General features: G+C 72.0%; 821 protein-coding genes, 10 tRNA genes, 18 pseudogenes and 1 riboswitch (2 of these 850 only partly in view). Of the genes and pseudogenes, 485 read left to right on the plus strand and 364 right to left on the minus strand.

Translation table 11 applies throughout. From position 1 onward, the window contains the following. The 3 genes and pseudogenes from MICAU_RS06050 to MICAU_RS32360 all read left to right on the plus strand — a co-directional run. On the plus strand, positions 1-2,776 hold the end of the coding sequence (locus MICAU_RS06050) for a polymorphic toxin-type HINT domain-containing protein (protein WP_013284408.1). 3,971 nt of this gene lie to the left of the window's left edge; 2,776 of the gene's 6,747 nt are visible here — the last part of the coding sequence; the start codon falls outside the window, past its left edge; its stop codon occupies positions 2,774-2,776. Between the two features lie 601 nt (positions 2,777-3,377). Next, positions 3,378-3,850 (plus strand): annotated as a pseudogene (locus tag MICAU_RS06055) (FtsK/SpoIIIE domain-containing protein); the annotation flags it as partial. Positions 3,851-3,924: 74 nt separating this feature from the next. Further along, positions 3,925-4,374, plus strand: a complete 450-nt coding sequence (locus MICAU_RS32360; RefSeq protein ID WP_167545735.1) for a hypothetical protein — start codon at positions 3,925-3,927, stop codon at positions 4,372-4,374. 158 nt (positions 4,375-4,532) lie between these two features. On the opposite strand, the gene MICAU_RS06060 is transcribed toward MICAU_RS32360, so the two are convergent. Both MICAU_RS06060 and MICAU_RS31440 read right to left on the minus strand, forming a co-directional pair. Beyond that, the gene (locus tag MICAU_RS06060; protein WP_013284410.1) at positions 4,533-5,042 is read right to left on the minus strand and encodes an SRPBCC family protein; all 510 of its coding nucleotides are present in this window, start codon (positions 5,040-5,042) and stop codon (positions 4,533-4,535) included. Then, on the minus strand, positions 5,032-5,766 hold the full coding sequence (locus tag MICAU_RS31440; RefSeq protein ID WP_013284411.1) for a class I SAM-dependent methyltransferase: 735 nt from the start codon (positions 5,764-5,766) through the stop codon (positions 5,032-5,034). The genes MICAU_RS06060 and MICAU_RS31440 overlap by 11 nt, the downstream gene beginning before the upstream one ends. A gap of 77 nt (positions 5,767-5,843) precedes the next feature. Between MICAU_RS31440 and MICAU_RS33380 the strand changes: the two genes are divergently transcribed. The 6 genes from MICAU_RS33380 to MICAU_RS06095 all read left to right on the plus strand — a co-directional run bounded on the left by MICAU_RS33380 (position 5,844) and on the right by MICAU_RS06095 (position 12,169). Beyond that, positions 5,844-8,912: a VWD domain-containing protein gene (locus MICAU_RS33380; RefSeq protein WP_013284412.1), complete on the plus strand. Its 3,069-nt coding sequence runs from the start codon at positions 5,844-5,846 to the stop codon at positions 8,910-8,912. Positions 8,913-8,975: 63 nt separating this feature from the next. Continuing rightward, positions 8,976-9,051 (plus strand) — tRNA-Lys (locus MICAU_RS06075). 535 nt (positions 9,052-9,586) lie between these two features. Next, a complete protein-coding gene (locus MICAU_RS32365; RefSeq protein WP_157547398.1) occupies positions 9,587-9,760 on the plus strand; it encodes a hypothetical protein in 174 nt (57 codons plus the stop codon). 27 nt (positions 9,761-9,787) lie between these two features. Further along, positions 9,788-10,267 carry a recombinase family protein gene (locus MICAU_RS31705; RefSeq protein ID WP_083791304.1) on the plus strand — a complete coding sequence of 160 codons (480 nt, stop codon included), beginning with the start codon at positions 9,788-9,790 and terminating at the stop codon, positions 10,265-10,267. A gap of 470 nt (positions 10,268-10,737) precedes the next feature. Beyond that, positions 10,738-11,370 (plus strand): hypothetical protein, encoded by a 633-nt coding sequence (locus tag MICAU_RS06090; RefSeq protein ID WP_013284414.1) that lies wholly within the window; start codon positions 10,738-10,740, stop codon positions 11,368-11,370. Between the two features lie 124 nt (positions 11,371-11,494). Next, positions 11,495-12,169 carry a YdcF family protein gene (locus MICAU_RS06095; protein WP_013284415.1) on the plus strand — a complete coding sequence of 225 codons (675 nt, stop codon included), beginning with the start codon at positions 11,495-11,497 and terminating at the stop codon, positions 12,167-12,169. A 6-nt stretch (positions 12,170-12,175) separates the two neighbouring features. On the opposite strand, the gene MICAU_RS06100 is transcribed toward MICAU_RS06095, so the two are convergent. Continuing rightward, a complete protein-coding gene (locus MICAU_RS06100; protein ID WP_174361699.1) occupies positions 12,176-13,402 on the minus strand; it encodes a helix-turn-helix domain-containing protein in 1,227 nt (408 codons plus the stop codon). A 368-nt stretch (positions 13,403-13,770) separates the two neighbouring features. Here MICAU_RS06100 and amcA (MICAU_RS32630) point away from each other — a divergent pair, with 368 nt between their 5' ends. From amcA (MICAU_RS32630) to MICAU_RS06130, 7 genes are all read left to right on the plus strand, one after another. After that, positions 13,771-13,935 (plus strand): multiple cyclophane-containing RiPP AmcA, encoded by a 165-nt coding sequence (gene amcA / locus MICAU_RS32630; RefSeq protein WP_013284417.1) that lies wholly within the window; start codon positions 13,771-13,773, stop codon positions 13,933-13,935. Next, positions 13,932-14,279, plus strand: coding sequence for a hypothetical protein (locus MICAU_RS06105; protein ID WP_013284418.1), 348 nt, complete (start codon positions 13,932-13,934; stop codon positions 14,277-14,279). The genes amcA (MICAU_RS32630) and MICAU_RS06105 overlap by 4 nt, the downstream gene beginning before the upstream one ends. Then, a complete protein-coding gene (gene amcB / locus MICAU_RS06110) occupies positions 14,276-15,412 on the plus strand; it encodes a cyclophane-forming radical SAM peptide maturase AmcB (RefSeq protein ID WP_013284419.1) in 1,137 nt (378 codons plus the stop codon). Before MICAU_RS06105 ends, amcB begins: the two co-directional genes overlap by 4 nt. Next, positions 15,409-15,591 (plus strand): multiple cyclophane-containing RiPP AmcA, encoded by a 183-nt coding sequence (gene amcA / locus MICAU_RS06115; RefSeq protein WP_013284420.1) that lies wholly within the window; start codon positions 15,409-15,411, stop codon positions 15,589-15,591. Before amcB ends, amcA (MICAU_RS06115) begins: the two co-directional genes overlap by 4 nt. 62 nt (positions 15,592-15,653) lie before the next feature. After that, positions 15,654-16,316: a pentapeptide repeat-containing protein gene (locus tag MICAU_RS06120; protein WP_013284421.1), complete on the plus strand. Its 663-nt coding sequence runs from the start codon at positions 15,654-15,656 to the stop codon at positions 16,314-16,316. A gap of 138 nt (positions 16,317-16,454) precedes the next feature. Beyond that, positions 16,455-17,783 (plus strand): MFS transporter, encoded by a 1,329-nt coding sequence (locus MICAU_RS06125; RefSeq protein ID WP_013284422.1) that lies wholly within the window; start codon positions 16,455-16,457, stop codon positions 17,781-17,783. Then, on the plus strand, positions 17,780-19,537 hold the full coding sequence (locus MICAU_RS06130; protein WP_013284423.1) for a glycoside hydrolase family 2 protein: 1,758 nt from the start codon (positions 17,780-17,782) through the stop codon (positions 19,535-19,537). Before MICAU_RS06125 ends, MICAU_RS06130 begins: the two co-directional genes overlap by 4 nt. Here MICAU_RS06130 and MICAU_RS06135 read toward each other — a convergent pair. Both MICAU_RS06135 and MICAU_RS06140 read right to left on the minus strand, forming a co-directional pair. Further along, positions 19,522-20,502 carry a DUF2804 domain-containing protein gene (locus tag MICAU_RS06135; RefSeq protein ID WP_013284424.1) on the minus strand — a complete coding sequence of 327 codons (981 nt, stop codon included), beginning with the start codon at positions 20,500-20,502 and terminating at the stop codon, positions 19,522-19,524. The two genes, MICAU_RS06130 and MICAU_RS06135, sit on opposite strands and share 16 nt — an antisense overlap. Before the next feature lie 45 nt (positions 20,503-20,547). Further along, positions 20,548-22,056 carry a sigma-70 family RNA polymerase sigma factor gene (locus tag MICAU_RS06140; RefSeq protein ID WP_013284425.1) on the minus strand — a complete coding sequence of 503 codons (1,509 nt, stop codon included), beginning with the start codon at positions 22,054-22,056 and terminating at the stop codon, positions 20,548-20,550. 106 nt (positions 22,057-22,162) lie between these two features. Here MICAU_RS06140 and MICAU_RS06145 point away from each other — a divergent pair, with 106 nt between their 5' ends. Together MICAU_RS06145 and MICAU_RS06150 are read left to right on the plus strand one after the other, a co-directional pair. Continuing rightward, the gene (locus MICAU_RS06145) at positions 22,163-22,471 is read left to right on the plus strand and encodes a hypothetical protein (RefSeq protein WP_225319728.1); all 309 of its coding nucleotides are present in this window, start codon (positions 22,163-22,165) and stop codon (positions 22,469-22,471) included. Next, a complete protein-coding gene (locus tag MICAU_RS06150) occupies positions 22,472-25,126 on the plus strand; it encodes a DUF4132 domain-containing protein (RefSeq protein ID WP_244879730.1) in 2,655 nt (884 codons plus the stop codon). A 27-nt stretch (positions 25,127-25,153) separates the two neighbouring features. Here MICAU_RS06150 and MICAU_RS06155 read toward each other — a convergent pair whose 3' ends face one another. Beyond that, positions 25,154-26,866, minus strand: a complete 1,713-nt coding sequence (locus MICAU_RS06155) for a Na+/H+ antiporter (protein ID WP_013284428.1) — start codon at positions 26,864-26,866, stop codon at positions 25,154-25,156. A gap of 65 nt (positions 26,867-26,931) precedes the next feature. On the opposite strand from MICAU_RS06155, the gene MICAU_RS06160 reads away from it, so the two are divergent. After that, the gene (locus tag MICAU_RS06160) at positions 26,932-27,669 is read left to right on the plus strand and encodes a Clp protease N-terminal domain-containing protein (protein WP_013284429.1); all 738 of its coding nucleotides are present in this window, start codon (positions 26,932-26,934) and stop codon (positions 27,667-27,669) included. Between the two features lie 48 nt (positions 27,670-27,717). On the opposite strand, the gene MICAU_RS06165 is transcribed toward MICAU_RS06160, so the two are convergent. Beyond that, entirely contained in the window at positions 27,718-28,236 is a 519-nt protein-coding gene (locus tag MICAU_RS06165) for a hypothetical protein (protein WP_013284430.1), read from the minus strand. A gap of 108 nt (positions 28,237-28,344) precedes the next feature. Next, the gene (locus MICAU_RS06170) at positions 28,345-28,530 is read right to left on the minus strand and encodes a hypothetical protein (protein ID WP_013284431.1); all 186 of its coding nucleotides are present in this window, start codon (positions 28,528-28,530) and stop codon (positions 28,345-28,347) included. A gap of 229 nt (positions 28,531-28,759) precedes the next feature. Here MICAU_RS06170 and MICAU_RS06175 point away from each other — a divergent pair, with 229 nt between their 5' ends. Next, the gene (locus tag MICAU_RS06175) at positions 28,760-29,425 is read left to right on the plus strand and encodes a GNAT family N-acetyltransferase (protein WP_174361700.1); all 666 of its coding nucleotides are present in this window, start codon (positions 28,760-28,762) and stop codon (positions 29,423-29,425) included. Between the two features lie 183 nt (positions 29,426-29,608). Here MICAU_RS06175 and MICAU_RS06180 read toward each other — a convergent pair whose 3' ends face one another. The 4 genes from MICAU_RS06180 to MICAU_RS06195 form a co-directional block, all read right to left on the minus strand. After that, positions 29,609-30,310, minus strand: coding sequence for a TetR family transcriptional regulator (locus MICAU_RS06180; protein ID WP_013284433.1), 702 nt, complete (start codon positions 30,308-30,310; stop codon positions 29,609-29,611). After that, the gene (locus tag MICAU_RS06185) at positions 30,249-30,731 is read right to left on the minus strand and encodes a thiol-disulfide oxidoreductase DCC family protein (RefSeq protein ID WP_013284434.1); all 483 of its coding nucleotides are present in this window, start codon (positions 30,729-30,731) and stop codon (positions 30,249-30,251) included. Before MICAU_RS06185 ends, MICAU_RS06180 begins: the two co-directional genes overlap by 62 nt. Further along, positions 30,728-31,162 carry a hypothetical protein gene (locus tag MICAU_RS06190; protein WP_013284435.1) on the minus strand — a complete coding sequence of 145 codons (435 nt, stop codon included), beginning with the start codon at positions 31,160-31,162 and terminating at the stop codon, positions 30,728-30,730. Before MICAU_RS06190 ends, MICAU_RS06185 begins: the two co-directional genes overlap by 4 nt. Positions 31,163-31,284: 122 nt before the next feature. Beyond that, positions 31,285-32,739: a glycoside hydrolase family 3 protein gene (locus MICAU_RS06195; RefSeq protein ID WP_013284436.1), complete on the minus strand. Its 1,455-nt coding sequence runs from the start codon at positions 32,737-32,739 to the stop codon at positions 31,285-31,287. A 124-nt stretch (positions 32,740-32,863) separates the two neighbouring features. Here MICAU_RS06195 and MICAU_RS06200 point away from each other — a divergent pair, with 124 nt between their 5' ends. Beyond that, positions 32,864-34,069, plus strand: a complete 1,206-nt coding sequence (locus MICAU_RS06200; protein WP_013284437.1) for an ROK family transcriptional regulator — start codon at positions 32,864-32,866, stop codon at positions 34,067-34,069. 85 nt (positions 34,070-34,154) lie between these two features. On the opposite strand, the gene MICAU_RS06205 is transcribed toward MICAU_RS06200, so the two are convergent. Both MICAU_RS06205 and MICAU_RS06210 read right to left on the minus strand, forming a co-directional pair. Further along, a complete protein-coding gene (locus MICAU_RS06205; RefSeq protein WP_013284438.1) occupies positions 34,155-35,165 on the minus strand; it encodes an ABC transporter permease subunit in 1,011 nt (336 codons plus the stop codon). Continuing rightward, a complete protein-coding gene (locus tag MICAU_RS06210; RefSeq protein WP_013284439.1) occupies positions 35,162-36,166 on the minus strand; it encodes an ABC transporter ATP-binding protein in 1,005 nt (334 codons plus the stop codon). Before MICAU_RS06210 ends, MICAU_RS06205 begins: the two co-directional genes overlap by 4 nt. A 132-nt stretch (positions 36,167-36,298) precedes the next feature. On the opposite strand from MICAU_RS06210, the gene MICAU_RS06215 reads away from it, so the two are divergent. Together MICAU_RS06215 and MICAU_RS06220 are read left to right on the plus strand one after the other, a co-directional pair. Continuing rightward, positions 36,299-37,138: an ABC transporter ATP-binding protein gene (locus MICAU_RS06215; protein WP_013284440.1), complete on the plus strand. Its 840-nt coding sequence runs from the start codon at positions 36,299-36,301 to the stop codon at positions 37,136-37,138. Between the two features lie 16 nt (positions 37,139-37,154). Beyond that, positions 37,155-38,051 carry a ribokinase gene (locus tag MICAU_RS06220; protein ID WP_013284441.1) on the plus strand — a complete coding sequence of 299 codons (897 nt, stop codon included), beginning with the start codon at positions 37,155-37,157 and terminating at the stop codon, positions 38,049-38,051. Positions 38,052-38,096: 45 nt separating this feature from the next. Here the strand turns inward: MICAU_RS06220 and MICAU_RS06225 are convergent, their stop codons facing one another. Then, complete coding sequence (locus MICAU_RS06225; protein ID WP_013284442.1) at positions 38,097-38,861, minus strand: hypothetical protein; 765 nt, start codon at positions 38,859-38,861, stop codon at positions 38,097-38,099. A gap of 94 nt (positions 38,862-38,955) precedes the next feature. On the opposite strand from MICAU_RS06225, the gene MICAU_RS06230 reads away from it, so the two are divergent. Continuing rightward, the gene (locus MICAU_RS06230) at positions 38,956-40,437 is read left to right on the plus strand and encodes an alpha/beta hydrolase (protein ID WP_013284443.1); all 1,482 of its coding nucleotides are present in this window, start codon (positions 38,956-38,958) and stop codon (positions 40,435-40,437) included. 9 nt (positions 40,438-40,446) lie between these two features. Here MICAU_RS06230 and MICAU_RS06235 read toward each other — a convergent pair whose 3' ends face one another. Then, positions 40,447-40,929, minus strand: coding sequence for a DUF6232 family protein (locus MICAU_RS06235; RefSeq protein WP_013284444.1), 483 nt, complete (start codon positions 40,927-40,929; stop codon positions 40,447-40,449). A 58-nt stretch (positions 40,930-40,987) separates the two neighbouring features. Between MICAU_RS06235 and MICAU_RS06240 the strand changes: the two genes are divergently transcribed. Then, the gene (locus tag MICAU_RS06240) at positions 40,988-41,419 is read left to right on the plus strand and encodes a nuclear transport factor 2 family protein (protein ID WP_013284445.1); all 432 of its coding nucleotides are present in this window, start codon (positions 40,988-40,990) and stop codon (positions 41,417-41,419) included. Here MICAU_RS06240 and MICAU_RS06245 read toward each other — a convergent pair. Continuing rightward, positions 41,365-41,973 carry a DUF6232 family protein gene (locus tag MICAU_RS06245; protein ID WP_013284446.1) on the minus strand — a complete coding sequence of 203 codons (609 nt, stop codon included), beginning with the start codon at positions 41,971-41,973 and terminating at the stop codon, positions 41,365-41,367. The two genes, MICAU_RS06240 and MICAU_RS06245, sit on opposite strands and share 55 nt — an antisense overlap. A gap of 131 nt (positions 41,974-42,104) precedes the next feature. On the opposite strand from MICAU_RS06245, the gene MICAU_RS06250 reads away from it, so the two are divergent. After that, positions 42,105-42,878 carry an enoyl-CoA hydratase/isomerase family protein gene (locus MICAU_RS06250; RefSeq protein WP_013284447.1) on the plus strand — a complete coding sequence of 258 codons (774 nt, stop codon included), beginning with the start codon at positions 42,105-42,107 and terminating at the stop codon, positions 42,876-42,878. Positions 42,879-42,948: 70 nt separating this feature from the next. Then, a complete protein-coding gene (locus MICAU_RS06255) occupies positions 42,949-44,571 on the plus strand; it encodes an acetolactate synthase (protein WP_013284448.1) in 1,623 nt (540 codons plus the stop codon). A gap of 55 nt (positions 44,572-44,626) precedes the next feature. Here MICAU_RS06255 and MICAU_RS06260 read toward each other — a convergent pair whose 3' ends face one another. The 3 genes from MICAU_RS06260 to MICAU_RS06270 are packed head-to-tail and all read right to left on the minus strand — an operon-like array spanning position 44,627 to position 45,734. Next, complete coding sequence (locus MICAU_RS06260; RefSeq protein WP_013284449.1) at positions 44,627-45,025, minus strand: PLD nuclease N-terminal domain-containing protein; 399 nt, start codon at positions 45,023-45,025, stop codon at positions 44,627-44,629. Positions 45,026-45,051: 26 nt separating this feature from the next. Continuing rightward, entirely contained in the window at positions 45,052-45,351 is a 300-nt protein-coding gene (locus MICAU_RS06265; protein WP_013284450.1) for a DUF202 domain-containing protein, read from the minus strand. Continuing rightward, positions 45,348-45,734, minus strand: coding sequence for a YidH family protein (locus MICAU_RS06270; RefSeq protein ID WP_013284451.1), 387 nt, complete (start codon positions 45,732-45,734; stop codon positions 45,348-45,350). The genes MICAU_RS06265 and MICAU_RS06270 overlap by 4 nt, the downstream gene beginning before the upstream one ends. Positions 45,735-45,775: 41 nt before the next feature. Between MICAU_RS06270 and MICAU_RS06275 the strand changes: the two genes are divergently transcribed. The 4 genes from MICAU_RS06275 to MICAU_RS06290 all read left to right on the plus strand — a co-directional run bounded on the left by MICAU_RS06275 (position 45,776) and on the right by MICAU_RS06290 (position 48,908). Then, positions 45,776-46,573 (plus strand): GNAT family N-acetyltransferase, encoded by a 798-nt coding sequence (locus MICAU_RS06275; protein ID WP_013284452.1) that lies wholly within the window; start codon positions 45,776-45,778, stop codon positions 46,571-46,573. Positions 46,574-46,575: 2 nt separating this feature from the next. Next, on the plus strand, positions 46,576-46,980 hold the full coding sequence (locus MICAU_RS06280; protein WP_013284453.1) for a hypothetical protein: 405 nt from the start codon (positions 46,576-46,578) through the stop codon (positions 46,978-46,980). A gap of 176 nt (positions 46,981-47,156) precedes the next feature. Beyond that, on the plus strand, positions 47,157-47,936 hold the full coding sequence (locus MICAU_RS06285) for an electron transfer flavoprotein subunit beta/FixA family protein (RefSeq protein WP_013284454.1): 780 nt from the start codon (positions 47,157-47,159) through the stop codon (positions 47,934-47,936). Between the two features lie 12 nt (positions 47,937-47,948). After that, positions 47,949-48,908 carry an electron transfer flavoprotein subunit alpha/FixB family protein gene (locus MICAU_RS06290; RefSeq protein ID WP_013284455.1) on the plus strand — a complete coding sequence of 320 codons (960 nt, stop codon included), beginning with the start codon at positions 47,949-47,951 and terminating at the stop codon, positions 48,906-48,908. 97 nt (positions 48,909-49,005) lie between these two features. Here MICAU_RS06290 and MICAU_RS06295 read toward each other — a convergent pair whose 3' ends face one another. Together MICAU_RS06295 and MICAU_RS06300 are read right to left on the minus strand one after the other, a co-directional pair. Then, on the minus strand, positions 49,006-49,776 hold the full coding sequence (locus MICAU_RS06295) for an anti-sigma factor (RefSeq protein WP_013284456.1): 771 nt from the start codon (positions 49,774-49,776) through the stop codon (positions 49,006-49,008). Continuing rightward, entirely contained in the window at positions 49,730-50,335 is a 606-nt protein-coding gene (locus MICAU_RS06300; RefSeq protein WP_013284457.1) for an RNA polymerase sigma factor, read from the minus strand. Before MICAU_RS06300 ends, MICAU_RS06295 begins: the two co-directional genes overlap by 47 nt. Positions 50,336-50,575: 240 nt before the next feature. Between MICAU_RS06300 and MICAU_RS06305 the strand changes: the two genes are divergently transcribed. The 7 genes from MICAU_RS06305 to MICAU_RS06335 all read left to right on the plus strand — a co-directional run bounded on the left by MICAU_RS06305 (position 50,576) and on the right by MICAU_RS06335 (position 57,010). After that, positions 50,576-51,409, plus strand: a complete 834-nt coding sequence (locus MICAU_RS06305) for a DUF4397 domain-containing protein (RefSeq protein WP_013284458.1) — start codon at positions 50,576-50,578, stop codon at positions 51,407-51,409. Continuing rightward, a complete protein-coding gene (locus MICAU_RS06310; RefSeq protein ID WP_013284459.1) occupies positions 51,406-52,077 on the plus strand; it encodes a class F sortase in 672 nt (223 codons plus the stop codon). The genes MICAU_RS06305 and MICAU_RS06310 overlap by 4 nt, the downstream gene beginning before the upstream one ends. Before the next feature lie 108 nt (positions 52,078-52,185). Continuing rightward, positions 52,186-53,361: a cysteine desulfurase family protein gene (locus MICAU_RS06315; protein ID WP_013284460.1), complete on the plus strand. Its 1,176-nt coding sequence runs from the start codon at positions 52,186-52,188 to the stop codon at positions 53,359-53,361. A 37-nt stretch (positions 53,362-53,398) separates the two neighbouring features. Next, a complete protein-coding gene (mnmA, locus tag MICAU_RS06320; RefSeq protein ID WP_013284461.1) occupies positions 53,399-54,475 on the plus strand; it encodes a tRNA 2-thiouridine(34) synthase MnmA in 1,077 nt (358 codons plus the stop codon). 30 nt (positions 54,476-54,505) lie between these two features. Beyond that, a complete protein-coding gene (locus tag MICAU_RS06325; protein ID WP_013284462.1) occupies positions 54,506-55,510 on the plus strand; it encodes a methionine synthase in 1,005 nt (334 codons plus the stop codon). A 37-nt stretch (positions 55,511-55,547) separates the two neighbouring features. Then, on the plus strand, positions 55,548-55,916 hold the full coding sequence (locus MICAU_RS06330) for a VOC family protein (RefSeq protein WP_030270144.1): 369 nt from the start codon (positions 55,548-55,550) through the stop codon (positions 55,914-55,916). A 26-nt stretch (positions 55,917-55,942) separates the two neighbouring features. Further along, positions 55,943-57,010, plus strand: coding sequence for an ADP-ribosylglycohydrolase family protein (locus tag MICAU_RS06335; protein ID WP_013284464.1), 1,068 nt, complete (start codon positions 55,943-55,945; stop codon positions 57,008-57,010). A gap of 38 nt (positions 57,011-57,048) precedes the next feature. Here MICAU_RS06335 and MICAU_RS06340 read toward each other — a convergent pair whose 3' ends face one another. Beyond that, the gene (locus MICAU_RS06340; RefSeq protein WP_013284465.1) at positions 57,049-57,678 is read right to left on the minus strand and encodes a type II toxin-antitoxin system PemK/MazF family toxin; all 630 of its coding nucleotides are present in this window, start codon (positions 57,676-57,678) and stop codon (positions 57,049-57,051) included. A gap of 182 nt (positions 57,679-57,860) precedes the next feature. On the opposite strand from MICAU_RS06340, the gene ligA reads away from it, so the two are divergent. The 7 genes from ligA (at position 57,861) to MICAU_RS06375 (ending at position 70,088) form a co-directional block, all read left to right on the plus strand. After that, complete coding sequence (gene ligA / locus MICAU_RS06345; RefSeq protein ID WP_013284466.1) at positions 57,861-60,014, plus strand: NAD-dependent DNA ligase LigA; 2,154 nt, start codon at positions 57,861-57,863, stop codon at positions 60,012-60,014. Positions 60,015-60,165: 151 nt separating this feature from the next. Then, positions 60,166-62,706, plus strand: a complete 2,541-nt coding sequence (locus MICAU_RS06350; RefSeq protein ID WP_013284467.1) for a putative bifunctional diguanylate cyclase/phosphodiesterase — start codon at positions 60,166-60,168, stop codon at positions 62,704-62,706. A gap of 105 nt (positions 62,707-62,811) precedes the next feature. Beyond that, positions 62,812-63,117, plus strand: coding sequence for an Asp-tRNA(Asn)/Glu-tRNA(Gln) amidotransferase subunit GatC (gatC, locus tag MICAU_RS06355; protein ID WP_013284468.1), 306 nt, complete (start codon positions 62,812-62,814; stop codon positions 63,115-63,117). Next, positions 63,114-64,589, plus strand: a complete 1,476-nt coding sequence (gene gatA, locus MICAU_RS06360; RefSeq protein WP_013284469.1) for an Asp-tRNA(Asn)/Glu-tRNA(Gln) amidotransferase subunit GatA — start codon at positions 63,114-63,116, stop codon at positions 64,587-64,589. Before gatC ends, gatA begins: the two co-directional genes overlap by 4 nt. A 254-nt stretch (positions 64,590-64,843) precedes the next feature. After that, a complete protein-coding gene (locus tag MICAU_RS06365) occupies positions 64,844-65,995 on the plus strand; it encodes a putative Ig domain-containing protein (RefSeq protein ID WP_244879732.1) in 1,152 nt (383 codons plus the stop codon). A 124-nt stretch (positions 65,996-66,119) separates the two neighbouring features. Then, entirely contained in the window at positions 66,120-67,613 is a 1,494-nt protein-coding gene (gatB, locus tag MICAU_RS06370; protein ID WP_013284471.1) for an Asp-tRNA(Asn)/Glu-tRNA(Gln) amidotransferase subunit GatB, read from the plus strand. Between the two features lie 117 nt (positions 67,614-67,730). Then, a complete protein-coding gene (locus MICAU_RS06375; protein WP_013284472.1) occupies positions 67,731-70,088 on the plus strand; it encodes a thiamine pyrophosphate-binding protein in 2,358 nt (785 codons plus the stop codon). A gap of 545 nt (positions 70,089-70,633) precedes the next feature. Here MICAU_RS06375 and MICAU_RS06380 read toward each other — a convergent pair. The 3 genes from MICAU_RS06380 to MICAU_RS06390 form a co-directional block, all read right to left on the minus strand. Continuing rightward, the gene (locus MICAU_RS06380; protein ID WP_013284473.1) at positions 70,634-72,247 is read right to left on the minus strand and encodes a metallophosphoesterase family protein; all 1,614 of its coding nucleotides are present in this window, start codon (positions 72,245-72,247) and stop codon (positions 70,634-70,636) included. A gap of 53 nt (positions 72,248-72,300) precedes the next feature. Then, complete coding sequence (locus MICAU_RS06385; protein WP_013284474.1) at positions 72,301-73,476, minus strand: PQQ-dependent sugar dehydrogenase; 1,176 nt, start codon at positions 73,474-73,476, stop codon at positions 72,301-72,303. A gap of 85 nt (positions 73,477-73,561) precedes the next feature. After that, on the minus strand, positions 73,562-75,367 hold the full coding sequence (locus tag MICAU_RS06390; RefSeq protein WP_013284475.1) for a SpoIIE family protein phosphatase: 1,806 nt from the start codon (positions 75,365-75,367) through the stop codon (positions 73,562-73,564). Positions 75,368-75,510: 143 nt separating this feature from the next. Here MICAU_RS06390 and MICAU_RS06395 point away from each other — a divergent pair, with 143 nt between their 5' ends. Next, positions 75,511-76,437, plus strand: coding sequence for a 2-hydroxyacid dehydrogenase (locus tag MICAU_RS06395; RefSeq protein WP_013284476.1), 927 nt, complete (start codon positions 75,511-75,513; stop codon positions 76,435-76,437). Between the two features lie 11 nt (positions 76,438-76,448). Here MICAU_RS06395 and MICAU_RS06400 read toward each other — a convergent pair whose 3' ends face one another. Beyond that, entirely contained in the window at positions 76,449-76,832 is a 384-nt protein-coding gene (locus MICAU_RS06400) for a PH domain-containing protein (protein WP_030270122.1), read from the minus strand. A gap of 430 nt (positions 76,833-77,262) precedes the next feature. Between MICAU_RS06400 and MICAU_RS33385 the strand changes: the two genes are divergently transcribed. Further along, positions 77,263-79,644: a bifunctional diguanylate cyclase/phosphodiesterase gene (locus MICAU_RS33385; protein WP_013284478.1), complete on the plus strand. Its 2,382-nt coding sequence runs from the start codon at positions 77,263-77,265 to the stop codon at positions 79,642-79,644. Between the two features lie 11 nt (positions 79,645-79,655). On the opposite strand, the gene MICAU_RS06410 is transcribed toward MICAU_RS33385, so the two are convergent. Further along, a complete protein-coding gene (locus MICAU_RS06410) occupies positions 79,656-80,681 on the minus strand; it encodes a LacI family DNA-binding transcriptional regulator (protein WP_013284479.1) in 1,026 nt (341 codons plus the stop codon). A gap of 350 nt (positions 80,682-81,031) precedes the next feature. Here MICAU_RS06410 and MICAU_RS06415 point away from each other — a divergent pair, with 350 nt between their 5' ends. The 6 genes from MICAU_RS06415 to MICAU_RS06440 all read left to right on the plus strand — a co-directional run bounded on the left by MICAU_RS06415 (position 81,032) and on the right by MICAU_RS06440 (position 88,805). Next, positions 81,032-82,315: an ABC transporter substrate-binding protein gene (locus MICAU_RS06415; protein WP_013284480.1), complete on the plus strand. Its 1,284-nt coding sequence runs from the start codon at positions 81,032-81,034 to the stop codon at positions 82,313-82,315. 70 nt (positions 82,316-82,385) lie between these two features. Beyond that, a complete protein-coding gene (locus tag MICAU_RS06420; protein ID WP_013284481.1) occupies positions 82,386-83,399 on the plus strand; it encodes a carbohydrate ABC transporter permease in 1,014 nt (337 codons plus the stop codon). Beyond that, complete coding sequence (locus MICAU_RS06425; RefSeq protein ID WP_013284482.1) at positions 83,396-84,256, plus strand: carbohydrate ABC transporter permease; 861 nt, start codon at positions 83,396-83,398, stop codon at positions 84,254-84,256. Before MICAU_RS06420 ends, MICAU_RS06425 begins: the two co-directional genes overlap by 4 nt. Then, entirely contained in the window at positions 84,253-86,700 is a 2,448-nt protein-coding gene (locus MICAU_RS06430) for a glycoside hydrolase family 2 protein (RefSeq protein WP_013284483.1), read from the plus strand. The genes MICAU_RS06425 and MICAU_RS06430 overlap by 4 nt, the downstream gene beginning before the upstream one ends. A gap of 78 nt (positions 86,701-86,778) precedes the next feature. Continuing rightward, positions 86,779-87,117 (plus strand): ArsR/SmtB family transcription factor, encoded by a 339-nt coding sequence (locus MICAU_RS06435; protein ID WP_013284484.1) that lies wholly within the window; start codon positions 86,779-86,781, stop codon positions 87,115-87,117. Then, complete coding sequence (locus MICAU_RS06440) at positions 87,114-88,805, plus strand: SulP family inorganic anion transporter (RefSeq protein WP_013284485.1); 1,692 nt, start codon at positions 87,114-87,116, stop codon at positions 88,803-88,805. Before MICAU_RS06435 ends, MICAU_RS06440 begins: the two co-directional genes overlap by 4 nt. Here MICAU_RS06440 and MICAU_RS06445 read toward each other — a convergent pair. Continuing rightward, on the minus strand, positions 88,802-89,476 hold the full coding sequence (locus MICAU_RS06445) for a DUF4386 domain-containing protein (protein WP_013284486.1): 675 nt from the start codon (positions 89,474-89,476) through the stop codon (positions 88,802-88,804). The two genes, MICAU_RS06440 and MICAU_RS06445, sit on opposite strands and share 4 nt — an antisense overlap. Positions 89,477-89,562: 86 nt before the next feature. Between MICAU_RS06445 and MICAU_RS06450 the strand changes: the two genes are divergently transcribed. The 3 genes from MICAU_RS06450 to MICAU_RS32635 all read left to right on the plus strand — a co-directional run bounded on the left by MICAU_RS06450 (position 89,563) and on the right by MICAU_RS32635 (position 92,144). Beyond that, positions 89,563-90,267 (plus strand): TetR/AcrR family transcriptional regulator C-terminal domain-containing protein, encoded by a 705-nt coding sequence (locus MICAU_RS06450; protein ID WP_013284487.1) that lies wholly within the window; start codon positions 89,563-89,565, stop codon positions 90,265-90,267. A 219-nt stretch (positions 90,268-90,486) separates the two neighbouring features. Continuing rightward, entirely contained in the window at positions 90,487-91,881 is a 1,395-nt protein-coding gene (locus MICAU_RS06455) for a hypothetical protein (RefSeq protein ID WP_013284488.1), read from the plus strand. Between the two features lie 89 nt (positions 91,882-91,970). Then, a complete protein-coding gene (locus MICAU_RS32635; protein ID WP_013284489.1) occupies positions 91,971-92,144 on the plus strand; it encodes a hypothetical protein in 174 nt (57 codons plus the stop codon). 77 nt (positions 92,145-92,221) lie between these two features. On the opposite strand, the gene MICAU_RS06460 is transcribed toward MICAU_RS32635, so the two are convergent. After that, entirely contained in the window at positions 92,222-92,944 is a 723-nt protein-coding gene (locus MICAU_RS06460) for a hypothetical protein (protein ID WP_244879733.1), read from the minus strand. A gap of 185 nt (positions 92,945-93,129) precedes the next feature. Between MICAU_RS06460 and MICAU_RS06465 the strand changes: the two genes are divergently transcribed. From MICAU_RS06465 to MICAU_RS06505, 9 genes are all read left to right on the plus strand, one after another. Next, positions 93,130-95,148: a DUF2075 domain-containing protein gene (locus MICAU_RS06465; RefSeq protein WP_013284491.1), complete on the plus strand. Its 2,019-nt coding sequence runs from the start codon at positions 93,130-93,132 to the stop codon at positions 95,146-95,148. 120 nt (positions 95,149-95,268) lie between these two features. Next, positions 95,269-99,378, plus strand: coding sequence for a BREX system serine/threonine kinase PglW (gene pglW / locus MICAU_RS06470; RefSeq protein WP_013284492.1), 4,110 nt, complete (start codon positions 95,269-95,271; stop codon positions 99,376-99,378). After that, positions 99,375-102,899 carry a BREX-2 system adenine-specific DNA-methyltransferase PglX gene (pglX, locus tag MICAU_RS06475; RefSeq protein WP_013284493.1) on the plus strand — a complete coding sequence of 1,175 codons (3,525 nt, stop codon included), beginning with the start codon at positions 99,375-99,377 and terminating at the stop codon, positions 102,897-102,899. The genes pglW and pglX overlap by 4 nt, the downstream gene beginning before the upstream one ends. Positions 102,900-102,911: 12 nt before the next feature. Further along, complete coding sequence (locus tag MICAU_RS06480; protein WP_013284494.1) at positions 102,912-104,177, plus strand: PIN-like domain-containing protein; 1,266 nt, start codon at positions 102,912-102,914, stop codon at positions 104,175-104,177. A gap of 2 nt (positions 104,178-104,179) precedes the next feature. Beyond that, positions 104,180-105,670 carry an HNH endonuclease gene (locus MICAU_RS32930; RefSeq protein WP_013284495.1) on the plus strand — a complete coding sequence of 497 codons (1,491 nt, stop codon included), beginning with the start codon at positions 104,180-104,182 and terminating at the stop codon, positions 105,668-105,670. Between the two features lie 96 nt (positions 105,671-105,766). Further along, positions 105,767-109,705, plus strand: a complete 3,939-nt coding sequence (locus MICAU_RS06490) for a DUF6079 family protein (RefSeq protein ID WP_244879734.1) — start codon at positions 105,767-105,769, stop codon at positions 109,703-109,705. Beyond that, positions 109,702-112,434 carry a BREX-2 system phosphatase PglZ gene (gene pglZ, locus MICAU_RS06495; RefSeq protein WP_013284497.1) on the plus strand — a complete coding sequence of 911 codons (2,733 nt, stop codon included), beginning with the start codon at positions 109,702-109,704 and terminating at the stop codon, positions 112,432-112,434. Before MICAU_RS06490 ends, pglZ begins: the two co-directional genes overlap by 4 nt. Continuing rightward, positions 112,431-113,732: a BREX system ATP-binding protein BrxD gene (gene brxD / locus MICAU_RS06500; RefSeq protein WP_013284498.1), complete on the plus strand. Its 1,302-nt coding sequence runs from the start codon at positions 112,431-112,433 to the stop codon at positions 113,730-113,732. The genes pglZ and brxD overlap by 4 nt, the downstream gene beginning before the upstream one ends. 38 nt (positions 113,733-113,770) lie before the next feature. Beyond that, positions 113,771-115,849, plus strand: coding sequence for a DEAD/DEAH box helicase (locus tag MICAU_RS06505; protein ID WP_244879736.1), 2,079 nt, complete (start codon positions 113,771-113,773; stop codon positions 115,847-115,849). Between the two features lie 50 nt (positions 115,850-115,899). Here the strand turns inward: MICAU_RS06505 and ilvD are convergent, their stop codons facing one another. Further along, positions 115,900-117,747, minus strand: a complete 1,848-nt coding sequence (ilvD, locus tag MICAU_RS06510; RefSeq protein ID WP_013284500.1) for a dihydroxy-acid dehydratase — start codon at positions 117,745-117,747, stop codon at positions 115,900-115,902. A 110-nt stretch (positions 117,748-117,857) separates the two neighbouring features. Here ilvD and MICAU_RS06515 point away from each other — a divergent pair, with 110 nt between their 5' ends. The 5 genes from MICAU_RS06515 to serA all read left to right on the plus strand — a co-directional run bounded on the left by MICAU_RS06515 (position 117,858) and on the right by serA (position 125,993). After that, a complete protein-coding gene (locus MICAU_RS06515; RefSeq protein ID WP_013284501.1) occupies positions 117,858-120,293 on the plus strand; it encodes a putative bifunctional diguanylate cyclase/phosphodiesterase in 2,436 nt (811 codons plus the stop codon). Between the two features lie 179 nt (positions 120,294-120,472). Continuing rightward, positions 120,473-122,368, plus strand: a complete 1,896-nt coding sequence (locus tag MICAU_RS06520; RefSeq protein WP_013284502.1) for an acetolactate synthase large subunit — start codon at positions 120,473-120,475, stop codon at positions 122,366-122,368. Between the two features lie 121 nt (positions 122,369-122,489). Further along, positions 122,490-123,005, plus strand: a complete 516-nt coding sequence (gene ilvN / locus MICAU_RS06525) for an acetolactate synthase small subunit (RefSeq protein ID WP_013284504.1) — start codon at positions 122,490-122,492, stop codon at positions 123,003-123,005. A 58-nt stretch (positions 123,006-123,063) separates the two neighbouring features. Then, complete coding sequence (ilvC, locus tag MICAU_RS06530) at positions 123,064-124,077, plus strand: ketol-acid reductoisomerase (protein ID WP_013284505.1); 1,014 nt, start codon at positions 123,064-123,066, stop codon at positions 124,075-124,077. Between the two features lie 317 nt (positions 124,078-124,394). Continuing rightward, positions 124,395-125,993 carry a phosphoglycerate dehydrogenase gene (gene serA / locus MICAU_RS06535; protein ID WP_013284506.1) on the plus strand — a complete coding sequence of 533 codons (1,599 nt, stop codon included), beginning with the start codon at positions 124,395-124,397 and terminating at the stop codon, positions 125,991-125,993. Positions 125,994-126,053: 60 nt separating this feature from the next. Here the strand turns inward: serA and MICAU_RS06540 are convergent, their stop codons facing one another. Continuing rightward, the gene (locus MICAU_RS06540) at positions 126,054-126,407 is read right to left on the minus strand and encodes a hypothetical protein (protein WP_030270079.1); all 354 of its coding nucleotides are present in this window, start codon (positions 126,405-126,407) and stop codon (positions 126,054-126,056) included. 324 nt (positions 126,408-126,731) lie between these two features. Next, positions 126,732-127,604, minus strand: a complete 873-nt coding sequence (locus MICAU_RS06545; protein WP_013284508.1) for an FAD:protein FMN transferase — start codon at positions 127,602-127,604, stop codon at positions 126,732-126,734. Between the two features lie 218 nt (positions 127,605-127,822). Here MICAU_RS06545 and MICAU_RS06550 point away from each other — a divergent pair, with 218 nt between their 5' ends. Then, positions 127,823-128,854 (plus strand): 3-isopropylmalate dehydrogenase, encoded by a 1,032-nt coding sequence (locus MICAU_RS06550; RefSeq protein ID WP_013284509.1) that lies wholly within the window; start codon positions 127,823-127,825, stop codon positions 128,852-128,854. Positions 128,855-129,042: 188 nt separating this feature from the next. After that, on the plus strand, positions 129,043-130,137 hold the full coding sequence (locus tag MICAU_RS06555; protein WP_013284510.1) for a branched-chain amino acid aminotransferase: 1,095 nt from the start codon (positions 129,043-129,045) through the stop codon (positions 130,135-130,137). A 52-nt stretch (positions 130,138-130,189) separates the two neighbouring features. On the opposite strand, the gene MICAU_RS06560 is transcribed toward MICAU_RS06555, so the two are convergent. The 4 genes from MICAU_RS06560 to MICAU_RS06575 form a co-directional block, all read right to left on the minus strand. Continuing rightward, the gene (locus MICAU_RS06560) at positions 130,190-130,930 is read right to left on the minus strand and encodes a tyrosine-protein phosphatase (protein WP_013284511.1); all 741 of its coding nucleotides are present in this window, start codon (positions 130,928-130,930) and stop codon (positions 130,190-130,192) included. Between the two features lie 51 nt (positions 130,931-130,981). Next, on the minus strand, positions 130,982-131,446 hold the full coding sequence (locus tag MICAU_RS06565; RefSeq protein WP_013284512.1) for a hypothetical protein: 465 nt from the start codon (positions 131,444-131,446) through the stop codon (positions 130,982-130,984). 193 nt (positions 131,447-131,639) lie between these two features. After that, positions 131,640-132,170: an alkylhydroperoxidase, AhpD family gene (ahpD, locus tag MICAU_RS06570; protein WP_013284513.1), complete on the minus strand. Its 531-nt coding sequence runs from the start codon at positions 132,168-132,170 to the stop codon at positions 131,640-131,642. Positions 132,171-132,172: 2 nt separating this feature from the next. Further along, positions 132,173-132,733, minus strand: a complete 561-nt coding sequence (locus MICAU_RS06575; protein ID WP_013284514.1) for a peroxiredoxin — start codon at positions 132,731-132,733, stop codon at positions 132,173-132,175. 315 nt (positions 132,734-133,048) lie between these two features. Here MICAU_RS06575 and cimA point away from each other — a divergent pair, with 315 nt between their 5' ends. Continuing rightward, on the plus strand, positions 133,049-134,647 hold the full coding sequence (cimA, locus tag MICAU_RS06580; protein WP_013284515.1) for a citramalate synthase: 1,599 nt from the start codon (positions 133,049-133,051) through the stop codon (positions 134,645-134,647). A 1-nt stretch (position 134,648) separates the two neighbouring features. Here the strand turns inward: cimA and MICAU_RS06585 are convergent, their stop codons facing one another. Then, positions 134,649-135,632, minus strand: a complete 984-nt coding sequence (locus MICAU_RS06585; protein ID WP_013284516.1) for an endonuclease/exonuclease/phosphatase family protein — start codon at positions 135,630-135,632, stop codon at positions 134,649-134,651. A gap of 289 nt (positions 135,633-135,921) precedes the next feature. Here MICAU_RS06585 and MICAU_RS06590 point away from each other — a divergent pair, with 289 nt between their 5' ends. The 9 genes from MICAU_RS06590 to MICAU_RS06630 all read left to right on the plus strand — a co-directional run bounded on the left by MICAU_RS06590 (position 135,922) and on the right by MICAU_RS06630 (position 143,327). Beyond that, the gene (locus MICAU_RS06590) at positions 135,922-136,443 is read left to right on the plus strand and encodes a hypothetical protein (protein ID WP_013284517.1); all 522 of its coding nucleotides are present in this window, start codon (positions 135,922-135,924) and stop codon (positions 136,441-136,443) included. A gap of 192 nt (positions 136,444-136,635) precedes the next feature. Beyond that, positions 136,636-137,685: an AAA family ATPase gene (locus MICAU_RS06595; RefSeq protein WP_013284518.1), complete on the plus strand. Its 1,050-nt coding sequence runs from the start codon at positions 136,636-136,638 to the stop codon at positions 137,683-137,685. After that, positions 137,682-138,698 (plus strand): DUF58 domain-containing protein, encoded by a 1,017-nt coding sequence (locus MICAU_RS06600; protein WP_013284519.1) that lies wholly within the window; start codon positions 137,682-137,684, stop codon positions 138,696-138,698. Before MICAU_RS06595 ends, MICAU_RS06600 begins: the two co-directional genes overlap by 4 nt. Continuing rightward, positions 138,695-139,654, plus strand: a complete 960-nt coding sequence (locus tag MICAU_RS06605) for a VWA domain-containing protein (protein WP_013284520.1) — start codon at positions 138,695-138,697, stop codon at positions 139,652-139,654. The genes MICAU_RS06600 and MICAU_RS06605 overlap by 4 nt, the downstream gene beginning before the upstream one ends. Before the next feature lie 39 nt (positions 139,655-139,693). Continuing rightward, a complete protein-coding gene (locus MICAU_RS06610; RefSeq protein ID WP_013284521.1) occupies positions 139,694-140,554 on the plus strand; it encodes a S1C family serine protease in 861 nt (286 codons plus the stop codon). A gap of 174 nt (positions 140,555-140,728) precedes the next feature. Continuing rightward, positions 140,729-141,025: a hypothetical protein gene (locus tag MICAU_RS06615; RefSeq protein WP_013284522.1), complete on the plus strand. Its 297-nt coding sequence runs from the start codon at positions 140,729-140,731 to the stop codon at positions 141,023-141,025. Positions 141,026-141,034: 9 nt separating this feature from the next. Continuing rightward, positions 141,035-141,460 (plus strand): alternative ribosome rescue aminoacyl-tRNA hydrolase ArfB, encoded by a 426-nt coding sequence (gene arfB, locus MICAU_RS06620; protein WP_013284523.1) that lies wholly within the window; start codon positions 141,035-141,037, stop codon positions 141,458-141,460. Between the two features lie 49 nt (positions 141,461-141,509). After that, positions 141,510-142,082, plus strand: coding sequence for a GNAT family N-acetyltransferase (locus MICAU_RS06625; protein ID WP_013284524.1), 573 nt, complete (start codon positions 141,510-141,512; stop codon positions 142,080-142,082). 87 nt (positions 142,083-142,169) lie between these two features. Next, positions 142,170-143,327: a cellulose binding domain-containing protein gene (locus MICAU_RS06630; protein ID WP_013284525.1), complete on the plus strand. Its 1,158-nt coding sequence runs from the start codon at positions 142,170-142,172 to the stop codon at positions 143,325-143,327. A gap of 24 nt (positions 143,328-143,351) precedes the next feature. Here the strand turns inward: MICAU_RS06630 and MICAU_RS06635 are convergent, their stop codons facing one another. Together MICAU_RS06635 and MICAU_RS06640 are read right to left on the minus strand one after the other, a co-directional pair. Then, positions 143,352-144,236 (minus strand): hypothetical protein, encoded by an 885-nt coding sequence (locus tag MICAU_RS06635; RefSeq protein WP_013284526.1) that lies wholly within the window; start codon positions 144,234-144,236, stop codon positions 143,352-143,354. Between the two features lie 34 nt (positions 144,237-144,270). Beyond that, positions 144,271-145,812 (minus strand): hypothetical protein, encoded by a 1,542-nt coding sequence (locus tag MICAU_RS06640; protein WP_013284527.1) that lies wholly within the window; start codon positions 145,810-145,812, stop codon positions 144,271-144,273. 216 nt (positions 145,813-146,028) lie between these two features. On the opposite strand from MICAU_RS06640, the gene MICAU_RS06645 reads away from it, so the two are divergent. The 4 genes from MICAU_RS06645 (at position 146,029) to MICAU_RS06660 (ending at position 147,383) form a co-directional block, all read left to right on the plus strand. Continuing rightward, a complete protein-coding gene (locus tag MICAU_RS06645) occupies positions 146,029-146,832 on the plus strand; it encodes a fumarylacetoacetate hydrolase family protein (protein WP_013284528.1) in 804 nt (267 codons plus the stop codon). Between the two features lie 107 nt (positions 146,833-146,939). Then, positions 146,940-147,011 (plus strand) — tRNA-Gln (locus MICAU_RS06650). A gap of 76 nt (positions 147,012-147,087) precedes the next feature. Further along, a tRNA-Glu gene (locus MICAU_RS06655) sits at positions 147,088-147,160 on the plus strand. 150 nt (positions 147,161-147,310) lie between these two features. Continuing rightward, positions 147,311-147,383, plus strand: a tRNA-Glu gene (locus tag MICAU_RS06660). Between the two features lie 223 nt (positions 147,384-147,606). Here the strand turns inward: MICAU_RS06660 and MICAU_RS06665 are convergent. Continuing rightward, the gene (locus tag MICAU_RS06665) at positions 147,607-148,293 is read right to left on the minus strand and encodes an IclR family transcriptional regulator (RefSeq protein WP_013284529.1); all 687 of its coding nucleotides are present in this window, start codon (positions 148,291-148,293) and stop codon (positions 147,607-147,609) included. Positions 148,294-148,342: 49 nt separating this feature from the next. Between MICAU_RS06665 and leuC the strand changes: the two genes are divergently transcribed. From leuC to MICAU_RS06685, 4 genes are all read left to right on the plus strand, one after another. Then, a complete protein-coding gene (gene leuC / locus MICAU_RS06670) occupies positions 148,343-149,785 on the plus strand; it encodes a 3-isopropylmalate dehydratase large subunit (protein ID WP_013284530.1) in 1,443 nt (480 codons plus the stop codon). 13 nt (positions 149,786-149,798) lie between these two features. Then, on the plus strand, positions 149,799-150,386 hold the full coding sequence (gene leuD, locus MICAU_RS06675) for a 3-isopropylmalate dehydratase small subunit (RefSeq protein WP_013284531.1): 588 nt from the start codon (positions 149,799-149,801) through the stop codon (positions 150,384-150,386). Between the two features lie 159 nt (positions 150,387-150,545). After that, positions 150,546-151,157, plus strand: coding sequence for an HU family DNA-binding protein (locus MICAU_RS06680; RefSeq protein WP_013284532.1), 612 nt, complete (start codon positions 150,546-150,548; stop codon positions 151,155-151,157). A 135-nt stretch (positions 151,158-151,292) separates the two neighbouring features. After that, entirely contained in the window at positions 151,293-153,320 is a 2,028-nt protein-coding gene (locus MICAU_RS06685) for an endonuclease/exonuclease/phosphatase family protein (protein WP_013284533.1), read from the plus strand. 42 nt (positions 153,321-153,362) lie between these two features. Here MICAU_RS06685 and MICAU_RS06690 read toward each other — a convergent pair whose 3' ends face one another. The 3 genes and pseudogenes from MICAU_RS06690 to cofC form a co-directional block, all read right to left on the minus strand. Further along, positions 153,363-154,280 carry an NUDIX hydrolase gene (locus MICAU_RS06690; protein ID WP_013284534.1) on the minus strand — a complete coding sequence of 306 codons (918 nt, stop codon included), beginning with the start codon at positions 154,278-154,280 and terminating at the stop codon, positions 153,363-153,365. A 7-nt stretch (positions 154,281-154,287) separates the two neighbouring features. Next, on the minus strand, positions 154,288-156,594 hold the full coding sequence (locus MICAU_RS06695; protein ID WP_030270023.1) for an RNA degradosome polyphosphate kinase: 2,307 nt from the start codon (positions 156,592-156,594) through the stop codon (positions 154,288-154,290). Between the two features lie 276 nt (positions 156,595-156,870). Further along, a pseudogene (gene cofC, locus MICAU_RS33040) lies at positions 156,871-157,494 on the minus strand (2-phospho-L-lactate guanylyltransferase); the annotation flags it as partial. A 95-nt stretch (positions 157,495-157,589) separates the two neighbouring features. On the opposite strand from cofC, the gene MICAU_RS06705 reads away from it, so the two are divergent. The 5 genes from MICAU_RS06705 (at position 157,590) to MICAU_RS06725 (ending at position 162,549) form a co-directional block, all read left to right on the plus strand. Continuing rightward, a complete protein-coding gene (locus tag MICAU_RS06705; RefSeq protein WP_013284537.1) occupies positions 157,590-158,315 on the plus strand; it encodes a lysophospholipid acyltransferase family protein in 726 nt (241 codons plus the stop codon). Then, complete coding sequence (locus MICAU_RS06710; RefSeq protein ID WP_013284538.1) at positions 158,312-159,319, plus strand: NAD(P)H-dependent glycerol-3-phosphate dehydrogenase; 1,008 nt, start codon at positions 158,312-158,314, stop codon at positions 159,317-159,319. Before MICAU_RS06705 ends, MICAU_RS06710 begins: the two co-directional genes overlap by 4 nt. Positions 159,320-159,330: 11 nt before the next feature. Then, a complete protein-coding gene (locus MICAU_RS06715) occupies positions 159,331-160,449 on the plus strand; it encodes a cystathionine gamma-lyase (RefSeq protein ID WP_013284539.1) in 1,119 nt (372 codons plus the stop codon). Positions 160,450-160,621: 172 nt separating this feature from the next. Beyond that, the gene (locus MICAU_RS06720; protein WP_013284540.1) at positions 160,622-161,413 is read left to right on the plus strand and encodes a putative protein N(5)-glutamine methyltransferase; all 792 of its coding nucleotides are present in this window, start codon (positions 160,622-160,624) and stop codon (positions 161,411-161,413) included. An 86-nt stretch (positions 161,414-161,499) separates the two neighbouring features. Then, positions 161,500-162,549, plus strand: coding sequence for an ROK family protein (locus MICAU_RS06725; protein WP_013284541.1), 1,050 nt, complete (start codon positions 161,500-161,502; stop codon positions 162,547-162,549). 29 nt (positions 162,550-162,578) lie between these two features. On the opposite strand, the gene MICAU_RS06730 is transcribed toward MICAU_RS06725, so the two are convergent. Both MICAU_RS06730 and MICAU_RS06735 read right to left on the minus strand, forming a co-directional pair. Continuing rightward, a complete protein-coding gene (locus tag MICAU_RS06730) occupies positions 162,579-162,779 on the minus strand; it encodes a DUF397 domain-containing protein (protein ID WP_013284542.1) in 201 nt (66 codons plus the stop codon). Between the two features lie 4 nt (positions 162,780-162,783). After that, positions 162,784-163,629, minus strand: a complete 846-nt coding sequence (locus tag MICAU_RS06735) for a helix-turn-helix domain-containing protein (RefSeq protein WP_013284543.1) — start codon at positions 163,627-163,629, stop codon at positions 162,784-162,786. 234 nt (positions 163,630-163,863) lie between these two features. Here MICAU_RS06735 and MICAU_RS06740 point away from each other — a divergent pair, with 234 nt between their 5' ends. Further along, entirely contained in the window at positions 163,864-164,088 is a 225-nt protein-coding gene (locus tag MICAU_RS06740; protein ID WP_013284544.1) for a hypothetical protein, read from the plus strand. A 166-nt stretch (positions 164,089-164,254) separates the two neighbouring features. Continuing rightward, positions 164,255-165,358, plus strand: a complete 1,104-nt coding sequence (locus tag MICAU_RS06745) for a D-alanine--D-alanine ligase family protein (protein WP_013284545.1) — start codon at positions 164,255-164,257, stop codon at positions 165,356-165,358. A gap of 40 nt (positions 165,359-165,398) precedes the next feature. Here the strand turns inward: MICAU_RS06745 and MICAU_RS06750 are convergent, their stop codons facing one another. Next, complete coding sequence (locus tag MICAU_RS06750; protein ID WP_013284546.1) at positions 165,399-165,986, minus strand: DUF3515 family protein; 588 nt, start codon at positions 165,984-165,986, stop codon at positions 165,399-165,401. Beyond that, complete coding sequence (locus MICAU_RS06755) at positions 165,987-166,220, minus strand: Lrp/AsnC ligand binding domain-containing protein (RefSeq protein ID WP_013284547.1); 234 nt, start codon at positions 166,218-166,220, stop codon at positions 165,987-165,989. A gap of 163 nt (positions 166,221-166,383) precedes the next feature. Here MICAU_RS06755 and MICAU_RS06760 point away from each other — a divergent pair, with 163 nt between their 5' ends. Both MICAU_RS06760 and MICAU_RS06765 read left to right on the plus strand, forming a co-directional pair. Continuing rightward, positions 166,384-167,334: a thiamine-phosphate kinase gene (locus MICAU_RS06760; RefSeq protein ID WP_013284548.1), complete on the plus strand. Its 951-nt coding sequence runs from the start codon at positions 166,384-166,386 to the stop codon at positions 167,332-167,334. A gap of 133 nt (positions 167,335-167,467) precedes the next feature. After that, the gene (locus MICAU_RS06765; RefSeq protein ID WP_013284549.1) at positions 167,468-167,935 is read left to right on the plus strand and encodes a GNAT family N-acetyltransferase; all 468 of its coding nucleotides are present in this window, start codon (positions 167,468-167,470) and stop codon (positions 167,933-167,935) included. On the opposite strand, the gene MICAU_RS06770 is transcribed toward MICAU_RS06765, so the two are convergent. Both MICAU_RS06770 and rpmB read right to left on the minus strand, forming a co-directional pair. Next, positions 167,932-169,188 carry an ATP-grasp domain-containing protein gene (locus MICAU_RS06770; RefSeq protein WP_013284550.1) on the minus strand — a complete coding sequence of 419 codons (1,257 nt, stop codon included), beginning with the start codon at positions 169,186-169,188 and terminating at the stop codon, positions 167,932-167,934. The genes MICAU_RS06765 and MICAU_RS06770 overlap by 4 nt on opposite strands. A 209-nt stretch (positions 169,189-169,397) precedes the next feature. Then, positions 169,398-169,589 (minus strand): 50S ribosomal protein L28, encoded by a 192-nt coding sequence (rpmB, locus tag MICAU_RS06775; protein WP_013284551.1) that lies wholly within the window; start codon positions 169,587-169,589, stop codon positions 169,398-169,400. A 210-nt stretch (positions 169,590-169,799) separates the two neighbouring features. Between rpmB and MICAU_RS06780 the strand changes: the two genes are divergently transcribed. From MICAU_RS06780 to MICAU_RS06835, 12 genes are all read left to right on the plus strand, one after another. Beyond that, complete coding sequence (locus MICAU_RS06780) at positions 169,800-171,413, plus strand: DAK2 domain-containing protein (protein WP_013284552.1); 1,614 nt, start codon at positions 169,800-169,802, stop codon at positions 171,411-171,413. After that, complete coding sequence (gene recG, locus MICAU_RS06785) at positions 171,410-173,611, plus strand: ATP-dependent DNA helicase RecG (RefSeq protein ID WP_013284553.1); 2,202 nt, start codon at positions 171,410-171,412, stop codon at positions 173,609-173,611. The genes MICAU_RS06780 and recG overlap by 4 nt, the downstream gene beginning before the upstream one ends. Positions 173,612-173,686: 75 nt before the next feature. Continuing rightward, the gene (locus MICAU_RS06790; protein ID WP_013284554.1) at positions 173,687-174,631 is read left to right on the plus strand and encodes a serine hydrolase domain-containing protein; all 945 of its coding nucleotides are present in this window, start codon (positions 173,687-173,689) and stop codon (positions 174,629-174,631) included. Between the two features lie 85 nt (positions 174,632-174,716). After that, entirely contained in the window at positions 174,717-175,280 is a 564-nt protein-coding gene (gene rsmD / locus MICAU_RS06795; protein ID WP_013284555.1) for a 16S rRNA (guanine(966)-N(2))-methyltransferase RsmD, read from the plus strand. Then, a complete protein-coding gene (gene coaD / locus MICAU_RS06800; protein WP_013284556.1) occupies positions 175,277-175,753 on the plus strand; it encodes a pantetheine-phosphate adenylyltransferase in 477 nt (158 codons plus the stop codon). Before rsmD ends, coaD begins: the two co-directional genes overlap by 4 nt. A 241-nt stretch (positions 175,754-175,994) precedes the next feature. Continuing rightward, positions 175,995-176,492, plus strand: a complete 498-nt coding sequence (locus MICAU_RS06805; protein WP_013284557.1) for an SPFH domain-containing protein — start codon at positions 175,995-175,997, stop codon at positions 176,490-176,492. 123 nt (positions 176,493-176,615) lie between these two features. Further along, positions 176,616-177,179, plus strand: coding sequence for a YceD family protein (locus MICAU_RS06810; protein ID WP_013284558.1), 564 nt, complete (start codon positions 176,616-176,618; stop codon positions 177,177-177,179). Between the two features lie 5 nt (positions 177,180-177,184). After that, positions 177,185-177,358: a 50S ribosomal protein L32 gene (rpmF, locus tag MICAU_RS06815; protein WP_013284559.1), complete on the plus strand. Its 174-nt coding sequence runs from the start codon at positions 177,185-177,187 to the stop codon at positions 177,356-177,358. A gap of 132 nt (positions 177,359-177,490) precedes the next feature. After that, positions 177,491-178,450, plus strand: a complete 960-nt coding sequence (locus MICAU_RS06820; RefSeq protein WP_030269999.1) for a fatty acid synthesis plsX protein — start codon at positions 177,491-177,493, stop codon at positions 178,448-178,450. Then, the gene (rnc, locus tag MICAU_RS06825) at positions 178,447-179,250 is read left to right on the plus strand and encodes a ribonuclease III (RefSeq protein ID WP_013284561.1); all 804 of its coding nucleotides are present in this window, start codon (positions 178,447-178,449) and stop codon (positions 179,248-179,250) included. Before MICAU_RS06820 ends, rnc begins: the two co-directional genes overlap by 4 nt. Beyond that, positions 179,243-180,100 carry a bifunctional DNA-formamidopyrimidine glycosylase/DNA-(apurinic or apyrimidinic site) lyase gene (gene mutM, locus MICAU_RS06830; RefSeq protein ID WP_013284562.1) on the plus strand — a complete coding sequence of 286 codons (858 nt, stop codon included), beginning with the start codon at positions 179,243-179,245 and terminating at the stop codon, positions 180,098-180,100. Before rnc ends, mutM begins: the two co-directional genes overlap by 8 nt. A 239-nt stretch (positions 180,101-180,339) precedes the next feature. After that, positions 180,340-182,553: an MMPL family transporter gene (locus MICAU_RS06835; protein ID WP_013284563.1), complete on the plus strand. Its 2,214-nt coding sequence runs from the start codon at positions 180,340-180,342 to the stop codon at positions 182,551-182,553. Positions 182,554-182,802: 249 nt separating this feature from the next. On the opposite strand, the gene MICAU_RS06840 is transcribed toward MICAU_RS06835, so the two are convergent. Together MICAU_RS06840 and MICAU_RS06845 are read right to left on the minus strand one after the other, a co-directional pair. Then, positions 182,803-183,672, minus strand: a complete 870-nt coding sequence (locus tag MICAU_RS06840; RefSeq protein ID WP_013284564.1) for an endo alpha-1,4 polygalactosaminidase — start codon at positions 183,670-183,672, stop codon at positions 182,803-182,805. A 77-nt stretch (positions 183,673-183,749) separates the two neighbouring features. Continuing rightward, a complete protein-coding gene (locus MICAU_RS06845) occupies positions 183,750-184,952 on the minus strand; it encodes a CAP domain-containing protein (protein WP_013284565.1) in 1,203 nt (400 codons plus the stop codon). A 372-nt stretch (positions 184,953-185,324) separates the two neighbouring features. Between MICAU_RS06845 and MICAU_RS06850 the strand changes: the two genes are divergently transcribed. The 3 genes from MICAU_RS06850 (at position 185,325) to MICAU_RS06860 (ending at position 190,051) form a co-directional block, all read left to right on the plus strand. Beyond that, a complete protein-coding gene (locus MICAU_RS06850; protein ID WP_013284566.1) occupies positions 185,325-185,519 on the plus strand; it encodes a hypothetical protein in 195 nt (64 codons plus the stop codon). Positions 185,520-185,834: 315 nt separating this feature from the next. Continuing rightward, positions 185,835-189,434, plus strand: coding sequence for a chromosome segregation protein SMC (smc, locus tag MICAU_RS06855; protein WP_013284567.1), 3,600 nt, complete (start codon positions 185,835-185,837; stop codon positions 189,432-189,434). Then, a complete protein-coding gene (locus MICAU_RS06860; RefSeq protein WP_013284568.1) occupies positions 189,431-190,051 on the plus strand; it encodes an HAD-IA family hydrolase in 621 nt (206 codons plus the stop codon). Before smc ends, MICAU_RS06860 begins: the two co-directional genes overlap by 4 nt. A gap of 39 nt (positions 190,052-190,090) precedes the next feature. On the opposite strand, the gene MICAU_RS06865 is transcribed toward MICAU_RS06860, so the two are convergent. Next, the gene (locus MICAU_RS06865; RefSeq protein WP_013284569.1) at positions 190,091-191,026 is read right to left on the minus strand and encodes an SMP-30/gluconolactonase/LRE family protein; all 936 of its coding nucleotides are present in this window, start codon (positions 191,024-191,026) and stop codon (positions 190,091-190,093) included. Positions 191,027-191,103: 77 nt separating this feature from the next. Between MICAU_RS06865 and MICAU_RS06870 the strand changes: the two genes are divergently transcribed. After that, complete coding sequence (locus MICAU_RS06870) at positions 191,104-192,093, plus strand: helix-turn-helix domain-containing protein (protein WP_013284570.1); 990 nt, start codon at positions 191,104-191,106, stop codon at positions 192,091-192,093. Here MICAU_RS06870 and MICAU_RS31720 read toward each other — a convergent pair. The 5 genes and pseudogenes from MICAU_RS31720 to MICAU_RS06895 form a co-directional block, all read right to left on the minus strand. Continuing rightward, positions 192,080-192,477 (minus strand): annotated as a pseudogene (locus MICAU_RS31720) (mycothiol transferase). The gene MICAU_RS06870 and the pseudogene MICAU_RS31720 overlap by 14 nt on opposite strands. A gap of 68 nt (positions 192,478-192,545) precedes the next feature. Further along, positions 192,546-193,034 (minus strand): universal stress protein, encoded by a 489-nt coding sequence (locus MICAU_RS06880; protein ID WP_013284571.1) that lies wholly within the window; start codon positions 193,032-193,034, stop codon positions 192,546-192,548. 2 nt (positions 193,035-193,036) lie between these two features. Next, complete coding sequence (locus MICAU_RS06885; protein WP_013284572.1) at positions 193,037-194,626, minus strand: MDR family MFS transporter; 1,590 nt, start codon at positions 194,624-194,626, stop codon at positions 193,037-193,039. A 110-nt stretch (positions 194,627-194,736) separates the two neighbouring features. Next, positions 194,737-195,162, minus strand: coding sequence for a MarR family winged helix-turn-helix transcriptional regulator (locus MICAU_RS06890; protein ID WP_013284573.1), 426 nt, complete (start codon positions 195,160-195,162; stop codon positions 194,737-194,739). Between the two features lie 13 nt (positions 195,163-195,175). Beyond that, positions 195,176-196,888 carry an alkaline phosphatase D family protein gene (locus MICAU_RS06895; protein WP_013284574.1) on the minus strand — a complete coding sequence of 571 codons (1,713 nt, stop codon included), beginning with the start codon at positions 196,886-196,888 and terminating at the stop codon, positions 195,176-195,178. Positions 196,889-197,034: 146 nt separating this feature from the next. Between MICAU_RS06895 and ftsY the strand changes: the two genes are divergently transcribed. The 8 genes from ftsY to MICAU_RS06935 all read left to right on the plus strand — a co-directional run bounded on the left by ftsY (position 197,035) and on the right by MICAU_RS06935 (position 206,680). Continuing rightward, positions 197,035-198,225 (plus strand): signal recognition particle-docking protein FtsY, encoded by a 1,191-nt coding sequence (gene ftsY / locus MICAU_RS06900; RefSeq protein WP_013284575.1) that lies wholly within the window; start codon positions 197,035-197,037, stop codon positions 198,223-198,225. A gap of 8 nt (positions 198,226-198,233) precedes the next feature. Continuing rightward, positions 198,234-199,097 (plus strand): phosphotransferase, encoded by an 864-nt coding sequence (locus MICAU_RS06905; protein WP_174361701.1) that lies wholly within the window; start codon positions 198,234-198,236, stop codon positions 199,095-199,097. Between the two features lie 166 nt (positions 199,098-199,263). After that, positions 199,264-200,619, plus strand: coding sequence for an ammonium transporter (locus MICAU_RS06910; protein ID WP_013284577.1), 1,356 nt, complete (start codon positions 199,264-199,266; stop codon positions 200,617-200,619). A gap of 25 nt (positions 200,620-200,644) precedes the next feature. Then, on the plus strand, positions 200,645-200,983 hold the full coding sequence (locus MICAU_RS06915) for a P-II family nitrogen regulator (RefSeq protein ID WP_013284578.1): 339 nt from the start codon (positions 200,645-200,647) through the stop codon (positions 200,981-200,983). Positions 200,984-201,000: 17 nt separating this feature from the next. Beyond that, a complete protein-coding gene (locus MICAU_RS06920) occupies positions 201,001-203,265 on the plus strand; it encodes a [protein-PII] uridylyltransferase (protein ID WP_013284579.1) in 2,265 nt (754 codons plus the stop codon). Between the two features lie 114 nt (positions 203,266-203,379). Then, a complete protein-coding gene (ffh, locus tag MICAU_RS06925) occupies positions 203,380-204,933 on the plus strand; it encodes a signal recognition particle protein (protein WP_013284580.1) in 1,554 nt (517 codons plus the stop codon). A gap of 67 nt (positions 204,934-205,000) precedes the next feature. Beyond that, the gene (locus MICAU_RS06930; RefSeq protein WP_013284581.1) at positions 205,001-205,582 is read left to right on the plus strand and encodes a Uma2 family endonuclease; all 582 of its coding nucleotides are present in this window, start codon (positions 205,001-205,003) and stop codon (positions 205,580-205,582) included. Between the two features lie 18 nt (positions 205,583-205,600). After that, positions 205,601-206,680, plus strand: coding sequence for an amidohydrolase family protein (locus MICAU_RS06935; protein WP_013284582.1), 1,080 nt, complete (start codon positions 205,601-205,603; stop codon positions 206,678-206,680). Between the two features lie 19 nt (positions 206,681-206,699). Here MICAU_RS06935 and MICAU_RS06940 read toward each other — a convergent pair whose 3' ends face one another. Next, entirely contained in the window at positions 206,700-207,293 is a 594-nt protein-coding gene (locus MICAU_RS06940; RefSeq protein ID WP_013284583.1) for a TetR/AcrR family transcriptional regulator, read from the minus strand. Between the two features lie 199 nt (positions 207,294-207,492). Between MICAU_RS06940 and proS the strand changes: the two genes are divergently transcribed. The 12 genes from proS to MICAU_RS07000 all read left to right on the plus strand — a co-directional run bounded on the left by proS (position 207,493) and on the right by MICAU_RS07000 (position 215,829). Beyond that, on the plus strand, positions 207,493-208,899 hold the full coding sequence (gene proS, locus MICAU_RS06945) for a proline--tRNA ligase (protein WP_013284585.1): 1,407 nt from the start codon (positions 207,493-207,495) through the stop codon (positions 208,897-208,899). Positions 208,900-208,975: 76 nt separating this feature from the next. After that, positions 208,976-209,623: a ribonuclease FAU-1 family protein gene (locus MICAU_RS06950; RefSeq protein WP_013284586.1), complete on the plus strand. Its 648-nt coding sequence runs from the start codon at positions 208,976-208,978 to the stop codon at positions 209,621-209,623. Positions 209,624-209,865: 242 nt separating this feature from the next. Then, positions 209,866-210,321, plus strand: coding sequence for a 30S ribosomal protein S16 (gene rpsP, locus MICAU_RS06955; protein WP_013284587.1), 456 nt, complete (start codon positions 209,866-209,868; stop codon positions 210,319-210,321). Next, positions 210,296-210,556: an RNA-binding protein gene (locus MICAU_RS06960; RefSeq protein ID WP_026268109.1), complete on the plus strand. Its 261-nt coding sequence runs from the start codon at positions 210,296-210,298 to the stop codon at positions 210,554-210,556. The genes rpsP and MICAU_RS06960 overlap by 26 nt, the downstream gene beginning before the upstream one ends. Further along, a complete protein-coding gene (gene rimM / locus MICAU_RS06965; protein ID WP_013284589.1) occupies positions 210,556-211,095 on the plus strand; it encodes a ribosome maturation factor RimM in 540 nt (179 codons plus the stop codon). Before MICAU_RS06960 ends, rimM begins: the two co-directional genes overlap by 1 nt. A gap of 14 nt (positions 211,096-211,109) precedes the next feature. Beyond that, positions 211,110-211,898, plus strand: a complete 789-nt coding sequence (gene trmD / locus MICAU_RS06970) for a tRNA (guanosine(37)-N1)-methyltransferase TrmD (RefSeq protein ID WP_013284590.1) — start codon at positions 211,110-211,112, stop codon at positions 211,896-211,898. A 143-nt stretch (positions 211,899-212,041) separates the two neighbouring features. After that, entirely contained in the window at positions 212,042-212,401 is a 360-nt protein-coding gene (rplS, locus tag MICAU_RS06975; RefSeq protein ID WP_013284591.1) for a 50S ribosomal protein L19, read from the plus strand. A gap of 168 nt (positions 212,402-212,569) precedes the next feature. Next, positions 212,570-213,454, plus strand: a complete 885-nt coding sequence (gene lepB, locus MICAU_RS06980) for a signal peptidase I (RefSeq protein WP_013284592.1) — start codon at positions 212,570-212,572, stop codon at positions 213,452-213,454. Then, positions 213,451-214,083, plus strand: a complete 633-nt coding sequence (gene lepB / locus MICAU_RS06985; protein ID WP_013284593.1) for a signal peptidase I — start codon at positions 213,451-213,453, stop codon at positions 214,081-214,083. Before lepB (MICAU_RS06980) ends, lepB (MICAU_RS06985) begins: the two co-directional genes overlap by 4 nt. A gap of 89 nt (positions 214,084-214,172) precedes the next feature. After that, positions 214,173-214,640 (plus strand): NUDIX hydrolase, encoded by a 468-nt coding sequence (locus MICAU_RS06990; protein ID WP_013284594.1) that lies wholly within the window; start codon positions 214,173-214,175, stop codon positions 214,638-214,640. Next, on the plus strand, positions 214,634-215,509 hold the full coding sequence (locus MICAU_RS06995; RefSeq protein ID WP_013284595.1) for a ribonuclease HII: 876 nt from the start codon (positions 214,634-214,636) through the stop codon (positions 215,507-215,509). The genes MICAU_RS06990 and MICAU_RS06995 overlap by 7 nt, the downstream gene beginning before the upstream one ends. Beyond that, positions 215,506-215,829 carry a DUF2469 domain-containing protein gene (locus tag MICAU_RS07000; RefSeq protein ID WP_011905215.1) on the plus strand — a complete coding sequence of 108 codons (324 nt, stop codon included), beginning with the start codon at positions 215,506-215,508 and terminating at the stop codon, positions 215,827-215,829. Before MICAU_RS06995 ends, MICAU_RS07000 begins: the two co-directional genes overlap by 4 nt. Positions 215,830-215,854: 25 nt before the next feature. Here MICAU_RS07000 and MICAU_RS07005 read toward each other — a convergent pair whose 3' ends face one another. Together MICAU_RS07005 and MICAU_RS07010 are read right to left on the minus strand one after the other, a co-directional pair. Beyond that, positions 215,855-216,961: a sulfite oxidase gene (locus MICAU_RS07005; RefSeq protein ID WP_013284596.1), complete on the minus strand. Its 1,107-nt coding sequence runs from the start codon at positions 216,959-216,961 to the stop codon at positions 215,855-215,857. Beyond that, positions 216,958-217,617: a class I SAM-dependent methyltransferase gene (locus tag MICAU_RS07010; RefSeq protein ID WP_013284597.1), complete on the minus strand. Its 660-nt coding sequence runs from the start codon at positions 217,615-217,617 to the stop codon at positions 216,958-216,960. The genes MICAU_RS07005 and MICAU_RS07010 overlap by 4 nt, the downstream gene beginning before the upstream one ends. 210 nt (positions 217,618-217,827) lie before the next feature. Here MICAU_RS07010 and MICAU_RS07015 point away from each other — a divergent pair, with 210 nt between their 5' ends. Beyond that, the gene (locus MICAU_RS07015) at positions 217,828-218,439 is read left to right on the plus strand and encodes a M23 family metallopeptidase (RefSeq protein WP_030269948.1); all 612 of its coding nucleotides are present in this window, start codon (positions 217,828-217,830) and stop codon (positions 218,437-218,439) included. A 13-nt stretch (positions 218,440-218,452) separates the two neighbouring features. Here the strand turns inward: MICAU_RS07015 and MICAU_RS07020 are convergent, their stop codons facing one another. Then, the gene (locus MICAU_RS07020) at positions 218,453-219,634 is read right to left on the minus strand and encodes an aminotransferase class V-fold PLP-dependent enzyme (protein ID WP_013284598.1); all 1,182 of its coding nucleotides are present in this window, start codon (positions 219,632-219,634) and stop codon (positions 218,453-218,455) included. Between the two features lie 89 nt (positions 219,635-219,723). Further along, on the minus strand, positions 219,724-220,728 hold the full coding sequence (locus MICAU_RS07025) for a tyrosine recombinase XerC (protein WP_049794866.1): 1,005 nt from the start codon (positions 220,726-220,728) through the stop codon (positions 219,724-219,726). A gap of 501 nt (positions 220,729-221,229) precedes the next feature. On the opposite strand from MICAU_RS07025, the gene MICAU_RS07030 reads away from it, so the two are divergent. Then, positions 221,230-221,571, plus strand: a complete 342-nt coding sequence (locus MICAU_RS07030) for a hypothetical protein (protein WP_013284600.1) — start codon at positions 221,230-221,232, stop codon at positions 221,569-221,571. A 5-nt stretch (positions 221,572-221,576) separates the two neighbouring features. On the opposite strand, the gene MICAU_RS07035 is transcribed toward MICAU_RS07030, so the two are convergent. From MICAU_RS07035 to MICAU_RS07045, 3 genes are read right to left on the minus strand one after another with little or no spacing between them, the layout of a single operon-like run. Next, positions 221,577-222,845, minus strand: a complete 1,269-nt coding sequence (locus tag MICAU_RS07035; protein ID WP_049794867.1) for a DNA-processing protein DprA — start codon at positions 222,843-222,845, stop codon at positions 221,577-221,579. Further along, complete coding sequence (locus tag MICAU_RS07040) at positions 222,755-224,275, minus strand: YifB family Mg chelatase-like AAA ATPase (RefSeq protein ID WP_013284602.1); 1,521 nt, start codon at positions 224,273-224,275, stop codon at positions 222,755-222,757. The genes MICAU_RS07035 and MICAU_RS07040 overlap by 91 nt, the downstream gene beginning before the upstream one ends. A gap of 1 nt (position 224,276) precedes the next feature. After that, positions 224,277-224,636, minus strand: coding sequence for a YraN family protein (locus MICAU_RS07045; protein WP_030269908.1), 360 nt, complete (start codon positions 224,634-224,636; stop codon positions 224,277-224,279). 304 nt (positions 224,637-224,940) lie between these two features. On the opposite strand from MICAU_RS07045, the gene MICAU_RS07050 reads away from it, so the two are divergent. From MICAU_RS07050 to MICAU_RS07085, 8 genes are all read left to right on the plus strand, one after another. Beyond that, positions 224,941-226,005 carry a hypothetical protein gene (locus MICAU_RS07050; RefSeq protein WP_013284604.1) on the plus strand — a complete coding sequence of 355 codons (1,065 nt, stop codon included), beginning with the start codon at positions 224,941-224,943 and terminating at the stop codon, positions 226,003-226,005. 353 nt (positions 226,006-226,358) lie between these two features. Next, positions 226,359-227,228 (plus strand): 30S ribosomal protein S2, encoded by an 870-nt coding sequence (gene rpsB, locus MICAU_RS07055; protein ID WP_013284605.1) that lies wholly within the window; start codon positions 226,359-226,361, stop codon positions 227,226-227,228. A gap of 128 nt (positions 227,229-227,356) precedes the next feature. Next, entirely contained in the window at positions 227,357-228,184 is an 828-nt protein-coding gene (gene tsf / locus MICAU_RS07060) for a translation elongation factor Ts (protein ID WP_013284606.1), read from the plus strand. 157 nt (positions 228,185-228,341) lie between these two features. Then, the gene (gene pyrH, locus MICAU_RS07065; RefSeq protein ID WP_013284607.1) at positions 228,342-229,109 is read left to right on the plus strand and encodes a UMP kinase; all 768 of its coding nucleotides are present in this window, start codon (positions 228,342-228,344) and stop codon (positions 229,107-229,109) included. 85 nt (positions 229,110-229,194) lie between these two features. Continuing rightward, the gene (gene frr, locus MICAU_RS07070) at positions 229,195-229,752 is read left to right on the plus strand and encodes a ribosome recycling factor (protein ID WP_013284608.1); all 558 of its coding nucleotides are present in this window, start codon (positions 229,195-229,197) and stop codon (positions 229,750-229,752) included. A 254-nt stretch (positions 229,753-230,006) separates the two neighbouring features. Then, a complete protein-coding gene (locus MICAU_RS07075; protein WP_013284609.1) occupies positions 230,007-231,350 on the plus strand; it encodes a phosphatidate cytidylyltransferase in 1,344 nt (447 codons plus the stop codon). A gap of 104 nt (positions 231,351-231,454) precedes the next feature. After that, positions 231,455-232,600, plus strand: coding sequence for a dual-specificity RNA methyltransferase RlmN (rlmN, locus tag MICAU_RS07080; protein ID WP_013284610.1), 1,146 nt, complete (start codon positions 231,455-231,457; stop codon positions 232,598-232,600). A 22-nt stretch (positions 232,601-232,622) separates the two neighbouring features. Then, entirely contained in the window at positions 232,623-233,882 is a 1,260-nt protein-coding gene (locus MICAU_RS07085; RefSeq protein ID WP_013284611.1) for a DivIVA domain-containing protein, read from the plus strand. A 79-nt stretch (positions 233,883-233,961) separates the two neighbouring features. Here the strand turns inward: MICAU_RS07085 and MICAU_RS07090 are convergent, their stop codons facing one another. After that, positions 233,962-234,186 carry a hypothetical protein gene (locus MICAU_RS07090; RefSeq protein WP_013284612.1) on the minus strand — a complete coding sequence of 75 codons (225 nt, stop codon included), beginning with the start codon at positions 234,184-234,186 and terminating at the stop codon, positions 233,962-233,964. 249 nt (positions 234,187-234,435) lie between these two features. Here MICAU_RS07090 and MICAU_RS07095 point away from each other — a divergent pair, with 249 nt between their 5' ends. Next, positions 234,436-236,016 carry a Rieske 2Fe-2S domain-containing protein gene (locus MICAU_RS07095; protein ID WP_013284613.1) on the plus strand — a complete coding sequence of 527 codons (1,581 nt, stop codon included), beginning with the start codon at positions 234,436-234,438 and terminating at the stop codon, positions 236,014-236,016. 108 nt (positions 236,017-236,124) lie between these two features. Further along, positions 236,125-236,763, plus strand: a complete 639-nt coding sequence (locus MICAU_RS07100; protein WP_049794868.1) for a TMEM175 family protein — start codon at positions 236,125-236,127, stop codon at positions 236,761-236,763. Positions 236,764-236,831: 68 nt separating this feature from the next. Here the strand turns inward: MICAU_RS07100 and MICAU_RS07105 are convergent, their stop codons facing one another. After that, complete coding sequence (locus MICAU_RS07105; RefSeq protein WP_041798852.1) at positions 236,832-238,427, minus strand: phytoene desaturase family protein; 1,596 nt, start codon at positions 238,425-238,427, stop codon at positions 236,832-236,834. A gap of 124 nt (positions 238,428-238,551) precedes the next feature. On the opposite strand from MICAU_RS07105, the gene MICAU_RS07110 reads away from it, so the two are divergent. Both MICAU_RS07110 and MICAU_RS07115 read left to right on the plus strand, forming a co-directional pair. Then, positions 238,552-238,971 carry a 50S ribosomal protein L7/L12 gene (locus MICAU_RS07110; protein WP_013284616.1) on the plus strand — a complete coding sequence of 140 codons (420 nt, stop codon included), beginning with the start codon at positions 238,552-238,554 and terminating at the stop codon, positions 238,969-238,971. Between the two features lie 105 nt (positions 238,972-239,076). Further along, positions 239,077-240,246 (plus strand): alkaline phosphatase PhoX, encoded by a 1,170-nt coding sequence (locus tag MICAU_RS07115; protein ID WP_013284617.1) that lies wholly within the window; start codon positions 239,077-239,079, stop codon positions 240,244-240,246. A 10-nt stretch (positions 240,247-240,256) separates the two neighbouring features. Here MICAU_RS07115 and MICAU_RS07120 read toward each other — a convergent pair whose 3' ends face one another. Next, positions 240,257-241,099, minus strand: a complete 843-nt coding sequence (locus MICAU_RS07120; protein WP_013284618.1) for a YhjD/YihY/BrkB family envelope integrity protein — start codon at positions 241,097-241,099, stop codon at positions 240,257-240,259. Positions 241,100-241,150: 51 nt separating this feature from the next. Here MICAU_RS07120 and MICAU_RS07125 point away from each other — a divergent pair, with 51 nt between their 5' ends. The 5 genes from MICAU_RS07125 to ispG all read left to right on the plus strand — a co-directional run bounded on the left by MICAU_RS07125 (position 241,151) and on the right by ispG (position 245,849). Next, positions 241,151-241,696 carry a GNAT family N-acetyltransferase gene (locus MICAU_RS07125; RefSeq protein WP_013284619.1) on the plus strand — a complete coding sequence of 182 codons (546 nt, stop codon included), beginning with the start codon at positions 241,151-241,153 and terminating at the stop codon, positions 241,694-241,696. Between the two features lie 188 nt (positions 241,697-241,884). Further along, positions 241,885-242,076 (plus strand): hypothetical protein, encoded by a 192-nt coding sequence (locus MICAU_RS07130; protein WP_013284620.1) that lies wholly within the window; start codon positions 241,885-241,887, stop codon positions 242,074-242,076. A gap of 129 nt (positions 242,077-242,205) precedes the next feature. Further along, positions 242,206-243,420 carry a 1-deoxy-D-xylulose-5-phosphate reductoisomerase gene (gene dxr / locus MICAU_RS07135; RefSeq protein ID WP_013284621.1) on the plus strand — a complete coding sequence of 405 codons (1,215 nt, stop codon included), beginning with the start codon at positions 242,206-242,208 and terminating at the stop codon, positions 243,418-243,420. After that, positions 243,417-244,664: a M50 family metallopeptidase gene (locus MICAU_RS07140; RefSeq protein ID WP_013284622.1), complete on the plus strand. Its 1,248-nt coding sequence runs from the start codon at positions 243,417-243,419 to the stop codon at positions 244,662-244,664. The genes dxr and MICAU_RS07140 overlap by 4 nt, the downstream gene beginning before the upstream one ends. A 9-nt stretch (positions 244,665-244,673) precedes the next feature. Next, on the plus strand, positions 244,674-245,849 hold the full coding sequence (ispG, locus tag MICAU_RS07145; RefSeq protein WP_013284623.1) for a flavodoxin-dependent (E)-4-hydroxy-3-methylbut-2-enyl-diphosphate synthase: 1,176 nt from the start codon (positions 244,674-244,676) through the stop codon (positions 245,847-245,849). Positions 245,850-245,907: 58 nt separating this feature from the next. Here the strand turns inward: ispG and MICAU_RS07150 are convergent, their stop codons facing one another. Beyond that, positions 245,908-246,582, minus strand: a complete 675-nt coding sequence (locus MICAU_RS07150) for a winged helix-turn-helix transcriptional regulator (RefSeq protein WP_013284624.1) — start codon at positions 246,580-246,582, stop codon at positions 245,908-245,910. A gap of 129 nt (positions 246,583-246,711) precedes the next feature. Here MICAU_RS07150 and MICAU_RS07155 point away from each other — a divergent pair, with 129 nt between their 5' ends. After that, positions 246,712-247,530: a class I SAM-dependent methyltransferase gene (locus MICAU_RS07155; RefSeq protein WP_013284625.1), complete on the plus strand. Its 819-nt coding sequence runs from the start codon at positions 246,712-246,714 to the stop codon at positions 247,528-247,530. A 48-nt stretch (positions 247,531-247,578) separates the two neighbouring features. On the opposite strand, the gene MICAU_RS07160 is transcribed toward MICAU_RS07155, so the two are convergent. After that, positions 247,579-248,172 carry a PadR family transcriptional regulator gene (locus MICAU_RS07160; RefSeq protein ID WP_013284626.1) on the minus strand — a complete coding sequence of 198 codons (594 nt, stop codon included), beginning with the start codon at positions 248,170-248,172 and terminating at the stop codon, positions 247,579-247,581. A gap of 121 nt (positions 248,173-248,293) precedes the next feature. Between MICAU_RS07160 and MICAU_RS07165 the strand changes: the two genes are divergently transcribed. The 6 genes from MICAU_RS07165 to MICAU_RS07190 all read left to right on the plus strand — a co-directional run bounded on the left by MICAU_RS07165 (position 248,294) and on the right by MICAU_RS07190 (position 257,542). Further along, complete coding sequence (locus MICAU_RS07165; RefSeq protein ID WP_013284627.1) at positions 248,294-249,520, plus strand: MFS transporter; 1,227 nt, start codon at positions 248,294-248,296, stop codon at positions 249,518-249,520. A 64-nt stretch (positions 249,521-249,584) separates the two neighbouring features. Continuing rightward, entirely contained in the window at positions 249,585-250,424 is an 840-nt protein-coding gene (locus MICAU_RS07170; protein ID WP_030269880.1) for a GNAT family N-acetyltransferase, read from the plus strand. A 93-nt stretch (positions 250,425-250,517) separates the two neighbouring features. Next, the gene (locus MICAU_RS07175) at positions 250,518-251,216 is read left to right on the plus strand and encodes an ATP-binding cassette domain-containing protein (protein ID WP_013284629.1); all 699 of its coding nucleotides are present in this window, start codon (positions 250,518-250,520) and stop codon (positions 251,214-251,216) included. Further along, the gene (locus MICAU_RS07180; RefSeq protein ID WP_013284630.1) at positions 251,213-253,363 is read left to right on the plus strand and encodes a YhgE/Pip family protein; all 2,151 of its coding nucleotides are present in this window, start codon (positions 251,213-251,215) and stop codon (positions 253,361-253,363) included. The genes MICAU_RS07175 and MICAU_RS07180 overlap by 4 nt, the downstream gene beginning before the upstream one ends. Positions 253,364-253,373: 10 nt before the next feature. Next, positions 253,374-253,967 carry a TetR/AcrR family transcriptional regulator gene (locus tag MICAU_RS07185; protein WP_013284631.1) on the plus strand — a complete coding sequence of 198 codons (594 nt, stop codon included), beginning with the start codon at positions 253,374-253,376 and terminating at the stop codon, positions 253,965-253,967. Between the two features lie 89 nt (positions 253,968-254,056). Further along, positions 254,057-257,542, plus strand: coding sequence for an ATP-binding cassette domain-containing protein (locus tag MICAU_RS07190; protein WP_013284632.1), 3,486 nt, complete (start codon positions 254,057-254,059; stop codon positions 257,540-257,542). A gap of 34 nt (positions 257,543-257,576) precedes the next feature. On the opposite strand, the gene MICAU_RS07195 is transcribed toward MICAU_RS07190, so the two are convergent. From MICAU_RS07195 to MICAU_RS07210, 4 genes are all read right to left on the minus strand, one after another. Beyond that, positions 257,577-258,644 (minus strand): NADH:flavin oxidoreductase/NADH oxidase, encoded by a 1,068-nt coding sequence (locus MICAU_RS07195; protein ID WP_013284633.1) that lies wholly within the window; start codon positions 258,642-258,644, stop codon positions 257,577-257,579. Between the two features lie 68 nt (positions 258,645-258,712). Next, positions 258,713-259,993 (minus strand): dicarboxylate/amino acid:cation symporter, encoded by a 1,281-nt coding sequence (locus tag MICAU_RS07200; protein WP_174361771.1) that lies wholly within the window; start codon positions 259,991-259,993, stop codon positions 258,713-258,715. A gap of 137 nt (positions 259,994-260,130) precedes the next feature. After that, positions 260,131-260,799 (minus strand): DUF998 domain-containing protein, encoded by a 669-nt coding sequence (locus MICAU_RS07205; RefSeq protein WP_013284635.1) that lies wholly within the window; start codon positions 260,797-260,799, stop codon positions 260,131-260,133. Further along, positions 260,792-261,757 (minus strand): glutathione S-transferase family protein, encoded by a 966-nt coding sequence (locus MICAU_RS07210; protein ID WP_013284636.1) that lies wholly within the window; start codon positions 261,755-261,757, stop codon positions 260,792-260,794. The genes MICAU_RS07205 and MICAU_RS07210 overlap by 8 nt, the downstream gene beginning before the upstream one ends. Before the next feature lie 98 nt (positions 261,758-261,855). Between MICAU_RS07210 and pcaF the strand changes: the two genes are divergently transcribed. The 7 genes from pcaF to MICAU_RS07245 all read left to right on the plus strand — a co-directional run bounded on the left by pcaF (position 261,856) and on the right by MICAU_RS07245 (position 269,778). Next, the gene (pcaF, locus tag MICAU_RS07215; protein ID WP_013284637.1) at positions 261,856-263,061 is read left to right on the plus strand and encodes a 3-oxoadipyl-CoA thiolase; all 1,206 of its coding nucleotides are present in this window, start codon (positions 261,856-261,858) and stop codon (positions 263,059-263,061) included. Positions 263,062-263,177: 116 nt separating this feature from the next. Then, on the plus strand, positions 263,178-263,996 hold the full coding sequence (locus MICAU_RS07220; protein ID WP_013284638.1) for an SAM-dependent methyltransferase: 819 nt from the start codon (positions 263,178-263,180) through the stop codon (positions 263,994-263,996). 5 nt (positions 263,997-264,001) lie between these two features. Continuing rightward, a complete protein-coding gene (locus MICAU_RS07225) occupies positions 264,002-266,152 on the plus strand; it encodes a putative bifunctional diguanylate cyclase/phosphodiesterase (RefSeq protein WP_013284639.1) in 2,151 nt (716 codons plus the stop codon). An 88-nt stretch (positions 266,153-266,240) separates the two neighbouring features. Then, complete coding sequence (locus tag MICAU_RS07230) at positions 266,241-266,741, plus strand: DUF456 domain-containing protein (RefSeq protein ID WP_013284640.1); 501 nt, start codon at positions 266,241-266,243, stop codon at positions 266,739-266,741. 47 nt (positions 266,742-266,788) lie between these two features. Continuing rightward, positions 266,789-267,535 (plus strand): MBL fold metallo-hydrolase, encoded by a 747-nt coding sequence (locus MICAU_RS07235; RefSeq protein WP_013284641.1) that lies wholly within the window; start codon positions 266,789-266,791, stop codon positions 267,533-267,535. Positions 267,536-267,796: 261 nt separating this feature from the next. Next, positions 267,797-269,371, plus strand: a complete 1,575-nt coding sequence (locus tag MICAU_RS07240; protein WP_013284642.1) for an amino acid permease — start codon at positions 267,797-267,799, stop codon at positions 269,369-269,371. A 29-nt stretch (positions 269,372-269,400) separates the two neighbouring features. Next, positions 269,401-269,778 carry a nuclear transport factor 2 family protein gene (locus tag MICAU_RS07245; protein ID WP_013284643.1) on the plus strand — a complete coding sequence of 126 codons (378 nt, stop codon included), beginning with the start codon at positions 269,401-269,403 and terminating at the stop codon, positions 269,776-269,778. A 27-nt stretch (positions 269,779-269,805) separates the two neighbouring features. Here MICAU_RS07245 and MICAU_RS07250 read toward each other — a convergent pair whose 3' ends face one another. Next, entirely contained in the window at positions 269,806-270,984 is a 1,179-nt protein-coding gene (locus MICAU_RS07250; protein WP_013284644.1) for a PQQ-dependent sugar dehydrogenase, read from the minus strand. An 86-nt stretch (positions 270,985-271,070) separates the two neighbouring features. Here MICAU_RS07250 and MICAU_RS07255 point away from each other — a divergent pair, with 86 nt between their 5' ends. From MICAU_RS07255 to MICAU_RS07275, 5 genes are all read left to right on the plus strand, one after another. Then, on the plus strand, positions 271,071-272,435 hold the full coding sequence (locus tag MICAU_RS07255; RefSeq protein WP_013284645.1) for a glutamine synthetase family protein: 1,365 nt from the start codon (positions 271,071-271,073) through the stop codon (positions 272,433-272,435). A gap of 146 nt (positions 272,436-272,581) precedes the next feature. Then, on the plus strand, positions 272,582-273,937 hold the full coding sequence (locus MICAU_RS07260; RefSeq protein WP_013284646.1) for an aldehyde dehydrogenase family protein: 1,356 nt from the start codon (positions 272,582-272,584) through the stop codon (positions 273,935-273,937). A 5-nt stretch (positions 273,938-273,942) separates the two neighbouring features. Further along, positions 273,943-274,710, plus strand: a complete 768-nt coding sequence (locus MICAU_RS07265) for a 3-oxoacyl-ACP reductase (protein WP_013284647.1) — start codon at positions 273,943-273,945, stop codon at positions 274,708-274,710. Positions 274,711-274,884: 174 nt separating this feature from the next. Further along, positions 274,885-275,604 (plus strand): gamma-glutamyl-gamma-aminobutyrate hydrolase family protein, encoded by a 720-nt coding sequence (locus MICAU_RS07270; protein ID WP_041798856.1) that lies wholly within the window; start codon positions 274,885-274,887, stop codon positions 275,602-275,604. 204 nt (positions 275,605-275,808) lie between these two features. Further along, on the plus strand, positions 275,809-279,492 hold the full coding sequence (locus tag MICAU_RS07275; RefSeq protein ID WP_013284649.1) for a SpoIIE family protein phosphatase: 3,684 nt from the start codon (positions 275,809-275,811) through the stop codon (positions 279,490-279,492). Between the two features lie 9 nt (positions 279,493-279,501). On the opposite strand, the gene MICAU_RS07280 is transcribed toward MICAU_RS07275, so the two are convergent. Together MICAU_RS07280 and MICAU_RS07285 are read right to left on the minus strand one after the other, a co-directional pair. After that, complete coding sequence (locus tag MICAU_RS07280; protein WP_013474428.1) at positions 279,502-280,068, minus strand: GNAT family N-acetyltransferase; 567 nt, start codon at positions 280,066-280,068, stop codon at positions 279,502-279,504. Positions 280,069-280,144: 76 nt separating this feature from the next. Beyond that, positions 280,145-280,456: an STAS domain-containing protein gene (locus MICAU_RS07285; RefSeq protein WP_225319649.1), complete on the minus strand. Its 312-nt coding sequence runs from the start codon at positions 280,454-280,456 to the stop codon at positions 280,145-280,147. A 94-nt stretch (positions 280,457-280,550) separates the two neighbouring features. Here MICAU_RS07285 and map point away from each other — a divergent pair, with 94 nt between their 5' ends. Together map and MICAU_RS07295 are read left to right on the plus strand one after the other, a co-directional pair. Beyond that, positions 280,551-281,408, plus strand: coding sequence for a type I methionyl aminopeptidase (gene map, locus MICAU_RS07290; protein WP_013284652.1), 858 nt, complete (start codon positions 280,551-280,553; stop codon positions 281,406-281,408). After that, positions 281,405-282,121, plus strand: coding sequence for a VIT1/CCC1 transporter family protein (locus MICAU_RS07295; RefSeq protein WP_013284653.1), 717 nt, complete (start codon positions 281,405-281,407; stop codon positions 282,119-282,121). Before map ends, MICAU_RS07295 begins: the two co-directional genes overlap by 4 nt. Positions 282,122-282,142: 21 nt before the next feature. Here the strand turns inward: MICAU_RS07295 and MICAU_RS07300 are convergent, their stop codons facing one another. Genes MICAU_RS07300 through MICAU_RS07310 form a run of 3 tightly spaced genes read right to left on the minus strand, consistent with a single transcriptional unit; the run spans position 282,143 to position 284,651 of the window. Next, positions 282,143-282,871, minus strand: a complete 729-nt coding sequence (locus tag MICAU_RS07300) for a hypothetical protein (protein ID WP_013284654.1) — start codon at positions 282,869-282,871, stop codon at positions 282,143-282,145. Then, positions 282,856-283,440 carry a GNAT family N-acetyltransferase gene (locus MICAU_RS07305; protein ID WP_049794807.1) on the minus strand — a complete coding sequence of 195 codons (585 nt, stop codon included), beginning with the start codon at positions 283,438-283,440 and terminating at the stop codon, positions 282,856-282,858. The genes MICAU_RS07300 and MICAU_RS07305 overlap by 16 nt, the downstream gene beginning before the upstream one ends. Continuing rightward, positions 283,437-284,651, minus strand: coding sequence for a helix-turn-helix domain-containing protein (locus MICAU_RS07310; RefSeq protein WP_013284655.1), 1,215 nt, complete (start codon positions 284,649-284,651; stop codon positions 283,437-283,439). Before MICAU_RS07310 ends, MICAU_RS07305 begins: the two co-directional genes overlap by 4 nt. A gap of 215 nt (positions 284,652-284,866) precedes the next feature. Here MICAU_RS07310 and MICAU_RS07315 point away from each other — a divergent pair, with 215 nt between their 5' ends. Beyond that, positions 284,867-285,181, plus strand: a complete 315-nt coding sequence (locus tag MICAU_RS07315; protein ID WP_013284656.1) for a DivIVA domain-containing protein — start codon at positions 284,867-284,869, stop codon at positions 285,179-285,181. Next, positions 285,178-285,432 (plus strand): hypothetical protein, encoded by a 255-nt coding sequence (locus MICAU_RS07320; RefSeq protein WP_013284657.1) that lies wholly within the window; start codon positions 285,178-285,180, stop codon positions 285,430-285,432. Before MICAU_RS07315 ends, MICAU_RS07320 begins: the two co-directional genes overlap by 4 nt. An 8-nt stretch (positions 285,433-285,440) precedes the next feature. On the opposite strand, the gene MICAU_RS07325 is transcribed toward MICAU_RS07320, so the two are convergent. The 6 genes from MICAU_RS07325 to MICAU_RS07350 form a co-directional block, all read right to left on the minus strand. Further along, positions 285,441-285,908, minus strand: coding sequence for a nitroreductase family deazaflavin-dependent oxidoreductase (locus tag MICAU_RS07325; protein ID WP_013284658.1), 468 nt, complete (start codon positions 285,906-285,908; stop codon positions 285,441-285,443). Positions 285,909-286,076: 168 nt separating this feature from the next. After that, on the minus strand, positions 286,077-288,758 hold the full coding sequence (locus MICAU_RS07330) for an ABC transporter permease (protein WP_013284659.1): 2,682 nt from the start codon (positions 288,756-288,758) through the stop codon (positions 286,077-286,079). Continuing rightward, positions 288,755-289,486: an ABC transporter ATP-binding protein gene (locus MICAU_RS07335; protein WP_013284660.1), complete on the minus strand. Its 732-nt coding sequence runs from the start codon at positions 289,484-289,486 to the stop codon at positions 288,755-288,757. Before MICAU_RS07335 ends, MICAU_RS07330 begins: the two co-directional genes overlap by 4 nt. Positions 289,487-289,505: 19 nt before the next feature. Beyond that, the gene (locus MICAU_RS07340) at positions 289,506-290,087 is read right to left on the minus strand and encodes a PadR family transcriptional regulator (protein ID WP_013284661.1); all 582 of its coding nucleotides are present in this window, start codon (positions 290,085-290,087) and stop codon (positions 289,506-289,508) included. Positions 290,088-290,156: 69 nt separating this feature from the next. After that, on the minus strand, positions 290,157-290,600 hold the full coding sequence (locus MICAU_RS07345) for a ferritin-like domain-containing protein (protein ID WP_013284662.1): 444 nt from the start codon (positions 290,598-290,600) through the stop codon (positions 290,157-290,159). Then, positions 290,597-291,043 (minus strand): hypothetical protein, encoded by a 447-nt coding sequence (locus MICAU_RS07350; RefSeq protein ID WP_030269842.1) that lies wholly within the window; start codon positions 291,041-291,043, stop codon positions 290,597-290,599. The genes MICAU_RS07345 and MICAU_RS07350 overlap by 4 nt, the downstream gene beginning before the upstream one ends. A 263-nt stretch (positions 291,044-291,306) precedes the next feature. On the opposite strand from MICAU_RS07350, the gene rimP reads away from it, so the two are divergent. The 11 genes and pseudogenes from rimP (at position 291,307) to MICAU_RS07400 (ending at position 302,306) form a co-directional block, all read left to right on the plus strand. Beyond that, complete coding sequence (gene rimP / locus MICAU_RS07355; protein WP_013284664.1) at positions 291,307-291,957, plus strand: ribosome maturation factor RimP; 651 nt, start codon at positions 291,307-291,309, stop codon at positions 291,955-291,957. Further along, a complete protein-coding gene (nusA, locus tag MICAU_RS07360; protein ID WP_013284665.1) occupies positions 291,954-292,997 on the plus strand; it encodes a transcription termination factor NusA in 1,044 nt (347 codons plus the stop codon). The genes rimP and nusA overlap by 4 nt, the downstream gene beginning before the upstream one ends. 15 nt (positions 292,998-293,012) lie before the next feature. Further along, a pseudogene (locus MICAU_RS31725) lies at positions 293,013-293,349 on the plus strand (YlxR family protein). A gap of 93 nt (positions 293,350-293,442) precedes the next feature. Next, positions 293,443-296,457, plus strand: a complete 3,015-nt coding sequence (infB, locus tag MICAU_RS07365; RefSeq protein WP_030269840.1) for a translation initiation factor IF-2 — start codon at positions 293,443-293,445, stop codon at positions 296,455-296,457. Between the two features lie 82 nt (positions 296,458-296,539). Further along, positions 296,540-297,583: a TRM11 family SAM-dependent methyltransferase gene (locus MICAU_RS07370; protein WP_013284667.1), complete on the plus strand. Its 1,044-nt coding sequence runs from the start codon at positions 296,540-296,542 to the stop codon at positions 297,581-297,583. Between the two features lie 41 nt (positions 297,584-297,624). After that, positions 297,625-297,918, plus strand: coding sequence for a DUF503 domain-containing protein (locus tag MICAU_RS07375; RefSeq protein ID WP_013284668.1), 294 nt, complete (start codon positions 297,625-297,627; stop codon positions 297,916-297,918). Positions 297,919-298,099: 181 nt separating this feature from the next. Next, the gene (gene rbfA / locus MICAU_RS07380; RefSeq protein WP_013284669.1) at positions 298,100-298,585 is read left to right on the plus strand and encodes a 30S ribosome-binding factor RbfA; all 486 of its coding nucleotides are present in this window, start codon (positions 298,100-298,102) and stop codon (positions 298,583-298,585) included. Beyond that, a complete protein-coding gene (locus tag MICAU_RS07385; protein WP_013284670.1) occupies positions 298,582-299,628 on the plus strand; it encodes a DHH family phosphoesterase in 1,047 nt (348 codons plus the stop codon). The genes rbfA and MICAU_RS07385 overlap by 4 nt, the downstream gene beginning before the upstream one ends. A 145-nt stretch (positions 299,629-299,773) precedes the next feature. Beyond that, positions 299,774-300,181: a hypothetical protein gene (locus MICAU_RS07390; protein WP_013284671.1), complete on the plus strand. Its 408-nt coding sequence runs from the start codon at positions 299,774-299,776 to the stop codon at positions 300,179-300,181. After that, positions 300,181-300,390: a DUF6186 family protein gene (locus MICAU_RS07395; RefSeq protein WP_030269837.1), complete on the plus strand. Its 210-nt coding sequence runs from the start codon at positions 300,181-300,183 to the stop codon at positions 300,388-300,390. The genes MICAU_RS07390 and MICAU_RS07395 overlap by 1 nt, the downstream gene beginning before the upstream one ends. A gap of 596 nt (positions 300,391-300,986) precedes the next feature. Beyond that, entirely contained in the window at positions 300,987-302,306 is a 1,320-nt protein-coding gene (locus MICAU_RS07400) for an MATE family efflux transporter (RefSeq protein WP_013284674.1), read from the plus strand. 6 nt (positions 302,307-302,312) lie between these two features. Here the strand turns inward: MICAU_RS07400 and MICAU_RS07405 are convergent, their stop codons facing one another. After that, positions 302,313-303,308 carry a hypothetical protein gene (locus tag MICAU_RS07405; RefSeq protein ID WP_013284675.1) on the minus strand — a complete coding sequence of 332 codons (996 nt, stop codon included), beginning with the start codon at positions 303,306-303,308 and terminating at the stop codon, positions 302,313-302,315. Between the two features lie 108 nt (positions 303,309-303,416). On the opposite strand from MICAU_RS07405, the gene truB reads away from it, so the two are divergent. From truB to MICAU_RS07440, 7 genes are all read left to right on the plus strand, one after another. Further along, positions 303,417-304,301, plus strand: a complete 885-nt coding sequence (truB, locus tag MICAU_RS07410; protein WP_013284676.1) for a tRNA pseudouridine(55) synthase TruB — start codon at positions 303,417-303,419, stop codon at positions 304,299-304,301. A gap of 32 nt (positions 304,302-304,333) precedes the next feature. Then, positions 304,334-305,260, plus strand: coding sequence for a bifunctional riboflavin kinase/FAD synthetase (locus MICAU_RS07415; RefSeq protein ID WP_013284677.1), 927 nt, complete (start codon positions 304,334-304,336; stop codon positions 305,258-305,260). 182 nt (positions 305,261-305,442) lie between these two features. Continuing rightward, a complete protein-coding gene (gene rpsO / locus MICAU_RS07420) occupies positions 305,443-305,712 on the plus strand; it encodes a 30S ribosomal protein S15 (protein WP_013284678.1) in 270 nt (89 codons plus the stop codon). A 220-nt stretch (positions 305,713-305,932) separates the two neighbouring features. After that, complete coding sequence (locus MICAU_RS07425) at positions 305,933-308,323, plus strand: polyribonucleotide nucleotidyltransferase (protein ID WP_013284679.1); 2,391 nt, start codon at positions 305,933-305,935, stop codon at positions 308,321-308,323. 121 nt (positions 308,324-308,444) lie between these two features. Next, positions 308,445-309,812, plus strand: coding sequence for a M16 family metallopeptidase (locus MICAU_RS07430; protein ID WP_013284680.1), 1,368 nt, complete (start codon positions 308,445-308,447; stop codon positions 309,810-309,812). Between the two features lie 72 nt (positions 309,813-309,884). After that, the gene (dapB, locus tag MICAU_RS07435) at positions 309,885-310,646 is read left to right on the plus strand and encodes a 4-hydroxy-tetrahydrodipicolinate reductase (RefSeq protein ID WP_013284681.1); all 762 of its coding nucleotides are present in this window, start codon (positions 309,885-309,887) and stop codon (positions 310,644-310,646) included. A gap of 76 nt (positions 310,647-310,722) precedes the next feature. Further along, positions 310,723-311,190, plus strand: a complete 468-nt coding sequence (locus tag MICAU_RS07440) for a GNAT family N-acetyltransferase (RefSeq protein WP_013284682.1) — start codon at positions 310,723-310,725, stop codon at positions 311,188-311,190. A 203-nt stretch (positions 311,191-311,393) separates the two neighbouring features. Here the strand turns inward: MICAU_RS07440 and MICAU_RS07445 are convergent, their stop codons facing one another. Next, positions 311,394-311,978: a GNAT family N-acetyltransferase gene (locus MICAU_RS07445; RefSeq protein ID WP_013284683.1), complete on the minus strand. Its 585-nt coding sequence runs from the start codon at positions 311,976-311,978 to the stop codon at positions 311,394-311,396. A 35-nt stretch (positions 311,979-312,013) separates the two neighbouring features. Between MICAU_RS07445 and MICAU_RS07450 the strand changes: the two genes are divergently transcribed. After that, complete coding sequence (locus MICAU_RS07450) at positions 312,014-313,318, plus strand: glycosyltransferase family 87 protein (protein ID WP_013284684.1); 1,305 nt, start codon at positions 312,014-312,016, stop codon at positions 313,316-313,318. Here the strand turns inward: MICAU_RS07450 and MICAU_RS07455 are convergent. Then, positions 313,223-313,768, minus strand: coding sequence for a GNAT family N-acetyltransferase (locus tag MICAU_RS07455; protein WP_013284685.1), 546 nt, complete (start codon positions 313,766-313,768; stop codon positions 313,223-313,225). The genes MICAU_RS07450 and MICAU_RS07455 overlap by 96 nt on opposite strands. 79 nt (positions 313,769-313,847) lie before the next feature. Between MICAU_RS07455 and MICAU_RS07460 the strand changes: the two genes are divergently transcribed. The 6 genes from MICAU_RS07460 to MICAU_RS07485 all read left to right on the plus strand — a co-directional run bounded on the left by MICAU_RS07460 (position 313,848) and on the right by MICAU_RS07485 (position 321,237). Continuing rightward, positions 313,848-315,077, plus strand: coding sequence for a winged helix-turn-helix domain-containing protein (locus MICAU_RS07460; protein ID WP_013284686.1), 1,230 nt, complete (start codon positions 313,848-313,850; stop codon positions 315,075-315,077). Positions 315,078-315,258: 181 nt separating this feature from the next. Then, positions 315,259-315,810 carry a DUF2752 domain-containing protein gene (locus MICAU_RS07465; protein ID WP_047893768.1) on the plus strand — a complete coding sequence of 184 codons (552 nt, stop codon included), beginning with the start codon at positions 315,259-315,261 and terminating at the stop codon, positions 315,808-315,810. Between the two features lie 245 nt (positions 315,811-316,055). Further along, positions 316,056-316,793 (plus strand): FAD-dependent thymidylate synthase, encoded by a 738-nt coding sequence (gene thyX, locus MICAU_RS07470; protein WP_013284688.1) that lies wholly within the window; start codon positions 316,056-316,058, stop codon positions 316,791-316,793. A 52-nt stretch (positions 316,794-316,845) separates the two neighbouring features. Next, complete coding sequence (gene dapA / locus MICAU_RS07475; protein ID WP_013284689.1) at positions 316,846-317,772, plus strand: 4-hydroxy-tetrahydrodipicolinate synthase; 927 nt, start codon at positions 316,846-316,848, stop codon at positions 317,770-317,772. 51 nt (positions 317,773-317,823) lie between these two features. Then, positions 317,824-319,512, plus strand: a complete 1,689-nt coding sequence (locus MICAU_RS07480; RefSeq protein WP_013284690.1) for a ribonuclease J — start codon at positions 317,824-317,826, stop codon at positions 319,510-319,512. Positions 319,513-319,686: 174 nt separating this feature from the next. Next, positions 319,687-321,237 carry a S1 family peptidase gene (locus MICAU_RS07485; protein ID WP_013284691.1) on the plus strand — a complete coding sequence of 517 codons (1,551 nt, stop codon included), beginning with the start codon at positions 319,687-319,689 and terminating at the stop codon, positions 321,235-321,237. Positions 321,238-321,324: 87 nt separating this feature from the next. Here the strand turns inward: MICAU_RS07485 and MICAU_RS07490 are convergent, their stop codons facing one another. Together MICAU_RS07490 and MICAU_RS07495 are read right to left on the minus strand one after the other, a co-directional pair. Continuing rightward, positions 321,325-322,974 (minus strand): type III secretion system chaperone family protein, encoded by a 1,650-nt coding sequence (locus MICAU_RS07490; protein ID WP_013284692.1) that lies wholly within the window; start codon positions 322,972-322,974, stop codon positions 321,325-321,327. After that, complete coding sequence (locus MICAU_RS07495; protein WP_013284693.1) at positions 322,971-323,450, minus strand: type III secretion system chaperone family protein; 480 nt, start codon at positions 323,448-323,450, stop codon at positions 322,971-322,973. The genes MICAU_RS07490 and MICAU_RS07495 overlap by 4 nt, the downstream gene beginning before the upstream one ends. Positions 323,451-323,563: 113 nt before the next feature. Between MICAU_RS07495 and MICAU_RS07500 the strand changes: the two genes are divergently transcribed. Next, positions 323,564-326,020, plus strand: coding sequence for an FtsK/SpoIIIE family DNA translocase (locus MICAU_RS07500; protein ID WP_013284694.1), 2,457 nt, complete (start codon positions 323,564-323,566; stop codon positions 326,018-326,020). Positions 326,021-326,080: 60 nt separating this feature from the next. Here MICAU_RS07500 and MICAU_RS07505 read toward each other — a convergent pair whose 3' ends face one another. Further along, positions 326,081-326,326 (minus strand): hypothetical protein, encoded by a 246-nt coding sequence (locus MICAU_RS07505; RefSeq protein ID WP_013284695.1) that lies wholly within the window; start codon positions 326,324-326,326, stop codon positions 326,081-326,083. Between the two features lie 87 nt (positions 326,327-326,413). Continuing rightward, positions 326,414-326,728: a DMT family transporter gene (locus MICAU_RS07510; protein ID WP_013284696.1), complete on the minus strand. Its 315-nt coding sequence runs from the start codon at positions 326,726-326,728 to the stop codon at positions 326,414-326,416. A 59-nt stretch (positions 326,729-326,787) separates the two neighbouring features. After that, a riboswitch (guanidine-III (ykkC-III) riboswitch) is annotated at positions 326,788-326,853 on the minus strand. A 96-nt stretch (positions 326,854-326,949) separates the two neighbouring features. On the opposite strand from MICAU_RS07510, the gene MICAU_RS07515 reads away from it, so the two are divergent. The 7 genes from MICAU_RS07515 (at position 326,950) to pspM (ending at position 333,131) form a co-directional block, all read left to right on the plus strand. Beyond that, positions 326,950-327,873, plus strand: a complete 924-nt coding sequence (locus MICAU_RS07515) for an ornithine cyclodeaminase family protein (RefSeq protein ID WP_030269818.1) — start codon at positions 326,950-326,952, stop codon at positions 327,871-327,873. 50 nt (positions 327,874-327,923) lie between these two features. Next, a complete protein-coding gene (rimO, locus tag MICAU_RS07520; RefSeq protein WP_013284698.1) occupies positions 327,924-329,426 on the plus strand; it encodes a 30S ribosomal protein S12 methylthiotransferase RimO in 1,503 nt (500 codons plus the stop codon). Positions 329,427-329,473: 47 nt separating this feature from the next. Then, positions 329,474-330,055 (plus strand): CDP-diacylglycerol--glycerol-3-phosphate 3-phosphatidyltransferase, encoded by a 582-nt coding sequence (gene pgsA / locus MICAU_RS07525; RefSeq protein WP_030269816.1) that lies wholly within the window; start codon positions 329,474-329,476, stop codon positions 330,053-330,055. A gap of 113 nt (positions 330,056-330,168) precedes the next feature. Then, positions 330,169-330,714, plus strand: a complete 546-nt coding sequence (locus MICAU_RS07530) for a CinA family protein (RefSeq protein ID WP_085985938.1) — start codon at positions 330,169-330,171, stop codon at positions 330,712-330,714. A gap of 210 nt (positions 330,715-330,924) precedes the next feature. Then, entirely contained in the window at positions 330,925-331,374 is a 450-nt protein-coding gene (locus MICAU_RS07535; RefSeq protein ID WP_013284701.1) for a helix-turn-helix domain-containing protein, read from the plus strand. 127 nt (positions 331,375-331,501) lie between these two features. Beyond that, a complete protein-coding gene (locus tag MICAU_RS07540) occupies positions 331,502-332,353 on the plus strand; it encodes a PspA/IM30 family protein (RefSeq protein WP_013284702.1) in 852 nt (283 codons plus the stop codon). A 16-nt stretch (positions 332,354-332,369) separates the two neighbouring features. After that, complete coding sequence (gene pspM, locus MICAU_RS07545; RefSeq protein ID WP_013284703.1) at positions 332,370-333,131, plus strand: phage shock envelope stress response protein PspM; 762 nt, start codon at positions 332,370-332,372, stop codon at positions 333,129-333,131. Positions 333,132-333,601: 470 nt separating this feature from the next. Here pspM and MICAU_RS07550 read toward each other — a convergent pair whose 3' ends face one another. Further along, a complete protein-coding gene (locus tag MICAU_RS07550) occupies positions 333,602-337,261 on the minus strand; it encodes a fibronectin type III domain-containing protein (RefSeq protein WP_013284704.1) in 3,660 nt (1,219 codons plus the stop codon). A 130-nt stretch (positions 337,262-337,391) separates the two neighbouring features. Beyond that, positions 337,392-338,213, minus strand: a complete 822-nt coding sequence (locus tag MICAU_RS07555) for a DNA-formamidopyrimidine glycosylase family protein (RefSeq protein WP_013284705.1) — start codon at positions 338,211-338,213, stop codon at positions 337,392-337,394. A 109-nt stretch (positions 338,214-338,322) separates the two neighbouring features. Between MICAU_RS07555 and MICAU_RS07560 the strand changes: the two genes are divergently transcribed. Continuing rightward, the gene (locus tag MICAU_RS07560) at positions 338,323-339,573 is read left to right on the plus strand and encodes a DUF8814 domain-containing protein (RefSeq protein ID WP_013284706.1); all 1,251 of its coding nucleotides are present in this window, start codon (positions 338,323-338,325) and stop codon (positions 339,571-339,573) included. Between the two features lie 83 nt (positions 339,574-339,656). Here MICAU_RS07560 and MICAU_RS07565 read toward each other — a convergent pair whose 3' ends face one another. From MICAU_RS07565 to MICAU_RS07570, 3 genes are read right to left on the minus strand one after another with little or no spacing between them, the layout of a single operon-like run. After that, positions 339,657-340,475 (minus strand): SAM hydrolase/SAM-dependent halogenase family protein, encoded by an 819-nt coding sequence (locus tag MICAU_RS07565; RefSeq protein WP_013284707.1) that lies wholly within the window; start codon positions 340,473-340,475, stop codon positions 339,657-339,659. Beyond that, entirely contained in the window at positions 340,472-340,615 is a 144-nt protein-coding gene (locus MICAU_RS32640; RefSeq protein ID WP_013284708.1) for a hypothetical protein, read from the minus strand. The genes MICAU_RS07565 and MICAU_RS32640 overlap by 4 nt, the downstream gene beginning before the upstream one ends. Before the next feature lie 40 nt (positions 340,616-340,655). Continuing rightward, positions 340,656-345,278, minus strand: a complete 4,623-nt coding sequence (locus MICAU_RS07570; protein WP_041798860.1) for an Lhr family helicase — start codon at positions 345,276-345,278, stop codon at positions 340,656-340,658. A 252-nt stretch (positions 345,279-345,530) separates the two neighbouring features. Here MICAU_RS07570 and MICAU_RS07575 point away from each other — a divergent pair, with 252 nt between their 5' ends. The 10 genes from MICAU_RS07575 (at position 345,531) to MICAU_RS07620 (ending at position 355,880) form a co-directional block, all read left to right on the plus strand. Then, positions 345,531-345,854, plus strand: coding sequence for a hypothetical protein (locus MICAU_RS07575; RefSeq protein ID WP_013284710.1), 324 nt, complete (start codon positions 345,531-345,533; stop codon positions 345,852-345,854). A gap of 245 nt (positions 345,855-346,099) precedes the next feature. Further along, a complete protein-coding gene (locus MICAU_RS07580) occupies positions 346,100-348,934 on the plus strand; it encodes a Na+/H+ antiporter subunit A (RefSeq protein WP_013284711.1) in 2,835 nt (944 codons plus the stop codon). Further along, positions 348,931-349,413 carry a Na(+)/H(+) antiporter subunit C gene (locus MICAU_RS07585; RefSeq protein WP_013284712.1) on the plus strand — a complete coding sequence of 161 codons (483 nt, stop codon included), beginning with the start codon at positions 348,931-348,933 and terminating at the stop codon, positions 349,411-349,413. The genes MICAU_RS07580 and MICAU_RS07585 overlap by 4 nt, the downstream gene beginning before the upstream one ends. Continuing rightward, the gene (locus MICAU_RS07590; protein ID WP_013284713.1) at positions 349,410-350,915 is read left to right on the plus strand and encodes a Na+/H+ antiporter subunit D; all 1,506 of its coding nucleotides are present in this window, start codon (positions 349,410-349,412) and stop codon (positions 350,913-350,915) included. The genes MICAU_RS07585 and MICAU_RS07590 overlap by 4 nt, the downstream gene beginning before the upstream one ends. After that, complete coding sequence (locus MICAU_RS07595) at positions 350,912-351,562, plus strand: Na+/H+ antiporter subunit E (protein ID WP_013284714.1); 651 nt, start codon at positions 350,912-350,914, stop codon at positions 351,560-351,562. Before MICAU_RS07590 ends, MICAU_RS07595 begins: the two co-directional genes overlap by 4 nt. Beyond that, positions 351,559-351,822 carry an MrpF/PhaF family protein gene (locus MICAU_RS07600; protein ID WP_013284715.1) on the plus strand — a complete coding sequence of 88 codons (264 nt, stop codon included), beginning with the start codon at positions 351,559-351,561 and terminating at the stop codon, positions 351,820-351,822. The genes MICAU_RS07595 and MICAU_RS07600 overlap by 4 nt, the downstream gene beginning before the upstream one ends. 58 nt (positions 351,823-351,880) lie before the next feature. Continuing rightward, positions 351,881-352,210, plus strand: a complete 330-nt coding sequence (gene mnhG, locus MICAU_RS07605; RefSeq protein ID WP_013284716.1) for a monovalent cation/H(+) antiporter subunit G — start codon at positions 351,881-351,883, stop codon at positions 352,208-352,210. Between the two features lie 163 nt (positions 352,211-352,373). Next, positions 352,374-353,729 (plus strand): hemolysin family protein, encoded by a 1,356-nt coding sequence (locus MICAU_RS07610; RefSeq protein WP_013284717.1) that lies wholly within the window; start codon positions 352,374-352,376, stop codon positions 353,727-353,729. Further along, positions 353,726-354,790 carry a hemolysin family protein gene (locus tag MICAU_RS07615; protein WP_013284718.1) on the plus strand — a complete coding sequence of 355 codons (1,065 nt, stop codon included), beginning with the start codon at positions 353,726-353,728 and terminating at the stop codon, positions 354,788-354,790. Before MICAU_RS07610 ends, MICAU_RS07615 begins: the two co-directional genes overlap by 4 nt. A gap of 160 nt (positions 354,791-354,950) precedes the next feature. Next, on the plus strand, positions 354,951-355,880 hold the full coding sequence (locus MICAU_RS07620) for a sporulation protein (protein WP_013284719.1): 930 nt from the start codon (positions 354,951-354,953) through the stop codon (positions 355,878-355,880). Between the two features lie 98 nt (positions 355,881-355,978). Here MICAU_RS07620 and leuE read toward each other — a convergent pair whose 3' ends face one another. Both leuE and MICAU_RS07630 read right to left on the minus strand, forming a co-directional pair. Next, positions 355,979-356,641: a leucine efflux protein LeuE gene (gene leuE, locus MICAU_RS07625; protein WP_013284720.1), complete on the minus strand. Its 663-nt coding sequence runs from the start codon at positions 356,639-356,641 to the stop codon at positions 355,979-355,981. Further along, positions 356,638-357,885, minus strand: a complete 1,248-nt coding sequence (locus tag MICAU_RS07630) for a bifunctional pyridoxamine 5'-phosphate oxidase family protein/GNAT family N-acetyltransferase (RefSeq protein WP_013284721.1) — start codon at positions 357,883-357,885, stop codon at positions 356,638-356,640. Before MICAU_RS07630 ends, leuE begins: the two co-directional genes overlap by 4 nt. A 38-nt stretch (positions 357,886-357,923) precedes the next feature. On the opposite strand from MICAU_RS07630, the gene MICAU_RS07635 reads away from it, so the two are divergent. Next, entirely contained in the window at positions 357,924-359,261 is a 1,338-nt protein-coding gene (locus MICAU_RS07635) for an aminotransferase class I/II-fold pyridoxal phosphate-dependent enzyme (RefSeq protein ID WP_013284722.1), read from the plus strand. Positions 359,262-359,341: 80 nt separating this feature from the next. Beyond that, complete coding sequence (locus MICAU_RS07640) at positions 359,342-360,043, plus strand: UdgX family uracil-DNA binding protein (RefSeq protein WP_013284723.1); 702 nt, start codon at positions 359,342-359,344, stop codon at positions 360,041-360,043. Here the strand turns inward: MICAU_RS07640 and MICAU_RS07645 are convergent. Then, positions 360,033-360,380 carry a nuclear transport factor 2 family protein gene (locus MICAU_RS07645; RefSeq protein WP_225319783.1) on the minus strand — a complete coding sequence of 116 codons (348 nt, stop codon included), beginning with the start codon at positions 360,378-360,380 and terminating at the stop codon, positions 360,033-360,035. The two genes, MICAU_RS07640 and MICAU_RS07645, sit on opposite strands and share 11 nt — an antisense overlap. Positions 360,381-360,426: 46 nt before the next feature. Next, the gene (locus MICAU_RS07650; RefSeq protein ID WP_013284725.1) at positions 360,427-361,083 is read right to left on the minus strand and encodes a 4a-hydroxytetrahydrobiopterin dehydratase; all 657 of its coding nucleotides are present in this window, start codon (positions 361,081-361,083) and stop codon (positions 360,427-360,429) included. A gap of 89 nt (positions 361,084-361,172) precedes the next feature. On the opposite strand from MICAU_RS07650, the gene MICAU_RS07655 reads away from it, so the two are divergent. The 7 genes and pseudogenes from MICAU_RS07655 to rny all read left to right on the plus strand — a co-directional run bounded on the left by MICAU_RS07655 (position 361,173) and on the right by rny (position 369,226). Beyond that, positions 361,173-362,315, plus strand: coding sequence for an acyl-CoA dehydrogenase family protein (locus MICAU_RS07655; protein ID WP_013284726.1), 1,143 nt, complete (start codon positions 361,173-361,175; stop codon positions 362,313-362,315). Between the two features lie 69 nt (positions 362,316-362,384). Further along, positions 362,385-363,697 (plus strand): annotated as a pseudogene (locus tag MICAU_RS07660) (MFS transporter). Further along, on the plus strand, positions 363,688-363,888 hold the full coding sequence (locus MICAU_RS07665; RefSeq protein WP_013284728.1) for a DUF3046 domain-containing protein: 201 nt from the start codon (positions 363,688-363,690) through the stop codon (positions 363,886-363,888). The pseudogene MICAU_RS07660 and the gene MICAU_RS07665 overlap by 10 nt, the downstream one beginning before the upstream one ends. Before the next feature lie 185 nt (positions 363,889-364,073). Further along, entirely contained in the window at positions 364,074-365,123 is a 1,050-nt protein-coding gene (recA, locus tag MICAU_RS07670; protein ID WP_013284729.1) for a recombinase RecA, read from the plus strand. A gap of 11 nt (positions 365,124-365,134) precedes the next feature. Then, positions 365,135-365,827, plus strand: a complete 693-nt coding sequence (locus MICAU_RS07675) for a regulatory protein RecX (protein WP_013284730.1) — start codon at positions 365,135-365,137, stop codon at positions 365,825-365,827. A 49-nt stretch (positions 365,828-365,876) separates the two neighbouring features. Further along, a complete protein-coding gene (locus MICAU_RS07680; RefSeq protein WP_013284731.1) occupies positions 365,877-366,581 on the plus strand; it encodes a 3-keto-5-aminohexanoate cleavage protein in 705 nt (234 codons plus the stop codon). Between the two features lie 878 nt (positions 366,582-367,459). After that, entirely contained in the window at positions 367,460-369,226 is a 1,767-nt protein-coding gene (gene rny / locus MICAU_RS07690; protein WP_013284733.1) for a ribonuclease Y, read from the plus strand. Between the two features lie 74 nt (positions 369,227-369,300). Here rny and MICAU_RS07695 read toward each other — a convergent pair whose 3' ends face one another. The 4 genes from MICAU_RS07695 to MICAU_RS07710 form a co-directional block, all read right to left on the minus strand. After that, positions 369,301-370,176, minus strand: a complete 876-nt coding sequence (locus MICAU_RS07695; RefSeq protein ID WP_013284734.1) for an amino acid ABC transporter permease — start codon at positions 370,174-370,176, stop codon at positions 369,301-369,303. After that, entirely contained in the window at positions 370,173-370,829 is a 657-nt protein-coding gene (locus MICAU_RS07700; protein WP_013284735.1) for an amino acid ABC transporter permease, read from the minus strand. Before MICAU_RS07700 ends, MICAU_RS07695 begins: the two co-directional genes overlap by 4 nt. A 78-nt stretch (positions 370,830-370,907) precedes the next feature. After that, a complete protein-coding gene (locus tag MICAU_RS07705) occupies positions 370,908-371,843 on the minus strand; it encodes a glutamate ABC transporter substrate-binding protein (protein WP_013284736.1) in 936 nt (311 codons plus the stop codon). 50 nt (positions 371,844-371,893) lie between these two features. Further along, entirely contained in the window at positions 371,894-372,649 is a 756-nt protein-coding gene (locus MICAU_RS07710; RefSeq protein ID WP_030269781.1) for an amino acid ABC transporter ATP-binding protein, read from the minus strand. 199 nt (positions 372,650-372,848) lie between these two features. On the opposite strand from MICAU_RS07710, the gene selD reads away from it, so the two are divergent. Then, entirely contained in the window at positions 372,849-373,838 is a 990-nt protein-coding gene (selD, locus tag MICAU_RS07715) for a selenide, water dikinase SelD (RefSeq protein WP_013284738.1), read from the plus strand. A gap of 214 nt (positions 373,839-374,052) precedes the next feature. Then, positions 374,053-374,532: a hypothetical protein gene (locus tag MICAU_RS07720; protein WP_013284739.1), complete on the plus strand. Its 480-nt coding sequence runs from the start codon at positions 374,053-374,055 to the stop codon at positions 374,530-374,532. Positions 374,533-374,610: 78 nt separating this feature from the next. On the opposite strand, the gene MICAU_RS07725 is transcribed toward MICAU_RS07720, so the two are convergent. Further along, a complete protein-coding gene (locus MICAU_RS07725) occupies positions 374,611-374,838 on the minus strand; it encodes a DUF2277 family protein (protein ID WP_013284740.1) in 228 nt (75 codons plus the stop codon). Between the two features lie 52 nt (positions 374,839-374,890). Between MICAU_RS07725 and miaB the strand changes: the two genes are divergently transcribed. Continuing rightward, positions 374,891-376,390: a tRNA (N6-isopentenyl adenosine(37)-C2)-methylthiotransferase MiaB gene (gene miaB, locus MICAU_RS07730; RefSeq protein WP_013284741.1), complete on the plus strand. Its 1,500-nt coding sequence runs from the start codon at positions 374,891-374,893 to the stop codon at positions 376,388-376,390. Positions 376,391-376,481: 91 nt separating this feature from the next. Here the strand turns inward: miaB and MICAU_RS07735 are convergent, their stop codons facing one another. Together MICAU_RS07735 and MICAU_RS07740 are read right to left on the minus strand one after the other, a co-directional pair. Further along, a complete protein-coding gene (locus tag MICAU_RS07735) occupies positions 376,482-378,104 on the minus strand; it encodes a cellulase family glycosylhydrolase (protein ID WP_013284742.1) in 1,623 nt (540 codons plus the stop codon). A gap of 331 nt (positions 378,105-378,435) precedes the next feature. Beyond that, positions 378,436-379,631: pseudogene (locus MICAU_RS07740) on the minus strand (DUF349 domain-containing protein). Between the two features lie 204 nt (positions 379,632-379,835). On the opposite strand from MICAU_RS07740, the gene MICAU_RS32370 reads away from it, so the two are divergent. Genes MICAU_RS32370 through dapF form a run of 3 tightly spaced genes read left to right on the plus strand, consistent with a single transcriptional unit; the run spans position 379,836 to position 382,310 of the window. After that, entirely contained in the window at positions 379,836-380,555 is a 720-nt protein-coding gene (locus MICAU_RS32370; protein ID WP_013284744.1) for a class III extradiol ring-cleavage dioxygenase family protein, read from the plus strand. Next, positions 380,552-381,457 (plus strand): tRNA (adenosine(37)-N6)-dimethylallyltransferase MiaA, encoded by a 906-nt coding sequence (gene miaA, locus MICAU_RS07750; RefSeq protein WP_013284745.1) that lies wholly within the window; start codon positions 380,552-380,554, stop codon positions 381,455-381,457. The genes MICAU_RS32370 and miaA overlap by 4 nt, the downstream gene beginning before the upstream one ends. A 7-nt stretch (positions 381,458-381,464) precedes the next feature. Next, positions 381,465-382,310: a diaminopimelate epimerase gene (dapF, locus tag MICAU_RS07755; protein ID WP_013284746.1), complete on the plus strand. Its 846-nt coding sequence runs from the start codon at positions 381,465-381,467 to the stop codon at positions 382,308-382,310. Between the two features lie 338 nt (positions 382,311-382,648). Here dapF and MICAU_RS07760 read toward each other — a convergent pair whose 3' ends face one another. After that, the gene (locus MICAU_RS07760) at positions 382,649-384,121 is read right to left on the minus strand and encodes an NAD-dependent malic enzyme (protein ID WP_013284747.1); all 1,473 of its coding nucleotides are present in this window, start codon (positions 384,119-384,121) and stop codon (positions 382,649-382,651) included. 195 nt (positions 384,122-384,316) lie between these two features. On the opposite strand from MICAU_RS07760, the gene hflX reads away from it, so the two are divergent. Further along, positions 384,317-385,780 (plus strand): GTPase HflX, encoded by a 1,464-nt coding sequence (gene hflX, locus MICAU_RS07765; RefSeq protein WP_013284748.1) that lies wholly within the window; start codon positions 384,317-384,319, stop codon positions 385,778-385,780. A gap of 50 nt (positions 385,781-385,830) precedes the next feature. Beyond that, on the plus strand, positions 385,831-387,585 hold the full coding sequence (locus MICAU_RS32645) for a hypothetical protein (RefSeq protein WP_013284749.1): 1,755 nt from the start codon (positions 385,831-385,833) through the stop codon (positions 387,583-387,585). A gap of 53 nt (positions 387,586-387,638) precedes the next feature. Here the strand turns inward: MICAU_RS32645 and lexA are convergent, their stop codons facing one another. Continuing rightward, the gene (gene lexA / locus MICAU_RS07775; RefSeq protein WP_013284750.1) at positions 387,639-388,421 is read right to left on the minus strand and encodes a transcriptional repressor LexA; all 783 of its coding nucleotides are present in this window, start codon (positions 388,419-388,421) and stop codon (positions 387,639-387,641) included. 489 nt (positions 388,422-388,910) lie between these two features. Here lexA and nrdR point away from each other — a divergent pair, with 489 nt between their 5' ends. From nrdR to MICAU_RS33630, 3 genes are all read left to right on the plus strand, one after another. Beyond that, positions 388,911-389,411 (plus strand): transcriptional regulator NrdR, encoded by a 501-nt coding sequence (gene nrdR / locus MICAU_RS07780; protein ID WP_013284751.1) that lies wholly within the window; start codon positions 388,911-388,913, stop codon positions 389,409-389,411. A gap of 38 nt (positions 389,412-389,449) precedes the next feature. Then, entirely contained in the window at positions 389,450-392,344 is a 2,895-nt protein-coding gene (locus MICAU_RS07785; RefSeq protein WP_013284752.1) for a vitamin B12-dependent ribonucleotide reductase, read from the plus strand. Between the two features lie 139 nt (positions 392,345-392,483). Beyond that, the gene (locus MICAU_RS33630; protein WP_013284753.1) at positions 392,484-392,720 is read left to right on the plus strand and encodes a DUF2188 domain-containing protein; all 237 of its coding nucleotides are present in this window, start codon (positions 392,484-392,486) and stop codon (positions 392,718-392,720) included. Positions 392,721-392,827: 107 nt separating this feature from the next. On the opposite strand, the gene MICAU_RS31735 is transcribed toward MICAU_RS33630, so the two are convergent. Together MICAU_RS31735 and MICAU_RS07790 are read right to left on the minus strand one after the other, a co-directional pair. Beyond that, positions 392,828-393,016, minus strand: coding sequence for a DUF397 domain-containing protein (locus MICAU_RS31735; RefSeq protein WP_013284754.1), 189 nt, complete (start codon positions 393,014-393,016; stop codon positions 392,828-392,830). 17 nt (positions 393,017-393,033) lie between these two features. Beyond that, positions 393,034-393,924 carry a DUF5753 domain-containing protein gene (locus MICAU_RS07790; RefSeq protein ID WP_145754706.1) on the minus strand — a complete coding sequence of 297 codons (891 nt, stop codon included), beginning with the start codon at positions 393,922-393,924 and terminating at the stop codon, positions 393,034-393,036. Positions 393,925-394,005: 81 nt separating this feature from the next. Between MICAU_RS07790 and MICAU_RS07795 the strand changes: the two genes are divergently transcribed. From MICAU_RS07795 to MICAU_RS07830, 8 genes are all read left to right on the plus strand, one after another. After that, positions 394,006-394,194 carry a hypothetical protein gene (locus tag MICAU_RS07795; RefSeq protein ID WP_013284756.1) on the plus strand — a complete coding sequence of 63 codons (189 nt, stop codon included), beginning with the start codon at positions 394,006-394,008 and terminating at the stop codon, positions 394,192-394,194. Beyond that, entirely contained in the window at positions 394,191-394,370 is a 180-nt protein-coding gene (locus MICAU_RS07800; RefSeq protein ID WP_013284757.1) for a hypothetical protein, read from the plus strand. Before MICAU_RS07795 ends, MICAU_RS07800 begins: the two co-directional genes overlap by 4 nt. A gap of 211 nt (positions 394,371-394,581) precedes the next feature. Further along, on the plus strand, positions 394,582-394,761 hold the full coding sequence (locus tag MICAU_RS31740) for a hypothetical protein (RefSeq protein WP_013284758.1): 180 nt from the start codon (positions 394,582-394,584) through the stop codon (positions 394,759-394,761). Positions 394,762-394,809: 48 nt separating this feature from the next. Continuing rightward, positions 394,810-395,745, plus strand: a complete 936-nt coding sequence (locus tag MICAU_RS07810; RefSeq protein ID WP_013284759.1) for a DUF2332 domain-containing protein — start codon at positions 394,810-394,812, stop codon at positions 395,743-395,745. A 153-nt stretch (positions 395,746-395,898) separates the two neighbouring features. After that, positions 395,899-396,540, plus strand: a complete 642-nt coding sequence (locus MICAU_RS07815) for a class I SAM-dependent DNA methyltransferase (protein ID WP_013284760.1) — start codon at positions 395,899-395,901, stop codon at positions 396,538-396,540. 109 nt (positions 396,541-396,649) lie between these two features. Beyond that, positions 396,650-398,092: an alpha/beta hydrolase gene (locus MICAU_RS07820; protein ID WP_013284761.1), complete on the plus strand. Its 1,443-nt coding sequence runs from the start codon at positions 396,650-396,652 to the stop codon at positions 398,090-398,092. Between the two features lie 29 nt (positions 398,093-398,121). Then, positions 398,122-398,355: a DUF5522 domain-containing protein gene (locus tag MICAU_RS07825; RefSeq protein ID WP_013284762.1), complete on the plus strand. Its 234-nt coding sequence runs from the start codon at positions 398,122-398,124 to the stop codon at positions 398,353-398,355. 87 nt (positions 398,356-398,442) lie between these two features. Next, on the plus strand, positions 398,443-398,991 hold the full coding sequence (locus MICAU_RS07830; protein WP_013284763.1) for a hypothetical protein: 549 nt from the start codon (positions 398,443-398,445) through the stop codon (positions 398,989-398,991). Positions 398,992-399,031: 40 nt separating this feature from the next. Here the strand turns inward: MICAU_RS07830 and MICAU_RS07835 are convergent, their stop codons facing one another. Further along, positions 399,032-399,718, minus strand: a complete 687-nt coding sequence (locus tag MICAU_RS07835; RefSeq protein ID WP_013284764.1) for an iron-dependent transcriptional repressor DtxR — start codon at positions 399,716-399,718, stop codon at positions 399,032-399,034. A 97-nt stretch (positions 399,719-399,815) separates the two neighbouring features. Here MICAU_RS07835 and MICAU_RS07840 point away from each other — a divergent pair, with 97 nt between their 5' ends. Genes MICAU_RS07840 through MICAU_RS07850 form a run of 3 tightly spaced genes read left to right on the plus strand, consistent with a single transcriptional unit; the run spans position 399,816 to position 404,483 of the window. Continuing rightward, positions 399,816-400,673: a sulfurtransferase gene (locus tag MICAU_RS07840; RefSeq protein ID WP_013284765.1), complete on the plus strand. Its 858-nt coding sequence runs from the start codon at positions 399,816-399,818 to the stop codon at positions 400,671-400,673. A gap of 47 nt (positions 400,674-400,720) precedes the next feature. Continuing rightward, positions 400,721-401,902 carry an acetoin utilization protein AcuC gene (locus MICAU_RS07845; RefSeq protein ID WP_013284766.1) on the plus strand — a complete coding sequence of 394 codons (1,182 nt, stop codon included), beginning with the start codon at positions 400,721-400,723 and terminating at the stop codon, positions 401,900-401,902. A gap of 25 nt (positions 401,903-401,927) precedes the next feature. Continuing rightward, a complete protein-coding gene (locus MICAU_RS07850; protein ID WP_013284767.1) occupies positions 401,928-404,483 on the plus strand; it encodes a bifunctional acetate--CoA ligase family protein/GNAT family N-acetyltransferase in 2,556 nt (851 codons plus the stop codon). Positions 404,484-404,538: 55 nt separating this feature from the next. Here MICAU_RS07850 and MICAU_RS07855 read toward each other — a convergent pair whose 3' ends face one another. The 4 genes from MICAU_RS07855 to sigB form a co-directional block, all read right to left on the minus strand. Then, entirely contained in the window at positions 404,539-404,946 is a 408-nt protein-coding gene (locus tag MICAU_RS07855) for a VOC family protein (protein ID WP_013284768.1), read from the minus strand. Further along, complete coding sequence (locus tag MICAU_RS07860; protein ID WP_013284769.1) at positions 404,943-405,434, minus strand: SRPBCC family protein; 492 nt, start codon at positions 405,432-405,434, stop codon at positions 404,943-404,945. Before MICAU_RS07860 ends, MICAU_RS07855 begins: the two co-directional genes overlap by 4 nt. Then, entirely contained in the window at positions 405,431-405,772 is a 342-nt protein-coding gene (locus MICAU_RS07865; protein ID WP_198039690.1) for an ArsR/SmtB family transcription factor, read from the minus strand. Before MICAU_RS07865 ends, MICAU_RS07860 begins: the two co-directional genes overlap by 4 nt. Positions 405,773-405,875: 103 nt before the next feature. After that, on the minus strand, positions 405,876-406,862 hold the full coding sequence (gene sigB, locus MICAU_RS07870) for an RNA polymerase sigma factor SigB (protein ID WP_013284771.1): 987 nt from the start codon (positions 406,860-406,862) through the stop codon (positions 405,876-405,878). A 220-nt stretch (positions 406,863-407,082) separates the two neighbouring features. On the opposite strand from sigB, the gene MICAU_RS07875 reads away from it, so the two are divergent. After that, positions 407,083-407,871: a sporulation protein gene (locus tag MICAU_RS07875; protein WP_013284772.1), complete on the plus strand. Its 789-nt coding sequence runs from the start codon at positions 407,083-407,085 to the stop codon at positions 407,869-407,871. 3 nt (positions 407,872-407,874) lie between these two features. Here the strand turns inward: MICAU_RS07875 and dtd are convergent, their stop codons facing one another. Both dtd and MICAU_RS07885 read right to left on the minus strand, forming a co-directional pair. Then, entirely contained in the window at positions 407,875-408,297 is a 423-nt protein-coding gene (gene dtd / locus MICAU_RS07880) for a D-aminoacyl-tRNA deacylase (protein ID WP_013284773.1), read from the minus strand. Next, on the minus strand, positions 408,297-409,781 hold the full coding sequence (locus tag MICAU_RS07885; protein WP_041798865.1) for a DUF7782 domain-containing protein: 1,485 nt from the start codon (positions 409,779-409,781) through the stop codon (positions 408,297-408,299). The genes dtd and MICAU_RS07885 overlap by 1 nt, the downstream gene beginning before the upstream one ends. 179 nt (positions 409,782-409,960) lie before the next feature. Between MICAU_RS07885 and MICAU_RS07890 the strand changes: the two genes are divergently transcribed. The 3 genes from MICAU_RS07890 to MICAU_RS07900 all read left to right on the plus strand — a co-directional run bounded on the left by MICAU_RS07890 (position 409,961) and on the right by MICAU_RS07900 (position 413,189). Continuing rightward, positions 409,961-411,181, plus strand: a complete 1,221-nt coding sequence (locus tag MICAU_RS07890; RefSeq protein WP_013284775.1) for a S8 family peptidase — start codon at positions 409,961-409,963, stop codon at positions 411,179-411,181. Positions 411,182-411,299: 118 nt separating this feature from the next. Continuing rightward, complete coding sequence (locus MICAU_RS07895) at positions 411,300-411,884, plus strand: HhH-GPD-type base excision DNA repair protein (RefSeq protein ID WP_013284776.1); 585 nt, start codon at positions 411,300-411,302, stop codon at positions 411,882-411,884. A 72-nt stretch (positions 411,885-411,956) separates the two neighbouring features. Further along, the gene (locus MICAU_RS07900; RefSeq protein ID WP_013284777.1) at positions 411,957-413,189 is read left to right on the plus strand and encodes a low temperature requirement protein A; all 1,233 of its coding nucleotides are present in this window, start codon (positions 411,957-411,959) and stop codon (positions 413,187-413,189) included. A gap of 4 nt (positions 413,190-413,193) precedes the next feature. Here MICAU_RS07900 and MICAU_RS07905 read toward each other — a convergent pair whose 3' ends face one another. Both MICAU_RS07905 and MICAU_RS07910 read right to left on the minus strand, forming a co-directional pair. After that, positions 413,194-413,505 (minus strand): hypothetical protein, encoded by a 312-nt coding sequence (locus tag MICAU_RS07905; RefSeq protein ID WP_013284778.1) that lies wholly within the window; start codon positions 413,503-413,505, stop codon positions 413,194-413,196. Continuing rightward, positions 413,495-413,806 carry a hypothetical protein gene (locus MICAU_RS07910; protein WP_225319724.1) on the minus strand — a complete coding sequence of 104 codons (312 nt, stop codon included), beginning with the start codon at positions 413,804-413,806 and terminating at the stop codon, positions 413,495-413,497. Before MICAU_RS07910 ends, MICAU_RS07905 begins: the two co-directional genes overlap by 11 nt. 106 nt (positions 413,807-413,912) lie before the next feature. Here MICAU_RS07910 and MICAU_RS07915 point away from each other — a divergent pair, with 106 nt between their 5' ends. Further along, entirely contained in the window at positions 413,913-414,269 is a 357-nt protein-coding gene (locus tag MICAU_RS07915; protein WP_013284780.1) for a DUF3099 domain-containing protein, read from the plus strand. A gap of 39 nt (positions 414,270-414,308) precedes the next feature. Here the strand turns inward: MICAU_RS07915 and MICAU_RS07920 are convergent, their stop codons facing one another. Continuing rightward, positions 414,309-415,205 carry a carbohydrate kinase family protein gene (locus MICAU_RS07920; protein ID WP_013284781.1) on the minus strand — a complete coding sequence of 299 codons (897 nt, stop codon included), beginning with the start codon at positions 415,203-415,205 and terminating at the stop codon, positions 414,309-414,311. Continuing rightward, the gene (locus tag MICAU_RS07925; protein ID WP_013284782.1) at positions 415,202-416,134 is read right to left on the minus strand and encodes a pseudouridine-5'-phosphate glycosidase; all 933 of its coding nucleotides are present in this window, start codon (positions 416,132-416,134) and stop codon (positions 415,202-415,204) included. The genes MICAU_RS07920 and MICAU_RS07925 overlap by 4 nt, the downstream gene beginning before the upstream one ends. Positions 416,135-416,222: 88 nt before the next feature. On the opposite strand from MICAU_RS07925, the gene MICAU_RS07930 reads away from it, so the two are divergent. The 3 genes from MICAU_RS07930 (at position 416,223) to MICAU_RS07940 (ending at position 419,044) form a co-directional block, all read left to right on the plus strand. After that, a complete protein-coding gene (locus MICAU_RS07930) occupies positions 416,223-416,441 on the plus strand; it encodes a DUF3039 domain-containing protein (RefSeq protein ID WP_013284783.1) in 219 nt (72 codons plus the stop codon). 40 nt (positions 416,442-416,481) lie between these two features. Next, the gene (locus tag MICAU_RS07935) at positions 416,482-417,132 is read left to right on the plus strand and encodes a trimeric intracellular cation channel family protein (protein ID WP_013284784.1); all 651 of its coding nucleotides are present in this window, start codon (positions 416,482-416,484) and stop codon (positions 417,130-417,132) included. Positions 417,133-417,322: 190 nt separating this feature from the next. Beyond that, entirely contained in the window at positions 417,323-419,044 is a 1,722-nt protein-coding gene (locus MICAU_RS07940; RefSeq protein ID WP_030274567.1) for a DEAD/DEAH box helicase, read from the plus strand. A gap of 152 nt (positions 419,045-419,196) precedes the next feature. Here MICAU_RS07940 and MICAU_RS07945 read toward each other — a convergent pair whose 3' ends face one another. Beyond that, positions 419,197-419,430 (minus strand): DUF7455 domain-containing protein, encoded by a 234-nt coding sequence (locus MICAU_RS07945; protein WP_013284786.1) that lies wholly within the window; start codon positions 419,428-419,430, stop codon positions 419,197-419,199. Between the two features lie 244 nt (positions 419,431-419,674). Further along, the gene (locus tag MICAU_RS07950; protein ID WP_041799187.1) at positions 419,675-421,276 is read right to left on the minus strand and encodes an RNA polymerase sigma factor; all 1,602 of its coding nucleotides are present in this window, start codon (positions 421,274-421,276) and stop codon (positions 419,675-419,677) included. A gap of 286 nt (positions 421,277-421,562) precedes the next feature. On the opposite strand from MICAU_RS07950, the gene MICAU_RS07955 reads away from it, so the two are divergent. Then, on the plus strand, positions 421,563-422,384 hold the full coding sequence (locus tag MICAU_RS07955; RefSeq protein WP_013284788.1) for an inositol monophosphatase family protein: 822 nt from the start codon (positions 421,563-421,565) through the stop codon (positions 422,382-422,384). A gap of 69 nt (positions 422,385-422,453) precedes the next feature. Here the strand turns inward: MICAU_RS07955 and MICAU_RS07960 are convergent, their stop codons facing one another. Beyond that, positions 422,454-422,969, minus strand: a complete 516-nt coding sequence (locus tag MICAU_RS07960) for a LytR C-terminal domain-containing protein (RefSeq protein ID WP_030274563.1) — start codon at positions 422,967-422,969, stop codon at positions 422,454-422,456. 439 nt (positions 422,970-423,408) lie between these two features. Between MICAU_RS07960 and MICAU_RS07965 the strand changes: the two genes are divergently transcribed. Both MICAU_RS07965 and MICAU_RS07970 read left to right on the plus strand, forming a co-directional pair. Beyond that, positions 423,409-423,705 (plus strand): DUF4193 domain-containing protein, encoded by a 297-nt coding sequence (locus MICAU_RS07965; protein WP_013284790.1) that lies wholly within the window; start codon positions 423,409-423,411, stop codon positions 423,703-423,705. A gap of 216 nt (positions 423,706-423,921) precedes the next feature. Further along, positions 423,922-424,650: a hypothetical protein gene (locus tag MICAU_RS07970; protein WP_174361773.1), complete on the plus strand. Its 729-nt coding sequence runs from the start codon at positions 423,922-423,924 to the stop codon at positions 424,648-424,650. A gap of 74 nt (positions 424,651-424,724) precedes the next feature. On the opposite strand, the gene MICAU_RS07975 is transcribed toward MICAU_RS07970, so the two are convergent. Then, positions 424,725-425,216 carry a DUF3093 domain-containing protein gene (locus MICAU_RS07975; protein ID WP_013284792.1) on the minus strand — a complete coding sequence of 164 codons (492 nt, stop codon included), beginning with the start codon at positions 425,214-425,216 and terminating at the stop codon, positions 424,725-424,727. A gap of 85 nt (positions 425,217-425,301) precedes the next feature. Between MICAU_RS07975 and dut the strand changes: the two genes are divergently transcribed. The 4 genes from dut to MICAU_RS07995 all read left to right on the plus strand — a co-directional run bounded on the left by dut (position 425,302) and on the right by MICAU_RS07995 (position 427,672). After that, positions 425,302-425,799: a dUTP diphosphatase gene (gene dut, locus MICAU_RS07980; protein ID WP_030274559.1), complete on the plus strand. Its 498-nt coding sequence runs from the start codon at positions 425,302-425,304 to the stop codon at positions 425,797-425,799. Between the two features lie 25 nt (positions 425,800-425,824). Beyond that, on the plus strand, positions 425,825-426,445 hold the full coding sequence (locus MICAU_RS07985; protein WP_013284794.1) for a DUF3710 domain-containing protein: 621 nt from the start codon (positions 425,825-425,827) through the stop codon (positions 426,443-426,445). Between the two features lie 169 nt (positions 426,446-426,614). Continuing rightward, on the plus strand, positions 426,615-426,995 hold the full coding sequence (locus MICAU_RS07990) for an OB-fold nucleic acid binding domain-containing protein (protein WP_013284795.1): 381 nt from the start codon (positions 426,615-426,617) through the stop codon (positions 426,993-426,995). Continuing rightward, a complete protein-coding gene (locus tag MICAU_RS07995) occupies positions 426,992-427,672 on the plus strand; it encodes a DUF3159 domain-containing protein (RefSeq protein WP_013284796.1) in 681 nt (226 codons plus the stop codon). The genes MICAU_RS07990 and MICAU_RS07995 overlap by 4 nt, the downstream gene beginning before the upstream one ends. A gap of 10 nt (positions 427,673-427,682) precedes the next feature. Here MICAU_RS07995 and MICAU_RS08000 read toward each other — a convergent pair whose 3' ends face one another. Together MICAU_RS08000 and MICAU_RS08005 are read right to left on the minus strand one after the other, a co-directional pair. After that, on the minus strand, positions 427,683-428,372 hold the full coding sequence (locus tag MICAU_RS08000) for a potassium channel family protein (protein ID WP_013284797.1): 690 nt from the start codon (positions 428,370-428,372) through the stop codon (positions 427,683-427,685). A 3-nt stretch (positions 428,373-428,375) separates the two neighbouring features. After that, complete coding sequence (locus MICAU_RS08005) at positions 428,376-429,041, minus strand: potassium channel family protein (RefSeq protein ID WP_013284798.1); 666 nt, start codon at positions 429,039-429,041, stop codon at positions 428,376-428,378. Between the two features lie 158 nt (positions 429,042-429,199). Between MICAU_RS08005 and MICAU_RS08010 the strand changes: the two genes are divergently transcribed. From MICAU_RS08010 to dxs, 4 genes are all read left to right on the plus strand, one after another. Next, positions 429,200-431,251: an APC family permease gene (locus tag MICAU_RS08010; protein ID WP_030274552.1), complete on the plus strand. Its 2,052-nt coding sequence runs from the start codon at positions 429,200-429,202 to the stop codon at positions 431,249-431,251. Continuing rightward, positions 431,248-432,510 carry a class I SAM-dependent RNA methyltransferase gene (locus MICAU_RS08015; protein ID WP_013284800.1) on the plus strand — a complete coding sequence of 421 codons (1,263 nt, stop codon included), beginning with the start codon at positions 431,248-431,250 and terminating at the stop codon, positions 432,508-432,510. Before MICAU_RS08010 ends, MICAU_RS08015 begins: the two co-directional genes overlap by 4 nt. 88 nt (positions 432,511-432,598) lie before the next feature. Continuing rightward, positions 432,599-433,759, plus strand: a complete 1,161-nt coding sequence (locus tag MICAU_RS08020) for an anhydro-N-acetylmuramic acid kinase (protein ID WP_013284801.1) — start codon at positions 432,599-432,601, stop codon at positions 433,757-433,759. Between the two features lie 58 nt (positions 433,760-433,817). Continuing rightward, entirely contained in the window at positions 433,818-435,761 is a 1,944-nt protein-coding gene (gene dxs / locus MICAU_RS08025) for a 1-deoxy-D-xylulose-5-phosphate synthase (RefSeq protein ID WP_013284802.1), read from the plus strand. Positions 435,762-436,514: 753 nt separating this feature from the next. Here the strand turns inward: dxs and MICAU_RS08030 are convergent. Continuing rightward, positions 436,515-437,705: a hypothetical protein gene (locus MICAU_RS08030; RefSeq protein WP_013284803.1), complete on the minus strand. Its 1,191-nt coding sequence runs from the start codon at positions 437,703-437,705 to the stop codon at positions 436,515-436,517. A gap of 367 nt (positions 437,706-438,072) precedes the next feature. On the opposite strand from MICAU_RS08030, the gene MICAU_RS08035 reads away from it, so the two are divergent. Both MICAU_RS08035 and MICAU_RS08040 read left to right on the plus strand, forming a co-directional pair. Further along, positions 438,073-439,782, plus strand: a complete 1,710-nt coding sequence (locus tag MICAU_RS08035) for a DUF6311 domain-containing protein (protein WP_425311440.1) — start codon at positions 438,073-438,075, stop codon at positions 439,780-439,782. Then, positions 439,740-441,524 (plus strand): DUF6311 domain-containing protein, encoded by a 1,785-nt coding sequence (locus tag MICAU_RS08040; protein ID WP_013284804.1) that lies wholly within the window; start codon positions 439,740-439,742, stop codon positions 441,522-441,524. Before MICAU_RS08035 ends, MICAU_RS08040 begins: the two co-directional genes overlap by 43 nt. A gap of 13 nt (positions 441,525-441,537) precedes the next feature. On the opposite strand, the gene MICAU_RS08045 is transcribed toward MICAU_RS08040, so the two are convergent. Further along, on the minus strand, positions 441,538-443,406 hold the full coding sequence (locus MICAU_RS08045; protein ID WP_041799190.1) for a DUF6311 domain-containing protein: 1,869 nt from the start codon (positions 443,404-443,406) through the stop codon (positions 441,538-441,540). 84 nt (positions 443,407-443,490) lie between these two features. On the opposite strand from MICAU_RS08045, the gene MICAU_RS08050 reads away from it, so the two are divergent. Together MICAU_RS08050 and MICAU_RS08055 are read left to right on the plus strand one after the other, a co-directional pair. Beyond that, entirely contained in the window at positions 443,491-444,759 is a 1,269-nt protein-coding gene (locus tag MICAU_RS08050; protein WP_244879737.1) for an outer membrane protein assembly factor BamB family protein, read from the plus strand. Then, positions 444,756-446,048 (plus strand): outer membrane protein assembly factor BamB family protein, encoded by a 1,293-nt coding sequence (locus MICAU_RS08055; protein WP_013284807.1) that lies wholly within the window; start codon positions 444,756-444,758, stop codon positions 446,046-446,048. The genes MICAU_RS08050 and MICAU_RS08055 overlap by 4 nt, the downstream gene beginning before the upstream one ends. Here the strand turns inward: MICAU_RS08055 and MICAU_RS08060 are convergent, their stop codons facing one another. After that, entirely contained in the window at positions 446,049-447,368 is a 1,320-nt protein-coding gene (locus tag MICAU_RS08060; RefSeq protein ID WP_013284808.1) for a C39 family peptidase, read from the minus strand. Positions 447,369-447,816: 448 nt separating this feature from the next. Between MICAU_RS08060 and MICAU_RS08065 the strand changes: the two genes are divergently transcribed. From MICAU_RS08065 to MICAU_RS08080, 4 genes are all read left to right on the plus strand, one after another. Beyond that, positions 447,817-448,485, plus strand: a complete 669-nt coding sequence (locus MICAU_RS08065) for a response regulator transcription factor (protein WP_013284809.1) — start codon at positions 447,817-447,819, stop codon at positions 448,483-448,485. After that, positions 448,482-449,648 carry a sensor histidine kinase gene (locus tag MICAU_RS08070; RefSeq protein ID WP_369752115.1) on the plus strand — a complete coding sequence of 389 codons (1,167 nt, stop codon included), beginning with the start codon at positions 448,482-448,484 and terminating at the stop codon, positions 449,646-449,648. The genes MICAU_RS08065 and MICAU_RS08070 overlap by 4 nt, the downstream gene beginning before the upstream one ends. A 205-nt stretch (positions 449,649-449,853) precedes the next feature. Then, positions 449,854-452,403, plus strand: coding sequence for a malectin domain-containing carbohydrate-binding protein (locus MICAU_RS08075; protein WP_013284811.1), 2,550 nt, complete (start codon positions 449,854-449,856; stop codon positions 452,401-452,403). Between the two features lie 245 nt (positions 452,404-452,648). Beyond that, positions 452,649-453,035 (plus strand): VOC family protein, encoded by a 387-nt coding sequence (locus MICAU_RS08080; protein ID WP_013284812.1) that lies wholly within the window; start codon positions 452,649-452,651, stop codon positions 453,033-453,035. Between the two features lie 57 nt (positions 453,036-453,092). Here MICAU_RS08080 and MICAU_RS08085 read toward each other — a convergent pair whose 3' ends face one another. The 4 genes from MICAU_RS08085 to MICAU_RS08100 form a co-directional block, all read right to left on the minus strand. Beyond that, positions 453,093-453,866, minus strand: a complete 774-nt coding sequence (locus tag MICAU_RS08085) for a hypothetical protein (RefSeq protein ID WP_013284813.1) — start codon at positions 453,864-453,866, stop codon at positions 453,093-453,095. A gap of 188 nt (positions 453,867-454,054) precedes the next feature. Continuing rightward, positions 454,055-456,118, minus strand: coding sequence for a 3-hydroxyacyl-CoA dehydrogenase NAD-binding domain-containing protein (locus tag MICAU_RS08090; RefSeq protein WP_013284814.1), 2,064 nt, complete (start codon positions 456,116-456,118; stop codon positions 454,055-454,057). Next, entirely contained in the window at positions 456,115-457,311 is a 1,197-nt protein-coding gene (locus MICAU_RS08095) for a thiolase family protein (protein ID WP_013284815.1), read from the minus strand. The genes MICAU_RS08090 and MICAU_RS08095 overlap by 4 nt, the downstream gene beginning before the upstream one ends. A gap of 103 nt (positions 457,312-457,414) precedes the next feature. Further along, positions 457,415-458,734: a ribonuclease D gene (locus MICAU_RS08100; protein WP_013284816.1), complete on the minus strand. Its 1,320-nt coding sequence runs from the start codon at positions 458,732-458,734 to the stop codon at positions 457,415-457,417. A gap of 232 nt (positions 458,735-458,966) precedes the next feature. Between MICAU_RS08100 and MICAU_RS08105 the strand changes: the two genes are divergently transcribed. Next, on the plus strand, positions 458,967-460,526 hold the full coding sequence (locus MICAU_RS08105) for a S1C family serine protease (protein WP_013284817.1): 1,560 nt from the start codon (positions 458,967-458,969) through the stop codon (positions 460,524-460,526). A gap of 87 nt (positions 460,527-460,613) precedes the next feature. After that, entirely contained in the window at positions 460,614-461,429 is an 816-nt protein-coding gene (locus MICAU_RS08110; RefSeq protein ID WP_013284818.1) for a hypothetical protein, read from the plus strand. 69 nt (positions 461,430-461,498) lie between these two features. Here the strand turns inward: MICAU_RS08110 and MICAU_RS08115 are convergent, their stop codons facing one another. Beyond that, positions 461,499-462,071, minus strand: a complete 573-nt coding sequence (locus tag MICAU_RS08115; protein WP_013284819.1) for a DUF3000 domain-containing protein — start codon at positions 462,069-462,071, stop codon at positions 461,499-461,501. Between the two features lie 173 nt (positions 462,072-462,244). Here MICAU_RS08115 and hemE point away from each other — a divergent pair, with 173 nt between their 5' ends. Genes hemE through hemQ form a run of 3 tightly spaced genes read left to right on the plus strand, consistent with a single transcriptional unit; the run spans position 462,245 to position 465,453 of the window. Next, the gene (gene hemE, locus MICAU_RS08120; protein WP_174361702.1) at positions 462,245-463,336 is read left to right on the plus strand and encodes a uroporphyrinogen decarboxylase; all 1,092 of its coding nucleotides are present in this window, start codon (positions 462,245-462,247) and stop codon (positions 463,334-463,336) included. Between the two features lie 9 nt (positions 463,337-463,345). After that, entirely contained in the window at positions 463,346-464,755 is a 1,410-nt protein-coding gene (gene hemG, locus MICAU_RS08125) for a protoporphyrinogen oxidase (protein WP_013284821.1), read from the plus strand. After that, entirely contained in the window at positions 464,752-465,453 is a 702-nt protein-coding gene (hemQ, locus tag MICAU_RS08130; protein WP_013284822.1) for a hydrogen peroxide-dependent heme synthase, read from the plus strand. The genes hemG and hemQ overlap by 4 nt, the downstream gene beginning before the upstream one ends. A gap of 95 nt (positions 465,454-465,548) precedes the next feature. On the opposite strand, the gene MICAU_RS08135 is transcribed toward hemQ, so the two are convergent. The 4 genes from MICAU_RS08135 to MICAU_RS08150 all read right to left on the minus strand — a co-directional run bounded on the left by MICAU_RS08135 (position 465,549) and on the right by MICAU_RS08150 (position 468,325). Beyond that, positions 465,549-466,649 (minus strand): lytic polysaccharide monooxygenase, encoded by a 1,101-nt coding sequence (locus MICAU_RS08135; RefSeq protein WP_013284823.1) that lies wholly within the window; start codon positions 466,647-466,649, stop codon positions 465,549-465,551. A gap of 104 nt (positions 466,650-466,753) precedes the next feature. Continuing rightward, positions 466,754-467,197, minus strand: coding sequence for a GNAT family N-acetyltransferase (locus MICAU_RS08140; protein ID WP_013284824.1), 444 nt, complete (start codon positions 467,195-467,197; stop codon positions 466,754-466,756). Between the two features lie 137 nt (positions 467,198-467,334). Continuing rightward, the gene (locus MICAU_RS08145) at positions 467,335-468,012 is read right to left on the minus strand and encodes a hypothetical protein (RefSeq protein WP_013284825.1); all 678 of its coding nucleotides are present in this window, start codon (positions 468,010-468,012) and stop codon (positions 467,335-467,337) included. 52 nt (positions 468,013-468,064) lie between these two features. Then, entirely contained in the window at positions 468,065-468,325 is a 261-nt protein-coding gene (locus tag MICAU_RS08150; protein WP_013284826.1) for a hypothetical protein, read from the minus strand. Between the two features lie 155 nt (positions 468,326-468,480). Here MICAU_RS08150 and MICAU_RS08155 point away from each other — a divergent pair, with 155 nt between their 5' ends. Beyond that, complete coding sequence (locus tag MICAU_RS08155) at positions 468,481-468,756, plus strand: isoamylase early set domain-containing protein (protein WP_013284827.1); 276 nt, start codon at positions 468,481-468,483, stop codon at positions 468,754-468,756. Positions 468,757-468,764: 8 nt separating this feature from the next. Here the strand turns inward: MICAU_RS08155 and msrB are convergent, their stop codons facing one another. Then, positions 468,765-469,175: a peptide-methionine (R)-S-oxide reductase MsrB gene (gene msrB / locus MICAU_RS08160; RefSeq protein ID WP_013284828.1), complete on the minus strand. Its 411-nt coding sequence runs from the start codon at positions 469,173-469,175 to the stop codon at positions 468,765-468,767. Between the two features lie 47 nt (positions 469,176-469,222). On the opposite strand from msrB, the gene ligD reads away from it, so the two are divergent. Further along, positions 469,223-470,248, plus strand: coding sequence for a non-homologous end-joining DNA ligase (gene ligD, locus MICAU_RS08165; protein WP_013284829.1), 1,026 nt, complete (start codon positions 469,223-469,225; stop codon positions 470,246-470,248). Positions 470,249-470,394: 146 nt separating this feature from the next. On the opposite strand, the gene MICAU_RS08170 is transcribed toward ligD, so the two are convergent. Continuing rightward, positions 470,395-471,240: an endonuclease domain-containing protein gene (locus MICAU_RS08170; RefSeq protein ID WP_013284830.1), complete on the minus strand. Its 846-nt coding sequence runs from the start codon at positions 471,238-471,240 to the stop codon at positions 470,395-470,397. Between the two features lie 303 nt (positions 471,241-471,543). Here MICAU_RS08170 and MICAU_RS08175 point away from each other — a divergent pair, with 303 nt between their 5' ends. The 4 genes from MICAU_RS08175 to MICAU_RS08190 are packed head-to-tail and all read left to right on the plus strand — an operon-like array spanning position 471,544 to position 479,216. Next, complete coding sequence (locus MICAU_RS08175; RefSeq protein ID WP_013284831.1) at positions 471,544-474,729, plus strand: FtsX-like permease family protein; 3,186 nt, start codon at positions 471,544-471,546, stop codon at positions 474,727-474,729. Next, positions 474,726-477,455: an FtsX-like permease family protein gene (locus MICAU_RS08180; protein ID WP_013284832.1), complete on the plus strand. Its 2,730-nt coding sequence runs from the start codon at positions 474,726-474,728 to the stop codon at positions 477,453-477,455. Before MICAU_RS08175 ends, MICAU_RS08180 begins: the two co-directional genes overlap by 4 nt. Before the next feature lies 1 nt (position 477,456). Continuing rightward, the gene (locus MICAU_RS08185) at positions 477,457-478,491 is read left to right on the plus strand and encodes an ABC transporter ATP-binding protein (RefSeq protein WP_013284833.1); all 1,035 of its coding nucleotides are present in this window, start codon (positions 477,457-477,459) and stop codon (positions 478,489-478,491) included. Beyond that, positions 478,491-479,216 carry an ABC transporter ATP-binding protein gene (locus MICAU_RS08190; RefSeq protein ID WP_013284834.1) on the plus strand — a complete coding sequence of 242 codons (726 nt, stop codon included), beginning with the start codon at positions 478,491-478,493 and terminating at the stop codon, positions 479,214-479,216. Before MICAU_RS08185 ends, MICAU_RS08190 begins: the two co-directional genes overlap by 1 nt. A 46-nt stretch (positions 479,217-479,262) precedes the next feature. On the opposite strand, the gene MICAU_RS08195 is transcribed toward MICAU_RS08190, so the two are convergent. Both MICAU_RS08195 and MICAU_RS08200 read right to left on the minus strand, forming a co-directional pair. Beyond that, positions 479,263-479,715, minus strand: a complete 453-nt coding sequence (locus tag MICAU_RS08195) for a GNAT family N-acetyltransferase (protein ID WP_013284835.1) — start codon at positions 479,713-479,715, stop codon at positions 479,263-479,265. Positions 479,716-479,762: 47 nt separating this feature from the next. Further along, positions 479,763-480,911: an RsbRD N-terminal domain-containing protein gene (locus MICAU_RS08200; RefSeq protein WP_013284836.1), complete on the minus strand. Its 1,149-nt coding sequence runs from the start codon at positions 480,909-480,911 to the stop codon at positions 479,763-479,765. Positions 480,912-481,083: 172 nt separating this feature from the next. On the opposite strand from MICAU_RS08200, the gene MICAU_RS08205 reads away from it, so the two are divergent. Further along, a complete protein-coding gene (locus MICAU_RS08205) occupies positions 481,084-482,361 on the plus strand; it encodes a YncE family protein (protein ID WP_013284837.1) in 1,278 nt (425 codons plus the stop codon). 45 nt (positions 482,362-482,406) lie between these two features. Here MICAU_RS08205 and MICAU_RS08210 read toward each other — a convergent pair whose 3' ends face one another. Both MICAU_RS08210 and MICAU_RS08215 read right to left on the minus strand, forming a co-directional pair. Further along, positions 482,407-484,011 (minus strand): alpha/beta hydrolase, encoded by a 1,605-nt coding sequence (locus tag MICAU_RS08210; RefSeq protein WP_030274700.1) that lies wholly within the window; start codon positions 484,009-484,011, stop codon positions 482,407-482,409. Positions 484,012-484,030: 19 nt separating this feature from the next. Then, positions 484,031-485,143 carry an ATP-dependent DNA ligase gene (locus MICAU_RS08215; protein WP_013284839.1) on the minus strand — a complete coding sequence of 371 codons (1,113 nt, stop codon included), beginning with the start codon at positions 485,141-485,143 and terminating at the stop codon, positions 484,031-484,033. A 136-nt stretch (positions 485,144-485,279) separates the two neighbouring features. Here MICAU_RS08215 and MICAU_RS08220 point away from each other — a divergent pair, with 136 nt between their 5' ends. Then, a complete protein-coding gene (locus MICAU_RS08220) occupies positions 485,280-485,492 on the plus strand; it encodes a hypothetical protein (protein WP_013284840.1) in 213 nt (70 codons plus the stop codon). Between the two features lie 253 nt (positions 485,493-485,745). Next, positions 485,746-486,168, plus strand: coding sequence for an SRPBCC family protein (locus tag MICAU_RS08225; RefSeq protein ID WP_013284841.1), 423 nt, complete (start codon positions 485,746-485,748; stop codon positions 486,166-486,168). A 60-nt stretch (positions 486,169-486,228) separates the two neighbouring features. On the opposite strand, the gene MICAU_RS08230 is transcribed toward MICAU_RS08225, so the two are convergent. Next, positions 486,229-486,717: a GNAT family N-acetyltransferase gene (locus MICAU_RS08230; RefSeq protein ID WP_013284842.1), complete on the minus strand. Its 489-nt coding sequence runs from the start codon at positions 486,715-486,717 to the stop codon at positions 486,229-486,231. A 55-nt stretch (positions 486,718-486,772) separates the two neighbouring features. Here MICAU_RS08230 and MICAU_RS08235 point away from each other — a divergent pair, with 55 nt between their 5' ends. After that, positions 486,773-487,294, plus strand: coding sequence for a DUF1990 domain-containing protein (locus tag MICAU_RS08235; RefSeq protein ID WP_013284843.1), 522 nt, complete (start codon positions 486,773-486,775; stop codon positions 487,292-487,294). Between the two features lie 4 nt (positions 487,295-487,298). On the opposite strand, the gene MICAU_RS08240 is transcribed toward MICAU_RS08235, so the two are convergent. The 11 genes and pseudogenes from MICAU_RS08240 to MICAU_RS32390 form a co-directional block, all read right to left on the minus strand. After that, the gene (locus MICAU_RS08240) at positions 487,299-488,213 is read right to left on the minus strand and encodes a DNA-3-methyladenine glycosylase family protein (RefSeq protein ID WP_013284844.1); all 915 of its coding nucleotides are present in this window, start codon (positions 488,211-488,213) and stop codon (positions 487,299-487,301) included. Positions 488,214-488,361: 148 nt separating this feature from the next. Continuing rightward, positions 488,362-489,021 carry a COG4315 family predicted lipoprotein gene (locus tag MICAU_RS08245; RefSeq protein WP_013284845.1) on the minus strand — a complete coding sequence of 220 codons (660 nt, stop codon included), beginning with the start codon at positions 489,019-489,021 and terminating at the stop codon, positions 488,362-488,364. A 205-nt stretch (positions 489,022-489,226) separates the two neighbouring features. Beyond that, a complete protein-coding gene (locus MICAU_RS08250; RefSeq protein ID WP_013284846.1) occupies positions 489,227-490,006 on the minus strand; it encodes an anti-sigma factor family protein in 780 nt (259 codons plus the stop codon). Then, positions 490,003-490,701 carry a sigma-70 family RNA polymerase sigma factor gene (locus MICAU_RS08255; protein WP_013284847.1) on the minus strand — a complete coding sequence of 233 codons (699 nt, stop codon included), beginning with the start codon at positions 490,699-490,701 and terminating at the stop codon, positions 490,003-490,005. The genes MICAU_RS08250 and MICAU_RS08255 overlap by 4 nt, the downstream gene beginning before the upstream one ends. Positions 490,702-490,783: 82 nt before the next feature. Further along, on the minus strand, positions 490,784-491,641 hold the full coding sequence (locus MICAU_RS08260; protein ID WP_013284848.1) for a spermidine synthase: 858 nt from the start codon (positions 491,639-491,641) through the stop codon (positions 490,784-490,786). After that, a complete protein-coding gene (locus MICAU_RS08265) occupies positions 491,641-492,612 on the minus strand; it encodes a hypothetical protein (protein WP_013284849.1) in 972 nt (323 codons plus the stop codon). Before MICAU_RS08265 ends, MICAU_RS08260 begins: the two co-directional genes overlap by 1 nt. Positions 492,613-492,637: 25 nt before the next feature. Next, on the minus strand, positions 492,638-495,112 hold the full coding sequence (locus tag MICAU_RS08270) for an AAA family ATPase (protein WP_013284850.1): 2,475 nt from the start codon (positions 495,110-495,112) through the stop codon (positions 492,638-492,640). Beyond that, entirely contained in the window at positions 495,112-496,260 is a 1,149-nt protein-coding gene (locus MICAU_RS08275) for an exonuclease SbcCD subunit D (protein WP_013284851.1), read from the minus strand. Before MICAU_RS08275 ends, MICAU_RS08270 begins: the two co-directional genes overlap by 1 nt. 11 nt (positions 496,261-496,271) lie before the next feature. Beyond that, positions 496,272-498,020, minus strand: coding sequence for an ATP-binding protein (locus MICAU_RS08280; protein ID WP_013284852.1), 1,749 nt, complete (start codon positions 498,018-498,020; stop codon positions 496,272-496,274). Positions 498,021-498,839: 819 nt separating this feature from the next. Continuing rightward, positions 498,840-499,142: pseudogene (locus MICAU_RS32385) on the minus strand (dihydrofolate reductase family protein); the annotation flags it as partial. Positions 499,143-499,394: 252 nt separating this feature from the next. Continuing rightward, positions 499,395-499,916 (minus strand): annotated as a pseudogene (locus MICAU_RS32390) (dihydrofolate reductase family protein); the annotation flags it as partial. 150 nt (positions 499,917-500,066) lie between these two features. On the opposite strand from MICAU_RS32390, the gene MICAU_RS08290 reads away from it, so the two are divergent. The 6 genes from MICAU_RS08290 to MICAU_RS08315 all read left to right on the plus strand — a co-directional run bounded on the left by MICAU_RS08290 (position 500,067) and on the right by MICAU_RS08315 (position 506,985). Beyond that, a complete protein-coding gene (locus MICAU_RS08290; RefSeq protein WP_041798869.1) occupies positions 500,067-500,612 on the plus strand; it encodes a plasmid pRiA4b ORF-3 family protein in 546 nt (181 codons plus the stop codon). Between the two features lie 488 nt (positions 500,613-501,100). After that, positions 501,101-502,420: an ABC transporter substrate-binding protein gene (locus MICAU_RS08295; protein ID WP_013284855.1), complete on the plus strand. Its 1,320-nt coding sequence runs from the start codon at positions 501,101-501,103 to the stop codon at positions 502,418-502,420. Between the two features lie 119 nt (positions 502,421-502,539). After that, positions 502,540-503,520, plus strand: a complete 981-nt coding sequence (locus MICAU_RS08300) for a carbohydrate ABC transporter permease (RefSeq protein WP_013284856.1) — start codon at positions 502,540-502,542, stop codon at positions 503,518-503,520. Between the two features lie 105 nt (positions 503,521-503,625). Then, complete coding sequence (locus tag MICAU_RS08305; RefSeq protein ID WP_030274682.1) at positions 503,626-504,426, plus strand: carbohydrate ABC transporter permease; 801 nt, start codon at positions 503,626-503,628, stop codon at positions 504,424-504,426. Further along, a complete protein-coding gene (locus MICAU_RS08310) occupies positions 504,423-505,856 on the plus strand; it encodes a GH1 family beta-glucosidase (protein ID WP_013284858.1) in 1,434 nt (477 codons plus the stop codon). The genes MICAU_RS08305 and MICAU_RS08310 overlap by 4 nt, the downstream gene beginning before the upstream one ends. A gap of 82 nt (positions 505,857-505,938) precedes the next feature. Then, on the plus strand, positions 505,939-506,985 hold the full coding sequence (locus MICAU_RS08315) for a LacI family DNA-binding transcriptional regulator (RefSeq protein WP_013284859.1): 1,047 nt from the start codon (positions 505,939-505,941) through the stop codon (positions 506,983-506,985). A gap of 25 nt (positions 506,986-507,010) precedes the next feature. On the opposite strand, the gene MICAU_RS08320 is transcribed toward MICAU_RS08315, so the two are convergent. Together MICAU_RS08320 and MICAU_RS08325 are read right to left on the minus strand one after the other, a co-directional pair. Continuing rightward, entirely contained in the window at positions 507,011-508,222 is a 1,212-nt protein-coding gene (locus MICAU_RS08320) for an acyl-CoA dehydrogenase family protein (protein WP_013284860.1), read from the minus strand. Beyond that, on the minus strand, positions 508,223-509,296 hold the full coding sequence (locus MICAU_RS08325) for a phosphotransferase family protein (RefSeq protein WP_013284861.1): 1,074 nt from the start codon (positions 509,294-509,296) through the stop codon (positions 508,223-508,225). A gap of 150 nt (positions 509,297-509,446) precedes the next feature. On the opposite strand from MICAU_RS08325, the gene MICAU_RS08330 reads away from it, so the two are divergent. Further along, the gene (locus MICAU_RS08330; RefSeq protein ID WP_013284862.1) at positions 509,447-510,151 is read left to right on the plus strand and encodes an ACT domain-containing protein; all 705 of its coding nucleotides are present in this window, start codon (positions 509,447-509,449) and stop codon (positions 510,149-510,151) included. A gap of 80 nt (positions 510,152-510,231) precedes the next feature. Then, positions 510,232-511,320: a GNAT family N-acetyltransferase gene (locus MICAU_RS08335; protein WP_013284863.1), complete on the plus strand. Its 1,089-nt coding sequence runs from the start codon at positions 510,232-510,234 to the stop codon at positions 511,318-511,320. Positions 511,321-511,495: 175 nt separating this feature from the next. Here the strand turns inward: MICAU_RS08335 and MICAU_RS08340 are convergent, their stop codons facing one another. Continuing rightward, entirely contained in the window at positions 511,496-513,061 is a 1,566-nt protein-coding gene (locus MICAU_RS08340) for an aldehyde dehydrogenase family protein (protein ID WP_013284864.1), read from the minus strand. 429 nt (positions 513,062-513,490) lie between these two features. Here MICAU_RS08340 and MICAU_RS08345 point away from each other — a divergent pair, with 429 nt between their 5' ends. From MICAU_RS08345 to MICAU_RS08355, 3 genes are all read left to right on the plus strand, one after another. Continuing rightward, a complete protein-coding gene (locus tag MICAU_RS08345; protein WP_013284865.1) occupies positions 513,491-516,364 on the plus strand; it encodes a glycoside hydrolase family 9 protein in 2,874 nt (957 codons plus the stop codon). 214 nt (positions 516,365-516,578) lie between these two features. Then, positions 516,579-519,002, plus strand: coding sequence for a non-reducing end alpha-L-arabinofuranosidase family hydrolase (locus MICAU_RS08350; RefSeq protein ID WP_013284866.1), 2,424 nt, complete (start codon positions 516,579-516,581; stop codon positions 519,000-519,002). 23 nt (positions 519,003-519,025) lie between these two features. After that, on the plus strand, positions 519,026-519,649 hold the full coding sequence (locus MICAU_RS08355; protein ID WP_013284867.1) for a DUF488 domain-containing protein: 624 nt from the start codon (positions 519,026-519,028) through the stop codon (positions 519,647-519,649). 1 nt (position 519,650) lies between these two features. Here the strand turns inward: MICAU_RS08355 and MICAU_RS08360 are convergent, their stop codons facing one another. Genes MICAU_RS08360 through bioB form a run of 3 tightly spaced genes read right to left on the minus strand, consistent with a single transcriptional unit; the run spans position 519,651 to position 521,379 of the window. Then, a complete protein-coding gene (locus MICAU_RS08360; protein ID WP_013284868.1) occupies positions 519,651-520,157 on the minus strand; it encodes a GNAT family N-acetyltransferase in 507 nt (168 codons plus the stop codon). Between the two features lie 3 nt (positions 520,158-520,160). After that, the gene (gene bsaP / locus MICAU_RS08365) at positions 520,161-520,376 is read right to left on the minus strand and encodes a biotin synthase auxiliary protein BsaP (protein WP_013284869.1); all 216 of its coding nucleotides are present in this window, start codon (positions 520,374-520,376) and stop codon (positions 520,161-520,163) included. 7 nt (positions 520,377-520,383) lie between these two features. Beyond that, entirely contained in the window at positions 520,384-521,379 is a 996-nt protein-coding gene (bioB, locus tag MICAU_RS08370; protein WP_013284870.1) for a biotin synthase BioB, read from the minus strand. A 160-nt stretch (positions 521,380-521,539) separates the two neighbouring features. On the opposite strand from bioB, the gene MICAU_RS08375 reads away from it, so the two are divergent. Further along, positions 521,540-522,676, plus strand: a complete 1,137-nt coding sequence (locus MICAU_RS08375) for an 8-amino-7-oxononanoate synthase (protein ID WP_013284871.1) — start codon at positions 521,540-521,542, stop codon at positions 522,674-522,676. After that, positions 522,673-523,401, plus strand: coding sequence for a dethiobiotin synthase (gene bioD, locus MICAU_RS08380; protein ID WP_013284872.1), 729 nt, complete (start codon positions 522,673-522,675; stop codon positions 523,399-523,401). The genes MICAU_RS08375 and bioD overlap by 4 nt, the downstream gene beginning before the upstream one ends. Positions 523,402-523,462: 61 nt before the next feature. Here the strand turns inward: bioD and MICAU_RS08385 are convergent, their stop codons facing one another. Next, positions 523,463-524,626 carry a cytochrome P450 gene (locus MICAU_RS08385; protein ID WP_013284873.1) on the minus strand — a complete coding sequence of 388 codons (1,164 nt, stop codon included), beginning with the start codon at positions 524,624-524,626 and terminating at the stop codon, positions 523,463-523,465. Positions 524,627-524,635: 9 nt separating this feature from the next. After that, positions 524,636-525,304 (minus strand): class I SAM-dependent methyltransferase, encoded by a 669-nt coding sequence (locus MICAU_RS08390; RefSeq protein WP_013284874.1) that lies wholly within the window; start codon positions 525,302-525,304, stop codon positions 524,636-524,638. 189 nt (positions 525,305-525,493) lie between these two features. On the opposite strand from MICAU_RS08390, the gene MICAU_RS08395 reads away from it, so the two are divergent. After that, positions 525,494-526,327: a hypothetical protein gene (locus MICAU_RS08395; RefSeq protein WP_013284875.1), complete on the plus strand. Its 834-nt coding sequence runs from the start codon at positions 525,494-525,496 to the stop codon at positions 526,325-526,327. A 17-nt stretch (positions 526,328-526,344) separates the two neighbouring features. Here MICAU_RS08395 and MICAU_RS08400 read toward each other — a convergent pair whose 3' ends face one another. Then, the gene (locus MICAU_RS08400) at positions 526,345-526,947 is read right to left on the minus strand and encodes a TetR/AcrR family transcriptional regulator (RefSeq protein ID WP_030275337.1); all 603 of its coding nucleotides are present in this window, start codon (positions 526,945-526,947) and stop codon (positions 526,345-526,347) included. 274 nt (positions 526,948-527,221) lie between these two features. On the opposite strand from MICAU_RS08400, the gene MICAU_RS08405 reads away from it, so the two are divergent. The 4 genes from MICAU_RS08405 (at position 527,222) to MICAU_RS08420 (ending at position 528,417) form a co-directional block, all read left to right on the plus strand. After that, positions 527,222-527,294: transfer RNA gene (locus MICAU_RS08405), tRNA-Gly, on the plus strand. Between the two features lie 34 nt (positions 527,295-527,328). After that, a tRNA-Cys gene (locus MICAU_RS08410) sits at positions 527,329-527,399 on the plus strand. 12 nt (positions 527,400-527,411) lie between these two features. Further along, positions 527,412-527,486: transfer RNA gene (locus tag MICAU_RS08415), tRNA-Val, on the plus strand. A 112-nt stretch (positions 527,487-527,598) separates the two neighbouring features. Further along, the gene (locus MICAU_RS08420; protein WP_013284877.1) at positions 527,599-528,417 is read left to right on the plus strand and encodes an isocitrate lyase/PEP mutase family protein; all 819 of its coding nucleotides are present in this window, start codon (positions 527,599-527,601) and stop codon (positions 528,415-528,417) included. Between the two features lie 122 nt (positions 528,418-528,539). Here MICAU_RS08420 and MICAU_RS08425 read toward each other — a convergent pair whose 3' ends face one another. Beyond that, positions 528,540-528,785: a DUF6458 family protein gene (locus tag MICAU_RS08425; RefSeq protein ID WP_013284878.1), complete on the minus strand. Its 246-nt coding sequence runs from the start codon at positions 528,783-528,785 to the stop codon at positions 528,540-528,542. Positions 528,786-528,943: 158 nt separating this feature from the next. Between MICAU_RS08425 and MICAU_RS08430 the strand changes: the two genes are divergently transcribed. Continuing rightward, positions 528,944-529,016: transfer RNA gene (locus MICAU_RS08430), tRNA-Gly, on the plus strand. 11 nt (positions 529,017-529,027) lie between these two features. Then, a tRNA-Val gene (locus MICAU_RS08435) sits at positions 529,028-529,099 on the plus strand. A 7-nt stretch (positions 529,100-529,106) separates the two neighbouring features. Here MICAU_RS08435 and MICAU_RS33390 read toward each other — a convergent pair. Next, entirely contained in the window at positions 529,107-529,241 is a 135-nt protein-coding gene (locus MICAU_RS33390) for a hypothetical protein (RefSeq protein ID WP_280512924.1), read from the minus strand. 79 nt (positions 529,242-529,320) lie between these two features. On the opposite strand from MICAU_RS33390, the gene MICAU_RS08440 reads away from it, so the two are divergent. Continuing rightward, on the plus strand, positions 529,321-530,967 hold the full coding sequence (locus MICAU_RS08440; protein ID WP_013284879.1) for a PKD domain-containing protein: 1,647 nt from the start codon (positions 529,321-529,323) through the stop codon (positions 530,965-530,967). Between the two features lie 67 nt (positions 530,968-531,034). Here MICAU_RS08440 and MICAU_RS08445 read toward each other — a convergent pair whose 3' ends face one another. Then, complete coding sequence (locus MICAU_RS08445; RefSeq protein ID WP_013284880.1) at positions 531,035-531,607, minus strand: hypothetical protein; 573 nt, start codon at positions 531,605-531,607, stop codon at positions 531,035-531,037. Between the two features lie 1,039 nt (positions 531,608-532,646). Here MICAU_RS08445 and MICAU_RS08450 point away from each other — a divergent pair. Continuing rightward, a complete protein-coding gene (locus MICAU_RS08450; protein ID WP_013284882.1) occupies positions 532,647-533,648 on the plus strand; it encodes an NAD-dependent epimerase/dehydratase family protein in 1,002 nt (333 codons plus the stop codon). 50 nt (positions 533,649-533,698) lie between these two features. Here MICAU_RS08450 and MICAU_RS08455 read toward each other — a convergent pair whose 3' ends face one another. Further along, positions 533,699-534,673 (minus strand): Acg family FMN-binding oxidoreductase, encoded by a 975-nt coding sequence (locus tag MICAU_RS08455; RefSeq protein WP_013284883.1) that lies wholly within the window; start codon positions 534,671-534,673, stop codon positions 533,699-533,701. A 187-nt stretch (positions 534,674-534,860) separates the two neighbouring features. On the opposite strand from MICAU_RS08455, the gene MICAU_RS08460 reads away from it, so the two are divergent. Then, complete coding sequence (locus MICAU_RS08460) at positions 534,861-535,499, plus strand: response regulator (RefSeq protein WP_013284884.1); 639 nt, start codon at positions 534,861-534,863, stop codon at positions 535,497-535,499. 6 nt (positions 535,500-535,505) lie between these two features. Here the strand turns inward: MICAU_RS08460 and MICAU_RS08465 are convergent, their stop codons facing one another. Together MICAU_RS08465 and MICAU_RS08470 are read right to left on the minus strand one after the other, a co-directional pair. Beyond that, on the minus strand, positions 535,506-537,173 hold the full coding sequence (locus MICAU_RS08465) for a sensor histidine kinase (RefSeq protein ID WP_174361775.1): 1,668 nt from the start codon (positions 537,171-537,173) through the stop codon (positions 535,506-535,508). A gap of 93 nt (positions 537,174-537,266) precedes the next feature. Beyond that, positions 537,267-538,277: an Acg family FMN-binding oxidoreductase gene (locus tag MICAU_RS08470; protein ID WP_013284886.1), complete on the minus strand. Its 1,011-nt coding sequence runs from the start codon at positions 538,275-538,277 to the stop codon at positions 537,267-537,269. Between the two features lie 166 nt (positions 538,278-538,443). On the opposite strand from MICAU_RS08470, the gene MICAU_RS08475 reads away from it, so the two are divergent. Further along, positions 538,444-540,792: a heavy metal translocating P-type ATPase gene (locus MICAU_RS08475; RefSeq protein WP_013284887.1), complete on the plus strand. Its 2,349-nt coding sequence runs from the start codon at positions 538,444-538,446 to the stop codon at positions 540,790-540,792. Between the two features lies 1 nt (position 540,793). Here MICAU_RS08475 and MICAU_RS08480 read toward each other — a convergent pair whose 3' ends face one another. The 4 genes from MICAU_RS08480 to MICAU_RS08495 all read right to left on the minus strand — a co-directional run bounded on the left by MICAU_RS08480 (position 540,794) and on the right by MICAU_RS08495 (position 545,901). Continuing rightward, the gene (locus MICAU_RS08480) at positions 540,794-541,660 is read right to left on the minus strand and encodes a universal stress protein (protein ID WP_013284888.1); all 867 of its coding nucleotides are present in this window, start codon (positions 541,658-541,660) and stop codon (positions 540,794-540,796) included. After that, complete coding sequence (locus MICAU_RS08485; RefSeq protein ID WP_013284889.1) at positions 541,657-544,059, minus strand: phosphoketolase family protein; 2,403 nt, start codon at positions 544,057-544,059, stop codon at positions 541,657-541,659. The genes MICAU_RS08480 and MICAU_RS08485 overlap by 4 nt, the downstream gene beginning before the upstream one ends. 127 nt (positions 544,060-544,186) lie before the next feature. Beyond that, positions 544,187-545,017, minus strand: a complete 831-nt coding sequence (locus MICAU_RS08490; RefSeq protein WP_013284890.1) for a universal stress protein — start codon at positions 545,015-545,017, stop codon at positions 544,187-544,189. Between the two features lie 83 nt (positions 545,018-545,100). Then, entirely contained in the window at positions 545,101-545,901 is an 801-nt protein-coding gene (locus tag MICAU_RS08495; protein WP_013284891.1) for a PP2C family protein-serine/threonine phosphatase, read from the minus strand. A 97-nt stretch (positions 545,902-545,998) separates the two neighbouring features. On the opposite strand from MICAU_RS08495, the gene MICAU_RS08500 reads away from it, so the two are divergent. The 7 genes and pseudogenes from MICAU_RS08500 (at position 545,999) to MICAU_RS08525 (ending at position 551,272) form a co-directional block, all read left to right on the plus strand. After that, positions 545,999-546,235, plus strand: coding sequence for an HTH domain-containing protein (locus tag MICAU_RS08500; RefSeq protein WP_030275209.1), 237 nt, complete (start codon positions 545,999-546,001; stop codon positions 546,233-546,235). After that, positions 546,235-546,435: pseudogene (locus MICAU_RS33745) on the plus strand (Clp protease N-terminal domain-containing protein); the annotation flags it as partial. The gene MICAU_RS08500 and the pseudogene MICAU_RS33745, both read left to right, overlap by 1 nt. 156 nt (positions 546,436-546,591) lie before the next feature. Then, a pseudogene (locus tag MICAU_RS33750) lies at positions 546,592-546,810 on the plus strand (Clp protease N-terminal domain-containing protein); the annotation flags it as partial. A gap of 90 nt (positions 546,811-546,900) precedes the next feature. Continuing rightward, complete coding sequence (locus tag MICAU_RS08510) at positions 546,901-547,908, plus strand: diacylglycerol/lipid kinase family protein (RefSeq protein ID WP_013284894.1); 1,008 nt, start codon at positions 546,901-546,903, stop codon at positions 547,906-547,908. Next, positions 547,901-548,902 (plus strand): YihY/virulence factor BrkB family protein, encoded by a 1,002-nt coding sequence (locus tag MICAU_RS08515; RefSeq protein WP_013284895.1) that lies wholly within the window; start codon positions 547,901-547,903, stop codon positions 548,900-548,902. Before MICAU_RS08510 ends, MICAU_RS08515 begins: the two co-directional genes overlap by 8 nt. Before the next feature lie 77 nt (positions 548,903-548,979). Next, entirely contained in the window at positions 548,980-550,470 is a 1,491-nt protein-coding gene (locus MICAU_RS08520) for a phosphatase PAP2 family protein (RefSeq protein WP_013284896.1), read from the plus strand. Positions 550,471-550,474: 4 nt separating this feature from the next. Continuing rightward, positions 550,475-551,272: an endonuclease/exonuclease/phosphatase family protein gene (locus MICAU_RS08525; protein WP_013284897.1), complete on the plus strand. Its 798-nt coding sequence runs from the start codon at positions 550,475-550,477 to the stop codon at positions 551,270-551,272. On the opposite strand, the gene MICAU_RS08530 is transcribed toward MICAU_RS08525, so the two are convergent. After that, entirely contained in the window at positions 551,259-551,912 is a 654-nt protein-coding gene (locus MICAU_RS08530) for a GAP family protein (RefSeq protein ID WP_013284898.1), read from the minus strand. The two genes, MICAU_RS08525 and MICAU_RS08530, sit on opposite strands and share 14 nt — an antisense overlap. 200 nt (positions 551,913-552,112) lie before the next feature. After that, positions 552,113-553,075 (minus strand): TIGR03557 family F420-dependent LLM class oxidoreductase, encoded by a 963-nt coding sequence (locus MICAU_RS08535; RefSeq protein ID WP_013284900.1) that lies wholly within the window; start codon positions 553,073-553,075, stop codon positions 552,113-552,115. A 307-nt stretch (positions 553,076-553,382) separates the two neighbouring features. On the opposite strand from MICAU_RS08535, the gene MICAU_RS08540 reads away from it, so the two are divergent. From MICAU_RS08540 to MICAU_RS08550, 3 genes are all read left to right on the plus strand, one after another. Beyond that, complete coding sequence (locus MICAU_RS08540) at positions 553,383-554,771, plus strand: cellulase family glycosylhydrolase (protein WP_013284901.1); 1,389 nt, start codon at positions 553,383-553,385, stop codon at positions 554,769-554,771. A gap of 145 nt (positions 554,772-554,916) precedes the next feature. Then, positions 554,917-555,483 (plus strand): hypothetical protein, encoded by a 567-nt coding sequence (locus MICAU_RS08545; protein ID WP_013284902.1) that lies wholly within the window; start codon positions 554,917-554,919, stop codon positions 555,481-555,483. Positions 555,484-555,597: 114 nt separating this feature from the next. Continuing rightward, positions 555,598-556,131 carry a hypothetical protein gene (locus tag MICAU_RS08550; protein WP_013284903.1) on the plus strand — a complete coding sequence of 178 codons (534 nt, stop codon included), beginning with the start codon at positions 555,598-555,600 and terminating at the stop codon, positions 556,129-556,131. A gap of 66 nt (positions 556,132-556,197) precedes the next feature. Here MICAU_RS08550 and MICAU_RS08555 read toward each other — a convergent pair whose 3' ends face one another. From MICAU_RS08555 to MICAU_RS08570, 4 genes are read right to left on the minus strand one after another with little or no spacing between them, the layout of a single operon-like run. Next, the gene (locus MICAU_RS08555) at positions 556,198-558,411 is read right to left on the minus strand and encodes an alpha-galactosidase (RefSeq protein ID WP_013284904.1); all 2,214 of its coding nucleotides are present in this window, start codon (positions 558,409-558,411) and stop codon (positions 556,198-556,200) included. Beyond that, positions 558,408-559,289 (minus strand): carbohydrate ABC transporter permease, encoded by an 882-nt coding sequence (locus tag MICAU_RS08560; RefSeq protein ID WP_013284905.1) that lies wholly within the window; start codon positions 559,287-559,289, stop codon positions 558,408-558,410. Before MICAU_RS08560 ends, MICAU_RS08555 begins: the two co-directional genes overlap by 4 nt. Further along, positions 559,286-560,242 carry a carbohydrate ABC transporter permease gene (locus MICAU_RS08565; RefSeq protein ID WP_013284906.1) on the minus strand — a complete coding sequence of 319 codons (957 nt, stop codon included), beginning with the start codon at positions 560,240-560,242 and terminating at the stop codon, positions 559,286-559,288. Before MICAU_RS08565 ends, MICAU_RS08560 begins: the two co-directional genes overlap by 4 nt. 22 nt (positions 560,243-560,264) lie before the next feature. Next, positions 560,265-561,632, minus strand: a complete 1,368-nt coding sequence (locus MICAU_RS08570; RefSeq protein ID WP_225319818.1) for an ABC transporter substrate-binding protein — start codon at positions 561,630-561,632, stop codon at positions 560,265-560,267. 243 nt (positions 561,633-561,875) lie between these two features. On the opposite strand from MICAU_RS08570, the gene MICAU_RS08575 reads away from it, so the two are divergent. The 3 genes from MICAU_RS08575 (at position 561,876) to MICAU_RS08585 (ending at position 565,780) form a co-directional block, all read left to right on the plus strand. Continuing rightward, positions 561,876-563,885, plus strand: a complete 2,010-nt coding sequence (locus MICAU_RS08575) for a beta-galactosidase (protein ID WP_013284908.1) — start codon at positions 561,876-561,878, stop codon at positions 563,883-563,885. A gap of 34 nt (positions 563,886-563,919) precedes the next feature. Then, entirely contained in the window at positions 563,920-564,696 is a 777-nt protein-coding gene (locus tag MICAU_RS08580) for a DeoR/GlpR family DNA-binding transcription regulator (protein ID WP_013284909.1), read from the plus strand. A 103-nt stretch (positions 564,697-564,799) separates the two neighbouring features. Next, on the plus strand, positions 564,800-565,780 hold the full coding sequence (locus MICAU_RS08585) for a sporulation protein (protein ID WP_013284910.1): 981 nt from the start codon (positions 564,800-564,802) through the stop codon (positions 565,778-565,780). A gap of 61 nt (positions 565,781-565,841) precedes the next feature. On the opposite strand, the gene MICAU_RS08590 is transcribed toward MICAU_RS08585, so the two are convergent. Further along, positions 565,842-566,216 carry a hypothetical protein gene (locus MICAU_RS08590; protein ID WP_013284911.1) on the minus strand — a complete coding sequence of 125 codons (375 nt, stop codon included), beginning with the start codon at positions 566,214-566,216 and terminating at the stop codon, positions 565,842-565,844. A 285-nt stretch (positions 566,217-566,501) separates the two neighbouring features. Between MICAU_RS08590 and MICAU_RS08595 the strand changes: the two genes are divergently transcribed. After that, positions 566,502-566,924: a hypothetical protein gene (locus MICAU_RS08595; RefSeq protein ID WP_041784166.1), complete on the plus strand. Its 423-nt coding sequence runs from the start codon at positions 566,502-566,504 to the stop codon at positions 566,922-566,924. A 744-nt stretch (positions 566,925-567,668) separates the two neighbouring features. Here the strand turns inward: MICAU_RS08595 and MICAU_RS08600 are convergent. Both MICAU_RS08600 and MICAU_RS08605 read right to left on the minus strand, forming a co-directional pair. Then, positions 567,669-569,963, minus strand: a complete 2,295-nt coding sequence (locus tag MICAU_RS08600) for a HelD family protein (RefSeq protein ID WP_013284913.1) — start codon at positions 569,961-569,963, stop codon at positions 567,669-567,671. Between the two features lie 166 nt (positions 569,964-570,129). After that, positions 570,130-571,239, minus strand: a complete 1,110-nt coding sequence (locus tag MICAU_RS08605; protein ID WP_013284914.1) for a LolA family protein — start codon at positions 571,237-571,239, stop codon at positions 570,130-570,132. A gap of 95 nt (positions 571,240-571,334) precedes the next feature. Here MICAU_RS08605 and MICAU_RS08610 point away from each other — a divergent pair, with 95 nt between their 5' ends. Next, entirely contained in the window at positions 571,335-571,991 is a 657-nt protein-coding gene (locus MICAU_RS08610) for a response regulator transcription factor (RefSeq protein WP_013284915.1), read from the plus strand. Further along, positions 571,988-573,391, plus strand: a complete 1,404-nt coding sequence (locus tag MICAU_RS08615; protein ID WP_013284916.1) for a sensor histidine kinase — start codon at positions 571,988-571,990, stop codon at positions 573,389-573,391. The genes MICAU_RS08610 and MICAU_RS08615 overlap by 4 nt, the downstream gene beginning before the upstream one ends. A 4-nt stretch (positions 573,392-573,395) precedes the next feature. Here the strand turns inward: MICAU_RS08615 and MICAU_RS08620 are convergent, their stop codons facing one another. Both MICAU_RS08620 and MICAU_RS08625 read right to left on the minus strand, forming a co-directional pair. Continuing rightward, the gene (locus MICAU_RS08620) at positions 573,396-574,958 is read right to left on the minus strand and encodes a tetratricopeptide repeat protein (protein WP_013284917.1); all 1,563 of its coding nucleotides are present in this window, start codon (positions 574,956-574,958) and stop codon (positions 573,396-573,398) included. A 48-nt stretch (positions 574,959-575,006) separates the two neighbouring features. After that, on the minus strand, positions 575,007-575,477 hold the full coding sequence (locus MICAU_RS08625; RefSeq protein ID WP_013284918.1) for a MarR family winged helix-turn-helix transcriptional regulator: 471 nt from the start codon (positions 575,475-575,477) through the stop codon (positions 575,007-575,009). Between the two features lie 50 nt (positions 575,478-575,527). On the opposite strand from MICAU_RS08625, the gene MICAU_RS08630 reads away from it, so the two are divergent. Then, a complete protein-coding gene (locus tag MICAU_RS08630; protein WP_013284919.1) occupies positions 575,528-576,049 on the plus strand; it encodes a VOC family protein in 522 nt (173 codons plus the stop codon). A 48-nt stretch (positions 576,050-576,097) separates the two neighbouring features. Then, on the plus strand, positions 576,098-577,000 hold the full coding sequence (locus tag MICAU_RS08635) for a hypothetical protein (RefSeq protein ID WP_013284920.1): 903 nt from the start codon (positions 576,098-576,100) through the stop codon (positions 576,998-577,000). Here the strand turns inward: MICAU_RS08635 and MICAU_RS08640 are convergent. Continuing rightward, a complete protein-coding gene (locus MICAU_RS08640; protein ID WP_013284921.1) occupies positions 576,966-577,484 on the minus strand; it encodes a potassium channel family protein in 519 nt (172 codons plus the stop codon). The two genes, MICAU_RS08635 and MICAU_RS08640, sit on opposite strands and share 35 nt — an antisense overlap. Before the next feature lie 112 nt (positions 577,485-577,596). Further along, on the minus strand, positions 577,597-577,776 hold the full coding sequence (locus MICAU_RS08645) for a DUF4236 domain-containing protein (RefSeq protein ID WP_013284922.1): 180 nt from the start codon (positions 577,774-577,776) through the stop codon (positions 577,597-577,599). Positions 577,777-578,149: 373 nt separating this feature from the next. Here MICAU_RS08645 and MICAU_RS08650 point away from each other — a divergent pair, with 373 nt between their 5' ends. Both MICAU_RS08650 and MICAU_RS08655 read left to right on the plus strand, forming a co-directional pair. Further along, positions 578,150-578,713: a flavin reductase family protein gene (locus tag MICAU_RS08650; protein ID WP_013284923.1), complete on the plus strand. Its 564-nt coding sequence runs from the start codon at positions 578,150-578,152 to the stop codon at positions 578,711-578,713. Next, positions 578,710-579,321: a malonic semialdehyde reductase gene (locus MICAU_RS08655; protein WP_013284924.1), complete on the plus strand. Its 612-nt coding sequence runs from the start codon at positions 578,710-578,712 to the stop codon at positions 579,319-579,321. Before MICAU_RS08650 ends, MICAU_RS08655 begins: the two co-directional genes overlap by 4 nt. 1 nt (position 579,322) lies before the next feature. On the opposite strand, the gene MICAU_RS08660 is transcribed toward MICAU_RS08655, so the two are convergent. Next, complete coding sequence (locus tag MICAU_RS08660; RefSeq protein ID WP_013284925.1) at positions 579,323-579,778, minus strand: RrF2 family transcriptional regulator; 456 nt, start codon at positions 579,776-579,778, stop codon at positions 579,323-579,325. Between the two features lie 7 nt (positions 579,779-579,785). After that, the gene (locus tag MICAU_RS08665) at positions 579,786-580,703 is read right to left on the minus strand and encodes a helix-turn-helix transcriptional regulator (protein WP_013284926.1); all 918 of its coding nucleotides are present in this window, start codon (positions 580,701-580,703) and stop codon (positions 579,786-579,788) included. Between the two features lie 187 nt (positions 580,704-580,890). Between MICAU_RS08665 and MICAU_RS08670 the strand changes: the two genes are divergently transcribed. Continuing rightward, on the plus strand, positions 580,891-581,667 hold the full coding sequence (locus MICAU_RS08670; protein ID WP_013284927.1) for a glucose 1-dehydrogenase: 777 nt from the start codon (positions 580,891-580,893) through the stop codon (positions 581,665-581,667). A 76-nt stretch (positions 581,668-581,743) separates the two neighbouring features. Here the strand turns inward: MICAU_RS08670 and MICAU_RS08675 are convergent, their stop codons facing one another. Next, complete coding sequence (locus MICAU_RS08675) at positions 581,744-582,175, minus strand: SsgA family sporulation/cell division regulator (protein WP_007457244.1); 432 nt, start codon at positions 582,173-582,175, stop codon at positions 581,744-581,746. A 273-nt stretch (positions 582,176-582,448) separates the two neighbouring features. Between MICAU_RS08675 and MICAU_RS08680 the strand changes: the two genes are divergently transcribed. Further along, the gene (locus MICAU_RS08680) at positions 582,449-582,988 is read left to right on the plus strand and encodes a TIGR02611 family protein (RefSeq protein WP_174361703.1); all 540 of its coding nucleotides are present in this window, start codon (positions 582,449-582,451) and stop codon (positions 582,986-582,988) included. A 50-nt stretch (positions 582,989-583,038) separates the two neighbouring features. After that, a tRNA-Val gene (locus MICAU_RS08685) sits at positions 583,039-583,113 on the plus strand. 412 nt (positions 583,114-583,525) lie between these two features. Here MICAU_RS08685 and MICAU_RS08690 read toward each other — a convergent pair. The 5 genes from MICAU_RS08690 to MICAU_RS08710 form a co-directional block, all read right to left on the minus strand. Then, positions 583,526-584,833, minus strand: coding sequence for a restriction endonuclease (locus tag MICAU_RS08690; protein WP_205413695.1), 1,308 nt, complete (start codon positions 584,831-584,833; stop codon positions 583,526-583,528). A gap of 232 nt (positions 584,834-585,065) precedes the next feature. After that, positions 585,066-586,922: a DUF1998 domain-containing protein gene (drmB, locus tag MICAU_RS08695; RefSeq protein WP_013284930.1), complete on the minus strand. Its 1,857-nt coding sequence runs from the start codon at positions 586,920-586,922 to the stop codon at positions 585,066-585,068. Beyond that, on the minus strand, positions 586,903-590,070 hold the full coding sequence (locus MICAU_RS08700; RefSeq protein ID WP_013284931.1) for a helicase-related protein: 3,168 nt from the start codon (positions 590,068-590,070) through the stop codon (positions 586,903-586,905). Before MICAU_RS08700 ends, drmB begins: the two co-directional genes overlap by 20 nt. Next, positions 590,067-591,587 (minus strand): nuclease-related domain-containing DEAD/DEAH box helicase, encoded by a 1,521-nt coding sequence (locus MICAU_RS08705; RefSeq protein ID WP_013284932.1) that lies wholly within the window; start codon positions 591,585-591,587, stop codon positions 590,067-590,069. Before MICAU_RS08705 ends, MICAU_RS08700 begins: the two co-directional genes overlap by 4 nt. Further along, the gene (locus MICAU_RS08710; protein WP_013284933.1) at positions 591,584-596,290 is read right to left on the minus strand and encodes a DEAD/DEAH box helicase; all 4,707 of its coding nucleotides are present in this window, start codon (positions 596,288-596,290) and stop codon (positions 591,584-591,586) included. The genes MICAU_RS08705 and MICAU_RS08710 overlap by 4 nt, the downstream gene beginning before the upstream one ends. A 933-nt stretch (positions 596,291-597,223) precedes the next feature. On the opposite strand from MICAU_RS08710, the gene MICAU_RS08715 reads away from it, so the two are divergent. From MICAU_RS08715 to MICAU_RS08735, 4 genes are all read left to right on the plus strand, one after another. Beyond that, positions 597,224-598,468 (plus strand): IS256 family transposase, encoded by a 1,245-nt coding sequence (locus MICAU_RS08715; RefSeq protein ID WP_013284934.1) that lies wholly within the window; start codon positions 597,224-597,226, stop codon positions 598,466-598,468. 156 nt (positions 598,469-598,624) lie between these two features. Continuing rightward, positions 598,625-599,116 (plus strand): transposase, encoded by a 492-nt coding sequence (locus tag MICAU_RS08720; protein ID WP_049794809.1) that lies wholly within the window; start codon positions 598,625-598,627, stop codon positions 599,114-599,116. Positions 599,117-599,393: 277 nt separating this feature from the next. Then, positions 599,394-600,202, plus strand: a protein-coding gene (locus MICAU_RS31765) for an IS5 family transposase (RefSeq protein ID WP_240322485.1) whose coding sequence is annotated in 2 segments (ribosomal slippage) — positions 599,394-599,729 and positions 599,732-600,202 — 807 coding nt in all. Because the reading frame shifts where the segments join, the coding sequence is not laid out codon by codon here. 21 nt (positions 600,203-600,223) lie between these two features. Further along, entirely contained in the window at positions 600,224-601,264 is a 1,041-nt protein-coding gene (locus MICAU_RS08735) for a NaeI family type II restriction endonuclease (protein WP_162881511.1), read from the plus strand. Between the two features lie 298 nt (positions 601,265-601,562). Here the strand turns inward: MICAU_RS08735 and MICAU_RS08740 are convergent, their stop codons facing one another. After that, on the minus strand, positions 601,563-602,000 hold the full coding sequence (locus MICAU_RS08740; RefSeq protein WP_013284936.1) for a very short patch repair endonuclease: 438 nt from the start codon (positions 601,998-602,000) through the stop codon (positions 601,563-601,565). Between the two features lie 53 nt (positions 602,001-602,053). On the opposite strand from MICAU_RS08740, the gene MICAU_RS08745 reads away from it, so the two are divergent. From MICAU_RS08745 to MICAU_RS08760, 4 genes are all read left to right on the plus strand, one after another. Beyond that, positions 602,054-603,160, plus strand: coding sequence for a DNA cytosine methyltransferase (locus MICAU_RS08745; RefSeq protein ID WP_013284937.1), 1,107 nt, complete (start codon positions 602,054-602,056; stop codon positions 603,158-603,160). 73 nt (positions 603,161-603,233) lie between these two features. Then, positions 603,234-604,325 carry a NaeI family type II restriction endonuclease gene (locus MICAU_RS08750; protein WP_049794810.1) on the plus strand — a complete coding sequence of 364 codons (1,092 nt, stop codon included), beginning with the start codon at positions 603,234-603,236 and terminating at the stop codon, positions 604,323-604,325. Positions 604,326-604,729: 404 nt separating this feature from the next. Beyond that, positions 604,730-605,866, plus strand: a complete 1,137-nt coding sequence (locus MICAU_RS08755) for a PDDEXK-like family protein (protein ID WP_145755703.1) — start codon at positions 604,730-604,732, stop codon at positions 605,864-605,866. Positions 605,867-606,484: 618 nt separating this feature from the next. After that, the gene (locus tag MICAU_RS08760; protein ID WP_013284941.1) at positions 606,485-606,880 is read left to right on the plus strand and encodes a hypothetical protein; all 396 of its coding nucleotides are present in this window, start codon (positions 606,485-606,487) and stop codon (positions 606,878-606,880) included. A gap of 1,187 nt (positions 606,881-608,067) precedes the next feature. Here the strand turns inward: MICAU_RS08760 and MICAU_RS33395 are convergent. Beyond that, complete coding sequence (locus tag MICAU_RS33395) at positions 608,068-609,369, minus strand: SAVED domain-containing protein (protein ID WP_275896025.1); 1,302 nt, start codon at positions 609,367-609,369, stop codon at positions 608,068-608,070. Between the two features lie 12 nt (positions 609,370-609,381). Between MICAU_RS33395 and MICAU_RS32650 the strand changes: the two genes are divergently transcribed. Next, positions 609,382-610,482, plus strand: coding sequence for a nucleotidyltransferase domain-containing protein (locus tag MICAU_RS32650; protein WP_013284943.1), 1,101 nt, complete (start codon positions 609,382-609,384; stop codon positions 610,480-610,482). After that, the gene (locus MICAU_RS31780) at positions 610,479-612,023 is read left to right on the plus strand and encodes a ThiF family adenylyltransferase (RefSeq protein WP_013284944.1); all 1,545 of its coding nucleotides are present in this window, start codon (positions 610,479-610,481) and stop codon (positions 612,021-612,023) included. Before MICAU_RS32650 ends, MICAU_RS31780 begins: the two co-directional genes overlap by 4 nt. A gap of 371 nt (positions 612,024-612,394) precedes the next feature. Here MICAU_RS31780 and MICAU_RS08780 read toward each other — a convergent pair whose 3' ends face one another. Then, complete coding sequence (locus tag MICAU_RS08780) at positions 612,395-612,652, minus strand: hypothetical protein (protein ID WP_013284945.1); 258 nt, start codon at positions 612,650-612,652, stop codon at positions 612,395-612,397. Between the two features lie 64 nt (positions 612,653-612,716). Here MICAU_RS08780 and MICAU_RS08785 point away from each other — a divergent pair, with 64 nt between their 5' ends. Then, positions 612,717-613,349, plus strand: a complete 633-nt coding sequence (locus MICAU_RS08785; protein ID WP_240322307.1) for a hypothetical protein — start codon at positions 612,717-612,719, stop codon at positions 613,347-613,349. A gap of 109 nt (positions 613,350-613,458) precedes the next feature. Here the strand turns inward: MICAU_RS08785 and MICAU_RS08790 are convergent, their stop codons facing one another. The 11 genes from MICAU_RS08790 to MICAU_RS08845 form a co-directional block, all read right to left on the minus strand. Continuing rightward, a complete protein-coding gene (locus MICAU_RS08790; protein ID WP_013284947.1) occupies positions 613,459-614,214 on the minus strand; it encodes a hypothetical protein in 756 nt (251 codons plus the stop codon). A gap of 12 nt (positions 614,215-614,226) precedes the next feature. Continuing rightward, positions 614,227-614,544 (minus strand): hypothetical protein, encoded by a 318-nt coding sequence (locus tag MICAU_RS08795; protein ID WP_013284948.1) that lies wholly within the window; start codon positions 614,542-614,544, stop codon positions 614,227-614,229. Next, on the minus strand, positions 614,541-615,167 hold the full coding sequence (locus MICAU_RS08800) for a hypothetical protein (protein ID WP_244879738.1): 627 nt from the start codon (positions 615,165-615,167) through the stop codon (positions 614,541-614,543). Before MICAU_RS08800 ends, MICAU_RS08795 begins: the two co-directional genes overlap by 4 nt. Positions 615,168-616,432: 1,265 nt before the next feature. Continuing rightward, positions 616,433-617,710 (minus strand): methyltransferase, FxLD system, encoded by a 1,278-nt coding sequence (gene fxlM / locus MICAU_RS08810; protein ID WP_013284950.1) that lies wholly within the window; start codon positions 617,708-617,710, stop codon positions 616,433-616,435. A 103-nt stretch (positions 617,711-617,813) separates the two neighbouring features. Then, positions 617,814-618,635 (minus strand): protein kinase family protein, encoded by an 822-nt coding sequence (locus MICAU_RS08815; protein WP_013284951.1) that lies wholly within the window; start codon positions 618,633-618,635, stop codon positions 617,814-617,816. Positions 618,636-618,647: 12 nt separating this feature from the next. Continuing rightward, on the minus strand, positions 618,648-619,136 hold the full coding sequence (locus MICAU_RS08820; protein WP_013284952.1) for a glycine-rich domain-containing protein: 489 nt from the start codon (positions 619,134-619,136) through the stop codon (positions 618,648-618,650). Positions 619,137-619,286: 150 nt separating this feature from the next. Further along, positions 619,287-619,619 (minus strand): hypothetical protein, encoded by a 333-nt coding sequence (locus MICAU_RS08825; protein ID WP_013284953.1) that lies wholly within the window; start codon positions 619,617-619,619, stop codon positions 619,287-619,289. A gap of 241 nt (positions 619,620-619,860) precedes the next feature. Then, positions 619,861-620,541: a hypothetical protein gene (locus tag MICAU_RS31450; protein ID WP_013284954.1), complete on the minus strand. Its 681-nt coding sequence runs from the start codon at positions 620,539-620,541 to the stop codon at positions 619,861-619,863. 28 nt (positions 620,542-620,569) lie between these two features. Continuing rightward, positions 620,570-621,244: a GOLPH3/VPS74 family protein gene (locus tag MICAU_RS08835; RefSeq protein ID WP_013284955.1), complete on the minus strand. Its 675-nt coding sequence runs from the start codon at positions 621,242-621,244 to the stop codon at positions 620,570-620,572. Next, on the minus strand, positions 621,241-622,257 hold the full coding sequence (locus MICAU_RS08840) for an acetamidase/formamidase family protein (RefSeq protein WP_041799197.1): 1,017 nt from the start codon (positions 622,255-622,257) through the stop codon (positions 621,241-621,243). Before MICAU_RS08840 ends, MICAU_RS08835 begins: the two co-directional genes overlap by 4 nt. A gap of 5 nt (positions 622,258-622,262) precedes the next feature. Beyond that, positions 622,263-623,669 (minus strand): APC family permease, encoded by a 1,407-nt coding sequence (locus tag MICAU_RS08845; RefSeq protein ID WP_013284957.1) that lies wholly within the window; start codon positions 623,667-623,669, stop codon positions 622,263-622,265. 504 nt (positions 623,670-624,173) lie between these two features. On the opposite strand from MICAU_RS08845, the gene MICAU_RS32405 reads away from it, so the two are divergent. Beyond that, positions 624,174-625,445: a helix-turn-helix domain-containing protein gene (locus MICAU_RS32405; protein WP_013284958.1), complete on the plus strand. Its 1,272-nt coding sequence runs from the start codon at positions 624,174-624,176 to the stop codon at positions 625,443-625,445. On the opposite strand, the gene MICAU_RS08860 is transcribed toward MICAU_RS32405, so the two are convergent. Further along, positions 625,442-626,176 (minus strand): HAD family hydrolase, encoded by a 735-nt coding sequence (locus MICAU_RS08860; RefSeq protein WP_041798884.1) that lies wholly within the window; start codon positions 626,174-626,176, stop codon positions 625,442-625,444. The genes MICAU_RS32405 and MICAU_RS08860 overlap by 4 nt on opposite strands. 295 nt (positions 626,177-626,471) lie before the next feature. Beyond that, positions 626,472-626,885, minus strand: coding sequence for a contact-dependent growth inhibition system immunity protein (locus MICAU_RS08865; RefSeq protein WP_041798886.1), 414 nt, complete (start codon positions 626,883-626,885; stop codon positions 626,472-626,474). Positions 626,886-627,139: 254 nt separating this feature from the next. On the opposite strand from MICAU_RS08865, the gene MICAU_RS08870 reads away from it, so the two are divergent. Continuing rightward, on the plus strand, positions 627,140-627,505 hold the full coding sequence (locus MICAU_RS08870; RefSeq protein ID WP_013284961.1) for a hypothetical protein: 366 nt from the start codon (positions 627,140-627,142) through the stop codon (positions 627,503-627,505). A gap of 299 nt (positions 627,506-627,804) precedes the next feature. Further along, the gene (locus MICAU_RS08875) at positions 627,805-628,479 is read left to right on the plus strand and encodes an HNH endonuclease family protein (protein ID WP_013284962.1); all 675 of its coding nucleotides are present in this window, start codon (positions 627,805-627,807) and stop codon (positions 628,477-628,479) included. A 190-nt stretch (positions 628,480-628,669) separates the two neighbouring features. Here the strand turns inward: MICAU_RS08875 and MICAU_RS08880 are convergent, their stop codons facing one another. Beyond that, positions 628,670-629,425, minus strand: a complete 756-nt coding sequence (locus tag MICAU_RS08880) for a DUF6745 domain-containing protein (RefSeq protein ID WP_013284963.1) — start codon at positions 629,423-629,425, stop codon at positions 628,670-628,672. Between the two features lie 399 nt (positions 629,426-629,824). Here MICAU_RS08880 and MICAU_RS33400 point away from each other — a divergent pair, with 399 nt between their 5' ends. Beyond that, positions 629,825-631,669, plus strand: coding sequence for an Hsp70 family protein (locus MICAU_RS33400; RefSeq protein ID WP_013284964.1), 1,845 nt, complete (start codon positions 629,825-629,827; stop codon positions 631,667-631,669). A gap of 46 nt (positions 631,670-631,715) precedes the next feature. After that, complete coding sequence (locus MICAU_RS08890) at positions 631,716-633,647, plus strand: AfsR/SARP family transcriptional regulator (protein ID WP_145823785.1); 1,932 nt, start codon at positions 631,716-631,718, stop codon at positions 633,645-633,647. A 623-nt stretch (positions 633,648-634,270) separates the two neighbouring features. On the opposite strand, the gene MICAU_RS08895 is transcribed toward MICAU_RS08890, so the two are convergent. From MICAU_RS08895 to MICAU_RS08925, 7 genes and pseudogenes are all read right to left on the minus strand, one after another. Then, positions 634,271-636,136 (minus strand): WD40 repeat domain-containing protein, encoded by a 1,866-nt coding sequence (locus tag MICAU_RS08895; protein ID WP_162881513.1) that lies wholly within the window; start codon positions 636,134-636,136, stop codon positions 634,271-634,273. Further along, positions 636,126-636,521 carry a glutaredoxin family protein gene (locus tag MICAU_RS31460; protein ID WP_013284967.1) on the minus strand — a complete coding sequence of 132 codons (396 nt, stop codon included), beginning with the start codon at positions 636,519-636,521 and terminating at the stop codon, positions 636,126-636,128. The genes MICAU_RS08895 and MICAU_RS31460 overlap by 11 nt, the downstream gene beginning before the upstream one ends. Before the next feature lie 991 nt (positions 636,522-637,512). Continuing rightward, positions 637,513-638,346, minus strand: a pseudogene (gene folP / locus MICAU_RS33635) (dihydropteroate synthase); the annotation flags it as partial. Between the two features lie 57 nt (positions 638,347-638,403). Further along, a complete protein-coding gene (locus tag MICAU_RS08910; RefSeq protein ID WP_013284969.1) occupies positions 638,404-638,925 on the minus strand; it encodes a dCTP deaminase domain-containing protein in 522 nt (173 codons plus the stop codon). A 73-nt stretch (positions 638,926-638,998) separates the two neighbouring features. Further along, on the minus strand, positions 638,999-639,325 hold the full coding sequence (locus MICAU_RS31800; protein WP_013284970.1) for a nucleoside triphosphate pyrophosphohydrolase family protein: 327 nt from the start codon (positions 639,323-639,325) through the stop codon (positions 638,999-639,001). A gap of 3 nt (positions 639,326-639,328) precedes the next feature. Continuing rightward, complete coding sequence (locus tag MICAU_RS08920; RefSeq protein WP_013284971.1) at positions 639,329-642,151, minus strand: caspase family protein; 2,823 nt, start codon at positions 642,149-642,151, stop codon at positions 639,329-639,331. A 9-nt stretch (positions 642,152-642,160) separates the two neighbouring features. After that, positions 642,161-642,538 carry a hypothetical protein gene (locus MICAU_RS08925; protein ID WP_013284972.1) on the minus strand — a complete coding sequence of 126 codons (378 nt, stop codon included), beginning with the start codon at positions 642,536-642,538 and terminating at the stop codon, positions 642,161-642,163. Positions 642,539-643,929: 1,391 nt separating this feature from the next. Between MICAU_RS08925 and MICAU_RS08930 the strand changes: the two genes are divergently transcribed. After that, positions 643,930-647,088 (plus strand): BTAD domain-containing putative transcriptional regulator, encoded by a 3,159-nt coding sequence (locus MICAU_RS08930; RefSeq protein WP_145755698.1) that lies wholly within the window; start codon positions 643,930-643,932, stop codon positions 647,086-647,088. Continuing rightward, positions 647,085-648,098 (plus strand): DUF2637 domain-containing protein, encoded by a 1,014-nt coding sequence (locus MICAU_RS31805; RefSeq protein WP_013284974.1) that lies wholly within the window; start codon positions 647,085-647,087, stop codon positions 648,096-648,098. The genes MICAU_RS08930 and MICAU_RS31805 overlap by 4 nt, the downstream gene beginning before the upstream one ends. 181 nt (positions 648,099-648,279) lie before the next feature. Here MICAU_RS31805 and MICAU_RS31810 read toward each other — a convergent pair. After that, a protein-coding gene (locus tag MICAU_RS31810; protein WP_240322485.1) for an IS5 family transposase occupies positions 648,280-649,088 on the minus strand; the annotation gives its coding sequence in 2 pieces (ribosomal slippage) (positions 648,280-648,750 and positions 648,753-649,088; 807 coding nt in all). Between the two features lie 84 nt (positions 649,089-649,172). Between MICAU_RS31810 and MICAU_RS08950 the strand changes: the two genes are divergently transcribed. Next, the gene (locus MICAU_RS08950) at positions 649,173-649,922 is read left to right on the plus strand and encodes a hypothetical protein (RefSeq protein WP_013284975.1); all 750 of its coding nucleotides are present in this window, start codon (positions 649,173-649,175) and stop codon (positions 649,920-649,922) included. 341 nt (positions 649,923-650,263) lie between these two features. Here the strand turns inward: MICAU_RS08950 and MICAU_RS08955 are convergent, their stop codons facing one another. From MICAU_RS08955 to MICAU_RS31470, 12 genes are all read right to left on the minus strand, one after another. Beyond that, the gene (locus MICAU_RS08955) at positions 650,264-650,725 is read right to left on the minus strand and encodes a DUF4262 domain-containing protein (protein ID WP_013284976.1); all 462 of its coding nucleotides are present in this window, start codon (positions 650,723-650,725) and stop codon (positions 650,264-650,266) included. Continuing rightward, a complete protein-coding gene (locus MICAU_RS08960) occupies positions 650,718-651,116 on the minus strand; it encodes a hypothetical protein (protein WP_013284977.1) in 399 nt (132 codons plus the stop codon). The genes MICAU_RS08955 and MICAU_RS08960 overlap by 8 nt, the downstream gene beginning before the upstream one ends. Positions 651,117-651,154: 38 nt before the next feature. Beyond that, the gene (locus MICAU_RS08965; RefSeq protein ID WP_013284978.1) at positions 651,155-651,763 is read right to left on the minus strand and encodes an HAD domain-containing protein; all 609 of its coding nucleotides are present in this window, start codon (positions 651,761-651,763) and stop codon (positions 651,155-651,157) included. Further along, a complete protein-coding gene (locus tag MICAU_RS08970) occupies positions 651,760-652,371 on the minus strand; it encodes a hypothetical protein (RefSeq protein ID WP_013284979.1) in 612 nt (203 codons plus the stop codon). The genes MICAU_RS08965 and MICAU_RS08970 overlap by 4 nt, the downstream gene beginning before the upstream one ends. 280 nt (positions 652,372-652,651) lie before the next feature. After that, positions 652,652-654,289, minus strand: coding sequence for a VWA domain-containing protein (locus MICAU_RS08975; protein ID WP_013284980.1), 1,638 nt, complete (start codon positions 654,287-654,289; stop codon positions 652,652-652,654). Between the two features lie 30 nt (positions 654,290-654,319). Next, on the minus strand, positions 654,320-655,489 hold the full coding sequence (locus tag MICAU_RS08980; protein WP_013284981.1) for an AAA family ATPase: 1,170 nt from the start codon (positions 655,487-655,489) through the stop codon (positions 654,320-654,322). Between the two features lie 338 nt (positions 655,490-655,827). Next, a complete protein-coding gene (locus tag MICAU_RS32855) occupies positions 655,828-656,310 on the minus strand; it encodes a hypothetical protein (protein ID WP_013284982.1) in 483 nt (160 codons plus the stop codon). Between the two features lie 56 nt (positions 656,311-656,366). Further along, entirely contained in the window at positions 656,367-657,548 is a 1,182-nt protein-coding gene (locus MICAU_RS08990) for a DUF4314 domain-containing protein (RefSeq protein WP_013284983.1), read from the minus strand. Then, positions 657,545-658,216 carry a hypothetical protein gene (locus MICAU_RS08995; protein WP_013284984.1) on the minus strand — a complete coding sequence of 224 codons (672 nt, stop codon included), beginning with the start codon at positions 658,214-658,216 and terminating at the stop codon, positions 657,545-657,547. The genes MICAU_RS08990 and MICAU_RS08995 overlap by 4 nt, the downstream gene beginning before the upstream one ends. Before the next feature lie 118 nt (positions 658,217-658,334). Beyond that, positions 658,335-659,405, minus strand: a complete 1,071-nt coding sequence (locus MICAU_RS09000; RefSeq protein WP_013284985.1) for a M23 family metallopeptidase — start codon at positions 659,403-659,405, stop codon at positions 658,335-658,337. A 111-nt stretch (positions 659,406-659,516) separates the two neighbouring features. Then, complete coding sequence (locus MICAU_RS09005) at positions 659,517-660,554, minus strand: hypothetical protein (RefSeq protein ID WP_013284986.1); 1,038 nt, start codon at positions 660,552-660,554, stop codon at positions 659,517-659,519. Positions 660,555-660,576: 22 nt separating this feature from the next. Then, a complete protein-coding gene (locus MICAU_RS31470; protein ID WP_049794816.1) occupies positions 660,577-661,011 on the minus strand; it encodes a hypothetical protein in 435 nt (144 codons plus the stop codon). Between the two features lie 657 nt (positions 661,012-661,668). Between MICAU_RS31470 and MICAU_RS09015 the strand changes: the two genes are divergently transcribed. Continuing rightward, positions 661,669-662,217, plus strand: a complete 549-nt coding sequence (locus MICAU_RS09015) for an aspartyl/asparaginyl beta-hydroxylase domain-containing protein (protein ID WP_013284987.1) — start codon at positions 661,669-661,671, stop codon at positions 662,215-662,217. Between the two features lie 172 nt (positions 662,218-662,389). Beyond that, entirely contained in the window at positions 662,390-662,908 is a 519-nt protein-coding gene (locus tag MICAU_RS09020) for a hypothetical protein (protein WP_013284988.1), read from the plus strand. 51 nt (positions 662,909-662,959) lie between these two features. Here the strand turns inward: MICAU_RS09020 and MICAU_RS09025 are convergent, their stop codons facing one another. From MICAU_RS09025 to MICAU_RS09095, 15 genes are all read right to left on the minus strand, one after another. After that, on the minus strand, positions 662,960-663,469 hold the full coding sequence (locus MICAU_RS09025; protein ID WP_114919799.1) for an immunity 21 family protein: 510 nt from the start codon (positions 663,467-663,469) through the stop codon (positions 662,960-662,962). A 123-nt stretch (positions 663,470-663,592) separates the two neighbouring features. Continuing rightward, on the minus strand, positions 663,593-664,240 hold the full coding sequence (locus MICAU_RS09030) for a GGDEF domain-containing protein (RefSeq protein WP_013284990.1): 648 nt from the start codon (positions 664,238-664,240) through the stop codon (positions 663,593-663,595). Positions 664,241-664,335: 95 nt separating this feature from the next. Then, positions 664,336-665,334, minus strand: a complete 999-nt coding sequence (locus MICAU_RS09035; RefSeq protein ID WP_013284991.1) for a hypothetical protein — start codon at positions 665,332-665,334, stop codon at positions 664,336-664,338. Between the two features lie 177 nt (positions 665,335-665,511). Further along, positions 665,512-665,862, minus strand: coding sequence for a histone-like nucleoid-structuring protein Lsr2 (locus tag MICAU_RS09040; RefSeq protein WP_013284992.1), 351 nt, complete (start codon positions 665,860-665,862; stop codon positions 665,512-665,514). 32 nt (positions 665,863-665,894) lie between these two features. After that, positions 665,895-667,046, minus strand: a complete 1,152-nt coding sequence (locus tag MICAU_RS09045) for an FAD-dependent monooxygenase (RefSeq protein ID WP_013284993.1) — start codon at positions 667,044-667,046, stop codon at positions 665,895-665,897. Between the two features lie 259 nt (positions 667,047-667,305). Beyond that, positions 667,306-667,623, minus strand: coding sequence for a hypothetical protein (locus MICAU_RS09050; RefSeq protein WP_013284994.1), 318 nt, complete (start codon positions 667,621-667,623; stop codon positions 667,306-667,308). After that, complete coding sequence (locus MICAU_RS09055; protein WP_013284995.1) at positions 667,620-668,456, minus strand: hypothetical protein; 837 nt, start codon at positions 668,454-668,456, stop codon at positions 667,620-667,622. Before MICAU_RS09055 ends, MICAU_RS09050 begins: the two co-directional genes overlap by 4 nt. A 423-nt stretch (positions 668,457-668,879) precedes the next feature. Next, complete coding sequence (locus tag MICAU_RS09060; RefSeq protein WP_013284996.1) at positions 668,880-669,692, minus strand: hypothetical protein; 813 nt, start codon at positions 669,690-669,692, stop codon at positions 668,880-668,882. Between the two features lie 478 nt (positions 669,693-670,170). After that, the gene (locus MICAU_RS09065; protein ID WP_013284997.1) at positions 670,171-671,010 is read right to left on the minus strand and encodes a replication-relaxation family protein; all 840 of its coding nucleotides are present in this window, start codon (positions 671,008-671,010) and stop codon (positions 670,171-670,173) included. Positions 671,011-671,384: 374 nt separating this feature from the next. Further along, positions 671,385-673,895 carry a helicase HerA domain-containing protein gene (locus MICAU_RS09070; protein ID WP_013284998.1) on the minus strand — a complete coding sequence of 837 codons (2,511 nt, stop codon included), beginning with the start codon at positions 673,893-673,895 and terminating at the stop codon, positions 671,385-671,387. Next, a complete protein-coding gene (locus MICAU_RS09075; protein ID WP_013284999.1) occupies positions 673,892-675,715 on the minus strand; it encodes a VirB4 family type IV secretion system protein in 1,824 nt (607 codons plus the stop codon). Before MICAU_RS09075 ends, MICAU_RS09070 begins: the two co-directional genes overlap by 4 nt. Then, a complete protein-coding gene (locus MICAU_RS09080) occupies positions 675,712-676,674 on the minus strand; it encodes a PrgI family protein (protein WP_013285000.1) in 963 nt (320 codons plus the stop codon). Before MICAU_RS09080 ends, MICAU_RS09075 begins: the two co-directional genes overlap by 4 nt. Next, positions 676,671-677,585, minus strand: a complete 915-nt coding sequence (locus MICAU_RS09085) for a TrbL/VirB6 family protein (RefSeq protein WP_013285001.1) — start codon at positions 677,583-677,585, stop codon at positions 676,671-676,673. Before MICAU_RS09085 ends, MICAU_RS09080 begins: the two co-directional genes overlap by 4 nt. A 2-nt stretch (positions 677,586-677,587) precedes the next feature. Then, on the minus strand, positions 677,588-677,980 hold the full coding sequence (locus tag MICAU_RS09090) for a pilin (RefSeq protein WP_013285002.1): 393 nt from the start codon (positions 677,978-677,980) through the stop codon (positions 677,588-677,590). Positions 677,981-678,613: 633 nt separating this feature from the next. Next, on the minus strand, positions 678,614-679,498 hold the full coding sequence (locus MICAU_RS09095; RefSeq protein ID WP_013285003.1) for a hypothetical protein: 885 nt from the start codon (positions 679,496-679,498) through the stop codon (positions 678,614-678,616). An 836-nt stretch (positions 679,499-680,334) separates the two neighbouring features. Between MICAU_RS09095 and MICAU_RS09100 the strand changes: the two genes are divergently transcribed. Further along, entirely contained in the window at positions 680,335-681,261 is a 927-nt protein-coding gene (locus tag MICAU_RS09100; RefSeq protein WP_013285004.1) for a hypothetical protein, read from the plus strand. 61 nt (positions 681,262-681,322) lie between these two features. Then, complete coding sequence (locus MICAU_RS09105; protein ID WP_244879772.1) at positions 681,323-682,246, plus strand: TRM11 family SAM-dependent methyltransferase; 924 nt, start codon at positions 681,323-681,325, stop codon at positions 682,244-682,246. A 220-nt stretch (positions 682,247-682,466) separates the two neighbouring features. Here the strand turns inward: MICAU_RS09105 and MICAU_RS09110 are convergent, their stop codons facing one another. Next, the gene (locus MICAU_RS09110) at positions 682,467-683,009 is read right to left on the minus strand and encodes an IS1096 element passenger TnpR family protein (RefSeq protein WP_013285006.1); all 543 of its coding nucleotides are present in this window, start codon (positions 683,007-683,009) and stop codon (positions 682,467-682,469) included. Between the two features lie 933 nt (positions 683,010-683,942). On the opposite strand from MICAU_RS09110, the gene MICAU_RS31825 reads away from it, so the two are divergent. From MICAU_RS31825 to MICAU_RS31475, 5 genes are all read left to right on the plus strand, one after another. After that, positions 683,943-684,245 (plus strand): helix-turn-helix domain-containing protein, encoded by a 303-nt coding sequence (locus MICAU_RS31825; RefSeq protein WP_013285007.1) that lies wholly within the window; start codon positions 683,943-683,945, stop codon positions 684,243-684,245. A gap of 63 nt (positions 684,246-684,308) precedes the next feature. Further along, positions 684,309-685,445: a tyrosine-type recombinase/integrase gene (locus tag MICAU_RS09115; protein ID WP_013285008.1), complete on the plus strand. Its 1,137-nt coding sequence runs from the start codon at positions 684,309-684,311 to the stop codon at positions 685,443-685,445. 455 nt (positions 685,446-685,900) lie between these two features. Further along, on the plus strand, positions 685,901-686,122 hold the full coding sequence (locus MICAU_RS09125; protein WP_041798892.1) for a hypothetical protein: 222 nt from the start codon (positions 685,901-685,903) through the stop codon (positions 686,120-686,122). Beyond that, positions 686,106-686,357, plus strand: a complete 252-nt coding sequence (locus tag MICAU_RS09130; RefSeq protein ID WP_013285009.1) for a hypothetical protein — start codon at positions 686,106-686,108, stop codon at positions 686,355-686,357. The genes MICAU_RS09125 and MICAU_RS09130 overlap by 17 nt, the downstream gene beginning before the upstream one ends. A gap of 168 nt (positions 686,358-686,525) precedes the next feature. Continuing rightward, positions 686,526-687,134: a hypothetical protein gene (locus MICAU_RS31475; RefSeq protein WP_013285010.1), complete on the plus strand. Its 609-nt coding sequence runs from the start codon at positions 686,526-686,528 to the stop codon at positions 687,132-687,134. A 293-nt stretch (positions 687,135-687,427) separates the two neighbouring features. Here MICAU_RS31475 and MICAU_RS09140 read toward each other — a convergent pair whose 3' ends face one another. Next, the gene (locus tag MICAU_RS09140; RefSeq protein WP_013285011.1) at positions 687,428-687,808 is read right to left on the minus strand and encodes a hypothetical protein; all 381 of its coding nucleotides are present in this window, start codon (positions 687,806-687,808) and stop codon (positions 687,428-687,430) included. 372 nt (positions 687,809-688,180) lie between these two features. On the opposite strand from MICAU_RS09140, the gene MICAU_RS09145 reads away from it, so the two are divergent. Further along, on the plus strand, positions 688,181-688,633 hold the full coding sequence (locus tag MICAU_RS09145; RefSeq protein ID WP_013285012.1) for a hypothetical protein: 453 nt from the start codon (positions 688,181-688,183) through the stop codon (positions 688,631-688,633). A 189-nt stretch (positions 688,634-688,822) separates the two neighbouring features. On the opposite strand, the gene MICAU_RS09150 is transcribed toward MICAU_RS09145, so the two are convergent. Beyond that, positions 688,823-689,404, minus strand: coding sequence for a hypothetical protein (locus tag MICAU_RS09150; RefSeq protein WP_013285013.1), 582 nt, complete (start codon positions 689,402-689,404; stop codon positions 688,823-688,825). 135 nt (positions 689,405-689,539) lie between these two features. Here MICAU_RS09150 and MICAU_RS09155 point away from each other — a divergent pair, with 135 nt between their 5' ends. Further along, positions 689,540-690,322 carry an IS5-like element ISMau1 family transposase gene (locus MICAU_RS09155; protein ID WP_013285014.1) on the plus strand — a complete coding sequence of 261 codons (783 nt, stop codon included), beginning with the start codon at positions 689,540-689,542 and terminating at the stop codon, positions 690,320-690,322. Positions 690,323-690,328: 6 nt separating this feature from the next. Here the strand turns inward: MICAU_RS09155 and MICAU_RS33405 are convergent, their stop codons facing one another. Further along, a complete protein-coding gene (locus tag MICAU_RS33405; RefSeq protein ID WP_275896027.1) occupies positions 690,329-690,463 on the minus strand; it encodes a hypothetical protein in 135 nt (44 codons plus the stop codon). 50 nt (positions 690,464-690,513) lie between these two features. Here MICAU_RS33405 and MICAU_RS33640 point away from each other — a divergent pair, with 50 nt between their 5' ends. Further along, positions 690,514-691,290, plus strand: a complete 777-nt coding sequence (locus tag MICAU_RS33640; protein ID WP_013285015.1) for an integrase core domain-containing protein — start codon at positions 690,514-690,516, stop codon at positions 691,288-691,290. Positions 691,291-691,293: 3 nt separating this feature from the next. Here the strand turns inward: MICAU_RS33640 and gntD are convergent, their stop codons facing one another. Genes gntD through MICAU_RS32415 form a run of 4 tightly spaced genes read right to left on the minus strand, consistent with a single transcriptional unit; the run spans position 691,294 to position 694,742 of the window. Next, complete coding sequence (gntD, locus tag MICAU_RS09165) at positions 691,294-692,316, minus strand: guanitoxin biosynthesis L-enduracididine beta-hydroxylase GntD (protein WP_013285016.1); 1,023 nt, start codon at positions 692,314-692,316, stop codon at positions 691,294-691,296. Between the two features lie 36 nt (positions 692,317-692,352). Then, complete coding sequence (locus tag MICAU_RS09170; protein WP_083791314.1) at positions 692,353-693,207, minus strand: thioesterase II family protein; 855 nt, start codon at positions 693,205-693,207, stop codon at positions 692,353-692,355. A gap of 18 nt (positions 693,208-693,225) precedes the next feature. Further along, positions 693,226-694,476 (minus strand): ATP-grasp domain-containing protein, encoded by a 1,251-nt coding sequence (locus MICAU_RS31480; protein WP_013285018.1) that lies wholly within the window; start codon positions 694,474-694,476, stop codon positions 693,226-693,228. Further along, positions 694,473-694,742, minus strand: a complete 270-nt coding sequence (locus tag MICAU_RS32415) for a hypothetical protein (protein ID WP_145755681.1) — start codon at positions 694,740-694,742, stop codon at positions 694,473-694,475. The genes MICAU_RS31480 and MICAU_RS32415 overlap by 4 nt, the downstream gene beginning before the upstream one ends. Positions 694,743-695,745: 1,003 nt before the next feature. On the opposite strand from MICAU_RS32415, the gene MICAU_RS09180 reads away from it, so the two are divergent. The 4 genes from MICAU_RS09180 (at position 695,746) to MICAU_RS09195 (ending at position 701,140) form a co-directional block, all read left to right on the plus strand. After that, entirely contained in the window at positions 695,746-697,083 is a 1,338-nt protein-coding gene (locus tag MICAU_RS09180) for an MFS transporter (protein WP_013285019.1), read from the plus strand. A gap of 152 nt (positions 697,084-697,235) precedes the next feature. Continuing rightward, the gene (locus MICAU_RS09185) at positions 697,236-697,958 is read left to right on the plus strand and encodes a hypothetical protein (protein ID WP_013285020.1); all 723 of its coding nucleotides are present in this window, start codon (positions 697,236-697,238) and stop codon (positions 697,956-697,958) included. Beyond that, positions 697,948-699,933, plus strand: a complete 1,986-nt coding sequence (locus MICAU_RS09190) for a non-ribosomal peptide synthetase (RefSeq protein WP_013285021.1) — start codon at positions 697,948-697,950, stop codon at positions 699,931-699,933. The genes MICAU_RS09185 and MICAU_RS09190 overlap by 11 nt, the downstream gene beginning before the upstream one ends. A gap of 52 nt (positions 699,934-699,985) precedes the next feature. Beyond that, positions 699,986-701,140, plus strand: coding sequence for a cytochrome P450 (locus MICAU_RS09195; protein ID WP_114919807.1), 1,155 nt, complete (start codon positions 699,986-699,988; stop codon positions 701,138-701,140). Here MICAU_RS09195 and MICAU_RS33070 read toward each other — a convergent pair. The 3 genes and pseudogenes from MICAU_RS33070 to MICAU_RS09205 form a co-directional block, all read right to left on the minus strand. Then, positions 701,106-701,459: pseudogene (locus MICAU_RS33070) on the minus strand (IS701 family transposase); the annotation flags it as partial. The gene MICAU_RS09195 and the pseudogene MICAU_RS33070 sit on opposite strands and share 35 nt — an antisense overlap. Positions 701,460-701,526: 67 nt before the next feature. Further along, positions 701,527-702,290: pseudogene (locus MICAU_RS09200) on the minus strand (transposase family protein). 94 nt (positions 702,291-702,384) lie between these two features. Next, a complete protein-coding gene (locus MICAU_RS09205) occupies positions 702,385-703,167 on the minus strand; it encodes an IS5/IS1182 family transposase (protein ID WP_013285023.1) in 783 nt (260 codons plus the stop codon). A gap of 428 nt (positions 703,168-703,595) precedes the next feature. On the opposite strand from MICAU_RS09205, the gene MICAU_RS09210 reads away from it, so the two are divergent. The 10 genes from MICAU_RS09210 to MICAU_RS33645 all read left to right on the plus strand — a co-directional run bounded on the left by MICAU_RS09210 (position 703,596) and on the right by MICAU_RS33645 (position 713,094). Then, complete coding sequence (locus tag MICAU_RS09210; RefSeq protein ID WP_013285024.1) at positions 703,596-704,300, plus strand: RraA family protein; 705 nt, start codon at positions 703,596-703,598, stop codon at positions 704,298-704,300. Continuing rightward, on the plus strand, positions 704,297-705,415 hold the full coding sequence (locus tag MICAU_RS09215) for a DUF2332 domain-containing protein (protein ID WP_013285025.1): 1,119 nt from the start codon (positions 704,297-704,299) through the stop codon (positions 705,413-705,415). The genes MICAU_RS09210 and MICAU_RS09215 overlap by 4 nt, the downstream gene beginning before the upstream one ends. After that, on the plus strand, positions 705,412-706,284 hold the full coding sequence (locus tag MICAU_RS09220; RefSeq protein WP_013285026.1) for a nucleotidyltransferase family protein: 873 nt from the start codon (positions 705,412-705,414) through the stop codon (positions 706,282-706,284). Before MICAU_RS09215 ends, MICAU_RS09220 begins: the two co-directional genes overlap by 4 nt. Continuing rightward, entirely contained in the window at positions 706,265-707,176 is a 912-nt protein-coding gene (locus tag MICAU_RS09225) for a radical SAM protein (protein WP_013285027.1), read from the plus strand. The genes MICAU_RS09220 and MICAU_RS09225 overlap by 20 nt, the downstream gene beginning before the upstream one ends. A gap of 351 nt (positions 707,177-707,527) precedes the next feature. Next, on the plus strand, positions 707,528-709,138 hold the full coding sequence (locus tag MICAU_RS09230; protein WP_162881515.1) for a condensation domain-containing protein: 1,611 nt from the start codon (positions 707,528-707,530) through the stop codon (positions 709,136-709,138). Next, entirely contained in the window at positions 709,125-709,781 is a 657-nt protein-coding gene (locus MICAU_RS09235) for an HAD family hydrolase (RefSeq protein WP_041798899.1), read from the plus strand. The genes MICAU_RS09230 and MICAU_RS09235 overlap by 14 nt, the downstream gene beginning before the upstream one ends. Further along, positions 709,781-710,854: a phosphotransferase enzyme family protein gene (locus tag MICAU_RS09240; protein ID WP_013285030.1), complete on the plus strand. Its 1,074-nt coding sequence runs from the start codon at positions 709,781-709,783 to the stop codon at positions 710,852-710,854. Before MICAU_RS09235 ends, MICAU_RS09240 begins: the two co-directional genes overlap by 1 nt. Before the next feature lie 33 nt (positions 710,855-710,887). Continuing rightward, the gene (asnB, locus tag MICAU_RS09245; RefSeq protein ID WP_275896029.1) at positions 710,888-712,792 is read left to right on the plus strand and encodes an asparagine synthase (glutamine-hydrolyzing); all 1,905 of its coding nucleotides are present in this window, start codon (positions 710,888-710,890) and stop codon (positions 712,790-712,792) included. 30 nt (positions 712,793-712,822) lie between these two features. Next, complete coding sequence (locus tag MICAU_RS33410; protein ID WP_275896030.1) at positions 712,823-712,945, plus strand: hypothetical protein; 123 nt, start codon at positions 712,823-712,825, stop codon at positions 712,943-712,945. Further along, a complete protein-coding gene (locus MICAU_RS33645) occupies positions 712,942-713,094 on the plus strand; it encodes a hypothetical protein (protein ID WP_377648423.1) in 153 nt (50 codons plus the stop codon). Before MICAU_RS33410 ends, MICAU_RS33645 begins: the two co-directional genes overlap by 4 nt. Positions 713,095-713,361: 267 nt before the next feature. On the opposite strand, the gene MICAU_RS31485 is transcribed toward MICAU_RS33645, so the two are convergent. From MICAU_RS31485 to MICAU_RS09275, 9 genes are all read right to left on the minus strand, one after another. Beyond that, entirely contained in the window at positions 713,362-713,856 is a 495-nt protein-coding gene (locus tag MICAU_RS31485) for a hypothetical protein (protein ID WP_049794823.1), read from the minus strand. A gap of 143 nt (positions 713,857-713,999) precedes the next feature. Continuing rightward, on the minus strand, positions 714,000-714,245 hold the full coding sequence (locus MICAU_RS31490; protein WP_013285033.1) for a hypothetical protein: 246 nt from the start codon (positions 714,243-714,245) through the stop codon (positions 714,000-714,002). Next, positions 714,221-714,568: a major facilitator superfamily protein gene (locus MICAU_RS31495; RefSeq protein ID WP_013285034.1), complete on the minus strand. Its 348-nt coding sequence runs from the start codon at positions 714,566-714,568 to the stop codon at positions 714,221-714,223. The genes MICAU_RS31490 and MICAU_RS31495 overlap by 25 nt, the downstream gene beginning before the upstream one ends. Next, positions 714,565-715,539 (minus strand): UDP-glucose 4-epimerase GalE, encoded by a 975-nt coding sequence (gene galE / locus MICAU_RS09260; RefSeq protein WP_041799221.1) that lies wholly within the window; start codon positions 715,537-715,539, stop codon positions 714,565-714,567. Before galE ends, MICAU_RS31495 begins: the two co-directional genes overlap by 4 nt. Positions 715,540-715,875: 336 nt before the next feature. After that, positions 715,876-716,211 carry a nucleoside triphosphate pyrophosphohydrolase family protein gene (locus MICAU_RS31835; RefSeq protein WP_114919813.1) on the minus strand — a complete coding sequence of 112 codons (336 nt, stop codon included), beginning with the start codon at positions 716,209-716,211 and terminating at the stop codon, positions 715,876-715,878. Between the two features lie 258 nt (positions 716,212-716,469). Further along, positions 716,470-717,474: an IS3 family transposase gene (locus tag MICAU_RS09265; RefSeq protein ID WP_145755722.1), complete on the minus strand. Its 1,005-nt coding sequence runs from the start codon at positions 717,472-717,474 to the stop codon at positions 716,470-716,472. After that, entirely contained in the window at positions 717,471-717,884 is a 414-nt protein-coding gene (locus MICAU_RS09270; RefSeq protein WP_013285038.1) for a transposase, read from the minus strand. The genes MICAU_RS09265 and MICAU_RS09270 overlap by 4 nt, the downstream gene beginning before the upstream one ends. Positions 717,885-717,913: 29 nt before the next feature. Continuing rightward, the gene (locus MICAU_RS32420) at positions 717,914-718,486 is read right to left on the minus strand and encodes a peptide-N4-asparagine amidase (protein WP_157547438.1); all 573 of its coding nucleotides are present in this window, start codon (positions 718,484-718,486) and stop codon (positions 717,914-717,916) included. Positions 718,487-718,615: 129 nt separating this feature from the next. Beyond that, entirely contained in the window at positions 718,616-719,398 is a 783-nt protein-coding gene (locus tag MICAU_RS09275; RefSeq protein ID WP_013285023.1) for an IS5/IS1182 family transposase, read from the minus strand. A 1,183-nt stretch (positions 719,399-720,581) separates the two neighbouring features. Between MICAU_RS09275 and MICAU_RS09280 the strand changes: the two genes are divergently transcribed. Continuing rightward, complete coding sequence (locus MICAU_RS09280) at positions 720,582-721,802, plus strand: hypothetical protein (protein ID WP_157547400.1); 1,221 nt, start codon at positions 720,582-720,584, stop codon at positions 721,800-721,802. Between the two features lie 229 nt (positions 721,803-722,031). Here MICAU_RS09280 and MICAU_RS32425 read toward each other — a convergent pair whose 3' ends face one another. Next, positions 722,032-722,298 (minus strand): hypothetical protein, encoded by a 267-nt coding sequence (locus MICAU_RS32425; protein WP_157547401.1) that lies wholly within the window; start codon positions 722,296-722,298, stop codon positions 722,032-722,034. A gap of 590 nt (positions 722,299-722,888) precedes the next feature. Continuing rightward, positions 722,889-723,263 (minus strand): hypothetical protein, encoded by a 375-nt coding sequence (locus tag MICAU_RS09290; RefSeq protein ID WP_218917879.1) that lies wholly within the window; start codon positions 723,261-723,263, stop codon positions 722,889-722,891. 335 nt (positions 723,264-723,598) lie between these two features. On the opposite strand from MICAU_RS09290, the gene MICAU_RS32430 reads away from it, so the two are divergent. Continuing rightward, positions 723,599-724,066: a nuclear transport factor 2 family protein gene (locus MICAU_RS32430; RefSeq protein ID WP_157547402.1), complete on the plus strand. Its 468-nt coding sequence runs from the start codon at positions 723,599-723,601 to the stop codon at positions 724,064-724,066. A 504-nt stretch (positions 724,067-724,570) separates the two neighbouring features. Here the strand turns inward: MICAU_RS32430 and MICAU_RS09300 are convergent. Further along, positions 724,571-725,197 (minus strand): adenylate kinase family protein, encoded by a 627-nt coding sequence (locus MICAU_RS09300; protein WP_013285043.1) that lies wholly within the window; start codon positions 725,195-725,197, stop codon positions 724,571-724,573. Positions 725,198-725,390: 193 nt separating this feature from the next. On the opposite strand from MICAU_RS09300, the gene MICAU_RS09305 reads away from it, so the two are divergent. From MICAU_RS09305 to MICAU_RS33655, 8 genes and pseudogenes are all read left to right on the plus strand, one after another. Next, positions 725,391-726,809, plus strand: a complete 1,419-nt coding sequence (locus MICAU_RS09305) for a hypothetical protein (RefSeq protein WP_041798911.1) — start codon at positions 725,391-725,393, stop codon at positions 726,807-726,809. Next, on the plus strand, positions 726,784-729,537 hold the full coding sequence (locus MICAU_RS09310) for a phospholipase D-like domain-containing protein (protein WP_013285045.1): 2,754 nt from the start codon (positions 726,784-726,786) through the stop codon (positions 729,535-729,537). Before MICAU_RS09305 ends, MICAU_RS09310 begins: the two co-directional genes overlap by 26 nt. 185 nt (positions 729,538-729,722) lie before the next feature. Further along, positions 729,723-730,388 (plus strand): DUF6615 family protein, encoded by a 666-nt coding sequence (locus MICAU_RS09315; RefSeq protein WP_013285046.1) that lies wholly within the window; start codon positions 729,723-729,725, stop codon positions 730,386-730,388. Positions 730,389-730,469: 81 nt separating this feature from the next. Next, positions 730,470-731,852 (plus strand): IS1380 family transposase, encoded by a 1,383-nt coding sequence (locus MICAU_RS09320; protein WP_013285047.1) that lies wholly within the window; start codon positions 730,470-730,472, stop codon positions 731,850-731,852. 753 nt (positions 731,853-732,605) lie between these two features. Then, entirely contained in the window at positions 732,606-733,787 is a 1,182-nt protein-coding gene (locus MICAU_RS09325) for a hypothetical protein (RefSeq protein WP_013285048.1), read from the plus strand. A 114-nt stretch (positions 733,788-733,901) separates the two neighbouring features. Next, a complete protein-coding gene (locus MICAU_RS09330; protein WP_013285049.1) occupies positions 733,902-737,825 on the plus strand; it encodes a hypothetical protein in 3,924 nt (1,307 codons plus the stop codon). Positions 737,826-738,085: 260 nt separating this feature from the next. Beyond that, a pseudogene (locus tag MICAU_RS33650) lies at positions 738,086-738,421 on the plus strand (adenylate kinase family protein); the annotation flags it as partial. A gap of 34 nt (positions 738,422-738,455) precedes the next feature. Continuing rightward, complete coding sequence (locus tag MICAU_RS33655; protein ID WP_425311445.1) at positions 738,456-738,719, plus strand: adenylate kinase family protein; 264 nt, start codon at positions 738,456-738,458, stop codon at positions 738,717-738,719. 503 nt (positions 738,720-739,222) lie between these two features. Here MICAU_RS33655 and MICAU_RS09335 read toward each other — a convergent pair. From MICAU_RS09335 to MICAU_RS09355, 7 genes are all read right to left on the minus strand, one after another. Further along, entirely contained in the window at positions 739,223-740,410 is a 1,188-nt protein-coding gene (locus tag MICAU_RS09335) for an McrC family protein (protein WP_083791358.1), read from the minus strand. 68 nt (positions 740,411-740,478) lie between these two features. After that, positions 740,479-742,707, minus strand: coding sequence for an McrB family protein (locus MICAU_RS09340; RefSeq protein WP_145755800.1), 2,229 nt, complete (start codon positions 742,705-742,707; stop codon positions 740,479-740,481). 341 nt (positions 742,708-743,048) lie between these two features. Beyond that, a complete protein-coding gene (locus MICAU_RS09345; protein WP_145755799.1) occupies positions 743,049-743,813 on the minus strand; it encodes a hypothetical protein in 765 nt (254 codons plus the stop codon). 146 nt (positions 743,814-743,959) lie between these two features. After that, positions 743,960-744,211, minus strand: coding sequence for a hypothetical protein (locus MICAU_RS32435; protein WP_145755798.1), 252 nt, complete (start codon positions 744,209-744,211; stop codon positions 743,960-743,962). A 203-nt stretch (positions 744,212-744,414) separates the two neighbouring features. Continuing rightward, on the minus strand, positions 744,415-744,762 hold the full coding sequence (locus MICAU_RS09350; protein WP_013285054.1) for an immunity 8 family protein: 348 nt from the start codon (positions 744,760-744,762) through the stop codon (positions 744,415-744,417). Between the two features lie 255 nt (positions 744,763-745,017). Further along, positions 745,018-745,170 (minus strand): hypothetical protein, encoded by a 153-nt coding sequence (locus tag MICAU_RS32440; RefSeq protein ID WP_013285055.1) that lies wholly within the window; start codon positions 745,168-745,170, stop codon positions 745,018-745,020. Positions 745,171-745,200: 30 nt separating this feature from the next. Beyond that, positions 745,201-745,731 (minus strand): hypothetical protein, encoded by a 531-nt coding sequence (locus MICAU_RS09355; protein ID WP_013285056.1) that lies wholly within the window; start codon positions 745,729-745,731, stop codon positions 745,201-745,203. Between the two features lie 356 nt (positions 745,732-746,087). Here MICAU_RS09355 and MICAU_RS09360 point away from each other — a divergent pair, with 356 nt between their 5' ends. Beyond that, positions 746,088-746,456 carry a cyclic-phosphate processing receiver domain-containing protein gene (locus MICAU_RS09360; protein WP_041799227.1) on the plus strand — a complete coding sequence of 123 codons (369 nt, stop codon included), beginning with the start codon at positions 746,088-746,090 and terminating at the stop codon, positions 746,454-746,456. 78 nt (positions 746,457-746,534) lie between these two features. Here the strand turns inward: MICAU_RS09360 and MICAU_RS09365 are convergent, their stop codons facing one another. After that, positions 746,535-746,738, minus strand: coding sequence for a hypothetical protein (locus tag MICAU_RS09365; protein ID WP_013285058.1), 204 nt, complete (start codon positions 746,736-746,738; stop codon positions 746,535-746,537). A gap of 1,039 nt (positions 746,739-747,777) precedes the next feature. On the opposite strand from MICAU_RS09365, the gene MICAU_RS09370 reads away from it, so the two are divergent. The 5 genes from MICAU_RS09370 to MICAU_RS09390 all read left to right on the plus strand — a co-directional run bounded on the left by MICAU_RS09370 (position 747,778) and on the right by MICAU_RS09390 (position 756,670). Then, positions 747,778-748,077 carry a hypothetical protein gene (locus tag MICAU_RS09370; protein ID WP_013285059.1) on the plus strand — a complete coding sequence of 100 codons (300 nt, stop codon included), beginning with the start codon at positions 747,778-747,780 and terminating at the stop codon, positions 748,075-748,077. A 448-nt stretch (positions 748,078-748,525) separates the two neighbouring features. Continuing rightward, the gene (locus tag MICAU_RS09375; RefSeq protein ID WP_244879739.1) at positions 748,526-750,040 is read left to right on the plus strand and encodes a DUF2397 domain-containing protein; all 1,515 of its coding nucleotides are present in this window, start codon (positions 748,526-748,528) and stop codon (positions 750,038-750,040) included. Next, the gene (locus MICAU_RS09380) at positions 750,040-751,200 is read left to right on the plus strand and encodes a TIGR02678 family protein (protein ID WP_013285061.1); all 1,161 of its coding nucleotides are present in this window, start codon (positions 750,040-750,042) and stop codon (positions 751,198-751,200) included. Before MICAU_RS09375 ends, MICAU_RS09380 begins: the two co-directional genes overlap by 1 nt. Further along, on the plus strand, positions 751,197-755,531 hold the full coding sequence (locus MICAU_RS09385) for an SbcC/MukB-like Walker B domain-containing protein (RefSeq protein WP_013285062.1): 4,335 nt from the start codon (positions 751,197-751,199) through the stop codon (positions 755,529-755,531). Before MICAU_RS09380 ends, MICAU_RS09385 begins: the two co-directional genes overlap by 4 nt. After that, positions 755,528-756,670 carry a TIGR02679 domain-containing protein gene (locus tag MICAU_RS09390; RefSeq protein ID WP_013285063.1) on the plus strand — a complete coding sequence of 381 codons (1,143 nt, stop codon included), beginning with the start codon at positions 755,528-755,530 and terminating at the stop codon, positions 756,668-756,670. The genes MICAU_RS09385 and MICAU_RS09390 overlap by 4 nt, the downstream gene beginning before the upstream one ends. Positions 756,671-756,886: 216 nt before the next feature. Here MICAU_RS09390 and MICAU_RS09395 read toward each other — a convergent pair whose 3' ends face one another. From MICAU_RS09395 to MICAU_RS09405, 4 genes and pseudogenes are all read right to left on the minus strand, one after another. Continuing rightward, on the minus strand, positions 756,887-758,137 hold the full coding sequence (locus MICAU_RS09395; RefSeq protein ID WP_157547404.1) for a zinc-ribbon domain-containing protein: 1,251 nt from the start codon (positions 758,135-758,137) through the stop codon (positions 756,887-756,889). A gap of 6 nt (positions 758,138-758,143) precedes the next feature. Continuing rightward, positions 758,144-759,415: a zinc-ribbon domain-containing protein gene (locus MICAU_RS31850; RefSeq protein WP_083791321.1), complete on the minus strand. Its 1,272-nt coding sequence runs from the start codon at positions 759,413-759,415 to the stop codon at positions 758,144-758,146. 66 nt (positions 759,416-759,481) lie between these two features. Next, positions 759,482-759,682: pseudogene (locus tag MICAU_RS33660) on the minus strand (zinc-ribbon domain-containing protein); the annotation flags it as partial. Positions 759,683-760,455: 773 nt separating this feature from the next. Beyond that, entirely contained in the window at positions 760,456-761,838 is a 1,383-nt protein-coding gene (locus MICAU_RS09405) for an IS1380 family transposase (RefSeq protein WP_013285047.1), read from the minus strand. 627 nt (positions 761,839-762,465) lie between these two features. Between MICAU_RS09405 and MICAU_RS09410 the strand changes: the two genes are divergently transcribed. After that, positions 762,466-763,509, plus strand: a complete 1,044-nt coding sequence (locus tag MICAU_RS09410) for an IS110 family RNA-guided transposase (protein ID WP_013285064.1) — start codon at positions 762,466-762,468, stop codon at positions 763,507-763,509. A gap of 126 nt (positions 763,510-763,635) precedes the next feature. On the opposite strand, the pseudogene MICAU_RS33550 reads toward MICAU_RS09410, so the two are convergent. Together MICAU_RS33550 and MICAU_RS09415 are read right to left on the minus strand one after the other, a co-directional pair. Continuing rightward, a pseudogene (locus tag MICAU_RS33550) lies at positions 763,636-764,042 on the minus strand (tyrosine-type recombinase/integrase); the annotation flags it as partial. Between the two features lie 249 nt (positions 764,043-764,291). Next, on the minus strand, positions 764,292-764,609 hold the full coding sequence (locus MICAU_RS09415; RefSeq protein ID WP_013285066.1) for a hypothetical protein: 318 nt from the start codon (positions 764,607-764,609) through the stop codon (positions 764,292-764,294). Between the two features lie 902 nt (positions 764,610-765,511). Here MICAU_RS09415 and MICAU_RS09430 point away from each other — a divergent pair. The 7 genes from MICAU_RS09430 to MICAU_RS09460 all read left to right on the plus strand — a co-directional run bounded on the left by MICAU_RS09430 (position 765,512) and on the right by MICAU_RS09460 (position 772,111). Next, on the plus strand, positions 765,512-765,751 hold the full coding sequence (locus MICAU_RS09430) for a hypothetical protein (RefSeq protein ID WP_030270966.1): 240 nt from the start codon (positions 765,512-765,514) through the stop codon (positions 765,749-765,751). 1,510 nt (positions 765,752-767,261) lie between these two features. After that, on the plus strand, positions 767,262-767,933 hold the full coding sequence (locus MICAU_RS09435; protein ID WP_013285067.1) for an HNH endonuclease family protein: 672 nt from the start codon (positions 767,262-767,264) through the stop codon (positions 767,931-767,933). A gap of 197 nt (positions 767,934-768,130) precedes the next feature. Next, positions 768,131-768,304 carry a hypothetical protein gene (locus MICAU_RS32660; protein ID WP_013285068.1) on the plus strand — a complete coding sequence of 58 codons (174 nt, stop codon included), beginning with the start codon at positions 768,131-768,133 and terminating at the stop codon, positions 768,302-768,304. 423 nt (positions 768,305-768,727) lie between these two features. After that, positions 768,728-769,771: an IS110 family RNA-guided transposase gene (locus tag MICAU_RS09445; RefSeq protein ID WP_013285064.1), complete on the plus strand. Its 1,044-nt coding sequence runs from the start codon at positions 768,728-768,730 to the stop codon at positions 769,769-769,771. A 169-nt stretch (positions 769,772-769,940) separates the two neighbouring features. Further along, positions 769,941-771,137, plus strand: a complete 1,197-nt coding sequence (locus MICAU_RS31870) for a helix-turn-helix domain-containing protein (protein ID WP_013285069.1) — start codon at positions 769,941-769,943, stop codon at positions 771,135-771,137. A 294-nt stretch (positions 771,138-771,431) separates the two neighbouring features. Beyond that, entirely contained in the window at positions 771,432-771,806 is a 375-nt protein-coding gene (locus tag MICAU_RS33560; RefSeq protein WP_083791322.1) for a hypothetical protein, read from the plus strand. Further along, a complete protein-coding gene (locus MICAU_RS09460) occupies positions 771,803-772,111 on the plus strand; it encodes a hypothetical protein (protein ID WP_013285072.1) in 309 nt (102 codons plus the stop codon). Before MICAU_RS33560 ends, MICAU_RS09460 begins: the two co-directional genes overlap by 4 nt. 572 nt (positions 772,112-772,683) lie before the next feature. Here MICAU_RS09460 and MICAU_RS09465 read toward each other — a convergent pair. From MICAU_RS09465 to MICAU_RS09475, 3 genes are all read right to left on the minus strand, one after another. After that, positions 772,684-773,610, minus strand: coding sequence for an IS3 family transposase (locus MICAU_RS09465; RefSeq protein WP_013283498.1), 927 nt, complete (start codon positions 773,608-773,610; stop codon positions 772,684-772,686). Continuing rightward, on the minus strand, positions 773,607-773,966 hold the full coding sequence (locus MICAU_RS09470) for a transposase (protein WP_083791297.1): 360 nt from the start codon (positions 773,964-773,966) through the stop codon (positions 773,607-773,609). The genes MICAU_RS09465 and MICAU_RS09470 overlap by 4 nt, the downstream gene beginning before the upstream one ends. 341 nt (positions 773,967-774,307) lie before the next feature. Further along, on the minus strand, positions 774,308-774,598 hold the full coding sequence (locus MICAU_RS09475) for a barstar family protein (RefSeq protein ID WP_013285073.1): 291 nt from the start codon (positions 774,596-774,598) through the stop codon (positions 774,308-774,310). Positions 774,599-775,339: 741 nt separating this feature from the next. On the opposite strand from MICAU_RS09475, the gene MICAU_RS09485 reads away from it, so the two are divergent. The 4 genes from MICAU_RS09485 (at position 775,340) to MICAU_RS09500 (ending at position 778,304) form a co-directional block, all read left to right on the plus strand. After that, positions 775,340-776,551: a helix-turn-helix domain-containing protein gene (locus tag MICAU_RS09485; protein WP_013285074.1), complete on the plus strand. Its 1,212-nt coding sequence runs from the start codon at positions 775,340-775,342 to the stop codon at positions 776,549-776,551. A gap of 307 nt (positions 776,552-776,858) precedes the next feature. Further along, on the plus strand, positions 776,859-777,038 hold the full coding sequence (locus MICAU_RS09490; RefSeq protein ID WP_013285075.1) for a hypothetical protein: 180 nt from the start codon (positions 776,859-776,861) through the stop codon (positions 777,036-777,038). Beyond that, a complete protein-coding gene (locus tag MICAU_RS09495; RefSeq protein WP_041799229.1) occupies positions 777,035-777,343 on the plus strand; it encodes a hypothetical protein in 309 nt (102 codons plus the stop codon). The genes MICAU_RS09490 and MICAU_RS09495 overlap by 4 nt, the downstream gene beginning before the upstream one ends. A gap of 451 nt (positions 777,344-777,794) precedes the next feature. After that, positions 777,795-778,304 (plus strand): DinB family protein, encoded by a 510-nt coding sequence (locus MICAU_RS09500; RefSeq protein WP_013285077.1) that lies wholly within the window; start codon positions 777,795-777,797, stop codon positions 778,302-778,304. Positions 778,305-778,332: 28 nt separating this feature from the next. On the opposite strand, the gene wrbA is transcribed toward MICAU_RS09500, so the two are convergent. Together wrbA and MICAU_RS09510 are read right to left on the minus strand one after the other, a co-directional pair. Beyond that, positions 778,333-778,974 (minus strand): NAD(P)H:quinone oxidoreductase, encoded by a 642-nt coding sequence (wrbA, locus tag MICAU_RS09505; RefSeq protein WP_013285078.1) that lies wholly within the window; start codon positions 778,972-778,974, stop codon positions 778,333-778,335. Positions 778,975-779,023: 49 nt separating this feature from the next. Further along, positions 779,024-782,299: an AfsR/SARP family transcriptional regulator gene (locus MICAU_RS09510; protein ID WP_244879740.1), complete on the minus strand. Its 3,276-nt coding sequence runs from the start codon at positions 782,297-782,299 to the stop codon at positions 779,024-779,026. A gap of 224 nt (positions 782,300-782,523) precedes the next feature. Between MICAU_RS09510 and MICAU_RS09515 the strand changes: the two genes are divergently transcribed. Then, entirely contained in the window at positions 782,524-783,687 is a 1,164-nt protein-coding gene (locus MICAU_RS09515; protein WP_236619389.1) for an MFS transporter, read from the plus strand. A gap of 131 nt (positions 783,688-783,818) precedes the next feature. Here MICAU_RS09515 and MICAU_RS09520 read toward each other — a convergent pair whose 3' ends face one another. Next, the gene (locus MICAU_RS09520) at positions 783,819-784,907 is read right to left on the minus strand and encodes an epoxide hydrolase family protein (protein WP_013285081.1); all 1,089 of its coding nucleotides are present in this window, start codon (positions 784,905-784,907) and stop codon (positions 783,819-783,821) included. Positions 784,908-785,169: 262 nt separating this feature from the next. Here MICAU_RS09520 and ygiD point away from each other — a divergent pair, with 262 nt between their 5' ends. Then, a complete protein-coding gene (gene ygiD / locus MICAU_RS09525; RefSeq protein ID WP_013285082.1) occupies positions 785,170-786,015 on the plus strand; it encodes a 4,5-DOPA-extradiol-dioxygenase in 846 nt (281 codons plus the stop codon). Positions 786,016-786,042: 27 nt separating this feature from the next. Continuing rightward, the gene (locus MICAU_RS09530; protein WP_030270936.1) at positions 786,043-786,798 is read left to right on the plus strand and encodes an ABC transporter permease; all 756 of its coding nucleotides are present in this window, start codon (positions 786,043-786,045) and stop codon (positions 786,796-786,798) included. A gap of 108 nt (positions 786,799-786,906) precedes the next feature. Here MICAU_RS09530 and MICAU_RS09535 read toward each other — a convergent pair whose 3' ends face one another. Next, positions 786,907-787,650 (minus strand): alpha/beta fold hydrolase, encoded by a 744-nt coding sequence (locus tag MICAU_RS09535; RefSeq protein ID WP_013285084.1) that lies wholly within the window; start codon positions 787,648-787,650, stop codon positions 786,907-786,909. 58 nt (positions 787,651-787,708) lie between these two features. Between MICAU_RS09535 and MICAU_RS09540 the strand changes: the two genes are divergently transcribed. After that, positions 787,709-788,665: a helix-turn-helix transcriptional regulator gene (locus MICAU_RS09540; RefSeq protein ID WP_013285085.1), complete on the plus strand. Its 957-nt coding sequence runs from the start codon at positions 787,709-787,711 to the stop codon at positions 788,663-788,665. 58 nt (positions 788,666-788,723) lie between these two features. On the opposite strand, the gene MICAU_RS09545 is transcribed toward MICAU_RS09540, so the two are convergent. Together MICAU_RS09545 and MICAU_RS09550 are read right to left on the minus strand one after the other, a co-directional pair. After that, positions 788,724-789,290: a hypothetical protein gene (locus tag MICAU_RS09545; protein ID WP_041798930.1), complete on the minus strand. Its 567-nt coding sequence runs from the start codon at positions 789,288-789,290 to the stop codon at positions 788,724-788,726. Positions 789,291-789,557: 267 nt separating this feature from the next. After that, positions 789,558-789,959 (minus strand): nuclear transport factor 2 family protein, encoded by a 402-nt coding sequence (locus MICAU_RS09550; RefSeq protein ID WP_041798932.1) that lies wholly within the window; start codon positions 789,957-789,959, stop codon positions 789,558-789,560. A gap of 80 nt (positions 789,960-790,039) precedes the next feature. Here MICAU_RS09550 and MICAU_RS09555 point away from each other — a divergent pair, with 80 nt between their 5' ends. After that, positions 790,040-790,807 (plus strand): helix-turn-helix domain-containing protein, encoded by a 768-nt coding sequence (locus tag MICAU_RS09555; protein WP_013285088.1) that lies wholly within the window; start codon positions 790,040-790,042, stop codon positions 790,805-790,807. A gap of 166 nt (positions 790,808-790,973) precedes the next feature. Next, positions 790,974-791,930, plus strand: a complete 957-nt coding sequence (locus MICAU_RS09560) for a LysR family transcriptional regulator (protein ID WP_013285089.1) — start codon at positions 790,974-790,976, stop codon at positions 791,928-791,930. On the opposite strand, the gene MICAU_RS09565 is transcribed toward MICAU_RS09560, so the two are convergent. Genes MICAU_RS09565 through MICAU_RS09600 form a run of 8 tightly spaced genes read right to left on the minus strand, consistent with a single transcriptional unit; the run spans position 791,855 to position 800,030 of the window. Continuing rightward, positions 791,855-793,090 carry a vWA domain-containing protein gene (locus MICAU_RS09565; RefSeq protein WP_013285090.1) on the minus strand — a complete coding sequence of 412 codons (1,236 nt, stop codon included), beginning with the start codon at positions 793,088-793,090 and terminating at the stop codon, positions 791,855-791,857. The genes MICAU_RS09560 and MICAU_RS09565 overlap by 76 nt on opposite strands. Further along, positions 793,087-793,896: an SRPBCC family protein gene (locus MICAU_RS09570; RefSeq protein WP_013285091.1), complete on the minus strand. Its 810-nt coding sequence runs from the start codon at positions 793,894-793,896 to the stop codon at positions 793,087-793,089. Before MICAU_RS09570 ends, MICAU_RS09565 begins: the two co-directional genes overlap by 4 nt. Continuing rightward, the gene (locus tag MICAU_RS09575) at positions 793,893-794,762 is read right to left on the minus strand and encodes an AAA family ATPase (RefSeq protein WP_013285092.1); all 870 of its coding nucleotides are present in this window, start codon (positions 794,760-794,762) and stop codon (positions 793,893-793,895) included. The genes MICAU_RS09570 and MICAU_RS09575 overlap by 4 nt, the downstream gene beginning before the upstream one ends. After that, the gene (locus MICAU_RS09580; RefSeq protein WP_013285093.1) at positions 794,759-795,337 is read right to left on the minus strand and encodes a nucleotidyltransferase family protein; all 579 of its coding nucleotides are present in this window, start codon (positions 795,335-795,337) and stop codon (positions 794,759-794,761) included. The genes MICAU_RS09575 and MICAU_RS09580 overlap by 4 nt, the downstream gene beginning before the upstream one ends. A 2-nt stretch (positions 795,338-795,339) precedes the next feature. Beyond that, entirely contained in the window at positions 795,340-796,206 is an 867-nt protein-coding gene (locus tag MICAU_RS09585) for an XdhC family protein (protein WP_013285094.1), read from the minus strand. A 13-nt stretch (positions 796,207-796,219) separates the two neighbouring features. Further along, positions 796,220-798,610: an aerobic carbon-monoxide dehydrogenase large subunit gene (locus tag MICAU_RS09590; protein ID WP_013285095.1), complete on the minus strand. Its 2,391-nt coding sequence runs from the start codon at positions 798,608-798,610 to the stop codon at positions 796,220-796,222. Then, positions 798,607-799,155 (minus strand): (2Fe-2S)-binding protein, encoded by a 549-nt coding sequence (locus MICAU_RS09595; protein WP_013285096.1) that lies wholly within the window; start codon positions 799,153-799,155, stop codon positions 798,607-798,609. The genes MICAU_RS09590 and MICAU_RS09595 overlap by 4 nt, the downstream gene beginning before the upstream one ends. A gap of 2 nt (positions 799,156-799,157) precedes the next feature. Beyond that, the gene (locus tag MICAU_RS09600) at positions 799,158-800,030 is read right to left on the minus strand and encodes an FAD binding domain-containing protein (RefSeq protein ID WP_013285097.1); all 873 of its coding nucleotides are present in this window, start codon (positions 800,028-800,030) and stop codon (positions 799,158-799,160) included. 116 nt (positions 800,031-800,146) lie between these two features. Here MICAU_RS09600 and MICAU_RS09605 point away from each other — a divergent pair, with 116 nt between their 5' ends. Further along, positions 800,147-801,220: an XdhC family protein gene (locus tag MICAU_RS09605; protein ID WP_013285098.1), complete on the plus strand. Its 1,074-nt coding sequence runs from the start codon at positions 800,147-800,149 to the stop codon at positions 801,218-801,220. 20 nt (positions 801,221-801,240) lie between these two features. Here MICAU_RS09605 and MICAU_RS09610 read toward each other — a convergent pair whose 3' ends face one another. Continuing rightward, complete coding sequence (locus tag MICAU_RS09610; RefSeq protein WP_013285099.1) at positions 801,241-802,344, minus strand: FUSC family protein; 1,104 nt, start codon at positions 802,342-802,344, stop codon at positions 801,241-801,243. Between the two features lie 270 nt (positions 802,345-802,614). Here MICAU_RS09610 and MICAU_RS09615 point away from each other — a divergent pair, with 270 nt between their 5' ends. The 3 genes from MICAU_RS09615 to MICAU_RS09625 all read left to right on the plus strand — a co-directional run bounded on the left by MICAU_RS09615 (position 802,615) and on the right by MICAU_RS09625 (position 806,915). Further along, the gene (locus MICAU_RS09615; protein WP_013285100.1) at positions 802,615-803,376 is read left to right on the plus strand and encodes an ABC transporter ATP-binding protein; all 762 of its coding nucleotides are present in this window, start codon (positions 802,615-802,617) and stop codon (positions 803,374-803,376) included. Next, a complete protein-coding gene (locus MICAU_RS09620) occupies positions 803,373-805,844 on the plus strand; it encodes an ABC transporter permease (protein ID WP_013285101.1) in 2,472 nt (823 codons plus the stop codon). The genes MICAU_RS09615 and MICAU_RS09620 overlap by 4 nt, the downstream gene beginning before the upstream one ends. 93 nt (positions 805,845-805,937) lie before the next feature. Then, complete coding sequence (locus MICAU_RS09625) at positions 805,938-806,915, plus strand: phosphotransferase family protein (protein WP_013285102.1); 978 nt, start codon at positions 805,938-805,940, stop codon at positions 806,913-806,915. Positions 806,916-806,953: 38 nt separating this feature from the next. On the opposite strand, the gene MICAU_RS09630 is transcribed toward MICAU_RS09625, so the two are convergent. Then, on the minus strand, positions 806,954-807,367 hold the full coding sequence (locus tag MICAU_RS09630) for a nuclear transport factor 2 family protein (protein ID WP_013285103.1): 414 nt from the start codon (positions 807,365-807,367) through the stop codon (positions 806,954-806,956). 96 nt (positions 807,368-807,463) lie between these two features. Between MICAU_RS09630 and MICAU_RS09635 the strand changes: the two genes are divergently transcribed. After that, complete coding sequence (locus tag MICAU_RS09635; protein WP_013285104.1) at positions 807,464-808,318, plus strand: aldo/keto reductase; 855 nt, start codon at positions 807,464-807,466, stop codon at positions 808,316-808,318. 109 nt (positions 808,319-808,427) lie between these two features. Here the strand turns inward: MICAU_RS09635 and MICAU_RS09640 are convergent, their stop codons facing one another. Genes MICAU_RS09640 through MICAU_RS09650 form a run of 3 tightly spaced genes read right to left on the minus strand, consistent with a single transcriptional unit; the run spans position 808,428 to position 809,779 of the window. Then, positions 808,428-809,234 (minus strand): aminoglycoside adenylyltransferase domain-containing protein, encoded by an 807-nt coding sequence (locus MICAU_RS09640; RefSeq protein WP_013285105.1) that lies wholly within the window; start codon positions 809,232-809,234, stop codon positions 808,428-808,430. Then, entirely contained in the window at positions 809,221-809,556 is a 336-nt protein-coding gene (locus MICAU_RS09645; RefSeq protein WP_041798935.1) for a hypothetical protein, read from the minus strand. The genes MICAU_RS09640 and MICAU_RS09645 overlap by 14 nt, the downstream gene beginning before the upstream one ends. 13 nt (positions 809,557-809,569) lie before the next feature. After that, on the minus strand, positions 809,570-809,779 hold the full coding sequence (locus tag MICAU_RS09650; RefSeq protein WP_013285106.1) for a hypothetical protein: 210 nt from the start codon (positions 809,777-809,779) through the stop codon (positions 809,570-809,572). Positions 809,780-809,897: 118 nt separating this feature from the next. On the opposite strand from MICAU_RS09650, the gene mraY reads away from it, so the two are divergent. Beyond that, entirely contained in the window at positions 809,898-811,001 is a 1,104-nt protein-coding gene (gene mraY, locus MICAU_RS09655; protein ID WP_013285107.1) for a phospho-N-acetylmuramoyl-pentapeptide-transferase, read from the plus strand. Between the two features lie 17 nt (positions 811,002-811,018). Here the strand turns inward: mraY and MICAU_RS09660 are convergent, their stop codons facing one another. Both MICAU_RS09660 and MICAU_RS09665 read right to left on the minus strand, forming a co-directional pair. Next, complete coding sequence (locus MICAU_RS09660) at positions 811,019-811,507, minus strand: MarR family transcriptional regulator (RefSeq protein ID WP_225319448.1); 489 nt, start codon at positions 811,505-811,507, stop codon at positions 811,019-811,021. 8 nt (positions 811,508-811,515) lie between these two features. Beyond that, positions 811,516-812,763, minus strand: a complete 1,248-nt coding sequence (locus MICAU_RS09665; protein WP_013285109.1) for an FAD-dependent oxidoreductase — start codon at positions 812,761-812,763, stop codon at positions 811,516-811,518. A 91-nt stretch (positions 812,764-812,854) separates the two neighbouring features. Here MICAU_RS09665 and MICAU_RS09670 point away from each other — a divergent pair, with 91 nt between their 5' ends. The 3 genes from MICAU_RS09670 to MICAU_RS33080 are packed head-to-tail and all read left to right on the plus strand — an operon-like array spanning position 812,855 to position 814,130. After that, complete coding sequence (locus tag MICAU_RS09670) at positions 812,855-813,238, plus strand: PadR family transcriptional regulator (RefSeq protein WP_013285110.1); 384 nt, start codon at positions 812,855-812,857, stop codon at positions 813,236-813,238. Next, a complete protein-coding gene (locus tag MICAU_RS09675; protein ID WP_013285111.1) occupies positions 813,235-813,906 on the plus strand; it encodes a hypothetical protein in 672 nt (223 codons plus the stop codon). Before MICAU_RS09670 ends, MICAU_RS09675 begins: the two co-directional genes overlap by 4 nt. Next, positions 813,900-814,130 carry a hypothetical protein gene (locus tag MICAU_RS33080; RefSeq protein WP_013285112.1) on the plus strand — a complete coding sequence of 77 codons (231 nt, stop codon included), beginning with the start codon at positions 813,900-813,902 and terminating at the stop codon, positions 814,128-814,130. The genes MICAU_RS09675 and MICAU_RS33080 overlap by 7 nt, the downstream gene beginning before the upstream one ends. Positions 814,131-814,216: 86 nt before the next feature. On the opposite strand, the gene MICAU_RS09680 is transcribed toward MICAU_RS33080, so the two are convergent. The 3 genes from MICAU_RS09680 to MICAU_RS09690 form a co-directional block, all read right to left on the minus strand. Further along, positions 814,217-814,546, minus strand: a complete 330-nt coding sequence (locus MICAU_RS09680; protein ID WP_013285113.1) for a cupin domain-containing protein — start codon at positions 814,544-814,546, stop codon at positions 814,217-814,219. Positions 814,547-814,644: 98 nt separating this feature from the next. After that, complete coding sequence (gene fmdA, locus MICAU_RS09685) at positions 814,645-815,898, minus strand: formamidase (protein ID WP_013285114.1); 1,254 nt, start codon at positions 815,896-815,898, stop codon at positions 814,645-814,647. 21 nt (positions 815,899-815,919) lie between these two features. Beyond that, the gene (locus tag MICAU_RS09690) at positions 815,920-816,198 is read right to left on the minus strand and encodes an FmdB family zinc ribbon protein (RefSeq protein ID WP_013285115.1); all 279 of its coding nucleotides are present in this window, start codon (positions 816,196-816,198) and stop codon (positions 815,920-815,922) included. A gap of 210 nt (positions 816,199-816,408) precedes the next feature. Between MICAU_RS09690 and MICAU_RS09695 the strand changes: the two genes are divergently transcribed. Continuing rightward, positions 816,409-817,584: a cellulose binding domain-containing protein gene (locus tag MICAU_RS09695; RefSeq protein WP_013285116.1), complete on the plus strand. Its 1,176-nt coding sequence runs from the start codon at positions 816,409-816,411 to the stop codon at positions 817,582-817,584. A gap of 11 nt (positions 817,585-817,595) precedes the next feature. Next, positions 817,596-818,720: a glycoside hydrolase family 53 protein gene (locus MICAU_RS09700; RefSeq protein ID WP_013285117.1), complete on the plus strand. Its 1,125-nt coding sequence runs from the start codon at positions 817,596-817,598 to the stop codon at positions 818,718-818,720. A gap of 24 nt (positions 818,721-818,744) precedes the next feature. Here MICAU_RS09700 and MICAU_RS09705 read toward each other — a convergent pair whose 3' ends face one another. Together MICAU_RS09705 and MICAU_RS09710 are read right to left on the minus strand one after the other, a co-directional pair. Next, positions 818,745-819,149 carry a DoxX family protein gene (locus MICAU_RS09705; RefSeq protein WP_013285118.1) on the minus strand — a complete coding sequence of 135 codons (405 nt, stop codon included), beginning with the start codon at positions 819,147-819,149 and terminating at the stop codon, positions 818,745-818,747. A 113-nt stretch (positions 819,150-819,262) separates the two neighbouring features. Then, on the minus strand, positions 819,263-819,835 hold the full coding sequence (locus tag MICAU_RS09710) for a hypothetical protein (protein ID WP_013285119.1): 573 nt from the start codon (positions 819,833-819,835) through the stop codon (positions 819,263-819,265). Between the two features lie 140 nt (positions 819,836-819,975). Here MICAU_RS09710 and MICAU_RS09715 point away from each other — a divergent pair, with 140 nt between their 5' ends. From MICAU_RS09715 to MICAU_RS09730, 4 genes are all read left to right on the plus strand, one after another. Continuing rightward, positions 819,976-821,157, plus strand: coding sequence for a zinc metalloprotease (locus tag MICAU_RS09715; protein WP_013285120.1), 1,182 nt, complete (start codon positions 819,976-819,978; stop codon positions 821,155-821,157). Between the two features lie 189 nt (positions 821,158-821,346). After that, on the plus strand, positions 821,347-823,206 hold the full coding sequence (locus tag MICAU_RS09720) for an AfsR/SARP family transcriptional regulator (protein ID WP_013285121.1): 1,860 nt from the start codon (positions 821,347-821,349) through the stop codon (positions 823,204-823,206). Between the two features lie 161 nt (positions 823,207-823,367). Beyond that, a complete protein-coding gene (locus MICAU_RS09725; protein WP_244879742.1) occupies positions 823,368-825,677 on the plus strand; it encodes a fibronectin type III domain-containing protein in 2,310 nt (769 codons plus the stop codon). 16 nt (positions 825,678-825,693) lie between these two features. Further along, entirely contained in the window at positions 825,694-826,386 is a 693-nt protein-coding gene (locus tag MICAU_RS09730) for a hypothetical protein (RefSeq protein WP_013285123.1), read from the plus strand. 46 nt (positions 826,387-826,432) lie between these two features. Here MICAU_RS09730 and MICAU_RS09735 read toward each other — a convergent pair whose 3' ends face one another. Continuing rightward, entirely contained in the window at positions 826,433-826,894 is a 462-nt protein-coding gene (locus MICAU_RS09735; RefSeq protein WP_013285124.1) for an SRPBCC family protein, read from the minus strand. 152 nt (positions 826,895-827,046) lie between these two features. Here MICAU_RS09735 and MICAU_RS09740 point away from each other — a divergent pair, with 152 nt between their 5' ends. Together MICAU_RS09740 and MICAU_RS09745 are read left to right on the plus strand one after the other, a co-directional pair. Continuing rightward, positions 827,047-827,910, plus strand: coding sequence for a DUF6745 domain-containing protein (locus tag MICAU_RS09740; RefSeq protein WP_013285125.1), 864 nt, complete (start codon positions 827,047-827,049; stop codon positions 827,908-827,910). A gap of 241 nt (positions 827,911-828,151) precedes the next feature. Beyond that, entirely contained in the window at positions 828,152-829,402 is a 1,251-nt protein-coding gene (locus MICAU_RS09745) for a cellulose-binding domain-containing protein (RefSeq protein ID WP_013285126.1), read from the plus strand. Between the two features lie 74 nt (positions 829,403-829,476). Here MICAU_RS09745 and MICAU_RS09750 read toward each other — a convergent pair whose 3' ends face one another. Further along, positions 829,477-830,328, minus strand: coding sequence for a helix-turn-helix transcriptional regulator (locus tag MICAU_RS09750; RefSeq protein ID WP_013285127.1), 852 nt, complete (start codon positions 830,326-830,328; stop codon positions 829,477-829,479). Positions 830,329-830,416: 88 nt separating this feature from the next. Between MICAU_RS09750 and MICAU_RS09755 the strand changes: the two genes are divergently transcribed. After that, positions 830,417-831,214 carry an SDR family NAD(P)-dependent oxidoreductase gene (locus tag MICAU_RS09755; protein ID WP_013285128.1) on the plus strand — a complete coding sequence of 266 codons (798 nt, stop codon included), beginning with the start codon at positions 830,417-830,419 and terminating at the stop codon, positions 831,212-831,214. 6 nt (positions 831,215-831,220) lie between these two features. On the opposite strand, the gene MICAU_RS09760 is transcribed toward MICAU_RS09755, so the two are convergent. From MICAU_RS09760 to MICAU_RS09815, 12 genes and pseudogenes are all read right to left on the minus strand, one after another. After that, positions 831,221-831,919, minus strand: coding sequence for a DUF4386 domain-containing protein (locus MICAU_RS09760; protein WP_013285129.1), 699 nt, complete (start codon positions 831,917-831,919; stop codon positions 831,221-831,223). Positions 831,920-832,066: 147 nt separating this feature from the next. Further along, positions 832,067-833,155 carry a TFIIB-type zinc ribbon-containing protein gene (locus tag MICAU_RS09765; RefSeq protein ID WP_013285130.1) on the minus strand — a complete coding sequence of 363 codons (1,089 nt, stop codon included), beginning with the start codon at positions 833,153-833,155 and terminating at the stop codon, positions 832,067-832,069. After that, positions 833,152-834,282: an SPFH domain-containing protein gene (locus tag MICAU_RS09770; protein WP_013285131.1), complete on the minus strand. Its 1,131-nt coding sequence runs from the start codon at positions 834,280-834,282 to the stop codon at positions 833,152-833,154. The genes MICAU_RS09765 and MICAU_RS09770 overlap by 4 nt, the downstream gene beginning before the upstream one ends. Positions 834,283-834,396: 114 nt before the next feature. Beyond that, positions 834,397-835,431: a glycosyltransferase family 2 protein gene (locus MICAU_RS09775; protein WP_013285132.1), complete on the minus strand. Its 1,035-nt coding sequence runs from the start codon at positions 835,429-835,431 to the stop codon at positions 834,397-834,399. Positions 835,432-835,446: 15 nt separating this feature from the next. After that, positions 835,447-837,258, minus strand: coding sequence for a hypothetical protein (locus MICAU_RS09780; RefSeq protein WP_013285133.1), 1,812 nt, complete (start codon positions 837,256-837,258; stop codon positions 835,447-835,449). Positions 837,259-837,346: 88 nt separating this feature from the next. Further along, a complete protein-coding gene (locus MICAU_RS09785; protein ID WP_013285134.1) occupies positions 837,347-837,937 on the minus strand; it encodes a DinB family protein in 591 nt (196 codons plus the stop codon). A 43-nt stretch (positions 837,938-837,980) separates the two neighbouring features. Continuing rightward, positions 837,981-838,397: a PPOX class F420-dependent oxidoreductase gene (locus MICAU_RS09790; RefSeq protein ID WP_013285135.1), complete on the minus strand. Its 417-nt coding sequence runs from the start codon at positions 838,395-838,397 to the stop codon at positions 837,981-837,983. Between the two features lie 104 nt (positions 838,398-838,501). Then, positions 838,502-839,626, minus strand: a pseudogene (locus tag MICAU_RS09795) (RICIN domain-containing protein). 11 nt (positions 839,627-839,637) lie between these two features. Next, entirely contained in the window at positions 839,638-841,362 is a 1,725-nt protein-coding gene (locus MICAU_RS09800; protein WP_013285138.1) for a family 43 glycosylhydrolase, read from the minus strand. A 124-nt stretch (positions 841,363-841,486) separates the two neighbouring features. Next, positions 841,487-843,916, minus strand: a complete 2,430-nt coding sequence (locus tag MICAU_RS09805) for a ricin-type beta-trefoil lectin domain protein (protein WP_013285139.1) — start codon at positions 843,914-843,916, stop codon at positions 841,487-841,489. 285 nt (positions 843,917-844,201) lie between these two features. Continuing rightward, positions 844,202-845,509, minus strand: a complete 1,308-nt coding sequence (locus MICAU_RS09810) for a cellulose binding domain-containing protein (protein WP_013285140.1) — start codon at positions 845,507-845,509, stop codon at positions 844,202-844,204. Between the two features lie 356 nt (positions 845,510-845,865). Next, positions 845,866-847,053 carry an ROK family transcriptional regulator gene (locus MICAU_RS09815; protein WP_013285141.1) on the minus strand — a complete coding sequence of 396 codons (1,188 nt, stop codon included), beginning with the start codon at positions 847,051-847,053 and terminating at the stop codon, positions 845,866-845,868. 369 nt (positions 847,054-847,422) lie between these two features. Between MICAU_RS09815 and MICAU_RS09820 the strand changes: the two genes are divergently transcribed. The 19 genes from MICAU_RS09820 (at position 847,423) to MICAU_RS09910 (ending at position 870,035) form a co-directional block, all read left to right on the plus strand. After that, a complete protein-coding gene (locus MICAU_RS09820) occupies positions 847,423-848,538 on the plus strand; it encodes a substrate-binding domain-containing protein (protein WP_013285142.1) in 1,116 nt (371 codons plus the stop codon). Between the two features lie 109 nt (positions 848,539-848,647). Continuing rightward, on the plus strand, positions 848,648-849,640 hold the full coding sequence (locus MICAU_RS09825) for a phosphotriesterase family protein (RefSeq protein WP_013285143.1): 993 nt from the start codon (positions 848,648-848,650) through the stop codon (positions 849,638-849,640). Further along, the gene (locus tag MICAU_RS09830; RefSeq protein ID WP_013285144.1) at positions 849,640-850,617 is read left to right on the plus strand and encodes an ROK family protein; all 978 of its coding nucleotides are present in this window, start codon (positions 849,640-849,642) and stop codon (positions 850,615-850,617) included. Before MICAU_RS09825 ends, MICAU_RS09830 begins: the two co-directional genes overlap by 1 nt. Further along, positions 850,618-851,598 (plus strand): ABC transporter permease, encoded by a 981-nt coding sequence (locus tag MICAU_RS09835; protein WP_013285145.1) that lies wholly within the window; start codon positions 850,618-850,620, stop codon positions 851,596-851,598. A 19-nt stretch (positions 851,599-851,617) separates the two neighbouring features. Next, the gene (locus MICAU_RS09840; protein ID WP_013285146.1) at positions 851,618-852,880 is read left to right on the plus strand and encodes an alanine racemase; all 1,263 of its coding nucleotides are present in this window, start codon (positions 851,618-851,620) and stop codon (positions 852,878-852,880) included. After that, a complete protein-coding gene (locus MICAU_RS09845) occupies positions 852,880-853,668 on the plus strand; it encodes an ATP-binding cassette domain-containing protein (protein WP_013285147.1) in 789 nt (262 codons plus the stop codon). The genes MICAU_RS09840 and MICAU_RS09845 overlap by 1 nt, the downstream gene beginning before the upstream one ends. Positions 853,669-853,946: 278 nt before the next feature. Beyond that, the gene (locus MICAU_RS09850; RefSeq protein ID WP_013285148.1) at positions 853,947-855,602 is read left to right on the plus strand and encodes an ABC transporter substrate-binding protein; all 1,656 of its coding nucleotides are present in this window, start codon (positions 853,947-853,949) and stop codon (positions 855,600-855,602) included. 15 nt (positions 855,603-855,617) lie between these two features. Then, positions 855,618-856,628, plus strand: coding sequence for an ABC transporter permease (locus tag MICAU_RS09855; RefSeq protein ID WP_013285149.1), 1,011 nt, complete (start codon positions 855,618-855,620; stop codon positions 856,626-856,628). Then, positions 856,628-857,512 (plus strand): ABC transporter permease, encoded by an 885-nt coding sequence (locus MICAU_RS09860; RefSeq protein WP_013285150.1) that lies wholly within the window; start codon positions 856,628-856,630, stop codon positions 857,510-857,512. Before MICAU_RS09855 ends, MICAU_RS09860 begins: the two co-directional genes overlap by 1 nt. 2 nt (positions 857,513-857,514) lie before the next feature. After that, complete coding sequence (locus MICAU_RS09865; RefSeq protein ID WP_013285151.1) at positions 857,515-859,548, plus strand: ABC transporter ATP-binding protein; 2,034 nt, start codon at positions 857,515-857,517, stop codon at positions 859,546-859,548. Then, on the plus strand, positions 859,545-861,596 hold the full coding sequence (locus tag MICAU_RS09870; protein WP_013285152.1) for a hydantoinase/oxoprolinase family protein: 2,052 nt from the start codon (positions 859,545-859,547) through the stop codon (positions 861,594-861,596). The genes MICAU_RS09865 and MICAU_RS09870 overlap by 4 nt, the downstream gene beginning before the upstream one ends. After that, positions 861,593-863,281 carry a hydantoinase B/oxoprolinase family protein gene (locus MICAU_RS09875; protein WP_013285153.1) on the plus strand — a complete coding sequence of 563 codons (1,689 nt, stop codon included), beginning with the start codon at positions 861,593-861,595 and terminating at the stop codon, positions 863,279-863,281. Before MICAU_RS09870 ends, MICAU_RS09875 begins: the two co-directional genes overlap by 4 nt. Then, entirely contained in the window at positions 863,274-864,944 is a 1,671-nt protein-coding gene (locus MICAU_RS09880) for a hydantoinase B/oxoprolinase family protein (RefSeq protein WP_013285154.1), read from the plus strand. The genes MICAU_RS09875 and MICAU_RS09880 overlap by 8 nt, the downstream gene beginning before the upstream one ends. Next, positions 864,941-866,206, plus strand: coding sequence for an amidohydrolase family protein (locus MICAU_RS09885; protein ID WP_013285155.1), 1,266 nt, complete (start codon positions 864,941-864,943; stop codon positions 866,204-866,206). The genes MICAU_RS09880 and MICAU_RS09885 overlap by 4 nt, the downstream gene beginning before the upstream one ends. After that, positions 866,203-866,616: a nuclear transport factor 2 family protein gene (locus MICAU_RS09890; protein WP_013285156.1), complete on the plus strand. Its 414-nt coding sequence runs from the start codon at positions 866,203-866,205 to the stop codon at positions 866,614-866,616. The genes MICAU_RS09885 and MICAU_RS09890 overlap by 4 nt, the downstream gene beginning before the upstream one ends. Beyond that, the gene (locus MICAU_RS09895) at positions 866,613-867,617 is read left to right on the plus strand and encodes a zinc-binding dehydrogenase (protein WP_013285157.1); all 1,005 of its coding nucleotides are present in this window, start codon (positions 866,613-866,615) and stop codon (positions 867,615-867,617) included. The genes MICAU_RS09890 and MICAU_RS09895 overlap by 4 nt, the downstream gene beginning before the upstream one ends. After that, positions 867,614-867,943, plus strand: a complete 330-nt coding sequence (locus MICAU_RS09900) for a TIGR04076 family protein (RefSeq protein ID WP_013285158.1) — start codon at positions 867,614-867,616, stop codon at positions 867,941-867,943. The genes MICAU_RS09895 and MICAU_RS09900 overlap by 4 nt, the downstream gene beginning before the upstream one ends. Continuing rightward, positions 867,940-868,938 (plus strand): LLM class flavin-dependent oxidoreductase, encoded by a 999-nt coding sequence (locus MICAU_RS09905; protein ID WP_013285159.1) that lies wholly within the window; start codon positions 867,940-867,942, stop codon positions 868,936-868,938. Before MICAU_RS09900 ends, MICAU_RS09905 begins: the two co-directional genes overlap by 4 nt. A gap of 5 nt (positions 868,939-868,943) precedes the next feature. Beyond that, positions 868,944-870,035 carry an alpha/beta hydrolase gene (locus MICAU_RS09910; RefSeq protein ID WP_244879744.1) on the plus strand — a complete coding sequence of 364 codons (1,092 nt, stop codon included), beginning with the start codon at positions 868,944-868,946 and terminating at the stop codon, positions 870,033-870,035. A 74-nt stretch (positions 870,036-870,109) separates the two neighbouring features. Here MICAU_RS09910 and MICAU_RS09915 read toward each other — a convergent pair whose 3' ends face one another. Both MICAU_RS09915 and MICAU_RS09920 read right to left on the minus strand, forming a co-directional pair. After that, positions 870,110-870,745, minus strand: coding sequence for a helix-turn-helix domain-containing protein (locus tag MICAU_RS09915; protein ID WP_221488115.1), 636 nt, complete (start codon positions 870,743-870,745; stop codon positions 870,110-870,112). 143 nt (positions 870,746-870,888) lie between these two features. Further along, positions 870,889-871,866, minus strand: coding sequence for a hypothetical protein (locus MICAU_RS09920; RefSeq protein ID WP_013285162.1), 978 nt, complete (start codon positions 871,864-871,866; stop codon positions 870,889-870,891). A gap of 141 nt (positions 871,867-872,007) precedes the next feature. Between MICAU_RS09920 and MICAU_RS09925 the strand changes: the two genes are divergently transcribed. From MICAU_RS09925 to MICAU_RS09940, 4 genes are read left to right on the plus strand one after another with little or no spacing between them, the layout of a single operon-like run. Beyond that, a complete protein-coding gene (locus MICAU_RS09925) occupies positions 872,008-872,346 on the plus strand; it encodes a PadR family transcriptional regulator (RefSeq protein WP_013285163.1) in 339 nt (112 codons plus the stop codon). Next, on the plus strand, positions 872,343-873,164 hold the full coding sequence (locus MICAU_RS09930) for an ATP-binding cassette domain-containing protein (protein ID WP_013285164.1): 822 nt from the start codon (positions 872,343-872,345) through the stop codon (positions 873,162-873,164). The genes MICAU_RS09925 and MICAU_RS09930 overlap by 4 nt, the downstream gene beginning before the upstream one ends. Beyond that, positions 873,161-873,847, plus strand: a complete 687-nt coding sequence (locus tag MICAU_RS09935) for an ABC transporter permease (RefSeq protein WP_013285165.1) — start codon at positions 873,161-873,163, stop codon at positions 873,845-873,847. Before MICAU_RS09930 ends, MICAU_RS09935 begins: the two co-directional genes overlap by 4 nt. Before the next feature lie 52 nt (positions 873,848-873,899). Continuing rightward, positions 873,900-877,037 (plus strand): ATP-binding protein, encoded by a 3,138-nt coding sequence (locus MICAU_RS09940; RefSeq protein WP_013285166.1) that lies wholly within the window; start codon positions 873,900-873,902, stop codon positions 877,035-877,037. Here MICAU_RS09940 and MICAU_RS09945 read toward each other — a convergent pair. Then, a complete protein-coding gene (locus tag MICAU_RS09945; RefSeq protein WP_013285167.1) occupies positions 877,021-877,767 on the minus strand; it encodes an ABC transporter permease in 747 nt (248 codons plus the stop codon). The genes MICAU_RS09940 and MICAU_RS09945 overlap by 17 nt on opposite strands. After that, a complete protein-coding gene (locus tag MICAU_RS09950; RefSeq protein WP_013285168.1) occupies positions 877,764-878,705 on the minus strand; it encodes a daunorubicin resistance protein DrrA family ABC transporter ATP-binding protein in 942 nt (313 codons plus the stop codon). The genes MICAU_RS09945 and MICAU_RS09950 overlap by 4 nt, the downstream gene beginning before the upstream one ends. A gap of 93 nt (positions 878,706-878,798) precedes the next feature. Between MICAU_RS09950 and MICAU_RS09955 the strand changes: the two genes are divergently transcribed. From MICAU_RS09955 to MICAU_RS09965, 3 genes are all read left to right on the plus strand, one after another. Further along, a complete protein-coding gene (locus MICAU_RS09955) occupies positions 878,799-879,368 on the plus strand; it encodes a DUF4240 domain-containing protein (RefSeq protein ID WP_013285169.1) in 570 nt (189 codons plus the stop codon). Positions 879,369-879,445: 77 nt separating this feature from the next. Then, the gene (locus MICAU_RS09960; RefSeq protein WP_013285170.1) at positions 879,446-880,525 is read left to right on the plus strand and encodes a DUF3800 domain-containing protein; all 1,080 of its coding nucleotides are present in this window, start codon (positions 879,446-879,448) and stop codon (positions 880,523-880,525) included. Continuing rightward, positions 880,522-881,511 (plus strand): BtrH N-terminal domain-containing protein, encoded by a 990-nt coding sequence (locus MICAU_RS09965; RefSeq protein WP_013285171.1) that lies wholly within the window; start codon positions 880,522-880,524, stop codon positions 881,509-881,511. Before MICAU_RS09960 ends, MICAU_RS09965 begins: the two co-directional genes overlap by 4 nt. 3 nt (positions 881,512-881,514) lie before the next feature. Here the strand turns inward: MICAU_RS09965 and MICAU_RS09970 are convergent, their stop codons facing one another. Both MICAU_RS09970 and MICAU_RS09975 read right to left on the minus strand, forming a co-directional pair. Beyond that, a complete protein-coding gene (locus MICAU_RS09970; RefSeq protein WP_013285172.1) occupies positions 881,515-881,940 on the minus strand; it encodes a VOC family protein in 426 nt (141 codons plus the stop codon). Positions 881,941-881,985: 45 nt separating this feature from the next. Further along, entirely contained in the window at positions 881,986-885,258 is a 3,273-nt protein-coding gene (locus tag MICAU_RS09975) for a hypothetical protein (protein ID WP_013285173.1), read from the minus strand. Positions 885,259-885,501: 243 nt separating this feature from the next. On the opposite strand from MICAU_RS09975, the gene MICAU_RS09980 reads away from it, so the two are divergent. The 3 genes from MICAU_RS09980 to MICAU_RS09990 all read left to right on the plus strand — a co-directional run bounded on the left by MICAU_RS09980 (position 885,502) and on the right by MICAU_RS09990 (position 887,719). Further along, positions 885,502-886,395, plus strand: a complete 894-nt coding sequence (locus tag MICAU_RS09980; protein WP_013285174.1) for a sulfotransferase domain-containing protein — start codon at positions 885,502-885,504, stop codon at positions 886,393-886,395. A gap of 27 nt (positions 886,396-886,422) precedes the next feature. Beyond that, complete coding sequence (locus MICAU_RS09985) at positions 886,423-886,935, plus strand: hypothetical protein (protein WP_244879746.1); 513 nt, start codon at positions 886,423-886,425, stop codon at positions 886,933-886,935. Positions 886,936-887,008: 73 nt separating this feature from the next. After that, positions 887,009-887,719: a helix-turn-helix domain-containing protein gene (locus tag MICAU_RS09990; protein WP_013285176.1), complete on the plus strand. Its 711-nt coding sequence runs from the start codon at positions 887,009-887,011 to the stop codon at positions 887,717-887,719. Here MICAU_RS09990 and MICAU_RS09995 read toward each other — a convergent pair. Next, the gene (locus MICAU_RS09995) at positions 887,701-888,279 is read right to left on the minus strand and encodes a dihydrofolate reductase family protein (protein WP_013285177.1); all 579 of its coding nucleotides are present in this window, start codon (positions 888,277-888,279) and stop codon (positions 887,701-887,703) included. The genes MICAU_RS09990 and MICAU_RS09995 overlap by 19 nt on opposite strands. 54 nt (positions 888,280-888,333) lie before the next feature. Beyond that, on the minus strand, positions 888,334-888,798 hold the full coding sequence (locus tag MICAU_RS10000) for a rhodanese-like domain-containing protein (RefSeq protein ID WP_013285178.1): 465 nt from the start codon (positions 888,796-888,798) through the stop codon (positions 888,334-888,336). 62 nt (positions 888,799-888,860) lie between these two features. Here MICAU_RS10000 and ftrA point away from each other — a divergent pair, with 62 nt between their 5' ends. After that, positions 888,861-889,862, plus strand: coding sequence for a transcriptional regulator FtrA (gene ftrA / locus MICAU_RS10005; RefSeq protein ID WP_013285179.1), 1,002 nt, complete (start codon positions 888,861-888,863; stop codon positions 889,860-889,862). On the opposite strand, the gene MICAU_RS10010 is transcribed toward ftrA, so the two are convergent. Genes MICAU_RS10010 through MICAU_RS10020 form a run of 3 tightly spaced genes read right to left on the minus strand, consistent with a single transcriptional unit; the run spans position 889,829 to position 890,980 of the window. Then, positions 889,829-890,197, minus strand: coding sequence for a nuclear transport factor 2 family protein (locus MICAU_RS10010; RefSeq protein WP_013285180.1), 369 nt, complete (start codon positions 890,195-890,197; stop codon positions 889,829-889,831). The genes ftrA and MICAU_RS10010 overlap by 34 nt on opposite strands. Continuing rightward, positions 890,175-890,651, minus strand: a complete 477-nt coding sequence (locus MICAU_RS10015; RefSeq protein ID WP_013285181.1) for an SRPBCC family protein — start codon at positions 890,649-890,651, stop codon at positions 890,175-890,177. The genes MICAU_RS10010 and MICAU_RS10015 overlap by 23 nt, the downstream gene beginning before the upstream one ends. Next, positions 890,648-890,980, minus strand: a complete 333-nt coding sequence (locus MICAU_RS10020; protein ID WP_013285182.1) for an ArsR/SmtB family transcription factor — start codon at positions 890,978-890,980, stop codon at positions 890,648-890,650. Before MICAU_RS10020 ends, MICAU_RS10015 begins: the two co-directional genes overlap by 4 nt. Before the next feature lie 205 nt (positions 890,981-891,185). Here MICAU_RS10020 and MICAU_RS10025 point away from each other — a divergent pair, with 205 nt between their 5' ends. Both MICAU_RS10025 and MICAU_RS10030 read left to right on the plus strand, forming a co-directional pair. Next, entirely contained in the window at positions 891,186-891,902 is a 717-nt protein-coding gene (locus tag MICAU_RS10025) for a hypothetical protein (RefSeq protein ID WP_013285183.1), read from the plus strand. Between the two features lie 70 nt (positions 891,903-891,972). Beyond that, positions 891,973-892,563: an FAD-dependent oxidoreductase gene (locus MICAU_RS10030; protein ID WP_041798944.1), complete on the plus strand. Its 591-nt coding sequence runs from the start codon at positions 891,973-891,975 to the stop codon at positions 892,561-892,563. A gap of 25 nt (positions 892,564-892,588) precedes the next feature. Here the strand turns inward: MICAU_RS10030 and MICAU_RS10035 are convergent, their stop codons facing one another. Beyond that, positions 892,589-893,014 (minus strand): iron chaperone, encoded by a 426-nt coding sequence (locus tag MICAU_RS10035; RefSeq protein WP_013285184.1) that lies wholly within the window; start codon positions 893,012-893,014, stop codon positions 892,589-892,591. A 144-nt stretch (positions 893,015-893,158) separates the two neighbouring features. On the opposite strand from MICAU_RS10035, the gene MICAU_RS10040 reads away from it, so the two are divergent. Continuing rightward, positions 893,159-893,896 (plus strand): VOC family protein, encoded by a 738-nt coding sequence (locus tag MICAU_RS10040; protein WP_013285185.1) that lies wholly within the window; start codon positions 893,159-893,161, stop codon positions 893,894-893,896. Positions 893,897-893,944: 48 nt separating this feature from the next. Here the strand turns inward: MICAU_RS10040 and MICAU_RS10045 are convergent, their stop codons facing one another. Further along, complete coding sequence (locus MICAU_RS10045) at positions 893,945-894,307, minus strand: hypothetical protein (RefSeq protein WP_013285186.1); 363 nt, start codon at positions 894,305-894,307, stop codon at positions 893,945-893,947. Positions 894,308-894,466: 159 nt separating this feature from the next. Between MICAU_RS10045 and MICAU_RS10050 the strand changes: the two genes are divergently transcribed. Then, a complete protein-coding gene (locus MICAU_RS10050) occupies positions 894,467-895,081 on the plus strand; it encodes a dihydrofolate reductase family protein (protein ID WP_013285187.1) in 615 nt (204 codons plus the stop codon). A gap of 48 nt (positions 895,082-895,129) precedes the next feature. After that, the gene (locus MICAU_RS10055) at positions 895,130-896,029 is read left to right on the plus strand and encodes a hypothetical protein (protein WP_013285188.1); all 900 of its coding nucleotides are present in this window, start codon (positions 895,130-895,132) and stop codon (positions 896,027-896,029) included. Positions 896,030-896,031: 2 nt separating this feature from the next. Here MICAU_RS10055 and MICAU_RS10060 read toward each other — a convergent pair whose 3' ends face one another. Genes MICAU_RS10060 through MICAU_RS10085 form a run of 6 tightly spaced genes read right to left on the minus strand, consistent with a single transcriptional unit; the run spans position 896,032 to position 898,864 of the window. Further along, positions 896,032-896,568 (minus strand): SUKH-4 family immunity protein, encoded by a 537-nt coding sequence (locus MICAU_RS10060; protein ID WP_013285189.1) that lies wholly within the window; start codon positions 896,566-896,568, stop codon positions 896,032-896,034. Beyond that, positions 896,565-897,110 (minus strand): SUKH-4 family immunity protein, encoded by a 546-nt coding sequence (locus MICAU_RS10065; RefSeq protein ID WP_013285190.1) that lies wholly within the window; start codon positions 897,108-897,110, stop codon positions 896,565-896,567. Before MICAU_RS10065 ends, MICAU_RS10060 begins: the two co-directional genes overlap by 4 nt. After that, positions 897,107-897,634 carry a hypothetical protein gene (locus tag MICAU_RS10070; protein ID WP_013285191.1) on the minus strand — a complete coding sequence of 176 codons (528 nt, stop codon included), beginning with the start codon at positions 897,632-897,634 and terminating at the stop codon, positions 897,107-897,109. Before MICAU_RS10070 ends, MICAU_RS10065 begins: the two co-directional genes overlap by 4 nt. Next, the gene (locus MICAU_RS10075) at positions 897,627-898,121 is read right to left on the minus strand and encodes a WXG100-like domain-containing protein (protein ID WP_013285192.1); all 495 of its coding nucleotides are present in this window, start codon (positions 898,119-898,121) and stop codon (positions 897,627-897,629) included. The genes MICAU_RS10070 and MICAU_RS10075 overlap by 8 nt, the downstream gene beginning before the upstream one ends. 3 nt (positions 898,122-898,124) lie before the next feature. Next, positions 898,125-898,454 carry a hypothetical protein gene (locus tag MICAU_RS10080; protein WP_013285193.1) on the minus strand — a complete coding sequence of 110 codons (330 nt, stop codon included), beginning with the start codon at positions 898,452-898,454 and terminating at the stop codon, positions 898,125-898,127. Continuing rightward, positions 898,451-898,864: a YbaB/EbfC family nucleoid-associated protein gene (locus tag MICAU_RS10085; protein WP_013285194.1), complete on the minus strand. Its 414-nt coding sequence runs from the start codon at positions 898,862-898,864 to the stop codon at positions 898,451-898,453. The genes MICAU_RS10080 and MICAU_RS10085 overlap by 4 nt, the downstream gene beginning before the upstream one ends. A 178-nt stretch (positions 898,865-899,042) precedes the next feature. Between MICAU_RS10085 and MICAU_RS10090 the strand changes: the two genes are divergently transcribed. The 4 genes from MICAU_RS10090 (at position 899,043) to MICAU_RS10105 (ending at position 902,128) form a co-directional block, all read left to right on the plus strand. After that, the gene (locus tag MICAU_RS10090; protein ID WP_013285195.1) at positions 899,043-899,657 is read left to right on the plus strand and encodes an RNA polymerase sigma factor; all 615 of its coding nucleotides are present in this window, start codon (positions 899,043-899,045) and stop codon (positions 899,655-899,657) included. Next, positions 899,650-900,564, plus strand: coding sequence for a CU044_5270 family protein (locus tag MICAU_RS10095; protein ID WP_013285196.1), 915 nt, complete (start codon positions 899,650-899,652; stop codon positions 900,562-900,564). The genes MICAU_RS10090 and MICAU_RS10095 overlap by 8 nt, the downstream gene beginning before the upstream one ends. Before the next feature lie 70 nt (positions 900,565-900,634). Next, positions 900,635-901,588: an FAD-dependent oxidoreductase gene (locus MICAU_RS10100; protein ID WP_013285197.1), complete on the plus strand. Its 954-nt coding sequence runs from the start codon at positions 900,635-900,637 to the stop codon at positions 901,586-901,588. 57 nt (positions 901,589-901,645) lie between these two features. Further along, positions 901,646-902,128 carry a hypothetical protein gene (locus MICAU_RS10105; RefSeq protein WP_013285198.1) on the plus strand — a complete coding sequence of 161 codons (483 nt, stop codon included), beginning with the start codon at positions 901,646-901,648 and terminating at the stop codon, positions 902,126-902,128. Between the two features lie 9 nt (positions 902,129-902,137). Here MICAU_RS10105 and MICAU_RS10110 read toward each other — a convergent pair whose 3' ends face one another. Further along, a complete protein-coding gene (locus MICAU_RS10110) occupies positions 902,138-902,842 on the minus strand; it encodes a hypothetical protein (protein WP_013285199.1) in 705 nt (234 codons plus the stop codon). A 204-nt stretch (positions 902,843-903,046) separates the two neighbouring features. Here MICAU_RS10110 and MICAU_RS10115 point away from each other — a divergent pair, with 204 nt between their 5' ends. From MICAU_RS10115 to surE, 3 genes are read left to right on the plus strand one after another with little or no spacing between them, the layout of a single operon-like run. Next, the gene (locus MICAU_RS10115; RefSeq protein WP_013285200.1) at positions 903,047-903,259 is read left to right on the plus strand and encodes a hypothetical protein; all 213 of its coding nucleotides are present in this window, start codon (positions 903,047-903,049) and stop codon (positions 903,257-903,259) included. Between the two features lie 42 nt (positions 903,260-903,301). Next, the gene (locus tag MICAU_RS10120; protein WP_240322327.1) at positions 903,302-904,243 is read left to right on the plus strand and encodes a 1-phosphofructokinase family hexose kinase; all 942 of its coding nucleotides are present in this window, start codon (positions 903,302-903,304) and stop codon (positions 904,241-904,243) included. Continuing rightward, positions 904,233-905,063 (plus strand): 5'/3'-nucleotidase SurE, encoded by an 831-nt coding sequence (surE, locus tag MICAU_RS10125; protein WP_013285202.1) that lies wholly within the window; start codon positions 904,233-904,235, stop codon positions 905,061-905,063. Before MICAU_RS10120 ends, surE begins: the two co-directional genes overlap by 11 nt. A 48-nt stretch (positions 905,064-905,111) precedes the next feature. Here the strand turns inward: surE and MICAU_RS10130 are convergent, their stop codons facing one another. Continuing rightward, positions 905,112-905,339 carry a hypothetical protein gene (locus MICAU_RS10130; RefSeq protein ID WP_013285203.1) on the minus strand — a complete coding sequence of 76 codons (228 nt, stop codon included), beginning with the start codon at positions 905,337-905,339 and terminating at the stop codon, positions 905,112-905,114. A gap of 68 nt (positions 905,340-905,407) precedes the next feature. After that, positions 905,408-906,235, minus strand: coding sequence for an alpha/beta fold hydrolase (locus MICAU_RS10135; protein WP_013285204.1), 828 nt, complete (start codon positions 906,233-906,235; stop codon positions 905,408-905,410). 96 nt (positions 906,236-906,331) lie between these two features. Here MICAU_RS10135 and MICAU_RS10140 point away from each other — a divergent pair, with 96 nt between their 5' ends. Next, positions 906,332-907,366, plus strand: a complete 1,035-nt coding sequence (locus MICAU_RS10140; protein ID WP_013285205.1) for a sigma-70 family RNA polymerase sigma factor — start codon at positions 906,332-906,334, stop codon at positions 907,364-907,366. Between the two features lie 15 nt (positions 907,367-907,381). On the opposite strand, the pseudogene MICAU_RS33565 reads toward MICAU_RS10140, so the two are convergent. Further along, positions 907,382-907,903: pseudogene (locus MICAU_RS33565) on the minus strand (hypothetical protein); the annotation flags it as partial. On the opposite strand from MICAU_RS33565, the gene MICAU_RS10145 reads away from it, so the two are divergent. Continuing rightward, a complete protein-coding gene (locus MICAU_RS10145) occupies positions 907,872-908,363 on the plus strand; it encodes a winged helix-turn-helix domain-containing protein (RefSeq protein WP_013285206.1) in 492 nt (163 codons plus the stop codon). The pseudogene MICAU_RS33565 and the gene MICAU_RS10145 sit on opposite strands and share 32 nt — an antisense overlap. A 160-nt stretch (positions 908,364-908,523) precedes the next feature. On the opposite strand, the gene MICAU_RS10150 is transcribed toward MICAU_RS10145, so the two are convergent. Continuing rightward, positions 908,524-912,921: a S8 family serine peptidase gene (locus tag MICAU_RS10150; RefSeq protein ID WP_013285207.1), complete on the minus strand. Its 4,398-nt coding sequence runs from the start codon at positions 912,919-912,921 to the stop codon at positions 908,524-908,526. Positions 912,922-913,180: 259 nt separating this feature from the next. On the opposite strand from MICAU_RS10150, the gene MICAU_RS10155 reads away from it, so the two are divergent. Continuing rightward, a complete protein-coding gene (locus MICAU_RS10155; RefSeq protein WP_013285208.1) occupies positions 913,181-913,750 on the plus strand; it encodes a winged helix-turn-helix domain-containing protein in 570 nt (189 codons plus the stop codon). Positions 913,751-914,005: 255 nt separating this feature from the next. Further along, positions 914,006-917,236 (plus strand): Ig-like domain-containing protein, encoded by a 3,231-nt coding sequence (locus tag MICAU_RS10160; RefSeq protein ID WP_013285209.1) that lies wholly within the window; start codon positions 914,006-914,008, stop codon positions 917,234-917,236. Positions 917,237-917,299: 63 nt separating this feature from the next. On the opposite strand, the gene MICAU_RS10165 is transcribed toward MICAU_RS10160, so the two are convergent. The 3 genes from MICAU_RS10165 to MICAU_RS10175 all read right to left on the minus strand — a co-directional run bounded on the left by MICAU_RS10165 (position 917,300) and on the right by MICAU_RS10175 (position 919,966). Further along, positions 917,300-918,346 carry a zinc-dependent alcohol dehydrogenase family protein gene (locus MICAU_RS10165; protein WP_013285210.1) on the minus strand — a complete coding sequence of 349 codons (1,047 nt, stop codon included), beginning with the start codon at positions 918,344-918,346 and terminating at the stop codon, positions 917,300-917,302. A 391-nt stretch (positions 918,347-918,737) separates the two neighbouring features. Continuing rightward, complete coding sequence (locus MICAU_RS10170; RefSeq protein WP_244879773.1) at positions 918,738-919,457, minus strand: hypothetical protein; 720 nt, start codon at positions 919,455-919,457, stop codon at positions 918,738-918,740. A gap of 5 nt (positions 919,458-919,462) precedes the next feature. Further along, complete coding sequence (locus MICAU_RS10175; protein WP_013285212.1) at positions 919,463-919,966, minus strand: SigE family RNA polymerase sigma factor; 504 nt, start codon at positions 919,964-919,966, stop codon at positions 919,463-919,465. 136 nt (positions 919,967-920,102) lie between these two features. Between MICAU_RS10175 and MICAU_RS10180 the strand changes: the two genes are divergently transcribed. Next, positions 920,103-920,897, plus strand: coding sequence for a DUF3152 domain-containing protein (locus MICAU_RS10180; RefSeq protein ID WP_013285213.1), 795 nt, complete (start codon positions 920,103-920,105; stop codon positions 920,895-920,897). A 28-nt stretch (positions 920,898-920,925) separates the two neighbouring features. On the opposite strand, the gene MICAU_RS10185 is transcribed toward MICAU_RS10180, so the two are convergent. From MICAU_RS10185 to MICAU_RS10195, 4 genes are all read right to left on the minus strand, one after another. Then, on the minus strand, positions 920,926-921,777 hold the full coding sequence (locus MICAU_RS10185) for a DUF72 domain-containing protein (RefSeq protein ID WP_013285214.1): 852 nt from the start codon (positions 921,775-921,777) through the stop codon (positions 920,926-920,928). A 5-nt stretch (positions 921,778-921,782) separates the two neighbouring features. Further along, the gene (locus MICAU_RS32665) at positions 921,783-921,950 is read right to left on the minus strand and encodes a hypothetical protein (protein WP_013285215.1); all 168 of its coding nucleotides are present in this window, start codon (positions 921,948-921,950) and stop codon (positions 921,783-921,785) included. Between the two features lie 182 nt (positions 921,951-922,132). Beyond that, positions 922,133-922,738 carry a peptide chain release factor H gene (gene prfH / locus MICAU_RS10190; protein WP_013285217.1) on the minus strand — a complete coding sequence of 202 codons (606 nt, stop codon included), beginning with the start codon at positions 922,736-922,738 and terminating at the stop codon, positions 922,133-922,135. Then, a protein-coding gene (locus MICAU_RS10195; protein ID WP_013285218.1) for an RNA ligase RtcB family protein crosses the window boundary here: on the minus strand, positions 922,735-922,746 show its 3' end. 1,143 nt of this gene lie beyond the right edge of the window; the window shows 12 of its 1,155 coding nt (coding positions 1,144-1,155); its start codon lies beyond the right edge, outside the window; it ends in the stop codon at positions 922,735-922,737. The genes prfH and MICAU_RS10195 overlap by 4 nt, the downstream gene beginning before the upstream one ends.

The raw sequence follows: 922,746 nt of genomic DNA on the forward strand, positions 1-922,746 counted from the left end.
GATCAGCACGAAGTACGACGAGATCGGCCGCAAGATCGCCGTCTACAAGGGGGCCGCCGACACCGGGGAGCTGCTGAGCAGCTGGACGTACGACCTGGAGATGCTCGGTGAGCTCTCCTCGACGAGCCGCTGGATCGAGGGACACGAGTACGCCACGTACTTCTCGATCTACGACGAGTTCTACCGGCCGCACGCCACCTACTACTCCGTGCCCGAGCACGCCGGTGCCGAACTGGCCGGCTTCTACACCTTCGGCACGGAGTACAACCGGGACGGCAGCATCCAGTCGGTGAGCATGTCGGACGGCGGTGGGCTGCCGTTCGAGACGATCGCCTACACCTACGACGATCTTGAGCGCCTGACCGCGACGACCGGTGACGCCCCTTACCTGACCGACGTCGAGTACGCCGGCACCGGCGAGGTACTGCAGACCGAGGCTCGGGTGGGCACCCGGAAGGTCTGGTCGACCTACGAGTACGAGCAGGGCTCCAAGCGGCTCACCCGGCAACGGCTGGACCGCGAGTCGGCCCCGGTCGTGGACATCGACGCCCGCTACACGTACGACCAGTCCGGCAACATCCTGCGGATCGCCAACAACCCGTCCGGGACGCAGGACACGCAGTGCTTCACGTACGACTACCTGCGCCGGATGGAGCGGGCCTGGACGTCGGCGAGCACCGCGACCGACCCGTGCGCCGGTGGGCCCTCGGTCACCGGGGTGGGCGGCGTGGCCCCTTACCACCACGCCTACACCTTCGACGTCACGGGCAACCGCAAGACCGAGGTCCAGTACGGGACCAACGGCACTCCGCTCATCGAGCGCAGCTACACCTATCCGGCCGCCGGCCAGGCGCAGCCGCACACGCTGAGCCAGATGACGGAGAAGACTCCGCAGGGCGACCGGCTGTACTCGTACGAGTACGACGCGGCCGGCAACACGAAGAAGCGGACGAGGGCCGGCGAGGACCAGACCCTGGTCTGGGACGCCGAGGGCAACCTCGAGTCGGTCACCGAAGCCGGCAAGAAGACCAGCTTCCTCTATGACGTCGACGGCTCCCGGATGCTCCGCAAGGAGCCGGCCTCGACCACGCTCTACCTGCCGGGCATGGAGATCCGGCTGAACCACCAGACCCGGTCCACCGACGCCACCCGGTACTACGCGCTTCCGGGCGGGGCGAGCCTGGTCCGCAAGGTGGACGGCCTCCGGTACGTCGCGAACGACCACCACGGCACCGGCCAGGCAGTCGTGGACCAGAGCGGCGCTGTCACGCATCGGCGGATGACCCCGTACGGCGAGAACCGGGGCGCTTCGCCAGGTCAGTGGCCGACAGAGAAGGGCTTCGTCAACGGGAACATCGATTCCACGACAGGCCTGGTCAACATCGGCGCGCGGGAGTACGACACGATCACCGGCCGGTTCATCTCGGTCGACCCGATCATCGACGTCAACGACCCGCAGCAGATGAACGGGTACGCGTACGCCAACAACAACCCGATCTCGTTCTCCGACCCGGACGGTCTCAAGGCCTGCTCCGACGACGCCTGCGGGCCGGGCGCCGACTACGAGGACATGTACGGCAACTACCACAAGGTCAAGGGCCACAACGACGGTTGCGGTGGTTGCTCGGGCGCGTACGACCCGGACGAGCCCACGATCAACGTCCACAACAACCCGCGGGCATCAGCGGAGGAGCGGGCCGCGGCCGCGCGGGCGGCGGCGGAGAAGGAGAGGCAGCGGCGGATCGCCGCGGCCAAGGCGAAGATGCTCAACGCCGCCAAGGCCCTGGCGAAGATCCTGATGGACGAGTTGGGCATCACCGATGCCCTGGACTGCTTCCTCAAGGGCGACATGGGCGGCTGCCTGGCCACGGCAGTCAACGTCGCGGGTGCGGCGATCGGTGGTGCGCTGGGCAAACTCGCAGTCAGATACGGCGCTCCATGGAAGTGGAAGAAACTCGCCAACCTGACCAGTCGGGTCAAGGGCCTGCTCATCGACCTGGTCGACAACGCCAAGGCGTTCATCAAGTGCAAGAACAGCTTCGTGCCCGGCACGTTGGTGGTGATGGCCGACGGGTCGCGCAAGCCGATCGAGGACGTCAAGACCGGCGACATCGTGTTGGTGACCGATCCGGTGACCGGCAAGACGACGATCAAGCCGGTGGTGGCGACCATCATCGGTCAGGGCAGCAAGAACCTGGTCGAAGTCACCATCGATCCCGACGGTGACAGCGGCGACGCCACGGAGCGCGTGGTCGCCACCGACAACCACCCGTTCTGGGTACCCGGCCTCGACGAGTGGGTCGATGCCGCCGATCTGCGGGCCGGTCAGTGGCTGCGCACCTCGGCCGGCACCCACGTGCAGATCAGCGCGACCCGGCGGTGGACGGAGCCGGCACAGGTCCACAACCTCACGATCGACGACATCCACACGTACTATGTGGTCGCCGGCAACACCCCGGTGCTCGTGCACAACTGCGGGACCTCAGTTGATGATCTTCGCAATGCTAAGCCGATTGAGGGGCACGGCATTGATCCAGATAAGGCTGCGGACATGCAAACCTGGAGTGACGACGACCTCTTGGCGTCGTTCAATACCCCTCGTGATGGTGGAGTAGCGCGAATCAATGAGAGCGGAACAATCGTGAACGGGCACCACCGGATCAATGAGATCATTCGACGAGCGGACGATCCCAACAACAAGAGGATTACGGGAAGTACTAAGGTTCGGATCGAAGAATACCGCCGGGATCTCAGCGATTTCTGGGACCTTGACTGATGCCGGGCGACTCGGCGTACCGGCAGGAGTCCAAGATCGGTCCACGTGACGCTGATTTCGGCGTTCGCATGGCCAGCCTCGAAGACTTGGTCCGCATCAATGAAGAGAACCGACACCGCGGGTGGTCAGCTCGCTGGAGTTCACACGACGCACTTCGGAGCGAGGTTGCGGCGGGATCGACTGCGATTCTGTGTCCGCTCTTTCGTAACGGCGGACTAATCACCGAGCCCCAGTCATACCGATGCCACATCTTCTTTGCAAGCAGTAGCGAGAACAGAGGATTGGTATCGCTGATCGACGTTGGAGAGGGCACATTTGAGAACTTGCGCGAGGCGAACTCGATTGAGAATCTGACTCGTGTGGTCAGGCTACTCATGGACAGCTACGAGTTGACGCCCCTCGGTTGACAACACGACTACCGCGGCGCCCGATCGGGCGCCGCGGTAGTCGTGTTGTCACGCCGTGCGTGGACGTGCGCTGTAGTTCATGGCGGTTGCTGTCACGGCTGCTGTCAGATACTCGCAACACATGCCGATATATCGATAAGAGTAGGTAGATGGTTCGGCTGGCCGACCTGGCTTGCCGGCGGGGTCTCGGCGTGGTCGACGCCTCGACGGTCGACCGGCTCGGCCTGGCCGAGTTCCAGAACGCCGCCGGGCATCTCACCGGCGCATGGCGCGTGCCCCAGGTACGGGTAGAACAAGTCCGTCCCGGCTTGGTCCGGCTGCGGGCGCTGCTGGTCGACCCGCTCACCCAACCGACGCCCCGGACGGGCTGACCACGACCGCCGACCACGCGCGGACATGGTCAGCGGGTGTTGACGCTGATGGCCAGCCGGTCACCATTCGTTCCTGGGGCGTGTCGGGGTGGTGGTCGCGGGGCTGGCCGGCTTCGGCAAGACCTCACTGCTGAACGCCCGGTTCTGTCAGCTCGCGGCGAGTCCGGCGGTGCAGTTCGCGTTGATCGATGGCAAGGGCGGCCCGGACTACGACGGGCTGTTCCGTCGGGTGTGGTGTCGGCGAACGACGATCCGGAGCAGTCCGTGATCATCTGGCGCGGGTGCATGAGCTGATAACGGGATGGCCATGGGTATTCAGCTGTCCAACTCCTTTTCACGCTTCTAGGCTGCGATCATTCTGGGGGCAAGCGTGTTGGAAGTCCTGCCTGGGGTCGGCCTTGATCGTGCCCGGTTCGGGGAGAGCCGTTCCAGTCACCGCGAGCGGCTCGGAAGCTACAAGGCCTTCGAGCGAGTGCCGGGCACGGGGGTGACCGACATCTATGAAGATGGAATGGTCATGCTGTCCTACGACGAGCTGGACCGCCTCGCCTTCATAGAGATCGGAGGCGAAACAGCCGTGTCACTTGGTGGAACTCAATTAACGGGAAGGCCTCTCGCGGCCGTGCTTGAGGAGCTAGCTCAGGGCGGTCTCACGGTTGATTTCGACGGCGACTCGTCGTACGCAATCTCGTCAACCGGAGTTGAACTCTTCACCAGCTCTCCGGATGACGTTGATGAACCAGCTGGGGGAGTTTCGATAGCGCGAACCGGGCGAGAACGAAGTGCGGAGTTGCGCGCACCGGTTGCTGGCAGCTGCTGAGCAGGGTGCAGATGCGGTGCCCACGCCGATCCACCACAGCAACGGGCCGATGGCCGTCATCAGGGTAAGGAGAGCCACTGACCAGCCCGGCCATCGGCGTAGCGTAGGTCGAGAACCTCTGCCGGTCGTGAACGTATCCGGGGGTCTAGCCACGACGGTCAGCGAGCCGACCCATCGCCGGACTCGGCGAGCCGCTTGAGGTTCAGCAACTGCCGGCGGGCCATCACCAGGTCGCCGAGGCAGCCACCGAGGGCGATCACCGGGTTCGTCCGCATCACCACCTTGAGCAGCAGGCGGGTGGTGTTCCCGGCGTCGGGCACCAGGACGTACGACAGCACCGCGCCCATGATCTCGCCGGTGAGGTGGTGCCCCGGCTCGACCGCGAGGATCCGGCCCCGCCGCCGCCCGCCGGCAGTCGTGAACGCCTCGCCCACCACCGGCTCGGGAAGGTTCACCAACCGTTGCGGTGAACGGCGGCCGAGGTTGTCGATCCAGTCGTACGAGTACGGCGCGAGCCGGATCTGGGCGACCCACCGCCACACGGCGGAAGGTGGCGCGTCCACGCTCACCCCGCGCCACGCCCGCAACGTGGGCGCGGGGACGAAGTGGTCGCACGGGTACCGGCGACGTGTCTCGTCGTCGGAGACACCCCACCGGTCACCGAGCATCGGCCCGGCCCAGCACCAGCGTGGTCCGCAGGTCGAGCACGACGGTGCCGCCGAAGTCGTCGACCAGCCGGTCCAGCGCGGCGATCCCGCGTCGTTGCTGGTCCGGGGTGCGGGACAGGTACGGCCCGAACGTGCGCATCAGCGCCAGGTACCGCTCCTTGTCCAGCGGCAGTTCCCGCCGGAACACCTCGCGGCGTACGTCGTCGAACTGTCCGCTGTCGAGGACGTCCCGGTGGAACCAGTCGACGGGCCGCTCCCGGACGGTGGGGTCGACGGATCGCAGTGCGGCCCGGACGGCGGCCTGCTGGGCGGCGTCGGCGTAGTCGTAGCGGTGCCCGAAGACGGCGAGGGTGCCGCCGGGCGCCAGGGCGCGGCGGGCAAGGGCGTTGCGGGTGGCCGGGTCCAGCCAGTGCCAGACCATCGCGCAGGCGAGCACGTCCACCCCACCGGCGGGCGGCGACCACCGCTCGAACGTCGTTGCCTCGATGCGCGCTTCCGGGAACCGCTCGGCCAGCCGGGCCGCCATTCGCGCGTCGGGCTCCACGCAGGTCAGGGGCGCACCGAGGCGGGCCAGCACCTCGGTGCCCTTCCCGGTGCCCGCGCCGACCTCGGCCACCGACGCCGGTGCGCCGCCGTGGTAGGCGAGTATCGACCCGGCGATCTCCGGCGGATATCCCGGCCGGGCGCGCTCGTAAAGGTCGGCGACCGTGCCGAAGACATTCATCACCAGCAGGATACGGCTCCGACCGGTCCCCGACAGACCGCGCGGAAACCGGCCCACCCGCTTCTACAGTCCGCACCATGAGGTGGACCCTGCGGCTGGCGGCGGCGCTCGGCGTACTCGCGACCGCTCTGGCGACCGGGTCGGCGAGCGGCGCCGCGGCGCCCGCCGACGGCGGCCTCGGCCTGGCCCTGCGGCCCGGCCAGGCCGACTACCAGGCCGGGGACCAGGTCCGCCTCGACCTCACCGTCACGAACACGACCGGGTCGGCGTGCGCGCTCGCCACCGGGCCCGTCGGCACCGTGCAGGTCACGGGGGTACGCCGGGACGGGCGCGACGTCGAGCCGACGCTGGCCCGCAGCTTCTTCGAGGACGGGATCGGCGCCGCCGCCACCGCCGGGCTCACCACAGTGGAGCCGGGAGCGACCGCCGTCGTGGCGTCGACCGGGGTACGGCTGCGCGACGGCGAGGTCGTGCTCCGCTCGGTGGCCGCCACCCCGGACGGCGGTGGGCTGGACACGCTCTGGCCGGTCGGCGCACCCGGCCGGTACGAGGTGACCGCCGGCTACGTGACGCTGCCGGTGACCGGCGCGACGAACCCGTGTGCGGGCGCGACAGCGCTGCGGACCGCCACGTTCACCGTGTCCGACGACGGCGGGACCGGCCGGCGCTGGCTCTGGCTCGTCGGCGGGGGAGCACTCGCGCTGCTCGTCGTCGCGCTGGTCGTGCTGCTGCTGGTATGCCGACGACGCCGGCCGACAGCCGCCGCCGTGGCCCTGGTGCTGCTGGTGGCCGTCGGCGCGTACGTCGGCGGTGGTGCCCGGCCGGCGCGGGCCGACTACGGCGTCGACCCGACCGCCGGGGTGCCGGTCAGCGGCGTCGACTTCCAGGCGGCTGTCGACGGCTGCCTGGCCGGGTTCGCGTTACCCGGCGGCGACCCGTCCGGCCTGCTGCCCCGGCTGCGCGACAAGAAGAGTCCCCGCGTGCGGATCATCCCGACCACAGGTGGATCGGGCGCGTTCGAGACGCCGGACAGCGCCGACGGCAAGGGCTCCTCGACCGTCACGTGGAACCCGACCTCCACCGACCCGTACGGCGACGGGGTGGCCCGCGACCCGTGCGCCGCGCTCTACCACGAGCTGAACCACGCCGACGACATCTCCCGGAACGCGGTGCCGCAGGGCGAGTGCGGCGGCACCGGCATCCGTACCGCCGAGGTGAAGGCGACGCTCGCGGAGAACCGCTACCGGGCGGCGAAAGGGCTGCCGCCGCGCACCGAGTACGACGGGAAGCCGCTGCCGAAGAACCTCGACGAGTGCAAGAAACCGGCCAAGAAGACACCGCCGCCGAAAGGCCCGGTGAAGCTCTGCGAGGACGGCGCTGATTGCGGCGGCAGCAACGGCGACCCGCACCTGGTCACGTTCGACCGGGTCGCCTACGACTTCCAGGCCGTCGGCGAGTTCACGCTGGTCGCGTCCACCGGCGGCGACCCGCTGGAGGTGCAGGTCCGGCAGGCCCCGATGGCCGGCACGCGTACCGCCTCGGTCAACTCGGCTGTCGCGTTCCGGATCGGCGCGCACCGCATAGCGCTCACCCTCACCGACGGCGGCACCCGGGTGCACGTCGACGGCGCGTCACCGGCCGCGCTGCCGGACCGCACCGACCTGGTCGGCGGCGGCATCCTCACCCGCCGTCCGTCGGACACCGGCCCCACCGACGGGTACGACGTGACGTGGCCGGACGGGTCCGCGGCGGCGGTGGACCAGATCGGCCGGTACGGCTACCGCGTGCTGGTCCGGCTCGCCGAAACCAGGGCCGGGAAGGTACGCGGACTGCTCGGCGACTTCGACGGCGACCCGGACGACGACATCGCGCCCGCCTCCGGGGCGGCGCTGGCCCAGCCGGTGCCGTTCGGGAAGCTCTATCCCGCGTACGCGGACAGCTGGCGGATCACCCCGGAACGCTCGCTGCTGCACTACGACGACGGGCAGGACACCGGCACCTTCACCGACCGCGCGTTCCCGGAACGGGAGGTCACCGTCGGCGACCTCGACCCGGCCCGGCGCGCGGCGGCCGAACAGGTCTGCCGCTGGGCCGGCGTGACCGCGCCCGCCCAGCTCGCCGAATGCGTCTTCGACGTCGCGGTCAGCGGCCGACCCGAGTTCGCCGTGGCCGGCGCCACCACCGAACGGGTCGCCCCGCCGGCCGCCACCCCGATCACCGCCGTACCCGTCGCCACCGCCACGCTCACCCCCGGCGGAGAGCCGCTGACGTTCGCCGCCCGCGCCGGGGACGCCGTCTTCGTCGACGCCACCGCGCCGGGAATCGGCGACCGCTGCTCGCCGTACGTGCTCACCGAGCCGGGCGGACGGGAGATCGCCAGCGGATGCAACATCAAGGGCGCCGGGTACGTCGACCGCGTCGACCTCACCGCCACCGGCACGTACGCGCTGCGGGTCGTCGCCGCACCCGGCGACACCGGCCGCGCCGCCGTGCGGGTGTACTCGGCCCGGGACAGCGACGGCACGGTGCAGCCGAACGGCCCGGCGGTCACCGCCACCGTCGCGCAACCCGGCGCGTGGGCGCGTTACCGGTTCACCGGGCGCGCGGGGGAGCGCGTCTACGTGGAGGTGCCGACGAGCACGCTCACCGACCAGTGCTCGCCGTTGGAGCTGCGGGACGCCGAGGGACGGCTGCTGAGCAGCGGTTGCGTGATCAACGGCGCCGGCGAGATCGACGGCACGCTGCTGCCCGCCGACGGGACGTACACCGTGGTGGTCGACCCGACCGAACGCGGCACCGGCACGACCACGCTGCGGCTGATCGCCAGCCGGGACCGGGAGGCGACGATCTCGGTCGGCGGACCGCCTGTCGTCGCCGTCGTGGACCGGCCCGGCGCGATCACCGGCTACCGGTTCACCGTCACGGCCAGCGCGTCCGTGACGGTGAGCGCGACCGCCTCCGACCTGCCGGACCAGTGCGGCGTGCTGGCCCTGCACGCGCCCGACGGCAGCACCGTCGGCACGGGCTGCGTGATCAACGGGGCCGGCGAAATCGGGCCAACCGTGTTGCCGGCCTCCGGGGCGTACACCCTGGTGGTGGACCCGTCCGGGGCCGCGACAGGGCAGGTCACGCTGGCGCTGCGGTGAGGCCGACCCTGCGTTTCCGGGGTGGTGTGCGGGCGTGCTAACGTCTCGTCCCGTTGTCAGCGAGCGCCGCTAGCTCAACTGGCAGAGCAGCGGACTCTTAATCCGCGGGTTCGGGGTTCGAGTCCCTGGCGGCGCACCAACGATCAAGGCCCTGACCAGGTGGTTCACACCGGGTCGGGGCCTTTTTCGTGTACGTGGTTGCCGGGCGGTTGCTCGGCGACTGCTCGGGAGCCGGTGGACCGGGCCAGCGTGGCCGAGACGATGCGGCTACGTCGAGCCGTCGGCGGTCGGCGGGAGCGTGGCTGCAGGACCCTGTAGGCCAGTTATGTCGGTTCTGTTTGCTCTTGGGCACAAGGAAGATGCGATCGTTTAGTGGGAACGGACCATCGCCCGGCGAATCTGTATTCGGTCGTCCACGTCGGTCTCCCTCTCTTCTTTCACGACGAGAGGGAGGGCAATATGATCTTGGGGGACCTGCCGGGTGGCTCCCTGCTAGCTATCGCCTTGGGTGTCTTCCTGGCGCTGGCCGCCTTGGCAGCCGCGGTGGCTGTGCTGCACCCGCAGCGGCAGCGACGCAACGATGCCTTCCGAGTACTTGCGTTGCTGGTCAGCCTGTTCCGACGTGCGGGTGGTGCACCGTGACGTCAACGCGGGGGAGCGCGTACCGTGGTCCGATGCGCCGAACGGTGCCGGTTCTTGCTTACGTACGCTCTTTGCCGGAGGAGTCCGCTGCGGTCTTGAGCGCGCAGGCGGCAGCGATCCGCCGGGCAGTCGTCGCCCGCCAGCTTCCCGTGCCGTACGAACTCGTGTGGACGATCCGCGATGAGGCGGCCGAACGCCCCGTGTGACTACCGGAAGCCTTGAGACGATTGGAGATGGGCGCCGCTCAAGCACTGTTCGTCACGCGGTGGGACCGGCTCGGCCCAACCAACTTCATCGCAGGAGGGCTCAGACGTCACGCCATCGAGTTCGGCTGGGCGCTGGAAATCCTTGATGACATGCTCGACGATCAGGCCGATAACGTGGGCAGCAGTGGCCTGCGCTCTGCACGAACCATAGAAGGCCTCGCCGAGGCCCGTTCCATCGGCATACGGCTCGGACGCCCCAGGCGCTGTAAGGACGACGTGCTTCGGGCAGTGGTCGAGAAGTCCCTGCTGGGCGTCCGCCAAGTCGATATCGCAGAGCAATTGAATGAGAAAGGGGCGCCAACCCCGGGTGGCGGTGAACGCTGGTATCCCTCGCACGTCTCACGTCTGCTGCGCACGCAGGATGCTCGGCAGTATCGGCGGTTTCTCCTAGATTGTTTGAATGATCAAAGCTGTGCATCTATCGAGAGATCCGCGGAAGAGGCTTAAAGGCGTGGCGTCGGTGGGGACGCGGCGGGGTCCGGGCCAGCGAGGTCCCCGGCTGGCCGTGGTCATCGGTCCTTTGGCGTCGGAGACGGCCCGGTTTTGCCTGAAGGCGGAATGCCGGTTCTGCGGCTTCCATCATCAGCTTTTCAGATGAATCCATGAACAGTGATCATGGAAAACGTCTCACAAACCCCGTTTTGAGGGTGTGGAAGCTCCATCGTGGAGCCACCGGCTTCGATCGGGATGGCCGGCCGTTGATGGGTAGGGGATCATCGGTGGGCGGCCGAGGGTGTGCAGGTGACGCCTCGGCGGTGGCCAATCCTGTCGCTCCTGGCGTTGCACGGTGTGGCTACGACGGATGACGTCGCGGTGGTGCTGGGGGTGCCTCGGTTAACCGCGCACCGGAACCTGACGTGGCCGCACGCTGCGGGGCTGGTGGGCCGGGAGCGGTCGGCGGAGGACCGGGCGCACGCGTGGGGTACCGGATCACCAAGCAGGGCACCGAGCTGCTCGCCCGCGACCTCGCAGTCTCCGGGCGGTTGGTGCCGCTGCACTTGGGTCAGCGACAGTGGGGTGCTGTGCATTACCTATTGTTCCTGGCGTTGCTGGCGGTGTCTCGGCAGGATCCAGGCCGGTGCGGGTTGTTCCAGTGGTCGGCGACGTTGGACACGTCGGTGTGGTTGCGGGAGCGGGATATGGCGCATCTACGTGCTGACGGGTATGGAGTGTGGCTCGAAGACGGCCGGTGCGTGCGGTACTTGGCGCACGTCGATCCAGGTCCGGTCGGTGATGCCATCGCCGAGCGCGAGCAGTCCACCGCAGGCCTCGGCGGGGTCCTGGCCGGTTACCGGCGCACCGACCCCGTCGTGCCGGTCTGTGCGGTGCTGGTCATCGCCCGCGACGCGGCCCGGGAGGCCAACCTGCTGGCGGATCTGATGAGCCGGCCGTTGCGGGCGCCGGTGGCGGTCACGACGGTCGACCTTCTGCACCAGCACTGGCCCCACGAGCAGGTGTGGCGCACCCCGAGGATGGGCGACACGCGTCATCGGTTGATCGACCTACCTGAGGCGGCTGCCGATGGCGCTGATGGCGTCGGCTCTGTCTGAATATCCCTCGGTGGGCGGAGAAGCTAGAGCTGATTCGGACCGACCGGAGCCTGGCCTACGCTGACGCCATGAGGGAACGGGGCGTGGAGCAGACTCTGGTGACGGCCCTACCTGGCGGGCGCTGATGGACCAGCAGGCGGCGGTGCCGACTCACGTGCTCCCGGAGGAGGTCCGGGCTGACGTGGAGACGTTGTGGCGCTACCACGACATGCGTCACAAGTTGCGCCCGTGCGACGTGGGGATCGGGTTGGGCAGCCATGACCTCGGAGTGGCTGTCATCGCGACGCGCTTGTTTCACGAGGGCCTGTTCCCAAGGATCGTGTTCACCGGCGCGAACGCCCCGACCACTGTCGAACGTTTCCCGCGTGGAGAGGCGGTGCACTACCGCGAGTACGCCGTTGAGCAGGGTGTGCCCCCGGAAGCGGTCCTCGTGGAGCCGCGTGCCACGAACACCGCCGAGAACCTCGAATTCTCCCGTGCGCTCCTGGCCGAACGCCAGATCCCGGTGCGGTCGGTGCTGATCATGTCGCGGCCCTACCAGCAGCGTCGGGCCTACGCCACCTGCAGGCTTATGTGGCCGGAGGTTGATGTGGTGTGCGCGTCGAATCCACTCGAACTGGACGACTACGTGAGTAGCATCGGCGACCCGCGGCGGGTGGTGGACATGCTGGTCGGCGACACACAGCGGATCGAGGTGTACGCCGAGCGCGGGTTCGCGATCCCGCAGGAGATGCCGGACGAGGTACGGGAGGCCTTCCAGCGCCTGGTGGCCGCTGGCTACACGAGCCGGCTGATCTGAGCCCAGCTACCAGCGCGGCCCTCCCGACCGAACGCCCATCCGGTCGCTGAGTTCGACGGCCAGTCGAGGTGGCCGGGGGCGGGTGAGGATGTCCCGGACGAGATCGCGGGAGAGCGAGTGGTAGCGCACCTGGTCGGGGCCGATGACCTCGGCGTCCAGAAGCGCCGCGAGCGCGTCGTCGATGCGGTTCCACCGGGCAAGGGCTCGGGCGGTCTCGATGGCATGCCGAACCTGCCGCTCGACGGGCACGGTGCTGGTGTCGAGTGGGGCGCCGATGGCGATGGCGCGTTGCACGTCGCCGAGTTCCATTGCCACGGTCGTCTTGTGGATCGACACGTTGGTCGGGCCGAATGCGGTCCACACGTGGTTGCCATCGGCACCGAGTCGCCGTGCGGCGGCATCGGCTTCGGCGATGTGGGTGTCGGCGGAGGCGCGGTCGTCGTCCCGGGCGGCGGCCAGCGCGCAGACCAGGTGCAGGCTGCCGTAGACCGACAGCAGTTGCGGAGTCGGCTTGGCGAGCCGTGGTCCCAGGAACTGCGCCGCCGTGGCGGCGAGGCCCCGGGCTTGGGCATATTCACCGATGGACGCCAGCGAGTGCGCGGCGGAGCGGCTGAGTGAGCCGATGACGACGTGATCGTGGCTGGCGTTCGCGGCGGCCAGCCCTCGGCTGGCGGCGGTCCACGCGAGGTCACCTTCGCCGAGCTTGGTGAGGAACAACGCGGCGAGTTGGTGGGCGTAGGCGGTCATCGCATGTGCGCGCCGGCCGTCGTCTCCGTCGTACGCCTCGGTGGCGGTGAGGCAGTCGTGGATGAGGTAGGGCAGCCGGCGGGCGAGGGTGCCATAACGGGAGTGCTGGTAGGCGGTCCAGATCTCGGCGACATCGATCTCGATCTCGCGTAGGGTGAGGGCCTCGACATCGCCCGTGCGGGCCAGCGTTGGCGCGAGGTGACGATAGTCGTGGAGAGCGGCCCGCAGGGCGGGGATAGTTTCGCGTCCCGAGTCGTCCGACCACTCGAACAGGCTCGGTGCACCGATCAGGTCGCCGAGGGACACGTCGAGGGCCTTGGCGATCGCGCGTATGACCGACAGCCGGTCCAGGTCGGCCCGGTTCGTTTCGACCTTGCGTAACCACTCCTGCGTCTTGCCGACCAGACCGGCCAGCACCTCCTGGGAGAGCCCTCGCCGACGCCGGTAGAAGGCGACGCGCTGGCCGATCGTCATGTCGTCCGTCATCCCTCGCACACCATCACCCTGCCCGCTGAAGGCTGCTGGACCCGGTACGGATTTTCCCGGTCCTCCGAAGGGGTCGCCCCTACGTTCAGTTCACCTCGGATCAACGGCACGTGTCGATGCCGGTGTCGGGATGACTGACAGGAGCTGCAGATGGAGGGATCGATGAGCGGCGCTCCACACCACGGTCTGGGCCGCTGGCTCGGCCCGTCCGGGAGCGAACTGTCTCGAGGCTTTCCCCGCCTGCGTACCGCCATGAGGGCTGCGTGGGTGGGTGATCGGCGGTCCGCTCCCAGCCGCCGTGGTGCGGCGGCGGGCTCGCCGATCCCCCGGCGAGCCCGCCGCTCATCGTCCCTGGTGGGGGTGGCGGCATGACGGTGTACGTCTCGCGTAACGCCATGGCCGGCCAGTCCCGGCTTCCCGAGCCGAGGTGGACGGCCTCGCCGGGACGGGTGTGGCCGGCTGATCTGCCGCTTCTCACCTTCGTGTGGCGTCGGCTGTTCGAGCAGCAAGCCCGCGAGGGCGGTCGCCGGTGACCGGGCCACAGCGCCGTCTCGCGGCGAACCGGCTCGCGCCAGCCGAGGTGGAACATCTGCCGATGCGCCCGCTGTGGCGGTGTCGCCGGTGCGGTCAGCCGTGGCCCTGCGGCGCGGCGAAGCTCGCGCTTCTGGCCGAGTACCGAGAAGTGCCGGTGAGCCTGTTCCTCTACCTGGCCGGCTGCCTGCACGACGCGATAGATGACCTGCACCGGCTGAACCCGAGCGTCACGGGCAGCGCCGCCGACATGTTCGACCGGTTCCTCGGCTGGCCCGCCCGCCACACCCACGCCTACCGCGTCAGTACCACCACGGCCGTCAGCATCGAGGAGGCCACCTCGTGAACGGTATCGGACTCATCGACTCCACCGGCCAGCCGGCGGTCGCTGGCAGCTTCCACACCCTGGTCGTGCAGCCGACGAGCTTCTGCAACCTAGACTGCACCTACTGCTACCTGCCCGACCGGAGATCCCTGCGTCTGATGAGCGGCGCGGTCGCGCAGGCTTGCGCCGAGTCGATCGCCCAGCAGAACAGCGGTCATCCGGTGAGTGTCGTGTGGCACGGGGGCGAACCCACCGCCACACCCATCGGGCTGTTCCGGGATCTGCTGGCCCCGTTCGAGGAGCTGCGGCGCGCGGGGCTGGTGTGTCACGAGATCCAGACGAACGCGACGCTGATCAACCGCCAGTGGTGCGAGCTGTTCACCACCTACGGGTTCGAGGTCGGGGTCAGCATCGACGGACCGGGCGCGTTGAACCGCAACCGCCTCGACCGGGCCGGCAACCCGACGGACGCCCGCACCCTGCGCGGCATGCACATGCTGGCCGGCACGGGGCTGAGGTACTCGGTGATCTGTGTGGTCACCCCGGAAACCATCGAACACGCGGACGCACTCGTCGACTTCTTCACCGGCCTGCCGGGCTGCGAGTCTGTGGGTTTCAACATCGAAGAGCAGGAGGGCGCCGACCGCGCACCGGTCGCGGAGGATGACGCGTACCGGTTCTGGCAGCAGCTCATCGCACGGCGCGTCGGCGGCAGCACGCTGCGGATCCGCGACGTGGACCGCCTGGCCGACTATATTGCCGCCACCCGCTCCGGCCACGTCGATCACGCGCCCTACGAGCCGATCCCGACCGTCTCCTGGGATGGGCAGGTGGTGCTGCTGTCACCGGAGCTGCTCGGCATCACCGAGCCGCGATACGGCGATTTCATTGCCGGCAACGTCCTCCAACAGCCGATCACCGCCATGCTTGCCGGCGCCGGCGACCTGGACTACGTCGCCGAGTTCCTTACGGCCCTCAACGACTGCGCCGACCACTGCGCCTTCTACGACTTCTGCCGGGGCGCGCAGGCCGGCAACCGCTACTTCGAGCACGCGACGTTCACCGCCCGAGAAACGACCTACTGCCGAACCACCCGACAGGCCCTCGTCCGCGCCGCCGCGGACCACCTCACCCCGCAAGGAGAAGCACCATGACCAAGGCCCTTGCAGTCCTCATCAACGCCGCACCCGAGCACCTCGCCCGCCTCGGCGTCGACCCGCAGCGGTCGGTAGCGTCGATCGACGCGGCGAAGTTCGACAACCGCCCCACCTGGGACAACAAGGGTAAGTTCGACAGCCGACCCGGCTGGGACAACTGGAACAAGAAGAAGTAGCCCTCCGCGACGGGACGCGCGGGGTGGCGTGCCCACCCCGCGCCCACACAGGTTGAGGACACATGCGCACCACCACGATCGGCGACCTGAAGATCCTGCTGCCGGACCTCGATCCGGACGACCTCGACACCACCACGGACCTCGCCGACGGCCTCACCGAGGCACTCGTCAACGGCGCGGCGTGGCGCGGCTCGCACCTCGAGGACGCCAGTATCCGCAGCAGCCTGATCGCTGGCGCGGACCTGAGCGAGAGCACCTGGGAAGCCGGCAGCCTCTACGGCTGCGAGATCACCCGCACCGACTTCTCCGGAGCGACCCTGACCGGCATCACCGTCGAACGCTGCGCGATCACCGGCTCCCGGTTCACCGGCGCGAGACTCACTGACGTACGCCTCAAGGACGTCCTGTTCGACGGCTGCCGCTTCGACTACGCCAGCCTCCAGCGCGTCGCCGCCGCCGGCTCGGTCGCGTTCACCGACTGCACTCTCACGAACGGCGCGTGGTCTTCCTGCCGACTACCTCGCCTGGTGTTGCGGTCGTGTGACCTCGCCGGTCTGGAACTGGACTCCTGTCACCTCGACGGGACCGATCTGCGGGGCAGCCGCCTCCACGGTCTCAAGACGTCGCTGGACAACCTGCGCGGTGTCACGCTCGGCGAGGACCAACTTCCTGACCTCACCCAGCTGACCGTCGCCGCCCTCAACCTCGCCGTCCGCAAAGACTGATGACGAAGGCCATGGTCCGGCTACTCCGTACCAGGGCCTTTTCGTCGTGCCCGCTCTCCAGCGGCGGCGTGGCCGACCCCGGACCCATCGACGGCCGGACGGGACGGATCATATTCTGATCCGTCGAAGGAGGCCGTCGTGTCCGCCACCCGGAGCGTGCTCACCCCGGCCACGTCGGCCGGTCCAGCCGGCCTGCGGCCCCGCACCTGGACCGCGCTGATCGTCCTCGGACTCGTCGGGCAGATGGCCTGGACCATCGAGAACATCTACCTGAACCTGTTCGTGTACGACACGATCACCGACGATCCGAACGCGATCGCCACGATGGTCGCCGCCAGCGCCGTGACCGCCACCGTCGCCACCCTGCTGCTCGGCGCCCTCTCCGACCGGACCGGCCGGCGCAGGTCGTTCATCGCCGGCGGCTACCTGCTGTGGGGCGTCTCCACAGCCGCCTTCGGCTTCCTGACAGTGGGTTTCGTGGAGGACATCGCGCCCGTGGCGAACGTCGTGCTGGTCACGGCGATCGCGGTCATCACGCTGGACTGCCTGATGTCCTTCCTCGGCTCCGGGGCCAACGACGCGGCGTTCCAGGCGTGGGTCACCGACGTGACGGTGCCGGCGAACCGCGGCCGGGTCGAGTCGGTGCTCGCCATCATGCCGCTGGTCTCGATGCTGGTGATCTTCGGCGGGTTCGACGGGCTGGCCCGCGCCGGGAACTGGCAGCTGTTCTTCGTGGTCATCGGCGCGATCATGGCGGTGGCCGGGGTGCTGGCCTGGTTCCTGGTCGAGGACAGCCCGTCAGTCGTTCGGCACGAGGGCGGCTACCTGCGGGCTGTCGTCCATGGTCTGCGCCCGGCTGCCATGCGGGCCAACCCGGGGCTCTACCTCGCGCTGGCGGCCTGGTCGATCTGGGGGATCTCCACGCAGGTGTTCCTGCCGTATCTGATCATCTACCTGCAGCGGTACCTGAGAATCGAGGGGTACGCCGTCGTCCTGGCCGTCGTCCTCGTCACGGCGTCGGCGGTGAGCGTGGTCGGCGGTAGGCTCATCGACCGCGTCGGCAAGGTGCGTTTCCTGCTGCCGGCGGTCGTGGTCTACGGCACCGGCCTGGCGCTCATGTTCCTCGCCCGCGGCATGGTTCCCGTGATCGCCGCCGGGATCGTGATGATGTCGGGCTTCATGCTCGTCCTCGCCCCGATCGGCGCCCTCGTCCGCGACTACTCACCACCGGGCCGGGCCGGCCATGTCCAAGGGCTGCGGATGGTCTTCGCCATCCTCATTCCGATGCTCGTCGGCCCGTACCTCGGCGCCGCCGTGATCACCGGCGCCGGCGAGGTCTACGAGGATCTCGGCGTGGTGAAGCAGGTCCCGACGCCGGGCATCTTCCTCATGGCACTGGCCGTGCTGGTCCTCATCGCGGTGCCGGCCGTGGCCCTGCGGCGGCGGGAGCAGGGGGCCCCGGCATGACGCTGCTGACCCCGTGGGGTGCCACGCTCGACGCGGAGCGTGTCCTGCCCGACTATCCCCGTCCCCAGTTCGCCCGGGACAGCTGTCTCAACCTCAACGGCCGGTGGGAGTACGCGATCACCGGCTCGCCCACCGAGCCCGAACGCTACGACGGCCATATCCTCGTGCCGTTCTCGCCGGAGTCCGCGCTCTCCGGCGTCGGGCGGCAGCTCCAGCCGGGCGAGACGCTCTGGTACCGCCGTCCGCTGACCCTCCCGGCGGGCTTCCACGCCGCCGGCTCGCGCCTGTTGCTGCACTTCGGCGCGGTCGACCAGACCTGCCGGGTCTACCTGAACGACGTCCCGGTCGGCGGCCACACCGGCGGGTATCTGCCGTTCACCTGCGACATCACCGACGCGCTCCGCGAGGACGCCAACGTCCTGGTCGTGGCGGTCCAGGACGACAGCGACACCGGCCACCACTCCCGGGGCAAGCAGCGGCTGCGCCGTGGCGGCATCTGGTACACCGCCCAGTCCGGGATCTGGCAGACGGTGTGGGCCGAGAGCGTGCCCGCCGTACACCTGCGGCACCTCACCCTGACGCCGCTCCTCGACGAGCGGTGCGTCGAGGTGACGGCGCACGCGACGGCGGATGCCGGCGACGCCGGCATCCGGATCCTGGCCGACGGGATCGCGGTGGCCGAGGCCACCGCGCCGGTCGGCGTGGCGGTGCGCATCCCGATCCCCGAGGTACGGCAGTGGAGCCCGGAGGATCCGTTCCTCTACGACGTGACCGTCGAGCTGGGCGCGGATCGGGTCCGCAGCTATTTCGGCATGCGCTCGTTCGGTGTCGGACCGGACGGGGACGGCGTGCCCCGCCTGCTGCTCAACGGCCGGCCGTACTTCCACGCCGGGATCCTCGACCAGGGCTACTGGTCGGACGGCATGTACACGGCGCCCTCCGACGAGGCGATGATCGCCGACATCGCCACGATGAAGCGGCTCGGGTTCACCATGCTGCGCAAGCACATCAAGATCGAGCCGCTGCGCTGGTATTACCACTGCGACCGGCTGGGGATGCTGGTCTGGCAGGACATGGTCAACGGCGGCAGCGGTTACCACCCGCTGGTCGTCACCGCGCCGGCGGTGACGCCGCTGCGGCTGCCCGACCGGGGCCCGTGGCGGCGCTGGTTCGGCCGCGCCGACGCCGGGGGACGGGCCCGGTTCCGGACCGAGATGCGCGACACCGTCGAGCACCTGCGCAACGTGGTGAGCCTCGCCGTGTGGGTGCCCTTCAACGAGGGCTGGGGGCAGTTCGACGCGGCCCGGATCGCCCGCGACGTCGCCGAACTCGACCCCACCCGTACTGTCGACCACGCCAGCGGATGGCACGACCAGCGCGGGGGCGACCTGCGCAGCCTGCACGTGTACTTCCGCCGCTTCCGGGTGCCGCGGCGACGCGGTGACCGCCGGGTGCTGGTGCTGTCCGAGTACGGCGGCTACAACCTGCGCGTCGACGGGCACGCGTTCAGCCGCAAGGATTTCGGCTACCGGCGGTGCCGGAGCACCGAGGAACTGGCGGAGGCGTTCACGCGGCTGCACACCGAGCAGATCGTGCCCGCGATCCGGGCTGGTCTGAGCGCGACCGTCTACACCCAGCTGTCCGACGTGGAGGACGAGCTCAACGGCCTGCTCACGTACGACCGGCGCGTGGTCAAGCTTCCCGAGGAAGTGGTGCGGCAGGTCAACGCACAGCTGCGTCACCAGCGGTTCTGAGCTTCCTCCGCCCAGCCGACCAGGCCGTCCAGAGCCACCCGTTCGCCGTCGTCCGCCTGGGCCCAGCCGGAGAAGTGCCCGAAGCACTGGTGGGTCTCGCTGGCCACGACGCCGAGGTTGGTGCGCGAGATCTTCTCGTGGAACGGGTGGAACTCCACCTCGACCCGATCACCGCTGATCCGCCACGGCCGCAGCCAGTCGTGGCGGTCGTAGCTCCAGTGCAGTTCGGCGCCGAGCTTGTGCAGCCGGCCGCCGACGAACAGCGCGTTCTCGGTCGAGCCGGTGCCGTCGGTCCACTTGCCGCCGAGTTGGATCGACACGTCCGGTCCGCTGCCCGCCGCCCAGTTCCACGTGATCGCGTACGGCCACTTGCCCCGGCCGTGGTCGAGCACGGCGAACGAGTCCCGTTCGGGCACGACGTGCGTCGTGCCGTTCACCCGCAGCGAGCCCCGCACCGGGCGGCCGACGTCCTTGACCGTGTACTGGAACCGGCGGGTGCTCCACGGGACCACGACGCCGAGCGACTCGTGGCCGGGCGGGAGCGGCACCACGAGGTCGATCTCGATGCCCGGTGCGGTGGCACGGATCGTGCTGCCCTCGGTGGTCTGGTCGATGTCGATCGACAGGCCGCCGCCGCGCGCGTGCACGGTGCCCACGCCGCTGACCGGCGGCAGCACGGCGCCACGGGCGAAGGGGACCACGACGTCCTTGCCGGTCTCGACCTTCGTGGCGCGGTCGAGCACGTAGACGCCGTGCACCCCGGCGTAGTCCAGCGACGACGCGACGAGGCCGACGATGTGGGTGGGCGTCACGATCCCCCAGTACTCCCACCGCTTGGCCCTTCCCCAGCCGCGCAGGTTCGCCCGGTGCAGCGGCCGGCGGGTCCAGCCGACCGCGGCGGGGTTGAGCCGCCCGTCCGGCATGCACAGGTCGACCGGCTCGACGATCTCCTTCTCGTGCGTCATCAGGGGAGCGTAGCGACAGTCGGCGACGGTGATCCGGGTCCGCTCTCAGTAGTCGATGTTGATGGCGGCGACCTGGCGGCTGCCGTTGGAGACGATGGCCGGGCCGGCGAAGCGGGAACCGGTGTACGTCAGCGCCGTCTTGTGGCCGGGACTGTTGAACCACGCCTCGATCATCTGCTCCGGCGTGGCGGTGCCGGACGACGCGAACAGCACCTCGTGCCCGCAGTGCTTCAGCCCGCTGCCGGCGTTCAGGTTCTGCCGTACGCAGGCCTCCGCGTCGCGGTGCTGCGCCGCGCCGAGCTTGACCTCGGTCAGCCCGAGCGCGCGACGCCGCTCGTTGAGCAGCACCAGCAGCCGCCGTTCCGCGGCGGAGACACCCGTCGACGTGCCGGCCGACCGGGACGGCGACGGAGTCGGCTTCGGTGACGGCTTCACCGACCTGGCGGGACTCGGGCGCGCCGTGGTGGGGGACGGTTTCACCGTGGTCGCTGAAGGCTCCACCGGGGTCGGGGAGGGCGTGAGCGCCGGTGTGGCGGTCGCGGCCGAGGGCTGCGCGGCTGCCGCGCTCGCCGCCTGCCGGCCCGGCTCCTCCGGGTAGTTGGCGAGAACGAGCCCGCCCCCGCCGAGCACGGCGACGGCGGCGACGACGCCGACCAGGGTCTTGGACAGGGAGAGCGTCGACCGCGCCCCGGCGGTCACGATCTGCGTGCCGGCCGGGACGACGTGCGACGGCGAGGCGACGGTGCGCAGGTGGTGCGTGACGTCCGAGGCGAGCCCGGCCGGGATCGGGGTGAGCGCCAGGCCGGCCAGCAGCCGCTCGGCGGGGACCAGGTCGTTCGTCGCGTCCGGGCAGTGCGGGCAGTCCCGGATGTGCCGGGCGAACCGCTTGCGCCACACCGGCGCGGGCCGGCGGTCCCAGCCGGAGGCCGTGTCGGCCAGGCCGGCGCACCCGGGCCGGGCGGTGAGGGCCCGTACGACCAGCCGGGCGGTGTCCAGCTGCGCCTTCATCCGGGAGACGCGCACTGTCACGTGGTGCGGGGCCAGCTTCAGGGCGTCGACCAGGTCGGCGCGGCTGAGGTGACCGGCCTCGACCAGCCACCACAGCGACAGCAGGTGGCGGTGGTCGTCGTCCAGCCAGCGCGTGGCCAGGACGACCTCCCGGCGCTGGTCGGCGAGGCGGAGCTGGGTCAGGGTCAGGTCCTCGAAGTCCGCGCGCGGGTCGATCACGTTGTCGATGTCCTCCGGCGGCGCCGGTGTGGTGTGCCGGCGCTGCGTGTGGGTGCGGATCTCGTTCATGGTGACGGCGACGAGCCACGAGCGGAAAAGCTGCGGCTCGCGTACGCCCGGCAGCCCGCGGACCACGCTCAGCATCGTGTTCTGCACCACGTCGTCGACGTCCGCCGACCGGTTCAGGGCCCGGCCCACGATGTTGTAGACCAGCGGCAGACAGTGCGAGACCAGCTCGTCCACCGCCGCCCGGTCGCCGCGGCGTGCCGCGTCCACCACCGTCGACATGTCGGCCCTGCCCGGGTACGCGTGAGAGGACACGCTCATAACCTCGCCTTCACCGAACGATCTCGTACACGGTGGAGACTGTCCGGTACGCGGTCAGGTCACACAAATGTGTGCGGTGTCGGTGGGAGGCGTTACCTTCTCCGCCATGCCATTGATCACAGTCACCGACGAGGTCGTCGGTGCTCCGAGCGGGCCCACGTGGACCATCGAGGTCTTCGAGGAGGAGGTACGCCTCGACGAGCTGATCCGGCGGCGGGTTTCGCTGGAGATCGCCGAGTCCGGTGTGGACGCCGATGCGGGGGAGCGCACCCGTCTGACGCTCGACGCGTTCCGCCGCAACGCCTTCGTGGTGCTCGTCGACGACCGCCAGGTGACCGACCTGGGCGAGAAGATCCACCTGCACGCCGGATCCCGGGTCACCTTCCTCAAACTCGTCCCACTGGTGGGTGGCTGAGTGGACACGCAGGACGTGCAGGCGGCACTGCGCGAGGTGGTCGACGCCGCCAGTGGCTGGCGCGAGAGCGACGACCAGACCTTCAACGAGCATCACCTGCGGCACTTCCTCGACGGTGTGGTGGCCGTGTTCGGCTGGGCGCCGGCCGGTTCGGTTCCGGCGCTGCTCGCCGCGCTCAACGACACGCGCCGGTCCGGTGATCCCGCTCCGCCGCAGGAGGAGCTGCTGTCGGAGGCCGTGCGGAAGGCCGAGTCGGTTGCCGCCGCCGTGACCGACCTGGCCGGCGACGACGCGGATCATGACCGCCGTGCCGCCGCCGCGCTGACAATGGTCGGCCACCTGCCAGGGCGGCCGCACCAGGACGTGAGCGTGTGGGACCGGGCCCGGGGCGAGGCGTGGCGCCGGACGGAAGAACTTCTGGCCGCGCAACCGGCGCCGGTGCGCCAGGTGGTCTTCGACGCGCTGACGGTGCCGGGGGAGAGCGGTGACAAGCAGACCAGACTGATCCGTGTCGTGCGCTCCGGCGGCGGCCTCGACGGCTCGGCCTGGCTCGGCCGGCTGGGCACTCAGGCCTGGCTGGGATTCAATTACTGGAGTTGGCACCTCAATCGGTTCACCTGGGAGGCCATCCAGGCGGAGGCGTCGGCCGGGCGGGTGAACCCGGCGGCGCTGGCGACCTGGCGCCGGACCCGGCTCGAACGTTCGCTGAGCGACATCAGCGACGAGGCCGAACGGATGTGGCCGATCCCCAACGTCGGTGAGCAGTGGGCCGACCGCGCGATCGCGGACGTCGAGGCGATGCCGGCGGATCGCCGGTCCGCGTGGGAGGCGCTGCTGGCGCACTGTCCGGTCGAGGTGGACAAGGCGAAGCCGACGGCCGGTTGGCGCAAGCAGGCCCGGTCGCTGCTCGACGCGGTGGGCGTCGACGATTTCACCGCCCGGCTCGACGACTGGCTCCCGCTCGTCGGGCAGGCGCGCAGCCTGCCGCTGCGCATGACCGCGTGCTGCCCCGGCCACATCGAGGACATGCCACCACGGATGATCGACCGCTACAACGTCGGGCTGCTGTGGGGACTGATCTGGATGCGGACGATGTGCCAGCCGTCCGAGCAGACACTGCGCAGCCTCGGCCAGATCGCGGAACGGGCCGCCCGCAAGATCTCCGGCCACGGCCCGGCGAGCCCGAAACTGGCGAACGTCGCTGTGGCGGCGCTCGTCGACACCGATCACCCCGCCGCCCTCGCCCAACTGGCCCGGCTGTCCTCGCGGCTGACCTACAAGAGCACGCTGCGCCTGGTGGAGAAGGGGCTGACCCGGCACGCCGAGGCGCGCGGTGTCAGCCGGGAGGACGTCGAGGAGATGGCCCTGCCCGGCTTCGGGCTGCCGCTCGCGGACAAGCTGGGCGACTGCTCGTACGAGCTGGAGGTGCGCGGTGTCGACGCCGTAGTGGTGTGGCGCAACGCGGACGGCAAGGTGGTCAAGACGCCTCCGGCCCAGGTGCGCAGGGACCACGGCGACGAGGTGAAGGAGCTGAAGGCGACTGTCGCCGACGTCGCCGCGACGCTCGTCGCCACCCGCGACCGGCTGGAAGGCCTGCTGCGACGCGACCGTTCGTGGACCGTCGAGCAGTGGCGCGAGCGGTTCCTGGACCATCCGCTGGCCCGTACGCTGGCCCGGCGTCTCATCTGGACCGTCGACGGCGTGGCCTGCTGCTGGGCCGGTGAGGCGCTGCGAACAGTGGACGACACAATGGTCGAGCCGGCCGACGAGGCGACGGTCCGGTTGTGGCATCCGGTGCTCGACCCCGACGCGGTGGGGCCGTGGCGGGACTTCCTGACCCGGCACGGGATCACCCAGCCGTTCAAGCAGGCGCACCGGGAGCAGTACCTGCTCACCGACGCGGAGCGGGCCACGGGCATGTACTCCAACCGGTTCGCCGCGCACATCGTGCGCCAGCACCGGCTCAACGCGCTGCTGTCCCGGCGTGGCTGGTCGTACGTCCAGCACCGCAACGACGGGGCCTCGTACGACCTGCCCTGGCTGGCCCTCCCGGACTGGGGGCTGCGCGCCGAACTGGGTGTCGCCGGGATCGAGGACCGGGGCGACGACCTCGTGTTCGACACGATGGGGACCGACCAGCTGTTCTTCATCCGGGGAGAGCGCCTGCCGGTTCCGCTGGCGGAGGTGCCGCCGGTCGTGCTGAGCGAGGTGATGCGCGACGTCGACCTGTTCGTGGCCGCGGCCGGGGTGGGCGCCGACCCGAACTGGTACGACGGTGGGCCGCAGGGCCGGTATCGCGACTACTGGGCGCAGAGCAGCTTCGGCGAGCTGACCCCGACCGGCCGAACGCGCCGGGACGTGCTGGCGGACCTGATCCCCCGGCTGGCCATCGCCGACCGGTGCACGCTCACCGACAGGTTCCTGGAGGTACGCGGCGACCTGCACACGTACCGCATCCACTGCGGCTCCGGGAACATCCTGATCGCACCGGACGAGCGGTACCTGTGCATCATCCCGGACTCGGCGAAGGCGAAGGAGCCGGAGATGTACCTGCCCTTCGAGGGTGACAGCCGGCTCGCCGAGATCATCAGCAAGGCGTTGCTGCTGGCCGCCGACAAGAAGATCAAGGATCCGGTGATCCTGCGCCAGCTGTGAGGCGGTCGGCGGGCGCCGGGTCCGGAGTCAGCCCGGCGCCCGCTTCGGCAGCAGCAGCTCCTCGTGGTCGAGTTCGCGTTCCAGCACGCGTAGTTCCTCGTCCGGCAGCCGCCCGGAGTCGCGCCACCGCAGCAACTCCTCGCGCTGCGCTTCGAGGACGGTCCTGCGGACCCGCAGCGCCGTCTCGTACTCCGGTGAGGTGGGCAGCTCCGACGATCCGCTCTGCTGGAGCAGGTCGAGCCGCCCCCGGTAGCGGGCCAGCCGGGTCTGCAACTGTGCCCGCGTGGTGTCGACGGCGACCCTGCTGTCCGGCTCCTCGGCGGCGACGAGGTCGAGGCGGGCCAGCGCGGCCTCCACCGCGGCCGAGCGGGCCTCGTTGCGTACCCGGGCCTGGTCGGCCTCGTTGGCGCGCAGGCCGAGCATGCGCACGAGCGGCGCGAACGTCAGGCCCTGCCCGACCAGCGTCACCAGGACGACCACGAAGGTGCAGAACAGCAGCAGGTCACGATCGGGGAAGGGATCTCCGCTACGGGTGGTCAGCGGCAGCGTGAAGATCGCGGCCAGGCTGATCACGCCCCGCGTACCGGACCAGCTCAGGGCCACCACCTCGCGGGAGGTCAGCCCGCGGGCGTTGCGGTCGACGCCGCCGAGCCGGCGTGCGGCATCAGGGTCGTCGGTGTCGTCCTGTTCGGCGACGCCACCGAGCCGGGTGTGCAGCGACCGGGGGAGCCACTGGGTCAGGATCAGCCAGGCCGGGCGCAGAAGCAGCACCACGCCGACCGACACGGCGACGGCGATGACGATTGTCGACGTCTCGTACTGGCGCAGGCCCCGCATGACGGCGGGGAGCTGCTGGCCGATCAGCAGGAAGACGAAGCCTTCGAGGAGGAAGTCGACGAGCCGCCACACGGCGTTGGTCTGGAGGCGGGCGGCCCCGGAGCCGAACTGTGGCGTCTGGTGGCCGACGATCAGGCCGGCGACCACCACTGCCAGCACGCCGGAGACGTGCAGCGCCTCGCCGAGCAGGTACGCCACGAACGGCGTCGCGAGCGAGATCGCGTTCGACAGCAGCGGGTCCGCGGTGAGCGGCCGGACCAGCCGTTTCGCCCGTGCGACGACCACGCCCACCGCGATGCCGCCGGCCGCCGCCAGCACGAACTGCCCGATCGCGGCGGGGAACGAGAATGTGCCGCCCACGGCGGCGGCCACAGCGACGCTGAGCATGGTCAGCGCGGTGGCGTCGTTCAGCAGCCCTTCGCCCTGGATGATCGTGACCATCTTCGGCGGCAGGTTGACCCGGCGGCCCACGGCCAGGGCGGCGACCGGGTCGGGCGGCGCGATCGCGGCACCGACAGCGATGCCTGCCGCCAGCGTCGCGCCGGCCACGAACAGGTGGAACCCGATGCCCACGAGCAGTCCGGTGAGGAGCACCAGCACCACGGAGAGGCTGACCACGATCCGCAGGTTGCGGCGGATGTCCAGCAGGGAGGAGTCCAGCGCGGCGCTGTAGAGCAGCGGCGGCAGCACGACCATGAGCACGAGGTCGGGGTCGAGGCTGACGTTGGGGCCGGGGAGCAGCGCGTACGCGATGCCGATGAGTGGCAGCAGCGCGGCTGCCGGCAGGCCGGTCCGGGAGGCCACCCACCGCACTGCGATGACGACCGCGACGGCGGCGAGCACGAACAGCAGTGTCGAATGGGTGCTCACCTCGACCGACAGTACCCGCGTCGAGATCATCATGCGACGCGGACGGTGCCGTCAACCGAGGGTTGACGGTCGGGGGATCGTCAACCTATGGTTGACGCATGGAGGAGACCGAACCGCTCAAGATGACCCAGCCGGTACGACTCGACGACCTCATCGACGGCATCAAGAAGGCGCACACCGACGCGCTCGATCAGCTGGCCGGCGCCGTTCTCGTCGCCGACCACCTGGGCGACGTGGCCGACCACCTGATCGGGCACTTCGTCGACCAGGCGCGCCGCTCCGGCGCCTCGTGGACGGAGATCGGCCGCAGCATGGGCGTGACGAAGCAGGCCGCCCAGAAGCGTTCCGCCGCCAAGGCGGAGACCGCCGCCGCGCTCGACCCGAACTCCGGGTTCGGCCGGTTCACCCCACGCGCCCGCAACGTGGTGCTGGCCTCGCAGGAGGAGGCGCGGGCCGCGGGCAACGCCGAGATCACCCCGGGGCACGTCGCGCTCGGACTGCTCGCCGAGCCGGAAGGGCTGGCCGCCGCGGCGATCGTGGCTCGGGGCGTACCCCTGGAGCGGCTGCGGGAGGTCGTCACCGCGACGCTGCCGGCGAAGGCCGACCCGGTCCCGGACCTGATCCCCTACGACGCGCGGGCCAAGAAGGTCCTGGAGCTGACCTTCCGGGAGGCGCTGCGGATGGGGCACAACTACATCGGTACGGAGCACATCCTGCTCGCCCTGCTGGAGGAGGAGGGTGACGACGGCGTGCTGCGCGGCCTCGGCCTGGAGAAGTCCGCGCTGGAGTCGGCGTTCGAGGCGGCGCTCGCCGAGATCACCCGGAAAGGGGCCTGACACCGCGCCGGGCACGCGTCACGGGGGCGCGTGCCCGGCGTCCGGGTGTCAGCCGGCGGTGGGGAAGCCGTACCGGGCGGCGTGCTCCGGGTCGGCGGGGTCGACCTGGCGGATGCCGGCGTCGGCCAGCCGCTTGTTCACCTCGTCGAGGTGCTCCCGGACCAGCCGGGCCTCCTCCTCGGTGACCCGGCCGCGGTGCGGGCGCCCGGCGTGCTCGATGGTGCCGTAGTCGATCTTCTCGGTGGCGCGGCGGGCCTTCGGCGGCTTGACCCGCTCGGCGGTACGCAGCAGTTGCGCCATCGGCACGTCGGTCGCCATCGCGTCGAACTCGCTGGCGGTCAGCACCACCCGGCGCGGCTCACCGTGGCCGTGCCGGTCGTGGATCTCCACCACCGCGACGTCGAGCGCCGCGTCGTCGATGCTCTCCACCTCGACCGCGGTGGCGTCCAGCTGCACGGGGCCGGCGACCAGGTCCGGGTGCTCCAGGACGACGACCTTGACCACCTCGTCGTCGGGGCTGAGCACCTGACCGGTGAAGTCGGAGACGTGGATCGTCTTCTTGCCCATGCGCGGAGCTTCTCCTGTCGTAGGCCGGAAATCGGACCACAAGACGCTACCGCACAGGTGTGCGAAGGCCGGTACGCCCGCCCGGCCGGTGTGTCGCCGCCCGCCCTCTCAGAGGGGCGTGAGGCCACGCCAGGCGGCGGTGCCGGCCGGCTGCGCGTTCAGCTCGGCCCAGGAGAGCGCTCGGTCGCGGGCCTCGCGGTACGCCGGCTGCGCCGGGAACCGCCCGGCGTCTGCGGCGGCCCGCCAGCCGCGCTCCGCGTCCTGCTGGAATCGGTCATTCGGTTCGTGAGGCATGACCACTACCGTCCCAGAGAAACTTGTCCATGTATGGAAATGAATATGACGCAGGGGCGATGCCTTCGGTTCCGCGAAGCGCCGGGGTTCCTGCGGCCGGTGGCGGAACCAGGAATCGGCGCCCGTCGCTGGCGTGCCGACCCTCTACCCGCCTGCCGCGCGTCTCAACCGCGCCGCGATCGGCGAATTCCGCAGGCACGGGCGCGGCGTCCCGGCGTACCATGATCACGTGCTCGACCGGCGGGTCTTCCTTCATCTGGCGACCTGGTTGGGGCAGTGGCCGGCGGGCCCCGGGCTGCACGTGGTCCGGTCCTACCGCCGCGCCCGCCCGGCTTGGGACGGGCGGCTGCGCCCGGCCGTCGCGGTGACAGCGGGCGGCAGCACCGTCCTCTCGGTGGCCGCCGACCGGGTCGAGGCGGTCCGGACGCTGGTGCGGGACCGGCCGCTCGGGGAGTGGCTGCCCGACCTGCCGGGCGCGGTCGGCATGCCCGAGTTCATCGCGCACACCTCGGTCTTCCGGTGGTGCACCGACCCGGCGCCGCTGCCCGAGGTGGGGGAGTGGGTGCCGCCCACGCTGGCCGGGTTGCCGCCGTGGCTGCGGCTGTTCGACCGGGAGGTGCTCGTGGTCCGGGGCGCCGACGGCGCGTACCGGGCCGGCGTGGGGATCAAGCGGCACGACGCGTACGGCCACGAGCTGGCGGTGGGCACGGTGCCGACGGCGCGCGGGCGCGGCCTGGCCCGGCGGCTGGTCGCGCAGGCGGCCCGCCGGGTGCTCGACGAGGGGGCGATCCCCACCTACCTGCACGACCCGGGCAACGCGGCGTCCGGCCGGGTGGCCGAGGCGGCCGGGTTCCCGGATCGCGGCCTCACCGCGTTCGGCGTCTTCCCCCGCTGAGCCGGCCTGGATCCCCGGCCTGGCGCGGACCGTGGATCCCGGGCCGGATCCACGGTCCGCTGCTCTCCCCCAGGCCCCGACATCGGTAACGCTATGTGTTAGTGCCGGTGGTCAACAAGGGGTGTGCCACTGTCCGGTTACGGACTCTCACCTGCGCAATCGCTGGCAGGCGCGGCGGCGAAGTCAGTGACGCAGCGTGTGGATCAGGGCGAGCGCCTGACGGGTGACCGGCCGCAGCACGCGCAGCCGGGACAGCCCCACCAGCCGGTCCACGAGCGGCACCACGCCGTCGATGAGCTGCCGGGTCTTGACCTGCCCCTCCGAGCGGTCGTGCACCCAGTAGAGCACCACCCCCATGTAGCCGAGCCAGAGCAGCTCGGGCAGCGCCTCGCGCAGCTCGTCGTCGAGCTTGACGGTGGACCCGGTGAGTGCCTCGCGGAACAGCGCGATCGACATGTCCCGGGGCGCCGACGACTCGGCGGAGAACGGGCTGAGCGGCGAGGTCGGCTCGGCCGCCGTCTTGAAGAAGGCGCCCGCGAACGCGTGGTACGGGCTCAGCACGTCGACGCCCGCGTGCAGCACCCCGGCCAGTCGCGGGCCGAAGTCCCGCTCCCGGGCGAGCACCGGCGCGGCCGCCTCCCGGTGCTCGCGCTGGGTGCCCGCGTAGAACTCCTGGACCAGGTGCTCCTTGGAGCCGAAGTAGTAGTAGGCGTTGCCCACCGCCACGCCTGCCTCCTGGGCGACCGCGCGCATCGTCGTCCGCGCGTATCCGCGCTCGCGGAACAGCCGCATCGCCGTGTCCAGGATCAGCTGACGGGTCTGCTCACCCCGGGCCGTCGACCCCTGTCCACCCGCAGCGGTCGTCGGCGCACTCTGCTCGGTCATCGTCGTCACCGTATCCCGGTTCCCGGATCCGTTCGCGGACCGCTGAGGCCGCCGCCACCACCCGCCGGGCCAGCGGCAGCAGGTGCGGCCGGGCCAGCCGCTCGGCCGTACCGCGATGCTCGGCGAGCGCCCAGAGACAGGCGAACCAGGCGCCGTCGCCGCGGTAGACGGCGCCGGTGTCGGCCACCACCGTCAGGTCGCGCAGCGCGGCGTCGTGGTCCAGGCCGGGGAAGCGCCGCCGGGCCTCGGCGGACCCGGCCGGCACGAACTCCAGCGGTACGAGCTGGGCGCGCGAGGCGAGCCACCGCCGGGCGGCCCGGCACATCGGGCAGTCCGCGTCGAACAGGACGGTGAACCCGCGGATCCCACCGGCCCCGTGCCCGGTGGGATCCTGCCGGCGCCCGCCCGGGGCGGACGTCACCGGGCCGGCGGGTTCGGACCCGCCGGTACCGGTCCGCCCTGCGGCGGGAGCATTCCGACCGGCGGCAGCGGCGGGTGGGTGGCCTGCTGCCGCAGGCGGCCGCGGCGGTAGCGGCCGAGCGCGAAGACGTTGAAGAAGTGCAGCGCGCCGAGCACCAGCAGGACCAGCCCCACCTTCAGCGAGAGCTGCTCCAGCGCCTGGCTGGCGTCGCCGACCGGACCGGACTCCTTCATCGCCACCGTGACGTAGCCGAGGTTGAGCAGGTAGAAGCCGACCACCAGCAGGCTGTTGACCGCCTCGGCCAGCCGGCTGTCGGCGAACACGTCCTGCAGGAACACCAGCCCGTTGCGGGACAGCGCCCGCGCCACCCAGATGGTGAGGCCGATGCTCACCGTCAGGTAGGCCAGATACATCCAGACCTTCACGTCCATCCCTGTCGCCTCTCTTGAACGTGTTCAAATCTCGGGCACCGTGAGCGTACGACAGAACTTGAACGCGTTCAAGAGAGCGGCCCGCCGCCCTTCAGGGCAGCGGGCCGGGTGGGGCGCGTGGGTCAGGCGGTCAGGCCGAGCGCGTCGGCGGCGGCACGGCCGTTGGCGTGACTGGCGCCGTGGGTGGCGACGAACGCGCGCGCGCCCGCCGGCCGCCACGCGCCCGGCCAGCCCATCTCGACCACAGTCACCTGATGCGTGGCGGCCAGCGCCTCGACCAGCTCGCGCGCGCCGGGCAGCCGGTGCAGGTGCCGGCCGACCAGCACGACCGGCCGGTCCCCGGCGAGCCGCCGCAACTGGTCCGGGTCGGTGTCGCCCGCCACCGCGCGGGCCTGCTCGACCCCGGCGGCCAGGTGCGGGCCGAGCCCCCAGGGCACCCGCCCCTCGGCGATGGTGGAGGTGGCGTGCACCTGCACCACGAGCGGTGCGGTGTCGCGGGTGAGGTCGCCCTCGACGCGTACCGCCCGCAGCGCGGCGGCGTAGCCGAGGCCGTCGGCGGCCGGCGGCGGGGCGTCGGCGGGGCCGGTGGCGGCGGCGAGCGCGGCGGTCCGGCCGGCGGCCTCCTCGACCCGCTCCCGAGCCAGCCGGCCGTCGGTGATCGCCGCGACGATCTCGGCGGCGACCGACTCGACCAGCTCGGCGTCCACCCGGGCGCCGATGCACAGCAGGTCCGCGCCGGCGGCCAGGGCCCGCACCGCGCCCGCACCGACCCCGCCGGCGGCGAGCACGGCGCCCTTCATCTCCAGCGCGTCGGTGATGATCGCGCCGGTGAAGCCGTACTCGACGCGCAGCAGGTCGTGCAGGACCGCGCGGCTGAACGTGGCCGGGCCGTCGCCGGTCAGCGCCGGCACCCGGATGTGCGCGGTCATCACCGCGCGGACGCCCGCGTCGACGACGGCGGCGAACGGCGGCAGGTCGCGTTCCCGCAGGACCGCCGGGGGCACGTCGACTGTGGGCAGCTCGTGGTGGGAGTCGGCGACGGTGGCACCGTGCCCGGGGAAGTGCTTGGCGCAGGCGGCCACGCCGGTCGACTGGAGACCGGCGACGGCGGCGGCCGAGTGGACAGCGACCCGCTTCGGGTCCGCCCCGAACGAGCGGGTGCCGATCACCGGGTTCTCGTCGGCGGTGTTCACGTCGACGGTGGGGGCGAGGTCGACTGTGATACCGAGCGCTGCCAGCTCCGCGCCGATCGCCGCGTACACCTGGCGGGTGAGGTCGGGGTCGTCCACCGCGCCGAGCGCGGCGTTGCCCGGGTACGGGCTGCCGGTGGCGTGCGCCAGCCGGGTGACGTCGCCGCCCTCCTCGTCGATCGCCACGATCACGTCGGGGCGGCCGGCGCGCAGCGCTGCCGTGGACGCCGCCACCTGGGCCGGGTCGTGGATGTTGGTGCCGAACAGGGTGTGCCCGGCGAGCCCGTCGGCGAGCAGGTCGACCGCCCAGTCCGGCGGGACCGGTCCCGGGTACGCGGCCAGCAGCGTGCCCAGCGCGAGCCGGCGCAGTCCTGGATCCAGACCCACGAGTATCCCCTTTCCCTGCCGGGTCGTCCGACCTCTGCGGATGGGGGTGGCCGATACGCTAACGGGCACCCCTTGGCAGGCGTTTTGTGGTTAGAAAACTTTACTGAAAATTGAGGACGTTGGCATGAGTGCGACCCGGCTGCCCGGCACCCCCCGACTCCTGCGGGCGCTCAACGATCGTGCGGCCCTGGAGCTGCTGCTCGAACGCGGTCCGCTGACCCGGGCCCGGATCGGTGAGCTGACCGGGCTGTCCAAGGTCACCGCGTCCCAGCTCGTCGAGCGGCTGGAGGAGCGCGGCCTGGTCGCCCGGGTCGGCGAGCAGGCCGGCGGGCGGGGCCCGAACGCGCAGCTCTACGCCGTCCGGCCGAGCAGCGCGTACGTGGTGGGCGTCGAGGTGGGCGCGGAGCGGGTGGTGGCGGCCTGCGCCGACATCACCGGTACGGTGGCCGGCCGGGTCGAGCAGTCCACGAAGGACACCGACGACCCGGTCGGCGTGGTGCACAACGCCGTGGTCCAGGCGGCGAGCAGCGCCGGGGCGGAGCTGTCCGCCGTCCGGCGCGTCGTGCTCGGCACCCCCGGCCTGGTCGACCCGCAGACCGGCGACATCACGTTCGCGTTCAACCTGCCGCGCTGGCACAGCGGCCTGCTCGCCGCGCTGCGCGAGGACCTGGACACCCCGGTCGTGTTCGAGAACGACGTGAACCTCGCGGCGGTGGCCGAGGCGCAGTCCGGCGCGGCCCGTGGCACCGCCGACTTCGTGCTGGTCTGGGTGGACGCGGGCGTCGGCCTGGCCATCATGCTGGGCGGCCGGCTGCACCACGGCAGCAGCGGCGCGGCCGGCGAGATCGGCTACCTGCCGGTGCCCGGCGCGCCCATCCCGCGCGACGTGTCCAAGCGGGCCAAGCCGGCGTTCCAGCAGCTCGTCGGCGCCGACGCGGTGCGCGCGGTGGCCGCCGAGCACGGTTTCGCCAGCCCGGAGGCGGCGGAGCAGGGCGTCGCGGCGGCCCGGGCCGCCGAGGTGGTACGCGCGGCCATCGCCGCCGGCACCGCCGGTGGTCCGATGCTCGACGAGCTGGCCCGGCGGCTGGCGCTCGGTGTGGCGAGCACCTGCGTGGTGCTGGACCCGCCGCTCGTGGTGCTCGCCGGGGCGGTCGGGCAGGCGGGCGGGGCGGCGCTGGCCGAGCGCGTGCAGCACGAGGTCGCCGCGATCACGCTGGTCCGGCCCCGGGTGGTGACCACCGGGCTGACCGAGGAACCGATCCTGCGCGGCGCGCTGCGTACCGCGCTGGACGCCGTACGCGACGAGGTGTTCGGCTCGACGGTCGGCTGACCGCGTCGTGCACCCTGGCGCCATGTGAAGGAATCCTTCATCATGGCGTCAGGGTTCGCAAGGAGTTGCCGAGGTGCGGCTCCGGTCAGATCAGGTCGCGGCGGCGGAACACCGTGAACGCGGCGGCCACCAGCGTGCCGGTGAGCCCGAGCAGCACCACCAGCCCCGACGTCCAGGTGAGCGTGTAGGAGCCGTCGCAGTAGCCGGAGATCCCGGGGCCGCAGGCGTTGTTGTCCCAGAGCCGCACCTCACCGGACAGCCAGGCCGCCAGATAGCTGGACAGCATGTACCGGTCCGGCCGGCCGACCTCCAGGATCTGGAACACCAGCCGCGCCCCCAGCTCCCACACCACCACGTACGCGGCCACCGTGCCGAGCGCCGCCGACGTGTGCCGGCCCAGCGTGGCGACGGCGAACCCGAGCGCCGCGGCGAGCAGCACCAGCATCAGCCCGCGTACCCAGATCGCTGCGAGCGACGGCCAGAAGTCGCCGCCGGTCCGCCCGACCAGTCCGGACGCCTGGCCGATCAACCAGAAGGACCCCAGGTACGCCGCCGACGCCAGCACCGACAGGCCGAGCAGCCCGCCCAGCAGCGTGCCGAGCTTCGTGGCGAGCACCGTCGGCCGCCGGGGCCGCCACAGCAGCAGGTTGACCACCCCGCCCGAGTTCAGGTCGGCCCCGATGTAGGAGGCGCCGACCAGGAACCCGAACAGCGTCAGGAACGCGATCAGGAAGTAGAGCAGCGGCTCGGCCTCCTTGGCGAAGACGAACACACCGCTGAGGTAGTCGGCCGTGGTCGGCAACTCCTCGATCTGGGCCGGGTCGATCTGGGCGCAGTCGCGCGGCAGGTAGTCGTTCTCGCCCGGCGGGATCGTGCCCTCGCGGATCCGCAGGCAGCGGTCGTACGTCATCTCCATCTGGCGCACGCTCTCCGCCGCCTGCGCCTGCGCCCGGCTCAGCTCCGCCGGGCCGGGCCGGTGCGAACCGGCGAGCGTGGTCACCACGGTCACCGCGAAGGCGGCAGCCAGCAGCACCACCATGAGCTGCACGAAGCGCCGGGCGGCCAGCCGCTCCAGTTCGGCACGGACCAGGTTCACGCGTCCACCTCCCGGATCTCCCGGACGTCGAGGTCGATCACTCCGTCGCTCGGCGGCGCGCCGTCGACCTGCCGCGGCACCGCCACGTGCTCGTTGCCGCCGGTCAGCTCCAGGAAGACGCTCTCCAGGTCCGGCCGCAGCGGGACCAGCTCGCGTACCCACATGCCCTGCTCGCCGAGCGTCCGGCTGATCGTCTCCGGATCCTGCACACCGGTCACCACCAGGTGGTCCGGCGCTACCGCCACCGACAGGCCGGCGCGGCCCAGCACCTGCCCGGCCTGCTCCGGATCGGCCACCCGGACCCGCCACTGGTGCTGGTCGAAGCCGGCCAGCACCTCCTCCACCGGCCCGTACGCGACCCGCTGCCCCCGGCTCACGATCGTCACGTGGTCGCAGATCAACTGGATCTCGGCGAGGATGTGGCTGGACAGCAGCACCGTCACCCCGGCCTCGGCCAGCGACCGGGTCAGGTCGCGCATCTCCCGGATGCCGGCCGGGTCCAGCCCGTTCGCCGGTTCGTCCAGGATCAGCAGCTCCGGGTTCTTCAGCAGGGCCGACGCGACCGCCAGCCGCTGCTTCATGCCCAGCGAGTAGCCCTTGACCCGCTCGTCGCCCCGGTCGCGCAGCCCGACCTGCTCCAGCACCTCGTCCACCCGGGCGGTCGGCACACCCCCGGCCAGGGCCAGCAGCCGCAGCGTCCGGTGCGCGGTGAAGTTGGCGAAGAACTGCGGGCTCTCCACGATCGCGCCGACCCGGCCGGCCACATCCGGCAGGTGCTCGGGGGACTCGGCACCCAGCACGCGCATCCGCCCGGCGTCCGGCCGGACCAGCCCGAGCAGCGCGCGCAGCGTGGTGGTCTTCCCGGACCCGTTCGGCCCCAGGAAGCCGTGCACCTGGCCCGCCTCGACCAGCATGTCGAAGCCGTCGACGGCGACCCGGCGCCCCTGGCGCAGCGTGTGGAACGTCTTGCGGAGGCCGGCGATCTCGATGACCGCGCTCATCCGCGCGCCTCCCGGCAGCGGTCGGGCATGGGTGTCCTTCCGGAAGCGGTGACCAACGACACGGCGCCCCACCCTATGGCGGCGGCGCCGCCCGTGGGGGGCGCCGGGCCGGGTGCGTGATTGGATGGAGCGGTGACTGGTGACCTGATCCCCGGCGCCCCGGGCGCCCTCGCCCCCTCGACCGTGGACGCGGATCTGGTGGTCAGCCTCGACGGGGTCGGCGTCAAGCGTTCCGGCACGGCGCTGGTGCACGACGTCGACTGGCGGGTCGAGCTGGACGAACGGTGGGTGGTGCTCGGGCCGAACGGCGCGGGCAAGACCACGCTGCTCAACCTGGCCGCCGGCCGGCTGCACCCGACCAGCGGCGTCGCGCACGTGCTCGGCGAGCGCATCGGCCGTACCGACGTCAACGAGCTGCGTACCCGCATCGGCCTGTCCACAGCGACGCTCGCCGAGCGGATCCCCGCCGAGGAGCGCGTCGTCGACGTGGTGGTGACCGCCGCCTGGTCGGTGGTCGGCCGCTGGCGGGAGAGCTACGACCGCACCGACGAGGTCCGCGCCGCCGCGCTGCTGCGCCAGCTCGGCGTCGGCCACCTCACCGACCGCACGTACGGCACGCTGTCCGAGGGCGAGCGCAAGCGGGTCCAGATCGCCCGCGCCCTGATGACCGACCCGGAGCTGCTGCTGCTCGACGAGCCCGCCGCCGGGCTCGACCTGGGTGGGCGCGAGGACCTGGTGGCCCGGCTGGCCGAGCTGGCGTACGACCCGGACGCGCCCGCGATGGTGCTGGTCACGCACTACGTCGAGGAGATCCCGCCGGGCTTCACTCACGCGCTGCTGCTGCGCGAGGGCGCCGTGGTGGCGCAGGGCCTGCTCGCCGACGTGCTCACCGCCGACAACCTGTCGAAGACGTTCGGCCTTCCGCTGGTGGTCACGCGGTCCGGCGACCGCTGGGCCGCCCGCGCCGCCTGAGCGACGGGACGACACAGTGCCGCAGACCCGGATCGCCGTCGTCGGCAGTGCCAACATGGACCTGGTCGGCATCGGCGCCGCGCTGCCCCGGCCCGGCGAGACGGTGCTGGGCGACGACTTCGTCATGCTGCCCGGCGGCAAGGGCGCCAACCAGGCGGTCGCCGCGGTACGCGCCGGCGCGTCCTGTGTCTTCCTGGGCGCGATCGGCTCGGACTCGTTCGGCGTGACGCTACGGGCCCGCATGACGGCGGCCGGCGTGGACACCGACCACCTGCGGGTGGTCTACGGCCCGTCCGGCGTCGCGCTGGTGATGGTCGGCGGCGCGGGGGAGAACGCCATCCTGGTCACCCCCGGGGCGAACGCTGCGTTCACGTCGCTGACCGCCGGCGAGCTTTCCGCCGTACGCGATGCGGACGTGCTGGTCGCGCAGCTGGAGGTGCCGGTCGAGACGGTGACCGAGGCGGCGCTGGCGGCCCGGTCCGCGGGCACCCGGGTGGTGCTCAACGCCGCGCCGGCCCGATCGGTGCCGGCCGAGCTGCTGGCGGCCACCGACCTGCTCGTGGTGAACGAGCCGGAGGCGCAGGCGCTGACCGGTCGCGGCCGGGACGAGCCGGCGGCGCTGCTCGACCTGGTGCCCCGGGCGGTGCTCACGCTCGGCGGCGACGGCGCCTGGTACGTCGACCGGGACCGCCCGCCGACGCACGTGCCGGCCGTGCCGGTGGACGTGGTCGACTCGACCACCGCCGGGGACGCGTTCACCGCCGCGCTCGCGGTGGCCTGGGGCGAGGGGCGGGACTTGGCCGACGCGGTCCGCTGGGCGGCGGCCGCCGGTGCGGCGTGCGTGCGCAAGCTCGGCGCCTCGGTGGCGCTGCCGCACCGCGCGGAGATCGACGAGCTGTTCCCCGGCGGTTAAGAAGGGGCCCTTCCTCTACCGGAGGCGTTAAGAAGGGGCCCTTCCTTACACCTCGTCGGTGAGGCGCTCGCCGCGCCGGCGCAGCATGCCGAGCCCGGGGATGCCGGCGACCGCGAGCTTGAGATCGCGTGTGACGTCCAGCAGGTCGTGCAGGTCCGGGCCGACCCGGTCCAGCGTGGCCAGGATCGGCAGCACGTCCGAGGTGAGATGGTCCTTGAGCTTCGGCAACTCGTCCACCAGCCGGATCGCGGCGGTCACCTCCTCCGGGCTGAGCTGCTCCACGAAACGGGCCGCCATCGGCGCGGCCCGGCGCAGCGTCGCCTCGTACGCGGTCAGCAGCTCGGTCGCGACGCCCGTCGCCTTCTCGGCGGTCGCCAGCGTGCCCGCCGCCCGCGCGGTCACCGTCTCCGCCTCGGTCACCACACCGGCCGCCGTCCGGGCCACCCGGTCGGCCTGGCCGACCACCGTGGCCGCCGCCTCGGAGACCCGCTGCGCCTCGCCGACCACCACCGTCGCCGCGGCGGCCACCTCGGTCGCCGTGTCGATCGCCGCGGTGGCGGCGGTGCTGATCACCGCCACCTCGCGGACCGCCGTCTCGGCGTCGGTGAGCACCCGGTCGGTGCGGTCGAGCGTGCCCTCGATCCGGTCCACCACCCCGTCGATCCGCCGGACCAGCGCCTCCACCTGATCGAGGACGGCGAAGGCGCGAGCGGGTACCGAGGCCACCGTGGCGGCCGAGCCGAGCGCCTGGTCCAGGGCGGTACGGGTGAGGCCGAGTACGGCGCCGGGCCGGGGAAGAGGGATCGCCATGACATCCAGTGTGCGGCGTCGCTGCCAGTGCCGCCCGACGGCAGCCGGGCGGCGAAGGTCACGCCGGGCCGCCGACGCGGCGTAAGGTGCCGGCATGCCCACCCCCGGCCCGGCGTCGCGGCGACTGCTCGCCTGCGGCGTGGTCGCGCTGCTCGCCGTCGTCCTGGGAGCCCTGCTCCTGGCCCGCGCCGACGCCCGTCTGAGCACCCGGCGGGCGACCGTGGCGGGAGTCCCGCTGACCGAGGTCCGGGCGGACGGCGTGAGCGGCGACCTGCGGCCCGGGGTGGTGGTCGCGCACGGTTTCGCCGGGTCGGCCCGGCTGATGCGGCCGCTCGCCGACTCGGTGGCCCGCCGGGGCGGGATCGCGGTGCTGCTCGACTTCGCCGGCCACGGCGCCAGCCACGCCCGGCTACCCGGCGCGGGCCGGGACGAGGAACGCAGCCGGGCGCTGCTGCGGCACGACCTGGACGTGGCGGTCGCCTGGCTGCGCGGGCGTCCCGGCGTCGACCCGGACCGGATCGTCCTGGTCGGGCACTCGATGGGCGCGGGCGCGGTCACCCGGTACGCGGTGGCGCATCCGGAGATCGACCGGACCGTGGCGATCTCGCTGCCCGACGGCGGTGACGTGCCGGCCGGCTGGCCCGGGAGGCTGACGCTCGTGGTGGGCGGGCTGGAGTTCGCCGGCTTCCGCCAGGCGGTCGACGAGGCGACGTGGGACGCGCCACCGGGCACCCGCACGCGGGTGGTGGCACCGGGCACCGAGCACGTGTCGGTGCTGTTCGCGCCGCGTACCCACGCCGCGGTGCTCGACGCGCTCCCGGACCGTACCGGCGGGCCGCCGCCGGCCCCGCTGACCCGGCCGGGCGGCGCCGGGCTGCTGCTGGCAGGGCTCGCGCTGGGCTTCGTGCCGCTGGCGGCGCTGCTATCGCGCCGGGCGGGGGCGGGCACCGGCGGTCCGCGTACGGGTGCGGGCCGGTGGCTCGCCGCGACGGTGGCGGCGGCCGGGCTGGGCGCCGCGCTCGCCGCACTGCTGCCGACCGCCCGGCTGCCGCTCGCCGTGGGCGGGTACGTGGCAGTGTTCCTGCTGTTCACGGGCGTGCTGCTGGCCGCCGCGGCACGCCTCGCGCAACCCCGCCGGCCACCGGTGACCGAGGGCGGCGTCCGGTCCGCTGCCGTCGCCGTCGCGCTCCTCGGGTACGCCGCGCTCGCCGTCGCGCTGCCGCTGCGCCTCGGCCTCACCTCGACCGTGCCGGTCGGGGCCCGGTGGTGGCTGCTGCCCCTGGTGACGTTCTGCTGCCTGGTCTTCCTGCTCGGCGCCGAACGGCTCGCGGACGGCCACGGCATCCGTTACGCGGCCACCGGCGGGATCGCCGTGCTGGTGCTCGCCGTCGCGGCGGTGCTCGGCCTGGCACCTGGGTTCGTGCTGCTGGTGGTGCCGCTGTTCGCGGCGCTGGTGGCCTGGCAGGCGGCCTGGGCCGGAGTGCTGCGCCGCCGGGCCGCGCCGTGGTGGCTGGCGCCGTCGGTCGGGGCGGTGGTGCTCGCCTGGCCGATCGCGACCACGCTGCCGCTGGCCTGACCGTCGCCGCTATCGGCTGTCGGTCTGCTGCTCCACGGCGCGTTGCACGGCCCGGTAGATCTGCCCGAACCGCAGCGCGTCGGGCGTACGGACCAGCATCGTCTCCCGGCCGTGGTGCTGCACCCACAGCTCGTGCACCCGGTTGCCGCGCTCGTAGGAGCGGTCCAGCCACCCGAGCGGCACCTCCAGGAACGGGGTGAGCGCCAGTCCCGCCACCACGAACGCGGCCAGGATGATCAGGGCCAGTTTCCACTCGCCCCGGTCCTGCGCGGACCAGGCCAGCGAGAGCACGCAGACCACAGCGACGAGGGGCGGCAGCGACAGCAGCAGGACCAGCACCCCGCGGCCCAGCACCCGTCCCCGGACGGCGAGCGTGGTGGTGCCGCGTGCGTGCCAGACGTACGTGACGTCGGCGAGCGCAACGACCTGCCCGCCCGCGTGGATCGCCTCCGAGGTGACCTGTACGGCGTCGTCCCGGTAATAGAGGACCATGAATCAGCCTAACCGCGTGTGTCGACAGCGGACGGTCGAGCGTCGGTAGGATGACGGCATGACCGACCGGAACGGGGCCGGAACCGGCGGTGACGAGCAGGCGCGCAACGTCGAGGTGGTCAGGCGCTACCTGCGCACCTTCGTCACGAAGGACCTGGCCGAACTGGCCGAGGTGGTCGACGAGGACGTGGAGATCTACGGCTCCGGCACCGCGGTGCGCGGCAGGCGCTACCCCGAGGCCGCCGTCTCCTCACCCGGCCTGACGGTGATCGACCAGGAGATCCGGGAGATCTTCGCGGCCGGGGACCGGGTGGTGGTGTCGCTGGCGCAGACGTACCGGCGGGACGCGACCGGTGCGACCACGGTGCAGAGCGCCTGCAAGATGTACCGCCTGGCCGGCGGCCGGATCGTGCAGTTCTGGGGCGAGCAGGACACCTACGGTCTGTTGCGCGGGCTCGGCCTGCTGCCGGACGAGCCGATCACGTTCTGACCCGTCGCGGCAGGACCGGTCGCGGGACGACCGGCCGCGGGACGACCGGCCGCGGGACGACCGGGTGCGGTACGGCCCGGCCCGGGGCGACCCGGTGCGGACGGCAGGCTCTCCATGGCGCGCTGCACCGCCCGGTAGACCTGCCCGAAGCGCATCGCGTCGCGGGTGTGCAGCAGCCGCACCGGGCGGCCCCGCCATTCGGCCCACATCTCCATCTCCCGGCTGCCCCGGGCGTACGAGCGGTCCAGGTGTTCGAAGAGGAAGTCCGCGAGCGGGCCGACGGCGAGGCCGACCAGCACCGAGACGCCGACGACGGCGACGGTGACCGCCGCCGAGCGCTGCAGCCACACGGCCAGCGCGATGCCCAGCACGGCGGCCACCAGCGGCCCGGCGAGCGCGGCCCCGATCGCGCCGCGCCCGGCGAGCACCCGCCAGGAGCGGTCGCCCCGCCGGTGCCACACGGTGGTCAGTTCGGCCAGCGGGTAGCTGCGCCCGTCCACCCGTACCGCTGTGGAGGTGACCTGGACGGAGCGGTCGTCGTAGTAGGTGATCATGGCCTCACTCCCGGTGGCGGGGCTGCGGCGACTCCGGCGGCGACCTGGGGAGTCGCCGACACCACACTGTCTACCCCAACGAGGCGAGTCGTAAGGTTGGCACGCGACTTCGACGAGGAAGTGAGGGCAGCGTGGGCGAGTTCGTCAGGCTGGAAGTGAAGGACGGCATCGGCACCATCCGGCTGGAGCGGCCGCCGATGAACGCGCTCAACACCCAGGTGCAGGAGGAGTTGCGCGCCGCCGCGTCGGCGGCCACCGGCGACGCCGAGGTTCGCGCCGTGATCGTGTACGGCGGCGAGAAGGTCTTCGCGGCCGGTGCGGACATCAAGGAGATGGCCGACATGTCCTACGTGGACATGGCGGAGCGCGCTGCCGACCTGTCCAGCGCGCTCGGCGCGATCGCCCGCATCCCCAAGCCGGTCGTCGCCGCGATCACCGGGTACGCGCTCGGCGGCGGTTGCGAGCTGGCGCTGGCCTGCGACTGGCGGATCGTGGCCGAGGACGCCAAGCTCGGCCAGCCGGAGATCAAGCTGGGCATCATCCCGGGCGCCGGCGGCACCCAGCGGCTGGCCCGCCTGGTCGGCCCGGCCCGCGCGAAGGACCTGATCATGACCGGGCGGATGGTCGACGCCGCCGAGGCGCTGCGGATCGGCCTGGCCGACCGGGTGGTCCCGGCCGCCGAGGTCTACGACGCCGCTGTGGCGTACGTGAAGCCGTTCCTGACCGGGCCGGTGCAGGCGCTGCGCGCGGCGAAGGCGGCTGTCGACGGCGGTCTGGACATGGACCTCACGTCGGGCCTGGCCTGGGAGAGCCAGCTCTTCGCGGCGCTGTTCGCCACCGACGACCGGCGCGAGGGCATGGCCGCGTTCGTGGAGAAGCGCAAGCCGGGCTTCACCGGTCGCTGACGCGAGAGCTGTTCACATCCGCGATACCGGCCAGTAGCGTGACCCCGGTCGGTCGACGAAGGGGAATGGCATGACGGAGCGGATCGAGGGCCACGGGGGCGATCTGGCACTCGCGGCACTACGCGCGCACGGCGTACGGGAGATGTTCACGCTGTCCGGCGGGCACGTCTTCCCGCTCTACGACGCCGCGCACAGGGCGGGTTTCCCCCTCTACGACGTGCGGCACGAGCAGTCCGCCGTGTTCGCCGCCGAGGCGGTCGCCAAGCTCCAGCGCCGCCCCGGCCTGGCCGTGCTCACCGCCGGCCCCGGCGTCACCAACGGGGTCTCCGGCCTGACCAGCGCGTTCTTCAACGCCTCGCCGGTGCTGGTGCTCGGTGGGCGGGCGCCGCAGTTCCGCTGGGGCTCGGGCAGCCTCCAGGAGATGGACCACCTGCCGCTCGTCGCGCCGGTGACCAAGCACGCCGAGACGGTGTTCAGCGCCGACGACATCCCGCGCGCGGTGTCGGCGGCGCTGACCACCGCGCTCACCCCGCACCGCGGCCCGGTGTTCCTGGACTTCCCGCTGGAGGCGGTCTTCTCGGTCGGTGACGCCGACCTGCCGGCGGTCACGCCGCCGGCGCCGATCGAGCCGGACCCGGACGAGGTGGCGAAGGCGGCCCGCCTGATCGCCGGCGCGTCGCGGCCGGTCGTCATCGCCGGGTCCGACGTGTACGCGGGCGACGCCGTCGAGGCGCTGCGCGCCGCCGCCGAGTCGCTTCGGGTGCCGGTGTTCACGAACGGGATGGGCCGGGGCGCGCTGCCGCCGGAGCACCCGCTCGCCTTCGCCAAGGCCCGCCGGGTCGCGCTCAAGGGCGCCGACGTGGTCGTGGTGATCGGCACCCCGCTGGACTTCCGGCTCTCCTTCGGCGACTTCGGCGACGCCCAGGTGGTGCACGTCGTGGACGCGCCCAGCCAGCGGGCCGGGCACGTGCAGCCGGCCGCCGCGCCGGCCGGTGACCTGCGGCTGATCCTGGGCGCGTTCGCCGACCACACCGGTGACCGGGCCGACCACGCCGACTGGATCGCCGAGCTGCGGACCGCCGAGGACGCGGCGAAGGCCCGCGATGCGGAGGAGATGGCCGCCGAGACCGACCCGATCCGCCCGGCCCGGATCTACGGCGAGCTGCGCAGGGCGCTCGCGCCGGATGCCATCACCATCGGCGACGGCGGCGACTTCGTGTCGTACGCCGGCCGCTATCTGGAGCCGGCCCAGCCCGGCACCTGGCTCGACCCCGGCCCGTACGGGTGCCTCGGCACCGGCATGGGCTACGCGATGGGCGCCCGGGTCAGCCACCCGGACCGGCAGATCTGCGTGCTGATGGGCGACGGCGCGGCCGGCTTCTCGCTGATGGACGTGGAGTCGCTGGTCCGGCAGAAGCTGCCGGTGGTGATCGTGGTCGGCAACAACGGCATCTGGGGGCTGGAGAAGCACCCGATGCGGGCGATGTACGGCTACGACGTGGCCGCCGACCTCCAGCCCGGCCTGCGCTACGACAAGGTGGTCGAGGCGCTCGGCGGCGCGGGCGAGACGGTGGAGAAGGCCGCCGACCTCGGGCCCGCGTTGGGGCGCGCGTTCGACTCGGGCGTGCCGTACCTGGTGAACGTGCTGACCGACCCCGCGGACGCGTACCCCCGTTCGTCGAACCTGGCCTGACCACGGCGCGTGCGGGCCGTCCACCGGGTGACCGGCGGGCGGCCCGCTGCGCGTGTCAGACCTCGGGGCGGTCCCTGTCGTCCGGGCGGCCGCGCAGCTCCTCCTCGCGGCGGCGCAGGTCCTCCTCCCACAGCCGCAGCCGTTCCTGGTCCTCGCGGCGGGACCGCTCGTCCAGCGAGGCGAGGAACTCCGGGTCGTCGTCCGGTGCGAGCGGGCGGCGGGCCGGGGCGGCGGGCCGGGCCGTGCCGGTGACGCCGGCGGTCCCGGCCGGGCGCTCGCGGCCCACCAGGAACCAGGCGATCGAGCCGACCAGCGGGAAGAAGAGAATGATCAGCACCCAGATCATCCGGGGCAGCGCCTTGACCTTCTCCTCGTCGGCGGAGAGACAGCTGATCAGCGCGCACACGGCGAGGACGATCTGGACCAGGAAGAGCAGCACGTAGAGGCGGGCCATGACTCATGATGGCTCACCGCCGCTCGTCAGCGCACCCCGCCGAGCACGTGCGCCACGCCGAGCACCGCAAGTCCGGCCGCGCCGAGCGCGGTCAGCGGCACCGACCATCTGTCGAACCGGCGCGGTCCGGTGCCGGTGGCCCGGTGCCACGTCACCACGAGCACGGCGAGCCAGACCACCACCGCGAGCCCGGCCGGCGCCGCGTCCGCGGCCCGGCCGCCGAACGCCGGCCGGAGCTGGAGCAGCAGCACCGCAGTGAGCGTGAGCAGCGTCCGCCGCCACGCCAGCCGGGTGCGCTCGGGTTGCAGGCCGGGGTCACGGGTCACCGCGCGCCGCCCACCAGCACGGCGGCCACCAGCAGCAGCGCGCCGACCGCGACGACGAGTGCGAGGACGGCCGGGAAGCGGGACGCGGGCAACTCCTCGTTCAGCCGCATGGCGCGTTCGGTGCGCGCCCAGTGGTCGACCGCCCGGATCGAGACGGTGGCGCCGAGCAGCAGCAGCGCGACCGCGAGCGTCTCGCGCAGGTGGGCCAGGCGCAGCGGCGGCAGGAACTGCGCGGCGGCCAGCCCGCCCGCCACCAGCGCGAGACCTGTTCGCAGCCAGGCCAGGAACGTCCGTTCGTTCGCCAGCGAGAAGCGGTAGTCCGGCGGGGTGCCGACCGAACGCAGCTCACGCGGGTCGAACCAGCTCTTGATCGACTCCCACACGCTGCCGATTATCCGCTTTGCCCCGCGCCTAGCCTGGGGGGATGACCGATCTTGACGCGCGCGAGCTGCGCGACGCCTACGACAGCCAGATCCGACCGGAGCTGCCGGACCCGCTGCCGGCCGGGGTGACGGTCGAGCGCGACGGCCCGCTGTTCCGCGTGCTCGGGCTCGACCACCGAGGCTTCCTGACGTACCGGACGCTCGACGGTCTGGCCGGCGCCGAGCTGGACGCGCTCATCGCCCGGCAGGTCGAGGTCTTCCGGGACCGGGGCGAGCCGGTCGAGTGGAAGCTCGCCGGTCACGACGAGCCGGCCGACCTGGGCGACCGGCTGCGCGCCGCCGGATTCGTGCCGGAGGACCAGGAGACAGTCGTGGTCGGCCCGGTCGCGCCGCTCGCCGCCGCCGTCCCGGTGCTCCCCGAGGGGGTACGCCTGCGCGAGGTCACCAGCCGGGCGGACCTGGAGCGGATCGCCGCGATGGAGGAGGAGGTCTGGCACTCCGACCGCAGCCACCTGGTGTACGGGCTGGTCCGGGAGATCGAGGCCGATCCGCAGTCGATCACGATCGTGGTGGCGGAGGCGGGCGAGACCGTGATCAGCGCCGGCTGGATCCGTTACCAGCGGGGCACCGGCTTCGCCAGCCTCTGGGGCGGCTCGACGCTGCCGCAGTGGCGCAGGAAGGGCGTCTACCGGGCGCTTGTGGCCCACCGGGCGCGGCTGGCGCAGCAGCGCGGCAAGACGCTGCTCCAGGTGGACTGCTCGCCGGACAGCCGCCCCATCCTGGAGCGGCTCGGGCTCGTTGCGGTCACCACCTCCACGCCGTACGTCTACACTCCGTGATCATGGAACGGTTGACGGCGGACGAGCGGCTCACCCTGAAGACCGGTGCGTTCGGTGCCGTCTTCCTGGTCTCCAACGCCGTACCCGGGGTGCTGGCCATGGTGCGGGAGAGCTTCGCCGCCTCCGGCGCGCTCGCCGAGGTGGGGGGCGTGGTCAAGGAGGCGCTGACCACCGGGCCGCTGCCGCAGCTCCCCCGGGACTCGGTCCTGGAGGTCGAGTCGGTGGTGCTGCCCGCGCTGGGCCGGTCGGTGGAGATCCTGCGCGCCAAGTCGCCGGGCGACGTCGAGACGTACCGGTCGGTGGTGCTGGCCGCGGCGGAGCGGGTGGCCCAGGCGCACCGGGGGATCGAGCCGGCCGAGGCGGCGGCGATCGAGAAGATCCGGCAGGCGCTGGCCGAGCCGGCGTGACGGTGGTGAGTTGCGTCACTCCGGGCCGCCGGGGTGGCCATGCTACTTGCGGGTAACATTGCTCCGTGGGGAAGTGCACAGCAGCCCGCGGTTGACCCACGTTGCGTCACGCGGGAGGCTGCGCCCGTGACCGGGCGAGTGATCGCTACACCAAACAGGAGGGTCGTCGAAGCGCGATGAACATCGTCGTACTCGTCAAGCAGGTGCCCGATTCGGGCGCGGACCGCAACCTGCGTTCTGACGACAACACCGTCGACCGCGGTTCGGCGAACAACGTCATCAACGAGATGGACGAGTACGCCATCGAAGAGGCGTTGAAGATCAAGGAGGCGCACGGCGGCGAGGTCACCATCCTGACCATGGGTCCGGACCGGGCTACCGAGTCGATCCGCAAGGCGCTCTCCATGGGCCCGGACAAGGCCGTCCACGTGGTGGACGACGCCCTGCACGGCTCCTGCGCGGTGGCCACCTCGAAGGTGCTCGCCGCCGCCCTCGGGCAGCTCAACGCCGACCTGGTCATCTGCGGCGCCGAGTCGACCGACGGCCGGGTCCAGGTCATGCCGCACATGATCGCCGAGCGGCTGGGCGTGGCCGCCCTGACCGGCGCCCGCAAGCTCACCGTCGACGGGTCGAACCTGACCGTCGAGCGGCAGACCGAGGAGGGCTACGAGGTGGTCACCGCCTCGACCCCGGCCGTGGTCTCCGTCTGGGACACCATCAACGAGCCGCGCTACCCGTCCTTCAAGGGCATCATGGCGGCCAAGAAGAAGCCGGTGCAGACGCTCTCCCTGGGCGACCTGGGCGTGGCCCCGGCCGAGGTGGGCTTCGACGGCGCCACCAGCGCCGTGGTGGAGCACTCCAAGCGCCCGCCGCGCTCCGGCGGCGAGAAGATCACCGACGAGGGCGAGGGCGGCGTGAAGCTGGTCGAGTTCCTCGCCACCGAGAAGTTCGTGTGAGAGGTCACTGACATGTCTGAGGTTCTCGTCGTCGTCGAAGCCACGAAGGAATTCGGCGTCAAGAAGGTCACCCTGGAGATGCTCACCCTCGCCCGCGAGCTGGGCACCCCGAGCGCCGTCGTCCTCGGTGGCGCCGGCGCCGCCGAGGCGCTGAGCGCCAAGCTCGGCGAGTACGGCGCGGAGAAGATCTACGCCGCCGAGGGCGAGGAGATCGACGGCTACCTGGTGGCCCCCAAGGCCACGGTGGTCGCCGAGCTGGTCAAGCGCGTCCAGCCGGCCGCCGTGCTGCTCGCCTCGTCGCAGGAGGGCAAGGAGATCGCCGCCCGCCTCGCGGTCAAGCTGGACAACGGCATCCTGACCGACGTGGTCGGCCTGGCCGCCGACGGCACCGCCACCCAGGTCGCGTTCGCCGGCTCCACCATCGTCAAGTCCAAGGTCACCAAGGGCCTGCCGCTGGTCACCGTCCGGCCGAACTCGCTCAACCCGGCCCCGGCCGCTGCCACCCCGGCGGCCGAGCAGCTCACCGTGTCGGTCACCGACGCGGACAAGCTCGCCAAGGTCGTCGAGCGGGTCGCCGAGCAGAAGGGCTCCCGCCCCGAGCTGACCGAGGCGTCGGTGGTCGTCTCCGGCGGTCGCGGTGTCGGCAACGCCGACAACTTCAAGCTGGTCGAGGAGATGGCCGACCTGCTCGGCGGCGCGGTCGGCGCGTCCCGCGCGGCAGTCGACTCCGGCTACTACCCGCACCAGTTCCAGGTGGGCCAGACCGGCAAGACCGTCTCCCCGCAGCTCTACGTCGCGCTGGGCATCTCCGGTGCGATCCAGCACCGGGCCGGCATGCAGACCTCGAAGACCATCGTCGCGGTGAACAAGGACGCCGAGGCGCCGATCTTCGAGCTGGCCGACTACGGCGTGGTCGGCGACCTGTTCAAGGTCGTCCCGCAGGCCGCCGAGGAGATCCGCAAGCGCAAGTGAGCGTCGCGTGAAAGAAGGCCGCCGCCCGGTGCACCGGGCGGCGGCCTTTCTCGTAGGGAGCTGATCGGCGGGCCGGGGAGCTGAGCCGGCCCGCCGATCAGCCCGTCAGGGTGCCCCTCAGCAGGCTGTCGCCGGAGTGGCCGGGCTTGTTGTCGTACTGCTCCGCGCTGACGTCGACCACGGTGTAGGTATGCAGGTCGACGTTCGGGGGGATCGGCAGGAGCGCGTCCCCTGATCCGTTGCTCAGCGTACCCACGGAGAACATATCCATCGTGTTCGGATCGATCAGCCAGACCTCGTAGTACCCCGGAACGGTCGGGAGATTCGCCACGTGCAGATGCAATCGGTGGTCACCGAGCACCCGGGCGTCGCCGGAGGCGTCCTTCGGCGTCGAACCGAACGCGGCGAGCGGCGCGCTGGCCAGCACCGGCGGCCGGGGATCGGTCTCCTCGCCGCCGCCGCCGAGCACCGCGGCGGTTCCGGCCACGCCGATCACCGCGGCGGCTGTGGCGGTGACCGCCGTGGTCGCCCAACCCGGCCAGCGCCGGCTCCGCCGCGGACGACGTGCCACGACGGGTACGGCGGCCGGCTCCACCGGGTCGGCCGAACGCGGCAGGCGCCTGTCGGTCAGCGCCGGCAGCTGCTCGGCGGCCCGGACCTCGGCCATGATGCCCTGCCAGATGTGCTCCGGCGGGTCGGGCAGCTCGGCCAGGCCCTGGGTGCCCGCGCCGAGCCCGGCGACGTGCTGGAGCGTCTCCACCTCGCCCCGGCAGTGGTCGCAGGTGTCCAGATGGGTGGCCTCGCCGTCAGCCGCCTCGCTCTCACCGAGCGCCAGAAAGACCAGCCGGTCGTGGTCCAGGTGCTGCACCGTCCACCTCCCATCTGCGTTTCAGGCTCTGCATGCCGCGTCTGATGTGACTCTTGACGGTGCCGAGCGGCACTCCGGTCACCGCCGCGATCTGCTGGTGTGTCAGGTCGTCGTAGAACGCCAGCTCCAGCATCCGGCGCTGCTCGTCCGGAAGCCGGGCCAGCTCGTCGGCGACCACCAGGCGGTCGACCACGGTGTCCGGGTCGGGGCCGGTGGAGACCGGCTCCGGCAGTTGCTTCACCGTCTCGACCACCCGGGTCTCCCGGGCCGAGGCCCGGATCCGGTCGACCACCTTGCGCCGCCCGATTCCGAGCAGCCAGCCGACCAGTGAGCCTTTCGCCGGGTCGAACGTCTCCCGGCCGAGCCAGGCGGCGACGAACGTCGCCTGGGTCACGTCCTCGGCGTCGCTGCGGTTCACGAGCGTCGTGGTGGCCAGGTGCAGCACCGCTCGCCCGTACCTGTCGTACGCCTCTCGCAGGGCCGCCTCGTCGCCGTCGCGGAACCGGGTGGCGAGGTCGTCCTCGCCCGGCGGTTCGGGGCCCTGCCTCGCCGCCGTCACCGGGCGGCTCGCCTTCCGTGGGGCATGCCCGACTGTAACTCCCACAGCCTTCGCCCCACTCTCCCGGTGTGTCGGTCACGACCCTCGTCACCTCTCCTTCGTCGCCGGAGGGTCCGGCGGATGCGCCCGGAGACGGGAAAAAGAAATCGGATCCGGGCGTATCCGGGGGCGACGGAGCCGGCGTAACCCGTTCTGCAAGCCAGGCCTGACGAATCAGCACCAACCACCAGGAGGCAGACAATGCAGTACGCGATGTTCCGTCGGGTCGCCGCGGGCGGCGCAGTGGCCGCCCTCACCTTCGCCGGCGTCGGCGCCGCCACCATGAGCCCGGCCTACGCCGCCTCGTCGAAGGTCTCCGTGGTCCACGGCATTCCGGACACCCCGGTCGACGTGTACGTCAACGGCGAGAAGACGCTGAACAACTTCAAGCCCGGCGACGTCGCCGGCCCGCTCACCCTGCCCGAGGGGCAGTACGACATCGCCCTGACCAAGCCGGGTGAGGCGATCGACAAGGCGATCCTGAAGGTGGACGACGCCGCGGTGCCGGGCGGGGCGAACATCAGCCTCGCCGCCCACCTGAGCGCCGCCGGCGAGCCGCAGATCACCCCGTTCGTCAACGACGTGTCCAAGGTGGGCGCCGGCAAGGCCCGGCTGATCGTCCGGCACACCGCCGCCGCTCCGGCCGTCGACGTGCGGGCCGGCGGCAAGCCGGTCTTCGAGGGCCTGACCAACCCGAAGGAGGCGAAGGCGGACGTGGCCGCCGGCTCGGTCGAGGCGGACGTGGTACTCGCCGGCACCGACACCGTCGCCATCGGCCCGGCCGACCTGAACCTGAAGGAGGGCACCGCCACCATCGTCTACGCGATCGGCTCGGCCGAGGCGAAGAACCTGAGCGTGGTCGCCCAGACCATCAACGGCCTGCACTCGGCGCCGGGCGGCGTGCCCAGCGGCACCGGCGGCCAGGCCGGCACCGGCGTGGACACCTGGTGGTACGTGCTGGCCGGGGCCGGCGTGCTGCTCCTGGTCGGCGGCGGGGCGCGGGTGGCGGCAACCGCCCGGGCCGGTCGCCGGTGACGGTGCGCAACCGCGGGGCGCTGGCGGCGATGGCCGCCGGCGCCGCCGCGCTCACCCTGGCGGGTGTGGTGGCGTGCGGGTCCGAGCCCGCCGAGGACGTCGGCGGCGACGAGGTGACCGCCCTGGCCGGCGCCACACCCACGCCCACACCGGCGGCGACGGCGACCGGCGGCGGTTCGGTACCGGTCAACCCGGGGACGCTGCCGGCCGACAGCGAGATCGTGCCGCCGGTGAAGCTGAGCATCCCGCCGATCCGGGTCACCGCCACCGTCAACCCGGTGGGCGTCAACGAGCGCACCGACGAGTTCGAGGTGCCGCCCAGCGTGGACCAGGTCGGCTGGTACCGCTACGGCCCGGGCCTGGAGGCCGGCGCCGGCTCGGTGGTGATCGCCGGGCACGTGGACAGCGCCGAGCAGGGCAAGGGTGCGTTCTTCCGGCTGCGTGAGCTGGGCCAGGGGGACGAGCTCACCGCCACCGGCTCGGACGGCCGCGAGCGCTCCTACCGGGTGGTGGCCCGGGAGGAGTACCGGAAGTCGAAGATCCCGCTGGAGCGGTACTTCGCGCGCGACGGTGAACCCCGCCTCACGCTGATCACCTGCGGCGGGCCGTTCGACTCGAAGACCCGCAGCTACCGGGACAACATCGTGATCACTGCCGTTCCCGCGTGATCACGGCCGTTCCCGCGTGAGCGCGCGAGAGCGGGCCGGACCGCCCCGGGTGGGACGGGGCGGTCCGGCCCCCGGTGCCTGGTACGCAGGCCGTTAGGCTGAACCGTGATGGCATACCTTGATCACGCGGCGACGACCCCGATGCTGGACGAGGCACTCGAGGCGTACGTCGCTGCCGCCCGCGAGGTCGGCAACGCCTCGTCGCTGCACGCGGCGGGCCGCCGGGCCCGGCGGCGGGTGGAGGAGTCCCGCGAGCGGGCGGCCGCCGCGCTCGGCGCCCGCCCCTCCGAGGTGATCTTCACCGGCGGCGGCACGGAGAGCGACAACCTCGCCGTGAAGGGCGTCTTCTGGGCTCGTCGCGCCGCCCGGGCCGACCGGGTCCGGGTGGTCTCCAGCGCGGTCGAGCACCACGCCGTCCTCGACGCGGTGGACTGGCTGGTCGAGCACGAGGGCGCGCAGGCCGGCTGGCTGCCGGTCGACGCGGCCGGGCGGATCGATCCGGAGCGACTGCGCGCCGAGCTGGCCGAGCACGGCGAGCGTGTCGCGGTGGTCACCGCCATGTGGGCCAACAACGAGGTGGGCACCGTCCAGCCGGTGGCCGAGCTGGCCGCCGTCGCCGCCGAACACGGGGTGCCGTTCCACACCGACGCCATCCAGGCGGTCGGGCAGGTCCCCGTCGACTTCGCCGCCAGCGGCGTGTCGGCGCTCACCGTGACCGGGCACAAGCTCGGCGGCCCGGCCGGTGTGGGCGCGCTGCTGCTGGCCCGCGACGTGGCGGCCACCCCGCTGCTGCACGGCGGCGGCCAGGAGCGCGACGTACGCTCCGGGACGCTGGACACCGCCGGCATCGTCGCGTTCGCGGTCGCCGTCGAGGCCGCGGTCAAGGGCCAGCAGGAGTACGCCGCCCGCGTCGCCGCGCTCCGCGACGAGCTGGTCGAGCGGGTCCGGCAGGCCGTCCCCGAGGTGATCTTCAACGGCGACCCGGCCGACCGGCTCCCGGGCAACGCGCACTTCTCCTTCCCCGGCTGCGAGGGAGACGCGCTGCTGCTGCTCCTGGACGCCCAGGGCATCGCCTGCTCGACCGGGTCGGCCTGCTCCGCCGGGGTGGCCCAGCCCTCGCACGTGCTGCTGGCGATGGGCGCCGACGACGACCGGGCCCGGTCCTCGCTGCGCTTCACGCTCGGCCACACGAGCACCGGCGCGGACGTGGACGCGCTGATCGCCGCGCTGCCCGCAGCGGTGGAGCGGGCCCGCCGCGCGGCCGCCCTCCGTACTCCCCGCTGACCCGGATACCCTCGGTGAGGACGAGGGGAGTGGGCCGGTGAGGGTTCTGGCGGCGATGTCGGGCGGGGTGGACTCCGCCGTCGCGGCGGCACGGGCGGTGGAGGCCGGGCACGACGTGACGGGCGTGCACCTGGCCCTGGCCCGTAACCCGCAGACGTACCGCACCGGCGCCCGGGGCTGCTGCACGCTGGAGGACTCCCGGGACGCCCGGCGCGCCGCCGACGTGCTCGGCATCCCGTTCTACGTGTGGGACATGGCCGACCGGTTCCACGACGACGTGGTGGACGACTTCGTGGCCGAGTACGCCGCGGGGCGTACCCCGAATCCCTGCCTGCGCTGCAACGAGAAGATCAAGTTCGCGGCGGTGCTGGACCGGGCCGTGGCCCTGGGCTTCGACGCGGTGGTGACCGGCCACCACGCCCGGCTCGGCGCGGACGGCCTGCTGCGGCGCAGCGTGGACGCGGCCAAGGACCAGTCGTACGTGCTGGCGGTGCTGACCCGCGCGCAGCTCGACCGGTCGATCTTCCCGCTCGGTGACTCGACGAAGGCCGAGGTACGCGCGGAGGCCGCCCGGCGCGGCCTCGCCGTGGCCGACAAGCCGGACTCGCACGACATCTGCTTCATCGCCGACGGCGACACCCGCGGCTTCCTGGCCGAGCGGCTCGGCGAGGCGCCGGGCCAGGTGGTGGACGCGCTCACCGGCGCGGTGGTGGGCAGCCACAGCGGCGCCTACCAGTACACCGTCGGACAGCGGCGCGGCCTGCACCTGGACCGCCCGGCGCCGGACGGCCGGCCCCGCTACGTGCTGTCCATCACCCCGACCACGAACACGGTGACGGTAGGCCCGGCCGAGGCGCTGGAGGTCTCCGACGTACGCGCCACCCGCCCGGTGTGGACCGGCGGGCCGCGCCCGGACGGGCCGGTCGAGTGCGAGGTGCAGCTCCGGGCGCACGGCGACGTGGTGCCGGCCGCCGTCGAGGTCGACGCCGACGGACTGCGCGCGTCGCTGCGCCGCCCGGTCCGGGGTGTGGCAGCCGGCCAGGCGATAGTGGCCTACCGGCCGGACCCGGCCGGCGACGTGGTCCTCGGCTCCGCCACCATCACCGCCGCCTGACCGGCGACGGGCAGCGGATAGGCTGCGGCCGTGACTGAGCAGGCGTGGCCCTGGCCCACCGGCGCGGCGACCGGCATCGGGTCGCTGCCCGGCACCGACATCGCCGAGGCGCAGCGGATCGTGCTCGGCGAGCTGCCCGCACTGCCGCACCTGCCCGAGCTGCCCGCCCGGGGGCCGGGCGCGGACATCGTCGGCCGCACCGCCGGCCTGCTCGTCGAACTGCCGGTCGAGCTGTACGCGGCCCGCTGGCGGATCGCCCCGCGCCCCGGCCGGGACGTGCGCCGTGCCCGCGACCTGATGGAACGCGACCTCGACCAGCTCGCCGAGCAGGCCGAGGAGTACGCCGGACCGGTCAAGGTCCAGGCCGCCGGCCCGTTCACCCTCGCCGCCGCGCTGGAGCTGCCGATCGGCGGCCGGATGCTGCGCGACCCGGGCGCGGTACGCGACCTCGCCGGCTCGCTCGGCAAAGGGCTGCGCGGGCACGTCGAGGCGGTGACCCGGCGGCTGCCCCGTGCCTCGGTGCTGCTCCAGCTCGACGAGCCGTCCCTGCCGGCGGTGCTGGCCGGCCGGGTGCCCACCGAGAGCGGATTCGGCACCCACCGTCCGGTGGAGACCGAGGTGGCGCGGGCGCTGCTGCACGACGTGATCGAGGCGGCCGGTGTTCCGGCGCTCGTGCACTGCTGCGCGCCGGACGCGCCGCTGGAGCTGATCCGGTCCGCCGGCGCGGTGGGCGTCGCGCTCGACCTGTCGCTGGTCACCGACCTCGACCCGCTCGGCGAGGCGATCGACGCCGGGCTCGGGCTGCTGGCCGGCGCCGCGCCGACGCTGCCGCCGCCGTCCGGCCGGGCACCGACGTCGGCCGAGGTCGCCGACCGGGTCCGGCGGGTCTGGGACCAGCTCGGCTTCCCCCGCCGCCGGCTGGCCGAGCAGGTGGTGATCACCCCCGCGTGCGGCCTGGCCGGCGCCACCCCGGGGTACGCCCGCGCGGTGCTCACCGCCTGCCGCGACGCGGGCCGGCGGCTCGCCGAGGACTGACGTTTTTCCGTCGTACCCGCCGGGCACGATGACCGGCATGATTGGACGACTGCGTTCCACAGTGATCGACTGCCCCGATCCGCGCGCGCTCGCCGCCTTCTACTCCGAGCTGCTCGGCCTGCCCGTGGTGGAGGAGAACTCCGACGGCGACGAGTGGGTGGTGCTCGGCGGCCCACCCGGGCACCAGCCGCGGGTGGCCTTGCAGCGGGCACCGGGCCTGCGCACCCCCGACTGGCCCGACCCGGCCCGGCCGCAGCAGTTCCACCTCGACGTGAGCGTCGACGACATCGAGGCGGCCGAGAAGGCGGTGCTGGCGCTCGGCGCACGGCGGCTCCCCGGTGAGGGGGAGGGCTTCCGGGTCTACGCCGACCCGGTCGGCCACCCGTTTTGCCTCTGCTGGGACTGATCTTCCGCCACTTGCGCGGCGGGGGCATGATCGCCACCGTGACCGCCTCCACCGCCACCGGCCGCGCCGCCGGTTCGCTGTTCGGCCTGGCCTACGGCGATGCCCTGGGCAAGCCGACCGAGTTCCTCACCGTCACCGAGATCGTCCGGCGCTACGGTCCGGGCGGTCCGCGCGAGCTGACCGGCGACCCGGCCCTGGTCACCGACGACACGCAGATGGCGCTGGCCGTGGCGTGGGCGCTGCACGACGCGCCCGCGTACACGGCCGAGGTGGTGGAGCCGCTGCTGCGGCAGCGCTTCGTCGACTGGTCGGTGAGCCCGGAGAACAACCGCGCCCCGGGCATGACCTGCCTGCGGGCCTGCGCCGAGCTGGCCCGGGGCTCCCGCTGGCAGGAGGCCACAGTCGCCGGCTCCAAGGGCTGCGGCGCGAACATGCGCGTCACCCCGGTCGGGCTGCTCGACGTCGACCTGGACACGATGGCCGGGCTGGCCCAGCTCCAGGCCGGTCTGACCCACGGCCACCCGACCGGGCTGGCGGCGAGCGAGCTGACCGCGTACGCGGTCCGGCTGCTGCGCGACGGCGCGGCGCTGCCGGAACTGCCCGGCCTGCTTACCGAGCGGGCCCGGGAGCAGCGCACCGTCTACCGGGAAGACTGGCTCGGTGACCTGTGGCAGCGGCCCGGCGAGAGCAGCGCGGCCGAGTTCGTCGCCCAGGGCTGGGACGACTGCCTGCGCGTGCTCGGCCGGCTGGAGGCGGCGCTGGCCCGCCCGGACGACGGCGGCGACCCGTGCCGGTTCACCGGTGAGGGATGGATCGCCGAGGAGGCGCTGGCCACCGCGCTGCTCTGCGCGCTGCGCCACACCGACGACCCGGTCGGCGCGCTGGCCCGGGGCGCCACCACGGCCGGTGACTCGGACTCCATCGCCGCGCTGGCCGGCGCGTTCGTCGGGGCCGCGTACGGCACGGCCGCCTGGCCCGCCGGGTGGGCGGGGCGGATCGAGTACGCCGGCCAGCTCACCGCGCTCGCCGACGCGTTCGACGGGGAGGCGCCCGGCGCCGGCTCACCCCGTGACGGCCGGGGCCCGGCGGCGTGACCCCGCCTTCCGGGTGAGGCCGGGGCGAGGCGGCTCGCTCAGCCGGTGAGGTGGCTCAGCCGGCGGACGCCCCGCCACAGGTCCGGGTCGCAGGTGCCGGCCCGGTCGGCGAACGCGTCCAGCGGCACCGGGATCGGCTCGCTGACGTCGAGGTAGCTGTCGTGGTCGGCGTCCGGATCCCAGTCCCGGGTCGGGATCGGCAGGTGGTCGTCCCGGTCCGACTTGTCCTGGCTGGTGATCTTCAGGACCTCGGCGTCCCGGCCGTCGACGCGCAGCACCAGACAGGGACGCACCTTCGAACCGGTCCCGTCGGCGTAGGGCACGTCGGCCCACCAGATATCCCCGGGCCGGGGCTCGTCCCGGCTCGTCCGTCCGGCGCCCCGCGGCCTCGGCGGCGTCGCGGTGCGGTCACCCCGTGGCCCGGTGCCGGCCCGGTCACCGCGGCGTCCACCGCCGGTCCGCTCCGTGCCGCGGCGTTCGCCGTCCGGTCCGCCGGTGCGGCTGCCACGCCCGGTGCCCGGCCGCCGTCCGTCGGCCCGGTCGCGCTTCCCGTCGGCCCGGTCGCGCGTCCCGGCGCGTTCGGCCGCCCGGCGGCGCCAGTCGTTCCACAGCCAGCCGGCTGCGACGCAGGCCGCGATCACCAGCGCCCAGATCACCCCGTCGCGCATCCGTCGTCCGCCTTCCGACCGTTGTGGCCCACTACCGCCGACCGATCGTCGCACGGCCCGGCCCCACCCGCCCGGGTGGCGCGGTGGGCGTCCGTTCGCCCTGCTCGGCGCGGGTGGCCGGACGACTGTCACAGCCGACCGCTACGGTTCTCGGGTAGCACGAACACGGGAGGTCGACAGCGGTGTCCGAAGGCGGCGGCGTGTCCGAAGAAGCGGTTCCCCCAGCGGTCGACGCGGCCCAGGACGCGGCGGCGGGTGCCGAGCCGACCCCGGCGGCCCGGGAGCGGCACGCCACGCTCAGCCAGGAGCTGACCGAGCACCAGTACCGCTACTACGTGCTAGACGCGCCGACGGTCACCGACGCGGAGTTCGACAAGCAGCTGCGGGAACTGGAGGCGCTGGAGGCCGAATACCCGGCGTTGCGCACCCCCGACTCGCCCACCCAGCGGGTCGGCGGCACCTTCTCCACCGACTTCACGCCGGTCACGCACGCCGAGCGGATGCTCTCGCTCGACAACGCCTTCGCCGACGAGGAACTGGCCGCCTGGTCGGAGCGGGTCGAGCGCGACGCCGGCGGCCCGGTGCCCTACCTGTGCGAGCTGAAGGTCGACGGGCTCGCCATCAACCTCACCTACGAGAAGGGCCGGCTGGTGCGCGCGGCCACCCGGGGCGACGGCCGCACCGGCGAGGACGTCACCGCCAACGTGCGCAGCATCAAGGGCGTGCCGGCCCGGCTGACCCCGGCCGGCGACTTCCCCGACGTGCCCGACCTGATCGAGGTGCGCGGCGAGATCTACTTCCCGGTGGCCGCGTTCGCCGACCTGAACGCGAGCCTGGTCGAGCAGGGCAAGGCGCCGTTCGCCAACCCGCGCAACGCCGCCGCCGGCAGCCTGCGGCAGAAGGACCCCCGGGTGACCGCCTCCCGCCCGCTGCGCCTGGTGGTGCACGGCGTCGGCGCGCGCACCGGGTTCCGGCCGGCCGCGCAGTCCGAGTCGTACGCCGCGCTCAAGGCCTGGGGGCTGCCCACCAGCGACCGGTGGCGGGTGGTGGACGACCTGGCCGGCGTCGCGGAATACATCGCCTACTACGGCAGGCACCGGCACGACGTCGAGCACGAGATCGACGGCGTGGTGGTCAAGGTCGACCCGGTCTCCATCCAGGGCCGCCTCGGCTCGACCAGCCGCGCGCCCCGCTGGGCGATCGCCTTCAAATACCCGCCGGAGGAGGTCAACACCAAGCTGCTCGACATCGAGGTGGAGGTCGGGCGCACCGGCCGGGTCACCCCGCGCGCCGTGCTCCAGCCGGTGCGGGTGGCCGGCTCCACCGTCGCCTACGCCACCCTGCACAACGCCCGCGAGGTCGAACGCAAGGGTGTGCTCATCGGCGACACGGTGGTGCTGCGCAAAGCCGGAGACGTGATCCCCGAGGTGCTCGGCCCGGTGGTCGAGCTGCGCCCGGCCGACGCCCGCCCGTTCGTCATGCCTACCACCTGCCCGGCCTGCGGCACACCGCTCGCGCCGGCCAAGGAGAGCGACGTCGACATCCGCTGCCCCAACGGGCGGGCCTGCCCCGGTCAGATCCGCGAGCGGGTCTTCTACCTGGCCAGCCGCAAGGTGCTCGACATCGAGGTGCTCGGCGAGAAGGGCGCGGCGGCGCTGCTGGACGCCCAGATCATCACCAACGAGGGCGACCTGTTCCAGCTCGACGCCGAGCAGTTGAGCCGGTCGCCGTTCTTCGTCAACAAGGACGGCAGCCTGGGCAGCAACGCCACCAAGCTGCTCGACAACCTCGCCGAGGCCAAGGAACGCGACCTGTGGCGGGTGCTGGTGGCGCTGTCCATCCGGCACGTCGGCCCGACCGCCGCCCAGGCGCTCGCCCGGCACTTCCGCTCGGTCGCCGCGATCGAGGCCGCCGGTGAGGAGGAGCTGTCCTCGGTGGACGGCGTCGGCCCGACCATCGCGGCGAGCGTCAAGGAGTGGTTCGCCGTCGACTGGCACCGCGACGTGGTGCGCAAGTGGGCCGAGGCGGGCGTACGGATGGCCGAGGAGGCCGCCGACGAGGGGCCGCGACCGCTCGACGGGATCACGGTGGTGGTCACCGGCACGCTGAGCGGGTTCAGCCGCGACCAGGCGGCCGAGGCGATCCAGGTCCGGGGCGGCAAGGTGACCGGCTCGGTCTCCAAGAAGACCGGTTTCGTGGTGGTCGGCGACAATCCCGGATCCAAGGCCGACAAGGCCGCCACCCTGAAACTGCCGATCCTCGACGAGGACGGATTCCGGGTGCTGCTCGACTCCGGCCCGGAGGCGGCCCGCGAGGTGGCCCGGGTGGAGGACTGACAGGCTGGTCACAGCGATCGTCCGGCGGATACCAAGTTAATTACGACTACGACCGATTCGTGACTGTCGTGTCGGGGAAATCGCCTCGGAGGGCGTTTCATTGGCGTACGACGCGTGACGGCGCGCGCCAGGACGTTCCCCGGGAGGTGCGATGGAGACCGGCGACCCGCGTAACTCCGTCCCGCCCGGGCGGAGCGGGCCGTTCTTCGGCTTCGTCGGCGCGATCGGCGTGGTCGCCCTGGCGGTCTCGGCCGGGCCGCTCATCGCGCTCGCCGACAGATGGAGTGAACTGCCGGCCGCGTTCTGGACGATGGCGGCGCTCGCCGTCGCCTGCGACGCCCGCCCGTTCGTCCCGCCCGGCCGGCGGCAGACCTCGGCGGTGTTCCCGTCGACCTGCTTCACCTTCGCCATTCTGCTCGGCTGGGGCTTCGGTCCGGCCGTCGCGGTGCAGGCCGTGGCGGTCGCGGTCAGCGGCTGGCGGCTCGGGTACGCCCCCTGGCGTACCGGCTTCAACGCCGCGCAGTACGCGTGCGCACTCGCCGCCGCGTACGCGGTCACCCGGCTGGGCCCGGGTGAGCTGTTCGACGGCGGCCGTCTGCACTGGACCGACGTGGCGGCGGTGGGCGGCGCGACGGTCGCCTGGTTCGTGGTCAACTACGGGCTGGTCAGCTCCGCGGTCCGGTTGCGCTTCGGCGACAGGTGGTGGCCGAGCGTTCGTAGCGGCCTGGCCTACGAACTGCTCGCCACCGGTTCGCTGCTGCTGCTCGCGCCGGTGCTGGTGGCCGCCGCCCGGGCCAGCGCGGCGCTGATCCCGCTGGTGCTGGTGCCGCTGTTCGCCGTCTACCGGATGGCCCGGCTCTCCGCCGAACGGGAACAGCTCGCCGACGTGGACCCGCTCACCGGGCTGCCCAACCGCAAGGCGCTGCTCACCGAGGTGGCCGAGCAGGTGCACCTGCACGGCGACCGGGCCGCCCGGGGCGCGCCGGACGCGCACCTGGCGCTGCTGCTGCTCGACCTCGACCGGTTCAAGCACGTCAACGACGCGCTCGGGCACGCGGTAGGGGACCGCCTGCTGGTCGAGGTGAGCGCCCGGCTGACGGGCGCTGTGGGCGCCGGTGACATGGTGGCGCGGCTCGGCGGCGACGAGTTCGCCATCGTCGTACCCCGGCTCACCGACATCGACCAGGCTCGCGAGCGGGCCGACCGGGTGGTCGCCGCGCTCGCCGAACCGGTGCCGCTGGACGGGCTGCCGCTGGACGTGGGCGGCGCCATCGGCATCGCGCTCTACCCCGACCACGGCGAGGACTTCGCCACCCTGATGCGCCACGCCGACGTGGCCATGTACGACGCGAAGCACCGCAACGACACGGTGGCGGTCTACGCGCCGGAGTCCGACCACAACTCGGCCGAGCGCCTGAGCCTGCTGGCCGACCTGCGCCGGGTGCTGGAGTCCGGCCCGTCCGCGCAGGGCGGGGAGACTGTGGGCGTACGCGGGGGTGACGGCGCGGCCCTGACCCCGGCGCTGCCGGTGCGGGCCGACCGCCCGGCCCGCAACCAGCGGCCGGCGCGCGACGGCGGCCGGCGGTCCGGCGACGGGGCGAACCGCTGGCTGCGACGGCGCCGCGAGCGCGTCGAGGAGCGGCACGACGACCTGATCGAGCGGATCCTCACCGGCGCCGACCCGACCCGCCGCCGGGCCGCCCGGGCCGGCGCCGGACCGGTCGCGGGTCCGCTCGTGGTAGGTGACGCGGAGTTCGCGCCGGGGACGGAGACGGAGACCGCCGACGCCGACGTCACCCAGGACGCGGAGGCCGCCGTGAGCACCGGTGCGCCGGGCGTCATCGGGCCGACCGCCGACGGGAGCACGGTGGCCGGGCCGGACGAGCAGGCCGGGCACCCGGGCGAGATCACCATGTACTACCAGCCGCAAATCGCCATCGCGACAGGCGAGGTGGTGGGCGTCGAGGCGCTGCTGCGCTGGCGGCACCCGCGCCGGGGCATGGTCGACCCGGGCGAGCTGATCCAGGTCGCCGAGCAGAGCGCCGTGATGCGGCTGCTCACCCGCCGGGTGGTGGACGACGTGGTGGAGCAGCTCGCCAAGTGGTCGGCGGCCGGCCTCACGCTGCGGGCCGCGCTCAACGTCAGCGTCCGTGACCTGCACACCGGTGAGATCGCCGACCAGATCGCCGACCGGCTGACCCGGTACGGCGTGCCGCCGGAGCGCCTCCAGGTGGAGATCACCGAGGGCGCGCTGATGGCCGACCCGCGGCGGGTGCTCGCCAGCATCACCCAGTTGCACCGGATCGGCGTCGGCATCGCGCTCGACGACTTCGGCACCGGCTACTCGTCGCTTCAACACCTGCGCCGGCTCCCGCTGTCCGAGGTGAAGGTGGACCGGTCGTTCGTCCTGGGAATGGCCGACGACCCGGACGACGCGGCGATCGTCCGCTCGACGATCGAGCTGGCCGGCGCGCTCGGGCTGCGGGTGGTGGCCGAGGGGGTGGAGGACGAGCGCACCTGGCGGATGCTGCACGCCGCCGGGTGCGACGTGGCGCAGGGCTGGTTCCACGCCCGGCCGATGCCCGCCGAGGACCTGGTGGCCTGGCTGTCCCGCTACCGTCCGGTGCGCCCGGCGGAGGCGGGGAGCCGCAGCGGTCCGGCGCCGGAGGGGGAGTCGAAGGCGTCGTCGTGACGGCGGGACAATAGACTCGCTCCGGTCACCGCGCGTCATCGAGCACGCCCGTACGCGCGGTCGGCCCACCGCAGACGTCTCAGGACAGCCACGAAGGGGGCACTGATGGCCGCCATCTCCCGCGAGGAGGTCGCGCACCTCGCGCGACTGTCGCGGCTCGCCGTCACGGAGGAGGAACTGGACACCTTCGCCGGCCAGCTGGATGTGATCCTCCAGTCGGTCGCGCAGGTCGGCGAGGTCGCCGCGGCGGACATCCCGCCGACGTCCCACTCCGTGCCGCTGACGAACGTGCTCCGCGAGGACGTGGTGCGGCCCGGCCTGACCCCGCAGGAGGCGCTGTCGGGCGCCCCCGACGCCGAGGAACAGCGGTTCCGCGTACCGCGGATCCTGGACGAGGATGTGGCCTCATGAGCGACCTTACGAAGCTCAGTGCTGTCGAGATCGCCGGACTGGTGGCGAGCGGCGAGACCTCCGCTGTCGAGGTCACCCGGGCCCACCTGGACCGCATCGGTGCCGTCGACGACCGGGTGCACGCGTTCCTGCACGTCGACACCGAGGGGGCCCTCGCGGCCGCGCGCGTCGTGGACGAGCGCCGCGCCGCCGGTGCGGAGCTGGGCCCGCTCGCCGGTGTGCCGGTCGCGGTGAAGGACGTCCTGACCACCAAGGGTGTGCCGACCACTGTCGGTTCGAAGATCCTGGAGGGCTGGCGCCCGCCGTACGACTCGACGATCGTCGAGCGGCTGCGCGACGCCGGCACGGTGATGCTCGGCAAGACCAACATGGACGAGTTCGCGATGGGCTCCTCCACCGAATACTCGGCGTACGGGCCGACCCGTAACCCGTGGGACACCGACCGGATCCCGGGCGGCTCCGGTGGTGGCAGCGCGGCGGCGCTGGCCGCGTACGAGGCGCCGCTGTCGATCGGCTCGGACACCGGCGGCTCGATCCGCCAGCCCGGTGCGGTCACCGGCACGGTCGGCGCGAAGCCCACCTACGGCGGCACCTCCCGCTACGGCCTGGTCGCGTTCTCCTCGTCGCTGGACACACCCGGCCCGTGCGCGCGTACCGTGCTCGACGCCGCGTTGCTCCACCAGGTGATCGGCGGTCACGACCCGCGCGACTCCACCTCGATCCCGGTTCCGGTGCCGGACGTGGTGGCCGCGGCGCGGCTCGGCGCCACCGGCGACCTGACCGGCGTGAAGCTCGGCGTGGTCACCGAGTTCACCGGTGAGGGCGCGGAGCCCGGCGTGATGGCCGCGTTCCGCGACGCCGCCGAGGCGCTGGCGAAGCTGGGCGCCGAGATCGTCGAGGTCTCGTGCCCGAACTTCAAGTACGCGCTGCCGGCGTACTACCTGATCGCGCCGAGCGAGTGCTCCTCCAACCTGGCCCGGTTCGACGGCGTCCGGTTCGGCCTGCGGGTCGGCGACGACGGCAACCGGTCGCTGGAGGAGGTCATGTCGCTGACCCGCGAGGCCGGCTTCGGCCCCGAGGTCAAGCGCCGCATCATGCTCGGCACGTACGCCCTCTCCTCGGGCTACTACGACGCCTACTACGGCCAGGCGCAGAAGGTCCGCACGCTCATCACGCGGGACTTCACCAGTGCGTTCGAGCAGGTCGACGCGCTGATCTCGCCGACCACGCCGTTCGTGGCGTTCCCGATCGGGTCGCGTACCGCCGACCCGTACCAGATGTACCTGGCAGACCTGTTCACCATCCCGACGAACCTGTACGGCGGCCCGGCCATCTCGGTGCCGTGCGGCCTGTCCGACGGGCTCCCGGTCGGCTTCCAGATCATGGCGCCGACCATGGCCGACGACCGGATGTACCGGGTCGCCGCCGCGCTGGAGAACGCCGTCGGCACGCTCACCCCGCCGGCGCTCTGAACCAAGGGGTACGGAGGCGGGCCGCCCGCCTCCGTACCGGACGACGTCCCGCGCCCGGTGCGGTCACCACGACCGCGCCGGGCGCGGCTGTCGTCGCGGCGACACGGTGATCACCGATCAGTGGATTGCCCGGGGTCACTGGCACTGGTCGAATAAACTCCGGGTCTGCTGGATCGACTGGACTGTGGCCCGCTGGCGGACGCGAGCGGTTCCGACCGAGAGCTGGATGTGCGATGGGGACACTTCGCCCGGTCATGGCCCTGACGATGGTCGCGGCGTTGCTGCTGGGCGCCGCGCAGCCCGCCACCGCGCAACCGGCCACCGCCGTCACGGAGACCGTCACCATCACCTCGGGCAAGCCCCGGCCGGTCATGGTCATCGGGCAGGTCTACGCGATCCACACCGTGGAGGCCGCAGGTGGCACCGAGCCGTACCGGTTGTCGGTGACGTCGGGCGGTCTGCCGCCGGGGATGCTCGTGGTGGGGACGTCGCTCGGTGGTGCGCCGACGACGCCCGGCACGTACACGTTCACGTTGCGGATGACCGACCAGAACGACCTCTTCGACGAGCAGACGGCGACCATCGAGGTACGCGAGCCGACTGTCGTCATCACGTCCGGCAAGCCGCGGTCGCCCATGTACCTCGGGCGGGTGTACGCGATCCACACCGTCGAGGCCACAGGCGGCACCGAGCCGTACCGGCTGTCGGTGACGTCGGGCGGTCTGCCGCCGGGGATGCTCGTGGTCGGGACGTCGCTCGGTGGTGCGCCGACGACGCCCGGCACGTACACGTTCACGTTGCGGATGACCGACAAGAACGACCGCTTCGACGAGCAGAACGCCACAGTCGTCGTCGCCGAGGCGAAGACGGCGTTCACCTCCGGCGAACCGCCCGCCGCCACTGCCGGTAAGCCCTACTCGTTCCGGTTCACCGCCGACGGTGACTCGGACATCGCGTTCGCCCTGGCCGCCGGGGCCCTGCCGGGCGGTCTCACCCTCGACGAGGAGGGCCGGCTCCGCGGCACCCCGGGCAGCGCCGGCACGTTCACCTTCACCGTCTCGGCGAAGGGATACAGCACCAGCGCCACGACTGAGGTGTCCCTGACCGTCGCCGCCCCGGCCCCGGCCACCCCCACGGCGACCCCGACCGGCTCGACGCCCACCCCGGCCGCCCCGACTGCGACGCCGACGCCGAGCGATCCGGCCGCCACGCCGTCGGCGAGCAGCAGCACCGTGGCGCCCCAGCCGACGCCCTCGCCGTCGAAGGTGAGTGGCGCGTGGCTGCCGATCACCGGGCCGGGTTCGCCGCTCGTACTGCTGCTGTTGAGCGTCGTGGCCTTCTCCGTCGGCGGCATCCTGCTCGTGCTGGCCTACAACCGCCGGCGGAGCTTCACCGCACCCGAGTGACGCCCGGCCCGGGCCAGGTCGTCGTGGCGGGCCGCCGTGCGGTGATCTCGAAGCCCGGCATCGGGGTGGCCGGGCCAGCCGATTAGGCTGGAACGGTTCTGTCCGGATCGCGCCTGGAGCTCAGATGACGACGACACTGCCCGCGTACGACGAGGTCGTCGCGCGCTTCGAACCGGTGATCGGCCTGGAGACCCACGTCGAGCTGGGCACGAACACCAAGATGTGGTGCGGCTGCCCGACCGACTTCGGCGGCGAGCCGAACACCCGGGTCTGCCCGGTCTGCCTCGGCCTGCCCGGCTCGCTGCCGGTGGCGAACAAGGCCGCCATCGAGGCGACCATCCGGATCGGGCTGGCGTTGAACTGCTCGATCGCCGAGTGGTGCCGGTTCGCCCGGAAGAACTACTTCTACCCGGACATGCCGAAGAACTTCCAGATCAGCCAGTACGACGAGCCGCTGTGCTTCGACGGCTACCTGGACGTCGAGGTGAACGGCGAGCTGGTGCGCATCGGCATCGAGCGGGTGCACCTGGAGGAGGACACCGGCAAGACGCTGCACGTCGGCGGCGCCACCGGTCGCATCCACGGCGCCACCGAATCGCTCGTCGACTACAACCGGGCCGGCATCCCGCTCGTCGAGATCGTCACCAAGCCCATCCCGGGCACCGGCGCGCTCGCGCCCGAGGTCGCCCGCGCGTACGTCACCGAGCTGCGTGACGTGATCCGCTCGCTCGGCGTCTCCGACGTGCGGATGGAGGAGGGCTCGCTGCGCTGCGACGTCAACACGTCGCTGAACCGGCCGGGCGAGGAGTGGGGCACCCGCACCGAGACCAAGAACGTCAACTCGCTGCGTTCGGTCGAGCGGGCGGTGCGCTCGGAGATGCTGCGCCAGGCGTCGGTGCTGGAGGCCGGCGGCCGGATCACGCAGGAGACCCGGCACTTCCACGAGGACACCGGCGACACCACGTCGGGCCGGTCCAAGGAGACCGCCACCGACTACCGGTACTTCCCGGAGCCGGACCTGGTGCCGCTCGCCCCGGACACCGCGTGGGTGGCCGAGCTGAAGGCCGCCCTGCCGGAGCTGCCGCGGCTGCGCCGCAAGCGGATCCAGCAGGACTGGGGCCTGTCCGACCTCGACATGCAGTCGGTGGTCAACGCCGGCGCGGTCGAGCTGATCGAGGCGACGGTGGCCGCCGGCGCCCCCCCCGCCGCGGCCCGCAAGTGGTGGCTGGGCGAGCTGTCCCGCCGCGCCAACGAGACTGGCGTGGAGCTGGCCGACGTCGGTGCCACCCCGGCCCAGGTCGCCGAGCTGCAGGGCCTCGTCGACGCCGGCAAGCTCAACGACAAGCTGGCCCGTACCGTGCTGGAGGGCGTGGTGGCCGGCGAGGGCTCGCCGACCGAGATCATGACCAACCGCAACCTGGAGGTCGTCTCGGACACCGGCGCGCTCACCGCCGCCGTGGACGAGGCGATCGCCGCCAACCCGGACGTCGCCGACAAGATCCGCAGCGGCAAGGTCGCGGCGGCCGGCGCGCTGGTCGGTGCGGTCATGAAGACGACCCGCGGCCAGGCGGACGCGAAGACCGTCCGCGAGCTGATCCTGGCGCGCCTCGGCGCCTGAGGTGTTGTAAGGAAGGGCCCCTTCTTAACGCCTGGTGCATGGGAAGGGGCCCTTCCTAACGCCTCGCCACCCCCTCCCCGGACAGGGCGTCAACGGCGACGCCCGGATGGAGTCACCGTGAACCAGCACGACCTCGACGTCCTCGGCGAGATCCAGCGCCGGGTGCTCTGGCTCGCCACCCGCATCGTCGACGCGGCCAACCACGACCGCGACACCGGTGACGGGGTAAAGGTCGGCGGCCACCAGGCGTCAAGCGCCTCCCTGGTCACCGCGATGACAGCGCTCTGGTTCCACCACTTGGACGCCGAGGACCGGGTGGCGGTGAAGCCGCACGCCTCGCCGGTGTTCCACGCGATCCAGTACCTGCTCGGCAACCTCGACAGGTCGTACCTGCCGAAGCTGCGGGCACGCGGTGGGCTCCAGTCGTACCCGTCACGCACCAAGGACCCGGACGAGGTGGACTTCTCCACCGGCTCGGTCGGCCTGGGCGCCGCCGCGCCGCTGTTCGCCGCCGTCACCCGCCGCTACGTAGACGCGCACTTCGGCGCGCGCCCGCACTCCCGGTTCGTCGCCATCATCGGTGACGCCGAGCTGGACGAGGGCAACATCTGGGAGGCGGTCGCCGACCCGGCAACCACCGGGCTCGGCAACGTGATGTGGCTCGTCGACTTCAACCGCCAGTCGCTGGACCGGGTCGTACCCGGCATCCGGATCAACCAGTGGCGCGGCCAGTTCGAGGCGGCCGGCTGGCACGTCGTGGAGGTCAAGTACGGCCGCAAGCTGGCCGAGGCGTACGCCCGGCCCGGCGGCGCGGCGCTGCGCGACTGGATCGACCGGATGCCCAACGAGCAGTACCAGTCGCTGTTCGGGCTGGCCGGGCCGGCGCTGCGCAAGCAGTTCCTGGACGGCGCGCCAGCCGAGGTGGCCGCGTTCGTCGCCGACATCGGCGACGACGAGCTGGGCCCGCTCGTCACCGACCTGGGCGGGCACGACGCGCAGGCCATGCTCGACGCCTACGCCCAGTGCGACGCCGTCACCGACCGGCCCAGCGTCGTCTTCGCGTACACGGTCAAGGGCTGGGGCCTGCCGATCGCCGGCAACCCACGCAACCACTCGGCGCTGCTCACCACCGAGCAGGTCGACACGTTGCGCGCCGCGCACGGCCTGACCCCGGAGACCGAGTGGGACCGTCTCGACCCGGCGACACCGGCCGGCATCCGGGCCGGCGAGCGCCGGGAGGCGCTGTCCCGCGCGCCGCGCGAGCGGGCGCTGGGCGTCACCGTTCCGGAGACCACGAGGGTACGCGCGAACAAGCCCGTCTCCACCCAGGAGGTCTTCGGCCGGGTGCTGGTCGACCTGGCCCGCGATCCGCAGGTTGCGCCCTACCTGGTGACGACCGCGCCGGACGTGGCCACCTCGACCAACCTGGCCGGGTTCATCAACAAGACGGGCGTCTTCGCACCGACCGAGCAGCGTTCCTGGACCGAGGACCGGATGCTGCGCTGGACCGAGAGCCCCGCCGGGCAGCACATCGAGCTGGGCATCTCGGAGATGAACCTGTTCCTGCTTCTCGGCCAGCTCGGCCTGTCGTGGGACCTGTCCGGCCAGCCGCTGCTGCCGGTGGGCACCGTCTACGACCCGTTCGTGCTGCGCGGTCTCGACGCGTTCCTGTACGGCACGTACTCCGGTTCCCGGTTCGTGGTGGCAGGCACCCCGTCCGGCATCACGCTGGCTCCGGAGGGCGGCGCGCACCAGTCCACCATCACCGCGTCGGTCGGCCTGGAGCTGCCGGGGGTGACGTTCCTGGAGCCCGCGTACGCCGGCAGCCTCGACTGGCTGCTCTGCGACGCGCTCGGGCAGATCGCCGGTGGCTCCGCTCCGGCCGCGACAGCCGCGCCGGCCGAGGACGGGGCCTACTACTTCCGGCTCAGCACCCGGCCGATCGACCAGGCGCCGTTCGAGGCGGCCCGGGCGCGGCTCGGGGACGCCGTGCTGCGGCGGCAGGTGGTGGCCGGCGCGTACCGGCTCGTCGACGCGCACCAGGCGTACCCCGATCTGGCTGACGCCCCGGTCGTGCAGCTCGCCGCCTCCGGCGCGGTGCTGCCGGAGGTGCTCGCGGCCGCCGCGGAGCTGGCGGAGGAGGGCGTGGCCGCGCACGTGGTCGACGTGACCAGCCTGGACCGCCTCTACCGGGCGTGGCAGCGGACGCTGCGACAGGGTGTGCGGACCGCAACCGTGCCGAGCGTGCCAGGCGCGCTGCGGTCGGCGTTCGCCGACCGGGTGCCGGTGGTCACCGTGCACGACGCGGCCTCGCACGCGATGGCCTGGCTCGGCTCGGCGGTCGGTGCTCCGGCGGTGCCGCTCGGGGTGGACGAGTTCGGCCAGTCCGGCAGTGTCCGGGAGCTGTACGAGCTGCACGACCTGCTGCCCGGCAGCATCGTCAACGCAGCGCTGGCCGCGATCGCGCTGCGCTGAGGCGCGCGTCCGTTGCGCTGACCGCACGCCGCCACGGGGCCGGCCGGACATCCGGGCGGCCCCGGGCCCTCGCGGTGGGGGTCCGGCCTCCGTGCGGCGGCCCCGGGTCCTCGCGGTGAGGTCCGGCCTCCGGGTGGGCCTCAGTCTCCCGGCTCGCCGGCCTTCCGGCTCTCCCGGATCGACTCCGGCCCGGCGGGCCGCGTCCTGGCCGATTCGGGTGGCGCGGTGGACGGCATTCCTCACAGAACGTGACGGCCGGGACGGCTGCGGAGAGTAACCGCCTCTGGCGACCTGGGGGATCGCCTCTCGGCCCCTTTGCTCTGCAGCCATATCCGCATCACCGCCCTGAGCTGCGATGGCGCGGAACACCCGCCGCTCTGCACCCACCCAGGCGGTGACTCTCGGTGCCTGCTGCGCCGATGGGTGCAGAGCAAAGTCGGCGGCGGGACATCCCCGGGCCGGACGGGCTTCGTGACGCCGAGTGACCGGGTGTCAGTGCGGCAGGGCGCCGGGCTGACCGCGAGAAAGGCGAGAAAGCGGGGCGGTCAGCTCGTGGGGGTGGGGCTCAGCGTGGTCGTGCCCGGCGACGGCGACTCCGACGGGCCGCGGGTCGGGGTCGGGGTGACCGGCACCTGGTCGCCCTTCGCCGGGTCGCGGATGACGTGCCGCTCCAGGTTGACCTGCGACTGCCCGGTGCCGCCCACAGTGATCTCGTCGTACGCCTGGAGCAGCTTCTGCTGGTCGAAGTAGAGCACAGTCATGGTCAGCGGAGTCGGCTTCTCGCCCTCCAGGCCGCGCAGCCCGGCCCCACCGGTGGAGCCCTGCACCATCAGCGTGGTCGGCTGCTTGCCCTCCACCTGCGGCAGCTTCGACACCTGCCGGGAGTGGGTGTGCCCGGAGAGCACGAGCGGGCAGTCGCCGGAGAGCGGGCCGGCCGAGGCGGGGTCGTGGATGAGCGCGATGTCGACCTTGCGCGGCGACTTGTCGATCGTGGCGGCGAGCTGTTCGCCGGCGCCGATCACCTGGTCGGCGACGGCCGAGGTGAGGCCGCTGCCGGCCGGTGAGGTCTCCTTGTCGGGGGTGAAGCGGGGGTCGCCGATGCCCGCGATGGTCAGCCCACCCACTGTGGTGACCGAGTTGTTCAGCACGATCGCGTTCGGCTGCTGCGCCACCGCGGCGGCGGTGCGCGGCGAGTCGTGGTTGCCGCGGATGAACACGTACGGCTTCTTGAGCAGGCCGATCGACCCGACGAACGACGCCTCCGGCTCGCTGCCCCAGTCGGTCATGTCGCCGGTGTCGACCACCACGTCGATGCCGAACTGCTCGACCACGGTACGGATCAGCTGCCAGCCGGTCGGGTTGAGGTGGATGTCCGACACGTGCAGCACCCGTGTGGTGCCGGGCGACGGCTGCACCACGGGCAGGGCGGAGACCGTGGTGTAGAGCTTGCTGACGTTGCCGACCAGCCGTTGGAGCTGCTCGGCGTACTTGGTGTAGTCGTTCGCGATCCGCCGCGCGTCACCGACGATCGCCGGCGCGTTGACCAGCAGGCCCTCGTACCGCGGCTCCTCGATCGCCTGCGGACGCAGCGTGCTCGCGGCCATCCCGAGGCTGCCGGCGGTCACGACCAGCGCCAGGCCGCCGGCCCACGCGGTGCGCCGGACGTCCCGGAAGACGAGCGCGGCCAGCAGCAGCGTTGCGAGCACGACCGAGGCGAGCGTACGCAGCCCGAGCCGCATCACGCCGTCGCGGACGTCCTGGACGGCGGACTGGCTGGCCCGGCTGATGCTGGCCGGGTCGTCGATGAGCGCCTCGGTGCGCCCCTGGTCCAGCGAGCCCACCTCGACTGTGAGGTACGCCGGGCCGTCGTGGCTGTCCAGCAGCAGCGCGCCCAGCGGCGGGATGTCGACGGTGGTGCCGCCGGACAGCGACGGGCTGAGTTTCAGTTCGGCCCGGAACGGGCCGATGTCGGTGCCGACGTGGCCGCCCGCGTACGTGCCGATCACGATGCCGCCGAGCGTGACCGCGAGCAGAGCCAGCACGACACCCAGCCGGCGCAGCCGGTGACCGGGCCGCCACGCCGTCAGGCGGCGGGCGCGCCCGCGCTCCGGAGACGTCTCGTCCCCGGAGCGGTGCTGTTCGTTCTCGTGGCCGTCCATGCTGAGATTCTGACCTGCCCCTTGCGCGATCTTGACAAACCCGGTGGGCCGGATCAGCTCCGGCCGGCGCCCCCGTCGGCGAAGACGAGCCGCAGGAGGCGGTCGTCCTCGGCGGTGGGCGTACCCCGCCCGTCCCGGTTCGACGTGCTCACCCAGAGCGAGCCGTCCGGCGCCGCCGCGACGGCCCGTAGCCGACCGTGCCGGCCGTTGAGCAGGTCGCGCGGCTGACCGAGGACTGTGCCGTTGCCGGCCAGCTCCACCAGCCAGAGTCGCTGGCCGCGCAGGCAGGCGGCGACGAGCAGACGGTCCGCCGCCGCCAGGCCGGAACAGGAGGCGTCACCGGTGGGCCACTGTGTGATCGGGTTCATGTAGCGCTTGTCGTCGCCGCGCCCCTCGACCCGGGGCCAGCCGTAGTTCCCGCCCTTGTTGATCTGGTTGATCTCGTCCCAGGTGTTCTGGCCGAACTCCACCGCGTACATCTTCTTGTCCGGCGTCCAGGCGAAGCCCTGGACGTTGCGGTGGCCCGTCGACCAGACCGGCGACCCGGCGGTGGGGTTGCCCGGCGCAGGCTTGCCGTCCGGCGTGATCCGGAGGATCTTGCCGCCGAGGCTCTTGGCGTCCTGGGCGTTCTCGGTGCGCCCCGCGTCGCCGGTGCTCGCGTAGAGGTGGCCGTCCGGGCCGAAGCCGAGCCCGCCGCCGTTGTGCGTGCCGGACTTCGGGATGCCGGTCAGGATCGGCTTCGGCGCCTGCCCGAGCTGCATCTTCGCGATCCGGTTGTCGTCCTCGGCCGTGTAGTAGACGAAGACCGTGCGGTCCTTGGCGTACGCGGGGGAGACCGCGATGCCCAGCAGGCCGCCCTCGCCGCCGGCGGCCACATCCGGCACGGTCTGGACCGGCCGGACGGCCAGCCCGTCTGGGCCGGACTCCGGGCCGACCTGGAGGATCCGTCCCTTGTCCCGCTCGGTGACAAGCGCCCCGCCGTCGGGCAGGAACGCGATGCCCCACGGCACCTCCAGCCCCTTGGCCAGCACGGTGGCGACAACCTGCTGACCGGCCCCGCCGGGGCTCGCGGTGCCGGACGGTGTGGGCAGGTTGGGCGGTGCGCCGGCCGGGTCCGGCTCGGGCTCGCCGAGGGCGCAGCCGGCGGCGCCCAGGAGCAGCGCCGCGCAGGACGCCGCCAGCGCCGTCCGGAGGCGGCTGACACGGGGGTACGCAAGACGCGGGCTCACCCGGCCCAGCCTAGCCGGGCGGACCGGCGAACCAGGCACGTCGCGCGCACCCCTGCCCGCGTCCGGCCGTTCGGAGGAGTACCGGTCAGCCGGCCCGCAGCGCGAGCAGGGCGACGTCGTCCTCGCGCCGGTGCGCGGCGGCGAGCAGCCGGTCGCAGAGCAGGTCCAGCGGTACGCCCGGCCCGCCGGCCTCGAGGTGGGCGAGCAACTCGGCCTGTCCCTCGTCGATCGGCTGGTCCCGGCGCTCGATCAACCCGTCGGTGTGCAGCAGCAGCGTGTCGCCCGGTGCCAGGGTCAGCGTCCGGCCGGTACGCCGGGGCGGCCGGGCCAGCCCGAGCAGCGGCCCGCGACCCTCCGCCACGGAGACCGTGCCGTCGGCGCGGACCAGCAACGGCGGCGGGTGCCCCGCGTTGCACCAGGAGACCCTCAGCCCGTCGTCGGCCGGGCGGACCCGGGCCAGCACGGCGGTGGCGACGGTGGGCACCCGCAGCCCGCCCATGGCCTGGTCGAGGTGGGCAACCAGATCCTCCACCGGGTCGTTACGCCCGTACGCGTTGCCCCGCACCAGGTTGCGCAACTGGCCCATGGTGGCCGCCGCCTCGATGTCGTGCCCGGCGACGTCGCCGATCGCGGCGATCAGCTCGCCGTCGGGCTGGACGAACGCGTCGTACCAGTCGCCGCCCACCTCCACCCGGTCGGCGGCCGGCAGGTAGCGGGCGGCCAGCTCGATTCCGGGCACGGCCGGCAGGCTCGGCAGCATGCTGTGCTGGAGCACCTCGGCGACGTGCCGCTGCTCCCCGTAGAGGCGGCTGTTGCCGACCGCCTGTCCGGCGCGTACCCCGATGTCCTGCGCGGTGCGCAGGTCGCTGGCGTCGAAACCACGCCGCCCCTGACGGTTGACGAGCGTGACGGCGCCGATCACCCGGTCCCCGGCGGCGGTGATCGGCACGGTCAGGTGGGAACCGATGCCGAGACGGTCGGCGAGCGGCACCAGCTCCGGGCGCGTCGTGCCGCGCGCCACGTCGTCCAGGTCGGCCACTGCGCGCACCACCGGCCGCCCGGTACGCAGCACCGACCGGATCTGCGACTCCGCGCTGAGCCCGGTGGTCAGCAACTCGGCGAAGCGGGTCAGGTCGGCCTCGCGCTCGGCGTCCCGGTGCACGCCGGTGACGGTGCGCGGCCGGCCCGCCGGGTCGACGAGCGTGATCAGGCACCAGTCGGCGAGCAGCGGCACCATCGCGTGCCCGAGCCGGTCCACGGCGGTGGCCACGTCGAGCGTGCCGCCGAGCATCTCGCTCATCCCGGCCAGCATGGCGAGCCGGTCGTGCGCCTCCTCGGCGCGGCGGCGGGCCTGCTCGGCGCCGCGGACCGCGATACGCAGTCGCAGCTCCGAGGAGCACGCGGCAGCCAGGTCGGCGAGCGTCCGCAGCTGCTCCTTCGTCCAGGCCCGGGGCTTGCTGTCGATCGCGCAGAGCGAGCCGAGCACCCGCCCCTCCAGGTCGGTCAGCGGCATGCCCGCGTACGCCACCACGCCCAGATCCTCGATGGCCAGGTTGAGGCGTACGCGCGGGTAGAGACGGGCGTCGGGCAGCACCAGCGGCATCTCGATGTCGACGACGTGCTGGCAGAACGAGTGGCTCAGCGGCGTCTCCCGGCGGGCCGCCCACGGCTCCGGCAGGCCGGTCGCGCCGGGAAAGAACTGGCGCTCGGCGTCCACCAGGGAGACGAGTGCGACAGGCACGTCCAGCAGGTCGCCGACCAGACGCGCGAACCTGTCGAACGCCTCGTCCGGTACGGCGTCGAGCCGGGTCTCGTCGAGTGAACGCAACCGGTCGGGGTCGGCGAGCGCCGGAATCGGCACGGACACCCGTCCCCGGCCGTCCTCGCTCATCGCCACCGCCCTCAGCAAGCGGAACACCCGACCGGCATCCCGCTCTCGGTTATACCCCGCCGGGCCGCCACTCCATTCCCGGCGCGGTGTTCGTTACGGGTCACGCCGCGCCGGCCGGTCCGGGGCCGATATCGTCGGCGGTCGTGAAGGTATGGATCCCGCACCCGGAGGGCCGCCGGCTGCTCGGCGAGCTGCCGCCCGGCGTCACCGTGGAGCTGCTGGACGATCCGCGGCGGCTTCCGTCGTCCCCGTCCGGGGTGCGGTTCTGGGTGCCACCGTTCCTGTCCGGCCCGGACGCCGGGGCGCTCCTCGCCGAGCTGCCCGACGTCGAGGTGGTGCAACTGCTCTCCGCCGGGGCGGACGCCTGGGTGGGGCGGATCCCCGACGGCGTGACGCTCTGCGACGCCCGGGGCGTGCACGACTCACCCACCGCCGAATGGGTGGTCGCCGCGATCCTCTCCTCGCTGCGCGGATTCGCGCCGCTGGCCCGTGCGCAGGCCCGGCGCGAGTGGGCGTACGACGAGGTGGCGCCCACCGACGAACTGGCCGGTAAGCGGGTGCTGATCGTCGGCGCGGGCTCGATCGGCACCGCGGTACGCGACCGGCTCGCCCCGTTCGAGGTGAGCTTCACGCTCGTGGCCCGTACGCCGCGACCCGACCAGGGCGTGCACGGGGTGGACGAGTTGCCCGCGCTGCTGCCCGAGGCGGACGTGGTGGTTCTCCTGGTGCCGCTGACCGAGCAGACCCGGGGCATGGTCGACGAGCGCTTCCTCGCCGCGATGCCTGACGGCGCGCTGCTCGTCAACGCCGCCCGCGGTCCGGTGGCACGTACCTCGGCGCTTGTGGCCGAGCTGACCTCGGGCCGCCTGCGCGCGGCGATGGACGTCACCGACCCGGAGCCGCTGCCCGCCGACCATCCCCTGTGGGAGCTGCCGAACGTGTTGCTCACCCCGCACGTCGCCGGCTCGGTACGCGGGCTGCTGCCCCGCGCGTACCGCCTCGTGGGCGAGCAGTTGCGCCGGTACGTGGCCGGGGAGGAGCTGACGAACCGGGTGGTCGACGGCTACTGATCGCGGGTGGCTCAATGATCGCTGCCGGTGTCCGGCAGCTCCTGCCCCGTGACGGCGATCAGCCGGGGCAGTTCGGTGGCGCGTACCGCCGGCAGCATCACCACTTCGCCGTCGTCGAGCCGGGCCACCGCCCGGCCGCGGGGGTCACCGGCGAGTTCGGCGACCTGGTTCCACGGCACCCGGCGCTGCCCGACGAGCGCCCGCAGCCGCAGCTCCCGGGCATCGGCGTCGGTGCCGGCCCGCCACGCCCAGACCGCGACGGCGAGCGGCACGAGCAGCACCCAGAGCAGCCACCAGCGGGCGGAGGCCAGCGGCAGCGCGCCGATGAAGGCGACGATCGCGGCGACCAGGATGGCCTGGTTGTGACGGAAACGGACGGTATCGGCGCGGCTCACCCCCCGATGATCCCACCCGGCCAGTCCACCCCACCCCGCGGGCGTCCCCACCCTCCCTGCGTCCCTCCCCGCACCCGCCGACGATCTTGGTACGGTTCCGCCCCGCGAGGGGCGGAACCGTACCAAGATCTCGCTCGAGTTGGAGATCTTGGAAGCGTTGGGCCCCTCCGCGGGCCGTTTCCTTCCAAGATCTCGCCCGGGAGACCGACGCGGGACCGACGCGTCGATCTTGGGCGTGATCCGGGCCGGTGACCGCCGTTGATGTGACGGATGTCACTGTGGCGGTGACGTCACCGGGCGCTTCCGGGATCGTTTCTAGGCGTGGCCGCAGCGGTCCCCGCCGATGCGTTCCCGTACCGCCCCGACCCCGCACGTCGTACCGCGTACCGCAACCGCACCGCCCCCGTGCCCCCTCACGAAGGCGACCGCCGTGCCCGTCCCCCCTCCCGCCGTTCCCCGTCGGCGATCAGTCCTGCCCGATGTCGCCGTCTCACTCGTCGGCACGGCCTTCCTCCTCGCCGGCGTCGCCGGCGCCCTTCCCGGCCCCGCAGCCGCCGCGCTCGCCGTCGCCGGAGGCTTCGCCCTCGCCTGCGTCCGGCTCGCCTGGCTGGCCGGAGCCGCCACACCGCCCGACGGCCCCGCGCCGCCCGACCGTCCCGCACCGACCGACCGTCCCGCGCCGAACGGCCACCGCGCGCCGACAGGCCGTCCCGTGCCGACGGGCGAAGCTCCGGACCTCGCCGTGACGCACGGCGCGACGGCACTCGGCCCGAGGACCGGGCGACGGGCTCGCCGGGCTGCGCTGTCCCGCCGGGTCGCCGCCATCCTGGACAGCGCCGTCCTGGTCGCCGGGCTCACCGTCGCGGTGCTGCCGCTGAGCGACGCCGCCCACCGGCTGCCGATCGCGCTGGCCGGGCTGTGCCTCACCGGGGCGCTGCACGTGACGGCCCTGCTGCGCCTGCCCGGCCGATCGCGGCTGTCCGGCCCGGAACTGGTGCGCCGTACCGTCGACGTGCTGGCGCTCGGCGTCAGCCTGGTCTTCGCGGGCTGGATGCTGCTGCCGGGCGGCCCGGTCCCGGCCGTGGCCGGAATGGTGGCGGCGGGCGGCGCGGTGGTGCTCGCCGTGCTCGCGGTGGCGGCCGTCGCCGAACGCCGCCGCCGGCCGGGCGCCGCGCGCTGCCACGCCGGGGCCGCCCTGACGCTCGGCGGGCTGACGCTACTGGTGGTGCTGCTGGCTTACGGCGCGCCGGACCGGGCGCTGCCGCTCGTCGCGGCGCCCCTGGTGGCCGGGGCGCTGCTCACGGCCGCAGGCGCCCGGCGTACCTCGGGCGGTGAGCGGCCGGGCCGGGACGCGGCGCCGGCTGCCTGGCCCCGCCTCACCGCGCCGGCCGGGATCGCCGCGCTGGCCGCCGGGATCCACCTGATGACGGCGGGGGAGTTCAGTACCGCCGCGATGGCCCTGGGCCTGGCCGTCATTCCGCCGATCATGGTGGGTGAGCTGCTCGCCGCCGCCGACCAGCGCCGCCGGGTGCAACGGCTCGCGGCCCGCGAGGCGTGGTTGCGGCGCCGGCTCGGACCGGACTCCCGGCCGGTGGAGCCCGTGCCACTGACCCGCGTGGATCTGGTCCGGGCGATGGCGGAACGCAGTGGCGGCGGGCTACTCGTCGTCGACCTGCACGGGGTGGGTGGCGCCGTGCCGGAGGGGCCGGTGCTCAGCGAGGCCGCGCGCCGGCTGCGGGCAAGCTCCGAGACGCACGATCTGGTGGCCCGGCTCGGCGACACCGAGTACGCCGTCCTCACCGATCTCGGGCCGGTGCTCGCGTACGCGCTCGGCCTGCGGCTGCTGGCGGCGCTGGCCGAGCCGTACCCCCGGCCCGGAGGCGTCGCCCGGCTCGGGGTGAGCGTCGGGCTGGCCGAGACCAGCGGCGGCGATCCGGAGGACGTGCTGCGCCAGGCGGACCTGGCCCGCCGCCGGGCGGTGCAGCTCGGCCGGGACCGGGTCGAGTGGTACGACGCCTACCTGGAGGAGCAGCTGGTCCGCCGCCTGGATCTGGAGCGGGAGCTGCCCGGCGCGGTGGCGCGCGGTGAGCTGGACCTGGTCTACCAGCCGGTGGTGGCGCTCGCCGATCGGATGCCGGTGGGTACGGAGGCGTTGCTGCGGTGGCGCAGCCCGGCGCTGGGCACAGTGCTCCCGGCGGAGCTGCTGCCGGTGGCGGCCGACCTGGACCTGACCGGCGAGATCGGGCGGTGGGTGCTGGACCGGGCCTGCCGCCAGCTCGCCGCGTGGTCGGAGGGCGGTCGCGAGCTGTGGATGGCGGTGAACGTGACGCCGCGCGAGCTGGCCGCGCCGGACTTCGTGGCGCGTACCGCTACCGCGCTGGCCGCGTACGACGTGGCACCGGAACGGCTGGTGGTGGAGGTGGCCGAGCCGGTGGTGGGACTGGAGCTGTCCACAGTGGTGGCCCGGCTGGCCGGCCTGCGGTCGATCGGTGTACGGATCGCGCTCGACGACTTCCGGGCCGAGCACGCCTCGCTCGCGCAGCTCCGCCGACTGCCGATCGACCTGCTCAAGGTGGGTCCGCACCTGGTCGGCCCGGGTGGGGACGGTCAGCGCCCGCTGATCGACGTGGTGGCGAACCTGGCCGACCGGCTCGGCGTGGAGCTGGTGGTCGAGGAGCTGGAGTCGGAGGGGCAGGTGGCCGGTGCGCGGCGGGCCGGCTGCCGGTACGGCCAGGGCTTCGCGCTGGCCCGGCCGGCGACCGCCGAGCGGGTCGAGGCGTGGTTCGAGGAGTATCCGTCCACCGCCCGGTGAGCTGAACCGGTTCAGCGGGTCGTCGTACGAGGTGGGGCGGTGCTGCCGCGCGGCGTCAGGTGCGCCGTCTCGTCCTGCACGACAGCTGCCGGCTCGCCCGCGATCACGGCCAGGAGCTGCCGGGCGGCGTGCGCGCCGTACGCCGGGATGTCCCGGCCCAGCGCGGTGAGCGGCGGGTGCACCAGCCGGCAGAGCGGCGAGTCGTCCCAGGCCACGATGGACAGGTCGCCGGGCACGGTGAGGCCCATCTCCTGGGCCACCGAGAGCCCGGCGATCGCCATCACGTCGTTGTCGTAGATCACCGCGGTGGGGCGGCCGGCGGAGCTGAGCAGCCGGCGGGTGGCGCGCGCGCCCTCCTCACCGGTGTAGTCGGACCAGACGGTGGTCGCCTCGTCCAGCCCGAGCCGCCGGCACACGCCGGTGAACGCCTCGGTGCGGATCTCGGTGTGCAGCAGCGTGGGCAGCCCGCCGACCCGGGCGATGCGCCGGTGGCCGAGCGCGACCAGGTACTCCACCGTCTCGACGAGGGCCGCCGCGTCGTCGGCCCAGACGCTCGCCAGGCCGCCGGTGTGCCCGGGTCCGCCGATCACCACCGCCGGCAGTTGCAGTTCCTCCAGTGCCGGCACCCGCCGGTCGTCGGTGCGCAGGTCGCAGACGAGCACACCGTCCACCCGGCGTTCGGCCCACCACCGCCGGTAGACGGCGATCTCGGCCTCCTGGTCGCTGACCACCTGGAGCGTGAGCGCGTACGAGCGGGCCGACAGTTCGGCCTCGACGCCGCTGATCAGCTCCATGAAGAACGGCTCGATGCCGAGTATCCGGGCGGGGCGGCACAGCGCCAGCCCGACCGCCTTGGCGGTGGCGCCGGACAGTGCGCGGGCGGCGCTGCTCGGACGGAACCCGATCTCGGCGGCGATGGCGAGGATCCGCTGCCGGGTCGCCTCGGAGACACCGGGCTGGCCGTTGAGCGCGTACGACACCGCGCCCTTGGAGACCCCGGCGCGCCGGGCGACGTCGGCGATGGTCGGCCGCTTCACCGAAGCGTTCCTCCACTGTGTCCGGCCCTCGCGGGCGTTCTCGGTCGCCGGGTCGCCGGCGTCTGGTGACGCTACTGCACGCCGCGCCGGTCCCGGGTGCCACCGGCGGGTGGCGGTGGACGGGTTCCGGCGGCCGTCGCTTGTGCGGTTCAGCTTAGAGCGCCGATCGCCCGGCACCTGCCCTGGACGGCCGTGAACGGCAGTCGTGAGCGGCGGCGAGGTTACCGGACGGGCACATCGGTAACCGCCCGTTGACAGCCCTGAAGGTGAACCGTACGGTGGCCTCACTTATCCGGTTCAGTCAACGTTCCTCGATATCGGGAGCGTTCCCATTCGGCGCGGAGGATGACATGAAACGGTCCTGGACGCACCTGGCGCGCGTGGCCGCCGTCGGTGCCGTCAGCCTGGTCATGATCGCCGCCTGTAGCGGCAGGAGCACCACCGGCGGCTCGGACTCGGCCGGTGGTCAGGTCACGCTGAAAATCAACTTCTGGGGCGACTTCGGGCTCCAGGATCTGAAGGCCAAGTACGAGGCCGAACACCCGAACGTCAAGATCCAGCTCAACTCGGGCGAGTACAACGCCCAGCACGAGGACCTGCAGAAGAAGCTCGTCGCCGGCAACGGGGCGCCGGACATCGCGGCGATCGACGAGGGCTTCATGGTCCAGTTCCGCAGCCAGTCCGACAAGTTCGTCAACCTGCTCGACAAGGGCGCCGGCTCGTACGAGAGCAAGTACCTGCCCTGGAAGTGGAAGCAGTCGCTGTCGGCCGACGGCAAGACGCAGATCGGCCTCGGCACCGACGTCGGCGGACTGGCCATGTGCTACCGCACCGACCTGTTCAAGGCCGCCGGCCTGCCCACCGAACGCGACCAGGTGTCAGCGCTCTGGCCCACGTGGGACAAGTTCATCGAGGTCGGCCAGCAGTACACCGCCACGACGAAGAAGAAGTTCATCGACGCCGGCACCAACCTCTTCAACCCGATCCTCGGCCAGCAGCCGGTCGGCTTCTACGACGAGCAGGACCAGCTCCGGATGGAGCAGGGCCCGAAGGTGGCGTTCGACTACACGGTCAAGGCCGTGGGCGCCGGGCTGTCGGCCAACCTGGTCAGCTTCCAGGCCGACTGGGACAAGGGCTTCACCAGCGGCGCGTTCGCGGTGCTCGCCTGCCCGGCCTGGATGCTCGGCCACATCAAGGACACCGCGCCGGGCACCGAGGGCAAGTGGGACATCGCCGCGGTACCGGGTGGCGGCGGCAACTGGGGTGGCTCCTTCCTGACGCTGCCGAAGCAGGGCAAGAACGTCGACGAGGCGTACAAGCTGCTGACCTGGCTGGTCGCGCCGGAGCAGCAGATCGAGATCTTCAAGAAGGTCGGCAACCTGCCGTCGCAGCCGGCGCTCTACACCGACCCGGCGATCGCCGACTTCAAGAACCCGTTCTTCAACGACGCCCCGGTCGGCCAGATCTTCCCGAAGATGGCGCAGGGCCTCACCCCGCAGTACCTGGGCCGGAAGAACGGCCCGACCCGGGTGGCGGTGGAGAACGTGATCCGGCGGGTGGAGAACAAGTCGCTCAAGTCCGACGCCGCCTGGTCCGAGGCGGTCAAGGAGGCCGAGAAGGCCGCCAAGTCCTGACGTGTCAGCGGTGACGGGGCGGCCCGGTCCGCCCCGTCACCGTCCGATCTCCCGGCCCTGGAGTGAACCGATGTCCAGCACCCGTGCCGCGCCCGCGCCGCCTGGCCGCCCACCCGCGCGCAAGCGCGGCCGTACCGGCGCCGGCGACCGGCGGATGACCTGGCGCGACCGGCTGTACCGCTTCGACATGCGGTACATGCCGTACCTGATGATCGCGCCGTTCTTCCTGCTCTTCCTCGTGTTCGGGCTGTTCCCGCTGCTGTTCAACGCGGTCGTGTCGCTGCGCAACTACCGGCTGGACGACCCGACGCTGCCGTACTGGGCCGGCGCCGAGAACTTCAGCCGCCTGTTCGCCGACGAGGACTTCTGGAACGCCCTCTACAACACGTTCGGCATCTTCCTGCTCTCCACCGTGCCGCAACTGCTGCTCGCGCTGCTCGTCGCGTCACTGCTCAACCGCAAGCTGCGGGCGCAGACGTGGTGGCGGGTGGGCGTGCTGCTGCCGTACGTGACACCGATCGTGGCCTCGACGATGGTGTTCAGCGTCTTCTTCTCCCGCGACTTCGGCATGGCGAACTGGGCGCTCGGCCTGCTCGGCATCGGCGGCCCGGACGACCCGATCGACTGGCGGGCGGACAAGCTGCACGCCTGGATCGCCATCGCCACCATGGTCAACTGGAAGTGGATCGGCTACAACGCGCTGCTCTACCTGGCCGCCATGCAGTCCATCCCGCGCGACGTCTACGAGGCCGCGGCGATCGACGGCGCCGGGCCGTGGAAGCAGCTCTGGCGGATCACCGTCCCGATGATCCAGCCGGTGGTCCTGTTCACGGTCATCCTGTCCACCATCGGCGGGTTGCAGCTGTTCACCGAGCCGATGCTGTTCGACCCGAACGCCCAGGCCGCGACCGGCGGGCCGGACGGCGAGTGGCAGACCATCGCCCAGCTCATCTACAAGGTCGGCTGGAAGGACCTCAACCTCGGGTACGCCGCCGCGATGTCCTGGGCGCTGTTCCTGATCATCCTGGTGGTCGCAGGCGTCAACTACCTCCTGACCAACCGACTCTCCGGAGGCCGCCGGTGACGACGCGACGCGTGGTGGCCCGGGCGCCACAGGACACCCCGGCCGGGCTCTGGACCTACCTGCTCCTCGCGGTGAGCATGCTGTTCGCCGCGTTCCCGCTCTACTGGATGTTCGTCATCGCCACCAGCGACGACGAGGCGCTGGCGAAGCTGCCACCGGCTGTCGTACCGGGCGACCGCTTCCTCACCAACGTCGACGAGGTCTTCTCCCTCCAGGACGTCTACTTCGCCGTATCACTGGTCAACAGCGTCATCGTCTCGGTGGTGGTGACCGCCTCGGTGCTGTTCTTCTGCTCACTGGCCGGCTTCGCCTTCGCCAAGCTGCGCTTCAAGGGCAGCCGCGCGCTCATGCTGTTCGTGGTGCTCACGCTCACCGTGCCCAACCAGCTCGGCATCGTCGCGCTCTACATCGTGATGGGCGAGCTCGGCTGGAACGGCACGCTGCTCGCCGTCATCGCGCCCGGCCTGGTCACCGCGTTCGGCGTGTTCTACATGCGGCAGTTCATCGTGAACACCGTCCCGGACGAGCTGATCGAGTCGGCTCGGGTCGACGGCGCCACGACCATGCGGGTGTACGCGACGATCGTGCTCCCGGCCATCCGCCCGGCCCTGGCGGTGCTCGGCCTGCTCACGTTCGTGGCCACCTGGAACGACTTCCAGTGGCCGCTGATCACGCTCAGCGGCACCGACTACCCGACGTCGATGGTGGCGGTCTCCGACCTGGCCAGCGGCAACTACGTGATCTACCGGCGGGTGCTCGCGGGCGCGTTCATCGCCACCGTTCCCCTGCTGGTCATGCTGTTCATCGGTGGACGTCAGATCGTCCGCGGAATCATGGAAGGCGCGGTGAAGTCGTGAGCCGTCGAACGCTGCTGCACGAGGGGTGGACGCTGCGGGCCGAGCCCGGGCCGGCGGTGCCGCCGGAGATCGCCGGGACGGCGGTGCCGGCGTCGGTCCCCGGTTGCGTCCACACCGACCTGCTCGCGGCCGGCCTCATCCCCGACCCGTACCTGGACGACAACGAGAACGGCCTCACCTGGATCGGCCGCACCGACTGGGTCTACGAGACCACGTTCGCCGGGCAGCCCGGTGACGACGAGCGGGTCGACCTGGTCTGCGCCGGCCTCGACACGGTCGCCACCGTCACGCTCAACGGCGTCGAGGTCGGCCGCACCGAGAACCAGCACCGCTCGTACCGCTTCGACGTCCGCTCGCTGCTGCGCCCGGACGGCAACACCCTCGCCGTACGCTTCGACTCCCCGTACCGGTACGCCGAGGCGCACCGGGACCGGCTCGGTGACCGGCCCAACGCGTACCCGGAGCCGTTCCACTTCATCCGCAAGACCGCCTGCAACTTCGGCTGGGACTGGGGGCCGACGCTCGTCACCGCCGGCATCTGGCGCGACATCGGCCTGCACGCCTGGTCCACCGCCCGGCTCGCGTCGGTCCGGCCGATTGTCACGGTGGCCGACGACGTCGGCCGGGTCGAGCTGCACGTGCAGGTCGAGCGGGCCGGCGACGAGCCGCTGACCGTCCGCGCCGCCGTCGCCGGGGTCACCGCCGACGTCGCCGTACCGGCGGGGGAGCGGACCGCCGTCGTGACGCTCACCGTCGCGGACCCCGCGCTGTGGTGGCCGATCGGGTACGGCGACCAGCCCCGGTACGACCTCGACGTCACCCTGTACGCCGACGACGGCCGGGAGCTGGACGCCGCCGCCCGCCGGATCGGGTTCCGTTCGGTCCGGCTGGACACCACGCCCGACGCCCACGGCACCCCGTTCACGCTGCACGTCAACGACGTGCCGGTGTTCGTCAAAGGCGTCAACTGGATCCCCGACGACGCGTTCCCCAACCGGGTCACCCGGGAGCGCCTCGCGGAGCGGTTCGGCCAGGCGGCCGACGCGAACGTCAACCTGCTGCGCGTCTGGGGCGGCGGCCGGTACGAGTCGGACGACTTCTACGACCTCGCCGACGAGATGGGGTTGCTGGTGCAGCAGGACTTCCTGTTCGCCTGCGCCGCGTACCCGGAGGAGGAGCCGTTCCGCACCGAGGTCGAGGCGGAGGCGCGGGAGCAGGTGACCCGCCTCGCCGGGCACCCGTCGCTGGTGCTCTGGACCGGCAACAACGAGAACATCTGGGGCTGGCACGACTGGGACTGGCAGGAGCCCCTGGCCGGACGCACCTGGGGACGCGGCTACTACCTGGACCTGCTCCCCGCGATCGTCGGCGAGCTGGACCCGACGGTCCCGTACTGGCCGGGTAGCCCCTGGTCCGGCAGCGAGGACGTCCACCCCAACGACCCGGCGCACGGCACCACGCACATCTGGGACGTGTGGAACACCGACGACTACACGCGCTACCGGGACTACGTTCCACGCTTCGTGGCCGAGTTCGGCTACCAGGCGCCGCCCGCGTACGCGACGCTGCGCCGGGCCCTCTCCGACGACCCGCTCACGCACGACTCGCCGGGCATGGCACACCACCAGAAGGCTGCGGACGGGGACGGCAAGCTCCGGCGCGGGCTCGACGCCCACCTGCCGCCGCCCGCCGACTTCGACGACTGGCACTACCTCACCCAGCTCAACCAGGCCCGCGCCATCCAGCTCGGGGTGGAGCACTTCCGCTCGCACCGGCCGGTCTGCACCGGCACCGTCGTGTGGCAGCTGAACGACTGCTGGCCGGTCACGTCCTGGTCGGCGATCGACGGCGACGGCCGCCGCAAACCCCTCTGGTACGCGCTGCGCCGCGCCTACGCCGACCGGCTGCTGACGGTGCAGCCGCGCGACGGCGGGCTGGCGCTGGTGGCGGTGAACGAGACCGATCGGGCGTGGAGCGGGCCGGCCACCGTCACCCGGCTGGCGCTCACCGGGGAGCCGAGGGCGAAGACCTCGGTCGACCTCGACGTCCCCGCGTACTCCTCGGTGGTGCTGGCGCTGCCGGCGGAGCTGGCGCGGCCGGACGACGGCCGCGCGGAACTGCTCGTCGCGGACGCCGGGGACACCGCGGAGCGCGCGCTGTGGTTCTTCGCCGAGGACCGCGACGTGCGGTGGCCGGCGGCGCAGTGGGACGCGACTGTCGAGCCGGTCGACGGCGGCCGGCGGGTCCGGGTGACCGCCCGGACCGTGCTGCGCGACCTGACGCTGTTCCCTGATCGCCTCGATCCGGCCGCGCAGGTGGACCGGGCGCTGGTGACGCTGCTGCCGGGGGAGAGCGCGACGTTCACCGTGCACGCGCCCGGCCCGCTCGACGCCGACGCGCTCACCCGCCGCCCGGTGCTGCGCTGCGTCAACGACCTCGTCTGAAGGGCCTTACCCGCATCTCCGTCGATTTGAAGATTTCTGCAAGTGATAAAGTCTTCAGAGTCGTCGGAGAGGTGAGTCATGTCGGTGCCGCTGTACCAGGCCAAGGCGGAGCTGTTCCGCACCCTCGGGCACCCCGTGCGCATCCGGGTGCTCGAACTGCTCCAGGACGGGCCGAAGCCGGTCCGCGACCTGCTGGCCGCCATCGACGTGGAGGCGTCGAACCTCTCCCAGCAGCTCGCCGTGCTGCGCCGCGCCGGCATGGTCACCTCGTACCGGGACGGCCCGCTGGTCATGTACGCGCTCAGCACCCCCGACGTGGCCGATCTGCTCGCCGCCGGACGGCGCATCCTCGGCGCGGTCCTCACCGACCGGGACGCCCTGCTGGACGAGCTGCGGGCCTCCGGGACGGACCGGTGAGCGCGGCTGCCCTTCGCGCCGGTGACGCCGTACGCCGGGCGGGCCGGCTGTTCGCCGGGCTGCTGCCCGGCCGGGCCGACTGGCAGAACGCGCGCCGCTCACCCCGGCGCGACCTGCTCGCCGGGCTCACCGTCGCGGTGGTGGCGCTGCCCCTGGCACTCGCCTTCGGCGTCACCTCCGGGCTCGGCGCGCAGGCCGGCCTGGTCACCGCCGTCGTCGCCGGCGCCGTCGCGGCGATCTTCGGCGGCTCCAACCTCCAGGTCTCCGGTCCCACCGGGGCCATGACAGTCGTGCTGGTGCCCGTGGTGCAGCAGTTCGGTGCCGGTGGCGTGCTGATGGTCGGCGCGCTGGCCGGGCTGATCCTGATCGCGCTCGCAGTGGCCCGCCTCGGCCGGTACGTCCGCTACCTGCCGGCCCCGGTGATCGAGGGCTTCACCGCCGGCATCGCCGTGGTCATCGCGCTGCAACAGGTGCCGGCCGCGCTCGGCGTCACCGCCGCGCACGGCGAGAAGGTGTGGGCGGTGGCTGCCGACGCGGTCGCCCGGTTCGCCGCGCACCCCCGGCCCGCCGCGATCGCTGTGGCGCTCGGCGTGGCGGCGCTGATGCTGCTCGGCGGTCGGTGGCGGCCCGCTGTGCCGTTCTCCCTGGTCGGGGTGGCCGCCGCGACGATCCTCGCCGAGCTGTCCCCGATCGACCTGGCCCGGATCGGCGAGCTGCCGCAGGGGCTGCCCGCGCCGTCGCTGGACTTCGTGGACCTCGGCGCGCTGGGCGTACTGCTGCCGAGCGCCCTCGCCGTGGCCGCGCTCGCCGCCCTGGAGAGCCTGCTCTCCGCCACTGTGGCGGACGGCATGACGGTCGGCGAGCGGCACGACCCGGACCGGGAACTGTTCGGCCAGGGCCTGGCCAACCTCGCCTCCCCGGTCTTCGGCGGCATCCCGGCGACCGCCGCCATCGCCCGTACGGCGGTGAACGTGCGTGCCGGGGCGTCCTCGAAGCTCGCCGCGCTCACCCACGCGGTGGCCCTCGCCGCGATCGTGCTCGCCGCCGCCCCGCTGGTCGGCCGTATCCCGCTGGCCGCCCTGGCCGGGGTGTTGCTCGCCACCACGGTACGGATGGTGGAGGCGGCCTCCCTGCTCGCGCTGATGCGGGCCACTCGCGCCGACGCGGTGGTGCTGGTGCTGACGTTCGCCGTCACGGTGATCTGGGACCTGGTGACAGCAGTGGTCGTCGGGCTCGCGGTCGCGGTCGTCCTGGCGCTGCGCGCGGTGGCCCGCAGCGCCAAGCTGGAACAGGTGCCGCTGGACACCGGCGAGCACAGCGACGAGGAACACGCGCTGCTCGCCGAGCACATCGTGGCGTACCGGCTGGACGGGCCGCTGTTCTTCGCCGCCGCGCACACGTTCCTGCTGGAACTGGCCGAGGTGGCCGACGTGCGGGTGGTGATCCTGCGGATGTCCCGCGTCTCCACGGTCGACGCGACCGGCGCCCAGGTGCTCGGCGACGCCATCGCCCGGCTGCGCGGCCGGGGGATCACGGTGCTGCTCTCCGGCATCACCCCGGGCCACGACCAGGTGCTCAGCACGCTCGGCGTCGCCGACGAGCTGCGCCGCGAGGGCCTGGTGTTCGCGGACACCCCGGCCGCCATCCGGTACGCCCGGGGTGTCGCCCTCGCCGCGAGCCCGGCCTAGGCTTCGGTCCCTTCGAGTGCCCGCCTGCGCACGCCGAAGATGATCAGGTAGCCGAGGATCCAGACCTCGCCCACAGTGGCGGGGATCACCAGCAGGTCGCCGGCGGCGCCGGCGCCGGGGGCGAGGTACGCGACGAACGTCATGAGCACGTAGCCGACACCACCGGCGACGAGGACCCAGCCCAGCGGCCGGGGCAGCCAGCCCGACCGGAGCACGCACCAGCCCATCGGCACCAGCCAGAGGCCGAAGAAGAGCCCGCCCACCTCCCACAGGTTCCCGCTGACCAGGTAGAGCAGCTGGACGGTGTCGGCGTCGCCCGGCCCGCCGGTCGCGACCTGCAAGGCCGTCGCGAGGACGGCGGCGCTGCCGAGGATCGCGACGGCGTTGACGAGCCCGAAGGCGGCGATGCTGCCCGCGGCGGTGCCGTCGACAGTACGGAACAGGCGGTGGAACCAGACCGCGGTGAGCGTCTGGGTGAGGACGACCAGTAGTTCGAGGGCGATGCCGAGGCGGGCCAGCGACTCGTGGGCCACCAGGTTGGCGAGCGTCGTGCCCGCGTCGTCGGCGTCGAAGAGCATGGGACGGACGGTGAGGAACCCCAGGGCGCCGGTGACGGCGAGCCCGAGGTAGAACAGCCCGGTCACCCGGGCGGTACGGATCAGCTGGTGCATGGCGGCTCCTTCGGGGGTGATCGACGTGCCGTGGCCGGGGTCGCCTTACGTCGTAAGGCCAACCATACGTTGTAAGGTCAAGGGAGATGGGAAGCCGCATGGGAGCGAGGAAGCCTCGGGAGCCGCTCAGCCGCGAGCGGGCCCTGGCCAGCGCGATCGCCCTGGTCGACGCCGAGGGGATGGCGGCGCTCACGATGCGCCGGCTCGCCGCCGAACTCGGCGTCGAGGCCATGTCGCTCTACCACCACCTGCCCGGCAAGGCCGGACTGCTCGACGGCCTCGTGGACGCCGTCGCCGCCGAGATCACCGCAGCCGCCGAACGGGCCGAGGCAGACGCGCCCGGCGGTGACTGGCGGACCCGGCTGCGGCTGCGCTTCCTCGCCGCGCGTGCGGTCATGCTGCGGCACCCGTGGGCCCCGGCGCTGCTCAGCTCCCGCCCGACCGTCCCCGCCGGGGTGTACGCCTACTACGACGGCATCCTCGCCACCCTCGTCGAGGGCGGCTTCTCGTACCGGATCGCCCACCGGGCGCTGCACGCCTTCGGCAGCCTTGCGCTCGGCTTCGCGCAGGAGGTGTTCCGGCCGGACGCGGGCGGGGAGGCCGACGCGGCGGCAGCGGAGGCCGAGATGGTGGCGCTGGCCGAGCGGCTGCCGCACCTGGCCGCCATGGTCGCCGCCGAGACGCACGACGTGGCAGATCCGACGCTCGGGTGGTGCGATTCTCAGACCGAGTTCGAATTCACCCTCGACCTGCTCTTCGACGGCCTGGAGCGACACCGCCCGAGCCCTTGACCCGGCCCGTGCCATTCGCAGTCAGGTATCGGACTGAGAAGCCGACGAAAGCCGAACTGATGAGACCGCTTATCCGTCCGGCATTCGCTTTCGGCCGGGATGGATCGCTCGACATCCGACCGGCCAACTCTTTTCGTTCGTACGCGCCAATGGTCGCGCCGCTTTTCGACCGGGCTCGCGAGTAACTTCTCGTACCACCGCATTCACGAGGAGTCACTTATGTCTGAGGAAACCTGGCTCGCGGCACGTCTGATTCCTACTTCGGGTATCAACGGCGCCGAGGAGCAGGAACGCCGGGCGACCTCCGCCCTGCTGGCGGTGATGAGCGCGGTCCGGGAGTTCGGGCGTGTCCTGACCCAGTCCGTCGGCGCGCCGGCCGGAGTCGTGCAGACCTTCATCGAGGTTCCGTTCAAAATCGGAAACCAGCAACTCTTTCCGGACGGCCTCATCCGCGTCACGAGGGGGCAACGCCAGTGGACCGCGCTCGTGGAGGTGAAGACCGGCAGTAACCCGCTGCGATCCGAGCAGTTGGAGGCCTACCTGGACATTGCGCGGGAGCAGGGATTCGACGCCCTCATCACGATCTCGAACGAGATCGCTCCCGTTCCGGGTCAGCATCCGACGACAGTCGATCGCCGGAAACTGCGCAAGGTCGCCCTGTATCACCTGCCCTGGACGGAGATCCTGACCCAGGCCGTGATCCAGAAGGAATACCGCGGCGTCGCAGACCCGGATCAGGCATGGGTTCTGGGCGAGCTGATCCGATACCTCGAACACCCGCGTTCGGGCGCTCTCGAGTTCAGCGACATGGGGCCGGCCTGGGTGCAGGTGCGGGACGGGGTGTCGGCCGGGACATTGCGGGCCGGCGACAGTGCCGCGGCGCAGGTCGCCGGGCGCTTCGACGCCTTGATCCGTTACGCGTGCCTCCGGCTCGGCCGACAGTTGGGCACCGACGTGACTCCCGCGCTGAGCCGCCGCGACCTCGCCGATCCGGCGGCGCGCACCCAGTCGCTCGCCAACCAACTCGCCAGCGCCGGCACCCTGAGCGGCAGCATCCGGATTCCGGGCGCGGTCGGGCACCTGCACGTGACGGCCGATCTGCGGGCCGGGCAGATCGTCTGCCACGTCGATGTCGACGCTCCCCGGTCGGGCCGGCCGACCACCCGGGTGAACTGGCTGGTCCGTCAACTGAAGGACGCGCCGGACACGGTCCGGATCGAGGCATTCGCCATGCACGCCCGAGGAGGTGGCGCCACCGATCTCCTCCGCCAGGTACGCGCCGAGCCCACGACGCTCATCACCGACCCCTCGCGCGAGCTGCGAGCATTCCGTATCGCCCAGAGCACGGCTGCGGGAACCAAGCGTGGCAGTGGTCGGGGCGCCTTTATCGACTCCGTGCTGCACGCCGTCGACGACTTCTACGAGCAGATCATCCAGAACCTCAAGCCGTGGATGCCCGCGCCGCCCCGGTTGCGTACGTCGGAGGACGTGATCCCCGTTCAGCCGGTCGCTTCCAGCCTCGTCTCCACCGCGATCTCCTCCCAGGACAGCCCCGAGTTCGACACCGAGGGAACGCCCGGCGGCTCTGGTTCCTCGGACCGCCCCGGCGAGTGACCCCGCGGTTCCGCCCGTAGCGGGGGGCGTTTCGTCCAGCCCTGACGGACGGGCGGGTTCGGGCGGCGCCCGGCGGGTACCAGGACGGCATGACTGATCCGGTTGAGCTGTCCGAACTGCACGCCGGAGGCGCCGACCCCGACGACGTCACCCCGGAGGACCCGCACGCGGACCTGGACGGCACCGACGAGAACTCGCCGGCGGAGTTCGGCCTGCCCATCGACGGCACCGCACCGGCCGAGGAGGACCCCACCCAGCGGTGAGGGGAACGCCATGGGTGTCAAACGGGTCCGGAGACACCCATGACGTTCCACCCGATGGCGGCGCAGGCCGCGGGCCGTCAGCTGGGGAGGGCGGCGAGGCCGGCCAGCAGTTCCCACCGCTCGGCCTCGGTGAGCACCGCGTACGCAGGCTCGTCGCGGCGGTCGGTGTCCGCCTCGATCGCCGCGCGTTCCGGGCCGTCCGGCAGCGCCCGGATCCCCTCGGCGGTCAGCCCGGCGGCCCGCCACGCGGCCCGGTGCGCGTCGGCGCGGTGGTGGCGCAGCGAGCCCAGCCGGGTGACCAGCAGCAGCGCCGGGGAGGCACCCTCCGGCTCGTACGGCGGGGACATCGCCCGGAACACCGGCCCGCCGGTGGCCTGCGCGTGCGTCAGCACCCGGCCGACCAGGTCGGCGAGGCGGGGCACGATGCGCAGACCGGGCAGCACACCGGGCAGCGTCGACCACAGTTCCTCGGCTGCCTCACCGGTGGCCCGCTGGGCGAACAGCGTCAGCTCGCGGCCGAGGTCGGTGAGGTGCCAGGCGCCGTCGGCGTCCCGGACCACGACGCCCTGCTCCAGTTCCTCGTCCATGCTTCCGGAGGTGTAGATCAGGCCGTCGGCAAGCGCCTCGGCGGGCATCGGCCGGGCCAGCACGCCGGAGAAGAAGCTGTTCTCCGCGCCGAGTGCGCAGCCCCGCTCGGCGTAGAACGCCTCCATCTGGGCGCGGGCTCCCCACCGGGCGCCCACGTACACCCGGTCGATCGCCGGCCGGACCAGTCGCGCGTAGCTCACCGTCGTCTCCACGCCGCCAGACCCTAGCGACCAGGAAGCGTGCCGTGTGACCGAGTGGATGCGGCATCTGGCTGCATGAATGGGTAGCCCCTGTCCGGAGGAGGTCGCTAAAGTGGCGGCGGTTCAGCGGATCGACGGGCTTCCCGTTTGGGACACGCCCCCACCGCACGAGATCTTCGTGCCTGGGGGCCACTCAATTGCTCGCCTTTCAGACCAGTGCCAAGCAGATTCTGGAGCTGACGAGGGAGGCTCAGCTCGTCGAGCAGCTGACGGCTCATCTGACTCGGGTCGGCTTCCGGATTTCGAAAAGTGAGCGTTCGTCCTGGCAGCAGAGCCTTCCAGCGCTGGCGATGGAACTCGTCGGCGCGGGTCTTGGGGAGCTCGACGTGCTCGTGGAGTGTCAATTGCCACGCAGCAGCAAGCGAATCGACGTCATCCTCGCTGGCATGGAGCCACTCACCCGACGCCCGGCGTATCTCGTCGTAGAACTCAAGCAGTGGAGCGTTGCGACCACCTACGACGAAGCCGAGAAGTTGGTACAGGTTCCGGGAATGGCCGAGCCCCAGGTGCATCCTGCGGTGCAGGTCGAGAACTACTGCTCCTACCTGACCGACTTCCTGCCGATCTTCGCCGAATCGCCTGACCGGGTGCACGGTCTGGCATACCTGCACAACGCAGAGCAGGGGCACATACCGGCAATGACCACCAAGGAGGATGACGGCCGGAGTCACCGGCGGATGGTGTTCACCAGAGACCGCACCCGAGAGATGCGCCGCTATCTGAGTAGACGGTTCGCTCCCTGGCGGGACGAGGCAGCCACACAGACGTTGTTGACGGCCGCAGTGAAGCCCAGTCGACAACTCCTCACCTTCAGCGCGGAGGAATTGAACAGCCGAGGGCATCTTGTTTTGCTCGATGAGCAACGCGCGGCATACGAACTGGTCATGCGCGGCGTGCACTGGGCGGACCAAGGCCGGCGGAAGCGGGTGGTGCTCGTCGCGGGCGGGCCTGGGAGCGGCAAGAGCGCCATCGCGTTGACGCTGCTCACCGATCTGGCACGGGAGGGCCGTTCGGTTGCCCACGCGACCGGCTCCAAGGCGTTCCGGGAGAGCCTGCGGCGATACGCCCGGAGCCAGCCGCGCAGCCCTGACCAGCGCATCGCACCGTTGTTCCACTACTTCATGGACTTCATGGATGAGCCCGCAGACAGCCTGGACGTGTTGATCTGCGACGAGGCGCATCGGATCCGCGCCCAGTCCTCTCGCGGGAGCCGCCGAGGACGAAAGCCGCAGGTCCGGGAACTCATCGAAGTGGCGAAGGTGCCCGTCTTCCTGCTCGACGACGACCAGGTGGTGCGACCGAACGAGGTGGGCAGCGTATCGATGATCCGTGACGCGGCGGAGCGGCTGGACCTGGAGGTCGACTTCGTTCATCTCGGGGCCCAGTTTCGATGTGGTGGCAGCCCACGTTACGAACGATGGGTGCACCACCTGCTGGGTCTTGCTGCAGATCGACCCTACCGCTGGAGCGGGGACGAGTCCTTCCGGCTCGCCCTCGCCGACTCACCGGGTCAAATGGAGACGTTGCTGCGCCGTACCCACAACCGGAAGGCGTCGGCGCGCATCTCGGCCGGTTTCTGCTGGCCGTGGACGGAGAAGCCGCGCGGCCGAGATCTCGTCCCGGACATCCGGATCGGCCCTTGGTCGAAGCCGTGGAACGCGGCCGGTATGCGTCCGCCCAGGGGCATTCCGTCGAGTTCCTTCTGGGCCGTCGACCCGGACGGCTTCGAGCAGGTCGGGTGCATCTATACGGCCCAAGGCTTCGAGTACGACTGGTCGGGGGTCATTCTCGGCCCCGATCTGGTGTTCCGGAACGGCAGGCTGATCAGTCAACCGTCGGAGTCACATGACAGTGCCATCTTCGACCAGCGGCGGGGAGTCGTGGCACGGGATGCCGATCGGCTCATCCGTAACACGTACAAGGTCCTGCTCACCCGCGGTATGCGCGGGACGCTGATCTACTCGGCGGACCCGGAGACGCAGCAGTTCCTGGCCTTGCTGGTGCCTCCCGCGCAGGTGCCGCGATCGCTCGTTGCAGACGGTGTGCAGCGGGTGGGTGTCCCAGCCGACGAAACGTCCTCCGTACCGGATCGGTCGTCCGGGCAAAATCTGCGCACCTCGAGTACGGGTACCAGTGGGTCTCACGGCGCAGGATGAGAAAAAGTGTCGGATATTCGACTTTGTCGCTGTTCGACGGCCGGTACCGTGCACCGGATCCAACACAGTTGAATACGTGGGGAGTGGCCGTCATGACTGCGCAGATTCGCTTGGTGCATCATGCGTGAGGACTCACCACGCTGGCAACAAATCAACCCCACTGCTTACCTGCATGAACAGGACGGCCTGCGGGAGCTGGCGTCGTACCTGCCGGACGCCGAGCCTTATCATGTCTGGGCCAACGTGGAGTTCGTGGGCACCGACGGCTCCATCAACGAGATCGACGCCCTGGTACTCACCCGCAGCGGCCTTTACGTGCTCGAACTCAAGCACTGGCAAGGTCGAATCTCTGGCGACGGGCAGCGGTGGCAGCATGGTCGATCGCACGTAGACAGCCCGCTGATCCTGACCAACCGCAAGGCCAAACGGCTGCGCAGCGTCATTCGCCAGTACGCCCCGCCCGCTGCCCGGATCCCCTTCGTGCACGCGGCAGTGTTCCTGCACGCCCGGAACATGCACTGCGAACTGGACGACATCGGGCGTCAGCACGTCTACGGCTTGGACGACAACAACAGCCAGTTGCCGAGCCTCAAGCAGATGCTGCTGGCGCCGCCAGCGGATTCCCGCCATCTCGTCGACGCGGTACGTGCCCGCCAGATCGTCGAGCTGGTGCGCGGCGCCAAGATTCGGCCGTCGGTGGCCGAGCGGCGGGTCAACCAACTCATGCTGCACCAGCGGCCCTTCGCGGAGGGAATCGGCTGGCAGGACTTCCTCGCCGACCATACCGTGGACACCTCGCTGCTGCGGCGGGTGCGGTTCTATCTGACCAGCCGAGCTGCGGAGGAGGACGTGCCGGCCATCCGGCGGGCCGCCGAACGTGAGTTCCGGCTGTTACAGGGCATCCATCATCCGGGTATCGCCCGCGCGCTGGACCTGGTCGACCACCCCTGGGGCCCGGCGGTGGTCTTCGACCACCGGCCCGAGTGGCAGCGACTCGACCAGTGGCTGGCCGAGCGAGACGGCCGGCTCCAACTGGCCCAGCGACTGCAACTGGTGCAGGATCTCGCCGAGATCGTGGGGCACGCCCACTCGCGTCGGCTGTCACACCGCTCGCTGAACCCCCGGGCGGTCTACGTCTGCGACCCGGACAGCGCCCGCCCCACGCTGGTGGTCACCGACTGGCAGACCGGTGGGCGGCTGCCCGGCACCCGGATGACCTCCCTCGGCTCGCCCACGGACCCGGCCTCGCTGGAGCTCTTCTTCGACGACTCGGTCCGGCGCTACCAGGCACCCGAGGCGGCAACCCTGGACGACCTGCCGGGCCATCAGCTCGACATGTTCTCGCTCGGGGCGCTGGCGTACCGCATCTTTACGGCCGTGGAGCCGGCAGCTTCGGCGGAGGAACTTGTCGCGGCAGTGGCCGGCGGTGGCCTGCGGCTGGACGCGGTCGCCGACGGCATGCCGAAGGCGCTCGTTGAAATCGTCTACGACGCCACCCGGGGCGATCCGGGGCCGCGGATGCGGCGGGTCACCGACTTCCTCGCCGGCCTGGAGCTGGTCTGGGAGGAACTGACCGCGCCGGAGCCGGAGCCGGTGGTGGATCCGTTACGCGCCCACCGCGGCGACGTCCTCGACGGCGGGCTGACCGTGCTCGGCCGGCTGGGCAGCGGCTCCACGGCGGTCGCCCTGCTGGTAACCGAAGAGGCCGGATCGGACCGGCGACCGGTGGTGCTGAAGGTCGCCCGGGACGAGCAGTACGCGGACCGCTTCGCCGCCGAGGCCCGCGCCGTGGACAAGCTGCGGGACGCGCGAGTTGCCGCGCTGGTGCGTGGTCCGGTCAAGGTGGGCGGCCGGACCGCGCTACTGCTGGAGAACGCGGGCGAACGTACTCTGGCCGAGGACCTGCGTGGCGGGCGGCTGGCGCTGGACCTGCTGGAACGGTACGGCCGGGACCTGCTGGAGATCGTCGCCTTCCTGGACGGGCAGGGCGTGTGGCACCGGGACATCAAACCGGCGAACCTGGCTTCCCGCCCTCGTCCGAAGGACAAGCAACCACACCTGTGCATCTTCGACTTCTCGCTGGCAGCGGTCCCCGCCGACCAGCTCACCGCCGGCACCACCGCCTACCTGGACCCGTTCCTCGGTCCGCCTCGCCGACTGCGCTACGACGCCGCGGCCGAACGGTTCGCCGCCGCCGTGACGCTCTACGAGATGGCCACCGGGACACTGCCCCGGTGGGGCAACGGCGCCAACCCGGCCGCTGTCAGCGACGAAGTAACCCTCGACCCGGCGGCCTTCGATCCCTCGGTCGCGGACCGCCTGGTCGCCTACTTCGCCAAGGCGTTGGCCCGGGACACGGCGGACCGGTTCGACACGCTCGACGAGATGACCGACGCGTGGCGGGCGGTGTTCCGGGAGATTCCCGAACCGGCGGCCCTCGCCGGCGACACCGGTGGTCTCGCGCCGTTGAGCCGAGCCTCGTCGCTGGAGGCGGCCGAGTTGACCGCCCGCGCGCGGTCGGCGCTGGAACGCCTCGGCATCGGCACCGTCGGCGAGTTGCTGGACGCCGAGCCCTCCGCGTTGACCCGGGCTCGGGGGGTGCCGGACGCCACCCGCAAGGAGATCCTCGCCCGGAGCCGGGAGCTACGTGAGCTCCTCGCCACCGTCGAGCCGCCGGTACCCGGCCGGCCGGACGCACAGCACGTCGAGGCGCTCTGCGCCACCCTGCTGCCTGCGGAGACCGCCCGCACCTCCTGGCACCGCACCGCCATTCAGGTGTTGCTCGGTCAAGCCGCCGACGAGGACGGTCACTACCTGCACTGGCCGTCCCAGGCGGATGTGGCACGGGTGGTCGGCAAACAGCAGCCGCAGATCTCCAACCTGTTGCGCCGGGTCCAAACCCGCGACTGGCTGTCCAACTCGGCGCTCGGCCTGGTCCGCGACGAGGTCGTGGCGCTGCTGGACGCGCGGGGTGGGGTGGCGTCCAGCGAAGAGATCGCTGAGGCGCTGAACGTCACCCGCGGCTCCTACACGGCCGAGCCCAAGCGCACCGCGCAGGCCATCGGCCTGGTCCGCGCCGCGGTGGAGACGGAACTGGCCCGGGGCGGTGACGCACGGCTGGCGATGCAGCGGTTGCGCGGTGGGGACACCGTGCTCATCGGTCGCGAACCGGACGATCCCTCCACCGAGCGCACGGCCGACGATCTGCTCGGATACGTCACCCGCCTGGGTCGCCGGGCGGCGGTGCTGGCCGGCGCGGACCCGCTGCCGAGCCGGAGTCGTGCCGTGGAGGAACTGCGGGCGCTGGAGCGTCCCCCGGCCGGAATGCCACCGTTGAGCGAGGCCCGGCTGCTTCAGCTCGCTGCCGCCGGCAGCGGCGGCGAGGCCGCGGTCAACGCGCAGGGCCAGCTCTACCCGGCCGAGCGGATGGCCGCCGAGCGCGCGCTGCGCCTGGCCGCCGGCGCGCTCGTGGGCCAGAAGCTCGACCCCGAGACGGTACGCGCCAGAGTGCGTGCCCGGTTCCCGCGTGCTCAGGAACTACCGCCACGACCGAAGCTCGACGAACTGGTGCGGGAGATCCCGCTGTTCTGGGATGCGAGCACCGGCCGTTACGTCCCGCCGGACCGCACCTCGTCGCTGACCGGTACCCGCTCGGTCAGTACAGTCGGGCCGATCCTGGCGCCGGGAGCCGCCGCCCGGGCCCGCCGGCGGCTCGCCGAGGTGATCGACCGGCGCGGCTTCCTGGTGGCGCTGACGTCGATCCGGCGGCCGGGCTGCGCCCGCCAGGCCCTGCTGGACCGCTACGACCTCACCGAGGTCGACGTGACCGCGGTCATGCTGGAGCGGCTCCGCGCGCTCGGCTTCCCCTGGGAGACGATCGTCGCCGCTGACACCGGCTCGCCGACCGACGCTGATTTCCGCTCCCTTGTGGAGCTCTTCCAGCACGAGGTGATGCCGGCGATCCGGACCGCGCTGGCCGAGACCGACCGGCCGGTGCTGATCACCGAGGCGGCGCCGTTGGCCCGCTACCAGCAGTTGGGGGTGGTCCAGGAACTGGCCGACCCGACCCGTCCCCGTCCGGCCGCCCGGTTGCTGCTGGTGCCGGTGCGCCGCACCGAGCCGCTGCTGCTCGACGGGCAGCAGCTTCCGCTCACCTCGCTGGCCAACCAGTCGCTGTGGCTGCCGGACGAGTGGGACAGCCCCATCCTGGAGAGGACCGCCCCCCGATGATTCCGCTGAAGGCGCTGCAGACCCAGGTCACCGCCCTCACCGACGACCTGCGTGGGCAGGTCGCCGCGGACTCCGAGCTGGAGTCGTCGCTGCGCAAGGAACACGCCCGGGCGACCGAGGCCCGGCGTACGGGGGGAACGTTCGAGACCTGGCTGGACGACGTCGTAGACCAGGCGGCGGTGGCCTGGGTGCTCGGCTGCGTGTTCGTCCGCTTCTGCGAGGACAACGAACTGGTCGATCCGCTCTGGATCGGCGGCCCGGAGCCGGTCGCGCCGGTTGGCCGGGCCATGCAGCACCGCCAGCAGCACCTGATTGACAACCCCCGGCACAACGACCGGGAATGGCTGCGCGAGGCGTTCACCTACCTGCGTGGGCTGCGCGCCACCGGCAAGATCTTCGACGAGCACAACCCGGTGTGGCGGTTCGACATCTCCGGCGCGGCGGCGGAGAAGCTGTCGGAGTTCTTCCGGCGAGGGCCGGGTCTGGTGTCGCTGCGCGTCGACGACCTGAACACCCGCTTCCTCGGCGACCTCTACCAGGACCTGTCGACGCACGCCAAGAAGACGTACGCCCTGTTGCAGACGCCGGACTTCGTCGAGGAGTTCATCCTCGACCGCACGTTCGAGCCGGCGGTACGCGAATTCGGCCTGCCGGAGACTTCGGTCATCGACCCGACCTGCGGGTCGGGGCACTTCCTGCTGGGCGCGTTCGGCCAGCTGGTGCGCAAGTGGCGGGAGCGCGAGCCCGCCACCGACATCCGGGTGCTGGTGGAGCGGGCGCTCGGCCAGGTGACCGGCGTGGACATAAACCCGTTCGCGGTGGCGATCGCCCGGTTCCGGCTGCTGATCGCCGCGATGAGGGAATGCGGCCTGACGTCGCTGGAACGCACGCCGTCGTGGCCGGTCAGGGTGGCGACGGGCGACTCCCTTTTGCAGTGGGGACGCAAGTCGCGACACCAGGGCGACCTGATCGCGATGTTGGAGGGGCAGAACGCCTTCGCGTACGCGGCTGAGGACGCCGACGTGCTCGCCGACTACCTGCGCGAGGGCCAGTACACGGTGGTGGTCGGTAATCCGCCGTACATCACGGTCGCAGACAAGGCCCGCAACCAGCTCTACCGGGATATCTATCCCGACGTCTGCCACCGCCAATATGCGCTGACCGTGCCGTTCGCGAAGCGCTTCTTCGACCTGGCGAGGCAGTCAGACGAGCACGGCGAGGGAGCGGGCCATGTCGGCCAGATCACCGGCAACGCCTTCATGAAGCGCGAGTTCGGTAAGAAGTTGATCGAGGATTACTTCGCGCATCAAGTCGAGTTGACTGCCATTGTAGATACGTCGGGCGCGTATATTCCAGGTCATGGCACTCCCACTGCAATCTTAGTGGGACGGTCGAGATTCCGCCGCCGCGCGCCGAACATTCGCATAATCCGTGGGATCAGGGGAGAGCCTGAGCGGCCAGGCGATGCTGCAAACGGAGCAGTCTGGACTGCAATCAAAAAGCAATTCGACCTGCCGGGTTCTGATTCTGAGTGGATCAGCGTACAGGACACTCCTCGCAGCGAGATGGCTTGTTTTCCTTGGAGCCTTTCTGGGGGTGGGGCGGTTGAACTCCGGGATTTGATCGAGCAGAGAAGTGTCCCGCTTGGGTCAGCGGTTGATTCCATCGGCCGAACCACCCATACCGGTCAAGATGAGGCCTTTTATCTAAATTCAGCCGCAGTTGCGACTAGAGGTATGAGTAGTGCGGTTGTTCCGGTAGTCGCGGGCGAAGATGTTCGAGATTTCCAGCTCCATCTCGACGCCGTAGCAATGTTCCCCTATGGCACTGACGGGGTGCCTCGGGAAACCTCAATTTCGGAGTCCCGATTTTACTGGATAACTCGCGTTTGGCTGCGTTCAAGAATCGATTTCGGTCGCACAGTGGAGCAGCGCGGATTGAGATGGTTTGACCACAGCATGTTCTTCGCAAAGCGATTTCGTGTCCCGCGCTCAATCGCGTTTCCCTTTGTCGCCACCCATAACCACTTCGTCCTCGACAGGGGCGGCAAGGTGTTCAACAGGACGGCGCCGGCTATAAAGCTGGCGGAGAGGGCTACTGAATACGATCACCTTCGGCTGCTTGGGGTGTTGAACAGTTCCACCGCCTGCTTCTGGCTCAAGCAGGTCAGCTACCCGAAGGGTGGTGACCCGATCGGGGGCGACGGAGCAAGGGTGAGCGCCGAGCCTTGGTCTGACCGCTACGAGTTCACCGGGACGAAGCTCCAAGAGTTTCCGCTGCCAAGGGCGTACCCGGTGGAGCGGGCGCGGCTGCTCGACTCGCTGGCGCAGCGGCTCGCCGGCCTGACCCCGGCGGCGGTCGCGGAGTCCGCGGTGCCGACCCGGGAGCGGCTGGCGACGGCGCACGCCGACTACGACGAGACGCGGGCGCGGATGATCGCCTTGCAGGAGGAGTTGGACTGGGAGGTCTACCGGCTCTACGGGCTGCGCGACGACGACCTGACCTTTGTCGAGCCGCCGCGACTCGCGTTGGGGGAGCGGGCGTTCGAGATCGTGCTGGCGCGCCGGATGGCGGCCGGTGAGGTGGAGACGCAGTGGTTCGCCCGGCACGGGTCGACACCGCTCACGGAGCTGCCGGCGCACTGGCCGGACGACTACCGGGCGTTGGTGCAGCGGCGGATCGAGGTGATCGAGTCGGACCGGAACATCGCGCTGATCGAACGGCCGGAGTGCAAGCGGCGGTGGGCCACCGAGGGCTGGGACGCCATGCAGGCCAAGGCGCTGCGTGACTGGCTGCTCGACCGGCTGGAGGCGCCCGAACTGTGGGGCGACCGGCCGATACCGCAGTCGGTGGCGCAGCTCGCAGACCGGGTACGCCACGACGACGACTTCCGCGCGGTGCTGGAGTTGTGGGCCGGCCGCGACGACTACGACCTGACGAAGACGCTGGCGAAACTAATCGCCGACGAACACGTCCCCTTCCTGCCCGCCTACCGCTACAAGCCGTCCGGCTTACGCAAGCGGGCGCAGTGGGAGCGGACCTGGGCGCAGCAGCGGCTGGAGGACGCGGGCGAAGACGTGGACATCAAGGTGCCGCCGAAGTACACGTCGGCGGACTTCGCCAAGCCGTCGTACTGGAGGGCGCGCGGCAAGCTCGACGTGCCGAAGGAGCGCTTCATCTCGTATCCGAAGGCGGGTCGCGACGGTGACGGTACGGAACTGCTCGGCTGGGCGGGGTGGGACCACCTCGCGCAGGCACAGGCGCTGGCGACCGTCTATCTGGATCGCAAGCTGCAGGCTGCGTGGTCGGCGGAACGACTGCTGCCGTTGCTGGCGGGCATCGCGGAGCTGGAGCCGTGGCTGCACCAGTGGCACACCGACGAGCGTCCCGACTTCCCCGGAGTCCCGGCCCAGTTCTTCACCGACCTCATCGACACCGAACTGTCCCAGCTTGGGGCTGACCGACCAGATCTCCTCGCGCTGCGAGGGCTTGGTGGCCATGCCGACAACCGCGGCGAGTAGCAGGAGTAGAAGATGATCGACCAGGCAAGTCTGGGCGGCCTGTACGACGGCTTCGAGGGCTACCGCAATGTGGAGCGAGCGGATCTCGATCAGGTGCTCCGAACAGGCATCGTCGCACTGGACACCAACCTGCTGCTGGATCTCTACCGCTACTCCAAGAGCGCTCGGAAGCAGGTCTTCTCGGCGCTCGACGCAGTGGCGCCCGCGTTGTTCATGCCGGCTCAAGTGCAGAAGGAGTTCTGGCGCAACCGGGACGACGTGATCCGGCGCGTGATCGCCACCAACTCAGTCGCCGGCCTGCAGGAAGCCAGGAAGAAGGCTCTCGCCGAGGTCGACTCGTGGGCTGCCCGCACGACGCCTGGGGCCGAAGCAGACGAGCAGCGGGCACTGCTCGACAAGGCATTCACCGAGGTGATCGGCTGGGTGAAGCGTGGCGGGAGCGGGCTCAACCTGCGGGCGGCACTTCGTGACGTTGCCGAGGACCCTGTCCTCGGCAAACTCCGCGAACTCTTCGAGCACCGCGTCGGCCGGCCGTTCCCTTCCGAGCGCCTGGCGGAGTTGATCGCCGTCGGGCGACAGCGCTTCGAGCGCCGGATGCCGCCCGGATACATGGACGCGGACAAGCCGGGCCAGCAGGAGGAGGGAACCGGGGACTTCCTCCTCTGGGAGCAGCTCATCCAGCACGCGGCGGTGCAGAGGAAAAACCTGCTCTTCGTCACCCGGGACCGCAAGGAGGACTGGTGGCGGCTCGACGCGGCCAGAGAGCCGATCGGGCCGCGCGTGGAGTTGATCAACGAGATGTCCGAACGGGCGGGCGTGGGCTTCTTCATGGCCGTACCCGAGGACTTCCTGGCGGCGGCGTCCGCCGCCTTCCAGGTCGACGTCAGTGAGAGCACGCTCGATACGACCGAGCGGCTCGCCGAGGAGCCGGAGCAGGACGGACCACGGCCCTGGACCCGGGCTCAGTTCGAGATCCTGCTGGCCCGGCTTGAGGAGTCTGGCTATCCGCTGCGGGCGGCCGTACTTCGGGAGGCGGCCCAGAGTCCGAAGGGCTTTCTGCCGAGACAACGGGTCTACGAACTCGGTGAGTATCCCGAGGGACGTCTGCTGGTCGGCTTCACCCGGCCCGTGATCGGGGCCACGCGAGACCTGGTTGCCACCGGCAGTCTGCCCGAGGGCCTTGAGCCGGCGCTTCGGGCGCACTATGTGCGTAGCGGCAAGGCGGACGGTTTCGTGGTGCCGCGTTCGATCGTCGAGAACCCAGGCGGTGGAGAGTAGCCGTGCCGGACCGTGGACGACTCGACGCCGGAGCGACGCCAGGACACCGGCCGCAACTGGTGTTGCAGTTGCGGGGCGGGGCGAACGTACGCGGCCCGAAGCACTATCAGCACTCCATCATCCGAGGCGTCCGGCTCGCCGAGATTGCGGCGGAACTGGGGCCGGAACTGCCGGTGCTGCGGCGGCTCTATCCGGAAGGTGTGGCGCGACTGTGGGGTTCGACGCCGACTGAGCAAGTGAACAACGACAAGGCGCGTGCGCTCCGTGAACGTAAGGTCGGCGACCACGTTCTCTTCTACGCTGACAAGGTCTTCTACGCCCGCGCCCGCATCCTGCATCTCTTCCGGAATCAGGCCGTCGCGAAGAGGGTGTGGCAGACCGACGATGAGGGCCAGACCTGGGAACACATCATGGCGCTGGGGGCGATCGATCAGTTCACTCATGCCGTCCCGGCCGAGCCCATCCTGCGTCAACTCGGACTCCGTTGTCCGCTGCGGAGTCTCACGCTTGTCAACGCTGACGAGTACGACTCGATCCTGCCGCTCCTCCCGACGTTGCCCAGCATCGGCTCACCGCACGGTCTGCCCACCCGGAAGCGGATGGGCCGTAAGCAGTTCTTCCGCGTGCTGCGGCAGGTGCTCGAAAGGAGCAGTGAGGCATCGCCACCTGACCTGCCGCTGGCGATGCTGTGGGCGATCGGTCGAGCGGCCGCCGCTGCGGAGCCGAGCAGCCGCACCGCAGAGACCACCACGTCCCTAGAGGCGTTCCTCGAACGTCACGGCGGTTCGAACGAGCGATCGCTGCTGCGGCCTCTGGTCGATAGTGGGCTGTGGGACCACGAGCGTGCACTGAACTGGGAGGTAGATCGCTCCGGCTTCCACGGTGGCCGGGCACCGAGCGCTCCGGACGTCGTCAAATCTGACTTGTCGGCAGAGGCCGCCGCGCTGCTGGCCGACGTCGACATGCGGGGTCGCGCCGTGGCGATACTGTCCCGGGCACTGACCTCCGACCTCGACCGGGCAACGGTACTGGCTCAGGTGGGGCTTGCGGGGTACGACTCAGCGGCCGGCACGCTGGAGCCGGATCTCCTCACGCCCACCGGCTCGGGTGATCCGGCGGAGAGAAAGCTCGTGACGGTCGACCGCATCGTCCGCAGCAGCCGGTACGCGAAGGCCGTGAAGCGGCTCTACGACCATCGGTGCCAGATTTGCGGAGTCCGGCTGGCGACCCGGGACGGCTACTACAGCGAAGCGGCGCACATCCGTGGGTTGGGCAAGCCGCACGACGGCACGGACGACCTCAGCAACCTGCTCTGCCTCTGCCCCAATCACCACACCCAGTTCGACTTCTTCGCCCTGTACGTCGATGAGAAGTTCACGGTGCGACGGACGAGCGACGACTCGCCGATCAGCGAGCTACGCCGCCACCCGCAACATCACATCGATCAAAACCATCTGCGGCATCATCGTCGCTTCTGTGGACTTCCAAAATGACGGACAAGGGTGAGGCGACTGTCCGGAATCCGACTCATCTTCACTGTCCTATGCGCCGGTGCCAAGCGAACTGATCTGCGGTTCCTCCCTCGATCGGTGGATGGCAAGCTCAACAGTTTGCGAGGAGTTTTCCCAATCGGTCTGGACGATGTCCAATCAGGGCGCTGCCAACCAATCAGGTCGATGGGTAGCGTGTCGGGCACCCTGGGGAGGCTTGGAGGAGCACCTGTGACGCTGCTGCGCGACCTGATCGACATCCCGACGTCCGTCGGCGAAGGGGACTTCGTGGTGAAGGCGGCCGAGGGTGCCGACCTGCACCGGTACGTCGTCACCGACCAGCTACGCGACAACTTCGCTACGGCGTTGCAGCGGATCGGCCACGCGATCACCACCGGCCGCTCGCAGGCCATGTTCCTGCACGGCTCGTTCGGCTCCGGTAAGTCGCACTTCATGGCGGTGCTGCGGGAGATCCTGGCGCACAACCCCGAGGCCCGGAAGATCAAAGGGCTCGAGGGTCCGGTGGTCGCGGCCGATTCCTGGCTCCCCGGCCGGAAGTTCCTCACCCTGACGCTGCACATGCTCGACGCGCGCTCGGTCGAGCAGGCGATCCTCGAAGGCTATCTGCGCCAGATCACCGCCGCGCATCCGGACGCGCCAGTACCTGCCGTACACCGGTCGGATGCACTGTTGGACAACGCAGCGGGGCTGCGGCGGACGCTGGGCGACGACAAGTTCTTCGCGGCGCTGCGTGGTGGCGCCGCCGCGCCCGGCGCGGGCGGCCTCGGCCTGGCCGCGATGCGGGCCCAGGCCGAGGGGTGGACCCCGCAGCGGTACGCGGAGGCGGCCGCTCAGCCACCCGGCACGAAGGACCGCGACGCGCTCGTCAGTGCGCTCACCCAGACGTTCTTCAGCGGCGCGGTGCACAGCGCCGAATATCTCGACCTGGACAGCGGCCTCGCGGTCATCACCCGGCACGCCAAGTCCCTCGGGTACGACGGGATCGTCCTCTTCCTCGACGAGTTGATCCTCTGGTTGTCCGGCCGCATCGCCGACTACACGTTCGTCAACACCGAGGGAGCGAAGCTCAACAAGCTGGTCGAGTCCGCAGACGCGGCCCGGCCGCTGCCGCTGATCTCCTTCGTCGCCCGGCAGCGCAACCTGGAGGAGTTCCTCGGCCCGCAGGTCGGCGGCACAGAGCGGGAAGCGCTGGCACACGTGATGCGCAGCGTCCAGGGCCGGCTCGGGGAGATCGTCCTCGCCGACACCAACCTGCCGGAGATCACCGAGAAGCGCCTGCTGCACCCCAACGACGAGGCGGCGCGGGCGGTCATCGACAACGCTTTCGCCGCTGTCCGGCACAACCGCGAGGTGTGGGACATCCTGCTGCTCGGCGCACAGTACGGCGACGCCGGCATCGGTTCCGACGCCACCGCCTTCCGCCAGCTCTACCCGTTCTCGCCGGCGCTGGTGGCCACCCTGGTCGCGCTGTCGCAGGCGTTGCAGCGCGAGCGGACCGCGCTGAAGGTGATGACCGAACTGCTGGTCGAGCGGCGGGACACGCTGAAGGTCAATGACCTGATCGGGGTCGCCGCGCTCTTCGACCCGCTGGTTCTGCACGGCGAACTACCGGATCGCCCGAAGCTACGCCAGCAGTTCGACGCCGCCCGCAACCTCTATCTGCGCAAGATGCGCCCGCTACTGCTCACCCTAAACGGCATCGACGACGAGCGGGCAGCAGCACACACCCAGTTCCAGCTCGACGACAAGCTGGTCAAGACCATCCTGCTCGGCGCGCTGGTGCCCGAGGTGCCGGCGCTGCACAACCTGACCGCGGCCAAGTTGCACGCGCTCAACTTCGGCTCGATCGCCTCGCCGATTCCGGGCTACGAGAACACCATGGTGCTCACCCGGCTGCGCAAGATCTCCCAGGACGCGGGAGAACTGCACCTCACCGACGACCATGACCCGGTCGTGTCGCTCAAGCTGCACGCCGTCGACTTCGACAAGCTGCTGGACCTGGTGCCGCACAACGAGACCTCGGCCGGCGTACGGCAGCAACTGCTCCGCGAGCTGATCAGCGCGGAGATGGGGCTGACCGGCACCGAGGGGAGCCACGGTGAGTTGCAGCACCCCCGCGAGTGGCGAGGGCGGCGGCACGTCGTACAGGTCAAGTTCGGCAACGTCCGCGACCCGCTCACGATGCCGGTCGCCGCACTGATCGCTCCTGGCGAATCCTGGCGAGTCATCATCGACTACCCGTTCGATCCGCAGGACTTCCCCCGCAACGCGGACCGGGCCCGGATCGACGAGCTGCCGCGTGGCTCCAACACGGTGTTCTGGCTACCGCTGTACCTGACCGACGACATGATGAGCCGGGTCGCCCAGCTCGCAAAGATCAACTACTTGCTCGGCGTGGGTGGTGCCGGAGAGCGGCTCAACACACTTGCCGCCGACTGGCCCCAGGCCGACCGGCAACAGGGTCGCGTTTACCTGCTGCAGCGTCAGACCCAGCTGCGCGACGGCCTGATCACCGCGCTCAAGCAGGCGTACGGGGCCGCGACTCCGCAGCCCTCCGACGTGCATTCGGACAGCGTCGGCGTGCTGCACACACTGGCCGACGGCCTGCGCGTCGGCGACCCGAGGGGCGGGACGCTCGCCGACGCGTTCCGCAACCTCACCGGTGAGTTGCTGGAGTGGTCGTACCCGGGCACCCCCGCGCTGCCGGTCGACGAGAAGCCGCTCGCCCGGGCCGACCTGCTGAAGGTGTTCGAATACGCCAAGCGCGCCGCCGCCGACCCCACCCACGGCGTCTCCATCGACTCCCCGGCAGACCAGAAGACGCTGCGCCGAATCTGCAACCCGCTGCAGCTCGGTGAGGTGGTCGACCACCGCTACGTTCTCGACATCAGCACCTGCTTCTGGAGCCGGCACCTGCTGCAGGAGGCGGCCCGGCAGGACTACCGGGACCGCTGGCCGGTACACGTGTTGCGCAAGCTGCTCGACCTGCCGAAGGCGCGCGGCTTCGATCGGGAACTGCAAAATCTGATCATCGCGGTCTTCGCGTTCGAGCAGCAGCTCAGCTGGTACGACAACGGTGGCAAGATCAGCGTAGCGGCGGTCAACGGCGTGGAGGACCGCTTCGAGCTGCGCCACCCACCGATGCCGGACGACGAGACCTGGAAGGCGGCGGTGAGCTTCGGCCAACCCTTCTTCGGCGAGGTCCTGCCCCGGTTCCGCAATCCGGCCAACCTGGGCACCCTGGCCGGCACCATGCGCCAGGTCGCGAACCGGTACGCAGGCGACGCCGGCCAACTCGTCGTGAAACTTGATGAGAACGCCGAGCGGCTCGGGCTCGACCCGCACGCCGAGACCGGTCGGCTGGCCACCGCCCGCCGGGTTGCGCAGTTCCTCTCCGAGGTAGCGCAGGAACCCGACGACGTGGTGCTCGTCGCGGTGGTCGCCGAGGGCGAGCCGCGTCTCGGCGGTATGGACGGCCACGCTGCGAGTCAGGTGTTCAAGCAGGCGCGGCAACTCGTTGATGCGCTTGCTGCGGCTCAGTGGTCGGTGATCGACGCCATCACCCGGCGTGCGTGGGCACAGGAGGACGCGCGCGCCCGGCTCATCATCGACCGGCTCCACGCCGCCGGACGGGACGAGCAGCACGGTACGGACCTGGCTGAGGCGCTGCGGCAGGCGGTCGACGCGTCGGTCGAGATGCTCGCCGCACAACGGATCACTCCGCACCCGCTTCCGCCGGCGACACCCATTTCGCCGGATCCGACGCAACGGGTCGTTCCGTCCGGTGGTCCGGCACCAGTGGTCGACCCGGGACGGCCGGACGTCAGGCCGGCGATTCCGAAGCCTCGGGAGAACGGCAGCAGCGCGCTCGCCGACCCGGACCCGATGACTGGGGAGGCGGTCGTGCACGACGCGGCGGCCCTGGAAAAAGTTGTCGGAGAGCTCAGGAAAGAGATCTCCGCAGGTCGCCGGGTCATCATCAGCTGGCGTGCCGAAGCGCCGGAGCGGCAGTCGTGAGCGTTCCGCGTGCTGCCGTCCGCCCTGCGGCGGTCCGACGGAAGGTGGAGTCGTGGCTCGCCGAACAGGACGAGGCAGACGCCATCGTGCTACTCGCCCGGCCGCAGTGGAACGACGAACCGGTGCTCACCGTGGCTGGCAGAACCGTGCGCGTCGTGCCCTGCCCGACGCCGCTCGCAGCACGTGCCGCCCTCGCCGACCGGCCGCCGCACGAGAAGCTCGTCCTCCTGACCGACCTCACAGACAACGAGCTGGGAGACGGTTTACTGGCCCATGTCAGCCTTCAGCAGGGGCGGAGCGTGGACCCCTGGGACCTGGTCAGCCAGACGTTCGGGGGACAGGTACGTCCGGACTCCACGCTGGTGCGTACTGGCCGGTGGGTCGCCGATGCGTTGACTGAGCTTGCGCCGGCCGTGGGCTGGCCGCCGCCGACCGGTACGATCCTGACCCGCGACCACGCCCTGAGACACCTTGCCGGAACGGTGCTCGGACTCGAACCCGACGGGCTGGACGCTGCGGGGCTGCTGCAGTGGAGCACTGACGCTCCGGCACAGATGCGCCTGGGTGACCTGCCGGTCGAATGGATCGACGGAATCGGTACGTTCCTGGTCGACGTCGCCGGTCCGGTCGCGGTACCGGTGCTGGCAGCCGTACGCGCCGGGCACGGGGTCGATGCCATTCCGCTCGGTCTGCTGGCCGGGGTGCTCTGGCCGCGCGACTCCGCGCAGTCCTCGGACGTCGAACTCGCGGTGGCACGGACCCGCCTCGAGCCGCGCTTCGCTGGTACGCGGCTCACCGAGACCCAGGCATGGGCCTACACCGAAGCTGCCGAGGCGTGGATCTACCGCGCCCTCGACGACGAGGCAGTGCGGCACGACGCGCACCGGATCCTGCGTCGAGCCGAGGACATCGCCGAGGAGATCGGTGTCGCCGGCCGGCTTGCCGCCTCGCCCCTGCTCCCGGCCGGCTTCACCCAGCGGATGCGCGCCTTCGGCGCCGCGGTGCGGTTCTCCCTGCCGGTTGCCGGGCCGGCCGTGCCCGCCGGCGACCTGATCGAACGGGCACAGGAGCGGCTGGCCGAGGTGGAAGCCCACCGGTCGGCCGACCGGACGCGGGTGGAGACCGCCCGGATGGCGGTCCGGCTCTTGCGTTGGCTGGCCACCCCCGAGCAGCAGCCGCCCGCCACCATGCTCGATGCGGTTCACCGGCAGATTCGCGAGGACGGCTGGGTCGACCGTGCTCGCCTCGACGTCTTCGACGGTGACGTCGACCAGATGGTCGGCGATGCTTACCGGGTCCTGCACCAGGCAGTCCACGCGCGGCGCTCCCGCCACGACCGCCAGTTTGCTGAGCTGTTTCAGGACGCCACCGGCGCGGAACGGGATCCGGGTGCCCTGTTGCGGGTGGAGGACGTGCTGGACCGGGTGATTCAGCCGATCATCGACAATGGACGGCGCGTCCTGTTGCTGGTCCTGGACGGCATGGGAGCGGCAGCCGGAATCGAGATCGCCGAATCACTGGTGCGCAGCGGCGCCTGGACCGAATTGACCCCGCACGGCGGACAGCGTACGGGGGTGCTCGCCGCGCTGCCGACGGTTACCGCCGTCAACCGGTGCAGTCTCTTGAGCGGCATGATCAGTGTTGGTGACCGCAGCGACGAGCTGAAGGGATTCGCGGCCCGCTTTCCGGACGGGGTGCTCCTGCACAAGGCCGACCTGCGGACGCCTGCTGGGCTGGCTGTCGACCGCGAAGTCGCCGCCGCGATCGAGGATCCGGCGGTGCCCGTGGTCGCCGCTGTCATCAATGCCATCGACGACGCCCTCGACCGGAGCGATCCAGGCACCGTCGAGTGGAGCGCCGATACCGTCAAAGGGCTGCGCGACCTGCTCGCGATCGCACAGGACCGGGTCGTGGTGATGGTCTCCGATCACGGGCATGTCGTCGATCGCGGCTCCGAGGCCGTGGTGGGCAAGTCGGAGAGCAGCGAGAACAGATGGCGTCCCGCTACCGGTGATCCGGCCGACGGCGAACTGCTTTTTCGCGGCACCCGCGTGGCCCTCGCCGACGGCGAGCTCATCCTGCCGTGGCAGGAGGAGCTGCGGTACGGTCCGCGGAAGGCCGGCTATCACGGTGGCGCGAGCCCCGCCGAGGCGGTCATTCCGCTGTTGCTCTTCGCCTCTGGCAACGACGAGACCGTGCCCGGATGGTCGGGAGCTCCGGTCGCCAGCCCGGGCTGGTGGCGGGAACCGCTTCGTCAGACCGCACAGGCGGACCAGCCCGCGGCCGCTGCTCCCCGCACCGTGGCAGCCCGCCCGAGCCGCCGCCCGCGCGCAGTTGTACAGGACGAGAGCCTGTTCGACCTGCCCGCGGCATCGATTCCGCCACCGCTTGCCGGTCCGCCGGCTCCAGTCGATCCGGCATCGGCGCTCGTCGAAGCGCTGCTGGCCAGCCCGGTCTACGCCGATCGGCGGGGAAGCCGGGCACCCATCCCGGACGAGCGCGTGGCCGCGATGATCACCGCTTTGCTGGCAGGCAACGGCCGGGCCACTCTGGAGACGTTGGCCACCCGGGCGGGAGTGCCGGTGCACCGCATTTCCGCCACCTTCACGGCACTCCGGCGGCTCTTGCAGGTCGAGGGCTACCCGGTCCTCAGCCTGGACCCGGACGGGCGGACCGCGAAGCTGGACATCCCGCTGATGATCGAACAGTTCGTGCTGGCGCCCTCATGACGGCCGACGTGAGCGCCCGGCGCCGACGTGACATCGTCGACGCGTTGCGCAGGGGAGTGGTGCCCGCCAACGGCCTGGATGCGCTCGCGGTCGGCCTCGACCGCTTCGTCACCGCGCTCGACGAGGATCTGGATCGCGTGGCCGGCGCGGGCAGTGTGTTCAAGGCCGTCCGGGGCGAGTACGGTGCCGGCAAGACCTTCTTCACCCGGTGGCTCGGCGAGCGGGCGAAGCGGCGCGGATTCGCCGTCGCCGAGGTGCAGATCTCCGAACTCGAGACACCGCTGCACCGGATGGAAACCGTCTACCGGCGCCTCGTCGAGCAGTTGTCCACCGAGCAGTTCCCGCCGAGCGCGCTGCGGCCCGTACTGGACAACTGGATCTTCGCCTTGGAGGAGGATGTCCTCGCGGCCGGCCGGGTGACCGAGGAGGATGCCGAAGCGCTCGACCGAGCGGTGGGCGAACTGCTCGAGACCCGCCTCGCGGACATCTCGCGGAGCACCCCCGCGTTCGCCGCGGCGCTGCGTGGCTACCGTACCGCCCTCGCGGACGGTGACGACGTCACCGCTGGTGGCCTCGCCGCATGGCTGGGCGGGCAGCCGCATGTCGCCGCAGCCACCCGGCGTGCCACCGGAGTCAAGGGGGACCTCGACCACTTCGGCGCGCTCAACTTCCTGCGGGGCCTGCTGACCGTGCTGCGCGACAGCGGCCACCCCGGTCTGCTTCTGGTGCTCGACGAGGTCGAGACCCTGCAGCGGGTTCGTGCGGATGCCCGCGACAAGGCCCTCAACGCCCTACGTCAACTCGTCGACGACATCTACGCCGGCCGCTTCCCTGGGTTGTTCCTGGTGATCACAGGCACGCCGGCGTTCTTCGACGGGCCACAAGGTGTCCAGCGGCTCGCCCCACTGGCCCAACGCCTCGCCACCGACTTCGGCCCGGAGGTCCGCTGGGACAATCCTCGGGCCACCCAGCTTCGGCTGCCCGGATTCACCGAGGAGTCCCTGACTCAACTGGGCGTCCGTGTGCGGGAAATCTACGGCGGCGATCAGGTGGGCCGCCGCGTCGACGACGGTTATCTGGGCGAACTCGCTCGTGCGGTGGCAGGGCGGCTGGGTGGCCAGGTCGGGGTGGCACCGCGGGTCTACCTAAAGAAGCTGGTCGCGGAAGTCCTCGACCGGGTCGACCAGTTCCCCGAGTGGGATCCGCGCCAGCACTACGGGCTGACCTTGCGACCCGCCGAGTTGACCGAGGTGGAGCGGAACGCGTTTGCGGCCGACGACGTCGAGCTGTCGTTATGAGGGACAGTGTCCACTTAGACCCGGTACTGCTGCACCACGTGGTCAACAGCCTCGGTTGGGCGGACTTGCGGCCGCTGCAGCGAGACGCCCTGGCACCTGTGACCCGAGGGGACGACGCGCTACTGCTCGCCGCTACGGCGGGCGGCAAGACCGAAGCGGCGATCTTCCCGCTCCTGACACGCATGGCAGGCGAGCGTTGGGACGGCACCTCACTGATCTATCTGTGCCCGTTGAAGGCACTGCTCAACAACCTGCTACCCCGGCTCGAACGGTACGCCGGATGGCTCGGCCGCTCGGTCGCACTCTGGCACGGCGACGTGAGCACAACGGCTCGCCGACGGACGCTGTGGGAACGCCCAGACATCCTGCTGACCACTCCCGAATCAATCGAGTCGATGCTGGTCAGCGCGAACGTGGACCATCGGATGTTCCTCGCCGGCGTACGAGCCGTCGTGGTGGACGAGGTGCACGCCTTCGCCGGCGACGACCGCGGCTGGCACCTGCTGGCGCTGCTGGAGAGGCTGACCCGGCTGGCCGGACACCCGCTGCAGCGGGTCGGGCTCTCGGCCACCGTGGGGAACCCTGACCAGTTGCTCCGGTGGTTGCAGGGTGCCGGCGCAGACAGCCGACCTGGTGTCGTCGTCGCACCCTCACGTCCCACCGAGGGAGCCCTATCCGCGTCTACGCAGCCACCCGGTCAGGTCGAGCTCGACTATGTAGGCTCCCTGGCCAACGCAGCCGTCGTCATCGCCGCGCTGCATCGAGGAGAGAAGCGGCTGGTCTTCTGTGAGTCCCGGCAGACGGTCGAGGAACTGGCACAGTTGCTCCGCGAACGCGGTGTCACCACCTTCCTCTCCCATGCTTCGCTCTCACTCGACGAGCGGCGCCGGGCAGAGCAGGCGTTCGCCGAGGCCAGAGATTGCGTCATCGTTTCCACCAGCACGCTCGAGCTCGGTATTGACGTGGGGGACCTGGATCGAGTGGTCCAGGTCGACTCACCGTCAACTGTCGCGTCCTTTCTGCAGAGGCTCGGCCGCAGCGGCCGCAGACCGGGCAGTTCGCGCAACTGCCTCTTTCTCTGCCGCAGTGCTATGGAGCTGACCAGGGCAGCCGCTCTGCTGTCATTGTGGGGCGAAGGCTGGGTGGAGCCCGTCCTCCCACCGCCCGAGCCTCGTCACATCGTCGCCCAGCAAATGCTCGCGCTCTGTCTGCAGGAGGGCCGCGTCGGCAGCCGCCTCTGGGCGCAGGCATGGAACGGGCTGGCCCCGTTTGACCACACCGCCCAGCCCGTTGTGCGTCACCTGACGGAGGAGGGCTACCTGGACAGCGACGGCGGGCTGATGTTCATCGGCACGCAGGCGGAACGCCGATTCGGCCGAAGACATTTCATGGAGCTGACGGCGGTGTTCACCGGCCCGCCGGAGTTCACCGTCCTGCACGGGCGCCAGGAAATCGGGCGGATTGACCCGAGCCTGCTCACCGAGGAGGTACGGGGCGACCGCCGGTTGCTGCTCGGCGGCCGGAGTTGGCGGGTCACCTACGTCGACTGGCGCAGACGGCGTTGTTTCGTGGAACCCGCGGACGGCGGGGGCCGAGCACGGTGGACCTCGCAGGGGTGGCTCGGGTCGAGCTTTCCGCTGACCCGAGCGATGCGGGAGGTCCTGCTCGGGAACGACCCGCCGGTGCGGTTGACCACTAGGGCGGCGAGCCGGCTCGCGACGATCCGGGAGGAGCGCTCGTCCCTGGTCCACCCGGGAGGTACCTGCGTCGTGCGTTCCCGCGGCGAGCTTCACTGGTGGACCTGGGCGGGTCTGCGGGGCAACGCTACGCTGGCCGCCACGCTCGGCGAGGTGATCGACCCCTCGCAGCGCTTCGACGACTGTGCCATCCGGCTCCGCCGGGATGTGACAAGGGACCAGTGGCGAGCCGTGGTGACCGGAGCCGGTGAACGGTTGTGCCTTCCCGACATCGACCGGCGTGCTGTCGCCGGCCTCAAGTTCGGCGCAGCCCTGCCCGAGCGGCTTGCCGCCGCGACCCTGGCGGCACGCCTCGCCGACCTCGACGCAGCAGCAGCCGTGCTGGCGGAGCCGGTTCGCTTCGCGAATCTTTGGTGTTAAGAAGGGCCCCCTCCTCTACCGGAGGCGTTAAGAAGGGGCCCTTCCTTACGTCACTCGGGGACGCGACGGTAGGCGCCGTCGCTGGCCGAGGTCGCCATCGACGCGTACGCGCGCAGCGCCGCCGACACCGGACGCTGCCTGTCGACCGGGGTGTACGGACGGTCCCGCTTCTCCTCGGCCACCCGCCGCGCCTCCAGCTCGTCGGCGGGCACGTTCAGCTCGATCGACCGGCCCGGGATGTCGATGACGATCTCGTCGCCGTCGCGGACCAGCGCGATCAGGCCGCCCGAGGCCGCCTCCGGGGAGACGTGCCCGATGGACAGGCCGGAGGTGCCGCCGGAGAACCGGCCGTCGGTCAGCAGCGCGCAGGAGCGGCCCAGCCCACGGCCCTTGAGGAACGAGGTGGGGTAGAGCATCTCCTGCATGCCGGGGCCACCCTTCGGGCCCTCGTAGCGGATCACCACCACGTCCCCGGCGACGATCTCCTTGGCGAGGATCGCGGTCACCGCGTCGTCCTGCGACTCGTAGACCTTGGCCGGGCCGCGGAACGTCAGGCACTCCTCGGGCACACCGGCGGTCTTCACCACGCAGCCGGCCGGCGCGAGGTTGCCGTGCAGGATGGCCAGGCCGCCGTCCGCGCTGTACGCGTTCTCCCGGTCCCTGATGCAGCCGCCGGCCGCGTCGGTGTCCAGCGACGACCAGCGGTTGGTGGTGGAGAACGGCTCGGTGGTGCGCACCCCGCCCGGCGCGGCGTGGAACAGCTCGACCGCCTCCGGCCGGGCCGCGCCGCCGCGCACGTCCCAGTCGGCCAGCCACTTGTCGAGGCTGGGGGAGTGCACCGACCGCACGTCGCGGTGCAGCAGCCCGGCGCGGTCCAGCTCACCGAGGATGGCCGGGATGCCGCCGGCGCGGTGCACGTCCTCCATGTGGTAGTTCGGGGAGTTCGGGGCGACCTTGGCCAGGCACGGCACCCGGCGGGAGATCGCGTCGATGTCGGCCACGCCGAAGTCCAGCTCCGCCTCGCGGGCGGCGGCGAGCAGGTGCAGCACCGTGTTCGTGGATCCGCCCATCGCCACGTCGAGGGCGATCGCGTTCTCGAACGCCTCCCGGCCGGCGATCGAGCGCGGCAGCACCGAGGCGTCGTCGTTCTCGTACCACTGCTTGGCGATCTCGACGACGGTGCGCCCGGCCTCGACGAACAGCGACCGCCGCGCGGCGTGGGTGGCGAGCGTCGACCCGTTGCCCGGCAGGGCCAGGCCGATCGCCTCGGTGAGGCAGTTCATCGAATTGGCGGTGAACATGCCGGAGCAGGAGCCGCAGGTCGGGCACGCGGAGCGCTCGATCTCGCCGAGCTGGTCGTCGGTTACCGCCTCGTTCGAGGAGGCGATCATGGCGTCGATCAGGTCGATCTTGGAGTGCACCACGCCCTCGATCGCCACCGTCTTGCCGGCCTCCATCGGGCCGCCGGAGACGAAGACGGTCGGGATGTTGAGCCGCAGCGCGGCCAGCAGCATGCCCGGGGTGATCTTGTCGCAGTTGGAGATGCAGACCAGGGCGTCCGCGCAGTGCGCGTTGACCATGTACTCCACCGCGTCGGCGATCAGCTCCCGGCTGGGCAGCGAGTAGAGCATGCCGCCGTGGCCCATGGCGATGCCGTCGTCCACGGCGATCGTGTTGAACTCCCGGCCGACGCCGCCGGCCTCGGCCACCGCGTCGGCGACCAGGCCACCGAGGTCCTTGAGGTGGACGTGACCGGGTACGAACTGGGTGAAACTGTTCGCGATGGCGACGATCGGCTTGCCGAAGTCGTCGTCGGTCATCCCGGTGGCCCGCCAGAGGGCCCGGGCGCCGGCCATCGTCCGACCATGGGTGGAGGTCCTCGACCGCAGCTCAGGCATGACAACCAGTCTGACACCATCCGCGCGGCGACTCCGCCGCGCGCACCCTGTGTCCCAACAGTTGCACACCCGGTCCCCCACGGGAGGCGCTCATCCGGCAGAGTTGACGCGTGCAGTCGTCCCCGGGGATGGTCACCGTCGCGGTGTTGAGCGGGATCGCCGCGGCCGGTGCCGCCGTGCTGCTCGTCGCGTCGGTGCGGCGTCGCACCGGCCCCCGCCGGCCGGCTCACCTGCTGCTCGCGGTCGCCGCCGGCGCCGCCCTGTTCAGCCTCCTGGTCGGCCTCGGCGGTCTGCTGGCCGCCGGTGACCACTGGGCGCACCGGCAGGGCCAGCGGACCGGATGGGCGGTCCTCGTCGCCGCCGGTACGACGCTCGCCGCGCTCGGCCTCGGCGCCGCCGTCCTGCGGCTGCCCGGCGCGGCCGCGACCCGGGCCGCCACCGCCCGGCTGCTGCTCGACGGCCTGATCATGGGCAGCGCGCTCTGGTTCGTCGGCTGGGTGGCGTTCAGCGAGCCGACCCGGCTGCTCGGCGACGCCACACCCGTCGCCTGCCTGCCGATCGTGCTGGCCACCGTGAGCGCGGCGCTCACCACGGGGCTCACAGTGATCGTCGTGCTGCGGGTCGCGCCGCCGCGCGGATGGCTCACGCTGCTCGCCGCCGGCGCGATAGCGGTGACGGCCGGCGGGCTGGCCGTGTCCGCCGGGCTCTGCCAGGCCGGCCCGGGCATGGTGCTCACCGGCGCGGTGCTGACCGCCGCCGGTCTGCTGGCCACCGCCGTGGCCGGGCGCCGGGCCGACCTGACGCAGCTCGACGTCGACTTCATCCGCCGCGACGGCGAGTACGCCTTCGTGCCGATGTTCGCCATGGCCGCCTCCGCGATCTACCACCTGGTGCAGGGCGGCGGGTTCGACGGGTACGCCATCGTGGCCGGCACGGTCGAGGGGTTCGCCCTGGTGACCCGGCAGTACCTCGCCCTCAACGACGTCCGCGGCTACGCCATCCGGCTGGCCGAGCGGGAGGCGCACTTCCGCGAGCTGGCGCACACCGACCCGCTGACCGGGCTGGCGAACCGGCGCGGGCTGCTGCGTGCCCTGCACCGCAGTGCCGAGGCGGGCGTGCCGTGCGTGCTGCTCGGGCTCGACCTCGACGGCTTCAAGAACGTCAACGACATGCGCGGGCACGACGTCGGCGACGCGGTGCTGATCGAGGTGGGGCGACGGCTGCGGGGCAACCTGCGCCCGGGTGACCTGGCCGCCCGGCTCGGCGGCGACGAGTTCGCGGTGCTGATGCACGGGTCGGCCGACCCCGGCCCGGTCGCGGACCGCCTGCTCGGGGTGCTCGGCCGCCCGTACGAGCAGGGCGACGGGCCGGTCTTCCTGTCGGTGAGCATCGGCGTGGCCGCCGGGCACGGTGAGCAGGACGTCGAGCTGCTGCTGCGCAACGCCGACCTGGCGCTGCGCTACGCCAAGCAGCGGGGCAAGAACCGGATCGAGCGCTACGACGCCACCTACGACCAGTTGCTGAGCCGGCGTACCCGGATGGAGCACGAGCTGCGCGGCGCGATCGAGCGCGACGAGCTGCGGCTGGTCTTCCAGCCGGTGGCCTCGCTGCCGTCGGTGCGGCCGGTCGGCGCGGAGGCGCTGCTGCGCTGGCGGCACCCGGAGCTGGGCAACGTCCGGCCGGACGAGTTCATCCCGCTCGCCGAGGAGTGCGGGATGATCGCCAAGCTCGGCGCGTGGGTGCTGCACCAGGCCTGCTACCAGCTCTCCCGCTGGCTGGCCGACGGGCACGACGTCTGGGTGTCGGTGAACGTGTCGCCGCGCGAGCTGCACGCCCCCGAGTACGTGGTCCAGGTCGCCGACGCGCTGCGCGCGCACCACGTGCCGCCGCAGCGGCTGGTGCTGGAGGTGACCGAGCACGCGGTCGCCACCGACCTGGACGAGCTGATCCGGCGGCTCACCGCGCTGCGGCTGACCGGCGTCCGGATCGCACTCGACGACTTCGGCGCCGGTTACTCGTCGCTCGGCCAGCTCCGGCGGCTGCCGATCGACATCCTGAAGATCGACCACAGTCTGGTCGCCGAGCACGAGCCGGTCCGGCCGGTCGGGCGGGACGGTCCGGCGTTCGCCCCGATGGTCGACATCGTCATGCGCCTGGGGCACCAGCTGGGGCTGGAGGTGATCGCCGAGGGCGTCACCAACCCGACCGAGCTGGCTGCGGTGGTGGCCGCCGGGTGCCGGTTCGGCCAGGGCGCGCTGTTCGGCTGGGGCGTACCGGCCGAGCACCTGGAGGCGATGCTGGAGGCGGCCACGGCGCCCGGCAACCGGCACACCGCGATGCCGCCGGTGCCGCCGCCCGCGCCGGCGCGCGCCCCGTCGCCGCTGCTGCCCCGGCTGCGCAACAACCCGCCCGCCCCGCGTCCCTCGATGGAGGGATCTTCGCAGGTGGCGCCGGGCGCGGAGGGGGTCGCGGCGACCGACACGCCCACGTCCGTGAACCAAAATGTGGGATCAGTTGACTCATCGCGTGAGATGCGTCAGGCTTAGCCGCATGTCGTCGAACCGGTCGCCGCGAGTACTTACCTGAGCGCACTCTCCCACCGAGAGTGCGCTGGCCCCGTGCATCCTGCACGTGGGCTTTTTTGTTGCCGTCGGACCATCGCCGGGACCTCCCGTCCCATCCTGAGAAGCGCGTCACCCACTCACTTCCGAAGGCTTGAACCGCCATGACGAGACCCACGCCAGAGACCCTCGCCCACTCCGCCCGCCGTGCCCGCTCCGGCACCGGCGCGGCCGGTGACTCCGACCCCGCCGCCCGCCCCGGCCGTACCGTCCCGGCGGCCGCCACCACCGAGACGCCCGTACGGGAGCCCGCCACCGCGGAGGTCTCGGGCGCCGGTTCGCTCGTGCGGTCGCTGGAGGCGCTCGGCGTCGACGTGGTCTTCGGCATTCCGGGCGGCGCGATCCTGCCCGCCTACGACCCGCTCTACGACTCCACGGTCCGGCATATCCTGGTCCGGCACGAGCAGGGCGCCGGGCACGCGGCCACCGGTTACGCGCAGGCCACCGGCCGGGTCGGCGTCTGCATCGCCACCTCCGGTCCGGGCGCGACGAACCTGGTGACGCCGATCGCGGACGCGTACATGGACTCGGTCCCGATGGTGGCGATCACCGGGCAGGTGGCCCGGCCGTCGATCGGCACCGACGCCTTCCAGGAGGCGGACATCCAGGGCATCACGCTGCCCATCACCAAGCACAACTTCCTGGTGCAGACCGCCGACGAGATCCCCCGCGTGCTGGCCGAGGCGTTCCACCTGGCCGCGACCGGCCGGCCCGGCCCGGTGCTCGTCGACATCCCGAAGGACGTGCTCCAGGCGCCGGCGACGTTCTCCTGGCCGCCCACGCTCGACCTGCCCGGCTACCGGCCGACGCTGCACCCGCACGGCAAGCAGATCCGCGAGGCGGCCCGGCTGATGACCGGTGCCCGCCGTCCGGTCCTCTACGTCGGCGGCGGCGTGCTCAAGGCCGGCGCCACCGAGGGGCTGCGCAAGCTGGCCGAGCAGACCGGCATCCCGGTGGTCACCACGCTGATGGCGCTGGGTGCGTTCCCCGACTCGCACCGCCAGCACCTGGGCATGCCCGGCATGCACGGCACCGTCGCCGCGGTCTACGGCCTGCAGAAGGCTGACCTGATCGTGGCGCTGGGCGCCCGCTTCGACGACCGGGTGACCGGCAAGCTGGACTCGTTCGCGCCGGACGCGACAGTCGTGCACGCCGACATCGACCCGGCCGAGATCGGCAAGAACCGGCACGCCGACGTCCCGATCGTGGGTGACGCCCGGCACGTGATCGACGAGCTGATCGCCGCCGTCACCGCCGAGCAGGCCGCGCACCCGCCGGCCGACCTGACCGACTGGTGGGCCCAGCTCGACGACCTGCGCGAGCGGTACCCGCTGGGCTTCGAGGAGCCGGCCGACGGCACGCTCTCCCCGCAGTACGTGATCAAGCGGCTGGGCGAGATCGCCGGCCCGGACGCGGTCTACGTGGCGGGCGTCGGCCAGCACCAGATGTGGGCCAGCCAGTTCATCTCGTACGAGAAGCCGCACACCTGGCTCAACTCCGGCGGCCTGGGCACCATGGGCTACGCCGTTCCGGCCGCGATGGGCGCGAAGGTCGGCAAGCCGGACACCACCGTGTGGGCGGTCGACGGTGACGGCTGCTTCCAGATGACCAACCAGGAGCTGGCCACCTGCGCGCTGGAGGGCATCCCGATCAAGGTCGCCGTGATCAACAACGGCAATCTCGGCATGGTGCGGCAGTGGCAGACCCTGTTCTACGGGGAGCGCTACTCCAACACCGAGCTGGGCACGCACAAGCACCGCATCCCGGACTTCGTCAAGCTCGCCGAGGCGCTCGGCTGCGTCGGGCTGCGCTGCGAGAACGCCGCCGACGTGGACAAGACCATCGAGGCGGCCATGGCGATCAACGACGCGCCGGTGGTCATCGACTTCGTGGTCGGCAAGGACGCGATGGTCTGGCCGATGGTCGCCGCCGGCACCAGCAACGACGAGATCATGTTCGCCAGGGGTGTGCGCCCCGCGTTCGACGAGGACGAGTTGTAGTCATGACCGAATGCACCGAGCGCAGCGAGGGCCATGAGGGCATGACGAGGAAGGTGCCGGTCATGACCGAATGCACCGAGCGCAGCGAGGGCCATGAGGGCATGACGAGGAAGGCACAGCTATGACTATGCACACGCTGTCCGTGCTGGTGGAGAACAAGCCGGGTGTCCTCGCCCGGGTCTCCGGGCTGTTCTCCCGGCGCGGGTTCAACATCGACAGCCTCGCCGTGGGCGAGACCGAGAACCCGGACGTCTCGCGCATCACCATCGTGGTCAACGCCGAGTCCTCGCCGCTGGAGCAGGTGACCAAGCAGCTCAACAAGCTGGTCAACGTACTCAAGATCGTGGAGCTGGATCCGCAGGTGTCGGTGGCGCGGGAACTGCTGCTGGTCAAGGTCCGCGCGGACCGCGCGGCCCGCGCCCAGGTGCTGGAGACGGTCGGCCTGTTTCGCGCCCGGGTGGTCGACGTCGCGCCGGACACGCTGACCATCGAGGCCACCGGCACGCCGGACAAGCTCGACGCGCTGCTGCGCGACCTGGAGCCGTTCGGCATCAAGGAGATGGTCCAGTCCGGCACCGTGGCGATCGGGCGGGGTTCGCGGGCCATCACCGCCGGCCCGGCCCTGCGCGCCGCCTGATCCGTACCCACAAGTTTTTCGACGGGCCGACGGGCACCGCCGTACGAAAGGGAAGTCAATGAGCGTTGAGGTGTTCTACGACGACGACGCCGACCTGGGCCTGATCCAGGGCCGCAAGGTCGCCGTGATCGGGTACGGCAGCCAGGGCCACGCGCACGCGCTGTCGCTGCGCGACTCCGGCGTCGACGTGGTGATCGGCCTGCCCGCCGGCTCGAAGAGCCGGCCGAAGGCCGAGGAGCAGGGCCTGCGGGTGCTCACGCCCGCCGAGGCGGCGGCCGAGGCCGACGTGATCATGATCCTGGCGCCGGACACCGCCCAGCGTGGTCTCTACGCCGAGGCCATCGCGCCGAACCTGGCCGCGGGCAAGGCGCTGTTCTTCGGCCACGGCTTCAACATCCGGTACGGCCTGATCAAGCCCCCGGCCGACGTGGACGTGGCGATGGTCGCCCCGAAGGGCCCCGGTCACCTGGTCCGCCGCCAGTACGTCGACGGCAAGGGCGTGCCCTGCCTGGTCGCGGTCGAGCAGGACCCCAGCGGCAACGCGTTCGGCCTGGCCCTGGCGTACGCCAAGGCGATCGGCGGCACCCGGGCCGGCGCGATCCGGACCACGTTCACCGAGGAGACCGAGACCGACCTGTTCGGCGAGCAGGCGGTGCTGTGCGGTGGCGCGGCGGCGCTGGTGCAGACCGGTTTCGAGGTGCTCACCGAGGCCGGCTACGCGCCCGAGGTGGCCTACTTCGAGTGCCTGCACGAGCTGAAGCTGATCGTCGACCTGATGTACGAGGGCGGCATCGCCCGCATGCGCTACAGCATCTCCGACACCGCCGAGTACGGCGACCTGTCCCGTGGCCCGCGCGTCATCGACTCGCGGGTCAAGGACGAGATGCGCAAGATCCTCGGCGAGATCCAGTCCGGCGAGTTCGCCCGCGAGTGGGTGGCCGAGGACGAGGCCGGCCGGCCGAACTTCGCCAAGTGGCGGGCCGAGGGCGCGGCGCACCCGATCGAGGAGACCGGGCAGAAGCTGCGGGCCATGATGAGCTGGGTCGACCGGCCGATCACCGAGACCGCCTGAGCTTCTCCCTCGTGCGGCCCGCGGCCCGACGCTCTCCCCGGCGTCCGGCCGCGGGCCGCCGTTCGTTCACGTGCTGGGACACGGTGAGTAACGCCTCGTCCCGCACCGCCCCCGGTGAACGGGGGATGACGGGCGTGCGACGGACCTGTGTGAGGGCGCTCACCCCGTAGTCCGCGACCCGGAGAGCGGGCAGGCACCTACCATTCCTTGGTGTGGTGCCCGAGCGCACCCGACGGCCGTGGCACGGATCGGCGCAGGGCGCAGCGCGGCGTCCCGGCGCCCCAGGCCGAACCATTACCGAGCGTCTACGAGGACCGATGAATCCTGTCGTACTGATCGCCGAAGAACTCGCCCCCGCCGCCATCGAGGTGCTCGCGCACGACTTCGACGTGCGCCACGTGGACGGCACCGACCGCCCCGCTCTGCTCTCCGCCCTCTCCGAGGCCGACGCGGTGATCGTACGCAGCGCCACCCAGATCGACGCCGAGGCGATCGCCGCCGCGCCGCGGCTGAAGGTGGTCGCCCGGGCCGGCGTCGGCCTGGACAACGTCGAGGTGCCGGCCGCCACCGCCCGGGGCGTCATGGTCGTCAACGCGCCCACCTCGAACATCGTCTCCGCCGCCGAGCAGGCCGTCGCGCTGCTGCTCGCGGTCGCCCGCAACACCGCCAGCGCCAGCGCCGCGCTCAAGGCGGGGGAGTGGAAGCGGTCCAAGTACACCGGCGTCGAGATCCAGGGCAAGACCGTGGGCGTGGTCGGCCTCGGCCGCATCGGCGTGCTCTTCGCGTCTCGCATCGCCGCGTTCGGCACCCGGCTGATCGCGTACGACCCGTACATCCAGCCGGCCCGCGCGGCGCAGCTCGGCGTCCGCCTGGTCGGGCTGGAGGAGCTGCTGCGGGAGAGCGACTTCATCTCGATCCACCTGCCGAAGACGCCGGAGACGGTCGGCCTGATCGGCGAGAAGGAACTGGCGATCGTCAAGCCGGGCGTCCGGATCGTCAACGCCGCCCGCGGCGGCCTGGTCGACGAGCAGGCGCTCGCCGACGCGATCGCGGAGGGCCGGGTCGCCGGCGCCGGTGTCGACGTGTACGCCAAGGAGCCGTGCACCTCCTCGCCGCTGTTCGCCTTCGACAACGTGGTGGCCACCCCGCACCTGGGCGCCTCCACCAACGAGGCGCAGGACAAGGCCGGTCTCGCGGTGGCCAAGAGCGTCAAGCTCGCGCTCCAGGGCGAGTTCGTCCCGGACGCGGTGAACGTGCAGGCCGGCGGCGTGGTCGCCGAGGACGTCCGCCCGCTGCTGCCGCTGGCCGAGCGGCTGGGCCGGGCGTTTACCGCCCTGGCCGGCGGGGTGGCCGCCAGCGTCACCGTCGAGGTGCGCGGCGAGATCGCCGCCCACGACGTGTCGGTGCTCAAGCTCGCCGCGACCAAGGGGCTGTTCAGCTCCGTGGTGGAGGAGCAGGTCACCTACGTCAACGCGCCGCACCTGGCCGCCGAGCGGGGCGTCGAGGTCACGCTGGCCACGCCGGGCGAGACCGTCGACCACCCGAACCTGGTGACCGTGCGCGGGGCGCTGCCGGACGGGCGCACCGTCCGTGTCTCCGGCACCGTGGCGCACACCGGCACCCGCGACGTGTTCAAGCTGACCGAGGTGGACGGTTTCGACGTGGAGATCGGCGCGGAGGGCATCCTGGTCTTCCTGCGCTACGCGGACCGGCCCGGCGTGGTCGGCACCGTCGGCACGCTGCTCGGCGAGGCCGGCGTCAACATCGCGGCCATGCAGGTGGCCCGCCGCGAGGCCGGTGGCGAGACGCTGATGACGCTGACCGTCGACCAGGCGCTCGGCGCCGACCTGCTCACCTCCGCCGCCGACTCGATCGGCGCGGTCGCGGCCAGCGCGGCCGACCTGCGCGACGTGTAGTCCGGACAGGACATATCGGGGCCCGGCCGGATCGGCCGGGCCCTTCGTCGTCCCGGTGGGTCAGGAACGGACGCGGGCCGGCGGCGGGTAGACCGAGCCGTCCTGCGCGTCGAAGAGCATCAGGTCGTGCTCGCCGGCCAGCCGCTCGACGTCCAGCAGGACCTGATCGGGGCAGGCCGGGTTCAGGTTCATCTCGATGTGGTCGGCCGCCGTGTGCAGCGGCGCCTCCCACGGCGTACCGGGCCGGGCCGGGCGGTCCGGATAGCTCGCCGTGATCGCCCGGTAGAAGGCGACGAGTCGCGGGTCGGGGTGCTGCTCGCCGTGGCGGCCCTCGCGGCACTGCTGCACGGCCGCCCGCACCTGCTCCGGTGTCGCCCCGTTCGGCAGGGCCCACACGCTCAGATCGAAACTCACGGCGGACAGCGTGCCATCCCGGGCCCGGCCCGTCACCTCTGCCCCACCGTGCGTTCACCGCTGATTGCCGACATCGTTCACCCGGCGTCCGCTGTGGAGACTCTTGCGTCGAGTTGCGTCGATTCGCTAGCGTACCGATGCGGTTTCCGCTGAGTCGATCCCCGGCCCGTCTTCGGGTGGCGCGGTCGGGCGCCCGGCCCCTCGGCCCGCACCCCTCGATTGCGCGAGCCACGCGCACTCGTCGCTGACCGGCCCTCACGGTCGTTGCCGAGACCGTGGGGGCCGATCGCGCTCCCGGCCGGTGTCGTGCGGGCCGACGGCGACTCAGCGCCGGTGGTGCGCGAACAGCGGGCGGTAGTCCGTGTCGTGACGGAACCAGGCCAGCCCGGCCGGTCCGGCGGCGTACAGGGCGGTGGCGTAGGCGTCGGCGACTGCGAGGTTCGGGCCGAGCACGGTGGCGGCCACGAGCCGGTCGGTCGGCTCGCCGGTGTGCGGGTCGATGACGTGCCCCCGCCGGCCGGTGACGCCCGAGGTGCCGACCGCGCCCGTCGTCATCTCCAGCACGACAGGTGTCCGGCGGGTGTCGGTGGGGTGGTGCACGGCGACGCGCCACGGGCCGCCGTGGGCGGCGTGCCCGCGTACCGTCAGGTCGGCGCCGCTGAGCACGGCGTAGTCGTGGATGCCGGCGGCGCGCAACCGCGCCGCGGCCCGTTCCACCGCCCAGCCGCCGAGCAGGCCGCCCGGGTCGAAGCCGCCCGGCACGGCCCAGGCGTCGAACCAGCCGTCGGTCGCCGCCCGCATCGCGGCGCAGAGGTCGATCAGGTCGGCCAGCGGGGGGTACGAGTCGGGACTGATCTCGTCGCGGCGCAGCCGGGAGACGAGGCTGTCCGGCCGGTTCGGGCCGTAGGTGAGGTCGACGGCGCGCAGCTCGGCGACGGCGTCGCGTAGCGCCTCGCTGACCGCCCGGTGGCCGAACCACTCCGGCGCGTTGAGGAGCATGGTGTAGTCGGCGGTCGAGGTGGTGACGGTGTGGCGGACGCTGATCCGGCCGGACGCCGCAGCACCGGACCGCTCGACGCGGTGGTTCGTGGCGCCCAGGTGCAGGTCCGGGTGGGTCGGGCGGAACGCGGACTGGTCGACCCAGCGGGTACGTGGCTGCTCGTCCGCCCAGTGGGCCCGCCGGTGCTCGATCCGCATGACACCTGCCCCCTCGGTGGTCGCCGCTACGTCGCGGCGGTGCCGGATTCCGGGCCCCCGTCGACCCGTGAACTCGACCCTAAGCAGTGGAGATGACCGCACCATGAATGTCGGCTGGGAGCCTCCTGTGATTCGCCGTCCCGGATGATGGAAGATTCGTACCGGGGGCCGGGACGGCGACGTACGGTTGCGCCTAACGACGAGACGAGGAGCGCCAGGTGGCACACATCGCGGTGGTGGCCGGCGACGGCATCGGACCCGAGGTGGTCGCGCAGGCCCGCAAGGTCCTCGACGCGGTGGTGCCCGGGATCGAGGCCACCGAGTACGACCTGGGCGCGGCGCGCTATCATCGCACCGGCGAGGTGCTGCCCGACTCCGTCCTCGACGAGCTGGCCGGTCACGACGCCATCCTGCTGGGCGCGGTGGGCGACCCGACCGTGCCGCCGGGTGTGCTGGAGCGCGGTCTGCTGCTGAAGCTCCGGTTCGCCTTCGACCAGTACGTCAACCTGCGCCCGTCCCGGCTCTGGCCCGGCGTGGCCGGTCCGCTCGCGGCGGTCAAGCCCGGCGAGGTCGACCTCGTGGTGGTCCGCGAGGGCACCGAGGGGCTGTACGCGGGCGCCGGCGGCGCGCTGCACCGGGACACCCCGGCCGAGGTGGCCACCGAGGAGAGCCTGAACACCCGGCACGGCGTCGAGCGGGTGATCCGCGACGCGTTCGCCCGCGCCGGCCGCCGGGAGCGGCGCAAGGTCACGCTCGTGCACAAGACGAACGTGCTCACCCACGCCGGGTCGCTCTGGGCGCGCGCCTTCGCCGCGGTGGCCGCCGAGCACCCGGACGTGACCACGGAATACCAGCACATCGACGCCGCAGCGATGTTCCTGGTGACGAACCCGTCCCGGTACGACGTGGTGGTCACCGACAACCTATTCGGCGACATCCTCACCGACATCGCCGCCGCCGTGACCGGTGGCATCGGGCTCGCGGCCAGCGGCTGCATCAACCCCGAGGGGCGCTACCCGTCGATGTTCGAGCCGGTGCACGGCTCGGCGCCGGACATCGCCGGCCAGGGCGTCGCCGACCCGGTCGCCGCGGTGCTGTCCGCCGCGCTGCTGCTGGACCAGCTCGGCCACGCCGACGCCGCCGCCCGGGTCACCGCCGCGGTCGGCACCGAGCTGGCCGGGCGTACGCCGGGGACGCCGCTGCGCACCGAGGAGGTCGGCGACCGGCTCGCCGCGTACGCCGTAGCCTGACCGGGCCGACCCTGCTGGCGGCCCGGTACCGGGCCGCCAGACCCGTCACCGGGCCCACCCGACCGTCCGGCGCGTCGCATCCGCCGGGGCGGAGCTATCCGCTGAACGACCGTTCGGGGTAAGTTTCTGGCACCAGTGACGTCGGCGTGCGATCCCGCATGCCGTGAACCCGCAGGGAGGTCAGCGCGATGAGCGGTGGTGACATGCTCGATTTCGAGATCCGTCCGAATCCCGCGCCGGTATCCGCCGCCGACCGGGCCGCCCTGCTGGCGAACCCGGGCTTCGGCCGGGTCTTCACCGATCACATGGTCACCATCCGCTACGCCGAGGGCAAGGGCTGGTACGACGCCCGCCTGGAGGCGCGCGCGCCGATCCCGATGGACCCGGCCGCGGCGGTGCTGCACTACGCGCAGGAGATCTTCGAAGGGCTGAAGGCGTACCGCACCGGTGACGCGGTGACGATGTTCCGTCCCGAGGCCAACGCGGCCAGGTTCGCCGCGTCGGCGCGCCGGCTGGCCATGCCGGAGCTGCCGGAGGCGACGTTCGTGGAGTCGCTGCGCCGGCTGGTCGAGATCGACCAGGCGTGGATTCCCGAGCACGAGGACGCCAGCCTCTACCTGAGGCCGTTCATGTTCGCCAGCGAGGTCTTCCTCGGTGTGCGCCCGGCCAACGAATACCTCTACTGCGTGATCGCCTCGCCGGCCGGTGCGTACTTCGCCGGTGGCGTGAAGCCGGTGACGGTGTGGGTCTCGCCGGACTACACCCGGGCCGCGCCCGGCGGCACCGGCGCGGCCAAGTGCGGCGGCAACTACGCCGCCTCGCTCGCCGCGCAGGCCGAGGCGATCGAGGCGGGCTGCGACCAGGTGGTGTTCCTGGACGCGGTCGAGCGGCGGTACGTCGACGAGCTGGGCGGCATGAACGTCTTCTTCGTCTACGACGACGGCAGCATCGTCACCCCGCCGCTGGGCGGCACGATCCTGCCGGGCATCACCCGCGACGCGATCCTCACCCTCGCCGCCGAGGCCGGGCACGAGGTGCGGGAGGCGCCGGTCGCCTTCGACGACTGGCGGGCCGACGCGGCGAGCGGCCGGCTGCGCGAGGTGTTCGCCTGCGGCACCGCCGCCGTGATCACCCCGATCGGCGGCGTGCGCTTCCCCGACGGCGAGTTCCTCATCGGCGGCGGCGAGCCGGGCCGGGCCACGATGGCGCTGCGGCAGAAGCTCGTCGACATCCAGCGCGGGCGTGCCGCCGACCCGTACGGCTGGGTCACCCGGGTCCTCTGACGGCGCTTCGCGGTGATCGAGGGGTTCGCTCCTCGATCACCGCGAGGCCGGGTCAGTCCAGGAGGTGGGTGCGGAGGGACTCCACCTGCGCCTCGGTGACGCCGGCGTGGGTCAGGTAGCCCTCGACGGACCCGTAGCCGGTGCGCAGTTCGGCGAGGAACAGCTCCATCGCCTCGGCCGGCGATTCCAGGAACGGCGGCGGCGGTTCCTCCGCGTCCGGCAGCGTGGCCCGGACCCACTCGGTGAAGCGCCGCGACGCGGCGGTGCTGAGCGCGTAGTCGGCTACCACGTCCTCGTCGGGCACCCCGAGCACTGCCAGCGTGAGCGCGCAGACGATGCCGGTGCGGTCCTTGCCGGCGACGCAGTGCACCACCACCGGGGCGTTGGCGCTGTCCGCGATCAGCCCGACCGCCTCGGCGAGCCCGGCGGTTCCGGTACGCGCCAGGTCGGCGTACCGGTCGGCCAGGTAGCGGGCCAGGCTGACGCCGGAGGCGTCGAACCGGTTCGCACCCCAGTCGGCGTGCTCGGGGTGGATGTGCCGGTAGGTCAGCCCGTCGTAGTCGGGCACCCGCCCGTCACGTTCCACCTCGGACGGCCGGCGCAGGTCGATGACGGTACGGATGCCGAGCGCGGTGAACGCGCTCCGGTCGGTCTCGTCGATGCGGTGCAGCGAGTCGGAGCGGTAGAGCCGGCCGCGGCGGACCGTGCGCCCGTCCCGAGCGGCGTATCCGCCGACGTCGCGGAAGTTGAACAGGGCGGGGAAGGGGCTCTGCGCGGCGTCCACATCCGACACGGTAACGGCCGGCGGGGCGTTCGTCCGTCCCCGCCGGCCGTCGCCGGGATGTCAGGCGCGCGGCGGCACGTCCGGCGGCAGCGCCGAGTGGTTCTCGCCGTAGTAGCCGCCCAGCCGGTCCCGGTAGCCCGGTTCGGCGTGGCTGGACTCGTCGTACTCCGGGGCGGCCTTGATCTGGTCCTTCTCCCGGTCGACGTGCACGGTGCGGGCGTCGTGGTCGACGTGGTTCACGGTCCCGGCCGGGAGCATCACCTTCTTGCCGAAGATCCACGGCCCGGTGTCCACGACCAGGTAGCTGTCGTCCACCTCGTGGCTCGCCCGGTCGATCTTGCCGATGGCGCCGTCGGTGGCCTCGACCTTGTAGCCGGTCAGGTCGGCGCTCGCCACACCCGCCTCGTCGCGGTAGCGCCACGGGTCGAAGGCGCCCGCCGGGGCGCCCCCGGCGACCGTGCCCCGGCCGTCGTCGAGGATCGGCTCGGTGCCGCCGTGCGTGGCGCGCGGGTCCAGTCCGTCCATGTGCCGCCTCCCGTCCCCAGGGCCGCGGCCGTCGCGGCGCCGTCGTCAGTCGGGAGGGTTACCCACCCTGTCCGGGCACCAACCCGCCGGCGGCCGGCCCGCCGACGCCGAGGGGCCGGCGCCACGGTGGTGACGCCGGCCCCTCGGGTCGTCGGCCCGTGCGGTGCCGGTCGGGCACGTGCGGGCCGGTCGATCAGGCCAGTGCGGCCTCCGCGTCCAGGGTCACCGCGGCGGCGTGTACGACGGCGGCGATCCGCAGCCCCTCGTGCACCTGCTCACGGCTGAACCCGGCCGCGCGCAGCGTCTTCTCGTGCGACTCCAGGCAGACGCCGCAGCCGGTGATCGCCGAGACGGCGAGGCACCACAGCTCGAAGTCGGTCTTCTCCACACCGGGGCGGGCGATGATCTGCATTCGCAGCCGGGCCGGCAGCGACGCGTACTGCTCGTCGCCGATCAGGTGCTTGGCCCGGTAGTAGACGTTGTTCATCGCCATGACCGCCGCCGCGCCCTTGGCCGCCTCGACCGCCTCGGGCGTGAGGTGACCGGCCGCCTCGGCGGCGATCTCCCGCAGCACCACCGGGTTGCGGGCCGCCACCGCGCAGGCCAGGGCGGTGCCCCACGCCTGCTCCGGCTTCAGCGTCGAGGTGGTGATGGTGGAGCCGAGGTTGAGCCGGATGTCCTTGGCGTACTCGGGCAGGCCCGCCTTGATCGCGTCCAGGCCCATGGTCAGGCCCCGGCGCCGGCGAGGAGCGCCTTGGCGTCGAGCGTCGCGCCGCCGGAGTTCCAGTTGCATGGGCACAGCTCGTCGGTCTGAAGGGCGTCGAGCACCCGCAGCACCTCGGAGACGTTGCGGCCGACCGAACCGGCGGTCACCATGACGAACTGGATCTCGTTGTTCGGGTCCACGATGAAGGTGGCCCGCTGCGCGACACCGTCGGCGCCGAGCACACCGCAGGCGGAGGTCAGCTCACGCTTGATGTCGCTGAGCATCGGGAAGGGCAGCACGCGCAGGTCCGGGTGGTCCTTGCGCCAGGCGTAGTGGACGAACTCGTTGTCGACGGAGACGCCGAGCACCTGGGCGTCGCGGTCGGCGAACTCGCCGTTGAGGCGACCGAACTCGGCGATCTCGGTGGGGCAGACGAAGGTGAAGTCCTTCGGCCAGAAGAACACGACGCGCCACTGGCCCTCGTGGGACTTGTGGTTGATCGTCTCGAACGCCTTGTCGGCGTCGAGCGACACGCAGGCGGTGAGTTCGTACTCGGGGAAGTGGTCACCGACAGTGAGCACGGGTCCTCCTTGAACGTGGCCGGGCGAGGTGGCCGGGCCAGTAACTGGATCAGTTCAAGATTCTTCCGTAGCCCCGTTTGCGCTCGTGGCGGGCGGTGGCCGGGTGTGAAGACGATCACCGCACGCGCGATCGTCCCGGAATATGGGTTTCGCCTCCCAAAACCGGAGCCGGGGTGGCAGAGTACGGGTCGTGACCAGCTTCGTCCTGATCATTAGCAGCTAGCGCGCCGGCCCTTCCCCCGCCGAGCGCGCAGACCTCCCGCATCCGCGGGGGGTCTTTTTGTTTGCTCCCCAGGGCACGAGAAGAGGACTCCGATGACGTTCCAGGTGTACGACACGACGCTGCGCGACGGCGCGCAGCGCGAAGGGCTCACGTACTCGGTGGTCGACAAGCTGGCGGTGGCCCGCCTGCTCGACGACCTCGGAGTCGGCTTCATCGAGGGCGGCTGGCCGGGCGCGGTGCCGAAGGACACCGAGTTCTTCCGCCGCGCCCGCACCGAGCTGGAGCTGCGGCACGCGATCCTGGTCGCCTTCGGGGCCACCCGCAAGGCCGGCCTCGCGGTCGAGGACGACCCGCAGGTGCGCGGCCTGCTCGACGCCCGGACCCCGGCCGTGGCCCTGGTCGCCAAGGCGGACCTGCGGCACGTGGAGCGCGCGCTGCGCACCACCGCCGAGGAGAACCTCGCCATGATCCGCGACACCGTGTCGTACCTGGTGGCGCAGGGGCGGCGCGTCTTCGTCGACGGGGAGCACTGCTTCGACGGGTTCCGGTTCGACCCGGGCTACACCGCCGCCGTGGCGGAGACCGCGCTGGCCGCCGGCGCCGAGCGGTTCGTGCTCTGCGACACCAACGGCGGCATGCTGCCCTCCCAGGTCACCGCCGTGGTCGAGCAACTGGTGGCGCGGACCGGCATCGCGCCGGAACGACTCGGCATGCACGCCCAGAACGACACCGCCTGCGCGGTCGCCAACACCATCGCCGCGGTCGAGGCGGGCGTCCGGCACGTGCAGGGCACCGCCAACGGGTACGGCGAGCGCCCCGGCAACGCCGACATCTTCGCGATCGTCGCGAACCTCCAGCTCAAGCTGGGCATGCCCGTCCTACCGGAGGGCTGCCTGGAACAGATGGTGCGGGTCTCGCACGCCATCTCCGAGATCGCCAACATCGCCCCCGACACCCACCAGGCCTACGTCGGGGCCGCCGCCTTCGCTCACAAGGCGGGGCTGCACGCGAGCGCGATCAAGGTCGACCCGTTGCTCTACAACCACGTGGAACCCGCTGTGGTGGGCAACGACATGCGGATCCTGGTGACCGAGATGGCCGGCCGGGCCAGCATCGAGCTCAAGAGCCGCGAGCTCGGTCTGGACCTGGCCGGCCATCCGGACGCCCTGTCCCGGGTCACCGGGCGGGTCAAGGAGCTGGAGGCCGACGGCTGGTCGTTCGAGGCCGCCGACGCCTCGTTCGAGCTGCTGGTCCGCTCCGAGCTGCCGGATGCCGCGCCGGCCCGGCCGTTCGCGCTGGAGTCGTACCGGGTGATCGTCGAGCACCGCGAGGACGGCGCGGTGGTCTCCGAGGCGACGGTGAAGATCCGGGTACGCGGCGAGCGGGTGATCGCCACCGCCGAGGGCAACGGCCCGGTCAACGCGCTGGACGAGGCGCTGCGTGTCGGCCTGGCCCGGCACTACCCGGAGCTGCGCGAGTTCGAGCTGGCCGACTACAAGGTGCGCATCCTGGAGGGCAGCCACGGCACCGGCGCTGTCACGCGCGTACTCGTGGAGACCGCCGGCGCCGGCCGCGACTGGACCACAGTGGGCGTGCACCCGAACGTGGTCGAGGCGAGCTGGCACGCCCTGGTCGACGCGCTCACCTACGGCCTGGACCGGGCCCGGGTGCCGGGCGGGAGCGCGGCCTGACTCACCCGGCCGGCAGGCGCAGCTCGGCCAGCAGCGCGCGGTGGTCGCTGCCCGGCACCGGGTAGGTGCGGGCGGCGCGCACCGCGATGCGCCGGTCCACGAGGACGTGGTCGATGGTGACCGGCGGGATCGGGTCGCCGTCGTACGGGCCCCAGGTGCCGCCGAACCCCGCCCCGGCCGCGTCCGCCGCGTCGGTGTAGCCGGTGGCGATCAGGTCCCGCAGCGCCGCGTGGTCGAGCGTGGCGTTGAAGTCGCCGGCCAGCACGCTCAGCCCGCCGTCCGGGGTGGCAGGCGGCTGGGCGCGCTGGTCGGTCCACCAGTCCGGCACCACGTGCGGGGCGTACGGCGCGGCCGGGTGCGCCGACTCCACCCGCAGCGGTGGCGCACCCGGGACGGTCACCGTGACGTACGCCTGGGTGAAGAAGAAGCCCTTGTTGCGCCGGTGACCGGTGTCGCGCAGCGGGTGCCGGGCGTACACGCCGGAGCCGGTCGAGCCGACCTCGGGGGTCAGCGACCGGTGCGGCAACAGCTCGGCCAGGCCGAGCCGGTCCAGCTCGGCCGCCAGCGGCGGGGTGAGCTCCTGCACCGTGAGGACGTCGACCCGCCGAGTCCGGACCAGGTCCACGAGCGCCGCCGGGTCGGCCGAGCCGAGGCGCAGGTTGGCGGTGAGCAGCCGCAGCGTCGGCCCGTCGGCGGCGGGCCGGTCGCCGGGGACCGCACGGGGCGCCACCGCGCCGATCAGCGCCAGCGCGGCCAGGACCGCGACCACCGCCGGGGTGCGGCGCCGCAGGGCGAGTGCCGCCACCGCCACGACCGGGGCCACGGCGGCGGCGTACGGCGTGAACGCGACCGCCTGCACCAGCGGACCGTGTTCCAGCCCGGTCAGGCGTACCAGCGCCCACGCGGCGACCGGTGCGACGGCGAGCCAGTATGCGGCGGTGGCCAGGCGGCCGCCCCGGGTGCCGGCCCGGGCTGGTCGCGGCATGGTGATCACGACGGTGAGGCTACCCGGAGCCGGGTCGGCGCGATGCCCTCCGAAACAATTTCGTGAATTGTTCCTCGCAATTTTGCGGCCATCTTTGCCGATCGGTCGGACACGCAATAACGCTATTGACCGCCCACATTTTCCGGTGCTAGGTTCCACCTGGTTGAGACGTCGCGACTCTCTGTAGTAAGGCCAGCTCACGAGCGGTGCGCTCCCGAGCGGATGCCCGATGATCCGCAATTTGACGCGCGCAGTCGCCGTATCACCACGGTCTACAAAGGGAGAACTCATGGCCACATTCTTCAAGCGGAAGGCGACGGTGGTGGCGCTTGCCGCGCTGTCGCTCAGCCTGGCCGGTGGCGGGATCGCCGCTGCCGCCCAGCCGGAGGCGAAGCCGCAGCCCGGCCCGCGGCACTCCACGGCGCAGCCGCCGGTGACCGCCGTCGAGCGGCAGGCCGCCCGGACCGCGATGCGGGCCACCCTGGCCCCGCCGGCCGCCGGCCAGGTCGCCTGGGCCGTCGTGGCGGCCAACGGCACGCTGTTGCAGCACTCCGGCAACGTGGTGTCCTCGTTCCGGTTCACCCCGGGCATCGGGGTGTCGCCGGGGCAGTACCAGGTGCTGCTGGACTACAACGTGTCCGCCAAGGCGTACGTGGCGACCATCGGCACGAACGACACGGCGAACGTGCCGCCGGCCGGTGAGGTGTCGGTCGCGCCCCGCACGCTCACCCCGAACGCCGTCTTCGTGCAGACGCGCAGCTCCTCCGGCAGCGCCTCGGACCGGCCGTTCCACCTGGTCATCGCCAACTGATCCGTCCGGCCCCGCACCGGCCCCCGCTCCGGCGGGGGCCGGTGTCGTGTTCCGTGCCCCTCCGGCCGGTGCCGCGCCGCTTCGTGTCGTTCCCGCCCGGCTGGGGAGAAGCTGCCGGTCCGGCCCGCCGACCACCGCCCAGGGGCCGATAATCCGACGTTTGTCGCCGGTCCTGTCCGGGAAGCAAGCACCGTGACGGACATCTCGGACACCCCGGCCAGCGTGCTCAGCCCGGTCGACGCCGACGCGAGCGGCGTCGAGCTGGAACAGACCCTCGTCGAGGTCAAACGCGTGATCGTCGGGCAGGATCGGCTCGTCGACCGCCTGCTCACCGCCCTGATCGCCGACGGGCACTGCCTGCTGGAGGGCGTACCGGGGGTGGCCAAGACGCTGGCGGCGCAGACACTCGCCACAGTGGTCGGTGGCACGTTCTCCCGGATCCAGTTCACCCCTGACCTGGTCCCCTCCGACATCGTCGGCACGCGCATCTACCGCGCCTCCACCGAACAGTTCGACGTGGAGCTGGGGCCGATCATGGCGAACCTGGTGCTCGCCGACGAGATCAACCGGGCCCCGGCCAAGGTGCAGTCGGCGCTGCTCGAGGCGATGGCCGAGCGGCAGGTCTCCATCGCCGGCCGGAGCTGGCCGGTGCCGGACCCGTTCCTGGTCCTGGCCACCCAGAACCCGATCGAGTCCGAGGGTGTCTACCAGCTCCCGGAGGCACAGCGCGACCGCTTCCTGATGAAGGTGGTGGTCGACTACCCGAGCGACGCCGACGAGCTGGCCATCCTCTACCGGATGAGCACCGACCGGCCCACCGCGCGTACCGTGCTCGACCCGGTCCGGCTGCGCGAACTGCAGCGCCGCGCCACCGACGTCTTCGTCCACCACGCGCTCGCCGAGTACGTGGTCCGCCTCATCCTCGCCACCCGCGACCCGGAGCGCTTCGGCCTGCCCGACGTCGCGCCCCTGCTGGCGTACGGGGCCAGCCCCCGGGCCACGCTCGGCCTGGTGGCCGCCGCCCGCGCCCAGGCGCTCATCCACGGCCGGGACTACGTGCTCCCCGAGGACATCCGGGAACTCGCGGTGGACGTGCTGGCGCACCGGCTCGTGCTCTCCTTCGACGCGATCGCCGACGGGATCTCCGGCGAGGACGTGGTGCGCCGCGTGATCGAGGCGGTGCCGCCGCCCCGGCTGGTGAACGGGCCCACCGAGACGGTGAACGACCTGGCGGCGGCATGACCGGCGAGGCCGGACCCGGGCTCGCCGATCTCGCCCCGGACCAGCGGCTGCGCCGGCTGGAGCTGACGGTGACCCGGCGGCTCGACGGGCTGCTGCACGGCCGGTACCGCGGCCTGCTCCCCGGACCGGGCAGCGAGGCGGCCGGCAGCCGCGAGTACCGCCCCGGCGAGGACGAGGTGCGCCGGATGGACTGGGCGGTCACCGCCCGGACCACCGTTCCGCACGTCCGGGAGGTCGACGCGGACCGGGAACTGACCACCTGGCTGCTCGTCGACGCCAGCCCCAGCATGGAGTACGGCACGTCCACGCTGGACAAACGGGAACTGGCGGTGGCCGCCGTCGCGGCGATCGGCTTCCTCACCGCCGGAGTCGGCAACCGGCTCGGCGCCCAGGTGCTCACCCCGGACGGGCTGCGCCGGTTTCCGGCCCGCAGCGGGCGTACCCATCTGCTCGGGCTGCTCCGCGCGCTGCTCGGCGCTCCGCGTACCGGCGACCTGCCGGACTCCGGCGGTGCGGGCGCGGCCGGCGCGGGCCGGACGGACGCGGTGCCGGGCCTGGCCGACGGGCTGGACGGCCTTCAGCGTGTCGCCACCCGGCGCGGGCTCGTGGTGATCGTCTCCGACTTCCTCGACGAGCTGCCCGACGACCCGGACGCGGCGCCGCCGCCGTGGGCCGCCGCGCTGCGCCGCCTCGCGGTACGGCACCAGGTGCTTGCCGTCGAGGTGACCGACCCGCGCGAGCTGGAACTGCCGGACGTCGGCCTGGTCACGCTCGTCGACCCGGAGAGCGGCCGGCACCGCGAGGTGTGGACCGGTGACCCGGGCCTGCGCGAGCGGTACGCGCATGCCGCCGCCGAGCAGCGCGACCAGGTACGCCGCACGCTGCGCCGGGCCGGCGCGACCCACCTGGCGCTGCGCACCGACCGGGACTGGTGCGCGGACGTCGTCCGGTACGTGCACGAGCAGCGCCGGCTGGCCACCGTGCCGGCCGCGGCCCGCGGAGGTGTCGCATGACCTGGCAGTCACCCGCCCGCCTCTGGCTGCTGCTCGCCGTCGTCGCGCTGGTCGCCGGCTACCTGGTGCTGCAACGGCGGCAGAGCCGGTACGCGGTGCGCTTCACCAACCTGCGCCTGCTCGACCGGGTCGCCCCGCGCCGCCCGGCCTGGCGGCGGCACGTCCCGGCGGGCCTGTTCCTCGCCATGCTGGCGCTGCTCGTGGTCGGGTTCGCCCGGCCCGAGGCGGAGGTGCGGGTGCCCCGGGAGCGGGCCACGGTGATGGTCGCGGTGGACGTCTCCACCTCGATGCTCGCCGGTGACGTGGACCCGGACCGGCTGACAGCGGCCAAGGAGGCGGGCCGGCGGTTCGTCGACGGGCTGCCGGACGAGTTCAACGTCGGCCTCGTCGCGTTCGCCGGCAGCGCGGCGGTGCTGGTGCCGCCGAGCACCGACCGGGAGGCGCTGCACGACGGGATCGGGCGGCTGGCCGAGGGCATCACCGGCGTGCAGGGCACCGCCATCGGCGAGGCGATCAGCACCTCGCTCGGCGCGGTCAAGAGCCTGGACGCCACCGCCGCCAAGGATCCGCCGCCGGCCCGGATCATCATCCTCTCCGACGGCGCGAACACCTCCGGCATGGACCCGATGGAGGCCGCCGACCAGGCGGTCGCCGCGAAGGTGCCGGTGCACACCATCTCCTTCGGCACGCCCGGCGGCTCGGTCGACAGGGGTGGCCGGGCGATCCAGGTGCCGGTGGACGGCCAGACGCTGCGGGCGGTCGCCGAGCAGACCGGCGGGGGCTTCCACGAGGCGTCCACCACCGCCGAGCTGAAGGACGTCTACGAGGACATCGGCACCTCGGTCGGCTACCGCACCGAGCGGCAGGACATCTCGGCCCGCTTCATCGGCCTCGGGCTGGTCCTGGCGATGGGCGCCGCGGCCGGCTCGCTGCGGTGGTTCTCCCGGCTGCCCTGACCCGCACACCACTACCGCACGACATGTGAGGAGCCAGGCATGGCAGTGCAGACCGGACTCGGCGAGCCACGCGGACCGTGGTTCGTCTCGCCGGAGCTGGACCCGGACGGGCGCGGCTACCGGGACGTACCCGGGGGCGGGCCGGAGGCCGGGCGGCGTAGCGTGCGCCACCGGCTGCTGAGCGTGGCGGCGGTGGTGGCGCTCTCCACCGTCTCCGGCGCGGCGGCCGGCACCTGGGCGGCCGACCGGGGCGCGCCGGGACCGGCAGCGGCGTCCGCCGCGCCGGTGCCGGCGGAGCTGATCACCGCCGCCGGCAAGACGGTGCCCGGGGTGGTGTCGGTGATGGTCGGGGGCCGCTCCGGCGCGTCCGCGTCCGGCTCCGGGTTCGCCATCGACAACGAGCAGCACATCGTCACCAACGACCACATCCTGGCCCGGGGCGGTGCCGGCGCGGTGACTGTGGAGACGTCGGACGGACGGCGCTTCCCGGCCGAGGTGGTGGGCCGGGAACCGGCCAGCGACCTGGCCGTGCTGAAGGTGCCCGCGTCGGCCGGGTTGCCGCCGTTGCCGCTGGCAAAGGCGAACTCGACGAGAGTGGGGGAGCCGGTGCTCGCGGTCGGGTCGCCGCTCGGGCTCGCCGGGACGGTCACCGCCGGCATCGTCAGCGCGCTCAACCGGCAGGTACGGATCGGCAACGGCCGGCACACGGCGGTGCAGACCGACGCCTCGATCAACCCGGGCAACTCCGGTGGCCCGCTGGTGAACGCGCGCGGTGAGGTGGTCGGCGTGAACACGGCGATCGCCACCATCGACGGCAACGGCTCCATCGGTATCGGCTTCGCCATCCCGATCGACCAGGTCCAGCAGACCGCCGACACCATCATCGGCCGGGGCGGCTGAGTCGTCTGCGCGGCCACCCGCGCGGGCCCGGCCTGGCGCCCGCGCGGGGTTGCCCTGCCGCCCCTCCCGGCGCTGACCTGCACAAGCGTCGCAAGATCGGTGCGAAGTGTCGGATATCCGGCGTGGGATCATTGGGCCATAGAAATATTACGCTGAGTATGAATACTGGCGGAGGTGGAGCAAGCTGTCATTGCGGCCCTCCTCGTGGTGGGCCTGATCATCGGCGCCGGTGTCGGCGCGTCCTACGCGCGTGCGAAACGCGGCTGGACCGACTACCAGACCATCCGGACCAGCGTCCCCGGCGCCCGGCGCAACGCCTGGCTCGCGATCCGGGGCGTCGTCGTCAAGCTCGCGGTGATCGCCCTGCTGCTCGTCGGCGCGGCCGCGTACGCGGCGTCCGGCGGCGGCGAGGAACGGGCCGGTCCCACGCCGAGCGCCACCCCCACCCCGAGTCACCGCGCCGGGCGCTAGCCTCGGGGAGTGGACGACGGACTGCGGGTCACCGATCGGCTCACGGTGCCCGCCGCCGAGCTGCGGGAACGGTTCTCCCGCTCGTCCGGGCCCGGCGGGCAGGGAGTCAACACCACCGACTCCCGGGTGGAGCTGAGCTTCGACCTGGGCGGCTCGCCGAGCGTGCCGGAGACGCTGCGGGAACGGGCGCTGGCCCGGCTCGCCGGCCGCCTGGTCGGTGGCGTGCTGACGGTCACCGCCAGCGAGCACCGCGCCCAGCTGGCCAACCGGGAGGCGGCCCGCGAGCGGATGGCCGCGCTGCTGCGCGAGGCCGTCGCCCCGCCGCCGAAGACGCGCCGGCCGACCCGCCCCTCCCGTGGCGCCAAGGAGCGTCGCCTGGCCGAGAAGAAGCGTCAGTCGCAGCGCAAACGCGACCGCCGGGTGGACGGCGACTGACCGAAAACCTGTTGAGCCGCCGAGCGCGCCGCCCGGAGAATTCCGCCACGTGATCGACTTCTCCGTCAAGCCCACGCTCACCGGCGAGCGGGTGGTGCTGCGCCCGTTCCACGACGACGACCTGCCGGCGCTCGCCGAGATCCTGGCCGACCCGGAGGTGGCCCGGCTGACCGGCAGCCCGGCCGGCGAGGCGTTCGAGCCGTCCCGCCTGCGGGCCTGGTACGGCACCCGCAACAGCCAGGACGACCGGCTCGACCTCGCGGTGGTGGACCGGGCGAGCGGCACCTGCGTCGGCGAGGTGGTCCTCAACGAGTGGGACCGGGCCAACGCGAGCTGCAACTTCCGCACGCTGATCGGCCCCGGCGGCCGCGACCGCGGCCTCGGCACCGAGGCGGTCCGGCTGATCGTCGGGTACGGCTTCGAGCAGCTCGGCCTGCACCGCATCGGCCTGGAGGTGTTCGCGTTCAACCCGCGTGCCCGGCGCGCCTACGAGAAGGTGGGCTTCGTCGCCGAGGGGACGCTGCGGCAGGTGCTGCGCGACGGCGACGACTGGGTGGACGCCACTGTCATGTCGATCCTCGCCCCGGAGTGGAACCGGCATCGGGGGCACCCGGAGGGTTGAGTCGGAGGCGTCGAAGCGCTTCAATGCGTACGGGAGCTTCAGGGCCGTCACCGACCACCACGTCACAGTGACAGGAGTCCCTTCCGCATGTCCCGTAACCCCCTGCGCGCCGCGCTGACCGCGCTCGCCGCGCTGACCGCGCTCGCCGCGCTGCTACCGGTCCTCGCCCTCGGCCTCGCCCTCACCGCCACCACACCCCCGGCCGCCGCGGCGGCCACCCCGGTCCGCGTCATGCCGCTCGGCGACTCCATCACCGGGTCGCCCGGCTGCTGGCGGGCGCTGCTCTGGAACCGCCTCCAGTCCACCGGCCACACCGACGTCGACTTCGTCGGCACGCTCGGGCCGCAGGGCTGCGGTGTGCCGTACGACGGCGACAACGAGGGGCACGGCGGCTACCTCGCGACGAACGTGGCCAACCAGAACCTGCTGCCCGGCTGGCTGTCCGCCACCCGTCCGGACGTCGTGCTCATGCACTTCGGCACCAACGACGTGTGGAGCAACATCGCGCCCGCCACGATCCTGGCCGCGTACTCGAAGCTGGTGGACCAGATGCGGGCCGCCAACCCGGCCATGACCGTGCTGGTCGCGAAGATCATCCCGATGAACCCGGCGAGCTGTCCCGAGTGCGGCCAGCGGACGGTGGCGCTCAACTCGCTGATCGACGGCTGGGCGGCCGGGAAGACCACAGCCGCGTCGCCGATCGTGGTGGTCGACCAGTGGACCGGGTTCAGCACCGCCACCGACACGTACGACGGCGTGCACCCGAACGCCGCAGGCGACCAGAAGATGTCCGACAGGTGGTACCCGGCGCTGGTCGCCGCGCTGGGCCGCACCACGCCCGGCCCGACCACGTCCCCGACCGTCAGCCCCACGCCGTCGCCCACCGTCAGCCCGTCGCCCACGACCAGCCCGTCGCCCACGGCCAGCCCGACGCCCACGGCCGGCGGCTGCACCGCCACCTGGCGGGTCGCCGGTCAGTGGCCGGGCGGCTTCCAGGGGGAGGTGACGGTCCGCAACGGCGGCGCCGCGCCGATCGCCGGCTGGACCGTGCGCTTCCCGCTCTCCGCCGGCCAGCGGATCAGCCAGGCGTGGAGCGCGGACGTGACACAGAGCGGAACCACAGTGACCGCCCGGAACGCGAGCTGGAACGGCGCCCTGGCCCCTGCCGCCCAGACCACGTTCGGTTTCCTGGCCGACGGTGCCGTCCCGAGCCCGGTGCCGGCAGTGACCTGCGCCGCGAACTGACCCCCGCGCCGGCCGGCCCCGCGCTCAGCGGTGGTCGGCCGGCGCGGCCCGGTCCAGCGCGGCCAGCAGCCGGACCCGCAACCCGGCGGCCCGCTCGGCGAACCCGCGCTGGGCGGTGGCGTACTCGGCCCGGCCCTCCGGCGTCTCCACTCGCACCGGCGGGTAGCCCAGGTCGGCCAGGTCGTACGGGCTGGCCCGCATGTCCAGCGCCCGGATCTCCCGGGCCAGCGCGAAGCAGTCCGCCACCAGCTCGGACGGCACCAGCGGCGACAGCTTGTACGCCCACTTGTAGAGATCCATGTTGGCGTGCAGGCAGCCCGGCTGCTCCAGCGCGTGCTGACCCTCCCGGGTCGGCTGGAGCACGTTCAGCGGCCGGGCCGGAGCGGTGAAGAACCGGAACGCGTCGAAGTGGCTGCACCGCACGCCGCGCTCCTCGACCACAGCCGCCGTCGCCGCCGGGCTCAGCCGCAGCGGCCAGGCGTTGTGCCGTACCTGCTCCTGGGTCTGCCGGTAGACCATCGCCCACTCGTGCATGCCGAAGCACCCGAACTGCGCGGGGCGTCCGGCGGTGGCGGCGAGCAGCGTACGGATCCAGGTGATCGACTCGGCGCGCCGCTCGCGTACCCGATCGGTGTCGAGGGTGAGCCCGGCGGCGCCCGCCGTGTAGTCCGGGCCGAAACCGGCCGGGTCGGCGTCGCGCAGCACCACGCCCGCGCCCGGGTGCCAGCGGCGCAACTGCGCCGGGCGGTGCGAGTAGTAGGTGAACAGGAAGTCCTCCACCGGGTGCTTCACCCCGGTGCGGCGGCGTTCCAGGTGCGGCGTCAGCCAGGCGTCCACCCGCGCCTCGTGGGCGTGCCGGCGCGCCTGCCAGTCGGCCAGGTCGAGCGCGGGGGCGAGGGCGGCGGTCACACACCCCAGGGTACGACCGCCGCCCGTGCCCGGATCACGCCACGTCCACCCGCACGCCTGCCGAGAAGACGCCGCTGCGCAGCTCCAGCCGTTTCGGCGGCTCGTCGCCGCGCATGGTGAACACCAGCGGCAGCAGCACCCGCCGCCCGGCGGCCACCGGCTGGGAGAAGACGTCCCGGCCGAGGTTCGCCACCCGGGTCGCGTCCTCGTCGGCTGCCACCCAGTTGCCGCTGGGCAGGTACGCCCGCTGCAACTGCCCGTGCCAGGTCTGGTCCTCGGTCGTGAGGTTGCGCACCCCGACCGTGGCCAGGCACGGCCTGCCACCGCCGGGCGCCGGTGGCAGGACGTCGGCGCCGCAGCTCAGCCGGTAGACGGTGAACTCGAACGCGGTCTCGCGCAGCGGCTGGCCCAGCGCGCCGGTGACGCTGCTGCCCACCCACGCGCCGCTCGTCGGCTGCTTCGTGGTGTCCATCGCGGCCACCCGCTGCGTGGCCGACCAGGCCGCCGCGCCCACCACACCGGCCAGCACGGCCGCCGCCACGCCGACCACGAGCCAGACCGGCGGCCTTCGGCGGCGGCTCGCGGGCGACGGCACGGCCGTACGCGGGTAGACCGTGCCGCGCTCGGCCGGCCCACCGGTCGCGCCTGGGACCGGCCCGCCTTGGCCCGGTCCGCCTTGTACCGGCGTGCCGTGGCCCGGTCCGCTCTGGCCCGGTCCGGCTCCGCCGGGCACACCGCTTCCGGGGGCGCCGGTGTGCATGGTGCCGCCCGCGGGCGTACCGGTGGGCGTCGCCCCGCCTCCGGGGGCGCCCGTCCCGCCGCGGGCCATGCTGCCCGGTGCGGCGCTTCCCGCCGCGGTGCGCCGGCGGCGGCGCCACACCGCCCACCACACCACACCGGCGGTGACCACCAGCAGCGCCGTGAACGCGGCGAGCAGCACCGGCGGCCGTCGCCAGGCCGGGGCGGCGGTGACCTGCGCCGCCGGGGCCGTCGCGGCGCCCACCCAGGTCGCTGTGGCGCAGTCGAACGGGCGCGTGCCGTCCGAGCCGTAGACGCAGGTGGGTGCCGTCACCGAGCGGCCCGGACCGGGGACCGACAGCGCGGTGTGCAGCGTGGTGGTGCTCTTCGCAGGCAGCCGCAGCCGCCAGGTCACCTCACCGGCGCTCATCCCGGCCGGACGGCTGGTCCGCCCACCGCCGGTCACCGTGGTGGCCCGCGACCCGTTCGGCAGCTCCTGCCGGACCATGGTGTCGACGGGTGCCGTGCCGGCGTTGCGGACCTCGATCCGGTAACCCGGCGCCGGGGTGCCCGCCGCGCCCACCGCCACGCTGACCGGGGGCATCGACGGGCGGACCGGTGCCGGGCCGGTGGTCGGCACCGCCGGGGGCACCGCCGGCACGCCGGTCGGGATCGGGGTGGCCGCGGCACCGGGGATGACAGCCGGTGGTGGGGCCGGATGGGCGGGGGCGGCGGCCGCGCGGGGCGTCGCCGGGGACAGCGCCGGTACGGCGGCGATGACGCCGAGGCAGTTCACGAACACTGCCAGGGCCCTGTGGTGTCGTCTCGATGCAGGCATACCAACGAACCTCCGGACCCGAAGCTATGGTCCGGGGCCCGCCGGGCGGGTACGAAGCCGCCATTCCCGCCCTGTCCGGCGCGATCGCGCGTACCCTGTCCGGCTCCTGGCGGTCCGGTGCCGCCGCCGGCCGGCGAGGGTGTGGTGCGCGACCGCCGGGGCGTGCCGCCTGCCGGTGTCCGCCGGGCGGCCCGCGGGCGGGGATAGATTGGCCGGGTGCGTATCGCTCGTTTCGCTCATGCCAAGGGAATGTCGTTCGGGGTCGTCGAGGGCGAGCCGGAGGCCGGGCCGCAGGGCCTGACCATCGCCGAGATCGAGGGCCACCCGTTCGGGCAGATCCAGTTCTCCGGCGCCCGCTGGGCGCTCTCCGACGTCCGGCTGCTGTCGCCGATCCTGCCCAGCAAGGTGGTGTGTGTCGGCCGTAACTACGCCGAGCACGCCGCCGAGCACGGCAGCGAGGTGCCGAAGGAGCCGCTGCTCTTCCTCAAGCCGTCCACCTCGGTGATCGGCCCGCGCGACGCCATCCGGCTGCCGATCTTCTCCAAGCAGGTCGAGCACGAGGCGGAACTCGCCGTGGTGATCGGCGCCCCGGGCGCCCGCCGGGCCGACCGGGCCGCCGCCGAGCGGGCCATCTTCGGCTACACCTGCGCCAACGACGTGACCGCGCGGGACCTCCAGCGCTCCGACGGGCAGTGGACCCGCGCCAAGGGCTTCGACTCGTTCTGCCCGATCGGGCCGTGGATCACCACCGGGCTCGACGTCAGCGACCTGGAGATCCGGTGTGAGGTGGGCCGCAACCCGGAGGAGATGGAGGTACGCCAGCTCGGCCGGACCAAGGACATGGTGTTCGACGTACCGGGCCTGGTGTCGTACATCTCGCACGTGATGACGCTGCTGCCCGGCGACGTGGTGCTGACCGGCACGCCGGCGGGGGTTAGTCCGCTCACCGAGGGGGATACGGTCACCGTGCGGATCCAGGGGATCGGGGAGCTGAGCAACCCGGTGGTCCCCGTCGCCTGATTCGCTCCGATGCCTCGTTTCCGCTGGTCAGGTGGGTTTCGAGGGGTTGGATTTGGCCTGTCGGCACCGGGAGGGTAAAGTTCATTCCCGGCGCCGCAAGGGGCCAATGGGGTATGGGGTAATTGGCAGCCCGACTGATTCTGGTTCAGTTAGTCTAGGTTCGAGTCCTGGTACCCCAGCGCAACCGAGGGTTCGCGAGAACCCTCGGACGCTGGATTCCGGCAGCTCACGCTGACGGAGTGCAATGAAGGTTCTGGCCCCGTCGTCTAGCGGCCCAGGACGCCGCCCTCTCAAGGCGGTAGCGCCGGTTCGAATCCGGTCGGGGCTACAGCACCGACAGCCCGTCCCGTTTCCGGGGCGGGCTTTCTGCTGTCCGGCCCACGTGCGCAGGGGGTGACCCCCGGCGGTGGTGCCGGACGGGATGCCGCTAGACTACTGCCACACCGCCCGGCAGGGTGGTGAAGCAGGAAAAGTGCCTGGCCCCGTCGTCTAGCGGCCCAGGACGCCGCCCTCTCAAGGCGGTAGCGCCGGTTCGAATCCGGTCGGGGCTACATCCACGAACGGCCCGTCTCGCAACGCGAGGCGGGCCGTTCCGCATCCCCGCGCCCCCTCCCACCCCTCCCGCCCCCCTCTCCCGGCCCCCCACCCCCCGGGCCCTGCCGGGTTGATCATGAAGTTAGCGGCAGTCAGGGAGATCAAAAATGCCGCCAACTTCATGATCAACGCGAGGGGGGCTAGGGGCGAGAGGGTGAGGGGGGTGGGAGGGCGGGGGGGTTAGAGGCCGGAGAGGCGCTGGCCGGCTCGGACGACGGCCATGGCGTGGCGTTCGCCGGGGCGGCGGCCGAGGCGCTCGATCGGGCCGGAGATGCTGATCGCGGCGATCACCCGCCCGGTGCGGTCCCGGATCGGCGCCGAGACGCTCGCCACACCCGCCTCCCGCTCGGCGACGCTCTGCGCCCAGCCGCGCCGCCGCACCTCGGCCAGCGTGCGGCCGGTGAACTTGGAGCGGGGGAGCAGCGGCATGACCGCCTCCGGTGGCTCCCAGGCGAGCAGGATCTGCGCCGCCGAGCCGGCCGTCATCGGCAGCACCGAGCCGACCGGGACGGTGTCCCGCAGGCCGCTGGCGCGCTCGGCGGCGGCCACACAGATCCGCTCGTCGGCGCGGCGCAGGTAGAGCTGGGCGCTTTCGCCGGTGGCGTCCCGTAGCGCGGCGAGCAGCGGCTCGGCGGCGGTCAGGAGCACGTCCGGGGCCGCGTTGGCCAGCTCGCCCAGGCGTGGACCCGGGCGCCAGCGCCCCTGGGTGTCCCGGACGAGCATCCGGTGGATCTCCAGCGCCTGTGCCAGCCGGTGCGCGGTGGCCCGGGGCAGCTTGGTGCGTTCAACGAGTTCGGCCAGGCTGGCGCCGTCGACACAGGCGGCCAGGATGACCACCGCCTTGTCGAGAACGCCGACACCGCTCATACTGTGTCCCACAAGCCGAAATTTACCTCCCAGAATTTAGGATGTCCAGATGGTGGGAGTCACTCAACCGAGGACCCTGGCCGAGAAGGTCTGGGACGCACACGTGGTCCGCTCCGCCGCCGGCGAGCCGGACCTGCTCTTCATCGACCTGCACTTGCTGCACGAGGTGACCAGCCCGCAGGCGTTCGACGGGCTGCGTCTGGCCGGGCGCGGGGTCCGCCGTACCGACCTGACGATCGCGACCGAGGACCACAACACCCCGACCGGGTACGACGACCCGGCGTTCCGTTCCCGGCGCGGCGACCTGCTCACGATCGCGGACCCCACCTCCCGCACACAGATCGAGACGCTGCGCCGCAACTGCGCCGAGTTCGGTGTCCGCCTGCACCCGCTGGGCGACGAGAACCAGGGCATCGTGCACGTCATCGGCCCGCAGCTCGGCCTTACCCAGCCCGGCATGACGATCGTGTGCGGCGACTCGCACACTGCCACCCACGGCGCGTTCGGGGCGCTGGCGTTCGGCATCGGCACCAGTGAGGTCGAACACGTGCTGGCCACGCAGACGCTGCCGCAGGCCCGCCCGAAGACCATGGCCGTGAACGTCGTCGGCGAGCTGGCGCCCGGCGTCACCGCCAAGGACCTGGTGCTCGCGCTCATCGCGCAGGTCGGCACCGGCGGCGGGCGCGGTCACATCGTCGAGTACCGGGGCGAGGCGATCCGCGACCTCTCGATGGAGGGCCGGATGACGATCGCGAACATGTCCATCGAGTGGGGCGCCAAGGCCGGCATGATCGCGCCGGACGAGACCACGTTCGCGTACCTGAAGGGGCGGCCGAACGCGCCCCAGGGCGACGACTGGGACGCGGCGCTGGAGTACTGGCGGACGCTGCCCACCGACGAGGGCGCGACCTTCGACACCGAGGTCACGCTCGACGCGAGCCGGATCACGCCGTTCGTCACCTGGGGCACCAACCCCGGGCAGGGCGTGCCGCTGGGCGCGACCGTGCCGGACCCGGAGGACTTCGTCACCGAGCCGGAGCGGGTCGCCGCCCGCCGCGCGCTGGAGTACATGGACCTCACCCCGGGCACCCCGATGCGCGACCTCGCCGTGGACGTGGTGTTCGTCGGCTCCTGCACCAACGGCCGCCTGGAGGACCTGCGGGCCGCCGCCGAGGTGCTGCGCGGGCATCGGGTCGCCGACGGCGTACGCATGCTCGTGGTCCCCGGCTCCGCCGCGGTCCGCGAGGCGGCCGAGATCGAAGGGCTGGACAAGGTCTTCACCGACGCCGGCGCCGAGTGGCGCTTCGCCGGCTGCTCCATGTGCCTGGGCATGAACCCGGACACGCTGAAGCCGGGCGAGCGCTCCGCCTCGACCTCCAACCGCAACTTCGAGGGCCGCCAGGGCCGGGGCGGGCGTACCCACCTGGTGTCCCCGCCGGTCGCCGCCGCCACCGCCGTGGTCGGCCGGCTGGCCGCCCCCGCCGACCTGTAGAAGGGCAGCCGACATGGACAAGTTCACCACCCACACCGGCACGGCCGTGCCGCTGCGCCGATCCAACGTGGACACCGACCAGATCATCCCCGCCGTGTACCTCAAGCGGGTGACCCGGACCGGATTCGCCGACGGTCTGTTCAACGCGTGGCGGGAGGACCCGTCATTCGTCCTCAACGATCCCGCCCATTCGGGTGCGTCGATTCTGATCGCCGGCCCCGAGTTCGGCACCGGATCCTCCCGGGAGCACGCCGTCTGGGCGCTGCGGGACTGGGGCTTCCGGGCCGTCATCTCGCCTCGCTTCGGCGACATCTTCCGCGGCAACGCGCTCAAGGAAGGTCTCCTTCCGGTCGAGCTGGAATTGAAAGCCGTGGAAGAACTGTGGGATCTCGTGGAATCCGAGCCGACCACGCCGATCACCGTCGACCTCGCCGCCCGTCAGGTCCACGCCGGTGACGCCACCTGGGCGTTCCCGCTGGACGACCACAGCCGTTGGCGGCTGATGGAGGGCTTGGACGACATTGGACTCACCCTCCGGCACGAGGCCGAGATCAGCGCGTACGAGGCCGCCCGGCCGGCGTTCCTGCCCTCGATCGCCTGATCTCCAGCGCTATTCGCCCCCACCGGTGCATCCGGTGGGGGCGAATCCGTTGCGACACAAGGGCTTTTTTCCACCGAATGTTTGTGTCCAGGCAGCACAGGGCATACCGTGCGCGCAGAATGGCTCGCGTCGAGTCAGTTGCACAATCGGGAGGAAGTCGTGAACAAGGCCGAGCTCATCGAGGCGCTCGCCGTTCGCCTGGGGGACCGGAAGACGGCGACGGCCGCGCTCGACGCGGTTCTCGCTGAGGTCCAGGCGGCGGTCACCAAGGGCGAGAAGGTGGCGATCACCGGTTTCGGAGCGTTCGAGAAGCGCGTCCGGGGAGCCCGAACAGCGCGCAATCCGCGGACCGGCGAGGCGGTGAAGGTCAAGAAGACCTCCGTCCCGACGTTCCGGGCGGGCGCGGGCTTCAAGGAGATGGTGGCCAGCGGCAAGGTGCCCAAGGACACCGCCGCCGCGAAGAAGACCACCGGTGCCGCCAAGGCCACCGGAGGCCGGACCACCGCCGCCGCCAAGAAGACCACGGCGGCGAAGGCCACCAAGGCCACCAAGACCACCGCGACCAAGAAGGCCGCGCCGGCGAAGAAGGCCGCCGCGACCAAGACCACGGCGGCGAAGAAGACGACCGCGGCGAAGTCCACCGCGGCGAAGAAGACCACCACCGCCAAGAAGACGACCGCGGCGAAGTCCACCGCGGCGAAGAAGACCACGGCGGCGAAGAAGGCGCCCGCGAAGAAGGCGCCGGCCAAGAAGGCCGCCACCCGGCGCTGACCGGACGGCCCACGAAAGGGCGCCCACCGTTCGCGGTGGGCGCCCTTTCGCATGGGTACGCGTTGACCGCCCGCCGTCGCGCCCCGCAGAATCGCCGTGCCGAAAACCCCCGTCGGTCACGAGAAGAGGCGCCCCGTGCGGCACCGTCACCTCTCCACCCTCACGCTCGCCCTCGGTATCGCGGTCCTGCTGGACGTGTTGCGGGTCTGGCTGCCGTCGGTCATCACCCTGTTCGGCCGGGCCGCCGAGACGCCTGCCGAGTTGCTCGGCGCGTTCGCGCTCGGCTGGTTCCTGCTCGCCCTCGCCGCGCCCACGCTCGTACGCCGCGTCGGCGCCGCCCCGGTCGGACTCGTCGCCGCCGGTGTGCTGGCGGTGGCCCGGCTGGCGCTCACCGCGCAACCCGGCGGCCCGGCCCAGCTCTGGCTGGCCTGCGCCGGACTGTTCGCCGGCCTGGTCTGGCTCGCCGCCGTCGCCGCGTCCGTGTCCCGCCCGGTCGCCGGGCTGGCGCTCGGCCTGGCCGGGAACGCGGTCGGGCACGCCCTGCTCGGCACCGAGGATCTGGTGTGGCGCGGCGGCGTGCTCGCCTGGAGCCTGAGCGCCCTGCTGGTGCTGGCGTTCCTGGTCGCCTCGGCGGCGGTACGGCGGGAGCGGGCCGGCGCCCGGGTACGCGGCGACGCGGCGCGGACGGCCGCCCCGGCGACGGATACGGCGGACGGCCACGCCGGGCGGCGCGTGCCGACCCCGGGCCGCCGGGCCTGGTTGCTGTGCGGGCCGGCGCTGCTGCTGGCCGGTCAGGTGGCGCTCGCCCCGGCACTCTGGAGCGCCGCCGCCGGCACCGGATCGCCCGACTTCCCCGGCCTCGTCCGCCCCGGAAACGGTGCCCTGCCGGGTGCGCTCGCGGTGCTGCTGTTCCTCGCGGCGGCGTTGTTCCGGGCACCGGCGCTCGTGGCGCGGGTGCTGTGGCCGCTCGCGCTGCTCGCCGGGTCGGTGCTGTTCGTGACCGGGCTGCTCGTGCCGGCGTACCTGCTCACCGCCGCCGGTCTCGGCGGCTGCCTGGCCCTCACCGACACGACCGACGACGGGCCCGCGGCTGCCGACGGGCGAGGCGCCGCGGAGCCCCGGGCCGCCGCCACGGACGAGCGAGGCGCCGACGGCGGGCGGGCGGGGGCGCGGCGCGGGCGGGCGGCGGTGCTCGGCATGCTGGTGTTCGCGGTGGCCACGGTGGCCTACTACGCCGCCTACGACCTGGGGTACCCCAACGGCTGGGCTCCGGTCGCCACGGCCGTCCTGGTGGCTCTGGTGGCGGCTACGGCACCTCTCCGCCCCGGGCCGACGCCGTCCGGTGCGGCATCAGCCGGCCCGGCGCTGCCCGCAGCGGTCCGGGTCGCGGCCCTGGCCGGGCTGACCGCGCTGGCCGGGCTCGCCGCCGCGCTGCACGTGCCGCCCGCGCAGGCCCGGGCCACCACGACACCGGCGGCGGTACGTGTGGCCGCGTACAACATCCGGATGGGATTCGGCCTGGACGGGCGGCTGGACGTGGACGCGGTGGCCCGGGAGCTGCGCGGCGCGGACGTGGTGCTGCTCAGCGAGGTCGACCGGGGCTGGTGGCTCAACGGCGGCCACGACACGCTGGCGTTGGTGGCCGGGCGGCTGGGGATGCCGTACGTCTTCGCGCCCGCCGCCGACCCGGTCTGGGGCGACGCGGTGCTCAGCCGTTTCCCGATGCGTTCCGGGCAGACCCGGCGGCTGACCGCACACGGCGCGCCGACCGGGGCGCAGGCACTCGGCGTCACGCTCGACCTCGGCGGGCGGGAACTGGCGGTGGTGGCCACGCACCTGCAACCGCCGCCCGGCCGGGATCCGGTCGAGCAGGCGGGCGAGGTGGCCGCGTTCGCCGGCCGGTACGCGAACGGCCGTCCACTGGTGCTCGGTGGCGACCTGAACACCGAGCCGGACGACCCGGCGTTCGCCGAGTTCACCCGCTCCGGGCTGGTGGACGCGCTGGCCGCGGCCCGGCCGCTGCGGACCAGCCCGGCCGACGATCCGCGCACCCAGATCGACCACGTCTTCGTGTCGCCGGGCCTGACCGCCACCGAGGTACGCGCGCCGCGCACCGAGGCCAGCGACCACCTCCCGGTGACGCTCACCGTCACGCTGCCCTGAGCCGCCGGACAACCGGTACCCGCCGCGCGGCCGCGGCCCGCCTCACAACCGGTCGGGAAGGACCAGCCGGTCACCGGCGAACGGCAGCAGCCAGCCGCCGCCCTTGGCGGTGGTGAAGTCCTCGTCCACGCGGCCGGTGAGCCGTTCCAGCGCGCCCGGGATCACCTTGCCCTGGCTGCACACCGCCACCGTCCCGGCGGCCTGTGCCAGCGCGGTCAGCCGGGCCGCGGCAGCGAGCGCGCACTCCTCGACCTGCTGGCCCGGCGCCGGTTCGTCGAAGTCGCCGCAGACCTCGATCGGCAGGTCCAGCCGGGCCGCCGCCGGGTCCAGCGTCTGCACGCAGCGCCGGGCCGAGGCGGAGAACAGGCGGGCCGGGCGGACCAGCGCGACGAGCGGGACCAGCGCCCGTGCCTGCGCCCACCCCTGTTCGTCGAGTGGGCGGCCGTGGTCCGGGCCGGTCCAGGTGCCGCGCTTGCCGGCGTGCGCGTGCCGGACCAGCAGCACCGTGGCGGTGACCGGCGGCAGCGCCGCGAACGCGGCGATCACCTCGGCGTCGTGCGGGTAGCTGACCCGGCGTACCGCGTCGTCGACCGGGAACCAGGCCACGTCGTCGACCTCGGTGCCGGGCTGGAAACCGCCGGTGCCGGCCGCCCGCATGGACCAGTAGTCGACCGCCTTGGCGAGACCCTCGCTGCGGTAGCGGACGGTGGGCAGGCGTACCTGCGGCACCGCGCGGACGTCGGACTCCTCGGCCACCTCGCGGACGGCCGCCACGAGCGGGTGCTCGCCGCGGTCCAGCTTGCCCTTCGGCAGCGACCAGTCGCCGTACCGGGGGCGGTGCACGAGGCAGACCTCGACGCCGGCCGGACCCGGGCGCCACACCACGCCGCCCGCGGCCCGGATCCGTACCGGTTCGTCGTCGCTCACCCGCTCACCGTATGCCCGCCCGGCACGCGCCACGGCCCGGTCAGTCCGCCCGGCCGCCGACCCGGCGCAGCAACAGATCCTGGAGGTGGGTCAGCCGCACGTCGCCGTCGCCGGTACGCCGGTGCCAGGTGCCGTCCGCGGCCAGCTCGAACGCGTCCACGTCGGGATCGAACGCGGCGGTGAGGACGTGGTCCAGTTCGGCCCGGGCCACCGGGTCGCTCACCTGCACCAGCGCCTCGACCCGGCGGTCCAGGTTGCGGTGCATCAGGTCGGCCGAGCCCATCCAGAACTCGGCGTCGCCGTTGTTGCCGAACCGGAAGATCCGGGAGTGTTCCAGGAACCGGCCGAGGATCGAGCGGACCCGGATGTTCTCCGACAGCCCCGGCACGCCCGGCCGTAGCGTGCACATGCCCCGGATCAGCAGGTCCACGTGCACGCCGGCCCGCGACGCCCGGTAGAGCGCGTCGGTGATCTCCTCGTCCACCAGGGAGTTCACCTTGAACTGCACGAGCCCCGGCATGCCCAGCCGGACGTGCTCGATCTCCCGGTCGATGCGTTCGATCAGGCCGCTGCGGATGCCCTGCGGCGCCACCAGCAGCCGCCGGAAGGCGGTCTGCCGGCTGTAGCCGGTGAGCACGTTGAACAGGTCGGTCAGGTCCGCGCCGATCTCCGGGTCGGCGGTGAGCATGCCGAAGTCCTCGTAGAGCCGGGCGGTCTTCGGGTGGTAGTTGCCGGTGCCGATGTGGCAGTAGCGCCGGATCTGGTTGCCCTCCTGGCGTACCACCAGTGCGGTCTTGCAGTGCGTCTTGAGGCCCACCAGGCCGTAGACCACATGGCAGCCGGCCCGTTCCAGCGTGCGCGCCCAGCCGATGTTCGCCACCTCGTCGAAGCGCGCCTTCAGCTCGACCAGCACCACCACCTGCTTGCCGGCGGCGGCCGCGTCGACCAGCGCGTCCACGATCGGGGAGTCGCCGCTGGTGCGGTAGAGCGTCTGCTTGATGGCGAGCACGTTCGGGTCGGCCGCGGCCTGCTCGACGAAGCGCTGCACGCTCGTCGCGAACGAGTGGTACGGGTGGTGCACCAGCACGTCGCCGTCGCGCAGCGTGGCGAAGACGCTGCGCGGCACCTCACCCTCGGCCAGCCGCGGATGGGTGGCCGGCACGAACGACGGGTCCTTCAGGTCGGGCCGGTCGGCCTCGCCGTACACCTGCCACAGCGCGGACAGGTCGAGCAGGCCGCGGACCCGCAGCACGTCGTGGCCGTCCATGTCCAGCTCGCGGACCAGCAGCTCCAGCATGTGGTCGGAGATGGACGCGGCGACCTCCAGGCGTACCGGCGGGCCGAACCGGCGCCGGGCCAGCTCCCGTTCCAGCGCCTGGAGCAGGTCCTCGTCGCGGTCCTCGTCCACCTCCACCTCGGCGTTGCGGGTCACCCGGAACAGGTGGCACTCGACCACCTGCATGCCGGAGAACAGCTGGCCGAGGTGCACCGAGATGAGGTCCTCGACCGGCAGGAACCGCACGCCCTGCTGGTCGCGGTGCACCCGGACGAACCGGGGCACGTTGTTCGGCACCTTGACCCGGGCGAACAGCTCCGAGCCGCCGTCCGGGTCGCGCACCGACACGGCCAGGTTCAGCGACCGGCCCGAGATGTACGGGAACGGGTGCGCCGGGTCGACCGCCAGCGGGGTGAGCACCGGGAAGATGTGCTCCCGGAACCAGGTGCGCAGCCGCTCCCGCTCGGCGTCGTCCAGGTCGCTCCAGCGCAGGATGCGGATGTCCTCGGCGGCGAGCTTCGGCAGCACGTCGTCGACCAGGCAGGTGGCGTGCCGGGCGACCAGGCCGGCGGCCTTCTCGGTGATCAGGTCGAGCTGGGTGCGCAGCGGCAGCCGGTCGCCGCCGCGTACCGGCAGGCCGGCGGAGAGCCGCCGCTTCAACCCGGCGACCCGGACCATGTAGAACTCGTCCAGGTTGCTGGCGAAGATGGCCAGGAACTTCGCCCGTTCCAGCAGCGGGGTGCGCGGATCCTCGGCGAGCGCCAGCACCCGGGCGTTGAAGTCGAGCCACGACAGCTCCCGGTTGAGGAAGCGGTCCTCCGGCAGCGGCGGCGCGGTCGGCGGACCGGCGTCCGCGGCGGTCTCGCCGGCCGGGCCGGGGCCCTCCACCGGGTCGAGCGGCTCGTCCAGGCCGGTCGCGCCGGCCGCGTCCGGGTCGGCGCCGAGGCGCTCCTCCGGGGGCCGGGTCTGGCGGAACCGCCCGTCCGGGCCGCGGGTGGGGCGGCCGTTGCGGGGCGTGCCGGGGTCGAGGATCGGCGGCGGGCCGTCGGGGTGCTCGCGAGGGGTGCTCACCACCTCATGATTCCCCGATAAGGGTGAACGGAAAATGAACTCGGGCCAGGTTGTTCACGCCATCGTCGGCAAGGTCACCCGGACCACCTCGCCGTCGGCGTCCCGCTCGATCCGGACACGCTGCCCCAATCGGAGCAGCCGTAACCCGGAGGCGTCGAACGCGCGGGCCGGGAACGCCAGCTCGGTGCCGTCGTCGAGCAGCAGCACGCCGCTGCGGGTCGACGCGTCGTAGGTGGCCACCGTCCCCTGCATGCCAGCACCGTACCGGACCGCTCCGGCGACCCGGGCCAGCAGCGCGGCGGTGCGCGGCCCCACGCCCAGCCCGGCGGCGTCGGCCAGGTCCGCCGGGGTGTCCACGTCCCGGCGCAGGCTGGGCCACTCCCCGGCGAGCGGCAGCGCCCCGCTCGCCGCGTGGGCCGTGGCCGAGCCGGGCCCGAACTGCGGCGCCAGCGGCGCACCGGCCGGCGCGGCGAGCAGCACTGTGCCTCCGCCCGGGGCATCAGCCACGAACCCGCGTACCCCCTGGGTGGCCCGCAGCGCGGCGGCCAGGTCGGCCGGTCGCAGCGCGGGCAGGTCGGCGGTCAGGCCGGCCACGGCGGCGCGCGACCCGGCGACCGCCGCGCCGTGCCGGAACGCCGCGTTCAGGCCGCCGCCGGGGTCGGCGGCGACGCGGGCGCCCGCCGCGCCGGCTGCCGCGGCCACCCGCGGGTCGTCGGTGACCACGAGCACCCCGGCCACCGCCGGGCACGCCCGCACCGCGCGCAGCGTGTCGGCCGCCAGGGCCAGTGCCAGCTCCTCATGGGGTACGCCGGGCAGCGCGCCCCGCAGACGGCTCTTCGCCGCCCCCAGGCGCTTCACCGGCATCACCACGGTCCAGCGGGCCTCAGACACGCCGACCATCCTGCCAGCGGGAGCGCCGGTACCCGCACTGGCCGCAGCGGGGGCGAACAGGCATGATTCTGTGCCGGGGCGCGTGGGCGGATCGAGGAGGCACTGTGGCACGGCGGAGGCTGGGGTTCTGGCGACGACTCGCCGTGGTGCTGGTGAAGCCGCTGATGACGGTCTGGACCCGGCGCACCTGGCGGGGCATGGAGCACCTGCGCCGCGACGGCGGCGTCATCCTCGTGCCGAACCACATCTCGCACGCCGACCCGCTCGTGGTCGCGCACTACATCTACGACGCCGGGCGCTGGCCGCGCTTCCTCGGCAAGGCCAGCGTGTTCCGGGTACCGGTGGTCGGCTGGATCCTGCACCGCTGCCAGCAGATCCCGGTCGAGCGGGGCACCGTCGAGGCGGTCAAGTCGCTCGACAAGCTCGTCGCCGCGCTGGCCGAGGGCGGCGCCGTGGTGATCTACCCGGAGGGCACCACCACCCGGGAGCCGGACCTGTGGCCGATGAAGGGCAAGACCGGCGCGGCCCGTCTGGCGCTGGCCACCGGCGCCCCGGTGGTCCCGATCGCCATGGTCGGCCCGGAACGGATGTTCGACCCGCGTACGGCCCGGTTCGGGCTGCGCCCGCGTACCCCGGTGACGGTGATCGCCGGGCCGCCCGTGGACCTGAGCCGCTGGGCCGGCGCCACGCCGACCCGGCCGATCCTGGAGGAGATGACGGACACCATCATGCTGCGCATCCGGGATCTGGTCGCGGAGATCCGCGGCGGCACACCACCGCCGCTCTGGCAGCGGCCCGCCCGCACCGGCACCCGGGAGGTCACCGAATGAGCGGGCACGTCGCCGTGCTGGGCGCCGGTTCCTGGGGGACCGCGTTCGCCAAGATCCTCGCCGACGCCGGGCGGGACGTGACGGTCCTGGCCCGCCGGGCCGCAGTGGCCGAGGCGATCCGGACCGGGCGGCACAACCCGGAGTACCTGCCGGGGATCCGCCTGCCCGAGCGGGTGACCGCCACCGGCGACGCCGCCGAGGCGATCGAGGGGGCCGAGGTGGTGGTGCTCTCGGTGCCCTCGCAGACGCTGCGCGGCAACCTCGCCGACTGGACGCCGTACCTGGCGCCGGACGCCACGCTCGTGTCGCTGATGAAGGGCATCGAGCTGGGCACCACCAAGCGGATGAGCCAGGTGATCACCGAGACCGCCGGGGTGCCCGCCGACCGGGTGGTGGTCGTCTCCGGGCCCAACCTGGCCCCGGAGATCGCCGCCGAGCAGCCGGCCGCCACTGTGGTCGCCGGCACCGACAGCCGCCGGACCGCGCTGGTGCAGGCGTCCATCCGGACGCCGTACTTCCGCCCGTACACGAACGACGACGTGATCGGCTGCGAGCTGGGCGGCGCGGTGAAGAACGTGATCGCGCTGGCGTACGGCATCGCCACCGCGATGGGCTTCGGCGACAACACCCGGGCCATGCTGATGACCCGCGGCCTGGCCGAGACCGCCCGGCTGGGCGTGGCGCTCGGCGCCGACCCGATCACGTTCGCCGGGCTGGCCGGCATGGGTGACCTGGTCGCCTCCTGCTCGTCGCCGATGGCCCGCAACCGCACCTTCGGCGAGCACCTGGGCCGGGGGGAGACGCTGGAGCAGGCCCAGGCGGCCACCCGGCAGACCGCCGAGGGCGTCAAGAGCTGCCTGGCCATCCGCGACCTGGCCCGGGCGCACGGCGTCGAGATGCCGATCACCGAGCAGATCGAGCGGATCTGCCACGAGGGGATGGATCCGCGCCTGGCGGTGGACGCGCTGATGAGCCGTACCGCCAAGCCCGAGTCGTACGAGTGAGCGGAGCCGGGATGACGAACGAGGACTGGGGCGACGGCACGCGCAGCGTGCACGCCGGCCTGCCGGACGCGGCACCCGGCCAGCCGTTCCTGCCCGGCCCGGTCTTCGCCGCGCCGTACCACCTGGACCCCGAGCGCGGCCCGTCGGCGGCGGCGGACGGGTACGGGCGGCCCGACAACCCCACCCGGCGGCTGCTGGAGACGGCGATCGGCGAGCTGGAGGGCGGCGACTGCCGGGTCTTCGCCAGCGGCCAGGCCGCCATCACCGGGCTGCTGCTGACAGTGCTGCGCCCCGGCGACACGGTGCTGCTGCCCGCCGACGGCTACTTCTCGGTGCGCTCGTTCGCCTCGGACACGCTGGAACAGCTCGGCGTACGTGTGGTGCTCGTGCCGACGGCCGGGCCGTACCCGTCGTTCGACGGCGTACGGCTGGTGCTGCTGGAGACCCCGGCGAACCCCGGCCTGGACGTCGCCGACGTTCCGGCGGTGGCCGCCGCCGCACGCGCCGCCGGTGCGCTGGTGGCGGTGGACAACACCACCGCCACGCCGCTCGGGCAGCGCCCGCTGGACCTCGGCGCGGACGTGGTGGTCGCCTCGGGCACCAAGGCGCTGACCGGCCACTCGGACCTGCTGCTGGGCTACCTGGCCACCCGGGACGCCGGGCTGCGCGACGCGGCGACCGCCTGGCGCAACGCCACCGGCGGGGTGCCGGGCGCGTTCGACTGCTGGCTCGCTCACCGCTCGCTGGCCACGCTCGACCTGCGGCTGGCCCGGCAGACCGCGAACGCGCGGGCGCTGGCCGACCTGCTCGCGGCACGCCCGGACGTCACCGGTGTGCGCTGGCCCGGCCGGCCGGACGACCCGGCGTACCCGGTCGCGTCGGTCCAGATGCGGCGCGTACCGGGCGTGCTCTCGTTCGACCTGGGCGACGAGCGCCGGGTGGCCCGGTTCCTCGGCGCCTCCCGGCTGGTGGCCGCCGCCACCTCGTTCGGCGGGCTGCACACCACGGCCGACCGGCGCGCTCAGTGGGGCGACGACACGACGCCGGGCTTCGTGCGGTTCTCCTGCGGCATCGAGGACACCGACGACCTGCTCGCCGACGTGACGGCGGCGCTCGACGCGGCGGGCTGACGGCGTGACGGCCACTGGGCTAAGGTGACGGGCAGCCACGGCCCGTGCGGCCCCGACCCGAGGAGGTGAGTCCGATCCACCAGCAGAGGACCGGCGCTCCCTCCGAGTCCGCGTCGCTTCGGGGCTGAGGCGACGCCGGGGGCGCCGACGAGCGCTTCCCGAAAGGCTTGCCATGGCATCCACCGTGTTCACCCCCGACCGTCAGGCCCTCGTCCGGCGGCTGCGCGCCGCCGGTTGCGTCTTCGCCGAGGACGAGGCGGAACTGCTGATCGCCGCCGCCGACTCCGCGCAGTCGCTGACCCGGCTCGTCGACCGTCGCGTCGCCGGCCTGCCGCTGGAACACCTGCTCGGCTGGGCCGAGTTCTGCGGGAGGCGGATCGCCGTCCACCCGGGCGTCTTCGTGCCGCGCGGTCGTACCGCTCTGCTGGTCGACGCGGCGGCGGCGCTGGCCGGGCCGGCACCGGTGGTGCTCGACCTGTGCTGCGGCTCCGGCGCCGCCGCCGTGGTGCTGCACGAACGGCTGACGCCCCGCTGGCTGGCCGCCGCCGACATCGACCCGGTGGCGGTGGCCTGCGCGCGGCGCAACCTCGAACCGCTCGGCGTTCCGGTCTACCAGGGCGACCTGTTCGACGCGCTGCCGGCCGGCCGCCGCGGAACGCTGGACCTGGTGGTGGCCAACGCGCCGTACGTGCCGACCGCCGCGGTGGCCTCGCTGCCGGCCGAGGCGCGCCTGTACGAGGCGCCGGTCGCACTGGACGGCGGGACGGACGGCCTGGCCGTGCTGCGCCGGGTCGCCTCCGGCGCGGCCGAGTGGCTCGCCCCGGGCGGGCACGTCGTGGTCGAGTCGAGCGTCGCGCAGGCCCCGGAGCTGTGCGCCGCGTTCACCGCCGTCGGGCTGGAGCCGACGGTGGTCCGCGACGAGGAGCGGGAGGCCACAGCGGTCACCGCCCGCCGCCCCGGCTGACCGCGGCGGGGGAGTCCTCGCGGTGACGTGGCGGGTGGGCCGGGCGGGAACTAGCCTCGGGTCAGGCGCGGCGGGAGGCGGTGGCGGTGGGCAGCGCAGGTGTGCCGGTGGTGGTGGGGCTGGACAACGGGGGCACGAGCGACAACGCCACAGTGCTGACCGTGGACGGCCGGTTCCTGGTGGACGGGCTGCTGGAGATCCCGAGCGAGGTCGGCGCCGGGCCGGAGGCGGCCGTGGAGGCGCTCGCGCGGGCGTTCGACGGCGTGCTGGCGCACACCGGCGTACCGCGTGACCTGGTCCGCGCCGTCGGGCTGGACACGCCCGGCCCGGCCAGCGCCACCGGCGTGATCTCGTCCCGCGGCTCGACGAACTTCTCCCAGCCCGCCTGGCGGGGCTTCGACGTGCGCACCGCCCTGGAACGGCGGCTGGGCCTGCCCGTGGTGTACGCCAACGACGGCAACGCCGCCGCCCTCTACGCCCACCACGTGCATTTCGGCACCGAGGCGATGGCCCGGTCGTCGGTGTCCGCGATCGTCGGCACCGGGCTCGGCGGCGGCGTGGTGGAGTCCGGCCGGGTGGTCGGCGGCGCGGCCGGCATGGCCGGCGAGTTCGGGCACGTGCACATCCCGCTGGACGGACTGGTGGAGCCGGACCAGGCGGCGCCGGTCTGCGCCTGCGGCTTCACCGGGGACGCGGAGAGCGTCGCCTCGCTCACCGCGATCCGGCGCAACCTGCTGCCGTACTGGCTGGCCCGGCATCCGGAGCATCCGCTCGCGGCGGAGGAGCCGGACCGGGCGGCGAAGCTGCTGCGCGGCTACGGCGAACGCGGCGACCCGCTGGCCCGCCTGGTGTTCACCCAGCAGGCCAAGGCGCTGGGCCGGCTGTTCACCATCGCGGCGAACTTCACCGACCCGCACGCCTACTTCGTCGGCGGGGGTGTGGTGGAGGCGGCGCCGGAGTTCCGGGACTGGTTCCTCGCCGCGGTCGCCGAGCACACGGTGCTCCGGGAGGAGCAGCGGGCGGTGGCCACCTTCGCGCTGGTGCCGGACCGGGACATGGCCGGCGCGCGCGGGGTGGCCATCGCGGCGCTGGAGGCGGTGCGCGGCATCGTCACCGCCGCCGCCCCGCTCGGCTGACGCCGTCGCCTGACGGGCCGCTCAGCCGGTCAGGCGCGCGGCGGTGCCGCGGTGAACGCGGCCCAGGCGTGCGGCGGGAACACCAGCACCGGGCCGGCCGGGTCCTTCGAGTCGCGGACCGCCACCGCGCCGGTCAGCGGCGCCATCTCCACGCACGCGCCCTCGTCGCCGCTGTGGCTGCTCTTGCGCCAGCGGGCCGGTGTGGGGGTCGTGTGGTTCGTGCCGTTCATCTGGTCACCTCTCGTTCAGCAGGCGGAGGAGCTGGTCCCGACTGGCCGCCGGGCTCAGCGCCACGGTCCGCAGGTGCTCCATGATCTTGGCGCAGGTTCGCAGGTCACCCGGCCGGTCGAGGACCATCTGCCCGGCGACTGTCTCCACCGAGGCGATGATCGGGTCCTCCGGGTCGGCGAACTCCAGGATGTGCAGCGATCCCCGGGTGCCCCGGTGGTAGCCGGCGGCCAGCGGGATCACCTGCACCGTGACGTTCGGCAGCTCGGCCATCTTCAGCAGGTGCTGGAGCTGGCCGGACATGACCGAGCGGTCACCGACCGGGCGCAGCAGCGCGCCCTCGTCGATGATGGCGTCGAGGATCGGCGGCTCGGCGCCGGAGAGCCGCTGCTGGCGGTCCAGCCGTAGCTGGACCCGCTGCTCCACCTGCTCGTCGGTGAGCGTGTGCGGCCCGCCGCGCATCACCCCGCGGATGTAGTCGGCGGTCTGGAGCAGACCGGGCACCACCGACGGTTCGAAGTTCGCGATGCCGGTGGCCTCGGCCTCCAGCGCGATGAAGTCGATGGTGCGCTGGTCCAGCAGGTACGAATAGGACACCCACCAGCCCGGCTTGCGGGCGTCCTTCGCCAGCTGCACCGCCGCCGCGATGTCGGCCGGGTCCACGCCGTAGCTGGTGAGCAGCGCGCGCACGGTGGCGGGACTGACGAGCGTCTGCGCGTTCTCGTAACGGGACAGCGTGCTCCGGGTGCTGTTGATCTCGTCGGCCGCGGCCTCCAGGGTGAGGCCGGCGGCCTCCCGGTGGGTCCGCAGGGCGATGCCGAGCCGTCGGGCCCGGGCGGTCTTCGGCGCCATGCATCGATAGTCGCACATCCCGCGGGAACGTGGGCATGAGAGAAAGTCGATGAGAGTTGCATTCACGCCGGTGAACCTGTCAATGTGTGACGGCGTCCTCACCGCCGGTTGTCGTGGCGACGGTGGCGGTGAGCGACCGGAGGGGATGGGGCGCGCGGTGGTCGGATTTTTCACTCCCCCACGATCCGACCGCCGCGTGCCCCTGCCGGTCCACGAGACGGGAGGGGTTCCGCGGTGACCAGGTTCCTCGTGGTCCTGACCGACGTGCGTCCACCGGACGGTGCCCGCCGTGACGAACGGACCAGCCCGGAACGCCGCCGTCAGGTGGTCGGCGCGAGCAGCCGGGAGGCCGCCGACCGGATCGCCGGCGCGTTCATGGCGCTGGGCATGGTGCGGGCCGGCCGGCAGCGGGTGAAGGTCATCGCGGTGGGCCGCCGGCCCCGGCACCCGGCCTTCTGACGCGCACCGTTCCGTTACTCCCTGTATAGGTCTCCTTGACCGTTTGCCACGCGACTCCGCGTCTCCCCGGGTAACGACCACCGCTTGCGGCAACGCACAGTAAGGTCAGTCGGGTGAGCGCCACCGGCGAGCACGGCCAGCCGCAGTCGCGAACGATGAGGTGACCATGACCACCCCAGGCAAGACCCGTGTGGCGATCGTCTTCGGCGGCCGCAGCCCCGAGCACGGCATCTCCTGCGTCAGCGCCGGCAGCGTGCTGGCCGCGCTCGACCCGGACGAGTTCGAGGTGGTCCCGGTCGGCATCACCCGGCAGGGCCAGTGGGTGCTCGCCAGCGGCGACCCGAGCGGGCTCGCCATCGCCGACCGCAAGCTGCCCGAGATCACCGCCGGCTCCGGCGCCGAGCTGGTGCTGCGCGCCGATCCCGCCGTCGGCGGCCTGATGGTGCTCGACCCGGCCCAGGGGCCGGTCGCGCTGGCCGACGTGGACGTGGTCTTCCCGGTGCTGCACGGCGCGTACGGGGAGGACGGCACGATCCAGGGCATGCTGGAGATGGCCGACATCCCCTACGTCGGCGCGAACGTCTTCGCCTCCGCCGCGGCCATGGACAAGGAGTTCACCAAGAAGCTCTGCGCCGCCGAGGGCATCCCGGTCGGCCCGTACGCGGTGCTGCGCGCCGGGATGTCGCTGAGCGACGAGGACAAGGAGCGCCTCGGGCTGCCCGTCTTCGTCAAGCCGTCCCGGGCCGGCTCCTCGTTCGGCATCACCAAGGTCGACGACTGGGCGGACCTGGACGCCGCGCTCGTCACCGCCCGCGAGATCGACAGCAAGGTGCTCGTCGAAGGCGCCGTGGTCGGCCGCGAGATCGAGTGCGGCGTGCTGGAGGGCGAGGCCGGCGGCGCGCCGGAGGCCTCCGTGCTGGCCGAGGTGCGGATGATCGGCGACCGCGACTGGTACGACTTCGAGGCCAAGTACATCTTCGCCGACGAGGTCTGCGAGTACGACGTACCCGCCGACCTGCCCGAGCCGGTGGCCCGGCAGGTGCGCGACTACGCCACCCGGGCCTTCACCGCGCTCGACTGCTCCGGGCTGGCCCGGGTCGACTTCTTCGTGACCCCGCAGATGGACGTCTACCTCAACGAGATCAACACGATGCCGGGCTTCACCCCGACGTCGATGTTCCCGCGGATGTGGTCGGCCAGCGGGCTGGAGTACCCGAAGCTGGTCAACCGGCTGATCCGTACCGCCCTGCACCGCCGCGCCGGCCGCTGACCGCCCGTAGCGCCCCGCCGGCCGCTGAGCCGGCCGGGCGTCAGGCGGAGCAGCCCGAGGGGGCCTGCTTCGCCGAGGGGACCGAGCTGACGATCGTGTCGGAGATCGAGGTCACCCACTGCAACGGCGGCTCGTACGACTTCGGCACCCGCACCCGGATCGGGGTCTCCCGGTCGACCGTGGTCAGCACAGTGGCGTCGGCCTCCTGCGCCGCGTGCCAGCAGACCTGGTTGACCTTCCACACCTCGTCGGTGGGCGGGAACTGCGCCGGGCTGCCGCCGCAGGCCACCGTCAGCGCCGGGTCGCCGTACGCGGCGTTCTGCTCCGGGCCCGCGGTGACCGGGCGCTGCGTCAGGTCACGCACGCTGTCCGGGAGCTGCGACATCAGGGCCCGGCACAGGACGGTCGGGCGCTCGGCCAGCGCCGGGGCGGGCATCTCGACCGGCGCGCTCGACTGGGCCCGAGGGCTCGCCGACGCGCTCGGCCCGGCGTCCGGCGACTCCGGGGCCAGCTTGGCGAACGTGAACCCGGCGACCGCCACGGTCACCGGCACCGCGACGAGCGTCGCCCAGAGCGCGGCACGGCGGGTGGCGCCGTCCCGGCGGGGGGAGGTGTCCTTCTCGTCCACTTACAGCCGCACCACCGAACACGTGAGGGTGCGGGTGATGCCGGGCACCATCTGCACCTTGCTGACGATGAGTTTGCCGAGCTCGTCGACGGTGTTCGCCTCGGTGAGCACTACTACGTCGTACGGCCCGGTGACGGCGTCGACCCGTACCACGCCGGCCAGGTCCGCGATCAGACCGGCCACGTCACGCGCCCGGCCGACCTCGGTCTGGATGAGGATGTACGCCTGTACCACGACTCGACCTCCGTCCGTCGCCTCCGGGCGACCCGAAGGGTGAAACTACCGTACTGAGCGGCCGTGATCCCTATCGGTTGCCGGTCGGACGCGGTGAGCGAACACACGCCGGTACGGACAGGGGTGGGACGTGCGGAACGACGCAGCGGAGCGAGGGGACGGAATGACGGTCACTGATGTCGGCGAGTTCGGCCTGATCGACCGGGTGACCGCCCGGCTGGCGCAGGGACAGAGCTGCCTGCTCGGCCCCGGCGACGACGGCGCGGTGGTGGCCGCACCGGACCGGCGGGTGGTCGCCTCGACCGACGTGCTGGTGGAGGGGCGGCACTTCCGCCGCGACTGGTCGTCGGCGCGGGACGTGGGACACCGGGCGGCGGCGGCCAACCTCGCCGACATCGCCGCCATGGGCGCCACCCCGACCGCGCTGCTGGTCGCGCTCTGCATGCCGGCCGAGCTGGACCCGGCCTGGGCCGAGGAGCTGGCCGACGGGCTCGGCGCGGAGGCGGCGCTGGTCGGCGCGAGCGTGGTCGGCGGGGACATGTCCGGCAGCCCGACGCTCACCGTCGCGGTGACGGCGCTCGGCGACCTGGCCGGCCGCGACCCGGTGGTGCGCTCCGGCGCCCGCCCCGGCGACGTGGTGGCGCTGGCCGGGCGCACCGGCTGGTCGGCGGCCGGCTACACCGTGCTGTCCCGGGGTTTCCGCACGCCCCGGCTGCTGGTCGAGGCGTTCCGCCGCCCCGAGGTGCCGTACGCCGCCGGACCCGCTGCCGCCGCAGCCGGGGCCACCGCCATGATCGACGTGTCAGACGGGCTGCTGGCCGACCTCGGGCACGTGGCGACCGCCAGCGGCGTGGCGATCGACGTGAGCCGCGACGCGTTCGAGGTGCCCCGGCAGATGCGGGACGCGGCGCAGGCGCTCGGTGTCGACCCGTACACCTGGATCCTGGCCGGCGGCGAGGACCACGCGCTGGCGGCGACGTTCCCGGCGGACGCCGCGCTGCCCGAGGGCTGGCGGCCGGTCGGGCGGGTGGCGGCCGGCACCGGGGTCACCGTCGACGGTGCCGCCTACAGCGGCCCGCGCGGCTGGGACCACTTCCGGCGGACGGCGGAATAGCCGGTACAGCCGCCGGACGGCGGAATAGCCGGCACAGCCGCCGGACGGGGAGACCAGCGGGCCCGGAGTGATCTGCGTCCGACCCCGGGCCGCCGGGCCGGGCCGGGGCCGGCGGCGGTCGTAACCTGGCACGGTGAGCGAGATCGAGATCCGGGAGCGGCGCTTCGACGCGCCCGAGTCGCAGGCGCTGATCCGGGCGGCGCTGGCCGACCTCGGCGCCCGGTACGGCGGCAGCGGCGACGAGACCCCTGTCGACGCGGCCGAGTTCACCCCGCCGGACGGCGCGTTCCTCGTCGCCTACCTGGACGGGCGGCCGGTGGGCTGCGGCGGCTGGCGCAGCCACGGCGAGGACGGCGACACGGCCGAGCTGAAGCGGATGTACACCGACCCGGCGGCCCGGGGCCGGGGCGTGGCCCGCGCGGTGCTCGGCGCGGTCGAGCGGTCCGCCCGCGACCACGGCCGCAAGCGGATCGTGCTGGAGTGCGGCGACAAGCAGCCCGAGGCGATCGCCATGTACACCTCGGGCGGCTACGAGCGGATCCCGAACTTCGGCTTCTACAAGGACGCCCCGGGCTGCCTGTCGTACGGCCGCACGCTCTAGCCGACCGAGATGCGGATCTCGCTCGCGGCGCGGCGGGCGGCGTTCGCGGCCTCGTCCGGGGTGGCGCCCCAGGCCATCAGGTGCCCGCTGCGGTGCGCCGAGGAGAGCAGCTCCGGCACTGTCTGACCGACCTTCGTCTCCACCTGCACGTCGAGCACGCCCGGCACGCGCAGCGCGTCGCGCCTGCCGTCCACGGCGGTGACCCGGCCGGGCGGCGCGATCAGGAACTCGATCGCCGCCGCGCCGGTCGCCCGCGCCGGCAGCGCCGGCCGTTCGCCGCGCAGGATCCGCAGGTACGCCTCGATGACGTCCCGCTCGTAGGCGATCGAGATGAGCGCGGTGATCATGTCGCCGGGCATCCGGGCCGCACACTCCACGAGCGTCGGCACGCCGTCGGCGAGGATCCACTCGCTGTGCAGCATGCCGCTGCGGAAGCTGGCCGCCTCGGCGAGACGTACCGCTGCGGCGCGCAGCGCGTCGTGCGCGTCGGCGGGCAGCGCGGACGGCACGGTGTGGCCGGTCTCCACCGGGTAGCGGCCGCCGGCGATCCGCTTGTCGGTGACGTTGGCGAAGACCACCTCGCCCTCGGCCACGAGCAGCTCCACGCTGTGCTCGGAGCCGACGAGCAGTTCCTCGACCAGCACACCCGTGGGCAGGCCGCGCTCGGTGGCCTCGGCCGGGTCGGGCGGGGCGGCGCTGGCCGCCCAGCGGGCCGGCACCTCGGCCGGGTCGGTGATCAGCTGCACGCCCAGGCTGCCCGAGCGGCGGGTGGGCTTGAGCACGCACCGGCCGCCGTGCGCCAGCGCGAACTCCACCGCCCGCGCCGGGTCGTCGACCAGCTCGTACGCCGGGTTGGCCAGGCCGATCCGGTCGGCGAGCAGCCGCATCCGGTGCTTGTCGGAGAAGACGTCGGCGGCCTCGACCCCGGCACCGGGGAGGCCGAGCCGCTCGGCGAGCCGGGCGGTGGCGCCGACCGCGTACTCCAGGCCGGGCAGGATCAGCCGGGCGTCGGCGAGGCCCGGCTCACGGGCGAGCAGGGCGTCCGGGTCGAAGCCGGTCTGGTACTCGGCCGCGACGAGGCGCCCGATCATCGGCAGCCGCTCGGCGAACCGGGCCAGGTCGCGGCGGGCGATCACGTCCGGCTCCTCGACCAGCACCACGCTGCCGCGCGGCAGTTCCTGGTCGAACCAGCTCAGCGAGCCGAACGACGCGCCCACCACCACCAGTTGCTCGCGACCCAGATCGAGGTCCACCGGTCACCCTCCCCACGGCTCGCGCCGGAACCCGACGGCCGGCGCAGCAGCACCCTAACCGGCTCGTACCAGCGGGTCGCCGTACGGTCGGTCAGGGGTGCGGGGGCGGTCGGTGGATACCGGGCGACGGACCGCCGGGACACGACAGAAGCCGGCGGACCCCGAAGGGATCCGCCGGCGACCGACGATGTTCCGGTGGCGCTACCGCGTCAGGCGCGGGTGACCTTGCCGGCCTTGATGCACGAGGTGCAGACCTGCAACTTCTTGGTGGTGCCACCACCGGCCGGGGTACGCACCGACTGGATGTTCGGGTTCCAGCGGCGGTTGGTCCGCCGGTGCGAGTGGGACACGTTGTGGCCGAAGCCCGGCCCCTTGCCACAGACGTCGCACACGCTAGCCACGGGATACTCCTGGGATTGAAACGTTCATGAGGTCGCCGCCAGGCGCTGCCCGGGCAACCTGGTCAGGTTACCCGATGACAGTCGGTACGCCCAACCGGCCCTTTCGCGAGCCCACCCAGCGTACCGGCGTCCCGGCCGGGCCGTCGGCCGGGGCGGACACGCGGCGGACGACCCCGGCGCGTGTCGGTGCGCGCCAGTAGGCTTCCCGACGTGCTGGAGACCCTCGACGCCGCAGCGGTACGCCGCTGGTGCGCGAGCGGGCTGGCCGCCCTCCGGGCCCACCAGGGCGAGATCGACGACCTGAACGTCTACCCGGTGCCCGACGGCGACACCGGCACCAACCTGGTGCTCACGTTCACCTCGGCCCAGCAGGCCCTGGCCATGGATCTCGGCACCCTTCCCGACGACGGGCACACCCCGCACGGGCACGCCTTGCGGCTGATGGCCCGGGGCGCGCTGCTCGGGGCGCGCGGCAACTCCGGCGTGATCCTCTCGCAGATCCTGCGCGGCCTCGCCGACACGCTCGCCGCCGTGCCCGCGGTGCGCGGGCGGCAGCTCGCCGACGCGCTGGCCGACGCCACCACCGCCGCCTACGCCGCTGTCGCCCGGCCGGTCGAGGGCACGCTGCTGAGCGTGGTCGCCGCCGCGGCCCACGCGGCCCGCCGGGCGGACAGCGACGACCTGCGCGCCGTGGCCCGGGCCGCCGCCGAGGCGGCGGCGCACGCGCTGGCGCGTACCCCCGAGCAGTTGCCGGAGCTGGCCCGCGCGGGCGTGGTCGACGCCGGCGGGCGCGGCCTGTGCCTGCTGCTGGACGCGCTCGTCGAGGTGATCACGGGGGAGAGCCCGGGGCAGCCGGCGTCCGCGCCGCCCGCCCGCCGCGCGCCGGTCACCGCCGTGCGGGAGAGCGGCTCCGACGCGTACGCCTACGAGGTGCAGTACCTGCTCGACGCGACCGACGAGGCGGTGAACCGGCTGCGCGCCGAGCTGAACGCGCTCGGCGACTCCGTGGCGATCGTCGGCGACGGCGCCGGCACCTGGAACGTGCACGTGCACGTCAACGACATCGGGGCGGCGGTCGAGGCGGGCGTGGTCGCCGGCCGCCCGCACCGGATCGGCGTGACCCGCTTCGCCGACCAGACCGCCCCGGCGCCGGGGCCGCAGGTGGCGCTGCCCGACGGGCGGGCCGCCGTGGTGGTGGCCACCGGCGCGGGCATCGCGGAGCTGTTCGCCGCCGAGGGCGCCGTGGTGGTGCCCGCCAACCCGTCCACCGGTGAGCTGCTCGACGCGATCCGGGCCACCGGCGCCGCCCGGGTGGTGGTGCTGCCGAACGACCCGAACACCCAGTCGGTGGCGAGCGCGGCGGCCAAGGAGGCGCACGGCCTCGGCATCAAGGTGAGCGTGGTGCCGACCCGCTCGCCGGTGCAGGCGCTCGCGGCGCTCGCCGTACGCGATCCGAAGCGGCGGTTCGAGGACGACGTCATCGCGATGGCCGAGGCAGCCGGTGCCTGCCGGTACGCCGAGGTCTGCCACGCCGCCCGGGAGGCGCTCACCGTCGCCGGCCCGGCCCGCCCGGGTGACGTGCTGGCCCTGGTCGAGGGCGAGGTGCACCTGATCGGGCAGGATCTGGTCGACACCTGCACCGCAGTGGTGGACCGGATGCTCGGCGGTGGCGGCGAGCTGGTCACGCTGCTCTGCGGCGCCGACGCGCCGGCCGGGCTGGCCGACCGGGTCCGCGCACACGTCGAGGGGGCCTGGCCGTTCGTCGAGGTGCAGGCGTACGAGGGCGGGCAGCCGCACTATCCGCTCCTGGTGGGGGTCGAATGACTGGTGAAGCGGCCACTGTGGACACGCCGCTCAAGAAGCTGGTCGGCGAGCGCACCGCGAAGGCGCTGGCCGGGCATCTCGACCTGCACACCGCGGGCGACCTGATCTACCACTTCCCGCGCCGGTACGACGAGCGCGGCGAGCACACCGACATCCGTTCGCTCGACGTGGGGGAGCAGGTCACAGTGCTCGCCCAGGTGCAGCGCACAGCGGTGCGCCCGATGCGCCAGCGGCGCGGCAACCTGCTGGAGGTCACCGTCGGCGACGGCTCCGGCGGCGTGCTCACCTGCACGTTCTTCGGCAACCAGGCGTGGCGGGAACGGGAGCTGCGGCCCGGCCGGTGGGGGCTGTTCGCCGGCAAGGTGACCGAGTTCCGGGGCAAGCGGCAGCTCAACGGCCCGGAGTACGTCCTGCTCGGCGAGGGCAGCGAGGGCGAGGCGGCCGCAAACGAGGAGGTCGAGGAGTTCGCCGGGGCGCTGATCCCGGTCTACCCGGCCGCGGCGGCGGTCCCGACCTGGGTGATCGCCCGCTGCGTCCGCGTCGTGCTCGACACGTTCACCCCGCCGGAGGACCCGCTGCCGGCCACCGTGCGGGCCACCCGCAACCTGGCCGACATCGGCACCGCGCTGCGCGAGATCCACCGCCCGACCAGCAAGGAGGCGCTCTACCGGGCCCGCCGCCGGCTGAAGTGGGACGAGGCGTTCGCCGTGCAGCTCACGCTGGTGCAGCGCAAGCAGCGGGCGGCGGCGTCCCCGGGGCGGGCCCGGCCGGCGAAGGCGGGCGGCCTGCTCGACGCGTTCGACGCCCGGCTGCCGTACGAGCTGACCTCCGGCCAGCAGGTCGTCGGGCGGGAGATCGCCGCCGACCTGGCCCGGCCGCACCCGATGCACCGGCTGCTCCAGGGCGAGGTGGGCTCCGGCAAGACGGTGGTGGCGCTGCGCGCCATGCTCCAGGTGGTCGACGCCGGTGGGCAGGCCGCACTGCTGGCCCCGACCGAGGTGCTCGCCGCCCAGCACCACAGGGGCATCCTCGACCTGCTCGGCCCGCTCGGCCGGGCCGGTGAGCTGGGCGCCGCCGACGACGCCACGCGGGTGGAGCTGGTCACCGGCTCGCTCGGCGCGGCGGCCCGGCGCCGGGCGCTGGCCGAGGTGGCCGAGGGGCGCGCCGGCATCGTGCTCGGCACGCACGCCCTGCTCTACGAGGGCGTCGACTTCCACGACCTCGGCCTGGTGGTGGTGGACGAGCAGCACCGCTTCGGCGTGGAGCAGCGCGACGCGCTGCGCGCCAAGGCCGAGCAGCCGCCGCACGTGCTGGTGATGACCGCCACCCCGATCCCGCGCACCGTGGCCATGACCGTCTACGGCGACCTGGAGACCTCCACGCTGTCCCAGCTCCCGCAGGGCCGCTCGCCGATCGCCTCGCACGTGGTCCCGGCCGCCGAGAAGCCGGCGTTCCTCGACCGGGCCTGGCGCCGGCTGCGCGAGGAGGTCACGAAGGGCCACCAGGCGTACGTGGTGTGCCCGCGTATCGGTGAGGGGCCGGTGTCGGACGAGGAGCCGCCGCGGGAGGACGACAACGGCCGCCGCCCGCCGCTGGCGGTGACCGAGGTGGCCCCGCTGCTGGCCGAGGGGCCGCTGCACGGGCTGCGGATCGGGGTGCTGCACGGGCGGCTGCCTGCGGACGAGAAGGACGCGGTGATGCGCGCGTACGCCGACGGCGAGCTGGACGTGCTGGTCGCGACCACAGTGGTCGAGGTCGGCGTGAACGTGCCGAACGCAACAGTGATGATCGTGCTGGACGCCGACCGGTTCGGCGTCTCCCAGCTGCACCAGTTGCGCGGCCGGGTGGGCCGGGGCTCGGCCGCCGGTCTCTGCCTGCTGGTCACCGAGGCGGCCGAGGGTTCGTCCGCGCGGGAGCGGCTCGACGCGGTCGCCTCCACCACCGACGGCTTCAAGCTCGCCGAACTCGATCTGGAGCAGCGCCGGGAGGGCGACGTGCTGGGCGCGACCCAGTCCGGCCGGCGTTCGCACCTGCGGCTGCTGTCGCTGCTGCGCGACACCGAGCTGATCCGCGACGCGCGGGCCGAGGCGATCGAACTGGTCGAGGACGACCCGGATCTTTCCCGGCATCCGGCGCTGGCGGCGTCGGTCGCCGCGCTCGTCGACGAGGAGCGCGCCGAATACCTGGAGAAGGGCTGACGCGCGGGCTCGCACGGCGCCCGGTGCGGCTTCGCGGGACTGCGGCACGCGCGTCGCGTGCCTAGGCTCGCGCAGATGTCGACACCATCACTCGAACACGGCGTGCTGCTTCTGACCCGGGGCGACGAACTCGCTGTGGACCGGGTCGCCGGAGTCGCCGACGAGGCGTCCGGCCGGCTGTGCACGGCGGCGACGCGGTTCCAGATCGCGTCGATCAGCAAGCAGATGGCCGCAGCGGCGGTGCTGCTGCTCGCCGAGCGGGGGGCGCTGAGCCTGTCCGATCCGGTGGTACGCCGGCTGCCCGGCACGCCGCCGCCGGAGTGGTCCGGCATCACGCTGCACCACCTGCTCACCCACACCTCCGGCCTGGGCCACTGGGAGGACTACCCGGCGATCGACCTGCACGGGCCGGCCGAGCCGGACGAGCTGCTCGACCGGTTCGCGGCGCTGCCGCCGCTGTTCCGGCCCGGCGCGGGGTGGCACTACAGCAGCCCCGGCTACGTGCTGCTGGCCCGGACCGTCGAGCGCGTGGCCGACCGGCCGTACGCCGAGTTCCTCGCCGACGAGGTCTTCGCGCCGCTGGGCATGACCGGTAGCTTCGCCGGTGCGGGCGACGGACGGCCGGACCTGGCGGTCGGACACGTGGGCGGCCGTCCGGTGCCGTCGTGGGACCTGGCGACCGTCAGCATGGGCGCGGGTGACGTCTGGTGCACCGGCGCGGACCTGGTCACCTGGCTGGACGTACCGCGCCGGGGCCGGCTGCTCGCCCCGGACTCGGTGGCGGCGATGACCGCACCGCACGCGGCCACCGGACGGTCCGGGGAGGCGTACGGCTACGGCTTCTTCGTCGGCCCGCTGGCCGGCCGTCGGGCGCTGCACCACTCCGGGGACAACGGCGGCTACAAGGCGTTCGCCGCCTGGCTGCCCGAATCCGACCAGCGGCTCGTCCTGCTGACGAACCGGGCCGAGGTCGATCCGCGAACGATCACGTCGGCGCTCGACACCCCCGACGCGCGGTGATCCACGCGAGGTCCGGCCGGGCGGGTGGCCGACGCGTCACCGGGCCGGGCGTCGCGTAGCGTCGGGGCATGCGCAGGGAGCGACGGTGACCCGGATCGTGGCCGGCACGCTCGGCGGCCGGCGGATCGCCGCGCCACCAGGCGCCGGCACCCGTCCCACCTCGGACCGGGTCCGTGAGGCGCTGTTCAGCGCCGTGCACTCCCACGTCGACCTGGACGGGGCGCGCTTCGCCGACCTGTACGCCGGTTCCGGTGCGGTCGGTCTGGAGGCGCTGTCCCGGGGCGCGGCCCACGTCCTGCTCGTCGAGTCCGACGCGCGGGCCGCCCGGGTGATCCGGGAGAACATCGCCGCGCTCCGGGCCGCGCCGGCCGCGCGCCTGGTCACCGGCAAGGTCGCCACCGTGCTGGCGGCCGGGCCCACCGACGGGCCGTACGACGTGGTCTTCGCCGATCCGCCGTACGCGGTGCCGGACGCCGAGATCACCGCGATGCTGTCCGCGCTGGTCGACGGCGCCTGGCTCGCCCCGGACGCCCTGGTGGTCGTCGAGCGGTCCAGCCGTACCGGACCGGTCACGTGGGTGGAAGGTGTCACTCCGGAGCGCAGCAGACGTTACGGCGAGACCACTCTTTGGTACGGTCGCCGATCATGAGACGTGCGGTCTGCCCGGGCTCGTTCGACCCGGTCACCAACGGACACCTCGACATCATCGGCCGGGCCAGCCGGTTGTTCGACGAGGTGATCGTCGGAGTGCTGGTCAACCAGTCGAAGCAGGGCCTGTTCACCGTCGAGGAGCGGATCGCCATGCTCCGCGAGGTGACCGCCTCGTACGACAACGTCCGGGTGGAGTCGTTCCGCGGCCTGCTCGTCGACTTCTGCCGCGCCCAGCAGGCGAGTGTGCTGATCAAGGGCCTGCGTGCGGTGAGCGACTTCGACTACGAGCTGCAGATGGCGCAGATGAACATCGGCCTGGCCGGCGTGGAGACACTCTTCATGCCGACCAACCCGCTCTACTCGTTCATCTCGTCCAGCCTGATCAAGGACGTGGCGAAGTGGGGCGGCGACATCTCCGCCCACGTCCCCGACCTGGTCCGAGCCCAGCTCGCCACCCGCCTCCGCCCCTGATCCCCGCCCGCCCTCCCCCCACCCCCGCGATCTTGCACTTTCGGCCCGGACATTCCTCCCGCAAGGGACGAGTGCCGGGCCGCAAGTGCAAGATCGCCGAGTGGAGGGTGGGGGAGGGCGACGCGCCGGGTGGGGCGGGTGGGGTGCTTGTGGCCCGGGCGCGACATGATGTCTGCAGCGCCGAGACGGGGCGTAGGCCGCATGATGGAGGGCGGCCGACGAAGACAGGAGTGAGGTACCGGTGGACCCGCTCGATCGCATCGACGAACTCATCGCCATGGTGGAGCAGGCCCGCTCCGTCCCGATGTCGCGCAACAACTGCATGGTCGACCGGGGCGAGATGATCGCCACGCTCGACGAGCTGCGCGCGGAGCTTCCCGCGGACCTGCGCCGGGCCGCCGCGCTGCTGGAGGAGCGGGACAAGATCATGGAGGCCGGCAAGCGCGAGGCCGACCGGATCATCAGCGAGGGTGAGGCGGAACACGCCCGGCTGGTCTCGGTCAACGAGATCACCGTCTCGGCCGAGCACGAGGGCGCCCGGATCATCGCCGAGGCGCGGGCCGAGGCGCAGCGCCTCCGCGAGGAGGTGGACGACTACGTCGACACCGCGCTGGCGAACTTCGAGCAGTTCCTCACCCGGGCGCTGGCCTCGATAGAGCGCGGCCGGGACAAGATGCACGCGCTGCGCGAGATCGGCACCTTCGCCGGGGACGAGCCGGACCGCCCGCTACCCTTCTGAGCGGCGCGTAGGCCGGTCGCCGACAGCCGGCTGCCGTCGAGCCGGAGGTGAGCCCCGGTTCGACGGTCCGCCCACCTGGCAGGTAACCTTCTTTGTCGGCCTCTCAACGGCCGGAGTCTGACTATGCCCAAACACTCGCCAAGCACACTCGACCCCAGGTCGCCGCTGGTTCTCGACACGAGGGAACTGCCGCGCCGACCTGGCGCGTTGCGTACGCACAAGCGGGTCGTGCCGGCACCGGCGGACCTCGGCGTGGAGTTGATCAGTGTGCCGGAGGGCGCGGACCTCGACCTCGACCTGAGGTTGGAGTCGGTGTCCGAGGGCGTGCTCGTCTCCGGGACCGTCACCGGTCCCGTCAAGGGCGAGTGCGGCCGCTGCCTGCGCGAGATCGACGACTCGTTGGCCGTGACGATCCAGGAGCTGTACGCGTACGAGAACAGCGCCACGGACGACACGACCGACACCGACGAGGTGGGCCGGATGCAGGGCGATCTGATCGACCTGGAGCCGGCGTTGCGGGATGCGGTGGTGCTGGCGCTGCCGACCAACCCGCTCTGCCGGGAGGACTGCCCAGGGCTGTGCCCCGAGTGTGGGGTGCACTGGGACGATCTGCCGGCCGACCACAGCCATCAGCAGGTCGACCCGCGTTGGGCGAGCCTGACGCAACTGACCCGTACAGAGGAGTAAGAACCGTGGCCGTCCCCAAGCGCAAGATGTCGCGCAGCAACACCCGCGCCCGCCGGGCGAACTGGAAGGCCTCGGCGGTGGCGACCGTGGCCTGCCCGCAGTGCAAGTCGGCCAAGCTGCCGCACACCGCCTGCTCCGTCTGCGGCACCTACAACGGCCGTCAGGTCCTCGAGGTCTGACCCGGCCGCCGAGTGACGTCCCCGACCACCGGTCGGGTGACGCGCGCACCAAAGCTCTCGCCCGGTGCCCCGGCTCCCGCCACCGCCGACCGGCTCACGGCCGGCGGACCGTCGGAGCCGGGCACCGCGCGGATCGCCGTCGACCTCCTCGGCGGGGACGATGCTCCCGCCGTCGTGGTTGACGGCGCTCTGCGAGCGGTACGCACGGATCCCGCCCTGCACCTGATGCTCGTCGGCCCGATCGAGGTGGCCGACGAGCTGATCGGTGCGCTCGACCCGGCTCAGCGCGCACGGGTCACGGTCCGCCCGGTGCGGACCGCCGTCGGCATGGCCGACCATCCCACCGCCGCCCGCGGCGAGAGCACGGTACGCACCGCCGTGCAGGCGGTCCGCGACGGGCTCGCCGACGCGGTCGTCTCCGCCGGCTCGACCGGTGCCACAGTCACCGCCGCCGCGCTCGGCCTCGGCCGCTGGACCGGGATTCGCCGCCCGGCGCTCGCCGCCACGCTGCCCGCCGTCGAGGGGCCGGTGGTGCTGCTCGACGTCGGCGGCACGCTCGAACCCGGCCCGGCCACGCTGGCCCGGCACGCCCTCCTCGGCGCCGCCTACGCGTCGGTGGCCCACGCCGTCACCGCACCCCGCGTCGGGCTGCTCTCCGTCGGCCTGGAGACCGGCAAGGGCGACCGGCTGCGCCGCGTAGCCGCGCCCGCGCTCGCCGCCGCGCCGCTGCCCTGCGACGGCCGCTACGTCGGCCTGGTCGAGGGGTACGACATCTCGCTCGGCACCCGCGCCGACGTCGTGGTGACCGACGGTTTCACCGGAAACGTCCTGCTGAAGGCCATCGAGGGCGCGTACGCCATGGCCGGCGGCCCACCGTCACGCGGTGGCGCCCCACGTGCCGCCGCGCTGCTCGGGGTGGGCGGCACCGTGGTGGTGTGCCACGGCGCGGCCGGCTCCGAGGACGTCGCCTCCGGTATCGCGCTCGCGGCCCACCTGTGGCGCCGCGACGCCGCCGGAACGGTCCGCGCCCTGCTCGCCGACATCCCGCACGATCTCGCACCTGACCGACACGACACCGAGGTAGCACCATGACCAACGACAAGCGGCGGCGTGCTCCCGTCGGCCACCTGGAGGCGGCCTTCGGGGTGTCGCTCGACCCGGAACTGCTGGAGCGCGCGCTGACCCACCGCTCGTACGCGTACGAGAACGGCGGCCTGCCCACGAACGAGCGGCTGGAGTTCCTGGGCGACTCGGTCCTCGGCGTGGTGATCACCACAGCGCTGTTCCACAACCACCCCGACCTGCCCGAGGGGCAGCTGGCGAAGCTGCGCGCCAGCGTGGTCAACATGCGGGCGCTCGCCGACGTGGCGCGTGGTCTCGGCCCGGACGGGCTGGGCGCGTACCTGCTGCTCGGCAAGGGCGAGGAGGCCACCGGCGGACGGGACAAGGCGAGCATCCTGGCCGACACGCTGGAGGCGCTGCTGGGCGCGATCTATCTCCAGTACGGCCTGGACACCGCCGCCATCGTCATCCACCGGCTGTTCGACCCGCTGATGGCCGAGTCGGCGGGCCGGGGCGCGGCGCTGGACTGGAAGACCAGCCTCCAGGAGCTGACCGCCGCGCTCGGGCTCGGCGTGCCCGAGTACCGGATCGAGGGCACCGGGCCGGATCACCTGAAGACGTTCACCGCGTGGGTGGTGGTGGCCGGCAACCGCTACGGCGGCGCGGAGGGACGCAGCAAGAAGGAGGCCGAGCAGCGCGCGGCCGAGTCGGCCTGGCGGACGCTCACCGAGCAGGCCGAGGCGGAGGCGGCGGCGCAGGCCCAGGCGGAGACGAGCCCGCAGGTCCAGGACGACGCGACGGACGTCGAGGCGGGCGCGGGCCGTGCCTGAGCTGCCCGAGGTCGAGACCGTCCGGGTGGGACTCGCCCAGTGGGTGATCGGCCGGCGGATCGCCGCCGTCGAGGTACGCCACCCCCGGGCCGTACGCCGGCACGCGCCCGGTGGCGCGCACTTCGCCGACGTGCTCGCCGGCCGGACGGTCACCGGCGTGCAGCGCCGGGGCAAGTACCTCTGGCTGCCGCTGGACAGCGGCGACGCGGTGATCGGCCACCTCGGCATGTCCGGCCAGCTGCTGCTGCAGCCGGTCGGCGCGGCCGACGAACTGCACCTGCGGGTCCGGTTCCGATTCGCCGACGACGGGCCGGAGCTGCGCTTCGTCGACCAGCGCACGTTCGGCGGGCTGTCCGTGTCCGAAGGTGGGGCGGAGCTGCCCGCCGAGATCGCCCACATCGCCCGCGACCCGATGGACCCGGAGTTCTCCGACGAGGCGTTCGTAGCGGCGCTGCGGCGCAAGCGTACGGAGATCAAACGCGCGCTGCTCGACCAGACGCTGATCTCCGGGGTGGGCAACATCTACGCCGACGAGGCACTGTGGCGGGCGAAGCTGCACGGCACCCGCCCGGCCGACGCGCTCACCCGTCCGGCCGCGCTGCGGCTGCTCGGACACGTCCGGGACGTGCTCGCCGAGGCGATCAAGCAGGGTGGCACCAGCTTCGACGAGCTGTACGTCAACGTCAACGGCGAGAGCGGCTACTTCGACCGGTCGCTGAACGCGTACGGCCGGGAGGGGGAGCCCTGCCCGCGCTGCGGCGCGCCGATCCGGCGCGAGGCGTTCATGAACCGGTCCTCCTACAGCTGCCCGCGATGCCAGCCGCGGCCCCGGGGCACCCTCCGGGGATGACCCCGAGCCGGTTCGGGGTTGCGCCGGTGTGCTTCGCCCGACGGTCCCCGGAGACGCGCCGGAGCGTACCCGGAGATGCCCTTTTCCGCCCGGTCCGCGCGGCCGGTTCCGGCCGCGCGGACCTCGTCCGCCGGATCGGGGACGAGCGGGGGCCGTTCCCCGATGTCGGGGCCCCGCCTGCTGCCTAGCGTCATCTGGGGTCGGCACAGGGCCGGCATCAGGAGGGTGGAACCCGGGACATGGGCAGGCGACCGGTGACCGTGCGGCTGGCACGGTGGAGTGCGGAGCATCCGTGGCGCGCGATCGCGTTGTGGGTGGTCTTCGTGGCGGTGTGTTTCGTGGGCGGCAGCGCCGCCGGGCTGAACGAGGCGACCGACGAGGATCAGGCGATCGGCGAGTTCGGACAGGCACAGCTGATCGTCGACAGTGGCGGGTTCGACCGGCCGGCGACCGAGAACGTGCTGATCACCGCCCGCTCGGGCTCGCTCGACCAGGCCGCGGCGAAGGCCGCCGCGCAGGACGCGGCGGACCGGCTGCGGCAGGTCGACGGCGTGGCCTCGATCGGTACGCCGATGCCGTCGCGCGACGGCAGCGCGCTGCTGGTGCCGATCACCATGTCGGGCGACCCGGGCACCGCCGGTGACCGGGTGCAGCCGTTGCGGGACACCACCGCGAAGGTGCAGGACGCGCACCCGCAGCTGCGGGTGGAGCAGGTCGGCGGCCCGTCGATCGACAAGGCGCTCGACGACACGCTCGGCAAGGACTTCAAGCGCGCCGAGCTGCTCAGCCTGCCGGTGACGCTGGCCATCCTGATCATCGCGTTCGGCGCGCTGATCGCCGCCGGGGTGCCGGTGCTGCTGGCGCTCTCCTCGGTGGCCGCAGCGATGGGCCTCTCCACACTCGCCTCGCACCTCGTGCCGGCCACCGACACCACCGCCAGCGTCATCCTGCTGATCGGCATGGCGGTCGGCGTTGACTACTCGCTGTTCTACGTGCGGCGGGAGCGGGAGGAACGGGCCAAGGGCCGATCCGGACTGGACGCGGTGGAGATCGCGGCGGAGACCTCCGGGCACGCCGTGGTGGTCTCCGGCACCGCTGTGATCATCTCGATGGGCGGCCTGCTGCTCGCCCAGGACGCGATCTTCTCCTCGCTGGCGGTCGGCTCGATCCTGGTGGTCGCGGTCGCCGTGATCGGCTCGCTCACAGTGCTGCCGGCGCTGCTGGCGAAGCTGGGCCGCTGGGTGGACCGGCCGCGGGTGCCGCTGCTGTGGCGCCTCACCGCCCCGCGTGACGGGCAGCCGGCCCGGCCCCGGTTCTGGCCGGCGGTGCTCAAGCCGGCGCTGCGCGCGCCGGTGGCCACGCTGCTGATCTCGGTCGCGCTGCTGCTCGCGCTCGCCGCGCCCGCGCTCGGCATGAAGCTGAAGTTCCCCGGCCCGGAGGACGTGCCGCGCACCACCGCCGCCATGCAGGCGTACGACCGGCTCACCGCGGCCTTCCCGAGCAACGGCACCAGCCACACGGTCGCCGTGCGGGCACCCGCCGAGCAGGCCGACCGGGTGCGGGCCGCGCTCACCGACCTGGCCGGCCGTACCGCCGCCGACCCGCTCTTCGCGCCGGCCGAGGGGGACGGCCCGGAGATCCAGGTGTCGGCGGACCGGCGGGTGTCGGTGCTGGAGGTGGCCACGCCGCACGCCAGCCGCTCCGACGAGGCGTCCCGGTCGCTGCACGAGCTGCGCGAGGACCTGGTCCCGGCCACGCTCGGCGGCATCCCGGGCGTGGAGTACGCGGTCGGCGGCGGCGTGGCCGCCAGCGAGGACTACGCCGCCCACATCTGGGCGAAGCTGCCGATCGTCGCGGCGTTCGTGCTGGCGCTGACGTTCCTGGTGATGGCGTGGACGTTCCGGTCGATGGTGGTGGCGCTGACCTCGATCGTGCTGAACCTGCTCTCCGCCGGCGCCGCGTACGGGCTGCTGGTGCTGGTCTTCCAGAGCACCTGGGCGGAGGGGCTGCTCGGCTTCACCTCGATGGACGCGATCGTCACCTGGCTGCCGCTGTTCCTGTTCGTGGTGCTGTTCGGACTGTCGATGGACTACCACGTCTTCGTGGTCAGCCGGATCCGCGAGGCGGTCGACCGGGGGATGCCGACCCGGGAGGCGGTGGCGCACGGGATCACCTCGTCGGCCGGGGTGGTGACCAGTGCGGCGGTGGTGATGGTGGCGGTGTTCTCCATCTTCGCCACGCTCAGCATGATCGACTTCAAGCAGCTCGGCATCGGCCTGGCGGCGGCGATCCTGCTGGACGCCACGATCATCCGCGCGGTCGTGCTGCCCTCGGTGATGACGCTGCTGGGTGACGCGAACTGGTGGGCGCCGAGGTTCATGCGCCGCCGTACGCCCACCCCGGCGGTCGAGCCGCCGCCCGCCCCGGCGCCGGAGCTGGTCGGCGCCCGCTGACCCCGAGCGGACCCGCCCCGGCGCCCAACCGGAAGTGCCGAACAGCTTGACATCAGTTCCGGCTCGTGCCGGCCGCTGAGAAGGCATTCGTGTTCGCGCGGTATACCTGAGAGTCATAAGTATGACTCTCAGGTATACCGCCTTCCGTGCATCTGTTCGCCGCTGAGGGTGACGGAGAGTGTTGGCAGCTTTCGTACCGGATGATCGTCATCGGCGCCCCGCTCCCCGGCGAGCGGGGCGCCGGGGTTGTCACGGCAGGGCGCACGGCTCCCGCCAGGCGTCCAACTGGCGGTCCTTGCGGATCGAGGCGAAGCCGTAGCCGACCGAGGTGACGCAGAAGTCCGCCGGCTCGCCGGTGTACTCGACGTGGAAGACCGGCTTGCCGGCGTCGACGAACGGCAGCAGCTTCGCGCACTCGCGGCGGCGTACGCACTCCTGATTGACCGCGGAGTCGAAGTCGGGGGCCAGCGCGGCCACCTGCGGCACGTCGTCGACCAGGCCGGGGGAGAGGTTCAGCTTGCGGGCCAGCCCGGCCAGCCGGCGGTTGAACAGCAGCTGGTCGTCGAAGTCCAGCGGGAAGCCGGAGCGGTGCCGGTAGCCGTCCGTGTCGGCGAGCGCCACCGCGCCGAAGCCCTTGCCCCGGCACAGCCGGAACCGGTCGGCCAGCACCGGAGCGAGCGCGTCCCAGCCCCGTACGTCCAGGAAACGGCTCCCCGGCCGCCCCGGCACCGCCGCGCCGCGTACGGCGGCGGGGAAGCGGGTGGCGTCCGGGTCGTCGGCGGCGTACGTGCCGACCCGGACGTGGCAGACCAGCCGGCGGCTCTGCTCGCGCAGCTCGGCGGTCTCGGCCGAGGTGGTCGCCACCGGATCGAGGAGGAAGACGTCGGCGTCGGCTGTGACGTCCACCGGGGTGGTGAGCTGCCACTGCCACCGCCAGCGGTCGGCCTGCGCGGCCGGCCAGGGCGTGGGCGCGCCGGGCGGCGTGATCGGCCGGCGGCAGGCCGGCACCGGGGCGAGCAGCAGCGCGGTCAGCGCGAGCGCCACGCCCCGGCGCGGGCCACGTCGGCGGACGTGGGCCGGCCGGGAGCGCGGCACGGCCCACACCGGCCGGATCCGCATCGACAGCTCCCCGGACGCGGGCGGCCCGACGCCGCCCCCGACCGGTCAACGAACGCCGGGCCGGTCACGACGCGCGGTCAGCTCGGGGTGGCGAAGACCTGCGTCCAGTACGGCCCGTTGCTGCGCGCCACGCCCACACCGATCTGGGTGTACGAGCAGTTGAGGATGTTCTTCCGGTGGCCTTCGGAGTTCATCCAGCCCTCCATGACCGCCGCCGGGGTCTGGTAGTTCCAGGCCACGTTCTCGCCCACCATGCGGTACGCGTAGCCGGCGGCCTTGACCCGGTCCCAGGGCTGGCTGCCGTCGCTGCCCGTGTGGTCCATCTTCTTGTGGTCGGCCTGGTCCTGGCTGTGCCGCTGGGCGGCCAGGTTCAGCTTGGCGTTGACCGTGAGCGCCTTGCAGCCGGCCTTCGCCCGCTCCTGGTTCACGATCGTGACGACCTTCTGGAGTTCGGCGCTGAGCCCGGTCGTGGCGGTGGCCTTGGTGCTCGTGGAGCCGCCGCCCGACGTGCCGCCGCTCGGGGCGCTGCTGCGCTCCTGCTGCCGCGACGGGGCGGTGCTGCGGCTCGGCTTCGGGGTGGCCTTCTTCGTCGGGCTCGGCACGACGGTGGTCGGTACGGCGGACGGGCTCGCCGACTCGGGCGCGAGCGCGTCGGCGGGCGCCTCATCGGTCCCGTCGGGCGCCTGCGGCGCGGCGGCCACCGGCGCGTCTGCGGAGGTGCGCTTCGTGCCCTGGTCGTCGCCGGGCAGCAGGACGGCGCCCACGCCGAGGCTCACCACGAGCGTCGCCGCGGCGGCGGCCCCGCCGATCACGAGTGGCCGGGACAGGCGCCGCTTCGGGCGCTGCCGGTCGTCGGCCGGGGTGTCGGTCGCCGGCTGCCAGGTCGCGGTGGGCTGTTCCCAGCCAGCGGCCGGCTGCTCGTGCCCCGGCCAGGCGGTGGGCTGGTCCTGGCCCTGCCACGCCGCGGGCTGCTCGTGGCCCCGCCACGCGGGCTCCTGGCCCTGCCACGCGTCGGTCGGCTGCTCCTCGCCGTTCCACCTGTCCCGGGCCGGCGGGTACGAGCCGGCGGGTCCGTAGGCCGGGGGTGCGCTCTCGGGGCGGAAGCCCCCGGCGGCCGGCTCGACGCCGTGACCGGCGGGCCGCTGCTGCGCTTCGTCCCCGAACAGGTACGACGACCGCGGCTCGGGCCGGTCGCTGAGCCACGCCGGACCCTCGTCGGTCGGCGGCTCGGGACGCCGGCGGGCGCCCTCCGGTTCGATCGGGTCGTTCCAGCGGTACACGCCTGTCCCCTCCACGGGTCGGTTGCGGGCCGGGGTGACGCTACGGGCGCACTCCGAGCTGCGGCAACGTGGCTAAGAAAGAGTTAAGGCGAAGCCGGCGGCAAGGATGAGTCGTTCACACATTTCCGGCGTACAGTAAAGGCGTCCGGACAGAGCGTGTCCGCGCCTTGTGGCAGCCCCCCGGCGAGTGGACCGGCCGACGTGGAGATGATCTACGGCCTTGGTCAACTTGACGAAGGAGGGGGTTTCGGCTCAATATGTAGGTGTCGCCAGTCGCGCCCAGCCATGCCCCGATGCAGTGGGAATGGCAGCCGCGAACATCATGGGCGCGCGTTGGCCGGCCTTTCCGGCAGCGCACATCAAGGAGTCAGCATGGCGAAGGCCCTCTACGGCCACGTAAGTGCAGCGCCCGACCGGCGTCTGCTCGACGAGGTCACCCGACTGCGTGCCAGGGTTCAGGCACTGGAGTTCGAGATCACGCGTCTGCGCGCCGACAACGATCGGCTTGCGGCGGCAGCGGCGGAGGCCGATGACCTCCTCCGTCTGGCCGAGCCCGCACTGACCTGATCTCCAGTTGTCGGAAAACTGAATCGCACCACACCGAAAAGCGCGCCGACACTCAAGTGCCGGCGCGCAGCCATGTGCGGACCCCTTTTCGTCGCCGGCGTCGCAATTCTCGATCTTGCGGAACCGCCCGGAATTGCGCCCGGTAATTGTGATCATGCATTTCTGTTCCGCCCGCGGCCGCCGGGTGGAAAGCGGACAGCCGGTCCGGCGGGTGGGTCGCGTGGCGGCGGCGCCCCGGTCCCGGGTTAGTCTGCGGGTTCACCAGGTCCGCGCAGCCGGCGACGGTACGGCGGCCACCGGACGAGGATCGAGAAGGTGCATCTCAAGAGCCTGACGGTGAAGGGCTTCAAGTCCTTCGCCTCCGCCACGACGTTGAAGCTGGAGCCCGGGATCACCTGCGTGGTGGGCCCGAACGGCTCCGGCAAGTCCAACGTCGTCGACGCCATCGCCTGGGTGCTCGGCGAGCAGGGCGCCAAGGCGCTGCGCGGCGGCAAGATGGAGGACGTCATCTTCGCCGGCACCGCCGGACGGGCGCCGCTGGGCCGGGCCGAGGTCACCCTCACCATCGACAACACCGACGGCGCGCTGCCGATCGAGTACACTGAGGTCTCCATCACCCGCCGGATGTTCCGCTCCGGCGAGAGCGAGTACGAGATCAACGGCGACTCCTGCCGCCTGCTCGACATCCAGGAGCTGCTGTCCGACTCGGGCATCGGCCGCGAGATGCACATCATCGTCGGGCAGGGCCGGCTCGACGGCATGCTGCACGCCAAGCCGGAGGACCGGCGGGCGTTCATCGAGGAGGCGGCGGGCGTCCTCAAGCACCGCAAGCGCAAGGAGAAGGCGCTGCGGAAGCTCGACGCGATGCAGACCAACCTCAACCGCCTGACCGACCTCACCGCCGAGCTGCGCCGCCAGCTCAAGCCGCTGGGCCGGCAGGCCGAGGTGGCCCGCCGCGCCGCCGGCATCCAGGCCAACCTGCGCGACGCCCGGCTGCGGCTGCTCGCCGACGACCTGCACACGCTGCGGACCACACTGGACAAGGAGATCGCCGACGAGACCGCGCTGCGCGAGCGGCGCGAGCTGATCGAGGCCGAGCACGGCGAGGTGCAGGGCCGCCTCGGCGAGCTGGAGGCGGCGCTGGCCGAGGACGCGCCGCTGCTCGCCGCGGCGCAGGACACCTGGTACCGCCTCTCCGCGCTCCAGGAGCGGTTCCGCTCGATCGAGCAACTGGCCCGGGAGCGGCTGCGTCACCTCAGCGCCGCCGGCGACGACGAGCGCCCCGGGCGCGACCCCGAGCAGCTGGAGGCGGAGTCGCGGCGGGTCCGCGAGCAGGAGGAGGAACTGCGCGCGGCGCTCACCGAGGACCAGATCCGGCTGGCCGAGGCGGTCGAGCACCGCCAGGAGCTGGAACGGCAGCTCGCCGCCGCCGAACGGGAACTGGTCGCCGCGGCCAAGGCGATCGCCGACCGGCGGGAGGGGCTGGCCCGCCTGACCGGCCAGGTCAACTCCGCCCGGGCGCGGACCACGAGCGCCGGCGAGGAGATCGAACGGCTCGCCGCCGCGCACACCGACGCGATGGGCCGCGCCGAGAAGGCGCAGGCCGACCTGGACGCGGTCGCCGAGCAGTCGACCGAGGCGGACCGGGACAACGCCGACCTGGACGCCCGGCACGACGAGGCGGTGGCCGTCCACGAGCGGGCCCAGGCGGCGGTGCGCAGCCTGGCCGACGGGGAGCGCGCCGCCGAGAAGGACGCCGCCACCTGGAAGGCCCGCGAGGAGGCGCTCGCCATGGGGCTGCGCCGCAAGGACGGCGCAGGGGAGCTGCTGGCCCGCGCCGACCAGGTGCCAGGGCTGCTCGGCAGCCTCGCCGGGCTGCTCACCGTCGCCCCCGGTGACGAGGCGGCGCTCGCCGCCGCGCTGGGCGGCCTGGCCGACGCGGTGGCGGTCAGCGGTGTGGACGAAGCGGTCGAGGCGATGCGGCTGCTCAAGATCTCCGACGCCGGCCGGGCCGGGCTGCTGGTCGGCAGCCCCGCCGGGCCGGGCATGGACGGGCCCGCCGACGCGTTGCGCCCGAAGCTGCCCGAGGGCGCCCGCTGGGCCCCCGACCTGGTGGAGTGCTCGCCCGCGATCCGCCCGGCCGTGCACCGGGCGTTGCGCGACGTGGCGCTCGTCGACGACCTGGCCGCCGCGTCCGCGCTCGTCGCCGCGAATCCGGAGCTGCGCGCTGTCACGCCCGACGGCGACGTGGTCGGGGCGTACGCGGCGGCGGGCGGGTCGGCCAAGGCGCCCAGCTTCATCGAGGTGCAGGCCGCCGTCGAGGAGGCGCGGGCCAACCGGGCCACCGCCGAACGCACCGCCGCCGAGCTGCGCGAACAGCTCGCCGAGGCGCGCGCCGAGGTGGCCGCCGCCAAGGAGGCGGTGCAGCACGCCGCTGCCGCCAAGCGGGAGGCGGAGAGCCACCGCAACGCCGCCGCGCGCCGCCTCGCCGAACTGGGCGCCGCAGCCCGCTCGGCCAAGGCGGAGACCGACCGGCTCGGCGAGTCCCGGGCACGCGCCGAGGCGGCCCGGGAGCGGGACCTCGCGGCGCTCGCCGAGCTGGAGGAACGGCTGCGGCTGGCCGAGGCCACCCCGCTCGACGCCGAACCCTCCACCGAGGAGCGTGACCAGCTCGCCGCCATGGTGCCGCAGGCACGGCAGAACGAGATGGAGGTACGGCTCGCGGTGCGTACCGCCGAGGAGCGGGTGGCCTCGATCGCCGGGCGGGCCGACTCGCTGGCCCGGCAGGCCACCGCCGAACGGGCGGCGCGGGAGCGCGCGGCGGCCCGGCGCGCGGCCCGCACCCGCGGCGCCCAGATCGCCCGGGCCGTGGTCGGCGGCGCCCGGGAGGCGCTCACCCGGCTCACCGTCTCCATCGCCCGGGCCGAGGAGCACCGCGACGCCGTCGCCCGCGAGCGCGCCGCCCGCGAGGCCGAGCTGTCCGAGGTACGCGGCGCGGCCAAGCGCCTCGCCGCCGAGCTGGAACGGCTCACCAGCCAGGTGCACCGCGACGAGGTGGCCCGCGCCGAGCAGCGGATGCGCATCGAGCAGCTGGAGGCCAAGGCCGCCGAGGACTTCGGGCTGGACGTGCCCACGCTCGTCGCCGAGTACGGCCCGGACCGGCTGGTCCCGCCCACCGACGCGGACGTGGCGCTCGCCGAGAAGGAGGGCCGGCCGGTGCCCGAGCCGGTCCGCTACGAGCGGCCGGTGCAGGAGAAGCGGGCCGCCAAGGCGGAGCGGGAGCTGGCCCTGCTGGGCAAGGTGAACCCGCTCGCGCTGGAGGAGTTCGCGGCGCTGGAGGAGCGCTTCAAGTTCCTCTCCGAGCAGCTGGAGGACCTCAAGGCCACCCGGCGTGACCTGCTCACCGTGGTCAAGGACGTGGACGACCGGATCCTGGAGGTCTTCGCCAGCGCGTTCGAAGACACCGCACGGGAGTTCGAGCAGGTCTTCACCGTGCTGTTCCCCGGCGGCGAGGGCCGGCTCGTGCTCACCGACCCGGAGGACCTGCTCACCACCGGTGTCGAGGTCGAGGCCCGGCCGCCGGGCAAGAAGATCAAGCGGCTCTCGCTGCTCTCCGGCGGGGAGCGGTCGCTGACCGCGGTGGCGATGCTCGTGGCGATCTTCCGCGCCCGGCCCAGCCCGTTCTACATCATGGACGAGGTGGAGGCGGCGCTCGACGACGTGAACCTGGGCCGCCTGATCACACTGCTGGCGCAGTTGCGGGAGAAGAGCCAGCTCATCGTGATCACGCACCAGAAGCGGACCATGGAGATCGCCGATGCGCTCTACGGAGTGACAATGCGCGCCGGTGTGACCCAGGTGATCAGCCAGCGGCTCAACCGGGCCGACGACGAGGAACAGGTGACAGACGAGTGAGTCGGGAACGCGCCACGGCGCTCCTGGTGGACTTCGACGGCGTGCTGCGCCGCTGGGATCCGGCGGTGGCCGCCGGTGTCGAGCGGGAGTACGGGCTGCCCGAGGGCGTCCTCGGTGAGATCGCGATGTCCTGGGGGCTGCTCCAGCCGGTGCTCACCGGCCAGGTCAGCCACGCGAAGTGGATGGCGAGCGTGGCCGACGCGCTGACCCCGACGATCGGCGACCCGGAGCGGGCCCGGGCGGCGGTGGACCAGTGGCAGAGCTACCGCGGCGAGGTCGACCCGGACGTGCTGGCGTTCGTCCGCGAGGTGCGGGCCGCCGGCGTACGGGTGGGGCTGGGCACCAACGCGACCGACCTGCTCGACGCCGACCTGGCCGCGCTGGGCCTGACCGGGGAGCTGGACGTGATCGTCAACTCCTCGGTCGTCGGGGTGCACAAGCCGGCGAAGGAGTACTTCCAGGCCGCCTGCGAGGCGCTGGAGACGCCGCCGGGGCGGGTGCTGTTCGTCGACGACGAGGACCGCGCGGTGGCCGGCGCCCGGGTGGCTGGTCTGTCCGCGCACCGCTGGAGCGGCCCGGCCGACCTGCGGTACCTGCGGGCGGCGCTGGCGTACTGAGCCGGACGGGCCCCGTGTCCCGCCCGGCTCGTGCGCCGCTCACCGCAGGCCCGGCACCTCGGTGACAGTGAACGGCGGGGCGGGCGTGGTCGCGAAGAGCTGGCTGTCCACCCAGAGCAGTCGGCCGGCGTCGCGCGCCACCGAGGTGGGCGACCGCTGGATGCCGACCGGGCGGGACCGGTCGACCACCTGGGCGGTACGTAGTTCCTGGTCGAGCCGGGCCAGGTTCACCAGGAACCGGGTGCCGCCGGCGCCGTCCGGTTCGTTGACCACGCCGTAGAGCCGGTCCCCCTCCAGCAGCAGGCCGTCCGCGCCCATCCGGCCACCGCTCACCTCGACCTCGGTCACGGACCGGTCGGCGAGGTCGACCCGGAACAGGCGCTCGCCGCCCTGCTCCGCGACGAGGGCGACCCGGCCTGACGGGTCGACCACGATGCCGTTGAGGAAGACCGGGACGGCCGGGAAGTCGTCCGGACCCACCCAGGGGACCAGGGCGCCGACGCGCCCGCCGGTGAGCCCGGCCCGCCACACGGTGCCGGTGGCGGAGTCCGTGACGTAGACGGCGTCTTCGGTGACCGCCAGGTCGTTGAGGGCCGCGCCGGGTGCGGCGGCGCGGCGGGCCAGCAGGGTGCCGTCCGGCGCGTACACGAAGAGCGTGCCGGTGGTCCAGCCGGCGACGAGGACGCGGCCCCGGCGGTCCACCCGGACCCCGGCGGCGCTGGTCCGGCCGTCGGCGCCGGGGGCGAGGAACGGGCGCAGCCCGGCCCGGCGGGTGTCGCCCCGGTAGACCGCGCCGGTGGCCGAACTCGTGACGTACATCGTGCCGCTGGCGGTTACCGCGAGCCCTTCGGGCAGCACGCCGGGCGCGCGGGAGACGACGTAGGTGTCGGGATGGACGTCGGTGGGGGCGGGCCGGGGTACGCCGACGGTCACCGCCGTCAGGACCGCGGCGGCCGCCGCGGGGAGTGTCTTCACGCCACGCAGCGTCCGGCGGCGCCGGCCCGCCCGGGAGCCCCTTTCGGCACGGGCCGAAAGGTGGCTACCGTTCGCCGGTGACCACCCTGCGACTCAACGCCGCCGACCTGAGCCGCACCGTCCTGCGGTCCGAACCGGCGGTGCTGGTCGAGCTGGCGATGGCCGCCCAGCGGCTGGTCCTGGCCGACGTGCCGGAGCACCTCGCCGGGTGGCGGACCCGGACCCGGGCGGCGTTGCGCCCCGAGATGCGTTCCTACCTGGACCTGTGCCGGACGCCGTACCTGGTGCCGGACCTGGTGACCCCGCCGGTGTTCGACGGCGGCCTCGACGCCCTGCTGGACCGGGTCGCCGACACCCCGGACGAGGTGCTCGCCGCCGAGCTGGGCCCGCTGGTGGCGTCCGGCGCGCTGCCCGCCCGGGTGGCGCCGCTGGCCGCCGGGGAGCCCGCCGCCCGGGCCCGGCTGCGGGCCGCGATGCGCGCCTTCCACGGCGTGGCGCTCGCGCCCTACTGGTCGGAGATCGAGGGCGCGGTACGGGCCGACCGGGCGGTACGCGGCCACACGCTGGCGGCCGGCGGCCTCGACCGGGTGTTGCGCGATCTCAGCCCGTACCTGGCCTGGGCCGAGACGGGGGAGCACTACGCGCTGTCCTACCGGTGCGCGGTCGCCGACGATGTCGAGGTGGCCGCGGGCGGCCGGGGCCTGACCCTGCTGCCCTGTCATCTCGCCCCGCAGCCCTACCTGCTGGCGGACCCGGGCGGCCCGCTGGTGCTGGTCTACCCGATCCGGCCGGGGCGGCGTGAGCTGGGGGCCGGGGCGCCACTGGCCGACCTGCTCGGGCGGACCCGGGCGGCCGTGCTGGCGGCGACCGCCGACGCTCCCGGCACCTCCCAGCTGGCCCGCCGGGTCGGCGTCTCCGCGGCCACCGCCAGCGAGCACGCGGCGACCCTGCGGGCCGCCGGGTTGATCACCACGCGGCGGGACGGCGCGGGGGTGCGGCACTGCCTCACCCCGCTGGGCGAGCAGGTGCTGCGGGCGGGCGGCCCGGCAGGGGTCAGGCCCCGGTGACGCCGTCGATACGCTCGCGGATCAGGTCGGCGTGGCCGTTGTGCCGGGCGTACTCCTCGATCATGTGCATGTAGACCCAGCGGACGCTCATCGTCCGAGTCTCGGCGGTGCCGTCCCGGCGGGGGCGCCGGAAGGTCTGATCCAGGGAGAGGGTGGCGGCGGCCTGCCGGGCGGCGGCGACCTCGGCGAGGTAGGTGGCGAAGGTCTGCTCCGGGTCGGCGTCGGCGACCGCGTTCAGGTCGGCGTCCGGGTCTTCCTGGTCGTCGTAGAGGCCGGGTGCACCAGGGTGTCGCGGTGGTGGTCGAGCCAGCCTTCGAGCATGGTGCGCTCGTCGGCGACGTAGGGCTCGTGGCGGCGGTCGATCTCGGGTGCGGTCCAGGTCATGGGCGCAGATGTTAAGAGGGGCCCCCTGTACAACGCGAGGCGTTAACAGGGGGCCCTTCCTTACACCCTCAGGGGACCACGACGACCGGCCAGCGGCCGGTGCGCACGAGCCGGGTGGCGACCGAGCCGACCAGCTTGTGCCCGGCCTGCTCCGAGGAGCCGACCACCACCATGTCGGCCCGGTGCTCGTCGGCGGCCCGGCACAGCTCGGTGTAGGCGTCGCCGCGCCGGCACAGGAACGTCACCGGCAGGTCCAGTTCCTCGGCCCCGCGCCGGCACTCGGCACGCAGCTCGTCGGCCAGCTCGTCGTGGGTCTGCTGGACCGCCCCGGCCACCACGCCGGAGAGCATCGCGCTGTACGAGGCCGGCGAGCTGACGAACACCGCCACCAGCGTGGCGCCCTGCCGCCGGGCCAGGCCGGCGGCGTACGCGGCGGCGCGCATCGAGGTGCGGCTGCCGTCCACGCCGACGAGCACGACCCGTGGCCCGTCCGTACCCCGTTCGTAGGGGAGCGGCCGGGTCTGCGGGCCGTACCGCTCGCGCTCCGCGGCGTCCATCGTCAGTCCTTCGTTCCGGCGGGGACCGCCTCGGCCGTCTCCCGCCCGGCGGGGACCGGCTCGGCGTTGGAGCGGCGCAGCGGCACCTCCCGGATGAGGACCACCGCGACGAGGGCGAGCAGCCCGAACGGGGCGGCGGCCAGGAAGATGTCACCCGCGGCGTGCCCGTACGCGGCCTCGACCACTGTGCGGATCGGGCCGGGGAGCGTGTGTACGTCCGGCAGACCGCCGCCGCCCGGCCCGGAGGCCGGGATGCCGAGGCGGCTCAGGCCGTCGGCCATGTAGCCGGTGACCCGGTGGCCGAGCACGGCGCCGAGCGCGCTCACGCCGATCGCGCCGCCGAGGCTGCGGAAGAACGCCACCACCGAGCTGGCCGCGCCGAGCTCGTCCGGGCGGACCGTGTTCTGCACGGCCAGCACCAGGTTCTGCATGGACATGCCGACGCCGAGGCCGATCAGCGCCATGAAGACCGCGAGGTGCCAGTACGGGGTGTCGGCGCGCATGGTGCCCATCAGCGCGAAGCCGGCGGTGAGCAGCACCGAGCCGATGACCAGCCAGCTCTTCCAGCGGCCGGTGCTGGTGATGATCCGGCCGACCACTGTCGAGGAGACCAGCAGGCCGCCGATCATGGGCAGCGTCATCAGGCCGGACATGGTCGGGCTGGCGCCGCGGCTGATCTGGAAGTACTGCCCGAGGAACACCGAGGCGCCGAACATGCCGACGCCGACCGCGATGCTGGCGATCACGGCGAGCGTGATGGTGCGGTTGCGGAACAGGTGCGGCGGGATCATCGGGTCGGCGGCACGCTTCTCGACCCGGGCCGCGAGCGCGCCGAGCAGCGCCGCGCCGGCCACCATCACACCGCTCTGCCAGGAGATCCAGTCGTACCGGTCACCGGCCAGGGTGATCCAGACCAGCAGCAGCGAGACGGCGGCGGTGATGAGCGTGGCGCCCCACCAGTCGATCTTCACCTCGCGCTTGACCACTGGTAGCCGCAGCGTTCGCTGGAGCACGATCAGGGCGAGCACGGCGAACGGCACGCCGACGTAGAAGCACCAGCGCCAGCCGAGCCAGGAGGTGTCCACGATGACGCCGCCGATGAGCGGGCCGCCGATGGTGCCGACGGCCATGACCGCGCCGAGGTAGCCGCTGTACCGGCCGCGCTCGCGCGGCGCGATCATCGTCGCCATGATCACCTGGGCGAGGGCGGTGAGGCCGCCCGCGCCGACGCCCTGCACCACCCGGCAGGCGATCAGCTCGCCGGTGGTCTGGGCCTGCCCGGCGAGCACCGAGCCCAGCACGAAGACCACCAGGGAGAGCTGGACCAGCAGCTTCTTGCTGAACAGGTCGGAGAGCTTGCCCCAGATGGGCGTGGTCGCGGTGGTCGCCAGCAGCGTCGAGGTGACCACCCAGGTGTACGCGGACTGACCGCCGCGCAGGTCGGTGATGATCCGCGGCAGCGCGTTGGAGACGACCGTGGAGGAGAGGATCGCGACGAACATGCCCAGCAGCAGGCCGGAGAGCGCCTCCAGGATCTGCCGGTGGGACATGTCGACGGCGGTCGCCCGTGCGGGCGCAGTCGCCTGAGTCATCGTGGAGTGCCTCCGGAGCGGGGGAGAAAGGTTGCCTCGGGCAACCGTAGAAGCCGTTGCCTTGAGCAACAACTCGGGCCGGGCGCTGATTGTTCCCCCTGCCGGCGGGCTCAGAACGACTCGTTGAAGCGGTGCATCAGCCGGGCGAGGTCCGCCACGTCCTCTTTCGGCCAGCTTTCGAGCGAACGCCTTATCTGTCCGAGTCGCGCCGCCCGGGCCGCGTCGAACCGCCGGGTGCCCTCCTCGGTGAGGCTGAGCTGGGCCGCCCGCCGATCGGTCGGGTCCGGGTCGCGGCGGACCAGACCCAGCGCCTCCAGCCCGCCGATCTGGCGGCTCAGCGTGCCCTTGCCGATCCCCAGCTTCGCGGCCAGGTCGGTGAGCCGGATCGACCCGGAGCGGCGCAGCCAGAGGAGCAGGCCGTACGCGTTGGGCTCCAGGTTCGGGTGGACCTCGCGGGCGATCTCCCAGGACAGCGCCCGGCCGCGGCGCAGCAACGCGGTCAACTCGTGCTCCACGGCGCGCAGCGTCTCGTCCACGCTCAGAGGGTACTCAGTCCTCGTCGCTGAGTTGCTGTCGCGCCACCGGCCGCAGCTCGCCCTCGCTCGTCGTCCCCTCGATCACCACGGCGGCCCTGCGGCCCTGGTGCGTGAGCGTGGCCACCGCGTTCCCGAAGTAGGGCCCGGCCAGCTTCCGCCAGCGCACCGGCGGGCGGCGTACGCCGGCCGAGCGCGCCAGCGCCCGGGTCGCCCCGGCCGGGCCGGGATTCCAGCCCAGCGTCATCAGCGGGCGCATCGCGGCCGGCACCTGGTTGTGGATCGGCGAACACGTGAGCTGGTGCACGGGCGTACGGACGTTACGGTCGGCGAACCGGGCCCGGGCCACGTACGAGTGGTGCACGTCACCGGAGAGCACGCTGATCGACGCCGGTCGCGCGTACGCCGGCCCGGCGCCCACCCGTGCCCCGGTGCGCGGCGCGGTGCCGCTGCCCAGCCGCGCGAACAGCTCGCCCAGCGCCTCGAACGAGCGCCGGAACGCCCCCCAGTGCTCCAGGTCCAGTGCCCGGCGGATCTGCTCGGAGAGCCGGGCCACCCAGGGGCGGCCGGAGTCGGCCAGGCGCTCGTTCCACGCCTCGACGTGGTGGATGCCCGGCGGTAGCAGCCACGGCAGCGAGCTGCCCACCACCAGATGGTCGTAGGTGCCGTGCGCCTGATCGAGGAACCACGACCACTCGCCCGGCGGCAGCATCGCCCGGTTGCCCGGCAGGAGCACCCGGCTGGACCGGTTGTCCAGCATGACCAGGCGGGTGCGGCCCAGGTCCAGCGCGTAGCTCCACTGGTACTGCACGGCCCGCCAGCGCTCGGTGTCGTGCGCCAGGTCGGCCTCCTTGTCGACCCGCTCGCCGAACTCGTGCAGCACGCCGGTGGCGTCCTCGGCGGCGACCACCTTCGCGTACACCGGGTCGGCGGCGATCTCGTCCGGGCTGAGGTTGCCCAGGTGCTGGTAGACCCAGTAGGAGGCGAGGCCGCTGCGGATCCGCTCGGCCCACCACGGCTGCTCGCGCATGTCCGCGCGCCACGACTGCGAGGTGTTCCAGTCGTCGATCACCTCGTGGTCGTCGAAGATCATCACGCTCGGCACGGTGGAGAACAGCCAGCGGATCTCCGGGTCGCGCCACGACTCCAGGTAGAGCTTGGTGTACTCGTCGAAGCTCACCACCTGCGTCGCCGGGGCGTCCTTCGGCCGCCGCCGGCGCCGCTTGAGCAGCCGCCGCACGGTCGGCGAGGTCTCGTCCGCGTACACCTGGTCGCCGAGCAGCACCAGCAGGTCGGGCAGCACGGCCTCGTCGGGCGCGGCCATCACCCGGCGGGCGTACGCGTCCAGCGCGTCAGGCGGCAGCTTCCGCGCGGTGGAGTGCTGGGTGGTCTCCCGGCACGAGCCGAACAGCAGCCGCACCGGCTGGTCGGCGTCGTCGAGCGCGCGGGTGCGGATCACGCTGGGTGGGAACGACGAGTCGGGCAGCGGCCACGCCACCTCGTCGTCGATCAGCACCTCGTACGTCGTGGCGCTGTCCGGGGTGAGCCCGCTCACCACGACGATCGCGTAGTGGTGGTCGTACGCGGAGAAGGTGGGTGCACTGCCGGTGGCGCCGTCCGCAGTGCGGACGGTGACCACGGCGGGCGAACTGGTCTCCACCCAGACGGTCGCCCGCGTGTCGACGACCCGGCGCAGCAACGGGCCGATGAGCAGGCGGGAACCGGGCACGACACACCTCCGACAAGATCGTTTCGGCTGTTCCCTACCCGGCCGGCGGTTGCGGTACGCCTTCCGGTGCGAGCGTACCCGCAGGTTGTTCGCGTGCCGAGGCGGTGAGTGGGACGCGGTCGTCGGCATCTGACAGGATTTCGGGCATGACGGAATACCTCCTCGTCGCTCTCGCCCTGCTCGGCGTGCTGATCATCGGCGGCCTGAGCCTCGTGGTGCCCCGGCTGCGCCGGCGCCCGCAGCCGCCGCTGCCGCGCACGGAGGTCGACACCCGGACGGAGGAGGACCTGGCCGGCCCGCCGGTCGAGGCCCCCGAGGCGGAACTCACCACCGGTGTGGTGGTGGAGGCGCCGCCGGCCCCTCCGGTCGAGGTGCCGCAGGTCGAGGTGCCGGAGCCGACCGCCGGCCGGCTGGTCCGGCTGCGCTCCCGGCTGTCCCGCTCGCAGAACGTCTTCGGCAAGGGCCTGCTCGGCCTGCTCAGCCGCGACCGGCTGGACGAGGACACCTGGGAGGAGATCGAGGACAGCCTGATCACCGCCGACGTCGGCATCGACGCCACCCGGGAGATCGTCGACCGGCTGCGCGAGCGGACCCGGGTGCTCGGCACCCGGACCGGGGAGGAGCTGCGGGCGCTGCTCGCCGCCGAGCTGGTGAACGCGCTCGACCCGGGCCTGGACCGCTCGCTGCGCACCGCGCCGAAGGAGGGCGTCCCGGCGGTGGTGCTCGTGGTCGGCGTCAACGGCGCCGGCAAGACCACCACCTGCGGCAAGATCGCCCGGGTGCTCGTCGCGGACGGCCGCAGCGTGCTGCTCGGCGCGGCCGACACGTTCCGGGCCGCCGCCGCCGACCAGCTGGAGACCTGGGGCGGCCGGGTGGGCGCCGAGACGGTCCGCGGGCCCGAGGCCGCCGACCCGGCCAGCGTCGCGTTCGACGCGGTCAAGCGCGGCATCGACACCGGCGTCGACACCGTGCTCATCGACACCGCCGGCCGGCTCCAGAACAAGATCGGCCTGATGGACGAGCTGGGCAAGGTCAAGCGGGTCGTGGAGAAGCACGGCCCGATCGACGAGACGCTGCTGATCCTCGACGCCACCACCGGCCAGAACGGGCTGGAGCAGGCACGGGTCTTCACCGAGGCGGTCAACGTCACCGGCGTGGTGCTGACCAAGCTCGACGGCACCGCCAAGGGCGGCATCGTGATCGCCGTGCAGCGCAAGCTCGGCATCCCGGTCAAGCTCGTCGGCCTCGGCGAGGGCAAGGACGACCTGGCCCCGTTCGACCCGGCACAGTTCGTCGACGCGTTGCTCGGCACCGAGCCGCTCGCCCGGGACGCGTAGCCTCTCCCGTGACGACTGACGATCGCGCCTACGCGGGGTGGCGCGACCCCAGCCACCCGTCGCCACGCCTCGGGAGACCGTACGTGACTTCGCAGGAGATCCCGCTGCACGGCGGGAACGTGAGCACCGTGGTCCGTGTGGGAGACACGGTCCGGCGCAACGCCGGCCCGTGGACGCCCTCCGTGCACGCGCTGCTGCGCCACCTGGAGTACGTCGGATTCACCGGCGCGCCCCGGGCGCTCGGCATGGACGAGCGCAACCGGGAGGTCCTGTCGTACCTGGAGGGGGAGTGCGGGGAGTACCCGCTGGCCCCGCACTGGGTCACCGACGAGGCCCTGGTCACGGTGGCCACCATGCTGCGGATGTTCCACGACGCGCAGTACGGCTTCACCCCGCCGCCCGGCGCGGTCTGGCGCTCGTTCGGGCCGCCCCCGCCGGACACCGAGGTCATCTGCCACCACGACGCCGCGCCGCACAACGTGATCTGGCGGCCGGACGGCACGCTCGGGCTGATCGACTTCGACCTCGCCTCGCCCGGCGCCCGCATCTACGACGTGGCGTACGCCGCCTGGACCTGGGTGCCGATCTTCTCCGACCGGGACTCGATCACGCTCGGCTGGAAGCACCCGGACCGGCCGCGCCGGCTGCGGCTGTTCGCCGACGCGTACGGGCTGATCCCGCGCGACCGGCACCGGCTCATCCGGACCATCCGCAAGCGCATCGTCGACCACGTCGAGGGCATCCGGCGGATGGCCGCCGCCGGTGAGCCGGCGTTCGTCCGGATCGTCCACAAGGGCCACCTGCGTCGGCCTATGCGTGACCTGCGGCTGCTCGACTACGAGCGGCACCAGCTGGAGTACGCGCTGCGCTGAGCAAGATCGGCGTTCTTCACACGCCGGAAACAACCCGTCACGCGTCGGAAATCGCGCGGTGTCGCTGAAGGAAACAGCCGGCGACAAAGCTTCCGCGCAACCGGCTGACGGGCGATGCTGCCAGGTCTCAGTCGGAGGGAGGAATACGACAACGAGAGGAGGCAGCGTGGAGATCGACACCGGGAACACTGCCTGGTTGCTTGTCTCGACTGCCCTCGTGCTGCTCATGACCCCCGGTCTCGCGCTGTTCTACGGCGGCCTGAACCGGTCCAAGGGCGTTCTGAACATGATGATGATGAGCTTCTCGTCCATCGGGCTCGTCAGCATCCTGTGGCTTTTCTACGGCTTCACCGTCGCCTTCGGCGAGGGCGGCAGGTTCTGGGGTGACCTGGGCCAGTACCTGGGCACCAAGACCTTCGTCGGCGAGAACGACCTGTGGGGCGAGACCGGCATCCCGATCTACGTCTTCATCGCCTTCCAGATGATGTTCGCGATCATCACCGTGGCGCTGATCAGCGGCGCGCTGTCCGACCGGGTGAAGTTCGCCGGCTGGCTGCTGTTCGCGTTCGGCTGGGCGACCCTGGTCTACTTCCCGGTCGCCCACATGGTCTGGGGCGGCGGGCTGATCGGCGGCGACATCGGCGCGCTGGACTTCGCCGGTGGTACCGCTGTGCACATCAACGCCGGTGCGGCGGCGCTCGCGCTGGTGCTGGTGCTCGGCAAGCGGGTCGGCTGGCCGCGCGAGAGCATGAAGCCGCACAACGTCCCGATGGTCGCCCTCGGCGCCGCGCTGCTGTGGTTCGGCTGGTTCGGCTTCAACGCCGGTTCCGAGCTGACCGCCGACGGGGTCACCGCGCTGGCGTTCATCAACACCCAGGTCGCCACCGCCGCCGCGCTGCTCGGCTGGATCGTGGTGGAGTGGCTGCGCGACGGCAAGCCGACCCTGGTCGGCGCCTCGTCCGGCGCCATCGCCGGTCTGGTCGCGATCACCCCGGCCTGTGCGTTCATCACCCCGGCCGCAGCGGTGCTGCTGGGCGTGGTGGCCGGTGCGGTCTGCGCCCTCGCGGTCGGCCTGAAGTACCGGCTCGGCTACGACGACTCGCTCGACGTGGTGGGCGTGCACTTCGTCGGCGGCTGGATCGGCTGCCTCTGGATCGGCCTGTTCGGCACCGCCTCGGTCAGCTCGCTGGTGGAGACCGACGGCCTGTTCGTCGGCGGCGACGCGTCGCTGCTCGGCAAGCAGGCGATCAGCGCGCTGATCGTCAGCGTCTACTCCTTCGTGGTCGCCTTCGCCCTGGGCTTCGTGATCGACAAGACGATCGGCCTGCGGGTCTCCGCCGAGGCCGAGGTCGACGGCATCGACATCGCCGAGCACGCGGAGAGCGGCTACGACCTGTCGCCCACCACGGGCAGCAGCGGTGGCGCGTTCGCGATGGCCGGGATCGGCGCCGGCAAGCCGGCCGCGGAGCCCGCTGTCGAGACCGACGAGTCCGCGCCGGTCAGCGAGAAGGTCGCCGGTTAACGTTCCTGGGATGGAGGGGTTGGACATGAAGCTGGTGACCGCGGTCATCAAGCCGTACCAGCTGGACGCGGTGAAGGAGGCTCTGCACGCGCTCGGCGTGGCCGGGCTGACCGTCAGCGAGGTCCAGGGCTACGGCCGGCAGAAGGGGCACACCGAGGTCTACCGGGGTGCCGAGTACACGGTCGAGTTCCTGCCCAAGATCCGGGTCGAGGTGCTCACCGACGAGATGGACGTCGACAAGATCGTGGACGCGATCGTCGGCGCCGCCCGGACCGGCAAGATCGGCGACGGCAAGGTCTGGGTGACCGGCGTCGAGGAGGTCGTCCGGGTGCGTACCGGCGAGCGCGGGCTCGACGCCCTCTGATCGCCGGACCCGCCGACGTGACCTCGTTGACCACGGCCGCCGCCCCCACCGGGGACGGCGCGCCCGTGGTCAACGAGGTCGCCGGCGTACCCGCAGGGATCGGCGCGGCGGCCCGGTCCGCGCGGGCCGACGCGCTCGACGCCTGGCTGTGCCGGGCCTTCCCGGACCGGGACGGGGTGGCGCTCGTCGCGGTGGGCGGGCTGGGCCGCCGTCAGTGCGCCCCCTACGGCGACCTCGACCTGGTGCTGCTGCACGCCGGGGTGCCCGGCATCGACGAGCTGGCCGCGTCGCTGTGGTATCCGATCTGGGACGCCGGACTGCGGCTGGACCACTCGGTGCGCACCGTCGCCGAGGCGCTGTCGGTCGCCCAGGACGACGTCAAGGTCGCCCTCGGCCTGCTCGACGCCCGGCACGTGGCGGGCGACCCGGCGCTCACCGACCAGCTCTCCCGTACCGCCACCGACCACTGGCGGCGGACCGCGATCCGCCAGCTCCCCGGCCTGCGCGAGATCACCTCCGCCCGCTGGGAGGCGCACGGCGAACTGGCGTTCCTGCTCGAAGGCGACCTCAAGGAGGCGTCCGGCGGGCTGCGCGACGTGGGCATCCTGCGCGCCATCGCCACCGCCGGGGTCACCGACGCGCTCCGCCCCGCCGTGCACGCGGCACACCGGCGGCTGCTGGACACCCGCGACGCGCTGCACCAGCAGGTGGGCCGCCGGGTCGACCGCCTGGTCGCCCAGGAACGCGACGGTGTGGCGCGCCTGCTCGGCGCCGAGGACGGCGACGCGCTGCTGCGGCTGGTGGCCGGCGACGCCCGCACGGTGAGCCACGCCCTCGACGACGCCTGGCGGGCCGCCGACCGGCTCCGCTCCGGCCGGCACCGCGCCGCGCCGGGCCGGCCGCTGCGCCGCCCGGTCGCCCGGGACGTGGTGGAGCAGGACGGCGAGCTGGTGCTCGCCCGTACCGCCATCGGGGCCCGCCCCGACCCGAGCCTGTCGCTGCGCGTGGCCGCCGCTGCCGCCACCACCCGGCTGCCGATCGCGCGGGCCACCTGCGAGTGGCTGGCCGCGTACTGTCCGCCGCTGCCCGCGCCCTGGCCACCGGCGGCCCGCGCCGCGCTGATCACCCTGCTCGGCGCCGGTCCCGGCCTGGTGCCCGCCTGGGAGACCTGCGACAGGTACGGGCTGATCGACCGCTGGCTGCCCGAGTGGACCCGGATGCGCAGCCTGCCCCAGCACAACCCGGTGCACCGGTTCACGCTCGACCGGCACCTGGTGCAGACCGCGTACGAGGCGAGCCGGCACACCCGCGACGTGGAACGACCTGACCTGCTGCTGCTCGGCGCGTTCCTGCACGACATCGGCAAAGGGCTGGACGGTGACCACTCGGTGGTCGGCGCGCCGCCGGCCGAGGCGGTCGCCACCCGGATCGGGCTGCCGCCGGCCGAGGCGGCGCTGATCGGCACGCTGGTCCGGCTGCACCTGCTGCTGCCCGACGTGGCCACCCGGCGCGACCTGTCCGATCCGAAGACCGTCGCCGGGGTCGCCGAGCGCGTCGGCGACACCGGCACGCTGGAACTGCTGCACGCCCTGGTCCGCGCAGACGCCGCCGCCACCGGCCCGGCGGCCTGGTCCGGCTGGAAGGGCCGGCTGATCGCCGAGCTGGTGAGCCGGGTGCGCACCACGCTGGACACCGGCGTGGTGCCCGCCCCGCCGGCCCCCGACCCGGCACTCGTGGCCGGGCCGCTGCCTGTCGTACACCTGGGGGAGGACCGGGTGTCGGTGGCCGCCGCCGACCGGCGCGGACTGCTCGCGACTGTCGCCGGGTGCCTGGCGCTGCACCGCCTGGAGGTGATCTCCGCGGACGCCGCCACCGTCGACGGCCGCGCCCTGGTCGAGTGCCGGGTGCAGCCGCGTTACGGGCTGGCCCCGGACCCGATCGCGCTCAGCGCCGACCTGCGCCGCGCGGTCGGCGGCGACGTCTCGGTCATCCAGCGGCTGCGCGGCCGGGCCCTGGCCGCGCGCAGCCAGGGCGCCGCCCCACGGGTGGTCTGGCACCGGGAGGCGGCCACCGACGCGGTCCTGCTGGAGCTGCGGGCCGCCGACGCGGCCGGACTGCTGTACCGGGTCACCTGCGCGCTGGACGACGCGGGCGCCCAGGTGCGGGCGGCCCGGATCTCGACGCTGGGCGGCGACGTGGTGGACGCGTTCTACCTGGTCGGCGGCTGGCCGTCGGACGAGGAACGGGCCCGGATCGAGGCCGCCGTGCTGGCCGCCGTGTAGTGGAACGGGCCGCCGGGCCGGAGCGGGCGGATGAGCGGCGGGCTACCCTAACGGTGGGCTGGACCACCGGCCCGGCAGCATGTGCCCGCCGAAAACGACAAACGGGATGTTCGCGTGTTTGACACCTTGAGTGACCGCCTGTCCGGGATCTTCACCAAGCTCCGCGGCAAGGGCCGGCTCACCGACGCCGACATCGACGCCACCGCGCGCGAGATCCGGATGGCGTTGCTGGAGGCCGACGTCGCCCTGCCGGTGGTCAAGGGCTTCATCGCGAACGTCAAGGAGCGGGCGCGCGGCGCCGAGGTCTCCCAGGCGCTCAACCCGGCGCAGCAGATCGTCAAGATCGTCAACGAGGAGCTGATCAACATCCTCGGCGGCGAGGGGCGGCGGCTCCAGTTCGCCAAGCACCCGCCGACCGTGATCATGCTGGCCGGCCTTCAGGGTTCCGGCAAGACGACGCTCGCCGGCAAGCTGGCCCGCTGGCTCAAGAGCCAGGGCCACCAGCCGCTGCTCGTCGCCGCCGACCTCCAGCGTCCCAACGCCGTCGGGCAGCTCCAGGTGCTCGGTGGCCGGGCCGGCGTCGAGGTGTACGCCCCGGCGCCCGGCAACGGCGTCGGCGACCCGGTGCAGGTGGCCCGCGACTCGATCGAGCACGCCCGCCGCGCCGCCCGGGACATCGTCATCGTCGACACCGCCGGCCGCCTCGGTATCGACACCGAGATGATGCAGCAGGCCGCGAACATCCGCGACGCGGTCCAGCCCGACGAGGTCATCTTCGTCATCGACGCCATGGTCGGCCAGGACGCGGTGCGCACCGCCGAGGCGTTCCGCGACGGCGTCGGCATCACCGGCGTGGTGCTGTCCAAGCTCGACGGCGACGCCCGCGGTGGCGCCGCGCTCTCCGTCCGCGAGGTGACCGGCCAGCCGATCCTGTTCGCCTCCACCGGCGAGAAGCTGGAGGACTTCGACGTCTTCCACCCGGACCGGATGGCCAGCCGGATCCTCGGCATGGGCGACGTCCTCACTCTGATCGAGCAGGCCGAGGCGGCCTTCGACACCGATCAGAAGGAGAAGATGACCGCCAAGCTGATGGGCGGGGAGACCTTCACGCTGGAGGACTTCCTCGATCAGCTCATCGCGGTCCGGCGGATGGGCCCGATCGCCAACGTGCTGGCCATGATGCCCGGCATGGGGCAGATGAAGGACCAGCTCGCCGAGTTGGACGACAAGCACTTCGACCGGGTCACCGCGATCATCCGGTCGATGACCCCGGCCGAGCGCACCACCCCGAAGATCATCAACGGCTCCCGCCGGGCCCGTATCGCCAGCGGTTCCGGCGTCACCGTCATGGACGTCAACCAGCTGCTCAACCGCTTCGCCGACGCGCAGAAGATGATGAAGCAGATGGGCGGCATGATGGGCCTGCCCGGCGGTGGCCGGCGCAAGGCGACCAAGTCGCCGAAGAACAAGCGCAAGGGCACGAAGGGCGGCGGGCGGCCGCGTACCGGCGCCGGCATGCCGGGCGGCTTCCCGGGCGGGATGCCGCAGCTCCCGCCGGGCCTGGACCCGGGTGACCTGGCCGGTGGGCAGGGCCTGCCGCCGGGCTTCAAGCTGCCGAAGATCGACTTCAACAAGCTCGGCAAGGGCGGCGACAAGGGCCCCCGCTAGCGTGTCGGTGACGGTGGGCGACGTCGCTCTCTCTTAGGGTGATGTCGCCCCCTGGAAGGAGATGTCAATGACCGCGGCCCCGATCCTGCCGGAGCGGCACGAGTGGACGGTCGACGACCTGGGCGAACTGCCCAAGGACCTTCCGTACGAACTGATCAACGGAAGGTTGATCGTGCCGTCACCCACCGCCCTGCACCAGGAGATCTGCGTCGAGTTGCTGCTCGCGCTGCGCGTCAACTGCCCGCCGGAGTTCCTGGTGAGCATCGACCTGTCCATGCGCGTGGACCGCCGCAACGAGCCGCGCCCCGATGTGGTGGTGATCCGGCGCAAGCACGCCGGCCGGTCGCCCGTCCCGGTCGAGGACGCGTTGCTCGCCGTCGAGGTCGTCTCGCCGACGTCGCACTTCCGCGATTTGTACGACAAGGCGAAGGTCTACTCCCGCTCCGGGGTCCGCTCCTACTGGGTGGTGGATCCGCAGCACGAGCGGATCGCACTCACCGAGTACACGCTCGACGGCGCCGCCCGCGAGTACGAGCAACTGGCACACACCGAGGACCTGTTCGTCACCGAGCGGCCGTGGAAGGTCTCGGTCGATCTGCCGGCGCTGACCGCGCGCCGTAACGACCTGCTCGCCGTCGAGGAGGACTGATCGGGTAGGACTGTGCACATGGCTCTGCACGTGCGCGGTGTGTTCCTTCCCGACGACGAGGTCCGGGACGTCTGGCTGGTCGGCGACCGGGTCACCTTCGAACCGGTGCCCGGCGCCGAGACGGTGGCCGACGGCGGCTTCGTGCTGCCCGGCCTGACCGACGCGCACTGCCACATCGGCATCGCCCGCGGCGGCAGCCCGATCACCTCTCTCGACCAGGCGCGGGAACTGGCCCGGATCGACCGGGACGCCGGTGTGCTGGCGATCCGGGACGCCGGGTCGCCGTACCCGTACCCCGAACTGGAGGACGAGCCGGACCTGCCGCGGCTGGCCCGCGCGGGCCGGCACGTCGCACCGCCCAAGCGCTACCTGCGCGACATCGGCGTGGAGGTCGGCGCGGCGGAGGTCGCCGCGACGGTGGCCGCGCAGGCCGCGGCCGGCAACGGCTGGGTCAAGCTGGTCGGCGACTGGATCGACAGGGGCGTCGGCGACCTGGCGCCGGCCTGGGACGCCGACACCATGACCGCGGCGGTCGCCGCCGCGCACGCCGCCGGGGTACGCGCCGCGGTGCACACGTTCTCCGAGTCGGCCGTGGAGATCATGGTGCGGGCCGGTGTCGACTCGGTGGAGCACGGCACCGGGCTGAGCCTCGACCTGATCGACCTGATGGCCCGGCAGGGCACCGCGCTGGTCCCCACGATGATCAACATCCGGACGTTCGGCCACATCGCCGAGCAGGCCCGCCCCAAGTTCCCCGGGTACGCCGACCACATGCTCGCCCTGCGCGACCGCTTCCCCGAGGTGGTGCGCGCCGCGCACGAGGCGGGCGTGCCGATCTACGTCGGCACCGACGCGGGCGGCGGCATCGACCACGGCCTGGCGGCCGAGGAGATGCTGCTGCTGCACGAGCAGGCCGGCATGTCGGCCACGGACGTGCTCGCCGCCGCCTCCTGGCGGGCCCGGGAGTGGCTCGGCTTCCCCGGGCTCGTCGAGGGCGGCCTCGCCGACCTGGTGGTCTACCCCGAGGACCCGCGCCGCGACCTGCGTGTGGTCCGGACGCCCAGCCGGATCGTGCTGCGCGGCCGGGTCGTCCGCTGACCGGCCGACGGCGACGGGTCTAGCGGGCGGTCGCCGCCATCAGGAACAGGCGCACCGCCAGGTCGGCCAGCCGGTCGGCGGTCTCGTCGACCGGGCCCCCGGGCAGCACGATGTGGCTCACCACCAGACGTACGACGCTGTCCGCGGCGAACGCGAGGGCCGCCGGATCGGCGTCCGGCAGGCGCTCGCCGGTCCACTCCAGCAGCGCCGCCGCGGCCTCGGCGAGCACCAGCTCGGACCGGGTGGTCAGGTACGGCAGAAGCTCCTCCGAGCCGCCCCGGGTACTGGTCAGCACCGCCCGGACCAGCGGGTTCTCGGCGGCCGAGGCGAGCGTGCGGTGGATCGCCGCGTACGCTGCCGCGCGGACGTCGGAGTCGTGCTCGTCGAGCGCCGACCGGACCTGGCCGACGAACCGGTCCACCTCGTGCCGGGCCAGCGCCTCGCCCAGGCCCGCCTTGGTGCCGAACTCGTTGTAGACCGTCTGCCGGCTCACCCCTGCGGCGCTGGCGACGGCACCCATCCGGACCCCGGCCCAGCCGGTCGTGACGGTCAGCGAACGGGCGGCGTCGACGATCGTCTCGCGCACCGGAGTGACGTTCCTCGGCTTAGACATGGTGATCGAAGTCTACGGGCGCTGCTCAGCGCACCTCGAGGTCGTACTCCGCCTCGGCCCGGAACCGCCCGCCGTCGTGGCCGGCGAAGGTCAGGTGGTGCGTCCCCGGCGCCGGGGTGGTGGAGAGCATGACGGCAGACGGTAGTGCGGGCGCGCCCGGCTGCGCCCACCCGTGACGGGACGCATAGGATGCGTGGTCATGGCACGCGTGCTCACTCCCCGTGCGGAGGACTTTCCCCGCTGGTACCAGGACCTGATCGCCAAGGCGAAGCTGGCCGACAACGGCCCGGTCCGGGGGACCATGGTGATCCGACCGGCCGGCTACGCCATCTGGGAGCGGATGCAGGCCGAGATGGACGCCCGGATCAAGGCGGCCGGCGCGGAGAACGCGTACTTCCCGCTGTTCATCCCGGAGAGCTACCTCAAGCGGGAGGCCGAGCACGTCGAGGGCTTCTCGCCGGAGCTGGCAGTCGTCACGCACGGTGGCGGCAAGCAGCTCGCCGAGCCGGTGGTGGTGCGCCCCACGAGCGAGACGGTCATCGGCGAGTTCATGGCCAAGTGGATCGACTCGTACCGTGACCTGCCGCTGCTGCTCAACCAGTGGGCGAACGTGGTCCGGTGGGAGCTGCGCCCGCGGATCTTCCTGCGTACCAGCGAGTTCCTCTGGCAGGAGGGGCACACCGCGCACGCGACCCGTGAGGACGCCCGCGCCTACGCGCGGCGAATCCTGCACGAGGCGTACGAGGACCTGATGGTCAACGTGCTCGGCATCCCGGTGGTGGTCGGCCTGAAGACCGCCCGGGAGCGCTTCGCCGGCGCCACCGCCACGTACACGTGCGAAGGCATGATGGGCGACGGCAAGGCACTCCAGCTGGGCACCAGCCACGAGCTGGGCCAGAACTTCGCCAAGGCGTTCGACATCAGCTACTCCTCGGCCGAGGGCGGCCGGGAGCACGCGTGGACCACCTCCTGGGGCACCTCCACCCGGATGCTCGGCGGTCTGATCATGTGCCACGGCGACGACAACGGGCTGCGGGTGCCGCCGAAGCTGGCGCCGGTCCAGGCGTACGTGATGATCGTCAAGGACGGCGAGGGCGTGGCGGAGGCGGCGCGAAAGCTTCACGACGCGCTGCGTGACGCCGGGGTGCGGGTGGCGCTCGACGACCGGACCGACACCGCGTTCGGCCGCCGCGCCGTCGACGCCGAGCTGCGCGGCTACCCGGTACGCGTCGAGGTAGGCCCGCGTGACCTGGCCGCCGGCAACGCGGTGGTGGTCCGGCGTACGGACGGCTCGAAGGCCCCGACGCCGGTGGCCGACGTGGTCGGCGCGGTCCTGGCCGCGCTGGAGGCCGACCAGCAGGCGCTGCACGACCAGGCACTGGAGTTCCGCCGGTCCCGCACCGTCGAGGTGTCGACGCTGGCCGAGGCGATCGAGGCGTCCGCCACCGGCTGGGCCCGGGTGCCGTGGTCGGCGGTCGGCGTCGAGGGCGAGGCCGAGGCGAACGCTCAGGGCGTGACGGTCCGCTGCCTGGTACGCGCCGACGGCTCGGTGCCGGACTCGGAGGACGAGCCCGACCTGGTGGCGATCCTCGCCCGCGCCTACTGAGGGTGTAAGGAAGGGCCCCTTCTTAACGCATTCCGCAGAGGAGGGGCCCCTTGTTGACACGACGGCGGGGGTGAGCGTGCGGTTCGAGCCGGGGCGGCTGATCATGCACCGGAACGTGCGCAACGGCCGGATCGGCTGGGTCCGGTCGGCCCGCGTGGTCTCCGACGACGAGCGCGGCCTGGTGCTCTGGGTGGCGCGCGAGGCGCCCGTCGCGCACGAGGTGAACGCCGCCGGCCTGGGCATGCGGGCGGTGCCGTTCGCCGAGTGGGTGACGTCGTCCTACCGGCTCGCGCAGGGGCTGTGGAACGGCCCGCCGGTGCTGAAGTTCCTGCCCACCGGCGCGGCCCACTCGGTCTGGTGGTTCCGCGACGCCGCCGGCCGCTTCCAGAACTGGTACGTGAACCTGGAGGAGCCCGGCGTCCGCTGGGACGACGGCACGGTGGCCGGGGTCGACATGGTCGACCAGGATCTCGACGTCGTGGTCCACCCGGACCTGAGCTGGGAGTGGAAGGACGAGGACGAGTTCGCCGAGCGGCTGGCGTTCCCGGAGCACTACTGGGTGACCGACGAGAAGGCGGTACGCGCCGAGGGCGAGCGGGTGATCCGGATCGCCGAGGCGGGCGAGTTCCCGTTCGACGGCACCTGGTGCGACTTCACCCCACCCGTGGGATGGGACGTACCGGACGAACTTCCGCCGGGGTGGGACCGCCCGCCGGTGCGCTGAACGAGTGTCCTCGGTCACGGCCCGGCCCGCCCCGGGCGTGGTGTCCGGGTCCGGTGTGAGAGTTCCGGTCCGGATCTGGCAGAATGGTTCGCTGGTATCCGGCACGCGTCCGGCGCCCTCTAACCCGGGCGCGTCGCCAGTTCACCGAGCAGTCTCCGGCCCAAACCCCACTGTGCCGGTCGGCGCTCACCCGCCACACCGCCCGTACGGGCCGGTGAGATCGCAACAGGAGCGAAACAACTGTGGCCGTAAAGATCCGGCTCCTGCGGATGGGCAAGATCCGCAACCCGCAGTACCGCATCGTCATCGCCGACTCGCGTACCAAGCGTGACGGTCGTGCGATCGAGTTCGTCGGTGTGTACCAGCCGAAGGAAGACCCTTCGGTGATCGAGGTCAAGTCGGAGCGGGTCCAGTACTGGCTCTCGGTCGGCGCCCAGCCGAGCGAGGCCGTGCAGCGCCTGCTGGAGCTGACCGGTGACTGGCAGAAGTTCAAGGGCCTGCCCGCGCCGCCGCCGCTGAAGGTCGCCCCCGAGCGGGCCGACCGTAAGGCGGCGTACGAGGCCGAGGCGAAGGCCGCCGCCGGCGTGGCCGACACCCCGGCGAAGCCGGCCAAGAAGGCCGCCGCCAAGGCGGAGGAGCCGAAGGCCGAGGCCAAGGCCGAGGAGCAGACCGGTGCCGAGTCCGGCGAGCAGGCCTGACATGCCGCTGCGTCCCGCTCTGGAGCACCTGGTCAAGGGCATCGTCGACCACCCGGACGACGTCCGGGTGCGCATGGTCGACTCCCGTCGGGGCAAGCGCCTCGAAGTCCGCGTGCACCCCGAGGACCTCGGCACGGTGATCGGGCGGTCCGGCCGGACCGCCAAGGCGCTGCGCCAGGTGATCGGCTCCATCGGCGGGCGTGGGGTACGCGTCGACATCGTCGACTCGTACTGATGCTTCTCGTCGTCGGCCGGATCGGTAAGCCGCACGGCATCCGCGGTGAGGTCACCGTGGAGGTGCGTACCGACGAGCCCGAAGCACGGTTCGCCCCCGGTTCGGTGTTGACCACCGAGCCGGGGGTGGTCCCGTCGGAGCCCGGCGCCTGGCGGGTGCCCCCGACGCTCACCGTCGAGTCGGCCCGCTGGCATCAGGGCCGTCTGCTCGTCGCCTTCGAGGGCGTGCTGGAGCGCGACGTCGCCGAGGCGCTGCGCAACACGCTGCTCGGCGTGGACAGCGCCGACGTCGCCCCGCCGGAGGACCCGGAGGAGTTCCACGACCACCAGCTGGTCGGGCTCACAGTGGTCACCCGCGACGGCGAGCACGTGGGCGAGGTGGCCCGCATCGACCACGCGCCCGCGTCCGAGATGCTGGTGCTGCGGCGCCCCGAAGGGCGTACCGCGCTGGTCCCGTTCGTCAAGGCGATCGTGCCCGAGGTGGATCTGGCCGGCGGTCGCGTCGTCGTCGACCTGCCCGGCGGCCTGCTCGACCTCTAGCTGGAGCCCACCGCATGCGCGTCGACATCGTGTCGATCTTCCCCGAGTACTTCGCCCCGCTGGACCTGTCGCTCATCGGCAAGGCCCGCGCGAACGGCACGCTGCGGCTGGCCGTACACGATCTGCGGACCTGGACCCACGACGTGCACCGCACCGTCGACGACACGCCCTACGGCGGCGGTCCGGGCATGGTCATGCGGCCGGAGCCGTGGGGTGAGGCGCTGGACGCGCTGGCGCCGGGCGAGCTGAGCCCGGACGGGCACACGCTGCCCCGGCTGCTCGTGCCGTCGCCCGCGGGCGTCCCGTTCACCCAGGCCCTGGCGCACGAGCTGGCCGCCGAGTCGCACCTGCTGTTCGCCTGCGGCCGGTACGAGGGCATCGACCAGCGGGTGCTGGACCACGCGGCGACCCGGATGCCGGTGACCGAGGTCTCCCTCGGCGACTACGTGCTGTTCGGCGGCGAGGTGGCCGTGCTGGTGATCCTGGAGGCGGTCACCCGGCTGCTGCCCGGCGTGCTCGGCAACGCCGGGTCGCTGGACGAGGAGTCGCACGCGCACGGGCTGCTGGAGGCCCCGCTCTACACGAAGCCGGCGAGCTGGCGCGGGCTGGACGTGCCCGAGGTGCTGCGCTCCGGCGACCACGCCCGGATCGACCGCTGGCGGCGGGACGAGTCGCTGCTGCGGACGGCGGCCCGGCGCCCCGACATGATCGGCGCGCTGGCACCGGAGACGCTCGACAAGCGGGACCGGGCGACGCTGGACCGGGGCGGATTTTCCCCGCCACCGGGGCATGTGGCAAAGTAGAGGGGTTGCCGCATCCGTCCACGCCGTGGGCGGCTGCGAGGACCCTCGACCGGGGCCGGCCTCGCCGGTCACCACCCGGGGGTCAGAATCACCCATCCGCGCATCGACTGACGATGCGCCGTGAGCCTCACGAGGACGCAGCGATGAACATCCTGGACGCCCTTGACGCCCAGTCGAAGCGTACCGACCTGCCCGACTTCCGTGCCGGTGACACCGTCAAGGTGCACGCGCGGGTCGTCGAGGGCAACCGCTCCCGGGTCCAGATCTTCCAGGGCGTCGTCATCCGCCGCCAGGGTGACGGCCTGCGCGAGACCTTCTCGGTCCGCAAGGTCAGCTTCGGTGTCGGCGTGGAGCGGACCTACCCGCTCAACGGCCCGGGCATCGACCGGATCGAGGTCGTGACCCGCGGTGACGTGCGTCGCGCCAAGCTCTACTACCTGCGTGAGCTGCGCGGCAAGAAGGCCAAGATCAAGGAGCTGCGGGAGAAGCAGCCGGCGAACTGATCCACGTTCGCCACGCCGCCCGGCCTGCGCGGATGTCGTATCGACCAGACCGCATTACCCTGGTCGGTACGGGCGCAGCCGGACGGTGCGAAACGGTCCACTACCGCCCGTGGGGTCTCCGAGGGGACTCCCGGGCGGTAGTGTCGTTTCCGCGGACCGGAGAGTGGCATGGTGCAGATGGTTGACGAGGACGGCGCCGTCGATCCCTGGCGCCGGCGGGCCCGCCGTGGCCGCCGCCAGATGCCGCTCTGGCAGGAGCTGCCGTTGCTGCTGATCGTGGCGTTCTGCCTCGCGGTGCTGATCCGGACGTTCCTGCTCCAGGCGTTCTTCATCCCCTCCGGGTCGATGGAGAACACGCTGCTCGTCGGTGACCGGGTGCTCGTCAACAAGGTCGTCTACGACGTCCGCGACCCGGTCCGCGGCGAGGTGGTGGTGTTCCGGGGCACCGACCGCTGGGTCGCCCAGGAGGCGCCCGCGCCGCCGGCCAACTTCGCCGGCCGGGTCGGCCGTACGCTCGGTGACCTGGTGGGCGTCAGCCGCCCCGGCGAGAAGGACTTCATCAAGCGCGTCATCGGCGTACCTGGCGACAAGGTCTGGTGCTGCGACGACGGCCGGGTGGTGGTCAACGGGGTGCCGCTGGACGAGACGGCGTACGTCTCCGAGGACTCCCCGGTCGAGCTGCCGCCCAATCCGAAGGAGTGCCGGTCCCGGCAGTTCACCGAGGTGGTGGTGCCGCCGGGGCAGATCTTCGTGATGGGCGACCACCGGCTCGTCTCGCAGGACGCCCGATGTCAGGGGCCGGTGCCGATCGAGAACGTGGTCGGCCGCGCCTTCATGATCGTCTGGCCGTCGCAGCGGTGGACCGGTCTGCCCGTACCGGAGACGTTCGCGAGCGTGCCGCGCGCGGACGCCGCGGCGGCGCCCGGGCCGGTGCCGGTGGATCCCGACCCGGTCGGCGGCGTCGTCCTGATCCTCCCGCTCGCGGCGACGCTCACCGTTCTGGCGGGTTCGGGGCGACCGCTCCGTACCCGGCGACGTAGGCTCCTCCCGTGATCGACGAGCAGACCGAGAAGCCCCGCAGCTCCTTCTGGAAGGAGCTGCCCATCCTCCTGGGCGTGGCGATCCTGGTCGCGGTGCTGGTGCGTGCCTTCGTGCTGCAGACCTTCTTCATCCCGTCGCCGTCCATGGAGAACACCCTCAAGATCGACGATCGGGTGCTTGTCAACAAGCTGGTCTACGACTTCCGCTCGCCGCACCGGGGTGAGGTGATCGTCTTCAAGGCGCCCACCGAGTGGAGCGGCAACCCCGACGGTGAGGACTTCATCAAGCGGGTCATCGGCGTCGGCGGCGATCACGTGGTCTGCTGCGACCGCACGGGCGGCCAGGAGCGGCTGATCATCAACGGCAAGCCGATCGACGAGCCGTTCATCTTCCCCGGCAACAAGCCCGCCGACCAGGACTTCGACATCACCGTGCCGAAGGGGCGCCTGTGGGTCATGGGTGACCACCGGGAGGCTTCAGGCGACTCGCTGGAGCACTGGCAGCAGTCGGGCGAGGACATCAACGTCGCCACCATCCCCGAGGGCGAGGTCGTCGGCCGGGCCTTCACCATCTTCTGGCCGGTCAGCCGTGCGACCTGGCTCAGCGTCCCCGAGCAGTTCGACGGGATCCCCAATCCCTGAGCCGGCCCGCGCCACGCCTGCCACGCCTGCCACGCCTCGACGGCGGGAGGGCGTGGTCGTTCGTCGCAGGCGTCTGGCAGGCTGGTGCGGTGACCGTCTACACCCCTCGTCGCGCGGCCCGGGTGCTGCTGGTCGACGCGTCCGACCGGGTGCTGCTCTTCGAGGGCAGTGATCCGGCCCGGCCGGGTCACCGCTACTGGTTCACCCCCGGCGGCGGGCTCGACCCGGGGGAGTCCCCGGCCGACGGCGCCGCCCGGGAGCTGGCCGAGGAGACCGGCCTGCGGCTGGCCCCGGCCGAACTGGGCGCGCCGGTCTGGGCGGAGACCGTCGAGTTCCCGTTCGACGGCGTCTGGTACCGCCAGGAGCAGCAGTTCTACCTGGTCCGGGTGACGGGCTGGGACGTCGACACCGCGGGCTTCAACGACGTCGAACGGGCGAGCGTGCACGGGCACCGCTGGTGGCCGGTCGCCGAGCTGGCCGCCACCGCCGAGCGCTACTACCCGCCGGACCTGCCCGGCCGGCTCGGCGCCGTGCTGGCCGGAGGCGGCGCATGCTGACCCCGCCGCGCACCGTGGTCCGCCGCGACGGCGGCCTCTACGCGCTGGAGCGCGCCCTGCAACGGCGTGGCTTCCGGCACGTGGCGGGCGCCGACGAGGCCGGCCGGGGCGCCTGCGCCGGGCCGCTCGTGGCCGCCGCCGCGATCCTGCCCGAGGGCCGGCGCGGCGAGATCGACGAGCTGGCCGACTCGAAGCTGCTCACCCCCGCCGCACGCGAGCGCGTCCACGACGAGGTGGTGGCGCGGGCCCTGGCGTACGCCGTGGTGGTCATCCCGGCAGAGGAGGTCGACGCCCGCGGGCTGCACGTGTGCAACCTCGCCGCGATGCGCCGGGCGCTCGCCTCGCTCACCACCCGACCCGAGTACGTGCTGACCGACGGCTTCGGCGTCGACGGGCTGGACGTGCCGGGCCTGGCGGTCTGGAAGGGCGACCGGGTGGCCGCGTGTGTGGCGGCGGCGAGCGTGCTCGCGAAGGTCACCCGGGACCGGATCATGGTGGAACTGGACGGGCGGTTCCCCGGCTACGGCTTCGCCGAGCACAAGGGCTACATCACCGCCGAGCACAGCGCCGCCCTGCGCGCGCTCGGGCCCTGCCGGGAACACCGCTTCTCGTACGTGAACGTGGCCGCCGTCTCCGGACGGGACGGCCGGCCTCCCCGCGCCCGCCGACCGGTGGGCACCGACGCGGCGTCGCCCGAGCCCGCGGCCGGGCTGCCGGGTCTCGGGCCCGGAGCGTTCGCCGGCCGCCCGGACGAGCCGATGGGGCACTGCGGCGCGTCAGGGGGTACCGTCGGCGTGGCGTTGGGCGAGCAGCCGCGACCTCCGGCGTCGGTGGGGGAAGATGTGGTCATGGAAGGCGGAGTGCGATGAGCGCGGAAGATCTCGAGAAGTACGAGACCGAGATGGAGCTGCAGCTCTACCGGGAGTACCGGGACATCGTCCGCCAGTTCTCCTACGTGGTGGAGACCGAGCGCCGTTTCTACCTGGCCAACCAGGTCGACCTGCACGTGCGCAACTCCGACGGCGAGGTCTACTTCGAGGTCGAGATGCACGACGCCTGGGTGTGGGACATGTACCGTCCTGCCCGTTTCGTCAAGAATGTTCGAGTGATGACGTTCAAGGACGTCAATGTGGAAGAGCTCGAAAAGCCCGACATCTCGCTTCCCGCAGATTCCGGATTCGGGAGCTGACCACGGGCGGCTGAACGCCCTCGGATCACTCCGCCGGCACGACCACCTCGACCCGCTGCACCAGGTTGTTCGCGAACCCGCCCCGGTTCCACGGCTGCTCGACCGGCTGGGTACGCCCCGACGCGTCGGTCGCCCGGGCGCCGAGCACGTACCGCCCCGGCGTGGCCGTCCAACTGACCGACCATCGGCGCCACGTCCACTCGCCCCCGGCCGGCTCGTCCAGGACCGCCGGTGTCCACGTCTCGCCGCCGTCCACCGTCACCTCGACCGAGGTCACCGGCGCGTGGCCGGACCAGGCCCGGCCGTCCAGAGTGCACGGTCCGGGCCGCAGCACCCGGGTGCGGGACATGAAGTCCGGGAACCCGGGCGGACGCACCAGCGCACGGGGCTCGATCCGGGTCACCGGCACGCCCGGGTCGTCGGCGTCGCGCCGCAGCCGGTAGGCCACCGCGTTCTGGTAGCCGTCGAACGGCTCGGTCGTCACAGTGATGTCGCGCAGCCACTTCACGTGCGCCATGCCGTACCAGCCGGGCACGATCAGGCGCAGCGGCGCGCCGTGCTGCGGCAGCAGGGGAGCGCCGTTCATCTCGTACGCCAGCAGCACCTCCTCGCGCAGCGCGTCGGCCACCGGCAGCGCCCGCTGGTAGTCCTGCTCGACGCCGCGCTCCACCCCGTGGTCCGCGCCGGTGAACACCACGTCCACCGCGTCGTCGGACAGGCCGGCCTCGCGCGGCAGCGGCGCCAGCGGCGTACCGGTCCACTCGGCGTTGCCCACCGCCTCCACCAGCCAGGGCTGGCTCACCGGGCGGGGATGCAGCAGCGCCCGGCCGTTGCCGGCGCACTCCAGCGTCACGCGGTGGGTCACCCGGGGCCGGTCACGCAGCGCCGCCAGGTCCAGCCGCAGTGGACGCTCGACCGCGCCGGAGACGCTCAGCGCGTACGCGGCCGGGTCGACGTCCGGGATGTCGTAGTGGATGAGCAGGTAGTGCAGACCCGCCGGGGTCACGTCGTACCGCAGCGCCTCCAGCGGGATGCCGTGGTTACGCGCGGCGAGCTGAAGCTCCTCGGCGCTGATCGCCTCGTCCGGCCCGGCCACCCGCGAGGGCCGGCTGACGTCGTCCACTGTGGTCATGCCTGCTCCGTCCGCTCCAGCACGTCGTAGCCCACGAACGTGAACATCCGCACGCCTGGCGCCAGCGGGCGGGGCGTGCCGGTGAAGCGGTGCGCGCCGACGCCCACACCGTCGGCCGGGCTGTTCACCGCGACCGGCGCGAAGCCCTCCTCGGCGAACCACTCGCAGATGACCGGCACCAGGTCCGGCTCGCGCCGGTGCCGCGTCCACAGCACCGTGGCGCCGGTGGCGCAGAGCGAGGCGCAGTGCCGCACCGTTTCCCGGATGTCGTCGTCGCTGATGTTGCCGAAGATGCCGCAGACCAGCACCAGATCCGCCGGGGCCAGATCGGCGTAGCGGTCGGTCAGCGAGGCGTCCCCGGTCACCACCTCCACGCCGGTGAGCCCGGCGTCGGCGGCGGCGCGGCGGGCCGGATCGGCGTTGCGCGGATCCAGTTCGACCAGGCGGGCGGTCACGTCGGCGCCCCGGGGATGGGCGGCCAGCACGGGGATCAGGTCGCGGCCCTGACCCGCGCAGAGACTCAGCGCGCGCAGCGGACCGGGCGGCGCCGCATCGAGCGCGTCGGAGACACGCTGCCGCACCTCGGCGAGCCGCCGGGCCAGTGCAGACTCGGGCTGGTCGTAGTCGCTGTGCCAGGCGTACCAGTCCTTCGTCACCCGGCCAGCATAGGCGTCCGGGCCGTAGCAGATCGGCCCCGATTTCGGCGCTCGTCCACAGCCGGAGCGTCGTCCACAGGGCCGGCGGGTGGGGTGCGCGGGAGGGTGCCCGGGGTGGGCAGGGTGGTCGGCGTGCGTTCCTCGATCTCTTACGCCGTGGTGTTGTTCCTCGTCGTCTGCCTGCCGGGCGCCCTCGCGCCGCCCCGGGCCATGGTGCCGTCGTCCTCGGCCGGGCCGTCGCCGTTGTCGTCCCGGGTCGGGGTCTACTCGCTCGCGGTCGGGCCGTCTCCGGCTGCACCCGCGCGTGGGCCGGATGGTTCCGCATCAGCGGGTGCCCCGGCTCCTGGTGCTTCGGCGGCGGGCGGCTCGGCTGCGGGACTTCGGGGTGCGCCTGCGGGGCCGTTCCGGTGGCCGCTGCCGGGCGCGCCCCGGGTGGTGCGGCGCTTCGACCCGCCGCCGCAGCCCTGGCTGTCCGGGCACCGGGGCGTCGACCTCGCGGCCGAGCCGGGTGCGCCGGTGCTGGCGGCCGGCGCCGGGACCGTCCTGTTCGCCGGCACCGTCGCCGGCCGGCCGGTGCTCACTGTCGGCCATTCCGACGGGCTGCGCACCACATACGAACCGGTCCGCTCCCGGCTCACCGCCGGTACCCCTGTGGACGCCGGCACGCCGGTCGGCGACCTGCTCGCCGGGCATCGGGGCTGCGCCGAGGCGGCCTGCCTGCACTGGGGACTGCGACGCGACGCGGAGTACCTCGATCCGCTGGCCCTGCTCGGGCTCGGTCGCGTCCGGTTGCTGCCGCTGCACCCCGTCCCCGCCGGGTGATCGGTTGTGTTGCTCAGCCCTGGGCGAGCAGCGTGGGCAGCCGGACGGCCAGCCGGTCGTACTCGTCGGGGGTGTTGTAGACCTGGCCGCACAACCGCAGGTAGCCGCGCCCGTTCCAGCCGGCGATCGACACCTCGGCGGAGAGCCGGTCCGCGATCCGGGCCCGCAGCTCCCGGGCCGCGTCCAGCGTCGTCGCGACACCGGGCGGCAGCGGCACGAGCCGCATGGCGACCGCCGGTCCGCCGGGCTCCGGCAGCCGCTCGGGCGCCACACCGAGCGCGTCCCCGACGACCCGTTGCCCGTACGCGGCCAGCGCCGCGTTGTGCGCGCGTACCCGGTCCACGCCGAGGCTGCGCAACGTGAACAGGCCCACCGGGGCGGCCAGCCAACCGGTGTAGTCGAGCGTCGCCTGCCACTCGACACGAACCGGGAAGCCGCTGTCCTGCTCCCACGAGACGACGAGCGGCTGGATCTTCTCCCGCCACTGCGGCGCCACCACGAGCACGGCGGTGCCGCGTGGCGCGTACGCCCACTTGTGCAGATTGCCGACCCAGAAGTCGGCGCCGACCGATGCGACGGTGGCCGGCAGCATGCCCGGCGCGTGGGCGGCGTCCACCAGCACCGGCACGCCCTGCTCCCGGGCCACCGCGACGATTGCCGCGGTGGGGAACAGCCGGGCGGTCGGCGAGGTGAGCTGGTCGACGATCAGCAGCCTGGTACGCCCGGGGCGCAGCCCGTTGCGGACGATCTCCACCACCTCCTCGTCGGTGGCGGTCAACGGCACCGGCAGGGTGCGGTGCACCGCCCCGGTGCGGCCGCACTCCCTGGCGATCGACAGCGCCACCGCCCCGTACCCGTGGTCGGTGGTCACGATCTCGTCGCCCGGGCGCAGCGCCAGCGACTGCAACACCACGGCCGCACCAGTGGTGGCGTTGCCGACGAGCGTGGTGCCCTCCGGGTCGGCGCCGAGGAACGTGGCCAGGTGCCGCCGGGCGTGGGCGATCCGGTCGACCAGGCCCTGCGTGAAGAACCGCAGCGGGTTGGCCTCCATCTCGTCGCGCAGGCGCTGCTGGGCGCGTTGCACGGCGATCGGTACGGCGCCGAACGATCCGTGGTTGAGGTGACTGACGGAGGGATCGAGGGAGAAGAGCAGCCGAGCCCCGGGAATCGGCTCGGGTGGCTGCGGCACCGTCATCCGTCGATCCTAGCCCGAGATGGATCATGCGCCGGCCGGATTCCGCCCGCTGACCGGTGCCACCGACGCTGCCTGCGCGCTCTCGGCGGTCAGGCGCGGGGGTGCGCCTGCCGGTACGCGGCGCGGAGCCGCTCGACCGAGACGTGCGTGTAGATCTGGGTGCTGGCGAGCGACGAGTGCCCCAGCAACTCCTGCACGGCGCGCAGGTCCGCGCCCCCTTCGAGCAGGTGCGTCGCTGCCGAGTGGCGCAGCCCGTGCGGCGTCACCCGCGGTACCCCGGCGGCACCGGCCCAGCCGGACACGATCCGTCGCGCGGTGGTCGGGTTGAGCCGCCCACCCCGCGCCCCGAGCAGAAGCGCCCGGCCCGAGCCCGGGGCCAGCAGTGCGGGCCGGCCGTCGCGCAGCCAGGCGTCGAGCGCCCGCTGGGCCGGCACCCCGTAGGGCACCGCCCGCTCCCGCCCGCCCTTGCCCAGCACGCGTACCACCCGGCGAGCCTGGTCGACATCGCTGACGTCCAGGCCGCACGCCTCGCTGATGCGTACCCCGGTGCCGTAGAGCAGTTCCAGCAGCAGCCGGTCGCGCAGCAGCACCGCGTCGGGCGGTCCGTCGCCGGCCGGTTCGGCGGATGCCGGTTCGGCGGCCGTTCCGTGGTCGCGTCCGAGCCCGGTGCCCTCGGGGTGGACCGTCGAGCGGTCGGCCCCGGGCGGGCTCCGGCGCTGCCGCGACGGGGCCTCCACCAGAGCGGCGGCCTGGTCGGCCCGCAGCACGGTGGGCAGTTCCCGCCGGGCCCGAGGGCTGGCCAGCGGCGCGGCCACGTCGTCGGCGAGCAGGCCGGTCCGGTGCGCCCAGGCGCTGAACGTCCGGGCCGCGGCGGCGCGCCGCGCCATCGTCGTCCGGGCCGCGCCCATGGTCCGCTGCTTCGCCAGCCAGCTGCGCACCACGGCGAGGTCCAGCTCCGGCAGTTCGGCGCAGCCCATCCGGACGGCGTGGTCCAGCAGCGACACCAGATCCGTGACGTAGGCCCGGACGGTGTGGACGGAGCGGTTGCGCACCCGCGACAGGTGGTCGGCGAAGTCGTCCACCGCCTCGCGCATCGAGGCGGGCAGTTCCTCGTGCGCCTCCCGGGTGCCACGCTGCCGCTTGCTCACTGCGGCACCCGACCGAGGCGTACGGGGTCGCGGCGGGGGAGGCGGCCGGCGATCACCGCCCCAGCGTAAGGCCGGAGTGCCGCCGTGTGCCGTGCCGCCCGACGCCACACCGCCCTCGCCGTTCAGTCGCCCGGCCGCCCCACCCCGCCGTGGAGTCGCCTGGCCGCCGTGCCGGTCCGGCCGTCGCTTCCGCCATCGGGCGTCTGCCGGTCGACCGTCGTGTGCCATCCGCCACGTCGGCCGGGTCCTTCCGGCGTGGGATAGGTGCCGACGCGCTGAGCGGGGTGGCAGAAGCCGGTCTGGACAGGGGAAACTCATGCTGCGGCACACTCCGGTGCGACGACCGGCGGGCAGCGTGGCCGAGCCGGCCCCGACGGAGGGTCGATCCGGCCGCGATCAAGCGAACGCGTCCCCGTGACGGTGGCGCCGGTACGAGGAGGGCCGAGAGTGGGAGTGGACGCCGTCCTCTACCGGCAGATATCGGCGGGCAACGGTCGTCGGCGGCCCGCGTACGTCTCGATCGAAGTCGTGGCGGACCCGCAGGACGTGCTGCTCGACCTGCTCAAGCGTGTCCGCGGCGGTGGCCGGACCCCGCTGCTGGACCGCGTCGACCCGCTCGGTGAGCTGACCGTGAGCGCCGAGCGGATGCCGCAACTGCTCGCCGAGCTGCGGTGCCTCGCCGAGGTGGCCGGGGCGCCGGCCGAGGTCGACCACGTCCACCGGCTGGCCCGGCTCGTCCGCCGATGTGCGGAGCGCCTTGACGCCGAGATCCGGTTCGAGGGCGACTGACCCGCTCACGAGCGGGCGACCGGTGGTGGCGGTGCGAGCGCGTAGCCGTCGTCGCGGCGTACCACCATCGCCAGTTCCTCCAGCATGGACAGCTTGCGCATGGCGGTGCGCAGGTCCACCCCTGCGCGCGCCGCGACGCTCTCCAGGTCGAGCGTTCGGCGGCGGGGTAGCGCCTCCAGCACCTGGGTGGCCTCCTCGTCGAGCCGGTCCCGAGGACGCTCGGGGGCCCGGGCGGGCGGGGCCAGGTCGTACCCGATCCGCCCCACCTCCTCCAGCACGTGCGCGACGTTCGTGACCAGCCGCGCCTCCGGCCGCTCCCGCAGCACCTCGTGCCCACCGACCGACATCGCTGAGGTCACCGGTCCCGGCACCACCATCGCCGGCCGGCGCAGGCCGAGCGCCCGGTTGAGCGTCTGGGTCGCGCCGCTGCGCGCGGCGGCCTCGACGAGGACCGTGCCGTTCGTCGCCGCCGCGATGACCCGGTTGCGGATGAGGAACCGTGGCCGCAACGGCTCCGCCCCGGGAATCCATTCGCTCACCAGCAGGCCGGTCTCGGCGATCCGGTCGAACAGCGCGGCGTTGCCCATCGGGTACGGGCGGTCCACGCCGCAGGCGAGCACGGCGACGGTGCGGCCGCCCGCTGTCAGCGCCCCGCGATGCGCGGCGGCGTCGATGCCGAACGCCCCACCGGACACGACTGTCCACTCCCGGTCGGCGAGGCCGTAGCCCAGCTCGGTGGCGACGTGCGCCCCGTAGGGGGTGGCCGCCCGCGCGCCGACCACCGCCACCGAGCGCGCCAGCACCTCGCCGAGCGACCACGCTCCGCGCACCCAGAAACAGAGCGGCGGATCGGTCTCCACGTCGACCCGCCGGGTGGCACCGGAGAGCGCCAGCCGGCGCAGGTCGCCGACCTGGGTGGGCCATTCGTCGTCGTCCGGGGTGACCAGCCGGGCGCCGAGCCGTTCGCCGCGGGACAGCGCGTCGGCGGCGACCGTCCGGGCGTCACCGGCGGCGCCGCGCGCCGCGACGGCCGACCGCAGCGTCCGTTCCGGCGCCCCGCCGGACAGCAGCAGGTCGAGTGCGGCGACCGGTCCGAGCCGCTTGACCAGTGCGTACACCGACCGGGTGCCGGGCTCGGCGAGCCAGGTGAGCGCGACCCGCGCCAGCCGGCGGTCGTCGGCGCTCACGCGACCTCCCCGGTCCTGAGCTGGATGGCCTCCGCCACGTCGTCGTGGCCGGGCCGGTCCCGCCCGTCCAGGTCCGCGATGGTCCAGGCGAGACGGAGTACGCGGTCGTAGCCGCGCGCGGACAGCGATCCGGTGTCGAGCCGGCGGCGCAGATCCGTGGTGACCCGGGCCGGCAGGTGCCACGGCGGCCGGCGCAGGTACGGGCCGGGGACGTCGGCGTTCACCCGGTGCCCGGTGGCCGCCCAGCGATCGGTGGCGGCGTGCCGCGCGGCGACGACCCGGGCGGCGACGGTGGCCGAGAACTCCTGCGCGGCGTCGGTGCTCAGCAGCTCCGCCGCGCGTACCGCCGTCAGCCGGACCTGCACGTCCACCCGGTCGAGCAGCGGACCCGACAACCGTCCCAGGTAGCGTCGCCGGGCCAGGGGCGGGCACTCGCAGTCGACGTCGCCGGAGGGCTTCGCGCACGGACAGGGGTTGGCCGCCAGCACCAGTTGGGTGCGGGCCGGGTACTCGGTGGCACCCCGGGTACGCGCCACCCGCACCCGGCCGCTCTCCAGCGGCTGCCGCAACGCCTCCAGCGCGCCCTTGCTGAACTCGGGCGCCTCGTCCAGGAACAGGACCCCACGGTGAGCGAGTGACACCGCGCCGGGCCGGGCCAGCCCGGAACCGCCTCCGACGAGCGCGGGCACCGTGGCGGTGTGGTGCGGCGCCTGGAACGGGGGACGGCGCAGCAGCCCGCCACCGGGTGGCAGCAGGCCGGCGATCGAGTGCAGCGCCGTCACCTCCAGGGCTGCCTCGTCGTCCAGTTGGGGCAGGATCGACGGCAGCCGTTCGGCGAGCATGGTCTTGCCGGCGCCGGGCGGACCGAACAGCGCGAGGTGGTGGCCCCCCGCGGCGGCGATCTCCAGGGCACGCCGTCCGAGCGGCTGCCCGGCCACGTCGACCAGGTCGGGCCCGGCCGGGCCGCAGGCCGGGACGTGGGCGGGTGGGGCGAGCAGCGGACTGCCGTCGCGGACGTGGGCGACGAGCCGGTGCAGCGTGTCGACCGCGTGCACGCGTACGCCCGGGATGACTGCCGCCTCGGCGGCGTTGCCGGCGGGTACGACGACGCGGGTGTGCCCGGCGCGGGCGGCGGCGGCGACCATCGGCAGCGTGCCGCGGACGGGGCGTACCGCGCCGTCGAGGCCGAGTTCGCCGAGCACGACTGTGGCGTCCAGGGCGACCGGTGGCAGTTCGCCCGAGCCGGCCAGGACGGCGAGCGCGATGGCGAGGTCGAACGCCGAGCCGTACTTCGGCAGGGTGGCGGGGAGCAGGTTGAGCGTGATGCGGCGGTTGGGCCACTTCTGGCCGGAGTTGACGATCGCGGCGCGGACCCGGTCGCGTGCCTCGTGCAACGCGGTGTCCGGCAGACCGGAGATGATCACCGCGGGCAGTCCGGGAGCCAGGTCGGCCTCGACCTCGACGAGATGCCCGGCGACTCCGGCCAGGCCGACGCTCAGCACCTTCGCGTACCCCATGTCAGAACGCGCCGCGGAGGTGCTCGACGCGGGCGGGGCCGGTGAGCGGGAGCCGGACGGAGAGCACGTCGAAGCGGACCTCGGCGGCGGTGGTGCCGGTCTCGGCGAGCCAGCGCGCGGCCAGGCCGCGCAGTCGGCGGGCCTTGGCCCGCACGACGGCCTCGGCGGGGGAGCCGAACTGCTCGCTCCGGCGGGTCTTGACCTCGCAGATGGCGAGGACCGGACCCTCCCAGGCGATGATGTCGATCTCTCCCTCGGGGCAGCGCCAGTTTCGGGCGACCGGCCGCAGGCCCGTCTCGATCAGGTGCCGTAGCGCGCACCGCTCGCCGTACGCCCCGACGGCTCGGTTCCGGTTCGTCATGCCGGCCAGGATGCGACCGGAGGCCACTGTCGCGGGGGGCGCGGATCGGTTGCCTGTGGACAGGGGTGGGCTTGTGGACGGAACGACGATCATGGGTCCGATCTGCTACGGAGCCTGGTCGCCGTGCTGAACCGCGAGTGGGTGGTGCCCGCCTTCCCCGACGACTTCCCGTACCCGGACGGCGCGCCGACGTTCACGCCCTACGGCTACTGACCGTGTCCCGTCGGCGACCCGGCGGCATCGGTGCTGACCTGGGCCGATCCCCAGGAGACCCGAATGGCGCGGCTGGTGCCCGTCGCATACCGTGCCGGTCGTGGACGGACGACGGAGCTACTCCGAGGATGAGCAGGGGTCGCGATGGGGCGACCGGGGATACGAGTCGGACTGGCGCGCCGCGGGCGAGCCCCGCTACCGCGACGACGACTACCGCACGCCCGAGCAGCGCGCCGGTGAGAACCGGTACGCCGAGCCGGGCCGGTACTCCGCCGCCGATCCGCTGGTGGACGACACGAGCAGCTGGCGGTCGCAGCGTCCGGACGACCCGGAGGTCTCCGGTGAGCTGCCCGGATCGCGCGCCGGCCGTCGCGCGGCACGCGAGTCGGCGGCCGACCCGCTCGGCGCGGTGTCCCGCAGCGGCGTCGACGCGCTCGGCACCGCCGCGCACGGCAACCCGCTGTCGAGCACGCTCGGTACGCCGGCGACCGCCCCGCTGACCGGCGCGGCCCCGGCGGGCACCGACCCGTACGGCCTCATCGCCCACGGCAGCGACCCGGCCGGTGGCGCCGGCGTCGACGCCCGCAGCGCTGTCGGCGGCGTCGACAAACCCCGGCTCAGCCCGATCGGCGGCTACCCGGTCGTCGAGGCGGCGCCTGGTACCGCGGGCGCGGACGGCGGAGCCGAGGCGACCGCCGCGGCGCGGCTGAACCCCGGTGAGGCCACCCCGCTGCGGATCGGTGAGCGTCCGGGTGGTCCGGCCCAGCCGGCCGCGACCCCGAATCCGCTGGAGATGCCGACCGGCCCGATGCCCGCGGTGCTGCCGCGTCCGGACGGGCCGCCGCCCGGTGACGGCGTCTACCGGACCCGGCGCCCCGCGCTGGCGGTGCTGCTGGCGGTGATGGTGCTGGTGCTGGAGGTGCCGGCGGTACGGGTGTTGCTGCACGGCCTGTTCGGCGACCCGGTGTCGACGTCGCACGTGGTGGTGGGCATCTTCCTGGTGGTCGGCCTGCCGATCTTCGGCACCGGCCTGTACGGGCTGCGCACCGGCGGGCTGGCGCTGGCCGACGGCAGCCGGGGCTGGCTGCGCCCGCCGACGGCGTACCTGACCGTCGGGCTGGTGCTGTTCCTCGCCGCCGCCCTCGCGGCGGGCTGAGACGGCCCGGCCCCGGTACGCCGTAGTGGCGGTGTCACCGACAGGGTGACGCCGCCACTTCGCCGTCGTGGAGTCGATCAAGGCGCTCCTGGAACCGATCAAGGCGCACCTGGAGTCGATCAGGCCGGTCTCCACACCCGGAGGTCGTACAGCGGAGAGGGCGCGTACACTGGTCGACTGGCGACCGCCTCGTGCGGTCGACCTCGCGTGCCCTCTCCACGGTCTCCTCCGTGGGGCGACGGCCTCCCTGGTCCCGGTCTGACGTATCGGGCCCACCCTGGCCGGCGATCGGGCGCCAGGCGTCCGGCCGCCGGCTGGACGGACAACCAGGGACAACGTAGGAGTAACCCACCATGGCCGTCGTGACCATGCGTCAGCTGCTGGAAAGCGGTGTGCACTTCGGGCACCAGACCCGCCGCTGGAACCCGAAGATGAAGCGCTTCATCTTCACCGAGCGCAACGGTATCTACATCATCGACCTGCGCCAGACGCTCGACTACATCGAGAAGGCGTACGAGTTCGTCCGCACCACCGTCGCCGGTGGCGGCAGCATCCTGTTCGTCGGCACCAAGAAGCAGGCCCAGGAGGCCATCGCCGAGCAGGCGACCCGGGTCGGCCAGCCGTACGTCAACCACCGCTGGCTCGGTGGCATGCTGACCAACTTCCAGACCGTGTACAAGCGGCTCCAGCGGATGAAGGAGCTGGAGGCTCTGGGTGACCTGAGCGGCACCGCCGCCGGTTACACCAAGAAGGAGACGCTCCAGCTCTCCCGCGAGAAGATCAAGCTCACCAAGACCCTCGGTGGTCTGCGGGACATGCAGAAGCTCCCGGCCGCGGTGTGGATCGTCGACACCAAGAAGGAGCACATCGCCGTCGATGAGGCCCGCAAGCTGGGCATCCCGGTGATCGCGGTGCTCGACACCAACTGCGACCCGGACGAGGTCGACTTCCCGATCCCGGGCAACGACGACGCCATCCGCTCGGCCGAGCTGCTGACCAAGGTCGTGGCCGCCGCCGTCGCCGACGGTCTGATCGCCCGTTCCGGCCGCAACCGGGGCGCGGACGAGAAGCCCGAGGCCGGCCAGGTCGGCGCCGACGAGCCGCTGGCCGAGTGGGAGCGCGAGCTGCTCGAGGAGCCGAAGAAGGCCGACGAGCAGCCCGCCGCCGCCGCCGAGCCGGCCGCGCCTGCCGCCGAGCAGCCGGCGACCGCCTCCGCGGAGTGATCTCGCCGTCGCGTCCCCACCGTCGGCGATTCCCGGCGGTGGGGGCGTGACGGGTACGCCGGGCAGAACCGGCCCGGAACCGGGTAACCAGCACCCCAGACCACCTCACTGACACCGAAGAGAGAGTCATGTCCAACTTCACCGCCGCGGACGTCAAGAAGCTCCGCGACCTCACCGGCGCCGGCATGATGGACTCCAAGAAGGCGCTGACCGAGGCCGAGGGCGACTTCGACAAGGCCGTCGAGATCCTGCGCGTCAAGGGCGCCAAGGACGTCGGCAAGCGGGCCGGGCGCACCGCCGCCAACGGCCTGATCGCCCACTCCGGCCAGGCGCTGCTCGAGCTCAACTGCGAGACCGACTTCGTCGCCAAGAACGACGCCTTCATCGCGCTGGCCCAGCAGCTGGTCGAGCACGGCGTGGCCAGCGGCGCCACCAACGCCGAGGAGCTGCTCGCCAGCAGCATCGACGGCAAGAGCGTGGCCGACCTGATCCAGGAGCAGTCCGCCAAGATCGGCGAGAAGCTGGTGCTCAACCGCTTCGCCAAGCTGGACGGCACCACTGCGGTCTACATGCACCGCAAGAGCCAGGACCTGCCCCCGGCGGTCGGCGTGCTGGTCGAGTTCACCGGCAAGTCGGACGAGGCGGCGGACGCCGACGCGCGCGCCGTGGCCATGCAGATCGCCGCGATGCGGCCGAAGTACCTCACCCGCGACGAGGTGCCGGCCGAGACCGTCGAGTCCGAGCGGCGCATCGCCGAGCAGACCGCCCGCGAGGAGAACAAGCCCGAGGCGGCGCTGCCGAAGATCGTCGAGGGCCGGGTCAACGCCTTCTTCAAGGACTTCGTCCTGCTGGAGCAGTCGTCGGTCGCCGACAACAAGAAGACCGTCAAGCAGGTGCTGGCCGACGCCGGCATCGAGGTGACCCGCTTCCTGCGGTTCGAGGTCGGCCAGGCCTGAGCCGCCGCACCGGGCCGTCCGGCCCGGGCACAGGGGAGAACGTCGACGAGGAGGCCGCCGGTGTACGCGACAGGCACCGCGGCCTCCTCGTCACATAGGGTCGGCAGGGGCACGTACGCGACGCTCGCGCGATGCGCGGGGAGAAGGGGCGGGGCGGATGACGCAGGTTGTGAGTGACCGGAGCCTGGCGGCGGAGGACCCGACCGCCCCTCCGCCCGGTCGGTCCCGCCGGGTGGTGCTGAAGCTCTCCGGTGAGGTCTTCGGCGGCGGCGCGATCGGCGTCGACCCCGACGTCGTGCAGGGCATCGCCCGCCAGATCGCCACAGTGGTACGCCGCGGCGTGCAGGTGTCGGTGGTGGTCGGCGGCGGCAACTTCTTCCGCGGCGCCGAGCTGCAGAAGCGCGGCATGGACCGCGCCCGCGCCGACTACATGGGCATGCTCGGCACGGTCATGAACTGCCTGGCCCTCCAGGACTTCCTGGAGAAGGAGGGCATCGAGACCCGGGTGCAGAGCGCCATCACGATGGCCCAGGTCGCCGAGCCGTACATCCCGCTGCGCGCGATCCGCCACCTGGAGAAGGGCCGCGTGGTCATCTTCGGCGCCGGCGCCGGCATGCCGTACTTCTCCACCGACACGGTGGCCGCCCAGCGGGCGCTGGAGATCCGCGCGGACGTGGTGCTGATGAGCAAGAACGGCGTGGACGCGGTCTACACCGCCGACCCCCGGATCGACCCGACCGCGAGCAAGCTCGACTCGATCACCTTCTCCGAGGTGCTGCGCCGTAACCTGCGGGTGGCCGACGCCGCCGCGTTCAGCCTCTGCATGGAGAACGGCCTGCCGATGCTGGTCTTCGGCGCCCAGGGCGACGACACCATCGTCCGGGCCGTCGGCGGCGAGAAGATCGGCACCCTGATCACCGCCTGACCGGCCCGCCGGCCGGCAGCGGTCCCTCTGCCACGGCAGCACCCGCACCACACACGACGAGCGACAGAAGGAGGCGAGGAGACCGGTGATCGACGACACCCTCCTCGAGGCGGAGGAGAAGATGGAGCGTGCCATCGAGCACGCCAAGGAGGAGTTCGGCGGCATCCGTACCGGACGCGCCAACGCCGCCATGTTCTCCCGGATCGTCATCGACTACTACGGCAGCCCGACCCCGCTGCCGCAGATGGCGTCCATCGCGGTGCCCGAGCCGCGCATGGTGATCATCAAGCCGTACGACAACTCGCAGCTGGGCGCCATGGAGAAGGCGATCCGCGACTCGGACCTCGGGGCCAACCCGAACAACGAGGGCAACCAGCTCCGCATCGTCCTGCCGCAGATGACCGAGGAGCGGCGCCGCGACATGATCAAGGTCGCCCGGCAGAAGGGCGAGGAGGCCAAGGTCGCCGTCCGCAACATCCGCCGCAAGGCCAAGGAGGAGCTGGACCGCCTGGTCAAGGACGGCGAGGTCGGCGAGGACGAGGGCCGGCGCGCGGAGAAGGAGCTGGACGACCTGACCCAGCGCTTCGTCGCAGGAGTCGACGAGCTGGTCAAGCACAAGGAGAGCGAGCTGCTCGAAGTCTGAGCACCCGCGTACCTCGCACGGCACCGCGCCGCCGTCGCCCGCCCGGGCGGCGGCCCGGTGCCGTCGTCGTGCCCGGCGGCGCACACCCTCGGGGCCGCGGCGGGTGCAGTAGGCTCGGCACGATTCCCGACCACCACGGGGTGAACGGCGGGAATCGCCCGGCCGTCGGTCGGTCAACAGGAAGTCTCACGCCGGTAGGGGATGGTCTTGGTCTTGCGTCATGTGGTGGCTCTCGTACCGGCTGCCGGTGCGTGATGTCCCACCCCGACCCCTACGGCAACACCGAGTCGCGTGGCTGGGACCGCCCGGCCGCCCCGGCCCTGCCCTGGCCGGACACCGATCTGGAGCCCGGCCCCTGGCGCCCCGGCCCGGCCGCGCACACCCACCCCGCCGAGCCGGACACCTACGCGCGTCCCGGAGCAGCCCCGGACCCGTATGCCGGTCCGGACACGTACGCGACGCCGGACACGTACACCGGATCCGACACCTACGCCGGGCCGTACCCGACGACCTCGCGGCACCACGACGGCCCGGGCCGGTACGACGGACCGCCGGCCGGCGACCGTGGGCGGCCCGCCGGGCCGGACCACGACGGCCCGTGGGGTGAGCCCGCCCGCGACGACGAGTACCCGACCGCGCAGATCGCGCCGGTGCGCGACGAGCCCACCGAGCAGATCCCAGCGGTACGCGACGAGCCCGCCTCGGAGCCGCCGGCCGGGCGCCGCGGGCCGGGACGCCGGCGGGCGAGCGCCGAGCGTCCGCCGACCACCGTGCCGAAGACGTCCCGGGCGGGGCGCAACCTGCCGGCCGCGATCGGCGTCGGGGTCGCCCTCGGCGCGGCGGTCGTGGTGCCGCTGTTCTTCTTCATGCCGGCGTTCCTCGCCGTGCTGGCGACCGCTGTGGGGATCGGCATCTGGGAGATGGCCCGCGCGGTACGCCGCAGCGGCGCCCACCCGCCGCTGGCGCCGCTCGTCGCCGGTGGCGTGATCACAGTGGGCCTGGCCTGGTACGCGGGCCCCGACGCGCTCTGCCTCGGCCTGCTGGTCACGGTGCTGGGCACGATGATCTGGCGGCTGGGCGACGGGCCCGGCAACTACCAGCGCGACCTGACCGCGGCCACCCTGATCGCGGTGTACGTGCCGTTCCTCGCCGGATTCGCGGCCATGCTCGCGGCGGCGCCTGGTGACGGGCACCTGCGGGTGCTGGTGACGCTGGCTGCGGTGGTGCTCTCCGACACCGGCGGGTACGCCGCGGGCGTGTCGTTCGGCAAGCACCCGATGGCGCCCACGATCAGCCCGAAGAAGTCCTGGGAGGGCTTCGCCGGCTCGGTGACCGCAGCGGCGGCGGGCAGCGCGGCGCTGCTGTGGGCGTTGTTCGACGTGGCGCCCTGGTGGGGCGCGTTGTTCGGGATGGCGATCTCGGTCTCGGCGGTGCTCGGTGACCTGGCCGAGTCGATGATCAAGCGGGATCTCGGCGTCAAGGACATGAGCAACCTGCTGCCCGGGCACGGCGGCCTGATGGACCGGCTCGACTCGATCCTGTTCGCCGTGCCGGTGGCCTACCTGCTGCTCGCCGTCTTCGTCCCGGTGGTGAACTGAGGCATGCGTCACGGCGGCGACCCGCTGCGGGCCGGGTGGCCGGGGGCGATTCGACACGTACGGACGGGTGCGTCCGGGCGGGAGCGTGTCAGACTGGACGCGCCATGACGAGTCTTCCGCTGATCTCCGTAGACCCCGACGCCCGCGGCCGCCGGCCCTCGATGCCTCCCCGCCACCTCGCCGACCTGGACCTGCCGGGCCGGCAGGCGCTCGTCGCCGAGCTGGGTGAGCCCGCGTTCCGCGCCAAGCAGGTCTCCAACCACTACTTCGGCCGCCTGGTACGCGACCCGGAGCGGATGACCGACCTGCCGGCGGCGACCCGGGAGCGGCTGGCGGGCGAGCTGCTGCCCACGCTGCTGACCCCGGTCCGCGAGCTGGCCTGCGACGACGGCGCGACCCGCAAGGCGCTCTGGCGGCTGCACGACGGCTCGCTGGTGGAGAGCGTGCTGATGGGCTACCCGGACCGGGTGACCGTCTGCATCTCCAGCCAGGCCGGCTGCGGCATGGCCTGCCCGTTCTGCGCCACCGGCCAGGCCGGGCTGACCCGCAACCTGTCCACCGCCGAGATCGTCGACCAGGCGGTCTACCTGGCCGGGGTGGCCGCGTCCGGCGTCGTGGCCGGTTCGCCGCCGCGGCTGTCGCACGTGGTGTTCATGGGCATGGGCGAGCCGCTCGCGAACTACTCGCGGGTGGTGGCGGCGATCCGCCGGCTGGTGGCCCCGGCGCCGGAGGGGCTGGGCCTGTCGCAGCGGCACATCACCGTCTCGACCGTCGGTCTGGTGCCGGCGATCCGCCGACTGGCCAGCGAAGACCTCTCGGTGACCCTTGCGTTGTCGCTGCACGCCCCCGATGATGAGCTGCGCGACGAACTCGTCCCGGTCAACCAGCGCTGGAAGGTGTCCGAGGTGCTGGACGCGGCGTGGGACTACGCGGCCACGACGGGGCGTCGCGTGTCCATCGAATACGCGATGATCAAGGACGTGAACGATCAGCCGTGGAGAGCCGATCTGCTCGGGCGGCTACTGGCCGGCAAGCTGGCCCACGTGAACCTGATCCCGCTCAACCCGACTCCGGGCAGCCGCTGGGACGCCAGCCCGAAGCCGGTCGAGCGGGAGTTCGTCCGGCGGTTGCGCGACGCCGGGGTGTCGACCACGGTGCGCGACACCCGGGGACGCGAGATCGACGGGGCCTGTGGGCAGCTCGCCGCCGCCGGGGACACGGACGGCGACTCACGCGCGGCAACGGCGTAGCGGTACGAGACCAGGAGACATAGTGGCGAGTCAGGGTCAGCGTTTCCGGCGTAAGGCGCTCCGCCGGGGCTACAAGGTCGACGAGGTCGATGCCTTCCTGGACCGGGTCGAGGCGACACTCGACGGCCAGCCGATCGGCGCGCCCGTGGCCTCCCAGGAGGTCCACGACGTCGTCTTCCGGGTCCGGTTCAACGGCTACGACGAGTGGCAGGTCGACCTGCACCTCGACCGGGTCGAGCGCCAGCTCGCCGAGCTGGAGGAGCGCGGTGGCGCACCGGCCGGGCGCGGTGGCGACCCGCGGATGGCCGACCGGCTCGGCCCGCCGATGCGCGACGACCGGGGCATGTCGCCGGTGCCGCAGCCGCCGATGCCGCCCCGGCAGATGCCCGCCCAGCCCGGCCCGCCCGCCGACCGCTACGGCAACCGCTACGACGAGCCGACCGGCGCGTTCGCCGGTGGCTACGACGGCCCGCGCGGTGGCTACGACGGCCCCCGCGGCCCGGGTGGCCCCGGCCCGATGGGCCCGGGCGCGCCGATGGGGCACGGCGGCCCGCCCTCGCGCGGCCTGCCGCCCGGCCCTGGTGGCTACGGTCCGCCGGACAACGGCCCCGGCGGCTACGGTCCGCCGGACAACGGCCCCGGCGGCTACGGTCCGCCGGACAACGGTCCCGGTGGGTACGGCCCGCCGGACAACGGCCCGGGCGGCTACGGTCCGCCGGACAGCGGCCCCGGCGGGTACGGCCAGGAGGAGCGCTTCGACGGGTTCGAGGCCGGCCGGCGTGCCCGTGCCGACATGACCGCCGAGATCCGCATGCCCGAGCGTGAGCTGCGCGGTCGTGGCCCCGGTGGCCCGCCGGCGCTGCCGCAGCAGGGTTACGGCGCACCGGAGCCCGGCTACGGCCCGCCGGACCCGGGTTACGGGCCGCCGGACCAGGGCTACGGCCCGGGCCCCTCGATGACCGGCCCGCCGCTCGTGAGCCCGCCGGTCGCCGGTCCGCCGATGGTGGGGCCGCCGATGGCCGGCCCGCCCGGCAGCGACCTGCACCGGGTCGACCAGATCCGGCGCAGCTTCCAGGTCCGGCGGTTCGGCAGCGGGTACGACCCGGACCAGGTCGATCGGTTCTTCGAGACGCTGCTCGGCGGCATGCAGGGCCGCAACCCGATGCCGGTGAACCCCAAGGAACTCGACACGCTGCGCTTCGGGCTGGTGCCCGGTGGCTACTTCGAGGCCGAGGTCGACGCCGCGCTCAAGGACGTGCAGGACATCCTGCTCGGCCGCTGACCCCGCCTCCCGAGACGACGAAGGGCCCGCCCCCCGGTGAGGGGGCGGGCCCTTCGCGCACTACCGTGGGCGCCGCGCGTCAGGACCGCAGGCCGTTGCGGCGCAGCACGGCGTCGCCGATGACGATGGCGATCAGCAGTCCGGCGATCCCGAACAGCCAGATGTGCTCCACCCGGCCCTCCTCGATCCCGCAGAGCGCCATCAGTACCAAAGCCACCGCCGACAGCACCGCACCGATCCGTCCGGACTTGCGGTGTCCGGGCTTGTGCTGATCTGGCGCGGTTACCGGCTCGTCTCCTGCCACTGTCGGTCCTTCCCTCGCGATCGGATCTCCGATCAGTCTGGCACGGCCCGAACCGGGCCCGGCGCAGGGTCCGACCTCCTGTGCCGGGGATGACCCGGTCGGGCGACAGCGGGCGGGCGGGCACGGCCCGGGTCGTTGGTCCCGTAACGGTGGGGGCGGTTGGCCACTACCGGCGTCGCGGGACGGCGAGCACACTGCCTCCGGTAGCGTCTTGACGTACACCTTGATGCCTTTTTGAGGAGGACTGCGGTGCGAGTGACCGGTACGGGGCATGCCAGCATGCGGATCGACACGGCCGCGGGCAGCATCCTGTGCGACCCGTGGGTCAACCCCGCCTACTTCGCCTCGTGGTTCCCCTTCCCGGACAACTCCCTGCTCGACTGGGCGACCCTCGGCCAGGTCGACTACCTGTACGTGTCGCACCTGCACCGGGACCACTTCGACGCGAAGCACCTGCGTGACTTCGTGTCGAAGGACGCCACCGTCCTGCTGCCCGAGTTCCCCACCTCGGAGATGGAGGACGAGTTCCGGGAGCTGGGCTTCACCAAGTTCCTCAAGGCCCCGAACGAGCAGGTCGTGGAGCTGCCCGGCGGCCTGAAGATCATGATCCAGGCGCTGACCAGCCCGACCGACGGCCCGATCGGCGACTCGTCGCTCTGGGTCGAGTACGACGGCGTCCGGCTGCTCAACCAGAACGACGCCCGCCCGACCGACCTCAGCGTGTTCGCCGAGCTGGGCCACGTGCACGCGCACATGCTCCAGTTCTCCGGCGCGATCTGGTACCCGATGGTCTACGAGCTGCCGCAGGCGGCGAAGACCGCGTTCGGCAAGCAGAAGCGGGACCGGCAGTTCGACCGCACCTGGCGCTACATCGACGACCTGAAGGCCGACCACGTCTTCCCGATCGCCGGCCCGCCGTGCTTCCTCGACGACGAGCTGTGGCAGTTCAACGACATCTTCGGCGACGAGGGCAACATCTTCCCCGACCAGTCGGTGTTCCTCGCCGAGTACGCCAAGGTCGGCGGCACCAACGGCATCGTGTTGCTGCCGGGCAGCGTCTCGGAGATCACCACCGAGGGCGCGACCACCACCCACCCGGTGCCGGTGGAGGAGTTCTTCGCGAACAAGGTCGCCCACCTGGAGGAGATGCGGGAGCGCAAGCGCGGCGTCATCGAGGCCGAGAAGGCGTCCTGGCGGCACCCCGAGGTCGACGTGCTCGGCGAGATGAAGCGCCGGATCGAGCCGCTGCTCGACGAGTCGATCTACCTGGCCAAGGGCGTCGGCGGGCCGGTCCGCTTCGACCTGGTCGGCTACGACGGCGAGAGCGTCGAATCCATCGTCGTGGACTTCCCCGGCAAGGAGGTCCGGCCGTACGCGGACGAGAAGGTCCGCTACCGGTTCCGTACCGAGCGGGCGCTGATCGAGCACCTGCTGCACATCGGCGAGGTGGACTGGGTCAACTCCCTCTTCCTGTCCTGCCGTTTCTCCGCGGCCCGCATCGGCCAGTACAACGAGTTCGTCTACGCCTTCTTCAAGTGCCTGTCCGAGGAGCGCCTCCAGTACGCCGAGGGCTGGTACGACGAGCACGAGCGGGCGGTCGACGCCGAGGACATCACGCTCGACGGCTGGGTGGTGCAGCGGCGCTGCCCGCACCTGAAGGCGGACCTGAGCCGGTTCGGCATCGTCGACGGCGACCAGCTCACCTGCCAGCTGCACGGCTGGAAGTTCGACCTGGCCAGCGGGCGCTGCCTGACCAGCGTCGGGCACAAGATCCGCGCGCACCGCGCCGACGCGGAGACCCCGGCGCCGGCCGGGGAAGCGGCCATCTGACGAGTTCCGCCCCGTCCGCCGTCCCCGGCACGCGACCATCTGTCGTGAGGGGGCGGCGTGACGGGTGCGGACAGGGAACCGGCGTACCGGTTCGGGCGCGGCAACGAGATGGCGCGCGACGCCTCCCGGGTGGAGGCGTTCAGCGACGCGGTGATCGCCATCGTGCTCACCCTGATGGCCGTCGAGCTGCTGTCGTTCGACCCGGACACGCCGCAGGACGACGGGCTGCCGGCCGCCCTGCTGCACGAGTGGCGCGCCTACCTGGCGTACGTGATCACGTTCGCCATCGTCGGCCAGGTCTGGCTGACCCACCACAACATGTGGCGTTACGTCCGCCGGGTCGACCAGATGCTGCTGGTGCTGAACCTGCTGCTGCTGATGTTCGTGGCGGCGATCCCGTTCACCGCGGACCTGCTCGCGGACAACCTGCGCGGCACCGTCGGCGACCAGCGGCTGACCGCCGCGCTGTACGCGGGCGTGGTGCTCGGTGAGGCGCTGTTCTTCAACCTGAGCTGGTGGTGGGCGCGCCGCCGCGGGCTGCTGCAACCGGGCCTGGACCCGAGGCTGGCGCGGGCCGTGGCCCGCCGGTTCCGCCTCGGTCCGCTGCTCTACCTCATCGCGTTCGCGATCGTGTTCGTCGACCCGGTGCTGAGCCTGCTGGCGTACCTGCTGCTGGTCGGCGTCTACCTGGTGCGCGGGCCGGGCGACCTCCCGCCCGCCGGCCAGGAGGCGCCCGAGACGCCGTGAGCGGTTGTTGAGGCGGTTGTTAAGAAGAGGCCCTTCCTCTACCGGAGGCGTTAATAAGGGGCCCTTCCTTACATCTCGGCGAGGATGCGGCGGGCCGCGTTGTGCCCGGCCGCGCCGATCACGCTGCCCGCCGGGTGGCAGCCGGCGCTGCCCGCGTACACGCCGTCCACCCCCGTCGCGTACGGCATCCGGTCGGTGAACGACACCGTGTTGTCGACGTGGTGGATGTGCCCGCCGGTGATGCCGAAGTGCGCCTCGATGCCGGGCGGCGGCAGCGGCACCGCGTCCGCGACCAGGTCACCGGCGCCCGGGGCGTACCGCTCGCAGATCGCGATCAGCCGCTCCACGTAGCCGGGCAGCGCCGCCTCCCAGGTGGTGCCGGCCAGCTCGTAGGGGACCGACTGCACGAACAGGGCCGACGAGTGGTGCCCCGCGTCGTCGGACAGCGACGGGTCGACTGTGGTGTGCAGGTACCACTCGATCGTCGGCTCCTCCGGCAGCCGCCCGGCCCGCACGTCCGCCCACATGCCGCGCAGCGCCGCCATCGGCGACTCGCCGCCGTCGCCGACGAGTGAGGCCGAGCCGGGCAGCAGGTGGATGGTCGACCCGAACGGGCTCGGCGCGTCGTCCGGCAGGCAGGAGAAGCGCGGCAGCCCGGTCAGCGCCAGGTTGAGCTTGAGCGTGGTGCCGGGTCGGCGGACCGCCGCCATCCGCGCGCCCAGTTCCGCCGGGAGCGCGCCGTCGGGCAGCAGCTCCATCAGCCGGTACGGGTCACAGGCGCCGAGCACCACGGAGGCGTCCACCTCCCGCCCGTCGGCGAGCGTCACCCCGGCGGCGGCGCCTCCGGCCAGCCGGATCGCGGTGACCGGCGCGTCGGCCACGATCCGCGCCCCGGCGCGCTCGGCGGCCTCGGCGAACGTGCGGGACACCGTGCCCATGCCGCCCCGGGTGATCATCCAGGTGCCGTCCGCGCCCGGCAGCCGGCACATGTTGTGCACCAGGAAGTTGTGACCCGTTCCGGGATCGTCCGGGCCGGCGTTGAGCCCGGACAGGCCGTCGGTGACCGCGTACATGCTGACCAGCAGTTCGGAGCGGAAGTCGAAGCGGGCCAGGTGGTCGGCCACCGAGCCGCGCACCAGGTCGACGAAGACCTGCCGCAGCGCGGGCCGCACGTAGCGTTCGGCGGTCTCCTCGACCGGCAGCGGCTCGGCCAGCCACGCCGGGGCGAGATCCTCCCGCAGCTGGGCCAGCTCGGCGTGCAGCGCGTCGTCGGCTGCGACGTCGGCGGGGGAGAACATCTCCGCGAGCTGCCGCCGGCTCGCCGCCACGTCGCTGCCGGCCAGCAGGTACGGCGAGCCGAGCCCGCCCGGCGTGGGCAGGAAGTAGTGCGGGTCGCGGCGCAGCACCGGGATGGTCACGTCGAGCGTGGCCAGCAGCTCCGGCGGCATCAGCCCGAGCAGGTACGACCCGGTGGAGTGACGCAGTCCCGGCACCTTCGGGAACGGGTTCTCGGTGCGGGTCGCCCCGCCGATCACCGCTGACGCCTCCAGCACCAGCACGTCCAGGCCGGTGCGGGCCAGCAGGATCGCCGAGACCAGGCCGTTGTGTCCGGCGCCGACCACCACGACGTCGGCGCGGGACGGCAGCTCACTCGCGTCGCTCATAAAGTGCGGGCTGGGCATGCGCTCACGGCCCTCGCTTCGCTCGGTGCGTTCGCTCATGCCGCGGAGCGTAGCGGCGGCCCGTCCCGGACGGGAGGGTTCGCGGCGGGGCGCTACCGTTCCGGGCATGTCCCCGGCTGTTCAGATCGCGCTCGCGGTGGCGCTCGTCGTGGTGGTGCTCCTGCTCCTGCTCGTGCTGCGGCGCGACCGTCCCCGGGACCTGGTCGCCCCTGATCGCCCGGCCGGCGACGGGCAGGCCGAGGTGCTCCGGCTGGCCCGCGCGGGGCGTACGGTCGAGGCGGTCAAGGTGCTGCGCGAGCAGACCGGGCTGTCGCTGCTGGACGCGAAGCGGGCGGTGGACGCGCTGGCGGCCGGCGGATCCTGGCCGCCCGGCCCTCCGGCGCCCGGAAAGGGCGTCGACGAGGCGGTGCGGGCCGAGGCCGCGCGGCTGCTGTACCAGGGCAGGAGGATCCAGGCGATCAAGGTGGTACGGGAGCACACGCACATGTCGCTCGCCGACGCGAAGCGGTACGTCGAGGGCCTCTGACGGCCGGACGGCAGTCACCGGGCGTTCACCCTATAGTGGCAGTTGTCGATGCATTTCCGTCCTACCGTCGACGGGACACCCACCGCCTCCGGGAGGTAATCCCCGATGGATCGTCGTACCGTCCTGCGCGCCACAGCCGCCGGTGGCGCCGCCGCTCTCGCCGGTGGTCTCTGGGCCGCCGCTGCCGCCCCGGCCCAGCCCGCCCAGCCCGGCCCCGGCCCGTACGGCGACCTCCTGGCCGCCGACGCCAACGGCCTCCAGTTGCCGGCCGGCTTCACCGGCCGGGTGATCGCGCGTTCCGGGCAGCGCGTCGCCGGCACCTCGTACACCTGGCACCCGGCACCCGACGGCGGCGCCTGCTTCCCGTCCGGCGACGGCTGGATCTACGTCTCCAACTCGGAGGTGCCGCTCGTCGGTGGCGCCTCGGCGGTGCGGTTCGCCGCCGACGGCGCGATCACCGCCGCGTACCGGATCCTCGGTGGCACGAACGTCAACTGCGCCGGGGGCCCGACCCCGTGGGGGACGTGGCTGTCCTGCGAGGAGGTGCCGCTGGGCCGCGTCTTCGAGACCTGGCCGGAGGGCGGCCGGGCCGGTGAGGAGCGGACCCGGATGGGCCGCTTCAAGCACGAGGCGGCGGCCTGCGACCCGCAGCGGCGGGTGGTCTACCTGACCGAGGACGAGGGGGACGGCTGCTTCTACCGGTTCGTCCCGGACACCTGGGGCGACCTGCGCACCGGCCGGGTGCAGGTGCTCTGCGCCCCGGACGGCCAGGTGACCGGGCCGGTGACCTGGCGGGACCTGCCGGACCGCGACGGGTTCCCGGTGCCCACCCGCTACCAGGTGGGCGCGGCGCAGACGTTCGACGGCGGCGAGGGCTGCTGGTACGCCGACGACACCTGCTGGTTCACCACCAAGGGCGACAACCGGGTGTGGGCGTACGACGCGGTGAACCAGCGGCTCGACCTCGCGTACGACGACTCGCTGGTGCCGGCCGGTGCCGCGCCGCTGACCGGCGTCGACAACATCACCGGCACCGCGGGAGGCGACCTCTACGTGGCCGAGGACGGCGGCAACATGGAGATCAACGTGATCACGCCGGCCGGTGTGGTGACCCCGTTCCTGCGGCTGCTCGGGCAGTCCGGGTCGGAGCTGACCGGGCCGGCATTCTCGCCGGACGGCAGCCGCCTCTACTTCTCCTCGCAGCGCGGCACCAGCGGCGCCCGGGCCGGGACCGGCGGCATCACGTACGAGGTGCGCGGCCCGTTCCGGCGCTGACCCGCAGCCGTCAGGCGCCGGCCGCCACCCGGGCGGCCCGCCACCGGCTCGCCGCCAGCGTCGCGGAGTAGCCGGACAACACGATCACGTGGAACAGGTACAGCCAGAGCAGCACCGCCACGCCGCCGCCGATCTCATCGAACCCGCCGAACGGCACGCCCAGGTCCAGCGGCAGCGAGCAGAACAGCACGAAGCCGTGCACGAAGCCGGACAGGTTCGCCGCCGTGAACGAGCCCAGGGCGACGGTGGCGAGCCAGTCCGGCGAGGCCGGGCCGACCACCCGGAACACCCAGATCAGCACCGGCGTGAGCACCAGCCACACCGCGAAAAACGACAGCACCACGCCGAGCGCGCCGACCCAGCCGCCCTGGCGTACCAGCCGGGTGGTCAGCGGCAGCCCGAGCAGGATCGACAGCAGCAGCGCCGGGGCCGGCGCCAGCAGCGGGAGCAGCAGCAGGCGGCCCCGCCAGCCGACGAGTGCACCGGACTCGGCGCGCGGCTCGGCCACCGAGACGAACGCGCGGCGCAGCCCTTCGCCGTAGAGCGAAGCAGGCAGCAGCGAGGCCAGCGCCAGCAGCGGGGTCAGCCCCAGACCGGCCTCGACGAGCGCGGCCGCCGCCCGGTGCGCGCCGATCTCGGTGGGCAGCGTGTCGATCGCGTACCCGGTCAGCCGCCGTACCCGGTCCGCCCCGGCGAGCAGCCCGGTCAGCCAGATCGCCAGCAGCGCCACCGGCACCACGGCGATCGCGCCGTAGAAGGTGATCGCGGCGGCGTGCAGCGACAGGTCGCGACCGCGGACCGGCCGGAACGCCGCCGCCGTGATCCGCTTGGTCCGTGCCCACCCGTCGCCCATCGCCCTCTCGTTCCCCGTACGCCCCCGCGCCACGCATTACGATCCGGCGGCATGACGATCGCCACGACCGACCGGCTGGTGCTCCGGGACTGGACCGAGTCGCCGGACGACCTGGCCCGGATCTACGACATCTACTCCCGGGACGAGGTGATGCGCTGGCTGGGCGGCGGCAAGGGGCGGATGACCGACCCGTCCGAGGCGCGCGAGCGGGTCCGGATGTGGCATGAACGCTGGACGCCGTACGGCGGCCGGTGGGGCCTGTGGGCGATCGAGCCGCGCGACGGCGGGCCGGTGGCGGGGAGCATCCTGCTCAAACCGCTACCGGGACGCGACGGCGTCACTCTCACCGACGACATCGAGGTCGGCTGGCACCTGCACCCCGACGCCCAGGGCCGCGGCTACGCCACCGAGGCGGCCCGCGCGGTGCTGGAGCGCGAGTTCGCCACCGGCACCCCGAGGGTGTACGCGGTGGTGATGGCCGGGAACGACCCGTCGATGGCGGTGGCCCGGCGCCTCGGCATGACGCACGCGGGTGTGCGCACCGACTGGTACGGCGGCGTCGAACTGGAGACCTTCGCCCTGGAGCGCCCCGCCTGATCGTTCGGCGGAACTGCTCCCGCCCCGTCGATCATGAGGTTGGCGGCGACGAATCGGACCGCCGACGCCGCCAACCTCATGATCAACGGGAGTGGCGGTGGGGATGGACAACGTGTGCGAGCAGGGCGGATCGGGGCAGCGCCGCTAGGTGAGGGGTAGCACGATTACCCGCTGAGGGGGTGAGCCCGATGGCCCAGGCCGCATTCGCGCCCGAGCCGGCACCGCAGCCCGCCGAGCCGTCGTTCGACGTGCTCCGCTGGTACGACGAGCCCTGGACCGCGCAGCTCGCTCTCGATCTCCTACCGGAGACCAACGGCCCGAAGGTCGAGTTCAGCGTCGACCCGGCCGACCTGCTCGACGAGGAGGCGCCGCAGGCGTGATCGACACCGGTTCGCCGAAGTGGTGGCATCGCGGCGACCCTGATGCCGCCACCTCGGCGAAGTGGAGTCGATCATGCCGCCGGGCACTCCGGGACGAACCGGGGTGAGGCGCTGGGGAACAATGGTCCGGTGACCACTCCCCGAGATCTCGTGCTGCTCGGCTCGACCGGCTCGATCGGCACCCAGGCCATCGACATCGTCAAGCGCAACCCGGACCGCTTCCGGGTGGTGGCCCTCGGCGCGGGTGGCGGCAACGTGGAGTTGCTCGCCGCGCAGGCGCTGGAGCTGGGCGTGGAGGCGGTCGGTGTGGCCCGCGCGTCCGCCGCGCAGGATCTTCAGCTCGCGTTCTACGCCGAGGCGAGCCGGCGTGGCTGGGCCACCGGCGACTTCAAGCTGCCCAAGATCGTGGCCGGGCCGGACGCGATGACCGAGCTGGCGCAGTGGCCGTGCGACGTGGTGCTCAACGGCGTGGTCGGCTCGCTGGGCCTGCCGCCGACGCTGGCCGCGCTGCACGCCGGTCGTACCCTCGCGCTCGCCAACAAGGAGTCCCTGGTGGCCGGCGGCCCGCTGGTCAAGGCCGCGGTGACGCACCCGGGGCAGATCGTCCCGGTGGACTCCGAACACTCGGCGCTGGCGCAGTGCCTGCGCGGCGGCGCCCGGGGCGAGGTGCGGCGGCTGGTGGTCACCGCCAGCGGCGGCCCGTTCCGGGGGCGGCGGCGTGACGAGCTGACCGCCGTCACGCCGGAGCAGGCGCTGGCACACCCGACCTGGAACATGGGCCCGGTCGTCACGATCAACTCCGCCACGATGGTCAACAAGGCGCTGGAGGTGATCGAGGCGCACGAGCTGTTCGACGTGCCGTACGCCGACATCGAGGTGATGGTCCACCCGCAGTCGGTGATCCACTCGATGGTCGAGTTCACCGACGGGTCCACGCTCGCCCAGGCCAGCCCGCCGGACATGCGACTGCCCATCGCGCTGGGTATCGGCTGGCCGGACCGCGTACCCGGCGCCGCCGCGGCTGTCGACTGGACCACCGCCCACACGTGGGAGTTCTTCCCGCTCGACGACGAGGCGTTCCCGGCTGTCGCGCTGGCCAAGGCGGCGGGGGAGGCCGGGCGCTGCCGCCCGGCGATCTACAACGCGGCGAACGAGGAGTGCGTGGCCGCGTTCGTCGCGGGCCGGCTGCCGTTCCTCGGCATCGTCGACACCCTCCAGCGGGTGCTGGAGGACGCTCCCGATTTCGACGAACCAGGTACCGTCGAGGACGTGCTCGCCGCCGAGTCGTGGGCACGGGCGCACGCCCAGGAGATCATCGTCGGGTCGGTGGAAGGAGCTCGATGAGCTATCTGCTCGGGGTGGTGCTGTTCGCCCTGGCGATCCTCATCTCGGTGAGCCTGCACGAGGCGGGGCACATGCTCACCGCCAAGGCGTTCGGGATGAAGGTCACCCGCTACTTCGTCGGCTTCGGCCCGACGCTCTGGTCGTTCAAGCGGGGCGAGACCGAGTACGGCATCAAGGGCATCCCGCTCGGCGGCTTCTGCAAGATCGTCGGCATGACACCGCAGGACGACGACGTCGAGCCGGGGGACGAGAAGCGCGCCATGTGGCGCTACCCGGTGTGGAAGCGGACGATCGTGATGTCCGCGGGCTCGATCACCCACTTCGCCCTGGCCCTGATCGCGCTCTGGATCATCGCGGTGTCGGTGGGGCTGCCGAACCCGAAGTTCCCCAGCACCGAGGCCGGCTTCCGGGCCGAGCCGGCGGTGATCGCCATCGCGCCGTGCGTGGTGGTGGAGAACGCGGCCCGCGCCTGCGAGTCCGGCGACCCGGCCAGCCCGGCCGAGAAGGCCCAGCTCAAGGACGGCGACCGGATCACCGCGGTGAACGGCAAGCCGGTCTCCACCTGGGGCGACATGCTCGACGTGGTCCGGGCCACCCCGCCCGGCACGGCCACCGTCGCCTACGTGCGTGACGGCAAGCCGGCCGAGGCGCGGGTCGACCTGGCCTCGGTGCAGCGTCCGCCGCTGGGCGACCCGAAGGGCGCCGCCTCGGCAGTCTCCGCGCTCGGCGTGGCGCTCTCGCCCAGCACCCCGACCCGGGTCGAGTACGGCCCGGTCGCCGCGTTCGGCGCCACCGCCGACTTCACCGGCACCATGGCCGTGCAGACCGCGCACGCCATGCAGCGCATCCCGCAGAAGGTGCCCGCGTTGTGGAACGCGATCACCGGCGGCGAGCGCGACGTGGACACCCCGATCAGCGTGGTCGGCGCCAGCCGGCTCGGCGGCGAGGCCGTGGAGAACAACGCCTGGCTGGTGTTCTTCATGCTGTTCGTGTCGCTGAACTTCTTCATCGGCGTGTTCAACCTGCTGCCGCTGCTCCCGCTGGACGGCGGCCACATCGCCATCGCCTGGTTCGAACGGGCGCGGTCCTGGCTCTACGCACGCATCGGCCGCGCCGATCCGGGCCGCGTCGACTACCTCAAACTCATGCCGTTCACGTACGCGGTGATCCTGATCGGCGGCGCGTTCACGCTGCTCACAGTCACCGCCGATGTCATCAACCCCATCACGCTCTTCTCAAGGTGAGTGCCTGAAGTGACCGCTGTCAGTCTCGGTATGCCCCCCGTACCGCCGCCGCCGCTGGCCCCGCGCCGGGCCAGCCGCCAGATCATGGTCGGTTCGGTGCCGGTCGGTGGTGGCGCGCCGGTCTCGGTGCAGTCCATGACCACCACCCTCACCGCCGACGTCAACGCCACGCTCCAGCAGATCGCCGAGCTGACCGCGTCCGGCTGCCAGATCGTCCGGGTCGCCGTGCCGTCGCAGGACGACGTGGAGGCGCTGCCCGCGATCGCCAAGAAGTCGCAGATCCCGGTGATCGCCGACATCCACTTCCAGCCGAAGTACGTCTTCGCGGCGATCGACGCAGGCTGCGCCGCGGTCCGGGTGAACCCGGGCAACATCCGGCAGTTCGACGACAAGGTCAAGGAGATCGCGCGGGCCGCCGGCGACGCGGGCGTGCCGATCCGGATCGGCGTCAACGCCGGCTCGCTGGACAAGCGCCTGCTGGCCAAGCACGGCAAGGCCACCGCCGAGGCGCTGGTGGAGTCGGCGCTGTGGGAGTGCTCGCTGTTCGAGGAGCACGGCTTCCGGGACATCAAGATCTCGGTGAAGCACAACGATCCGGTGGTGATGATCCGCGCCTACCGGCTGCTGGCCGAGAAGTGCGACTACCCGCTGCACCTCGGCGTCACCGAGGCCGGCCCGGCGTTCCAGGGCACGATCAAGTCGGCGGTGGCGTTCGGCGCGCTGCTGGCCGAGGGGATCGGCGACACCATCCGGGTCTCGCTGTCCGCCCCGCCGGTCGAGGAGATCAAGGTCGGCAACGCGATCCTGGAGTCGCTGGGCCTGCGCGAGCGCGGCCTGGAGATCGTCTCCTGCCCGTCCTGCGGGCGGGCGCAGGTCGATGTCTACAAGCTGGCCGAGGAGGTCACCGCCGGGCTGGAGGGCCTGCCGGTGCCGCTGCGCGTCGCGGTCATGGGCTGCGTGGTGAACGGTCCGGGCGAGGCCCGCGAGGCCGACCTGGGTGTGGCCTCGGGCAACGGCAAGGGCCAGATCTTCGTCAAGGGCAAGGTCGTCAAGACCGTGCCCGAGGCGCAGATCGTGGAGACGCTGATCGAGGAGGCGCTGCGGATCGCCGACGAGATGGGCGCCGAGATCCCCGAGGAGCTGCGTGACCTGGTGCCGGGCGGCGCCACAGTCACAGTGCACTGATCTGCTTTTCGCGTCGCCGTGCGGCCGTCCCCGACAGGGGGCGGCCGCACGCGTCGTCTCAGGGCCGGGGGACGGCGGCGAAGGGGGAGAGGGTGAACCAGCCGGGCGCGGCGCGCCGCAACGCCTCCGGCCCGGTCACCTCCACCGCGCCGCCGCGCAGCGCCGCGGCCCACTCCAGGTCGCCCATCCAGACCTGGACCAGGGCGCGCAGTTCCGCCGTGACGGTCACCGTCACGTCGTGCCCGGGGTCGCTGTCGCAGACGTCGGCCTCGCCCGCGGCGATCACCATCCACCAGTCGCGCTGCGTCGTGGGCACGTCCCGGAAGCGGAACCGCACGACGGTACGCCCCAGCGGAACAGCGTCGTGGTCGACGTGGCGGTGCATGTCCCACAGCAGCAGCTTCGGGTCCAGGTCGGCGTCGCCCAGCTCGCCGATCCAGCGCACGCCCCAGGCGCCGAGTGCCTCCACCACGGGCCGCAGTTCGCGTCCGGCGGCGGTCGGGACGTAGCGCACGTCGGCGCCGTCGACCCGCCGCTCCACCACCCCGGCGCGGACGAGCTGGTGCAGCCGGCGGGACAGCAGCGTGGGCGACATCCGGGGCAGGCCTCGGCGCAGCTCGTTGAAGCGTTCCGAGCCGCTGACCAGCTCCCGGACCACGAGCAGCGTCCACCGCTCGTCGAGCAGTTCCATGGCCTTCGCCACGGGGCAGAACTGGTGGTAGGAGGCCCCCATGGCGGGCACGCTACGCCCGGCCCGCCACCCCGGCCAGCCGCCTGTCGGGAGCGGTACAGATCTCGTACTGGGGGCCGGGTCGTCCGCTGCCTAGCGTCCTGTGCAGGGACGACAGGTGAGGAGCGACCGATGATCGAGGAACGGGAACAGGACGCCGCGGTGAAGGCCCGGCACCGCGCGATGTGGGCGATGGGGGACTACGCCGCCGTGGCCGCGCAGGTGATCCCGGAGCTGGGGGCGACGCTGGTCCGGGCCGCCGGGGTGGCGCCGGGCATGCGGGTGCTGGACGTGGCGGCCGGGACCGGCAACGCGGCTCTGCCCGCGGCCCGGGCCGGTGCGGAGGTGGTGGCCGGCGACCTCACCCCGGAGTTGCTGGCGATCGGGCGGGCGGAGGCCGAGCGGGAGGGCTTGACGCTGACCTGGGAGGAGGCGGACGCGGAGGCGCTGCCGTACGCGGACGGCGCGTTCGACGCGGTGCTGTCGTGTGTGGGCGTGATGTTCGCGCCCCGGCACCGGGCCGCAGCCGACGAGGTGCTGCGGGTGTGCCGGCCGGGCGGGACGATCGGGCTGGTCAACTGGACTCCGGAGGGCTTCGTGGGCCAGTTGTTCGCGGCCATGCGGCCGTACGCGCCGCCACCGCCGCCGGGCGCGCAGCCGCCCCCGCTCTGGGGCGACGAGGAGCACGTCCGGGAGTTGTTCGGCGACCGGGTCGACGCGTTCGCGTCGGCGCGTGACGCCGTGGTGGTGGACCGGTTCGCCACGCCGGGGGACTTCCGGGAGTTCTTCGCGACCCGTTACGGGCCCACTGTGGCGGTCTACCGGGCGAACGCGGGCGACCCGGAGCGTACGGCCGGGCTCGACCGCGCGCTGACCGATCTGGCCGCCCGGCACCTGGACGGTGGCGTGATGCGCTGGGAGTACCTGCTCGTCACCGCGCGCCGCGCCTGACGGCACGCCGGCCGGTCGACGGTCGGCGTGCCGTTCCGGCGGCGGTGCTCACTCGGACTCGGCGAGGATGGCGTAGAGCTTGCGCCGGGTCTCGTCGAGCACCTGGGCGGCACGGGCGCGCTGGTCGTCGGTGCCGGTGGTCATGACCTGCCGCAGCGCCTGCATGGCCTGCGCGCCGGCGTCGCGGATGTCGTGCCAGCTGTTGACGGTCTGCTCGGCGAACTCCGCCCAGGGCGGGGCCTGCGCCGCGCCGGCCGCCTCGGCCTGGCCCGCCTCGGTCAGCGCGAACCGCTTGCGCCCGCCCTCGGAGTCGGCGGCGGTCGCGATGAGCCCCTCGTCCTCCAGCAGTTGCAGTGTCGGGTAGATCGAGCCGGGGCTGGGCCGCCAGGCCCCGCCGGTGCGGGAGTCGATCTCCTGGATCATCTCGTAGCCGTGCATCGGCCGTTCGGTGAGCAGGGCCAGCACGGCCCCGCGCACGTTCGGCCGCCGGCCGCGTCCGCGCCCGCCCCGGCCCCGCCCGTGGCCGTGGCCGTGGGGTCCGGGGGAGAAGGGCGGCGGACCCGGGGGTACGGGCGGGAAGCCGAAGCCGCCACGGCGGCGCATCTCGTCGTGCATGGCGTGCATGCGTCGATGGAAACCCATCAGGGCTCTCCTTCTGTCGTCGTATCACTGATGCATCAACGATATATCGGCAATGCATCGCCGACAAGACGTCACGTAAACCGGGCTGCAAACCGTACGTACGTACTGTTAGGGTGCCGGTGTGCGCCTGCTTCCCGAACCGGGCCCGTCCCGGACCCTCGCCCTCTCCACGCTCGTCAACACCGTCGGGCGGGGCACCTGGCTCACCGCCAGCGCGCTGTTCCTCACCCGGTCGGTCGGGCTCTCGGTGACCCAGGTCGGTGTGGCGCTCACGCTCACCGCGCTGGTCAGCCTGGTGGCGAGCACGCCGATGGGCTACCTCGCCGACCGCCTCGGCCCGCGCGGGCTCCAGATGGCCGCGTTGCTCGCCTCGGCCGGGTGCACGGCCGCGCTGGTCTCCGTGCGTTCGTTCACCGGCTTCCTGGTCGTCGGCGTGCTGATGGCGGTCGCCGACGCGGGCACCCGGGGCGCCCGCGGTGCGCTGATCGCCGGCGCCGTCCCGCCCGACCAGCGGGTCCGTACCCGCGCCTACCTGCGCGCTGTCACCAACGTCGGGATCTCGGTGGGCACGGTGCTGGCCGGGTTCGCGCTCGCCGCCGACACCCGCGGCGCGTACGTCACGCTGATCCTGCTCGACGCCGCCACCTACGTGCTGGCGGCGGCGGTGCTGCTGCGGCTCCCGCCGGTGCCGCCGATGCCCGCCCCGGCGCACGGGCCGCGGCTGATCGCGCTGCGGGACCGCCCGTTCCTCGCCTTCACCGTCCTGGACGGGCTCATGTCCATGCACTTCTCGCTGATCAACATCGCCCTGCCGCTGTGGATCGCCGGGCACACCACAGCGCCGAACTGGCTGATCTCCGTCTGCCTGCTCGTCAACACCGTGGTGGTGATCCTGTTCCAGGTCCGCGCCTCGCGGGGCACCGAGGACCTGACCGGCGCGGGCCGGGCCGCCCGCCGGGCCGGTGTCCTGCTCGCTGCCGCCTGCGCGCTGTTCGCCGCAGGGGGCGGCGTACCGGTCGCGGTGGCGGTGCCGCTGCTGCTGGCCGGAGCGCTGGTGCACGTCGTGGGGGAGTTGTGGCACGCGGCGGCCGGCTGGGGCATCTCCTTCGGCCTGGCCCCGGCGCACGCGCACGGGCAGTACCAGGGCGCGTACGGGATGGGCATGCAACTCGGCTCGATGGTCGCCCCGGTGGTCGTGACCACGCTCGCGATCGGCTGGGGCGTGCCCGGCTGGCTGGTGCTCGGCGTGGTGTTCCTGCTGCTCGGCGCAATGGTGCCGCCTGTGGTGCGATGGGCCGCCCGGACCCGGCCGCCCGCACCCGAACCGGTGCCGGCGCCGGCCGGCTGAGCGCCGTGCGGCAGGTGCCCGGTCGGCCCGCGCACGCCGGGGTGGATCTGGCAGGCTGGTAGCCGTGCTCACCATGCCGGTACGCCAACTGGGGGAGTCGGAGCGCCGCGCGGTCGAGCGGCTGCTCGACCTCGACCCGTACGCCGGCGCGCAGGTCGCCGAGCGGGTGGCGGCGCGCGGGCTGGCCTGGTGGCGGGCCGAGGCGCGGATCCTCGGGTACGGCTCCCGCCGGCACCTGGAGTCGATCTGCTGGCTGGGCGGCAACCTGACCCCGGTGCTCGCGTCCGAGTCGGCGGTGACCGCGTTCGCCGACCAGTTGAGCGCCGAGGAGCGGCTCTGTTCCTCGATCGTCGGCCGCGCCGACGCGGTGCTCGGGCTCTGGGACCGCCTCTCCGCGCACTGGGGGCCGGCTCGGGACGTACGCCCGAACCAGCCGCTGCTGGCGACGGACGCGCTGCCCGCCGTGGCGCCCGACCCGCACGTGCGGCGGGTGCGCGGCAGCGAGGTCGACCTGCTGTTCCCGGCGGCGGTGGCGATGTACACCGAGGAGGTCGGGGTGTCGCCGCTGGCCGAGGACGGCGGGCGCGGCTACCGGCGGCGGGTGACCGAGCTGGTGCGCGCCGGCCGCGCCTACGCCCGTTTCGTCGACGGGCGGGTGGTCTTCAAGGCGGAGCTTGCAGTGGTGACCCGCCGGACCGCGCAGGTGCAGGGCGTCTGGGTGGCGCCCGAGTGGCGTGGCCGGGGCATCGCCGCCGCCGCGATGGCGGCAGTGGTCCGCGACGCGCTGGAACGGGTCGCGCCCACAGTGAGCCTGTACGTCAACGACTTCAACCTGCCCGCCCGCCGGGTCTACGAGCGCTGCGGCTTCCGCCCGGTCGGCACGCTCGCCACAGTGCTGTTCTGAGGATCACTCCCGCCAGACGTCCCGAACCGGACACCCGGCGCTATGCTGGGCATGTTTTTATACTGACTAGTCAGTTCGGAATTCGGGGTCCTGATGAACATCGTCGAGGCCGTCGGCCTGGGTCTGCGCACCCGCCGGGGCTGGGTCTACCGGGACGTCGACCTCACCGCCGCGAGCGGTGAGCTGCACGCCGTCACCGGCCCGCCCGGCAGCGGGCGCACCTCGCTGCTGCTCGCGCTGGCCGGACGCTTCCCGCACAACCACGGCGAACTGCGCCGCCGCGGCCCGGCCGCGCTCGGCCAGGTCGCGGGCGTGCACGAGCCCGACCCGACGCTCACCGTCGCCGAACACATCACCGAACGCCTGCTGCTGCTCGGCCCGGTGCCACGCCGCCGGCGCCGCCTCGTGCCGGTGGCAGCGGTCCGGGCCCGCCGGGCCTACCGCCGCGACGCCTACGCCGCCGCCATCGCCGGCGCCGGACTCACCGACGCGCCCCTCGACCCCGACCGGTACGGCCGCGACCTCACCCCGGTCGAACGGCAGGTGCTCGGGCTCGTGCTCGCCAGCCTCGGCGGCCCCAGCCTGATCGTCGCCGACGACGTGGACGCCGGCGCCGACCGGCCCGAGCGGGAGTGGATGTGGGGCGCGCTGGAACGCCTCGCCGACCAGGGGTACGCGGTGGTCGCCAGCGCCCGCGCCGTCGAACCCGGGGTAACCGCCACCGTGCACCGCATCGGCGACCCGGCCCTGCCCGTCCCCGCCCTGACCGTGCCCACCGAGGTGTCCGCATGAGCGTCCTGCGACTGGCCCTGTTCGAGCTGCGCCGGATGACCCGGGGCCGGCTGCCGCGCGCCGCCCTGGCAGTGCTCACCATCGTCCCGCTGCTCTACGGCGCCCTCTACCTGTACGCGTTCTGGGATCCCTACGGGAAGATGGACCGGATCCCGGTCGCGCTTGTCAACGCCGACCGCCCGGCCACCGCCGGTGACGGCAGCGAGGTGCACGCCGGCCGCGACCTCACCGAGAAGCTGCTCGACCGCAAGGTGTTCGGCTGGACCGTGACCGACCAGGCCGACGCCACCAAAGGGCTGCGCGACGGGCGCTACCACCTGGTCTTCTCCATCCCGGAGGACTTCTCCGCCACGCTCGCCGCCGGCCCGGAACCGGACCGCCCGGCCCGGCAGGGCGAGCTGAAGGTCGTCAACGACGACGCCACCAACTACCTCTCCGGGCTGCTCGCCCGGTCGGCGTTCAGCGAGATCCGGGCCGCCGCCGCGCAGAGCACCGCTGCCACGTACTTCGACAAGATGCTGATCGGCTTCACCGACGCCAAGGCCGAGACCGGCCGCGCCGCCGACGGCGCCGGGAAGATCGCCGACGGGCTCGGCACCTCCCAGCAGGGCGCGGGAAAGATCGCCGACGGGCTCGGTGACGCCGAGGACGGCGCCGGTCAGCTCGCCGGTGGACTCAACCAGTCGGTCCAGGGCGCGGACAAGCTCGCCAAGGGCCTCGACCAGCTGCGGACCGGCGCCGCCCAGCTCGCCGACGGCGCCGGGCGCGCCGCCACCGAGACCAAGGCCGCGGCCGCGACCGTGAACGCCGCCGCCGACAGGTACGAGCCGGTGCTGCGCCGCAACGCCGACAAGATCGAGAAGGCGGCCACGCTCGTCGCCGACGGCGCGCAGCAGCTCGCCGCCGGGCTGGACGCGCTACCCGGCAAGGCCGCCGAGGTGGTCGCGACCGCCGAGGAGGTCAGCGACCGGCTCGACGCGGTCGCGAAGGAACACCCCGAACTGGCCGACGACCCGGACTTCGCCGCCGCCCGCAAGGCCGCCGACCGGGCCGTCACGCAGGCCCGCTCAGTGGTGGCCGCGCTGGACAAGACCGACATGGCCACGTTGCGCAAGCAGATGACCGACGTGGCGAAGACCGCCCGCGAGGTGGCCGCCGCCGCGCCGCACCTGGCCGACGGCGTCGCCTCCGCCCGCGCGAAGGTCAACGAGCTGGCCGGTGGGCTCACCACGCTGGCGCAGGGCAGCGCCAAGCTCCGCGACGGGCTGGGCGACGCGTCGACCGGCGCCGACCAGTTGCGCGGCGGCCTCTACCGGCTCGCCACCGGCGCCCGCCAGCTCGACGGCGGCCTGGCCCAGCTCGGCAGCGGCAGCAACCGCCTGGTCGACGGGCTGACCCGGCTGGAGGGCGGCGCCGGCGACCTCGCCGACGGGCTCGCCGCCGGGGAGCGGAAACTACCCGGGTACGACGACGCGGCCACCCGCGCCGGCGTGCTCGGCGACCCGGTCGGCCTGATCCGCGACTCGCAGAACCCGGCCGGCTCGTACGGCGTGGGCTTCGCCCCGTACTTCCTGTCGCTGGCGCTCTGGGTCGGCGCGATGATCACGTACATGCTGTTGCGGCCGGTCAACCGGCGGCACGTGATGTCCGGCGCGCCCGGCTGGCGGGTCGTGCTCGCCGGGTGGCTCCCGGCCGCGGGCATCGGCCTGGCCCAGGTCACTGTGCTCTACACGGTGGTGACGCTCGGGCTCGGGCTCGACCCGCGGCACGGACCGGCCACGTTCGGTCTGCTCGCCCTCACCTCGCTGGCGTTCACCGCGATCATGCAACTGCTCGGCGTGGCGCTCGGCCCGGCCGGGCGGCTGGCCGCGCTGGCGCTGCTGATGCTCCAGCTCACCTCGTCCGGCGGCACCTACCCGGTGCAGACCTCGCCCGGCTTCTTCCAGGCGATCCACCCCTGGCTGCCGATGACGTACGTGGTGGACGGCCTGCGGCACACCATCAACGGCGGTACGACCGCCCCGGTGGTCACCGCCGCGCTGGTGCTGCTCGCGTTCGGGCTGGGCGCCATGGCGCTCACCGTCGGCGCGGCCCGCCGGTCCCGCCGGCTGACCCCGGCGAAGCTGCACCCCGAACTGACCATGTGAGGATGAGCCGGTGACGGACGGACGGACGCGCCGGCGCGAGGACACCCGCCAGCGCCTCTTCGTGGCGGCGGTGGACCTCATCGCCGAGCAGGGCTTCTCGGCCACCACTGTGGACGACATCGCGGCCCGGGCCGGTGTGGCGAAGGGGACCGTCTACTACAACTTCGAGTCCAAGACCGTCCTGTTCGAGGAGCTGCTGCGGCACGGCATCGGCCTGCTCACCGCCGAGTTCCGGGCCGCCGTCGACGGGCTGCCGCCGCTGGAGGCGCTCGGCGCGCTGGTCCGCGCCCAGCTGGAGTACATCCGCCGCTACCGCGCCTTCGCCCAGCTCCTGCTCTCGGAGATGTGGCGGACCAACAGGGAGTGGCAGCAGACGCTGCGGCTGCTGCGCGGCGAGGCCGTCGCGGTGATCGCCGACACGGTGAAGGCCGGCGTGGACAGCGGCGACCTGCCCGCCGACCTGGACGTGCGTACCGCCAGCTCGGCGCTGTTCGGCGTCGGGCTGGTGGTAGCAGTGGACTGGCTGGTCTTCTCGCCGGAGCGGCCGATCGACGAGGTGCAGGAGTCGCTGCTCGGCATCGTCCGGCGGGTCGCCCGGACCTGACCAGCGGGCGGTAATTCGGTTGATTCCGGGCCGCCGGAAGGGTGAGGGTGAGGGCACCGCCCCACCGATCCGAGTCCGGAGGACCTTCCATGCGCCTGCTCCGAGATCTCTGGGCCACGGCGCCCCGGCGGATGACGGCGGTCCTGCTGCTGATCGTGCTCGGCGCCGCCGGCCAGGCGGCCGCCTCCGCGCTGGCCGGGCCGGTGCTGGTGCACCGCTCGTCCGGGTGGTTCGTCGCGCTCGCGGTGGCGCTCGTCGCCGCTGTCGTCACCGACCTGCTGATCGGCCTGATCATGGCCCGGCTCACCGCCGACTGGTCGGCCGACGTGCGACGGCGGCTCTGCCGGGTCGCGCTCGGCCAGGACCTGCCCACCCTGGAGACCACGCCGGTCGGCGAGCTGCTCGACCGGATCGACAACGACGTCTACCAGGTCGCCGCCGAGATGCGGAACACCGGCGTACGGCTGGTGCAGGGCCTCGCGGTCTGTGTCCTCGCGACGGTGAGCGCGCTGATCGTCTGGTGGCCCGCCGGTGTCGGCATGATCGTGCTCACCTCCCTGCTCGCGGTGACGCTGCGCCGCCCGACCGCCCGGATCGCCCCGGCCCGGATGGCCGAGGAGGAGGCGTGGTCCGACCTCGCCGCAGTGATGGAGGAGGCGGTGCACGGGCAGGACGACGTGCGCACCAGCCTCGCCCGGCCGTACGTGCTGCGCCTCTACGCCCGCCGCGCGGCCGAGGTGATCGCCCGGTGCGGCCGGGTGTTCCGGCTCTCCGCGCGGGTCACCGCGGTCGCCGCCGGCGCGGTCGGGCTCGGCGTCGCGGGCGTGGTGCTGGGCGGCGCGTGGGCGCTGTCCACCGGCCGGGTGGACGCCGCGCGGCTCACCGCGATCTGGCTGCTGGCCGTCGCGTTCGGCGCGACCGTCGAGCAGATCGCCCGCTGGGTGCCGCACCTGCAACAGGCGTTCGGCGCCTGGGGCCGGGTGCAACTGCTCGCCGGATCGCCGCAGGAGCCGGGCGGCGGCGACGCCCCGGTCGACGGCGACCTGACCGTGCGCGGGCTCACCTACCGCTACCCGTCCGGCGGGGACGACCGCGGTCCGGCGCTGCGCGACGTCCACCTCGACTTCGTCCGCGGGCGATCGTACGCGCTCGTCGGGCGGACCGGCTCGGGCAAGTCGACGCTGGCCAAGGTGCTCACCCGGGCGGTGGAGGTACCGCGCGGCACGGTGTTCCTCGGCGGCACCGACCTGGTCGACCTGGACGTGGAGGAACTGCGCCGGTGGATCGCCGTGGTGCCGCAGCGCACCGAGATCCTGGCCGGCACGCTCGCCGAGAACGTGGCGCTGTTCGATCCGGAGCTGCTGGACGCGGCCGAGCGGGCGCTGGCCGAACTGGGCCTGGCCGGCTGGATCGCCGAACTGCCCGACGGCGTGCACACCCGGCTCGGCGACGGCGGCTACGTGCTCTCCGCCGGGCAGGAACAACTCGTCGCGTTCGCCCGCATCCTGGTCCGCGACCCGCACGTGGTGATCCTCGACGAGGCCACCGCGCGGCTCGACCCGGTCACCGAGAACCGCGTACGAGAGGCCACCGAACGGCTGCTCACCGACCGGATCGGCATCGTCATCGCGCACCGGCTCTCCTCGGTGCGCCGCTGCGACGAGGTGGTCGTGATGGCCGACGGCGCGGTGCTGGAGGCCGGCCCGCTGCGCGAGTCGGCCCGCTTCGCCGAGCTGCTCGCCACCAGCCACGCCGGGGCGTACGCCGGGGTGGGCGCCCGGCGCGGCGGTGTGGAACTGCTCGACGCGCCCGCCTGGGACGACGCGCCCGCCACACCGGCCGCGCCCTCGACGCGGCCGGCCGCCGTGCCGCGCACCGACCCGCCACCGGCGCCGCCCTCGCCGCCCGCGCGGACCATGCGGGAGATCTTCCGGCTGGGCACCAACGATCCGCGGTACGGCCTGCTCTCGGTCGGCCTGTTCGTCGTGATGACGGTGCTCGGTCTGGACGGCGCGGTGCTGCCCTGGCTCTGGGCCGACCTGGTCGGCGGCGGCGACCCGTGGCTGCCGGCGCTGGGCATCGTGGCCGCGCTGCTGGTGGTGCTGCCGCTGCCGTACCTGACGAACCTGTGGTTCCCGCAGTGGTGGATCCGGCAGATGCTGCGGATCAGCGCCCGGCTGGTGCACGGGCAGACCGGCGCGCGCCGGGTCAGCGGGCACACCCCGGCCGAGGTGGTGGCCCAGGGCGGCGACACCGACCGGGTGGTGCACCTGGCCGACAACCTGATGGACCAGTTCATCTCGCTGGTCATCGTGGTCGCCATGACGCTGGTGACCGGCAGCTTCGTACCGGCGGTGTTCTTCGTCGGCACGATGGTGGTGTCCGGGCTGGCGGCGACGCTGTTCGCGCCGCGGCTGGAACGCACGGCCGCAGGCACGGTGAAGGCGCGCGCCGCGTTCGCCACCGCGCTGGTGTCCGCGCTGTCCGCCGCCCGTACGGTCAAGCTGGCCGGCGCCACCCGCCCGGTGCTGCGCCACCTCGCCCGGCTGGACGAGGTACGCAGCGAGCGGCAGCGACGCGAGATCGCCATGCAGGTGTGGGCCCGGTCCACCCCGTCGGTCGCCAGCGGCCTGCTGCCGATCGGCGCGTGGGCGCTCTACCTGGCCGGTGAGCTGTCCGCAGGTGCCACGCTGGTGGCCGTGTCCACCCTGGGCGCGGCCCGCTGGTTCGCGTGGACCACCGCGTCGCTGGTGTCGCAGTACCCGTCGGCGCGCGTGTGGACCAAGCGGACGGTGGCGATGACCGGCGAGGCCGTGTACGCGGCGCCGGTGCCCGGCCTCGATCTGGTCGCGGGCACCGCGCCCGCGCCCGAGCCGCCGCCCCGGCACCCGCTGCGCCGCCTGGAGCTGTCCGGCTTCGGCGCGCTGCACTCCGACGGCACGCTCGCCGTCCGCGACGTCGACCTGGTGGTCGAGCGCGGGCAACTGGTGCTGGTCGTCGGCCCGGTCGGGTCCGGCAAGTCGTCGCTGCTGCGCGCGCTCGCCGGGATCGTGCACCACGTCGGCGAGCTGCGCTGGAACGGTGACCCGGTCACCGAGCCGGAGATGTTCCTGCGCCCCAACCAGGTCGGGTACGTGGGCCAGCTACCCCGGGTGCTCTCCGGCACGGTGGCCGACAACATCGCGCTCGGCCACCAGGTGGACGCCGCCGGAGCGGTCTCGACCGCCCAGCTCGAACACGACCTGGCCGCGGCCGGCGGCGGGCTCGGGCTGCTGATCGGGCACAAGGGAACCCGGTTGTCCGGTGGTCAGCTCCAGCGGCTGGCGCTGGCCCGGGCGCTCGCGCCGCGTACCGAGCTGCTGGTGGCCGACGACGTGTCGTCGGCGCTGGACGTCAGCACGGAGCTGGCGCTGTGGGCGGCGCTGCGCGAGCACGGGGTGACTGTGGTCGGCTCGACCGCGAAGCGGGCCGCCCTGGTCCGGGCCGACCACGTGGTGGTGCTGATCGACGGCACAGTGGCGGACCAGGGCACCTGGACCGACCTGGAACCCCGCTGGAACCACCTGGCCGGCTGACCGCCCCCGCCCCACCGGGCGGGGGCGGGGTGGGTCAGAAGGCTCGGGTGTACTGGTCGGGCCAGGCCGGGGCGGCGCCGAGCTTGGCGGCGGCGCGGCGCGGCCAGTACGGGTCGCGCAGCAGTTCCCGCCCCAGCAGCACCAGGTCCGCCTCGCCGCCGGCCACGATCTGCTCGGCCTGCTCGGGCTCGACGATCAGGCCCACGGCGCCGGTCGGCACCCCGGCGTCGCGGCGGATCCGGGCGGCCAGCGGCACCTGGTAGCCGGGGCCGACCGGGATGGACGCCTGGACGGCCGCGCCGCCCGAGGACGTGTCGATCAGGTCGACTCCGGCGGCGGCCAGTTCCCCGGCGAGCACCACGCTGTCGTCGACGGTCCAGCCGTCGTCGGTCCAGTCGGTGGCGGAGATCCGGGTCAGCACCGGCACGGACTCGCCGACGGCGGCGCGTACCGCGCGGGCCACCTCCAGGGTGAGCCGCATCCGGGCGGCCCGGTCACCGCCGTAGCCGTCGGTGCGCCGGTTGGTGAGCGGGGACAGGAACTCGTGCAGCAGGTAGCCGTGCGCGGCGTGGATCTCCACGGCGGCGAACCCGGCGTCCAGCGCCCGCCCGGCGGCGGTGGCGAAGGCGTCCACCACCGCGGCGATGCCCGCCTCGTCCAGCGCGGTCGGCGTGCGGTACTCCGGCACGAACGGCTGGTCGCCGGGGCCGACAGGGGTCCAGCCGCCCTCGGCGTCCGGCACCCCGCCGCGCGCCGGTGCCCACGGCCGGTACGTGGACGCCTTGAACCCGGCGTGCGCGAGCTGCACGGCCGGGACCGCGCCGTGGGCGGCGACGAACGCGGTGATCGGCCGCCACGCGTCGACGTGCGCGTCGGACCAGAGCCCGGTGTCCTGCGGGCTGATCCGGCCCTCGGGCACCACAGCCGTCGCCTCGGTGATCACCAGGCCGGCCCCGCCGACCGCGCGGGAGCCGAGGTGGACGCGGTGCCAGTCGGTGGGCAGGCCGTCCGGCCCGGCGCTGTACTGGCACATGGGCGCCAGCGCGATCCGGTTGGGCAGCGTGACGCCGCGCAGGGCGAGCGGGGTGAACAGGGCGCTCATTCTCGGATCCTCCGGTCGTGGCAACGGGTGCGCCTCCTTCTCAGGACACGCACCCGAAGAGGTGTGGATCAGGCGGGTACGGGTTCGAGCCGCTCGGTTTCGGCCGGCTCGATGAGGTCGCGCTTGCCGGCCGAGTCGTACGCGGCCCGGTCGAGCGTGCCCTCCCGGGCGGCCACGATGGTCGGCACCACGGCCTGCCCGGCCACGTTCGTGGCGGTACGGATCATGTCCAGGATCGGGTCGATGGCCAGCAGCAGGCCGGCCCCGGCCAGCGGCAGGCCCAGCGTGCTCAGGGTCAGCGTCAGCATGACGATCGCGCCGGTCAGGCCGGCGGTCGCAGCCGAGCCCACCACCGAGACGAACGCGATCAGCAGGTAGTCGGTCACACCCAGGTTCACGCCGAACACCTGCGCCACGAAGATCGCGGCGAGCGCCGGGTAGATGGCGGCGCAGCCGTCCATCTTCGTGGTGGCGCCGAACGGCACCGCGAAGGAGGCGTACTCGCGGGGGACGCCCAGGCGCTCGACCGACCGCTGGGTCACCGGCATGGTGCCCACCGACGAGCGGGAGACGAACGCCAGCTCGATGGCGGGCCAGGCGCCGGCGAAGAAGCGCAGCGGGTTGAGCTTGCCGGCCACCGCGAGCAGCACCGGGTAGACCACGAACAGCACCAGCGCGCAGCCGACGTAGACGGCCGTGGTGAACTTCGCGAGCGGGGCCAGCAGGTCCCAACCGTACGAGGCGACGGCGTTGCCGATCAGGCCGAGCGTGCCGATCGGGGCGAGCCGGATGACCCACCAGAGCGCCTTCTGCACGATCGACAGCAGCGAGCGGTTGAGCGACACGAACGGCTCGGCGGCGTCGCCGACCAGCAGCGCGGCGGCGCCCACCACCAGGGCGAGGAAGACGATCTGCAGGACGTTGCCCTCGACGAACGCGCCGACCGGGTTGGTCGGGACGATGCCGGTGAGGAAGTCGATCCAGGAGCCGGTGGTCTTCGGCGCGGTGGCGCCGGCCGGGTCCAGGTTGACGCCCCGGCCGGGGTCGGTGAGCAGGCCGATGCCGATGCCGATGCTCACCGCGATGAGCGCTGTGACGCCGAACCAGAGCAGCGTCTTGACTGCCAGCCGGGCGGCGTTGGCGACGCCGCGCAGGCTCACCACGCTGACCACGATGGCGGTGAAGACCAGCGGCGGCACGGCGAGCTTGAGCAGCTGGACGAAGAGGCCGCCGACGGTGTCGAGCGTGCTGGTCAGCCAGGCGAGGTCGGCGGCGCGGGCGAGGAAACCGAGCGCCACGCCGAGCACGAGGCCGAGCAGGATCTGGACGGAGAAGGGGATTCTGCGCAGGGCGGAAGTCATGAGGACGGATCCAAGGTCTGGAGAGGGAAGGCGGGCGTCGGGGGCGTGGAGCTACGCCGGACAGACGCCGCTGGCCTGCCGTCGCAGATCGACGTACAGGCGCTCGGTGAGGCACCAGACATTGGTCATCGTCGCGACACGTTACTCCCGCCCCGGGCCGTAACGGAAGGACCGTCGCCGGTGAGGCTCCTTACAGCCAGGTAGCCGGAGGTGACCAGTCCCCAGGCGGCGACCACGACCAGCAGCACCCGCTCCGACACCCCGAGCAGCGCGCTGCGCCCGACCAGCAGCAGCGCCGCCGCTACTACGGCGGCCACCGGCAGCGCCACCGCCGCGCCGACCGCGGCGATCCGCCGCAGCCCCTGGTCCGTCGCCGGGGAGAACAGCAGTACGAGCATGGCGAGCACCACCGCGGCGGTCGCCGCGATGCTCGCACCGCCGTGCACCAGGTCGGCCACCGTTGTCGCCTCGAACGGCGGCAGCGGACAGCCTTCGCTGCACGTGACGGCGCCGGAGAGCACCGTGGCGACCGCGCCGACGCCGAGCAGCCCGGCCGCCGCCCGCAACCCCGGTGGCAGCGCCCCGGCGAGCAGCAGCAGCGACGCGGCCACCGAGAAGATCCCCAACCGGTACGCCCCGGCGTACCCGCTGTCGGTGATGCCCGCCTCACTCACGTACGCGATGGGGCCCGGGCCGGGACCGGCGATCACCGCGACAGTCACCGCTGCCGCGCCGGCTGCCAGGCAGACGGCGGCGAACGCGGCGGCGATCCGGCGGCCGGTGTCCTCAGCCACGTCCGTGCGGGGTGGTCCAGCCGGACAGGTCCGGCCCCAGCGGCACGATCCGGGTCGGGTTGATCATGTCGTGGGTGGCGTAGTAGTGCCGCTTGATGTGGTCGAAGTCCACCGTCTCGCCGAAGCCCGGCGTCTGGAACAGGTCCCGCGCGTACGCCCACAGCACCGGCATCTCGGTGAGCTTGCGCTCGTTGCACTTGAAGTGGCCGTGGTACGCCACGTCGAAGCGCACCAGCGTGGTGAACAGGCGCACGTCCGCCTCGGTGATCGCGTCGCCCATCAGGTAGCGCCGCCCGGCCAGCCGCTCGCTCAGCGCGTCGAGGCGGGCGAACAGCGCGGTGAACGCCTCGTCGTACGCCTCCTGGGAGGTGGCGAAGCCGCACCGGTAGACGCCGTTGTTGACGTCCCGGTGGATCTCCGCCATCAGCGCGTCCATCTCCGGGCGCAGCTCGACCGGGTACAGATCCGGCGCGTCCGGCGCGTGGAACCGCCGCCACTCGGTCGAGAAGTCCAGCGTGAGCTGCGGATAGTCGTTCGTCACGACTCGTCCGGTGAGCGTGTCCACGAGCGCCGGCACCGTCACCCGGCCGGTGTAGTCCCTGTCGGTGGACAGATACGCCTCGGACAGGAAGCCGATGCCGAGCACCGGGTCGAAGCCGTCCGGGTCGAGCGCGAACCGCCAGCCCCGCTCGTCCCGGATCGGGTCGACGGTGCCCAGCGAGATCACCTCGTCCAGCCCGAGCAGGCCGCGCACGATCCGGGCCCGGTGCGCCCACGGGCAGGCCCGGCACCAGATCAGCCGGTAGCGGCCCGCCTCCAGCGGCCAGCGTCCCTGCTCGTCCGGCCCGCCCCCCTCGGGTGACGTGGAGTGCGGAGTGACCCGGCCGGTGAACCGGTTGGGCTGGCGGACGAACGCGCCGCCACCGCTGGTCTCTGCGCTGAACTGGGCCCCGGACATGCGGCAAACCTATCCGCTCCGGTCACGGATATCCTGGCGCCGGGTACCCCCGCGACCCGCCGACCGACCCCTTCCCACCCCCGAAGGACGTACGCGCGATGACAGTGGCCTATCTCGTTGCCGGAGTCCGCACCCCGATCGGCCGGTACGCCGGCGCGCTGGCAGGGGTCCGCCCCGACGACCTGGCCGCGCACGTCGTCCGCGAGCTGGTGGCCCGCCACCCCTCGGTCGACTGGGCCCGCACCGACGACGTGATCCTGGGCTGCGCCAACCAGGCCGGCGAGGACAACCGCAACGTGGCCCGGATGGCCGCGCTGCTCGGCGGCCTGCCGGAGGAGGTGCCGGGCAGCACCGTCAACCGGCTCTGCGGCTCCGGCCTGGACGCGCTCGCCTCCGCCGCCCGCGCGATCGTCGCCGGGGAGGCCGACCTGGTGGTGGCCGGCGGCGTGGAGAGCATGAGCCGCGCGCCGTTCGTCATGCCGAAGGCGGCCACGCCGTTCGCCCGCACCGCCGAGGTGTACGACACCACGATCGGCTGGCGGCTGGTGAACCCGCTGATGCGCAAGGGGTGGGGCATCGACTCGATGCCGGAGACGGCGGAGAACGTGGCAGCGGAGTTCGGCGTGGACCGGGCCGCGCAGGACGCCTTCGCGTACCGGTCGCAGCAGCGGGCCGCCAAGGCGCAGGCCGACGGCCGGCTGGCCGAGGAGATCGTCCCGGTGACGGTGCCCGCGGGCAAGCGCGAGACGAAGCTGGTCGAGGCCGACGAGCACCCGCGCGAGACGTCGCTGGAGAAGCTCGCGGCGCTGCCCACCCCGTTCCGCGAGGGCGGCACTGTGACCGCCGGCAACTCCTCCGGCGTCAACGACGGCGCCGTCGCGCTGCTGGTCGCCTCCGCGGCCGCCGTCGAGCGCTACGGCCTCACCCCGCTGGCCCGGGTACGCGGTGCCGCGTCGGCAGGCGTACCGCCGCGGATCATGGGCATCGGTCCGGTTCCGGCGACCCGGAAGCTGCTCGACCGCACGGGCCTGTCGCTCGCCGACGTGGACGTGATCGAGCTGAACGAGGCGTTCGCCGCGCAGTCGGTGGCGGTGCTGCGCGAGCTGGGCCTGCCGGAGGACGCCGAGCACGTCAACCCCGGCGGCGGGGCCATCGCGCTGGGTCACCCGCTCGGCGCCAGCGGTGCCCGGCTGGCGTTGACCGCCGCGCTGGAACTGCGCCGAAGGGGCGGCCGGCGGGCGCTCGCCACCATGTGCATCGGTGTCGGCCAGGGCATCTCGCTGCTGCTGGAGTCGGCCGCCTGAACCGGGCCGCCGGCATCGCCTCCAGTGGATCTCCCGAACCCGGCCGTACCGGCCTAGAGTGGTCTGGACCACATGATCCGCCATCGACGGCGGACGACGACCTGGGGGACCGAGCGATGCAGACGCCGGAGAGCCTGCCCACCGAGATCGACCTGACCCGGCCGAGCGCCGCCCGGGTCTACGACTACTTCCTCGGTGGGGCGCACAACTTCGAGATCGACCGGCAGCTCGCCGAACAGATCGCGGCGATGACGCCGAACCTGGCCGCCACCATGCGCTCCGGGCGGGAGTTCCTGCGCCGGGCCGTACGGGTGCTGCTCGACGCCGGCATCGACCAGTTCCTCGACGTCGGCTCCGGCATCCCCACCGTCGGCAACGTGCACGAGGTCGCCCAGGCCGCCGACCCGGACGCCCGCATCGTGTACGTGGACATCGACCCGGTTGCCGTGGCGCACAGCCACGAACTGCTCGCCGGCAACGACCGGGCCACGGCGATCCTGGCCGACCTGCGCGAGCCGAAGCTGATCCTGGACCACGCCCGCGCCAGCGGCCTGATCGACTTCGACCGGCCGCTGGGCATCCTGCTCGCCGGCGTGGTGCACTTCGTGCCCGACGCCGACCGCCCGGCCGACATCCTGGCCACGCTGCGCGCCGCCGCCGCACCCGGCAGCTACCTGGTCATCTCCCACTCCACGTTCGAGGACCAGCCGCAGGAGATGCTGGACGCGCAGCGGCTGTCGGCGCGTACCGCCACCGAGATCACGCTGCGCTCGCGGGCCGAGATCACCGGCTTCTTCGGCGACTGGACGATCCTCGAACCGGGCGTCGTGCACATGCCGCTGTGGCGGCCCGACTCCCCGTCGGACGTGGACGAGCACCCGGAGCGGTTCGGGGCCTTCGGCGGCGTCGCCCGGCACGACCGCGCCGACGGCTGAGCCCCATGCGCGCCCCGGACAGCGACGGGGGAGACGTCAGCCGGCCCGGCGCCGCCGCGTACGCCGCCGAGTGGGCTCGCGCGGTGCGCCGTATCGGGTTCGTGCCGCTGAGCGCGGCCGAGACCGAGCGCCTGCTGGTGCCGCTCACCGAGCGACTCGGCGAGGCCCTGCTCGCCCCCACCTTCTCCGCCCGCCCGGCGGAGGAGGTGGGGCGTGCCCTGGTCCAGGCGCACCTCACCGAGCCCGGCGTGCTCGACTGGTCGGTGCAGGCGCTCGGCGACCGGTTCCTGCCCTGGGTGCTGCCGTCGCGCACCGAGTCGCCGGAGCTGCGTGAGCGGGTCGCGCTGCTCCAGGGCGCGTTCGCCGCCGGGTTCGCCCGCGCGCTGCGCGACCGGGTCTTCAGCCAGCAGGAGCGGATCGCCCGGTCCGCGTGGCAGGCCCGGGACACCGTCGAGCAGGCGCTGCGGGACAGCGAGGCGCGGTTCCGGGCGGTCTTCACCGGCGCCGCCATCGGCATCGGCATCGCCGGGGTGGACGGGCAGATCATCGAGGTCAACCAGTCGTTCGCGGACATGCTCGGCTACGCCGTCGCGGAGATGCGGCGGATGAACGTCTCGGCGTTGTTCCACCCCGACGACGCGGCCGGGATGTGGGAGCTGTACCAGGAGCTGATCGAGGGCAAGCGGGACAGCGCGCGGGTGGAGAAGCGCTACTACCGCAAGGACGGCAGCGTGGTCTGGACCGACCTCGCGGTCTCGCTCATCCGGCACGACGACGGCCGGCCCCGGTTCACCGTGGCGATGGTGGAGGACATCACCCAGCGGTACGAGTTGCAGCAGCGGCTGCGCTTCCAGGCGCTGCACGACCCGCTGACCGGCCTGCCCAACCGGACGCTGTTCTTCGAGACGCTCGGCGACGTCTTCGACGGCGCCGGTCCGGAGCAGCGCGTCGGGCTGTGCTTCATCGACCTGGACGGCTTCAAGGCGGTGAACGACAGCCTCGGCCACGACCTGGGCGACCGGCTGCTCAAGGTGATCGCCCGCCGGCTCAGCGACTGCGTGGCCGGGCGCGGCCACCTGGTGGCCCGGATGGGTGGCGACGAGTTCGTCATCCTGGTCGACTCCGACGGCGGCATCGACGACGCGGTGGAGGTCGCCGAGCTGGCGCTGGCCGCGGTGTCCGCGCCGGTGCACGTCGGTGACCAGCAGCTCGCCGTGTCGGCGAGCATCGGCATCGTGGAGTGCCCGGCGGCGGAGACGAGCGTCGGCGACCTGATGAAGGCCGCCGACACCACGCTCTACTGGGCCAAGGCGGAGGGCCGGGGCCGCTGGGCGGTGTACGACCCGGAGCGCAGCGCCGCCGACATCGCCCGCTCCGCGCTGGCCGCGAACCTGCCCGCCGCGCTGGACCGGGGCGAGTTCGTGCTGCACTACCAGCCGATCGTGTCGCTGCTGGACGGCACGATGGTGGCGGTCGAGGCGCTGGTGCGCTGGCAGCACCCGGAGCTGGGGCTGATCGGGCCGGACCGGTTCATCGGGCTGGCCGAGGAGACCGGCCTGATCGTCCGGCTCGGCGCCTGGGTGCTGCGTCAGGCGTGCCGCGACGCCGAGTCGTGGCGGCGCGCGTACCCGGACACCACGCCGGTGGTGAGCGTCAACCTGGCCGCCCGGCAGGCCGACGACCCGGCCATCGTGGAGACGGTGGCGGAGGCGTTGCAGCACACCGGCCTGCCGGCCGAGCTGTTGCAGCTGGAGCTGACCGAGAGCGCCGTCATGGGCAGCGCCGGCGAGCCGCTGCGGACGCTGCACCAGCTCGCCGGCCTCGGGCTGCGGCTGGCCATCGACGACTTCGGCACCGGCTACTCGAACCTCGCGTACCTGCGGCGGCTGCCGATCCACTGCGTGAAGCTGGCCGGCCCGTTCGTCGAGGGGATCCGGGGTGACGGCGGGGACGCGGTCGCCGACCATCGGGACGAGCGGATCGTGGACGCGCTGGTCCGGCTGGCGCACGCGCTGGAGCTGTCGGTGACGGCCGAGGCGGTGGAGACCGAGGTGCAGGCCGAACGGCTGCGGGCGCTGCGCTGCGACACCGGGCAGGGCCGGCTGTTCGGGGCCCCGATGCCCGCCGACGGCATCCGCGCCCGCCTGGGCGGGTAAGGAAGGGCCCCCTCTTAACGCCTCCGGTAGAGGAGGGGGCCCCGCTTAACACCTCCCGCGCACGCGGCAGGCGAGGAAGGGAGAACCGGTGAGCCTCACCGATTCGCAGGCCGTGGTGTCGGTGGTCGCCGCGCTGGCGATCGTCGCCGGCCTGGCCGGGGTGGTGGTGCCCGGGTTACCGGCGCTGCCGCTGTGCTGGGGCGGCGTACTGGTGTGGACGCTGTTCGGCGACGCCGGGCCGGGCCGCTGGGCGGTGCTCGCCGCCGCCACGGCGATCGCCGCCGGTGGCACCGTGCTCAAGTACCTCTGGCCGGGGCGCAACCTGAAGCGGACCGGCGTGCCCACCACCTCGCTGCTGGCGGGCGGCCTGCTCGGCGTGGTCGGGTTCTTCGTGATCCCGGTGGTCGGGCTGCCGATCGGCTTCGTCGGCGGGATCTTCGGCGCCGAACGGCTGCGGCTCGGCGACACCCGCCTCGCCTGGCCGGCCACGGTGCAGGCGCTCAAGGCCGCCGGGTTGTCGATGGTCCTGGAGTTCACCGCCGGCCTGATGATCGCCGCGCTGTGGGTCGCGGGGCTGCTGTTCGTCTGACCGTCGCCGGACCACCCGGCGGCTACCCCACCGGTACGGTCGACCGGATGCGGACAACAGTCCTGGGCGGCCTCGGCGCCTTCCCCACCGCCCACCAGGCCTGCGCCGGCTTCCTCGTCGAACACGACGGCTTCCGGCTGCTGATCGACCCCGGCTACGCGACGCTGCAACCGTTGCTGGCGCTCACGAGGGCGGAGCACGTCGACGCCGTCTACGTCAGCCACGGCCACCCCGACCACTGCGCCGACCTGCAACCGCTGGTCCGCGCCCGGGTGCTCGCGAACCGGTCCGGGCCGCCCCTGCCGGTGTACGCCCCCACCGGCAGCCTCGCCGGACTGCTCGCGATCGACGAGCCGGGCCTGCTCGAACCCGGGTACCGGCTGACCGGGTTCACCCCGGGGGAGACGCTGCGTCTCGGGCCGTACGAGGTGCGGACGTTCGCGTTGCCGCACTGGGTGCCGAACGCCGGAGCCCGGTTCTCGGCGGCGGGCCTGGTGCTCGCCTACACCGGGGACACCGGACCCAGCCCGGCGCTGGTGGAGCTGGCCCGCGACGCGGACCTGCTGATCGCGGAGGCGACCTATCCGGACGACATCCCGCAGCGGCACGAGGGGAACCTGTCCAGCGCCGTCGAGGTCGGCCGGTACGCCGCCGAGGCCGGGGTGCGGCGCCTCCTGCTCACCCATTTGTGGCCGGGGACGGAGCCGCGGGAGGCGCTGGCCGCCGTACGGCGCGGGTTCGCCGGCCCGGTGGAGGTGGCTGCGCCCGGGCTGACGGTGACAGTCGGCCGGTAGGGAGCGGCGGCGCGGGGCGTCCGGAGGGTACGGCCGATCGCCGTACTTCAGTGAGAGAGAGGTGGACGCCGCGCGCCGCCGCGGACCGGGCGTTGCCGAGCGCCCGGTGCCGGCCCGTCGGGTCGGGCCTGGTCACGCCCACAATGATGCCCCGGGTGGGATCGGGCGACAACGCAATTACCGGGGTACGTATTGACCGCCTTGATCGGCTGGGAGCACACTGCGAGCACTCGCACGAGCATCGCCTCGAGGAGGTGTGCAGTGGCCACGACGCCCGCGCCGACCGCCGAGCAGCCGATGGACGACGACGCCCGACGACTCGCCGAACTCGGCTACAAACAGGAGTTGCGCCGCAAGTGGAGCGGCTTCTCCAACTTCGCGATCTCGTTCTCCATCATCTCGATCCTGGCCGGCTGCTTCACCACGTTCGGCCAGGCGTGGAACAACGGCGGCCCGGTGGCGATCTCCTGGGGCTGGCCGCTGATCTCGCTGTTCATCCTGATCATCGGCTTCTGCCTGGCCGAGCTGGTGTCGGCGTACCCGACAGCGGGCGGGATCTACTGGTGGGCGGCGACGATGGGCCGGCCGGTGCACGGCTGGTTCACCGGCTGGCTCAACCTGATCGGGCTGGTCGCGGTGACCGCGTCGGTCGACTACGGCTGCGCCACGTTCCTCAACCTGACGCTGTCGGCGCTGTTCGACGGCTGGGCCGGCACCGGGCACCAGACGTTCGGGCTGTTCGTGGTGATCCTCGCGCTGCACGGGCTGATCAACATCTACGGGCACCGGATCATCGACGTACTCCAGAACGTCTCGGTCTGGTGGCACGTCGCCGGCGCGGCCGCCGTGGTGCTGATCCTGGTCCTGGTCCCGGACAACCACCAGAGCTTCCAGTTCGTGTTCACCGAGCGGTTCAACAACTCCGGCTTCGGTGACGGCGACACCGGCGGGCTGGCGTTCTGGTTCTACGTGCTGCCGCTGGGCTTCCTGCTCACGCAGTACACGATCACCGGCTTCGACGCCTGCGCGCACGTCTCCGAGGAGACCCGGGGCGCGTCCAAGGCCGCCGCGCAGGGGCTGTGGCGGTCGATCTTCTACTCGGCGGTGGGCGGCTGGATCCTGCTGCTGGCGTTCCTGTTCGCGGCCACCGACGTGGACGCGATCAACGAGGCGGGCGGCTTCTCCGGGGCGATCTTCGAGAGCGCGCTGACGCCGTTCTTCTTCAAGGCCGTCATCATCATCTCCACCATCGGGCAGTTCTTCTGCGGCATGAGCTGCGTGACGTCGATGTCGCGGATGGCGTACGCGTTCAGCCGGGACCGCGCGGTGCCCGGCTGGAAACTCTGGTCGAAGGTGAACCGCAACGGCACGCCCGTCAACGCCATCATCGGCGCGACGCTGGCCGGGCTGGTGCTCACACTGCCCGCGCTCTACCAGCGCGGCGGCATCCCGGTCGCGTTCTACGCGGTGGTGTCGGTCGCGGTGATCGGGCTGTACCTGTCCTTCATCATCCCGATCTTCCTGCGGCTGCGGATGGGCGACCGGTTCACCCCGGGCCCGTGGACGCTCGGCCGCCGCTACAAGCTGCTCGGCTGGATCGCGGTGGTCGAGATCGCGGTCATCTCGGTCTACTTCGTGCTGCCGATCGTCCCGGCGGGTGTGCCCGGCAACCCCGACTTCAGCTGGACGGCTGTGAACTACGCGCCCATCGCCATCGGTGGCGTGCTGCTCGGCGTCGCGATCTGGTGGTACGCCTCGGCCCGCAAGTGGTTCACCGGCCCGCGCCGCACAGTCGACCAGGCCGAACCCGAGCCCGAGCCTGCCGAGCCGTCGTAGCTGTCGGTGGGTCCTGCCATGATCCGGCAATGGACTCGGAAGCGGTGGTACGCGCGTTGTGGGATCGCATGCAGGCCCGGGACTGGACCGGCGTCGGCGACCTGCTGGCCGACGACGTGGTGGTCGAGTGGCCGGTCAGCGCCGAGCGGATCGTGGGCCGCGACCACTACGTGAAGATCAACGCCGAGTACCCGGAGGGCTGGTCGATCCGGGTACTGCGGGTGGTGGCATCCGGCGACACTGTGGTGTCCGAGGTGGAGGTGCCGCACGAGGAGATGGGCGTGCACCGCGTCGCGTCGTTCTGGACCGTGCGCGACGGGCGGATCGCCGACGGCCGGGAGTACTGGACCAGCCTCGGTGCGGACCCGTCCCCGCAGTGGCGATCCGCCTGGGTCCAGCCCATGTGACGGCGGGCTGTCCGCGTACCGAAGGGGTCAGATCGTGGGGCGGCGGTGGGTGAGCGGGAAGCGGAGGATGCGGTCGTCGCCGGCCGCCGGGGTGCCGCGGCCGTCGCGGTTGCTGGTCGCCACCCAGAGCGCGCCGTCCGGCGCGACCTCGACGGTACGCAGGCGGCCGTACGTGCCGACCAGCTCCGCCACCGGTACGCCGACGCGGCCGGCGGCGTCGACGGGCACCGCCCAGAGCCGGGCGCCGCGCAGCGCGGCGACGTAGAGCGTGCCCCTGGTGAACGCGGCACCGCTCGGGGACGCCTGCGCGGGCGGCCAGACGACGACCGGGTCGCGGAACCGGGGATCACCGGCGACGCCCTCGACGAGCGGCCAGCCGTAGTTGCCGCCGGGCACGATCCGGTTCACCTCGTCCCAGGTGCTCTGGCCGAACTCGGTGGCGAACAGCCGCCCCTGCCGGTCCCAGGCGAGGCCCTGCACGTTGCGGTGGCCGTAGCTGTAGACCAGCGAGCCGGGGAACGGGTTGCCGGCCGGCACGCCGCCGTCCGGGCGGATCCGCAGGATCTTGCCGTTGCGGCTGGTCAGGTCCTGCGCGCGGGCGGACACCCCGGCGTCGCCGATCCCGGCGTAGAGCATGCCGTCGGGGCCGAACGCGATCCGGCCGCCGTCGTGGACCGCGCTGCGGGCGGTGCCGCTCACCAGCACCTGCGGCGGCTGGGACGAGCCGAGGCGGAACCGGACGATCCGGATGTCGGCAGCCGTGGTGTAGGCGGCGTAGACCCACCTGTCCCGGCGGTACCGGGGGGAGACCGCGAGCCCGAGCAGGCCCGCCTCGCCGCCCGCGGCCACGTCGGCGATCCGGGCCACCTGCCGGGCCGGGCGACCCGGGCGTACGCGCAGGATCGTGCCCTGGTCCCGCTGCGCGACCAGGGCGCTGCCGTCGGGCAGGAAGGCCAGCCCCCACGGCGCCTCCAGCCCGGTCGCGACGACGCGGGGACGGGTCAGGTCGTAGCCGGACCAGCCGGCACGCCCGTCGAAGCCGCGCAGGTCCAGCGCGACCGGGCGCTGGTGCGCGTCAGCGGTGACCGGCCGGTCGGGGCCGTCCGCGGCCGGGCGGCCGGTGGGCCGGTTGCCGGCGTGGGCGTCGGTCGCTGCGAGCACGATCGCGAGGACGGCGGCGACGACCGCGACGGTACGACGGCGCATGTGCACTCCCCGGTTTCGCACCCGGCCTCGCCGGGGCATTGACGGTGATCCGGTTTGCCAGTAGACCTTGGTGATGGAGGCCCCTGATGAAACCAACGCCGCTCTCGCTGGAACAGTTGCGGGTCGCCGTCACCGAGGGTGAGATCGACACGGTGGTGCTCGCGCTCACCGACATGCAGGGCCGCCTGCAAGGCAAGCGGTTCCACGCGCCCTACTTCCTCGACCAGGTGGTCACGCACGGCAGCGAGGGCTGCAACTACCTGCTCGCCGTGGACGTCGACATGAACACCGTCGACGGGTACGCGATGTCGAGCTGGGAACGCGGCTACGGCGACTTCGCCATGCGCCCCGACCTGGACACGCTGCGCCGGATGCCCTGGCAACCCGGGTCCGCGCTGCTGCTGGCCGACCTGGAGTGGCTGGACGGCTCCGGCCCGGTGGTCGCCTCGCCCCGGCAGATCCTGCGCAAGCAGCTCGACCGGCTGGCCGCGCACGGGCTGACCGCGTACGCCGGCACCGAACTGGAGTTCGTGCTCTACCGCGACTCGTACGAGGAGGCGTGGCAGCGCGGCTACCGCGACCTGACGCCGGCCAACCAGTACAACGTGGACTACTCACTGCTCGGCACCGCCCGGGTCGAGCCGCTGCTGCGCCGCATCCGCACCGAGATGGCCGGCGCCGGGCTCACCCCGGAGAGCGCGAAGGGCGAGTGCAACCTCGGCCAGCACGAGATCGCCTTCCGGTACGACGAGGCGGTGCGCTGCGCCGACCACCACGTCATCTACAAGAACGGCGCCAAGGAGATCGCCGCCCAGGAGGGCATGGCGATCACGTTCATGGCGAAGCCGAACGAGCGGGAGGGCAACTCCTGCCACATCCACTTCTCGCTGCGCGACGCCTCCGGCTCCTCGGCGATGCTGGGGGACGGGCCCGCGCACCTGAGCGTCACCGGGCAGCGGGTGCTGGCCGGGCTGCTCGCCACCATGCGCGAGTTCAGCCTGTTCTTCGCACCCAACATCAACTCCTACAAGCGCTACCAGCCCGGCTCGTTCGCGCCGACCGCGCTGCGCTGGGGCACCGACAACCGCACCTGCGCGCTGCGGCTGGTCGGGCACGGGCAGGGGATGCGGGTGGAGAACCGGGTGCCGGGGGCCGACGTCAACCCGTACCTGGCGATCGCCGCCCTGGTGGCCGGCGCGGTGCACGGCATCGAGAACGAGCTGGAGCTGGCGGACGAGTGCACCGGCAACGCGTACGACGACCCGGACGCCGAGCGGGTGCCCACCACGCTGCGTGACGCGCTGGACCTGTGGCAGCACTCGGAGGTGGCCCGGGAGGCGTTCGGCGACGAGGTGGCCGCCCACTACGCCAATCAGGCGAAGGTCGAGCTGACCGCCTTCGACGCCGCGGTGACGGACTGGGAGCTGACCCGTGGCTTCGAACGCCTCTGACCTCGCCGCGCTCCCCGCCGCCGCGCCCGCCCTCGCGCCCCGCTCTCGACGTCGATCTTGCACTTGCGGCCCTCGGTGCGGGCGTTATGGGGCTTTCGCCGGGGCAGCAACTGCAAGATCGCGGGGGCGAGGGGAGGGGGGACCGCGTGGGTGAGGTGATCTCGCCTGTTGACGGGGCGGGGATCGGGGTCGTTCCGGGGTGCTCCGTGGAGGACGTGGATGCTGCTGTCTCGCGGGCGGCTGCGGCGTTCGAGACGTGGCGTCATGTGGCGCCGGGGGATCGGGGGCGGCTGCTGCGGCGGTTCGCCGCCCAGGTCGACGCGCACCTGGAGGAGCTGGCTCTCCTGGAGGTGCGCAACGCCGGGCACACCATCGGCAACGCCCGCTGGGAGGCGGGCAACGTCCGCGACGTGCTCGACTACTACGCGGGCGCGCCGGAACGGCTGACCGGCCACCAGATCCCGGTGCCCGGCGGGCTCGACGTCACGTTCCACGAGCCGCTGGGCGTGGTCGGCGTGATCGTGCCGTGGAACTTCCCGATGCCGATCGCCGGCTGGGGGTTCGCCCCGGCGCTCGCCGCCGGCAACACGGTGGTGCTGAAGCCCGCCGAGCTGACCCCGCTGACCGCGCTGCGCCTGGCCGAACTGGCCCGCGACGCCGGCCTGCCCGACGGCGTGTTCACAGTGCTGCCCGGCCGGGGCAGCGTGGTCGGCGAGCGGTTCGTCACCCACCCGGCGGTCCGCAAGATCTGTTTCACCGGCTCGACCGAGGTCGGCACCCGGATCATGGCCGGCTGCGCGGCCCAGGTGAAACGGGTGACGCTGGAGCTGGGCGGCAAGTCGGCGAACATCGTCTTCGCCGACGCGGACCTGGAGAAGGCGGCTGCGACCGCGCCGTACGCCGTCTTCGACAACGCCGGCCAGGACTGCTGCGCCCGCTCCCGGATCCTGGTCCAGCGCCGGGTGTACGACAGGTTCCTGGAACTGCTCGAACCGGCCGTACGGGCGGTGCGGGTGGAGGACCCGGCCCGGGACACGGCCGAGATGGGCCCGCTGATCTCCGCCGCGCACCGGGACCGGGTCGCCGGGTACGTCGACGGCGCGGACGTCGCATTCACCGGCTCGTGCCCCGACGGCCCCGGCTTCTGGTACGCCCCGACTGTGCTGCTCGCCGGCTCCCCGGCGGACCGGCACTGGCGGGAGGAGGTCTTCGGCCCGGTCGTCTCGGTGCTCCCGTTCGACGACGAGGCGGACGCGATCCGGCTCGCCAACGACACCGAGTACGGGCTCTCCGGCTCGATCTGGACCCGGGACGTCGGGCGCGCGGTGCGGGTGGCCCGCGCCGTCGAGTCGGGCAACCTCAGCGTCAACTCGCACTCCTCGGTGCGCTACTGGACCCCGTTCGGCGGGATGAAGCGTTCCGGCCTGGGCCGGGAGCTGGGTCCGGACGCGCTGCACGCCTTCACCGACGTCAAGAACGTGTTCATCGGCACCGAGGAGTGATCACAGTGCAGGGACGGCTTTCCGACCGGGTGGCAGTGGTGACCGGCGCGGGCAGCGGCATCGGGCTCGCCACCGTACGCCGTTTCGCCGCCGAGGGCGCCCGGGTGGTCTGCGTGGACATCGACGCCGACGCCGGCACCCGGGCCGCGCAGGAGGTGGGTGGCGAGTTCGTCGCCGCCGACGTAGCCGACGAGACGGCCGTGCGCGACCTGTTCGACGGGGTGGTGCAGCGGCACGGCCGGGTGGACGTGTCGTTCCACAACGCGGGCATCTCGCCGCCTGAGGACGACTCGATCCTGGAGACCGGCCTGGACGCCTGGGAACGGGTGCTGCGGGTCAACACCACGAGCGTGTACCTGTGCTGCAAGTACGTCATCCCGCACATGCGCCGCCAGGGCAAGGGCTCGATCATCAACACCGCCTCGTTCGTGGCGCTGATGGGCGCTGCCACGTCGCAGATCGCGTACACGGCGAGCAAGGGCGGGGTGCTGGCGATGACCCGGGAGCTGGGCGTGCAGTTCGCCCGCGAGGGCATCCGGGTCAACGCGCTGTGCCCCGGGCCGGTGGCGACGCCGCTGCTGCTGGAGCTGTTCGCCAAGGATCCGGAGCGGGCCGCCCGGCGGCTGGTGCACGTGCCGATGGGCCGGTTCGGCGACCCTGCCGAGATCGCCGCCGCTGTGGCGTTCCTCGCCAGCGACGACGCCTCGTTCATGACCGCCGCGCAGTTCGTCGTCGACGGCGGTATCACCGGCGCGTACGTCACCCCCCTGTGAGCGCGAGGAGTGAGCCGGTCTTGCGAGCCCCGCAGTCGCGAACCAGGTCGGCACTGTGAGCGCGAGGAGTGAGCCGGTCTTGCGAGCCCCGCAGTCGCGAACCAGGTCGGCACTGTGAGCGCGAGGAGTGAGCCGGTCTTGCGAGCCCCGCAGTCGCGAACCCAGGCCGGCACTGTGAGCGCGAGAAGGCCGGTCATCGGCATCACCGCGTACGTCGAGCCGGCCGGCTGGGCGGTGTGGCGGGACGTGCCGGCGACGCTCGTGCCGCACGCGTACGTCCGCTCGGTCACCGCGGCGGGCGGCCGGGCCGTCGTGCTGCCCCCGGACGACGCCGACGCGGACGTGCTGGGGCTGCTGGACGGGCTGCTGCTGGCTGGCGGCGCGGACGTCGGGCCGGAGCGGTACGGCGAGCCGCCGGACCCGCGTACCGAGAGCCGGCCGGAGCGCGACGCGGGGGAGACGACGCTGCTGACCGCCGCGCTCGCCGCCGACCTGCCGGTGCTGGGCGTGTGCCGGGGCATGCAACTGCTGGCGGTGGCGTACGGCGGCCTGCTGCACCAGCACCTGCCGGACGTGGTCGGGCACGACGGGCACCGTCCCGCGCCGGGCGTCTACGGGTCGCATCCGGTGCGCTTCGCCGCCGGCAGCCGGACCGCCGAGGTGATGGCCGGGGTGGACCGGGTCAACTCGTACCACCATCAGGCGGTGGCCGACCCCGGCGGCCTGGCGGTGACCGGCTGGGCCGACGACGGGGTGATCGAGGCGGTGGAGGATCCGGCGCGGCGGTTCGTGCTCGGGGTGCAGTGGCATCCGGAGAACGAGGCCGAGCCGCGGCCGGTGGCCGCGCTGGTCCGGGCCGCGATGTCGGCTAGATCACACACCCGCGTTTCGTAGGTGCGGACAGCCGAATCGGCGGCCCGCCGACCAGGCGAGGACCGCCCGAGTCGCCCCGGAGCGTCGGTTACGCCAGGATGAGGCGGAGGTAAGCAGCGTCGAACGGTGCGGGTGCGTTACGTTGCTCGTCCGTCGGGGTAGTAGGCGGGGACGGTCGGCGGAGAATCGCCGGCCGTCATGATCATGGCCGGAGCGGGAGGCTGCATGAGCTCGGCCCACGGGGGCGGGGAGGACGGTCGTTCGTCCCCGGCGGCCGGCGAGGCGTCCCTACCGCCACTGCTCGCCGCGGCGTTCGCCGCCGGCGGTGAGATGGGCGGCCGGCTGCGCGGCTTCGACTGGTCCACCACCGCCCTCGGCAGCCCGGACCGCTGGCCCGCGGCGCTGTGCCACGCCGTGAGCACGATGCTGTCGTCCCGCGCCCAGATGGTCGTCTTCTGGGGCGAGGAGCACCTGGCCTTCTACAACGACGCCTACCGGCCGACCATCGGCGACAAGCACCCGGCCGTGATCGGGCAGCCCGCCCGGCTGCACTGGGCGGAGACCTGGGACGTGCTCGGCCCGCTGCTGGACGGAGTGCGCCGCACCGGCGTGCCGTACCGGGGCGAGAACCACCCCTTCGTGCTCGACCGCCACGGTTTCCTGGAGGACGTCTACTTCGACGTCTCGTACGACCCGATCCGCAGCGCCGACGGCACCGTCGGCGGTCTGTTCTGCTTCGTCAACGAGACCACCGGCCGGGTGCTCGGCGAGCGCCGGCTGCGCGCCCTCGCCGAGCTGGGCAACGAGCTGGGCGATGTACCCGGCATGCTCGAACTGGGCCAGGCCGTCACCCGGGTGCTCGACGCCCACCGCGCCGACGTGCCGTTCAGCGCGCTGTGGTTCGCCGACGAGCGCGGCACACTCGTGCAGGGCGGCTGCTCCGGCGTGGATCCGGCCACCGTCGCCGATCCGCCGCCCGGCCTGCCCGAGGGCGAGCCGTTCACCGAGCCGCGCCGGATCGCCACCGCCGACCTGCCGGGCGACGTGCCGCCGGACGCCGCCGGCCAGGCGCTCCTGCTGCCGCTGACCGCCACGAACGAGCCGGCCGGCGCGCTGCTGCTCGGGGTGTCGCGCCGGCTGCCGTTCACCGACGACTACCGCGACTTCGTCGACCTGGTCGCCGCACAGGTGTCCCGGGCCGTGGGCAAGCAGCGGGCGTACGAGCAGGAACGCGCCCGCGCCGCCGAGCTGGCCGCGCTGGACCGTGCCAAGACCAACTTCTTCGCCAACGTCAGCCACGAGTTCCGTACCCCGCTCACGCTGGTCCTCGGGCCGATGGAGGAGATGCTCGCCGACCGGGAGCTGCCCGAGCGGTACCTCGACCGGCTCACCGTCATGCACCGCAACGGGCTGCGCCTGCTCAAGCTGGTCAACACGGTGCTCGACTTCTCCCGGCTGGAGTCCGGCCGGCTGGCCGCCCGCTACCAGCCCACCGACCTGTCCGACTACACCTCCCGGCTGGCCAGCACGTTCCGCTCGGCCACCGAGCGGGCCGGGCTGCGCCTGGTGGTGGACTGCCCGCCGCTGCCCGCGCCGGTCTACGTCGACCGGGACATGTGGGAGAAGATCGTCCTCAACCTGCTGTCGAACGCGGTCAAGTTCACGTTCGACGGCGAGATCCGGGTCCGGGTCCGCGCGGACGACGGCGCCGCCGTCCTGGAGGTGACCGACACCGGCGTCGGCATCGCGCCGGAGGAACTGCCGCAGGTCTTCGAGCGGTTCCACCGGGTGGCCGGCGCCCGCTCGCGTACCCACGAGGGCACCGGCATCGGGCTCGCCCTGGTCCGCGAGCTGGTCGAGATGCACGGCGGCACGGTGACCGCGCACAGCGTCGTGGACCGGGGCACCACGTTCACCGTGACCATGCCCTTCGGGTACGCGCACCTGCCCGCCGACCGGGTGGCCGCGCTGTCCCCGGTCCCGCTGACCGAACCGGAGCAGGCCCGCCTGTACGTCGCCGAGACGGCGCTCTGGACCGACGAGGTGGCCCGCCCCACCGGGCTGCCGGAGGCGTCCGGCGCGCCGGGTGGGTCCGGTCGCATCCTGTTCGCCGACGACAACTCCGACCTGCGCGAGCACGTCGTCCGGCTGCTGTCCCCGGCGTACGAGGTGGTGGCCGTGCCGGACGGCGTGGAGGCGCTGCGGCTGGCCGTCGAGACCCCGTTCGACCTGGTGCTGACCGACGTGATGATGCCCCGGCTGGACGGCTTCGGGCTGGTCGCCGCGCTGCGGGCCGAGCCGGCCACCCGGCACGTGCCGATCGTGCTGCTCTCCGCACGGGCCGGCGCCGCCGAGGAGGTCGCGGGTCTGTCCACCGGCGCCGACGACTACCTGACCAAGCCCTTCTCCAGCCAGGAGCTGGTGGCCCGGGTGCGGGCCAACGTCGAGCTGGGCCAGTTGCGCGGGCAGATCATCCGCCGGCTGCGGGCACTCGCCGACGCCGCCGTGGAGATCAACACCGCCCGGTCCACCGCCGAGGTGGTCCGGGTGGCCGCCCGGCACGCGCTGCGCCTGGCCGAGGCCGGACGGGTCCGGGTCACCGCCACCGGGGTCCGCCACGAGGAGGACGCCGGCGGTGACCTGCCCGCCGAGCCGACAGTGGTGCTGCCGCTCACCGGCACCGCCGGCGAGCAGCTCGGCGAGCTGCGGGTGTGGCGCCGCGAGGGCGGCGGCACCGAGGAGGCGGCGCTCACCGAACTGGCCCGGCTGATCGGCGTGCGGCTGGAGAACGCCCAGCTCTACGAGGCCGAGCACCACATCGCGACCACACTCCAGCACAGCCTGCTGCCGCGTACGCTGCCGCAGTTGCCCGGCGCGGTGGTGGCCAGCCGCTACCTGCCAGGCAGCGCCGACGTGGAGGTCGGCGGCGACTGGTACGACGTGATGGCCACCGCCGACGACGACCTGGTGCTGGTCATCGGCGACGTGGTGGGCAAGGGCGTGCGGGCCGCCGCGGCGATGGGCCAGCTCCGCAACGCGCTTCGGGCGTACGTCCTGGAGGGCTACGACCCGGGCGAGGCGCTGACCCGGCTCAACCGGCTGGTCCACTCCGCCGGCAGCGGCTCCTTCGCCACTGTGGTCTGCCTCGGCTTCTCCCCGCGCACGGGCAGGATCCGGTACGCGAGCGCGGGTCATCCGTCACCCCTGCTGATCCGAGGAGACGACGTGGCGTTCCTGCACGATCGGGCTCTCGGACCGCCGATCGGGGCGATCCCCGGCGCCGTCTACCCGGCCGCCGAAGGCGAACTCGCGCCGGGCAACCGGCTCCTGCTCTACACCGACGGCCTGATCGAGGACCGGTCCGCGGGCATCGACGCCGGGCTGGGCCAGTTGCGGGCCGACGCGACGGCGCGCGCCGGGCACGTGGCGGACCTGGTCGACGCCGTCATGGCCCGGGTGGCCGAGCGGTCCCGGCACGACGACGTGGCGGTGCTCGCGCTGGAGGCGGCCGAACTGAACCGGTTCGCGCTGCGCCTGCCCGCCGACCCGACCCGGCTCAGCGTGCTCCGCAAGCGGCTGGAGGACTTCCTCGTCGCCCACCAGGTCGGCGAGACCGACCTGTTCGACCTGACCGTGGCGGTCTCCGAGGCGGCGGCGAACGCGATCGAGCACCCGGTCGACCCGGTGGACCCGACGATCGAGGTCGAGGTGACGATCGCCGACCGGACGGTCACCGCGACCATCCGGGACAGCGGACGCTGGCGGGAGTCGAGCGGGTCGACCTTCCGGGGGCGCGGGCTGGCGCTGATCCAGGCGCTGGGGGAGATGAACGTGACCCGTTCCGCGAACGGCACCGAGCTGACGCTGCGCCGCCGGCTGGCCGACCAGGCGCCGCCCTCGGGACGCTGAGGCGGCCGGTCACAGCGGCGACGGGTCGTCGCGCAGCCGGCTGTAGAGCCACCCGTCGCGCCAGGCGCCGGCCCGGAACTCGCAGGACCGCAGAACTCCCTCCAGTTGGAAGCCGGCCTTCTCCAGCGACCGCTGCTCGGCGGCGTTCTCGGGATGGGTGCCGGCCTGGATGCGCTGCGCCGGGGTGTGGCTGAACAGGTAGTCGCAGAGCAGCGCCTGCGCTCGCCAGCCGAGACCCCGGCCGCGCCACTCGGGCAGCAGCACGATCCCGATCTCCCAGTACGGTGCCCGCCCGCTCTCGCGCTGCAGGTAGCTGAGGTAACCGACCGGCGCGTCCGGGGGCTCGACCTGGACGATCAGGCCACCGCTCCGGTCGCCGAGATAGCCGTCCTCGGCGAAGCGGCGGGCCGGCGCGGCGGCGTCCTGGAAGCCGGCCCAGTCGAGGCCGATCAGCCCGGGTTCGACAGCGAACCGGCGCAGCATCGCGAGATCGTCCTCGGCCACCGGGCGCAGTCGTACGGTCGAGCCGGGCGCCTCGTGCACGACGCCGGCCATCGACGGATGGGAGCTGTCCATCCTTTGCACCGTAGTGACGGGCCGGGCCGCCCGCTGTCCCGCGTCGACGGCGTTCACGCGGGGAGCAGCCCTCGATCTAGCCGGCGAGCCAGTCCTGGTCGCCGAGGCCGGAGATGTCCAGCACACGCCGGACCTGCGGCGACGGCAGCACGGTCAACGCGTCCGGGAACCGCTGGGCGAGCCGGACCACCGCGTGGATGGCGGCCGAGTCGAAGAAGGTGACCGCCCGCAGGTCGAGCGTGAGCCGCTTGGTGGGCTCGCGGAGCGCCGTCTGGAACATGGTGTCGGCGGTCGCCATGTCGACCTCGCCGGTCACCTGGACGCGCAGTTGGTCGCCGTCGGCCTGCGCCGTCACGGAGAAGACGGGCGCCGCGCCCCCTTGATCCACGGAGCAACAATGGCACAGCGTTTGCGGCACGGCAACAACCTGCCCGGCGGGGCTGTGGCGAGGGGCACACCGGTCCCGGCGATAGGCTTGCGTCATGACCGTCCGTGCGCCGCTGACCCCCGGCACGCTCTCCCCGTGGCGAGCGGTCCCCGCCCACATCCCGCGCCCGGAGTACGTGGGTAAGAAGCGCCCCCAGGAGTGGCGCGGATCGCACGTGCAGACGCCGGAGACCATCGAGAAGATGCGCGTCGCGGGGCGTCTCGCCGCCCAGGCCACCCAGCTCGCCGGTGAGCACTGCAAGCCCGGGGTGACCACCGACGAGATCGACAAGGTGGTGCACGAGTTCCTCTGCGACCACGGCGCCTACCCGTCGACGCTCGGCTACCGGGGCTTCCCCAAGTCGTGCTGCACCAGCCTCAACGAGGTGATCTGCCACGGCATCCCGGACACCACGGTGCTCCAGGACGGCGACATCATCAACGTCGACGTCACCGCGTACCTGAACGGCGTGCACGGCGACACCGACGCCACGTTCTGCGTGGGCGAGGTGAGCGAGGAGGCCCGCCTGCTGGTCGAGCGGACCCACACGGCGATGATGCGCGGCATCAAGGCCATCGCGCCGGGGCGGCAGATCAACGTCATCGGCCGGGTGATCGAGTCGTACGCCAAGCGCTTCGGCTACGGCGTGGTCCGCGACTTCACCGGGCACGGCATCGGCGAGGCGTTCCACAGTGGCCTCTACGTGCCGCACTACGACAGCCCGCGCCCCACCGACGTGATGGAGCCCGGCATGACGTTCACCGTCGAGCCGATGATCACGCTCGGCACCTACCAGTACGACATGTGGGACGACGGCTGGACGGTGGTCACCAAGGACCGCCGGTGGACGGCCCAGTTCGAGCACACCATCGTCGTGACCGACGACGGCTACGAGATCCTGACGCTGCCGTGACCGACACCCCTGCGGCACTGCGCGAGGCGCACCACGCGGACGTCTCCGGCGGCTGGCTGCGTCCGGCCGTCTTCGGCGCGATGGACGGGCTGGTCACCAACATCGCGCTGATCGCCGGCGTGGGCGGCGGCGGGGTGTCGCCGCGCAGCGTGGTGCTGACCGGCACGGCCGGCCTGGTGGCCGGCGCCATCTCGATGGGCCTCGGCGAGTACACGAGTGTCCGGTCCGCGAACGAGCAGGTCGCCGCCGAGGTGGCCAAGGAGCGGCGCGAGCTGGAACGCCACCCGGAGGCCGAGGCCCGGGAACTGGCCGACGCCTGGGTCGCCCGTGGACTGCCCCGCGAGCTGGCGACGCAGGTCGCCGAGGCGGTACGCGCCAACCCGGAGGAGGCGCTGCGGGTGCACGTACGGGAGGAGCTGGGCGTCGACCCCGACGACCAGCCCAGCCCGTGGGCCGCCGCGATCTCGTCGTTCATCTGTTTCTCGATCGGCGCGCTGGTGCCGCTGCTGCCGTACCTGCTCGGTTTCACCAGCCTCTGGCTGGCGCTCGGCGTCGGCGGCGTCGGCCTCTTCGTCGCCGGTGCGATCGTGGCCCGGTTCACCAACCGCGCCTGGTGGCGTGCCGGTCTGCGGCAGTTGCTGCTCGGCGCGCTGGCGGCCGGCGCCACCTACCTGATCGGCGCGCTGATCGGCGTCGGCGGCGGCATCGGCTGACGGTCGGCCGTCGGCGGGCCGTCAGCCGGACAGCAGGTCGTCGACGGTGCCGTCGACCGGCCGCCCCCGGGCGGCCAGTTCCTCGGCCTGGCGGGTCAGCGCCGCACCGACCTCGGTCATGTCCGCCCCGGCCAGCCCGGTACGCCGCACCGCGTCACCGGGGTCGCGGAAGTAGGTGCGGCTGAACAGTCCCTGCACTGTGGCGGCGGCCAGCCGCGCCTCGCCGAGCATGAGCAGCGCCTGGTCCGTCTCGTACCACTCGGCCAGCCGCAACGCGCGGGCGTGCGCCGCGCTGCCCCGGTACCACGCCTGCCGCGCGGCGCCGGTGAACTCCGCCGGCCGGGCGCGTGCCAGGCACGCCAGGTGCTCGTCGCGCAGTTTTCGCAGCCAGCCGGTCGGATCGTGCAGGGCGCGGGTGGTGACGTACCGGTCCGCGGCCAGCGGCCAGCGGGACGTGATCGTCGTCGCCCGGCGCAGGTAGTCGTCCGCCCCGGCCACTGTCAGGTCGACGAGCACCCCGTCCACCCGCCGGGTGGCGGGTGGCGGTCCGGCGCCGGGCCGGTAGGTGACGACGAGCAGGCCGACCTCGCGGTCCCCGCCGCCGTCGTCGTCGCCGTGCGCGAGCGGACCGTGTACGGCGACCGCCAGCACCTCGGCCGGGAACCGCCGCAGGACGGCGTCACCGACGCGCTCGGCCACCTGCCACCGCGGGTCGTCCAGACGCCGCTCGGCGTTCACGTCGAGCGCCACGGTCCACCTCCGCCCGAGCGGTCGCCTGCGGCAACCCTAGCCAGATCGCGGACCAGTAGTTCCATCGAAGGACCCCACGGCAGCTCGGAGTGCCCAGCAACTCGCCAGCCGTTGCGGCGATAGATGCCGCTCGCCCGGCTTCGCGGATCGGAGGCGAGGGTCGCCCAGCTCTCCTGGCGCCCCTGAAGAAGCCGACGCATCAACTCCGCGCCGACGCCACGAGATCGATGCCGCGGATGCACGATCCATTCCAGTACGGCGAACTTGTCGCGGTTCCGTACCTCGGCCGGGGGTTCATCCTTCGCCCGAGACCACCAGGTGCCGGCGGCCATGGTCCACCCGTACGCCGCTCCGATCAGTTCCTCGCCTTCCCAAGCCAGGACAAGGTGGAATCCCGGCCGCGCCGCCTCGTCGGGCAGCCCGGTCCGGAACCGGGCGACCTGTGCCGGGCCTTCGAGGTAGGGCGGCTCGGCGTAGACCAGCGCGTACAGGTCGGCGAGAGCGTCGACGACAGACGTCAGCTCGTCCGGACGGCGTCGGTCGAAGGTGACGGACGGCGGAGGCGTCACCGCTGGACTCGGTCCATCAGTTCCCGGTAGAGCGGCCGGTGCCGCTCTCTGTCGGGTACCGCCGCCGTGACCTGCATAGTGACCGCGCGCACCAGTTCGTTGTGTTGTTCCCGTGGCAGGCGGTCGAGCAGATCGGCCGCCGCCGTCAGACCGTCGGTGATGTGACCGGCCCGGACCGTCGCCGCTGCCTGATGCAGTTGTACCTGCGTGCGCAGCCGGACCTGGGTAGCGGGATACAACTCCAGGGCCCGGGCCTGCGCTGCCGCAGCCGCCTTCTGGTCACCGGAATGGGTGTAGACCCAGGACTCCGTGTGTCGCAGACGATGTTCCGGCCAGCCCCAAAGCGATTCGACGTCCCCGACGACGGTGGCCGGGAGTCTCTCGATCTGCTCGCTCAGATGACGCACGGTCGCGACCGCCTCGTCGTGCCGCCCGGCGAGGGAGAGTGCCTGCGCCCGGCCCGCCAGCAGACCGCAAGTGGCTGCCGACGGCCTGCTGGCGAGCGGCAGGACCTCTTCGGAGATCGTGACGACGGTGGCGGGTCGTCGACCGTCGTAGCAGCCGTTGACGATGTCCCAGGCGCGCGTCAGGACTCGTGTGTCGGGATCGCGGGATTCGTCGGCGGCTCTCTGGGCGCTGGCCCACCATCTCCTCGACAGCAGGGCGTGTCCCGACGCGACGAGGCTGAGCGCGACGATCACCGACAGCGCCGCGGCGGCACGTAGCAGCTGTGGGCGGCGCCGATCGTCAACTGCGGCGAGTTGATGCTGAAGGACCGTCAGATCCCGGCCGAGTTGGGTCATCAGCTGATCGTGCGGCTGGCGATAGTAGGCCGTGCCGTAGGAGGAGACGATCTCGGTCCACGCGTCGGAGTCGACGTCGACCGCGGTGTCGAGGCCGTGCCGCAGCGCCTCCCAGCCGACCAGCCGGTCGACTGTGGGGAGAGCAGCGAGCGAAGTCATGGCTTGGAGGACCGACCGTCTCGGCATGTCGATGTCGTCGGCACACCTGCTGTCGTACGCCTTCTTGAGCGATCCGCCCGTCGACAGTGCCCGGTCATAGGCGGCCACGACGGCGGGGTTGACGGGTCGGTCGCCACGCTCGATCTGCCCGAGGTAGCCGAAGTCGTACCTGATGAGGTCGGCGAACTTCCGCAGTGACCAACCGGCGGCTACCCGATGCTGCCTGAGTATGTCCCCGAAACGGTCCATGCCGTCCTCTCCGGCTGTGGGCTTGCGTGTGGGCCCACTGCTCACCGCTGCCGCCTGCTCTCCGTAATCGGGATGCTACCCATGCCGACCTATTCGGCGCGGCCCGTGTGAGCCCTGTCGGCGTACCGCGATCACGCTGCGACGGCAGGCGCCGGGAGCGGGCCGTCATCGGCCCGCTCTCCACGGCCGGATGGCACCGACGAAGGACAGGTTCGATGAGGATCATCCCTTTCCGACGCCGACGCAACCGTCGGCCCGAGCGCCGTGCGACGTGCTATCGCTCTGCGGCGTACCAGACGCTGCGCCCCTGGCAGGTCCGGGAGCGAACGTTCAGATCCACACCACTGGGCCGGCGCGGGCTCGACCCCGAGCAGGTCCGGGAGTTCCTGGATCTGGTGGCGGGCGACCTGGCGACGGTCTACGACGCGCTGGCCGAGAGCCGCCGGGAGACCGGCCGGGTGAAGGACGCCCTGCGGCGCTGGCAGTCCGAGCAGGCCCGTGCGCGGGCCGAGCGGGAGCAGGAGCGATGACCGAGCGGTGGGTCATCCATCTGCCGATGGTCGTCAACGACCTCGTGTCGGCGCAGCGACTTGCCCGTGTGGTGGCACATTGGAGCCACGTCCTCCCGCAGACCGAGCCAGGCGGCACCAGCGTCTCGCCCGAGGACGACCAGAACGTGCGGCACTGGGTCTTCTGCGACCGAAACCTGTCCGAGGGACGACGCTGCCTGCTCCGACCCGATCACGACGGCGACTGCTCGCCGCGATTCCGGCCACGGTGAGCCGTCGCTCAGGCGTTCGGGACCAGCCGGAACACGCGGATCTCGCGGCCACCGGCCCGCTCGACGTACGTGCGGTACGCGGGCCACTCCTGCACCAGCCGCTGGAACAGCCGTTCCCGTTCCTCGCCGGTGACCTGCTCGGCGGTGACCGGGATCCGGCGTCCCTTGACGTCCACCTCGGCGGCCGGGTCGGCCATCAGGTTGAACGTCCAGGACGGCTGGTGCTGCTGCCCCCAGTTCGAGCCGATCACCACGTAGGCGTCGCCGTCCGGGACGTACACCAGGGGGTTGCTGCGGGGCTTGCCGGAGCGGCGGCCGGTGGAGGTGAGCACCAGCGTGGGCACGAGCCCGAAGGCGACCACGCGGCCCTTCGTCATCCGGCCGACCAGCCGGTCGGCCGGGACGAGCAGGCGCATGGTGGCGCCGAACCAACGCTGGTGACCGAGACGGCGGGTGAGGGCTCCCAGGGCTGACATCCGACAAGTGTGCCGTCCGCGGGGTGCCCCGTCATCCCTCGGACGGTCAGTCCGCCCAAGGTCGACTCCATCTCGCCGAAGTGGTGGCATCCACCCCACCGCGATACCGCCACTCCGGCGGAATGGTGTCGATCATGGCCGGAAGTGGTGTCGATCATGGCGGGACAGTCAGTCGAGCCGGCGTTCGATGGGCAGGCGGGACCGGGTGAACAGCGCTGCGCCGCCCATCGCCACGAGCGGCACCACGACCAGCGCGGCGAGCGTCACGCCGGGCACTGTCACCGGGTACGGCGGCTGCACCGGCCAGGACTCCGCGTACCGCTGGTTGAGCGCGGACAGGACGACCACGGCGGAGCCGAGCCCGGCGACGATGCCCAGCGCGGAGCCGAGCACCGCGATGACTCCGGCCTGGCAGAGCGACAGCAGGCGGCGTACCCGGGGATCGGCGCCCACCGCCGCGAGCGTGGACAGGTCCCGGCGGCCCTCGGCCGCGGCGAGGCCGGTGGCGACCGCGGCGGCGCCCAGCGTGATCACCCCGGAGGCCACCGCCAGCAGGAGCAGCATCGAGCGCTGGTCCGACGGGGGCTCGGCGGTGGCCACCTGCGCGGACATGGGCCCGATGTCGAACAGCTCGTCGGTCAGCATCTCGACCTGCCGGTCGGTGGGCGAGCCGGCGGTGTCCAGCAGGTAACCCATCGGCACGGCGGACAGGCCGAGCGCGTCCGCGGCGGCGGGGGAGAGCACCAGCCGGTCGACTGTGAGACCGCCGCGCAGCGCGTACGCGGGCAGGAGACGCCCGGTGGGCGGGCCGCCGGAGTTGTAGTTGACCTCCACGCGGACCTGCCCGTCCACCACCCGCCGGGCGTCGGTGACCACCACGCCCCCGGCGGCGAGCGTCCGGCGCGCGGCGGCCAGCTCGTCGTCCGGCGCGCCGGTGAGCGCGGGCAGCGCGGCGCCGTCGTCCACGAGCGCCGGCAGGTAGACGTCGACGGGCTCCTGGAAGGGGCTCACGCAGCGCGGATCCCGCCGGGCCGAGTCGGGGATGACCGGGTCGGAGGAGCTGTACGGGCACTGCTGCGCCTGCGGCATGAGCGCGTAGGGGCTGCAGTCGTCCTTCTCCCGGACGTCGCCGGCGCAGCCGGGGATCGCGACCGACACCACTGTGGCGTCGGACAGGACCGCGCGGGCCCGGCCGGCCACGACCTGGGCCGACGGTGGGTCCGCCGGGGTCTCACCGGAGTGGGTGAGCAGCACGTTCCCCGGCGGCAGGCCGGGTTGCCAGAGCGCCCGTGAGCGGGTCTCGTCGCTCGCCACGTAGACGCCGAGCGCGACGCTTCCGGCCACCGCCGCCATCACCGCGGAGATGGCGGGCGCGGCCGAGGACCGGTTGCGGCTGGCGTCGCGCAACGCGAGCCGGGGGGTCAGCGGCAGCAGCCGCCCGGCCCGGCCCAGCACGCCGACGAGCGACGGGGTGCAGAACACCAGCCCCAGCTCGCCCAGCGCGACACCGGCCAGCACTCCGGTCTGCGAGGTGCGGCCGGCGGCGAACGCGGCGATCGCGGTCCCGGCGACGGTGAGCGCCACCCCGACCAGCAGCCAGCGGCGGCGTGGCCGGGTCGCGTCGCGCCGGCCTGCCAGGCCGGTCGCCACGTCCTGCCGGGCCGCCGCCCAGGCCGGCGCCATCGCCGCGAGCACCCCGGCCAGCACCGCCGTCGCGGCGATCGCCACCAGCGCGGCCGGGAAGATCCGGTACGCCCCGAGGCGCTCCCCGAGCAGGTACTGCTCGACGATCGGCCGGCCGGCGAACGCCGCCCCGATCCCGAGCAGCATGCCCAGGGCGGCTCCGCCGGCGCCGAGCACCACCCCGTCTGCGAGCACGATCCGGCGCAGGTGGGAGGCGTCGCCACCGGCCACCGCGACGAGTGCGAGGTCCCGCCGCCGGCGCCGGACGCTCACCGCGAAGGCCGGGCCGACCAGCAGCACCACCTCCAGCAGGCCCAGCCCGCCGACGACTCCGACGACGCCCGCCTCGTCGGCGTCCGGTACGGACATGCCGCGGGTGAACTCCTGCCGTCCCGGCAGCGGGCTGCGCGCGACGACCTGGATGCCCTGCGCGTTCAGCCGGTCCACGAGCCCCGGTTCCAGCGGGCCGGGCAGGTCCACCAGCCAGGTGTCGCTGCCGGCCATGCCCTCCGAGGTCACAGCGGGCAGCGTGATCACGTCCCGGAGGTTGTCCGGATACTCCACCACCCCGACCACCCGGTACGTGGCGCCGTCGATCGTGCGTACCGGGTCGCCGATGCGGGTCTCCAGCCGGCGCAGCGCCGTCGGGCTGACCGCGATCTCGTCGGGGCGTACCGGTGGCCGGCCGTCGCGTACCCGGGCCAGCGGCCGGGTGAGCGGGTCGGTCAGGTCGACGGCGCGCGCCTCGAGCGACTCGACGTGCCGGTCCACCCGTGTCGAGAACGTCATCCACCAGCGGGTGCGAGCCAGCCGGCTGCCCTCGGGCAGCAGCGCGCGCACCTCCTCGGCGGTCGCCGGGCGGGTCCGGGACACCCATTCGCCCTGGACCGGCCAGGCCGACTCGCCCCAGGCGTCCTGCGTCACCGGCGCGAGGCTGTCCCAGCGCAGGGCGACGTCGCCGCCGCCGAGCTGGCGCTCGATGCGCTCGGCGCGGGTCAGATCCCCCATGTCGTAGCTGACCGCGGCGAAGCTGAGGCCGAACACCGGCAGCGCGATCATCACCAGCACCAGCAGCGTGCGCCGCCGGGACCGCCGGGCCTCCCGGCGGGCGATCCGCAGCGCGGTCCGCCACGACCCGCCTACGGCGGCGAGGCGGCCGCCGGTCACCGGGTGCTGCCGCTGAGCAGGTGGTCGACGCCGATCAGCGGGGCGGTCGAGTCGACCATCACCCCGTCGCGCAGGAAGACCACCCGGTCCGCCCAGCCGGCGTGCCGGGCCTCGTGGGTGACCAGCACCCCGGCCGCTCCGGCGTCCACCCGGCGGCGCAGCAGATGCAGCACCGCCTCGCCGGTCTGGGAGTCCAGCGCGCCGGTCGGCTCGTCGGCGAGGACCAGGCGGCGTTCGCCGACGAGGGCCCGCGCGATCGCCACCCGCTGCTGCTGGCCACCCGACATCTGGTCCGGGAAGCGGTCGGCCAGGTCCTCTAGGTCGACCTCGCGCAGCGCGGCCAGCGCCAGCTGGCGGGCCGCCCGTACGCCGGTGCCGTCCAGTTCCAGTGGCAGCGCCACGTTCTCCACGGCGGTCAGGCTGCCGAGCAGGTTCAGGTCCTGGAAGACGTACCCGATCCGGCGGCGCCGCAGCCGGGCCAGCTCGCGGGCGGACAGCCCGACCAGGGTCTCGCCCTCGACCACCACCTCGCCGCCGGTGGGCCGGTCCAGGCCGCCGGCGAGCGCCAGCAGCGTGGACTTGCCGGACCCGGAGGGGCCCATCACCGCCACCAGCTCACCGGCCCGCACGGTCAGGCTCACGCCGCGCAGCGCGTGCACGGCGGCCTCACCGGCGCCGTGGGTCCGGCGTACGTCACGCAGTTCCAGCACCCCGTCGATCGGGTCCATCAGCGCCTCCCGTGCCGGGTCACCGGCGGGCTTCGTCGCCGGCCCGGTCCACCGCCTCGGGGTGGTCGACCGCCCGGATCGGCGCCGGGCGGTGCCGGACCAGGCTCGTCTCGCAGTGGTCGAGCCACCGCACCTCGGCCTCGGTCTGGAAGATCATCGCGTCCAGCACCAGCCGCCAGGGTAGATCCTCCGGCTTGTCGCTCGTGTACTTCAACCGGGTGAACTCCTGGAGCGCGCGCATGGTGGCGGTGCGCTGGGTCTGCACCACCGACCGCACGTCGACGCCGGGGGTGGTCAGCGCCAGCGCCAGTTTGATGGACAGCTCGTCGCGCGGCCGGTCGGCGCGGCTGATCGGCGTGGCGAACCACAGCGCCAGGTCCGCCCGTCCGGCGTCGGTGATCTCGTACGGCCGCTGCCCGCTCTCGTTCTCCGGCAGCGGGCGGACCAGGCCGTCACGTTCCAGCCGCGCCAGCGTGGTGTAGACCTGTCCGATGTTCAGCGGCCAGGTCGACCCGGTGGACTCCTCGAACGCGGCACGGAGCTGGTAGCCGTACATCTGGCCGCGTTCGAGCAGGGCGAGCAGGCCGTGACGGATGGACATGACCGCGAGTATGCATACCTGGTATGCGCTACGCAACCGGAGGGTTCCGCCGGGTGACCGGCGTCGCGCTCAGGCCGGGCGGCCCGGGAACGGAACGGTGACCGGCGTCACGCCTGCCGTACGCCGCCAGCGGGTGGCGCGCAACGCGCAGTCGGTGAGCGCGGCGAGCGCGGTGTTCCGGTCCGCGCCGGTGGTGTGCGGCAGCGCGGCCCGCCAGTGCCCGGCCGTCCTCTCCTCGATCTCCACCGCCAGGCGCAGCGCGCTCGCCCGGTCCGTCACCGGGTAGGGCAGCGCGTACCCGGCCCGGTCGGCGGGCACCTGCCCGGAGCCCTCGGCGAGCTGGAGCAGCAGCGCGTCGCGGCGGGACCGGTGGGCCGCCTCGGCGGCACGGGCCGCCGTACGCGCCGCCTCGGTCAGGTGCACACCGATCACCCCGTACGCCCAGATCGCCGCGTACTCGGCGGCGAGCGCGTCGGCGAGCGCCGAGGCCGGGCCGGTCGTCGGGTTGGTCATTTGAGCGCCTCCACGTGTGTGGCCCGCGCGGCGGCGATCGAGCCGAGCAGCGCGGCCCGCTCGGCCGGCGCTGCCGCGCACGCCTTGGCCGCGTTCGTCCGGCCCTCCTGCTCGGCCCGGCGGAGCTCGGTGAGCACGGCGTCGGGCGCGGGCGCGCTCGCCGAGCCGGCGGCCGGTGTGCCGGAGGGCGCCGGCCGGCCGATCACGCGGCGTAGCTCCTCGGCGTGCGCCCGGTGCGCGTCGGCGATCGGGGTGAGCCGCCCGGCCAGCGCCGGGTCGGCGGTGGCGGCGGCCCGGTAGCGAGCCTCCAGCGCGAGCGCCTCGGCGACGAGCGGCTCCAGCGCGTCCGGCTCCGGTGGCTCCTCGTCGCGGTCGAAAAGATCACAACCGGTCAGCGGCGCGGTCGCGCCGCCGAGCGCCACGAGCCCGCCGGCGCGCAGCAGCCAGCGCCGGGAATGCCCCGCTCTGACCTGGTCGGATGGTGTTCTGCCGATCCCCACCTGACAGAGTCAACACCATTCGCGCCGTCTCGTGGGTCAGGGTCTCGGTGCGCCGCCGGGTCCGTCGGCGGTCGTTAGCGTTACGCTCTGCGCAACCACCGGGCGCGGACGCCCCGGTGGCGCGCCGGTATGGCGGGCCGATCGCCCGCACCGGCCAGGGACAACACGGCCCGCGGGTCGTGGCAACAGCAGGAGAGGTGCGCGCAATGACGCAGCGTGGCCGTGCCACCCGGTCGACGGGGCCCTCCGGGCGGCCCCGCCGCTCCGACGGCCCCCGCGGCGCGGACCGGAGCGGCGCACCCCGCGGCGATCTCGCCGCCCGCCGCAACCGGCTGCGCGAGGTGATCGAACCGGTCGTCACGGCGGCCGGTTACGACTTGGAGGACCTCTCCGTCTCCCGCGCCGGCCGGCGGCACGTGGTCCGGGTGATCGTGGACGCCGACGGCGGGATCAACCTGGACGGCGTGGCGGACGTCTCCCGCGCGGTCTCGGCGGCGCTGGACGCGGCCGAGGAGGCCGGCGGCGACATCGTGGCCGGCGAGTACCAGCTGGAGGTGAGCTCGCCCGGCGTGGACCGCCCGCTCACCCTGCCCCGGCACTGGCGGCGCAACGCCGGGCGGCTGGTCAAGGTCACCGTCCGCGGCGACGCGGGGGACCGCCAGCTCACCGGCCGGATCACGGCCGCCGACGACGAGCGCGTGGTGCTGGAGACCGACGCCGGCCCCGCCGAACACCCGTACGCCGAACTCGGGCCCGGCCGGGTCCAGGTGGAGTTCAACCGCCTGGACGACCTGGCCGACGAGGACTTCGGTGACGACACCGACGACGACGAAGATCTGGAGGACGAGGAGAGGTGAACATCGACCTCGCGGCGCTGCGCGCCCTGGAGCGCGAGCGGGAGATCCCGTTCGACACGATCCTCGCGGCGATCGAGACCGCGCTGCTGACCGCCTACCGGCACACCGACGGCGCCGAGCCGCACGCCCGGGTGGAGATCGACCGTAAGAGCGGGGCCGCCTCGGTCTACGCGCAGGAACTGGACGCCGACGGCACTGTGACCCGGGAGTGGGACGACACTCCGCACGACTTCGGGCGGATCGCCGCCATGACCGCCAAGCAGGTGATCCTCCAGCGGCTGCGGGAGGCCACCGACGAGGTGCACTTCGGCGAGTACGTCGGCCGCGACGGTGACCTGGTCACCGGCGTGGTGCAGGCGCACGAGACCCGCCGGGAGAAGGGCATCGTCAGCGTCGACCTGGGCAAGCTGGAGGGCGTCCTGCCGCAGTCCGAGCAGGTCCCCGGCGAGCGGTACGAGCACGGCGAGCGGATCCGCTGCGTGGTCGTGCACGTCGCCAAGGGAATGCGCGGCCCGCAGATCACGCTGTCCCGGTCGCATCCCGCGCTGGTGAAGAAGCTGTTCGCGCTGGAGGTGCCGGAGATCGCCGACGGCACCGTGGAGATCGGCGCGATCGCGCGTGAGGCAGGTCACCGTACGAAGATCGCTGTGCGCTCGACCACGTCCGGCGTCAACGCCAAGGGCGCCTGCATCGGCCCGATGGGCCAGCGGGTCCGGGCCGTGATGAGCGAGCTGCACGGCGAGAAGATCGACATTATCGACTGGTCGGACGACCCGGCCACCTTCGTCGGCAACGCGTTGTCGCCGGCCAAGGCGCTGCGGGTCGAGGTGGTCGACCTGGCCTCCCGTACCGCCCGGGTGACCGTGCCGGACTTCCAGCTCTCGCTCGCGATCGGCCGGGAAGGGCAGAACGCCCGCCTCGCGGCCCGTCTGACCGGTTGGCGCATCGACATCCGGTCCGACGCGGAGACCGCAGCCCCGCAGAGCCGGGGCGGAGCTGATCACGTCCCGGAGCCGGGCGGCGCGATCTCCGGCGGCTAGGGGTAGACTTACTCAGTGGCACGACGCGCGATTCCGGAGCGCACCTGTGTGGGCTGCCGGAAACGAGCGCCGGCCAGCGAGTTGTTGCGGGTCGTCGCGATCGGTGACGAGGCTGGTCACACCAGTCTCCGGCCCGATCCGGCCCGCAGACTGCCGGGTCGGGGAGCGAACATGCACCCTGATCCGGCCTGCTTCGCGCAGGCGGTGCGACGCCGCGCCTTCGGGCGGGCACTGCGCCTCACCGGGGTCCCCGACCACGGTGCGCTTGCGGAGCACGTCGACGCGCAACCCCCGACGACCGGTCAAGCCCGACCGGTCGAGGGTCGCTAGCAAGGTAGGACGACCGACATGAGCACACGATGAAGTCCCTGAAATGACCAGGCTTCAAGTGCAGGAGTGAGGTCGCTGCGGGTGCTGCCCGCACGACCTCGGAGTGAGGAGTGCAGTGGCAGGAAAGGCCCGCGTACACGAGCTTGCCAAGGAGCTCGGGGTCGAAAGCAAGACCGTTCTCGCCAAGCTCAAGGAAATGGGCGAGTTCGTGAAGTCCGCGTCCAGCACCGTCGAGGCGCCTGTCGCCCGGCGGCTGCGTAGCGCGTTCGTAGCCGGTTCGTCGGCGCCTGCCGGCCCGCCGGCTGCCGCGCCCAGTGGCCCGGCACCGACCCCGACGCCCACCCCGACCCCGGGTGCCCCCCGGGTCTCGGCCAAGCCGATGCCGCCCCGGCGTCCGGCCGCGCCGACCCCTGGACCGAAGCCCAAGGGCCCGGTCCCCGGCCCGCCGCAGCCGGCGACTCCGGTCGCCAAGCCGGCGAGCGCGCACGACATCGAAGTGGCGGCCGCCGAGGCGCGTGCCGCCGCGCTCAAGGCTGAGCAGGAGGCCGCGGTCAAGGCCGCCCAGGCCGCCCGTCAGCAGCAGCGCGAGACCGTACGCCGGGAGCCCCCGGCCGAGGGCGGTGCTCGCCCGGGTCCGCGTCCCGGCCCGAACGCCATGCCGCCGCGTCCGGGTTCCCCGGCCGCCGGTCGTCCCGGCGGTCCGGGTCAGGGTCAGGGCCCCGGTGCCCGGCCCGGCGGTCGTCCGCCGGCGCGTGGCGCCGGTAACAACCCGTTCGGCATCCAGGGCGGCCAGCAGCAGCGGCCCCCGGCCGCCGGTGCGGGCGGTCCCCGTCCCAGCCCGGCCGGCATGCCGCCGCGGCCCAGCCCGGCGTCGATGCCGCCGCGGCCGAGCCCGGCCTCGATGCCGAGCCAGCGCCCGACCACCGGCCGCCCCGGCGGCCCCGGTGGCGGTCGTGGCGGACCCGGTGGAGGCGCCGGTCGTCCGGGCGGTCCCGGCGGCGGTGGCGGTGGCTACCGTGGTGGACCCGGTGGCGGCGGCGGTGGCGGTGGCTACCGCGGCGGTCCCGGTGGCGGCGGCGGTGGCGGTGGCTACCGCGGCGGTCCCGGCGGCGGTGGCGGTGCTCCCGGCGGTGGTTTCCGTCCGGGTGGCCCGGTCGGCGGCGGTGGCCGTCCCGGCGGCGGTGGCCGTGGCCGTGGCGGTGGCGCGGCGGGTGCCTTCGGGCGTCCCGGCGGCCGGCCGACCCGCGGTCGCAAGTCCAAGAAGCAGCGCAGACAGGAGTTCGACAACCTGTCGGCCCCGACCATGTCCTCGGGTGCGCCCCGCGGTCAGGGTCAGGTCGTCCGGTTGTCCCGTGGCGCCTCGCTGTCGGACTTCGCCGACAAGATCAACGCCAACCCGGGTTCGCTGGTCCAGGAGATGTTCAACCTGGGCGAGATGGTGACGGCGACCCAGTCGTGCTCCGACGAGACCCTGCAGCTGCTGGGTGAGCACCTCGGCTTCGACGTGCAGATCGTCAGCCCGGAGGACGAGGACCGCGAGCTGCTCGCGCAGTTCAACATCGACCTCGACGCCGAGGTCGCGGCGGACCGCCTGGTCAGCCGTGCGCCGGTGGTGACCGTCATGGGTCACGTCGACCACGGTAAGACCAAGCTGCTCGACGCGATCCGCAAGGCGAACGTGGTGGCCGGCGAGGCGGGTGGCATCACCCAGCACATCGGCGCCTACCAGGTCCACGTCCCGCACGAGGGCGAGGACCGCGCGGTGACGTTCATCGACACCCCGGGTCACGAGGCGTTCACCGCCATGCGTGCCCGTGGTGCCCAGGTCACGGACATCGTGATCCTGGTGGTCGCGGCCGACGACGGCGTCATGCCGCAGACCATCGAGGCGCTCAACCACGCCAAGGCGGCGGACGTGCCGATCGTGGTCGCGGTCAACAAGGTCGACAAGCCCGAGGCGAACCCGGACAAGGTCCGCCAGCAGCTGACCGAGTACGGCCTGGTCGCCGAGGAGTACGGCGGCGACACCATGTTCGTCAACGTGGCGGCCAAGCCCGGTATCGGCATCGAGGAACTGCTCGAGGCCGTGCTGCTGACCGCCGACGCGTCGCTGGAGCTGACCGCTCCGATCGACGGGCCGGCGCAGGGTGTCGCGATCGAGGCGCACCTGGACAAGGGCCGTGGCGCGGTGGCGACCGTGCTGGTGCAGAAGGGCACCCTGCGTGCCGGTGACTCGATCGTCGCCGGTGGGGCGCACGGCCGGGTCCGGGCCATGCTCGACGAGAACGGCAAGCCGGTCGATTCGGCTGGTCCGGCCCGTCCGGTCATGGTGCTGGGTCTGACCACGGTGCCGGGTGCGGGTGACACCTTCCTGGCCGCCGAGGACGACCGCACCGTGCGGCAGATCGCCGAGCAGCGTCAGGCACGGCGGAGGGCGGCGTCGTTCGCCAACTCCCGTGGCCGGGCCACTCTCGAGACGCTCATGGAGCAGCTCAAGGAGGGCGAGAAGACCTCGCTCAACCTGGTGCTCAAGGGCGACGTCTCCGGTTCCGTGGAGGCGCTCGAGGACGCGCTGTTCAACCTCGACATCCCGGAGGAGGTCCAGCTTCGGATCATCCACCGGGGCGTGGGCGCGATCACCGAGAGCGACGTCATGCTCGCGAGCGCCTCGTCCGAGGCGGTCACGATCATCGGCTTCAACGTGCGGGCCTCGAACAAGGTCCGCGAGATGGCCGACCGCGAGGGCGTGGAGATCCGGTACTACACCGTCATCTACCAGGCCATCGAGGAGATCGACGCCGCGCTCAAGGGTCTGCTCAAGCCGGAGTACGAGGAGGTCGAGCTGGGCACCGCGGAGATCCGCGACGTCTTCCGCTCGTCCAAGATCGGCAACATCTCCGGCTGTATCGTCCGGTCCGGCCTCATCCGCCGCAACGCCAAGGCGCGGCTGCTGCGGGACGGGGCGGTCGTGGCGGACAACCTCACGATCAGCTCCTTGAAGCGGTTCAAGGACGACGCGACCGAGGTCCGCGAGGGCTTCGAGTGTGGTCTGACGCTGGGCGGCTACAACAACGTCCAGGTCGGCGACGTCATCGAGACGTTCGAGATGCGCGAGAAGCCGCGCGCCTGACGACCACGCGTAAGACCGGCCGGCGGCCGGGGCCTTCGGGCCCCGGCCGTCGCCGTCTGCTCAGGCTGCGACAATCTGCGGCGTGATCCGGTACGCGCTGCTCCTCGCCCCCTCCGCCAATCGCGTCTACGCCGACGCGGCGGCCCGGCTGGCCCGCGCCGAGCTGGCCGTGTTCGCCGGTTCCGGCGTGCTGGACGTCGTACCGGCCGCCGCAGAGGTGACCGGGATCGGCGGGGTGGAGTACCTGACGTTCACCACCGCCGAACCGGGGCTGGGCGAGCGGGACCTGGCCCACCTGGCGAACCTTTCGGCGGCGTACGCGCTGTTCGAGCGGGTCGGCGACGACCTGCTGCGGCCGGTGCCGCTGCGCCCGCTGGCCCGGTACGACTCCGACCTGATCACCATTCCCAAGTACGCCGGAAAGACCAACGAGCAGTTCACCCGGCTGCTGCTCAACGTCACAGTGCTCGCCTCCGCCGCCGCGCCGCGGATGCTGGACGGGCCGGTGGTGGTGCTGGATCCGCTCTGCGGCCGGGGCACCACGCTCAACCAGGCCCTGATGTACGGCTACGACGGCATCGGCATCGAGCGTGACAGTCAGGACGTGGACGCGTACGCCGCGTTCCTGCGTACCTGGCTGCGCCGCAAGCGGCTCAAGCACACCACCGACTCGACGTCGGTGCGCCGGGACCGCAAGCTGGTGGCCCGCCGGTTCGAGGCGGTGCTCGCGCCGTCGCGGGACGAGCACCGGGCCGGGGCCACCCAGCGCGTCATTGTGCTGCACACCGACACCACCCGGGCCCGCGAGGCGTTGCGCGCCCGCTGTGCGGACGTGATCGTCACCGACGCGCCGTACGGCGTGGCGCACGGCAGCCGTACCGACCACGGGTTGTCCCGCAGTCCGCTGGAGCTGCTCACCGCCGCCGTGCCCGTGTGGCGGGAGCTGCTGCGCCCGGGCGGGGCGCTCGGCCTGTCCTGGAACACGCACGTGGCCCCGCGGGCGCAGGCGGAGGCGGTGCTGGCCGACGCCGGGCTGCGCGTGCTCGACGGCCCGGGCTTCGGTGACTTCGCCCACCGGGTCGACCAGGCGATCGAGCGGGACGTGCTGGTGGCTGTCGCGCCTTAATCGCGTGCCGGGGTGCGCCGCCCGGCGTACCGTTGCTCGCCGTGTATACCGGAACCGCACTGTTCGACCTGTTGCTCCCGGGTGACTCCCGGTCCCTGAAGGCCAAGCGGTCCTACGTCCGGCCGATCGTCGCCGCGCTGCGCAAGTTCGAGGTCTCCGCCGCCGAGGTGGGGGCGCTGGACCTGCACGGCCGGGCCGAGATCGGGGTGGCGGTGGTGGCCGCCGAGCCGGCCCACGTCCGTGAGGTGCTCGACTCCTGCGAGCGGCTGGTCGCCGCCCGCCCGGAGACCGAGCTGCTGTCGGTGCGCCGTCGTCTGCACGGCGCGGACGACTGACGGCGCGTCGCGCGGTACTCCGGCCGTGCCGCGCGACGCCCGGCCGGGCGCGGGTAGTGTTCTTCAGCGTTGGGCGGTCGGACCCGGCGGCGCCCACGCGCCCGCCGTCTCCGGCCGACGGCCCGGATCGCCTGGTGATCCGGCGCCGTCATTGGTACAGGTGATCCCGGAGGTGGGGGACATGACGGATCAGGCAAAGGTTCGCCGGCACGCGGAGCGCATCCGGGAACTTGTCGCGTCGGTGGTGCGCAGCCAGATCAAGGACCCCCGGCTCGGCATGATCACGATCACCGACGCCCGGATCACCGCCGACCTGCGCGACGCCACTGTCTTCTACACGGTGCTCGGCGACGCGGCGGCCCAGGCGAGCACCGCCGCCGCGCTGGAGAGCGCCAAGGGCATGCTGCGCAGCACCGTCGGCAAGGCGCTCGGGCTGCGGCACTCGCCGACGCTCACGTTCGTCCTCGACGACGTGCAGGACCAGGTCAAGCACATCGACGACCTGCTCGCCGCCGCACGTACCGCCGACGCCGAGGTGCAGCGCCTCGCCGCCCAGGCCTCGTACGCGGGTGACGCCCAGCCGTACCGGGACGAGGACGAGGACGACGAGGACGCCCCGGCCGAGGACGAGGGCGACGACGAGCCGCGCGCCGGCGACCGCCGGTGACCGAGGCCGCCGCGGGTGGCGCGCCGGCCGGGCCCACCGAGACCGCATGGGCGGCCGCCGTCGCGGCGGTACGCGATCTCCCCGCCGACGCGCGGGTGCTGCTGATCTGCCACGTGAACCCGGACGGGGACGCGCTGGGCAGCATGCTCGGCTTCGGGCTGGGTCTGCGCCGGCTCGGCGTACGCGATCTACAGGCCACCTTCCCCGGCCCGCCGGAGGTGCCGGAGCCGTTCCGGTGGATGCCCGGCGTGGACCTGCTGGTGCCGCAGGACGACGCGTACCCGGCTCCGGACCTGGTGATCTGCTTCGACGCGGCGAGCGAGTCCCGGCTGGGCGACCTGGCCGACCGGCTGGACACGGCCGGCACGTCGCTCGTTCTCGACCACCACGCCTCGAACAGCGGGTTCGGCCGGATCAGCCTGGTCGACCCGCACGCCGCCGCCACCTCCGTGGTCGCGCTGGAGCTGCTGGACCGGCTCGGCGTGACGCTGGACGCGGATATCGCGACCGGGCTGTACGTCGCGCTGACCACCGACACCGGCTCGTTCCGCTTCGAGGCGACCACACCGGCCGTACACGAGACGGCCGCCCGCCTGATCGCCACGGGCATCAGGCCCGGTGACATCTCCCGGCGGATCTTCGACACCCGCCCGTTCGGCGCCGTCCGCCTCTTCGGCGAGGTGCTGGGCCGGGCCGCGCTGGAACCGGCGGCCGCCGCCGGGCACGGCCTCGTCTGGACGTACGCCACCCGCGACGACCTGGTCCGCCACGACCAGCCCGCCTACGTGCTGGAGGCGCTGATCGACTCGGTGCGCTGCACCGCCGAGGCGGACGTGAGCTGCGTGGTGAAGCAGTCGGGCGAGGCGGAGTGGGCGGTGTCGCTGCGCAGCAAGGGCGCGGTGGACGTGAGCCGGGTGGCGGTGGCGCTCGGCGGCGGCGGGCACCGGTTCGCCGCCGGTTTCACCGGCCGGGGAGCGCTCGACGAGGTGGTCGGACGGATCCGCGCCGAGTTGGCCACCGGCGCGGTGACCCCCGTGGCGTGAGGCGCCCGGCTGGAGCGATATGTCCTTCTGGTCCGGTCGATCCGGTGCGGCGGCGATCGGAACTGTGAGCCGATCGGCGCGTTTTCGGGGGATCACGACGCGTGCCGGGCTTTCCGCGGTGCGTCACGCTGGGGACAATCGGGTGATGGATCATCCCCGTGAGCTCACCGTCGAGGCGCCCCGGGCCTGGGACCGGCCGGTCGTCTCCGTGCCGGTGCTGATCTGCCTCTCTCTGGTCGGCGGCCAGATGCCGTCCTTCTCGACCGCGGCGAACCTCTACATCCTCACCACCGGCGGGGGGTTGATCTGGGTCGGCCTGAGCAACCGGGTGCCCCGGCGTCCGGCGCCGCGCCGGTTGCCGTCGGTCGCGCTCTGGTGGCTGGTCCCGGTGACCGTCTTCGGGGTCTTCGAGGGGGCGACGTTCGTGATGGCGGTGGGTGACGACTTCCCCACCTTCTCCCGGCTGGCCGATCCGCTGCTGGAGGACAACCTGGCCCGCTCGGCGGCCTGGTTCGCGTGGCTGTCCGCGTTCTGGGGACTGGTGCGCCGATGATGCGGGCACTGGCGATCGGCGGGTTTCTGGTCTCGATCGTGCTGTTCGCCGTGGTCGAGTGGGCCGCGCGCCGCGAGGGGTCGCGGATCCCGTCGCTGGCCGACGTCTGCGCGTTCGTGATGCGGTACGAGGTGGGCCCGGTGCCGGTCGGCCGGATCGGGCTGTTCGGCTTCTGGTGGTGGCTGGGCTGGCACTTCCTGGCCCGCTGACCGCCCTCGCCGGACCGGACGACGACGTTGATCTTTCCGCATTTCGGGAACAGCGGGCAGCATCTGGAAAGTGAACGTTAATTTGGGTGCGGGACCGGCGCTTCGCGGCGCTGGTCACGGGCGGTGGTGCCGCACCCGGCTTCGCCTCCCTCCAGGGTCAGACCGACCCGGGCTCCCGCTGCCAGGCGAGCCGCTCCGGTGATCCCGGACCGCTGCCGGGCGCTCAGCCGCCGACGACTTCCGGTCGCGGCGCGATTCGCTGTCGCGCCGATCCGGAGCGCCGGGCGCCCGTAGGACCGCCACGTCCCGGCGGTCCGCACCCTGGAAGGACCTTGAGATGCCGAGCAAGCGCAAGCCGCAGACCGAGACCACCACCGACGAGGCGCGCGAGCAGATGCGCCGCGCGCTGCAGACCTCGATGGACACCCGTCAGTGACATACGCCGTCCGGCGGTGACGCCGGCCGGGCCCGAGGACCACACCCCGGCCCGACGCCGACGTCACCGCCGCTCGGGAACCCGCCCGCTTCCCGGCCGCTGTGGGTAAGTAGTCGCCTGCCTTGCGTGCCTTACTGGGGGCGTGCCAGGATCGGCGGCGATGAGCACCACCGCCACCTCCGTCACCGCCTCGCCGCGGCGGATCGCCGCGCTCGCGCTGCCCGCCCTCGTGGTGCTGGCCGCCGAGCCGCTCTACGTCCTGGTCGACACCGCGGTGGTCGGTCACCTCGGCCGGGTGCCGCTGGCCGCGCTCGCCGTCGGCGGCACGGTCATGACGCTCACCGCCTGGGTCGGGACCGTCGTCGCGTACGGCACAACGGGCCGCTCGGCCCGCCGCTTCGGGGCGGGGGACCGGGCCGCCGCGGTGGCCGAGGGCGTCCAGGCGTCCTGGCTCGCGCTCGCCACCGGAGTGCTGGTGGCGGTCGCCATCGGCATCGGTGGGGGCGCGCTGGCGCGTACCCTCGTCGGCGGCCCCGGCGAGGTGGCCGACGCCGCCGCCGGGTGGCTGCGGATCGCGGCTCTCGGCGCGCCCGGCCTGCTGCTCGCCGCCGCCGGCAACGGCTGGCTGCGCGGCATCCAGGACACCCGCCGCCCGCTGCTGTTCGTGCTCGGCCCGAACCTGCTCTCCGCGGTGCTCTGCCCGCTGCTCGTCTACCCGGCCGGGCTCGGCCTGGTCGGCTCGGCGGTGGCGAACGCGATCGCGCAGACGCTGTCCGGGGTGCTGTTCGCGGCGGCGCTGGTGCGGGAGCGGGTCTCGCTGCGCCCCCGGCCGCGGGTGATCGGTCAGCAGCTCGTGCTCAGCCGGGACCTCCTCGTGCGGGGCGTCGCGTTCCAGGCCAGCTTCCTGTCCGCCACAGCCGTCGCGGCCCGCTTCGGGGCCGCCGCGGTCGGCGCGCACCAGATCGCCGTACAGCTGTGGTTCTTCACCGCGCTGGTGCTCGACGCGCTGGCCATCGCCGCGCAGTCGCTGGTCGGCGCCGCGCTCGGCGGCGGCGACGCGGCGGCCGCGCGGTTCCTGGCCCGCCGCATCGCGCTGCTCGGCGGGCTGTGCGGCGTGGCCTTCGCGGTGCTCATCGCCGCCGGCGCCGGCGTCGTGCCGTCGTGGTTCAGCTCCGATCCGCAGGTACGCGAGCAGGCCATGACGGCCTGGCCGTGGTTCGTGGCGCTCCAGCCGATCGGCGGCGTGGTGTTCGCGCTCGACGGGGTGCTGATCGGCGCGGGCGACGTGCGCTACCTGCGCAACCTCACCATCGTGTGTGCGTTCGGCGGGTTCCTGCCGGCGATCTGGCTGGCCTACGGGTTCGACCTCGGGCTGGGCGGGATCTGGGCCGGACTGACGCTGTTCGTGGTGCTGCGGCTGGCCGGCCTGCTGCTGCGGATGCGCTCGGGTGCGTGGGCGGTGGTCGGCGCGGTGCGCTGACGCCGGTCAGCAGGTGTCCGGCAGATCGACCGTCTTGTCCGGGTCGAAGACCGCGTCCGGGTCCGGGTCGGCCGGCCCGCCGAACGACTGCTTGCCGAGCGCGAGCAGCCCTTTGTCCAGCGCGGCGCAGTCGATGTTGGAGGCGTACGAGTCGGCCCGCTCGATCCACAGCCCGGCGGAGGCAGTGGTCACGTCGGCCGGGTGCGGGATGCTCCATTTCACCGTGTCGTGGACCACCACGACGCCGTCGCCCGGCGTGGGGCTGGTGGTGGGGAACGCGTACGCCCAGACGAAGTTCGTGGTCACCTCCAGGATGCGGATGCCGTCCCGGTCCTTCGTCGCCCGGTAGCTGATCCGGCCCTTGACCCGGGGCTGGTCGGCGGTGAGCCGGGCGCCGGGGGCGAGCCGGGTCGCGTAGGTGCTCGCCTCGCCGGTGGGGAAGTCGTCGCGCACGCCGGCCCGCGCGTCCGGGGCGAACTGGCGCACCAGCCGCTCCGGGTCCTTCGCGGTGAAGAAGGTGCGGTCCAGCCGGGCGGTGACCAGCGCCTTGCGTACCTTGGCCAGCGTGTCGGCCACCTGCTTCTCGGTGAACGGGCCGGTGCGCTTGGCGCGGGGCAGCGCGATTCCCGCCGCGCCCTCCGGGAAGGCCGCCGCCGGGGTGCCGTCGAACGGGCCGGCGGCCGGCGGGGTCGAGGCCGACGAGGACGCCTGCTCACCGACCGGCAGGCTCACCGTGGGGTGTTCGGCGGCCGGTTCCCGCCAGCGCTGGAAGCCCTGGTAGCCGAGGCCCCCGACGAGCCCGAAGAACGCGAGCAGCACCAGCGCGAGTACGCCGCCGAGCAGCTTGCCGGAGTGCCCGCCGAGCGCGATCCGCAGGCGGTCCGCGCGGCCGGGCGGCACCTCGGGCTCGGGCCGGCGCAGCCACTCGGGCACCCGTCCCAACTCGTCCTCCGGCGGGCCGGCGGAGAAGTAGGGGTCGGGGGCGGAGCGGTGATCGGTCATCGGACTTCCCGGGCAGACGGGGCGCTGGCGCACGATCTTGACACCCCGCCGAAGCTGGGCGGTATCCCCCGCAGGGCCGATCACCGACGTCTGGCAGGCTTGGCGGTCGTGAGCACAGACGGTCTGATCGTGGTCGACAAGCCCGGCGGCATGACGTCGCACGACGTCGTGGCCCGCATCCGGCGGCTGGCGCGTACCCGCCGCGTCGGTCACGGCGGCACGCTCGACCCGATGGCCACCGGCGTCCTCGTGATCGGGGTGGGCCGGGCGACCCGGCTGCTCACGTACGTGATCGGCGCCGGCAAGAGCTACGCCGCGACGATCCGGCTGGGACAGGCCACGGTCACCGACGACGCCGAGGGCGAGGTGGTCGCGACCACCCCGGCCGGAGCGGTCACCGACGACGGGGTACGCGCCGCGCTGGCCGCCCTCACCGGCGAGATCGACCAGGTGCCGAGCGCGGTCAGCGCCATCAAGATCGACGGGCAGCGGGCGTACAAGCGGGTCCGCGACGGGGAGGCGGTCGAGCTGCCCGCCCGCCGGGTCACCGTGTCGCGGCTGGACGTGCTGGCGATCCGCCGGGACGTCCCGGACGTGGTGGACGTGGACGTGGACGTGACCTGCTCGTCCGGGACGTACATCAGGGCGCTGGCCCGCGACGCGGGCGCGGCGCTCGGCGTCGGCGGTCACCTCACCGCGCTGCGCCGGACCGCTGTGGGCGGGTTCACGCTCGCCGAGGCGGCCACGCTCGACCAGCTCGAGGAGCGCGCGCCGGACGTGGTGAACCTGCCGCTGGACGCCGCCGCCGCGCGGTTCTTCCCGCGCCGGGACGCCACCGCCGACGAGACCCGGGTGCTGTCCCACGGCGGGCCGCTCGCGCCCGCCGGGATCACCGGGCCGTACGCGGTCTTCGACCCGGCGGGCGGGCTGATCGCTATCGTCAGCGAGCGGGACGGTCGGGCCCGCGCGGAGATCGTGCTGGCCCCGGCCTGAACGGCGCGCGGGCGGACAGGGGGAGGAACGGCATGCAGCGGTGGCGGGGGTACGAGGCGGCGCCCGGCGGCTGGGGACGCTCGGTGGTCACCATCGGCGTCTTCGACGGCGTGCACCGGGGGCACCAGGCCACCATCGGTCACGCCGTGGCGCGCGCCCGGGAGCTGGGCGTCAAGTCGGTGGTGGTGACGTTCGACCCGCACCCGGCCGAGGTGGTACGCCCCGGCTCGCACCCGGCGGTGCTGACCGAGCCGGCCCGCAAGGCCGAGCTGATCGAGGCGCTCGGCGTGGACGTGCTCTGCGTGGTGCCGTTCACCGTCGAGTTCTCCCGGCTGCCACCCGAGGCGTTCGTGCACGACGTCCTGGTCGCGCACCTGCACGCCGCGCTGGTGGTGGTCGGTGACAACTTCCGGTTCGGGCACCGGGCCGCCGGTGACGTGCCGCTGCTGGAGCGGCTGGGCCGCACCTTCGGGTTCGCCGTCGAGGGGGCGCCGCTGGTCGCCGAGGCGGGGACCGTCTTCTCCTCCACGTACATCCGGTCCTGCGTCGACGCGGGGGACGTGGGCGCGGCGGCGGCGGCGCTCGGCCGCCCGCACCGCGTCGAGGGCGTGGTGGTCCGCGGCGACCAGCGCGGACGTGAGCTGGGTTACCCCACCGCCAACCTGCTGACCCACAGGTACGCGGCGGTGCCGGCCGACGGGGTGTACGCGGCCCGCCTGGTGCGCCGCGACGGCGAACCGCTGGCGGCGGCCGTGTCGATCGGCACCAACCCGACGTTCTCCGGCCGGGAGCGGCGGGTGGAGGCGTACGCGCTGGACTTCAGCGGCGACCTGTACGGCGAGCGGCTGGCGCTCGACTTCGTGGCGCACCTGCGTGAGCAGCGGACATACGACGCGATCGAACCGCTGGTGGCCCAGATCGCCGAGGACGTGGAACGCACCCGCCGGGCGGTGCTCTGACCGGCGCGGGGCCACCTTGACCGGCCGTCCGTCCCGAGGGCTGGTAGGCTGACGGAGACGTCGGCTGACCGACGGGGGCCTCGCGTGCCTGCACGACGCCGCGGGTGCGAGGAACCGGTCCGTTGCACCGGTCACCACGACCGCTCCGGACCTCATCGAATGACCCACGAAACAGGGAGAACATGGCGCTCGACCAGGAAGCCAAGGCCAAGATCCGCCAGGAGTACGCGACCGCCGAGGGCGACACCGGCTCGCCCGAGGTGCAGGTCGCGGTCCTGACCAAGCGGATCGCGGAGCTCACCGAGCACCTGAAGGTGCACAAGCACGACCACCACAGCCGCCGTGGGCTGCTGCTGCTGGTCGGCCGGCGCCGCCGGCTGCTGAACTACGTCCAGAAGAAGGACATCAACCGCTACCGGTCGCTCATCGAGCGGCTCGGCCTGCGCCGATGACCTGACGGGGGAGTGGCCGCCTGGCCGCTCCCCCGTTGCAGTACCACCGAAGAACCCGGCCGCGCGACACCCGAAGAGGGAGCCGGTCAGCACCGGTCTCCGGTAGTGGCCCCCGGGAATCCCGGCACGACGCCGGCCACCCCGGGCGCTTCGATCGAAGACCGGCCGCCTGAGCAGTTCCCGTGTCGTCGGCCGACGACGCGAAGGAGCACCACAGCACATGACCGAGACCAACCTCGGCACCGAATCCCGCACCGCGGTGATCGACAACGGGTCCTTCGGCACCCGTGAGATCACCTTCTCCACCGGCCGCCTGGCCCGTCAGGCCGCCGGCTCCGTCGTCGCCCAGCTCGGCGAGACGGTCGTCCTCTCCGCCACCACCGCCGGCAAGCAGCCGCGCGAGTCGTTCGACTTCTTCCCGCTGACGGTGGACGTCGAGGAGCGGATGTACGCCGCGGGCCGCATCCCCGGCTCGTTCTTCCGCCGCGAGGGCCGGCCCAGCGAGGACGCCATCCTCACCTGCCGGCTGATCGACCGGCCGCTGCGCCCGTCGTTCGTCAAGGGCCTGCGCAACGAGGTCCAGGTCGTCGAGACCGTGCTGGCGCTCGACCCGCAGCACCCGTACGACGTGGTGGCCATCAACGCCGCCTCGATGTCGACCAAGCTCTCCGGCCTGCCGTTCTCCGGCCCGATCGGCGCGACCCGGGTCGCGCACGTGGACGGCCAGTGGGTCGCCTTCCCGACCCTGGAGGAGCTGGCCCGGGCCACCTTCGACATGGTCGTGGCCGGCCGCACCCTCGCCGACGGCGAGGTCGCGATCATGATGGTCGAGGCCGAGGCCACCCCGAACGCGGTGGCCCTGATCTCCGACGGCGCCACCGCGCCGACCGAGGAGATCGTGGCCAGCGGCCTGGAGGCCGCCAAGCCGGCCATCCGTGAGCTGTGCCGGGCGCAGAGCGAGCTGGCCGAGGTCGCCGCCAAGCCGGTCAGCGAGTTCCCGGTCTTCCTGGACTACCAGGACGACGTCTACGACGCGGTGGCCGACGTGGCCCGCGCCGACGTCACCGAGGCCCTGAAGATCGCCGGCAAGGCCGACCGCGAGGAGGCCCTGGACCGGATCAAGGCCAAGGTCGCCGAGGAGCTGACCGGCCGGTTCGAGGGCCGCGAGAAGGAGCTGTCCGCCGCGTTCCGCTCGCTGACCAAGTCCGAGGTCCGCAACCGGGTGCTGCGCGAGCAGGTCCGCATCGACGGCCGCGGCCCGCGTGACATCCGTCCGCTGAGCGCCGAGGTCGGCGTGCTGCCGCGGGTGCACGGCTCGGCGCTGTTCGAGCGCGGCGAGACCCAGATCCTGGGCGTCACCACGCTGAACATGCTGCGCATGGAGCAGATGGTGGACACGCTGTCCCCGGAGAACCGCAAGCGCTACATGCACAACTACAACTTCCCGCCGTACTCGACGGGTGAGACCGGCCGGGTCGGCTCGCCGAAGCGTCGCGAGATCGGTCACGGCGCGCTGGCCGAGCGGGCGCTGATCCCGGTGCTGCCGTCGCGCGAGGAGTTCCCGTACGCCATCCGGCAGGTCTCCGAGGCGCTCGGCTCCAACGGCTCCACCTCGATGGGTTCGGTCTGCGCCTCGACGCTGGGCCTGCTCTCGGCCGGTGTGCCGCTGAAGGCGCCGGTCGCCGGCATCGCCATGGGCCTCATCTCCGACGAGGTCGACGGCAAGACCCAGTACGTGACGCTGACCGACATCCTCGGCGCCGAGGACGCGTTCGGCGACATGGACTTCAAGGTCGCCGGCACCCGTGACTTCGTCACCGCGCTGCAGCTCGACACCAAGCTCGACGGCATCCCGTCGGACGTGCTGGCCGCCGCGCTGCAGCAGGCGCACGAGGCCCGGCAGACCATCCTCGACGTGATGCAGCGGGCCATCGAGGCGCCGGCCGAGATGTCGGACTACGCGCCGCGGGTCACCACCGTGAAGATCCCGGTCGACAAGATCGGCATGGTGATCGGCCCGAAGGGCCAGACCATCAACGCGATCCAGGACGAGACCGGCGCCGAGATCTCCATCGAGGACGACGGCACGATCTACGTCGGCGCGACCAACGGCCCGTCGGCCCAGGCCGCTGTTGACCGGATCAACGGCATCGCGAACCCGACCCTGCCGAAGGTGGGCGAGCGGTTCCTCGGCACGGTGGTGAAGACCGCCGCGTTCGGCGCCTTCATCTCGCTCCTGCCGGGCCGTGACGGCCTGCTGCACATCTCCAAGGTGGGCGACGGCAAGCGGGTCGAGAAGGTCGAGGACTTCCTCAACGTCGGCGACAAGGTCGAGGTGGAGATCGCGGACATCGACGCCCGCGGCAAGATCTACCTGGACAAGATCCGTCCGGAGGGCGCTGAGGCGCCGGCCGCCGGTGAGGCGGCCGGTGGCGACCGTCCGTCGGGCCGGGACCGCGGCGGCGACCGTGGCCCGCGTGACCGCGGTGACCGGGGTGGCGAGCGCCGCTCCGAGGGTGGCGAGCGCCGCTCCGAGGGTGGCGAGCGCCGCTCCGAGGGTGGCGAGGGCGGCGGCGAGTCCCGTCCGCGTCGCCGGACCCGGCACAGCTGATCCACCGACCGGCCCGGGTGACGTCCGCGTCGCCCGGGCCGGCCCACGGCTCCAGGTCGCCTGCGCGAGCTGGAGCCGTCGTACGTCCCGCCGTTCCTCGTCATCCGGAGAGCAGGTTCTCGTGAGTTCGTCAGTCGCCTCGACGGGACGGGGGGTGGCGTCGACCGGTTCGGCGGCCCGCGCGGTCACCCGGACGCTCAGCGACGACCCGCTCGGCGGCACCGTCCGCCGTACCGTGCTGCCCAGCGGGCTGCGGGTGCTCACCGAGGCGATCCCGGCGATGCGCAGCGTGTCGTTCGGCATCTGGGTGGCGGTCGGCTCGCGCGACGAGACCGGCTCGCAGGCCGGTGCCGCGCACTTCCTGGAGCACCTGCTGTTCAAGGGCACCAACAAGCGCAGCGCGCTGGAGATCTCGTCGCAGATCGAGGCCGTGGGCGGCGAGACGAACGCCTTCACCACGAAGGAGTACACCTGCTACTACGCGCGGGTGCTGGACGAGGACCTGCCGCTGGCCATCGACGTCATGTGCGACCTGGTCGCCGACTCGGTGCTGACCGCCGCCGACGTGGAGACCGAACGCGGCGTCATCCTCGAAGAGATCGCCATGCACGACGACGAGCCCGGCGACGAGGTGCACGACCTGTTCGCCCGCGCCGTCTACGGCGACCACCCGCTGGGCCGGCTCATCTCCGGCACCGAGGAGACGGTCACGCCGATGACCCGGCGGCAGATCCAGGGCTTCTACCGCCGCCGCTACACCGCGCCGCAGATCGTGATCGCCGCCGCCGGCAACCTCGACCACGCCGCAGTGGTCAAGCTGGTCCGGCAGGCGCTGCGCGGCACCCCGCTGGACACCGACCCGGCGTCGCCGGCGCCGCACCGCGCGGCCACCCCGACGGTACGCACCAAGCCGGCCACCACGCTCGTCGAGCCGAAGGAGACCGAGCAGGCGCACGTCATCCTCGGCTGCCCGGGGATCGACCGCACCGACGACAGGCGGTTCGCGCTCGGCGTGCTCAACAACGTGCTCGGCGGCGGCATGTCCAGCCGGCTGTTCCAGGAGATCCGGGAGCAGCGTGGCCTGGCGTACTCGGTCTACTCCTACGCCAGCCAGTACGCCGACAGCGGCGTGTTCGCCGTCTACGCCGGGTGCGCGCCGGGCAAGGTGGACGAGGTGCTGGACCTGACCCGCGCGGAGCTGGCGCGGGTGGCCGCCGAGGGGATCACCGAGGCGGAACTGGCCCGGGGCAAGGGGATGAGCAAGGGCTCGTTCGTGCTCGGGCTGGAGGACACCGGCTCGCGGATGAGCCGGCTCGCCAAGGGGGAGCTGCTCTACGGCAACCTGATGCCGGTGGACGACCTGCTGGCCCGGGTGGACGCGGTGACGCTCGACGACGTGAACACGCTCGCCGCCGACCTGCTCGGCCGGCCCATGTCGCTTGCCGTGGTGGGTCCGTTCGACTCCGGCAGCTTCACGGCCACGGGCTGAGCGCCCCACCGGTCCTGAGCGCCGCGTCGGTCCGCCGGATCCCGTGCCGGGCGCTGGGATAGGTTGTGGCCCGTGACTGAGCAGCAGAAGACGGCGGCCCGGGTCGGTGTGCTCGGTGCCCGGGGCCGGATGGGCATGGAGGTCTGCAAGGCGGTCGACTCCGCCGCCGACCTGGAGCTGGTTGCGGCCGTCGACCAGGGCGACGACCTGGACGCGGTGGCGCAGGCGGGTGCCGAAGTGGTCGTCGACTTCACCACCCCCGACGCGGTCATGGACAACCTGCGCTGGTGCGTCGAGAACGGCGTGCACGCGGTGGTCGGCACCACCGGCTTCACCGGGCAGCGGCTCGCCGAGGTGCGGGGCTGGCTCGACGACCGGCCCGGCGTAGGCGTGGTGATCGCCCCCAACTTCGGCATCGGCGCGGTGCTGATGATGCAGTTCGCGGCGCGCGCCGCCCGCTACTTCGAGTCGGTCGAGATCGTCGAGCAGCACCACCCGCGCAAGCTGGACGCGCCGAGCGGCACCGCCACCCACACGGCCCGGCTGATCGCCGCCGCCCGCGCCGACGCAGGCCTGGGTCCCGCGCCGGACGCGACCCGCGACGAGGTGGCCGGCGCCCGCGGTGCCGACATCGACGGGGTACGCGTGCACGCGGTACGCGCCACCGGCCTGGTCGCCCACCAGGAGGTGCTGTTCGGCACCACCGGCGAGACGCTCACCATCCGGCACGACTCGTACGACCGGGTGTCGTTCATGCCCGGCGTGCTGCTCGCGGTCCGGGAGGTGGGTCGCCGGCCCGGTCTCACAGTCGGCCTGGACGCCCTGCTCGACTGATCCGTCGCGCGGCGTGCTCCGGCCTGCTGCGGGAAACCGTTTTGCCTGGTCGGCGGCGTGGACCTAGGCTGCTTTCATGATCGATTCCGGACACTCCGACCGCACCGGCCGCCGGGTGACGCTGCGCCCGGTGGACGACGACAACTGGCGGGCCGTGGCGGACGTCGCGCCGCACGACGACCAGCGCGCCTTCGTGGCCGCGCTGGCCGCCCGCTACCTGCTTCTCACCGAGCGCTCGGACGTCTGGAACTCGCTGGCCGTCTACGCCGACGAGACGGTCGTCGGCCACGTCATGTGGGGCGTGGACGACGACGAGTCGCGCTGGATCGGCGGCATGGTGATCGACGCCGCCGAGCAGGGCCGGGGCCTGGGCCGCGCCACAGTGCGGACGCTCGCCGACTGGCTCGCCGAGGCGGGCCGGCCGATCCGCCTGAGCTACCACCCCGACAACAAGCCAGCCGCCGCCCTTTACACGTCCCTGGGTTTCCACCCCACAGGCGCGATGGAGGACGAAGAACTGGTAGCCGAACTCCCCCCAGCCTGACCCCCACCCTCCCCCTCACCCTCACCCCCCCGGCCTGTACCTGGCCGATCATGAGGTTGGCGGCAGTTGGGGAGATCGAAAAGGCCGCCAACTTCATGATCGACTGGATCGGGGCGGGGTGCGGCGGGTGGGGTGGCGGTCCTGCCCCGTGCCGGGACCGCCGGCCCACCCACGCGAGGGTGGACCGGCGAGACGAGCGGAACTCATCGCTGCGGCGGAAGATTTTCCTCCGGGACTGCCACGTGCAGGCGGACCTGGGGGACCAGCATGTCGTCCACGTCCAGCGCGCGGGCCGCTCCGTCCGGCTCCCAGCCGGTCGAGCCGAGGAACTTCCGGGTCGCGGCGTCGGCGTCGAACGCCCACGCCACCGCCCGGGTCAGACCGTCGGCGCGCCAGTGGTCGACGGCCGCGGCGAGCAGCCGGCTGCCGTGCCCGCGCCGCCCCCACCGGGGCTCGACCAGCAGATCCGTGACCGCGGCGACGTCCGAGCCGAGCGCCTCGGCCGGCTCGTCGGGGGCGAGCGCGTCGGCGTCGGCCGGACCGGAGGCGACGAACCCCACCAGATAGGATTGCGCCGCCTGTTCGACGGCGACCAGCACCCGGTGCGCGCCCGAGGGCGGCTCCTGCACCGCCGCACTCCACCGCCGCGCGAGGTACGCCTCGTCGAGGTTGTCGAGCACGTGCCGTGGCAGGATCCGGCGGTACGCGACCCGCCAGGTCGCGAGCTGGATGCGTGCGATCTCGCCGGCGTCCTCGGGACGCGCGGGCCGGACGTAGCCTGCAGCCATGGCACGTGAGCCTACGCAGGGCGAGGAGGGTGACGGTGGCGCAGGGTGCCGGGCGGACGATCACGCAGGTCGTCGCCGTGGTGGCGCTCGCCGCGGCGGTCACCGTGTTCCTCTCCGTGGCGGCCGTGCGGCACGGCTTCTTCGACCTCCAGGTCTACTACGGCGCGCTGACCTACTGGGCGCGTGACGGCGGGGAGATCTACGACTTCCTGCGCCCCGGCACGCAGTACGGCTTCACCTATCCGCCGTTCGCCGCACTGGTGATGCTGCCGATGGCGTACCTGCCGTGGGGCGCGGCGATCGTGGTGAGCGTGACCGCGACGGTGCTGGCGAGCGCCGTGGTGATCTGGCGGCTGCTGGACCCGGTGGCCCGCCGGTCCGGCTGGACCCGCTGGTTCGCGCTCGCTGTGGCGCTCTGCCTGGCGGCCGCGTACGAGCCGATGCGCGAGACGGTCAACTTCGGCCAGGTCAACATGCTGCTGCTGTTCCTGGTGGCGGTGGACCTGCTGTGGCTGCTGCCGGCGCGCAGCCGCTGGGCGGGCGTGGGCATCGGCCTGGCCACCGCGATCAAGCTGACGCCCGGCATCTTCATCGTCTACCTGCTGGTCACCGGCCGCTGGCGGGCCGCGCTGACCACAGTCGGCACGGCCGCCGTCGCCACGCTGGTGGCCGCCGGTCTCTTCCCGGACGCCTCCCGGGAGTTCTGGACCGAGGCGCTGTGGAACACCGACCGGGTCGGCGAGCTGGCGTTCGTCTCCAACCAGTCGCTGCGCGGGGTGGTCGCCCGGCTCGACCCGCAGCACCCGAGCACGATCGCCTGGCTGGTGCTCGTACTCCTGACGCTCGTGGTGTGGGCGTGGCGTTCGCGGGCGGCGGTGGCCGCCGGCGACGAGGCCACCGGCCTGGCCCTCACCGGTGCCGTGATGTGCCTGGTCAGCCCGGTCACCTGGGTGCACCACCTGGTCTGGCTGCTGCCCGGCCTGATCCTGCTCGTCGACAACGGCATGGCGGCGCCCGCGCGCAGCCGCCGGCGCCGTCTGCTGCTGGCCGCCGCGTTGATCGGGTACGCGCTGCTGTGCAGCCGGATCGTCTGGTCCTGGGAGAAGGACTTCACTGGCGTGGACGGCTTCCTCGGCAGCAACACGTACGTGTGGATCAGCCTGGCGCTGCTGCTCGGGCTGCCGGTCCGGCGCTGGCTCACGCCGGCCGGCGGCGGGCGTCCCGGCGACGGCGTCCCGGCCGGGTCAGCCTCCGGTGGTGTACCGCAGCTCGCGGAGCAGGATCGGGGTGCGGCCACCGGACAGCGGCACCGGGTAGGCGGACTCCTCACCGTCCGGTGAGTGCCCGGCCCGCTCGTAGAAGCGGCGGGCCCGGGCGTTGTCGGCGAGCACCCAGAGCCGGTACCCGGTCCAGCCCCGCTCGGCCAGGCCGTCCCGGGCCGCCGCGAGCAGCGTCCGGCCGGCGCCCGAACCCCAGTGCGCCGGTTCCAGGTAGATCGCCAGCAGCTCGCCGTGCGCCGGGTCGAGGTCGCCGCGGTCCTGGTTGTTCCGGTACGGCCCGAACGTGGTGAACCCGACGATCGTGCCGCCGTCCACGGCGACGAGCGTGGTGAACGGGTGCTCCGGGTCGGCGGTGCCGAGGTCGCGGCGGCGCTGCGCCCAGGCGCGCGGGTTCAGCCGGCTCAGCACCTCCTCGGGCATGATCCCGGCGTACCCGGCCTGCCAGCCGTGGACGTGCACCCGGGCGATGGCCTCGGCGTCGTCCGGTTCCTCCCGGCGAATGGTGAGCACCTGTCCGTTCTATGCCCCGACGGGCGATCGGTCCAGCCGCCGCTCCCGATGTCGTACCGCTGGATTAGGGTCGCCGACGATGGCCGTACCGGAATCGCTCTCCCTCGCCCAGGCCCGCCGGATCGCCCTGGCCGCCCAGGGTTTCGCCGACCCGGCGCCTTCAGGCGTGCCCACCCGCCGCCACCTGCGCCGGGTGCTCGACCGGGTCGGGCTGATCCAGATGGACTCGGTGAACGTGCTCCAGCGCGCGCACTACCTGCCGCTCTACAGCCGGCTCGGGCCGTACCCGACCGCCCTGCTGGACACCGCCGCCTACCGCCGCCCGCGTGAGCTGTTCGAATACTGGGCGCACGAGGCGTCGCTGGTCCCGGTGGGGCTGCACCCGGCGTTGCGCTGGCGGATGGCCAAGGCCCGCGACGAGGCGTGGGGCGGCATGCGCCGGATCGCCGAGGAGCAGCCCGAGCTGGTCGCCTGGGTCCGCGACGAGGTGGCCGCCCGGGGGCCGCTGACCGCGGCCGAGATCGAGCACGACGCCCCGCGGGAGACCGGCAACTGGGGCTGGAACTGGTCGGCCGTGAAGCGGGCGCTGGAGTTCCTGTTCTGGGCCGGCGAGGTCACCGCCGCCGACCGCACCAACTCGTTCGCCCGCCGCTACGACCTGCCCGAGCGGGTGCTCCCGGCCGCCGTGCTGGACGCGCCCACCCCGGGCGACGCCGAGGCGCACCGGTCGCTCGTGTCGATCGCCGCCCGCTCGCTCGGCGTCGCCGCCGAGACGGACCTGCGCGACTACTTCCGGCTGCCGGTCGCCGGGGCGCGGCGGGCGGTGGCCGAGCTGGTCGAGGCGGGCGAACTGACCCCGGTCACGGTGCAGGGCTGGCGGCAGCCGGCCTACCTGCACGCCGACGCGCGGCTGCCCCGCTGGGTACGCGGCAACACGCTGGTCAGCCCGTTCGACCCGCTGGTCTGGGAGCGGGCGCGCACCGAGCGGCTGTTCGGCTTCACCTACCGGATCGAGATCTACGTGCCGGCGCCCCAGCGGGTCTACGGCTACTACGTGCTGCCGTTCCGACAGGGCGAGCGCTTCACCGCCCGCGTCGACCTGAAGGCCGACCGGAAGGCCGGGGCGCTGCTGGTGCCGGCCGCCTGGGTCGAGCCGGGCGCCGACCCGGGGGAGACGGCAGTGGCGCTCGCCGCCGAGCTCTACCGGCTGGCCGGCTGGCTCGGCCTGGACGCGGTCGCCCCGCCCGCCGCGGGCGACCTCGCGGGGCCGCTGGCCGCCGCGCTGGTGGGCGTGGCCGGTGTACGGTGAGCGCGTGACGAGCGTTGACCGGCCTGCCACCGCGCCCGACCCGCACCCCCAGCCGCACCCGCACGGGCACGCGCAGCCGGAGTCCGGATCGCCGTCGCACGCGCTCGCCGGCCCATCTCCGGACGCGTACGCCCCGGCACCCGGCGGGCTGTCGTCGGCCGCCGACGCGCACGATCACGCCCTGGCGCCCGCGTTCGCGCACGCCGGAGCGCACACCCCTGCCGGAGCGCCGGGAGCGCCCGGAGCGCCGTGGCCGGGTTACCCGGTGGCGTACCAGCCGGTCGAGGCCGACCGGTTCACCCGGATGGTGCTGCGCCTGCACGCCCGCGCCCCGCGCTGGGCGGTGCCGCTGGCCGCGCTCGGCTGCGTCGGCCTCGGCATCGCGTACGCCCTGATCAGCGACCCGACCCGCAGCGACCCGGACGCCGCACCGACCTGCCTGCTCAAGCTGACCACGGGGCTGGACTGCCCGGGCTGCGGCGGCACCCGCGCGCTCTGGTACGTGCTGCACGGCGACCTGCCCGCCGCCGCCCGGCACCACTTCCTGTTCGTCTTCGCGCTGCCGTTCCTGGCCTGGCTCTTCGTGGCCTGGGCCGGCAACCGGGCGTTCGGCTGGAAGCTGCCCGAGGTCCAGTTCAGCCCCAAGGTCATCGGCGTGTTCCTGGCCGCGTGGGGGGTCTTCTCGGTCGTCCGCAACCTGCCCTGGGCACCCTTCACCTCGCTCTACGTCTAGCCCTCTCCGCCCTCTCCGCCGGAGCGCTCCCGCTATCCGGGTTCGATGTTCCGCAAAGCGGGATCGGAGAAGATCTTGGAAGCGCAGCGCCCCTATGGGGGCCATTTCCTACCAAGATCTTGAGAGCCGGAGCGGCGATATCGGACGCCTCAGGCCGAGACACCTGGGCGGAGCGCCCGCTGGCCGGCCGCGTGCCCGATTTCCACGCCGGGCGCGGGCCAACTACAGTCGCAGGAATGCCGGAGATGGTTCAGCCCCAGGTCAAGTTGATCGCGTGGACCCAGTTCCAGGCGCCCGAAGAGGTGCCCTGGTCCACCGACGCCGACGGTGGGCAGGCGCTCGCCGAGTTCGCCGGCCGGGCCTGCTACCAGAGCTGGAAGAAGCCGAACCCGGCCACCGCCACCAACGCCGGTTACCTGGCGCACATCCTGGAGGTCGGCCACCTGAGCGTGCTGGAGCACGGCTCGGTGAGCTTCTACTTCAGCGGCGTCTCCCGCTCGTTCACCCACGAGCTGATCCGGCACCGGCACTTCTCCTACTCCCAGCTCTCCCAGCGCTACGTGCCCGAGCGGGACGCGGCGATGGTCGAGCCGTCGGTGATCGCCGACGACCCGGAGCTGCACAAGAAGTTCGTCGAGGCCACCGACGCGGCGGTGCGGGCGTACACCGAGTTGCTGGAAGGGCTGGAGGCCCGCTTCACCGACGAGCCCAACCCGACGCTGCGCCGCAAGCAGGCCCGCCAGGCGGCCCGGGCGGTGCTGCCGAACGCCACCGAGACCCGGATCGTGGTGACCGGCAACTACCGGGCCTGGCGGCACTTCGTGAAGATGCGCGCCACCGAGCACGCCGACGTGGAGATCCGCGAGCTGGCGGTGGAGTGCCTGCGCCAGCTCAAGGGTGTCGCGCCGAACGTCTTCGCCGACTTCGTGATCTCCACCCTGCCCGACGGCTCCGAGGTGGCTGCGTCGCCGCACGCGGAGTGACTCGTCGCCCTTCGCCGCCGGGCCACCGGCGGCCGTCCGCTAGGTTGTGAGCATGACGCACGACCACTCCGCCGCCCCGAGCCGGGGCGCGTCGCGCCCGTTCGGGCGAGTGATGACGGCCATGGTGACCCCGTTCACGCCGGACGGCGGCCTGGATCTCGACGGCGCCGCCCGGCTGGCCGAATATCTCGTCGACGAGCAGGGCAACGACGCGCTGGTGCTCAACGGCACCACCGGCGAGTCCCCGACCACCACGGAGGCGGAGAAGGAGTCGCTGATCCGCACCGTGGTCGAGGCGGTCGGCGACCGGGCCCGCATCGTCGCCGGTGTGGGCACCAACGACACCCGGCACACAGTCGAGCTGGCCACGCAGGCCGAGAAGGCCGGTGCGCACGGCCTGCTGGTGGTCACGCCGTACTACAACAAGCCGCCGCAGGCCGGGCTGCTGCGGCACTTCACCACAGTCGCGGACGCCACCGGCCTGCCGGTCATGCTCTACGACATCCCGCACCGCGCGGGCGTGGCGATCGCCACCGAGACGCTCGTCAAGCTGGCCGAGCACGGCCGGATCGTCGCGGTGAAGGACGCCAAGGGCGACCTGTTCGCCACGTCGGAGGTGCTCAGCCGCACCGACCTGGCCTACTACAGCGGCGAGGACGCGCTCACCCTGCCGATGCTGTCGATCGGCGCGGTCGGCGTGGTCGGCACCTCCACCCACTTCACCGGCGCGCTGACCAAGCAGATGATCGAGGCGTTCGAGGCGGGCGACAACGCCGGTGCGCTCGCCCTGCACCGGCGGTTGCTGCCGCTCTACACCGGCATCTTCCGCACCCAGGGCACGATCCTGGTCAAGGCCGGCCTGGGGGCGCAGGGTCGCCCGGCCGGCCCGGTGCGGCCGCCGCTCGTCGACGCCACCGGTGACGAACTGGCCCAGCTGCGCGCCGACTGCGCCGCGGCGGGCCTGCCCCTGCCCGAATGAATCAACGACACGACGGACGCCGCGCGACGGCGTCGCAGAATGAGGTGACGCGTGACCGAGGCGCACATCGAGGGTGAACTGCCCCCGCCGCTGCCCGAGGGCGGCCTGCGGATCATCCCGCTCGGCGGACTCGGCGCCATCGGCCGGAACATGACCGTCTTCGAGTACGACGGCAAGCTGCTGATCGTCGACTGCGGGGTGCTGTTCCCCGACGTCGAGCAGCCGGGCGTGGACCTGATCCTGCCCGACTTCGGCCCGATCCTGGACCGGCTGGCCGACGTGCAGGCGATCGTGCTCACGCACGGCCACGAGGACCACATCGGCGCGGTGCCGTACCTGCTCGCGCACAAGCCGGACATCCCGCTGGTGGGCTCGCAGTTCACGCTCGCGCTCGTCGAGGCGAAGCTGGCCGAGCGGCGGATCCAGCCGTACACGCTGACCGTGCGGGAGGGCGGCCGGGAACGGCTGGGCCCGTTCGAGTGCGAGTTCTTCGCGGTGAACCACTCGATCCCGGACGCGCTGGCGGTGGCCATCCGTACGCCGGCCGGCCTGGTGCTGCACACCGGCGACTTCAAGATGGACCAGCTTCCGCTCGACGGGCGGATCACCGACCTGGCCGGGTTCGCCCGGCTCGGCGCCGAGGGCGTCGACCTGCTGCTGTCCGACTCGACGAACGCGGAGATCCCCGGGTTCGTCACGCCGGAGCGGGAGATCGGCCCGGTCCTCGACTCGATCTTCGCGAAGGCCAAGGGGCGGATCATCGTCGCCTCGTTCGCCTCGCACGTGCACCGGGTGCAGCAGGTCTTCGACTCGGCCGTCGAGCACGGCCGCAAGGTGGCGCTGATCGGCCGGTCCATGGTCCGCAACATGGGCATCGCCCGCGACCTGGGCCTGCTCAACATCCCGCCCGGCCTGGTGGTCGGGATCGAGGAGGCCACGAACCTGCCGCCCGAGCAGATCGTGCTGATGTCCACCGGTTCGCAGGGCGAGCCGATGAGCGCGCTGGGCCGGATGGCCAGCGGCGACCACCGGCACATCACCATCGCCCCTGGCGACACGGTGGTGCTGGCGTCCTCGCTGGTGCCCGGCAACGAGACCTCGGTCTACCGGGTGATCAACCGGCTCGCCCGGGCCGGCGCCGTGGTGGTGCACAAGGACGTCGCGAAGGTGCACGTCTCCGGCCACGCCCCGGCCGGTGAGCTGCTCTACCTGCTCAACGTGGTACGCCCGAGCAACCTGATGCCGGTGCACGGCGAGTGGCGGCACCTGCGGGCGCACGCCCGGCTCGGCATCGAGTCCGGCGTCGCGCCGGACCGGGTCGTGCTCTGCGAGGACGGCGACGTGGTCGACCTGGTCGAGGGCCGCGCCAGCCTGGTCGGGCGGGTCAAGAGCCGGTACGTCTACGTCGACGGTCTCGCCGTCGGCGACGTCAGCGAGTCGCTGCTCACCGAACGCCGGATCCTGGGCGACGGCGGGTTCATCGCCGCGACGGTCGTGGTCGACTCGGTCACCGGCAAGGTGGTCGCCGGCCCGACCGTCTCGGCGAAGGGCTTCTCCGAGGACCCGGAGGCGTTCAACGCGGTGGTCCCGCTGGTCACCGAGGCGCTGAACCGGGCCGCCGCGGACGGCATCACCGACCCGCACCAGCTCCAGCAGATCGTCCGCCGCACGGTGGGCCGCTGGGTCAACGACGCGTACCGCCGTCGGCCCATGATCGTCCCGACCGTCGTCGAGGTCTGACCCGACCGCGCCGCGCGCCGGTCCACCGTCCGCGGTGGGCCGGCGCCGTCGCTTTCCGGGTACGTCCCGACACGCGGTGTCGAAACGTGGTGACCGCACTCATCCGATCGGCGTCCGTCTCCGTACCTCCCGATGGCCGGCGTGCCCCTGCGCCGGTCGGGAGGAGCGTGGCGGATGGACCGCAGACGGATGACAGCCATCGGCGTACTGGTGGCGGCGGCCGGGTTGACGGCGGCGGTGACCGTACCGTCGTTCGCCGGTGAGGAACCCCGGCGGGCCGCGCCGGCGGCCGACGGCGTCGCCCCGGAGGTCCTGGACGCGATGGGCCGCGACCTCGCGCTGACCCGCGACCAGGCGGTGAAGCGGCTGCGGACCGAGCGGTGGGCGGCCGGCACCGTCACCCGGCTGCGCGGCGAACTCGGCGCCGGATACGGCGGAAGCTGGCTCAGCGCGGACGGCGCCACGCTCACCGTGGCGGTGGCCGACCCGGCCGGCGAGGCGCGGGTACGGGCCGCGGGCGCGGTCCCGAAGCGGGTGGCCCGCGGCGTCGCCGAGCTGGACGCGGTGAAGAGCCGGCTGGACGCGGCGGGCGCCGACGCCAGCCCGGACGTCGCGGGCTGGTACGTCGACGTGGCAGACAACGCGGTGGTCGTGATCGCCCGGCCGGGCGCGGAGGCCGACGGCCGACGGCTCGCCGCCGCCGCCGGGTCGAAGGCCGCGATGGTCCGGGTGCGGACCGCCGACGAGGCCCCGCGCCCGCTGTTCGACGTGCGGGGCGGCGACGCCTACCTGATCAACAACGCGGGCCGCTGCTCGGTCGGCTTCTCAGTGGTCGGCGGGTTCGTCACCGCCGGGCACTGCGGCCGGCCGGGGGACCGCACCACCGGATCCAACCGGGTCGCCCAGGGCACGTTCGCCGCGTCCTCGTTCCCGGGTGACGACTGGGCGTTCGTGCGGGTGAACGCCGACTGGACGCCGCAGGGCGTGGTGACCGACTTCAACGGCGGCGGCACGGTGGCGGTGAACGGCTCCACCGAGGCGCCGGTGGGCGCGTCGATCTGCCGGTCCGGCTCCACCACCGGCACCCGCTGCGGCCTGATCCAGGCGAAGAACGCCACAGTCAACTACCCGGAGGGCACCGTCACCGGGCTGACCCGGACGAACGTCTGCGCCGAGCCGGGTGACTCCGGCGGCGCGTGGCTCTCCGGCGACCAGGCGCAGGGCGTCACGTCCGGCGGATCCGGTGACTGCACCCGGGGCGGCACCACGTTCTTCCAGCCGGTCAACGAGATCCTCCAGCGCAACAACCTGACGCTCGTCACCGCCGGCGACCAGCCCGCGCCCACGCAGCCGCCTGCGGGCGGCGGCGAGACCACCCCGCCCGTGACCGCCGAGCCCACCCCGCCGGCGGACGACACCGAGTGCTCCGGCCAGGTGAGCCGGACCGGCCGGATCGCCGCCGGACGGACCCAGGTCCAGCCGGACGGGCGCTTCTACCGGGTGCCCGACGGCACCCAGGAGGCGTGCCTGTCCGCGCCGGACGGCGCCCGGGTGGTGCTGGAGCTGCAACGCTTCACCGGCGGCGCGTTCCGCACCGTGGCCCGCGCGGCCACCGCCGACGGCACGGCCCGCCTGACCGCCGAGACCCAGGCCGGTGCGTACCGGTACCGCGTCGTCGGGTTGTCCGGCTCCGGCGAGTACACGCTGGCGTTCTCCGCCCGCTGACCGCCGCACCCAGACCGCGGCCCCCGATCACCACCGCCCGGTGATCGGGGGCCGCGCCTCGTCTGCGGCACTGTCGGTCGGTGCGGCTCAGGGCAGCGCGGCGACCGCTTCGGCGTACGCGGTGCCGGTGCGGACCGCGGCGGCCACCAGCACCGCGAGCTGCGCCGGGGCCACCCCGCAGGACAGGTCGGTGGAGATGCCCGCGGCCAGCACCAGCGTCCCGTCGCCGGGCTCGTGCACGTACGCGGCGGGCAGCAGCCGGTCGTGGTTCCAGGCGTTGCAGAACGCGTACGCCTCGGCGCGCCGACCGGCCGGCAGCCGCCGCTCCGCCACCACCCGGGCGTGCAGCACGTCGCCGTCTCGGCCGAGCAGGCGGAACTGGATCGTGGCCTCGCCCCACCGTCCGGCGAGCGTGCCGTCCGGCTCAGGCGTGTACGGCTCGCCCCGGGCGTCGAGCGCGGCGGCGAGCAGCGCCGCGTCCAGCGGGGCCGGTTCCTCCGGCCCGGGCAGCAGGGGTTCGGCCGGATCATCGGCGTCCGGCTCCTCGTCGAACTCGCTCTCGGCAGCCAGCGACACCGGCGCGGCGAGCGGCCGTTCGGCCAGCCAGGAGGCGATCCGGCCGGACTGGTGCCCGGTGCCGTTGCGGGCGTCGAAGCTGCCGGCGAGCGCCGTCGCCAGCGCCTGCAACTGCGTACCGAGCGTCGCCACGTCCACCTCGGCCGCCGGCCGGGAACCGTGCCCCGGGCGGTGGATGCGCCGCCCGCCCAGCCCGGCCTCGGCGGCCAGTCCGCACAGCAGCGCGCCCGCCGCGGCGAACTCCATCGCGGCCAGGTCGTCGGAGGGGCGGTCCAGCTCGGGCAGCTGCTCGGTGAGGATCTCCAGCCCACGATGCAGGTAGCCGCCCAGCGCGCAGAAGCGCAGATGTGCGGCGAGCAGCGGGAACGCCGTCTTCTCGCTGCGGTGCCGGCGGTACGCGCGCACGTGCGCCCGGGCCGCCCGCGTCACCGCGCCGGTACGCAGCCACGGCAGCAGCCCCACGGCGAGCGCCCGTTCCGGCTGGTCGGTGCAGGCCGTCGCCCCCGCCGCTGCCGCCTGCCGTTCGCCGCGCCGGGTCGGTACCGACTGCGGCTCGACCCAGCCGGTCAGCGCCGGTGCCAGCGCCGCCAGTGCCGCCTCCGGCTCGCCCCAGCCGGCCAGCAGGTCGGCCCGCCGCGCCGGGGCGCACCCCGCACACCCGCCCACCGGGTCGTTCGCGTCCGCCGCCGACCAGCGCTCGTACGCCCGCCGGGCCGCCGGCTCGTCGCCGAGGTGGTCGGCGAGCCGGCAGCGCAGCTCCGCCACCGGCGCGGCGTCCTCGCCCAGTTCCCCGGCGAGCGCGTCCAACAGGGAGCGGGCCTGGTCCAGACCCACCCGGGGCGTGCCGAACGACGCCTCCACCGCCTGCCGCTGATGCCGGCGCAACCGGGTCAGCTCGTCCGGGCGGGCGTCCAGCAGCCCGGGGTGCCCGTCCAGCGTGGTCCGCATCCGCCGGACCGGCTCCACCGCCCGCCACCGCTCGCCCCGGTGCAGGTACGCCTCGACCAGCGCGAACCGTGCCGACAGGGCGGTACGCGGGTCGCCGGTGGCGTCCGCCCGCGACGCGATCCGCTCCAGCTCGGCGCAGCGCTCCGCGCCGTCGGGCCGGTCCCGGGCGTCGGCGAGCGCGGCGGCCAGCCCCCGGTCGCGTGCCGTGGTCACCGGAGCGTCCCGCCGGCCAGCTCGTCGACGGCGGCGGCGAGCTGGCACCCGGTGGTCACGCCACAGTCGACGAGCCGGTCGAGCTGGTGCGGCGTCACCCCGCGCTCCAGGTCGGTGGTGACCTCGCCGCACACCTGGGCCGACCCGTCGTCGGCGACGTGCACGTACGCCTTGGGCCAGAGCCGGTCGTGGTTCCACGTGTTGCAGAAGGCGTGCAGCTCGGGCACGCGCTCGATGCCGAAGTGGTCCGCGACGACTGTGCGTACCTGGAGCAGCTCACCGGCCACGCCCCGGCGGTGGAACCAGATCAGGTTCCGCTCCCAGCGGCCCACCAGCGCGCCGTCGGGTTCCTCGACCACCGCGTACCCCCGGTGGCCGAGCACGGCGGCGATCAGCTCGCCGGTCAGCGGGCGCAGTTCCTGCGGGTGTCCGGCCAGCGGACCGTCCGGACCGTCCTCGATCTCCGGCGACGCCATCGGGCATCCCTTCTGAGGCGAATAACACAAACGACGGTCCGACCCGTGCTGCGACGCGCGGACACGACCCGGAAAAGCGGCGATCCACCGGGTGCCGCCGTTACCGTGACTCTATGGCGGGCCGTACCTCTCAGGCGAGCCGGCGGCGCGGCGCGTCGCCGCGTGGCACCACGAACAACCGCGCCCGGCAACCGGCGAAGAAGGCGGCGGCGCGGAAACCGGCGCGTCGGCGCCCGGCTCCCGGGCCGAGCCCGGCCGCGTTCGTCGGCCGGGCGGTCGGTGCCGTCTGGATGGGACTTGCGCACACGGTCGGCTGGACGTTCCGGGCGGCCGGGCGGCAGGCCGCGTCCACCCGGGAGCTGGATCCGGAGCACCGCCGCGACGGCGCCGGGCTGCTGCTGTTCGGCCTGGCCATCCTCAGCGCGGTGGGCATCTGGGGCGGCGGCGCCGGGCCGGTGGGCCGGCACCTGGCCGACACCGTACGGCTGTTCATCGGCGCCATCTCGATAATCCTTCCGGTGCTGTTCATGGTCGGCGCGTGGCGGCTGATGCGGACCCCCGCCGACCCCGAGCACCGCGGTCGCGGCCTGGTCGGCTGGGGCTCGATGATGCTGGCGACCGCCGCGATGCTGCACATCGGGCAGAACCCGGTCGACGAGGTCCAGCGTGACTTCGCCGGCGGTCTGATCGGCGCGGGCGTGGGCGACCTGCTGAAGTCCGCGGTGACCGCCTGGGTGGCCATGCCGCTGCTGCTCCTGCTGCTGGTGTTCGGCCTGCTCGTGGTCACCGCGACGCCGATCAACAAGATCCCGGAGCGGCTCGGCCTGCGCGCCGACCCGGCCGGGGCGGACGCCGACGAGGAGTCCGCCGAGGACGAGGCGCCGGCGAAGCCCGCCCGCAAGCGGCCCGCGAAGCGGATGCCGCCGCCGCTGGAGCCGCTGGACCCGGACGACGAGCTGGCAGGCGTCGACCTCCAGGAGACGCTGGTGCTGCCGCGCAAGCCGCCGAAGGTGCCGGCGAACCGCAAGCCGGTCGAGCCGCCGGAGCACTCGCCGCTGCCCACCCGCGCCGAGCAGCTCGCGCTGACCGGGCTCGCCGGCGACTACACGCTGCCGCCGGCGAACCTGCTCGGCAGCGGCGCCAAGCCGAAGAGCCGCAGCAAGGCCAACGACGAGGTGATCGCGGCGCTCACAGGCGTCTTCGAGCAGTTCGACGTGGACGCCGCCGTCACCGGCTTCACCCGCGGCCCGACAGTCACCCGGTACGAGGTGGAGCTGGGCCCGGGCGTCAAGGTCGAGCGGATCACCCAGCTGTCCCGCAACATCGCGTACGCGGTGAAGTCGCCGGACGTCCGCATCCTCAGCCCGATCCCGGGCAAGAGCGCGGTCGGTGTGGAGATCCCGAACACCGACCCGGAGAACGTGTCGCTCGGCGACGTGCTGCGCTCCCGCGAGGCGACGAGCGACCACCACCCGATGGTGGTGGCGCTCGGCAAGGACATCGAGGGCGGCTACGTGGTGGCCAACCTCGCGAAGATGCCTCACATTCTCATTGCGGGAGCCACCGGCGCGGGCAAGTCGTCCTGCCTCAACTCGCTGCTGGTGTCCGTCCTGACCCGGGCCACGCCGGACGAGGTGCGGCTGCTGCTGATCGACCCGAAGCGGGTCGAGATGACCGGCTACGAGGGCATCCCGCACCTGGTCACGCCGATCGTGACCAACCCGAAGAAGGCGGCCGACTCGCTGGAGTGGGTCGTCCGCGAGATGGACATGCGCTACGACGACCTCGCCGCCAACGGGGTCCGGCACATCGACGACTTCAACCGCAAGGTGCGCAACGGCGAGATCAAGGCGCCGCCGGGCAGCGAGCGGGAGATGCGGCCGTACCCGTACCTGCTGGTGATCGTGGACGAGCTGGCCGACCTGATGATGGTCGCGCCGCGCGACGTGGAGGACTCCATCGTCCGGATCACCCAGCTCGCCCGGGCCGCCGGCATCCACCTGGTGCTCGCGACCCAGCGGCCCTCGGTCGACGTGGTCACCGGCCTGATCAAGGCTAACGTGCCGTCCCGGCTCGCGTTCGCCACGTCCTCGCTGGCCGACTCCCGGGTCATCCTGGACCAGCCGGGCGCGGAGAAGCTGCTCGGCCGTGGCGACGGCCTGTTCCTGCCGATGGGCGCGTCGAAGCCGCAGCGCATCCAGGGCGCCTGGGTCACCGAGCGCGAGATCGCCGACGTGGTGAAGTTCTGCAAGGACCAGCGCGAGCCGGAGTTCCGCCCGGACGTGCTCGCCCCGGCGCAGGACAGCAAGAAGAAGATCGACGAGGACATCGGCGACGACCTGGACCTGCTCGTGCAGGCCGTCGAGCTGGTGGTCACCTCGCAGTTCGGGTCGACCTCGATGCTCCAGCGCAAGCTGCGGGTCGGCTTCGCCAAGGCGGGCCGGCTGATGGACCTGATGGAGACCCGGGGCGTGGTCGGCCCGTCCGAGGGCTCCAAGGCCCGCGACGTGCTGGTCAAGCCGGACGAGCTGGAGGAGGTCCTGGCCGGCCTGCGTGGCGGCGAGGACTGACCCGTACACGCGAACGGGCCCGCCGGTCGTCCCGGCGGGCCCGTTCGCGGTTCGGCGGTCTCAGTTGGTGAGGACCACGTAGCTGATGATCATGCCGATCACGGCGCCGGCGACGCTCGCGGCAGCGGCGTACCAGCCCAGCGGCTTGTCACCGAGGACCGCGCCGACGATGCCGAGCACGAGGCCGACCAGGCCGAACAGCGGCGGCAGGATGAAGATCGCGATGGCCGCGAAGACGAACGCGATGATCGTGCAGATCCGGGCGGCGCTGCTGCGCGGACGGGCGGTGGCGTGGATGTCGGCCATGGTTTCCTCCGTGGGTGATCTCGCTACGTGTCGACGGGAGATCGGGTACCCCGGCCGCCGTACCGTCCAAACCGGAGGCGGCATCGATCAGGCGAACAGCTTCAGTCCGATCACACCGGCCACCACCAGCAGCAGGCAGGCCACGCGCGGCAGGTTGACCGGCTCGCCGAGCGCGAGCATGCCGACCAGCGCGGTACCCACGGCGCCGATGCCGACCCACACCGCGTAGCCGGTGCCGACCGGGATGTCGCGCAGCGCGTACGCCAGGCCGGCCATGCTGCCGACCAGGGTGACGGCGAAGACGGCGGAGGGGAGCGGACGGGTGAAGCCGGCGCTGCGGTCCAGCGCGATCGCCCACGCGGTCTCCAGGAGTCCGGAGATCACCAGCACGATCCAGGCCATGGGACATCACCTCTGACGGGCGGGCCCGGCGCGGAGCGGGCCGGGCGACGGTTAGGTCACGCGGGGCGTCTTGGCCTGACCGGGTACGCCCACCACTCGTCCGGGACGGCCCGCGGGCCGTCGTGGCCGACGGTAGCACCGGGCGGGCCGGGTCGGCGGCGGGGTGAGAAAGCCCACCATGAGTGGAGTTGACGTCAACTTCAGGTTGCACGATGGAACGCATGACCGTGCTCTTCTCCGACGACGACGTCGCGGCCGCCGTGGACGCCCCGCTCACCGTCGCGGCCATGCGCGACGCGCTGCTGGCCGCGCACGCCGGGCGGCTCATCGCCCCGCCCCGGGCGTCCGCGCCGCTGGGCGGGGGCCGGATGGTGCTCACCGCCGGGCACCTCACCGGGCAGTGGTACGGCTTCCGCTCGTACGACACGTTCGGCCACCCGGAGAGCGGTCAGCTCGTCGTGCTGCACGACGCGGCCACCGGCGCGGTACGCGCCATCGCCGTCGGCGAGGAACTCGGCTCCCGGCGTACCGGAGGACTCGGTGGCGTGGCGGTGGACGCCCTGGCCCGCGCGGACGCCGCCACGATCGGCGTGGTGGGGTCCGGCCGGCAGGCGTGGACCCAGGTCTGGGCCGCGGCGGCGGTCCGGCCGCTGCGCGAGGTGACGGTGTTCAGCCGCTCGGCGGCCCGGCGGGACGCGTTCGCCGCGCGGGTCCGCGCCGAGCTGGGTGTGCCGGCCCGCGCCGTCGGCTCGGCCGCCGCCGCGGTACGCGACCGCGACGTCGTGGTGCTCGCCACCACCAGCACCGTCCCGGTGCTCGACGCCGCCGACCTGGCCCCCGGCACCCACGTCAACACGGTTGGCTTCAAGCAGGTCGACAGGCACGAGTTCGGCCCCGACCTGCTCGACGCCGCCGACCTGCTGGTCACCGACTCACCCGGGCAGGCAGCCGCGTACGTCCCGCCGATGCTCGCCGCCGTCGAGCCGTACGCCGGGCGGCTGCGCGACCTGGGCGCGGTGCTGGCCGGCGCGGCTCCCGGCCGGACCACCGCGGACCAGATCTCGGTCTTCTGCTCCACCGGCCTGGCCGGCACGGAGGTGTTCCTCCTCGATCGGCTGGCCCGGGTGGCCGTGTCCGCGCGCTGACCCTGGCCGGACGGGTGCGCGGCGCACCGGAACCGGCCCGGTACCCTCGGATGGTGTCTGCCTCCTCCTCCACCCCGCGATCCGACGGGCGCCGCGTCGCCCTGCTGACCCTCGGCTGCGCCCGCAACGAGGTCGACTCGGAGGAGCTGGCCGCCCGGCTAAACGCCGACGGATGGCAGGTCACCACCGACGGCGAGGGCGCCGACGTGGTGGTGGTGAACACGTGCGGGTTCGTCGAGAAGGCCAAGCAGGACTCGATCCAGACGCTGCTGGCCGCCGCCGACACCGGCGCGAAGGTCGTCGCCGCCGGGTGCATGGCCGAGCGGTACGGCCGTGAGCTGGCCGACAGTCTCCCCGAGGCGCAGGCCGTGCTCAGCTTCGACGACTACCCGGACATCGCCGCCCGCCTCGACTCGGTGCTCGCCGGCGAGGCGATCGGCGCCCACACCCCCCGCGACCGGCGGGAACTGCTGCCGCTGACCCCGGTGAAGCGCCGCGACGCGGCGGTGTCGCTACCAGGGCACGGCACCCCGGCCCGGGTCGCACCGGAGACCGACGCGCACACCCCGGCCCACCTGCGGCAGGTGCTGCGGCACCGGCTCGACACCGGCCCGGTGGCCTCGCTGAAGCTCGCCAGCGGCTGCGACCGGCGGTGCGCGTTCTGCGCCATCCCTGCCTTCCGCGGCGCTTTCGTCTCGCGTACCCCGGACGAGCTGCTCGCCGAGGCCGAGTGGCTGGCCAAGACCGGCGTCCGCGAGCTGGTGCTGGTCAGCGAGAACTCCACCTCGTACGGCAAGGACCTGGGCGACCCCCGCGCGCTGGAGAAGCTGCTGCCGCAGCTCGCCGCGATCGACGGGATCGTGCGGGTCCGCGCCAGCTACCTCCAGCCGGCCGAGACCCGGCCCGGCCTGGTCGAGGTGATCGCCACCACGCCGGGCGTGGCCGCGTACTTCGACCTGTCGTTCCAGCACTCCAGTGAGCCGGTGCTGCGCCGGATGCGGCGCTTCGGCTCCACCGACCGGTTCCTGGAACTGCTCGCCTCCGCCCGCGCGCTGGCGCCGGACGCGGGCGCGCGCAGCAACTTCATCGTCGGCTTCCCCGGCGAGACGAAGCAGGACGTGGCCGAGCTGGTCCGGTTCCTGACCGAGGCGCGGCTGGACGCGATCGGCATGTTCGACTACAGCGACGAGGACGGCACCGAGGCCGCCGGCCTGACCGGCAAGGTCTCCGCCGCCACGATCAAGCGGCGGTACGACAAGCTCAGCGCGCTGGCCGACGAACTCTGCTCGCAGCGCGCCGAGGAACGCCTCGGCGCGACGGTGGAGGTGCTCGTGGACTCGACCGCCGACGGGGTGGTGGAGGGGCGGGCCGCCCACCAGGCGCCCGAGGTCGACGGCTCGACCACACTCGTCGCGCCCGTCGGCGGCGGCGTCGATCTGGCCGCGCTGCGCCCCGGTGACCTGGTCCGGGCCACGGTGACGGCGACCGAGGGCGTGGACCTGGTAGCCGTACCGGATGAGATGATCTCGGCGGCGCCCGGCGCGGTACGGTGACGGCGGGCCCTGATGGAGCGGGGAAGCCACGTGGGGCGATGCGGGACATGACGGGAGCGGAGTCGACGGCGGCTGCCCCCGTACCGCTGCTCAACGCGGCGAACCTGCTCACCGGCGCGCGCCTGGTACTGGTGCCGGTCTTCGTGGCCACCGTGATCGCCTCCGGCATGAGCAACGCGGGCTGGCGGACGGCCGCCTGCGTGATCTTCGTGGTGGCCTCCGCGACCGACCTGGTCGACGGCTGGATCGCCCGCCGGTACGAACTGGTCACCTCGCTCGGCAAGGTGGCCGACCCGATCGCCGACAAGGCGCTCACCGGCGCCGCCCTGGTGCTGCTCTCCTTCTACGACCGGCTGCCCTGGTGGGTGACCGTGGTGATCCTGGTCCGCGAGCTGGGCATCACCGGGCTGCGCTTCTGGGTGATCCGGCACGGGGTGATCGCCGCCAGTCGTGGTGGCAAGGTCAAGACCGCGCTGCAGATCCTGGCCATCACCTGGTATCTCTGGCCGATGCCGGAGGCGCTCGCCGCGATCGGACCGTGGATCATGGGGGCGGCCGTCGTGGTCACCGTGGTCACCGGGTTCGACTACATCGCCCAGGCGTTGCGACTGCGCCGCCCGGCCCGTTGAGCCGGTCGGCGGGTCAGTCGGTCCGGGCGGCGGGTCAGTCGGTCCGGGTCGAGGGTCCGTCGGCCCGGACGGCGGACGAGTAAGCCGGCGTGGGGCGGGAAATGGGGGCGGGCATGGACACCGACGCGAGTAACCAGCGGCCCGCCGGCAGCCCGGCGGCCGCCGTGGTGCACCGCCTGCACGAGTGCGGCGAGACGCTGGCCACCGTCGAGTCGCTGACCGGCGGCCTGCTCGCCGCCGCGATCGTGGAGATCGCCGGGGTCAGCTCGATCTACCGGGGCGGCATGGTGGTCTACGCCACCGAACTCAAGGCGACGCTCGCCGGCGTACCGGAGGACCTGCTGGCCGACCGCGGCCCGGTCGACCCGGACGTGGCGGCGGCGCTGGCCGAGGGCGGACGGCAGCGCTGCGGCGCCGACTGGGGCCTGGCCACCACCGGTGTGGCCGGTCCGGAGCCGCAGGGCGACAAGCCCGTCGGCCTGGTCTACGTGGCGGTCGCCGGGCCGGACGGCACCGAGGTGCGCCGGCTCGACCTCGACGGCGGCCGCGACCACATCCGCTCGGCTGCCGTGATCGAGGCGCTGCGGCTGCTCGCCGACCGCATCGAACTCCCCGCCGACACCGACGCCGCCGAGGCGGCGGGGGCGGGCCGCCGGTGAGCCCGCGCGGCGCCGACACGCCCGGCGGCGGGATCGCCGGACCTGTCGATCCGCCCGGATTTTCAGAGGCGGGGTGGGATGTCGTCGTGGCGACCAACGGGTACGGTTGCGGGAAGGCTCCGGCGGTCGCCGTCGGCGCCGGGGCGGTCCGCCGCGTCCGGCGCGACGTGTTCCGGCCGGAGATGGTGGTCCCGTTCAGGGGGAGGTGCGATGGTCCTGCTACGCCGGGTGATCGGTGACGCGCTGCGAGCACGCAGGCAAGGGCAGCACCGCACCCTCCGCGAGGTCTCCTCCGCCGCCAACGTCAGCCTCGGCTACCTCTCCGAGATCGAACGCGGCCAGAAGGAACCCTCCAGCGAGCTGCTGGCCGCGATCTGCGACGCGCTCGGCGCCCGCCTGTCCGAGCTGCTGCGCGAGGTGAGCGACACGGTCGCCCTGGCCGAGCAGATGCCCGGCGTGCTGGTGCCGGTGACCGACGAGCGGGTCGAGCCGGCCCCGGTGGGCCCGTCCGCCGTGCGCAAGGCCACCAACCGCGGTGTCCGGCAGGTCACCTCCGACGGCGGGGTCGCCGTCCAGGTCCGGCAGGACTCGCCGCTCAAGGCCACGCTGCGCAGCACCCGCGTACGCCCCGCCGAGCGGGATGTGGTCTGCGCCGCCTGACCCCGGCTGTCACGTCGTGGGCAGTGCTGGCGTTCGCGTCGTACTGTTGATCAGGAGCGTACGGGTGCCGGAGTGGCGTCCGGCTGGGACGATGTAGGCGCGACGCTACTGAGGGGACGAGGCGGAGATGGCGAACCCGTTCGTCAAGGGTTGGAAGTACCTGATGGCGCTCTTCGGCGCGAAGATCGACGAGCACGCCGATCCGAAGGTGCAGATCCAGCAGGCCGTCGAGGAGGCACAGCGCCAGCACCAGGCGCTGGTGCAGCAGGCGGCAGCGGTGATCGGCAACCAGCGCCAGCTGGAGATGAAGCTGTCCCGGCAGATGACCGAGGTGGAACAGCTCCAGGGCAACGCGCGGCAGGCGCTGGCGGTGGCCGACCAGGCGCGGGGCCGGGGCGACGAGGCCGAGGCCGGGCGCTACGAGCAGACCGCCCAGATGCTGGCCACCCAGCTGGTCTCCGCGGAGCAGGCGCTGGAAGACCTCAAGACGCTGCACGACCAGGCGCTCGGCGCGGCCGCACAGGCCCGCAAGGCGGTCGAGAACAACTCGATGATCCTCCAGCAGAAGCTGGCCGAGCGCACCAAGCTGCTCAGCCAGCTGGAGCAGGCCAAGATGCAGGAGAGCGTGGCCCGCTCGCTGGAGTCGATGTCGTCGCTCACCGCGCCCGCCAACACCCCCTCGCTGGACGAGGTCCGTGACCGGATCGAACGCCGCTACGCCACCGCGATGGGCCGGGCCGAGCTGGCCGGCAACTCGGTCGAGGGCCGGATGCTGGAGATCCAGAAGGCCACGCTCGACTCGGCCGGATCGGCGAGACTGGAGCAGATCCGGTCGAGCATGGCCGGCGAGCAGCTCGGCAGCCGGTCCGAGACCCCCGCCGTGGGGCAGCCGGCCGATCCGGCAGCCGCGGCCCGTCTCGACGAGATCCGGGCCAGCATGAGCCGGGAACGCGGCACCGGGGAGACCACTACCGGCTGACGGAGGGGCGGACACGATGGCGGACGAACGGGCCCGGCACTTCCGCAGGCTGCGCAGGCTACGCAACTCGGCGCGGCGGTGGAGCGTGCTGGCCGGAGGGCTCGGCGGCGCCGCCGCGGTGCTGACCCCGTACGCCGGACTGGGTCTGGCGGACGCGGCCTGGGCCGGCGCCGCGGGCAGCGCGATCGCGGTGGCCGCCTGGCGCTGGGTCGACCACCGTGCGCTGGCCGCCGTGCCGCCACCGCCCGCCCTCGACCCGGCGGAGGCCGCCGCCCGCTCCCGCGCCCGGCTGGTCGCCGCCGTCGAGCGGCTGCCCGTCGGCCCGGGCGTCGTGGCCGAGGTACGCCGGGTCCGCTCCCGCCTCGCGCTGCGCGGCACCGCCGCGGCCGAGCCGTGGGCCCGGCTGGACCGGGCCGCGCTCACCCTGGCCGGGCTGGCCGGACGGCTGACCGGACTGGCCGAGCCGGCGGTCCGGGAGGCGGCCGAAGCCGATCGTTCACTGCGGGAGCTGGCGACCCGGGTGGCGAGCGTGGAACGCGCGGCGAAGCTGACCCCGCAGAGCACGCTGAACGAGGTGCACGCCACGCTGGTGGCCCAGTTGGAGGACGGGGTGGCCGCGTACGAGCGGCTGGTGGTGGCCGCCGCCGGTTACGTGGCCGAGGACGCCCGTCCGAACACGGAGCATCCGGCCGCCGCGCGCCTGACCGAGGCCACCGACCTGCTGCACGGCGTAGCCTCCGCCCTGGCCGAACTCCGCACCCCCTTGCGCGCCCCCTGACAGTTCCCCTCCCCTCCCCGCCCCGCCCCGGTCTCCCCGTTGATCAAGGAGTTTGTGTCCTCCCCGCAGCCGGATCCCGACACAAACCCCTTGATCACCGTCCAAGCGCGCCCGACCAGCGCGATCGATCATGAGGTTGACGGCAGTTTCGATCTCCATTTCGGCCGTCAACTTCATGATCGCCGGGCTCCGGCACTCCGGGGCGGCGTTCCGCCCGGCGCCCCTGCCCTCTCGCGCCCCGGCTTGCCGGCCCGCCCGCCACCCACCCCACCCGCGCCGCTCACTCCGGTGATCAAGGAGTTTGTGTCCTGATGCGCGCCTGATCCGGACACAAACTCCTTGATCACGGGGGAGGGAGGGGGCGGCGGGCGGGCGACCCACGGGCTCGATCATGAAGTTGGCGGTGGTGTTGATCTCTGAAACTGCCGCTAACCTCATGATCAACGCTCGGCAGGCGCATGGGGGCGGGGTCAGGTGGGGGTTGTTGTTCGGGCTGGGGGGGTCCAGGGGGACGTGCCTACGACGTTTGTCGCTCGTACCCGGTAGTGGTAGGTCATGCCTCGGGCCAGGCCGGTGTTGGTGAAGCCTCGGCCGGTCACGTGGAACGTCGCCGGTTCACGGGTGAAGGCGGCGTCGGTGGCGCGCTGCACGACGAAACCGGCGCCCGGTCCGGCCGGCGTCGGCGCCGACCAGGTCACCGTCACGCTGGCGGTGTCCGGCCCGGACACGCTCGCGGTGACGCTCACGCCGGTGGGCGCGACCGGCCGGGCCGGCGTGGTCACGGTGGCCACAGTCGACCAGGGCGAGGCGGCGCCCAGGTACGTCGTGCGTACCCGGTAGTAGTACGTGGTGTCCGGCGCGACGGCCGGGTCCACGTGGGACTCGCCCACGGCGATGGCCGTGGTGCCCGGACCGCTGGTGAACGTCGGGTTCGTGGCCCGCTGCACGTCCACGCCTGTGGCGAAGGAGTGGTTGGCCCAGCGCAGCGCCACCCGCAGCGGCCCGGTCGGCGGCAGCACCGCTGTCACCCGGGTCGGCGCGGACAGGTGCACCGCCGCCGGTACGGCGTTGGACCAGGACGAGCAGCTCACCGCGTTCTCGGCACGGATCCGGTAGTGGTAGGTGACGCCGGGGGTGACTGTGGCGTCGGTGTACCGGGTGGCGGTGGCGGCCACCGTGATCTCGGTCAGTCCGGTGGTGAAGGTGCTGTCGGTGGCGCGTTGCAGCCGGTGGCTGGTGGGTACGGGCCGGCTGCCGTTGCCGGTCCAGGTCAGCGCGATGGCGGGGAGCGCGGTGGCGCTGCCGGGTGCCGGGGTGGCGGTGAGGCCGGTCGGCGCCTTGGGTGCCACGCGCACCACCAGCGGCCGGCTCATGCCCTGGTCGCGGAGTCCGGCCGAGCGGGTCTGCCAGCGGTACTCCCAGCCGAGGTTGACCAGCTGGTTGACCACGACCGCGGGGCGGCCGTCGACCGGGCTGACCGGACCGGCGTCCAGCCGTGCGCCGGCCGGGCGGGTCGGGTCGAGCAGCCGTACGCTGTCGCCGATCTTGAACGGCAGGGCTGGTGGGACGGGACGCAGCGCCACCACGACGTCCTCCCGGGGGTTGACCCGGACGGTGTCCTTCCAGCCCAGCTCGCCCGGGTCGGGCGCGCGGACCGTGCCGTCCCAGCCGACCCGGTTGACGAGCTGTACGTCGCAGCCCTCGATGTGCACCGGATGGGTGCGCGGGGCGTCCCCGACGATCCGCCAGAGCTGCGTGCCGTCGCCGGGCGCGCCGACCGCCACCGCCGGGTCGGTGGCGTGCAGGACCTCGGTGGCCGGGTCGGCCGGTCCCAGCGGTAGCGTGGCCGGGGCGAGTGGTCCGGCGACCGGGTGGCCGACGCCGAGGCGCCCCACGGCGCGGCCGTGCCGGGCCTCGAACACCTGCCCGACCGACTTCACGGCCAGCGGCAACGTGACCGGGGCGGTCGCGCCCGCCGGGGTGAACGTGACCGAGGTGGCCCGCGCGGCGACGAGCGTCGGGCGCGGGGTGGAGGTGCCGATCGCGGTGTCGTACGCGGGTTGCGGCACGATCGGCGGCGGCTGGCTGCGGGCGTACGCCCCGGGTAGCCGCTCGGCGAGCCGCCGGGTGTCGTACGGCTGCGCGGGGGTGCCGGTGACCCGGATCTGGAGCAGGGTACGGGTGTTCGGGCCGTACCCGGGGCGGGTCGGCGGCAGACCACCGGCGGCGGTCCGGTCGGGTGCCCCGGTGTGGTGGTCGTAGCGGGTGTCGAACCGGGGCAGCGGCGCGGGGCAGTCGTTGTAGAGGATGAGCGTGCTGCCGGGCGGCACAGTGGAGAAGTCCACCACCACGTCGGCCCGTTCGCCGGGGGCGAGCAGCAGCGCGTGCCCGTCCACGTTGAGCACCGTCGGGTCCTGCCTGTCGTACCGGTAGTCCACCGGCCGGTTGGTCAGCACCACGGGGGCGGGGAGCAGGCCGCCCTCGTTGCCGATCTGGATCATCTCGGGTCCGGCGGCGGCCGGGTCGGGCACGCCGCCGTCGCGCCCGTCCGCGGGCCAGTACGCGGGCCGTCCGGGGGCGCGTACCGCCTCGACCATCGGCACCTCACCGGCGTCCGGGTCGGCCGGGCTGCCGTCCTCGGCCCACATCGGCGCGTCGGAGGCGGCCCGGTAGAGCTGGAGGTTGAGCGCGCGGTCCGCGCAGGCGTTGAGGATCCGGAACCGGTACGCCCGCGGCGCGACCTCCAGGTACGGGTATGCGACGCCGTTGACGAGCGGAGTGTCGCCGTACGCGTCGGGGACCGCCGACGGGTGCGGCACGCCCGGTACCAGCGGCGGCTCGTCCGGGTCGGTGTCGGGGTCGTGGTGCGGGTTCGGCACCGGGGCGACCCACGGGCTGGCGCCGCCGTCCGGGTCGTGGGTCCACGGTCCGTAGTCCCAGCGCCCGGTCGGGTTGGTGCCGGTGAGCCGGTACGGGTTCTGCCGCGGCTGGTAGACGTGCGGGTGCCACAGGCTGCCCTTGGCGCCCCAGCGGTCCCGGTCCCAGGTGGGGTCCTGGGCGGCGAGCTGCGCGTCGTCGGGTACGAACGTCTTGTCCTCGATCACCAGCGGGAGTTGGTCGGCGGGCAGCACGCCGTCGTCGACGAGCCGTTCCTCGGCCGGGTCGGTGAGCAGGTAGAGCGCGATCTGCCCGGAGTAGACGGTGAGCCGGGACAGGCCGAGCGTGTTGTCGTGCAGCCACATGAGCCGGCCGCTCTGGCCGTTCGGGAAGTACAGCGTGGTGGCGCCCGCGCCGGGCGGCGGCATGTCCGGCACCGGCGTCACACCCACACCCGTCGGGTACGGGGTGATCTCGCCGGCCGGGGTCAACCACTGCCACGGGTTGCCGGCGCTGATCCACCCGGTCTGCGCGCCGGACAGGTGCGGTACGGCGCGGTTCTGCGGGTACGGGGCGGGACCGTCGAGCGGTCCGGCTCCCGCGCCGTCGACCGTCTCGTCCACGGGCAGGAACAGCTCCCCGGCCCGTCCGGTGGGGAGCTGGTTGATGAACTTGATCCGCACCGGGCGGCCCCGCCGGGCCACGATCATCGGGCCGAGGTGCCAGGGGCGGTCGGGCGGGCCGACAGTGTTGTGCCCGGAGGCGTCGGTGCCCAGGTTGAGCTGGCGGTAGCCGCGCAGCCGGGTGGCGGGCAGGTCGCGGTGCAGGCGCTGCGCGTACTCCTGGAGGCCGATCTCGTAGTAGTCGCAGCCCGGCCAGGTGATGGTGTCCGGGACGGCGACGGGCAGGCGGGCGCCGAGCCCGGCGGTGGCCGGCTGCCCGGGGAGCGGCAGCGGGTCGACGAACTTGCGGATGCCGGTGCCGGGTACCGGGCGGCCGTCCGGGTCGAGCGTGGGCAGCGGGCTGGCGGCGGTGTTCGGCACCGGGCCGAACAGGCGCGGGACGGCGGCCGGGTCCAGGCTCGCAGGCGCCGGGCCGCCGCCGGGTTCCTCGTCACTGCCGCGAGCGGCCGGAACGGCGGGCGCGACGGAACCGGCCGGCGTCGGGTCACCGGTGGGCGCGGTCTCCTCGGCGATGGCGACGACGGCGGCGCGGTCCGGGCGTCCGGGCCGGCTGCGGCGGAACAGCACCATGGCTCTCCCCGGGGTCGGGGCGCGCCGGCCGACACCCCGGCGTGGCGGGCGTACGCGCTGCTGACGATCCGTGAGCGGTCCACCGCAGCATGCGACGTCACAGGGGTGAGGCGGAAGTACCCAATCGTCCCTATCTCGGCCGATCTTGGGCGTTTCGTGGAAGTTCCACGCCGGGCTGGCAGGCCGGACACCAGTAGGTGACCCGTTCGCCCAGTTCCTCCTTGCGGATGGCCGTCCCGCAGCGGCGGCACGGCTGCGCCCGCCTGCCGTAGACGTAGCTGGTCCCGCCCCGGTGCAGCACTCCTGTGGTGCTCTGCGTCCAGCGGCCCCGGTTGGCCGCGAGCAGCCGCTGGGCCAGCGCGACGGTGCCGGTCAGGTCCGGCACCGCGCCCACCGGCGTCCACGGCGACACGCCGCGCAGGAACAGCACCTCACACTTGTAGAGGTTGCCCACCCCGGCCAGGTTGCGCTGGTCGAGCAGCGCCTCACCGATTGTGCGGTCCGGGTCGGCCGCGAGCCGGCGGACCGCCTCGTCGGCGTCCCAGTCCGGGCCGAGCAGGTCCGGGCCGAGGTGGCCGACGAGCGACTCCTCCTCGGCCGTCGGCACCAGCGCCAGCTCGTGCAGGTGGTAGCCGACGGCGACGGCGGCGGGGGAGCGCAGCACCACCCGGATCAGGTGCGCGGGCCGTCCGCTCCAGCGCTCACCCGGGGCGTACGCCCGCCAGGCGCCGTCCATCCGCAGATGCGAGTGCAGCGTCCACGGCTCGGCGTCGGTGCGGGTGAGGCGCAGCAGCAGGTGTTTGCCCCGGCTGGCCGACTCGCGCACGGTCCAGCCGGTCAGGTCGGTGGTGGCGAGTTGCGGCACGCGGAAGTCGGACCCGGTGAGCCGGGCCCCGGCGAGCGCGCGTTGCAGGACGCGTGCGGTGTTCCAGACGGTGTCGCCTTCGGGCACCCGGCCATTGTCCCCCGGCCGAGCAGAATTCGCATGTGTCGCTATTTGTACTGAGGTTCCACTTGATCTGCGGAAACGCAACGATCAGGGGGTTCTGAGGAGAATGCTGATGGCACCTTCACGACGTCGTACCGTCGTCGCCCTGACCGCCCTGCTCACCGTGGCCGCCGGACTGCCCGGCACGCCCGCGTCGGCCGCGCCCCCGCCCACCGCCGTACCGTCCCGCGCCGCCGTGCCCGGCCCTGAACGCTGGTCCGTCGACCTCGCCGTCGCCGGCGGCGACGACGTCAACGTCGCCTGGCGGTCCGGCCGCCTGCGGCTCGCCGACCCCCGGCCCAACGCCCGCACCCGCCCGGCCGCCGTCGGCGGACCGGTCGCCGAGGGCATCCTGCTGTCCGCGCCGCGCACCCTGGACCGGCCCGCGACCCGGGTACGCGCGCAGTTCGCCGCCCGCACCGGCGACGGGGGTACGGCGGTGGCACAGGTACGCGGCTGGCGTGGCCGAGGCTGGACCGAGTGGCGCGACGCCACCGAGGCGGTGTTCGACGCACCGGTCAGCCGGGTGCAGGCGCGCGTCGTGCTGACCACAAGCGGCAGCGCGTCGGAGGCCACCGTCACCGGCCTGACCCTGGCCGCCGACAAGGTCGCCACCACGGCGGTCCAGCCGGCCGCCGCGCTCAAGTACCGGGTGTACGCGACCCGGATCGGCCTGGTCGGCGGCATCACCGCCAACGGGCACACGGTGCGTACCCGGGACCACTTCGCGGCGCTGCCCACCCGGCGCGGCCTGTCCCCGCGCAACACCGGCGACTACACCGTCAAGGTCTGCACGACGAACGGCAGCCGCTGCGAGTACGCCCCGGTGTGGGACGTCGGCCCGTGGAACACCCGCGACGACTGGTGGAACCCGGCGTCGATCAGGGAGAACTGGAAGGACCTGCCGCGCGGGCTGCCCGAGGCGCAGGCGGCGTACCAGAACGGCTACAACGGCGGGCGCGACCAGTTCGGCCGTACCGTCCGCAACCCGGCCGGGCTGGACCTGGCCGACGGGACGTTCTGGGACGGGCTGCGGCTCACCGACAACGCCTGGGTGGACGTGACGCTGCTGTGGACCGGCGGCGGGGCGCGGGCGGTGGTCGGCTCCGGGCCGCTGAACCTGCGCGCCGGGGCGAGCACCTCGTACGCGAGCCGGGGCCTGGCCGCCACGTACGCCCACGTGCCGGTGCAGTGCTACGTGACAGGGCAGCGGATCGCCGGCACGTACCGCACGACGACGAGGTGGTACCGCCTGGTGGGCGGCAACTACGTCAGCCACGCGTACCTGTCCTCGATCTACGGCGGCACAGTCCCCCGCTGCTGACGCCCCCGTCCCCGCTCGCCCGCCCGTCCCCCCTCTCCTCCGCGATCTTGCAGTTTCGGCCCTGCCCCGGGGGCATTCGCCCGTTATGCCGGGGCACCAAGTGCAAGATCGCGGGGGAGGCGGGTGATGGTGACCAGGGCGCCTGGGGTGGCTCGGATGGTGTCGGCGGCTCGGCCGGTGTTCACCGCTACCGCGACCTGGGCGGCGGAGTCGACGTAGACCACCAGGGCGCCGGGTTCCGCGTCGCCGAAGGTACGGCCGTGGACCGCCTCGTGGCCGTTCACCAGCACCCGGGACGGCAGGCCGTCGAGCAGCGTGCCCGGCGCGGCGAGCTGGACGTTGCCGAAGTGGTCGACGGTCAGCACCTCGGCGCTGAAGCCGCCGGGCTCGGTGCGTACCACCGGTTCCGGCAGCCGGACCAGCGTGCCCGGGTCCACTGCCGGCCCGGCCTCGGCCGGCGGCGCGCCGAGCGCCAGCCGGGCGGCCACCGGCGCGAACACGTCCCGCCCGTGGAACGTGCGGGAGACGACCGGGCCGAGCCAGTCCGGGTTGGTCAGTTCCACCGCCTCGGTCACTCCGCCGAGCGCCTCCGCGGCCGGGACCAGCAGCCCGTTGTCCGGCCCGACCAGCAGTCCGCCGGGCGCGGCGAGCGCGATCCCGCGTCGCGTCGTGCCGACACCCGGGTCGACCACCGCCACGTGCACGCCCCACGGCAGGTACGGCACCGTCTGCGCGAGTACCGCCGCGCCCCGGCGTACGTCGGCCGCCGGGATCAGGTGCGTCACGTCGATCACCCGGACGGCCGGGGCGAGCCGGGCCAGCACACCGTGGCACGCCGCCACGAACCCGTCGGACAGCCCGTAGTCGGTGGTCAGCGAGACACACCGCGGGGTGCCGTTCACGTGTTGCCCGCCCCGCTGAAGTGCCGCGCCAGGCGCAGCTCGTGGACCACCACGATCGGTCCGCCCCACTCCCGCTCGTGCAGCGCCGTCAGCGCGGCACGGTCCTCGTCGCGCGCCTGACGTACCCGGATCGAGGCCACCGGCCCACCCTACGTGCCCGCTCCCCGGAACTCCGGGCGGTCAGCCGCGCAGACGCAGCCCGCGCGGGGTGGCGCGGAAACCGGCGGCGGTGAGCGCGTCGCGCAGCGGGGACGCGTGCACGGCCTCGCCGTCGGCGCGTTCCACCGAGATCGCGCCGAGCGCACCGGAGTGCACCGCGTCGGCGAGTGCCTTGCCGGCCGCGGCGAGCGTGTCGGTGTCGTCGGTGAACGACAGGATCGTCCGGCCGCCCCGCTCCACGTAGAGCACCAGGTCACCGCCGACGAGCACGACAAGCGCGCCCGCCTTGCGCCCGGCCCGGTGGCCGGTGGCCGGTGCCGCGCCGTCGCCGGAGTCGACCACGCGCTCCGGCCAGGGCAGCGCCGCGCCGTACGGGTTCGCCGGGTCGGTGGCCGCGAGCACGACTGTCGGACCGCCCCGGCCCTGGGTGTCGTCGGCGAGCGCGCGGATGCGGTCCACCGCGCCGGGCACCGCGAACTGCGCCGCGCCGAGCCCTTCGACGAAGTAGCCGCGCCGGGCCGCCCCGCGTTCCTCCATCGCGGACAGCACCGGGTAGACCCCGGCGAAGCCGCCGGTGACCTGCTCGGCCACGACCGCGCCCCGGGTCACCACGCCGTGCCGTTCCAGCAGCAGGTCGGCGAGGGCGGCGGCGCGGCGGGTGGGGTCGAGGTCGCGGTCGGGCAGCCGGGACCAGCGACCGGCCATGGTGGGCGGACCGCCCCGGCTGGGCAGCGCCACCCGGCCCGGACGGCGGTAGCGGGTGCGCGGCGCCGACGGCCGGGACCGGTGTGCCCCGCCCGCGCCGAGCGCGGCGCGCAGCGGCGCGAGCGTGTCGTTGGTGAGGTGACCGGCCCAGACCAGATCCCACACCGCGCCCGACAGCGCGGCGTCGTCTGTGGCGCCGACCCGGTCGGACAGCGAGCGGAAGAACAGCGCCTGCCCGTCGGCGAGCGCGTCGAGCACCGACTCGTGCAGCGGGGTCAGCGTCAGTGCCTCCTCCGGCGGCGGGAGCAGCAGCGGCGCCACGTCGGCGTACGCGAGCGTCACCCACCCGTCGCCGCCGGAGATCGCGCCCGCGCCGGCCCACACCACCTCGCCGCCGGCGCACAGCTCGTCGAGCTGGGCGGGGGAGTAGTCGGCGACCCGGGCCGGGAGCACCAGGCGTTCCAGTGCGGACGCGGGCACGCTCACGCCCTGCAACTGCTCGACGGCGGCGGCGACCGCCTCGACGCCCCGCGCCGACGAGCCGACCTGCTGCCAGCGGGGCAGGAACGCGGCGAGCGCGCGCGGCGGCACCGGCTCGATCTCCCGGCGCAGGGCCGCGAGCGAGCGACGGCGCAGCATGCGCAGCACCTCCGCGTCGCACCACTGGGAGCCCACCGTGTCCGGGGCGAACTCCCCGGAGACCACCCGGCCGCCCGAGGCGAGCCGCCGCAGCGCCTGCTCCACCACGAACACGCCGAGCCCGAACCGGGCCGCGCAGGTGGCGGCCGCGAACGGGCCGTGCGTGCGGGCGTACCGGGCGACCAGGTCGGCGAGCGGATCGGCCACCGGCGCGAGGTACGCCTCGGCGACCCCGACGGGCAGCGCCACCCCGAGCGCGTCACGCAGCCGGGCGGCGTCCTCGACGACCACCCAGCGGTCCTCGCCGGCGATGCGGACCCGCAGCACCCGCCGGGCCGCCGCCAGCTCGTCGGTCCAGGACTCCGGGACTCCCCGCTCGGCCAGCTCGGCGCTGCTCAGGTCACCGACCACGCGCAGCAGCTCGACCACGTCCTCCGGGTCGCGGGGACGCCGCTGCTCGGTGAGCCAGCGCAGTTGGCGCGCGGTCTCGGCGAGCACCTCCGGGTCGAGCAGCTCCCGCAGGTCGACCCGGCCGAGCAGCTCGCCGAGCAGGCCGGAGTCGAGCGCCAGCGCGGCGGCCCGCCGCTCGGCCAGCGGGGCGTCGCCCTCGTAGAGGAACGCGCCGACGTACCCGAACAGCAGCGACCTGGCGAACGGCGACGGGCGTTCGGACTCCACCTCGACCAGGCGTACCTTGCGGGCGGCCAGGTCGCGCATCAGCTCGCCGAGGGCGGGCTGGTCGAAGACGTCCTGGAGGCACTCGCGGGCGGCTTCCAGCGTGACCGGGAAGTCGGCGTACTCGCGGGCCACGTCGAGCAGTTGCGCGGCGCGCTGGCGTTGCTGCCACAGCGGCTGCCGCCGCCGGGGGTCACGCCGGGGCAGCAGCAGCGACCGGGCCGCGCACTCGCGGAACCGGGACGCGAACAGCGCCGACGTGCCCACCGACTCCTCGACGAGCTGGGCGATCTCGTCCGGCTCGAACACGACAACGTCGGCGCCGGGCGGCGTCTCGGCGGTGTCCGGCAGGCGCACCACGATGCCGTCGTCGGAGGGCATGACCTGGGCGTCCACGCCGTACCGCTCGGCCAGCCGGCGGCCGATCGCCAGCGCCCACGGCCCGTTGACGCGCGCGCCGAGCACCGAGTGCACGGCGAGCCGCCAGTCGCCCAGCTCGTCGCGGAACCGTTCGACCACCACCGTCCGGTCGTCCGGCAGCGACCGGGTGGCCGCCTTCTGCTCGCGCAGGTAGTTCATCAGGTTGCCGGCGGCCCAGTCGTCGAGCCCGCCGGCCCGCAGCGCCGCGACCGCGTCGGCGTCGGACTGCCGCAGCAGCGCCCGGACCCGGGCGCCGATCGCCCGCCCCAGCTCGACCGGGCGGCCGAGCTGGTCGCCCTTCCAGAACGGCATCCGGGCCGCCTGACCGGGCGCGGGGGAGACGAGCACCCGGTCGGGGGTGATCTCCTCGATCCGCCAGGACGACGAGCCGAGCAGGAACACGTCGCCCACCCGGGACTCGTAGACCATCTCCTCGTCCAGCTCACCGACCCGCGCGGCCCGCTCCGCGCCGGCAAGGAACACGCCGAACAGGCCCCGGTCGGGGATGGTGCCGCCGCTGGTCACGGCGAGCCGCTGGGCGCCGGGCCGGCCGGTCAGGACGTCGGTGGCGCGGTCCCAGACCAGGCGGGGCCGCAGCTCGGCGAACGCGGTGGACGGATAACGCCCGGAGAGCATGTCGAGCACCGCGTGCAGCGCCGAGTCGGGCAGCTCCGCGAACGGCGCCGCCCGCCGGACCAGCACCGCCAGGTCGCCGAGCCGCCACGGCTCCAGCGCCACCATCGCCACGATCTGCTGGGCCAGCACGTCCAGCGGGTTGCGCGGGTAGTGCAGCTCCTCGATCGCCCCGGCGCCCATCCGCTCGGCCACCACAGTGCAGGAGAGCAGGTCGCCCCGGTGCTTGGGGAAGACGACGCCGCGCGAGACCGCGCCGACCTGGTGCCCGGCCCGGCCGACCCGTTGCAGCCCGGCCGCCACGCTCGGCGGCGCCTCGATCTGCACCACCAGGTCGACAGCGCCCATGTCGATGCCCAGCTCCAGGCTGGACGTGGCGACCACGGCGGGCAGCCGGCCGGACTTGAGCGCCTCCTCGATCTGCTTGCGCTCCTCCCGGGACACGCTGCCGTGGTGCGCCCGCGCGATCACCGCCGGCGCCCCGGCCGCCGCGCCGGACTGCGCCATCACCTCCGCCGGCTGCCGAGGCGCACGCACCGGCCCGGCGCCGTCGCCGGCCGGCGGGCCGTCGGCGCCGGGCAGCAGATCGGATACGCGCACCGGCTCCCCGCCCCGGGCCACGCGGCTGCCCTCCGGGGCGGACGCCGCCTCGACCTCCTCGGCGGCCAGCTCGTTGAGGCGGGCGCAGAGGCGTTCGGCGCTGCGCCGGGAGTTGGTGAACACGATCGTGGACCGGTGCGCACGGATCAGCGCGAACACGCGTTCCTCGACCGCCGGCCAGATCGAGGGGCGGCGGGGCGCGAGGCCGCCCAGGTCGTCCTCCGGCGGCTCCTGCTCGTCGAGGCGCGTCATGTCCTCCACCGGAACCTGGACGCTGACCTCGATGGTCTTGTTCGCCGGCGGCTGCACCACGTCGACCGGGCGCGCGCCGCCGAGGAAGCGGGCGCACACGTCGATCGGCCGGACGGTGGCGGACAGTCCGATCCGTTGCGCGGGCCGCTCCAGCAGCGCGTCGAGCCGTTCCAGGGACAGCGCCAGGTGCGCGCCGCGCTTGGTGCCGGCGACCGCGTGCACCTCGTCCACGATCACCGTGTCGACGCCGCGCAGCGAGTCGCGGGCGGCGGAGGTGAGCAGCAGGAACAGCGACTCGGGTGTGGTGATGAGGATGTCCGGCGGGGTGCGGGCGAAGGCCCGGCGCTCGTCGGCCGGGGTGTCGCCGGTCCGCATGCCGACGGTGACGTCCGGCGGGACCAGGCCGAGCCGGGAGGCGGCCTGGCGGATGCCGGTGAGCGGGGCGCGCAGGTTGCGTTCCACGTCGACGGCGAGTGCCTTGAGCGGGCTGACGTAGAGCACCCGGCAGCGGCGCCGGGGATCGGCCGGCGGCGGCTCCTTGGCGAGCCGGTCGAGCGACCAGAGGAACGCCGCGAGCGTCTTGCCGGAGCCGGTCGGCGCGACGACGAGGGCGTTGCGGGCGGCGGCCACCGAGCGCCAGGCGCCCTCCTGGGCCGGGGTGGGCGCGGCGAAGGCCGCGGTGAACCACTCCCGGGTCGCCGCGCCGAACTCCGCCAGCACCCCGCCTGACCTGCCTGACCCGCCCGACCTGCCCGACCCGCCCGACCCGCCTGACGGGGTCACCTCGTCCGCCACGCTCCCATCCTGCCGCGCGGGTGTGACATCCGGCCCGCCGCCGGACCGTTCCGTCCCGCCCGCAGCAGCCCAAGAATGGAATGGGCGATTATTCCGTTAAGTCTTACTTAACTGCTTGCTTGTGGGCTGCAACATAAAGTAACTTCACTCGCGATGCGGCGTGGGGTGGAGGCGTGGATGACCGTCGAGGAACGAGGCCTGGGCTCCGGAACCGACGTGCTTATCCGCAAGGTCGACAGTCGGCTGGCCGCGCTCCGCGCCGCGCTGCACGGTCCCGATCTGGAGCTGGCCGAGGAGCTGGCCGCGCGGCTGCGCGAGATGATCCTCGCGACCGCCCGGTCGAGTGCCGCCGACCGCGCCCGGGTCCGGGCCGCTGTGCACTACTTCGTCCAGCGCCGGGAGAGCCGGGACGCCCGGCTGCCGCTGCGCTCCCTGGTCGCCGCCCAGCGCGCCGTCGACCGCGCTGCCCGCCAGCTGGCCACCCCCAACGCCACCCCCTGACCCCACCCCTCCCACCGCCCCTCCTCACCCCCGCCACTTTGGTGATCAAGGAGTTTGCGGCGGATGCCGGCGCGTTCCCGGACACGAACTCCTTGATCACCGGGCGACGGGGCGGGCGCACGTCGGGTGGGCCGGTGAGGTGAGGGTGGGTTTTGGGGAAAACCGCCCGGTTCGGTGCCTCTGTGGCGTGTGATCGGTTGTGACACCAGCGTGTTCGCGCGCTGTCACCTCGACCGGGAGTACGCGTGCTCGTCCTGCTGATCGTGCACCTGGTGGCGGCGCTGCTCGCCCCGCTGCTGGTCCGCCGGTGGGGTCCGCGCGCCTGCCTGATGCTGGCGCTCGCCCCGGCCGCCACAGCGGTCTGGGCGGCGGCGCACACAGGGGCGGTACGCGACGGCGGCGCGGTGGTCGAGACGTACCCCTGGATCTCGCAGCTCCAGCTCGACGTGGCGCTGCGCGTCACGACGCTGTCCTGGCTGATGCTGCTGCTCGTCGGCGGCGTCGGCGCGCTGGTGCTGGTCTACTCCGCCCGCTACTTCCCGCCCGGGTCCACCGGGCTGGCCCGCTTCGCCGCCGTCATGGTCGCCTTCGCCGGGGCGATGCTCGGCCTCGTCGTCTCCGACGACCTGCTGCTGCTCTACGTGTTCTGGGAACTGACCACCGTCTTCTCGTACCTGCTCATCGGGCACGGCACCGAGCGCCGGTCCAGCCGGTGGGCCGCCGCGCAGGCGCTGACAGTGACGACGCTGGGCGGGCTGGCAATGCTCGTCGGGTTCCTGCTGCTCGGCCACCACGCCGGGGGCTACCGGTGGTCGGCGGTGGCGGCGGCGCCGCTGCCCGGCGGCGGGTACCTGGTCGTCGCCGTGCTGCTGATCCTCGCCGGGGCGCTGGCGAAGTCCGCGGTGTTCCCGTTCAACGCCTGGCTGCCGGTGGCGATGGCCGCCCCGACGCCGGTGAGCGCGTACCTGCACGCGGCGGCGATGGTGAAGGCCGGCATCTTCCTCATCGGACTGCTCGGCCCGGTGCTCGCCCCGGTCGACGGGTGGCGGCCGGTCACCGTGGTCGCCGGACTGGTCACGCTCGTCATCGGCGGCTGGGCGGCGCTGCGGCAGACCGACCTGAAGCTGCTGCTGGCGTACGGGACGGTCAGCCAGCTCGGCCTGCTCACAGTGGTGTTCGGCGCGGGCACCCCGAAGGCGGCGCTGGCCGGGGTGGCGATGCTGGCGGCACACGCCCTGTTCAAGGCGGCACTGTTCCTGGTCGTCGGCATCCTCGACCACGAGGCCGGCACCCGTGACCTGCGGGAGCTGTCCGGGGTCAGGCGGACCGCGCCGGTGCTGGCCGTCGTCGCCACGCTGGCCGCCGCCTCGATGGCCGGGGTGCCGCCGCTGCTCGGGTTCGTCGGGAAGGAGGCGGCGCTCGCCGCGTTCACCGGTGATCCGCTGGTGCTGACCGTGCTGGTGGTGGGCAGCGCGCTCACCGTCGCGTACAGCATCCGGTTCCTCTGGGGCGCGTTCGGCACCCGGCCCGGCACGCCGGACACCGAGCTGGCCCGCCCACCCGCCGCGATGCTCGTACCCCCGGCGCTGCTCGCCGTGGCCGGGCTCGCCGCCGGTCCGGCGGCCGGGTGGCTGAGCGGCCTGTTCGAGCCGTACGCCGAGCTGTTCGGACCGGTCGAGGAGCACCTGGCGCTCTGGCACGGACCCACGGCGGCGCTCGGCCTGTCCGCCCTCGTGCTGGCCGGCGGTGTGGTGCTGCACCTGGTCCGCGGCCCGCTGGCGCCCGCGCTGGCCCGGCTGCGCTCGCCGGTGGGCGGCAACCAGGGGTACGAGTGGGTGACGCACGCCTTCGACCGGCTCGCCATCGAGGTCACCGGCGCCACCCAGCGCGGCTCGCTGCCGCAGTACCTCGGCACGGTGCTGCTCGTGCTGGTGTTCGTGCCGGGCGGGGCGATGATCGCCACCACGCCGTGGCGGGTCGACCTGGCGCCCTGGGACAACCCGGCCCAGCTCGTGGTCTGCGTGGTGATCGCGGTCGCCGCGCTGCTCGCGGTCGGCGCGCGCCGCCGGCTCACCGCGATGCTGCTCGTCGGCGTGACCGGCTACGGCACCGCGATGATGTTCGTCCTCTACGGCGCGCCGGACGTGGCACTGACCCAGTTCCTGGTGGAGACCGCGACGATCGCCGTGTTCGTGCTGGTGCTGCGGCGGCTGCCGGAGCGGTTCTCGGCGCGGCCGCTGCGCCGCAGCCGCTGGGTCCGGCGCGGCATCGGGATCGCCGCCGGTGTGGTGATGGCCGGTCTGGCGCTGGCCGCGGCCGGGGCACGGCGGGCGCCGTCGATCTCTGCCGACTTCCCGGACCTGGCCTTGATCGAGGGGTACGGCCGCAACGTCGTGAACGTGACGCTCGTCGACATCCGGGCCTGGGACACGATGGGGGAGATCTCGGTGCTCGTGGTGACCGCGACCGGCGTGGCCAGCCTGATCTACGAGCGTTCCCGCACCGGGCCACGGCCCCGCCGTCCCCCACCGGCCGCGTTGCGCGCCGGGGACCGGCGCACGGTGTGGCTGCGCGGCGGGCAGACGCTGCCGGAACGGCGGCGCTCGATCGTGTTCGAGGTGGTCACCCGGCTGATCTTCCACACCGTCCTGATCTTCTCGCTGTTCCTGCTCTTCTCCGGGCACAACGCCCCCGGCGGCGGCTTCTCCGGCGGGCTCGTCGCCGGCCTCGCGCTGGCCCTGCGCTACCTGGCCGGCGGCCGGTACGAGCTGGCCGAGGCGGCGCCGGTCGGGGCCGGCACCGTGCTCGGCGCGGGCCTGGGCATCTCGGTCGGCAGCGGCGTGCTCGGCCTGGCGCTCACCGGTGAGGTGCTCCAGAGCGTCAAGGTCAACCTGTGGCTGCCGGTGGTCGGCGACTTCTACCTGGTCACGTCGCTGTTCTTCGACATCGGCGTGTACCTGGTGGTGGTCGGGCTGGTGCTCGACATCCTGCGGAGCCTGGGCGCCGAGGTGGACCGGCACGTGGAGGCGGCGGGCGAGGCGGGGCGCAGGTTGGTCGTCCAGCGCGAGGGTCAGTCATGACGCGCGGTGCGGCCGGGCCGACGCTGGTGCTGGTGCTGGCGGTCGGGGTGCTCGTCGCCGCCGGTGTCACGCTGCTGCTGGAACGCAGCCTGACCCGGATCCTGCTCGGCATCATCCTGCTCGGCAACGGCGTGAACCTGCTCATCCTGCTCGGCGGGCGGTCCGGCGCCGCCCCGCTCGTCGGTTCCACCTCGCAGGGCGAGATGAGCGACGCGCTGCCGCAGGCCATGGTGCTCACCGCCGTGGTGATCACGTTCGGGCTGACCGCGTTCCTGCTCGCTGTCGCCTACCGGAGCTGGTACACCAGCGGCGACGACGAGGTGCAGGACGACCTGGAGGACCGGCAGATCGTCCGGCTCGCCGAGAGCAACGAGGTGTCCACGGCCGACCTCGGCGGCGAGGGCCCGGACGAGGACCCGGAACAGGTCGACCCGGAGCCGGCGCGCCGCCGGCTGCACCGGGACGGTGAGAAACCATGAGCGCCCTCGTCCCGCTGCCGGTGGTGGTGCCGCTGCTCGGCGCGGCGCTCACCCTCCTGCTGTCCGGCCGCCCCCGCCTGCAGCGGTCGATCAGCGTGCTCTGCCTGTCCAGCGTCCTGGTGGTGGCGGCGGTGCTGCTGGTGCAGGCGTACCGGTTCGGGCCGGTGGTGGTGCAGGTGGGCGGCTGGCCGGCGCCGGTGGGCATCGTGCTGGTGGCGGACCAGCTGGCGGCGCTGATGGTGCTCGTCTCCTCGGCGGTGACGCTGTGCGTGCTGCTCTACTCGATCGGCCAGGGCCGGGGGGAGACCGGGGAGACCGCGCCGGTGAGCATCTTCCACCCCACGTACCTGGTGCTGACCGCGGGCGTGACGAACGCCTTCCTGGCCGGGGACCTGTTCAACCTGTTCGTCGGCTTCGAGATCCTGCTGGCCGCGAGCTTCGTGCTGATCACGCTGGGCGGCACCGAGGTGCGGTTGCGGACCGGATCGACGTACGTGGTGGTCAGCATCCTGTCGTCGCTGCTGTTCCTGTCCGCCGTGGGGCTGGTGTACGCGGCCACCGGCACGCTGAACATGGCGCAGCTCGCCGGCCGGCTGGACGCGCTGCCGTCCGGCGTACGCCTGACCCTGCAACTGACGCTGCTGCTCGCGTTCGGGATCAAGGCGGCGGTGTTCCCGCTGTCGGCGTGGCTGCCGGACAGCTACCCGACCGCGCCCGCCCCGGTCACGGCGGTCTTCGCCGGCCTGCTCACCAAGGTCGGCGTGTACGCGATCATCCGCACGGAGACGCTGCTGTTCCCCGGCGGCCAGGTCGCCACGCTGCTGATGGTGGTGGCCGGGCTGACCATGGTGGTCGGCATCCTCGGCGCGGTGGCCCAGTCGGACCTGAAGCGGCTGCTGTCCTTCACGCTCGTCAGCCACATCGGCTACATGATCTTCGGGGTGGCGCTGAGCAGCGTCGCCGGCCTGTCCGGGGCGATCTTCTACGTGGTGCACCACATCACCATCCAGACCACGCTGTTCCTGGTCGCCGGCCTGGTCGAGGAACGCGCCGGCAGCACCGACCTGCGCCGGATCGGCGGCCTGGCGCGGATCGCCCCGATGCTCGGCGTGCTCTTCTTCGTCCCCGCGATGAACCTCGCCGGCATCCCGCCGTTCTCCGGCTTCCTCGGCAAACTCGGCCTGCTCCAGGCCGGCGTGGCCGCAGGCGGGACGCTGCCCGCCGTGCTGGTCGCGGCCGGCACGCTGACCAGCCTGCTCACGCTCTACGCGGCCTCCCGGGTGTGGAACATCGCGTTCTGGCGGGCGCCCCGGCTGGCCACCACCAACCCGCCGGCCCGGCTGCCCGGAATGATGGTCGGGGCCACCACCGCCCTGGTGGCGCTGGGCGTGCTGTTCACGCTGGCGGCCGGGCCGCTGTTCCAGGTCACCGCGGACGCGGCCACCGACCTGCGCGAGCGCACCCCGTACGTGCGGGCGGTCCTGCCCCGGGACGTGCCGTGACCGACGACCTGCCCCCGGGCGGGGGCGCGACCGGTGATCCCGCCGGCGTACCCCGTGCGGCGCCCGCCCCGGACGCGCCGGTGCCGACCGTCGGGCGGGGCGGGCGGCGGCGGGACCAGGCGGTCGCGCTCGGCTGGCTGGTCGTCGCCTGGATGCTGCTGTGGGGCGACGTGTCCTGGGGCAACCTGGTCGCCGGCCTGGTGATCGGTGTGGCGGTGCTGCTGTTCTTCCCGCTGCCGCCGGTCACGTTCGGTGGCCGGGTACGCCCCCGCGCGCTGCTGGTGTTCGCTGCGACGTTCGTCGCGGAGCTGGTCAGCGCCAGCGTGCACGTGGCAGCCGTGGCGCTGCGCTTCGGCTACCGCCCGCGCGGCGCGATCATCGCGGTGCCGCTGCGCGTACGTACCGATCTCAACCTGGCGCTCACCGCCGAGGTGATCTCGCTGGTGCCGGGCACGCTGATCCTCGACGTCGACCGGGCCGCAGGCGTGCTCTACGTGCACGTGCTCGACGTACGCGGACCCGACGACCTGGCCGAGAGCCGCCAGCGCGTGCTCGCCGTCGAACGGCGCATCGTCCGCGCCATCGGATCTCCCGACGAGGTACGCCGGCTCGACCTCGAACCCGCCGAACGGAGGAACCATCAGTGACAGTCCTGCTCGCCGTCGCGTTGACCGTGCTGCTCTCGGCCACCGCGCTGCTCGCCCTGGCCCGGATCTACCGGGGCCCGTCCCTGCTCGACCGGGTCGTCGGCGCCGACCTGCTGCTGTCGGCGATGCTCGCCGCGGTGGGGGCGGAGGCCGCTGTGAACCGGCACGCCACCACGCTGCCCGTGCTGGTGGTGCTCTCGCTGCTCGGCTTCATCGGTTCGGTGTCGCTGGTGCGCTTCGCGGTCCGGGCTGAAGCGTGAGCGCGAGGAGTGAGCCGGTTCTGCGAGCCCCGCAGTCGCGAACGGAAGGAGGCTCGGCATGAGCGCCGTCGCGGACTGGGTCGGTGGGGTGCTGCTGCTGGTCGGGGCGGTGCTGGCCCTGGTCGCCGGCATCGGGCTGGTGCGCTTCCCGGACGTGCTGGACCGGATGCACGCGGCCACCAAGCCGCAGGTGCTGGGCGTCCTGCTGCTGCTGGCCGGGCTGGCGCTGCGTCTGCGTACCCCCTCGGATCTGGGCATGCTGGTCCTGGTGGCGATCTTCCAGCTCTCCACCGCGCCGGTGGCCGCGCAGATGATCGGACGGGCCGCGTACCGTTCCGGGCGGGTCGACCGGACGCTGCTGGACGCCGACGAGCTGGCCGGACGCTGAACCGGACGTGCGGGAGGCTTCCCGGCACCCTCAGCGAACGTCCAGCGGGTACCGATAAAATGGGCCGCATGATCGACTCTCCTGCCCCGGAGGGCAGCAGTAGCCGGCCGGGTAATACCCGGCGAATTCCCTCCCCGACGACCCCGGGAGCACTGAACCTCCCGTGTTGATCCTCGTCGGTCTCCTTCTCATCACCGTCCTCACCGCCGCCACCGGTTACTTCGTGGCCCAGGAGTTCGGTTACGTCGCCGTGGACCGGGGCAAGCTCAAGCAGCTCGCCGACGGTGGCGACCGTGCCGCGGCCCGGGCCCTGGAGGTGACCGGGCGGCTCTCCTTCATGCTGTCCGGCGCGCAGCTCGGCATCACAGTGACCGCCCTGCTCGTCGGTTACGTCGCCGAGCCGTACCTGGGTGCCGGGCTGGCCGACCTGCTCGGCGTGGCCGGGCTGTCCAGCTCGGTGTCGCTGCCGCTGTCGGTGGCCCTCGCCCTGATCATCGCCACAGTGGTGCAGATGGTCCTCGGCGAGCTGGCCCCGAAGAACCTGGCCATCGCGCGGGCCGAACCGCTCGCCCGGGCGCTGTCCCGGTCCACCCTGATCTACCTGAAGATCGCCGGTCCGCTGATCACGCTGTTCGACCGGGCCGCCGTACGGCTGCTCCGCCGCATCGGCATCGAGCCGATCGAGGAGCTGCCCAGCGGCGCCACCCCGCAGGACCTGGAACAGATCATCGCCGAGTCCCGGGAGGAGGGACACCTCGACGCCGAGATGTCCGACCTGCTGGACCGGGGTCTGGACTTCCGGGAGCTGACCGCCGGGGAGGCGATGGTGCCGCGCGTCGACGTGCACACCATCCGGGCCGACGAGCCGGTCAGCCGGATCGTCGAGCTGCTCGACACCGGCCACTCCCGGTTCCCGGTGAGCGGCGCCGAGGGCGTCGACGACCTGGTCGGCGTGGTCGGCATCGCCGACGTGCTCGGGGTGCCCCCGGCGCAGCGCGCGACCACCCGGGTCGACGCGGTGGCCGTACCCCCGTTGCTGGTGCCCGAGACGCTGCCGCTGCCGACGGTGCTGGACCGCCTGCGGTCCGGGCACCGGCAGCTCGCCTGCGTGGTCGACGAGTACGGCGGCTTCGCCGGCGTGATCACGCTGGAGGACCTGGCCGAGGAACTGGTCGGGCCGATCCGCGACGAGGACGACCCGCCGGACCGGGCCGCGGCCCGGCAGGAGGACGGCTCCTGGGTGGTCCCGGCGCGCTGGCGCATCGACGAGGTCGCCGACAGCACCGGCATCGAACTGCCCGAGGCGCCCGAGTACGACACGCTCTCCGGTCTGGTGATGCGGGAGCTGGGCCGGGTGCCCGAGGTCGGTGACCGGCTGGAGATCCCGGTCGCCACTGACGGCGACGAGCCGGCCGGCGGCCCGCGGGTGCTCGTCGAGGTGCTGGCGGTGGACCGGCACGTGGCCGACTCGGTGCGGCTGCGGCCCGCCGCCTCCGTGTCCGGGGAGGGTTCCGCATGAGCCCCGGATTCGCGTTGTTCTCCTCCGTGGTGCTGCTGGCGCTCAACGGGTTCTTCGTGGCCGCCGAGTTCGCGCTCGTCGCGTCCAAGCGGTACCGGCTGGAGCAGGCGGCGGCCGGTGGCGGCCGGGCGGCCCGCGCGGCGCTGGACGGCGTCCGCGAGCTGAGCCTGATGCTGGCCGGCGCGCAGCTCGGCATCACGCTGTGCACGCTGGGTCTGGGCGCGCTGGCCGAACCGGCCATCGAGCACCTGCTCAGCCCGCTGCTGCACGCGGTCGGCCTGCCCGAGGCGGTCAGCCACGTGGTGGCGCTGGTGTTCGCGCTGTCGCTCGTGACGTTCCTGCACCTGGTGGTCGGCGAGATGGCCCCGAAGTCGTGGGCGATCACCGACGCGGAGCGTTCCGCAATGCTGCTGGCGTTGCCGTTCCGGGCGTTCGCCCGGATCGCCCGGCCGGTGCTGTCCCTGCTCAACGGGCTCGCGAACGCGATGCTGCGCCTGTTCGGGGTGCAGCAGCAGGACCAGCTCGCCCAGGTGCACGGCCCGGACGAGCTGCGCATCCTGCTGGAGCAGTCCCGGGAGCACGGGCTGCTCGGCGCCGAGCAGCACCAGCTGCTGACCAGCATGCTGGAGCTTCAGGGCACCACAGTCGCCCAGGTCATGGAGCCGTTCGACCAGATCGTCACGGTGGGCCGGAGCGAGACCGCCGAGCGGATCGAGCACGTCTCCCGCGACAGCGGCCGGTCCCGGCTCGCCGTGGTCGACACCGGTGGTGAGGTGTGCGGCCTGGTGCACGTACGCGAGGCGGTGCGCGCCGTCACCACCGGCCGCCCGGCGACCGCGGAGGAGCTGATGACCAGCGCCTTCACGCTGCCGGCCGAGGCGTCGGTGACCGAGGCGGTGGCCGCCATGCGGGCGCGGCAGGCGCAGCTCGCGCTGGTGAGCAACGGTGGCGGGCCGACCCGGCCGATCGGGTTCGTCGCGCTGGAGGACCTCCTGGAGGAGGTCATCGGCGAGTTCGACGACGAGACCGACCCGGTGCCGCGAGGCCGCCGGATGCGCTGACCGTCGTGATCCGTACCGGCCCGGCGAGGTGGGACAACCACTTCGCCGGGCCGGCGTCTTTCCGCTTCCCGGCGTCGGCTTCGCCGGCCCGCGTCCGTTGCCGGCGGCCGGCGTCCGTTCCGGCCGGGCATGGCCGGGCGGGCAGCGGGAAAGCTCCGGCATGCGGTTGACCGGCGTGTCGCGGGACTCCGCCTGGACCGGGCTCTCGGTGAGCACCACGCTGCCCAACCCGAGCACCCGGCCGGGCCTGCGCCTGCCGGGCCGGGTGACGCTCGCCGCCGGTGGGTCGGACGTACCGGTCCGGCACATCCGGCTCGGCCTGGTCACCCAGGTCGAACCGGAGGACCCGGAGGCGCCGCGCCGCCTGGTGCAGTTCCAGACGTGGACGATCGCGGGCCGGTTCGTGGTGCCGGCCGGACGGCGGCGGGCCGTCGAGTTCGCCGTGCCGCTGCCGTGGGAGTCGCCGGTGACCACGTACGGCGGGGTGCCGCTGCTGAGCCTGCGTACCGGGCTGCGTACCGAGGTGTCGGTGGACCCTGAGGTGGACCAGGGCGCGATGGTCCCGGTGCTGATCCACCCGCTGCCCTCCCAGGAGCACGTGCTCGCCGCGCTGGACACGCTCGGCTTCGCGATCCGCCAGGCGGGGCTGCGCGAGGGACGGCTGCCGGGGGTGGAGCAGACGCTGCCGTTCCAGCAGTGGTACGGCTTCTGGGCCGCCCCGCTCTACGCCGGCCCGATGACCGAACTCGAAATGATCATGCTGACCGACTCGGCCGGCGTGGAGGTGCTGCTCTGGCTGGACCGGCGGCTCTCCCTGGCCGGGATCACCCACCAGAGCATCAGCCGGTTCCGGGTCTGGCACGCCGGTGCCGATGAGCGCGACTGGGTGGCCACTGTGGACGGCTGGCTGCGGCACGCCATCGACAGGCACGCGGCCGCCGCCGCGCACGCCGACTGGTCGGCCACGATCCGCGAGTCGGCGCACGTCAGCCGCCCGCCGGACCGTCCGGTCGCGCCGGGTTACGGCCTCGGGGGTACGGCCGGCGGCGCGGGCATCGGCGGTGGTGGCGGAGGCGGCGACGGCACGTGAGCGCGTGAGCGTGCACGTGCGTGTGCGCGTGCGTGTGCGTTGTTAAGAAGGGGCCCTTCCTCTACCGGAGGCGTTAAGAAGGGGCCCTTCCTTACACCTCAGCCGGCGGCGAGCTTGAGGCTGAAGCCGAGGAACAGCACCGCGACGGCAGTCGTGCCGCTCGCGGCGAGCCGCCGGCGCTGCCGGAACTGGGCCGCCAGATACGTGCCGGTGAAGATCAGCACGGTCAGGTAGAGCGCGCTCGCGACCTGTGCGATCAGCCCGAGCAGCAGGAACGACAGCGCCGGCCACGCGTACCCGGGGTCGACGAACTGGATGAAGAACGAGACGAAGAACAGGATCGCCTTCGGGTTGAGCAGGCTGATCACCAGCGCCCGGCGGAACGGCTCCCGCTGTTCCGCCGGCTCCACCTCGTCGATCAGGCGCGGCGTGGCCGGGTCGTTGCGGTCGCGCCAGCGCCGCCACGCGCCGCGCAGCATGGCCAGCCCCAGATATCCGAGGTACGCCGCGCCGGCGTACTTGATCACCAGGTAGAGCGGCGGATACGCCTGGAGCAGCGAGGCCACCCCGGCGGCGGAGAGCACCATCAGCACCGCGTCGCCGACGAACACCCCGGCCGCGGCCCGGTAACCGGTGGCCACGCCCCGGCGGGCGGCGGTGGCCAGCACGAAGAGCGAGTTCGGGCCGGGCAGCAGCACGATCGCCACGGTGCCCAGCACGTACGTCCAGATGTCGGTGATCCCCAGCACGCCGGACATCATGACGCCGCGGGTGCCGTCGGGCGAAGCCTTTCCCGCAGGCTGACCTGTGCCTTCGGCCACTCCTGCGCGAGCATCGAGTACTGGACGGTGTCCCGCCAGGAGCCGTCGGCGCGCTGCTTGTGCCGGCGCAGCACGCCCTCCCGGCTCGCGCCGAGCCGTTCGATGGCCCGCTGCGAGCGTTCGTTGCGGATGTCGGTGTGCCAGACCACCCGGACCGCGTCCAGGTCGTCGAAGGCCCGGCCCAGCAGCAGGAGCTTCGCCTCGGTGTTGACGCCGGTACGCCACCACGGGCGGCCCAGCCAGGTGTAACCGATCGCCACCGACCGGCGGACCGGGTCGATCTCGTAGTAGGAGGTCGTGCCGATCACCGCGCCGGTGACGGCGCAACGCTGGGTCCAGCACACCTGCTCGCCGCGTTCCTGTGCGTCCAGGTAGGCGGCGACCACCTGGCGCATCCCGGCGGCGTCGGCGGGCTGCGTACCGCCCAGGTGCCGCCACACCTCCGGGTCGGCGGTGGCGGCGTACAGCTCGTCGGCGTGGGCGAGGTCGAGCGGCTCCAGCACGACGTGCTCGCCGCGCAGCACCGCCGGCTCGTGCCACGGCGAGCGGGCCGCACGCAGGTACGCCGGCACCGGCGCGATCACCCCGGGCGCGGGTTCGGGGCGGCCCGGCGTGAGCCGCAGCGGAACCACACCGGCCCAGTACGGCAGCGCCTCGTCGGCCGGCTCGTCGTTGACGCCGCCGGTGCGCATCCGTACCGACACCTCGCGCAGCGGCAGCGCCAGCACGGCGGTCTCGGCCAGTTCGCGCCGGTTCGGCGGGCGGCTGTCGGCGGACCGACCGGCGGCGACCTTCTCCACGAGCGCGGTCAGCACCGCGGCCTTCTCGCCGCCGTCGTCGACCAGGTGGGCGGTGCCGTGCGCCACCACCGACCGGTAGTTGGCGCTGTGGTGGAACTGGGAGCGGGCGTAGATCAGCCCGTCGAGGTGGGTGACGGCGACGCAGACCCTCAGCCCGGCCTCGCCCCGGGCGGCGAGCAGCGGCCGGCTGCCGGTGGACCCGTGCAGGTAGAGCGTGTCTCCGATGCGCACGTGCAGGGTCGGCAGGACACGCGGCTCACCGTCCACAGCGAACGCCAGCGCGCAGTGGTACGCCTCGTCGAGCAGCGCGTGCGCGGTGGCCCGGTCGTAGTGCATCCGGTCGCGGGTGCGGGTGGCGGTGGTGCGTTCGGTCGGGGCGTACACGTGACATCCCACCTTTGTTCTAGTACAATCTCCGAACTGTGGCAGCACATTATCAGATCGCCGGTTCCACCTCCGCCGCGATTTCGGCCAGCGTCGAATCCGGCATCCGCACCGGCGATCTCGCCCCCGGCGACGCCCTGCCCGCCGTCCGCGCGCTCGCCGCCGAGCTGGACGTCAGCCCGGCCACAGTCGCGAAGGCGTACCAGGAACTGCGCCAACGCGGCCTGGTCGCGACCGCCGGCCGGCACGGCACCCGGGTCCGCCCCCGCCCGCCGGTCGCCGGTCGCCGCGCCGCGTTGCTGCCCCCGCCGCTGCCCGGCGGCCGTGACCTCTCCGCCGGCCAGCCCGACCCCCGGCTGCTGCCCCCGCTCGGCCCGCACCTGGCAGCGCTCGCCGCCGAGATCGGACCCCCCGGCGGGTACGCGACCGACGCCGTGCTGCCCGACCTGGCCGCCCTGGCCCGGGACCGGCTCGCCGCGGACGGGGTGCCCGCAGCCGAGCTCACAGTCACCGGCGGCGCGCTCGACGGCATCGAACGGCTCCTCGCCGCCCACCTGCGCCCCGGCGACGCGGTGGCGGTGGAGGACCCGGGCTGGGCCAACCTGCTCGACCTGATCGCCGCGCTCGGGCTGCGTACCGTCGGGGTGCCGGTGGACGACGAGGGCCCCACAGTCGGCGGCGTCCGGGCGGCGCTCACCGCTGGCGTCCGGGCGCTCGTGGTGACCAGCCGGGCGCAGAACCCGACCGGCGCCGCCGTCTCCGCCGACCGGGCCGGCGCGCTGCGGACGCTGCTCGCCGGCCGGGCCGACCTGCTGCTGATCGAGGACGACCACGCCGCCGAGCTGGCCCGCGTACCCCTGCATCCGCTCGCCGGGGCGACCCCGGCGTGGGCCTTCGTCCGGTCGGTGAGCAAGCCCTACGGGCCCGACCTGCGGCTCGCGGTGCTGACCGGCGACGAGGCCACGGTGGCCCGGGTGGCCGGGCGGGCGCGGGTCGGCGCCGGCTGGGTCTCCACTGTGCTGCAACGGCTGGTCGTGTCGCTCTGGCGCGACCCGGCCACCGCCGGGCTGGTACGGCGCGCGGCGGACAGCTACGACAGGCGGCGCGACGGGCTGGTTGCCGCGCTCGCCGCGCGCGGGGTGACAGCGCACGGGCGTACCGGGATCAACGTCTGGGTGCCGGTGCCCGACGAGACGGTGGCGGTCACGACGCTGCGCGACGCCGGGTGGTCACTCGCCCCCGGCGGCCTGTACCGGATCGCCGCCGCCCCCGCCGTGCGCGTCTCGGTGAGCGCGCTCGACGAGGCGGACGTCCCCGCGCTCGCCGACGCCCTCACCGCGGGAAGGAAGGGCCCCCTCTTAACGCATTCGGTATAGGAAGGGCCCCTTCTTAACACCTCCGGACAGCGCGGCGGGCCGCTCGCGTGCGCGCCGCCCGACGGGGTAGAACGATCGGCATGGCCGAGACCGAGAGCGCACCCGGCGCACAGGAGTTCATCCCGCCGTCGGCGGACACCATCGACGAGCTGCGCGCCGCGGCGGGGGATTGCCGGGGCTGCGAGCTGTACCGGGACGCCACGCAGACCGTGTTCGGCCGCGGTGACGAGCACGCGCGCGTGGTCTTCGTCGGCGAGCAGCCGGGCGACATCGAGGATCAGAAGGGGCTGCCGTTCGTCGGGCCGGCCGGGCGGCTGTTGCGCAAGGCCGTCGACGACGCGGCGCTCGACCCTGCCCAGATCTACCTGACCAACGCCGTGAAGCACTTCCGCTTCGAGCTGCGCGGCAGGCGGCGCATCCACCAGACCCCGGACCGGGTGCACGTCACCGCCTGCCGGCCCTGGCTGGTCGCCGAGTTCGCCCGGCTGCGCCCGGAGATCGTGGTGGTGCTCGGCGCGACAGCCGCCAAGGCGCTGCTCGGCCCGAGCTTCCGGGTGACGAAGCAGCGCGGTGAGCTGCTGCCCTGGCCCGCCGCCGCCCAGCACCCGGAGGACTTCGAGCGGGTGCCGGTGGACCGGGCGGGCGCTGTGGCCGACGCCCCGGCGGCCCGGCTGCTCGCCACCATCCACCCGTCCGCGGTGCTGCGCGCCGACAACCAGGACGTGGCCTACGAGGGCCTGGTCGCCGACCTGAAGGTGGCCGCGAAGGCACTCAAGAAGTGATCTTGCCGAACACGTCCTTGGCGACGATCCGCCCGTCCCGGACCCGGTAGACGTCCAGCCCGCGAAGCACGGTGCCGTCCTCGGCCGGCGGCCAGGCCCACTCGCAGACCGCCCGGTCGCCGGTGGCCCAGACCGCGCCGAGCGCCGGACCGTCGCCCGGACCGAGCTGCCCGGCGAAGACGTCGGCCACCGCCGCCCGCCCCCGTACCGTGCCGGCCGGCCCGTCCCAGGCGTTCGGGCAGTAGGTGACGTCCTCGGCCAGGCAGGCCGACACCGCGGCCAGGTCGCCCCGCAGCCAGGCCGCGTTGAACTCCTCGATCAGCGCGCGTGCGTCCACATCGGGCACGCTATCGCCGGGCCGCGCCCGCCGCTGCCCCGGCTTCTCAGGAGCGCTGCTGCCAGGTGCAGAGGCAGACCCGGTTGCCGTCCGGGTCGGCGAGCACCCAGAAGCTCGGCGCCTCCGCGTCGCTGACGAGCGTCCCGCCGGCCGCCAGCGCCGCCGCTATGCGCGCGTCCACCTCGGCCGGGTCGACCCACACGTCCGGGTGCCACCGCTGCCGCGGCTCGTCCCGGCCGGAGCGCTGGAACCAGACGGTCGGCAGCACGCCGTCCGGGTCGCGTACCTCGTCGTCGTCCGGTCCGCGGCCGTCCGGCGACTGCCAGGCCAGGACCGCCCGCCAGAACGGCAGCACCGCGGCGTGCTCCGGGGTGTCCAGCGCGAGTTCCAGGCGGGCCAGCCCGGCGGCCGACAGGGTCAGCCCGGAATCCGCGGCCAGCCCCGAGATGAACCGGGCCAGCCGCAGGTCACGCTGCGTCACCCCACCCGCGTCGTGCGACCAGAGCCGCACGTCCACGTGGGTGTAGCGCAGGTCCAGATCCGGATGATGGTCGACCCGCTCGGCCTCCGCGCCGACCGCGGCCACCAGCGCCAGTCCGGCCGCGAAATCGGGGGTACGGATGCGCGTCTGCAACGCCCCCAGCAGGTACGTCCACCCGTCCAGCCCGGCCTCGGCCACCTGCTTCCCCGTGAGTGTGCTCATCCGGTCATCCTGGTCCACCGCGCGGCGGCGGGCCACCCCGTCCGGTTCGCCCCTGTCCGGCGGGGGTGAGCGGTGCCAGACTTGCCGCCATGGAGCAGCATCTCTACGAGCCCGTCCACGACGAGTTCCGTGACCTGTGCCGCCGGTTCCTCACCCGGGAGGCGGTGCCGCACCACGAGCGCTGGGAGGCCGACGGGATCGTCGACCGGGAGGTCTGGCGGGCCGCCGGCGCGGCCGGGCTGCTCGGCCCGGACGTGGACCCCGAGTACGGCGGCGGCGGGCAGCGCGACTTCCGCTTCAACGCGGTGCTGGACGAGGAGATCGTCGCGGCCGGGTGCACCGGCCTGGGGTTCGGGCTGCACAACGACGTGGTCGCGCCGTACCTGACCGAGCTGACCACCGGCGACCAGCGCAAGCGGTGGTTGCCCGGCTTCTGCTCCGGCGACCTGGTCACCGCCATCGCGATGAGCGAGCCGGGCGCGGGCAGCGACCTGGCCGGCATCCGCACCAGCGCGGTCCGCGACGGCGACAGCCTGGTCCTCAACGGGCAGAAGACGTTCATCACCAACGGTGAGATGGCCGACCTGGTGGTCGTGGTGGCCAAGACCGCGCCGGACCAGGGCGCGCACGGGGTGAGCCTGGTCGTGGTGGAGAGCGGCACGCCGGGCTTCAGCCGGGGCCGCCGCCTGGCGAAGGTGGGCCTGAAGGCCAACGACACAGCCGAGCTGTTCTTCGACGACTGCCGGGTGCCGGCGGAGAACCTGATCGGCACCGAGAACCACGGCTTCTACCACCTGATGGCCAACCTGCCCCGGGAACGGCTGAGCATCGCCGTCGCCGCCGTGGCGGCCTGCGAGAAGCTGCTCGCGCTCACGATCGAGTACGCCCGCTCCCGGGAGGCGTTCGGCCGGCCGATCGGCCGGTTCCAGCACAACCGGTTCCTGCTGGCCGAGCTGGACACCGAGGTCACCATCGCGCGGACGTTCGTCAACCACTGCGTCACCGAGTTCAACGCGGGCCGCCTCTCGGTGACCGACGCGGCGAAGGCCAAGTGGTGGACCACCGAGTTGCAGACCAAGGTCGCCGACCGGTGCGTGCAGTTGCACGGCGGCTACGGCTTCATGGCGGAGTACCCGGTGGCGAAGGCGTGGCTGGACAGCCGGGTGCAGACCATCTACGGCGGCACCACCGAGATCATGAAGGAGATCATCGGCCGGGGCCTCGGCCTGTAGCGAAACCGGGTGCCGGCCGGGCGGGCCGGTGCGGGAGGATGGGGCACCCATCCCCACCAGGAGCGCCGCATGTCCACCGACCTGACCGCGCCGGCCCCGCCCCGGCCCGACGTCGCCGGCATCCAGCGGCGTACCGTCCGGCTGCTCTTCCTCACCCAGATCATCGGCGGCATCGGCGTCACCATCGGCATCTCGGTCGGCGCGCTGCTCGCCGCCCGGGTCGCCGGCACCGCCCTGGCCGGGCTGGCGCAGAGCGCCGGTGTGGTCGGCGCCGCGCTGCTCGCCATCCCGGTCACCCGGCTCATGACCGCGCGGGGTCGGCGGCCGGGGCTGGTCCTCGCGTACGCGGTCGGCGCCGTCGGCGGCGTGCTGGTGGTGGTCGCCACCGTGACGCGCCTGGTGCCGCTGCTCTTCGTCGGCATGCTGCTGTTCGGCGGCGGCACGGCGGCCAACCTCCAGGCCCGCTACACGGCGGTGGACCTGGCCGAGCCACAACGCCGGGGACGGCAGCTCTCGCTGGTGGTGTGGGCCACCACCATCGGCGCGGTGGCCGCGCCGAACTTCGCCGCGCTCGCCGACGACACCACCCGGGGCTGGGGCCTGCCGGCGCTGGCCGGCCCGTTCGCCTTCAGCGCCGTCGCGTTCACGCTCACCGCCGTCGTACTCCTGGTCCTGCTCCGGCCGGACCCGCTGCTCACCGCGCGCCGGCTGGCGGCGGCCGAGCCGGCACCCGGCGCCGCGCCGGCTGTCACCCGCCGCGGTGGCATGGTCGCCGCATGGCGCACGGTACGCGGGCGGCCGGCCGCACGCCTCGGCATCGCCGCGGTGGCGGTGGGGCATCTGGTGATGGTCGCTGTCATGTCGATGACGCCGGTGCACCTCGGCGAGTGGCACTCCGACGAGGACGTGCTGCCCGTGGTCGGCCTGGTGCTGAGCCTGCACATCGCCGGCATGTACGCGCTGTCGCCGGTGGTGGGGTGGCTCACCGACCGGGTCGGCCGCCGGCCGGTGATCCTCGGCGGCGTGGCGCTGCTGCTGGCCGCGTGCGCGGTCTCCGGCACCGCCGGGCACCACACGGCGCTGCTGTCGGTGGGGCTGACGCTGCTCGGGCTGGGCTGGTCGGGCACGATGGTGGCGGGTTCGACGCTGCTGTCGGAGTCGGTGCCCACCGCCGACCGGCCCGGCGTTCAGGGCCTGTCCGACCTGCTCATGGGGCTGGCCGGGGCGGGCGCGGCGGCGGCGAGCGGGTTCGTCATGCGGGCCGTGGGGTACCCGACGCTCACCCTGCTGGCGGCGATCGCTGTGGTGCCGCTGGTGGCGCTGGCGCTGCGCCGTACCGGCACGCGACCACTCGACGAGGAGGACTGAACACGTGCGGCTGACCGACTTCTGGACGCGGCTGGAGGAGGCGTTCGGGCCCGGGTACGCGACCAGCATCGCCAGGGACCAGGTGCTGTCCCAGCTCGGCGGGCGGACCATCGAGCAGGCGCTCGCGGCCGGTGAGCAAACGCACGTGGTGTGGCGCGCCGTGGTCGCCGCGTATCCGGACCGGGTGCCCGCCCGACTACGCTGAGCAGCCTTTTCGTCGATCCCGCGTGTCGCTTGCTCAGTCGTACACCTGTTCGGCTATTGTCCACAGCGGGGTGCTCGTCCACAGCTCACGGCCCGTCGGCTGGTTTTCTGTCGGACCCAGCGCCTAGCGTGTCCCGCGTGACGCGAAGCTCAGGAAAGACGCCGGCGAAGGCAGGGGTGGCAACGATGGCAGCAGGGCCTGACCGGGAGAAGGCGCTCGACCTTGCTCTCGCTCAGATCGACAAGCAGTTCGGCAAGGGTTCGGTGATGCGGCTGGGGGAGCGGCCCGTCGTGCAGACGGCTGTCATCCCGACCGGCTCCATCGCGCTCGACGTGGCGCTCGGCGTGGGCGGTCTGCCCCGCGGCCGGGTGGTCGAGATCTACGGTCCGGAGTCCAGCGGTAAGACCACCGTCGCGCTGCACGCGGTGGCCAACGCCCAGCGCGCCGGCGGCATCGCCGCGTTCATCGACGCGGAGCACGCGCTCGACCCGGAGTACGCGCGGGCCCTCGGCGTCGACACCGACGCCCTGCTGGTCTCCCAGCCGGACACCGGCGAGCAGGCGCTGGAGATCGCGGACATGCTGGTCCGCTCCGGCGCGATCGACATCATCGTGATCGACTCGGTGGCGGCCCTGGTGCCGCGCGCCGAGATCGAGGGCGAGATGGGCGACAGCCACGTCGGTCTCCAGGCCCGGCTGATGAGCCAGGCGCTGCGGAAGATCACCGGCGTACTCAACAACACCGGCACCACCGCGATCTTCATCAACCAGCTCCGCGAGAAGATCGGCGTGATGTTCGGCAGCCCGGAGACCACCACCGGTGGGCGGGCGCTGAAGTTCTACGCCTCGGTCCGGCTCGACGTGCGCCGCATCGAGAGCCTCAAGGACGGCACCGACGTGGTCGGTAACCGCACCCGGGTCAAGGTCGTGAAGAACAAGGTCGCCGCGCCGTTCAAGCAGGCCGAGTTCGACATCATGTACGGCAAGGGCATCTCCCGCGAGGGCTCGCTGATCGACGTCGGTGTGGAGCAGGCGATCATCCGCAAGTCCGGCGCCTGGTACACCTACGACGGCGACCAGCTCGGCCAGGGCAAGGAGAAGGCCCGCGAGTTCCTCCGCGAGAACCCGGACGTGGCGGCCGAGATCGAGAAGAAGATCCTGGAGAAGCTCGGCGTCGGCACCGGTGGTGCGGGCGACGCCGCCGGTGGCCCGGAACTGCCGCCGGTCGACTTCTGATCCGCTGACCCGTGGCAGGACGACGCGCCCGTACGGGCCGGGGCTGGGATGCCGGTCCACCCCGTACGGGCGACGCCACAGGTACGCCCCGGCCTCGCCGGGGGCGCCGTGATCGCGCGGCGGAGCCCGATGCAGGGGAGGCTCCGGCTCCGCCGCGCGACGAGGCCGAGCTGGCCCGGGAGATCTGCCTGCGGCAGCTCGCGGTCCGCCCGCGGACCCGGGCCGAGCTGGCCGGTGCGCTGGCCCGGCGCGGCATCTCCGAGGAGGTCGCCGAGCAGGTCCTCGACCGGTACGACGAGGTCGGCATCGTCGACGACGCCGCCTTCGCGCGTGCCTGGGTGAGCAGCCGGCACAACGGCCGCGGGCTGGCCCGCCGGGCGCTCGCCAACGAACTGCGCCAGCGCGGCGTCGACGGCGAGGTGGCCGGCGCGGCACTGGACGGGCTGGACGAGGAGACCGAGGCGGAGACCGCCCGCGCCCTGGTGGACCGCAAGCTGCGCAGCACCAGGGGCGAGCCGGACGCGGTGTTCCGGCGTCTGGTCGGCATGCTGGCGCGCAAGGGCTACCCGGCCGGGGTGGCGATCCGGGCGGTGAAGGACGCGCTCGCCGCGCAGAGCGCCGAGGCGGCCGAGTTCGCCGAGCACATCGACGCCGACGCGATGGCCGACGCCGAGCACGACCTCGACTCCCGCCGGCTCGACTGACCGACCGGCCGCCGGTGTCGCGGCCGCCGCCCGAGGGAGGCGCACACCCGTGCTGAAGGCGTGTCTCAACGGCACCCGACGGCTGGACGAGCACCCCGCCGTGCCGCTCACCCCGGCCGAACTGGCCGCCGACGCGGTGCGCTGCGCGACCGCCGGGGTGGCGGCGGTGCATGTGCACCCGCGCGACCACAGCGGCACCGAGTCGCTCGATCCGGCAGTGATCGCGGCGGCGGTCACCGCCATCCGCGACGCCCGTCCCGGCCTGCCGGTCGGCGTGAGCACCGGCGCCTGGATCGTCCCCGACCCGGCCGAGCGGGCCGCCGCCGTCCGCGCCTGGACGGTGCTGCCCGACTTCGCCTCGGTGAACGCCCACGAACCCGGAGCGGCCGAGGTCGCCGCCGCCCTGCACGAGCGCGGCGTGATGGTCGAGGCCGGTCTGTGGACCCCGGCGGCGGTCGACGCCTGGCGTCGCTGGTCCGCACCCACCGGGCGGGTCCTCGTCGAGTGCATGGCCGAGCAGGTCGAGACGGCACTCGCCGACGCGGCGGCGATCCTCGCCGCGCTGCCCGGCGAGCGCCCGCCGGTGCTGCTGCACGGGGAAGGTCCGTCCACCTGGCCGGTGTACGCGGAGGCGGTCCGGCGTGGCCTGCACACCCGGATCGGCCTGGAGGACACGCTGCTGCTGCCCGACGGCACCCCCGCCCCCGACAACGCCACCCTGGTGACCGCAGCCCTCACCGCCGCCGCACGCTGACCCACCCGGCGCCGGCCCGGCGCAGCCCTCGCGCGACCCTCACCCGGCCAGGTCGATCATGAACTTGGCGGCACTTCCCGTCCGCTTTGTCCAGGCCAACCTCATGATCGCGCGCGCCCGGCCGGACCGGCCGGCCCTGCCACCCCCGGCGGCGCGGCCGCGCGGCCGGACGGTGATCAAGGAGGTTGTGTCGTCTGGGCGGTCGCGGGTGGACGTCAAGTCCTCGATCACGGGGGTGGGACGGTGACGGTGGAGCTGATCATGGGGGTGCGAGAGGGGCCTGAGCAGGTCGGAGCGGCCGAGTCGCGGCGCTACCGGGCGGGGTTTGTCCTGGCCTGTCCGGCATCTGATCACCACTGAGTGACGTCGTAACTTCTCTCCGTCCGGGTGGTTTGATCATGACTCCTTGACCGAACGGCCCCTCGCGACCTAGCCTCGCCATACAGGCTCACTTTGCCCGACCAGCGCAGGCTAAGCGCACAACATAGATCTCGTAACAGAACAGCATCACTTTGGCCAGCTACACCGGCCCTTGACGGAAGCTCCGGAACCTTTCGGAGCCTCCGACAACTGCAACCGGCCGCCAGCGGTGCCCCATGAGGGACACCGCCGACGGAAAGCTGCCCACAGCCAGCCGCTCCGGTCGGGCGTCCAGAGCCGCAGGCGCGTGTCCTTCGCGCGTGTCCTGCGGCGCCGACGTTTCAGGGGGAGGCGGCCATGGCAGGGCGGCACAGGTTCACCGGCGGTCTGCCACACGGCCCCGACCCCGCATCGGCGGGCGACAGCCCGGCCACCGAGCCCCGACGGGCCGGCGACGTCGGCCGGGTCGCCGGAGTGCGGCGGGCGAGTGTGCCCGCGTACCGGTGCGGAGCGGCTCGATGAGCGCCTTCGACGTCGTCCTCCTCCTGGTCGTGCTGCTGCTGGTCGTGGTGGTGGTCGGCGCCGTGCTGTTCGGCGTGCGTACCCTCAAGCGGCTCAGCCTGGCGCCCGCGCCGGAGGACCCGGCCTTCATCGCGGAGAAGGACCGGCAGGAGCAGTCCCTCGCGGCGTTGCGGACGGCCGCCGACGAGGTGAACAGCACCATCGACGTGGCGAAGTCCGCGGCCGCGGCGGCGCGTGCCGAGGCGGCCGCCGCCAAGGCGGAGGCGAAGGCGGCCCGGGCCGAGGCGCGGCGGGTGCTCGACGACGCCCGCGCCGAGGCGGACACGGTGCTGGAGCGGGCGCACAAGCAGGCCGAGGCGGACGCCGAGCAGTTACGCGCCACCGCCCGGCGCAGCGGCGAGCGGGAGGTGGCGGTGCTGGCCGCCACCACCCGGGAGCAGGCGGCCGAGGTGGAACGCCGGGCCGCCCGGATGGACGAGCGGGAGCGGCTGCACACCGAGGAGGTGGAGCGGCTGGCCGAGCGGGAGCGGCAGCTCACCGCCGCCACCGCGGCGCTCGCCGCCCGGGAGGCCGCCCTGGCCGAGCGCGAGCGGACGCTGACCGAGGTGGAGGAGCAGCGCCGCCGGGAGCTGGAGCGGGTGGCCGGCCTGACCGCCGACGCGGCCCGCGCCGAGCTGGTCGAGTCGATCGAGGGGCAGGCGAAGCGGGAGGCCGCGCTGCTGGTCCGGGAGATCGAGGCGGACGCCCGGGGCAGCGCCGAGCAGCGCGCCCGCAACATCGTGGTGGACGCCATCCAGCGGGTCGCCAGCGAGCAGACCGCGGAGAGCGTGGTCAGCGTGCTGCACCTGCCCGGCGACGAGATGAAGGGGCGCATCATCGGCCGGGAGGGGCGCAACATCCGCGCCTTCGAGTCGGTCACCGGCGTCAACCTGATCATCGACGACACGCCCGAGGCGGTGCTGCTGTCGTGCTTCGACCCGGTACGCCGGGAGGTCGGCCGGGTCACGCTGGAGAAGCTGGTCCTGGACGGCCGAATCCACCCGCACCGGATCGAGGAGGTCTACGACGTGGCCCGGCAGGAGGTGGAGGAGCTGTGCCTCCGGGCCGCCGAGGACGCGCTGGTCGAGGTCGGCATCACCGAGATCCACCCGGAGCTGGTCACGCTGCTGGGCCGGTTGCGCTACCGCACGTCGTACGGGCAGAACGTGCTCAAGCACCTGGTGGAGACCGCGCACATCGCCGGGGTGATGGCCGCGGAGCTGCGGCTGGACGTGCCGACGATCAAGCGGTGCGCGTTCCTGCACGACATCGGCAAGGCGCTCACCCACGAGGTGGAGGGCAGCCACGCGATCATCGGCGCGGACGTGGCCCGCAAGTACGGCGAGAGCGAGGACGTGGTGCACGCCATCGAGGCGCACCACAACGAGGTGCCGCCGCAGACCATCGAGGCGGTGCTGACCCAGGCGTCGGACGCCTGCTCGGGCGGGCGGCCGGGCGCGCGGCGGGAGAGCCTGGAGGCGTACGTCAAGCGGCTGGAGCGGATCGAGGAGATCGCGGCCGGGAAGCTGGGCGTGGAGAAGGTCTTCGCCATGCAGGCGGGCCGGGAGATCCGGGTGATGGTCAAGCCGGACGACGTGGACGACATCGGCGCGGCGGTGCTGGCCCGGGACGTGGCCAAGCAGATCGAGGAGGAGCTGACCTATCCGGGTCAGATCCGGGTGACAGTGGTGCGCGAGTCCCGGGTCACCGAGATCGCCCGCTAGACCGGCAAGACCGAGAACGGGCGGGTGGGGGAGAACCCCACCCGCCCGTTCCGTGTCCGTCGGACGACGTCAGCTCACAGCGGCGTGGCGCCGGTGCCACCGTCGGTCTGCGTGGCCGCCACCGGCTTGGCCGCGGTGCGCGGCAGCCGGGTCAGCCGCTTCTGCAGCCACCAGGCCAGCACCGACAGCAGGCCGCAGATGCTGATGTAGATGGCCGCGACGATCAGGTACGTCGGCACGTACGGCAGGCCGAACGCCAGCCGGCCGCCGATCTGCTTGCCCACGAAGAGCAACTCCGGGTACGTGATGATGAAGCCGAGCGCGGTGTCCTTGAGCAGGACGACGAGCTGGCTCACGATCGCCGGGAGCATCGACCGGAACGCCTGCGGCAGCAGGATCAGCCGCAGCACCTGGTTCTTGCGCATGCCGATCGCGTACGCGCCCTCGGACTGCCCGTACGGCACGGCGTTGATGCCGGCGCGGAAGATCTCCGCCAGCACCGAGCCGTTGTAGAGCGTCAACCCGATGACCAGCGCCCAGAACTTGTCGATCGGCCAGCCGTACTGGAGCGGCACGTAGTAGCCGAAGAAGATCAGGATCAGCAGCGGGATGGCCCGGAACAGCTCCACCACGAACGTGGCGGGAGCGCGGAACAGCACCTTGTCGCTGAGCCGGGCGCTGGCGAAGAACGCGCCGAACAGCAGTGCCAGCACGGTGGCGACGGCGGCGACCTTCAGCGTGGCCCAGAGGCCGTTCAGCAGCTCCCGCTGCACGGCCGCGTACTGGAACTGCTCCCACTTGCGGGCCTCGAACTGGCCGGTCTGGTTGAACTTGTAGACCACGAACACGATCAGCGCGACGATCGCCGCGATCGAGACGATGCCGAGGATCCGGTTGCGCCTGCGGGCCTTCGGGCCGGGGATGTCGTAGAGGACGCTGCTGCTGCTCACCGGGCCACCGCCCACTTGCGCTCGAGGATCCGCTGGAGCACCACCAGCGGGATGATCAGGATCAGGAAGCCGATCACGATCCAGGTGAGCACGATGAACTGCGGCTCACCCCGTTCCGACATGTACGCCGGGATGGCGCCCGCTTCCAGCACGGAGAAGCCGGCCGCGATCGTGGTGTTCTTCAGCATGGCGATGAGCACGCTCATCATGGGCGGGACCATGGCCCGCAGCGCCTGTGGCAGCACGATCAGCGTCAGCACCTGGGCGAACGTCATGCCCAGCGCGCGGGCCGCCTCGGCCTGGCCGGTGGCGACCGTGTTCACGCCGGAGCGGACCACCTCGCAGATGAACGCCGAGGTGTAGGCGATCAGCGCGATGCAGGCGCTGTTGAAGTAGTCGATGTTGACGTCCAGCTTCGGCACCGCGAAGACGAGGAACGCGAACACCAGCGTCAGGGGAGTGTTGCGGACCAGGTTGACGTAGGTGGCGCCGAACGCCCGCAACGCGGGGACCGGTGACACCCGCATCGCGCCGAGCAGCATGCCGAGGACGAGACTGCCGACGCCGGCGATCAGGAACAGCTTGACGGTGTTGTAGAACCCCTCGCGGAACAGGCTCGCGTTGTCCGTCAGGACGCGGAAGAACTCGCCCATACCTCGCTCTCACTCTCTCCAGACGGGACCGGGCGGGGAGGAGGACCTCCCCGCCCGGTCCGACGTCGGTGCGGACCGTCAGTACCGCTCGAGCTGCGGCGGGGTGGCCGGCGAGCCGGACTTGCCGAGCGTGCCGTCGTAGATCTTCTTCCAGGTGCCGTCGGTGAACGCCGCCTCGATCTGGTCGTTCACGTAGTCACGCAGCGCCTTGTCGTCCTTGGGCAGGCCGATGCCGTACTTCTCGGTGCTGAACGGCTGGCCGACGACCTTGAGCTCGTCCGGGTTCTGCGCGGCGTAGCCCTTGAGGATGGCGTCGTCGGTGGTGACCGCGTCGACCTTCTTGTCGAGCAGCTGCGAGACGCACTCGGAGTAGGTCTTGAACTCGACGATGTTCTCGCCCTCGGTCAGGCCCTCGTCGCGGATCTTCTGGATCGGCGTGGAGCCGGTGGCCGAGCAGACCTTCTTGCCCTTGAGCGTGTCCTTGCCGGTGATCGACGACTCGTCCTTGCGGACCAGCAGGTCCTGGCCGGCGACGAAGTACGGGCCGGCGAAGGAGACGTCGTTCTTGCGCTTGTCGGTGATCGAGTAGGTGCCGACGTAGTAGTCGATCTCGCCGCCCTTGATCGCGGTCTCCCGGTTGGCGGACGCGATCTCCTTGTACTCGATCTTTGCCGGGTCGACGCCGAGCGTGCTGGCGACGTACTGGGCGATCTCGATGTCGAAGCCGCAGCGCTTGCCCTGGGCGTCCTTGTAGCCGAGGTTCGGCTGGTCGAACTTGACGCCGATGACGACCTTGCCGGCCGACTTGATCTTCTCGAAGGCCGGGCTGCCGGCGACGTTGGCGTCCGTCTTGGGGGTGAAGGTGACGCCCGAGCTGCTGCAGTTGTCGCCCTGCGCACCACCGCTGGCGTTGCCGCCGCCGCTGGGAGCGGGGTTCCCCTCCTTGCCGCAGGCGGCCGCGGACAGGGCGAGCGAGGCCATCATGGCCACCGCCGCCACGCGCTTGTAACGCATACTCATCTCCTTCTTCGACGGAGTCGACGGGACGACTCCACTACGGACGCTCAGTGGGTGAGGATCTTGGAGAGGAAGTCCTTGGCCCGCTCGCTGCGCGGGTTCGCGAAGAACTCGGCCGGCGGCGCGTCCTCGACCAGCTTGCCGTCGGCCATGAAGATGACCCGGTTGGCCGCGTGCCGGGCGAAGCCCATCTCGTGGGTCACCACGACCATGGTCATGCCCTCGCTCGCCAGCGACGTCATCACGTCCAGCACCTCGCCGACCATCTCCGGGTCCAGCGCGCTCGTCGGCTCGTCGAACAGCATCGCCTTGGGCTGCATGGCCAGCGCGCGGGCGATCGCCGCCCGCTGCTGCTGACCGCCGGAGAGCTGCGCCGGGTACTTGTCCGCCTGGTTGGCGATGCCGACGCGGTCCAGCAGGGCCAGGCCGCGCTCACGGGCCGCGGCCGGCTTCTCCTTGCGGACCTTGACCGGCCCCAGCGTGACGTTCTCCAGGATGGTCTTGTGCGCGAAGAGGTTGAACGACTGGAACACCATGCCGACCTCGCTGCGCAGCTTGGCCAGGGGCTTGCCCTCGGCCGGCAGCGCCTGCCCGTCGAACGTGATGGTGCCGTTGTCGATCGGCTCCAGCCGGTTGATGGTGCGGCAGAGCGTCGACTTGCCGGAGCCGGACGGGCCGATGACCACGACCACCTCGCCCCGGCCGACGGACAGGGACACGTCGTCGAGCACGTGCAGCGGCCCGAACCACTTGTTCACCCCGTCGAGCACGATCAGCGGGTCGCCCGTCGTCACGTCGTCCACCGTCCCTGTCGTCCATGGCGGAATTCGGGGGTCGGTCGACCCCCGGTTGGGCAACTGTAGGCGGGGTGATGTGGCAGATCGCAACTCAGATGGTCACGGAGCGGTAACACCGGTCACCGGCGTACCGGCCCGTCCGAATTTCGTCACCCGCCGGTGGGGCCGGGTGGCGCCGCCGGGGCAGGCCGGAGATCATAAGGCGGTGACCGACGCGATCCGGCTGACCGACTACGCACGTGGTGGCGGTTGCGCCTGCAAGATCCCACCCGGCGAGCTGGAGGCGATGGTCGCCGGTCTCGGCGCCACCGGCGGCTCGGCCGACCTGCTGGTCGGCCTGGAGAACGGCGACGACGCCGCGGTGGTCCGGCTGGACGAGCGTACGGGCCTGGTGAGCACCGCCGACTTCTTCACCCCGGTGGTCGACGACGCCTACGACTGGGGGCGGATCGCCGCCGCCAACGCGCTCTCCGACGTGTACGCGATGGGCGGCACCCCGCTCGTCGCGCTCAACCTGCTCTGCTGGCCGCGCGGCGTGCTGCCGCCGGAGATGGCCCGCGAGGTGCTGCGCGGCGGTCTGGACGTGGCCCGGGAGGCGAACTGCCACCTGGCCGGCGGGCACAGCGTGGACGACGACGGCCCGAAGTACGGCCTGGCGGTCACCGGCGTGGTCCGGCCGGAGGAGCTGATCACGCTCGACGCGGGGCGGGCCGGGCTGCCGCTGTCGCTGACCAAGCCGCTCGGTGTGGGCGTGCTCAACACCCGGCACAAGCAGACCGGGCAGCGCTTCCCCGAGGCGGTCGAGTCGATGGCCCGGCTCAACCGGGACGCCGCCCGCGCGGCGATCGCCGCGGGCATCCGCTGCGGCACCGACGTGACCGGCTTCGGCCTGCTCGGGCACGCCTCGAAGCTGGCCCGCGCGAGCCGCCTGACGGTGGCGATCGACGCGGCGGCGATGCCGTACCTGCCCGGTGCGCGGGAGGCGCTGCGCGACGGGTACGTCAGCGGCGGCACCCGGCGCAACCTGGAATGGGTCACCCCGTGGACCGACTTCGGCGGCGCGGACGAGGGGGAGCAGCTGCTGCTGGCCGACGCGCAGACCTCCGGTGGCCTGCTGGTCGCCGGTGAGGTGCCGGGCGGCACTGTGATCGGCGAGCTGCTGCCCGCGTCGGAGCACCTGATCCGGGTGCGCTGAGCCGCCGGATCCACGGCGCGGCTGGGCCCTCGCCGCGGCACCGTACCCGATAAACTGTCATCTTCCAGCTACTCCGGGCAACGTCGCCCGAGGGAATTTTGCCCGGAATGGTCACAGACCGGTAACTTGCGCCCGGCTGAGGTCAAATGCACCCCACCATCGTCATTAAGGCCCGATCCGGAGGCCGGTGGAACGAGCGCAGCGAGGAGGCGGCATGACCGAGCTGTGGAACTGGAGAATCGACGGCGGCGAGCCGGTGGAGGTCTACCCGGCACTGGCCGAGGCGCTCGGCCGGGTGGTGATGCCCATGGCCGTCGCCGACCCGATGCGGCTCCCCGCGTACGCGGTGGTCTGCGACGTGTGGGAGGCGCCCGGGCTGTACGGCACCGTGGTCGACTGTTACGGGGTGCCCGAGAGCCTGTCCGAGCTGCCCGCGATCGCGGCGCTGGCCCGGCTGCTGGGCCGCAACTGCCTGATGCGCGACGACACGCTCGACGCCGGCCGGCACCTGCTGGTCGCGCCGGACGGCACCATCCGGCCGGTGCACTTCGACGTGGCCGACACCGACGACGGCGAGGTGCTCAGCCACCACCGGCTCTGCACCGTCGCCGACGCGCGCTGCCGGGGCTGGTCGCAGTGCCACCGCTCCCGCTGGGCCCCCGACACGGTCGCCCCGGCGCTCGCTGCCGCCTGATCGCGGACGCCGGCCGGCACCCGTGACAGGTGCTCGCCGCCGTGTCCCCTCCGGCGGCGAGCGGTGGCGGCCCCGGGCTCAGCCCCGGGCCGCCGGCTGCTGCCCCCGCACCACGAGCTGGTCGAGCAGCGTCGCGGTGGCGGCGGCCACGGCGTCCACAGCGGCGTCGAACGCGGCCGCGTTGTGCGCGGCCGGGGTACGGAATCCGGAGATCTTCCGGACGTACTGCAACGCGGCGGCGCGGATGTCCTCCTCGGTCACCACCGGGACGTACGGCTCACGCAGGGTCTTGATGCTCCGGCACACGGCTCCTCCTCGTTCGATCCGATCGGCTCCACCCGGATACGCTGTCCGGGTCATGACTACCGCAGCCGCGGGCAGCCCGCGCACCTATCAGGTGCGTACGTACGGCTGCCAGATGAACGTGCACGACTCCGAGCGCATCTCCGGCCTCCTCGAGGACGCCGGGTACGTGCGCGCCGCGGAGGCCGACGAGCAGCCCGACGTGGTGGTGTTCAACACCTGCGCGGTCCGGGAGAACGCCGACAACCGGCTCTACGGCAACCTGGGTCATCTGCGCCCCGTGAAGGCGAAGCACCCCGGGATGCAGATCGCCGTCGGCGGCTGCCTGGCCCAGAAGGACCGCGGCGACATCGTCCGCAAGGCGCCCTGGGTGGACGTCGTCTTCGGCACGCACAACATCGGCTCGCTGCCGGCGCTGCTGGACCGGGCACGACACAACGCCGCGGCCGAGGTCGAGATCCTGGAGTCGCTGGAGGTCTTCCCCTCCACGCTGCCGACCCGGCGCGAGTCGACGTACGCCGGGTGGGTCTCGATCTCCGTCGGCTGCAACAACACGTGCACGTTCTGCATCGTGCCCTCCCTGCGCGGCAAGGAGAAGGACCGCCGCCCCGGCGACATCCTCTCCGAGGTCCGCGCGCTGGTCGACTCCGGCGTACTGGAGGTGACGCTGCTCGGGCAGAACGTCAACTCGTACGGCGTCGAGTTCGGCGACCGGTACGCGTTCGGCAAGCTGCTGCGCGCCTGCGGCGACATCGACGGGCTGGAGCGGGTGCGGTTCACCAGCCCGCACCCGAAGGACTTCACCGACGACGTGATCGCCGCGATGGCCGAGACGCCGAACGTCTGCCACTCGCTGCACATGCCGTTGCAGTCCGGCTCGGACGACGTGCTGCGGGCGATGCGCCGCTCGTACCGGTCGGAGCGCTACCTGGGGATCATCGAGAAGGTCCGGGCGGCGATGCCGGACGCGGCGATCACCACCGACATCATCGTCGGCTTCCCCGGCGAGACCGAGGCCGACTTCGCCCGCACGCTCGACGTGGTGCGGGAGGCGCGGTTCTCCTCGGCGTTCACGTTCCAGTACTCCAAGCGTCCCGGCACCCCGGCCGCGACCATGGACGGCCAGTTGCCCAAGCAGGTCGTGCAGGAGCGCTACGAGCGGCTGATCGCCTGCGTCGAGGAGATCACCTGGGCGGAGAACAAGAAGCTCGTCGGCGAGACAGTCGAGGTGCTCGTGGCCGTCGGCGAGGGCCGCAAGGACGAGCGCACCGGCCGGATGTCCGGCCGGGCCCGCGACGGCCGGCTGGTGCACTTCGCCACCGGTGACCTGGCCGGGCGGATCCGCCCCGGCGACATCGTGCACACCACTGTCACGTACGCCGCCCCGCACCACCTCAACGCCGACGGCGCGCCGCTGGCGCACCGGCGTACCCGGGCCGGGGACGCGGCCGAGGCGGGACAGGTTCCGCGTACCCCCGGGGTGCTGCTCGGCCTGCCGACGATCGGCGCCCCGGCCGCCCCACCCGCCCCGGTAGGCGGCTGCGCCGCCCCCTGACCGCATGTAAGGAAGGGCCCCCTTTTAACACTCGGTGTTAAAAGGGGGCCCTTCCTCTACCGGAGGCGTTAAGAAGGGGCCCTTCCTTACGTCAGCAGGCGGTGCCGTTGAGCTTCACGCTGCCGGGGGCCGCGGCGGTGCCGTTGGCGGTGAAGCCGACGGTGACCGACGCGCCCGCCGCCAGCGACGACGCCCAGGCCGGCGCGGCGGCAGTCACAGTGGTGCCGGACTGCGTGACAGTGGCGTTCCAGCCGCTCGCCAGCGTCACCCCGGACGGCCACGTCCAGGTGGCCGACCACGGGTTCACCGCGGCGGTGCCGGTGTTCTTGACCGTCAGCTCCCCCTGGAAGCCACCCGACCAGGAGTTGATCTGCTTGTAGGTGGCGGTGCAGCCACCGGTCACCGGAGGCGGCGGGGTGGTCGGCGCCGGTGAGGTGTTCGGCGTGCCGGTGGGGGACGGGCTGGTGGTGCCGCCACCGCCGGTCGGCGGGATCAGGTACGGCGTGAGGATGTCCTGCTTCGGCTGGTTGATCGTGGTCCAGTCGTCGTTGGCGATGCCGCCCGTGTCACCGGAGTTCGGGTTCCACGACCAGTACGTGAACGACATGCCGTTCACGCCGGTACCGGTGTACGCCATCAGGTTCTGGAGCCAGATCTTGTCCTTGGGGTCCTGGAGCGTGGTGCCGAACTCGCCCATCATGATCGGCGCGATGTTCTGCTTGTAGAGGTAGCCCCAGTACTTGTCCCAAATGGCCGGCATGTTCGCCGGGTAGGTCGGGTCGTCGAACCAGGCCTGGCGGTACACCGACGTGGCGTACTCGTGCGGCGAGTAGACCAGCCGGTTCGCCACGTTCAGCCGGACCGGGAACTGCCCGGCCTTGGACAGGTTGCCGCCCCACCAGCCGCAGTCCTCGTCGTTGCTGGGGTCGTTGTCCCAGACGTTCGACAGGCCGCCGCTCGGGCAGCTCACCCCCTCCACGAAGATCAGCCAGTTGGGCTGCACGCCGAGGATCGCGTTGCCGGCCCGCTCGGCGGCCAGCCGCCAGTCCCGGGCGGTGTCGCCGCAGCCCCAGCAGGCGCCGGTGGCGGCCGGGTTGGTGCCTTCGGCGTGCGGCTCGTTGTGCAGGTCCGCGCCGATCACAGTGGTGTTGCCGGCGTACCGCTGGGCCAGCATCTTCCAGTCGTTGATCCAGGTCGCCTCGGAGACCGTCGAGGTGTACCAGAGCGGCGACTGCCCGGCCGACGTGGGCCGGTGCCGGTCCAGGATGACCCGCATCCCCTTGCTGCCCGCGTAGTCGATGACCTTGTCGAGGATCTGCAGCGGGGAGAGCCCGATCAGGTCCGGGTTGACGAAGTCGTTGATGCCGGTCGCTGTCGCGCCGGCCTTGAGCGCGTCGTTCGAGTACGGGATCCGCAGCGTGTTGTAGCCCAGCCGGGCCATGGTGTCGAGCTGCGAGCGCCACGGGTTGCTCGACCACAGGCCGTGGAACGTCTTGTTGTCGGTCTCCATCCCGAACCAGTTGATGCCGGTCAGGCGGACCGTCGCGCCCGTACTGTCGACGATCTTGCTGCCGCTGGTGTGCAGGTAACCGGTGCCGGTGCCACCGGCCGCCGCGGCGGCCGGTGCGGTGGAGACGGCGGCGGCGACGAGAACGCCGGCTGCCGCGGTGGCGAGCGGCGTCAGGGCGCCGCCGAGGGCGGTGCGTCGGTGCATGGAAGCTCCACTTCGGATGCCCGCGCCGCGCAGGCGCCGCGGGCGGCAGGACCAGGAGGCACGTCCCGCTCGTCATCGAGTACGCGCGCAGCGCGCGCCGGGCCGTGTCGTGTGGACGGCCACCCGCGAGATGTCGCACCGGCGATCGTCGACGGCGCAGATCAGCCGTCGATGCCCTCGTGCCGGTGCCGGAACCTGGCTCCGCCGCTCATTCTGATCAGCCTGCCTCGATGCGTCAACCCGGCCCGGACGCAGGTGAGCCCCCGGCCGACCCGGCCGGGGGCTCACCCGATGTGTCTGTCCGCCGGCCTGCCCGGCCGGGGTGCTCGCGTCAGCCGGCCTGCTCGGCGAGCTGGAGGAACTGCCGCTTCGAGGCGAGCGCCTGCTCGGCCTCCTTGATCCGGCGGCCTGGGCCCGGGCCAGCCGGTCCTCGGCCTCGGCGACCTGGGCGCGCATCTGCGCCAGCAGCGGGTTGTCCTCCTTGGAGGTACGCCGCCACGCCGAGTCCATCACGTCGCGGACCTTGTCGTCCACGGCCCGCAGCCGGCGCTCCAGCCCGGCGGCGGCCTCGCGCGGCACCCGGCCGGCCTCGTGCCACTGCGCCTGGATCTCCCGCAGCTTCGCCTGGGCGCCCTTCGGGTCGCCGTCGACATCCAGCGCCTCGGCCTCGGCCAGCAGCGCCTGCTTACGCTCCAGGTTGGCCCGCTGCTCGTTGTCGCGGGCGGAGAAGACCTCGCTGCGGCGGGTGAAGAACTCGTCCTGCGCGGCGCGGAACCGTTCCCAGAGCTTCTGCTCGGCCTCCTTGGCGGCGCGCGGTGCGGCCTTCCACTGGGCCATCAGGTCCTTGAGCTGACCGGCGGTGACGCCCCAGTCGCTGGAGTCCTTGAGCTTCTCCGCCTCGGCGACCAGCTCCTCCTTGACCGTCTGCGCCTGCTTGCGCTGCTGGTCGAGGGAGGCGAAGTGGGCGCCCCGGCGGCGGGTGAAGCCGTCCCGTGCGGCGGCGAACCGCTTCCACAGCTCACCGTCGGCTTTCTTGTCGACGCCGCGGATGGTCTTCCACTCGTCGAGGATCTCCTTGAGCCGGTCACCGGCGGTCTTCCAGCCGGTCGACTCGGCGGCCAGCTTCTCGGCCTCCTCGACCAGGGCGGTCTTGCGCGCCAGCGCCTCGCCCCGGGCGGCCTCGCGGGCGGCCTTGGCCTCGCCGGCCTTCTCCTCGGCGACGGTGGCCAGCTTGTCCAGGCGGGCGGCAAGGGCGTCGATGTCACCGACGACGTGCGCCTCGGCCAGCGACCCACGGATCCGGCGGATCGTGGTCAGGGAGTGGCCGGCATCAGCCGCGCCCGAGTTGAGCCGCGCCTCGGTCAGGTCGACCTCGGTCACCAGGTCGGCGTAGCGCCGGGCGAAGTGGGCGAGCCCTTCCTCCGGTGCCCCTGCCTGCCAGGATCCGACCACCCGCTCGCCCTCGGCGGTCTTGACGTAGACGGTGCCGTCCTCGTCGACCCGTCCGAAGGCAGTCCAGTCGCTCATGTGCCCATCCTCGTTCTCCCGGCGTCGAGGGGACAGCCCCCTCGTTCGCCGCCACGGCGCAGCAAACTTTCTCCCGGCATTGTCACAGGTCCGCCCCCGTCCGTGTCGAGCGCCTGTCGCCGACCGTGACCATACGGTGTTGTACGCCCCCGATGACCGGATCGGCGCGGGGACGCACCGGGGGATCCCGATAGGTTTGGGGGCGTGTCCCTGGTCGCCGCCGCCGTCTGCCCCCACCCACCGTTGATCGTGCCCGAGCTGGCCGGCGCCGCCGCGCCCGAGCTGGACGACCTGCGCGCCGCCGCCGACGCCGCTGTGGCCCGGCTGCTCGCCGCCGGCCCCGAGGCGATCCTGCTCGTCGGCGGCGGGCCGGAGACCGTCCGGTTCAACGCCGCCGACTGGGGCTCCCTGCGCGGCTTCGGGCTCGACCGGCCGGTGCGGCTGTGGAAGATCTCCTGCTCCGGCGGGGAGCGCCTGCCGCTGAGCCTGACCGTCGGCGCCTGGCTGCTCAACCGCTCCGGCACCGAGCTGCCCCGCCTGGCCCGGTCGGTGGCGCACGACGCCACACCGGCCGAGTGCGCGGAGTTCGGCGCGAGCCTGATCGACGACGACGATCCGCGGGTCGCGCTGCTCGTGCTCGGCGACGGGTCCGCCTGCCGGGGCGTCAAGGCGCCGGGGTACGACGATCCGCGCGCCGAGGCGTACGACGAGGGGGCCGCCGCGGCCCTGGCCGGCGCGGACGCCGATGCGTTGCTCGGCCTGGACCCGGGGCTGTCGGCGGAGCTGAGGGTCGCCGGGCGGGCGCCGTGGCAGGTGCTGGCCGGCGCGGCCCGGGCGGCGGGCGGCGACTGGCGCGGCGAGCTGAGCTACCACCGCGCCCCCTACGGCGTCGCCTACTTCGTGGCGAACTGGGAGCGGGCATGACGGTCGTGGCGGTGGTCGGGCCGACCGCGGCCGGGAAGTCGGCGCTGAGCATCGCACTGGCGCACGCGCTCGACGGCGAGGTGGTGAACGCCGACTCGATGCAGCTCTACCGGGGCATGGACATCGGCACCGCGAAGCTGACGCCGGCCGAACGCGAGGGCGTGCCGCACCACCTGCTGGACATCTGGCCGGTGACCGTGCCGGCCAGCGTCGCCGAGTACCAGACGTTGGCCCGCGCTGCGGTCGACGACATGCTGGCGCGGGGACGGGTGCCGCTGCTGGTGGGCGGCTCCGGGCTGTACGTGCGGGCGGTGCTGGAGAAGTTCGAGTTCCCCGGCACCGACCCGGCGCTGCGGGAGCGGCTGGAGGCGGAACTCGCCGCGGTGGGCCCCCTGCCGCTGCACGCGCGGCTGACCGAGGCCGACCCGGGCGCGGCGGCGAGCATCCTGCCCACCAACGGGCGGCGGATCGTGCGGGCGCTGGAGGTGATCGAGCTGACCGGCGCGCCGTTCACCGCGTCGCTGCCGTCGCCCACGCCGTACTACCCGTCCGTGCAGCTCGGCGTGGACCTGGACACGGCACTGCTGGACGAGCGGATCGCGCTGCGGGTGGACCGGATGTGGGCCGACGGCCTGGTCGACGAGGTGCGGGCGCTGGTCGGCGAAGGGCTGCCCGAGGGGCGGACGGCGAGCCGGGCGCTCGGCTACCAGCAGGTGCTGCGGTTCCTCGCCGGAGAGCTGACCGAGGCGCAGGCGCACGAGGAGACGATCCGCGCCACCCGCCGGTTCGTGCGGCGGCAGCGCTCCTGGTTCCGGCGTGACCCGCGCGTGCACTGGCTGGATTCGGCGTCGCCCGCGTTTCTCGACACTGCCCTGCGGGTGGTCGCCGAGCATCGGCCATGATGGGGGCGTGGAGTTCACCAAGGGTCACGGCACCGGCAACGACTTCGTCATCCTGCCCGACCCGGACGGCACCCTCGACCTGACACCCGGCCTGGTCGCCGCGCTCTGCGACAGGCGGCGCGGCCTCGGCGGCGACGGCGTGCTGCGTGTCGTACGCGCCGCCAAGCACCCCGAGGGCGTCGCGCTCGCCGGTGAGGCCGAGTGGTTCATGGACTACTGGAACTCCGACGGCTCGTTCGCCGAGATGTGCGGCAACGGGGCCCGCGTGTTCGTCCGCTACCTGCTGGACCGTTCGCTCACAGCCCCGTCGGGCGGGACGCTGCCGATCGCGACCCGCGCCGGCCTGGTGCGGGCCCGCGTCGAGGGCGAGGACGTGGCGGTCGAGATGCGCCGCCCCCGGCTGTACGACACGGCCACCGCCACGCTCGGCGGGCTGACGCTGCCCGGCACCGCCGTGGACGTCGGCAACCCGCACCTGGTGTGCGCGCTGCCCGCCGCGCTGGAGCTGACGGCCCTCGACCTGACCCGCGCGCCCGAGGTGGACGCCTCGACGTTCCCGTCCGGGGTGAACGTCGAGTTCACTACGCCGGGCGAGCCGGTCGACGGCACCGACGGGCACGTGCTGATGCGGGTGTACGAGCGCGGCTCGGCCGAGACGCTGTCCTGCGGCACCGGCGCGTGCGCGGTGGCGGCGGTGGCGTTGCGCGACGCCGGCCTGGACACCGGCACGATGACTGTGGACGTGCCAGGCGGGCGTCTGACGGTCACCGTGACAGCCGATTCCTGCTGGCTCTCCGGCCCCGCCGTCCTGGTGGCGACAGGCACCCTGACCCCCGCCGCCCTGCACCCGTAGCCCGCGCCCTGCCCCGGCCCGCCCCGCCCCGGCCCGGCCCGGCCCCGCCCGGTGCCGCCCGCCCTCCCGCCCCCGTGATCAAGGAGTTTGTGGCGGATTCCCGGTGCTTCGGTGACGCGAACTCCTTGGTCAACACGCGCATGGTGAGTGGTGTCGGCGGCCCTGGCAGCCGTGGCCCCCGCTTCCGCCGGCGCACGGTCGCCCAGCGTGATCAACACCAGCTCGGCGAAGTGGTCATATCGCGGAGCCTCTGATGCCGCCACTTCGGGGAACTGGTGTTGATCAAGGGTGATGATGCCGCCACTTCGGGGAAGTGGAGTCGATCAAGCTGCGGTGCGTCAGGGGGTGGCGCTGGCGTTGGCGGCGATCTCGGGGAGGTCGGCCGGGCCCGGGTCGGCCGCCGGGGCCGGCGTCGCGGCCGGGTTCTGCGCGGCGGCCCGTACCGCGGCGGCCACGGCCGGGGCGACCCGGGAGTCGAAGACGCTCGGCACGATCACCGTCGGGTTGATCTTGTCTTCGCCGACCACGTCCGCGATGGCCCGCGCGGCGGCGAGCGCCATCTCCTCGGTGAACTCCTCGGCGTGCGCGTCGAGCATGCCGCGGAACACGCCGGGGAAGGCGAGCACGTTGTTGATCTGGTTCGGCTGGTCCGAGCGGCCGGTGGCGACCACCGCGGCGTACTTGCGCGCCTCCCGCGGGTCCACCTCCGGGTCGGGGTTGGCGAGCGCGAAGACGATCGAGTCCTTCGCCATCGCGGCGACGTCCTCGCCGGTGAGCAGGTTCGGCGCGCTCACGCCGATGAACACGTCCGCGCCGCGTACCGCCCCGGCCAGGTCACCGGAGTAGTTCTCCTTGTTGGTGTTCTCGGCCAGCCACTGCCAGGCCGGGTTGAGGTCCGGCAGTCCGCGGTGCAGGGCGCCCTGGCGGTCGTACGCGATGATGTCGCCCACGCCCTGGCGCAGCAGCAGCTTCATGATCGCGGTGCCGGCCGCGCCGGCGCCGGAGACCACGACCCGGACGTCCGCGAGCTGCTTGCCCACGACGCGCAACGCGTTCGTCAGCGCGGCCAGCACGCAGATCGCGGTGCCGTGCTGGTCGTCGTGGAAGACCGGGATGTCCAGGGCCTCGCGCAGCCGGGCCTCGATCTCGAAGCAGCGCGGCGCGGCGATGTCCTCCAGGTTGATGCCGCCGTACGCGGGCGCGATCGCCTTGACGATCGCCACGATCTCGTCGGTGTCCTGGGTGTCCAGCACGACCGGCCAGGCGTCCACCCCGCCGAAGCGCTTGAACAGCGCCGCCTTGCCCTCCATCACCGGCAGCGACGCGGCCGGCCCGAGGTTGCCCAGGCCGAGCACCGCGGTGCCGTCGCTGACCACGGCGACGGTGTTGCGCTTGATGGTGAGCCGGCGCGCGTCGGCCGGGTTCTCCGCGATCGCCATGCAGACCCGGGCCACGCCCGGGGTGTACGCGCGGGACAGCTCGTCGCGGGTGCGCAGCGCGACCTTCGGGGTGACCTCGATCTTGCCGCCGAGGTGCAGCAGGAAGGTGCGGTCGGAGACCTTGCGGACGTCCACCCCGTCGAGCGCGGTGAGCGCGTCGACGACCTGGTCGGCGTGGCCGGCGTCGGCGGTGTCGCAGGTGAGGTCGACGATCACGTGCGCGGGGTCGGAGTCGACCACGTCCAGCGCGGTGACGATGGCCCCGGCCTCACCGGCGGCGGTGGTGAGCCGGCCGATGGAGGAGGCGTCGGCGGGTACCGCGATCCGGATGGTGATGGAGAATCCGGCACTCGGCAGTCGGGTGTTGGCCACGAGAAACTCCTCCGTCGGCGCTGAGCGGCTCGACTGGCATTTCTACTCGCCCGCCCAGGTCGCCCGGCATCCGCCCCCGCTACCCGTCGGTAGCGTCACGGGCATAACACAGGTGCGTCCGGCGTTGTCACATGTCAGGATTGCTGTCACGCGCCGAAAATTCTCGGCGTTGCCCAAAACGGACAGGAGACGCATTTGCGCGAGCAGGAGACCTTCCATCCCTACACCGACGACGAGTTCGACGCCACCACCGGCGAGTACGAGCTGTCGGAGCGGCAGGCGCTGCGGCGGGTCCCCGGCCTCTCCACCGAACTCACAGACATCACCGAGGTCGAATACCGTCAGCTCCGGCTGGAGCGGGTCGTCCTCGTGGGGGTCTGGACCGAGGGCACCCAGTCCGACGCCGACAACAGCCTCACCGAGCTGGCGGCGCTGGCCGAGACGGCCGGTTCGCAGGTGCTCGAAGGGCTGATCCAGCGTCGTCACCGGCCCGACCCGGCCACGTACATCGGCCGCGGCAAGGTCGACGACCTGGGTGCGGTGGCGCTGTCCACCGGCGCCGACACGATCATCTGCGACGGTGAGCTGTCGCCGTCGCAGCTGCGCAACCTGGAGCAGCGCACCAAGGTCAAGGTGGTCGACCGGACCGCCCTGATCCTCGACATCTTCGCCCAGCACGCCAAGAGCAAGGAGGGCAAGGCGCAGGTCGAGCTGGCCCAGCTCGAATACCTGCTGCCGCGCCTGCGCGGCTGGGGCGAGACGCTGTCCCGGCAGACCGGTGGTAGCGGCCGCGGCGGTGGCGCCGGCGGCGGCGTGGGTCTGCGTGGTCCCGGTGAGACCAAGCTGGAGACCGACCGGCGGCGCATCCGCCACCGCATCGCGCGGCTGCGCCGCGAGATCAAGAGCATGGCGACGGTACGCCAGACCAAGCGCGCCCGGCGTACCCGTAACGCGGTTCCCGCGGTGGCCATCGCCGGCTACACGAACGCCGGCAAGTCCAGCCTGCTCAACCGCCTGACCGGGGCGGGTGTGCTGGTGGAGAACGCGCTGTTCGCCACGCTGGACCCGACCACCCGCCGGGCCACCACGTCCGACGGCCGGCTCTACACGCTGTCCGACACGGTCGGGTTCGTCCGGCACCTGCCGCACCAGATCGTCGAGGCGTTCCGCTCGACGCTGGAGGAGGTCGCCGACGCCGACCTGGTCGTGCACGTGGTCGACGGCACCCACCCGGACCCGGAGGAGCAGGTCCGGGCGGTACGCGAGGTGCTCGCCGAGGTGGGCGCGGACCGGCTGCCGGAACTCCTGGTGGTGAACAAGACCGACGCCACCGACGAGGAGACGATGCTGCGGCTCAAGCGGCTCTGGCCGGACGCGGTCTTCGTCTCCGCCCACAGCGGGCGCGGGATCGACGAGATGCGCGAGGCCGTCGAGCGGCGGCTGCCCCGGCCTGCGGTCGAGGTACGCGCGGTGCTCCCGTACGACCGGGGTGACCTGGTCTCCCGGGTGCACCGGCAGGGTGAGGTGCTCAGCACCGCGCACCTGCCCGAGGGCACGCTGGTGCACGTGCGGGTCAGCGAGGGTCTGGCCGCGGAACTCGCGCCGTACCGGGCGGGTGACCGGCTGACCAGCGACGAGCGGGTGGGCGCCGGGCGGTGAGCCGTCCGGCGTCACCCGCCGGAAACCCGCGCCGTGCGACACTGAGCGTCATGCGGCACGTTGTCTCCTCGGTCACGCTCGCGCTCGGCCTGGTCGGCGCGGTCGTGGCGCCGGCCGGGCCGGCCCCGGCGGCTCCCGCCGCGGCCCCCGTGCTGGCCGCGGCTCCCAAGAAGAAGTGCACTGTCGAGGACAATCGCCTCCGCGAGCTGTCCGGTCTGGTGGCCACCAGCAACGGGTACGTCGTGATCAACGACGGCTCGGACGACCCCAGCCGCAAGCGGGTGTTCTACCTGGACACCAAGTGCAAGGTCGACAAGGAGGTCCGTTACTCCGGTGACGGGCCGCTCGACACCGAGGACCTCGCGCTCAGCCCGGACCGCAAGACCCTCTGGATCGCCGACACGGGCGACAACGTGGAGAAGAAGACGCGCCGGGAGCGGGTAGCGGTCTGGACGATGCCGCTGAGCGGCTCGAAGCAGCCGGTGCTGCACCGGCTCAGCTACCCGGGCAAGGAGCCGCACGACGCGGAGGCCCTGCTCGTCGGCGACGACAACATGCCGCTGGTGATCACCAAGGATCTCTCCGGCAAGTCGGAGATCTTCACCCCGACGGCGAAGCTGAAGGCGAGCGGTGACACCGAGCCGATCCCGATGAAGAAGGTCGGCGAGGTCACGCTACCCCCGACCAGTACCGAGAACAGGTACGGTCGGCCAGGGCGTTTGCTGGTCACCGGCGCCGCCCGCTCGCCCGACGGCAGCAAGGTCGTGCTGCGCACGTACGCCGACGCGTTCGAGTTCGACGTGGCCGGCGGCGACGTCGTCAAGGCGATCACCACCGGCAAGCCCCGGGTCACCCCGCTGGCCGACCCGTTCGGCGAGGCGATCTCCTACACGCCGGACGGCAAGACGTTCGTCACCGTCTCCGACGGCGGCACGCTCGACGAGTCGGATCCGATCGACATCCTCAGCTACACCCCGTCGACCACCGGCGCCGAGGCGCTGCCGAACGGCGGCAAGGCCGAGACCAAGGCGTCCGCCGAGAAGTCCTGGCTCGAAGGGCTCTCGCTCGACGAGATCACGTACCTGATCGCGGCGGTCGGAGTGCTCGGCGCGCTTCTGGTCGGCGCGGGCGTCTTCGGCATCCTGCGGGCACGGCGCAAGCCGGCGCCCCGGGCGCCGGCCGACGAGCCCGAGCACAGCGGCGAGTTCCCGGTGAACAACGGCTTCCCGTCGGGCGAACGGCCGGACGCCCCGCGCGGCGGTGTCTACGGCGGCGGTCAGGGCGGCGTCTACGGCGGCGCGGCCAACGGCGACCGCCCGGCGTCCGGCGGTGTCTACGGCGGTGGCCGGCAAGGCGGCGGCGTGTACGGCGGCGGCCCTCAGGACGGCGGTCGCGGCCAGGGTGGTGGCCGTCCTCCGGGCGCGGGCCGTCCGCAGGGCGGCGGCGTCTACGGCGGCGGCGGAGCCCCGGCCGGCGGCGGAGGGCGCGGAGGCGGCGTCTACGGCGGCGGAGGCCAGGGCGGACCGGGCGCAGGCCAGGGCGGTCCCGGTCGTGGCGGCCCGGGTGGCGGCGGCCAGGGCAGTCCGGGTCGTGGCGGCCCGGGTGGCGGCTACGGCGGCGGCCCGGGCGGGGCCGGATACCGCGGCCAGCCGAACGGCGGCGGGCCGCGCGCGGAGGGCGGCCGGGCCGAGCCGCCGCGCCGCGGACAGGAGCCGCGTGGCGGGCGTCGCGACGGTTACGACGACCAGGGCCGGTACGGCCCGGTGTCCGGCGGTGGCCGGGAGTACCGCGGCGATCGCTACTGAGACGACACGGAAAAGGGGTGACCGGCGACGGTCACCCCTTTCGCTGCTGTCGGTCAGATGCGGCGCAGGACCGCCACCACGCGGCCCATGATGGTGGCGTCGTCACCGGGGATCGGGTCGAAGGCCGGGTTCTGCGGCATCAGCCAGACGTGCCCGTCCCGCCGCCGGTAGGTCTTCACCGTCGCCTCACCGTCGAGCATGGCGGCCACGATGTCGCCGACCTCGGCGTTCGGCTGCTGCCGGACGACCACCCAGTCACCGTCGCAGATCGCCGCGTCGAGCATCGAGTCGCCCTTGACCTGGAGCATGAAGACCTCGCCCTCACCGACCAGCTCGCGGGGGAGGGGGAAGATGTCCTCCACCGCCTGCTCGGCCAGGATCGGCCCACCGGCGGCGATGCGGCCCAGCATCGGCACGTACGCCGGGGCGGGCCGCTGCGCGCGGGCCGCCTCGTCGTCCGCCTCGCCCGGCGCGCGGACGTCGACGGCGCGCGGACGGTTCGGGTCGCGGCGCAGGAAGCCCTTCTTCTCCAGCTCCTTGAGCTGGTAGGCGACGCTGGACGGGGACACCAGCCCGACCGCCTCGCCGATCTCGCGCACGCTCGGCGGGTAGCCGTGGCGCTCGACCCAGTTGCGGATGAACTCCAGGATCCGCCGCTGCCGGGCGGTCAGGTCGACGGTCGCCGGGTCGGGGAAGCTGCTCACCACCGGGGTGACCGGACGCACCGCCGCGGGGGCGGTGCGGCTGCGGGCGGTGCGGGGGCGACGGGTCGCCGGAGGACCCGCCCCGTCGTTCGGCTGCGGGTTCTTCTGCCGGCTGGCCCGGTCCTCGGTCACGTCCGTCCCTCCCTGGTCGGCGCTGGGGTGCCTCGTCGGCTCGTGGTGCGTGTGGTCTGACCGTATAGGTGAGATCGGCCATTTTCAAACATCTGTACGACCTGCTGTCGGCGTGTCGCGCCGAATTCCTGGATTTCCGAACTGGTGTTCTGATAGAAGAGTACGCCGCTCGAACGGATGTTCTATCCCGGCCGCCCGTGACTAGCACGGGAGGCCGTCCGTTGGGCTCCTCGGTGGCGTCGTGCCGGGCGTGATCCTGATGACGCGCCGGACACGCCCGCCAACTTGACCTCGCTTGGGGTTCGGCATACGGTCGACCCCTAGATGTAGTAGTCACACGGGCGTAAGTTGCCTACAGGTTGGGTTCGACTACCGAACGCACTCCCGCACCGCGCACTCGGCGACGGTCATCGGACGATGGCCCCGCCGTGTCGACGCGTGCCCGGGAGCCGGTAGGTGTGCCCGCGATCGACGGAGGAGGTCGGGCGAATGCGGTGTCCGTACTGCCGGCACGCCGACTCCCGGGTGGTCGACTCGCGGGAGGCCGACGACGGCCAGCTCATCCGGCGGCGACGGTCGTGCCCGGAGTGCGGCAAGCGGTTCACCACCGTCGAGGAGGCGGTGCTCGCGGTGGTCAAGCGCAGCGGGGTGACCGAGCCGTTCAGCCGTACGAAGATCATCGGTGGGGTGCGCAAGGCGTGCCAGGGGCGCCCGGTCGACGACGACTCGATCGCGCTGCTGGCACAGAAGGTCGAGGAGACCGTGCGGGCCAAGGGGGCGGCCGAGATCCCCAGCCACGAGGTGGGCCTGGCCATCCTCGGCCCGTTGCGTGACCTCGACGAGGTGGCCTACATGCGGTTCGCCAGCGTCTACCGGTCCTTCGACTCGCTCGCCGACTTCGAGCGCGAGATCGAGACGCTGCGGGCCGCCGCGCGCGCCCGGGAGGGCGCCGGTGCCGGTGCGGCGGACGCCGCCGGCGCGATCAGCTGACATTCACGGGTTTCTGACAGGCACACGAGGCGCGGTGGGTGACCGTTGCCGACGAGGGGGGCGAGGGCGTGACGACCAGCAAGTCACGGAACAAGGCCGGGGCGGGGCTGAAGATCGAGCGCGTCTGGACGACCGAGGGGGTGCATCCCTACGACGAGGTCGCCTGGGAGCGCCGCGACGTCGTCATGACGAACTGGCGGGACGGCTCGATCAACTTCGAGCAGCGCGGGGTGGAGTTCCCCGAGTCCTGGTCGGTGAACGCGGCGAACATCGTGACCACCAAGTACTTCCGGGGCGCGGTGGGGACCCCGGAGCGGGAGTGGTCGCTGCGGCAGCTGATCGACCGGGTGGTCGAGACCTACCGCACCGCCGGTGAGGAGTACGGCTACTTCGCCACCCCGGCCGACGCCGAGGTGTTCGCGCACGAGCTGACCTGGATGCTGCTGCACCAGGTGTTCAGCTTCAACTCGCCGGTGTGGTTCAACGTCGGCACGCCGTCGCCGCAGCAGGTCAGCGCCTGCTTCATCCTCTCCGTCGACGACTCGATGGACTCGATCCTCGACTGGTACAAGGAGGAGGGGCGGATCTTCCAGGGCGGCTCCGGCGCCGGGGTCAACCTCTCCCGGATCCGTTCCTCGAAGGAGCTGCTCTCCTCCGGCGGCACCGCCTCCGGTCCGGTCAGCTTCATGCGCGGCGCGGACGCCTCCGCCGGCACCATCAAGTCCGGTGGCGCCACCCGGCGCGCGGCGAAGATGGTCATCCTCGACGTGGACCACCCGGACATCGAGGAGTTCGTGGCGACCAAGGCGCGCGAGGAGGACAAGATCCGCGCGCTGCGGGACGCCGGGTTCGACATGGACCTGGGCGGCGCCGACATCGTCAGCGTGCAGTACCAGAACGCCAACAACTCGGTCCGCGTCTCCGACGAGTTCATGACCGCGGTGGAGAACGGCGGCGGCTTCGACCTGCGCGGCCGGCTCGACGGGCAGACCATCGAGACGATCGACGCCAAGAAGCTGTTCCACACCATCTCCCAGGCGGCCTGGGAGTGCGCCGACCCGGGCCTGCAGTACGACGACACCATCAACGACTGGCACACCTGTCCGGAGACCGGGCGGATCACCGCGTCGAACCCGTGCTCGGAGTACCTGCACCTGGACAACTCCTCGTGCAACCTGGCCTCGCTGAACCTGATGAAGTTCCTCCGCGCCGACGGCGGCTTCGAGGTGGAGAAGTTCGTCAAGTCGGTCGAGTTCGTCATCACCGCGATGGACATCTCGATCTGCTTCGCCGACTTCCCGACCGAGAAGATCGGTGAGACCACCCGCGCCTACCGGCAGCTCGGCATCGGGTACGCCAACCTGGGCGCGCTGCTGATGGCCTCCGGCCTGCCGTACGACTCGGAGCAGGGCCGGGAGGTGTCCGCCGCGATCACCTCGCTGATGACCGGCACCGCCTACCGCCGTTCCGCCGAGCTGGCCGGCATCGTCGGCCCGTACGACGGCTACGCCCGCAACGCCGAGCCGCACAAGCGGGTCATGCGCAAGCACGCCGCCGCCAACGACGCGATCAAGGCGACCGGCACCGTGGCCACCGCCGTGCAGCGCGAGGCCACCAAGCAGTGGACGCTGGGCAACAAGCTCGGTGACAAGTTCGGCTGGCGCAACTCGCAGGCCAGCGTGCTCGCCCCGACCGGCACCATCGGCCTGATGATGGACTGCGACACCACCGGTGTCGAGCCGGACCTGGCACTGGTGAAGTTCAAGAAGCTGGTCGGCGGCGGCTCGATGCAGATCGTCAACCAGACCGTGCCGCGCGCCCTGCGCAGCCTCGGCTACCCCGAGGAGCAGGTCGAGGCGATCGTCGAGCACATCGCCGACCACGGCCACGTGGTGGACGCCCCGGGCCTGAAGCCGGAGCACTACCCGGTCTTCGACTGCGCCATGGGCGAGCGCTCGATCGCGCCGATGGGTCACGTGCGGATGATGGCGGCCGTCCAGCCGTTCATCTCCGGCGCCATCTCCAAGACGGTGAACATGCCGGAGCAGGCCACCGTCGAGGACGTCGAGAAGATCTACTTCGAGGGCTGGAAGCTCGGCCTCAAGGCGCTGGCGATCTACCGGGACAACTGCAAGGTCGGCCAGCCGCTGTCGGCCGCCAAGCCGAACAAGGCCACCGCCGAGACGCAGGCCCCGGCCGCCGAGGTCGAGAAGGTCGTGGAGAAGGTCGTCGAGTACCGCCCGGTGCGCAAGCGGCTGCCGAAGAAGCGCCCGTCGCAGACGGTCTCCTTCTCGGTCGGCGGCGCGGAGGGCTACCTCACCGCCTCGTCCTACCCGGACGACGGCCTCGGCGAGGTCTTCCTCAAGATGTCGAAGCAGGGCTCGACCCTGGCCGGTGTGATGGACGCCTTCTCGGTGGCCATCTCCATCGGTCTCCAGTACGGCGTCCCGCTGGAGACGTACGTCAGCAAGTTCACCAACATGCGCTTCGAGCCGGCCGGCATGACCGACGACCCGGACGTGCGGATGGCCGCCTCGGTGATGGACTACATCTTCCGTCGCCTGGCGCTGGACTTCCTGCCGTACGACCGCCGCGCCGAGCTGGGCATCTTCACCGCCAAGGAGCGCGCCGCCCAACTCCGGGCCGAGGCGGAGGCGGAGGCGAGCGGTGCGGACCTCACCGCGATGGCCGCCTCCGCCCCGGTCGAGGCGCCCGAGCCGAAGACCGGCCCGATCGCGCAGCCGGCGCAGGAGATGGCCGACGCCGCGGCGGTGAAGCCCGCGCCGTCGGTGGGTTCCAGCACCGAACTGCTGGAGGCCGTGATCGGCAAGGCCGCCGACGCGCCGCTCTGCTTCACCTGCGGCACGAAGATGCGGCCCGCCGGTAGCTGCTACGTCTGCGAGGGCTGCGGCTCCACCAGCGGCTGCAGCTGACGAAAGCAACGAGCCCCGGGCGTTGGCGCGCCCGGGGCTCGTGAGCCGGGATGGAACCCGACCTGTTTCCTTGCAGAGACAGATCTTCGCTCCTCCCGGCTCGGTCAAGCAAGTTAATCGAGTAGGAGTGGAGAAAGTCATGGCTGATAAGGCCAAACCTGTTCATGTCGTCCCTCGCGACGGCGAGTGGGCTGTGGTCCGGGAGGGAAATCAGCGGGCATCGTCGCTGCACCCGACTCAGGCGGAAGCCGAGAGGGCTGGGCGGCCAGTAGCCCGGGCGGACCAGACGGAGTTCTACCTTCACGGCAGAAACGGTCAAATCCGTGAGCGAGACAGCTACGGAAACGATCCGAATCCGCCCCGTGACTCACGCTGACTAGAAGGCCGGGGCGTACGCGAAGGCGTGCGCCCTGCTTGCCCTCATTCGTCCTCGCGGCTGGCTTAAGGGCCAGCGGTGAAGTGTGTGTACCGGCAGGTCCGGGTTCAGGGCAGAGTCCGGAGGAACGCCTGCCATGCCTGACGCCCGAAGCGTAGAACGGGACCGGCCGCATCCTTGCTGTCGCGGATCAGGATGTTCTCGCTGACGGCGGCAACCTCTACGCACGCGCCGCCGTTGTTGTCGCTGCGACTCGACTTGCGCCACTTGAGGCCGAGGCGATCCGGGCTTGTCACGGCCACCTCCAGTTCCGTCAGCGTGCCAGCTCATCCGCCAGTTGCCGGATGAGCTTGCGCGACTCTACCGGCCCGAGCGCGGCGGCACGGAGCCGGTCCCACAGCCGAGTGTAGGCCCGCACCGCGTCCGGTCGGTCGAGGTAATCCGCGTCCGTGAACGTCTCTACGTAGATCACATCCGAGCCGGCGTCGTCGCCGAAGCGCAGGATGATGAAGTTGAAGGACGCCGTTTCGTAGGTCTGCGCGTCGAAGGGGAAGACCTGGAGCGAGACGTTCGGCTGGTTGCTCACCTCCACGAGGTGGCGGAGTTGGTCGCTCATGGTGTCGACGTCACCGATGTTCCGCCGGAGCGCGGATTCGCTCAGGATGAAGCTCAGCTCCGGGCCGCCGTCCTGACGCAAGATCGCCTGCCGCTCAAGTCTGATGGCAACCGTTCGGTCCAGATCCTCGTCGTTGGGGCGCGGGTGGGCGGTGGCGTTCATCGCGCGGATGTAGGGCTCGGTCTGGAGGATGCCGGGAACGACCTCCGGTTGGTACCAGCGGATCTCCGACGCGTCACCCTCAAGGTCGAGGTACTGGCGGAACCAATCGGGTACGGCGTTGCGGTATGTGCTCCACCGCCCTCGCTGGCGCCCGGCACGAGCGAGTTCCCGTAACGGCTCGGCTTCCTCGCCCGTAACGCCGTACAGGTCGAGCAGGAGATGCAGGTCGGTCAGCTTGATGCCCGACTGGCCCAGCTCGATGCGGCTGATCTTGCTCGCTGCGGCATCGATGACTGCTGCCGCCTCGTCCTGCGTCCTGCCGGCGTGCTCCCGAGCCCGCTTGAGCGCGAGTCCGAGCCGCCTGCGCTGGATTGTCGGGTTGACCATCGGCTGATTATCGCCCTCCGCATCGAGATGACGCGACACGCTCGGCAGGGTTCCAAAACAGGAGTCCAACTTTTAGTCTAGTTGGACTTCCAAATTGGAAGTCTAAATTTGGGAGGCGGCATGCGCGCTCGTGTGTCGTACGAGGAGTACGTGGTGGCGGTCGCGCTGACCCTCGCCCGGCGGCACCGTCCGGTGTGGTCCTGGCGGCGGTGGCGGCGGATCTGCCGCTGCGGTGCGGAACTGCCGTGCCGCGTACGCCATCGCATCCCGATCCGTCGCGGCCACTGGCCGGGAGAGGAGCAGACGTGACGGAGTCGCAGGTCCGGCAGATCCTATCGGTGCACGTACCCGGCCTCGACGGCTTCTGCACGGGGTGCCGGGCATGGTGGGCGCGCCTGTCTCCGTACCCCTGTCAGCAGGTCGAATGGGCGGCCCGCCGGCAGGCGCGGACCGCCACCCGGCGCTTCCTGGACGGCCTCCGGTGACCACCCACGGGCCGGTTCTTCCGGTGTGGAGCTGCGGTGGGTGTGGCGCTCCGTGGCCCTGCCCGACGCGGCGTCGTGAGCTGCGGGCCGAGTTCGCCGGAGCGCCGGTGTCGTTGGGCTTGTATATGGGGTCTTATCTGGTGTGGGCGGCGGAGGATCTGACCTGGGTGCCGGCCGGGGTGTTGCATCAGCGCTTCCTCGGGTGGGTGCGATGAGTGTCATTCGGCCGGGCGACGAACGGTTTCATTACTGCGACGGCTCGCACCGGTGGGTGCCGCTCGATCCTGACTTCGACCAGGAGGTCTGGGAGGCCATGGTGCGCGAGCACCAACAGCGGCACCTGGAGGAGATCTCCCGGGGACTTCGTCCCCGTCGGCCGAAACGGCCGTAGTGCCCACTGTCACAGACCATCGTGTACGCGAGCTGGAATGCTCGGGGGATGAGCACGACCGACATCTATCGGGTCTTCGCCGAGCGTGAGACACGCGGCGTGTCCCCGGCGTACGAGCGGTTGTCGCGGGCGGTCGCCGGTGACCCGGAGCTGCTCGCCCTGCTCGACACGCTGCCACCGGCCAAGCGTCAGCCGAACCTGCTGTTCGGGGTGGTGCGGCTGCGCGGCGGGCCGGTGGACGACCCGGCGGCGTTCCGCGCGTACGTGATCGCGCACTGGCCGGACGTCGCGGCGCAGATGCGGGTGCGGGCGACGCAGACGAACGAGGCGGGGCGCTGCGCGGTGCTGCTGCCGGTGCTCGCCGCGTTGCCGCAGCCGCTGGCGTTGCTGGAGGTGGGCGCGTCCGCCGGGCTGTGCCTCTACCCGGACCGGTACGCCTACCGCTACGGCGACCGGCAGGTCGGCGAGGGCGAGCCGGTGCTCGACTGTGACCTGACCGGCACCGATCCGCCGCGGCGGCGCCCGGAAGTGGTGTGGCGGGCCGGGCTGGACGTGAACCCGCTCGACGTCACCGACCCGGCCGACGTGGCCTGGCTGGACGCGCTGATCTGGCCGGAACACCGGCACCGCCGGGAACGGCTGCGCGCCGCGGCTGCCGTCGCGGCGGCCGATCCGCCCCTGCTGGTACGCGGTGACCTGGTCGACGACCTGCCGGCGCTGGCAGCGCAGGCTCCGGCCGGGGCGACGCTCGTGGTGTTCCACAGTTCGGTGCTCTACCAGGTGCCGCCGCCCCGCCGGGACGCGTTCACCGCGCTGGTCCGGACGCTGCCCGGCCACTGGATCGCCAACGAGGACCCGTCAGTCCTGCCCCACGCCGACTTGCCCGAGCCGCCCGCCGAAGGCTTCCACAACGTCCTTGCCCTCGACGGCCGCCCGTTCGCCTGGACGACAGGCCACGGCCAGTCCCTCACCTGGTTCCGCTGACCCACCCGCCCCGCCCGGCCCGCCCTGTCCCGGCGCGCGGCGATCATGAAGTTGGCGGTGCGACACGCCGACGCGACGGCCGCCAACTTCATGGTCAACGAAGGTCGGGCAGGTCGGGCAGGTCGGGCAGGCGGTGAACTAGGGTCGGCGGGCGTGACCGAACCTGCCTGGCTGGTCGAGACGCGTGCCGCCTACGACACGGTCGCCGAGGACTACGCGCGGCTGCTGCCCGATGTGGTGGAGCCGCCGTTGGACCGGGCCCTGCTCGCCGCGTTCGCCGAGACTGTCGGGCCGGGCCGTCCCGTGCTGGAGGTGGGCTGCGGCACCGGTCGCGTCACCGCCCACCTGCACCGGCTCGGCCTCGACATCTGCGGCGTCGATCTGTCGCCCGGCATGGTGGCGGTGGCCCGCCGCGCGTACCCGGACCTGCGCTTCGAGGTCGGCTCGCTCGCCGAGCTGACCGCGCCCGACGGGTCGCTGGCCGGGCTGGTCTCCTGGTACTCGGTCATCCACCTGCCACCGGAGCTGCTGCCCGAGGTGTTCGCCGGTTTCCATCGCGTGCTCGCTCCGGGCGGTCACCTGCTGCTCGCGGTGAAGGCCGGCGACCGGCTCGACCGGCGGACGCAGGCGTACGGCCACCAGGTCGACCTCGACGTGCACTGGTTGCCGCCGGATCGGCTGGCCGCACAGGTCGCGACGGCCGGGTTCGCGGTGTCGGCGACGACGGTCCGCGCGCCGGTCGGCGGCGAGCGGCAGCCCCAGGCGTTCCTGCTCGCGCAGCGTCCGGCCGACTGAACTCTCCGGCAGCACTCAGCCGACACCCGACCTGTACCGCACGTGAGGGTGGGGCAGCGAAGAGTGGTCGCCCTGGCTAGGGTTGACGATCTCGGCGGAGGGAGACGTCATGCGCGCCCGGGTGCTCCTCGCGTCGATGCTGCCGTTGATCTGGGGCGTTGCCGCCGGCTGGTGGACCCCGCGCGGGCCCGGCACGGTGGGCGCGGCACTCGTCTCCGTCGCGGTGAGCCTCGCCGTCGGGCTGGCCGCCGGGTGGCTGAGCCGGTCCCGCTGGTTCATGCTCGTCGCGCCGGTGATCTTCGCGGTGGCCGTCGAGCTGGTCCGGCTGCGGCTGCGCGGGCCGACCGTCGACCGTCCGCGCCTGTCCGGCTTCGGCGTCGTGGCGCTGCTCGCCGGCCGGGGCGTACACGGTCTGCTGAGCTTGTTGCCGCTGCTGGTCGGTGCCGCCTACGGCGCCGGACTGGCTCGCCGCCTCGACGCGGTGCCGCCGCGCCGGCCGGTGCCGCGCCGGCTGGGCCGGATCGGCGTCGGTCTGCTGGCCGCGCTGCTCGCGCTGGTCACCGTCGGCGCGGCCGTGCCGGGCCGCACCGACCCGATCCCCGGCGGCATCGCCCGCTTCGACACCGTCGACTCCTCCGGGCGCGAGCTGGGCCTGCTGATCAGGGGTACGGACCGCAGCGCCCCGGTACTGCTCGTGGTGCCCGGGCCACCGGGCGGCTCGGAGATCGGCGGGGTTCGCCGCCATCTGCCCGAACTGGAGCAGCGCTTCGTGGTGGCCGTGTGGGACCGTGCCGGCGGGCCGCGGTCCTGGTCGGGGTTCCGCGCCCCGTCGGACTGGCGCCTGGACGACGAGGTGGACGACCTGGTCGCGGTGGCCCGGCACCTGCGGGAACGGCTCGGCCGGGATCGGATCCACCTGGTCGCGCACTCCGGCGGCACCATCGCCGGCCTGCTCGCCGTGCGACAGCACCCGGAGCTGTTCGCCGCCTACGTGGGCGTCGGGCAGGTGGTGAGCCTGCGCGAGGCCGATCGCAGCCAGTACGCCGACACCGTGGCCTGGGCCCGCCGCACCGGCCGGACGGCGCTCGCGGACCGGATGACGGCGCAGGGCCCGCCGCCCTACCGCGACGTCTGGGCGTACGAGCCGTTGCTGACCAATGAGGCCGGGGCCTTCCCGGTCGACCGGGAAGGCGCGAGCGAGGACGAGACCGGGACCGTCGGCAACCTGGGCGTGTCCGAATACAGCCTGCTGGAGAAGGTGCACCTGTTCGGGTTCCTGGACGGCTGGGACGTGCTGTACCCCCGGTTGCAGGAGGTCGACTTCCGGCGTGACGTGCGGCAGCTCGCCGTGCCGGCGTACTTCGTGGACGGCGCGCAGGAGGTGCCGGGCCGGCTTCGCCTGTTCGACGAGTGGTACGCGCAGCTTCAAGCACCGCGCAAGGACCATCTGGTGATCCCGCGCGCCGGGCACCGTTCGATGTTCGAGCGGCCCGACGCGTTCGTGCCGTACCTGGAACGCCTCCGGACCGACGGCGGCCCGGGCGGCAACTAGGGCGGGCAGGGCGTCCGTAGACTTCAGCGGTGCGTGACGAGCTGGCGGGACGGCCCCTGACCGAACCCCACCCGTCCCGGTTGTCGCCGGATCACCCCGGGCGGGAACGCATCCTCGTCGCGCACGCGGCCGCGCTCGCCGCCGGGGAGGCCGGCTACCTGGACCCGGAGACCGGGCTGTTCGTGCTCAGCGCCGGGTTCCTGGCCCGGCGCGGCACGTGCTGCGGGCGAGGCTGCCGGCACTGTCCGTACGTGGCCGATTAGGGGGCTTCCGTCCCCGCTGGGGCACGCCGTACGGTGTCCGACGGAACTCCGGCGGGTCGGACCCGCCGCCGACCGCGGAGGTCTCCCGTGCGTGCACGTACCTGGCTGGCCGTTCCGGCCGTCCTGCTCGCCGCCGGCTGCGCCGACGAGGCGCCGACCCAGTCCGGGCCGCCGGCCCCGCCTCCGCCGGTGCCGGTCGCGGCGGCGTCCTCGGGCGGGGCGTGCCGGCTGCTCGACTTCGCGGTGATCGCCGAGCACACCGGCGGCACGTTCGACGTGGCGGCGGCCACGGAGCGGGGCGACACCCACACGTGCGTGGTCCGGGCGGCCGGGGCGGTGCTGCCGGAGCTGACGCTGTCGGTGACCGAGACGTCGATCGACGCGGCCACGTTCGCCCTGGACGTGCAGCCGGGCGGCGCGGCGAAGATCAGCAAGCTGGGCAAGGCCGCCTACCGGCGGACGCTGCCCAAGACCGCGAAGTCCGGCCCGGCCGCCGAGGTCGGCTGGCTGGCCACCGAGGGACGGCTGGCCACCCTGCGCTGGACCGCCCCGGCCGGCACCGCGAAGGCGGAGGCGGACAAGACGGCCGGCAAGCTGGTCACGCTGGCCAAGGTGATCGACACCAGGCAGCTCTGATCGCGGGTCGCACCAAGGCAGCTCTGACCGGAAGCCGGCCTCAGCGGGCCGCGACGAACACCCGGGACGCCACCTCGCGGGGCAGGCGGACCCGGTCACAGGAGCGGTCGATGGAGACGGCGTCGCGTTCCTGCGCCACAGTCACTGTCGCGCCCGGGTCGACGCCGGCGGCGTGCAACTGCCGGAGCACGTCCGAGTCGGTCTGCACGCTCTCGCAGATCCGCCGCACCACGACCGGGCCGGACAGGCCGGGGAAGGCCAGGTTGCGCTCGCCCTCGACGGCGTCGGCAAGCGTCTGGCCGGGGTCACCCAGCTCCGCCAGGCCCGGGATCGGGTTGCCGTACGGCGAGCGGGTCGGGCGGTTGAGCAGGTCGAAGACCCGCTTCTCCACCGCGTCGCTCATCACGTGCTCCCACCGGCAGGCCTCTTCGTGGGCCTCCTCGTAGGGCATCCCGATCACGTTCACCAGCAGCAACTCGGCCAGCCGGTGCTTGCGCATCACCGACACGGCGGTGTTGCGCCCCTGCGGCGTGAGAGTCAGGTGCCGGTCGCCCTCGACTGTGAGCAGGCCGTCGCGCTCCATGCGGGCGACGGTCTGGCTGACGGTCGGACCACTCTGCTTCAGCCGCTCGGCGATGCGGGCACGAAGCGGCGGCACCCCCTCCTCCTCGAGTTCGAGGATGGTGCGCAGGTACATCTCGGTGGTGTCAACAAGGTCGTGCTTCACGTCTGCGGCCTCCTGGGCTCCGATGGTACCCGCTCCCACCGACCGTCGACGCAGGCGAAGCCGGAGGTGGCGGGCCGAATGGTGTTGACTGGGCCGCATGGCCGCCACCACAGACCTGCTGGTCGAGCCCGACCGGCTCGCCGCCGAACTCGATCATGCCGACCCGCCGACCCTGCTCGACGTCCGCTGGCGGCTGACCGGCCCGCCCGGGCGCGACGATCACACCGCCGGTCACCTGCCCGGCGCCGTCTTCGTGGACCTGGACACCGAGCTGTGCGGGCCGCCCGGCGCCGCCGGGCGACACCCGCTTCCGGACCCGGCGGCGTTGCAGGCCGCGCTGCGGGCCGCGGGCGTCCGCGCCGGTCGTCCCGTGGTGGTGTACGACGGCGGCGACGGCATGTCCGCCGCCCGCGCCTGGTGGACGCTGCGCTGGGCCGGGCACCGGCAGGTGCGGGTGCTGCACGGCGGCTTCCCGGCCTGGACGGCAGCCGGCCTGCCGGTCGACACGAGCGTGCCCGCCCCGGTCCCGGGCGACGTGACGGTGGCGCCCGGCGCGTTGCCGGTGCTCGACGCCGCCGCTGCCGCCCGGCTCGCCGCCGCCGGGCCCGGCGTGCTGATCGACGTACGGGCCGCGCCGCGTTACCGGGGCGAGCACGAGCCGGTCGACCCGGTCGCCGGGCACGTGCCGGGCGCTGTGAACCTGCCCGCACCGGAGTACGTCACGCAGGGCCGGTTCCCCGCCGCCGAGGCGCTCCGGGAGCGGTTCGCCGCCGCCGGGGTGGACGCGGACGCGCCGGTCGGTGCGTACTGCGGCTCCGGGGTGACCGCCGCGCAGGCCGTGCTCGCGCTGCACCTGGCCGGTCGCCCGGACGCCGCGTTGTACGTCGGCTCGTGGAGCGAGTGGGTGGCCGACCCGGACCGTCCGGTCGCGACCGGTGGCACGTCCGGCCGGTGAGCGTACGACTGGTGGGCGCGTCCCGGACCACGTGCGACGATGGCCGCATGGCCGACGACACGGTGGTGGTGTGGGACGAGGCTCTCCTCGCCTACGACATGGGCGACCATCCCCTCGACCCGGTCCGGGTCGAGCTGACGATGGCGCTCGCCCGTGAACTGGGTGTGCTGGACCGGCCCGGCGTACGGCTGGTCAAGCCCGAGCCGGCCGACGACGCGCTGCTCACGCGCGTACACGATCCGGCCTACCTGGACGCGGTCCGGTCCGCGCCGCGCGACCCGCTGTTCGCCGGCTTCGGTCTGGGCACGTCGGACAATCCGGTCTTCGACGGGATGCACGAGGCGAGCGCGCTGATCGCCGGCGCCACGACGGCCGCCGCCGAGGCGGTGTGGCGCGGCGACGCCCGGCGCGCGGTGAGCGTGGCCGGCGGGCTGCACCACGCGATGCCCGCCCGGGCCGCCGGGTTCTGCGTCTACAACGACCCGGCCGTGGCCATCGCGCGGCTGCTCGACCTCGGCGCGGAGCGGATCGCGTACGTGGACGTGGACGTGCACCACGGCGACGGCGTGCAGGAGATCTTCTACCGCGACCCGCGGGTGCTCACGATCAGCCTGCACGAGACGCCGCTCGCGCTGTTCCCCGGCACCGGGTTCCCGGACGAGACCGGCGGCCCGGGCGCGGAGGGCACCGCGGTGAACGTGCCGCTGCCCCCGGGGGTGGGCGACGCGGGCTGGCAGCGGGCGTTCCACGCGATCGTGCCGTCGGTGCTGCGCGCGTTCCGGCCGCAGGTGCTCGTCACCCAGTGCGGCGCCGACGGGCACCGCAAGGATCCGCTGGCCGACCTGCACCTGTCGGTGGACGGGCAGCGGGCCACCTACCGCGCGCTGCGGGCGCTCGCCGACGAGCTGTGCGACGGCCGCTGGGTCGCCACCGGCGGCGGCGGGTACGCGCTGGTCGAGGTGGTGCCCCGGGCGTGGACGCACCTGCTGGCGATCGCCACCGGCGAGCCGGTCGACCCGGCCACGCTCACCCCGCCGGGCTGGCGGGACCTGGCCGCGCGGCGGCGACCCGGGCACGAGGTGCCGCTGCGGATGACCGACGACGTGGACCCGTCGTACCAGCCGTGGCAGCCCAGCGGCGAGCCGAACGCGGTGGACCGGGCCGTCGCGGCCACCCGCAAGGCCGTCTTCCCGCTGCTCGGGCTCGATCCGCACGACCCGCGCGACTGAGCCGGCGGCAGGGGAGGACCGACCGGTGACCACCGTCGAGCAACCGCTGGACGTGCTGCTCAGTGACGGCACGACCGTCCAGCTGCGACCGATCCGCCCGGAGGACGCGCCCGAGATCGTGGCCATGCACGGCCGCTTCTCGGAGCGCACCCGATACCTGCGGTACTTCTCGCCGTACCCGCGTATCCCGGAACGCGACCTGAAGCGCTTCGTCAACGTCGACCACCGCGACCGGGAGGCGTTCGTGGTGCTCGCCGGCGAGCGGATCGTCGCCGTCGGCCGGTACGAGCGGCTCGGCCCCGCCTCGCCCGAGGCCGAGGTGGCGTTCGTGGTCGAGGACGCCTACCAGGGCCGGGGCATCGGGTCGGTGCTGCTGGAGCACCTGGCCGACGCGGCCGGACGCAACGGCATCGTGCACTTCGTCGCCGAGGTGCTCCCGGCCAACGGGGCGATGCTGCGGGTCTTCGCCGACTTCGGCTACCAGGTCCAGCGCCAGTACGCCGACGGCGTGGTGCACCTGAGCTTCCCGATCGCGCCCACCGAGGCGACCCTGGAGGTGCAGCGCGGCCGGGAGCACCGCACCGAGGCCCGGTCGATCGCCCGGCTGCTCGCGCCGCGCGGCATCGCCGTCTACGGCGCCAGCACCACCGGCCAGGGCGTCGGCGCGGCGCTGCTCGGGCACCTGCGCGACGGTGGCTTCGCCGGGGCGATCGTGCCGGTGCACCCGAGCGCGTCGACGGTGGCGGGGCTGCCCGCGTACCCGTCGGCGGCCGACGCCGGCCAGGACGTCGACCTCGCCGTGGTGGCTGTCCCGCCGGACGCGGTGACCGACGTGGTGCACGACGCGGCCCGCGCCGGCGCGCACGGCCTGGTGGTGATCTCCGCCGGGTTCGCCGAGTCCGGCCCGGCCGGCGCGGCGGCGCAGCGCGCGCTGGTCCGCGCCGCGCACCTGGCCGGCATGCGGGTGGTCGGCCCGAACTGCCTCGGCGTCGCCAACACCGACCCGGCGGTACGCCTCAACGCCACGCTCGCCCCGGTGCTGCCCGCGGCGGGCCGGGTCGGCGTGTTCAGCCAGTCCGGCGCGTTCGGGGTGGCGCTGCTGGCCGAGGCGTCCCGGCGCGGGCTCGGGCTGTCCAGCTTCGTCTCGGCCGGCAACCGGGCCGACGTGTCCGGCAACGACCTGCTCCAGTACTGGCAGGACGATCCGGCCACCGACGTCATCACGCTCTACCTGGAGACGTTCGGCAACCCGCGCAAGTTCGCCCGGCTGGCCCGGCGCATCGGCCGCCGCAAGCCGGTGGTGGCGCTCGCCTCGCTGGCCCGGCCGCCGGGCGTGGGGGACGCGCCCGCGCTGGACGCGGCTGCGGTGAGCGCGCTGTTCGCCCAGTCCGGGGTGATCCGGGTGGACACCGTGTCCGAACTGCTCGACGTGGGCGTGCTGCTGGCCCACCAGCCGCTGCCGGCCGGGCGGCGGGTGGCGGTGGTGGGCAACTCGTCGGCGCTGACCGGGCTGGCCGCGACCGCCTGCGCGGCCCAGGGACTGACAGTCGCCGACGGCTACCCGCAGGACGTCGGGCCGAGCGCGGGCGCCGCCGCGTACGCCGCCGCGCTCGGCGACGCGGTGGCCGACGAGCGGGTGGACGCCGTGGTGGCGGTGTTCGCGCCGCCGCTGCCGGGCCAGCTCGCCGACCCGGTGGCCGACTTCGCGGCGGCGCTGCCCGACGCGCGGGTCACCGGCAAGCCGGTGGTGGCGACGTTCCTGGCCGGGCTGGTGCCGGCCGGGGTGCCGGCGTACCCGAGCGTGGAGGAGGCGGTACGCGCGCTGGGCCGGGTGACCGCGTACGCGGGCTGGCTGCGCCGGCCCGCCGGTGTGCTGCCGGAACTGGCCGACGTGGACCGGGCGGCCGGGCACGCCGCGCTGCGGCCCGACGGCGCCGACGCGGCGGCGTTGCTGCGCGCGTACGGGATCGACGTGGTGGAGTCGGTGCCGGCCGGCAGCGCCGACGAGGTGCTGGCGGCTGCCGAACGGCTCGGCCGGCCGGTGGCGCTCAAGGCCGCCGCCCCCGGGTTGCGGCACCGCCTCGACCTGGGCGCGGTACGCCTCGACCTGACCGATGCCGCCGCGCTGCGCCGCGCGTACGCCGAGATGGCCCCGGTGTTCGGCGCGGAGGTGCTGGTCCAGCCGATGGTCGCGCCGGGTGTGGCGTGCGTGGTGGAGCTGGTGGAGGATCCGGCGTTCGGGCCGGTGGTCGGGTTCGGGCTCGGTGGCGTGGCGACCGAGCTGCTCGGCGACCGGGCCTGGCGGGCGGTCCCGCTCACCGACCGGGACGCCGCCGAACTGGTCGACGAGCCCCGCGCGGCGCCGCTGCTGCGCGGGCACCGGGGCGCCGCGCCGGTGGACCGGGCGGCCCTTGTCGACCTGCTGGTGCGGGTCGGCCGCCTGGCCGACGAGCAGCCCCGGGTGCGGTCGCTCACGCTCAACCCGGTGCTGGCCCGGCCGGACGGCATCTCGGTGCTGCACGCCACCGTGCGCACCGGCGCGGAGGCCGCCCGCCCGGACACCGGCCCGCGCCGCTTGTAAGGAAGGGCCCCTTCTTAACGCCTCCGGTAGAGAAGGGGCCCCCTTTTAACACCGCTCACCCACGCTCGGAGATCTGCTGCACCGACCACTCGTTGCCGTCCGGGTCGCGGAAGAACACGAAGCCGACGTTGTCCAGCGGATGCGGCACCGGGCGCGGGTTCTGGCCCATCACCTGGATCTCGCTCACCTCGACGCCCCGCTCGACCAGCTCGGCGCGCGCCCGTTCCAGGTCCGGTACGACGAGTTGCACGCCCTTGAGCGAGCCCGGCGGCATCTCCGGTACGACGCCCCGGCCGAGGACGATCGAGCACCCGGAGCCCGGGGGAGTGAGTTGGACGATCCGCCCCGCGCCGCCCAGATCCGTGTCGTGGTCGAGGACGAAGCCGAGCCGCTGCGCGTAGAACTCCTTGGCCCGGTCCACGTCGGAGACCGGCACCACCACCACTTCAAGTGTCCAGTTCATGTCGTCGCTCCTGTCGTCGAATCGGTGTGCAGCACTGCCGCGAGCCGGTCGAACGCCTCGCCCAGGCCGCGGGTCATCGGGTAGCGCAGGACGGTGTCGCGCCCCTGCGCGGTGGCGTACCGCAGGTGGGTGACGACTGTGGTCCGGTCCGCCGAGCCGGTGAAGTCGTGGCGGACCAGCGTCTCGCCCGGATAGGACTGGTCGTCGAAGAGTTCGGTGCAGACCAGCCGCGCCGGCGGGTCGACCTCCCGGTACGTGCCGCCCTGGCCCATCAGATCGCCGTCCGGGCCTCGGGAGACGAACCGCCACCGCCCGCCCACCCGCAGGTCCACCTCGCACTCGACGAGGTGCCAGCCCCGGGCGCCCCACCAGCGGACCAGCAGCTCCGGGCGGGTGAAGGCGGCGAACACGAGGTGGCGCGGAGCGGCGAAGTCGCGGCTGAGCCGGATCTCCCGGTCGCCGGGCAGGGACACGGTCAGGCCGGTCACCGCTGCTCCCCGGCGGTCAGTTCGGCGAGCACCTCGTCCAGTCGCGCATAGCTCTCGGCCCAGTAGTCCCGGTAGTCCGCCAACCACGCGACCGCCTCCCGCAGCGGCCGGGCGTCGAGCCGGCAGGGACGGCGCTGGGCGTCCCGGCCCCGGGTGACCAGGCCGGCGCGTTCGAGCACCTTGAGGTGCTTGGAGACGGCCGGCTGGCTCATCGCGAACGGCTCGGCCAGCTCGGTGACAGTCGCCTCCCCGGCGGCCAGCCGGGCGAGGATGGCACGCCGGGTGGGGTCGGCGAGCGCGGCGAAGGTGGCGTCGAGCAGATCCGCGGGCACTTTCATAACCTCCTGGTTGTGCAACCAGTCGGTTGTATACGGTGGGAGCGCCCGGGTCAAGCGCGACAGGCCCCGGCGAACCGCCGGGGCCTGTCGGGGCTGGGGTGGGTCAGCAGGCGTACGCCTCCAGCCGGTTCGCCCGCTCCGGGTCGCGCAGCTTGAGCAGCGTGACCTTCTCGATCTGCCGGATCCGCTCCCGGGACAGGCCGAACTCGCGGCCGACCTCGTCCAGCGTGCGCTGCCGGCCGTCGTCCAGGCCGAAGCGCAGCCGGATCACCGCCTGCTCCCGCTGGGACAGCGTGGCCAGCACGATGCGGACCTCGTTGCGCAGCTCGCCGTTGGTGGCGGCGTCGCCCGGCTCGGTACGCGGGTCGACGGCGGCGACGAAGTCGCCGAGCGCGCTCTCGCCGTCCTCGCCGACGGCCTGGTCCAGGCTGACCGGCTCCCGGTCGTAGGAGATCAGCTCGATCACCTGGAACTCCGGGATCTCCAGCGCCGTGGCGACCTCGCTGACGGTGGGCTCGCGGCCCAGCGTCACCGACAGCTCGCGGCGCACCCGGACCATCCGGTTGACCTGCTCGACCATGTGCACCGGGATGCGGATGGTGCGGGCCTGGTCGGCCATGGCGCGGGTGATGGCCTGGCGGATCCACCAGGTGGCGTAGGTGGAGAACTTGTAGCCCTTGGTGTAGTCGAACTTCTCGACCGCGCGGATCAGGCCGAGGTTGCCCTCCTGGATGAGGTCGAGGAAGGCCATGCCGCGACCGGTGTAGCGCTTGGCGATGCTCACCACCAGCCGCAGGTTGGCCTCCAGCAGGTGGTCCTTGGCGGCGCGGCCCTCGGCCGCGATCAGCGCCAGGTCCGCGTGCAGCTCGGCGGAGACGGGGGTGCAGGTGGCCAGCTTCTCCTCGGCGAAGAGGCCGGCCTCGATCCGCTTGCTCAGCTCGACCTCCTGCGCTGCGGTGAGCAGCTTGGTGCGGCCGATGCCGTTCAGGTACGCCCGGACCAGATCGGTGGAGACGCCGCGCTCGTCGGTGGCGTCGAGGTCCGTGAGGGTGACGTCCATGTCCTGGTGCTCGATCATCTGCTGGGTCATCTCTGTTCTCCCCGTGTCCGACGTGCCTACCGGTCCCGTGCCGCCCACGCGGTGGTGGCCGATGACAAACAGCTTGGCGGTCGGGGCGTGAGACGGGAGTGAGGCGATCGGAGACCCGACAGGAATCCCGGCCGGAATCCGGCGTTCCCTTGCCCGGCGCGGTTACCGTGCCACCGACCGGCCGTCGGGGCCGGCACGGCACTGACGATCGGAGAACGTGGTGGTCTTCAAGCGGCTCATGCAGGCGATGGGTGTGGGCGGACCGTCGGTGGAGACGGTGCTGGCCAACCCGAACTGCCGCCCCGGCGGCGAGCTGGCGGGCCGGATCCAGGTGGTCGGCGGCGACCACCCGGTGGACGTGAGCTACATCGCACTCGGCCTGGTCACGCGGGTCGAGGTGGAGAGCTCCGACAGCGAGTACGACGTGAACCAGGAGTTCGGCCGGGCCCAGGTGACCGGCGCGTTCCGGCTGGAGCCGGGGCAGCGGCACGACGTGCCGTTCCGCTTCCAGGTGCCCTGGGAGACGCCGCTGACCGACCTTTACGGCCAGCACCTGCACGGCATGACGATGGGTCTGCGTACCGAGCTGGAGGTGGCTCGGGCGATGGACAAGGGCGACCTGGACCCGGTGGCGGTGCACCCGCTGCCGGCCCACGAGCGGCTGCTGGAGGCGCTGCTACGGCTGGGCTTCCGGTTCGCGCGGGCCGACGTCGAGCGTGGACACATCTACGGTCTGCACCAGCAGCTGCCCTTCTACCAGGAGATCGAGTTCTACCCGGCGCCGCAGTACGCGGGCGCGATGAACCAGCTCGAGGTCACCTTCGTGACCGATCCGCGCCAGGTCCACGTGGTGCTGGAGCTGGACAAGCGGGGCGGCCTGTTCACCGAGGGCCGGGACGCGTTCGGCCGGTTCACGGTGGACCACGCGACGGCGGACCGGACGGACTGGGCCGCCCAGCTCGACGGCTGGCTGCGTCAGTCGCTGTCCCGCCGGGGGCTGTTCTTCTAGGCCTCAGAGGTCGAGCACGAGGGTCCGGGGACCGACGTTGACGCTCTCCACCAGCATGTGGGCGCGGAAGCGGCCGGTCTCCACCTTCGCACCCCGGGCGCGCAACTGTTCGACCACGGCGTCCACCAGGGGTTCGGCCACCTCGGCGGGCGCGGCGGCGGTCCAGCTCGGTCGCCGGCCCTTGCGGGCGTCGCCGTAGAGCGTGAACTGGCTGACCACGAGCAGCGGCGCCCCGACGTCGGCGGCGCTGTGCTCGTCGTCGAGGATGCGCAGCTCGTGCAGCTTGCGGGCCATGGTGGCGGCCACCTGCGGGGTGTCGGTGTGGGTGACGCCGAGCAGCACCAGCAGCCCGTCGGCGATCTCACCGGTCACCTCGTCGTCGACAGTCACCCGGGCCCGGCCGACGGTCTGCACCACCGCCCGCATCAGTCGGTCACCGGCTCGACGATGCCGCGCTCGACCAGGTGCGCCACGATCGGTCCGGCCGCCTCGGCCAGCTCGTCCGGGGCCACGTCGTGCGCGGCGGCCAGCAGGGCGAGCTGGTCGCGCAGCGGCAGCCGGCCGTCGGCGCCGCCGACCAGGGCGAGCACCAGCGGGTCGATCTCCTCGGACCAGCGCAGCCCGCGCGGCATGGCCAGGACCTGCCGGTCCACAGCCCAGCCGTCGTCGCCCATGGTGGCCTCCTGCCGCAGCTGGAGCCCGTCGGCGGCGCGGTAGCGGGCGGCGAGCAGGCCCTCGGTGTCCCGGGTGCGCAGCCAGTCCTGCCGGGCGAACCACTCGCCGATCCGCTCGCCCAGCGGCGGCTCGACCCGCTGGCGCAGGTCCTCCACCCGGACGACCGGCTGGTCGTGGCCGGAGCGGCGCAGCGAGACGATGCCGAAGCCGATCGCCTCCACCTTGTGCGCGTCGAACCAGTCCAGCCAGGCCGCCATCCGCTGCGGGTCGGCGCTCTCGCCGACGTCGGTGAGCCACAGGTTCACGTACGCCATCGGGTCGGCCACCTCGCGCTGGATCACCCAGGCGTCCAGGCCGGTGCCGGCGAACCAGCCGGTGACCCGCTCGGCCCAGTCCTCGCCGGTGACGTGCACCCAGTTCGCCAGGTACTGCATGGTGCCGCCCTCGGTGAGCAGGTCCGGCGCGGCCGCGGCCAGCTCCGCGCCGATCGCGTCGCCGACCCGACCGGAGTCCCGGTAGACGTGCGTGGTGGTGCCCGGGCCGACCACGAACGGCGGGTTGCTGACCACCAGGTCGAAGCGGCGCCCGGCCACCGGCGCGACCATGTCCCCGCGCAGCAGCTCCCAGTCCTGACCGTTGAGCGCGGCGGTGGTCGCGGCGAACCGCAGCGCCCGCTCGGAGACGTCGGTGGCGGTGACCCGGCGGGCGTGGGTGCCCAGGTGCAGCGCCTGGACGCCGGAGCCGGTGCCGAGGTCGAGCGCGGTGTCCACGGTCGGGCGGACGGCCGCCGAGATCAGCGTCTGGGTGGCGCCGCCGATGCCCAGCACGTGTTCGGCGTGCAGCGGGCGCCCGGGCCGCGCGCTGGCCGGCACGTCGGCGAGCACCCACCAGTCGTCCCCGTACGGCTCCAGGTCGACCCCGGCGCGCAGGCCGTCGCCGTGCCGCTCCACGATGCCTCCGGCCAGCGCCTCGTCCAGGGCGAGCGGGGCCAGCGCGGCGGCCACCGCCGACTCCGGCTCGGTCTGGTCGCAGATGAAGACGCGGATCAGCGTGGCCAGCCGGTCCCGGTCCTCGGTGGCGCGCAGCGCGGCCCGGTAGTCGTTGCGGGCCACCGCGCCGGTGCCCTGCGGGCCCAGGCGGTCGGCGATCCCGTTGGCGGTGAAGCGGGCGAGCGTGAGCGCGGTGCGCAGCGCGTCGACCCCGGCGGGGGAGAGCAGCATGTCGTGACGGTCCACGTGCTCATCCTGCCTCGGGCGCGGTCCGGCGTGGCGCGCACCCGCCGATCCATAACGTGGACCGTATCTATCGGCAACTATCTCTTTCATGTGTATCGATCTCTGGTTAGCATTCCTGCCAACATCCGTCGATGGGGCGATCCGGCCACAAACCGGGCCGCCCGGTAGGGAGCCAGACGATGCCCGACGTGTCCCTTCCCCGGCGGCGCGCGCTGCGTGCGCTCGCCGTCACGGCCGCCGCCGCGGCCTTCGCCGCCGCCGCCTCCACGCCCGCTCTCGCCGCGCCCACCGGGGAGATCCGGTACGCCGGCGCCGCGGACGCCGTCAGCGGCAGCTACGTGGTCGTGCTCAAGGGCGACGCGGTCGGCACCGCGAACACCCTCGCCGCCCGTACCGCCGTCCCGGACCGGGCCGCCGGCCTGGCCAAGCGCTACGGCGGCAACGTCGGCACGGTGTGGAGCTCCGCTCTCACCGGCTACAGCGCGAAGATGACCCCCGCCCAGGCGCGCCGCCTGGCCGCCGACCCGGCCGTCGCGTACGTCGAGCAGGACCGCGTGATGACCACCCAGGGCACCCAGACCGGCGCCACCTGGGGCCTGGACCGGATCGACCAGCGCAACCTGCCGCTGAACAGCACCTTCACCTACCCGAACACCGCCAGCAACGTGCGCGCCTACATCATCGACACGGGCATCCGCACCACGCACAGCGACTTCGGCGGCCGGGCCACCTGGGGCACCAACACGGTGGACACCAACAACACCGACTGCAACGGCCACGGCACCCACGTCGCCGGCACGGTCGGCGGCACCAGGTACGGCGTGGCCAAGAGCGTGCGCCTGGTGGCCGTCAAGGTGCTCAACTGCTCCGGCAGCGGCACCACCGCCGGCGTGATCAGCGGCGTCAACTGGGTCACCTCGAACGCGGTGAAGCCGGCCGTGGCCAACATGAGCCTCGGCGGCGGCGCCAGCACCACGCTGGACAACGCGGTGGCCAACTCGATCAACTCCGGCATCACGTACGCGCTCGCGGCCGGCAACTCCAGCGCCAACGCGTGCAACTCCTCGCCGGCCCGCGTCGCCTCGGCGATCACCGTCGGCTCGACCACCAGCACCGACGCGCGGTCGTCCTTCTCCAACTACGGCTCCTGCGTGGACATCTTCGCCCCGGGTTCGTCGATCACCTCGGCGTGGCGTACCAGCGACACCGCCACCAACACGATCAGCGGCACCTCGATGGCGTCCCCGCACGTGGCCGGCGCGGCGGCGCTCGTCCTGTCCGCGAACACCTCCTACACCCCGGCTCAGGTGGCCAGCTACCTGACCAGCAACGCCACCACCGGCAAGGTGACCAGCCCGGGCTCGGGCTCGCCGAACCGGCTGCTCTTCGTCGTCAACTGACGGCACGGGTGACCTGACCACTCCGTGGGCCGCGGCCCGGTGGACCTCCCAGGGGTCCGCCGGGCCGCGTCACGTCGTCGGGGAGTCGCCGCCCCCGACCGGCGGCCGGCGCGGCACTATGGTCCCCATGACGCTGTCACTGCCCATCGACCCGCAGGCCAACGAGCTGCTGGCACGCAGCCCGCTGGCCCTGCTCCTCGGCATGGTGCTGGACCAGCAGGTGCCGATGGAGAAGGCGTTCTCCTCCCCGTACGTGCTGGCGCAGCGCCTCGGCCACGAGCCGGACGCCGCGGAACTGGCCGGGTACGACCCGGACGCCCTCGTGGAGATCTTCGCCCGGCCGCCCGCGCTGCACCGCTTCCCCAAGGCGATGGCGGCCCGGGTGCAGGAGGTGTGCCGGGCGCTCGTCGAGCGCTACGACGGCGACCCGGCCCGGCTCTGGTCCGACGTGACCGACGGCCGGGAGCTGCTGCGCCGGGTGGGTGAGCTGCCCGGGTTCGGCCGGCAGAAGGCGCAGATCTTCGTCGCGCTGCTCGGCAAGCGGTTCGGGATCACCCCGGACGGCTGGCGCGAGGCAGCCGGCGACTACGGCGACGCGGACGCCCACCGTTCGGTGGCGGACGTGACCGATCCCGAGTCGCTGCGCCGGGTACGCGAGTTCAAGCAGCGGATGAAGGCGGAGGCGAAGGCCGCGAAGGGCTGATCCGCCGTACGCCGCCGCAACCGGCCCGCCGTCCCTGTCGTTGGTCGCCAGGACGGGGGACAGGGGCGGACGATGACCGAGCAGCGGGGCGGGGCGCTGCTGCGTACCGCGTCCAGCCCCGGGCGAGCCACCTTCCTGGAGCTCTTCTTCGACCTGGTCTTCGTGTTCGCGCTGACCCGGGTCTCCCAGCGGCTGATCAACGGCGTCGACGGCTCCGCCGGTGCGGTGGCCGCCGACGTGGGCAGGACCCTGCTGCTGTTCCTGGTGCTCTGGCAGGTCTGGACGATCACCACCTGGGTCACCAGCCGGTACGAGCCGGAGCGCGCCGTCATCCAGGTCGTGGTGGTCGGCACCATGTTCGGCAGCCTGGTGCTGGGCGTGACGCTGCCCCGCGCCCTGGAGGAGCGGGCGTTGCCGTTCGCGCTCGCGTACGTGGTGGTGATGGTCGGGCGGCCGCTGCTGATCGCGGTGGCGTTGCGTGCCCACCCGCGGCGTCTGGTCCCGCTGCGGCTCGCCGTCTGGGCGGGGGTCAGCGCCCCGCTGTGGATCGCCGGCGCGCTGATGCCCGGTCCGCGCCTGGCGCTGTGGGTCGTCGCGCTGGCGGTGGACCATCTCGGCACGTTCCTGGGCTGGCCGCTGCCGTGGATCGGGGCGTCGCGCATCCGGCAGTGGCTCGTCGCCGGGGAGCACCTGGCAGAGCGCTACCAGCAGATCTTCCTCATCGCGCTCGGCGAGTCGATCCTGGTGATCGGCGTGACCTACAGCGGGAAGGAGTTCTCCGGCGACGCGGCGGTGGCGTTCACGATCTCGTTCGTGATCACGGCGTTGCTCTGGCGCATCTACTTCTACCGGGCCGGTCACCTGCTGGCGGAGGCGCTGCGGATGGCCGGCACGCCGGGGCGGCTGGCCGAGTCGGCGGCGCAGACCCACCTGTTCATGGTGCTCGGGGTGCTCAGCGCCGCGGTCGGTTACGAGCTGGTGATCGCCCACCCGTACGACACGGCCCGGCCGAACTGGCTGGTCTTCGTGGTGGGCGGCCCGGCGCTGTTCCTGGCCGCCCGCTCCCGGTTCGAGTACGAGATCTTCGGCCGGGTGTCCCGCCCCCGGCTGGCCGGGCTGCTGGCCCTGGTGCTGCTCCTGCCCGCGCTGGCGACCGTGCCCGCGATGTTCGCGCTCGGCGCGGTGGCCCTCGTGCTGGCGCTCGTCGCGTTCGCCGACGCCCGCCGGGCCTGGCACCGGCCGCCGGAGCGCTCCGCCTCGCCGATCGGGCGGGAGGCGCTCGGCGAGGGCGGCCCGGAGGCGTGAGCCGTCAGGCGGCGGTCGGGCGGGACAGCGACGCCAGCGCGCGGCGTACGTCGGCCAGCGAGACGGTGGCCGAGTCGTCCAGGTCGGCCAGGCCGGCCTCGATCCACTGCCGCATCAGTGTGGTCACCCCGATGCCGCGCGCGTCGGCGGCGGCGCGGACCCGCTCGTACGTCTCCAGCGGGAGCCGGACCGACCGGCTGACCATCGGCACGTCGGTGTCGGGGGTGGGCAGCTGCGCCGGTGACGTGTCGTCGATCAGGTCGGCGAACGCGTCGCCTCCGGCGTGGAACCGCTTGGTCGCCTCGTCACGGTGCATCGTGACCGCCTCCTCGTCGGCGTGATCTCCGCACCGCCTCGTCGTAGCGCTTGGCCTCGACGTCGCTCAGTTCGCGGGCGGAGAGGATGTCCCAGTCGTTGTCGGTGCCGTCGGCCTCGGCCAGCAGCACGGCGAGCCGCCGGCCCCGGTGGTCGGTGGCGTAGACCACCATCACGTCGTCCCCGAGGTGGCGGATGACCCGGCGCTTGCTGTGCAGGGCCTCCCAGACTTCCCCGGGTGTGACGTCGTAGACCCGCAGGTTCGCCAGCGCCTCGTCGGTGAAGCTGAACCGGTTGGCCACGCGCGAAGCGTACCACGCACGTAACACGCACCCGGCTGTCACGAATTTCGCCGATCATCCGTCCGGAGTGACAGGATGGGCCCTATCCCCTCGTAGGAGGTCCGTGGTGAAGCGTCAGGCGTACCAGCCGATACTGATCACCGACGCCCCGCGCAGCCAGGACGACCAGCTCAACAGCCGGCAGAAGCGGTACGTGCTGATGATGGCCATCCGGGTCGCGTGTCTGGTGGCCGGCGCGATCCTGGTCGGCGCGAAGGCCCCGCTGCTCTGGCTCTGGCTGCCGCTGTGCGCGCTCGGCATGGTGCTCGTGCCCTGGCTGGCGGTGCTGCTGGCGAACGACCGGCCGCCGAAGGAGGAGCACCGCCTGGCGAACCGGTTCCAGAACCGGCGCCGCGAGGAGCCCGCGCCCACGGCTCTGACCGCCGAGGAGAACCCGCACAAGATCATCGACGCCGAGCCCTGACCGGCCCGGGCGGAGCACCGCCCGGACCGGCCGCAGGCGTCAGGGAGCCGGGCGGGCGCCCACTGTCGTCACGGCGAGCGCGCCCAGGTCACCGGCGCGGCCCAGCGCCGCACGCGGGTCGGCCCCGGCCAGCCACGCGGTGAGCAGCCCGGCCGCGAACGCGTCCCCGGCACCGGTCACGTCCACCACGTCCACGCCGGGCGCGGGGGCGAACTCCACCACACCGCCGCGCTCCACCCACACCGCACCCGCCGCGCCGCGCTTGACCACCACCCGGTGCGCCACCGCGGTGAGCGCCCGCGCCTGCGCCGCCGGGTCCAGCCCGCCGGCCAGCACCGTCGCCTCGTCCGTGTTGACCAGCAGCAGGTCGACGTCGCGTACCCAGGTCAGGAACGCCCCGCCGACGCGCCGCAGCGGCGCCGCGGACGCCGCGTCGACGCTGACTGTCAGCCCGCGCTCGCGAGCGGTGGCCAGCGCGCGCAGGCCGGCGCCGCGCGACCCGACGTCCAAGAGGGTGTACGCGGACAGGTGCAGATGCCCGGCGTCGGGCGCGGCGGCCAGGGCCGCGTCCACGTGCGCGGCGGTCAGCCGCAGGTTCGCGCCGCGCTGGCTGACCATCGTGCGCTCCCCGTCGTGGGTGAGCACGATGACGGTGCCGGTCGGGTAGCCCTCGTGCCGCTCCACCGCGCAGTCGACACCGATCCGGGTCAGCTCGGCCACCCGCTCCCGGCCGGTCTCGTCGTCGCCGACGGCGGCGACCAGCGTCACCGCGGCGCCCTGCCCGGCGAGCCAGGCCGCTGTGTTCGCCGCCTGCCCGCCGCCGCTGAACCGGATGCCGGCCGCGGTGTCCGAGCCGGTCGCGAGCGGCCCGGACAGCACCGCGAGCACGTCGGTGATCACGTCGCCGACGACGACGATGCGCGGCCTGGCGTTCATGCCGTACCGGTGGGGCGGGCCGCCGCGGCGACCGCGATCCGGGCCGCGAGGTCGGCGTTACGCAGGATGATCCGGACGTTCACCGCCAGGCTGGCGCCCTCGGTGGCGGAGTGGAAGTGCGACAGCAGGAACGGGGTCACCGCCTTGCCGGTGATCCCCTCGCGGGCCAGCGCGGCCAGGCCCTCGGCGAGCGTGCGGTCGTGCAGCGCCGGGTCGAGCTGCTCGTCGGCGGGCAGCGGGTTGGCCACCACCAGGCCGCCGTGGTGCACGCCGTGCGCCGCGCGGGCGGCCAGAACGTCCGCCACCTGCTCCGGCGAATCGACCGACCAGTCCAGGTCGAAGCCCGCGTCGGTGAGGTAGAAGCCGGGGAAGCGGCGGGTGCGGTAGCCGACCACGCCCACCCCGAGCGTCTCCAGGCGCTCCAGCGTGGCACCCACGTCGAGGATCGACTTCACCCCGGCGCAGACCACGGCGATCGGCGTCCGGGCCAGCGTGACCAGGTCGGCCGACTCGTCGAACGTCTGCGCCGCCTCCCGGTGCACGCCGCCGAGCCCGCCGGTGGCGAACACGCCGATCCCGGCCGCCGCCGCGACCGCGCTGGTGGCCGCGACGGTGGTCGCGCCGTCCGCACCTGTCGCCGCCGCCGGGGCCAGGTCGCGTACCGAGAGCTTGCTCACGCCGTCGACGGTGGCGAGCCGGGTGAGCTGGGCGTCGTCCAGCCCCACCCGCAGCTCGCCGGCGACCATGCCGATGGTGGCCGGCACCGCCCCCGCGTCCCGTACCGCCTGCTCGATCTCGCGCGCCACCCGCAGGTTGTCCGGGCGGGGCAGCCCGTGCGAGACGATCGTGCTCTCCAACGCCACGACCGGGCGGCCGTCCCGCAGGGCGTCGGCCACCTCACTACCGAGACTGATGTGAAAGTTGGTCACGTCGGTTACCGTACGGGCCGCTTCCGGCCGGGGCCCAGGTGGACCGGGGCGGACCGACCTGCAAAACTGGAACGCCGGAGGTGTAGTCGTGAGCACAGAGGTTCTCGAGCGTCCCGAGCTGAAGGACGCGGACACTGGTCCGGAGATGTTCCACTACGTCCGCAAGGAGAAGATCGCCGAGAGTGCCGTCATGGGCACCTACGTGGTCGCGCTCTGCGGCGAGACGTTCCCGGTCACGAAGGCGGCCAAGCCGGGCTCGCCGGTGTGCCCGAAGTGCAAGGAGATCTACGACTCGTACGCCGAGTGACAGCGGGCGGCTCCGCCGCCCCTCGACGTAACCTGCGGCGGTGACCACCTCCACCGCCCTCCTGCTCGCCGACCTCACCGGCGTGGCGGTCTTCGCCGCCTCCGGCGCCTCCGCGGCGGTGGCGAAACGGCTCGACCTGTTCGGGGTGGTCTTCGTCGGCGTGGTCGCCGCGCTCGGCGGCGGTATCTTCCGCGACCTGGCCATCGACGAGGTGCCCCCGCTGGCGTTCGCCGACTGGCGCTACGCCGCCACCGCCGCAGTCGTCGCCGCGGCCGTGTTCTGGCTGCACCCCCAGCTCGCCCGGCTGCGCACCACAGTGCTGGTGCTGGACGCGGCGGGTCTCGGCCTGTTCACAGTGACCGGCACGCTCAAGGCCCTCGACGCCGCCGTGCCGGCGGTCGGCGCCTGCATGATCGGCATGCTCACCGCAATCGGCGGCGGGCTCGGCCGGGACCTGCTCACCGGCGAGATCCCGGTGGTGCTGCGCCGGGAGATCTACGCGCTCGCGGCGCTCGCCGGCTCGATCGCGGTGGCGCTGCTGTCGGCGTGCGGACAGGCCACCGCCGTACCGCTCACCGGCGCCGCGCTGCTGGTGTTCGGGCTGCGCCTGATCGCGCTGCGCCGCCGCTGGTCCGCCCCGGTGGCGACGCTGCGGCCGCCGCGCACCGGCACCCGGGGACCACTGCCCTGACCCGATCCGCGCCGGGGTGGGCGGATGTGACAGGCGTGGCGTCGAGTGGGGCGTACGGTCCGCGCTGGTTATGCTGAACCGGCCTTCGCGGCACGGATGCGCGAGGGCGTTTTCATGGGCGGCGGCTCCCGTGGCCCCGGTCGGGCCCGCCGCCGTCCGCGGCGGAGAGGAGCTACGCGTGCCACCGCGGATGCCGGCGCTCGACACGTTCCCGCCCCTGCGCGCCTGGCAACGCAAGGCGCTGGTGGAGTACCTGCGCCGCCGGACCGAGGACTTCACAGCGGTCGCCACGCCGGGCGCCGGTAAGACCACGTTCGCGCTGCGGATCGCCGCCGAGCTGCTCGCCGACGGCACCGTCGAGGCGGTCACCGTGGTCGCGCCGACCGAGCACCTGAAGACCCAGTGGGCGCAGGCCGCCGCACGGGTCGGCATCCAGCTCGACGCCGCGTTCCGCAACGCCGACCTGCACTCCGCCGCCGACTTCCACGGCGCCGTGGTCACCTACGCCCAGGTGGGTATGGCGCCGCAGGTGCACCGGCGGCGCACCATGACCCGGCGCACGCTCGTCATCCTCGACGAGATCCACCACGCCGGCGACTCGCGTACTTGGGGTGACGGCGTGAAGGCGGCGTTCGAGCCCGCGGTACGCCGGCTGATGCTCACCGGTACGCCGTTCCGCTCCGACGACAACCCGATCCCGTTCGTCAGCTACGAGCGCGGCGGCGACGGGCTGCTGCGCTCCCGCGCCGACTCGGTCTACGGCTACTCCGACGCGCTGCGCGAGGGCGTGGTCCGGCCGGTGCTGTTCCTGGCGTACTCGGGGGAGACCCGGTGGCGCACCAACGCCGGCGAGGAGCTGGCCGCCCGCCTCGGCGAGCCGATGACGCAGGACCTGATCGCCCAGGCGTGGCGTACCGCGCTGGACCCGGCCGGCGACTGGATGCCGCAGGTGCTGCGCGCCGCCGATGCCCGCCTGACCGTGCTGCGCGCCAACGGCATGCCCGACGCGGGCGGCCTGGTCATCGCCAGCGACCAGCAGGTGGCCCGCTCGTACGCGAAGCTGCTGGAGCAGGTGACCGGTGAGAAGGCCGCAGTGGTGCTCTCCGACGACCAGGGCGCGTCCGCGCGGATCGCGACGTTCGCCGCCTCCCAGCAGCGGTGGCTGGTCGCGGTGCGGATGGTGTCCGAGGGCGTCGACATCCCCCGCCTGGCCGTCGGCGTGTACGCGACGAGTGCCAGCACCCCGCTGTACTTCGCGCAGGCGATCGGCCGGTTCGTCCGGGCCCGCCGCTCCGGCGAGACCGCGTCGGTGTTCCTGCCCAGCGTGCCGCACCTGCTCGGGCTCGCCAGCGAGATGGAGGCCGAGCGGGACCACGTGCTCGGCAAGCCGAAGGACCGCGAGGGCTTCGACGACGACCTGCTGGAGCGCGCCCAGCGCGACGACGGCGCCAGCGGGGAGCTGGAGAAGCGCTTCGCGGCGCTCTCCGCGACCGCCGAGCTGGACCAGGTGATCTTCGACGGTGCCTCGTTCGGCACCGCCGCCCAGGCCGGCACGCCCGAGGAGGAGGAATACCTCGGTCTGCCCGGTCTGCTCACCGCCGACCAGGTCTCGCTGCTGCTGACCAAGCGGCAGGCCGAGCAGCTCGCCGCGCAGAAGCGCCGGGCCGCCCAGCGGACCGCTGAGCCGGCCGCTGCGGCCCCGGCGGCGGCGCCCCCACCGATGAGTGCCGCCCAGCGCCGGGTGGCGCTACGGCGGCAGCTGAACGCTCTGGTGGCCGCCCGGCACCACCACACCGGCCAGCCGCACGGCAAGATCCATGCCGAGCTGCGCCGGATCTGCGGCGGCCCGCCCAGCGCGCAGGCGACGATCGAGCAGCTCGAGGAGCGCATCGCCACCGTGCAGACCCTGTAAGGAAGGGCCCCCTGTTAACGCCTCCGGTAGAGCAGGGGCCCCTTCTTAACACCGTCGCGCACCGTTGGCACCCGGCACGAAAAACCGGCCGGAGGCTCCCCTTGCGGGTGCCTCCGGCCGGTCATGTCGGGTTGTGGACTTCTTGTCGGACCTCAGTTCGCCATCAGATCGGCGCCTCGCCAGCTGAACTCCGGGTCCGACGCGTACCGCACGGTGATCTTCACGAGATCCTCCGCGTACTTGTTCGCGTGGTGCCCACAGAACACCAGCTCACTCCCACCCGCCAGAGTGATGCGGAGCTTGCCGGCAGCATTGCAGCGGTCGCACCGTTCATCGGCGGCCGGGGGGCTCACCGTCTCGGGCGGCGGCGTGAGGGTCGGGGTCATCGCCTTCCTCCTCTGGTCGTCACCGATGAACACTCTCTTCGGTTGCTCACCTATCGTGCAACACCCATCTCGGGCCCTGCCTTCCCTGTGTGCCCGCGGGGGACCGAGGTCACACCTGGCGTGGAGGACAGTGTGCCGTGCACCAAGGGTGCCACGTCAACGATCACAAACAGGCAACCGAACGATCACCAAAGAGTGTTCTACGGCTGGTGATCAAACCGGCACGATTTGTTGACGTACGCGGTCAGTCCAGGTAGTCGCGGAGCACCTGGGAACGCGAGGGGTGCCGCAACTTGGACATGGTCTTGGATTCGATCTGCCGGATGCGTTCCCGGGTCACGCCGTACACCTGGCCGATCTCGTCCAGAGTGCGCGGCTGGCCGTCGGTGAGGCCGAAACGCAGGCGCACCACGCCCGCCTCACGCTCGGACAACGTCTGCAGGACCTGCTGGAGCTGGTCCTGCAGCAGCGAGAACGACACCGCGTCGACCGCGACGACCGCTTCGGAGTCCTCGATGAAGTCGCCGAGCTGGCTGTCACCCTCGTCGCCGATGGTCTGGTCGAGCGAGATGGGCTCCCGGGCGTACTGCTGGATCTCCAGCACCTTCTCCGGTGTGATGTCCATCTCCTTGGCCAGCTCCTCCGGGGTGGGCTCACGGCCCAGGTCCTGGAGCAGCTCGCGCTGGATGCGGCCGAGCTTGTTGATCACCTCGACCATGTGCACCGGGATGCGGATGGTGCGGGCCTGGTCGGCCATGGCGCGGGTGATGGCCTGGCGGATCCACCAGGTGGCGTAGGTGGAGAACTTGTAGCCCTTGGTGTAGTCGAACTTCTCGACCGCGCGGATCAGGCCGAGGTTGCCCTCCTGGATGAGGTCGAGGAACGCCATGCCACGGCCGGTGTAGCGCTTGGCCAGCGAGACCACGAGCCGCAGGTTCGCCTCCAGCAGGTGGTTCTTGGCGCGCTCGCCGTCCCGCGAGATCCACATCAGGTCGCGCTGGAGGTCGCGGACCAGCTTCTCCTCGCCCTCGTCGGCGGCGCGCAGCCGCTCGGCGGCGTAGAGGCCGGCCTCGATCCGCTTGGCCAGCTCGACCTCCTGCTCGGCGTTGAGCAGCGGCACCTTGCCGATCTGCTTCAGGTACGCCCGCACGGAGTCGGCGGAGGCGGTCAGCTCGGCGTCCCGGCGCGCCTGCTTCAGCGCCTCGGACTCCTCGTCGTCCCACTCGAAGTCGTTGTCGGTGGCGGAGCTGGCCGCGTCGGCCTCGGCGGCCTGGGTCAGCTCGGCCGGCTCCTCGACCACCACGTCCTCGATCTCGGCGGCCAGCTCCTCCGGATCGATCTCGCCGTCGGGGCCCTCGCCCTTGCCGCCGGCCTTGGCCGGCTTGGCCGCTGCGGTCTTCGCCGCCACGGTGGCCTTGGTGGCGCGGGTCGTCTTGGTGGCCTTCGCCGGGGCCGCGGCCTTGGCCACGTCGGCGGTGATGGCCTTGCGCGCGGTCGCCTTCCGGGGGGCCGGGGCGGGCGACTCCTCGGCGGCGGGCGCCTGCTTGGGGGCGGGCGCGGCGGCCTTCTTGGTGGTCTTGGCCGTGGTCGCGCGGGAGGCCGGGGTGGCGGACCGGGCGGCGGCGACGCGGCGGCGGGTGCTCGCCGAGCCGTCCACCACCACCGTCACGCCCGCCTCGGAGAGTGCGCGGAGGATCTTCTTGGCCTGGGCCGGGGTCACCTCAGCGGACTCGACGGTGCGCGCGAGCTGGGCCGACGTGAGCTGGCCGCCGGCGCTCTGCGCGTGGGCGATCAGGGTGTCGGTGAGCGAGCGAACGTCGGCGCCGGTCTGGCGGGGATCTGTCACGAAGACCTTCCGGAGGCGAAAGAGCGAGCACGGCCGGGTCGTCCGGCGCAGCATGGGACGGCCGCGCCGGGCGAGTCGTTGAGGACCCCCGTGTCCCGGGCCGTCCGGTCGCTGGCGGTCCGTGGCGCGTGGGCAGGGTGAATTGTAACGCCGTCTGCCGCGATCATCCCGCGCCGCACGGCGGACCTGCGGTCCGGGACCGCAGATTCGGCGCAGATGTGGACTTTGTAAGGATGATACCCGCGCACGAGACGGCCGGTCCCGATCGTGCCGGAAGGGGAGAGACATGATCATCTCGACGCCCACGGCGCGGGAGTTGCTCACGATCGCTGTCGATGTGGCCCGGGAGGCCGCCACCACCGCGTACCGGATGCGGGTCGAGGGCGTCTCGGTGGCCGCGACCAAGAGCACGGTGACCGACGTGGTCACCGCCGCCGACCGGGCGGTGGAGCGGCAGGTGGTCGCCGCGCTGCGGCAGCGCCGGCCCGGCGACGCCGTGCTGGGCGAGGAGTACGGCGCGGGCGAGACCGGCCCGGCCGGCCCCGACGGCGTGCGCTGGATCCTCGACCCGATCGACGGAACCGTGAACTACCTGTACGGGCTGCCGTACTGCGCCGTCTCGCTGGCCGCCGAGGTGGCCGGTGAGGTGGTCGCCGGTGTGGTCCGCAACATCGTCACCGGCGAGGAGTGGACCGCGACGCTCGGCGGCGGCGCCTGGCGCGACGGGCAGCGGCTGCACGGCTCCGCCGCCACCGACCTCGGGCAGGCGCTCGTCGCCACCGGGTTCGGCTACGACGCCGACCGCCGGGCCCACCAGGCGCGGGTGGTGACCGAGCTGATCCCGCACATCCGGGACATCCGCCGGATGGGCGCCGCCGCGCTCGACCTCTGCCTGGCCGCCGAGGGGCGGGTGGACGCGTACTACGAGAAGGGTCTGGCCGACTGGGACCTGGCCGCGGGCGGGCTGGTCGCCCGGGAGGCCGGGCTGCTGGTGACCGGCCTGTCCGGCCTCCCGGCCGGCCCGGACCTGGTGCTCGCCGCGCCGCCGGCGCTGCACGGGCCGCTGCACGACCGGCTGGCCGACCTGGACGCCTCGGGCGGGCCGTGACGGCGCCGGACACGCGACAGGGCGGCCTCCCCGGGGGAGACCGCCCTGTGTCGTCGGTGCGCCCGTCGCCTACTTCTCGATCGGCATCGGGCAGGTGCCGGTCGGCGCCTGCGGTGCGCCCAGGTCGCCGAGCGACTGGTTGACCTCGGTGGTGGTGGCGAGCTGTTGGAACTGGTTGCCCAGCACCACGTCGACGACGTCGTCCTTGCGCTTGGGGTCGAACTTCTGGTTGGCCTCGTTGAGGAAGTACGCGCGCAGCAGGTGCGCCGAGCCCACGGCCTTGGGCCCGAACCGCAGCTCGGCCACGCCGTCGAACGCCTTGGTCTCGTTGCCGACCTTCTTGACCTGGAACTTGCGGTTGCGGAAGTCGTCCGCGACGCTGCCGGCCCGGCCGGCCTCGTCGGTGGCGTTGTAGACGTTGATCTTGACGTCCTTCTGTTCCCGCAGGCGCAGGTCGACCAGCGGCCAGCCATCGGGGCAGGCGGCCGCCGTACCGGCTGTGCCCTGACTGTCCTTCAGCACGGCGACGACCACGAAGACCAGGGCGACGACCGCCAGCAGTCCGACGACAACGAGTGCCCGCACTCGCGCAAAACTCATCCTGGGCGCTCCCCGGACAGTGATTGGGTGGTGGCGGGCGACGCGGTCGGGCCGCGACCTGTCGGCCGTCCAGTACGCCGCTGAGGTTAACGCTTGTCCGGCTCAGGCGTGGAAACAGTCCGACATACCGGCGCGCCACGCGGTGAACCGGTAGGACTACCCCTATCTTCGTGTCGCCTGAGTCACATTGGGAACAACTTCGGGCGCAGAGGCGTACATCTCTCCCGCGAGGGCGGTATACATGCCTCGCCCACAGGGGGGGTAAGGTTCCGCGCTCACCGGGGGCATTTCGCACCGGCGAGCCCGGCCCACCGCTCTTCGGGTCGGGTGCCCGACAGAGATGGTGGCCGGTCAGGGGAACCGAAACGGCGTCGTCCGGCGTTACAACCGGCAGCGACAATATCGATATTGGAGAGTGAAACCGATGGCCACCGACTACGACGCCCCGCGTCGCGACGAGGTCGACCTCGGCGAGGACAGCCTGGAAGAGCTCAAGGCCCGGCGGGTCGACTCACAGTCGGGTGCCGTGGACGTCGACGAGGCCGAGGTGGCCGAGAGCTTCGAGCTGCCCGGCGCCGATCTGGCCGACGAGGAGCTCACGGTCAAGGTCCTCCCGATGCAGCAGGACGAGTTCCGGTGCGCCCGCTGCTTCCTGGTCCACCACCGCAGCCAGCTGGCGGTCGAGCGCAACGGCGACCTGATCTGCCGCGAGTGCGTCTGATCCCGGCCGGGGACACCAGCGGCGGCCTCCTCGACGGGGCCGCCGCTGTTCGAGCCGCCGCCGTGCGCGCTCGGCCGGGAGCTGCTTGACTCGTACGGGCGGCTGCCACGCCGCGCGGAGCAGGAGGGCGGACGGGTGAGCGAGCGCAGCGAAGAAGGCGGCCCGGACAAGCCCGGCCCGGACGTACCGGGCCCGGACAGCCCGGACACCGCGGAGCTGGGCGCCACCGTCGCCGCCCTGACCGCCGACGACATCGCGCCCGCCCGCCGGCGGCAACTGCTGACCCGGCTGGTCGGGCAGGCCCGCGCCCGCGGGATCACCGACCTGTTCAAGCCCCGCGCGGCGGTGCGCTGGATGACCGACACGGTCGCCGAGGTCGCCCCGCACGTGCCGATCCGCGACCTCGCCACGCTGCGGCGGCACTTTCCCGGCCTGGACGACGAGGCGCTCGCCGACCGGCTGGTCCGCAACGCTTCCCGCGCCACCGCCGGAGTCGGTGCCGCGGGCGGCGGGGTCGCCGCCGTCGAATGGGCGGTCACGCCCACCCTGCTCTCCGCTCCCGTCCTGCTGGCCGCCGAGACGGTGGCCGTGGTGGCGATCGAGCTGAAACTGATCGGGGAACTGCACGAGGTCCACCGGGTGCCGCTGCCGCCCGGCGGCACCGGCCGTGCCGTGGCGCTCGTGCAGTCCTGGGCCACCCAGCGAGGGGTCAACCCGATGATGCCGGGCGTCGGGGTGAGCGCGGTGCTCGGCACCGCCGCCCGCCGGGAACTGCGGGACAGCCTGATGCGCCGCTTCGGGCGCAACCTCACCACGCTCGGGCCGTTCCTGACCGGCGCCGCCGTGGCCGGCTACCTCAACCGCCGGGCCACCCGCGCGCTCGGCGAGCAACTGCGCAAGGACCTGCGGCGTACCGCGCGTGCCCTGCCGGAGGCGCCGTCCTGACCGGTCCCGGGCCGAGCCGGGCCGTGGCGGGCCGAGCCGGGTCGCGGTGGGCCGCGGCGGGCCGCGGTGGACGGTCAGGCCGCGTCGCGGGCGGCCAGCAGGGCGGTCGCCAGCTGGACCGGGTGCCGCGTGCTGACCACCCAGAACGGCGTCGGGTCGGCCGGGTCGTCCAGCACCACCTGCACCGCGCCACCGATCCACGGCCGCTGCACCACGAAGGCGAGCGGGTCGGAGCCGACGCCGAGCACCTCGCGCCGGCCGGCCGCGTCCAGCGGCACCACGTCCGCGACGTACCGCACCGGCAGGTGGGCGTCGTCGACCCGCAGCTCGCCGTCACGCACCTCGACCCGGATCCGGCCCAGCCACCACAGTGCGGCCACCGCAGCGGGGATCAGCAGCACGAACGGCAGCCAGGCGCGCACCCCGGTCGCGCCCATCCAGAGCTCGACCGCGAGCAGACCGGCCGCGGCCAGCCCGGCCGGCCAGGCCCACCAGGGCAGCCCGAGACGCTCCGCGTACGGCGCGGCGGTGGCCGTCGGGGCGGCCGGAGATGACGACTGACGCACACAGACGAGGGTACGGCGCGCGAGCGGCCCGGCAACCGGCAGGATGGCAGGGACACCCCGCAGGACCGGACGGAAGAGGATGACCGTGACAGACGTCGTACCCGTGCCCGTGCGGCTGCTCGACCCGGAGCTGCCACTGCCGGCGTACGCCCATCCCGGCGACGCCGGTGCGGACCTGGTGGCCGCCGCGGACGTCGAGCTGCCCCCCGGCGGCCGGGCCCTGGTGCCCACGGGCGTGGCGGTGGCGCTGCCGGACGGCTACGTCGGGCTGGTGCACCCCCGATCCGGACTCGCGGCCAGACTCGGCGTGACGGTGCTCAACGCGCCCGGTACGGTCGACGCCGGCTACCGGGGTGAGATCCTGGTCAACCTGATCAACCACGATCGGGACACGCCGGCCAAGATCAGCCGGGGTGACCGCATCGCGCAGCTCGTGGTCCAGCGGGTCGCCCGGGCCGAGTTCCGGCCGGTGGCCGAGCTGCCCGAGTCCCGGCGTGGCACGGGCGGGCACGGGTCCACCGGCGGGCACGCCGGGCTGGTCCCGGCGCCGTCCGGCGGGCAGAGCGAAGAGGTGGCAGGGTGAGTGTGAACAGCGGAGGGTGGGCGCAGTGATCTTCTCCCGGAAGCGGGCCGACGAGGCGCGTGACAATGGGGTCCTCGACGCCGAGGAGACCCCGTCGGCGCCGGACCGCGGCCCGTACGACGTCAGCGAGGCCCCGGAGGCGCCTCGCCTCGACCTGGGCAGCCTGCGGATCCCGGCGGTGCCGGACGTCGAGGTGCGGGTCCAGGCCGACCCGCAGGGCGTGATCCAGCAGGTCGTGCTGGTGCACGGCCAGAACGCGCTCCAGCTCGGCGTCTTCGCCGCGCCCCGCTCCGAGGGCATCTGGGACGAGGTGCGCGAGGAGATCCGCCAGTCGCTCGTCAGCGACGGCGCGACCGCCCAGGAGGTCGAGGGGGAGCACGGGCCCGAGCTGCGCGCCCGCGTGGGTACCCCGGACGGGCCGACCGACCTGCGGTTCGTCGGCATCGACGGCCCGCGCTGGATGGTGCGCGGCGTCTTCCAGGGCGCGGCCGCCACCGACCCGGCCGCCGCCGGCCCGCTCGCGGCCTGCCTGGACGGCCTGGTCGTCGACCGCGGCCAGGAGGCCAAGCCGGTGCGCGAGCCGCTGCCGCTGCGGCTGCCCCGCGAGGTCGCCGAGCAGCAGGCCGCCGACTCGCAGGAGGTCTGATCCACACGTGCCCGGGCCCGGCGTCGTACCGGCGCCGGGCCCGCGGCGTGTCCGGTCCCGGCCGGCGGTACGCGCCACGCCGCTCCCGCCGGGCGGCCACTGCGCGTACGCTGGCGGGACGGTTCCGCCGCCCGCGGGGCCCCGCTGTGGAGAGGGTGACGCGGAGGTCATGACGACCGACGAGAGCCGGGGGTCGCTGCGGCGGCTCCTGCACCGGCTCACCGCGAGCGAGGCCGAGATCGAGGCGCAGGAGCTGCGCCGGGAGAGCGCCGAGTCCGGCGGCACGCCCGCCCACCAGTGCAACAGGGGTCAGGTGGTGTCGGTGGCCGGGCGGCTGCGTACCGTCGTCTACACGCCCCGCACGAACCTGCCCACGCTGGAAGCCGACCTCTACGACGGCAACGACGTGGTGACGCTGGTCTGGCTGGGCCGCCGGCACATCGCCGGGATCGAGCCGGGCCGGCACCTGACCGCGCGCGGCCGGGTGGCGGTGCGCGACGACCGCAAGGTGATCTACAACCCGTACTACGAGCTGGAGTCGCCGAAGTGACGACCGGACAGCAGCACACCCCGTCGGGTCTCGGCCCGCAGGACGAGGAGCGGCTGCCCAGCCTCGCCGAGCAGATGGCCGACCAGCTCGGCGGATGGCGCGGGCTGGTCGAGTCGAGCATCCCGGTGGTGGTCTTCGTGATCGCCAACGTGATCGGCGAGCTGCGCCCCGCCGTGTACGCCTCGGTGGCGGTGGCGCTGCTGATCGCCGGGCTGCGGCTGGCCCAGCGCAAGCCGGTGCGGCACGCGGTCAACGGGCTGTTCGGCGTCGGCGTCGGCGCGCTGCTGGCGCTGCGCACCGGCGACGAGCGCGACTTCTACCTGCCGGGCATCCTCTACGGCATCGGGTACGGCCTGGCGCTGCTGCTGTCGGCCGCGATCCGGCAGCCGCTGGTCGGCTGGATCTGGTCGGTGCTGGTCGCCAAGGGCCGCTCCGAGTGGCGCGACGACCCCAAGCTGGTACGCACCTTCACCCAGCTCACCGTGCTGTGGGGCGTGGTGTGGCTGGCCAAGGTCGGCGTACAGGCCGGGCTCTACCTGGCCCACCAGGACACCGCGCTCGGCGTGGCCCGGCTCGCCCTGGGCTACCCGCCGTACGCGCTGCTGCTGCTGATCACGGTGTGGGTGGTGCGCCGGGTCACCCGGGAGACCGCACCCACCCCGCTACCAGGCTCCTGACGCCGCCGCCTCAGGCACGGTCGCGGTGCCGGTCCGCGCTGGGCGGGCCGAGGATCACCGCGCGCACGTCGTCCTCCACCGCCGCAGTGCAGACGAACACCAGCTCGTCGCCGGCCTCGATCGGGTCGTCCGGGGTCGGCACCAGCACCCGCTTGCCGCGCACGATCGCCACCAGCGCCGCGTCCCGGGGGATCGGCACCGCGTGGATCGCCTGCCCCACGTAGGGCGCGGTCGGCGGCAGCGTGATCTCGACCAGGTTCGCCTCGCCCTGCCGGAACGTCATCAGCCGGACCAGGTCGCCGACGGTGACCGCCTCCTCGACCAGCGCCGCCATCACCCGCGGCTTGCTCACCGCGACGTCCACGCCCCACTGCTCGGTGAACAGCCACTCGTTCTCCGCCCGGTTGACCCGGGCCACCACGCGGGGCACCGCGAACTCGGTCTTGGCCAGCAGGGACACCACCAGGTTGACCTTGTCGTCGCCGGTGGCGGCCACCACCACGTCGCACCCGGCCACGTCGGCCTCCTCCAGGCTGGCCAGCTCGCACGCGTCGGCGAGCACCCAGTCCGCGGCCGGCACCCGGTCGGGCCGCAGCATCTTCGGCTGCCGCTCGATCAGCATCACCTGATGGCCGTTGTCGATCAGCTCCTGGGCGATCGAGCGGCCCACGTTGCCGGCGCCGGCGATGGCGATCCGCATGGCTCAGTGCCCCCCTTCCGGCGGCGCCGCCGCCACCGACGTGACCGGGCCGTTGATGTCGTCGGTCACCAGCATGTAGACCTGGTCGCCCTCCTGGATCACGGTGGAGGCGGTGGGCAGCGTGCCGATCCCGAACCGGTTCAGGTAGGCCACCCGGGCGCCGACGGCCTGCTCCAGCTGCCGCAGCGGACGGCCGATCCAGTCCTTGTGCACCGGCACCTCGATGATCGAGACGGTGCTCGTCGGATCGCGGAAGATCTCCACGTTGCCCTCGGGGACGAGGTGGCGCAGCATCCGGTCGGCGGTCCACCGGACGGTCGCCACGGTGGGGATGCCGAGCCGCTCGTAGACCTGGGCGCGGCGCTGGTCGTAGATGCGGGCCGCGACCCGGGACACGCCGAACGTCTCCCGGGCCAGCCGGGCCGAGATGATGTTGGAGTTGTCGCCGCTGGACACCGCCGCGAACGCGTCGGCCCGTTCGATGCCGGCCTGACGCAGCACCTCGCCGTCGAAGCCCGCCCCGGTGACGGTGATGCCGGCGAAGTCGGGCCCGAGACGGCGGAACGCGTCCGCGTCCTGGTCGATCACCGCCACCGAGTGTCCACGCGACTCCAGGCTGTGCGCCAGGGTCGACCCGACCCGCCCGCAGCCCATGATCACCACATGCACGGTGTCCGCTCCTCCCACGGCGCCGCCCGCCGACCCGTCGTCTGCGAGCCTGCCACGTCCCCCTGCCGGACGGGGGACCGAACCGTACCGCGCGGCCGCACGCGGGGGAGATCGACCACCCCAGCGCCCCGGACCCGGTGGTCGTACGCTTGGCGGTTGTGGCCCGACCCACCTCGCTGCTGAAGCGACTCCTCCTCGGTCGACCGTTCCGGTCCGACCGCCTCCAGCACACCCTGCTGCCGAAGCGCATCGCGCTGCCGGTCTTCGCCTCGGACGCGCTCTCCAGCGTGGCGTACGCCCCGGACGAGATCCTCCTGACGCTGTCCATCGCCGGCGCCTCGGCGTTCATCTTCTCGCCGTGGGTCGCGCTCGCGGTCGTCGTGGTCATGCTGACGGTGGTGGCGAGCTACCGGCAGAACGTGCACGCCTACCCCTCCGGCGGTGGCGACTACGAGGTGGCGACTGTCAACCTCGGGCCCAAGGCCGGCCTCGCGGTGGCGAGCGCGCTGCTCGTCGACTACGTGCTCACGGTCGCCGTCTCGGTCTCCTCCGGCGTGGCGAACCTCGGCTCGGTGGTGCCGTTCGTGGCCACCCACAAGGTGCTCATCGCGGTCAGCGCGGTGGTGCTGCTCACCGCGATCAACCTGCGCGGCCTGCGTGAGTCGGGCACCGCCTTCGCCATCCCCACGTACGGCTTCGTGATCGTGATCGGCGGCATGCTGCTGACCGGGCTGATCCGCGTCTTCGTGCTCGGCGACGACCTGCGCGCGCCGAGCGCCGGCCTGGAGATCCAGGCCGAGCACAGCGTCACCGGGTTCGCGCTGGTGTTCCTGCTGCTACGGACGTTCTCCTCGGGCTGCGCCGCGCTCACCGGCGTGGAGGCGATCTCCAACGGCGTACCGGCGTTCAAGAGCCCGAAGTCGAAGAACGCGGCGACCACGCTGCTGTTGCTCGGCGGCATCGCGGTGGCCATGCTCGTCGGCATCATCTGGCTGGCCCGCCTCACCGGCCTCCAGTTCGTCGAGGACCCGCGCACGCAGATCATCTCCGGCCCGGACGGGTACGTGCAGAAGACTGTCACCACCCAGCTCGGCGAGACCGTGTTCGGCGGTGGCTCGGTGCTGCTCTACGTGGTCGCCGGGATGACCGCGCTGATCCTGTTCCTGGCCGCCAACACCGCCTTCAACGGCTTCCCGGTGCTCGGCTCGATCCTCGCGCAGGACCGCTACCTGCCCCGCCAGCTGCACACCCGCGGCGACCGGCTCGCGTTCTCCAACGGCATCCTCTTCCTGGCCGTCTTCGCGATCGTGCTGATCATCGGTTTCCAGGCCGAGGTCACCAAGCTCATCCAGCTCTACATCGTCGGGGTGTTCGTCTCGTTCACGCTCTCCCAGGCCGGCATGATCCGGCACTGGAACCGGCACCTGCGCCGCGAGCGCGACCCGGAGGCGCGCCGCCGCATGCTCCGTTCCCGGGCGATCAACACGTTCGGCATGGTCATGACCGGCGTGGTGCTGATCATCGTGCTGGCCACCAAGTTCCTGCTCGGCGCCTGGATCGCGATCGTCGCGATGGCGGTGATGTACGTGGTGATGCTCGGCATCCGCCGGCACTACGACCGGATCGCCGAGGAACTGGAGCCGACCGAGCAGCGGGGCGTGCTGCCCGCCCGCAACCACGCCATCGTGCTGGTCAGCAAGCTGCACAAGCCGACGCTGCGGGCCGTCGCGTACGCCCGGGCCACCCGGCCGGACACGCTCACCGCGGTCACCGTGAACGTGGACGAGCAGGACACCCGCGACCTCCAGGCCGACTGGGAGCGCCGCGAGCTGCCGGTGCCGCTCACCGTGATCGACTCCCCGTACCGGGAGATCACCCGCCCGATCCTCAACTTCGTCGCATCGGTGCGTCGTGAGTCGCCGCGCGACGTGGTCACCGTCTTCATTCCCGAGTACGTGGTGGGGCGCTGGTGGGAGAACCTGCTGCACAACCAGAGCGCGCTGCGGCTCAAGGGGCGGCTGCTGTTCGAGCCGGGCGTGATGGTGACCAGCGTGCCCTGGCAGCTCGCGTCCACCGCCGGCAAGAACCTGGACCGGCTGGACGCCACGCTGAGCCGGGGCCCGGCGCGCGGCCCCCGGGTGGCGCCGCAGAGCACCCTGCCGCCGCCGGTGGCGTCCACGCCGTCCGCCGAGAGGGAGGAGCGCTCGTGAGCGCGGTGGAGCGCCCCGGTCCTGCGTCGGTGGACCGGCCCGGGCTGGAGGAGGCCCAGCGGGTCGAGCTGACAGTCGACGCGGTCGCGCCGGGCGGGCACTGCGTGGCCCGGGTCGGCGGGCAGGTGGTCTTCGTCCGGCACGCGCTGCCCGGTGAGCGGGTGGTGGCCGAGGTGACCGAACTGCACCGGGGCTTCGCCCGCGCCGATGCCGTGGAGATCCTCACCGCCTCGCCGGACCGGGTCACCCCGCCGTGCCCGTACGCCCGTCCGGGCCGGTGCGGCGGCTGCGACCTCCAGCACGTCGCCCCGGCCGCCCAGCTCGACTGGAAGCTCTCCGTGGTGCGCGAGCAGCTCACCCGGCTGGGCGGCCTCACCGCGGAGCAGATCGACGCGCTCGGCGTACGCATCGAGGCGCTGCCCGGCGGGCCGCTGGGCTGGCGCTCCCGGGTCCGCTACGCGGTCGACGCGGCCGGCCGGGCCGGGCTGCTCAAGCACCGCTCGCACGAAGTGGTGCCGATCGACAGGTGCCTGATCGCGCACCCGGCGATCCAGGATCTGCCGGTGCTCCCGCCGACCGGTGCCCGCTGGCCGGACGCCGACGCGGTGGAGACGGTCGCCAGCACCGGCGGGGACGTCGCCGTGGTCGCGTACACCGATGGGGTTCCGACGGCGGTGAGCGGGCCGGAGCGGGTCCGGGAGACGGCGGCCGGGCGTTCCTTCACGCTGCCCGCCTCCGGGTTCTGGCAGGTGCACCCGGCCGCGGCGGACGCGCTGACCGGCGCGGTCCTCGACCTGCTCGACCCGCGGCCGGGGGAGACGGCCTGGGACCTGTACGGCGGGGCCGGCCTGTTCGCCGCCGCGCTCGCCGAACGGGTCGACGGGGCCCGGGTGACGCTCGTCGAGTCGGCGCCGGACGGGGTGGCCGCGGCCCGGCAGAACCTGGCCGACCTGCGCGCCGTCGAGGTGGTCGCCGCGCGGGTGGAGGCGGCGCTGTCCCGGCGCCGGATCACCGGACCGGTCGACCTGGTGGTGCTCGACCCGCCGCGCTCCGGCGCGGGCGCGCCGGTGGTCCGCGGTGTGGTGGCCGCCGGGCCGCGTGCTGTCGCCTACGTGGCCTGCGACCCGGCGGCCTTCGCCCGGGACGTGCGCACGTTCGCCGAGGCCGGGTGGCGGCTGGCCGCGCTGCGCGGCTTCGACCTGTTCCCGATGACCCAGCACGTGGAGCTGGTCGGCCTGTTCCTGCCTCCACAGCGTTGATCTTGTCCCCGGCTCCGCGCGTTGATCGCGTTGATCGCGTTAATAAGGGGCCCTTCCACTACCGGATCCGTTAAGAAGGGGCCCTTCCTTGCGCATCGTCGGGCTGATGTCGGGCACGTCCTACGACGGCGTGGACGTGGTGGCGGCCGAGTTCACCGCCGACGGCGACACGCTGCGGCTGCGGCCGCTCGGGCACCGGGAGCTGGCGTACCCGGACGACCTGCGGGCCGAGATCGGCGCGCTGCTGCCCCCGGCGGCCACCACGATCGAGGCGGTCTGCCGGCTGGACAACCGGCTCGGCGAGGTGTTCGCGGAGGCGGCGGCGGCCGGCGTCGAACTGGCCGGGGGCACCGCCGACGCGGTGGTGTCGCCTGGGCAGACGGTCTTCCACTGGGTCGAGGACGGCCGGGTACGCGGCACGCTCCAGCTCGGCGCGCCGGCCCGGGTTGCCGCCCGGGTGGGCGTACCGGTGCTGCACGACCTGCGCTCGGCGGACGTCGCGGCCGGCGGCCAGGGCGCGCCGCTGGTCCCGGCGTTCGACGCGCTGCTGCTCGACCCGGAGGCCGGTGCCAGGGCCGCGTTGAACCTCGGCGGGATCGCGAACCTCACGGTGGTCGCGCCCGGGGCGCCGGTCCTCGGGTACGACGTGGGCCCGGCGAACGCGCTGCTGGACGCCGCCGCCCGGCGCTTCCTGGACCGGCCCTGCGATGTCGACGGCGCCCGCGCCGCGGCCGGCCGGGTGCACGCGGCGCTGCTGGCCCGGCTGCTCGCCGAGCCGTACTACGCCGCGCCGCCGCCCAAGTCGACTGGTAAGGAGCTGTTCCACGGCGGCTACCTGGACGCTGCGCTGGCCGCGCTCGGGGAGCCGGTGGCGGCCGACGACGTGCTGGCCACGCTCACCGAGCTGACCGCGCGCACGGTGGCCGGCGCCTGCGACCGGCACCGGGTCACCGAGGTGGTGGCCGCCGGCGGGGGAGTGCGCAATCCCACACTCCGGGCGCGGCTGGCAGCCCTGGGCGCGGGACGCTGGCGGTTGCGCACCACCGACGAGCTGGGCGTACCGGCCCAGGCCAAGGAGGCGTACGCGTTCGCGTTGCTGGGCTGGCTGTCCTGGCACGGGCTACCAGGCGCGGTGCCGTCGGTGACCGGGGCGTCCCGGGCCGCCGTGCTCGGCTCCTGGACCCCTGCGGGCCCGTCCGTCGCCGCGCCGCGCCCACCCGCGCCCCGGCGGCTCGTGGTGGACGCCTGACCTGGGTCGATGCACGGCCAGGCTGCGGACTGTTCCGCGGCCGATAGACTCTCCGGTCATGAGTGTTGAAGAGGGCACGGCCAACCACGGTCGGCTGCTGGGCACCGTCCGCGGCCCGCAGGACGTGAAGCGGATGACCGCCGAGCAGCTGGACATCCTCGCCGCCGAGATCCGTGACTTCCTGATCGCCAAGGTCTCCCGCACCGGCGGCCACGTCGGCCCCAACCTCGGTGTGGTCGAGCTGACCCTGGCGATGCACCGGGTCTTCGACTCCCCGCGTGACCGGCTCCTCTTCGACACCGGCCACCAGGCGTACGTGCACAAGATCCTCACCGGCCGGCAGGAGGGCTTCGACAAGCTCCGCCAGCGCGGTGGCCTCTCCGGCTACCCCAGCCAGGCGGAGAGCGAGCACGACCTGATCGAGAACTCGCACGCCTCCACCGCCCTGTCGTACGCCGACGGCCTGGCCAAGGCGTACGCGCTGCGCGGCGAGAAGCGCTCAGTGGTCGCCGTGGTCGGCGACGGCGCGCTCACCGGCGGCATGTGCTGGGAGGCGCTGAACAACATCGCCACCGCCGGCAACCCGCTGGTGATCGTGGTCAACGACAACGGCCGGTCCTACTCCCCGACCATCGGTGGCCTCGCCGACCACCTGTCGTCGCTGCGGCTCAACCCCGGCTACGAGAAGGTGCTCGACACGGTCAAGGACGCGCTCGGCAACACCCCGTTCGTCGGCAAGCCGATGTACGAGGTGCTGCACGCGGTCAAGAAGGGCATCAAGGACGCGGTCGCCCCGCAGGCCATGTTCGAGGACCTCGGCATCAAGTACGTCGGCCCGGTCGACGGTCACGACGTACCGGCGGTCGAGGCGGCGCTGCGCGCCGCGAAGAACTTCGGCGGCCCGGTGATCGTGCACGCGGTCACCCGCAAGGGCTACGGCTACCGTCCCGCCGAGGACGACGAGGCCGACTGCCTGCACGGCCCCGGCGCGTTCGACGCCGAGACCGGCAAGCTGCTCGCCGTGCCGTCGGTGAAGTGGACGAACGTCTTCGCCGACGAGCTGGTCGCGATCGCCGACGAGCGCCCCGACGTGGTCGGCATCACCGCCGCCATGGCCGAGCCCACCGGCATCGCCACGCTCGCCCGCAAGTACCCGGAGCGGGTGTACGACGTGGGCATCGCCGAGCAGCACGCGGCCACCTCCGCCGCCGGCCTCGCCATGGGCGGGCTGCACCCGGTGGTCGCGGTCTACGCCACGTTCCTCAACCGGGCGTTCGACCAGGTCCTGCTGGACGTGGCCATGCACAAGCTGCCGGTCACGTTCGTGCTGGACCGGGCCGGCATCACCGGCCCGGACGGGCCCAGCCACTACGGCATCTGGGACATGTCGGTCTTCGGCGTGGTGCCCGGCCTGCGGATCGCCGCGCCCCGCGACTCGGCGACGCTGCGCGAGGAGCTGCGCGAGGCGGTCGCCGTGGACGACGGCCCGACCATCCTGCGCTTCCCGACCGGCGCCGTCGCCGCCGACCTGCCGGCCGTACGCCGGGTCGGCCCGGTCGACGTGCTGGCCGAGTCGGCGCGTACCGACGTGCTGCTGGTAGCGGTCGGCTCGTTCGCCGGCCTCGGCGTGGAGGTCGCCGCCCGGGTCGCCGAGCAGGGCTACGGCGTGACGGTGGTCGACCCGCGCTGGGTGCGCCCGGTGCCGGCCGAACTGGTCGAGCTGGCATCCGCGCACCGGCTCGTGGTCACCGTGGAGGACGGCGTACGCATCGGCGGCGTCGGCTCGGCGCTGGCCCAGGCGATGCGCGACGCCGACGTCCGCGTACCGGTCAAGGACCTCGGCGTAGCGGCCGACTGGCACCCGCACGGCAGCCGCGCGCAGATCCTGGCCGACCTGCGACTGACCGCCCAGGACGTGGCGCGCGACGTCACCGGCTGGATCTCCGGCCTGGACGCCGCCCCGGTCGACCCGGCCACAAACGGAGCCCGAGCCCAGAGCTGACCTGACCTGCCCCCCACCCGCGCCCTCCGCGCCGGGTTTCCGCGTCGATCTTGCACTTGCGGCCCTCCTGATGTCGGCTTCGCCCGATCAGGGAGGGCCGCAATCGCAAGATCGCCGGATGTCTGGGGTCGAGGGAGGGGTCGTGGAGGTACGCGAGGCGGGGCTGGGCGGCGGCGATCACCTCGGCGCACAAGCGGGTGCGCTGCGCCATCGTGGACGGTGCCCTGGCCGGCGTGCTGGCCCTGGGGTCGCCGCACTCCTCCGACCTGGATCCGCGGACGACCGCGCAGCTCCATCCACGTCGACCCGGAGATGTGGGGACGAGGCGTGGGTGGTGCGCTGCACGCTGTTCGTAGGGCACCTCGAGGACGATGGACTGGCGCTGGGCGTGCTGGAGGTGTGGGAGCGCAACACCCGGGCCCGAGCCTTCTGCACCCGCCCCGATTCCGTCGATCTTGCACTTCCGGCCCCCAGATTGCCGGTTATGCCCTGTTCAACGGGGCCCCAACTGCAAGATCGCCGAGTCGCGCCAGCCCTGCCCCTGCCCCTGCGCCCGCCTTGGCCCGCCCCGTTGACCAAGGAGTTTGGGGGCGTGGAGGGACTCCCGGGTGACACAAACTCCTTGATCACCGAGCAGGGTGGATGATCATGAGGTTGGCCGTTCGGGGTGTCCGGTTTGTCGCCGTCAACTTCATGATCGACGGGGTCGGGCCAACGCGGGCGGGGCGGGGAGGGGAAGAGAGGGAAGCGGGGTCAGGGGGTGGGGAGGGAGCGGTACCAGGTCTTCTCGGTGCCGGCCAGGCTGAACGTCTGCCTCTGGTCGGTGTGCTCCACGACCACCAGGCCGGGACGGTCGACCAGGCGGGTCGTGCCGGGCGGGGCGGAGAACGAGGCGTCCCGGGTACGCCACGACAGCACCGCCAGCGGCCGGCCCGGCATCGGCAGGTGGTACGCCTGGAGCGTGGTGGACCGGTCGGCGGGGGAGACCACCGGAGTGCCACCGTCGGCGGGCCGGTAGACCACGGCCGTCATCGTCCCGGCCGGCGTCTCCCAGCTGAGCTGCTCCAACTCACCCGGCTCGCCCTCGCCGAGAGCCACCGAGCCGAGCGAACGCGTCGCGATCTTCGCCATCGGCCAGGACTCGGGCGCGGAGCGGGGTGCCTCGCGGTCGCCGATGCGGCGCGGCACGCTGCCGAACGGGCCCCGCTCACCGGCGAGCACGCAGGTGTCCAATCCGGTCAGCGCGCGCTTGCCGGCGCCCGTCTCGTCGCGTACCAGAGGGTAGCGGGGCGCTTCGGTGGCCGTACCCAGGTCGAGGACGCGGTCCGCGGCCCGGCCGCGCGGCAGCGACGGTGTGGCCCGCAGCGTCGCGGTCAGTTCGACGGCCCGGCAGTCCGGTACGGCGACCGGGTCGGTGACGCCGTCGGTGGTGCCGAGCACCTTGCCGTCGGGTCCGGTCAGGCGTTCGACGCGGGCCGAGGTGAGGTAGCGGCGGCCGGACGGCTCCCGCACCGGCAGCACGTCGGAGTAGACCAGGTAACCGGGGTCGGTGTACTCGGTGGCGTGGACGACCCGCCAGCGCTGCCCGTCCCGGTCGAGTTGCAGCAGCCAGGAGGCGGACTCGCCGGGCACGTCGGCGGCGACGAGCGCGAGCGCCGACCCGGCGACCTGACCGGAGAAGAGGATGCCGGACGTGGGCACGTGCACCCGGTCGTCCACCGGGGAGCGCCAGTCGCGTACCGCAGTGGTGATCGCGGCGGTGGCCGCGGCGTCGCGGGCCAGGCTGCCGCGCGGCGGCCACACCGCGAGGGTGCCGTCCAGGCTGTCGTAGCCGACCCGCAGGTCCGCCGGCTGCCGTTCGGCGACCGGCCCGCAACCGGCCGTGACCAGCAGCAGAGCTGCCAGCGCGATGCCCGTCGTAGCGCCTCGGCGGGCTGAAAGCACCCTGATCCCCTCGCCGGTCGTCGGTCGGAAGCCCACATGGTACGAGACGACCGGTCACCCGGCCGCGCCCGGCTCACCCTTTCGGCCGATCGGCCACTGCGGAACGTGACGGGCGATTCGGGTACCAATATCCGGCTCCGGTAGACTCCGCCGACTGTGACGCCTGCCGAGACCCGCGGCGCCTCGACGCCGGACGCCGCCGCCCCGACGGGCCACCGCGCCGTCACCCTGGACCCACCATCGGTCACCATCACCGCCGAGCCGGAGCCGGCCACCACGACCACGCCGACCACACCCGAGGCATCGGCCACGCCGGGCGCGCGGCGCGCGCCGGTGGCGGTGGACGCGCCGCCGGATCGACCTCACCGTGTACGGCGGATTCCTGCTCGCCGCGATCTGGGTCACCAGCGGCATCTGGGTCGACCCGGCCGGACGGGTCGCCGCGCTCTACAGCAGCGACCCGGCGCAGGTGCAGTTCTTCCTCGCCCACTCGGTGCGGGTGGTGCTGCACGGCGAGTTCCCGTTCTTCACCGAGCAGTTCAACTACCCCGACGGCGTCAACCTGATGGCGAACACCGCCATCCTGGCGCTGGGCATCCCGATGGTGCCGGTGACCCTCCTGTTCGGACCGGCGGTCTCCTTCGTCACGCTGGTCACGCTCGGCCTGGCCGGCACCGCCGCCGCCTGGTACCGGGTGCTGTCCCGGCACCTGATCCGGCACCGCCCGGCCGCCGCCGTGGCGGCCTGGTTCTGCGGGTTCTCACCGGCCATGCTGTCGCACGCCAACTGGCACCCGAACATCATCAGCCAGTTCCTGCTGCCGTTCATCGTGTGGCGGGTGCTGGTGCTGACCCGGTCGGCCCGGCCGGTACGCGACGGCGTGCTGCTGGCGCTGCTGGTCACCGCGCAGGCGTTCATCAACGAGGAGATCCTCCTCTTCACCGCGCTGGCCCTGGGCGTGTTCCTGATCGCCGTGGTGGTGCAGCAGCGGGAGCGGTGGACGACCGCGTGGCGGCCGCTCGGCGCCGGGCTGGCGGTCTGCGCGGCGCTGGCCGGGGCGCTGCTGGCGTACCCGCTGTGGGTGCAGTTCGCCGGGCCGATGGCGTACCACGGGCTCAGCGACGCGGTGCGCGACTACGGCAACGACATCGCCGCGTTCTTCGCGCCCGGCTCGCCCACGTTCGGCGGCAACGAACGCGCCAACGTCAACCTCGCGCCGAACTACTCGGAGGAGAACGCGTTCTTCGGCTGGAGCCTGTCGCTGCTGGTCGTGGGCATCGTGGTGTGGCTGCGGCGGGACGTGATCGTCCGCGCGCTCGCCGCCACCGGGCTGTTCTTCGCCGTGCTCTCCCTCGGCGAGCGGATCTCCTGGTGGGACCGGGAGATCGCCACCGGCCCGTGGGAGCTGCTGGTACGGCTGCCGCTGCTCGACGCCGTGGTGCCGACCCGCTTCGGCCTGATCACCGGCGTGACGGTGGCGATCCTGCTCGCGTACGCGGTCCGGCGCGCCTGGGCGCTGCGCGGCGTGGACCGGCGTACCGCCCGCAAGCTCACCGCCGCGGGCCTGGTCCTCGCGCTGCTGCCGATCGCGCCGATGCCGTTGCAGGTCACCACGCGGGAGCCGGTGCCGGAGTTCATCACCGCCGACAGATGGCGCAAGTACGTCGGGCCGGACCAGACGCTCGTGTCAGTGCCGGTGCCCGCGATGGGCAACACCGACCCGATGCGCTGGGCGGCCAGCACCAACCTCGACTTCAAGATCCCCGGCGGCTACTTCCTCGCGCCGCGCAACGGCGTCACAGGCGACCCCGGGCGCTTCGGCGGCCGCCCCAGCGGCATCGGCGAGATGCTGCGGGAGGTATCGTCCACCGGCCGTACGCCGAAGCTGGACGACCGCCAGCGGCGCCGCTACCTGGACGAGCTGCGGCACTGGAACGCGGCGGTGGTGGTGCTGCCGCGCGACGAGCAGAACGCCGAGCCGCTGCGCCGCACCGTGGAGCAGCTGGTCGGCCCCGGACGGCAGGAGCTGGACGTGTGGCTGTGGGACGTGCGGAAACTGACCAGCCGGTCCGCCTGACCGAACCGGCGGTCCCCGCCCCCGCGCCCCGCCGCCGTCGGCCCCGCCCGGCCGACGTGCTGGTGGTGGCCGGCTACCTCGGTCTCGCCGTGCTGCTCACCACCGGCCAGTGGCGCCGGCCGGAACGGCTGTTCCACCAGGCCGGCGACCAGATGCTGTTCGAGTGGATGCTGGCCCGGGCCGCCCGCGCTGTCACCGGCGGCGAGAACCCGCTGTGGAGCGGCGCGCTGAACGCCCCGGACGGGGTGAACCTGATGGCGAACACGTCGGTGCTCGGGCTGGGCGTGCCGCTCACCCCGGTCACAGTCGTCTTCGGCTCCCAGGCGGCCTTCCTCGTCGCCGTGACGCTCAGCCTCGCCGGGACCGCCACCGCCTGGTACGCGCTGCTCGCCCGCCGGCTGGTCCGCTCCCGGGCCGCCGCCGCGGTGGGCGGCCTGTTCTGCGGCTTCGCCCCGGGCATGGTGGCGCAGGCCGGTGCGCACCTGCACATGGCCGCCCAGTTCCTGGTGCCGGTGATCCTCGCGCTGGTGTTCCGCCCGGCCACCGACCGGGTCCGGCGCGACGGCGTGCTGCTCGGGCTCGCAGTCGCGTACCAGGTGTTCCTCGGCGAGGAGGTGCTGGTCTTCCTGGCGCTGGCCGCCGGGGTGTTCGCCGGGGCGTACGCGCTCGCCGACCGGGCCGCCGCGCGCCGGCTGGCGCCCGTGGTGGCCCGGCGGCTGGGCGTCGGCGCGCTGGTGGCGGGTGTGCTGCTGGCGTACCCGCTGTGGTTCCAGTTCGCCGGGCCGGGCCACTACCGGGGGATGCCGTTCCACACCGAGGGCTACCGGCTGGACGTGGTCTCCTTCGTCACCACCGCCCGGCAGAGCGTCGCCGGGGACGCCCGCCGGGCCGGACTGCTGTCACCGAACCCGACCGAGCAGAACTCGTTCCTCGGGCCGTTCCTGCCGCTGCTGGCCGTACTCGTGGTGGTGCGGCTGTGGCGGCGGCCGCTGGTGCGCGCGCTCGCCGCGTGCGGCCTGCTGTTCGCGCTGCTGTCGCTCGGTTCCCCGGTGGTGGTGAACCGGCACGACACCGGGCTGCCCGGCCCGTACCGCCTGCTCGCCGGCGTGCCGCTGCTGGACCTGGTGGTGCCGGCGCGGTTCGCGCTGGTCTGCGTACCGGTGCTCGGGGTGCTGCTCGCGCTGGCGCTGGACCGGGTCCGGCGCGGCGGCGTGCGCACCTGGGCGCCGTGGGCCGGCGCGGTCGCCGCCGCGCTGCTGCCGCTGGCGCCGACGCCGATCCGCGCGGTGCCGGTCCCGCCGGTCCCGGCCGTGGTGTCCGGCGGCGGCTGGCGGGAGTACGTGCCGCCGGGCCGGACGCTGGTGCCGGTGCCGCCGGTGACCGGGGCGGCGGTCAGCCCCGCCATGTTCTGGTCGGCGCGCACCGCGCTGGCGTTCGACGCGCCGGGCGGCTACTTCATCGGCCCGCGCTCGGCCACCGACCCGGCGGCCCGCTGGGGCGCGCCGGACCGGCCCACGTCGCTGCTGCTGCGCCGGGCCGCCGAGACCGGCCGGGTGCCGCCGGTCGGCGAGACGGAACGCCGGCAGGCGGTCGACGACCTGCGGCACTGGCGGGCGGCGGCACTCGTGCAGGCCGACTCGTCACCGGGCGACCCGGTCCGCGCCACAGTGGACGCGCTGGTCGGCCCCGGCCGGGACGTGCCCGGCGGGTACCTGTGGGACGTCCGCCCGCTCGTCGGCTGACCGGTACCGGGGGTCACACCCGGTCGCGGACGTCCCAGATCCACACGTCGTCGACCCGCTGCGGCGGGCCGAGCAACTCGGCCATCAGGTCGCGCAGCACCGCCTCGCGCGGGCCGGCCCCGAGCACCACCACCGAGGCCCGCCAGAAGCGCAGGTCGTCCACGGCCTGGCGGCGGTTCTCCTCGGTGATCTCCGGCACCTCGTTGGCGTCCATGGTGGAGTAGATGAGCGTGCTGGTGGGGCGGTTCGGGGCGCCGAACACGCCCTCGCCGCGCTCGTTCGGGCCGATGAAGTAGCCGCCCGGGACCGGGAACTCCTGGCCGGTCAGCGCGCTCCAGCGCAGCGTGTGCAGCCCGTGCACGTTGCTGGGGATCGGCACCGGCACGAGCGTGCGGCCCTCCGGCACGTACGGCCGCCAGCCGCCCGCGGTGATGAAGTGCGGCGGCGGGTCGATCCGCTCGGCCGGCAGCGGACGCGGGATCAGCGGCACCACGGCGGCGGCGATGGCGACGAACCCGGCCAGGCGCAGCACCCGGCGGCGCGTGTCGCGCGCGGTCGTCCCGCCGTCGTCGTCCCCGCCGTCGTCGGCGCCGGAGCGGGGGGCGGGCACCGGCGGGCGGCCGGCACCGGCCAGCGTGTCCCACGCCAGGGCGAGCAGCACGCCCACGGCGGCCACCACGACCAGGCTCAACCGGGTCGGCATCATCATCTCGACGAGCGGCAGGTCGTCCGGCACGTACGCCCACGGCCCGTCGATGTCGGTCTCCACGCCGTTGAACCGCACGACCGGACCGATTGAGGCGATCGTGAAGACCACCACCAGCACGGCCAGGATCCGGGCCGGCACCGACCGGCGGACCAGCAGCACCAGCGCGGCCAGCGCCACCAGCACCAGCGGCCAGCCGAACCAGGTGTTCTGCTCGGTCAGCCCGATGGTCTTCTCCACCGCCTCGTCACCGGCGATCGTGTCCCTGGCGAACGTGACGAAGGCGACCAGGTCCTCACCCCAGTTGTGGAAGACGCCGCCCTGCAAGCCCCGGTAGGACTGCGGGCCGTTGAACTGGAACCAGATCGGGTACGCCGTCAGCAGCAGCGCCAGGCCGCCGCCGAGGCCGAGCGCGGCCACGAACGACCCGGCCCGCTCGCGGGTCGCGCGGGGCCGCTGCACCGCGTACGCCACCACGACGACCAGGCAGGCCAGCGCGGTGAGCAGCAGCATCTCCTCGTTGATGAAGATCTGGTACGCCACCAGCAGCCCGAGCGCCAGCCCGTTGCGCCGCCAGCGGCCCGGCTCGCCCAGCCGCAGCACCCGGGCCACGATCAGCGGCAGCAGGAAGTTCGACACGAAGTTGGGCTGGCCGTTGGCGTGGTGCACGATGCCCGGCGCGAAACCGAGGAACGCGCCGCCGACGAACGCCGCGGCCCGGGAACGGACCAGGTGCCGGGACAGCACCCAGTACGACGTGGCGGCGGTCGCGGACAGCGCGGCGCCCAGGTAGAGCGCGTACATCACCTGCGGGCCGAGCAGCAGCGTCAGCGGCGCCAGCGGCAGCGTCACCCCGAGCAGCGAGGTGTTCGCCATCATGTTCACCCCGTCCGGCGCGTTCTGCCGGGTGGTGAACAGCGGGTTCTCGAGGTGCTGCACCGAGTACGCGCCATGGGCGAACAGCCACTCGAACCAGCTGTGGTCGGTGGGCAGGTGCGAGGAGACCCGGTGCTCGACGTCGCCCCAGTAGTTGAGGCAGACGAGAACGCCGAGGAGCACATAGGCTCCGATGGCCAGCACGTCGGCGCGGGCCGGCCGGCGACGGGCGCGGCGTGGCGGGTCGGCCACGACGGCGTCCGCCTCGACGGACGAGGGGTTCAACGAGGGGTCCACCACGGGCACGGCCACGACGCGCCATCGTACAGGCGGTTCGTCACACGGCCGGTCACGGTCGGGCGGCGGCTCGGCGCGCGGGAGAGGATGGTCGTGACCGTCATCGATCTGGGGGAGCTGCGCGACGACGCCCCGCCAGGCCCGGCGCCCCGCCCTCCGCGTGCCGTCGGACGGCCGTTCCGCCTTCTCGTGGTGCTGCTGGTGGCGCTGCTCACGCTCACCGCCGCGACGCCGCCGCGAGGCCCGGTCGAGTGGACGCTGCCCGGCGGGCTGGGATCGGCCGTGTTCGTCTCCGGCGACGTGGTGTATGTGGTGCGGCCGGACCGCGCAGGAGCCGTCAGCGGGCGGGAACTCCTCGCGTACCGGGGCGACCGGGAGCGGTGGCGCAGCCCGCTGCCCGGCGTGGGCACCGCCGTGTCGGTGTGGGAGCAGGACGGCCGGGTGATCGTGGCCGGCCGGAGCGTCGACAACACGGACTGGCAGACGGTGACGTACGACGCGGCCACCGGCGCGGACGTCTGGCGCCGGCCCGGAATCGCGTTCGCTGTGGGCCGGGTGCTGCTGATGCAGTCGGCCGCCTCCGACACCACGACGTCGATCATGGAGGTGGACCCGGCCGACGGCCGTACGGTGTGGACGGCGCCGATGACGGGCGCGCTGGGTTTCGACGTCGAACCGACCGGGCCGGTACGCATGGTGTTGTCCCCGGCGACCGGGCAGACGGTGGTCGTGGACGCGCGCACCGGCGCGCGGCTGGTGGCCCGCGATCTGGACCCGGTACGACGGCCCGGCCCGCGCCGGTTGCAGCTCGCCCGCGGACTGCTGCTGGAGTTCCGCGACGGCGACGGGGCCATCGAGGCGTACGACCTGGACACGCTCCGGCCGCGCTGGACCGTCGCGCGGAAACTCGTCGGCCACGTCGAGAGCTGCGGCGCCCTGCTCTGCGCCGTCGGGCCAACCGGCGGGATGACCGCGCTCGACCCGGCGACCGGCGCCGTGCGCTGGAGCGTGGACCGGTGGGCGAGCGTGGCGGCGGCGCGCGGCGGCCGGTTCCTCGTCGGTACCCCCGACACCGACACCGACGCCGACGGCGGCCTGGCGGTGCTCGACCAGGACGACGGGCGGCTGATCGCCGACCTGCGCGGCTGGACCCTGGTTCCGCAGCACGAGTCGGGCGGCCCGCTGCTGGCGACACGGCCGCTGGGCGGCGGCCGCCGGCTCCTGGCCGAGGTGGGCCTGTCCGGCGATCCGCCCACGATCCGGGGCACGCTCACCGGCACCGACTGCACCACCGGCATGACGCTTCTGGTCTGCCGCCGGCCCGGCGGCGACTACATGGTGCGGCGGCTGACGTGAGCCCGGTGATCGAGCTGGGGGAGATGCGGCACGGCGAGTCCGCCGACGACCCGGCCGACGCACCGCCCCGCCGGCCGCCGGGCCGCACGGCGCGGGTGGCAGTGCTCGGGTGCCTGGTGCTGCTCGTGGTCACAGCCGCCGCCGGGCCGTCGCGACGGCCCGAGCCGATCCGGGTGCCCGCCCCGCAGGGCGCGGCGTTCGTGGTCCTGGCGGATCGGGTGGTGGTGGCCGACGGCCCGGGCGCGATCGGCCGGGGTGGCCGGGTGGTCGCCGCGTACCGGCTGCCCGGTGGGGAACCGGCGTGGCGGTTCGCGCTCACCGACGGCGACCACGTGCTCGGCCTCACCGCCGTGGCCGGGGGACTGCTGGTGACGAGCAGCCCGGCCGGGGACGGCGACTCCGTGTCGGCCATGCTCGACCCGGCCACCGGCACGCTGCGCTGGCGGCATCCCGGCTACCCGGTCCGGACCGCATCGGGCGGGCTGCTGCTGGAGAACCCCCGCCCACCAGGTGCGGGCACCGTCCGGGCCGTGGACCCGGCCTCCGGCGAGGTGCGGTGGACGCTGCCCGTGCCCGGCCAGGAGGTGGGGTACCGCCGCGACGACCACGGGGTGACGCAGCTCGTGCTGGTCACCCCGCAGGGCCGGGTGACCGTGTACGACGCGGACTCCGGCGCGGTCGCGCACACCGGGCGGGTGGCGCCCGCAGCCGATCGCGCCGCCTACCGGTACGCGCAGGTGGTGGCCGACCTCCTGCTGGTCGAGGACGCCCGGGGCACGGTCACCGGATACGGGCTGGACCGGCTCGACGAGCGATGGAGCCTGCCGGTCGGCTCCCGCGCCGGGCTCTGGTTCGCCGACTGTGCCGGGATGGTGTGCCTGCGCGACCAGGTGGGCGGTGCGCAGGCCCTCGACCCGGCCACCGGCCGTCCGGCCTGGTCGGACGAGCGCTGGCTGGGGATGGGCCCGGTAGGCGACCGGCTGATCGCCGCCGAGCGCGGGGTCGGGGAGGAACTGGAACTGTCGGCGCTCGACCCGCCGACCGGCCGCGTGCTGGCCCGGCTGGGGCGCTGGCGCGTCTCCGGCAACGACCTCCCGTCCGGGCCGCTACTAGGGCTGCGCACGCTCACCGAGGACCGGACGCTCGTCGGCGCGCTCGACGTGGCGGCCGGGCAGGTACGGATCCGGGGGATCCTGCCCGGCGCCTGGTCCGAGTGCGCGGACACGGGTACGGAACTGGTGTGCCTGCGACCGACCGGCGGCATGGCGATCTGGCCGGTCGGTCGCTGATCACCAGTTGGCCTGCGCCGGAGGTGGCGGCAGCGGCGTCGACTCGGGCCGCAGCACGTACGCGATCCCGCCGCTGCCCGCCTGCCAGGCGCTCTCGAACGGCCCGCGCGGCACGGTGCGGCGGACCCGCTCGTCGTCCGGGGCGTACGGGTCGTTGAGCACCGGGTCGCCCTCGGCGGTGAAGCCGGCCAGCACCATGAGGTGTCCCCGGGTGTCGTAGTCCAGTCCGGGCACCTGACCGGCGGTGAACGCGGCCGAGACGATCAGCGGGATGCCGGCGGCCACGAACCGTTCCGCCTCGGCCAGCGAGCGCAGCCGGGTGACGAAGGCGTCCACCCCGTGCGTCGCCGCGTACGCCGTGTTGAACGGCCAGTTGCCCGGCCCGCCGAAGGCGTGGTCGTAGCAGTGCCGGGCGGCGTGCACCACCTGCGGACGCGGGCCGGGCGGCGCCACCCAGGCGTACCGGTCCGCTGTGGGTCCGGTGCCCCAGAAGTCGAGCACCATCGACACGCAGGTGGGGCTGCACCAGGAGTCGCCGCCGCCACCCCAGCGGGTCTCCCCGGCGGCGTGCAGCCGCTGCGCGTAGCGCGGCACGTCCAGCACGTGCCCCCACGCGTCGCCGGCCTCCGCGCTGCCGGCCTCAGCGGGGGCGGCCTCCGCGGGGGCGGCCTCCGCGCCGCCGGGCGGGTCGGTCGAGGCGACCACGCCCACGGTGCGCAGCACCGGGCCGGCGGCCGTGTCGAGCCGTCGGAGCAGGGTCACCCGGACCTGCCAGCCGGTCACCGTCGCGCCGGTCACCCGCAGCGTGTCGGCGGCGACCCGCGCCCGGTCGTCCTCCTGCCCGGGTACTGAGGCGCGGTGCACGGCGCTGTCGTCGGCGGCCCAGTGGCCCAGCTCGTACCAGCCGGTGGCGGCCGTGCCGTCGGCCCAGCCGCGCATTCCGACCCGCAGCCAGCAGCCGGGCGGGGTGTCGGCGGTCCACGAGGGCACCAGTTCGGTGACGGTGAAGCCGACGGCCGTCACGGGGGAGGTCCAGGTGCCGGCGGCGTACCCGGCCGTGGTCCCGGAGTGCGGATCGGTGTGCGTGACCCGGCCGGCCGAGCCGTCGAGCGTCAGGCCGTCCGGCCCGGCGCGCAGCCCGTCCGCACGACCCCGGTCCCGGTCCGCCGGGAAGCGGAACCGGCGGTACGCGATGTCGCGGCCGCTCATCGGGAACCCGCCCGGCGCGGCCGTGACCTGTGCCTGCTGCGCTTGTCGATCATCGCCGCCGAGCATCGCGTACCCGAAGGTTTTCTGCAACGGCGGCCCGTGCCGCCGCACGCGGCCGGCTCTCCCGCCGTGCTGTCACCGACCGTAGCCGCAGCGCGCCAGCGGCATGGTCCCCCGCGTGCCCTTTGCTCTGCAGCCACCGACGCATCCGTGACGTACGGCTACCGCTGCGCATGAGGCTGCAGAGCAAAGGGCGCGGAGGGGTATCTCCGCTGCCGGGGACCGCTTCGCCGTTTCGGCTGGTCAAGAAGATTCGGCCCGCCGGCTGTCCGGTTTGGCCGGGTGAGCGGCCATCACGGTGCGTGACGCACCGGTGAAAAGGTGTCAGCGTTACGAAGAGTCACCACTCGGGGCTCCAGGCGGGGCGAGGTGGCCCGAGCGCACCACCCGCGCTCCCCGGCGGTGCGCTCGTCGGCGGGCGTCTCGGGGGTCGGCTCCTCCGGCGGCGGGTTTTGCCTGCCGCACTAGGTTGTCAGGGGTCACGAGGTGGGAGGCCGGGATGCGGGTACTGGTGGTCGAGGACGAGCGCAACCTCGCCGACGCGATCGCGCGCGGGCTGCGCAAGCGCGGGATGGCTGTCGACGTCGCCTACGACGGCGACGCCGGGCACGAGGCGGCGTTCGTCACCCGCTACGACGTGGTGATCCTGGACCGCGACCTGCCCGGCGTGCACGGCGACCGGATCTGCGCCGACCTGGCCGCCTCCGGCGCGCTGACCCGGGTGCTGATGCTGACCGCCAGCGTCACCGTCGCCGACCGGGTCGAGGGGTTGCAGCTCGGCGCCGACGACTACCTGGCCAAGCCGTTCGCGTTCGACGAGCTGGTGGCCCGGGTGCAGGCGCTCGGCCGCCGCGCCACCCCGGCCGCGCCGCCGGTGCTGGAGGTGGCCGATCTGGTGCTCGACCCGGCCCGCCGGGTGGTGAGCCGGGGCGGCGTGCCGCTCGACCTCACCAACAAGGAGTTCGGCGTGCTCGCCGAGCTGCTCAAGGCGCGCGGCGCGGTGGTGTCCAGCGAGGAGCTGCTGGAGCGGGTCTGGGACGCCAACACCGACCCGTTCACCACGATCGTCCGCGTCACCGTGATGACACTGCGCAAGAAGCTCGGCGACCCGCCTCTCATCGACACCGTCGTGGGCGCGGGCTACCGCATCGGCGGGGTACGGCAGTGAGCGCGCGGAGCGCCCGCCGGGTGCGGCCGACGCTGCGGCTGCGGCTGACCCTGCTCAACGGCGTGCTGCTGGTCGGCGCGGGGGCGATCCTGGTGCTGCTGGCCTGGCTGCTGGTCCGCGACGCGCTGCGCCCCACCGACGAGCTGCTACCGGGCACCACTGTGGTGCTCACCGACGGGCGCACGCTCGACGCCGGGCAGTGGCAGCGGCAACTGGTGGACGCCGCGTCACAGGAACTGCTGGTCAAGGGTCTGCTCGCGCTGGTGGCGATCAGCGTGGTCGGTGTGGCCGGGGCGTACCTGGTGGCCGGCCGGGCGCTGCGCCCGCTGCACCAGGTCACCGCCACCGCCCGCCGCCTCGGTGAGGCCACGCTCGACGAGCGGATCGGCTGGTCCGGCGCCGACGACGAGGTGGCCGAGCTGGCCGAGACGTTCGACGCCATGCTCGACCGGATCAGCGGTGCCTTCGAGGCGCAGAAACGGTTCGTCGCGAACGCCTCGCACGAGCTGCGGACGCCGCTGGCGGTGATGCGTACCGAAATCGACGTGACGCTCAGCGACGACGACGCCGACCTCGCCGAGTACCGCCGCATGGCCGGCGTGGTGCGCGACGCCTCCGAACGCGCCAACGGCCTGGTCGACGCGCTGCTGGTGCTGGCGCGCAGCGAGGCGCAGACCGGCCGGCGGCTGGGCCGGCGCGCCGAGTCGGACCTCGCCATCGGCACCGCCAACGCACTGTCAGCGGTCTCCCGGGAGGTGGAGCGCATCGGCCTGAAGGTGCACACCTCGCTGCGCCCGGCGCCGGTGGTCGGCGACCCCGGCCTGCTCGACCGGCTCGCCGGCAACCTGGTGGAGAACGCGGTCCGCTACAACCACCTGCACGGCCGGATCTGGATACGCACCGGCACCGACGGGGAACGGTCCTGGCTGGTCGTGGGGAACACCGGCTTCGAGGTCGCCCCGGCCGACGTACCCGGGCTGTTCGAGCCGTTCCGGCGCGGCGGCCAGGAACGCACCGGCGCGCGCGGCTCCGGTCTCGGCCTGTCGATCGTGCGGGCCGTCAGCGACGCGCACGGCGGCACGGTGAAGGCGGTCGCCCAGCCCGGCGGCGGCCTCGAGGTGACAGTCACGCTTCCGTCGGCCGACCCGGCGGCGGCCACCTGACCGCCGACCCGGCCCGTCCAGCCGGTGAGGCGGCCTCACCTTTTCGTGCGGCCGGCCTCGGCTGTCCCGGCCGGACCCGACGGTGGTCGGCCCCCGGCGGCACGGTGGTCGGGCAGAATGCGCCGCTCCCGCTGGACGCGGAGCCGGGGATCAACGGAGAGTAAGCGCAGCGACGCCTCACCCTGCTCACCCACCGGAGCTGCCCGTGACCCACCCCTCGGCCCCGCGCCGCCGCCGTCTTCTCGCGGTCCTCACCGCCGGCGCCCTCACCGTCGCCGGCCTCTCGCCGGCCACGCCCGCGGCAGCCGTCGCCGCGCCCGGCCACGACAAAGTGGTCCACACCGTCCCCTCCACCGCCTCGCCCGACGTCCAGGACGGCTCGGTCGACGCGATCCACGACGCCGGTACGAAGATCATCGCGGGCGGCTCCTTCACCCGGGTGCAGAACCGCAACTCCGACGTCGACATCCCCCGCGACTACCTGCTCGCCTTCGACAAGGCCACCGGGCAGGTGGACACCGCGTTCGCGCCCACGCTCGACAACGAGGTGACGGCGGTCGTCGCCGGTCCCACAGCGGGCACGGTCTTCGTCGCCGGCAAGTTCAACACCGTCAACGGCGTGACCCGGCGCAAGGTGGCCCTGCTCGACGTCGCCACCGGTGCAGTCGTCACCAGCTTCACGCCGCCGGCGTTCAACGGTCTGATCAAGGACATCGCGCTCGTCGGCGACCGGCTGCTGGTCGGCGGCATCTTCACCACGGCCGGCAACCCCAACCCGCGCGGCGGGCTCGCGTCGCTCAACGCCACCACCGGCGCGGTCGACAGCTACCTCACCACGGCGCTGACCGAGAACCACAACTGGGACGGCGTCAGCGGCGCCAAGGCCGGCGTGGGCGCGGAGAAGCTCGCCGTCTCCCCGGACGGCACGCAGCTCGTCGTCATCGGCAACTTCAAGAAGGCCGACGGGGTCCTGCATGACCAGATCGTCAAGATCGACCTGGGCGCCACCGCCGCCACGGTCGCGGACTGGAACACGGCCCGCTACACGCCGCGCTGCAAGTGGCAGTCGTTCGACTCGTACGTCCGCGACGTCGCGTTCTCCCCGGACAACAGCTACTTCGTGGTGGTCACCACCGGCGCCCCGTACGGCGGGACGCTCTGCGACACCGCGGCCCGCTGGGAGGCCGGCGCGACCGGCAGCAGCCTCCAGCCGACCTGGGTCGACTACAGCGGCGGCGACACGTTCCTGTCCGTCGGCATCAGCGAGCAGGCGGTCTACGTCGGCGGCCACCTCCGCTGGCTCAACAACAGCACGGGAACCGACAACGCCCGGGCCGGCGCGGTCGGCCGGGCCAGCATCGCCGCGCTCGACCCCGCCAACGGCCTGCCGCTGTCCTGGAACCCGGGCCGGCACCCGCGCGGCATCGGCGCCTCCGAGATGCTCGTGACCCCGAGCGGCCTCTGGGTCGGCGGCGACACACTCTGGATCGGCAACTTCCAGTACCGCCGGGAGCGGATCGCGTTCTTCCCGCTCGCCGGTGGCAAGGCACCGCACCCGACCACCACGGCGACGCTGCCCGGCAACGTGTACCAGGCCGGCCTGCCGAAGCCGACCAACGTGCTGTACCGGGTGAACGCCGGCGGCCCGGTGGTCGCCGCCGCCGACGGCGGACCGGACTGGGCGGCCGACACCGGCTCCAGCCCCAGCCCGTACCACAACACCGGCAGCTCGACCTCCAGCTTCAACACGGTCGGCAGCCTGGACGCGACGGTGCCGGCCGGCACCCCGGCCGCGCTCTACAGCGACGAGCGGTACGACCCGGCCGGCGGCGCGGAGATGCTCTGGCAGTTCCCGGTGCCCGCCGGCACCGAGGTGCACGTGCGGCTCTACCTGGCCAACCGGTACGACGGCACCTCCGCGCCCAACACGCGCGTCTTCGACGTGGCGCTGGACGGCGCGGTCGTCCTCGACGACCTGGACCTGTCCGCCAGCGTCGGGCACAACGTGGGCACCATGCGGGAGTTCACGGTGACCAGCGACGGCACCGTCGACATCGAGTTCCGCCACGTCAAGGAGAACCCGCTCGTCGACGCCGTCGAGATCGTCAAGACCGGGCCTCCGCCGGCCGGCACCGGTGAGGAGGTGCAGGTCCGCTCGTACGACGGGCTGACCGGCGTCGGCGCGCCCGCTCCGGTGGCGAACCCGGACGAGACCGCGTGGTCCGCCACGCGCAACGCGTTCTGGGTCGGCGGGACGCTGTTCTACGGCACCGGCGGCGCGCTGTGGCGGCGTACGTTCGACGGCACCACGTTCGGCACGCCCGAGCTGGTGGACCCGTACCACGACCCGTACTGGGACACCGTGGTGACCAACTCGGGTCCGGAGGGGCAGACGTACGTCGGCGCGACCACCGGCTTCTACGCCGAGATCCCGAACGTGACCGGCATGTTCTACACCGGCGGTCGGCTCTACTACACGCTGACCGGGCAGAACGGCCTGTTCTGGCGCTGGTTCACGCCGGACAGCGGCGTGGTCGGCGCCGACCGGTTCTCCGTGGCCGGGGCGAGCGGGTTCTCCGACGCGGGCGCCGTCTTCGTGGCCGGCTCCACGCTCTACAAGGTGAACCGGAGCACCGGTGACCTGTCCGCCGTCGACTGGGTGAACGGCGCTCCGTCGGGGACGTTCACGGTGCGCAGCGGCCCGGCGGTCGACGGCGTCGACTGGCGCGCGAAGGCGGTCTTCGTCGGCCCGTAAGGAAGGGCCCCTTCTTAACGCCTGCGGTAGAGGAAGGGCCCCTTGTTAACACCTCGCTGTTAACAAGGGGCCCTTCCTTGCACGAGCGGGGTTGTGTGCGCGGCGCGGGCGGTGGAATGATCAACCGGTCAGCCCGAGAGGTGGAAGGGGGTGTGGTCGATGTCCTTCGTGAACCGTCCCGCGCCCCGCGTTCCCCGCTGACGTTCCCACTCCGCCGGGGCGCGCTCCCCACAGGAGGAAGCACAGTGAGTGCACAGATCCACTGCGTGACAGTCGAAACCGACGACCCGTACGCCCTGGCCGGCTGGTGGGCACGCGTGCTCGACCGCCGGCTCGCCGACGACGACCACCCGGGCGACCCGGAGGCGGTCCTCGCCGCACCCGACGGGCACGGCCCCGACCTGCTGTTCGTTCGGGTGGACGAGCGGCACGGCAAGGGCGCGTTCCACCTCGACCTGCACCCGGCCGAGGGCACCCGGGACGAGGAGGTGGCGCGGCTGCGCGAGCTCGGCGCCGCGCTGGTGGCCGACCGGCGCCGCCCGGACGGAACCGGCTGGGTGGTGCTCGCCGACCCCGAGGGCAACGAGTTCTGCGTCTGCCGGAGCCCTGCCGAGCGGGCCGCGTCCGCCTGATCCGGAAACGACACCGGGCCCCCGCCGTCACGGCGGGGGCCCGGTGCGTGACGGGTGTCAGTCCTGCTTCTCGATCTCGCCGCGCATCGTCACGAACTCCGACTGGAGCTCGGCCGCGGACTTGAAGTAGACGACCACCATGCCGAGGCTGCCCCGGTCGGCCCAGATGCAGACGGCCACCGGCACGTCCGAAGCCTTGCCGTCGGAGCACTTGGCGTCGCCGCCCAGCGGGCCCGCGTCGACAGTCTTGAAGTCCTTGGTGGCCAGGTCCGGGGTGACCGCCGCGGTGGCGTCGGCCAGTTCCTTCTTCGGGTCCGCCATCACGCCGGACACCGCGACGATCATGACCAGGTCCTTCTTGGCCGGGTCGCCGTAGAAGGCGCCGACGGTGCTGGTCGCGTCCGGCACGTCCTTGCTGAGCTCGGACTTCATCTGCGCCGCGGCGGTCTGCAGCTGCGGGTCGGTGACCTTGGCCCGGCCGCCGAGCGTCTGCGGCTCGACCACCCGCGTCTTGGTGGCGGTGACCACCTCGTTGACGGTGTCCTTCGTGGCGAAGTAGGCGGCGACACCGCCGCCGACGCAGAGCACCAGGACCACCGCGAGGACGATCAGCAGGACCTTGCCCACGCCGGACTTCTTCGGCGGGACCGGCGCACCGAGCTGGCTGCCGTACTGCGGCTGCTGCGGCGGGTAGTCGCCGCCGTACTGCTGCTGGGGAGCCTGCGGGTAGTCACCGCCGTACTGCGGCTGCTGCGGCGGCTGGTAGCCACCGGGCTGTTGCTGGGGGGAGGGGTAGTTGCCGGAGTAGGGACTGGACGGCGGCTGGGACATGTAGGCAGCTCCTGTGAGAAAACTGGACGCGTGATGGTAGCCAGCACCACCGACAGCCCGCTGTCCGCACAAGGGCGGCGACACCAAACCGCGACCTACCCGTGACCTGGGCCGCAGACGCCGATCGCGGTGGCCGGACCGTCCGGAACGGACAGCCCGACCACCGCGATCGATGCGTTGCGGTCGCCTCAGCGCAGGCTTGCCACGCCGTGCGGCAGGAACCGCTTGCCGGTCACCCGCTCGGAGGTGCCGGTCCGGTCCAGGTACGGCGTGACGCCGCCCAGGTGGAACGGCCAGCCGGCGCCGAGGATCATGCACAGGTCGATGTCCTGCGCCTCGGCGACGACGCCCTCGTCGAGCATGAGCCGGATCTCCTGCGCCAGCGCGTCCAGCGCGTTCTGCCGGACCTGCTCGGCGGTGAGCGGCTCGTCGCCGACCACGAGCAGCTTCGCCACCTCGTCGTTGATCTGGTCGTCGACCACGATCGGCTGGCCCGAGTCGGCGATCCGCTTGAGGTTCTCGCTGACGCCGAACCGGTCCGGGAACGCCTCGTGCAGGGTGCCGCCGACGTGGTACGCCACGGCCGGCCCGACGAGCTGGAGCAGCGCCAGCGGACGCATCGGCAGACCCAGCGGGTCCAGCGCGCTGTTCGCCACGTCCAGCGGGGTGCCCTGGTCGACGGCGGCGAACACGGTGCCGAGGAAGCGGGTCAGCAGCCGGTTCACCACGAACGCCGGAGCGTCCTTCACCAGCACCGACGACTTCCTGAGCTGCTTGCCGACCGCGAACGCGGTGGCCAGCGTGGCGTCGTCGGTCCGCTCGCCGCGGACGATCTCCAGCAGCGGCAGCACCGCGACCGGGTTGAAGAAGTGGAAGCCGACCACCCGCTCCGGGTGCTCCAGCTCGGCGGCCATCTCGGTGATGGACAGCGAGCTGGTGTTGGTGGCGAGCACCGCCTCCGGCTTGACGATCTTCTCCAGCTCGGCCCAGACCTGCTTCTTGACGCCCAGGTCCTCGAACACGGCCTCGATGACGAAGTCGGCGTCGGCGAAGACGGACTTGTCGACCGAGCCGCTGACCAGGCCGTACAGCTTGGCCGCGGTGCCCTTGTCCATCCGGCCCTTGCTGACGGCCTTCTCGATCTGGGTGTGCACGTAGCCGACGCCCTTGTCCACGCGGGACTGATCCAGGTCGGTCATCACGACCGGCACCTGAAGACGCCGGGCGAACAGCAGCGCGAGCTGGCTGGCCATCAGGCCGGCGCCGACGATGCCCACCTTGGTGACCGGACGGGCCAGGCCCTTGTCCGGCGCGCCGGCCGGGCGCTTGGCCCGCCGCTGCACCAGGTCGAAGGCGTACAGGCCGCTGCGCAGTTCCTCGGAGAAGACCAGGTCCGCGAGGGCCTCGTCCTCCGCCGCGGTGCCGGTGGCGAAGTCGGCGTCCTTCGCCGTCTCCAGCAGGTCCAGCGCCTTGTACGCGGACGGGACCGCGCCGTGCAGCCGCTGGTCGAGGGTCTGCCGGGCGAAGTAGAGCACGCCCGCCCACATGTCCTTGTCGACCTCGGGACGGGTCACGGTGACCTCGCCCCGGACCACGCCGGCGGCCCACTCCAGCGACCGCTCCAGGAAGTCGGCCGGCTCCAGCAGCACGTCCGCGATGCCCATCTCGGCAGCCTGCTTCGGCTTGAGCATCTTGTTCTGCATCAGCGGGTTCTGGATGATCACCTGCGTCGCGGCCGGAATGCCGATCAGGTTCGGCAGCAGCTGCGTACCGCCCCAGCCGGGGATGAGGCCGAGCGAGACCTCGGGCAGCGCCAGGGCCGCCGCGCCCGCCGACAGCGTCCGGTAGTGGCAGTGCAGCGCCAGCTCCAGGCCGCCGCCCATCGCCGCGCCGTTGACGAACGCGAAGGTGGGGACGCCGCTGTCCTTGAGCCGGGCGAAGACCCGGTGGCCCAGCCGGCCGATCTCCAGCGCCTGCTCGCGGTTCTCCAGGGCCGGGAGGCTGGTGATGTCCGCGCCCACGCAGAAGATGTACGGCTTGCCGGTGACCGCGATGAACGCCGGCTCCGCCGACAGCGCGGCGGTGATCGCCTCGTCCAGGCTGGTCAGGCCGGCCGGGCCGAAGGTGTTCGGCTTGGTGTGGTCGAAGCCGTTGTCCAGGGTGATGAGGGCGGCGGGCCGGTCCAGCCCGGGTACGGCCACCTGGCGCAGCAGCGCCTTGGTGACGACCTCGTTCGGTGCGGCGAGGCTCACTTGTCTCCACCCTCCCAGTGCGGGTTCTCCCAGATCACGGTGCCGCCCATGCCGATGCCGATGCACATGGCGGTGAGGCCGTAGCGGACCTCGGGGTGCTCGGCGAACTGGCGGGCGAGCTGGGTCATCAGCCGGACGCCGGAGGACGCGAGCGGGTGACCGATGGCGATCGCGCCGCCCCACGGGTTGACCCGCGGGTCGTCGTCGGCGATGCCGAAGTGGTCGAGGAAGGCGAGCACCTGCACCGCGAACGCCTCGTTCAGCTCGAACAGGCCGATGTCGTCGATGCTCAGGCCGGCGATGCGCAGCGCCTTCTCGGTCGACGGGATCGGGCCGACGCCCATCACCTCGGGCTCGACGCCGACGAAGCCGAACGACACCAGGCGCATGCCGACCGGCAGGCCCAGCTCGCGGGCGGTGTCCTCGGCCACCAGCAGCGCGGCGGTGGCGCCGTCGTTCAGGCCGGCCGCGTTACCGGCGGTGACCTTGCCGTGCGGCCGGAACGGGGTCTTCAGGCCGGCCAGCTTCTCCATCGAGGTGTCGCGGGGCGCCTCGTCCACTGTGGCCAGGCCCCAGCCCGCCTCCGGGTCGCGGACCGCCACCGGCACCAGGTCGCCCTGGAGCTTGCCGTTGGCGTACGCCTTCGCGGTCTTCTGCTGCGAGGCCAGCGCGAACGCGTCGGTGCGCTCCTTGGTGATGTGCGGGACGCGGTCGTGCAGGTTCTCCGCGGTGGAGCCCATCACCAGGGCGGACGGGTCGACGAGCTTCTCCGCGACGATGCGCGGGTTGGGGTCGACGCCCTCGCCCATCGGGTGGCGGCCCATGTGCTCGACGCCGCCGGCGATGGCCACGTCGTACGCGCCCACGGCGATGCCGCTGGCCACGGTGGTGACGGCGGTCATCGCGCCGGCGCACATCCGGTCGATGGCGAAGCCGGGCACGGTCTTGGGCAGGCCGGCCAGCAGGGCGGCGGTGCGGCCGATGGTCAGGCCCTGGTCACCGATCTGGGTGGTGGCGGCGATGGCCACCTCCTCCACCTTCTCCGGCGGAAGTTGCGGGTTGCGGCGCATCAGCTCGCGGATGCAGCGGATCACCAGATCGTCGGCGCGGGTGTTGGCGTACATCCCACCCGCCTTGCCGAACGGGGTACGGACGCCGTCGACGAAGACGACATCCCGGACTTCACGGGGCACTTGGAGCCTCCCTCGGCACGGGCATTTCCCCGGATGCTACTCGCCAGTAACCAGACGTGGCACCACCCCCCGCGTGGCCCACCTCACACCCCGGCCGCGGCCGTCACTGCTGCGGGGTGTGCAACGCCTCTGTCAACGCGGGCAGGAGCAGCCCGATCTGCCACTCCCGGGCACCGAAGCCGCGCAGCGTCTCCGCGACCGTCTCGTCGGTGATCTCCGCTGGCGGCTGCCACGCCAGCCGGCGGATCGAGTCCGGCGCGATCAGGTTCTCCGCCGGCAGCCGGTGCGCCCCGGCGGTGCCGACCACCACCTCCCGGGCCCGGGCCAGCCGCCCGGCCGCCACCGGGTCGCGTTCGGCCCACCGGTGCGGCGGAGGCGGACCCTCCACCGCCGGGCTCACCGGCAGCGCGTCGTCCGGCAACTGGCGCGCGTCGTCCAGCGCCGCCAGCCAGGTACGCGCCAGCCGGCGCACCGACCGCCCACCGAACCCGGGGAGCGTGAGCAGCGTCTTCTCGTCCTTCGGGTCCAGCTCGGCGGCGGCCACGATGGCCGAGTCGGGCAGCACCCGGCCCGGCGCGGCGTCCCGGCGGGAGGCGATCTGGTCCCGCGCGTACCAGAGGGAACGCACCCGGGCCTGGGCCCGCGCGCCGCGCACCCGGTGGATGCCGGACGTGCGCCGCCACGGCTCGGCGCGGACGCGCGGCGAGGCGCCGTTGCGCACCAGCGCGTCGAACTCCTCCGCCGCCCAGCCCGACTTGCCCTGCCGCTGCAACTCCTCGTCCAGCGAGTCGCGCAGGTCGACGAGCAGTTCGACGTCGAGCGCCGCGTACGTCAGCCAGGACTCCGGCAGCGGCCGGCTCGACCAGTCGGCGGCGGAGTGGTGCTTCTCCAGGCTGAACCCGAGCAGCTGTTCGGTCAGCGCGGCCAGGCCGACCCGCTCGAAACCGGCCAGCCGGGCGGCCAGTTCGGTGTCGAACAACCGGCGCGGGCGCAGCCCCACCTCGGCCAGGCAGGCGAGATCCTGGCTGGCCGCGTGCAGCACCCACTCGGTCTCGGCGATCACCGCGTCCAGGGCGGACAGGTCGGGCAGCGGCAGCGGGTCGATGAGCGCGGTGCCGGCGCCGCCGCGGCGCAGCTGCACCAGGTAGGCGCGCTGGCTGTAGCGGTAGCCGGAGGCGCGTTCGGCATCGAGGGCCACCGGGCCGGTGCCGGCCGCGAAGCGGGCCACGACCTCGTCCAACTCGGCAGGTGTGGCCACCGGGGCGGGCGTGCCGTCGCGCGGCGCGGTCAGAGGGACGGCCGCGCCCGTGTCGGTCTCGGACCCCGCGTCCGCCGGCTCCGGCAGGGCCGACGTCGGCTGGGCGGACGCCTCCCCGGTACGGCTTTCGGCGGCCCGACGGCGCAGGGGTGGTTCGTCGGTCACCTGACAACCCTAGTAGGCCGGACGATCCGGTGTGCGCAGCCGGTCCGGCGTGTGTCGGCGCGATGGCCGTCAGGTGACCGGAAAGGTGCGGGTTGCGGGGCCGTGAGAGGGTCGGACAAGGGGGAAGACAAAGCCCGTTCCCGCCGGTACGGTCCATCGAGCCGCGAACGGCGTACGGGTGCCGCAGCGGGTCGGGGGGCGTCGGCGAAGCCGACGGGGAGGACGGTCGAGCATGACAGGCGGGTACGGAACCGGCGACGACGTGCCGGGGCACGGCGGCGGCGACACGGCAGCCGACCGGCCGGGGCCGCTGCCGCCGCGCTTCGCCCCGCCCGCCGGTTCGGCCCCGGTGCCGGGATCGTTCCCCGGTGGATCCGAGTGGGCCGGCACCCCCGGCTACCCGGCGCGGGCCGCGGTCCAGCCGCCCGCCGGCTACCCGGGTCTCCCGGACCCGGCCGGCACGCCGCAGCCGACGCCCTACGCGGCCTCGTCCGGCGTCGCGACCCCGCCCGCCACGGCCCAGCCGGGCCAGCCGTCCTACGGCACCACGCCGTCCGAGCCGGGCCGGTCGTCCTACGGCACCGCACCTGGCCAGCCGTCCTACGGCTCCGCGCCGGCCCAGCCGTCCTACGGCTCCGCGCCGGGCCAGCCGTCGTCCTTCGGCGCCGTACCGGCGCAGACCTCCCGGTCCGCCGCCCCGGCGTACCCGGGCCAGCCGGCCGCGTCACCGTCGTATCCGGGCCAGCCGGTCTCCGCGTCACCGTCCTATCCGGGCCAGCCGGCCGCGTCACCGTCCTATCCGGGCGGGCCGGGCTCGTCGTCGTACCCGGACCGGGCGCCCGCCGCACCGTCGTATCCGGGCCTGTCCGGCAGCGGCCCGTCGTACCCCGGCCAGCCGGTGTCCGCGCCCGCCTACCCGGGGCAGCCGGTGTCGGCGCCGTCCCAGCCCGGTTCCGCGTACCCCGGTCAGGCGGCCCCCGTCGGCGGCCCGGCCGGCTTCGGTGCGCAGCCGGCGCGGCGCAGCCGGGTGGCGGTGGTGGCGCTGGCCCTTGCCGCCGTGCTGACGGTGGTCACCGGCGTGCAGGCGTACCAGATCTACCGGCTCGACGACCGGCTCGCCGCCGCCGACAAGCGGATGGCCGAGGGGCAGGGCACGGACGCCAGCCGGCTCGACGGCCTGGAGCAGCGCGCCGGCAGCCTGGAGAAGAAGGCCGGCGCGGCCTTCAACCCGGAGGCGGTGGCCAGCGCGGTGCTGCCGAGCGTGTTCCGGGTGCGGGCCGGGCAGTTCACCGGTACGGCGTTCGCCGTCGGCAAGGCCCCGTCCGGCGGCGGCACCACGCTGCTGACGAACTTCCACGTGGTCGAGTCGGTCTTCACCGCGGGTGAGCGCAAGGTGTTCCTGGAGCGCAAGGACCAGCGGTTCGAGGCGACCATCATCGCCACCGACAAGGACAAGGACCTGGCGCAGCTGCAGACCACCGCCAAGTTCACCGGGCTGGTCGCGGCCCGCGACCCGGTGCGGTCGGGTCAGCAGATCATCGTGGTCGGCGCGCCGCTCGGGTTGCAGGACAGCGTCACCACGGGCGTGGTCAGCGCGTTCCGCGAGGACGAGCGCGGCGGCGGCCCGGTGATCCAGTTCGACGCGCCGATCAACCCGGGCAACTCCGGCGGCCCGGTGATCAACGGCTCGAAGGAGGTCGTCGGCATCGCCACGGCCAAGGCCCGCAACGCCGAGGGCATCGGGCTCGCGGTGCCGATCAAGACCGCCTGCGACCGGTTCCGGCTCTGCTGACCGGTGGCCGCACCGGCCCGGCCGCACCGCATCGACCCCGGCCCATCGGGCCACCCCGCGGGGGACCAGCACATCTGGAGGAACGACATGTCCTACCCACCGGCCGGGGGCGACAACCCGCCCCCGGCGCCGGGGGGCACGGTCTACGGCAACCCGTACGGCAGCCGGCCCGCGCCCCAGCAGTACGACCCGAACCAGCCAGCGCCGACGTTGCACCAGCCCACCGTGTCCGACGGCGCCCCCGGGTACGGCGGATACCAGCCCGCCACGCCGGGACAGCCGGGATACGCGCCCGGCGCCGCCCCGGTGCCCCCGCCGGCGCAGCCGATGTCGGCGCCGCCGGTCTCCGTCCCGCCGGTCTCCGCCCCCGGCTACGCGCAGCCGATGTCGGTCCCGCCCGCGTCGGCTCCGCCGGTGTCCGGCCCCGGCTTCGGGCCGCCGCCGATGTCCGGGCCGCCCGGCCCGTACGGCCCGGTGGGTGCCCCGCCGGCCACCGGCGGCGGCAGGAAGTGGGCGGCGCTGGTGCTCGGCCTCGTCGCCGCGCTGCTGTTCGTCTTCGGCGGCGTGATGACGTTCCTGTACGTCTCCACGAACGGCGAGCTGGACAAGTCCCGGCAGACGGTCAGCCAGCGGGACGGCACGATCTCGGCGAACCAGCAGGAGATGGAGAAGCTCAAGGGTGAGCTGAAGGCGGTCCAGGAGCGGCTGTCGGACACCCAGCAGGACCTGACCGGCACCAAGAACGACCGGGACGAGCAGGCCCGGCAGAAGAAGGTCATCGCGAACTGCCTGGACAAGCTGACCACGGCCATGGCGGCGGCGTCGCGCGGCGACCGGGCCGCCTTCGAGGCGGCCAGCAAGGGCCTGGACAAGATCTGCGACGAGGCCGAGAACTACCTCTGACCGGCGTCCACCGAAGGCCGTCCCGGTTCGTCCGGGGCGGCCTTTCGTGTGTCCCCGGGCGGGGTGCGGTCAGGCGGCGCCGGCGGAGCGGCGGGTGGGCAGCGCGGTGACGCCGGGCGGCGGCAGGCCGGCTGTGGAGGCCAGCAGCGTGCACCAGCCGAGCAGGTGCGGGCCCAGGTCGGCGCGCAGCGGCGTCCAGGAGGCGCGGATCTCGATGTCACCGGCGGCGGGCGGCCCGGCCAGCTCGCCGAAGCGGGTGGAGAGCGTCTGGGTGACTGTGCCGCCGATCGCCCGGTGCCCGGCGCCCTGCGCGTCGAGCGCGTCGGTCAGCCAGGTCCAGCCGACACCGGGCAGCAGCGGATCGCTGGCCAGGTCGACCTCCAGTTCGGCGGTGACGTATGTGACCAGCCGCAGCGTGCCCTGCCACGCCTCGTGCCCGGCCGGGTCGTGCAGCAGGATCAGCCGGCCGGTGGCCACCTCGTCGTCGTCGCGCATCACGGCGGCGGAGAGCGCGAACGCGTACGGGGCCAGCCGCTGCGGCGCGCCGACCTCCTCCAGGATGATCTCCGGTCGGGGTGTGGCCGATCGCAGCCCCGCGACCGCGCGGGCGAACGTTTCCGGGAGCGCGATCGGGGGGGCCATGCGGGCAGCCTATGCCGCGCTCACCGCGCGGCGCGCGACGGCGCGCCGGGTGATCGACGGTTAAGAAGGGGCCCTTCCGCTACCGGAGGCGTTAAGCGGGGGCCCTTCCTTCTACGTCACAAATGCGGACGGTGAACGCGGGCGCGCACCGGGGGCGTGGCACGATTGCCGCGATGACCACCGACACCACGGGCACTGCCGCCCGAGACGGAGAACCCCGCCGCGGCGGGCCGGCCGACTCGCCCTTCGTCCGCGCCTGCCGGCGCGAGCCGGGCCCGCACACCCCGGTCTGGTTCATGCGCCAGGCCGGCCGGTCGCTGCCGGAGTACCGGGAGATCCGGGCCAACGTGCCGATGCTGGAGTCCTGCCGCCGGCCCGACCTGGTCACCGAGATCACGCTCCAGCCGGTGCGCCGGCACGGCGTGGACGCGGCGATCCTGTTCAGCGACATCGTGGTGCCGGTCGCAGCGGCCGGCATCGACCTGGACATCGTGCCCGGCACCGGCCCGGTGGTGGCCGAGCCGGTCCGTACCGCCGCCGACGTCGAGCGGATCACCCCGATCGGCCGCGACGACGTGTCGTTCGTGGACGAGGCGGTCCGCCGGCTCGTCGTCGAGCTGGGCGACACCCCGCTGATCGGCTTCGCCGGCGCCCCGTTCACGCTCGCCAGCTACCTGGTCGAGGGCGGCCCGTCGCGTACGCACGCCAAGACCAAGGCGCTGATGTACGGCGACCCGGAGCTGTGGCACGCGCTGTGCGCGCGGCTGGCCGAGGTGACGCTGGCGTTCCTCCAGGTGCAGATCGACGCCGGGGTCTCCGCGGTGCAGCTGTTCGACTCGTGGGCCGGCGCGCTCTCCGAGGCGGACTACCGCCGCTTCGTGTTGCCGCACTCGACGTACGTGCTGGGCGGCCTCGCCGACGCCGGTGTGCCGCGGATCCACTTCGGGGTGGGCACCGGCGAGCTGCTCGGCGCGATGGGCGAGGCCGGCGCCGACGTGGTGGGCGTGGACTGGCGGACGCCGCTCGACGTCGCCACCGGCCGGATCGGGCCGGACAAGGCGGTGCAGGGCAACCTCGACCCGACGGTGCTGCTCGCCGGATGGCCGGTGGTGGAGACCGAGGTGCGGCGCATCGTCGAGCAGGGCCGGGCCGCTCCCGGCCACGTGTTCAACCTCGGTCACGGCGTCCTGCCGGAGACCGACCCCGAGGTGCTGACCCGGGTGGTCGCGCTGGTGCACGAGCTGACCGCGCGACCGGAGCGCTAGGAGGAGACAGTGGTGCGACCGTGGCGGGTGGCGATCGTCGGTGGCGGGATCACCGGGCTGGCCGCCGCCGTCCGGTTGCGCGACCGGGCGCCCGAGGGCACCGAGATCACCGTGTACGAGCAGTCCGGCCGCCTCGGCGGCAAGCTGCACACCGGTGAGCTGGCCGGCGGCCCGGTCGAGTTCGGCGCGGAGTCGTTCCTGATGCGCGACCCGGCCGGTGGCGAGTCGGCGGCGGTGACGCTGGCCCGCCGCCTCGGACTGGACGCGTCGATCGTGCACCCGACCGTCGGGCAGGCGGCCCTGCTCGTCGACGGCACGTTGCGCCAGGTCCCGGGCGGGACGCTCGTCGGCGTACCCGGGGATCTGGACAAGGTGGCGGCGGTCGCGCCGCCGGCCGCGGACGCCGACCGCGACGCGGGCCACCCGCTGCTGGCCGAGGGTGAGGACACCTCGGTCGGTGAGCTGGTCCGCAAGCGTCTCGGAGACGCGGTGGTGGAGCGGCTGGTCGACCCGATGCTCGGCGGCGTGTATGCCGGGCGGGCCGACGACCTGTCGCTCGTCACCACGATGCCGGCGCTGGCCCGCGCGGCCCGCGCCGAGCACACGCTGGTCGGTGCGGTACGCGCCGCGCAGGCCGCCGCGCCGCGCGCGCCCGGCGCACCGGTCTTCGGCACGCTCGCCGGTGGGCTGAGCACGCTGGTCGAGGCGGCGGCGGCGGCGAGCGGGGCGACGATCCGCCGGGGCGCCGCGGTACGCGAGTTGCGCCGCACCCCGGACGGCTGGCGGCTCACAGTCGGGCCGACCCGCGACGCCGAGCACGTCGAGGCGGACGCGGTGGTGCTCGCGGTGCCGGCCCGCCCGGCCGCCCGGCTGCTCGCCGCCGCCGCGCCCGAGGCGGCCGGCACGGTGGGCGCGCTCGACTACGCGAGCGTCGCCCTGATCACCCTCGCGCTGCCGGGGCCGGCCCTGCCGGAGCTGTCCGGCTTCCTGGTGCCGGCCGGCGAAGGGCTGACGATCAAGGCGTCCACGTTCTTCACCACCAAGTGGGGGCACCTGCGGCGGCCGGACGGGCTGGCGCTGGTGCGCGCCTCGGTGGGCCGGTACGGCGACGAGACGTCGCTGCAGCTCACCGACGACGACCTGGCCGACACGGTGCACCGGGAGCTGTCGGCGGTGCTCGGCGCGCCGCTGCCGGCGCCGGTGGCCCGGCACGTGCAGCGGTGGGGTGGCGCGCTGCCCCAGTACACGCCCGGGCACACCGCCCGGGTGGCGGCGGTCCGGACGGCGCTGCGCGCCGCCCACCCGACGCTTGCAGTGGCCGGGGCCGGTTACGACGGCGTCGGCATCCCGGTGTGCGTCCGCTCCGGCGAGACGGCGGCCGAAGAGATCATCACGGCACTGGAAGGATCGGCAGCATGACCGAGCAGACCAACGCGGCGCGGCTGCGCGAGCTCAACGAGACCATCCGCTACACGATGTGGTCGGTGTACCGGGCCACCAGCCCGCTGCCGTCGCTGCGGGAGAACGTCGTCGACGAGGTCGAGTCGCTCTTCACCGAGCTGGCCGGCAAGGACGTCACGATCCGGGGCACGTACGACGTGGCCGGGCTGCGCGCCGACGCCGACCTGATGATCTGGTGGCACTCGTCGTCCAGCGACGCGCTGCAGGACGCGTACCTGCGGTTCCGCCGGACCACGCTGGGCCGGGCGCTCACCCCGGTCTGGTCGCAGATGGCGCTGCACCGCCCGGCCGAGTTCAACAAGAGCCACATCCCGGCTTTCCTGAACGACGAGGAGCCCCGCGCCTACCTGTGCGTCTACCCGTTCGTGCGCTCGTACGAGTGGTACCTGCTGCCCGACGCCGAGCGGCGCGAGCTGCTGGCCGAGCACGGCAAGATGGCCCGGGGCTACCCGGACGTGCGGGCCAACACGGTCGCCTCGTTCGCGCTCGGCGACTACGAGTGGATGCTGGCGTTCGAGGCCGACGAGCTGCACCGGATCGTGGACCTGATGCGTGACCTGCGCGCCTCCGGCGCCCGCCGGCACGTACGGGAGGAGATCCCGTTCTACACCGGCCGCCGTCGCTCGGTCGCCGCCATCGTCAACTGCCTGGTGTGAAAGGAAGGGCACCTTCTTAACGCCTGCGGTAGAGGAAGGGGCCCCGCTTAACACCGCGACGGTGTCGAGCAGGGCCCCGACCGGGACGGCGGTCGTCAGGAGGTCGTCGTGCAGGACACGATGCTGGGCACCGGGTTCGTCGCACCGGCCGAGCCGGTGAAGCCGAACGAGGTGCTCGCACCCGGCGCGAGCGAGCCGTTGTAGGCCACGTTGCGTGCCGTGACGAGCGTTCCGCTCGTTGTCACAGTGGCGTTCCACGCCGAGTTGACCTGCTGGCCGTTCTGGTAGTTCCAGCTCACCGACCAGCCGCGGATGGGCGAACCGCTGCCGTTCGTCACCTTCACGTCGGCCTGGAAACCGCCACCCCACGAACCGGTGATCGCGTACGTCGCGGTGCAGCCACCGGCCGGGTTCGGCGTGGTCGGCGGCGGGCTGGTGGGCGGCGTGCTCGTCGGCGGGGTGCTGGTGGGCGGCGTGCTGGTCGGCGGGGTGGTCGGGCCGGACCCGCCGAAGTCCACGTCGCTGCACAGGTAGTAGGACTGGTCCAGGTGGCTGGCCTGCCAGATCGTGTAGACGACGTGCCGGCCGGTGCGGCCCGGCGCGTTCGCCGGGATCTGGATCGACACGCCGTCCACCTCACGCGTCCACTGGCTGGCCGGCGTGTTGCCGATCTGGCCGACCAGTTCCAGGTCGCTCCAGCGCAGCGGCGAGGTGAGCGCGTTGTAGCCCTGCTTGGTCACGTACACCCGGATGTAGTCGGCACCGTGGCTGGCCTGGTCGAAGAACTTGACCCGGAAGTTGTTGGTCACCGGCACGGTCTTCCAGGCGCCGACCGTGTCGAGCGCGTTGTACCGGCCGCTCTGGGTGCGGCCGCCGCTGCAGAGCTGCCCGTCCGGGATGGCGCCCTGGTGGTTGCCGGCCACGCCCTCGCGGAACAGGCCGTTCCAGTTCCACATGGCGTTCGGGTCGGCCTGCCACGCCTGCCAGCACATCGGATCCTGGGTGGCCATGGCCGGGTTCTGGAAGTCACCGCCCCAACGCTGCCAGCAGCTGTAGCTGCGCGACGCCGGGTCGACCACCGACCCGTGCGCCGAGGCCGGGCCGGAGAACGCGGTGGTGAGCAGCGCCGCGACGACCGCGCAGACGCCGAGGATCGCCGCCGCGAGCGGTAGCGGGCGGCGGTACGGAGTGGACATGGAAAGCCTCCGGGAAGGGTGTCGGTGCACGACGCCCGGACTCGGGAGTTGCCCTCTCCCGCGTGGCGGCTCCGCCCGCACGCTGCCACAGAAAGCGACGAACGTCAATGAGTTGGGTCGCGGCGCATCGGAGTGTGCGGGATGCCGTCCTCGACGTAGCCGGGGCCGCTGACCTCGAAGCCGAGCCCTTCGTAGAAGCCGACCAGATGCGTCTGCGCGTCGAGCACGCACGGCCGGTCACCCACCACGGCGAGCGCCTCGGTCATCAGCGCGCCGGCCAGGCCCGCGCCGCGGGCCGCCGGCGCCACCACCACCCGCCCGATCCGTGCGACGCCGCCGGGGTCGGCCAGGATCCGCAGGTACGCGACCACGGCGCCGTCGCGGCTCAGCCACAGGTGGCGGGTGCCGGGTTCGACGTCCCGGCCGTCCAGTTCCGGGTACGGGCAGGACTGCTCGACCACGAACACGTCGATGCGCAGCCGGAGCAGGTCGTGGAAGGTGCTGGTGTCCAGGTCGGCGAAGCTTGCCAGGTGGGACTCGACGGGCATCGGCCCAGGGTAGGCGGCGCGTCTCCGCCCGGTCGTGCTCCCCCTGGCGCGGCACGTCGGCTCGGCGCGCCGGGCCGGCGCGGTCCCGGTGTGCTGGCTCAACGCGCGGCGGTTCGGCGTGGCCGGGCCGGCGCTGCTCAGCCCTTCGACGTGCGCAGCCCGGTGGCGGTGGCGGTGACGGCGCGCTCGAACCAGGTGCCGGTGTCGGCCGCCGAGCGGGTCCAGACCGCGACGCACTGGGTCACCCGGCCCCGGTGCAGGCAGCCGTAGCGGTGCGGGAAGCGCGTGCCGTCGGACACGGTCATGGTCGCCGACACCACCCGGCCCGGCACGCCCAGCCCGGCGGGCAGGTCCCCCGCGGTGTGCCCGGTGGTCACCTGGCCCTCCTCCTCGTCGCGCTCGCACGCCTCCAGCAGGCCGAAGACCTGCCGTACCGCGTCCGCGGCCGTCGGCTCGTCCGGGTAGACCACCGTCTCCTGGGCGATCTCGACGAACTCGCCGGCCGGGGTGCCCTCCGGCGTGACGAAGACCCGGGTGGACGCGACGAGCCGCCGGTCGAGCAGGGGCAGCGGACGACCGCAGGCGACACCGTCGGAGTCGAGCCGCTCACTGGCGTGCTCGGGCTTCTCGGCCAGGCCGGCCAGGTCGCCGGTCGCGGCGTACCGGTCGCGCAGCGCCGCGGCGGCCCCGCCGTCGGTGGGTGAGGGCGCGACGAGCGCCGGATCGGGGGCGGTCGCGGCGCCGGGCTCGGTGGCGGGGGAGCAGCCCGCGAGGACGGTGACGAGTGCCGCCGCGATGATCAACCGTCGGGTCACGGAGGGATGCTAGACGGAGATCGACGCCGGTGCCGCCCCGGGAGCGCCCGCGTCAGGCGGGGCGGGCGCCGACCGCGTCGCGTACCTCGGCGCCCTGCTCGCCCTCGACGGCGCGGGCGCAGTGGGCGCAGCAGAAGAAGCGGCCGGAGACCTCGACGCCGTGCCCGACGATCTTGATCTGGCAGTGCTCGCAGATCGGCGCCATCTTGTGCACCGCGCACTCGAAGCAGTCGAACGTGTGCCGCGACCCGTCGACGGTGCGCACCTCGAACGCCATCCAGTAGTCGTTGCCGCAAACCTCGCAGGCAGCCATGCGAAACCCCCCGAAAACGGACCTGTCATCCGAGAGTCGCGCAGACGACACCTTCGAGCAACCGGAACCGGCGAACCTGATCCGGCCCCACGGCGAGTCGCTCCCGGCGTGTCGCGCGTTGACTGCTGTGACCGCCGAAAATCCCCGGAGGATTCGTGATCAAGCGCAACAAGCTCTTCGGCAACCAGACCCGGGTGACGTTCTCGCTGCCCCGGGACACCCCGGCCGGCACTGTGAGCGTGGTCGGCTGCTTCAACGGCTGGGAGCCCGGCCGGCACGAGCTGGTGCCGCGCCGCGACGGCACGCGTACCGTGACGGTCCGGCTGAAGCCGGGGGAGTACCGCTTCCGCTACCTCGCCACCGGCGGGGTGTGGCTGGACGACGAGGCCGCCGACCAGGTGGACGAGGCCGGCGGCCTGCTGCGGCTCTGACGCCGCCGTCAGCCGGCGCTGGGCTCCAGCCGCACCGAGATCGAGTTGACGCAGTGCCGGGTGTCCTTCGGGGTGAAGCCCTCACCCTCGAAGACGTGCCCGAGGTGGCTGTCGCAGCGCGCGCAGCGGATCTCCACGCGCCGCATGCCGAGCGTGTTGTCCGGGATCTCCTTGACCGCGCCCGGGATGGCGTCGTCGAAGCTCGGCCAGCCGCAGTGCGAGTCGAACTTGTCCTGGCTGCGGAACAGTTCCAGCCCGCAGGCCCGGCAGTGGTAGACGCCGGGGGTCTTGGTGTCGACGTACTCACCGGTCCAGGGCGCCTCGGTGCCGGCCTCGCGGAGCACCCGGAACTCCTCAGGGCTCAGCCGCACGCGCCATTCGTCCTCGGTACGGGGCAGTTCGTTGTCGGAAAGACTCACCGTTCCACGGTACGTCGGGTGTCGGTGGCATCGCATATGGTCGCGTGATGGCGGGCAAGGGTGCGGTCGAGGAGATCGAGGTGGCCGGGCACGCGGTGCGGCTGAGCAGCCCCGATCGGGTGATCTTCCCGCAGCGCGGCTTCACGAAGGCCGACGTCTTCCGCTACTACCTGGCCGTCGGCGACGGGATCATGCGCGCCCTGCGCGACCGGCCGACCACGCTCCAGCGCTTCCCCGACGGCATCGAGGGAGAGATGTTCTTCCAGAAGCGGGTGCCGCAGCGGGGCGTGCCCCCGTGGGTCAGCACCGCGCGGATCGCCTTCCCCAGCGGCCGCCCGGCCGACGAGCTGTGCCCGGCCGACCTGGCGCACGTGGCCTGGGCGGCGCAGATGGGCACAGTGGTGTTCCACCCGTGGCCGGTGCGCGCCGCCGACACCGACCGCCCCGACGAGCTGCGCGTCGACCTCGACCCGCAGCCCGGCACCGACTTCGCCGACGCGGTGACCGCCGCCGGTGAGCTGCGCGGTCTGCTCGACGAGCTGGGCGTGCCCGGCTGGCCGAAGACCTCCGGCGGCCGGGGCGTGCACGTCTACCTGCGCATCCAGCCGCGCTGGACGTTCGTGGAGGTACGCCGCGCCACCATCGCGCTGGCCCGGGAGCTGGAACGCCGTCGCCCCGAGCTGGTCACCACCGCCTGGTGGAAGGAGGAGCGCGGCGAGCGCGTCTTCGTCGACTTCAACCAGATGGCGCGGGACCGCACCATCGCCTGCGCGTACTCGCTGCGCGCCAACGCCCGCGCCACCGTCTCCACCCCCGTCGGCTGGGACGAGCTGCCCGAGGTCGACCCGGACGACTTCCACCTGGGCACGGTGCCGGCCCGATTCGCCGAGCGCGGCGACCCGCACGCCGGCATCGACGACGCCCCGTGGGACATCACGCCGCTGCTGGAGTGGGCCGAGCGGGACGCCGCCGACGGCCTGGGCGACATGCCCTACCCGCCGGAATACCCGAAGATGCCCGGCGAGCCCAAGCGGGTCCAGCCGTCGAAGGACCGCGACCGCCCGCGCCCCTGACGCGGTCCCTGGTCCGGTCTCGTTTTCGGCGAGTGGAACGTCATGGGTGTCTCCGAGGCCCTGAGACACCCGTGACGTTCCACTCGACCGCGGAGTGGGCGCGGCGTGGGGTGGCGCGGCGTGCGCCGCGTTCGGGTGACCACGGCTCAGGCGGGAGCGGTGAGCATGCTTCGCACGGTGGCCACGATGTGCCGGGAGCGGCGGTAGAGGTCGGTGGCGGTGTAGACCCGCATGCGCCAGCCGTGCTCGGCCAGCCAGTTGAGCCGTGATCGATCGTGGTGCAGCCGGCCGGGGTCGAGGTGGGATCCGCCGTCGTACTCCAAGCCGATCCGCCGGTCGCGATAGCCCAGGTCGAGGCGGTAGATCGGGATCCCGTCCCGGTCGGGAACCCACAGCTGCGGCTCCGGAGGCGGCAGCCCGCCGTCGATCAGCAACAGACGCAACTGGCTCTCCTGGCGGCACTCCGGGCGCGGGTCGGCGAGCGCGATCAGTTCCCCCGCCTGCCGTACTCCCCGCAGGCCGGCGTGCCACGCCACCTCGGTGAGCAGGTCCTCGCGGCGGCAGGCGCCGACACGGAGGCACAGGTCGAGCACCGGCAGCGCGTCCGCCCGCCGGATCACCCGGGCCAGATCCACGGCGCAGCGGGCGGCGGGCGCGCAGGGGATGCCGGCGATCTCCACCGCGTCCGGCACCGGCAGCACCGTCTGATGCGTCGCCACGCCCCGGATCCGCCGGGCACTCACACCGGGCGGCACGATCACGTGCACCCGGTCGCCGGGCACCGCCCCGAACCGGTGCAGTCGCGCGCCGGTGTGGAATCCCGCGACGGTTCCCGGCGGCAGTCGCCGGAACAGCGCGCGCAACCGGCTCGTCTCGTCGTCGGTGCAGCCGTAGACACCCCGGGACAGCCGGCCCAGCAGTCCCGCCCCCACCTGGTGCCGTACCGCCCCGCGGCTCATCCCGCCCGCCAGCAACTCCCCGTACCGCCACACCCGCCCACCTTCCCGCCCGCCGCCCGCAAAGTCCGCCCCTGTGGACAGCCGTCCCCTCCGCGCCGGTGCTCCCCGTCGATCTTGGAGTTGTGGTCGTTCCCAAAAGCCACATAGAGCGCATTCGAGGTGCCACAACTCCAAGATCGACGGGGACGGGCGGCGGCGGGGCGGCGGCGGGGCGGCGGCGGGGTGGGGAAGGGGGCCGGGGGGACCGATAACGATCATGTAACGGGCGCGAACCTTTTGGTGGGCGTCACTGCTCTCTCTCGGCATCGGCCCGCCGGGGCCAGGAGAGGACGTCGGATGAAGCTGGTGTGGAGGCGGGCGATAGAGGCCCGTGGGCTGCTGCTCGCCGCCGCTGTCGCGGCACTCGTCGCGGTCGCGTTGGTCACCGGGCTCTCCGACTACAACCGCCGGGCCGTCGAGGCGGGCGCCCGGGCGGTGCTCGACGCCGCACCGGCCGAGGAACGCAGCCTGCTGATCAGCGGCTCCGGTGGTGCCGACGCCGCCGCGTTCGCCGAGCGGGACCGGGCGGTACGGGCACAGTTCGCGAAGGGGCTCGGCGGCGCCCCGGTCACAGTGGCCGCGAGCCGCTCCGGGACCGGGCGGGAGCTGACCGGTGACGTGGGCGCCGCCCGTACCGACGACGATCCGATGTTCGCCAACCTGGCCACGCTCGACGACCTGCCGGCGCACGCCGAGCTGGCCGCCGGGGCGTGGCCGGTGCCCGGCAGCAACCCGTTGCAGGTGACGTTGCCGGAGAAGGTGGCCGCGCAACTGAGCCTGGAGGTCGGGGAGCGGGTGCCGCTGTACGACAGGGGCGCGGAGCGCGCCGGCACCGTGGTGGTCGTCGGCACGTGGCGGCCGCGGGACGCGTCCGAGGCGTACTGGCGTCTCGCCCCGGGGGTGGGGGAGAGCCAGGGCGACGCGGAGATCACGTCGTACGGGCCGTTCGCGCTCGACCCGGCCGACTTCGCCCGCACCTTCCCGGGCTCCACCTCGGCGGCCTGGGTGGTCGACCCCGACCTGGTGGCGGTCGAGCCGGCCCGGCTGCCCGCCGTGACCACAGCGCTCGACGAGATCACCGCGAAGCTGCCCGAGGCCACCGGCCTGGGCTCCTCGACACAGCAGGTCAGCCACCTGGACCGGCTCGTCGACCGGCTCAGCCGGGCCGACCTGGTGGGCCGGTCCGCGCTGCTCACCCCGCTGCTGCTGATCGTGGTGCTCGGCGGGTACGCGCTGGTGCTGGTGGCGGCGCTGCTGAACGAGGACCGGCGGGCGCAGACCGCGCTGCTGCGGGCCCGGGGTGCCGCCCGGGGGCAGATCGCCGGGCTGGCCGTACGCGAGGCGACGCTCGTGGTGGCGCCGGCGCTGCTGCTGGCCCCGGCGCTGACCGGGCAGGCGATCCACTACCTGGGCGCGGACCTGGGGCTGGCCGACGGTGACCTGGCCCGGGTGTGGGTGGTGGCGGTCGGCGCGGCGGTGGGCTGCCTGCTCGCCATGGTGCTGCCGGCGATGCGCCGGGCGGGCACGTACGTCGCGGACATGGCGTCCCGGTCGCGGCCCTCCCGGGGAGCGGCCGTGCAGCGGGCGAGCGTGGACATCGCGCTGGTGGCCCTCGCCGTGCTCGCCTGGACGCAGCTGCGGCAGTACTCCTCGCCGCTCGCCGGCGCGAACGGCAGCCTCGGCATCGATCCGCTGCTGGCCGCCGCGCCCACCATCGGCGTGCTGGCCGGCGCGGTGATCGCGCTGCGGCTGCTGCCGCCGACCACCCGGCTCGCGGAACGCTTCGTCGACCGGCGGACGTGGAACGCCACCATGTTCGGCATGTGGCAGGCGGGCCGGCGCCCGCACGCCGGGCCGGTGCTGCTGCTCGCGCTCGCGGTCGGCGGCAGCACGCTCGCCTGGTCGCTGGTGGCCTCCTGGGAACGCTCGCAGCGGGACCAGGCACAGCACACGGTCGGCGCGGACCTGCGGCTGACCGAACGGGACGGCACCGCCCCCGCGGACCGGGCCGCCCAGCTGGCCGCCGTGCCCGGCGTGGACCGGGTGCTGCCGGCCTGGCGCGACGACGTACGCCTGGGCCGTGAGGCCCGGCCGGCCACAGTGGTGGCGTTCGACGCCGCCGCCGCGAAGGGGATGATCCGGCTCGACGACGCCGGCGGTGACGCGTCCACCGGCGCCCTGCTGGACCGGCTCGCGAACGGCCGGACCGCGCCGGCCGGCGGCGTCCTGCCCGAGGGGGCGAAGACGCTGTCCGGCACCGTGCGCACCCCGGTCGAGAGCATGTACGAGCGGCCCCGGGTGGCTGTCACCGCGTTGTTCGCCACCGACGCCGGGGCCACCTGGCGGGTCCGGCTCGCCGAGGGGGACGGCGACGGTAAGCCGGTGCGCTTCTCGGTGCCGCTGCCGGACAGCGGCGGCGTCCCGCTGCGCCTGGCCGGTTTCGAGGCCGACGGCGGTGACGCCACCGGCAGCTCGTACCGGCTGCTCCTGGACGAGCTGCGGCTCACCGACGCCGCCGGGGCGGCCCTGAAGCTGCCGGTGGAGGGGTCCTGGCGGGTGATCGACCCGGGCGCCGGGCCGCGCGACACCGCCGAGGCGAGCCCGACCCGGATCGACGGGACGCAGGGCTTCGACGTGCCGGCCGGGCTGTTGCAGTTCGCCCGGGTGCCCTCGTCCCGGTTCGCGCTGGTGCCGCAGGCGCCGGACCGTCCGGTGCCGGTGCTCGTCACCCCCGGCGTGGCCGCCGCGATGAGCCTCAAGACCGGCGACACCGTCAAGCTGTCGGTCGCCGAGGTGCCGGTCGAGGTCACAGTGGTCGGCCAGGTCGCCGCGGTGCCCGGCACCGGGGGCGACGGGGTGCTGCTGGACCTGCCCACCGCCACCACACAACTCCTCGAACGCAGCGGCGGCGTCCGGCCGGTGGCCGAGTGGTGGCTGGGCACCACTCCCGGCGGGCACACCGCCGCCGCTGACGCGCTCGCCTCGACCGGCGGCACGGTGCTGCTCGACCGGCGGGCGGTGGCCGCGGAGGCCGCCGAGGATCCGTACTGGCAGGGCGCGCGCACCGGGCTGCTGGCCGCCGCGCTCGGCTCGGTGCTGCTCGCCCTGGTCGGTCTGGCGGTCGACGTCTGGGCCACCACCCGGCGCCGGCTCACCGAGTTCGCCGTGTTCAACACGCTCGGCGCGAACACCCGGCTGCTCGCCCGCGCGTACCTCGCGGAACAGACGTTCCTGGCCGCGATCGGCGTCGGCGTCGGGATGCTCGTCGGCGCCCTCGTCGCGGCCACCATGGTGCCGCTGGTGATCCTCACCCCGGCCGCCGGCCGGCCGGTGCCCGAGGCGGCCTTCACAGTGCCCTGGCTGCCGATCGGGACGACAGCCGCCGGGCTGCTGCTCGCCGCGCTCGCCTTCGCCGCCCTCATCACCACAGGCATCCGCCAGCGGGTCGCCGCCGCGCAGCTCCGGATCGGAGGAGAACGATGAGCCTTCCTGGTGCCGCGCGCCGGGTACGCGCATACGGAGGGCAGTTCCTGCTGCTCGCCGTCCTGACCCTGGTGACCGCCCTGCTGATCACCGGCGTGCCCCGGGTCGCCGACCGGCTGACCGGGCAGGGGCTCACCGAGTACGTCGCAGGGCAGCCGGTGGCCCGCCGCGACCTCACGTACAGCACCGCGCCGACCGCGTTCCCGCCGTCGACCCGGACCGCCGTGACCGGTCACGCGGCCGAGCTGGCGGGGATCGAGGAGGCGATGCCCGGCGTGGTCCGGGACACCATCGGCCAGCGCTGGTACGTCGCCCAGACCGTGCCCGGACGGCTGCGCGGCCCGACACTCGCCCCCGAGAAGGGGCTCATCGACGTGCACCTGCGCGCCGGTACCGGCATCAAGGAGGCGGCCACACTGGTCGACGGGCGGTGGCCGGAACGTCCCGTCGCCCCGGCCCGCACGGTCGAGGTGACGCTCGCCGAGACGATCGCCGGCACGCTCGGCGTGAAGACCGGCGACCGGTTCCTGCTCCTGATGCTCGACCCGGACGACAACGTGCTCAAGTCCCTCCCGGTCCACCTGGTCGGTGTGTGGCGGCCGAACGACCCGGCCGACGGTGTCTGGGACACGCTGCCGTCGATGCTCAAGCTCTCCCCGCCCGAGGGCGACGGCGACCCGTTCGTGGGCGTCGCCTACACCGCCGACGGCGGCGTCGACGAGGCCGGCGCGACCGGCTGGCCGGTCAGCTTCGGCTGGCGGTACCGGATCGCCCCGGACCGGCTCGAACCCGGCCGTCTCGACGCGCTGATCGCCGGCGTCGACGGGCTGGACCGGGCCCGGCCCGCCCAGATCGAGATGACCCTCACCCAGGGCGTGGACATCCCGCTGCGGCGCTTCGCCGACGCGCTCGCCGCCGCGCGTACCCTGCTCGCGGTCATCGCCGCCGGGCTGCTCGCCACGCTGGCCGGGCTGACGCTGCTGGCCGCCCGGCTGGCCGCGCGCCGCCGCCGCGCCGAGTTCCACCTGATCCGGGCACGCGGCGGCTCGACCGGCGCGGTGCTGCGCCGCGGCCTGGCCGAGTCGCTGCTGGTGCTGCCGGCCGCGGCCGGGATCGGCTGGCTGCTCGGCGGGCTGCTGCCCGGCACCGGGGCGTCGTGGCGCTGGGTGGTGATCGCCGCGCTCCTGGCCACGCTGCTGCCGCCGCTCGCCGCGCTCGCCGTCGGCCGCCGAGCCGGTGGACGTGCCGACCTGGGCGGCCGGTCACCCGCCATCCGGCTCACCGTCGAGGTGGTAGTGCTCGGGCTCGCCGTGCTCGGCGCGTTCCTGCTGCGCCGCCGCGGGCTCACCGCCGGTTCGGTGGACCCGCTGCTGGTCTCCGTGCCGGTGCTGCTGGCGATCGCGGCGGCGCTGCTGGCGCTGCGCGCGTACCCCTGGCCGTTGCGGCTGGTCAGCCGCGTCGCCGCCCGGGCGCCCGGCAGCGTCGCGTTCCTCGGCACCGCCCGGGCGGGCCGGGCCGCGACCACCGGGCCGCTGGTCGTGGTGGTGCTGGCCGTCGCCACCGCCGCGTTCTGCGGCGTGGTGGCGACCGGCATCGAGACCGGCCGGGACACCGCCGCCGCCCAGGCCGTGCCCGGTGACCTGCTGGTACGCGGGGAGCGCTTCACGCCGGACACCGCGGAGAAGCTGGCTGCGCTGCCCGGGGTACGCGCTGTCGCGCCGCTGCTCACAGTGCCGGCCGAACGTCCGTACGCTGACCGCGCCGGACGCCCCGCCCCGGTCACCGAGCTGCGCGTGGTGCTCGTGGACGGCGAGCGGTTCGCCGACGTGGCACGGGAGGCCGGCGTACCGGTGGACGTGCCCGACCCGGTGCGGGCCCGCACCGACGGGAGCACGCCGCTGCCGGCGCTGGTGTCTCCGGCGGTGGCTGGGGAACTGGCCGACGCCGGGCTCGCCGACGCCCGAGGTGAGCGGCCCGCCTGGCTGGACGTGCAGGGCAACCGGCTGCCGGTGCGGACCGCCGCCACAGTCGACGAGTTCGCGCTCGTGGGCGAGGGCATACGCCGGTTCGTGGTGCTGCCGTGGCCGGCGTTGCCGGCCGACGCCCCGCACCAGCTCGCGCCCACCGGTTTCGTGCTCGCCGGGTCCGGCGTGGACGCGGCCGAGGTGGACCGGGTCGCGAGCGACGGGCAGCGGCGCTACCTGCGCATCGGCGAGGTCGACGCCGGGGACAAGGCCCGCGCGCCGGAGGTGACGACCCGTTCGGCAGTGCGCGCCGACCTGGGCGGCACCGGCGTGAACGGCCTGCTGGTGTTCGGGTTCGTGCTCGGCGCCGGGGGCGGCGCCGCGCTGGGGCTGCTCGGGCTCGCGCTCGCCGTGCTCGCCGGGGCCCGCTCGCGCGGTCAGGTGCTGTCCCGGCTGCGCACGATGGGCCTGTCCCGCCGTCAGTGGCGCGGACTGCTGATGGTGGAGCTGACGCCGCTGGTGCTGGTGTCGGTGCTCACCGGAGCGGTGGTCGGCGCGTTGCTGCCGCTGCTGCTCACACCGGTGCTCGGGCTGCCCGCCTTCACCGGGGGCGTGGACGTGCGCCCGAGTTTCGAACCCGGCCTGGTGGCCGGGGTGTCGGTCCTGGCCATGCTGGCCCTCGGCTTCGCGATCACCGTGGAAGCCGTGAACAACCGCCGGTTGCGCCTCGGCGAGGTGCTGCGGCTCGGAGAGGAGAGCTGACATGACCGCGACCGCTTCCGGCCACCCGGGCCCGGCGCGTCTCACGCCGCGTGACGAACCGTCGTCGGCCGTACCGGACCTGGCGTCGCTGCAACAGCGCGCCGCCCAGCGGGCCGCCGAACGGGCCGGCGGGCGCGACCGGCTGCGCGGGCACATCGTCTGCGACGGCCTGGTGCGCATCTTCAAGACCGAGGGCGTCGAGGTCGTCGCGCTCCAGGGCCTCGACCTGGTGATCGACCGGGGCGAACTGGTCGCGATCGTCGGCGCGTCCGGCTCCGGCAAGTCGACGCTGCTGAACATCCTGTCCGGGCTGGACACCCCGACCGCGGGCATCGCCCGGGTCGCCGACTACGACCTGCTGTCGCTGTCGAACAAGCGGCGGCTCGCGTACCGGCGGGACGTGGTCGGCTTCATCTGGCAGCAGACCGGCCGCAACCTGCTGCCGTACCTGACCGCGCTGGAGAACGTGGAACTGCCGATGAAGCTGGCCGGCCGGGCCGGCGGAGGGCGCAAGCGGCGGGAACGCGCCCGTGAGCTGCTGGACATGGTGGGCGTCGGCTACTGCGCCGACCGCCGGCCGGGCCAGATGAGCGGCGGCGAGCAGCAGCGCTGCGCGGTCGCCGTGGCGGTGGCGAACGACCCGGAGATCCTCTTCGCCGACGAGCCGACCGGTGAGCTGGACGAGGCCACCGGCGCCGAGGTCTTCGCCGCGCTGCGCACCATCAACGCCGAACTGGGGGTCACCATCGTGGTGGTCACCCACGACCACGCCGTGGCCGGCCAGGTCCGCCGTACCGTCGCGATCCGCGACGGCCGGACCGCCTCCGAGGTACGCCGGACCGCGCGCGTCACCGCCGACGGCGGCACCGAGATGGTCAGCGAGGAGTACGCGGTGCTCGATCGCACCGGCCGGATGCAACTGCCGGCGCAGTTCGTGGAGGCGCTGTCCCTGCGCGACCGGGTCCGGCTCAACCTGGAACCCGACCACGTCGAGGTGCGCCCCGGCGACCGGGCGCACGGCGAGGAGAGTGAGTGATGACCGACCAGACAGTGGTGCTGCCGGCGGTGCCGGGGACGGCCGTCGACGACGTGGTCCGGGTCGAGGGGGTGAGCCGCACCTTCGGCAAGGGTGAGCACGCGGTGCACGCCGTGCGGGACGCCTCGTTCACGGCGGGACGCGGCGAGCTGGTCGCCGTCCGGGGCCGCTCCGGCGCCGGCAAGACCACGCTGCTGAACCTGGTCGGCGGCCTGGACCGGCCGGACGCCGGGCGGATCCGGGTGGCCGGGCACGACGTCACCGCCGCAGGTGAGCGGGAGCTGCTGTCGTTGCGCCGGGGCACCATCGGGTTCGTGTTCCAGACGTTCGGCCTGGTGCCGATCCTGTCCGCGGCGGAGAACGTCGGGGTGCCGCTGCGGCTGGCCAAGGTGCCGGCGGCCGAGCGGGAGCAGCGGGTCGCGGTGCTGCTGGAGCTGGTCGGGCTGGGCGGGCACGCGGCGCAGCGCCCGTACGAGCTGTCCGGCGGGCAGCAGCAGCGGGTGGCGGTGGCCCGGGCGCTGGCGAACGAACCGGACCTGCTGATCGCCGACGAGCCGACCGGTCAGCTCGACTCCGAGACCGGGCGGTCGATCATGGACCTGCTGCGTGCGGTGGTGCACGCCCGGGGCATGACAGCGCTCGTCGCCACGCACGACCCGGCGCTCATCGAGCTGGCCGACCGTACGCTCACACTGCGCGACGGCCGGCTGGTGTCGGAGGACTGATCCGGGTGCCGGGCCGCGCGCCTCCGGGCGGCGGCCCGGTGCCGGGTCAGAGCGCCAGCTTCATGCCCTCGTGGCTGGCCACGAAGCCCAGGTCGCGGTAGAACCGGTGCGCGTCGGCGCGCTGCTTGTCGGTGGTGAGCTGCACCAGCGCGCAGCCGTGTTCCCGGGCCCTGTCGATCGCCCAGCGCATCATCGTCCGGCCCAGACCGCGGCCGCGCCGGTCGGAGCGGACCCGCACCGACTCGATCAGGCAGCGTTCGGCGCCGTGCCGGCCCAGCCCCGGGATGTACGTGAGCTGGAAGCAGCCCACCAGCTCCCCGCCGTCGTCGGCGACGATCAGATGGTTGCGCGGGTCGGCGTCGAGGTCGGCGAAGGCACGCTCGTACGCCTCGTCCACCTCGGGCAGGTCGCGGGTGCGGCCCAGCACGTCGTCGGCGAGCAGCGCGAGCACGGCGGGCAGGTCGGCGCGGACCGCCTCCCGGAAGATCACCTCGGTCACCGGGCCAGCCTGGCACAGCGCCGCGCGCCGGTGTGGCCCGGGCGGCGTCAGCCGTCGTCCAGCCAGCTCCGCAGCGCCCACCACCAGTGCACGGTCTCCGGCACCGTGCACCGGGCGCCCTCCTCGACCGGCGGCCCGCCGGTCAGCTCCCGCAGCCGCCGCAGCCGGTAGCGCACCGTGTTCGGGTGGACGTGCAGCTCGGCGGCCGTCTGGTCCAGGCGCTGGCCGTGGTGCAGCCAGGCGAGCGCGGTGCCCGCCAGCTCCCGGTGGAACTCGTCGGCCGGGTCGAGCGCGCCGAGCAGCGTGCCCCGCAGCAGTTCGGCCAGCAGCGGCTGGGCGGCGAGCGCGGTCTCCCCGGCCAGGTCGGTGACCTGACGCAGCCCGCGCAGCCGCCGATTGGCGGCCGTGGCCAGCGCCGCCAGGCAGAGCGCGTACATGTCCGGGGCCCGCGCCAGCGGCTGCGCGGGCGCCACCAGCGTCAGCATGTCGGCCGGCGCGGCGTCGGGCGGTCGCGGCAGCAGCCCGGCCAGCCGGTCCCCGACCGTGCCGAGCAGGCCGCCCCGCGCGGTGAGCTGCCGGTGCAGCGCGTACGCCCGGACCGGGTCGGGCGGGGCGGCGACCAGGCAGTGGTAGCGCCCGTCCGGCCGCAGCCCGAACCGGGTCAGCTCGGCCGGGGGCAGGCCCGCCGGGCCGTCGCGCAGCAGCCGCCGCAGCAGGTGCGCCCGGGCCGCCGCGCCGGTACGTGCCAGTTCCCGTTCGGCGCCGCGGTGCCCGTCGACCACCGCCCGCTCCACCGCCGCGGCGTACCGGCCGATGGTGAGCAGCCCTTCCAGCAGCACCTCGTCCGGGATGCCGGCGGCCCGCCCGTGCCGGACCACCAGCTCCACCGCCCGGTCCCGCCCGGCCTGCACCCCGCGCAGCAGACCGGCCACCGAGACGCCCTGCGCCGCCCGGTCCGCGCCCAGCCGCCGGGCCTCGGCGAAGTCGCGTCCGGCCGGGTCCTCGCGGCGTTCCAGCGCACCCAGGCCACTGGTCAGCAGCAGCACGACCTGGCGGCGTACCTCGTCGGCCGGGAGCCGGGCCACCTCGGGGGAGTCCGCGCGGGCCGCCCGCGCCACCTCGTCGACAGCGGCCGGATCGGCGGACAGGTCGCGCAGCAGCGCGCCGAACGTCGGGGCCTGTCCGATCCGGGTCATCGGCGTCCGCCGCCCTCCGGTTGTCGACGCGGTACAACCGGGCCGCGCGGGCGTTGGCGTCAGGTCCCTAGCCCGGGCGGGCGGCCGATTGCTCTCCTGGTTGTTACCGCAAGGTAACACCGCTCGCGCCACTGAGAAACGTCGATGTCGTACCGGCTGCCAGGAGGCGTCCATGACACCCGTGCCACAGCACCCGTCCCGTACCCGCCGCCGCCGCGCCGGCCTGGCCGTGCTGGCCGCGCTCGCCCTGGTCGCGCCGGCGCCGCTGGTGACCGCGCCCGCGCCGGCCGCCGCCGCGGCAGCGCTCCAGGAGGTGATGTTCGTCGGCAACAACTGGGACGGCACCGCCGACGTGATCCGGTCCCGCGGCGACTACGCCAGGCTCGGCCGGATCAACGTGATCCCGGACCGCGCCGCGCGGCTGCGCGAGATCTACCTCAACCCGATCAAGCTGGCGTTCTTCCTCGGCATCCGGCAGGGCCCGGGGGAGGGCCACGACCAGCTCATCGACGACATGTACACCACGCCGGACGGCACCGCGCTCGTGGTGTCCCGGCCCAGCTTCGCCGACGTCGTCTCGATCGACCTGGCCACCGGCGCGCTGCGCTGGCGGTTCCCGGTCTCCGGCTACCGCGCCGACCACATGGCCGTCTCGCCCGACGGCACCCGCGTCGCGGTCTCCGCCTCCACCTCCAACACCGTGCACGTGCTGGACATCCGCACCGGCGCGCAACTCGGCTCGTTCGGCGCCGGCGACAAGCCGCACGAGAACATCTACACCGACGGCGGCACCCGGCTGTGGAACATGTCCATCGGCGAGGTCAACACCGACCTGGACGCGCCGTGGCTCGACTGGACCAAGGGCGACCGCCGGATCACAGTCGCCGACACCAGCACGTACCAGGTGGTCAAGGTGATCGACATGCGGGACCGGCTGGACGCCGCCGGCCGCCGGGACCTCTCCGACGCGGTCCGCCCCGCCGTCTTCACCCCGGACGGCAGCCGGCTCTACTTCCAGGTGTCCTTCTTCAACGGCGTCGTCGAGTACGACGTGGCCACCGACCGGGTCACCCGCGTCGCCACGTTGCCGAAGAACCCGGCCACCAGCGAGGACCGCACCACCTGGGTCAACGACTCCCGGCACCACGGCCTGTCGATGAGCCCCGACGGCACCCGGATCTGCGTCGCCGGCACCATGGACGACTACGCCACGGTGCTGGACCGGGCCACGCTGCGCGAGGGACCGCTGGTGCCCGCGAGCAAGCCGTACTGGGCCACCGTCAGCGGGGACGGCCGGGACTGCGTGATCTCCGAATCCGGCGCGGACCAGGTCACCGCGATCAACTTCGCCACCGGGCAGAAGGTCGCGAGCGTCCCGGTCGGCGACCACCCCCAGCGCGTCCGTATCGGACACATCCCGGAGGGCTGGACGCCCCCGGCCGCCGGCTGACCGCCGGCCCGGCCGGCGTCCGCACCCCGACCGCCGGTCACGCCGTCACCGGGCGGGGCAGCGCAGCCCCTCCCGGGGGACGGTGAGTGAGATCAGGTACGCGTCGACCGCAGACGTCACGCACGAGGTCTGCGGGTAGGCGGTGTGCCCCTCGCCCTCCCAGGTCAGCACCCGTCCCACGCCGAGCATCGACGCGAGCGCGGGCGTCTGCTCGTACGGCGTGGCCGGGTCACCGGTGGTGCCGACCACCAGGATCGGCGGGGCGCCGTTCGCCCGGCCGGTCGGATACGGATCCCGCTCGCCCGGCCACTCCACGCAGCCCAGCATCCCCACCGCCAGGGCGGGACCGAACAGCGGATACTTCTGCCGCCACTGCGACTGGAGCGAGCGGACCTGCTCGCGCGACGGCTTCTCGGTCTCGTCGGCGCAGTTGACAGCCAGGTTGGCGTCGAACAGGTTCGAGTAGTGCCCGTCGGGCTCGCGGCCCGCGTACGCGTCGGCCAGCTTGAACACGCCGTCCGGGTCGCCGCCCTGGAGGTCGTCGATCGCCCGGGCCAGCTCCTGCCAGCCCTGCTCGGTGTAGAGCGACGAGATCACCGCGTAGAAGACCCAGCCGGCGGTGGCCTTGCGGCCGTCCTGCGCGCGTACCGGGGAGGTCTTCGCCTTGGCGATCGCGTCGGTGACCGCACCGCGGGCGTCCGGGGCGATCGGGCAGCGGCCCGCGTTCGCCGCGCACCACCTGGTGAAGTTGTCGAACGCCCGCTCGAAGCCCTTCGCCTGGCTCTCCGACCCGGCGATCAGCTTCTGCTGCGGGTCGACCGCGCCGTCGAGCACCAGGGCGCGCACGCGCTGCGGGTAGAGCTGCGCGTAGGTGGCGCCGAGCAGCGTGCCGTAGGAGTAGCCGAGGTAGGTGAGCTTGTCGTCGCCGACCGCCGCGCGGACCGCGTCCATGTCCCGCGCGGCCTGCTCGGTGCCGTAGAGCGGGAGCTGGTCGCCGTACTTCGCGCCGCAGCGCTCGCCGACCCGCCGGTTGAGGCCGACGAAGCCGTCGAACGACGACTGGCTCTCCGGGTCGGGGTCGTAGCCGAAGCTGGCGTCCAGGTCGGCGTCGGAGATGCACTTGACCGGGCTGGACCGGGCCACCCCGCGTGGGTCGAAGCCGACGATGTCGAACCGGTCGGTGATCGCCGTCGGCAGGCCGCCGAACGCCGGGCCGAATGACAGGTAGACGGCGGTGTCGACGCCGGACGCGCCGGGACCGCCCGGGTTGATGACAAGCGAGCCGATCCGGTCGCGCTGCTTGGTCGAGCGGGCCCGGATCAGCGCGATCTCGAACGTCTCACCGGCGCCCGGCCCGGCGGTCGCGCCGGTGGTGGCCCCGGTGCCCCAGTTGCGCGGCACGGCGATCCGGGCGCAGTCGTAGCGCATGTCCGCCGCGCCCCGGCCGACCAGCTCGTCGGGCACCTCCGGGCAGGCCCGCCACTCCGGCGCGGTACCCGGCGGGGCGGCCTCGCCCTCGCTCTCGGCGCGCGGGGCGAACGCCGGCAGCGTGCAGCCGGCGGTGAGCACCACCGCCGCGACGAACGCGGCCAGGACGGGCCGGAACCGGCGGGTCCGTTCGGGGAAGCGGGTCACGTGGGCGCCCTCCATGATCGTGTCGACCGTCAGGCTACGCCCGGCCGCGGGTGTCACCGACCGTCGCTGCCGGATCGCCGCGCAGCACCTCGTCGACGTCGTAACGGATCGGGCGGTCGAGCTGACCGTAGTCGCAGGAGCGGGGATCACGGTCGGGTCGCCAGCGCAGGAACCGGGCGGTGTGCCGCAGCCGGTCGCCCTCCATCGCGTCGTACGCCACCTCGACCACCAGTGCCGGACGCAGCGGCTCCCACTCCAGGTTCTTGCCGCCGGTCCACCGGCTCACCCCGCCCGGGATGCGCTGGCCCCGCTCGTGGTCGCCGTGCACCCACGGGTGCTCACCGCCGACGTCGCGGTAGGGCTCCAGCTCGTCGAGCAGCTCCTTGCGGCGGGCCATGGTGAACGAGGAGCTGACGCCGATGTGGTGCAGCACGCCGTCGTCGTCGTAGAGGCCGAGCAGCAGCGAGCCGATCACCGGACCGGACTTGTGCCAACGGAAACCGGCCACCACCGCGTCCATCGTGCGGGCGTGCTTGACCTTGAACATGAGCCGCTTGCCCGGCTCGTACGGCAGGTCGGCCGGCTTGACGATCAGCCCGTCCAGCCCGGCGCCCTCGAACACGTCGAACCAGCGGCGGGCCGTCTCCGGGTCGGTGGTCACCTGCGTCACGTGCACCGGCGGGCGTACCCCGGACAGCGCCTGCTCCAGCCGCTCCCGCCGCCGGGGATAGGGCTGGTCGACGAGCAGCTCGTCGTCGATCGCCAGCAGGTCGAACGCGACGAAGTCGGCCGGGGTGGTCTCGGCCAGCAGCTTCACCCGGGAGGCGGCCGGATGGATCCGCTGGGCCAGCAGCTCGAAGTCGAGCCGAGGCTGCCCACCCGGGCCGTCCCGGCGGATCACGATCAGCTCGCCGTCGACCGCGCACCGGGCCGGGAGCTGCCGGCGGGCCTGCTCGACCACCTCGGGGAAGTAGCGCGTCATCGACTTGCCGCCCCGGCTGGCCAGCTCGACCTCGTCGCCGTCGCGGAACACGATGCAGCGGAAGCCGTCCCACTTCGGCTCGTAGGTCAGACCGGCATCGGTGGGCAGCTCGGCGACGCTCTTGGCGAGCATCGGCTCGACCGGAGGGTTGATCGGCAGGTCCACGGCGACCAGTCAACCAGACCCCACCGACAGTGGTGAGGCAGATCACCGCCGGTGGCCGGGTGCCGTGTCCCGTCCCGGCCGCGTTCGTCACCGCCGCCCGAATGGTGGAACCGCAGGTCAGAGCTACCGTCGCGGCGTGCCGGAGTGGAGTTGCGAATGCTGCGGGCGCTGGCGGGTCAGCGTCGAGCTGGTCCGCGGCCGCTACCGCTACCGGCTGTCGCACCGCTACCCGCCGGAGCACGGCGGCGGCGCGAACGTCCTCGGCGAGGTCGGCTCGGTCGCCGAGCTGGAACACCTGCTGAAGCGGTACGCCCCGGTCTCCCTGGCCGATCTCCACGAGGCCGCCTGACCCGGCCGGGGCGAACCGCCTGTCGGCCGGCACCGAGCGGCGGAACGCCGGGTGACCCCTGGGGCCGGGCATCTCCGGCCCGGGCGAACCGCCGATCTTGGAGTTGTGGCACCTCATAGACTTCGCCGAACGGACATCCTGGGCGCCACAACTCCAAGATCGACGAGAGCGGGCGAGCGAGGGCGAGGGGCGGCGCGCGAGCGGAGGGCGGGCATAGGCTGAGTGGACCGTCCACGGGGGAGGGAAGAAGCCCATGCGGTTCGCCGAGTCCGTCGAGATCGCCGCCGACGTCGACCGGGTCTGGGAGGTGCAGAGCGACGTCGAGCGCTGGCCCGAGTGGACGCCGTCGGTCACCGCCGCCCGTCGGCTGGAGCCCGGTCCGCTGCTCCTCGGCTCGACGGCCCGGCTGGAGCAGCCCCGGCTGCGCCCGGCCGTGTGGCGGGTCGTGGAGATCTGTCCGCCGTACTCGTTCGCCTGGGAGTCGGCGAGCCCCGGCGTGCGCACCCGGGGTGAGCACCGGCTGATCCCGCTGGAGGACGGGCGGACCCGGGCCGAGCTGATCCTGGTGCAGACCGGTCCGCTGGCCTGGCTGGTCGGGTTGCTCGGCGGCTCCACCATGCGCCGCTACCTGCGGCAGGAGGCGGACGGGCTCAGGCGCCGTTGTGCGCGGAACTGACCGAGGCGGACGGCCTCGGGCACCGCTGCGAGGCCCGCTGACCGGGGCCGGAGCGCCCGCTCAGGCGCCGTCCGGAGGTTCAGGGACCGTCTTTTCCAGCACGGCCAGGCGGTTGCCGTTCTCGTCCGGCCGGTGCGCCACCACCCGGTAGCCGCGGCCCGCGTACAGGGACAGGTTCGCCGCGCTGTCCGCGCCGGTGAACAGCGCGAACCGGGTCACCCGGCCGGCGCAGGCGTGCTCGACGGCGTCCAGCAGCCGTCCGCCGACGCCCCGGCCCTGCTGGTCGGGGGCGACCGAGAGACGGCCCACGTGGGCGGTGTCGCCGTCGAGGCGGGCGCGGACCGAGCCGACCAGGCGGGTGCCGCGCCGGGCGGCGAGCACCACGTCCGGCCCGGTCAGCGCCGCCCGTACCTCGTCCAGCGTCTCGGTCAGCGGCGGCAGGAACACGTCGCGGTAGCGCTGCGCCTCCACCAGGTACGCGGCACGCTGCACGGTGAGGATCTCCCCGGCGTCGGCGGGGCCGGCGGGGGCGATGGTCACGTCGGTCACCGGCTCAGCTCACCACAGCGTTCCCGGGCGGCCGTACGCTGGCTGGGGTGTTCCCATGAGCGTGGAGGTGACCGGCGTGCCGGAGCTGACGTACCCGGAGGTGGGCGCGACCCGCGACGGCGCCCTGCCGGCCGGTTACCACCACCTGCGCCACCGGGTCCGGCTGCCGGACGGCGGTTTCCCGCTGGCGGCGGACGCGGTGCTGGGCTGGCGGCTGCACCGCGCGGCCGGCGTGGTGATGCGCGCGGACGCGCCGCGCGCGGCACCCGGGGTACGGGTCACGCCGGGGCTGGGCGTCGGCCCGGTGCGGCTGTGGGGCCCGACCGAGGTGGTCTGGACGGTGGAGGAACCGGACCGGGCCGGGTTCGGCTACGGCACGCTGCCCGGGCATCCGGAGGTCGGTGAGGAGGCGTTCCTGGTGACCCGGGGCGTCGACGGCGTCTGGTTCGAGGTGACCGCGTTCAGCCGCCCGGCGCACTGGTACGTGCGGGCCGGCGGGCCGGTCGTGCCGGGTTTCCAGCGGGCGTACGCCTGGTGGCTGGGGCGGACGCTGCGGCGGCTGTGCCGGCGGCGCTGACCGGTCAGTAGCGGGCGAAGGAGCGGATCGGGGCGCGCGGGCCGTACTTCGGGGCCTGGACGCCTGCCGCCTCCAGCAGCACGCACACCCGGCCGCGGTGCCCCCGGAACGGCTCCAGCAGCGCCAGCATCCGGGCGTCGTCGCCGCGCGCCTCACCGGCCAGCGCCCACGCCACGGTGTTCGGCACGTGGTAGTCGCCGACGCTCACCGCGTCCGCGTCGCCGTACGCGATCCGCACCACCTCGGCAGCGGTCCACGGCCCGATGCCGGGGATGGCGGTGAGCCGCCGGGTGGCCTCCGCCGAGTCGGCGCAGCGTTCCAGCCGGTCCGCGACGGCCGCCGCGCGGCGCAGCGTGTCGGCGCGCCGCTGCTCGACCCCGAACGGGTGGAACACCCAGTACGGCGTGGCCGCCACCGCGGCGGGCTCCGGCGGCAGCAGCAGTGGTTGCAGCGGGCCGGGCGCCGGTTCCCGGAAGTGCCGCACTGTGGCGGCGTACGCCCGGTACGCCTCCTTGCCGGTGACCTTCTGCTCGAAGACCGCCCGCAGCAGCCGGGGGAAGATCTGGCCGGTGGCGGGCATCCGCAGCCCGTGGTGCGTGTGGGCCAGGCGGGCCACCAGCGGGTGCGTACCGGCGAGCGCGGCGAACCCGGTCAGGTCGTCGCAGAGCCCGGCGATCCGGTCGGCCCGGTCGACCACCCAGGCCGCGCCGGGGCCGTACCCCTCGGCCAGCAGGTCGCCGGCGGACGGGCGCAGCGCCAGCGTGGCCGGGCCGTCCGGGGTGCGGGTGGCCCACCAGAACGTGCCGGCGGCGATCCGCGCACACGGGTCGTACGGGCTGAACGTGAGCGCCCGCACCGACGGGGCCAGGCGGTAGCCGGCCGGCGGGCGCAGCGTACGGCGGGCGTCGGGCGAGGTCACCAGGCCACTCTGCCACGCGGCCCGGCCGTGACGCCGGGCACGCCTGGCCGGGAGGCGGGCCGATGCCGGTGCGGCCCGCCTCCCGGGGTTCGCGACGGTGACCGGCCGCGCCCTCCCCGGCGGCGACCGGTCACCGTGTCCTGCGGTGTCAGTACGAGTAGTCCGAGCCGCCGCCGGAGCTGTCCGAGCTGCCCGCCGCGGGCGGCACGACCGCCTTGGGCGTGCCGGTCGGCAGGCAGGTCAGGTTCTTCTTGCCGTTCGGGTCGACCACGAACCAGGTGCCGCCGACGCCCTGGCCCTTCCACTGGCCGGGCTTCTTGTCGCCGATGTAGCGGTAGACCGGCCAGCCGCCGATGGTGAGCTGCCGGGTGCCGTCCTGACGGGTGATGGTGCCGACCTTGTCGTCGGAGACGCCACGCAGCTGCGGGTTGCCGTCGGTGAGCGACGGCGGCCACACCTCGGCGCACTTGTCCACGCAGTTGGACTGCGGCGGGTCGTCGGAGTCCTTGTCGAACCGGTACAGCACCCAGCCGTCCTGGTCGGTGACGACGCGGCCCATCCGCGGCAGCTTCTTGCCGACCAGCTCGTCGGTGATCTTCACGTTGGCCGGGGGCGCCTTGTCCGCGACCGGCTCCTCCTCGGGAGCCGCCGACGCCTCCGGTTCGGCCGCCGCGGTGGGTTCGGCCGCGGCGACGGCGACCGGCTCGGCCGCGCCCGAGTTCGCCCCGTTGTAGCCCGCTGGGGCGCAGGCCGTAAGTGCGACCATCGCGCTCGCGACGATGACGGTCGTCCGCTTGTGGTGTGCCACGTGCCCTCCTCGTTCTTGGCAGTTCGCCGAGTAGTACGGGCGCGGTGCTGTCAAGGTTGAACCCGCAAGGGTGGCACATTTCACAGTGGACCGATTGAACCGATGGAAGCCGGCATGCGTGCGTCAACACGAGGGGGTCCGCCGGCCCGGGCACGACGCGACGGCGCCGGGTGGCTCAGCCACCCGGCGCCGTCGGCACACCAGATCAGATGTCGTCCACCGTCACCAGCGTGCTGGCCACGCCGTTCGCGTCGACCGACTGCACCTGGAGCTTGTCGATGTCGCGCACCGGGGCCGAGGTGGACGCGCTCAGCTCCAGCGGAAGCTGGTTCTGGTTCGTCCCGTAGCCGCCGACCGGCACCGACCAGGTGGAGATCACCTCGCTCGTGGCGTTCTTGCGGACCACCACCAGCCGGCACGTGCGCGGCCCCGGCAGACGGCTGAGCTGCACCGCGATCTGCGTGCCGTACTCCTTGCGGGCCAGCCACATCGTGGTCTGCACGCCGGTCCCCGGGTCGGTCGCGTTGTGCTGGTCGCCCTCGATGTCCTCTTTCCCGCCGACGCCCGGGTCGTTCGGGTTGCCCGGCTCGCCGCTCGGCGCCACGCTCGGCGCGGCCTGCGTCGGCCCGGCCTGCGGCGGCGCCGGATCGTCGCCGAGCATCCCGGCCGCCGCCGCGCTCGCGCCGCCGAACACCACCACGGCCGCCGCCGTCGCCAGCAACTGCCGCACCCGGGTACGACGGCGGTCCCGCCGTACCGCCATCAGTGTCCGGTCCAGCAGCGCCGGATCGGTGTGCGTCTGCTCCAGCGCGGCCATCGCCTCGCCGTCGATGCCGGAGAGCAGTCCCACCACCGGGACCATCGTCTCCAGTTCCGCCGCGCAGGCCCAGCAGGTGGCCAGGTGCTCCTCGAACCGCTCCGCGTCCTGCGCGTCCAGTACGCCGAGCGCGTACGCGGCGACGTCCATGTGATCGGCCCGGCTCATTCGGTCACCCCCCTCTCCTGCAGAGCCGTGCGCAACGCGCGCAGCGCGTAGTAGACCCGTGACTTGGCGGTACCGAGCGGGAGCCCCAGCTCCTCGGCCGCCTCCGGCACGGTGCGCCCCCGGAAGTAGGTCGCCACCAGGATCTCCCGGTGCGACTGGCTCAGCGTACGCAGCGCGTCCGCTACGGTCATCGTGCGCAGCACCCGGTCGGTGCTGTCCGACTCGGCGAACATGGTCAGATCCCGGTCGTACGTCTCGGGTGGGCGGGCCTGCTCACTGCGGTGCTCGTCGATGGCGATCCGCCGGGCCACGGTGACGAGCCAGGGGCGCAGCGAGCCCTGGCCCTGCACGCCGAGCCGGTGCGCGTTGCGCCAGGCCCGCAGCAGCGTCTCCTGCACGATGTCCTCGGCGCGCTGCCGGTCCCCGCCGGTCAGCCGCATCACGAACATCAGCAGCGGGCCGGCGTGCTCGGCGTACAGCAGGCGGATCAACTGGTCGGAGTGGCTGGCCTCGGCGGAGGTCGCCTGGTGGCGTCCGGGAGCGGGTCGCGGCGGCACCGGGTCATTCTGGCGATCGGTGGACCGGGCGTCGACCCCCCGGCCCGAACGCGAGGCGCGCGAGTGTGGTTGTGCCCGGGCGAACATCCACTCGGGCCGCGCCACCTCGCCGTGCCAGCCGGCCGCCACCGCATGCATGCAGACCTCCGCTGTCCAATGACATCAGCCGGCCCCCCACGGGCATGGCCGCCCGGGGATACGCAGCGATCAGCCGATCGGATCAACGTCTGACCGAAAAAATTCCCGGCGGTGGGGGAGTGGAGTCGACGGCGTCCGCGTCGTGGACCACCGCCGCGCCGCCGGTGAACCGGTCCAGCTCGGCACCGGCCAGCACCCGGCCGGGGAACCAGTCACCCGCCGCCCGCCGGGTCAGCTCCGGAACCGGCGGCTCCACCCGGGACGCCACCAGGACCAGGTTGCCGTAGCGCCGGCCGCGCAGCACCGCCGCGTCGCCGACCAGGCAGGCCCGGGGCAGCACGGTACGCACCGTCGCGACCTGGGCGCGGGCGTGCCGCAGCGGCGGTCCGTCGGCCACGTTCGCCAGGTAGCTGCCGCCGGGCGCGAGCACCCGGGCCACCTCGGCGGCGTACTCCACCGAGGTCAGATGCGCGGGGGTACGGGCGCCGGCGAACACGTCGGCCACGATCACGTCGTACGCGCCGTCCCGGCTCGACGTCAGCGTCGCCCGCGCGTCGGCCACCCGCACCTTCAGGCGCGGATCCGACGGCCAGGGCAGCTCGCGGCGGACCAGCTCCACCAGCGCGCCGTCCACCTCGGACACCCGCTGCGTCGAACCGGGCCGGGTGGCCTGCACGTAGCGGGGCAGGGTGAGCGCGCCGCCACCCAGGTGCAGCACCCGCAGCGGCGTCCCGGCCGGCGCCACCAGGTCCAGCGCGGCGGCCAGCCGCCGGACGTACTCGAACTCCAGGTGCGAAGGATCGTCGAGATCCACATGCGACTGCGGCGCACCGTCGAGCAGCAGCGTCCAGGAGCCCGGACGGTCGGCGTCCGGCACCAGCTCGGCCCGGCCGGTGTCGACGTCGGCCGTCACCCGGTCGGAGTCGCGTCGCCGGCCCATCAGCGCCGCATCCCGCGCGCCGCGGCGGTGAGCACCCGGTGCAGCAGCCGCGCGTCGCCGAGCATGCCCCGCAGCCGGCGTTCCAGCCCGGCGATCGGCACCAGGTTCTGCGGGGCGCGCGGATCCTTGTACGGGGTCGAGGCGAACCGGGGCAGCGTCACCAGCGACAGGTCGGCAAGCGCGATCGCCTCCGGCACGGTCAGGTCGGCCGAGCACTCCACCCGCACGATGCCCGCCCAGGGCGCGCCCGCGCGCACCGGCAGCCGCAGATACCACGACCAGCCGCCCCAGGCCGTGCCCAGCCGGAACACCGGGCAGCGCTCGCCCGGCGCCAGCCCGGTCACCACAGCCGTGAGCCGGGCGTCCAGGTACTGGCTGTGCTGCGTCTTGATGTACCCGAGCGTGCGCGGCAGGTTCCGCCGGCTACGCAGCGGGCCGTCCACCACCAGCAGGTCGCCGTCGGTGCGTACCGCGTCGGAGACGGCCACCTCCAGCGCGGTCAGCGGCGCCTGCACCGCCGCGGGCAGCTTGCTCAGCTCACCGGTGCCGCTGACCCGGTGCACCGGGTAGCGGACCGTCCCGGCGACCACGTCCTGCGCCGACGGACTCGCCGTGAACAGGCCACGGCCCACCCGGGAACCGGCCATCTCGGCGGCGCCCCGGTCGAGGTCGCAGCGGACCACACCGGCCGCGTACGAGGCGGCGATGCCGGGGAACGAACCGCCGTCCTCCTCGGCCGTCCAGACGCTGGCGTCGATCCGGCGTACCCCGTCGACGAGCAGCACCACGTCCGGCGCCCGCACGCCCGCGCGCGGGCCGATCGCCCGCCAGTCGGTGGCCGGCAGTTCGACGTCGGCGTCGACCTGCGCGCTGCTCGGCGCGGCCGGCCCGGACCCGCCGGCCGCCTCGAACGACGCGCCGTACGACGGATCCCACGCGTCGACGAAGAACGCCGGCGACGGCCCGGTCACGCGGCGCTCCGCCGGCCCGTGCCGGTCACAGGCCGGTCCGTTCCACGCGGGCCGTCCGCGCGTCCTTACGGACCTCGAACCGGACCGGGATGCGCTCGGCCAGCGCCGGCACGTGGGTGACCACGCCGACCATCCGGTCGCCCCGGGCGGCCAGGTTCTCCAGCGTCGCCGCGACCGTGTCCAGCGTCGCCGCGTCGAGCGTGCCGAAACCCTCGTCCAGGACGATCGACTCCAGGCTCGCGGCGGTGGTGGACATGCCGGCGAGCTGCTCGGACAGCGCCAGCGCCAACGCCAGCGACGCCTGGAACGTCTCCCCGCCGGACAGCGTGCGCACCCCGCGCCGCAGCCCCGCGTCGTGGTGGTCGACCACGAAGAACTCACCCTTGTCGTGGACCAGGTCGTACTGCCCGCCGGACAGCTCCCGCAGGATCCCCGACGCGCCGTCGACCAGCAGGTCCAGCGCCTCGGTGAGCAGCCAGCGCTCGAAGTTGTTGGCCCGCAGGTGCGAGGCGAGCGCCCGCGCCACCCGGGCCTCGTGCTCGTGCCCGGCCCGCTGTTCCCGCAGCCCGGCGGCCTGCTCGCGGCGCTCGTCGAGCCGGCGCAACTCCGCCTCGGCCCGCTCCACCGCCACCGCCACGTCGCGCGGCGCGTCCTGCGGCGCGTCCAGCCCCGCCGCGGTGAACAACGCGGCGATCCCGTCGGCGACCCCGGCCGCGGCCCGCTGCGCCGCCTCCACCGAGTCGGCCAGCCCGTCCCGGTCCGCGCGTCGCGCCTGCGCCTGCTCGCCCGCCCAGCCGGCCAGCGCCGCCCACGCCGCCGCCACGTCGTCCCGGTCGGCGGCCGGCGGCCCGAACCGGGCCAGCCCGTCGCGTACCGCGTCGAAGTCACGCCAGGCCCGGCGCAGCCGCTCCTGCGCGGCGTCGAGTGCGCCCCGCGCCCGCCGGGCCGCCTCCCGGCCGGCCCGCACCGCGCCGGCCGCCTCCTCCAGCGCCGTCCGCAGCCGTGCGTGCTCGGCCAGCGACTCGCGCAGCCGCTCCGGCGCGGGCGCGTCCGCGAGCTGCTCGTCCAGCTCGGCCAGGCGCGCGCCGAGCTGGTCGTGCTGGGTCCGGGCGCGCAGCAGCACCCGGTCGGAGTCACGGGCCGCGGTGTCGCGTTCCTGCACCACCCGCTTGGCCGCCTCGCTCGCCGCCCGCGCCGCCTTGCCCGCCTCGATCGCCCGGCTCACCGCCGAACCCTTCGGCACCGCCGGCACCGTGGTGACGGTCTGCTCGCACACCGGGCAGGGCGCGCCGCCGACCAGGTGCGCCCGCAGCGCCACCGCCTGGTCGGCGGCCTTCGCGTCCTCGTGCGCGCGGAACGCCGACTCCAGCTCCGTCTCGGCCCGCTGCGCGTCCGCCCGCGCCGCCGCCAGCGCCTCCACCGCCGCCTCGTGTTCGGTCCGCGCCGCGTCCACCGCCGCGCGGACCGTCGCCGCCTCCGCGGTCAGCCGGTCCCGGTCCGCGTACGCCTTCAGGTGCAGCCGCAGCGCGCTCTCGTCACCGGCGGCGGCCAGCTCCCCGCGCAGCTTCTCCTCGCGCTCCTCGGCCAGCCCGACCGCGGCCGCCGCCTCGTCGGCCGCGACCCGGGCCTGCGTCACCGCCCGCGCCAGCTCGGCGGTGCCGTCCGGCGGCCGCACCCCGGCCAGCACACCCAGCTCGGCGTCGAGGGCGGCAAGCGCCGCGGCCCGCTCACCCGCCGTCGCCCGGGCCCGCTCCCATTCGGGTACGGCGGCAGCGACCGCTGCGGCCAGTTCCCGCATCGCGTCCACCCGCTCCCGGGCGGCGGTCAGACTCTCGTCGTCGACGTCGGCGAGCCCGCCGAGCATCTTGTCGACGGTCTCCAGCTTCGCCTCGGCCTGCCCGGCCCGCTCGACCGCCTTCTTCTGCACCGACTCGTAGACGCCCAGCCCGAGCAGGTTCACCAGGATCTGCTGACGGGTGGCCGGCTTGGCGTGCAGGAAGTCGGCGAACTGTCCCTGCGGCAGCACCACGCACGAGGTGAACTGCTCGTACGGCAGCCCCACCGCGTCCAGCACCGCCTGCTCCATCTCGGCCGGGGTGCCCGCCACCACCTCGCCCAGATCGTCCGGGCTGAGCCCGGTGTCGAGCTTGGTGACGTCGAACCCCGGCGGCATGAGCTGGAGACCGGCGTTCGCGGTCTTCACAGTGCCCCGGCCGTCGCGGCGCACCACCCGGGTCGCCACGTAGCGGTCCCCGGCGGACTCGAAGACCAGCCGGACCCGCGCCTCGGTCGCCGATGGCGCCAGCGCGTTCGCCAGCCCCCGGGCGCCGCCCCAGCGCGGCACCGTCCCGTAGAGCGCGAAGCAGATCGCGTCGAGCACCGTCGACTTGCCCGAACCGGTCGGCCCGACCAGCGCGAAGAAGTCCGCGTCGGTGAAGTCGACAGTCGTCTCGTCGCGGAACACCGTGAACCCGGCCATGTCCAGCCGCATCGGCCGCATCAGTGCTCCACCTCCTCGAGCAGCTCGTCGAAGAGTTCCCGGACACCCTCGTCGGCGTGCCCGCGGCTGTCCAGGTAGTCGCCGAACAACTCGCCCGGCGACCGGCCGGCCCGCTGAGCCGTCCGTGTCCCGCTGCCCGGCGCGGGCACCAGATCCGGATCGATCCGGATCTCCAGCGCCCGGGGCAGCAGCTCCTGCACCTCCTCGCGCAGCCCGGCCCGGGGCTGCTCCCGGACGTAGACGCGCAGCCAGCCCTCCGGCGCCTCGATCTCGGCGAGCTGCGCGAGCGTGCCGCGTACCGTGCGCAGCGGCACCGCGCCCGGCACCGGCACCTCGCGGATACGGGCGGCCGTGGTGGCTGTCACCTCCACGATCGTCACCGAGCCGACGTTCTCCTGCTCGCCGAAGTCGACGGCGAGCGGACTGCCGCTGTAGCGGATCGGGCACGGGCCGATGACCCGCTGCGAGCGGTGCAGGTGACCCAGCGCCACGTAGTGCGCGTTGCCGGGGAAGACTGTCGCCGGAACCGCGTATCCGAGCACCGTGTGCGCGTCCCGCTCACCGCCGCCGGTGCTCGCCCCGACCACAGTCAGGTGCGCCGTGACCAGGTGCACGCGGTCCGGCTCGGTGAACCCCTCGGCGAGGCGGTCCAGCACCCGCCCCAGGTGGTCGGCGTACGTCTGGTTGGCCTCGGCCGGGGTGAGCGTGTACATCTCCACCGCGCGCACCGCGTACCGCTGGGACAGGAACGGCAGCGCGGCGAGCCGCCAGCGCTCCCCGCCGGCGGTGACCCCGTCGACGACGTGCTCGTCCGGGTTCTCCCGGACGCTGCCGCGCAGCGTGATCCCGGCGGCCTCGGCCCACGGGCGCAGCGCGTCCAGCGCCGCGCCGTTGTCGTGGTTGCCGCCGATCGCCACCACGTCGGCCCCGGTACGCCGCAGCGCGGTCAGCGCCCGGGTGACCAGCCGGGTCGCCTCCGGGGTCGGCGCGGCGGTGTCGTACAGGTCACCGGCGACGATCACCAGGTCGGGCCGCTCACGCTGGGCGATCTCGATCACCTGGGCGAGGACCTGCTTGTGCTCCTCGGCCCGGGACTGCCCCTTGAGGACCTTGCCGACGTGCCAGTCCGAGGTGTGCAGGATCTTCATCTGGGTGCCGCCTAGAACGGGATGTCGTCGTCGGAGGAGCCGGAGCCGACCACCGCGAACGGATCGGCGGCCTGCGTGATCGACCGTAGCGTCTCCGAGGGCGCGCGGCCCGCCTCCGAGACCCGGGTGGCCCACGCCGGGAACGGGAACTCCAGGCAGAGCGGCACCGGGATGTCCGGCTGGTTGACGAACATCGTGCCCGGCTTGGCCAGCAGCGCCCGCTGCCGCTGGGCGGGCGGCAGGAAGCCGTACTCAGGGCGGGACGCCTCGGCCGGGTCGAGCCGGCCCACCACCCGGATCGCCGAGTTGGTGACGATCCGCCGTTCCACCTCGCTGGCGGTCTGCTGCGCGCCGACCAGGATCACGCCCAGTGAGCGGCCCCGCTCGGCGATGTCGAGCAGCACCTCCTTGATCGGCGACGAGCCCTCCCGCGGCGCGTACTTGTTCAGCTCGTCGAGGACGACGAACAGCAGCGGCTTGGCGGTGCCGGCCTTTTCCTTGCGCTCGAACTCGCTCTTGAGCGTCACGCCGACCACGAACCGCTGCGCGCGATCAGGCAGGTTGTGCAGGTCGACCACAGTGACCTGGGCGCTCTCCGCCGTGTTGATCGAGTGAGGGCGGCGGGTCGCCAGGTCGCCCCGGATCAGCCGGCCCAGGTCCTTCTTGCTGCCGATCAGCCGCCGGGCGAACGCGTTGACGGTGCCCAGACCGACCGCGCTGCCCGCCCACTCGCCGCGTGTCTCGTCGTCGTTGAGCTGCTCGACCACGTGGTCGACCAGATCGGCGTACGAGCCGAGCCGCACCCCGTCGATGCTCACCCCGCCGTCGGCCGGCTGGGCGTAGCGGGCCAGGTGCGCGGCGACCGAGTGGACCACCATCGTGTACTGCTGGCGCTCGTCGTCCGCGTCGGCGAACACGTACGGCAGGAGCCGGTCGGCGCAGAACTCGGTCAGCGTCCAGTAGAAGCTGTCCACCCCGGTGAGCCGGCTGCTCACATCCGGCGTGCCGGAGGAGTCGCCGACCCGCGGCGGGGCGTACACCCGCACGTCCGGGAACGCGCCGGCGTCCAGGCCCAGCTTCGCGTACGCCGCCCGGGTCGGGTCGTCGAGCCGGCTGTTCGGGTGGTCGAGGAAGAGCAGGTCCTCGCCCTTGACGTTGAAGATCAGCGCCTTCGCGTTCACCGCGTCGCCGCCCAGCACGCCGGAGCGGAACACCGAGTAGAGCAGGAACGTGGCGAAGCTGGTCTTGGTGGCGACACCGGAGATGCCGGAGATCGACACGTGCGCGCCCCGGGTGCCGTCGAGGAAGTCGGCGTTGAGGTAGACCGGCACGCCGTCACGGCCCATCCCCATCGGGATCCGCCGCTCCATCCGGTCGAAGTGCAGCGCCCGCGCCCGCGCGTCACCCTCGGCCCGGTGCACCACCGCGCCCGGTGTGGGCGGCACGTAGAACTCCGGGTCGACCCGCGTGGTGGTCACCTCGGCCGCCTCCTGCACCTGCGCCGGCAGCGTGCCGTCGGCGATGGCGAAGACGTCGGAGTCGAACTGCGCCCCCTCGTGCCGGGCGCGCACCTGGGTCACCACCCCGGCGATCGTCACCGGCTCACGGTCGGGCAGGTCGCGACGGGTCACCACCACGTCGTCGAGTTGCAGGTAGCTGCCCGGCGCGACGGCGGTCCAGAAGGTGAGCGGGGTGGCGTCGGCGGTGCCGAGCACCCGGCCGACACCCTCGCCGGGCCCGTCGAGCTGATCGTCGGTCATCGGCGGTCTCCGGTCGGCTGGTCGTACCGTTGGCGGTGCACGTCGTGCATCCTGCCCGAGGGATGCGACAGGTTGCCACGCGACGCGGCGGACGCCACGTCACGCGTGCGCCGAACGGTAGCCACCCGAATCCGCCCGATCACGATGCGTGCCTTTCCTCCACGTTCGCCCCTCCGCCGCCCGCCGCCCCGCCCCTCCGCCGCCCGTCGCGCCGCCCCGCCCGCAGCCTGCCGCGCCGCCAGCCGCCCGCCGCTGCGGGGCCGTCTGCTGCGCCGGCGCCGCAGGCTCCCGGGCGGCCCGCTCGATGACCGCCAGCGGTGCCGTCGGGTGGCCGAGATGCGGCCCGGCCCGGCGCGGCCTGGCCCGGCGCGGCCTGGCCCGGTGCGGCGCGGCCCGGCGCGGTGCGGTGCGGCGCGGTGCTGTCCGGCCCGGCCCGGCCGCTCGGTGGAACACCACGGGTGCCTCCGCAGGCCGATGACACCCATGGCGTTCCACCCGTCGCCTGCCCACCCCGAACTCGCCGTTTCCGGTTTGCGCGTCCCGAGCCGCGGGAGTCGTGTCCCACGTGTCAGGACGACGCGGAGATCTTGGTACGAAAGGGCCCCTCTAGGGGCCGTTTGATACCAAGATCTCGAGTGCCGAGTGCCGAGTGCCGAGTGCCGAGTGCCGAGTGCCGAGTGCCGAGTGCCGCGTGCCGAGTGCCGAGTGCCGCGTGCCGCGTGCCGCGTGCCGCGTGCCGCGTGCGGGTCAGGCGGCGAGGGCGGCGCCAGCGCGTGGTGCGCGTCGGGGGTTGTGGGGCGTGCCGCGAGCCGCAGTGGGTCAGGCGGCGGGGGCGGCGCCGGCGGGCGGGGTCTCGGCGGGGTCGCGGGCGTAGCGCAGCATCAGCACGCCGTCGGCGGCGGCCAGCACGTGCCGCAGCGGCAGGTGACGCGGGACGCTGGCGTCCCCGGCGGTGATCCGGCCCGGCCCGGCGCCGGCGAGCAGCGGCGCCACGGTCAGGCACAGTTCGTCGACCAGGTCGGCGGCGGTGAGCGCGCCGAACAGGTGCGGGCCGCCCTCGCAGAGCAGTTGGCCGAGCCCGCGCCGACGCAACTCGGCCAGGCCGGCGACGAGATCGACCTGCCCGGCACCACCGGTCCGCCCGGAGCCGTCGGCCCGGCCGCTGCCGTCGGACTGACCGGTGCCACCGGTCCGCCCGGAGCCGTCGGCCCGGCCGCTGCCGTCGGACTGACCGGTGCCACCGGTCCGCCCGGAGCCGTCGGCCCGGCCGCTGCCGTCGGACTGACCGGCGCCGCCGATCCGCCCGGTCCCGTCGGGCGGGCCGCTGCCGTCGACCCGTCCGGCACCGTCGTCGGGCTGACCGGCGCCACCAGGCTGCCCGGTGCCGTCGGCCTGCCCAGCGTCGTCGGCCGTGTCGGTGCCGCAGCGGATCACGTCGGCGACGTCGGCCAGCCCGGGCGGCGGTACGGCGTCGGCGTGGGTGAGCACGATCGGCCGGACCGGGGCGTCTGCGAACGCGGCCTGCGCCGGGTCGAGGTCGAGCGAACCGGAGACGACCACCAGCGTGGGGAACTCGGCCAGCCCCTGCTCGCGGCGCCACGCCCGGCGTTCCGGGCTCAGCCGGACCGCCCGGTAGCCCTCGTGCCGCAGTGTGCCGGCGGCCACCACGAGACCGTCGCAGAGCATCCGCAGCAGGCCGAAGACCCGCTTGTCCGGCTCGCCGGAGAGCCCGGCCGAGTATCCGTCCAGAGTGACCGCGCCGTCGGCGCTGGCGACGAAGTTGACCCGCAGGTGCGGGCCGGCCGTCCGGCCGTAGAGCGCGGTGAGCTGCGGATCGGTGAGCGCACCGGTGACGGGTGCGGGCCAGATCCGTTCGATCGGGGTTCCGACGGTCATTCGCCGGCCGGACCGGTGACCGGAGGGGTGGGTTCGGGGGTACGGTGCTGGCAGTCGCACCACTTCCGGCCAGGACAGTCGTCGTGCCGCCGTTCCCGGCAGGCTCGGCAGATCATGCAGGCAGCCTATGCCCAGGAAGGATGGGACGTCGTGTCGCGTCAGATCTTCCAGCTCATGGTGTCGCTGGCCGGCGTCCGGCCGCCGGTGTGGCGGCGGGTGCTGGTGCCCGGCGGCTACACGCTGGACCGGCTGCACCGGGTGATCCAGCACGCGATGGGCTGGCGCGACTGCCACCTGCACTCGTTCGACGTGGACGGCCGGCAGTACGGCGAGCCCGACCCGGACGGCGAGCTGGCGCTGCGCGACGAGCTGGACGTCCGGCTGGACGCGCTCGTGGGCAAGGGCGACCGGTTCCGCTACACGTACGACTTCGGTGACTGGTGGGAGCACGACCTGGTGGTGGAGGACTGCTGCGCCGCCGATCCGGACGAGCGCTACCCGCTGTGCCTGGACGGGGAGCGGGCCTGCCCGCCGGAGGACGTGGGCGGTCCGGGCGGGTACGCGGTCCTGCTGGCCGCGCTCGCCGATCCCGCGCATCCGGAGCATCCGACCATGCGCGAGTGGGCCGGCCCGGCGTTCGATCCGGCCGTGTTCGACCCGGACCGCGCCACCGTCCTGCTGCGCCGCTGCTGCTGACCCGATCCCTCGCGCCATCGACCGCGCGACCAACTGCACCGCCGAACCGCGCGACCACTGCACCGCCGACCGCGCGACCAGCCGGGCCACCGACCGCGCGCACCTGCCGGGCCACCGACCGCGCGCACCTGCCGCGTCACCGACCGCGCGCACCTGCCGGGCCACCGACCGCGCGCACCTGCCGCGTCACCGACCGCGCGACCAGCCGGGCCACCGACCGCGCGCACCTGCCGCGTCACCGACCGCGCGACCCGCGGCGCCACCCCGCACCGCTGACCGCGCGGTCCCCGCGCAGGGGCCGCATGCCGACGCGGTAACGAAATGGGAACGCTCCCAACGGTCTATTGACACCCCTGTCACCTCCCGGCAACCTCATGGGAGCGCTCCCGAGAGTGGTGCGGATCTCCCTCCTGCCCGCTCCGGCCCGCGCGAAACGCACCCCCCACCACACAGCAGATATCGCCTCACCACCGAAAGAGGGGTCTCGGATGAGCGTCCCAATCCGTCGTCGGCGGTTCGCGGCCATCGCGCTCGCGTCCGTCGTCGTGCTCGGCACCACCGCCGCCTGCGGCGATGACTCGGACAGCGGCGACAGCGGCAGCGGCGGCGGCCCGGTCACCCTGGTCGTCGACGTCTTCGGCGACCAGGGCTTCGGCTACGAAGAGCTGTACAAGCAGTACGAAGCGGAGCACCCGAACGTCAAGATCCAGGAGCGGGGCAAGGGCCTCGGTCTCGGTGACTACAACACCCGTCTGACCCAGCAGATCACCGCGGGCTCGGGTGCCGGCGACGTGGTGGCCCTGGAAGAGGGCACCATCGTCCAGTTCTACGCCCAGGCCGACAAGTTCGTGAACCTCGCCGACCACGGCGCGAACGACCTCAAGGGCAACTTCCTGCCGTGGAAGTGGGAGCAGGGCACCACCCCCGACGGCAAGGTGCTGGGCCTCGGCACCGACGTCGGCTCGATGGCGCTGTGCTACCGCAGCGACCTGTTCAAGGCCGCCGGGCTGCCCACCGACCGCGAGCAGGTCGGCGCGCTCTGGCCGACCTGGGACGAGTTCATCGCCACCGGCCAGAAGTTCGCCGCCGCCGACAAGAAGCACAAGTTCGTCGACTCGGCGACCAACTTCTACAACGTCGTGCTGATGCAGATCGCGGGCCAGGGCACCGGCTACACCTACTACGACAAGAGCAACAAGCTGGTCATCGACCAGAACCCGGACGTGCAGGCCGCGTACCAGCTCACCACCAAGATGATCGCCGCCGGGCTGTCCAACAACCTCCAGTCGTTCTCCAACGAGTGGAACGCCGGCTTCAAGAACGGCACCTTCGCCACCATCGCCTGCCCCGCCTGGATGACCGGTGTCATCAAGGGCCAGGCCGGTGACGCGGCGGCCGGCAAGTGGGACATCGCCAAGGCGCCGGGCGCCGGTGGCAACTGGGGCGGCTCCTTCCTCGGCGTGCCGAAGTCGAGCAAGCACCAGAAGGAGGCCGCGGAGCTGGCCAAGTTCCTGACCAGCGCCAAGGGCCAGATCGGCGCGTACAAGGCGGTCGGCAACCTGCCCTCGAACCCGCAGGCGCTCACCGACCCGGCCGTGGCCGACTCGACCAACGACTACTTCAGCAAGGCCCCGGTCGGCAAGATCTTCGCCGCCGGCGCCACCGACCTGAAGCCGGTCTACCTCGGCCCGAAGAACAACGCGGTCCGCACCGCCGTGGAGAACACGCTGCGCGCCGTGGAGCAGGGCAAGTCGGCCGACGAGCAGTGGCAGGCGGCCCTGAAGAACGGTGCGGCCGCCGGTAAGTGACCGGTTGAGCCGCCCGCGGGTGGCGCCGGCAGCCCTGGCTGCCGGCGCCACCCGCGGTGCCCGCAGAGTCCGGCGTCGCCCGTGTGGCGGGTGACGCCGGCCGAGGAGAAGGACTCCCCATGAGCCTCGACCTGCACGCCGCGGCGCCGCCCGAGCCCGGCGCGCCCCGCGCCGCACGGCACACACGCCGCCGCGCCGCCTCGATGACCCGGCTGGACCTGAAGTACTCGCCGTACCTGTACGTCCTGCCGTTCTTCGTGATCTTCGCCGTGTTCGGCGTGTACCCGATCGCGTACACGGTCTGGATCGCGCTGACCGACCGGTCGCCGCTGAACTCGACGATCTCCTTCGTCGGGATGGACAACTTCGTCGAACTGATCACCGAGGATCCGCAGTTCTGGAACGCGGTGGTCAACACGTTCGGCATGTTCCTGCTCTCCACAGTGCCCCAGCTGCTGCTGGCACTGATGCTCGCCAACGCGCTGAACCGGAAGCTGCGCGCGCAGACGTTCTTCCGGATGGCCATCGCGATGCCGATCATCACCTCGACCGCTGTGGTCGCGCTGATCTTCTCGATGATCTACGCCAAGGACTTCGGCCTGGTCAACTGGCTGCTCGACAGCGTCGGCCTGGACCCGATCGACTGGCGGGCGAACCGCTTCGCCTCCTGGTTCGCCATCTCCACCATGGTCGACTGGCGCTGGGTCGGCTACAACGCGCTGATCTACCTGGCCGCCATGCAGTCGATCAGCAAGGACATGTACGAGGCCGCGGCGCTGGACGGCGCCTCCCGGCGGCGCCAGTTCTGGTCCATCACGGTCCCGCAGCTGCGCCCCACGATCATCTTCACGCTGATCATCTCCACCATCGGCGGCCTCCAGCTGTTCACCGAGCCCCTGCTGTTCACCAGCGGCTCGGGCGGTCTCTCCGGTGGTTCGGAGGGCCAGTTCCAGACCATCACGATGTACCTGCTCGACGTGATGAACCAGCGCTTCCGGTGGGGTTACGCCGGGGCGGTCGCGCTCGTGCTCTTCGTGCTCATCGCGTTGATGTCGGCGATCAACTACCTGCTCGCCCGCCGCATCAGCTCCGACAAGTGAGGTGACGAGATGACGACCACCGCCGTCCGCCCGCCCACCCGGCAGAGTCCGCCGATCAAGACCGCCCACCGGGCCGAGCGGCTCTGGAAGGCCAGCCCGCTCACCATGATCGGCCTGATCTTCGGCGTGCTGCTGTCCCTGTTCCCGTTCTACTGGATGATCGTGATCGCCAGCCGGACGAACGACGCGGCCAACTCCTGGCCGCCGCCGTTCCTGCCCGGCGGCAAGCTCGGCGAGAACATCGAGCGGGTACTCGCCAACAGCGACGCCAACATCGTCAAGGGCCTGATGAACTCGTTCCTGGTCTCCGGGACGATCACCGTCGCGACCGTGTTCTTCGGCTCGCTGGCCGGCTTCGCGTTCGCCAAGCTCCGCTTCCGGGGCAAGAACGCGCTGCTGCTGATCATCCTCACCTCGATGATGGTGCCGATCCAGCTCGGCGTGCTGCCGCTGTACATCCTGATGGCCAAGCTCGACTGGCTGAACACCATGCCGTCGGTGACCGTCCCGTTCCTGATCGGCGGCTTCGGCATCTTCATGATGCGCCAGTACGCCGAGCAGGCGGTACCGAACGAGTTGATCGAGGCCGCCCGGGTGGACGGCTGCTCGACCTGGCGGGTGTACTGGCACGTGGTGGCACCCGCGCTGCGTCCGGCCGCCGCGGTGCTGGGCCTGCTGACCTTCATGGAGCAGTGGAACCAGTTCTTCTGGCCGTTCGTGGTGCTGGCGGACCCGTCCAACCCGACCGTCCAGATCTCGCTGCGCAGCCTCAACACCGCCTACTTCGCCGACAACTCGCAGATCTTCGCCGGTACGTTGATCGCGACCCTGCCCCTGTTCGTCGTGTTCGTTCTGTTCGGCCGCCAGATCATCGGCGGCATCATGGAAGGCGCCGTCAAGTCGTGAGCAACCCAGCAAGCCCGCCCGCTGTCGGCGTCCTCGACGCCGGTCCGGCCCTCACCTTCCCGTCCGACTTCCTCTGGGGCGCGGCCACCGCCGCGTACCAGATCGAGGGCGGGGCGACGGAGGGCGGCCGTGCCCCGTCGATCTGGGACACCTTCAGCCACACCGAGGGCCGGACGGTGGCCGGGCACACCGGCGACGTGGCGTGCGACCACTACCACCGGATGCCTGACGACGTGCGGCTGATGGCCGACCTGGGCCTGCGGTCGTACCGCTTCTCGGTGAGCTGGCCGCGGGTGCAGCCGGGCGGCACCGGCGGGGTCAACCAGGAGGGCATGGACTTCTACCGCCGGCTGGTCGACGAGCTGCTCGGCCACGGCATCGAGCCGTGGCTGACGCTCTACCACTGGGACATGCCGCAGCCGCTGGAGGACGCGGGCGGCTGGCCGGCCCGGGACACCGCGGCCCGCTTCGCCGAGTACGCCCACCTGGTCGCCGAGGCGCTCGGTGACCGGGTGAAGTACTTCACCACGCTGAACGAGCCGTGGTGCTCGGCGTTCCTCGGCTACGGCTCCGGCGTGCACGCGCCGGGCCGCAGGGACGGCGCGGACGCGGTCCGGGCCGGGCACCACCTGATGCTCGGTCACGGCCTGGCCGTGCAGGCGGTACGCGCGGTCCGCCCGGACGCGCAGCTCGGCATCACCGTCAACCTGTACCCGGTGACCCCGGCGAGCGGGTCGGCGGCGGACGCCGACGCGGCCCGCCGGATCGACGCGCTGGCGAACCGGTTCTTCCTGGACCCGGTGCTGCGCGGGTCGTACCCGGCGGACCTCGTCGCGGACCTGCGTCAGGTCACCGACATGGGGCACGTGCGCGACGGTGACCTGGCGACCATCTCCACGCCGCTGGACATGGTCGGGGTCAACTACTACAGCCGGCACGTGGTGGCCGCGCCGGTCGAGGGCGCGGAGCCGGAGCCCTACTGGCGGGCGCCGTCCTGCTGGCCGGGCAGCGAGGACGTCCGGTTCGTCACCCGGGGTGTCCCGGTGACGGACATGGACTGGGAGATCGACGCCCCGGGCCTGGTGGAGACGCTGGAGCGGGTCCACCGGGAGTACACCGACCTGCCGCTCTACGTCACCGAGAACGGCTCGGCGTTCGTCGACGAGCTGGTCGACGGCCGGGTGGACGACCCGGACCGGCTGGCCTACTTCGCCGCTCACCTGCGCGCGGCGCACGCCGCGATCGAGGCCGGCGTGCCGCTCAAGGGCTACTTCGCCTGGTCGCTCCTGGACAACTTCGAGTGGGCCTGGGGTTACACGAAGCGGTTCGGCATGGTCTATGTCGACTACGACAGCCAGGCCCGGATCGCGAAGTCCAGCGCCAGGTGGTACGCCGACGTGATCCGACGCAACGGACTGCCCGCACAATAAGCTGGGCCAGCCAGTAACGGGCGGCCCGGCGCCGACGCCTCAATCGGTGCCGGGTCCGCCCGACCGTCGGAGGAGCACAACGATGACAACGCAGCGCACCCGCTCGCTCGGGCGTCCGACCCTCGACGCGGTCGCGGCCCGCGCCGGCGTCGGGCGCGGCACGGTCTCCCGCGTGGTCAACGGCTCGCCGCAGGTCAGTCCGGAGGCCCGGGCCGCCGTCCAGCAGGCCATCGCCGAACTGGGGTACGTGCCGAACCGTGCCGCCCGTGCGCTGGTCACCCAGCGGACCGACTCGGTCGCACTGGTCGTGTCCGAGTCGGGGGAGCGGGTCTTCACCGAGCCGTTCTTCGCGGCCATCGTCCGGGGCGTCAGCTCCGGGCTGGTGGAGACGCCGATGCAGCTCTGGCTGGCCATGGTGCAGTCGCCGATCGAGCGGGAACGGGTCGAGCACCACCTGACCAACCAGCACGTGGACGGCGTACTCCTGCTGTCCCTGCACGACGCCGACCCGCTGCCCACGCTGCTGGAGGAGCGCGGCCTGCCGACGGTGCTCGGCGGCCGTCCGGCGCGGATGCTGCACCCGAACGCGCAGCCGGCGTGGTTCGTCGACATGGACAACGTCGGCGGCGCGCGGCAGGCGGTGGAGCACCTGTTCCGCCAGGGCCGCCGGCGGGTCGCGACCATCGCGGGCCCGCAGGACATGGGCGCCGGCCTGGCCCGGCTCTCCGGCTACCAGGAGGCCGTGCGCGCGGCCGGCGGCCGGGTCGACCCGGGCCTGATCGCGTACGGGGACTTCAGCGAGGGCAGCGGCACCGCGGCCATGCGCCGGCTGCTCGACGTCTGCCCGGAGCTGGACGCCGTGTTCGTGGCCTCCGACCTGATGGCCTTCGGCGCGCTGCGCGCGTTGCGCGAGGCCGGCCGCCGGGTGCCCGAGGACGTGGCGGTGATCGGCTTCGACGACGCCCCGATCGCGCGTCAGGCCGAGCCGCCGCTCACCACCGTGTTCCAGCCGGTGGAGGAGATGGGCCGGCAGATGGCCCGGCTGCTGGTGTCCCGCATCCGCGGCGAGGAGGTCCCCTCCCCGCACGTGCTGCTGGACACCGAGCTGATCCACCGGGCCTCCGGCTGACCCACCCCCGGCGACGGGGGAGCGGTCAGGACCAGCGGCGCAGTTCGCGGCGGGCCAGCGACGCGCGGTGGACCTCGTCGGGGCCGTCGGCCAGGCGCAACGTGCGGGCCTGCGCCCACAGCTCGGCCAGCGGGGTGTCCTGGCTGACCCCGGCCCCGCCGTACGCCTGGATGGCCTTGTCGATCACCCACTCGGCCATCAGCGGCGTGGCGATCTTGATGGCCTGGATCTCGCTGTGCGCGCCCTTGTTGCCGACGGTGTCCATCAGCCACGCGGTCTTGAGCACCAGCAGGCGGGCCTGCTCGATCCGGACCCGCGACTCGGCGATCCACTCGCGGACCACGCCCTGCTCGGCGAGCGGGCGGCCGAACGCGATCCGGTCGAGCACGCGCCGGCAGAGCAGCTCCAGGGCCCGCTCGGCCATGCCGACCAGGCGCATGCAGTGGTGGATCCGGCCGGGGCCGAGCCGGGCCTGGGCGATGGCGAACCCGGTGCCCTCCTCGCCGACCAGGTTGTCCACCGGCACCCGGACGTCGGTGAAGTCGATCTCGGCGTGCCCGCCGTGCGGGGCGTCGCTGTAGCCGAAGACCCGCATCCCGCGCCGAACGGTCACGCCGGGGGTGTCCCGGGGGACCAGGATCATGCTCTGCTGGCGGTGCCGGTCGGCGTCCGGGTCGGTCTTGCCCATCACGATGAAGATCTCGCAGCGCGGGTCCATCGCCCCGGACGACCACCACTTGCGGCCGTTGATCACGTAGTGGTCGCCGTCGCGGGTGATCCGGGTGGCGATGTTCGTCGCGTCCGAGGACGCCACCTCCGGCTCGGTCATGCAGAACGCGGACCGGATCTCACCGGCGAGCAGCGGCATGAGCCACTGCTTGCGCTGCTCCTCGGAGCCGAACTCGGCGAGCAGTTCCATGTTGCCGGTGTCCGGCGCGGCGCAGTTGAGCGCCTCCGGGGCCAGGTGCGGGCTGCGGCCGGTCAGCTCGGCCAGCGGCGCGTACTGGAGGTTGGTCAGCCCGGCGCCGTAGCGGGCGTCGGGCAGGAACAGGTTCCACAGCCCGCGCGCCCGCGCCTCGGCTTTGAGTTCCTCCATCACCGGCGGGCGGGCCCACGGGTCGCCGGCCGCGGCCACCTGCTCGTGGTGCACCGGCTCGGCCGGGTACACGCACTCGGTGAGGAACGCCTCCAGCCGCTGCCGCAGCTCGACCGTCCGGTCGTCGTACGCGAACTCCATCTAGCTCTCCCTCACCGCGTGCAGTCCGTGTGCCACGAGCGGCGCCACCATGTCGCCGATCCGGTCGAAGCCCTCGCCCAGCGTCTGGCCGAGCGTGTGCCGGTAGTGGATGCCCTCGCAGATCACCGCGAGCTTGAAACAGCCGAGTGCCACGTGCCAGTGCAGCGGGCCGACGTCGACGTCGCTGCGCCCGGCGTACCGCTCGATCAGTTCGGCGCCGGTGGGGAAGCCGGCGCGCGGCCCGATGCCGTCGGCCACCGGGTTGCCCTCGCCGTGGTCGCTGTCGCCGAGCACGTCCCAGTACGTCAGCAGCAGCCCGAGGTCGGCCAGCGGGTCGCCGAGCGTGGCCATCTCCCAGTCGAGCACCGCCCGCACCGCCACCGGGTCGACGGTGGCGAGCAGGTTGTCCAGCCGGTAGTCGCCGTGCACGATCCGGCCCGCGTTCGCGCCCTCGGGCACGCTGGCGGCCAGCGCGTCGCGCAGCTCGTCGATGCCGGGCAGCGGCCGGCTGCGGGACCGGTCGAGCTGGCCGGCCCAGCGGCGCACCTGCCGGGCCAGGTAGCCCTCCGGGCGGCCGAAGTCGGCCAGCCCCACCTCGGCCGGCTCGACCCGGTGCAGCGTGGCGAGCGTGTCCATCATCGCCATCGCGAGGTCGCGCCGCTGGGCGGCGGTGAGCGCGTCGGTCTGCTCCCGCCGCCGGTAGACCTCGCCGTCGACCTTCGCCATCAGGTAGAACGGCGCGCCGATGACGCTCTCGTCGGCGCACAGCAGCAGCGCCTCCGGCACCGGTACGCCGGTCGGCGCGAGCGCCGAGATCACCCGGTGCTCCCGGGCCATGTCGTGCGCGGTGGCCAGCACGTGCCCCAGGGGCGGCCGGCGCAGCACCACCTCGCGGTCGCCGGCGCGCAGCAGGTAGGTGAGGTTGGACTTGCCGCCGGCGATCAGCCGCGCCGACAGCGGCCCGCTCAGGTCCGGCCGGTGGACGGCCAGGTGGGCGGCGAGCCGGTCGAGGTCGAGCCCGCGCGGGGCCGGACCGGTCGAGGGCGCGGCGACATCGGCGGCCGGATCGGTCATCCAATTAGTTGATGGCAGCTCAGCTTTGTTGTCAAGGTCGGGTTTTCCCGGCGGGACATGCCCTTGCAACAGGGGCGAAATGGTCAACCGGCAGGCTGGGCCCCAGCCTGCCGGCCGCTCGGCCGGCCCGCCGAGCGGAGGGGATCAGACATGCTGCTGAGAGTTCGGGTGACCCTGCCGGACCGTCCGGGCACGCTCGGCCAGGTGGCCCGGACACTCGGCGTCTCCGGCGCGGACATCGTGCAGGTGGTGGTGCTGGAACGGCTCGGCGGCCGGGCGGTGGACGACTTCACGGTGGTCTGGCCGGGTGCGGCGCGGGTGGAGCGGATGCTCGCCGGGCTGGCCGCGATCCCCGGCGTCCGGGTGGACGGCGTGTGGCGGGCGATCGGCGCGCCCACCACCACCGGGCAGGACGCCGAACTGCTCGCCCAGGTGGCGGCGAACCCGGTCGACGGGGTGGCCACGCTCGTCGACGCGGTGCCGGGGCTGCTCGCCGCGGACTGGGCGGTGGTCGCCGTCGTACCCCTGGACTGGGCCTCGCGCAGCGGCGAGGCCGGCGTCGCCGCGATCGGGCACGCGAGCTGGCGGGCGCCGGTGCCGCCGCGGCTGCCGGAGGTGACCCCGCTGCGGGCGCGCGCCATGACCAACCCGGACGGGCACCACTACGCGGTGGCGCCGTTCGGCCGGGCCGGGCTGGTGCTCGTGGTCGCCCGTGACCACAGCGAACCGCTCGCCGCCGCCGGGTTCCACTCCACCGAGGTGGACCGGCTCGCCCAGCTCGTCCGCGCCGGCGCGGTGATCCTCGGCGACCGGCTGGACCTGGTCGGCCCGCCACCCGTGACCACCGTCACCTGACCGGACGGCCCGCGTCACCCGGGGGCAACGGGCCCGCAACAGGCGCACGGCATGGTCGGTGCCGAGGAAGGGAGACAACCATGGCGCTCTGGCGGATCCGAGCCACGGTGGACGACCGGCCGGGTTACCTGTCGGTGCTCACGGCGAGCCTCGCGTTGCGCGGGGTCAACATCCTCAGCGTGCAGGTGCACACCACCGAGGCCGGCGCGGTCGACGACTTCCTGGTCGACGCGCCCGAGCAGGTGACCGAGGCGGAGCTGCGGGCCGCCGTGGAGCGGGGCCGGGGCCGGGACTGCTGGATCGCGCGCAGCGGGGCGCGCGGGCTGGCCGACGAGCCGACCCGGCTGCTCGGGCTCGCCGGGCGGCTGGTGCGAGACCCGGAGGCGACCGGCGAGGTGCTGCGCACGCTGCTCGGCGCCGACTCGGTGACCTGGCGTCCGACGCCCGCCACCGCGCCGGGCGGGGTGGGCGGCACCACGATGGTGCTCGCCGACCCGGCCGGCGGCGCCCACGAACTGCACCGCCGGGAGCCCAGCTTCACCCCGGCCGAGTACGCCCGCGCGCAGGCCCTGGTCGAGCTGGCGGCGACACTGGCCCGGCGGGACGCCGACCGGATCACGCTGGTGCTGCCGGACGGCGGTGAGGTGTCGGTGCGGGCCGCGACCGCCGAGGACGTCCCCGGCGTACGCGACTTGCACGCCGCCTGCTCGGCCCGCAGCCGGCAGCGGCGCTACCTGAGCGGGGCGGCGGACCCGTCGCCGGCCCGGCTGCGCCGGCTGCTGGAACCGGCGCGGGGCGTGACACTGCTCGCCACGGCGGGCTCCGGCGGGGCGGCGGAGCCGGTCGTGGCGATGGCGAACCTGCTCGGCGAGGGCGACGAGGCCGAGGCGGCGCTGCTGGTCCGCGACGACTGGCAGCGCCGGGGCCTCGGCTCGGCGCTGCTGCGCCGCCTGGTGGGCCACGCCGACCGGGCCGGATACGCCGCCGTGCTGCTGCACGTGCAGTCCGAGAACACGCCGATGCTGCGGACGCTGCGCCGGCTGGACCGGCCGGTGGCGATGGAACGCGACGGCGGCGTGCTGACCGCGACGCTGCCGCTGGCCGCACGGCCGCCGGCCGAGCCGGCCGCGCGGGCCGGGGTGACGGTGCCGGCACAGCGGTCGAGTTGAGCTGACGGCCGCCGGCCGGATCCCGGAGGTGCGCCGCAACGGCGCGGCACACCCGAGGGGTACGGCCCGACGGCCGGAACCGGCGCGGTCACGCGCCACCCGGGCCGGCCTCCGATACGGGGGACGGTGACACGGCGGGGCTCCCGATGCGGGGGCCCCGCCCGTCTGTGTGCGATCAGGTGGCCGGGTAGCTGTTGTAGTCGGGGAAGTTGCCGTAGAGCCGGCCGTCACCACCGACTGTGACCGCCTGCACGAGCAGGTCGCCGCCGACGAACGCGCCCTTCCAGGACGCGCCCCGGCCGCCGAACGGCTCGTCCCGGTCGCCCCGGGACCGCGGCTTGTTGATGCCCACCTTGAACGCCTGGAGGTCCACCGCCAGCTTGCCGGCGAGCTCCTCGTCGTCGCAGGCGAGCGACGCGACGAGCGCGCCGTTGGAGGCGTTCATCTGGGCCAGCAGCTCGTCGGTGGTGTCCACCACGACGATGGTGTCGACCGGGCCGAACGGCTCGGCGTGCATGAGGCGGGACCGGCCGGGCGGGGCCAGCAGCACGGCCGGTGCGACGTACGCGGACGTGTCCTGCCCGTCCAGGAACGGTGCGCCGTCGAGCTTGCCGCGGTGCAGCGGCACGGCGCCGCCGCGTACCGCCTCGTCGACCTTGCGCCGCAGCTCGTCGGCCTTCGCCCCGCTGATCAGCGGCCCGAAGTCCAGCTCGGGCAGCGGGTCGCCGGCCGACCAGTCGTCGCCGACGGCGAGCGGGTGCCCGAACCGGATCGAGCGGACCACAGGCAGGTACATGTCGAGGAACTCGTCGACCAGGTCGCGCTGGACCACGAACCGGGGGTACGCGGTGCAGCGCTGCTTGCCGTACTCGAAGCCCTTGCGCAGGTGGGCGGCGAGCGAGTCCCACTGGGAGAAGTTCCAGATGCCCCAGGCGTTGAGGCCCTCCTGCTCGATGAAGTGCCGCTTGTCGCAGTCGAGCAGCGCGGCGGCGACCTTGCCGCCGTTGGAGCGCCCGCCGACGAACGCCACCGCGCCGATCTCCGGTGCGCGGACGAGCACCTCGGACAGTTCCTCGCCGCTGCCGGACAGCAGCGTGGCGGGCAGCCCGGCGCGGCGCATCAGCGCGTGCGCGACGGTGAGGCAGACCGCGCCGCCCTGCGACGGGGTCTTGGCGATCACCGCGTTGCCGGCGAGCAGCTGCACCAGCTCGGCGTGCACGAGCACGCTCATCGGGTAGTTCCAGGAGGCGATGTTGCTGACCGGGCCGGGCAGCGGCTCCCGCCCGTCGGCGAGCATCCGCTCGATCTCCTGCGCGTACCAGCGCACGCCGTCCAGCGCGCGGTCCACGTCGGCGCAGGCCAGGCGCCACGGCTTGCCGATCTCCCAGACCAGCAGCAGGGCGAGCAGGTCGCGGTGTGCGGTGAGCGCGTCGAGGGCGTCGGTGACCCGGGCGACGCGCTCGGCCAGCGGGGTCCGTGCCCACTCCCGGTGCGCGTCGGCGGCGTGGGCGACGGCGGCGCGGGCCGTCTCGGCGTCGAGCCGGGCGAGGTTCACCAGCACCGTGTTGTCCACCGGGGTCCGTACGGCGGTGGGCGTGCCGAGCGCGCGCCAATCGCCCTGGACGAGGTTGTGCAGCGTCGTGGTGCCGTCGGGGCCGGTGCCGAACGCCTCGGGCGTGGCGGCCACCGCCCGGGCGAGGGTGTCGGACCAGGAGGTGCCCTCGGCGAGTCGTAGAGCCATCGCGATCTCCTCAGTGTCGTCCGGGGAGCGGCGGCGTCGATGGCACCGCAGGTGAGGCGTACTGTCCCGCGGGCCGGAGCGGCCGGGCAACCGTACGCTCGTATGCCAGGACGGCCGCGCCGCCGACGACGCCCCGGCGGCTGCATTCACCACCGTGACGATGCCGCTGAGCTGGGACCGAACACGCTCTATATTGACAAGTATCGATGGTGTGATCCAGCTCCCGATGGTTACCCGTGAGTACGCCCGGGTGGCCCGGATCGGCGCGCTCTTCCCCTGTGATGAACGGCGCATTACATTGTCGATTGTCCATGGGAGCGCTCCCGAACCTCTCAGGGACACCCCACCACCACCGCCTCGCGGCAGCCGGAGCCCTGCGATACCGTCCCCGCTCCGGCTGCCGCCCGGCGCCAGCCACAGGAGCTCGCCATGCCCCGTCCGATTCCGCCGCCGGGAGGCCGGTCCCGGCTCCGCCGGCTGTTCGCCGCCGGTGCCGCGCTGGCCGTCGGCCTGGCCACGGCCGTCGCCGCCCCGCCACCCGCGTCCGCCTCCGCCGCACAGGCCGCGCCCGCGTTCAACTACGCCGAGGCGTTGCAGAAGTCGCTGTTCTTCTACGAGGCGCAGCAGTCGGGCCGCAAGCCCTCCTGGAACCGGGTCTCCTGGCGCGGCGACTCGGCGCTCACCGACGGCGCCGACGTCGGCGTCGACCTCACCGGCGGCTGGTACGACGCCGGCGACCACGTGAAGTTCGGCTTCCCGATGGCGTTCAGCGCCACCATGCTGGCGTGGGGCGCGGTCGAGTACCGCGACGGGTACGTCGCCTCCGGCCAGCTCACCCACCTGCTGAACAACCTGCGCTTCGTCAACGACTACTTCGTCAAGGCGCACCCCGCCGCGAACGTCCTCTACGGACAGGTCGGCAAGGGCGACGACGACCACAAGTGGTGGGGTCCGGCCGAGGTGATGCCGATGGCGCGGCCCGCGTACAAGATCGACGCGAGCTGTGGCGGCGCGGACCTGGCGGGGGAGACGGCGGCCGCGATGGCCGCCTCGTCCATGGTGTTCCGGCCCACCGACGCGGCCTACGCGGACAAGCTGCTCGGCCACGCCAAGCAGCTCTACACGTTCGCCGACACCGTGCGGAAGAACTACCACGAGTGCATCACCGACGCGACGAGCTTCTACAAGTCGTGGAGCGGCTACCAGGACGAACTGGTGTGGGGCGCGATCTGGCTGTACCGGGCCACCGGCGACGCCACCTACCTGGCCAAGGCCGAGAGCGAGTACGACAAGCTCGGCACCGAGCCGCAGTCCACCACCCGCTCCTACAAATGGACCATCGCCTGGGACAACAAGCAGTTCGGCGCGTACGTGCTGCTGGCGAACCTCACCGGCAAGCAGAAGTACGTCGACGACGCCAACCGGTGGCTGGACTACTGGACGGTGGGCGTCAACGGCCAGCGGGTGCCGTACTCGCCGGGCGGGATGGCGGTGCTCGACTCGTGGGGCGCGCTGCGGTACGCCTCCAACACCGCGTTCGCCGCGCTCGTCTACAGCGACAGGACCACGGACACCACCCGTAAGGCGCGCTACCACGACTTCGCGGTCCGGCAGATCAACTACGCGCTCGGCGACAACCCGCGCAACTCCAGCTACCAGATCGGCTTCGGCACCAACTCGCCGCGCAACCCGCACCACCGCACCGCGCACGGCTCCTGGTGGGACAGCCAGACCGTGCCCACCGAGACCCGGCACGTGCTCTACGGCGCGCTGGTCGGCGGCCCGTCCTCGGCCAACGACGCGTACACCGACAGCCGGTCGGACTACGTGATGAACGAGGTCGCCACCGACTACAACGCCGGCTTCACCTCCGCGCTGGCCCGGCTCACGAACGAGTACGGCGGCAGCCCGCGCGCCGGTTTCCCGTCCGCCGAGACGCCCGACATGGACGAGCTGACAGTGGAGACCACTGTGATGCAGGCCGAGCCGCGCGCCACCGGGCTCAAGGCGATCATCTACAACAAGTCGGCGTTCCCGGCCCGGGCGCTGACGACCGGAAAGTTCCGGTACTTCTTCCGGCCCGACGGCACCGGACCGGTCACCGTCACGCCCGGCTACACCCAGGGCTGCCCGTCGCCGTCGACGGCGAAGCAGTTCTCCGGTGACGTCTGGTACGTCGAGGTCGACTGCACCGGCTACACCATCGCGCCGGCCGGGCAGTCGCAGCACCGGATGGAGGTCCAGTTCAAGATCGGGGTGCCGGAGGGCGGCACCTGGGATCCGGCGAACGACCCTTCCTACCAGGCCACCGCCGGGCCGAACCGGAAGGTGCCGCTCTACTCCGGCGGCGTCCGCGTCTGGGGCGAGGAGCCCGGCCCGGTCACCCCTGACACCACCGCGCCCACAGTGCCCGGCACGCCCGTCGCGTCCGCCGTCACGTCGAGCGGGCTCACGCTGACCTGGGCCGCGTCCACCGACACCGGCGGCAGCGGCCTGGCCGGGTACGAGATCACCCAGTCGCAGACCGGCAGCGACGCGCTGGTGCTGCGCACCGCCACCACAAACACGCTCGCGGTGACCGGGCTGCTGCCGGAGCGGACGTACCAGTTCACAGTGCGGGCGCTCGACGGCGCCGGCAACCGGTCCGCGTCGTCGGCGGCGGTCAGCGTCACCACGCCGGCCGGCCCGGCGCCGGACACCACACCACCGACCGCGCCCGGCACGCCCACCGCCTCCGCGGTCGGCCCGACCGGCCTGACGCTGACCTGGGGCCCGTCCACCGACGCGGTGGGCGTCACCGGGTACCGCGTCTACCGCGGCGGGAACGTCCTGGTCGGCTCCGCCACCGGCACCACCCTGGCGGTGACCGGGCTGACCGCCTCCACCACGTACACGTTCACAGTGGTGGCGGTGGACGCGGCCGGCAACGTCTCGCCCGCGTCGCCCGGCGTCACGGTGACCACCACGGCCCCGCCCGCCGGCGGCTCCTGCGCGGTGACCTGGACGGCGAACACCTGGGACACCGGGTTCACCGCGAACATCACTGTCGCCAACACCGGCACCACGGCGATCAACGGCTGGACGCTGGCGTTCACGTTCGGCAACAGCGGCCAGAAGGTCGGGCAGGCATGGTCGGCGAACGTGACGCAGACCGGCACGGCGGTGACCGCGTCGAACCTGTCCTACAACGGGACGCTGGCGCCGGGCGCGTCGACGAGCTTCGGCTTCAACGGCACCCACACCGGCGCCAACCCGAGGCCCACCGCGTTCACGCTGAACGGCTCCGCCTGCACCGTCTCCTGACCGCCGAGGCGGCGTGGCGTGGCCGGTACCGCACCCCGGGTGACCGGCCACGCCACGCCATGCCTCGCGCGACCAAAAACGTTCCGAAACTTTTCCGAAACACCATTGTCCCCGCCGATGCGCGATGGAAGCATCGACTGAGCTAGATACCCCAATCGAGACGTCCAGTCGTTCCGCCCCGACGGCCTGGGTGTTGGCCAGTAAGGAGGCCAAGATGGCAATGAGCCCATCCGTTCATCGCGGCGGGAGTCGGCGACGGCGATCACCGGCCGTCCGGGCGCTGCTCGCCGGCGCGGTCAGCGCCGTGACGGTGGCAGCCGTCGCGGTGATGATGCCGTCGGCGAACGCCGCCGCGTCCACGCTGGGCGCCGCCGCCGCGCAGTCGGGCCGGTACTTCGGCACCGCCATCGCGGCGGGCCGGCTCGGTGACTCGACGTACAGCACGATCGCCGGACGCGAATTCAACATGATCACCGCCGAGAACGAGATGAAGCCGGACGCGACCCAGCCCCAGCGGGGCCAGTTCAACTTCAACTCCGGTGACCAGATCTACAACTGGGCGACCCAGCGCGGCTTGAAGGTCCGTGGCCACACCCTGGCGTGGCACGCGCAGCAGCCGGGCTGGATGCAGAGCCTGAGCGGCAGCAACCTGCGTCAGGCGATGATCGACCACATCAACGGGGTGATGGGCCACTACCGGGGCAAGCTGGCCGCGTGGGACGTGGTGAACGAGGCGTTCAACGAGGACGGCAGCCGCCGTCAGTCGAACCTGCAGGGCACCGGCAACGACTGGATCGAGGTGGCGTTCCGTACGGCGCGGGCGGCGGATCCGTCGGTGAAGCTCTGCTACAACGACTACAACATCGAGAACTGGTCGTACGGCAAGACGCAGGGCGTCTACAACATGATCCGGGACTTCAAGTCCCGTGGTGTGCCGATCGACTGCGTGGGGTTGCAGACGCACTTCACCGGTGGCAGCTCGCTGCCGGGCAACTTCCAGACCACGCTGTCGAGCTTCGCCGCGCTCGGTGTCGACGTGGCGCTGACCGAGGTCGACGTCACCAACTCGTCGACCAGCCAGTACGCGGGTCTGACGCAGGCGTGTCTGAACGTGCCGCGCTGCATCGGCATCACGGTGTGGGGCGTGCGCGACAGCGACTCGTGGCGCTCAGGCGAGAACCCGTTGCTGTTCGACGGCGGAGGCAACAAGAAGGCTGCGTACACCTCGGTCCTCAACGCCCTCAACGCGGCCGCCCCGACCTCCGGGCCGACCACGACCCCGACCACGGCACCGCCGCCCAGCGGTGGCGCCGGCCGGATCGTCGGAGCGCAGTCGGGCCGGTGCGTCGACGTACCGAACGCCACCCAGACCAACGGCACCCGGGTCCAGCTCTGGGACTGCAACGGTCAGTCGAACCAGCAGTGGACGTACACCTCGAACAAGCAGCTGATGGTCTACGGCACCAAGTGCCTCGACGCGAACGGCGCGGCCACCGGCAACGGCACCGGGATCATCATCTGGGACTGCAACGGCCAGTCGAACCAGCAGTGGAACATCAACTCCAACGGCACCATCAGCGGCGTGCAGTCCGGGCGCTGCCTGGACGTCTGGGGCACCGGCAACGGCCAGCAGATCCAGCTGTACGACTGCCACGGGCAGACCAACCAGCAGTGGCGGACCGACTTCGGTGGCACCACGCCGCCCCCGACCACGCCGCCGCCGCCGGGCGGCTGCGCGCTCCCGTCGACGTACCGGTGGTCGTCGACCGGCGCGCTGGCCAACCCGCAGAACGGCTGGGTCTCGCTCAAGGACTTCACCAACGTGGTCTACAACGGCAAGCACCTGGTCTACGGGTCGTACGTCAACAGCAGCGGCCAGTACAGCTCGATGAACTTCAGCCTGTTCACGAACTGGTCCGACATGGCCTCGGCCAGCCAGACCGGGATGAGCCAGGGCACCGTGGCGCCCACCCTGCTGTACTTCGCCCCGAAGAACATCTGGGTGCTGGCGTACCAGTGGGGACCGACCTCGTTCAGCTACAAGACGTCGAGCGACCCGACGAACGCCAACGGCTGGTCCTCGGCGCAGACGCTCTCCACCGCCACCCTGCCCGACGCCCCGTACGGCGTCATCGACCAGACGCTCATCGGCGACGACCAGAACATGTACCTGTTCTTCGCCGGTGACAACGGCAAGATCTACCGGTCGAGCATGCCGCTGGGGAACTTCCCGGGCAGCTTCGGCTCGAACTACACGACGATCATGACCGACTCGACGAACAACCTGTTCGAGGGCGTCGAGGTCTACAAGGTGGCGGGCCAGAACCAGTACCTCATGATCGTCGAGGCGATCGGGAGCCAGGGACGCTACTTCCGGTCGTTCACGTCCAACAGCCTGAGCGGCTCGTGGACCCCGCAGGCCGCCAGCGAGAGCAACCCCTTCGCCGGCAAGGCCAACAGCGGCGCGACGTGGACCAACGACATCAGCCACGGTGACCTGGTCCGCACCAACCCCGACCAGACCAAGACCGTCGACGCCTGCAACCTCCAGTTCCTGTACCAGGGCAAGAACCCCAGTGCGGGAGGCGACTACAACCTGCTGCCGTGGCGGCCGGGTGTGCTGACCCTCCAGCGCTAGGCGCCACACCGTACGAGGAAGGCGTGCCCGGCACCCGTGCGGTGCCGGGCACGCCCTTTCCGGTGGGCCGGCCCGGCCGGCGGGCGGACGGCGCCGACCCGGGGCAAGCTGAGTCGGTGGAGCGCATGCTGCTGACCGTCGGGCACGGGGCCGCCCACCGGGACCAGCTCGGGGACCTGCTGGCCGGCGCGGCTGTCACCCTGATCGTGGACGTGCGCCGCTACCCGGCCAGCCGGACCAACCCGGACGTCCGCCGCGAGGCCCTGGAGCACTGGCTGCCCGAACGGGGCATCGGCTACCGCTGGGAACCGCGCCTCGGCGGCCGCCGGCACGTCCGCGCCGGCGAGCCGGAACCGGACACGTGGTGGACGGTCGCGGCCTTCCGGGCGTACGCCGCGTACACCCGCACGCCCGACTTCGACGCGGCACTCGACGAGGTGCTGGCCGACGCCGCCCGGGAGACCACAGCCGTGATGTGCAGCGAGAGCGTCTGGTGGCGCTGCCACCGGCGGCTGATCGCCGACGTCGCCGTGCTCGGCCGCGGAGTGCCGGTGTCGCACCTCATGCCGGACGGCCGGCTCAGCCCGCACCGGCCCGCCGAGGGCGCCCGCCGGCTGCCCGACGGGCACCTGCTCTGGGCCGGCTGACTCAGCCGGCCAGGTCCTCGGCGAGCAGGTCCATCAGCAGCGCGTCGTGCCAGCGCCCGTCCGCGCCGCGCTCGTAGCGGCGCATGATGCCCACCGGACGGAACCCCACCTTCGCGTACGCCCGGATCGCCGCCGTGTTCGCCGCCGCCGGGTCGATGGTGAACCGGTGGTGGCCGTACTCGTCGATCAGGTGCCGGACCAGCGTGCGGATCGCGTCGCCGCCCAGCCCCGAGCCGCGTACCGCCGGGTCGAGGAAGACGTCCAGGCTGGCGTGGCGGTAGTCCGGGTCGGTCTCGGCGTACCACTGGATCGCGCCGACCAGCTTGCCGTCGTGCTCGACGGCGTAGATCGTCACCGAGTCGTCGGCCAGGTCCGCCCGGACCGACGCGGCCAGGTCGTCACCGCCGCGCCACCAGCGGCGCACCTCGGGGGTGGCCCGGATCGCGGCCAGGGCGGGCACGTCGGCGTCGGTCACCGGCCGCAGCGTCACCGCCCGCCCGCGCAGCACGCCTCAGCCCCGCCGCTCGCCGTGCTCGACGCAGACCGCCGACCAGCCGGACGGTACGACCTGCACCTTCATCCGCCGCCGGCAGGACGCGCACCAGCGCGGCGGCTCCCACGCGCGGGCCGCCTCGCACGCCGGGTGCGGCCCGGCCGCCACCGACTCGCCGCACCTGTCGCACCAGAGCGCGGCGGGAGCCGCCGTGGCGGGGGAGGATTCGGTCACCGCTGCCTCACAGGGTCGCCGAGAGCGCCTTCACCGGCATCTTCAGGTCTTCCAGCAGCTTCAGGTCGGCCGTGGCGGGCCGCCCCAGCGTGGTCAGGTAGTTGCCGACGATCACCGCGTTGATGCCGCCCAGCAGACCGTCGCGGGTGCCGAGGTCACCGAGGGTCAGCTCGCGGCCGCCCGCGTACCGCAGGATGGTGCGCGGCATGGCCAGCCGGAACGCGGCGATGGCGCGCAGCGCGTCCTTGCCCTCCACCACCGGGCGGTCACCCAGCGGCGTGCCGGGGCGCGGGTTGAGGAAGTTCAGCGGCACCTCGTGCGGGTCCAGCTCGGCGAGCTGCGCGGCGAACTCGGCCCGCTGCTCGACCGTCTCGCCGAGGCCGAGGATGCCGCCGCAGCAGACCTCCATGCCGGACTCGCGGACCATCCGCAGCGTCTCCCAGCGCTCCTCCCACGAGTGCGTGGTGACCACGTTCGGGAAGTAGGAGCGGCAGGTCTCCAGGTTGTGGTTGTAGCGGTGCACGCCCATCTCGACCAGCTCGTCGACCTGCTCCTTGGTGAGCATGCCGAGCGAGGCGGCGACCTGGATGTCGACAGCGGCGCGGATGGCGGCGACGCCCTCGCGCATCTGCTTCATCAGCCGGGCGTCCGGGCCGCGCACGGCGGCCACGATGCAGAACTCGGTCGCCCCGGTCGCGGCGGTCTGCTTCGCGGCCTCGACCAGCGCCGGGATGTCCAGCCAGACCGAGCGCACCGGCGAGGTGAACAGACCGGACTGCGAGCAGAAGTGGCAGTCCTCCGGGCAGCCGCCGGTCTTCAGCGAGACGATGCCCTCGACCTCGACCTCCGGACCGCACCAGCGCATCCGGACCTCGTGGGCGAGCTGGAGCGCGGCGGGCAGGTGCTCGTCGGGAAGGTTCAGCACCGCGAGGACACCGGCCTCGTCGAGGCCGACGCCGTTGCCCAGCACCCGCTCCCGGGCCTGGTCGAGGATCTCTGGCATGGCTCGTAACCTAACAGGCCACCGTGAACGCGGGAAACACCGCCGCCGGCCCTCCGGCGAGCCGGGACCGCGCCACGCCGGGGCCGCCGGGGCGGGTGGTAACTTCGCCCCGCGGAAGCGCCCGGCGTGGGGCGTGAAGTCGGCGGGAGGGGACGGCACGGTGGCGGACTGGCTGGCGGCCCTGGACCGCCGCGCCGAGCTGCGGGCCCGGGCGGGGCTGACCCGCACGCTGCGCCCCCGCGCCGCCGACGACGCCGTGGTCGACCTGGCCGGAAACGACTACCTCGGCCTGGCCACCCACCCGGAGGTCACCGCCGCCGCAGCAGAGGCCCTGTCCGCGTACGGGCTGGGCGCCACCGGGTCGCGTCTGGTGCGCGGGTCCACCGACGCGCACCACGCGCTGGAGGACGACCTGGCCGGCTGGCTCGGCGTCGACCGGGCGCTGGTGTTCTCCTCCGGATACCTGGCCAACCTCGCCGCCGTCCGGGGACTGACCCAGCCGCGGACGCTGCTCGTCTCCGACGCCCACAACCACGCCTCGCTGATCGACGGCTGCCGGATCTCCGGCGCCGAGACGCTCGTGACGCCGCACGCCGACGTCGCAGCGGTGGCCGCGGCGCTCGCCGCCGCGCCGGGCCGCCCGGCGGTGGTGGTGACCGAGTCGGTCTTCTCCGTCGACGGCGACCTCGCCCCGCTCGCGGAGCTGCACGCGGTGGCCCGCCGCCACGGCGCGCTGCTGCTCGTCGACGACGCGCACGCGCTCGGCGTCACCGGCCCGGCCGGAGCCGGCGGGGTCGCCGCCGCCGGGCTCGCCGGCGCGCCCGACGTGGTGGTCACCGCGACGCTGTCCAAGGCGCTCGGCGGGGCCGGCGGCGTGGTCGCCGGGCCGGCCGAGTTCGTCCGCCACCTGGTGGAGACCGGCCGCACGTTCATCTTCGACACCGCGCCGCCGCCCGCGGTGGTGGCCGGGGTCCGCGCCGCGGTGCGCCTGGCCCGCGACGGCGACGCGCTGCGCGCCGAGCTGGCCGACCGGGTCGCCGCGGCGGTGCGCCGGCTCGGCGCGGCCGGGCTGGCCGTGTCCGCCCCGGACGGCGCCGTGATCTCGGTGACCGCGCCCGGCCCGCAGGAGGCGACCGCCTGGGCCGCCGCCTGCCGGGAACACGGTGTGGCGGTCGGCTGCTTCCGTCCCCCGTCCACGCCGGACAGCCGCTCCCGGCTGCGGCTCACCGTCAGCGCCGGGGTGGACCGGGCCGGCTTCGACCGGGCCCTGGACGTGATCGTGGAGTGTGCGCCATGAGCCTCGGCGACGCCTGGACCGGGCCGGTGCTGGTGACCGGCACCGACACCGAGGTCGGCAAGACAGTGGTGACCGCCGCCGTCGCCGCCGCCGCGCAGGCGGCCGGCCTGCGGGTCGCGGTGGTCAAGCCCGGCCAGACGGGTACGGCGACGGGAGAGCCCGGCGACGTCGACTCGGTGACCCGGCTGGCCGCCCCGCTGACCGGCCGGACGCTGGCGAGCTACCCCGATCCGCTGGCCCCGCTGGCCGCGGCCCGGGTGGCGGAGCTGCCGCCGCTGGAGCTGTACAACGCGGTCGACGCGATCCGCGAGGAGGCGGACAAGCACGATCTGGTGCTCGTCGAGGGCGCGGGCGGGCTGCTCGTACCGATGGGGTTGCGCCCGTCCGGCGAGCCGTGGACGGTGGCCGATCTGGCGGTGTCGCTCGGCGCGCCCGCGGTGGTGGTGGCGCGGGCCGGGCTCGGCACGCTCAACCACACCGCGCTGACGCTGGAGGCGCTGGAGCGGCGGGCCGTCCCGGCCGGCGTGGTGATCGGGGCCTGGCCGACCGAACCGGAACTGGTGCACTGGCTCAACCTGTCCGAGTTGCTGCCGAACCTGCTCGGCGCGGTACCGGCCGGCGCGGGCGGGATGGACCCGGGCGTGTTCCGCCGGTCCGCGCCCGGCTGGCTCACCCCCGCCCTGTACGGCGTGCTCGACGACTGGCGGGCCTGGGCCGAGGAGTAAGGAAGGGCCCCTTCTTAACGCCTCCGGTAGAGGAAGGGCCCCCTGTTAACACCCGCAGGGCTCAGGCGCGGCGGACCACGAACGCGTCCGGCATCCGGAAGGTGAGGTTGTCCGGGCACCACGGTGGACGGACGACTGTCACGTCGTCGAGCAGCGTGGCGGCCTCGGCGACCACCACCGCGGCCTCCATCCGGGCCAGCTGCGCGCCGACGCAGCGGTGCGGCCCGGCGCCGAACGCCAGGTGCCGCCGCGAGCCGGGCTGCCCGGGGCGGAACTCGCCCGGTGCGTCCACCACGGCCGGGTCGCGGCCGGCGCGGGCCAGCCACGCCACCACGCTGGTGCCCGCCGGTACGGGCACCTCGCCGAGCGTGGTGTCGACTGCCGCCACCCGCCGCCAGGTGACGATCGGCGGCTCCAGTCGCAGCCCCTCCTCGACCACGTCGTCCACGCCGATCTCACCGGCGCGCAGCCCAGCCCGTACCGCCGTTTCGCCGGACAGCCGGTGCAGCAGCAGGGTGAGGAACTGCGAGGTGGTCTCCTGACCGGCGACCAGCAGGAAGAACAGCGCCCCGACGACCACGTCGGGGGAGTGCCCCGCCTCGCGCAGCCGCGCGGCGAGCCCGCCTCCGGTGGCGGCGAACTCCCGCAGCACGGTGTGGAACCGGCCCACCTCGGCGACGAGCGCGAGCTGCCGGGCGGAGTCCAGCGGCGCCCAGAACAGCTCCAGCGCGGCCCGGGCGAAGTCCTTCACCGCGCCGACCGGGGCCCCCGGCAGCTCGACCAGCCGGGCCAGCACCAGCAGCGGCAGGTCGGCGGCGAGACCCGCATACAGGTCGACCGGGCGGCCCGCGTCCAGCGCCGCCGCCAGGCCCGCCACCCGCTCCCGGACCAGCCCGGTCAGCCACCGGCGCTGGGCGTCCACCCGGTGCGGGTGCAGCGCGTCGGCCACGATGCCGCGGATCTCCGGGTGGCTCGCGCCGCCGTTGTTCGCCAGCGTCGGCGGCAGCCGGAACCGGTGCCCGGCGAGTACCCGCAGCGCGGCCACCGGGATCGGGGTGACCGCGTCGAGCGCGTTGTCCGGCCGGAACGTCACCGGGTCGGTGAGCAGCCTGCGTACGAGCGCGTGCCGGGTCACCACCAGGTGCGGCACGCCGACGTGGTCGACAACGGTGGCCGCGTCGGGCCACGGCCCGTCGACGGACTCCCCCCAGCCCCGGAACAGCACGCGGTAACGCTAGCGGCGGGCGCCGGGCGGGTTCGGGTCCAGCTCCCAGACGGTGGTGTGCTTCACCCGTACGCTCTCCAGCGCCTCCGACACCGGCACGTCGTACGCGGCCAGCTCGTGGAAGCGCTCGCGGGGCAGGAACGCCCGGCCCGGATCGCCCACCAGCACCCGGGCGCCGGAACGGGCGGCCCGGAGCAGGAAGCGCAGCATCCGGCGGGCCATCGCCTCGCTGTAGAAGACGTCCCCGGCCAGCACCACCTCGGCGTCGCCCGCGTCGGAGTCGAGGATGTCGCCGAGTTCGGCGTCGACGCGTACCCCGTTGGCCTCGGCGTTGAGCGCGACGGCGGCCACGGCCCGCTCGTCCACCTCGACCGCCCGGACGGCGGCGGCGCCGGCGCGGGCGGCGGCGACGGCGACCAGGCCGGAGCCGGAGGCCAGGTCGAGCACCCGGCGGCCGGCGACCACGTCGGGGTGGTCGGTGACGTAACGGGCCAGGCCCTGCCCGCCGGCCCAGGCGAACGCCCAGAACGGCGGCGGCTGGGAGCTGCGGAACTCGCCCTCGGTCAGCTCCCACAGGCCGATCGGCTCGTCGGCCTGGTGCAGCAGCACCTCGGGTACGAACGCCACGGGGGCGAGGCGGGCGTGCAGCCGGACGAACGCGGCGGACAGCTCGGACATCGGAGAATTGTGTCCCACCCGGGTTCCGGAACCGATCCCGGGCGTGTCGCGGCGAGGTCGTGACCGGTTCACCACGCTCGGTGAAATGACCCCCGTGTTGTGGCGTTGGATGCGAACACGCCCGTCTACCGGCGTGCCCGGCGCGCTCCTAGCGTTGCCTGTGGACACGACCGAGGGTGAGGAGGCGTGGTGAGCGGCTGGCGGCACGCGCTGCGGATCGGACTGGTACTGACCTTCGTGGCCGGGACCGGGTACGGCGGAGCCCTGCCGGCGCGGGCGGCGGCGGCCTTCTCCACGGAGTTGAGCGGCCTGCCGGACGAGTTCACCGCCGGGAACCGGGTGGAGACGTTGTCCGCCGTGGTGTCCCGCTCCGACGGGGGCGGCTGTGTCAAGGTGCGCTGGTCGATGCTGGTGCGGGTGCAGGGCCTGCGGCTGGACCAGCTCAAGGTGGACCGGGTGGAGGACAGCGGATCGTTCCCGCTGGAGATCCGCACCGAGGGAGACACCGCCCGGCTCACCGACCGGCAGCTGGACCCGGGTGTGCTCTGTCCCGGCCGTACCGTGACCGCCCGCTACCGGGTGGCGTTCGCCGAGGACGTCGGGCGTGGCCGGGTGAGTTTCGCCGCCGAGGCGTACGACCCGCAGTTGCGGCTGCTGGCCCGGCGGACCGCCTCCCGTGAGGTGGTGGGGGAGGAGGCGGCCGAGCCGACGCCCTCGCCGACCAGCGCGGAGCCCACACCGAGCGACGAGCCGTCCTCCGAGGCGCCCGACGAGGAGCCGACTGACGAGCCGACCGACGCCGCGGTGGTGGAACCGCCGGCGCCCGGTGGCGTGGCCGGGCGGCCGGTGGCGGACAGCGGCGGATTCGGCCTGGTGCAGGCCGCGTTCCTGCTCGGCGGGTTGCTGCTGTTCCTCGGCGCCGGGCTGCTGCTGCGGATGCGCCGCCTGCTGCGCCCGTCCGCGCAGGCCGAACCGGAGACGCTCCCGCCCCCCTTCGAACGCCCCCGCCCTCGCTGGCACTGACCCGCCGGCGGGTGGGGTCAGTCGAGCTGGCTGGGTTCCAGGCCCAGCTCCCGGGCGGCCACCAGGCGGATCCACTCGGCGATCTGCCGGCGGGTGATCACCCGCTCGTGCACCGCGAGCTGGACCGCCAGCCCGTCCATCACCGCACTGATCCGCCAGGCCGCGCCGGCCGGGTCGGGGCAGTCGAACGTGCCTTCGGCGACCCCGTCGCTGATCACCGCGGCCAGGTCCTGCCGCCACCGCAGGTCGAGGCGGCGGGAGAGCTTCTCCAGCTCCGGCGTACGCAGCGACTCCGCCCAGCCGTCGATCCACATGGACCAGGAGGTGGCCCGGCCGGTCGGCGCGTAGAGGCGTAGCATCCGGCGCAGCTTCGCCAGCGGCGGGGCGGAGGAGCGCAGCACCGCGTCGAGGCGGGCCAGGTCCTGCTCGACCGCGTACGCGAAGGCCTGCGCGAGCAGCCGGTCCTTGGTCGCGAAGTGGTAGAAGACGAGCGCCTGGCTGACCCCGGCGGCCTCGGCCACGTCCGCGGTGCGGGTGTTGGCGAGCCCTCGTTCCGCGATCACCTCGCAGGCCGTACGCAGCAGCGCGTCCAGGCGGATCTCGGCGGCTCGTCTCGTCACGGCGTTACGGTAACCCATCCGTCTGACCACAGGGAGTTACCGAAGCGGCCGGTCGGCGGCGGGACAGTCGGATGCCGGACACTCGACTCGCCGAGCAAATTCCGCAGGTCGCGGCCCTGCCCACGGGCCTTCGACGGCAGCCACCCAGGCTCCTAGGAAGCCCGCGCCATGAGGCGCCGGCAACATCCGGACGCGCCGGAAGGGCCCCCGAGTTGGCAACCGTTCCCGGGCTCGGCTAAAGTTCTCATCCGTCACCGGATAACACCGGGGGCGTGCGGACGTAGCGCAGCTGGTAGCGCATCACCTTGCCAAGGTGAGGGTCGCGGGTTCGAATCCCGTCGTCCGCTCGGAGATGCCGCCACGCAGTTCGGGGGCAACCTCGGTGGAGTGGCCGAGAGGCGAGGCAACGGCCTGCAAAGCCGTGTACACGGGTTCAAATCCCGTCTCCACCTCGCAGTAGACGAGGGCGATTGGCGCAGTGGGAGCGCGCTTCCTTGACACGGAAGAGGTCACTGGTTCAAACCCAGTATCGCCCACCAGCGGAAAGGCCGTGCCGATCACTCGGCACGGCCTTTCTCGTCGTCATCGATCAGTCCAGTGCCGCGCCGCTGGCCATTGCCGCGGCCGGATCGCCCCACCCAGACTGGCCCGGTGGACGATCAGCAGACCCGAGCCCGGCAGTTCCGTGCCCTGCACCTGCCCGGTGAACCACTGATCCTGGTCAACGCCTGGGACGCGCTGAGCGCCCGGATCGTCGCCGCAGCCGGCGCCCGCGCGGTCGCGACCACGAGCGCCGGGGTCGCGTGGAGCCGCGGCGCCCCGGACGGCGACGCGCTCGCCCGGGACACCGCCGTCGACGTGATCCGCCGGGTGGCAGACGCGGTCCGCGTGCCGGTCACCGCCGACATCGAATCCGGGTACGGCGACAGCCCCGCCGAGGTCGCCGAGACGGTCACCGCGGTGCTCGCCGCCGGGGCCGTCGGTGTCAACGTGGAGGACTCCCGGCACGACGGCGGAGGCCCGCTGCGCCCGGTCGACGAGCAGGTCGCCCGGCTCGCCGCGATCCGGGCCGCCGCCGACCGCGCCGGCATCCCGCTGTACGTCAACGCGCGGGTGGACACCTGTCTGCGCCGGGCCGGTGGCGTACCCGAGACTGTCGCGCGCGCCGAGGCGTACCTGGCGGCCGGCGCGGACGGGATCTTCGTACCCGGAACCGTGGAACCGGAGACGGTGGCCGCGCTGGCGGCGGCGATCCCGGCGCCGCTGAACGTGCTGGCCGGGCCGGGCGCGCCGCCGGTCGCCGAACTGGCGCGGCTCGGCGTGGCCCGGGTGAGCATCGGACCGGCGGTGGCCGAGGCCGCGTACGCGGTGGCCCAGCGGGCGGCGGCGGAGGTGCTCGGCGCCGGGACGTACGACGCGCTCGCCGGCGGGCTCGACTTCGACGCGTTGAACGAGCTGATGCGGAGCTGACCCGGACGGCACTCCGCGCGCCGCCACCGACCGCGGGCGGCCCTGGCAGAGCGGGCCGGCCGGATCGAGTGATCCGGCCGGCCCGATCCGGGACCGATCAGCTCCGTCGGCCCCGGTCACTGTCACATCGGCGGGGCGACGTCCCGGCGCTCCTCGACCCGGCGGTACTCCACCGGCTGCTCGGCGGTGGTCGTGACCACCTGGCGACGGCGGCCCCAGACCAGCGTGGTCATGATGAGGCCGAGGACGCCGGCCGCCATCAGGATCCAGCCGACGACGTCGAGGTCGACCCCGCCGACGCTGGCGTTGAGCGCGAACGTGAGGATCGCGCCGACCGCGATCAGGAAAATGCTCGTACCGATACCCACGACAGCCTCCTTCGGGGGGATGGTTGTGCTGTCACCGGCCTCAGTACCCCGGCGGCGAGCAGCGCAACCACACGGCCACCGGGCGCGGTGGGGGTCTCCGCACGGCGATCTTGGCATCGGGTAGAGTTCACCCCGTCGCCGGCGCGAACCGGCGGCACGCGGACGTAGCGCAGCTGGTAGCGCATCACCTTGCCAAGGTGAGGGTCGCGGGTTCGAATCCCGTCGTCCGCTCGCGATTGCCCGGGCGATTGGCGCAGTGGGAGCGCGCTTCCTTGACACGGAAGAGGTCACTGGTTCAAACCCAGTATCGCCCACCGAGAGTCACCCTCCCCGCCCGCCGGTGCCGCCGGTGCCGCCGGTGCCGCCGGTGCCGCCGGTGCCGCCGGTGCCGCCGGTGCCGCCGGTCGATCGGCGGACGTATCCCCTCGGACGGTTCGTACCGGCCACATCGGTCACCCGGCTCCACCGTGCGGGTTATTCAGCCGTTGCCACCACGCGTGTCACTGTGATGCCCGATACGCAGGGAGGCGGTCACATGCACATGATCGAGCGGGGACGGTGGCGGCGGACGGCCGCCCGGTTAGGGGTGGCGACTGTCGTCGCGGCTGCCGGGGTGACGGTCTCGGCCGCGCCCGCGCAGGCCACCGCGACACGGACGGTGGCGTTCTTCAGCATGGACGAGCCGACATCGTCGACGGTGCTGACCGACTACAGCGGCAACGGCCGCCACGGCACGATCGGCGGCGAGGTGGTCACCGGCGCGCTCTACGCCGGGGCGACCGGCCACCGCTTCGCCACCCACCTGCCCACCGACAAGGAGTACGTCCCGGGCCACGTCGACCTGGTGCCGCACAGCACCGACTTCAACCCGGACGCCGGGGACTTCTCGGTGACCATCCGCTACCGGACCACGTACTCCTTCGGGAACATCCTCCAGAAGGGACAGGGCAACACGGCCGGCGGCTACTGGAAGTTCGAGGCCCCGAACGGTAAGCCGAAGTGCCTGTTCCGGGGCGCGGACGGCGCCTCCCGGACCGGCTACACGGACGTGCCGATCTCCGACGGCCAGTGGCACACGGTCACCTGCAACCGCACCTCCGCGTACGTGGAGATGTACGTCGACGGCGTGCGGACCAGCCGCCTCAACGGGCCGACCGGCACCATCGCCAACACCTGGCCGCTGTCCGTGGGTGGCAAGAGCCAGTGCGACGGTACGAAGGTCACCTGCGACTACTTCGCCGGCGACATCGACTACGTGAAGATCCTGAAGGGATCGGGCGGCCCGGCCAACCAGGCGCCGGTGGCAGCGCTGACACCCACCTGCTCCGGGCTGGTGTGCACGTTCTCCGGCGCGGCCTCCACCGACGCCGACGGCGCGATCCAGGACCACAGCTGGGCCTTCGGTGACGGTGACACCACGGGCACCGCCTCCGTACCGACCACGTCGCACACGTACGCGGCTGCCGGCACCTACCCGGTCACGCTCACCGTCACCGACGACCGGGGCGCCACCGGCACCGCGACAGTCGACGTGACGGTGGCGCCCGTACCGGAGCGGATCTCGTTCGTCGGCCAGGCCACCGCGAACGCCAACTGGACCAGCCACACGGTCACCGTCCCGGCCGGTGTGCAGGCCGGTGACACGCTGCTGCTCGTGCTCAGCCAGAACACGCACACCGGCACCGGTGAGCCGACCGGGGTGACCGGCTGGGCCAGGCTCGACCGCCTCGACGGTGGCTTCGCCACCACCACCGCCTGGTGGAAGACCGCGAGCGCGGGTGACGCCGGCACTGCGGTCCGGGTGACACTGGACAGCCAGGCGAAGGGCAACCTGGTGCTGGCCGCGTACCGGGGGGTGGCACCGGGAGGGCCGGTCTTCGCCAGGGCCACCGACCCGGCGAGCACCGCCACCCGGATCACCCCCTACGCGCCGGTGACCGCCGCGCAGAGCTGGGCCGTGTCGTACTGGCTGCACGGCGACAGCACCTCCACCGCGCTCACCCCGCCGTCCGGCGTGGCGGTGCGCAGCAACACCTCGCAGACCGGCGGCGGCCGGGTGACCGGCCTGCTCGCCGACTCGGCGAGCAGCGTGCCGACCGGCAGCTACGGCGGACTCACCGCCACGGGCGCCGCGGCCAGCACGACCACCACCACGTGGACGTTCGTCCTGCCCCCGGCCTGACCCATCGGGTACGCGGAAAGGCCGGCACCCCTCGTTTCGGGGTGCCGGCCTCTCGCTGTTTGTTCTCTTACTTGTTCCAGTGCTCGGCGACCAGGTCAGCGGCCTGCTGTTCCCACTGGGCGTAGTGGTCCGGGTAGGCGGAGACCTGGACGGTCTGGGCGGCCTTGGTCAGCGGCATGTCCTGCCAGCCGTCGACCTGCTTCAGACCCTTCAGGAACGCGGTGGTGGAGTATTCGGGGTCGGTGATCTGCTCCACCGTGCCCCAACCACTGGACGGGCGCTGCTGGAACAGGCCCTGCGAGTCGTGGTCGTTACGGTCACCGAGGTGGCCGAGGTTCTCCAGCTTCGACTCCTGCAACGCCGTGGCGATCGACACGACCGCGGCACGCTCGTCCATGCCGGCCTTCTTCGTCGCCGCAATGATCGCCTTCACATTGGCAGTCTGCTCGTCGTTGAGGTCGATACGCGACTGCTCGCCCTGCACACCGTGCGGGATCAGCTTGTCACCCTGCACCGCCACCGCAACCGGCTTGGTGTGGGTCGTGTCCGCCGCGTGCGCAGCCACCGGACCGGCGAACACGCCACCGGTGAAAGCCAGACCAGCAACACCCAGAATGCTCTTACGCAGAATCGTGTTCATGGGGGGCTCCATTCGGGGGATCGACGCCCACACCGACAGGGGGGCCGGCGCGGGTGCGAGCACCGTCAGGCGCTCAAAAAAGTCTTCGGGGGATCCGGCTGCTCGCGAGGGCAGGGGGCCTCGTCGCGGCGCCGGAACACTGTTCAACGACCCGCCACCCGCCATCATTCCCGGGGGCGCGCCACACGCCTCCGGAGAGCAGGCGCGGGGGTTCACGTCGTCGGAACCGTGTTCAACGACCAGCCGGCCAGGATGATTCCCCGCGGCTCAGGTCGCCGGAACCGTACTCAACGACCAGCGGCCCCGGGGTGATTCCCAAGGCCTTGCAGATGCCACCCGCTCGCGGGGCGAGCCTTGCTCGGTCGTTCACCCGGTTACAACGCCACCCACCCGCCCGCGATTCCACCCCCAGAGTGCCACCCACCACCCCCGAACCGGACACCCCCGCCCACACTGTCACAACACTCCCGCGCCCCGCACCTCGCCGCACCCCCCCGGATCCTCCCACCAGCACACCCAGCCCGCCGTACCGCCCCCTGCACCCGCCGCACCACCTGCACCGGCCACAACCGCAGGCCCTCCGCCCCGTCGACCATGAAGTTAGCGGCGACAAACCGGACACGGAATGCCGTCAACCTCATGATCGACGCACCCGGGCCGGGCTGGCCGGGGGTGGGAGCGAAGCGTCGGTGATCACCCGCGCGATCTTGCAGTTCGAGCCCTTCAGTTGCCCTATTCGCGAGGTTTGCGGGGTACGAAAGTGCAAGATCGCGGGCTGCTCGGGAGGGGATCGTGCCCCGCGCTGTCCGGAGTCTTTCGCGCCCGCGCCCATCACCGTCGATCTTGGAGTTGTGGCGCCTCTAATGCCCGGTAAGCGCAGTTCGCGAGGTGCCACAACTCCAAGATCGGCGGGTCATGTCCGGTGCGGACGAGGGCGGCGGGGCCGGGGAGGGACAGTAGAGCCGGTTCTGCCGTTGGCAGATCTGCTGACTGTGAACTTGGTGCCTGCCGGGCGGTGCTCGGCGGCAGGCTGGGTCCTATGCGACTCCTGATGCTTGGCGGTACGGGCTTTGTCGGCGGTGCGGTCGTGGCCGAGGCGGTACGCCGCGACTGGCAGGTGACCGTGTTCAACCGGGGTGTGCACGGGCGGGTGCCGGACGGCGTACACCGGCTGCGGGGCGACCGGACCGCGCCGGACGGGCTGGCCGCGCTCACCGGCGGCGAGTGGGATCTGGTGGTGGACACCTGGGACGGCGCGCCACGCGCGGTACGGGACGCCGCGCTGGCGCTCGTCGACGCGGTGCCGCACTACGTCTACGTGTCCAGCGGATCGGTGTACGCGCCACCCGTCGCGCCCGGCAGCGGCGAGGAGGCGCCCACAGTGCCGGCCGACGCGGACGGAGACGACGGTGACTACCCGGCGAACAAGGCCGGCGGGGAACTCGCCGCGACTCGGGTGTTCGGCGACCGGGCGCTGCTGGCGCGCGCCGGGCTGATCCTGGGGCCGGGGGAGGACATCGGGCGGCTGCCGTGGTGGCTGAACCGGGTCGCCCGGGGCGGGGACGTGCTGGCGCCGGGGCCGCGTGACCTGCCCATCCAGTACGTGGACGTCCGGGACCTGGCGACCTGGGTGCTGGACCGGGGCGCCGAGGGCGTGGGCGGGGCGTACAACGTGGTGGGTCGCACCGGGCACGCGACGATGGGTGACCTGCTCGACGCGGCGGTGGCGGTGGCCGGGTCGGACGCGACGCTGCGGTGGACGGCGCCGGAGCCGATCCTGGCGGCCGGGGTGGAGCCGTGGAACGACCTGCCGGTGTGGATTCCGCGCGGGCACGAGTACCGGTGGTTGCAGGAGCGGGACGTGGAACGGGCGTACGCGGCGGGGCTGGTCTGCCGGCCGGTGACCGAGACGGTCGCCGACACCTGGCGGTGGCTGCGCGAGGTGGGGCGCGTGCCGGACCGGGCGGGGCGGCCGGCGCGCGCACCGGTCGGCCTGGCGCCGGAGCGGGAGGCCGCCCTGCTGGCCGCGCTCCCGGCCTGACCCCGAGAGGCAGGGCCGCGCTCCCGGCCTGACCTGCAGGAGGGTACGGGTCAGGCCGGCACGACCGGCAGGTCGAGCACCTCCTCGACCGGGCGACGCGGGGTGGCGCGGCCCGGCTGGCCGTACCCGATCCGCATCACCATCTGCGGGGTGCCGAACCGGCCCAGCGACATCCGCAGCGCCTCGCGTGCGGCGGGCACCTCGATCGGCTGGGACAGCATCGACACGCTCAGCCCGGCGTCGGTGGCGGTGAGCAGTACGCGTTGCAGCGCCTGCCCGGCCAGGATCTGGTCGGCCGAGGTGTTGCCGGCCGAGCCGAGCACCGCGACCAGCGGCTCCGGCTCGAAGTCGCGGCCGGGGGCGCGGTTGCGTCCGCCGAAGCCGCGCTGGGGCAGCAGGTCCTGCGGTTCGCTCTGCGGTCCGCCGGCGCCGGAGGGCACGCCGTCGGGGGCCGGCTCGGAGCGGATCCACTCGGCCCGTTCGGCCACGTACGCGGGGTCGCGTTCCAGCACGCGGTGGGCGCTGCGGGCGACCTCGGCGACCGCGTTGACGGCGCTGGTACCGATCACGAGTTCCAGCCAGCACTGTTCGGCGCGGGCCGCCTCGCCGAGCCGCCAGCGGGCCTCGGCCGGCACCGGGTCGGGCCAGAACGGCGCGCGGTTGCTGAACCGGTGGCCGATCGCCCCGTACAGGCTCTGCTCGACCGGGGTGGGACGGCGCGGCACGTCCGGCACCAGCCGGGCCACGACGTCCGGGTCGGCGGGGTACGGGCGCAGCCGTACCGTGGCCGGGGTGCCCGCCACGGCGAGCGCCAGGCGCAGGTTGAACAGGGCCGCACCGGCGGCGATGCGCGCGCCCCAGCCGGTCGGGTCGGTGGCGGGCAGGCCGCGCAGCGGGTCGACGGACACCTCGATGCCGCCGTCGACGAGCCGGAACCGCCACGGCTGGGTGTTGTGCAGTGACGGGGCCCGGACCGCGTCGGCGACCGCGGCCCGCAGTTGCTCGGCGGTGTATTCGGTCGTCATGGTGGTGCTCCCTCTCGTGCGGCGCCGGCTCCCCCGGCCGGGTACACCACTACGGTGCGTCAGGGGGCGGCGCGGTGAGCAGGGCCGGAGGTCCCCACCTGGGCCCGGCCGTCGGTCCCGGCCGGCGCGGGCAGGACGGGACTTTCGACCCGTGCTACGAGGGCGGGAAAGCGGGTAGAAAGGACTGATGATCCGGGTGTTCCTGCTCGACGACCACGAGGTCGTCCGTCGTGGCCTTGCCGACCTGCTCCAGAGCAGCGGCGACATCGAGGTGGTCGGCGAGTCCGGCCTGGCCCAGGAGGCGGCGCGTCGCATCCCGGCGCTGCGCCCCGACGTGGCGATCCTCGACGCCAGGCTGCCCGACGGCAACGGCATCGACGTGTGCCGGGACGTCCGCGCGGTGGACTCCTCGATCAAGGGGCTGATCCTCACCTCGTACGAGGACGACGAGGCGCTGTTCGCGGCGATCATGGCGGGCGCCGCCGGGTACGTGCTCAAGCAGATCCGCGGCACCGACCTGGTGGACGCGGTCCGCCGGGTGGCGGCCGGGCAGTCGCTGCTCGACCCGGCGATCACCACCCGTGTGCTGGAGCGCATCCGCAGCGGCGTGGAGCAGCCGCGGGAGCTGAAGTCGCTCACCGAGCAGGAGCGGCGGATCCTGGAGTACGTGGCGGAGGGGCTCACCAACCGGGAGATCGCCGGGAAGATGTTCCTGGCCGAGAAGACGGTGAAGAACTACGTCTCCAGCGTGCTCGCCAAGCTCGGGCTGGAGCGGCGTACCCAGGCGGCGGTGCTGGCCACCCGGCTGCTCGGCAAGAACACCTGACAGCTGTCAGTCGAGCGGGACGCTCCAGCGCACCTCGGTGCCGCGCGGCTCGGCCCGGCGCAGTGAGAACTCGCCGCCCAGCCGCTCGGCCCGTTCCCGCAGGTTGACCAGGCCGCTGCGGGCCGCCTCCGGGTCGCAGCCGACGCCGTCGTCGGTGACGGTGATCTCGACGCGGCCGGAGTCGACGCGGACGCGCACCGACACCCGGTCGGCCTGCGCGTGGCGTACCGCGTTGGAGAGCGCCTCGCGCAGCACGGCGGTGAGTTCGGGGCGCAGGTCGTCCGGGACGGCGCTGTCGATCGGGCCGATCAGTTCCAGCTCGGGGCGGTAGCCGAGCGACTCGGCGGCCACCTCGATCGCCTCGCGGATCTCGGTGCGCAGCGCCGCGCTCATCGGGGTGCGCAGCTCGAAGATGGTGCGGCGGATGTCGCGGATGGTGGCGTCGAGGTCGTCGACGGCCTGGTTGATCCGCTTGGCGGCCTCGGGGCGGGCGTTCATCGCGCCGCTCTGCAGTTGCAGGCCGGTGGCGAACAGCCGCTGGATCACCACGTCGTGCAGGTCACGGGCGATGCGTTCGCGGTCCTCCAGGACCACCAGCAGTTCCCGCTCCTCCTGGCCGCGGGCGCGTTCCATGGCGAGCGCGGCCTGCCCGGCGAAGCTGGCGAGCAGCGCGAGGTCGTCGTCGGCGGCGGGCCCGTGGTCGGGCCGGTAGCCGATCACCAGGACACCGTGCAGCGTGTCCGCGGCGGCGAGCGGGGACACCACGGCGGGCCCGGCGACCACCGGCCGGGGCCAGGGCGCCGCGGCGGCGAGGTCCTCGACCTGGTCGTGGCGGCTCTGCGTGACGGACGCGGCGAAGCTGGTCTCGGCGGCCGGCAGCACCGCGCCGACCAGTTCCCGGGTGACCGGGTCGGCGCCGTCGACGACCTCGACGGTGAACTGCGCCTCGTCCTCGTCGTAGAGCAGCACCAGGGCCAGTTCGGCTTCGGCGACCTCACGGGCGCGGCGCGCCACGAGCGTCAGCGCGTCGGTACGGCGTACCTCACCGAGCAGCACCGAGGTGATCTCCGCGGCGGCCGCCAGCCAGCGTTCCCGCCGGTGCGCCAGCGCGTAGAGGCGGGCGTTCTCGATCGCCACGCCGGCCGCGGCGGCCAGCGCCACCACGATCTCCTCGTCGTCCTCGGTGAACTCGGCCGCGCCCTGCTTCTCGGCCAGGTAGAGGTTGCCCCAGACGTGGTCGCGGATGCGCACCGGAACGCCGAGGAAGCTGTGCATCGGCGGGTGGTTCGGCGGGAAGCCGTACGAGTTGGGGTGCTTGGTGATGTCCGGCATGCGGACCGGCTTCGGGTCGTCGATGAGCAGGCCGAGCACGCCCCGCCCGTGCGGCAGCTCGCCGATCTTCGCGTGCAGCTCGGGGCTGATGCCGTGGACGATGAAGTCGTGCAGCATCCGGTCGGGCCCGATCACGCCGAGCGCGCCGTAGCGGGCACCGGCCAGCTCGCACGCCGACTGCACGATCCGTTGCAGCGTGCTGCGCAGGTCGAGGTCGGACCCGATGCCGACGACCGCGTCCAGCAGTGCCCGGAGCCGCTCGCGGCTGGTCACCACCTCGCCGACGCGGTCGAGCATCTCCTGGAGCAGTTCGTCCAGGCGGACGCGGGACAGCGGGGTCAGCCCGAGCGACGGTGTGAGGTGCTCGTGCCGGGACTGGGGTGCGGCGGCCACCCGGCGATGGTATCGCCCGGTGGCCGCCGTGATCGAGACCGGTCAGGCGAGACGGTCGCGGACCGCCGAGGTGTCGACTGTCTGCGCGACGTCCAGCCGGGGCGTGTGCGGGGGGCCGGCGTGCGTCGGGTCGGCCAGGCCGAGCCGCATGCTGATGTACGGGAACCCCAGGCCGGAGAGCATCTGCCGCAGCACCTCGCGGGTGCTCTCGACCTCCACCACACCGGACAGCGGCACCAGCGACACCCCGTGCCGGGTGGCGGTGAGCCAGGCGGCGGAGAGTGCCTCGCCAGCGCGCAGCCAGCTCATCGTCTCGTCGTCGGAGCCCCACAGGATCCCGTAGACGGCGGCCTTGTCGTGGCCGGGTCCGATCGGCAGCGAGCCGGCACGGCCGAAGTCGCGGGCCGGAACGGTCGTCTGCGGGGCCTGGTCGGGCAGCACCTCCGGCGGCAGCCCGGTGCCGGTGCCGGCCCGGCTGATCCAGTACGCCAGTTCCTCGCGCAGGTCCGGGCTGTCGGCCTCGACGGCGGCGGCCTGCTGGGCGGCGCTGGCGAGCTGGATCTTCTGGGTGTCGTCGAGCAGTTGCAGGTTCACCCCCTCCAGCGTGGCGGCCCGGTCGATGTCGTTCAGCGCGGCGGTGGGGATCGGCTCGTCGCTGACCGGCCGCCGGTCGGTGTGCCGCACCTGCATGCACTGCACGACGCGCATGGCGTCGGGGTCGGCGCCGGTGTGCTCGAGGCTGGTGAGCCGGGCCAGCAGGTCGGGTTCCTTCGGGTCGGGCAGCCGTTCCACCACCGGGGTCCAGCCCTCGGCGGCCAGCGCCACCCGGGCGTGGTGCAGCGCGGCGCCGCAGCTCACCACCAGCAGGTGCCCTTCCGGGTCCATGGCGCTGAGGTGCCGTTCGCGGACCACCCGCAGCTCCAGCGCGTCGGGCAGGACCGTCCAGTGCCACGGCTGCGTGTTGTGCACCGAGGGGGCGTGGCCGGCCATTCCGGCGGCCTCCGCGAGCGCGGTGGTCAACGGGCGATCGCCGGCCGGCGTCTCGTGGCTCATCGTCACGACCTTTCCTGTTTTCCCCATCGTGCCCCACGCCCGGGACGCCCGGGTGGGGATGCCGCTCCATCCTCGGGCATGCCCGGCCGCCCCCGCAGGGGTCCTTCGCCCCCGGATTACCCGGGTCGCCCCGCCCGCCCCACGTCCGGGCTGAGACGATCCACACGTGGGAACCGAACCACGCGAGTGCGTACCCGAGCAGCCGGCCCGCGCCCGGCGGTGGGCCTGGGCCGAGTGGGCGCCGCTGGTGCTGCTCACAGTGGCCGTGCTGGCCGGCGCGGCGCTGTGGTTCGCCGGCGCGCACGACGCCGCCCGGCTGGTCTGGGCGGCGGTCACTGTGGTGGCCCTGGTGCCGGCGGCCTGGACGACGCTGCGCCAGCTGTGGCTGCGGCAGTTCGGGGTGGACGTCATCGCGGTGCTGGCGCTGCTCGGCGCGCTGCTGGTGCGGGAGTTCCTGGCCGGTGCGGTGATCGCGGTGATGGTCGCCACCGGGCGGGCGCTGGAGGAGTACGCCCAGCGCCGCGCCACCCGTGACCTGCGGGCGCTGCTGGAACGCGCGCCCCGGCAGGCGCGCCGGCGCACCCCGGACGGCGGGATCGAGGTGGTGCCGCTGGACCGCGTCGCGGTGGGGGACCGGCTGGTGGTCGGACCGGGCGACGTGGTGCCTGTGGACGGCGTGGTCGAGGAGTCCGCCACGCTGGACGAGTCGGTGGTCACCGGCGAGTCGCAGCTGGTCACCCGCGCGGCCGGGGAGGAGGTGGCCAGCGGCGTCGTCAACGCGGGCGCCGGCTTCGGGCTGCGGGCCCGCCGCAACGCGGCGGAGAGCACCTACGCCGGCATCGTCCGCCTGGCCGGCGAGGCCACCGCCCGCAAGGCCCCGATGGTACGGCTGGCCGACCGCTACGCCGCCGCGTTCGTACCGTTCACGCTGGTGCTGGCCGGGCTGGCGTGGCTGCTGTCCGGCGAGTTCACCAGGGCGGTGGCGGTGCTGGTGGTGGCCACCCCGTGCCCGCTGCTGCTGGCGACCCCGATCGCCGTGGTCTCCGGGCTGTCCCGGGTGGCCCGCCGGGGTGTGCTGGTCCGTGACGGCGGGTCGCTGGAACAGCTCGGCCGCGCCCGTACCCTCCTGCTCGACAAGACCGGCACGCTCACCGCCGGGCGGCCCCGGGCGGCCGAGGTGGTGGTGGCGCCGGGCGGCGACCGCGACGAGGTGCTGCGGCTGGCCGCCTCGGTCGAGCAGCTCTCCCCGCACGTGCTGGCCGCCGCGCTGGTGCGGCAGGCCCGCGAGCGGGGGCTGCCGCTGGCCGAGCCGACGCAGGTCACCGAGGAGCCGGGGCACGGGGTGAGCGGCCGCGTCGACGGGCGGATGGTGCACGTCGGTCAGCTCGCCGGGGAACCGCCGGAGTGGGCGGGCCGGCTCGGTGAGCGCGCCGAACGGGCCGGGCGTTCCGCGGTCTGGGTCAGCGACGACCACGGGCCGCTCGGTGCGATCCTGCTGGAGGACCCGGTCCGCCCGGACGCCCGGCGGACCGTGCGGCGGCTGCGCGAGGCGGGCCTGGAGCGCCTGGTCATGGTGACCGGCGACCGTCCGGGCACGGCCCGGCAGGTGGCGCAGATCGTGGGCGTGGACGACGTGATCGCGCGGTGCTCGCCGCAGGAGAAGGCCGATCGGGTACGCCAGGAGTCGGCGCGCGCGGTGACTGTGATGGTCGGCGACGGTGTGAACGACGCGCCCGCGCTGGCCGAGGCGCACGTGGGCGTGGCGATGGGCGCGACCGGGGCGACCGCCTCGGCGGACGTGGCCGACGCGGTGCTCACCGTGGACCGGCTGGACCGGCTCGCCGACGCCGTCGAGATCGCCCGGTACGCCCGCCGCATCGCGGTGCAGAGCGCCACCGTCGGCATGGGCCTGGCGGTGCTGGCGATGCTGGTGGCCGCGGCGGGCCGGCTGCCCCCGGTGGCCGGCGCGTTCCTCCAGGAGGGCATCGACGTCCTGGTGATCCTCAACGCGTTGCGCGCGCTCGGCGGCGGCCTGCGGCGGCGGGACCTGCCGGCGCACACACGCGAGCTGCTCGACCGGTACGCGGGCGAGCACGGCGGCGTCCGCGACGTGCTGGCTCGGCTGCGGGACACCGCCGACATGGTGGCGACCCGCCCGGACGACCCGGCGTGCCTGCCGGCGCTGCGCGAGGTGCACCGGCGCCTGGTCGACGAGGTGCTGCCGCACGAGGCGGCCGAGGACCGGCAGCTCTACCCGGCGCTGGCCGGGCCGCTCGGCAGCGACGAGGCGACCTCCACGATGAGCCGGGCGCACGTGGAGATCGTGCGGCTGGTGGAGCGGATCGGCGGGCACCTCACGGCGCAGCCGGACGGCCGGCTGCGCCGTGACGAGGTGCCCGATCTGCTGGCCGCGCTCTACGGCCTGGACGCGGTGCTGCGCCTGCATCTGGCCCAGGAGGAGGAGGACTACTTCTCGCTCAACCCGGAGGAGGGCTCCACCGCGCCCGGCCGCTGAGTCAGCGCTCGCGTACCACAGCGACGGGGCAGTGCGAGTGCTGGATGAGTTGCTGGCTGACCGAGCCGAGCAGCATGCCGCGCAGGCCGCCCCGGCCCCGGCTGCCGACCACCACGAGTTGCGCCGACCGGCTCGCCTCCACCAGCAGCGCGGACGCGCTGCCGGGGACCGCCTCGATCTCGACCGGCACGTCGGGGAAGCTCTCCCGCCACGGCGCCAGCTCCGCCTCGGCGGCGGCCCGTTCGCTCGCGGCGACCTGCTCCGGGTCGAAGTCCGGCGGCACCCACCGGTCGCCCGGCGGCTCCCAGGCCCGTAGCACCCGCAGCGGCACGTCCCGCTGCGCGGCCCGCTCGACGGCGAAGCCGAGCGCCCGCAGCGCCGACTCCGAGCCGTCCGAGCCGACCACCACCGGCCCGGACGTGGCGGCCTGGCCGTCGCGGACCACCACCACCGGGCAGTGGGCGTGCGCGGCGACCGAGACCGCCGTGGAACCGGCGAGCAGCCCGCCGAAGCCGCCGTGGCCCCGGCTGCCGAGCACCAGCATCCCGGCGTCGGCGGACCGCTCCTGGAGCACCAGCGCGGGCGGGCCGTCGAACACCTCGCCGTGCACGGTCAGGCCCGGCCGCTCGGCGGCGGCGTCCGCCGCCGCCTTGCGGACCAGTTCGTCGACCTGCTGCCGGGCGGCCTCGTCCGGCCACACCCCCGGCGCCACGCCGGGACCGATCCAGCCGGTCACTGTCAGCCACTCGAAGACGTACGCCAGGCGTACCGGCCGACCCGACCGGCCCGCCTCGTCCAGCGCCCAGTTCAGGGCGACCGCCGCGTCGGCGGACCCGTCGTAGCCGACCAGGATCTCCTCGCCGCTCATTCCCCACTCCTCACGGCCGGGTCGTTCTCGCGGATCCAGCGCCACTCGGCGACCCGGGGGTCGTCCTCGCCGTAGCGGCGGGTGTAGTCGCGGCAGGCCTGGCGGGCGTCCACCATGTCCTGGCGCAGGTGCGCGGCGCGCGACCGCAGCCCCGGCACCCGGTCGATCACGTCGATGACCAGGTGGAAGCGGTCCAGGTCGTTGAGCATCACCATGTCGAACGGGGTCGTGGTGGTGCCCTCCTCCTTGTAACCGCGCACGTGCAGGTTCTCGTGGTTGGTCCGGCGGTAGGTGAGCCGGTGGATCAGCCACGGGTAGCCGTGGTACGCGAAGATCACCGGCTTGTCGCGGGTGAAGATGGTGTCGAACTCGTTGTCCGGCAGGCCGTGCGGGTGCTCCGACGGCGGTTGCAGGCGCATCAGGTCGACCACGTTGACGACCCGCACCTTCAGGTCCGGCAGGTGCCGGCGCAGCAGGTCGACGGCGGCGAGCGTCTCCAGCGTCGGCACGTCACCGGCGCAGGCGAGCACCACGTCCGGCTCGGTGCCGTCGTCGCTGCTGGCCCAGTCCCAGATGCCCAGGCCGCGGCGGCAGTGCTGGATCGCCTCGTCCATGGTCAGCCAGTTCGGCGCGGGCTGCTTGCCGGCCACCACCACGTTGATGTACTGCCGGCTGCGCAGGCAGTGATCCATCGTGGACAGCAGCGTGTTGCCGTCCGGCGGCAGGTAGACCCGGACCACCTCGGCCTTCTTGTTCACCACGTGGTCGATGAAGCCCGGATCCTGGTGCGAGAAGCCGTTGTGGTCCTGGCGCCACACGTGGCTGGACAGCAGGTAGTTCAGCGACGCCACCGGCTCCCGCCAGGGGATGTTCCGGGTCACCTTCAGCCACTTGGCGTGCTGGTTGACCATCGAGTCGACGATGTGGATGAACGCCTCGTAGCTGGTGAAGATGCCGTGCCGACCGGTCAGCAGGTAGCCCTCCAGCCAGCCCTGGCACAGGTGCTCGGAGAGCACCTCCATCACCCGGCCGTCGGGGGAGAGGTGGTCGTCGCCGGGCACCTCGGCGCCCACGAACGCGCGGTCGGTCACCTCGAACGCCGCGCCGAGCCGGTTCGAGGCCACCTCGTCCGGGCCGAACAGGCGGAACGTCTCCGGGTTGCGGGCGATCACGTCGCGGACCCAGGGCCCGAGCACACCCGTCGCGCCGGCCATCGGCTCACCCGGCGTCGGTACGTCGACCGCGTAGTCGCGGAAGTCCGGCAGCTCCAGGTTGCGCAGCAGCCTGCCGCCGTTGGCGACCGGGTTGGCGCTCATCCGGTGGTCACCTGTGGGCGGCAGGTCGGCCACCTCGGCGACCGGGGCGCCGGTGGCGTCGAACAGCTCCTCCGGCCGGTAGCTGCGCAGCCAGCGCTCCAGCTCGGCCAGGTGCTCAGGGTTGTCCCGCACCTCGGAGATCGGCACCTGGTGGGCGCGGAACGTGCCCTCGACCTGCTTGCCGTCGACCCGGGACGGCCCGGTCCAGCCCTTCGGCGTCCGCAGGACGATCATCGGCCAGCGGGGACGCTCGACGTGCTCGCCGGAGCGGGCCCGGCGCTGGATCGCGGTGATCTCGTCGACCGCCCGGTCGAGCGTGGCGGCCAGCAGCTGGTGCACCGTCGCCGGGTCGTCGCCCTCGACCACGTACGGCTCGTAGCCGAAGCCGCGCATCATGTCCCGCAGGTCCTCGCGGGGGATCCGGTCCAGCACCGTCGGGTTGGCGATCTTGTAGCCGTTGAGGTGCAGGATCGGCAGCACCGCGCCGTCGCGGGCCGGGTTGAGGAACACGTTCGACAGCCAGCTGCCGGCCAGCGGGCCGGTCTCCGCCTCGCCGTCGCCGATCACGCAGGCCACGAGCAGGTCCGGGTTGTCGAACGCGGCGCCGTACGCGTGGCTCAGCGCGTACCCCAGCTCGCCGCCCTCGTGGATCGAACCCGGCACCTCCGGCGCCACGTGGCTCGGGATGCCGCCCGGGAAGGAGAACTGCCGGAACAGCCGCTGCATGCCGGTCTCGTCCCGGGGGATGTGGTGGTACAGCTCGCTGTAGGTGCCCTCCAGCCAGGTGTTCGCCACCAGCGCCGGGCCGCCGTGGCCGGGGCCGGTGACGAAGATGGCGGACAGGTCCTGGTTCACGATGACCCGGTTGAGGTGCGTGTAGAGCAGGTTGAGCCCGGGGCTGGTGCCCCAGTGGCCCAGCAGGCGCGGCTTGACGTGCTCGGGCTTGAGCGGTTCGCGCAGCAGCGGATTGTCGAGCAGATAGATCTGGCCGACGGTCAGGTAGTTCGCCGCGCGCCAGTAGGCGTCCAGCCGGCGCAACTCGTCTTCGGTCAGGGGGCTGTGCAGGTTCACCGCGGTGTCCATGCTGCCTTAGCCTCTCGTGGCTCGGGGTCGGCTGCCACTCGGGGACCACATTTTCTTCCCCGGCGCGTCCAGCCTCGTCCCATCGGGGGTCGCCGGTCAGGGCCGTAGGTCCCGCCTCGCGCGGGCGTCATGACCCGTCCCCGGCGTCCGCGGGGATGCCCCGTACGACGATCAGCGGGGCCGGCGAGTGGTAGAGCAGGGACTGGCTGACTGCGCCCAGAGTGGACCCTACCGGCCCGTCTCCCCAGGCGGCCACCACCGCGAGCTGCGCGGCGCGGGACCGGTCGAGCAGGACGGACCTCGGCTCACCGTGGACGGTCTCGCAGTCGGCGGTGACCCGGGGATACCGCCGGGCCTGCCGGGTGACCGCCTCCTCCAGCCGCCCGTCGGCGCGGTCGCCGGACTCCGGCTCGATCACCCGGACGGCGAGCAGACGGGCGCCGCGGTGCTGCGCGCAGTCGAAGGCGTACGCGAGGGCGGCCTGCGAGCTGGGCGATCCGTCGAAGCCGACGAGCAGCGGCCCGGGCGGCGCCGGCTGGGTGCGCCCGACCAGCACCGGGCAACCCGCCCGGGCGGCCACGTCCACCGCCGGCGTGTCGGCCGGCACGCGGTCCGGGTGGGCGGACATGCCCCCGTCACCGAGCGCGATCATGAATGCGGTGTCGGCGACCCGCAGCAGCGCCTCGACCGGCGAGCCCTCGACGATCCGGCCGCTGACGGGCACCTCCGGCGCGCACTCGGCGACGACCTGTCCGGCGTGCTCCAGCACGTTCTCCGCGTCCGTGCGGGTGCCGCCGGCCGGGGCCGGGCCGGGCGTCGCGGCCCAGTTGAACGCGTGCAGCAGGTGCAGCGGCCGGTCGTGGGCGGCGGCCTCGGCGGCGGCCGTGCGGACCACCGTCAGATCGGCCTCGGACCGGCTGACTCCGACCACCACCGCGCCGTGGCTGGGTGCGGCCACCCCGGCTCACCTCCCGACCCCTGCTTTTCACCCACCGTAGTCGTGGGACCGGGTGCGCCGGAGCGGGTCGGCGGAACTGGCGGTCAGCGCGGGGCGGGCAGCGCCGGGTGGACGCGCAGCACGACGGCTGTGGCGTTGTCCTCGCCGCCCTCGTCCAGGCTGGCGGCGAGCAGGGCCTCGGCGGTGCGCGCCGGGTCGCGCCGCGCGGAGAGCAGGTCGCGCAGCCGGTGGTAGCCGAGCTGGTCGCTGATCCCGTCGGTGCACAGCAGCCAGGTGTCGCCCCGGCGCAGCGGCACGGCGAGCAGGTCCGGCTCGGGCCGGTCCGGGTGGCCGACGTAGCGCAGCAGCTGGTAGCGCGCCCGCGCCGCCTCCGGCGAGTCGGCCGGCCACCAGCCGTGCAGCAGGCCGAGCCAGGCCATGGTGTGGTCGACGGTGACCAGCTCCAGCAGACCGTCGCGCAGCCGGTACGCCCGCGAGTCGCCGAGTTGCACCAGCCAGCCCTGCTCGCCGTCCGGCTCGACCACGAGCGCGGTGAGCGTGCACCCGGTCAGGCCGGACTGCGCGGCGCCGGCCTGGCGTACCCGCCGTTGGGTCTCGGCCACGGCGGCCCGCAGCGCGGCGGCGCCGACGGCGGGCCAGCCGGCGCGGACCCGCGCGGTGAACGTCCGGGCCGCTGTCGTGCCCGCCACCCGGCTGCCCTCGCCGTCGCCCATCCCGTCGCAGATCACCGCGAGCGGCAGCTCGGGGTCGACGTGCAGCACGTCGTAGTTCTCCGGGTAGCGGTGCCCGACCACGCTGCCGCCGGCGATCTCCAGGGTGAGGCGGCCGGCGGTGAGCCGGCGCGCGGACTCGACCGGCCGGTCCAGCGGGCGGCGGCGGAACACCAGCGGACCGTAACACCGGGACGGGCCGGACAGTGGCAGGCCGGGTCACCTGTCAACCAGGGTTGACGCGAGGGTGTTGTCAACCTACATTGACAGCATGAGTCAAGCGACGGAACTCGCGGCGGCGGCCGGCAGCACCGACCCCAAGGTCGGCCTGCGCGCGGTGCTCGCCCTGCGCCGGCTGCTCGAACGGCTCGAGGTGATCCAGGTCGACAACGCCCGGCGGCAGGGCTGGTCGTGGCAGGAGATCGCCGACGCCCTCGAGGTCAGCCGGCAGGCGGTCCACAAGAAGCACGCCGGGCGGCCGGCGGTGCGCGAGAGCTGGGAGGCGTGATGTTCGAACGATTCACCGACCGGGCCCGTGCCGTGGTGCACCACGCGCTCGACGAGGCCCGCGCCGAGGGGCGGCGGCCGGTCGGCACCGAGCACCTGCTGCTGGGCGTGCTCGCCGACCGCGACAGCCTGGCGGTACGGCTGCTCGCGGCCGGCGGCGTCGACGCCGAGGTTCTGCGCGCCGCGGTGGCCCGCCACACCGCCCAGGGCGTGGACGGTCTCGGCGCCGCGGACGCCGCGGCGCTGCGCGAGATCGGCATCGACCTCGCCGCGATAGTGTCCCGGATCGAGGAGTCCTTCGGCCCCGACGCGCTGCGCGAGGCGACCCCGCGCCCGCGCCGGTGGTGGCGTCGCGGGTCGCACCACGGCACGTTCTCGCCCCGCGCCAAGAAGGTGCTGGAGCTGTCGCTGCGCGAGGCGCTGCGGCTGCGCCACCGGCACATCGGCACCGAACACATCCTTCTCGGCCTGCTGCGCGAGGGCGGCGGCCCGGCCGCCGTGGTGCTCACCGAGGCCGGGGTGGACATCGACGACCTGCGGCGGCGCGTCGACGCGGCGCTGCGCGAGGCGGCCTGAGGCCACCCGGCTTTCAAACCTGTTTGCGGTCCTCGCAACGTCCCGCCCCGCCGGGTCGCCGTCACGCCCCGTGTCCTGCACACTGACGCCGTGGACGGTGCAGACGACAAGCGCCCGGTGAACGCGGAGAACCGCACCCCGCGCTCGGCAGTGGTGGTCAACCCGGTGAAGGTGGCCGACCTGGACGAGTTCCGCCGCACCGTGGACGGCGCCCTCGCCGCCGCCGGGTGGCCGGCCCCGACCTGGTACGAGACGACAGTCGAGGACCCGGGCCGCGGGCAGGCGGAACAGGCCGTGAAGGCGGGCGCGGAGGTCGTCTTCGCCTGCGGCGGCGACGGCACGGTGATGGCCTGCGTGACCGCGCTGGCCGGCACCGACGTGGCGCTGGCCGTACTGCCCCAGGGCACCGGCAACCTGCTGGCCGCCAACCTCGGCCTCTCGAACGACCTGGCCGCCGGGCTGGAGGTCGCCGTCGAGCGCGGGATGCGCCGCCTCGACGTCGGCGTGGTCGGCGACAAGTGCTTCGCGGTGATGGCCGGAATGGGCTTCGACGCCCAGATGCTCGACTCCACCTCGGAGACCACGAAGAAGCGGATCGGCTGGCCCGCGTACGTGGTGGGCGCCGCCCGCCACCTGCGCGACCGGCCGATGCGGGTCTCGGTGCGCATCGACGGCAAGCCGCCGCTGCGCCGCCGGGCCCGCTCGGTCCTGGTCGCCAACGTCGGGCGTCTCCAGGGCGGGGTACGCCTGCTCACCGAGGCCGAACCGGACGACGGCTGGCTCGACGTGGCGGTGCTGACGCCGCGTACGCTGCGCCACTGGCTCGCCATGGGCTGGGCGGTGCTGCGCCGCCGCGACAGGGTGCCGGGGATGGAGGTGTTCCGGGCCCGCTCGGTCGAGATCACCAGCACCCGGGCGCAGCCCCGGCAGCTCGACGGCGACCTGATCGAGCCGGGCCGGTCGCTGAAGGCCACCATCCGCCCCGAGTCGCTCTGGCTCTGCGTACCGCGCCCGCAGGAGCATCCCGACCTGGCGGTGGACGCCGACGCGGTCGGCGAGCGCGGTGAGCACCTGGTCGAGGAGGCCCGCCGTGAGTAGCACGAAGCTGGTCCCCGAGACCCGGCTGATGACCGAGGACCAACTGTCCGCCGACGACGCCTGGCACACACTGCGCCGGCACGGCGGCTGGTGCCTGCTGCGGGACGCGTTCATCCGGTTCCGCTACGGCGACGGGTTCAGCCACTCGCGGGCGCTGGCGTTGCAGCTCTGCCTGGCCGTGGTGCCGTTCCTGATCGCGCTCACCGGCCTGATCACCGACCTCGGCGTGGACGAGGGCGGCAAGGTCGTCGCCGACACGGTGCTGGCCATCACGCCCGGCCAGAGCGAAGCCATGGTGCAGGACCTGCTCACCGACAGCGAGCGCACCGAGGACGCCGGCGAGCTGGCACTGACCCTCGGTCTGCTCACCGGGCTGGTCGCGCTGACCACCACGATGGCGCAGATCGAGCGGGGCGCCAACCGGATCTACGGCGTCGAGCGGGACCGCCCGGCGCTGGCGAAGTACCTGCGCGCCGCGGTCCTCGCGGTGGTCGCCGGCGTACCCGCGCTTGCGGGCTTCCTGATCCTGGTCGGCGGCCGGGCGATGGGCGAGTCGGTACGGCGGCACTACGAGTGGGGCGACGTCGCCATGGCCGGGTGGGACGTGATCCGCTGGCCGCTGAGCCTCGGCCTCACCGTGCTGGCCGTCGCGGTGCTGTTCCGGCACGCCCCGCGACGCCGCCAGCCCGGCCTGTCCTGGCTCTTCTTCGGCGCGTCCATCGCCATCGCGATCTGGTGGCTGGCCAGCCTGCTGCTCGCCGCGTACGTGAAGTACAGCGGCGGATTCGGCCAGACCTACGGTGCGCTGACCGGCATGATGGCCCTGTTGCTCTGGGCCAACCTCACCGGGATCGCGCTGTTCGGCGGGCTGGCGTTCGCCGCGCAGCTCGAAGCGATGCGCATCGGGGTGGAGGAGCCCGCCCAGCCGGACCTGTGGGAGCCGGAGGCGCAGCGGGCGGAGCTGTTCGACACCGGTGAGATGACCTCGCTCTGACGCCACGCCGGTCCGGCGTGTACGGAACACGCCGATCGGGTACAGCGCGCCTCGCAGAAGAACGAGGGAGGTGCGGTGTGACCGCGGTCAAGGAAGCCGGGAGCCGGCCGCTCAGCCATTTCGCGGAGCGGAGCCTCGCGGGCCTGCTCGCCGTGGCCGGCGCGGGAGTCGGGTTCGGTGTGCTGCTCATGCTGGTCCGGTTCCGGTGGAGCCCGCTCTACCACGCCGACCACGAGACGGCCGAGTGGTTCAACAACCTCGTGGCCCCGCACGGCCCGCTGGTCACAGTGCTCCAGGCGATCACCGACCTGGGCGGGCGGCCGGTGCTGATCTGGCTGGTCACCATCGCGGTGGTGGGCCTGCTGATCCGCCGCCAGTCCCGGCTGGCGGTCTACCTGATCGTCACCGGCGCCGGCGGGCTGATCCTCGACCCGTCGCTCAAGGCGCTGGTCGGGCGGCTGCGCCCGGTGGTGGACGTGCCGATCGCCAGCGCACCGGGCAACAGCTTCCCCAGTGGTCACGCGCTCGGCTCGTTCGTCGCGTACGGGGCGCTGCTGCTGGTGTTCCTGCCGGCCATGTCGCCGCGCTGGCGCAAGCCCGCCATCGGCATCGCCGCCCTGCTGATCTTCCTGGTCGGACTGACCCGGATCGCGCTGGGCGTGCACTTCGTGTCGGACGTGATCGGCGGCTGGCTGCTCGGCGCGGCCTGGCTGGGCGTCACCGCGTACGCCTTCCGGCTGTGGCGGCGCGAACGCGGCCGGCCGGTGCCGCCGCTGCGCGAGGGCCTGGAGCCGGAGGCGGGCGAGGACCTGGCGCTCGCGCCGGACGAGGAGAAGGTGCTGGAGCACCCGCGCTCCGCGATCGCCGAGCTGCTGGTCGGCTGGGTGCTCGTCTTCGGGGTGCTCTACGCGTTCGGCATGTTCGTCAGCTACCACGCCAAGGGCACGTTCTTCGACACGCTCGACACCGAGGTGCCGCGCTGGTTCGCCGAGCGGCACACCGACGCGCTCACGGAGCTGAGCTGGTGGTGGAGCAAGTTCGGCGACACCCACGCGATCCTGCTGGTGTCGCTGGTGTTCTGCCCGATCGTGCTGGCCGTGTGGCGGCGGTGGCGGCCGGTGCTGTACGTGGTGCTGGCGATGTTCGGCGAGCTGAGCCTGTTCCTGGCCAGCGCCCGGGTGGTGGACCGCCCCCGTCCGCCGGTGGAGAACCTGGACGGGCAGATGCCCACCTCGTCGTTCCCCTCCGGGCACATCGCGGCGACCATCTGCCTCTGGGTGGCCATGGCGGTCATCGTGTTCCCGCGTACCGACAGGTGGTGGCGGTGGCTGTTCGTGGGCCTGGCGGTGCTGATGCCGGTCGGCGTGGCCACCTCCCGGATGTACCGGGGCATGCACCACCCGACCGACTTCATGGGCGCGATCCTGCTCGGCGCGCTCTGGCTGTCGTTGCTGTACTGGGTGATCCGGCCCAACGCCGACGTGTACGAGGGCAACCGGCCGGCGATCGAGTCCGAACAGGTCGACGAGCTGGACGACGAGCTGGCCAAGGCCGCGCGGCCGGACTGAGCCGATGCTGCGGGTGATGACCTGGAACATCCGGACCGGCGGGCGGGACGGCGACGGCACCGACCGCCGGGACCGGATCGTCTCGGTCGTCACCGCCCAGCGCCCCGACGTGCTGGCCCTGCAGGAACTGCGCGGCATGGACGCCACGCTGGGCGGCCTGGCCGGGCGGCTCGGGATGACGCCGTACCTGGCCCGGTCCTGTTTCGGCCAGCCGGTGGCGGTGCTGGTCCGCCCGCCGCTGCGGGTGCTGCGCGCCGGCCGGGTCCGCCGCCCGTTCCACCACGCCGCCGCCCGGGTGCAGGTCGCCACCGGCGCGGGACCGCTCACCGTGTTCAGCACGCACCTGAACCCCTACTCGGGCGGGCGGCGGCGGATGGAGGCGGACTGGCTGGCCGCCGCGCTCCGGCGCACCGGGGGAGAGCTGGCCCTGCTCGCCGGTGACATGAACACGCTGGAGCCCACCGCCGACCACACCGCCCGGCTGGCCGGGCTGGCCACGCCGTACCGGCGGCGGCACCTGCGCCGCGACGGCCGTACCGTGGACACCCGCGCGGTGGCCCGGCTGCTCGACGCCGGTCTGGTGGATCTGTGGCCGTGGTCCGGCGGCGACGAACCCGGCGGCCTGACCGTGCCGACCCGGCACGGCGGCGCCGAGTTCGCCGGGATGCGGCTGGACTACCTGCTCGCCACCCCGGCGCTGGCCGACCGGGTACGAGCGGTCCGCGTGGTCCGCGACGGTGACGCCGACTCGGCCTCGGACCACTATCCGGTGCTGGCCGAGGTGGACCTCACGGCCGGCTGAACGACCCCGCCAGGTCGGCCACCACGAAGGCCGCGAAGATGAGGATGACCGTCTCGCTGACCAGCCAGGAGTGCCTGTCGGTCCAGGAGCGGAAGGCGGGCAGCAGACGCTCCGCGCGCTCGCCGGACAGCAGCAGCGTGAGCAGCGGCAGGGCCAGCAGCAGCACGGTGAGCGCGACGAACGGCAGCAGATGCCACCACGGGCGGCCGTGCCCGGCCATGCTCCCCGCGACCGACGCCATGACCAGCTCGTCGCTCGGTACGGCGACGGCGAGCACCAGCCCCAGACCGAAGGCGTACGCGGGCCGGGGGTCCTGCAACCGGCGCAGCCACCCGGACGGCCGGTCGCGCCGCCGCCTGCGGAACGTGACCACCATGAGGACCGCCAGCAGACCCAGCACGATCCAGTCGATGAGCCGCCGGCTGCCGCCTGCCCCGATGCCGTGCACGGCGGTGTGCCGCACCACCCGGAACGCCGCGTACCAGAGCGTCAGCGGCCCGAGGACGCCGACCGCCACACCGCCCAGGAAGGCCGCCGAGCTGCGCCGCGGGTGGCGGCCGGAGGCGAGGACGACAGCGCTGACGAGCTTCGACCCGGCGACCATCTCCAGCGCCAGCGGCAGCGCGGTCAGCAGGGGCATGCCCCATTCTGGTGTCGCCGTCGCGCGCGCCGGGCCGGGTTCTACAGGACCAGGTTGAGCAGCACTGTGAGCACCACCGAGGCGACGATCGAGAAGAGGATCATCAGCAGGCAGCCGAGCCCGCCCCCGGCGGGCCGGATCTCGGTGTTCCCGATACGCATGGCGTCAACTCCTCAGCGGGGGAGGTAGCGGTGCGGCGGTCACAGCTCGCGCAGCCGGGGCAGCAGCTCCTCCTGGGCCCAGTCGAGGAACATCGGCTGGGTGTCGCCGCCCACCTGGACCAGCGCGACGTGGGTGAAGCCGGCGTCGACGAACTTCTTGAACGCCTCGACGTGCCGGTCGGTGTCCGGGCCGCAGGAGATGCCCTCGGCCACGTCCTCCTCCCGGACGAACCGGGTGGCCGCCTCGAACGACTCGGGGCCGGGCAGGTCGGCGTTGACCTTCCAGCCCAGCCCGAACCAGCGGAACTGGTCGTGCACGATCTTGCGGCACTCGTCCTCGTCCGGGCCGTAGCAGATGGCGACCTGCCCGTAGCGGGGGCGGCCCGCGCCGCCCGCCTCCTCGTACATGTCGATCAGGTGGGACAGCGGGTCGGTGGCGATCATGGCGTCGGCGTACTCGGCGGCCAGCGTGGCCGACTGCCGCCCGGACGCGGCCACCGCCATCGGCACCGGCCGCTCCGGCCGGTCCCAGACGTACGCGTCGGGCACGTCGAAGTGGTTGCCGGAGAACGTCAGCGTCTCGCCGTTGAGCAGTGGCCGGATGATCTGCAGCGCCTCCTCGAACATCTCGTGCCGCTGCTGCACGTGCGGCCACCCGCCCACCACGTGCTCGTTGAGGTTCTCCCCGGCGCCGAGACCGAGCGTGAACCGTCCGTCCGAGAGCACCCCGATGGTGCTGGCCTTCTGCGCCACCACCGCCGGGTGGTACCGCCGGATCGGGCAGGTCACGAACGACATCAGCTCGGCCCGGCTGGTGGCGTGGGCGACCGCGCCGAGCACCGACCAGGCGTACGGGGAGTGGCCCTGGGACTCCAGCCAGGGGTAGTAGTGGTCGGACATGACCAGATGGTCGAAGCCGGCGGCCTCGGCGCGTACGGCGTGGTCGACCAGTTGTTTCGGGCCGGCCTGCTCGCACATGAGGGTGTAACCGACGTTGACCATGGCACGTCTCCTTCCCGGGGCGGATCGTCCCCGGATACCCCGCCCGGCGCGGGTCAACCCTGCTGTCCGCTTTCCCGGTTGACGTGCCCCGGCTTCTTAACCGGTTCAGTCGAATTGCCGCGGTCGCACCTCGCCGCCTCCCGGCTTGCCCCGCTTAACCGGTTGCCTAATGCCTTCCATCGCCCTACGCTGATGCCTGCGTCCGTTCGGGAACCGGGCGGCGGCTACCGGGCTCAGTCGCCACCACCTCGTCACCGTCACCGCACCCCCGCTCGGGCACGGGGGAGACCTTCCCCTGAGGACAGCCATGAAGAAACTGCTCTCCGTCGCGGGCGCCGCCCTGCTGACGGCCCTCGCCGCCGTCTTCGCCCTCGGGCAGCCGGCCCACGCCGCCACCGGGTTCTCCGTCTCCAACGGGCGGCTCTACGACGCCAACGGCGTCGAGTTCGTGATGCGCGGGGTCAATCACGCGCACACCTGGTACCCGCAGCAGACCAGCTCCTTCGCCAGCATCAAGGCGCTCGGCGCGAACACCGTCCGGGTCGTCCTGTCCAGCGGCGACCGCTGGACGAAGAACAGCGCCGCCGACGTGGCGAACGTGATCTCGCTGTGCAAGGCCAACCGGATGATCTGCGTACTGGAGGTGCACGACACCACCGGGTACGGCGAGGACGGCGCCGCCACCACGCTGGCGAAGGCCACCGACTACTGGCTGAGCATCGCCGACGTGCTCAAGGGCCAGGAGAAGTACGTCATCGTCAACATCGGCAACGAGCCGTTCGGCAACCAGGGCTACAGCGCCTGGACCACCGACACGTCGAACGCGATCAAGCGGCTGCGCGCCGCCGGCCTGACCCACACGATCATGGTGGACGCGCCGAACTGGGGCCAGGACTGGACGTTCACCATGCGCGACAACGCCGGCACCGTGTTCGCCGCCGACCCGCAGCGCAACACCGTCTTCTCCATCCACATGTACGGCGTGTTCGACACCGCCGCCGAGATCAGCGACTACCTGGGCCGGTTCCGGACCGCCGGGCTGCCCATCGTGGTCGGCGAGTTCGGCTTCAACCACTCCGACGGCAACCCGGACGAGGACGCCATCATGGCGTACGCCCAGGCCAACGGCATCGGCTACCTCGGCTGGTCGTGGAGCGGCAACGGCGGCGGCGTGGAGTACCTGGACATGACCACCGCGTTCAACCCGGCCCAGCTCACCAGCTGGGGTCAGCGGATCTTCAACGGCGCCAACGGCATCGCCGCCACGTCCCGCGAGGCGTCGGTGTACGCCGGCAGCACCCCGACCGCCAGCCCCACCGGCAGCCCGACCACCAGCCCGACGCCGACGAGCAGCCCCAGCCCGACCCCGCCGCCGACCACCACGCCCCCGCCGTCCGGTGGCTGCACCGCCACCTACACCGTCGCGAACTCGTGGCAGGGCGGCTTCCAGGGCGAGGTCAAGGTGACCGCCGGAGCCGCCGCGATCACCGGCTGGACGGTCCGCTGGACGTTCGCCAACGGCCAGTCCGTCACCCAGGCGTGGAACGCCAGCGTCAGCAACAGCGGGTCGGCGTACACCGCCCGCAACGTCGACTACAACGGCCGCCTCGGCGCCGGCGCGAGCACCAGCTTCGGCTTCATCGGCAGCTGGCAGGGCACGAACTCCACCCCCGCCGTAACCTGCACCGCGAGCTGATCACCGGTGGCCGGGCCCGCGCGGGCCCGGCCACCGCTCTCCGACATAGTGATCAAGGGGTTTGTGCCGCGTCCGGGCGCGGGTACAGACGCCACGCCCTTGATCGCGGGTCGAGGCGCGAGCGCGAGGGACCGGAGGGGACGCCATGAGCACGGGGACCAGGGGACGACCGTCGGGGCTGGTGATCGGCTCGCTCGTGGCCGTCTCGTTCGGCACCGTGTTCGTGCTGGTCAACAGCGGTGGTCTGGACGCGCCCTGGCCGCTGGTGCTGCGCGTCGCCGGCCTGCTGGTGGCCGCGCTGCTCCTGGTCACGCTGTTCCGGGTGGCCGGCCGGGAGACGCCCGCCCCGCAGCGGGAGGCCGCCGGGTTCATGGACCGCCGCTACTGGCTGGTGGTGGCGCTGGAGGCGGTCGCGCTCTTCGGTGGCCTGTCCGTGATCAACAACGTGCTGGACCGCCCCGCCGTGGCCGTCGCCTGGGTGGCGGTGGTCGTCGGCGTGCACTTCTTCGGCCTCGCCCACGTCTGGCGGATGCCGCTCTACCACTGGCTGGGCGCCGTGATGACAGCGCTCGGCCTGGCCGGGTTCCTCGCCCACGCGCTCGGCGCGGGCGCCGGCACCGTCGGCCTGATCTCCGGCGTGGGTTGCGGCGCGGCCCTGTTCGCCGCAGTGGCCCTGGCCCTGCGGGACACCGTCCGTCGCGCCGCCGCCTGAGGACGGCCGGACCGCTGATCGCCGTCGAGAGGAACGCGGCCGGTAATTGGTGACTCAGGGTGTTGCGCTCTCCGCTTAGCGTGAGGAGAGTCGTACTCCTTGAAGGGCGGGGACATGTGGGAAACGATTCTGGGCTTCGTCAGTCTGATGCTGGTCGCGGTGTCGTTGTGCTTCTCCGCCGTGCAGACGCGGGAGGTGGCGAAACAGAGCCGCATCAACAACGGCATCGGCTCGGCCACCGCGCTGATGGAAGTGAACAATTTGTCTCGCGCCTGGCACGACCGCCTGTTGGAGAATCCGCCGCTTCGCGCATACTTCTTCGACCGGAAGCCCTCCGCGCCGACCGACACCGACCGGTCCGTCGTGATCACCCTCGCGGAGCTACTCGCGGACGTGCTGGAGTGCGAGCTGCAGGTGGCCGGGCTGCTGCCCGACTTCCGACTCGCCCACTCCTGGCACCGGTGGCCCGCGCACATGCTGGAGCAGAGCCCCGTCCTGGTCGAGGTGGTGGAGAGCCACCCCGACTGGTGGCCCACGCTCCACGAGCTGTGGCGCTCGACCGGCGAGTCCGGCCCGGCCACCGTGACCCATCCATTGGCCGGTGGGGTTGCGGCCACCTCGACCCGCGTCCCGCGGCGGCGCCGGTGACCCACGAACGTCCCGGGCGCGTAGGCTCCCGCGGTTGAACGGGCCGGTCACCGCTGCCGGCGTCTCTCAGCCGACGACGGTGACCTCCAGGAGGAGGGCCTGTTCGGGGTGCAGGGCGGGGAGCTGAACGCCGACCGTGCCCAGCACCGAACCGCTCACCGTGATGCCGTCGCCCGGCCAGGCCAGCCAGCCCGGCGGGGACAGCTCCAGCAGGGCCGGTTCCGGTACTCCGGCGGGCGGGCGGATCCGGTAGCGCCGCTGCGGGTCCAGCCCCGGCAGCCGCACCGCGCCCGGCACCTGCGCCGCCGAGGTGGCGACCCGGCTGACCGCGTACACCGCATGGTTGCGGTCGTGGGCGACCACGCCGTGGGCCTGCACGGCCGGGTCCGGGTGGTCGACCCGGACCACCTGGCCGGTGTGCAGCAGCGGGCGCAGCCGCTTGTGCAGCGCCACCCAGGCGGCGAGTTCGGCCCGTTCGCCGGCGTCGATCGCGGTGATGTCCCACTCGATGCCGTGGTGGCCGAACAGCGCGGTGACCGCGCGGAAGCTCAGGTCGTGCACGCGGTGCGTGGTGTGCGAGCGCTCCGGGCCGATGTGCGTGCCGATCAGTTCCGGCGGCAGCAGCAGGCCGGTCCAGCGCTGGATGGACAGCCGTTCCAGCGCGTCGTTGCAGTCGCTGGCCCAGACCCGGTCGGTGCGGCGCAGGATCTCCAGGTCGACGCGCGCGCCGCCGGAGGAGCAGCTCTCGATCTCGACGTCCGGGTGCCGGGCGCGCAGCTCGTCCAGCAACCGGTAGACCGCGAGGGTCTGCGCGTGCACCCCGGGCCGCCCGGCGTGCCCGGCCTCGGTGAGGTCGCGGTTGTGGTCCCACTTCAGGTACGCGAGCCCGTCGTGCCCGCTCAGCACCGCGTCGAGCCGTTCGAGCAGGTACGCGTACGCGTCCGGGTGGGCCAGGTCGAGCACCTGCTGGTGCCGCCACGGCGGCGGCAGCCGGCCCGGCGCCTGGAGCACCCAGTCGGGATGGGCGCGGAACAGGTCGGAGTCGGGGTTGACCATCTCCGGTTCCACCCAGAGCCCGAACTGCATGCCGTGCCCGCGTACGTGGTCGATCAGCGGCTGCAACCCGTCCGGCCAGACCTCGCCGTCGACCCACCAGTCGCCCAGCCCGGCCTGGTCGTGTCGTCGGCCACGGAACCAGCCGTCGTCCAGCACGAAGCGTTCCACACCGACCTCGGCGGCCGCGTCGGCCAGCGTCCGCAGCCGGTCCAGGTCGTGGTCGAAGTAGACCGCCTCCCACACGTTCAGCGTCACCGGTCGCGGCGTGCGGGGGTGCGAGGTGCGTGATCGCAGGTGGGTGTGCAGCGCGTCGCTGAGCCCGTCCAGCCCGTCGGCCGAGTGCGCCGCGTAGAGCAGGGGAGTGGCGTACTCCTCGCCCGGCCCGAGCACGATCTCGCCGGGTGCGAGCAGCTCACCGCCGCCGAGCGTGGACTCACCTGTGGGGCGGCGCTCGGCGGCGGTGACGTGGTCGCCGCTCCACGCGGTGTGCACCGCCCACACCTCGCCGTGCCGGAAACCGAACCCGGCGGTGCCCGCGACCAGCAACAACGTGGCGTCGTGGCCGGTACGGCCGTGCCGCCCCTCGCGTACCCAGGCGCCCATCGGCCACGGGTGCCGCTGCGGCGCGCGTTCCCGGCACCAGCGGCCGGTCAGGTCGAGCAGTTCGGTGGCGACCGCAGGCACCGGCAGCACCGGCGTCAGCTCCCGCACCTCGTACCGGCCGTCGCCGTCGTTGCGCAGCCGGTGCCGCAGCGTCAGCACGCCCGCCGCGTCCAGCGTGATCTCGACGGTCAGGCTCAGCCCCGCGCCCGGATCCGCCGCCCGCACCTCCACCCGCCCGGAGGAAAGGAAGGGCCCCTTGTTAACGCCTGGTGCATGTAAAGGGGCCCCTCCTAACAGGGCGGGCGACGGTGCCGCGGGCTCGTCGTACACGTCGAGGCCGGTGAGGCGGAACGCCGTCGACCAGTCCCGGCCGTCGCGGTGACCGGCGAGACCGGGACGTCCGCTCCACCCGGCGCTCGCCTCGGGCAGCAGCGACAGCACAGTGGGCGTGTCGAAGCTGCTCGGCACCACCGGCGGCACCGTGGCGTCGACGACCGCGGGCAGGTCCTCGTCGGGCAGCGGGCCGAGGTCGGCGCCCCAGTGCACGACCCGGGGCAGCCCCGGGCCGCGGGCGTCGAGCACCAGGCTGGTCCGCGCGCGGCGCAGGTGGACGATCGTCATCCCTTGGAGGCTCCCAGCGTCAGACCCCGGACGAACTGCTTCTGCAGCAGGAAGAAGATCACCAGGGTGGGGATCGCGACCAGCACCGAGCCGGCCGAGACCAGGTTGTTGTCGGTGAAGAACTCGCCGCGAAGGTTGTTCAGCGAACTGGTGACCGGGAACTTGTCGCCGGTACGCATGAGCACAGTGGCCCAGAAGAACTCGTTGTAGATCCAGGTGACTTCGAGCGTCGCGAGGGCGGCGAGCGCCGGGCGGCACAGCGGCATCGTGACCTGCCAGTACTGCCGCCACACGTTCGCCCCGTCGACCATCGCGGCCTCGTACAGCTCGTGCGGCAGCGCCTTCATGTAGTTGCTGAGCACGAACACGCAGAAGCCGCACTGGAACGCGACGTTGACCAGGATCAGCCCCCAGTAGCTGTCGTACAGCAGCTCCGAGTCGCTCATCCAGGCCGGCAGCGGGATCTCGGTGAACATCCGGAACAGCGGGATGAGCAGCGCCTGCTGCGGCAGCAGGTTCGCCGCGGTGAACAGGCCGAGCAGCGCGATGTTGAGCTTCCAGCTGAACCGGGCGATCACGAACGCCACGCAGGAGGCGAGGAACAGCGTGAGCAGCACCGCCGGGACGGTGATGTACGCCGAGTTGAGGAAGTGCTTGCCGAACTCGGCGGTACGCCAGGCGGTGACGTAGTTGTCGACCGTCCAGCCGCCGAGCGACACGTAGCCGTTGGCGGCTGTGTACTCGTAGGAGCGGAACGAGGTGAGCACCGCCCAGAGGATGGGGAACAGCCAGCCCACGGCGACCGTACCCAGGAACAGGTGCAGGACGACCCGGGCGGGCCGCACGGGGCGGCGGCGGCCGGCGGAGACGGCGGTCATCGCTTGTCCTCCCGCATCACGGTCCAGAGGTAGATGGTGATGAAGACCAGCGAGACGGCCAGCATGATGGTCGCCAGCGCGGAGCCGAAGCCGATCCGGCTGGCCTCGCCCACCACGTTCTGGGTGACCAGCGCGGAGATCAGTTCCAGCCCGTTGCGGCCCTTGTTGATGACCCAGACCAGGTCGAACGCGCGCAGCGACTCGATCACCGTCACCACCAGCACGATGATGTTGATCGGGCGCAGCACCGGGAAGACCACCCGGAAGAACGTGCTGGTCTCCGAGGAGCCGTCCACCGCGGCGGCCTCGCGCAGCGACGGGTCGACGCCCTTGAGGCCGGCCAGGTAGAGCAGCATGATGTAGCCGACGTGCCGCCAGCCGGCCGCCACCAGTACGGCCCAGATGTTGACGTCCGGGTCGCCGTACCAGTCGGTCTCGCCGCCGAACACACCGTTGAGCAGCCCCTGGTCGCGGCTGTAGATGAGCTGCCAGACGAAGCCGATGAGCGCCAGCGACAGCACCACAGGCAGGTAGAGCGCGGTCTGGTAGAAGCGGCTGCCGCGAATCTCCTTGTCGAGCAGCACGGCGAGGAACATGCCGAACGGGGTGGCCACCACGAACAGCGCGGCCAGCCACAGCAGGTTGTTCTGCACGGCGGGGACGAACGGCGGGTAGATGTTCACCACGTCGTCGTAGTTCTTGGCCCCGACCCACTCGATCTCGGAGATCGGGCCGATGCCGTCCCAGTTCGTGCCGGAGAGCAGCACCGTCGCCACCGCGGGCAGCCAGACCAGCCCGGTGACGAGCAACAGGGGTACCAGCACCATCAGCGTGATGACCACGCGGTCGGTGCGGGACAGGAGCCGTAGCCGGCGACCGCGACCACCGTTCGTGGTGGTCGCGGCCGGCGGCGGCACGGCGCGATCCTCTTGGATCAGGGGCAGGTCGGACATGATGTCCTTCCCCCTTCCGCCGTCAGCTGGTGAAGATCGACTTCTTCTGGTTCTCGATGCTGGTGAGCAGCCCGCTGATGTCCTTCGGGTCCTTGATGAACTGCTGCAACGCCGGGATCATCACGGTGGAGGCGAAGTCCGGCCGGGTGTCCCGGTCGAGGAACTGGGCGATCTCGGTGGCGGAGCCGACCAGCTCGGCGGCCTTCTTCTGCAGCGCGGTGTAGGCACCGGTTTCCGCGCCGCTGTTGGCGACAAGCGTGCTCGGGTCGTTCTTGACGGTGATGTCCGCCGCCTCCTTCGAGCCGAGGTACGTCAGCAGCTTCTGCGCCGCGTCCTTGGACTTCGGCTTGCGGGCCATCATGTAGCCGTCGATCGGGGCGTCCAGCGCCTTCGCGCCGATCGTGGAGTCGATCTCGGGGAACGTGAAGAAGTCCAGGTCCTCCAGGTCGGCGCCGCTGAACTGCTGGCCGACGAACAGGCCGAGCAGGTACATGCCGCTCTTCTTCTGCTGCAGCGACTGCGCGGCCTCCTGCCAGGTGCGGCCGAGCGAGTCCGGCTGGTGCAGGGGGAGCAGCCCGGCCCAGGTGTCGAAGACCTTCTTCACCTTGTCGGAGGTCCACGCCTCCTTGCCGGCCATCAGGTCGATGTGGAACTGGTAGCCGTTGATCCGCAGGTTGAGGATGTCGAACGTGCCCATCGCCGGCCAGCCGTCCTTGTCGGCGAACGCGATCGGGTTCAGGCCGTCCTTCTTCATCTGCGCGCCGAGCGTGTTCAGGTCGTCCAGCGTCTTCGGCACCTCGTAGCCGCGCTGCTGCCACACCGACTTGCGGTAGAAGACCGCCCACGGGTAGTACGACGCCGGCACGAAGTACTGCTTGCCGTCGTCGCCTGTGGACGCCTTCTTGAACGCGTCGGAGTAGCCGTCGAGCTTGCCCCACACGTCGCTGAGGTCACCGGCCAGGCCCTTGGCGGCGAAGAAGCGCATCCGGTAGCCGGCGAACCAGGTGAACACGTCGTCCGGCTTGCCCTGCAGGTAGTTGTTGATGTTCTCCTGGAACGTGTTGTGGTCGACCGTGTTGATGTTGACCGTCACGCCGGAGGACGTCTTGAAGCCGTCCATCACCTTGGCGACGACGTCCTTGGGCTTCGGGTCCGACTGGTTCGAGCCGAGGGAGACGCTCTTGGCGTCGCCGCCGGACCCGGAGTCGGAGTCGCCGCAGCCGGCGAGCAGACCGGTGCCGAGCAGCGCCCCCGCGCCGGCCGCGCCGGCGAGCAGCGAGCGCCGGTTCAGGCCGGCGACGGACGGGGGTACGAGCCGGGCGAGGTATTCGGCTTGCGAGCGGGGACGGGACATGGTGCCTCCTGCGTGGAAGAGGTGCGCTGCGCTCATGGACCGTGATCGTTGGCGGTGAGCGGTGTTCGTGTCGGCCGCGGCAGATCCACCGAGAATCCACACGTCCGAACACAAACAGCCGGTGGCGCTTGAAGCTACCCCTTGGCGCGGCGCTGTCAAGAGGGCAAAAAGACGACGCTGTCGGCGGTGAGGCAGGGCAAAGAGTCGGTAAACGTTGGAACTTCAGTCGATGTTGGAAAGTGTTGACTTGGGTGCTGTTCGGGGGCACCCTCTGCTGTCATGCGGAACTGGCACGGCGACGGCATCTGGTACGGCGCGGACTACAACCCGGAGCAGTGGCCCGAGCAGACGTGGGCCGAGGACGTCGAACTCATGCGACGGGCCGGGGTCAACCTGGTCTCGGTCGGCATCTTCTCCTGGGCACTGCTGGAGCCCGCCCCCGGCCGGTACGTCTTCGACTGGCTGGACCGGGCGATCGACCTGCTGCACGACGGCGGCATCAGCGTCGACCTGGCCACCGCCACCGCCAGCCCGCCACCGTGGCTGGCGCACCGGCACCCGGAGACGCTGCCCCGCCGCGCCGACGGCACGGTGCTCTGGCCCGGTGGCCGGCAGGCGTACTGCCCCAGCTCACCGGTGTTCCGGGACCACTCGCTCGCCCTGGTCGAGGCCGTCGCCCGCCGGTACGCGCGCCACCCCGCCGTGGTGCTCTGGCACGTCTCCAACGAACTCGGCTGCCACAACGTGCACTGCTACTGCGACGTCAGCGCCGAGGCGTTCCGCGGCTGGCTGCGCGAGCGCTACGGCGACCTGGACTCGCTCAACGCGGCCTGGGGCACCGCCTTCTGGAGCCAGCGCTACCACGACTGGGCCGAGATCAACCCGCCGCGTACCGCGCCGACGTTCGCCAACCCGACGCAGCAGCTGGACTTCCTGCGGTTCTCCTCCGACGAGCAGCGCGCCCAGCTGCGCGCCGAGCGGGAACTGCTGAACCGGCTCGTCCCGCAGCCCGTCACCACGAACTTCATGATCGGCACCGGCATCAAGTACCTGGACTACCACTCCTGGGCCTCCGACGTGGACGTCGTCTCCAACGACCACTACCTCACCGCCGCCGACCCGCAGCCGCAGGTCAACCTCGCGCTGGCCGCCGACCACACCCGGGGCGTCGCCGGTGGCGCGCCGTGGCTGCTGATGGAGCACTCCACCAGCGCCGTCAACTGGCAGCCCCGAAACGTGGCCAAGACGCCCGGCCAGATGCGCCGCAACAGTCTCGCCCACGTCGCGCGCGGCGCCGACGGCGTGCTGTTCTTCCAGTGGCGGGCCTCCCGGGCCGGCGCGGAGAAGTTCCACTCCGCGCTGGTGCCGCACGCCGGGCCGGACACCAAGGTGTTCCGCGAGGTCTGCCGGCTCGGCGCCGACCTGCGCGCGCTCGCCGAGGTACGCGGCAGCCGCGTCGACGCCGACGTGGCGATCCTGTTCGACTACGAGGCCTGGTGGGGTGCCGAACTCGACTCCCACCCGAGCGTCGACGTCACCTACACCGACCGGCTGTCGGCGCTGCACGCCGCGCTGTGGCGGGCCGGGGTCACCGCCGACGTGGTGCACCCGTCGGCCGACCTGTCCCGCTACCGGCTCGTCCTGGCGCCCACGCTCTACCTCGTCCGCGACGCCGACGCCGACTCGCTGCGCCGGTTCGTGGAGGCCGGCGGCACCGCTGTGGTCACCTACTTCAGCGGCATCGTCGACGAGCACGACCACATCCGGCTCGGCGGTTACCCCGGCGCGTTCCGCGACCTGCTCGGCGTACGCGTCGAGGAGTTCTTCCCGCTGCGGGAAGGCGAGACGGTACGCCTCGACGACGGCGCCCGCGCCGACGTGTGGACCGAGTGGCTGCACGCCGAGGGCGCCGAGGTGCTGGCCGCGTACACCGACGGGCCCCTGCCGGGCGTGCCGGCGCTGACCCGGCACGCGGTCGGCGCGGGCGCCGCCTGGTACGTCGGCACCCGGCTCGACGACGAGGCCACCGACCGGCTGGTGGCCCGGCTCCTCGCCGAGACCGGCGTACGTCCGCCGGTGCGCGCGCCGGCCGGGGTGGAGGTGGTCCGCCGCCGCTCGGCGGACCGGAGCTGGCTGTTCGTGGTCAACCACACCACCGAACCGGCCCGGCTGGCGGTCAGCGGCGTCGAGCTGCTCGGCGGCGCCCGTTGCGACGGCGAGCTGGAGGTGCCGGCGGGTGAGGTGGCGGTGGTCCGCGAGGAGCCCGCGCCGGTGCCCGCGACCGCCTGACCGGTACCCTGCCGTTCGCGCCGAGGAGGTCCCCATGCTCGCCCAGCAACGGCAGAGCGCCATCCTGGAGTTGATCCGCCAGAGCGGCGGCGTCCGGGTCAGTCACCTGGTCAGCCGCTTCGGGGTGTCCGACATGACGATCCGCCGCGACCTGGAGGTGCTGGCCGACCGCGGCCTGATCGACAAGGTGCACGGCGGAGCGACGCTCGCCGGACCCGGCTCCACCGAGGAGCCCGGCTTCGCCGCCAAGTCGGTACGCCAGCAGGCCGAGAAGCGAGCCATCGTGGAGCGGGCCGCCGAGCTGGTCGAGCCGCGGATGGCGGTGGCGCTGTCCGCGGGCACCACCACCGCCGCGCTGGCCGCCCGGCTGGCCGAGGTACGCGGACTGACAGTGGTCACCAACTCGATCCCGGTGGCCGACGCGCTCTACCAGAACCCCCGCGCCGACCAGACGGTGGTGCTGACCGGCGGCATCCGTACCCCGTCGGACGCGCTCACCGGCCCGGTCGCCGAGGCGGCCATCGCCGCGCTCAACGTCGACCTGCTCTTCCTCGGCGTGCACGGGATGAGCCCGCGTACCGGCTTCACCACGCCCAACCTGCTGGAGGCGGCGGTGAACCGGCGGCTGATCGGCGCCGCCCGGCGGCTCGTGGTGCTGGCCGACCACACCAAGTGGGAGACCATCGGCATCGCCACCATCGCGCCGCTGGAGGAGGCCGACGTGCTGATCACCGACGGCGGCCTGCCGCCGGAGGCCCGTCGGCAGCTCGGTGAGCAGGTCGGCGAGCTGGTGGTGGTCCGCGCGGACTGACACCGCGGCGTGCCTCACAGGCACTTCTCAGCCCCGCCGTCTAGGGTGCCCTGACGAAGTGCCCGACGGTCCATGTCGGAGCGCAGTTGCACGGGAGTGACCGATGGTCTTCAAGAAGATGTTGAGCGCGTTCGGCGTGGGCGGCCCGACCGTCGACACGGTGCTCAGCAACCCGAACACCCGGCCGGGCCTGACCCTGGACGGGCACGTGAACCTGGTCGGCGGCGACGCGCCGGCCCGCATCGAGCAGATCAACATCGGTCTGGTGACCCGGGTCGAGATCGAGAGCGGCGACCACGAGTTCGCGGGCGTGATGGAGTTCCACCGGATGCCGGTCAGCGGCGCCTTCGAGCTGGCCCCGAAGCAGCAGCTCTCCATCCCGTTCCAGATGCCGGTGCCGTGGGAGACCCCGATCACCGACGTGTACGGCCAGCGCCTGCACGGCATGACCATGGGCCTGCGCACCGAGCTGGCGGTGGCCCGCGCGGTCGACAAGTCGGACCTGGACCAGGTGTCCGTGCACCCGCTGCCGATCCACGAGCGGATCCTGGAGGCGTTCCAGGCGCTCGGCTTCCGGTTCAAGCACGCCGACCTGGAGCGGGGTCACATCTACGGCGTGCCGCAGACGCTGCCGTTCTACCAGGAGATCGAGTTCTTCGCCGCGCCGCAGTACGCGCAGACCGTCACCGAGGTCGAGCTGACGTTCGTGACCAGCCAGCAGGGCGTCGAGGTGATCCTGGAGTGCGACAAGCGCGGCGGCTTCCTCAGCCCCGGGCACGACGTCATCGGCAGGTACTCGATTCCGCACAGCGACGCCGCCCGTACCGACTGGGTGCAGGTCGTCGACGGCTGGCTGCGGGAGACCACCGGCCGCTACGGCAGCCTGCGGGCCCAGGGCTTCGGAATGCCGCACGGCGGCGGCCACGGCTACCCGGGTCACCACGGCCACGGGCGGCGCGGCCCGGGCATGGGCGGCGTGGTCGCGGGCGCCGCGCTCGGTGTCGCCGGCGGCATGATCGCCGGTGAGATGCTCGATGACGCGTTCGACGGCGGCGACGACTTCGGGGACTTCGGCGGGGAGTGAGCACATGCGACGACGCCCCCGGGACGGATCCCGGGGGCGTCGCCGTTAGCGCGGCGGGGGGTCAACGCCCCCGGCGCTCCTTGCCGGAGCGACGCGCGCTGCCCGCCTTCGACAGGCCACGGCTGACCAGGTACGCGCCGGTCAGCGCGGTCAGGTACCACCAGGCCTGGTTCGGGTTGTTGATGTTCAGGCCGTTGGTGGCGGCGCCTCGCCAGAACGCGGCGATCACGACGACCGCGACCGCTGCGGCGTACACCCAGAACTCGGTGGTCAGGAACGCCTGCTTCGTCTCCGTACCCGGGGACGGCATGTTCTCCCGGTGACCGTCGTGCATCGACGGCATCTGCCGGGTCGACGTGTCCTGCATGCTCGACCGGTTCTGGACGTCGGACATCGGCCGGTTCATCGGCCTGGTGGATGCAGCCTGCGTGCTCATCTGGTCCTCCTCAGGATTTGATGAGTCGTTAACCTGCACACCCTCGCCCCGCTACCGCAGGTCGGCCACGGCGCGGTTCGCGCTCTGTGGCGGGGGCACCCTGGGTCTACCCGGGGCCGGAGACAAGGTAACCGCCGGTCACCGTCGAATGGCCGTCGCGCTCGGCTCGCGGCCGGAACCGGACACCGGGGCGCACACCGGTCCTCCCGCCGCCGGTTCCGGTTTCAGCCATCCACCCTCGGGCACGCAACACCGATACCCCGAGAGAGCTGCGAGGTGGTTGACGTGCGTGAGGACGACATGCGGCAGGACGCCGCCCGGCAGGCTGAGCAGCGGGTCGCCGGAGGCGTGTACGGCGAGGGCGCGCTGGACGAGGTCACGGTGCCCCAGACCGACGTCGAGCGGATGCGGCAGGAACTCGACCCGGACGACCCGGCGGACGTACCCGTCGACCCGACGGTGCTGCGCGACGGCGGACCGACCCGGGGTCAGGGAGCGGTGACCACGACAGGTGGCACCGCCGGCCCGGCGAGTGTGCGCCGGCTGGCCCGCCAGCCCGAGAAGCACCCGGGCAAGGTGGCGCCGACGACGACCGGTGACGCGAGCACGGGTGGTTTGAGTACCCCGGCCGGCGGCTCCACGAGCGACAACTCGGCCACGGGTGCCCAGGTGGGCAACTTCACCAACAACCGCCCCAACCCAGGCTGACTGAGTCACGGCGGGGACGGCGGGACGGCCTCCGGCCGCCCCGCCGTCCCGTGTCTGCGCTTCCCCTCCCCAGCCCCGTTCCCGGTGTGATGTCCACTTCGTGCGGACGCTGCCGTCGCCACCTCGGGGATGTGGTGTGGTCAGAGCGGGCGTGACATAGCAACGTCCCCGGTCTGGCGCGCGCGTCGCCACTTCGGCGAAGTGGCTTGTTCGCCCGACCCGCTCCCGCTCTACCCGGTCGTGGGGCTTTCTCCCGGCTCGCGCTGACGGCGTCCCGCCACGTCGGGGAAGTGGTGCGGTCGGGGTGGATGGGATGTAGCCGTTTCCCCGAGGTGGTGCACGCGTCGCCACTTCGGGGAGGTGGTGTGGTCAGAGCGGGCGTGACATAGCAACGTCCCCGATCTGGCGCAGGCGCCCGCCAGTTCCCCGATCTGGCGGGAACAGGCCGACGGAACACGCGCCTAACCCGGCACACACCCCGCCCTCACTCGCCGATCTTGCACTCTCGGCCCGAAAGATGTCCGCTTTGTCGATCCTTCCGGGGCCGCAACTCCATGATCGCGGAGCAGGGGCGGGGCAGGGGCGGGGGCGCGAGGAGCGCGGGAGGGTGCGCCCGGCGGGATGTCGGGCAGCACGTGCCCGGGCCGGTCGATCATGAAGTTGACGGCGGAAATGGAGATCGACATCGCCGTCAACTTCATGATCGACGGGGCGGAGGGCGGGCGGAGGGGCGGGAGGGGGGAGTCAGGGGGTGCGGAGGATGCCTAGGCGCTGGGTGGCTCTTGTCAGGGCCACGTAGAGGTCGCTGTGGCCCCTCGGGGACTCGGAGACGATCCGGGCCGGGTCGACCACCAGCACCGAGTCGAACTCCAGGCCCTTTGCCTGCTCGGTGGTCAGCACCACGATCCGGTTCGCCAGCTCCGGCTGCTCGCCCACCGTCGCCTCCGGCAGCGCCGCCACCACCGCGCCGCCCAGCTCGGCCACCCGGCCGGTCGGCACCAGCACGCCGAGCCGCCCGTCTCCGAGCGACGCGGCCTCCCGGGCCGTCGCCTCGACCAGCTCCGTGACCAGCCGGTCCGCCGGTACGGTCCGGTCCCACGGCGGTACGCCGGTGGCGCGTACCGAGCGGGGTGGCCGCAGCGCCGGGTCGATCTCGGCCAGCACGTCGGCGGCGACCGCCATGATCTCGGCCGGGGTGCGGTAGCTGACAGTCAGCTCCTCCAGCCGCCACCGGTCCGCCACGTACGGCGCCAGCGCCTCGCCCCACGACGGCGTGCCAGCGAGCGCACCGGTCTGCGCCACGTCGCCGACGATCGTCATGGACCGGCTCGGGCAGCGGCGCATCAGCAGCCGCCAGGCCATCGGCGACAGCTCCTGCGCCTCGTCGACGATCACATGCCCGAACGCCCAGTTCCGGTCGGCGGCGGCGCGCTGGGCGGTGGTGAGCCGGTCGGACTCCTCCTGCCGCTCGGAGAGCCGGTCCGCGTCGATCAGGTCGGTGACGCCGAGGATCTCACCGCCGTCGGCCTCGTCCTCCACGTCGATGGAGCGGGAGCCGCGCCAGATCTCCAGCACGCCCTCGGCGTACTCGCGTTCCAGCGCCCGGATCCGCTCCCGGCGGGCGACGGCGGCACGTTCGTCCTCGCCGAGCAGTTCGGCGGCCTCGTCCAGTAGCGGCACGTCGGCTGGCGTCCAGCCGCCCGGCTCGCGGTGCAGCGCGGTCCGCTCGGCGTCGGTGAGCATCGGCGCTGCGGTGGCGATCCGCTCCGGCGAGGCGTACAGGTCGGCGAGCAGGCGTTGCGGGGTGAGCACCGGCCACAGTTCGTCCAGCGCGGCCCGGATCTCCGGCTCCTCGCGCAGCTCGCGGCGGATCTCCGCGCGGTCGGCCTCGGAGAGCAGGTTGTCCCCGCCCAGCGGGTCGGCGCCGATCCGCTCGGCCACCTGGTCGGCGAGCGCGTGCACGATCTCCACGTCGAACAGGGCGCGGGCGAGGTTGTGCGGGCGGCCGGTGCGGCGTACCCGGTCGCGGGCCTGCCGCACGGTCTCCGGGTCGAGCGTCAGCACCTCCCGCTGCGGCAGCTCGATGGTGACCGGCTCGTCGGGCACCCACTGCCGGTCGCGGACCGCGGCGGCCAGCACCTCGGCCAGCACCGCGCGGCCCTTCAGCGCCGCGGTGGTGGCCGGCTCCGCGCGGCGGGCGTGTACGCCGGGGAACAGGTCGGCCTGGGTACGCAGCAGCACGCCGGTCTCGGCCAGCGTGGGCAGCACCTGGGAGATGTAGCGCAGGAACGTGGCGTTCGGGCCGACCAGCAGCACGCCGCGGGTGGAGAGCTGCTGGCGGTGGGTGTAGAGCAGGTACGCGGCCCGGTGCAGCGCCACGGCCGTCTTGCCGGTGCCGGGCCCGCCCTGGACCACCATCACGCCGGGCAGGTCGGCGCGGATGATCCGGTCCTGCTCGGCCTGGATCGTCTCGACGATGTCGCGCATCCGGCCGGTGCGCCCGGCGTTGAGCGCGGCGAGCAGCGACGCCTCGCCGGTCACCTCCTCGTGCGCGGTGGGGGAGGCGGCGGCGATGTCGAGCACCTCGTCGTTGAGCCCGGTCACCTTCCGGTCCCGGGTGCGCAGGTGACGCCGGCGGCGTACGCCCTGCGGGTTGGCGGCGGTGGCCAGGTAGAACGGCCGGGCGGCGGGGGCGCGCCAGTCCATCAGCAGCGGGTCGTAGTCGCCGGACGAGTCGAAGATCCCGATCCGGCCGATGTAGCGGACCGCGCCGTCGTCGCCGTCGAGGCGGCCGAAGCACAGGCCGCTCTCCACAGCGGAGAACTGTTCGACCTGGTCGGCGTACATCGCGACGGTCGAGTCGCGCTGCGAGCGGGCCTGCTGCGTGCCACCGGTGTGGCGCAACTCCTCGTCGAGCCGCCGGGCGGCCTGTTCCCGCATGCCGTCCAGCCGGTCGTACAGCATCGAGACGTATTCCTGTTCCCGGCCGATCTCGTCGTCCTGGCGCAGGTCAGCCGACACGTCGGAGTGCGTTGACAATCCGGCTCCTCATTGACTAAAATTGCCGCAGGAATGGCATTCAGAAGCCATTCCTTTTTTGTGCCTGAACTGAGAAAGATAGCGCGTCGGCAGCCACCAGACCAAGCCCGGACACGACTCGGGGCCCGGCCGGCCTCAGCCGACCGAGCCCCGGGCACGGCGATTCTCAGCCCTTTGCGGCCTCGTAGAGCCGCTCCGGCGTGACCAGACCGGCGATCACCCGGCCGTCGTCGGTCAGCAGCACGCTGAACAGCTTGCCGCTGAGCAGCCGGCCGCTGCCCCAGTCGCCGCTGACCTTCGGCAGGTCACCGAGCACCTGCCCCAGCATCTGGGCATCCGGCGCGTCCGCGCCGGGCTTCGCGCCGCCGCCGGTCGCCGCGTCGCCGATCTTGGCGACCACGACTGTGGTCCAGCCGGTGCCGACGGTACGGACGTCCGGCTTCTCGGCGTCCTTCTTCTCGAACCGCTTACCGGCCGGTCCGGGCCGCTCGCCCTCGGTCGCCTCGGTGACCTTCACGCCGGGCGGCGGGTTGAACCGGAACTGGTCGGCCTCCGGCGTGCGGAAGTCGACCTGGGTGAACGCCACCTGGAACGCCGGCTCGTCCTGCCCGTCGGCGAGCACCTGCAGGCGCAGCGGCACGTGCTCCTTCGCGTCGAGTGCGATCCGGACCTGGTGGACCAGTGACGCCTTGTCGCGCGGCGTGAGCACCAGCTCGTACGCGTCCCGCCCGGCGACCGTGGCCGTGCGGCCGACGGTGACCGCGGTGGTCGGGTCGATCGCCTCCAGCGCCCGGTCCGCGGCGTCGGCCGGGGTGGCCGGCACGGTGGCCCGCTCCGGCGCGTCGGCCGGCAGCTTCCGGTGCGTCGCGGTGTTCTCCCGGCTGTTCCAGGTCCAGACGTCGCGCCCGTTGCGCAGGATGTCCTGCTCGCCGAGCGTGTCGACCAGCGCGAGCCGCTGCCGGTCCTCGCCGCCGTACCAGACGCGCAGCGTGTGCGTACCGGAGACCAGGCCGGCCAGGTCGTTGCCGGTGGCCTGGCCGGCGAGCGCGGCGATCGGCGGCAGGCCGAGGTCGGCGCGCTGCACCACGGTGCCGGAGAGCCCGTCCAGGCGGGACGTGCGCAGGTCTTCCAGGAGCTGGGCGGCGCTGCGCGGCGGCAGCGCCGGGTCGGCGCCGGCGGCGAACGTGCCGACGGCGGCGCCACCGCCGATCACGGCGACCCCCGCGGTCACCGGGACCAGCCAGCGCAGCACGGCGCGGTTCTTCATCACTGACATAGTGTGCACCTCCTGCGCTCCATGCTGCGCGACCGTCGCTGTGACCACGCTGAGGAGATCCCCTACGGGTGACCCCATGGTGGCACCCTTGACCGGTGCGGTTGCTGGTGGTGGAGGACGAGACGCGGCTCGCGGCGGCGCTGCGCCGGGGCCTGTCGGCGGAGGGTTTCGTGGTCGACGTGGCGGCTACCGGCCCGGACGGGCTGGACGCGGCCCGGCACGGCGAGTACGACGCGATGATCCTCGACGTGATGCTGCCCGGTTTGTCCGGTTACGAGGTGGTGCGCCGGCTGCGCGCCGAGCAGCGCTGGCTGCCGGTGCTGATGCTGTCGGCCAAGGACGGCGAGTACGACCAGGCCGACGGCCTGGACTGCGGCGCCGACGACTATCTGACCAAGCCCTTCTCGTACGTGGTGCTGCTGGCCCGCCTGCGGGCGTTGCTGCGCCGCGGCGCGCCCCGGCGGCCGACCGTGCTCACCGTCGGCGACCTGCGCCTGGACCCGGCCCGCCGCCGGGTCACCCGGGCCGACACCGAGGTGGTGCTGACCAGCCGCGAGTACGCGCTGCTGGACTACCTGATGCGCCGCCCCGGCGAGGTGGTCTCCAAGACCGAGCTGCTGGACCACGTCTGGGACGCCTCGGTCGACACCGCGCCGAACGCGGTGGAGGTCTACGTCGGCTACCTGCGCCGCAAGATCGGCCGGGAGCGGCTGGAGACGGTACGCGGCGCCGGTTACCGGCTGGCCACATGAGCCGGTGGATACGCGGCCCGCTGCCGCGGCTGGGCCTGCGGGCGCGGCTGCTCGCGCTGGGCGTGCTGGGGCTGGCGGTCGGGTTCGCGTTCGGCGGGGCGCTGCTGCTGGGTGCGCTGGGCTGGACGCTGCAACGGTCGGTCGACGAGGAGGCGCTGCGTACCGCGGACGCGGTCGCGTTGCTGACCGCCGAGGACGCGCTGCCGGACCCGCTGCCTGTCGCGGGCGGGCAGTTGCGGGTGCAGGTGGTCGACGCGGAGGGCCGGATCCGGGCCGCCTCGATCGACGCGGACCGCCTGGTGCCGATGCTCGGCCCGGACGAGCTGCGCCCCGGGCAGCGGCAGCGGCTGGTGGTCGACGGGCGGCGCGCCGGCATGCCCGGCCCGGTCCGGGTGGTCACGGTGCCGGCCGGCACGGCGCAGGAGCCGCGTACGGTGCTGGTCGCCAAGTCGCTCACCGACGTGCGGCACAGCCTGCACGTGGTCCGCAACCTGCTGCTCGTGGGCTTCCCGCTGCTGGTGGCGGGGCTCGGCGTGGTGGCCTGGCGGGTGGTGGGCGCGACGCTCCGGCCGGTCGAGCAGTTGCGCAGCGGCGCCGCCGAGATCACCGGGCGGGCCGGGGCGGAGCGGCTGCCCGTACCGGCCGGGCAGGACGAGATCCACCGGCTCGCGGTCACACTCAACGACATGCTGGACCGGCTGGCCGCGTCCCGGGACCGCCAGCGCGCGTTCGTCGCCGACGCCGCGCACGAGCTGCGCAGCCCGCTGACGAACATGCGTACCGAGCTGGAGGTGGCCCGGCGTCTCGGCGGCGACACCGACTGGCCGGCGGTCGCCGACGACCTGCTCGCCGACACGGAGCGGCTGAGCCGCCTGGTGGACGACCTGCTGCTGCTGGCCCGCCTCGACGAGCAGGACGCCCGGCCGTCCCCGGTCGGCCCGGTGGAGCTGGGGGAGCTGCTGCGCGGTGTGGCCGCCCGCTACCCGTCGCCGCCGGTCCGGCTGACGCCGCCGGACGCGCCCCGATGGGTGGAGGGGGACGCGGGGGAGCTGCGCCGGGTGCTGGTGAACCTGGTGGACAACGCGCTGCGGCACGCGTACTCCGCCGTGGAACTGGCCGTGAGCGGGCCGGACGGGGCGTACCACCTGATCACGGTGACCGACGACGGGCCGGGCATCCCGGCGGCGGACCGGGAGCGGGTGTTCGCCCGGTTCACCCGGCTCGACGACGCGCGGGCCCGCGACGCGGGCGGCGCGGGCCTGGGCCTGGCCATCGTGCGTGAGCTGGTACGGCGGGCCGGCGGCACGGTGGAGCTGGCCGACGCGACGCCCGGCGCCGCCGCGCCGGGGCTGCGCGCGACGGTACGGCTGTCCGCGCTGGCCGAGCCGGACGCGGAGTGAGCGGTCAGCGGCGGCGCTTGGTGCAGACCGGGCCGGTGCGCGCGACCGTGTCGGTGGACCAGACGAGTGCCACAGTGAAGCAGTAGTCGGTGGTGCGGTCGAGCCCGTAGGCGATGTAGTCGGCCGACCCGGCGGGCAGCGTCGCGAACGTGCCCTGCGGCTGCCCGGACCGGCCCCCGGCGACCACCACCGGCCCTTCCGCGCCGGCCGGGTACGTCCAGCTCAGCACGATGCTGTCGCGTCGGTCGGTGAGTGTGAACCTTCCGGGCGGCGTGCCAGGCTTGGCGGCTGCGGGAGTGGACGGCACGGGACCGGCGGAGGTGGGCGGCGGAGCGCTGGTGGCCGGTGGCGGGGCGTCGCGGCCGTCGTCCACCCGGGACACCCCGGCGATCACCGCGACGGTGCCGAGCAGCAGCGCCACCGCGACGCCGAGCACCACGAGCGGCAGCCAGGGCCGGGCGCGCCGCTCCGCGACGGGTGGCCGGGGCACGTGCACCGGCAAGTAGCGCGACGGCGGCTCGGGCGGGGGCGGCGGCACGCGGCGTACCCCGGCCTGGTCGTCGGCGAGACCGACCACTGTGGGCGGCAGCGGGTCGGCGTCCGGGCGCCACGGCTGCTCGGCCGGCTCGTCGGGCGGCCACGGGTAGTCGTCGAACCCGTCGGCCTCCGGCGCGGTACGCGGCGTCGGCACGTGCGCGGTCTCGGCGGCCCGTCCGGGTGGGTGGTAGAGCGGCGTCTCGACCGGTTCGTCGAGCGCGGGCGGCGAGTACGGCGGCAGGTCGTGCGGCCCTTCGGCGGGCGGGGGCACCCGGGCGGCGGGCACCACAGGCGTGGTCCGGGCGGGCGGCGGCTCGGGAGCCGGGGCGGGCGCGGGGCAGACGTGGTCCGGGTCGGCGGCGGCGCGGGCCAGCCCGGCCACCTGCGCGGCGAGCGGGTCGTCGGAGTCCAGGTGCAGCCGGCACAGCTCCTCGGCGAGCGTCAGGTGCTCGTGCGAGTCGGCGTACCGGCCGCAGTCGCGTTCCATCGCGCCGAGCTTCGCCAGCATCTTGATGCCGCTGGGGTGACCGTCGCCGTAGACCTCCCGGTGCAGCTCCCAGGCGTCCTGCAACCGGTCGCGGGCCACTTCGCACTGGCCGCGCGCGTACTCCACGGTGGCCAGGTCGGCGTGCGCGGCGAGCACCCGCTGCGACTCCGGGCCGTCGCGTGCGGTCAGCTCGATGATGACGTCGGAGTAGAGCCGGGCCGCCCGCGCGTCGCTGCCGACCCGGTGCAGCACCGCGGCGAGCGTCGCGGCGGCGGTGACGGTGCGCTCGTCGGAGCGGCCGAACAGCCGGGTGGCCGCCGCGTACGCGAATGCGGCCCAGCCACGGGCGGAGTGCGGCTCGCCGAGCGCGACCAGCACCCGGGCCTGGAGGCCGGCTGCCTCGGCCAGCTCGGCGGAGGCGTTGCCGGGTCGGGGATCCGCGTCGCTGAGCGCGTCGGCGAGCAGCCGTTGCGCGCCGTCGAGGTCGCCTTCGGACACCAGTTGGTGCGCCTGGACGGTCAGGTCAGCGAAGCCGGAGGACACGCCCCATCGTGCTCGTCCGGCGACGGTATGTACAAGACCCGCAGTGGATCAGTTTGGTCCCGAATCCGTCAGGTGGTCGGCGAGCGTCTCGCTGATCCGGCGGAGCTGGTCGACCTGGGCCGGGCTGAGCGCGTCGAACAGGTGCCGGCGTACCCCCTCGACGTGGCCGGGCGCGGCGGCGGCCAGGGTGGCGAAGCCCTCGTCGGTGAGTACGGCGACCTGCCCGCGCCGGTCGGTGGGGCAGTCCTCCCGGCGGATCCAGCCGGACGCCTCCAGCCGGGCGGCGGCGTGCGACAGCCGGCTGCGCGAGGAGCCGGTCAGCTCGGCCAGCTCGCTCATCCGCAGCCGCCGGCCGGGGGCCTCGGAGAGGCGGACAAGGATCTCGTAGTACGCGTGCGGCATGCCCGCGTCGTGTTGCAGCTCGCGGTCGAGTGTCTCCATCAGCGCCCGGGAGGCGGTCAGGAAGGCCCGCCAGGTCCGCTGCTCGTCGGGGTCCAGCCACCGGGTCATGACGCCCATCATAGCGCCGATAGTTGAACGCTCAACAAAATGGGGGTACGGTCGGTGGCATGGGCATCCACCGACTCAACCACGCCGTCCTCTACGTCAGTGACCTGGAGCGCAGCGTCGCCTTCTACAGCGACGTGCTGGGCTTCCGCCGGGTTCCGATGACGCCCGAGGGCTTCCGCGGCGCCGCCTTCCTCCAGGCGCCCGACTCCACCAACGACCACGACCTCGGGCTGTTCGAGATCGGTGCGGCGGCCGGGGCGTCCCAGGCCGGCCGGGCCACCGTCGGGCTCTACCACCTGGCCTGGGAGCTGGACACGCTCGACGAGCTGGGCGCCACCGCCGAGCGGCTCTCCGCCGCCGGAGCGCTGGTCGGCGCGTCCGACCACGGCACCACCAAGAGCCTCTACGGCCGCGACCCGGACGGCCTGGAGTTCGAGATCGTCTGGATCGTCCCGGCCGACCTGCTGGACGACGCCGCGCTCGCCGCGCGTACCCGCATCGGGCGGCTCGACCTCGACCGCGAGCGGCAGCGCTACGGCGGGCAGACGCGCGGCGGCGTGGGCATCTCCGTCCCGGTCTGAGCGGGGTTCACGGCCGGGCCCGCCGCGCCGTGCGGTAGAAACGGCACCATGTCCACCGACGCCGTTCTGCGCGAGTTGCTCGTCCGCCGGCTCGACCACTGGCTCCCCGCCGCGCTGCACCGGGCGCGGCGGGCCACGCTCGCGCTCGCGTACGCCGGAGGTGACGCCACCGGCGCCGAGGAGGCGTTGCGGGTGGTGGCCGAGTTCGCCGACCGGCTGCGCGGGCGGCGGCTGACCGTGCTGGTCGTGGCCGACGACGGCACCGACCTGCCGGTACGCCTCGGCGCCGCCGAGGCCGCCCTGCCCGCCGACGTCGCCGTGCACCTGGTGCCGGGCGGCCCGGACCGGCTGCCGGTGGCGCTCAAGGCGGCCGGTGCGGCAGGTGCGCCGCTGCTCACAGTGGCCGACGGCGCCGACCCGGACCCGGCCCTGCTCGCCGCCGCCGCGTCCGGGCGCCCGGCCGAACTGCTGCTGGTCACCGCGCCCGGCCGTTCGCTGCGCCCGGCGCTCACCGACGCCGGGTTCCCGCTCGTCACCGAGGTCGAGCTGGTGCCCGACGGGGACGGCCCGGCACGGCTGCTCGGCTACGGCACGGTCTCCGACCACGGGCTGGAGGCGGTCAAGGAGGCGCTCTGGGCGGTCGACGAGTACGCCGGTGTGCGCTACCGCGACCCGGCCGACCCGCAGGGCCGGCTGCTCGACATCTCACTCGACCCCGAGCCCGGTCCGCTGCGCCGGGAACTGCTGGCCGAGCTGGCCCGCTCCGGCCCGCGTACGGTCACCGAGCTGCGCCGCTTCGCCACCACCTCGACCGTCTACCGGGCCGCCGACGTCAACCGGGCGCTGACCTCGCTGCTCGCCTCGGGCGCGGTGACCCGCGACCCGGAGCACGGCCGGCTCGGCGGGGACGTGACGATCAGCGCCGTCCCGACCGCTGGGTCATCTGCTTGACCACTATCGACGCCCCGGTGGCGACCACACCGATGCTGAACACCATCTGCGCGCACACCGCCACCCGGGCGATCTGACCCTGGGCGTGCACGTCGCCGTACCCGACTGTGGTGAGCGTCGCGAGTGCGAAGTAGAGCGCGTCGACGCGGGTCCGCAGGCCGACGAACTCCCCGGGCCGGGTGTTCGCCACCACGTAGTCGCCGAGCGCGAAGACCAGCAGCCCGGCGATCAGCGCGACCGCGAGCCGGGTCAGCGCCCGGTCCTCGTCCCGGCCGGTCGGCTGGTCCCGGACGAGCTGGCGGCGGACCTGGCCGGTGACCAGGAACGCGATCACCCCCACCAGGACCGCCGTGCCGATCGAGCGCAGGGCCAGCCGCAGGCCGTTCGGATCGGCCTCGACCGGCACCAGGAAGTAGCCGACCAGCATGAGGGCGCAGGCCGCGACGGCCCGCCGTCGCAACCGCCGCAGGGACACGTCCGCCATGCGGCGATTCTCCGGTCACCGGAACGCCGTGGTCGGCGGAACCGCGAACCCGGCCGGTACGACGATCGGGGCGCCGGCGTTGTCGCCGGCGCCCCGATCCACGTCCGGGTGGTCAGGCCCGGGTCTTGTCCTGCTTCCAGGACAGCGGCCCCGGAAGGTCCACGCGGTGGGCGCGGGTGTTCGAGTTCCAGGACCAGCGGCCGATCTTGATGCTCCACGACGAGAAGCCGTTCTGGGTGAAGTGGAGGATCAGCGGTCCGTACTTCTTGCGCTTGCGGAACTGGACGCCCATCGGGGGTGCCTCCTTCGTCTCCCTGCCTCTGCGATCTGGAACATGCCCGGATCGACGATTCGCGAAACCATGCCCGGTCCGCTCTGGACGGTGGGACCGTCACCCGGCAAAATCTCTATCCAACGGGTAGGTGTTAAGGAGTCGTAAATGCTGGTGGTGGCGGGTAGTAACAATGCCAGCGACGAAAGTCTCACTCTTTGGAAGGGCGTTGACCGGCGCGGAGAGCGGTCGGCAGCATGAGTGCTGGTCGCCCCGCATCGCATCCCTCATCCGGGGGTATCGGGAGAGAACACCGTGCCGCCGCTGCTACCCCTGGACTGGAGGCTCTCGTGGACCGGTTGCACTCACCGTCGCGCCGACAGCTGGTGGCGTCGTGACCACCGTGGACCGGCCCGGCGCCGCCACCGTCGAGCTGCGCCCGGTCGACGTCGACTCGTTCCGCGGCCTGCTGCGCCGCCAGGCGTCCACGGTCACCGTCGTCACCACCCCCGGCCTGCGCGGCAACCGGATGCGGCCGGACCTGCCGCCGGCCGGCTTCACCGCCACCTCGTTCACGTCGGTGTCGCTCGACCCGCCGCTGGTCTCGGTCTGCCTGGGCCGCGCGTCGTCGAGCTGGCCCACAGTCGAGCAGGCCGAACACGTCGCGGTGCACCTGCTCGCCTCCGGCCAGCAGGAGATCGCGCAGATCTTCGCCACCAGCGGCATCGACCGGTTCACCGCCCACCCGGGCTGGACCATCGGGCCGTTCGGCGTGCCGCTGATCGGCGACGCGCTCGCAGTGCTGCTGTGCCGGGTCGTGCGCCGGATCGAGGCGGGCGACCACACCATCCTGCTCGGCGAGCCGCTCGCGCTCGGCGCGGGCGAGGACGGCGACCCGCTGCTGCACCACCGGGGCGGCTACACCACCACGCTCGGCGACTGGCCCGAGGCGTGGTGACCGCCGCCGCCGACGACCTGATCGCGCTCGACCGGGCCGCCCAGGACCTGCTGTTCCGGGCCGCCCGCACCGCCAACGCGTTCACCGACGAGCCGGTCGCCGACGAGCAGGTCCGCGCCGTCCACGACCTGATCCGGTACGGCCCGACAGCGATGAACGCCCAGCCGCTGCGGGTGCTGCTGCTGCGCTCCGCCGAGGCCCGGGCGCGGCTGCTGCCGTATGTCAGCGCCGGCAACCGGGACAAGACGGCGACCGCGCCGCTGACCGCCGTGCTCGCCGCCGACGTGGACTGGCACGACCGGCTGCCCGAACTGTTCCCGCACCGCCCCGGCGCCCGCGACTGGTTCACCGGCGACCCGGCCGGCCGGGAGGCGCAGGCCCGGTTCAACGCCGCGCTCCAGATCGGCTACCTGCTGGTCGGCGTACGCGCCGCCGGGCTGGCCGCCGGACCGATGGCCGGATTCGACGCCGCAGGCGTGGAACGCGAGTTCTTCCCCGGCGGGCGGCACCGGGTGCTGCTGCTGATGAACATCGGCCGCCCGGCGCCGGACGCCTGGCGGGAACGGCTGCCGCGCCTGCCCTACGAGGAGGTCGTCGGCACGCTGTGAATCAGCGCGGCTCCCACGCGTCCGGCTGCGCGGTCAGCTTGCGCACGTGCGCCGGCAGCCGGCCGCTGACCAGCTCGTCCAGGCTCACCTCGTCGACCACCCGGCGCACCGACGCGCGTACCGCCACCCAGAGGCGGGGCAGATTCTCCGCCGCCCCCTCGTACCGGGTCTCCTCGGGACGCAGCCCGCGTACCCCCGCGAGCGGACCGTCGACGGCGCGCAACACGTGCCCGATGGTGATCTCCCGCGGCGGCCGGGCCAGCGTGTAGCCGCCCTCGGCGCCGCGCTGGGCCCGGACGACCCCGGCCCGGCGCAGGTCGGCCAGCACCGCCTCGAGGAACTTGCGCGGCATGTCCTGCTCCGCCGCGATGGCCTGGGTGGACAGCAGGGTCGGGTACGCGGTGGCCAGGCTCAGGGCTGCCCGGACCGCGTAGTCGCCGCGCGCGGAGATCTGCACAGTGCCATCATGCCTGGCCGCCCGGCACGGGGGAGTCGGCGGGCGGCCGGGGTCGCACCAGACGGACGGCCAGCGGGCGCTCGCGCTCGGCCCGGAACGTCCCCGGGCTCACCCCGACCTCGCGGGTGAAGAAGCGGCCGAAGTTCGTCGGCTCGGGAAAACCCAGCTCCCGGCCGATCGCGGCGATCGACTCGTCGGTGGCGGCGAGCAGCCGGCACGCCTGCAACGCCACCCGCTCGTCGATCACCTGCTTGGCGCTGCGGCCGGTCACCGCCAGGCAGGCCCGGGTCAGGGTACGCACCGAACAGCCGATCTGGGCGGCGTAGTCCTCCACCCGGCGGGTGTGCCGGTAGCCGCGTTCCACCTCGCGGCACAGCCGCCGGAACGTCTCCGTCTCGGCCCGGGGCGTCGCGCCGTCGCCCGGGTGCGGCAGCAGGCTCAGCCGCAGCAGCAGCACGGCGAGCTGGTGGCGCAGCAGCGCCGCGGCGGCCGGCACCAGCGCGTGCCGGTCGGCGTCCACGGCGAGCTGGCTCACCTCGCTGATCACCGCGTCCTCGTCCTCGCCGGCGAGCTGACGGTGGGCGGGCACCGCGTCCGGGTCGACGTCGAGGCCGCGCAGCGCGTCCGGCCGCCAGCTCACCACAGTCGCGTCGAGCTGGGCGCCGACGAACCGCAGCGCCTGGCCGGGATGCGCGCGCAGCAGCGTGCCCGGACGGCAGGGGACGGGCCGGAAGTCCAGCTCGGCGGTGCCGTGGCCGTGAGTGACCAGGATCAGCAGATCGCGGTCGAGCAGGACCGGGCGGGGCCAGCCGGGCTCGGCGGCGAGGTCGCCGAGCACACCGGTGACGATCTCGTCGGTGCCGGGGCGGAACTCCGGCAGGCCGGTGCGGGTGGCCGGGGAGGGCTGACCGGTAGTGACCATCATCCCGACGGTAACCGGCCCGCGCGCACGTTGCATCTCGACGGTTTCACCCGCTCGGGCCGCTCTTGTCGGCAGCCGAGCCGGACGGTTAGGTTACCGATCGGTAAGACCCGGGCCGGCGTGCGCTCCGCACCCGGCCACGCGGCCCCGGCCGACCGGCCCGCGGCCGGAAGACGGCGATGGGATGGGCATGACGGATCTGTTCTCGGTCGACGGCAAGACGGTCCTGGTCACAGGCGGCTCACGCGGGATCGGGCTGATGATCGCGCGGGGCTTCGTCCGGGCCGGCGCCCGGGTGATCATCTCCTCGCGCAAGGCGGACGTGTGCGAGTCGGTCGCCAAGGAACTGTCCGCGGAGGGCCACTGCGAGGCGATCCCCGCCGACCTGGGCAGCGACGCGGGCGCGCTGGCGCTCGCCGAGGCCGTGCGGGAGCGCCACGAACGGCTCCACGTGCTGGTCAACAACGCGGGCGCCACCTGGGGTGCGCCGCTGGAGGAGTACCCGGAGGGCGCCTTCGACAAGCTCTGGGCGGTGAACGTCAAGGCCGTCTTCCGGCTCACCACCGCGCTGCTGCCGCAACTGCGCGCCGCAGCAGGCGCCGACGACCCGGCCCGCGTGATCAACATCGGGTCGATCGACGGCATCCGGGTGCCGTGGATGGAGGTGTACGCGTATTCGGCCACCAAGGCGGCCGTGCACATGCTCACCCGCGGCCTCGCCCACCAGCTCGCCGGCGAGCAGATCACCGTCAACGCGATCGCGCCCGGACCGTTCGAGAGCAAGATGATGGCGTTCGCGCTGGACGACCCGGAGTCGCGCGCGGCCATCGAGCAGCAGGTGCCGCTGGGCCGGATCGGGCGGCCCGAGGACATGGCGGGCACCGCGATCTACCTGGCGTCGCGCGCGGGCGCCTACCTGACCGGAGCGGTCATCCCGGTCGACGGCGGGATCACCACGCGCGGCTGAGGGCGTACCCCCGGGTCGGAGACGGCCCGGGGCCGCGCGGACTCGGCAGATCCGCGCGGCCCCGGGTGTCGCCGTGTCAGCGACCGGCCAGCAGCCGGTTCACCGCGGTGTCGACGTCCAGGTGCTCGGCCTCGCGGCCGCGCGGGACGACGACGTAGGTCCGGCGCAGGAAGCGCACCAGCACGCTGCGCGGAACCTCGAACAGGGCGTTGCCGTCCGGCGACGACAGCGCCAGCGCGACGAAGTCGCCGCGCGGGGTGGCCCACGGCCAGACCCGCACATCACCGATGCCGGCCGGCTCGTCGAGCCCGGTGACCAGCAGTTCGCGAGCGAACGACCAGCTCACCGCCTCGCCGCCGGCGGACTCGGCATGGAACAGGACATGGACCGCATACGGGTCAGCAGGGTCGTAACGCAGACTGGCACGCACCGGCAAGGCGGTGGCGTCAGGCGCGACGAGCCTTAGCGACGTCTCGACCTCTACGGTCGTCGGTCGGATGACACTCATGGACGTTCTCCCCCCGGCACCGCTGCGGAACGCGCGTGTCCCGCTTTTCCCATACTCAGGTGCTGCTCCTGGCTACGCTCCGCCATACGCTGACTTCACCCAGTGGTGGGAAGGGGTTCCGAAAGCCCCCGGGACCGCGTGGCCCCGCGTAGAATTTCCGGTTCCGCCCACTCCGTCGTTCCGCCCGGCAACGGGTGGTTCAGTCGTCGACTTACTCCGGTAACGTCCAGTCGTGAGCAGGGGTGACGGTCCCGCGCGACACTGGGGGTGGAAATGGTCACGAGGGGCTCCTCGGTGACGTCGCGGACCACGGCCGAATCGCCGAAAGGTGCGGCCCGAGCAGCCGAAAGTCGGGGGTACGAGGTGCCGGTGGAAGGGCGGTCGCAAGGCGCTCTCATGGAGCAGCGCCGGCGGCGACGGGGCTGGCGGGGACGCCTGCACACCACGCTCGACCTCATCCGCGCCAACCCCACCGGCCGCGTCGCCCTGAAGATCTTCATCGGCATCCTCGGCGCCATCGTCGTCACAGTCGGTGTCGCGCTGATCCCGCTGCCCGGGCCCGGCTGGCTGCTGGTCATCGCCGGCCTCGGCGTCTGGGCGGTCGAGTTCCACTGGGCGCGACGGCTGCTCGCTTTCACCCGCCGGCACGTCAACTCCTGGACGCGCTGGGTGAAGATGCGGTCGCTGGGCGTGCGGTTCGTGCTCGGCGCGGTCGGGCTCGCGTTCGTGTCCGTGGTGGTGTGGCTGTCGCTCAAGTACAGCTTCGGCATCGACGTGGTGGCGGAGGCGCTGCACTACCTCGCGACGCACTGAGGCCCGGTTTTTGGTCCAGGCGGGTGATCGGGTAGAGTCATGCGCGCTGAGGGCGATTAGCTCAGCGGGAGAGCGCTTCGTTCACACCGAAGAGGTCACTGGTTCGATCCCAGTATCGCCCACCATGAATATAGGCAGGTAGGAAGCCCGTAGCCGGAATCACCGGTAACGGGCTTCTCCGCTGTCGCCCCTTAAATTGGGAGCAGATTGGGAGCAGGGGCCTGGCGAGGCAGTGAGGGCCGTCCGTGTCTCCTGAAGATCGCTCGTCGGTGGGAGCGCCCGGCGGCGGGTGTTCTCGTCGCGCGTCTGCGACTGTCTGCTGTCTGCTGTCTGCTGTCTGCTGTCTGCTGTCTGCTGTCTGCTGTCTGCTGTCTGCTGTCTGCTGTCTGCTGTCTGCTGTCTGGCCAGTTCCTCATCGTACGGCTGGGTCACTTCGGAAGCCATGGCCGAGTTCTTGGCCGTGCTGTTGGCGGCTCCGACGCAAGCGGCTGCCGCTCTTTCCTGGCACCGTGGAGCGCCAGCCGCTTGGTCGTAAAACTAGAGGGAAAGGATCTCCTCGGGCCGGCGTGAGGTGACGGCCTCCTCGTAGCCACTCGCAAGCTCGCTGAGGAATGTGTTCAGGTTGCCTCCGTGGCTGTCGCTGGCCATGCGGCGTACCTCCTCGGCGAGCCGGCGTCCGTCGATCAGCACGATGGGATACTGGTCATCCATCATCTCTTCTTGGGCGTTTCGGCTGTAGTCGCTGATGGTTACATAGGCTCCAATCCAACCGCGGCGCAGTCGTGCAACCACGCGGGCTAGCTCTTCGGCGCTCACGGACTTGTCGAGACGGCATTTGGCTTGTCCGAGGACGACGAGCGAGGTAATGGCATCTTCGCTGCCTACGTCTAGCCGCCCAACGAAGTCCACCCCCCTGTCTCCGCTTCCCCGTGTTAGCCAGCCCTCGTGATAGACGGCTCCCTGGCCGCGGAAGACACGGGCGGCGACCCGGGCAGCCAGCAGTTCGAAGCGATGCTGCCGGCCTTGGTAGAACTCGTAGATGCGTCGGAGGATCTGTGCCTCGACGCTGCCCGCCTCAGGCCGCTGGTCAGACTTGGAGCGCACTCTCGACGTCGCGACCCGACGACGGAGGCGAGGCAGGATCGGATCGCCGTGCTCGACCCAGCGTCGCCAAGAGCGGGGCGCGTGCCGGTGTGTCTCCTGTAGGGACAGCCCTGGGTCGCGCCTGTCGTCAATCCAGCGCCAGTCGATCGCTTCTGCTTCTTCTGCCAGACTGAGCACCGTCAGGTCGAAAGCGTAGTTGGCGAAGCTTTGGCCGGTGGACGGGTCGCGTTGGACGACGTGTTCCAGTCGGTCGAGCACGGCGACGCCGCAGAATTCGATGTACCCCTTCAGGGCGCGACCCACGGAGACGGAACGGAATAGCAGCAGGGGCGGGGCGGCAGCACGGGTCTCGGGCGTGCTGCCTCGATGCTGCGGCCACGCCTCCAAGAGCGCCTTGTTTCCCGTCGTGCTTCCCAGAGGGCCGTCGGTGCTGACCTTGTGGTCGCCGAAGTAGCGAACATGCCCGTGGTCTAGGTCAAAGACGTCGTGCCACGGCGTGTCTTCACCGCCGGCCTTCCATGGACTAGACCGCAGCGCGATGACGGGGCGCCGCTGTCGCCCCTGAGCGCCGATCGATCGCACCGGGTTGATCCCGCTCTCCAGTAGGACACGCGTCCCGATCGGTCCGGTCGACAGGTAATGCAGGTTCGGGTAGCCATCGGCGATAGGCAGATCGATAGCTACGCGCCCGTACCTGAGCACCGCGTTCATTCGCATCAGGCGGGGGAGAGACGTGATCACGCCATGTATTCTGCCGCGTGTTACGTGGCCGAGGAACAACGGGCTCGCGTCCCCGACAGCTCCTGGCCAGCAGTCGGATCGCCGTAATCAATGGCAGTTCCGGGTCCTCAGCTAACTTGAGCTTCAACCCGCTGGGCGGCGGCATCGACCCCGGCTGATCATGAGGACAGCCCTTGATCGATCATTCCTCTTGTCGAGGGGAGAAGATCGCAAACCAAGGGCTGTCCGGTGATCAGTGTGCACGATGCCAGGACCCGGCCCGGTTCAGCGCCTTGGTGGCTTGCTGGTCCACCAGTCCTCTTACCTGATCCAGGACGTCGTCGAGCAGGCCGCGGACGTCCCCGCCGCCGAGGACGAGCTGACGGTCCAGCAGCCGGTTGGCGGTCTCGCATGATGTCTCGCTGACGAGCGCGCATCCGTGGCAGGCGGACAGGTTCAGCTGGGATACGCCTTGCCGGTCGCTTTCGATGCATACGGGGTCGTTCGAGCAAACGTCCGCGTCCCCGAGAGCCGCCAGCAACAGCGGAAGGATCCGATCGGGTTCGCCGAGGCGAACGAGGCCGCCGAGTGTGCCCTGTGCGTCGCCGGCGGCCGTGTAGATGAGGATGCCAGCGGTGTGATCGGGACGATCGGTGTTGGCGTAGATGCGTTCCTGGAGGGAGGCGGAGGAGTAGCCGCTGGCGAAGGCGAGCCGTCGGATCAGCAGGTGCGCGATGGTGTGCAGCGCTATGTATCGCGGCTCCGGGACGTCGAGTCGGTCCGCCCAGGGGCTGCTTTCGCGCCGATCGATCAGGATCCTCGCGCGGGCTTGCACTTCGGGTCGGCTCTCCCATGCGGCGATGCGGGCCTCGTCGAAGCGGAGGAAGATTCCTTCACCGAACATCTCGACGGCGGGAAACACCGGTCTTCTCTTGCGGTCTGGGCCGAGGTCCGCGCTGATGAAGTCGGCTTGGGCCGTGTGGCGTCTGAAGCCTTTGAGCGCGCGTACCTCGCGTACGCGCCGAACCTGGCCGACGGCTACCAGCCCGTCAGTGAGGGCGGGGGGCCATGCGCTATCAGATCGGATCCTCCAGCCGTCGACGATGAAGTCGCCGCCGCTGTGGTCTCTTCCGTTGTCGAGCTTTTTCAGGAACGCGGCCCATTCGCCGTCCTTCAGCTCCAGGAGCGGGGCGTCGTCGGGCTCGTCGTCACCCGCGGCCAGTCGCAGCACGTCGTCCTTCGAGACGCCGAGCTCGTCGGCGATCCAACCGGCCACCATGTCCGCCTGCGGGCCGCCATTGTCCGCGACGACCTTCTCGAAGTAGACGTGGCTGCGGATCTCGTCCTTCTTGCCAATGAATTGCGGTACCTCCTCAGGTATATCGAGCGCCGAGAGCCGCTCCGCCATGTAGTTACCGGTGGCGCCGCGCTGGACGGCCTTAAGGTGGTGCTCGCACGGGTCTCCGGTGTTCTCGTTCTCCCATGGTTGCTTGCCGTCGCATCGGAGGCCGTCGCGGTGTAACGAGTCCTTCCCTGTCAGATCGGACAGGGCGCGGTCTCGTTTGCAGCCGTTGCAGACGACGCGGAGTGATGTCAGGCCTTCGCCGTGACGCGAAGAGCGGACGAACCGGAGTTCCTTGTAGGCGCGGCAGTGCCGCACTGCCTCGGTCATGCCGGCGTCGTGCCCACGGTGCGCCCACTTGAACCAGTGGATGTCTTGCAGGTGGCTGCCCTGCTCGCAGACCGCGACGTACCGCATCGGTACGAGGGTGCCGCCGCAGTCACACTTGTTGGTCCAGCGGCCCTTGTGCTTGCCGGTGAGCATGGACAGCTTCGTGCAACGCTCGCAGAACCGCCATTCGGGGAACCGGAAGTACAGCAGACTCGCCGTCTCCTTGGCCGCTCGTCCGGCGTGTGCCGGTGGCTGCCGCAGGACAGCCCCATGCAGTTTCGCCGAGAGGCGCTCGCAGCTGATCTTGGGAGCGCGTTTGCGGTCCCACCAGGAGGTGTCGGGTGCGATCAGGGACTCACCGCGCACGTCGACGACTGCGCCCACGCCGAAGGGGCTGATCGTCTCGGACAGCCGTAGGTCATGCACGATGGGTTCCATACCGCACCTCCTCCATCGGCTCGCGTACATGGACGGCGACGTTCGGTTCGACCGAGCGCATCGAGTCGGCGACCAGCCAGCCCTCGCCGCTCTGCTCAAACCGTCTGAGAAGGGCCGGCTCGTCCGCCTTGCCACGTTCGTATCGCAAACTCGTGCCTTCTTCTCGCGCGGATCTGGCGCGGCGGTCCCAATCACGCAGCAGCCGCCACAGCTCCTCTTCGGTCTCGTCGGCCTCGAGGCGATCCGATCGGCTGACAAGAGAGACGAAGGTGTCAACCAGGTGTTCGATCGTGTGGCACATGTCCTCGTCGTCGAGGTCGAGGCGAGATGCCGCGTCGTTGGCTGCCAGAGCCTTGATGGAGTGCCGTAGGAGCGCCACCAGGGCGCCACGTATGGAGCGAGCACGAGAGGCCAGCGACCAGGGTGTCACGCTCGTCGGTTCGACGTTGCGATAGAGGGCTTCGTGGTAGCCGCGGAACGTCTCGAAATGCGATCGGTCGCGTGCCCGGTTCGACCGGAACAACGTCGTGACTATGCCGTTGTTGCGGCCACGACCGACGCGGCTGGTGGCCTGGATGTATTCGGCGGTGGTCTTCGGTTGGCCGACCATCAGCATCAGCGCGAGGCGAGGGATGTCGATACCCACCGACAACATGTTGGATGACAGCACGACGTCGACGGCCTGATCGGTCTTGTCGATGCTCTGCGCGAGTTCCCGCAGGTCGTTGGGAAGCTCCTCCGGTCCGCGGCGACTGGTCAGTTCGAGAACGCGGTCGGCGCGCACCCGCCGGAACGGCAGCTTCAAACGGTCGGCCCGTGGTTCGAGTCGTCCGTTGACGTCGTCGACGATCAGGGTTCCCGTGCGGCCGAGCTCGCGCAGGCTGTTGTGATACATCACTGCGGTCCAGTAGGAGTCGCGCGTCGCGCCCGTGTCCTGCCTTTGGGCGAGGACCTCCGGAATCTCGATCAGCGGAGCGGCCGTGGAGATGACTGCGGACACCTGAGACAGCGACTGCGGCATGAGACCGACGTAGAGGCGCCCTTCACCGCTCTCAACCGGTTTGGAGAAGAAGGTCTGATCCCCGTCGAGGCCTGCCGGTGGGTAGAGGGCGACGGCACGCCCGTACAGTCCCTGCACCTGTTCCTGTGACGCGCGGATGGTCGCGGTCGATGCGATGACCTTTGGTGGCGTGCCGGATCTGCTCAGCAGCATCTGGATGACGGCGTCGAAGACGGCAACCGTGGTACCGAGTGGTCCCGACAGCAAGTGCAGCTCGTCCTGGATGATCATCGACGGCTGCCGGAACGGTGTGTCCAGGCCGAGCAGTGTTCCAGCGTTGGGTCGGAACTGCAGGCGTGCGAACTTGTCGACGGTGGCGAGCAGGATGGTGGGCGGTTCGTCGTAGAGGACCTCGTCGACGACGGCGACGGGGAGCTCGTCGTGGAACGGACAGCTCCCATCGGTGCAGTGGATGACGACGTCCCTGCCGACGAGCCGCATCCCGTACAGGGTCTTGTCCGCGGACTGTTTCCTCGGCACCAGCGCGGCGCCACACCACGGGCAGCCCTCGACCTGAAAGCTGTTCGCCTCCTCCGGCCGTGCGGCCTTGTGCAATCGGTTGAGTGCGGCCTTCGCATCGGTCCTCGTGCCCGGTGTCACCTCGTTACCCACCCACAGGCCGATGGAGAAGCGGGCCATGCCCTTAGCTCGGCCGCCGTCACGGCGCAGCAGTTCCATCGCGCAGATCAGCGACGCCGCCCGTTGGAACTGCTGGGCGGTGAGCAGCCGCAGCGTGTAGCGGGTGATCACCGCGGTGCCGCCTCCTGCGACACCGTGCGCGAGCCGTCGACGGAAGATCTCGATCGCTGCCAAGCCCAGGTATGCCTCCGTCTTGCCTCCGCCGGTGGGGAACCAGATCAAGTCGACCACTTCCCGGTCGTCGTGGGTTTCGTCCACGGTCGATGCCAGAGCCACCAGCAGAAAGCCGAGTTGAAACGGGCGCCATTGCGGCTCGCTCGGATCTCTGTCGTCACGCAGCGCCGTCTGACGCATTTGTAGTCGCATGGCCGCCATGCCGAGCGAGAAGGCCGTTCTCAGCGTCTCCTGCCGGGCGTCGCGGAGCAGGTCGACACCGGCCCGCATCCGGTGAAGAGCCGCGCGGGCGCGGTCGGTGATCGCTCGTGCGACGTGGGCGTCCGCGCCGAACGCGCTCGTAGAGTTCTCCTGCTGCTGGACCCATACCTCGAATGCGGTGACGAAGGCGTCGAGCGACGGTAGGACCTCGTCGGGGTGTGTGTCGATCCGTGCGAGATGGTCGAGACCCAGAGCCTCGGCCTCCGCGGTCCCCGCTGCGAACCCGGTCGTCGCGACTGCGGGCACCACGAACGCGGGCACGGCCTCGAGGCGGACCGCCGTACAGCCGTTCCCGGACAAGTCCCAGTCCGCGGCCATTCCGTGTCCGACGGCGTAAACCTTCTTGTCCCTGAACCGCAGCCGTAGCTCCGCCGCCTCACTGTCAAGGCTGACCGCGGTCGACCCCCGATACTCCAAGATCCGACCGTCGACCGCGGGTTCGACCCTGAGCGCCACCTGGAACAGCATCGATTCGATGTCGAGCCGGTCGTTCCCGGTGGACTGCTTGCGTATCCGAACGTGCACCGTCACCAGATGAGCGTCGCCGTACCGGCGCCACCGGGACCCGACCTCAATCGGAACCTCGCCCGCCTGAAGCTCGTGCAGTGGCCTTTGAGGGCCGAGTTCGATCGCGTCGAGTCGGAACGGCTTGCGCTGCCAACGCGGGGGCCCGTCACCGGTGACGGGCTGATAGGTGCCACCGGACAGATCACAGGTCACAGCGGACCGGTCGGTGACGAAAGAGATCGCAACCGAGGACGGCCGCCATTCCTCGGCGAGCGGCACACCGGCGCCGTCCTCCTCCACGTCTCCGGCGGGCACATCCGATTCGAGCGGCGCGCCGAACGGCGGTTGATCCGCGACCGGCGCCGCCGAGGCGATCGGGAACAGCATCCCGACGGCGTACTGCCGGTCGGGCCGGTTGGTGAGGATCTCCTCCTCACCGGAGTCCGGACCGACGTATGCGTGGCGTAGATGCGTCAGTGCCGCGTCTTGTGCCTTGGTCAGGGTCACTTCTTCACCAAACGCTGTCGGACCAATTGTTGGAGGCGCCGCCGGTCGTCCTTGGTCACCAATATGTCCAGCGAGACACGCGCCCGGGTCACTGCCACGTAGAAGGCGGCGGTGCCCGCATCGTCGAAGGACTCGGGCAGGTCGCACAGCACGACGCTCTCCGCCTCGAGGCCCTTGGCGTACCGAGGGCTCGTCAGAGTGAAGCCTTGCGGCGTCACGGTCGGCGCCGCCGTGGAATCGGTCTTGATGATCCAGATGTCCTTGCGTCGGACACCGTCGGCCACCAGTTGTTCCGCCACGGTCTCGGCGGCGGCGACAGCGGCCGCACCGTCAGAGGTGTGCCACCGGACCTTCTCGCCGTGGACGATGCCTGGATCGCCGACATCCGCGCCGAGGTATTCCTGAACCATGTGCACGATTGCTTGCGTGTTCCGGACGTTGAGTTCGAGGTCGACCGAGAGGGCCTCGGAGGCGACGAGCTCGAACACGTCGTCGTCGAAGCCGCCGTCGACGTGTGACTGGTTGTTCGAGTCGAGGAACATCCGCCAACGGCCGCGGTCGCGTCCGCCGACGACGACCGCGTCGAGCCGGTCCATCATCTCGGCATCCATCAGATCCTGTGCCTCGTCGATGAAGACGACGTCGTACACCTGGTCGGACGTCAGTTGCACGAATGGCAGGACCGCGATGTCACGGCTGGCGACGTGCGGCGCGAAGAATTGCAGCAGCTCCGGCGAGTGGAAGGTGATCAGCACGGATCGGCCTTCACCGGACTCCTGCTTCGCGGCCTCGACCAGCACCAGGGATTTACCCGTGCCGGCACCACCGAACACCATGACCCGGGGGTTGCGGGCCAACGCGGCCAACACCCGTGCCTGGCCGGCGGTGGCACGGTTCTGCTCCTCGATGACCGCACCCCGCTGCGCGTCGATCACCGGCATCCTGGTGAACTCGCCGAACAGACGTGTACGCAGATCATCGGCACGGGCGATCCGTTGGCCAGCGGGTGGCCTGCGGGCGGCACCTGTGATCGTGTCGAGAGCCTGAGTCAACCCCTCGACCGTCATTTCGTCCTTGGCCAACCAGTGGCTCGGCTGCCACTCCACCGAGTGTGGCGGTGTATCGATGTCCGGGGTGATGACAACGGCCTCATGCGCGAACCAACCGACTCCCTCCTCCCGCAGGATGTCGCGCAGGGCGTACATCGCCGACTGCGCCTGCTCCATCGGCGAGCTCGACAGCTTGTGCCAGTCGTTGCGGCGGTCGACGCTGTACCAGACGCCGTCGTGCCTCCTGACCCCACCGCCTTTGACCTCGACGACGATCAAGCATTTCTTCCACAGCACGACGAAGTCCGCCTCGGCCTGCTGCTTGTAGGCGTGCGAGCGCAACTTCACGGAGTAGAAGGCGACTGCGTCCAGATCACCGGTCGCCTCTCGTAGTAGGCGCGCCACCCGACGTTCGGCGTCGCTCTCGGCGTTCTTGACGATGTCGGTCAGGTCGGGAACGAGGATCACGGCTGATGCTCCTGCCAGAGAGCCTCGTACTCGCGGTATCCAAGCATCTCGGTGAGATCACCGAAGTTGTCTGCCATGTCCACGATGAGGCACTCTTCCTTCCCGCCGTTCTTTGGTCCCCGCAGACCGCGCCCGGCCATCTGGATGTAGGCGTTGGGACTGAACGTCGGACGCGCGATGTACAGCGCTCGGACCCCGGGGGCGTCGAAACCCTGAATCAGAAGGTCGCAGTTGGCGAGAACTCTGATCTGACCGTTCTTGAACTTCTCGATGATGTCGCGGCGCTCCTGCCTACCGGTCTGCCCGCTAACGGCCGCAGCGGTGACGTCGCGATACCGCAGGGTCGCCGCTAGCACCTGTGCTGAAAGGACGTTCGGGGTGAATACCAGTACCGGCCAATCCGGGTCCAGGCTCAGAATGTGATCGACGAGTACCGACATGCGGGCCTGGTCCCGGCCGATGCGATCCATGACGGACTGCTTGAGCCTGCGCAGGCTCGTGGCGTCCTTGCGCTCGTCCGGCTGCAGATCGACGTGGATGCCCGGCAGTACGCGGTGTCGGACCCGCGCCAGCACACCGAGTTCGGCGAGCCTGCGGTAGGCGTTGTCCTGCTCGAACGCCTCGAGTTTGCGGCCACCGAAACGACTCACGAGCGCCTTGGTGGCGGACTCGGAGGCGCCCTTAAACGGTGTCGCGGAGAGTCCGACCAACGGGCGTTCCCAGCCACGGCCGGCCACGCCCAGCCAGTTCAGAATCCGGGTGTACCGCTCGGATCCACCGGCCCGGTGCCCCTCGTCAATGATCACGGCGGAGGCCTGCCTCAGCCAGTCGTAGTCGGGGTCACGGATAACGCCGACGTCGAGTTCGGCGTCGGTGGCGACGATGAAGCTGAACTCCGTGTCCGGCTCGTGAACGTCGTTGCCCTCCCATAGGCGTCCGATTGTCAGTGGACGCTCGTCCCCCAGGCCCCGCCAGACCAGGCTGGTCGTCTGCACCGCCTGCTCGCAGAGCTCCTGCGACTGCGCGATCCACAGGACGGGACCCTGGAGGCGGCCCTCCATGAACAGGCGCAGCACGGTCTCCGTCGCGACGCGCGTTTTTCCTGCCCCGGTCGGGAGTTCCACCATCGCCTTGAGGTGACGACCGCTCGCCTCCCGCAGCGTGAGGACGTCGCGGAGTTGGGCGCTGATCTTTTTTTGGAAGGGGTGCAGTTCGTTGAGCTTCACCGCACCGGGGACGACGAACTCCTGGGGTTGACGTTGATTCCGGCGTCCCGCGTACTCGGGACCGAACCCCATCTTGCGCAACCAGGAGATCGTGGTAGAACGGCCCGCCCACTCGGTCGGTACGTCGGTGAAGCCCTCCCGTCGGAAGTTCTCCGCGAGCTGTTTGATGGAGTCCGAGCCGTAGACCGTCAGGAACAGCTCGGCGACGGAGGTTTCGTCGTGGATCAATTCCTGAGCCTCGAGTGCCTGCCACAAGCCGGTCGGCAACGCCTCCTGCAGGTCGTCCGGACCGAAGTAGATGTCGAGCCGTTCGGCGTCGTCCCGGGCGGCCTTGGCACGCTGACGCAGCTCTTCGAGTTTGTGATTTAGACCGGTCTTGAGGACCTGCTCACGTTCGGCGCTGGTCAAGCGCAGGTCGAACGCGTCGTTGACGAACGAGAGCAGCCGCGGCTGATCGGCATCACTGCGAGCAGTGAGATTCAACCCGTCGAGATGCCAGTCCAGAGCCTGGTCCTCGACGCCGTCTTCCGTGGTCACCCTCTTGATGATCTGGACTGCTCGGGTCAGAGTCGCGTTTTCGACCTTCCTCGCTACGGTCGTCGTGCGCAATCCAGTGAAGACGTCGACGATCGGCACCGCGTCCTGCTCGCCCTCGACCATGATCGAGAAGGCGAAGCTGTCTTCGAACCGGCGACATCCGACCACCTCTACCAATTCCGAGGTCTGCTCGGGCCGAGCGCGAAGGTAGGGACGCTGACGCGAGGAGAGGAACGCCTCCTGCTCGTCCGACGTCGCGAGGTACACCGCACCGGGGGGCCTTGACTCGGTTCGGCGTCCGATCTTGGCGGGGATCGTCGGGGCATGCGCACCGGGATAGGCGATCCGTGACACGGCGAGGGTGAAGTCGACGAGCACGTCGTCGGAGATGCCCGGCGGGAACAGCGGCTCGGCGAGCGCCTTCTTCAGTACAGGACCGGGCACCGTCGCGAGTTCATTCGGCAGTTCCAGCGTGTCGGCGACCTGTGACGGTCCCCGGAACAGCGGAAGCAGTCTCTCGTAACGGACCAGTGACGGCGCGGCGACCTCGCAGGGCGGCAGGTAGCCACGGGTCGTGTGGACGAGTCCAGCGTTGTCTGCCGCCCATCGCACGGGCGAGTGCACGGTGTAGGTGACGCCCGAGTCGACGTCCTCGCACGTCCAGGTGAGATCCCCGGCCTGCAGCAGCGCGGTGGTCCAGTGCGCACGCAGTTGGGCCGAGGCGCTGGCGTCTCGCAGGACGAACAGCATGGAGAACGGTCCCGGCCCGGCGCCGTGGAGCAGTTCGACACGTTCGACAGGACGCTCACCCGGACCCTGTAACGCGTTGACCTGCTCCAACAACCATCCGAGGTAGTCCTCCAGGCGCGATTCGTCCTCGACGGGGTAGCTCTTTACCGGATCACGGACGACGCCGAGAGCATGGGCCGCCTGTGGCAGACAGCGCTTGCGGTCCAACGCCCTGACGCCCGGCACGTCGGACACGTCGACATCGACGTCGATCACCTGGCTCGCCCATGCCCAAGCTCCGTCACGCGTCGGCACCTTGACCGTGTCCGAGTGACCTTCGAGAGTCTTCACCGCGACGTTGACGGGCAGTGCGGTCACGGAATCCCAGAGCTCCGTGTACTCCCGATCGCCGGCGGTCGCAGGGAGCTGCGCGATACGCGCGGTGAGAATGGCCAGAGGGTCGAGGTCTCGGAACCCCGCCTGCCGCAGCAGTGCCTCAACGCCGGGTTGGGAGAGGAAGCCAGGGAGGACGAAGACGGACCTCTCGAATTCGAGGCCCTCCTCCCGGCGCAGGAAGACCGCCGTGCTGTCGTTCAGCGCTCGCAGGCCGCCGGTGGTCGGGATCACTTTGGCGTTCTCGACGCCTTCGATGTTGCGCTGCTTGCATACGAACCTGAAGGCGTTGGCAGCCGACACTGGATCGGCCCCCTCCGCCCACTCCCGCAGCCAAGATAGGATCCCACGCTTCGGCATGGCCGCCAACGTCCGCTTCATGTCGTTCTCGGTGGCGTCCAGCTGATTGCCGTGCGCGGCCGCGAACAGCTGGCGCAGACGTGTGATCCGCTGCTGCAAGCTGTAGCACTTCCAGTGCGGAACGTCGGATCCAGTGTTCGGAGAGATGATCCATGCCTCGTGAACAGTCTCGGAGACGCCGATCGTGAAGTCCAAGGGCTTCAGGGTCTCGGCCCGAGTCAAGCGTCCCGACGCGTCAGGAACGAGTTCCCGTCCAATCGACTTGTGAGGGACCTGCCTGCAGAGGACCTCGTCACCGAACGAGAGCTCTTCCTGACCCCGTGCGGGCAGATAATCAAGATGCGCGGCCGGATCCTCCACCGTGCGCACGCGTGTCACCATCTGCACGAACATTTCCGCAAGCGTTACGAGCATCTCGCGGTTGTAATCGTTTCGGAGCAACGTCGTCCGGTCGTCGTTCACGCTCCACGGCGCGTTGAACAGGGCGGAGGCCGACGTCTTGTCCTTCAGCGGGAAGTAGGACCAGAATTGGCCAATCTGATACCGTCTGCCGCGCCTCTTAGGGATCGCGACGGTAACTTTGACCTCCGATCGCGAGACCGCCTCGCCGACCTGGCGTCGAGCTTCCGCGGACGGCGCATGCATCCGGTCCTCGACGTACCACTCCTCGTACTCGCCGCCGGAGCGCTCGATCTTGAAGAGGCCGTCACCGAGGTTACGGGAGGTGTGAGTCGCCTCGAAATGATCGGCACCGAGGATCCGGAGGCGCACCTCCCTGACGGCCCCGACAAACAGAAGGAAGTGCGACGAGAACTCTATGATCTCCTTGCGAAGGCGAGGAATGCTCGACACGTTGGGAAGCTTGACGATGGTGGCGGCCCACTCGGCCAAGCCGCGGAGCACAGGATCGTGGCCGAACGCTGCCATCGCGTCGATCGTGGTGGCTGTACGCAGCGCAGGGTAACGCTTCGCACCGGAGCCGACTTCAGCGATGGCGGAGCGCGCTTCAGGCGAGTTGAACTCGAACGACACGGAACGGCTGAAGACCTGCGGCGTGTTCGAAACCGCCAAGACGGACTTGAACCCAAGGCCGAATCGCCCGATCTCGTCCCCACGTTTGCCGCTCAAGTGGGCATGCGTGATGGCGGTGAGCCCTCTCTTGGAGAACGGGCGTCCGCCGTTAGCGCAATAGAGGGCACCCCCTACCGAATCCAGGACGATCTCGACCCGGCCCGTATTCTCGTCCGAGTCGGTGTTCCCCGCCATGGCATCTGCGGCGTTCTGGACGAGTTCGAGGAGAGTCCGATTGGCGTATCCGCCGACTCGGATAGACTCCTCGTGATTGGCGTGCTCCGTCAGTAAGTCTGGCTTGACCCGGTAGGACTCGATAGTGCTGTCAAACAGGGTCTTCACTTCCTGCGCCAGCGCTGGTTCAGGCGCCCAAAGCTGCTCGATCACGATTGACTAGCACTCCCCAGGCTGTGGTGCCACCCGCACCCACTCAGACCGGTGGTATCCGCTTTCACGCCCGCACCCAACGTGGTGACGAAGCCAACCGACCGGTGAACGCGCGGATTGAGGACAGTGCGCACGATGGCTTCACCCCGTTCTTACAGCCAAAGCATGGTATCCGACCGCAAGAGGTTAATCGTTGCGATAGTGAGCAGCACTTCAGCCGTTCGGCTGATCTTTCTGGACCATGGTTATACTTATCGCCACAATAGCGGCGATGCGGACAATTCTCCTACGTGTCATTGCTCGGTGATGATTTGACCCGACAGTCTTGTCGATGGCTCATTGAGGTTCTGCTTCGGTTGAGAGTCATCTGCGATTAAAGAATTCTGCGTTTGATGCAGTGTCTCCAGGAATAGTGCCCGATCGAATGGCACCTCTAGGTAGCCTGGGTTGCCGGTCCGGTGGCGTCTGCTCGGCAGGACGCGAAAGCCGCGAACCGGCGACGACAATATCGTCGAGGACTGCGTACTCCTGTAAAACTGTCCACCGGAGCAGCGGAAACGTGAGCGCAGTGAATGAGTGCCGTCGCCTGCTGCGCGGCTCCTCGTGGCTGATTGTCGTGCCGAAGGAACTCGCCGCGCAGATCGGGAGCCAGCGGCCCCAGGCACGACAGAAGCCTTCTGTCGGATCGATGAGTCACCCGGGGGTGCGCTGCGGCTGCATGCTACTGAGCGCTTCGAGGACTACCGCGCCTTACCGCGAGACTTCCCGCCACCAGGAACGATGTATTGGTGGTTCGCCCGGCGGCGTGATGATCAGGTTGCGTCCACGGGAGTGGTGTACGACTTGCCCGTGATGGGCGTGTTGCGTAGATGAGAGACGGCCATCGCGTCGATCCTTCAAGACGACCAAGTCAGAGAAGGAGAAGAGGACGCGATGGCCGCTTCAGAGAGTGTGAACCCTGTTGACCTGCTGCGCGAGCAGATCGAGGGCGCGTCGTCGGACGTGTTGCAAGCGATGATCAAGACGTTCGTGCAGGCGGTGATGTCCGCCGAGGCCGACGCGATCTGCGGCGCCGGGTACGGGCAGCGCAGCGATGAGCGGGTCAACTCGCGCAACGGTTACCGGCCTCGGGAATGGGACACCCGCGCCGGCACGATCGACCTGGCGATCCCGAAGCTGCGACACGGCAGCTACTTCCCGGAGTGGTTGCTGACCCACCGGCGTCGGGCCGAGCAGGCCCTGGTCTCGGTCGTGGCCACGAGCTATCTGCTGGGGGTGTCGACTCGGCGGGTGGAGAAGCTGGTCGAGCAGCTCGGGATCCGGCAGCTGTCCAAGTCGCAGGTCTCGGAGATGGCCGCGCATCTGGACGCGCAGGTGGAGGCGTTCCGCAACCGACCCTTGGACGCCGCCCACTACACGTTTGTGTGGATGGACGCCCTGACGATGAAGGTCCGCGAGCACGGCCGGACCGTCAACGTCCACGCCCTGATCGCGGTTGGGGTCAACGCCGACGGCGGCCGTGAAGTGCTGGGCCTGGACGTGGCCTCCGACGAGGACGGCGCCGGCTGGTTGGCGTTCCTGCGCAGCCTGACCGCCCGAGGCCTGTCCGGTGTCCGCCTGGTCATCTCCGACGCCCACGCCGGCCTCGTGGCCGCGATCGGGGCGGCTTTGCCGGGAGCTTCGTGGCAGCGGTGCAGGACCCACTATCTGCGCAACCTGCTGACGAAGGTGCCCAAGTCGGCGCAGCCGTGGATCGCCACCCTGGTCCGCACGATCTTCGACCAGCCCGACGCCGACGCTGTCCGCGCCCAGTTCGACCGGGTCGTGACCACGATCGAAGCGAAGTTCCCGGCCGCGGCCGAGCACCTCGACGCCGCCCGCGACGACCTCCTGGCGTTCACCGGCTTCCCCCGCGAGATCTGGCGCCAGATCTGGTCGAACAACCCACAGGAGCGGCTCAACAAGGAAATCCGCCGTCGCACCGACGTCGTCGGGATCTTCCCGAACCGGGCGGCGATCATCCGCCTCGTCGGCGCCGTCCTGGCCGAGCAGACCGACGAGTGGACCGAAGGACGCCGCTACATGGGCCTCGAACTACTCGCTAAAGCCCGCCTGATCACCATCGACACAGACCAACACGCCACCGACCAGACCGACCCGACCTCGATCGCCGCATAACATCAGACCGGATCACGCGATGGCCGTCTCCTACACCACCAGCGCGGACGCGACCGATGATCACACGTTGATGCGTCTGCACGACCGGTTGCGGGAGCAGTGCCGCACCACCGCCGGACGGCACCGGCATCCCACCGCCGGCGCGACTCCCAATCGGTGCGCGCCGCGGACACCGTGCCCCGACACAGCCGCGGTTTCGACGTCGTGAAAAAGGTCAACGGCCGTAAACGCCACATCGTCGTGGACACCATGGGCCTACTCCTGGCCGTCATGATCACCGGCGCGCACGTCAACGACCGCACCATCGCCCGTGACCTGCTCTGGCGCACCCGGCTGTTCCACCCCCGCCTACGCCCGCTCTGGGCAGACGGCGGCTACATCGGCACCCTAAGCACCTGGGCCCGCCACGCCCTCGACCTCACCGTGCACCTGGTCCACAAACTCCCCGGACAACACACCTTCGTCGTGCTGCCCCGCCGCTGGGTCGTCGAACGCACCTTCGCCTGGATCAGCAAGAAACGCCGCTGCGTCCGCGACTACGAACACCTACCCACAAGCCACGCCGCCTTCGTTACCTGGGCCATGATCCACGTCATGCTCACCCGCCTGGCCCGACACACGAAACCGGCCCAGGCAACCCACACCTGAACCGACTTCTCAAACACTTCGCTAACAGGGCCTTCGCTGCCCTCGCCCCGGGTGCTGCGCCCTGGCCTACCCGTCCGAGACGTTCCGACGCCCCCGGTCGGCCACCACATGTGCTTGTCTTCGAGGACGCAGCCAAACACGCCGGAAGGAGGTAGTTCCTGCAGCACGGCCGGTAGGCTCTGATCTTCATGCATCCTGCGCACTAAGGGGGTGTCTCAGTTGGTGAGGTTGTGGCCTCGGGCATGATCTTCTATTTGTGGCGGATGTTGTCGGGGACATGATCCAGACTTGGGCGCCGGAGGACTTGTGGGCGGTCGCGCAGCCGTTGATTCCGGTTGCTGCGAAACGGCCTCAGGGTGGTGGGAAGCGCCGGGCTGACGACCGGGCGGTCCTGGCGGCGATCGGATACATGGTGCAGGCCGGTTGCTCGTGGCGGAAGCTGCCCGCTGCGTTGTTCGGGGTGTCCCGGCCGACGGTGCACCGCCGGTTCAGCGAGTGGACCCGGTACGGATTGTGGGAACAGATCCATCACGCGCTGCTGCACCGGTTGAACGTCGCTGGTGGGATCGACTGGTCCAGAGCGATGATCGACTCGATCAGTGTCCGGGCGCTGAAAAGGGGGACCTGACCGGGCCAAACCCGGTCGACCGCGGCAAACCAGGCTCGAAGATCCACGTCTTGTGTGACCGGCGGGGCGTGCCGCTGCAGGTGCTGATCTCCGCCGCGAACACCCCGGACGCGCAGCTGCTGTTCCCGTTGCTGGATGCCCTCACCCCGGTGCGGGGCCGTCGCGGCCGGCCCCGCCGCCGCCCGGGCAAGCTGCACGCGGACAAGGCCTACGACCACAAGGCGATCCGGGCCGAGGTCCGCCGCCGCGGCATCGCCGTGCGCATCGCCCGCAAAGGCATCGAGTCCTCCCAGCGACTCGGCCGACACCGGTGGATCGTCGAGTCGTGCCTGTCCTGGTTCACCAACAACCGCCGCCTCGCCCGACGCTACGAACGCAAAGCCGAGCACTTCCAAGCCTTCGCCGACCTCGCCGCCATCCTCATCTGCCACCGCCGACTCGCAAAAATCACCAACTGAGACACCCCCTAAGCTGAAGTGGTGGTTGCGTTCGAAGATGCCAGCGCCGAGGGGCAGACTACGGCTGCTACACAGCGGACCGCTCGAGGTAACCCAGTAGCTCCGGTGGGCTCGCGATGCATCAGTGACTTCACGGGTGACTCGCACGTCATCGAGCAACCGGAGGAAGACGTGGGTCTTCAGACGGTTCGTCGCGATCTGGTCGGACGACCAGACCTGAGCCAGCTCATCGGCGATGCGGTCGAGGACTCCATCTTCTATGTCCTCGACGGCTACCGGACTCACCGATTCGACCTGCTCGACGAGCGTGTCGAAGCCGATGAACGCCGAACCGTCGGCACCAAGCTCCAATACCACCTACTAGACAACCTTGGCCTTGAGAAGAAGAGACACCCCGACACCGAGATCGCTGGGGTGCCCGTCGACGTAAAAGGCACCGCAACGACAGACGGATCGCAGAGCTGGATGATCCCTCGCGAGGGACAGTGTGAGCTCTGTCTGCTGGTCCACGTGGATCTGGTACGTGACCGGCACCGCGCGTGGCTCATGCGGACTCATCGGGCGTTTCTCCACAATGGTGACGGCAACGGCGACCGTAAGCGGGGAATCTCCGTGCCCGCCTTCAACACGTACAGCGTGCCTCTATACGAGTGGACGCCTTTGAGGCCGAATCCACTGAAGGGCTTGTCGGAGCCGGACCGGGCGGTCGTGTTCGGCTCGGCTGGGCAGGAGACACGGCTCAAGGCGCTCTTTCGCGCGGCAGCGGAGACGGTCATCCCCCGGGGCGTAATCCTCACGGTCTGCGCCAATCGTGCAGACCCGATGCGTCGGGTGCGGGCTACCCGTGTCGACATGGCGAGGGAGGGCCTCGCGCTGCTCTGCGGGACATGGACCTCGCACCGGCAGCTCGCCGATGTTCTGGCCTTCGATTTGACCGGAGAGGCGTGGGTGGCGGTCGCCATGTCCAAAGTCCTGGGACACGGGGAGCTGACCGGGCAGGTTCTCGAACAGATGCGCCGCGGCCTAAGGGACGAGGCGGACCGTAAGCTTTTCGAGCCCTGAGCCTGACGCCGAAACCCCGCGCCCGTATGCGACGGGTGACATCAACGGCCGAGCCGGAAGACCGCCGAGCCCCGAAGCTCCCAGCGGGTCGACGAGTCTGTCCGTTCGCGTAAAGCTGTTCATATCCTCGGGGTTGACGAACGACCTTCGGGTATTCGAATGCCGCATATCACCAGCACGACTTGACCCTCCGGGTGCCGCGAGCGTGAATTTCGGGGCGCAGCCTGGATGGCTGCATGGTGGGGTGCCGAGGTTGATTGAGGAAGTCGCGCCGCCCGGAGGAGGGGTTTGATTGAGATCAATAATCCGAGGGCGTGCGGCGCATCGCGGTCACTGCCGCTGCGATGCGGGCGGCGGCGTCGGTGGTCGCCTCGTGTTCCCAGATCCGGATGACAGTCCAGCCGGCTGCGGTCAATCGCTCGTTGGTGTCGACGTCGCGGCGCCGGTTGGTGGCGACCTTCTGCGACCAGAACGCCGCGTTGGTTTTGGCGATCGTGTGGTGCTCGGGGCAGCCGTGCCAGAAGCAGCCGTCGAGGAAGACGGCCAGCTTGAGTCGGGGGAACAGCAGGTCGGCGGTGCGTCGTACCGCTTTGATCGGTCGGCGGTTGACGTAGTAGCGCAGGCCCAGTGCGTGGACGGCGCGCCGCAGTGCCAGCTCCGGCTTGGTGTCGCGGCCGGTGTTGGCCTGCATCGACTTGCGTACGCCGATCGAGGACGCCCACGATCTGTCGGACATGCGTTCTACCTCACTGGCGCGGCTGGCTTGTGGCAGGCGGGAGGCGAACTATCATGTCGCAGGTGAGCGACCGCCTGAGCATGATCGACCTCTTCGCAGGATGTGGCGGTATGACCGTCGGCTTCCATAATGAAGGTTTCCGTCCGATTCTCTCGGTCGAGTGGGATCGTGCCGCGGCCTCCACCTACGCCGCGAACTTCGGTAAGGAACACACGCGGTGGGAGGATATCGAGAAGATCAAGGATGATGAGATCCCCGATGCGGACGTCATCATCGGTGGGCCGCCGTGTCAGGGCTTCTCCAACCTCGGCACCAAGTCAGTCGAGGACCCGCGCAACAAGTTGTGGAAGCAGTACCTACGCTTCGTCGTCAAGGCGCATCCGCAGGTCTTCGTGATCGAGAACGTAGAGCGGTTCTCGCGCACCAACGAGTTCCAGCTATTGATGGAGGAGGCCGACCACGGCATCCTCCAAGGTTACAAACTCACCGCCGGTGTCCTGCTGGCGGCCGACTACGGGGTCTCGCAACGCCGGCCGCGTACCATCGTCATCGGGTCGCGGATCGGTGAGATCCCGCTCCCCGAACCCACGCACGCAAAGGTCCCGACCGGGGAGCTGAGGCCGTGGAGGACGGTACGCGACGCGATCGGATGGGTCGACGAACACCCGACGACCACCGAGCTCCCAAGCAGGGAGACGGTGTTCTTCGAACAAGGCATCCGAGGCGAATTCTCGGGCTACGACATCCACTTCGGGCGTCAGCCGACCACGATGTCGCTTGAGCGCTATGACCACATCCCTCCCGGCGGCGGACGGTTCAACCTTCCCGATCACCTGCTGTCGCGATGCTGGCGGGAGAAGAAGACCGGTACCACCGACGTCATGGGCCGTATGCGCTGGGACGCTCCGTCGTTGACGATCCGTACCGAGTTTTTCAAGCCCGAGAAGGGCCAATACCTGCACCCGCAATGGGAACCGAACCGGCCGGATCGGCGAGTCAACCGGGTCATCACCCACTACGAGGCGTCACTGCTGCAGGACTTCCCGAAGGACTACAAGTGGTGCGGTTCCAAGACGGAGATCGCCAAGCAGATCGGCAACGCCGTTCCCTCGGGTCTTGCCGCAGCCATCGCTAGACACTTGAAGAAATACCTGCACTGATCCGCCAGCCGGACAGCGAATTCCGGACTCTCGCTGATTGACCGATGGTTCGCAGCTCTGACACCCTGCTCCTGTGTCGACCGTGCAAGGAGAGCTGTTCGAAGACGATCCGGTCTCGGCCGCGCTTCCGCGCACACTGCGCGTCCACCGAAACCGGGTCCTGCCGGTCCGGCCCTCGATCGCCGGCAGGCCCCGGATGGTGACCGGGCCAGCGCCGTTCCGTACCGACGCCCGTCCACCGTCGCCGGACGAGGACCCCGAGATCTGGGCGGTCCATGCCGCGATCCGATCGCTCGACCCCGACGGTGTCCGCACCGGATACGCCATCCGGGAGGCGCTCGACCAAATCTACGACGGCCAGCGCACCGGGCGATGGGACTATACCCAGCTGCTGAAGACGGAGAAGACGCACGTTGGCACACTCGTCGAGATCTGGCTGCAGCGGGAGTTCGGGTTCGACGACGGTCAGGACCTCGACTTTCGAATCGCTGGCGTCGATGTCGACTGCAAGTGGTCACTGAATCTGTACGACTGGGAGATCCCCCAGGAGATGTACAGCCGCGGCGACAAGATCGCCCTCGTGATATGGGCGAATGAATACACCGCCCGCTGGGCGTCTGGTCTCATCCGCATCAGCGAGGACGTCCTCCGTCCGCCGGGCAAGCAGCGCGACGGTAAGCGCCGGCTCAACGATCGGGGTCGGGACCGCATCCTCTGGATCTCCCCGGGCACGGATCTAGTGAAGAACACGCTGCTGCACATCACTGATCCGCGGAAGCTCGAACTCATCGCCTACGCCACTCGCGGGCAGACGGCGGTCACGAACCTATTCAGGGAGTTGACCGGAGAACTGATCAACAGGGCAACAGTACTCACCGCCGCCCAGCAGGTCGACAGCGCCAAGCGAGTGCGGGACGCTCGTAGGAAGCTTCAGCCGGAGGGCATTGTGATCTTCGGTCATTACGCGCCGCATCCGCGGATGGCCGCCGAGCTGGAACTCCCGGTTCCTACACTGGGCCGGTTCGTCAGCGTCCGGCTATACCCGTGGAAGCCCGATGACGATGAGCCGCAGACGGAAATAGATGGATCTCTGTGGCGGCGCGCGCGGCGGGGGGACCCGGTAGTGCCGGCTCCAACATTGCCCAGCCAGGGCACTGGTGGATGACCGGCGCCAGCCTCGAGGTGCTGCAGCGGGTGTGGTCTTGGCTGCGGTGACCACGATGAACGAGTTGGGCGCTGGCTGGCGTGTCGGTGTCCTCCGGGTCCATGATCCCAGGACACCGTATGGCGGATCAGGAGGTCCGGACGCCCTACGACATCCGTGGGGTGCGGGAGCCGGGGATGAAGTGCTCGATGCCCCCCCGCGGCACGTACTCCTGCCGCTGCAGCCGCAGACCCCCGACCCGCCAGGCCATCTTTGCATGCCTGGGCTCGCTGTCGTTATACATGTCTCGGCATCGATTCGCCTGCTGCCGCGGGCTTCGGCGGGCAATTGCTAGCGCACCCGCAGGTTCTATCGGTGCAGGGTGAGCCGGGCCCTGGGGCGGACCTGGTTGGACGGACTTCTGATTGACGATCAGCGCTCCAGCAACGATGGTGAGCGTTGTGATCCTGCCCGCGATCAGGTTTGCTTTGCCGATGTCGTCGGAGGTGCGTTGGTCGGACATGCTGGCCGTGATGGTCGCCACCGATCCTGCTCCTCTCGGTCGGTTGCTCGGGCTGTCTGGTCCGCTGGGGGACGTGGTGGTCCGCAGGGAGGTGGCGGTTGATCCGGCGAGCCAGCCGGACATCGTGATTGAGCGGCAGGGGCAACGGGTGGCGGTCATGGAGGTGAAGGTCCTCGCCGGGCTCGGCACGTTCCAGTTGGAGCGGTATGCCGCCGCGGTCCCGGACGCTGCCGTCTACGTGCTCGTGTTTCCCGGCCGCCTCGTCATTGATGTGGGGTCGGGTTCAGGATGGCGGACGCTGACGTGGGAGACGTTGCTCGAGGCGTATAAGGCGAGCACGAATTCCTGGGTTGCCACGTGCGCCACCGCGTGGATCGCGCACCTTGCTGGCGCGTTACCGGCAGTCGATGCCGCAACGGCCTGGAACGACCTGATGCCTGGGGAAGACTTCGTGATCGCACTCCGCGCGCGCATGTCATGGCTCCACGGGCAGCTCGCACCTCCAGCCCCGATTCGCCATGACCTTGTCTCCTCCTCCGCCGGCGTCAGTTGGGTTGCTCGGCTGTACACCGAGGCAGCAGAAAAGGACTACCGGATTCTGGTCGAGGTTGAGGAGAACCTGCCGGTCCGAGATTTTCCCAAGTATGCAGGCGAAGGACCCCGACAGCCGCGTGGGCCGTCGATCAAGGTGTGCCTGCAGCAGCGGAACATCACGACCTCTGCCTGCTACAACTGGCGCTACCTGGCAGCGATGTGGCCACTCATGGACACCGCGCGAAGCGACTGGGTCACCAACCCCGCCCGCCCCAGAGCCGCGCATGACAGGGCGGGCCATCAGCAGATCGTGGCCGCTGGCATGCCCCGATATGTGGGTATCGGATTCGGCGAAGCGCAGGCCAAAATTGATGGCGCGTGCATGTTCGGAGCCCGGGTTCAGCTGCCGCCCACGATCACTCTCGGCGACCTCGCACAAGAAGTTTCCAGCCTGTACGGCCTCGTCAGCGACTTGGCCAAAGTCGTCCCACCCGCGCCGCAGTAGCGTTCGACGGACGCGCGTGCCGTTGTGGGGCTGATGGTTCCGCTGTTCGGCGGAGCGCGCGGGGCTGCAGCGGCGGCGACAATCGCGGTACGCCCTCTCACTGGAGATGCCGTGCCGCAGATGCCCGGTCCGCCTGAGCCCTCGGCTCAACAGCCGCCTGGGCCCGATGGGTTGTCGGCCGTAGAGCCCTCACTGGTACCAGCCGTGGCCGCAGGGACCCCATCTCGAAATGCAAGGGTAGGGCTCGTCCTGTTGGTGGTGGTCGTGGGTGGGCTGTTCATGTGCTGCGTAGGTGGAACGGGTCTGGCCACTCTTGGTCTGATCATCGGCGACCCCACGCCCCCTCGCCCTGCTCCGGCCAGCCCTGCTACCGAACCGGTACCCTCACCGAGCGCCCGCACGCCGGAGCCCGCCTCCGCCACCACTGTGCGTACCTCACCAACCGCTACGGCTACCACACCCCCGGCAGCAGCAACTCGCGAAGCGAGACCTGAACATCCCGCAGCTGCCTACGAGATCTTTGAACGACGAGACGTCAGCGCCGGCTCCGGAGCTCGTCGTCTCGCCCTCCGGGTGGAACTACGCGTCTACCCCGTTACCGGCCAGCAGGTCACTGACGTGGCGTCGCAGATTGTCGAGAGCCATCGAGGTCAGGGATGGCAGGCGCTGTCAATCGTGGTCACCTATGACCGGCGTGAGGTCGTGCCGAGTTACGCGGTCTACGAATGGGCGCCAGACGGGCGCTGGTCCCACGCCGCCAAGGGAGACGCCGCGTCCTGGCGAGGCTACCGGCTCAATCAAACCATCGTCCGGGACAAGCTGACGCAGCCCAACGCCTGCAAGGTCCCGACGGAGCAGGCATACGTGCTCAACACTGAGTTCAACCAGGCAACCGAGGACGACGTCGAAATCAGCGAGGAAGCGGCAATGACGGAGATCGCCAAACGGCACAACATCCCGACCACCCGCGCCGAGGAATTAGTTCTGACCGTCGAGGACTGGACGATGTGCTGAGCCACTGGGCGCGACACACAGCAGCGGATGGCGGAACCGCAACATAGTTGTCATTCTGTGGACGCATCGTCCAGCCGCCGCTCCCGCAACGGCGTCCTGCGGTAGTCATGGCGGTCTGGCGTCACCGCCGGCGCATGACCGCGTAGACCGTCCTGCTGCTCGCAAACTCGGAGACAGTGATCAATTTCTAGCCAATCCGCGATTTCGTACGTCTGGAGGTTCCCGGGGCTCGGCACCTGGGCGGGCCCGCCGGTGCCTTGCTAGCCGCTGATCGGTCGCTCGTACACGGCGCGGTGCTTCCCCGGCCCCTTGTAGTTGTAGGTCACGGCTACACCAGCCTCGGTGGTGTCACCGTCAACGTTGCTGAAGCCCAGAGCGAGCCACGTTCTGTGGGCGGCGTAGTTGTCGGGTTCGGAGGTGAGAAAGAGGCGGCGGCATCCCCAGGCGGAGCCCTGCCGGTGGATTGCCTCTACGAGCGCCCGGGTGGATTCCCTCGCGGCGGTGGCCGGGGTGGGTCATCACGTCTTGCAGATAGATTTCCGAGGGGTCGACCTGGCTTCGGAAGGCGATCACGCTCCCGGCGACCTGTCCGTCGATGATGGCTAGTGGGCAAGTGTCGGCGAACAGCGTGGCGTACAGCCAGTAGTCCGATGAGTCCCGCAGCCTGATGTACGGCTCTCCCAACGCCAGCAGTTTTTCGAGGTCAGGGATGCGATCGACGGTGAGTGGGGTGATGGGCATTGGTGGTGCCCTTCGGTGAGTACGATCGATGCGGCGAGGTCCCGCGGCGACGGCGGGGTCCAGGGAGTCGGTGACTCCGCGACCGACGACGAGGATGTCCCAGGAGCGTCGTGTCGTCTGCCTGGCTTCGACGTCCGTGGGGGCGAAGCCGCCGGAGACTGCGACCGGCAGCTTCGTCCACGACCTGATGAGCTGCGCCTGGTCGAGAGGGTGAAAGCCAGCCCTCCGGACCGCTGAGATGCAGTCATGCTGCCACCGGGCAGGGGGTACGCGCGCGCATCGACCAGCGCGTGCGCCCTCAGTCCTTGCTGGTGCGAGCAGGGGATCCTCGCATTCACCGCCCCGCTTGTGCTTGAAGTTCCGGTACGGGGGCTGGCCGGGGTCAGTGAGAAGTGGATCAGCGGGAACCTCGGTTCACCCGTCAGCCTGCGTCTGCGTGCCCTGGTCTAACGGCGAACTCGCAGCGCGAGGAAGAACGCTCCATTGTTGTCGCGGTCATAAATCTTAAGCATGGGCGACACCTGGGGCATGAGAACGCGGCCGACAGTTACGGCAGCCGACACGCTAATCGCGGCGAAGACATTGATCGAATCCAGATTTCCGTGGTTCGCCTCAAGAGCCGCAAGGAAGCCACGCATCGTTTCCTCGAAGGAGGCAAGGTCGACAGGAGAGGAGATCAGGTTTGGGCCCGGCCGGGCAGGCGGCACCGGAGTGATCACATAAATGTGGTGATGGGTCGTTGCCTCAGCCGGCAGGTCGTGGTTATGGATAGTGCCGGACAGATTCACGATCAACGTAACGGGCTGGCCTGGCAGGCCCGCACGGACCCTTGATACCCCGAACATGACGAGTTGTCTCTGGTCGTTTGGCCAGGTCCACGCATTGAGGACGTCTGTGCGCCGCCGTTGGAAGACTAGTGTAGGGACTTTGTCATCCAGGTGCGCCCCTAGGGCGATCAAAAGCGGGATGCGGGCGAAGGCGAACACAGCGAGGCGGGCAACAGCATCGCGGCGCACGCCATCATGCACACGGCTGGTGAAGTCCCTTATCTCGTGGGCTAGGCGTTCGAAGTCAGACATTGTGGTGAGGCTGCCCCGATTGCGGAGATCGAGGTCAGCGTCAGAGTCCCAGTGGCTGCCCGGAAGGATTCTTGGATAGAGTCCGACTGCTGTTGTCGCGGCTAGCACGGTTGGCCGCGTCAACTCGGCAGGGACTCCGCGGATGTCGCCTACGACGCGGAGCACGTAGGCGGAGCGGTCGGCTCCGATGGCCGTCAAACTCTCGATCCGGCTTTCATGATCCTGCTTGCGACGTCGTAGCTCCTCTACCGTGTAGCGGCCGACAACGCCGCCGTCATCGATCGGCTTATGGCAGTTCCGGCACGCCAAAATGAGGTTGCTCGCGTTACCCCTCTGGTCGAGAAGTAGCGGATCATCACCCCGGGGAGAACTTTCGGACCAACCGACATTGTGCGCAAGCTCTCCTATCGGCACCGGCTCGCCCAGCTCGGCCGACTCGACGACAGATGTGTTGCAGAACGTGCACCGTCCCGCCGACCTGGCCCAAACAAGAACCCTATTCAGCTCCGTGATCTTCGGTCGCACGATCTTGGTTCGTGACTGCTTCGGCTGCCGTGGCAACTCGCTCACCCGATTCCTGTCGTAGCCGTCAGTTACGGTCTCACCGGCGCCGCCGAAACGGATCACTGTCCCTTGGCGGCCACCAGACCGAGATCCACTATCACGCACTGGAGGACCACCATGAACATGAGCCGCGATGATCGGCTTGCCCGAGTGCTCGGCGCCGGCATCGAATCGTTTGACATCCCCGAAGAGCAATACCTGATTGCTGAAGCCACATACAAGGTGGCGTGCACCTTCCTCCGCGACTACTGGGCCGACAACGAAGCCGGCGGTGCCCTCTACCCGCAGGGGTCGATGAGGCTGGGCACCGTTACCGCGCTCATCCACCGACGCGACGAGTACGACCTCGACATGGTGTGCAGGCACGACCTCGACAAGACCGAGACCTCGCGCGACGACCTGAAAGCAGACGTCGGGGAAGCGCTGAAGCACTTCGCCAAGGAGCACCCAGAGCTGGGACTCACGCTGGACGACGAGGGCCGCCGGTGCTGGACCTTCCAACACGACACCCTGCCGTTCCACATGGACATCCTGCCAGCCATCCCGAACCTCGAAGCCGGGCCGAACGGCATCCTGGTGACGGACACGCAGGCTTCCAGGTGGCACCATTCAGCCCCGATCGACTATGCGGACTGGTTCCTCGACGTCCAGTACGACGAGTGGAGAGCCGGCGCCGTCAGGGTCGCGGAGAACAGACAGATGGACGTCGAAGCCCTGCCGAGGCGCTTCTTCAAGACGACGCTTCAGCGCACCGTCCAAGCACTCAAGCGGCACCGCGACATCTTCTTCACCGATGACCTTGGTAACCGACCTTCCTCGATCATCATCACCACCCTCGCCGCCCAGTCGTATGAGCCCCGAGGCGGCCTGTTCGACGTGCTCCACCACGTCGTTGAGCAGATGCCGACACACGTCGATTACAAGCTCGGCAGATACGTCATCGCCAACCCAGTTGAGTCCGGCGAGAACTTCGCCGACCGGTGGATTGGCCACCCGGCCCGCCCTCGACGCTTCTTCGAATGGCTCGAGGCGGCCCTGCGCGACTTTACGGCGATCGCCGAGGCTCATCACACCGACGACATGCTCGCCCGAACCGCGCACGCTCTCGGCTCGAGACCTGCCGCTGCGGCGCATGACGCTCTTAATGCCGACCCAGGTGTGACCCGCCGGCTCGTCGTCGCGGCGCCTGTCCCGGCGGGAAACGAACGCTTCGCATGATCGGCCAATGGGCGAAGGACCTCACCGACGAGCGTGACAACTTCCGCCGCGACCTCGCTGCCGCCGGCATTAATGGTGACACCGAGACACAGCGCGGTCCGCTGCGGTGGCAGCCCTGCGGCGGGCAGGAAGCGACAGCCACCGTGGAGGTCACGCTGACCGCGGCTTTTCCCTTTAGCCCTCCGCAGATTCGCATCCTCGACGCCGGGGTGCCGCTGCAGATGACCTTTCACCGCGACGCCGACGGTTCCCTCTGCCTGTGGCCGACAAGCGTGCCCTTCGACAACGCGCCCTGGCGTGACCCAGGTCAGCTACTGCGCAAAGTCGCTGCGTGGCTGCGGCAGACCGACGCTGGCTGGCCTGGCGACGAGGATTGTGACCTGGAGAGGTACCTCCCCAGCGACCCCCGTCTCGTGCTGTACGACCGCGACAGGCTCGCCAACGTCAAGGGCTGCGTACGAACCCATGCCAGCGACAGCGGCCACCGCGTGGAGATCACCGACGAGCCGCAGCAACCACCAAAGCACCCCGGTCGCCCCGATCGACGCAGAACGCACGGCCGAAGCACCGGAAACATCAAGATAGGCCGGAAGCACCGTGCTCTCGCCTGGATCGCCGACGTCGGCCATCTGGATCGGCCGGTGCAGGATGCGTCCTCACTGTGTGAGGTCCTCGGCGCAGACGCTCAGCATTTCACATGGCTCGTGTCCATCGGCGTCCTTCAGTTCGTTGTTCTGCGCTACAGAAGGCATACCGCCAACGGCGTCCTGGCGCTTGCTGTCAGTCCAGCACTGTCCGAGAGGCCACCCATCGAGGTACGTGCGTGTGAGGCGGCTGACACGAGTGTGGCGACCCGTATGCTGCGAGCTGGCTGGGCGGCATCCGACTTGGCTGACCGGCACGTCGCGGTCGTCGGTGCCGGTGCCGTCGGCTCGTTCGTCGCTGACCTGCTGTTTCGGCATGGTATCCGGCACCTGACGCTTCTCGATCCACAACTACTACGACCAGGGAACCTGGTACGCCACCTGGCAGGAGAAGGCCTTGTCGGCTTCCCGAAAGTCGTCGCAGTGAAGGCTCGCCTTTCCGCCCTGGGCTTCGACACGAGCGGGGTCGAGGGCACCTTCGACAGGCTGACGACTCCTCAGCAGGCGGTAAAGCTGCTCCGCGAACATCATCTGGTCGTAGACGCAACGGCAGACGCACGCGCGACGGCACTGCTCACCTGGGCAAGTAGTCAGATTCCCACACCGGTTGTGTCCGTCTGCATTCAGCGGCAGGGGGCCGTCGCTCGGGTTGACCGCTTTCCCCTCCGCGGCGCGGAACGCCACCACGAACCTTTGGCGCCCGGTTCCAAGACCGACGCCACACCGGAATACGGCTGCGACGAGCCGGTGTCCTCAACGCCGCCAGGCGCGGTGGTGGCCGCAGCCGCACTGGCCTGCCGGGTCGCTATCGACGAGCTCACCTACAACTGCAAAATGCCCGCCACACTGATCGAGGCTTACGAGCCCCCACCACGCAGCTCTCATCCGCCCAGGTGAGCGTGCTTGTTCGCGGACGCCGGAGCCGCGTACGTCAGCAACGGGGGCAAGTACCCGGATGCGCCGGACTCGATCCAAGCTTGGCCCCGGGGAGGGCGGCAAGACGCCGCCCAGCGGCGTTTCCAGACGCAGCTCTGCACTGGCCTGCCGACCCGTGGTAGGGGGCTTTCACCAACCGTGACCGTGCCGCCGGTGCTGACGCCGGTGCCCGAACACCAATTGCAGCTTGGGCGGCGGTGATCGTGGCTGCTCCGTGGCTGCTCGGACGTCGAGGAACTGACGCGGACGAACCCCTACCAGGCGGACCAGACCCTCGGCGCGGGCAGCCGCCTCCGCGACGGCGCCCCGCGGTAGTCATGGAAAGTCTGGCGTCACCGTCGGCGCATGATCGCGTAGACCATCCTGCTGCTCGCGAATTCGGAGACAGTGATCAGTTCCCAGCCGAACTGTTCCAGCACCTCCGCGGCGATGATGGCCTGCGTGACCTGGTCACCGCCCACGCCACGATGCGACAGGACGGTGAGAAGCCGGTACGGGTAGACGCGGAGGTCGACACTGCCGCCGAGGACCGCGTCGGCGGTGACCGTTCGCGTGCGGGCTATCTGCTCCGGTGTCTCACGGGCGGCCATACGTGAACCCTAGTCGTCGCTTGCGCGGACAGTCGTGTCCGGTGACAGCGGGTATGTTCGGGTCGTGTCTACCTCGGTCCGTCTCCCGGCCGCCACTGCTGCCTTCCTGCTCGCCGTAGCGATGGCCGGCTGTGACAACGCCGATGACGCTCCGATCGCGGCGCCTACCCCGCCATCTGCCTCGGCTGCCGGCGTGACAGCCAGGCCGACGGCACCTGACGATCCGGCATACACCGCGGACGGGCTGGACCTGTGCGCGAGGACGGATGTGAAGGTCGTGGCGGACCTGGCGTCCGAGGTGACGCGCGAAGATCCGCAGCCGCCGGTGGCTCGGCCCGGTGCCGCCTGCCTGTTCGAGATGCGCACCAAGGCTGGCTATCAGGCGAATCTTCGGGTTGAGGCGTCGACGCTTGCGACGGCCGAGGAGGCGCGGCAGTTGTATCGCGGGACGCGGCGGGCTACGGGGATGACGCCCGCCGGAGCGGTGCCGGGCGTGGGGGAGGAGGCGGAGGCTTTCACTAAGCGGTCATCACCGGGGTTCAGGTACGCCGAGTACATGGTGCACGCGCGTACCGGCAACCTGGTGGTAAAGGTGTGGCTCGCCGTCGGCGGCGAATCGTACGTTGCGAACTCGGTGTTGGCGGAGAAGTCGTTGGCGATTCTGCGGGCCACGCAAGCGGCGGTGCCGACGGCCTGAGCGGCCTTGACTCGTCGCTCCGGAACCCTGCCTTTCCGATTGGCGTGAATGCCCACGCCTGCCGGGTAGCGCATGCTATGGCCTCTGGAGAGGGACGTGTCGTGCTGGGTCAGTCTCGTACGGCTTGCGGCCACTGGCTTCCGGGTAGTTTCGAGTAGTCACCGACCTGGGTGGCAATGTCCCGGATGTTGCCGAGGGCGTCCATGAAGCGCTGCCCGACGGTCAGCAGGGTGTTGAGGCCGGCGGTGACGAGGTCACCGACCGATTTGGCGAGGGTGGAGATGGCCCAGGGGATGTCGATGACGGTGCTGGCCTCGGTGGCGGCCTGCGCCAGCTTGCCAGCGAGTCCGGTGACGATCTTGGCCAGCTCGACGGCGTAGTCGACGTTCGAGCGGGCGATCTTGAACAGCCATTGGCTGATGAATTCGGCCTTCAGCACCGACTCGTCGATCGCGGCTTTCTGCTTGGTGGCCTTGGCGTTGTAGGCGATCGCCGCGTCACCGCTCCACTTGGCGATGTTGTCGCTGCGTGGCTCGGTGGCGGTGAACGACAACTCGGAGACGGGAGTCTTGACGTCGTTGACCCACCGGAAGCTGACGTTGATCAGCGACAGCACCGGCACCTGGCGTTCCAGCGCGTGGTCGACCTGGTCGAGCACCATGGTCATGGCGCGGCGCGTGGCGTCGAGGTTCTGCTTGATCCACCACAGCCCTGCGGGTCCGAGGAGCCACCTGTGCTCGTTGACGCGTTCCACGATGTCGTTGAAGGAGCCAACGGCTCGGTCGATGCCAGAGCGGATCTGGTCGAACGCCTTGTTGAACGGCTCGCCGTACTCAAGGTCGCTGCTTGCGGGCTGCACCTGCACTGCCTTCCATCGTCATGCGCGGTAGATCTTGTCGAGGTCCAGGGAGATGACCTCGTCGGCCCGGTCGTACTCGTCAGCGATGCGCCGCAGCGCCGCGCCGATCTGATCGAACTCCGTGACGGCGCCGTTGAGGATCCGCACCATGAACGTGTGGAAGTCCCGGTAGGAGACGGCGTGCAGGACCACGCTCGCGTCGCCGATGAAGAAGGCGGACGGCTCAAGATGCAGCTGTTCGGCGGCTGTCTTGACCTTCGCGATGCTGTCGGACATCGCCAGCCACTTCTTGCCCTCGTCGCGCAGCGCATCGGTGATCACTGCCAGGTCTTTCATCGCCGCGCCTGCCTCTCGCTGGTGTGGGCGAGTTCGTAGGTCCGGAAGAGTGATCGGGTCTCGAAACGGAGTTGTTGGGTGTCCATCCGGGCGACGCGCCCCGCATCCGCGGTGATCGCCGTGATGCCTGGGCCGCGCAGGTGAAGCGTTAGGCAGCCGTGTGGACTGGAGATCGTCCGTTGCTCGGGTTGCTCCGGTGCGTGGGTTAGCCGGGCGAGTTCGGCGTCGTTGTGATGCAGGGCGCCCCAGGTGCGCTGCAGCCAGAGGTCGTCGTCGAGTTCGGGTTCCGTGCTGGTGGCCGGCGGCTGTGCTGGTCGTGCTGGGGCGGGCTGGTCTCGCTGCAACTCCTCAAGCGCGATGGCTTCGAGATGGCTTCTCAGCGCGCCGGTGTATGCCTCGTAGACGGCATCCCCGATACGGGTCACGCCGGCCTGGCGTCGCCAGTCGCGGCTGATCGTCACATCGTCCACCTGTCCGGCTCTGGTGAGGAGCAGGCTCACGGACGCGGTGCGGTCCTGGCCGGAGTGAAGCCTCGGCGCGGACCGGGAAGCGAACTCGTCGACAGCGTGTGCGGCGTTCGTGCGCAGCGTGTCGTCGTCGCCGAGGAAGTCGAGGTTCGCCAAGGACAGCCGATCATTGGCTCTGTCTCCGAACATCAGTCCCAGCCCCCGCGAGATGCCAACGCATACAGTGATTTGCTCGTTACGGCGCAGGGGACACCGTACGGGAAACGCGAGAGCCTATGGGGGAGGGTTGCTCGGCTGATTCTGCGGCAGTTGTCGGCTCCGCCTGAAAAAGTTAGCTGGCGTTGACAGCAGTCTGCTCTGGAGGCCAGAGGATCCGCCGCACATGGAGGTTCTGCTGATCGCAGAGCGGCAGCGGCTACCCCGGGCAGAAGGGGGGGACCGCCAACATCTACCACCGCGATGAACTAGCGGCATGGGCAGCGGGCAGCGTCAGGTAGCGACGAGACGGGCGGGAACGGCGAACATCACCGTCCCCGCCCAGGTGATACCTAGGACCAGAACACACCACAGCCCTGTGTTGACTCGCTCCGGTCCGTCAGGCAGTCTCGCCCATTACTCGCGCCGTATCAGGTTGTCAGTTCCAACGCGATACAGAGCGATGAGGAGGCCGACGCTCGCAACTGTCCAGGCCCGAGCGGCGGCTTGACACCCCGGAAGGGGCACACCTGGCCTATTGAGCCAGGTGTGCCCGCCCCCGGCGCTCCCGGTCAGGACGTTGGCCAACATCAGCATCCAAAAGAGGAGCTTCAGCAGGGTCGCTGCGCCCTCGCCCGCACGCTGCCACCGGCTCATGCCCGCAGTCGGACCGTGGCTTGAAGGCCTTGCCCTGTGCTTCGCCACTAACCACCCCCTTCGGTCTGCGGGACCATCGCAGTCCCGCCGCAACGCCGCTCGACACCCTTGTCCTTGCGGCCCTTGCCGGCGGCCAACCTAGTGGCTTTGGAGATGCGCCACCACCAACTCGGGGCGGTAGGTCCAGCAAATGCTCGACGTCGGAACCGGGCCTCCGCATCTCGTCACCGGGGCACCGCCGAGACGAAGCCTTATGGCCCACAACCGCCGAGAGACGGTCCCAGGTGCCCCAGCGGGACCAACTCTTACCTGACCCGCCCCTCGGCCAAGGTCCGGCCGTCTCTGCCGTACCGGGCGCTGAGCGTCGCCGTGTGTGTGCTGTTGCTGGCTCAGTTGGGATTGGCGGTGTCGATCGGTGTCCGGCCGCACGGGATGTGCCCTGGCTGTGGATCGCGTTGATCGCGCTCGCGTCCGTGCTGGCCTGCGGAGTCGCTGCGGCCCGCAGATCCCTTTGACCGCTTACACAAGGAGTGGCGTGAGGCGGGGATGGAACTTGGGCGAGGACGCCGTCACAGACCGGTCTGCCGCCTTATGTTTGCGGCGGTGTTTCGCGCAGGCGTGGAGGGGCCCTTGCTGGGCCAGGTGATCGCGATGGTGGTGTGCGGGCGGGGGATCAGTAGCCGCAGGTGGTTGGTGGGGCTGGGTGCGGTGCCGGTGGGGTAGACGGCGATGTGTGGGCCGGGTTGGTGTCGGTGGTGGCGGTTCCAGGCGGCGATGAGGTCGAGGATGTGGCCGGTGAGTGTGGTGGCGTGGGGTCCGTAGCCGTGGGCGCCGAACTGCCAGGTGGTGTTGTCGAGTTGGCGGGTGGCGAGGTAGGCGATGCTGTCGGCGGTGAGCAGGGCCGGGCAGGCCACCCAGTTCTGCGGTGCCAGGTCGGCGGCGCGTTGCCGATCGACGGCGAGTAGACCGTGAGGGTGGGGTTGGCTGGCCAGCCATAGTTGCAGGGTGTCGAAGGGGGTCGCCGGTGGGGTGGTGACCGGTGACCAGGTGTCGTGCCGAGGTCCGTTGAGGGCGGCGGGCAGCGCGCGGAGATCCAGGGCCTCGGTGACAGGGTCGTCGATGAATACGGTGACGTCGTCGCCGCGTAGGTGGTGTGGTGTGACGGGGTTGGCGCCGGCGCCTTGTATCGGGACGAAGCCGCAGACGAGGGCATTGGTGGCGACGAGGTGTCCGCTGTCGCGGACGAGGGTGAGGCAGCGGGTGTGGCCTCGCATCCGAAGTGGGGCGACGAGGACGCCGTCGGGGGTGAGCTGGTCGGTCCAGGCGGGTGGGATGTCGCTGGTCTCGACGGTGACGATGATGGCGTCGTACGGGGCGGCCGCCGCCCATCCTTCGTCCGCGTCGGCGTGCACCGCCGCAACGTGCGGGTAGCCGGCGGTGTCGAGGGCGGTGCGGGCGTGGGCGATGACGGCGGGGTCGATGTCGATGCTGGTGACCGTGCCGTATGGGCCGACGACCTCGGCGATGAGCGCGGCGTTGTAGCCGCCGGATCCGACCTCCAGCACCCGTGCGCCGGGCTGAAGGTGGGCGGCGTGCAGCATGGCGGCTTGAAGCCACGGCGCGGAGATCGAACTGGTCGCCTTGCCGTCCGGGCCGCGTCGGGTGACCACCACGTCGTCGGCGTACGCGGCCTCGACACTGACTCCCGAGGGCGTGAACAGGTGCCGCGGGACCCGTCTGAATGCCGCTTCCACGGCCGGTGAGGTGATCGCACCGTCGGCGAGCAACGTGTCGACCAGTCGAGCGCGAGCCATCTTCGTGAGCTCGGTGTCGAGCGGATCGGCCATTGTTGGCTCCCTGCGGTTCGGGCGCTCAGCGCGCGAGTTCATCCCTGACCTGGTCGGGCCGAGATCCTGGGGCGTGGGGTGATCTTGTGCAGCCTGCCGGTTGTCAAGACTGCCGGGCCCTCGGCCGTGGCTCACGGCCTTGAGCTACGCCCCCGTGGGCCCGGTGGATCGCCCACTCGCCGGTCCATCGGGCGAGGTCGTGCACCCAGCGCTCGGTGTTGTGTCGGGCCTTGGTCGCCCACTTCGCGGCGTTGGCCGAGGCGAAATGGTTGAGCACGTCAGCGCTTGTGGCGGTCCAGGCTGGGAATTGCCCGAGCCAGTCTTCGGCTTGGTCGGCGGTGTGGCCGCTGCCGATCAGCCATTGGACGAGTAGCGCGAGTTCGACCCAGGCAGCTGCTTTGGTGGCCCATGCCCAGTCGACGATGCGTAGGCCGTGCGGGGTGATGATCAGGTTGGTCGGGTTGAGGTCGGAGTGCACGAGTGTCCCGCCGTCCATCGCCGGGTGCGCGAACCCGAGCCGGCCGGCCGGGGTGAACCACCGATCGCCCGGCGCCGGCGTCTGCTGGAGGTCTTTCAGGGCGGCGGTGAGCAGGTCGAGATCCGGGCTGCCGGGGGACAGGTCGGGGTGGGGGCCGGCGAGATGCTCGGTCCCCACCACCAGCCAGCCATCGGCCTCGAAGTGCCACCGCAGCGCCGGCGGGTACCGGTCGACGGCTTGGGTGACGGCCAGCTCGTAGCGCAGCGACTGGACGGCCCATTCGCCGAAGGCTGCTTTGACGAAGACCGGTCCGGACGGGCCGGTGACGGTCGAGGCGATCTGTGCGTGGTTGCCGTCGGGTGCCGGGGATGCCTCGAACGCTCCACCGACCTGTTCGGTGATCCTGGTGATCACGCTGCGGGGCAGGGCCGTCCAGTCGCTGCGCATCAGGTTCTTCTGTTACCGGCCGGGCTGCGGCGGGTTCGGCGGACAGCAGGACTCGGCCTCACCGCCCCAGAATTCCATGTCGATCTGGTAGCCGGTGTCGTGCAACGCCGCGAGGGTGTAGGTGATCGCGGTGCCGTCTCGCATGGCTTCGGTCAGGATCGGGCGGTGGTGCACGTAGTGGCCGGCGATCTGGTGGCAGGCGGCGGTGTAGGGCTCGCTGATCTGCAGGAGGGCGTGCCAGACGGCGTCGACCGGTCGGGTGGGCACGACCCGGTAGGACTCGCCGGTCGGCAGGAGCATCCCGAAGTCGGGCTTGCCGGCCTGGTCGGCGTGGGCCTTCAGGAAGACCAGGAATTGCCCGACCGCACGCTCGGCGTAGGTGTGGCTCACCTCCTGCCGGGCGGCGAAGTAGCGGGTCAGCTTGTCGAACACCTCGCCCGACACGAGCGGGCGCGGGTCCTGTGCGACGGTCGTGACGGGTCTGTCTGCGGTGATGCTCAAGATTCCTCCTTGATCGCGAACGGGGATGAGCGCGTATCAGGCCGCCGTCGGGGCGGTGATGCGAGCGTTTGTCGTGCGGTGATGTAGAGGGGACGTCTCGGCCAGGCCGTCGCGGAGGTCCCCTCACCAGCGGCAGGCTGCGGTGCTTGCTCACCGCTGCTTGAGGATCGATCTTCGGAATGGGCCCCAGGCCACGAAGCGGTCGAACATCTCCTGCGGGCTCGGTCCGTCGTGTGGGTTGAGGTGGAACAGGTCGCGCATCGCCTCGAACATCAGCCCGCTGAGGTAGATCGAGAGCGCGGGGAGCGCCGATTCGTACTCCACTTTCAACAGCAGCCGGGCCTGCGGGCATGGCCACGGCTGACCGCATGCCCGGCATGCCCACGTCGGCCGCAGCGGGGTGTGCGGAGGTGTCGTTTCGGTTCTGTAGCGCGGCCGATCTGGCGTGGGGCCGGCGTCCGGCGTCTGCAGGTGCGACGACATCACCGACGGCTCCCAGGTGCTCGCACCTGCCATTCCTGGCGGGGTTGCTCGCTCGGGCCCGTTCGACGGCCAGAGCCGGCCCACGCTCGTAGATCCATGAGGAAGTACCTCTTTCCTTCGCCGTTGTCGGTAGGCGGTGGCGATGATTCGGTGGCCTGGTGCTGCCGTGGCTACGCGTCGCAGCTTGGGCGACCCCTGCTGCTGATCGCGCCTGCGACGGTGGAGGTTGGTGGCCGGCCGGTCAGGGTCCGACGGGGCCGCCGGCGTGGGTGGTGTGGCCGCGTTCGAGGATGAGGACGTACGAGAACAGGCCCGCCCGGCGGCCGGTCAGCCGTTCGTGCGCGGCGAGGACCTCGCCGATTTGCGGGTCGACCAGGAGCTGCGAGGTGGATCCGTCGGCGGTGACGGTGAACGTCAGGCCGGTGCAGCCGACGAGGTCGGTGCTTTGGCCGCGGTAGGTGATGCCGGGGATGTCGGCGATGACACGCAGGCTCGTCGCCCGCAGGTCCTGGTTGAGGTACTGGCTGCTCACGAGCGCGACGACACCGCTGATGAGCACCCGCGAATAGGCGAGGTCGGTGGCCAGTTCTCCGGGCGCTACCGCCCCGGCCAGCACGTCCGCGTCTTCCAGGAGTGCGTCGGGCAGGTATGGGTGCAAGCCGCCGGGCAGGTGCTCGTTCGTTTTCTTCGGTGCCTCGCCGGGTGTGGTGTCGATGGGGTCGGCGAGGGCGGTGAGCCGCTGCCACGGGGTCAATCCTGGCCCGGTGGCGCTGGGGTGCGTGGTGGCGGATCGGCTGCCGGCGACCGTGGGCGCGGTCGACGCGGGCCTCGGATGGCCGGGGGAGCTGGCGAAGCAGTCGGCGAGCAGGACGCTGCCGACCAGGTTCACCGCCAGGCGGGTGGGGACCGTCGAGGGGAGCATCACGGTGTCGGGGGTTCCTTCCTCGTGGTTAGCGGTAGGTGGCGGTGGCGAGGTCGCCGATGGCGGCGTCGACGGCGGTAGTGATGTCGCGGACGGGCCGGTGGTGTTGCTCGGCGATGGCGCGCAGCTGGGCGGCGACGGTGGTGGTGTCGTCGTGGAGATAGAGGTGACCGGTGAGGTTGAGGGCGACGACGAGTCCGGCGAGGGCGGCGGTGTGGTTGTCGGGTTGCTCGCGCCCGTCGGCGAGGTAGCGCAGGCGAGCGCGCGCGATGACGGGCCACCGCTGGTGGGTGGGCAGGTAGGTGTCGGCGCGGATCAGTCCGCCGAGTCGGCGGTGGCTGGTGTGGCGGAGGATCCCTGCGGCGTGCAGGCCGGCGCGGGTGCGTTCGTAGAGGTCGTCGGCGAACCCGCGCAGCCAGTGGCGCAGCGGTGGGGCGGGCCGGGTGTGGCGCAGGCTGGTGAGGGCGGCATCGGTAATGAGGTCGCCGACGGGCCGGTCGATGTGCAACCGAACCCGCTGCTCCCCAACCTGGCCGTGGCCGTCGAGGGTGGTGCGGCCGGTGAGGACGAGGTCGATGAGGACGGCGCCGGCGAGACCGAGGGCCAGGGCTTGGCGGTGGATGTGGGGTTGGCCGGTGTCGTCGTTGTGGGCCAGCAGGTACAGCTCGTCGCGCAGCGGCAGCCCGGGCACCGAAGCGGTCATCGCTGCCCCTGGATGAGGTCACGGAGCCGGGCGTGGGCGTCTGCGTAGGCGGGCTGCGGCTGGGGGAGGTGGGCCTTGTCGATGGCGGCGAGGACCGTGTAGTTGGGGTCGCAGACGTTGCCGATCGGCGCCCGGCCGGCTTGGGAGATGAGCTGGTAGGCGTCGAGGGTGTCCAGACGGCACAGGTCGGCGGTCCAGGTGGTGAGGTCCTGGTGGGCGATGCGGTAGGCGTCCTCGAGTGGTCGGGCGCAGCCGACGGACATGATCGCGGTGTCTGTTTCCAGCCGCGGCCACGCGGTGGGACGGCCGCCCTTGATGACCTCGACGGCGAGGGTGGTGACGGTGGCGATCTCCACCGCGACCCCGCACGCTTCACCCTCGCCTTGGCGGGCGTGTCCGTCACCGAGGGCGAGGAGCGCGCCGTGGACGTTGACGCCGAGGTAGAGGGTGGTGCCGGCGCGCAGTTCGGGTGTGTCGAGGTTCCCGCCGTAGTAGTCCGGGACGATCGTGGCGCGCGTTTCCATCGCGGCGGGGGCGACGCCGATCGTGCCGATCATCGGATCCAGCGGCAGCTCAACGCTGTTGTCGCTGGTGGTGGCGCAGTACCGCACGGTTCCGGCGGTGGGGTCGATGTGGTAGACCCACACGCGCTCGTCGAGGGGTGGTTGGAGGGTCGCGGTGTGCGGGGTCGAGGTCAGCGCCCCGAAGTACGGGAACGTCGCGGACACACCCCAGTCCCGAGCCGGAACGATCGAGGCGATGTGGACGGCGAGGGTGTCGCCGGGTTCGGCGTCCTCGACGAAGAACGGCCCCGACACCGGATTCAGATACGGCATCGCGCACACCTGCGACGGCAGATCCGCCGGACCGCGCACCCGGCCGCCGAAGCAGTCCTCGGTGTGCACGGTGAACACGTCACCGGAGCGCACATGCGCCACAGGGATCCGCCCGCCGAAGGTGTAGGCCAACTCGTCACGCGCCGGCCGATACGTGAAGTGACTTCCGGAAGACATCGTGGTCACACCCGCTCCAGGTCACGAGCGGACCGCTGCACTGGCGCCAGGCCGGACAGCGACGGGCGGCGGCCGGACAGGTAGAGACCGGCGAGCACGACCATGCCGAGAGCGAGCCAGGCCAGGCCGAGGCGCTGCGCGGCGATGTTCGCGTTCACCACCACATAGGCCAAGATCGCGAACCCGATCCCCGGCATGACCAGGTGCGCCCACCAGTTGCCGCTGCGCCGCCGGATGAGGTGGTGCACGACGACGGAGACGTGCAGGACCAGGAACGCGACCATCGCCCCGAAGTTGATCAGCGACGACAGCAGGGTGATCCCGTCAGCGCGGGTGGCCATGTACAGGCCCAGGGCGAGGGACACGGCGCCGGTGAGCAGGGTCGCGTTGATCGGCACGTTCCGGCGTACCGACACCTTCGCCAAGAAGCTCGGGAGCTGCCGGTCGCGGGCCATCGCGTACAACAGCCGGGACGTCGCGACCTGCGCGACCATCGAATTCGGCAGACCCCATGCGATCGCCGTCGCCACCGCGCACAGCGTCGCCAGCCAGCCACCGCCAGCCACCGCGGCCGCGCCGTAGAAGGCAGTGCCGTTCGGATCACCCTGCGCTAGAAGCACGCCCGGGTCGGGGACGAGCATCGCGGCCAGCCACGTCTGCGCGATGAACAACACCCCCGCCAGGACGAGGACAGTGGCCATCGCCCGGCCGATCTGCCGAGAACCGCCCTTGGCCTCCTCGGCCAGCATGCTGATGCCGTCGAAACCCAGGAAACTGAGTACAGCGATCGACACCGCCCCCGCCACCACCGACCAGGTGAACGTGTCGGCGTCGTAGAACGCGTCCCAGCTGAACCGGCCCCTACCCGAGGCGAGAGCCCAGCAGGCGACGCCCAGGAAGACCGCCAGGACGATCAGCTCGCCGACGAGCATCACCCGAGTCACCATCGCGGTCATGCGGATGCCGACCGAGTTGACGACCGTGTTCACCGCGACGAACCCCAGCAGCCACAACCACACCGGCACCGCCGGCACGGTGGCATGCATCGCCACCGACGCCACCAGATACAGCAAGCCCGGCACGAGAACGTAGTCGAGCAGGATCACCCAACCGGCCAGAAAACCGACCGGCGCGCTGATGCCCCGGCCGGCGTAGTTGTAGACGCTTCCCGACATCGGGAACGCCTTCACCATCTGCGCGTACGAGAACGCGGTGAACACCAACGCCACCACACCGACCGCGTACGCCAGGGCCACCATCCCGCCGGAGCCGGCGTACACGCTGCCGAAAATCGCCATCGGCGCGATCGGCACCATATACACCAAGCCATACGCGACCAGGTCCCGGAATCGAAGGCGGCGTGCCAACTCCTGTGTGTAGCCGTAACGCTTCAGCTCATCATGATCCGGCATCCGGGATCCCCTCAGATTTCGTCAATCAATCATCGGTACCTGTGCCGCCGGGAACGCAGTCCGTGATGGGTTCGGTGGTAAGGCGTTCAGGACCGAAACGCGGAATGCGCCATCGGCGACGAGAGTGACTGAAGGCGAATACGCTCGAGGTCGGCAAGGCTCATCGTCAACGTCTGACAATTCCTTGACAAGACGCCCCTTCATTGGCGGTCGGGGTTGAGGATCACGCACTCGTGCTGGCGCACACCATCTCGTTGTCGATCGGCTTCCTCAACGCGGTACTTGGCTGCAAGCTCATAGTCAGCCTCGGCCAGCTCTAGGTCACGGACGCGGAATCGCAGGTCACGCGAGTTCGGACCACCTGCGAGTGTGATGTTGGAACTTTGTCGGAGATTGTTGGAAGAAGCCGCTGGTTGGCCTACGCATCGCGATCCTGCACTACAGTGCTCCCAGGCCACCGCGTCTCGCCCCTGCGCGAGCGTCCGTACTAGTCGGGAGCTGCTGATGCCGAGCGTGCCACCGCAAGACGTGGCCAATGTCTGGAGCGCCCTTGGTCAGATGCTTGCGCGCAGCCGCAAGGCCGCTGGTTACACGCAAGAGACGTTTGCGCCACTGGTGAGGTATGGGCGAAGCACGATCGCCAACGTGGAGACCGGCCGTCAGCGCGTAGGGCGTGACTTCTGGACCCGGAGCGACGAACTGCTGGGAACCGACGGCAGGCTGTCCCGGGAATACGATCGCATCCGACTCGCCAGCACCAAGCGCGTGCGAAACGGCGTGGCTGCCATTCAGGAATTCCAGGCGGCTGGGGCGCCGTCGTACTCCTCGAAAGCCGGGGAAATGCTCGCGCGCACGTCCGGAACCGACTACCTGATGGGCGAGTGGAACAGCTTCTCCACGCTCACCAGCATGCTGGCCCAGCAGCGCCAGGCCGTGTCGCCCGACGCGCTACTCGGTCTGATCGAGGCCCACCGTGATTGCCTGTCCACGCTATACCGCAAGGCCGGCCATGCGCCCATTCGTACTGACATCGGAGCGATGCTCGCCGAAGCCTCGATCGTCGCTAGCCGGTTGTGGAGCGCACAGGGCAACCGAACCCTCGCGCTTGCTCACTGTGCCTACGCTCGCCAGCTCGGCGACAGGCTGGGTAACCACAGGGTCAGCGCGACCGCACGCATCTTCGAGAGCAACCTTCACTCGGAAGCCGCCACACTGATCGAAGCAGACGGTGACATTATGATTGGCCTGCGACTACTCGACGAGGCCGCCCGCGCGTCCACCGACCTCAGTTCCGCCGCACGAGCTCGATTAGCTGCCGAACAGGCCCAAGCCTTCGCCGCCCTGCGACTTCCACGCGAGGCCACGGCGGCTTTGAAGCGGGCAGAAGAAGCGGTCAACGATCTGTCTCCTGTTGACTGTGTCGGTCTCTACAGCGACTGGAGCGGCGCCCGCCTCCACGTCTATGCGGGCACATGCCATCTCCTCCTTGGCCAGCCCCGCCAGGCCGTGACCGTGCTCGAAAGCGCAGTACAGATGCTGGAACACGACCACGCCAACGTCAACGTCGCCTTGGCAGCAGCCGTAGACCTCGCCAGCGCCTACGCCGAGGCCGGCGAACTTGAACAGTCCTGCACCCTGCTTGGCCACACCTACGACCAGCTAAAAGCAGGCGGAAACCATCGAGGCATCGCTCGAGCCCAACGAGCCCGACAGCGGTTGGCACGATGGCGTGACGAGCCAGTTGTCCTCGAACTCGAGGAGCAGATGGCCGCCTAACAAGCAGCTGACGACCCGCCCGCACTCAACAGCGAACTGACGGCGGCCACCACTGTCATCGGGTCAAGATTCTCTAGTACCACGTCAGGCTCGTAGGAGACCAGCTCTTGACGCCTAAGCCGGTGAGCGACCACAGCGACACGAAAGCCGGCGTGACGTGCGCAAGCGATGTCGTTAGGCGCATCCCCGATGACGATCACTTGAGCAGGATCGAGCGGAGCACCGTAGATCGCGGAATAGCGCTGCGTTACGACCGCCGGAAGCTGAAAGCGATCGCGAGCGTCCGATCCGAACCCGCCGATGCGAAGATCAAGAAACTCATCCAAGCCCGCCACGTGCAGCTTCACGTCGGCGGCCGAACGCAGATTCCCGGTCAGCACGGTCTGGATGAAGCCACGCTCGTGCAGCTCCGCGATGCTCGCCACGGCGCCTGGATACGGCGGCTGAACCTCAGCCAACTCCTGCCGACCCTCTTGCATGACCGCGGCAATGGCCTGACGAAAGGCGGGTATGCCCGCCTCCGCAGCTGACGGGTCCACGCCCGACGCGATCGCCGTGTCCACGGCGATCGACTCGTCCGTATACCCATGCACCTTCTTGTCAGGGAAGACAACCTCGGACTCCGCGATGCCGTACGCACGAGCGATCGCGCGCGTCAGCCAGCGCAAATCAGCGGGTATGAGCGTCCCGTCAACGTCCCAGATGACCAAGCCGACGCTGCTGTGGTTCATCGAAGTATCGTCGCACGGCTCCGGCAGCTGCCCCTGTCGAGCATTCCGGGGGCACGCGGCCAGCCGGTGGAGCAGTGTCGGCAGGAATGCCCCGCTGGCCACGCCACCGACATCGCGGCAACAGGGGATGGGGCCGTCGTGTGTCAGGTGGCAGCCGGACTCGGCAGGGTTGGCAAGACCAACTCGCCGCCGGTCTGGCCCACCGGCCATGGGACCGTGGGACCCCGGTTGCCGGAGGGTCTCTACAAGATCCGGGGCGGTTCAGTCTACGACTGCCCGACGAGGAGATCCGCTCTCATCGACCAAGGAACCGCATGATGTCGTCGCGAAGCAGTCGGTCCGGGTCGCGAGGTCGAAGATCAGGATTGGAGAGCGGCGGGCAGGTCAGGAGCTTGGCCAGCACTGATGCCAGCCGCTTCCGTTCCCCTCGCAGGTTCAGCCACGCTGAGTCGGGAAGCCGCAGCACTGTGGAGAGCAGGTCGCCCGGGTAGTAGTCGCCTTCCGTCATGGGGTCGCGGAGCAGTACTTGTACCGCGAGAGGCAGCAGCGCCGGCACGCCGATCTCCTGCCCGAGCATGATGCGCAGGTCTTCGACCGTGAACTCAGCGAGCGGTTTGCGTCGCAGTTCGGTGCAACGTCTTACGAGAGACGTAGCGTCGGGAGCGGGATCCGGCCACGCGCTCCGTTCAAGCTGCTCGATCGTCGTCACGGCGGTCAGGGTAGTTCGCGCTCAAACGGTAGTAGCCAGACGGGCTGCGGCAGCGGCGACAGTCCGCATTCAGTCCGCAAGAGGTCGCCGGGTGGTGGGGGAGTGGTGAGAGATGCCGAGAGGTGCTTCCGCTGATAGACGGCCAGGTGTGAAGGTCGACGGGTCGCGCATCTTGATCTTGTAATCCACAGCTCAGCCAGCGTCAGCCCGCTGGTATCTACGGCTGCGTCGGGCATGGCGGGCAGACTGCCGGCATGAGTTACGACTTGGCGGTCTGGGAGGGTGAGCTGCCAGCCGACGACGGCGCTGCGGGTGAGGCCTACGACCAGCTCTACGCCCTGTACATGGAGGGTGAGGAACTTCCGCCGACCCCGCGTATCCGTGCCTACGTCCTGGCGCTGCTTGAGCGGTGGGTCGAGATGACTGATGACGAGCACGACGTGAGCCCGTGGTCTGCTGGTCCTCTGATGGACGAGGCATCGGGCCCTTTCGTCTACTTCACCATGAGGTACAGCATGTGCGAGGAGGTGTCGGCCGAGGCGGCTCGCATGGCGGCAAACCACGGGCTGGTCTGTTACGACCCGCAGTGGGAACGCCTTCGCCCGACCACCGACGAGTGAGGCGTCGCGTGTCCCTCGCGTGCCCGTTCGAGTGGCTGACGACGGTCAGCGGCGGTCAGCTTTGGACGTGGCGGCAAGGACGTCGGATCGTTGCTGATCGCCGTTTCGCCGCCATCTCGACAGGCGCGATCGGCTGTGGGCAGCGGGCAGGCGAGTTCGCCCGGGGCCGGTGGTGCGGACAGGGAACAGCAGCGATCAGGGTTCGCGGGAGCATTCCTCGCTCTTCACAGTGGTGACAATCGATGGACATGATGGGGCGAGATGGTCGCTGTCCACGACGGATGCCCGAGGAGGCCCTCATGCGACTCACCCGACGACTCACCACATCTGCGGTGGCACGGCGTGCCCTGACCGGGGCAGCGGCCGTGATGGTCGCCAGCGCTGGCCTGGTCGCCGTCGACGCCTCGGTCGCTTCGGCGACACCGCCCGGCATTCCGTCCAAGGCGAGCGCCCAGTCGCAGCTCAACGCTCTAACGGTGAAGAACGAGGGGTCGACGAGTGGGTACTCCCGGGATCTGTTCCCGCACTGGATCACCATCAGCGGGGCCTGCAACACCCGCGAGACGGTCCTCAAGCGCGACGGCACGTCCGTGGTCACCGACAGTAGCTGCGCGGCGACCTCGGGCCGCTGGTACAGCCCGTACGACGGCGCGACCTGGACCGCCGCCTCCGACGTCGACATCGATCACGTCGTGCCCCTGGCCGAGGCGTGGCGTTCAGGCGCCAGCGGTTGGACCACCAGCCGGCGGCAGAGCTTTGCCAACGACCTGACCCGCCCGCAGTTGATCGCCGTGACCGACAATGTGAACCAGTCCAAGGGTGACCAGGACCCGTCGACGTGGCAGCCGCCGTTGTCGTCGTACCGGTGCACCTACAGCAAGATGTGGATCACCGTGAAGTACAACTGGGGGTTGAGCCTGCAGTCGTCGGAGAAGTCCGCGCTGCAGAGCATGCTGAACACCTGCAGCTCCTAACTCCTCGCACCGCCTCAGGCCTGACCGCACAAGCACCGACGCACGGCAACGTCTGAGCCATTCGTCATCGGCTCCGCCCGCGCGCCCGCGGACGGCGGCGCCGACGCGCTGGAGGGCGGGTCGCCACACGGACCCGCCCTCCAGCGCCGAGGCGCAATCGGATGAGGCGCTGATCCCGCCGGCAGGGCGATCACCCGGTTGGGACGATGGCACCGTCACGGGCCCACACGGTGCTGCCGTCGGGCCAGACAACGGCAGGCTCGTCGACGCCGTGCAGCAGGCCGTCGCCGGTGACTCGCAGAACGGTGGGGCGCTGCATCATCACGGCCACCCCCGATAGGGGCCACCACGGCCCGGCCGCCAGTGCCACGTCACGGCATCCCTCCCACCCTGGGGTGGGTGCTGTACCGAGCACCTGCTGGTAGGTGTCGATCGCGGCGAGCACAAGCCAGTCGGGGTAGAGGTTCCAGGCCGGATCGAAGAACCAGTCGCGAGGATTCAGGCAGTAACGGATCACGGCGCGTCCCTCGTCGTCGCGCTTCACGATCGTTTGCTCGTCGCTCCAGAACCAGGCGAACTGCATGATGTAGCCGCCGGTGAGGGTGCGGTCGACCGCCGCCCAGACCGGACCCAGCACCTGCTCATACACCTGCCGTACCGCCTGCAGCACCGGTGTGAGCGCGGACCGCTCGCCCTCGGTGACCGGGTTGCAGAGGTACCGGTGCTCCATCAGGTTGTAGCGGGCCTCGAAGCCGTCGTAGCGCTGCTCGCCGTAGTAGCCGTGCCATTCCATGAAGTCGTGGAACTCGCCGAAGGCGGTGAACTGGTCGTGGTCGCTGGTCTGCTCCCAAATCGGGCCTCGTGCTGCTGCCAGCGCACCGTTGAGGGCGCCGCGGCGGATCGAGGCGACCAGCGACGGGTGTCCGTCGTCGAGGAGCTGCCGCACCTGCTGCAGGGGCGGCCGGGGGAGAGGGGCACCACAGGAACCGCGACGGCTCGGGATGCCCGGCGCTGCGGTAGGCGAGGCGGACGGCTGCCTCCGCGCGCGTTTGGTCCGCGGGCTCGCAGGACAACGCCGCCTGCGTCCATCGGCTCGCCACGGCTTGTCCGTGCGCTGAGATCGGATTGGTGGAGTCATGCATGGTGTCCTCCTGACGAATGATCGATGGCGCGGCATGCCGTTGACGATGCCGCTGCAGGTCAAGTGGCCAGACGCCACCAGCAGGTGGCACGGGCGATCGTCAGTCCCGGCGTTCACTGTTGTGACCGTGCCGGGCGCCGTGGCCGGTTGCGGTGAGTGATTCAGGGATGACGTGAATGAGATCTTCATGTTTGACTGACATCCATGCGATCGGGGCAGGTGCGGCTGGCGATCGACTACGGCAGCGTCGACACCACCGCCGTACTGGCATGGCCGGACGGCACCTGGACGCCGCTGCTCTTCGACGGCGAACCCGCCCTGCCCAGCGCCGTCCTCCTGAACGAGGACGGCACCACCGTGACCGGCCACCACGCGTGGCGGGCCGCGCCGGTCACACCGCACCGGTTCATCCCGCACCCCCGCCAACCCTCCGAGCAGCGCCTCACCGTCGCCGACACCGACGTCGACCCGCTCGATCTGGTCGCCGCGACCCTGCGCCACGTCGCCGAGCAAGCCCACCAGATTGCCAGCACCGGCATCGACGACGTGCGACTGGTCGTCCCGGCAGGCTGGGGCCCGCGACGACGCACCTGGATGCGCCACGCCGCACACCGCGCCGGCCTCCCACCACCACAGATGATCGACGCACCGACCGCCGTCGCCGGGCACCTGCTCGCCACCGGCCTGCAGCTGCCCGTCGGCGCCTACATCGCCGTCTGCGACGTCGGCGCCACCGCCGAAGTCAGCGTCCTGCGCCGCGGCCCCGCAGGCTTCGAAGTCCTCGCCACCCTCGCCGACCCGACCGCCGGCGGCACCGCCATCGACGACGCCCTCACCACCACACTCACCACCAGCCCACCCGGCACCGGCGGGCAACGATGGGCCATGACGGCCAGCCTCCGCGCCGGCAAACACGCCCTGACCGACCATCCGGCCGTCACCGTGCCCCTCCCCGACGGGCCGGCCGTGGTACTCCACACCGGCCTGCTCGACCAAGCCGCCCAGCCCGTCCTGCACCGCATCGCCCACCTCACCACCGAAGCGATCACCGCCGCGGAACTCACACCCCGCGACCTCACCGGCGTCTACTGCGTCGGCGGCACCGCCCGCCTACCCCTGCTGGCACAGACCCTCACCGACGCCGGCATCACCCCCACCCTCGTCGACCAGCCCACCCTGGCCGCAGCCCGAGGCGCCGCCGACGCAGGCGCCACCAACACCACCACCGAACCCACCACGCCCGAGGAGCCGGTGCCGCCGGTGCGGCGCGCGGCCGCGATCGCCCTACCCGGCTTCGCGTCCCTCGCTCTGGTCTCCCAGTTCCTGCTCACGCCTGAGTGGCGCGGCTCCCTCATGTACCGCGAAGCGATCCTCAACTGGGGCGAGCTGACAATGGCCGCCGTCTTCGCCGTCATCGCCTGCCTCAGCGCCGGCACCGTCCTCGCCTCCACCATCGCCAACCGCACCACCACCCCGACCAGCCCCGGCGCACACACCGGAACCGGCATCCTCGCCGCGGCCTCCCTCGGCGTCGCCGTCAGCGGCATGTACGCCGTCGTCGGAAGCCTCTACGTCGGCTACCCCGTCAACGGCTTCCTGCGCTGGACACTGCTACCGATCACCCCGACCATCACCGCCGCCGCCGTCATGGCCCTCATCGCCGCCCGGCAATGGCGCACCCCCGCGGGCGGATGGTCGAAACTGCTCGCCTTCCCCACCGGATCCGTGCTCACCGCCGCTGCCGGCATGCTGCTCATCCAATACAGCCTGACCGCCGACCGGTGGCCCCACCTGATCCTCTGGATCGACCTCGCCGGCCGAGTCGGAGGCCTGCTCCTGGGCATCGGCACCGTCATGGCCGTCGTGTCCCAGCCGATCCTGCGCCTGATCCTCAGCGCACCCCTCGCCGTCATCACCGCCGCCCTGGTCTCCTGGCCCGCCTCCGGCATCCTCGGCGCCATCTACGCCATCGCCGTGACCACCTGGTGGCTACGCCAGATGTGGACCCACCTCCTACGCCCCCACCACCCCCACCGGCCGCCGCAATGACCCCACCAACCGGATACCACCCGACGCACGTGGGGGAGGAGCTGCGGTGAACGGGGCCCGGCGACTCGCAGGAGCTACCGTCGTGCTCGCCGTCCTGGCGGTACCGCCGTGGCTGCTGACCACCCTCACCCGAGCGCACCTGCCCGGCTGGCCGACCAGCGCGCAGCTACGCGACTGGCTCACCGACCCGCTGACCCCGGCAACCCTCACCACAGGGCTCATCGCCGTGGCCTGGCTGCTGTGGCTCGGCATGGCCTACACCATCACCGTGACAGCCGCCCGCCGACTGCGCGCCGGCACCCGATGGGTACGCCACCTGCCGCTACCCACCCCATGGCAGGCCGCCGCCACCAGCATCGCCGGCGCAGCCGCCCTCACCACCGCCCACACCCCCACCACCCATCCACCAGATCCGCCGACACCAGTCACCGCCGACGAACTCCAGCACCCCTCCGCTACGCCCCAGACCGAGCAGGGCGGGGTGGTCGTGCCCGGCGGCTGGCTACCCGACGACACCGCCCACCACATCGCCGCCGCAGCGGCCCTGGTGTGGCTACGCCGCCGTCGCGCCCACCAACCCGGCCAACCCGACACCGACGCCACCCAGCTGATACCCCTGCCCACCACCGTCACCGCCGTTCAGGCAGCCATCGCCGACCAACCACCACCAGCAGCCACCACCGGCGCCATTCAGGCGCCGCTGCCCCCGGCCGGCCTACGTCTCGCCGGTCACGGGGCCGACCACGCCGCCAGAGGTCTCCTCGTCACCAGGCTCCTCACCGCGCTGCGCGACCCCGCCGACACGACCCCGGTGATCGTCACCAGCCGCGCCCTCGCCAGGCTCCTGCCCAGCGTCGCCGAGACCGCCGCCACCATCCCGGGCCTGCACGTCATCGACACCCTCGAACAGGCCGCCGCCCTGCTACCTGCATCCAGCACGTCAACCGCAGCCGACCGCGGCATACCCAGCCTCGTCTTGACCGCCGAACCCGCGACGGCGGCACCACCGAACCTCCGGCCGAACGCCCGTGTCGTCACCCTCGACGCCGGAGCACCACTACCCACCTGGCGCGTCGACCGCCACGGCCACACCGTGGACCACCAGACCGGGCAACCCCGGCCACGGATGTGTGTCCTCGACAGCACCGCCGCGACGGACCTGCTCGCCGTCCTGGCCCAACCCACCACCGCAGCACCCGAGCCCGCCGCATCCGTACCAGTACGGCCGATCAACCGGGCACAGGCAAAGATCCCCCGCCAAGCCACCCGAGTCCCACCGCCCACACCGCGGCAGCCCAGCGAGGCCGCAGAGGCCGCGGTCCAGCTGCGGGTACTCGGTCGCCCGGCGTTGCTCATCGAGAGCAAAGAGGTCGCCATCCGCCGCAGCGCCGCCCTGCAAATCCTCGTCTTCCTCGCCGTACACCCCGACGGCGCCACCACCACGCAACTCGTACACGCCCTTTGGGCCGGCCTACCCGCCCATACCGTCACCGGCCGCCTCTATACCACCCTCAGCGACCTACGCTCGACCATCCGCGGCACCGGCGCCGAGCAGGTGGTTGTCCACACTGAGGACCGCTACCACCTCGAGCCACGCACCGACGTGGACCTGTGGCGACTGCAGGCCGCCGCCCACCACAGCGCCACCACAGACGTACCCGGCAGGTGGCAGGCCGTGATCGACGCCTATACCGGCGACCTTGCCGCCGGCCACACCTGGCCATGGATCGACCCACCCCGCGAAGCCACACGCCGCCTGGTACTCGACGCCCACACCAACGCCGCAGCAGCACAAACCGACCCGCACGAGCGCCTGCGGCTGCTCCAAGCGGCGATCCGCATCGACCCCTACAACCAGCAGCTCCACCAGCTCACCGCCGACCAACTAAACGCCCTCGGTGACTCCGCCGCAGCCGCCGACCTTCTCCACACCCACCAGCAACGCCTGCGCCTCGCCGGCATCCTCGACCAACCCTGATCACTGCTCGCTAACCCGGCTAGGGCCACAGGTCCCTGCGGGGCTGTCTCGTTGAGAGTGTTTCCTGCGATCTTGGCTAGCACGCACCCGGGCCGCGAGCTCCAGCCGGAGCGCGGCTATCCCTCGGCGCTCGCCTATGAGGAGCGAGTGCGGCGCGGCGCCTCGGAACCGTTCGCCCACCGCGCGGGCGTGTCCGTTTCCCAACAGCAGGCGCTGACGCATCGCCGCGGTGTCGAGGTCAAACTGCGTGTGCGCCGCCCCGAGCCCAAGCTCCGCATCAGCCCGCGCTGGTCCTTCATGCCGCGCGAGTTGAGCAGGAAGCGCGGCCGGGCGAGCGGTAATTATCCGTGCCCTCGTCAGATGGAGGGCCGACGGGTCAGGCGCACCCCGCATGGCGGCGCCGCGATATCCGGTGGCCCGACCGAGCGCTCCAGGAGCCCGCCAGTTCCGCGGTCTGTTAGCTTCGGCCAACCAGAGGAGACAGTTCAGACCGCATGCGCGCGGTGAGCAGCACCGCCGGACGGCCCTCGTCGTGGACGGCATGAACTGCCGCACGCGCCTCGCCCTCGTAGCTGGCCTTTGCGTATCCACTCCGCCTGCCACCAGTGCAAGCGCCTCGACCATCATGAAACCCCGGCCGGACCGAACGACACCGGCGAGTCATCCATCGCCAGCCACAGCAGGCCGAACCGACCGTCGCGTTGACCGTACGCGATGAGGCACCCGTGCTCGACCTCGACCAGCGCACAGGCCGTGACCGGCTCCTTCAGGTCGTAGGTCTCGAGAACCTCCGCTCGGGCGACATCCCATGTCCGCAGGGTTCCATCAGCCCCGGCGGAGGCGGCCACCGCGCCGGTCACACCCGCCGACACCATCCAGATGCGCTCTCGGTGCCGGCCGAGGACTCGCGGGCCGGTCCGGCTCGACGCCAGATCCCAGCTTCGCACGAGCCCGTCGTAGCCGGCCGAGAGCACCGACCGCTGGTCCGAACCGAGATACACAGAGGTGACCGCCATCGGGTGTCCGGTCAACGTCCGCAGGAGCCGGCCGCCGTCGACGTCCCACACCCGCACCGTGCCGTCCGACGAACCCGACACGGCCACACGACCATCACCGGACAACGCCACCGCATTCACCCAACCCCGATGACCGACCAACGTCCGCAGGAGACGGCCGCCGTCGACGTCCCACACCCGCACCGTGCCGTCCGACGAACCCGACACGGCCACACGACCATCACCGGACAACGCCACCGCATTCACCCAACCCCGATGACCGACCAACGTCCGCAGGAGACGGCCGCCGTCGACGTCCCACACCCGCACCGTGCCGTCCGACGAACCCGACACGGCCACACGACCATCACCGGACAACGCCACCGCATTCACCCAACCCCGATGACCGACCAACGTCCGCAGGAGACGGCCGCCGTCGACGTCCCACACCCCCACCGTGCCGTCCGACGACGCCGTGAGCACCACGCGGGCGGCGGAGTCGATCGCGACCGACCAGATGGAGCCCTCATGGCCGTCGGCCGCGACCTCGTCCTTGCCGACCTCGAGCCGACCTATGCCCCCGCCGTCGTCGCCCGAGTAGACGACCCCGTCCGCGGTCGTCGCGACGGCGCCCAGCGAGGCGCCCTCGCCGACCAGGAATCCGCACGGGACCAGGGTGTCGAGCCGCCACAACCGCAGCGTCCGATCGACGGCGCTCACCACGACCCGTTGCCGTCCGGCATCGATCGAGATCGCAGTTGGCCAGCTCGGCGGACGGCTCGTAGACGCCGTGACCACCTGTCCTCGATCACTGATCTTGAAGAGCCTGTGATGCGTCGTGGCCGCCAGGATCGCTCCCTCGTCCGGGAGCGCGGCGAGCGCCGAGAGGGGCTCGGCCAACCGCACGAGCGCCGACAGCCGGGCCGGGGAACGCAGGTCGAGCACGTGGATCAGGCCGCGGGCGGAGCCCGCGTAAAGGGTGCCCGTGCGGCGGTCCATGCACATCGTGGTTAGCGGCGAGCCGTCACCGGCCAGGGTTTGCGTCAGCTCGCCGGTCGCGACCCGCCACAGCCGGACGGTGCCATCGTGCGACGCGCTGGCCAGGACCCTGCCGGCCTCGTCGAACCTGAGGCCGACGACCCAGCCGGTGTGGCCCAGAAGCTCGCGGCGCAGGGTCGGACGCCGCACGTCAGCGATGTCCCACAGCCGTATGTTGCCATCGAAGCCGCCCGAGGCGAGCACGCCGGAGACCGCGGCCAGCGACATCACCGCGCCGGTGTGCGCGTGGACGCTGGAAAGGACCCGATCCGGAGGCTCCCACAACCGAATCTCGCCGTCGAAGCTTCCGGAGAGGAACACGCCGCCCGTTGCGTGATGCTCGAGTGCGGTGACGGCGCTGCGATGCGCGTTCCAGGTGACGGCCGGGCGGCGGCGCGGAAGTCCGTGGCGGGCGAGGAGCGGACGTAGACGCGGCGGTTCACCGTCAGGCAACATCCACCGCCGGGACATCCGCCGCCGGAACATCGACTGCCGGAAGATCGACCGCTTCGGCCCGCCGGGCCAGGAAGCCGCTTCGCATGAGCTCTCCAATCACCTCACCGCCGCCGATGTACTCGCCGTCGATGTAGAGCTGCGGAAAGGTCGTCACGCCGGACCGCTGTACCGCTACCGACCGGGCCGCTGCATCCGCCCCGACGTCAACGGTCCGATAGTCGGCCCCGATGCACTGCAGCAACAGCACCGAAAGGGCCGAACGGGGACCCTGCGGGGCGTCGATGCTGCCGTAGAGCATCAGCGTGATGCCATCCCAGTCGACCGAAGGCGCGTTCGGCTCTGAAGCTCCGATGCCGGGCACGGTGGCGTCAGGTGAGATCGACATCTTCGTACGGAGTGGCCAGCTCGGCACTGGTGTAGCGGCTGGTCAGCTCCCGTTCCCAGGCCTGGGCGGCGATGTCCTGCCGCGCCAGGAGCGGCTCAATGGGCCCGACGCCCCGGCCGCCGACCGCCGAGTACCGCCGGACCTCCAGCGGTATGGTCCGCAGCGGCAGGTTGGGATGGACCTCCTGCAACCGGTCGACGAATTCGCCCATCGCCCGGTCGACACCGGTCATGTCGGGCGAGGTGAACGTCGCGTACGCGTACATGTCGAATCCATCCGTGATTAGGTCCTTGAACACGTCGAACTGCCGGCTAAAGCCGCCCGGTGCGGCCTTGGTGTTGAAGACGAACGACGACTCGTTGAAGCCCTTGAAGCAGCCCACCCGCGAGTGGTTCGGGAACGAGGCCATGTAGGCGATGTCGGGCCTCGACAGGTATTGCCGCATGAACCGACCGCTCAGGTTGTCGTCGACCCAGACAAACACGGATCCACGCAGCCCGCGGCGCTCGAGCTCTCGCATGATCCACAGGCACCACTCTGGGACCAGGTCGGGCTGGCCCCCGGACAGGTCGAGCACGGGTGGCGGATCCGGCTCGGCCATGTACAGGTCGATGATCTGCGTCGCGGTGAGGAACGCCCCCCGCGACGCGTCCCCGACGAGCAGCTCGTCGTCTACAAAGCAGTACCAGCAGTTCCAGTTGCATCCGGCGAGCTGGAACACCTGCGTGTGGTAGGGCAGCACGCGGGGCAGGCCCCGGAAGTGGGCGCGGACCGGCAGCCGTGACTCGCGCGCCCGCAGATGGATCGCGAACGTGTTGAACCGGCGCACGCGGCCGAAGCCGCCACAGTTCACCCGAGTGTAAGCATCCTTGCTCTCGAGTGACCGGTCCAGCCGTGCGATCAAGAACTCCTGACGCTCCGGGCGGACGACGCGCTGCCTCATCCCGGTCCGGCCAGGTGCCGAGTCGTGCGGGTTCATCATCGATGCGCCTCCGTGGGCTCGAAGCACTGCGAGCGCGTCGACGGTCGGCGAGCACGTTATGGGCCCGTACCTCCCCCACACGCCCTGCAGGACCGCCAACACCGTCGTGGCCAACGTCGCGGCGTTGCGCTCGTCGGCCGGTCGTGGGATACCGCCGGCTCCGGCGAGCAGCGTCCCCAGGTATGACTTCCGACTCGATCCGAAAAGGACCGGTAAGCCTAGGTCGAGCACGGCACCGATGCACGCACTCAGACGCCAGATGTGTTCGGTGGTCTTAGCGAACCCGATGCCCGGGTCGACGATGAGCTTGTCGGGAGCCACGCCCGCAGAGACGGCCGCGTTGACCCGCGGCCGCAGCTCGGCGCGGACCTCGATGACCGCATCGCCGTCCTCGGCCAGCTGCGACATCCACCGGGAGTGCCCGCGCCGATGAGTCAGCACCCAGGGGCACCCCGAGTCGAGGACCACGCTCGCCATGTTCCTATCCGCGAGCCCAACCGAAACGTCGCTGACCAGCGCAGCGCCCACGTCCAGGGCGGCCGCCACGACGGTGGCTCGCGTTGTGTCGATGCTGGTGGGTATCCCGAGCTCGGTCAGGGTCCGGAGCACCGGCCGGACGCGCTGCGTCTCGGTGTCCGCGTCGGTCCGTCCGGCGCCGGGCCGGGTGGACTCGCCGCCGACGTCGATGACTTCCGCGCCCTGCTGCCAGATGGCTTCGGCATGGACGATGGCGCCTTCGTGGCGAAGGTAGAAGCCGCCATCGGAGAAGGAGCCTGGTGTCATATTCAGCAAGCCCAGGACGAACGGAACTCCGTGCCGCGGCTGGAGCAACGTCGACCTCATACGTCAATGACTTTAACAGTCGCCCTGCGTGATCAACAGTCCACCATGGGTTGTCACCTAGACCGACGCCAGCGGCACGTTGTAGGCGAATCCCTCTTCAGCCGCCTCTAGGTTGAAGAAGACGAGCTGCGCGAACGCCACGTCCTGGGCGATCTCCAGCACGTCGACGCCACCGACCGAGACGGCGACCCGGCCGCGACCGTGGAACCCCGGGTCCCACAGTGCGCTCGACAGGGTCGCGCCGCATCGGGTGAGGGTGGACCGTGGCACCACCAGGCCCGCCACGTCGAGCGGGAACACGGTGATCTCGTTGAGGTCGAACAGGTACCGGCCGGGCGGCAGCTCGTAGACGCCGTTGGGCGCTGGCACCGGCTTCCCCGGCGCGACCACGACGTCGTCGCCGAGGCCCAACCGGCTGCGGCCCGAGAGCCGGGTGACCTGCTTGAGGGTCACGTCGAAACCGGCCGGCTGTAATTGAGCCTCGAAATCCAGGAATGACTGCAGCAGAGCCGGTGTGCGGGAATGCGTCAACCGGCGGATTTCCCGATCATTCAGGACTAAACCTTCGTAGCGGTGCACGGCTCCTACCTACCATAGCTCCATCCGGAAGTCAACGATGAGCCACAAGAGCGGCTGGCAAATCCGGTGTGGCTCATCGCGCGCCGGTTCCCCGGATGGTGCCGCGGTCGTGTCGCCCCTGGAGTTTTTCGAGGTTTCCGCGGGCAATCTCGGAAAGGTCGAGACCGAATTCGGAGGCGACCTGCGCGACGTACCAAAGGACATCACCGAGCTCTCCGGCGATTGCGTCTCTCGTCCGGTCGGTCACGGCTCCGTCGTCGTCGCGTTCGATTCTCTTGACGACGTCCGCGACCTCCCCGGCCTCGCTCGCTAGGCCGAGAACCGGGTAGTGGTAGTTGCTTCCGATACGGGGATATACCGCGGTCGCTGCCGACAGCCGCTGATATTCTGCCAGATCCATGCCTCAGTAATACCCGAACAACCATGGCCCGGGCACCCCGGACCGCAGATCGTTACGGAGTTGTTGAGGCAGGCGGAGATTGGCGGCATGCGGTTCGAGATTGCGCAGACCGTCGGACTTTGCCTTATCGAGAAGACAGAGTGCTACCTTCCCCCAGAATAGATGCACGGGGGCCGCCTGTGACCGCGCGACCTCTTCTCGCAGTTCGTCCGCATACGGCTGCAGAATGGTATTGCGGCCGCCCCGACCGAGTAGCGCACCAGCCTTGACGGTGCCGACTAGAAACTTGAAATGCATGAATGAGGAACCGATCCGGTCGGCCGCGTCCACACCCTCCATGTGCCGTTCCAAACATTCGGCAAGGTCCCCGTTCATGCCGTCCAGTTCCGACAGCATGAAACCGGTCATGAGGGTGCCGAGCGTGAGGCGCTGGTCGCGGTACTCGATTGCCGCCCGGCGGTACCAGTAGGCGGCCTCCTCCCGCAGCGTCCTAACCGCAACCGGACCGAGCCCGCTCGAAACGGCGCGCTGCCGGGCGATCTCGCCGGCGAACTGGAGCGTCTTCGCCACGCAGGGACGCCCGAGCCGGACGAGGTTGTCCCTGACCAGCGCACGGAACATGGTCGTGGCGATCTCCCCGGCGCGGTCCAGCTCGCCCCGTGCCACAGCGATGTCTCCCAGGCCTTTGAGCACGTCGATGCGGAGGCGGGCCGAAGTGATGTCTCCCAAACGGGCGAGGAACGACGTGGCCCGCTCGAACGCCGTACGGGCCTCGTCCCACTGGGCGCGGTAAACCTCGAGATTGCCCTGGCGAAACAGCAGCTGGGCCAGGGGCATCGATCCTTTGGCGGTCTTCGCGCTGTCCAGGTCGGACAGTTCCACGGCGACCTCGGCCGACATCGCGTCGAGCCGCGTCCGGGTGGCGCCGTCGACGTAGTTGCCCATGGCCAGGATGCCGGCTCGCGCCGCGAGCAGCTCGAGCGGGTCGCGTGACCCGGTCCGGGCCCGCTGGAAGAGCCTTCGGGCGCGGTCGTAGTCGTCCGCGAGCCGGTAGCCGTGCGCGCAGACGCTCAGCACACCGGCGGTGGCGTCCCCGCCGAGGTAGTGCACCACCTGCTCCGTGAGCGGCAACCAGTCCTCGAGCGTCGCCGAGGAGAACAGGTCCAGACCACAGGCCTGGAAGACCATGTCGACGTCTTCCTTGGCTGCGGGGTCGCCCACTCGGTGCTCGCAGAACAGCAGCGCGGCCCGAAGCAGCTGGTGGCGCGCCTGTGGCGTCAGCCGGGCGGTGGTCCCGCGCTGGCCGAGCGCCCAAGCTGCGAAGGCGGCGAATCCCGGATGTCCCAGGCCCGGCAGCAGCGCCAGCACGTCACCGGCGAACCGGACCGGCAGCAACACCGAGCCGCTGCGCAGGATTAGCAGACCGGTCTCGGCGAGCAGCGACCGGAGCCCGGCGCCGTGTCCCGCCCCCGGACCCGCGTGCTGCGAGCGCAGCCAGCTCGTCAGCGTCGACAGGGGCAGGTGCATCCCGGGCACGTCGGCGCAGATCCGCAGCACGCCGAGGGCGTACGGCGACGCGGCAACCAGTTGCGCGACGGTCTGGCCGACCCCCGGAAGCTCATCGGCGGCCGCCGACGAGCCGTCGCCGATGCTCGAGGCCCGTAGCTGGCGGATAAGACGATTGAGCTCGTACTCCGATCCCTGTGCCCGCTCCGCCAGGTCTCCGGCCAGCCGCCGGGCGACCTTGTCCGGCAGACGGTGCCGGCGGAGGCGTGAGAGCACATCGCGCTCGTCGACGGGGGGCGGCACGTCCACGGTGACGAGGTCCCTGATCGACTGGGGGATGTCGGCCTGACTCGACACCGTGAACAGGACGGGCCGGTGGTCGGCCAGTTCGACGAGGTCCCAGGCGGACGGTGACGCTGGGCTGTCGACGAGGATGGGGGTGGTGGCATCCGGCCGATATGCGGTGATGGACTTACTTACGCCGAGGATCGGCCGGGTCCGCCCGTCCACCATGCGTACCTCGTCGTCGAGATCCGTTCGTTCCACCGCGCGTCCAGCCCGAAGGGGACCGGGCTCGCCGACCGAGACCAGCGGGAGGGTGCGTACCGCGCCCGTCCGTGAACGAGTGTGGCGCAGTACGGACATCGGCAGCGACTGCGGGACGAAGACGAGCTGGTTTCCCGAGCCGGCATAGGAGTACCGCGGGGCCGGTTCGCCCAGCCGGCTGCTCTCGTGGAGCAGGTACTCGACGATCGACCCGAGATCGACCGTCTCGTTGGCGGTGGGATAGGCGAGCCCTCGGACGGCCAGCTCGAGGAGGGCGGTGAACGGGCTGACCGCGCCGTCGTCGGCGGCCGGTGTCATGTAGCGCTGCGAGCTGCTGGCCAGCACGGCGTGGTGCAGAACGCTGCGCAGCGGCTCGGGCAACCGGCTGGCGCCCAGTCCTTCGGCGAAACAACAGTCCAGGACCCAGACGTGCCGGGCCGCGCTGCAACCGGCCGCGAATTGGAACAGCACGGACGCCGAGAGGTAGGTCGACGGGTTCTCAGGAACGGAGTCGGCGCAGACGATCGCCACCTCCTGCGACGGCAGGATCGTGGCGTGGCCGGAGTAGTAGAACAGCCGCAGGCTCTCGTCGGTGCCGGACGACATGAGCCAAGACAGCTCCTGAGCGAGCCGCGGCGCCGTGACCTCGCCGTCGACGAGACGGTGTCGGTCCGACGACCGGCGCTCGGGCAGGTGGTCACGCAGCACCTGCTCAATGCGCGCGACGTCGGGCTTCCGCCCGGCCAGCAGGATTCTGGCGGTGCTACGACGCATTGGACCCGCCTAGGCGCCGTCCGTGCCTTTGGCCTCGAGCAACGCCGCGATGGAGGCCATGGTCGCCTGGTAGTCGGCGCTGTCCAGTCCACTGGCCCGCAGCATCACCGTCGTCGTGACCCCGTTGTGCTCCTTCTCGAGAATGAACGCGCGATCCCGCGGCCGCTGCGCCCACATCGTCAGGATGCGGAGAATGACGGGACGGACCGTGGCGAAGCTGGCCAGGCTGACGCTGATCGCGGTGACGAGCTCGACGCCTTTCGCCGGAACCTCGGAGGTGTCCTTGACGACCTGGCAGCCCGCCGCATTGAGGTCCCTGGCCAGTTCGTTCAAGGTGCCGTCGAGACCGGGATCTCCGGCGAAACTCATCCTGAATTGATCAACCACGGCACCTCCAGGGTCAGCATCGCAGCGCATCTTGCCGCTAATCGTAGTCCGCGACCGCAAACGTGCGACAACGTCGACAAGCGCCGATTCGTGCGCTGGCTGCGATCAATTTCAGTATGATGGTGCCGGAGTTGAGGGCGGCCTCCTCCGCCGGACGGGAGCGGCTCGGGTTGTCGGAGGAGGCGGCGGGCCCATGGATACGTGACGGCTTCAATGAGGGTTGGTCCGCCCACCGGTGCAGGCCCGGTGTGGCAGCGGCCGTCGCGGCACGCACGGCAAGCACGTCGTTGCCGTTGACCTGGACGCCGGGAAGCCGAGGCTCTCTCATTGCTGACTCGCTCACACAGACGCGCGGCCGCTAAGATTGCGCAGACTAATTTGGCACCACCAAATCCGTATACTCCATCAGGAAAATCGGAAATCGGAACTGCCCCAGACCTGATCAGCTGCTGCGGTTCAGGTAGTGGGTGCCGCGGGTCAGGGCTTCTAGCTCCTGATCGTAGGTCTTATTCTTCGCCGTCCAGCAATCCACCGCCCGATCCCGGCACGTCGGACTGGTGAAGCGATCAGCCGCTCTGGCGGCTCGCCCACGCGCCGCCGCCAGCGAAGACCTGCCGCGTCGGGGAACTCGACTTCGATGATGGCCTTGCGAGGGTCAACGGTTAGGAGTCGAACGGCAAAGGCGAATCGCATTTGGCCGTGCCTGATGCTTCGCTCTCGACCACATCAGCCCAAAGGTCGTCCCGCCGCTCATCGGCAGAGACGAAAACATCAAAGGTGGCGCTTGGCTGTGGTTTCTAATCCGCCATTTGATCCCGATCATTGGACCGGTCAAACGACCGGTTTCGCGATCCGTTCCTGATCTTCTTTCCTCGCCGACAATGCGGGCGACCGCGAGACGTATTTTTTGGGGGACTGGGGGGCGCCGACCGGACGACTAGGGGACTGGGGCATCGATAGGGGCCCCGCGCCCAAAATCTAAATCTGGACGCGCGCTGGCTGGATAGGCGCGTTTCTTTGTGTTGCCATGAGAAGGATGTGCCATATCCGAAGCTCGGGCTTGCGAGCCGAGTTGTGATTCCCTCCATAGGGTTCCTGGCCGGCAGTTACACCGTCGTAGGCCTCGCCGCTGTGGCGCAGAGCCTCGCCCTCGGTGGCGGCGGCATCGTTGTGGGATGCCTCGCAGTTCGCGGCGACATGGGGACCTCGACTACGCCTACCCGCCACCGAGCGCGTTCGATGCTGCCCCCTTTGCGCGGCCGTGCGGTCCCGCTGGTGCCGCAGCGCCTGAGAAGGTCGACGAGCCGCTGCGCAGGCGCTGCAGCTGGTGAACTCCGATTCCGTCGTTTCTCGCTGACCTGCCGTTGTGAGGTCTTGTAAGGCGTCGTGAGGTGCAGTCAGCGACCGACCGGGATGTCGCACCGTGCTGGGGCCATAGCGTCACTGCATCCCCGCCAGCAGCCCTGCTGGATGTGCGGCGAGCAGGAGGAGGGCAGGTGACATCCCCAGGAGCCCGCAGCGCCGCAGTCACCACCAGCGTCCTGTCCACCGCCGCCATCACGGTCGTCGCGGCGCTGCACAGCGGTTGGACGCCGCACCTGCCGGCGCCAGCCACCATGCGGCAGTGGATAGCCGATCCGATGAGCAGCGGTGTCGTCGCCGTTCTCGTCGCAGCCGCGGCCGTGACGCTCTGGCTGCTGCTGGCCACGGCCGTCCTTACCCATGCGTATGCGGCGCTGGCCCGCCGGCTGGGCCGCGCACCTGTTCTACGCCTTCCCCGTCCGGTCCAGGGCCTCACCGCGGCGCTGCTCGGCGCGACCGCCGTCACCGCTGCTACCGGTGCTGTCGCACACGCCACTCCCGCGACCACCACGTCCGATGAACCAGCCGCGCCTGGACAAGCGATCGCCTCACCCGCCTCCCACCGCCCCGCTGCGGGCCATCAGCCGGCTGCGCCGCCGTCCACCTACATCGTGCGCCGCGGCGACAGTCTGTGCGAGATCGCTGCCCGCACCCTCGGCGACGCCGACCGGTGGCCGGAAATCTTCGCTCTCAACCGGGGCGCCCGCTTCCCCCACGTCGGCGGCGCCCTGCGCAACCCCGACCTCATCTATCCAGGCTGGGTTCTCCGCCTGCCGACCGACGCCTCACAGAGGAGCGACCCGGCACCGCGGCGCCGCGATCAGCAGCGCCGTACCGAATCCGGCCGCCCGGACCTCCCGGCGCCACCCACGAAGCCTGACTCCTCGGCCGGAACGCCGACACCCACGACCACCACCACGGCAGGCCCGACAGCACCCGCGACCGAACCACCCCCGGCAGGCCCCGCCGTCACCGCGAACGCGCCGGGCACCGCCGGTGTGACTCCACCATCCCGCAGCGCCTCGCAGCCGCCGGCACGCGATCCGTTGCCCACACCTCACCGGTCTCGGGGCATCGACGTGCCGGGCGGCAGTTGGGTGGACATCGGCCTGGCTGTGGCGATCGCCGCAGCCGCCGCGCTGGTCTGGGCACACCGGCGTCGCCGCTACACCCCGCGCCCACCCTCGACCGCTACCCACGTCGAGGGCCCCGACACGACCCCGATGCCGACCGTGGTCACGCAGCTCCGCCGGCGGCTGCGCCGGGCCGCACCACGCATCACCACATCCGCCACCACCCGCCACCAACGGCACGACCTCCACTTGTCCCCAGACCCCATTGACGGGGACACCGGGCCGGACGCGGCCGCCCTCGACGGTGAAGACCACACCGACGGCGACCCGGTACCTGTGCCGCGTCCGGCGGTGCCGTCCTTGGCGCACCCGCTGGCCGAGGCCTGGCCGTCCGCAGGCCTCGGGCTCACCGGCCCGGGCGCCGACGCCGCTGCCCGCGGCTTCCTGACCGCCGCGCTCGCCGCCGGCGGCCTCGACGCCCCACACGAACGGACCCAGGTGGTGATGCCAGCGACAACCGTGACGACCCTCCTCGACACGGACACCGCGACCCTGCCCCACACCCCGCGCCTGACAGTCACCACCAGCGCCGAGGAGGCCCTCGACCTCATCGAAGCGCAGATCCTGCACCGCAGCCGCCTCGTCGACGCTCACGGCGCTGACACGGTGGCCGACCTGCGGACGCTCGATCCCGCGGGGGAGCCGCTGCCGCCGGTGCTGCTGCTGACCCACGCCGCCGCAGCCCGGCAGGACACCCGCATCGCCGCGCTGCTCACCCAAGGCACACGCCTGGACATCCACGGGGTGCTGCTCGGCGCATGGCCTGACGGTGACACCGTCGCCGTCGCCGCTGACGGCACCACAGCCCTCGCCGACGCCGCCGACGACCGAAACGACCGTCCCACCCCAGTGGAGCGTCTGGCCGTGCTCACCTCGGCCGACACCCTCGCTCTGCTCGGCGTCCTCGCCGAGTCCCACACCGGCCAACCACCGACACCCAACGACGCCGCGCCCCCGTCAGACGACCGACAACCGGCCACCGCGAACTCGACCGAGGCCGGCCGAGGCACCCTGACCGAGACCCCGGGACCAGCGGAAACGCTCACTCCGACGACTGCCAGCACGTCACCCGGCCCCGTCGAGGCCACCGGCCACAACCCCGTCGCCGCCCATCCCCACGCATCGGCCGGGTCGACCGGCATCATCGACACCCGGCCCCATCCGATCGCCGCTACGCGCGCCGTTGCCGATGCCGGTGGTCACGACACCCCACTCGCCGACGGACCGGAAACCGTGCCTTCCGACGTGAACGGCGAGCAGCAGCAGCGCCGCCGCGTGCAGGTATCGGTGCTCGGCCCGCCCAGCATCACCGACGCCGCGTCCCATCCGCCGCTGCGCGCCAAGGCCCTCGAGGTGCTCGTGTACCTGGCGGTCCATGACGGGGAAGCGACCGTGGACGCCATTCTGGATGACCTGCTGCCCGATGCCCCGACCAGCAAGGCACCTGGCCGGCTGTACACCTACGTGTCGAACCTCCGCGCCGTCATGCGGCACACGACAGGCCCTGGCGACTACCTCACCCATCCTCAGAACCGCTACACGCTCAACCCCGCCCTCGTCGACGTCGACCTGTGGCGGATGCGCGCGGCGATCCGCGCCGCCGAACGCGCCACCGACCCGCAAGCGCGGGTCGCCGCGTTACGGCGCGCCGTCGACACCTACCGAGGGCACCTCGCCGACGGCGTCGACTACGAGTGGATCGAGCCCTACCGCGAGGCCGTACGGCAGCAGGCCCTCGACACCTACCTCGCGCTCGCCGACGCCCTCGCTGACCATCCCGCCCACCAGTTGACTGTGCTCGACGAGGCGATCCGCCACAGTCCCTACACCGAGGAGCTCTACCAGCACGCCATGCGCGCCCGCGCCGCCCTCGGCCAGACAGACGCGATCCGCTCCCTGCGCCGAGCACTGACGCGGGCTCTCGCAGAGATCGACGCCGAACCCCACGAAGACACCCTCGCCCTGGCCCACGAGCTCATCGCCGCCCAGCAGCGCCCCCGGCCCCGCCCGCAGGCGCAGCCTCACTCCCGCGACGAGGACGGAGCGACTGCATGACCGACATCTCCACCTCGCCGTCCTCGCACCGTGACCATCCGAACGCGGCCAGCCGGGACCAGCTGGTCGGTCTACGGCCGCTGCGGTGGGCGGTGCGTGCCGTGCTCACCCTCGGTGTCGCCGCGTCGATCGCGGCGAACGTGCTGCACGCCCGACCGAACCTCATCAGCCAGCTGATCGCCGCCTGGCCGCCGCTGGCGCTGCTGCTCACCGTGGAACTGATCTCCAGGGTGCCCAGCCACCGCAGGTCCCTGGCCGCCCTGCGGCTGCTGGCCACCGCCGCGATCGCCGGCATCGCCGGCTGGGTCAGCTACTGGCACATGGTCGGTGTCGCCGCCCGCTACGGCGAGATCGACGCCGGCGCGTCCTACCTGCTGCCGATCTCCGTGGACGGCCTTGTCGTCGTGGCCAGCATCAGCCTCGTGGAGATCACCGGAAGGATCCGCGCCGGCACCGGCCGGCCCACGCCCACGCAGCAACCAGCGGCCCCTCAGGAGCGGCTAGGACACCACGCCCTGAGGGCCGGCGCCGACCGGACCACCAGGCGGCGAATGCCCCGCCTCGCCGAAACGGTCACCGAGACCAAACCAATGGCCACCTCTGCGTCGCCGGGCGCCGTGTCTACCCCGGTTCCATCACGAGGAAAGGCCGCGAGCACGCAAGGCGATGGGGCACCAGACCGCCCGGCTCAGCCCGACCGCGACGACGTCCGTGGCGATTCCGAGCCGTCCCGTCCTGCTGGCGATCGCGCCGGCGGGACGCCAACCCACGACGCGAAGACCCCAGCAACGATCCCCTCCGACCACGGAAACGCCGCCCAGGTCGCCGCGGCCACTCCGGCGGCCGTCGCGTACTGGTACCAGCGGGACCCGTCGATGCATCCCGCCCAGATCGCCGAGCGGATCGGCAGATCCGAGCGCACCGTGCGCCGGTACTGGCCGCCGGCGAAACTGCAGCGGGCCAACGCCCAGCACGACGGCCCGCAACCGACCGTCCCCGGGGCGTCTTAACCCTGACTGCCCTCGATCTTGGTAGAGACGCTTGATGTCTGTCCCCTACATGAGGAGGGTGCCGACGGGCCTGTGGAAGGCGTGCCAGTGAGCCCCAGGCAATATCCTGTCGATCTTGTCATGGGGGAGTCAGGCAGGTTCTGGTGGTGCGGGCGCGGTGGGGACTTGCTTAGGGGGTGTCTCAGTTGGTGATTTTTGCGAGTCGGCGGTGGCAGATGAGGATGGCGGCGAGGTCGGCGAAGGCTTGGAAGTGCTCGGCTTTGCGTTCGTAGCGTCGGGCGAGGCGGCGGTTGTTGGTGAACCAGGACAGGCACGACTCGACGATCCACCGGTGTCGGCCGAGTCGCTGGGAGGACTCGATGCCTTTGCGGGCGATGCGCACGGCGATGCCGCGGCGGCGGACCTCGGCCCGGATCGCCTTGTGGTCGTAGGCCTTGTCCGCGTGCAGCTTGCCCGGGCGGCGGCGGGGCCGGCCGCGACGGCCCCGCACCGGGGTGAGGGCATCCAGCAACGGGAACAGCAGCTGCGCGTCCGGGGTGTTCGCGGCGGAGATCAGCACCTGCAGCGGCACGCCCCGCCGGTCACACAAGACGTGGATCTTCGAGCCTGGTTTGCCGCGGTCGACCGGGTTTGGCCCGGTCAGGTCCCCCTTTTCAGCGCCCGGACACTGATCGAGTCGATCATCGCTCTGGACCAGTCGATCCCACCAGCGACGTTCAACCGGTGCAGCAGCGCGTGATGGATCTGTTCCCACAATCCGTACCGGGTCCACTCGCTGAACCGGCGGTGCACCGTCGGCCGGGACACCCCGAACAACGCAGCGGGCAGCTTCCGCCACGAGCAACCGGCCTGCACCATGTATCCGATCGCCGCCAGGACCGCCCGGTCGTCAGCCCGGCGCTTCCCACCACCCTGAGGCCGTTTCGCAGCAACCGGAATCAACGGCTGCGCGACCGCCCACAAGTCCTCCGGCGCCCAAGTCTGGATCATGTCCCCGACAACATCCGCCACAAATAGAAGATCATGCCCGAGGCCACAACCTCACCAACTGAGACACCCCCTTAGATCACCGGCATGACGGACTGGTCCCAGCTCAGGCATGCCTACGGCGTGGCAGATGACGTTCCGGGTCTGCTGGCGAGGGCTGAACCGGACCCGCGCAGCCCGGTCTGGGGCGAACTGTGGTCCCGGCTGTGCCATCAGGGCACGGTGTACCCGGCAAGCTTCCCGGCGTTGTCAGTCCTGACGGAGATCGCGGGCCGCTGGTCGCCCGCGCAGCGGACGATGCCGCTGGCGCTGGCGGCTGACATCGTGTCCAGCGTGGATCAGCCCTACGGTGATCTCGACCCGCACGTTACTTATCCGTACGAAATCGCTCGACTGAGAGCGCTGACCGAGGAAGCGCTCCGAAGTGCCGGTCCCGATGACGACCCCAGCACCTACGTCTATATGTTGCAGGCGCTGCTGGCGTTCGAGGGTGTCGAGGTCTGGGGCAGACACCTCGACGGGCTCAACGACGAGGAATACGAGGTGGCGTGCCTGCAATGCGATGAAGAGATCTTCGTCGCGTTCGGCCAGTACGGAACGTTTACCACGCTGGACAGCATGTACATGAACGACTCCGGCTCCAAGCGGCTGCCACTGCTGCCCGCTGATCCTGATGACTTGACGGGTGTTGGAAAACGCCTGCACGCTCGCGCGATCGCCGACGACCATCCTGACATCGCCGAGAAGCTGACTTACGTGTTTGGCCGAGCGGACTGCCTGGCCTGCGGCGAGCGCTTCGGTGTTGAAGAGGCCATTACCGCCAGATGGTCCGGCTAGATTCTGTCGATCGCCGTAGCCATATGATGGCGGCGATGAGAACCAGACAGGCGCGGTAGATGCTGGCGCGCTAGGCATAGCGGGTGTCCAGGTCACCCCAGGGTTCGGCTACGGCACCCTCTCCTACGCCTACGCGGTTCTCACCACGTACCTGGACTGGCTGTTTCTGTCGCAGGCGGAGACCGAGCGCCGCCGGTGCCCGAAACGACGGGTATCTACAGACGAGGCCGCCCAGCGGTGCACGACGAGCTCGCCGATCACGCGCTGGGACGCAGCGACTCATACGGTTGGCTGACCACCACGGCGGCGCCGATCGCGGACGACGGAGGTCGGGTGTCCGGCTACAGCCGGCCGATCAGCGGCTGTGTCCGCGGCTCGAAGCGGTACCCGTCGTCCCAGGGGAATCGGCCCTGCTGGTCCGGCCACACCATCTGCTGGAGGCGGACCTGGTCGCGGCCGTAGCGGCTGATCGCCAACCCGGGCATCAGTTCGTCTGTCGGCGGCCCGTCGATGATGATCGCGTCGTAGCCGGCGATGAGGTCGCTGAGGCGTTGTCCGTGGGTGAACCGTTCGGCGGTGTCGTAGACCCGGCGAGCCAGGTCGTTGAGCAGACTGTGGGCGACCTCGGGTGGCAGTCCGGCGGTGATCAGTTCGGGGTAGTCGTGGGCGGTGAGCCCGACGGTGTAGGCGAATGGGGCGGTGGTGACGGTGCCGTCGTCGGTGGGCAGGACGTACGTGACGGCCCAGCCGATGGTGTCGATGATCCGCTCTTGACGCCGGAGGACGTCGTTGATGTCACGCATGGTCGGTGTCTCCTAGGCATTCGGCGCTGGGGGTGGGGTCCGTGCCTGGGTGGGGTGGCTCGACGTCGACGAAGCCCCAGAGGTGTTCCATGACCTGGAGTTGCCAGGTGCGGTAGCGGTCGGCGAAGCCGCGGCAGAGCGCGGGCGGGACCGGGCTGCCGGCGTAGGGCAGCGTCGAGTGGCAGATGATGTATCCCGCGTCGCCGCGCGCCTCGCGCACCATCTGCTGGAGCCGGCCGGGGGTGAGGTGCATCGGGTTGCCGGGCTTGAAGATGCAGGTGGCGCACTCGCGGGCGAGCCGGCGGGTCTTGCGCAGTTCCGGGTCGCCGACGCTGAGTCGGGGTGACCGGTCGACGTCCGGTTCGTCGGCGGCGTCGAACATGTTGTCCATCGTCATGTCCTTGTCATGTGCGGCACGGGCCCGCATCCCTAGGCGTTGGATGCGGGCTCGATGAGTCCGGGTAAACGGAGTTCTTGGGTGCCGGTGTGGCGTGGCCAGAGCTCAGCCAGCCAGGTCAGCACCGTGTCGACGTCGGCGCGGCGCAGCCCGTCGTACGGGTCGACCGGGTGAAGCAGGGTGGGTGCGCCGTCGGCGGTGCGCTGGCCGGCGGTGGTGGGGTCCTTGCCGCCGAACTCGTCGTCGAGGACGGCGAGTGGCCGCCGCGCGATCCACGCGTACAGGGGGCTGAGTTTGGTCTGGTGGCCGAAGCGGACCCCGCCGGCGTGGACGGGGACGTGCGGCCAGGTGGTCGGCAGGCCCAGCCGTGGTGCGATCCATGCGGCGGCGAGGTGGTTCCAGCTGGTGCACCAGACCGGTTGGGCGTGTTCGGCGAGTTCTCGCAGCCAGGGCCCGTGGTCGGGTTTCAGCCAGACGGTGCCGGTGACGTGCCGGCAGTCGGGGGCGGGCCCGTTGTAGCGGTGCGGCCGGTAGCCGAGTGTTTCGGCGTGGGCGGGGTTGGCGGGGTTGAGGACGCCGTCGACGTCGATGGCCACGACGGGGGAGGAAGTGGGGTGCGCGGGTGGTCGGGTGGTGGTCACGGCTGGGCCTGCTCGCTGAGGATCGGGTGCAGGGGCACGGTGAGCCGGTCGGCGGTGCGGCCGGGCCGGTCGGCGGGTTGCCACGTGTCGGCGGCGGCGTGGGTGGGGAAGGGGCCGATGGCGGCGAGCCTGCCGTCGGTGCGGTCGAGCAGCACGAGAACGGCGGTGCGGGCGTCGTCGAGCGCTGGCCGGAGAATGTGGGCGAGGTCGGGCGGGAGGTCGACCCAGCCGGTGGCGGGTAGATCCGTGACGGCGGGGTCGTGCAGCGGCACGGGCCTGGTCACGGCGAGGGTGGTGCTGTCGAGCGCGAGCGTGGCGGCGTGGGAGTGGGCTGCGTCGGCGCCGCTGGTGGGGCCGTGGGCGTCGAGGTCGCCGCTGGTGTGGACGGCGATCAGCGCGTGCGGGTCGCGGATCTCCAGGGAGTCGAGGACGGCGAGGGTGATGGTGTCGCCGGTGCGCATGTCGCGCAGGGTGAGCAGGACCGGCCGTCCGTCCGGGTCACGGTTCCAGGTGATGGCGTAGAAGTGTTCGCTGGTGACGTCGTGCAGGCGCCGCCAGGCGCGGTTGTCGGTGTCGAAGGGGTGTTCGTCGTCGGTGCCGTAACGCATGAGGAACTCCTTGTCGGGCAGCGTCGTAGTCGCGCCCCGGGATCTGGATCGGTCGGGGCGCGATGCATGCACGCTTCGATGGCGAGGGATGGTCAAGTCGCCGGGGGCGGCAGCGATGCCGTTCGGCATCGGGCCCTCCGCGAGATGCGAGTGGGGCCGCCTGTGGCAGCCCCGCGTTCCAGGCCCGGTATGTCGCGGGGGCGCGGTGCGCGGCGCTGCCCGGCAGCGGCCCGGGCAGCGCCGCGGCGCGGGGTGGGACTGGTCGGCTGCCGGCCGGGGTTCAGGCCTGGGTGAGGGCGGTGACGGCGGCGTCGGCGATCGCCGCGATGGCCTCGGTCGGGTCGGTGACGGTCAGGGTGGTGGCGTGGGTGAAGGTGTGCCCCCAGATCTGGTCCGGGTCGGCCGGTTCGCCGTCGGTGGGCGGGTCGGCGGGGTGGAGCCACAGCACGGCGCAGCCGGCGCGGTGCAGGGTGGTGACGAGTTGCTGGCCGGCGGGGATGTCGTCGAGGTAGCCGTCGGAGACGACGGCGAGCATCCGCAGGGCGCGGCCGTGGCGCAGGTCGAGGAGCTGGTCGGCGACCTTGACCGCTTCCGGGAAGGTGGCGGTTGCCAGCTCGGTGCGCATGTGCAGCACCTGCCTCGGGTAGGTGCGTGGGGGCACTAGGACGGTGGTGCGGTCACCGAACCCGATGGTGGTGGTCGTCGCCTGCGCGCGGCGTGCCGCGTTGGCGAAGATCCACGCGGCCGACGACATCGCCTGCGTGTAGCGGGCCATCGACCCGGACAGGTCGACCAGGACAGCCAGGTGCAGGCGGGGCTTCTCCGGAGGCAGCTGGGCGCGTTGCTGCCACGGGGCGGCGGTCGGCATCTGCCCGGCGGCGGTTTGCGCGTCGGCGGTGATGGCGTGGCGGGTCCGCAGCCGACCGGGTGGGATCGGCGAGGGGCGCCGGCCGGGTTCGGGGTGGCGGGTGCGGGCCTGCCGCAGCCGGTTGGCGAGGTCGCGGGCCGCGCGGTGTTCCTGCTCGGTCGGGTCGGTTCGGTCCCACTCGGTGGGTGGGCTGTGCCGGTGGGCGAGCAGCGCCGTCGCGTACTCGGCCGGGGTGACGCCGGCGGCGACGGCGAGGTAGTCGACGAGGGCCGCGGCGAGGCGGCCGGGAAACAAGCCCGGGTCCGGTACGGGGGTGTCGTACTGCTGGTCGGGGTCGATGCCGAGGACCTGACACCACCGGCGGGCCAGGCAGATCATGGTGTCGGCGTCGGTGTCGTCGCAGGTGTGGGCCTCCCGCCAGATGTCGCGTAGCTGCCGCAGGCGTTTGCGTCCGAGGACGCCTGTGACGGCGGCGCGAACGGGGCGGACGTCTTTGCTGGTGACGATGCGGGCGTCGACGCGGGCCAGGAGCAGCGCGGCGAGTTGTCCGGCGTGCCACGCGTCGTCGATGGCCGCGTCGTCGGGGCGCAGGAGGGTTGTCACGACGTGGCGCAGCCAGCGGCGGTCGCCGCGGCGGCGGGCGCGTTGGCGTCCTTCGGCCCGGGATTCCTCGAGTAGGTCAGCCACGGTGGCGAGGATCGGCGGGGTGCCGGGCGGGGTGGTCCAGCGGCTGTGCACGGCGTGCGCGGCGCCGTGCACGAGCAGCCCGTAGCCGGTGGGCACGAGCCGCTTGTGCCGGGCCTTGGCCGGGTCGGTGACGTCGGGGCTGTCGGCGATGTAGGTGGCGTCGACCTCGATCCGGTTGAGGGCGGGGTAGAAGCACTCGGGTGCGTCCCCGGCGGCGCCGGGCGCGACGAGGACGGTGAGGTCGGTACGGCCGGTCAGCAGCGGAACGTGCTGGGTCCACGCCTGCGACCAGGCCCGCCAGTCGGCGGCGCCGGCCGGCGGCGGCGGTGTGCCGGGGCGCAGGTGGGTGTGCGGGTGGGACACGAACGGGGCTCCTTCCAGAAAAGGGGGCGGTTAGCGCTTGCCGAGGGCGAGCGCGGTGATGGGCGTGCCGGTGTGCCGGGACAGGGCGGCGGTGACGTCGTCGCGGGCGTCCTGCGGGGCGATGCCGGCCAGGTTCGCCAGGGCGGCGCTCATACCCAGTTGGTCGCGGACTGTGACGAAGCCGAGCAGTTCGCGTAGCTGGGGCGCCCATACGGTCGTGCCGGCGGCGAGGTCGGCGTTGAGGTCGATCGCGGCGGCCACGACCGGCTTGGGGACGCCGAGTTGGCGGGCGAGGTCCCAGTCGGTGGTGACGTGCAGGTGGACGGTGAACCGGGAGGCCAGGGCCTCGGTGAGGACCGCGCCGTGCACGCCCGGGTTGTGGCCGGCGACGATGTAGAACCCGTCGACGGCCTGCACGGTTTCGTTGCCGTGCGCGGGGATGGTGACGGTGCCGCGGCCGTCCATGGCCGGGTACAGGACTGCCAGGACGCGGGGCGGGATGAGGGTGGCGTCGTCGACCAGCAGCACCCGCCCCTGGCGCATCGCGGTGACGAGGGGTCCGTGGACGAACTCGTAGCCGCCGCCGGGGACCGGGTTGTAGGAGCCGAGGAAGTCGTCGACGACGGTGTCGCCGGTGCCGGCGACGGTCAGCAGGTCGGGGAACGCCGCCTCGACCATCGCGGTCTTGCCGGTGCCGGGCGGCCCGTACAGCAGCACCGGCACCTGCTGGGTGCGCAGCCGGCGCAGTTCCTCGACGTCCCAGCCTTTGCCGAGCCGCCGCGGGTGATAAAGCGTCCCGTTCGGCCGCGGCACCGGCGCGGGCCGGGACTGCCGGCCACCACCACCACCACTGCTGCCGCTGGAGCGGGTGCGGGGCGCGGCGGGCGGGAGGGCGCCGGCGGCGTCGATGCCGGCCTGGGTGATCTGGAACCGGTGTGGGTTGCGGTGGTGGGTGGCGTGCCCGGCGGCGGCCATCTTCTTCAGCGCCTCGAACACCGCCCCGGACGACGGTGCGCCGATCGCCCGGGTGATCTCACCTACCTTGAGAATCTGGTCGGGGTAGTCGGCCAGGTGCAGGGCGACCTTGCGGTAGAGGTAGCCGGACCGGCCGGAGCCCGCCCCGGTGGCGGGAGTGCCGGCGCCGCTGGCCGGGGCCGGGTCGTTCTGCGGTGAACCGGCCGGTGGGTGTGGTGTCGTCATGGGATTGCCTCGATTCGGGGTCGGGCCCGCGCACCCGCCTCCGGGTGCGCGGGCGGTGGGTACCGCACAGCGGAGACGGGCGGGGCCAACCACGCCGGCCCGCGCGGGGCCGGGCAGGTGGGCGACCACACCCCTGGTGCTGAAGGGTTACGGCGACACGTCAGATCGCCGCTGGTACGTGCTGGTCGGTGTCGAGGCCGCGCGGGCGGTGTCGGCGCCGACGATGGAACCTCCGCCAGGCCAACCGATCAAGTCGAATGGGTGCGCGGGTGCGGGAGCGCCGGCTGACTACGTGTGCACCGTGGCAGCGGGAGGTGGTGCTGGCGGCGGGGTTGTGGTCAGTCGGCGCAGCCCCGTTCGCAGCCCTGCGGATCGCACTGCTGTCCCTCGGCCATCCGGGCCAGAGCCAGCCCGTCGTCGCCGTCGAGATCATCGTGGAACGGCCAGCCGAACCCGTCGGTGAACGCCTTGACCTTGGGCGCCCCGTACATCGGGTAGCTGGCGTGCTCCATCGCCGCCACGACGTCGTCGCGGCCGAGGAGCCGGGCGAGTTCTCTCAGCTTGTCCACCGACCGGCTCGCCGAGTTGCCGCGGTGGTCGAGGATCTTCCCGATAGCGAATCGCAGGTAGTCCCGGGCATGGGTCTCGTGGTCGACCCGCTGGGTCCACTCGCCCGGGTGTCGAGGGGCGATGACCTGGCGGGCGTGGTCCAGGTCGAGTGCCTCAACGAGCATTTCCTCTCGGAAGCCGAAGATGTCCCCGCGGTTGGCGCGCAGCGCCCAGACCCGGGTGACGATCTCTTCTTGGGCGCGGATGGTCACTTGTTTCCTTCCTGTCGGCCCACCCGTCGAGGTAGGGCATCGGTGGGTATGCCGGCCTATGCGTTGTCGGTGTCGGGCAGGTCGCCGACGATCCGGTCGCAGACGTACGGATCGACGGCCTCCCAGCACCAGCTGCGGCCCATCACCACGTACCGGCCATCACCGTCCGCGGTGATGCGATCGATGGCGTCCGGGTCGCCGGACAGGGCACGCTGGTCGGCGACGAGGACGTCGCCGTCGAAGGACAGACCGGCCAGCGCTTCGTCGACCTGCCGGTCCAGGTCGTCGGCCGGCACGCCCTGCTCGCGCAGGCTGTCGCGGTACCGGCCGCGGTGGCGCTGCTGGTCGGCGACGATCGCCTCCGCCACGTCGCGGGTGCAGGAGAACACCGCCCACCCGTTCCAGTAATCGATCAGTGTTCCGACGAACCCGACCTCGACCCGGTCGTCGCCGTCGGGCCCGGTGGTGCGCGCCCAGTCGCCGGCGAACACACCGACACCGCCGATCCGGACCCGGTCGGGGTGCAGGTGGGACACATCCGTGCCGGTGGGGCTGGCCGCGAGATGACACAGTTCCGCGACGCGGTCGGTGACGGCGGTGTCGTAGGCGTCGCGGTAGACGGCCATCGCCTCGTCGCGCTGCGGGATGCGCAGCCCGAACCAGCCCGCGCTGTCGCCGGTGGCGTCGGCGAACAGCTCCCACCCGGCGACGTCGACCGACTCTCCCACCGAGGAGAAGCGGGGCAGGGCGTCGAGGATGGCAGGATCGCCGTCGTGGATGCCGACCAGGATCCGGCGCGCGGCCAGGCGGCTGTCACCGCCGGTCCGGGCGCCGATGGTGTCCTGCGCCCACCATTCGGCGGCGGTGCGTCCGGCCTCGGCGCCGGCGGCGCGCATCCGTTGCAGCGCGGCGGCCCATCCGGTGGCCTCCGCAACCGGGTCACCGGTCGGCGGCGGCGGGGTGGTGGTGACCGGTGCGATGCGGTCGCCGGCGTCGAGGCACATCGCCAGCGTCGAGCCGCTGTCCCAGGTGACCTCCACGACGTTGTGCCGCTGGTCGTGGCGGCGGACAGTGCCGGTGTCGCCGGGCCGCAGCAGGGTGTACGGGTCGTCGGTGTGGACCAGGGCGACACGCTGCCCGGCCTCGTAGCTGGTCATGGCGGTCTCCGATCGGTCGACGGGGCCGGTGGAAGGGCCGCCGTCGTCGGTGGCCGCTGACGGCGGGCGGTCGGTGCTCATCGGGTCTCGCCCGCCGTATCGCCCGCCGTGGGTTTCTGCGGTGGCCAGGGCTTGCGGGTGACGTGATCGCCGAACATCGGGTCGCTGGCGACCGAGGAACCGCAGCGGGCGCAACTGGTGACGGTGTCGTAGCCGTAGCCGGCCATGGACGGCACCTCGACGTGGTCGATCTCGTCGACCGCGCCGCAGACGGTGCACACCGTCATCTCCGGACCGCCCCCGTCGTCGGCGGTCGCGGTGACGAACAGGTCCTCGACCGGGTCGAGGTGATGCGCGCTGTGCCGCAGCCAGCGGCCGTGGATCGTCGCCTCGTACACCACCAGCCGCCGCTGGTCGAGGTGCAGCAGATACAGCCACTCCAGGGCCCCGCCGACGTCCTCGCGCAGCGCGCCCCGCCGAACGGTGGCGTCCTGAGCGACGACCGGGTAGCCCAGGCCGGGCACGGGCGGCTGCCGGTCCCAGCGCCGGGGCTTGGGGTTGACGGCGAGGGACCACCAGTCGTGGGCCAGCAGCGCGGCGGCCATAGCGTTGGCGTTACGGCTGAATGTGTCGGTCCAGATCCGGCGCAGCAGCGGCACCAGAACCTCCGGACTCTCACCGAACTGGATCAAACGGGCGGTGTAGCTGCCGCGGAACGCGGCGACACCGATGAGCGTGGGTGTGCTCACGGCCTTGTCCTCCTCAAGGGATGTGCGGATGGGTGGGTTGCGGCGGTCGTCCCCAGGCGGGCCGACCGCCGGAGCTGGGGGTGGATCACGGAGCCGCCGCCGGCATCCGCGATCGGGACTACTGATTCAGGGGCGCGCCGACGGACGCCATGAAGGCGACCGGGTCGACGGCCGTGCCGGAGGTGTGATCACCGAGGTGCACCTCGAAGTGCAGGTGCGGTCCGGACGAGTGGCCCGAGCTGCCGGCGACGCCGATAACGTCACCGGCCGCGACCCGTTGACCCTCGGCGACGGAGGGGCGGGTGAGCATGTGGCAGTAGCGGGTGATCACCCCACCGGGGTGGTTGATGTCGACGTACCAGCCGCAGCCGCGGGTCAGAGCGGGATCGCCGTCGCGGTCACAGCCCCAGTCCCGGCCAGTGCGAACGTCAACGGCGTTGCACCGCACGACGGAGACGGTGCCGGCGGACGCGGCGTGAATCGGGGTGCCCTTGCCCACGATCAGGTCGACGCCGTCGTGCCCGGGACGGCCCGAGGTGCGGAAACCGGAGCCGACATCCCCCTGCACCGGCTGGGCCCAGCCCTGCGCGCTGACCGCCACGCCGCAGGCGGCCGGGCCGGCGCTGGCCCCGGTCAGGGCGGCGACGATCCTGGCGGCGTCGGGTTCCCACCTGGCGTAGGCGTCCGGGTAGGCCGACCGCTGCACCCGTTGGGCGGCCTCGGTCAGTGGCATCGCCTGCCAGCCGTCGACGGCCTGCAACTTCTGGTAGAACTTCGTCGTCGCGTACCGCGGGTCGTGCAGTTGCTCGGGGGTACCCCAGCCCTGGGAGGGGCGCTGTTGGAACAGGCCGACCGAGTCGCGGTCCCCACCACGGATGTTGATCAGGGAGGACTCCTGCATCGCGGTGGCCACGGCGATGACCCAGCCGCGGGGCGGGACGCCGAGGCCCATGCCGACGGTGGTGATGGTGGCGGCGTTGCCAACCTGCTCGGCGTTCCAGTCACCGATCGGACCGATCCCACCCAAAGCAGGGCTGCGCGCGGCCGACGAAGCGGTGGGCGTGACGCTGGTAGCCGGCCCGCACGCGCCCGCCCCGCCGCCGAAGATCAAGGTGGTGGCCAGCCCGGAGCACAGCAGCAGGACGCCGGTGACCGCGAGGGCGATCCCGGACAGCATGCGGGTGGTCATGACTGGACTCCTTCGAGGCAGGGCCGGCAGCGGGCCGGCGGGTCGCGAGGACGGTGAAGGCCACGCGGGCCTGTGGAGCGGCGGCGCGCGGCCTTCGGGCAGGTGCAGGAGTCAGCGGGCGAGGACGGCCACCTTCTCGCCGTGCAGCAAGGGCGCCCCGTCAGGGCCTTTGATGTGGGCGTTGATCCAGATGCGGTAGGGGTGGCCGTCGCGGTCGATGAGGCGTCGCCAGTGGCCGCGGACGACGAACCGCACCCGGTAGTGCCACTTGGGCTCGCCGTCGGGCGGTTCGGCGAGAGGGCTGGTGCGGCGCAGCATGACCACACGGGTGTCATGGCGGATGCTGGCCCGCACAGCACGGCGGCGCGCAGCGCGGTCCAAGGGGGCGGCGGCGACGGTCGCGAGGGGTTGGGCCTGGATACGCCAGAAGGCATAGGCGACAGCGGCGCAGGCCCGCATCGCGGTCGTGGTCTCGTCAATACAGAACCGGCCGTCGGGCGCCGGTTCCCAGTCGCGGTCGTCCCCGTCGAGGACCGGCAGGTCGGGGCGGGGGTCAACGGGCCGGCCGATGGGCATCTCGGTGAAGTCGGTCAGCACATAGGGGCCGAACTGGCGGGCGAGGTCGGGCCGGTCAGCGAGCTGCACACGACGGCGCACCGCCGCCGGGTCGTGCGCGTCGTGGTGGTCGGCCCAGCCGGCGATGGCCCAGAAGGACCGGCCGCTGCTGGTGTTGGTGGTGCGGGCCCAGGTGATCGCCCCGATCGAGGACACCTCACCGCTGACGCCGCGGTGGTAGATCGGTTCGGGAAGGAACAGCACCCCGCCGTCGTCGGGGGCGACGTCGGCGGGAAGCACCTCGCCGGTCAGGTCGAGGGCCGCCGCGGCGGCGGCGATGATCGCGGTCATCGCGGGGGCGATGACGTACGGCTCGCCGAATCGCCACGGGTTGGCGGTGATGGCACGGACCGCGGTGAGGACCTTCGCCATGCCCCCGGAACTGGGGCTGGGGTGGTCGGCGAGACGGCTGCCGAAGAACGCCTGCAGGTACTGCGCCGCGAGCGGACTGCGGTGATAGTCGACCATGCGGGCGCGCAGGTCCACGGCGGTGCGGGCGTAGCCGGCGAGTGTGTCGTTCGGTAGGAAGTTCACGGTTTGCCTCCAGGGTGCGTGCTCAGGCGGCCGACGCCGCCACTGGTGGGCGCCGGTCCAGCCGGGATTCCGGCGGCACCGCGCCCGGTACGAGTGCGGGCCGCATCACAGGTGTCGGCGGATGGGCCGGGGTGAACCAGCCGGTCAAGCGACGCGGCATGGCGGGAACCGCGGCGCGCCCGCGTGCGATCGCGGCCGGACCCGGCGAAGGCCGCGGGGCGACGGTGGCGGCGCGGCGGGCGCGTTGTTCGGCGCGCCGGGCGGTGCGCAGCGCCCAGCAAGGACCCTGCTGTCCGCGGCACTGCAGGTTCGTGCAGGCACCGTCGGGTCCCGGGTGGTGGGCGGCGGCGACGTCGACCGCGAGCGCCCACAGAAGCCTGTCGGTGACGTCCACCGGTAGCGCGGTGCGGTCGCTGGGACGCCGGCTGCGGTCCTCGGGGTGTGCGGGGTGTGCCATGGCGGATGGCCCTTCGGTCGACGGATCTCGGGCATGCACGGTCGCCGCCCGACACGCGCCAGGGCCCTGGGAAATGCTGACGTCCGGACGACAGACGACGACCAGCGCTGATCGACGCTCATCTCTTGATCGAGGTCAAGTCGTGCTGGACGGGGTGAGAGGTCACCGGCCCTCACAGCAGCGAGGGGTCACCGCCCACTTCCTCGACCTGCGCGACGCGGGCGACAAGCCGGGCCCGGTCGAGCAGCGCCCGCCACCGGTGGTCTGCGCGCAATCACGGCGCACGTGGGTGGGGTCGACGGTGGTGAGCAGCGGCCGGGAGACGGCTGGCCGTTGCTGTCGCCGAGCGGGTCGATGAAGGCGCGATGGATGCCGTCGTCGGGCGTCATCGGTGTTGGCGGTTGAGTTCCGGAGCACAACCGGATACGCCGGACGTGCAGCGGTCGAGGCGCGAAGCCTTGCCGGCGGTGGCGACGGCCGACCACCGGCCCAGGTTTGCTACTCGCTGGGAACCGGCCGCTGTGGGCCGGTGACCGGAACGTGCATGAACGTGCGGCTAGAGCTGTAAATGCTGTGAACAAGGGCCATTGCCACGACCGCCTACACGAGGCGGTGCCGCAGCCCACATCGCCCCTCGTTGGTGCATCATGCTGTCTCATGTTCGTGGATCAGCGGCGTTTTCCCTTCCTGGCCGATCTTCGGGCACAGTGGGAGGTCATCCGGGACGAGTGCCTTGCTCTGCCTCGGGAGACCTATCAGCCATGGGTGCAACGCGAGATGTACGGCCAGGGCTGGAGCGTGTACGGCCTCGTCGCCTTCGGGAAACGGATCGAGGAAGCGCTCGACGCGTGCCCGCACACCGCCTCCGCGTTGACGAAGGTCCCTCACCTGACGACCGCTGGGTTTTCTCGAATGGCTCCTGGTACCCACATCAAGCCCCACCAGGGATGGGTGACGACCGTCTACCGCGCCCACCTCGGGCTGGTCGTGCCAGAGGACTGCGCGCTGCGCGTGGGCGACGAGACCCGGCAATGGAGCGAGGGCGAGAGCCTCGTCTTCGACGACACCGTCACGCACGAGGCGTGGAACTACGGCTCCAGCGACCGCATCGTGCTTCTGTTCGACTTCGCCCGTCCCGGCTACGAGGACATGCCGCAAGACGAATTGCCGGCTTCGGTGGCAGGCTTCGTGCGGCGCGGCGGATGAGCGAGACAGGCCGGCCCAGCTCCGCGGCCCTGCTTCATCCTGCCGGTTCGAGGAACTCGACCGCATACCAGGCCACTGCAACACCTGAGGACGTCACGCTACGCGCAGCGCCCTACGCGGTAGACCCAGATGCCGTGTCGTTGGCTGCCCGGACCAGGACTACCTTGCCCCGATGACGTTCAACTTCGGGATCCCCGGCTACCAGCCAGACTGGCGCCACGGAATATCCGACATCGCCAGCCGTCACGCCCAGCGACTACGGGGCCTCGTGGGCCGCAGGCTGACGTCCACCTGGGTGGTCTGGGATGACGACGACGATTCGTGGTTCGCCGACTGCCCGATGGTGCTCGACTTCGATGAGGAACGCCTGGAGATCAACCATCAGAAGTTCGACGACATCTCGATCACCTGGTGCACGATCGACGTGACCCGGGCGCCGGTATGGCCGACATCGGATGGCTTTCGCCTGCGGTGGCGCGACGATGCTCCCGCGTCGTTGGCTGCTCGACACGGGCAGCGCCTGGCGGAGGTGGAGCTCCTGGAGTACGTCGGGGGCGACATGGCGGACGGCAGCGTGGCCCTGGGTCTGCGATTCGCCGATGACTGGCTGACGATTTACAACGCCCTGGACGAGAACGGGATCGAGGTCGGCGAGATCTCCCCGCAGTACCGCCGACACCGTCTGAGCTGAGCGCGACTCCGAAATCGACGGCAAGGTGGTCAGGGGCATAAGCGTGCGAGTTCATGACACGGGTTGAAGCTGAACGAGGACCATCCAGGTGTCACCATCGGCGCGATACGTCGCACGGACCCGGTATTCGCCCGGGCAGAGATCGATCACGAGGTGGTTGTCGGGCTCCAACTCCGCCCCCGGCCACGCCGAATCGAACATCACAACTGGCCCGTCCACCACCCAACGGACATTGTTATCTGCGTCCCAATCCACGCCATCACGTACCGCTCGGCGGGCAGCGCTCACCAGATCGTCTTCCTCGTACGCCGCTGCCCACCGCAGGAACAGCCGTTCCGAGGACAGGTACGTCGTCATTGCCGGCTCGTCGCCCAGAACAAGCGCCTGCCGCTGACCGATGGCGACCACGCCGACGTAACCGTCGATCGCGCACGCCCGGCCGTAGTCCCCCCAGCTCTCCACGGGTCCATCCGTGCTATCAGCGCCGCTCCACAGTGACAGCGCCGATTGCGGGGCGACGAGCAGCGGCCCGCCAGCCGACGAAACCCACGTGTACTGCAATGACCTACCTCCCGTCGTGATCTTGCCAGGCAACGTCGATACACGAGTGCCCGCCGAGACGCGGCAGAACGCTGTCCTCGCGCACGTCGTCGGCGGGCGACCCCCTTCGGTGTCCGTTAGCGGTTAGCGGCGACGCAGGTCCCGCGGGCGGGAACCCGGCGGGGGACCGGTGCGGCTGTTGATGGCGGTGGCGCCATGGACTCCGGCACCGGATTGTTTGGCCTGATACATCGCGGTGTCGGCCTGGTGCAGCAGGGCCCGCGGGCTGACGCCGAGGGCGGCGCTGGTATGCCCGACGCTGGCGCGCAGAGTCAGCGTGTGCGCGCCGAGGTCGACGGAATGGCGGCCGACCGCCCGCCAGGCGGCGCGCGCGGCGGCGGCAACGTCGTCGGGGCCGCCGTCGACCAGCAGGGCGAACTCATCGCCGGACAGGCGCGCGGCGAGGCGCACCGGCCCTCGCAGGGCGGCCAGCCGCCGGCCGACCTCGGTGAGGACCTCGTTGCCGGCCTCGTGGCCGAAGGTGTCGTTGACGGCTTTGAAGCCGTCGAGGTCGAGCAGGACGAGCCCGAACGGGGCATCGGCGCGTGTGGCGCGGGTGAGGGCGGCGAGCAGGGCCCGCCGATTCGGTAGGCCGGTGGTGTCGTCGTGGCCGGCGGCGTAGCGGGCGCGGGCCAGCGCCTGCTGCTGGCGCCACAGCAGCGCTGCGGCGAGGGCGAGACCGGCGAGGACTCCACCGGCGGCGGTGACGATCGAGGTCAGGATGGGAGACACTTCGGACGCTCCTTTCTATGGAAGGAGCACCGGAGGCGGGCGTGGTTCCGGGAAGTTCGACGCCCGCCCCCGGGCTACCGGCAGGGCGGGATCGTTCAGACGGTCGGGTCGGCGAGGGCGAACGTGGCGGGTTTCTCGGCGACCAGGACCGCTCGCCCGGTTCCGACGAGCTTCACGGCGGCGTTGTGGACCGCGCCCGCGCTGGCCTTCTTCGCGCCGGTTCCCTCGTTGGCCCGGTCGACCAGCCTGCACAGCTCACTGACCTTGTACTGCCGGCCGGGGTTGGCCTCGAGGACGTCGAGAATCGCGCCGCGCAGGGAGCCCGACGCCCGCCGGGTAGGGGTTTGTGCCGCCTCGCCCGTCGTTTGCGTGGTCGGCGGTGCGGCCGGTGCTTCCGTGAAGGGTTCACCCGTGGTGCTGTCGGTGGCCGTGCCAGCAGGCAGACCATCCGGTGTGGCCGGTTCGGCGTCCGCATCGTTCGCTGCGGACGTCGCTCCGATGGCCTGGCCGATGCTGTCGGCCGCGATTGACACCTCGAGCTCGGCAGTCGAGCGGGCGTTGTCGTCGCCGTGCTCGGTGTCGGTGCCCTCGGCCTCAGCGGCCGCCTCGGCTACCGCGTCGGCATCACCAGGAGCCGGCGATGCCGATTCCTGGAGGGCGTTCGGCTGCCCGCCGGCGGCAACCTCAACGGCTGGCCGATCGTCGCCGTCTTTGTCGTCAGCCTCCCCAGTGCCCTGCCTGTCGCCGCCGATCGGACCGTGACCGGCGGAGGTACCGGGTGTGTCGGTGTCGCGGGTAGCGGGCTCCGCTGCGGGCTCACCGTGTCCGCCCTGTTCGGTATGCGCGCGGCCGGCGTCGGTCAGCCGCCACAGGGTGGGTCCGGTGTCGCTTCGAGTGGGCTCGGCCAGTCCCGCGCTTGCCAGGGTGCGCAGTTTCGGGGTGGTGGTGGAGTAGCCGAGGCCGGCGTCGGTGGCGATGGCAGCGGCGGTGGCCTCGCCGAGCCGGTGCAGCGCGGCGAGGACCTTCTCGACGCTGGGTGCCAGTGGCGCTGGTGCGGCCGTGTCGGTGGTCGTGCTGGTGGGGGTGCTGGTCATGGGCGCGTGGCCCCCTTTCTCCTGCCCTCGGCAGGGGTTGGTGAGTGAGGCGTGCACTGATGCACGCTTCGGATCGGGTTTTGATCAAGTCGTCTGCCCGGGATGCGGGACTCTGCGAGGCGCGTCCAGGTGTGCCGCCCGGTGATCGCCCGCCGGACGGCACGGTAGGGACCGGGGTCAGTGGGCGGCGTGGTAGGCGTCGCGCACCGCGGCGGGGATGACGCCGCCGGTTCGTGGCTGGGGCAGGTTCAGCTCCTGCCAGTTCACGGTCCACCACCAGGTGCGGATCTCCTGGCTCTGGGTGCGGCCGGTCGCGGTGTCGTCCTGCCGCCGTGGTGGCCGGGGCTGTTTCGGCAGGCGCCGTCCGGCCGTGATGAACGGGCCGAACGCCGCGGCCATCCGGTCGAAGTTGCCGGCGGACAGGTCGATCTCGTAGGTGACGCCGTTGAAGGCGAACTGGTAGGTGGCGACGTCGTCGGTGGAGCCGTCGAGGTCGTCGATGAGGATCGCGGTGGTCTTGGTGGCCACGAGGGCCACCTCCTTTCCTCTCGGGTGGGTTACTAGGCGGGCTGGTGGGTGCCGAGGCCGAGCTGGTGGCCGATGACGGGCCCGCGGTGCACAGCGGCGACGGCGGCGGGCAGGTGTCGGCGTTGCCAGCCGTGCAGGGCGGCGGTGAGGTCAGCTCGGTACTTGCGGTGCTGAGTGAGGGCGGCAGCGAGGCCGGCAGCTTGTTCGATGCCGTTGTTGGCGCCGCGCGCGGTGTGCGGGCGGACGGGGGCGAGGGCGTCGCCGAGCAGAACGGCGTGACCGGCGCCGACGGGCCAGACCATGCGCTGCGGTGGGGTGATGTCGAGGACCGGTACCGCCATCCGGGTGGTGGTGGCGTGCACGACGGCGGCGTGGTCGGCCGGGAGGAGCAGGTCGGCGTGGGTGTCGACGTGGGCGCGGGCGGCGGGGCTGACGTGCCGGGGCAGGGCAAAGACCCGGCGGGTGGGGTCGGCGCCGAACCGCTGCGCGTACTCGGCGCGGGTGCAGTCGAGGTAGAAGGTCCAGTCGCAGCCGCCGGGTACCGGGGCGAGGTTGAACTGCACGCCCGGGCAGGGCTGCAACCGCAGGAAATCCCGCAGCCCGGGCTCGGGGGCGATGTCGGCGATGCCGCGGTGAGCGACGTAGCCCGCGTACCGCAGGGCCCGCTCGGGATCCAGCAGCCGGCGGCCGGTGGAGGACCGGCCGTCGGCGAACACGACCAGGTCGGCGGCCGCGGTGTGGCCGTCGCGGAACCGCAGCACCGGCCGACCGGCCTGCTCGGCCAGGGCGGTGACCGTCATACCGGTGTGCAGGACACCGGCGGGCAGGCGGCGGATCAGCGCCTGGTGCAGCAGCGTCCAGGTGGTGTTCCGCCCCGGATAGGTACGCCGGATCGTCTCGGCCGGCTGGCGGTCGCGGACGGTCATTTGAACGATGGCCTCGGAGTCGTGGGCCACGAACTCGTGCTGGCCGATGTCGAGGCGGTCGAGCACGTCGAGGGCGGGGTGTTCCAGGCCGATGAGGCCGCCGCCCAGCGGCGCGGACGCCGGCGCGGCCTCGAAGACGGTGACGTCGTCGAATCCGGCGTGCAGCAACAGCAGCGCGGTGACCGGGCCGGTGATACTGCCGCCAATGACGGCGATGCTGGGCTGGCGGCCGGAGGACGGCCTGGTGGCGGATCTCATGAGAGGGGTTCCCTTCTGGAGGGCGGGAAACCCGGGCACGGCCGTGCCCGGGTGTGCGCGAGTGCGCGGGTCGCCGGGCATCGGCCAGGTGGTGCCAGTGAGAAGGCGGGTCAGCGACGGTGGACCGCGGACCCAGGTCGGCCGCCTTGATGCGGCGGGCGGATGGAGGTTCGGAAGGCGCGGTGCCGGACGGCGTCCGCTGGTGCGCGAGGTGCGACCGGGCCGGCAGGGCGGCGCGGGAAGGTGTGGTCTCGGCGGGTTAGCGGCCGGGCGTGGTGAACGGAGGCGGCACGGGAAGGATCCGCCGGGCCCGCTGCAGCACCTCGTCGGCGACCGTGATCAGCGGTGTCGCGTCCGGGGGCGTGGACGGGGTCGTGCGGTGCCAGCCACTACCGGGGCTGCTCGCGATGATCGTCCAGGTGAACAGCGGGGTGAGGACCTCAGCGACCGCCGTGCTCTGCGTGGCGTAGCTATCGCGGCAGACCCGAACCCGCAGGACGTACCCGTCGATGTGGTGCACCCGGGTCAGCTCGTAGGTGCCGTGGCCGCGCTGGTGGAACACCTCGTCAACGATCACCGCGACCGGCCCTCCGGGTCGGTGGCGCGGGTCGTCGCCTCGGACGCGACACGGATCCAGGGCCACTGGTAGGCGCCGATGGCGTAGCAGCGGTTGGCATCCGGGACGATGCGGTCGTGCTCGACCCAGCGGCTGCCCAGGCCGTCGTCGTCCTCCCACTCGACGGTGACCTCGTCGCCGTCGAACCGCAGCCGGGGATGCTCGCCGGGCATGTCACCGGGGTAGAGGGCGTCGAGGTGGGCGGCCATGCGCTGCACCGCGAACCGAGGGAAGCGGCACAGCACCCCGGCGCGGGAGAGGGTGGTGTAGCCGGTGGCGACCATGGCGCGGTAGGCGCCGCCGCCGACCACGTCGCAGGTCACCGTCGCCGGAGTCCAGGTGGCAAGCGGCGGGCTGATGTCGCCGCGGCTGCGGAAGACGCGGTAGCGGACGTCGCTCGCCGGGTCCGGGTGCAGCCCGAACCAGCGCATCCCGTGGCGGCGGGCGCAGCGGAGCAGGTCGAGCAGGTCCCGCCGGCCGTCGAGGTGTTCGGTGTGCAGGGGCAGGAATCCGTGTCCGTCGTCAGTAGGGATCGGGTTGCCGGTGGCGCCGGTGGCGGTGTGGGTCCAGGTTTCGGCGCGGACGCGGTGGTCGGCGCCGTCGGCGTCGTACCAGCGGGGGACGCCGTTGGAGGACAACCAGTCACCGTCGATGTCGTGGGACCAGATGAGCGCGGCCTGGTCCGGGACGCCGGCCCGGTACTGCTGCCGGGTCCTACGGTGCGCGCCGGTGGAGGCGGCGTGTTCGGCGAGCGGCAGGACGTCGTCGACGCGGAACCACAGTCGATCGGACATGGCGGGAAACCTCCTGATGTGTGGAAGAGGGAAAGGTCGGCCGCTTCGCTGGCCAGGCTTGCGAGGCGCCCCAGCCCGGGGCGCCGGGCGGTGCCCGCACGGGGCCGGCAGCGAGTCCACGCCACGCTGCTCCGGCCCGCGGGTACGACGACGCGTGGCCCGCAGAAGCGGGTCGGTCGTGGTCCCAGGCGGGCGTGGTTCAGGTGGCAATGGACGTGGCGTAGGGGCAGTGGCTGCATTGGTCGTGGCGGGGTGTGCGTCGCAGGGCTCGAAAAGCCTCAGGGGCGCGGCGGTAGAGCTTGCGTCTGCTGCCAGGAGCCGGCGCGGCGCGGGTGGAGTTGCGTGGAGCCGGTCGGGTCGCCGCCGATCCCCAGGGAAGAAGGGGATGGGCGGTGGTGCCCGACCGGTTCCGGTGCCGTGGTGCTACAGGGCGACGGCGAGCAGCCGCTGGTCGGTCTCGACGGTGTCGAGGTACCGCATCGCCTGCTCGAGGTAGGTCACCCGGTGAGTCAGGGCGTCGCTCGCGGGTGCGAGCTTGTGCCCGTCCGGCGTGAGCAGGGCGTCGCCGCACACGGCGGTGGTGGCGCTGTAGTGCTGGTAGGCCATCGGGCCTGCCTGGAACATCTCCAGCTCACCTGGGCCGAGGCGGGCGGCGCCGTAGCTGGCCGCGTTGTGCATCCGCATCGCGTTGACGCGGGGTTGCTGGTGGAAGTCCGCCTCGGCCCGCTCGCGCGGGTAGCGGGCGGGGTCCGCCAGGTGACGGGCCAGCAGGGTCGGCCACGGGGTGGCCGGCCGGGTGCCGTGCACGACCTGCTGCCACAGTTGATGGCGAATGCCGGCGCCGACGCCAGCGGCGTGGCGCATGGCGGCGAGGTCGAGCAGCTTGACCGGTCCGCCGGCGCAGTACACCGGACGTCCCTTGCGAGGTGCGACCAGGTCGCGCCGCTGCCACAGCCACATGTCCGGGATGGCCCAGAAGCGGGGCTGCAGGGTGCCGGACACGCCGAAGTGCCGGTCGAGCTGGGTGGCGGTCAGGGCCTGCGACGGCAGTCCGTCGGGCAGGCAGACGATCATGGTGTTGATCGTCGCGGTCTGCGCGACCACCGGGCTGGTGGGCGCCGTGGTGCTGGCGGTGGTGGCCGCAGGGGTGAGCTTGGGGCCCGGGCGGGGCGTCACCGTCGGCACGCGGGTGCCGAAGCGGCTCAGCGGAGTCGCGGCACCGTTGGTTGCGGTCATCTGGGGTTCCTCCTTCGGTAGGGCGCGTTGTCGGGCGCGCGGAAGCGGCCGGCCCACCGGGTACATGGGTCGACTCACGGGACGAACAGGGATGGGTGCAGCAGAGGGCTGCTGGTGGAGCGGGATGGTGCGGGTTCGTGCTGGTGGTGCTGTGCGACCTGAGGGTCGCCGCGCGGCGCGGGCGCCGACCGGCCGACAAGGGCGGGTGGGCGGAGCGCACCGTGAGGTGCGGCGGCGGTTCCCGAGGTGGGACCGGACCGGGTGGAGCGATATATGGGTGAAGGTGGTGCCGATGAAGGTAGCGGCCGGATCTGTCAGCGCCGGCCGCCGTCATGATCGTCAGTAGTGCCGTCGACCTGCACTGTCAGACGACCGCTCGATTACGCGGGCGAGGGACGGCGGGACTGTGAGATCCGGTCGGTCTCACAGCCGCCCACGACGGTGGACGGCTGCTCTGCGCGTGCGGTGAAGGTGAATGTCAGGGCTCCGGGTCGGGGCCGCTGGGGTCGGTGTCGGGGAAGCGGTGCGGGTTGGTGGCCGGGTTGTCCGGGCCGTGGTCGCAGGGCAGTTCGTGCAGCCAGCGGCGCGGCCCGGGGTCGGTGGTCAGCGTCCAGGCAGGCCCGGCGGGGTGCTCGCCGTGAAGGCCGGTGGCCACGGGCATGGCGGTGGGCACCCCGGCGAGGGCGTCGAGGAGGTGCTGCTCGCGGCGGCGGCCGGGGACGCGCAGCAGCACCGGGTAGCGGGGCCCGTAGCGGGCGAGCTGCTCGTAGGCGCGCAGCTTGCGCAGCACGGTACCGAGGGGTTCGGTGCCATTGTCGTGTTCGAGGAAGAACCCGACGGTGCGCCCTCCGGCGTGCCAGATGCCGTGTCCGTCGGGCTGGACACCGGTGCCGCTGCCGGCGGCGTAGGACGCGGCGGCGAAGGCGGCGGTGGTGTGCTGTTCGGACCACCACCGCGCCAGCCGGGCGTTTTCGTCGGTGCGGGCGTAGCCGAGCAGGTCGATGAACAGCTGGTTGGTGCCGAGCAGGTGGGGCAGGCGGCGGCTGCCGATGATGCGTTCGGTGCGGTCGATGCTGGTCCGGGGAGCGCGGACGCCGGCGTGGTTCGGGTCGTTGAACTGGGTGGGGTGGACCACGGTGCCGAGCGGTCCGAGGGTGTAGAGGTACTGGCCGCTGCCGGTGGTGACGTCGGCGAACCGGCTGACCGCCTCCATCTGGTGCAACTGGGCGAGTCGGAGCCGGGCCGAGCGACGCGATGGGAACAGCGCCGTAGTGATCTGGTCGGTGGACAGCACGTAGTGCTCGGCGAGCCACCGCAACAGCTGATGATCACGGGCGGTCAACCGACGAAGCCGGTCAAGACGAGCAAGACGAGACGACGACCGGGACCCAGACGAAGAGGCGGAGGAAGAGGCAGAAGCCGAGCGGGAGACGGAGTTGTTGGTGGACACGGTGGATGCTCCAAGCGGAAGAGGAGTCCCTCCGAGGGAGGGTGTCTGAGTTCGGTGAGATGGTCACCGGAGGCTGGACACGGCCGGTGAGCGGCACTGACAGACCCGGACGGCCGGATCTGTCAGTGCGGTGTGATGATCGGTGGTGAAGGGCTGGTGAAGCCCGCACGGAAGGGGCGACCGGGACTCGGTCGACCTCGGTCGACAGATCTGTCGATCTCGCGTCAACCGTCCTGCGGCGTTCAGGTGTTCGCCTTCGGAGCGCTCTTGCCACGGGACCGGCGGTTGTCGTCAGGTCGGGCCGAGAACCGGTCGACGAGGTCGTCGATCGCGCTGGTGTCCTGCGCCGGCACCGCCTCCGCTGCGGCCTGCCGGATCACCGTCGCCTCACCCACGACCGGCTTCGGCGGCCGGGTCTTGAGGGTGAACGCCGGCGTCTGCCGCCCACCGACGACGAGGCGCCCGGCGGCGGTGTAGGCGTCCAGGTGCGTCAGGTCGTGCTCATCGAGCTCGGGCAGCGTGTGCCGGGCGAGCACGCGGGCGTCCTCCGGGGCGACGGAGAAGTACAGCTTGTTGCGGGCGTTCGCCGACGCGGCTGCCAGTAGGTCCTTCGGGAACTGGGCCAGGTCCTGGTGCGCGAGGACCATCGACAGCCGGTACTTCCGCGCTTCCGCCAACATCGAGTCGAGACTGTTGGCGAGGGTCAGGAAGTTCTGACACTCGTCGATGATCAGCGTGGCGTCCCGGCGTCGGTCGGCGGGCACGCTGGCGCGGGCGGTGGCGGCCTGCCACACCTGGGCCAGCACGAGGGAGCCGAGCAGCTTGCTGGTGTCCTCGCCGAGCTGGCCTTTCGGGATTCTGACGAGGAGCGCACCGCCGTCGAGGACCTTGCCCATGTCGAAGCTGGACCGGGGGTAGCGCATGGTGCGCTTGACGAAGTCCCGCAGCAGGAACGCCCGCAACCTCGCGAGGACGGGACCGATGACCTGGGAGCGCAGGGCCGGGTTGAGCTGGTCGTACCACTGCCAGAACCCGGACAGGCCGGCCGGGTCGTCCAGGCCGACGGTCATCGCGCTTCTGAACTGCGCGGAGTTGAGCAGGGGCGGAATGTGCTGGAGGGTGACGTTGGCGTGCCGCAGCAGGGTCAGGCAGGCCACCCGCATGACGTCGTCCATCCGCGGCCCCCACGCCTTGGCGAAGATGTTCCCGAAGATCGACACGAGGTTGTCCACGACCAGGTCAGGGTCGTCGCCGGACAGCGGGTTGAGGGTGGGCGGGTTGGGCTGGTCGGGGTCGAACAGCACCACCCGCCCGGCGACGCTGGCGGGGAGCCGGTCGAGGATGTCGAGGACCATGTCGCCGTGCGGGTCGATGACCACGGTGCCCCGGCCGGCTCTGATGTCCTCGACGGCCATGTTGACCAGCAGGGTCGTCTTCCCGGAGCCCGTCGACCCGACCACATGCAGGTGATACCTCGCATCCGCCACGGACAGGGCCACCGCGTGGCCACCGACTTCGGCGTCACCCAGAACCTTCGTGGCTCGGCCGCCGGTCGGTACCGCCACCGGGGCGGGCATGGACTTCGCCCGCGCCCGATCCAGCCCCGGCACGGCCAGATCCCGCGGCAGCGCGGCCAGGACGGCCAGCTCGGGGGTGGAGGCCAGGAACCCTGATCCGAGCCGCCGGGTGGCCAGCACGGCCACCGGCTGCGCCATCCGCGCCCGGTGCGCGATCCGGTTGCGGCCGGCGTACACGGCGAACGACGAGGCGACCGCGTCCGCGATACCGCGTAGCCTGGCCTGCGGCCGGGACCCACCACGGTGGTTGTTCTTCGCGACGGCGTAGCGGATACCGATCGTCCACAGCGGCTGGGCGGTCTTGTCGAGGATCGCCCGCACGTCCCGCTCCACACCGGGATCCCGGCGGCCGGCCGGCTGGCCGCCGCTGCGGGTGGTGGTGCGGCCGGGAAGAAACGCCTCGATCAGCCACAGCAGCGGCGCGGCGGGATCGATGGCCGGTACGGCCGTTTTGCCGTCGCGGAGCCGGCCGGCGGCGCGGCGGGCGCGTGCGGCGCGGCGGGGGGCGGCGGGGCGGGCGAGGATCTGCACGCAGGCGTACTCGTCCGATTTGAGCTGCGACCCGGCGGACATCAGCGCCCGCAGCGGGTCGTTGTCGTGGTCGGTGTTGATCGGTAGCCACTCCGCGGCGGTCGGGAGCAGGTGGCCGCCGACGGCGGCCGGCATGTCGAGTGGGATCGGCCACGGGGCCTGGTCGTCGGTGGTGCAGGCGGCGCCGGGCCAGGCGGCCCGCACGGCGGCCTCGACCGCCCCGGCCGGCACTGTGCCGGGCACCCAGATCGAGATGAGGAGCTGCCGGCCGGTCCAGGTGTACTGCCACACCACGTGCGGACTGCCGTACAGCAGCCGGCGCGGGCGCGACGGGGTGAGCGTGCCGTGCAGGTTCGCCCACAGCGCGGCGGCGCTGTGCGGGTCGACCTCCGGTGGTGGAGCGACCGTGACCAGGCGGGCCCGGTCAGCGTGGCGACGATGCCGCCACCCGTCGAGCAGGTGGCGCCCGGCGACGGACGCGACCAGCAGGGCGGCGGCGACTGCCAGGAGCCACGGCCGGTCTACCACCCATTCGGCGGTGTGCAGAACCCAGCGCGCGGGCGCGTTCGGCGGGAGGATGACACCGGCGTCCGGCCCGGAAGGACTGGGTGCCGGCGGCGGCGATGCGACAAGGGGCGGTGTCACAGGTCCTCCTCCCCGTCGTCGAGGTCGGCGAGGTCGGACGGTGTGGTGGTTGCGAGAAGATGTTCGGCTTGCGAGGAGATCGACTCGAACGCGGTCCGGTTTGTGCCGGAGATCAGCAGGCCGTGCCCGACCCGGGCCGACAGCAGCATCCGTCGTTCTCCGGCGGTCAGGCCGAAGGCGTCGGCGACCTGGTCGATGGCCTGCGGGGCCTGCTTGAGCAGCACCTGCGTGGCCGCATTCGCGACGACGGCGTGGCCGAGGTCGGTGCCGAGCACGTCGGCGACGTCCTGGGTGATGACCGACAGGCCGGCGTTGCGCTTGCGGCCGGCCTTGCTCATCTTGAACAGGAACCGGGCGCCTTCCCCGTCGCGCATCAGCAGCCACGCCTCATCCACCACAACCAGCCGCCGCGCCTGCGGCGAGGAGGTGGTGCGGTACTGCCGGGGGAGGTCGACCTGCCGCCAGATCTCGTCCAGCGCGAGCAGGGTGCCGACGGTGCGCAGTTCGTCCGGCAGGTGCCGCAGGCTCCAGACCACGAGGTGCCCGTCCGGGCGGGTCGTGGTCGGTGAGTCGAACAGGTCGGAGAACGACCCGGCCACCCACGGCGCCAGCCGGGCGGCGAGTTCGTGGGCGGCGCCGTTGTCGTCGGCCCGCAATGTCGCGGCCAGATCCTTCAGCAGGGGAGCGGGCCGGTGGTGGGTGGCCGGGTCGGCGGTGATGCCCGCCTGCCGGTACACCTGCAGGATCGCCCGGTCCAGGGCGGCGCGCTCGGCGGGCGGCGGTACCTGCCCCAACAGGACGCTGATCAGCGTGTGGAGGAACAGGCCGCGGCGGGTGAGCACGTCCGGGCGGCCGTCTCCGGCCGGCAGATCCAGGGGGTTGATCTTCACGCCGGGTGCGCCGAGCCGCACGATGGTGCCGCCGACCGCGTCGGCCAACCGGAGGTATTCGTCCTCGGGGTCGACGACGGCGACGTGGACCCCCTGGTACAGGTTGCGCAGCACGTCGAGTTTGACGAAGTAGGACTTGCCGGCGCCGGAGCGGGCGAGGATCACGCTGTTGTGGTTCTCCTGCGCCCACCGGTCCCACCAGACGATGCCCTGGGAGTCCGGGTTGACCCCGTACAGCACCCCGCCGGTGGTGGCCGGGTCGCCGGGCAGCGGCGCGGGCAGGTCCGCCGACGCGAGCGGGAACGCGGCGGCCAGGGCTTGGGTGTCCATGGTGCGGCGCATCTGCAGGCTGTCGGTCGCAAGCGGCAGGGTGGTGGTCCAGCCGGGCAGGTGCCGCCACGTCGCGGGCTGCACCTCGATCAGGGTGGACGCGGCCGCGGCCTTCACCTGCGCGCACGCGTCGAGGAGCTCGGCCTCGGTGCGGGCGTGCACAGTCAGGTACAGGCCGACGCGGAACAGCTTCGCCGCCCCGCGGGCGAGGCGTTCGGCGAGGTCGGCGGCGTCGTCGGCGGCGGCCTCCACGGACGGGTCGGCCAACTTCCCTTTCTCGGCATCGGCCCGCCGGGACGACTCGAACCGGGCGCGTTGGTTGCGCAGCCGGGACGCCGCTACCGGGGCGGGGATCGGGTCGATGTGCAACGCGAGGTCGAGGCGGCCTGGCCAGGACAGCAGCGGCTCCAGCCACGCCGGCCCGACCTCGGCCGGATACCCGGTCACCACCAGCGTGGCGGCGTAGCCGTCCCCGACTCGCAGGAACCGGGGCGTGACCTCCACCGAAGCCGGTGCCACCGCCGCCGCCAGTCCTGCGGACGGCGGGCTGGCGCTGGGGTTGTCGTCGTGCGAGGCGCGTCGGCGCCTGACGAAGATCACGATGTCCTCCTGGTGCGTGGCCTCCTGACCGGAGGTCCGGTGATGGTGGTGTGGGGGGCGGCGAGTCCGCCGGGGCGGGGCGGCCGGTACGGGTCGGCGGCGGCGGCCAGGGCGGCGGTCGTCGCGTGGCCGTCGAGGGCGCGGGTGGTGACGCCCAGCCCGGACAGCGACCGGACCGTCTGGTCGGCGCGGCGCCGGGCGGCGTGCTCGCTGCGCTCGCCGCTGGTGGTGCGGGTGACGATGAGGACCTGCCGGCGCAGTGGGTCCCGCCGTTCGGCGAGGTCGTCGAGGAATCGGGCGTGGTCGGCCGCCGCGTCCGCGAGAGCCGGGTGCGGCATGGCGTCCGCCGCCTGGGCGAGGGTGCGGGCGGCGGAGTGCAGGTCGACCGGCTGCGCCGACACCACGATCTGCGTCGGCGTCGACAGCGAGTTCAACCAGCGGCCGAAGGTGCCGACCAGGGCGGCCTGCTCGTCGGCGGTACGCAACGCGAGGTTGACGCTGGTCGCCGCGACCATCGCCGCCTTCACACCGCCGAGGCTGATCTCCCCGTGGTCGTCGATGGCGTCGGCGGGCAGGTTCAGCGGGGCCGGCAGCATTACCTTCGACGCCGGGGCCTGCACCCAGTCGGGTGTTTTCGCGGTGGTGTCGGTGGTGGACAGAGCGCGTGGTGCCCGGGAGTGGCGGACCGCGGCGGTCAGCCACATGTCCATGGGCAGTCCGTCGCGGCGGCCGACCGCGAGGCCGAACACCAGGCCGCCGAGGACGACAGCGGCGCCGAGTAGCACCGGTGCGGGCACGATCGCGTGGAGGGCGCGCCAGGCGCCGTAGAAGATGACGGCGGCGACGGCGAGGATCGCGAGTTGCCGGAATGTCAGCCCGTAGAGCACCTTGTCCGGCGCGTCCACGTCGGCGGGCATGCGGGCGGTGACGGCCTGTTCGTCGCGGCGGTCGCGGTTCATCGCCGCACCGCCCCCAGGCCGGGGACGCGCAGCCCGCGGGTGAGTTGCTGGACCACGACGACCCGCACGACCGCGCCGACCGGGTTGCCGCCACGCCCGCCTGTGCCGCTCGTGGCGTAGCGGCGCATCAACCCCGGCACCTTGACCGTGGTCCACAGCAAAACCATCACGACGAACAGGTTGAGCACTCCGCCCGGTTCGACCGGCAGGCCCAGCAGCGGCAGCATGGCGCTGGTGTCCAGCAGCATCCACTGGCCGGCGAACAGCACGAACGCCTGCACCACCGGGATCGCCAGCATGGCGACGTACGACCGCCACCACAGGCGGGCCACACCCTCTGTTTGCGGCAGGGCGTGGCACGCGAGGGCGATCGGCGCGACCGCGGTGAGCACCAGCGCGACCGCGAAGCGGACGATCACACTGCAGGCCGTGGCGGCGAGCAGGACAACGATGATCGCCAGGCAGACGACGAACAGCAGACCGGCGCTCTGCTCCCGTGCGGCCATCAGGTGGGTCTTGACGGCGTCGAGGGCCCCGTCACCGTTGAAGTCTTGCGCGGTCAGGGCGGTGGTGAACGCGTTCGCGAACTCGATCAGCGTGCCGGCGATCAGCTGCGAGAAGTGGGCGGTGACGAACCCGACCACGCACCGCGGCAGGAGATCCTTGACGGTGTAGCGGGCGCGTTCGTCACCGCCGGCGACCATGGTGAGAACGCCAGCGGTGACGAACGCCAGGACGAAGACGGTGTCGACGATCCAGACCGACCGTCCGGTGAGGGCCTGCACCTGCGGCAGCGCGGTGACGTCCGGGGTGATCAGCAGCGCGCGGGTGATCGCGGTGATGAGCCCGTTCAGGCAGTCCAGCAGCAGACCGGCGAACCAGTCGAGGATCTGGTTGAGCGCCCAGGCCATCGTCAGCCTCCGACGATTCCCTGAACGACCCTCAGCAGGACGGGCGCGAGCACGGCCAGGCCGTAGCCGATCAGCGCGTTCTTCAACGCGCCCTTGGCCTTGTCGACCTGGACGGGGTCGCCGCCGGCGGTGGCCCAGTACACACCGGCCAGGACCAGGAACAGGGTGGCGACGGCGGCCAGGATGCCCATCACCCAGGCCTGCAGGTTGGCGATGACGGTGGGCAGGTCGTTGACGGCCAGGATGACCGGCTCACCGGCGTCGCCGTAGGCGACGGCGGGCACGGCCAGCATCCCGAGGGCAGCCGCGGCGGGCGCGGCGACCCGGGCGACGCGGCGAAGCGTGGACAGCGCGATGGTCAGAGCACGAGAACGTGCCCACAACGTGGGGAACATGGGTGGCTGCACCTCCCGCACCGGCTCATGGCCGGCGCGAATAGTCGAAGCGGCGGTCGGGGAGCCGCCGCCGGGCGCGGGAGACACATGCCGGACAGGGGAGCGCGGTGAACCTCGGGAGGAGCTCGTCCTCCCGTTCGGGTCAGCGGCGATCGATGAGGTGTCAGCGCATCAACGTGGCGCGGCACCCGAGGCACCCGGTCCCGTGTCAGCCCTATGTCCCGGCCCGACGGCGGGCGAAACCAACCTCCGCGTCACGTCGTGCTGGCGCCGGAGGAGTTCCGCACCCTCAAACCGGCGTTTGTGAGCCGTGGCGAACACCTGCCTGTCCCACAGCGCTCCGACACGACCTCACAAACCTCTAGCGGCCCTGGCCAGCACGCCTTTCCGACGCTGGTGACGGAGCCGCCCACAGCGTCGGCGCCGGAACCTCACAGCAGCCTCCTCGACATCCCCTGGACGCCGCTGTGGGAGTCCCGACAGCCCCCGCCCACGGGCACGGCGGTTCGCCGCCGTACCAGGGGATGGATGGGGAACCGGTCGCCGATGCGGCACGGCAGGCTCGCCGCACACGGTCGCGGGCCCGACCAGATGGTCGGGCCCGCGTGGGGGCGCTCTACGGGGGATGGCACCTCAGGCGGCTGCCAGCGTCACCCGCGCCGCGGCCGGTCGCGGACCAGCACCGCGGGCGGCCCGAATGTGTTGTCGTCGCTCGGCCGCCGCGGCGAGGTCCTCCTGCACCCGCGATGAGAGCACCTCGGTAAGGAACCCGGCGGCGAGCGCTTCGGCGATGCGCACGTCGATGCGTTCGACGCGCCGCCGCAGCGTGTCGACCTCCACGCCGAGCCGTGCGGCGATGGGTTCGATGGCCCGCCGGCCCAGCCGCAGGTCGATGTAGGGCTGCTCATCGCACTCATCGACGATGCCCACCTCGACGGCGCGGCGTACGAGGAGGTCCGGATGCCCGTAGGGCCGCTTCGGAGTACGCGGGCCGGTGACGTGCTCGAGGTCGTCCACCGGCACGGCCTCGGCGCCAGCACGCTGCCGCAGTTCATGGCCGGCCCGCCACGCGGCCATGCACAACGCCGCGTACGGCGCCGGGCGGGCCAGGTCAACCCGGTCGCGCAGCGCGGTCAGGAAACCGGTGAGGATCTCGGCGTCCAGGTCGTGGGCGTCGCCGGCCCAGCCGGTATGCAGCTGGCCGGCGTAGCGGCGCAGCGCTGGCATCGCCAGGGCGACCGCGGCGATGACCCAGGCCGGCCCGTCGAGGCGGGCGCGGCGGATCAGCTCCCGCCACACCACGTCCCGCACCGAGTAGGCGCGGGGATGCCTTAGCAGCCACTGCCGCAACGCCGGCAGCGCGATGACACCCCTGGGTAGACCGGTGTCATCACCGAGCTGCCCGACAAGCGAATCGAGGTCCAGGGACAACGGGTCGGGGTCGCAGGTCAGGTCGGCGAACGCGGTGTCCACGGCGTCCAGAGGCGAGTCGGGCCAGCCGGTGGCGGAGGAGGTCATGTCCGGAACTCCCATGTCAGAGACGAATGTCGATGACGGGCCGAAGCGGCAGCCGGCACGCCTGACCGCCATTGCGCCACCCCGGCCTCACGGACCTCTGACAACGCAGGCTGGCCGACATGGACACCGGGTCGACGCCATCAGTCGCCTCTCGCGACACCACCGCTCACTGACGATCGACGTCGACGTCCACCGTTCTGATACGCCACGCTGACCTGCGCGCTGACACGACCAGAGACGGACGGACATGCTCCGCAGCCGCGGCCGGATGAGAGGACGCGCCACCGCGGCGCTGGCCCGACGACGCCTCCCAGCCCGTCTCACAGTGCCTGACAGCGAACAGTGACAGACCGCGATCGGCTGGACGCCCCGCCGCCTGTCGGCGTCCACGGGGCGTGGGGTGCGCCGGCGTGCCGGCTGACAGCGTCCGTCCGCCGGGCCGTGACGGTCTGACGAGCCGCCGTCCGAATGACAGCTTCGGAGCCGGTGCCCTCGGTGGCGCCGCTGCTGTCCGGGGAAGTCGGACAGCGGTCTGACAATGCCGGCCAGCACTCCGTGTCATTGGCGTACGCCGCTGGTGTGGCCGAGGTGGCCGTGACACTGGGCGGCTGACAGAACTGGGTCGATCGTCGGCTCTGGCAGCCTCCCGATATTGATCCGACCCATGGAGTCGGCGCCCGCGTGAACATCCCGGAGCCCCAGGACAGCTAAGCGGACGGGAACCGGCTGTCAGAGATTCGTGAGATGACCGTGAGAGGGGCAGGTGTTCGCCACAGCTGACAAACACCGGTTTGAGGGTGTCAGCGCACCACGGCGCGGCGCGGAGCCGACACCACATGAGCGAGCACACGCCGCAGCACCACAATCCGCATCCCGATCCCACCGTCGACACCGGCCCGCTGGCCGAGGTCGACCCGACACCGACCGACCTGGTCGCCGGCGACCCGCCGGTACCGCTCACCGTCTGGCGCACCGCCCGCACCCCGGGCGACGCCAGCCGCAGCATCGGCACCCGACTGGCCGGCCGCCTCATCGCCGCCTACAGCCGCCCCGGCGAGGCGGTCGTCGACATCACCGGCGACCACGCCCTCACCCAGGCCTGCGCTGCCGGGGCACGCCGTCACCGCCCCGCGTGGTTCACCGACACGTCCAGCCTGATCATCGGCCCAGCCACCGTAGCCCCGTCCGCCGGCACCACCGGCGACGCGGAACCGGGGGAACAGGACGACCTGCCCGAGATGGGCGCCTGGTTCGGTGACGATCTCACCGACCCGCAACTGCACCCACCGACCGACACGGCGGCCGACCCGCCACCCGGCGGCTCCCTGCAGCAGGCGACCAGTCTCGTGGTCGCCTGCTGGCCCCTGCACGAGCACGCCGCCGCCAACCGGGTCCGGCTGGCGTGGCTGCTGACCGCCTGCGCCGCACTGCTGCAACCGGGCGGCTGCCTGATCCTCGTCGTCACCGTCCCGGCCGGCACCACCACCGGCCCGGAAGACTTCTCCGGCGTGGTCCAGGCCGCCGCCGGCGTTGGACTGGGCTACCTGCAGCACCTCGTCGCCGTCACCGCCGACACCGACGGCGACGCGTTCGTTTACCACGTCACCGACGAGGAACTGCTCACCCTCACCACCACCGACCAGCGGTGGCAGCTGGCGCACCTGCGAGTCCATGCGGACCTGATGGTCTTCAGCCAGGCCCAGAGCCAGCGCGACGCCCCGCGTCGACGGGGCGGGCGCGAGGGCGGTGGTGGCCGTGGCTAAGCACCGCGCAGACACCGTCGGCGACCCCGACGAGCAGAGCACACCGACTGCCCCCTTCACCATCGACTCGATCGGAGGTCATCGGGCTGCTGCCGGCCCGGAGGGCCTGTCGGTGTGGGCGACCGCGCAGGCCACCGGCCCGGTCCAGCGCCGCGGCCGGTACGTCCGTGAGTCGGTGCAGCACCCGGCGCGGATGCTTCCCGCGATCGCCGCGCACGCCGTCACCGCCTACACCCAGCCGGGGGACTTGGTGCTGGACCCGATGTGTGGGATCGGCACTACCCTGGTCGAGGCGATCCATTCCGGCCGCGACGCGATCGGCGTGGAGTACGAGTCCCGCTGGTCCGACATCGCCGACGCCAACATCAAGCACGCCCACACTCAGGGTGCGACCGGCCGGGCCGGCGTCATCCGTGGCGACGCCACCCGCATCCTGTCGCTCGTACCCGGGGCCCTGACCGGGCAGGTCGCCCTCGTGGTGACCTCTCCGCCGTATGGGCCGACCGTGCACGGCCTGGTGCGGCCCGGCGCCGACGGGGTGGCGAAGTTCGACAACGCCTACAACGACGGCACCGACAAGGGCAACCTCGCCTACCGCGACCTCACCGGGCTCGCCGACGGGTTCGCGCAGATCCTCGCCGGCTGCCACACTCTCCTACGCCCCGGTGGGGTCGTCGTGGTGACCGCTCGGCCGTGGCGCAAGCACGGCGAACTGGTCGACCTGCCGTCGGCCGTCATCGGCGCCGGCATCCGGGCCGGTCTCACCCCCGTCGACCGGTGCGTGGCGCTGCTCGCCGCCGTCCGCGACGGCGGTCTCGTGGCCCGGCCGTCGTTCTTCCAACTCCAGGCCGTCCGTAAGGCGCGGGCCGCCGGCACCCCCATGCACCTGATCGCGCACGAGGATGTCCTCGTGTTCATCAAGAGCCAGAGTTCCGGAAGTTCCCGCGAACCCAAGTGTTCTCACGGGGAACCCAAGGCGCGGTAGCGGGCTGCCTCATTCCTGTGCTGCCGCCCCGTGCGGCGCTGGGCGGGTCGGTCCGCCGCCCGTGGTCGAGACGTCACGGTGGGTGGGCTGACTCGTTTCCGTGCTGTCGCCCTGGGGGCTGACGAGGGTCTTGTCATGTCGTCCGCCGCCGTGTCGATCTGCCGGCGTGACGTAGTTGAAGCTTGGTCCCTATCTCCCGATTGAGGCACGTCCGCCGGGTTTAGCCGCGGCGCCGCGGTCCCCACCAGGGCAGGATCGGAGGAAGATCACGCAGCGGGTTCTTGGGAGGCTTGGGCATCGGCGATTCGTCATCGTCGCCGTCCCACCGTCGACCGTACTGATCGGGCAGGTTCCCCCAGCCCCAGTACGGCGTCGGCTCCGTCGGGACGAAGCCGAGCTGTTCCAGCGGATCGATCCGCTGTTCATCGACCGTGCACAGGTGCGCCCAGTCGTCACCCATGTCGAAGACGTAAGCGAGCTGTTCACCTGGGGTGAGCCGGCTCAGCTTGGTCTTGTCGCTGTCGACAGCACCGTCCGGGGCCTCTTCCCGGACCTGGAACGAGCAGACCGGTGTCTCGTCGGCAAGGGTGAACAGGCGCAGGTGTGCCAGGTCCCATCGGCCGAAAGCGTCATCGATCGCCGCGCCGAACTGCTCAAACGTATGCGTCCGCGCCGCCGCGAAGATCCGCCCTGGGCGAGGCCAGAAGTCCTCGCCACGGCCGGACACCAACTCAACCCGGATCGACAACCACGTCCGCGCCACCGCACCGCCTCCGTCACCAGCTGCGCAAAGAACGCTACCGGCGGCACCTCCCTCGGAGGCCGCCGGGGGCCAGAAGCCCAAGCTTGACATTGGAGCGACAAGACATCTCCAAGGCCGGCAGACGCGCCGCCATTAGCGGTGTCCATAGCAATCTGTCGACAAGCGCCACCCACGCTGTTCGCGATCTTCGACCGCCCCTCGTGTTCGTGGAAGACGTCGCCGCCTCCGCGCACGCGGACTCGACGTCGTTCACGCTGACCTGGCCACGCTCGGGTACGAAACGAGCCGGCTATGCCTGTGCATCCGACGCCCGCACCGACGGGACCAGCTGATCCTGCTCGCCACCGGCGGCGGGGGAGCAGGTACTCGCGCTGCCCACCCTCTGCGCCCGCGAGGGTAAAGGACCCGAGCACCCATCACGGCTGCTCGACATCACCGAACCCCCACGGCACCCGCCACCTCCCACCAACCCGATTTGCCAGCGACAGCAGAACCAGCGGCCACCGAGTCGGCCCCGACTTCCGCCCAACCCTGTCCGGGGTCCTGCTGCCTAGACCCCGCGCCTCCTGATGCCAGAGGCCCCGGCCACCACCGCACCGGCGGATCTGGCCTGCGCACCACCGTCGCTCACCCCACCACCACGCTCGGCGCACCCCGCATCCATCCAACCCGGACAAGGCGGCCAACCCGTCCTGGCCCCACCGTTCGTGGCATGGCTCATGGGCCTGCCCGACCCCTCGGTCACCCGGCGTTCGCCCTGCCTCGCACCGTCGCGCTACGGGTTCTCAGAAACGGTGTCGTCCCCGCCCAAGCAGCCGCCGCGTCCGCCCTCCTGCTGTGCCGTCACCACTGACCACCCGCGGGCTCTTCACGGGCCGACCAGACATCCGCCCGCGAAGAGCACGCCCCACCCGCGCCTGCGAGGAGCTCACCGTGCGCGACAACCCGCCCCGCCCCCGACGACGCCCACCGCCGCCACCCACACCCGTCCGCGCGACGGGGCACCACGACGAGCAGGAACCGCGCCTCTACACACCAGCCGAAGCCGCAGCGCTGCTGCGCATCCCGGAATCCTGGCTACGCCGCCGCGCCGGGCGCCGCCAGATCCCCTGCACCTTCCTCGGCAAGCACCTGCGCTTCTCCGCCGCCGACCTCGCCGCCCTCATCGCCGCCTCCGCAGAACCGGCCACCGGCCGCCGCACCCACCGACGCCGCCACCCGCCGACGCCGACTTGATCCGACCCGCGAAGTCACGCGTCCATCACCGACGCACCGCACCCGCACCGAATGGAGTAACCCATGGCTTGGGTGGAACAACGCGGCATGAAGTTCCGCGTCCGCCTCCGCATGACCGACGGCACCGTCACCACAGACTCCACCCATGACCGGCGCGCCGACGCCGTCATTCGCGCCAAAGAGATCGACGTCGAAGTCGCCCGCGACACCTTCATCGACCCTCGCGGCGGACGGATCCCCCTCGCCGAATGGGTGCCCATCTGGGAGTCCACCCACCAGGCGTCTCCCGCGACCTGGGCCGCCTACCGCAGCCACCTGCGGCTGCACATCCTGCCCACCCTCGGCCCGCTACCCCTGGTCGACATCCGCCGCCAACACATCAAGACCCTCGCCGTCGCCCTCGGCAAACGCCTCGCACCCCGATCCGTCGCCGACGTGATCATGGTCCTGTCGATGGTCCTACAAGAAGCCGTAGAAGACCGCCGGATCCCCTTCAACCCCTGCCGAGGAATCCGCATCCCCAAAGGCATCCGCGCCGAGCGGCCCCACGCCACCGCCGAACAAGTCGCCGCCATCGTCGCCCGCCAAGCCCGACCCTCCGACGGCCTGATGGTCCTCACCGCCGCCTACACCGGCATGCGCTGGGGCGAACTCGCCGGCCTGCACCGAGACAACCTCGACCTCACCCTCGGTAGCATCTACGTCCACCCCGACACCGGCGCCCTACACGAAGTCGAAGGCAAGCTGTACCTCGGCCCACCCAAGACAAACGACTCCGTCCGCCACATCCGCCTACCCCGCTTCCTCACCAATCTCCTTGCCACCCACCTCGCCGAACATCTCCACGACACCGTCTTCCCGGGCGCCCGCGGCTACCACCAACGTCGCTCCAACTTCAACCGCCGCGCGTGGACCCCCGCCCTCACCGGCGGCCCCCAGCGAGACATTCCGCCGATCCTTCCCGGGATGCACTTTCACGACCTGCGCCACACCCACAAGACCTGGCTGATCGAAGACGGCATCCCCGAGATCGCCCAGGCCCGACGGCTCGGCCACCGCCTCGCCGGCGTCAGAGGCATCTACAGCCACGTCACCGAACCCATGATCACCAACCTTGTTGATGCGCTGCAGCGACGCTGGGAGACAACCCATCCCGACCGCCCCAACAGCACGCTGCGGCATCTGCGACCCGTCGCTTGATCAGGCTGCTGAGGTGCGCATAGGTGTCCAGCCGTTAGGGGCCACATCATCTCGCCCAGGGCTGGACATGGGCGAGCACTGTTTGAGCGGGGGGTGTTGTGCCGAGCATTCGCGGGCACTTGCACCGCTGCGGAGAGCATCTGAGACTCCGCCGTCAAGCCTGGTTCGCGCAGCTCAGCGCCGACGGCTGGACCCTCCTTGAGCCGTACGTGTTCGACGAGCGGCGCCACATGCCCGGCGATGTGGCCGCCACCGTCGGCACGTTCCGACCGACCCGCACCAGCTGACCGGCCACACCCACGGTCACCTAGCTGACAACGGGCAGGTCAACACCCACTTTCGGACCATCATCGATACGACATGTCACGTGGGGAGACAGTCTTAACCAACCCGTAGCAAGCGCAGCAGCCGCACGACGTCTACGGCCAGCCGCCCGTCCAGCACCAGCTGGCCGAGTGGCCGCCGGCCGCCGCTGGGATGACGCCGTCGGCACCGCCGGCCGCGCCCAGCCGCAAGCCGCTGATCGCCGCCGCCGCAGCCTCGCTGTGCTCTTGCTCGCCGTCGGCGGCTACGGCCTGTACGACCGGTTCATCCGCGAGGACACCGGTGTCGTCGTCTGCAAGGCCATGCGCGCGAGGAAAGAAGGCCGACGGCAGCGCTATGGACAGCGGCGATGACAAGCTCATCGAAGCCGAGTACCGGCAGGCCCGCAGTGTGTTCGAGAACTCCCGCCACGACGACATCCGCGCGCACGGCATGGCGCTGATGGACCTCGCCTGGCAGATGTCGCAGATCCCGAATGGGCAGGAGATGGGCGCGCTGGCGTTCATTGGCCCGATGACGACGCACATCTCGGGCCTGCAGACAGCGTGCGCGAATCAGGGCGTCATCGTCACCCTGGACATCGAGTAACCGCACACCAGTGAAGCCCTCATCCAAGGCGGGTAAAGGCTCCGTCGTCCACCAGGATCCTTCGCTGACCATGTGGCGATAGCTTCTGGGATGACCGGAAGCCGGGACCCTTCATGGTGATCTTTCGGGATATCGTGCGCCCGTAGACGTGAGACGAGGGAGTGACGCATGCGTACACGGCAAACCGACGCCGCACCGCGCCGAGCGAGTGTCGCGCTAGCCCTCGCCGGCCTGCTCGTGGCGAGCGGCTGCTCACAACCCGCCTACGACGCCGAGCGGAAGACGGAAGCGCGGTCGGCGTCGCCCTCACCGACCGCGGCCATGCGTCTCGAAAAACCGGAGAGGTTGGTGAGCGGCTGGCCCGAATCGAAGAGCCAGACGTTGCGCGAACAAGCCCAGCAAAGCATGGGCGGGCTCAAAGAACTCCTCGACGGTGAGCCAACTAGCGCGGTCGCAGCGGCCTACACCAATGCAGATGAGCAGTACAGCGCCCTGGCCAGCGGAGTGTCCGGAAAGGTAACAGACCCGAAGGCAACCCTCGACAGACTCTTCGCGACCCTGCCGAGGCTGTCCGGTGTCAAGCCGACCCGGCCGGGGCCAATGGGCGGCGACGCCCGCTGCGGCAAGGGTGAAACCCAGGGCGTCAACGTCGAGGTCTGTGCGTGGGCTGACAACCACAGCGTCGGCATGGTGGCCTTCCTCGGTTTCCCATCTACCGGTAGCGCGGCCAGCATGTTCGTGCAGACGCGTTCCCAACTGGAGCGCCCGGCCACCTGAGGACCCGCCCCGTTGAACGCCGGGTTCTCATGGGAGCAGTCATGACGACACGAGAACGACCAGCTGCGATACTCGGTCGATGGCGGACCTGGGCCCGGCATGACCTGGGACCTCAGCGACGACGAAGTGGCCGCCGATGGTGGCGTCCTGGGTCATCCGGTGACGTAGGTCCACGCCCACCTATCAAGCCGACGTCGCTCCGTGGCGCAGGTTGCACGTTCGAGCCGAGTCCGCCAGCGATTAAGCCCAGGGCGTGAAGGTTCCGCGGTGCAGGACACGGCACGGCCGTGTGGTCAGGACCAGGGTTCTTCGCCTAGCAGGTCACGGCACGCTGTCTTCAGCTTCTGTTGAGCTTCGGTGACCCGGGCCTCGGCCTGTGTCATGTCTGCTTTGCCCTTGCTGCCTACGTCCAGGTCGCCGGCCTCCTGCACGGCCAGCACCAACTCCTTGCCGGCGGCGTTTATCGCGGGGTCTGTCGAGCGAGCAGCCCGGGTCGCGACACTGCCATTCAGGATCCAGCCATGGTCATTCTCCTTCAACCGTTGCGCCAGCAAGATGCAGCCGCTGCGGCTGTACTGGTCAGGGCTGGGACGGCTTGCCTCCGGCTTGTCGTCGCTGCAGGCGGAGAGAAAGAGGACGGCACCTAGCAGGCCCGCGGCGAGGAGTCGCTTCACCGGCGGAGCTTATCCCAGTGATCATGAGCCAGTGCTCCGCGATGGATGGGCAAGCCTCATGGCTGCTCGCCCAGCGCCGCGCCGGGGCAAACTTGCATCGACGTGCGGCTCTAGATCCGCCATGGTGGAGTTGGTAGGATTCGGGCAGTTGAGACCCGAGTCCCACCAGCAGCCATCTGACCAGGGTCTCCTGCGCGGTGTGACCACTTTGGAAATACCGAAGTATCAGCGCGCGCGGCTGGGGTCCGCGGCTGGCAGTTTGCGCTCACGCCGGGGCGGATGCCGACGGACTGGCCGTCTGGTATGACACCAGAGTTGGCCCTGCACGTGCTGGCCGTCAACGGTGCCGTCGGCTGGTCATATCCTCGCTAGATGAGGGACGAGGAGACCGCGGAGCTTGTCATCGATCGCCTGCTCCGAGCGTTGGCGGCGCAACTTCACACGTCGGGGAGTCCGTCCCTGGCGGCCGGTGCGGTCGAGGCGCTCGCCGACTTGAGCGGAGCCCAGGCCGATGTCGTCTTCGGCCAGGCGGGTCATCTGGTGCACTACGGCGCGGACACCGAACCGCTGAAGGCTCTGATCGGTGCGATCACGGCCGTCCAACGCGATGAGGCTCCGGCAGATGCCGTGGTCAAGCCGGGTGACGAGGTGCGACTCGTGGGCGAGGTGCCAGAGAGCCTTGCCGACTATGACGAGACGTGGCTCCGCGAGACTACGTTCGTCGTCCGCTACGTCGGTAGGGACGCGATGGTCGGCCTGCAGCCGGACCTGATCGAGGATTACGTGATCGCGACGGTGCCGGCCGCCGGCGTGCAGCCTTTGTGAAGGGAGAGCATTCCGTAGCATCGCCGTATCCTCACCGGGACGGCTGTCGTCCATGCGCCCGGTGATACTTCGGCGACAACCTTGATGCCGGACACGCCGACGACGGCGACGTATGCCGGCTCATGCCTCAGACGACGCGCTACGCAGTGCCGCCACAATCCGATCGAGCGTGCTCTCGGTCGCACCGAGTTAGCGCACATTCGACGTCTCGATGATGGTGGTTGTTCCTACGGTGGGCCGGCCCTCGTGCATGGTGATCGTCATGCCCGGCTGCAGGTGCCTCCAGAGGGCTGGGGACAGCGGGCCAAGGCGGACGGACCCGGTGGCGGCCGGCGGCATCGTCGGTGCTGACTCCACCCAGATGCGTGCCACGAGCATATCGGGGTCGCCCGCGGCCGTGCGCCTGCCGATATCCCACAGCGGTCGGAGGATGCCCTTGCCCGGGATCGGCGTTTGTCGGCCACCTTCGGCGGGCGACAGGAGCCGCAACTCGGCGCGGACGATCCCGTGGATGCTCTCCCACCGACCCCAGCGGCACCATGCCGCGGCATCAGAAAGCCCCATCAGTTCGGCGCTGTCGATCAGCAGATCCCACCAAGCGACCGGTGGTCGCCAACCCGAGCCGAGGTCCTCCGCAAGGAGGTCGAGCGCGACCTCCCACTCGTCGTGGTGGGGGTACTCGCGGACGTCCACCCTCGTCACGCCGGCCTCGTTGACGACATCAGCCGGGACCATGGCCGCAGCCCGGGCGAGTAGTTCGGCAACATCCACCTGCGGATTATTGAGCCATTTTCATCGTGATGGTGCAGGTCACGGGTGGCGGGTGAGGCCCGGTGTCTACAAAGGACGAGGCTCCTGGTAAGGCAGCAGTCGACCAAGATCCGATGCCGTAACGGGAGCCTCGCCATGCTGTCTTACCCTGCCGCGATTCCGCTGTCCACCCGGACCCTGAACCACCTCGCCGGCCTCATCCGCAGGCACCGTCACCAGCACCGATCCCGCTGGCGACGGCTCGGGCCCGGCCGTCAGGCGCTGCTCGCCCTGGCCCACCTGCGCAACGGTGACACCTACACCCGGCTGGCCGGCGGGTTCGAGATCGGCGTGGCGACCGCCTGGCGGTACGTCCGCGAGGCCGTCGACCTCCTCGCCGCAGCCGCCGACGACCTGTCCGCCGCCATGCGCAGGATCCGCCGCCTGGCCTATGTCGTCCTCGACGGCACCCTCATCCCGATGGACCGCGTCGCGGGCCAGAAGCCCTACTACTCCGGCAAACACCGCCGTCATGGCATGAACGTGCAGGTCATCGCCGACCCGGCCGGTCGGCTCGTCTGGGCCTCGCCCGCGCTCCCCGGCTCCGTCCACGACCTGACCGCTGCCCGCGCGCGCGACCTGATCCAAGCGTTGAGTAGGGACAACGTGATGACCTTCGTCGACAAGGCGTACCAAGGCGCGGGCGGCAGCATCCGGACACCGTTCAAACGCCACCGATACCGGCAGCGGCTGTCACGAGGGCAGAAGGCCGTGAACCGTGCCCACGCCCGGATCCGCGCCATCGGCGAACGCGCCAACGCCACCCTCAAGGGCTGGAAGATCCTGACCAAACTGCACTGCTGCCCCCGCCGCGCCACCGCGATCGTGCGGGCCACCCTCGTCCTTCACCACGTCGAAGCCAAGCGTCACGCAGGATGAAACTGCTCACTGTCGCGACCGTGCGTCGCACCGTTCGGGCCAGCCGCCCGTGGAAGCGACGCCGACCGCATGAACGAGGGCGGCCAGGTTATAGGTCGTCAGGATCTGCGCCTGCTCGATCACCGTGCCGTTGGCCTCCACCGACCAGTGCCCGCAGGCCTCGTCGGCCTGGGTGGTCGTATGCTGCTGCCATGTGGAGTGAGTCCGATAACCATGGCTTCGTAAACGAGCAGGACTATCTGCGGTCGCTCAAGAAAGACGACAGCTACACCTTCACGTATCAGTTCGAATACATCGTCAAGAACCACGGGAACGACAACTACGACATCGGCACTGCGAACATGGTTGTCCGCGTCGAGTGGAACAACTCTGAGGCGGGATACACCATCGCCTATGATGTCCCCGAGTTGTACAAGATCGATCCCGCCGAGGGAAACAGTGACGCTGAGGGCTTCTACGAGTCTGACGTGTACTGGCGATTGATGGACGACCTCGGGAGTAAGTTCAGGACGCTGAAGTGCCGGCCGGACTTCCCCGACGGTTTTGGATCCATCCAGGATGCCCGAGCCCACTGCCGGGCCTTTTTCACCTGGTACGACACGATCCACCGGCACTCAGGCATCGGCTGGCACACCCCGAACGACGTCCACACGGCCACGCCGAGCGGGTGCGCGAGGTCCTGGCCGCCGCCTACGCCCGCAACCCCGAGCGGTTCGTACGCGCCATCCCACAACCGCCCGCTCTGCCCGAAGCCGCGCGGAGCAACTAGGCCCAGGAGAACATGGCTCACTCAACGGGTCCTGAACTATTCGCCCCCGAACTGGTTGATATCTTTTGTTCCCCGGCACCCGCCGTGGATATGCGGACCTGATGTTGCAGTTGGTACCGTCTGCCCGGGCCATCTCGACAGGTTCGTCTGGGTATGGCCAGCCCCGCCAAGCGGCAAACCGCTGCTTATCTGCCTGTAGCGTTCAGAACAGCACCCGGTAGCTCGACGGCCCCCGATCGCCCTCGGCCTTCCGCAAGTTACGGCTGACGATCATGCGCTTCAACCATCGGTCGCTGCCGTCATACCGAGAGCGGAACGCTTTTCTCCCGTGCACGGCTCGGTAGTTGTCGACAACCAGGAGGGTCCCACGCTCTACGACAACCGACTGCTGGTGCCGCTTCAGTTCCGCCATAAGAGCGTCGAGCGCCCTCTCAGCTTCCACGTCGCCCTCAGCACAGCGCATGAACGGCCGGTCGATCCGCAGGTACGGATTGAGTCGGTCACCGAAGAGGACTGCGACCGCCTCCGGAGCCCGCTGGAGCTCCAAGGCCCGCGCGAGCGCCGGATGGTCCGGGTGCCGGCGCTGCAACTGCCGCACGTGCTCGTCGTCGGGGAATATGTGGAAGCGTGGCTGTGACAGCACGCTCCGAACCGCGTCGGAAAGCTCCACGTCGCCGATGGAGGCCAAGTACGTCGGGACCTCGTCGTTGTTGCGGACACCAAAGAGCATCAGGTAGTCACAGCGTGCGGGGTGGAAGCCGTCCTCGGTGTGGAACTCCAGTAGCACCTCGCTGCTGTGCCCGTTCTGCCGTCGCTCGTCGCCTCGGATCGGGACGATGTTTTGGATCATGGAAGCGTTCTGCAGGGTCGACCATGTGAACGGATCCCCCAGTGCCAAGCCGCACATCGCGATGAAGATGTCGTGGTTGAGGACCGGGCGGTCGAGAAGTGCCTCCTCCCACGTCGGCGGGGTCAGACCAACCTGGTCCTCCGGCACAGGGAAACCTTTGACCAAGCAAGCCGCGGCCGCCTCTGTCCGGCGAAACCACTCCAGGAACCGGCGTACTCCCTCAGGAAGATGCAGGTGAAGGTCCCAGTGCTTGTCGCAGAAGCGCGGGTCGGTCGGCGGGATCGGCTCGTCGCACAACATGCGCGAGTACCCAACGATCTCATCGATCTCGGCCGACGACAGCGTGTACTGAGCGATCCTGTCCAGGGTCTTCATAGCTTGACTTCATTGCCTTCCGGATCTGGGTGCATTTCAGGGAGGGGGCGGGCACCGGACCACGTGGGGTGGTTGGTCTTCGGAGATCACGCTCGACATGAGTCGCAGCACCGATTCCCTGTACTCATTGATGTAGAAGTGCCCGCCCGTAAACCGGTGGAATGTCGGCGGCCTAGTCGTCAGACTCGACCAAGCCTCGAACCGGTCGATCGAGACAAGGTCGTCGGTGGCATAGAGGACGTGGGTCGCGCAGGCGAGGGGCTCGTCTGGCCGGTAGACGTAAGACTCAACCATCTCGTGGTCGGCCCGCAGGTACGGCAGGACGATCCCGGCCAATTCCTGGTCCTGCAACACTTCGGCGGGCATCCCCCCGTGGCGGCTCGCCACCGTTTCGAGGAATTCGCTGTCGGGCAAATGGTGGATGGGCGCTTCCGGGCGGGCAAGGTGCGGTGCCGGGCAGGCCGAGACCCAAAGCCAATCCGGGCCAGGACGTCCCTGCCGCCTGAGCACGCGGGCCACCTCAAAGGCGACCAACCCACCCATGCTGTGCCCGAACAGCCCGAACGGCGGCACGAAGTCGACCCCGTCGAGGAGGGCTGCCACCATCTCGTCCAGTCGGCGGTACGGCTTCTCCCGCAGGCGAGTGCCACGGCCGGGGTAGCGAACGCCCCAAATCTCGATGTCCTGCCCGGGCGGCGACCAACGACCAAACTCGCTGCCGCTGCCACCGGCATGCGACAGACAGTAGATCCGACTGGCGGCCGCCGGCGTCGATCTGCCGCATACCAGCCACCGCTCGGCACTCGCTAGCCGGCGCGTGCCGACCGACGACACCCCTGGTAGAACCGGCCGGTATCGATTGATCTGAGGCGAACCTTGAGTGTCATCCATCGGGCTGTTCCGTGAAGGTCACCATGCGGCGCCGGGCGAAAAGGTTACGTCCAGGGTTTTGTGGATGTCCCGCCGCAGCCGGGCCAGTGCCGGGTGCCCGTGGATCCGGCCGAATACCGTGCAAAGCTGGCTCACCGAGCCGTCGCGCCAGTCGACGATCGATCCCGGACGGGCAACGGCGACCACACGGTCGATCCCCTCGAGGGCGCGGACTGCATCGAGCCCTCCGATCGATTCGACCCTCACCCTCTCCAGCGGGGATAGGAGGCTCATCTCGAAGACCACCTCCTCCGACTTGTCGGGACAGTCGGGCTGCGGTCGGTAGTTGAGTGCGATCTGAAGGGCGATGGTGATCGGGTTCAGCGCGCCTGCCTTGCGGACAATGTCGGCGGTGCCGCCGCCCAAGCGGCCGTTGATCTCGATGATCCGCGGACCCGTCGCGGTGAACTTGACCTCCGTGTGGGTTACCCCGTCGCGCACGCCGACCGCGGTGAGCGCAGCCGCGACCAGGCTTCGGACCTGTTGGCGGGCAGGCTCGTCGAGGGTGGACGGGAAGAAGTCGCCCGTCTCACGAAACGGCTCGGCCAGCGGAAACTTTCCGAGGGTGACGATGTGCTGATGGTCGCCATCGAAACTGGCGTACTCCACCGAGACGTGGTCACCCCACCCTTCGCCCGTCCACCGCCGGTCGCCCACCAGCAGCTCCTCGACGACGAAGTCCTCTGAGAGGTCGATGGAGCGGGCGAGGTTATGCCAGTCCTCGGCGGAGTCGAGACGAAAGGTATCCCGGCTGTGCGTGCCAGTTGACGGCTTCAGCACGGCCGGGAAGCCGATCTCATCGAGCGCGGCGGTGGCCTCCTCCACGGAGCGGACGAGACGAAACGCCAGGCCGTCCACGCCGGCGCTGGCGAGGGCCTCCCGCTGCAGCGACTTGCGGGTCAGCCGGTCCAGGGTGGCGAGATCGTGGCCGCGCAGGGAGAGCCGCTCTCCGAGCTGGCAGGTCAGTCGTAGCGCGTACTCGCTGAAGGTAACAATGCCGGCCGGCCGTCGCTCACGCAGCATATCGGCGAGCTCGTCCACGGTACGGCCAGTGGCGTCGAGACCGTCGGCGAGTTCCCGGATGAACTCTACGCCGGGTGCCGCCTCAGGTCGGCTGCGGTCGTACAGGAAGAGAACATCGCAGGTGCCAGCGGCCGCCGACAGGATTTCCAGTGGCGTCGCCGCGCCGATGTCGTACACGACGACAACCGTCGGCAGCACGTCCGTCATGCCACTACCTCCCGGCCGCCGGACAGCTTCGCGGTCAAATTGTCCCCTGTCAGCGGCAGCAGCGAGTCCTGCACGTGATGCACGGCAAGTAAGTGCGTGTGCGTAGAGAGCGGGTCGCCAGTTGGTGAGACATCGTCGAGCACGAACCTGACAATGCCGAAACGCCTGAATGTGGCAGGGGGAAATGACTGAATTGAATGAACGCAATCAGCCACGTTCAACTTGGCGACGATGCGATCCCCCGCATGCTTCAATTCTGTCTCCATAACTTGTTCCCCGTTACAGCGACGTCCTCGTCGATCACTCGCCCATCTGCTGCTGCATGACTGAGGACAGTGCTAGCGAGCGAACATAGCCGGTACCTGCTGCGTCGTCAACCACCAACCATCAGCGGCGGAGAGGGGTCTTATCGTCCTAAGTCGGGCTGAGAGCACCAGGCGTACGAAGTGGACAAATGAACCTCTATGTGTCCTCTCTAGTCCATACGAGTGGTTGACAGGCGGTGGGGGTGTCCGTAGGTTGATGCGCCGAACAGGCCAGAAGGCAAGCGGGGGTTTCCATGGCTATGTCCAGGCGCGCCGGTCATGCGGAGGAGGATTCGTCAAATTCTCCCACCGGTGATCGCATTTCAATTCGGTTTCCTCGTGCCAGTGCTCGAATCACCGGCGTCCGCCGCGTCCTCGTCGGTGTCGAAAGCTGCGCCGCCTCGAGGCATGGCATCGACCACTATGGGTAGGTCAACCGCCATCCAGGCCAACTGAAACCCTTCCGTGCGATTACATCGGAAAGTAGCACTAAGACCATGGCCGTGCTCGATGTGAATACCTGCAAGGCGGGTGTGGAGTTGGCCGAGACCGTTGTTGCCATAGAGGACAACTGCGGGCAACTGTTCGCGCTCGGCCAGCCTGGCTTGCCGGCTTCGGCCGGGGCACCACGGCACGACATTGGGGTGCGTGCCCGTCACCACGTCACGGGTGCCAAGGCTGGGCCAGGCCGCGTTGTAGTACCCCCAATCGGCCAGCCAAACGCTGATGTTCGGCAGGCGTTCGACGCCCCTGGGGAGACCGGGGTGCAGTTGGGCCCGTAAGCATCCCCCCCCGGCAATGCCGCAGCCTCTGTATAGCGGCCACAGGCTCGGGATCCACAGCGGTCTGGATGACGAAAGGGACCGCCCGTCCCGTTCGCCAGGACACGCTAAGACCCATCATTTTCCATGGCACCGGGGCGGTCAGGCGAAGATGCCCGACAGCTCGTCGAGAGGAATGTCTGATGTCAGCCTCCATCAGGGAGTCTGTCCTACCGCTAGGAGTGCGGGACTACCGCAACCTTTTCTTCGCGAACATGGCTTCATTCCTCGGTGACCAGGTCGTTCCGGTAGCACTCGCCTTCGCGGTACTGCAGGTCACCGGCTCCGCCTCCGCCCTGGGAATCGTCCTCCTGTCGCGGACGGTGCCCATGGCGCTGTTCGTCCTGACCGGCGGCGTATGGGCTGACCGACTGCCCCGTCAGCTGATCATGGTCGGCTCCGACGCGGTGCGATTCGTCAGCCAGGGCATCTTCGCGGCGCTCATCTTCGCCAACCATGCGCCCATGTGGGCCATGGTGGTCCTCCAAGCCGTTCACGGCACGGCGACCGCCTTTTACCGGCCAGCGTCGAGTGGCCTGTTAGCACAGGTGCTGCCCCGGGAGCTGCGTCAGCGGGGTGTCGGCCTTATGTACTCGATGGCAGGCCTGACCCACGTGGCCGGCCCGGCGATCGCCGGTGTACTCCTCGCGGTAACCAGTCCCGCATGGGCACTTGCCATCGATGCAGCGTCGTTCGCGGTCAGTGCTTTCCTGCTCACTCGTGTCAGTCCCGCAGAGCGAGGGCCTGCGAAGGAGCGCCAGAGCTTCGTGCGGGACCTGGCGGAGGGCTGGAACGAGGTAATCTCCCGGTCATGGCTGCGTTCCTGGATCCTGAACTTCGCGCTGTTCCAGTTCGCGCTTCTCGCCGTCTTCTGGGTGCTCGGCCCAGTCGTCGCTAAGACCTCCCTGGGTGGCGGGACCGCGTGGGCGATCATGTCGGCCTCCGTGGGTATGGGGTCGCTCCTGGGCAGTCTCGTCGCGGTGCGGTGGCATCCAAAGCGGCCACTGGTCGCGGTCGGCGGGTCGCTGCTGCTTTCACCGGCCGTGCTGCTGGGGCTCGCGGCGCCGGCACCGGTCTATGCCCTCGCTGGCATGTCGTTCCTCTTTGGTGCCGTGATAGCCTTCGCCGACGCGATTTGGGAAAGCGTGATGCAGAACCACGTGCCCGAACGTGTGCTATCGCGGGTCATCGCCTACGACTATCTCGGCTCCACCGTCCTGCGGCCCATCGGGCTGGCCGTCGTTGGTTCGGTCGCGGCGACGATCACCACGCAGGTTACGCTCGTCGGTGCCTCGGTCCTCTATCTGGCCGTGACGCTGGCCGCGCTCGCCATGCCGATCACCTGGACGCTTTCCTCGCACGCCCCATTGCAGCCAGAGGAGGCGATGGCGTCGGCCGATCTTGTAGAGACGCAGCCGCATGTTGGCCCCGTAAGCGGCACGAGCCACGCGGCGCCGGCATTGGGGGAGAGAGGAAGATGACGGGGACCGCTGTCGTCAGACCTTCCACTCTTGGCATATTTCGAGGGATTGCATTGATTAATGAGGCATGGACACCCGGCGCCAGTGATGGCGCGGGAGGGACTGGCAGAATTCTCGTCCTCGACTACACCGGGCGGCGGCCGGAGGCGCCCGTGTCGGCGCTGGACCTCGAGTCGCACGGGCACATGGTGCACTACATGCTGAGCCCACCGTTTCCGCGGCAGTTTTCCGCTGGCGCTTACGCCATGGAGCTGCTGGGCCGGCAGGGCGACGTTGACGGCGTGCGGGCGGTGCTGGCGTACTGTATGGCGGCTCCCATCGCACAGGAGTTGGCGGCCTATGTTTACGCCATCACCGGCCGCGCATTGCCGCTGATACTCTTCGACGGCGAACCTGCCCGGGCACCTGCGGTCCAGGAGCAATACGAGATGGCGCTCCATAAGCTGAGAGAGTTTCTCTCCGTGGACGAGGCGGGGTGGACCCCGACGTCGATGTTCGACGAAGTGGCCGTGCGCGAGCGGCCGGAGGCAGTGCTCCGGTCAATGCACGCGGGACTGCTGGGTGTCGGTGAGCAGGCGGCGACCTACTCTCCCGGCGACGCCGCTGCCACAATGGCCGATGCCGAGGCCATCGCTGACTTCTACCTCGACTGGCTGGGCCACCTCGTGGCGGCACATAACACCTCGTGGCCGGCCTGGGGTGGACCGGCGTACCAGATTGTTTCCCGAGGGCACGAGCACGCGTCGGAATGGCCGGGTGCCACGCGAACTCTAACCGTCGCCATCGACGCGTCGCGCAACGACCTGCTTCGCCACGCCAGCACCGCAGAAGCCGTGCTCTCGATCCTCGTCAAGGAGGCCGAGCATGCAGCCTGAGGCCGCGAGCTGGGAACGCAGCGGAATGGCATTCCAGGTGGTGCGTTGGACGAACGGGCAGTTGAGTATCTGGCCGGTGGATCGGGAACTGCCCGCCGATTGGACGCCGACTGGTCACCAGGGAACGTATGCGACGTGCCTCAAACAGGCGGAGGCGCTGGGGTCGACCTCGGCCGAGCCTGTCGCCGAATGCATGGATTCCTCCACCTGCGATCACCCCAACCTGCTGACGTTGTTCGCCGACAGCGTTGCGCGTCACGGCGGCCGCCCGGCCGTGTCCGACGCCGTCCGCTCCCTCACGTACGTCCAACTGGACCAGGCGTCGGACGCGATGGCGGCGGCCCTGGTGGGCCGAGGCGTTCAGCGCGAGGACCGCGTGGCTGTATTCCTCCCCCGGGGCGTCGACGTGATCATCGCGCTGCTGGCCACGCTCAAGGCCGGCGGTGCATACGTCCCGATCGACGCCCGTTTGCCGGACTCGCGACGTGATCTCATGATCAAAAACAGCGGAGCGCGGCTCGTAATCACGACGCCCGGCCCACAGGACGGCCTCGCCGGACTGGAGGCGATAGCGCCGCTACCGCCGGATCTGACGGGCGAGAGTCCTGACCACTTGCCCGCTACTTCGGTGATGGGTTGCCAGGCCGCCTGCGTCCTCTTCACCTCGGGATCCTCGGGAACGCCAAAGGCCATCGTCCTGGAGCACCGCAATCTCGCATATTTCGCTGTAAATCCGGCGCTGCCCCAAATCCTTCCACAGGATCGGGTGGGACACGTGTCGAGTCTGTCGTTCGACGCGTTCAACTTCGAGGTCTGGTGCTCTTTGGCAGCGGGGGCGGAAATCGTCGTACTGCCCACCATGCCTGACCTGATCGGAGGAGATCTGCAACGCGAACTGCGCCGTCAACGGATCACCGCGATGCTGGTGCCCACCATGGCGGTCAACCATGTTGTACGCGAGGACCGGGAATCCTTCTCGACGTTGCGCCTCCTGCACACTGGCGGCGACGTTATCCTGCCCTCTGCGTGCCGTGACCTGCTGAGCAGCTCCTTTCGTGGTCACTTCCACAATCTGTATGGGCCAACCGAGGGCACGACCGCCTGCACCTCGTACCGGGTCAAGACCGTGCTGCCGGACGACACCAGCGTGCCCATCGGCGCTCCTTTGGCGGATGCACAGATCTACGTACTGGATCAGAACCGCTATCCGGTTGCCGATGGGAGGACCGGTGAGCTGTTCGTGGGAGGATCGGGGGTGGCCCGAGGATACCTCGGCCAGCCACGGCTCACCGCGGCCAGCTTCCTTCCGAATCCTTTCCACCCCGGCCGTATGTACGCGACGGGTGACTTGGCGCGGCGGCGTGAGGACGGGCAGCTAGAGTTCCTGGGCCGAATCGACGATCAAGTCAAGGTGCGGGGCTACCGCGTCGAGCCGAGGGAGGTGGAACGAACTCTCGCCCGCCTCGGCGGGGTGTTGGAGGTGGCGGTGGTCGCAATCGGGGAGGGCGACGGCAAGCATCTCGTGGCGCTCGTAGCGGGAGAGGAGAAGATGTCGCTGCGGAAGCTGCGCGAACATGCTACTGAGACTATGCCCGAGTACATGGTCCCCAGCGCCTTCGCCGTCGTCCCGAAGATCCCGGCGAACGATCACGGCAAGCGGGACACCCGGCAACTGGCGGACCTGGCGCGCAAGGAACTCGACCGGCGCCGAGACACCGTGCCACCGCGAGACGCGGTGGAATCTTACCTTGCCAAGCTTTGGGAGGAGTTGCTCGATGTCGAGCAGGTTGGGGTCCATGACGACTTCTTCGCGCTCGGTGGGAACTCGCTCCTGGCGTTCCGCGTCCGCCGCCGGGTCATCAATGACACCGGCGCGCCGCTCGATATGCAGGACGTCCTGAGTACGACGGTGCTCGCTGACCTCGCGACAATCGTTCGCAAGCGAAAGGCCTCTTCGGGTGACCATCACTTCTGAATCGGTGACGCTGACGGATGTCGATGTATTCGCCCGTGGGCAGCACCACGCAATGTTCGACCTGCTGAGAGAACACGACCCGGTCCACTGGCACGGATTGCCTGACGGGGGTGGCTTCTGGGCGCTGACCCGGTATGCCGAGGTGTCCGCGAGCTACCTGGACCACGCCACCTTTTTGTCGTCCGGCGGGGCCATGCTAGGCGGCTCCTACCGCAGTGAAGCGGACACGGCGGCGGGCCGGATGCTGGTCTCGACTGACCCGCCGCGGCACCGTCTGCTGCGCCAGCAGATGCACCGCGCGTTCTCCTCCGAGATGGTCGCCCGAGTCGCCCGACAGGTCGAGAGCCTCGTGGAAGCAGCCGTCGACCGCGCGATCGCGGATGGGGGCTGCGACTTCGCGACCGACATCGGGCCGGAGCTGCCGGCCGGGGCGCTTATGGTCATGATGGACATCGGCCACCAAGACGCACGCGCGCTGATCGACATGACCAGACGCATGGTCGGTTACCGGGACCCGGGCTACGTCGATCAGACCGGCGACGAGCGCCTGCGACTCGCCGCAATCCAGATGGAGATCTTCGAGTTCTTCGATGAGCTGCTCGCCTCCCGGCGAGGGCGACCCGGGCCGGACGTTATCAGCATCCTGGCCGCCGCCGAGCTAAACGGTCGCCGTTTGTCAGAGGAGGAGGTGCTCTACAACTGCATGAACGTCGCGGTTGGGGGCAATGAGACAACCTCGCACACCGCCTCGTCCGGCCTGGTCGCATTGGCCGAGCACCCTGAGCAGTATCAACGTTTGTCGGACGACGCTCATTTGTTGGACGCCGCGATCAATGAGATCCTGAGGTGGAGTTCCACAAACGCGTACGTGCTACGAATCGCTGGCCGGGACACCGAACTGGCCGGCCGCACCATCCGACGGGGGGACCCGGTCACGCTGTGGAACGTGTCCGCCAACCGTGATTCGGAGCAGTTTCCCGACCCGCACCGTTTCGATGTTGCCCGTACACCGAACAAGCATCTGTCGTACGGCAACGGCATCCACCGATGTATCGGTGCCATGCTGGGTCATGTGGAACTGTCGATTCTCTTCAAGACACTGATCGACAACCGGATCGAGTGGGAAATAGATGGGAAGTTGGAACGGATGCGCTCCAACTTCATCCTCGGCATTAACCACCTACCCGTCCGGATGCGTCGCTTGTAGTGCTGAGGGCGACGTGGTGGTGCCAGCCGATCCAGGAGCGGCTTTCGAAGTGGTCGAAGCCCGAGGGCGGCCTCCAGCTCGCGGTAGTCGTGCTGGACGCGTCAGCGGCTTCTGACCGGGGCGGACCAGTTCGGTCAGTGGCGTCTCGGCGGGCAGGTCGGACAGTCAGTAGTCGGTGGGTTCGTGCTGGCCGGGGGGCTATTACAGGAGCAGCCAGCATTCGGGCAGGACCACGTCGCCGCGTCGGATGGTCCGGCCGGCGGGACCGCATCCGCAGAGCGAAGAGGTGCCCGGACAGCTCACTGGCAGGCCGGTCCGGGCGGGGTCGGGTGCAGACAACCGAGCAACTGGATGGAGGGGTTGCCTGCGGCCTGGACGGGCGGTCACTAGCTCAGAGCGACGTGGTGCAGGTGAGCGACGCCGAGATAGACAGCAGTCAATGTATGGGCGGAGTGGCGATGGCCGCGTAGGACCTTCCAGTTCTTTTCTGGCCAAGGCGCGTTCGATCTGCGCTTGGACGGTGCGATGCTGCATTAAGTCTTCTTTCCACGGCGGTAGCGGCCCGCCGCCGTGGGGGCTCGCGGTACGGGATCACCTCCGGGTTGCCGCAGTAGACGCCGTCGGCCACGAGGGCCGTCCGGCACATTTCTGATAGGTGCCTGAGGTGCGGTAGGCGATAGCGCCGTTTCAGTTGCCGGGTTATGGGTCGCCGATGGCGATGACCGGGTCGGGTGCTGGCGTCGATGGCGACCTGCAGGTTCGCCGAGTGCTGGTAATTCTTGCTCGCTGCGGCGAGGCGGTGGTCCCGGGTCGGGATCAGGGTGCAGTCGACGATGGCGATCTGGCTGACCGGCCGCTGGCGGACCAGGGTGAGGGCCAGCAGGGGTCCGAGGGTGTCGATGATCCGTGGGCGGCGGAGTGCGACACCCCAAGACAGCGCCACGATCTGGCGCATGGTCAGCTTGCTGCGCCAGTAGGCGGCTACCAGCAGCACCCGATCGGCCAAGTCGAGGGCCCGCTGTCGGCCCGGCCGGCCCTCGGCGATCGATTCCCCGCCACGCTCGGCGACCAGCCGGACCAGTCGGCGGAACTGGGCAGGCCGCAACCCGGTGAACAAAAAGATCCACTCGGGGCGGGCTGTGGAGATCACCTGCGCTCAGGCATCGCCAACGATCGTCCTCAGCGGACTGAGGACCGTGCCACGAGACGTTTCTTAAAACCGGAATCGAAACATTGAGCCATTTTCATCCTGCGTGGCGGTCGGCTTCGACGCGGTGCAGGACGAGGATGGCCTGCACGATCGCGGTCGCTCGGCGTGGGCAGCAGCGCAGCTTGACCAGGATTTTCCAGGTCTTGAGGGTGGCGATCGCGCGTTCGCCGCGGGCGCGGATCTTCGCGTGCGCTCGGTTGACGGCCTTCTGCCGGCGTGACAGCTTCGGCCGGAAGCGGCGCCGCTTGAACGGGGTGCGCACGCTGCCGGGGGCGCCTTGATAGCCCTTGTCCGCGAAGGTCATCACGTCGGTGCTGGCCAGGGCGTCGATGATGCCGTGGGTGCGGGCGGCGGTCAGGTCGTGCGTCGAGGCGGGCAGCGCGGCCGAGGCCCAGACGAGACGCCCGGCCGCGTCGGCGATGACCTGCACGTTCACGCCGTGACGCTTGTGTTTTCCGGAGTAGTACGGCTTCTGGTTGGCGACCCGGTCGATCGGGATCAGGGTGCCGTCGAGGATTGCGTAGGCGAGCAGACGGATCCTGGTCATGGCCGTGGCCAGGTCGTCGGCGGTCGCGGCGAGCAGGTCGATGGCCTCGCGGACATAACGCCAGGCGGTCGTGACGCCGATGTCGAATCCGGCGGCCAGGCGGGTGTAGGTGTCGCCGTTGCGCAGGTGGGCCAGGGCGAGCAGGGCTTGCCGGCCGGGGTCGAGGCGTCGCCACCGAGACCGTTGCTGCTGGCGGCGGGTTCGGATGAGGGCGGCGAGGTGGTTCAGGCTGCGGGTGGACAACGGAATCGCGGCAGGGTAAGACAGCACATGTCGGGGTACGGCAGCACAGCGAGGCTCCCGGTTGGGGCATCTGATCTTGGTCGATTGCTGTCTTACCGGGAGCCTCGTCCTACATAGACACCGGCCTTCCCGCACCGCCCGTGACCTGCACCGTCACGATGAAAATGGCTCACTGAGGGGCGGCTCGCCGAAGTCGTCGCTGGTGAGACGTGGCGGCTCCCTCTTGATCACTGCCCGCCTGCCACTTTGGCGATCCTTATGCCTTTGTCGGCAAGTCTGAACGCTGAGCTCAGCCGCTTCATCCGAATTCGCTGCTTTCGTGGGCTCTTGCTCGGGTGTGGACGTTTCCGCAAAGCGGATGTTGCTGTCACGTAAGGTCGCTGCTACCTTTTCGTCCGTTGTCGCGCCGGCCCAACCATCCGTCGCGGTTGTACTGACTCACGGGGGAGGTTGCGGTGGTTGCGGCTGCCCAAAATCATCCACAAGCCGGTCGTATCGTGTGCGACATCGAGCGCACATCGCCGTTGGCGGTGTCCGCACTGGCGCAGTGCTACACCGGGTTCGTGCTGGACAAGCTCGGCAAGTACGGCGCAATGTCGCCGCGGATCTCGGCGTTGTTGCCGGGCATGAAGGTGTGCGGTACCGCTGTCACGGTACTCGGAGCAGATGTCTCCGTCCGGCGTATGGCGATCGATCTTGCCAAGCCGGGCGACGTCCTCGTGGTGGCTGCCGGCGGTGTCGAGGACCGCGCCTGCTTCGGCGAGTACACGGCCAGGCAGATGGCTGCCCGTGGTCTGGCGGGCATCATCATCGACGGCGCTACTCGCGACGCGGCCGACATCCGGCGCGTCGGCTTTCCAACGTTTGTCCGCGCTGTTACGCCGCGCAACTTTTCGTATCCCTTGGCGGAGATGGGCGCGGTGAACGTCCAGGTAGTGTGCGGCGGGGCGACTGTAGCGCCGGGCGACGTCATCCTCGGCGACGACGACGGCGTTGTCGCCGTGCCGCGCCTGCTCGCGGAGGCGATGGCCGCCACGATCGTCAGCGAAATGAACGCTGACACCGAGAAGCGGCGCGGCAACTTGGAAAAGCCCTTCGACCTCGCCGACACGCTGGTCGAGCGGGGCTACGTCTTCGAGCGTTCCGGGAGCCGAGCATGAGCCTTCACCAGAAATACGACCGCCACGCCGAGCAGACCTTGGAGACCCTGTCGGCGCAGTTCATGCACTTCTCCGAGAAGCTGTGCCGCGGCTCGTCGGAACTCTATGAGCACCTGGCGGCTGCTGCGTCCAAGGAAGAGGGCATCCTCAAGCTCGCGCTGAATGTCAGGGGCGGGCAGCCCGCGCCGAACATGTACTTCGGCGCTGTGCACTACCTCCTGCTCTCAGGCACCGATCACCCACTGGCCAAGTTCTACCCCAGCGTCAGCCCGGACAGCTACTCCCGTGACTACGACGAGGCGTTCGCTCAGCTTCAGGACTTCTCACGCAGTTACGGCGATCAAATCCGAGAAATCATCTCCAAGCGGACCGTCCAGTCCAACGAGGTACGGCGCGCTGGGCTAATCCTGCCGGCCCTACAGGAGGTGATGGGGCGTGCCGGGCGCTTTCACCTGATCGACGTCGGGGCCAGCGCCGGGCTGGTCATGTGCGTCGAGCGGTTCCGATATCTCTACTCCAACGGGGCTGAGCTCGGTGACCCGGCGAGCCCTGTCGTCATCAACTGTCAGCTGCGCGGTGAGCTGGAACCCCCGATCGGCGACTCGATTCCCACACCGCTAAGCCGGATCGGCCTCGACCTGTTCCCGGTCGATGTCGCCGACCCCGACGAGGCCGCGTGGGTACGCGCGTTGATCTTCGCCGACCACGTCGACCGGCTGCCGTTGTTCGATGCGGCGGCGGCCGTCGCGAAGGCGGCGGTTCTGGACCTGCGTGCTGGTGACGCAGGCATTGTGCTGCCCGAGGTGTTGAGCGGGTTGCCGGACGACTCGTCACCCGTGTGCGTCCTCTTCTCCTTCGTAGTCAACCAGGCCTTCGCCGACGGTAGGGACACGGCACGCGCGATCCTGGAACGGGCCAGCCTGTCCCGGCCCGTGTTCGAGGTGACGCTCGGAGACTTCGGCAAGCGCTCGACGCAGCTGTTGTTCGCCGAGTATCGCGACGGCGTCCGGGTGGCCGAAGCGGAACTCGCGTTCATCGACCCTCACGGGCGGTGGATGGAGTGGACGGACGCCTCGGGCGCCGTTGGCTGCGCCGCGCAGGGACGGCCGGAGTGAGGATTTGCAAGGCCGTCATCCCGGCCGCCGGCACCGGGTCGCGCCTGTGGCCACTGACCGCCACCGTGCCCAAGCCGATGCTGCCGATCGGGCGCACCCCCATTCTCGAGCATGTGATCTCCAACCTGCGAATGGCGGGCATCGAGGAGGTCATGGTGGTGGTCGACTTCCGCCGAGACGCGATCATGGACTACTTCGGCGACGGCAAGGCCTTGGGCGTTGATATCTCCTACGTGGTGCAGGGCCCTGATCTGCGTGGGTCGGCGGGTGCGATCCTGCACGCGGCCGAGTGGATCGGTGATTCCGGCTTTATGTTCGCTAGCCCCGACTGCTACATGGGGAAGCCGGCCACCAGCGCCTCTCCGCTGACGGCGCTCCAGCGCCTGGTCGCCGCCTTCGAGCAGCGGTCGGTGATGGCGATTGCACTAACTGAGTGGGTGCCCCGGCAGATGGCCGTCGGGGCACCGGCCCTGAACATTCCACTCATCGCATCCACCGCGGCCGACCCGCAGGACCGTGATCCCTTCCCGATCGATCTGAGCGCGCCCGCACCGGTGAGCGAGAGCGGTCGGCTGAGCGTGCTCGTTCCCCGTGGCTACTGGGCACTGTCGCCCGACATGCTGGACGTCATGCGCCGAACCCCAGTCGGCCCTGACGGCGAGGTGCGCGTCTCCTCGGCGGCGCGGCTGGTCACCCCGACGAAGGCCGTATGGGCCGCGCCGATGTGGCCCGGCGAGTGTTCTGTCGACATCGGGGACTGGTCGAACTTTCTCCGCATTTCCGCCCTCGCGGCCGTGCAGGACGAAGAGTACGGGCCGGAGATTGTCAAGTTCGTCTCAGGGGAGCTCAGTGGCCAACGACTCTCGTGAGAGCGGGACTCGCGAGCCGGGTCCTCCCTTCGCCTATCCCAGCTCTATCGACATCAACCCCACCGCCCGTTGCAACCTTCGGTGCACCTTCTGCTGGGGGCCCGATCACGACATCCGCGACGGGCTCGACACCGCCGAATGGAAAGATTTGCTCTCCCGGTTTAGGGCTGGCGGCACGTCGGCCGTGGTGTTCACGGGGGGCGAGCCGCTGCTGCGCCGAGACATAGGAGGACTCCTGCGGCACGCCTCCGAGGAAGGCTTCCGGGTGACGCTGTCCACCAACGGCATCCGGCTGGGTCGCCACCAGGATCTCCTGCGCTACGTTGACGAGATCGGCATTCCGATCGACGGCTCCAACGTGGCGGTCAACGCTAAGATGCGGCAAGGGAAGTTGGCGGACCTTGCATTCGATGCGGCGCTGAGCGCTCTCGACACCGTCCGAAGGGCCGCGCCAGCGGTGCAAATCACGGTACGCACGGTCGTCAGCGCGGTGAACGCCGATGACATCCCCAACATCGCCTACCTCCTGTCGGACCGGCGGCCGGTATGGGACCGCTGGAAGCTGTACCAGTTCGTCGCGGCAGGCATCGGGCTCGACAGCAGCGACGAGCATCAGGTGGACAATGCCACATTTCGTCGAGCGCTGGCCGAGGCTCGCACCATTATCGGTCCGGGTCACATGGTCGGGCAGGAGCAGACGGACCGGGTGGGCCGATACCTGTTCGTCGGGCCGCGCGGCGAACTCTTCGGGGTGTCCGACTCGGTGGGCTACCGAACCATCGGCTACTGGCGGGACGTTCTCGAGAACGCCTCCAATGTTCCGGTCGACCTGTCCCGCAACGGACTGCACGGCCAGATTTCGCAGCTGGAAGGACCAGATGGAGTGCAGTAGGTTCGTCTGCCTCGATCCTGCTCCGACGCGCCATGCGGCGGGCAATGCTCGGCTCTGTTTGCCCTACGCTGGAGCCGGCACGGTGCACTTCCGCTCGTGGTCACGGCAAGCCGGCGAGGTGCCTCAGCGTCTGCGCGGCCGACATACTTGCTGCGGCCGTTCGGTACTTACAAGACGTTCTGCCTGTGCCTTGTCTGCGGCTACGACTAGGTGGCCTAGTAGCTGTCCCGCTACGGCGGTCACAGTTGCAGACGCTGATCCTCGACGTGCCCGCAGTGGTGCGGGACATCGTGCGGGTCGCTGTGCGGTGGGCGGCGCAGGTCATTCCACCGGAGGTGTTAGCTGATGGGCATGGATAGTCTCGAGGGGCAGGTCAGCCAGCTGTGGTGCGAGGTGTTGGACCGTCCACACGTGGATCCAGACGACAACTTCTTCGACCTTGGCGGCGACTCGCTCTTAGCCATTAGGTTGGCCAGGCGTGCCCAGCAGCGGGGCCTGTCGATCGGACTGCCGGAGATCTTCGAGTGCGCCAACCTGCGCCAGTTTGTCGAACTCGCCACGAGGAATAGCGATGCGGGCAGCGACCGCGACGAGGTCGTTCCGTTCGCGCTCACGCCCATTCAGCAGCTATCCCTGGCCAGGACGACCCGGCTGAACGATTTGACGGTCGCGCAGCTACTGACCATCCATGAGGCCGTTACCGAGGGGCAGGTTCTGGCGGCCCTCGGCGCCGTCGTTGCGCGGCACGGATCGTTGCGTTCCCGGATCGACGTGACTGCGACGCCACCTCGGCAGCAGATCGTGGCGGTCGCCGATCACCAGTTGCCGGTTCGTGTGGTGGAAGTGCCGCCGGACCGGCACTACGCCGTCCGCGCGACGGCGGACGAGGCGCGCGCCGAGGTCGACCTGGCGACAGCCAGCGTCGCGGTCTTCCGGATCCTCGCCCACGGTGGACGGCCGTGGGGGCTGTTGGCCGTCCTGCACCACCTCATGTTCGACGGGCTGAGCTGGGATGTTATCCACGCCGACCTAGAGGAGGCGCTGCAGCGGGCACGGCAGGGCCTGGCCGCCCAGCCGAGGCCGGCGACCTCGATGAGGGCGTGGGTGAGCTTCGCGATCAACCACACCACGTCAGATGAGGCGGCGCGGTACCTGACCTACTGGCGTGGGCGTCCGTGGGATCGGTTACCCGACGCGCTGCGGTCAAGCGATGTGCACCCACGTCCCCTCGCGGAGATCGCCACCATCCGTTCAACCTGCGCGGTGGCTGACGAGGCTCGACGTCGTCGTTTGCGGCAGCGGGGGTACGAAACCGTGATCACGAGTGCGATCAACATGGGACTCGTCACGGTGCTCGGGGCGACCGCGACCCTGATCGACGTTGTCATCAACGGTCGTGACCAGATCCGTTCGGGACCAGACCTGTCTCGGACCGTCGGCTGGCTCGCGGAGTACGTCTCCACGTTCTTCGACTTGGGGGACGCGGTCTCGCCACCGCGCGTCCTCTCCGCCACCGCGCGGTCGCTGGCCGACATCCCCGGCTCTCGACTGATCGGACGGTGGGCGCGGGACCACTATCCCGACCCGGCCGTCAGGTCGGAGTTGCGGGACATGCCGGAACCGGCCGTGTCCCTCAACCTGCGGCTGGTCGACGATGCCGGTACATGCGCCAGTGTGCTGCGGCTCGCCGACGTAGACCTCGGTATAGGGCTGTCCGGCGGAGAGCGGCAACCGTACATGCTCAAGGTCGTGTGCGACCTGTCCGGCGAAGTGCTGTCCACTCAGTTCCGCTACCACCCCGGAGAACTGGCGACGCCCGTGGTGCAGCTGCTCGTCGAGGAGTACGAACGAATGATCTCGTTCGTACTCGACCAAGATCCGGCCGAGGAGCACGAGCCGGGGCAGCAGAGTGGGTGCTTCCCCCTCATTGCTACAGAAGCGGACACAAATGATGATTTTTGACGTCGACGGGTATCTGTTCGATCTGGATGGGACGCTCGTCGACAGCGTCTTTCAGCACGCGGTGGGATGGAAGGTCGCGCTGGACAGTGTCGGGATCAGCGTGCCGACCTGGCGGGTACGGCAGTGCGTCGGGCTCGGCGCTGCCGATTTCCTCAGGCGGGTGTCGACCCGGCCCGTTGACCCCGACGAACTGAGCCAGCTTCGCGCCATTAAGGCGGCGGTGTTCGCGCAGATGAGCGCTAGTGTCGGACCGTTTGACCGCGCCGTTGAGCTGCTCGCCACGCTGCGCGCACGGCGGATGCCGTGGGCGGTGGCGACCAGCGGGGAGCGGTCGACGGCGGGGCCGTTGCTGGAGCGGCTCGCCATTGCCCCGTCCGACGTGGTGGTCACTCTCTCCGAGGTCGGCCGGGCCAAGCCGTGGCCGGACCTCTTCCTGGCTGCCGCGGAGAGCTTGTCGGTGGACGTGCGGCGGACCGCCGTGGTCGGCGACAGCGTGTGGGACATGCAGGCGGCGACTGCGGCCGGAGCAGTCGGGGTCGGCGTGCGGTCCGGCGGGGCGGACACTGCCGAGCTAATGGAGGCTGGCGCGGTGGCGGTATTCGACGATGTTGCGGCTCTGCTCGACCGGCTGCTGAAGCAGTGATGCGATCGACCGCGGCATCGCCGGACAATCTGCGCTCACAGGAAGCGGAGCGGATCGCGGCCGCTCTCGACGCCCGTGTACTGCCGGCCTTCGGCATGTATGACGGTACGCTGAGCCTGCTAAAGAACTCGGAAAACCTCACCTTTCGCTGGGTGGGCAGGGTGGCCGGCCGGGGAACGCTGAACCGCGTGGTCCGAGTGGGCCGGCCCGACTACCACGACCTGGACTCCGTGCGGTCGGAGCTGGCACTGCTGGACGTCCTCGCCAGCCGGCTGCCGGCCGCGACGCCAGTACCTGTGCCTCGCCTCGATGGCGATCCGCTTGCTGCGCTGCCTCCATCCGACGGGGCGGACGTACGGCCGATCGCCGTGTTCGAGTGGGTCGACGGGCATCCCGGTTCGACGGGTGCCCGGCAGTCCTGGACAAGCTTGCACCAGCTGGGCGTGGTAGTCGCTGCTCTGCACAACCTGGGACCGGAGGCGGCCGGACTTGGTCTGTCCCGCCCAAAGTGGGACTGGGAGGCGCTGGTCGGGACGGGGATGTGGCGCACGGGCGACCGGACCTGGAGCAAGTGGGGTGCCAGTGCGGGCGCTGGGTGGATCGCTGCGCTCGAAAACGTCGCCCCCGTCGACCGACGGTGTCTGGACGAGATGGCTGCGCGCACACGTGACGCGATGGCGCAGCTGAATAGCGAGGACGGTAACTGGGGTCTGATCCACGGCGACCTCAACCCCAGCAACGTCCTGACGACCGACGACGGCGTCGGCCTGATCGACTTCGATGACTGTGGGTGGGGCCTGCACGTGTACGACCTAGCGGTCGCGCTTCTCTGGCCGTATCTAAACGGCTCCGGGAAGGCGGCGCGGGACGCCCTGCTGGCCGGTTACAGGACAGTGCGCCCCCTGCCCGCATCGGCGGAGGCGTCGCTGGAACTGATGGTGGCAGCCCGGTCATTGGCCCTGGTCAGGTACTTCAGCGGACGGACCGACAGCCCGCGTCTGCGGGCCTGGGCGCCGACCTTCCTTCCTCGGGCGTACGAGCTGCTCCACACCATCGAGCGGCACACCCGGTAGCAGGCCGAGCACGAGAGAACGGGATTGGTTGACGTGTGTGGAATCGCAGGTGTGACCAGCTTCAACGGTGCTGTCCAGATGCAGCCGGTCCTGCGCAAGATGGCCGACCTGATAAGCCACCGCGGCCCGGACGGATGCGGCTTGGTCACATTCGACGGCGACGAGGTTCGTCGTGGCGCTTCGGCCGAGGACGGCCGGCCGGCGCACGCGGGGTTGGCGCACCGGCTGTTGTCCATCGTCGGTGAGCCGTCCGATGGTCTACAGCCGGTCGCCACCGACGACGGCCACCTCTGGATGGTTTTCAACGGTGAGATCCACAACTACGTGGAGCTTCGTGATGAGCTGCGCGGGCGAGGCTATGATTTCCACACGGACACTGACACCGAGGTCGTGCTGCATGCCTACCGCGAGTGGGGCGAGAGGTGCTTCTCTCGCCTCAACGGCATGTGGAGCCTGGCGGTCTACGACCGCAGCACACGAGTGCTCACCCTCGCCCGTGACCGTCTCGGCATCAAGCCCCTGTTCTACGTCCGTACCGCGCGTTCGTTCGTGTTCGGCTCGGAAATCAAGGTCCTCGCTGGACATCCCGAGGTGGAGCTGCGTCCCAACCAGCAGATGCTGTACCGCTACCTCGCACACAACTACCGCTGGGTGCACGAGGAGGAGGAGAGCTTCTACGAGGGCATTCGGCAGGTCCGGCCCGGGCACGTGTACCGGCTGAACGCAAACGGTCAGCTGACCGCGTCGAGTTACTGGCACCTAGATCCGAGCAACGTCTGGACGCCGGCCGACGAGCGGGAGGCAACGGAACGGTTACGGGAGCTGCTGCTCGACGCGGTGAGGATCCGAATGCGGGCCTCGACCGACGTTGCCGTGTTGCTCAGCGGAGGGGTCGATTCAGCGTCGGTAACCGCCGCGGCGGGCCGAGCTTCGCATGCCGGTTTGGCCACCTTCTCCGCCCGGTTCCGCACCGGCTCTGACGAGGGGCCCTACATCGCCGAGACACGTCGGGCGCTTCCCGGCCGTCACGTCGACGTGGCGATCGGGCCGGATGACTTCCTGCCCACGCTGCAGCGGATCGTGGCCGCCCACGACGTCCCGCTGTTCACCCAGACCTGGTATGCGCACTGGCGTCTCATGTCCGCGGTGGCGTCGGAGGGCTTCCGCGTCGTGCTCACCGGGCACGGCGGGGACGAGTTGTTCGCCGGGTACGCCCACCACGACGCTTACCACGCAGCCGAACGGTCGGGTCGGGCGGGGGAGCTGGTGTCATCGGGTGCCCTCGCCGCCCTAGCCGGCCCCATCGTGACCGACGCTGACCCCGTGGTGCAGTACTTCTCCGATGGCACCGGTGCGGCGATCGCGACCAGGGTGCGCCCCGCGCGGTACGCGGACGTTCTCGGCCGTGACTTCTCCGCGACCGGTCGCTCCGGCATCGCCCGCGTCAATGTCTTCCGCGATCGCGGCTACCTGGCGGCGAAGCTCTACCAAGAGCTGGCGTACGAGACGATTCCGATCGTGCTGTGCCCGGAGGACAGGAGCAGCATGGCCTTCAGCGTGGAAACACGTCCACCCTTCCTGGACCACCGCATCGTCGAGCTGGCCTTCGCGCTGCCCGACGAGTACAAGCTGCGCCACGGAGTGCGTAAGTGGGTGCTACGGGAGAGTATGCGCGGACTCGTTCCGGACGCGGTTCTCGACCGTGCCGACAAGCAGGGGATCAATGTGCCCACTGCGACGTGGTTCCGGACGGACGTTCACGACGACATCCGCGATGTGCTCGCGTCGGCGTTGATCGTCGAGCAGGGCATCGTCGAACGCGAGCCGATCCTGCGGTACCTGGAGGAGCACCGTCGAGGTGAGGGCAACCATTACCTCGGCATCTGGCAATGGCTCAACGTCGAGTTGTGGCTGCGCAGCCTCGCCGGCGCCGCCTGACCACTTGACCCTTCATCCAAAGGAATGCGGATGGACAGCGAGCTGAGCACCGCCTTGGAGGTGGCCTGGTGTGCGGAGCTGGGCGTGAGCGAGGCTGCTCCCGACCAGAATTTTCCGACCTTGGCGGTGACTCTCTATCCGCCATCAGGCTGACGGAGCGCATCGAGGCCGCATTCGGCATCGAGTTCCCGATCGACGTGCTTTTCCTAGAGGGCGCCTACGCCGCCGTGGCGGCCGAGTGCGCCGCCCGGTGGTTCGGGCAAACGACGTCGGTCGATGCCGGCGGGACCGCCGATGACTGAACCGGCGCTGCCGCTCCCGCGCGTCGCGGTCGTACACGGAGTCGGCGCAGTCGTCGGTATCGGCGAATTGGTGCTCGCCGCCCCGCGGTCTGTGCGAACTCGTCATCGCGGTGCGCGCACAGGTGGCCCACGCCAGCCCCCGTCGCGGCCGCGGCCCGCCTCGCGGAGGTGGTCCTGCTCGACGAGTCTGATCCCGTCGGCTCGCTCGCAGGGAAAACCTCGGCGGGGTGACGACGTTCCACGATGGAAGGGTGGAACTGGCCGACCTCATCGCCGTCGAAAGTGGTCTGCCGGAAGTATCGTCCGTCGAGCGTCCCTGGGACAGATCACCCAACGGCGGGTGCTGCCGCAGGCGGGGATCAGCTCGGTCGAGGCCGTTACGGTCGACTCGCCTGACGACCTCGTGGCTGCCGTCGAGCGCCTCGGGCCGCTGCGCCCGAACGACAGTGCGTTGCACCCAGGTGCCGAGTGCGGCACAAGGCTAGGACGACCCAGCCCCTTCCAGCCCAGGTCCAGCGTCAGCCAGGTCAGCACCGCCGGCGCGATCATGCGGCCAAACTGGGCGCCGGTGGAGTGGGCAGCCTGATACTGACCGTGCGCGTGGTCCGGCGCCAGGTCGAACGAGATACCCCAGCCGCCGGCGGAGTGCTTCAGCTCGCCGAGCACCTGCAGCAGCGTCGCCACCATCAGCGCAGCGGCCGCGAGCCACCCCTGCGGCAGGCCGCTCACCGCGAAGACGAGGCAGGCGGCACCGTTGAACAAGCCGGCTTGGCGGCTCGCCCCGGCGGCGCCGGTCAGGCTGTTAGTACCTTCGACACCCGTACCTGCAGTGCCACGACCGTGACGGTGTTGGTGAGGAAGGCCACCTAGACGAGCCAGGGCGGAGCGCCTGTGCGGTTCACCGCTTACAGTGGCAGCACCACGTTCAGGATGTCGAAGTGCATCGACATGAGTCCGTCGAGGGCGACGAAGGTGAGGAACGACGGTCCCGCAGCGCGATTAGGCGCTTCCCGCCATCGGCGGAGTGCAAGAGGCTCCACCTCGGCCAAACGGGTGACGAAGGCCGCGGACACCAGGTAGCTGAGCGCGTTCGCGACGATCAGCGACCGGTACGCGAACGCGGTGTCTACAGTGATCGCGGTGCCCGCCATGACAGTGCCCAGCGAAAACCAGCATGCCTGCCGCAAGCAGCCCCCAGGCCGAGGTAGGAGGCGAGCTCCAAGCGGCGCCGGCCGTAACGGTCCGCCATATAGCCCATGGGGGTGCTCGCCGCGAAGCTGACGGCCGCCGCGACTGTGAGCCCGAGACCGACCGGCGTGGCGCCGAGGTCTACGACCCGCGTCAGATACAGCATGCTGATGGTGACCCAGAGCCCGTTGCCGATCGTGTTGACCACGGTCGTGACCACCAGCACTCGAGCAGGGGCGGACGTCGGCAACAGCCGACGCAGGCGAGGGCGCGCGGCGGTGATCATGATCTCTCTTCGATCTCGTGACTCTTCGCGAAGGCCCACGCGTCCCCGATGATGTCTGCCAGCTCGGGACGAGCGGGAACCCAGCCGAGGCGGGTCCGGGCCTTCTCGCTCGACGCGACGCTGACGACCGCGTCCCCCGCCCGCCGGTCTGCCACATGCACAGGGATCGGATGTCCGGTGACCGCGCGGGCGGTTTCGATGACCTCCAGGTTGCTGAAGCCGTTGCCGTTACCGAGATTGTAGATCTCATGCTGGTACGGCACGGCGTGCTGGAGGGCGAGCAGGTGTGCCGCGGCCAGGTCGCTGACGTGAATGTAGTCTCGAACGCAGGTGCCGTCCGGCGTCGGGTAGTCGGTCCCGTACAACATGAGGTGCGGACGGCGGCCGGCGGCCACTTGGAGGACGATCGGGATCAGGTGGCTCTCCGGCTCGTGGCGCTCGCCAAGCCGGTCAACTGCGCCAGCGGCGTTGGCATACCGGAGGCTGACCGCAGCCAGGCCGTGAGCCCGTGCCTCGCTCTCGAGAACCGTGTCGACCATGTGCTTGCTGTGGGCGTACGGGCTCGCCGGGCGGACGGCCGTCGTCTCGGTCAACGGTGCCATGCCCGAGGAGTCGTACATCGAGCAGGTGGAGGAGAATACGAAACGGGAGATGCGGGCCCGGCGTGCGAAGTCAAGCAGGTTCAACGTTCCGACGATGTTGGTCTGCCAGTACAGTTCGGGCCGCACCACGGATTCGCCGACCTCGATCTTGCCGGCAAGGTGAACGATCCCGTCGAAGCCGTCACGCTGGGTGAAGGCCTGGTCGACATCGTGGATCGATATCTCGTGGAATTTCACCCCGGTAGGAAGGTTGTCCGCGTAGCCCGTCGACAGGTCATCGACGATCACGACCTCGTGCCCTGAGGCCAACAAGCTATGGGCCACCACACTGCCGATGTAACCGGCGCCGCCAGTGACGAGGATCTTCAACCTATACTCCAGCTTTTCTGCTTGCAATGACACTGCCTCCGGCCACGCAGGGCGGCTCGGCTAGCTGATCTAGAGGCAGATAATAACTAGTCTCGGACCACGTCATGATCCGGGAATGAGCCATTGGCGGCAAGGGCTGGCTCCGGGCCAGCCACCGCATTGGTGGGCTGGAGGGTCAGAGGCTGGCAGGCCGTAGGCTGCTGACGGGCGTCCCGCCGAAGACAGTGGAGCGTCGTGGCCTCGGACCTGTCGAAATCCCTCCCCGGGGGCGATCCCAACATGGCTACCGTTGGTTCGGTGCGAGCGGACGGCGCACCGATGTTAAGGATGAAGACACTATCTTGTTTCGCAAACGTCTCCTGCTCCGATTTGCTGCTCGATCGCCGCGGTCAGGCGTGCAAACTCCGTAGCCAGGTCGACCCGGTATCGATCAGCGAGAACCAGAACCGACCAAAGGCAGTCCGCCAGTTCATGGCCAAGGCGCTGGTGAGCATCGGTTGTCTCCCGACGCCCGTCCACCGCCAGCACCAGCTTCGCTAGATCTCCTACGTCACCGACGAACCCCAAGGCCAGATCGCTGGATCTCCAAGGCTCGCGACCAGCGGCAATGTTGTGACGGTCATAGAGCTCAGCGATAGCAGCTGCTCTCACCCGCAAGGCGTCAAGGTCCATCACTGCAACATACAACGGCTGCAACTCTGCCGCGCTCGCCGACCGACAACACGGTGCGCCCGTTACTGCCGGTCGTAGCAGGCGCCGTGCGGCCCGGTGCCCCTGGCCTGGACACCGTCACCGTTGAGGTGTCGGTCCAGGTCACTTGCTGGGCGTCCGGGCGCTCGTCCGATCCCCAGTAGTGCTCGTTCTGATTGGCCAGGGCCTGCTCGACGGTGGTCACCGGAACCTGTCAAGTCAAGTGAGACGTTTTCGTGGTCAGGTGTTCTGTAGTTCGGTGGGTTGAGCTGTGGGTTTGTTGATCCAGACGGTGTCGGGCAGGGCTGGGGGTCGGGGGCGGCGGGTGAACCGGTCGGGGTGGGCCCGCCAAGCGGCGTCGAGAATGCGTTGCCGCTGGTCGTGCACGTCGCTGGCGGTGCCGTAGTGCACCGAGGCGGGGGTGTGCAGACCGATACCTGAGTGGCGGTGCTCGTGGTTGTAGTAGGTGAAGAACTCGGTGCAGAACTCGCGGGCATGGTGCAGGGAGGCGAACCGGTCGGGGAACGCGGGGCAGTACTTCAACGTCTTGAACTGTGCTTCGGAGTACGGATTGTCGTTTGACACCCGGGGCCGGGAGTACGAGCGGGTGACGTCCAGGTCGGCGAGGAGTTCGGCGACGGGTTTGGAGGTCATCGACGAGCCGCGGTCGGCGTGCAAGATTTCGGGTCGGGCCTGGTTGCGGGTGATGGCGTCATCGATCACCTCGCGGGCGAGCATCGAGTCCTCGCCGGTGGCGACGTGCCAGCCGACGACGTACCGGGAGTACACGTCGATGATCACGTACAGGTGGTAGAACACGCCCCGCACCGTGGTTTTCAGGCGGGTGATGTCCCACGACCACACCTGCGACGGCCCGGTCGCGGCCAGCTGCGGAATCGTGCGTGGCGGGTGGGTGGCCTGCCTGCGGCGTTCCCGGCTCTCGCCCGCCTGGCGCAGGATCCGGTACATCGTGGACTGCGAGCACCAGTACATACCCTGGTCGAGTTCACGGGCCCATACCTGCGCCACGGACATCTCCGCGTACTCATCCCGGTGCAACACATCCAGCACCTGCTGGCGTTCGGCTGGGGTCAGCGTCGACGGCGGCGGTGTTTTCGGCCGCAGTGGTCGGGACACCACGGGCGGCTGCTGACGCCGGTAGTGCGTGGCGCGGGACCGGCCGGTCAACCGACACGCCCCGGCCACACCCAGCAGCGGCACCAACTTGTCGAACGCCTCACTCAGCGCCGGCGTGGCCGCGTCGGGGTGTCCTCCGCGCTCTCGGACAGTGTTTCCAAGAGCGCGTGCGCTTTTCCCATGATCTCCAGGGCGGCCTTCGTCCGCGCCAGATCCGCTTCCAGACGTTCGTTACGCCGCCGCAACCGCTCCAACTCGGCCGCTTCCGCGCTACGGCGCCGGTTTTCACCCACCGGGCTCTTACGGGCGCCCAACGCGGTCAACGCCCCGGCGTCCCGCGCGGCACGCCACTCCAGGATGTGGGAGTGGTACAGGCCCTCCCGACGCAGGATCGCCGCCCCCTCACCCGTAGCCTTCGCCGCGTCGTACTCCGCCACAATCTGCAGCTTGTACTCCGCGGTGAACGCCCGCCGCTTCGGCCGTCCGCCCTGCTCACCAGGCGTGTTGGGTAGTGTCACGATGATCCTCTTCCTGTCTCCCGTCGAGCCTAGCTCGCTCGGGAAGGCTGTCTTATCTCAGCCTGGCAGACAGGGACCACCCGGCCGTGGGAGGTGTCGAGCCAGCCGACTGTGCGGAACCGGTGCGCTGCGTCAACGTCAACCTGGTGGGTGTCGCCCTCGACGTAGCTGTCACGTCGTTGCGCAGCGCGCCAAGCTGGTTGCTGAGCAGTCCGGTGGTCTGCGTGCTGCGGTAGTCTCGCCACACCAGGAAGTTCGTCGGCGTGCCCCAGCCCGACTGGCCGGCCGGCGCCCCGATCGTCCGCACCCGCATCCGGTGGGGCGCGCACCGTCGGTGGGCAGCCCCACGAACGGGTCCGGTCGTACCGGATTGCTTGGATGTTGAAGGCGCGCGGCGCGGGGATCGCGTACCAGAGGAACGGGTTGGACCAGCCGCCGGTGTAGATGTACGGGTACGGCACGGAGATGCCGGCGATATGGTCGTCGAGCAGCACCTGCGCCTTTCGGTACGGCCCGTCGGCCGAGGTGCCGCAGGAGTAGCCGGCGTCAGGTGACGTGGTGCCGTACCAAACTCCTCGCAGCCGGCGTCGGCCTGCCGACAGAGAGTAATTGGCAGTCGATCAGCTACCGCCGGTCTCGCGGCCGAGATTGGGGGAGCAGATTGGGAGCAGCCGGTTGCACTGAACGGCGTTGAACAACGGCCAACGGCACTGAACGGCACTGAGCCATTTTCATCCTGCGTGGCGGTCGGCTTCGACGCGGTGCAGGACGAGGATGGCCTGCACGATCGCGGTCGCTCGGCGTGGGCAGCAGCGCAGCTTGACCAGGATTTTCCAGGTCTTGAGGGTGGCGATCGCGCGTTCGCCGCGGGCGCGGATCTTCGCGTGCGCTCGGTTGACGGCCTTCTGCCGGCGTGACAGCTTCGGCCGGAAGCGGCGCCGCTTGAACGGGGTGCGCACGCTGCCGGGGGCGCCTTGATAGCCCTTGTCCGCGAAGGTCATCACGTCGGTGCTGGCCAGGGCGTCGATGATGCCGTGGGTGCGGGCGGCGGTCAGGTCGTGCGTCGAGGCGGGCAGCGCGGCCGAGGCCCAGACGAGACGCCCGGCCGCGTCGGCGATGACCTGCACGTTCACGCCGTGACGCTTGTGTTTTCCGGAGTAGTACGGCTTCTGGTTGGCGACCCGGTCGATCGGGATCAGGGTGCCGTCGAGGATTGCGTAGGCGAGCAGACGGATCCTGGTCATGGCCGTGGCCAGGTCGTCGGCGGTCGCGGCGAGCAGGTCGATGGCCTCGCGGACATAACGCCAGGCGGTCGTGACGCCGATGTCGAATCCGGCGGCCAGGCGGGTGTAGGTGTCGCCGTTGCGCAGGTGGGCCAGGGCGAGCAGGGCTTGCCGGCCGGGGTCGAGGCGTCGCCACCGAGACCGTTGCTGCTGGCGGCGGGTTCGGATGAGGGCGGCGAGGTGGTTCAGGCTGCGGGTGGACAACGGAATCGCGGCAGGGTAAGACAGCACAGCGAGGCTCCCGGTTGGGGCATCTGATCTTGGTCGATTGCTGTCTTACCGGGAGCCTCGTCCTACCTGGACACCGGCCTCCCACACCGCCCGTGACCTGCGCCGTCACGATGAAAATGGCTCACTGAACTACACCCCTCACGCCCTGCGGGTCCTCGTTTTCGCAGGTCAGAGTCGCTGCGGCGTCCTGTTTCACACAACTGCACTCAACGGCAGTGAACAGCAGTCAACGGCACTCTATGTCGCCTGGTAGGGAAGTATTCGCAGCTCAAGGCGGTAAGGACCTTGTGAGTGTTCGAGCCTTGAGGTGGGTGCAGATTGGGTGCAGCGTGGCGAAGTGATCACCGTGTCCGAAGTGCTCACTGGCTTTGGGCGGAGAGGGGCACCGTGACCTGCGACGATGCTGGCGAGCGAGTGGCAGTGAACTCCCAGAGACCTCCGAAGTGGTCAGGGTGCGCTGCTCCCTTTCCTGCTGGTGCCGGCTGCCGTCCGGGGATCCGTTGACGCCGGTCGAGAGGGCCCTGCCGTATCGACGTATGGCTATGGCTCGCGTCGTGCTCGCGTCGATGTGATTCCGAGGGCTGAGACTCGAATCCCACTAGCAGCCATCTGACCAGGGCTTCCTGGGCGGTGACCTCTTCGGCGTGCCCGAAGAGCCAGGCAATCCGGTTTCCTGATCGACCCGACGCTGTCCGGCCGGTGGAGTTCAGCTGGGCCTCGAGTCCCTAATGTCGCTGGGCAGGCGCTGCTGTACAGATAGTCGGCCGTGCTTTCAGACGCGGGGGCGGATGGCTGTGACAACTGCTATCGTCTCGGCGGCCCGACGGCAGGGGTTGGTATGGACCGGGGAGACAGGCGCAAGCGCGGAGTGGCCGTGGCCCGGGCGAGGGTTGCCGTAGTTGCATACGCGTTGCTCGCTCTGGCCGGCAATCTGGTCACCAATGGCGTCGACCTGCCCAGTCGGCGATGGCTGCTTGTTGCGGTCGGAGTTTTCCTGTTGCTGCTTGTGGTGGTGGCGAGGATCGAGGTTGGTTCCCGCCGCGACGGGCCGGCCGTCGGTCCAGGGGTGATAGCCGAGGGGCCCGTTGGCGGTCGGTCCGATGGATGTACTTGTGCTGTGCCGCATAAAGCGGTCCAGGTAAGTACAGCTCCTCACCGGGCTGGCCCGTGGCCGCTACGGAGCGTGGCCGAGTTGGAAAGCAGGCGGTACTCGATCACAGACAGTCGCGTGAGGAAAGTTTTCGGCGCAGCGGGCTGGGAAGGAACGCTGCGGAGGCTGTACCCCGAAGCCCCGCTGGTGTCGCTGGGCGGCTTCACCTTTCCGATCTGGGCCGAGGTCGCGGCACCCGAGCTGCGGGGCGATCTCGACTCGGCGATTGGAAACATCATCGATCACGTACGGCCCGACAGACGTCGGTACGACGCGGAAGGCCGTGGCTTCGACAACCGTGGCAGGGCGGAGTTCCGACGCACCTACTGGCGGCGCGACGGAGTTCGGCGGTTCAACGCGGAGACGTTTGCGCTCGACAAGATCGAGCGTGATGGCCCCGGGAGGTTCAGCATTCATGCTCGCTACGGCACCTACTTCCAGTCGGTGGCGACCTCCGAAATGCTCGAGCGGGAGTTCATCAACGTCGTGAGCCGCCGGCCGAATGCCGTGTGGTCGTTGAGCGACTTTCCGCGCCGTGCCTGGCTGCGAGAACGGGCTGGCGGAAACGAGCTCTTCAACGGCGCCCACCGGGCGGCCGCCTTGTCGGTGGCGGCAGTAATGATCGTGAAGGAGAAGCAGGGGTACAGCGCGCTATTGAGCCGGAGATCCGGGGACGTCAAGACCCATCCGGGCTTCCAGCACGTCTTTCCCTCCGGAATCCTCGCGCCGACCAGTTCCCGGTACGGCAGTGAGCGCGCGGAGTACTCGGTGAAACGGGCCTTCCTTCGCGAGTTCGCCGAGGAGTTGTTCGGGTATAACGATTTGGCCTACGACAGCAGGGACCTCCGCGATGCGCTCGGGGGCATCTGGCCGATCGAGCACCTGCTCGACGCCACTCAACCCGGACCCATGGGGCAGCGACCGGCGGTCGAGATTAGGTACACCGGCATCTCGGTGCCGCTGCTCACCCTCCGCCCCGAGGTGTACGTGCTCGTGCTGGTCCGCCAGTCAGGCTGGTTTGATGAGCTGGTGAGCGGATCGGAGTTCAGGTGCCGCCAGCATGGATTCAACCTGAACTGGGAGTTCGAGGACGACCGAGACGACATCGACGGCAAGAGACTGGACTCGATTCGCGTTGAACTCGACGATCGGTTCGAACTCACCGGTAGGCAGCGGTTGACTCCGCTCAATACCGTTCCTCACGCCGCCGCGGCACTGTGGCTGGGTACGCAGGTTGCCCGTGAACTGGTGTAGTGACGCTCTCGCGCTGACCGCCGATGCACCCGACGCCCCGACAGCGCCTTTGGCATGATGAGCTCTTCGGCGGGCTCGAAAGTGTCAGCGTCTGTGGCTCGCGCAGGTCAGTCGGCGGATGCCCTCGACTGCGGGCCACGCTTGGTTAGGGTTTCCTGCTCGGGGACCTCTTCGGCGGCCCTGAAGTGGTCGCGGCGCATCGACCGGTTGAGCTGGAGGCGACCCTCCGTCAACCCAGGAATTGAGCCTCGGGCGCGAATCCTGTTGTGAGGGCGTGACTGGCGATCAGGTCGCACTCGATCTCGAGCAGTTGGGTCGGGGAGCAGCCCGGCAGGCGTGCCCAGGAGCTTTCGAGGGGTTGGCTGAACGCGGTGCGCTGCCGGTGGCCTTCAAGTTGGCTCTTGGCGGCATGAGCGGCCAGTCGGGCCCGGATCAGCCCTTGGCCGATGTACACGAGGCGCGCCTGGCCGGGCCGGCGGATTCGGTAGACGCCCACCACCGCCTCCGCGACCGGCCCTGAACTCCATGAGCTCCAGGGAAGCTGGGCCCAGTCACAGGCCATCGGGGCCCGGCCAAGGTCAAGAACTGGGCCCTGGTCGGCAGGCCGGGAAGCGCGGGAGTCCTGGTAACCGCGTGCCCGGCGGCCCGCCCTCACGAGCGCCGCGTTGTTACCTGTGGACTTGACCCACCCGTCCGGCACGCGTCCGAAGTTGGCCGTCGGCGAGCGACCGAACCGCGCTCGGTGCCGCGAAAGCACAACACACTCTGCCAGTCTGCGTTCCCTGATGTCCCCGGCGAACTCCGCGAGGGAGAACTCGAACTTGGCGCCGTCGGCGGTGCGCATGACCCACAGGCAAGGAGCGGCCGTGTGCGGGTCGTTGTACGGCATCTCATCGCGATAGAGAACGCATAGCTGACCGAGTCGGCGTCGCAGCTCAGCGGTCTGCCCGACGTAGGCGAGGGCACTGTCACCGATGCGCCTCACCTGGTACAGCCCCGGGCCTCGCGGCACCTGTAGGCGCACGGCCCGGTCGTCCAGCGGAAGCCAACCGGTCCAGGCGAGAGCCAGCATGGTCCGGCTCGAACTCAAAGTCGGCCACCCGTACGGAAGTGGTCAAAGGTCCCTCGCACCTGCTGGATCCAGAACGCCTCTCGAGCCTGCTTCGAGGCGCCCTTCTGGAGCAAACCCATGTCCTGCGCGAGTTGATAGAAGCCTGGGCCGGCGTCGTTCGCATCAAGGTAGATCACCAGCGCCGACATCATCGCCCCTACAACCGGATACGTCTCCCGGACGATCCGGCCCAGCAGAAAGCCCATCGCAGCACGCTCGGCCTGCTCAGAAAAGTCGAACGCCAGGTAGCCCGTACGCCGCGCCAGCGTCACGCTCATCTCGGTGTAGGACGTGTCGCGCTCCATCAACGCCCGCTCGCGCAGGAACTGCTTGCCCGCGCGCACCAGCACGTCCCACTCGTCATCGTGACGACCGTACGCCGACACGCGATCAGCCCCCTCCCGTGCGCCATGGTGTTGGCGGAATCGGACTGTAGGTGACGGCGGTACGAGCTGTACAGCCATCCGTACATCCGCGAGGAGCCGGTCCTCGCGGGGAGGTGAAGGGCTGTGCATACCGCGGGCGGCACGATCTCCGCGGCATCGGGGGGCGTTGCGGTCGTTGTGTCCTCCGCCCTCACGCAGGAAGGGTCGACGCCCGCCGACCACCTGCAGGGCTGTTAGCCGAGCCGACCGTCCTGCTCCCGTCGAGTATCGAGGGCTATCGCAGCAGTACTGTGCGCGCCATGATCCGGAAAGCCATGATCGTAATGCCCCTTTGCCTGCTTCCCCTCACTGCTTGTAGCAGCAACGCCGATAGGCCGGAAGCCGCACTGACCTCGACATCGCCAGCTCCTGCCTCCAGCACGGCGTCGGATGCGGCGGCCAGCCCGACCGCTCAGGCCGCCAGCGAGGAGGCGAAGCTTCGCCAGGCGGCGGTGGCGTACTCGGACGCCTTCCTCGACGCGAAGCCTACGGTCGGCTACGAGCTGTTCTCGGCCAGATGCAAGGAACGCGTGACCCTCAGCGAGTTCACCGGCATGCTGGCGGCCGCCAAGCAGATGTACGGCAAGGCGATGCCGATTAAGACCTTCGAGGCGCAGATCTCAGGCGATCTGGCCCGAGTGACCTACACCTATGACGTGCCTGCCCTGAACCAGAACAAGGAGCCGTGGGTGCGGGAAGACGGCAAGTGGAAGCAGGACGACTGCTGAGCCTTGTATCACGTTCGGCGCGGCGATGGCGGGGGAGCAGACGGACACCGGACCTGTACGAAGGTAAGGGAAGACCGGCTGCGCGGCACGGGCGCGCACGAGTCCTGGCAACCATCACGGGCAAGTCGTACACCACTCCAGCGGACGCAACCACAGTTACGGGATCGAGCACGGGTCGACGGTAGTCGGTTAGAGCCGGCTCCAGGGTGCCAGTAACCTTGCTGCCGCCAACAGCAACGGTGACAGCAACAGGGCCGAACCGTGAGAGCCGATACCGGCTGGCGGCAGATCAACGCTCGACGTCAGAGACCTGCGCGGACGGTGCCGGACGATGCGCCCAGAACTTACAGGCGAGAGGTCGAGGTCGAAGAGTTCGGCTTACCGAGAAAGCGGGTTGGCTACGTAGACGCAAGGATCATGCCGCCGCCAGGCTGCGGTCGCTGGTGGGTGAGCACCGGCGCGGTCACGGCTCGCTGTGAATGTCAGCGCGCCGGGCGTGCCGGGTCATGCGAGTGCTTCGGCGGTGATCTCGGCCGTGGTGAGGGTGGCGTTGGTGGAGGTGAGTTTGCCCAATGCGCGGTAGTGGTTGAGTGTGACTGCGGCGGCGGGCCGATAGGACTGAAGGCCGGCGGTGATCCGGTCGGGGTGGTCGTCGACGCGTTGGAACATTTCTCCTCCGCAGCGTTCGCAGACCTCGGGGCGTAGGGGAGTGGTGAACTCGGTCTGGCAGGTTCTGCCGCAGTCGCGGCAGGTGCGGCGGCCGGCCAGGCGGTGTAGGACCTCGGTGTCGGGAAGGACGAGGTTGATTGCCCGGTCGAGGGGTGTGCCGAGGTCGGATAACAGGGCGTCGAGTGCCACCGCGGTGATGACGTGGTTGGGGAAACCGTCGAGGACAAAGCCACTGGCAACGTCAGGCTGGGTGAGGCGGCTACGGATCATGGCCAGAAGCACCCGGTCGGGCACGAGTTCCCCGGCGTTCATATGCTGTCGGGCCTGAAGCGCCAGCGGGGTGTTCGCTCGAATCTCGGCCTGGGTGATGTTCGCCAGACTGATAGCGGGAACGCCGAGACGCGCGGCGATGGCGCCGGCGACGGTTTCACGGCCGGAGCCGGGTGGTCCGAGGACAGCCATGCGCACCCGGACAGCCTATCGGCGCGGCAGCGAACGGCGACGGGTGTCGGACGGTCATCGCTGGCTGTGGCTGCGGTTCCCTCGTCCGTGCTTGCGCCGAGTCGGAGCCGGCGGCAGACTGGCGGCCGTGGTGACTGGTCCTGCGTGGTCGTCCTCAGGATCAAGGACTTACGCGGGCCGGTTTCCGCTGTCGGTGGAGCGGTTCACCATGAACGTTGTAGATCGGCTTGTCCCCGGGGTCACGACGGTTACTCTCAACGCCCGCTACTACGCGCTTCACGGTCTGATCTCCGCGGAGGCGCAGAGACGGGGCCTGGCCCGCAGCGCGGCGCAGAGCCTGTTGCGCCGGGCTGAGGTCGTCGTTGGGGCGGTGTCGGCGCGTCACTACCGCGGCGCTGGCTCTGTCCACGAGGCGCTGTCCCGACCACATGGATACGACGAGATCGTGAGGCGGGCGTCCGACGGCGGCGTGGACGTGGCGGAATTGGCCGCGCCGGGTGTCTACGCCAAGCCGAGTTGGGGTTTTTGGCCGGCGTACCGGGGCTCCGAGGTTCTGCTCCGAATCGTGACCAGAGCCGATGACATCGGTCCCGGTGACCAGATGAATGCTGGCGCTGTCGCTCAAGGGCTCGGTGACGTGCTCGACCTGGTCAACAGGCGGACGCTCGACGACGCGACGCTCGACGCCTACGAGTCGCTGTGCGTCTGCCATTCGGCCACTAGCGCGGACGGCGCCTGGCTCGCTCGACTATTCGCCGCCGCGGAGGCCGAGACGCCCGCGACGCGGGCCGGTGTCCGCCGGCAGACGCTGCGCATGATCGCGCGCGTGATTCAGCTGACAGAGGTCCGCCGGGTAACCCGGGACGTGTCCCGGTTTCTGGCATACGAGCCGGAGGCGATGAGCGACCCGGTGCTGTCCGCATTGGAGCTGGCCGACGAGTGGCGGGGCCTCATCCTGCGCAACTACTCCGTCACGGCGTGGCGGAGCCTCTGGGCCTGGCTTGTTAACGGCATCCAAGGGATCACGCCCCGCGCGGAGCTGGCCGCTCATCTCGCGGACCTGCTCCCCGACAACACCGTGGGAGCGTTCCGGGACGGGCTGCCACGAACCATGGACAGCGTGGGACAGCCGGCGCCCGCCGAGCACGATCCGGGACTGATGGGCCTGGAGACTCCCGTGCGCGACCTCAGCGTGCTGGCCCTAGGCGGTCGCCGTGTGCGCGAGCTGACCGGTCGGCAGCTGCACGGCTTCGAGGGACACGAGACGCAGGATCGCTACGAGGAGCTGGCGCCGCGGTGGCTGGCCGACCAGCTTGACCGATGGCACGACAGGCCGCTGCGCGACTTCGCCCGATGGCTTACCGACACGATGGTCGACCGGTCGCAGCGGCTCGCGCTGGCCAAGGCCCGCCTCGATCCCCGAAAGGGCGTGCTCAAGATTCCCACTCGGGTGCATCTGCGCGATGACCTGCTGTTCCGCGACTCCGACGAGACCGCGGGTTCCGCCTCGCTGCGGTGGGACCAACTGGCCGGCATCCTCGCCGGCATGGGCCTGCTCGCCCGCACCGACGAGGTGTGGGAGATCGGTGGCCGGGGAGATCTCATTGCTTGACCAGCCCTCCGACGTCGTCGTAGGTGACTACCAGAACGCCGGCGACGTTGTCACAGTGCCGTCGCCTCTGCCGTACATCTTCGCTGAGGAGAAACAAGCCGACCGGCAGGCCCGGGAGGCCCTGTTCTGCACTTTCAACGCAGACCTCGGCTTCTTCGAGCGTGCCGTGCTCGGCGTCACCCAGGCGACCGGCGCCCGCGTTGCGGTCGTCGGTGATCTACGCATGTCCAACCCGGACCCGCGCGCCGCCCGAAACGCCGGCACCCGCTACATACACGGGCTTGCCGCCACCCCTACCGGGAGCGCGTTCCACCCCAAGCTCACCGTCATCGTGGGGCCCGCGCGAGCGCTGGTGGCCGTCGGCTCGGGCAACCTCTCGGTCGGCGGCTGGCACCTCAACGCCGAAACCTGGACGATCGCCGCCGCAGATCGCGACAGATGTCCGCGGCTGGTCCTTGACGCGGCCGAATGGCTGCGCAGCATCGCCCGACTGTGCGCGATCAGCCCGCCCGCCGCCGACGCGATGGGTCGCACCGCCACCGCCCTCGAGGCGTTCAACGACGGCAAGGTCGTCGACACTGGCCACCGCCTGGTGCACACCTCCGAGGCTCCCATCATCGACCAGCTGCCTGCCACGCCCGTGGAGTGCCTGCGGCTGTACGCGCCGTTCCACGACGAGCGCGCCGAGGCTATCCAGGATCTGCTGCTGCGGCTGACCCCGGCACGCGTCACACTCGCCGTGCAGTCCGGTCACCGGACCGTCGTGCAACCTAAGGCGATAGCCCGTGTGATCGACGATCTCGGCATCGACCTCGAGGTGGTGCAGGACCAACACCGCTCCTACCGCCACGGCAAGCTCGTCGAAGCCATCGGCGACGACGGCGCTTGCTGGACGCTCACCGGCAGTCCCAACCTCTCCTCGATGGCCCTGCTCAAGTCCGTCGCCGACGGCGGCAACGTCGAGCTCGGTGTCCTCGCCCAGCCCTCCGCATCGCTGTTTCCCGGCGGCGTACCGATCCGCCTCGACGAGGTGCCCACCGTGCGGATCAGCGCGACCAGACACGCCGACAAGGCCACCGGGGCCACGCTTCTCGCGGCGACCCGCGCCGTCGATGGATTGCAGGTCACGTTCGCCCGCCCCACGCCCTTCTCGGCACGGGTGCTGGCCTCCGCAAACACCGACTTCGACACCTGGGCCGACGTCGGCGCCGTTCCCCAAGGCGCCGTCCACCACCTAATCGCCGGCATCGACCTGCCCGGCGGATCCCGGGTGCGGACGGTGTGGACCGAGCACGGCGTCCCGCGCGACGGGAACCTTGTGTTCGTAACCGATCCCGCACGCACGATGCTCCGCCTGGGCGACGAGCCCCGCGGAAGCGCCCAGGGACCGATCGAGCTCCTCGCCGACGCGCGCCTGGCCGAACGGTGGCTCCACGGGGTCCGCCAACTCGCCGCCGCGCGCGCCAGCATCGCCCTGCCCGCAGTGGGTGGAACCGGCGGCCCCGCCGGCGAGTCGGATACCTCCACCGGCACGCCGAAGCTCGACACCGATTCCGAGGACTGGCTGCGCTACAGCGACGACGCGAAAAGCCGGCTCGGGGCGGCCATGTTCCACTTCTCCCTCGGCGGTTTCGCGGCCCTCTCCGCTGCCACCACAACCTATGGCAGCGACCTGCTCCAGCCGACCGACATGCTCAGCGACGAACGCGCCGCCGGGCTCGACGAAGACTATGCGAACACCGTTAACGACGACATCGACCCGTTGACCGGGGAGAACGCCGAGGCCGACAGCTCTGGCAGCGCGCACGGCGAGAGCGACCCAGACGACGACACCGACGAGCGAGCGCTGCGCGAGCTGCGCCGCATCGGCCACGCTCTGACCCGTGCCGTTCGCAACGACCTCGCCCACCTGCCCGCGGTCGACCGTCTGGCTGTCGGGACGCTGGTGCTCGTCGGCGTCGAGCTGGGCGCCTGGGAGAGGCCGGACGGCGAACACGGATGGATCAGCGTGCTCGCCAGGGTGGTGGAGACACTCGACCTGGACGACGTTCCAGCGGCCATCGAGGCCAACGTCGCGAGCGTAGCTGCCGTCGCTCTCTATCTCATCCGTGACCACCTACCCACGACGGGCCGCCCCGCCGAGTACCTACGCTACGAGGCAGCCGCTCACCGGGCCGCTCACCTCGTGGTCGCCGCCGACGCCGTTCTCGTGGCCGACCACGCGGAGGCCATAAGCAACAGCCGCGGCTTCCCCATCGACCCGGACGACGTCATGCGCACTGTGGCGATGATCGTCGACAACGACCCGATCGCCACCGCCATCGACGTGCTGGAGGACCACCGGCCGGCCTGGCGGGTACGCCGGCACGCCGACGCCGTACTCCACGTCGACGGCACCTTCACCAACCCGTTCCCCGCAGCGGCCGAAGCCCTCGACACCATCGACGGCGCCGACGTCGCTGCCGTGTGGGCCACCAGCGCCAACGGCAGATGGGCCATAGCCGCTCGGGCGGCAGAGGAATTGATGCGGGTCGAGCAGCGCGACGGAGCGGTGCAATGGTGGCACTACCGGCTCACTGCGCTCGGCGGCGCCACCCGCATTGCCCGGGACAATGAATTTGCCAGCCGCATGCGCATCCACCACGGCCCGCTCAACAGCCCTTTCCCCGAAGCGCTGACCCTGCTCGCAGACGCCGGCGTCGATGTGGCGGCGGGACCACCTGAGTGAGGCGATCGTGGGGCGGCCGGTCCCAGTGAGAGGCTAACGCCGGCCCGCGTTGTCAGACGGCGGCAGACCCGATCCGCCGGTCAGCCGCGGGCCCGCCGCCTCGGTGGGATGATGGTTGTGGCCGGACGGCACGAGCTTGTCGATGTCGCCGAGCAGTTGTTTGACACCGGTGGTTTGCTAGTTGCATGATCGAGCAGACTTCTCTGCGACAGATATGCACCAAAGAGGACGTTCGACTCCTCGTCGACATACTTAATGATCTCGCTGCCCAGACGTGGCACAAGATTTCGGTCGGACCATCACGGGGCCTGGCCTTCGGTGAGGAGTCACTCACTGACCACAACCTGTTCGAGCTGGACCGACTAGGTGCTCCAATCGAGGTCTACAAGTTCGACAAGACCGAGGAGCCCTACAACGGCGCCGACTTTGAGTGGTGGATAGGAAGCGACACCACGCGCTGGCTCGGGCTGCGATTTCAGGCCAAGAAACTTGACGATGACGGCGTCTATGCCCAACTCGGCCACTGGGTCAGGGGTCGCCGGCAGTACGACCTGCTGCTGGAGCAGGCCCAGCGGGACAACGTCTGGGCCTTCTACTGCTTCTATAACGGCTGGTCTGGCTCGTGGCCGAAGGGCGTAACCAACGCCGGCTGCAAGAACCGCCGAACGCCTGCACCATTCGGCGTCGGCGACGGTTCCTGCGTGCACGCCTACCTCGAGGACTTCGGATGTGCGATTGCGCCTGCGGCCACTGTGGCCCGTCGCCACCAGGGAGAACCCCGAAACGGTCGTCTGGCTCTAGCCTGGGTGATTCACCGTGATCGCCAAGATGCGCTGTTCGTCGGCGTGTAGATGAGCGGAAGTGCCTGCCCTGCAAGGGAAACTTGTGATTGCGACATCTACAGGTTTCTCTCTGGGGGAGGCACTTCCGAGGTGCAGCTTACGGCGTGGTCGCGGGATCTGCGGGTTACCGCGGGTGGTTCGGGTGTGGTGTCGCACGTCGGTGCGGCGTTGCTGCGGTTGCTGGCGGATCGGGCCGGGTTGACCGTGGCGTTGTCGGCGGGGCTGGCCCGGGCCGGCTGGTGGCCGGTGCATGATCGGGGTCGGGTGCTGGTCGACCTCGCGGTGATGATCGCTGACGGTGGGGAAGCGATCGCGGACATCGACGTGCTGCGCCACCAGCAGGAGGTGTTCGGGTCGGTGGCCTCGGACACCACGGTGTGGCGGGCCCTGGACGAGATCGGCGTGGTGCAGCTGCGGCGCATCGCCAAGGCCCGGGCGAAGGTACGCGCCCGGATGTGGCAACTGTTCGGCGGCCCACCGGCGGCACGGGCGGCGGGCCGGGACATCGGCACCGGCGTGGTGGTCCTCGATGTGGATTCCACGATCGTGATCGCGCACAGCGACAAGGAAGGCGCCGCGGCCACCTACAAGCACACCTACGGCTTCCACCCGATCCTGGTCACCTGCGACAACACCGCCGAGCTGCTCGCCATCACGCTGCGGCCGGGCAACGCCGGCGCGAACACGGCCGCCGATCACCTCGACGTGCTCGCCCAAGCCGTCGCGCAGGTCCCCGCGAAACACCGCCGGCACCTGCTCATCCGCGGTGACTCCGCCGCAGCCACCCACGCCGTCCTTGACTGGCTCCACGAGCAGGACAGCAAACGCGGCCGGCGGGTCGAGTACTCCCTCGGCTGGTCGATCGGCGAACCCGAACGCACCGCCATCACCGCCCTACCCGCCTCGGCGTGGTCGCCGGCGATCAACGCTGATGGCGGTGTGCGTGATGGCGCCGCCGTCGCCGAACTGACCGGCCTGCTGCCCCTGCCAGGCTGGCCGGCCGGGATGCGGGTCATCGTCCGGCGGGAGCGCCCCCACCCCGGCGCCCAACTGACCCTGTTCGAGGACCGCGATGGCTGGCGCTACACCGCCTTCGCCACCAACACCCCGGTAGGTGTCTTGCAGTGGTTGGAGGCCCGTCACCGGGCCCACGCCCGCGTCGAGGACCGGATCCGCTGCGCCAAGGACACCGGCCTGGGGCGGCTACCCTCCCGCGAGTTCGCCATCAACCAGGCCTGGTGCATTGCCGCAGCGATCGCCGTCGACCTCATCGCGTGGCTGCAGCTCATCGGCCTCGACGGCGACCTGGCCAAGGCCGAACCGAAACGGCTGCGCTACCGGATCCTGCACACCGCCGCCCGCCTCGTGCACGGCCAACGCCGCCGCACGCTGCGCATCCCGTCCAGGTGGCCCTGGGCCGAACAGATCACCGCCGCGTTCAACCGGATCGCGGCCATCCCCGACCCCGGCTGACCAACACAGCCGCTGCCCCAACAACCCGGAGGACCCCAGGAGACCACGCCCACCGCCGCGACAGACGGCCCACCACCATGCCCGGAACCACACAATATCGATCAACAGCGATCAGGAGCGCCGGGCCGAAGGAGCCGGCGTCAGGCGCGAATCATCGAGGTTAGGCTCAGGTCGCTCCCGATCCGCTCCCACGGCCCGCTCGTTGACAGGACGTGCTCCCGATTCAGCCGGGGAACCACGTGGTCAGTTTTCAGGCGGAGCCGACACCTTCTCGGATCACGGCTTGCTACGGCGACTCGTCAGCCTCGACGCACCGCCGGGATGATGATCTCGTCAGGCTCGTGCGCCACCGACACCGCGAGTTTCCTTCAGCGGGCTCGATGTCGCGCCGATGGCAGGAAGCCCCACAATCAGCTTCGGGACACGGAGTGTGGCCCGCGCGGTGGGTCGCACTGCCAACGGCCAACTGTCTGGCTCTCGCGCGCGTTGGCGCCGGACGTGATCCGACCGCCGCGCGCTCCCGCACGGCCTGAGCGATAACTAGGTCGATAAGGAGCCGCGGCCTGAATGTGACCGAGGCTCCCGGGGCTGGGGCGACGGAAAATCGGTGGCGGCGTTGAGAATGCTTGGCCTGTGAACGACAGATGGCGTGACGTAGAGGCAGGCCGCCGTGAGCTCGACTGGTCCATCGCGGTCGGTGATCCGGCAGAGGCTACTTACCTGACACCACTGGGTCGTGAGACGGCGTCTCGCATGATAGATGATCTCGAAGCGTTCTTCGGGCCAGGTTGGCTGCACAAGGCCGTGCGGCCCGCCAACGGTGTAGCTGGTCCGACCATGGGGCCATACTTCGCCTCGTTGATGGGCATTGGTGCCTTCGAAACCGTGGTGGGGCTGTGGGCGCGTCTGCAGTACCTGGTTGATGCCGCGACGCCGGGCGTCGGCCATCTGCGCCGAAACCTCCGAGCGAACCCTGTCGCCGACGAATTCCGCCACCACCTTGCCTTGGCGAGGCTCGCGGTGCAGGCGAAGGTGGCCGGCGCCAGGGTGATGCTGGAGCCCAGCAAGCCCCAAGGCGGCCCGGGAGACCTGCGGGCGGTTCGCGCCAGCAGCGACGTATTCCTTGAGTTGCGGACGCTCGGGCCGGACAAGAAGTTCCTGGAGTACAACCAGCAGGTGGAACAGGCGCAAGCGTTTCTCCGGCAGCTCGAGCATCGGCACGGGGTGCACTGGGACGGCGAACTGCCACACGAGCCCACCGATCAGTGGCGGGAAGCCGTGAGCTCCGCCGCGCAGAAGTCCGCGGCAGACAGCGCCATCGTCGAGGTTGCGCTGGAAGATGCGACTCTCACCGTGCGACCCGGCCCGGCGCCGGCAGGGACGGTGGTCTCTGGCCCGGTATGGGCGGCGGATCAGGGCCCTCGTCTGCTGCGTGCGCTTGTGGCGAAAGCCGTCAAGACGGAGTCAGCTGGAGCAGCCTGGTTGTGGTTGGAGGACGCCGGTGCCCTGTGGCCGCTCTCCGCGTTTGCCCAGGACTCTCTGCCGCGTAAGGAGGAGGCACTTCGCCGGGCCCTGGACCCGTTGTTCGACGCCCATCCGCATGTCCTGGGTGTGGTCCTCACCTCCGGCCAGCAGCGAGTCGGCACTCCCAGTAACGACATCGATCATGTCGGCCACCGTGGTGTAGCTTTTCGCCGGACGTTGCCAGGTGGCCTGATGCGCGAAAGCATTGTCGTTCACCGTCGCTTGGCCGTGCCGGGGCAGTATCTCCTCATGGCTGAGATGTGCGCTGATGAACCGGCATGGCTCGACCGCGCGCTGGAAGCTCTCGGAGTGCCCGGCGGTCTTGCCGCCCTGACCATCCGGCCGGCTCCGCCCGCCAAGCGATGGTCATCCGAAGGGCCGCGGCCATCGAGCCTCTATCTGCCGTCGTAGGTCAACGATCAGATGCTCCTCTTTCAATGATCTAAGCCAATCAGGCGGAGGCAGCGTCGCGGCAGCGGAACTGTCGTCCGGACGTTCTATCTTGGGGACGGTAAGGGAGGTCCGATGACCGAGTTGCTGACCGCGACCGATCTGGAACAGTGGTCGGAGCGCAACGACTCGCGCGAGCACCTGCCGACGTTGGTCCGGCGCCTCATCCTCGCGGTGGCTGCTCCGGAGACGCTGCGCATGCCCGCCGCCGAGGCCGTCGGGCTGCCCGGCCTTGATGGCGAGGTTACAAGTCCATCTGGTGCGCCGCCGTTCCTGCCGTTCGGCCGCTCGGTCTGGGAGTTGGGCACGGGCCGCGACCCCGAGGACAAGGCGCAGCGCGACTACCGGAAGCGGGTCGACGGGTCGACCCGGGACGAGCGCGCAGGTGTCGTCTTCGTGTTCGTCACGAGTCGGCGGTGGCCCGGCGCGCAGCGCTGGGTCGATCGCCGCACCGAGGACGGCGATGGCTGGGCGGGTATCCGGGTGGTCGACGCGGAGGATCTTGCTGCGTGGCTTGCGCTGTGCCCTGGAGTGCACCGGTGGCTGGCGTCCGAGCAGCTCGGGTGGGATCCGCACGGCGTGATCGGTCTTCGCGACTGGTATCGAAACTGGGCCGAGCGCACGCGACCGGCCATTCCGGCAGCGCTGCTACTGGCGGGGCGCGACGACCGAGTTCGCAGCCTCCGGGACCGGCTCCGCGCCAAACCGGTCGAGCAGGTGGTGGCTTCGGCGAGCCGAGACGAGTCCGTAGCGTTCGTCGCGGCCAGCCTGATGGCGGAGCCGCCACAGGACGTGAGCATCGTGTCACGCCAGATGTCTGATTCGCCGGTGGACAGGGCAGGCGGGTCGGAGGATCCGCTTGGCGCTGTTGATGATACGGAGCTGGGCGAGCTCGTCGGACCGCCCATCGCGGAGGAGGGTGACGCCGCAATGGGTCTAGCTCGCACCACCGGCGCACCGGCCGGACTCGAAGCGCTCCTGGAACGGGCCCTCGTCGTCGAGGACATGCGGGCATGGCGGCGGGTGGCCGCTCACGAGAGTCCGATGGTGCTCGTGCCGGTGTTCGCCGAGCCTGAGATAGGCGACGGCCTCCGTGCCGGTCACCACGTCGTGTTGCCTCGCGCCGGCCGGCCCGCCGATGATCGGCTTCCACGGCTACACCGGCACCTCGCAAGAGAGGCATGGATTGCTGCGGGACTTGATCACGACCGGGCCGACGAGTACGGACGAGCGGCGAGACGGAGTCTGGCATCGCTGCGTCGGCGCATTGGCCGTCCCGGTTGGCTTCGCCAGCCGCGGTGGGCCTCGGACGCCACGGCGAACCTGCTTGCTCCGCTGCTGCTCGCCGGTGCCTGGGCCGACGATGTTCAGGGCGATCTAGAGGCGCTGCAGAGCTTGACCGACCGCGGCTGGCGGGCGACTGCCCGGGACCTGAGCACGCTGACGTCAGGTGAGGACGCACCACTGCTCTTGAGGGACCGCCGGTGGGAGTTCGCCGATCCGGTGGATGCGTGGGACGCCCTGAATCACGCGCTGACGGCTGAGGATCTCGATGCGTTCCAGTCGCTCGCGCCGGGCGTGCTGGGCGAGAGCGACCCCGCTTCTGGGCTTACCGCACGCGAGCGCATCGCTGGTTGGCTCAGCGAGACAGGCGCGCCGCGCCGGCGGCACTCCAGCACGCTGCGCCGTGGGATGGCCACGACTGCGGTGATCCTCGGCGCGGTCGTCGGCGACCGTGAGCTTCCCGGCGGTGTCACCGGTCAGCAGCGCGCGTCCCGGGTCGTCCGCGAGTTGCTCCAGGACGCCAACGCCGCGCGTTGGCATGCGGTAGCTGATCTACTGCCGCTGCTGGCTGAGGCGTCGCCTGAGGGCTTCCTAGCGTGCGTCGAGCATTCCCTTGATGAAACTGACACGCCGGTGATGTCGCTGTTCGCCGAGACGTCCGGCGACTTCGGGCTCGGCGGTCAAAGCGCCCACTGCTCCCTGCTGTGGGCGCTGGAGAGCCTGGCCTGGTCGTCTGCACTGCTGTCTCGGGTAGCTGTCGTGCTGGGCCGCCTCGCCGATCAGGACCCGGGTGGGCGGCTCGCCAACCGGCCCAGCGCCTCTCTCGCTGCCGCCCTGCACCTGCACGTACCGCAAGGTGCGGGCGACGGGGCGACGTGTGTCGCTGCGCTCGACGCCGTCCGGAGAGTCGCGCCGGCGGCGGCTTGGCGGCTCGCGCTCGACCTCGTGAGCCACGCCAACCCAGGGATGATCAGCGGCCCGAAGTTCCGAGACTGGCCGCGGCCGGCGCAGGCGACCATGAGCGACACCGGCGACGCGCTGGACGCCCTGACCTTACGTATTGCCGATGATGCCGGCAGCGACCCGGACCGGCTCGCCGCCGCCTTCGCTCTCGTCCACCGGTTCCGGGAGACCGGCAGGCTCGCGCTACTCAAGGCAGCCGAGGCCGCATGGCCCGATCTGCAGGAGGAGTGCCGTCGCACCGTCCTCGCCAGCCTCGCCGAGCGGGTCGCGATGCATCGCCGGCACCCGGACGCGGGCTGGGCGCTGCCCGGCCAAGCACTCAAGGCCCTTGAGGCGTTCCTGGATGCCCACGCCCTCCCGGGGAGTCACCCCGACGATGCCGAGCTGTTCTCATGGCGGCCTTTTCGACGTGGGCTCAACCGTAACGGCGAGGATGCCGATCTGGAGGCGCTCGCGTCCGCGAGGGCTGAAGCAGTCCGACGCCGCCTCAGGGACGGGCTCCCAGCGGTCCTTCGCCTGGCCGAGGCGTCAAAGCTGCCGGCGGCCGTCGGCGACGCCCTGGCTGCAGTTACGGCCGCCCATGACTCAATGGTCCTCGAGCATCTCACGGGCTCGTCGCAGCCCCTGCACGCCATGGCTGCGGGTCTGGCGGCGCACCGACAACGGGAGGACGCAAGCTGGCTCGCTGGCACGGTAGTCGCCAGGCCCGCGCAGGCCGCAGCGCTGTGCCGGACCGCGGCGATCGACGAGGCTCTGCTGACGCTCGTGGACGGCCTGGAGGCGGACACGCAAGACGAGTTCTGGCGCGACATGCAGCCGCTGGGAGTTTCAGACGACCTGACGCCGACAGTTGTGCGGCGCCTCCTCGAGCGCGGCCGCGCGTGGACGGCGAGCGAATTGCTCAGCGACGTTGGCGCCTGCGCCGACCGCGACCTGGCTATCCAGGCACTGATGGCGCCGGCCCTCGCGGCGACCGAAGACATCTCGCGCGCACAGTCACCGGAGTACACGATCGGACGCCTGCTCGACAATCTCGAGGAAGCCGGCGCGGATGACAATCTGCTCGCAGACCTCGAGTGGTTCTACCAGCCGCTTCTCGACCACAGCCGCAGGCCGATCGCTCTGCACCGAGAGCTCGCCCGCAATCCCGCCCGCTTTGTCAACCTCGTGTCCTTGCTGTACCCGCCGGACCTGCACACCGGCGCGGCATCAGGCGACGGCGAGCCAGCCGACGGAGAGACGACGGACCACACGGCGTCGTCACGGGCGTCCACCGCCGCCTGGGCCGTCCTGCGTGAGTGGCGCCGACCGCTCCCGGGGTCTGTCGATGGGCACCTGCCGACCACCGAGGACATGCTGCGGTGGGTGGAATCGGTACGCGAGAAGCTCACTGCGTCCGGCCGTGCTCACGTGCTGCCGCGCGTCCTAGGCAGTGCGCTATCCGGCGCCCTCACCGACGACGACGGCACCTGGCCCAGCGAACCGGTCCGCGACGTTCTTGAGATCCTTCGAGACACAGACCTCGACCGACATCTCGCTGTCGCCAAGATGAACCAGCGGGGCGTTACAGGCCGCGGTGTCTACGACGGCGGAGCGCAGGAGCGTGCGCTCGCCGATCAGTACACCGCGACGGCAGACCGTGTACGCGGCAGGTGGCCTCGCTCCGGAGCGCTGCTCGACGGGCTGAGCCGGTCTTACCGCGAGGACGCCCGCCGTGAGGACCGCTCGGCTGAAAGCGAGGGCGATCGTTGACGGCTAGTTAGCCCGGCTCACGGGACCTGATCCCGTCACCCGCTTCAACCTTACTGTTCGAGCCTCAAGAATTTCCGAATCGGAGTCATCAGCACCCGCTCATCGGCTATGACAGTGCGCCGAGGCCGACCGAGTGAGTCCACGAGTCGATACCGTCGGAGCCGCCGAAGCGGTCACGGAGCATGGGCCGATCAAAGCTGCAACGACGGCTGTCGATTCGACACCCTCATCATCCGCCGCTACAGCGATAAGCTGCACCGATGCGCCTGGCCGTTCTCGGACCACCCGGCTCCGACCGGAAGACCATCGCCAGCACCATCGCCGCGCGTCTCGGCGTTCCCTGCATCAGCCTGGCGGACATTGTCCAAGCCGAGATTCGGGCGAGTACCCCGGCCGCGCTCCAGGCCCTGCGGCACATGAACGCCGGTGAACTCGTGCCGGAACCGGTACTCCTCTCGATGATCCGCAACCGCCTCACCCAACCCGACGTCGCTGCTGGCTTCGTCCTCGACGGCACCCCCAACCAAGCCATCACCGCAGTGGCGCTCGACACCCTGTTGTCAGACCTCGGCGCACCGATCGACCGAGCGATCGACCTCGTCCTGCCCCGACGCCGAGGTTCTGCACCGCCTGGCCGGCCGCCGCACCTGCCGCGACTGCGGCCGAACCTGGCACACCGAGAGCGCCGCCCCCACACGCCCCAACATCTGCGACCACTGCGGAGGCGAACCGGTCCAACGCCACGACGACACCCTCGAACGCATCACCGCAGGCCTGCAGTCCTACCGACCCGCTGCGGCAACTACCCTCAACCACTACAGCTCTCTAGGCAAGCTGTTCTCCGTCGACGCCACCCTCACACCAGAGGGGATCACTACCAAGGCAGTCGCATGACCCCATCCGCTCGCCCTCCAGCGAACGCAGAACCGCCAATGACGCACCAGCAAAGTGAGCTATCCGGATCCGCCGAAGAGGTCACGGTGCGCGGGCGGCCGAAGGCGCTCGTCACATGGCCCGTACCGACGTTCACCGACCGGAGCGAGTGCAGCAGCGAGATCCGCCGTTGCGTCGCTGGTTTACCGACATCCACCGACACGGCTCCGGCTCCTGCGACCTTGACGAGTTCCTCGCCTCGCCCGATTGGAACCGCACTCGTTGCTATCGGCAGCCGTCGGCTCAGGCTCCGAACCTTTGCGGCTGTCAGCTCTGCACCTTTCAGTCGCACCGCAAGCTCGCCCGCCGGCAGGAGCGCGTCGCCTGGCGTTCGATCCGTCGGCAGCTACTCGCCGAGCACCGGGGCGGCGAGCGCGACCTCGACGTGCCCCCGATCTGCGGGAAGGCTTGGTAGCAGAGGAGTGCCGGCAGTCCGTGCCAGGTTCTGTCCGCTACCAGCTGGATCATGATGGGTATCCGCCGTCCTTGACTGCCGCATCCGGACCTGCCGTTGGGGTCGCTGAGACGCCGCTTGCGACCTCGACGCTTGTGATTGCTTCGGCAACCTTCTCGATCTGCTCGTGCAGGTGCGTGACAGGGGCCGCCAGGTCGACCCTGTGCACGACGATGTGCACGCCGCTTCCCGTGAGCTGGTAGGTCACCGATTCGGCTCCTGCCGATGCGTAGACGAGGTGGCCGCGGGGCAGGTTGAGCGTGGTGCAGTAGGCGAGCAATTGGTAGATGTCGTCGCGGGGTGGGGTGTTGCCGGGTGCCTTGTATTTGGCGTCGATGACGGCCAGGCACTGGCGCCCATGCCACCAGGTGATGTCTGGCCGCACCAGGGGCAGCCGGCGGTCACGGTCGAGGTGCATCTGGTGTTGGCCGGTGACGGTTCCGCCGTAGCGTGTCTCGACGGCATGTCGTAGGGCTGTGGTCAACCAGTCTTCGAAGACGGTGTTGAGGTCGAAAACGAAGCCGGCGGCGAGGGTTGAGCCGTGGGAGTGTTCGATGCTTTCGCCAGCAAGGATCAGCCGGGCGAGCCGCAGCGCCGGTTGGTAGCGGTTGTTGAACCGGTTGGACGAGGCTTCGGGTATGGGGGCGCCCGCCGTGAGGGGGGTGACGTCGGCGAGTGCGGCCGCGATGCGGTGCAGGGCGTTGCAGGTGGCCGGGGGGACGCCGGGTAGGCGGTGCAGGCGGCGTACGGCCGACAGCAGGATCTGGTTTTCTGGTATGTCCGTGTCGTAGTCGTCGTAGCGCACCTCGACGGGTAGGGCCAGTCCCGGCCGAGTTCTCAGTTGGTCTGCCTCGCGGAGTCGGCCGCGCACCAGCGGCAAGGCCTCCTCGACGGTCCGGTATCCCTGCAACAGGCCTGGGGCTAGTGCCTGGTAGGTGGCGGTGGCGAAGGCGACTGCCATCGCTGGCACGAGGTCGTGTTCGGGGGTCAGGCCGACGGGCTCGGTGCGCCAGCCTCGAGGGTCGCGGGCGTAGCCGAGCAGCCACAGCAGCCGAGCGATTCCGATCTTCGGCCGTACGTGCAAATCGACGTGTTCATCGCCGCCGATGATGCGGGCCGCGCCGACCATGGAGCCGGAGCGCAGCAACAGCCGCCCGTCGAGGGTGAGTGAGGTGTCAACGAGCTTGGTGGCTTCCATCGCCCGGGCGACGGCAGGAGTCGTCGGCTCGCACTCGTACGTCTGGTGCTCGCGTAGGCTGACGAGCCTCACTGTGCTGTGTCTCCGGCGTGTTGGCGGGGCAGATGCACGGGGGTGGGAACGGCGGCCTGCTTGAGGCGTTTGCGGAGTGCGTCCAGGCCGTAGCGGAGGTTGATGTCGGTTCCGTCGCCGAGGTGGCGTTCCTCGAGCAGGGGCATGATGGCGTTCTTCCAGATCCTCGCCAGCCCTTTCTCGCTGGCGGCCTGGGTTGTCATCAGGTAGGACGGGCCGACGGCGGCGTCACGGTCCCCGATGGCGCGGTTGAGCTCGTCGAGTAGGTCCGCGCGGTCGGCGGGGAGGTTGTGCTTCTTCAGCCACTTGCGGAGCAGCCCGTCGAGGGGTGGCTTGCCGGGGAACAGCGGCTGGAAGTAGAACCGGCGGCGCATGGCGGCGTCCACGAGGGCGATGGACCGGTCGGCAGTGTTCATGGTGCCGATCAGGTAGACATTCGGTGGGAGTTCGAAGTCTTCGGTGGGTGAGTACTGAAGTTGGATGTTGCGGTTGCGGTACTCGAGCAGGAAGTAGAGCTCCCCGAAGACCTTGGCGAGGTTGGCCCGGTTGATCTCGTCGATGATGAGGATGTAGGCCTGGGACGGGTCGTCCTTCGCGTCCGCAACGAGTTGTTTGAAGGGCCCGGGCTCGAGTGCGAAGCCAACCCCGCCGTCGGCGGCGGCCCGGGGGCGGAAGCCTTCGAAGAAGTCCTCGTATGAGTACGAGGGGTGGAACTGGACGAGCCGGTAGGCGTTGTCGGCCTGCCCGGTGAGGAACTGGGCCAGCGCCTGGGCCAGATAGGTTTTGCCGGTGCCGGGCGGGCCGTACAGCACGATCTGCTTCTTCTCCCGCAGCAGGTCGACCGTCTCGCTGAGCCACTCCCGATCAATCAGCAGCTCGTCGGCCAGGTCGGCGGTCGGCTCGGGCAACTCCACCTCGGCCACCTCGAGCTGATCGTCGGCATCCTCCTCCCTCGGCTGGTCGTCCACTTCGGCGAGGGCCGCGAACTCGGCGACGTAGGCGCCGAGGTCCGTCACGGTGAGCTGACCGGACAGTTTGCTCCGCGCCTCGGCGGACAGCTCGTTTCGGGTGAATGGCGCGTCGGGATTCGCCCAGGCAACCTTTCGTCGACGGTTCGACAGGTCGTCGCGCGTGTTCACCCAGGTGGCGGGGCCGGTGATGGTGCCGACATACACCTTGGGCCCGTCGACGGTGACGACGATGTCGCCCTCGCTCATCCGGTTGAGGAACCGATCGAGCACCCCCACGTGCAGACCCCGCTGGGACGGTGAGAAGTCCGGCAGCGACTCGCGTAGCTGCTGGTCCAGTTCCGCCTTCGACAGGCCGGGCGTCAGTTCTGGCAGCCCGGGATACGCGATGGAGCAGAACCCTTCGGTGAGCCATTGGCCGATCAGGTTGTGTCCGTGCACCTTCGCGCCTCGTACCAGCCATCCCCGCGGTCCCTTGCCGTCGCCAGCCGGCGCGGTCTGCTGCCGCCACCGGTCAACCCAGGGCGGCTGGTAGAAGTGGACCAGCGTGCCAGCCTTCTCCGACAGCACCGTCCGCAGCTCCGCCAGGTCTCGATCGATGTCGCCGCTCGGGTGGGACAGCTCGTCAGCGAACGCGGCCACGATGAGCTTCTTGTGCCGCCGGGAGGCGACCGGCGGGAAGGTGTCGGGAAACGCGAGGTTCAGCAGGACGTTGCGTTGGCTGTAGGCGCTGTTGATTGGAATGCTGTCCAAGACGTCCTTGAAGGCCCACGGGTCGCGTAGGGCCGCCTGCTGACGGTCGGCCGGCAGCTGCTTCCACGCCTGCACGAGCCGCACGAGCCACGCGATCTGCCGGTCCCGCTGCGTCATGTATGCCGCGCCGGCCCGCACGACGCCGGCATCGAGAACCGCGTCAAGGTCTGCGGGGACCTCGACCGGCTCGGGCAGCAACGACAGCGCCCCATGGATCACGGCACGTTTCGCCGCGCCGCCGATGTCGCGTGGCAGCAGCAGATGCAGGTAGATCAGCTCGCCCATGAGCTGTACCGCCGTGGGCGGTGCTGCGGCAAGCTGCCCCTGTAGCTTCCTGACGAAGCTGCCCCTGCCCGCGTCAGGCTGCCGGACAAACCCGGTGTACAGCTGATCCGCTGCCTCGGCTGTCCACACAGCCCGGCCAGGCGTGAAGGCCGACCCGTCACCGGCGAGACCGGCGTCAATCACCCTGCGGGCGGCGGCGTAGACAGCATCCTCGTTCACGGCGCTCCTCTGTCGTTTCGAGGTGGCCGACGCGCAACTGGTCGGCACTCCCGTAGCGTGTGGCAATGTAAGGCAAGTTAATGGCCAACGGGCCTCATGGACCGCCGCCCTGAGGAACTCCTACCCGTCGTGGTGCGCCAATCATCGGATGACACGCTGGCGGCAGACGTTGCAGCCTCCAACCCGCCTGCTGATCGCGCCGTCAGCACGATGCACGTGCGACCTCCGACGCCGCCAACTCGCAGCTACTACACGTCACGGTTAGCCAGATGTTGGACATGGTCGGGTGCGCTGTCAGCGTCCACCGCGGGATCGGTTCTGATCCGGTCGGTCTTGCCAGCTCAGCACATCGTCCAGTCTTCGACGGCAACAACCAGTTCCTCTGCCCGAGCAGTCGAAATCTTGTGTCGCTTGGCAATCTCCGACAACACCGCCTCCTCACTGACTTCGACGTTGTCCTCGGTTGCCTGGTTGAACTCGGCATTCAGCACGTAAGCCTGCTCCGTCGGAAGCCTGCACTTGTTTGGCTGCGCCAGCTTCTCGCGAAGCGTGGCCGCATTGAGTTGGTAGCCCCGCCAGGTCGCCGCATCCCCTGTGGCGGCCTCCGACCAGCGGCCGCCGGGTGCCCACTCGAACACCGCGTAGCTTGGCAAGACTTCACGCCGGTCGTAGGTGACCACGATCGACAGTGCTTGCCAACCTTGCCCCCGATGGCGCTCCACAACTTGCGATGCCACAGCTGTAACCTGCTGCTCACTGACCGGGAAGGTGCGCAGCTCGGCCCGCAGCGCCAGGCGCCGAGCACCGGAGCCGGCGCTGACGTCCCGTCGCTCGAAGATCTCGTAGGCAGGCAAGCTTGGTCCAGGCGCCACCTCACTGGTTCCCGCCGTCGAGGGCGTACCAGCCGTCGAGGCCGGGGCTGTGGGCGCAACGGCGGTGCTACCGGGATCAGGACGGCGTGACGACGCGGCTGGCTGGGTGCCCGGACTAACCGAAGCGGATTGCGGCGTTGAGGTGTCACCAATGACCAGCCCGATCGTGGCCAGAGTTGTTGTGCCCGCGCAGCACAGGAACAGCACACCCACCGCCACCAGGAGCAGGATCACCCACGGCCTGAGACGCTTCCGGGAAGCGGCGGCAGGAGATGCCGACGGTACCGGCGGCCGCCACACGGGCGGAAACCCGTCGCGTTGAGACGGCTGCCCGCCTGAGGGCCCAGGTTGATCCGGCAACTGTGACACAGCACCTCCCATCAGGTGGGCGTACTGCAATTGTCGCCGTCGACCCGACCCGGCACGCTCCGTCGAACAGCGGAACGACGAACCCAACGATCGGCGCAACCTGCCCGCTTAGCGATATGACGACGCGTCAGATGCCTCAACTCCTTGTCGACCTGAATGGCGACAACTTCGGGCGTGCCGAAGAGGTCACCGAACAGGAAGCCCTGCTCAGAAATCTGCCGGTGGGATCCAGGTTTCAACTCGCGGGATACCGACGCCGCCACGACAGCACCCAGAGCCGCACATCGATGCGCCACGGCCTCGTGATCGACGTTGGCCGGCCCCAGTCCGACAGCCGGCACCAGCCAGGCGGGGAGAAGCGAACCCTGACTACTTCGGTCTTCTCTGGATTCGTCGCGCAGGACCCGCGCCCGCGTGGGCGCCGGACACGGGATGCGGAGCCTCCCCCATGACGCGCGGCAGGCCATCAGCCGCAGTAGTCCTCGAACTCCCACAGGCCAATCCGACCGACCTTCTGAGCGAGCTCGACGCGGCTGGACGCCTCGATGTTCCCGATCAGCTTGCGCAAGGCTGCCTCGACCGTCGCCGGCGAGAACTCTGCCACGAACAGCCAGTGCCGCCCCAGCAGGAAGGATTGCTTGGCCAACAGGTCGACCAGGGCGGCAGGCGTGCACGCAGTGACCTGGTAATGCTCCTCGCCTGGCTCGCCGACGACACCGACATACACCTCGGCGAGCTGCACGGTGTTGACGCGATCGAAGGGCTGGCCAGTTTCGAGGTCCGGGAACCGGACCTGCCGCACTTCCGCACGCATGGGGGCAAGCTACCGCCTGACCCGTCCCGACGACATGTGCATTACGAGATCAAGACGGGCGCCTCGCCGAGCAGCGCGGATGCGCTTCTAGCAGCGGAAACACCTCTCGGCATCTGACACCGCTCCCCCGTCGTCCGTCGACCTCTTGCGGACCAGATGCGGACCGCTCACCTGAGTCTGGGTAAGCCCTACGCATACCCTCGATCATGAGGGGCTCCACCAGACTCTTGGTGTGCGGGTGTCATTTAAGCCTTCTTAACCAGTGGTCACATTCAGGACGACGTTCGGGTCGTTGCGGACAATCACTCCGCGGGCAAGGAGGAGGTCCTGCACGCCGACGAGGATCTCCTCGCGCTCCGCCGACGAGGCGCTAGCCAGCCGGACCACGGCCACGCTGTGCTCACTCACCGCTGATTCCTCCTCCGACCCCGTCCCATCTCAGGAGTACGGCTCGAAGGTAGTTGGCAGAACCTCGCGGAGATAGTCCAGTAAGCTGACCCTTCCGGTGCCGCCCAGAGCATCCAGCAGTAGGTCCAACATGCCGCCTGGATAGCTTTCTCCGGTCCGGCCGCGAATGTCTGCCACCACGCACGTCCACGTGTCGGCGGGCTTACTGGACAATTCCCAGCAAAGCTCCAGCTCGCCGTTGACCGTCCCCCAAGCGAACAGTTCGCCCGGCTTGTTGCCGAACCTGTAGTAATCCTCGATACCGTTGGCCGGATTGGTCCGCCATAGAAGTACGTCGACGTAGTAAGCCGCGTCCTCGCGGTATTCGCTCTCGCATGGGTGGAACACCTGCACGAAGTCGAAAGCGCCCGGAGGGAACCGCTCCACGTACTGCCGAAAGTCCGTGGGGAACTGGTGACCGAAGGCAGCCTGCAACGACGACCAGTCCGGGTCGTACGGAGACCTGCCACTCCAGCCAACCAACGCCGCCAGCCTGTCTACCGCAGTACTCGCACCTGTCACGCTCACATCCTTCCAGGCTGGCCGATGGCTACTGCCACAAGATCGGCTCATCCGCCCGTCCCCGTATGCCGCCGACCCCGCCCCCCTGGGGAGCGGGGCGCTGTCCGGCCCGCCACTTCATCGGACCTGGATACCGTCGCCGGCCTCGCCCGCGGGTCCGCCGGGCTGGTTCGCCACCAGGGCACCGAGCAGCACCTCGACACCTGAATCAACCGCGCCCGCCACGCCGGATGCCCCGAATCCGCGGCTTCGCCGCCGGCCTGGATCACCGCAACACCCCCCCGACAGCTCTCGGAGCCTGCTTCGCCGGCGAAACCGGATGGCGACGCGTGGCGGCGCCCGCGCATCATGACCGGGTGGACGCCCGACCAGCGATCGCTCTGATCGATGACCTTCGGTCATTCGTCGATGGCCGCCGCGCGGAGGTGGCCCGTACGAGCGCTGCCGGAGTCGAGCTTCTTACCCGCTACCGGGATGGTCGGCTGGACGAGCTGTGGCTGGACCACGACCTGGGCGGCGACGACACCATCTGGCCGGTGATAGAGGTCCTGGAACAGGCCGCCTTCGACGACCGCCCCTTCAACATCGGCGTGGTCGTCGTCCATTCCGCCAACCCGGGCGGTGCCACGAGAATCGCGCTTGTCCTGAGGCGCTGGGGTTACCGGGTCCGCGTCGCGTCGGGTTGCTCAGACGTCGGCTACGACAAAGGCCCTCCGGCGAGCTGATCGATCCAGCTACGCCGTCACATACAGTCGTTCTTCGTCCGTGGCGGATCCGGACACTTATCGAGCCCTGAATCTCAGCTACCGACACATCCAACCTGCGTGCCGGGTTACGCGAGCATGCCGGGTAACGCGGGCAGCACCACGGTCGACGCACAGCTCGCTGGTCTCGTGATCGATCCAGTAGCTCTGCCCGGTGCCGATGAAAGTCGGCTGCCGCAGGTAGAACCAGCGACCCACCACGTTGACGAGGATCAGCCGGTCGGCAGTCACGCGCTCAACCATCCCGCATCTCCCTCAAGCGCCATCGCACCGCACCTACCTGGTCAGCGTACGCCGACCTACAGCCCTCGAGGTGAACGCTTCTCGGCGTGAGTAGACGTCCCCGACTCTGTGGAGCGGGTTTTCGAGGCTGATGCATTCGGAAACGCCGAAGAGGTCACCGCCCAGGAAGCGCAGGTCAGCGCGTTGCTGGTGGGATTCGAGTCTCAGCTCCCACGAGCCTTACCAGCGCCACCAGGACGGCATTCAGAGGCGCATGTCGATACGACATGACGCCCGGGAACCGCATCAGCGGGACCGAGGACGACAGTCGGCATGATCCAGGCGGGGAGCAGCTACCCCTGACCACTTCGGAGTTCTCTGGGAGGTCACGCCGGACCGCTTGCCCACATCACCGCAGGTCAGAGCCCTCGGCTCTGCCCGGTGTCGGTGAGCACTTCGGGCGCGGTGACCACTTCGCCAACCTGCACCCAATCTGCTCCCACTTGCAAGGCCAGGTGATTCAGCAGCTCCTTACCGCCGTGACCTGCGCACACTCCCCTGCCAGGGGACATAGAGTGCTGTCGACTGGTGCGCAAAATCGCGGAGCACTCCTTGTGAAGCAGGACGCTGCACCGACCCTGACCTGCAAAAACGCGAAGCCGCAGGCAGGGGTGGGTGCAGCTGCGCGCCGATGGGTGCCGTTCGATGCGGTTGAGTGCCGTTCAGTGCACCCCGTTGCTCCCAACCTGCTCCCCCCGATGCCGGGCTCGTAACAGGGCTGCTGCCGTCGAGCCGGGACGGCCGGGTCCTGCAGGTTGTCGGCAATCGATCGTGGCTGCTGGCCCCAGCGCCCTTGGAGCTATGGCCGACGCCCGGTCAACGACCGACAAGCTCCGGTGTTCCCGATGTGCTCCCGATGTGCTCCCGCGACCCGGGTGTCCTCCGGGCCAACTCACAAATGCCACGCCGTATCAGCGGCAGATGCGGCTGCCGCCAGCCCGAGTGAACCTCGGTATGGCCGACCGGGGCCGCATCGTCGTGTTTCTGCGCAAGGGCACCAGTGAACTCGTACTACCCGCTGCTGGAGTTCGCCGAGAGCGACGTCGACGCCGACCTGTACGCCGCGCTCATCCCAAAGCTGGGCAAGCCGACGTCCCGGGCGATGGCGACCGTGGACGACCTCGCCGACGTCCGGCAGATTCCCCACCTGCAGCACGCCGACCTGCGACGCGCCGACGAGGTGTTCACCTCCTCGGCAAACGCCCCGACCCTGCGGATCCTGGTCCGTCGCGACGATCCCACCGGCCTGATCACCCATTCCTGGTGGGTCGGGCAGTTCCGCGGCACCTCCTCCAAGTAGAGATACCGGCACGACTATCGGATGTCTTCCGAGCCGGAGGGATCCATGCGCGCGGAGGGGTCGAAGCTGGGCCGGCGGGTTGCTGCGCCAGCCGGCGATCGCCTTGCCAGGTGAATCGGATTTGGGTAGGCACGATTCGAGCCGAGGGCGGATAGCTCATCAGTGATCTCAACTGGCTGTCCGAACGGCGGAATGCGTCAGACCGCACCTCTATGCTCACCGAGCGCGATGGCCGACCGCAAGGAGATCGGGATGGGCGCAGCAATGTGACCGTTGCCAAGATCGTCATTGCAGTCGGTTGTCGCGTGGCGTTACGCGAGACATCGCAAGCAAAGACCGCGACGCGTTCCGCCGAGGGCGGACGCCGTAGTGACCTGGGGGAAGTGTGCGTTCGTCTGATCCGGATGAGCGGGATGCCGACGAGGTCGATGACCCGTCCGGTAGAGGAGTGGACCTGTGGCAGCTCGCCGGGCTGCCGGGTGGTTTGGTGCAGGCCAGCTATCTGGTGGGGCGGCGCGCGGCGCAGTACCGGCTGATCGTCGATGTGCTGCTGGCACAACAGCAACACTCGTTGACCGGGATCGCCGCGGCCGAGTTGCCGGGTCTGCTCCGCGACCATCTGGCCGCTGCCGGAGCCGATCCAGGTCTGGTGGACGATCCCGGGTTCAGCCTGGAGCGGCGGATGCGTCGCTTGGAGGAGTGGAGGGTCGTCGAGGTCTGGCAGGACCGGGCCCGCCGGGACGAGGACTTCCTGCGGAACTTGGACCGGTACCAACTCACCGAAGTCGCTGCCGATCTGCATCGCGCGGTCAGCAGTATGGGCCAGGACGTCGCAGCCGATGCCGCGGCGACACTTGCCCCGTCAGTGCTGACCGGCCATCTCGGGCGTCTGCGAGGTGCGATTGCGGGTGACCCGTCGGCGGCGGCCGAGGCATGGGCTGTCATCAACCCGACCCTGACGACGATGGCGAACGCGGCGGCGGGCTGGCAGGGCCGCCTTGCCGGTGCACTCGCCGGCACGCCGGATGCGGGCAAGCTGGCTCAGATCCAGGACACCCTGCGACGGTATGTGGACATGTGGGGTGCTGGGATCGACACCCACTCTGATCAAATCGCCAGCACCGTCCGGGTACTACTCGAGACGCCGGAGCAGACGTGGCGGCAGGTAGCTGTCCACGGTCTGGGTGCCACTGCGGACGGCGCCTCGCTCGACCGGCTTGCCGCCTCCTACGTGCAAACGCTCGAGACACTGGGGCGCTGGTTCGACGGCTCGAACAGCCAGGCCCGCCGGTTGCGTCGGCAGATGCGCGACACGATCAGTCCGCTGGTGCGCGGCCAGCGGACCTTGGCTGCGGTCGGCGGACACGTATCCCGGCGTGCCGAACTGCTCGCCCTCGCTGGCCGACTTGAAGCCGCCGAGGACGACGCCACCGGCTGGGAGATCTGGTGCCGAGCAACCGGGCTGTTCTCTGCTCGCCACCTTCCCGGAGCCGGGCCAACGCCGGCCGGAAATCCGGGAGCGGTCTCTTTCTGGGATGCCGAACCGGCACCGGTGGCGGCACGGCTCCGCAAGCAAGGGCCACGCGGAACGACCGGAAGCGCGGCCCGGATCCCGGACCGCAGTCAAGCCCGAGCGGCGGCTCGGGCTGCCGCCGCTCAGGAACAGGCGGCACGCGCGCGTACGGAAGAGGCTGTGCTCGCCCGGTCTGGGCTGCGGCTGTCGCAATGGCGAGACTTGACCGAGCCGGAGCTGGAGATGCTGCTGGAGTTGCTCGCCACGCTCGCTGCGGCCCGGCTGGACGAGTCGCAGGTGTCATCGGCGATGACCGGAGACGGCCGGTGGATGCTGCGAGCCGATCCTGCCCCGGTTGCCCATCCGACGGCCGTGGTTGCTACTCCGACAGGCCGACTGGTGCACCCGGATATTCGGCTGCACATCACGCTAGCGGGGCGGGCGGTCTGATGGGGACCACCTCGGGTGAGACCCGCAACGTACAACGCGCGTTCGTCGGCCTGCTGGCCAAGCCGCTGGTCACGCCGGACACCGATGCCGAGCTGTACCGACTGGTGGCACGGCGGCTGCAACCAGTGAAGGAGTCAGCGCAGCGGCTGGGCTACCGGGTGCAGCGTGTCGGCCGGGCGGTGCGGCTTGTCCGTGTTCCGGTAGCGGGTACGGTGACGTTCCCGCCGGTACCGGCCGACGTGGTATCGCGGCGGGTCCGCTCGCTGGCGTGCTGTCTGGCTGCCTGCTGCGAGGAGACCAGCGGCACCGTCACGCTGCAGAAGCTGTCGGACATGGTCCGGGACCTGATCGCTGCCCCGGGGGTGCAGGTCGCACCGTACGACCCGGAGGAACGTCCGCAGCGGAAGCTACTGCGTGACGCCGCCCGGCTACTTGAGGAGTTCGGAGTGCTGTGCCGGCGCACCAGCGACGAGTCACTGCTAGACGAATGGACCGAGTCCGGGCAGGGCGTCGGTGCTGGCTACGCCGTCGATCGCGACGCTCTGCTGTTGCTGACCAGCCCGGACGTCCTCGAGTTGGCGTTTGCAACAGAGCCGGCGGGTGAGGAGCAATGGGTGGCCACCCGCACGATCCGGCAGCTGCGGGCGCTGATCGAGACGCCGGTGGTGTTGTACGCGGATCTGTCCGACGATGACGCCATCGCGTTGCGGGCCCGCCGCGGCCCGCGCAGCCACGATGTCGCCGCCATGACCGGCGGGCACATCGAGGCCCGGTCCGAAGGCCTGCTGGTCGTGCTGACCGACGACGAACGTCCCGCGACGGTCGTCGACTGGCCCCGCGCCCGGGCCGCCGACTGGGTGGCGCTGCTGATGGCCGACATCGCCGGCCGGCACGGCGCCCGGCAGAGCGATGGGACGGTCACCCTGACCAGCATCCAGGTCGATGAAGTCGTCGACGATCTGGTCACCTGGCGCGGCGAGTACATGAACAGCGCCCAGAAGCAGGCGCCCGGCACGATCCGCCATGACGCGCAGAAGCAGCTCGTCGAACTCGGCCTGCTCCGCGTCGCCCATGACGGCTCATGGACCCTCTTGCCGGTCGCCGCCCGCTACCGCGACCCCGACATCACGATCACCACCCCCGCGGAGACCCCCCGATGAGCACGACATTTCCCGACGACGTAACCACGATGACGACGCCCGGACCGGCCGCGACCGACGACCAACTGGCCGAGTGGCGCGACGCGGTCACCACAGGTGGCCTGCCTCAGCCCGGATCGTCACGCTGGCAGGGGCTGCGAGCCGGCGTCGTCAACCTGTGGGAGTTCGACATCGCCGAGTACTGGTTCGCTGATGGGCGCGGCCAGTTCGTCGGTGCCAACCAATCCGGCAAGTCGACGCTGATGGCGTTGACCACACTGATCATGCTCGCCGGTGATCTCGGCCGGCAGTACGTCGACACGTTCGGCGAGTCCGACAAGTCATTCCGGTACTACGTTGAGCCGACCGATGACGCCCGCGACCGGCGCGACAGCTCAGCCAGCACCAACCGCGGCTGGGCCTGGGCCGAGTACGGCCGCATCGCCGACGACGGCCAACCCGAGTTCTTCACGACCCTGCTGTACGCCCAGGCCAAACGCGGTGTGAAGGCCATGCCACCGACCTGGATCGTGTGCCGGGGCACCGCCCGAGTCCGGGACGGGCTGACCCTGTGCGAAGGACAGGCAGTCGCGGTCCCGGCACAGCTCGGCGCCCCGGACGGGCTTGTCGTGTGCGAGAACGGCAAACAGTACGCCGCCCGGCTGGCCCGGGACCTGTTCGGGTTCACCGACTCCGACCGGTACGACACCGTGCTGGAAATGCTCAAGGTGCTGCGGACCCCGCACCTGGGCCAACGGCTGAACCCGGACTGGTTCACCGAGCAGATGCGCGCCGCACTACCGCCGATCGCCCGCGCAGAGGTTGAGGAACTCGCCGACGGCTGGCAGCAGGTGGAGCAGTTGGGCACCGACCGGGACACCGCGGTCGAGGCGCGCGAAGCGGTCGCCCACTACCTCGCCAAGGGGTGGCGGCCGTGGGCCGACGCGGTCCTGCGGCTACGCGGCGACGACCTGATCGCCGCACACACCGCCGCTGAGGATGCCGAAAAGGCTGTGCGCGCCGCGACCGGCGCACTCGACACCGCCCGCGACAACCTCACGGCCGAGCAGAAAGTCACCGACAACCTCCTCCGCTCGTTCAAGCAGGCCCAAGCCGACTACGAGCAGGCACTACAGACGCAGGCCTACAAGGGTGCCGCACAGCGGACACTGAACGCGCAGCGCCTACGGGGCGAGGCGGACGGGGCCGCGGAACGTGCCCGTGGCCTTTTGGCCGATGCCGGCCGGGCTCGCGAAGACCGAGACCGTGCCGTCGCAGCACGGGGCCGTCTGGAGAAGACGGCAGCCGACGCGCGCGAACGCGCCGGGGCGGTGGGCGAACAGACGGCGGCCAAGGTGACGTCCGCCGGTCTGGGGAACCAGGCATCCGAGTGGGTCGCGGCGGGCGAAATCACCCGCCTCAACAAGGCGATCAAGACCCGAAAGGAGACCATCCCGAACCTGCGGCGGCTGATCCGGGCGGCTGGCGAAGCAAACGCCAAGCTGGGGACTGCCGACGAGCGGGCCAAGGACGCGCAGGCCGAGTTCGACCGCCGTAAGCGCACTGCCACGCAGGCCGCCGAGACGGCGGAGAAGGCGTTGCAGGCGCTGTCCGACGGTATCGAGCGGTGGGCGCTGCCCCTGGCTGCCGAGGCCCCGGCAACGGTGATCCGGGAGCAGTGGATCGCCGCGGTCACCGAGCAGGCCCGGTCGCCGCAGCCGACCGCTGTGCTGGCATCCCTGATCCGTAGTACGTGGCTCGATCCGGTCACGTTGCCGCTGACTCGGCAAGCAGTCACCATCACCACCCGCGCCGAGCAGCTGCGCAGCGACGCGAACACGTATGACGCGGACGCCGACACCCTCGAAGCCGCGGGTGACCCAGCGCCCACCCCTCCGGAACGCTGGACCCGCCGGCCGCGGCCAGCGTTCCCGGGCCCGCACGGCGCCCCGCTGTGGCGGCTGATCGACCCGGCCCCCGGCACGGCTCAGGACACAATCGATTACGTCGAGGCCGCCCTGGACGCTGCCGGGCTTCTCGACGCCTGGGTCAGCCCGGACCGCCTGTGGCTCGCCGACCGCGACGGTGACGAGACCGTCATGACGCTTACCGCCCCAGTGGCGACGGGCGGATCGTTGGGGGCGGTCTTGCAGCCGGCGGAGGACGCCGGCGAACTGTGGGCGGCCACCGAGCAAATCCTCGCCGCGATCGGCTTCACCCTAGACAACACTCCGTTGCAGGCTTCAGTAGCCGTCGCCGCGGACGGCCGCTGGCAGACCACCACCGCCGCTGGACGTGCTGCCCGCAGCAGCCACGGTGCCGAACTGCTCGGCGTCGCCGCCCGGGCCGCTGCTCGCCGCCGCACCGTCGCCGAACTACGGGAGAAGGCCGCCCGAGCACGTGCGGAAGCCGACATCCTTCAGGAACGCGCAGAACAACTGCAGGCCCGCGTCGACGAGCTCACCGCCGCCGGCACCGTTCCGGAAGATGCCGACGTCGTCCGGGCCGCGATCGCCTCCGCGACCGCGTACAAAGAGCTCGAAACCGCCGAGCAGCGTCTGATCCGCCGCCAAGACGAACGTGCCGTAGCTGACGAAAAGGTCAACCTCGCCAACACCGAAATGCTCCGATACGCCAACGAGCATCTGCTGCCCTCCAGTGAAGAGCTTCTCGATCAGATCACCGCCAGCCTGGACAAAGCAGCGGAATCCGTCGCGGAACTCGCCGGTGCACTCGAGAAGCAGCACGGCGCCGAGCGGGAACATCGCACCGCCGACGGTCAGGCGACTTCCGCCGAGGACCGGCTCAAGGAGGCGGAGCGGAAGCACCTGCAAGCTGCCGAGGACGCCGCAACGGCGGATCTGCTCGCCACCCAGGCAGAGCAATCCGTCGATGACGACGACCAGGAGCAGCTCGCCCGGGTGAAACAACTCGTTGCCGATCGCGACAGTCTCAACAGCCGGGTCGAGGCCAGCCGCAAGAAGGGCGTCGCGCTCTCCGAGGCCGCCGTCCTCGCCGGCCAGAATCTGTCCCGGGCCGATGACGAACTGACCGCGGCGCAGCACCGGCTCAACAGCGCTTTGGACAACTGGTGGATTCCCGTGGAGGCCGGGCTTGCCGCCGCACGCGGAATCACCATCGAGCCGGAACGCACCCTGGCGGCCGCGCTCGAACAGGCCACAACCGCCGCGCAGAAACTGCGTCCGGCGCAGTGGCCCGTCACGAGCGAGGAGAAGGGCCGCCGCGTCGAGGCAGCGCTGCAGAAGGCCCTCGGCACTGAGCTCACCACGCTACGGACAGTGCTCGAATCCAAGGGCGGTCGCGGGGTCAGCACCATCGACCCCGACGCCGCTGGCGGCCTGACCGCTGTCGCGATCGTGGTTGACGCCTCAGGCACTCAGCTCAGCCCCACCGACGCCATCGACTACCTCGACGGCCTTGTCGTGCGGCTTACCCGTAGCCACGACGAGAAGATGAACTCCATCCTGACCGAACTACTGTCCTCGACCTTCGTTGACCACCTCCGCGATCGCCTCAAATCCGTCATCCGGCTGCTTGGCCTGGTCAACGACGTACTTGGCCGCCACCCCACCGGGGCGAACAAGACAACGATGCGGCTGCGTCGTACGCCCGCCGAAGGGCAGCGGGCCGCATTCGAGATCCTGAAGACCCTGCAGACCGGCTCCGTCGAATCGGAGACAGTGCAGGAACAGATCCGCGTCTTCCTCACCGAACGCATCCGTGAAGCGCAGGACGCCGGCAACGCCGGCCCGGAGGAACTGACCGACCGGCTCGCGGAACTTCTGGACTACCGCAACTGGTTCGACGTCGTCGCCGACTTCCGCGTCGGAGAGGGCAAGTTCGAGCCGTTCACCAAACAGGTCCACGGCGTCGACTCCGGCGGCGGCAAGGTCGTCACCCTGCTCCAACCGCTACTGGCTACCTTGGTCGCCCTCTACGAGGAGTCACCGATCGCCCCGCGACCGCTATGGCTCGACGAAGCGTTCGTCGGTGTCGACCCGGACAACCGCGCCGCCATGCTCGAACTACTGGTCGACTTCCGCCTCGACTTCCTGCTGGCCGGGCCCAGCCCGCTCGTGGCAACCGTCCAGGTACCAGCTGCCGCCCTCTGGTTCGTCTCCCGCGCACCGGCCCCCGCCGCCGGCGTCGACCTGTCCCTGATGCTGTGGGCCGGCAACACCCTCGAACGGGTACCGATCGCAGACATGGCCGCCAAGACCTTCACCGCGAAACCGGTCCCGGCCGACATGCCACCGGACCTGTTCACTGCCCTCGGCGACGACAGTGACAGCCCGGAGAACGAATCCGACGATGATGAGGAGGTGCGGTGAGCGCGTCCGCGGACCGGTGGGTGGCCACCGGCACCGGCCCGACCAAGGTCCTTGCCGCAGCGCGTGAACGGCTGCAGAACGGTCACGGCGGCGACCGGGTCCGCCTGACCGTCGAACTCGACGAACGCGAACGCGCTCAGGTCGGCCGGCTCCTGGGCGTCGCCTGGGAAGCCTCCGCCAAAGCGATAACCCTCGGCAGCCTCCGTGCCGGCCTCGCCGCCCTCGACGACGACCTCGTCGCGGTCCTCACTCGGCACGGCGGAGCACCCGACAACCTGCGAGCCAAACGCGCCGCCAACCTCGCCGCCCGCACTGCCACGATCAACGCCGCCTATGAGGCATTGATCGCAGCCGGCTGGCCCGCCCATGCCGTCGACCACGCCCGGGCGAAACGGTGGCTCGAACGCGCCAACGCCGATCACGTCCCTCAACGGGCGGACGAACTCTGCCGGTTGTGGCAGGCGCTGCCCAGCGACAACCGGCCGCTGCCGCAACTGGCCGACGCGCTCTTCGACGACACGCACTGCCTCGACCGCGGCCAGGCACTGGGCCGGCTCGCCGCCCGCCTCCTCGCCGCAGCCGGTGCTGCACCAACCGAGGCGGCAGAAGCCGTCGACCAGGCGCTCACGGCCACCTCCTGGCGGCGCACCTGGGCCTCGTTCGGCGTCCTCTGCGACGAGGTCTCTTCCACCGTCCTCGTCCTCGGACTCCCGCTCGTCGGCGACTCCCCCGCCGCAGACCTGAGCAGCACGGCGGCCCGGCGTGGCGAACCGCTATGGCTGACCTCCCGGTCGCTGAGGGGGGCGTGGCGTCCCCACGACGACGTGCACACGGTCAGAGTGTGCGAAAACCCGTCAATCATGGAGGCCGCGGCCGACGAGCCCGGCACCGCGACTCTGCCGCTAGTCTGCGTCTACGGGCGCCCCTCCTCGGCCGCGTGGGCGTTGCTCGAAGGCCTTGCCGGAGCTGGCGTACGGCTCCTGATCAGCGCGGACCGAGACACCGCCGGTCGGAGATTCGCCGCCGAGATGCTGCGCCTACGCGGCGCCGAACCCTGGCTCCCCGAAATCGACGGCATCTTCGAGGAGTCACGGCTCCCAGAGTTGCTGGCTGACCTGCGATCTGCGGTTCACCGCTGACCGAAGCTCAGTGCAGGCTGCTGCGGCAGTGTCCGTCTCGGGCCGCCGCAACGGCTCAGGATGCCAAGCGCCGCGTCAGCCGACAGTTGAGGACTGGAGGTGGCATCACCGCGGCCCTTGTCGCAGCCGCCGAGTGACCTCATACGTGCCAGCACGGAACGGAGGGGTCAAAGTTCAGCCGGCGTTGACAGCCTCCCAGCTACCGGGGACCTCACCTCAGAACAGTAGAAGCGCGTCGAACTGCGGCCCGTCGTCCTTGCTGGCGATGACGCTCCGCCTGCCGGTCCTCAGGCCGCGGCACCCTCCGCAGCCCTGCCGCTGGATTCGGGCTGAGACCGTTGTCACCCATTCCGTCGATCCACAGCAGGGGCAGTGCCACCGGCAACGGTCGTGGGATCCCGGGCGGAGCCGATCTGGCCCCCGATCAGGATGGTCCAGGTTCGCCAGGAAGGTGCGCGAGATCTCGGGATGTAGGTCGGTCAGCGATCCACCGGGCGGCGGCTCTCGGCGGGACGCGGTACGCCGGCGGATGCCGCACGGCTGGCAACCGCGCCCGGAGGTGCGGCTTACGACCGGGGCCACCCACTCGTGTCCACAGTCGGGGCATCGCCAGAGCACGCGGATGGTCGACCCGCGGGCCAGGTCGAGCAGCTCAATGTCGCGGGCCTTTTCGACGTCGAGGATGCGCACGGCCTGGGTGAGCAGTTCGGGAGCGACGTCGCGGACCCGAAGTTTGGCCCGGCTCAGGCGAGCCTGGTAGGAGTGCTCCCGCCGGGAGCATTTCGGGCAGCCGGTTTTGTCGCGGGTCCGGCTGACCACGCGGGTGCGCCAGACGTGCCGGCAGGTTCCGCACCGCCAGACGCACCGGTCCGCGGAACCGGGAAGCAGCCACTGCGCACCTATCTCTGGGCGAGTCAGGTTCTCGACCAGTTCGCTCGCCAGCTCGGGAAGCACCACGGCCAGACTCTCGCTGGGTGGTGTGTTCTGGAAAGCCTTCCACTCCTCGCGCGCTGCGGCGAGGCATGCGGCGATCCGGTCGGCGGAGAGGGGCGGGCACGCAACGGACTGCGTCTGCAGCCATTTTGCGAGGACCAGAAACCATTCCGTCGCGTCCTTGGTGCCCGCGACCACGGTCTCCCCTGGAACCGGTGGCGTGCCGGGCTGCCGAACCCGCACATAGCGCACCCCGAGCTTGGCCATGACCTCTGATTTGCGCAGGTCCCGGGCGTGAGCGGCAGGGCCAGCGTGCCACTGGGCCGGGTCCAGGTCGATGTAGATCTCGGCTGAGGGCAGGAAGAGGTCCAGCCGCTCCGCCGAGCGCCGGCCGCCGTCGAGGCGGACGTCAACTTCCACCTCGTCGCCCGTCGCGGCCGCCAGCAGGTGGGCGAGCTCCAGTTCAAGGAGGCTTCGGCCACGGCGGCGGCACCGGCCGCAGCCATAGTCGGGCGATTTCACGCGATCACGCACGCGCGCCTAGAAGAGCGCACCGCACCGGCAGCGCCAAGAGCAGAGTGCGCTGGCTCGCGGATACAGCGTCGCCGGTCCCTCCCCGGGCCAGGAGAGGTTCGCCACGAAGGACGAGGCGACCTCCGGCATGAGCGTGGCGAGCGACTTCTCCTTAGGGGCGATCCGCTTGGCGGCGCCCAACGCCAGGTATGCACATGTGGTGCAGAGCAGCCGGGTTGCATGGTTGGCGACGGAGCGTTCGAAGTGCCGGGAACACTCTGGGCAGCACCAGACGCAGATGTCGTTGGTCCCTGCGGTGAAGCTCTGCGGGCCACGGCCAGGGTGGGACTTGTTGGCGATGAACGTGGCGGCTTGTTCCGGATGCGTGCTGCTGAACGAATCCGCTTCACCAGGATCCCGCAGCAGCTCACCCGCTCGTCGGCGCCCGCAGGGCGGGCAGCCGCGGCCAGCAGTCCGATTCGTCACGGTGGACACCCACTCGTGCGCACAGTCACCGCAGCGCCATAAGCACCGGTCGACCGAGTTCGGACGCAGAAGGGCGGGGCCGCGCTCGGGACGCCGCTGATTGGCGACGAACTGGGCCGCGATCTCGGGGTACAGGTCAGCAAGCGATCGGCCGGGCTGCGGCGCGCCGACCATCAAAACAGCGCATCGAGGGCAAGGCCGGCCGGCGCCGACCACGTTGAGCACCGTTTGCTCCCACTCGTGATCGCAGGCGTTGCACCGCCATTGGCACCGATCAGTCGCGGATTTCGGCATCGATTCGGGAGTGCGGTGCTGATGGCTGAGGTTCCGGACGAACATGTCGGCGACCGTGGGATGGGTGCTGCGCAATGGCGCTGTGGTGCGCGGCCGACGGTTCGCGGCCCGGCACCGTGGGCATACGCTCCCAGCGACCCGGAGCCGGACTCTCGTGTGCCAGGTGTTGCCGCAGGCGCAGCGCCACCAGGCTACCTTGTCGGAGCGTACGCTCACCTCTGCCACCGGCGCCTGCTCGGCCGGATCCTCCCAGCGCAGGAAGAACTCGACGATTTGCGGGCACGCGTCGCCGACCCGGTTGGCCACCCGCCGGGAGTTGGCCTCGGACCGGCGCTTGCCCGCGCACGGCTTACAACCGCCGCCCCCGGACTGGGTCCGCCGGACAATCGGCCCCACCCAGGAGTGGCCGCAGGCCGAGCAGCGCCACCGCACCTCGGCCGAGGACTGGGCACTGATCGTCTCGGGTGTGGCGGTGGGGTAGGTGATGCACTCCAGCCACTCCGCGGCCACCTCCGGCATGACCTCCGCCAGGCTACGGCCTGGCTCCGGCGGGTCGGCCTTGCGCCGCAGACGGCTCCGGCAAGCCTTGCAACCGGGTGCCGCTCGCACCCGCACCGCGACGGCTTGCCACCACTCGTGCCCACAGGCCTCGCACCTCCACCGGGCCTCGCGCTTCGAGCCGCGGGGAAGGTTTCCCAAAACCCCCGTCCAACCTCTCACCTCGAGCAGTTCCGGCAGGAGTTCCGGATGGACGCTCGCCACCGTCTCCCGGGTCTTGGCAGCCACGCCCGCATCATCGCAACGGAGTACGACACATTCCGAGTGCTCCGCTCATGGCGAGTGCAGGGACGCAGGTCGAGGCCTGAAGCGTGTCAACCTTCCGTATCCTCTCGTGACCGTCCTGGAAGCGGCTACTGGCACGTAACGACAAGGTGATCTACGCGCGTACCTGAGGACTTCCGGGCTCACGACAGGCTGACAAATGGCTCCGTCGTGAGGAGCAGCTCCTCGGCGATGGCCCTCAGGGCCTCGGGTGCGGTGGCTCCAAGGATGTGCGCAGGCCTCAGCTGGCCTGCCGATATCGATGATGGGCTCGTCGCAGCCCGCGCAACAACTAGCCCACGTCAAAGACAACGGCGATGGCAGGTCGATAGCCCTCTTGACTCGTTGCGCCCCTCCGCCGGGCTTCCAGCCAGGGTGGCAACTCTCGATGATAGCCCGCGCCGTCTGGCAATCCGCTCAATTGGTCAACATTGCTTGCGGCGCCAGCCCTTCTAATCGACCAACCCAGCAAATGAGCCGGGAGTTCCTGCACGATCTGTCTCGGCTCTTGAAAATGACGCTTCCGGTCTCCGAATATATGGGACCATGGCCGGCTATAGCGTAGATGCTCCTCTAGCCTCGATGATTCGCGCCTGACGCCGGCTCCTTCGGCCCGGCGCTCCTGATCGCTGTTGATCGATATTGTGTGGTTCCGGGCATGGTGGTGGGCCGTCTGTCGCGGCGGTGGGCGTGGTCTCCTGGGGTCCTCCGGGTTGTTGGGGCAGCGGCTGTGTTGGTCAGCCGGGGTCGGGGATGGCCGCGATCCGGTTGAACGCGGCGGTGATCTGTTCGGCCCAGGGCCACCTGGACGGGATGCGCAGCGTGCGGCGGCGTTGGCCGTGCACGAGGCGGGCGGCGGTGTGCAGGATCCGGTAGCGCAGCCGTTTCGGTTCGGCCTTGGCCAGGTCGCCGTCGAGGCCGATGAGCTGCAGCCACGCGATGAGGTCGACGGCGATCGCTGCGGCAATGCACCAGGCCTGGTTGATGGCGAACTCGCGGGAGGGTAGCCGCCCCAGGCCGGTGTCCTTGGCGCAGCGGATCCGGTCCTCGACGCGGGCGTGGGCCCGGTGACGGGCCTCCAACCACTGCAAGACACCTACCGGGGTGTTGGTGGCGAAGGCGGTGTAGCGCCAGCCATCGCGGTCCTCGAACAGGGTCAGTTGGGCGCCGGGGTGGGGGCGCTCCCGCCGGACGATGACCCGCATCCCGGCCGGCCAGCCTGGCAGGGGCAGCAGGCCGGTCAGTTCGGCGACGGCGGCGCCATCACGCACACCGCCATCAGCGTTGATCGCCGGCGACCACGCCGAGGCGGGTAGGGCGGTGATGGCGGTGCGTTCGGGTTCGCCGATCGACCAGCCGAGGGAGTACTCGACCCGCCGGCCGCGTTTGCTGTCCTGCTCGTGGAGCCAGTCAAGGACGGCGTGGGTGGCTGCGGCGGAGTCACCGCGGATGAGCAGGTGCCGGCGGTGTTTCGCGGGGACCTGCGCGACGGCTTGGGCGAGCACGTCGAGGTGATCGGCGGCCGTGTTCGCGCCGGCGTTGCCCGGCCGCAGCGTGATGGCGAGCAGCTCGGCGGTGTTGTCGCAGGTGACCAGGATCGGGTGGAAGCCGTAGGTGTGCTTGTAGGTGGCCGCGGCGCCTTCCTTGTCGCTGTGCGCGATCACGATCGTGGAATCCACATCGAGGACCACCACGCCGGTGCCGATGTCCCGGCCCGCCGCCCGTGCCGCCGGTGGGCCGCCGAACAGTTGCCACATCCGGGCGCGTACCTTCGCCCGGGCCTTGGCGATGCGCCGCAGCTGCACCACGCCGATCTCGTCCAGGGCCCGCCACACCGTGGTGTCCGAGGCCACCGACCCGAACACCTCCTGCTGGTGGCGCAGCACGTCGATGTCCGCGATCGCTTCCCCACCGTCAGCGATCATCACCGCGAGGTCGACCAGCACCCGACCCCGATCATGCACCGGCCACCAGCCGGCCCGGGCCAGCCCCGCCGACAACGCCACGGTCAACCCGGCCCGATCCGCCAGCAACCGCAGCAACGCCGCACCGACGTGCGACACCACACCCGAACCACCCGCGGTAACCCGCAGATCCCGCGACCACGCCGTAAGCTGCACCTCGGAAGTGCCTCCCCCAGAGAGAAACCTGTAGATGTCGCAATCACAAGTTTCCCTTGCAGGGCAGGCACTTCCGCTCATCTACACGCCGACGAACAGCGCATCTTGGCGATCACGGTGAATCACCCAGGCTAACGGTCGCTGGCCGGGCGTCGGCGTCAGCCAGGGCCGCTCGGGTAAGCGGCCAGGATTTCTGACGAACGACCTGCAGGACGATCTGTCTCAGCCTGGCCGCAGCCGCGCGGTCACGTGCCCGGGGTCGGGGGAGTAGGTTGGGAGCAACAGGGTGCACTGAACGGCCTTCAACCGCACCGAACGGCACCCGACCGCACGCAACTGCACCCACCCCTGCCTGCGTCTTCTCGTTTCCGCAGGTCAGAGTCGGTGCAGCGTCCTGTTTCACACCGACTTGTTTCATGGTGGCCGGAGATCACGGTCTGCAGCCAGGATCTTCGAGGCGGTGGTCGGGGTCGCTCGCTTCACACCTGCCGCCTGTGGGCTGGCTTTTCTTCGGCCTGCGTCCCGGCCATCGCCGCTGGCGGGGAGTGGCTTGAGAGAGGCCTGTGGTGCTGAAAGTCGGTGTGCCCTCCTCGCTCGTCACAGGTTGTGGACGAGGAGAGGATACGGATGGCTGGCAAGGTCGTTATCGGCATCGATCCGCATAAGGCGAGTTGGACCGCGGCGGCGGTGGACAGCTCCCAGCGGGTGCTGGCTGTGGTGCGGGTAGAGGTTAATCGCGACGGCTACCGGCAACTACGCCGCTTCGCCCGCCGATTTCCTCGTGCTGTGTGGGCGATCGAGGGTGCTGGTGGACTGGGTGCGCCGCTGGTGACGCGGCTGGCAGCCGATGACGTCCAGGCGGTCGATGTGCCAGCCAAACTCGCTGCCCGGGTGCGCCTGTTGTCCACCGGCCACAACCGTAAGACCGACCAGGCGGACGCCGTCTCCGTCGCGATCGCCGCGCTGACCGCGCAAGGCCTGCGTAGCGTCGAGACAGACCAGACCACGGCGGCGCTACGGGCGTGGACCGAGCACCGGGAGGACCTGGTGCGCACCCGCACTCAGACCGTTAACCGGCTGCACGTCTTGCTCGCTCAGCTGCTGCCCGCCGGTGGCGCAGCCAACCTCACGGCCGACAGCGCCGCCGCCTTGCTGCGAACCGTGCGTCCCCGCGAGCTGCTGGCCCGCACGCAGCGCCAGATCGCGGTCGACCTCGTCGCCGAGATCCGGCGCCTGGACCGACGCATCAGCGCGGCCGGTGACGCCATCACCGCTGCCGTCGCCGCAGCCGGCAGCACTCTGACCCGCCTCTACGGCGTCGGCGACATCGTCGCCGCCATCGTGCTCGCGCGCACCGGCTCGGTCAGCCGGTTCGCCTCCTCAGCACACTTCGCGTCCTTCGCCGGCGTCGCCCCGATCGAAGTCTCCTCCGGCGACGTCGTTCGCCACCGACTCTCCCGGGCAGGGGACCGGCAACTCAACCGTGCTCTGCACGTCATCGCCATCACCCAAATCCGCGGCGACACCGCAGGCAGGGCTTACTACCAGCGCAAACGACAAGCCGGCAAAAGCCACCGAGAAGCACTACGCTGCTTGAAGCGCCGCCTCGCGGACGTGGTCTATCGAACCCTGCTCCACGACGCCAACACCTCCTTCGGGACTCCCTCTTGACACAGAGAGGCGCCGAAGAGGTCACTGGTTCGATCCCAGTATCGCCCACGCAGGTCAAAGGCCACTTCCCGGCTTCGGGAGGTGGCCTTTCTGCTTGCGTACAGCAGCTTTGTACAGCAGTTCTCGTCAGTGGCTCAGGGATTCGCCGAGGCGCTTGAGTGCTTCTCTCGTCTTTGTCGATGTGACCTGCGTGTAGATCTCCATCGTTACGGCGAAGCGGGCGTGCCTCAGCACCTGCATGGCGACTCTGGGGTGGACGTCGAGGTCGGCCAGGAGGGTGGCGCAGGTGCGCCGGGCGTCGTGGACGGTGATCGGCTTGACGCCTGCCTTGTCGCACCGCGTCTGCCAGGAGCGTTGGAGGTTGCGGGGCTCGATCGGCTGTGCCGTAGCGGGTGGTGAAGACGAGGTCGGTTTCGTGCCACGCCTTGCCGGCGGCTGCTCTCGCCTCGTCGCGTTGCTCGCTCCGCAGTTTCAGGGCCGTGAGGCAGATGTCGGGCAGGGGGGAGGGTGGCGTCGGATGCCTGGGTGTTGGACGGCAGGCAAAGGCCGTGCTGGGCCGCTCAACGGATTCGGAGAGCCGGTATATCGGCCGGTGGGATCGAGAGCCGACGGGGCGTGGCCCGCATCAGCGGCAGGAAGGCCGCCCGGCATCTCCGGCGTCGAGTCCAGCGATCCGGTAGGAAGGCCGCGCTGGCGTGCTCGATGAGGGCCGGAGTAGCACCGGGTGCCGACACGTCAACGTGCCGTGAAACTGCCGTCGAGCCAATCAGGCTCGGCGTTGCCTACAGAGCGATACGGTTGACGACCGATCGCTGGACCGGACCGGTGTACTCGGTGAGCCTGAAGCGGCGATGCGCATCCGTGGTATGAACGGTGACGGCGACAACGCTCTCGTCTTCGAATCGCAGCGCGAAGACGGGGTCGAGTTCGCACAGGAATGCAAACGCCTCGCGGTCTTCGTCGCTGTCGCTGACCAGGCGACCATTCGCCTCCCAGCCGCCGGTAGCGGCGGCGATCACGACGGCCACCTCGACGCTGTCGAGCAGAGTGGACGAGTTCGCCCACCAGTCCAGCCAGCACCGGCCCTCGAAGCGGTCCATGCCGTCATCCTTTCAGGGCGAGGCCCGGACGGCTGCCAGCCTGTCGGGTCTCGGGACGTGCGTGACGGAGCAGTCTCAGGACGTGAGTGACGCATCCGGCTGAACGATCTTGTCTGCCTCGGGCAGTTCGTATCGACAGAGTTGCGGACGGTACGTGTAGGCGAACCGGTAGCGCCGCCTCCCTGGCATATGACCGTGGCGGGGCGCTGGCCGCTCCAGCCCGATCCGTGCCCCCGATGAACCGGTCAATAGCGGCTATCAACGGCCGTAGCGTGACACTAGCCGATCCCTCTCGTGTTTCAGAGTCAGGCGGGCTGACCCCTGACCATTCCGAGCAACACGATTCCCAAGCTAGGGTCAGCGCCACCTACGATTATGTCCGTGACTCACTGGTCTGAGACTGCCCGCGTCGCCGAGGAACGGGGCGACTGGGATGGAGCAATCGCAGTGGTCGGTGCTGTCGCGGAGTGCTACAGCACCGACCAAGAGCGCCATAACGCACACCTGCAGCACATGGATCTGCTTGCCCGCGCCGGCCGTCATGTCGAGCTGGCGACTCTCGGCCAACGTGATGTACATGCGCGCAGGCGGCTGAATCGGCTGCTCTACGAGGAAGACAGGTTGGAGGATCTGCGACAGCGAGCGCGTTCCGGAGATGGTGGAGCGCGGTACCTCCTCGAACGCCTTGCCGGAGATCGGGATGGTTCGGGTGCCGAGCAGGTGGGTGACTAGCTGGGTGACGACCGACGCGGCCGAGACCGGACGTCCACGGACGATGGTGGACCGTTCCGGCAGCTCAGCTCAGCTATTCGCTCAGCTCATCGACGCCTGGTCATTCCTTCGGGACGAAGCGGTCGAGGCTGAGGGCCAGGTAGGCGTCGGTGCCATGGCAGCATACGGCGGTGACGTTCGATGATGACCGGTACCTGGATGCCTTCGTCGACTACAGCAGAGGGCATCACTTCGTTCGGCTTGACGTGGAAGTGCCGGCGGAGACCCTGACGGAAGGGCTGGCAGGTCCCGATGACGACGTGCCACACGGCTCGTTGTGGTTGTCGGCGGAACGGGCGGAGGCGCTGGCTAGGGCGTTGCTCAGTTGCGCGGCACAGGTGAGGAAGCAAAGCCGACTGCGCGACCCGTGAGTGACTAAATGGGTGACGACCGGGCCGGACGCTGGCGGACGAGCGTGGACCCCAGAGGACCCTTCCGACGGGTCAGCCCGGGTGCAGCAGCAGGTCCCCGCTCCATGTTAGTTGCCTGGGGGGCAAGTAACTCGGCGATAGGAGAGCCAGACCCAGCGAGACTGTTGAGAGCGGCGGCCGTCATCCCAGCGGATGAGCGCTGCTCTTGGGTCGCGCGTGCCGAGACTGCGGTTGAGCGTCAAGTAGAGAGACTCCTCCGGGTGCAGCCAACCGAGCGGCATCCTGGGCCACAGGGCCGAGACGGAGGGGTCTCCGAGTTCCAGCGATGTTCCGTCGTCGTCGAAAAGTTGCACCTCGACCTTCTTCATGTCCGCCGGGCCGTGGTTCGTGACGACGACTCGCACCTCCTCATGCCAGCCAGACTTGTTGTGATAGTCGAATAGATCAAGGCGAGCGGATGGGCTGGCCTTCCTCTCGCGCCACCACACGCGGACTACGCTGTACCACAGATTCGCAACGCTGATTACGAGCGCGACCCATGCGGCTAGGGCGCTCCATACCGGGGCCTTCACCACCTCAGGTACGTGCGTGGTCGGCAGCTACCCCGCCAGCACACCTGGGGCACAAGACAGCGTGAAACGTCGTCAACCAGCGAGTAGCGATGACAGCCCGAGACGCCTCCTGAACAGGTGTCGGGTGCTGGTTTTGCTGGTGAGGAGATCAGGGATCTTAGTTCCGCTTCAACGTATGACCTGTCTACTCGATCGCTCGTAGCCACCAAGGAAGGTCGGTCCGGCCAGACGGATTGGGCAGTGTCCGGGCTTGCCATGTTTGGTCAGCGCGGCTGATGATCCGCCGTAGGTCCCGGCGAATATGGCTTGGTAGTTGACCCAGGGCGACCTCTATGACGGTGCGGGGATGCTGCCAGTCCTCGTGCCAGTCGTAACACTCGTCATGCCACGGCACGGTGCCACTGTGGCGGATTCTACGAGGCGGACGAATCCACAGCAGCACCGCTTGGGCGGTCCAGTTGTCCGGCCAGCCGAAGTGTTGATCGACCTTCCGGAGGACACCAATCGCGGGGGCTGGCAACCCTGGCACGTTTAGGCGGCTTTTCGGCAACCGGCGGTGGCGTCGGCGGAGGCTGCGTCGGACGGTGGCAGGCGACCGGCGGGGCATGGGGCTTCCAAGCCTGGAGGTTGCCACTAACTATGCCTGACGGTCAGCCGGAAGCCTGCCGTAGATGTCGACAGCAACGGTGACAGCAACCGGCGTGGACACAACCACCCAGTAAGGGACGACGCCGGACGGTTGGCCCGAGGCCAGGGACGCCGACGGACCCTGCCGGACAGGACGCCCAGAACTTACAAGCGAGGGGTCGAGGCCGTCGGGTCGCGAGATGGCGGCCGGCTGTTCGATAACCGGCCAGCTGTTCTTTACACGCATGCTCATCGATTGACATGATCGTCGGGGAAGGTTGCTGTTCCCTCCTTGACGAAAGGCGGCAGCCATGCCGATCGCGCCCGTTATCCCCATCCCGCGTTCCAGGCGGCGTGCCGCCGCGATCACTGTCGCCGCTGTCGTGGGTGCCGTTCTCGCCGTCGTGAGCGGACAGTCGGCTTCGGCTACGCCTCCGGGCATCCCGTCCAAGGCGACGGCGCAGTCGCAGCTCAACGCCTTGACAGTGGCAGCGCAGGGCTCGATGGCCGGCTACTCGCGGGACCTGTTCCCCCACTGGATCACCATCACCGGCACCTGCAACACCCGCGAGCAGGTCCTCAAGCGCGACGGCACGTCCGTTGTGGTCAACAGCTCCTGCGCCGCTACGTCCGGCCGCTGGTACAGCCCCTATGACGGTGCGACCTGGTACGCCGCCTCCGACGTCGACATCGACCACGTCGTGCCCCTGGCGGAGGCATGGCGGTCAGGGGCCGACTCATGGACGACGAGCCGCCGGCAGAGCTTCGCCAACGACCTGACCCGCCCACAACTGATCGCGGTCACCGACAACGTCAACCAGTCCAAAGGCGACCAGGACCCCTCGACGTGGCAGCCGTCCCTGACGTCGTACCGCTGCACCTACAGCAAGATGTGGATCACCGTGAAGTACAACTGGGGCCTGACGCTTCAATCCTCCGAGAAGTCAGCACTGCAGGACATGCTCAACACCTGCGCCTTCTAACCGCGAGAGGCAGCCCAGCCGACGACGCGGAGGCGGACGAGCGGCCGGGCCGGCGAGCAGGTACCTGCGTCAGGCGGGCGAGGGGAGGCAGCCAGGAGGCTCGCCCTCTACCTGGCCGCCCAGCTCGTTGACGCCGCCCAGGACCTGGCCCACGTCCCCGCCGGCCACCTGCACCACCGCTTCCTCGGGTGGACCCGATGAGCATCCTTCAGCCTGGCGACGAGAAGTTCCACTACAGCGACGGCTCCCACAAGTGGACCCCGCCAGACCTGGACTACGACCAGGAGGTCTGGGAGGAACAGGTCCGCCAGCACAAGCAAGGCCACCTCAGAAACGAGCGCCCCAAGGTCCGCATCCAACGCCTGATCTAACGCCAGCAGTACAGCAGCGAAGTACAGCAGCCGTGCCAGCCGAACCAGGCCGAGCAGCACACCAACAGGGCGCCTGACCTGGTATCGAGCCTGATCCGACCGGCTCGCCGACATTTCACACCGACTTGTTTCATGGTGGCCGGAGATCACGGTCTGCAGCCAGGATCTTCGAGGCGGTGGTCGGGGTCGCTCGCTTCACACCGACTTGTTTCATGGTGGCCGGAGATCACGGTCTGCAGCCAGGATCTTCGAGGCGGTGGTCGGGGTCGCTCGCTTCACACCTGCCGCCTGTGGGCTGGCTTTTCTTCGGCCTGCGTCCCGGCCATCGCCGCTGGCGGGGAGTGGCTTGAGAGAGGCCTGTGGTGCTGAAAGTCGGTGTGCCCTCCTCGCTCGTCACAGGTTGTGGACGAGGAGAGGATACGGATGGCTGGCAAGGTCGTTATCGGCATCGATCCGCATAAGGCGAGTTGGACCGCGGCGGCGGTGGACAGCTCCCAGCGGGTGCTGGCTGTGGTGCGGGTAGAGGTTAATCGCGACGGCTACCGGCAACTACGCCGCTTCGCCCGCCGATTTCCTCGTGCTGTGTGGGCGATCGAGGGTGCTGGTGGACTGGGTGCGCCGCTGGTGACGCGGCTGGCAGCCGATGACGTCCAGGCGGTCGATGTGCCAGCCAAACTCGCTGCCCGGGTGCGCCTGTTGTCCACCGGCCACAACCGTAAGACCGACCAGGCGGACGCCGTCTCCGTCGCGATCGCCGCGCTGACCGCGCAAGGCCTGCGTAGCGTCGAGACAGACCAGACCACGGCGGCGCTACGGGCGTGGACCGAGCACCGGGAGGACCTGGTGCGCACCCGCACTCAGACCGTTAACCGGCTGCACGTCTTGCTCGCTCAGCTGCTGCCCGCCGGTGGCGCAGCCAACCTCACGGCCGACAGCGCCGCCGCCTTGCTGCGAACCGTGCGTCCCCGCGAGCTGCTGGCCCGCACGCAGCGCCAGATCGCGGTCGACCTCGTCGCCGAGATCCGGCGCCTGGACCGACGCATCAGCGCGGCCGGTGACGCCATCACCGCTGCCGTCGCCGCAGCCGGCAGCACTCTGACCCGCCTCTACGGCGTCGGCGACATCGTCGCCGCCATCGTGCTCGCGCGCACCGGCTCGGTCAGCCGGTTCGCCTCCTCAGCACACTTCGCGTCCTTCGCCGGCGTCGCCCCGATCGAAGTCTCCTCCGGCGACGTCGTTCGCCACCGACTCTCCCGGGCAGGGGACCGGCAACTCAACCGTGCTCTGCACGTCATCGCCATCACCCAAATCCGCGGCGACACCGCAGGCAGGGCTTACTACCAGCGCAAACGACAAGCCGGCAAAAGCCACCGAGAAGCACTACGCTGCTTGAAGCGCCGCCTCGCGGACGTGGTCTATCGAACCCTGCTCCACGACGCCAACACCTCCTTCGGGACTCCCTCTTGACACAGAGAGGCGCCGAAGAGATCACTATTTGACCCCACGGGTGCCGTGGGCCAAAGCCCCTTCCCCGAGAAGTGAGCAGCGTGGGCATCCGCGTGCGGAGAGTCGGGGTACCGTCGATGTGGTGGCGGCCGGCTGATTCGCTTGGCCTCTTGAGCTTGGGAGCGGCGCTATGGCCCCGTCCGTCGATCCGCGCTTTGGGGTAGCTCTGCGTGAGTTTCGGGAGCGGCGTGGCCTGTCGCTTCGGTCTCTCGGGCAACTCGCTCATCGGAGTAAGAGCCATCTGCACGAGTTGGAGGCAGGGCTCAAGGCTCCGACGGTCGACACAGCGCGCCACCTGGACCGGATTCTCGACGCCGGGGGAGTGCTTGCTCGGCTGGTCGATGCGCCGATCGACCATGCGGCCGAGGCCGGCGAGTTGCGAGCGAGAGTCGCCGCCAGTGATGTCAGCAACGACATGCTCGAACGGATCGAGCAGGGCGTTGACGACCTCGCCAGCTCCTATCCGACGATGGCACCGGCGGATCTGTTGCCGTTGGTGCGGCGGCACCTCTCCTATGTGGTGCGGCTGCTCGACGGACGGGTAACGCTTGCTCAACAGCGTCGGCTGTTGGTTGCCGGCGGTTGGTTGGCGGTGCTGCGGGCCACGGTTCACATCGACCTGCGGCAGCGGAATGCTGCGGCTGCTCATCTGCGAGCTGCTCGTGACCTTGCTGAACATGCTGAGCATCCCGAAATTCAGGCGTGGTGTCTGGAGACGCGGGCTTGGGACGTGTTGACACAAGGTGACTACCGTTCAGCACTCGATCTTTCCCAGCAAGCTCAACGGGTTGCACCTCAGGGCAGCTCTGCCAGGATTCAGGCGACTGCTCAGGAGGCCCGTGCATGGGCTCGCATCGGAGACGTTGCTGCCACCCGACGAACGCTGGACCGGGTAGAGCGATCGGCGGCGAATCTTCCCGTTCCCGAGCGAGCCGAGCATCACTATCGCTACGACCCTGCCAAGGCCGCCGCCTACACGGCCACGACTTTGGCGTGGGCCGGTGACCCGGGCGCCGAGCAGGTGGCTCGGGCCGTAGTGGCCGATCTGGATCCGCACGGCGATGGGGGAGCGCGGCCACGCCGGTCGGCATCGGCGCGTCTCGACCTCGGACTTGCCCTTGTCGCCGCCGGTCAGCCGGACGAAGCGGTTGCGCTCGGGGCGCAGGCCGTGGCATCCGGGCGAGTGGTGCCGTCGAACTGGTGGCGAGCCGCGGAACTGCTGGCCAAGGTCGAGGATCTCGGAGTGCCCGAGGCCGCGATGTTCCGTGAACTGTGCATCGAGTATGCGCCGAGCCGACGATCAACAGCGGACAGCACACCTGGTTAGCGGACAGTAACCTTCTGGATCGTAGACGCGCGCGGCGCGACGCTGGACCTCACTGAACCGGGCGCGGATCGAGGCACATCAGTAGGTGCCCCTTCGTGCTCTCATCACGGAGGGCCAGAAGATGACGGTGCCTATCGGGCTCCTGCGGCGACTCGTAGGCCGGCACCTCCCGTCGATTCCGACGGCGTACGGCGTCGGGCAGCGCATCCAGATGATGGAGCAGGACATCGCCCGGCGGCGGTTGCTGGACCAGGCGCGAGGCGGGCAACAGGCCCCGGCGGGCGCCGGGGACACATCGATGTCGCGAGAGCGGCGCGTCTCGTACGACGACTACCTTTCTGCCACCGCGCTGACTCTTGCTCGCAGGCATCGGCCGGTGTGGTCGTGGCGGCTCTGGCACCGTATCTGCCGCTGCGGAGCCGACCTCCCGTGCCGCGTCCGGCATCGGATTCCGATCAATCGTGGCCACTGGCCACAGGAGGGCGAGCAGTGATCGGCGGGCAGGAACAGGCGATCGTCGCGGTTCATGTACGAGGGCTCGACGGCATGTGTGTCGGGTGCCGGGCGTGGTGGGCGCGGCTCACGCCGTACCCGTGCTGGCAGGTGGAGTGGGCGACGAGCCGGCAGGCGCGGGCGATCACCGCGCGGTTCCTGGAGAGCGCGTGGTGACCACCCACGGCCCGGTCATGCCGGTCTGGAGCTGCGGTGGCTGCGACCTGCCATGGCCGTGCCCGACCCGCAAGCGCGAGCTGCGCGCGGAGTTCATGGATGCGCCGGTGTCGCTGGCTCTCTACCTTGGTGCCTACCTCGTCCAGGCCACCGAGGACATGCCCTGGACGTCGGCCGGCGTGCTGCACCGTCGCTTCCTCGGCTGGACCAGGGAAACCGGCCACCTCATGCCGGTAGTACAGCAGCGAAGTACAGCAACCGTGCCAGCCGAACCAGGCCGAGCAGCACACCAACAGGGCGCCTGACCTCGTATCGAGCCTGATCCGACCGGCTCGCCGACAGTCCACACCGAAGAGGTCACTCGGGAGGCGGCCTTTCTGCTTGCTGCCTTCGGCGGGGTCAGACGGCTCCAAATGGAGTTGCCGCACGCTTCCGCGTCATGGGTGGTTGAGGTGGGATGCCATCCCGCCAGCCACCGACCCAGGCAAGCCGAGCAGACCATGGCCCAGGTGTGGGTCGGCGGCAGACAGCGACACGTAGCGACGCGTGATTGCGGAGCACGGGACACGGTCAGGCGGCGGACGCAGCCGGAACTGTCCATGATCCCGGCGTCTAGGGTGGAACAGATGATGGGCACTGCTTGGTGGTAGCGAACCCTGCGGCGGTGAGAGTCTTGTTCGATGATTGGCAACGCGGCTGGGCCTCTTGGAGTGGCCAGCGCCGTAAAGTCAGGAACCGTAACTCCTACCGCTTACTCGTGCTTTCCTGGCGGAGCAACTTGCTCGCGCTTGCTCTTGGCGCACTGATTCAGTTTCTGTCGATCAAGAACATCGTTGGTAACACCACGTGAGTTCCCCCCGCTTTGATGGAGCGGTGGTTACCTGCTGCCGGCTGGCGCAGGGGTGGCGATAGGTGGCTCGGATGGTTGCGTCTGGCGGGTGTGCCAGGCGGTCTCGTACTCGTTCGGGCTGAGGTAGTCCAGTTCCTTCTGGATGCGGCGGGTGTTGTACCAGCCGTCGATGTAGGCGAAGATCGCGTTCTCGGCCTCGTCGCGGGTCCGCCAGCTCGTGCGGTAGACGAGTTCGATCTTCAACGTCGACCAGAAGTTCTCCATCAGCGCGTTGTCGTAGGAGTCGCCGACGGATCCCATCGAGGGCAGGATCCCGTTGTCCTGTAAGCGTTCCGCGAAGCGAAACGACGTGTAGTTCGACCCGCGATCTGAGTGGTGGATCAACTGGCCGTCGCGGACGTCGCGCGACCAGATGCCGTATTCGAGGGCGGCGAGGATCAGGTCGGTGTCGCAGCGGTCGGAGGTCTTCCACCCAACGATCCGGCGGGAGAACGCATCGCGGACCGCAGCCAACCAGAACACGCCCTCACCGCAGGGGATGCGGGTGGCGTCGGCGACCCAGAGCCGGTTCGGCCCGTCGGCGGTGAACTGCCGGTTGACCAGATCCGGCGCCGGCGTGTGCCGGGGATCCTGCTTCGTGGAGCCGCCGCGCCAGCCTCGACGCAGGAACGCGCCCTGCCAGCCCTGCTGCGCCATCAACCGCTCGACCCGCTTACGGCCCACGCGGATGCCGTCACGGCGTAGCTGCCGGTGGACCCGGTCAGCGCCGTAGGTGCGCCCCGATGTCTCCCAGATCTCGTGGATGTTGGAGACCAGACCCAGGTCGACCACGTCGCGGTCGCAGGGCTGCTCGACCTGCTTCACCCACGCGTAGTAGGTCGAGGCGCCGATGTTGAGGACCCGTAGCAGGAGCGCGACCGCGAACTGGTCACGGTGTTCGTGGATGAACCTCATGACCGTCGCCGGGTCGGGTCGAGCTCCGCCGCGAAATACGCGCTCGCGGCCTTCAGGATCTCGTTCGCCCGCCGCAACTCGGCGACCTCCCTGCGCAGCCGGCGGTTCTCCTCCGCCATCTCGCTGGTCGGCCGGTCGTGACGCTCGTCGGCGTCGGCCTCGGCTTGGCGGATCCAGTTCCGCAACGCCTCGTGATGCACACCAAGCTGCTCGGCCAGGCGCCGGATCACCGGCTTCGGATCCGACTCGCGGTACAAACGCACAGCGCGCTGACGTAGCTCATCGGGGTACTTCTTCGGTGCTGCCACGGACAACTTCCTCCCCACGGCCATCAGACCATGATCAAGAAGCTCCATGAAAGCGGGGGTAGCTCAACGGGACTGGTTCTAGCTCTTCCGTTTGTTGTGGTATTTCTCGTGTCTGCACTCGTGGCTGTCGTGGCGCTAGCAATTGAGGCCGCCCATTTCTCGCAGACCCCACTTGGGCGAGGGCCAATCCAGCGTCAAGCTCGGTTTGGCACCATGTTTTTGTGGATCTAGTAACGCTTCGTGTGCTTCCACGTAGAAGTTCAGGCGCTGGGTGACTTACTGAGTGACGACCGTGCCGTGCATACTCGGACTTGTCGGATCGTTCGTGCAGGTGATCGCTCCCGCAGCCGCAGGCCACCGCAGTGTGGTTTTCCTTCGGAGCGAAGAGATCAGCGCAGCTCGAACGTGAACCGCTCCTCGTGGACAGCCTCTTGGTCCTCGGCCTCCACGGCTCGCAGGAGGCCACAGATCCTTTCGAATCGCTCCGCTCCGAGACTCTTCTCGCTGGCCTGCCAGTCAGTCCAGACCACGGCGACCGGGCGGGGAACATCCCTGCTCAGTCGGTCCCACAGAGCATCCAGGTTCGCACCGTAGTACGGCCCGAAGTCGAGAGCACGGGCCAGGAACTGGTGAAGGTCGGCTTCGGTTCGCACCTTGCGGCCGTCGATTTCCAAGAGCACGTGTCCTCACCCGTCCCTGCTGGCAGCTACGCCACCGACGCGCGTCTCGTCTGGGCCAGGCCCGTGCCCGATCCATGCCCGACACAGCGGTCAACACGGGGCGACAGGGTCACGTGAGCTGCCCGACGATCAACGTTCGGTAGCGATCTCCCTGATGCTGCAGCTAGCCACCGTATAGATCAACCCGATTCCCAGGCTGACCGTGCGACATGCGGCCGATGACCGCTCGCCGCTCCGTGCCGTCGCTGGGTGCGACCTGTACGCCGGATTACGGGTGACTGCTCTACTAGTGGGGTGCGTGGCCGCCTTTTCTACCTGACGATGGTGGCTGGGGGCGTGGTGGCGGCCGCGGTCGGACTCATGGTCGCTCTGGGTTACGTAGAGCAGCCAGGGCCCTTCAACGAGGCGTTGTTGGGGGCGATCGGCGGCGGGATGACGGGGGCGGGTTTCCGGCGCTGGAGGAAGTACCGCTCGCCGGGCCTGGGGCACACCCGGGGCACAAGACGGCGTGAAGCCTCGGCGACCAGCGACCAATGATGTGAGGCCGCGACGTGGCGCGGCCAGCGCGTCGTGCAAGCCAGCGCAGGTGAAGTGGACGCACGTCTAGGTTGGAGCCAACACGAGGGCTCCAGGCAGCGTGCCGGTGTGTTCGGGGTTATGCGTACGCACGTAGGTCGGTAGCGTTGGTGCCACGGCGGCCCCGCGGCCGGTGGCGCATCCCGCGCTATGAGGAGGTTCGGGATGGAATCCTTGCCGGAGTTGACCTTTGGGCAGCGGCTGAAGGTCTACCGGGAGCGGTCCGGAAAGACTCGCGCGGTGCTCGGTGGACTGGTCGGGCGCAGCGCCGAGTGGGTCAAGGCGGTGGAGACCGATCGGATCCTGCCTCCGCGCATTCACATGCTGGACCGCATCGCTCGTGCGCTCAAGGTCGACGTGTCCGCCCTGGCCGGCGAGCTGAGCGACAGGTCCGCTGTCGTAAACGGTCCGGAGCACCCGGCGCTGGCGTCGGTGCGGGACGCCGTGAACCGTGTCGTGCTCGCCGACGAGGCTGCGGTGGAGTCGTTGGCTGGTTTGCGTGAGCGGCTTGCGGTGGCGTGGCGGGCGCGCCACCAGGCGTCCGATCACCGGACGGTGCTGGGTGGGCTGCTGCCGAGACTTCTGCACGACGTGCAGCGCGCCGCGCTGGTGTACGAGGGCGTCGAGCGTCGGCAGGCGCAGTCGCTGTTGGCGGAGACGTTCGGTCTGACGCAGATGTTCCTTGCGTACCAGCCGGCTGCCGAGTTGTTGTGGCGGGTTGCGGACCGGGCGATGGTGGCGGCGCAGGATTCCGGTGACCCGGAGGCGTTGGCCCTCGCGGCATGGTTCCTGTGCCAGGTGCATCGTGACGCCGGGGACTGGGATACCGCCATGGCGGTAACGCACGACGTCCTGTCGGCTCTGGAGCCGAGGGCGGCCGACGCGGGCACGAATCTGCTGGCGTTGTGGGGTGCGCTCAACTTCGAGGCCGCCTACACCGCCGCGCGTGCCGGCGAGGAAGGCCGGGCCTGGCGGTACTGGGATCGGGCGGACCGGGTGGCGCAGCGTCTGCCGGAGGATTTCTATCAGCCGCAGACGTCGTTCTCCCGGGTCATCATGGGCGCCCACGCGGTGACGGTGGCGGTGGAGTTGCAGAAGTCCGGTGAGGCGGTACGGCAGGCGCGCCGCCACGACTCGGCGGCCATCCCGTCGAGGCCGCGCCGGGCACGCCATCTCATCGAGGTGGCGCGGGCGCACTACGGCAAGGACGACAAGGAAGCGGCCGTGACGACGCTGCGGAAGGCGTACGAGTCGGCCCCCGAGACGATCCGCTTCAACGGGTACGCCCGCCACATCACGTTGGACCTGCTCGACGGCCCACGCTCCACCCGTGACGACGCCCGTGACCTCGCGGTCAAGGTCGGGCTCCTCTCCTGATCCAGGGGTAGGAACCTTACCCATTCCGCTCTGCAACCGACCGTAGCGTCCTGCTCACGGGATGCGGCGGGCGGTGCGGGTATCGCCTGGTCGCCGCGTCCCCCTCAGAACCGAGGGAGGGTCCGTGCGGCGCGTCTCGTATGACGACTACCTTTCTGCCACCGCGCTGACTCTTGCTCGCAGGCACCGGCCGGTGTGGTCGTGGCGGCTCTGGCGGCGCATCTGCCGCTGTGGGTCCGAACTGCCCTGCCGCGTCCGGCATCGGATACCGATCAATCGGGGCCACTGGCCGTCCGGAGGGTGAGCAGTGACCAGTGAGCAGGAACAGGCGATCGTCGCGGTTCACGTACGAGGGCTCGACGGCATGTGTGTCGGGTGCCGGGCGTGGTGGGCGCGGCTCACGCCGTACCCGTGCTGGCAGGTGGAGTGGGCGACGAGCCGGCAGGCGCGGGCGATCACCGCGCGGTTCCTGGAGAGCGCGTGGTGACCACCCACGGCCCGGTCATGCCGGTCTGGAGCTGCGGTGGCTGCTACCTGCCCTGGCCCTGCCCCACGCGCAAGCGGGAGCTGCGCGCGGAGTTCATGGATGCGCCGGTGTCGCTGGCCCTCTACCTCGGTGCCTACCTCGTCCAGGCCACCGAGGACATGCCCTGGACGCCGGCGGGGGTGCTGCACTGTCGCTTCCTCGGCTGGACCAGGGCGGCCGACCAGCCCATGCCAGCAGTACAGCAGCGATGTACAGCAACCGGGCCAGCCGAACCGAGCCGGGCAGCGCGTGATCAGCCCGTCTGACCTCATATCAAGCCTGATCCGATCGGCTCGCTGAGAGTGCACACCGAAGCGGTCGGCGCGACTTCCGCTGTCGGCCTCAGTGCTGCCCGAGAGCTCGAAGGACATAGCCTGGCTCTACGTCAGACGCTGCCACGTCAGGCAGTACGAGAGACGCGGTACCGGGACGCGAGTGCAGCTCAACGTAGGCGCGGGTTGCGGCCACGACGTAGCCGCCACACAGAACCTCTACCATGTCGCCTTGGCGCAGGTCGGTCGGACTACAAGACCCGGACACGATCAGTGGGCGGCCCGTGACGTCGAAGACGTGGGCGATCACCATCTCGAAGCGGGGTTCCGGCACCAGCCGAGTGTAGGAACCGTTGGCGAAGAGGCCGTCTGACGTCCGCCGCAGCCACCCGCGACACTGGCTCGTATGGTGCGCGGCCCACTTGGGCCTGCGGATACTGGTCGGATGACCATCGAGTTTCCCGCACCCACCGTTCCGGCCGCCGGTCGTACGGAGGTGTTCCTGCGCTACCTCGACTACTTCCGGGACACGGTGGTGGCGAAGGTGCTCGCGCTGTCCGAGGACGACGTGCGCCGCAGCGCGCTGCCGTCCGGGTGGACGCCGCTGGAACTGGTCAAGCACCTGCGGTACGTGGAGCTGCGCTGGATCGAGTGGGGATTCCAGGGGCGCGAGGTCGGCGACCCGTGGGGTGACCGGCGAGACGAGCGGTGGTTCGTCGGGCCGGAGGAGACCCGGGCCGACCTGCTGGCCGCGCTGCGCGCGCAGGGCCGGCACACGCGGGCGGTGGTGGAGGGCAGCGACCTCGACGCGATCGGCGCGCCCGGTGAGCGTTGGGACGGCGCCGACCCGGCGTCGCTGGAGCGGGTGCTGTTCCACCTCGTGCAGGAGTACGCCCGCCACCTCGGGCACCTGGACATCGTGGCAGAACTGGCAGGCGGCCCAACCGGCGAGTAATAGATCGTACTGCTCCCGCCGCCGGGCCTCACCCGAGCCGGCTGTCCGCGCGGGCGGCGGCGACAGCGGCTGCCATCCGGGTCAGGCGTGCGCCCTGGAAGCAGGCCGTCTCGAGGACAGCTTTGACGTACTCGGGATCCCGGCTGGCGCGGCTCTCCACCAGGCTGACGCCGTACGGGTTTCCGCCGGCGGCGTGAGCGGTGTCGTAGTTCAGGTAGCCCGTGGGGAGGATGATCGACCCCCAGTGGTGGAAGGTCTGGTAGAGGCTGAGCAGGGTTGCCTCCTGGCCGCCGTGTTCCTCATAGGTGGCCGTGAAGCCGGTCGCCGGCTTGTCGGCCAGTTCCTCCGCCTGCCACGGGACGGTCGTGGTGTCGAGAAACTGGCGCAGCTGGGAGCAGATGTTCCCGAAACGGGTCGGCGTGCCGAAGGCGTACCCGTTGGCCCACCGAAGGTCGTCCAGGGTGGCGACCGGGATGTCGGCAGTGGCGTCGAGGTGGGCTCGCCACTGCGGCTTGGCATCGATGACGTGCTCCGGTGCCAACTCTGCCACCCGGCGCAGGCGGACCTCCGCGCCGGCGTCGGCGGCTCCGTCGACGAATGCCTGCGCGAGCCGGTGCACAGTGCCGGTGGCGGAGTAGTAGATGACGGCGATCCTGGCATCGGTGTGCATGGTGCCTCCTGGGGTCGGCTCGGTTCTCGGTCAACCGTGCCGATCAGGCTTACCGTTCGCTGACCATCCCCTTACCGACGCCGCTGAACGGCTGTTCGTCGAGGTCGAGCTGCGCGCCGCGGCTCATTTCGGCGGCGAGTTCGTCGCTGCCGAGCGCCTCCCGGAGGCGGACGGTGATGCGCTGGACGTCATGTTGCTCCCCGGGAGGAAGCGGCGCTCCGGCGGCCTCGCGCAGCGTCCGCGCCGCGGCGAGCAGCCGCGCGGCGGTGCGACTGTCACCGTCGAGACTGATGGCCCCGGCCAGGCCCTCGAGAGCCAGGGCGACCGCCCGTTGATCCCCGGTGGCGCGCGCCGCGTCGAGCGACTCACGGTGGTGGCGCTCGGCGAGGACAGCATCACCGCGGTGCTCCGCGATGAATCCCAACTCGGCCAGCGCGAGCGCGCAGCCCGGCAGGAAGCCGGCGCGGCGGTTCCAGTCGAGGAGGTTTCGCTGCTGGGTCTCGGCGGCGTCGAGGTCGCCCCGCCGTCGCGCGATCATCGCCAGGCCCGTGCCGGCGAAGGCGGCGGCTGAGCGGCTCGACTGTTCCTGCGCCACCTGTAGCGCGCGGTCGTGACTGACGGCGGCCTCGTCGAGGTCGCCCCTCAAGATGGCGAGCCGGCCGATGCATGCCAACTGCCGGGACACCGACGTCCACAGTCGCAGGTGTTCGGCGATGCGCAGCGCCTCCCGGTAGCGCGTGGCGGCGCGATCGTAGTCGCCGTGGATCTCGGCCAGGGTTCCCAGCAGGCTCGTCGGATGCACCTGTCCCCAGCGGTCGCCCACCTGCTCGAACAGCGACCGGCTGGTCTCGCAGTCACGCTGCGCGGCGGGCAGGTCGCTGCGGAGTACGAGCGCGAGGTCCGCTCGGATGGCACAGGCGGCAGCGATGCCCCACCGGTCCCCGCCGGCGCGGAACGCCGCCAGCGCCGCGTCGACCAGGACGGCGGCCTCGCCCGGATCTCCGGAGCCGAGCATCATGGAGGCGAACAACCACTGCGCGAACGCCTTCTCCGGCCCCTCGGTGTCCTGGTAGCTCTCCAGGATCCGCTGCCGGGGAGCGGTCGGATCGCCGTCCCGGGTGGCGAGAGCGGTCAGCCACATCTCCGCATGTCGCCGTAGGCCGTCCGGTGCGACGTCGTCCTCGCTCCTCGGGACGATGTCCAACGCCGTTCGCAGTGACCGGCTCACCTCTCCGAATCGACCCCGGAGAAGCCGGTACCAGGACAACGCGGTGGCGAGCGCCAAGCCCACGCGGGCCTGACCGTCGGTGGCGGCGACGTCGAGTGCCGCCCGGAGGTTTGCGTTCTCGGCGTCGAGCTCGCGCAGCGCACGACTCTGATCGTGACCACGTAGCCGTCCGGCGGCCTGCTCGGCGAGACGGGCGAAACACGTGACGTAACGGCGACGAGTTTCGGGCAGTTCGGCGGCGCTGCCGAGCTGTTCCAGACCGTAGGCAGCCACTGTCTCCGGTAGGCGAAAACGTCGCGGACTCTCGTCGTGCCGCACCATGACCAGCGATCGGTCGATCAGGCGTGCCAGCACATCGAGGACCTCGTCCGATGCCACCTGCCCGCCACCGCACACCTGCTCGGCGGCGGCCAGGGTGGCGCCGTCGGCGAAGACCGCAAGCCGGCGCAGCACCGCGCGTTCGGGAGGCGACAGCAACTCCCAACTCCAGTCGATCACGGCGCGAAGCCCCTGCTGACGCGGGGGCGCGGTGCGCCGGCCGGATGACAGCAGCCGGAAGCGATCGTCGAGCCGTGCCGCCAGCTCGCCCGGGTCGAGAACGGCCAGGCGGGACGCGGCCAGTTCCAGCGCCAGCGGTACGCCGTCGAGACGCCGGCAGATGACGGCGACCGCGTCCGCGTTCCGCTGATCGACGGTGAACCCCGGCTCGGTGGCGCGGGCGCGGGCTACGAAGATCCGAACCGCCGGAGCCTCGGCGATCTGCCGCGCGCCGGCTCCGGGCTCCGGCAGGCCAAGCGGCGGCACCGGAAAGACGACTTCGCCGGGGATCCCGAGCGGCTCGCGGCTCGTCGCCAGGATGCGCAGGTCGGCCGCGGCGCCGAGGAGTTTCTCGGTCAGTTGAGCGACCGGCGCCACCACGTGTTCGCAGTTGTCGAGCAGCAACAGCATTCGCCGACCCCGCAGCGCGGTGACCAGCCGGTCCATCGGCTCGCGCGGTGGTCGGTCCCCGGGCAGGCCGGGCGGACCGTCGTCCCGGATCTCGAGCGTCGCCGCCACCATGTCGACGATCTCGGTGCAGGTCGCGTGGTCGCCGTCGTACTGCTGGCCGGCCAGCTCGACGAGCCACACTCCAGCGGGGAACGTTTCACCCAGCGCACGGGCGGCCTCGATCGCCAGCCTGCTCTTTCCCACCCCACCGAGACCGGTCAGGGTCACCAGCCGCTCGTTCGTCAGCCGCTCCCGTACCGCCTCGACGGCCGCGTCGCGCCCGATCAGCCCACCGTACGGATCAGGCGACAGCGGCGCCGGCAGGTTGGTTCGGGCCGGAGCCGACGCCGGTGCCGGCGGCTGGAGGGCGGGATCCTGGCGCAGGATCGCCCCGTGCAGCTCGACCAACTCTCTGCCGGGATCGATGCCGAGTTCGTCGCGCGCCTGCCGACGGAACTGCTCGTAGGCGAACAGCGCCTCATGCTGGCGTCCCGAGCCGTACAGCGCGCGCAGGTGCGCGGCCCGTAGTCGCTCACGCCACGGGTGGTGCGCGACCAGGTCGCTCAGTTCCCCGGCGAGCAGGTGGTGCTCACCGAGATCGAGCCGTGCCTCGGCCAGTTCCTCCAGCGCGGTCAGGCGCTGGTCGTTGAGCCGCTCGACCGTCTGGCGGACGAATCGCTCGTCACTGAAGTCGGCGTACGGGGAACCGCGCCAGAGCGACAGGGCCTCCGTCAGCGTCGCCGCCCGCACAGCCGGCTCCCGCTGCGCGCTCGAACGTAGCAACAGAGCGGCGAAGCGACCGGCGTCGACCGATTCCGACGGCGTCCGCAGCCGGTAGCCGGCTTCACCGGACTCGACCAGCGCACGGCCACCCACCTCGCCCGCCCCCAGTGCGCGGCGCAACTGCGACACCTTGGTCTGGAGCGCCCCGAGCGCGTTGCCGGGCGCCTCGTCACCCCAGAGATCTTCGATCAGCCGGTCGGCGGTCACCGGGCGTCCCTCATGAACCAGCAGGTCAGCCAGCAGACCACGCACTTTGAGGCCGGGCACGGCGACAGGAGTGCCGTCCGACGTCCACACCGCGACGTCGCCCAGCACTCCGAACCTCATCGCTTCACACTAGCCAGCCGGCTGTCCCGCCCCGCGAACGTCCGCCGACCGCGGGTCTGCTCACCAGAAGCGGTGCGGGGTCACCGACGCGTACGTCAGCCGGTCATCAGTCGATGGTAAGGAGCCCCGGGCAGGCTGAACCGAGCCGACACCGGAGGAACGACATGGATCAGCTACAGCGGCGCCGAGCCGCTCACCGTCCCAGGCAGCTCGCACCAGGGCGGGTGGCCACACCCTGGCTCGCCCTGCTGGCCGGTCCGCTGTCGTTCGGGATTGCCGCACCGGCACTGCTGCTCGACGACCTGGCGCGCGCAACGGGTAGCGGGGAACAGGCCGCGGCCGCCGGCGTAACCGCCTTCGGCTGGGGGATCGCGTTGGGGACGCCGCTGCTGGCGGCGCTGCTCGCCCGTCGCGGCGTAGGAGCGGTCCTGACCGTCGCGTCCGCGCTGGTGGCCGCGGGGACGCTCCTCCTCGTGCTGATCCCGAGCGTGCCGGCGATGGTGGCCGGTGCGGCGGTGCAGGGACTGGGGTCTGCCGGACTCACCGTGACGGCGATGAAACTGGCCGACTCGGCCCGGCAGATGGGCGTGGTCGCCGCGTCGCTGGCGGTCGTCGGGGCCACCGGTCCGCTGACCGGGGCACTGATCGCCGACCTCTCGTCGTGGCAGGTGGCGCTGGCGTTGCCGCTGCTGGCGGTGCTCGCCGTGCCCGCGGCTCGCCGCGGCACCACCGCAGCGGACGCGGTGCCGGCGCCATTCGATTTCTTCGGAATGACCATCCTGGCCATGCTGGTCACCGCTGCCGTCCTCATTCCGCACCGACCGCTGGTGGCCGGCCCGGCCACCGTCGTACTGCTGCCTCTGCTGGTGTTCTGGATGAAGGTCCGTCCGGACGGCTTCCTGCCTGCTGCGGTGGCACGGAACGGCCGGTTCCTCGCGGCGTGCGCGCTGGCCTTCGCGCTGGGAGTGGGGAACTTCGCCCTGCTCTACGCCGCGCCGGACCTGCTGCGACAGCACGCGGGATGGGCAGGCACCCTGAGCGGGACCGTGCTGCTGGCGCCGTACCTGATCGGCGGCATCTGCTCCGGGTTCCTGGTCGCGGCATCCGTGCGAGTGTCACGCCGCGTCGCGGCCGCCGCGTTGCTCGTCACCGGCGCCACCGCACCGCTGCTGGCGGCGGTCACCACCGCCGTACCGCTGCTGCTTGCGGCGATGACGCTCGGCTCCTTGGCCGCCGCGACCGGCCAAGGCGTACTCGCCCTGCACGCGGCCGGCGTCGTGTCCGCCTCCCACCGGGCCGAAGCCCTGGGTCTGTTCAACCTCGCCTACCTGCTCAGCGTCGCGATCGGACCAGTGGTTGCCGTGACGCTCTCGCACCCGACCGCTTGAGGGCCCCGACGCGCAGTTCAACGTCGGCCGCCTCGGCGTCGTGGCCTGCGTGGCGCACTGTTCGAGAGGATCTGGACCACTCGTCCCATGGTTGAAACGATCTAGACGACGTCGCCGGTTGGGCTTCTGGATCATCGCAGTGCGTTGAAGAAGGCGCGCAGGTCGGCAGCGAGCAGATCGGGCTCTTCCTGGGCGAGGAAGTGGCCGCCGACGCTGGGCTCGCGCCAGTGGGTGAGGTTGGCGTAGGTGCGTTCGGCGAACGACCGGGGCAGGCCGGCGTCCTCCACGCTGACCGTGATGCCGGCGGGCACGTCGACCATCGGCAGGTGTGGGGCCAGGTGGTCGTCACGGTAGGGGCGGAAGGACGTGCTGATGCAGTTGGTGACCCAGTACAGCATCACGGTGGTCAGCAGCTCGTCGAAGCCGAACCGGCGGGAGATGTCGCCGCCGCAGTCGCTCCAGCGCTGGTACTTCTCGATGATCCATGCGGCCAGTCCGGACGGCGAGTCGCTCAGCGCGGCCGCGAGGGTGTCGGGCCGTGTCTCCTGGATGATTCCGTAGCCCCAGTCGTCTTGGGCCTTCGCGTCGAGCATGGCGATGAACGCCTCCTCGGCCGGGCTGAGGTCGCCCCTGCGGTCCGCCGGCGGGAACTTGATGTGCTGCGAGAAGACCCCGATGACCCGATCTGCGTGGCGGGCGCCGAGCCACGTCGACACGCCGGACCCGACATCGCCACCGTAGGCGCCGAAGCGGTCGTAGCCCAGACGGGTCATCAGCTCGGCCCACACGTCCGCGACAGCCGCCTCGGTCGTCGGGCCCTCGGCGAGTGGTCCGGAGAAGACGAAGCCCGGCAGGCTCGGTATGACGAGGTCGAAGTCTGCGAGCCGGGACACCAGGGGCAGCATCTCCGTGTACGTGCCGGGCCAGCCGTGGGTCAGGATCAGCGCCGTGGCGTCGGGCGATGCCGAGCGGACATGAACGAAGTGGACCGGCGCGCCCCGGACCGTGGTGACGAACTGGGGGTACCGGTTGAGGGCACGCTCGGCCGCACGCCAGTCGAATCCGTCGAGCCAGTACCGCACCAGATCTGCCAGGTACCCAGGGTCGGTGCCGGCGGCCCACGGCTCCCCTGGTGCGGCCGGCGCGAACCTCGTCCGCGAAAGCCGAGCGCGCAGGTCGTCCAGGACGGCTTCGGGCACATCGATGCGGAAGGGCGTCACCCGATCATGCTCCCATCGCAAGGAGTCACTGGGCAGCCGCCCGAACGGGCAGGCTGCCGCCGCGGTGTGACCATACTCGGTCGGCAGCCACGATCCGGGAGACTCGATCACCGCTCTCCGGAGGAGCGTGATTCCGGCCGGAACCGCTGCCAGGTGGCACTATCGTGACCCTCAGGTCCGGCAGGCCGCGCCGTGCGAACCGGTCCTCCCAGGGAGGGAAGTTCACGTGCCTTCAGACGTACATCCGGGCTCGGAGGTCTTGATGCCCGCGGCGTTCCTGGGCCACGGCAACCCCATGAACGCCCTTGAGGTCAACCGGTACACCTCCGCGTGGAGAGCCTTCGGCGCAGCGGTGCCGCGTCCCCGCGCGATCCTGGTGGTCAGTGCCCACTGGTACATCAACGCCACGGCCGTCACCGCGATGCCCCGGCCGAGGACCATTCACGACTTCTACGGGTTTCCGCAGGAGCTGTTCGAGGTGCAGTACCCGGCGCCCGGGCTGCCCGAACTGGCTGAGGAGGTCAGTGACGTCGTCCATCCGACCTGGGTCGGGGCGGACGTCGACAGCTGGGGCATCGACCACGGCACCTGGTCGGTGCTGATGCATGCCTTTCCGGACGCGACGATTCCCGTCGTCCAGCTCAGCATCAACGCCGACAAGCCGATGGACTACCACCTTCAACTCGGCGCCCGGCTCGCTCCACTGCGCCGGCGTGGAGTGCTGATCGTGGCGAGCGGCAACGTCGTGCACAACCTGCGCGGCATGGACTGGGCGCTGGCCGACGACGGCTTCGACTGGGCGAGACGCTTCGACGAGGACGCCAAGGCCCGGATGCTGACCGACCCGGGCGAGTACGCGACCCTCGACGCGCACGGGGACTTCCGCCGTGCGGTACCGACACCGGATCACTTCATCCCCGCGTTGTACCTCGCCGGCCTGGCCGCCGCCATGGACACCCCCGACACCGAGGTCCTCGTCGACGGCTACGCCTACGGCTCGCTGTCCATGACGGCCTACACCCTGGGCATGTCCTGTCCACCGGCTGCCGGCCGGGGCGGATCCCCGCAGCCACCGCCCGGCCTGCCGCCGGACGGCTCCAACATCTGAGCAAGCGCCGGCTGGTCGAATGCTCCCATGGATCAAGGTGCAGTCGCGGTGGGTCCGGCGCTCGCCGCCGTACTCGTCGTTCTCGTGCTCGTCGCCGTGGCAACGGTGCGGGCCGGTCGGCTCGGCCACGCCCGTGGCATCGCCACGGCGGCGCTGCGCGCGGTGGTGCAGTTGTGCGCCGTGGCGCTGCTCATCACTGCCGTCCTGCGGTCGTGGTGGGCCAGCGCCGGGTTCATCACGCTGATGATCCTGGTCGCGGCGGCGACCTCCGCGCGCCGGGTCAGCTCCCTTCGCCTCGGCTGGCCGGTGCTGGCGCCGATCGCGGTCGGCGCGCTCCCGGCCTCCGCCCTCGTCGTGGCCTCCGGCGCGGTGCCGCTGACCGAGGTCGCGGTCGTTCCGATCGCCGGGATCCTCATCGGCGGGGCGATGACGGCCACCTCCCTGGCGGGCCGCCGCGCGTTGGACGAGCTTCGCGACCGCCACGGCGAGTACGAGGCGGCCCTGGCGCTGGGCCTCGTGCCGCGGGATGCGGCGCTGGAGATCTGCCGGCCCAGCGCGGGGCATGCGCTGGTGCCCGCGCTGGACCAGACACGCACCGTCGGCCTGGTCACGCTCCCCGGCGCCTTCGTCGGCGTGCTGCTCGGCGGCGGCACACCCGTCCAGGCCGGGGCAGCCCAGCTACTGGTCCTGGTCGCGCTCCTGGCCGTCGAGGCGATCGCCGTCGCGGTGACCGTCGAGCTGGTCGCCAACGGACTGCTTCGCCGACCGGGCCCTGCCGTCTAGGTTCCGCTTCGACGTCTGACCGCCTGGCCGGGAGAGAACCCGAAGACGGGATGGTTCCCCCGTGCCGGTGCCCGGGTGACCTGGGTACGGTCGCCCGGGCACCGCGGGCTATGCCGTCGGCCTGGCTTCGTGCAGGATCCGGGCCAGCTCGGCCGGCCGGCTGAGCATCGGCCAGTGCCATGTCGGCAGTTCCTCGTACCGCCACGAATCGCCGGCCATGTGCCGGCACAGCGGCATGGTGGCGGCCATCTCGCGTGCCTGCTCGGCGGTGAAGCTCGACAGCACGCCGAGGCGGGGCAGCTTCTCCCACGCCCCGGTGAGCCGCACCGGGGTGGTGGCAGTCGCCCACGGCTGGGCCACCGACCGCTCAGCGAGCAACGCGACGACCGATTCATCCACGTCTGCTGCTCCCGCCGCCAGCTCGGCCCACGGCGGGGGCGGCAGCCGCCAGCCGTCGCCGTGTTCGGCGACCACCGCCGCGTTGCGTTCACGCTCCGGGGGCGGGCTGAAGTCGTCGTTCGCCGCCCCGTCGGGCAGCGGGCCGGTGTCGACGAAGACCAGTTGGGCGATGCGGTCGGTCATGCGGTCGGCAACGGCTGTCGTCACGACCGCGCCGGCGTAGCTGTGCCCGACGAGCACTACGTCGTGCAGGTCCTCGTAGCGCAGCAGGTTGACCACGTCGGTGACGTGGACGTCGAGGTCGGTGTCCGGGCGGGCCAGGTGGGCGCGTTCGCCCAGGCCGGTCAGGCTCAGCGGGTGCACCTCGTGGCCGTGCCTGCGCAGGGCGGCGGTGACGGGGCGCCAGGCCCATGCGCCGAGCCAGAACCCGGGAACCAGTACGAAGGTCGTCATGCATGACACGCTACGATCGATACCGGACAGGTTCCGCCCGGATTAGGAGTGGGGATTTGTGACCCGGCCGACCGCGCGCGTACTGGCGTTGCTGGAGATCCTCCAGGCCGGCGGCGGCTTCACCGTCGCCGACCTGGCCGGTCGGCTGGGCGTCGACGAGCGCACGGTCCGCCGATACGCCGCGCACCTCGCCGACCTGGGCATCCCGGTCGAGGCCCGGCGCGGTCGCTACGGCGGATACCGGCTCGCGCCCGGATACAAGCTGCCGCCACTCATGCTCACCGACGAGGAGGCGGTCGCCGTCATGCTCGGGCTCGTGGCCGCCGGCCGGGCCGGGCTGGTCACCGCCGAAGGCGCGGCCGCCGAGAGCGCGACCGCGAAGATCCGCCGGGTGCTGCCGGCCGTTCTCGCCCGGCGGATCGATTCGCTGCTGGAGACAGTGGACTTCACCGCACGGGTCCGGAAGCCCGCCCCGGCCGGCATCGAGGTGCTGCTGGTGCTCGCCGAAGCGGCCCGACATCAGCAACCGGTGAACATCACCTACACCACCTGGCGCGGCGAGTCCGGCGAGCGCCGGCTCGACCCGTACGGGCTGGTCTTCCACGCCGGCCGGTGGTACGTCACCGGCCACGACCACAACCGCCGGGCCGTACGGACGTTCCGGCTCGACCGCGTCGGGACGGCCCGCCCCGCCCCGGGCAGGTTCGACATCCCAGCCGGCTTCGATCCCACCATGCAGGTCCTCGCCGGTCTGGCAGCAGTGCCGTACGCGCACGACATCTCCGTGGTGCTGCACACCAGCCTGGAGCAAGCGCAGCGACGGATCCCGCCCTCGGTCGGCACGCTCACCGAGGTTCCCGGCGGAGTACGCCTCACCGCCCGAGCCGAACGGCTCGACGGTGCGGCACAGATGCTCGCCGGGCTCGGCTGGTCGTTCACGATCGACCGACCGGACGAACTCAAGGACGAGGTACGCGCCCTGGCCGCCCGACTGCTCACCGACGCCGACGCTTGAGGCTCGGTAGTGGTAGTCAGAGCCGCCTCGGCCCAAGTGCGGTTGGCGCGCGGCTGGGTCAGGCCGGCGGATCATCTCGGAAGAGAGCTTCCCTCAAGCCTCGGCCTCCCCAGCGGGTGGCGACGAGTTCGGGTCGAGGACGGGTCGGCTCGGGCACCCCTCGGTGCGGTCTGGTGTCGGGCGCAGGACGGTCCCAATCGGCGATCAGCGCGAAAGGATCGGTCACGCGGTCCGGTTCATCCTCACACCGCTCCCGGACAACCATCGCTGGATGGAAGCGCAGTTCCTGCGCCATCCCGCAGTCGTCGGCCCGCGAGGCGACCACGGCCCCGCAGCCTCGACAGGCGACGCAGGGGATCCATCCCACCATCGACCAGCAGCCCGTGCGGACACGGTCATGGACGAAGCGTGTCCCGCGTACGTCACCGGGTGAGAGGACGAAGGTGCCGGTGAGCTGATCACGGCCGTAGGCGGCCTCGTCGATCGCGTAGGCGCCCGGGTCGAGGAGCGGCGGGTTCACGTGGTGGCAGTCCAGGACCGACCAGTGCGGCGGCGCCGGCAGTTCCACCAACCGGACCGGGACGCTCAGCTTCTTCCCGCAGCTCGCACACCGAAAGCGCTCCACTGCCGCAGTGTGACATCGCGGCCGAGCGACGGCATCCGGGATGTGCTTTCCTCGGCGGGCTTGACCCAGCTGGTCCTCGATACGCCCGGCGCGTCGCCGATAGGCTCGCGGCATGTGGACCTTCCGCAGTCCCCAGCTGGTTCTCTTCAGCGACGATACCCGCGAGGACCACGGCTTGGACCCGGTCGCCGAAGGCCAGCGCGTCGCGGTCGTCCTCTGGACGGATGACACCACCGCGGCCTACGAGGGCCTGGTCGCAGGCGGAGCTCATGCGCGTGGCAGGTGCTGAGCAGGTTTCCACCACGCGAGGTTGGCGGTCACGTGGGCCACCGGCTCGATGATCTCCCACGCCTCGGCGATCAGCCCGTCGTCGATCCGCCAGATGTCGACGACCGCGATCTCCGGTCCTGCGCCGGGAAGCCAGCGCCGCGAGTACATCACGACGTGATCGCCGTCGGCCAGCACCTGATGGATCTCGACCTGCATGTCGGCAAGCGGTACCAGTGCGGCACGGACGGCGGCGAGCCATTCCACTTTGGTCGACGTGGTCGTACCCGGCCTGTGGTGGACGAAATCATCACTCAGGAACGGGGCGAGCGCATCGACGTCACCCGTCTCGATCAGTCCTGCCAGCGCCCGTCGGACGATGCTCTGGTTCTCCGTGGTCATGGATGCAGTGTTTGCGTGACCGCTTCGATTGTCGATGAACTCGGATTTCATGGCGTCCGACTCGACGATGAGTACGCTCCATGATCGTGCACACGGTCGGGGAACTCTTGCGGCAGTGGCGGCAGCATCGGGGACTCAGCCAACTGGATCTCGCGATCGCTGCGGACGTCTCGGCTCGTCACGTCAGTCTGGTCGAGACCGGTAAGTCCAAGCCGAGCTCCGACATGATCCTTCGACTCGCGGATCAGCTCCACGTGCCGCTGCGTGATCGCAACCGGCTGCTGCTCGCCGGGGGTTTCGCACCTCGGTACGCCGAGAGTCCGCTCGACCACAACGCACTGTCAGCCGTCCACGACGCTGTCCGGAGGGTGCTCCGCGCCCACGAGCCCTACCCGGCGGTGGTCTTCGATCGCCGGTGGAACATCGTGACGACCAACCGCGCTGTCGACCCGTTCTTCGCACAGGTGGCTCCTGACCTGCTGCGACCGCCGGTCAACCTGGTACGGCTGGGACTGGATCCGCGCGGTCTCGCGCGCATGGTCGTCAACCTGGCCGACGTGCGCGCGGTGTTCCGCACCCGGATCTCACGCCAGCTCGCAAATGCTCCCGACCCTGAGCTCACCGCACTCTACGAGGAACTGTTGGCGCCCGAGCCGGAGAACACGTCGAGTCAACGGATCGAAGCGGACGTCGTGATACCGATGATCCTTCGCGTCGGCGGACGAGAGCTGCGGCTGTTCTCGACCATCACCACATTCGGCACCCCGATGGACATCACGATCGACGAAATCGCGATCGAGTCCTACTACCCGGCCGACGCGGAGAGTGCCGCCTACTTCGCGACGTAGCGTACTGTCAGCCGCTTCTGAGTCGCGGGCGCTCACCCCGCGTACCGGCCGGATCGCCCCGAGGTGCGCTGTCCCTGGCGGCGGGGCAATCGGCGGGGAATGATCGGGGTACACCGCGGGCTGCCCGCAGCAGTCCACGGCGCCGCAGAAGGGCGGGTCGACGCCGATGACTCCGACGCAGCTACGGGCCTACGTCGCTGTCGTCCGGCTGGGATCCGTCAAGCAGGCAGCCGCGCAGCTGGAGGTCTCCGAGTCGGCGGTCTCGCTGCTCATCGCCCAGCTACGGCGGGAGTTCGGAGACCAGTTGTTCAGCCGGACGGCGGCGGGGCTGGCCTTCACCCCCGGCGGGCTGCGGCTCGCCAGCCGCGCGGCCGAGATGCTGGGCCTGCAGGACCGTACGGTCCTGGAGGTCAGTTCGGCGGCACACGGCCGCCGGATGCTGCGGGTCGCCGCGTCCAGCGAGTTCGCCGAGTTCGCCGCGCCGAGACTGATCGAGCTGTTCGCCAGACGCGCCGCCGACCTCGACATCGAGCTGAGCGTCTGCGACCCCGGCTCCTTCGAGTCGCTGCTGCTGACCCGGGCCGCGGACATCGCGATGGGGCCGCTGCCGCCGGTGGCCGAACCGGCGATCTCCTGCCGGCCCATGATGAACTACCGGCTCGTGACCGTCGTCGGCCCGGATCATCCGCTGGCCGGTGTGCCGGCGTCACCGGGGCAGTTGCGCGACCAGACCTGGCTGCTCGGGCCTTCGGCCACCAACACGCTGGGCGCTGTCCCGGCGATGCTGCGCCGGCTCGGCGTACCCGAGGAGCGGCAGCAGATCTTCCAGAGCCACGCGGCGGCGTTGGGTGAGGCCCAGCGCGGCCGGGGGATCGCGCCCGCGCTGTCGTTCACCGTCGCGCCGGACGTCCGCGGCGGCCAGCTCGTGGCGTTGTCCGGGCCGCACGCCACGGCCGAGGCGGTGTGGCATTCGCTGGTACTCGTCACCCCCGGCACTCCGTCCGTGGCAGCCGAGCTGTGCCGCTTCGCGTCGACGCCCCGGGCGATTCAGGCGATGATGCGTGGCGTGGGCGTCGCGGTGAACCATTTCCGGCCCTCGGTGCACGTGACGCTCTGGAGTTGACCGGCGGCGTCCAGCAGGTCCCGGAACGTCGCGGCCGGCAGGAGCCGGTCACAGTAGGGCAGGGCCGCGGCCATGCCCGCCACCAGGGGAGCGAAGCCGGGGGCGCCGGCCCGCGGGTTCAGCCAGACGATCCGGTGGGCGCGGCGGCTCAGCCGTGCCATCACGGCGGCGAGCTCGGCCGGCGGGTCGCTGTCCCAGCCGTCCGAGCCGATCAGCACCACCGCCCCGCGAACCGCGTCGCCGTGCGGGGACGCGAGCAGGCCCCGCAGGTTCGTCGCGATGCGCGTACCCCCGAAACGGTCGGTCACGGCGGCGCCCGCGTGCGCGATCGCCGCGGACGCCGACGTGTGCCGCAGCGCGACGGTGAGCCGGGTGAGCGTCGTGGCGAAGGCGAACACCTCCGCGTCGGTGGTCATCGCGAAGGCCCGCAGCAGGTGCAGGTACGCGTGGGCCTGGGCCCGCATCGACTCGCTGACGTCGCACAGCAGCACGACCCGGCGCGGCCGGCGTAGCGGCCGCTCGCGGACGACCTCGACGGGCTCCCACGCGGTGCGTCGGGCGCGGGCGATCGTCGGACGCAGCGCGACCCGCCGCCCGGCCGGGCCTACGGCGTGCCGCCTGGTGCGCCGGGACGGCCAGCGTGCGACCGCCTCGCGCAGGGCCTCGCCGAGCAGTGCGAGCTGGGCGTCGTCGAGGTCCTCGAACGGCCGGTCGGCGAGTCCGGCGAGGGCGCTGGGCCGTCGCTCGGGCAGCCGCACTCCGGCATCGGAGGGCTCCGCCTCGGCGACGGGCGCCGGCAACGTCGCCCACGGCAGCCCACCGCCGTCGCCGGTGGCGTCGGTGTCGGCGGGCACCGGCAGGTGCACGTCGTCGCGAGCGCCCGGCGGGGCCGCCGACCGGGTGAGCGGCAGCGGCGGCGCGTCGGCGAACACAGCGGCGAAGACGCTGTCGAAGGCGGCGAGGTCGGCGTGCCGCCGCACGAAGCTGATCCGGGCGGCCCAGTAGAGCGCGGTCGTCTCCCCGGGTGTGCACACGCCGAGCGCCCGGACGAAGTCACCGGCCTCGGTGAGCCCGGCGGGTACGCCGGCCCGCCGCAACCGGTCGGCGAACGCCGTCGCGAAGGCCGCGCGGTCGACGCCGCGCAGCAGACCGTGCCTCACCGGCGTGCGACCCACCAGGCGATCACCGCACCGACGACGACGATCCCGACGAGCACCGGCACGAGGCGCTTGACGACGGCACCACCGGCGACGCCGAGCAGGTCCAGCGTCTCCGATTCGGCGCTGCTGCCGGCATCCGGTCGACCGGTGGACGCCGAGGCGGCCACGGGGGTGCCGGCCACGGTGGACCCGGGCGGCGTGGCGGACGAGGGCGAGGCGGTGTCGGGCGCTGCCGCCTCGGCCGCGAGGGTACGAGCCGCGGAGGCGTCGGGGCCGGTCGCGGCGGCGACTGCGGGTGCGGGCTCGGGTGCGTCAGGCGCGGTGGCCTCGTGCGGGTCGCCGGCCGTGCTGTCGCCGGTCCTCTCGGCCGCCAGCCTCGCCTCGAGGTTGGCGACGAACTGGGCGAGCAGCTTGCCCGACACCTCTTTGATCATGCCGCTGCCGAACTGGGCCAGCCGCCCGGAGATCTTCAGATCGGTGTCCACGCTGACGACGGTGCGCTGATCGTCCGGCCGCAGTTCGGCGGTGACCAGCGCGGACGCGTTCGCCGCCGACCGCCGGTCGCGGCCCTTCGCGTCGATCACCCCCCGATAGCGACTGTCGTCCTTCTCGACGAAACGTGCGGTGCCGGCGAACTCGGAGACGACCGGACCGACCTTGACCTTCACCGTGCCCTGGTGGACGTCGCCGTCGACGCCGGTCAGCCGGGCGCCCGGCAGGCACGGCGCGATGCCCTCCAGGTCGGTGAGGATCGCCCATGCCCGCGCGATCGGGACGTCGACTGTGAACTCGTTGCTGATCTTCATGCCGGCCTCTCCTGGTGTGCGCCGAGCGCGGCGGCGACGGCGGCGCGGTCGTCGGGGGTCTTGGCGATGGTGCCGATGGTCCGGACGACGTCGTCGGCGGAGAGGTCGGCGGCGCCGAGCACTGACAGCGCGGCTACCCAGTCGATGGCCTCGGCCATGCCGGGTGCCTTGTCCAGGCCGAGGGCGCGTACGTCGCCGACGAAGGCGGTCGCCGTGCGGATCAGCCCTTCGGTGGCGCCCGGCACGGCCCGCCGGACGATCTCGGTGGCGCGGTCCATCTGCGGGAAGTCGATCCAGTGGTACAGGCAGCGGCGGCGCAGTGCGTCGTGCAGGTCGCGGCTGCGGTTGGAGGTGAGCACCACGACCGGCGGCGTGGTCGCGGTGAACGTACCCAGCTCGGGGATGGTGATCCCGGACTCGCCGAGGAACTCGAACAGCAGCGCCTCGAACTCGTCGTCGGCCCGGTCGATCTCGTCGATCAGCAGCACCGGCGGGACCGGCCCCGGGTGGCGTACCGCCCGCAGGATCGGCCGTTCCTGCAGGAACTCCGCGGCGAACAGGTCGGCGTCGGTGAGCGGGGCGTGCCGGGCCTCGGCCAGCCGGATGGCGAGCAACTGCCGCTGGTAGTTCCATTCGTACAGCGCCTCGCCGGGGGTCAGGCCGTCGTAGCACTGCAACCGGATCAGTGTCGTGTCCAGCGCCCGCGCCAGCGCCTTCGCCGCCGCGGTCTTGCCGACGCCGGGCTCGCCTTCGAGCAGCAGCGGCTTGCCCAGCTCCAGCGCGAGGAAGACGGCCATCGCCATGCCGTCGTCGGCCAGGTAGTCGACGGCGTCCAGCCGGCGCCGCACGGCCTGCGGATCCTTCACCGCGCCTCGCCCGAGAGCAACCGCCGGTAGTCCGCGCGGGTGTCCACGTCGATCGGCACCGGCCCGTCCACCGGTATCTCCGTGACCGGGTGCCGGCCGGAGTGCAGCAGCTTCCACACCGCCTTGTCACCGTGCAGGACACGCAGCTCCGGCAGGACGTCACGGGCGAACCAGAACGGGTGCCCCAGGCCGTCGGCGTACCGGCACACCGCGAGCGGGGTGGTCGCCGCCGCGACCCGGCGTACGTCGGCGGCCCGTACGCCGGGCTGGTCGCCGAGCAGGAGCACGAGCCCGTCGGCGCGCGGGTCCACCGCCTGCGACGCGGCGCGGACCGACGATCCACAGCCCGTGCTGAACTCGGCGTTCTCGACGACCTGGACCCCGGTCAGGTCCACCCGCTCGCGGACCAGGTCGGCGGCGCCGCCGAGGGTCACCAGCACCTGGTCGAAGGCACACGAGCGGGCCAGGTCGAGGGTGGCGTCGAGCAGCGTCCGCCCGCGGTACGGCAGCAGTTGTTTGGCCTCGCCGAGGCGCACCGAGGCCCCGGCCGCCAGAACCAGGCCGGTGACGAACACGGCTACGCCGCCACGTGCCGGTCGCGGCAGCCGGGGCAGCAGAACCAGTGGTCGGTGCCGCCGATCCGCACGTGCGGGGTGTCCGGCCCGACCAGGACTGTCATCCCGCACACCGGGTCGACTGCCTGCTGGGGGAGCGCCGCGGGTGGTGCGGGGGAGGAGGCGAGGCCGTCCACCCGGAGTGCCCGCACCACCTCGGCCATGATCGACAGCGCGATCTCCTGCGGTGAGCGCGCCCCGATCTCCAGTCCGGCCGGGGTCCGGACCCGGGCGCGCTCCGCGTCGGACAGCGCCAGTTCGTCGAGCACCGCCGCGCCGCGGGTCCGGCTGGCGACCAGCGCGACGTGCCCCACTCCGGCGTCCAGCGCGGCGCGGACGGCGTCCTGTTCGCCCTTGCCCAGGCCGGCCACCACGACCGCCGTCGCGCCCGAGTGGTCACCGGACGTGGCCACCTCGAAGTCGAGGAAGGCCGCCAGGGTGGCCACCGCCGCGCTGATCGGCGTGTCGCCCACCAGACCCAGCACGGGTACGGGCAGCACCGGGCGCAGGAAGATCTCGAGCGCCCCGCCCGAGTGGCACGGGTTGACCACGACCCGCGCTCCCGGCGTGTCGGGGAAGGCGGGCGCGCCGTCCGGCAGGACCCGCAGCAGCAGCGCCTTGCCGTCCCGGAGGGCGTCCAGGGCGGCCGCCCGCACCGAACTCTCGGCGCACATCCCGCCGACGAAACCGTCGATGGTGCCGTCCGGCAGGATCACCGCGTCGTCGCCGGGCCGGGCCGACGTCGGGTCCTGCGCCCGGACCACTGTGGCGTGCACGAACGGCGCGCGCGAGACGGTCAGATCACGCGCACGGCGGGCGATAGTCGTCATGGGGCCACCTCCCCTAGATCGGCGGGCGGGCGTTGCCGCGCATCGCGTCCCAGACGCGCGACGGCGTCAACGGCATGTCGGCATGCCGTACGCCGAAGGGTTCGAGGGCGTCGACGACCGCGTTGACGATCGCCGGCGGGGAGCCGACGGTGGCCGACTCGCCCACGCCCTTCGCGCCGATCGGGTGGTGCGGGGACGGGGTGACGGTGAAGCCGGTCTCCCAGTCGGGCACTTCGAGCGCGGTGGGGATCAGGTAGTCCATGAGCGACGCGCCGAGGCAGTTGCCGTCCTCGTCGAACGCGATCATCTCCATCAGGGCCATGCCGACTCCGTCGGCCAGACCGCCGTGCACCTGCCCCTCGATGATCATCGGGTTGATCCGGGTGCCGCAGTCGTCGACGGCGATGAACCGCCGCACCTTGACCTGCGCGGTGCCGGGGTCGATGTCCACCACGCAGATGTACGCCCCGTGCGGATACGTCAGGTTCGACGGGTTGTAGCAGATCTGCGCCTCCAACCCGCCCTCGACGCCCTCGGGCAGGTCGCCGGCGCCGTGCGCGCGCATCGCGATGTCCTGGATGGTCACGCTCCTGCCCGGGTCGCCCTTGACCCGGAAGGAACCCTTGTCCCATTCCAGATCGGCGACCGAGACCTCCAGCATGCCGGAGGCGATGATCCGGGCCTTGTCGCGGACCTTGCGGGCGACCAGGGCCGCCGCGGCACCGGAGACGGGTGTGGACCGGCTGCCGTACGTGCCGAGACCGAACGGCGTGTTGTCGGTGTCGCCGTGCACCACGTCGATGTCGTCCGGCGGGATGCCGATCTCCTCGGCGACGATCTGCGCGAACGTCGTCTCGTGTCCCTGGCCCTGGGACTGCACGCTGAGCCGCACCACTGCCTTGCCGGTCGGGTGTACGCGCAGCTCACAGCCGTCGGCCATGCCCAGGCCGAGGATGTCCATGTTCTTGCGCGGGCCGGCGCCGACGGCCTCGGTGAAGAACGCGACGCCGATGCCCATCAACTCGCCCCGGGCCCGCTTCTCCTGCTGCTCGCGCCGCAGGTCGGCGTAGCCGGCCATCTCCATCGCCAGCCGCATGGTCGGCTCGTAGTCGCCGGAGTCGTACACCCAGCCGGTCTTCGTCGTGTACGGGAACTGCTCCGGGCGGATGAAGTTCTTCAGCCGCAACTCGGCCGGGTCCATGCCCAGTTCGTCGGCGAGGCAGTCGACGATCCGCTCGACGAGGTAGACGGCCTCGGTGATGCGGAACGAACAGGCGTACGCCACACCGCCCGGCGCCTTGTTCGTGAAGACCGCCGTCATCTTGCAGTACGCGGCCTCGATGTCGTAGCTGCCGGTGAAGACCCCGAAGAAGCCGGCCGGGTACTTCACCGGCGCGGCGGTGCCGTTGAAGGCGCCGTGGTCGGCGAGGACGTTGGTGCGGATGGCCAGGATCCGGCCGTCACGGGTCGCCGCGATCTCACCACGCATGATGTAGTCGCGGGCGAAGCCGGTGCTGATCAGGTTCTCGAAGCGGTCCTCCATCCACTTCACCGGCTTCCCGGTGACGATCGACGCGACGATCGCGCAGACGTACCCCGGATAGATCGGCACCTTGTTGCCGAAGCCACCGCCGATGTCCGGCGAGATCACCTGGATCTTGTGCTCGGGGATGCCCGCCACCAGGGCGTAGAGGGTGCGATGCGCGTGCGGCGCCTGCGTGGTGGACCAGAGGCGCAGCTTGCCGTCGACGGCGTCGAAGTCGGCGATCGCCCCACAGGTCTCCATCGGCGCGGGGTGCACCCGCGGATAGACCAGGTCCTGGCTCACCACGACGTCCGCGCGGGCGAACACGGCCGCGGTGGCCGCCTCGTCACCGGTCTCCCAGTCGAAGCAGTGGTTGTCGGTCTTGCCGTCGAGATCGTCGCGGATCACCGGGGCGCCCGGTTCGAGCGCGCGGCGGGCGTCGACGACCGGATCGAGGACGTCGTACTCGACGTCGATCAGCTCCAGCGCGTCCCGCGCCGCGTACTTGTCCTCGGCGACGACGAACGCCACCTCCTGGCCCTGGAAGCGCACCTTGTCGGTGGCTAGCACGGCCTGCACGTCGTTGGAGAGCGTCGGCATCCAGGCCAGACCCTGCTCGGCCAGCATCGCCCCGGTCACGACAGCCTTGACGCCGGGTGAGGCCTCGGCGGCGCTCGTGTCGATGCTCAGGATCCGCGCGTGGGCCACCGGCGAGCGGAGGATGGCCAAATGCAGCATGCCGGGCAGCCGGACGTCGTCGACGAACCGGCCCCGGCCGCGTACGAACCGCGGATCCTCCTTCCGCAGCATGCGGCCGTAGCCCACCGGCTTCTGGTCGTTGTCGTGGAAGGTGTCCACGCGCTCGTGCACAGTCGTCATACGACGCTCCCGGCGGGCCGGCCGGCGTTGTCGATCTCGCCGGCTTCGCGTGATTCGGTGGTCTCGGTGACCGCGGCGGCCGCGTTCGCCTCGTGCACGGCGGCCCAGCGCACCGAGCGCACGATGGTGGCGTAGCCCGTGCAGCGGCAGATCTGACCGGAGATCGCTTCGCGGATCTCCGCCTCGGTCGGGTCCGGGTTGCGGTTCAGCAGCGCGCGAGCCGTCATCATCATGCCGGGCGTGCAGAAGCCGCACTGCAGGCCGTGGCACTGGATGAAGCCCTGCTGGACCGGGTCGAGCTCCGCGCCCTTCGCCAGGCCCTCAACGGTACGCACCTGGTGTCCGCCGGCCATCGCGGCCAGCACGGTGCACGACTTCACCGGTTCGCCGTCGAGCCAGACGACGCAGGTGCCGCAGTTGCTGGTGTCGCACCCCGCGTGTGTGCCGGTCAGGCCCAGCACGTCGCGCAGGAAGTGCACAAGCAGCAGGCGGCCCTCGATCTCCCGGGTGACCTCGACGTCGTTGACGGTCATGGTGACCTGCATGCTCAGCTCCTCGCCCGTTCCACGGCCCGGCGCAGGGTCCGTCTGGTCAGCTCGTCGGCCAGGTGCCGCTTGTAGTCCGCGCTGCCCCGCTGGTCGGTGGCCGGATCGCAGCTGCGCGCGGCGATCGCGCCGGCCTGCGCGAAGAGGCCCTCGCCGGGCTCCTGCCCGCGCAGCGCCGCGGAGATCTCCGGGATGCCGGTGGTGTTCGGACCCACAGCGGCCAGCCCGACCCGGGCGTCGGAGATCACGTCGCCGTCGAGCCAGACCGCGGCACCCGCCGAGACCACCGCCCAGTCGCCGGCCCGGCGCTCCACCTTCTCGTAGGCGCTGCCGCAGCCGGGCCGCACCGGCAGCCGGATCTCGACCAGGATCTCCCCGTCGCCGACGGCCGTCTCGTACGGCCCGACGTGGAACTCCTCCATGGACACCACCCGCTCGGCGCCGCCCGGCCCGCGGATCACGCAGCTCGCGTCCAGGGCGGTGCAGACCGCGGACAGGTCTTCCGACGGGTCCGCCTGGCACAGGGAGCCGCCCAGTGTGCCCCGGTTGCGCACCACCGGATCGGCGATCACCCGTTCGGCGTCGGCGAAGATCGGGAAGGCCGCCGTCAGGGTGGCGGACTCGAGCAGTTCCCGATGCCGGGTCAGCGCACCGATGCGTAGCTCGTCCGGGCCCGCCTCGATGTAGCCGAGCTCGTCGTGGAGATCGTTGATGTCGATGAGATAGTCGAAACTGGCCAGCCGCAGCTTCATCATCGGCAGCAGGCTGTGCCCGCCGGCGATCAGCCGGGACGTGCTGCCCAGCCGTTCCATCAGGCTGATGGCATGGTCCACACTGGTTGCTCGTTCGTACTCGAACGGGGCCGGCACCTGCATATCGCACCTCCGGAAGTCGTCAATGTGGTGCCGGTGCCCGCGGAAGTCAACGCCGACCTAAGCAAGTCCTTAGGTCGGCGTTGACGGTGCCGCTGCTGCTCACGGATCGTGCGGCAATGCGAGACATCGTCGACGGCTTGACCGCGTGGCGTGCCGCCGGCGTCCGGTTCGCCGTCGCGACAGTCGTGCGGACCTGGAAGTCGGCGCCCAGACCGCCGGGCGCGGCCATGGCGGTCTGCGCCGACGGTGAGGTCGTCGGCAGCATCTCGGGAGGTTGCGTCGAGGGCGCGGTGTACGAGCTCTGCCAGGAGGCCATACGCACCGGCCAGGCATGCACCGAGACGTACGGTGTCGGCGACGACGACGCCTTCGAGGTGGGGCTGACCTGCGGCGGCACCATCGAGGTCCTGGTCCAGCCGGACGTCGTCCTGACCGAGCCGGACGCGGTGCTCGCCGCGATCCGCGCGGGTGCGCCGGTGGCGACGGCGTCGGCCGGGACGGCCCAGATGGTGGTCTGGCCCGACCGGGTGGCCGGCACCCTCGGCGACGCCGACCTGGACCGTGCGGTGGCGCGGCAGGCCGAGGGCATGCTCGCCCTCGGCACCACCGGAACCGTTCGACTCGGTACGCGCGGGCAGCAGCGGCACGACGAGGTGTCCGTCTTCGTCCAGTCGTACCTGCCGCCACCACGGATGATCGTCTTCGGCGCGATCGACTTCGCCGTCGCGGTGGCCCGGATCGGCCGCTTCCTCGGCTATCACGTCACGGTGTGCGACGCCCGTCCGGTGTTCGCCACCCGCAAGCGGTTCCCCGATGCCGACGACCTCGTCGTCCAGTGGCCGCACACGTACCTGGAGTCGACAGCAGTCGACGAGCGGACGGTGCTCTGCGTCCTCACCCACGACCCGAAGTTCGACGTCCCGCTGCTCGAGGTCGCCCTGCGCACCCCGGCCCGCTACATCGGCGCGATGGGCAGCCGCCGCACCCACGCCGACCGGCTGCGCCGCCTGCGCGAGACGGGTGTGGACGAGGCCGCCCTCGCCCGGCTCTCCTCACCGATCGGACTCGACCTGGGGGCGCGGACGCCGGAGGAGACCGCCGTGGCGATCGCCGCCGAGTTCGTCGCCCTGGCCGCGGGAGGGTCCGGCCGGCGGCTGACGGACCTCGACACCCCGATCCACCACCGCTGAGCGGACCAGCGGCGGACGTGTCACCCCCGGCTCAGGCCGAGCGCCTCGTCCACCCGGTCCAGCACCGCCACGTCGTCGTGGCCGACACCGCGCAGCAAGTCGATCGCTGTCGCCCGGATCTGCCCGACGATCATGGTGACCGGCAGTGGCGGATCGGTCCGCAGCAGGCCCGCGGCGATCCGGACCGCCTCCAGCGCCGCCGCGTCAGCCCGCTGCGCGTGCCGGTCGGCGTCCGCGCCGGTGAGGTCGTGGGCCATGGCCTCACCAGCCGACCGTACGGCGGAGGTCAGCGCGCCGATCGCGGCGGCCAGCTCCGGCGGCGTGGCGGTGTGCCGGCGGGTCAGGGTCACACCGGCCCGGGCCAGCACCCGGATGTTGCGGGCGGCGTAGTCGAGCTGCCGCAGCGTGGCCTCCACCTCGGCGAGCTTGCCCAGGTGCCGGCGGCGCAGTCCCAGCCGCAGCGTCTCACCGGTGGCGAGCACGGCGGCCTGCATCTCGGCGACGCAGTCGTCCACCTGCCGCGCCCGGTCCAGCGCGGCGCGGGCGGCGTCCTCGTCGCAGCCCCGCAGCGCCGCGTTGACCTGGTCGAGCAGGTCGGCCAGGTCGGTGTAGCTGCGCCGGGCCTGGGCCACCAGTGGTGCCAGCGGGTCACGGGCGGCCATCAGCTGGCTGGCGGCAAGCGCCACGGCGCCGCCGATGAGCGCGTCGACGAAGCGGAACGGCATCAGCGTCCCGTTCGGCGCGGAGACCACGACCAGGTACATGGCCGAGACGGTGGCCTGCACGACCAGGGCCCGGCGGGCCCCGATCACCACGAGCGTCGTGGTGGTCAGCAGCAGCACCAGCAGGACCGTCTCGGTGCCCGGGCCCAGCGCGTACACCAGCAGCTCCGCGACGAGCACGGCTGCTGCCACGGCGAACAGGATCTCGACGGTCTGCCGCAGCCGTCGCCCGCGGGACTCGCCGAGCACGACGAGCGCGGCGGTCGGCGCGAAGAACGGGTCCGGGTGCCGGATCACCACCGCCGCCACGATCCACGCGACCACAGCGGCGGCGGTCAGCTCGACCACTGTCATCCCGTCGCCGCGCAACCGCGCGACGGCGTCGCGTACCCAGGTCCGCACCGGTGGTACCCCTCTCGCCGGGCAGGCCGGGACCGGCCGCCGATCGATCTTCCGCGAGGAGGCCCACTACCCCGGCTGTGACCTGCTCAATCGCTCGGGCGGCGGGCGGCAGGTGGAACGGACGACGTGCCGGCCGGCGAGCGCCCGGGCCGGTGGTAGCGCCTGCTGTACCCGGATCGGGCAGCCCGCTGGATGGTCGCCGTTCCTCCAGGTCAATAGCGTTTCTGGTGCGCGCAGTTCCTGCCGATGACACGGAGAGAGGCCACCAGAATGCCGGACCATCCGGGACGCACCATCGAACCGGCGGTACGTGTCGAACAACTCACCCGCGTGTACGGCACCGGCCGCAACCAGGTGACCGCGCTCGCGGGCGTCGATGTCGGCTTCGGCCGGGGGACCTTCACCGCGGTGATGGGCCCCTCGGGCTCCGGCAAGAGCACGCTGTTGCAGATCGCGGCCGGGCTCGACCGCCCCACGAGCGGTCGGGTGATCCTCGGCGGCACCGACCTGTCCGGGCTGTCCGAGACGCGCCTGACCGAGCTGCGTCGTACCCGGATCGGGTTCGTCTTCCAGGCGTTCAACCTGATCGGCGCGCTCACCGTCGAGGAGAACCTCGTGCTGCCCCTGCGTCTGGCCGGCGTCCGCCCGGACCGGGCCTGGCTGGCCCACGTGGTCGAGCGGGTCGGCCTCGCCGACCGGCTGCACCACCGGCCGGCGGCGCTGTCCGGCGGCCAGCAGCAGCGGGTGGCGATCGCCCGGGCGCTGGCCACCCGCCCCGAGGTGATCTTCTCGGACGAGCCCACCGGCGCCCTCGACTCGCGGACCGCGGCGGAGGTGCTGACGCTGTTGCGCGCGGTCGTGGACGAGCACGGGCAGACGGTGGTGATGGTGACGCACGACCCGATCGCCGCGTCGTACGCGGATCGGGTGCTCGTGCTGGCCGACGGTGCGATGGTCGCCGACCTCCCGCAGCTCGGAGCCGTCCGTATCGCCGAGCACCTGGCCTCGCTGGACGGGCGGGTCCTCCGATGACCGGCCTCGCCGCCCGCCTGCTGCGGCACCGCACCGGCCCCGCCGCCGCGACCCTGCTGGCCCTGATCGCCGGCGTGCTGATCCTGGTGGCGATGGGCACGCTCGTCGAGTCAGGGCTGCGGTTCCGCCCGGAGCCACGGCTCTGGGCGAGCGCCGACGTGGTCGTCGCCAACCGCACGATCAGCCACACGTTCCGCGAGTTCGACGGTGACACCACCACGAGCACCGTGACGCTGCCCGAGGGCGGCACCGTGGACGCCGACCTCGTGGACCGGATCCGCCGGGTGTCGGGCGTCACGGCAGTCACCGGCGACCACGCGGTGCTGATCGGCTCACCCGCGGCCGTGGGACACGGCTGGGACACCTACGCCTTCACCGGCCGTTCCCTCGCCGCCGGTGCCGCGCCCCGCAACGACGACGAGGTGGTGGCCGACACCCGGCTCGGCGTGACGCCCGGCGACCGCATCGCGCTGGTCGTCGGCGGGATCAGCCGGTCGTACCGGGTGAGCGGAACCGCCGAGACCGGTTCGGCGGCGGTGTTCTTCACCGACGCGCAGGCCGCCCGCTTGTCCGCGCACCCGGGCCGGGTGGACGCGATCGGCGTACGGACGGCGCCCGGCGCCGACCTCGGCGCGGTGCGGGAGATCGCGTCGGCGGCCGGTGCCACGGCGTACGCCGGAAAGGACCGCGGGAAGGCCGAGCAGCCGGAGAACCGGGCCGCACAGAGGTTGCTGGTCGAGGCCGGGTCGGCCTTCGGGGGGTACGTCGTCCTGCTGATCGTGTTCGTGGTGGCCGGCACCATCGGGCTGTCCGTCCGGCACCGTCGGCGTGACCTGGCGTTGCTGCGCGCGGTCGCCGCCACGCCGGGGCAGGTGCGCCGCATGCTGGTCGCCGAGGCCACGCTGCTCGCCCTGGCCGGCTCCGCGATCGGCGGCCCGGCCGGCCTGCTGGCGGCCCGCTGGGTGCACGGCGAACTGGTCGGGCGGGGGTTCGTGCCGGCCGGCTTCCCGATGGTGGGCGGTCTGTTCGCGGTGCCCGCCGCCATCGGTACGGCGGTCCTCGTGGCGGTGGTCGCCGCGCTGATCGCCGCACGCCGGGTCACCGCCATCAAACCGATCGAGGCGCTCGGCGAGATCGCTGTCGAACCCCGGCGCAGCGGCCCGGTACGGCTGATCGCCGGCGTGCTGACGCTGATGGCGGCCGGCAGCTCCGGAGCGTTCACGCTCGGCGCCGCCGGGTCGGCCGGGGCGCTGGCCGGCGCGGTCGGCATGCTCTACCTGTTCGTCATCGCGGTGGCGCTGCTCGCACCGATGATCAACGCGTACGCGGCACGCCTGCTCACCCCGGTACTGCCGCGGATCTGGCGGGCCGGCGGCTACCTGGCCGCGGCCAACCTGCGGGCCAACGCGCAGGGCATGGCGACGGTCCTGACCGCCCTCGTGCTGTCCGTCGGGTTCGGCGGTTCGGTCTGGTTCCTGCAGAACAACCTGGAACGGCAGGCCACCACGCAGAGCAGCGCGGGAACACTCGCCGAGCGGGTGCTCGTCGCTCCGGGTGGACTGCCCGCGGACGCGGCGGGGGAGATCCGCGAGCTGGACGGGGTGCAGGCGGCCACCGGGGTACGCCGCACCCAGGTCGTGGTGCGGGCGCTCGGCGGCATCGAGCCGGTCGGCGCGCAGTCCGTCGACCCGGCGGGCGTCATGTCGACGATGGACCTCGCCGTGCGCAAGGGCACCCTGGCAGACCTGCGCGCCGGCACCGTCGCCCTGTCCACGACGCAGGCGTCCTCGTCCGGCTGGGACGTCGGCGACAAGGCGGAACTCTGGCTGGGCGACGGCACCCCTGTCACGTTGGACGTCGTCGCGATCTACGACCGTGGCCTCGGCTTCGGCGACGTCACCCTGGCTGCCGGGACGGTCGCCGGGCACACAGCGGGGAACACCGTCGACGAGGTCCTGGTCCGCGGCGGCCCGGACGCCGGCACCGCGTTGGCTGCGTGGGCGGCGGCGCGGCCCGGCGCCGAGGTTCTCAACGCCGCCACCCGTACGCGCCTGCTCGGCACCGATCTGGCGCTCGGCGCCTGGCTGAACCGGCTGCTGATCGGCGTGATGGTCGGGTACGCGGCGCTGGCGGCGGCCACCACGATGGTGATGGCGGCGCTGGCCCGCCGCCGCGAGCTGGCGCTGCTGCAACTGGTCGGGGTCACCCGCCGTCAGATCCGCGGGATGGTCCGGGCCGAACAGGCCGGGTTGCTCGGCACGGCGGTGCTGATCGGCGCGACGATCGCGGTGCTGACGCTGAGCGCGATCGTCAACGGACTGACCGGCAGCCCGATCCCGTACGTGCCGCCGCTCGGGTGGGCGGCGGTGCTCGGCGGTACGGCACTGCTGGCGTCGGTGAGCACGGTGTGGCCCGTCCGGCGGCTGCTCAGCGCTCCGCCGATCGACAACATCGGCCTGAAGGAGTAGGACCGGCGGCGGGGCGGGTCCGGTGCGTCAACCCGGTTGTGCGCCGGTGCCCGGCCTGGCAGCCTGGCCGCTTCGGTCCGACGAGAGGCGGCCATGACGAGGACATTCCTGCAACCGGATGACCTGCACGACCTGGTGTCGGACCAGTTCGGCTCGGACCGGCGGCTCGCTGCCCTGGACCGGCTGACGGGCGGCACCAAGAAGGGCGTCTACCGGCTTCGGCTGGACGACCGGACAACCGTGATGCTGTACGTGTGGGCCGCGAGCGAGAACTACTGGCCGCCGTCACCGGCGGTCCCGGACGACCCGTTCACGGATGCGTCGGGCGCGGATCTCTTCGCCGCCGCCCACGCGGCGCTCACCGGGGCAGGAGTGCGTGTCCCGCATCTGTTGATGATCGACCGGGACGGCCGTCACCTCGACGCCGACATCGCGCTTGTCGAGGACGCGGGCGCGCTGCGGCTGGAGGCGTTGGTGGAACACGATCCGGCCGCTGCCGTCACGCCGCTGTCCGCGCTCGGTGACGCCCTGCGCCGCATGCACACGGCCTTCGGGCCGCACTTCGGAAAGGTCGCGGCCATCGCCCGAGGTGAGGCATCACAGACGCGACGCACCGAGGACGTGATCGTCGACCGCGCGCTCGGCCACCTCGACGCGGCAGCGGCCCGCGACGCCCGGCTGGCCGATGCCCACCACCGGGTCGGCGCCCACGTACGCCACCTCAGGAGCGCGGTCACCCCACGCGAGGAGTACGGGCTGGTGCACGGCGAACTCGGCCCGGATCACGTGCTCGTCACACCGGCCGGTGAGGCCGTCATGATCGATTTTGAGGGGCTGACGTACTTCGACGTCGAATGGGACCACGCCTGGCTGCAAATGCGTTTCGGCGAGACATACCCGGCGCTGCGCCCGGTCGCTCTCGACCCCCACCGGCTGGCGCTCTACCGATACGCGCAGACGTTGTCCTTGATCGAAGGGCCCCTGCGGATCGCGGACACCGACTTTCCGGATCGGAAGTGGATGCTGGATCTGGCCGAGTGGAACATCACCAAGGCACTCGCCGCGATCTGACGGCAGCCCGGCACCACGGGACCGTGCGCGAGGGTGTCTCAGCCGGCCGGACCGACGTGTGCCGCGAGCAGGCGCCACCCCTCGTCCTCGTCGAGGATCCACGTGCGCGTGTAGCGGACCCGGGCGACGAACGGCTCGCCGGCAAGGGTGCCTTCCAGCGTGCCGAGGAACCACGTCACCCCGGTGCCGCCGACGGCGAGCACGGCCAGGTCCTCCTCGTCGACCCGGGTCATCGTCTGCTGGCCGGATCGGTGCGCGTGCAGGTCGTCCTGCTTGGAGTAGAGACAGCCGTCAGGCCCGGTGAACACGAGGCGGTCGTCGATCAGCCGATCCAACTCCGCGACGTCGGAGGACAGCTGGGCACGTTGAAGACGCCGTTCAGCGGCGCGTAAGCCCTCGACCCCGGCGAGATCCGCGCCGCCGTTCCCCGTGGGAAAATCATCGTCGTTCACTGTAGATAACCTAACAGCGATCTCCGGGAACCGGTATCGGGCGGATGACCGCCTGTGCAGGTCAGCGGGGATGGCTAGGTTCGCCCGGTGCCCAACATGATTACTGCGGCGTCCGCAGGCACCTGGACGCTCGGCGACCTGACCGTCAACCGGATCGGATTCGGCGCGATGCGCCTGACCGGCAACCGCGGTGTGGCGAGCGACCGCGAACGCGTCATCGGCGTGCTGCGCCGGGCGGTCGAGCTCGGCGTCAACCACATCGACACGGCGGCGTTCTACTTCTCGCCACTGCGGTCGGCCAACGAGCTGATCAACACGGCGCTCTCGCCGTACGCCGACGAACTGGTCATCACCACGAAGGTCGGGCCGGGTCGCGACCCCTCCGGCGAGTGGCTGCCGCTGGCCCGGCCCGACCAACTGCGCGGACAGGTCGAGGAGAACCTGCGCCAACTGGGCCGTGACCACCTGGACGTCGTCAACCTGCGCCAGAACGGGCTGGAGTCGGTCGCGGAGCACTTCGGCGCGCTGGCCGACCTGCGGGACGCCGGGCTCATCCGCCATCTCGGCCTGTCGAACATCCGTCCGCAGCACCTCTCGCAGGCACAGGCGATCGCCCCGGTGGTCTGCGTGCAGAACCCGTACGGCGTCGACACCCGACGTGTGCACGACCAGCTCGTGCGCACCTGCGGGGAGCAGGGCGTCGCCTTCGTGCCGTTCTTCGCGATCGCCGGCGACGGACGTGAGGCAGGTGGCGTGGCCGGCAACGAGGCGGTGGCGGCCGTCGCCCGGGCGCACGGGGCGACGCCGGCGCAGGTGCGCATCGCGTGGACCCTCAGCCGCGGGCCGCACATGCTGGCCATCCCCGGTACGGGCGACCCCGACCATCTGGTCGAGAACCTGGCCGCCGGGGCGCTGCGCCTGTCCCCCGAGGAACTGGCCCGGCTCGACTAGCGGCGCCCTGCCACGAGTCCACGACCCTCGACGGAAGGTCTCACCCTTTGCCGGCAGCGGTTACGTCGGCGTTCCTGGCCGGGATGGCCCTGATCGCCGTGAAGGCCGTCTAGCCCGCCTGCTTCGTCGCGGCGTCGCAGTCCAGCTCGCGCCACGGCCCACCATCGGTCGGGGCCAGGATGGCGGCGCTGAGTTCGGTCACGAATGCCCGGACCTCGTCGAACCGGCCGGGATCGGTGTCCTGGCCGGAGTCGTACCACCAGTCGCGCGCCCAGGCGATGAGGTCCGCCCATCGAGGGCAGGCGGTGATGGTCTGCTCGGCGGCCTGCCGCTTGGACAGTTGCCGGCCATGGCGCAGGCGCTGGTACGCCCGGCAGAGCGTGAGCACCGCGTACGACTGGGCTCCAGGTGGGGTCATCTCGAGCACCCAGGCCGGCCAGTCGCGGACGTGGTCCAGCAGAGCCGCGCTGACGAGGCCGGGGTCGGCGGCGGGGAGCAGCTCACCGGCCGGCGGTCCCAGCAGCGTACGGCCGTGGTCGTGCACGGCGGGCCAGGTCACGACGCGGTGGGTGGTGGCGGGCAGCAGGTGCAACGACTCGCCGGGACTGATCCGGGCGATCACGTGATCCCGGCCGGGATCGGCGCGCACCGCGTCCAGTGACACGTACTCCACCTCGATCCGGCCGGCCCACTGCGGGTGCCGCCGGTCGAGGTCGGAATGCAGTTCGGCGAGTACGTCGAGGAGCTTCTCGTCCGGATCGTCGGTGAGCACCGCGAGCAGGTCGAGGTCGCTGCGGTTCACGGCGAAGTCGCCTGCCACCAGCGAGCCGTGCAGGTACAGGCCCAGGAGCCTGCCGGCCAGCGCCCGGCGCCACGCCTCGCGGAGATCGGAGAGAACCATGTCAGGTGGGACCACCAGGTGATCCTGTACCGCGGCCCGCCTGGCCGCCATCGAGTAAGTCGACCCGTCCACGCCGGCAGTACGCCGAGGCTCGGCTGACCCCGGCATCAACCACCTCGGACGGCACGCTTCTGCCATGGCAGTCATCGAGGTGGACAGCCTCGTCAAGCGCTACGGCGAGCACACCGCTGTGGACGGCGTCAGCTTCGCCGTCGAGCAGGTCGAGATCGTCGGCATCGACCCGCAACACGACAACGGGAAGCTGCGGGAGCTGCTCGGCGCGCAGCTCCGGCGGCTCTCCGGCGGGCAGAAGCAGCGGCTGTACGCGCAACCGCATGCGCCGGTCGCGGCTACGTGCTCGGCGGGTTGCGGTGCCGCTCCGCGAGACCCGATGTGGCCTGCCGCTGCGCGTCGTGCCGGTGCTGGTCGGCGGCGGCCCGGCGGACCGCAGCCGAGTCCTCGTCCGACGGGCGCCTCGACCGGTCGCGCCGGGCGACGAAGACGACGAGCGCGAGCAACACCACCGCGGCCACCGCGAGCGACACCACAATCGTTCTCATGCCGTCGACGCTACGGCGTGCAGGCCAGCTTCGGCGTGGTGAAGCTGAGGGGCTGCTCCGTCCGCCTCCGGATGGCAAGCTCACGTGTCGTGATCGATGACTTCGTGAAGGGCCGTCCGTGAGGGCGGTCATCGTCGCGGCCGCTGTCGCGTTCGTGATCTCCCTGTTCGGCACGCCGGTGGCGATTCGCGTCTTCAGCGCGCTGAAGGCCGGTCAGCCGATCCGGTCGATCGGGCTCGCCAGCAACGAGGGAAAGAAGGGTACGCCCACGATGGGCGGCGTCGTCTTCATCGTGGCGACGGTCCTCGCGTACGTCGCCGGGCATCTCGCCCTGACCACCCTGCCCGAACGGCAGATCGCGCAGGAGGGGCCCACCATGACGGCCCTGGTGCTGCTCGGGTTGTTCGTCTTCTGCGGCGCGGTCGGATTCTTCGACGACTTCCTCAAGGTGCGCCGGCGCAACTCCGACGGGCTGTCCGCCAAGGGCAAGCTGCTCGGCCAGGCGCTCGTCGGCGGCGGGTTCGGCGTGGCCGCGCTGTACGTGCCCAGCACCAACGGCCAGACCGTGGCCAGCGAGCACATCTCGCTCATCCGCGACATCAGCTGGCTGGACGTCGGCAAGGTCGGCGCGGTCATGGTCTTCATCTTCGTGATCACGGCGATGTCCAACGGTGTGAACCTCACCGACGGCCTCGACGGCCTGGCCACCGGCGCGTCGATCCTGGTGCTCGGCGCGTACTCGCTGATCGGCTTCTGGCAGTACCGGCACTGGTGCGCCGACGACGGGTACGCCCGCGTGAACGAGTACTGCTACCAGGTCCGCGATCCGCTGGAGATCGCCATGATCGCGGCAGCCGCGGCCGGTGCCTGTGTGGGCTTCCTGTGGTGGAACACGTCCCCGGCCCGGATCTTCATGGGTGACGTGGGCGCGCTCGGGCTGGGTGGCCTGATCGGCGGGCTGGCGGTGGTGACCCGTACGACGCTGCTCTCGATCCTGATCGGTGGGCTCTTCGTCATCATCACCACGACCTGGGTGATCCAGATCGTCTCGTTCCGGACCACCGGCAAGCGGGTCTTCCGGATGGTGCCGTTGCACCACCACTTCGAGCTGGCCGGCTGGAGCGAGTCCACCATCGTGGTCCGCTTCTGGATCGTGGCCGGTGTCTGCGTCGCGGCCGGCCTGGGCCTGTTCTACTCGGACTTCCTGGCGACCGTGGGATAGCGACAGGAGACGCCGGTTCAGGTGGACCGCTGGGCGGTGTCGCCGTCGCGGAGGTGGTCCAACTCGGCGAGGTACATCGCCTGGAGGCGGTCGTGGTGCCGGACCAGCAGCCTGACCTCCTCGGCGCTGTAGCCCTCGACGAGCCGTTCCGCCCGCTCGGCGAAACGCTCGTACGGCCGCTCCAGATCGGCGATCCGCTCCGGCCGTATGGTGACGACGACCCGCCGCCGGTCTGCCGGGTCGCGCTCGGTCGTCACGTAGCCGGCCTGCTGGAGCCGGCGGAGCATGCTGGTGACCGCACCGGTGGTGAGGTTGGTCCGCTCGGCGATCTGCCCCGCGGTGGCGGAGCCGATGTCCGCCAGGTAGTCGAGGCACTCCAGGTCGCTCACGGCGAGGCCCAGCCGCTCCGCGATGGCGTACCGGAACACCATGGACAGCCGCGACGTCTCCCGCCCGGCGCGCATGAGGTCGGCGATCGCGGAGGCGCGGGCCGAATCGTGGGACACGCGGGCAATCATGCCTCCGGCACTGTGACCCGGTGCAGCCGAGGTAGCACGCGGGTGAGCACCCAGTGCGGTGCGGCGGCGCCACCGGTGAGGCGGTGCATCAGCCTCGCGGCATTGTCGACGGCGTGGAAGGCGTACGGCACCATCTCGTCCTGGTATCCGGCGATCGCCTCCTCCACGGATGTGCCGTTCCGCCGGGCCTCGACCAGCCTGTGGCCGAGCAGTGCGGCGTCGCGCAGCGCGGTGTTGCCGCCATGAGCGCCGAACGGCGGCATGACGTGTACGGCATCGCCCATCATCGTCGCCCGGGGCACCGCCCACCGGTGCGGGCGCCGGCCGGTGGCGAACAGGTTGAGCACAGTTGCGTCCAGTTCCGCCGTGTCGACCAGCCGTCGGACGAGCGGGTGGAAGTCGATGCTCATCCGGGCCGCCACGTGCCACAGCGCCCGCAGGTCCCCGCGGACGCCTTGAGGCAGCTCGTCCCGCCGGAGCAGCAGTGCCCACATGACGTAGTCGTCGCCGGTGGGGGCGTAGCTGCCCGGAGCCAGGCGCGAGAACGCCTCCCGCGGGCTCTCGCCGAACCGCATGGAGGTGAAGAAGAAGGCGCTGCCGGGCCGGTCGGCGATGGACAGGACTCCGCTGGTACGCAGCGCGTCCGGGATGACGCTTGCGCCGTCGCGCCACAACGGCGACCGGCCGTAGATGCCCGCCATCGGAGTGTCCGCCGGGTCGGCGTCCGGCATGAGCTGCGCGCGCAGCGCCGAGCCGACGCCCTCCGCGCCCACCACGACTGTCGCCGCGGCGGCGCTGCCGTCGGAGAACCGCAGCCGCAGCCCGGCCGGACCGCCGTTGTCCACCGCGACGGCGGCCCTGCCGTAGTGGATGCGCCCGTCCAGCCCGGACTGCAGGATCGACCGCAGGGTCAGCCGGTCCACCTGGCGGGTCTCGTGCGGGTCGTCCTTGAAGGTGATCGTGAAGGCGTCCCGCAGCCGTCTGTCGGTGAAGCGCAGGTGCCCGCCGGGCTCGTCGCCGGTGGCCAGCGCCAGGCGGTACAGCGGGCGGGGCAGGCTCTCGCGCAGCGCCGCCAGCCCGTACCGGTCGAGGATGATCCGGTAGCCCTGCCGCCTGATGAAGGGGCCGGGATCCCGCTCGTAGACGTGCACGTCGATGCCGGCGCGCGTCAGGTACTGGGCCAGGCAGAGGCCGGAGAGGCCGGCGCCGGCGATCGCTACTGAGAAGTCGGTCGATGTGCTCATCCTATTACCTTAATCATTAAGATGATTTGGGCAATGGCCACTGTGAACAGTCACCTTGGACTTATACTCAAGTAGGTTGTATATTCGGCTCATGGGATCTGCTTCGCGTCCCGCGCTACGGGAACCGTCGTACTTCGTCCTCGCTGCCCTGCTCGGTGGGCCGCTCCACGGTTACGCCGTGATCAAGAGGGTGACCGAGCTGTCCGACGGGCGGGTGACCCTCGCTGCCGGATCGCTGTACTCGGTGATCGACCGGCTGCTCGGCGAGGAACTCGTCGCCGCCGACGGTGAGGAGATCGTCAACGGGCGTGCCCGTCGCTACTACCGGCTCACCGACGAGGGCTGCCGCGTACTCACCGAGGAGGCCGACCGGCTCGCCCAGGCCGCCCGGGTGGTCATGGACCGCCTGCCGCGCCGGGTCGCATCGCAGGCAAGTGCCCGTCAACCTTCTACCGTGAGGATCAGACCAGCATGAGTTCCGATGTCCTGGAGAGGCGTTACCGCATGCTGCTGCGGGCCTACCCGGCCGGCTACCGCCGGGAACGCGCCGACGAACTGATCGACACGTTGATCGGCGACGAACCCACCACCCGTCGCTGGCCCAGCGCCCGGGAGGCGGTCTCGCTCCTCCGGGGCGGCCTGCGGGTGTACGGCGGCAGCGCCGCGGCCCGTCCCACTGCCGTGCTGTTCTGGCAGGGCATCCACCTCGGCGCCCTGGCGGTGCTGGCGCTGGGTGTCCTCATCGGCCTGGACGACATCGTCGAGGCGTTCCGGTACGGCGGACTCTCGGACCCGGTGACCGTCCTGCGCAATCAGGGCGTCCACGAGGTCGTGCTGACCGCGGCGCTGGTGGCGCTCGTCGCCGGCCGTGCCCGCACCGCCGCCGTCCTGGCTGTTGCCGCGGCGGTGGTGCCGAGCCTGATCTCCCCGTACCTGTTCCTCAACGGCCTGCCGCAGTGGTGGGCACCGGTTGTCGCCACGCCGCTGATCGTGCTGGGCCTGCGGCGGCCGGCGGACGTGCCGCCGGCACCTCGCGCCAACGCCGTCCTGGTCACCGCCGGAATCCTCGCCCTGCATCTGATCCCCGCGGGTGGCCTCCGCAGGTCGACGCGGTCCCGCGGATCGTCGCCGCCGCCATGGTGATCGCCGGGGTGGCCGCCTTCCTGTGGGTGGCGACCGCCGACCAGCGACTGCTGATCGCGGTCGTCCCGACCCTCCTGCTGGGCACGCTCCACCAGCTGGACAACGCCGGGTTGACGGAAGAACTGCTGCGCCGGCCGGACGCCCTGCCGTCCCTGACCGTCGCGGTCCTCATGGCGGTCGGCGCGATCGTCTCGACCCGGTTGCGGCAGCGCACCCGCGCCTGACCGGCGGACGGGCGGCCCGGCCCCGGCCGGACCGCCCGGCAGGGGCCACCTCCGTCATCGAAGCCCGATGAGGACGCGTGCGGTCGTCAGCGCTTGGCGACGGTGAGCAGCACCGCTGAGTCTTCGAGCGCCTCCAGCGTGTGCCGGCGGTCCGGCACGATCAGCAGATCGCCGGGTGCGCCGTCCCAGGACGTCTCGCCGGCGCCGAGCCGGACCCGGCCGTGCAGGACGTGGACGGTGGCCTCGCCGGGATTCTCGTGCTCGCTGAGCATCTGCCCGGCGGTCAGCGCGATCAGCGTCTGTCGGAGCCTGTGCTCGTGACCGCCGTAGACGGTGGAGCTGCTGCGGCCGCTGGAGGAGCCGTGCGCGAGCTTCAGCTGCTCGCGGGCCAGTGCGGTCAGGGATGACTTCTGCATGAGGTGTCCCATCTCCTCGTCGCGCCGGGCGCGATCCTCGTCCGGGAACCGTAGCGCGGCCGCCCGTCGCCGATCCGCCGGCCCTCAGGGGCACCTGCCTACGGCATGGTGGCCTTCGGGGCGCCCTTGCCCGGATCGATCCGGGTCGGACCGGAAGCCGAGGGGCGGATGTCGAAGTCGAAGATCTCGGTGGGCAGGTAGACGGTCGCGCAGGAGTTGGGGATGTCCACCACGCCGGAGAGCCGGCCCTCGATGGGTGCGGCACCGAGCAGCAGGTATGCCTGTTCCGGCTGGTAGCCGAAGCGGGTCAGGTAGTCGATGGCGTGCAGGCAGGCGCGCTGGTAGGCGAGCTGCGAGTCGAGGTACCGCTGTTCGCCGTCGAGGGTGACCGAGAGCCCGGAGAAGGCCAGCCACTGGGAGAACTGCGGCGGGGTGTCGCCCGGAATGAAGATCGTGTTCTCGGCGACGCCGTACGTCTGCATGCCGTTCTTGATCAGGTCTACGTGCAGGTCGACGAAGCCGCCCATCTCGATGGCGCCGCAGAAGGTGATCTCCCCGTCGCCCTGCGAGAAGTGCAGGTCGCCGAGGGACAGGTTGGCTCCCGTCACGTACACCGGGTAGAAGACCCGGCTGCCGACGGTGAAGTTCTTGATGTCCTGGTTCCCGCCGTTCTCCCGGGGCGGAGCGGTCCGCGCCGCCTCCGCAGCGACCCGGTCGAAGTCGGCGCCGGTGAGGCTGCCGAGGATCGCGTCCTGCGGCTCGGGGGGCAGGGCCAGGGGCGGCACCCGGTCGGGCGCGGTGGCGATCAGCGCCCCCTCCCGCTGGTTCCAGGTCGCCAGCAGCGACGCGGACGGGGCGGTGCCCATCAGCCCCGGGTGGGAGATCCCGGTGAACGAGACCCCGGGGATGTGCCGTGAGGTGGCCTTGTGACCGGTGAAGTCCCAGACCGCCTTGTAGGCGTCGGGGAATTGCTCGGTCAGGAAGCCGCCGCCGTTGCCGGTGGGGAAGATGCCCGTGTAACCCCAGCCCTGGCCGGCCAGCGGACCGGACTCCTGCGGGATCGGGCCCATGTCGAGGATGTCGACCATGAGCAGGTCGCCCGGCTCGGCGCCCTCGACTGCGAACGGGCCGCTGAGAGCGTGGACCCGGGTCAGCGGAGCGTCCCGGATGTCCTCGGCGGAGTCGTCGTTGTGGATCGCGCCGTCGAACCACTCGCGGCAGTGGACACGGAACGACTGTCCGGGCCGTACCGTCGCCACGGGCGGGACGTCGGGATGCCAGCGGTTGTGCCCGACCTTCTCCTGGTCGGTGAACCTCTTCGTGGAGTCGAGGGGGAACAGCAGTTCAGGCACGGCGTTGAGCCCTTCTCGTGGTCACCATCGGGGCAGGCGGGCGTGGGCCGGGTTCGTCGAGTGACGCGCCGGGCGACGGCCGGGCACCCGCCCGACGACCTCCGGCTGTTCCGCGCTGCGCTCGGTCCGGTCCACGGCCTCGCGCAGCGCCGCCGGTATGCGGGTGAGCCGGGGCGCGGAGAACACCCGTGTCGCCGGGAACCCGCACCGGGGGCAGTTCGTCGACGGGCCCGCGGTGCCGACCGGCATCGCGACATCGAAGCTGCCATCCTGCGCGCAGCGGTACTCGAAGGTGGCCATCGCCGCTTCCCGTCCAGCCTTTCGTGCGTGTGGTGGCCGTTCCGCAGCGGCTCACCCTGTCTATCCGATTGTGACCGATTGCGGACATAAGCGGCGCAAAACGACGAATGAGGCGGAGGTCGCGCCTCGCGGCGGGTTGCGGGGCCGTGGCACCGGCCGAGGTGTGGGACACGTTGGCGATCATCGATGTATGGCGGGCATTGTCGACCTATGGCTGCCGTCTTCTCGTCCTCGCTGTTCCGCCGTCTGCGGCCGGGTCTGACGGCCGCGGTCGTGCTGTCCACGGCCTTGCTCGGTGCCGCTCTGGCCGTCGCGCCGTCGGCGGACGCCGGCACCGCGTACCCCGCTGTCGCCCCGGCGCCCGGCGGCGCCGCGGTGCCCGCCGCGGAGCCGACCGGGACGGCGGCGCCGCCCACCTCGACGCCCAGCACGCCCAGCACCACGCCGTTCCCGCCGAGCGCGCCCACGAACCTGACCGCCACCCAGGTACGGACCACGTCGGTCACCCTCACCTGGACGGCCGCCAGGCCCGGCTGCTGCCCCGTCGCCGGGTACGACGTCACCTACTACCAGGCGTTCGACGACGTGGTCTACGGCATCAGCCTCGGCGACGTCACCTCCACCACGATCACCGGCTACATCCAGCCGGGCCGGCAGTACTCGTTCCGGGTGTCGGCCCGGGACGGGTCCGGGCGCCGATCGCCGTCCACCGACGCGCTGACGGTGGTCACCCCGGTGACCGACACCGGCCCGGACACCACCCCGCCGAGCGCGCCGCAGAACCTCGCAGTCGGCGAGGTGACCGCCTCGACCGCCACGCTGTCCTGGTCGCCGTCGACCGACGACGCCGGCGTGCTCGGGTACGACGTCTACCGGTTCGACGGCTGGTTCACCTCGACCCGAGTCGCCACCGTGCCGGGCACCACGTACACGGCGCCGCTGCCCCCGTCGACGCCGCTGCGCAACCTGTACTACGTGCGGGCCCGGGACGCGGCCGGCAACGTGTCGATCGCGTCCAACACGGTCACACTGCCGACGACGTCCACGCCGCCGCCCCCGCCGCCCTCGACCTGCCGGGTGACCTACCGGAACCAGTCCGAGTGGCCCGGCGGTTTCGTGGCCGCGGTGACGGTCCAGAACACCGGGACGACGTCGGTCGACGGCTGGATCGTCACCTTCAGCTTCCCGGGGGACCAGCACGTCACCACCGCGTGGAACGCCACAGTCGGCCAGACCGGCGCCGCCGTGACCGCCCGCAACGCCGACTGGAACCGCGTCATCGCGCCGAACGGCTCCGCGACCTTCGGCTTCCAGGGGCGGTGGAGTGCGAGCGACGCACCGCCGACCGGCTTCTCGCTCAACGGCGCCCCCTGCACTGTCGGCTGAGAGGAAGCCTCGTGACCACACCCCACCGCCGCCGCGCCCTCGCCGGGGCCGTCACGGCCGTCGCCCTCGCCGTCACCACCACATTCGGGGGTACGCCCGCGCCCGTCGCCGCCGCGAACACGCTCAGCATGCGGGGCGCCGACGTCTCCTCGTTGCAGCGCAGCCTGGATCTGGGCGCGAAGTACTACGACGCAGGCGGGGTGGCGCGCGACCCGCTGGACATCCTCAGGTCCGTCGGCCTCAACTACGTCCGGCTGCGCGTGTGGAACAACCCGGCCAGCGGCTACAACAACAAGAGCAGGGTGCTGGCCCAGGCGCGCGTGGCGAAGGCCAAGGGCCTCAAGGTGCTGATCGACTTCCACTACTCCGACACCTGGGCCGACCCCGGCAAGCAGTACAAGCCCGCGGCCTGGGCCGGGCACAGCCTGAGCCAGTTGCGCAACGACGTGTACGCGTTCACCTACGACGTCTGCGCCGCCCTCCGCGGGCAGGGCACCCTGCCGGACAGCGTGCAGATCGGCAACGAGATCAACGTCGGGATGCTGTGGAACGAGGGGAAGGTCGTCAACAACGACTTCGCCCCGCTGGCCGGCCTGCTGAAGCAGGGCTACAACGCGGTGAAGGCCTGCGGCGGCGGCATCCCCGTGATGATCCACACCGCGAACGCCGACAGCAACGCCAACGCGCGGTGGTTCTACGACGGCATCCGTGCCCAGGGCGTGCAGTGGGACATGACCGCCCTGTCGTACTACTGCATGTGGCACGGCAGCCTGGCGAACCTCTACAACAACATCGTCGACCTGCGGAACCGCTACGGGAAGCCGGTGGTGATCGTGGAGACCGCGTACCCCTTCACCCGGGACAACGCGGACAGCGAGCCGAACGCCATCGGCGACGCCACCTGCGACGGCATCGGTGCGACCTGGGCCGGGCAGGCCCAGGAGTTCGACTGGGTCCAGAACACCGCCCGCAACGCCGGCGCCGTCGGTGTCTTCTACTGGGAACCGACCTGGTACGCCGTCAGCGGCAACGGCTGGGATCCGGCGAACATCAACGGCACCGGGAACCAGTGGGACAACATGGCCGTCTTCGACTGGTCCGGGCGGGTGAACCCGGGGGTGCGCTGGACGCCCTGACGGGGTCGGCCGGCGCACCCCCGCTCAGCGCTCGAGGAGCCGGCGAATCGAGTGGCGGCGGCCCCACGCGATGAACACGAACAGCGCGAACAGCACCACGGGCGTGAGCACCAGCGCGCCGCCGTGCAGGATGAACGCCTGGGTGACGGCGGCGCCGACCATGAGCAGCGCGAGCCCGACGGCGGCCAGGCCGGCCAGCCGAGGCACGAGCAGCCCGATGCCACCGGCCAGTTCCAGCAGACCGACGAGATAACGGAACCAGGGCGCGGCGCCCATGTCCTCGAAGGTCTGGACCGCGTTCGTCTCGCCGAACAGCTTGGGGCCGGCGGAGGCGACGATGAGGAAGACCCCGAGGACGATTTGCAGCGCCCACAGCGTCCGGTGCAACCCGCGCGCGACGGGCGGGGGAGTGGTGTCGACGACGGTCATGGTTCTCGTCCCTCCTGGCGGTCTGCCGGTTTCCCGCATCCGATCGGATACACCAGGTCAGACCGGCCGGGGCGCATGAACTCATCGCGCCGGAGAGGGTACGAAGTCCAGAATCAGCTGCCGGAGGACGCGGGCTGGTGGTTCTCAGGGGATGCGAGGCGCTGCTGCAGGCGGTCGGACTGGGCGACTGATCCGCCGCTCACGCCCAGGCCGCGCCGAGCCGCGTCATAGAAGCGATCACGGCACGCGTTGGCCTGCTGGTAGACGTCGGTCAGCGGCTCGGTGGTCTCCCCGACCTCGCGGGCCCGGTGCTCCAGCTGCCAGACCGCCTCGCGCCAGTCCTGCGCGGCGGCGACTGTGGCGGCATCCCCGAGCAGCAACAGGCGTTCCCACGCGAGGGTGTGCCTGATGTCCGCGTCGGCGAGCCGGGGCAGTGCCGCGGCCTTGTCCAGCCCTGAGCGGTACTTGTCGCCGTCCGCCGCGGCCAGGACCCGCAGTGAGATCGCCTGGATCTCCTTGAGGACCTGCGCGAACTCGCCGTACGCCTCCAGTCGTCGTTCGTCCCACCGTACGGATTGACCACGCTTCCACTGACTCCTGGTGGACAGGAAGGTCACCAGACCCGTACCGAGGGCGCCGACGACGACACCGAGCAGCGCGGGCAACTGTGAGACGAACGCATCCATCGGCGCAAGCGTGTCATCCGGCGTCAACAGTTGATCCGGCCCGGGCCGGGGCTCTACGGCGGTACCGCCGGGTCGTGGTTGTGCCGGGCGTGAGCGCGCGTGTCCCACTGCCGCCGCCTGTCCGGCCGTACCATCTCTTGGTGAAGCTCCGCCGTCGGCTGGTCGCCGTGTCACTCCTCCTGGCGGTGGAGGCGACGGCGTTCGCGCTGCTCGTCACCGAGTCGGTGATGGATGCGATCGTCGCCGCCGGCCTCACCTGCGTGTCGTTGTGGCTGCACCTCGTCCTGCACGAGTGCGGTCACCTCGTCGTGGCGAAGCTGCTGCGTCTGCCGGTCATCGCGGTCCGTGTCGCGCCCTTCAACGGCTGGCGCAACGAGGTGTCGGTCCGGCCGTCGCCGTCGATGACGGCGTTACCGCTGCGGATGCTGCTGTTCTATCTCGGTGGCCCGCTGGCCAACCTGTGCGCCGCGACGGCACTCGTCGTCGCGTCGGCGTCCACCGGTACGGCGTTGACGCGGTTGACGCTGCTCGGCGCCGCGTTCGTCGGGGCGCTGCTCGGCCTGACCAACCTCGTTCCGGGGCGTTCGACCCACAGCGACGGCCACAACCTGCTCCGCTGGCTCCGGGCTCCGGCAGCCGCCCGCGAAGGGCTGCGGGCGGGCTACTACCAGGAGGAGGTGGTCAGGGCGCTGCGGGCGGTCGCCCGAGCGGGTGGTGACGTCCACCGGGTCGGGATTCAGGCCCGCGACGGCAGCGATCCGCTCCTGGCCCTCGCTGCCTACCAGCAGAGATTGAGCGCGGGACACACGCAGTCGGCGGATCTGGTCGAGGAGGCCGAGCGGCTCGCGGCGCTGGCTCGCGCGGGCGGCACCGATCCCGCGGCCGCCGCGGCGATCGGCCAGATGCTGAGCCTCCAGTTCGGAATGTGGTACCTGTACGCCGCGGTGGTGACCGGCGCGCCGGTGGATCGCCGGGAGGTGCGGGAGATCTCGGAACTCGCCCGGATCGCCGCCTGGACGCAGCCGCGAGCGTTGTCCGCCCGGATCGTGATGAGCCTGGCTCACCTGCTCAACCAGCGGCCCGAGGATGCGCGATCGCTGCTTCTCGACGTCCGTCCCGGCGCCGAGCCGCGCGACCTCTGCGCCGTCGCGCTTCTTCTGCGGGCGGCCGCCGAGTCGTATCTCGGAAACCACGCCGAGGCGGATCACCTTCTCCGCGCGGCCGGGGGCGACTACCCGCAACTGGCACAGCTCGTGGCCGCGATCCGGGCAGCCGATCCGGCGCCGCCCCTGTTCGCGCCGGCACCGATGGCCGGAGCCTGACCGCTCGACGAGCCGGTGGCTCGTCGCCGTCATGATCTGGTCGGGCGTTTTCTGCGGTGTTTCCGTTACGTCGACACACCGCTACTTGCATTGATTCCCGTCACATTTGGTCCTTATCGAAATGCCTTGTCCTGATCTGCGGGGCCGCCTACTGTGGGCGGCCTCGGAGTTCGACGGGGGAGCGACGGGATGCAATTGGACATTCGGCTTCTGGGCCCTGTCGAGCTGCGGGTCGGCGGCCGGCGCGTCGCGCCGGGACCGGGAAAGCGGCGGGCCGTGCTCGCCGGGCTCGCGCTGGCGGCGAACCGGTCGGTGTCCCTGGACCGGCTGGCCGCCATGGTCTGGTCCGACGTCCCCCCGCCTTCGGCGACGGCCAACCTGCGTTCGCACGCGGCGGCGCTGCGCCGGATGGTGGGCGACCGGCTGGTGACGCGTCCGAACGCGTACGAGCTGCGGATGCAGCCCGACGAACTGGATGTCACCGAGTTCCACCGGCTGGCGGAGAACGGCCGCACGGCACTGGTCAGGGGGTATGCGCTCGACGCCGTTCCCGCGCTCGACGCCGCGCTCGCGTTGTGGCGCGGCGCGGCGGGCGAAGGGCTGCCGACCGGCACCACGCTCGACAACCGCTGGGCGAGCCTGGAGGAGCAGCGGCTTCAGGTGTTCGAGGTGCTGACCGATGCCCGCCTGGCGGTCGGCCGGCATGCCGAGCTGCTACCCGGGCTGCGTGAGCATCTGGCCGCGTACCCGTTGCGGGAACGGGCGTGGGGGCAGCTGATGCTCGCGCTGTACCGCTGCGGTGAGGTGCCGGCCGCACTGGCCGCCTACCGGGACGCGCGCGCCCGGCTGGACCAGCACCTCGGCATCGAGCCGGGCGAGGAACTGGCCGCCCTGCACCGGGCGATCCTGGAACGGGCGCCGGACGTCTCGTACACCCGGCCGCCGCCGGTGATCGCGGCACCGTCGGCCGCCGATCCGGCTCCCGCCGCCGAGACCGGCCGGACGGTGCCCCGGGAGCTGCCACCGGATCTGGTCACCTTCGTCGGGCGCACCAGGGAAGCGGGGGAGGTCAGCACGGTAGCGACGGGCCGCGCACCCGCTGTCGTGGTCGTCACGGGCCCGCCGGGAAGCGGCAAGACCGGGCTCGCCGTACACGCGGCCCACGCGGTGGCCGGTGAGTTCACCGACGGGCAGATCTTCGTCGACGTCGCGTACCGGGCCTCGGTCACCCCGGCGGAGTTGCTGGCCCGGGTGCTGCGCGCGCTCGGCGTCGCGGCGGGCGACATGCCCGACAGCGCCGACGAGCGCGCCGGGCGCCTGCGCTCGCTCACCGCCGGACGCCGGCTGCTGCTGGTCCTCGACGGCGTCACCAGCGCGGCCCAGGTGCGGCCCCTACTGCCCGCCAGTCCCGGTCCTGCCCTGATCGCCGTGGCCCGGCGCGCTCTGGGCAACCTCGACGGTGTACGGCGGGTCGCCCTGTCGCCGTTGGCCGAACCCGGCGCCCGGGAACTGCTGGCCGCGCTCGCCGGTCCGGAACGGCTGGCCGCGGATCCGGGCGCGACAGCCGAGCTGATCGGCCTGTGTGCCGGATCGGTGCTGGCGCTGCGGGTCGCCGGCTCGAGACTGGCGACGTGGCCGGGGATGCCGGTGGCCGCGCTGGTCGGCGAACTCACAGCGGGAGGGAGCACGCTGGATCTGCTGAGTTACGACGACCTGTCCGTACGAGCGAGCCTGGCCGCCGCCGTCGCGGTCGTCGCCTCGGAGGACGAGGTGGCCGGCCGGCTGTTCGAGCTTCTCGCCGCCTGCCCGGAGGCTCCGGCGGCGGTGGACCGTGCCGCGGCGCAACTCGGCGAGTCCACCGAACGGATCAGGCGGGCCATGGAAGGCCTGGTCGATGCGCACCTGGTCGCCCGGGACGGTGCAGCCCGCTACCGGCTGCCGGCGCTGGTCAGGGATTACGCCGCCGAATTGTCGACAGTGCCGTCCGGGCCGGCGTCGCGGCTCGTTCGGGGGAACCCGTTCCTCACGTTGTCGTCCCGGTCCGGGTGATCGATTCTGCCGACCGCTCGGGTCGTCCGGCGAGCGTAGACGACAAAGTATCTCGAATATAGATCGCCGTGACAGGCTCCGCTCGTCATCGACCAATCTCAGTGAGACGGGGCGGCATGTCAGGCTACAGACGTCATCGCTATTTCAGTCGGTCCTTACGCATGACGGCATTCGCCGTCGCGATCCTCCTCCCGCTCAGCATGATCAGCCAGCCGGCATCCGCCCAGGTCGTCACCGAGGCGCAACTGCCGGCATGCGCCGACCCGTCCGTGCCGGACGACGTCAACCACGCGTCCATCCGCCTCGAAGGACCGGCAGCCGGGTCGGAGGTCGCGGTCGACGCGAACGGCAGGATCGCCGTCAGCGGCTACGTGCACAAGCAGGCCACGATGGTGGACGTCTCGGTCGAGAAGACCACCTCGACCAGCTTCACCTACGGCCCGCCGCCGGAGGGCGTCACGGACTGGTCGGCCTCCTGGACCGCCAGCATGCGCCCACCGCGACTGGGTCCGGTGAAGGTCTGCACCCGTGCCCAGCGCGAACCCGGCCGCTACGCACGGATCCTGCGCGACATCACCGTGCTGGACCTGATCCCGCCGAGCAACGTTCCGAACCTGGCGGTCGGCACGATCACGGCCACCGGCGCCAAGGTGACCTGGGGTGCCGCGACCGACAACTACGGTCTCGCCGGATACGAGGTCACCGTCGACGGGGGCACCCCGCACCGGACCACGGTCGGCACCCGCTCGTACTCGATCACCGGACTCCAGCCGTCCAGCAACCACACGGTTTCCGTGGTCGCCGTCGACCTGGCCGGCAACCGGTCGAAGACGCCCGCCACGACGTCCTTCACGACCGACGCCCTGCCGCCGCCTCCCGACGTGGACGCCGGCCTGACCCTGGACCCGGACGAGGGCGGCGCCATGGCCAGCTGGCACCCGAACCCGGCCACCGAGGCGAGCTACCGCGCCTACCTCGACGGCGAGATTTACGACCACTTCGAGCGAGACCAGCTCTGCGAGGACGGCAACGGCAACGTGGCCAGCCCGTGTACGGCGGACAGCGTCATCAAGCTCCCGATCGAGCCGCTCGAGGAGTACACGCCGTACGCCTTCCGGGTGGAGGCGCTGAGCGCCGACGGCACTGTGGTGCGGGAACTCGCCGGCGACTTCACCACGATGATCCACGTGGACGAGCTGTCGCCGGCGGTCACGCAGACCACCGCCAGTGAAGCGTCGCAATGCGCGGGCGCCGGTGGTGACATCTACATCGCGGCCAGCTCGCGTGCGAGTGTGCCGGTGCCCTCCGGCGCCACGCAGATCTTCCTCGGCTGTTACCGCGCAGCCGACACCAGCTGCCTCGACGCCGTCCTGCCACCGTCCGGCGAGAAGCTCGTCGACTGTGCGGACGACCTCACCCGCACGCTGTTCGCCATCGCTCCCTCCGGCCGCGGTCCGGTCATCTCGTCGATCGACGACACGCAGCCCCGGCCGCTGCTGTTGCAGGCGGCTGTGGTGCCGATCGCCTGGTGTCTGAGCAGCGGCGCCTGCGCGACGCTCATCGCTCCCGTCGCGGAGACGGCCGCGGCGGCCGCGGTCGCCCCGGTAGCCGCCGCCAGCATCTCGTGGTGGGTCGTCGGCCTCGGCGGCCTCGGCCTCGGGGCCGCGCTGGGCACGCTGCTCGCCATCCTCTTCCCCGGCACCATCGGCGTCAACGGGCTCATCGAGTACCCGATCTCGCACGACGTCGACTTCGAGCAGTTCGACAACTGGGGCCTGGACGAGGGCGAGTGGTACAACAGCCTGAAGGTCTACGCCGAGGTCATCAAGACGACGAAGCTGGTGGCGAACCAGCGCAACCTGCCCTTCGCCTGGGACTCCACAGAGGACGCGCGCCTCAAGCGGATCATCGACCAGGCATGTACGGCGCAGCGCGGCACCCAGGGCAAGGCCGGATGCGACGACGACATCATCGTCTACGTACCCGGGGCCAAGAACTACAAGGGCGCCGACATGACCGAGACCGGCAAGCACATCGTGGCCGCCATGGGCGACGGCGGATATCCGCAGCCGCCGACCCGGGCGGTGTGGTTCTACCCGGCGCGAAGCGCCGGCGGGCAGGCGGCGCGCGCCAAGGGCCACAGCCGCGGCTGGTTCGGCACCGCGGCGTTCAAACCGAACGCGTGCGACGTACGGGTTCCCGGGCAGACCTGCGACGAGTTCCCGTTCTGGTCGACCGACCAGGCGGTCGACCTGACCGGCCAGGTCGCCAGCTTGAAGCTGGTGTCGACAGCCGAGTCGCTTCCGCAGGCCAACGACATCAACGCGTTCTACGGCAAGTGCAAGGTGAGCGACAAGACCAAGTTCGTCGTGCTGCCGGTGAAGCCGTGGGTCGAGGCCGGCGGCCCGAGCTTCACCTTCAAGCTCAGCGGCGGCGGGGCTAGCCTGTGCATGACGCCCGTGGCACCGTGAGCCGAGGAGCCTCCTGATGCTCGACGACATGCGCGTACTGCGCGAAGCGGTGCGGGAGTACCGCGTCGCGGCGACTGCTGCCGGCCTCGACTGGCCCGATTCGGGCGAGTCGCCGGCCGGGCCGCCGCCGGACCGGGTGCGCCGGATCTTCGACGTGGACCACGTCGCGGATCAGCTGGCCTGGTTGCAGTCGCAGCGCTGGCCGGACGCGCGGTTGCTCCCGAACGGCGGATGGCGGATGCCGTGGCCGGACGGTGGGGACGCGCTCGACTACCTGGGGCTGTCGATCGGCACGCCGTTCCCCTGGCGGCAGCAACTACCCCTGTTCCACTTCGACTTCCTGCTCTACACGTTCGTCCTCGCGGGCGAGCACGAGGGGGAGATCTGGCGCTACCCGGTGGGGGAGGACGCCTGGGAGTCGGTCCGTGCCGCCCCCAGCCTGGCCGTCCTCTTCGACCAGTGGACCAGGGGAATCGCCGCCGGTGTGGTCCGCTACGACGAGGCGAACAAGTGGCTCGTCGTCGAGGACGCGGACGGGGCACCCGACCTCGACCCGCTGGCCTTCCCGGTGACTCCGGTGGACGAGACGCTGCTGCACGCGCGGCAGCGTGAATGCGGGGCGAGCCCTGTGGCCGACGACGACGGCTTCGAGCACCAGGAACGGCTGCTCGACGCCATCGACGCGGCGAAGGCCACGCTCGGCAGCTAGACCGGCCTGCGGTGGGTGGGCCCCGGCCCGCCCACCGCAGCCGCGGTCAGTCCTCGAATCCGGCCGGGTGGGCGTCGCCGACAGCGTTCAGCAGCACACCCTGCTCCAGCAGCGCCTTGCAGGCGCAGAGGACCGTGGTGAACCCGCCCATCGAGTCGATCGCCCTGCTCACTGCCTGGTCGGCGGTGCCGGCGAAGCCGGTCTCGGTGATCCGGACCAGCGTGGTGTCGTCCTCACCGGGCAGGAACCGCCACTCGACCTGGGTGGGGGACTCCGGATCCCACTCGGCCAGGATGCGGCGGTTCTCCTCCACGTCCTTGACGGTGACGACGGTGGAGACGCCGTACATCTCCCAGTCCCAGGTGACGACGGCGCCGGGTTCCAGCCGGCCGCTGCTCCTGGTGAACCAGAACCTCGTGGTCACCGCCGGGTCGGCGAACGCCTGGAAGACCTCGGCGGCGGGCCGGCGGATGAGCATCTGCGCGGTGATGACAGGGGGTCGGGTCAAGCGGTCACTGTCCACGGGCAGTGGTGTTCCCTTCTCTCCTGGCCGGGCACTGCGGATGCGGTCACGGTACGGAATTCGCTTGAGCGGTGCCGCGACATGGGTCAGAGTCGTTCCATGATCTCCTACCGGAAGGGCGGCGACGCCCCGGCGCGATGAGCGCCCCCACGCGGCGCGACGACGCCGCGAAGACCCCGCACGACCTGTGGCAGCAGGCGGTCCGGATCCGCCAGGAATGGCTCGACCACGCCCTGTCCACACAGCCGGCCGACAAGCCCACCGCCGAGCGCTGCCTGACCGCCGTCTACGCGAGGGCGTCGCGGCCGCGACCCCGCTTCGAATGGGTCGACTCGCCGGCGAAGGCACTGCCTCTGGTCAGCGGCTGGCCCACACTCGACCGGCTCCACGAGCGCATCCGGGCGGTACGGCCGCCCCGGACACCGCTGCTGGCGAGCGACATCGCCATGGTCGTCTCCCAGCTCCGGGGCGCGCTCAGCGCGGGCGTCGTGCACACCGATCCCGAGCTGTCACCCGCACGCAGGGGCAAGGCCAAGGAGCCGTGGCCCGAGCTGGCGCCGCAGCGGGCGTTCGACGGCGGCGTACCGCTCGCCGTCGTCCTGCACCAGGGGGTACGCGCGGCGCTGCACCGCAGCCTCGCGCACGGGTTCTACCTGCCGGTGCGTGCGGCGCTCGCGGGCGACGGCCCGGTGCCCGTGTGCTGGTACGGGCAGCAGGACGCGTCCTGGATCGCCTACTACGACGTGCTGCGCCGGCTCGGCCTCGCCCGGTACGGGCCGGACGAGGCCGGACACCTGGACACCTGGGCCGACCTGGCCCGCTCCTGCGGCTGGTGGTGGCCGGGGGAGGAGGTCTGCGTCGTGGTGGACCGGCCACAGGTGATCCGGATCGAGCCGGTCCCCGGTACGCCGCACGACCGGGTCCGGCTGCGACCCGGCGGCGTGCGCTACCGCGACGGCTGCCAACCGCTGCTGAGCGGCGTGGGCGCCGATCCGGGATGACGGGCATCCGCGCGGGCGGAGACCTTGATTGGATAGGCGACGGTAAATAGATTGGGCTCGGGCGCCGCCGAGGTCCGCAGACCGGACCCCGGCGGCTGACCGGGCCGCCTTTCGAGCCGGGCACATCGGTCGTACGCATCGACCACTCACCGTGGCGCACCGCCGCGCCGCATCCTCGCGCACCGCCGCGTCCGACGACGACGCGCGCCGCTGCGCCCTGTCCGACGCCGAAGGACTTCCCATGACGATTCTCCGTGCCCGCCCCGCCCCGCTCGTGGCGGCCGTCGCCGCGCTGGCCGCCGTCACCGCGGCCGGTACGGCCCTGCTCACCGGCCCGGCCGCAGCCGCACAGGGCTGCCGGGTCGACTACACACCCAACCAGTGGCCCGGCGGGTTCACCGCGAACATCAAGGTGTCACCGGGTGACACCGCCGTCTCCAGTTGGACGGTCACCTGGACGTACGCCGGGGACGAGCGCGTCACGAACGGCTGGAACGCCACTGTGAGCCAGTCCGGGTCGACGGTGACCGCCCGCAACATGTCGTACAACGGCAGCATCCCGGCCGGCGGCTCGACCGAGTTCGGCGTGCAGGGCACGTACGGCACCGCCGGCGGCGCGCCGACCGGGTTCAGCCTGAACGGCGTACCGTGCAACGGCGCCGGCCCGACCACGCCGCCGCCTACCACGGCGGTGCCGACCACCGCCCCGCCCACGACTGCTCCACCGACCACCCCGCCTCCCACGACGCCACCTCCCACGACGCCACCTCCCACGACGGCACCTCCCACGACGCCGCCGCCGAGCGGGTGTGCGGGGGCGGTGCTGTGCGACGGCTTCGAGAACCAGACCGGCTCGACGCCGTCGGGTGACTGGAGCGTGGTGAGCCCGGACTGTTCCGGCGCCGGCACGGCCACCATCGACACGACCACCACGCACAGCGGCAGCCGCGCGATACGCATCAACGGTGCCGCCGGGTACTGCAACCACGTGTTCGTCCGGACCACGAAGAACCTCAGCGGCCTGGGCAGCGTCAGGTACGCCCGGATCTGGGTCCGGCACACCACCGCCCAGCCCACCGACCACACCACGATGATCACCATGACGGACGCCGCCGACGGCAACCGCGACCTGCGGCTGGGCGGCCAGAACGGCGCGCTCCAGTGGAACCGTGCCTCCGACGACGCCACGCTGCCCGAGCAGAGCCCGGCCGGGGTGGCGCAGAGCGTGCCGCTGCCCACCAACCGCTGGGCCTGCCTGGAGTTCATGGTGGACGGCTCCGCCGGCCAGTTGCGTACGTGGCTGGACGGTGTCGCCGTGACCGGGCTGACCGCCGACGGTGTGCCGACGCACGACATCGACGGCCAGTGGTACAACCGCGCCTGGCGACCGCAGCTCACCGACCTGAAGCTGGGCTGGGAGAGCTACGGCGGCGGCGCCGACACCCTCTGGTACGACGACGTGGCGATGGGCTCCACCCGGATCGGCTGCTGACCCACCGCGAGTGGAACGTCATGGGTGTCGAACGGGAGCGCGGACACCCATGGCGTTCCACCGAGAGCGGCTGGCTAGTGCTCGACAGTCATCCGCTGGGTGCCGATCACGGAGAGCAGCCGCAGCGCCTCCTCCGACGGTGAGCCGGGCGTGGCGGTGTAGATGACCACCTGCTGGTCGCGGTCGGTGATGTCGAGGACGTCGCAGTTGACAGTCACCGGTCCGACCAGCGGGTGCCGGAACGTCTTGCACAGCGTCCGCGCGCCGCCCACCTCGTGGGAGGCCCACAGGCGGGCGAACTCCTCGCTCCCGGCGAGCAGCTCCGCGATCAGCGCGGCCATCTCCGGGTCGTCCGGATAGCGGGCCGCCGCGGCACGCAACCGCCCGACCGAGTGGCGGGCGAACTCGCCCACGTCCGACACGTCGTACAGCCCCGCGCCGTGCAGGTGCGGGCCGAGGAACGCCCGGCGGACCAGGTTGCGGTCCCGCCGGGGCACTGCCGAGAAGTCCTCCATGAGCGCCGCCGCGAGGTCGTTCCAGGCGATCACCTCGAACGCCGCCGAGGTCACGAACGCCGCCGCCTGCGGCAGCCGGTGCAGCAGGTCCAGCACGCTCTGCCGTACCTCCCGGGGTGGCCCGGACGGCGGCGCGGGCGGCGCCCCGGCCAGGTGGTGGAGGTGGTCGCGTTCGGCGTCGGACAGCCGCAGCGCGCGGGCCAGCCCGGCCAGCACCTCCCGCGACGGACGCGGACCCCGGCCCTGCTCCAGCCTGGTGTAGTACTCGGTGGAGATGAACGCCAGCCGCGCCGCTTCCTCGCGGCGCAGTCCCGGGGTGCGGCGACGCCGCCCGGCGGGCAGGCCCACGTCGGCCGGGGTGATCCGCTCCCGCCTGCTGCGCAGGAACACTGCCAGCTCACGTCGGTCCACGACCCCCAGTGTGCCCTCGTGCGGCGGCGCGTATCCAGGTACCGGCGGTACCTGGATGGGCTCCGCGACCGGACGCAGGCTTGCCGGCATGGACACCACACGAACCGACACGATCGTCCACCCGACCGCCGGCCTGCTGGCCGGCAAGGTCGCCTTCATCACCGGCGCCGGGCGCGGCATCGGCGCCGAGGCGGCCCGGCTGTTCGCCGCCGAGGGCGCCCGGGTGCTGCTCGCCGCGCGGACCGAGGAGCAGTTGAAGGCGGTCACCGAGCAGGTCCGGGCCGCTGGCGGCACCGCCGAGTACGTGCTCTGCGACCTGGCCGACGCGGCAAGCGTGCGCGCCGCCGTCGACCGCACGGTCGAGGTGTACGGCCGCCTCGACGTCGCCTTCAACAACGGCGCGACGATCGTGCCGCCCGGACCGATGGACCGGGTACGCGAAGAAGACTTCGACCACGTCTACACCGTCAACCTCAAAGGGCCGTGGCTCGCCATGGTCGCCGAGGTCGCCGCGATCCGGGCCACCGCCGGCACCGGCGCGATCGTGAACAACTCCAGCGTCGGCAGCCTGATGGGCAACCCCGCACTGCCCGCGTACGGGGCGATGAAGCGCGCGGTGAACAGCCTCACCGAGTCCGCGGCGATCACCTACGGGCCGGAGGGCATCCGCGTCAACGCGATCGCCCCGGGCAGCACGCTCACCGAGATGATGCGCTCCTGGGACGCGGAGTCGCCCGGCATCATCGACCGGCTCGCGGCCGCCAGCCCGTTGCGCCGGGCCGCCGAACCGGACGAGATCGCCCAGGCCGCCGCCTGGCTGCTCAGCGACCGCGCCTCCTTCGTCACCGGTACGGTGCTGCGGGTCGACGGCGGCGCGCGGGCCTGACCCGGCTCAGACGGCGGCGTCCTGGACCGGACGGGGCTCGACCGCGCCGTCCGTCACGGGGGAAGGCCGGAAGCCCTTGACGACCAGGTAGACGCCGAGCGAGAACTCCCACACCGCGATGGGGAGCGCGGCGACCGCCGCCACCGCTGACAGCCGGTCCCAGGCGCCGAACAGGGTGCCGAGGTCGGAGGCGACGAGCAGTGGCGCGCCGACGAGCCCGAGCACCGGCAGCACGCGCGGCACGAGGCGGGACTGGTAGAGCAGGGTGCCCAGCAGCAGCGCGTTCACGGCGGGCAGGTAGCCCTGGCTGAGCAGGAAGACCGAGTCGTAGAACGCGACGAGCGCGCGGCCGGTGACGAGCGCGTCCGGCCCGGCGTCGGACTGCCGCAGCGCGACGAGCGTCAGGATGCTCGCGACGCCGACGAGGATGCCTGCGGCTTCGAGTACCCGGGCGCCGACGAAGCCCAGCGCCCGGGCCGGACCGTGGCGCGTGAGCACCGGGTACAGCGCGACGGAGGTGCCGATGCAGGCGAGCGCGACGATCATCTCCAGGACGCCGCCGAGGACGACCGGAGCCTGCGAGGTGGTGCCGAGGACGTAGTCCGACTCGCGGACCGGGGCGTACAGGGCCACGGTGGGGATCGAGACGAAGGTGAGCAGATAGGCGCCGCCCGCGACCAGCGAGGTCTTCCGCAGTGAGTCCATCGGGGCCTCCCTCCGTCGCCGCCAGGCCGATGGTGGTGATGCCCTCACTCTGCTGTGGACCCGCGCGGCGGCACATCGGCCGCTCGGGCAGTCACCTCGCGCGATGCGCACGGGCCACCGGTGCGGCACACCGGTGGCCCGTGCGCGTCAGCGGCTCATCGCGTACGCCACCACGAGCGCGACGAGCGCCAGCGCGGCCAGCACCGCCGCCACGATCTTCGCCGTGCTGTACGGACGCTCGCCGATGACCTCACCGGTCCGCGCGTTCACCAGAACCTGGTACGACCGGCCCGCGTGCAGGTACGCGGCGATCCACACCGGCAGCAGGACCAGCTTGTACGACACGTCGGAGTACGTGGTGTCCACGGCGGACACCCGCTGCTCGTCACCGCCGATGTCCGACCGGCAGTCGCCCTCGATGACCGGCGCCATCCGCGCCTTCGCCTCGGTCAGGCCCGCCTCGGGCTCGGTGTCGTACCGCAGCGCCTGGTATCCGGCCAGGTAGTCGCCGTGGTACGCGGCCGCCTCGGTCAGCGGCCACGGCGCCAGCTTGTCCAACTGCTCGGTGGGCAGGTGGGTGGTGGCCGGCACCAGCACGTCGTCGAAGTCCCGGCGTACGGTGCCGGCGGCCGGATGCCACCGGGTGTGCCGCACCTGCCGGGTCCTCGTCTCCTGCCTGCCGTCGACTGTCACCGTGTACGTCTCGGTGACGTAGTAGTGCTCGCCCCGCTGACCCTGGTAGTCCGACACGGTCCGCGCGTCGAACGTCCAGTGCGGCAGGTACGTACCCTTGAGCGTCTCCGCCTCGCTGATCTTCTTCAGGCTCCCGGGCGCGAACCAGCGGCTGCGGCACCACTGGCCCAGGGCCGTCCGCACACCGTTGCGGTCGACGGCGAACGGCAGCACCGCCTCCGGCGCGATCAGCTCACCCGCCCCGGCGTCGGCCACCAGGGGAGCCGCGCAGAACTGGCAGCGCTGCGCCAGCGCGTCGCTCTCCGTCCGGGCGCCGCAGCCCGGGCAGACGAACGTGTGCGCCCCGACGCTCGCCACCGGCTTGCGGGGCAGCGACGCCAGTTCCGCGTACGCGTGCTCACGCACCTCCCGGCCGGCGCCGGCGATCTCCTGCCGGTGCCCGCAGTACGGGCAGCTCAGCGCGGTCGTGCCGGGCGCGAACTCGACCCGGGCGCCGCACCCCCCGCACTGGTAGGAGGGCGGCGAGACAGCCGTGTCGCTCATTGCGGCGGCAGCGGCGGCGGGACGCTGGCGAGCACCGACGCCAGCTCGGGCACCTGCCCGGCGGGCTGCCACTGCGCCATCCCGGTACGCCAGACGAGCGTGTCCGCCCCGAGCGCGCCCGCGTTCGCCTGCTCGGCCAGCGCGCCGAGGTCGTACGGGCCCTGCCGCTGGCCGCCGACGCCGACGTACCACTGGGCCTGGTCCGGCAGCGGCGGCGGCTCGGTGGCGGCCGGCTGCGTGGCGGCGGGCTGCGGCGGCTGCGTGGCCGCGCCTCCGCCCATCGAGCGGGCCATCTGCTGGCCCATCGCCATGCCCAGCCCCAGGCCGATGCCCGCGCCCGCCTCGCCACCCGGGTTGTTCGCCGCGGCCTCCATCGCGTTCGCGGCCTGGAAACGGGTGTACCGGTCCAGGTCGCCGACCGCGCCCATGCTGGTCCGCTTGTCCAGCGCCTGCTCGACCTCCGGCGGCACCGACACGTTCTCGATGACGAACTTGGGGATCGCGATTCCGACCTCGGCCAGTTCCTCGGTCAGCACGGCGGCCAGCCGCCGGCCGATCGCGTCCTGGTGCGCGGCGAGGTCCAGCAGCGGCACGCCGGCCGTGGCGAGCGCGCCGCCCAGGCGTCCCACCATGAGCTGCCGCAGGTATTCCTGCACCTCCTCGGTGCGGAACTGCGGATCGGTGCCGACCAGTTCCCGCAGCAGCCGCGACGCGTCCACCACGCGGGCCGCGAAGGCGCCGAACGCCCGTACCCGGACGACGCCGAACTCGGCGTCGCGCAGGATGACCGGGTTCTGGGTGCCCCACTTCATGTCGGTGAACTGCCGGGTGTTGACGAAGTACACCTCGGCCTTGAACGGCGAGTTGAAGCCGTACTTCCAGCCCTTCAGCGTGGACAGGATCGGCAGGTTGCGGGTCTCCAGCGTGTACGTCCCGGGTTCGAAGACGTCGGCGATCTTCCCCTCGTTGACGAACACCGCCGTCTGGGACTCCCGGACGACCAGTTTGGCGCCCATCTTGATCTCGTTCTGATACCGGGGGAATCGCCAGACCATCGTGTCGCGGCTGTCGTCCAGCCACTCGATGATGTCGATGAGTTCGCCCCGGAGCTTGTCCATCAGCCCCATCGCAACCCTTTCCTCGGCGCCGGTCTCCGGCGTCGCGGGCGACCATAGCAACCGCCCGCCACCTGCGAAAAGAGAACGATTCTGCGCCTATCGGCGCCCACCGATCGGGGTCGCTCAGCCGGTTTCGCCGGCCATCGATTCGCCGGTGGCCGTACGCTGCTCCGGAATCCGGGACGCCCGGCCGGGGGTGTCGACGACGCGTTCGGTCTCCTGCACCAGATAGTGCGGACGGCGCTTCGTCTCGTAGTAGATCCGGCCGATGTACTCGCCGATCACCCCGAGAATCATCATCTGGATGCCGCCGAGCCCGATCACGCTGACGATGATGGTGGTGTAGCCGGGCACGTCGATGCCCTTCTCCACGGCGTCGGCGACCACCCAGGCCATGTAGCCCACCGCGATGAGCGTGAGGAAAAGTCCGCCGTAGATGGCCAGGCGCAGCGGCCGGTTGTTGAACGACAGCAGGCCGTCGAACGCGTAGTTGAACAGCTTGCCGAACGTCCAGCGGCTCTGCCCGGCCTGCCGGGTCTCGTTGCGGTGCGCCACCACCGCGGTGCGGAAGCCGATCCAGGAGAACAGGCCCTTGGAGAAGCGGTTGTACTCCGGCATCGCCAGGATCGCGTTCACCGCGAGCCGGGACAGCAGCCGGAAGTCACCGGCGCCGTCGAGCAGGCGGACGTCTATCCACCAGTTGACCAGGCGGTAGAAGGAGCGCGAGGCGACCATCCGGATGAACCGGTCACCGCGGCGGTCCCGGCGGGCGATCACCTGGTCGAACCCCTGGCGGTAGAGCATCACCATCTCGGGCAGCAGCCGCGGCGGGTGTTGCAGGTCGGCGTCCATGATGACGACCGCGTCACCGGTGGCCCGGCGCAGGCCGGCGAGCATGGCCGCCTCCTTGCCGAAGTTGCGGCTCAGCGACGTGTAGCAGACGGCCGGGTCGGCCGCGGCGAGCCGGCGCAGCGCCGCCAGCGTGCCGTCCTCGCTGCCGTCGTCGACGTACACCACCTCGACGTCCACGTCGGTCAGCTCGGCGAGCGCGGCGCTGAGCATCTCGTGCAGCCGCTCCACCGACGCTTCCTCGTTGAAGCAGGGCACCACCACCGACAACCGCACGGTGCTCACCCCGCCCGGCCCGGACACACGCATCCGGCGCCCACGCCGTCAGAGGCGGTAGACAAGCGTGCCATCGACATCCTCCCGGGTGATGCCCAGCCCGTCGACCGGCCGGTTCTCGATGCCCTCCCACGGCGTCCCCGCCGCGCGGCTCGGCACCGCGACGACCGACCGCACGCCGATCCCGCGCAGGTAGGCCACGCTGCCCGCGTCGGGGAACGTCGCCACGGCGACCCGCGTCTGGGCCTGGGTGACCGGCTCGAAGCCGCCGAGCCCGTTGGTGATCCGGGGGAACCCGTCGGTGGACCACAGCATGTAGTTCAGATCGCCCACCCCGCCGGCGGGCAGCACCAGCATCGGTTCCGGCGCGGTCCGCATCGCGGCCGGTGGCGTCGGCACGGTCGGGTGCGGCGTGCGGTTGACGCCCTCCAGCGTGACCAGGGCGAGCGGCACCAGCAGGACCAGCGCCGCCGCGGCCCGGGACACGCGTGCGGCCGCGGGCCGGCGCCACGACTCGGCCAGCGCCGTCACCAGCCCGGCCGCCAGCACGGCGAGCAGCAGGCTGGTCCAGTGCATCATCCGGCCCGGGGTACGCAACGCGTCCCAGCCCGGCAGGAGGTTGGACAACGTCAGGTAGCCGGGGTCGCCGTCCCCGCCGAGCGTGGCGCCCAGGCCCAGCAGCACGGTGCCGGCCACGCCGAGCCCCAGCGCGATCCGGTGCCGCACCGGGAACGCCGAGACGAACAGCCCCGCCGCGGCCAGCCCGATCAGCGTCATGCCGGGTAGCAGCGCCATCTCCGGCGGCCAGGACAGCTGCTCGCGGGCGGCGGCGTGCCTTTCCCCCCACAGCCACGAGTCGCCCGGCGCGGTGACGAACCCGATCAGCGGCGGGGAGAACATCTTGGTCCAGTCCAGCGAGCGGACGGCCTGCGGGTTGAGGTCGACCACGCGCAGGTAGACCAGACCGAGCAGCAGCGTCACGGTGCCGAACACGGCGCCGCCGGCCAGGTCCGCGACGAGCAGCCGCCGGCCGAACGGGGGGCGCTCCCGCTTGCGCCACCAGGACCAGCCGTAGCAGCCGGCCGCCACCAGCACGGCGGCCAGCAGGAAGTAGACGAGCGGCAGCCCGATGCCGAAGCCGAGCGTCACCTGCCAGGCCGCGACGAGCCACCCGGCCACCGCCCAGCCGGGCCGGCGGCGCTCCGGCCGGTATCCGTGACGCAGCGACCAGCCGTGGCCGCGCGCCAGCATCGCCAGCGCCAGCGCGATCCCGCCGCTGGACAGGATGTTCAGGTGGCCGGAGTGCGCCAGCCGCCAGGGCGCGTACGCCCACGCGATCCCGGCGACCGCACCGCCCCAGCGGTTGGCGCCGAGCTGCCGGGCCAGCGCGTACGCCCCGAGGAACGCCAGCGCGTGCAGCAGCACGTAGAGCACGTTGTAGCGGATCACAGCGGCCTCGAAGCCGGAGCCGAGCATCCCGAACGGGGCGTACCCGAGCAGCGTGTCGCTGTAGGCGTAGGTGTAGCGCTCCGGGTAGAACGTGTTCGAGTTCCAGAGGTTGGCCGGGTCGCTGAGCAGGGCGTGCCCCGACCAGGCGACCTGCCACGCCTGCAACGTCGGGTCGCCGAGGTCGCCGGGGATCGTGGTCGCCGGGTGCCGCATCGTCGGCCAGGTCAGCACCACCGCCAGCAGCAGGCTGCCCAGGATCGCCAGCGTCCACTCCGGGTTCGGCCGCCACCGGCGTCTGCCGTCCGGGGAACGCCCGTCGGAGGGGCGGTCGTCCGAGGGCGGCTCGGCGGGAGGCCGCGCGGGACCGGTGTCCTCAGCGGCCGGCGGGGCGACGGCGGGCCGGATTTTCATGGGATAGATGCTTCACGATGCTGCTGGTCCTGTCGATCCGCTGTCCGAAATGTGGTTGAAACTTCCGGCCGGCATACCGGAAGGCCGGCTACTCGAACCGGTCGGCGAGCGCCGACAGCTTACTGACGTACGCCGGCCAGTCGTAGCCCTCGGGAACGTTCCGGTTGTCCCGCCCCAGCCCGATCGCCGCGTCGTGCTGCTCGCGCATGACGTCGGCGTGCCCGGCGTGCCGGGCCAGGTCGACGCAGACGTGCACGATGACATGGTGCAGTGTCACGTCCTGCCGGCCCGGCTGCCACCACGGCACCCGCCCCGGCGCGTCCAGCGGCAGCGTCTCGATCGTCTCGTCCGCGAACGCCCCGACGCGGCGGTACAGGTCGATCAGCCCGTCCTTTGTCTCGTCGGCCCGGGCGTACCAGTCCGCCTGCGGGTCGCCGTCGAACGCGTCGTCCGGAACCAGTTCCCCGGGGGTGGGGAACTCGCGGCCGAACGTGGTCCCGAAGTAGCCGGCCTCGACGTTCAGGCAGTGCTTGAGCAGGCCCAGGAAGTTGTTGCCGGTCGCGGTGCGGGGAAGCCGGGCCTCACGTTCGCTCAGCCCGTCGAGCTTCCAGATCAGATTCTCCCGGATCGCGCGCAGGTAGTGGTGCAGCGTTGCCTTCGGGTCGTACGGCTCACTCATGCCCGACACTCTTCCGCATGGGTCGGACATCGTGGGGGCGGCGTCAGCCGGTCTGGCTGCTGTCCTTGTGCGCGCCCCACCCGTGCCAGCGCTCGATCTCGATCCAGGCGCTGACCCGGGCGCGGTCCCGCCGGGGGTAGGGGCGCCCGGTGTAGTGCTGCGAGATCCGGTCGATGTCCGCCAGGCCGTCGTCGTCGCGCAACTCGGCGACGCGCCCGATGAGGCTGACGTGGGTGTACCAGTTCTCCTCGTCCAGCACGGTCAGGGAGACCCGGGGATCGCTGCGCAGGTGCGCCAGCCGGCGGCGGCCCTCGTCCATGTTCACCAGGACGCGGCCGTCCTCCCACAGGTACCAGGTGGCCGCGGACACCGGCTGGCCGTCGCGCAGCGTGGCGATGACGGCCGGGTTCGGCTTGCGCAGCATGGCGACGGCGGGCTCGGGCAGCGGCGGCTTCGACATAGCTCTCACTCTACGTACCCGCCGGGTCCGCCGCTGGTCATGCGGACGGCGCCGCCCGGACGGGCTCCCCGGCGGCGCCCGCCGGGGAGCCCGTCGCACGCCGGTCAGGCGCGTGCGCTCCACTGCTGGTTGGTGCCGCCGTGGCAGTCCCAGAGGTTGATCCTGGTCCCGTTGGCGGTGCCGTAGCCGGCCGCGTCCAGGCAGCGCCCGGACTGGACGCCGCTGATCGTGCCGTTGGCGTTGAGGTTCCACTGCTGGTTGGGCTGGCCGTTGCAGTCCCAGATGATCACGCTGGTGCCGTTCGCGGTGCCCCGCCCACTCGCGTCGAGGCACTTGTTGCCAAGCACCTACAACTGCTTGGCCGAGGTGTAGGTCCAGCGCTGCATGGTGCCGCCCCAGCAGTCGTACAGCTGCACCGCGGTGCCGTTCGTGGTGCTGCCGTTCGGCACGTCCAGGCACCGGCCCGAGCCGGCGCCGACGAGCTGCACGTTCTGGTACGTGCCGCCGCCGCTGCCGGGGGTGCCGATGCTGCCGGACACCGACTGCAACGCGCGGTACCAGACCGCTGCCATCTTGTCGTAGCCGGTGGCGGTCGGGTGGATGCCGTCGATCAGGTCGGCGGTGGTCAGCGCCGAGTGCTGGTCGACCAGGTGGACCCGCTTGCCGGCGTTCACCTTCGACTGCACGATGCCGGGCAGCGCGGCGTTGAACGTGCGCACCGCCGCCGCCTGGCCGGAGTTGGCGAGCGGGATGATCTGCGCGACGAACACGTCCGCGTTCGGCGCCGTGGTGGTGATGCGGTCGATGAGCGAGGAGAGCCGGTTCGGCGCGGTCGAGACGTTGTAGTTCTGCAGGATGTCGTTGGTGCCGATGTGCAGCAGCACGGTGCGCGGCTGGTAGGCGTTCAGCCAGCCGGTGATGTTGGCGTCGATCTGGTCGATGCGCCAGCCGGGGTGGCCCTCGTGGTCGTGGTCGCCGAGGTTGCCCGGCCCGTTGAACTGCGAGCCGACCAGGTCGACCCGGTAGCCGCCGCCGGCCAGCCGCTGCCACAGGCCGATCCGGTAACCGCCCGGCACCTGGGTGCCCTCGGTGATGGAGTCACCGAGCGGCATCACCCGGGTGCCGCCGTTGGACTCCGCGCCGGCCGGGCCGGCGGGCGTCAGCACGCCGGCGGCCAGCAGCGCCAGCGCGGCGCCCGCGGTGAGCCATCTCCTCGCTCCGGTACGCATGAACGCTCCTCTCACGGGCTGGTGCAGGTCAGGGACGGGGTGGACGGTGAGCCGTCGGCGATGAAGCCGAACGTGGTCGAGCCGGACGCGGGCACGGAGCCGTTGTACGCCGCGTTGCGGACGGTCGCCGTGGATCCGCTGGTGCTCAGCGTGCCGCTCCAGACCTGGCTGATGCTCTGACCACCGGCGAGGGTCCACCGCACCGACCAGCCGTTGAGCGCCGCGGCGCCCGCGGTGACCGTCACCTCGGCCTGGAAACCGCCGGACCAGGAGTTGGTGGTGCGGTAGGTCGCGGTGCAGGCGTCGCCGGTCGGCGGCGGCGTGCTGGGCGGCGGGGGAGAGGAGGGTGGCGGGGTCGACGGGGGGACCGGCGGCGGGGTGCCGCTGAGGCCGGAGGTGAACCACCAGTGGTCGATGTTGAACAGCGAGCCGCTGCCGCCGGTGAACCGCAGGTAGAGGTCGTGGGTGCCGGTGGCGCCGCTGACCGGGCAGCTCGGGTTGGTCCAGGTCTGCCAGTCGCCGGTGGGGGTCACCTGGCAGGTGCCCACCAGCGGGCCGGTCACGCTGTCCAGGCGCAGCTCGATGGACCCCCCGCTGCCGGCCGAGGCCACCATGGCGGTGAACTTGGTCGCGCCGGCGCCGAAGGCCACGCCCTTGACCTTGATGTAGTCCCCGTTGTCGATGTAGCCGACGTTCCTCCCGCCCAGGGAGGACGCCTCGGTCTCGACCCCCTGCCCCCAGGCCATCGTCTCGGCCTCCTGCCGGGAGTACGGGTTCACGGTGCCGACCTGCGGGGCGCCGGTGGTGGTCATGTTGATCGTGGGGATCGAGCCGTCAGCGCCGTAGGAGAACTTCTCCACCGCCACCGACCTGGTGAAACCGCCGCCGCCGGGCAACGCGCCGTTGTGGTAGAAGAAGTACGAGTTGCCCTTGAAGTCGATGATCCCGGGATGGTTGGTGAAGCTGCTGCCCTGGGTCGGCATGATCGTCCCGCGGTACGTCCACGGGCCCAGCGGCCCGGGAGCGGTCGAGTAGGCGACGAACTCCGAGCAGCACCTGGCCGCGAACGCCATGTAGTAGAGGCCGTTGCGCTTGTACACCCACGGCCCCTCCTCGTAGAGGGTCGGCCGGTTCGCGTCACCGGTCCGCGCCCCGAAGCCCGCGGTGGTCAGCGGGATCTGGGTGGGGCTGCCGGAGTACGAGGTCATGTCCGCGTTCAGCTTCACGTACCACAGTCGCGGGTTGCCCCAGTACAGGTACGCCTGGCCGTCGTCGTCGATGAACACCGTCGGGTCGATCTCGCCGTTGCTCACCAGCGGACGCCCGATGGCGTCACGGAACGGCCCGGTGGGGCTGTCCGCCACCGCCACCCCGATGCCCATCTGGCCGGTCGCCCGGACGACCATCGGCACGTACCAGTAGAACTTGCCGTTGCGCTGGACCGCCTGGCCGGCCCACGCGTCCTGCTTGGCCCAGCTGAACGTGGCGAGGCTGAGCGGCGACCCGTGGTCGGTCCAGTTCACCATGTCGTCGGACGAGAAGACCCGCCACTCCTTCATGGTGAACCAGGTCGAGTTGTCCTCGTCGTGGCCGGTGTAGAGGTAGACGCGGCCGTCGTGGACCAGCGGGGCCGGGTCGGCCGTGTAGATCGTCTGCACGATCGGGTTGTCCGCCCGGGCGACGGTCGGGGTCAGCCCTCCGGCGATGACCGGGGCCAGCCCCAGCAGGGCGAGCATCGTCACGGCCAGCGCGAGCCATCGTCTGGTCCGGCGGTCGGGTCTCCATAGCGTTGAGGTCACAGGTCGTCTCCCCGGTAGGCCGCGCCGCGGCGGATGGGTACGGTCGGCGAAGGTCGGGCCGTCACGCCCGGCTCCACTTCTGGCTGCTGCCGCCGGTGCAGGCGGACAGGACGATCGGGGTGCCGTTGCCGGTCCCGCCGCCGTTCGGGCTCAGGCACAGTCCGGACTGGACGCCGGTGATCGTGCCGTCGGTGTTGACGTTCCACTGCTGGTTGGCGCCGCCGTTGCAGTCCCAGATGATGACCCGGGTGCCGGACGAGGTGCCCTGGCCCTCGGCGTCGAGGCACTTGCCGCCGTACACCTGGAGCTGCCGGCCGGAGGTCGCCGTCCACTGCTGGTTCGCGCCGCCGTTGCACTCCCACAACGTCACCTGGGTGCCGTTGGTCTGGGACTGGTTCGGCACGTCCAGGCAGCGGCTGGAGTTGGGGTTGAGCAGGGCGCCGCTCGTACCCCCGGGGTTGCCGCCCGGGCCGGCGACCACCGACAGGTTGTCGAACTGGGCGGTCTCGCCCTGGCTGGTGCCGAAGCCGACCTGGCCGGTGCCGAACGTGGAGTCGGTGACCGTGCCGACAGTCGTGCCGTCGATGGTGGCGGTGATGGTGGAGCCGGCGAAGCCCAGCGCGAGGCTGTGCCAGCGGTTGGTGCCGAGCGCGGCGACGTTCCCGCTGCGCAGCGTGGCGAGCTGCCCGGCGGTGTTGTTGCGCAGGATCGACCACGAGCCGGAGTCGGTGACCCGCAGGAAGTAGCCGTTGTACCGGCCGATCGGGTCGAGGTTCGTGGTGCCGACGCGGCCCTGGATCTGGGCGTAGCCGGACTGTTCGAGCAGGACGTCGGCGGAGACGGTGTAGTTGCCCCAGCTCAGGTTCCCGCCGTAGGTGGCCGGGTCGGCGAGCGTCTTCCAGGTGATCGGGGCCTGCGCGGACATCTGCCGCAGGCACATGCCGGCCCGGCCGCCGCCGCAGCCGACGGTCTCGAACGCGCCCTGCATGTCCTGGAGGTACTTCGGTATCCGCCCGGCCGCGTAGCCGTCGAAGTCGTCGCGGTACGGCAGGCCGAGCGAGCCCTGTGCCGGGCTGGTGGCGGTGCCCTTGCCCTGCCCGGTGGTCGTGGTGACGGTGTAGAGGTGCCCGGGCTGGACGGTGAGCGAGAACGATCCGCCCGACGGGGTGATGTCCGCGCCGCGGACGAAGAAGTCGTTCGGGTTCGTCGAGTTCAGGTTCGTGGACCAGACGTGCACCTGGCCGGTGGAGAGCCCGCCGGTGACGTTCACGGTGAGCTGCTGCGCCGATGTGGCGTCCATGGTCTCGATGACGGTGCTGTAGTCGCCGCCGGTGGGGGAGCGCAGCGACACGTAGCTGCCGTTGTTGCGGTTGCCGCCCAGGTAGCCCGAGGACGAGTCGAGGTAGCGCCAGCCGGGCGCGGTGAACTGGGTGGTGTGCGCCAGCGCCCAGGTGTTCTTGCCGACCGAGTACCAGCCGGACCAGGGCTGGTTGGCCAGGATCAGCCCGACCGTGGACCAGGGCAGGTTCGGTGTGATCGCGGCGATCAGGTCCCAGTTGAGGTAGGCGACCATCCGGCCGTCGATGTAGCCGCGGTTGATGCCGCGGGCCAGCGGCTTGGCGCCGTCGTTGTAGTCCTGCGAGCCGCCCTCGCTGTTCCACAGCGTCTTGCCGGTGCTGGTGGCGGTGGACGAGACGGTGCAGGTGGTCTGCGCGCTGAGGTAGCCGCACGGGTAGTGGCCGCTGAGCACGTCGATGCTGTTGCGCAGCGTGGTGTTGCCGGCGACGGCGTTCGCCGGGCCCCAGCTGCCCGGGTAGTCGTCGCCGTAGATGATCTTCACGTTGCCGTACCCGTTGCTGTTCAGCGCCTGACGCAGGCTGATGGTCCAGTTCGCGTCGGTCCGCTTCTCGTTCTGGGCGGCGGTGACGTAGTCCATGGTCAGGTTGTGCTGCCGCGCGCAGCCCAGCCAGTCCACGAAGTAGTTGATCATGTCCTGGGACATGAAGTTGCCGTTGCCGATCCACCCGGGAGCGCCCCAGGGCAGTGCCGCCAGCTTGATGGCGGGGTTGCGGGCCTTGGCCTGCTCCATGATCCACCACTGGTAGCCGCGGTTGCAGTTGAGATCGCCCCGGACGTGCTCGTGGCTCGGCTCGGAGCCGCTGGTGGAGTTGGTGTCGCCGCCCATCTCGACCTTGAGGATCTGCAGCGCGGCGCCGTGGCCGGGCTTGAACAGGTAGTCCAGGATCTGCCCGCGTTGCGGCTCGGGATAGTCGATCAGCAGCCGGCTGTTGCCGCCGCCGCCGCTGACCGCGCCGACCCCGTCGAACGTCTGGCCGCCGGAGGCGCCGTTGACGGTGATCGAGGTGGCCGCCTGCGCGGGGGTCGCGGCGAGCGTCAGGCCGCCGCCGGTGGCGGCCAGGGCGAGAGCGAGGGCGGGTGCGGCGAGACGCGATGGCCCGGATCGGACGGGCCGGGGACGGGGGATCACCATGACGGCTCCTCGGGTACGCGCGGGCGCCCGACCGTCCGGGACGGTGCCTCGCGAGTTGTGGATGGCCGTCGGTGTAAACGCTAACAGCGGCGGTGCGGTGGCCCCAGGGGTGCCGGTGGTGGTGGCCTGCGGGGTCGTGAATGTTAGCGCAAACATCGACCAGAGTTAATTAGAGCACATCCCGGCGTCCGGCGGGGCGTCGGTCCTCTCGCCGGTGCCGGGCCGGGGGCCGCGGTGCCACCCCTCGGCCCGGCTCCCCGTGCGGGGATCGGCGGGCCGGCCCGGTCAGGGGCTGGTGCAGCTGACGCCGCTGGGCGCCGTGGCGCCGTTCCCGGTGGCGGTGAACCCGAACGTCGTCGAGGCGTTCGCGCCCAGCGTGCCGTTGTACGCCGCGTTGCGGACCGACACCGAGCCGGAGGTGCCGGTGTTGACGCCGTTCCAGAGGCTGCTGATCGCCTGGCCGGAGGCCAGGGTCAGGCGTACGGTCCAGCCGTTGAGCGTGGCGGCGCCGTTGTTGGCCACCGTGACCTCGGCCTGGTAGCCGCCGGGCCAGGTGTTCACGGTCCGGTAGGTGGCGGTGCAGGCGCCCGGCTCACCGGTCGGCGGGGGCGTGGTCGGCGGAGGCGTGGTGGGCGGAGGCGTGGTGGGCGGGGCGGTGGTCGGCGGCGCGGTGGTGGGCGGCGGCGTGGTGGACGCGAACTGGCTGAAGAACCGCCAGATCTCCCCCGACGTCCAGGTCCGGGAGTCGTTCGGGCTGGACGACCCGTCGACCGGGCTGGGGGTGTGGTCGCCGTCGAACGCGGCCCACTGCACCGGGTAGCCCTCGCGGCAGCCGGAGTACGTGGTGGTGATGTGGGTGAGGCTGCCCCGGCTCGGCTCGCGCGGGCTCTGCGCGGTGCAGCCGTTGTTGCGGACGAACGTGTCCCGCAGCGACCGGCCCGCGGAGATGTTCAGCACGCTGTCGTAGATGCCGTGGATGCCGAAGTAGGCGACCGGCTGGGTGCCGCCGTTGCAGCCGCTGAGGTTGGCGCCGGAGATGACGGTGACCGCGCGGACGACAGTGGGCCGGGCGCAGGCCACCGCGTAGCTCATCGCCCCGCCGTAGCTCCAGCCGAGCGCGAACCGCTGGCTCGTGTCGACGCAGAGGTCGTTCTCGATCTGCCGGGAGATGTCGTCGAACAGCGTCAGGTCGCGGCCGTTGGTGTTGGCCCAGCCGTTGTCGATGCCCTGCGGCGCGACGAAGATCGTGCTGTTGTTCGACAGCGGCAGCAGGCCGTAGTAGCCGGCCGAGGCGACGTTGTTCGCCGAGCCGTTGAGCCAGTGGAACCCGAAGATCAGCCGGTACGGGCGGTTGCGGTCGTACCCGTCCGGGAGGCGCAGGATGTAGCTGCGGTTCTGTCCGCCGCTGGAGATGGTGCGCGTCCCGCTGGACAGCGTGGGTGCCTTGCCGCAGCCGGCGGTCGCGGCGAGTGTGCCGCTCGTCGACGCCTGTGCCGTCTCGCCGAGGCCGCCGTTGAGCGCGCCGCCGGCGACCGCCGCGAGGAGCACGGCCGCGGCGGCGATGGATGAGAGAAGCGGTGTTCGTTTCGCCATTGCTTGACTCCTTGCCCTGGGTGGCGGTGCAGGCCGGACCGTCCGTCGATGCCGACGTCGCCTGCGAAGAGGGCGCGGAGCCGCGCGTGCGGCCGGGGCCGAAGTCGTCCGTGGCCGCCTGCGTCGGCGTGCATCGGCGGAGCGGCCCGGACCGGTCACCGACCGGCGGGGCGGCGAGGAAGGTGCCTCGGGTCGCCTTGCCGATTGCGGGGGTGACGGGGAGCGTGCCCTTCGCTCCCGTGCCGGAACATAGCAGGTTATCGATAACATGTTCAACCGGCCGGGCCCGGAGGAGTGCCGGGTGGGCCGCCGGGTGAGCGCTCACAGAAGCGCGCGGCGCGAGCGCCGCCGCCTGCTCAGGCGTGGTCGGCCAGGGCCGGCAGGTCGCAGCCGGCGAGGGCGTCCGGCTGGGGTACGCGGGCCAGGTCGGCCTCCGCGAGCCCGAGTCGCCGGTACGCGGTGTGCAGCGCCGCGACCACGGCGCCCAGCGCGCCGGAGAGGTCGCCGAGTTCCGCGCCGTGCACTGTCGCCTCGGCGGCGGGCACGATCTCGTGCAGCCGGCCGCGCAGCCGGACCAGGTCGGGTGTGAGCGCGTGGGAGATGCCGCCGCCGAGGACGATCACCTCCGGTTCGTAGGCGACCACCGCCGCGGTGAGGATGACCAGCAGCGCCTGCTCGACGTACTGCCGGACCGGCACCAGGCGGGGGTCGGCCGAGCGGAACACGTCGGCCGCGTTGTCGAACGACAGGCCGAGCTCGCGGGCCCGGGCGAGGATGCCGGAGCCGCTGATGATCCGTTCGAGCGGTGCGCCGAGCGGACCGGCGGGCAGGTGGCCGAACTCGCCGACCAGGCCGCTGCGCCCCCGGAACAGCCGGCGGTCGATGGCGACGCCGGCGCCGAGCCCCGCCCCGATGGTGAGCATCACCGCGGTCTGCGCGTCCCGGGCGGCGCCGAAGCGCAGCTCCCCGAGCAGCGCGTAGTTGGAGTCGTTGTCCACCTCGACCGCGGTGCCCAGGTGCTTCTCCAGCAGCCGCAGGAACAGCGGGTCCTCCACCTGGGGCAGGTTCGGGGCGTTGGAGACCGCCCGGTCGCCCTGCCGGACGGCGCCGGGCAGGCCCACCGCGACGCAGTCGAGCCGTTCCCGGTCGGCGCCGACTGTCGCGACGATCAGGTCGGCCAGCCACTGGGCCAGCCGGGGCGCGTCGTAGTCGGCGGGCGTGGGCACGGTCCGGCCGGTCAGCGGCCGGGCGGCGAGGTCGGCGACGACCAGCCGGACGTTGGAGCCTCCGACGTCGACCCCGCAGACCACGCCGCGTCCGGCGGCGATCGCCACCCGGGTCGCCCGCCGGCCCCGGGTGGTGGTCGGGGCGCCGTCGGTCTCGGTCAGCAGCCCTTCGTCGAGCAGTTGTTCCACGATCCGCGACACGGTGGCGGGGGAGAGGTCGGTCTCCTGGCCGATGGCCGTACGGCTCACCGGACCATGGGTCAGCACGTGGGCCAGCACCGTGGACCGGTTCGCCGCCCGGGGTGCCCGAGATTCCACGCCCACCTCCGCCGATTTTATTTCCGATCGAATGCTAAAGCTGCGCCGGTGGATGAGCAACCACCCGGGCCATGTCGTCCCGGCGGACTTCCCCGGCGCGGCCCGTCTCCGGCTCCCGCCCGGCCCAAGCGCGAAACCCGAGGTGAAGCGCGGTGGAGGCGCGCCGGACGGAGTGGGTCGAATCTCTGACCAGCACTCTTGACTCCCTGTGATGAACGCGATAATACTTTCACCCTGAACGGAAATAGAGGTCGCCGGCCCCCAGGGACGGCGGCGGGTGCCCCCGCACGCGCCGTGCCGGTCGCATCGGACCCCCGTGTCAGTCCGGAATCACCGGTTCCAGACCCCGTTGCTGTGAAGGGAAGAGCAATGATTCTCAGCCGTAGACGTGGTGCCGCCCTCGGCGCGCTCTGCGCCCTGGCGCTCATGGTCGGCGCCTGCTCGAACGAGACCTCCGGGAGCGGCGGCGCGTCGAGCGGCCCGCGTACCGAACCCAGCCTGTCGTTCGTCGGCCCCGGCGGCGAGACGCCGACCGCCGCCGACCAGCTCTCGCTCACCCCCGAGGAGCGGCAGAAGGTCAAGGACGGCGAGTACTCCGCCGCCTTCGTCTGGCACGAGGGCTCCGCGCTGACCAAGGCCGTGGAGTCCGGCGTCCGCAAGGAGTTCGACCAGCTCGGCATCAAGGTGCTGGCCAGCACCAGCGCCGAGTTCGACGCGGCACGGCAGGCCAACAACGTGCAGACCGTGCTGGCGCTCAAGCCCGACCTGATCGTCACCATCGCCGTCGACCCGACCGCGGCGGCCGCGGCCTTCAAGCCCGCCGTGGACGCCGGCGTCAAGCTCGTCGTGATGACCACCCCGCCGAAGGGCTACAAGTCCGGCGAGCAGATCGTCGGCATCGTCACCGCCGACCTGACCGCGTTCGGCAAGGCCAACGCGGAGATGCTCGGCAAGGCGCTCGGCGGCAAGGGCAAGGTCGGCTACGTCTACCACGACGCCGACTTCTGGTTCACCAACCAGCGGGACAAGGCGTTCAAGGACTGGCTGGGTTACCTCTACCCGGACATCGAGATCGTCGAGGAGGCCGGGTTCTCCGACCCGGCGCGTACCGAGGACATCGCCACCGCGATGCTGACCCGCCACGCCGACCTCAAGGGCGTCTACGTCGCCTGGGCCACCGCCGCCGAGGGCGTGCTCGCCGCGACCCGGCAGCAGGGCCGTACCGACGTCAAGATCGTCACGAACGACCTGGAGGCGAACCTCGCCGCCGACATGGTCAAGGGCGGCAACGTCGCCGGTGTCGTCGCCAACGGCTCGACCCGCCTCGGCGAGAACCTGGGCATCGTGGCCGCGTACGGCCTGCTCGGCAAGAAGGCCCCGGAGCTGGTCGTCGGATCGCCGATGGCCGCCACCAAGGACAACATCGCCGACGCCTGGCGCGACGACTACGGCCAGGAGCCCCCGGCCGAGGTGCTCGGCAACTGACGCCGGGCCGCGAGGTCCGGGGCCTCCCCGAACGGGCCCCGGACCTCGCCGGACGCGGCCCGGCCCACCGCCGGGACCGCGACCACCGCGAGACGAGAGGAAGAAGCACATGGGGTACGTCCAGACAGTCCTCGGGCCGGTGCCTCCCGAGTCGCTCGGCCGGGTGCTGAGCCACGAGCACCTCGGCGCGCTGGTGCCCGGGCCGTGGCTGTCCGGTGGCGCCGGGGACGACCGCGCCGACCTCGCCGCCGGCGCGGTGAGCGGCCTGCCGGAGCTGGGTTTCGGCACGGTCGTGGACCTGTCCCCGTACGAGGTGGTCGGTCACGACGTGACGCTGCTGCGTGAGGTGGCACTGCGTACCGGCCTGCACGTGGTCGCCGGGTCGGCGATCTACCTGGAGCCGTACTCCCCGGGCTGGGCGCTGTCCGCGAGCGTGGACGAGATGCGGGAGCGGTTCGTCGCCGACGCCACGATCGGCGTCGGGGACACCGGGATCAAGGTCGGCATCTTCGGCGAGCAGGCCACCGGCCTGAACGAGATCACCCCGCACGAGGAGAAGTGCCTGCGGGCCGCCGCCCGCGCCCACGTCGCCACCGGCCTGGCGGTGAACACCCACACCACCCACGGCACGATGGCGCTGGAGCAGGTCGAGATCCTGCGCGAGGAGAAGGCCGACCTCTCCCGCGTCGTCATCGGCCACCTGGACATCAACCCCGACCCGGACTACCTGCGGGCCGTACTGGCCACCGGCGTCAACATCGCCTTCGACACGCTCGGCAAGCAGTTCTGGGACTTCGTACTCGCCCCGCTGCCGGCCGACCCGCCGGAGGGCGAGTTCGCCAAGCGCGCGTACCACCGGCCCGACCGGGCCCGGCTGGGCATGCTCGCCGGACTGGTCCGGGACGGGTACGCCGACCGGATCCTGCTCTCGATGGACCTGACCGGCGCCGAGGCGTACCTGAACCCGGGCACGCACGGCCGCCTCGGGTACTCGTACCTGGGCCGGGAGATCGTGCCGGGTCTCGCCCGGCTCGGTGTGCCGCCGGAGGCGATCGACCAGATGCTGACGGCCAACCCGGCCCGGCTCCTGACGGTCGGCTGATGGCCGCGCATCCGCGTCCGTGCGGCTACGTCGCCGGCGTCGACCTCGGCGGCACCAAGCTGCGGGCCGCGCTCGCCGACCTCGACGGCCTCGTCCTGGCCGAGCAGGTGCAGCCGACCGACCCCCGGGGCGGTACGGCGGTCGCCGCGCAGATCGACGCGCTGCTGCGCGAGCTGGCGGTGCGGGCCGGCGTCGACTGGTCCGACGTGCGGGCCAGCGCGATCGGCCTGCCCGGCGTCCCCGACCCGGCCACCGGCGCCATCGAGCTGTCGCCCAACGTCTCCGACCTGGAGGCCCTCGACGTGCGGGCCGAGCTGACCCGCCGGCTGGGCCACCCGGTCGTGCTGGACAACGACGTCAACATGGCCGCCGCCGGGGAGCGGTGGCTGGGCAGCGGCCGTACCCACCGGCACTTCGTGTTCGTGGCGGTCGGCACCGGCGTCGGTATGGGCATCGTGCTCGACGGCGAACTGGTCCGCGGCGCGCGCGGCGCGGCCGGGGAGATCTCCTACCTGCCTCTGGGCACCGACCCGTTCGACAAGGACAACCAGGTGAAGGGCGCGCTGGAGGAGGCGGTCGCGGGCGCGGCCCTCGCCGCCCGCTACCGCGCGGTGTCCGGCGAGCAGGCGAGCGTGCCCGACGTCTTCGACCGGGCCGCGGCCGGTGACCCGGACGCCCTCGCGGCCATCGACGAGGAGGCCCGCCTGATCGCCCTGGCGGTCGTCGCGGTCACCGCCGTCCTGGACCCGGAGGCGGTCGTCCTGGGCGGCGGCATCGGCTCCCGTGCCGAACTCGTCGAACCGGTCCGGCGCTGGGTCGCCGCGCTCAGCGCGGACGCCCCGTTGATCAAGACCAGCCGGCTCGGCGACCGGGCCGGCCTGCTCGGCGCCGTCGCGGTCGCCCGCCGGGAGGCCGGCGTCCGCGACGACGCACCGGCCCACCGGAACACCTCTTTCCAGACAGCGGAGGGACGATAGATGACCCACACCGATGCGGCGGTGAAGACCAGCGCCGTCCCGGCCTGGCGCCGGATCAACTGGCGCGACTACGTGGTCTACATCGGCTTCGCGGTCGTGTTCCTGTTCTTCGCCATCACCCAGGGCGGCAACGGCTTCCTGACCACGAGCAACCTCACCAACATCGTCATCCAGACCGCGCCGATCACGATCATGGCGGTCGGGCTGGTCTTCGTACTGGCCGCCGGTGAGATCGACCTGTCCATCGGCTCGGTCGTCGCGCTCTCCGCGCTCGTCGGCGCGGTGACGATGCGCGAGACCGACAGCATGCTGCTCGGTGTGGCGGCGGGCCTCGCCGCGGGCGCGGCGGTCGGCCTGGTCAACGGCGTCTTCGTGACCCTCGTCCGGCTGCCCAGCTTCCTGGTCACGCTCGCCACCATGGGCGCGGTGGCAGGTCTGGCCCGCGAGGTCACCGGCCTGCAGTCGGTGCCGGTCAGCAACGACGCGTTCCTGTCCTTCTTCGGCCAGGGCGAGATCCTCGGCATCCCCGGCCTGGTGCTCTGGTCGGTGGCGGCCGCGGTGGTCGGCTACCTCGTGCTGCGGCAGACCCGGTACGGCGCGCACACGCTCGCCATCGGCGACAACGTGGCGGCGGCCCGGGTCAGCGGCATCAAGGTGATCCGCGTCAAGATCATGGTGTTGATGGGCAGCGCGATGTGTGCGGCGCTCGCCGGGCTGCTCTACGCCGGCCGCCTCCAGGGCGCCCGGTACACCCTCGGCGAGGCCGACCTGATGTCCGTCATCGCCGCCGTCATCGTCGGTGGCACCAGCCTCTTCGGCGGCAAGGGCTCGATCATCGGCGCGGTGCTGGGCAGCCTGCTGATGGGCATGCTCAACAACGGCCTGATCCTGGCCGGCCTGTCCGTGTCCCAGCAGATGATGGCGCGTGGCGCGATCATCCTGGTGGCCGTCTCCCTCTCGCTGCGCGAGCGGCGAAGCTGACCCGGAAGGAAGCAACCGCATGTTTCTGGACCTGCTGCGACGCCGCAACCCGGGCCTGCTCGCCGCCGCCGCGAACCTGCACGACAGCGGTGACCTGCCTGCCAACTGCTACGCGCTGGACCTCGACACGGTCGCGGCGAACGCCGCCGCCATCCGGGCCGAGGCCGACCGGCACGGGCTGTCGGTCTACGCCATGACCAAGCAGGTCGGGCGCAACCCCGACTTCTGCCGGACGGTCCGCGACGCGGGCATCACCGAGGCGGTCGGCGTCGACCTCCAGTGCGCGCTCGCCGACCGGCACGGCGGGCTCGGCATCGGTCACCTCGGTCACCTGGTGCAGATCCCCCGGCACGAGGCCGCGGTCGCCGCCGCGCTCGCGCCCGCGTACTGGACGGTCTTCAACGACGCCAAGGCCGCGGAGGCGGCCGCCGCGAGCGCGGCGGCCGGGCGGGAGCAGGCGCTGCTCGCCCGGATCGCGGCGCCCGGCGACCGGTTCTACCGGGGCCACGAGGGCGGCTGGCCGGCCGAGGAGATCGTCGCTGTCGCCCACCGGCTCGACGCCCTCGACGGCGCCCGGTTCGCCGGTGTCACGAGCTTCCCGACCCAGCTGTTCGATCCGGCCGCCGGGCGGGTCGTGCCGACCCCGAACCTCGGCACCCTGCGGGCCGCCGCCGTGGCGTTGCGCGCCGCCGGGTGGTCGCACGTCGAGATCAACGCCCCGGGTACGACGTCGGCGGCGATCCTGGCCATGCTGGCCGAGGCGGGCGTGACGCAGGTCGAACCCGGTCACGGGCTCACCGGCACGACGCCCTGGCACGCGGTCACCGACCTGGTCGAGGAGCCCGCCGTGCTCTACGTCAGCGAGGTGTCCCACCTGTGGGACGGGCGGGCGTACGTCTTCGGCGGCGGGCTCTACGTCGATCCGGTGCTCGGCCTGGGCGGCACCCGGGCGCTGATCGTGCCCCGGGGCGGTGGTTTCGACGACGCGTACCTGGTCGACGTCGAGATGCCCGTGCCCGAGGCGATCGACTACTACGCGATGGCCGACGTGACGGCCGCGCCGGGCGTCGCACCCGGCGACACGGTCCTGTTCGGGTTCCGGCCGCAGGCGTTCGTCACCCGGGCGCTGACCGCCGGGGTCACCGGCGTGCGGTCGGGCGCCCCGGCCGTGGCCGGTGTGTACGCCGCCGACGGTTCGGCGCCGATCGGGCTGGACGACATCGACGCGGGCGACGGCCCCGGCACTGGTAACCAGGCGGCTCGCAGCGCAGGGAGGGCATGATGAGCACTGTCATCCACAAGGACGACGCGACCCGGGCGGGCGCCCCGCCGCTGCGGCTGAGCGGCATCCGCAAGCAGTTCGGCGGCGTGGTCGCGATCGAGCGCTTCGACCTGGAACTGGCCGCCGGGCAGATCACCGCGCTGGTCGGCGACAACGGCGCCGGCAAGTCCACCCTCGTGAAGATCATTTCGGGGGTGTACCAGCCCACCGAGGGTGAGCTGGAGATGCACGGGCGCCCGGTGACGTTCCGGGACGCCTCCGACGCCCGGCGGCAGGGAGTCGAGGTGGTCTACCAGGACCTGGCCCTGGCCGACTCGCAGCCGGTCTACATGAACATGTTCCTGGGCCGGGAGCTGACCCGCGGTCCGCTGCGCCTGCTCGACCGGCGCCGGATGGCCCGGGAGACGCAGGAGCTGGTGGACGCGCTGGACGTGCGCATCCCCAGCGCGAAGGCGACGATCCGGGACCTGTCCGGCGGGCAGCGGCAGGCGGTGGCGATCTGCCGCGCCACCCACTGGGCCAGCGGCCTGGTGCTGATGGACGAACCGACAGCGGCGCTGGGCGTGGCCGAGACCGCCAAGGTGGAGCAGCTGATCCTGAAGCTGCGGGAACGTGGTGCCGCCGTGCTCGTCGTCAGCCACAACCTGGACCAGGTGTTCCGCATCGCCGACCGGGTCGCGGTGCTGCGCCGGGGACGCCAGGTCGGCGTCCGCGACATCACCGGGACCAGTCGCAACGAGATCGTCTCGATGATCACCGGCGCGTCCGAGGAGACCGGCCGCCCCTGATCCGCGCGGACCGCCGCGCGCACGATGACCCCGGGTGTCCCTCCCGGGGTCATCGGCGTTTTCCGGCCCCGTTCGATCCGTCGTACGTAACGTTTCGGTGAACTCATGTGAACGCTGACACTGGGGTCATCCCGCACTTCGGGAGCGCTCTAATTTCACAGTGCGGGCGTGTTCAGTGAACACCGTTCACCCTATTGTTCACTCGTGCCTAATCCGGTAGAACACCAGGTAGGTCCGCAGCTCGGGCCATTCGCCTCGTGCTTCTAGGAGGGCTTCTCATGGCTCGTTCACCCCGTCCGGGCGCCTCCTCGCCCGCGCTCTCCCGCCGCGGCGTCCTGCAGTTGGGTGGCAGCGTCGCGCTCCTGTTCGCCACCGGCGCCTGCGCCGCGGACAGCGGCAGCAAGTCCACGGACGGCAAGTCCGGCGGCGCCTCCGCCAAGACGCTGCGCATCGCCGTCTCCAGCTACCTGTCGAGCTGGGACCAGGACTTCGTCGGTTTCGACCTGACCGCGCTGATGCTCTACAAGAACGTCTTCCCGTACCTGATCGACTACGGGGTCACCAACACCGGCGGCAGCCAGATCCTCGACACCCAGAACATCACCCCGACGTTCGCCGAGTCGTTCGAGCCGGACGCCGAGCAGAAGGTGTGGACGCTCAAGCTGCGTCGCGGCGTCAAGTTCGCCAGCGGCAACGAGATGAAGGCCGCCGACGTGAAGTGGTCGAAGGACCGCGCGTTCGCCGCCCAGGCCAACGTGGCCGGCGTCTACCGCACCATCGGCCTGACCAGCGCGGACCAGGTCAAGGTCGTCGACGACTACACGGTGGAGTTCCACCAGGCGTTCCCGAGCGCGCTGACCCGGCAGATCCAGGCGATCTCGCTGTACGTCTTCGACTCCGTCGAGGCCAAGAAGCACGCCAGCGGCAGCGACCCCTGGGCCAAGGAGTGGTTCGCGAAGAACCCGCCGACCGGCGGCTACTTCAACGTCGCCAAGGCCACCCAGGGCCAGGAGATCGAGCTCAGCGCGAACACCGGCTACCCGGGCCCGGACCCGGCCAAGACGCCGACCATCCGGATCTCCGTGGTGCCGGCCGCCTCCAACCAGCGGCTCCAGCTCCAGGCCGGTGACATCGACATCGCCCTGGGCATCAGCCAGCGCGACATCCAGGACCTCAAGAAGGCGGCCGGCATCAAGGTCATCTCGGCGGCCAGCAACCGCCAGGTCGCCATCCAGATGTCGGTGACCGCCGCGCCGTTCAACGACGTGAACATCCGCAAGGCGCTCGCGTACGCGGTGCCCTACGAGCAGATCATCAACAACGTGTACGGCGGCGACGCCCGCGCGGCCAAGAGCCCGGTCCCGCTGGACATGCCCGGCTACGACGAGAGCGGCTACCCGTTCACCTACGACCTGGAGAAGGCGAAGGCCGCCATGGCCGCCGCCGGCCGGGCGTCGCTCGACTCCGAGCTGGTCTTCGAGGCCGACAACGAGGAGCAGCAGAAGATCGCCGTCCAGGTGCAGGGCGAGGCGGCGAAGGCGGGCATCCGGCTCAAGCTGACCCCGCTGGACCCGGCCACCCTGGGCGAGCGGCGGACGAAGAAGAACATCCCGCTCCAGATCACCTCCGGGCAGCTCTGGGTGGACGACGTCGAGTACATGCTGGCGACGAGCTTCGTCAAGGGCGCCAACCTCAACTACTCGAACTACAGCAACCCGGAGATCGAGCAGATCTACGAGAAGTCGCACACCACTGTCGACACGGCCGCCCGCAACGCGCTGTGGAAGCGGGTCCAGGAGATCCTCGCCGCCGACGTGCCGTGGGTGGTCATCTGCCAGCCCAACTTCAACCTGCCCGTCCGGGAGTCCGTCGCCGGCTGGGTGCAGCCGATGGACGGCCTCGCCCGCCTGCGCTACCTGAGCGCTTCGGCCTAGGGACCTCACCCACCCATGCGTATCTTCCGGTTCGTCGTCAGGCGACTACTCCAGCTGATCCCCGTTCTGCTCGGAGTGGTCGTCCTGGCCTTCCTCCTGGTCCGAGTGCTGCCGGGCGACCCGGTCCGCAGCATCCTCGGGCAGAACGCCACAGAGGAGGACGCCGCCGCGGCCCGTGCCCGCTTCGGGCTGGACCAGTCCCTGTGGCAGCAGTTCCTCGACTACCTCGGCGGGCTGCTGACCGGTGACTTCGGGACGTCGATCCAGAGCGGCAGCTCCGTGGGCTCGGAGATGGCGCTGCGGGTGGGTCCGACCCTGGAACTCGTCGTCATCTCGGTGAGCATCGCGCTCGTGGTGGCGACGGTGCTGGGCATCTGGTCGGCCAAGCGGGCCAACCGGGCCGGCGACCACAGCGTCCGGATCTTCGCGCTGGTCGGCAACTCCGTACCGGAGTTCTGGCTCGGCCTGGTGCTGGTGCTCGTCGGCTACAGCATCCTCGGCTGGTTCCCGGCCCCCAACGGCCGCGTCGACCCGGACACCGGCCTGACCCCGCTCACCGGCGCCGACCTCGTCGACGCCGTCCTCACCGCCAACGGGCCGGCGATCGCCTCGGCCGCGGCGTACCTGGTGCTGCCGGTGCTGACCCTCGTGGTCGGCGTGGTCGCCCCGCTGCTGCGCAGCGTCCGGGCCTCCGCGCTGGAGGTGCTGCACTCGGAGTCGTACGCCGCGGCGAAGGCGCACGGGCTGCGCGACCGCACGCTGCACTACGGCTACCTGCTGCGGGCGACGCTGGTCCGGCTGCCGTCGCTGGCCGCGCTTGTCTTCGGTACGGCGATCGGCTCCACCGTGCTCGTTGAGTACGTGTACTCGTGGCAGGGCTTCGGCCAGTGGGCCCTCCGCGGCCTGCTCTACCGGGACTACCCGGTGGTGCAGGCGTCGGTGCTGGTCATCGCGCTGTGCTACGTGCTGGTGTTCCTCATCGCCGACGTGGTCCACGCGATCCTCGACCCGAGAGTGAGGCTCTGATGGCCGAGCTGCGAACCGTCCCCGACGGTCCCGCCGCCGCGCCGGTGGTCGTGCCCGGCGGCGACCGGGACAGCCGATTCGCCCGCCGCATGATCATCGCCGGGGCGAGCATCCTGTCGGTGGTCGCGCTGCTGGCGGTGTTCGCGCCGCTGCTGAGCCAGTGGGGCGAGACCGAGATCGACGCGGCGAACACGCTCGTCGCGCCGGGCGGCAGCCACCTGCTCGGCACCGACGGCAACGGCATGGACATCTGGAGCCGGGTGCTCTACGCCGCCCGGCTCGACCTGGGCATCGCGCTGGCCGCCGTGGCGCTCGCGGTGGTCGTCGGCACGCTGCTCGGCCTGGTCGCCGGCTACTTCGGCGGCTGGCTCGACGACGTGCTGATGCGGGTGGTCGACATCTTCCAGTCGTTCCCCACGTTCATCCTGGCGCTCGCGGTGGCCGCGCTGCTCGGCAACGGCACGATCAACCTGATCATCACGATCGCGGCGGTGAACGCGCCGGCGTACGCCCGGCTGGTCCGCGCCGAGGTGCGGTCGCTGCGGGAACTGCCGTTCGTGGACGCCGCGATCACCTCCGGAGCGTCGCCGGTCGGCGTGCTCTGGCGGCACCTGCTCCCCAACAGCCTCACCCCGGTCCGGGTGATCGCGCCGCTGAACTGCGGCTGGGCCATGCTCACCCTGGCCGGGCTCTCCTTCCTCGGCCTGGGCGTGAGCATCCCCGAGGCGGAGTGGGGCGCCATGATCAGCCTGGGTGCCGCGGACGTGGTCGGCGGCCGGTGGTGGACCTCGGTCCCGCCCGGCCTGGCCCTGTTCGTCTGCGTCCTGGGGTTCAGCCTGCTCGGCGAAGGCCTGCAGGACCGCGCGAACGCGAAGCGGCGGTGACCATGCTGTCGATCGAGAACCTCTCCGTGACGATCCGCCGGCCCGGCCGGCAGGTCGCCGCGCTCAGCGGCGTCAGTTTCGCCGTCCGGCCCGGCGAGGTCGTCGGCCTGGTCGGCGAGAGCGGCGGCGGCAAGAGCATGGTGGCCCGCGCCGTCGTCGGGCTGCTGCCCGGCGGCTCGCACGCCACCGGCCGGGTGCTGTTCGGCGACTCGGACGTGCTGCGGATGGACGACACCGCGCTCGCCGCCCACCGCGGGCGCGGGGTGGCGATCTGCTTCCAGAACCCGCGCGGCGCGCTCAGCCCCACCCGCACCATCGGCAAGCAGCTCGTCGACCGGCTCGCCACCCACCAGGAGATGTCCGGCGACCGGGCCCGGGAGGCGGCGCGCGAGCTGTTCGAGGCGGTCGGCATCCGCAGCCCGCAGCGGCGGCTCGACGCGTACGCCCACGAGCTGTCCGGCGGCATGGCCCAGCGGGTGATGATCTCGCTGGCCACCGGCTGCGCGCCGGAGCTGCTGATCGCCGACGAGCCGACCACCGGCCTGGACGTGACCCTGACCCGGGAGATCCTGCGTCAGTTCCGGCACGCCGCCGACACCGACGGCCGGGGCGTCCTGCTGATCTCGCACGACCTGGCCTCCATCGCGGAGGTCTGCGACCGGGTGGTGGTGCTCTACGCCGGCACCGTGGTGGAGAGCGGACCGGCCGCGCAGGTGCTGCGGGAGCCCGCGCACCCGTACACCCGGGCGCTGCTGCGTTCGGTGCCGGACGTCGGCGGCCGGCCGGTCGTCGCCACCCCCGGCGCCATGCCGCTGCTGACGCAGGAGCCGCACAACTGCCCGTTCGTCGCCCGGTGCGCGCACGCCGACGGCACCTGCTCGTCCCGGCGCCCGGCCACAGTGCCGGTACCCGGTGGCGGCGAGTGGTCGCTCGCCTGCTTCCACCCGCAGACCCGGCCGCTGGACGCCGACGTGCCGCAGGCGTCGCACACGCCGGCAGCGTCCGGCGCGGTCTCGGCCGGCGCGGACGCGAAGCCCGCCGTGCTGGAGATCGAGGACGCGCACGTCGTCTACCGCAGCCGGTTCGGTTCCGGCGGGCACCACGCGCTGCGCGGCGTCACGCTGCGGCTCGGGCCGGGCGAGACGCTCGGTGTGGTGGGCGAGAGCGGTTGCGGCAAGAGCACCCTCGCCAAGCTCGTGATGGGCCTGGTCGCGCCCACGTCCGGCACCGTCACGGTCGCCGGGCAGGCACTGGTCAAGCAGCCGGGCCGCCCCCGTCCGCGGGGCCGGGCACTGCGCCGGGCCCGGACCCGGGCCCAGCTCGTGTTCCAGGACCCGATCGGCTCGCTCAGCCCGCGCCGTCCCGTCGGCGACTCCATCGCCGAGCCGCTGCGCGCCGCCGGCCTGTCCCCGGCGCAGCGGGAGGAGCGCGTCACCGCCGTGCTGGACCGGATGGAGCTGGACCGGTCGATCCTCCAGCGCTACCCGCACGAGCTGTCCGGCGGCCAGGCGCAACGCATCGGCATCGCCCGCGCGCTGGTCGGCGAGCCGGACCTGATCGTCTTCGACGAACCGACCTCGGCGCTGGACGTCACCGTCCAGGCGCAGATCCTCGACGTGATCGCCGACGTGGCCGCCGACGCGGAACGCGCCTCGGTGTTCATCTCCCACGACCTGGCCACGGTGCGCGGGTTCGCCGACCGCGTCGTGGTGCTCTACCTCGGCCGGGTCGTCGAGGAGGGACCGGTGGACGTCGTCTTCGACACGCCCCGGCACCCGTACACCCGCGCGCTGCTGGGCAGCGCCCCCCGCCTCGGCGGGACGACCGGGTCCGACGGCGAGGCCGTCGAGCTGGTCAAGGACCTGGAGGAAGCCGACGCCGCGACCGGGTGCCCACTGGCCGCCCGGTGCCCGTTCGTCACCGACCGGTGCCGAGCGGAGCAGCAGGAGCTTCAGTCGTACGGCGAGAGCCGGGCCGCCTGCTGGCGCGTTCCCGAGCTTCCCGCCCTCATCGGAAGGCAGGCTGTCACGCCATGACCCGTCGCCCCATCCGGCTCGCCGTCGACATCGGCGGGACCTTCGTGGACGCCATGGAACTGGACACCCGCACCAACCGGGTCCGGTTCCGCAAGGCGGCCACGACCCCGGCCCGGCCCGCGGACGGTGTCCTCAACGCGATCACCGCGCTCGGCACCGACCTGTCCGAGGTGGAGCTGTTCATCCACGGCACCACCCTCGGCCTCAACGCGGTGCTGGAACGCCGTGGTGGCCGTACCGGCATCATCACCAACGAGGGCTTCCGGGACGTCTTCCTGATCGGCCGCGGCAACGTGCCGTCCGACCACATGTACGACTTCCAGTACCAGCGGCCGGAGAGCCTGGTGCAGCGCCGCTTCACCGCCGGTGTGCGGGGCCGGCTGGACTACCGGGGCCGCGTGGTGGAGCCGCTGGACCCGGACAGCGTCCGGGAGGCCGCCCGCACGCTCGTGGTGGACCAGCAGGTCACCTCGATCGCCATCTGCTTCCTGCACTCGTTCCTCGACCCGAGCCACGAGCGGGAGGCCGCGCGCCTGATCCACGAGGAGTTCCCCGAGGTCAGCCTGTCGCTGTCGACCGACATCGTGCGCGAGTACCGGGAGTACGAGCGCACCAGCACCACGGTGCTGGAGGCGTACATCCGGCCGATCTTCGAGCGGTACGTGGACGAGCTGGAGGCCGGCCTTGCCGAGCGCGGCTTCTCCGGGCGCTTCCTGATCATGCGCTCCGGCGGCGGCTCGATGACCAGCGCGGTCGCCAAGACCGCCCCCACGCACACAGTGCTGTCCGGCCCGGCCGGCGGCATCGTCGGTGCCGCCTACGTCGCCTCCGAGCTGGGCCGCGACAACGTGCTCACGTTCGACATCGGCGGCACCTCCCTGGACGCCTGCGTGATCGAGCGCGGCAACCCGGTCGCCGCGTACGAGGCCCAGCTGGAGCATTTCCCGCTGCTCATCCCGACGTACGACATCCGTACCATCGGCGCCGGCGGCGGCTCGATCGCCTGGCTCGACCACGGCCTGCTCAAGGTCGGCCCGCAGAGCGCCGGCGCCGACCCCGGCCCGGTCTGCTACGGCCGGGGCGGCACCAAGCCGACTGTCACCGACGCGGCGGTGGTGCTCGGCTACATGGACCCGGACCGCTTCCTCGCCGGCACCATGGGGCTGCGCGACGCCGAGGCGCGCGCCGCGATCCAGGAGCAGCTCGCCGATCCGCTCGGCCTGAGCGTGGAGAACGCGGCGGCGGGAGTGTTCGACGTGCTGCTGGCCCGCACCGTGGGCGCGGTCCGGCAGATCACCGTCGAGCGGGGGCACGACCCCCGGCAGTTCGCGCTGCTCGCGTTCGGTGGCGCCGGCCCGCTGCTGGCACCGCTGCTGGCCCGGGAGATGGGCATCGGCGAGGTGGTCGTGCCGTTCGCGCCGTCCGGCTTCTCCGCCTGGGGCATGCTCTCGGCCGACATCGTCAACGACTTCAGCCGTACCGTGATGGCCACGCTCGACGACGCCGACCTGTCGGAGCTGGAGCAGCTGTTCAAGGCCGTCGAGGCCGAGGCCGTCGCGTCGCTGGTGGCGCAGGGCGTGCCGGCCGGCGAGGCGGTGCTGGAGCGGCAGTTCGAGCTGCGCTACCTCGGCCAGGAGCACAGCCTGATGGTCACCGTCGGGCGTGAGCTGGACCGCGACGCGATCCGCGCCGCGTTCGACGAGACGCACCGCACCCGGTACGGCCACACCATGGGCAACCCGCTCCAGATCCTCAACCTGCGGGTACGCGGCATCGGGCGCACCGACCGGCCGGAGCTGGAGACCCTGCCGCGCGGCGACGGCGACCCGTCGCAGGCGCTGCTGGCACACCGCGACGCCTACGACTTCGGGCAGCAGGCGGTGGTGCCGTTCGCGGTCTACGACCGGGCCCGCCTGGAGCCGGGCGACACCTTCGACGGACCGGCGCTGATCGACGAGGGCACCTCCACCACAGTGGTGCCCAGCGGCCAGCGGGTCACCGTCGACGACCACGGATACCTGCTCGTCACCCTGGAGGAAGCCGCATGACCACGCTGGACGGAGCCCAGGTCGAGGTCGTCCGCAGCTATCTGCTGTCGGCCGCGGAGGAGATGCGGGCCACCCTCATCCGTACCTCCTTCAACCCGGTCATCTACGAGGTGCACGACTTCGGCCTGTCGATGTACGACGCCGACCTGCGGCTGGTCGCCGAGGCCACCGGGCTGACGTTCTTCCTCGGCGCGAACGACTTCTCGCTGCGCAAGGGCGTGGAGTACGTGGGCCGGGAGAACCTGCACCGCGGTGACGTGGTGCTGCTCAACTACCCGTACTGGAACGCGGCGCACGCGTTCGACGCGACGCTGTTCGCGCCGGTGTTCCGGCCGGACGAGGCGGACCCGGACGCGGACGGCGACCTGGTCGGCTTCCTCTGCGTCCGCGCGCACTGGATGGACCTGGGCGCCAAGGACCCCGGCTACGTGCTCGACTCGACCGACATGCACCAGGAGGGGCTCATCTTCCCGGGCACCAAGGTCGTGTCCCGGGGCGAGCCGGTGCGCGAGATCCACGAGCTGATCCGGTTCAACTCGCGGATGCCCGACGCGGTGCTGGGTGACCTGCACGCGCAGATCGCCGCGCTGCGCACCGGCGAGCGGCGGATGCTGGAGATCATCGAGAAGTTCGGCCGGGACACCGTGAACCAGGCGATCGACCGGATCATCGCCGACGGTGAGGCCCGCGCCCGCGCGGCGCTGGCCACGCTGCCGCAGGGCACCTGGACCGCCGAGGACTGGGTGGACGACGACGGCATCAGCGACGACCCGGTGAAGATGCGCGTCACCGTCACCATCGCCGACGGGCGCTTCGTCGTCGACTTCGCCGGTTCGGCCCCGGCCACCCGCGGCCCGATCAACATGCCGTTCGGCGCGACCGAGGCGATCTGCAAGGTCGTGCTGAAGTCGCTCACCTCCCGGGACGAGCCGTCGAACGCCGGCACCGTGGCGCCGCTGGAGGTGCGGGCCGAGCCGGGCACGCTGTTCCACGCCGTCTACCCGCAGCCGACGTTCACGCTCTGGACCGGCATCGTCGCGGTGGAGCTGATCCTCAAGGCGCTGGCCCAGGGCATGCCGGACCTGCTGCCCGCCTCCTCCGGCGGCGACGTGCCCGGCTTCATGATGGTCGGCCTGCACCCGGACACCGGGAAGATGTTCGCGGTCAGCAACAACGACCTGGTGGGCTGGGGCGGCACCGCGCAGCACGACGGGATGGACGCCGCCACCCACGTCTCCGGCAGCACCGGCCGGGGCACCCCGATCGAGGTCATGGAGGCCAAGACCGGGATGTTCTTCGAGCGCTGGGAGATCCGCGAGGACTCCGGTGGCGCCGGCCGGTTCCGTGGTGGTTGCGGCCTGCGGCGGGACATCCGGTTCGTGACGCCCGGTGAGTTCCTCACCGTCATCAAGAAGACGAAGAGCGCACCGTGGGCGCTCGACGGCGGCTTGCAGCCGGAGCCGAACCAGATCGTGGTGTTCCCGGGCACCGACCGCGAGCACCGGGTGAGCACCAAGCGCACGACGGTCGCTGTGGGCGACCGGGTCACCCTTCTGACCGCCGGTGGCGGTGGGCACGGCGACCCGCGCGGCCGCGACCCCGAGGCGGTCCGGCGCGACGTGGCCGAGGGCTACGTCTCCCCGGAGGCGGCCCGGGACGTCTACGGAGTGGACGTCGATGGGTGAGCCGACTGTCGACGGGGCAACCGTCGAGGTCGTCCGCAGCCATCTCGTCTCGGCCGCCGAGGAGATGCGGGCCGCGCTGGTGCGCACCGCGTTCAACCCGGTGATCTACGAGGTGTACGACTTCGGCATCTCCGTCTACGACCGGCGGCTGCGGCTGGTCGCGGAGTCGACGGGATTGTCCCGCTTCCTCGGCGCCAACGACTACTCCCTGCGCAAGGGCGTCGAGTACGTCGGCGTGGAGAACCTGCACCGCGGCGACGTGGTGCTGCTCAACTACCCGTACTGGAACGCGGCGCACACGTACGACGCGACGATGTTCGCGCCGGTGGTGCTGCCGGACAGCGAGGAGCTGATCGGTTTCCTGTGCATCCGGGCGCACTGGATGGACCTGGGTGCCAAGGATCCCGGTTACGTGCTCGACTCCACGGACATGCACCAGGAGGGGATCATCTTCCCCGGCACGAAGGTGTACTCCCGGGGCGAGCCGGTGCCGGAGATCCACGAGCTGATCCGGTTCAACTCACGGATGCCGGAACTCGTCCTCGGCGACCTCAACGCGCAGATCGCCGCGCTGCGTACCGGTGAGCGGCGGGTGACCGAGTTGTACCGCGACTACGGTCCGGCGGTGGTCGACGCGGTCGTCGACCGGGTGATCGACGCCGCCGCGCGGCGCGCCGGGGAGGCGGTGGCCGCGCTGCCGCAGGGCAGCTGGACCGCCGAGGACTGGCTCGACGACGACGGCGTCAGCGACGATCCGATCCGGATGCGGGTCACCGTCACTGTCGCCGACGGCGAGTTCACAGTGGACTTCGCCGGGTCGTCCCCGGCGGTGCCCGGGCCGGTGAACCTGCCGCTGGGCGCGACCATCGCCACCTGCCGGGTCGCGTTCAAGGGCGTCACCACGCCGCACGAGCAGACCAACGCCGGGCACTTCGCGCCCCTGCGGGTACGCGCCGAGCCCGGTACGTTGTTCCACGCGCAGTATCCGGCCGCCACGTTCACCCAGTGGACCGGCACCGTCGCGCTGGAGCTGATCCTCAAGGCGCTGGCGCAGGGCATGCCGGACCGGCTGGCCGCCTCCTCCGGGGGCGACGTGCCCGGGTTCATGATGGTCGGCCGGCACCCGGACACCGGCGACATGTTCGCGGTCAGCAACAACGACCCGGTCGGCTGGGGCGGCACGCCCCGGCACGACGGCATCGGACCGGCGAACCACCTGTGCCAGACCCAGGCGCGCAACACGCCGGTTGAGGTGCTGGAGTCGAAGACCGGGATGTTCTTCGAGCGACTGGAGATCCGTACCGACTCCGGTGGTGCCGGCCGGTTCCGGGGCGGCTGCGGCCTGCGGCGGGACATCCGGTTCGTGACGCCGGGTGAGTTCCTGTCGGTGATCAAGAAGACGAAGAGCGCGCCGTGGGCGCTGGCCGGCGGCGAGCAGCCGGAGCCGAACCAGGTGGTCGTCTTCCCGGGCACGGACCGGGAGCACCGGGTGAGCACACGGCGTACCGCGGTGGCGGTGGGGGATCGGGTGACGTTGCTGACCGCCGGTGGCGGCGGGCACGGTGACCCGAGGAGTCGGGATCCGGAGGCGGTGCGACGGGACGTGGCCGAGGGCTACGTCTCCGCGCGGGCCGCCCGAGACGTTTATGGAGTGATCGCGTGAGTGCCGCCTATTCGCCCGAACAGCCGAGCGTGCTGCTCGGCAACTGCACAGTGCTGGACGCCCGCGTGGTGGACGGCATGGCGCCCGTGACCGGCGCCGGGGTGTGGGTCCGGGGTGACCGGATCGCCGCCGTCGGGCCGTACGCCGAGGTGGCCGAGCAGGCGCGGGCCGCCGGCCGGCTGACCGAGGTGGACCTCGACGGCGCGTACGTGACGCCCGGCCTGGTCAACATGCACACCCACTTCTCGCTGTCGCTGCCCGGCTCCGCCGGCGACGACGTCAAGGGGATGGGCGCGTACGACCTCGCCCACTACATGGCCGACGGGGCACGGCGCACGCTGCACACCGGCGTGACCACCGTGCGCTGCGTGGCGGAGAAGGACCACGCCGACTTCGCGCTGCGGCGGGCGATCAACGCCGGGCGTGTCCCGGGTCCGCGCATCTACACCGCCGGACGGGCGCTGGTGTGCACCGGCGGGCACGGCCACGAGGGCAACGACACGCTCGAGTGCGACGGCCCGGTCGGCTTCCGACAGGGCGTGCGCAGCCAGATCAAGGCCGGCGCGGACCTGATCAAGGTGATGATCTCGGGCGGCATCGCCGGTGAGCACGAGAGCATCCACACGCCGCAGCTCTTCGCCGACGAGATGACGGCGGCGATCGAGACCGCCCACGCGTGGGGCCGCCGGGTGACCGCGCACGCCGGGCCCGCCGATGTGATCGCCGCGGCCGTGGAGCTGGGGCTGGACTGCGTGGAGCACGGCTACCAGCTCACCCCGCAGGTCGCGGCGCGGATGGCCGAGCGTGGCACGGCGCTCGTGCCGACGCTGCTGGTGACGCGCTGCAAGGAGTTCTTCGACGAGCTAGGCGTGCCGGAGTGGATGCAGTGCCGGTCGCTCGGCGCCGGCCCCCGGCACCTGGAGAGCTTCGAGATGGCCATCGCCGCGGGCGTGGAGGTGCTGCTCGGCAGCGACGTCCCCCCGTTCTGGGAGTTCGAGGGCACCACCGCCTCGATCCGGGAGCTGGAGTACATGTCCGAGCGGATCGGCGCCGCGCGGGCCATCCACGCCGGCACGCTCGGCCCGATCCGGTGGCTCGGCGCGGAGTCCGATCTCGGCACGGTCGAGGTCGGCAAGCTGGCCGACCTGATCGCGACGGACGCCGACCCGCTCGCCGACACCTCGGCCTTCCGGGACGTGCGGTGGGTGATGAAGGGCGGGCAGATCGCCCGCGACGACCGTAACCAGGAGGAGACGCGATGACCTTCGCGCAGGCAGGCGCGGCGGAGATCGCCGCCGGCATCGACGACATGTACGACGCGTTCCTCGCCGGGGACCAGCAGCGGTTCGACACGCACCTGGACCCCGACGTGACCACCTGGGAGACGCACCTGCCCGGGCCGCTGCGGACCCGGGCCGAACTGGACGAGTACCGCGCCCGGCGCGACGCCGCGGGGCAGCGGCCCCGGCTGGCGGTGCTCGCCCCGCGGGACAAGCGCATCGACGTGTGGGACGACTTCGGCGTGGCCCGGTACGAGCTGGTCTCGCAGCTCGGCCCGGACGACGAGCCGGAGATCACCCGGGTCACCGACGTGGTGCGCCGGATCGACGGCCGCTGGGTGATCGTGCACCACCACGCCGAGCTGGTCCGGGAACCGGTGGGCGCGGCGTGATCCGGCGGCTGGTCGCCGGGCGGACCGGTGAGCCGGCGGACGTGCTGTCGGTCGCCGACCTGCCCGACGACCCGCCGCCCGGGCCCGGTGAGGTGCAGCTCGCCGTCCGTACGGTCGGGCTGAACTTCCTGGACGTCATGCTCTGCCGGGGCGAGTACCCGGTGCGGCCGGACCCGCCGATGACACCCGGCGTGGAGACGGCCGGCCGGGTCGTCGCCGCCGGCGCCGGGGCCGAGCACCTGCTGGGTCAGGAGGTGCTCGCCTGCCCGGCGCTGCCGCGCGGCGCGCTCGGCAGCACGGTGACCGTGGACGCCGCGGTGGTGGTGCCGCGACCGTCCACCGTCGATCCGGTCACCGCGGCGGCGCTGCCGGTCACCTACCAGACGGCGTGGTTCGCGCTGGAACGATCCGGTCTCACGGCCGGGCAGACGGTGCTGGTGCACGCGGGCGCCGGCGGGGTGGGCATCGCCGCGATCCAGCTGGCCGTCGCCCGCGGCGCGCGGGTCCTGGCCACCGCCGGCGGTCCGGCCAAGACCGCGATCTGCCGCGACCACGGCGCCCAGGTGGCGATCGACTACACGGCGGACGACTTCGTGCCCGCCGTGCTCGCGGCTACCGGCGGGCGGGGCGTGGACGTCGTGGTGGACCCGGTGGGCGGCGACGTGTTCGCCCGCTCCTGGGAGTGCCTGGCGTTCGAGGGACGCCTGGTGGCGGTGGGCGCCGCCGGTGGCGCACCGCCGCCTGTCGACCCGCTGCGGCTGATGGCGGCGAACGCGACGCTCGTCGGCCTGTCCTGGGGCTCGCAGTACCCGTGGCGGCGGGCCAGTGCCGTCGAGGCCGCGTACCAGGAACTGTTCGACATGTGCGCCTCCGGCGCGGTCCGGCCGCCGGTCAGCCGCGTCGTCTCGCTGGACGAGGCGCCCGCGGCGCTCACCGAACTGGCCGAACGCCGGACCACCGGCAAGATCATCGTACGGATCGACGAGGGGGAGGGGCCGTGAGCGACAGCGCCGACGGCGACATGGAGATCTACGACCTGAAGGTGACAGTCGACCGGATCGAGGGCCGGTCGGTGTGCGGCATGGCCGTGGGCGACCACTTCGAACTGACAAACAGCGCGCACCTGCGGCTGCCCGAGGGAAAGCACTTCTGCGTGTACGCGCTCGCCTCGGTGCTGCCCTTCCTCGCCGCCAAGCAGCGTGACCTGGCGCCGGGGGACTGGCTGGCCCAGGACTCCCACTTCATCTGCCCCGACCCGGAGGAGCGGCTCGTCATGAAGGTGGAACGGACCTGCCGGCGCACGATGAACTCGGCGGACCTGACATGACCGTCGAGATCGGACTCGGCCTCCAGAGCGACAAGCCGGCCGGCGCCTACGCCCGGCTGGCCCGCGCCGCCGAGGCGCACGGCTTCGACGTGCTCACCGTCTTCGGCGACCTGATGTACCAGCCGCCGATCTTCCCGCTGCTGGAGATGGCACAGGCGACCGAACGGGTACGCCTCGGCGCGGCCTGCCTGAACCCGTACTCGATGGCGCCGTACGAGATCGCCGGTCAGATCGCCGCCCTGGACCTGGCCTCGCACGGGCGGGCCTACCTGGGCCTGGCCCGGGGGACCTGGCTGGGCGCTGTCGGCCTGCCGCAGCCGCGGCCGCTGACCACGATCGAGGAGGCCGTCCAGGTCGTCTACCGCCTGCTGCGCGGCGACCGCAGCGGCTTCACCGGAAAGGTCTTCTCGCTCGCCCCCGGCACCGCCCTGCGCTACGACGTGCAGCGGCCCGACCCGCCGCTGCTGCTCGGCGCGTGGGGCCCGCAGGGCGCGGCGCTGGCCGGGCGGATCGCCGACGAGATCAAGGTGGGCGGCAGCGCCAACCCGGACATGGTCCCGGTGATCCGCGAACGGCTGCGAACCGGCGCGGAGAAGGCCGGGCGCGACGTCGCGGACGTCGGCATCGTGCTCGGCGCTGTCACAGTCGTCGACACCGACGGCGAGGTGGCCCGCGCCAAGGCCCGCACCGAGGTGGCCATGTACCTGGCGGTGGTGGCCGAGCTGGACCCGACCGTCGAGATGCCCGACGACCTGGTCAAGCGCGTCGGCGAGCTGGTCGACGCGGGCGAGGACGAGGCGGCGGGCCGGCTGATCCCGGACGACGTGCTCGACCGGTTCGCCTTCTCCGGCACCCCGGAGCAGGTCGCCGCGCAGGCCCAGGCGCTCATCGACGCGGGCGTGCGCCGGGTCGAGTTCGGCACGCCGCACGGCCTCACCGACGAGCGCGGCGTCGACCTGCTCGGCTCGGCCGTCCTGCCGTTGCTGCGCAGGTGAGTCAGGTGCGGCTCACCGTCCTGGTCGGCCCCGGCCTGGTGGCCGACGCGGCCCTGCTGGCGTCGCTGACCGCCGCCACCTGCGCCGAACTCGACGTCTCCGGCGGGGTCGTCACCGCTGCCTCGGCCGACGAGATGCGCGTGCTGCTCGCCGCGACCGACCAGCCGGTGGTGGTGCTCCCCGGCCCCACGGCTGCGGCCCGTGCCCTGATCGGCGCGCAGCCGTCCGGCGTGGTCTGGTACGACCTCACAGTCGAGCCGTCGGTGCCCGGCGCGGTCCACCTGGCCGGGCGGGGACTGTGGGGCCTGACCTGGGCGATCCGGCACGCCGTGCACCGCCTCCGTGCGCCGGCCACCCGGATCGCCTACGGCCCGGACCCGGACCAGTGGGGCGACCTGCGGCTGCCGTCCACCCCGGACGCCGGGCCGGCGCCGGTCGCGGTGCTGCTGCACGGCGGGTTCTGGCGGTCCATCTGGGGCGCGGACCTGATGGACGCGCTCGCCGTCGACCTGGCCCGGCGCGGGTACGCGAGCTGGAACCTGGAGTACCGGCGTCCGGACCGGCACGGCTGGGACGCGACCACACAGGACGTGCAGGCGGGCCTCCTCGCGTTGCGGGAACCGGCCCGCGACCGGTTGGTCGACCTGGACCGGATCGTCGTGCTGGGACACTCGGCGGGCGGGCAGCTCGCGTTGCGCGCCGCGGCGGACCTCGCCGCGCGTACGAGCGGGCCGCGTGTCGCGCTCGCGGTGTCGCTGGCCGGGGTGCTCGACCTCACCGAGGGCGAGCGGCGCTACCTCGGCGACGGCGCGGTCGCCGCGGCGCTGGGCGGCTCACCGTTGACGGCACCACGCCGGTACGCCGAGAGCGACCCGATGCTCCGCCTGCCGACAGGGGTGCCCACACTGCTCGTGCAGGGAACGGAGGACAGCCTCGACCTCGTCGACGCCAACCGGCGCTACGCCGCCGCGGCGGCAGCCGCCGGGGACGAGATCCGCCACCTCGAACAGCCGGGGGACCACTTCGCCGTCATCGACCCGGCCTCGGCCGTCTGGCAGGACACGATGACCGCCGTGGACGCACGCCTCGGCCGCTGACGCCGGACGCTGAATCGCCCTCCAGGTTCACCTACGTGAACACGGAGGGCGATTCGTGGTGCCCGGGGCGCGGGTCAGAACAGGCGGGGCGTGACCACCGAGACCACAGTCGTCACCGCGTCGGTGTCGTTGTAGAGCTGGTGCGGCACCGACGAGCGCAGGTGCACGCTGTCGCCCGGGAACAGCCGGTGCTCGACGCCCTCGACCTCGTAGAGCAGCTCGCCGGAGATGACGTACGCGAACTCCTCGCCCCGGTGACCGTACGCGTTCTCCCGGCGCCCGCCCGGCGCGATGTGCACGAGCATCGGTTCGAGCACCAGGTCCGGCCCGCGGTCGGAGAGCATGCGGTAGGTCTGCTGCCCGGACACGTACTGCGTGGCGGCCGTCTCCGCCCTGGTCAGCGTGAAGTGCCGGGGAAGCGAGGAGACGGTGCTGTCCGGTGCGGCGGTGCCGGCGTCGAAGAAGTCGGCCACCGACCGGTCGAGCGCCTTGGCGACGCTGCCGAGCGCGGTCAGCCCGATGGAGGAGATGCCCCGCTCGACCTGGGACAGGAAGCCGATGGACAGCCCGGAGCGGGAGGCGAGGCCGCGCAGCGTCAGCCCGCGCTCCTTGCGGTAGCGCCGGATCCGGCCGCCGACGACGCCCGCGGGCGTGTTCTCGTCCGCGGCGCCACCGGAGCCGGCCTGCTCCGACGGCGGCTGACTGTTCATGGGCCGCACGGGGACCTCCTGTCGAGGCGGCGGGACGTCCGCCGGGATGTTCGATGGTATCGAACATCCCGGCCGGTCCGCGAGGGGCCGTGCGGCCGGTTCCCCCACGTCGTCCCGGGTGGACCGCGGCCGGCGTCGCCCGCCTACCGCTTCACCAGGTTGCGCAGCGCCCCGAGCAGCGATCGGTGGCTTACCTCGGCGTAGATCTTCTTGTCCGAGCCGTACAGGACCACGTACGGGCACTGCTGGTCGTCCCCGCCCATGGTCTTGTCCAGCAGTCGGCGGCCGGTCGCCACCTCGTACACCCGCAGGCGGTAGGTGGCCTTCAGCAGCGTCAGCGTGTCCGGCTTCGGGTCGTCGTAGCGGCACTTGCGGATCGTCGCGCCGGTGCTCGTGCGATCCAGGCAGGCGACCATCTGCACGGTCTTCGGGTCCTCCGACGCCCAGGTCCGCTCCACCCGCTTCGACAGGCCCTCGTCGTAGTAGTAGACCTGGTCGTGGCGGCGGTTGCCCGTGCCCAGGTCGGTGCCGACGAGCAGTGCCACCGGGTGCGGCGCCGCTCCGGTGCGCCTCGGCGACTGCGGGAAGTAGAGAACGCCGTCGCACACGTCGTTGAGATCGGAGATCTGCGCCGCCGGGAAGTCGCTCGGCTGCGGCCCGCGCGCCGACGGCTCCGCGCTCGCCGTCGCACCCGGCGTGGGCGTCGCGCCGGACGACCGCCAGGGCGCCACCGGCGGCGCGGCGGGCTCCCGCCCGGCCGTCTCGCGGGGCGAGGAACCCAGCAGGAACGCGCCGCCGATCAGGCCCGAGCACGCCACCAGCAGCAGCACGCTCAGCACCGCGACGGCGACGACCAGACCGCGGCTGCGGCCGGACGACGGCGGGCCGGGTGGCGGGTACGGCCCGAACGGCGCAGCCGGCGTGGCCGGACCGTACGGCGGACCAGCGATGGGCGGCCCGTAACCCGGAACGGGCGACCCGTGACCCGGCCCGGTGGCGGGCGGTGGTGGCGGCCCGGGAACGCCGGGCGGCTCGCCGGCCGGCCGCATCCAGGCGGTCTCTCCCCGCTGTTCCGCGTCCCCCGCCGGTCCCTGCTCGGATCCGGCCCCCGTGTCGGACATGCGCATTCCCCCGTCGAACCTGTGCGGAGGGCGCAACCTATCAGCCTCGCCGGACCGGAGGAGGCCCCACTAGGTGGTTGCGCTACCTAGGTAGCGGCGCTACCGTCCGGATGTCGTCCGATCGGGACAGTGCGGAGCGGGATGAACCAGGAACGGCGGGCGCAGTGGCTGCGCGGGGTGCTCGACCTCTGCGTGCTCGCGCTGCTGAGCCGGGGCGAGTCCTACGGCTACGAGCTGTCCCAGGCGCTGCGGGCCCACGGGCTGGGCGCCGTGCAGGGCGGCACCCTCTATCCGGTGCTGCTGCGGTTGCAGCGCTCCGGCCTGCTCACCGCGCACTGGCGGGAGGGCGGGACCGGGCCCGCGAGGAAGTACTACCGGATCAGCCCGGCCGGCAGCGCGGCGTTGCGGGCGGCCGCGATCGACTGGAGCGCCTTCGCGTCGAGCGTGGGCACGATACTGCGCGAGGAGCCGAAGCGGTGAACCACGAACCCTGGCTCGCCGCCCTGACCGGCGAGCTGCGCCGGCACGGGGTGGGGCCCGACCTGACCGGTCACGTCGTCGCCGAGGCGGCCACCCACCTGCTCGACAGCGGGGAGTCGCCGCTGCGGGTCTTCGGCGCGCCGGAGACGTACGCCCGGGCGGTGGTCGACAGCCTCGGTGGCCCCGACGTGCGACCGCCGCGCCGCCAGCCCGGACCGGTGCGGCTCGCCGCGCGCGGCATCACCAAGCGCTACCGGGGGCGGACCGTCCTGGACCGGGTCGACCTCACCGTCCGGGCGGGCCAGATCGCGGCGGTGGTCGGTGCCAACGGCGCCGGCAAGAGCACCTTCCTGCGGATCTGCGCCGGCCTGCTGAGCCCGGAGGCGGGCACCGTCGAGGTGCACGGCACGCTCGGCTACTGCCCGCAGGACGGCGGCACCGCCGAGTTCCTCAGCCCGGACGAGCACTTCGTGCTGATCGGCGCCGGCCGGGGGCTGGGCCGGACGGCGGCCCGTCGGGCCGGTCGCGCGGAGGCGGCCGGGCTGGAGTGGACACCGCCGCGACGCATCCAGGCCCGGCACCTCTCCGGCGGCACACGGCAGAAGCTCAACCTGGTGCTGGCCCGGCTCGGCGAGCCGGACGTGCTGCTCCTCGACGAGCCCTACCAGGGGTTCGACAGGGGCACCTACCTCGACTTCTGGCACGAGGTGTGGCGCTGGCGCGACGCCGGCAAGGCCGTCGTGGTCGTCACCCACCTGCTCAACCAGCTCGACCGCGTCGACGTCGTGCTCGACCTGGCCGGGGAGCGTGACGCGTGAGCCGGACCCTGGTGGTGGCCGAGGCCGCCCTGCGCGAGCTGCTGCGCCGCCGTACCGTGCTGGTCATCCTGCTGCTGATGCCGCTGGCGTTCTATCTGAGCCGCCGCGGCGACCACCTCGGACAGTCGATCCGCTTCGTCTGCCTCGGCCTGGGCTGGGCGCTCAGCACCGCCGCGCTGTTCGCGGGCAGCGCGGCGCGCGGCATCGAACCCCGCCTGCGGCTCTCCGGCTACGGCAGCCGGCACCTGGTGCTCGGCCGGCTGCTCGCGCTGTGGACCGTCGGCATGCTCCTCTCCACTCCGTACTTCCTGCTCGTCCTGGCCGACCAGCGCGACGTCCGGTACGGCGCGATCGCCCTGATCATGGCGCTGACCGTGTTCGTGTCGGTGCCGTTCGGCCTGCTGCTGAGCGCCGTGCTGCCGCGCGAGCTGGAGGGCACGCTGGTGCTGCTCACAGTGGTCGGTCTCCAGATGGTGATGGACCCGGCGGGCAGCGCCACCCGCGCGTTGCCGTTCTGGTTCAGCCGCGAGCTCGCCACGTACGCCGTCGACCACACCGACGGCGGCTACCTCAACCGCGGCCTGACCCACGGGCTGGCCTTCGCTGTCGCACTCACGCTGCTGGTCGTGGCGGCCGCCGCGGTGCGGCTGCGGCAGCGCCGCCACCTGCGCCTGGCCACCTGACCGGCGGGGGCGGCGGACCGGACCCGGTCGCCGGGCGTGGCAGGATCGGCGGGTGCAGATCGGGTTGCTCGGGCCGTTCCAGGTCACCACGGACGGTGGCGTACCGGCCGACGTGCCGGGCGCGCGGCTGCGCGGGCTGCTGGCCGCCCTCGCGCTCCAGCCCGGCCGCGTGGTCCCGAAGGCGACGCTCGTCGACTGGATCTGGGGCGAGCAGCCGCCCGCCGACGCCGCGAACGCGCTGCAACGGCTGGTCTCCCGGCTGCGCAAGGCGCTGCCGGCGGGCGCCGTCGACGGGCTGCCCGACGGCTACCGGCTCGCCGTCGAGCCCGACGCCGTCGACGCCGTACGGTTCGAGCGTCTCGTCCGCCGGGCCCGCGACGGCGACGGGCCGCAGCGGGTACGGCTGCTGCGCGAGGCGCTGGGCCTGTGGCGCGGCGACGCGCTGCGCGACATCGGCCTGCCCGACAGTCCGGCGCTCGACGCGGCGGCCACCCGGCTGGAACGGCTGCGCCTGACCGCGACGGAGGACCGGTACGACGCCGAGATCGGGCTCGGCCGGGAGGCCGACCTGATCCCGGAGCTGACCGACCTGGTGGCCGCCCATCCCGTGCGCGAGCGGCTCGCCACGGCGCTGATGCGCGCGCTCGTCGCGGCCGGCCGCGACACCGAGGCGCTGCTGGTCTACCAGCGCACCGCCGACGCGCTCGCCGACGCGCTGGGCGCCGACCCGTCGCCGGAGCTGTCGGCGCTGCACGTCGCCCTGCTGCGCGGCGAGACGGTACGCCGGGAGGACACCCGCCGCACCAACCTGCGCGCCGAGCTGACCAGCTTCGTCGGCCGGGACGCCGACCTCACCGCGGTCGGCACGCTGGTGGCCGAGCACCGGCTCACCACGCTCACCGGCCCGGGCGGCTCCGGGAAGACCAGGCTGGCCACGGAGACCGGGCGCCGGATGACGGGCGACCTGCCGGACGGCGTGTGGCTGGTGGAGTTCGCCGCCGTCAGCGCCGGCGGGGACGTGGTGCAGGCGACGATCTCCGGGCTCGGCCTGCGCGACGCGCTGCTCGGCGACGCGGGCAGCGCGGAACCGGCCGACCGGCTCGTCGCGGCGATCCGGGACCGGGAGATGCTGCTGATCCTGGACAACTGCGAACACGTCGTCGACCAGGCGGCGGCGCTGGCGCACCGGCTGCTCGGCGAGTGCCGGCGGCTGCGGATCCTGGCCACGAGCCGGGAACCGCTCGGCATCACCGGGGAGGCGCTGTGGCCGGTCGCGCCGCTGGGCCTGCCGGACGGCGACGCCCCGATCGCCGAGGTCGAGTCGTCGCCCGCCGTGCGCCTGCTGCGGGACCGGGCCGCGGCGGTACGCCGGGACCTCGCCTTCGACGCCCGGGCCGCGACGACGATGGCGCGGATCTGCCGGGCGCTCGACGGCATGCCGCTGGCGATCGAACTGGCCGCGGCGCGGCTGCGCACCATGTCCGTCGACCAGCTCGCCACCCGGCTCGACGACCGGTTCCGGCTGCTCACCGGCGGCAGCCGGACCGCCCTGCCCCGGCACCGGACGCTGCGCGCGATGGTCGACTGGAGCTGGGAACTGCTCAGCGACGCCGAACGCGCGGTGCTGCGCCGGCTGTCGGTGTTCTCCGGCGGGGCGAGCCTGGACGCGGCCGAGCGGGTCTGCGCCGGCGGCGCCGTCGAGCCGGGCGACGTGCTCGACCTGCTCACCGCGCTGACCGACAAGTCGCTGCTGGTCGCCGCCGGTGACGTCGCGCCGCACTACCGCATGCTCGGCACGATCAAGGAGTACGCCGCGCAGCGGCTCGCCGAGGCGGGGGAGGCGGACCTCGCCCGTCGCGCGCACCTGGCGTACTTCACCGAGCTGGCCGAGACCGCCGAGCCGCGGCTGCGCCGCGCCGACCAGCTCACCTGGCTCGCCCGGCTGGAAGCCGAGCACGACAACATCACCGCAGCCGTGCGGGGGGCGCTCGCCGCGGGTGAGGGGCGCGAGGCGATGCGGCTCGCGGCCGGCGCCGGCTGGTACTGGTGGCTCGGCGGCCACCGGACCGAGGGCATGGAACTGATCATCGCGGCCACCGAGGCGCCCGGCGACGTGCCCGACGACATCCGAGCCGTGGTGTACGGACTCGTGGTGCTGTTCCTCAGCTCCGGGCCGGGCGACGCGCAGCACGCGGCCGAGTGGATCCACAAGGCGTACCGGTTGAGCGGCGAAGGCCACGGTGGTCACCCGGAGCTGGCCCTGGTCGTGCCGATGGAGCGCATGCTGCGGGAGCCGGACGCGCTGCTGCCCGCCTGGGAGTCGCTGCTCGACCACGAGGACCCGTGGGTACGCGCGCTGGCCCGGCTGCACCTGGGCAAGCTGCGGGTCATCCTCGGCGTCGAGGCGGCGCAGGCGGAGGCGTGCCTGCGGCAGGCGCTCGCCGAGTTCCGGGCGGTCGGTGAACGCTTCGGGATCTCGTTCGCACTCAGCGAGCTGGCCGAGCTGATCGCCGTACGCGGTGACGTCGCCGCCGCCTGCGACTACTACGAGCAGGCGGTCACGGCGGTCACCGAGGTCGGCGCCGTCGAGGACGTGATCCGGATGCGGGCGCGGCTGGCCTGGCTGTACCGGCTGGGCGGCGACGAGACGGCGAGCGCCGCCGCGCTGGCCGAGGCGCACCGGCTCGCCGCGGGGGTCGCCTGGCCGGGCGCGCTGGCCGAGCTGGCGCTGGTCCGGGCGTACCTGGCCCGCCACGACGGTGACGCGGACGAGGCGTACGCGCAGCTGCGGTCGGTGTCGGCGCTGCTCGGCGACGAGGCGGACCTGGCGAGTGTCCGGGCGGGCACCCAGGATCTGCTGGGTTACCTGGCCGAGGACGTCGAGCAGGCTCGTACCCATCGGGCGGCGGCGTGCCGGGCGGCGCGCGAGGGTGGCTACGCGCCGCTGACCGCGCAGGTGCTCGTCGGTGTCGCGGACCTGGCGGTGCGGCTGGACCGGCCGGACCACGCGGCGCGGCTGCTCGGCGCCGCCACCGCGGTACGCGGGCTGCCCGACCGCGCCCACCCCGACGTGCCGCGGATCGAGGCGGCGGCGCGCGACCGCCTCGGCGACGCGGAGTTCGCCGAGGCGGTCGCACAGGGCCGGGAGACCGGCTGGGAGCGGCTGGTCGAGATCACGCTCGCTTCGTGAACGTGGACCGCGCCCACAGGTAGCCGACCACCGCGATGCCGGCGCACCAGACGACCGCGGGGATCACGTCGCCGGCCGACGGCGCGCCGTCGAGCAGGCCGCGCAGGGTCTCGATGATCGGCGTGAACGGCTGGTACTCGGCGAACTGCCGCAGTCCCGGCCCCATCTTGTCGGCGGGCACGATCGCGCTGCTGAAGAACGGCAGCAGGACCAGCGGCACGGAGGCCATGCCCGCCGACTCCGGCGACTTCGCGAACAGGCCCAGCGCGACTGTGAACCAGCTGACGGCGACGCTGAGCAGCACCACCACGCCGGCCACGCCGAGCCAGTGCAGGGGATCGGCGGCCGGGCGGAAGCCGAGCAGGAACGCCACCCCGACCAGGGCCGCGACCGCGAGGACGTTCGTCAGCACGGTGGCGACGACGTGGCCGGTCAGCACCGCGCCCCGGGAGACGTGCATGACCTTGAAACGGTTGATGATGCCCTTGGTCATGTCGGAGTTCACCGACGTCGCGGTGCCGCCGAGGCCGTAGCAGACCGCCAGCAGCATCAGGCCCGGCGTCGCGTAGTCGACGTAGTCGACGCCGACGGAGAACGCGTCGCCGAGCATGTATACGAACATCAGCATGACGATGATCGGCATCAGCACCGCGTTGAACACCGAGGTCGGGTTGCGGCGCAGGTGCGTCAGGTTGCGGCGCAGCATGACGACCGAGTGGTTTCTGCTCATCTGGCGGCCACCTCCGGGGTACGGCCCGTCAGGGCCAGGAAGACGTCGTCGAGGTCGGGGGTCTGCACGGACAGGTCGTCGGCGTTGATCGCGTGCGCGTCGAGCCGGTCGAGCAGGGCGCGCAGCGCCGCGGTTCCGCCGTCGGCGGGCACCCGCAGCGCCAGCGCCTCCTCGTCGCGTACCGCCTCGGGCAGCACCAGCGCCGCCGCGTCGAGTTCGGCGACGGTGCCGAACCGCAACCGCACGTGCGTGCCGGGGATCCGGCGCTTCAGCTCCTCCGGCGTGCCCTGGGCGACCAGCCGGCCCTGGTCGAGCACCGCGATCCGGTCGGCGAGACGGTCGGCCTCGTCGAGGTACTGGGTGGTGAGGAAGACCGTCACGCCGCCTGCGACCAGATCCCTGATGATCGACCACATGGTGCGGCGGCTGCGCGGGTCCAGCCCGGTCGTCGGCTCGTCCAGGAAGATGATCCGCGGCTCGCCGACCAGCGTCATCGCCAGGTCCAGCTTGCGGCGCATGCCCCCGGAGTACGTCGACACCGGCTTGTCGGCGGCCTCGACCAGGTCGAACCGTTCCAGCAACTCCGCGACGACCCGCTTGCCGGGCACGCGGTTGCGCGGGCCGAGGTCGACCATCAGTTGCAGGTTCTCCCGCCCGGTCAGCAGTTCGTCCACCGCCGCGAACTGCCCGGTCACGCCGATCGCCGCGCGGACCGCCTTGGCCTCGGTGACGACGTCGTGCCCGGCCACCCGCACCGACCCGGCGTCGGCGCGGATCAGGGTGGTCAGGATGTTGATCGCTGTCGTCTTGCCGGCTCCGTTCGGGCCGAGCAGGGAGAAGATCGTCCCGGCGGGGACGTCCAGATCGATGCCGTCGAGCACCACCTTGTCCTTGTACGCCTTGCGCAGCCCGGAGACCGTTATCGCTGAACTCGTCATGCGACCACCATGGGCGGCCGTACCGCCACCGCCCTGACACGGCGCTGACACGGCCGCTGACAGCTTGTCGGTGGGCCGGCGTACGGTCCCGCCGTGGATCGGGAGACGTTCTGGGACATCGTGGAGCGGGCGCGTGGCGCTGCGGGCCGCGAGACGGTCACCGCCGAGGGGGCCGACGCGGTGGCCCGGCACCTCGTCGCGGAGCTGTCGGTGCTGAGCCCGGCAGCGATCGTGGGCTTCCAGCAGGCGTACGACGACGTGAATCTGGAGGCGTGGCGCTGGGACCTGTGGGCGGCCGCCTACCTGATGCGCGGCGGCTGCTCGGACGACGGATTCGACTACTTCCGCGGCTGGCTGGTCGCGCAGGGGCGGGCGGTCTGGGAGCGGGCCGTCGCCGATCCCGACTCACTCGCCGAGGCCGGCGTCGACCCGGAAGACGACGCGGTCGAGTGCGAGGCGGTGCTGAGCGCGGCGGGCGACGCCTACGCCGAGGCGACCGGCGCCGGCACCGACGCGTTCTGGGAGGCGCTGGACGCCGCCAACCGGGCTGCAGACGACCGGGCGCCGGCCGACCCGGCCGGTGAGGACTTCGACTTCGACGACGACGAGCAGATGCACGCCCGGCTGCCGCGCCTGACCGCGATCTACCGGCCGCTGGAATGAGCCGGCGCGACCCTCCTCCGGCCCGATCCGGGTTAACCGCTGGTCCGCCGCGGGCCGGGTGGGCGAGCATGGTCGGCATGGCCGGGTCGACGGGTGCGAGGCTGCCGCTGCAGGGTGGGCTGCCACCCGGCGAGGCGCTGACCGGCGCGGTGCTGGAGATCGCCTGCGACGAGTCCGGTTTCTCCGGGACCAACCTGCTCGATCCGGCCACCCCGGTGATCGTCCACGCCAGCGTCGACCTGAGCCGTGACGAGGCCGCTGCGTTGATCCGTACGCTGCGGTCCGGGTTCCGGTTCTCGCCCGACGAGGTCAAGTCCCGGCAGTTCCTGCGCCGCCGCGAGGCCGCCGAGGCGGCGGAGTGGTTCCTGTCCGCGCTGCGCGGCCGGGCGCACGTGCACCTGGTCGACAAGGAGTTCTTCCTCGCCACCCGGGTCGTCGACCTGCTGCTGGCCGAGCCGTCGTACGCGGCGGGCACCCGCCTCGCCGGTGACCGGCGTCAGGCCGCGGCGGCGCTGCACTGGGCCGGGCGGGCGGCCGGACCCGGCTGGGCGGTCTTCCTCGCCGCCGTCGTCGAGATGCTGCGCACCAAGCGGCGGGATCGGGCGGACGACCGGAGCGTGCAACGGTTCTTCGCCGCGCGGGACGCGTTACGGCGTCACGTCGGCGACGAGGCGGCCGGCGCGGTCCTCGACGCGCTCGATCCGGTCCGGGTGGCTGAGGTGCAGGCCAGGTTGTATGCGGGCGACCGGACGATCCCGCCACCGCTGGAGCCGCTGCTGCCGGCGCTGGCCGAGACCGTCCTGCACTGGAGCGGCGGCCGGCGGCGGGTGCTGGTGATCCACGACGAGCAGAGCGCGCTCACCCAGGACCGGCTGCGCCGCCTCCAGGCGGCACTGGCCGCGGTCGACCCGGCCGGTCCGTCACCGCTGGCCGGGCTGGTGATGACCGATTCGCGCGACGACCCGCGCGTCCAGGCCGCCGACCTGCTCGCCGGGGCGGCCCGCCGGATGCCCGGCATCCCCGGCGACGGACCGCTGCGCCCGCTGCTGGCCCCGCCCTCCGGGGACGCCCCGGGCACCGCCGCTGGAGCGCACGATCCGGGCGCCGCCGCAACGCACGATCCGAGCGCCGTGACGGCGGAACAGGAGGCGACGTGATTCTCGACGACGTGACGCCGACCGGCGGGGTGCACTGCGAGACCACCACGCTCGGCGTGCTGACCCGGCACGCGGGCCTGGACCTGTCCGAGCCGATGCTGTTCGGTCTCGGCGAGGGGCTCGGCTTCGTCTACTGGGACGCCAAGGGCATGGACGTGCCGTTCCTCGGCGGGCGCACCAAGCCGCTGTGCGTGACCCGCGCCGCCGCCGGCCGCCTCGGGTTGGACCTGCGCGTCCGGGAGACGACGTCGGCGGCCAGGGCGTGGCGGAACGTCACCGAGGCGCTGGACGCCGGGCACCCGGTCGGCCTGCAACTGGACTCGTACCACCTGGACTACTTCACCACCCGGGTCCACTTCGGCGGGCACACAGTCGCCGTGTACGGCTACGACGACTCACACGCCCACCTGGTCGACACCGCCCAGCAGGGCGGCGCGGTGACCACCACGCTGGACAGCCTGGCCCGGGCCCGCGCCGCGCGTGGGCCGATGACCGCGCGCCACCTGTCGTACACGCTCACCGCGCCTGGCGGCCCGCCGGACCTGGACGCCGCCGTCCGCGCGGCGGTACGCGCCAACGCCGGGGCGTTCCTCGACCCGCCGATCGCCAACCTCGGCCACCGGGGGATCGCCACCGCCGCCGCCCGGGTGACCCGCTGGCTGGACCGCGCCGCCGATCCGGCACGCGACCTTCCGCTCGCCGCGACGCTGATGGAACGCGGCGGCACCGGCGGCGCGCTGTTCCGCACCATGTACCGGGACTTCCTCGCCGAGGCCGCCACCGTCACCGGTGACGCCCACCTGCGCCGGGCACAACTGATGTACGCCGACATCGCGCCGCTGTGGACCGCCGTCGCCGACCACATCGCCACCGCCGGGCGGACCGGGGACGCCACCCACCTGACCCGCGCGTCTGCGGTCCTCGCCGACCTGGCCGTCCGCGAACGCGAGGCGATGACGGTGCTGGCCGCCGTCGACGCCGGGTAGGCGTCAGCCGAGCTGCTCGGCCAGCGCCACGATGACGCCCGCCGGGCCGCGCAGGTAGCAGAGCCGGTAGACCTCCCCGTACTCCGCCACCTCACCGATCAGCTCACCGCCGTGGGCCCGCAGCCGGGCCACCGTGTCGTCGACGTCGTCCACGGCGAACATGACCGACCGCAGGCCCAGCGTGTTCGGCGGCGCGTCCGGCGGTTCGGCGGCGACGAGTGCCGGCGCCCGGAACCGCGTCAGTTCGAGCTTGCCGTGGCCGTCCGGCGTCCGCATCATCGCGATGTCGACCCGCACGCCGTCGATGCCGTTGACCCGGTCCACCCACTGCCCCTCGACCGGCATCTCGCCCTCCACCTCCATCCCGAGTTCGGTGAAGAAGGCGATCGCGGCCGGCAGGTCGTCCACCACGACGCTGACGTGATCCATCCGCTGAAGCGTCACGCCCCGAGCATAGGACGACGCCCGGCGTGGTCAGCTCATGTCGAGCGTGTACGCGGCCTCCCGTACGTCGGCGTCCGGATGACGGCGCAACCCGACGAGCAGGTCCCGCCACGGCGTCTTCCAGCCGAACTCCGACCCGTGCGCGACCAGCGCCACCGCGAACAGGCCACCGGCCAGGTCTCCGCGCCCGGCGAGGTGGTCCACCGTCTCGGCGAGGGCCGCCGGATCGGGCCGCCGCCGCATGGTGAGCAGGCGATCGCCGACGCGTTGCGCGGTGCGGACCGCTACCACGGGCCGGCCGGCGCAGAGTGCGGCGACCTCGTCCAGCTCGTCGAGCCGGCCGAGTTCGACGAGCAGCCCGGTGGCCGTACCCAGGAAGCCGTCCTGGCCGGCGAGCCACCGCGCCGCCTCGACCAGCCCGGCCCGGTCGGCGCCGGCGGGGCGGCTGTCGGACCAGAGGGCCGCGCCCTCCGTGAGCAGTTCGACGCGCCGTCGGGCGGGCCGGTCGGCGGCCGGGCCGCCCGGGTCGTCGTCGGCCGCGTCCCGTTCCACCAGCCGGGCCAGCGCGGCCCGGAACGCCGTGTCGCCACCGGCCCGCAGCAGGTTCGCCACCCCGATGGCCGGCGTCGTCTCGTCCGGGTCGGTGAGCCGGTCCACGACCAGGTCGGTGACGTCGGTCAGCCACGGCGACCACTCGCCGAGCGCGTCGAACGCGGCGCGCCGGACCTCCCGGTCGTCGGCCCGGCACGCCTGCACCACCAGCGCGGCGTAGGCGCGGCGGTGGCGCTCCGAGATCCCCGACGGGTACGCGCCGAGCACCGCCCGCCGTTCCTCCCGGCCGGCGTGCACCGCCGCGCGCAGAACCGTCCAGCCCGCCTCGGTCCCCAGCCGCTGCCGGGCGGCGGAGACGATCGCCGTGCGTACGTCGCGGTGCGTGCCCCGATCGGCGTACGCCTCCCCGAGCACCACCATCACGTCCACCTGCGCGTAGCGGGCCAGGAGCCGCGCGGCCTCCTTGCGGCTGGTGACCTTCGCGGCGCCGGTGAGCACCCCGCCCAGCAACTCGGCCAGCCGGGCCGGCGGGACGTGGCGGGCGGCTCGTCCGGCGGCGTACAGCGCGACGCGGGCCCGGTCGCCGTCGGCGTACCGGAGCAGCAGCGGGAACGCCTCGTCCGGCCGGTCGGTCCAGGCCAGCGCGCCCAGCGCCGCCTCGGCGACCGGCACCTCGGACGCGTCGACGTGGCGCAGCACCATCTCGCGTCCGGCCGGGCCGGCCCCGGCGGCGGCCCGGATCGCCGCCGCCCGCTGCCACACCCGGTGACCGGAGTCGGCGACGACGCGCGCCTGAAGCGCCACGAAGCGTTCCTGGTGGCGCGGAAGCCACCGCTGTGCCCGCGGCGCCGGGCCGGGCACCCACCGCTTCCCGTTCTCCACGAACCGGCCGCGCGGCGGCCGGTCCAGCACGCGGTCGAGCAGGTCGGTGCGGGACGTGCAGACGATCGCCCACACCTCGTGGATCGCCACCGCCGACGCGTCGACGTCGAGCACCTCGGCGACGCGCCGCGAGCGGGTACGCGGATCGGCGAGCCACAGCCCGACGGCCGTACGGGCCACAGCGGGCAGGGTGTCCGGCCCGATCGTCCGGCGCAGCAGGTCTTGAAGCTCCGGCAGACGCCAGGCGCGCCGGCCGAGCGCGTGGGTGAGCGCGAACAGCAGTCCGTACCGGCCGCGCGCCATGCCGGCCTCGATCCGGCCGCGCAGCCGGTCGAACACCACCCTCTCCTGGCCGTGGCGCAGCACCATATCGAGCCGGCGCAGCACCGGCACGTTCGCGTCGCTGCTCACCGCGTCGATCGTGCGCAGTGCCCACTCGGTCAGCTCCGGCACGTCCACGTGAAGCGTGAGGACGTCGACGGCGAGCCGGCTCAACGCCGTGGTGGTGGTCGCCGAGGTGTCCCGGGCGTCGACCGCGTCGGTGGTGAGCCCGGTCAGCCCGCCCGCGCTCGTGGCGGTGAGCAGCGGCGCCACAGTGGCCAGCGCGGTGAGCGCGGCGGCGCGTACCGGGTCCTGCTCGTTGCGCAGCCGGCCCAGCCGGACCACCACCTGGGCCACCGTCCGCGGATCACGGGAGCGGCGCGCGGCCGCCACCAGCAGCCGCCACCCGTCCGCCCGTTCGTCCGCGTCGCCGGAGCGCAGCGCCGCGCTCGCCGACGCGGACGCCTCCGGCCACGGCAGGTACGCGCTCCAGAACCGCACCTGCTCCTCCCGCTCCCGGACGGACGGGAGGGTCAGCACGCGGGCCGCCTCGCGTGCCCGTACCGCCGCCGGCAGCACCTCCATCACCGCGGCGCCGGGTAGCAGCGCCGTGGTGTCGGTGTCGGCCAGCGCTCCGTCGTACAGCTCGGCGCGGCGGCTCGGCGGCACGGCGCGCAGCAACGCGGCGAGCGCCCGGTCGTGCTCCCGCAGCCGGGCGGCCAGCGGGACCAGTTCACCAGTGGGCAGCGTGGTGAGGCGGAGCAGCAGCGCCCGGGGCAGCACGGTCCGGGCCAGCCAGGCCGCGCGGCCGGGCGACGTGAGCAGGCGTACGACCCGGCGCGCGTCGTGTGCGGCGAGCCGTCCGTACGCGACGATCGGGCCGGGCAGCGACTCCTCGGGCGCGTACGCGTCGAGCAGGTCCAGGGCCCGCGCGGGCTCACCGCGCAGCACCGCGCCGGCGGCCTCCGCCCAGATCCGCCCGCGCGACTCGGGCGGGGCCGCGGCGAGCCGCTCACCGGTGCGCGCCAGAACGATGTCGCTGTGCGTCCGCATCAGCCGTTCCGGGTTCAGCGCGTGTTCCAGGTCGGGCAGCCAGGCCCGTACCGTCTCGGGGCCGCAGGCCGGCAGCAGCGCGGCGGCCTCGTGGTCGCCGAACCGCTCGCGTACTCCGATGATCAGCGCGTCGGCGACGGCCGGCACCGGGTTGCGGCGCAGCGCCCGGTAGACGCGCCGCCGCGCGCCGGCCGGCTGGTCGGTCAGGTCGGCGGGCGTCACGCCGGCCCGCACGGCGGCGGTCAGCGCGGTGGCGGCGATCGAGGGTTCCGGGTCGAACGTCGCGGCCAGGACGGCCGCGGTGTCCCGGCTGGCCAGGGCGGCGAGCAGCGCGAGACGCCGCTCGTAGGGCCCGTGCCGGCGCAGGTCGGCGCAGACCTGTGCCCGGTCGGGCGCGGTGCGTGCCCATGCCACGAGACGCCGCGTCCGGTCGCGGTGGGACAGCGGGTCGAGGGCGGTCAGCAGGTCGCGGGTGGCGGTGAGCACGGCGCTCATTGTGCCGGTGCGCGGTTCCGCGCGGGTGCCCCTCGCGCTTATTCCGCAACTCCTATGGAAATTGTAGATTTTCAGCGTTCTCCCAGCCGCCCGGGATTGACATCAATCGGACCGTCGGGGATATTCCTAGCGGCGCGTCGGGGCGCGGGGCGGAGCAGGCGAGGTCTGCGGACTTCACCTGCGTGACGTGCGGAAAGGTGTTCGTGCTGCCCCTGCTCCGCGGGGTCCGGATGAGGTTGGGAAATGATTAATCGGGCCGTCGAATTCGCCAAGCACAATTCGCCGAATTCTCTGCGGGTCAAGGCCCGGCGGGCGCAGATGGAAGCGCGCAACGCCCGCATGCGACTCACCGTTCCGGTGGTGGCCCGTAGCGAGTTCGACAACATCTTCCACTGCACCGTCCGCAAGACCGGCAGCCAGTGGATCAAGGCGCTGTTCAGCGACCCGGCCGTCTACCGCCACTGCGGGATGCTGCCCTACGACCCGCGCTTCTACTCCGGCGGGGCGACCGCGCCGGTGCCGGCCGGCCGTATCGGCTTGGCGATCTTCCTCTCCCACAAGCGGTTCGAGGCAGTGCCCAAGGCCGGCAGCTACCGCGCGTTCTTCGTGATCCGCGACCCGCGCGACGTTGTCGTCTCCAGCTACTTCTCGCTGCGCAACTCGCACGCCCCGATGGGCGACATCCCGCAGGCACGCAAGGCCCTCCAGGAACTGCCGAAGAAGGAGGGCATGCTCTACGTCATCGACCGCCTGCGCGACAAGAAGCAGTTCGGGCAGATGCGGTCCTGGGCGGTCGCACCGAGCGCCGAGACGTTCCGGCTGTTCCGCTACGAGGACCTCACCGGCGAGCGGCAGGCCGAAGAGGTCGACCAGCTCCTGCGGCACTGCGGCATCACGCTGCCTCCGGCCGAGCTGGAGGCCCTGCTGGCGCGCTACAGCTTCACCAAGATGAAGAAGTCCAAGGAGACCCCCGGGCGGATCTCCCACTACCGCAAGGGTGCGTCCGGCGACTGGCGCAACCACTTCGACGACGACATCTACGCCGCGTACACGAAGGCGGCCGGTGACCTCGCGGAGATCCTCGGCTACCCCGCCCGGGACGACGAGCGGAACGGGCAGGAGTCCGCCGCACGGTAGTGCGGGACACAGGGCCGGGTGAGAAGAATGCCGGACCGGGCGATGATCATTGCTTCCCTGGGAACCGCCGGGGTGGAGGTGGTCGACTTCCACTGGGACTCCGCCGGGCTCCCGGCCTCGGCGGCCTGGATGCTCTCCGCGTGCTCGGAGGAGGACGGCAGGGAGGATGTCGAGTTCATGTTCGACGACTCCTGCCTGATCGAGGGCGCCAACGCGGCGTGGTGGGACTTCGCGTACACGGGCCGGTTGTTCGACGAAGAGGGGTGCTTTCTCGTCTCGGTCGGGCCGGTCGACGGAGAGCCGTCAGCGAGGCCGCACTGGGCCCGGGTGCGGCTGCGCGACGAATGGGATGTCATCGGCAAGGGCGTGGACCAGGGTGTGCTGGGAGGCCCTCCGGGGCGACCTGGCTTCGTCATGATGGCGCTGGACGAGCGTCTGATCGTCGGCGCTACCACCTGGAACGGATTCATCAGCGTCATGAGGTTGGCAGATCCGACGACGGCCGAGCCGATCCGCCGGGCGATGGGTTTGCACGACTGAGCCGGAGAGCTGGACCGGCCGTTCCCCGGGCGCCCGACCACTCGTGCCCCGGTGGCCGCCGTATGCTCCTGCCGTGGAGCTGCGGTTCACCACCCGGGCGTCCGACTCGGCCTGGATCGACACCGTGTGGACCTGCACCAGCGATCGGGTCGACGAGATGACCTCGGTGGCGACCCCGTGCTGGGGGCTCGTGTTCTGGCAGCGCGACGGGCGCTCCCACGCGGCCGTCTCCGGCCCCGAGACCGCGACCGGCACCGCGCCGGTGCCCGAGGGCGCCACATTCGTCGGCATCGAGTTCGCGGTGGGCACCTCGCTGCGGCTCGTACCCACGCCCGAGCTGGTGGACAGCGGCGCCGAGCTGCCCGACGTGAGCCGCCGGACGTTCCGGCTCGACGGCGGCCGGTGGCCCACACCCGGCCCGGACGACGCCGAGGCCCTGGTGGACCGGCTGGTCCGTGCCGGTGCGGTGGTCCGCGACCCGCTCGTCACCGAGACGCTGCGCGGCGGCCGTCCACCGGCGTCACCGCGTACCCTCGAACGCCGGTTCCGCGCGGCGACCGGGCTGACCCGGGGCGCGGTGCGGCAGATCGACCGCGCGCGCCGCGCCGCCGTGCTCCTGGCCGCCGGCGGCCCGCCCGCCGACGCGGTCACCACCTTCGGGTACGTGGACGAACCGCACCTGGCCCGCGCGCTGCGCCGGTACGTCGGACGGACGGCCGGTGAGCTGCGCGCGGGCGCCGGTGGTGCGATAGCGCTGGACCCGGCTCAGCGGGTCACGTCGTAGATCAGCTTGACGACGCCGTTGGGGTAGGCGGCGGAGTCGCGCAGACGCAGTGTCTGCCGGTCCCGGTCCGCCTGGCTGAACAGGCCCTTGCCGGCGCCGAGCAGCACCGGGAAGACGAGCAGGTGGTACCTGTCGATCAGGTCCGCCTCGGCGAGACGGCGGGCGAGTTCGGCGCTGCCGTGGATGAAGATGTCGCCGCCGTCGCCCTGCTTGAGCGCGGCGACGTCGGCGGTGCTCCGCAGGACGGTCAGCGGTCCCCAGCCGTCGATCAGCGCGTCCTCGGGCAGGCTTGACGACACCACGTACTTCGGCAGATCCCGGTAGGCGGCGTGGTCCTCGGAGTCGCGCCAGGTCGGCGCGAACGCCTCGTAGCTGCGCCGTCCGAACATCAGCGCCGTGGTCTGTTCCAACTCCTCACCCTTGAGCGAGAACGCCTCCGGCAGGAACTCGACGTCCTTGACGACCCAGCCGCCGCTGCGGTGCTCCTCGCCCGGACCGCCGCCGGGGGAGTCCACCACGCCGTCGAGCGACATGAATCCGGTGTAGACAAGATCACGCATGCGGCCATGCTAGGAACGGCCACCACCTGCCGTCTTGTACGGAACCGACACGCCTCAGCAGCCGCACGTCGCGCCGGCCGGGGCGGTGAGGTCGTCGGCGGGCCGCCGGACCAGCCCGGCCTCGGTGCGTACCGGGAAGCCCTCCCGCACCCAGTACTCGTACCCGCCGATCATCTCCTTGACCGGCCGGCCGAGCCGGGCGAACTCCCGCGCCGCGCGGGTGGCGCCGTTGCAGCCCGGCCCCCAGCAGTACGTGACCACAGTGGCGTCCGCCGGTACCAGCTCGCCCGCCCGGCCGGCGATCTCCGCGGTGGGCAGGTGCACGGCGCCGGGGATGTGCCCCTGCCGCCACGCCGGAAGGGAGCGCGAGTCGATCACGACCAGGCCGGTCACGCCCGCCTCAAGGTCGGCGTGCACGTCGCTGACGTCGGCCTCGAAGGTGAGCCGGGCCGCGAAGTGGGCGAGGGCGTCGGCGGGACGGGCAGCGGGGATGCGCAGAACGTTCGACATGGCACCCATCGTGGTGGCCGCCGTCCGGTCGCTCCAGTGGCGCGAGCGACGCTGTTCGCTAAGATCCCGCCATGAACCGTGCCACCGTGTCGGTGCTGGCGTACGAGGGCATGTCGGCGTTCGAGACCGGAATCGTCACGGAGGTCTTCGGCCTGCCCCGCCCGGAGTTCGACGTCGGCTGGTACGAGCTGACCGTCTGCGCGGAGACACCCGGCGCGGTGCGGCTGGTCGGCGGCGCGACGCTGCACACCGGCCACGGCCTCGACGCGTTCGCCGCCGCCGGCACGCTGATCGTGCCCGGCGTCGCCGACGTGCACGCCGACCCGTCACCAGCGCTCACCGACGCGCTCCGCGCGGCCCACCGGCGCGGCGCGCGGATCGTGTCGATCTGCTCGGGCGCGTTCGCCCTGGCCGGCGCGGGTCTGCTCGACGGCCGCCGCGCCACCACCCACTGGCGGTACGCCGACCTGCTCGCCCGGCGCCACCCGGCGGTACGCGTCGACCCGGACGTGCTCTACGTCGACGACGGGGACATCCTCACCAGCGCCGGCAGCGCTGCCGGTCTCGACCTCTGCATCCATTTGGTACGCCGCGACCACGGTCCGACGATCGCCAACGCGGTCGCCCGCCGGCTGGTCGTACCGCCGCACCGCGAAGGCGGTCAGGCGCAGTTCATCGAGGCGCCGGTGCCCGGCGACCCCGAGGACGACCGGCTCGCCGCCAGCATGTCCTGGGCGCTGGCGAACCTCAGCGCCCCGATCACCGTCGACCGGCTGGCACGGCGGGCGCACATGTCGGCCCGTACCCACCTGCGGCACTTCGCGCGGGCCACCGGCACCACCCCGATCCGGTGGCTGATCGAGCGGCGCGTCCAGGCCAGCCTCCCGCTGCTGGAGACCACCACCGCGCCGATCGAGGAGGTCGCCACGACGGTCGGGTTCGAGACGGCGGTGACGTTCCGGCACCACTTCACCGCAGCGATGCGGACCTCGCCGTCGGCGTACCGCCGGGCCTTCACCCGGCCCGGCGGCCGCCACGCTCACGACCCGGCAGACCCCAGCGGTACGACGTAGGAGTCGACGCGGGCGATGAGCCCGTCCCGGAACGTGAACAGGTCGTTGAAGGCGAAGCGGAACGGCCCGTGCTCGACGCTGACGCCCCGGCCCTCGCCGGTCACCACGACGACCGGCCCGTCCTCGTGCACGCGCTCGACGTCGAGCTGCGGGCTGCCGGTGAAGGCCGGATTCTCGATCTCGCCGTCGAACTCCGTCCGGCCCCGGGTGGTGCGGTGGCCGTGGATGACCCACTCGACGTCGTCGGTGAGCGTGGCGAGGATGCGCTCGTGGTCGCTCGCCCGGAAGCCGTCGAAGTATTCGGCGACCAGGTCACGCTGGGTTGCTCGGGTCACTGCTGTCTCCATCGTCGTGGTGTCGGAGGTGGGCGGCGAGGGCGTCGAGGATCGAGGCGAGCCCGTCGGCCGCCTGGTCGGTGCGCAGCTCGGGCGGAAGCTTGCGCTGGTGCACGGTGAGGTCGGTGCCGTGTCCGGCGGGCCGCAGCGTGACTGTGGTGCGCAGGCCGGTGACCGGCTCGTCGAACACCAGCTCGCTCGGCGGTTCGACGCGTACGTAGACGAACCGCAGCCGCCCGGTCCGGCCGTCCGGGGCACGGGTGTCGAGCGCGAACTCCCCGCCGGGTCGCAGGTCGACAGTCACCGACGCCTGCGGCACGGTGGCGTGTGAGCCGCCCCAGAACGCGGCGATCCCGGTCGGTGAGGTGAAGGCCTCCCACACCCGGTCGGGCAGGGCGGGCAGATGGCGGCGGGCGATCAGTTCGTCGCCGTGTCGTTCGGTAGCCGCCCTCACCGGGTCGCCTCCGGAGCGGAGAGGTGCGTCTCCAGCGCGTCGAGGCGGTCGTCCCAGGCGCGGCGCTGCTCGTCGATCCACGTGCTCAGCCGGGTGAGCCGGTCGACGCGCAGCCGGCACGGTCGCCGTGTGCCCTCGCGTCGCTGCTCGACCAGGCCGCACCGGCGCAGGACGCCGACGTGGTGGGAGATGGCCTGCGGCGTCAGGTCGAACGGCTCACCCAGCTCGCCGACTGTGGCCTCACCACGGGCGAGGCGGGTCACCAGGGCGCGGCGGACCGGGTCGCCGAGGGCGGCGAAGGCGAGGTCGAGGTCGGGATCGGAGCGCATGCCCTCACGCTATCGCAAACAGCCATTTGTGCAAGCACCTGTTTGCGAAGTCGCCGCACCCTTGTGGGTGGACCGGCCGGAACCCGGCAGCGGGGCCGGGCGTTGGGGGAGTGGCGGTGCTGTTTCGGGTGACGCCGCATCGGGAATTCGTCGGGACGGGCCCGGGACGGAGGTCGACGTGAGGACACCGAGTCGCCGTAGACGGATGCTTGGCGCACCCCTGCTCGTCACCGCGCTGCTGGCCGGCGCGTGTGGCGACGGCGGCGCGAACGACGGTGGCGCCGCGGGGACCACCTCGCCACCGGCCGCCGGCTCGACGACCGCGACGCCGTCGCCGTCGGCCTCGTCCGGCGGACGCGTCACGATTCCGACGTCAGCCTTCGCCGACCTGCCGCCGGAGCTGCGCAAGACCGACGCGCAGCCGATGGAGGTCACCGACGCGCTGCCCGGATTGTGCGACCAGGAGTTCCGCAGCGGCGGGCGGTCGGTCACCGCGAGCGCCGCCATGATGAGCGCCTACAAGCAGCCCAAGGACCCGCCGGAGAACGTCCCCTACGGCACGCTGCACCAGACCGTCTTCGCCTTCGAGGGCACCGGCGCGGCCGACTACCTGCGCCGGGTACGCGGCGCGGTCGCGGACTGCCGGTCGTTCCAGGCCTCGGGCGGCACCGTCACCGTCCGGTCCGAGCCGATGGCCGGAACCGGGGACGAGGCCCTGCTGGTGACGGTGAGCCGCCCGGCGACCAGCCTGGACGGCAGCCCGGCCGAGGGCCGGACCACCAGCCAGATCCTCGTGATCCGGGTCGCCGACGCGGTCACGGTCGTGCACGACCAGGGCTGGGAGGGCACCAGCAACGACCCCGGCCTGGCCGACGACGTCGCCCGGTCCGCGGTCCGCGGCCTCGACTCCTGGCAGCGCTAGCGACGGCGGCGCGCCACCCGGGGGTGCAGAATGGACGGACCGCCGCGACCGTCGAGTGGATGGAGCCGCCATGGCCGCACGTCCGGACGTCGTCGTCCTCGGAGCGGGGGTGAGCGGGCTCAGCACCGGCATCCGGCTGGTCGAGAGCGGCGCCCGGGTGCTCGTCCGCACCGCGGCGCCGTCCGCGCACACGACGTCGGCGCTGGCCGGGGCGATGGTCGGCCCCAATCTGTCCCCACCCGGCGACATCGGCCTGCACCCGGTGCGCGGCCCCCGGATCGTGGTGCGCAACCCCGGCCTGGACCGGTTCTTCATGGAGGCGCCGATGGCGCCGACATGGGCGTCGATCTTCCCGCACGGCGACCACGTGGTGCTCGGCGGCGGCCAGCGGCGCAGCGACGACACCACCCCCGATCCGGCCGAGGAGGCCGACGTCCTCGCCCGGTGCGTCGCGATCGAACCCGCCCTGGCCGCCGCCGAGGTCCTCGAACACCGCGTCGGGCTGCGTCCCGGCCGGGCGGTGCCGCGCGTGGAGGCCGAGCGGCGTGGTGACGCGCTCGTCGTGCACAACTACGGCCACGCGGGCAACGGCGTGATGCTGTCCTGGGGCTGCGCCCGCGACGCCGCGGCGCTCGCCCTCGGCCCGGCGCCCGCCGCCTGACGGGGCCGCCGGTCCGGCGGCACGGTCAGGACACGGCGGCCCGCACCAGCTCGGTGATCTTCTTCTCCACCTCCGGGCTCCACTTCACCAGCGCGAACGACGCCGGCCACATGTCGCCGTCGTCGAGGTTCGCCGCCTCCTGGAAGCCCAGCGTCGAGTAGCGGTACTTGAACTTCCCCGCATCCTGGAAGAACACGACGATCTTGCCGGCCGCGTTGGCGTACGCGGGCATGCCGTACCAGGTCTTCGGCGACAGCTCCGGCGCGGCGGAGGTGATCGTCATGTGCACGCGCTCGGCCAGCTCGCGGTCCTCCGGCGCCATCTGCGCGATCCGGTCGAGCACCGCCTGGAGGTCGTCGGCCTTCTTGGCGCCCTTCTTGCCCTCGGCGCGCAGCTCGGCCGCGCGCTCCTTCATCGCGGCGCGTTCCTCGGCGCTGAACCCGTCGGACATCTCGATTCCCCCTCGTGGCTCGCGGTCCGCGTGGTGCCGACCGCCCGAGGACAACGCTATGGCGCGGCGGTCACGGTGCGCTTCTCGATTCCTGATCACCTGCCGGGACCACGCCGGCACGGCCCAGGCCCTAGCATCGCGGCCATGGCAACGCGGCTCGTGCAGATCAACTTGAAGGCCCACGACGAGGTGGCGCTCGGCGGCTTCTGGGCGAAGGTGCTCGGCTGGGAGATCTCCAGCGAGGCCCCCGGCGTGACGAACCTCGAACCCGAGGGCTTCACCTACCCGGACCCCCGCTTCCTCTACGTCGACCTCGTCGTCTCCGCCGAACCGAAGACGGCGAAGAACCGCGTCCACGTCGACCTCGCGACCACCTCGGCCGCGCAGCACGCGGAGGTGGTCGCGCGCCTGACCGCGCTCGGTGCCACGCCCGCCGACGTGGGTCAGGGCGACGTGCCGTGGACGGTCCTGGCCGACCCGGAGGGCAACGAGTTCTGCGTACGGGAGCCGGACCCGCGGCACGCCGACACCGGGCCGATCGCCGAGGTGGTGGTCGACTGCGCCGACCCGCGCGCCATGGCCGGCTTCTGGAGCCGGGCCACCGACTGGACCGTGCACGAGGTGACCGACCGGCAGGCGGTGCTGCGCTCCGCTCAGGACGTCGGGCCGTACCTGCGGTTCGTCCGCAGCACCGACGCGAAGACCGGCTGGAACCGCGTCCACCTCGACGTCCGCCCCTACCCGGGCGACGACCTGGACGCCGAGGAGGCCCGGCTGCTGGCGCTCGGCGCCACCGCCGCCGACCTGGGTGGGGCCGACATCCACTGGCGGGTGCTCGTCGACCCGGAGGGCAACGAGTTCTGCCTGCTCACCCCGGGCTGACCCGCGGACCGAGGCGCCGGGCGGGTACGACCGCCCGCCCGGCGCCGGTCAGGCCGGCCGGTTCTCCGCCCGGAACTCGTGGACCACCTCGATCGGCCCGACGAGGTGCCGGTTGAACTCGTCGAGCTCCTCGGCCGGCACCCACAGCTCCAGGATGTCCCGGCCACCCACCTGCCGGACCGGGTAGCGGGCGGCGAACGCGCGCTCGACGTGGAAGCGCGTCACGTAGCCGGCGCCGGACGCCGGCACGTTCCAGTCCCGGGCGATCATGACGGCGTACTGCTCGTTGAGCACCGGGTAGAAGATCGGCTGGTCCGGCAGCCGCGGCGGCCAGGCCCGCCAGCCGGAGGCGCGGACGAGGTCGAGCTCCCGTGGGCCGGTCGGGCGCCACAGCGTCGTCGTCTCCGTCATCACGTATCCCTTCTGCCACGGTCGTGGCACCGTACCGGCGGCGCGCCGCGACCGGCCATCGGGTTTCGGCCGCAGAATCGACAGCGGGTGCGATGAGTTCGCGAAGCCTCGGCGGTCCACCCGTCGACATCCCCAGACAGACAGGTAGGGAGCACCGCGATGGCCACTGTCATCTCCACGCTGTTCATCTCGGCCGACGGTGTCGCCGAGATCGACCCCGACTGGCACTTCCCGTACTTCGACGAGAACATGGGCCGCGCCGTCACCGAGGACTACGACACCTCCGACGTGCTGCTGATCGGCCGGGAGACGTACGACAGCTTCGCCGGCGCCTGGCCGGACCGCGAGGCCGCCGGCGGTGAGGACGCGCCGTTCGCCAAGCAGCTCGGCGACATGCGCAAGGTCGTCGTGTCCCGCCAGCCGCTGGAGTTCTCCTGGCGCAACTCGGAGCTGATCCAGGGCGACCTGGTGGACGCCGTACGGGCGCTCAAGGCCGACGCCGGCATCAAGGGCCTCCTCATCCCCGGCTCGATCTCGGTGGTGCAGCAACTGCTCGCCGCGGGCCTGGTGGACGAGCTGCGGCTGCTGGTGCACCCGGTCGCCGCCCGCAAGGGCCGCCGGCTGTTCGACGAGGGCGACGCGCCGTACCACCTGCGGGTGGCCGCGACCGAGGCGTACCCGACCGGCGTGATCCGGGTGATCTACACCCCGGCCCCGGCGCCGGGCACTGTCGGCTACGACGACGTCAAGGACCAGGTGCCGGCCGGCAGCTGACGACCACGGGGCCGCGGCGGGCCGGTGTGTCGTGAAAGGATCCGCCGCGTGCGTCGCGCCCCGCTGCTGCTGATCCTCGCGGCGGCGGTGTGCGCAGTCGCCCACGTCGTCGGCGTCCTGACGGCCGCACCGCTCTGGCGCGGCGCGGAGGTGCTGAGCCTGGCGCTGCTACTCGCGTACGCCGTCGCCGCCGGACTGCCGGCGCCGCGCTGGGCGGTGCCGGCGGCGCTCGTACCGCTGATCGTGGACGCGGTCCGCACCATGCCGGCCGAGCCGGGCGCCGGGGACGTCGGCTGGACGGTGTACGGCAGCGACGACAGCGCCGTCGACCGGACGGCCGGCTTCGACGCGGCGCTCGCCGGGAGCTGGGCGGCGCTTGTCGCGGTGGCGGTGCTGCTGCTCGCGTACCGGGGTCGTGGCCGGCGGCGGCACCTGATCGCCGCGGCGGTCGCCGCCGCTCCCGTCGTCGGGTACGCGGCCGTCCGGGTCACCGACATCGGCGTCGCCGTCGCCGCCGGTACCCGGGTCGTGGAGACCCGCACCCGCACCACGCTGACCCGGGTGGACAGCCCGGGGTACGACCAAGCCGACGTCGTGCCCGCGCTCGTCCTCGCGGTGCTGCCGCCGCTGGCGCTCGCACTCGCCGCGCTGGCGCTCGCCGCGCTGCTGGCCGGACGGGGCCGGCGGCTCGCCGCGACCGGGGCGGCACTGCTGGCGGTGCTCGCGTTGCCGCTGCTCGACGCGGCCATCGAGGCCGTGCGCCTGCCGGTCTCGGCCGACGGCACCGCCCTGTTCGCCTGGTACGCCATCACACCCACGACCGCGATGCCGCAACCGATGACGGCCCTCGCGGCGGTGGTGGAGCTGGCCGCGTACCTGCTGCTCGTCGCCGGGCTGACCGGCGCGGACCGCGCCGCACCGGCGGTGCCCGCGCCGGCGGCCGGTTGACGTCAGGCGGTCGACTCCAGCTCGTCGAAGGCCATGTTCCACCACGACTCCGGCTCCGCGAACGCCACCGGGTCGACCGGGCGCAGGTCGTCGCGGATCGCCGCCGCCCGTGCGGCCCGTTCCCGCCCGCCCGGGTCGGTGGCGATGAGCTGCCCGAGCCGGTAGAGGAACTCCACGAACGCGGCGAACGTGCTGTTCACCGTCTCCAGGTTCGGCGTCTCCAGGTCGAGCAGGATCACCGCGCCGGTGCCCGCGTCCAGGCAGAACAGCAGCGCCGGGTCCTCCGGCGAGGCGCCGAGCACGACGTACGGGCGGGGGCCCTGGTCGCCCAGCTCGATCGACAGCGTGGAGAACAGCTCCACGTCGGGGACCGAGACGTCGACCGTGAACAGGATCGGCACCTCGACCGGCAGCGCGCCGTCCGGCGGGAACACCTCCGGCCCGAGCGGCCCGAGGATCGCGTCGAAACGCTGGTCGGGGAAGTAGATGACGCCCCGCTCACCCCACAGCGCGGTGAGCTGCTCCCGGGTCACGGTCACGGCTGTGCCTCGTCCTCGTCGACCTCGTCCGCCTCGTCGAGCAGGCCCTGCCGGTCGAGGAACGCGTACCACGCGTCGTCGTCGGTGACCAGCTCGGCGTAGCCGGGGCCGAGCACGTAGTAGTGCACGAACGAGTCGAGGTCGGGCGCCAGCTCCTCGAACGCGTCGCCCATGAACCACTCGGTGCCGGTCGGCGGGAAGTACCACACCGCGCCGGTCGCCCGCTCCACGAAGATCGGCTCGTCGCTGCGCGTGCCGACGACCAGCCAGCCGGTCTTGTCCTGCGGGATGGGGGAGAAGTCGGGCGCGTAGTCGAGGAAGTACTGCACCCCGGCGAGCCGGCCGGCCGAGGCCAGCTCGAACGCCCCGGCCCGCAGGCCGTCGGCGGCGAGCAGCAGATCACGCAGGCCGGCCGGCAGCTCCGCCGGCACGTCACCGTCGTCGGCGGGCGCGCCGATCTGCGCGTACGCGAGACTCGCCGGCTCGTCCGCGGCCAGGTCGGCGCGGAGTTCGTCGAGAAGCTGCGCGAGATCGGAAGTCAATCCACTACCTCTATTCGGATCGGGGTTCCGTCCGGCAGATTCTGGATCTGCCCCCAGATCTGGGAGCCGATGTCCGTGTTGGTTCTACCATGCAGCAGCTTGAGGTTGTCGACGGTGTCCGGCCCGCCGAGCTGCAGTTCCCACACGTGGTCGGGATGGTAGTCGCTGAGCCGTTGACTGAGCCGGTTGGCGAGGTCCTTGTCGTGCGGCCAGTACTTGTCCCAGATCTTCTGCCGGATCCGGTCCTTGTAGCCGTCGGTGATGCTCTTGTCGCGCTGCACCGGGTTGGTGGCCTTGTAGAGCTTGCCCTCGTCGCTGAGCTTCTTCAGCGCGGCCATCTTGCGCCGGAACTGGGCGGTGGCGTGGAAGTCGCGGCGCTCCACCCGGACCACCTTGGTGGGCAGGCTCCGGTTCGGTCCGGTGACCCGGACGATCGGCTTCTCCAGCTTCTCGACCGCCTTGCGGACGATCTTGCCGGCGGCCGGTTTCGCGGCGGCGCCCCGGCCGCGCCTCGGGCTAGGCATCGAGCAGTCTCCCGATGACCTGGTCGATGAGCGCGCCGACGATCTCCCGGGTGATGATCTGGAAGATCGGGATCTCGGCCAGCGAGGCGCCGAACGTGACCACGGCGGTGGCGATCGCCTGGGCGACCTGGAACGCGAGGATGGCGAGCTGCACGATCACCGCGATCTTCAGCGCCAGCACGATCGCCGCGCAGATGATCAGCCCGGCGCCCAGCAGCATCGCCGCGGGCATGCTGTCGTGCAGCACGAGCGGCCCGTTCTGCTCGCCGCCCCACCACTTCTGGAACGCCGCGATCGCCGGGCCGACGTTCTGCGTCCACACCTGCGCGGCGGCCGCGTCCGCCTCGCCGGCCGCCGCCCCGATCCGGCCGCCGAACTCCAGCCACGCCTGGCCCATCTCGAAGAGCTTCTCCTCGTCGGCGGCCGGCCAGGTGTAGCCGATCCAGCCGAGCGCGGTGACCAGCTCACCGGGTAGTTGCAGTCCCACGGTTCACCCCAGCCCGCCGGCCAGCGAGCGCATGGTGCCCGCGCCGTCCTCGTCGACCCGCTCGTACGAGTCGGCCATCCCCGCGATGTCGGCGCCCGCGGAGGTGAACTCGTCGGCGGCCATGCCGAGGCAGTCGAAGATGTAGTTCGCCACCTCGGTGTACGCGATGCCGATGAGCGACCCGATGTCGTCGGCGCCCCACGGCTCGCCGTAGCCCTGCATCCGCGCCTCGAACGCCTCCAGCTCGCCGTTGAACCGCTTGGCCACGTCGGTGACGCCGCGCCCGGCGGCCCGGATCAGCGGCGGGTGCACCTCGAAGCCGCCGCCGCTCATCGCTGCCCGCCGCGCGCCAGCCGTTCCTGCGCCTCGGTGAGCGCGTCGAGGAACGACCCGAGCCGGGGTACGGCCGTGTCCCGTACCTCCTGCAACTGCTCCCGCAACTGCGACATGTCCGCGACCTGCGGAGCCGGGCCGGCGCGCAGCCCGTCGATCGCCGCGTTGACGGCGGTGACGATGTGCGCGGTCAGCTCCTCGGAGCCGAGCCGCATCAGCCGCGGCTCGACGTGCAGCGAGTGGAGCCGGCCGTCGCGGCCCATCTCGGCGCGTACCTGCCCGTCGGCGGCCTCGCCGACCGCGGGCGTCTCCGCCTCACCCTCCGGCGGCGGCCCCACCGTCCGAAGTGCCGCCATCGTCGCGTCGAGCATGCGGGTGAAGTCGCCGCTCATCGAAGGATCCGCACTCATGAGCCCTCCCCAAGGCCAAACGCCACGAGCGTAACCGAGAGGGACAAAGCGATTCCGCCCCGTACGACCGCGCGGTCCACGACGGACCGTCCGACCGGCCTACCGTCACGGGCGTGAACCGTCCGGACGCGAGCAGCGGACAACAGGTGACACGTCCCCACTCGCCGAGAGGCCGCGCATGAGAAGACTGAGACGGGCGACGGATGCCGACGTCGGCGCGCTCACCGACGCCGAGGTCGTCGCCCGGTCCGTACGGGAACCGGAGACCTTCGCCGCGATCTTCGACCGGCACGCGCCGCACATCCACCGCTACCTGGCGCGCCGCCTCGGCTCCGCGGCAGCCGACGACCTGGTCGCGGAGACGTTCCTCGCCGCGTTCCGGCGCCGGGACCGGTTCGACACCGGCTGCCCGAACGCCCGCCCCTGGCTGTACGGGATCGCCACCAACCTCGTCGCCCAGCAGCGGCGCACCGAGGAACGGGAGTACCGGCTGCGGCAGGCGTACCACCCGGCGACGTCCGAGGCGTCCCCCGCCGACCGGGTAGCCGCCGAGGTGACCGCGCGGTCGCTGCGCCGGCACCTGCTGGACGCGCTGGCCGGGCTCGCCGACGGCGACCGCGACGTGCTGCTGCTCGTCGCCTGGGAGGACCTGACGTACGAGGAGGTCGCCGCCGCGCTGGCGATCCCGGTCGGCACCGTTCGGTCGCGGCTGAACCGGGCGCGCCGGCTGCTGCGGGAACGGCTCGGTGGCGAACCGGCCGACACCATCGAGGAGGTACTGAGTAATGGATGAGATGAGACTGCTCCAGCGGCTCGGCGACGAGACCGAGCTGCCGGCGGACGAACGGCTCGGTGCCGCGCGTACCCGGCTGGTCGGCGCGATGACCACGACGGAGGCCGCGCCGGTTCGGCGGGCACGACGGCCGGCCTGGCGGCTGGTCCTCACCGGCGTCGCGACGGCGTCGGTGGCGGCGTCGCTGGCCGCGGTGCTGGTGCTGGCGCCGGACCGGATCGGCGGCAGCGCGCCGGCCGCCCGGGCCGACGCCCGGCAGGTGCTGCGCGACGCGGCGGCGGCGGCGTTGCGGCTGCCGGACGTCGAGCCCCGGCCCGACCAGTTCGTCTACACCCGGATGCAGGACGGTCCGCAGCTGCGGGAGAGCTGGGCGTCGGTGGACGGGACGAGGGACGGCCTGGTCGTCGAGCACCCGGCGGGCGGCCGCCAGGAGTTCGTGCTCCCCGGCTGCCGGGACGGCCGCGCGAAGATGTACAAGGGCGGGCAGCTCCTGCCGGGCACCGAACCGTGCGTGCCGAGCCCGGCCTACGACCCGGCCGTGCCCACCGACGCCACAGCGATGCGCGCCTACCTGGACAAGCACCGCAGCGGCGAGCCCGGTGACGTCAACGCCGCCGCCAAGGACGTGCTGTCCCTGCTCGGCGACTCGTACCTGAGGCCGCGCTCGCGGGCCGCGCTCTTCGAGGCCGCCGCCGCGACGCCGGGCCTGGAGGTGGTGGAGAAGGCCACCGACGGCGCGGGCCGCTCCGGTGTGGGCGTCAGCTGGCCCTCCCCGGGGCGCAGTCCGGCTCTGATGGTGCTGGTGTTCGACCCGCGGACGTACGCGTTCCTCGGCGTGGGCGGGGAGGCGGGCACGTCCGCGGTGCTGTCCGTCGCCGTCGTGGACCGGGTCGGCCAGAAGGGCTGACGCCCACCGGGCGGGTCGCCTCCCTGGGCGGCCCGCCCGCTCCGGTCGTGCGTCCGGGGCCTGCGCCATCATGGGCGTCATGACGAAGGCGGACGTGGTGGTGGTCGGCGGCGGGGTGATCGGGATGACGACGGCGCTCACGCTCCAGCGGCGGGGCGCACACGTCACCGTCCTGACCGCCCACGACCCGGCCGACACGGTGTCGACGGTGGCCGCCGCGGTCTGGTACCCGAGCCACACCGAGGAGGATCCCCGGGTGCTGCGCTGGGCCCGGGACACCCACGCCGAGCTGCGCCGCCAGGCGGCCGACGGGGTGCCGGGAGTGATCGACCGGCCCACCCGGATGTGGTTGCGCCACCGCTACGCCGGACCGCCCTGGTGGGCCGACGCCTGCGGCGACCTGACGGCCGAGCCGGCGGAGCCGCCGTACACCGCGCTGCTGCGGTTCACCGCCCCGTCGGTGGAGATGACCCCGTACCTCGCCTGGCTCCGGCAGCGCCTGGAGGCGGGCGGCGGCCGGATCGTCGGCCGCGCGCTGGGCACGCTCGCCGAGGCGTACGAGGTCGCCCCGGTCGTGGTGAACGCGACCGGCCTGGCCGCCGGCCGGCTCGCCGCCGACCCGGCCGTGTACCCGGCGCGCGGGCACGTCCTGCTGGTGGCGAACCCGGGCCTGACCGTCTCGGTACGCGACGAGGACGACCCGGCAGGAGTCACGTACGTGCATCCGCGCCGCCACGACGTGGTGCTCGGCGGCACCTACGAGGCCGGGGTGGGACACACCCGCCCCGACCTGGAGGAGGCGGCGGCGATCCGGCGCCGGTGCGTGGCGCTGGTGCCGCATCTCGCGGACGCGCCGGTGCTGGGGGAGCGGATCGGGCTGCGGCCGGCACGGCACGGCGGCCCCCGGGTGGAGGTGGACGCGACGGACGGGCGGCTGGTGCACGCGTACGGGCACGGCGGCGCCGGGGTGACGCTGTCCTGGGGCTGCGCCGCCGAGGTGGCCGACCTGGCCCTGGGCGTCTGACCGCCCCGGCGCGCGACGGTCCACAGTCGGGGCTCGGCGGGCGGTAACCTCGGCCCGGTGTCCGCCCGCCGCGCCGCACTGTTCGCCCTCGTCGCCCTGATCGCCGTCCACATCGGCTGCATGCTTGTCGCGCTCGCGGCCTACAGCCACCGGATCGGCCTGGTGACCCACGACGGCTCCGGTTTCCTGGTGGAGCTGCTCGACGCCGTGGTGCCCCTGCGTGACCTGCTGCCCGCCGTGCTCTGGCTGCTGCCGGTCACGCTGCTCGTCACGTTCGCGGCTCTCGGCCGGTGGGCCGTCCGGCGGACCGTCCGCCCCGACGACGAGCGGCTTCCGGCGAGGGCGTGGACCGCCGGTATCGCCGCGGTGCTGCTCAACCCGCTGGCAGCCGTGCGCTACGCGTCGGCCACCGCCGAGGGCGGCGAATACATGCGTACGGTGCAGGTGGAGACCACCCTTCTGGTGCTCGCCGCGGCCGTGGCGACCACGATCAGCGCGCTCGCCGTTGCCGGGTTCGTCCGGCGCTCCGACGCCGCCTGAGCGCTCTGTTCACCGCTCCAGGACGGTCAGCCATTCGGCGGCACGGGGACGGTATCCGTGCAGCTCGAAGAGCCCGCGCACGATCGCCGGCACGTGCCCGGCGCCGTACACGACAGCCACGTCGATGCGTTCCGCCGACCGGGTACCGATCAGCTCGGACAACGCGGCGAGCAGCCGCTCGTCGCGTTCGCCGCCGAACGCGCGCTCGGCGTGCTCGGTGAACTCGTGGTCGGCGTACCGCTCGTCGGTGGCCGACGGCAGGTCGCTCATCTCGATCTCGGGCGAGAGCAGCCGCCGGGTGCCGCCGAAGAACTGGATCACGGTCACGACCGGGATCACCAGCCACATCTGGAGGCGGTACCGCAGCGGCATCGCCCGCCAGCCCTGGGCGAACTCCGCCGCCGACACGTCCGGGTTGAGCACCTCGACGCCGAGAGACGCGTACGGGATGGGGTCTGTCACCAGGCCGGAGCGCCGGTTGGCCGGCATGGCCCGGTAGGTGAGTGTCAACGCCGAGCCGACCGCGGACCGGCCGCTGACGCCCTCGACGACGAGCAGGTCGCATTCCCGGAGCCGCTTCGTGACCGCCGCGTAGAACGCCGGGCTCGCCACGTGGAGCATCGGGAACACCAGGAACTCCAACCGGCTGCCGGGACGGCGTAGACGGAGCACGGCGGACCGGGTGCCGAGGACGCTGTGTTCGATGATCTGCATGCCTGCCCCCGTGGCATCGGCTGCTGTTGTCGGCAGGGTAGGGCTGCCCGGCAAACCGTCCCGTGCGCGGCGCGGCGGCAGGGTGGACCGGTCAGGAATGCGCGGACCGGTCAGGAATCGAGAAGCCTCGGGCGGGCGCCCGGACCTAGCGTTTCCGGCACGGGCCTCCCCGCCGGGGAGGCCACCGGCGAGAGGTCACCGTCCATGGACACGCGCATCCGTCAGCTGCACCGCTGGTTCTCCGTCGCCTTCACCGTGACCGTCGTGATCACCTTCGTGGCGCTGGCCCAGAAGGACCCGATCGTGTGGGTCTCCTACGTGCCGCTGCTCCCGCTCGCCCTGCTCCTGATCAGCGGCCTCTACCTGTTCGCGCTGCCGTACCTGCGGCGTCGGCGCACCGCCGCGCGTACGCGCTGACCTGGGGGATTACCGGGGCCGGTCAGCGGGCAACACTGGCGGATGGAGCAGAAGGTGATGGTGTTCGCCCCGGCCCCGCTGTTGACGGTGACGATCGAGCAGCAGGGCGACGTACCCGAGCTGCACCTGCACCCCGGCGGGCAGGGGGTGTGGCAGACCCGGATGATCGCGGCGCTCGGCGTACCGGTGACCATGTGCGTGGGTCTCGGCGGCGAGGTGGGCGACGCGGTCCGCAAGCTGCTCGACGACGAGGACGTCACGGTCCGGACGGTGCGGCGGGAGTCCGGCACCGGCTGGTACGTGCACGACCGGCGCGACGGCGAGCGGACCGAGATCGCCGAGCACCCGGGGGCGCCGATGGTGCGGCACGACATCGACGAGCTGTACACGGTGACGCTCACCGAAGGGCTGCGCGCGCCGGTGAGCGTGCTCAGCGGGCCGGCCGACCCGCAGGTGGTGGACCCGGACATCTACCGCCGGCTCGCCGCCGACCTGGGCGCCAACGGCGGCAAGGTGGTGGCCGACCTGTCCGGGCCGTACCTGGAGGCGGTGCTCGACGGCGGCGTGAGCGTGCTGAAGGTCAGCCACGAGGAGCTGCTCGACGACGGCCTGGCCAAGGACGACAGCGTCGAGGCGCTGCGCGACGCCGGCCGCCGGTGCCAGGAGCGGGGCGCGCGGACGGTGCTGATCAGCCGCGCGGGGGAGCCCGCGCTGGCGCTGCCGGAGGACGGCGAGCCGCTGCTGGTGCACGCCCCGCCGCTGGAGCTGGCCGACCACCGGGGCGCCGGTGACTCGATGACCGCCGGGGTCGCCGCGGTGCTGGCCCGGGGCGGGGACATGCGGGAGGCGCTGCACATCGGCGCCGCCGCGGGCGCGCTGAACGTGACCCGGCACGGGCTGGGCACGGGCCGGGCCGAGGCGGTACGCGAACTGGCCGGCCGGGTGCGGCTGACCCCGCTGGACGGTGGCGACGATGACGGCTGACCGGCCGCCACGGGTGCTGGTGACCAACGACGACGGTGTGCACGCCCCCGGCATCCGCGCGCTGGCCCGGTCGGCGTACGAACGCGGGATGGACGTGGTGGTCGCGGCGCCGGAGGCCGAGGCGAGCGGGATGAGCGCGGCGCTGTCGGCGGTGACCGACGACGGGCGGCTGGTGTTCCGCGAGACCGAGCTGGACGGGCTGCCGGGTGTGCCCGCGTACGCGGTGGCGGCCTCCCCGGCGTACATCGCGGTGCTGGCCGGGCTCGGCGTGTTCGGGCCGGTGCCGGACCTGCTGCTGTCCGGCATCAACCGGGGCGCCAACGCGGGCCACGCGGTCCTGCACTCCGGCACCGTCGGCGCGGCGCTGACCGCCGGCAACAACGGCATCCGCGCGCTCGCCGTGTCGCTCGACGTGCTCACCCCGGCGGCGGCGAGCGCCGGCAGCGGTGGCGCGGCGATCGCGGTGCTGGACAGCGTGGACGACGAGTCCCGTCACTGGTCGACAGCCGCCGACCTGGCCGCGACGCTGCTGCCGTGGCTGGCCGGGGCGGATCCGGGCACCGTGCTCAACCTCAACGTGCCGGACCGGCCGGCCGATCAGGTGGCCGGGCTGCGCCAGGCGACACTCGCCCCGTTCGGTCAGGTGCAGGTGTCCGTCGCCGAGCGCGGTGAGGGGTTCGTGCGTACGGCTGTGGAGGCGAACGCGGTCCGCGCGGTCCCCGGCACCGACATCGCCTGGCTGGCCGACGGGTACGCGGCGGTCACCGCGATCCGGGCGCTCGGGCACCTGCCCGACGTGGAGCTGCCGGTCGACGGCTGAGGACGGCTCCGCCCCGCCACCGTCGCACGGGTGGCGGGGCGGAGAGCGTCACTCGCCGGCCGCGCGGCGGCGGTCGGCCTCGGCGTCGGCGGCACCCACCGGGGTGCCGTCGCTGTCCCGGTCGGCCCGGGACAGGTCCACGTCGGCGCCGGCCCGGGCGGCGTCGGCAGCCGCGTCGTCGGCGCCGACGACCTCACCGCCGTCGGTCTGTCCGCCGTCGGGGACCAGCCGTCCGGCGGCGGCCAGCCCGATCGGTGCGTACCTGGGGTCGGTCATCTCGTCCTCCTCACCGGTGCTCCTGTGCAAGCGGTACCCCGGTACGGGACGCGGCACACGCGCGCGGGTCAGCGGCCCCGGTCGAGGAAGTCCAGGGTGACCGCGGCGAAAAGCGGCGACTGGTCGATGTCGTAGTGGGTCAGGCCGGGCAGGATCGCCAGCGCGTGGCCGCCCGCCGGGCGGCCCTCGCCCGTCCAGCCGCCGTCGCGCCGGCCGCCGTCGAGCAGCCCGAACACCTCGACGAAGTGACTCGGCGGGGCCATGTCGGCGTCGGCGGCCACCACGAGCGTCGGCACCCGCAGGGCACGTACCTGCTCGGTGAGGTCGAAGTCCTTCCGCATCGCCTCACCGATCTTGTCGAGCAGCCGGGGGAAGTCCTCCGGACGGGGCGCGACCCGCTGGTACAGCTCGTACATCGGGGTGTCCTTCATGTACTCGGCCGCCGCGGCGCCGACCTGGCCCTGCTGCGCCAGCAGCTCCGGGTAGACGGCGTCGCGGCGGATGTGCGCGGACGCGGCGACCAGGCGGCCGACCTTCTCCGGGTGCCGGAAACCGGTGTGCAGGGCGACACCGCCGCCGAGGGAGAAGCCGACCACGTCCGGCCGGTCCAGCCCGAGGTGGTCGATCAGCGCGGCCACGTCGTCGGCCATCAGCGCCATGTCGAGCGGCCGGTCCACGTCGGCGGTGCGGCCGTGCCCCTGGAGGTCCACCAGGATCACCCGGTGCCTCGCGGTGAGCGCGGGCAGGATCGGGGCGAACATCTCGCCCGAGCAGAGGCCGCCGTGCAGCAGGATCATCGGCCGGCCCTCGCCGTGCGTCTCGTGGTAGAGGTGGACGCCGTTGACGTCGGCGTACCGCCCCGGGGCGTGGGTCTCGTCGCGCTGCGCTGTGGTCATCGGTGCTCCTCGGACGTGGTGACCTGACGGCTGTCAGACCGGCCGGGCGGCACCGACTCATCGGTGCGGGCTCGAACGTGCTCGCATTGACGCAGCATGTGGGCTAGTTTCGGCGGGGTGAGCGAGGTGGCGAGCGTCCCCGTCGAGGCGCAACTCGAGGCGTACCGGTCGGAGCTGACCGGCTACTGCTACCGGATGCTGGGTTCGGCCTTCGAGGCCGAGGACGCGGTGCAGGACACGTTCGTCCGGGCCTGGCGTAATTTCGACAAGTTCGAGGGGCGGTCCGCGCTGCGGACCTGGCTCTACCGGATCGCGACGAACGTCTGCCTCACCATGTCCACCAGCGCGCAGCGCCGGATCCGGCCGATGGACCTCGGTCCGGCCGGCGTCGGCACCGCCACCCACCCCGGCGAGCCGCGCCCGGAGCAGATCTGGCTCGGCCCGGCGCCCGACGACCGGGTGCTGCCCGAGGTCGCCGATCCGGCCGAGGTGGTCGCCGGCCGGGAGTCGGTCCGGCTGGCGTTCGTCGCGGCGTTGCAGCACCTGCCGCCGAAGCAGCGGGCCGTGCTGATCCTGCGCGAGGTGCTGGCCTGGTCGGCCCAGGAGGTCGCCGACCTGCTCGACACGTCGGTGGCGAGCGTCAACAGCGCGCTGCAACGGGCGCGCGCCACGCTCGCCTCGGCCGACACCGAGGCCGAGGTGCGCCGGCCGCTCGACAGCGAGCAGCAGGCGCTGCTCGCCCGTTACGTGCGGGCCTTCGAGGCGTACGACCTGGCGGCGCTCACCGCGCTGCTGCACGAGGACGCGACGCTGTCGATGCCGCCGCTGCCGCTGTGGCTGCGCGGTCCCGAGCACATCGCGGCGTGGATGGCCGGCACGGGCAGCGGCTGCCGCGGCTCCCGCCTGGTGCCGACCGCCGCCAACGGGATGCCGGCGTTCGGGCACTACCGGCGCGACCCCGACGGCTCAGGCCACGTGCCCTGGGCGCTGATCGTGATCGGCGTCTCCGGCGGCCGGATCACGTCGCTCAACAACTTCCTCGACGTCGAGCGCCTGTTCCCGCTGTTCGGGCTGCCGGACCGGCTCGAGGAGGGCACCGGCCAGCCCGAGCAGGCCGGCGAGCTCGCGTAGGTCGTCGCCCGCGCCGCGTACCTCCAGCCGCCAGCCGAACCGCCGCGCGGTCAGGCGGATCCGTGCCAGCACCTCGACCGTGACCAGGTCGGGCGCGGTCACCGCGGACACGTCGCACACCACCACGCCCCGGTCGCGGCCACGCAGCGCCTCGGCCAGTTCGGCGCAGCGGGCCGCGATGTCCGCGCGGGTCGGCGTCCCGTCGGCCAGGCAGAGCATGTGGGTGATCACACGCATTGGACCGCCGTACGCCCCGGCTCTCATCGGTACGCGTGCGCCGGCGCAACTTGCCTCGAACACCTTGTTGCTGGCAGTTACATCGACGTTAACTGCTATACCAATCATCGGTGCTCGGCTATATGATCCCGGTAGTTCACCCCGAAGCCTCACGAAACCGCAGCTCCCGCACCCCTCGGGTCGAACTCCGCAAGCCAGGTGCCTCCGCATCGTCGTGCCTGGCGACCGCCCGGCGTTGTGGTTCGGCCTGCCGGAAAGGTGGGAACGGATGACAGGGCTCCCGTCCTTGGTCATCGGCATCGCGTCCTCGTCGGCCGAGCGCCGGCAGCTCGCCCAACTGCTCGGCGGCACCGAGTCGTTCCTGATCGTGTCCAGCGCCCATCAGGCCCGCCGCTTCCTCGACCTGGTACGCCGGCCCGCGCTGGCCCCGGCGCCGCACCCGCCCGCGAGTGACGAGGCGCCGGCCGAGCCACCCGGGCGGGAACTGGCCGTCGACTCCGACCGGCGGGTGCTGCGCTGGCGGGAGCGGGAGATCGGGTTGACGCCACTGGAGCACGACCTGCTCGTCTGCCTCACCGGTACGCCCGGCCAGGTGTGGACGTACGCGCGGCTGCACCGCGCCGTCTGGGGCAACGACCACCTCGGGCGGGGCTCGGACATGCACTCCGTGGTACGCCGCCTCCGCCGCAAGCTGGGCCGCCTGGACGCCCCCGCCATGATCCACGCCGTCCGAGGCGTAGGCTTCCGCCTCACCCCCTGACCCCCGTCCCCTCCCGCCCTCGCCGTTGATCTTGCAGTTACGGCCCCTTGGGTGGGGCTTTTGTCTGCCTTGCCGGGGCCGCGAGTGCAAGATCGCCGGGGAAAGGGGGCGGCCCGCCCGGCGGGTGTGCCGGGCGGGCCGTCCTCGTCAGCCGCTGGGGTCAGCAGCGGGTGGGGGAGAGGGTGAAGTCCTCAACCGTGGGCGTGCTGCTGTTGATCCTCGTCTGGCGCGTCTGGGGCTTCCAGCCGTCCTTCGCGACGATCAGCGTCAGCGGGTTGTTGCGCCGGTCCATCCAGTAGGCGTACCGGCCCTGGGCGTCGGTGGTGAAGGTGTACGAGTTCGCCCAGGAGTCGACCTGCACGGTCACGCCCGCCAGCGGCGCGGTGGCGCCCTGGCAGCTCTTGCCGGAGACCGTGCCGGACAGCTTGCCCCAGGTGGTCGGCGGCTGCGCGATCATCGTCACCGCCACCGGCTCCACCGTGTACGGGGTGTTCTCCTTGATCACCACGGAGGCCGAGTACGTGCCGGGCTGGTCGACGTTCGCGGCCATGCCGACCGTGACGGTGACCTTCTCACCCGGTGCCAGTGTGACCTTCGACTTGTCGACGGTCAGCCAGCTCACGTCGGCCGCGCCCTCGGCGCACTCGCCGAAGCCGGGCAGGACCTCGCTGTCCTTGGTGGCCGTGAAGCCGCCCGACGAACCACCGATCTTGTAGAACCCGCAGGCCGCGCCACCCCGGTAGCGGGGGGCGTTGGCGTTGGGCAGGTTGGCCCACGAGTTGGTCGCCGGGTCGAACGCGAAGCCGGCGTTGGTGATGGCGCCGCCCTGCGACCCGCCGACGACCAGCAGCTTGCCGTTCGCCACCGCGTACGAGGAGGCCCAGCTGTCGGCCGGCGCGTCCGGGATGGCGGTCCAGGCGCCCGCGGCCGGGTCGAAGGCGTAACCGACCTTCTGCGACGTGGTGCCGTCGTTGCCACCGGTGCAGTAGACGGTGCCGTCGATCCCGCCGCAGGACAGGAACGCCACCGACTTCGGGTACGCCGGCAGCGTCTCCCAGGCGTCGGCGCCCGGGTCGTACCGGACCACAGAGTTGGCCATCGGCGTGCAGCTCGCTGTGGTGCAGCCGCCGATCGCGTACAGCTTGCCGCCCGCGACCGCCTGGCCGGCCGCCGCGCGCGGCGCCGGGTTGTCGGCCTTGCGGGTCCAGGTGTTCGCCGCCGGGTCGTACGAGAAGGTGGCGGCGTCCGGTCCGGCGGCACCCCAGCCACCGGTGGCGATGATCTTGCCGTCGAGCACGCCGACCGTCATGGCGTTACGTGCGCCGGGCAGGTCGGCGATGCCGGTCCACGCCTGGGTGATCGGGTCGTACCGGTAGTTCTTGGCGCTCGACGCGGTGCCGTCGCCACCGGCGATGGAGTAGACGGTGCCGTCGACGTTGACGACCCGGTTGTCCATCACGTTCGCCGGGTAGCCCGGGATGGTGGTCCAGGGGTCCGCCTGCGGTGCGGCGGCGGCGATCGCGTTCGACGACTTGCCCGACGAGCGGGCCGCGAACGACGTGGCGGCGGTCAGCCGCTGGACCGGCGCGCCGGTGGAGCCGAGCAGCGCCTGCTCGGACAGCCGGGAGCCGTCGGCCCGTTGCAGCACGAACCCGCCGTCGCGCTCACTGAACTCGGCGGTGACCGGGGCCCCGCCGGTGTTCGTGACGGTGAACGTCTTGCTGACCTTCCCGCTGGGCATCCGGACCGTGCCGGTGATCGAGGTCGGCTTCACCGACAGCCGGCCGGCGGCGAGCTGGAAGTTGGCCGCTGTGGCCCAGTCCTCCTCGACCGCCACCTGCTTGGTCTGGCTCACGTAGTTGCCGGCACCGGCGGTGAACGGGTGCGTCCCGGTCAGCGACGAGAACATCCAGTAGAAGCCGTCGGGCAGCTCGGTGTCGTCCGGCGTGGCGACTGTGGTGGCCTTCTCCGCCGGGCGGTCCTTGCTGGTCACCGTGGCGCCGTTGACGTAGCTGTTGTCGTTCTTGTCGCGGACGTGGCCGAGCACCAGGCCGCCCTTGACCGGCTTGCAGACGAGCTTGCTGCCGATGAGGACGTTGTCGACCTGCCACCACCATTCCCAGCTCGCCTCGTAGTAGTGGAAGCGCACCTGCACCTGCGACTGGCCGGCCGCCTGCGGGATCGGCACCTCGGTCACCCGCGGGCCGCGGACGTCGGCCGCCTGCCGGAGCACGTTGCTCCACGTGGTGCCGCCGTCCAGGCTCAGGTCCACGTCCGCGCGGTCGCTGTTGAGCCAGTTGTAGTCCTGGTTGAACCGGATCACCGGCGCGGTCACGCCGGTCAGGTCGACCACCGGGCTGACCAGCGACGTGTCCTGCCGCCCGCCGCTGCCGTAGTTGTCGCTGTCGATGATGGCGAAGTTGCCGCTGCCGCCGGTCAGGTTGCCGCGCTCACCGGCGTCGGTGAACTCCCAGACCTGGCCGGTGCCGGCGTTGTCCACCACGGTCCAGCCGTCCGGGACACCGGTGCCGTCGAACGTCTCGTACTCGCCGTCGGAGCTGACGGTGTAGCCGGGGGCGGTGGTGCACGCCTCCGGGTTCGCCTGCACCGCGATGTTGGCGGTCACGTTGCCCGTGCCGACGGTGACCTCCTTGGTGGTGGTCAGGTAGCCGGCGTACTGCGGCTCGACCTTGAGCCGGTACGTCGCCCCGGACGGCAGCGACAGGCTGTAGCGGCCGGTCGTCGGCGTCGTGTAGTCGGAGATCGGCGTGCCCTCGACGCTCACCTTCGCGTACAGCGGCCAGCCGTGCCCGGACCCGTCGGTGACCTGCCCGCTGACCGTGACGCTCGCTACCGCGGTGAGCGCCACGTCGAGCGTGGTCGTCGTGTTCGCGGTGATCGTCGCCGGCAGGGTGCGGGTCGCGTACCCGAACGCCGAGACGACCACCTGGTAGTCGCCGGCCGGCAGGAGCGAGGAGTACGTCCCGTCCGCGCCGGTGGTCAGCGTGCGATCGGCCGCCCCGGACAGGGTGACAGTCGCGCCGGCGATCCCGGCCCCGGTGGCGGCGTCGGTGACCTTGCCGGCCAGCGTGCCGTTGTCGCCGATGGGGGCGGCGGCGAGCAGCGCGAGCGCGTCCAGGCGGCCCTCACCGTAGACGTTGTTGTCGTCGGTGGTGCCGCCGCACTGCGAGTCGCCCTTGTCGATCGCCGTGTCGTTGAGCAGCGCGCGGGTCGCCGTGATGTCGCCGACCAGCGTGGGCGCCGCCGACCAGAGCAGCGCGATCGCGCCGGCCAGGTGCGGCGCCGCCATCGAGGTGCCGCTGATGCTGGCGTACGAGTTGGTCGGCACGCTGGAGCGCACGTTCACACCAGGCGCCGAGATGTTCGGCTTGATCTCGCCGTTCTGCCCGGTACCCCGGGACGAGAAGCTGGCGATGTTGTTGTTGACGTCGTACGCGCCGGCCGAGTAGTTGCTCGCCAGGCTGCCCGGTGAGCCGCTGGTCTGGCAGGACGGGCCGTTGTTGCCGTTGGACCAGACGCCGAAGATGCCGGAGGCGGTCCACGCGTTCGTGACGTCCTCCATGAACGGCTCGTTCGACGGCGCCGTGGTGCCCCACGAGTTGTTGATGATGTTCGGCCGCTTGCTGGCGTCCGGGTTCTGCCCGTTGAGGTCGGTGGGCTCCAGCATCCACTGGCCGGAGGAGATCAGCGCGGCGTCGGACGGGCAGCACCCGTTCGCGGCGATCCACTTGACCTCGGGGGCGACACCGATCTGGTTGGCCCCGTCGGCGCCGGCCATGGTGCCCATGGTGTGCGTGCCGTGGCCGTCGGAGTCGCACGGCGCGGTGGCGCACTCGCCTGCGGCGTCGAACCAGTTGTAGTCGTGGTCGAAGGTGCCGTCACCGTTGTTGCCCCGGTAGGCGTTCACCAGCGCCGGGTGGTTGAACTGGACGCCGCTGTCGATGCTCGCCACCGTGATCCCGGCGCCCTTGACGCCGTACTGGGACCAGACGTCGTCGGCGTTGATGTTGGCGATGCCCCACTCCAGGGCGTTCGCCGACTTCTCGTCGGTGCCGGGGGTGGTCTCCGGCAGCTTGTACTCCACCGGCGCGTACAGGCCGTCCACCTCGGAGTGGGCGGCGAAGTTCTGCGCCATGGTCAGCGAGCCGTCGGTGACCTTGATGGCGTTCGTCGCCCAGAAGGTCTGGTACTTCGTGCCCGAGCGGTCCAGCTCGGCGCGGATCTTCGACTGGCTGTCGGCGGCTGTCTTCTTCAGCGCCGCCGCGACGGCGGCGCCGCGCTCGTTCCAGTCCTTGATCGAGGCGGCCTTGCTCAGGTCCGCCTTGGCGCCGAAGTGGATCCAGAAGTCGCCCTCGCTCTTGCCCTGGAGCTGGCGGGTGAGCTCGGGGCGGATCTTGTCGCCGGCCGCCGCGCCCGCGCCCGTCTCGGCCTGTGCCGCAGTGCCGGTCGCGGCCAGCGCGGTGGCGGCGAGCACCAGGGCGGCGCCCGCGCTCACCAGCCGCCGGGCCGGGCCCCATCTGTGTGGACGTCTCAGCATCGGTGCTGCCTCCTCCTCCGATGACCCGCTGATGATCGAGCCATGGCAGAAGGGCCAGGAGACGTGCTCTCCCGACTGCTACACCGGTGTGAAAAGAACCCCCCAGGCCCCCTAGGCGCCGTGCGGGTCTGCGCCGGACGCCTGAGTGGACACTATGATCGACAGTAAGGAACGATCAATGACCGTACGTGAGCAACATGTCACCAACAGGCCCCCGGATCGGGCGGCCTGTTGACAGTTTTTGTCACGGTGGGGCGCGGTGACGACTGACGGCACGAACGCGGCGAACTCCGGCACCGACCCGTCGGAGCGCCCCTTCTCGCTCGTCATCGGGGTGACGTCGTCCCCGGCCGAACGGCTGCGGCTGACCGAGCTGCTGGACGGCGTCGCGCCCCTTCTGATGGTCGCCGATCTGGACGAGCTGCGCGAGTTGATCACGGATGCGCCGGCCTCGGCGCACGCACCTGCCCCGGCCGTCGCGCCGGCTGCGCCCGTACCCCGGGACAAGCCCGCACCGGACGGCGCGCTGGTGATCGACGCGGCCCGGTCGACCGCCCGGTGGGGCAACCGGGAGACCGCCCTGACCCGGCTGGAACGCGACCTGCTGACCTGCCTGACCGTCGAGCCGGTACGGGTGTGGAGCTACGCCGAGCTGCACCACGCGGTCTGGCACGACGCGCCGACGCACGGCCGGGCCGACGTGCAGTCCCTGGTCAAGCGGTTGCGCCGTAAGCTCGACGAACTGGGCACCGGCGTCACCATCGCGGCGGTACGCGGCGTCGGCCTGCGGCTGACCGACCACCGCCACCCCCGGGTACGGGGCGACTGACCCACCCCTGGGTCCGCTGTGCAAGGCCGCACGTCCCGGACCGGACGGCGCGTACGGCCGGACGGTGACAGCCGGTGACCCGATCGGTGGAGGCGCCCTGCCGGTGTGGCCGGAATTGATGGCGACCGGTCGATTACCGGTGCGGCACGTATCGCGAGAAGTCTTTGCCTCCTACGGTGGCGTCCGGCACGCGGACGGAGGGGACTCGGGAATCACCCGAGGGGGCCGTCCCGGCGGACAGGGAGAGTTGTCTCGATGCGAGTTTGGCTTCGCGCGGTGACGGTCGTCGTCGCCGGCGCGGTCGTGGTGGCGGGAGTGCCGGCGCTCGCCGCCACCGTCACCGTGCGGGACGCCGGCGTGGCCGGCCACACCGGCGCACAGGCGACGGGAAGCAGCGCCGCGCTCGGCGCCGCGCGCACCACGGCGACCCGTGCGCTGGTCACCCCCGGGGACACCCGGCTGATGCCGACCACCCCCCGCACCGACACGCCGCGGATCACCAACGGCGAGATCGTCGACATCGAAGTGATCGGCAACCGCGTCTTCATCGCCGGCACGTTCACCTCGATCGCGAACGTCGGCGGGTCCGCGATCACGCAGCGGTCCCTGGCGTCGTACAACCTGGACACCGGCAAGGTGGACACCGGGTTCAAGCCGGTCATCGACGGCGCGGTCGCCGCGGTGGAGGCGTCGCCGGACGGCAAGTCGCTCTACATCGCAGGCGCGTTCAACACCGTCAACGGCGTCACCAAGCGCAAGATCGCCCGGCTGAACCCGACCACCGGCGCACCGGTCGCCGCGTTCACCGCCACCGCGAACGCGCGGGCCACCGCGCTGGCCGTCAGCGCCAACGCCGTCTACGTCGGCGGCCAGTTCGCCACCGTCAACGGCGTCAGCCGCAGCGGCCTGGCCGCGCTCAACCCCACCACCGGCGCCGTCGACACCGGCTTCAACCTGCCGGTCACCGGCGGCATCGGCGTCGGCGGCATGCTCACCGTGCAGCAGCTCAAGCTCACCCACGACCGCAGCAAGCTGCTGGTCGTGCACACCGGCCGCCAGATCGCCGGCCAGGACCGCTACGGCGTGGCGCTCATCGGTACGGCCACCAAGGCGCTGCTGCCGTGGCGCACCCGGCTGTGGGAGGACAACCTCTCCTTCGTCGGCGGCATCCAGCGCGTCTTCGCCGGTGACATCGCGCCGGACGACTCGTACTTCGTGGTCACCAGCGGCTCCGGCGGCGACCGGCCGCCGATCAACGACACCGCCATCGCGTACCCGCTGACCGGAAACGACAACGTCGAGCCGCTCTGGATCTCCCGGCACTTCGACAGCATCTACTCGGTCGCGATCACCGACACCGCCGTCTACGTCGGCGGCCACTTCAGCTGGCAGGAGTCGCCCACGTCGAACGTGCCGTGGCCCGGCCTGGACAACGTCGGATACGGCACCGGCCAGGGGCTCAGCGGCTACGGCCTCGGCGACCAGGTGGTCCGCCGCGACCACCTCGGCGCGCTGGACCCGCTCACCGGCACCGCGCTGGAGTGGAACCCCGGCTCCAACTCGTACGAGGGCGAGAAGGCGATGCTCGCCACCTCGCGCGGCCTGCTCGTCGGCGGTGACGGCAACGTCAAGGGCGGCAAGACCACCGGCCGGGTCGCCTTCTTCGACCTCTCCAAGCAGCCCGCGCCCGCGGCGCTGGACACCACCGTCACGACGCCGATCGAGGGCGCGGTGAAGCCGGCCGGCGAGTCGTTCACGATCAGCGGCCAGGCGCTCGCCCCGGCCGGCGTGGCGCGGGTCCAGCTGGAGATCCAGGACCGCAACAGCGGCAAGTACCTCCAGGCCGACCTGACCACCTGGGGCGCGTTCAAGGCGATCAACACGACTGTCGCCGCGCCGAACGCCACCTCCACCACGTGGAGCCTGCCGGTGACGCTGCCGGCCGGCGTCTACCAGTTGCAGGCGAAGACGTTCGACCGCAAGGGGGCCGGCGACACCACCAAGGCGGTCAAGAAGATCGAGACGTTCCGCTTCGACGACCTGCCGCCGTCGACCCGGATCAGCTCGCCGTCGGCCGGCCTGCTCGCCACGCAGACGTTCGTGGCCTCCGGCACCGCCACCGACGACAAGGGCGTCAACTCGCTCATCTACTCGTTCCGCACGCCCGACAACCGGTACCTCCAGGACGACGGCACCGTCGCCGCCGTCTACAACACCTTCCGCGGCGAGCCGGACGTGATCGGCGCGACGTCCACCACCTGGCAGTACGAGGTCACGCTGCCGGTCGAGGGACAGTGGAAGATGACCGCCACCGCCGTCGACACGACCGGGCAGAGCGACCTGCGCGGCGACACCCGCGACTGGACCGTCTCGGCCAACGGCGTACCGCCGACAGTGGCGATCACCTCGCCGGTGGCGATGACCCCGCCGGGCAACCCGGCGCCGTTCACCGTCGCGCCCGGTGGCGCTGTCACGTTCGCCGGTACGGCGAGCGACGACGACGCCCTGAAGTCGGTCGAGATCTACCTGCGCAACAACACCACCCGCGAGGCGCTCGCCAGCGACGGTACGTGGGGCGCCGACTCGGTCGCCGGCTACCACCGGATCTCCCCGACCAACCTCGACGCCGCGACGTTCGACTGGTCGTTCACCACGGTGCCGCTCACCCCGGGCGTCTACGACTTCCGGGTACGGGCGACCGACAAGCTCGGCCTGACCACGTCCAGCACCAACATGGGCCGGCTCACAGTCACCGCCCAGGTGCCCGGCGACGCCTTCCCGAACGGGCTGCTCAGCTTCACCGGCACCAACCAGGACGTCGACCAGCTGCACCTGGACCTGACCGGCACGGCGACCGACGACAAGGGCGTGCGGGCGGTCCGGATCGCGCTGCGCGACCTGGACACCGGCCGGTACGTGCAGCCCAACGGCACCATGGCCGCCGCGTTCGCCACAGTCGACGCGACGCTCGCCGCGTCCGGCGCGACCAGCACCGCGTTCACGCTCTCGATCGACCTGCCCACCCGCGGCACGTACAGCGTGGAGGCGTGGGCCGTGGACACCGCCGGTCAGCAGGACAACTCGACCAGCGGCGCCACCGCCCGCTACCTGGTCTACCCGGGTGACACCGACCCGACGCTGGAGCCGAGCATCACGCCGGTCGAGGGTCAGGCGTACACCGGTGGCCGGATCGTGATCACCGGCCGGGCCGTGGACGACGGCGGGATGCAGAAGGTCGAGGTGCAGATCGGCAACAGCGCCGGACAGGGCATGAACTCGGCCGGCACGTTCGGCCGGGCGGGCGCGCCGACCAGCTGGCCGTGGATCGGCACGTTCCTCACCAGCCCGGGCTCGCCGGGGTCGAACTTCGCGTACACGTCGCCGGTGATCCCGGCCGGCACGTACACGGTGACGATCCGCGGCATGGACAACCGGGGGCAGTACCAGCAGCCGCCCCGTACCGTCACGGTGACCGTCACCGACTGACCGGACGGCCTCGCGGGCCGGTCCGCGCCGGGTCTCCCGGCGCCGGGCCGGCCCGTGCCCGTCTCAGGGCCGGATCAGGCACATCCCGGCGGTGGCCGGCCGGTCCATCGTGGCCAGCGCGTCAGGCGCGGCGTCGAGGTCGATGGTGCGGGTGACCAGCTCGGCCGGGCGCAGCACCCCGGCGGTGACCAGCCGCAGCATCTCCGGGTACGCGTGCGCCGGCATGCCGTGGCTGCCGCGCAGCTCCAGCTCGTACCCGATCACCAGGTCCATCGGCAGCGCGGGCCGGCCCTGCGCGGCGGGCAGCAGCCCGACCTGCACGTGCCGGCCGCGCCGGCGCAGGCCCTCGATCGACGCGACGCAGGTGGCGTGACTGCCGAGCGCGTCCAGCGACAGGTGGGCGCCCCCGCCGGTGGCCTCCCGGATCGCGGCGGCCACCTCGGCGGGACCGCCGAGCGCGCTCGCGTCCACGCAGACCGCGGCGCCGCTGCGGCGGGCCAGCTCCAGCGCGCCGGACGACACGTCCACCGCCACCACCCGCGCCCCGCTCGCCGTCGCCACCATGACCGCGGACAGGCCGACGCCGCCGCAGCCGTGCACGGCCATCCACTCGCCCGCCGCGACCCGGCCCTGCGCGACGACGGCCCGGAACGCGGTGGCGAACCGGCAGCCGAGCGCGGCAGCGGCCGCCTCGTCCAGCTCGTCCGGCAGCCGGACCAGGTTGACGTCGGCGTGCCGTACCGCGACCAGGTCGGCGAACGAGCCCCACCCGGTGAAGCCCGGCTGGGTCTGCCGCTCGCAGACCTGCTGGTCGCCGGCCAGGCAGGACGGGCACCGCCCGCACGCGCAGACGAACGGCGCTGTCACCCGGTCGCCGGGCCGCCAGCCGCGTACGTCCGCGCCGGTGGCCACGACGACACCGGCGAACTCGTGCCCCGGCACGTGCGGCAGGCGGATGTCCGGGTCGTGGCCCTGCCAGCCGTGCCAGTCGCTGCGGCACAGGCCGGTCGCGCCGACCCGGACGACCACCCCGTCCGGCGCCGGCACCGGGTCGTCCACCTCCCGGACCTCCGGCCGTCCCCCGAACTGCTCGAACACCACCGCACGCATGCCCCCGATCCTCACACCCACCCGCCCCACCTCCCGCCCCGCCCTCGCCCTCCCGCCCTTCCGCCCCCGCCCGCTCCCCGCGATCTTGCACTTGTGGCCCCGCCGATGTCGGAAATGCCCCGTCTGACCGGGCAGAAAGCGCATGATCACCGGCGACGACCGATCCCTGCCCCACCCGCTCCTCTCCGACGCGTCAGGCCTCCCCACACCCTGAGCGGCCGTAGATCTTGGTACGAGCGCGCCCTCATGAGGGCGCGCTCGTACCAAGATCCACGTGGCTCGGCCTCCTGACGCCGGTGATCAAGGAGTTTGTGTCCTCGCCGGGGCGGTTTCGGGCCGCAAACTCCTTGATCATCCGGGGGAGAGACGGGAGAAGGGGAGAGGGGCCGGGCTACAAGCGGCGGCCCTGGGCGGTACGGGCGGTGATGCCGTCCAGGGGGGTTCCCGGGGTGAGGGTCGTCGGGTCGAACCAGAAGATCACCACCTCCGGGTCCTCGCTCCAGCGGACCAGCCTCGCCTCGACCTGCCGGCCGTCGACGGTCCCGACGATGCGGGCCGCCGGACCGACGAAGTAGCCGAACGTGGGGATCGACGCGTCGGTGGGCACCCGCTGCTGGTCGTACCCGATCTCGTGGAACCCCGGCCGGCGGTCGCTGCCGGACACGTCGTTCACCAGGAAGTCCGACGTCAGGCGGCCGTCCGGCGCGCGGCGGCCGGCGACCAGGCCGATCGTCACGCGCGGCAGTTGCGGCACGTCGACCGGGACCATGAAGAACACGCGCTCGTCGGCGCCGTACCGGATGCCGCTGTCCACGACCGTCCCGAGCGGTCGCGGTGGCGCCTCGGTCGGGGCCGCCGCGGCGGTCGGCGTGGGCGGGGGAGTGTCGGCGGACGCGGTGGCGACCGGCCCCCCGGCCGGGAGGTCCGGCGGGCCGGGCCGCGTCGCCACGGCGCCGACCCCGACGGCCACCGCGACCGTCGCCACCGCCGCCGCGACCCCGGCGCCGATCCGCCGGCGGCGGCGCAGCCGGCGTCCCCGGCGCATGATGTCCGCGATGTCCAGGCCGTCGGCCCGCTCGGTCGCCCGCATCACCCGGCGCAGCTCGTCCATCTCGGTCACCGGCACGTCTCCTGCGGTCGCGGCGCGGACAGACCGGCGGTACGCAGCTTCTCCAGCGCCCGCGACGAGGTGCTCTTGACGGTGCCGACAGACACGTCGAGTTCGCGGGCCACCTGGGCCTCCGGCAGGTCGAAGTAGTGGCGCAGGACGACGACGGCGCGTTCACGGGCGGTGAGCGTGCCGAGCGCGGTGACCAGCCACCGCCGGGTCGCCACCTCCTCGGCCATGTCGCCGCCGCGCCGTTCCGGCAGGTCGTCGCTCGGGTACTCGCGGATCGGCCGCCGCCAGGTGTCGACGAGGTGGTTCACCAGGACCGACCGGGCGTAGCCGTACGGGTCGCCGTTGCGGATCCGGGACCAGGACGCGTACGTGCGCACCAGCGCGGTCTGGGCGGCGTCCTCGGCGTGGTGGTGGTTGCCGGTCATGAGGAACGCGGCATGCGTCAGCCGCGCCGAGGACGCCCGCGCGAACTCGACGAACTCCGCGTCACCCCGGGCCATGCCGGTCCTCTGCACCTCTCACCCCGGTAGGGACGTGCGGGACGCGGAAAAGGTTGAGTCCCCGCCGGACCAACTTCCGCGACGGGTCACCCGTCCTCATCCCCGTGCCCACGACCGGGCGCCGAGGGGAGACGAGATGACCAGGACCGTGGACCGGACACGCGGCGGCGCCGCCGTGATCGCGCTGGCGGTGTCGCTGGCCGGCTGCACACCGGCCGTGGCCGATCAGCCCGCAGTCGCGCCGTCCGGACCGGCCAGGCCGTCCGCCGCCGTGCCGTCCGCGTCGGCGGCGGCGCCCGTCCGGTCCCGTCCGGCGCGGATCGGCTATCCCGCCGACGGCGGCGACGAGTGGCGGTTCGCCGCCGCCGAGCCGGCCACCCACGGGGGTACGGGCCGGCTGCTGCGCTACCGGGTGGCGGTGGAGCGCGACATCACCGGTCTGCCACCGGCCGATTTCGCGGCGCAGGTCACCGGCATCCTCACCGGCCCGGGTGGCTGGACGACCGACGGACGGATCGCCCTGCGCCGCGTCGGCGCCCGCGGGCCCGCCGACTTCACCGTCTACCTCGCCACTCCCGGTACGCGCGACGACCTGTGCGGGGACGGGCCGGACCGGTACACGTCCTGCCGTAGCGGGGACCGGGTGGTGGTCAACGTGGCCCGCTGGGTGCGCGGCGCGCCCGCCTACGGCAGCGACCTCGCGGCGTATCGCCGGTACGTGGTCAACCACGAGGTCGGCCACCGTCTGGGTCACGGGCACGAGCGCTGCCCGGGGCGGGGACGTCCGGCGCCGGTGATGCAGCAGCAGACGCTCGGCCTGCACGGCTGCACCCCGAACCCGCTGCCGTTCCTGCGCGGGGAGCGGTACGCGGGACGGTCCGGCGCGTACGACGACCGCCTGCCCCCGCCCGAGGGCGGCCGGGCAGGCTGAGCGGGCTGGCGGCGATCCCACCCGGCGCTCAGAACAGCGTGGCCGGGCCGACCGGCTCCGGCTCGGGCAGCGGCGCGAGCCCGGGCACCCGCTCGCGGACCTGGTCGTGGAAGCGGCGGGCCAGCTCGGGCGCGTCGGCGTTGTCCGGCGTGTGCACGAACACGGTCGGCGAGCGGCCCTCCCGCAGCCAGCCGGTGACCACGTCCAGCCACGGTTGCCAGCCCTCGACCGTGCGGGCCGGGTCGTCGCGGCCCAGGTAGCGCACGATCGGCCGGTCGGTCAGCGCCCGGGTACGCAGCGGCAGGCGCGGCTTGCGCGTCCACGCCTCCCGCTCGGCGTCGCTCGTCGGCGGCGTCCGGAAGAACGCTGTGGTGTCGAACGGGATCCACTCCGCGCCGGCCCGGTGCAGCGTCGCCTCCAGCGCACGTACCGCACCGGGCTCGGTGAAGAAGGCGGGGTGGCGGACCTCGACGGCGTACCTGTGGGTGGTGGGCAGCGTGCGCAGGAACCGGTCGAGGTCGGGCACGTCACCGGGGCCGAACGAGCCGGGCAGCTGGATCCAGAGCGCGTCGGCCCGGGGGCCGAGCGGCTCCATCGCGTGCAGGAACGCCCGCAGTTCGGCCTCGCCGCCGGTGAGCCGGCGCTCGTGGGTGACCACCTTCGGCAGCTTCGGCAGGAAGCGGAAGCCCGGCGCGGTCTGGTCGGCCCAGGACGCCACCGTCTCCCGGGCCGGGGTGGCGTAGAACGTGGTGTTGCCCTCCACGGCGTCGCACCACCCGGCGTACGCGCGCAGCCGCTCGTGTGCGGGCAGCGGGTGCGGCAGGAAGCGGCCGGACCAGGACTTGTGCGTCCACATGGCACAGCCCACGTGCAGGCGCATCCCGGTCACCGGTAGGGCCAGCTCGTCGAGGCGCCGCGCAGCGCCGCGGCCGCGAACGGACCCGTCTGGGTCAGCAGAGCCAGGCCGAGGAAACCGGCCAGCAGGAACCCGCCCGAGCCGACGAGGATCCACATCGCGACCACGGCGCGGAAGCGCTGCACGAGCGGGTTCACCGGACGCGGTCCATGTCGCAGGCGCCGTCGGTGACCTGCCCGGAGTCGGCGGAGTACGCGCTGTACTGGCCGCTCCTTCTCCGCCGCATCAGTCCTCCTCGCGCCGTACGTCGGCGGGCCGGGCTGCCCGTCCGCCGCGCCCACGGTAGCCGGGGCCCTTACGCGCGGCGGACCGGGCCGTGTCAGGGGCGTTCCACCCGTACCGGGTCACCGCGCACGAGCTCGTCGTGGACCCGCCAGCGGGCGTCGACGCCCGCGCGCCGGGCCGCCTCGTCGTCGGCGGCGATCCGCTGCCGCAGCAGCTCGACCGCGATCCGGCGGTTGAGGTGCAGGTGCCGTTCGGTGTCCACCACCACGGTCCGGCCGGACGGGCGGTGCGTGGCCCGGACGGCGGTGCTCGCCTTGTTGCGGTGCTGGCCGCCCGGCCCGCCGGTGCGGCACGGCACGAACTCGACGTCGGCCTCGTGGAACGGCGTGACCACCACGTCGGTCCGGCACGTCCGCGCGGTGACGTACCAGTTCTTCCGGCCGTGGCCCGTCCGGTACGGGCTGGGCGCCTGCCAGCAGAGCGTGCCGGTCCACCCGGCCGCGAACGCCTCCGCCCCGGCGCCGGTGATCCGGACCAGCACCGACCGGTAGGTGCCGGCCCGGTCGCCGGGCACCGTCTCGACCCGCTCGGTACGCAGGCCCCGCCGGGCCGCCTCGCCCTCCAGGCGGGACAGCAGCCGGGCCAGCGCCCACGCGCACTCGGCCGGTCCGCGTCCGGCGGACAGCAGCAGCTCGGTCACCGGCGGCC

Source organism: Micromonospora aurantiaca ATCC 27029 (genome assembly GCF_000145235.1).
Classification (GTDB): Bacteria; Actinomycetota; Actinomycetes; order Mycobacteriales; family Micromonosporaceae; genus Micromonospora; species Micromonospora aurantiaca.

Bases quoted from the DNA above. Each gene is read 5' to 3' on its own strand.
- MICAU_RS06060 (WP_013284410.1), bottom strand. From the start codon at position 5,042: ATGCTCGGTGACCGGTGGGGTGTCTCCGACGACGAGACACGTCGCCGG.
- MICAU_RS31440 (WP_013284411.1), bottom strand. From the start codon at position 5,766: ATGAATGTCTTCGGCACGGTCGCCGACCTTTACGAGCGCGCCCGGCCG.
- MICAU_RS33380 (WP_013284412.1), top strand. From the start codon at position 5,844: ATGAGGTGGACCCTGCGGCTGGCGGCGGCGCTCGGCGTACTCGCGACC.
- MICAU_RS32365 (WP_157547398.1), top strand. From the start codon at position 9,587: ATGCGCCGAACGGTGCCGGTTCTTGCTTACGTACGCTCTTTGCCGGAG.
- MICAU_RS31705 (WP_083791304.1), top strand. From the start codon at position 9,788: ATGGGCGCCGCTCAAGCACTGTTCGTCACGCGGTGGGACCGGCTCGGC.
- MICAU_RS06095 (WP_013284415.1), top strand. From the start codon at position 11,495: ATGGACCAGCAGGCGGCGGTGCCGACTCACGTGCTCCCGGAGGAGGTC.
- MICAU_RS06100 (WP_174361699.1), bottom strand. From the start codon at position 13,402: ATGACGGACGACATGACGATCGGCCAGCGCGTCGCCTTCTACCGGCGT.
- amcA (WP_013284417.1), top strand. From the start codon at position 13,771: ATGACGGTGTACGTCTCGCGTAACGCCATGGCCGGCCAGTCCCGGCTT.
- amcA (WP_013284420.1), top strand. From the start codon at position 15,409: ATGACCAAGGCCCTTGCAGTCCTCATCAACGCCGCACCCGAGCACCTC.
- MICAU_RS06120 (WP_013284421.1), top strand. From the start codon at position 15,654: ATGCGCACCACCACGATCGGCGACCTGAAGATCCTGCTGCCGGACCTC.
- MICAU_RS06130 (WP_013284423.1), top strand. From the start codon at position 17,780: ATGACGCTGCTGACCCCGTGGGGTGCCACGCTCGACGCGGAGCGTGTC.
- MICAU_RS06135 (WP_013284424.1), bottom strand. From the start codon at position 20,502: ATGACGCACGAGAAGGAGATCGTCGAGCCGGTCGACCTGTGCATGCCG.
- MICAU_RS06140 (WP_013284425.1), bottom strand. From the start codon at position 22,056: ATGAGCGTGTCCTCTCACGCGTACCCGGGCAGGGCCGACATGTCGACG.
- MICAU_RS06145 (WP_225319728.1), top strand. From the start codon at position 22,163: ATGCCATTGATCACAGTCACCGACGAGGTCGTCGGTGCTCCGAGCGGG.
- MICAU_RS06155 (WP_013284428.1), bottom strand. From the start codon at position 26,866: ATGATGATCTCGACGCGGGTACTGTCGGTCGAGGTGAGCACCCATTCG.
- MICAU_RS06160 (WP_013284429.1), top strand. From the start codon at position 26,932: ATGGAGGAGACCGAACCGCTCAAGATGACCCAGCCGGTACGACTCGAC.
- MICAU_RS06165 (WP_013284430.1), bottom strand. From the start codon at position 28,236: ATGGGCAAGAAGACGATCCACGTCTCCGACTTCACCGGTCAGGTGCTC.
- MICAU_RS06170 (WP_013284431.1), bottom strand. From the start codon at position 28,530: ATGCCTCACGAACCGAATGACCGATTCCAGCAGGACGCGGAGCGCGGC.
- MICAU_RS06180 (WP_013284433.1), bottom strand. From the start codon at position 30,310: ATGACCGAGCAGAGTGCGCCGACGACCGCTGCGGGTGGACAGGGGTCG.
- MICAU_RS06190 (WP_013284435.1), bottom strand. From the start codon at position 31,162: ATGGACGTGAAGGTCTGGATGTATCTGGCCTACCTGACGGTGAGCATC.
- MICAU_RS06200 (WP_013284437.1), top strand. From the start codon at position 32,864: ATGAGTGCGACCCGGCTGCCCGGCACCCCCCGACTCCTGCGGGCGCTC.
- MICAU_RS06210 (WP_013284439.1), bottom strand. From the start codon at position 36,166: ATGAGCGCGGTCATCGAGATCGCCGGCCTCCGCAAGACGTTCCACACG.
- MICAU_RS06225 (WP_013284442.1), bottom strand. From the start codon at position 38,861: ATGGCGATCCCTCTTCCCCGGCCCGGCGCCGTACTCGGCCTCACCCGT.
- MICAU_RS06230 (WP_013284443.1), top strand. From the start codon at position 38,956: ATGCCCACCCCCGGCCCGGCGTCGCGGCGACTGCTCGCCTGCGGCGTG.
- MICAU_RS06235 (WP_013284444.1), bottom strand. From the start codon at position 40,929: ATGGTCCTCTATTACCGGGACGACGCCGTACAGGTCACCTCGGAGGCG.
- MICAU_RS06240 (WP_013284445.1), top strand. From the start codon at position 40,988: ATGACCGACCGGAACGGGGCCGGAACCGGCGGTGACGAGCAGGCGCGC.
- MICAU_RS06245 (WP_013284446.1), bottom strand. From the start codon at position 41,973: ATGATCACCTACTACGACGACCGCTCCGTCCAGGTCACCTCCACAGCG.
- MICAU_RS06255 (WP_013284448.1), top strand. From the start codon at position 42,949: ATGACGGAGCGGATCGAGGGCCACGGGGGCGATCTGGCACTCGCGGCA.
- MICAU_RS06260 (WP_013284449.1), bottom strand. From the start codon at position 45,025: ATGGCCCGCCTCTACGTGCTGCTCTTCCTGGTCCAGATCGTCCTCGCC.
- MICAU_RS06275 (WP_013284452.1), top strand. From the start codon at position 45,776: ATGACCGATCTTGACGCGCGCGAGCTGCGCGACGCCTACGACAGCCAG.
- MICAU_RS06280 (WP_013284453.1), top strand. From the start codon at position 46,576: ATGGAACGGTTGACGGCGGACGAGCGGCTCACCCTGAAGACCGGTGCG.
- MICAU_RS06285 (WP_013284454.1), top strand. From the start codon at position 47,157: ATGAACATCGTCGTACTCGTCAAGCAGGTGCCCGATTCGGGCGCGGAC.
- MICAU_RS06290 (WP_013284455.1), top strand. From the start codon at position 47,949: ATGTCTGAGGTTCTCGTCGTCGTCGAAGCCACGAAGGAATTCGGCGTC.
- MICAU_RS06305 (WP_013284458.1), top strand. From the start codon at position 50,576: ATGCAGTACGCGATGTTCCGTCGGGTCGCCGCGGGCGGCGCAGTGGCC.
- MICAU_RS06315 (WP_013284460.1), top strand. From the start codon at position 52,186: ATGGCATACCTTGATCACGCGGCGACGACCCCGATGCTGGACGAGGCA.
- MICAU_RS06330 (WP_030270144.1), top strand. From the start codon at position 55,548: ATGATTGGACGACTGCGTTCCACAGTGATCGACTGCCCCGATCCGCGC.
- MICAU_RS06335 (WP_013284464.1), top strand. From the start codon at position 55,943: ATGATCGCCACCGTGACCGCCTCCACCGCCACCGGCCGCGCCGCCGGT.
- MICAU_RS06340 (WP_013284465.1), bottom strand. From the start codon at position 57,678: ATGCGCGACGGGGTGATCTGGGCGCTGGTGATCGCGGCCTGCGTCGCA.
- MICAU_RS06350 (WP_013284467.1), top strand. From the start codon at position 60,166: ATGGAGACCGGCGACCCGCGTAACTCCGTCCCGCCCGGGCGGAGCGGG.
- gatC (WP_013284468.1), top strand. From the start codon at position 62,812: ATGGCCGCCATCTCCCGCGAGGAGGTCGCGCACCTCGCGCGACTGTCG.
- gatA (WP_013284469.1), top strand. From the start codon at position 63,114: ATGAGCGACCTTACGAAGCTCAGTGCTGTCGAGATCGCCGGACTGGTG.
- MICAU_RS06365 (WP_244879732.1), top strand. From the start codon at position 64,844: ATGGCCCTGACGATGGTCGCGGCGTTGCTGCTGGGCGCCGCGCAGCCC.
- gatB (WP_013284471.1), top strand. From the start codon at position 66,120: ATGACGACGACACTGCCCGCGTACGACGAGGTCGTCGCGCGCTTCGAA.
- MICAU_RS06380 (WP_013284473.1), bottom strand. From the start codon at position 72,247: ATGGACGGCCACGAGAACGAACAGCACCGCTCCGGGGACGAGACGTCT.
- MICAU_RS06390 (WP_013284475.1), bottom strand. From the start codon at position 75,367: ATGAGCGAGGACGGCCGGGGACGGGTGTCCGTGCCGATTCCGGCGCTC.
- MICAU_RS06415 (WP_013284480.1), top strand. From the start codon at position 81,032: ATGAAACGGTCCTGGACGCACCTGGCGCGCGTGGCCGCCGTCGGTGCC.
- MICAU_RS06420 (WP_013284481.1), top strand. From the start codon at position 82,386: ATGTCCAGCACCCGTGCCGCGCCCGCGCCGCCTGGCCGCCCACCCGCG.
- MICAU_RS06435 (WP_013284484.1), top strand. From the start codon at position 86,779: ATGTCGGTGCCGCTGTACCAGGCCAAGGCGGAGCTGTTCCGCACCCTC.
- MICAU_RS06445 (WP_013284486.1), bottom strand. From the start codon at position 89,476: ATGCACCAGCTGATCCGTACCGCCCGGGTGACCGGGCTGTTCTACCTC.
- MICAU_RS06450 (WP_013284487.1), top strand. From the start codon at position 89,563: ATGGGAAGCCGCATGGGAGCGAGGAAGCCTCGGGAGCCGCTCAGCCGC.
- MICAU_RS06455 (WP_013284488.1), top strand. From the start codon at position 90,487: ATGTCTGAGGAAACCTGGCTCGCGGCACGTCTGATTCCTACTTCGGGT.
- MICAU_RS32635 (WP_013284489.1), top strand. From the start codon at position 91,971: ATGACTGATCCGGTTGAGCTGTCCGAACTGCACGCCGGAGGCGCCGAC.
- pglW (WP_013284492.1), top strand. From the start codon at position 95,269: ATGCGTGAGGACTCACCACGCTGGCAACAAATCAACCCCACTGCTTAC.
- pglX (WP_013284493.1), top strand. From the start codon at position 99,375: ATGATTCCGCTGAAGGCGCTGCAGACCCAGGTCACCGCCCTCACCGAC.
- MICAU_RS06480 (WP_013284494.1), top strand. From the start codon at position 102,912: ATGATCGACCAGGCAAGTCTGGGCGGCCTGTACGACGGCTTCGAGGGC.
- brxD (WP_013284498.1), top strand. From the start codon at position 112,431: ATGACGGCCGACGTGAGCGCCCGGCGCCGACGTGACATCGTCGACGCG.
- ilvD (WP_013284500.1), bottom strand. From the start codon at position 117,747: ATGCCTGAGCTGCGGTCGAGGACCTCCACCCATGGTCGGACGATGGCC.
- MICAU_RS06520 (WP_013284502.1), top strand. From the start codon at position 120,473: ATGACGAGACCCACGCCAGAGACCCTCGCCCACTCCGCCCGCCGTGCC.
- ilvN (WP_013284504.1), top strand. From the start codon at position 122,490: ATGACTATGCACACGCTGTCCGTGCTGGTGGAGAACAAGCCGGGTGTC.
- ilvC (WP_013284505.1), top strand. From the start codon at position 123,064: ATGAGCGTTGAGGTGTTCTACGACGACGACGCCGACCTGGGCCTGATC.
- serA (WP_013284506.1), top strand. From the start codon at position 124,395: ATGAATCCTGTCGTACTGATCGCCGAAGAACTCGCCCCCGCCGCCATC.
- MICAU_RS06545 (WP_013284508.1), bottom strand. From the start codon at position 127,604: ATGCGGATCGAGCACCGGCGGGCCCACTGGGCGGACGAGCAGCCACGT.
- MICAU_RS06555 (WP_013284510.1), top strand. From the start codon at position 129,043: ATGAGCGGTGGTGACATGCTCGATTTCGAGATCCGTCCGAATCCCGCG.
- MICAU_RS06565 (WP_013284512.1), bottom strand. From the start codon at position 131,446: ATGGACGGACTGGACCCGCGCGCCACGCACGGCGGCACCGAGCCGATC.
- ahpD (WP_013284513.1), bottom strand. From the start codon at position 132,170: ATGGGCCTGGACGCGATCAAGGCGGGCCTGCCCGAGTACGCCAAGGAC.
- cimA (WP_013284515.1), top strand. From the start codon at position 133,049: ATGACGTTCCAGGTGTACGACACGACGCTGCGCGACGGCGCGCAGCGC.
- MICAU_RS06585 (WP_013284516.1), bottom strand. From the start codon at position 135,632: ATGCCGCGACCAGCCCGGGCCGGCACCCGGGGCGGCCGCCTGGCCACC.
- MICAU_RS06590 (WP_013284517.1), top strand. From the start codon at position 135,922: ATGGCCACATTCTTCAAGCGGAAGGCGACGGTGGTGGCGCTTGCCGCG.
- MICAU_RS06600 (WP_013284519.1), top strand. From the start codon at position 137,682: ATGACCGGCGAGGCCGGACCCGGGCTCGCCGATCTCGCCCCGGACCAG.
- MICAU_RS06605 (WP_013284520.1), top strand. From the start codon at position 138,695: ATGACCTGGCAGTCACCCGCCCGCCTCTGGCTGCTGCTCGCCGTCGTC.
- MICAU_RS06610 (WP_013284521.1), top strand. From the start codon at position 139,694: ATGGCAGTGCAGACCGGACTCGGCGAGCCACGCGGACCGTGGTTCGTC.
- MICAU_RS06630 (WP_013284525.1), top strand. From the start codon at position 142,170: ATGTCCCGTAACCCCCTGCGCGCCGCGCTGACCGCGCTCGCCGCGCTG.
- MICAU_RS06640 (WP_013284527.1), bottom strand. From the start codon at position 145,812: ATGCCTGCATCGAGACGACACCACAGGGCCCTGGCAGTGTTCGTGAAC.
- MICAU_RS06665 (WP_013284529.1), bottom strand. From the start codon at position 148,293: ATGAGCGGTGTCGGCGTTCTCGACAAGGCGGTGGTCATCCTGGCCGCC.
- leuC (WP_013284530.1), top strand. From the start codon at position 148,343: ATGGTGGGAGTCACTCAACCGAGGACCCTGGCCGAGAAGGTCTGGGAC.
- leuD (WP_013284531.1), top strand. From the start codon at position 149,799: ATGGACAAGTTCACCACCCACACCGGCACGGCCGTGCCGCTGCGCCGA.
- MICAU_RS06710 (WP_013284538.1), top strand. From the start codon at position 158,312: ATGAGCGGGCACGTCGCCGTGCTGGGCGCCGGTTCCTGGGGGACCGCG.
- MICAU_RS06715 (WP_013284539.1), top strand. From the start codon at position 159,331: ATGACGAACGAGGACTGGGGCGACGGCACGCGCAGCGTGCACGCCGGC.
- MICAU_RS06720 (WP_013284540.1), top strand. From the start codon at position 160,622: ATGGCATCCACCGTGTTCACCCCCGACCGTCAGGCCCTCGTCCGGCGG.
- MICAU_RS06730 (WP_013284542.1), bottom strand. From the start codon at position 162,779: ATGAACGGCACGAACCACACGACCCCCACACCGGCCCGCTGGCGCAAG.
- MICAU_RS06735 (WP_013284543.1), bottom strand. From the start codon at position 163,629: ATGGCGCCGAAGACCGCCCGGGCCCGACGGCTCGGCATCGCCCTGCGG.
- MICAU_RS06745 (WP_013284545.1), top strand. From the start codon at position 164,255: ATGACCACCCCAGGCAAGACCCGTGTGGCGATCGTCTTCGGCGGCCGC.
- MICAU_RS06760 (WP_013284548.1), top strand. From the start codon at position 166,384: ATGACGGTCACTGATGTCGGCGAGTTCGGCCTGATCGACCGGGTGACC.
- recG (WP_013284553.1), top strand. From the start codon at position 171,410: ATGACTGGTGAAGCGGCCACTGTGGACACGCCGCTCAAGAAGCTGGTC.
- MICAU_RS06790 (WP_013284554.1), top strand. From the start codon at position 173,687: ATGTCGACACCATCACTCGAACACGGCGTGCTGCTTCTGACCCGGGGC.
- coaD (WP_013284556.1), top strand. From the start codon at position 175,277: ATGAGACGTGCGGTCTGCCCGGGCTCGTTCGACCCGGTCACCAACGGA.
- MICAU_RS06810 (WP_013284558.1), top strand. From the start codon at position 176,616: ATGCCCAAACACTCGCCAAGCACACTCGACCCCAGGTCGCCGCTGGTT.
- rnc (WP_013284561.1), top strand. From the start codon at position 178,447: ATGACCAACGACAAGCGGCGGCGTGCTCCCGTCGGCCACCTGGAGGCG.
- MICAU_RS06835 (WP_013284563.1), top strand. From the start codon at position 180,340: ATGGGCAGGCGACCGGTGACCGTGCGGCTGGCACGGTGGAGTGCGGAG.
- MICAU_RS06840 (WP_013284564.1), bottom strand. From the start codon at position 183,672: ATGCGGATCCGGCCGGTGTGGGCCGTGCCGCGCTCCCGGCCGGCCCAC.
- MICAU_RS06850 (WP_013284566.1), top strand. From the start codon at position 185,325: ATGGCGAAGGCCCTCTACGGCCACGTAAGTGCAGCGCCCGACCGGCGT.
- MICAU_RS06880 (WP_013284571.1), bottom strand. From the start codon at position 193,034: ATGGACGCCGCGGAGCGCGAGCGGTACGGCCCGCAGACCCGGCCGCTC.
- MICAU_RS06885 (WP_013284572.1), bottom strand. From the start codon at position 194,626: ATGACTCAGGCGACTGCGCCCGCACGGGCGACCGCCGTCGACATGTCC.
- ftsY (WP_013284575.1), top strand. From the start codon at position 197,035: ATGACGGAATACCTCCTCGTCGCTCTCGCCCTGCTCGGCGTGCTGATC.
- MICAU_RS06915 (WP_013284578.1), top strand. From the start codon at position 200,645: ATGAAGCTGGTGACCGCGGTCATCAAGCCGTACCAGCTGGACGCGGTG.
- MICAU_RS06930 (WP_013284581.1), top strand. From the start codon at position 205,001: ATGACCGCGGCCCCGATCCTGCCGGAGCGGCACGAGTGGACGGTCGAC.
- MICAU_RS06935 (WP_013284582.1), top strand. From the start codon at position 205,601: ATGGCTCTGCACGTGCGCGGTGTGTTCCTTCCCGACGACGAGGTCCGG.
- MICAU_RS06940 (WP_013284583.1), bottom strand. From the start codon at position 207,293: ATGTCTAAGCCGAGGAACGTCACTCCGGTGCGCGAGACGATCGTCGAC.
- proS (WP_013284585.1), top strand. From the start codon at position 207,493: ATGGCACGCGTGCTCACTCCCCGTGCGGAGGACTTTCCCCGCTGGTAC.
- rimM (WP_013284589.1), top strand. From the start codon at position 210,556: ATGCTTCTCGTCGTCGGCCGGATCGGTAAGCCGCACGGCATCCGCGGT.
- trmD (WP_013284590.1), top strand. From the start codon at position 211,110: ATGCGCGTCGACATCGTGTCGATCTTCCCCGAGTACTTCGCCCCGCTG.
- rplS (WP_013284591.1), top strand. From the start codon at position 212,042: ATGAACATCCTGGACGCCCTTGACGCCCAGTCGAAGCGTACCGACCTG.
- lepB (WP_013284592.1), top strand. From the start codon at position 212,570: ATGGTGCAGATGGTTGACGAGGACGGCGCCGTCGATCCCTGGCGCCGG.
- MICAU_RS06995 (WP_013284595.1), top strand. From the start codon at position 214,634: ATGCTGACCCCGCCGCGCACCGTGGTCCGCCGCGACGGCGGCCTCTAC.
- MICAU_RS07000 (WP_011905215.1), top strand. From the start codon at position 215,506: ATGAGCGCGGAAGATCTCGAGAAGTACGAGACCGAGATGGAGCTGCAG.
- MICAU_RS07005 (WP_013284596.1), bottom strand. From the start codon at position 216,961: ATGACCACAGTGGACGACGTCAGCCGGCCCTCGCGGGTGGCCGGGCCG.
- MICAU_RS07015 (WP_030269948.1), top strand. From the start codon at position 217,828: ATGGTGCCGTCGTCCTCGGCCGGGCCGTCGCCGTTGTCGTCCCGGGTC.
- MICAU_RS07020 (WP_013284598.1), bottom strand. From the start codon at position 219,634: ATGACGGTGCCGCAGCCACCCGAGCCGATTCCCGGGGCTCGGCTGCTC.
- MICAU_RS07025 (WP_049794866.1), bottom strand. From the start codon at position 220,728: ATGCGCGAGGCGGTGGACGACTTCGCCGACCACCTGTCGCGGGTGCGC.
- MICAU_RS07040 (WP_013284602.1), bottom strand. From the start codon at position 224,275: ATGGGGTACGCGAAGGTGCTGAGCGTCGGCCTGGCCGGAGTCGCCGGG.
- MICAU_RS07045 (WP_030269908.1), bottom strand. From the start codon at position 224,636: ATGACGAACCGGAACCGAGCCGTCGGGGCGTACGGCGAGCGGTGCGCG.
- rpsB (WP_013284605.1), top strand. From the start codon at position 226,359: ATGGCCGTCGTGACCATGCGTCAGCTGCTGGAAAGCGGTGTGCACTTC.
- tsf (WP_013284606.1), top strand. From the start codon at position 227,357: ATGTCCAACTTCACCGCCGCGGACGTCAAGAAGCTCCGCGACCTCACC.
- pyrH (WP_013284607.1), top strand. From the start codon at position 228,342: ATGACGCAGGTTGTGAGTGACCGGAGCCTGGCGGCGGAGGACCCGACC.
- MICAU_RS07075 (WP_013284609.1), top strand. From the start codon at position 230,007: ATGTCCCACCCCGACCCCTACGGCAACACCGAGTCGCGTGGCTGGGAC.
- rlmN (WP_013284610.1), top strand. From the start codon at position 231,455: ATGACGAGTCTTCCGCTGATCTCCGTAGACCCCGACGCCCGCGGCCGC.
- MICAU_RS07100 (WP_049794868.1), top strand. From the start codon at position 236,125: ATGGCGCGCGACGCCTCCCGGGTGGAGGCGTTCAGCGACGCGGTGATC.
- MICAU_RS07105 (WP_041798852.1), bottom strand. From the start codon at position 238,427: ATGAGCGACGCGAGTGAGCTGCCGTCCCGCGCCGACGTCGTGGTGGTC.
- MICAU_RS07110 (WP_013284616.1), top strand. From the start codon at position 238,552: ATGTCCCCGGCTGTTCAGATCGCGCTCGCGGTGGCGCTCGTCGTGGTG.
- MICAU_RS07115 (WP_013284617.1), top strand. From the start codon at position 239,077: ATGGATCGTCGTACCGTCCTGCGCGCCACAGCCGCCGGTGGCGCCGCC.
- MICAU_RS07120 (WP_013284618.1), bottom strand. From the start codon at position 241,099: ATGGGCGACGGGTGGGCACGGACCAAGCGGATCACGGCGGCGGCGTTC.
- MICAU_RS07125 (WP_013284619.1), top strand. From the start codon at position 241,151: ATGACGATCGCCACGACCGACCGGCTGGTGCTCCGGGACTGGACCGAG.
- MICAU_RS07130 (WP_013284620.1), top strand. From the start codon at position 241,885: ATGGCCCAGGCCGCATTCGCGCCCGAGCCGGCACCGCAGCCCGCCGAG.
- MICAU_RS07140 (WP_013284622.1), top strand. From the start codon at position 243,417: ATGAGCTATCTGCTCGGGGTGGTGCTGTTCGCCCTGGCGATCCTCATC.
- MICAU_RS07150 (WP_013284624.1), bottom strand. From the start codon at position 246,582: ATGGGGGCCTCCTACCACCAGTTCTGCCCCGTGGCGAAGGCCATGGAA.
- MICAU_RS07155 (WP_013284625.1), top strand. From the start codon at position 246,712: ATGATCGAGGAACGGGAACAGGACGCCGCGGTGAAGGCCCGGCACCGC.
- MICAU_RS07160 (WP_013284626.1), bottom strand. From the start codon at position 248,172: ATGGGTTTCCATCGACGCATGCACGCCATGCACGACGAGATGCGCCGC.
- MICAU_RS07175 (WP_013284629.1), top strand. From the start codon at position 250,518: ATGAACATCGTCGAGGCCGTCGGCCTGGGTCTGCGCACCCGCCGGGGC.
- MICAU_RS07180 (WP_013284630.1), top strand. From the start codon at position 251,213: ATGAGCGTCCTGCGACTGGCCCTGTTCGAGCTGCGCCGGATGACCCGG.
- MICAU_RS07190 (WP_013284632.1), top strand. From the start codon at position 254,057: ATGCGCCTGCTCCGAGATCTCTGGGCCACGGCGCCCCGGCGGATGACG.
- MICAU_RS07195 (WP_013284633.1), bottom strand. From the start codon at position 258,644: ATGAGCGCCCTGTTCACCCCGCTCGCCCTGCGCGGCGTCACGCTGCCC.
- MICAU_RS07210 (WP_013284636.1), bottom strand. From the start codon at position 261,757: ATGTCCGGGGCCCAGTTCAGCGCAGAGACCAGCGGTGGCGGCGCGTTC.
- pcaF (WP_013284637.1), top strand. From the start codon at position 261,856: ATGACAGTGGCCTATCTCGTTGCCGGAGTCCGCACCCCGATCGGCCGG.
- MICAU_RS07220 (WP_013284638.1), top strand. From the start codon at position 263,178: ATGCAGACGCCGGAGAGCCTGCCCACCGAGATCGACCTGACCCGGCCG.
- MICAU_RS07225 (WP_013284639.1), top strand. From the start codon at position 264,002: ATGCGCGCCCCGGACAGCGACGGGGGAGACGTCAGCCGGCCCGGCGCC.
- MICAU_RS07235 (WP_013284641.1), top strand. From the start codon at position 266,789: ATGCGGACAACAGTCCTGGGCGGCCTCGGCGCCTTCCCCACCGCCCAC.
- MICAU_RS07245 (WP_013284643.1), top strand. From the start codon at position 269,401: ATGGACTCGGAAGCGGTGGTACGCGCGTTGTGGGATCGCATGCAGGCC.
- MICAU_RS07250 (WP_013284644.1), bottom strand. From the start codon at position 270,984: ATGCGCCGTCGTACCGTCGCGGTCGTCGCCGCCGTCCTCGCGATCGTG.
- MICAU_RS07255 (WP_013284645.1), top strand. From the start codon at position 271,071: ATGAAACCAACGCCGCTCTCGCTGGAACAGTTGCGGGTCGCCGTCACC.
- MICAU_RS07275 (WP_013284649.1), top strand. From the start codon at position 275,809: ATGAGCTCGGCCCACGGGGGCGGGGAGGACGGTCGTTCGTCCCCGGCG.
- MICAU_RS07280 (WP_013474428.1), bottom strand. From the start codon at position 280,068: ATGGACAGCTCCCATCCGTCGATGGCCGGCGTCGTGCACGAGGCGCCC.
- map (WP_013284652.1), top strand. From the start codon at position 280,551: ATGACCGTCCGTGCGCCGCTGACCCCCGGCACGCTCTCCCCGTGGCGA.
- MICAU_RS07310 (WP_013284655.1), bottom strand. From the start codon at position 284,651: ATGGACCGTTTCGGGGACATACTCAGGCAGCATCGGGTAGCCGCCGGT.
- MICAU_RS07315 (WP_013284656.1), top strand. From the start codon at position 284,867: ATGAGGATCATCCCTTTCCGACGCCGACGCAACCGTCGGCCCGAGCGC.
- MICAU_RS07320 (WP_013284657.1), top strand. From the start codon at position 285,178: ATGACCGAGCGGTGGGTCATCCATCTGCCGATGGTCGTCAACGACCTC.
- MICAU_RS07325 (WP_013284658.1), bottom strand. From the start codon at position 285,908: ATGTCAGCCCTGGGAGCCCTCACCCGCCGTCTCGGTCACCAGCGTTGG.
- MICAU_RS07335 (WP_013284660.1), bottom strand. From the start codon at position 289,486: ATGGACCCGATCGACGGGGTGCTGGAACTGCGTGACGTACGCCGGACC.
- MICAU_RS07340 (WP_013284661.1), bottom strand. From the start codon at position 290,087: ATGTCCATCCGTCACGGCCTGCTCGCCCTGCTCGAACGCGGCCAGATG.
- MICAU_RS07345 (WP_013284662.1), bottom strand. From the start codon at position 290,600: ATGACCAACCCGACGACCGGCCCGGCCTCGGCGCTCGCCGACGCGCTC.
- rimP (WP_013284664.1), top strand. From the start codon at position 291,307: ATGACGCAGCGTGGCCGTGCCACCCGGTCGACGGGGCCCTCCGGGCGG.
- rbfA (WP_013284669.1), top strand. From the start codon at position 298,100: ATGACGGATCAGGCAAAGGTTCGCCGGCACGCGGAGCGCATCCGGGAA.
- MICAU_RS07390 (WP_013284671.1), top strand. From the start codon at position 299,774: ATGGATCATCCCCGTGAGCTCACCGTCGAGGCGCCCCGGGCCTGGGAC.
- MICAU_RS07395 (WP_030269837.1), top strand. From the start codon at position 300,181: ATGCGGGCACTGGCGATCGGCGGGTTTCTGGTCTCGATCGTGCTGTTC.
- MICAU_RS07400 (WP_013284674.1), top strand. From the start codon at position 300,987: ATGAGCACCACCGCCACCTCCGTCACCGCCTCGCCGCGGCGGATCGCC.
- MICAU_RS07405 (WP_013284675.1), bottom strand. From the start codon at position 303,308: ATGACCGATCACCGCTCCGCCCCCGACCCCTACTTCTCCGCCGGCCCG.
- MICAU_RS07415 (WP_013284677.1), top strand. From the start codon at position 304,334: ATGCAGCGGTGGCGGGGGTACGAGGCGGCGCCCGGCGGCTGGGGACGC.
- rpsO (WP_013284678.1), top strand. From the start codon at position 305,443: ATGGCGCTCGACCAGGAAGCCAAGGCCAAGATCCGCCAGGAGTACGCG.
- MICAU_RS07425 (WP_013284679.1), top strand. From the start codon at position 305,933: ATGACCGAGACCAACCTCGGCACCGAATCCCGCACCGCGGTGATCGAC.
- MICAU_RS07440 (WP_013284682.1), top strand. From the start codon at position 310,723: ATGATCGATTCCGGACACTCCGACCGCACCGGCCGCCGGGTGACGCTG.
- MICAU_RS07445 (WP_013284683.1), bottom strand. From the start codon at position 311,978: ATGGCTGCAGGCTACGTCCGGCCCGCGCGTCCCGAGGACGCCGGCGAG.
- MICAU_RS07460 (WP_013284686.1), top strand. From the start codon at position 313,848: ATGGCCGTACCGGAATCGCTCTCCCTCGCCCAGGCCCGCCGGATCGCC.
- thyX (WP_013284688.1), top strand. From the start codon at position 316,056: ATGGTTCAGCCCCAGGTCAAGTTGATCGCGTGGACCCAGTTCCAGGCG.
- dapA (WP_013284689.1), top strand. From the start codon at position 316,846: ATGACGCACGACCACTCCGCCGCCCCGAGCCGGGGCGCGTCGCGCCCG.
- MICAU_RS07485 (WP_013284691.1), top strand. From the start codon at position 319,687: ATGGACCGCAGACGGATGACAGCCATCGGCGTACTGGTGGCGGCGGCC.
- MICAU_RS07495 (WP_013284693.1), bottom strand. From the start codon at position 323,450: ATGGCGTCGCCGGAGATCGAGGACGGTCCGGACGGTCCGCTGGCCGGA.
- MICAU_RS07500 (WP_013284694.1), top strand. From the start codon at position 323,564: ATGGCGGGCCGTACCTCTCAGGCGAGCCGGCGGCGCGGCGCGTCGCCG.
- MICAU_RS07505 (WP_013284695.1), bottom strand. From the start codon at position 326,326: ATGGCCGACATCCACGCCACCGCCCGTCCGCGCAGCAGCGCCGCCCGG.
- MICAU_RS07510 (WP_013284696.1), bottom strand. From the start codon at position 326,728: ATGGCCTGGATCGTGCTGGTGATCTCCGGACTCCTGGAGACCGCGTGG.
- MICAU_RS07515 (WP_030269818.1), top strand. From the start codon at position 326,950: ATGACCGTGCTCTTCTCCGACGACGACGTCGCGGCCGCCGTGGACGCC.
- rimO (WP_013284698.1), top strand. From the start codon at position 327,924: ATGGTGTCTGCCTCCTCCTCCACCCCGCGATCCGACGGGCGCCGCGTC.
- pgsA (WP_030269816.1), top strand. From the start codon at position 329,474: ATGACGGGAGCGGAGTCGACGGCGGCTGCCCCCGTACCGCTGCTCAAC.
- MICAU_RS07530 (WP_085985938.1), top strand. From the start codon at position 330,169: ATGGACACCGACGCGAGTAACCAGCGGCCCGCCGGCAGCCCGGCGGCC.
- MICAU_RS07535 (WP_013284701.1), top strand. From the start codon at position 330,925: ATGGTCCTGCTACGCCGGGTGATCGGTGACGCGCTGCGAGCACGCAGG.
- MICAU_RS07540 (WP_013284702.1), top strand. From the start codon at position 331,502: ATGGCGAACCCGTTCGTCAAGGGTTGGAAGTACCTGATGGCGCTCTTC.
- pspM (WP_013284703.1), top strand. From the start codon at position 332,370: ATGGCGGACGAACGGGCCCGGCACTTCCGCAGGCTGCGCAGGCTACGC.
- MICAU_RS07550 (WP_013284704.1), bottom strand. From the start codon at position 337,261: ATGGTGCTGTTCCGCCGCAGCCGGCCCGGACGCCCGGACCGCGCCGCC.
- MICAU_RS07560 (WP_013284706.1), top strand. From the start codon at position 338,323: ATGGCACCTTCACGACGTCGTACCGTCGTCGCCCTGACCGCCCTGCTC.
- MICAU_RS07575 (WP_013284710.1), top strand. From the start codon at position 345,531: ATGACCGTCGAGGAACGAGGCCTGGGCTCCGGAACCGACGTGCTTATC.
- MICAU_RS07585 (WP_013284712.1), top strand. From the start codon at position 348,931: ATGACGCGCGGTGCGGCCGGGCCGACGCTGGTGCTGGTGCTGGCGGTC.
- MICAU_RS07590 (WP_013284713.1), top strand. From the start codon at position 349,410: ATGAGCGCCCTCGTCCCGCTGCCGGTGGTGGTGCCGCTGCTCGGCGCG.
- mnhG (WP_013284716.1), top strand. From the start codon at position 351,881: ATGAGCGCCGTCGCGGACTGGGTCGGTGGGGTGCTGCTGCTGGTCGGG.
- MICAU_RS07615 (WP_013284718.1), top strand. From the start codon at position 353,726: ATGAGCCCCGGATTCGCGTTGTTCTCCTCCGTGGTGCTGCTGGCGCTC.
- MICAU_RS07620 (WP_013284719.1), top strand. From the start codon at position 354,951: ATGCGGTTGACCGGCGTGTCGCGGGACTCCGCCTGGACCGGGCTCTCG.
- leuE (WP_013284720.1), bottom strand. From the start codon at position 356,641: ATGATGTCCGGCGTGCTGGGGATCACCGACATCTGGACGTACGTGCTG.
- MICAU_RS07640 (WP_013284723.1), top strand. From the start codon at position 359,342: ATGGCCGAGACCGAGAGCGCACCCGGCGCACAGGAGTTCATCCCGCCG.
- MICAU_RS07650 (WP_013284725.1), bottom strand. From the start codon at position 361,083: ATGAGCACACTCACGGGGAAGCAGGTGGCCGAGGCCGGGCTGGACGGG.
- MICAU_RS07655 (WP_013284726.1), top strand. From the start codon at position 361,173: ATGGAGCAGCATCTCTACGAGCCCGTCCACGACGAGTTCCGTGACCTG.
- recA (WP_013284729.1), top strand. From the start codon at position 364,074: ATGGCAGCAGGGCCTGACCGGGAGAAGGCGCTCGACCTTGCTCTCGCT.
- rny (WP_013284733.1), top strand. From the start codon at position 367,460: ATGAGCGCCTTCGACGTCGTCCTCCTCCTGGTCGTGCTGCTGCTGGTC.
- MICAU_RS07700 (WP_013284735.1), bottom strand. From the start codon at position 370,829: ATGGGCGAGTTCTTCCGCGTCCTGACGGACAACGCGAGCCTGTTCCGC.
- MICAU_RS07705 (WP_013284736.1), bottom strand. From the start codon at position 371,843: ATGCGTTACAAGCGCGTGGCGGCGGTGGCCATGATGGCCTCGCTCGCC.
- MICAU_RS07720 (WP_013284739.1), top strand. From the start codon at position 374,053: ATGACCGAGCTGTGGAACTGGAGAATCGACGGCGGCGAGCCGGTGGAG.
- miaB (WP_013284741.1), top strand. From the start codon at position 374,891: ATGACTACCGCAGCCGCGGGCAGCCCGCGCACCTATCAGGTGCGTACG.
- MICAU_RS07735 (WP_013284742.1), bottom strand. From the start codon at position 378,104: ATGCACCGACGCACCGCCCTCGGCGGCGCCCTGACGCCGCTCGCCACC.
- miaA (WP_013284745.1), top strand. From the start codon at position 380,552: ATGACGGTCGTGGCGGTGGTCGGGCCGACCGCGGCCGGGAAGTCGGCG.
- MICAU_RS32645 (WP_013284749.1), top strand. From the start codon at position 385,831: ATGCGGCACGTTGTCTCCTCGGTCACGCTCGCGCTCGGCCTGGTCGGC.
- nrdR (WP_013284751.1), top strand. From the start codon at position 388,911: ATGCGGTGTCCGTACTGCCGGCACGCCGACTCCCGGGTGGTCGACTCG.
- MICAU_RS33630 (WP_013284753.1), top strand. From the start codon at position 392,484: ATGGCTGATAAGGCCAAACCTGTTCATGTCGTCCCTCGCGACGGCGAG.
- MICAU_RS07795 (WP_013284756.1), top strand. From the start codon at position 394,006: ATGCGCGCTCGTGTGTCGTACGAGGAGTACGTGGTGGCGGTCGCGCTG.
- MICAU_RS31740 (WP_013284758.1), top strand. From the start codon at position 394,582: ATGAGTGTCATTCGGCCGGGCGACGAACGGTTTCATTACTGCGACGGC.
- MICAU_RS07810 (WP_013284759.1), top strand. From the start codon at position 394,810: ATGAGCACGACCGACATCTATCGGGTCTTCGCCGAGCGTGAGACACGC.
- MICAU_RS07820 (WP_013284761.1), top strand. From the start codon at position 396,650: ATGCGCGCCCGGGTGCTCCTCGCGTCGATGCTGCCGTTGATCTGGGGC.
- MICAU_RS07840 (WP_013284765.1), top strand. From the start codon at position 399,816: ATGGCCGCCACCACAGACCTGCTGGTCGAGCCCGACCGGCTCGCCGCC.
- MICAU_RS07845 (WP_013284766.1), top strand. From the start codon at position 400,721: ATGGCCGACGACACGGTGGTGGTGTGGGACGAGGCTCTCCTCGCCTAC.
- MICAU_RS07855 (WP_013284768.1), bottom strand. From the start codon at position 404,946: ATGAACTGGACACTTGAAGTGGTGGTGGTGCCGGTCTCCGACGTGGAC.
- MICAU_RS07865 (WP_198039690.1), bottom strand. From the start codon at position 405,772: ATGAAAGTGCCCGCGGATCTGCTCGACGCCACCTTCGCCGCGCTCGCC.
- sigB (WP_013284771.1), bottom strand. From the start codon at position 406,862: ATGACCCAGCAGATGATCGAGCACCAGGACATGGACGTCACCCTCACG.
- dtd (WP_013284773.1), bottom strand. From the start codon at position 408,297: ATGCGGGCGGTGGTGCAGACCGTCGGCCGGGCCCGGGTGACTGTCGAC.
- MICAU_RS07890 (WP_013284775.1), top strand. From the start codon at position 409,961: ATGCCCGACGTGTCCCTTCCCCGGCGGCGCGCGCTGCGTGCGCTCGCC.
- MICAU_RS07895 (WP_013284776.1), top strand. From the start codon at position 411,300: ATGGTCCCCATGACGCTGTCACTGCCCATCGACCCGCAGGCCAACGAG.
- MICAU_RS07900 (WP_013284777.1), top strand. From the start codon at position 411,957: ATGACCGAGCAGCGGGGCGGGGCGCTGCTGCGTACCGCGTCCAGCCCC.
- MICAU_RS07905 (WP_013284778.1), bottom strand. From the start codon at position 413,505: ATGCACCGTGACGAGGCGACCAAGCGGTTCCACGCCGGAGGCGACGCG.
- MICAU_RS07920 (WP_013284781.1), bottom strand. From the start codon at position 415,205: ATGAACGCCAGGCCGCGCATCGTCGTCGTCGGCGACGTGATCACCGAC.
- MICAU_RS07940 (WP_030274567.1), top strand. From the start codon at position 417,323: ATGCCGGCGCTCGACACGTTCCCGCCCCTGCGCGCCTGGCAACGCAAG.
- MICAU_RS07945 (WP_013284786.1), bottom strand. From the start codon at position 419,430: ATGACCCCGACCCTCACGCCGCCGCCCGAGACGGTGAGCCCCCCGGCC.
- MICAU_RS07955 (WP_013284788.1), top strand. From the start codon at position 421,563: ATGATCATCTCGACGCCCACGGCGCGGGAGTTGCTCACGATCGCTGTC.
- MICAU_RS07965 (WP_013284790.1), top strand. From the start codon at position 423,409: ATGGCCACCGACTACGACGCCCCGCGTCGCGACGAGGTCGACCTCGGC.
- MICAU_RS07990 (WP_013284795.1), top strand. From the start codon at position 426,615: ATGACGACCGACGAGAGCCGGGGGTCGCTGCGGCGGCTCCTGCACCGG.
- MICAU_RS08000 (WP_013284797.1), bottom strand. From the start codon at position 428,372: ATGCGGATCGCCATCGCCGGCGCCGGCAACGTGGGCCGCTCGATCGCC.
- dxs (WP_013284802.1), top strand. From the start codon at position 433,818: ATGAGTGTTGAAGAGGGCACGGCCAACCACGGTCGGCTGCTGGGCACC.
- MICAU_RS08050 (WP_244879737.1), top strand. From the start codon at position 443,491: ATGGTCGTGACCGTCATCGATCTGGGGGAGCTGCGCGACGACGCCCCG.
- MICAU_RS08065 (WP_013284809.1), top strand. From the start codon at position 447,817: ATGCGGGTACTGGTGGTCGAGGACGAGCGCAACCTCGCCGACGCGATC.
- MICAU_RS08085 (WP_013284813.1), bottom strand. From the start codon at position 453,866: ATGTCCCAGCCGCCGTCCAGTCCCTACTCCGGCAACTACCCCTCCCCC.
- MICAU_RS08105 (WP_013284817.1), top strand. From the start codon at position 458,967: ATGACAGGCGGGTACGGAACCGGCGACGACGTGCCGGGGCACGGCGGC.
- MICAU_RS08110 (WP_013284818.1), top strand. From the start codon at position 460,614: ATGTCCTACCCACCGGCCGGGGGCGACAACCCGCCCCCGGCGCCGGGG.
- MICAU_RS08115 (WP_013284819.1), bottom strand. From the start codon at position 462,071: ATGGCCCCCCCGATCGCGCTCCCGGAAACGTTCGCCCGCGCGGTCGCG.
- hemE (WP_174361702.1), top strand. From the start codon at position 462,245: ATGACCACCGACACCACGGGCACTGCCGCCCGAGACGGAGAACCCCGC.
- hemQ (WP_013284822.1), top strand. From the start codon at position 464,752: ATGACCGAGCAGACCAACGCGGCGCGGCTGCGCGAGCTCAACGAGACC.
- MICAU_RS08135 (WP_013284823.1), bottom strand. From the start codon at position 466,649: ATGTCCACTCCGTACCGCCGCCCGCTACCGCTCGCGGCGGCGATCCTC.
- MICAU_RS08140 (WP_013284824.1), bottom strand. From the start codon at position 467,197: ATGCCCGTCGAGTCCCACCTGGCAAGCTTCGCCGACCTGGACACCAGC.
- MICAU_RS08150 (WP_013284826.1), bottom strand. From the start codon at position 468,325: ATGGCTGCCTGCGAGGTTTGCGGCAACGACTACTGGATGGCGTTCGAG.
- ligD (WP_013284829.1), top strand. From the start codon at position 469,223: ATGGCGGGCAAGGGTGCGGTCGAGGAGATCGAGGTGGCCGGGCACGCG.
- MICAU_RS08175 (WP_013284831.1), top strand. From the start codon at position 471,544: ATGAAGCTGGTGTGGAGGCGGGCGATAGAGGCCCGTGGGCTGCTGCTC.
- MICAU_RS08180 (WP_013284832.1), top strand. From the start codon at position 474,726: ATGAGCCTTCCTGGTGCCGCGCGCCGGGTACGCGCATACGGAGGGCAG.
- MICAU_RS08185 (WP_013284833.1), top strand. From the start codon at position 477,457: ATGACCGCGACCGCTTCCGGCCACCCGGGCCCGGCGCGTCTCACGCCG.
- MICAU_RS08190 (WP_013284834.1), top strand. From the start codon at position 478,491: ATGACCGACCAGACAGTGGTGCTGCCGGCGGTGCCGGGGACGGCCGTC.
- MICAU_RS08200 (WP_013284836.1), bottom strand. From the start codon at position 480,911: ATGACCCGGATCGGACAGGCCCCGACGTTCGGCGCGCTGCTGCGCGAC.
- MICAU_RS08205 (WP_013284837.1), top strand. From the start codon at position 481,084: ATGACACCCGTGCCACAGCACCCGTCCCGTACCCGCCGCCGCCGCGCC.
- MICAU_RS08210 (WP_030274700.1), bottom strand. From the start codon at position 484,011: ATGGAGGGCGCCCACGTGACCCGCTTCCCCGAACGGACCCGCCGGTTC.
- MICAU_RS08225 (WP_013284841.1), top strand. From the start codon at position 485,746: ATGCGGTTCGCCGAGTCCGTCGAGATCGCCGCCGACGTCGACCGGGTC.
- MICAU_RS08235 (WP_013284843.1), top strand. From the start codon at position 486,773: ATGAGCGTGGAGGTGACCGGCGTGCCGGAGCTGACGTACCCGGAGGTG.
- MICAU_RS08250 (WP_013284846.1), bottom strand. From the start codon at position 490,006: ATGAGCCGGGCCGATCACATGGACGTCGCCGCGTACGCGCTCGGCGTA.
- MICAU_RS08255 (WP_013284847.1), bottom strand. From the start codon at position 490,701: ATGCATGCGGTGGCGGCCGGCTGGCACGGCGAGGTGGCGCGGCCCGAG.
- MICAU_RS08260 (WP_013284848.1), bottom strand. From the start codon at position 491,641: ATGGGCCGGCGACGCGACTCCGACCGGGTGACGGCCGACGTCGACACC.
- MICAU_RS08270 (WP_013284850.1), bottom strand. From the start codon at position 495,112: ATGCGGCCGATGCGGCTGGACATGGCCGGGTTCACGGTGTTCCGCGAC.
- MICAU_RS08275 (WP_013284851.1), bottom strand. From the start codon at position 496,260: ATGAAGATCCTGCACACCTCGGACTGGCACGTCGGCAAGGTCCTCAAG.
- MICAU_RS08280 (WP_013284852.1), bottom strand. From the start codon at position 498,020: ATGACCGACGATCAGCTCGACGGGCCCGGCGAGGGTGTCGGCCGGGTG.
- MICAU_RS08295 (WP_013284855.1), top strand. From the start codon at position 501,101: ATGAGCGTCCCAATCCGTCGTCGGCGGTTCGCGGCCATCGCGCTCGCG.
- MICAU_RS08300 (WP_013284856.1), top strand. From the start codon at position 502,540: ATGAGCCTCGACCTGCACGCCGCGGCGCCGCCCGAGCCCGGCGCGCCC.
- MICAU_RS08305 (WP_030274682.1), top strand. From the start codon at position 503,626: ATGATCGGCCTGATCTTCGGCGTGCTGCTGTCCCTGTTCCCGTTCTAC.
- MICAU_RS08315 (WP_013284859.1), top strand. From the start codon at position 505,939: ATGACAACGCAGCGCACCCGCTCGCTCGGGCGTCCGACCCTCGACGCG.
- MICAU_RS08320 (WP_013284860.1), bottom strand. From the start codon at position 508,222: ATGGAGTTCGCGTACGACGACCGGACGGTCGAGCTGCGGCAGCGGCTG.
- MICAU_RS08325 (WP_013284861.1), bottom strand. From the start codon at position 509,296: ATGACCGATCCGGCCGCCGATGTCGCCGCGCCCTCGACCGGTCCGGCC.
- MICAU_RS08330 (WP_013284862.1), top strand. From the start codon at position 509,447: ATGCTGCTGAGAGTTCGGGTGACCCTGCCGGACCGTCCGGGCACGCTC.
- MICAU_RS08335 (WP_013284863.1), top strand. From the start codon at position 510,232: ATGGCGCTCTGGCGGATCCGAGCCACGGTGGACGACCGGCCGGGTTAC.
- MICAU_RS08340 (WP_013284864.1), bottom strand. From the start codon at position 513,061: ATGGCTCTACGACTCGCCGAGGGCACCTCCTGGTCCGACACCCTCGCC.
- MICAU_RS08345 (WP_013284865.1), top strand. From the start codon at position 513,491: ATGCCCCGTCCGATTCCGCCGCCGGGAGGCCGGTCCCGGCTCCGCCGG.
- MICAU_RS08350 (WP_013284866.1), top strand. From the start codon at position 516,579: ATGGCAATGAGCCCATCCGTTCATCGCGGCGGGAGTCGGCGACGGCGA.
- bioB (WP_013284870.1), bottom strand. From the start codon at position 521,379: ATGCCAGAGATCCTCGACCAGGCCCGGGAGCGGGTGCTGGGCAACGGC.
- bioD (WP_013284872.1), top strand. From the start codon at position 522,673: ATGAGCCTCGGCGACGCCTGGACCGGGCCGGTGCTGGTGACCGGCACC.
- MICAU_RS08390 (WP_013284874.1), bottom strand. From the start codon at position 525,304: ATGTCCGAGCTGTCCGCCGCGTTCGTCCGGCTGCACGCCCGCCTCGCC.
- MICAU_RS08440 (WP_013284879.1), top strand. From the start codon at position 529,321: ATGCACATGATCGAGCGGGGACGGTGGCGGCGGACGGCCGCCCGGTTA.
- MICAU_RS08445 (WP_013284880.1), bottom strand. From the start codon at position 531,607: ATGAACACGATTCTGCGTAAGAGCATTCTGGGTGTTGCTGGTCTGGCT.
- MICAU_RS08450 (WP_013284882.1), top strand. From the start codon at position 532,647: ATGCGACTCCTGATGCTTGGCGGTACGGGCTTTGTCGGCGGTGCGGTC.
- MICAU_RS08455 (WP_013284883.1), bottom strand. From the start codon at position 534,673: ATGACGACCGAATACACCGCCGAGCAACTGCGGGCCGCGGTCGCCGAC.
- MICAU_RS08460 (WP_013284884.1), top strand. From the start codon at position 534,861: ATGATCCGGGTGTTCCTGCTCGACGACCACGAGGTCGTCCGTCGTGGC.
- MICAU_RS08470 (WP_013284886.1), bottom strand. From the start codon at position 538,277: ATGAGCCACGAGACGCCGGCCGGCGATCGCCCGTTGACCACCGCGCTC.
- MICAU_RS08480 (WP_013284888.1), bottom strand. From the start codon at position 541,660: ATGAGCGGCGAGGAGATCCTGGTCGGCTACGACGGGTCCGCCGACGCG.
- MICAU_RS08485 (WP_013284889.1), bottom strand. From the start codon at position 544,059: ATGGACACCGCGGTGAACCTGCACAGCCCCCTGACCGAAGACGAGTTG.
- MICAU_RS08500 (WP_030275209.1), top strand. From the start codon at position 545,999: ATGAGTCAAGCGACGGAACTCGCGGCGGCGGCCGGCAGCACCGACCCC.
- MICAU_RS08525 (WP_013284897.1), top strand. From the start codon at position 550,475: ATGCTGCGGGTGATGACCTGGAACATCCGGACCGGCGGGCGGGACGGC.
- MICAU_RS08530 (WP_013284898.1), bottom strand. From the start codon at position 551,912: ATGCCCCTGCTGACCGCGCTGCCGCTGGCGCTGGAGATGGTCGCCGGG.
- MICAU_RS08535 (WP_013284900.1), bottom strand. From the start codon at position 553,075: ATGGTCAACGTCGGTTACACCCTCATGTGCGAGCAGGCCGGCCCGAAA.
- MICAU_RS08540 (WP_013284901.1), top strand. From the start codon at position 553,383: ATGAAGAAACTGCTCTCCGTCGCGGGCGCCGCCCTGCTGACGGCCCTC.
- MICAU_RS08545 (WP_013284902.1), top strand. From the start codon at position 554,917: ATGAGCACGGGGACCAGGGGACGACCGTCGGGGCTGGTGATCGGCTCG.
- MICAU_RS08550 (WP_013284903.1), top strand. From the start codon at position 555,598: ATGTGGGAAACGATTCTGGGCTTCGTCAGTCTGATGCTGGTCGCGGTG.
- MICAU_RS08555 (WP_013284904.1), bottom strand. From the start codon at position 558,411: ATGACGATCGTCCACCTGCGCCGCGCGCGGACCAGCCTGGTGCTCGAC.
- MICAU_RS08560 (WP_013284905.1), bottom strand. From the start codon at position 559,289: ATGACCGCCGTCTCCGCCGGCCGCCGCCGCCCCGTGCGGCCCGCCCGG.
- MICAU_RS08565 (WP_013284906.1), bottom strand. From the start codon at position 560,242: ATGTCCGACCTGCCCCTGATCCAAGAGGATCGCGCCGTGCCGCCGCCG.
- MICAU_RS08570 (WP_225319818.1), bottom strand. From the start codon at position 561,632: ATGAGCGCAGCGCACCTCTTCCACGCAGGAGGCACCATGTCCCGTCCC.
- MICAU_RS08575 (WP_013284908.1), top strand. From the start codon at position 561,876: ATGCGGAACTGGCACGGCGACGGCATCTGGTACGGCGCGGACTACAAC.
- MICAU_RS08580 (WP_013284909.1), top strand. From the start codon at position 563,920: ATGCTCGCCCAGCAACGGCAGAGCGCCATCCTGGAGTTGATCCGCCAG.
- MICAU_RS08585 (WP_013284910.1), top strand. From the start codon at position 564,800: ATGGTCTTCAAGAAGATGTTGAGCGCGTTCGGCGTGGGCGGCCCGACC.
- MICAU_RS08590 (WP_013284911.1), bottom strand. From the start codon at position 566,216: ATGAGCACGCAGGCTGCATCCACCAGGCCGATGAACCGGCCGATGTCC.
- MICAU_RS08605 (WP_013284914.1), bottom strand. From the start codon at position 571,239: ATGTCAGTGATGAAGAACCGCGCCGTGCTGCGCTGGCTGGTCCCGGTG.
- MICAU_RS08615 (WP_013284916.1), top strand. From the start codon at position 571,988: ATGAGCCGGTGGATACGCGGCCCGCTGCCGCGGCTGGGCCTGCGGGCG.
- MICAU_RS08625 (WP_013284918.1), bottom strand. From the start codon at position 575,477: ATGGGCGTCATGACCCGGTGGCTGGACCCCGACGAGCAGCGGACCTGG.
- MICAU_RS08630 (WP_013284919.1), top strand. From the start codon at position 575,528: ATGGGCATCCACCGACTCAACCACGCCGTCCTCTACGTCAGTGACCTG.
- MICAU_RS08635 (WP_013284920.1), top strand. From the start codon at position 576,098: ATGTCCACCGACGCCGTTCTGCGCGAGTTGCTCGTCCGCCGGCTCGAC.
- MICAU_RS08640 (WP_013284921.1), bottom strand. From the start codon at position 577,484: ATGGCGGACGTGTCCCTGCGGCGGTTGCGACGGCGGGCCGTCGCGGCC.
- MICAU_RS08645 (WP_013284922.1), bottom strand. From the start codon at position 577,776: ATGGGCGTCCAGTTCCGCAAGCGCAAGAAGTACGGACCGCTGATCCTC.
- MICAU_RS08665 (WP_013284926.1), bottom strand. From the start codon at position 580,703: ATGATGGTCACTACCGGTCAGCCCTCCCCGGCCACCCGCACCGGCCTG.
- MICAU_RS08670 (WP_013284927.1), top strand. From the start codon at position 580,891: ATGACGGATCTGTTCTCGGTCGACGGCAAGACGGTCCTGGTCACAGGC.
- MICAU_RS08675 (WP_007457244.1), bottom strand. From the start codon at position 582,175: ATGAGTGTCATCCGACCGACGACCGTAGAGGTCGAGACGTCGCTAAGG.
- MICAU_RS08680 (WP_174361703.1), top strand. From the start codon at position 582,449: ATGGTCACGAGGGGCTCCTCGGTGACGTCGCGGACCACGGCCGAATCG.
- drmB (WP_013284930.1), bottom strand. From the start codon at position 586,922: ATGGAACCCATCGTGCATGACCTACGGCTGTCCGAGACGATCAGCCCC.
- MICAU_RS08715 (WP_013284934.1), top strand. From the start codon at position 597,224: ATGGCCGCTTCAGAGAGTGTGAACCCTGTTGACCTGCTGCGCGAGCAG.
- MICAU_RS08740 (WP_013284936.1), bottom strand. From the start codon at position 602,000: ATGTCCGACAGATCGTGGGCGTCCTCGATCGGCGTACGCAAGTCGATG.
- MICAU_RS08745 (WP_013284937.1), top strand. From the start codon at position 602,054: ATGTCGCAGGTGAGCGACCGCCTGAGCATGATCGACCTCTTCGCAGGA.
- MICAU_RS32650 (WP_013284943.1), top strand. From the start codon at position 609,382: ATGAACATGAGCCGCGATGATCGGCTTGCCCGAGTGCTCGGCGCCGGC.
- MICAU_RS31780 (WP_013284944.1), top strand. From the start codon at position 610,479: ATGATCGGCCAATGGGCGAAGGACCTCACCGACGAGCGTGACAACTTC.
- MICAU_RS08780 (WP_013284945.1), bottom strand. From the start codon at position 612,652: ATGGCCGCCCGTGAGACACCGGAGCAGATAGCCCGCACGCGAACGGTC.
- MICAU_RS08795 (WP_013284948.1), bottom strand. From the start codon at position 614,544: ATGAAAGACCTGGCAGTGATCACCGATGCGCTGCGCGACGAGGGCAAG.
- fxlM (WP_013284950.1), bottom strand. From the start codon at position 617,710: ATGGCCGATCCGCTCGACACCGAGCTCACGAAGATGGCTCGCGCTCGA.
- MICAU_RS08815 (WP_013284951.1), bottom strand. From the start codon at position 618,635: ATGCGCAGCGACTGGACGGCCCTGCCCCGCAGCGTGATCACCAGGATC.
- MICAU_RS08825 (WP_013284953.1), bottom strand. From the start codon at position 619,619: ATGTCGTCGCACCTGCAGACGCCGGACGCCGGCCCCACGCCAGATCGG.
- MICAU_RS31450 (WP_013284954.1), bottom strand. From the start codon at position 620,541: ATGCTCCCCTCGACGGTCCCCACCCGCCTGGCGGTGAACCTGGTCGGC.
- MICAU_RS08835 (WP_013284955.1), bottom strand. From the start codon at position 621,244: ATGACCGCTTCGGTGCCCGGGCTGCCGCTGCGCGACGAGCTGTACCTG.
- MICAU_RS08840 (WP_041799197.1), bottom strand. From the start codon at position 622,257: ATGTCTTCCGGAAGTCACTTCACGTATCGGCCGGCGCGTGACGAGTTG.
- MICAU_RS08845 (WP_013284957.1), bottom strand. From the start codon at position 623,669: ATGCCGGATCATGATGAGCTGAAGCGTTACGGCTACACACAGGAGTTG.
- MICAU_RS32405 (WP_013284958.1), top strand. From the start codon at position 624,174: ATGCCGAGCGTGCCACCGCAAGACGTGGCCAATGTCTGGAGCGCCCTT.
- MICAU_RS08860 (WP_041798884.1), bottom strand. From the start codon at position 626,176: ATGAACCACAGCAGCGTCGGCTTGGTCATCTGGGACGTTGACGGGACG.
- MICAU_RS08870 (WP_013284961.1), top strand. From the start codon at position 627,140: ATGAGTTACGACTTGGCGGTCTGGGAGGGTGAGCTGCCAGCCGACGAC.
- MICAU_RS08875 (WP_013284962.1), top strand. From the start codon at position 627,805: ATGCGACTCACCCGACGACTCACCACATCTGCGGTGGCACGGCGTGCC.
- MICAU_RS33400 (WP_013284964.1), top strand. From the start codon at position 629,825: ATGCGATCGGGGCAGGTGCGGCTGGCGATCGACTACGGCAGCGTCGAC.
- MICAU_RS08895 (WP_162881513.1), bottom strand. From the start codon at position 636,136: ATGTTGCCTGACGGTGAACCGCCGCGTCTACGTCCGCTCCTCGCCCGC.
- MICAU_RS31460 (WP_013284967.1), bottom strand. From the start codon at position 636,521: ATGTCGATCTCACCTGACGCCACCGTGCCCGGCATCGGAGCTTCAGAG.
- MICAU_RS31800 (WP_013284970.1), bottom strand. From the start codon at position 639,325: ATGGATCTGGCAGAATATCAGCGGCTGTCGGCAGCGACCGCGGTATAT.
- MICAU_RS08920 (WP_013284971.1), bottom strand. From the start codon at position 642,151: ATGCGTCGTAGCACCGCCAGAATCCTGCTGGCCGGGCGGAAGCCCGAC.
- MICAU_RS31805 (WP_013284974.1), top strand. From the start codon at position 647,085: ATGACCGACATCTCCACCTCGCCGTCCTCGCACCGTGACCATCCGAAC.
- MICAU_RS08950 (WP_013284975.1), top strand. From the start codon at position 649,173: ATGACGGACTGGTCCCAGCTCAGGCATGCCTACGGCGTGGCAGATGAC.
- MICAU_RS08955 (WP_013284976.1), bottom strand. From the start codon at position 650,725: ATGCGTGACATCAACGACGTCCTCCGGCGTCAAGAGCGGATCATCGAC.
- MICAU_RS08960 (WP_013284977.1), bottom strand. From the start codon at position 651,116: ATGGACAACATGTTCGACGCCGCCGACGAACCGGACGTCGACCGGTCA.
- MICAU_RS08970 (WP_013284979.1), bottom strand. From the start codon at position 652,371: ATGCGTTACGGCACCGACGACGAACACCCCTTCGACACCGACAACCGC.
- MICAU_RS08980 (WP_013284981.1), bottom strand. From the start codon at position 655,489: ATGACGACACCACACCCACCGGCCGGTTCACCGCAGAACGACCCGGCC.
- MICAU_RS08990 (WP_013284983.1), bottom strand. From the start codon at position 657,548: ATGAGCACCGACCGCCCGCCGTCAGCGGCCACCGACGACGGCGGCCCT.
- MICAU_RS09000 (WP_013284985.1), bottom strand. From the start codon at position 659,405: ATGACCACCCGCATGCTGTCCGGGATCGCCCTCGCGGTCACCGGCGTC.
- MICAU_RS31470 (WP_049794816.1), bottom strand. From the start codon at position 661,011: ATGGCACACCCCGCACACCCCGAGGACCGCAGCCGGCGTCCCAGCGAC.
- MICAU_RS09015 (WP_013284987.1), top strand. From the start codon at position 661,669: ATGTTCGTGGATCAGCGGCGTTTTCCCTTCCTGGCCGATCTTCGGGCA.
- MICAU_RS09020 (WP_013284988.1), top strand. From the start codon at position 662,390: ATGACGTTCAACTTCGGGATCCCCGGCTACCAGCCAGACTGGCGCCAC.
- MICAU_RS09035 (WP_013284991.1), bottom strand. From the start codon at position 665,334: ATGACCAGCACCCCCACCAGCACGACCACCGACACGGCCGCACCAGCG.
- MICAU_RS09045 (WP_013284993.1), bottom strand. From the start codon at position 667,046: ATGAGATCCGCCACCAGGCCGTCCTCCGGCCGCCAGCCCAGCATCGCC.
- MICAU_RS09055 (WP_013284995.1), bottom strand. From the start codon at position 668,456: ATGTCCGATCGACTGTGGTTCCGCGTCGACGACGTCCTGCCGCTCGCC.
- MICAU_RS09060 (WP_013284996.1), bottom strand. From the start codon at position 669,692: ATGACCGCAACCAACGGTGCCGCGACTCCGCTGAGCCGCTTCGGCACC.
- MICAU_RS09080 (WP_013285000.1), bottom strand. From the start codon at position 676,674: ATGAACCGCGACCGCCGCGACGAACAGGCCGTCACCGCCCGCATGCCC.
- MICAU_RS09085 (WP_013285001.1), bottom strand. From the start codon at position 677,585: ATGGCCTGGGCGCTCAACCAGATCCTCGACTGGTTCGCCGGTCTGCTG.
- MICAU_RS09090 (WP_013285002.1), bottom strand. From the start codon at position 677,980: ATGTTCCCCACGTTGTGGGCACGTTCTCGTGCTCTGACCATCGCGCTG.
- MICAU_RS09095 (WP_013285003.1), bottom strand. From the start codon at position 679,498: ATGACCTCCTCCGCCACCGGCTGGCCCGACTCGCCTCTGGACGCCGTG.
- MICAU_RS09100 (WP_013285004.1), top strand. From the start codon at position 680,335: ATGAGCGAGCACACGCCGCAGCACCACAATCCGCATCCCGATCCCACC.
- MICAU_RS09115 (WP_013285008.1), top strand. From the start codon at position 684,309: ATGGCTTGGGTGGAACAACGCGGCATGAAGTTCCGCGTCCGCCTCCGC.
- MICAU_RS09130 (WP_013285009.1), top strand. From the start codon at position 686,106: ATGGACAGCGGCGATGACAAGCTCATCGAAGCCGAGTACCGGCAGGCC.
- MICAU_RS31475 (WP_013285010.1), top strand. From the start codon at position 686,526: ATGCGTACACGGCAAACCGACGCCGCACCGCGCCGAGCGAGTGTCGCG.
- MICAU_RS09145 (WP_013285012.1), top strand. From the start codon at position 688,181: ATGAGGGACGAGGAGACCGCGGAGCTTGTCATCGATCGCCTGCTCCGA.
- MICAU_RS09155 (WP_013285014.1), top strand. From the start codon at position 689,540: ATGCTGTCTTACCCTGCCGCGATTCCGCTGTCCACCCGGACCCTGAAC.
- MICAU_RS33640 (WP_013285015.1), top strand. From the start codon at position 690,514: ATGTGGAGTGAGTCCGATAACCATGGCTTCGTAAACGAGCAGGACTAT.
- gntD (WP_013285016.1), bottom strand. From the start codon at position 692,316: ATGAAGACCCTGGACAGGATCGCTCAGTACACGCTGTCGTCGGCCGAG.
- MICAU_RS09170 (WP_083791314.1), bottom strand. From the start codon at position 693,207: ATGGATGACACTCAAGGTTCGCCTCAGATCAATCGATACCGGCCGGTT.
- MICAU_RS31480 (WP_013285018.1), bottom strand. From the start codon at position 694,476: ATGACGGACGTGCTGCCGACGGTTGTCGTCGTGTACGACATCGGCGCG.
- MICAU_RS32415 (WP_145755681.1), bottom strand. From the start codon at position 694,742: ATGGAGACAGAATTGAAGCATGCGGGGGATCGCATCGTCGCCAAGTTG.
- MICAU_RS09180 (WP_013285019.1), top strand. From the start codon at position 695,746: ATGTCAGCCTCCATCAGGGAGTCTGTCCTACCGCTAGGAGTGCGGGAC.
- MICAU_RS09190 (WP_013285021.1), top strand. From the start codon at position 697,948: ATGCAGCCTGAGGCCGCGAGCTGGGAACGCAGCGGAATGGCATTCCAG.
- MICAU_RS09195 (WP_114919807.1), top strand. From the start codon at position 699,986: ATGTTCGACCTGCTGAGAGAACACGACCCGGTCCACTGGCACGGATTG.
- MICAU_RS09215 (WP_013285025.1), top strand. From the start codon at position 704,297: ATGAGCCTTCACCAGAAATACGACCGCCACGCCGAGCAGACCTTGGAG.
- MICAU_RS09230 (WP_162881515.1), top strand. From the start codon at position 707,528: ATGGATAGTCTCGAGGGGCAGGTCAGCCAGCTGTGGTGCGAGGTGTTG.
- MICAU_RS09235 (WP_041798899.1), top strand. From the start codon at position 709,125: ATGATGATTTTTGACGTCGACGGGTATCTGTTCGATCTGGATGGGACG.
- MICAU_RS09240 (WP_013285030.1), top strand. From the start codon at position 709,781: ATGCGATCGACCGCGGCATCGCCGGACAATCTGCGCTCACAGGAAGCG.
- MICAU_RS33410 (WP_275896030.1), top strand. From the start codon at position 712,823: ATGGACAGCGAGCTGAGCACCGCCTTGGAGGTGGCCTGGTGTGCGGAG.
- MICAU_RS31490 (WP_013285033.1), bottom strand. From the start codon at position 714,245: ATGGCGGGCACCGCGATCACTGTAGACACCGCGTTCGCGTACCGGTCG.
- MICAU_RS31495 (WP_013285034.1), bottom strand. From the start codon at position 714,568: ATGATCACCGCCGCGCGCCCTCGCCTGCGTCGGCTGTTGCCGACGTCC.
- MICAU_RS31835 (WP_114919813.1), bottom strand. From the start codon at position 716,211: ATGGACCTTGACGCCTTGCGGGTGAGAGCAGCTGCTATCGCTGAGCTC.
- MICAU_RS32430 (WP_157547402.1), top strand. From the start codon at position 723,599: ATGATCCGGAAAGCCATGATCGTAATGCCCCTTTGCCTGCTTCCCCTC.
- MICAU_RS09300 (WP_013285043.1), bottom strand. From the start codon at position 725,197: ATGGCTGTCCTCGGACCACCCGGCTCCGGCCGTGAAACCGTCGCCGGC.
- MICAU_RS09315 (WP_013285046.1), top strand. From the start codon at position 729,723: ATGATCGAGCAGACTTCTCTGCGACAGATATGCACCAAAGAGGACGTT.
- MICAU_RS09325 (WP_013285048.1), top strand. From the start codon at position 732,606: ATGATAGATGATCTCGAAGCGTTCTTCGGGCCAGGTTGGCTGCACAAG.
- MICAU_RS09330 (WP_013285049.1), top strand. From the start codon at position 733,902: ATGACCGAGTTGCTGACCGCGACCGATCTGGAACAGTGGTCGGAGCGC.
- MICAU_RS09335 (WP_083791358.1), bottom strand. From the start codon at position 740,410: ATGGAAGCCACCAAGCTCGTTGACACCTCACTCACCCTCGACGGGCGG.
- MICAU_RS09350 (WP_013285054.1), bottom strand. From the start codon at position 744,762: ATGCGTGCGGAAGTGCGGCAGGTCCGGTTCCCGGACCTCGAAACTGGC.
- MICAU_RS09365 (WP_013285058.1), bottom strand. From the start codon at position 746,738: ATGGTTGAGCGCGTGACTGCCGACCGGCTGATCCTCGTCAACGTGGTG.
- MICAU_RS09380 (WP_013285061.1), top strand. From the start codon at position 750,040: ATGGGGACCACCTCGGGTGAGACCCGCAACGTACAACGCGCGTTCGTC.
- MICAU_RS09385 (WP_013285062.1), top strand. From the start codon at position 751,197: ATGAGCACGACATTTCCCGACGACGTAACCACGATGACGACGCCCGGA.
- MICAU_RS31850 (WP_083791321.1), bottom strand. From the start codon at position 759,415: ATGCCGGAGGTGGCCGCGGAGTGGCTGGAGTGCATCACCTACCCCACC.
- MICAU_RS09410 (WP_013285064.1), top strand. From the start codon at position 762,466: ATGGCTGGCAAGGTCGTTATCGGCATCGATCCGCATAAGGCGAGTTGG.
- MICAU_RS09415 (WP_013285066.1), bottom strand. From the start codon at position 764,609: ATGGACCGCTTCGAGGGCCGGTGCTGGCTGGACTGGTGGGCGAACTCG.
- MICAU_RS09435 (WP_013285067.1), top strand. From the start codon at position 767,262: ATGCCGATCGCGCCCGTTATCCCCATCCCGCGTTCCAGGCGGCGTGCC.
- MICAU_RS32660 (WP_013285068.1), top strand. From the start codon at position 768,131: ATGAGCATCCTTCAGCCTGGCGACGAGAAGTTCCACTACAGCGACGGC.
- MICAU_RS09445 (WP_013285064.1), top strand. From the start codon at position 768,728: ATGGCTGGCAAGGTCGTTATCGGCATCGATCCGCATAAGGCGAGTTGG.
- MICAU_RS31870 (WP_013285069.1), top strand. From the start codon at position 769,941: ATGGCCCCGTCCGTCGATCCGCGCTTTGGGGTAGCTCTGCGTGAGTTT.
- MICAU_RS09465 (WP_013283498.1), bottom strand. From the start codon at position 773,610: ATGAGGTTCATCCACGAACACCGTGACCAGTTCGCGGTCGCGCTCCTG.
- MICAU_RS09470 (WP_083791297.1), bottom strand. From the start codon at position 773,966: ATGGAGCTTCTTGATCATGGTCTGATGGCCGTGGGGAGGAAGTTGTCC.
- MICAU_RS09485 (WP_013285074.1), top strand. From the start codon at position 775,340: ATGGAATCCTTGCCGGAGTTGACCTTTGGGCAGCGGCTGAAGGTCTAC.
- MICAU_RS09500 (WP_013285077.1), top strand. From the start codon at position 777,795: ATGACCATCGAGTTTCCCGCACCCACCGTTCCGGCCGCCGGTCGTACG.
- wrbA (WP_013285078.1), bottom strand. From the start codon at position 778,974: ATGCACACCGATGCCAGGATCGCCGTCATCTACTACTCCGCCACCGGC.
- MICAU_RS09510 (WP_244879740.1), bottom strand. From the start codon at position 782,299: ATGAGGTTCGGAGTGCTGGGCGACGTCGCGGTGTGGACGTCGGACGGC.
- ygiD (WP_013285082.1), top strand. From the start codon at position 785,170: ATGCCCGCGGCGTTCCTGGGCCACGGCAACCCCATGAACGCCCTTGAG.
- MICAU_RS09530 (WP_030270936.1), top strand. From the start codon at position 786,043: ATGGATCAAGGTGCAGTCGCGGTGGGTCCGGCGCTCGCCGCCGTACTC.
- MICAU_RS09535 (WP_013285084.1), bottom strand. From the start codon at position 787,650: ATGACGACCTTCGTACTGGTTCCCGGGTTCTGGCTCGGCGCATGGGCC.
- MICAU_RS09550 (WP_041798932.1), bottom strand. From the start codon at position 789,959: ATGACCACGGAGAACCAGAGCATCGTCCGACGGGCGCTGGCAGGACTG.
- MICAU_RS09555 (WP_013285088.1), top strand. From the start codon at position 790,040: ATGATCGTGCACACGGTCGGGGAACTCTTGCGGCAGTGGCGGCAGCAT.
- MICAU_RS09560 (WP_013285089.1), top strand. From the start codon at position 790,974: ATGACTCCGACGCAGCTACGGGCCTACGTCGCTGTCGTCCGGCTGGGA.
- MICAU_RS09570 (WP_013285091.1), bottom strand. From the start codon at position 793,896: ATGAAGATCAGCAACGAGTTCACAGTCGACGTCCCGATCGCGCGGGCA.
- MICAU_RS09585 (WP_013285094.1), bottom strand. From the start codon at position 796,206: ATGACGACTATCGCCCGCCGTGCGCGTGATCTGACCGTCTCGCGCGCG.
- MICAU_RS09590 (WP_013285095.1), bottom strand. From the start codon at position 798,610: ATGACGACTGTGCACGAGCGCGTGGACACCTTCCACGACAACGACCAG.
- MICAU_RS09595 (WP_013285096.1), bottom strand. From the start codon at position 799,155: ATGCAGGTCACCATGACCGTCAACGACGTCGAGGTCACCCGGGAGATC.
- MICAU_RS09600 (WP_013285097.1), bottom strand. From the start codon at position 800,030: ATGCAGGTGCCGGCCCCGTTCGAGTACGAACGAGCAACCAGTGTGGAC.
- MICAU_RS09605 (WP_013285098.1), top strand. From the start codon at position 800,147: ATGCGAGACATCGTCGACGGCTTGACCGCGTGGCGTGCCGCCGGCGTC.
- MICAU_RS09615 (WP_013285100.1), top strand. From the start codon at position 802,615: ATGCCGGACCATCCGGGACGCACCATCGAACCGGCGGTACGTGTCGAA.
- MICAU_RS09620 (WP_013285101.1), top strand. From the start codon at position 803,373: ATGACCGGCCTCGCCGCCCGCCTGCTGCGGCACCGCACCGGCCCCGCC.
- MICAU_RS09625 (WP_013285102.1), top strand. From the start codon at position 805,938: ATGACGAGGACATTCCTGCAACCGGATGACCTGCACGACCTGGTGTCG.
- MICAU_RS09635 (WP_013285104.1), top strand. From the start codon at position 807,464: ATGATTACTGCGGCGTCCGCAGGCACCTGGACGCTCGGCGACCTGACC.
- MICAU_RS09645 (WP_041798935.1), bottom strand. From the start codon at position 809,556: ATGCGGTTGCGCGTACAGCCGCTGCTTCTGCCCGCCGGAGAGCCGCCG.
- MICAU_RS09650 (WP_013285106.1), bottom strand. From the start codon at position 809,779: ATGAGAACGATTGTGGTGTCGCTCGCGGTGGCCGCGGTGGTGTTGCTC.
- MICAU_RS09665 (WP_013285109.1), bottom strand. From the start codon at position 812,763: ATGAGCACATCGACCGACTTCTCAGTAGCGATCGCCGGCGCCGGCCTC.
- MICAU_RS09670 (WP_013285110.1), top strand. From the start codon at position 812,855: ATGGGATCTGCTTCGCGTCCCGCGCTACGGGAACCGTCGTACTTCGTC.
- MICAU_RS09675 (WP_013285111.1), top strand. From the start codon at position 813,235: ATGAGTTCCGATGTCCTGGAGAGGCGTTACCGCATGCTGCTGCGGGCC.
- MICAU_RS33080 (WP_013285112.1), top strand. From the start codon at position 813,900: ATGGTGATCGCCGGGGTGGCCGCCTTCCTGTGGGTGGCGACCGCCGAC.
- MICAU_RS09680 (WP_013285113.1), bottom strand. From the start codon at position 814,546: ATGCAGAAGTCATCCCTGACCGCACTGGCCCGCGAGCAGCTGAAGCTC.
- MICAU_RS09690 (WP_013285115.1), bottom strand. From the start codon at position 816,198: ATGGCCACCTTCGAGTACCGCTGCGCGCAGGATGGCAGCTTCGATGTC.
- MICAU_RS09695 (WP_013285116.1), top strand. From the start codon at position 816,409: ATGGCTGCCGTCTTCTCGTCCTCGCTGTTCCGCCGTCTGCGGCCGGGT.
- MICAU_RS09705 (WP_013285118.1), bottom strand. From the start codon at position 819,149: ATGACCGTCGTCGACACCACTCCCCCGCCCGTCGCGCGCGGGTTGCAC.
- MICAU_RS09710 (WP_013285119.1), bottom strand. From the start codon at position 819,835: ATGGATGCGTTCGTCTCACAGTTGCCCGCGCTGCTCGGTGTCGTCGTC.
- MICAU_RS09720 (WP_013285121.1), top strand. From the start codon at position 821,347: ATGCAATTGGACATTCGGCTTCTGGGCCCTGTCGAGCTGCGGGTCGGC.
- MICAU_RS09725 (WP_244879742.1), top strand. From the start codon at position 823,368: ATGACGGCATTCGCCGTCGCGATCCTCCTCCCGCTCAGCATGATCAGC.
- MICAU_RS09730 (WP_013285123.1), top strand. From the start codon at position 825,694: ATGCTCGACGACATGCGCGTACTGCGCGAAGCGGTGCGGGAGTACCGC.
- MICAU_RS09740 (WP_013285125.1), top strand. From the start codon at position 827,047: ATGAGCGCCCCCACGCGGCGCGACGACGCCGCGAAGACCCCGCACGAC.
- MICAU_RS09745 (WP_013285126.1), top strand. From the start codon at position 828,152: ATGACGATTCTCCGTGCCCGCCCCGCCCCGCTCGTGGCGGCCGTCGCC.
- MICAU_RS09755 (WP_013285128.1), top strand. From the start codon at position 830,417: ATGGACACCACACGAACCGACACGATCGTCCACCCGACCGCCGGCCTG.
- MICAU_RS09760 (WP_013285129.1), bottom strand. From the start codon at position 831,919: ATGGACTCACTGCGGAAGACCTCGCTGGTCGCGGGCGGCGCCTATCTG.
- MICAU_RS09765 (WP_013285130.1), bottom strand. From the start codon at position 833,155: ATGAGCGACACGGCTGTCTCGCCGCCCTCCTACCAGTGCGGGGGGTGC.
- MICAU_RS09770 (WP_013285131.1), bottom strand. From the start codon at position 834,282: ATGGGGCTGATGGACAAGCTCCGGGGCGAACTCATCGACATCATCGAG.
- MICAU_RS09775 (WP_013285132.1), bottom strand. From the start codon at position 835,431: ATGCGTGTGTCCGGGCCGGGCGGGGTGAGCACCGTGCGGTTGTCGGTG.
- MICAU_RS09780 (WP_013285133.1), bottom strand. From the start codon at position 837,258: ATGAAAATCCGGCCCGCCGTCGCCCCGCCGGCCGCTGAGGACACCGGT.
- MICAU_RS09785 (WP_013285134.1), bottom strand. From the start codon at position 837,937: ATGAGTGAGCCGTACGACCCGAAGGCAACGCTGCACCACTACCTGCGC.
- MICAU_RS09790 (WP_013285135.1), bottom strand. From the start codon at position 838,397: ATGTCGAAGCCGCCGCTGCCCGAGCCCGCCGTCGCCATGCTGCGCAAG.
- MICAU_RS09800 (WP_013285138.1), bottom strand. From the start codon at position 841,362: ATGCTCGCCCTGCTGGGGCTGGCCCCGGTCATCGCCGGAGGGCTGACC.
- MICAU_RS09805 (WP_013285139.1), bottom strand. From the start codon at position 843,916: ATGGTGATCCCCCGTCCCCGGCCCGTCCGATCCGGGCCATCGCGTCTC.
- MICAU_RS09810 (WP_013285140.1), bottom strand. From the start codon at position 845,509: ATGGCGAAACGAACACCGCTTCTCTCATCCATCGCCGCCGCGGCCGTG.
- MICAU_RS09820 (WP_013285142.1), top strand. From the start codon at position 847,423: ATGATTCTCAGCCGTAGACGTGGTGCCGCCCTCGGCGCGCTCTGCGCC.
- MICAU_RS09825 (WP_013285143.1), top strand. From the start codon at position 848,648: ATGGGGTACGTCCAGACAGTCCTCGGGCCGGTGCCTCCCGAGTCGCTC.
- MICAU_RS09830 (WP_013285144.1), top strand. From the start codon at position 849,640: ATGGCCGCGCATCCGCGTCCGTGCGGCTACGTCGCCGGCGTCGACCTC.
- MICAU_RS09835 (WP_013285145.1), top strand. From the start codon at position 850,618: ATGACCCACACCGATGCGGCGGTGAAGACCAGCGCCGTCCCGGCCTGG.
- MICAU_RS09840 (WP_013285146.1), top strand. From the start codon at position 851,618: ATGTTTCTGGACCTGCTGCGACGCCGCAACCCGGGCCTGCTCGCCGCC.
- MICAU_RS09845 (WP_013285147.1), top strand. From the start codon at position 852,880: ATGAGCACTGTCATCCACAAGGACGACGCGACCCGGGCGGGCGCCCCG.
- MICAU_RS09850 (WP_013285148.1), top strand. From the start codon at position 853,947: ATGGCTCGTTCACCCCGTCCGGGCGCCTCCTCGCCCGCGCTCTCCCGC.
- MICAU_RS09855 (WP_013285149.1), top strand. From the start codon at position 855,618: ATGCGTATCTTCCGGTTCGTCGTCAGGCGACTACTCCAGCTGATCCCC.
- MICAU_RS09860 (WP_013285150.1), top strand. From the start codon at position 856,628: ATGGCCGAGCTGCGAACCGTCCCCGACGGTCCCGCCGCCGCGCCGGTG.
- MICAU_RS09865 (WP_013285151.1), top strand. From the start codon at position 857,515: ATGCTGTCGATCGAGAACCTCTCCGTGACGATCCGCCGGCCCGGCCGG.
- MICAU_RS09870 (WP_013285152.1), top strand. From the start codon at position 859,545: ATGACCCGTCGCCCCATCCGGCTCGCCGTCGACATCGGCGGGACCTTC.
- MICAU_RS09875 (WP_013285153.1), top strand. From the start codon at position 861,593: ATGACCACGCTGGACGGAGCCCAGGTCGAGGTCGTCCGCAGCTATCTG.
- MICAU_RS09880 (WP_013285154.1), top strand. From the start codon at position 863,274: ATGGGTGAGCCGACTGTCGACGGGGCAACCGTCGAGGTCGTCCGCAGC.
- MICAU_RS09890 (WP_013285156.1), top strand. From the start codon at position 866,203: ATGACCTTCGCGCAGGCAGGCGCGGCGGAGATCGCCGCCGGCATCGAC.
- MICAU_RS09905 (WP_013285159.1), top strand. From the start codon at position 867,940: ATGACCGTCGAGATCGGACTCGGCCTCCAGAGCGACAAGCCGGCCGGC.
- MICAU_RS09915 (WP_221488115.1), bottom strand. From the start codon at position 870,745: ATGAACAGTCAGCCGCCGTCGGAGCAGGCCGGCTCCGGTGGCGCCGCG.
- MICAU_RS09920 (WP_013285162.1), bottom strand. From the start codon at position 871,866: ATGTCCGACACGGGGGCCGGATCCGAGCAGGGACCGGCGGGGGACGCG.
- MICAU_RS09925 (WP_013285163.1), top strand. From the start codon at position 872,008: ATGAACCAGGAACGGCGGGCGCAGTGGCTGCGCGGGGTGCTCGACCTC.
- MICAU_RS09945 (WP_013285167.1), bottom strand. From the start codon at position 877,767: ATGAGCAGAAACCACTCGGTCGTCATGCTGCGCCGCAACCTGACGCAC.
- MICAU_RS09950 (WP_013285168.1), bottom strand. From the start codon at position 878,705: ATGACGAGTTCAGCGATAACGGTCTCCGGGCTGCGCAAGGCGTACAAG.
- MICAU_RS09960 (WP_013285170.1), top strand. From the start codon at position 879,446: ATGGCCGGGTCGACGGGTGCGAGGCTGCCGCTGCAGGGTGGGCTGCCA.
- MICAU_RS09970 (WP_013285172.1), bottom strand. From the start codon at position 881,940: ATGGATCACGTCAGCGTCGTGGTGGACGACCTGCCGGCCGCGATCGCC.
- MICAU_RS09975 (WP_013285173.1), bottom strand. From the start codon at position 885,258: ATGAGCGCCGTGCTCACCGCCACCCGCGACCTGCTGACCGCCCTCGAC.
- MICAU_RS09980 (WP_013285174.1), top strand. From the start codon at position 885,502: ATGATTAATCGGGCCGTCGAATTCGCCAAGCACAATTCGCCGAATTCT.
- MICAU_RS09985 (WP_244879746.1), top strand. From the start codon at position 886,423: ATGCCGGACCGGGCGATGATCATTGCTTCCCTGGGAACCGCCGGGGTG.
- MICAU_RS09995 (WP_013285177.1), bottom strand. From the start codon at position 888,279: ATGCGTGATCTTGTCTACACCGGATTCATGTCGCTCGACGGCGTGGTG.
- MICAU_RS10000 (WP_013285178.1), bottom strand. From the start codon at position 888,798: ATGGGTGCCATGTCGAACGTTCTGCGCATCCCCGCTGCCCGTCCCGCC.
- ftrA (WP_013285179.1), top strand. From the start codon at position 888,861: ATGAACCGTGCCACCGTGTCGGTGCTGGCGTACGAGGGCATGTCGGCG.
- MICAU_RS10020 (WP_013285182.1), bottom strand. From the start codon at position 890,980: ATGCGCTCCGATCCCGACCTCGACCTCGCCTTCGCCGCCCTCGGCGAC.
- MICAU_RS10025 (WP_013285183.1), top strand. From the start codon at position 891,186: ATGCTTGGCGCACCCCTGCTCGTCACCGCGCTGCTGGCCGGCGCGTGT.
- MICAU_RS10030 (WP_041798944.1), top strand. From the start codon at position 891,973: ATGGCCGCACGTCCGGACGTCGTCGTCCTCGGAGCGGGGGTGAGCGGG.
- MICAU_RS10035 (WP_013285184.1), bottom strand. From the start codon at position 893,014: ATGTCCGACGGGTTCAGCGCCGAGGAACGCGCCGCGATGAAGGAGCGC.
- MICAU_RS10040 (WP_013285185.1), top strand. From the start codon at position 893,159: ATGGCAACGCGGCTCGTGCAGATCAACTTGAAGGCCCACGACGAGGTG.
- MICAU_RS10045 (WP_013285186.1), bottom strand. From the start codon at position 894,307: ATGACGGAGACGACGACGCTGTGGCGCCCGACCGGCCCACGGGAGCTC.
- MICAU_RS10050 (WP_013285187.1), top strand. From the start codon at position 894,467: ATGGCCACTGTCATCTCCACGCTGTTCATCTCGGCCGACGGTGTCGCC.
- MICAU_RS10070 (WP_013285191.1), bottom strand. From the start codon at position 897,634: ATGCCTAGCCCGAGGCGCGGCCGGGGCGCCGCCGCGAAACCGGCCGCC.
- MICAU_RS10080 (WP_013285193.1), bottom strand. From the start codon at position 898,454: ATGAGCGGCGGCGGCTTCGAGGTGCACCCGCCGCTGATCCGGGCCGCC.
- MICAU_RS10085 (WP_013285194.1), bottom strand. From the start codon at position 898,864: ATGAGTGCGGATCCTTCGATGAGCGGCGACTTCACCCGCATGCTCGAC.
- MICAU_RS10090 (WP_013285195.1), top strand. From the start codon at position 899,043: ATGAGAAGACTGAGACGGGCGACGGATGCCGACGTCGGCGCGCTCACC.
- MICAU_RS10095 (WP_013285196.1), top strand. From the start codon at position 899,650: ATGGATGAGATGAGACTGCTCCAGCGGCTCGGCGACGAGACCGAGCTG.
- MICAU_RS10100 (WP_013285197.1), top strand. From the start codon at position 900,635: ATGGGCGTCATGACGAAGGCGGACGTGGTGGTGGTCGGCGGCGGGGTG.
- MICAU_RS10110 (WP_013285199.1), bottom strand. From the start codon at position 902,842: ATGCAGATCATCGAACACAGCGTCCTCGGCACCCGGTCCGCCGTGCTC.
- MICAU_RS10115 (WP_013285200.1), top strand. From the start codon at position 903,047: ATGGACACGCGCATCCGTCAGCTGCACCGCTGGTTCTCCGTCGCCTTC.
- MICAU_RS10120 (WP_240322327.1), top strand. From the start codon at position 903,302: ATGGAGCAGAAGGTGATGGTGTTCGCCCCGGCCCCGCTGTTGACGGTG.
- surE (WP_013285202.1), top strand. From the start codon at position 904,233: ATGACGGCTGACCGGCCGCCACGGGTGCTGGTGACCAACGACGACGGT.
- MICAU_RS10130 (WP_013285203.1), bottom strand. From the start codon at position 905,339: ATGACCGACCCCAGGTACGCACCGATCGGGCTGGCCGCCGCCGGACGG.
- MICAU_RS10135 (WP_013285204.1), bottom strand. From the start codon at position 906,235: ATGACCACAGCGCAGCGCGACGAGACCCACGCCCCGGGGCGGTACGCC.
- MICAU_RS10140 (WP_013285205.1), top strand. From the start codon at position 906,332: ATGTGGGCTAGTTTCGGCGGGGTGAGCGAGGTGGCGAGCGTCCCCGTC.
- MICAU_RS10145 (WP_013285206.1), top strand. From the start codon at position 907,872: ATGACAGGGCTCCCGTCCTTGGTCATCGGCATCGCGTCCTCGTCGGCC.
- MICAU_RS10150 (WP_013285207.1), bottom strand. From the start codon at position 912,921: ATGCTGAGACGTCCACACAGATGGGGCCCGGCCCGGCGGCTGGTGAGC.
- MICAU_RS10160 (WP_013285209.1), top strand. From the start codon at position 914,006: ATGCGAGTTTGGCTTCGCGCGGTGACGGTCGTCGTCGCCGGCGCGGTC.
- MICAU_RS10165 (WP_013285210.1), bottom strand. From the start codon at position 918,346: ATGCGTGCGGTGGTGTTCGAGCAGTTCGGGGGACGGCCGGAGGTCCGG.
- MICAU_RS10170 (WP_244879773.1), bottom strand. From the start codon at position 919,457: ATGGACGAGCTGCGCCGGGTGATGCGGGCGACCGAGCGGGCCGACGGC.
- MICAU_RS10175 (WP_013285212.1), bottom strand. From the start codon at position 919,966: ATGGCCCGGGGTGACGCGGAGTTCGTCGAGTTCGCGCGGGCGTCCTCG.
- MICAU_RS10180 (WP_013285213.1), top strand. From the start codon at position 920,103: ATGACCAGGACCGTGGACCGGACACGCGGCGGCGCCGCCGTGATCGCG.
- MICAU_RS10185 (WP_013285214.1), bottom strand. From the start codon at position 921,777: ATGCGCCTGCACGTGGGCTGTGCCATGTGGACGCACAAGTCCTGGTCC.